At 58.7% G+C, this 866,099-nt stretch carries 785 protein-coding genes, 4 tRNA genes and 22 pseudogenes (2 of these 811 only partly in view); 470 read left to right on the plus strand and 341 right to left on the minus strand.

Annotated features, from left to right (window positions below; all coding sequences use genetic code 11):
• The 5 genes from tgt to AABM55_RS05355 form a co-directional block, all read left to right on the plus strand.
• Window positions 1-458, plus strand: partial view of a tRNA guanosine(34) transglycosylase Tgt gene (tgt, locus tag AABM55_RS05335; protein ID WP_162130405.1) — the end only. The gene continues 658 nt to the left of window position 1, outside the view; 458 of the gene's 1,116 nt are visible here — the last part of the coding sequence; its start codon lies off the left edge, out of view; the stop codon is at window positions 456-458.
• A 43-nt stretch (window positions 459-501) separates the two neighbouring features.
• Window positions 502-837, plus strand: a complete 336-nt coding sequence (gene yajC / locus AABM55_RS05340) for a preprotein translocase subunit YajC (RefSeq protein ID WP_019693477.1) — start codon at window positions 502-504, stop codon at window positions 835-837.
• A gap of 63 nt (window positions 838-900) precedes the next feature.
• Window positions 901-2,769: a protein translocase subunit SecD gene (gene secD, locus AABM55_RS05345; RefSeq protein ID WP_145015122.1), complete on the plus strand. Its 1,869-nt coding sequence runs from the start codon at window positions 901-903 to the stop codon at window positions 2,767-2,769.
• Window positions 2,770-2,778: 9 nt separating this feature from the next.
• Entirely contained in the window at window positions 2,779-3,693 is a 915-nt protein-coding gene (secF, locus tag AABM55_RS05350) for a protein translocase subunit SecF (protein ID WP_347929009.1), read from the plus strand.
• A 118-nt stretch (window positions 3,694-3,811) separates the two neighbouring features.
• Window positions 3,812-4,366, plus strand: a complete 555-nt coding sequence (locus AABM55_RS05355; protein WP_103318070.1) for a glycine zipper 2TM domain-containing protein — start codon at window positions 3,812-3,814, stop codon at window positions 4,364-4,366.
• 167 nt (window positions 4,367-4,533) lie between these two features.
• On the opposite strand, the gene suhB is transcribed toward AABM55_RS05355, so the two are convergent.
• The gene (gene suhB, locus AABM55_RS05360) at window positions 4,534-5,352 is read right to left on the minus strand and encodes an inositol-phosphate phosphatase (protein ID WP_054595794.1); all 819 of its coding nucleotides are present in this window, start codon (window positions 5,350-5,352) and stop codon (window positions 4,534-4,536) included.
• 146 nt (window positions 5,353-5,498) lie between these two features.
• Between suhB and trmJ the strand changes: the two genes are divergently transcribed.
• The 19 genes from trmJ to der all read left to right on the plus strand — a co-directional run bounded on the left by trmJ (window position 5,499) and on the right by der (window position 22,206).
• Window positions 5,499-6,269, plus strand: a complete 771-nt coding sequence (trmJ, locus tag AABM55_RS05365) for a tRNA (cytosine(32)/uridine(32)-2'-O)-methyltransferase TrmJ (RefSeq protein WP_347929010.1) — start codon at window positions 5,499-5,501, stop codon at window positions 6,267-6,269.
• A gap of 2 nt (window positions 6,270-6,271) precedes the next feature.
• Window positions 6,272-7,048 (plus strand): serine O-acetyltransferase, encoded by a 777-nt coding sequence (cysE, locus tag AABM55_RS05370; protein WP_347929011.1) that lies wholly within the window; start codon window positions 6,272-6,274, stop codon window positions 7,046-7,048.
• A 205-nt stretch (window positions 7,049-7,253) separates the two neighbouring features.
• Complete coding sequence (gene iscR, locus AABM55_RS05375; RefSeq protein ID WP_054595797.1) at window positions 7,254-7,745, plus strand: Fe-S cluster assembly transcriptional regulator IscR; 492 nt, start codon at window positions 7,254-7,256, stop codon at window positions 7,743-7,745.
• A 50-nt stretch (window positions 7,746-7,795) separates the two neighbouring features.
• Window positions 7,796-9,010, plus strand: coding sequence for an IscS subfamily cysteine desulfurase (locus AABM55_RS05380; protein WP_103319241.1), 1,215 nt, complete (start codon window positions 7,796-7,798; stop codon window positions 9,008-9,010).
• A gap of 94 nt (window positions 9,011-9,104) precedes the next feature.
• Complete coding sequence (gene iscU / locus AABM55_RS05385; protein ID WP_003443374.1) at window positions 9,105-9,491, plus strand: Fe-S cluster assembly scaffold IscU; 387 nt, start codon at window positions 9,105-9,107, stop codon at window positions 9,489-9,491.
• Window positions 9,492-9,525: 34 nt separating this feature from the next.
• Window positions 9,526-9,849 carry an iron-sulfur cluster assembly protein IscA gene (gene iscA, locus AABM55_RS05390; RefSeq protein WP_347929012.1) on the plus strand — a complete coding sequence of 108 codons (324 nt, stop codon included), beginning with the start codon at window positions 9,526-9,528 and terminating at the stop codon, window positions 9,847-9,849.
• An 8-nt stretch (window positions 9,850-9,857) separates the two neighbouring features.
• The gene (gene hscB, locus AABM55_RS05395; protein WP_054595799.1) at window positions 9,858-10,379 is read left to right on the plus strand and encodes a co-chaperone HscB; all 522 of its coding nucleotides are present in this window, start codon (window positions 9,858-9,860) and stop codon (window positions 10,377-10,379) included.
• Window positions 10,380-10,430: 51 nt separating this feature from the next.
• A complete protein-coding gene (hscA, locus tag AABM55_RS05400) occupies window positions 10,431-12,293 on the plus strand; it encodes a Fe-S protein assembly chaperone HscA (protein WP_103319242.1) in 1,863 nt (620 codons plus the stop codon).
• Window positions 12,294-12,296: 3 nt separating this feature from the next.
• Window positions 12,297-12,638 (plus strand): ISC system 2Fe-2S type ferredoxin, encoded by a 342-nt coding sequence (gene fdx / locus AABM55_RS05405; RefSeq protein WP_103319244.1) that lies wholly within the window; start codon window positions 12,297-12,299, stop codon window positions 12,636-12,638.
• Window positions 12,639-12,652: 14 nt separating this feature from the next.
• Window positions 12,653-12,853, plus strand: coding sequence for a Fe-S cluster assembly protein IscX (gene iscX, locus AABM55_RS05410; RefSeq protein ID WP_054595802.1), 201 nt, complete (start codon window positions 12,653-12,655; stop codon window positions 12,851-12,853).
• 90 nt (window positions 12,854-12,943) lie between these two features.
• Window positions 12,944-13,369 (plus strand): nucleoside-diphosphate kinase, encoded by a 426-nt coding sequence (gene ndk / locus AABM55_RS05415; RefSeq protein WP_054595803.1) that lies wholly within the window; start codon window positions 12,944-12,946, stop codon window positions 13,367-13,369.
• 28 nt (window positions 13,370-13,397) lie between these two features.
• A complete protein-coding gene (rlmN, locus tag AABM55_RS05420; protein WP_019693463.1) occupies window positions 13,398-14,546 on the plus strand; it encodes a 23S rRNA (adenine(2503)-C(2))-methyltransferase RlmN in 1,149 nt (382 codons plus the stop codon).
• 12 nt (window positions 14,547-14,558) lie between these two features.
• Complete coding sequence (pilW, locus tag AABM55_RS05425; RefSeq protein WP_054595804.1) at window positions 14,559-15,317, plus strand: type IV pilus biogenesis/stability protein PilW; 759 nt, start codon at window positions 14,559-14,561, stop codon at window positions 15,315-15,317.
• A complete protein-coding gene (locus AABM55_RS05430; protein ID WP_347929013.1) occupies window positions 15,317-16,345 on the plus strand; it encodes a RodZ family helix-turn-helix domain-containing protein in 1,029 nt (342 codons plus the stop codon). The genes pilW and AABM55_RS05430 overlap by 1 nt, the downstream gene beginning before the upstream one ends.
• A 3-nt stretch (window positions 16,346-16,348) precedes the next feature.
• Entirely contained in the window at window positions 16,349-17,458 is a 1,110-nt protein-coding gene (gene ispG / locus AABM55_RS05435) for a flavodoxin-dependent (E)-4-hydroxy-3-methylbut-2-enyl-diphosphate synthase (protein WP_054595806.1), read from the plus strand.
• A 23-nt stretch (window positions 17,459-17,481) separates the two neighbouring features.
• On the plus strand, window positions 17,482-18,771 hold the full coding sequence (gene hisS / locus AABM55_RS05440) for a histidine--tRNA ligase (RefSeq protein WP_054595807.1): 1,290 nt from the start codon (window positions 17,482-17,484) through the stop codon (window positions 18,769-18,771).
• Window positions 18,772-18,811: 40 nt separating this feature from the next.
• Window positions 18,812-19,453 (plus strand): tetratricopeptide repeat protein, encoded by a 642-nt coding sequence (locus AABM55_RS05445; RefSeq protein WP_103319250.1) that lies wholly within the window; start codon window positions 18,812-18,814, stop codon window positions 19,451-19,453.
• Window positions 19,446-20,597 (plus strand): outer membrane protein assembly factor BamB, encoded by a 1,152-nt coding sequence (bamB, locus tag AABM55_RS05450; RefSeq protein ID WP_347929014.1) that lies wholly within the window; start codon window positions 19,446-19,448, stop codon window positions 20,595-20,597. The genes AABM55_RS05445 and bamB overlap by 8 nt, the downstream gene beginning before the upstream one ends.
• A gap of 139 nt (window positions 20,598-20,736) precedes the next feature.
• Window positions 20,737-22,206, plus strand: a complete 1,470-nt coding sequence (gene der / locus AABM55_RS05455) for a ribosome biogenesis GTPase Der (protein WP_054595810.1) — start codon at window positions 20,737-20,739, stop codon at window positions 22,204-22,206.
• A 2,149-nt stretch (window positions 22,207-24,355) separates the two neighbouring features.
• Here the strand turns inward: der and AABM55_RS05460 are convergent.
• From AABM55_RS05460 to AABM55_RS05470, 3 genes and pseudogenes are all read right to left on the minus strand, one after another.
• Window positions 24,356-25,228: pseudogene (locus AABM55_RS05460) on the minus strand (IS3 family transposase); the annotation flags it as partial.
• Window positions 25,229-25,234: 6 nt separating this feature from the next.
• The gene (locus AABM55_RS05465) at window positions 25,235-26,395 is read right to left on the minus strand and encodes an IS30 family transposase (protein ID WP_347927255.1); all 1,161 of its coding nucleotides are present in this window, start codon (window positions 26,393-26,395) and stop codon (window positions 25,235-25,237) included.
• Between the two features lie 64 nt (window positions 26,396-26,459).
• Window positions 26,460-26,726 (minus strand): annotated as a pseudogene (locus AABM55_RS05470) (transposase); the annotation flags it as partial.
• Between the two features lie 499 nt (window positions 26,727-27,225).
• Between AABM55_RS05470 and AABM55_RS05475 the strand changes: the two are divergent.
• Together AABM55_RS05475 and AABM55_RS05480 are read left to right on the plus strand one after the other, a co-directional pair.
• Window positions 27,226-28,374: a pyridoxal phosphate-dependent aminotransferase gene (locus tag AABM55_RS05475; RefSeq protein ID WP_347929015.1), complete on the plus strand. Its 1,149-nt coding sequence runs from the start codon at window positions 27,226-27,228 to the stop codon at window positions 28,372-28,374.
• The gene (locus AABM55_RS05480) at window positions 28,362-29,153 is read left to right on the plus strand and encodes an amidohydrolase (protein WP_347929016.1); all 792 of its coding nucleotides are present in this window, start codon (window positions 28,362-28,364) and stop codon (window positions 29,151-29,153) included. Before AABM55_RS05475 ends, AABM55_RS05480 begins: the two co-directional genes overlap by 13 nt.
• A 91-nt stretch (window positions 29,154-29,244) precedes the next feature.
• On the opposite strand, the gene leuA is transcribed toward AABM55_RS05480, so the two are convergent.
• From leuA to xseA, 3 genes are all read right to left on the minus strand, one after another.
• Entirely contained in the window at window positions 29,245-30,924 is a 1,680-nt protein-coding gene (gene leuA / locus AABM55_RS05485) for a 2-isopropylmalate synthase (protein WP_123582290.1), read from the minus strand.
• Window positions 30,925-31,347: 423 nt separating this feature from the next.
• Window positions 31,348-32,169, minus strand: coding sequence for a peptidoglycan DD-metalloendopeptidase family protein (locus tag AABM55_RS05490; RefSeq protein WP_347929017.1), 822 nt, complete (start codon window positions 32,167-32,169; stop codon window positions 31,348-31,350).
• Between the two features lie 3 nt (window positions 32,170-32,172).
• The gene (gene xseA, locus AABM55_RS05495; protein ID WP_054595815.1) at window positions 32,173-33,552 is read right to left on the minus strand and encodes an exodeoxyribonuclease VII large subunit; all 1,380 of its coding nucleotides are present in this window, start codon (window positions 33,550-33,552) and stop codon (window positions 32,173-32,175) included.
• 190 nt (window positions 33,553-33,742) lie between these two features.
• Here xseA and AABM55_RS05500 point away from each other — a divergent pair, with 190 nt between their 5' ends.
• The 4 genes from AABM55_RS05500 to guaA all read left to right on the plus strand — a co-directional run bounded on the left by AABM55_RS05500 (window position 33,743) and on the right by guaA (window position 38,509).
• On the plus strand, window positions 33,743-34,468 hold the full coding sequence (locus AABM55_RS05500) for a sulfite exporter TauE/SafE family protein (protein WP_347929994.1): 726 nt from the start codon (window positions 33,743-33,745) through the stop codon (window positions 34,466-34,468).
• Window positions 34,469-34,653: 185 nt separating this feature from the next.
• Window positions 34,654-35,202: a hypothetical protein gene (locus AABM55_RS05505; RefSeq protein ID WP_019693449.1), complete on the plus strand. Its 549-nt coding sequence runs from the start codon at window positions 34,654-34,656 to the stop codon at window positions 35,200-35,202.
• Window positions 35,203-35,362: 160 nt separating this feature from the next.
• The gene (gene guaB, locus AABM55_RS05510) at window positions 35,363-36,832 is read left to right on the plus strand and encodes an IMP dehydrogenase (protein WP_054595816.1); all 1,470 of its coding nucleotides are present in this window, start codon (window positions 35,363-35,365) and stop codon (window positions 36,830-36,832) included.
• A 99-nt stretch (window positions 36,833-36,931) separates the two neighbouring features.
• The gene (gene guaA, locus AABM55_RS05515; RefSeq protein WP_054595817.1) at window positions 36,932-38,509 is read left to right on the plus strand and encodes a glutamine-hydrolyzing GMP synthase; all 1,578 of its coding nucleotides are present in this window, start codon (window positions 36,932-36,934) and stop codon (window positions 38,507-38,509) included.
• 174 nt (window positions 38,510-38,683) lie between these two features.
• Here the strand turns inward: guaA and AABM55_RS05520 are convergent, their stop codons facing one another.
• From AABM55_RS05520 to treR, 3 genes are all read right to left on the minus strand, one after another.
• The gene (locus AABM55_RS05520; protein WP_347929018.1) at window positions 38,684-40,756 is read right to left on the minus strand and encodes a TerD family protein; all 2,073 of its coding nucleotides are present in this window, start codon (window positions 40,754-40,756) and stop codon (window positions 38,684-38,686) included.
• Between the two features lie 315 nt (window positions 40,757-41,071).
• Entirely contained in the window at window positions 41,072-44,050 is a 2,979-nt protein-coding gene (locus tag AABM55_RS05525; protein WP_347929019.1) for a membrane-targeted effector domain-containing toxin, read from the minus strand.
• 151 nt (window positions 44,051-44,201) lie between these two features.
• Window positions 44,202-44,906, minus strand: a complete 705-nt coding sequence (gene treR, locus AABM55_RS05530; protein ID WP_019693438.1) for a trehalose operon repressor — start codon at window positions 44,904-44,906, stop codon at window positions 44,202-44,204.
• Between the two features lie 222 nt (window positions 44,907-45,128).
• Between treR and treP the strand changes: the two genes are divergently transcribed.
• The 7 genes from treP to tadA all read left to right on the plus strand — a co-directional run bounded on the left by treP (window position 45,129) and on the right by tadA (window position 54,744).
• Entirely contained in the window at window positions 45,129-46,571 is a 1,443-nt protein-coding gene (gene treP / locus AABM55_RS05535; RefSeq protein WP_347929020.1) for a PTS system trehalose-specific EIIBC component, read from the plus strand.
• 192 nt (window positions 46,572-46,763) lie between these two features.
• Window positions 46,764-48,413, plus strand: coding sequence for an alpha,alpha-phosphotrehalase (gene treC / locus AABM55_RS05540; protein WP_347929021.1), 1,650 nt, complete (start codon window positions 46,764-46,766; stop codon window positions 48,411-48,413).
• Between the two features lie 96 nt (window positions 48,414-48,509).
• Window positions 48,510-49,733, plus strand: a complete 1,224-nt coding sequence (locus tag AABM55_RS05545) for a carbohydrate porin (RefSeq protein WP_054595824.1) — start codon at window positions 48,510-48,512, stop codon at window positions 49,731-49,733.
• Between the two features lie 61 nt (window positions 49,734-49,794).
• Window positions 49,795-52,329: a phosphoenolpyruvate--protein phosphotransferase gene (gene ptsP / locus AABM55_RS05550; protein ID WP_347929022.1), complete on the plus strand. Its 2,535-nt coding sequence runs from the start codon at window positions 49,795-49,797 to the stop codon at window positions 52,327-52,329.
• A gap of 2 nt (window positions 52,330-52,331) precedes the next feature.
• Window positions 52,332-52,622, plus strand: a complete 291-nt coding sequence (locus AABM55_RS05555; RefSeq protein WP_347929023.1) for a PTS transporter subunit EIIB — start codon at window positions 52,332-52,334, stop codon at window positions 52,620-52,622.
• A gap of 248 nt (window positions 52,623-52,870) precedes the next feature.
• Window positions 52,871-54,247 (plus strand): multicopper oxidase family protein, encoded by a 1,377-nt coding sequence (locus AABM55_RS05560; protein ID WP_347929024.1) that lies wholly within the window; start codon window positions 52,871-52,873, stop codon window positions 54,245-54,247.
• Window positions 54,247-54,744, plus strand: a complete 498-nt coding sequence (gene tadA, locus AABM55_RS05565; protein WP_347929025.1) for a tRNA adenosine(34) deaminase TadA — start codon at window positions 54,247-54,249, stop codon at window positions 54,742-54,744. Before AABM55_RS05560 ends, tadA begins: the two co-directional genes overlap by 1 nt.
• A gap of 195 nt (window positions 54,745-54,939) precedes the next feature.
• On the opposite strand, the gene cmoB is transcribed toward tadA, so the two are convergent.
• The 9 genes from cmoB to AABM55_RS05610 all read right to left on the minus strand — a co-directional run bounded on the left by cmoB (window position 54,940) and on the right by AABM55_RS05610 (window position 66,614).
• Entirely contained in the window at window positions 54,940-55,896 is a 957-nt protein-coding gene (cmoB, locus tag AABM55_RS05570; RefSeq protein ID WP_347929026.1) for a tRNA 5-methoxyuridine(34)/uridine 5-oxyacetic acid(34) synthase CmoB, read from the minus strand.
• Window positions 55,893-56,672, minus strand: coding sequence for a carboxy-S-adenosyl-L-methionine synthase CmoA (gene cmoA, locus AABM55_RS05575; protein ID WP_347929027.1), 780 nt, complete (start codon window positions 56,670-56,672; stop codon window positions 55,893-55,895). The genes cmoB and cmoA overlap by 4 nt, the downstream gene beginning before the upstream one ends.
• Window positions 56,673-56,880: 208 nt before the next feature.
• Window positions 56,881-57,516 (minus strand): lysoplasmalogenase, encoded by a 636-nt coding sequence (locus AABM55_RS05580; protein ID WP_347929028.1) that lies wholly within the window; start codon window positions 57,514-57,516, stop codon window positions 56,881-56,883.
• A gap of 2 nt (window positions 57,517-57,518) precedes the next feature.
• Window positions 57,519-57,911: a protease inhibitor I42 family protein gene (locus tag AABM55_RS05585; RefSeq protein WP_054595832.1), complete on the minus strand. Its 393-nt coding sequence runs from the start codon at window positions 57,909-57,911 to the stop codon at window positions 57,519-57,521.
• A gap of 264 nt (window positions 57,912-58,175) precedes the next feature.
• Window positions 58,176-58,778, minus strand: coding sequence for a hypothetical protein (locus AABM55_RS05590; RefSeq protein WP_347929029.1), 603 nt, complete (start codon window positions 58,776-58,778; stop codon window positions 58,176-58,178).
• A 116-nt stretch (window positions 58,779-58,894) separates the two neighbouring features.
• Window positions 58,895-61,315: an endopeptidase La gene (gene lon / locus AABM55_RS05595; protein WP_347929030.1), complete on the minus strand. Its 2,421-nt coding sequence runs from the start codon at window positions 61,313-61,315 to the stop codon at window positions 58,895-58,897.
• Window positions 61,316-61,984: 669 nt separating this feature from the next.
• The gene (locus AABM55_RS05600; RefSeq protein ID WP_347929031.1) at window positions 61,985-62,356 is read right to left on the minus strand and encodes a DUF6124 family protein; all 372 of its coding nucleotides are present in this window, start codon (window positions 62,354-62,356) and stop codon (window positions 61,985-61,987) included.
• A 378-nt stretch (window positions 62,357-62,734) separates the two neighbouring features.
• Window positions 62,735-65,146 (minus strand): glucose/quinate/shikimate family membrane-bound PQQ-dependent dehydrogenase, encoded by a 2,412-nt coding sequence (locus AABM55_RS05605; RefSeq protein WP_347929032.1) that lies wholly within the window; start codon window positions 65,144-65,146, stop codon window positions 62,735-62,737.
• 85 nt (window positions 65,147-65,231) lie between these two features.
• Window positions 65,232-66,614: a carbohydrate porin gene (locus tag AABM55_RS05610; protein WP_347929033.1), complete on the minus strand. Its 1,383-nt coding sequence runs from the start codon at window positions 66,612-66,614 to the stop codon at window positions 65,232-65,234.
• A 344-nt stretch (window positions 66,615-66,958) separates the two neighbouring features.
• On the opposite strand from AABM55_RS05610, the gene AABM55_RS05615 reads away from it, so the two are divergent.
• On the plus strand, window positions 66,959-67,189 hold the full coding sequence (locus AABM55_RS05615; RefSeq protein WP_019693422.1) for a VF530 family DNA-binding protein: 231 nt from the start codon (window positions 66,959-66,961) through the stop codon (window positions 67,187-67,189).
• 9 nt (window positions 67,190-67,198) lie between these two features.
• Window positions 67,199-67,879, plus strand: a complete 681-nt coding sequence (locus AABM55_RS05620; RefSeq protein WP_347929034.1) for a Pr6Pr family membrane protein — start codon at window positions 67,199-67,201, stop codon at window positions 67,877-67,879.
• Window positions 67,880-68,031: 152 nt separating this feature from the next.
• On the opposite strand, the pseudogene AABM55_RS05625 reads toward AABM55_RS05620, so the two are convergent.
• The 6 genes and pseudogenes from AABM55_RS05625 to AABM55_RS05650 all read right to left on the minus strand — a co-directional run.
• Window positions 68,032-68,193 (minus strand): annotated as a pseudogene (locus tag AABM55_RS05625) (SIP domain-containing protein); the annotation flags it as partial.
• Window positions 68,194-68,425: 232 nt separating this feature from the next.
• Window positions 68,426-68,587: pseudogene (locus tag AABM55_RS05630) on the minus strand (SIP domain-containing protein); the annotation flags it as partial.
• A gap of 232 nt (window positions 68,588-68,819) precedes the next feature.
• Window positions 68,820-68,981 (minus strand): annotated as a pseudogene (locus AABM55_RS05635) (SIP domain-containing protein); the annotation flags it as partial.
• 232 nt (window positions 68,982-69,213) lie between these two features.
• Window positions 69,214-69,375, minus strand: a pseudogene (locus AABM55_RS05640) (SIP domain-containing protein); the annotation flags it as partial.
• A 232-nt stretch (window positions 69,376-69,607) separates the two neighbouring features.
• Window positions 69,608-70,393, minus strand: coding sequence for a siderophore-interacting protein (locus AABM55_RS05645; protein WP_347929035.1), 786 nt, complete (start codon window positions 70,391-70,393; stop codon window positions 69,608-69,610).
• Entirely contained in the window at window positions 70,390-70,968 is a 579-nt protein-coding gene (locus AABM55_RS05650; RefSeq protein ID WP_347929036.1) for a PadR family transcriptional regulator, read from the minus strand. The genes AABM55_RS05645 and AABM55_RS05650 overlap by 4 nt, the downstream gene beginning before the upstream one ends.
• A 511-nt stretch (window positions 70,969-71,479) precedes the next feature.
• Between AABM55_RS05650 and AABM55_RS05655 the strand changes: the two genes are divergently transcribed.
• The 6 genes from AABM55_RS05655 (at window position 71,480) to AABM55_RS05680 (ending at window position 78,547) form a co-directional block, all read left to right on the plus strand.
• A complete protein-coding gene (locus AABM55_RS05655) occupies window positions 71,480-71,965 on the plus strand; it encodes a CS1 type fimbrial major subunit (RefSeq protein ID WP_347929037.1) in 486 nt (161 codons plus the stop codon).
• Window positions 71,966-72,074: 109 nt separating this feature from the next.
• Window positions 72,075-74,597 carry a CS1-pili formation C-terminal domain-containing protein gene (locus AABM55_RS05660; RefSeq protein ID WP_347929038.1) on the plus strand — a complete coding sequence of 841 codons (2,523 nt, stop codon included), beginning with the start codon at window positions 72,075-72,077 and terminating at the stop codon, window positions 74,595-74,597.
• A gap of 34 nt (window positions 74,598-74,631) precedes the next feature.
• Window positions 74,632-75,897: a hypothetical protein gene (locus AABM55_RS05665; RefSeq protein WP_347929039.1), complete on the plus strand. Its 1,266-nt coding sequence runs from the start codon at window positions 74,632-74,634 to the stop codon at window positions 75,895-75,897.
• A 43-nt stretch (window positions 75,898-75,940) separates the two neighbouring features.
• Window positions 75,941-76,681, plus strand: a complete 741-nt coding sequence (locus AABM55_RS05670; RefSeq protein WP_347929040.1) for a molecular chaperone — start codon at window positions 75,941-75,943, stop codon at window positions 76,679-76,681.
• Between the two features lie 4 nt (window positions 76,682-76,685).
• Window positions 76,686-77,186 (plus strand): CS1 type fimbrial major subunit, encoded by a 501-nt coding sequence (locus AABM55_RS05675; protein WP_347929041.1) that lies wholly within the window; start codon window positions 76,686-76,688, stop codon window positions 77,184-77,186.
• Window positions 77,187-77,317: 131 nt separating this feature from the next.
• A complete protein-coding gene (locus AABM55_RS05680) occupies window positions 77,318-78,547 on the plus strand; it encodes a hypothetical protein (RefSeq protein WP_347929042.1) in 1,230 nt (409 codons plus the stop codon).
• A gap of 71 nt (window positions 78,548-78,618) precedes the next feature.
• Here the strand turns inward: AABM55_RS05680 and AABM55_RS05685 are convergent, their stop codons facing one another.
• The 3 genes from AABM55_RS05685 to AABM55_RS05695 form a co-directional block, all read right to left on the minus strand.
• Window positions 78,619-83,691: an NEL-type E3 ubiquitin ligase domain-containing protein gene (locus AABM55_RS05685; RefSeq protein WP_347929043.1), complete on the minus strand. Its 5,073-nt coding sequence runs from the start codon at window positions 83,689-83,691 to the stop codon at window positions 78,619-78,621.
• A 166-nt stretch (window positions 83,692-83,857) separates the two neighbouring features.
• Entirely contained in the window at window positions 83,858-87,004 is a 3,147-nt protein-coding gene (locus AABM55_RS05690) for a transglycosylase domain-containing protein (RefSeq protein WP_347929044.1), read from the minus strand.
• Between the two features lie 301 nt (window positions 87,005-87,305).
• On the minus strand, window positions 87,306-87,764 hold the full coding sequence (locus AABM55_RS05695) for a transposase (protein WP_347929045.1): 459 nt from the start codon (window positions 87,762-87,764) through the stop codon (window positions 87,306-87,308).
• A gap of 612 nt (window positions 87,765-88,376) precedes the next feature.
• Between AABM55_RS05695 and AABM55_RS05700 the strand changes: the two genes are divergently transcribed.
• On the plus strand, window positions 88,377-89,795 hold the full coding sequence (locus AABM55_RS05700) for an amino acid permease (RefSeq protein ID WP_054595847.1): 1,419 nt from the start codon (window positions 88,377-88,379) through the stop codon (window positions 89,793-89,795).
• 222 nt (window positions 89,796-90,017) lie between these two features.
• Here AABM55_RS05700 and AABM55_RS05705 read toward each other — a convergent pair whose 3' ends face one another.
• Window positions 90,018-91,142 carry an OpgC domain-containing protein gene (locus AABM55_RS05705; protein WP_347929046.1) on the minus strand — a complete coding sequence of 375 codons (1,125 nt, stop codon included), beginning with the start codon at window positions 91,140-91,142 and terminating at the stop codon, window positions 90,018-90,020.
• Between the two features lie 168 nt (window positions 91,143-91,310).
• Here AABM55_RS05705 and AABM55_RS05710 point away from each other — a divergent pair, with 168 nt between their 5' ends.
• The 5 genes from AABM55_RS05710 (at window position 91,311) to AABM55_RS05730 (ending at window position 97,646) form a co-directional block, all read left to right on the plus strand.
• Complete coding sequence (locus AABM55_RS05710) at window positions 91,311-91,817, plus strand: GtrA family protein (RefSeq protein WP_347929047.1); 507 nt, start codon at window positions 91,311-91,313, stop codon at window positions 91,815-91,817.
• On the plus strand, window positions 91,814-92,752 hold the full coding sequence (locus tag AABM55_RS05715) for a glycosyltransferase family 2 protein (protein WP_054595849.1): 939 nt from the start codon (window positions 91,814-91,816) through the stop codon (window positions 92,750-92,752). Before AABM55_RS05710 ends, AABM55_RS05715 begins: the two co-directional genes overlap by 4 nt.
• The gene (locus AABM55_RS05720) at window positions 92,749-94,254 is read left to right on the plus strand and encodes a glucosyltransferase domain-containing protein (RefSeq protein WP_347929048.1); all 1,506 of its coding nucleotides are present in this window, start codon (window positions 92,749-92,751) and stop codon (window positions 94,252-94,254) included. Before AABM55_RS05715 ends, AABM55_RS05720 begins: the two co-directional genes overlap by 4 nt.
• Window positions 94,248-95,771: a glycosyltransferase family 39 protein gene (locus AABM55_RS05725; RefSeq protein ID WP_347929049.1), complete on the plus strand. Its 1,524-nt coding sequence runs from the start codon at window positions 94,248-94,250 to the stop codon at window positions 95,769-95,771. The genes AABM55_RS05720 and AABM55_RS05725 overlap by 7 nt, the downstream gene beginning before the upstream one ends.
• A 174-nt stretch (window positions 95,772-95,945) precedes the next feature.
• The gene (locus AABM55_RS05730; protein WP_347929050.1) at window positions 95,946-97,646 is read left to right on the plus strand and encodes a glycosyltransferase family 39 protein; all 1,701 of its coding nucleotides are present in this window, start codon (window positions 95,946-95,948) and stop codon (window positions 97,644-97,646) included.
• A gap of 36 nt (window positions 97,647-97,682) precedes the next feature.
• On the opposite strand, the gene AABM55_RS05735 is transcribed toward AABM55_RS05730, so the two are convergent.
• From AABM55_RS05735 to AABM55_RS05770, 8 genes and pseudogenes are all read right to left on the minus strand, one after another.
• Window positions 97,683-97,967 carry a putative quinol monooxygenase gene (locus tag AABM55_RS05735; RefSeq protein ID WP_347929051.1) on the minus strand — a complete coding sequence of 95 codons (285 nt, stop codon included), beginning with the start codon at window positions 97,965-97,967 and terminating at the stop codon, window positions 97,683-97,685.
• A 57-nt stretch (window positions 97,968-98,024) separates the two neighbouring features.
• Window positions 98,025-99,641 carry an FMN-binding glutamate synthase family protein gene (locus tag AABM55_RS05740; protein ID WP_054595854.1) on the minus strand — a complete coding sequence of 539 codons (1,617 nt, stop codon included), beginning with the start codon at window positions 99,639-99,641 and terminating at the stop codon, window positions 98,025-98,027.
• Window positions 99,642-99,842: 201 nt separating this feature from the next.
• Window positions 99,843-99,995, minus strand: a pseudogene (locus tag AABM55_RS05745) (response regulator transcription factor); the annotation flags it as partial.
• Between the two features lie 44 nt (window positions 99,996-100,039).
• On the minus strand, window positions 100,040-101,446 hold the full coding sequence (locus AABM55_RS05750) for an ATP-binding protein (protein ID WP_347929052.1): 1,407 nt from the start codon (window positions 101,444-101,446) through the stop codon (window positions 100,040-100,042).
• Window positions 101,443-103,254 (minus strand): DAHL domain-containing protein, encoded by a 1,812-nt coding sequence (locus AABM55_RS05755; protein WP_347929053.1) that lies wholly within the window; start codon window positions 103,252-103,254, stop codon window positions 101,443-101,445. Before AABM55_RS05755 ends, AABM55_RS05750 begins: the two co-directional genes overlap by 4 nt.
• Window positions 103,251-104,210: a cytochrome c peroxidase gene (locus tag AABM55_RS05760; RefSeq protein ID WP_347929054.1), complete on the minus strand. Its 960-nt coding sequence runs from the start codon at window positions 104,208-104,210 to the stop codon at window positions 103,251-103,253. The genes AABM55_RS05755 and AABM55_RS05760 overlap by 4 nt, the downstream gene beginning before the upstream one ends.
• A gap of 43 nt (window positions 104,211-104,253) precedes the next feature.
• Window positions 104,254-106,125, minus strand: coding sequence for a bifunctional diguanylate cyclase/phosphodiesterase (locus tag AABM55_RS05765; RefSeq protein WP_054595858.1), 1,872 nt, complete (start codon window positions 106,123-106,125; stop codon window positions 104,254-104,256).
• A complete protein-coding gene (locus AABM55_RS05770; protein WP_347929995.1) occupies window positions 106,122-108,434 on the minus strand; it encodes an EAL domain-containing protein in 2,313 nt (770 codons plus the stop codon). The genes AABM55_RS05765 and AABM55_RS05770 overlap by 4 nt, the downstream gene beginning before the upstream one ends.
• A gap of 256 nt (window positions 108,435-108,690) precedes the next feature.
• On the opposite strand from AABM55_RS05770, the gene AABM55_RS05775 reads away from it, so the two are divergent.
• From AABM55_RS05775 to AABM55_RS05790, 4 genes are all read left to right on the plus strand, one after another.
• Entirely contained in the window at window positions 108,691-110,025 is a 1,335-nt protein-coding gene (locus tag AABM55_RS05775) for an HD domain-containing phosphohydrolase (protein WP_103320041.1), read from the plus strand.
• Window positions 110,026-110,198: 173 nt separating this feature from the next.
• Complete coding sequence (locus tag AABM55_RS05780) at window positions 110,199-110,633, plus strand: NUDIX domain-containing protein (RefSeq protein WP_347929055.1); 435 nt, start codon at window positions 110,199-110,201, stop codon at window positions 110,631-110,633.
• Window positions 110,634-110,662: 29 nt separating this feature from the next.
• Window positions 110,663-111,301, plus strand: coding sequence for a LysE family translocator (locus AABM55_RS05785; protein WP_145015184.1), 639 nt, complete (start codon window positions 110,663-110,665; stop codon window positions 111,299-111,301).
• A gap of 5 nt (window positions 111,302-111,306) precedes the next feature.
• The gene (locus AABM55_RS05790) at window positions 111,307-111,810 is read left to right on the plus strand and encodes a GNAT family N-acetyltransferase (RefSeq protein WP_347929056.1); all 504 of its coding nucleotides are present in this window, start codon (window positions 111,307-111,309) and stop codon (window positions 111,808-111,810) included.
• A gap of 169 nt (window positions 111,811-111,979) precedes the next feature.
• Here the strand turns inward: AABM55_RS05790 and metR are convergent, their stop codons facing one another.
• Window positions 111,980-112,897: a transcriptional regulator MetR gene (gene metR / locus AABM55_RS05795; protein WP_054595864.1), complete on the minus strand. Its 918-nt coding sequence runs from the start codon at window positions 112,895-112,897 to the stop codon at window positions 111,980-111,982.
• Window positions 112,898-113,005: 108 nt separating this feature from the next.
• Between metR and metE the strand changes: the two genes are divergently transcribed.
• Together metE and AABM55_RS05805 are read left to right on the plus strand one after the other, a co-directional pair.
• Window positions 113,006-115,318 (plus strand): 5-methyltetrahydropteroyltriglutamate--homocysteine S-methyltransferase, encoded by a 2,313-nt coding sequence (gene metE, locus AABM55_RS05800; RefSeq protein WP_347929057.1) that lies wholly within the window; start codon window positions 113,006-113,008, stop codon window positions 115,316-115,318.
• A 222-nt stretch (window positions 115,319-115,540) separates the two neighbouring features.
• Window positions 115,541-116,575 (plus strand): alpha/beta hydrolase, encoded by a 1,035-nt coding sequence (locus AABM55_RS05805; RefSeq protein WP_347929058.1) that lies wholly within the window; start codon window positions 115,541-115,543, stop codon window positions 116,573-116,575.
• Between the two features lie 181 nt (window positions 116,576-116,756).
• Here the strand turns inward: AABM55_RS05805 and AABM55_RS05810 are convergent, their stop codons facing one another.
• From AABM55_RS05810 to AABM55_RS05835, 6 genes are read right to left on the minus strand one after another with little or no spacing between them, the layout of a single operon-like run.
• Window positions 116,757-118,154 carry a sigma-54 dependent transcriptional regulator gene (locus AABM55_RS05810; protein WP_347929059.1) on the minus strand — a complete coding sequence of 466 codons (1,398 nt, stop codon included), beginning with the start codon at window positions 118,152-118,154 and terminating at the stop codon, window positions 116,757-116,759.
• Entirely contained in the window at window positions 118,144-119,922 is a 1,779-nt protein-coding gene (locus AABM55_RS05815) for an ATP-binding protein (protein ID WP_347929060.1), read from the minus strand. The genes AABM55_RS05810 and AABM55_RS05815 overlap by 11 nt, the downstream gene beginning before the upstream one ends.
• Entirely contained in the window at window positions 119,922-121,046 is a 1,125-nt protein-coding gene (locus AABM55_RS05820) for a GNAT family N-acetyltransferase (protein WP_347929061.1), read from the minus strand. The genes AABM55_RS05815 and AABM55_RS05820 overlap by 1 nt, the downstream gene beginning before the upstream one ends.
• A gap of 14 nt (window positions 121,047-121,060) precedes the next feature.
• Window positions 121,061-121,924: a carboxylesterase gene (locus AABM55_RS05825; RefSeq protein ID WP_054595870.1), complete on the minus strand. Its 864-nt coding sequence runs from the start codon at window positions 121,922-121,924 to the stop codon at window positions 121,061-121,063.
• A complete protein-coding gene (locus AABM55_RS05830) occupies window positions 121,921-123,315 on the minus strand; it encodes an aspartate aminotransferase family protein (protein WP_054595871.1) in 1,395 nt (464 codons plus the stop codon). Before AABM55_RS05830 ends, AABM55_RS05825 begins: the two co-directional genes overlap by 4 nt.
• Complete coding sequence (locus tag AABM55_RS05835) at window positions 123,308-124,030, minus strand: MtnX-like HAD-IB family phosphatase (protein ID WP_054595872.1); 723 nt, start codon at window positions 124,028-124,030, stop codon at window positions 123,308-123,310. Before AABM55_RS05835 ends, AABM55_RS05830 begins: the two co-directional genes overlap by 8 nt.
• Window positions 124,031-124,258: 228 nt before the next feature.
• On the opposite strand from AABM55_RS05835, the gene AABM55_RS05840 reads away from it, so the two are divergent.
• Window positions 124,259-125,029, plus strand: coding sequence for a MipA/OmpV family protein (locus AABM55_RS05840; RefSeq protein WP_347929062.1), 771 nt, complete (start codon window positions 124,259-124,261; stop codon window positions 125,027-125,029).
• 179 nt (window positions 125,030-125,208) lie between these two features.
• Here AABM55_RS05840 and AABM55_RS05845 read toward each other — a convergent pair whose 3' ends face one another.
• From AABM55_RS05845 to AABM55_RS05875, 7 genes are all read right to left on the minus strand, one after another.
• Window positions 125,209-125,538, minus strand: a complete 330-nt coding sequence (locus tag AABM55_RS05845; protein ID WP_173859969.1) for a GlpM family protein — start codon at window positions 125,536-125,538, stop codon at window positions 125,209-125,211.
• A 27-nt stretch (window positions 125,539-125,565) separates the two neighbouring features.
• Window positions 125,566-126,846, minus strand: a complete 1,281-nt coding sequence (locus tag AABM55_RS05850) for a sigma-54 dependent transcriptional regulator (protein ID WP_347929996.1) — start codon at window positions 126,844-126,846, stop codon at window positions 125,566-125,568.
• 44 nt (window positions 126,847-126,890) lie between these two features.
• The gene (locus AABM55_RS05855) at window positions 126,891-128,792 is read right to left on the minus strand and encodes a sensor histidine kinase (protein ID WP_347929063.1); all 1,902 of its coding nucleotides are present in this window, start codon (window positions 128,790-128,792) and stop codon (window positions 126,891-126,893) included.
• Between the two features lie 246 nt (window positions 128,793-129,038).
• On the minus strand, window positions 129,039-129,773 hold the full coding sequence (locus tag AABM55_RS05860; protein WP_054595876.1) for an amino acid ABC transporter ATP-binding protein: 735 nt from the start codon (window positions 129,771-129,773) through the stop codon (window positions 129,039-129,041).
• Entirely contained in the window at window positions 129,770-130,441 is a 672-nt protein-coding gene (locus AABM55_RS05865) for an amino acid ABC transporter permease (RefSeq protein WP_054595877.1), read from the minus strand. The genes AABM55_RS05860 and AABM55_RS05865 overlap by 4 nt, the downstream gene beginning before the upstream one ends.
• Window positions 130,441-131,187 carry an amino acid ABC transporter permease gene (locus AABM55_RS05870; RefSeq protein ID WP_054595878.1) on the minus strand — a complete coding sequence of 249 codons (747 nt, stop codon included), beginning with the start codon at window positions 131,185-131,187 and terminating at the stop codon, window positions 130,441-130,443. Before AABM55_RS05870 ends, AABM55_RS05865 begins: the two co-directional genes overlap by 1 nt.
• A 191-nt stretch (window positions 131,188-131,378) precedes the next feature.
• Window positions 131,379-132,293, minus strand: a complete 915-nt coding sequence (locus AABM55_RS05875) for a glutamate/aspartate ABC transporter substrate-binding protein (protein WP_347929064.1) — start codon at window positions 132,291-132,293, stop codon at window positions 131,379-131,381.
• Window positions 132,294-132,673: 380 nt separating this feature from the next.
• Here AABM55_RS05875 and AABM55_RS05880 point away from each other — a divergent pair, with 380 nt between their 5' ends.
• On the plus strand, window positions 132,674-133,588 hold the full coding sequence (locus AABM55_RS05880) for an alpha/beta hydrolase (protein ID WP_347929997.1): 915 nt from the start codon (window positions 132,674-132,676) through the stop codon (window positions 133,586-133,588).
• A complete protein-coding gene (locus AABM55_RS05885; RefSeq protein WP_347929065.1) occupies window positions 133,585-133,911 on the plus strand; it encodes a hypothetical protein in 327 nt (108 codons plus the stop codon). Before AABM55_RS05880 ends, AABM55_RS05885 begins: the two co-directional genes overlap by 4 nt.
• 18 nt (window positions 133,912-133,929) lie before the next feature.
• Here AABM55_RS05885 and AABM55_RS05890 read toward each other — a convergent pair.
• The 3 genes and pseudogenes from AABM55_RS05890 to AABM55_RS05900 all read right to left on the minus strand — a co-directional run bounded on the left by AABM55_RS05890 (window position 133,930) and on the right by AABM55_RS05900 (window position 137,264).
• Window positions 133,930-135,183: pseudogene (locus AABM55_RS05890) on the minus strand (IS3 family transposase).
• A 101-nt stretch (window positions 135,184-135,284) separates the two neighbouring features.
• Window positions 135,285-136,751 (minus strand): hypothetical protein, encoded by a 1,467-nt coding sequence (locus tag AABM55_RS05895; protein ID WP_347929066.1) that lies wholly within the window; start codon window positions 136,749-136,751, stop codon window positions 135,285-135,287.
• A 168-nt stretch (window positions 136,752-136,919) separates the two neighbouring features.
• Complete coding sequence (locus tag AABM55_RS05900; protein ID WP_054595881.1) at window positions 136,920-137,264, minus strand: hypothetical protein; 345 nt, start codon at window positions 137,262-137,264, stop codon at window positions 136,920-136,922.
• Between the two features lie 194 nt (window positions 137,265-137,458).
• Here AABM55_RS05900 and ppc point away from each other — a divergent pair, with 194 nt between their 5' ends.
• The 7 genes from ppc to AABM55_RS05935 all read left to right on the plus strand — a co-directional run bounded on the left by ppc (window position 137,459) and on the right by AABM55_RS05935 (window position 144,814).
• Window positions 137,459-140,089: a phosphoenolpyruvate carboxylase gene (gene ppc / locus AABM55_RS05905; RefSeq protein WP_347929067.1), complete on the plus strand. Its 2,631-nt coding sequence runs from the start codon at window positions 137,459-137,461 to the stop codon at window positions 140,087-140,089.
• A gap of 290 nt (window positions 140,090-140,379) precedes the next feature.
• Window positions 140,380-141,027: an adenylate kinase gene (gene adk, locus AABM55_RS05910; RefSeq protein ID WP_054595883.1), complete on the plus strand. Its 648-nt coding sequence runs from the start codon at window positions 140,380-140,382 to the stop codon at window positions 141,025-141,027.
• Between the two features lie 93 nt (window positions 141,028-141,120).
• The gene (gene tsaB, locus AABM55_RS05915; RefSeq protein WP_054595884.1) at window positions 141,121-141,795 is read left to right on the plus strand and encodes a tRNA (adenosine(37)-N6)-threonylcarbamoyltransferase complex dimerization subunit type 1 TsaB; all 675 of its coding nucleotides are present in this window, start codon (window positions 141,121-141,123) and stop codon (window positions 141,793-141,795) included.
• A 281-nt stretch (window positions 141,796-142,076) separates the two neighbouring features.
• Window positions 142,077-142,385, plus strand: a complete 309-nt coding sequence (locus AABM55_RS05920) for a hypothetical protein (protein WP_103315536.1) — start codon at window positions 142,077-142,079, stop codon at window positions 142,383-142,385.
• The gene (locus AABM55_RS05925; RefSeq protein WP_103315535.1) at window positions 142,385-143,245 is read left to right on the plus strand and encodes a DUF72 domain-containing protein; all 861 of its coding nucleotides are present in this window, start codon (window positions 142,385-142,387) and stop codon (window positions 143,243-143,245) included. The genes AABM55_RS05920 and AABM55_RS05925 overlap by 1 nt, the downstream gene beginning before the upstream one ends.
• A 32-nt stretch (window positions 143,246-143,277) precedes the next feature.
• Window positions 143,278-144,099, plus strand: a complete 822-nt coding sequence (locus tag AABM55_RS05930) for an isocitrate lyase/phosphoenolpyruvate mutase family protein (protein WP_347929068.1) — start codon at window positions 143,278-143,280, stop codon at window positions 144,097-144,099.
• A 16-nt stretch (window positions 144,100-144,115) separates the two neighbouring features.
• Window positions 144,116-144,814 carry an extensin family protein gene (locus AABM55_RS05935; protein ID WP_347929069.1) on the plus strand — a complete coding sequence of 233 codons (699 nt, stop codon included), beginning with the start codon at window positions 144,116-144,118 and terminating at the stop codon, window positions 144,812-144,814.
• Window positions 144,815-144,829: 15 nt separating this feature from the next.
• Here AABM55_RS05935 and AABM55_RS05940 read toward each other — a convergent pair whose 3' ends face one another.
• Window positions 144,830-145,450: an energy transducer TonB gene (locus AABM55_RS05940; protein ID WP_347929070.1), complete on the minus strand. Its 621-nt coding sequence runs from the start codon at window positions 145,448-145,450 to the stop codon at window positions 144,830-144,832.
• A gap of 93 nt (window positions 145,451-145,543) precedes the next feature.
• Between AABM55_RS05940 and AABM55_RS05945 the strand changes: the two genes are divergently transcribed.
• Window positions 145,544-146,326 carry a class I SAM-dependent methyltransferase gene (locus AABM55_RS05945; protein ID WP_347929071.1) on the plus strand — a complete coding sequence of 261 codons (783 nt, stop codon included), beginning with the start codon at window positions 145,544-145,546 and terminating at the stop codon, window positions 146,324-146,326.
• Between the two features lie 105 nt (window positions 146,327-146,431).
• Here AABM55_RS05945 and AABM55_RS05950 read toward each other — a convergent pair whose 3' ends face one another.
• Window positions 146,432-147,076: a TetR/AcrR family transcriptional regulator gene (locus AABM55_RS05950; RefSeq protein ID WP_103315530.1), complete on the minus strand. Its 645-nt coding sequence runs from the start codon at window positions 147,074-147,076 to the stop codon at window positions 146,432-146,434.
• 93 nt (window positions 147,077-147,169) lie between these two features.
• Here AABM55_RS05950 and AABM55_RS05955 point away from each other — a divergent pair, with 93 nt between their 5' ends.
• The 3 genes from AABM55_RS05955 to AABM55_RS05965 all read left to right on the plus strand — a co-directional run bounded on the left by AABM55_RS05955 (window position 147,170) and on the right by AABM55_RS05965 (window position 152,867).
• Complete coding sequence (locus AABM55_RS05955) at window positions 147,170-148,258, plus strand: efflux RND transporter periplasmic adaptor subunit (protein WP_054595892.1); 1,089 nt, start codon at window positions 147,170-147,172, stop codon at window positions 148,256-148,258.
• Window positions 148,259-148,264: 6 nt separating this feature from the next.
• The gene (locus AABM55_RS05960; RefSeq protein WP_347929072.1) at window positions 148,265-151,330 is read left to right on the plus strand and encodes an efflux RND transporter permease subunit; all 3,066 of its coding nucleotides are present in this window, start codon (window positions 148,265-148,267) and stop codon (window positions 151,328-151,330) included.
• Window positions 151,331-151,511: 181 nt separating this feature from the next.
• Complete coding sequence (locus tag AABM55_RS05965; protein WP_347929073.1) at window positions 151,512-152,867, plus strand: Fic family protein; 1,356 nt, start codon at window positions 151,512-151,514, stop codon at window positions 152,865-152,867.
• 58 nt (window positions 152,868-152,925) lie between these two features.
• Here AABM55_RS05965 and AABM55_RS05970 read toward each other — a convergent pair whose 3' ends face one another.
• The 3 genes from AABM55_RS05970 to plsB form a co-directional block, all read right to left on the minus strand.
• Window positions 152,926-153,300, minus strand: a complete 375-nt coding sequence (locus AABM55_RS05970) for a DUF6124 family protein (RefSeq protein ID WP_103315527.1) — start codon at window positions 153,298-153,300, stop codon at window positions 152,926-152,928.
• A 652-nt stretch (window positions 153,301-153,952) separates the two neighbouring features.
• A complete protein-coding gene (locus AABM55_RS05975; protein ID WP_347929074.1) occupies window positions 153,953-154,642 on the minus strand; it encodes a DUF4197 domain-containing protein in 690 nt (229 codons plus the stop codon).
• 56 nt (window positions 154,643-154,698) lie between these two features.
• Window positions 154,699-157,203 (minus strand): glycerol-3-phosphate 1-O-acyltransferase PlsB, encoded by a 2,505-nt coding sequence (plsB, locus tag AABM55_RS05980; RefSeq protein ID WP_347929075.1) that lies wholly within the window; start codon window positions 157,201-157,203, stop codon window positions 154,699-154,701.
• Window positions 157,204-157,448: 245 nt separating this feature from the next.
• Between plsB and AABM55_RS05985 the strand changes: the two genes are divergently transcribed.
• Window positions 157,449-157,658: a cold shock domain-containing protein gene (locus tag AABM55_RS05985; protein WP_054595898.1), complete on the plus strand. Its 210-nt coding sequence runs from the start codon at window positions 157,449-157,451 to the stop codon at window positions 157,656-157,658.
• 179 nt (window positions 157,659-157,837) lie between these two features.
• Here the strand turns inward: AABM55_RS05985 and AABM55_RS05990 are convergent, their stop codons facing one another.
• From AABM55_RS05990 to AABM55_RS06005, 4 genes are all read right to left on the minus strand, one after another.
• On the minus strand, window positions 157,838-158,215 hold the full coding sequence (locus tag AABM55_RS05990) for a hypothetical protein (protein WP_054595899.1): 378 nt from the start codon (window positions 158,213-158,215) through the stop codon (window positions 157,838-157,840).
• A gap of 99 nt (window positions 158,216-158,314) precedes the next feature.
• The gene (locus tag AABM55_RS05995) at window positions 158,315-159,124 is read right to left on the minus strand and encodes a putative RNA methyltransferase (RefSeq protein ID WP_347929076.1); all 810 of its coding nucleotides are present in this window, start codon (window positions 159,122-159,124) and stop codon (window positions 158,315-158,317) included.
• Window positions 159,124-160,275 (minus strand): succinyl-diaminopimelate desuccinylase, encoded by a 1,152-nt coding sequence (dapE, locus tag AABM55_RS06000; protein WP_347929077.1) that lies wholly within the window; start codon window positions 160,273-160,275, stop codon window positions 159,124-159,126. Before dapE ends, AABM55_RS05995 begins: the two co-directional genes overlap by 1 nt.
• A gap of 196 nt (window positions 160,276-160,471) precedes the next feature.
• A complete protein-coding gene (locus tag AABM55_RS06005; protein ID WP_347929078.1) occupies window positions 160,472-163,063 on the minus strand; it encodes a glycosyltransferase in 2,592 nt (863 codons plus the stop codon).
• A 268-nt stretch (window positions 163,064-163,331) separates the two neighbouring features.
• On the opposite strand from AABM55_RS06005, the gene tcdA reads away from it, so the two are divergent.
• Window positions 163,332-164,144: a tRNA cyclic N6-threonylcarbamoyladenosine(37) synthase TcdA gene (tcdA, locus tag AABM55_RS06010; protein ID WP_347929079.1), complete on the plus strand. Its 813-nt coding sequence runs from the start codon at window positions 163,332-163,334 to the stop codon at window positions 164,142-164,144.
• Window positions 164,145-164,301: 157 nt separating this feature from the next.
• Here tcdA and AABM55_RS06015 read toward each other — a convergent pair whose 3' ends face one another.
• From AABM55_RS06015 to map, 7 genes are all read right to left on the minus strand, one after another.
• Window positions 164,302-164,706 carry a SufE family protein gene (locus AABM55_RS06015; protein ID WP_347929080.1) on the minus strand — a complete coding sequence of 135 codons (405 nt, stop codon included), beginning with the start codon at window positions 164,704-164,706 and terminating at the stop codon, window positions 164,302-164,304.
• The gene (locus tag AABM55_RS06020) at window positions 164,703-165,908 is read right to left on the minus strand and encodes a cysteine desulfurase (RefSeq protein ID WP_347929081.1); all 1,206 of its coding nucleotides are present in this window, start codon (window positions 165,906-165,908) and stop codon (window positions 164,703-164,705) included. Before AABM55_RS06020 ends, AABM55_RS06015 begins: the two co-directional genes overlap by 4 nt.
• A gap of 148 nt (window positions 165,909-166,056) precedes the next feature.
• Entirely contained in the window at window positions 166,057-167,091 is a 1,035-nt protein-coding gene (gene dapD, locus AABM55_RS06025; RefSeq protein WP_054595905.1) for a 2,3,4,5-tetrahydropyridine-2,6-dicarboxylate N-succinyltransferase, read from the minus strand.
• Between the two features lie 33 nt (window positions 167,092-167,124).
• Window positions 167,125-167,433 (minus strand): arsenate reductase, encoded by a 309-nt coding sequence (locus AABM55_RS06030; RefSeq protein WP_237142995.1) that lies wholly within the window; start codon window positions 167,431-167,433, stop codon window positions 167,125-167,127.
• Window positions 167,434-167,711: 278 nt separating this feature from the next.
• Complete coding sequence (dapC, locus tag AABM55_RS06035) at window positions 167,712-168,911, minus strand: succinyldiaminopimelate transaminase (RefSeq protein WP_347929082.1); 1,200 nt, start codon at window positions 168,909-168,911, stop codon at window positions 167,712-167,714.
• Between the two features lie 44 nt (window positions 168,912-168,955).
• Window positions 168,956-171,658 (minus strand): [protein-PII] uridylyltransferase, encoded by a 2,703-nt coding sequence (locus AABM55_RS06040; protein WP_054595908.1) that lies wholly within the window; start codon window positions 171,656-171,658, stop codon window positions 168,956-168,958.
• Window positions 171,659-171,701: 43 nt separating this feature from the next.
• A complete protein-coding gene (gene map / locus AABM55_RS06045; protein ID WP_054595909.1) occupies window positions 171,702-172,484 on the minus strand; it encodes a type I methionyl aminopeptidase in 783 nt (260 codons plus the stop codon).
• A gap of 370 nt (window positions 172,485-172,854) precedes the next feature.
• On the opposite strand from map, the gene rpsB reads away from it, so the two are divergent.
• The 23 genes from rpsB to ispD all read left to right on the plus strand — a co-directional run bounded on the left by rpsB (window position 172,855) and on the right by ispD (window position 199,229).
• Window positions 172,855-173,592, plus strand: a complete 738-nt coding sequence (gene rpsB, locus AABM55_RS06050; protein WP_003219330.1) for a 30S ribosomal protein S2 — start codon at window positions 172,855-172,857, stop codon at window positions 173,590-173,592.
• A 204-nt stretch (window positions 173,593-173,796) separates the two neighbouring features.
• Entirely contained in the window at window positions 173,797-174,660 is an 864-nt protein-coding gene (gene tsf / locus AABM55_RS06055) for a translation elongation factor Ts (protein ID WP_054595910.1), read from the plus strand.
• A gap of 210 nt (window positions 174,661-174,870) precedes the next feature.
• Window positions 174,871-175,614: a UMP kinase gene (pyrH, locus tag AABM55_RS06060; RefSeq protein ID WP_011059526.1), complete on the plus strand. Its 744-nt coding sequence runs from the start codon at window positions 174,871-174,873 to the stop codon at window positions 175,612-175,614.
• A complete protein-coding gene (gene frr, locus AABM55_RS06065) occupies window positions 175,611-176,168 on the plus strand; it encodes a ribosome recycling factor (protein ID WP_019692087.1) in 558 nt (185 codons plus the stop codon). The genes pyrH and frr overlap by 4 nt, the downstream gene beginning before the upstream one ends.
• Before the next feature lie 17 nt (window positions 176,169-176,185).
• Window positions 176,186-176,941, plus strand: coding sequence for a polyprenyl diphosphate synthase (gene uppS, locus AABM55_RS06070; protein WP_054595911.1), 756 nt, complete (start codon window positions 176,186-176,188; stop codon window positions 176,939-176,941).
• A complete protein-coding gene (locus AABM55_RS06075; RefSeq protein WP_347929083.1) occupies window positions 176,941-177,747 on the plus strand; it encodes a phosphatidate cytidylyltransferase in 807 nt (268 codons plus the stop codon). The genes uppS and AABM55_RS06075 overlap by 1 nt, the downstream gene beginning before the upstream one ends.
• Entirely contained in the window at window positions 177,744-178,934 is a 1,191-nt protein-coding gene (gene ispC / locus AABM55_RS06080) for a 1-deoxy-D-xylulose-5-phosphate reductoisomerase (protein WP_347929084.1), read from the plus strand. The genes AABM55_RS06075 and ispC overlap by 4 nt, the downstream gene beginning before the upstream one ends.
• 54 nt (window positions 178,935-178,988) lie before the next feature.
• Window positions 178,989-180,341 carry a sigma E protease regulator RseP gene (gene rseP, locus AABM55_RS06085; protein WP_054595914.1) on the plus strand — a complete coding sequence of 451 codons (1,353 nt, stop codon included), beginning with the start codon at window positions 178,989-178,991 and terminating at the stop codon, window positions 180,339-180,341.
• A 74-nt stretch (window positions 180,342-180,415) separates the two neighbouring features.
• Window positions 180,416-182,806: an outer membrane protein assembly factor BamA gene (bamA, locus tag AABM55_RS06090; protein ID WP_347929085.1), complete on the plus strand. Its 2,391-nt coding sequence runs from the start codon at window positions 180,416-180,418 to the stop codon at window positions 182,804-182,806.
• A gap of 45 nt (window positions 182,807-182,851) precedes the next feature.
• Window positions 182,852-183,355: an OmpH family outer membrane protein gene (locus tag AABM55_RS06095; RefSeq protein WP_019692093.1), complete on the plus strand. Its 504-nt coding sequence runs from the start codon at window positions 182,852-182,854 to the stop codon at window positions 183,353-183,355.
• Window positions 183,356-183,358: 3 nt separating this feature from the next.
• Window positions 183,359-184,414 (plus strand): UDP-3-O-(3-hydroxymyristoyl)glucosamine N-acyltransferase, encoded by a 1,056-nt coding sequence (gene lpxD / locus AABM55_RS06100; RefSeq protein WP_054595916.1) that lies wholly within the window; start codon window positions 183,359-183,361, stop codon window positions 184,412-184,414.
• Window positions 184,415-184,522: 108 nt separating this feature from the next.
• Window positions 184,523-184,963, plus strand: coding sequence for a 3-hydroxyacyl-ACP dehydratase FabZ (fabZ, locus tag AABM55_RS06105; protein WP_007978374.1), 441 nt, complete (start codon window positions 184,523-184,525; stop codon window positions 184,961-184,963).
• Window positions 184,960-185,736, plus strand: a complete 777-nt coding sequence (gene lpxA / locus AABM55_RS06110; protein ID WP_103315513.1) for an acyl-ACP--UDP-N-acetylglucosamine O-acyltransferase — start codon at window positions 184,960-184,962, stop codon at window positions 185,734-185,736. Before fabZ ends, lpxA begins: the two co-directional genes overlap by 4 nt.
• The gene (gene lpxB, locus AABM55_RS06115) at window positions 185,736-186,872 is read left to right on the plus strand and encodes a lipid-A-disaccharide synthase (protein WP_347929998.1); all 1,137 of its coding nucleotides are present in this window, start codon (window positions 185,736-185,738) and stop codon (window positions 186,870-186,872) included. Before lpxA ends, lpxB begins: the two co-directional genes overlap by 1 nt.
• 11 nt (window positions 186,873-186,883) lie before the next feature.
• Entirely contained in the window at window positions 186,884-187,510 is a 627-nt protein-coding gene (rnhB, locus tag AABM55_RS06120) for a ribonuclease HII (RefSeq protein ID WP_347929999.1), read from the plus strand.
• A gap of 76 nt (window positions 187,511-187,586) precedes the next feature.
• Window positions 187,587-191,108 (plus strand): DNA polymerase III subunit alpha, encoded by a 3,522-nt coding sequence (gene dnaE, locus AABM55_RS06125; protein WP_347929086.1) that lies wholly within the window; start codon window positions 187,587-187,589, stop codon window positions 191,106-191,108.
• A 153-nt stretch (window positions 191,109-191,261) separates the two neighbouring features.
• Entirely contained in the window at window positions 191,262-192,209 is a 948-nt protein-coding gene (locus AABM55_RS06130; RefSeq protein WP_019692099.1) for an acetyl-CoA carboxylase carboxyltransferase subunit alpha, read from the plus strand.
• A 202-nt stretch (window positions 192,210-192,411) separates the two neighbouring features.
• Window positions 192,412-193,725, plus strand: coding sequence for a tRNA lysidine(34) synthetase TilS (gene tilS, locus AABM55_RS06135; protein WP_347929087.1), 1,314 nt, complete (start codon window positions 192,412-192,414; stop codon window positions 193,723-193,725).
• Between the two features lie 274 nt (window positions 193,726-193,999).
• A complete protein-coding gene (locus tag AABM55_RS06140) occupies window positions 194,000-195,631 on the plus strand; it encodes a CTP synthase (protein WP_054595921.1) in 1,632 nt (543 codons plus the stop codon).
• A 5-nt stretch (window positions 195,632-195,636) separates the two neighbouring features.
• Window positions 195,637-196,482 carry a 3-deoxy-8-phosphooctulonate synthase gene (gene kdsA / locus AABM55_RS06145; RefSeq protein ID WP_054595922.1) on the plus strand — a complete coding sequence of 282 codons (846 nt, stop codon included), beginning with the start codon at window positions 195,637-195,639 and terminating at the stop codon, window positions 196,480-196,482.
• A gap of 163 nt (window positions 196,483-196,645) precedes the next feature.
• Window positions 196,646-197,935, plus strand: coding sequence for a phosphopyruvate hydratase (eno, locus tag AABM55_RS06150; protein ID WP_019692103.1), 1,290 nt, complete (start codon window positions 196,646-196,648; stop codon window positions 197,933-197,935).
• 311 nt (window positions 197,936-198,246) lie between these two features.
• The gene (ftsB, locus tag AABM55_RS06155) at window positions 198,247-198,525 is read left to right on the plus strand and encodes a cell division protein FtsB (RefSeq protein ID WP_019692104.1); all 279 of its coding nucleotides are present in this window, start codon (window positions 198,247-198,249) and stop codon (window positions 198,523-198,525) included.
• On the plus strand, window positions 198,522-199,229 hold the full coding sequence (gene ispD, locus AABM55_RS06160; RefSeq protein WP_347929088.1) for a 2-C-methyl-D-erythritol 4-phosphate cytidylyltransferase: 708 nt from the start codon (window positions 198,522-198,524) through the stop codon (window positions 199,227-199,229). The genes ftsB and ispD overlap by 4 nt, the downstream gene beginning before the upstream one ends.
• A gap of 638 nt (window positions 199,230-199,867) precedes the next feature.
• On the opposite strand, the gene AABM55_RS06165 is transcribed toward ispD, so the two are convergent.
• Window positions 199,868-200,764, minus strand: coding sequence for a LysR substrate-binding domain-containing protein (locus AABM55_RS06165; protein WP_103315508.1), 897 nt, complete (start codon window positions 200,762-200,764; stop codon window positions 199,868-199,870).
• A gap of 106 nt (window positions 200,765-200,870) precedes the next feature.
• Here AABM55_RS06165 and AABM55_RS06170 point away from each other — a divergent pair, with 106 nt between their 5' ends.
• From AABM55_RS06170 to rpoS, 8 genes are all read left to right on the plus strand, one after another.
• Window positions 200,871-201,983 carry an S-(hydroxymethyl)glutathione dehydrogenase/class III alcohol dehydrogenase gene (locus AABM55_RS06170; RefSeq protein WP_054595925.1) on the plus strand — a complete coding sequence of 371 codons (1,113 nt, stop codon included), beginning with the start codon at window positions 200,871-200,873 and terminating at the stop codon, window positions 201,981-201,983.
• A gap of 8 nt (window positions 201,984-201,991) precedes the next feature.
• The gene (gene fghA / locus AABM55_RS06175; RefSeq protein ID WP_019692108.1) at window positions 201,992-202,837 is read left to right on the plus strand and encodes an S-formylglutathione hydrolase; all 846 of its coding nucleotides are present in this window, start codon (window positions 201,992-201,994) and stop codon (window positions 202,835-202,837) included.
• 42 nt (window positions 202,838-202,879) lie between these two features.
• Window positions 202,880-203,353, plus strand: coding sequence for a 2-C-methyl-D-erythritol 2,4-cyclodiphosphate synthase (gene ispF, locus AABM55_RS06180; RefSeq protein WP_054595926.1), 474 nt, complete (start codon window positions 202,880-202,882; stop codon window positions 203,351-203,353).
• A complete protein-coding gene (truD, locus tag AABM55_RS06185; RefSeq protein ID WP_054595927.1) occupies window positions 203,350-204,408 on the plus strand; it encodes a tRNA pseudouridine(13) synthase TruD in 1,059 nt (352 codons plus the stop codon). The genes ispF and truD overlap by 4 nt, the downstream gene beginning before the upstream one ends.
• Entirely contained in the window at window positions 204,396-205,145 is a 750-nt protein-coding gene (gene surE / locus AABM55_RS06190; RefSeq protein ID WP_347929089.1) for a 5'/3'-nucleotidase SurE, read from the plus strand. Before truD ends, surE begins: the two co-directional genes overlap by 13 nt.
• Window positions 205,146-205,186: 41 nt before the next feature.
• Window positions 205,187-205,822, plus strand: coding sequence for a protein-L-isoaspartate(D-aspartate) O-methyltransferase (locus AABM55_RS06195; RefSeq protein ID WP_173859967.1), 636 nt, complete (start codon window positions 205,187-205,189; stop codon window positions 205,820-205,822).
• A 211-nt stretch (window positions 205,823-206,033) separates the two neighbouring features.
• Complete coding sequence (locus AABM55_RS06200) at window positions 206,034-206,891, plus strand: peptidoglycan DD-metalloendopeptidase family protein (protein ID WP_054595930.1); 858 nt, start codon at window positions 206,034-206,036, stop codon at window positions 206,889-206,891.
• A 105-nt stretch (window positions 206,892-206,996) separates the two neighbouring features.
• Window positions 206,997-208,001, plus strand: a complete 1,005-nt coding sequence (gene rpoS / locus AABM55_RS06205) for an RNA polymerase sigma factor RpoS (RefSeq protein WP_054595931.1) — start codon at window positions 206,997-206,999, stop codon at window positions 207,999-208,001.
• Window positions 208,002-208,515: 514 nt separating this feature from the next.
• Here the strand turns inward: rpoS and fdxA are convergent.
• Together fdxA and mutS are read right to left on the minus strand one after the other, a co-directional pair.
• Window positions 208,516-208,839 (minus strand): ferredoxin FdxA, encoded by a 324-nt coding sequence (gene fdxA / locus AABM55_RS06210; RefSeq protein WP_019692115.1) that lies wholly within the window; start codon window positions 208,837-208,839, stop codon window positions 208,516-208,518.
• A gap of 142 nt (window positions 208,840-208,981) precedes the next feature.
• The gene (mutS, locus tag AABM55_RS06215) at window positions 208,982-211,561 is read right to left on the minus strand and encodes a DNA mismatch repair protein MutS (RefSeq protein ID WP_216741024.1); all 2,580 of its coding nucleotides are present in this window, start codon (window positions 211,559-211,561) and stop codon (window positions 208,982-208,984) included.
• A 200-nt stretch (window positions 211,562-211,761) separates the two neighbouring features.
• On the opposite strand from mutS, the gene AABM55_RS06220 reads away from it, so the two are divergent.
• The 42 genes from AABM55_RS06220 (at window position 211,762) to recX (ending at window position 243,371) form a co-directional block, all read left to right on the plus strand.
• Entirely contained in the window at window positions 211,762-212,496 is a 735-nt protein-coding gene (locus AABM55_RS06220; protein ID WP_054598255.1) for an XRE family transcriptional regulator, read from the plus strand.
• Between the two features lie 500 nt (window positions 212,497-212,996).
• Entirely contained in the window at window positions 212,997-213,344 is a 348-nt protein-coding gene (locus AABM55_RS06225) for a phage holin family protein (protein ID WP_054595933.1), read from the plus strand.
• Window positions 213,345-213,502: 158 nt separating this feature from the next.
• The gene (locus AABM55_RS06230) at window positions 213,503-214,027 is read left to right on the plus strand and encodes a hypothetical protein (protein ID WP_347929090.1); all 525 of its coding nucleotides are present in this window, start codon (window positions 213,503-213,505) and stop codon (window positions 214,025-214,027) included.
• Window positions 214,028-214,048: 21 nt separating this feature from the next.
• The gene (locus AABM55_RS06235) at window positions 214,049-214,660 is read left to right on the plus strand and encodes a phage baseplate assembly protein V (RefSeq protein WP_347929091.1); all 612 of its coding nucleotides are present in this window, start codon (window positions 214,049-214,051) and stop codon (window positions 214,658-214,660) included.
• Between the two features lie 10 nt (window positions 214,661-214,670).
• The gene (locus AABM55_RS06240) at window positions 214,671-215,003 is read left to right on the plus strand and encodes a phage baseplate protein (RefSeq protein ID WP_347929092.1); all 333 of its coding nucleotides are present in this window, start codon (window positions 214,671-214,673) and stop codon (window positions 215,001-215,003) included.
• On the plus strand, window positions 215,000-215,995 hold the full coding sequence (locus AABM55_RS06245) for a baseplate J/gp47 family protein (RefSeq protein WP_347929093.1): 996 nt from the start codon (window positions 215,000-215,002) through the stop codon (window positions 215,993-215,995). The genes AABM55_RS06240 and AABM55_RS06245 overlap by 4 nt, the downstream gene beginning before the upstream one ends.
• Complete coding sequence (locus AABM55_RS06250; RefSeq protein WP_347929094.1) at window positions 215,992-216,651, plus strand: phage tail protein I; 660 nt, start codon at window positions 215,992-215,994, stop codon at window positions 216,649-216,651. The genes AABM55_RS06245 and AABM55_RS06250 overlap by 4 nt, the downstream gene beginning before the upstream one ends.
• Window positions 216,652-216,709: 58 nt before the next feature.
• On the plus strand, window positions 216,710-217,240 hold the full coding sequence (locus AABM55_RS06255; protein WP_054595940.1) for a hypothetical protein: 531 nt from the start codon (window positions 216,710-216,712) through the stop codon (window positions 217,238-217,240).
• Window positions 217,241-217,247: 7 nt separating this feature from the next.
• On the plus strand, window positions 217,248-217,418 hold the full coding sequence (locus AABM55_RS06260) for a hypothetical protein (protein ID WP_158246523.1): 171 nt from the start codon (window positions 217,248-217,250) through the stop codon (window positions 217,416-217,418).
• A complete protein-coding gene (locus tag AABM55_RS06265; protein WP_237142898.1) occupies window positions 217,418-218,203 on the plus strand; it encodes a phage tail protein in 786 nt (261 codons plus the stop codon). The genes AABM55_RS06260 and AABM55_RS06265 overlap by 1 nt, the downstream gene beginning before the upstream one ends.
• A gap of 2 nt (window positions 218,204-218,205) precedes the next feature.
• Window positions 218,206-218,508, plus strand: a complete 303-nt coding sequence (locus tag AABM55_RS06270) for a hypothetical protein (protein WP_347929095.1) — start codon at window positions 218,206-218,208, stop codon at window positions 218,506-218,508.
• An 88-nt stretch (window positions 218,509-218,596) separates the two neighbouring features.
• Entirely contained in the window at window positions 218,597-218,803 is a 207-nt protein-coding gene (locus tag AABM55_RS06275) for a hypothetical protein (RefSeq protein ID WP_347929096.1), read from the plus strand.
• A 2-nt stretch (window positions 218,804-218,805) separates the two neighbouring features.
• Window positions 218,806-219,972: a phage tail protein gene (locus tag AABM55_RS06280; protein ID WP_347929097.1), complete on the plus strand. Its 1,167-nt coding sequence runs from the start codon at window positions 218,806-218,808 to the stop codon at window positions 219,970-219,972.
• A complete protein-coding gene (locus tag AABM55_RS06285) occupies window positions 219,972-220,478 on the plus strand; it encodes a phage major tail tube protein (RefSeq protein WP_347929098.1) in 507 nt (168 codons plus the stop codon). The genes AABM55_RS06280 and AABM55_RS06285 overlap by 1 nt, the downstream gene beginning before the upstream one ends.
• Before the next feature lie 91 nt (window positions 220,479-220,569).
• Entirely contained in the window at window positions 220,570-221,148 is a 579-nt protein-coding gene (locus tag AABM55_RS06290; RefSeq protein WP_347929099.1) for a phage tail assembly protein, read from the plus strand.
• Between the two features lie 128 nt (window positions 221,149-221,276).
• Entirely contained in the window at window positions 221,277-223,478 is a 2,202-nt protein-coding gene (locus tag AABM55_RS06295; protein ID WP_347929100.1) for a phage tail tape measure protein, read from the plus strand.
• Complete coding sequence (locus tag AABM55_RS06300) at window positions 223,478-223,861, plus strand: phage tail protein (protein WP_054595947.1); 384 nt, start codon at window positions 223,478-223,480, stop codon at window positions 223,859-223,861. The genes AABM55_RS06295 and AABM55_RS06300 overlap by 1 nt, the downstream gene beginning before the upstream one ends.
• Window positions 223,854-224,066, plus strand: coding sequence for a tail protein X (locus AABM55_RS06305; RefSeq protein WP_054595948.1), 213 nt, complete (start codon window positions 223,854-223,856; stop codon window positions 224,064-224,066). The genes AABM55_RS06300 and AABM55_RS06305 overlap by 8 nt, the downstream gene beginning before the upstream one ends.
• Window positions 224,067-224,075: 9 nt before the next feature.
• Complete coding sequence (locus AABM55_RS06310; RefSeq protein WP_347929101.1) at window positions 224,076-225,104, plus strand: phage late control D family protein; 1,029 nt, start codon at window positions 224,076-224,078, stop codon at window positions 225,102-225,104.
• 124 nt (window positions 225,105-225,228) lie between these two features.
• Complete coding sequence (locus tag AABM55_RS06315) at window positions 225,229-225,813, plus strand: hypothetical protein (RefSeq protein WP_347929102.1); 585 nt, start codon at window positions 225,229-225,231, stop codon at window positions 225,811-225,813.
• Complete coding sequence (locus tag AABM55_RS06320; RefSeq protein WP_054595951.1) at window positions 225,810-225,992, plus strand: DUF2635 domain-containing protein; 183 nt, start codon at window positions 225,810-225,812, stop codon at window positions 225,990-225,992. The genes AABM55_RS06315 and AABM55_RS06320 overlap by 4 nt, the downstream gene beginning before the upstream one ends.
• On the plus strand, window positions 225,992-227,488 hold the full coding sequence (locus AABM55_RS06325; protein ID WP_054595952.1) for a phage tail sheath subtilisin-like domain-containing protein: 1,497 nt from the start codon (window positions 225,992-225,994) through the stop codon (window positions 227,486-227,488). The genes AABM55_RS06320 and AABM55_RS06325 overlap by 1 nt, the downstream gene beginning before the upstream one ends.
• A gap of 66 nt (window positions 227,489-227,554) precedes the next feature.
• On the plus strand, window positions 227,555-227,902 hold the full coding sequence (locus AABM55_RS06330) for a phage tail tube protein (protein WP_054595953.1): 348 nt from the start codon (window positions 227,555-227,557) through the stop codon (window positions 227,900-227,902).
• Window positions 227,899-228,195 (plus strand): phage tail assembly protein, encoded by a 297-nt coding sequence (locus tag AABM55_RS06335; RefSeq protein ID WP_054595954.1) that lies wholly within the window; start codon window positions 227,899-227,901, stop codon window positions 228,193-228,195. Before AABM55_RS06330 ends, AABM55_RS06335 begins: the two co-directional genes overlap by 4 nt.
• A 130-nt stretch (window positions 228,196-228,325) precedes the next feature.
• Complete coding sequence (locus tag AABM55_RS06340) at window positions 228,326-230,212, plus strand: phage tail protein (RefSeq protein WP_347929103.1); 1,887 nt, start codon at window positions 228,326-228,328, stop codon at window positions 230,210-230,212.
• On the plus strand, window positions 230,199-231,437 hold the full coding sequence (locus tag AABM55_RS06345) for a DNA circularization N-terminal domain-containing protein (RefSeq protein WP_347929104.1): 1,239 nt from the start codon (window positions 230,199-230,201) through the stop codon (window positions 231,435-231,437). The genes AABM55_RS06340 and AABM55_RS06345 overlap by 14 nt, the downstream gene beginning before the upstream one ends.
• Window positions 231,438-231,440: 3 nt before the next feature.
• Complete coding sequence (locus AABM55_RS06350; protein ID WP_347929105.1) at window positions 231,441-232,484, plus strand: phage baseplate assembly protein; 1,044 nt, start codon at window positions 231,441-231,443, stop codon at window positions 232,482-232,484.
• 134 nt (window positions 232,485-232,618) lie between these two features.
• Window positions 232,619-233,128 carry a phage baseplate assembly protein V gene (locus AABM55_RS06355; RefSeq protein ID WP_103315485.1) on the plus strand — a complete coding sequence of 170 codons (510 nt, stop codon included), beginning with the start codon at window positions 232,619-232,621 and terminating at the stop codon, window positions 233,126-233,128.
• Complete coding sequence (locus AABM55_RS06360) at window positions 233,128-233,526, plus strand: phage GP46 family protein (protein WP_054595959.1); 399 nt, start codon at window positions 233,128-233,130, stop codon at window positions 233,524-233,526. The genes AABM55_RS06355 and AABM55_RS06360 overlap by 1 nt, the downstream gene beginning before the upstream one ends.
• A complete protein-coding gene (locus AABM55_RS06365) occupies window positions 233,516-234,556 on the plus strand; it encodes a baseplate J/gp47 family protein (protein ID WP_347929106.1) in 1,041 nt (346 codons plus the stop codon). Before AABM55_RS06360 ends, AABM55_RS06365 begins: the two co-directional genes overlap by 11 nt.
• Window positions 234,544-235,143: a putative phage tail protein gene (locus AABM55_RS06370; RefSeq protein WP_347929107.1), complete on the plus strand. Its 600-nt coding sequence runs from the start codon at window positions 234,544-234,546 to the stop codon at window positions 235,141-235,143. The genes AABM55_RS06365 and AABM55_RS06370 overlap by 13 nt, the downstream gene beginning before the upstream one ends.
• 10 nt (window positions 235,144-235,153) lie before the next feature.
• The gene (locus AABM55_RS06375; protein ID WP_347929108.1) at window positions 235,154-236,317 is read left to right on the plus strand and encodes a phage tail protein; all 1,164 of its coding nucleotides are present in this window, start codon (window positions 235,154-235,156) and stop codon (window positions 236,315-236,317) included.
• Complete coding sequence (locus AABM55_RS06380) at window positions 236,314-236,829, plus strand: phage tail protein (protein ID WP_347929109.1); 516 nt, start codon at window positions 236,314-236,316, stop codon at window positions 236,827-236,829. The genes AABM55_RS06375 and AABM55_RS06380 overlap by 4 nt, the downstream gene beginning before the upstream one ends.
• Window positions 236,830-236,960: 131 nt before the next feature.
• Window positions 236,961-237,854, plus strand: a complete 894-nt coding sequence (locus AABM55_RS06385) for a phage tail protein (protein ID WP_347929110.1) — start codon at window positions 236,961-236,963, stop codon at window positions 237,852-237,854.
• Window position 237,855: 1 nt separating this feature from the next.
• Window positions 237,856-238,362 carry a phage tail assembly chaperone gene (locus AABM55_RS06390; RefSeq protein ID WP_347929111.1) on the plus strand — a complete coding sequence of 169 codons (507 nt, stop codon included), beginning with the start codon at window positions 237,856-237,858 and terminating at the stop codon, window positions 238,360-238,362.
• Window positions 238,363-238,383: 21 nt separating this feature from the next.
• Window positions 238,384-239,463 carry a phage tail protein gene (locus tag AABM55_RS06395; RefSeq protein ID WP_347929112.1) on the plus strand — a complete coding sequence of 360 codons (1,080 nt, stop codon included), beginning with the start codon at window positions 238,384-238,386 and terminating at the stop codon, window positions 239,461-239,463.
• Window positions 239,464-239,470: 7 nt separating this feature from the next.
• On the plus strand, window positions 239,471-240,079 hold the full coding sequence (locus tag AABM55_RS06400; RefSeq protein WP_347929113.1) for a tail fiber assembly protein: 609 nt from the start codon (window positions 239,471-239,473) through the stop codon (window positions 240,077-240,079).
• A 15-nt stretch (window positions 240,080-240,094) separates the two neighbouring features.
• A complete protein-coding gene (locus AABM55_RS06405) occupies window positions 240,095-240,658 on the plus strand; it encodes a glycoside hydrolase family 19 protein (protein ID WP_347929114.1) in 564 nt (187 codons plus the stop codon).
• A complete protein-coding gene (locus AABM55_RS06410; RefSeq protein ID WP_347929115.1) occupies window positions 240,640-241,176 on the plus strand; it encodes a lysis system i-spanin subunit Rz in 537 nt (178 codons plus the stop codon). The genes AABM55_RS06405 and AABM55_RS06410 overlap by 19 nt, the downstream gene beginning before the upstream one ends.
• A gap of 82 nt (window positions 241,177-241,258) precedes the next feature.
• A complete protein-coding gene (locus AABM55_RS06415) occupies window positions 241,259-241,759 on the plus strand; it encodes a CinA family protein (protein ID WP_103315479.1) in 501 nt (166 codons plus the stop codon).
• Window positions 241,760-241,842: 83 nt separating this feature from the next.
• Window positions 241,843-242,895, plus strand: a complete 1,053-nt coding sequence (gene recA, locus AABM55_RS06420) for a recombinase RecA (RefSeq protein ID WP_054595966.1) — start codon at window positions 241,843-241,845, stop codon at window positions 242,893-242,895.
• Window positions 242,896-242,903: 8 nt separating this feature from the next.
• On the plus strand, window positions 242,904-243,371 hold the full coding sequence (recX, locus tag AABM55_RS06425; protein WP_054595967.1) for a recombination regulator RecX: 468 nt from the start codon (window positions 242,904-242,906) through the stop codon (window positions 243,369-243,371).
• A 42-nt stretch (window positions 243,372-243,413) separates the two neighbouring features.
• Here recX and AABM55_RS06430 read toward each other — a convergent pair whose 3' ends face one another.
• Window positions 243,414-244,535, minus strand: a complete 1,122-nt coding sequence (locus AABM55_RS06430) for an LOG family protein (protein ID WP_054595968.1) — start codon at window positions 244,533-244,535, stop codon at window positions 243,414-243,416.
• A gap of 504 nt (window positions 244,536-245,039) precedes the next feature.
• Between AABM55_RS06430 and AABM55_RS06435 the strand changes: the two genes are divergently transcribed.
• Entirely contained in the window at window positions 245,040-245,234 is a 195-nt protein-coding gene (locus AABM55_RS06435; protein WP_054595969.1) for a hypothetical protein, read from the plus strand.
• Window positions 245,235-245,243: 9 nt separating this feature from the next.
• Here AABM55_RS06435 and AABM55_RS06440 read toward each other — a convergent pair whose 3' ends face one another.
• The gene (locus AABM55_RS06440) at window positions 245,244-245,669 is read right to left on the minus strand and encodes a PA3611 family quorum-sensing-regulated virulence factor (RefSeq protein ID WP_019692124.1); all 426 of its coding nucleotides are present in this window, start codon (window positions 245,667-245,669) and stop codon (window positions 245,244-245,246) included.
• A 190-nt stretch (window positions 245,670-245,859) separates the two neighbouring features.
• On the opposite strand from AABM55_RS06440, the gene AABM55_RS06445 reads away from it, so the two are divergent.
• The 3 genes from AABM55_RS06445 (at window position 245,860) to AABM55_RS06455 (ending at window position 247,933) form a co-directional block, all read left to right on the plus strand.
• Window positions 245,860-246,618 (plus strand): tRNA-uridine aminocarboxypropyltransferase, encoded by a 759-nt coding sequence (locus tag AABM55_RS06445; protein WP_347929116.1) that lies wholly within the window; start codon window positions 245,860-245,862, stop codon window positions 246,616-246,618.
• Window positions 246,619-246,844: 226 nt separating this feature from the next.
• On the plus strand, window positions 246,845-247,495 hold the full coding sequence (gene erdR, locus AABM55_RS06450; RefSeq protein WP_054595971.1) for a response regulator transcription factor ErdR: 651 nt from the start codon (window positions 246,845-246,847) through the stop codon (window positions 247,493-247,495).
• Between the two features lie 75 nt (window positions 247,496-247,570).
• The gene (locus AABM55_RS06455; RefSeq protein WP_054595972.1) at window positions 247,571-247,933 is read left to right on the plus strand and encodes a diacylglycerol kinase; all 363 of its coding nucleotides are present in this window, start codon (window positions 247,571-247,573) and stop codon (window positions 247,931-247,933) included.
• 124 nt (window positions 247,934-248,057) lie between these two features.
• Here AABM55_RS06455 and AABM55_RS06460 read toward each other — a convergent pair whose 3' ends face one another.
• Complete coding sequence (locus tag AABM55_RS06460) at window positions 248,058-248,984, minus strand: LysR family transcriptional regulator (RefSeq protein ID WP_347929117.1); 927 nt, start codon at window positions 248,982-248,984, stop codon at window positions 248,058-248,060.
• A gap of 136 nt (window positions 248,985-249,120) precedes the next feature.
• Between AABM55_RS06460 and fpr the strand changes: the two genes are divergently transcribed.
• A complete protein-coding gene (gene fpr, locus AABM55_RS06465) occupies window positions 249,121-249,900 on the plus strand; it encodes a ferredoxin-NADP reductase (RefSeq protein WP_003189055.1) in 780 nt (259 codons plus the stop codon).
• 111 nt (window positions 249,901-250,011) lie between these two features.
• Here fpr and tsaA read toward each other — a convergent pair whose 3' ends face one another.
• The 5 genes from tsaA to rimO all read right to left on the minus strand — a co-directional run bounded on the left by tsaA (window position 250,012) and on the right by rimO (window position 254,209).
• Window positions 250,012-250,710 (minus strand): tRNA (N6-threonylcarbamoyladenosine(37)-N6)-methyltransferase TrmO, encoded by a 699-nt coding sequence (tsaA, locus tag AABM55_RS06470; protein ID WP_347929118.1) that lies wholly within the window; start codon window positions 250,708-250,710, stop codon window positions 250,012-250,014.
• Window positions 250,711-250,956: 246 nt separating this feature from the next.
• Complete coding sequence (locus AABM55_RS06475) at window positions 250,957-251,424, minus strand: DUF1456 family protein (RefSeq protein WP_019692130.1); 468 nt, start codon at window positions 251,422-251,424, stop codon at window positions 250,957-250,959.
• A gap of 67 nt (window positions 251,425-251,491) precedes the next feature.
• Complete coding sequence (locus AABM55_RS06480) at window positions 251,492-252,202, minus strand: rRNA pseudouridine synthase (protein ID WP_103315474.1); 711 nt, start codon at window positions 252,200-252,202, stop codon at window positions 251,492-251,494.
• 83 nt (window positions 252,203-252,285) lie between these two features.
• Window positions 252,286-252,759 carry a GNAT family N-acetyltransferase gene (locus AABM55_RS06485; protein ID WP_347929119.1) on the minus strand — a complete coding sequence of 158 codons (474 nt, stop codon included), beginning with the start codon at window positions 252,757-252,759 and terminating at the stop codon, window positions 252,286-252,288.
• Window positions 252,760-252,874: 115 nt separating this feature from the next.
• Complete coding sequence (rimO, locus tag AABM55_RS06490; RefSeq protein WP_054595977.1) at window positions 252,875-254,209, minus strand: 30S ribosomal protein S12 methylthiotransferase RimO; 1,335 nt, start codon at window positions 254,207-254,209, stop codon at window positions 252,875-252,877.
• Window positions 254,210-254,531: 322 nt separating this feature from the next.
• On the opposite strand from rimO, the gene AABM55_RS06495 reads away from it, so the two are divergent.
• Entirely contained in the window at window positions 254,532-256,436 is a 1,905-nt protein-coding gene (locus AABM55_RS06495; protein WP_054595978.1) for a potassium transporter Kup, read from the plus strand.
• 59 nt (window positions 256,437-256,495) lie between these two features.
• On the opposite strand, the gene AABM55_RS06500 is transcribed toward AABM55_RS06495, so the two are convergent.
• The 5 genes from AABM55_RS06500 to AABM55_RS06520 form a co-directional block, all read right to left on the minus strand.
• Complete coding sequence (locus tag AABM55_RS06500) at window positions 256,496-256,822, minus strand: DUF3077 domain-containing protein (RefSeq protein ID WP_103315469.1); 327 nt, start codon at window positions 256,820-256,822, stop codon at window positions 256,496-256,498.
• A gap of 541 nt (window positions 256,823-257,363) precedes the next feature.
• Window positions 257,364-258,659, minus strand: coding sequence for an AcvB/VirJ family lysyl-phosphatidylglycerol hydrolase (locus tag AABM55_RS06505; RefSeq protein ID WP_347929120.1), 1,296 nt, complete (start codon window positions 258,657-258,659; stop codon window positions 257,364-257,366).
• Window positions 258,659-261,301: a bifunctional lysylphosphatidylglycerol flippase/synthetase MprF gene (gene mprF, locus AABM55_RS06510; RefSeq protein ID WP_347929121.1), complete on the minus strand. Its 2,643-nt coding sequence runs from the start codon at window positions 261,299-261,301 to the stop codon at window positions 258,659-258,661. Before mprF ends, AABM55_RS06505 begins: the two co-directional genes overlap by 1 nt.
• A 278-nt stretch (window positions 261,302-261,579) precedes the next feature.
• Window positions 261,580-261,656, minus strand: a tRNA-Met gene (locus AABM55_RS06515).
• Between the two features lie 222 nt (window positions 261,657-261,878).
• Window positions 261,879-261,955 (minus strand) — tRNA-Met (locus tag AABM55_RS06520).
• Between the two features lie 299 nt (window positions 261,956-262,254).
• Between AABM55_RS06520 and dinB the strand changes: the two genes are divergently transcribed.
• Complete coding sequence (dinB, locus tag AABM55_RS06525) at window positions 262,255-263,316, plus strand: DNA polymerase IV (protein ID WP_347929122.1); 1,062 nt, start codon at window positions 262,255-262,257, stop codon at window positions 263,314-263,316.
• Window positions 263,317-263,382: 66 nt separating this feature from the next.
• Here the strand turns inward: dinB and AABM55_RS06530 are convergent, their stop codons facing one another.
• From AABM55_RS06530 to AABM55_RS06550, 5 genes are all read right to left on the minus strand, one after another.
• Window positions 263,383-264,336, minus strand: a complete 954-nt coding sequence (locus AABM55_RS06530) for a hypothetical protein (protein WP_054595983.1) — start codon at window positions 264,334-264,336, stop codon at window positions 263,383-263,385.
• Between the two features lie 17 nt (window positions 264,337-264,353).
• Window positions 264,354-266,069, minus strand: coding sequence for a proline--tRNA ligase (locus AABM55_RS06535; RefSeq protein ID WP_054595984.1), 1,716 nt, complete (start codon window positions 266,067-266,069; stop codon window positions 264,354-264,356).
• A gap of 125 nt (window positions 266,070-266,194) precedes the next feature.
• Complete coding sequence (locus tag AABM55_RS06540) at window positions 266,195-267,757, minus strand: AmpG family muropeptide MFS transporter (protein ID WP_347929123.1); 1,563 nt, start codon at window positions 267,755-267,757, stop codon at window positions 266,195-266,197.
• A gap of 43 nt (window positions 267,758-267,800) precedes the next feature.
• The gene (locus tag AABM55_RS06545; protein WP_219731303.1) at window positions 267,801-268,115 is read right to left on the minus strand and encodes an MGMT family protein; all 315 of its coding nucleotides are present in this window, start codon (window positions 268,113-268,115) and stop codon (window positions 267,801-267,803) included.
• Between the two features lie 195 nt (window positions 268,116-268,310).
• The gene (locus AABM55_RS06550; protein WP_002554837.1) at window positions 268,311-268,520 is read right to left on the minus strand and encodes a cold-shock protein; all 210 of its coding nucleotides are present in this window, start codon (window positions 268,518-268,520) and stop codon (window positions 268,311-268,313) included.
• A gap of 355 nt (window positions 268,521-268,875) precedes the next feature.
• Between AABM55_RS06550 and dcd the strand changes: the two genes are divergently transcribed.
• Window positions 268,876-269,442 (plus strand): dCTP deaminase, encoded by a 567-nt coding sequence (gene dcd, locus AABM55_RS06555; RefSeq protein ID WP_019692149.1) that lies wholly within the window; start codon window positions 268,876-268,878, stop codon window positions 269,440-269,442.
• Between the two features lie 107 nt (window positions 269,443-269,549).
• Window positions 269,550-269,768: a hypothetical protein gene (locus AABM55_RS06560; protein WP_054595987.1), complete on the plus strand. Its 219-nt coding sequence runs from the start codon at window positions 269,550-269,552 to the stop codon at window positions 269,766-269,768.
• A gap of 142 nt (window positions 269,769-269,910) precedes the next feature.
• On the opposite strand, the gene AABM55_RS06565 is transcribed toward AABM55_RS06560, so the two are convergent.
• From AABM55_RS06565 to AABM55_RS06590, 6 genes are all read right to left on the minus strand, one after another.
• On the minus strand, window positions 269,911-270,675 hold the full coding sequence (locus AABM55_RS06565; protein ID WP_054595988.1) for an ABC transporter ATP-binding protein: 765 nt from the start codon (window positions 270,673-270,675) through the stop codon (window positions 269,911-269,913).
• 13 nt (window positions 270,676-270,688) lie between these two features.
• Entirely contained in the window at window positions 270,689-271,807 is a 1,119-nt protein-coding gene (locus AABM55_RS06570; RefSeq protein ID WP_347929124.1) for a succinylglutamate desuccinylase/aspartoacylase family protein, read from the minus strand.
• A 12-nt stretch (window positions 271,808-271,819) separates the two neighbouring features.
• Window positions 271,820-272,530: an ABC transporter permease gene (locus tag AABM55_RS06575; RefSeq protein WP_347929125.1), complete on the minus strand. Its 711-nt coding sequence runs from the start codon at window positions 272,528-272,530 to the stop codon at window positions 271,820-271,822.
• Window positions 272,527-273,255, minus strand: a complete 729-nt coding sequence (locus tag AABM55_RS06580; protein ID WP_054595991.1) for an ABC transporter permease — start codon at window positions 273,253-273,255, stop codon at window positions 272,527-272,529. The genes AABM55_RS06575 and AABM55_RS06580 overlap by 4 nt, the downstream gene beginning before the upstream one ends.
• Window positions 273,256-273,313: 58 nt before the next feature.
• The gene (locus tag AABM55_RS06585) at window positions 273,314-274,093 is read right to left on the minus strand and encodes a transporter substrate-binding domain-containing protein (RefSeq protein WP_054595992.1); all 780 of its coding nucleotides are present in this window, start codon (window positions 274,091-274,093) and stop codon (window positions 273,314-273,316) included.
• 242 nt (window positions 274,094-274,335) lie between these two features.
• Complete coding sequence (locus tag AABM55_RS06590) at window positions 274,336-276,786, minus strand: penicillin acylase family protein (protein ID WP_347929126.1); 2,451 nt, start codon at window positions 276,784-276,786, stop codon at window positions 274,336-274,338.
• Window positions 276,787-277,120: 334 nt separating this feature from the next.
• On the opposite strand from AABM55_RS06590, the gene AABM55_RS06595 reads away from it, so the two are divergent.
• Window positions 277,121-277,678, plus strand: coding sequence for a cysteine hydrolase family protein (locus AABM55_RS06595; RefSeq protein ID WP_347929127.1), 558 nt, complete (start codon window positions 277,121-277,123; stop codon window positions 277,676-277,678).
• Between the two features lie 118 nt (window positions 277,679-277,796).
• Here AABM55_RS06595 and AABM55_RS06600 read toward each other — a convergent pair whose 3' ends face one another.
• From AABM55_RS06600 to AABM55_RS06615, 4 genes are read right to left on the minus strand one after another with little or no spacing between them, the layout of a single operon-like run.
• On the minus strand, window positions 277,797-278,006 hold the full coding sequence (locus AABM55_RS06600; protein WP_007906737.1) for an SEC-C metal-binding domain-containing protein: 210 nt from the start codon (window positions 278,004-278,006) through the stop codon (window positions 277,797-277,799).
• 5 nt (window positions 278,007-278,011) lie between these two features.
• Window positions 278,012-278,497: an LEA type 2 family protein gene (locus AABM55_RS06605; RefSeq protein WP_054595995.1), complete on the minus strand. Its 486-nt coding sequence runs from the start codon at window positions 278,495-278,497 to the stop codon at window positions 278,012-278,014.
• A gap of 45 nt (window positions 278,498-278,542) precedes the next feature.
• Window positions 278,543-279,019 (minus strand): YchJ family protein, encoded by a 477-nt coding sequence (locus AABM55_RS06610; RefSeq protein ID WP_054595996.1) that lies wholly within the window; start codon window positions 279,017-279,019, stop codon window positions 278,543-278,545.
• Window positions 279,020-279,023: 4 nt separating this feature from the next.
• On the minus strand, window positions 279,024-279,521 hold the full coding sequence (locus AABM55_RS06615; RefSeq protein ID WP_054595997.1) for a DUF6231 family protein: 498 nt from the start codon (window positions 279,519-279,521) through the stop codon (window positions 279,024-279,026).
• A 253-nt stretch (window positions 279,522-279,774) separates the two neighbouring features.
• On the opposite strand from AABM55_RS06615, the gene AABM55_RS06620 reads away from it, so the two are divergent.
• Both AABM55_RS06620 and AABM55_RS06625 read left to right on the plus strand, forming a co-directional pair.
• Window positions 279,775-280,053 (plus strand): DUF1145 domain-containing protein, encoded by a 279-nt coding sequence (locus tag AABM55_RS06620; RefSeq protein WP_347929128.1) that lies wholly within the window; start codon window positions 279,775-279,777, stop codon window positions 280,051-280,053.
• The gene (locus AABM55_RS06625; protein WP_103315455.1) at window positions 280,046-280,804 is read left to right on the plus strand and encodes a hypothetical protein; all 759 of its coding nucleotides are present in this window, start codon (window positions 280,046-280,048) and stop codon (window positions 280,802-280,804) included. The genes AABM55_RS06620 and AABM55_RS06625 overlap by 8 nt, the downstream gene beginning before the upstream one ends.
• Before the next feature lie 186 nt (window positions 280,805-280,990).
• Here the strand turns inward: AABM55_RS06625 and AABM55_RS06630 are convergent, their stop codons facing one another.
• A complete protein-coding gene (locus tag AABM55_RS06630) occupies window positions 280,991-281,455 on the minus strand; it encodes a CopD family protein (RefSeq protein WP_054596000.1) in 465 nt (154 codons plus the stop codon).
• A gap of 99 nt (window positions 281,456-281,554) precedes the next feature.
• Between AABM55_RS06630 and dinG the strand changes: the two genes are divergently transcribed.
• From dinG to pdxH, 5 genes are all read left to right on the plus strand, one after another.
• Entirely contained in the window at window positions 281,555-283,699 is a 2,145-nt protein-coding gene (dinG, locus tag AABM55_RS06635) for an ATP-dependent DNA helicase DinG (RefSeq protein WP_019692164.1), read from the plus strand.
• A gap of 95 nt (window positions 283,700-283,794) precedes the next feature.
• Window positions 283,795-286,197, plus strand: a complete 2,403-nt coding sequence (locus AABM55_RS06640) for a beta-galactosidase (RefSeq protein ID WP_347929129.1) — start codon at window positions 283,795-283,797, stop codon at window positions 286,195-286,197.
• Between the two features lie 139 nt (window positions 286,198-286,336).
• A complete protein-coding gene (locus tag AABM55_RS06645) occupies window positions 286,337-287,482 on the plus strand; it encodes a serine hydrolase domain-containing protein (protein ID WP_054598257.1) in 1,146 nt (381 codons plus the stop codon).
• Between the two features lie 143 nt (window positions 287,483-287,625).
• Window positions 287,626-288,651 (plus strand): OmpA family protein, encoded by a 1,026-nt coding sequence (locus AABM55_RS06650; protein ID WP_054596002.1) that lies wholly within the window; start codon window positions 287,626-287,628, stop codon window positions 288,649-288,651.
• Window positions 288,652-288,690: 39 nt separating this feature from the next.
• The gene (pdxH, locus tag AABM55_RS06655) at window positions 288,691-289,338 is read left to right on the plus strand and encodes a pyridoxamine 5'-phosphate oxidase (protein WP_054596003.1); all 648 of its coding nucleotides are present in this window, start codon (window positions 288,691-288,693) and stop codon (window positions 289,336-289,338) included.
• A 5-nt stretch (window positions 289,339-289,343) separates the two neighbouring features.
• Here the strand turns inward: pdxH and AABM55_RS06660 are convergent, their stop codons facing one another.
• On the minus strand, window positions 289,344-289,580 hold the full coding sequence (locus AABM55_RS06660; protein ID WP_054596004.1) for a hypothetical protein: 237 nt from the start codon (window positions 289,578-289,580) through the stop codon (window positions 289,344-289,346).
• 168 nt (window positions 289,581-289,748) lie between these two features.
• Between AABM55_RS06660 and AABM55_RS06665 the strand changes: the two genes are divergently transcribed.
• Entirely contained in the window at window positions 289,749-290,213 is a 465-nt protein-coding gene (locus AABM55_RS06665) for a glycine zipper 2TM domain-containing protein (protein ID WP_054596005.1), read from the plus strand.
• A 126-nt stretch (window positions 290,214-290,339) separates the two neighbouring features.
• On the opposite strand, the gene nhaA is transcribed toward AABM55_RS06665, so the two are convergent.
• Window positions 290,340-291,527 (minus strand): Na+/H+ antiporter NhaA, encoded by a 1,188-nt coding sequence (gene nhaA, locus AABM55_RS06670; protein WP_347929130.1) that lies wholly within the window; start codon window positions 291,525-291,527, stop codon window positions 290,340-290,342.
• Window positions 291,528-291,810: 283 nt separating this feature from the next.
• Between nhaA and AABM55_RS06675 the strand changes: the two genes are divergently transcribed.
• Window positions 291,811-292,905, plus strand: a complete 1,095-nt coding sequence (locus tag AABM55_RS06675; protein ID WP_054596007.1) for a PLP-dependent cysteine synthase family protein — start codon at window positions 291,811-291,813, stop codon at window positions 292,903-292,905.
• 115 nt (window positions 292,906-293,020) lie between these two features.
• Here AABM55_RS06675 and AABM55_RS06680 read toward each other — a convergent pair whose 3' ends face one another.
• The 3 genes from AABM55_RS06680 to AABM55_RS06690 form a co-directional block, all read right to left on the minus strand.
• Complete coding sequence (locus tag AABM55_RS06680; protein WP_103315449.1) at window positions 293,021-294,634, minus strand: NAD(P)/FAD-dependent oxidoreductase; 1,614 nt, start codon at window positions 294,632-294,634, stop codon at window positions 293,021-293,023.
• Window positions 294,635-294,745: 111 nt separating this feature from the next.
• A complete protein-coding gene (locus tag AABM55_RS06685) occupies window positions 294,746-295,420 on the minus strand; it encodes a COG3650 family protein (RefSeq protein ID WP_103315448.1) in 675 nt (224 codons plus the stop codon).
• A gap of 94 nt (window positions 295,421-295,514) precedes the next feature.
• The gene (locus AABM55_RS06690; protein ID WP_054596010.1) at window positions 295,515-296,114 is read right to left on the minus strand and encodes a short chain dehydrogenase; all 600 of its coding nucleotides are present in this window, start codon (window positions 296,112-296,114) and stop codon (window positions 295,515-295,517) included.
• 104 nt (window positions 296,115-296,218) lie between these two features.
• On the opposite strand from AABM55_RS06690, the gene AABM55_RS06695 reads away from it, so the two are divergent.
• The gene (locus AABM55_RS06695) at window positions 296,219-297,127 is read left to right on the plus strand and encodes a LysR family transcriptional regulator (RefSeq protein ID WP_054596011.1); all 909 of its coding nucleotides are present in this window, start codon (window positions 296,219-296,221) and stop codon (window positions 297,125-297,127) included.
• Between the two features lie 16 nt (window positions 297,128-297,143).
• On the opposite strand, the gene AABM55_RS06700 is transcribed toward AABM55_RS06695, so the two are convergent.
• The 9 genes from AABM55_RS06700 to AABM55_RS06740 all read right to left on the minus strand — a co-directional run bounded on the left by AABM55_RS06700 (window position 297,144) and on the right by AABM55_RS06740 (window position 304,884).
• Complete coding sequence (locus tag AABM55_RS06700; RefSeq protein WP_347929131.1) at window positions 297,144-297,656, minus strand: DoxX family protein; 513 nt, start codon at window positions 297,654-297,656, stop codon at window positions 297,144-297,146.
• Complete coding sequence (locus AABM55_RS06705; protein ID WP_347929132.1) at window positions 297,653-298,426, minus strand: DNA-binding domain-containing protein; 774 nt, start codon at window positions 298,424-298,426, stop codon at window positions 297,653-297,655. Before AABM55_RS06705 ends, AABM55_RS06700 begins: the two co-directional genes overlap by 4 nt.
• On the minus strand, window positions 298,423-299,313 hold the full coding sequence (locus AABM55_RS06710; protein ID WP_347930000.1) for a DUF692 domain-containing protein: 891 nt from the start codon (window positions 299,311-299,313) through the stop codon (window positions 298,423-298,425). The genes AABM55_RS06705 and AABM55_RS06710 overlap by 4 nt, the downstream gene beginning before the upstream one ends.
• Before the next feature lie 25 nt (window positions 299,314-299,338).
• On the minus strand, window positions 299,339-299,647 hold the full coding sequence (locus tag AABM55_RS06715) for a DUF2282 domain-containing protein (RefSeq protein WP_054596015.1): 309 nt from the start codon (window positions 299,645-299,647) through the stop codon (window positions 299,339-299,341).
• A 235-nt stretch (window positions 299,648-299,882) separates the two neighbouring features.
• On the minus strand, window positions 299,883-300,584 hold the full coding sequence (locus AABM55_RS06720; RefSeq protein WP_054596016.1) for an ABC transporter ATP-binding protein: 702 nt from the start codon (window positions 300,582-300,584) through the stop codon (window positions 299,883-299,885).
• Window positions 300,585-301,352: a high-affinity branched-chain amino acid ABC transporter ATP-binding protein LivG gene (livG, locus tag AABM55_RS06725; protein WP_054596017.1), complete on the minus strand. Its 768-nt coding sequence runs from the start codon at window positions 301,350-301,352 to the stop codon at window positions 300,585-300,587.
• Window positions 301,349-302,605 (minus strand): high-affinity branched-chain amino acid ABC transporter permease LivM, encoded by a 1,257-nt coding sequence (locus AABM55_RS06730; protein WP_054596018.1) that lies wholly within the window; start codon window positions 302,603-302,605, stop codon window positions 301,349-301,351. Before AABM55_RS06730 ends, livG begins: the two co-directional genes overlap by 4 nt.
• A complete protein-coding gene (livH, locus tag AABM55_RS06735; protein ID WP_019692183.1) occupies window positions 302,602-303,525 on the minus strand; it encodes a high-affinity branched-chain amino acid ABC transporter permease LivH in 924 nt (307 codons plus the stop codon). Before livH ends, AABM55_RS06730 begins: the two co-directional genes overlap by 4 nt.
• A gap of 231 nt (window positions 303,526-303,756) precedes the next feature.
• A complete protein-coding gene (locus AABM55_RS06740; protein WP_054596019.1) occupies window positions 303,757-304,884 on the minus strand; it encodes a branched-chain amino acid ABC transporter substrate-binding protein in 1,128 nt (375 codons plus the stop codon).
• A gap of 347 nt (window positions 304,885-305,231) precedes the next feature.
• On the opposite strand from AABM55_RS06740, the gene AABM55_RS06745 reads away from it, so the two are divergent.
• Window positions 305,232-305,537 carry a DUF2288 domain-containing protein gene (locus AABM55_RS06745; protein ID WP_103315445.1) on the plus strand — a complete coding sequence of 102 codons (306 nt, stop codon included), beginning with the start codon at window positions 305,232-305,234 and terminating at the stop codon, window positions 305,535-305,537.
• A 236-nt stretch (window positions 305,538-305,773) separates the two neighbouring features.
• Here AABM55_RS06745 and AABM55_RS06750 read toward each other — a convergent pair whose 3' ends face one another.
• Window positions 305,774-307,951, minus strand: a complete 2,178-nt coding sequence (locus AABM55_RS06750) for a hypothetical protein (RefSeq protein WP_054596021.1) — start codon at window positions 307,949-307,951, stop codon at window positions 305,774-305,776.
• Window positions 307,952-308,146: 195 nt separating this feature from the next.
• Here AABM55_RS06750 and AABM55_RS06755 point away from each other — a divergent pair, with 195 nt between their 5' ends.
• Window positions 308,147-309,043: an NAD(P)-dependent oxidoreductase gene (locus AABM55_RS06755; protein WP_347929133.1), complete on the plus strand. Its 897-nt coding sequence runs from the start codon at window positions 308,147-308,149 to the stop codon at window positions 309,041-309,043.
• Here the strand turns inward: AABM55_RS06755 and AABM55_RS06760 are convergent.
• Window positions 308,934-311,219 (minus strand): bifunctional diguanylate cyclase/phosphodiesterase, encoded by a 2,286-nt coding sequence (locus AABM55_RS06760; protein ID WP_347929134.1) that lies wholly within the window; start codon window positions 311,217-311,219, stop codon window positions 308,934-308,936. The genes AABM55_RS06755 and AABM55_RS06760 overlap by 110 nt on opposite strands.
• A 295-nt stretch (window positions 311,220-311,514) precedes the next feature.
• Here AABM55_RS06760 and AABM55_RS06765 point away from each other — a divergent pair, with 295 nt between their 5' ends.
• Window positions 311,515-312,864 carry an MFS transporter gene (locus tag AABM55_RS06765; protein WP_347929135.1) on the plus strand — a complete coding sequence of 450 codons (1,350 nt, stop codon included), beginning with the start codon at window positions 311,515-311,517 and terminating at the stop codon, window positions 312,862-312,864.
• Between the two features lie 76 nt (window positions 312,865-312,940).
• On the opposite strand, the gene rapA is transcribed toward AABM55_RS06765, so the two are convergent.
• Entirely contained in the window at window positions 312,941-315,787 is a 2,847-nt protein-coding gene (gene rapA / locus AABM55_RS06770; RefSeq protein ID WP_054596025.1) for an RNA polymerase-associated protein RapA, read from the minus strand.
• A 179-nt stretch (window positions 315,788-315,966) separates the two neighbouring features.
• Between rapA and AABM55_RS06775 the strand changes: the two genes are divergently transcribed.
• The 4 genes and pseudogenes from AABM55_RS06775 to AABM55_RS06790 all read left to right on the plus strand — a co-directional run bounded on the left by AABM55_RS06775 (window position 315,967) and on the right by AABM55_RS06790 (window position 318,788).
• Complete coding sequence (locus AABM55_RS06775) at window positions 315,967-316,308, plus strand: hypothetical protein (protein ID WP_054596026.1); 342 nt, start codon at window positions 315,967-315,969, stop codon at window positions 316,306-316,308.
• A 147-nt stretch (window positions 316,309-316,455) separates the two neighbouring features.
• The gene (locus AABM55_RS06780; protein WP_007906621.1) at window positions 316,456-316,617 is read left to right on the plus strand and encodes a hypothetical protein; all 162 of its coding nucleotides are present in this window, start codon (window positions 316,456-316,458) and stop codon (window positions 316,615-316,617) included.
• Between the two features lie 145 nt (window positions 316,618-316,762).
• Window positions 316,763-316,879, plus strand: coding sequence for a cytochrome c oxidase subunit CcoM (gene ccoM / locus AABM55_RS06785; RefSeq protein ID WP_007926603.1), 117 nt, complete (start codon window positions 316,763-316,765; stop codon window positions 316,877-316,879).
• Window positions 316,880-317,534: 655 nt separating this feature from the next.
• Window positions 317,535-318,788, plus strand: a pseudogene (locus AABM55_RS06790) (IS3 family transposase).
• 11 nt (window positions 318,789-318,799) lie between these two features.
• Here the strand turns inward: AABM55_RS06790 and AABM55_RS06795 are convergent.
• From AABM55_RS06795 to AABM55_RS06805, 3 genes are all read right to left on the minus strand, one after another.
• Entirely contained in the window at window positions 318,800-320,275 is a 1,476-nt protein-coding gene (locus AABM55_RS06795) for an inorganic phosphate transporter (RefSeq protein ID WP_054596027.1), read from the minus strand.
• A gap of 376 nt (window positions 320,276-320,651) precedes the next feature.
• Complete coding sequence (locus tag AABM55_RS06800; protein WP_019692194.1) at window positions 320,652-320,852, minus strand: hypothetical protein; 201 nt, start codon at window positions 320,850-320,852, stop codon at window positions 320,652-320,654.
• A gap of 4 nt (window positions 320,853-320,856) precedes the next feature.
• Complete coding sequence (locus AABM55_RS06805; protein WP_347929136.1) at window positions 320,857-321,162, minus strand: hypothetical protein; 306 nt, start codon at window positions 321,160-321,162, stop codon at window positions 320,857-320,859.
• A gap of 401 nt (window positions 321,163-321,563) precedes the next feature.
• Here AABM55_RS06805 and pcaR point away from each other — a divergent pair, with 401 nt between their 5' ends.
• From pcaR to pcaC, 11 genes are all read left to right on the plus strand, one after another.
• Window positions 321,564-322,406: a pca regulon transcriptional regulator PcaR gene (gene pcaR, locus AABM55_RS06810; RefSeq protein ID WP_054596029.1), complete on the plus strand. Its 843-nt coding sequence runs from the start codon at window positions 321,564-321,566 to the stop codon at window positions 322,404-322,406.
• A 186-nt stretch (window positions 322,407-322,592) separates the two neighbouring features.
• Window positions 322,593-323,939, plus strand: coding sequence for an MFS transporter (locus tag AABM55_RS06815; protein ID WP_103315439.1), 1,347 nt, complete (start codon window positions 322,593-322,595; stop codon window positions 323,937-323,939).
• Window positions 323,940-324,236: 297 nt separating this feature from the next.
• Window positions 324,237-325,094: a CoA transferase subunit A gene (locus AABM55_RS06820; protein WP_054596031.1), complete on the plus strand. Its 858-nt coding sequence runs from the start codon at window positions 324,237-324,239 to the stop codon at window positions 325,092-325,094.
• Complete coding sequence (locus AABM55_RS06825; protein ID WP_187682509.1) at window positions 325,091-325,873, plus strand: CoA-transferase subunit beta; 783 nt, start codon at window positions 325,091-325,093, stop codon at window positions 325,871-325,873. Before AABM55_RS06820 ends, AABM55_RS06825 begins: the two co-directional genes overlap by 4 nt.
• Complete coding sequence (pcaF, locus tag AABM55_RS06830) at window positions 325,870-327,075, plus strand: 3-oxoadipyl-CoA thiolase (protein WP_347929137.1); 1,206 nt, start codon at window positions 325,870-325,872, stop codon at window positions 327,073-327,075. The genes AABM55_RS06825 and pcaF overlap by 4 nt, the downstream gene beginning before the upstream one ends.
• 39 nt (window positions 327,076-327,114) lie before the next feature.
• Window positions 327,115-327,819 (plus strand): protocatechuate 3,4-dioxygenase subunit beta, encoded by a 705-nt coding sequence (gene pcaH / locus AABM55_RS06835; protein ID WP_054596034.1) that lies wholly within the window; start codon window positions 327,115-327,117, stop codon window positions 327,817-327,819.
• A gap of 1 nt (window position 327,820) precedes the next feature.
• Window positions 327,821-328,387, plus strand: a complete 567-nt coding sequence (gene pcaG / locus AABM55_RS06840) for a protocatechuate 3,4-dioxygenase subunit alpha (protein WP_347929138.1) — start codon at window positions 327,821-327,823, stop codon at window positions 328,385-328,387.
• Between the two features lie 254 nt (window positions 328,388-328,641).
• Window positions 328,642-329,937, plus strand: coding sequence for an MFS family transporter (locus tag AABM55_RS06845; RefSeq protein ID WP_347929139.1), 1,296 nt, complete (start codon window positions 328,642-328,644; stop codon window positions 329,935-329,937).
• A 49-nt stretch (window positions 329,938-329,986) separates the two neighbouring features.
• Window positions 329,987-331,348, plus strand: coding sequence for a 3-carboxy-cis,cis-muconate cycloisomerase (locus AABM55_RS06850; RefSeq protein WP_347929140.1), 1,362 nt, complete (start codon window positions 329,987-329,989; stop codon window positions 331,346-331,348).
• Window positions 331,349-331,360: 12 nt separating this feature from the next.
• Window positions 331,361-332,161 (plus strand): 3-oxoadipate enol-lactonase, encoded by an 801-nt coding sequence (gene pcaD, locus AABM55_RS06855; protein WP_347929141.1) that lies wholly within the window; start codon window positions 331,361-331,363, stop codon window positions 332,159-332,161.
• Between the two features lie 10 nt (window positions 332,162-332,171).
• Window positions 332,172-332,564, plus strand: coding sequence for a 4-carboxymuconolactone decarboxylase (gene pcaC, locus AABM55_RS06860; protein ID WP_145020244.1), 393 nt, complete (start codon window positions 332,172-332,174; stop codon window positions 332,562-332,564).
• Window positions 332,565-332,620: 56 nt separating this feature from the next.
• Here the strand turns inward: pcaC and AABM55_RS06865 are convergent, their stop codons facing one another.
• The gene (locus tag AABM55_RS06865) at window positions 332,621-333,520 is read right to left on the minus strand and encodes a polysaccharide deacetylase family protein (RefSeq protein ID WP_347929142.1); all 900 of its coding nucleotides are present in this window, start codon (window positions 333,518-333,520) and stop codon (window positions 332,621-332,623) included.
• Window positions 333,521-333,669: 149 nt separating this feature from the next.
• Window positions 333,670-334,932, minus strand: a complete 1,263-nt coding sequence (locus AABM55_RS06870) for an OprD family porin (protein WP_347929143.1) — start codon at window positions 334,930-334,932, stop codon at window positions 333,670-333,672.
• Between the two features lie 619 nt (window positions 334,933-335,551).
• On the opposite strand from AABM55_RS06870, the gene AABM55_RS06875 reads away from it, so the two are divergent.
• From AABM55_RS06875 to AABM55_RS06895, 5 genes are all read left to right on the plus strand, one after another.
• Window positions 335,552-335,809, plus strand: coding sequence for an Os1348 family RiPP precursor (locus AABM55_RS06875; protein ID WP_347929144.1), 258 nt, complete (start codon window positions 335,552-335,554; stop codon window positions 335,807-335,809).
• A gap of 113 nt (window positions 335,810-335,922) precedes the next feature.
• Entirely contained in the window at window positions 335,923-336,399 is a 477-nt protein-coding gene (locus AABM55_RS06880) for a GNAT family N-acetyltransferase (RefSeq protein WP_054596043.1), read from the plus strand.
• A 14-nt stretch (window positions 336,400-336,413) separates the two neighbouring features.
• The gene (locus AABM55_RS06885; protein WP_347929145.1) at window positions 336,414-337,574 is read left to right on the plus strand and encodes an HEXXH motif-containing putative peptide modification protein; all 1,161 of its coding nucleotides are present in this window, start codon (window positions 336,414-336,416) and stop codon (window positions 337,572-337,574) included.
• Window positions 337,575-337,590: 16 nt separating this feature from the next.
• Window positions 337,591-339,564, plus strand: coding sequence for a DUF692 family multinuclear iron-containing protein (locus AABM55_RS06890; RefSeq protein WP_347929146.1), 1,974 nt, complete (start codon window positions 337,591-337,593; stop codon window positions 339,562-339,564).
• Window positions 339,565-340,136: 572 nt separating this feature from the next.
• A complete protein-coding gene (locus tag AABM55_RS06895) occupies window positions 340,137-340,508 on the plus strand; it encodes a DUF6124 family protein (protein WP_347929147.1) in 372 nt (123 codons plus the stop codon).
• 73 nt (window positions 340,509-340,581) lie between these two features.
• Here AABM55_RS06895 and adeC read toward each other — a convergent pair whose 3' ends face one another.
• Genes adeC through emhA form a run of 3 tightly spaced genes read right to left on the minus strand, consistent with a single transcriptional unit; the run spans window position 340,582 to window position 346,367 of the window.
• Window positions 340,582-342,042: an AdeC/AdeK/OprM family multidrug efflux complex outer membrane factor gene (gene adeC, locus AABM55_RS06900; RefSeq protein ID WP_347929148.1), complete on the minus strand. Its 1,461-nt coding sequence runs from the start codon at window positions 342,040-342,042 to the stop codon at window positions 340,582-340,584.
• Window positions 342,039-345,206: an efflux RND transporter permease subunit EmhB gene (gene emhB, locus AABM55_RS06905; RefSeq protein WP_054596050.1), complete on the minus strand. Its 3,168-nt coding sequence runs from the start codon at window positions 345,204-345,206 to the stop codon at window positions 342,039-342,041. Before emhB ends, adeC begins: the two co-directional genes overlap by 4 nt.
• A 3-nt stretch (window positions 345,207-345,209) precedes the next feature.
• Window positions 345,210-346,367, minus strand: coding sequence for an efflux RND transporter periplasmic adaptor subunit EmhA (gene emhA / locus AABM55_RS06910; RefSeq protein ID WP_054596051.1), 1,158 nt, complete (start codon window positions 346,365-346,367; stop codon window positions 345,210-345,212).
• A 267-nt stretch (window positions 346,368-346,634) separates the two neighbouring features.
• Between emhA and emhR the strand changes: the two genes are divergently transcribed.
• Entirely contained in the window at window positions 346,635-347,267 is a 633-nt protein-coding gene (emhR, locus tag AABM55_RS06915) for an efflux system transcriptional repressor EmhR (RefSeq protein WP_054596052.1), read from the plus strand.
• A gap of 190 nt (window positions 347,268-347,457) precedes the next feature.
• Here emhR and AABM55_RS06920 read toward each other — a convergent pair whose 3' ends face one another.
• The 4 genes from AABM55_RS06920 to AABM55_RS06935 form a co-directional block, all read right to left on the minus strand.
• Entirely contained in the window at window positions 347,458-348,105 is a 648-nt protein-coding gene (locus AABM55_RS06920) for a hypothetical protein (protein ID WP_347929149.1), read from the minus strand.
• 358 nt (window positions 348,106-348,463) lie between these two features.
• The gene (locus tag AABM55_RS06925; protein ID WP_347929150.1) at window positions 348,464-349,513 is read right to left on the minus strand and encodes an alkene reductase; all 1,050 of its coding nucleotides are present in this window, start codon (window positions 349,511-349,513) and stop codon (window positions 348,464-348,466) included.
• Window positions 349,514-349,535: 22 nt separating this feature from the next.
• Window positions 349,536-350,702: an MFS transporter gene (locus AABM55_RS06930; protein ID WP_054596056.1), complete on the minus strand. Its 1,167-nt coding sequence runs from the start codon at window positions 350,700-350,702 to the stop codon at window positions 349,536-349,538.
• Between the two features lie 34 nt (window positions 350,703-350,736).
• Window positions 350,737-351,042: a helix-turn-helix transcriptional regulator gene (locus AABM55_RS06935; RefSeq protein ID WP_054596057.1), complete on the minus strand. Its 306-nt coding sequence runs from the start codon at window positions 351,040-351,042 to the stop codon at window positions 350,737-350,739.
• Between the two features lie 154 nt (window positions 351,043-351,196).
• Between AABM55_RS06935 and AABM55_RS06940 the strand changes: the two genes are divergently transcribed.
• Window positions 351,197-351,790, plus strand: coding sequence for an ACP phosphodiesterase (locus tag AABM55_RS06940; RefSeq protein ID WP_347929151.1), 594 nt, complete (start codon window positions 351,197-351,199; stop codon window positions 351,788-351,790).
• 105 nt (window positions 351,791-351,895) lie between these two features.
• Here AABM55_RS06940 and AABM55_RS06945 read toward each other — a convergent pair whose 3' ends face one another.
• Window positions 351,896-352,690 carry a lysophospholipid acyltransferase family protein gene (locus AABM55_RS06945; protein ID WP_054596059.1) on the minus strand — a complete coding sequence of 265 codons (795 nt, stop codon included), beginning with the start codon at window positions 352,688-352,690 and terminating at the stop codon, window positions 351,896-351,898.
• Complete coding sequence (gene olsB / locus AABM55_RS06950) at window positions 352,690-353,445, minus strand: L-ornithine N(alpha)-acyltransferase (RefSeq protein ID WP_054596060.1); 756 nt, start codon at window positions 353,443-353,445, stop codon at window positions 352,690-352,692. The genes AABM55_RS06945 and olsB overlap by 1 nt, the downstream gene beginning before the upstream one ends.
• A 141-nt stretch (window positions 353,446-353,586) precedes the next feature.
• Here olsB and AABM55_RS06955 point away from each other — a divergent pair, with 141 nt between their 5' ends.
• The 5 genes from AABM55_RS06955 to AABM55_RS06975 all read left to right on the plus strand — a co-directional run bounded on the left by AABM55_RS06955 (window position 353,587) and on the right by AABM55_RS06975 (window position 357,834).
• Window positions 353,587-354,468 carry an acyl-CoA dehydrogenase family protein gene (locus AABM55_RS06955; protein WP_347929152.1) on the plus strand — a complete coding sequence of 294 codons (882 nt, stop codon included), beginning with the start codon at window positions 353,587-353,589 and terminating at the stop codon, window positions 354,466-354,468.
• A gap of 115 nt (window positions 354,469-354,583) precedes the next feature.
• Window positions 354,584-355,678, plus strand: coding sequence for a serine hydrolase (locus tag AABM55_RS06960; protein WP_347929153.1), 1,095 nt, complete (start codon window positions 354,584-354,586; stop codon window positions 355,676-355,678).
• Window positions 355,675-356,001 (plus strand): amidase, encoded by a 327-nt coding sequence (locus AABM55_RS06965; RefSeq protein WP_347929154.1) that lies wholly within the window; start codon window positions 355,675-355,677, stop codon window positions 355,999-356,001. The genes AABM55_RS06960 and AABM55_RS06965 overlap by 4 nt, the downstream gene beginning before the upstream one ends.
• Before the next feature lie 83 nt (window positions 356,002-356,084).
• Complete coding sequence (locus tag AABM55_RS06970) at window positions 356,085-356,675, plus strand: YceI family protein (protein ID WP_347929155.1); 591 nt, start codon at window positions 356,085-356,087, stop codon at window positions 356,673-356,675.
• A 1-nt stretch (window position 356,676) separates the two neighbouring features.
• A complete protein-coding gene (locus AABM55_RS06975; RefSeq protein WP_347929156.1) occupies window positions 356,677-357,834 on the plus strand; it encodes a phosphatidylserine/phosphatidylglycerophosphate/cardiolipin synthase family protein in 1,158 nt (385 codons plus the stop codon).
• A gap of 171 nt (window positions 357,835-358,005) precedes the next feature.
• Here AABM55_RS06975 and bglX read toward each other — a convergent pair whose 3' ends face one another.
• Window positions 358,006-360,297 (minus strand): beta-glucosidase BglX, encoded by a 2,292-nt coding sequence (bglX, locus tag AABM55_RS06980; protein WP_054596066.1) that lies wholly within the window; start codon window positions 360,295-360,297, stop codon window positions 358,006-358,008.
• 240 nt (window positions 360,298-360,537) lie between these two features.
• On the opposite strand from bglX, the gene AABM55_RS06985 reads away from it, so the two are divergent.
• The 4 genes from AABM55_RS06985 to AABM55_RS07000 all read left to right on the plus strand — a co-directional run bounded on the left by AABM55_RS06985 (window position 360,538) and on the right by AABM55_RS07000 (window position 364,107).
• Window positions 360,538-361,146, plus strand: a complete 609-nt coding sequence (locus AABM55_RS06985) for a LemA family protein (RefSeq protein ID WP_054596067.1) — start codon at window positions 360,538-360,540, stop codon at window positions 361,144-361,146.
• 101 nt (window positions 361,147-361,247) lie between these two features.
• Complete coding sequence (locus AABM55_RS06990; protein WP_347929157.1) at window positions 361,248-361,982, plus strand: TPM domain-containing protein; 735 nt, start codon at window positions 361,248-361,250, stop codon at window positions 361,980-361,982.
• Between the two features lie 28 nt (window positions 361,983-362,010).
• Window positions 362,011-362,628 (plus strand): TPM domain-containing protein, encoded by a 618-nt coding sequence (locus AABM55_RS06995; RefSeq protein WP_054596069.1) that lies wholly within the window; start codon window positions 362,011-362,013, stop codon window positions 362,626-362,628.
• A gap of 261 nt (window positions 362,629-362,889) precedes the next feature.
• Entirely contained in the window at window positions 362,890-364,107 is a 1,218-nt protein-coding gene (locus tag AABM55_RS07000; RefSeq protein WP_347929158.1) for an SAM-dependent methyltransferase, read from the plus strand.
• On the opposite strand, the gene AABM55_RS07005 is transcribed toward AABM55_RS07000, so the two are convergent.
• Window positions 364,100-365,020, minus strand: coding sequence for a DMT family transporter (locus AABM55_RS07005; protein WP_347929159.1), 921 nt, complete (start codon window positions 365,018-365,020; stop codon window positions 364,100-364,102). The genes AABM55_RS07000 and AABM55_RS07005 overlap by 8 nt on opposite strands.
• Window positions 365,021-365,408: 388 nt before the next feature.
• Between AABM55_RS07005 and AABM55_RS07010 the strand changes: the two genes are divergently transcribed.
• The 4 genes and pseudogenes from AABM55_RS07010 to AABM55_RS07025 all read left to right on the plus strand — a co-directional run.
• On the plus strand, window positions 365,409-365,990 hold the full coding sequence (locus AABM55_RS07010) for a DJ-1/PfpI family protein (RefSeq protein WP_054596072.1): 582 nt from the start codon (window positions 365,409-365,411) through the stop codon (window positions 365,988-365,990).
• A 14-nt stretch (window positions 365,991-366,004) separates the two neighbouring features.
• On the plus strand, window positions 366,005-366,310 hold the full coding sequence (locus AABM55_RS07015) for a ribbon-helix-helix domain-containing protein (protein ID WP_054596073.1): 306 nt from the start codon (window positions 366,005-366,007) through the stop codon (window positions 366,308-366,310).
• Between the two features lie 182 nt (window positions 366,311-366,492).
• A complete protein-coding gene (locus tag AABM55_RS07020; RefSeq protein ID WP_054596074.1) occupies window positions 366,493-366,837 on the plus strand; it encodes a YegP family protein in 345 nt (114 codons plus the stop codon).
• 55 nt (window positions 366,838-366,892) lie between these two features.
• Window positions 366,893-367,057: pseudogene (locus AABM55_RS07025) on the plus strand (cupin domain-containing protein); the annotation flags it as partial.
• A 173-nt stretch (window positions 367,058-367,230) separates the two neighbouring features.
• Here the strand turns inward: AABM55_RS07025 and AABM55_RS07030 are convergent.
• Entirely contained in the window at window positions 367,231-368,250 is a 1,020-nt protein-coding gene (locus tag AABM55_RS07030) for a DUF4917 family protein (RefSeq protein ID WP_347929160.1), read from the minus strand.
• Window positions 368,251-368,405: 155 nt separating this feature from the next.
• Between AABM55_RS07030 and yiaY the strand changes: the two genes are divergently transcribed.
• From yiaY to AABM55_RS07060, 6 genes and pseudogenes are all read left to right on the plus strand, one after another.
• Complete coding sequence (yiaY, locus tag AABM55_RS07035; RefSeq protein WP_347929161.1) at window positions 368,406-369,554, plus strand: L-threonine dehydrogenase; 1,149 nt, start codon at window positions 368,406-368,408, stop codon at window positions 369,552-369,554.
• Window positions 369,555-369,648: 94 nt separating this feature from the next.
• Window positions 369,649-370,389 (plus strand): hypothetical protein, encoded by a 741-nt coding sequence (locus AABM55_RS07040; protein ID WP_103318806.1) that lies wholly within the window; start codon window positions 369,649-369,651, stop codon window positions 370,387-370,389.
• Between the two features lie 4 nt (window positions 370,390-370,393).
• Entirely contained in the window at window positions 370,394-370,807 is a 414-nt protein-coding gene (gene fos, locus AABM55_RS07045) for a fosfomycin resistance glutathione transferase (protein WP_347929162.1), read from the plus strand.
• A 39-nt stretch (window positions 370,808-370,846) separates the two neighbouring features.
• A pseudogene (locus AABM55_RS07050) lies at window positions 370,847-371,029 on the plus strand (LysE family translocator); the annotation flags it as partial.
• 105 nt (window positions 371,030-371,134) lie between these two features.
• Window positions 371,135-372,478 (plus strand): diguanylate cyclase, encoded by a 1,344-nt coding sequence (locus AABM55_RS07055; protein WP_347929163.1) that lies wholly within the window; start codon window positions 371,135-371,137, stop codon window positions 372,476-372,478.
• Window positions 372,479-372,607: 129 nt separating this feature from the next.
• Window positions 372,608-373,132 carry a DUF4142 domain-containing protein gene (locus tag AABM55_RS07060; RefSeq protein ID WP_347929164.1) on the plus strand — a complete coding sequence of 175 codons (525 nt, stop codon included), beginning with the start codon at window positions 372,608-372,610 and terminating at the stop codon, window positions 373,130-373,132.
• Between the two features lie 210 nt (window positions 373,133-373,342).
• Here the strand turns inward: AABM55_RS07060 and AABM55_RS07065 are convergent, their stop codons facing one another.
• The 4 genes from AABM55_RS07065 to AABM55_RS07080 form a co-directional block, all read right to left on the minus strand.
• Window positions 373,343-373,882, minus strand: a complete 540-nt coding sequence (locus AABM55_RS07065; RefSeq protein ID WP_347929165.1) for an AidA/PixA family protein — start codon at window positions 373,880-373,882, stop codon at window positions 373,343-373,345.
• A 122-nt stretch (window positions 373,883-374,004) separates the two neighbouring features.
• On the minus strand, window positions 374,005-374,508 hold the full coding sequence (locus AABM55_RS07070) for an inclusion body family protein (protein ID WP_054596081.1): 504 nt from the start codon (window positions 374,506-374,508) through the stop codon (window positions 374,005-374,007).
• Window positions 374,509-374,925: 417 nt separating this feature from the next.
• Window positions 374,926-376,122, minus strand: a complete 1,197-nt coding sequence (locus AABM55_RS07075) for a DUF1501 domain-containing protein (protein ID WP_347929166.1) — start codon at window positions 376,120-376,122, stop codon at window positions 374,926-374,928.
• A 21-nt stretch (window positions 376,123-376,143) separates the two neighbouring features.
• Window positions 376,144-377,679, minus strand: coding sequence for a DUF1800 domain-containing protein (locus tag AABM55_RS07080; protein WP_347929167.1), 1,536 nt, complete (start codon window positions 377,677-377,679; stop codon window positions 376,144-376,146).
• Between the two features lie 306 nt (window positions 377,680-377,985).
• Between AABM55_RS07080 and AABM55_RS07085 the strand changes: the two genes are divergently transcribed.
• Window positions 377,986-378,315, plus strand: a complete 330-nt coding sequence (locus tag AABM55_RS07085; protein ID WP_019692252.1) for a YXWGXW repeat-containing protein — start codon at window positions 377,986-377,988, stop codon at window positions 378,313-378,315.
• Window positions 378,316-378,667: 352 nt separating this feature from the next.
• Entirely contained in the window at window positions 378,668-379,438 is a 771-nt protein-coding gene (gene tam / locus AABM55_RS07090) for a trans-aconitate 2-methyltransferase (protein ID WP_347929168.1), read from the plus strand.
• A 35-nt stretch (window positions 379,439-379,473) separates the two neighbouring features.
• Here the strand turns inward: tam and AABM55_RS07095 are convergent, their stop codons facing one another.
• The 3 genes from AABM55_RS07095 to AABM55_RS07105 form a co-directional block, all read right to left on the minus strand.
• Window positions 379,474-379,881, minus strand: a complete 408-nt coding sequence (locus tag AABM55_RS07095) for a type II toxin-antitoxin system HicB family antitoxin (RefSeq protein WP_054596083.1) — start codon at window positions 379,879-379,881, stop codon at window positions 379,474-379,476.
• Window positions 379,882-379,912: 31 nt separating this feature from the next.
• Window positions 379,913-380,095, minus strand: a complete 183-nt coding sequence (locus AABM55_RS07100) for a type II toxin-antitoxin system HicA family toxin (RefSeq protein ID WP_081013750.1) — start codon at window positions 380,093-380,095, stop codon at window positions 379,913-379,915.
• 326 nt (window positions 380,096-380,421) lie between these two features.
• Window positions 380,422-380,760, minus strand: coding sequence for a hypothetical protein (locus tag AABM55_RS07105; protein WP_054596084.1), 339 nt, complete (start codon window positions 380,758-380,760; stop codon window positions 380,422-380,424).
• 448 nt (window positions 380,761-381,208) lie between these two features.
• Here AABM55_RS07105 and AABM55_RS07110 point away from each other — a divergent pair, with 448 nt between their 5' ends.
• Genes AABM55_RS07110 through AABM55_RS07130 form a run of 5 tightly spaced genes read left to right on the plus strand, consistent with a single transcriptional unit; the run spans window position 381,209 to window position 386,250 of the window.
• Window positions 381,209-382,666, plus strand: coding sequence for a cytochrome c oxidase subunit II (locus AABM55_RS07110; RefSeq protein WP_347929169.1), 1,458 nt, complete (start codon window positions 381,209-381,211; stop codon window positions 382,664-382,666).
• A gap of 48 nt (window positions 382,667-382,714) precedes the next feature.
• Window positions 382,715-384,490 (plus strand): cytochrome c oxidase subunit I, encoded by a 1,776-nt coding sequence (gene ctaD, locus AABM55_RS07115; protein ID WP_103318832.1) that lies wholly within the window; start codon window positions 382,715-382,717, stop codon window positions 384,488-384,490.
• Complete coding sequence (locus tag AABM55_RS07120) at window positions 384,487-385,179, plus strand: cytochrome c oxidase subunit 3 (protein ID WP_347929170.1); 693 nt, start codon at window positions 384,487-384,489, stop codon at window positions 385,177-385,179. The genes ctaD and AABM55_RS07120 overlap by 4 nt, the downstream gene beginning before the upstream one ends.
• Before the next feature lie 6 nt (window positions 385,180-385,185).
• Window positions 385,186-385,899: a heme-copper oxidase subunit III family protein gene (locus AABM55_RS07125; RefSeq protein WP_347929171.1), complete on the plus strand. Its 714-nt coding sequence runs from the start codon at window positions 385,186-385,188 to the stop codon at window positions 385,897-385,899.
• 33 nt (window positions 385,900-385,932) lie between these two features.
• Window positions 385,933-386,250: a cytochrome C oxidase subunit IV family protein gene (locus tag AABM55_RS07130; protein ID WP_054598259.1), complete on the plus strand. Its 318-nt coding sequence runs from the start codon at window positions 385,933-385,935 to the stop codon at window positions 386,248-386,250.
• Between the two features lie 44 nt (window positions 386,251-386,294).
• Here the strand turns inward: AABM55_RS07130 and AABM55_RS07135 are convergent, their stop codons facing one another.
• The 3 genes and pseudogenes from AABM55_RS07135 to AABM55_RS07145 form a co-directional block, all read right to left on the minus strand.
• Complete coding sequence (locus tag AABM55_RS07135) at window positions 386,295-386,855, minus strand: magnesium transporter (protein WP_347929172.1); 561 nt, start codon at window positions 386,853-386,855, stop codon at window positions 386,295-386,297.
• Between the two features lie 197 nt (window positions 386,856-387,052).
• Window positions 387,053-387,322 carry a hypothetical protein gene (locus tag AABM55_RS07140; RefSeq protein WP_054596089.1) on the minus strand — a complete coding sequence of 90 codons (270 nt, stop codon included), beginning with the start codon at window positions 387,320-387,322 and terminating at the stop codon, window positions 387,053-387,055.
• A gap of 425 nt (window positions 387,323-387,747) precedes the next feature.
• Window positions 387,748-388,116: pseudogene (locus AABM55_RS07145) on the minus strand (cell filamentation protein Fic); the annotation flags it as partial.
• A gap of 472 nt (window positions 388,117-388,588) precedes the next feature.
• Between AABM55_RS07145 and AABM55_RS07150 the strand changes: the two are divergent.
• Window positions 388,589-388,828: pseudogene (locus tag AABM55_RS07150) on the plus strand (ATP-dependent helicase C-terminal domain-containing protein); the annotation flags it as partial.
• Window positions 388,829-388,964: 136 nt separating this feature from the next.
• Here AABM55_RS07150 and AABM55_RS07155 read toward each other — a convergent pair.
• The 8 genes from AABM55_RS07155 to AABM55_RS07190 form a co-directional block, all read right to left on the minus strand.
• Entirely contained in the window at window positions 388,965-389,894 is a 930-nt protein-coding gene (locus AABM55_RS07155; RefSeq protein ID WP_347929173.1) for an HNH endonuclease, read from the minus strand.
• A gap of 17 nt (window positions 389,895-389,911) precedes the next feature.
• Window positions 389,912-390,601, minus strand: a complete 690-nt coding sequence (locus tag AABM55_RS07160; RefSeq protein ID WP_347929174.1) for a helix-turn-helix transcriptional regulator — start codon at window positions 390,599-390,601, stop codon at window positions 389,912-389,914.
• 240 nt (window positions 390,602-390,841) lie between these two features.
• Entirely contained in the window at window positions 390,842-392,470 is a 1,629-nt protein-coding gene (locus AABM55_RS07165; protein WP_347929175.1) for a DUF2326 domain-containing protein, read from the minus strand.
• Entirely contained in the window at window positions 392,463-392,678 is a 216-nt protein-coding gene (locus tag AABM55_RS07170; RefSeq protein WP_347929176.1) for an ABC-three component system middle component 7, read from the minus strand. Before AABM55_RS07170 ends, AABM55_RS07165 begins: the two co-directional genes overlap by 8 nt.
• A complete protein-coding gene (locus tag AABM55_RS07175) occupies window positions 392,671-393,405 on the minus strand; it encodes an ABC-three component system protein (RefSeq protein WP_347929177.1) in 735 nt (244 codons plus the stop codon). Before AABM55_RS07175 ends, AABM55_RS07170 begins: the two co-directional genes overlap by 8 nt.
• Before the next feature lie 527 nt (window positions 393,406-393,932).
• Entirely contained in the window at window positions 393,933-394,550 is a 618-nt protein-coding gene (locus AABM55_RS07180) for a histidine phosphatase family protein (protein WP_347929178.1), read from the minus strand.
• A 257-nt stretch (window positions 394,551-394,807) separates the two neighbouring features.
• The gene (locus tag AABM55_RS07185; protein WP_347929179.1) at window positions 394,808-396,295 is read right to left on the minus strand and encodes a Shedu immune nuclease family protein; all 1,488 of its coding nucleotides are present in this window, start codon (window positions 396,293-396,295) and stop codon (window positions 394,808-394,810) included.
• Window positions 396,296-396,453: 158 nt separating this feature from the next.
• Window positions 396,454-396,894, minus strand: a complete 441-nt coding sequence (locus tag AABM55_RS07190) for a hypothetical protein (RefSeq protein ID WP_347929180.1) — start codon at window positions 396,892-396,894, stop codon at window positions 396,454-396,456.
• Window positions 396,895-397,363: 469 nt separating this feature from the next.
• Between AABM55_RS07190 and AABM55_RS07195 the strand changes: the two genes are divergently transcribed.
• Together AABM55_RS07195 and AABM55_RS07200 are read left to right on the plus strand one after the other, a co-directional pair.
• Entirely contained in the window at window positions 397,364-397,696 is a 333-nt protein-coding gene (locus AABM55_RS07195) for a hypothetical protein (protein WP_347929181.1), read from the plus strand.
• A gap of 299 nt (window positions 397,697-397,995) precedes the next feature.
• Window positions 397,996-398,853 carry a hypothetical protein gene (locus tag AABM55_RS07200; protein ID WP_347929182.1) on the plus strand — a complete coding sequence of 286 codons (858 nt, stop codon included), beginning with the start codon at window positions 397,996-397,998 and terminating at the stop codon, window positions 398,851-398,853.
• Between the two features lie 288 nt (window positions 398,854-399,141).
• Here the strand turns inward: AABM55_RS07200 and AABM55_RS07205 are convergent, their stop codons facing one another.
• Together AABM55_RS07205 and AABM55_RS07210 are read right to left on the minus strand one after the other, a co-directional pair.
• Window positions 399,142-399,783, minus strand: coding sequence for a hypothetical protein (locus AABM55_RS07205; RefSeq protein ID WP_347929183.1), 642 nt, complete (start codon window positions 399,781-399,783; stop codon window positions 399,142-399,144).
• Between the two features lie 198 nt (window positions 399,784-399,981).
• Complete coding sequence (locus AABM55_RS07210; protein WP_347929184.1) at window positions 399,982-400,446, minus strand: helix-turn-helix domain-containing protein; 465 nt, start codon at window positions 400,444-400,446, stop codon at window positions 399,982-399,984.
• Between the two features lie 242 nt (window positions 400,447-400,688).
• Between AABM55_RS07210 and AABM55_RS07215 the strand changes: the two genes are divergently transcribed.
• The 7 genes from AABM55_RS07215 (at window position 400,689) to AABM55_RS07240 (ending at window position 403,770) form a co-directional block, all read left to right on the plus strand.
• Entirely contained in the window at window positions 400,689-401,069 is a 381-nt protein-coding gene (locus tag AABM55_RS07215; RefSeq protein WP_347929185.1) for a hypothetical protein, read from the plus strand.
• Between the two features lie 22 nt (window positions 401,070-401,091).
• Window positions 401,092-401,496 carry a hypothetical protein gene (locus tag AABM55_RS07220; protein ID WP_347929186.1) on the plus strand — a complete coding sequence of 135 codons (405 nt, stop codon included), beginning with the start codon at window positions 401,092-401,094 and terminating at the stop codon, window positions 401,494-401,496.
• A gap of 80 nt (window positions 401,497-401,576) precedes the next feature.
• Window positions 401,577-402,140, plus strand: a complete 564-nt coding sequence (locus AABM55_RS07225; RefSeq protein ID WP_347929187.1) for a hypothetical protein — start codon at window positions 401,577-401,579, stop codon at window positions 402,138-402,140.
• A 101-nt stretch (window positions 402,141-402,241) separates the two neighbouring features.
• The gene (locus AABM55_RS29830; protein WP_367576149.1) at window positions 402,242-402,391 is read left to right on the plus strand and encodes a hypothetical protein; all 150 of its coding nucleotides are present in this window, start codon (window positions 402,242-402,244) and stop codon (window positions 402,389-402,391) included.
• A gap of 42 nt (window positions 402,392-402,433) precedes the next feature.
• On the plus strand, window positions 402,434-402,967 hold the full coding sequence (locus AABM55_RS07230; protein WP_347929188.1) for an HAD domain-containing protein: 534 nt from the start codon (window positions 402,434-402,436) through the stop codon (window positions 402,965-402,967).
• 172 nt (window positions 402,968-403,139) lie between these two features.
• Window positions 403,140-403,427: a hypothetical protein gene (locus AABM55_RS07235; RefSeq protein ID WP_347929189.1), complete on the plus strand. Its 288-nt coding sequence runs from the start codon at window positions 403,140-403,142 to the stop codon at window positions 403,425-403,427.
• 43 nt (window positions 403,428-403,470) lie between these two features.
• Window positions 403,471-403,770: a hypothetical protein gene (locus tag AABM55_RS07240; RefSeq protein ID WP_347929190.1), complete on the plus strand. Its 300-nt coding sequence runs from the start codon at window positions 403,471-403,473 to the stop codon at window positions 403,768-403,770.
• 430 nt (window positions 403,771-404,200) lie between these two features.
• Here the strand turns inward: AABM55_RS07240 and AABM55_RS07245 are convergent, their stop codons facing one another.
• The gene (locus AABM55_RS07245) at window positions 404,201-405,565 is read right to left on the minus strand and encodes a reverse transcriptase domain-containing protein (protein ID WP_347929191.1); all 1,365 of its coding nucleotides are present in this window, start codon (window positions 405,563-405,565) and stop codon (window positions 404,201-404,203) included.
• Window positions 405,562-406,128, minus strand: a complete 567-nt coding sequence (locus AABM55_RS07250) for an SLATT domain-containing protein (RefSeq protein ID WP_347929192.1) — start codon at window positions 406,126-406,128, stop codon at window positions 405,562-405,564. Before AABM55_RS07250 ends, AABM55_RS07245 begins: the two co-directional genes overlap by 4 nt.
• Before the next feature lie 457 nt (window positions 406,129-406,585).
• Here AABM55_RS07250 and AABM55_RS07255 point away from each other — a divergent pair, with 457 nt between their 5' ends.
• Window positions 406,586-407,416 (plus strand): hypothetical protein, encoded by an 831-nt coding sequence (locus AABM55_RS07255; protein WP_347929193.1) that lies wholly within the window; start codon window positions 406,586-406,588, stop codon window positions 407,414-407,416.
• 52 nt (window positions 407,417-407,468) lie between these two features.
• On the opposite strand, the gene AABM55_RS07260 is transcribed toward AABM55_RS07255, so the two are convergent.
• The 4 genes from AABM55_RS07260 to AABM55_RS07275 all read right to left on the minus strand — a co-directional run bounded on the left by AABM55_RS07260 (window position 407,469) and on the right by AABM55_RS07275 (window position 413,440).
• Window positions 407,469-409,475: a UvrD-helicase domain-containing protein gene (locus AABM55_RS07260; protein ID WP_347929194.1), complete on the minus strand. Its 2,007-nt coding sequence runs from the start codon at window positions 409,473-409,475 to the stop codon at window positions 407,469-407,471.
• A complete protein-coding gene (locus AABM55_RS07265; RefSeq protein ID WP_347929195.1) occupies window positions 409,472-411,643 on the minus strand; it encodes an AAA family ATPase in 2,172 nt (723 codons plus the stop codon). Before AABM55_RS07265 ends, AABM55_RS07260 begins: the two co-directional genes overlap by 4 nt.
• 349 nt (window positions 411,644-411,992) lie before the next feature.
• Window positions 411,993-412,568 (minus strand): hypothetical protein, encoded by a 576-nt coding sequence (locus AABM55_RS07270; RefSeq protein WP_347929196.1) that lies wholly within the window; start codon window positions 412,566-412,568, stop codon window positions 411,993-411,995.
• Window positions 412,569-412,783: 215 nt separating this feature from the next.
• Complete coding sequence (locus AABM55_RS07275; RefSeq protein ID WP_347929197.1) at window positions 412,784-413,440, minus strand: histidine phosphatase family protein; 657 nt, start codon at window positions 413,438-413,440, stop codon at window positions 412,784-412,786.
• Window positions 413,441-414,325: 885 nt separating this feature from the next.
• Here AABM55_RS07275 and AABM55_RS07280 point away from each other — a divergent pair.
• Entirely contained in the window at window positions 414,326-414,508 is a 183-nt protein-coding gene (locus tag AABM55_RS07280) for a hypothetical protein (RefSeq protein ID WP_347929198.1), read from the plus strand.
• A complete protein-coding gene (locus AABM55_RS07285) occupies window positions 414,508-415,350 on the plus strand; it encodes a hypothetical protein (protein WP_347929199.1) in 843 nt (280 codons plus the stop codon). The genes AABM55_RS07280 and AABM55_RS07285 overlap by 1 nt, the downstream gene beginning before the upstream one ends.
• A gap of 692 nt (window positions 415,351-416,042) precedes the next feature.
• On the opposite strand, the gene AABM55_RS07290 is transcribed toward AABM55_RS07285, so the two are convergent.
• From AABM55_RS07290 to AABM55_RS07310, 5 genes are all read right to left on the minus strand, one after another.
• Window positions 416,043-416,837, minus strand: coding sequence for an NYN domain-containing protein (locus tag AABM55_RS07290; RefSeq protein WP_347929200.1), 795 nt, complete (start codon window positions 416,835-416,837; stop codon window positions 416,043-416,045).
• Between the two features lie 118 nt (window positions 416,838-416,955).
• Window positions 416,956-417,180, minus strand: coding sequence for a hypothetical protein (locus AABM55_RS07295; RefSeq protein ID WP_347929201.1), 225 nt, complete (start codon window positions 417,178-417,180; stop codon window positions 416,956-416,958).
• A 229-nt stretch (window positions 417,181-417,409) separates the two neighbouring features.
• Entirely contained in the window at window positions 417,410-417,823 is a 414-nt protein-coding gene (locus tag AABM55_RS07300) for a hypothetical protein (RefSeq protein WP_347929202.1), read from the minus strand.
• 276 nt (window positions 417,824-418,099) lie between these two features.
• Window positions 418,100-419,389 (minus strand): hypothetical protein, encoded by a 1,290-nt coding sequence (locus AABM55_RS07305; protein ID WP_347929203.1) that lies wholly within the window; start codon window positions 419,387-419,389, stop codon window positions 418,100-418,102.
• 372 nt (window positions 419,390-419,761) lie between these two features.
• Window positions 419,762-420,379 (minus strand): 3'-5' exonuclease, encoded by a 618-nt coding sequence (locus AABM55_RS07310; RefSeq protein ID WP_347929204.1) that lies wholly within the window; start codon window positions 420,377-420,379, stop codon window positions 419,762-419,764.
• Between the two features lie 221 nt (window positions 420,380-420,600).
• On the opposite strand from AABM55_RS07310, the gene AABM55_RS07315 reads away from it, so the two are divergent.
• Window positions 420,601-422,445: a DUF4209 domain-containing protein gene (locus tag AABM55_RS07315; RefSeq protein ID WP_347929205.1), complete on the plus strand. Its 1,845-nt coding sequence runs from the start codon at window positions 420,601-420,603 to the stop codon at window positions 422,443-422,445.
• Between the two features lie 113 nt (window positions 422,446-422,558).
• Here AABM55_RS07315 and AABM55_RS07320 read toward each other — a convergent pair whose 3' ends face one another.
• On the minus strand, window positions 422,559-425,534 hold the full coding sequence (locus tag AABM55_RS07320) for a TrlF family AAA-like ATPase (protein ID WP_347929206.1): 2,976 nt from the start codon (window positions 425,532-425,534) through the stop codon (window positions 422,559-422,561).
• Between the two features lie 225 nt (window positions 425,535-425,759).
• On the opposite strand from AABM55_RS07320, the gene AABM55_RS07325 reads away from it, so the two are divergent.
• On the plus strand, window positions 425,760-426,947 hold the full coding sequence (locus AABM55_RS07325) for a restriction endonuclease (RefSeq protein ID WP_347929207.1): 1,188 nt from the start codon (window positions 425,760-425,762) through the stop codon (window positions 426,945-426,947).
• 302 nt (window positions 426,948-427,249) lie between these two features.
• On the opposite strand, the gene AABM55_RS07330 is transcribed toward AABM55_RS07325, so the two are convergent.
• The 4 genes from AABM55_RS07330 to AABM55_RS07345 form a co-directional block, all read right to left on the minus strand.
• Complete coding sequence (locus tag AABM55_RS07330) at window positions 427,250-428,233, minus strand: hypothetical protein (protein WP_347929208.1); 984 nt, start codon at window positions 428,231-428,233, stop codon at window positions 427,250-427,252.
• A gap of 296 nt (window positions 428,234-428,529) precedes the next feature.
• Window positions 428,530-429,825, minus strand: coding sequence for an alpha/beta hydrolase (locus AABM55_RS07335; protein WP_347930001.1), 1,296 nt, complete (start codon window positions 429,823-429,825; stop codon window positions 428,530-428,532).
• 282 nt (window positions 429,826-430,107) lie between these two features.
• A complete protein-coding gene (locus tag AABM55_RS07340) occupies window positions 430,108-430,332 on the minus strand; it encodes a hypothetical protein (RefSeq protein ID WP_347929209.1) in 225 nt (74 codons plus the stop codon).
• Between the two features lie 259 nt (window positions 430,333-430,591).
• Window positions 430,592-431,053 carry a hypothetical protein gene (locus tag AABM55_RS07345; RefSeq protein ID WP_347929210.1) on the minus strand — a complete coding sequence of 154 codons (462 nt, stop codon included), beginning with the start codon at window positions 431,051-431,053 and terminating at the stop codon, window positions 430,592-430,594.
• A gap of 585 nt (window positions 431,054-431,638) precedes the next feature.
• On the opposite strand from AABM55_RS07345, the gene AABM55_RS07350 reads away from it, so the two are divergent.
• From AABM55_RS07350 to AABM55_RS07365, 4 genes are all read left to right on the plus strand, one after another.
• The gene (locus tag AABM55_RS07350) at window positions 431,639-432,199 is read left to right on the plus strand and encodes an SMI1/KNR4 family protein (RefSeq protein ID WP_347929211.1); all 561 of its coding nucleotides are present in this window, start codon (window positions 431,639-431,641) and stop codon (window positions 432,197-432,199) included.
• Window positions 432,200-432,240: 41 nt separating this feature from the next.
• Window positions 432,241-433,794 carry a hypothetical protein gene (locus AABM55_RS07355; protein ID WP_347929212.1) on the plus strand — a complete coding sequence of 518 codons (1,554 nt, stop codon included), beginning with the start codon at window positions 432,241-432,243 and terminating at the stop codon, window positions 433,792-433,794.
• 1 nt (window position 433,795) lies between these two features.
• Window positions 433,796-435,376 (plus strand): hypothetical protein, encoded by a 1,581-nt coding sequence (locus tag AABM55_RS07360; RefSeq protein ID WP_347929213.1) that lies wholly within the window; start codon window positions 433,796-433,798, stop codon window positions 435,374-435,376.
• Window positions 435,377-435,541: 165 nt separating this feature from the next.
• Window positions 435,542-435,772: an AbrB family transcriptional regulator gene (locus tag AABM55_RS07365; protein WP_347930002.1), complete on the plus strand. Its 231-nt coding sequence runs from the start codon at window positions 435,542-435,544 to the stop codon at window positions 435,770-435,772.
• Between the two features lie 46 nt (window positions 435,773-435,818).
• Here the strand turns inward: AABM55_RS07365 and AABM55_RS07370 are convergent, their stop codons facing one another.
• From AABM55_RS07370 to AABM55_RS07410, 9 genes are all read right to left on the minus strand, one after another.
• Window positions 435,819-437,093 (minus strand): hypothetical protein, encoded by a 1,275-nt coding sequence (locus tag AABM55_RS07370; protein WP_347929214.1) that lies wholly within the window; start codon window positions 437,091-437,093, stop codon window positions 435,819-435,821.
• 570 nt (window positions 437,094-437,663) lie between these two features.
• Window positions 437,664-438,068 carry a hypothetical protein gene (locus AABM55_RS07375; RefSeq protein ID WP_347929215.1) on the minus strand — a complete coding sequence of 135 codons (405 nt, stop codon included), beginning with the start codon at window positions 438,066-438,068 and terminating at the stop codon, window positions 437,664-437,666.
• The gene (locus AABM55_RS07380) at window positions 438,046-438,618 is read right to left on the minus strand and encodes a hypothetical protein (protein WP_347929216.1); all 573 of its coding nucleotides are present in this window, start codon (window positions 438,616-438,618) and stop codon (window positions 438,046-438,048) included. Before AABM55_RS07380 ends, AABM55_RS07375 begins: the two co-directional genes overlap by 23 nt.
• The gene (locus AABM55_RS07385; RefSeq protein WP_347929217.1) at window positions 438,618-441,965 is read right to left on the minus strand and encodes a hypothetical protein; all 3,348 of its coding nucleotides are present in this window, start codon (window positions 441,963-441,965) and stop codon (window positions 438,618-438,620) included. Before AABM55_RS07385 ends, AABM55_RS07380 begins: the two co-directional genes overlap by 1 nt.
• The gene (locus AABM55_RS07390; RefSeq protein ID WP_347929218.1) at window positions 441,962-443,344 is read right to left on the minus strand and encodes a site-specific integrase; all 1,383 of its coding nucleotides are present in this window, start codon (window positions 443,342-443,344) and stop codon (window positions 441,962-441,964) included. Before AABM55_RS07390 ends, AABM55_RS07385 begins: the two co-directional genes overlap by 4 nt.
• Window positions 443,345-444,100: 756 nt before the next feature.
• A tRNA-Gly gene (locus AABM55_RS07395) sits at window positions 444,101-444,174 on the minus strand.
• A 344-nt stretch (window positions 444,175-444,518) separates the two neighbouring features.
• The gene (locus tag AABM55_RS07400; RefSeq protein ID WP_054596091.1) at window positions 444,519-445,403 is read right to left on the minus strand and encodes an alpha/beta fold hydrolase; all 885 of its coding nucleotides are present in this window, start codon (window positions 445,401-445,403) and stop codon (window positions 444,519-444,521) included.
• 312 nt (window positions 445,404-445,715) lie between these two features.
• Window positions 445,716-446,408 carry a pseudouridine synthase gene (locus AABM55_RS07405; RefSeq protein ID WP_347929219.1) on the minus strand — a complete coding sequence of 231 codons (693 nt, stop codon included), beginning with the start codon at window positions 446,406-446,408 and terminating at the stop codon, window positions 445,716-445,718.
• A gap of 37 nt (window positions 446,409-446,445) precedes the next feature.
• Window positions 446,446-446,652 (minus strand): cysteine-rich CWC family protein, encoded by a 207-nt coding sequence (locus tag AABM55_RS07410; RefSeq protein WP_054596093.1) that lies wholly within the window; start codon window positions 446,650-446,652, stop codon window positions 446,446-446,448.
• A gap of 239 nt (window positions 446,653-446,891) precedes the next feature.
• Between AABM55_RS07410 and AABM55_RS07415 the strand changes: the two genes are divergently transcribed.
• Window positions 446,892-447,164: a hypothetical protein gene (locus AABM55_RS07415; protein WP_347929220.1), complete on the plus strand. Its 273-nt coding sequence runs from the start codon at window positions 446,892-446,894 to the stop codon at window positions 447,162-447,164.
• A 248-nt stretch (window positions 447,165-447,412) separates the two neighbouring features.
• Complete coding sequence (locus AABM55_RS07420) at window positions 447,413-447,847, plus strand: hypothetical protein (protein WP_347929221.1); 435 nt, start codon at window positions 447,413-447,415, stop codon at window positions 447,845-447,847.
• 53 nt (window positions 447,848-447,900) lie between these two features.
• On the opposite strand, the gene AABM55_RS07425 is transcribed toward AABM55_RS07420, so the two are convergent.
• Window positions 447,901-449,013: an enoyl-CoA hydratase/isomerase family protein gene (locus tag AABM55_RS07425; protein ID WP_347929222.1), complete on the minus strand. Its 1,113-nt coding sequence runs from the start codon at window positions 449,011-449,013 to the stop codon at window positions 447,901-447,903.
• A gap of 131 nt (window positions 449,014-449,144) precedes the next feature.
• Between AABM55_RS07425 and ung the strand changes: the two genes are divergently transcribed.
• Complete coding sequence (gene ung, locus AABM55_RS07430; RefSeq protein WP_054596097.1) at window positions 449,145-449,837, plus strand: uracil-DNA glycosylase; 693 nt, start codon at window positions 449,145-449,147, stop codon at window positions 449,835-449,837.
• A gap of 173 nt (window positions 449,838-450,010) precedes the next feature.
• Here ung and AABM55_RS07435 read toward each other — a convergent pair whose 3' ends face one another.
• The 5 genes from AABM55_RS07435 to AABM55_RS07455 are packed head-to-tail and all read right to left on the minus strand — an operon-like array spanning window position 450,011 to window position 455,410.
• The gene (locus AABM55_RS07435; RefSeq protein WP_347929223.1) at window positions 450,011-451,048 is read right to left on the minus strand and encodes an AbrB family transcriptional regulator; all 1,038 of its coding nucleotides are present in this window, start codon (window positions 451,046-451,048) and stop codon (window positions 450,011-450,013) included.
• Window positions 451,041-452,555 carry a tripartite tricarboxylate transporter permease gene (locus tag AABM55_RS07440; RefSeq protein WP_347929224.1) on the minus strand — a complete coding sequence of 505 codons (1,515 nt, stop codon included), beginning with the start codon at window positions 452,553-452,555 and terminating at the stop codon, window positions 451,041-451,043. The genes AABM55_RS07435 and AABM55_RS07440 overlap by 8 nt, the downstream gene beginning before the upstream one ends.
• Window position 452,556: 1 nt before the next feature.
• Window positions 452,557-453,015, minus strand: a complete 459-nt coding sequence (locus tag AABM55_RS07445) for a tripartite tricarboxylate transporter TctB family protein (protein WP_054596100.1) — start codon at window positions 453,013-453,015, stop codon at window positions 452,557-452,559.
• A 58-nt stretch (window positions 453,016-453,073) separates the two neighbouring features.
• Window positions 453,074-454,063: a tripartite tricarboxylate transporter substrate binding protein gene (locus tag AABM55_RS07450; RefSeq protein WP_054596101.1), complete on the minus strand. Its 990-nt coding sequence runs from the start codon at window positions 454,061-454,063 to the stop codon at window positions 453,074-453,076.
• 54 nt (window positions 454,064-454,117) lie between these two features.
• Window positions 454,118-455,410, minus strand: coding sequence for an OprD family porin (locus tag AABM55_RS07455; protein ID WP_054598260.1), 1,293 nt, complete (start codon window positions 455,408-455,410; stop codon window positions 454,118-454,120).
• Window positions 455,411-455,644: 234 nt separating this feature from the next.
• On the opposite strand from AABM55_RS07455, the gene AABM55_RS07460 reads away from it, so the two are divergent.
• Entirely contained in the window at window positions 455,645-456,316 is a 672-nt protein-coding gene (locus AABM55_RS07460) for a response regulator (protein ID WP_019692544.1), read from the plus strand.
• The gene (locus AABM55_RS07465; protein WP_103319998.1) at window positions 456,309-457,694 is read left to right on the plus strand and encodes a sensor histidine kinase; all 1,386 of its coding nucleotides are present in this window, start codon (window positions 456,309-456,311) and stop codon (window positions 457,692-457,694) included. Before AABM55_RS07460 ends, AABM55_RS07465 begins: the two co-directional genes overlap by 8 nt.
• 196 nt (window positions 457,695-457,890) lie before the next feature.
• On the opposite strand, the gene AABM55_RS07470 is transcribed toward AABM55_RS07465, so the two are convergent.
• Window positions 457,891-458,712, minus strand: a complete 822-nt coding sequence (locus tag AABM55_RS07470) for an HDOD domain-containing protein (RefSeq protein ID WP_054596103.1) — start codon at window positions 458,710-458,712, stop codon at window positions 457,891-457,893.
• 36 nt (window positions 458,713-458,748) lie between these two features.
• Window positions 458,749-459,690 carry a folate-binding protein YgfZ gene (locus tag AABM55_RS07475; protein ID WP_347929225.1) on the minus strand — a complete coding sequence of 314 codons (942 nt, stop codon included), beginning with the start codon at window positions 459,688-459,690 and terminating at the stop codon, window positions 458,749-458,751.
• A gap of 149 nt (window positions 459,691-459,839) precedes the next feature.
• Here AABM55_RS07475 and AABM55_RS07480 point away from each other — a divergent pair, with 149 nt between their 5' ends.
• Together AABM55_RS07480 and AABM55_RS07485 are read left to right on the plus strand one after the other, a co-directional pair.
• Window positions 459,840-460,094 carry a succinate dehydrogenase assembly factor 2 gene (locus AABM55_RS07480; RefSeq protein ID WP_019692540.1) on the plus strand — a complete coding sequence of 85 codons (255 nt, stop codon included), beginning with the start codon at window positions 459,840-459,842 and terminating at the stop codon, window positions 460,092-460,094.
• A 146-nt stretch (window positions 460,095-460,240) separates the two neighbouring features.
• A complete protein-coding gene (locus AABM55_RS07485; protein ID WP_103319993.1) occupies window positions 460,241-460,690 on the plus strand; it encodes a protein YgfX in 450 nt (149 codons plus the stop codon).
• On the opposite strand, the gene nadB is transcribed toward AABM55_RS07485, so the two are convergent.
• Window positions 460,659-462,275 (minus strand): L-aspartate oxidase, encoded by a 1,617-nt coding sequence (gene nadB, locus AABM55_RS07490; RefSeq protein WP_054596106.1) that lies wholly within the window; start codon window positions 462,273-462,275, stop codon window positions 460,659-460,661. The two genes, AABM55_RS07485 and nadB, sit on opposite strands and share 32 nt — an antisense overlap.
• Before the next feature lie 557 nt (window positions 462,276-462,832).
• Here nadB and rpoE point away from each other — a divergent pair.
• From rpoE to AABM55_RS07510, 4 genes are all read left to right on the plus strand, one after another.
• Window positions 462,833-463,414: an RNA polymerase sigma factor RpoE gene (rpoE, locus tag AABM55_RS07495; protein WP_019692537.1), complete on the plus strand. Its 582-nt coding sequence runs from the start codon at window positions 462,833-462,835 to the stop codon at window positions 463,412-463,414.
• 31 nt (window positions 463,415-463,445) lie between these two features.
• Window positions 463,446-464,033, plus strand: a complete 588-nt coding sequence (locus AABM55_RS07500; protein WP_054596107.1) for a sigma-E factor negative regulatory protein — start codon at window positions 463,446-463,448, stop codon at window positions 464,031-464,033.
• 8 nt (window positions 464,034-464,041) lie between these two features.
• On the plus strand, window positions 464,042-465,001 hold the full coding sequence (locus AABM55_RS07505; protein ID WP_054596108.1) for a MucB/RseB C-terminal domain-containing protein: 960 nt from the start codon (window positions 464,042-464,044) through the stop codon (window positions 464,999-465,001).
• Between the two features lie 248 nt (window positions 465,002-465,249).
• Complete coding sequence (locus AABM55_RS07510; protein WP_054596109.1) at window positions 465,250-466,677, plus strand: DegQ family serine endoprotease; 1,428 nt, start codon at window positions 465,250-465,252, stop codon at window positions 466,675-466,677.
• A gap of 64 nt (window positions 466,678-466,741) precedes the next feature.
• Here AABM55_RS07510 and AABM55_RS07515 read toward each other — a convergent pair whose 3' ends face one another.
• Window positions 466,742-468,175 (minus strand): M48 family metalloprotease, encoded by a 1,434-nt coding sequence (locus AABM55_RS07515; protein WP_103319989.1) that lies wholly within the window; start codon window positions 468,173-468,175, stop codon window positions 466,742-466,744.
• Between the two features lie 97 nt (window positions 468,176-468,272).
• On the opposite strand from AABM55_RS07515, the gene AABM55_RS07520 reads away from it, so the two are divergent.
• The gene (locus AABM55_RS07520; RefSeq protein WP_054596111.1) at window positions 468,273-468,512 is read left to right on the plus strand and encodes a sulfurtransferase TusA family protein; all 240 of its coding nucleotides are present in this window, start codon (window positions 468,273-468,275) and stop codon (window positions 468,510-468,512) included.
• Between the two features lie 31 nt (window positions 468,513-468,543).
• The gene (locus AABM55_RS07525; RefSeq protein ID WP_347929226.1) at window positions 468,544-469,614 is read left to right on the plus strand and encodes an AI-2E family transporter; all 1,071 of its coding nucleotides are present in this window, start codon (window positions 468,544-468,546) and stop codon (window positions 469,612-469,614) included.
• A 107-nt stretch (window positions 469,615-469,721) separates the two neighbouring features.
• Here the strand turns inward: AABM55_RS07525 and AABM55_RS07530 are convergent, their stop codons facing one another.
• A complete protein-coding gene (locus AABM55_RS07530; protein WP_347929227.1) occupies window positions 469,722-470,195 on the minus strand; it encodes a peroxiredoxin in 474 nt (157 codons plus the stop codon).
• Between the two features lie 10 nt (window positions 470,196-470,205).
• Complete coding sequence (locus AABM55_RS07535) at window positions 470,206-470,766, minus strand: glycine cleavage system protein R (RefSeq protein WP_019692529.1); 561 nt, start codon at window positions 470,764-470,766, stop codon at window positions 470,206-470,208.
• Between the two features lie 329 nt (window positions 470,767-471,095).
• Between AABM55_RS07535 and dapA the strand changes: the two genes are divergently transcribed.
• From dapA to AABM55_RS07560, 5 genes are all read left to right on the plus strand, one after another.
• A complete protein-coding gene (gene dapA, locus AABM55_RS07540) occupies window positions 471,096-471,974 on the plus strand; it encodes a 4-hydroxy-tetrahydrodipicolinate synthase (RefSeq protein ID WP_054596114.1) in 879 nt (292 codons plus the stop codon).
• A gap of 17 nt (window positions 471,975-471,991) precedes the next feature.
• The gene (gene bamC / locus AABM55_RS07545) at window positions 471,992-473,107 is read left to right on the plus strand and encodes an outer membrane protein assembly factor BamC (protein WP_054596115.1); all 1,116 of its coding nucleotides are present in this window, start codon (window positions 471,992-471,994) and stop codon (window positions 473,105-473,107) included.
• 4 nt (window positions 473,108-473,111) lie between these two features.
• Entirely contained in the window at window positions 473,112-473,870 is a 759-nt protein-coding gene (locus AABM55_RS07550) for an MBL fold metallo-hydrolase (RefSeq protein ID WP_054596116.1), read from the plus strand.
• A gap of 28 nt (window positions 473,871-473,898) precedes the next feature.
• Window positions 473,899-474,609: a phosphoribosylaminoimidazolesuccinocarboxamide synthase gene (purC, locus tag AABM55_RS07555; protein ID WP_019692525.1), complete on the plus strand. Its 711-nt coding sequence runs from the start codon at window positions 473,899-473,901 to the stop codon at window positions 474,607-474,609.
• Between the two features lie 84 nt (window positions 474,610-474,693).
• Window positions 474,694-474,783: transfer RNA gene (locus AABM55_RS07560), tRNA-Ser, on the plus strand.
• Window positions 474,784-474,868: 85 nt separating this feature from the next.
• Here AABM55_RS07560 and AABM55_RS07565 read toward each other — a convergent pair.
• Entirely contained in the window at window positions 474,869-476,086 is a 1,218-nt protein-coding gene (locus AABM55_RS07565; protein WP_347929228.1) for a multidrug effflux MFS transporter, read from the minus strand.
• Between the two features lie 189 nt (window positions 476,087-476,275).
• Between AABM55_RS07565 and AABM55_RS07570 the strand changes: the two genes are divergently transcribed.
• Window positions 476,276-477,829: a PLP-dependent aminotransferase family protein gene (locus tag AABM55_RS07570; RefSeq protein ID WP_347929229.1), complete on the plus strand. Its 1,554-nt coding sequence runs from the start codon at window positions 476,276-476,278 to the stop codon at window positions 477,827-477,829.
• 103 nt (window positions 477,830-477,932) lie between these two features.
• On the opposite strand, the gene AABM55_RS07575 is transcribed toward AABM55_RS07570, so the two are convergent.
• From AABM55_RS07575 to AABM55_RS07600, 6 genes and pseudogenes are all read right to left on the minus strand, one after another.
• Window positions 477,933-478,724 (minus strand): ABC transporter ATP-binding protein, encoded by a 792-nt coding sequence (locus AABM55_RS07575; protein ID WP_054596118.1) that lies wholly within the window; start codon window positions 478,722-478,724, stop codon window positions 477,933-477,935.
• An 18-nt stretch (window positions 478,725-478,742) separates the two neighbouring features.
• Window positions 478,743-479,480, minus strand: coding sequence for an ABC transporter permease (locus tag AABM55_RS07580; RefSeq protein ID WP_054596119.1), 738 nt, complete (start codon window positions 479,478-479,480; stop codon window positions 478,743-478,745).
• 21 nt (window positions 479,481-479,501) lie between these two features.
• Window positions 479,502-480,218 carry an ABC transporter permease gene (locus AABM55_RS07585; RefSeq protein WP_054596120.1) on the minus strand — a complete coding sequence of 239 codons (717 nt, stop codon included), beginning with the start codon at window positions 480,216-480,218 and terminating at the stop codon, window positions 479,502-479,504.
• Window positions 480,219-480,285: 67 nt separating this feature from the next.
• Window positions 480,286-481,143 (minus strand): transporter substrate-binding domain-containing protein, encoded by an 858-nt coding sequence (locus tag AABM55_RS07590; RefSeq protein WP_347929230.1) that lies wholly within the window; start codon window positions 481,141-481,143, stop codon window positions 480,286-480,288.
• Between the two features lie 519 nt (window positions 481,144-481,662).
• Entirely contained in the window at window positions 481,663-483,201 is a 1,539-nt protein-coding gene (gene hutH, locus AABM55_RS07595; RefSeq protein WP_347929231.1) for a histidine ammonia-lyase, read from the minus strand.
• 656 nt (window positions 483,202-483,857) lie between these two features.
• Window positions 483,858-483,935 (minus strand): annotated as a pseudogene (locus tag AABM55_RS07600) (short-chain dehydrogenase); the annotation flags it as partial.
• 252 nt (window positions 483,936-484,187) lie between these two features.
• Between AABM55_RS07600 and AABM55_RS07605 the strand changes: the two are divergent.
• A complete protein-coding gene (locus AABM55_RS07605; RefSeq protein WP_081013753.1) occupies window positions 484,188-484,739 on the plus strand; it encodes a hypothetical protein in 552 nt (183 codons plus the stop codon).
• Window positions 484,740-484,846: 107 nt separating this feature from the next.
• Here AABM55_RS07605 and AABM55_RS07610 read toward each other — a convergent pair whose 3' ends face one another.
• Entirely contained in the window at window positions 484,847-485,089 is a 243-nt protein-coding gene (locus AABM55_RS07610) for a short-chain dehydrogenase (RefSeq protein WP_347930003.1), read from the minus strand.
• Between the two features lie 77 nt (window positions 485,090-485,166).
• On the opposite strand from AABM55_RS07610, the gene AABM55_RS07615 reads away from it, so the two are divergent.
• Window positions 485,167-486,612, plus strand: coding sequence for a hypothetical protein (locus AABM55_RS07615; protein ID WP_347929232.1), 1,446 nt, complete (start codon window positions 485,167-485,169; stop codon window positions 486,610-486,612).
• A gap of 195 nt (window positions 486,613-486,807) precedes the next feature.
• On the opposite strand, the gene AABM55_RS07620 is transcribed toward AABM55_RS07615, so the two are convergent.
• Window positions 486,808-488,226 carry an MFS transporter gene (locus AABM55_RS07620; RefSeq protein ID WP_347929233.1) on the minus strand — a complete coding sequence of 473 codons (1,419 nt, stop codon included), beginning with the start codon at window positions 488,224-488,226 and terminating at the stop codon, window positions 486,808-486,810.
• Window positions 488,227-488,384: 158 nt separating this feature from the next.
• On the opposite strand from AABM55_RS07620, the gene AABM55_RS07625 reads away from it, so the two are divergent.
• Window positions 488,385-488,999 (plus strand): metalloregulator ArsR/SmtB family transcription factor, encoded by a 615-nt coding sequence (locus AABM55_RS07625; protein ID WP_203226127.1) that lies wholly within the window; start codon window positions 488,385-488,387, stop codon window positions 488,997-488,999.
• A gap of 175 nt (window positions 489,000-489,174) precedes the next feature.
• On the opposite strand, the gene AABM55_RS07630 is transcribed toward AABM55_RS07625, so the two are convergent.
• Genes AABM55_RS07630 through AABM55_RS07650 form a run of 5 tightly spaced genes read right to left on the minus strand, consistent with a single transcriptional unit; the run spans window position 489,175 to window position 494,645 of the window.
• Complete coding sequence (locus tag AABM55_RS07630; protein ID WP_347929234.1) at window positions 489,175-490,503, minus strand: aminotransferase class III-fold pyridoxal phosphate-dependent enzyme; 1,329 nt, start codon at window positions 490,501-490,503, stop codon at window positions 489,175-489,177.
• Window positions 490,493-491,617 carry an aminotransferase class III-fold pyridoxal phosphate-dependent enzyme gene (locus tag AABM55_RS07635; protein ID WP_347929235.1) on the minus strand — a complete coding sequence of 375 codons (1,125 nt, stop codon included), beginning with the start codon at window positions 491,615-491,617 and terminating at the stop codon, window positions 490,493-490,495. The genes AABM55_RS07630 and AABM55_RS07635 overlap by 11 nt, the downstream gene beginning before the upstream one ends.
• An 8-nt stretch (window positions 491,618-491,625) precedes the next feature.
• Window positions 491,626-492,495, minus strand: coding sequence for a TauD/TfdA family dioxygenase (locus AABM55_RS07640; RefSeq protein WP_347929236.1), 870 nt, complete (start codon window positions 492,493-492,495; stop codon window positions 491,626-491,628).
• 12 nt (window positions 492,496-492,507) lie between these two features.
• Window positions 492,508-494,040 carry an AMP-binding protein gene (locus AABM55_RS07645; protein ID WP_347929237.1) on the minus strand — a complete coding sequence of 511 codons (1,533 nt, stop codon included), beginning with the start codon at window positions 494,038-494,040 and terminating at the stop codon, window positions 492,508-492,510.
• On the minus strand, window positions 494,037-494,645 hold the full coding sequence (locus AABM55_RS07650; RefSeq protein ID WP_054596131.1) for a thermostable hemolysin: 609 nt from the start codon (window positions 494,643-494,645) through the stop codon (window positions 494,037-494,039). Before AABM55_RS07650 ends, AABM55_RS07645 begins: the two co-directional genes overlap by 4 nt.
• Window positions 494,646-495,146: 501 nt before the next feature.
• Between AABM55_RS07650 and AABM55_RS07655 the strand changes: the two genes are divergently transcribed.
• From AABM55_RS07655 to AABM55_RS07695, 9 genes are all read left to right on the plus strand, one after another.
• Window positions 495,147-496,070 (plus strand): LysR family transcriptional regulator, encoded by a 924-nt coding sequence (locus AABM55_RS07655; protein WP_347929238.1) that lies wholly within the window; start codon window positions 495,147-495,149, stop codon window positions 496,068-496,070.
• 548 nt (window positions 496,071-496,618) lie between these two features.
• The gene (locus AABM55_RS07660) at window positions 496,619-496,810 is read left to right on the plus strand and encodes a DUF1508 domain-containing protein (protein ID WP_054596133.1); all 192 of its coding nucleotides are present in this window, start codon (window positions 496,619-496,621) and stop codon (window positions 496,808-496,810) included.
• 245 nt (window positions 496,811-497,055) lie between these two features.
• Window positions 497,056-498,024, plus strand: coding sequence for a glycosyltransferase family 2 protein (locus AABM55_RS07665; protein WP_054596134.1), 969 nt, complete (start codon window positions 497,056-497,058; stop codon window positions 498,022-498,024).
• Window positions 498,025-498,026: 2 nt separating this feature from the next.
• Entirely contained in the window at window positions 498,027-498,737 is a 711-nt protein-coding gene (locus tag AABM55_RS07670; RefSeq protein WP_347929239.1) for a methyltransferase domain-containing protein, read from the plus strand.
• Window positions 498,734-499,120: a GtrA family protein gene (locus tag AABM55_RS07675; protein WP_103316206.1), complete on the plus strand. Its 387-nt coding sequence runs from the start codon at window positions 498,734-498,736 to the stop codon at window positions 499,118-499,120. Before AABM55_RS07670 ends, AABM55_RS07675 begins: the two co-directional genes overlap by 4 nt.
• On the plus strand, window positions 499,117-501,213 hold the full coding sequence (locus AABM55_RS07680) for a DUF6311 domain-containing protein (protein WP_347929240.1): 2,097 nt from the start codon (window positions 499,117-499,119) through the stop codon (window positions 501,211-501,213). The genes AABM55_RS07675 and AABM55_RS07680 overlap by 4 nt, the downstream gene beginning before the upstream one ends.
• A gap of 100 nt (window positions 501,214-501,313) precedes the next feature.
• On the plus strand, window positions 501,314-502,258 hold the full coding sequence (locus AABM55_RS07685; RefSeq protein WP_054596138.1) for a LysR substrate-binding domain-containing protein: 945 nt from the start codon (window positions 501,314-501,316) through the stop codon (window positions 502,256-502,258).
• 78 nt (window positions 502,259-502,336) lie between these two features.
• Window positions 502,337-503,527, plus strand: coding sequence for a low temperature requirement protein A (locus AABM55_RS07690; RefSeq protein WP_347929241.1), 1,191 nt, complete (start codon window positions 502,337-502,339; stop codon window positions 503,525-503,527).
• Window positions 503,528-503,610: 83 nt separating this feature from the next.
• Window positions 503,611-503,976, plus strand: a complete 366-nt coding sequence (locus tag AABM55_RS07695; RefSeq protein WP_347929242.1) for a 5-carboxymethyl-2-hydroxymuconate Delta-isomerase — start codon at window positions 503,611-503,613, stop codon at window positions 503,974-503,976.
• Between the two features lie 18 nt (window positions 503,977-503,994).
• On the opposite strand, the gene AABM55_RS07700 is transcribed toward AABM55_RS07695, so the two are convergent.
• The 3 genes from AABM55_RS07700 to AABM55_RS07710 all read right to left on the minus strand — a co-directional run bounded on the left by AABM55_RS07700 (window position 503,995) and on the right by AABM55_RS07710 (window position 507,237).
• Window positions 503,995-504,930 carry a LysR family transcriptional regulator gene (locus AABM55_RS07700; protein ID WP_054596141.1) on the minus strand — a complete coding sequence of 312 codons (936 nt, stop codon included), beginning with the start codon at window positions 504,928-504,930 and terminating at the stop codon, window positions 503,995-503,997.
• Between the two features lie 196 nt (window positions 504,931-505,126).
• Window positions 505,127-506,038, minus strand: a complete 912-nt coding sequence (locus tag AABM55_RS07705) for a DMT family transporter (RefSeq protein WP_347929243.1) — start codon at window positions 506,036-506,038, stop codon at window positions 505,127-505,129.
• 14 nt (window positions 506,039-506,052) lie between these two features.
• A complete protein-coding gene (locus AABM55_RS07710) occupies window positions 506,053-507,237 on the minus strand; it encodes a cyanate transporter (RefSeq protein ID WP_347929244.1) in 1,185 nt (394 codons plus the stop codon).
• Window positions 507,238-507,445: 208 nt separating this feature from the next.
• On the opposite strand from AABM55_RS07710, the gene cynR reads away from it, so the two are divergent.
• Window positions 507,446-508,318 (plus strand): transcriptional regulator CynR, encoded by an 873-nt coding sequence (gene cynR, locus AABM55_RS07715; RefSeq protein ID WP_347929245.1) that lies wholly within the window; start codon window positions 507,446-507,448, stop codon window positions 508,316-508,318.
• Here cynR and AABM55_RS07720 read toward each other — a convergent pair.
• Entirely contained in the window at window positions 508,312-509,097 is a 786-nt protein-coding gene (locus tag AABM55_RS07720) for a transporter substrate-binding domain-containing protein (RefSeq protein WP_347929246.1), read from the minus strand. The two genes, cynR and AABM55_RS07720, sit on opposite strands and share 7 nt — an antisense overlap.
• Before the next feature lie 205 nt (window positions 509,098-509,302).
• Here AABM55_RS07720 and AABM55_RS07725 point away from each other — a divergent pair, with 205 nt between their 5' ends.
• The 4 genes from AABM55_RS07725 (at window position 509,303) to AABM55_RS07740 (ending at window position 512,561) form a co-directional block, all read left to right on the plus strand.
• Window positions 509,303-509,965, plus strand: coding sequence for a class I SAM-dependent methyltransferase (locus AABM55_RS07725; RefSeq protein WP_054596146.1), 663 nt, complete (start codon window positions 509,303-509,305; stop codon window positions 509,963-509,965).
• Window positions 509,966-510,077: 112 nt separating this feature from the next.
• Window positions 510,078-511,211: a ribonuclease D gene (gene rnd, locus AABM55_RS07730; protein ID WP_054596147.1), complete on the plus strand. Its 1,134-nt coding sequence runs from the start codon at window positions 510,078-510,080 to the stop codon at window positions 511,209-511,211.
• Window positions 511,208-511,501, plus strand: a complete 294-nt coding sequence (locus AABM55_RS07735) for a YcgL domain-containing protein (RefSeq protein WP_019692499.1) — start codon at window positions 511,208-511,210, stop codon at window positions 511,499-511,501. The genes rnd and AABM55_RS07735 overlap by 4 nt, the downstream gene beginning before the upstream one ends.
• A 127-nt stretch (window positions 511,502-511,628) precedes the next feature.
• The gene (locus AABM55_RS07740; protein WP_103316216.1) at window positions 511,629-512,561 is read left to right on the plus strand and encodes a D-2-hydroxyacid dehydrogenase; all 933 of its coding nucleotides are present in this window, start codon (window positions 511,629-511,631) and stop codon (window positions 512,559-512,561) included.
• A 192-nt stretch (window positions 512,562-512,753) separates the two neighbouring features.
• Here the strand turns inward: AABM55_RS07740 and AABM55_RS07745 are convergent, their stop codons facing one another.
• Entirely contained in the window at window positions 512,754-513,347 is a 594-nt protein-coding gene (locus AABM55_RS07745; protein WP_019692497.1) for a nitroreductase family protein, read from the minus strand.
• Window positions 513,348-513,629: 282 nt separating this feature from the next.
• Here AABM55_RS07745 and AABM55_RS07750 point away from each other — a divergent pair, with 282 nt between their 5' ends.
• Window positions 513,630-514,079: a YcgN family cysteine cluster protein gene (locus AABM55_RS07750; protein ID WP_054596149.1), complete on the plus strand. Its 450-nt coding sequence runs from the start codon at window positions 513,630-513,632 to the stop codon at window positions 514,077-514,079.
• A gap of 39 nt (window positions 514,080-514,118) precedes the next feature.
• A complete protein-coding gene (locus AABM55_RS07755; RefSeq protein ID WP_347929247.1) occupies window positions 514,119-515,348 on the plus strand; it encodes a hypothetical protein in 1,230 nt (409 codons plus the stop codon).
• A 178-nt stretch (window positions 515,349-515,526) separates the two neighbouring features.
• On the opposite strand, the gene AABM55_RS07760 is transcribed toward AABM55_RS07755, so the two are convergent.
• The 5 genes from AABM55_RS07760 to AABM55_RS07780 form a co-directional block, all read right to left on the minus strand.
• Entirely contained in the window at window positions 515,527-515,901 is a 375-nt protein-coding gene (locus AABM55_RS07760) for a DUF2892 domain-containing protein (RefSeq protein WP_347929248.1), read from the minus strand.
• Between the two features lie 77 nt (window positions 515,902-515,978).
• The gene (locus AABM55_RS07765) at window positions 515,979-516,449 is read right to left on the minus strand and encodes an RNA methyltransferase (RefSeq protein WP_019692493.1); all 471 of its coding nucleotides are present in this window, start codon (window positions 516,447-516,449) and stop codon (window positions 515,979-515,981) included.
• A gap of 146 nt (window positions 516,450-516,595) precedes the next feature.
• Window positions 516,596-518,020, minus strand: a complete 1,425-nt coding sequence (locus AABM55_RS07770; RefSeq protein ID WP_347930004.1) for an efflux transporter outer membrane subunit — start codon at window positions 518,018-518,020, stop codon at window positions 516,596-516,598.
• Window positions 518,004-519,170: an efflux RND transporter periplasmic adaptor subunit gene (locus tag AABM55_RS07775; RefSeq protein ID WP_347929249.1), complete on the minus strand. Its 1,167-nt coding sequence runs from the start codon at window positions 519,168-519,170 to the stop codon at window positions 518,004-518,006. Before AABM55_RS07775 ends, AABM55_RS07770 begins: the two co-directional genes overlap by 17 nt.
• Window positions 519,160-522,393, minus strand: a complete 3,234-nt coding sequence (locus AABM55_RS07780; protein WP_347929250.1) for an efflux RND transporter permease subunit — start codon at window positions 522,391-522,393, stop codon at window positions 519,160-519,162. The genes AABM55_RS07775 and AABM55_RS07780 overlap by 11 nt, the downstream gene beginning before the upstream one ends.
• A 225-nt stretch (window positions 522,394-522,618) precedes the next feature.
• On the opposite strand from AABM55_RS07780, the gene AABM55_RS07785 reads away from it, so the two are divergent.
• Window positions 522,619-523,023 carry a hypothetical protein gene (locus AABM55_RS07785; RefSeq protein ID WP_103316221.1) on the plus strand — a complete coding sequence of 135 codons (405 nt, stop codon included), beginning with the start codon at window positions 522,619-522,621 and terminating at the stop codon, window positions 523,021-523,023.
• Window positions 523,024-523,100: 77 nt separating this feature from the next.
• The gene (locus AABM55_RS07790) at window positions 523,101-523,511 is read left to right on the plus strand and encodes a hypothetical protein (RefSeq protein WP_054596156.1); all 411 of its coding nucleotides are present in this window, start codon (window positions 523,101-523,103) and stop codon (window positions 523,509-523,511) included.
• Between the two features lie 73 nt (window positions 523,512-523,584).
• Here AABM55_RS07790 and AABM55_RS07795 read toward each other — a convergent pair whose 3' ends face one another.
• The 4 genes from AABM55_RS07795 to AABM55_RS07810 form a co-directional block, all read right to left on the minus strand.
• Complete coding sequence (locus tag AABM55_RS07795; protein WP_347929251.1) at window positions 523,585-524,964, minus strand: HAMP domain-containing sensor histidine kinase; 1,380 nt, start codon at window positions 524,962-524,964, stop codon at window positions 523,585-523,587.
• A complete protein-coding gene (locus tag AABM55_RS07800) occupies window positions 524,942-525,625 on the minus strand; it encodes a response regulator transcription factor (protein WP_103316223.1) in 684 nt (227 codons plus the stop codon). Before AABM55_RS07800 ends, AABM55_RS07795 begins: the two co-directional genes overlap by 23 nt.
• Before the next feature lie 151 nt (window positions 525,626-525,776).
• On the minus strand, window positions 525,777-526,151 hold the full coding sequence (locus AABM55_RS07805) for a YajD family HNH nuclease (protein ID WP_054596159.1): 375 nt from the start codon (window positions 526,149-526,151) through the stop codon (window positions 525,777-525,779).
• A gap of 49 nt (window positions 526,152-526,200) precedes the next feature.
• Window positions 526,201-526,887: a spermidine synthase gene (locus AABM55_RS07810; RefSeq protein WP_103316224.1), complete on the minus strand. Its 687-nt coding sequence runs from the start codon at window positions 526,885-526,887 to the stop codon at window positions 526,201-526,203.
• Between the two features lie 118 nt (window positions 526,888-527,005).
• Between AABM55_RS07810 and AABM55_RS07815 the strand changes: the two genes are divergently transcribed.
• Entirely contained in the window at window positions 527,006-527,296 is a 291-nt protein-coding gene (locus tag AABM55_RS07815; RefSeq protein WP_054598262.1) for a hypothetical protein, read from the plus strand.
• Here AABM55_RS07815 and AABM55_RS07820 read toward each other — a convergent pair.
• Both AABM55_RS07820 and AABM55_RS07825 read right to left on the minus strand, forming a co-directional pair.
• Window positions 527,293-527,766: a cyclic nucleotide-binding domain-containing protein gene (locus tag AABM55_RS07820; RefSeq protein WP_054598263.1), complete on the minus strand. Its 474-nt coding sequence runs from the start codon at window positions 527,764-527,766 to the stop codon at window positions 527,293-527,295. The two genes, AABM55_RS07815 and AABM55_RS07820, sit on opposite strands and share 4 nt — an antisense overlap.
• 116 nt (window positions 527,767-527,882) lie before the next feature.
• Window positions 527,883-529,937 (minus strand): S9 family peptidase, encoded by a 2,055-nt coding sequence (locus AABM55_RS07825; RefSeq protein WP_347929252.1) that lies wholly within the window; start codon window positions 529,935-529,937, stop codon window positions 527,883-527,885.
• Between the two features lie 100 nt (window positions 529,938-530,037).
• On the opposite strand from AABM55_RS07825, the gene AABM55_RS07830 reads away from it, so the two are divergent.
• From AABM55_RS07830 to AABM55_RS07840, 3 genes are read left to right on the plus strand one after another with little or no spacing between them, the layout of a single operon-like run.
• Window positions 530,038-530,535, plus strand: a complete 498-nt coding sequence (locus AABM55_RS07830) for a hypothetical protein (RefSeq protein WP_054598264.1) — start codon at window positions 530,038-530,040, stop codon at window positions 530,533-530,535.
• Window positions 530,536-530,567: 32 nt separating this feature from the next.
• A complete protein-coding gene (locus AABM55_RS07835) occupies window positions 530,568-531,344 on the plus strand; it encodes a class II glutamine amidotransferase (RefSeq protein WP_103316226.1) in 777 nt (258 codons plus the stop codon).
• A gap of 13 nt (window positions 531,345-531,357) precedes the next feature.
• On the plus strand, window positions 531,358-531,900 hold the full coding sequence (locus AABM55_RS07840; protein WP_054596163.1) for a DUF2937 family protein: 543 nt from the start codon (window positions 531,358-531,360) through the stop codon (window positions 531,898-531,900).
• 142 nt (window positions 531,901-532,042) lie between these two features.
• Here the strand turns inward: AABM55_RS07840 and AABM55_RS07845 are convergent, their stop codons facing one another.
• From AABM55_RS07845 to AABM55_RS07865, 5 genes are all read right to left on the minus strand, one after another.
• Window positions 532,043-534,154: a TonB-dependent receptor gene (locus AABM55_RS07845; protein WP_347929253.1), complete on the minus strand. Its 2,112-nt coding sequence runs from the start codon at window positions 534,152-534,154 to the stop codon at window positions 532,043-532,045.
• Window positions 534,155-534,168: 14 nt separating this feature from the next.
• Window positions 534,169-535,380 carry an MFS transporter gene (locus AABM55_RS07850; protein ID WP_347929254.1) on the minus strand — a complete coding sequence of 404 codons (1,212 nt, stop codon included), beginning with the start codon at window positions 535,378-535,380 and terminating at the stop codon, window positions 534,169-534,171.
• A complete protein-coding gene (locus AABM55_RS07855; protein ID WP_347929255.1) occupies window positions 535,370-537,292 on the minus strand; it encodes an IucA/IucC family protein in 1,923 nt (640 codons plus the stop codon). Before AABM55_RS07855 ends, AABM55_RS07850 begins: the two co-directional genes overlap by 11 nt.
• Before the next feature lie 125 nt (window positions 537,293-537,417).
• A complete protein-coding gene (locus AABM55_RS07860; RefSeq protein ID WP_347929256.1) occupies window positions 537,418-538,335 on the minus strand; it encodes a LysR family transcriptional regulator in 918 nt (305 codons plus the stop codon).
• A complete protein-coding gene (locus AABM55_RS07865; RefSeq protein WP_158246521.1) occupies window positions 538,332-538,478 on the minus strand; it encodes a hypothetical protein in 147 nt (48 codons plus the stop codon). The genes AABM55_RS07860 and AABM55_RS07865 overlap by 4 nt, the downstream gene beginning before the upstream one ends.
• Between AABM55_RS07865 and AABM55_RS07870 the strand changes: the two genes are divergently transcribed.
• The 4 genes from AABM55_RS07870 to AABM55_RS07885 all read left to right on the plus strand — a co-directional run bounded on the left by AABM55_RS07870 (window position 538,477) and on the right by AABM55_RS07885 (window position 542,202).
• Entirely contained in the window at window positions 538,477-539,769 is a 1,293-nt protein-coding gene (locus AABM55_RS07870; RefSeq protein WP_347929257.1) for an MFS transporter, read from the plus strand. The two genes, AABM55_RS07865 and AABM55_RS07870, sit on opposite strands and share 2 nt — an antisense overlap.
• Window positions 539,770-539,834: 65 nt before the next feature.
• Window positions 539,835-540,587 (plus strand): 5-oxoprolinase subunit PxpA, encoded by a 753-nt coding sequence (locus tag AABM55_RS07875; protein ID WP_347929258.1) that lies wholly within the window; start codon window positions 539,835-539,837, stop codon window positions 540,585-540,587.
• Window positions 540,584-541,288 (plus strand): allophanate hydrolase subunit 1, encoded by a 705-nt coding sequence (locus tag AABM55_RS07880; RefSeq protein ID WP_347929259.1) that lies wholly within the window; start codon window positions 540,584-540,586, stop codon window positions 541,286-541,288. Before AABM55_RS07875 ends, AABM55_RS07880 begins: the two co-directional genes overlap by 4 nt.
• Window positions 541,285-542,202, plus strand: coding sequence for a biotin-dependent carboxyltransferase family protein (locus AABM55_RS07885; RefSeq protein WP_347929260.1), 918 nt, complete (start codon window positions 541,285-541,287; stop codon window positions 542,200-542,202). Before AABM55_RS07880 ends, AABM55_RS07885 begins: the two co-directional genes overlap by 4 nt.
• Window positions 542,203-542,373: 171 nt before the next feature.
• Here the strand turns inward: AABM55_RS07885 and AABM55_RS07890 are convergent, their stop codons facing one another.
• The gene (locus AABM55_RS07890; RefSeq protein ID WP_054596171.1) at window positions 542,374-543,552 is read right to left on the minus strand and encodes a VWA domain-containing protein; all 1,179 of its coding nucleotides are present in this window, start codon (window positions 543,550-543,552) and stop codon (window positions 542,374-542,376) included.
• A gap of 31 nt (window positions 543,553-543,583) precedes the next feature.
• Window positions 543,584-544,429, minus strand: coding sequence for a MoxR family ATPase (locus AABM55_RS07895; protein ID WP_024265085.1), 846 nt, complete (start codon window positions 544,427-544,429; stop codon window positions 543,584-543,586).
• 257 nt (window positions 544,430-544,686) lie between these two features.
• Between AABM55_RS07895 and cysK the strand changes: the two genes are divergently transcribed.
• The 4 genes from cysK to AABM55_RS07915 all read left to right on the plus strand — a co-directional run bounded on the left by cysK (window position 544,687) and on the right by AABM55_RS07915 (window position 548,452).
• Window positions 544,687-545,661: a cysteine synthase A gene (cysK, locus tag AABM55_RS07900; RefSeq protein WP_145014962.1), complete on the plus strand. Its 975-nt coding sequence runs from the start codon at window positions 544,687-544,689 to the stop codon at window positions 545,659-545,661.
• Between the two features lie 315 nt (window positions 545,662-545,976).
• A complete protein-coding gene (locus AABM55_RS07905; protein ID WP_054596196.1) occupies window positions 545,977-546,915 on the plus strand; it encodes an aspartyl/asparaginyl beta-hydroxylase domain-containing protein in 939 nt (312 codons plus the stop codon).
• A gap of 412 nt (window positions 546,916-547,327) precedes the next feature.
• Window positions 547,328-547,492, plus strand: coding sequence for a hypothetical protein (locus AABM55_RS07910; protein ID WP_167360482.1), 165 nt, complete (start codon window positions 547,328-547,330; stop codon window positions 547,490-547,492).
• 96 nt (window positions 547,493-547,588) lie between these two features.
• Window positions 547,589-548,452 carry a DMT family transporter gene (locus AABM55_RS07915; protein ID WP_347929261.1) on the plus strand — a complete coding sequence of 288 codons (864 nt, stop codon included), beginning with the start codon at window positions 547,589-547,591 and terminating at the stop codon, window positions 548,450-548,452.
• 39 nt (window positions 548,453-548,491) lie between these two features.
• Here the strand turns inward: AABM55_RS07915 and AABM55_RS07920 are convergent.
• Window positions 548,492-550,681, minus strand: a pseudogene (locus AABM55_RS07920) (fimbria/pilus outer membrane usher protein); the annotation flags it as partial.
• Window positions 550,682-550,863: 182 nt separating this feature from the next.
• On the opposite strand from AABM55_RS07920, the gene AABM55_RS07925 reads away from it, so the two are divergent.
• Entirely contained in the window at window positions 550,864-551,250 is a 387-nt protein-coding gene (locus tag AABM55_RS07925; RefSeq protein WP_054596198.1) for a hypothetical protein, read from the plus strand.
• A 220-nt stretch (window positions 551,251-551,470) separates the two neighbouring features.
• On the opposite strand, the gene AABM55_RS07930 is transcribed toward AABM55_RS07925, so the two are convergent.
• The 4 genes and pseudogenes from AABM55_RS07930 to AABM55_RS07945 all read right to left on the minus strand — a co-directional run bounded on the left by AABM55_RS07930 (window position 551,471) and on the right by AABM55_RS07945 (window position 559,450).
• Window positions 551,471-552,118 carry a response regulator gene (locus AABM55_RS07930; RefSeq protein ID WP_054596199.1) on the minus strand — a complete coding sequence of 216 codons (648 nt, stop codon included), beginning with the start codon at window positions 552,116-552,118 and terminating at the stop codon, window positions 551,471-551,473.
• A gap of 38 nt (window positions 552,119-552,156) precedes the next feature.
• Complete coding sequence (locus AABM55_RS07935) at window positions 552,157-555,375, minus strand: response regulator (RefSeq protein ID WP_347929262.1); 3,219 nt, start codon at window positions 555,373-555,375, stop codon at window positions 552,157-552,159.
• 79 nt (window positions 555,376-555,454) lie between these two features.
• Window positions 555,455-556,641: pseudogene (locus tag AABM55_RS07940) on the minus strand (EAL domain-containing protein).
• Entirely contained in the window at window positions 556,628-559,450 is a 2,823-nt protein-coding gene (locus tag AABM55_RS07945) for an ATP-binding protein (RefSeq protein ID WP_347929263.1), read from the minus strand. The pseudogene AABM55_RS07940 and the gene AABM55_RS07945 overlap by 14 nt, the downstream one beginning before the upstream one ends.
• Window positions 559,451-560,539: 1,089 nt before the next feature.
• On the opposite strand from AABM55_RS07945, the gene AABM55_RS07950 reads away from it, so the two are divergent.
• The gene (locus AABM55_RS07950; protein WP_347929264.1) at window positions 560,540-560,920 is read left to right on the plus strand and encodes a type 1 fimbrial protein; all 381 of its coding nucleotides are present in this window, start codon (window positions 560,540-560,542) and stop codon (window positions 560,918-560,920) included.
• Between the two features lie 59 nt (window positions 560,921-560,979).
• On the opposite strand, the gene AABM55_RS07955 is transcribed toward AABM55_RS07950, so the two are convergent.
• A complete protein-coding gene (locus tag AABM55_RS07955) occupies window positions 560,980-561,888 on the minus strand; it encodes a DMT family transporter (protein WP_347929265.1) in 909 nt (302 codons plus the stop codon).
• Window positions 561,889-562,017: 129 nt separating this feature from the next.
• On the opposite strand from AABM55_RS07955, the gene aceK reads away from it, so the two are divergent.
• The 5 genes from aceK to AABM55_RS07980 all read left to right on the plus strand — a co-directional run bounded on the left by aceK (window position 562,018) and on the right by AABM55_RS07980 (window position 570,109).
• The gene (gene aceK / locus AABM55_RS07960; protein WP_347929266.1) at window positions 562,018-563,739 is read left to right on the plus strand and encodes a bifunctional isocitrate dehydrogenase kinase/phosphatase; all 1,722 of its coding nucleotides are present in this window, start codon (window positions 562,018-562,020) and stop codon (window positions 563,737-563,739) included.
• A gap of 190 nt (window positions 563,740-563,929) precedes the next feature.
• Entirely contained in the window at window positions 563,930-567,841 is a 3,912-nt protein-coding gene (hrpA, locus tag AABM55_RS07965) for an ATP-dependent RNA helicase HrpA (RefSeq protein ID WP_347929267.1), read from the plus strand.
• 253 nt (window positions 567,842-568,094) lie between these two features.
• A complete protein-coding gene (locus tag AABM55_RS07970) occupies window positions 568,095-569,216 on the plus strand; it encodes a beta-ketoacyl-ACP synthase III (RefSeq protein WP_347929268.1) in 1,122 nt (373 codons plus the stop codon).
• Window positions 569,217-569,270: 54 nt separating this feature from the next.
• On the plus strand, window positions 569,271-569,879 hold the full coding sequence (locus AABM55_RS07975; RefSeq protein ID WP_123582236.1) for an RNA polymerase sigma factor: 609 nt from the start codon (window positions 569,271-569,273) through the stop codon (window positions 569,877-569,879).
• The gene (locus tag AABM55_RS07980; RefSeq protein ID WP_347929269.1) at window positions 569,873-570,109 is read left to right on the plus strand and encodes a zf-HC2 domain-containing protein; all 237 of its coding nucleotides are present in this window, start codon (window positions 569,873-569,875) and stop codon (window positions 570,107-570,109) included. Before AABM55_RS07975 ends, AABM55_RS07980 begins: the two co-directional genes overlap by 7 nt.
• Window positions 570,110-570,143: 34 nt before the next feature.
• Here AABM55_RS07980 and AABM55_RS07985 read toward each other — a convergent pair whose 3' ends face one another.
• Window positions 570,144-570,545, minus strand: coding sequence for a DUF4440 domain-containing protein (locus tag AABM55_RS07985; RefSeq protein WP_347929270.1), 402 nt, complete (start codon window positions 570,543-570,545; stop codon window positions 570,144-570,146).
• Window positions 570,526-571,893: an MFS transporter gene (locus AABM55_RS07990; protein ID WP_347929271.1), complete on the minus strand. Its 1,368-nt coding sequence runs from the start codon at window positions 571,891-571,893 to the stop codon at window positions 570,526-570,528. Before AABM55_RS07990 ends, AABM55_RS07985 begins: the two co-directional genes overlap by 20 nt.
• Before the next feature lie 102 nt (window positions 571,894-571,995).
• Between AABM55_RS07990 and AABM55_RS07995 the strand changes: the two genes are divergently transcribed.
• Window positions 571,996-572,883, plus strand: a complete 888-nt coding sequence (locus AABM55_RS07995; RefSeq protein ID WP_347930005.1) for a LysR family transcriptional regulator — start codon at window positions 571,996-571,998, stop codon at window positions 572,881-572,883.
• Between the two features lie 86 nt (window positions 572,884-572,969).
• Entirely contained in the window at window positions 572,970-574,094 is a 1,125-nt protein-coding gene (locus AABM55_RS08000; RefSeq protein ID WP_347929272.1) for a GNAT family N-acetyltransferase, read from the plus strand.
• 211 nt (window positions 574,095-574,305) lie between these two features.
• Here AABM55_RS08000 and AABM55_RS08005 read toward each other — a convergent pair whose 3' ends face one another.
• From AABM55_RS08005 to AABM55_RS08020, 4 genes are all read right to left on the minus strand, one after another.
• On the minus strand, window positions 574,306-576,138 hold the full coding sequence (locus AABM55_RS08005; protein ID WP_347929273.1) for an ABC transporter ATP-binding protein: 1,833 nt from the start codon (window positions 576,136-576,138) through the stop codon (window positions 574,306-574,308).
• Window positions 576,139-576,225: 87 nt separating this feature from the next.
• A complete protein-coding gene (locus tag AABM55_RS08010; RefSeq protein ID WP_347929274.1) occupies window positions 576,226-576,780 on the minus strand; it encodes a peptidylprolyl isomerase in 555 nt (184 codons plus the stop codon).
• A 3-nt stretch (window positions 576,781-576,783) separates the two neighbouring features.
• The gene (locus tag AABM55_RS08015; RefSeq protein WP_347929275.1) at window positions 576,784-577,587 is read right to left on the minus strand and encodes an alpha/beta hydrolase; all 804 of its coding nucleotides are present in this window, start codon (window positions 577,585-577,587) and stop codon (window positions 576,784-576,786) included.
• Between the two features lie 14 nt (window positions 577,588-577,601).
• Window positions 577,602-578,525 (minus strand): LysR family transcriptional regulator, encoded by a 924-nt coding sequence (locus AABM55_RS08020; protein WP_019648027.1) that lies wholly within the window; start codon window positions 578,523-578,525, stop codon window positions 577,602-577,604.
• A 49-nt stretch (window positions 578,526-578,574) separates the two neighbouring features.
• Between AABM55_RS08020 and AABM55_RS08025 the strand changes: the two genes are divergently transcribed.
• The 3 genes from AABM55_RS08025 to AABM55_RS08035 all read left to right on the plus strand — a co-directional run bounded on the left by AABM55_RS08025 (window position 578,575) and on the right by AABM55_RS08035 (window position 580,736).
• On the plus strand, window positions 578,575-578,889 hold the full coding sequence (locus tag AABM55_RS08025) for a hypothetical protein (protein WP_054596216.1): 315 nt from the start codon (window positions 578,575-578,577) through the stop codon (window positions 578,887-578,889).
• A gap of 148 nt (window positions 578,890-579,037) precedes the next feature.
• The gene (locus tag AABM55_RS08030) at window positions 579,038-579,637 is read left to right on the plus strand and encodes an FMN-dependent NADH-azoreductase (RefSeq protein WP_054596217.1); all 600 of its coding nucleotides are present in this window, start codon (window positions 579,038-579,040) and stop codon (window positions 579,635-579,637) included.
• Window positions 579,638-579,866: 229 nt separating this feature from the next.
• The gene (locus AABM55_RS08035; RefSeq protein WP_054596218.1) at window positions 579,867-580,736 is read left to right on the plus strand and encodes a carboxylate/amino acid/amine transporter; all 870 of its coding nucleotides are present in this window, start codon (window positions 579,867-579,869) and stop codon (window positions 580,734-580,736) included.
• A gap of 98 nt (window positions 580,737-580,834) precedes the next feature.
• Here the strand turns inward: AABM55_RS08035 and AABM55_RS08040 are convergent, their stop codons facing one another.
• Window positions 580,835-582,133: a mechanosensitive ion channel family protein gene (locus tag AABM55_RS08040; protein WP_054596219.1), complete on the minus strand. Its 1,299-nt coding sequence runs from the start codon at window positions 582,131-582,133 to the stop codon at window positions 580,835-580,837.
• Window positions 582,134-582,326: 193 nt separating this feature from the next.
• Between AABM55_RS08040 and AABM55_RS08045 the strand changes: the two genes are divergently transcribed.
• The 6 genes and pseudogenes from AABM55_RS08045 to AABM55_RS08070 form a co-directional block, all read left to right on the plus strand.
• Window positions 582,327-583,673 carry a DEAD/DEAH box helicase gene (locus AABM55_RS08045; protein WP_007934066.1) on the plus strand — a complete coding sequence of 449 codons (1,347 nt, stop codon included), beginning with the start codon at window positions 582,327-582,329 and terminating at the stop codon, window positions 583,671-583,673.
• Between the two features lie 210 nt (window positions 583,674-583,883).
• A complete protein-coding gene (locus AABM55_RS08050) occupies window positions 583,884-585,602 on the plus strand; it encodes a ShlB/FhaC/HecB family hemolysin secretion/activation protein (RefSeq protein WP_347929276.1) in 1,719 nt (572 codons plus the stop codon).
• Between the two features lie 25 nt (window positions 585,603-585,627).
• Window positions 585,628-594,116, plus strand: a pseudogene (locus tag AABM55_RS08055) (filamentous hemagglutinin N-terminal domain-containing protein); the annotation flags it as partial.
• 963 nt (window positions 594,117-595,079) lie between these two features.
• Window positions 595,080-595,310 (plus strand): annotated as a pseudogene (locus AABM55_RS08060) (HNH/ENDO VII family nuclease); the annotation flags it as partial.
• 28 nt (window positions 595,311-595,338) lie between these two features.
• Window positions 595,339-595,758, plus strand: coding sequence for an SMI1/KNR4 family protein (locus tag AABM55_RS08065; protein WP_103319803.1), 420 nt, complete (start codon window positions 595,339-595,341; stop codon window positions 595,756-595,758).
• 247 nt (window positions 595,759-596,005) lie between these two features.
• Window positions 596,006-596,263: pseudogene (locus tag AABM55_RS08070) on the plus strand (ATP-dependent helicase); the annotation flags it as partial.
• A gap of 68 nt (window positions 596,264-596,331) precedes the next feature.
• On the opposite strand, the gene AABM55_RS08075 reads toward AABM55_RS08070, so the two are convergent.
• Complete coding sequence (locus AABM55_RS08075) at window positions 596,332-597,771, minus strand: HEAT repeat domain-containing protein (RefSeq protein WP_347929277.1); 1,440 nt, start codon at window positions 597,769-597,771, stop codon at window positions 596,332-596,334.
• Window positions 597,772-597,992: 221 nt separating this feature from the next.
• On the opposite strand from AABM55_RS08075, the gene AABM55_RS08080 reads away from it, so the two are divergent.
• The 7 genes and pseudogenes from AABM55_RS08080 to AABM55_RS08100 all read left to right on the plus strand — a co-directional run.
• Window positions 597,993-598,574 carry a hypothetical protein gene (locus AABM55_RS08080; protein WP_347929278.1) on the plus strand — a complete coding sequence of 194 codons (582 nt, stop codon included), beginning with the start codon at window positions 597,993-597,995 and terminating at the stop codon, window positions 598,572-598,574.
• 140 nt (window positions 598,575-598,714) lie between these two features.
• Window positions 598,715-599,158 (plus strand): RDD family protein, encoded by a 444-nt coding sequence (locus tag AABM55_RS08085; protein ID WP_347929279.1) that lies wholly within the window; start codon window positions 598,715-598,717, stop codon window positions 599,156-599,158.
• Window positions 599,159-599,276: 118 nt separating this feature from the next.
• The gene (locus AABM55_RS29835; RefSeq protein ID WP_367576146.1) at window positions 599,277-599,495 is read left to right on the plus strand and encodes an EndoU domain-containing protein; all 219 of its coding nucleotides are present in this window, start codon (window positions 599,277-599,279) and stop codon (window positions 599,493-599,495) included.
• A 1-nt stretch (window position 599,496) separates the two neighbouring features.
• Window positions 599,497-599,871, plus strand: coding sequence for a hypothetical protein (locus AABM55_RS08090; protein WP_347929280.1), 375 nt, complete (start codon window positions 599,497-599,499; stop codon window positions 599,869-599,871).
• Window positions 599,872-600,023: 152 nt separating this feature from the next.
• Entirely contained in the window at window positions 600,024-601,184 is a 1,161-nt protein-coding gene (locus AABM55_RS08095) for an IS30 family transposase (protein WP_347927255.1), read from the plus strand.
• Window positions 601,181-601,573, plus strand: coding sequence for a hypothetical protein (locus AABM55_RS29840; protein ID WP_367576147.1), 393 nt, complete (start codon window positions 601,181-601,183; stop codon window positions 601,571-601,573). Before AABM55_RS08095 ends, AABM55_RS29840 begins: the two co-directional genes overlap by 4 nt.
• A 485-nt stretch (window positions 601,574-602,058) precedes the next feature.
• Window positions 602,059-602,205: pseudogene (locus AABM55_RS08100) on the plus strand (IS4 family transposase); the annotation flags it as partial.
• A gap of 421 nt (window positions 602,206-602,626) precedes the next feature.
• Here the strand turns inward: AABM55_RS08100 and AABM55_RS08105 are convergent.
• Complete coding sequence (locus AABM55_RS08105; RefSeq protein WP_347929281.1) at window positions 602,627-603,640, minus strand: IS110 family transposase; 1,014 nt, start codon at window positions 603,638-603,640, stop codon at window positions 602,627-602,629.
• A gap of 252 nt (window positions 603,641-603,892) precedes the next feature.
• Here AABM55_RS08105 and AABM55_RS08110 point away from each other — a divergent pair, with 252 nt between their 5' ends.
• Together AABM55_RS08110 and AABM55_RS08115 are read left to right on the plus strand one after the other, a co-directional pair.
• Window positions 603,893-605,071, plus strand: coding sequence for a hypothetical protein (locus tag AABM55_RS08110; protein ID WP_347929282.1), 1,179 nt, complete (start codon window positions 603,893-603,895; stop codon window positions 605,069-605,071).
• A 9-nt stretch (window positions 605,072-605,080) separates the two neighbouring features.
• Window positions 605,081-605,284, plus strand: coding sequence for a hypothetical protein (locus tag AABM55_RS08115; protein WP_347929283.1), 204 nt, complete (start codon window positions 605,081-605,083; stop codon window positions 605,282-605,284).
• A gap of 315 nt (window positions 605,285-605,599) precedes the next feature.
• On the opposite strand, the gene AABM55_RS08120 is transcribed toward AABM55_RS08115, so the two are convergent.
• The 5 genes from AABM55_RS08120 to AABM55_RS08140 all read right to left on the minus strand — a co-directional run bounded on the left by AABM55_RS08120 (window position 605,600) and on the right by AABM55_RS08140 (window position 609,037).
• Complete coding sequence (locus tag AABM55_RS08120; protein ID WP_103316269.1) at window positions 605,600-605,866, minus strand: short-chain dehydrogenase; 267 nt, start codon at window positions 605,864-605,866, stop codon at window positions 605,600-605,602.
• Window positions 605,863-606,147, minus strand: a complete 285-nt coding sequence (locus tag AABM55_RS08125; RefSeq protein ID WP_347929284.1) for a DUF3077 domain-containing protein — start codon at window positions 606,145-606,147, stop codon at window positions 605,863-605,865. The genes AABM55_RS08120 and AABM55_RS08125 overlap by 4 nt, the downstream gene beginning before the upstream one ends.
• 668 nt (window positions 606,148-606,815) lie before the next feature.
• The gene (locus tag AABM55_RS08130) at window positions 606,816-607,424 is read right to left on the minus strand and encodes a hypothetical protein (protein ID WP_054596226.1); all 609 of its coding nucleotides are present in this window, start codon (window positions 607,422-607,424) and stop codon (window positions 606,816-606,818) included.
• An 8-nt stretch (window positions 607,425-607,432) separates the two neighbouring features.
• Complete coding sequence (locus tag AABM55_RS08135) at window positions 607,433-608,032, minus strand: papain-like cysteine protease family protein (protein ID WP_347929285.1); 600 nt, start codon at window positions 608,030-608,032, stop codon at window positions 607,433-607,435.
• 267 nt (window positions 608,033-608,299) lie between these two features.
• The gene (locus AABM55_RS08140; protein WP_347929286.1) at window positions 608,300-609,037 is read right to left on the minus strand and encodes a thioredoxin family protein; all 738 of its coding nucleotides are present in this window, start codon (window positions 609,035-609,037) and stop codon (window positions 608,300-608,302) included.
• A gap of 192 nt (window positions 609,038-609,229) precedes the next feature.
• Here AABM55_RS08140 and AABM55_RS08145 point away from each other — a divergent pair, with 192 nt between their 5' ends.
• Window positions 609,230-609,622: a hypothetical protein gene (locus AABM55_RS08145; protein WP_054596229.1), complete on the plus strand. Its 393-nt coding sequence runs from the start codon at window positions 609,230-609,232 to the stop codon at window positions 609,620-609,622.
• Here AABM55_RS08145 and AABM55_RS08150 read toward each other — a convergent pair.
• Together AABM55_RS08150 and AABM55_RS08155 are read right to left on the minus strand one after the other, a co-directional pair.
• Entirely contained in the window at window positions 609,619-610,488 is an 870-nt protein-coding gene (locus AABM55_RS08150; protein WP_347929287.1) for a DUF6279 family lipoprotein, read from the minus strand. The two genes, AABM55_RS08145 and AABM55_RS08150, sit on opposite strands and share 4 nt — an antisense overlap.
• A 176-nt stretch (window positions 610,489-610,664) precedes the next feature.
• Window positions 610,665-610,853: a hypothetical protein gene (locus tag AABM55_RS08155; RefSeq protein ID WP_017337097.1), complete on the minus strand. Its 189-nt coding sequence runs from the start codon at window positions 610,851-610,853 to the stop codon at window positions 610,665-610,667.
• A 352-nt stretch (window positions 610,854-611,205) separates the two neighbouring features.
• On the opposite strand from AABM55_RS08155, the gene AABM55_RS08160 reads away from it, so the two are divergent.
• Window positions 611,206-612,042, plus strand: a complete 837-nt coding sequence (locus AABM55_RS08160) for a S1 RNA-binding domain-containing protein (protein ID WP_019692453.1) — start codon at window positions 611,206-611,208, stop codon at window positions 612,040-612,042.
• Window positions 612,043-612,144: 102 nt separating this feature from the next.
• Window positions 612,145-613,075 (plus strand): annotated as a pseudogene (locus tag AABM55_RS08165) (DMT family transporter).
• On the opposite strand, the gene AABM55_RS08170 reads toward AABM55_RS08165, so the two are convergent.
• Complete coding sequence (locus AABM55_RS08170) at window positions 613,023-614,201, minus strand: MFS transporter (RefSeq protein ID WP_347929288.1); 1,179 nt, start codon at window positions 614,199-614,201, stop codon at window positions 613,023-613,025. The pseudogene AABM55_RS08165 and the gene AABM55_RS08170 overlap by 53 nt on opposite strands.
• A gap of 103 nt (window positions 614,202-614,304) precedes the next feature.
• Here AABM55_RS08170 and AABM55_RS08175 point away from each other — a divergent pair, with 103 nt between their 5' ends.
• A complete protein-coding gene (locus AABM55_RS08175) occupies window positions 614,305-615,195 on the plus strand; it encodes a LysR substrate-binding domain-containing protein (RefSeq protein WP_347929289.1) in 891 nt (296 codons plus the stop codon).
• 253 nt (window positions 615,196-615,448) lie between these two features.
• On the plus strand, window positions 615,449-615,577 hold the full coding sequence (locus AABM55_RS08180; protein WP_009042667.1) for a PA1414 family protein: 129 nt from the start codon (window positions 615,449-615,451) through the stop codon (window positions 615,575-615,577).
• 73 nt (window positions 615,578-615,650) lie between these two features.
• Here the strand turns inward: AABM55_RS08180 and AABM55_RS08185 are convergent, their stop codons facing one another.
• The 3 genes from AABM55_RS08185 to speB all read right to left on the minus strand — a co-directional run bounded on the left by AABM55_RS08185 (window position 615,651) and on the right by speB (window position 619,178).
• The gene (locus AABM55_RS08185; RefSeq protein ID WP_103315559.1) at window positions 615,651-616,376 is read right to left on the minus strand and encodes an MBL fold metallo-hydrolase; all 726 of its coding nucleotides are present in this window, start codon (window positions 616,374-616,376) and stop codon (window positions 615,651-615,653) included.
• 87 nt (window positions 616,377-616,463) lie between these two features.
• Window positions 616,464-617,843 carry a sodium:solute symporter gene (locus tag AABM55_RS08190; RefSeq protein ID WP_347929290.1) on the minus strand — a complete coding sequence of 460 codons (1,380 nt, stop codon included), beginning with the start codon at window positions 617,841-617,843 and terminating at the stop codon, window positions 616,464-616,466.
• 384 nt (window positions 617,844-618,227) lie between these two features.
• On the minus strand, window positions 618,228-619,178 hold the full coding sequence (speB, locus tag AABM55_RS08195; RefSeq protein WP_054596236.1) for an agmatinase: 951 nt from the start codon (window positions 619,176-619,178) through the stop codon (window positions 618,228-618,230).
• A 197-nt stretch (window positions 619,179-619,375) separates the two neighbouring features.
• Here speB and AABM55_RS08200 point away from each other — a divergent pair, with 197 nt between their 5' ends.
• Both AABM55_RS08200 and AABM55_RS08205 read left to right on the plus strand, forming a co-directional pair.
• The gene (locus AABM55_RS08200) at window positions 619,376-620,269 is read left to right on the plus strand and encodes a LysR family transcriptional regulator (protein ID WP_054596237.1); all 894 of its coding nucleotides are present in this window, start codon (window positions 619,376-619,378) and stop codon (window positions 620,267-620,269) included.
• Window positions 620,270-620,281: 12 nt separating this feature from the next.
• On the plus strand, window positions 620,282-620,884 hold the full coding sequence (locus AABM55_RS08205) for a DTW domain-containing protein (protein WP_347929291.1): 603 nt from the start codon (window positions 620,282-620,284) through the stop codon (window positions 620,882-620,884).
• 83 nt (window positions 620,885-620,967) lie between these two features.
• On the opposite strand, the gene AABM55_RS08210 is transcribed toward AABM55_RS08205, so the two are convergent.
• The 4 genes and pseudogenes from AABM55_RS08210 to AABM55_RS08225 form a co-directional block, all read right to left on the minus strand.
• Complete coding sequence (locus tag AABM55_RS08210) at window positions 620,968-622,323, minus strand: HlyD family type I secretion periplasmic adaptor subunit (protein WP_347929292.1); 1,356 nt, start codon at window positions 622,321-622,323, stop codon at window positions 620,968-620,970.
• Between the two features lie 9 nt (window positions 622,324-622,332).
• Window positions 622,333-624,492, minus strand: coding sequence for a type I secretion system permease/ATPase (locus tag AABM55_RS08215; protein ID WP_347929293.1), 2,160 nt, complete (start codon window positions 624,490-624,492; stop codon window positions 622,333-622,335).
• An 18-nt stretch (window positions 624,493-624,510) separates the two neighbouring features.
• A pseudogene (locus AABM55_RS08220) lies at window positions 624,511-624,771 on the minus strand (channel protein TolC); the annotation flags it as partial.
• 237 nt (window positions 624,772-625,008) lie between these two features.
• Window positions 625,009-625,452, minus strand: coding sequence for a hypothetical protein (locus AABM55_RS08225; protein ID WP_347929294.1), 444 nt, complete (start codon window positions 625,450-625,452; stop codon window positions 625,009-625,011).
• A 626-nt stretch (window positions 625,453-626,078) separates the two neighbouring features.
• Here AABM55_RS08225 and AABM55_RS08230 point away from each other — a divergent pair.
• Window positions 626,079-640,496 (plus strand): Ig-like domain-containing protein, encoded by a 14,418-nt coding sequence (locus AABM55_RS08230; RefSeq protein ID WP_347929295.1) that lies wholly within the window; start codon window positions 626,079-626,081, stop codon window positions 640,494-640,496.
• A 67-nt stretch (window positions 640,497-640,563) separates the two neighbouring features.
• Here the strand turns inward: AABM55_RS08230 and lapD are convergent, their stop codons facing one another.
• From lapD to AABM55_RS08245, 3 genes are all read right to left on the minus strand, one after another.
• Complete coding sequence (gene lapD, locus AABM55_RS08235; protein ID WP_347929296.1) at window positions 640,564-642,504, minus strand: cyclic di-GMP receptor LapD; 1,941 nt, start codon at window positions 642,502-642,504, stop codon at window positions 640,564-640,566.
• 148 nt (window positions 642,505-642,652) lie between these two features.
• On the minus strand, window positions 642,653-643,048 hold the full coding sequence (locus AABM55_RS08240) for a YbaN family protein (RefSeq protein ID WP_347929297.1): 396 nt from the start codon (window positions 643,046-643,048) through the stop codon (window positions 642,653-642,655).
• 10 nt (window positions 643,049-643,058) lie between these two features.
• The gene (locus AABM55_RS08245) at window positions 643,059-643,646 is read right to left on the minus strand and encodes a YecA family protein (RefSeq protein ID WP_019692442.1); all 588 of its coding nucleotides are present in this window, start codon (window positions 643,644-643,646) and stop codon (window positions 643,059-643,061) included.
• 313 nt (window positions 643,647-643,959) lie between these two features.
• Here AABM55_RS08245 and recQ point away from each other — a divergent pair, with 313 nt between their 5' ends.
• From recQ to AABM55_RS08265, 4 genes are all read left to right on the plus strand, one after another.
• A complete protein-coding gene (gene recQ / locus AABM55_RS08250) occupies window positions 643,960-646,089 on the plus strand; it encodes a DNA helicase RecQ (protein WP_054596241.1) in 2,130 nt (709 codons plus the stop codon).
• Between the two features lie 118 nt (window positions 646,090-646,207).
• Window positions 646,208-646,642, plus strand: coding sequence for a MarR family transcriptional regulator (locus AABM55_RS08255; RefSeq protein WP_054596242.1), 435 nt, complete (start codon window positions 646,208-646,210; stop codon window positions 646,640-646,642).
• Between the two features lie 127 nt (window positions 646,643-646,769).
• Window positions 646,770-648,425 (plus strand): FimV/HubP family polar landmark protein, encoded by a 1,656-nt coding sequence (locus AABM55_RS08260; RefSeq protein ID WP_347929298.1) that lies wholly within the window; start codon window positions 646,770-646,772, stop codon window positions 648,423-648,425.
• Between the two features lie 197 nt (window positions 648,426-648,622).
• A complete protein-coding gene (locus AABM55_RS08265) occupies window positions 648,623-648,910 on the plus strand; it encodes a SelT/SelW/SelH family protein (protein WP_054596244.1) in 288 nt (95 codons plus the stop codon).
• On the opposite strand, the gene AABM55_RS08270 is transcribed toward AABM55_RS08265, so the two are convergent.
• Window positions 648,904-649,797, minus strand: coding sequence for a DMT family transporter (locus AABM55_RS08270; protein ID WP_347929299.1), 894 nt, complete (start codon window positions 649,795-649,797; stop codon window positions 648,904-648,906). The genes AABM55_RS08265 and AABM55_RS08270 overlap by 7 nt on opposite strands.
• A 91-nt stretch (window positions 649,798-649,888) precedes the next feature.
• Window positions 649,889-650,647, minus strand: a complete 759-nt coding sequence (locus AABM55_RS08275; protein WP_347929300.1) for an AraC family transcriptional regulator — start codon at window positions 650,645-650,647, stop codon at window positions 649,889-649,891.
• Window positions 650,648-650,781: 134 nt separating this feature from the next.
• On the opposite strand from AABM55_RS08275, the gene AABM55_RS08280 reads away from it, so the two are divergent.
• Window positions 650,782-651,597 carry a UDP-2,3-diacylglucosamine diphosphatase gene (locus tag AABM55_RS08280; protein ID WP_347929301.1) on the plus strand — a complete coding sequence of 272 codons (816 nt, stop codon included), beginning with the start codon at window positions 650,782-650,784 and terminating at the stop codon, window positions 651,595-651,597.
• Window positions 651,598-651,773: 176 nt separating this feature from the next.
• Here AABM55_RS08280 and AABM55_RS08285 read toward each other — a convergent pair whose 3' ends face one another.
• On the minus strand, window positions 651,774-652,364 hold the full coding sequence (locus AABM55_RS08285) for an HD domain-containing protein (protein WP_347929302.1): 591 nt from the start codon (window positions 652,362-652,364) through the stop codon (window positions 651,774-651,776).
• Between the two features lie 99 nt (window positions 652,365-652,463).
• The gene (locus tag AABM55_RS08290; RefSeq protein WP_103315572.1) at window positions 652,464-652,775 is read right to left on the minus strand and encodes a DUF962 domain-containing protein; all 312 of its coding nucleotides are present in this window, start codon (window positions 652,773-652,775) and stop codon (window positions 652,464-652,466) included.
• 160 nt (window positions 652,776-652,935) lie between these two features.
• On the opposite strand from AABM55_RS08290, the gene AABM55_RS08295 reads away from it, so the two are divergent.
• Window positions 652,936-653,997 (plus strand): AraC family transcriptional regulator, encoded by a 1,062-nt coding sequence (locus tag AABM55_RS08295; protein WP_103315573.1) that lies wholly within the window; start codon window positions 652,936-652,938, stop codon window positions 653,995-653,997.
• Here the strand turns inward: AABM55_RS08295 and AABM55_RS08300 are convergent.
• Window positions 653,954-655,408, minus strand: a complete 1,455-nt coding sequence (locus AABM55_RS08300) for a TrkH family potassium uptake protein (RefSeq protein ID WP_054596251.1) — start codon at window positions 655,406-655,408, stop codon at window positions 653,954-653,956. The genes AABM55_RS08295 and AABM55_RS08300 overlap by 44 nt on opposite strands.
• 120 nt (window positions 655,409-655,528) lie before the next feature.
• Between AABM55_RS08300 and AABM55_RS08305 the strand changes: the two genes are divergently transcribed.
• On the plus strand, window positions 655,529-656,095 hold the full coding sequence (locus tag AABM55_RS08305) for an NAD(P)H nitroreductase (protein WP_347929303.1): 567 nt from the start codon (window positions 655,529-655,531) through the stop codon (window positions 656,093-656,095).
• A gap of 37 nt (window positions 656,096-656,132) precedes the next feature.
• On the opposite strand, the gene AABM55_RS08310 is transcribed toward AABM55_RS08305, so the two are convergent.
• The 6 genes from AABM55_RS08310 to AABM55_RS08335 all read right to left on the minus strand — a co-directional run bounded on the left by AABM55_RS08310 (window position 656,133) and on the right by AABM55_RS08335 (window position 660,193).
• Entirely contained in the window at window positions 656,133-657,479 is a 1,347-nt protein-coding gene (locus tag AABM55_RS08310) for a HAMP domain-containing sensor histidine kinase (RefSeq protein ID WP_347929304.1), read from the minus strand.
• Window positions 657,480-657,546: 67 nt separating this feature from the next.
• Entirely contained in the window at window positions 657,547-657,987 is a 441-nt protein-coding gene (locus tag AABM55_RS08315) for a Spy/CpxP family protein refolding chaperone (RefSeq protein WP_347929305.1), read from the minus strand.
• A 104-nt stretch (window positions 657,988-658,091) separates the two neighbouring features.
• Complete coding sequence (locus AABM55_RS08320; protein ID WP_054596255.1) at window positions 658,092-658,769, minus strand: response regulator transcription factor; 678 nt, start codon at window positions 658,767-658,769, stop codon at window positions 658,092-658,094.
• Between the two features lie 7 nt (window positions 658,770-658,776).
• Window positions 658,777-659,187 carry a hypothetical protein gene (locus AABM55_RS08325; RefSeq protein WP_054596256.1) on the minus strand — a complete coding sequence of 137 codons (411 nt, stop codon included), beginning with the start codon at window positions 659,185-659,187 and terminating at the stop codon, window positions 658,777-658,779.
• Between the two features lie 108 nt (window positions 659,188-659,295).
• Window positions 659,296-659,595, minus strand: coding sequence for a YciI family protein (locus AABM55_RS08330; RefSeq protein ID WP_347929306.1), 300 nt, complete (start codon window positions 659,593-659,595; stop codon window positions 659,296-659,298).
• 1 nt (window position 659,596) lies between these two features.
• Window positions 659,597-660,193: a septation protein A gene (locus AABM55_RS08335; RefSeq protein ID WP_347929307.1), complete on the minus strand. Its 597-nt coding sequence runs from the start codon at window positions 660,191-660,193 to the stop codon at window positions 659,597-659,599.
• A gap of 87 nt (window positions 660,194-660,280) precedes the next feature.
• Between AABM55_RS08335 and AABM55_RS08340 the strand changes: the two genes are divergently transcribed.
• From AABM55_RS08340 to rluB, 5 genes are all read left to right on the plus strand, one after another.
• A complete protein-coding gene (locus tag AABM55_RS08340; RefSeq protein ID WP_054596259.1) occupies window positions 660,281-661,144 on the plus strand; it encodes a PHP domain-containing protein in 864 nt (287 codons plus the stop codon).
• Between the two features lie 13 nt (window positions 661,145-661,157).
• Window positions 661,158-661,787, plus strand: a complete 630-nt coding sequence (locus AABM55_RS08345) for an L-threonylcarbamoyladenylate synthase (protein ID WP_103315681.1) — start codon at window positions 661,158-661,160, stop codon at window positions 661,785-661,787.
• Window positions 661,788-661,907: 120 nt separating this feature from the next.
• Window positions 661,908-662,606 carry a ScpA family protein gene (locus AABM55_RS08350; RefSeq protein ID WP_173859978.1) on the plus strand — a complete coding sequence of 233 codons (699 nt, stop codon included), beginning with the start codon at window positions 661,908-661,910 and terminating at the stop codon, window positions 662,604-662,606.
• Window positions 662,607-662,618: 12 nt separating this feature from the next.
• On the plus strand, window positions 662,619-663,611 hold the full coding sequence (scpB, locus tag AABM55_RS08355; protein ID WP_347929308.1) for an SMC-Scp complex subunit ScpB: 993 nt from the start codon (window positions 662,619-662,621) through the stop codon (window positions 663,609-663,611).
• Window positions 663,612-663,809: 198 nt separating this feature from the next.
• Complete coding sequence (rluB, locus tag AABM55_RS08360; protein WP_054596262.1) at window positions 663,810-665,093, plus strand: 23S rRNA pseudouridine(2605) synthase RluB; 1,284 nt, start codon at window positions 663,810-663,812, stop codon at window positions 665,091-665,093.
• Window positions 665,094-665,271: 178 nt separating this feature from the next.
• On the opposite strand, the gene AABM55_RS08365 is transcribed toward rluB, so the two are convergent.
• Both AABM55_RS08365 and AABM55_RS08370 read right to left on the minus strand, forming a co-directional pair.
• Entirely contained in the window at window positions 665,272-666,234 is a 963-nt protein-coding gene (locus AABM55_RS08365) for a leucyl aminopeptidase (RefSeq protein WP_347929309.1), read from the minus strand.
• A 67-nt stretch (window positions 666,235-666,301) separates the two neighbouring features.
• Window positions 666,302-666,439, minus strand: a complete 138-nt coding sequence (locus AABM55_RS08370; RefSeq protein WP_054596264.1) for a hypothetical protein — start codon at window positions 666,437-666,439, stop codon at window positions 666,302-666,304.
• Between the two features lie 949 nt (window positions 666,440-667,388).
• Between AABM55_RS08370 and AABM55_RS08375 the strand changes: the two genes are divergently transcribed.
• Both AABM55_RS08375 and arfB read left to right on the plus strand, forming a co-directional pair.
• The gene (locus tag AABM55_RS08375; RefSeq protein ID WP_347929310.1) at window positions 667,389-668,810 is read left to right on the plus strand and encodes an amino acid permease; all 1,422 of its coding nucleotides are present in this window, start codon (window positions 667,389-667,391) and stop codon (window positions 668,808-668,810) included.
• Window positions 668,811-668,954: 144 nt separating this feature from the next.
• Window positions 668,955-669,368, plus strand: coding sequence for an alternative ribosome rescue aminoacyl-tRNA hydrolase ArfB (gene arfB, locus AABM55_RS08380; RefSeq protein WP_019692415.1), 414 nt, complete (start codon window positions 668,955-668,957; stop codon window positions 669,366-669,368).
• On the opposite strand, the gene AABM55_RS08385 is transcribed toward arfB, so the two are convergent.
• The 3 genes from AABM55_RS08385 to AABM55_RS08395 form a co-directional block, all read right to left on the minus strand.
• Window positions 669,365-670,564 carry an MFS transporter gene (locus AABM55_RS08385; protein WP_054596266.1) on the minus strand — a complete coding sequence of 400 codons (1,200 nt, stop codon included), beginning with the start codon at window positions 670,562-670,564 and terminating at the stop codon, window positions 669,365-669,367. The genes arfB and AABM55_RS08385 overlap by 4 nt on opposite strands.
• Window positions 670,565-670,679: 115 nt before the next feature.
• Complete coding sequence (locus AABM55_RS08390; RefSeq protein ID WP_019692413.1) at window positions 670,680-670,862, minus strand: hypothetical protein; 183 nt, start codon at window positions 670,860-670,862, stop codon at window positions 670,680-670,682.
• A gap of 75 nt (window positions 670,863-670,937) precedes the next feature.
• Window positions 670,938-671,069, minus strand: coding sequence for a hypothetical protein (locus AABM55_RS08395; RefSeq protein WP_256583854.1), 132 nt, complete (start codon window positions 671,067-671,069; stop codon window positions 670,938-670,940).
• 326 nt (window positions 671,070-671,395) lie between these two features.
• On the opposite strand from AABM55_RS08395, the gene AABM55_RS08400 reads away from it, so the two are divergent.
• Complete coding sequence (locus AABM55_RS08400; RefSeq protein ID WP_347927428.1) at window positions 671,396-672,646, plus strand: IS256 family transposase; 1,251 nt, start codon at window positions 671,396-671,398, stop codon at window positions 672,644-672,646.
• Window positions 672,647-672,748: 102 nt separating this feature from the next.
• Here the strand turns inward: AABM55_RS08400 and AABM55_RS08405 are convergent, their stop codons facing one another.
• From AABM55_RS08405 to phhA, 3 genes are all read right to left on the minus strand, one after another.
• On the minus strand, window positions 672,749-673,945 hold the full coding sequence (locus AABM55_RS08405; RefSeq protein WP_347930006.1) for an amino acid aminotransferase: 1,197 nt from the start codon (window positions 673,943-673,945) through the stop codon (window positions 672,749-672,751).
• Entirely contained in the window at window positions 673,942-674,298 is a 357-nt protein-coding gene (locus AABM55_RS08410) for a 4a-hydroxytetrahydrobiopterin dehydratase (RefSeq protein ID WP_019692410.1), read from the minus strand. Before AABM55_RS08410 ends, AABM55_RS08405 begins: the two co-directional genes overlap by 4 nt.
• Window positions 674,299-674,378: 80 nt before the next feature.
• Window positions 674,379-675,170 (minus strand): phenylalanine 4-monooxygenase, encoded by a 792-nt coding sequence (gene phhA / locus AABM55_RS08415; RefSeq protein WP_103315584.1) that lies wholly within the window; start codon window positions 675,168-675,170, stop codon window positions 674,379-674,381.
• Window positions 675,171-675,451: 281 nt separating this feature from the next.
• On the opposite strand from phhA, the gene AABM55_RS08420 reads away from it, so the two are divergent.
• The 52 genes from AABM55_RS08420 to flhB all read left to right on the plus strand — a co-directional run bounded on the left by AABM55_RS08420 (window position 675,452) and on the right by flhB (window position 732,147).
• A complete protein-coding gene (locus AABM55_RS08420) occupies window positions 675,452-677,014 on the plus strand; it encodes a sigma-54-dependent transcriptional regulator (protein WP_103315682.1) in 1,563 nt (520 codons plus the stop codon).
• 368 nt (window positions 677,015-677,382) lie between these two features.
• On the plus strand, window positions 677,383-678,123 hold the full coding sequence (locus tag AABM55_RS08425) for a flagellar basal body rod protein FlgF (RefSeq protein WP_103315585.1): 741 nt from the start codon (window positions 677,383-677,385) through the stop codon (window positions 678,121-678,123).
• 45 nt (window positions 678,124-678,168) lie between these two features.
• Entirely contained in the window at window positions 678,169-678,954 is a 786-nt protein-coding gene (gene flgG, locus AABM55_RS08430) for a flagellar basal-body rod protein FlgG (protein ID WP_054596270.1), read from the plus strand.
• A gap of 51 nt (window positions 678,955-679,005) precedes the next feature.
• Complete coding sequence (gene flgH / locus AABM55_RS08435) at window positions 679,006-679,686, plus strand: flagellar basal body L-ring protein FlgH (protein WP_054596271.1); 681 nt, start codon at window positions 679,006-679,008, stop codon at window positions 679,684-679,686.
• Window positions 679,687-679,701: 15 nt separating this feature from the next.
• Window positions 679,702-680,811 carry a flagellar basal body P-ring protein FlgI gene (locus tag AABM55_RS08440; protein WP_054596272.1) on the plus strand — a complete coding sequence of 370 codons (1,110 nt, stop codon included), beginning with the start codon at window positions 679,702-679,704 and terminating at the stop codon, window positions 680,809-680,811.
• Between the two features lie 10 nt (window positions 680,812-680,821).
• Complete coding sequence (flgJ, locus tag AABM55_RS08445; protein WP_054598270.1) at window positions 680,822-682,117, plus strand: flagellar assembly peptidoglycan hydrolase FlgJ; 1,296 nt, start codon at window positions 680,822-680,824, stop codon at window positions 682,115-682,117.
• 23 nt (window positions 682,118-682,140) lie between these two features.
• The gene (gene flgK, locus AABM55_RS08450; RefSeq protein WP_347929311.1) at window positions 682,141-684,204 is read left to right on the plus strand and encodes a flagellar hook-associated protein FlgK; all 2,064 of its coding nucleotides are present in this window, start codon (window positions 682,141-682,143) and stop codon (window positions 684,202-684,204) included.
• A gap of 13 nt (window positions 684,205-684,217) precedes the next feature.
• A complete protein-coding gene (locus AABM55_RS08455) occupies window positions 684,218-685,786 on the plus strand; it encodes a flagellar hook-associated protein 3 (protein WP_347929312.1) in 1,569 nt (522 codons plus the stop codon).
• A 114-nt stretch (window positions 685,787-685,900) separates the two neighbouring features.
• Window positions 685,901-689,497, plus strand: a complete 3,597-nt coding sequence (locus AABM55_RS08460; RefSeq protein ID WP_347929313.1) for a glycosyltransferase — start codon at window positions 685,901-685,903, stop codon at window positions 689,495-689,497.
• Window positions 689,498-690,193: 696 nt separating this feature from the next.
• On the plus strand, window positions 690,194-690,967 hold the full coding sequence (gene rfbF / locus AABM55_RS08465) for a glucose-1-phosphate cytidylyltransferase (protein WP_103315589.1): 774 nt from the start codon (window positions 690,194-690,196) through the stop codon (window positions 690,965-690,967).
• A complete protein-coding gene (gene rfbG / locus AABM55_RS08470) occupies window positions 690,949-692,031 on the plus strand; it encodes a CDP-glucose 4,6-dehydratase (RefSeq protein WP_347929314.1) in 1,083 nt (360 codons plus the stop codon). The genes rfbF and rfbG overlap by 19 nt, the downstream gene beginning before the upstream one ends.
• Entirely contained in the window at window positions 692,028-692,588 is a 561-nt protein-coding gene (locus tag AABM55_RS08475) for a dTDP-4-dehydrorhamnose 3,5-epimerase (RefSeq protein WP_347929315.1), read from the plus strand. Before rfbG ends, AABM55_RS08475 begins: the two co-directional genes overlap by 4 nt.
• Window positions 692,585-693,811 (plus strand): class I SAM-dependent methyltransferase, encoded by a 1,227-nt coding sequence (locus tag AABM55_RS08480; RefSeq protein WP_347929316.1) that lies wholly within the window; start codon window positions 692,585-692,587, stop codon window positions 693,809-693,811. Before AABM55_RS08475 ends, AABM55_RS08480 begins: the two co-directional genes overlap by 4 nt.
• On the plus strand, window positions 693,808-694,929 hold the full coding sequence (locus tag AABM55_RS08485) for a DegT/DnrJ/EryC1/StrS family aminotransferase (protein WP_347929317.1): 1,122 nt from the start codon (window positions 693,808-693,810) through the stop codon (window positions 694,927-694,929). Before AABM55_RS08480 ends, AABM55_RS08485 begins: the two co-directional genes overlap by 4 nt.
• A complete protein-coding gene (locus tag AABM55_RS08490; RefSeq protein WP_347929318.1) occupies window positions 694,926-695,591 on the plus strand; it encodes an acetyltransferase in 666 nt (221 codons plus the stop codon). Before AABM55_RS08485 ends, AABM55_RS08490 begins: the two co-directional genes overlap by 4 nt.
• Window positions 695,592-695,616: 25 nt before the next feature.
• Window positions 695,617-696,345 (plus strand): cephalosporin hydroxylase family protein, encoded by a 729-nt coding sequence (locus AABM55_RS08495; RefSeq protein WP_347929319.1) that lies wholly within the window; start codon window positions 695,617-695,619, stop codon window positions 696,343-696,345.
• A gap of 55 nt (window positions 696,346-696,400) precedes the next feature.
• Window positions 696,401-699,331, plus strand: coding sequence for a TIGR00180 family glycosyltransferase (locus tag AABM55_RS08500; protein ID WP_347929320.1), 2,931 nt, complete (start codon window positions 696,401-696,403; stop codon window positions 699,329-699,331).
• Window positions 699,332-699,360: 29 nt separating this feature from the next.
• Complete coding sequence (gene pseB, locus AABM55_RS08505) at window positions 699,361-700,362, plus strand: UDP-N-acetylglucosamine 4,6-dehydratase (inverting) (RefSeq protein ID WP_347929321.1); 1,002 nt, start codon at window positions 699,361-699,363, stop codon at window positions 700,360-700,362.
• Window positions 700,359-701,516: a UDP-4-amino-4,6-dideoxy-N-acetyl-beta-L-altrosamine transaminase gene (pseC, locus tag AABM55_RS08510; protein ID WP_347929322.1), complete on the plus strand. Its 1,158-nt coding sequence runs from the start codon at window positions 700,359-700,361 to the stop codon at window positions 701,514-701,516. The genes pseB and pseC overlap by 4 nt, the downstream gene beginning before the upstream one ends.
• Before the next feature lie 31 nt (window positions 701,517-701,547).
• Window positions 701,548-702,168, plus strand: a complete 621-nt coding sequence (locus AABM55_RS08515; protein ID WP_103315598.1) for a pseudaminic acid biosynthesis-associated methylase — start codon at window positions 701,548-701,550, stop codon at window positions 702,166-702,168.
• Entirely contained in the window at window positions 702,165-702,872 is a 708-nt protein-coding gene (pseF, locus tag AABM55_RS08520; protein ID WP_347929323.1) for a pseudaminic acid cytidylyltransferase, read from the plus strand. The genes AABM55_RS08515 and pseF overlap by 4 nt, the downstream gene beginning before the upstream one ends.
• A complete protein-coding gene (pseG, locus tag AABM55_RS08525) occupies window positions 702,869-704,374 on the plus strand; it encodes a UDP-2,4-diacetamido-2,4,6-trideoxy-beta-L-altropyranose hydrolase (RefSeq protein WP_347929324.1) in 1,506 nt (501 codons plus the stop codon). Before pseF ends, pseG begins: the two co-directional genes overlap by 4 nt.
• Window positions 704,367-705,419 (plus strand): pseudaminic acid synthase, encoded by a 1,053-nt coding sequence (gene pseI / locus AABM55_RS08530; protein WP_347929325.1) that lies wholly within the window; start codon window positions 704,367-704,369, stop codon window positions 705,417-705,419. The genes pseG and pseI overlap by 8 nt, the downstream gene beginning before the upstream one ends.
• Window positions 705,420-705,645: 226 nt before the next feature.
• A complete protein-coding gene (locus AABM55_RS08535) occupies window positions 705,646-706,572 on the plus strand; it encodes a ketoacyl-ACP synthase III (protein ID WP_347929326.1) in 927 nt (308 codons plus the stop codon).
• A gap of 81 nt (window positions 706,573-706,653) precedes the next feature.
• Entirely contained in the window at window positions 706,654-707,946 is a 1,293-nt protein-coding gene (locus AABM55_RS08540; protein WP_347929328.1) for a 6-hydroxymethylpterin diphosphokinase MptE-like protein, read from the plus strand.
• Entirely contained in the window at window positions 707,943-708,215 is a 273-nt protein-coding gene (locus AABM55_RS08545; protein ID WP_103315604.1) for a hypothetical protein, read from the plus strand. The genes AABM55_RS08540 and AABM55_RS08545 overlap by 4 nt, the downstream gene beginning before the upstream one ends.
• Before the next feature lie 247 nt (window positions 708,216-708,462).
• A complete protein-coding gene (locus tag AABM55_RS08550; protein ID WP_103315605.1) occupies window positions 708,463-709,314 on the plus strand; it encodes a flagellin domain-containing protein in 852 nt (283 codons plus the stop codon).
• A gap of 73 nt (window positions 709,315-709,387) precedes the next feature.
• Window positions 709,388-709,750, plus strand: a complete 363-nt coding sequence (locus tag AABM55_RS08555; RefSeq protein ID WP_347929329.1) for a flagellar protein FlaG — start codon at window positions 709,388-709,390, stop codon at window positions 709,748-709,750.
• An 83-nt stretch (window positions 709,751-709,833) separates the two neighbouring features.
• Window positions 709,834-711,282, plus strand: coding sequence for a flagellar filament capping protein FliD (gene fliD / locus AABM55_RS08560; RefSeq protein WP_347929330.1), 1,449 nt, complete (start codon window positions 709,834-709,836; stop codon window positions 711,280-711,282).
• A gap of 129 nt (window positions 711,283-711,411) precedes the next feature.
• Window positions 711,412-711,807, plus strand: a complete 396-nt coding sequence (fliS, locus tag AABM55_RS08565; RefSeq protein ID WP_347929331.1) for a flagellar export chaperone FliS — start codon at window positions 711,412-711,414, stop codon at window positions 711,805-711,807.
• A 10-nt stretch (window positions 711,808-711,817) separates the two neighbouring features.
• Window positions 711,818-712,114, plus strand: a complete 297-nt coding sequence (locus AABM55_RS08570; protein WP_103315609.1) for a flagellar protein FliT — start codon at window positions 711,818-711,820, stop codon at window positions 712,112-712,114.
• A 170-nt stretch (window positions 712,115-712,284) separates the two neighbouring features.
• Window positions 712,285-713,760, plus strand: a complete 1,476-nt coding sequence (locus AABM55_RS08575; RefSeq protein WP_103315610.1) for a sigma-54 dependent transcriptional regulator — start codon at window positions 712,285-712,287, stop codon at window positions 713,758-713,760.
• Between the two features lie 128 nt (window positions 713,761-713,888).
• Window positions 713,889-715,088, plus strand: coding sequence for an ATP-binding protein (locus AABM55_RS08580; protein WP_347930007.1), 1,200 nt, complete (start codon window positions 713,889-713,891; stop codon window positions 715,086-715,088).
• Window positions 715,088-716,488 carry a sigma-54-dependent response regulator transcription factor FleR gene (gene fleR, locus AABM55_RS08585; protein WP_347929332.1) on the plus strand — a complete coding sequence of 467 codons (1,401 nt, stop codon included), beginning with the start codon at window positions 715,088-715,090 and terminating at the stop codon, window positions 716,486-716,488. The genes AABM55_RS08580 and fleR overlap by 1 nt, the downstream gene beginning before the upstream one ends.
• Before the next feature lie 306 nt (window positions 716,489-716,794).
• Window positions 716,795-717,124: a flagellar hook-basal body complex protein FliE gene (gene fliE, locus AABM55_RS08590; protein WP_019692392.1), complete on the plus strand. Its 330-nt coding sequence runs from the start codon at window positions 716,795-716,797 to the stop codon at window positions 717,122-717,124.
• Window positions 717,125-717,139: 15 nt separating this feature from the next.
• Window positions 717,140-718,927, plus strand: coding sequence for a flagellar basal-body MS-ring/collar protein FliF (gene fliF / locus AABM55_RS08595; RefSeq protein WP_054596284.1), 1,788 nt, complete (start codon window positions 717,140-717,142; stop codon window positions 718,925-718,927).
• On the plus strand, window positions 718,920-719,939 hold the full coding sequence (fliG, locus tag AABM55_RS08600) for a flagellar motor switch protein FliG (RefSeq protein WP_019692390.1): 1,020 nt from the start codon (window positions 718,920-718,922) through the stop codon (window positions 719,937-719,939). The genes fliF and fliG overlap by 8 nt, the downstream gene beginning before the upstream one ends.
• Window positions 719,940-719,943: 4 nt before the next feature.
• The gene (fliH, locus tag AABM55_RS08605; RefSeq protein ID WP_347929333.1) at window positions 719,944-720,753 is read left to right on the plus strand and encodes a flagellar assembly protein FliH; all 810 of its coding nucleotides are present in this window, start codon (window positions 719,944-719,946) and stop codon (window positions 720,751-720,753) included.
• Entirely contained in the window at window positions 720,743-722,101 is a 1,359-nt protein-coding gene (fliI, locus tag AABM55_RS08610) for a flagellar protein export ATPase FliI (RefSeq protein ID WP_347929334.1), read from the plus strand. Before fliH ends, fliI begins: the two co-directional genes overlap by 11 nt.
• Window positions 722,102-722,107: 6 nt before the next feature.
• Window positions 722,108-722,557, plus strand: a complete 450-nt coding sequence (gene fliJ / locus AABM55_RS08615; protein ID WP_054596287.1) for a flagellar export protein FliJ — start codon at window positions 722,108-722,110, stop codon at window positions 722,555-722,557.
• Between the two features lie 77 nt (window positions 722,558-722,634).
• Window positions 722,635-722,943 carry an STAS domain-containing protein gene (locus AABM55_RS08620; protein ID WP_103315616.1) on the plus strand — a complete coding sequence of 103 codons (309 nt, stop codon included), beginning with the start codon at window positions 722,635-722,637 and terminating at the stop codon, window positions 722,941-722,943.
• Between the two features lie 5 nt (window positions 722,944-722,948).
• Window positions 722,949-724,655 carry a fused response regulator/phosphatase gene (locus AABM55_RS08625; RefSeq protein WP_347929335.1) on the plus strand — a complete coding sequence of 569 codons (1,707 nt, stop codon included), beginning with the start codon at window positions 722,949-722,951 and terminating at the stop codon, window positions 724,653-724,655.
• A 30-nt stretch (window positions 724,656-724,685) separates the two neighbouring features.
• Complete coding sequence (locus AABM55_RS08630) at window positions 724,686-725,030, plus strand: Hpt domain-containing protein (RefSeq protein ID WP_054596289.1); 345 nt, start codon at window positions 724,686-724,688, stop codon at window positions 725,028-725,030.
• Window positions 725,031-725,135: 105 nt separating this feature from the next.
• The gene (locus tag AABM55_RS08635) at window positions 725,136-726,533 is read left to right on the plus strand and encodes a flagellar hook-length control protein FliK (protein WP_347929336.1); all 1,398 of its coding nucleotides are present in this window, start codon (window positions 725,136-725,138) and stop codon (window positions 726,531-726,533) included.
• A 200-nt stretch (window positions 726,534-726,733) separates the two neighbouring features.
• On the plus strand, window positions 726,734-727,234 hold the full coding sequence (gene fliL, locus AABM55_RS08640; protein WP_054596291.1) for a flagellar basal body-associated protein FliL: 501 nt from the start codon (window positions 726,734-726,736) through the stop codon (window positions 727,232-727,234).
• A gap of 9 nt (window positions 727,235-727,243) precedes the next feature.
• Window positions 727,244-728,212, plus strand: coding sequence for a flagellar motor switch protein FliM (gene fliM, locus AABM55_RS08645; RefSeq protein WP_010456950.1), 969 nt, complete (start codon window positions 727,244-727,246; stop codon window positions 728,210-728,212).
• A 69-nt stretch (window positions 728,213-728,281) separates the two neighbouring features.
• A complete protein-coding gene (fliN, locus tag AABM55_RS08650; RefSeq protein WP_054598271.1) occupies window positions 728,282-728,743 on the plus strand; it encodes a flagellar motor switch protein FliN in 462 nt (153 codons plus the stop codon).
• Window positions 728,744-729,175 carry a flagellar biosynthetic protein FliO gene (fliO, locus tag AABM55_RS08655; protein WP_103315621.1) on the plus strand — a complete coding sequence of 144 codons (432 nt, stop codon included), beginning with the start codon at window positions 728,744-728,746 and terminating at the stop codon, window positions 729,173-729,175. It abuts the gene before it with no gap.
• Complete coding sequence (gene fliP, locus AABM55_RS08660) at window positions 729,175-729,924, plus strand: flagellar type III secretion system pore protein FliP (protein WP_347929337.1); 750 nt, start codon at window positions 729,175-729,177, stop codon at window positions 729,922-729,924. Before fliO ends, fliP begins: the two co-directional genes overlap by 1 nt.
• A gap of 24 nt (window positions 729,925-729,948) precedes the next feature.
• Window positions 729,949-730,218, plus strand: a complete 270-nt coding sequence (gene fliQ / locus AABM55_RS08665) for a flagellar biosynthesis protein FliQ (protein ID WP_054596295.1) — start codon at window positions 729,949-729,951, stop codon at window positions 730,216-730,218.
• 3 nt (window positions 730,219-730,221) lie between these two features.
• Window positions 730,222-731,004, plus strand: a complete 783-nt coding sequence (gene fliR / locus AABM55_RS08670) for a flagellar biosynthetic protein FliR (protein WP_054596296.1) — start codon at window positions 730,222-730,224, stop codon at window positions 731,002-731,004.
• A gap of 3 nt (window positions 731,005-731,007) precedes the next feature.
• On the plus strand, window positions 731,008-732,147 hold the full coding sequence (gene flhB / locus AABM55_RS08675) for a flagellar biosynthesis protein FlhB (RefSeq protein WP_347929338.1): 1,140 nt from the start codon (window positions 731,008-731,010) through the stop codon (window positions 732,145-732,147).
• A 610-nt stretch (window positions 732,148-732,757) separates the two neighbouring features.
• Here the strand turns inward: flhB and AABM55_RS08680 are convergent.
• Complete coding sequence (locus AABM55_RS08680; RefSeq protein WP_347929339.1) at window positions 732,758-733,048, minus strand: DUF3077 domain-containing protein; 291 nt, start codon at window positions 733,046-733,048, stop codon at window positions 732,758-732,760.
• Between the two features lie 401 nt (window positions 733,049-733,449).
• Here AABM55_RS08680 and flhA point away from each other — a divergent pair, with 401 nt between their 5' ends.
• The 14 genes from flhA to AABM55_RS08750 all read left to right on the plus strand — a co-directional run bounded on the left by flhA (window position 733,450) and on the right by AABM55_RS08750 (window position 747,785).
• Window positions 733,450-735,579 (plus strand): flagellar biosynthesis protein FlhA, encoded by a 2,130-nt coding sequence (flhA, locus tag AABM55_RS08685; protein WP_054596299.1) that lies wholly within the window; start codon window positions 733,450-733,452, stop codon window positions 735,577-735,579.
• 11 nt (window positions 735,580-735,590) lie between these two features.
• Window positions 735,591-736,922, plus strand: coding sequence for a flagellar biosynthesis protein FlhF (flhF, locus tag AABM55_RS08690; RefSeq protein WP_103315623.1), 1,332 nt, complete (start codon window positions 735,591-735,593; stop codon window positions 736,920-736,922).
• Between the two features lie 114 nt (window positions 736,923-737,036).
• Complete coding sequence (gene fleN, locus AABM55_RS08695; protein ID WP_019692370.1) at window positions 737,037-737,867, plus strand: flagellar synthesis regulator FleN; 831 nt, start codon at window positions 737,037-737,039, stop codon at window positions 737,865-737,867.
• Window positions 737,864-738,604, plus strand: coding sequence for an RNA polymerase sigma factor FliA (gene fliA, locus AABM55_RS08700; protein ID WP_007894214.1), 741 nt, complete (start codon window positions 737,864-737,866; stop codon window positions 738,602-738,604). Before fleN ends, fliA begins: the two co-directional genes overlap by 4 nt.
• 166 nt (window positions 738,605-738,770) lie before the next feature.
• A complete protein-coding gene (locus AABM55_RS08705; protein WP_008006721.1) occupies window positions 738,771-739,142 on the plus strand; it encodes a chemotaxis response regulator CheY in 372 nt (123 codons plus the stop codon).
• A gap of 31 nt (window positions 739,143-739,173) precedes the next feature.
• A complete protein-coding gene (locus tag AABM55_RS08710; RefSeq protein ID WP_347929340.1) occupies window positions 739,174-739,962 on the plus strand; it encodes a protein phosphatase CheZ in 789 nt (262 codons plus the stop codon).
• Between the two features lie 38 nt (window positions 739,963-740,000).
• Window positions 740,001-742,241: a chemotaxis protein CheA gene (locus AABM55_RS08715; RefSeq protein WP_347929341.1), complete on the plus strand. Its 2,241-nt coding sequence runs from the start codon at window positions 740,001-740,003 to the stop codon at window positions 742,239-742,241.
• 49 nt (window positions 742,242-742,290) lie between these two features.
• Window positions 742,291-743,418, plus strand: coding sequence for a chemotaxis response regulator protein-glutamate methylesterase (locus AABM55_RS08720; protein WP_054596303.1), 1,128 nt, complete (start codon window positions 742,291-742,293; stop codon window positions 743,416-743,418).
• Window positions 743,418-744,158: a flagellar motor protein gene (locus AABM55_RS08725; RefSeq protein WP_054596304.1), complete on the plus strand. Its 741-nt coding sequence runs from the start codon at window positions 743,418-743,420 to the stop codon at window positions 744,156-744,158. The genes AABM55_RS08720 and AABM55_RS08725 overlap by 1 nt, the downstream gene beginning before the upstream one ends.
• Before the next feature lie 15 nt (window positions 744,159-744,173).
• Window positions 744,174-745,061 (plus strand): flagellar motor protein MotD, encoded by an 888-nt coding sequence (motD, locus tag AABM55_RS08730; protein ID WP_054596305.1) that lies wholly within the window; start codon window positions 744,174-744,176, stop codon window positions 745,059-745,061.
• Between the two features lie 50 nt (window positions 745,062-745,111).
• Window positions 745,112-745,900 carry a ParA family protein gene (locus AABM55_RS08735; protein ID WP_054596306.1) on the plus strand — a complete coding sequence of 263 codons (789 nt, stop codon included), beginning with the start codon at window positions 745,112-745,114 and terminating at the stop codon, window positions 745,898-745,900.
• 33 nt (window positions 745,901-745,933) lie between these two features.
• On the plus strand, window positions 745,934-746,830 hold the full coding sequence (locus AABM55_RS08740) for a CheW domain-containing protein (protein WP_347929342.1): 897 nt from the start codon (window positions 745,934-745,936) through the stop codon (window positions 746,828-746,830).
• Between the two features lie 76 nt (window positions 746,831-746,906).
• Window positions 746,907-747,392: a chemotaxis protein CheW gene (locus tag AABM55_RS08745; RefSeq protein WP_019692361.1), complete on the plus strand. Its 486-nt coding sequence runs from the start codon at window positions 746,907-746,909 to the stop codon at window positions 747,390-747,392.
• Window positions 747,393-747,785, plus strand: a complete 393-nt coding sequence (locus tag AABM55_RS08750; protein WP_347929343.1) for a DUF2802 domain-containing protein — start codon at window positions 747,393-747,395, stop codon at window positions 747,783-747,785.
• A 202-nt stretch (window positions 747,786-747,987) separates the two neighbouring features.
• Here the strand turns inward: AABM55_RS08750 and AABM55_RS08755 are convergent, their stop codons facing one another.
• Together AABM55_RS08755 and AABM55_RS08760 are read right to left on the minus strand one after the other, a co-directional pair.
• Window positions 747,988-748,317 carry an EscU/YscU/HrcU family type III secretion system export apparatus switch protein gene (locus AABM55_RS08755; protein ID WP_019692359.1) on the minus strand — a complete coding sequence of 110 codons (330 nt, stop codon included), beginning with the start codon at window positions 748,315-748,317 and terminating at the stop codon, window positions 747,988-747,990.
• Entirely contained in the window at window positions 748,314-749,885 is a 1,572-nt protein-coding gene (locus AABM55_RS08760; RefSeq protein WP_347929344.1) for a flagellar hook-length control protein FliK, read from the minus strand. The genes AABM55_RS08755 and AABM55_RS08760 overlap by 4 nt, the downstream gene beginning before the upstream one ends.
• A gap of 249 nt (window positions 749,886-750,134) precedes the next feature.
• Here AABM55_RS08760 and ccmA point away from each other — a divergent pair, with 249 nt between their 5' ends.
• The 12 genes from ccmA to AABM55_RS08820 all read left to right on the plus strand — a co-directional run bounded on the left by ccmA (window position 750,135) and on the right by AABM55_RS08820 (window position 759,096).
• A complete protein-coding gene (gene ccmA, locus AABM55_RS08765) occupies window positions 750,135-750,716 on the plus strand; it encodes a cytochrome c biogenesis heme-transporting ATPase CcmA (RefSeq protein ID WP_256585146.1) in 582 nt (193 codons plus the stop codon).
• Entirely contained in the window at window positions 750,713-751,381 is a 669-nt protein-coding gene (gene ccmB, locus AABM55_RS08770) for a heme exporter protein CcmB (RefSeq protein ID WP_054596311.1), read from the plus strand. Before ccmA ends, ccmB begins: the two co-directional genes overlap by 4 nt.
• 77 nt (window positions 751,382-751,458) lie before the next feature.
• A complete protein-coding gene (locus AABM55_RS08775) occupies window positions 751,459-752,211 on the plus strand; it encodes a heme ABC transporter permease (RefSeq protein ID WP_054596312.1) in 753 nt (250 codons plus the stop codon).
• Window positions 752,211-752,387, plus strand: a complete 177-nt coding sequence (gene ccmD / locus AABM55_RS08780; RefSeq protein WP_019692354.1) for a heme exporter protein CcmD — start codon at window positions 752,211-752,213, stop codon at window positions 752,385-752,387. Before AABM55_RS08775 ends, ccmD begins: the two co-directional genes overlap by 1 nt.
• On the plus strand, window positions 752,384-752,839 hold the full coding sequence (gene ccmE / locus AABM55_RS08785) for a cytochrome c maturation protein CcmE (RefSeq protein ID WP_054596313.1): 456 nt from the start codon (window positions 752,384-752,386) through the stop codon (window positions 752,837-752,839). Before ccmD ends, ccmE begins: the two co-directional genes overlap by 4 nt.
• A 3-nt stretch (window positions 752,840-752,842) precedes the next feature.
• Entirely contained in the window at window positions 752,843-754,831 is a 1,989-nt protein-coding gene (locus tag AABM55_RS08790; RefSeq protein WP_347929345.1) for a heme lyase CcmF/NrfE family subunit, read from the plus strand.
• Window positions 754,828-755,364 carry a DsbE family thiol:disulfide interchange protein gene (locus AABM55_RS08795; RefSeq protein ID WP_054596315.1) on the plus strand — a complete coding sequence of 179 codons (537 nt, stop codon included), beginning with the start codon at window positions 754,828-754,830 and terminating at the stop codon, window positions 755,362-755,364. Before AABM55_RS08790 ends, AABM55_RS08795 begins: the two co-directional genes overlap by 4 nt.
• Window positions 755,361-755,834: a cytochrome c-type biogenesis protein gene (locus AABM55_RS08800; protein ID WP_019692350.1), complete on the plus strand. Its 474-nt coding sequence runs from the start codon at window positions 755,361-755,363 to the stop codon at window positions 755,832-755,834. The genes AABM55_RS08795 and AABM55_RS08800 overlap by 4 nt, the downstream gene beginning before the upstream one ends.
• Window positions 755,827-757,035, plus strand: coding sequence for a c-type cytochrome biogenesis protein CcmI (ccmI, locus tag AABM55_RS08805; protein WP_054596317.1), 1,209 nt, complete (start codon window positions 755,827-755,829; stop codon window positions 757,033-757,035). Before AABM55_RS08800 ends, ccmI begins: the two co-directional genes overlap by 8 nt.
• A gap of 13 nt (window positions 757,036-757,048) precedes the next feature.
• Complete coding sequence (locus tag AABM55_RS08810) at window positions 757,049-757,450, plus strand: hypothetical protein (protein ID WP_054596318.1); 402 nt, start codon at window positions 757,049-757,051, stop codon at window positions 757,448-757,450.
• A 125-nt stretch (window positions 757,451-757,575) separates the two neighbouring features.
• The gene (locus AABM55_RS08815; protein WP_347929346.1) at window positions 757,576-758,229 is read left to right on the plus strand and encodes a GntR family transcriptional regulator; all 654 of its coding nucleotides are present in this window, start codon (window positions 757,576-757,578) and stop codon (window positions 758,227-758,229) included.
• 15 nt (window positions 758,230-758,244) lie between these two features.
• A complete protein-coding gene (locus tag AABM55_RS08820) occupies window positions 758,245-759,096 on the plus strand; it encodes a DUF1989 domain-containing protein (protein ID WP_347929347.1) in 852 nt (283 codons plus the stop codon).
• Window positions 759,097-759,246: 150 nt separating this feature from the next.
• Here the strand turns inward: AABM55_RS08820 and AABM55_RS08825 are convergent, their stop codons facing one another.
• Together AABM55_RS08825 and eat are read right to left on the minus strand one after the other, a co-directional pair.
• On the minus strand, window positions 759,247-759,414 hold the full coding sequence (locus AABM55_RS08825; protein ID WP_007931351.1) for a DUF2897 family protein: 168 nt from the start codon (window positions 759,412-759,414) through the stop codon (window positions 759,247-759,249).
• Between the two features lie 124 nt (window positions 759,415-759,538).
• Window positions 759,539-760,903, minus strand: coding sequence for an ethanolamine permease (gene eat, locus AABM55_RS08830; protein ID WP_347929348.1), 1,365 nt, complete (start codon window positions 760,901-760,903; stop codon window positions 759,539-759,541).
• A gap of 399 nt (window positions 760,904-761,302) precedes the next feature.
• Here eat and kdpF point away from each other — a divergent pair, with 399 nt between their 5' ends.
• The 6 genes from kdpF (at window position 761,303) to AABM55_RS08860 (ending at window position 769,446) form a co-directional block, all read left to right on the plus strand.
• Window positions 761,303-761,392: a K(+)-transporting ATPase subunit F gene (kdpF, locus tag AABM55_RS08835; protein WP_019692955.1), complete on the plus strand. Its 90-nt coding sequence runs from the start codon at window positions 761,303-761,305 to the stop codon at window positions 761,390-761,392.
• Between the two features lie 8 nt (window positions 761,393-761,400).
• Window positions 761,401-763,095 (plus strand): potassium-transporting ATPase subunit KdpA, encoded by a 1,695-nt coding sequence (gene kdpA, locus AABM55_RS08840; RefSeq protein ID WP_103315638.1) that lies wholly within the window; start codon window positions 761,401-761,403, stop codon window positions 763,093-763,095.
• Between the two features lie 11 nt (window positions 763,096-763,106).
• Window positions 763,107-765,185, plus strand: a complete 2,079-nt coding sequence (gene kdpB / locus AABM55_RS08845) for a potassium-transporting ATPase subunit KdpB (protein WP_347929349.1) — start codon at window positions 763,107-763,109, stop codon at window positions 765,183-765,185.
• Window positions 765,186-765,396: 211 nt separating this feature from the next.
• On the plus strand, window positions 765,397-765,942 hold the full coding sequence (gene kdpC / locus AABM55_RS08850; RefSeq protein ID WP_054598272.1) for a potassium-transporting ATPase subunit KdpC: 546 nt from the start codon (window positions 765,397-765,399) through the stop codon (window positions 765,940-765,942).
• 105 nt (window positions 765,943-766,047) lie between these two features.
• Complete coding sequence (locus tag AABM55_RS08855) at window positions 766,048-768,699, plus strand: sensor histidine kinase KdpD (RefSeq protein ID WP_347929350.1); 2,652 nt, start codon at window positions 766,048-766,050, stop codon at window positions 768,697-768,699.
• A gap of 48 nt (window positions 768,700-768,747) precedes the next feature.
• Window positions 768,748-769,446 (plus strand): response regulator, encoded by a 699-nt coding sequence (locus AABM55_RS08860; RefSeq protein ID WP_103315642.1) that lies wholly within the window; start codon window positions 768,748-768,750, stop codon window positions 769,444-769,446.
• 148 nt (window positions 769,447-769,594) lie between these two features.
• On the opposite strand, the gene AABM55_RS08865 is transcribed toward AABM55_RS08860, so the two are convergent.
• Window positions 769,595-770,632, minus strand: a complete 1,038-nt coding sequence (locus tag AABM55_RS08865) for a patatin-like phospholipase family protein (protein ID WP_054596326.1) — start codon at window positions 770,630-770,632, stop codon at window positions 769,595-769,597.
• A 224-nt stretch (window positions 770,633-770,856) separates the two neighbouring features.
• Here AABM55_RS08865 and AABM55_RS08870 point away from each other — a divergent pair, with 224 nt between their 5' ends.
• From AABM55_RS08870 to AABM55_RS08880, 3 genes are all read left to right on the plus strand, one after another.
• Complete coding sequence (locus tag AABM55_RS08870; protein ID WP_054596327.1) at window positions 770,857-771,135, plus strand: hypothetical protein; 279 nt, start codon at window positions 770,857-770,859, stop codon at window positions 771,133-771,135.
• Window positions 771,136-771,232: 97 nt separating this feature from the next.
• Window positions 771,233-772,000, plus strand: coding sequence for a CHAD domain-containing protein (locus tag AABM55_RS08875; RefSeq protein WP_347929351.1), 768 nt, complete (start codon window positions 771,233-771,235; stop codon window positions 771,998-772,000).
• 122 nt (window positions 772,001-772,122) lie between these two features.
• On the plus strand, window positions 772,123-772,920 hold the full coding sequence (locus AABM55_RS08880) for a thioesterase family protein (RefSeq protein ID WP_347929352.1): 798 nt from the start codon (window positions 772,123-772,125) through the stop codon (window positions 772,918-772,920).
• Between the two features lie 5 nt (window positions 772,921-772,925).
• On the opposite strand, the gene AABM55_RS08885 is transcribed toward AABM55_RS08880, so the two are convergent.
• From AABM55_RS08885 to AABM55_RS08895, 3 genes are all read right to left on the minus strand, one after another.
• Complete coding sequence (locus tag AABM55_RS08885; RefSeq protein ID WP_103315646.1) at window positions 772,926-773,288, minus strand: Mpo1-like protein; 363 nt, start codon at window positions 773,286-773,288, stop codon at window positions 772,926-772,928.
• A 227-nt stretch (window positions 773,289-773,515) separates the two neighbouring features.
• Entirely contained in the window at window positions 773,516-774,997 is a 1,482-nt protein-coding gene (locus AABM55_RS08890) for a methyl-accepting chemotaxis protein (protein WP_054596331.1), read from the minus strand.
• A 109-nt stretch (window positions 774,998-775,106) separates the two neighbouring features.
• Complete coding sequence (locus tag AABM55_RS08895) at window positions 775,107-775,913, minus strand: TatD family hydrolase (RefSeq protein WP_347929353.1); 807 nt, start codon at window positions 775,911-775,913, stop codon at window positions 775,107-775,109.
• A gap of 234 nt (window positions 775,914-776,147) precedes the next feature.
• Between AABM55_RS08895 and AABM55_RS08900 the strand changes: the two genes are divergently transcribed.
• The 3 genes from AABM55_RS08900 to AABM55_RS08910 all read left to right on the plus strand — a co-directional run bounded on the left by AABM55_RS08900 (window position 776,148) and on the right by AABM55_RS08910 (window position 778,665).
• Window positions 776,148-777,569, plus strand: coding sequence for a transglycosylase SLT domain-containing protein (locus tag AABM55_RS08900; RefSeq protein WP_103315649.1), 1,422 nt, complete (start codon window positions 776,148-776,150; stop codon window positions 777,567-777,569).
• A 103-nt stretch (window positions 777,570-777,672) separates the two neighbouring features.
• Window positions 777,673-778,107, plus strand: coding sequence for a DoxX family protein (locus tag AABM55_RS08905; protein WP_347929354.1), 435 nt, complete (start codon window positions 777,673-777,675; stop codon window positions 778,105-778,107).
• 249 nt (window positions 778,108-778,356) lie between these two features.
• Window positions 778,357-778,665: a hypothetical protein gene (locus AABM55_RS08910; protein ID WP_054596335.1), complete on the plus strand. Its 309-nt coding sequence runs from the start codon at window positions 778,357-778,359 to the stop codon at window positions 778,663-778,665.
• Between the two features lie 14 nt (window positions 778,666-778,679).
• Here the strand turns inward: AABM55_RS08910 and greB are convergent, their stop codons facing one another.
• From greB to AABM55_RS08925, 3 genes are read right to left on the minus strand one after another with little or no spacing between them, the layout of a single operon-like run.
• Window positions 778,680-779,177: a transcription elongation factor GreB gene (gene greB, locus AABM55_RS08915; RefSeq protein WP_054596336.1), complete on the minus strand. Its 498-nt coding sequence runs from the start codon at window positions 779,175-779,177 to the stop codon at window positions 778,680-778,682.
• A 34-nt stretch (window positions 779,178-779,211) separates the two neighbouring features.
• Window positions 779,212-781,716 (minus strand): ABC transporter permease, encoded by a 2,505-nt coding sequence (locus tag AABM55_RS08920; RefSeq protein WP_347929355.1) that lies wholly within the window; start codon window positions 781,714-781,716, stop codon window positions 779,212-779,214.
• The gene (locus AABM55_RS08925) at window positions 781,716-782,402 is read right to left on the minus strand and encodes an ABC transporter ATP-binding protein (RefSeq protein WP_347929356.1); all 687 of its coding nucleotides are present in this window, start codon (window positions 782,400-782,402) and stop codon (window positions 781,716-781,718) included. The genes AABM55_RS08920 and AABM55_RS08925 overlap by 1 nt, the downstream gene beginning before the upstream one ends.
• Window positions 782,403-782,412: 10 nt before the next feature.
• Between AABM55_RS08925 and AABM55_RS08930 the strand changes: the two genes are divergently transcribed.
• The 3 genes from AABM55_RS08930 to AABM55_RS08940 all read left to right on the plus strand — a co-directional run bounded on the left by AABM55_RS08930 (window position 782,413) and on the right by AABM55_RS08940 (window position 784,442).
• Window positions 782,413-783,018 carry an arylesterase gene (locus AABM55_RS08930; RefSeq protein ID WP_347929357.1) on the plus strand — a complete coding sequence of 202 codons (606 nt, stop codon included), beginning with the start codon at window positions 782,413-782,415 and terminating at the stop codon, window positions 783,016-783,018.
• A gap of 58 nt (window positions 783,019-783,076) precedes the next feature.
• Entirely contained in the window at window positions 783,077-783,370 is a 294-nt protein-coding gene (locus tag AABM55_RS08935; protein WP_019692935.1) for a hypothetical protein, read from the plus strand.
• A gap of 103 nt (window positions 783,371-783,473) precedes the next feature.
• A complete protein-coding gene (locus AABM55_RS08940) occupies window positions 783,474-784,442 on the plus strand; it encodes a L,D-transpeptidase family protein (RefSeq protein ID WP_054596340.1) in 969 nt (322 codons plus the stop codon).
• A 126-nt stretch (window positions 784,443-784,568) separates the two neighbouring features.
• On the opposite strand, the gene oprI is transcribed toward AABM55_RS08940, so the two are convergent.
• Window positions 784,569-784,820: an outer membrane lipoprotei OprI gene (gene oprI / locus AABM55_RS08945; RefSeq protein WP_002553018.1), complete on the minus strand. Its 252-nt coding sequence runs from the start codon at window positions 784,818-784,820 to the stop codon at window positions 784,569-784,571.
• Window positions 784,821-785,455: 635 nt separating this feature from the next.
• Between oprI and AABM55_RS08950 the strand changes: the two genes are divergently transcribed.
• Window positions 785,456-785,737: a GNAT family N-acetyltransferase gene (locus AABM55_RS08950; RefSeq protein WP_019692933.1), complete on the plus strand. Its 282-nt coding sequence runs from the start codon at window positions 785,456-785,458 to the stop codon at window positions 785,735-785,737.
• Window positions 785,738-785,800: 63 nt separating this feature from the next.
• Here the strand turns inward: AABM55_RS08950 and AABM55_RS08955 are convergent, their stop codons facing one another.
• Entirely contained in the window at window positions 785,801-786,877 is a 1,077-nt protein-coding gene (locus AABM55_RS08955; protein WP_054596341.1) for a 3-deoxy-7-phosphoheptulonate synthase, read from the minus strand.
• Between the two features lie 143 nt (window positions 786,878-787,020).
• The gene (locus AABM55_RS08960) at window positions 787,021-787,452 is read right to left on the minus strand and encodes a PilZ domain-containing protein (RefSeq protein WP_103315653.1); all 432 of its coding nucleotides are present in this window, start codon (window positions 787,450-787,452) and stop codon (window positions 787,021-787,023) included.
• Here AABM55_RS08960 and AABM55_RS08965 point away from each other — a divergent pair.
• The 5 genes from AABM55_RS08965 to cysB all read left to right on the plus strand — a co-directional run bounded on the left by AABM55_RS08965 (window position 787,451) and on the right by cysB (window position 791,408).
• Entirely contained in the window at window positions 787,451-787,837 is a 387-nt protein-coding gene (locus tag AABM55_RS08965) for a thioredoxin family protein (RefSeq protein ID WP_347929358.1), read from the plus strand. The genes AABM55_RS08960 and AABM55_RS08965 overlap by 2 nt on opposite strands.
• Window positions 787,834-788,796, plus strand: a complete 963-nt coding sequence (locus AABM55_RS08970) for a putative 2-dehydropantoate 2-reductase (protein WP_347929359.1) — start codon at window positions 787,834-787,836, stop codon at window positions 788,794-788,796. Before AABM55_RS08965 ends, AABM55_RS08970 begins: the two co-directional genes overlap by 4 nt.
• 24 nt (window positions 788,797-788,820) lie before the next feature.
• Entirely contained in the window at window positions 788,821-789,726 is a 906-nt protein-coding gene (locus AABM55_RS08975) for a 5'-nucleotidase (RefSeq protein ID WP_347929360.1), read from the plus strand.
• A 93-nt stretch (window positions 789,727-789,819) separates the two neighbouring features.
• Complete coding sequence (locus AABM55_RS08980) at window positions 789,820-790,320, plus strand: universal stress protein (RefSeq protein WP_054596346.1); 501 nt, start codon at window positions 789,820-789,822, stop codon at window positions 790,318-790,320.
• A 113-nt stretch (window positions 790,321-790,433) separates the two neighbouring features.
• Entirely contained in the window at window positions 790,434-791,408 is a 975-nt protein-coding gene (cysB, locus tag AABM55_RS08985) for an HTH-type transcriptional regulator CysB (RefSeq protein ID WP_007955684.1), read from the plus strand.
• Window positions 791,409-791,413: 5 nt separating this feature from the next.
• Here cysB and AABM55_RS08990 read toward each other — a convergent pair whose 3' ends face one another.
• Together AABM55_RS08990 and AABM55_RS08995 are read right to left on the minus strand one after the other, a co-directional pair.
• Entirely contained in the window at window positions 791,414-791,896 is a 483-nt protein-coding gene (locus AABM55_RS08990) for a GreA/GreB family elongation factor (protein WP_145017013.1), read from the minus strand.
• Window positions 791,897-791,898: 2 nt separating this feature from the next.
• Complete coding sequence (locus AABM55_RS08995; protein ID WP_347929361.1) at window positions 791,899-792,300, minus strand: hypothetical protein; 402 nt, start codon at window positions 792,298-792,300, stop codon at window positions 791,899-791,901.
• 122 nt (window positions 792,301-792,422) lie between these two features.
• Here AABM55_RS08995 and earP point away from each other — a divergent pair, with 122 nt between their 5' ends.
• On the plus strand, window positions 792,423-793,556 hold the full coding sequence (earP, locus tag AABM55_RS09000) for an elongation factor P maturation arginine rhamnosyltransferase EarP (RefSeq protein ID WP_347929362.1): 1,134 nt from the start codon (window positions 792,423-792,425) through the stop codon (window positions 793,554-793,556).
• 48 nt (window positions 793,557-793,604) lie between these two features.
• The gene (locus tag AABM55_RS09005) at window positions 793,605-794,174 is read left to right on the plus strand and encodes an elongation factor P (RefSeq protein WP_007943632.1); all 570 of its coding nucleotides are present in this window, start codon (window positions 793,605-793,607) and stop codon (window positions 794,172-794,174) included.
• Between the two features lie 77 nt (window positions 794,175-794,251).
• Here the strand turns inward: AABM55_RS09005 and AABM55_RS09010 are convergent, their stop codons facing one another.
• Window positions 794,252-794,671: an organic hydroperoxide resistance protein gene (locus tag AABM55_RS09010; RefSeq protein WP_123584054.1), complete on the minus strand. Its 420-nt coding sequence runs from the start codon at window positions 794,669-794,671 to the stop codon at window positions 794,252-794,254.
• Between the two features lie 303 nt (window positions 794,672-794,974).
• The gene (locus AABM55_RS09015) at window positions 794,975-795,436 is read right to left on the minus strand and encodes a MarR family winged helix-turn-helix transcriptional regulator (RefSeq protein ID WP_054596351.1); all 462 of its coding nucleotides are present in this window, start codon (window positions 795,434-795,436) and stop codon (window positions 794,975-794,977) included.
• Window positions 795,437-795,557: 121 nt separating this feature from the next.
• On the opposite strand from AABM55_RS09015, the gene AABM55_RS09020 reads away from it, so the two are divergent.
• Entirely contained in the window at window positions 795,558-796,292 is a 735-nt protein-coding gene (locus AABM55_RS09020) for a sulfite exporter TauE/SafE family protein (RefSeq protein WP_173859977.1), read from the plus strand.
• On the opposite strand, the gene AABM55_RS09025 is transcribed toward AABM55_RS09020, so the two are convergent.
• On the minus strand, window positions 796,282-797,136 hold the full coding sequence (locus tag AABM55_RS09025; protein WP_347930008.1) for a LysR substrate-binding domain-containing protein: 855 nt from the start codon (window positions 797,134-797,136) through the stop codon (window positions 796,282-796,284). The two genes, AABM55_RS09020 and AABM55_RS09025, sit on opposite strands and share 11 nt — an antisense overlap.
• Before the next feature lie 97 nt (window positions 797,137-797,233).
• On the opposite strand from AABM55_RS09025, the gene AABM55_RS09030 reads away from it, so the two are divergent.
• Both AABM55_RS09030 and AABM55_RS09035 read left to right on the plus strand, forming a co-directional pair.
• On the plus strand, window positions 797,234-797,449 hold the full coding sequence (locus AABM55_RS09030; protein ID WP_054598273.1) for a DUF1127 domain-containing protein: 216 nt from the start codon (window positions 797,234-797,236) through the stop codon (window positions 797,447-797,449).
• Window positions 797,450-797,513: 64 nt separating this feature from the next.
• Window positions 797,514-798,743, plus strand: coding sequence for a winged helix-turn-helix domain-containing protein (locus tag AABM55_RS09035; protein WP_054596354.1), 1,230 nt, complete (start codon window positions 797,514-797,516; stop codon window positions 798,741-798,743).
• A gap of 123 nt (window positions 798,744-798,866) precedes the next feature.
• Here AABM55_RS09035 and AABM55_RS09040 read toward each other — a convergent pair whose 3' ends face one another.
• The gene (locus tag AABM55_RS09040) at window positions 798,867-800,213 is read right to left on the minus strand and encodes a class II 3-deoxy-7-phosphoheptulonate synthase (RefSeq protein WP_054596355.1); all 1,347 of its coding nucleotides are present in this window, start codon (window positions 800,211-800,213) and stop codon (window positions 798,867-798,869) included.
• 156 nt (window positions 800,214-800,369) lie between these two features.
• On the opposite strand from AABM55_RS09040, the gene AABM55_RS09045 reads away from it, so the two are divergent.
• The gene (locus AABM55_RS09045; RefSeq protein ID WP_054596356.1) at window positions 800,370-801,125 is read left to right on the plus strand and encodes a spermidine synthase; all 756 of its coding nucleotides are present in this window, start codon (window positions 800,370-800,372) and stop codon (window positions 801,123-801,125) included.
• Window positions 801,126-801,281: 156 nt separating this feature from the next.
• On the opposite strand, the gene AABM55_RS09050 is transcribed toward AABM55_RS09045, so the two are convergent.
• Window positions 801,282-802,073 (minus strand): crotonase/enoyl-CoA hydratase family protein, encoded by a 792-nt coding sequence (locus tag AABM55_RS09050; protein ID WP_103315666.1) that lies wholly within the window; start codon window positions 802,071-802,073, stop codon window positions 801,282-801,284.
• A 423-nt stretch (window positions 802,074-802,496) separates the two neighbouring features.
• Here AABM55_RS09050 and AABM55_RS09055 point away from each other — a divergent pair, with 423 nt between their 5' ends.
• Window positions 802,497-804,170 (plus strand): DEAD/DEAH box helicase, encoded by a 1,674-nt coding sequence (locus tag AABM55_RS09055; protein ID WP_054596358.1) that lies wholly within the window; start codon window positions 802,497-802,499, stop codon window positions 804,168-804,170.
• A gap of 126 nt (window positions 804,171-804,296) precedes the next feature.
• Here the strand turns inward: AABM55_RS09055 and AABM55_RS09060 are convergent, their stop codons facing one another.
• Window positions 804,297-805,064: a class III extradiol ring-cleavage dioxygenase gene (locus AABM55_RS09060; RefSeq protein WP_347929363.1), complete on the minus strand. Its 768-nt coding sequence runs from the start codon at window positions 805,062-805,064 to the stop codon at window positions 804,297-804,299.
• A 103-nt stretch (window positions 805,065-805,167) separates the two neighbouring features.
• Between AABM55_RS09060 and AABM55_RS09065 the strand changes: the two genes are divergently transcribed.
• Entirely contained in the window at window positions 805,168-805,824 is a 657-nt protein-coding gene (locus AABM55_RS09065) for a thiopurine S-methyltransferase (protein ID WP_347929364.1), read from the plus strand.
• 65 nt (window positions 805,825-805,889) lie between these two features.
• On the opposite strand, the gene htpX is transcribed toward AABM55_RS09065, so the two are convergent.
• Window positions 805,890-806,777 carry a protease HtpX gene (gene htpX, locus AABM55_RS09070; RefSeq protein ID WP_054596361.1) on the minus strand — a complete coding sequence of 296 codons (888 nt, stop codon included), beginning with the start codon at window positions 806,775-806,777 and terminating at the stop codon, window positions 805,890-805,892.
• A gap of 313 nt (window positions 806,778-807,090) precedes the next feature.
• Entirely contained in the window at window positions 807,091-808,302 is a 1,212-nt protein-coding gene (locus AABM55_RS09075; RefSeq protein WP_054596362.1) for a pyridoxal phosphate-dependent aminotransferase, read from the minus strand.
• Between the two features lie 224 nt (window positions 808,303-808,526).
• Here AABM55_RS09075 and msrB point away from each other — a divergent pair, with 224 nt between their 5' ends.
• From msrB to AABM55_RS09090, 3 genes are all read left to right on the plus strand, one after another.
• Window positions 808,527-808,922 (plus strand): peptide-methionine (R)-S-oxide reductase MsrB, encoded by a 396-nt coding sequence (gene msrB, locus AABM55_RS09080; RefSeq protein ID WP_054596363.1) that lies wholly within the window; start codon window positions 808,527-808,529, stop codon window positions 808,920-808,922.
• A 116-nt stretch (window positions 808,923-809,038) separates the two neighbouring features.
• Window positions 809,039-809,524 (plus strand): glutathione peroxidase, encoded by a 486-nt coding sequence (locus AABM55_RS09085; RefSeq protein ID WP_054596364.1) that lies wholly within the window; start codon window positions 809,039-809,041, stop codon window positions 809,522-809,524.
• Window positions 809,521-809,982 carry a MarR family transcriptional regulator gene (locus tag AABM55_RS09090; protein WP_347929365.1) on the plus strand — a complete coding sequence of 154 codons (462 nt, stop codon included), beginning with the start codon at window positions 809,521-809,523 and terminating at the stop codon, window positions 809,980-809,982. Before AABM55_RS09085 ends, AABM55_RS09090 begins: the two co-directional genes overlap by 4 nt.
• Here the strand turns inward: AABM55_RS09090 and AABM55_RS09095 are convergent.
• On the minus strand, window positions 809,966-812,293 hold the full coding sequence (locus AABM55_RS09095; RefSeq protein ID WP_347930009.1) for a response regulator: 2,328 nt from the start codon (window positions 812,291-812,293) through the stop codon (window positions 809,966-809,968). The genes AABM55_RS09090 and AABM55_RS09095 overlap by 17 nt on opposite strands.
• A gap of 166 nt (window positions 812,294-812,459) precedes the next feature.
• Here AABM55_RS09095 and AABM55_RS09100 point away from each other — a divergent pair, with 166 nt between their 5' ends.
• Together AABM55_RS09100 and AABM55_RS09105 are read left to right on the plus strand one after the other, a co-directional pair.
• Window positions 812,460-813,350 carry an ATP-binding protein gene (locus AABM55_RS09100; protein WP_054596366.1) on the plus strand — a complete coding sequence of 297 codons (891 nt, stop codon included), beginning with the start codon at window positions 812,460-812,462 and terminating at the stop codon, window positions 813,348-813,350.
• Complete coding sequence (locus tag AABM55_RS09105) at window positions 813,347-813,829, plus strand: GAF domain-containing protein (RefSeq protein ID WP_054596367.1); 483 nt, start codon at window positions 813,347-813,349, stop codon at window positions 813,827-813,829. Before AABM55_RS09100 ends, AABM55_RS09105 begins: the two co-directional genes overlap by 4 nt.
• Window positions 813,830-813,884: 55 nt before the next feature.
• Here AABM55_RS09105 and AABM55_RS09110 read toward each other — a convergent pair whose 3' ends face one another.
• From AABM55_RS09110 to AABM55_RS09140, 7 genes are all read right to left on the minus strand, one after another.
• Complete coding sequence (locus AABM55_RS09110) at window positions 813,885-817,514, minus strand: transporter substrate-binding domain-containing protein (RefSeq protein ID WP_347929366.1); 3,630 nt, start codon at window positions 817,512-817,514, stop codon at window positions 813,885-813,887.
• Between the two features lie 8 nt (window positions 817,515-817,522).
• Window positions 817,523-818,149, minus strand: coding sequence for a response regulator transcription factor (locus AABM55_RS09115; protein WP_019692902.1), 627 nt, complete (start codon window positions 818,147-818,149; stop codon window positions 817,523-817,525).
• Between the two features lie 297 nt (window positions 818,150-818,446).
• A complete protein-coding gene (locus AABM55_RS09120) occupies window positions 818,447-818,845 on the minus strand; it encodes a response regulator (protein ID WP_054596369.1) in 399 nt (132 codons plus the stop codon).
• 268 nt (window positions 818,846-819,113) lie between these two features.
• Complete coding sequence (locus AABM55_RS09125; RefSeq protein WP_054596370.1) at window positions 819,114-820,445, minus strand: deoxyguanosinetriphosphate triphosphohydrolase; 1,332 nt, start codon at window positions 820,443-820,445, stop codon at window positions 819,114-819,116.
• Window positions 820,446-820,485: 40 nt separating this feature from the next.
• Complete coding sequence (locus tag AABM55_RS09130; RefSeq protein ID WP_054596371.1) at window positions 820,486-820,830, minus strand: hypothetical protein; 345 nt, start codon at window positions 820,828-820,830, stop codon at window positions 820,486-820,488.
• Window positions 820,827-821,216, minus strand: coding sequence for a phage holin family protein (locus AABM55_RS09135; RefSeq protein ID WP_054596372.1), 390 nt, complete (start codon window positions 821,214-821,216; stop codon window positions 820,827-820,829). Before AABM55_RS09135 ends, AABM55_RS09130 begins: the two co-directional genes overlap by 4 nt.
• Window position 821,217: 1 nt before the next feature.
• Window positions 821,218-821,532, minus strand: a complete 315-nt coding sequence (locus AABM55_RS09140) for a YqjD family protein (RefSeq protein ID WP_054596373.1) — start codon at window positions 821,530-821,532, stop codon at window positions 821,218-821,220.
• Window positions 821,533-821,855: 323 nt separating this feature from the next.
• Here AABM55_RS09140 and AABM55_RS09145 point away from each other — a divergent pair, with 323 nt between their 5' ends.
• Window positions 821,856-823,064, plus strand: a complete 1,209-nt coding sequence (locus AABM55_RS09145) for an ammonium transporter (protein ID WP_103315678.1) — start codon at window positions 821,856-821,858, stop codon at window positions 823,062-823,064.
• 73 nt (window positions 823,065-823,137) lie between these two features.
• On the opposite strand, the gene AABM55_RS09150 is transcribed toward AABM55_RS09145, so the two are convergent.
• The gene (locus AABM55_RS09150) at window positions 823,138-825,093 is read right to left on the minus strand and encodes a monovalent cation:proton antiporter-2 (CPA2) family protein (protein WP_347929367.1); all 1,956 of its coding nucleotides are present in this window, start codon (window positions 825,091-825,093) and stop codon (window positions 823,138-823,140) included.
• Between the two features lie 204 nt (window positions 825,094-825,297).
• On the opposite strand from AABM55_RS09150, the gene AABM55_RS09155 reads away from it, so the two are divergent.
• The 3 genes from AABM55_RS09155 (at window position 825,298) to AABM55_RS09165 (ending at window position 826,960) form a co-directional block, all read left to right on the plus strand.
• A complete protein-coding gene (locus AABM55_RS09155) occupies window positions 825,298-825,534 on the plus strand; it encodes a glutaredoxin family protein (RefSeq protein ID WP_054596376.1) in 237 nt (78 codons plus the stop codon).
• Window positions 825,535-825,656: 122 nt separating this feature from the next.
• A complete protein-coding gene (locus AABM55_RS09160; RefSeq protein WP_054596377.1) occupies window positions 825,657-825,977 on the plus strand; it encodes a hypothetical protein in 321 nt (106 codons plus the stop codon).
• 92 nt (window positions 825,978-826,069) lie between these two features.
• The gene (locus AABM55_RS09165) at window positions 826,070-826,960 is read left to right on the plus strand and encodes a pseudouridine synthase (protein ID WP_347929368.1); all 891 of its coding nucleotides are present in this window, start codon (window positions 826,070-826,072) and stop codon (window positions 826,958-826,960) included.
• A gap of 327 nt (window positions 826,961-827,287) precedes the next feature.
• Here the strand turns inward: AABM55_RS09165 and AABM55_RS09170 are convergent, their stop codons facing one another.
• Together AABM55_RS09170 and mobA are read right to left on the minus strand one after the other, a co-directional pair.
• Complete coding sequence (locus AABM55_RS09170; protein WP_054596379.1) at window positions 827,288-827,509, minus strand: YgdI/YgdR family lipoprotein; 222 nt, start codon at window positions 827,507-827,509, stop codon at window positions 827,288-827,290.
• A gap of 76 nt (window positions 827,510-827,585) precedes the next feature.
• Window positions 827,586-828,188 carry a molybdenum cofactor guanylyltransferase MobA gene (gene mobA / locus AABM55_RS09175; protein ID WP_103319807.1) on the minus strand — a complete coding sequence of 201 codons (603 nt, stop codon included), beginning with the start codon at window positions 828,186-828,188 and terminating at the stop codon, window positions 827,586-827,588.
• Between the two features lie 81 nt (window positions 828,189-828,269).
• On the opposite strand from mobA, the gene moaB reads away from it, so the two are divergent.
• A complete protein-coding gene (gene moaB / locus AABM55_RS09180; protein ID WP_054596381.1) occupies window positions 828,270-828,809 on the plus strand; it encodes a molybdenum cofactor biosynthesis protein B in 540 nt (179 codons plus the stop codon).
• 22 nt (window positions 828,810-828,831) lie between these two features.
• Window positions 828,832-830,019: a gephyrin-like molybdotransferase Glp gene (glp, locus tag AABM55_RS09185; protein WP_347930010.1), complete on the plus strand. Its 1,188-nt coding sequence runs from the start codon at window positions 828,832-828,834 to the stop codon at window positions 830,017-830,019.
• Between the two features lie 75 nt (window positions 830,020-830,094).
• Here glp and AABM55_RS09190 read toward each other — a convergent pair whose 3' ends face one another.
• The 4 genes from AABM55_RS09190 to AABM55_RS09205 form a co-directional block, all read right to left on the minus strand.
• The gene (locus AABM55_RS09190; RefSeq protein WP_256585323.1) at window positions 830,095-830,403 is read right to left on the minus strand and encodes a hypothetical protein; all 309 of its coding nucleotides are present in this window, start codon (window positions 830,401-830,403) and stop codon (window positions 830,095-830,097) included.
• 214 nt (window positions 830,404-830,617) lie between these two features.
• Entirely contained in the window at window positions 830,618-831,277 is a 660-nt protein-coding gene (locus tag AABM55_RS09195; protein ID WP_054596384.1) for a response regulator transcription factor, read from the minus strand.
• A complete protein-coding gene (locus AABM55_RS09200; RefSeq protein WP_347930011.1) occupies window positions 831,274-832,167 on the minus strand; it encodes a sensor histidine kinase in 894 nt (297 codons plus the stop codon). Before AABM55_RS09200 ends, AABM55_RS09195 begins: the two co-directional genes overlap by 4 nt.
• A 520-nt stretch (window positions 832,168-832,687) precedes the next feature.
• Window positions 832,688-833,158 carry a hypothetical protein gene (locus AABM55_RS09205; RefSeq protein WP_054596386.1) on the minus strand — a complete coding sequence of 157 codons (471 nt, stop codon included), beginning with the start codon at window positions 833,156-833,158 and terminating at the stop codon, window positions 832,688-832,690.
• Between the two features lie 566 nt (window positions 833,159-833,724).
• On the opposite strand from AABM55_RS09205, the gene AABM55_RS09210 reads away from it, so the two are divergent.
• Complete coding sequence (locus AABM55_RS09210; protein WP_347929369.1) at window positions 833,725-834,660, plus strand: chemotaxis protein CheV; 936 nt, start codon at window positions 833,725-833,727, stop codon at window positions 834,658-834,660.
• 101 nt (window positions 834,661-834,761) lie between these two features.
• The gene (locus AABM55_RS09215) at window positions 834,762-835,568 is read left to right on the plus strand and encodes an MOSC domain-containing protein (RefSeq protein WP_103319856.1); all 807 of its coding nucleotides are present in this window, start codon (window positions 834,762-834,764) and stop codon (window positions 835,566-835,568) included.
• 69 nt (window positions 835,569-835,637) lie between these two features.
• On the opposite strand, the gene AABM55_RS09220 is transcribed toward AABM55_RS09215, so the two are convergent.
• From AABM55_RS09220 to AABM55_RS09255, 8 genes are all read right to left on the minus strand, one after another.
• Complete coding sequence (locus AABM55_RS09220) at window positions 835,638-835,922, minus strand: pyrimidine/purine nucleoside phosphorylase (RefSeq protein WP_007940055.1); 285 nt, start codon at window positions 835,920-835,922, stop codon at window positions 835,638-835,640.
• A gap of 80 nt (window positions 835,923-836,002) precedes the next feature.
• Entirely contained in the window at window positions 836,003-836,545 is a 543-nt protein-coding gene (locus AABM55_RS09225) for an exonuclease domain-containing protein (protein WP_103319814.1), read from the minus strand.
• A 70-nt stretch (window positions 836,546-836,615) separates the two neighbouring features.
• Window positions 836,616-838,577, minus strand: a complete 1,962-nt coding sequence (locus AABM55_RS09230; RefSeq protein ID WP_347929370.1) for an acetyl/propionyl/methylcrotonyl-CoA carboxylase subunit alpha — start codon at window positions 838,575-838,577, stop codon at window positions 836,616-836,618.
• A 59-nt stretch (window positions 838,578-838,636) separates the two neighbouring features.
• The gene (locus AABM55_RS09235) at window positions 838,637-839,434 is read right to left on the minus strand and encodes an enoyl-CoA hydratase/isomerase family protein (protein ID WP_103319818.1); all 798 of its coding nucleotides are present in this window, start codon (window positions 839,432-839,434) and stop codon (window positions 838,637-838,639) included.
• Entirely contained in the window at window positions 839,431-840,588 is a 1,158-nt protein-coding gene (gene atuD / locus AABM55_RS09240; protein ID WP_347929371.1) for a citronellyl-CoA dehydrogenase, read from the minus strand. Before atuD ends, AABM55_RS09235 begins: the two co-directional genes overlap by 4 nt.
• Before the next feature lie 38 nt (window positions 840,589-840,626).
• Window positions 840,627-842,243: a geranyl-CoA carboxylase subunit beta gene (atuC, locus tag AABM55_RS09245; protein WP_347929372.1), complete on the minus strand. Its 1,617-nt coding sequence runs from the start codon at window positions 842,241-842,243 to the stop codon at window positions 840,627-840,629.
• A 3-nt stretch (window positions 842,244-842,246) separates the two neighbouring features.
• On the minus strand, window positions 842,247-843,116 hold the full coding sequence (locus AABM55_RS09250; RefSeq protein WP_347929373.1) for an SDR family oxidoreductase: 870 nt from the start codon (window positions 843,114-843,116) through the stop codon (window positions 842,247-842,249).
• Between the two features lie 12 nt (window positions 843,117-843,128).
• Window positions 843,129-844,919, minus strand: coding sequence for an acyclic terpene utilization AtuA family protein (locus AABM55_RS09255; protein ID WP_347929374.1), 1,791 nt, complete (start codon window positions 844,917-844,919; stop codon window positions 843,129-843,131).
• A gap of 180 nt (window positions 844,920-845,099) precedes the next feature.
• On the opposite strand from AABM55_RS09255, the gene AABM55_RS09260 reads away from it, so the two are divergent.
• Entirely contained in the window at window positions 845,100-845,723 is a 624-nt protein-coding gene (locus AABM55_RS09260; protein WP_347929375.1) for a TetR/AcrR family transcriptional regulator, read from the plus strand.
• A gap of 105 nt (window positions 845,724-845,828) precedes the next feature.
• Window positions 845,829-846,623: an ABC transporter substrate-binding protein gene (locus tag AABM55_RS09265; protein WP_173860017.1), complete on the plus strand. Its 795-nt coding sequence runs from the start codon at window positions 845,829-845,831 to the stop codon at window positions 846,621-846,623.
• 109 nt (window positions 846,624-846,732) lie between these two features.
• Here AABM55_RS09265 and AABM55_RS09270 read toward each other — a convergent pair whose 3' ends face one another.
• Window positions 846,733-847,281 (minus strand): RNA polymerase factor sigma-70, encoded by a 549-nt coding sequence (locus AABM55_RS09270; protein WP_054596398.1) that lies wholly within the window; start codon window positions 847,279-847,281, stop codon window positions 846,733-846,735.
• A 287-nt stretch (window positions 847,282-847,568) separates the two neighbouring features.
• On the opposite strand from AABM55_RS09270, the gene AABM55_RS09275 reads away from it, so the two are divergent.
• Entirely contained in the window at window positions 847,569-848,381 is an 813-nt protein-coding gene (locus AABM55_RS09275) for an alpha/beta fold hydrolase (protein WP_347929376.1), read from the plus strand.
• A gap of 75 nt (window positions 848,382-848,456) precedes the next feature.
• On the opposite strand, the gene dsbG is transcribed toward AABM55_RS09275, so the two are convergent.
• The 4 genes from dsbG to AABM55_RS09295 all read right to left on the minus strand — a co-directional run bounded on the left by dsbG (window position 848,457) and on the right by AABM55_RS09295 (window position 852,700).
• Window positions 848,457-849,224, minus strand: a complete 768-nt coding sequence (gene dsbG, locus AABM55_RS09280; protein WP_103319828.1) for a thiol:disulfide interchange protein DsbG — start codon at window positions 849,222-849,224, stop codon at window positions 848,457-848,459.
• Window positions 849,200-850,066, minus strand: coding sequence for a TlpA disulfide reductase family protein (locus AABM55_RS09285; protein WP_054596401.1), 867 nt, complete (start codon window positions 850,064-850,066; stop codon window positions 849,200-849,202). The genes dsbG and AABM55_RS09285 overlap by 25 nt, the downstream gene beginning before the upstream one ends.
• Entirely contained in the window at window positions 850,066-851,802 is a 1,737-nt protein-coding gene (dsbD, locus tag AABM55_RS09290; protein WP_347929377.1) for a protein-disulfide reductase DsbD, read from the minus strand. Before dsbD ends, AABM55_RS09285 begins: the two co-directional genes overlap by 1 nt.
• 217 nt (window positions 851,803-852,019) lie before the next feature.
• Window positions 852,020-852,700: a hypothetical protein gene (locus AABM55_RS09295; protein WP_347929378.1), complete on the minus strand. Its 681-nt coding sequence runs from the start codon at window positions 852,698-852,700 to the stop codon at window positions 852,020-852,022.
• A 305-nt stretch (window positions 852,701-853,005) separates the two neighbouring features.
• On the opposite strand from AABM55_RS09295, the gene AABM55_RS09300 reads away from it, so the two are divergent.
• The 3 genes from AABM55_RS09300 (at window position 853,006) to AABM55_RS09310 (ending at window position 855,696) form a co-directional block, all read left to right on the plus strand.
• Window positions 853,006-853,686 carry a response regulator gene (locus AABM55_RS09300; protein ID WP_054596403.1) on the plus strand — a complete coding sequence of 227 codons (681 nt, stop codon included), beginning with the start codon at window positions 853,006-853,008 and terminating at the stop codon, window positions 853,684-853,686.
• Window positions 853,683-855,005 (plus strand): ATP-binding protein, encoded by a 1,323-nt coding sequence (locus AABM55_RS09305; RefSeq protein ID WP_177474940.1) that lies wholly within the window; start codon window positions 853,683-853,685, stop codon window positions 855,003-855,005. The genes AABM55_RS09300 and AABM55_RS09305 overlap by 4 nt, the downstream gene beginning before the upstream one ends.
• Before the next feature lie 205 nt (window positions 855,006-855,210).
• Window positions 855,211-855,696, plus strand: coding sequence for a GNAT family N-acetyltransferase (locus AABM55_RS09310; RefSeq protein WP_347929379.1), 486 nt, complete (start codon window positions 855,211-855,213; stop codon window positions 855,694-855,696).
• Between the two features lie 96 nt (window positions 855,697-855,792).
• Here the strand turns inward: AABM55_RS09310 and AABM55_RS09315 are convergent, their stop codons facing one another.
• Both AABM55_RS09315 and AABM55_RS09320 read right to left on the minus strand, forming a co-directional pair.
• Window positions 855,793-856,620, minus strand: coding sequence for a class I SAM-dependent methyltransferase (locus AABM55_RS09315; RefSeq protein WP_347929380.1), 828 nt, complete (start codon window positions 856,618-856,620; stop codon window positions 855,793-855,795).
• Between the two features lie 162 nt (window positions 856,621-856,782).
• Entirely contained in the window at window positions 856,783-857,241 is a 459-nt protein-coding gene (locus tag AABM55_RS09320) for a VOC family protein (protein ID WP_054596407.1), read from the minus strand.
• 286 nt (window positions 857,242-857,527) lie between these two features.
• Between AABM55_RS09320 and AABM55_RS09325 the strand changes: the two genes are divergently transcribed.
• The 4 genes from AABM55_RS09325 (at window position 857,528) to AABM55_RS09340 (ending at window position 861,741) form a co-directional block, all read left to right on the plus strand.
• Window positions 857,528-857,797, plus strand: a complete 270-nt coding sequence (locus AABM55_RS09325) for a hypothetical protein (RefSeq protein WP_347929381.1) — start codon at window positions 857,528-857,530, stop codon at window positions 857,795-857,797.
• 97 nt (window positions 857,798-857,894) lie between these two features.
• Complete coding sequence (locus AABM55_RS09330; protein WP_054596409.1) at window positions 857,895-858,509, plus strand: LysE family translocator; 615 nt, start codon at window positions 857,895-857,897, stop codon at window positions 858,507-858,509.
• Window positions 858,510-858,704: 195 nt separating this feature from the next.
• Window positions 858,705-859,874 carry an aminotransferase class V-fold PLP-dependent enzyme gene (locus tag AABM55_RS09335; RefSeq protein ID WP_347929382.1) on the plus strand — a complete coding sequence of 390 codons (1,170 nt, stop codon included), beginning with the start codon at window positions 858,705-858,707 and terminating at the stop codon, window positions 859,872-859,874.
• A 58-nt stretch (window positions 859,875-859,932) separates the two neighbouring features.
• Window positions 859,933-861,741, plus strand: coding sequence for an aminopeptidase P family protein (locus AABM55_RS09340; RefSeq protein WP_347929383.1), 1,809 nt, complete (start codon window positions 859,933-859,935; stop codon window positions 861,739-861,741).
• 15 nt (window positions 861,742-861,756) lie between these two features.
• Here AABM55_RS09340 and AABM55_RS09345 read toward each other — a convergent pair whose 3' ends face one another.
• Complete coding sequence (locus AABM55_RS09345) at window positions 861,757-862,671, minus strand: LysR family transcriptional regulator (RefSeq protein WP_347929384.1); 915 nt, start codon at window positions 862,669-862,671, stop codon at window positions 861,757-861,759.
• 114 nt (window positions 862,672-862,785) lie between these two features.
• On the opposite strand from AABM55_RS09345, the gene AABM55_RS09350 reads away from it, so the two are divergent.
• Complete coding sequence (locus tag AABM55_RS09350) at window positions 862,786-863,784, plus strand: zinc-dependent alcohol dehydrogenase family protein (RefSeq protein WP_347929385.1); 999 nt, start codon at window positions 862,786-862,788, stop codon at window positions 863,782-863,784.
• Here the strand turns inward: AABM55_RS09350 and AABM55_RS09355 are convergent.
• Together AABM55_RS09355 and AABM55_RS09360 are read right to left on the minus strand one after the other, a co-directional pair.
• The gene (locus tag AABM55_RS09355) at window positions 863,781-864,371 is read right to left on the minus strand and encodes a 2-hydroxychromene-2-carboxylate isomerase (protein WP_054596414.1); all 591 of its coding nucleotides are present in this window, start codon (window positions 864,369-864,371) and stop codon (window positions 863,781-863,783) included. The genes AABM55_RS09350 and AABM55_RS09355 overlap by 4 nt on opposite strands.
• A 36-nt stretch (window positions 864,372-864,407) precedes the next feature.
• Window positions 864,408-865,148 (minus strand): SDR family oxidoreductase, encoded by a 741-nt coding sequence (locus AABM55_RS09360; RefSeq protein WP_054596415.1) that lies wholly within the window; start codon window positions 865,146-865,148, stop codon window positions 864,408-864,410.
• 91 nt (window positions 865,149-865,239) lie between these two features.
• Between AABM55_RS09360 and AABM55_RS09365 the strand changes: the two genes are divergently transcribed.
• Window positions 865,240-865,809 carry a TetR/AcrR family transcriptional regulator gene (locus AABM55_RS09365; RefSeq protein WP_347929386.1) on the plus strand — a complete coding sequence of 190 codons (570 nt, stop codon included), beginning with the start codon at window positions 865,240-865,242 and terminating at the stop codon, window positions 865,807-865,809.
• A gap of 12 nt (window positions 865,810-865,821) precedes the next feature.
• Here the strand turns inward: AABM55_RS09365 and AABM55_RS09370 are convergent, their stop codons facing one another.
• Window positions 865,822-866,099 carry the 3' portion of a hypothetical protein gene (locus AABM55_RS09370; protein ID WP_347929387.1) on the minus strand. The gene runs 4 nt beyond the window's last position, so only the last 278 of its 282 coding nucleotides appear in the window; its start codon lies beyond the right edge, outside the window; it ends in the stop codon at window positions 865,822-865,824.

Here is an 866,099-nt window from a genome sequence, read left to right on the forward strand (position 1 = left end):
ACGAGATGATCAAGGTGCTGGATTATCTGCCAGGCCAGATGCCGGCTGACAAACCTCGTTACCTTATGGGCGTTGGCAAACCGGAAGACTTGGTTGAGGGTGTGCGCCGCGGTGTGGACATGTTCGATTGCGTGATGCCAACCCGTAATGCCCGCAATGGGCACTTGTTCATTGATACGGGCGTGCTGAAGATCCGTAACGCGTTTCATCGCCATGATGATTCGCCGCTCGATCCGACCTGCGATTGCTATACCTGCCAGAACTTCTCCCGTGCTTATCTGCACCATCTGGACAAGTGCGGAGAAATGCTGGGTAGCATGTTGAATACCATCCACAATTTGCGCCATTACCAGGTACTTATGGCTGGTTTGCGCGAGGCTATTCAACAGGGTACATTGGCCGCCTTTGTCGATGCCTTCTACGCCAAACGCGGGTTACCCGTACCGCCTTTGGACTGAGTTTTCTGACCCCAAGATTCAACATTTGCAACTGGAGTGCTAAATGAGCTTTTTTATCTCTAATGCCATGGCTGATGCTGGTGCCCCTGCGGCAGGCCCAATGGGCGGCGGCTTTGAGTGGATTTTCCTGGTCGGTTTCCTGGTCATCTTCTACCTGATGATCTGGCGTCCACAGGCCAAGCGCGCCAAAGAGCAGAAGAACCTGCTGAGCAGCCTGCAGAAAGGCGACGAAGTTGTGACCACCGGTGGTATCGCCGGCAAGATCACTAAAGTGGCAGATGATTTCGTTGTTCTGGAAGTTTCCGACACTGTCGAAATGAAATTCCAAAAGGGCGCCATTGCCGCCACGCTGCCAAAAGGCACGCTAAAAGCGATCTAAGTTTCAACTTCTACTCAATCGACGGGGCGCGCAAGGCGCCCCGCGTCATAAGCGGGCGGCGTGATGCTGAACAAATACCCTCTGTGGAAATACATTCTGATCCTGGCGGTGCTGGCGGTCGGTCTGATTTATTCCGCTCCCAATCTTTATCCTGACGATCCGGCCATTCAGGTCAGCGGTGCAAGCACTGCGCTGCAGGTCAATCAGGCTGATCTGGATCGCGTGAGCAAAGCGCTCAACGATGCCGGGATCAACGTCAAGGCGGCCACTCTGTCGGCCAATGGCAAGGGCGGTTTGTTGCGCCTGACCAAGGCGGAAGACCAACTGCCAGCCAAAGACGTCGTGCGCAAGGCGCTGGGTGATGACTACGTCGTCGCACTGAACCTGGCACAAACCACTCCGCAATGGCTGCGCACTGTCGGCGCGCATCCGATGAAGCTGGGTCTGGACTTGTCCGGTGGTGTGCACTTCCTGCTTGAAGTGGACATGGAAAAAGCCCTCGACGCGCGCCTGAAAGTCTACGAAGGCGACGTCAAGAGCCTGCTGCGTAAAGAGAAACTGCGCTATCGCAGCCTGCCGCAGATCAATGGCGCCATTCAGCTGGGTTTCAGTGATGAGGCTTCCCGCGAAGACGCTCGTGCGCTGATCCGCAAGAACTTCAACGATTTCGACATTGTTCCGGCCGACCTCAATGGCCAACCGGTACTGCGTCTGGCGATGACCCCGGCCAAGCTGGCGGAAATCCGCGAATACTCCATCAAGCAGAACTTGACCACGGTGCGTAACCGCGTCAACGAGCTGGGTGTTGCCGAACCGATCGTTCAGCGTCAGGGTGCCAACCGCATCGTGGTTGAGCTGCCAGGCGTGCAAGACACTGCCGAAGCCAAGCGTATCCTCGGCAAGACGGCTAACCTGGAGTTCCGTCTGGCGGCAGAGCCGGGTGCGTCCAAAGCCACTTCCGAGACCTTCGAGTTCCGTGAGGGCAAGCGTCCTCCAGCGCAAATCGAGCGTGGCCTGATCATCACTGGCGACCAGGTAACTGACGCCAAGGCTGGTTTCGGTGAGCACGGTACGCCGGAAGTGAACATTCGTCTGGACGGTCACGGCGGTGAGCTGATGAACCGTGCGACGCGCTCCAACGTCGGTCGCAGCATGGCGGTGATCTTCATCGAGCAACGCCCGGTGACGACTTACGTCAAGCAGATGGTCAACGGCGTCGAGAAAGACGTGCCGGTCCAGAGCTTCAAGGAAGAGAAAAAGATCATCAGCCTGGCGACCATTCAGTCGCCGCTGGGTGCTCAGTTCCGCATCACTGGCCTGAACGGTCAGGGCGAATCCTCGGAGCTGGCCTTGCTGCTGCGCGCCGGTGGTCTTGCGGCGCCGATGTACTTTGCTGAAGAACGCACCATCGGTCCAAGCCTGGGTGCTGACAACATCACCAAGGGTATCGATGCGTCGTTGTGGGGCATGTTGTTCGTTTCGCTGTTCATCATGGCCATCTACCGCTTCTTCGGCCTGATCGCCACGGTTGCACTGGCGGTGAACATGGTACTGCTGCTGGCCTTGATGTCGCTGCTGGGGGCAACGCTGACCCTGCCGGGTATCGCCGGTATCGTCTTGACCATGGGTATGGCGGTCGACGCCAACGTACTGATCTTCTCGCGGATACGTGAAGAGATCGCGGCCGGCATGACCGTGCAGCGGGCAATCAACGAAGGCTTCGGCCGGGCATTCACCGCGATTCTCGACGCCAACCTGACCACCCTGTTGGTCGGCGGCATCCTCTTTGCGATGGGCACCGGCCCGGTCAAAGGTTTCGCAGTGACCATGTCCCTCGGGATCTTTACCTCGATGTTCACGGCCATCATGGTGACCCGCGCGATGGTCAACCTGATCTTCGGCGGTCGTGACTTCAAGAAGTTGTGGATTTAAGGGGCTGCCATGTTACGTACTATCAACTTCATGGGCGTTCGCAACGTTGCGTTCGGCGTCACATTGTTCCTTACCGCTCTGGCGTTGTTCAGCTGCTTCCACAAGGGCATGAACTACGGTCTGGACTTCACCGGCGGTACGCTCATCGAGCTGACCTACGAGCGTCCGGCCGACGTCTTGAAAGTTCGTTCCCAGCTGACTGAGGCGGGTTATCACGAAGCGATCGTTCAGAGCTTCGGCGCGACCACCGATTTGCTGGTGCGTATGCCTGGCGAAGACCCGCAACTGGGTCACCAGGTCGCTGAAGCGCTGCAGAAAGTCGGCGGCGATAACCCGGCTGTGGTCAAGCGCGTCGAGTTCGTCGGTCCGCAGGTCGGTGAAGAGCTGCGCGACCAGGGCGGCCTCGGCATGCTGATGGCGCTGGGCGGTATCCTGATCTACCTGGCATTCCGCTTTCAGTGGAAGTTCGCGGTTGGTGCGATTGTCTCGCTGATTCACGACGTGATCGTGACCATCGGTATCCTGTCGTTCTTCCAGATCACCTTCGACCTGACGGTGCTGGCGGCGGTACTGGCGATCATTGGTTACTCGCTCAACGACACCATCGTGGTATTCGACCGGGTTCGTGAGAACTTCCGTGTACTGCGCAAGGCCAGCCTGATCGAGAACATCAACATCTCGACCACCCAAACCCTGCTGCGGACCATGGCGACGTCGATCTCCACCTTGCTGGCGATTGCAGCGCTGCTGTTCTTCGGTGGCGACAACCTGTTCGGCTTCTCCATTGCGCTGTTTATCGGCGTTCTGGCGGGTACTTACTCGTCGATCTACATCGCTAACGTGGTGCTGATCTGGCTGAACCTGAGCAGCGAGGACCTGATTCCTCCGGCCAATACCGAGAAGGAAGTGGACGACCGTCCTTGAGGCGTTATTTCCTCTCGTTATAACCAGAAGGCGCGAGTATTGAACTCGCGCCTTTTTTTATGCTCCAAGGTTTGGAAAGGCGCGGGCACGTCCCGCATGTGATGGTCAGGAGGTTCATGTGAACAAGTCGTTACTGGTTGGTGCGGTATTGGGTGCTGTCGGTGTGACTGCCGGAGGCGCTGTTGCCACCTACAGCCTGGTAAAAAGCGGCGGACCTGAGTATGCGCAAGTACTGGCAGTCGAGCCGGTCAAAACACAGATCAAGACCCCACGTGAAGTGTGCAGGGATGTACCGGTTACCCGGCAGGCGCCGGTGAAGGATGAGCATCAGATCCTCGGTACGGTGATCGGTGCGGTCGGCGGTGGTTTGTTGGGTAACATGGTCGGTGGTGGTAATGGCAAGAAGCTCGCCACGGTCGCCGGTGCAGTTGGTGGCGGTTACGCGGGTAACAAGGTGCAGGAAGGCATGCAGGAGCGTGATACCTCCACCACGATGCAAAGACGTTGCGAGACGGTCCATGACGTCAGCGACAAGCTCGTAGGCTATGACGTTCGGTATTCGCTGGGCGGCAAGGAAGGCAAAGTGCGGATGGATCGTGATCCGGGCAACCAGATTCCGGTCGACAAGGACGGTCATCTGATCCTCGGCCAGAACCAGCCCGCTCAGAAATAAGCTGATTTGTAGGAGCAAGGCTTGCCCGCGATGGCGTCACGGTGGTCTGACAGATGCATCGCGTTGCCTTCATCGCCAGCAAGCTGTGCTCCTGCGAAGGGCGGCTGGTGGTTTGAATTGCAGGCATAAAAAAAGCACCCCGAAGGGTGCTTTTTTGTGCCTGGCGTTTAGCGTTTCAGCGAGGCTGGCAGGTGCGGCTGGATGGCCGTCAGTACTGCTTTGAAGCATTTGGTGTTGCCGGCAACGATGTGGCCTTTTTCAAGGAAGTCGTGACCGCCGGTGAAGTCGCTCACCAGGCCGCCAGCTTCCTGGATCAGCAGGGCGCCTGCAGCCATGTCCCACTCGGACAGGCCCGATTCCCAGAAGGCGTCGAAACGGCCGGCAGCTACATAAGCCAGGTCCAGGCTCGCTGCGCCAGCGCGGCGGATGCCGGCGGTCTGGCCAACCAGGGCGCGGAACATGCCCAGGTAGTTGTCGAGGTTGTCCATCTGGTCGTCACGGAACGGGAAGCCGGTACCCAGCAGGGCGCCGTCCAGGCTGGTGCGACCGCTGACGCGCAGACGGCGACCGTTCAGTTGAGCGCCGCGACCACGGCTGGCGGTGAATTCTTCCTGGCGAACCGGGTCCAGAACCACTGCGTGTTCCAGGCGACCACGGTATTTGCAGGCGATGCTGACAGCGAAGTGAGGAATGCCGCGCAGGAAGTTGGTGGTGCCGTCCAGTGGATCGATGATCCACAGGTATTCTTCGCCTTCGATCCCGTTGCCTGCGTGCATGCCGGTCTCTTCACCCATGATCGAATGATTCGGGTAAGCCTTGCGCAGTGCGTCGATGATTTTCTGTTCGGCAGCGCGATCCACTTCGGACACGTAGTCCTTGGCGTCTTTTTCGTCGACCTTGATGGTATCCAGGCGCTCGATGGAGCGGAAAATCAATTCACTGGCGCTGCGGGCGGCGCGCAGCGCGATATTCAGCATGGGCTGCATGGATGTGTCACCTAAGGTTGTTAAAGAAAGCCGAGCATTCTATCAGAAAGTTTCTACAGGTGAAGGTCGACGTTCGCTTTCATAGCTTAACGGTAGGATGAACTGTAAGATTTGCTCCCTAATTTCCCTGTCAGAGAGCGCCTCCTTTGCTGCAGAACATTCGTGTCGTCCTGGTCAATACCAGCCATCCGGGGAATATCGGCGGGGCTGCGCGTGCCATGAAGAACATGGGGCTGTCGCGACTGGTGCTGGTCGAGCCGCGCCTGTTCCCGCACCACGAAGCCGATGCGCGAGCTTCCGGTGCCGGTGACATCCTGGAAAGCGCCCAAGTCGTCGCCACGCTGGAAGATGCGCTGGTCGGCTGCAACCTGGTGCTGGGCACCAGCGCGCGTGACCGTCGTATCCCTTGGCCGCTGCTCGATCCCCGTGAATGCGGGACTAAAGTGGTTGAGGAGGCAGCGCAAGGCGCTGAGATTGCTTTGGTCTTTGGCCGTGAAGATTCCGGTCTGACCAATGAAGAGCTGCAGCGATGTCATTATCACGTGCACATCCCATCAGACCCTGAGTTCAGTTCGCTGAACCTTGGGGCGGCGGTGCAGGTGTTGAGCTATGAAGTGCGCATGTCCTGGCTGGCGGCCCAAGGTCAGCCAAGCAAGATCGAGAAGGAAGAAGTGGCGTCGACCAAGAGTGGCGAGCTGGCGACCATGGATGAGCTTGAGCGATTCTATGAGCACCTGGAGCAGACGCTGGTGGCCATCGAATTTCTCGATCCGGAAAAACCGCGGCACTTGATGGCGCGCCTGCGTCGGTTGTACGGACGAAGCTCGGTCAGCCGGGCGGAAATGAATATTTTGCGTGGCATCCTCACGGAAACCCAAAAAGCGGCCCGTGGTGAGCTTCTTAAACGGAAGGATTAATGATGTTCGAGCGTTTGCGTGAAGATATCCAGAGCGTTTTCCACCGTGACCCGGCGGCACGTAATGCGTTTGAGGTGTTGACCTGCTACCCGGGCATGCACGCCATCTGGATTCATCGACTGTCTGCTGCTCTGTGGGGCATGGGCTGGAAATGGCTGGCGCGGTTGGTATCGAACTTCGGCCGCTGGTTGACCGGGATCGAGATTCATCCGGGCGCCAAGGTCGGTCGTCGCTTCTTTATTGACCACGGCATGGGCATTGTCATCGGTGAAACCGCCGAGATCGGCAATGACGTGACGCTGTATCAGGGCGTGACCCTCGGCGGTACCAGCTGGAACAAAGGCAAGCGCCACCCGACGCTGGAAGATGGCGTAGTGGTAGGGGCAGGCGCCAAGGTGTTGGGGCCGTTCACCGTGGGGGCGGGGGCCAAGGTGGGCTCCAATGCGGTGGTGACCAAGGCGGTGCCGGCGGGGGCGACAGTGGTCGGGATTCCGGGGCGGATTATCGTCAAGTCCGATGATGAGCTGGAAGCCAGGCGCAAGGCCATGGCCGAGAAGATTGGTTTTGATGCCTACGGCGTCAGTGAAGACATGCCGGACCCGGTGGCGCGCGCCATCGGTCAGTTGCTGGATCACTTGCAAGCGGTCGATGGTCGACTGGAAGGCATGTGCGGCGCGCTCAAGGACCTGGGCAGCCCTTACTGTGCCAAGGACTTGCCTGAGCTGCGCGAAGAAGACTTCGCCTGCGTCAAAGGCAAGGATGAAAGCCAGGCCAACTGATCGCACGGTTTCTGTAGCAGCTGGCGCAGCCTGCTGCTACGGGTGGGTGTTGTGCGTCGCAGGTGTGCTATTGAGCCGCAGATCCTGCTATAGTGCGCGCGCTCTTTTGCGGGTAAACCTGACTAAAGTACTAGGTCTTATAGTTGACTTGAATACTCGGGAATTGCATACTCGCCCCCATCCCGTAACTCCGTGGTAATTGTCCATGCGACTGACTACAAAAGGCCGATACGCTGTCACCGCCATGCTTGACCTGGCGTTGCACGCGCAACATGGCCCGGTGTCCCTGGCCGATATCTCTGAGCGCCAAGGCATTTCCCTGTCCTACCTCGAACAGCTCTTCGCCAAATTGCGCCGCAGCAATCTGGTTTCCAGTGTCCGTGGACCAGGCGGTGGCTACCAGCTATCGCGTGACATGCAGGGCATCCAGGTCGCTCAGGTGATCGATGCGGTAAACGAATCGGTCGATGCAACCAAATGCCAGGGGCTGGGTGATTGCCATGGCGGCGACACCTGCCTGACCCACCATTTGTGGTGTGATCTGAGCCTGCAAATCCACGAATTTCTGAGCGGTATCAGCTTGGCTGACCTTGTCACTCGCCGTGAAGTGCAAGAAGTAGCCCAGCGTCAGGACCAGCGTCGTTGCAACAGCAAGGCGTCGCGTCTGGACAAGATTGAAGCGTCCGCCGTCGAATGACAGCCAAAGAGCTAGCGGCACGCCAGCCAGCCTGAATTAGGAGAGAGTCCATGAAATTGCCGATTTACCTTGATTACTCTGCGACCACCCCGGTTGATCCGCGTGTCGCGCAAAAGATGAGTGAATGCCTGCTGGTCGACGGAAACTTCGGTAACCCGGCGTCCCGCTCCCACGTGTTCGGCTGGAAAGCCGAAGAATCGGTCGAAAACGCTCGCCGCCAGGTCGCCGACCTGGTCAACGCCGACCCGCGTGAAATCGTCTGGACCTCCGGTGCCACCGAGTCCGACAACCTGGCAATCAAGGGTGTCGCGCATTTCTATGGCACCAAAGGCAAGCACCTGATCACCACCAAGATCGAACACAAGGCGGTCCTCGACACCATGCGCCAACTGGAGCGCGAAGGTTTCGAAGTCACCTACCTCGATCCTCGTGAAGACGGTCTGGTAACGCCTGAGATGATCGAAGCCGCGCTGCGCGATGACACCATCCTGGTGTCGGTCATGCACGTGAACAACGAAATCGGCACCATCAACGACATCGCAGCCATCGGCGAACTGACCCGTTCCAAGGGCATCCTGTTCCACGTCGACGCTGCGCAGTCCACTGGCAAGGTCGAGATCGACCTGCAAAAGCTGAAAGTCGACCTGATGTCCTTCTCGGCTCACAAGACCTACGGCCCTAAAGGCATCGGCGCGCTGTACGTCAGCCGCAAGCCGCGTGTTCGCCTTGAAGCGACCATGCACGGCGGCGGTCACGAGCGCGGCATGCGTTCCGGCACCCTGGCCACTCACCAGATCGTTGGCATGGGCGAAGCCTTCCGTGTAGCCAAGGAAGACATGGCTACCGAAAACGTTCGGATCAAAGCCCTGAGCGACCGTTTCTTCAAGCAGGTCGAAGGCCTCGAAGAGCTGTACGTCAACGGCAGCCTGACCGCCCGTGTTCCGCACAACCTGAACCTGAGCTTCAACTACGTTGAAGGCGAGTCGCTGATCATGGCGCTCAAGGACCTGGCGGTATCGTCCGGTTCGGCCTGCACCTCGGCGTCGCTTGAGCCTTCGTACGTACTGCGCGCCCTGGGCCGCAACGACGAACTGGCACACAGCTCGATTCGCTTCACCTTCGGCCGCTTCACCACCGAAGAAGAAATCGATTATGCCGCGCAGAAAGTCTGCGAGGCCGTCACCAAGCTGCGCGCTCTGTCGCCGCTGTGGGACATGTACAAAGACGGCGTCGACATTTCGAAGATCGAGTGGGCGGCACACTAACGAATTAAGTCGCCGCACAGGGGTTTTGCAAGCCGGTTGAATAGTTGGCTTGCAGAGCCCCAAGAGCGACTCTCTGATGAGTGAGGATTGAATCATGGCTTACAGCGAAAAGGTCATCGACCACTACGAGAACCCGCGTAACGTCGGCAAGATGGACGCGGAAGATCCTGATGTCGGCACCGGCATGGTCGGCGCTCCAGCATGCGGCGACGTTATGCGCCTGCAAATCAAGGTCAACGAGCAAGGCATCATCGAAGACGCCAAGTTCAAGACCTACGGCTGCGGCTCTGCCATTGCCTCCAGCTCCCTCGCTACCGAGTGGATGAAGGGCAAGACTCTGGACGAAGCAGAGACCATCAAGAACACCCAGCTGGCTGAAGAACTGGCCTTGCCGCCAGTGAAAATCCACTGCTCGGTACTCGCTGAAGACGCCATCAAGGCTGCCGTTCGCGATTACAAGCAGAAGAAAGGCTTGATCTGACTTTCAAGTATTGGCGACGAGTAAGGAGTCACCGATGGCTATCAGCATGACAGAAGCGGCTGCTCAACACGTGCGACGCTCCCTCGACGGGCGCGGCAAGGGTGATGGGATTCGTCTGGGTGTTCGCACCACGGGCTGTTCCGGCCTTGCCTACGTGCTGGAGTTTGTCGATGAGGTAGGGGTCGACGATCAGGTCTTCGTCAGTCATGGCGAGAAAGTGATCATCGATCCGAAAAGCCTGGCTTACCTGGACGGCACCGAGCTCGATTTCGTCAAGGAAGGGTTGAACGAAGGCTTCAAGTTCAACAATCCCAACGTACGCGGTGAATGTGGCTGCGGCGAAAGCTTCAACATCTGAGGCTGCTCGTGGGTACTCCTTGTCATTTCGCATTATTTGAGCTGCAACCGAGCTTCAATCTGGACCTCGATCAGCTGGCTACGCGCTACCGTGAGTTGGCGCGCGGCGTTCATCCAGACCGCTTTGCTGACGCTTCCGAGCGTGAGCAACGGCTGGCGCTAGAGCAATCCGCTAGCCTCAACGAGGCCTACCAGACGCTCAAAAGTCCCCCCAAGCGCGCGCGTTACCTGCTCGCCATGGGTGGTCGCGAGCTGCCGCTGGAGGTCACGGTGCATGATCCGGAATTTCTTCTGCAGCAGATGCAATGGCGCGAAGAGCTCGAAGACCTGCAAGACAGTGCCGATCTGGCCGGGATTGTGGTATTCAAGCGCCGCCTGAAGGTCGCTCAGGATGTACTGAACGAAAGCTTCGCAGCTTGCTGGAATGATGCAGTGCAGCGTGAACAGGCCGAACGCCTGATGCGGCGCATGCAGTTCCTCGACAAGCTCACCTACGAAGTGCGCCAGTTAGAAGAGCGCCTCGACGATTAACCCAGTGCCGCCTCGGTCGCACGCCTGATATACAGATAAGTCCTGATAACGATGGCCCTACTGCAGATCGCCGAACCCGGCCAAAGTCCTCAACCGCACCAGCGTCGTCTGGCTGTGGGGATCGACTTGGGCACTACCAATTCGCTGGTCGCTGCGTTGCGCAGTGGTCTTTCCGAGCCACTGGCCGACGCTGACGGGCAGGTCATCCTGCCGTCTGCGGTGCGCTATCACGCTGACCGTGTCGAGGTCGGCGAGTCCGCCAAGCTGGCAGCCGCTACCGATCCGCTGAACACGGTGTTGTCGGTCAAGCGCTTGATGGGTCGTGGTCTGTCCGACGTCAAGCAATTGGGCGAACAGCTGCCGTATCGCTTTGTCGATGGCGAGTCGCACATGCCGTTCATCGACACCGTGCAAGGGCCGAAAAGCCCGGTCGAAGTTTCCGCCGATATCCTCAAGGTGCTGCGTCAGCGCGCCGAGTTGACGCTGGGCGGCGAACTGGTTGGCGCAGTGATCACCGTTCCGGCGTATTTCGATGACGCACAGCGTCAGGCGACCAAGGATGCGGCCAAGCTGGCCGGTCTGAACGTGCTGCGTTTGCTCAACGAGCCGACCGCTGCGGCGGTGGCTTATGGCCTGGATCAGCATGCTGAAGGCCTGGTTGCGATTTACGACCTGGGCGGCGGCACCTTCGATATTTCGATTCTGCGCCTGACCGGCGGTGTGTTTGAAGTACTGGCCACCGGTGGCGACAGCGCCCTGGGTGGCGATGACTTCGATCACGCGATTGCTGGCTGGATCATCGAGAGCGCGGGCCTGTCCGCCGACCTCGATCCAGGTGCGCAACGTCATCTGCTGCAAACCGCCTGCGCGGCCAAAGAGGCCCTGACTAATGCGGCGACGGTTGAAGTCGTTTATGACGGCTGGAAATCCCAGCTGACCCGCGAAGCCTTTGATGCGCTGATCGAGCCGATGGTTGCTCGCAGCCTGAAAGCCTGCCGCCGCGCCGTGCGTGATTCCGGTGTCGAGCTGGAAGACGTGAAAGCAGTGGTGATGGTCGGTGGTTCGACCCGCGTGCCGCGTGTTCGCGATGCTGTGGCTGAAGCCTTCGGTCGTCAGCCGCTGACCGAGATCGATCCGGATCAAGTGGTGGCCATTGGTGCTGCGATCCAGGCCGATACCTTGGCGGGCAACAAGCGCGATGGCGGCGAACTGCTGCTGCTTGACGTGATTCCGTTGTCCCTGGGGCTGGAAACCATGGGCGGTCTGATGGAGAAGGTGATTCCGCGTAACACCACCATCCCGGTCGCCCGCGCTCAGGACTTCACGACCTATAAAGACGGCCAGTCGGCCATGATGATTCATGTGCTGCAGGGTGAGCGCGAGCTGATCAGCGATTGCCGCTCCCTGGCGCGCTTCGAATTGCGCGGCATTCCGGCCATGGTCGCGGGTGCGGCGAAGATTCGCGTGACCTTCCAGGTCGATGCCGATGGCTTGCTCAGCGTGGCTGCCCGCGAATTGGGTTCGGGCGTCGAGGCGAGCATTCAGGTCAAGCCGTCCTACGGCCTGACCGACGGCGAAATCGCCCGCATGCTCAAGGAATCGTTCCAGCACGCCAACGACGACAAGGTCGCCCGCGTACTGCGTGAGCAGCAAGTCGATGCCCAGCGTTTGATTGAAGCGGTGCAAGGCGCCCTCGATGTCGACGGCGAGCGCCTGCTCGACGCCGAAGAACGCATGGTCATCGAATTGCAGATGCAGGAACTGAGCGAATTGATGAAAGGTACCGATGGTTACGCCATCGAGCAGCAGACCAAGCGTCTGTCGCAAGTGACCGATGCCTTTGCTGCCCGCCGCCTGGACTCGACGGTGAAAGCCGCTCTGGCGGGGCGCAACCTGAATGAAATCGAGGAATAACTGATGCCGCAGATCATTTTTCTGCCACACGCCGAGCATTGCCCGGACGGTATGGTCGTAGAGGCTGAGACCGGCAAGTCCATTCTCGAAGTGGCCCATGACAACCATATCGAGATCGAGAGCGCCTGCGGCGGCGTCTGTGCCTGCACCACCTGCCACTGCATCATTCGCGAAGGCTTCGACTCGCTGAATGAGGCCGATGAGCTGGAAGAGGACTATCTTGATCGGGCCTGGGGTCTGGAAGCGCAGTCGCGCCTGACCTGCCAGGCAATCGTCGGGACTGAAGACCTGACCGTTGAAATTCCTAAATACTCGCTCAACCACGCTGCCGAAGCGCCGCACTGATTCAAGGAACTGTCATGAGTCTTAAATGGGTTGATGTGCTGGAAATCGCGATCCAGCTGGCTGACAGCAAGCCGGATGTGGATCCGCGTTACGTGAACTTCGTCGATCTGCACAGCTGGGTCATGGCCCTGCCGGACTTCAGTGATGATCCGACCCGCGGTGGCGAGAAGGTGCTTGAAGCGATTCAAGCGGCCTGGATCGAAGAAGCAGACTGAACGCACTGTACGCCGTTAGGCAATACCCAAGAACCCGCGTATAATTCGCGGGTTTAATTTTTCGCAAATTACCGTTTCTGGAGTTACACCATGGCTGTTCAACGTACTTTCTCCATCATCAAGCCTGATGCAGTTGCAAAAAACGTCATCGGCGAGATCACCACTCGTTTCGAAAAAGCTGGCCTGCGCGTTGTAGCTTCGAAAATGAAGCAACTGTCCAAGGCTGAAGCTGAAGGCTTCTACGCTGAGCACAGCGCTCGTGGTTTCTTCGGCGACCTGGTTGCTTTCATGATCTCCGGTCCGGTTGTCGTTCAGGTTCTGGAAGGCGAAAACGCTATCGCTCTGAACCGTGAGCTGATGGGCGCTACCAACCCTAAAGAAGCTGCTGCCGGCACCATCCGCGCTGACTTCGCTGACTCCATCGACGCCAACGCTGTGCACGGTTCGGACTCCGAAGCCGCTGCTGCTCGCGAAATCTCGTACTTCTTCGCAGCTACTGAAGTAACCACTCGCTAAGCATTGGCTTATGAGTGAAGGTGAATCCATGACTACATCGACTGCAAAAACTAACCTGCTGGGTCTGACTCAGCCGGAAATGGAAAAATTCTTCGACTCAATCGGGGAGAAGCGTTTCCGTGCCAGTCAGGTAATGAAGTGGATTCACCACCTTGGCGTCGATGATTTCGACGCCATGACGAACGTCAGCAAGGCCTTGCGCGACAAGCTCAAGGCTATTGCCGAAGTTCGCGGTCCCGAAGTGGTCAGCGAGGACATCTCCAGCGACGGCACCCGTAAGTGGGTGGTGCGCGTGGCGTCCGGCAGCTGCGTCGAGACTGTCTACATTCCCCAGGGCAAACGCGGCACTCTGTGCGTTTCGTCCCAGGCAGGCTGTGCCCTGGATTGCAGTTTCTGCTCCACCGGCAAGCAAGGTTTCAACAGCAACCTCACGGCCGCCGAAGTCATCGGCCAGGTGTGGATTGCCAATAAATCGTTCGGCAGCATCCCGGCAACCGCCGACCGTGCCATCACCAACGTGGTGATGATGGGCATGGGTGAGCCGCTGCTGAACTTCGACAACGTCGTTGCCGCCATGCACCTGATGATGGACGACCTGGGCTACGGCATTTCCAAGCGTCGTGTGACCCTGTCGACCTCGGGCGTGGTGCCGATGATCGATGAGCTGTCCAAGCACATCGACGTTTCCCTGGCGTTGTCCCTGCACGCACCGAACGATGCGCTGCGTAACCAGTTGGTACCGATCAACAAGAAGTACCCGCTGAAAATGCTCCTCGAGTCCTGCCGCCGCTACATGTCGTCCCTGGGCGAAAAGCGCGTGCTGACCATCGAGTACACCTTGCTCAAGGACATCAATGACAAGGTCGAGCATGCGGTTGAAATGATCGAGTTGCTCAAGGACACACCTTGCAAGATCAACCTGATTCCGTTCAACCCGTTCCCCCATTCCGGTTACGAGCGGCCGAGCAACAACGCCATCCGTCGTTTCCAGGATCAACTTCATCACGCTGGCTTCAATGTCACCGTGCGCACCACCCGTGGCGAAGACATCGACGCTGCGTGTGGCCAATTGGTAGGACAGGTGCTGGATCGCACCCGTCGTAGCGAACGTTATATCGCCGTGCGTGAGTTGAGCGCCGACAACGATATGCCGCAAGACGCTGCGAATCGTACTTAAGAGAGGATCTCTATGTCACTGCGCCTAGCGCTGCTTCTGCTGTTCGCCAGCCTGTCGGCTGGTTGTGTTCTGTCGGGTGATTTCAATCCGATGAAAACCAGCAAGGGGCGCGATGAGGCGCGTGCTGCGTATGTGCAGTTGGGTGTGGGGTATCTGCAGCAGGGCATGACCGAACGGGCGAAAGTCCCGTTGAAGAAGGCCCTCGAACTGGATAGCGCCGACCCGGATGCCAACGCGGCGTTGGGCCTGGTGTTTCAGGCCGAAATGGAACCCGAGCTCGCGGATCAGCATTTTCGCAAGGCATTGTCCGGCCGTCCTGGCGATGCTCGTATCCTGAACAACTACGGCAGCTTTCTCTTTGAAGAGAAACGTTACAAAGAAGCTTACGAGCGCTTTGAACAAGCGGCTGCCGATAGCCTTTATCCTGAGCGTTCACGGGTTTTCGAGAACCTCGGCATGACGGCTTCGATGCTTGGCCAGCGGGATCTGGCCCGTCAGCAACTGGAAAAAGCCCTGCGCCTGAACCGCCAACAGCCACGGGCGTTGCTGGAAATGGCTGAGTTGTCGTACGAAGACAGGCATTATGTGCCCGCGCGTGACTATTACGATCGTTTTAGCCTGCTCGCCGAGCAAAATGCACGTAGTCTATTGCTCGGCGTTCGGCTGGCCAAAGTGTTCGAAGATCGCGACAAGGCCGCCAGTTTTGGCCTGCAATTAAAACGACTCTATCCCGGTACTCCGGAATATCAGCAATACCTGTCGGAGCAATGATGAAAGCGGCGCATCCAGAAGTTGTAGCAGCGACTCGCGTAAACCCCGGAGAGACCCTGCGTCAGGCCCGCGAAGGCAATGGTTGGTCGCTGGCGGAAGTAGCGCTCAAGCTCAATCTCACCGTCAATTCCTTGAAGAATCTGGAAGACGGCGCTTTCGACAAGCTGCCGGGGCATACCTTTGCTCGCGGCTATATCCGTGCTTACGCCAAATTGCTCGGTATGGACCAGGCCGTACTGGTTCAACAGTTCGATCAGCACACCGGCACCGATTCCCAGGGCAGCAACGTGCACAGCCTTGGGCGTATCGAAGAACCATCGCGGGTCTCCCACACCATTTTGCGCATCGTCAGCCTGTTGCTGCTGATGGCCGTGGTGGGGGGCGGTTTTGTCTGGTGGCAGGATCAAACCTCGCTGCGCACCAAGGACCTGATTGGCCTGAGCCCTGAACACGTCGAAGTCGAAGGCGCCGATGGCACCACGCAGATCCATCCGCTCGACGAGCCGGAAGATCAGGCCGTGGTAGAAGGTCAGGTCGAAGCCGGGACGCCTCTGGCATTGCCGGAAGGCCAGGCGACTGCCGAAGCTCAGGCAACGGTCGAAGCACCGACGCCGGCCGCTCCGGTGGTTGCACCGACGGCCCCGGTTGTGGCTCCAGTGCGTACCGCGCCTGCCCCGGTTGTTGCGACGCCAGCGGCCCCGGTTATGGCTGTTGCGCCAACGCCAGTCGTGGCTGCCGTGCCAGCACCTGCCGCTTCGGCTGCTGCGCCGGCCACTCCGGTTGCCGGTGCGGGTAAGGTGCAGATTCAGTTCTCTGCCAACTGCTGGACACAAGTCACCGATGGCAACGGCAAAGTGCTGTTGAGCGCTCTCAAGCATAAGGGCGAAACCGCCGACGTCAGCGGTAAACCACCGTTTACAGTACGCCTGGGCTACGCCCGTGGCGCGCAGGTCAGCTACAACGGGCAAGTGGTCGATGTAGCTCCGTTCACCAGTGGCGAGACTGCTCGCCTGAAGTTGGGTCAATAAGTCATGCACGGCGAATCTCCAATCAAACGTCGCGAATCCCGCAAGATCTGGGTTGGTTCGGTACCGGTGGGCGGTGATGCGCCTATCGCTGTACAGAGCATGACCAACAGCGACACCAATGACGTTGCCGCCACCGTGGCCCAGATCAATCGTCTGGAAGCGGCCGGTGTCGACATCGTGCGGGTTTCCGTTCCGGACATGGACGCGGCCGAAGCCTTCGGTCGCATCAAGCAACTGGTCAAGGTGCCATTGGTTGCCGACATTCACTTCGACTACAAGATCGCTTTGCGCGTAGCCGAACTGGGCGTCGATTGCCTGCGGATCAACCCGGGCAACATCGGTCGTGAGGACCGTGTGCGCGCGGTGGTCGATGCCGCCCGTGACCGGGGGATTCCGATCCGTATCGGCGTCAACGCCGGTTCGCTGGAAAAAGACCTGCAAAAGAAATACGGCGAGCCGACACCGGCCGCGCTGGTCGAGTCGGCCCTGCGCCACGTCGAGCACCTTGAACGCCTGAACTTCCAGGACTTCAAGGTCAGCGTGAAGGCCTCCGACGTGTTCATGGCCGTCGAAGCCTATCGTCTGCTGGCCAAGGAAATCGTCCAGCCACTGCACCTGGGCATCACTGAGGCCGGCGGTTTGCGTTCAGGCACAGTGAAATCCGCCGTGGGCCTCGGTATGCTGCTCGCCGAAGGGATTGGCGATACTATTCGCATCTCGTTGGCGGCTGACCCGGTCGAGGAAGTGAAAGTCGGCTACGACATTCTCAAATCCCTGCATCTGCGTTCCCGTGGCATCAACTTCATCGCCTGCCCGAGCTGCTCGCGGCAGAACTTCGATGTGGTGAAAACCATGAACGAACTGGAAGGGCGCCTCGAAGATCTGCTGGTGCCGCTGGATGTCGCGGTCATCGGTTGCGTGGTCAACGGTCCCGGTGAAGCCAAAGAGGCCCATATCGGTTTGACTGGCGGTACGCCGAACCTGATTTACATCGACGGCAAGCCGTCGCAGAAATTGACGAATGACAATCTGGTGGATGAGCTGGAAAGGCTGATCCGCCAGAAAGCGGCCGAAAAGGTCGAAGCCGACGCAGCAGTAATCGCTCGCGGCTGATCGAACGAATTTAAGGATTTAAAGTGAGCAAGTCTCTGCAAGCCATACGTGGCATGAACGACATCCTGCCCGAACAGACCCCGCTGTGGCGTCATTTCGAGGGCACCGTTTCGCGTCTGCTGGATAACTACGGTTATAAGCAGATTCGTATGCCGATCGTCGAGTTCACCGAGCTGTTCAAACGCTCCATCGGTGAAGTGACCGACATCGTCGAAAAAGAGATGTACACCTTCGAAGACCGTAACGGCGATTCGCTGACCCTGCGCCCTGAAGGCACAGCGGCCTGCGTGCGTGCAGTGCTCGAGCACGGCATCACCGGCGGTGGCCAGGTGCAGAAACTCTGGTACATCGGCCCGATGTTCCGCCACGAGCGTCCGCAAAAAGGCCGTTATCGTCAGTTCCACCAGATCGGTTGCGAGGTTTTCAACCTTGATGGCCCGGACATCGACGCCGAACTGATCGTGCTGACCTGGCGCCTGTGGGGCGAGCTGGGCATCCGTGACGCGGTCAAGCTCGAGCTCAACAGCCTGGGCACCAGCGCATCTCGCGCTCGTTATCGCGATGCACTGGTCGAATACCTGACGGCACGCCTGGACCAACTGGACGAAGACAGCCAGCGCCGCCTGAAAACCAACCCGCTGCGAGTGCTCGATACCAAGAACGCCGATACCCAGGCGGCGCTGGTCGATGCACCGAAGATGGCCGATTACCTCGATGAAGAATCCCGCGTGCACTTCGAGGGCCTCAAGGCTCGTCTGGACGCTGCCGGCATTCCTTACGTGATCAACCCGAAGCTGGTGCGCGGGCTGGATTACTACAGCAAAACCGTATTCGAATGGGTCACCGACAAACTCGGTGCCCAGGGCACTGTCTGCGCAGGTGGCCGTTACGACGGCCTGGTCGAGCAGATGGGCGGCAAGCCGACGCCGGGCGTTGGTTTCGCCATGGGCATCGAGCGCCTGGTGTTGCTGCTCGAAACCCTGGAGCAGATCCCGGAAGAAATCTCCCGGCAGGTTGATGTCTACCTGTGCGCCTTCGGTGAGGCTGCCGAACTGGCCGCTCTGACACTGAGCGAGCGGGTTCGTGATCAGTTGCCAAACCTGCGTCTGCAGATCAATGCCGGTGCAGGCAGCTTCAAAAGTCAGTTCAAGAAGGCCGACAAGAGCGGTGCGCTGTACGCATTGATCCTCGGTGACGACGAAATGGCCCAGCAAGTGGTAGGTTTCAAACCCCTGCGTGGCCAGGGCGAACAACAAAGCATTGCCTGGGATGCGCTTGCCGCTCACCTGGCCACCTGCGTCGTGCAGGGTTGAAGCTGTCAAACAGCCGATTTAGCGATTAAGGAGTATTGGGGTGTCGAGTACCGAAGACGAACATCTGGCGGAATTCAAAGACTGGTGGCAGCGTAACGGCAAACCTCTCGTAACCGGCGGCCTGTTGGCGCTGGTCATCGTGTTCGGCTGGCAGGCGTTCCACAAGTATCAGAGCAATCAGTCGCAAGGCGCCTCGATGCTTTACCAGCAACTGCTGGAAACCACGCTGACCCCGGACGGCAAGCCTGACGCGGCCCGTGTAGCGGACCTCGCCAACAAGCTCAACAGCGAGTTCGGCGGCACGGCTTACGCCCAATACGGCAGCCTGTTCGTGGCGAAAGTCGCGGTCGACAGCGGCAAGCTGGATGACGCTGTAAGCCAGCTCAAGGCTGTGGCTGACAAACCTGCCAACCCGGCGCTGGGCGAAGTGGCGCGTCAGCGTCTGGCTCAGGTTCTGGCCGCACAGAACAAGGCTGACGAAGCACTGAAATTGCTCGAAGGTGATGCCGATCAGGCATTCCTGGCCACTCGCGAAGAACTCAAGGGTGACCTGCTGGTCCAGTTGGGGCGTACCGATGAAGCCCATGCTGCTTACCAAAAAGCCAAGGCTGCGCTGTCGGATGAAGCGGCGGTCGGTGGCTTACAAATCAAGCTGGACGACCTGGCCAAAGGGGATGCGTGACGTGATCCGTTGGAAACATGCAGCATTGCTGGCTCTGGCCATTCTGGCCGCGGGTTGCAGCAGCAACAGCAAAAAAGAATTGCCGCCGGCCGAGCTGGTCAAATTCAAGGAAGAAGTGGTCCTGCAAAAGCAGTGGAGCCGTTCGGTCGGTAACGGCCAGGGCGAGACCTACAACATGCTGGTGCCGGCCATCGATGGCAACACCATCTATGCTGCCGACGTCAAAGGCGTGGTGATGGCGCTGGACCGCATGAGCGGCGACGTCAAATGGAAGAAAGATCTTGAGTTGCCTGTGTCCGGCGCCGTTGGCGTGGGTTACGGTCTGGTCATGATCGGCACGCTCAAGGGCGAAGTGGTTGCCCTGGATGCAAGCTCCGGCGAAGAGAAATGGCGCGCTCGCGTGACCAGTGAAGTGCTCGCGCCGCCTGCCAACAACGGTGACGTGGTGGTGGTGCAAACCCAGGACGATCGTCTGATCGGCCTGGATGCTTCCACCGGTAACCAGCGCTGGTTGTATGACAGCACGCCTGCGGTCCTGACTCTGCGCGGCACCAGTGCGCCGATCGTGACCAACCGCCTGGCGATTGCCGGCCTGTCGACCGGTAAAGTCGTGGCGCTGGATATCTCCAACGGCGTGCCGGTCTGGGAGCAGCGCATTGCGATTCCACAGGGTCGCTCGGAGCTGGAGCGCGTAGTCGATATCGACGGTGGCTTGCTGCTGTCCGGCGACAAGATCTATGTCGCCAGCTATCAGGGGCGCGTAGCGGCCCTGGACCTGCAAAGCGGTCGTCAGCTCTGGCAGCGTGATGCTTCCAGCTATGCCGGTGTCGCCCAAGGTTTCGGCAGCGTCTACATCAGCCTGTCTTCGGGCACTGTTGAAGGCGTCGACGAGCGTTCGACCACCTCTTTGTGGAGCAACGACTCGCTGGTCCGCCGTCAACTGTCGGCACCGGAAGTGTTCTCCAGCTACGTTGCAGTCGGTGACCTGGAAGGTTACCTGCACCTGTTGAGTCAGGTGGACGGTCGTTTCGTCGGCCGTGAACGCATCGACAGCGACGGCCTGCGTGCCCGTCCGCTGGTGGTGGGTGACATGATTTACGTGTATGGCAACAGCGGCAAACTGGAAGCCCTGACCATCAAGTAATGGTTTGACTATGCTTGGGGTTAGTTCCCCAAGCGGCCTTGTTCTGCAAGGCTCGCAGCACATCAAGTGCTGCCCCGAGCACCAGCCGCTGCCTCGCAGCGGCTTTTGTATTTTCTGAAATAACGAAGTGGAGAGCCGCATGGTTCCCGTAATCGCCCTGGTGGGCCGACCGAACGTCGGCAAGTCCACCTTGTTCAACCGCCTGACCAGGACTCGTGACGCCATCGTCGGCGACTTGTCCGGTCTGACCCGTGATCGCCAATACGGTGAGGCCAAGTGGCAAGGGCGTTCCTACATTTTGGTCGACACCGGTGGTATCTCCGGTGACGAACACGGTATGGACGAAAAAATGGCCGAGCAGTCGCTGCTGGCCATTGAAGAAGCGGATGTCGTTCTGTTCCTGGTAGATGCCAAGGCCGGTTTTACCGCGGCCGACCAGATGATCGCCGAGCACCTGCGCAAGCGTAACAAGCGTTCTTACGTGGTTGCCAACAAGGTCGACAACATCGACCCTGAAATGGCCCGCGCCGAGTTCGCCCCGCTGGGCATGGGCCACGCGATCCCGATCGCCGGTGCCCATGGTCGTGGCATCACCCAGATGCTGGAAATCGCCCTGAGCGATTTCCCTAAAGACAGCGAAGAGCCGGAAGACGGCGAAGAAGAGATCGTTGCCGAAGGCGAGGAAGCCAAGCGCATTCCGGGCCCGAGCGAAAAAGACGGTATCAAGATCGCTATCATTGGCCGCCCGAACGTCGGCAAGTCGACCCTGGTCAACCGCATGCTCGGTGAAGACCGGGTGATCGTGTATGACCAGCCAGGCACCACCCGCGACAGCATCTACATCCCGTTCGAGCGTAACGACGAGAAGTACACGCTGATCGACACCGCGGGTGTGCGCAAGCGCGGCAAGATCCACGAAGAAGTCGAAAAATTCTCCGTGGTCAAAACCCTGCAAGCGATCAAAGACGCCAACGTGGTGATCTTCGTGATGGACGCCCGCGAAGGCGTGGTAGACCACGACCTCAACTTGCTGGGCTTTGCCCTGGAAGCGGGTCGTGCGTTGGTGATCGCGATCAACAAGTGGGACGGCATGACGCCGAGCGAGCGCGACTTCGTGAAGGTCGAGCTGCAACGTCGGCTGTTCTTCGTCGACTTCGCCGACATCCACTTCATCTCGGCCCTGCACGGTACTGGCGTGGGCAACCTCTACGCGTCGGTGCAGAACTCGTTCAAGTCCGCGGTTACCCGCTGGCCGACCAACCGCCTGACCCAGATTCTCGAAGATGCGGTTGGTGAGCACGCGCCGCCGATGGTCAACAACCGTCGGATCAAGCTGCGTTATGCCCACTTGGGTGGTGCGAACCCGCCGATCATCGTGATCCACGGTAACCAGGTCGAGAAGGTTCCAAAGTCTTACGTCCGTTACCTGGAAAACACCTACCGTCGTGTCTTGAAGCTGGTCGGTACGCCGATCCGCATCGAGTTCAAAGGTGGCGAGAACCCGTACGAAGGCAACAAGAACACGCTTACAGACCGCCAGGTCAACAAGAAGCGCCGCTTGATGACGCACCACAAGAAAGCCGACAAGAAGCGCCGCGACAAGCGCTGACTCGAAAGCTGGCTCGTCCCGTCGGGATGGGCTTTTGTGGCGAGCGGGCTTGCCCGCGTTGGGTCGCGAAGCGGCCCTGAAATCTACAGCCGAGGTGGTTCAGGTAGAACCCGGCGGCTTATTTTGCGACTGCTTCGCAGCCGAGCGCGGGCAAGCCCGCTCGCCACAGGTGAGCAGTCTTAGTATTAGAAGAAGGGCGCCCATGGCGCCCTTTTTCGTGCCTGGCGTTTGAGCATTCCGCATCGAGTTCAAAGGTGGCGAGAACCCGTACGAAGGCAACAAGAACACGCTTACAGACCGCCAGGTCAACAAGAAGCGCCGCTTGATGACGCACCACAAGAAAGCCGACAAGAAGCGCCGCGACAGCGCTGATTCGAAAGCTGGCTCGTCCCGTCGGGATGGGCTTTTGTGGCGAGGGAGCTTGCTCCCGCTCGACTGCAAAGCAGTCGCAAAATCAGCGGATGCGTTCTATCTGAATACCCTCGGTTCCAGGTTTTGGGGTCGCTTCGCGGCCCAGCGGGAGCAAGCTCCCTCGCCACAGGTTAGATGGCGGCTGTATTAGAAGAAGGGCGCCCATGGCGCCCTTTTTCGTGTCTGGTGTTTGAGCATTCCGCATCGAGTTCAAAGGCGGCGAGAACCCGTACGAAGGCAACAAGAACACGCTTACAGACCGCCAGGTCAACAAGAAGCGCCGCTTGATGACGCACCACAAGAAAGCCGACAAGAAGCGCCGCGACAAGCGCTGATTCGAAAGCTGGCTCGTCCCGTCGGGATGGGCTTTTGTGGCGAGGGAGCTTGCTCCCGCTCGACTGCAAAGCAGTCGCAAAATCAGCGGATGCGTTCTATCTGAATACCCTCGGTTCCAGGTTTTGGGGTCGCTTCGCGGCCCAGCGGGAGCAAGCTCCCTCGCCACAGGTGATGTGGTCGCTGTATTAGAAGAAGGGCGCCCATGGCGCCCTTTTCGTGTCTGGTGTTTGAGCATTCCGCATCGAGTTCAAAGGCGGAGAGAACCCGTACGAAGGCAACAAGAACACGCTTACAGACCGCCAGGTCAACAAGAAGCGCCGCCTGATGACGCACCACAAGAAAGCCGACAAGAAGCGCCGCGACAAGCGCTGATTGGTGCGCCGGCTCGTCCCGTCGGGATGGGCTTTTGTGGCGAGGGAGCTTGCTCCCGCTCGGCTGCAAAACAGTCGCAAAATCAGCGGATGCGTTCTATCTGAATAACCTCGGTTCCAGGTTTTGGGGTCGCTTCGCGGCCCAGCGGGAGCAAGCTCCCTCGCCACAGGTGATGTGGTCGCTGTATTAGAAGAAGGGCGCCCATGGCGCCCTTTTTCGTGTCTGGCGTTTGAGCATTCTGCATCGAGTTCAAAGGTGGCGAGAACCCGTACGAAGGCAACAAGAACACGCTTACAGACCGCCAGGTCAACAAGAAGCGCCGCCTGATGACGCACCACAAGAAAACCGACAAGAAGCGCCGCGACAAGCGCTGATTCGAAAGCTGGCTCGTCCCGTCGGGATGGGCTTTTGTGGCGAGGGAGCTTGCTCCCGCTCGACTGCAAAGCAGTCGCAAAATCAGCGGATGCGTTCTATCTGAATACCCTCGGTTTCAGGTTTTGGGGTCGCTTCGCGGCCCAGCGGGAGCAAGCTCCCTCGCCACAGGTTAGGTGGCGGCTGTATTAGAAGAAGGGCGCCCATGGCGCCCTTTTTCGTGTCTGGTGTTTGAGCATTCCGCATCGAGTTCAAAGGCGGCGAGAACCCGTACGAAGGCAACAAGAACACGCTTACAGACCGCCAGGTCAACAAGAAGCGCCGCTTGATGACGCACCACAAGAAAGCCGACAAGAAGCGCCGCGACAGCGCTGATTCGAAAGCTGGCTCGTCCCGTCGGGATGGGCTTTTGTGGCGAGGGAGCTTGCTCCCGCTCGACTGCAAAGCAGTCGCAAAATCAGCGGATGCGTTCTATCTGAATACCCTCGGTTCCAGGTTTTGGGGTCGCTTCGCGGCCCAGCGGGAGCAAGCTCCCTCGCCACAGGTTAGATGGCGGCTGTATTAGAAGAAGGGCGCCCATGGCGCCCTTTTTCGTGTCTGGTGTTTGAGTGTAGTGGTCAACTAATTCCGGACACCTCGATAGGTGGTTTAGACGCCATTGCCGTTCGTAAACGGTCGGTGGCAGATATCCCAGTTTCGAGTGCAGCCGCTCGTTGTTGTAAAACCCAACGATGTATTCAGTGATGTCACGTATCGCTTCGGCGTGATTGGCGTAATCGCGCCGCCATACCCGCTCCATTTTCAAACTCAGGAAGAAGCGCTCCATCACTGAGTTGTCCCAGCAGTTACCTTTACGGCTCATGCTTTGCTGCATGTTATTTCTTGTCAGCAGCGCCCTGTAGCTCGCGCTGGCGTACTGGCTACCGCGATCCGAATGAGCGATCAGACCAGGTGGCGGTTGACGCTGAGCAACTGCCAGTTGCATTGCACTACACACCAGCTCAGCCGGCATGTTCGGGGCCATGGACCAACCCACGATCTTGCGTGAGAACAAGTCCAGTACCACGGCCAGATACAGCCAGCCGCTACGGGTCCGGATATAGGTAATGTCCGCTACCCAGGCCTTGTTCACCGCTTCGGGTTCGAATTGGCGATTCAACACATTTTCAGCAATCGGCAGATCATGGTTGCTATCGGTCGTGTGCACAAACTTGCGCTTCCAGGCCGAACGCAGACCGTGGGCACGCATCAAACGACGAATTTTATAAACGCCTATTTCCATGCCCTTGGCGCGTAACGCTTTACGCAACGGGCGACTGCCATAACAGCCGCCACTCGCGGCAAACGATGCCTTGAGTTGCAGAGCCATGGGACAAACTGATGCTGGCGCTTCAGCACGCTTGTTGGCTTCGTAGAAGCCGGATCGACTGATACCCAGCAGCCGACAGACATGCGCCACCGAATAAGCCTTCTGTTGCAGCTGCCGAACCAAGCGATACGTTACTTCAGCTCGCGGGCAAAGAAGGCGGTGGTGCGCTCAACCGGTCGGCGCAACAAGACGTTGCAACCTATCAGCCGGTGTTTCGAAATCCAAGGTTTTGCGTGGTCGTTGATTCATCTGTAATGCAACGGCATTGAGATCGGATTGAGAATACCCACTCAAATCGGTGCCGTTGCGAAAGTACTGGCGCAATAAACCGTTGGTGTTTTCATTCGTACCACGCTGCCAAGGACTGCGCGGATCGCAAAAAAACACGTTGATGTTTGTGTCCAGCGTAAATCGTTTGTGCTGGGCAAGCTCTGTGCCTCGATCCCAAGTTAAGGAGCGCCAGAGCTGTTCTGGAAGTTGTTGGACCTCGCGTATCAGGCCATCCACAACACTCTTGGTATCTTTCCCCTCTACCCGGACAAGAACCAAAAATCGAGTGGTGCGCTCTACCAGCGTGGCAATGTGGCTGTTTTTAGAGCCGGTTATCAGGTCTCCTTCCCAGTGCCCTGGTATGGCCCTGTCAGCCACCTCAGCAGGGCGTTCGGATATCGAAACGGCATCAATGATATGACCTCTGGGTTGCCCCTTGCTCGTAGCAGTTTTTGCGCGGCGCATCATGCGTCTGGAGCGAAGTACGGCAACCAATTCCTTCTTCAAGACACCTCGTGCTTGAATAAACAGGCTTCGATAGAGCGTTTCATGGGAAATCTGCATGGCGGGAGCGTCGGGATATTCGCGTTTGAGCCAACCCGAGATCTGCTCGGGTGACCAGTAGAGCTTCAGCTTACTCGATACCACTTCGCACAGTTCAGGGGACTGATTCAATCGATACGGTTTGGGGCGAAGTCCGCGTGTCCAGGCTTGCGCATCTGCGTCCGTTGCGCGGTAAAGACCTCGTCCTTGGTTTCTCGATACTTCACGACTGACCGTTGAGGGCGAGCGGTTTAATTGGGCTGCGATGTGGCGAATGGAATGACCGATCGCCATTCCCCTGGAGATTTCTTCGCGCTCGCCCAGCGTTAAAGCAAGCCGAGAGCGGTGCCTGATTCGCGGGGAAATTCCCCCATTGCGAGCCAGTAATGTATGGACAGTGCCTGCTGGTTTTTGAATGGCCAGCGCTATTTTGCTGAGGGTTTCGCCCCTGCGCCACAACCGCCAAAGCTCTGATTTTTGTTCAGCAGAAAACCCATGTGTACCACTGCGTGCCATTTCTTACCATGCCCCAATCAACGAGCGGAAAGTGTACGTTGCGTTGACCGGTTGAGCGCGCCGTAGCTTTTTTTAATACATCGTTATCCATCTTGAGCTGGCGGTTTTCCTGCTCTAACTGTCGGATACGTTGTTGCTCAGCAGTCAAGGGTTTGCCGATTCCGGTCTCTCCCAACTGTTCAGCCTCGTACTGCTGTACCCAGCGCCGGACGGCAGTCTCACCAATATTCAGGTCGCGGCAGACCTGCGGAACGGCCAGTCCCTGGTCCTTGATCATCTTTACGACTTGCAGCTTGAAGCTGTCGTCGAATGTTCTGCGTTTGCCAGTCATGAAAAACTCCTCGATAGATGCATTCTCCACCTATCGAGGTGTCCGGGGAAATTAGACCACTACAGAGCATTCCGCATCGAGTTCAAAGGTGGCGAGAACCCGTACGAAGGCAACAAGAACACGCTTACAGACCGCCAGGTCAACAAGAAGCGCCGCTTGATGACGCACCACAAGAAAGCCGACAAGAAGCGCCGCGACAAGCGCTGATTGGTGCGCCGGCTCGTCCCGTCGGGATGGGCTTTTGTGGCGAGGGAGCTTGCTCCCGCTCGGCTGCAAAGCAGTCGCAAAATCAGCGGATGCGTTCTATCTGAATACCCTCGGTTCCAGGTTTTGGGGTCGCTTCGCGGCCCAGCGGGAGCAAGCTCCCTCGCCACAGGTTAGGTGGCGGCTGTATTAGAAGAAGGGCGCCCATGGCGCTCTTTTTCGTGTCTGGCGTTTGAGCTATCCTCGGGCTCTCCCGCGCCGCCGTTAGCGTCGGGTGTTCAGTAGGGAATCACCGATGATCACCAGCAAGCTGCCGAATATCGGCATCACTATTTTCACCCAAATGTCTCAGCTCGCGGCACAGACCGGCGCGATCAACCTGTCCCAGGGGTTCCCCGATTTCGATGCTCCGCAAGCCTTGTGCGATGCGGTCGGCCGGCACATCGCCAATGGCCATAACCAGTACTCACCGATGACCGGCCTGCCGGCGCTGCGCCAGCAAGTGGCGGCGAAGATCGCCCGCAGCTATGGCGTGAGCGTCAATGCCGACACCGAGGTGACCATCACCCCCGGCGCGACCCAGGCGATCTTCTGCGCCATTGCGGCGGTTATCCACAGCGGTGACGAAGTGATCGTCTTCGATCCGGCCTACGACAGTTATGAGCCTTCGGTGGCGCTGGCCGGCGGTCGTTGCGTACATGTGCCATTGGCCGGAAAGGACTTCGCCATCGACTTCCAGAAGCTCGGCGAAGCACTGAGCCCGCGCACGCGAATGATCATCCTCAACTCGCCGCATAACCCGAGTGGTGCGCTGATCTCGCGTGCCGAGCTGGATCAGTTGGCGGCCTTGATCCGCGACCGCGATATCTACCTGATCAGCGACGAAGTATATGAACACCTGGTGTTTGACGGTGTAGCGCATGCCAGCGTTTTGGCCCACGAAGAGCTGTACCAGCGCGCCTTCGTGGTCAGTTCTTTTGGCAAGACTTATCACGTCACTGGCTGGAAGACCGGCTACGTGATCGCGCCACCGGCGCTCACGGAAGAACTGCGCAAGGTGCATCAATACGTCAGTTTCTGCGGTGTGACCCCGTTGCAGTACGCGCTGGCCGACTTCATGGCCGAGCACCCGGAGCATGTCGAAGAGTTGCCGGGTTTCTATCAGGCCAAGCGTGATCTGTTCTGTGATTTGCTGGCACCTTCGCGGTTCAGCTTTACCAAGGCCACCGGGACCTATTTCCAGTTGGTCGACTATTCGCAGATCCGCCCGGACCTGAACGATGTCGAGATGGCCAAGTGGATGACGCGCGAGCATGGCGTGGCGGCGATCCCGATTTCGGTGTTCTACCAGAACCCGCTGCCGGAACAGCGTCTGGTGCGCCTGTGTTTTGCCAAGCGTGAGGAGACGCTGCGTCAGGCAGCGGAGAAACTATGCGCGATCTGACCGTCTTGCCCAATCTGAACGTTGCGTTGATCCAGACCACATTGGCCTGGCATGACCGCAAGGCCAACCTCGAGCATTTCGAACAGTTGCTGGAGCAGGCGCGGGGCGCCGATCTGATCGTGCTGCCGGAGATGTTCACCACCGGCTTCTCCATGGAGTCGCCCACCCTCGCTGAAGCGGAAAACGGCCCGACCAGTAAATGGTTGCGAGCGCAGGCCGCCAAACTTGACGCGGTGATTACCGGCAGCGTGATTGTCCAGGCGGCCGATGGCAGCTATCGCAATCGACTGTTGTGGGCGCAGCCGGACGGTGAGGTGTTGCATTACGACAAGCGTCACCTGTTTCGCATGGCCGGCGAGCACAAACATTACACCGCCGGTGAGCATCAGGTGCAGTTCGAGCTCAAGGGTTGGCGGGTGCGTCCGTTGATTTGCTACGACCTGCGTTTCCCGGTGTGGAGCCGCGATGCGCAAGACACTGACCTGCTGCTGTACACCGCGAACTGGCCAGGTGCACGGCGTCAGCACTGGAACCGTTTGCTGCCGGCGCGGGCCATCGAGAACCTCTGCTATGTCGCGGCGGTGAACCGGATTGGCACTGACGGTAAAGGCTTTGCTTATACCGGTGATAGCCAGGTGCTGGACTTCCAGGGCGAGACACTGCTCGCTGCCGGTGAGGCCGACGGGGTATTTCAGGTCGTGCTGAGCGCTGCGGAGTTGGCGGCGTATCGCACACGGTTCCCGGCGAATCTGGATGCCGATACCTTCGAGCTGACCTGAGATCTTCGCTGCCTGACAGGCAACGAAAACCTGAAGATAAAAAAGGCCCCGAGGTTTTCACCTCGGGGCCTTTTGTGTTTCAGCGGACGGGTTACGCTGCTTTCGCTTCCGGCTGGCTCAGGGAGCGGTTCAGCGCGCTGAACAGGGCCTTGAAGCTGGCGGTGGTGATGTTTTCATCGATGCCGACGCCATGCACTGCACGCTCGCCGTTCACGCGCAGTTCAATGTAGGCCGCAGCCTTGGCATTGGTGCCTGCGCCGATCGCGTGTTCGTTGTAGTCCATGATCTCCACCGGGATCGGCAGACCGGCCACCAGTGCTTCCAGGGCGCCGTTGCCCTTGCCGCGCCAGTGCAGGTTGGTTTCGCCCTGGCCTTTGCTGGAGACTTCAACTTCGACGGCGCTATGACCGTTCTCTTCCTGCAGGCGATGGCTGACCAGCGCGTACGGCGTGTTGGCCTGCAAGTACTCGCTGTGCAGCAGCGCGTGGATCTGCTGGGCTGTCATCTCGAGGCCCAGGCGATCGGTCTCGCGTTGTACCACCTGGCTGAACTCGATCTGCATGCGGCGCGGCAAGTTGATGCCGTATTCCTGTTCCAGCAGGTAAGCGATACCGCCCTTGCCGGACTGACTGTTGACGCGAATCACCGCCTCGTAGCTGCGACCGATGTCGGCCGGGTCGATCGGCAAGTACGGCACTTCCCACAGTGCATCCGGTTTCTGCTGGGCGAAGCCCTTGCGGATGGCGTCCTGGTGCGAGCCGGAGAACGCGGTGTGAACCAGGTCGCCGACGTACGGGTGACGCGGGTGCACCGGAATCTGGTTGCACTCTTCAACGACTTTGCGCACGCCGTCGATGTCGGAGAAATCCAGCTCAGGGTCAACGCCCTGGGTGTAGAGGTTCAAGGCCACGGTGACGAGGTCGACGTTACCGGTACGCTCGCCGTTGCCGAACAGGCAGCCTTCGACACGGTCGGCGCCCGCCATCAGGCCCAGCTCGGTGGCCGCAACGCCAGTGCCACGGTCGTTGTGGGTGTGCAGGCTGATGATCACGCTGTCACGACGGTTGATGTGACGGCCGAACCATTCGATCTGGTCAGCGTAGATGTTCGGTGTAGCGCATTCGACGGTGGCCGGCAGGTTGAGGATGACCTTGTGCGCAGGTGTCGGGTTCCAGACCTCGATCACCGCGTCGCAGACTTCCTTGGCGAACTCCAGCTCAGTGGCGCTGAAGGTCTCTGGCGAGTATTCGAAGGTCCACTCGGTGTCCGGCTGCTGGGCGGCATATTTGACGAACAGCTTGGCGGCGTTCACGGCGATGGCCTTGATCCCGTCCTTGTCCTGATTGAAGACAATCCGGCGGAAGGAAGGGCAGGTCGCGTTGTAGAGGTGAACGATGGCTTTTTTCGCGCCACGAAGGGATTCGAAAGTCCGCTCGATCAGGTCTTCACGGCCCTGGGTCAGCACCTGAATGGTGGTGTCGTCCGGGATGTGGCCGCCTTCGATCAGGGTCCGCACGAAGTCGAAGTCGGTTTGCGAAGCGGCCGGGAAGGAGGCTTCGATTTCTTTCACGCCGACGGCGACCAGGGTTTTCCAGAAGCGCAGCTTTTTCACCGCGTCCATTGGCTCGATCAGCGACTGGTTACCATCGCGCAAGTCGGAGCTGCACCAGATCGGCGCGGCAGTGATGGTCTTCGACGGCCAGGTGCGATCCGGAATGTCGATAGTCGGGAAGGCGCGGTATTTCGAAGACGGGTCTTTGAGCATGCTCATCGGAAAATCCTTATTGTGTGGGCCGAAAAAAGGCGGCCTGCCGGTGGATCAAAAAAACGTTGGATAAAACGTGGGACGAGGCACCGCGATTCAGCCCGGCAGTCGTGCGCTGACGAGGCACAGGCTGCGGTGCTGGCGGAGCTGAATGAGGGTGTGAGAAGTTTTCATGTCTTCAACCCTAACCGCGAGGGTGAAAGATGGCAAGCAGTCGAAAAACTTTGAGAGGAATACTCGAAAAATATGTTTTTGCGAGATTTTATTCTGGAAAGAACAATATTGTTTGATAGGTATTGCGCGGACCGTTCGTCGTGCGCAATACCTGTGGGAGCAAGGCTTGCCCGCGATGAACGATAACGCGGTGTATCTGTGACACCGCATCGCGGCATTCGCGGGCAAGCCTTGCTCCTGCGAGATTACGCTGACTTATGGCTGGAATGCGCCGATGAAAATCGCCGGGTCCACGCGGGCATCGTTCAGGCTGACGTTCCAGTGCATGTGCGGTCCGGTCGCACGACCGGTGGAGCCGACTTTGCCGACCACGCCTCCGCGCGCCAGTTGCTGGCCGACTTTCACGTCGATTTTCGACATGTGGCAGAACATGCTGATAAAGCCCTGGCCGTGGTCGACGAATACCGTGTTGCCGTTAAAGAAGTAGTTGCCGATCAGGATCACCTTGCCGGCCGCCGGGGTCTTGATCGGCGTACCCGCCGGCACCGCGAAGTCCAGGCCCGCGTGGGGATTGCGCTCTTCGCCGTTGAAGAACCGGCGCACACCGAACTTGCTCGACAGCGGACCATTGACCGGCTTGTCCAGCAGCAGATTGCTCGGCGTTACCGGGCTGAAACTGCGATAAGCACGAATCTGTTCGTCCAGCTCAAAGTCGATGCGTTTCAGGTCGTCCGGGTTCGGATTGACCTGACGCTGGTTCTTCAACGTGATGTGCTGTTCCGGGTACTTCTTGTTGCCGACCACGAAGTTCAGGTTACGGCCACCACTACTGAGCTGCTGGTTGCCGGGTTTGACGGTCAGCGGCACGCCGACAACCGCCAGCCAGTTGTTCTGTTCCTTGACCACCAGCACCGGTTTGCCTTGATAGCTGGCCTTGGGCGCCTGCGCCGAAGTGCCCAGGTCGACCACCGCCACACCGCCGGGTACCGGTTTGTTCAGCAGGCGCGTGATGTAGCTGTCGGCGTGGGCGTTGAAGGTCAGGCAAAGCAACAACAGCGGTGCAAGAAAACGCGGCATGGATCAATCCAGTAAAGAAAGGGTGACGGGCGTCAGGTGGTTGTCTTCGACCCGGACCTGCAATTGGCCTTCGCCGAGTATGGCTTTCAGGCGTTGGCCGTTTTGGGTCTGCGCGGCGCTGCGGATCGCGTTGCCGCGTTCATCGAGCAAAATGCTGTAACCACGGCCCAGTGTCGCCAGCGGGCTGACCACATGCAGGGTTTGCATTTGGGTTTGCAGTTGCAGGCGACGAGCCTTGAGACCCTCGCGCATCGAGCGCGGCAGGCGCTCGGCGAGGCTGTCGAGGCGCTGGCGCAGCAGCGCCAGTTGGCGTCCCGGATGTTGCCCGGCGAGGCGGGTTTCGAGACGAATCAGTCGCTCGCGACGGGTATTGAGGCTGCGCTCGAAAGCCCGGCGCAGGCGCATGTCCAGGTCGTCCAGGCGTTGCGCTTGCTGACGCAGGCGTTCGCCGGGATGGCGCAAGCGGCGCGAGATGCCTTCCAGGCGCAGGCGATCACGCATCAAGCGGTCGCGGATGCGCATCACCAAACGCCGATGCAGGCTTTCGACCCGGCGCACCAGGTCGCTGGAATCCGGCGCCAGCAGTTCGGCTGCGGCGGAAGGCGTCGGTGCACGAACGTCGGCCACGAAGTCGCTGATCGACACATCGGTTTCATGGCCGACGGCGCTGACAATCGGGGTGACGCAGGCATCTATCGCGCGGGCCACGGCCTCTTCGTTGAAACACCAGAGATCTTCCAGCGAGCCACCGCCACGCGCGAGAATCAGCGCATCGAAACCGCGGGCGTCAGCCAGTTTCAGTGCGCGGACAATCTGCGCGGTGGCTTCGCGGCCTTGCACGGCGGTGGGGATCAGGGTCAGCACCACTTGCGGCGCACGGCGGCGGAATACGCTGATGATGTCGCGAATCACCGCGCCGGTCGGCGAGCTGATGATGCCAATGCGTTGCGGGTGTGCCGGCAGCGGCACTTTGCGTTCGGCACTGAACAGGCCTTCGGCGCTGAGTTTTTCTTTCAGCGCATCGAACGCCAGGCGCAGCGCACCGTCACCGGCAGGCTCCACGGTGTCGAGAATCAGCTGATAGTCGCCACGGCCCTCAAACAGCGAAACCTTGCCCCGGACCTTGACCGCCAGGCCATCCTTCAGCGCCTGGCGAACCCGCGCAGCGTTCTGCCGAAACAGCGCGCAACGCACTTGGGCGCCACTGTCCTTTAGGGTGAAATAGATGTGGCCGGACGCCGGGCGGGCGAGGTTGGAGATTTCGCCTTCGACCCAGATGTTGCTGAACACGTCTTCAAGCAGCACCCGTGCGCGGCCGTTGAGCTGGCTGACCGTCAGGACTTCTCGGTCCAGGCCGAGTCTTGCAAAGGGATCTTTAATCATGGGGCGCAGTTTAAAGGCATTCGACGATCAATCTCCATGGCCGATTACCTTCTGGCTGAAGTGAACGCTGTGCGATCCTTTGTGGCAGCGAGCCTGCTCGCTCCCACCGGGGGGCGCAGGCTAAAACCATCACAGTGATAAAAAGGAAGTTGCGTTGCTGGAATTACTGAATCAATGGGCCTTCGGCGCCATGGACTGGCTGGTGATCGGGCTGGGCATCAGCCTGGCGTACATCGTCTTCGGCGTCGCCGGTTTCGGTACGGCGCTGGTGGCCGGGCCGATCCTGATTCTGTTCATGCCATTGTCGAAGATCGTGCCGCTGCTGGTGCTGCTGGATTTTATCGCGGCATTCGGCAATCTGCTGCCGTCGCGGCGCGATGTCGCCAGGCCCGAGTTGTTGCGCTTGCTGCCGTGCATGGCGGTGGGGTGCACGTTGGGAGTGATCTTCCTGCTGAACCTCAAATCGAACCTGTTGCTGCTATTGATGGGGTTGTTTATCAGCGCGTATGCGATTTACAGCTTGTGGGGGATAGCCCGCCCGACACAATTGGCTGCCGCGTGGGCGATCCCGATGGGCACGGTGGGCGGAATGTTCGGGGCGTTGTTTGGCAGTGGCGGCTTTTTATATGCAATTTATCTGAACAGCCGCCTGCCCAAGGATGAGGCCCGCGCCACGCAAAGTGCGTTGATCAGTTGCAGTACGGTGGTGCGCTTGAGCCTGTTCGCGATCGCCGGGGTCTATGCCGAGCTACCCTTGTTGGTACTGGCGGTATGTTTGTTGCCGGCAATGGCGCTGGGGCTGTGGACCGGTCGACGGTTGACCATGAAGTTGTCCCGCGAGGCCTTTGTGCGGCTGGTGACCTGGCTGGTGCTGGCCAGTGGCATTGCCTTGATCGGTCGCTATATCAGTACTTGACCGGATTTCGTCAGGGATTAAGCTGCCGCGCCTCATATCGCTATCGCGGGCAAGCCTTGCTCCTACAGATTGATGTCAGGCCACAATAATGTGATCGACACATAACCTGTAGGAGCAAGGCTTGCCCGCGATGACGCCAGGCCGGTTACTGCCGATCTCTCATTGAACGCTTCAGGGCTGCACCCATGAACTCGCAAAGCATTATCGTCCCGAAAATCTCCACACTACCGGTGCACGAACCTCGGGCGCGGGCGATTGTGCGGTGGCTGGTGCGCAAGAACATCATTGAAGAACAACTCACTACGTGCGGTCGTACCGGCAATCGCATGGCCCACGCCATCGCACCGGGTGCGCGGGCGGTGGTGTTGCATCCCGAAGCGCTGCCGTTTGGCGAGCCGATCAATGGGCTGGAAATCATCACCAAGCGCTGCATCTATACACCGGCCAAGGGCTTTCTCGAAGAAGCCGGTTGTGCTGAATGCCGCAAGGAGATTGGCGAAGCGCTGTTCGAAAGCCTGGAAGACTGGATGCCGGGGCGCACCGACAACTTCATCTGCCCGGAATGCGGGCATGAAGACGACATCAACGGTTTTCTGTTCCTGCAGGAATGCGGCTTCTCGAATCTGGGTTTTATCTTCAATAACTGGGCCGAGGCCGGATTCAAGCAGAGCTTCATCGACGAGTTCGCCGAATGGCTGGACCTGCCGGTGAGTTGGGTCAAGGTGGAACTGTAAGGCGCCGCCGTCCCTGTAGCAGTCGCCTGCGGCAACTGCTACAGGGACCGCGTCAGGCCAAAATAAGCCCATCCGATAATAGGCTGAGTTTTACATTGAGCCGGCGGGGGTGTCTGAGTATAATGGCGCGCTTCCATTTTCCCGCTCGGGAGCCCCCGCGATGCTGCGTATCAGCCAAGAAGCTCTGACCTTCGACGACATTCTTTTAGTGCCCGGTTATTCCGAGGTGCTTCCTAACGAAGTCAGTCTCAAAACCCGCCTTACCCGTGGCATCGAGCTGAATATTCCACTGGTTTCCGCTGCCATGGACACCGTCACTGAAGCCCGTCTGGCAATTGCCATGGCTCAGGAAGGTGGCATCGGCATCATCCACAAGAACATGACCATCGAGCAGCAAGCTGCCGAAGTGCGCAAGGTCAAGCGGTACGAGGCCGGCGTGGTCAAGGACCCGATCACCATCGAGGCTGACGCCACGGTTCGTGAGCTGTTCGAACTGACCCGCATGCACAACATCTCCGGTGTTCCGGTACTGCACGATGGCGACCTGGTCGGCATCGTCACTTCCCGTGACGTGCGCTTCGAGAACCGTCTGGACGCCACTGTCCGTGAAGTGATGACGCCTAAAGAGCGTCTGGTCACGGTTAAGGAAGGCGCCAACAAGAACGACGTTCGCGAGTTGTTGCACAAACACCGTATCGAGCGCGTGCTGATCGTCGACGATAAATTTGCCCTCAAAGGCATGATGACCGTCAACGACATCGAAAAAGCCAAGGCCTACCCACTGGCCAGCAAGGACGACCAGGGTCGTTTGCGCGTGGGCGCTGCGGTCGGTACCGGTAAAGACACCGGCGATCGCGTCGCGGCACTGGTGTCTGCCGGCGTTGACGTGGTGGTGGTCGACACTGCCCACGGTCACTCCAAAGGCGTGATCGACCGTGTTCGCTGGGTCAAGCAGAATTTCCCTGAAGTCCAGGTGATCGGCGGCAACATCGCCACCGGCGCTGCTGCCAAGGCGCTGGCCGAAGCGGGCGCGGACGCGGTCAAGGTCGGCATCGGCCCTGGCTCGATCTGCACCACCCGTATCGTTGCCGGTGTCGGCGTGCCGCAAATCAGCGCCATCGCCAACGTCGCCGCAGCCCTTGAAGGCACTGGCGTTCCGTTGATCGCCGACGGCGGTATCCGTTTCTCCGGTGACCTGTCCAAGGCCATCGTTGCCGGTGCTTCCTGCGTGATGATGGGCTCGATGTTCGCCGGTACTGAAGAAGCGCCAGGCGAGATCGAACTGTTCCAGGGCCGTTCGTACAAGGCTTACCGTGGCATGGGTTCGCTGGGCGCCATGTCCCAGGCTCAAGGCTCTTCGGATCGTTACTTCCAGGACTCCTCGGCAGGCGCCGAGAAACTGGTTCCGGAAGGCATCGAAGGGCGTGTTCCGTACAAGGGCACCCTGAGCGCCATCATCCATCAACTGATGGGCGGCCTGCGTTCCTCGATGGGTTACACCGGTAGCGCCGACATCGAAGAGATGCGCACCAAGCCAGAGTTCGTGCGGATCACCGGCGCTGGCATGGCCGAGTCGCACGTCCACGACGTACAGATCACCAAAGAAGCGCCAAACTACCGCGTAGGTTGAGCCTTCAAGCAAATCGTTAAGCAACCGGGGCTGTTCTATTCAGCCCCGAGTTGTTTCTGAATCACGACTGTTTTTGAATTACTTAGACGAGACTGAATCATGGCCCTCGACATTCACGCTCACCGCATCCTGATCCTCGACTTCGGTTCCCAGTACACCCAACTGATCGCCCGTCGCGTGCGTGAAATCGGTGTTTACTGCGAACTGCACCCGTTCGACATGGATGAAGACGCGATTCGCGAATTCGCTCCAAAAGGCGTCATTCTCGCCGGCGGCCCCGAGTCCGTGCACGTAGCTGACAGTCCGCGCTGCCCGCAAGCCGTATTTGACCTGGGCGTCCCGGTCTTCGGGATCTGCTACGGCATGCAGACCATGGCTGAACAGTTGGGTGGCAAGGTTGAAGGTTCCGAACTGCGTGAGTTCGGTTACGCCCGTGTCGACGTGGTCGGCAAGAGCCGCCTGCTGGATGGCATCGAAGACCACATCGACGCTGATGGCCTGTTCGGCCTCGACGTATGGATGAGCCACGGTGACAAGGTCACCAAGATGCCGCAGGACTTCCACATCCTGGCCAGTACCCCGAGCTGCCCGATTGCCGGCATGTTCGACGATGCTCGCGGCTACTACGGCGTGCAGTTCCACCCGGAAGTGACCCACACCAAGCAGGGCGGTCGCATCCTCTCGCGCTTCATCCTCGACATCTGCGGCTGCGAAGCCCTGTGGACGCCTTCGAAGATTGCTGAAGACGCCATCGCTCAGGTCCGCGCTCAGGTCGGCACCGACAACGTACTGCTCGGCCTGTCCGGCGGCGTTGACTCCTCGGTAGTTGCCGCGCTGCTGCACAAAGCCATCGGCGACCAACTGACCTGCGTCTTCGTCGACAACGGCCTGCTGCGTCTGCACGAAGGCGAGCAAGTGATGGCCATGTTCGCCGAGAACATGGGCGTCAAGGTGATCCGCGCCAACGCCGAAGACCAGTTCCTGAACAACCTGGCAGGCGAGTCGGACCCAGAGAAGAAACGCAAGATCATCGGCCGTACCTTCATCGACGTGTTCGATGCCCAGTCCAACAAACTGGACAACATCAAGTACCTCGCCCAAGGCACCATCTACCCGGACGTGATCGAGTCGGCTGGCGCGAAAAGCGGCAAGGCGCACGTGATCAAGTCGCACCACAACGTGGGCGGCCTGCCGGAAGAAATGAACCTCAAGCTGGTTGAACCGCTGCGTGAGCTGTTCAAGGACGAAGTCCGTCGTCTGGGCCTGGAGCTGGGCCTGCCGTACGACATGGTCTACCGTCACCCGTTCCCGGGCCCGGGCCTGGGCGTGCGGATCCTCGGTGAAGTGAAGAAGGAATACGCCGACCTGCTGCGTCGCGCCGACCACATCTTCATCGAAGAACTGCGCAAGGCCGACTGGTACCACAAAGTCAGCCAGGCATTCGTGGTATTCCAGCCGGTGAAATCGGTAGGCGTGGTCGGTGATGGCCGTCGTTACGCCTGGGTTGTCGCCCTGCGTGCCGTTGAAACCATCGACTTCATGACCGCACGTTGGGCGCACCTGCCTTACGAGCTGCTGGAAACCGTCAGCGGCCGGATCATCAATGAAATCGAAGGCATCTCCCGCGTCACTTACGACGTGTCGAGCAAGCCGCCAGCGACGATTGAGTGGGAATAATGAGGCGACCCACAAAGCCGGCACCCTCTAGAGTTCGACGTTAGATTCGGAGGGGCGCTGGAGGGTTTTTAGCCAATGCCAGTCAGTTATGCTGACTGGCATTTTTGTTTTTGGGGGGAAAGCTCCGAAGCAAGAGCTGTCGCTTTCAATGAACGGCAAAGGCTGGCGTAGGTATTAGAGAAACTGTGATCGAATCAGATCCGTATCGAACGGCGTTATCCCTTGATCAGGTGCAAACACCGCCTGTGCCTGCTGCGGCGAAGCCACTCGTTCCCCCCGGGCTCGAACATGTAAATCGAACAGAGTCTCCAAATCAGGCCGAGGTGTATGTACCAAAGCCCGCAGCATCAACGATATTCCACTGAGGTTGTTCCTGACATTGTTCCACCGGGGAGATGAAGTCAGCCCCAGATCGGCCCAGATCACTTGTCGCTCCTGCAAGTCCATCACAAATGGCAGACAGATCTGTGTGTCGGATGCGATATCGATACGATCGAACACCGATCGCGGCTCGAACACTTCACCCGACGCCGCGTCGGTGCGGGCCATCCAGCCAGCGAAGCATTCTGGAAGGTCGCAGTACGGCTGCTCGGTGAATGAGTTGATAGACGTGACGACATAGCGGATACCCTTCTCGACGAGGACATCAATGTCGAGGTCGATGAACTCCGAAGCCCCGTCGGGCGCGTCGACGATGTCGCCGCTGTGGTAGCCGCCGAAACCTTTCAGGTTGTAGTACGCGACCGTTTGTGTGAACACGAAGTTGGCGTCGAAAAATGCGGCGGACAAGTCAATGTCAGTGCGTTCACGACCGTTTTTCCACCACAGGAATAGGCGAATAAAACGTGTGTCAGGTATAGGCAACCGACTGCCCCGCACCAGCGTACGTAGCGATTTCGATGAGGAACGCTGCGCCAGCGGAACCCGGTATTCGCGTAATGCTGGATCGATGAAACAGCGGCCTAGCGGTGGCAGTGACGCAAAACGCTTTACGAGGGCGTCTTCACAGATTCGGGCCGCACGAGCCAACACGTCGGGTGTGAGCGGTCCGCGTCGATCCTTGATGCCATAGATTTTGGCGAATGAACCTTTCGGTGTGAAGGCCCGCAGGGGCAGGGGGCGCGGAGCGCGTACTTGGGCCAGCAACTGTAGCAGGACAGGTGACGACACTTGTGTCGCAACAGCCTCGAACGCGTCGAGAACTGACTCTGGTTCCGTCGCGCGCCGCAGGGTCACGTCCAGCCGTCGTGCGAACTCACCAGGACGGTTCTGTAGTATGGGCATAAGCGTTGCGATGTGACGCTGGGCAAGCAATGTTTCGACACGTGATCCAAATGAGGCTGGCGCTTCGTTGCGACGCGCTGCCGTGATGGCGGCTAGCGCTCGTGGGTACTTATCGGCGTAGTCGCCCGGATGCAGTACTTCAGCCAGACGTTTCCAGCGCTCAGCATGGCGCATCACGTCTTCTGCAGCGTTGGGTATGTGATCGAGCAGGCGCAACAGCAGACGGCGCATCGAGCGCTTCATCGCTGTGAAACGTGTTGAAGCTGTCGTCAGTGACACGTCTCCTCCATTCAGTGCGATCGCCAGTCGTAGCACGTCAGTCGCCGTTTCGACGTTTCTCTCCAGGAATGCGTCCACCCGTGCATCGCCAGCTACATGCAGGATCAGTGCGCCGCCAAGCTGCGCACGGATCTCCCGGAACGGGATGGCCTCAGGCAGCAGACGGAACACATCGCTTTTGTACTCTCGGACAAACCAGACGACATCGGCATTTTCTTCTTCGGAGAGCGAGGTGCGCGATGAAACCAGCGGCTCGAGCAGTGACTCGAACTCAGAGACGCTTCCCGGTTCGATAACGCGGGATATGAAGTTGCCTTCAAGCATCGCAGGTCGAGCGTGTTCAGTCGGTGGTAAACGCCAATGCGTGAGGTAGTGCATGACGGCGTTAAGGTACAACTCCGCCTCTGAAGCCGTCAGAACTTGCTCTGGAAAGTCAGGATAAAACGGCTTGTGGTGAACATGAGCGCCGGCCTGCCGTCGAAGCACTCCGACAACGTCGCGCAGCCAGTGCGTGAGTTCTGCCGCCGACAGCATGCCGATTTGCTCAATCAGGGGCTCGGACAGAACGCATCGGAATGCCGCAACTTCCCGGACAGCCGACGCGACCTGAGCGCGCGTGGCACCGCCAGTGCCCATCGGGACGTGAACTTTGGTACGGCGACGCAGGAACAGCTCCTGATTCATCCTTGATTTTCTCCCTTGGCCGCCGTCGTGAACGAGCTGCAGCATCGTGTCTACAACCGATATAAAAACGCCTGCAAGAAGCAGGCGCGGTGTGGAGAGCGGAACCCCTAGGTCATAGGAGGTTTAGAAGGAAGGTGTTCCATAGCCACGAAGGCATTCTACGGGAGGTAATCCCTGCTTGTCAGGTTGCTGCATACCTCAACGGTAACAAGCTACTTCGCCAGAAGGATCGAGTGGGAGTGATCCCGGTTTCAACTGATCGTCCGTAACACCTGAAAGGCCCCGTGAATGCGAGTTCACGGGGCCTTTTGCGTATCAGGTGCCTGCCACCTGGACCTGTTTGAGCCCAATGAGCCTTAATGCCGCCGAGAACTCCGCAATGCTGGGGTAGCGTCGGCCACTGATGGACGGCCATTTGGGTCGCTCAACGTAGAACGAGCCATGGTCGCGCTGTATCGGTGTGCGAACGATAGAGCCGTCGCTGCTGCGATGAATGAGCGTGGCCCGTTTATCGATATTCATCACTGTGTAATCACCTGTATTGCGCAGACCTTTTTCCAGATTTTCGGCCAGCGCAACACTGGGCGGTGTATCCAGTTGCAGGCGCAGATCACCTTTGACGCTGGCCAGCGGCCGGCCGAAGTTATCGGTTGGAATACGCCCCGGGTCCACTTCGATGCCTCTCGCCGTACCGGCATCGGTGCTTTCTATGCGCAAACTGATGCCTCCCTCCAGTTCGCTGACACCCGGCACGCCTTCCCATGTGCTGGCGTGACTGTCTCCCATCAATGCAACCCAGCGATGAGCACCTCGGGCAGCCTGATCGGCGCTGATCACCTCATGGGCAAAAAAATTCATCATCCGCTGGCGAAAGTTACTTTCGACACCGGTCATCCCCGTGCTCCTGTAGCTGGCCATGCAATCGATGGCCTGGATCCGGATATGGCTTTTGCGGGCGGCCTTGACCACTTCCAGAAACGTGAACTGACCACTGGGGTCGGTGCCGTGTCCTCGATCCTGAGCTCTCAAGTAGCTCTCGAGATCTTCGGACAAGGTGCCCGTCCGGTTGAAGATGTCCAGGTCGGCCTGATGGAAGTCGCTCAGCAAATGCTCCATGTAGAGCGTCTTGACCTTTTGCTTGCTCAGCACCTCCATGTTTTCGATCAGGAACTGTTTGCTGGCAACGCTTGAATGGCTCTCACCGACCACCAGCCCCGATATCAGGCGATACAGTTTCTTGATGATTTCCTTGTTGGGCAGGTGGGCTGGCAGGGAAGGAATCTCGGGCCTGGCTGGCAGAGTGTTTGATTCGAAGAAAGCCGTAGCGTCCCGGTACAGGGTTTGCCGCATGGCCTTGAAGTCGGCAACGGGATTACTGCCGTCAGGCTTGGGCAGGCTGGCGGTGTAGTCTTTGAGGTCGTATTTGCTTCCGCCCCCTCGGGCGAGGTCTTTGAGCTGTGCGCGCGAGGCCTGTGGCATATCGTATGCGCTGGGCGGGCTGTCGATGTCCGGCAGCGGCGTGCTATCACGGCCCCACGGCCATAACCCATCGAATTTGCCACCGCCGAACAGGCCCGGACGGTTGATGGGTTGCCATTCTCCAGCCGCATCCAGGCGAACGGGCAGGCTGCGATAAAACGAGTAGGGGTTGGCCGGGTCAATGATGACCCAGGTTTTCAATGCCTCGACGTAGCGTACAAGGTAATAGCTGTCGTTGATCAGCACATAGTTGCCGCCGCTTGGCGGCTGATAGATACCGGCGAACTTGCCTTCCTCGCTGATGGGCGACAAGCCATCCAGCACTTCATTGGTTTCGAAGGATGAGAGCAGCTCCGCGCCTTGCTCCGCGTAGGCCGGGCCGGGGGCGAATCGGGCAATGGGGGGTATGCCTGAAGGGGTGGTTGGTGCTTCATCGACAGGTTCGGTGACGCTTTCCTGTGGACTGAAGGTTTCGCTGGCTTCACCTACTTCGGCAAGCTCCGTTGCGCCACGCAGGAAAGGCAGGTTGAACAGGGTTTCGATACCGCTGGAGATGGCGCCAACGACTCCCGCCTTGCGCTCGGCCTTGGTACTGCCGTTGATCGCCTGATCAATGTTCAACCCCATATCGGCAATGCCGGCGCCAACGGCAGCCAGTGCCACCGGCCAGCCAAGACCGGCCATTGAGCCGAAGAGGTGAACAAACGCGTTCAGATAGCCAATCCACAGCTTTTTTCGCAGTTGTCCGTTGGAATGCAGGGACAAGTCCGCATCGCTGTACATGCGAGCCTTCACCGAGTCTCGCAACCAGCTGAAAACATCGTCGGTGATCGGCTCGGCGTTTTGATTGATCAGGTGATGGTCGTAGGCGCCCCACGTGGTGTAGAGCAGGTCGATCGTGGCGTTCAGACCGATTTTGCCGTTGTCCTGCTGTTGGGCGGACAACGGGAAATGGCTCATGAATCGCGCCCGGTTTTCCGCAAAGTTGTTTTGCAGCAGTAGCCACCAATGGAAATCGAGCAGGGTGGTGAAGATGTGAAATGTTTGGGTTTCACCCGGTGTGTAAAGAATGTTCACGCCGTTGCGGTCGGTGATGCAGAGGATGTCGGTGGCCTGATAACCCCCGATATCCAGGGCACACACGCGTAACCCGTCCACAGGGTGTGCCTGCGTTTGCAGCATGTCGAGGCTGACCGGCCAGGAGACATTGCCGGCCACGGCTTTGATCACGGTCTTGAGGTTTTCGTTGTTCAGCCGAGCCCCATCGTGTTCGTCGAGTGCCTGCACCAGGAAATTGAGTTTGGCCAGGGTACGAAAGTCGTCCGAATGGAGGGGCCAGAAACGCTCCATTTTTTCTCGGTAGGACTGACTGAAGTTGAGGGCCCAGAAGTCCTTCAGGACGTCCCTGGGGTACATCCGCACTTCGTTGGTTTCGTTGAAAATGGAGGCATGCGGACCTTCGTTATAGAAGCCGCCGTCGCCGTCCGGCATGCCAGGGTCTTCCTGATCGCTGAGGCGGAATCGCTGGACGACCAATTGCGGCAAGGTCAACGACTCACTGGGTTTCGGATAACGCTCCCAGCCCAGAAAAGCCTTGGGGCTGCTGACCGATACGTTATCGAAACGGTGCCACCAGACCTTGTCCGGGTCGATGCCTTTGATTCCGTGTTTGGCGAGTATGCCCTTTGCTACTTCGTGGGCCATCGCATGCATGTCGGGGCAGGCCTCGGTAAAAGGTACTACCAGTGCTTTTAGAGATCGTTCGTCGGCTGGGTTCGGGAGGAGGGACGGGGAAATTGATTCAGGCGTGTGCACTTCTCGCTCCTTGAGAAATGGGGGTAAGAGACGAGGAACTATGCCAACCAGACCCGTTTGAATCTGTAGGAGCGGGAGCTATCGGGTTTTGGTCTTGATCGACGAACCCTGTAAGAAAAGAGTGTCTTCGAACTTCGCTGCAGGCGCCGAGTCAGCGCCGCGCCACATCCGAAAAGTAGAACTTGTCCAGGGTATGCCGTGATTCGGTGTATTCGAACTGGCGACCATCCTGCAAAAAGGTCTGGTTGCTGACCACGATCACATGGCTCTGGCCGTCGAGGTCCAGGTGCTGCTGGTCGTCCTTGCTGCGCGGCACCGCTTCGATGGTGCGTTGGGCGTAGGCGATTTGCAGTTGCAGGGTCTGCTCGATGAAGGCGTAGATCGAGTGCTCGGCGATCTCGCGGTTCAGCCCCGGAATGAGCTCGGCGACGAAGTGGTTGATGTCGAGGATGACCCTTTTTCCATCGATTCGCCGTACGCGCTTGATCCGCGTGATCAGGCTGCCTTCTTCGGCTTTCAGGTGTTCGAGCAAGGCGCCTTGCAGGGGAATCTGCTCGAACTCCACGACCTCGGTGCTGACGTCGTTGCCCAGCCTTGGGTAGGTCTCCTGAAAACTGACGATGCCGCCGAGCTGGAATTCGATCGGGTTGGTCGACAGTACGAAGGTGCCTTTACCGTGGATTTTTTGCGCGAAGCCGCGTTCCTGAAGCAGTTCGATAGCCTTGCGCACGGTGCCGCGACTGGCCTGGTAGCTGTCCATCAATTCGGTTTCGGAAGGTAACCGCGCGCCGCGTTCCAGACGTTCGGTGGTGATGCTGGCAAGCAGATCGCTGTAGATCTGGTTGTATTTGCTCATGGTAGTGGCTGCGTTGTGCTCAAGGCAGGAACCTTAAGGGCAGAGGTGGGGTTTGTCCATTTAGCGTTGAAATCCTCACCTGTGGGAAATAGGGCCGCTGGTCGGCTTGTGAGTAAACAAATCGAAACTCGTCTGTACGAGTTATTGCAATAACTCGTACAGACGAGTACTTTTCGCTTCGGCATGCTGCCAACAACAAAAAAACACAGTGGATGAAAAAGCATGAGCCACGATTACCCGACTATCGCCAGCGAGCTGCTTCATAGCCTCGGTGGTGCTGACAACCTCGAACAGGCCGCGCATTGCGTTACGCGTTTGCGCCTGGCCCTCAAAGACCCGCAGCGGGTCGACAGCGCGACGCTGAACCAGATCGACCTGGTCAAAGGTTCGTTTTTCACCGGCGGCCTGTTTCAGGTGGTCATCGGTCCCGGCGAGGTCGAGAAGGTCTACGCCGCGCTGCGCCAACAGACCGGCCTTGCCGCGTCGACCATCGCCGATGTGAAACAAAAGGGCGCCGACAAGACCAATGCCATGCAGCGTCTGGTGCGGGTGTTCTCCGATGTGTTCATGCCGATTCTGCCGGCGCTGATCATTGCCGGCCTGCTGATGGGCGTGAACAACCTGATCGGCGCCAAAGGCATGTTCATTGCCGGCAAGACTCTGCTTGAGGCCTATCCGACACTGGATGGTGTCTGGAGCCTGATCAATCTGATGGCCAACACTTCGTTCGTGTTCCTCCCGGCGCTGGTCGGCTGGTCGGCGGCCAAGCGTTTTGGCGGCAGTGAAATCCTCGGCATCGTGCTCGGCCTGATGCTGGTTCACCCGGACCTGCTGAACGCCTGGAACTACGGCAAGGCGGTGGCCGGGCTGGACGGCCAGAGCCTGCCGTACTTCGATATTTTCGGCTGGTTCAAGATCGAGAAGGTCGGCTATCAGGGCCAGATCCTGCCGATCCTGATGGCCGCCTACGTTATGAGCGTCATCGGAAAATGGTTGCGGGCACGCGTGCCGAACGCCATTCAACTGTTGGTGGTGCCGATTACCACCATCGTCGTGACCGGGGTGTTGGCGCTGGCCGTGATCGGTCCGGTGACCCGGCACCTGGGGATTCTGATTACCGAAGGCGTGGTGACCTTGTTCGACCTGGCGCCGATGGTTGGCGGGGCTATTTTCGGTCTGCTCTATGCACCGTTGGTGATCACCGGCATGCACCACATGTTCCTCGCGGTGGACCTGCAACTGATCTCGACCCAGGGCGGCACGTTCATCTGGCCGATGATCGTCATGTCCAACCTTGCACAAGGCAGCGCGGCACTCGGGGTGTTCTACATGACCCGTAGCGCACGGGACAAAAGCATGGCTTCGACCTCGGCGATTTCCGCCTATTTCGGCATCACTGAACCGGCGATGTTCGGCGTCAACCTGCGCTACAAGTTTCCGTTCTACGCGGCGCTGAGCGGCTCGGCGCTGGGCTGTATGTTCCTGTCGCTGAACAAGGTTCAGGCCTCGGCGATCGGTGTCGGCGGCTTGCCCGGTTTCATCTCGATCATCCCGCAGTTCATTCCGATGTTCATTGTCGGGATGGTCATCGCCATGGTCGTGCCGTTCGTGTTGACCTGTGGCATGAGCATGAAAATCGTTCGAGCGGGATATCGAGTGGCTTAACAGGCTGAGCACACCTGTGGCGAGGGAGCTTGCTCCCGTTCGGCTGCGAAGCAGTCGTAAAACCGGCGGATGCGGTGTGCTTGGCTAAATGCATTTACACGTTTTTGGGGCCGCTTCGCGGCCCAGCGGGAGCAAGCTCCCTCGCCACAAAAGAACAATGCTCAGCGCATAAATTCATTGAAGGAATCCGCCATGCAAGACTGGCAGCGTTCGGTGATCTACCAGATCTACCCGAAGAGTTTTCACAGCCACGCCGGCAACCCCACGGGCGATCTGCTCGGGGTGGTGGCCAAGCTTGATTACCTGCAATGGCTGGGTGTCGACTGCCTGTGGATCACCCCGTTCCTGCGGTCGCCGCAACGCGACAACGGCTACGACATCAGCGACTACTACGCCATCGACCCGAGCTACGGGACCATGGCCGACTGCGAGTTGCTGATTGCCGAGGCGGGCAAGCGCGGGATCAAGCTGATGCTCGATATCGTGGTCAATCACACCTCCATCGAGCACAGCTGGTTTCAGCAAGCGCGCAGCAGCCTCGATAACCCGTACCGTGACTTCTACATCTGGCGCGACCAGCCGAACAACTGGGAGTCCAAGTTCGGCGGCTCGGCCTGGGAATACGAGGCGCAAACCGGGCAGTACTTTTTGCACCTGTTCGATCACACCCAGGCCGACCTCAACTGGGACAACCCGCAGGTTCGTGCTGAAGTCTTCAAGCTGATGCGCTTCTGGCGTGACAAAGGCGTGGGCGGTTTCCGTCTGGACGTGATCAACCTGATCTCCAAACCGGCGGACTTCCCCGAAGACCACACCGACGGCCGACGCTTCTACACCGACGGCCCGAACGTGCACGAGTACTTGCAGGAAATGCACCGCGAAGTCTTCGAAGGCCATGACCTGATCAACGTCGGCGAGATGTCCTCCACCAGCCTTGAGCACTGCATCCGCTATTCGCGGCCGGACTCCAAAGAGCTGTCGATGACCTTCAACTTTCATCACCTGAAAGTCGATTACCCCAATATGCAGAAATGGGTTCGTGCCGATTTCGACTTCCTTGAACTCAAGCGCATCCTTTCCGACTGGCAAACCGGGATGCAGGCCGGCGGCGGCTGGAATGCGCTGTTCTGGTGTAACCACGATCAGCCGCGTGTGGTGTCGCGTTTCGGCGATGACGGCGAACACCGCGTGGTCTCGGCGAAGATGCTTGGCACTGCGCTGCACTTTCTGCAGGGCACGCCGTTCATCTATCAGGGTGAAGAGTTGGGCATGACCAACCCGGGCTTCGAGCGCATCGAGCAGTACCGGGATGTCGAAACCCTGAACATCTATCGCCTCAAGCGCGAGGCGGGCGAGTCCGAGGCCTCGAGCATGGCCGCGATCATGCAGAAGTCCCGCGACAACAGTCGCACTCCCATGCAGTGGAGCGCGTTACCCAATGCCGGTTTCAGCAGCAGCGAGCCGTGGATCGGCGTGCCGGCCAACGCCACGCAGATCAACGTCGAAAACCAGCTCGACGACACGACTTCGGTGCTGCACCACTATCGCCAGCTGATTGCCTTGCGCCGCAGCGAACCGCTGATCCAGGACGGCGTGTATCGCCAGCTCTTGCCCACGCACAAACAGGTATGGGTGTACCTGCGTGAAGGCTGCGGCGAGCGGCTGTTGGTGGTGAATAACTTCTATGGCACGGCGTGTGAAGTCGAGCTGCCGGAACGGGTGATCACCGACTGCATGTTGCAACGCCGGGTGATCAGCAATTACCCGGACTGTGAGGTGCGCAAGCAGCAGCTGTTCCTGCGGCCTTATGAATCGTTCGTTCTGCACCTGACCGACCACTAAACAACAGGCTTTTCAAACAACTCGCAGGGCACTGCGCGGGGGCTTTTTGCGCGCAGGTTTTGCCCGATGAGCACAATAAAAATAAAGGGGTGGCTCTTGAAAACAACAATAAATCGTAGCCTTGCAGCATCGTGCGTGTGCCTGGTATTGCCGTTCTCGGCCCACGCTCTGGAATTCGCCGGCTACCTGCGCAGCGGCGTCGGGAGCACGGTCAATGGCGGCTCGCAATCGTGTTTCAAACTGCCCGGCGCAGAGTCGAAGTACCGTCTGGGTAACGAGTGCGAACAGTATGCGGAGCTGGAATTGCGTCAGAACCTGCTGACCCTCGATGACGGCTCGGTGCTCAGCGTCGACGGCATGGCTTCGCTGTACAACCAGTACGACCGCAACCTGACGTTCCAGGGTGACAACGGCTCGGTGCGGATGCCGCAGATGTATGCGCAATGGTCGAACCTGCCGAGCCTCAATGGCGGTTCGCTGTGGGCCGGTCGGCGCTACTACAAACGAAACGACATCCATATTTCCGACTTCTACTACTGGAACCAGAGCGCCACCGGCGGCGGTATCGAGGACGTGAAGATCGGCGACCTGAAATACAGCTACGCGTTTTCGCGCAAGGACAACCTGTACCAGAAGGACTACGTTACTCGACACGACTTCAACGTCTCAGGCTTTGATACCAACCCCGGCGGCGAGCTGGAGTTTGGCCTGAGCTACATCGACAAACCCGACCGTCGCGACGCGCACGCAGGCTGGGCAATCACCGCTCAACATGTGCAGAAAGACTTTTTCGGCGGCAAGAACAAACTGGCGCTGCAATACGGCGAAGGCCCCGGCACCGGGTTGGGCTACACCGGCGATGTGGGGCTGGATGACCGCAACAAGAGCTACCGCCTGGTGGAGTTCTTCGACTGGCAACTGACGCCGCGTTTTGGTGGTCAGGTCGAAGCGGTCTATCAAAAGGACATTCGCCCGGACGGTAACGGCCAGAACTGGATTTCCCTGGGCGTTCGTCCAGCGTATGCGATCACCGATCAATTCAAACTGGTGACTGAGCTGGGACACGATCAGGTCGAGGCTCCGGGCGGTACGCGCAAGCTGAGCAAGTTCACCTTTGCCCCGACCTGGTCGCCAAAAGGTCCGGGTTTCTGGGAACGTCCCGAGGTGCGTTTGTACTACACCTATGCCAGCTGGAACGAGGCGGCCAAGCGTGCAGCGAATGAACTGGCGCAAGGTTCGGCGTTGTCCGATACCGGCGCGTTCGGCACGGCACTGCATGGTGCGAACGTCGGATTGCAGGTCGAGTACTGGTGGAAATAAGCGATGCTGTCGGGGCTCGCGCTCCATCGGCACTTCAAAGAACAAAACCGCAGGTGAAGTCATGACCCTAACCCAACCCTTGCAATTGCTGGCGCCGCTGTCCGGGGTGCTGATGCCGCTTGATCACGTGCCGGATCCGGTGTTCGCCAGCCGGGTGATCGGCGACGGCCTGTGCATCGATCCGACCTCGCAGGTCCTTTGCGCACCGTTGGCCGGCGTAGTCAGCAATCTTCAACACAGCGGCCATGCGATCAGCATCACCGATGACAGCGGTGTGCAGGTGTTACTGCACATTGGCCTGGACACCGTGAACCTGAAAGGCCAGGGGTTCAGCGCCTTGGTCGAGCAGGGCCAGCGTGTCGAGGCCGGGCAGCCGTTGATCGAGTTCGATGCCGACTATGTCGCCCTGCATGCCCGCAGCCTGTTGACCTTGATGCTGGTGGTCAGCGGCGAGCCCTTCAGTCTGCTGACACCGGACAACGGTCTGGTGGCCTGTGCGCAGCCGGTGTTGCGCCTGAGCCTGGGCGATCCGCGTACCGTTGTTGCGCAGGAGGAGGGCGAAGCGCTGTTCTCCAAACCGGTTCATCTGCCTAACCCCAACGGTTTGCACGCACGGCCGGCGGCGGTCTTTGCGCAGGCGGCGAAAGGCTTTGCGGCGAGCATTTGCCTGCACAAGCAGCAGGACAGCGCCAACGCCAAGTCGCTGGTAGCGATCATGGCGTTGCAGACGGTGCATGGCGATGCGTTGCAGGTCAGTGCGGTGGGCGAAGATGCCGAATTGGCAATCAGCACGCTGGCTCAATTGCTGGCGGATGGTTGCGGTGAGGCTGTGACTCCGGTGGCAGTGGTAGCACCAGTGGTTGAGGCGCAGGAGGTATCGACGAAACTGCTGCGCGGTGTCTGTGCTTCAGCGGGTTCGGCCTTCGGCTACGTGGTGCAAGTCGCTGAACGTACCCTGGAAATGCCTGAGTTTGCCGCGGATCAACAGCTGGAGCGCGAGTCGCTGGAGCGTGCGCTGACACACGCGACGCAGGCGCTGCAACGCTTGCGTGACAACGCAACCGCTGAGGCGCAGTCGGACATTTTCAAGGCGCATCAGGAATTGCTGGAAGACCCGAGCCTGCTGGAGCAAGCCCAGGTCCTGATCGCTGAGGGCAAGAGCGCGGCGTTTGCCTGGAACAGCGCCACCGAAGCCACCGCTACGCTGTTCAAGTCGCTGGGCAGCACGTTGCTCGCTGAGCGCGCGTTGGACCTGATGGACGTCGGTCAGCGTGTGCTCAAGCTGATTCTCGGGGTACCGGACGGTGTCTGGGAGTTGCCGGATCAGGCGATTCTGATTGCCGAACAACTGACGCCGTCGCAGACCGCTGCGCTGGATACCGGCAAAGTGTTGGGTTTCGCCACCGTCGGCGGAGGTGCCACCAGCCATGTGGCGATTCTCGCCCGGGCCCTGGGTTTGCCGGCCGTATGTGGTTTACCGCTGCAAGTGCTGTCGCTGGCCAGTGGCACCCGAGTGCTGCTCGATGCCGACAAGGGCGAATTGCACCTGGACCCGGCAGTGTCGGTGATCGAGCAGTTGCATGCCAAACGCCAGCAGCAACGCCAGCGTCATCAACACGAGCTGGAAAACGCTGCACGGGCCGCCGTCACCCGCGACGGTCATCACTTCGAAGTCACGGCCAATGTGGCTTCGCTGGCCGAAACCGAGCAGGCCATGAGCCTCGGGGCTGAAGGTATCGGCCTGTTGCGTTCGGAGTTTTTGTATCAGCAGCGCAGCGTGGCGCCGAGTCACGATGAACAGGCCGGCACCTACAGCGCCATCGCCCGCGCACTGGGCCCGCAGCGCAATCTGGTGGTGCGCACGCTGGACGTCGGCGGCGACAAACCCTTGGCCTACGTGCCAATGGACAGCGAGGCCAATCCGTTTCTGGGGATGCGCGGGATTCGCTTATGCCTGGAGCGGCCGCAGCTGTTGCGCGAGCAATTCCGGGCGATTCTGAGCAGCGCCGGGCTGGCCCGTCTGCACATCATGTTGCCGATGGTCAGCCAGCTGTCGGAGCTGCGCCTGGCGCGGCTGATGCTTGAAGAAGAGGCGCTGGCGCTGGGGCTCACGGAGCTGCCGAAACTCGGCATCATGATCGAGGTCCCGGCAGCGGCGCTGATGGCGGACCTGTTTGCGCCCGAGGTGGATTTCTTTTCCATCGGCACCAACGACCTGACCCAGTACACCCTGGCCATGGACCGCGATCACCCGCGCCTGGCCAGTCAGGCCGACAGTTTTCACCCATCGGTGCTGCGCTTGATCGCCAGCACCGTGAAGGCCGCCCATGCCCATGGCAAGTGGGTCGGGGTGTGTGGCGCGCTGGCGTCGGAGACCTTGGCGGTGCCGCTATTGCTGGGGTTGGGCGTGGATGAGCTGTCGGTCAGCGTGCCGCTGATTCCGGCGATCAAGGCGGCGATTCGCGAGGCCGAGCTCAGCGAGTGTCAGGCCATCGCACATCAGGTGCTCGGGCTGGAAAGTGCCGAGCAGGTCCGCGAGGCCTTGAGTGTGCAGCAGCAGGCAATGGTCGAAACTTCACAGGTGTTGGAGAGCTGAACATGTTCGAGAAAATGCAACGGGCGTTTTGGAAGGCGTTGACCCCGGACCTGGTGGTGGATGAGCCGAAGGTGGCTGCTCATCCTGTCTCGGGCCTGGCAGCGAATATCGTGGCCGCGCTGGGCGGGGCGAACAACCTCAAGTCGCAACAGCGGGTTGCCCTGACGCGGGTGCGAGTGGAGTTGAAGGATGCCGCGCTGCTGGACGCGACGGCCTTGCGTGCGGCGGGTGTACCGGGGGTGATGACGTTGACGGGTGGGGTGGTGCATCTGATCACAGGACTGGATGCGTAACCGAATCCTGTGGCGAGGGAGCTTGCTCCCGCTGGGGCGCGAAGCGGCCCTAAAACCTGAAATCGCATTCCGCCAGACACCAAGCACAGGATGGTTTTACGACTGCTTCGCACTCGAGCGGGAGCAAGCTCCCTCGCCACAGGTGATGTGCGTCTCTTTGTTGCCCTTACTGTTTCTCATCCGCAGGTGTATCGTATTCGCCTTTTGCGGGCACCGGCCTGCCGCTGATACGTGAGGTTGTTGAGTTCATGTCCTTTACCCGTCGACAAATACTGGGTGGTCTGGCCGGTTTGGCAGTGGTGGGCGTCGGGGCCGGTGGTGCATCGCGTTACTGGCTGGGGAAAATGGCCGACGCCAACGCGGGTCATGACTACGAACTGATCGCCGCGCCGCTGGATATCGAGCTGGTGCCGGGGCACAAAACCGAGGCCTGGGCCTTTGGTCCGTCGGCGCCGGGGACGGAACTGCGGGTGCGCCAGGGCGAATGGCTGCGGGTGCGCTTCATTAACCACCTGCCGGTGCCTACGACCATTCACTGGCACGGCATCCGTTTGCCGCTGGAGATGGACGGCGTGCCGTACGTCTCGCAATTGCCAGTGCTGCCGGGCGAGTATTTCGACTACAAATTCCGCGTACCGGACGCTGGCAGCTACTGGTATCACCCGCACGTCAACAGCAGCGAAGAGCTGGGGCGCGGGCTGGTCGGGCCGCTGATCATCGAAGAACGCGAGCCCACCGGTTTCAAGTACGAGAAGACCCTCAGCCTGAAAAGCTGGCACGTCGATGAAGAGGGCGCTTTTGTGCCGTTCAGCATTCCTCGTGAAGCGGCGCGGGGCGGCACGGCCGGGCGTCTGGCGACCATCAATGGCGTGCCACTGCCGGTGATCGACTTGCCGGCCGGGCAGATCACCCGGGTACGCCTGCTCAATCTCGATAACACCCTGACTTACCGCCTCAACATTCCGGGCGTCGAAGCGCAGATCTACGCGCTCGACGGCAACCCGATCGAGCCGCGTCCGCTGGGTAAGGAATACTGGCTGGGCCCCGGCATGCGGATTTGCCTGGCGATCAAGGCCCCGGCGGCGGGTGAAGAATTGTCGCTGCGTAACGGGCCGGTGCGTATTGGCACCTTGCGTTCGGTGGCCAACAATGACGCGCCAACCCAGTGGCCACCGGCGCTGCCGGCCAACCCGATTTCCGAGCCGGACCTGGCCAATGCCGAGAAGCTCAACTTCAATTTCGAGTGGGTTGGATCGGTCTCGGTGAACGTCGATAATGGCAAGCCGCCGAGCCTCTGGCAGATCAATGGCAAGGCCTGGGACATCACCGATAAAACCTGTGCCGACCGCCCGATTGCTACGCTGAAAAAAGGCAAAAGCTACATTTTCGAATTGAAGAACATGACCCAGTACCAGCACCCGGTTCACTTGCACGGCATGAGCTTCAAGGTCATTGCCTCGAACCGCAAAAAGATCATCCCGTATTTCACCGACACCTACCTGCTGGGCAAGAACGAGCGCGCCCAGGTGGCGCTGGTGGCGGATAACCCCGGGGTATGGATGTTCCACTGCCATGTGATCGATCACATGGAAACCGGCCTGATGGCCGCCATCGAGGTGGCCTGATGCGTCAGATACGCCCGGCGAAGATCATCGACCGTAGCCGCGATCAGGACTTCATGCGTGAGGCCCTGGCGCTGGCCGCGCAAGGTGCCGCCCTCGGTGAAGTGCCGGTGGGTGCGGTGCTGGTGCAGGACGGTGAAATCATCGGCCGTGGCTTCAATTGCCCGATCAGCGGCAGCGACCCCAGCGCCCACGCCGAGATGGTCGCTATCCGCGCTGCGGCGCAGGCCGTGAGCAACTATCGCCTGCCGGGCAGCACGCTGTACGTCACGCTGGAGCCGTGCAGCATGTGCGCCGGTTTGATCGTGCATTCACGGATTGCGCGGGTGGTCTACGGGGCGCTGGAGCCCAAGGCCGGGATCGTGCAAAGCCAGGGGCAGTTCTTCACCCAGGGCTTTCTCAACCACCGGGTGCTGGTCGAAGGCGGGGTCTTGGCCGAAGAGTGCGGCACGGTGCTGAGCGAGTTCTTCAAGGCCCGACGCGCCAAGCCAACAGAATAAACACCCACCCCTTCAAGTCTAAACATACAAGCGGGCTTTTGTGGCGAGGGAGCTTGCTCCCGCTGGGGCGCGAAGCGGCCCCAAAAAACAAACACCGCGATCCATCAGATATAGAGCGGCTACTGGTTTACGACTGCTTCGCCCGAGCGCGGACCGGCCGGCGGGAGCAAGCTCCCTCGCCACAGGTGTGCTGCGTTATTTTTTGGCGACGATCACCGCGCGCATCGGCGCTGGCAGACCTTCAATGGTCTTGCTGTGATCGTCCGGATCGAGGAAGTCGCTCAGCGACTGATACTTCATCCACTCGGTCCCGCGTTGTTCTTCAACCGTAGTCACGCTGACATCCACGCAGCGCACATCGCTGAATCCGGCGCGGCGTAGCCAGAGCATCAGCGCCGGCACCGACGGCAGGAACCAGACGTTGCGCATCTGCGCATAGCGGTCTTCCGGTACCAGCACCTGCTGCTCGTCACCTTCGATCACCAGCGTTTCCAGCACCAGCTCACCGCCCTTGACCAGACAATCCTTCAGCGCCAGCAAATGCTCGATCGGCGAGCGGCGATGGTAGAACACGCCCATGGAAAACACGGTGTCGAAGCCTTCCAGATTCGGTGGCAGGTCTTCAAAAGGAAATGGCAGGTGCCAGGCGTTGGGCTCGGACAGGTAACGCTGCACTGCCTGGAACTGGCAGAAAAACAGCCAGTTCGGATCGACGCCGATCACGCTGTCGGCACCCGCGCCGAGCATGCGCCACATGTAGTAGCCGTTACCGCAGCCGACATCGAGGATGCGTTTACCTTTGAGGTCGAGGTGCGGGGCGACCCGCGACCACTTCCAGTCCGAGCGCCATTCGGTATCGACGTGCACGCCGAACAGATCGAACGGGCCTTTGCGCCAAGGCGACAAGCCCATCAATGCGGTACGCATTTGCGCGCGGGTTTCATCGTCGCAGTCAGTGTCGAGTGTCAGGCCGTTCAGCAGATCGATTTCACTCGGCTGGAGCTTCGGCAAGGCGTCCAGCGCGCTCTGCCAGCGCTCGAGGTCGCCGTGACCTTTTTCCATTTTCACGTCGAGTTGCGCTTGCAGGGTGTTGGCCCAACCGGCCAGTGGCGTACCGGCCAGACGGCGGGCGAGGGGAGACAGATCAATCATGGCAAGGCAATCAACGAGGCAAAGTTAAGACACTGGAACCACGGCACGACTTTCGAGAACCCGGCGGCCAGCAGGCGTTCGCGGTGTTCCTGGAGGCTGTCGGGCTTCATGACGTTTTCGATGGCGCTGCGCTTCTGGGCGATTTCCAGTTCGCTGTAGCCGTTGGCGCGTTTGAAGGCGATGTGCAGGTCGGTGAGCAGCGCGTGTTCTTCGGCGTCTTCGAAACGCAGCTTTTCCGACAGAATCAGTGCACCGCCCGGCAACAGCGACTGACGAATGCGCCCGAGCAGGGCCAGGCGTTGGTCCGGGGCGATGAATTGCAGGGTGAAGTTCAGCGCCACCACCGAGGCCGGTTTGAACTCCAGCGCGAGAATGTCGCCTTCGATCACTTCAACCGGCAGCAGCTCCTGGAACATCGAGTCCTGGCCGTTGAGGTATTCGCGGCAACGCTCGACCATGGCGGCGGAGTTATCCACCGCGATTACCCGGCAACCGTCGGTACGCACATGACGACGCAGGGCCTGGGTCACTGCGCCGAGGGAAGAACCCAGGTCGTAGAGCACGCTACCCGGTTGGGCGAACTGCGCCGCGAGCACGCCGAGGTTTTCGACAATGGTCGGGTAACCCGGCACCGAGCGCTTGATCATGTCCGGGAACACCCGCACCACGTCCTCGTTAAAGGCGAAGTCAGGCACCTGGGCCAAAGGCTGGGCGAAAAGGCGATCGGATTCTTTGCTCACGGCGGTTCCAGCGGCGGATGTGGAAAAGGCCGGCATTTTAGCCAACTTGGCGCGTGGATGCGCGGGTTGTCTGATAAACCGCCTGGTTCACGCAATCTGTGCGGCGAGCGGGCTGTTGTGGCGAGGGGGCTTGCCCCCGTTGGAGTGCGTAGCACTCGCAAAGGGTCTATCCAGCTAAAAACGCATTGACTGTTTTTAGGGCCGCTACGCGCCCCAACGGGGGCAAGCCCCCTCGCCACAGGGTTCAGCGCGGTTTCTGGTGGAACGCCGACGCGGTAATCCCCCATTGCCCCAGCCAGTAGCTGAGGATGATCACGTAGGGCGCAGCCTCGAACGGCACGACAAAACGGCTGATGCCGATCACGCTGTCGGAGAACACAAACGCCAGCGCGCCAGCAGCCGCCAACAGCGCCGAACGCTTGGGCACGTCGCTGCCCAAACGGGCCAGGGCGCGCCAGAGCATGGCGCTGATGGCCACGCCGTAGACGATCACCGGAACCAGCAACGGTCCCAGGCCATGGCTGATCAGGATCCCCAGCTGCACGGCACCGACGCCTAGCGCGAAGATCAGCGGCGCCAGCGCCAGGCGTCGGCAATCACTCAAGTAGGCTTTCAAGTACACCAGGTGCGCCACCAGAAACGCGCCGAGGCCAAACACAAACAAATCCCCCGGCCACGCCAGCAGCACATCGCCGAGCACGGAAAACATCAGGCCAAGGCTGATCCAGCGCCGATAGTCGCTGGGCGGCGCGTCGTGCAGCCAGCCGAGCAGCGCCAACACCGGCAACGGTTTGACCACTAGGCACAGCAACGCGGCGTGCACGCTCACTCCGTAGAGAAACGTTACCGCGCCCATCAGCGCCAGAATCAGCCAGCCCATGATCAGTTAACCGAAATCGCGCAGTCGAAGGTTTGCGCGGGTTCGACTTCCGGTTCCCACGGCTGTTGATAAGTCAGGCGCAAACGCCCGTTGCCTGCGGCGAAGGCTTGAAAGCGCCAGGTCGATTGCCCGCCACTGCCCACCAACCCGGTGTTCTCCGGGTTGCTGTAAACCTCGGGGCTGATCGCCCGCAGCACACCGCCAGCCGAATCCTGGATCGCCCAGCGATAACCGGTGGTCGGGTTGCTTGGCAGGGTCAGGATCAGGTGTTGCCCGTTGTTCAGTTGCACCGGGCATTCGCTTTGTTTTTCCACCGTCACGTTGTGTTTCGGTTGAGTGGCGCAGGCGGCCAGCAGGGCGAGGCTCAGGGGCAGAAGCAGACGGGTAGGGGACATTGGATCGGGAACTCCGGTAATCACGACGAACGGCGAGCATAACCGAAGATGAATCAAAGTGTGACGGTCCCGACCGGGACGGCCGAAGGTTTGGCGTCGTGAGTGCTGACGCCATCGCGGGCAAGCCTTGCTCCTACAGATTGTGCGGACCGTAGGAGCAAGGCTTGCCCACGATGGCGATGGTAATGGCGCTACATCACTGTCAGAACAACACCTTCGCCACATCCGCAAAGTGCATGGCTGTTTTTCAGAGGAGAGTTGGTGTCACTCAACTGTTACGAGCAAGTCGTCACTCCACCGCGAAGTATGCTCTTTAAATATTTGCCTGCATTTGAGTACATAGGGGCCGGGCATCAAAGACCATTTTGGGGTTGCCTCCCACCATCCCGCTCCATCGGTGTTAGTTGTGGTGTGATAAGTGAGGGCAGGAGGGGTAGTTTTTGTCAGTTCAATTTCAATATTGGTGTTTATGTAAAGACCGGTGCCTTTAATCATTTGTTCGTGCTGATGCAGTGAATCTCCAGCGATGGGCTTAGTAATGACCGGCAGCGCGAGCAATTTCGTGAAGAAAACCTTTTCGCTTGGCTCCGACATTTCGGGTGGCCAATATTGTTCCTGCTTGGCACGAAACCAGAGCTCTCTAGGGATCTCGGCGCCCTTATCGATGACAGGGTATTGCCAGTGTCCATCCGACTTCACCTCCGTCTTTTTTATCCATGGACTCTCATGCCCGTCGAGGAAGTTTGATTCCATTAAAATTGCAGCACCTGCTTTGCCCGTCCCCTCCAGTATCAGCGTATCAATCTTGTCTCCTTCTTTTGGGTTCAAGATAACGGGAGGGGTTAATGCAATGATTTTCTCTTCCATGATTGCTCACTCTTGAATGCGGGGGTGAGCAACCGTTTTATCAGCCCAGAAGGTAAGCGCCACCTGTTAGAAATACCAGTTCCGACAGGTGGCGTTAATGAACAGTGCATCAGGTGTCAGAACAACACCTTCGCCACATCCGCAAAGCGCTTGGCGAAGTGCACGGTGATCCCTTCCTTCAGGTAATCCGGGAGTTCCTCAAAACTGCCACGGTTCGGTTCGGGCAAGATCAGTTCGAAGATCTTCTGCCGCCGCGCCGCGATCACCTTCTCGCGGACCCCGCCAATCGGCAGCACGTGCCCGGTCAGCGTCAGTTCACCGGTCATGGCCACGCCTTTTTTCGGCGGCTGGTTGCGCGCCAGTGAGAGCAGGGCGCTGGCCATGGTTACGCCGGCGCTTGGGCCATCTTTCGGTGTTGCACCTTCTGGCACGTGGAGGTGGATGAAGGCTTCGTCGAAGAACTTCGCGTCGCCACCGAATTGCTTGAGGTGCGAGCTGACGTAGCTGTAGGCGATCTCGGCCGATTCCTTCATCACATCGCCCAGTTGCCCGGTGAGCTTGAAGCCGCGGTTGAGGGTGTGAATGCGCGTGGCTTCGATCGGCAAGGTTGCGCCGCCCATGCTGGTCCAGGCCAGGCCGGTGATGACCCCGGTGCCGGACAGCACTTGTTCGTTGCGAAACACCGGCATGCCGAGTGAGGCTTCGAGGTCTTTGGGGCCGATCTTGATCACAGCTTTCGGTTCGTCGATCAGCTTCACCACCGCTTTGCGCACCAGTTTGCCCAGTTGTTTTTCCAACTGGCGTACCCCGGCTTCGCGGGCGTAACCGTCGATCAGGGCTTTCAGCGCGCTGTCGCTGATGGACAGGCTGGTTTTCGACACCCCGGCTTTCTCAAGCTGTTTTGGCCACAGGTGACGCTTGGCAATGGCGACCTTTTCTTCGGTGATGTAACCCGACAGGCGAATCACTTCCATCCGGTCGAGCAACGGACCTGGAATCGAGTCCAGGGTGTTGGCGGTGCAGACGAACAGCACTTTCGACAGGTCCAGACGCAGGTCCAGGTAATGGTCGAGGAATTCGACGTTCTGTTCCGGGTCGAGGGTTTCCAGCAGCGCCGAGGCCGGGTCGCCCTGGAAGCTTTGGCCCATCTTGTCGATTTCGTCGAGCATGATCACCGGGTTCATCACTTCAACGTCTTTCAACGCCTGGACCAGTTTGCCCGGCAGCGCGCCGATGTAGGTGCGGCGGTGGCCCTTGATCTCGGCTTCATCGCGCATACCGCCGACGCTGAAGCGATAGAACGGTCGCCCCAGCGACTCGGCGATGGATTTACCGACGCTGGTCTTGCCCACGCCCGGCGGGCCGACCAGCAACACGATGGAGCCGGCGATCTCACCTTTGTAGGCGCCGACTGCAAGGAATTCGAGGATCCGGTCCTTGATGTCGTCGAGCCCGGCGTGGTGTTGGTCGAGGACTTTGCGCGCGTGTTTGAGGTCGAGTTTGTCCTCGCCATAAACGCCCCACGGCACCGCTGTCGCCCACTCCAGGTAGTTGCGGGTGACGGCGTATTCCGGCGAGCCGGTTTCGAGGATCGACAGCTTGTTCATTTCCTCTTCGATGCGTTTCTGTGCCTGTGGCGGCAGGACCTTGCCCACCAGCCGCTGCTCGAACTGCTCGACGTCGGCGCTGCGGTCGTCCTTGGTCAGCCCCAGTTCCTGCTGGATGACCTTAAGTTGTTCCTTGAGGAAAAACTCGCGCTGGTGCTCGCCGATCTTGCGGTTCACCTCGGCAGAGATTTCTTTCTGCAAGCGCGCGACTTCGACTTCCTTGCGCAGCATCGGCAGGACTTTTTCCATGCGCTTGAGCATTGGCACGCAGTCGAGCACTTCTTGCAGCTCGCTGCCGGTGGCCGAGGTCAGGGCGGCGGCGAAGTCGGTCAGTGGCGACGGATCGTTGGGGCTGAAGCGGTTGAGGTAGTTTTTCAGCTCTTCGCTGTACAGCGGGTTGAGCGGCAGCAGTTCCTTGATCGCGTTGATCAGCGCCATGCCGTAGGCCTTGACCTCATCGGTCGGCTCGCTTGGCTGGTGCGGGTATTCGACTTCCACCAGGTACGGTGGGCGATGGTGCTTGAGCCAGGTCTTGAGGCGTACGCGGGTCAGGCCCTGGGCGACGAATTGCAGTTTGCCGTTTTCGCGGCTGGCGTGATGGATCTTCACCAGGGTGCCGTAAAGCGGCAGGGCGGAGGTGTCGAAGTGCCGTGGGTCTTCCTGCGGGGTGTCCATGAAGAACAGCGCGAGCGAGTGATGTTCGGATTTGGCGACCAGGTCGAGGGTTTCGGCCCAGGGTTCTTCGTTGACGATCACCGGCAGTACTTGCGCGGGGAAGAACGGGCGGTTGTGAATCGGGATGATGTAGACCTTGTCCGGCAGGTTCTGGCCGGGCAGGGCCAGGCCTTTGCCTGTTGAGGTGGGGTGTTCGGCGTTTTCGGGGTCGGCGTAGTCGCTCGGGTTTTCCGGGAATTCTTGCTGGTCGCTCATGGGGCACCTGCGCAATGGGGTATGAGGGATAGATGGGGCAGGTGGTGGGTGGTTTCAATGGGGGGCGGTTGTTAGCGGGTGTTTCATAGAGTGTATTCACCCAACTATTGTAGGAGCCGAGCTTGCTCGCGATGGCGGCCTGATAGCCGGCCAACCTCTTGCAGGTGTACATATCCATTCCTGCGGTAACGGCCACTTGGGGTTTCGCCTGACGGCGACTCACTTTTTTTACAAGCGCCTAAAAAAAGTAAGCAAAAAAACGCTCGCCCCAAGCGTACGGCACCTCGCCTAGGCTCGGCGTTCCCTCACTCCGGTGTCCATCAGGGGGCATCGCCTACGGTCTGCTTCGCGACGACCTCCTCTCGATGTGTCCGGCTGCGCCGTACGGCGCTGCGCGCCAACCCCCTGATGAACACCTGCGCTCGGCCTGCCGAAGGGGCGGGTGGATCAAGATCAACAGCAAAGCACGGCGGCCTGCCGGCCGGCCTGAGTGGTAAGAGCGCGTACGGCTTGGATCTCGTTCTCACGCGTAGCAAAGGAATGCATCCTGTGACGCTCTGCGTCACGATTCGTGAGCTGAGGCAGAGCGTGGGAACGACCGCAATCATTCGCGGATGTACATCAATCAAAACGGTGGGGCGGGCCGGGCGGCCCTCCCACCGTCGGGTGTTACGGCGCTTCTGGCTGATCGAAATTATCCAGTGCCCGATTAACCAATAGTTCCCCCAACGAGATCATCTGCTGAATCGCCAGCGCCACATGTCGGCGCGTGCCTTCCAGCTCGAATGCCAAATCGCTGGCCAGTACATTGACCGAGGCGAAGGTTTCCGAGGCATGCGCCAGCAGGGTTTCGTTATCCAGATCAGGGATGACCGCGAAGATGTTGGAGGGGCGTTTGTCGGGCAGGTTGCCCTTGTCGAACGGTGGTTTGAGGTAGTGATCCAGCGCCCGCTCGGCAGCGTCGTGGAGTTTTTTGGAGTCGGTGGAGGCGTAAGGGGAAGTGCTTGGGGCTTCTGGGAAATCGGGGGTGACTTTGTGCATGGTGACGCTCCTAAGTGCGCCTAGAGTGTGCTCGGACGGTCAAACCCGGTCGCTGAATTGGCAGCGACCACCAAAGACTAGTGATGCGGCTTCCCACCGACAACCTGAAAACCATGTCGGAAGCTTCTCTGAGTCCTACTCATTGGATAAACACACAACCTGTGGCGAGGGGGCTTGCCCCCGCTGGGCTGTGAAGCAGCCCCAAAACCTGCAATCGGGTTTTGTCAGGCACACCCGGTTCGCTGGGTTTGCGAGCGCTTCGCACTCGAGCGGGAGCAAGCTCCCTCGCCACAGTACGGTGTTGTATCAGTGATTTGTGGGCCACAAAAAAGGCGACTACCTCGCGGTAGTCGCCTTCGTTTTAACTGCGGTTAACGCTTATTCCGACAGTTTGTAAGCGATCACATAGTCGCCCATTTTGGTGCCCAGCGAACCATGGCCGCCAACTACCAGCAGCACGTACTGTTTGCCGTCCTTGCCGGTGTAGGTCATCGGTGTGGCCTGGCCGCCGGCCGGCAGGCGCGACTTCCAGAGTTCCTTGCCGTTGTTGACGTCATAGGCGCGCAGATACTGGTCCAGGGTGCCGCTGAGGAAGCCGACGCCGCCGGCGGTGACGATCGAGCCGCCCATGCTTGGCACGCCGATTGGCAGGCCGATAGGCAGTGGCGAGCTGTCGCGGCTGGTGCCGTTCTTGCGTTTCCACACCACGTTGCTGGTGGTCAGGTCGATACCGGCGACGTAGCCCCAGGCCGGAGCCTGGCACGGTACGCCGAATGGCGACATGAACGGGTGCATGGTCACCGCGTATGGCGCGCCGGTGTTGGGTTGGACGCCGGAGGTCTCGCTCTCGCGCTTGCTCCCGGCAGCCACTTCAGCCTGCGGGATCAGTTTGGAGACGAATGCCATGTAGTTCGGGCTGGTGAACAGCATCTGGCGAACCGGGTCGAGCGACACGCTGCCCCAGTTGAACACACCAACGTTACCCGGATAGATCAAGCTGCCCTGCAATGACGGCGGGGTGTACTGGCCTTCGTAGCGCAGTTGCTTGAACTGGATGCGGCAGAGCATCTGGTCGAACGGGCTGGCGCCCCACATGGCCTTCTCGGTCAGATCCGGAGCGAGCAGGTTGAGGTCCGAGCGAGCCTGGGTCGGCGCGGTATGGTCGCCGGTGACTGCGCCTTGCGGCGCCGGCACTTCGCGAATCGGCACGATCGGTGTGCCGTTGCGACGGTCGAGCACATACAGGCTGCCCTGCTTGGTCGGTGCGATCAGCGCCGGCTTGATGCCGTCGGCGGTTTTCATGTCGAGCAGGGTCGGCTGGCTGCCGACGTCCATGTCCCACAGGTCGTGGTGGGTGAACTGGAAGTTCCAGCGCACTTTGCCGGTCGCCAGGTCCAGGGCCACCATGCCGGCGCTGAATTTCTCTGCGCCCGGCGTGCGGTCGGCACCCCACTGGTCAGGCATCTGGTTGCCCAGCGGCAGGTAGACCATGCCGAGTTTCTCGTCGACGCTGGCCAGCGACCACATGTTCGGCGAGTTGCGGGTGTAGGTCTTGCCCGGTGCCAAAGGCTCGGTCGCTTCAGGGTTGCCGCTGTCCCAGTTCCAGACCAGGTGACCGTCGCGGATGTCGAAGGCGCGGATTACGCCCGACGGCTCGTTGGTCGATTCGTTGTCGGTGACGTGGCCGCCCATGATCACCAGATCACGGGTGATCGCTGCCGGCGAGGTCGCGTAGTAGCCACCGGGGGTGAACGGACCGATACCTTGGGTCAGGTCAACCACGCCGTGATCGCCGAAGCCTTCGCAGACTTTGCCGGTGTCGGCGTTCAGGGCGATCAGGCGAGCATCGGCGGTGGGCAGGTAGAGGCGACGCGGACAGGCTTGCGCAACCGCTTTGCCAGCTTCGGAGATGACTGCGGCCGAAGCGTTGTCAGCCTTGGCGTAGGCGTTCTCGTCGTAGTAGGAAACGCCACGGCAGGTCATGTGGGCGAAGCCCTTGAAGCCCACCGGGCTCTTGATCTGCGGGTCGAAGCGCCAGAGTTCCTTGCCGGTGTCCGGGTCCAGCGCCAGCACCTTGCTGTGGGCGGTGCAGGCATAGAGCATGCCGTTGACCTTCAGCGGGGTGTTCTCGTTGGTCAGTTCCACCGGGTCATCGGCGGTCGGCAGGTCGCCGGTGCGGATGCGCCAGGCTTCCTGCAGCTTGCCGACGTTGGCCGGGGTGATCTGTTTCAGCGGCGAGTAGCGGTCGCCGAATTCGGTGCGGCCATAGGCCTGCCACTCGCCTTCGGGCATTGCTGGCGCGGTGCTGGTCATGTCGGCAGTGTCGCGGCCCAACTCGCCCATGATCTCACCCGGGTGGGTGAATTGGCTGGCAACGGCGGTGGCGCCGGCCAGAACCACGGCCACGCTCAGCGCGGCAGTGCCCAGCGGAGCGGCGCCATCACGCAGCAGCGGACGGCGGAACCACGGCAACAGCAGGACTACGCCAAGGGCGAACCACAACGACAGACGTGGCACCAGTTGCCACCAGTCGAGGCCGATTTCCCACAGCGCCCACACCGTACTGGCGAACAGCACCACGGCGTACAGGCCCAATGCTGCACGGCGGGCAGCCAGCAGCAAAATCCCGGTCAGCACCAGGCCGATCCCGGCCAGCAGGTAATACAGCGAGCCGCCGAGCATGCTCAGCTTGATCCCCCCGGCCAGCAAGGCCAGGCCCATTAGCAGAAGCACGATACCGAGCAGGCTCGGTAGCAGGCGGCTTCGACTCAAAGCACCATCAGTGCTCATAGTGTGGTTCTCCGTGACGTTTAAGTAGTCCCGCGCCTGTTCACTGTAGATGACGATCAGGTACGGGCAGGTTTCAGTAAGGGTTTTAGAACGACGATTGCACCTTAATCCCGCCGATCAGCGCGTCATCGACCTCATTCACGCCACCGGGATGGCGGATGTATTGCAGGTTCGGGCGTACGGTCAGCCAGTTGGTTACATGCACGCCGTAATAGAGTTCGGCGCTGTATTCGGTGTCTTGTGGCGGCAGGTAGGACGGGTCGTTGAAGTCGAAGACCGCGTGCGCCTGATTGATTGCCTCGGCGTTTTTGCGGAAGGCCGGGTTGACGTGGACCCGGGCCATGGCGAAGCCGATGTCGTCTTTGCTGCGGGCATCGAACAGGCCTTTGTAGACGACGCCGGCCTGGACATAGTTGTCGACGGCGTTGGTCTTTTTGTCGTGCATCGTGCCGTTGGCAAACACACTCAAGCCTCGCGAGTTATCGCTGGCGCGGCTGGTCAGTTGCTGCTGCACGCCCAGCCAGACGCCGTGCTTGCTCGATGCGCTGCGGTAGGGCTGACCACTCAGGGCGGCGGGTTGGCCGTTGTTGTCCTTGTAGACGTCGGTGGCCTTGGCGCTGCTGTAGTAGTAACCGGCGCGGTATTCGCCCGGCAGGCCATTGAGCTTCGGTGTCCACACCAGCTCCACCGGCAGCACCGTGCCTTGGGTGCCGCTGCCGCTGAGCTTGAAGCCGTTGTCGCGATCCAGGTTCGACGGGTTCTGCTCGTACGCACCGATTTGGGCGTAGAGCTCGGGCGTCAGGTGATATTTGACCCGCAGCGCCCATTGGCTGACTGGCCAGTTGTACCAGATGCCACCGGCCCAGTTACCGACCTGGGAGCCGCAAAACGCCAGGTTCTGGAAGTCGCAGGGGAAGCTGTTGAAGTCTTCGCCTTCGCCAAAACGGCCGGCCTTGATGTCGAGTTTCTGATCGAAGAATTTCTGCTGATACCACATCTGCGTCAGCCGGGTGGTCTGACCACGGCCCCAGACTTCCTGGGCCGAGGTGAAGCCGCCGACACGCGGATCATTGACCCGGTCGTTGCTGATGTTGTTGCCGTTGCGTTCGGTGATGGTCAGCTGAAATTCAGCGTCGTGCCAGCCGAGGATCTTTTGCAGGTCCAGGTGCGTGCCGAGGCCGAACTGGTCGCTGTAGCGCGCGGTGCGATCATGGTCGTAGCCGCCGTGCAGGTTGCTGCCCATCTCGCCGGTGTAGTCGAGCTTGAAGTCGTAGCCTTTTTCCGCGAGTTCGGTGCGTGTGCCGTTCCAGTCGCCGAGCATCCACGGTGAGTCGCTATCGAATGCAGGGGCAGCTTGAGTGCAAGTGGCAAGGCCGAGGGCGCTGAGCCCACCGATCAGGCTTATGGCTTTTCGAGCAGCAATAGTGGGGCGGACAGCGCTGTCTCGCAAAGTCTGAATGTCAGGCATAGAGAAGGAATTCTTGGTCTTTTAGGGGAAGAGAGCTGAACGCTGCGAAGGGAAATCGGGCAGGTGAAGCGATTCAGCTTTTAGGCCTGCAAGGATAATGATCTGTAACAAAGAGAGAAAGGGCTTTTCTTGACATGGATCATTTCGGATTTGGTAACAGTGTGCGGTCATCCTTGAAAAGATCGCAGCCTGTGGCAGCTCCACATCGGAAGGTGAACACCCGCAGGCTGCGAACTTTCAGAGTTCACCTACATTTAACCGATAGCGCACAGAGTCCTTCCACCGCAGGACACCCTCGGCTAAGGTGCGCGGCTTCCTCTACTTTCTTCGTTCAAAGGCCCGGCATGACCGAACAGAACACCAACCCGCTGCACGGCGTGACCCTGGAACAGATCCTTAACACGCTGGTTCAACACTACGAATGGTCGGGGCTGGCCGAGCGCATCGACATTCGCTGCTTCAAGAGCGATCCGAGTATCAAGTCGAGCCTGACCTTCCTGCGCAAAACCCCGTGGGCCCGTGAGAAAGTCGAAAAACTCTACGTGAAGCTGATGCGCACCAAACGTCCGCTCTAAGGAATATAGATGCCCGCCGAGTCGACTCGACTGTCGCCCGTCATGAGCCGTTTTGCCCACTCGGCCGCCGTGCTGGGCTGGCTGGGATTGAGCATTCAGCTGTACCTGGTGTTTTACGGCCGCTGGAGTGTCAGCGCCAGCCAGCTGGGTGGGCTGGTGAGTTACTTCAGTTACTTTACGGTCCTGACCAATACGCTGGTGGCGACGGTGCTGACTTGCGCCGTGACTGCACGTGAGTCGAAGGGCCGTACGTTTTTTTTACAGCCGTGGGTCAGCAGCGGGATTGCCGTGAGCATTACCCTGGTCGGCCTGGCGTACAGCCTGTTGTTGCGGCATTTGTGGCATCCGCAGGGCTGGCAGTTCATTGCCGACGAGTTGTTGCATGACATCATGCCGCTGCTGTTTCTGTTCTATTGGTGGCGGTGCGTACCCAAGGGCACCTTGCGCCTTGGGCACATCGGTTTGTGGGCGATTTACCCGGTGCTGTATTTCGCTTTTACCTTGCTGCGCGGGCACTCGCTGGGGCTTTACCCGTATCCCTTTATTGATGTCGAAAAACTCGGTTATCCCCAGGTGTTCATCAATGCCAGCGGGATATTGCTGGGGTTTGTGCTGATTGCGCTGGTGGTGGTCGGGCTGGATCGCTGGCGCGGGACTGGGGCAGGCCGAGTGGGCATAGATTCAAAGTGAACATCAAATGTGGTGAGGGGGCTTGCCCCCGTTGGGTTGCGCAGCAGCCCTAAACCCATTAAACGCGGTGTGCCAGACAAAGCCCGATTGCAGGTTTTGGGAGTGCTACGCACTCCAACGGGGGCAAGCCCCCTCGCCACAAGTGTTTGTCATTACTCCTCGTCGCTGTCGTCGAGTTTCCAGTAGCCGACGGCTTTCACCTGATCCTGACTCAAACCCTTCTCGTCCAGCAGCACGCGGCGGATCTGTCGTGAGGCTCTGGATTCTGTCGCGATCCACGCATACAACTCGCCACTCGGCATTGGCAGGTGTTTATTGCTGGGCTTTGTGCTGATTGCGCTGGATCGGTGGCGCGGGACGGCGGCAGGCCGAGTGGGCATAGATCCAAAGTGAACATCGATTGTGGCGAGGGAGCTTGCTCCCGCTCGGCGGCGAAGCCGTCGTAAACCGGGTAATGTGGTCTGCCTGATACAACTCGATTGAATGGCTTTGGGGTCGCTTCGCGACCCAGCGGGAGCAAGCTCCCTCGCCACGGGTGTTTGTCGCTTACTCTTCGTCGCTGTCGTCGAGTTTCCAGTAGCCGACGGCTTTCACCTGATCCTGACTCAAGCCCTTCTCGTCCAGCAGCACGCGGCGGATCTGTCGTGAGGCTTTGGACTCTGTCGCGATCCACGCATACAACTCGCCACTCGGCATTGGCAGGTGTTTATTGCTGGGCTTTGTGCTGATTGCGCTGGATCGGTGGCGCGGGACGGCGGCAGGCCGAGTGGGCATAGATCCAAAGTGAACATCGATTGTGGCGAGGGAGCTTGCTCCCGCTCGGCGGCGAAGCCGTCGTAAACCGGGTAATGTGGTCTGCCTGATACAACCCGATTGAATGGCTTTGGGGTCGCTTCGCAACCCAGCGGGAGCAAGCCCCCTCGCCACAAGTGTTTGTCATTTACTCCTCGTCGCTGTCGTCGAGTTTCCAGTAGCCGACGGCTTTCACCTGATCCTGACTCAAGCCCTTCTCGTCCAGCAGCACACGGCGGATCTGTCGTGAGGCTTTGGACTCTGTCGCGATCCACGCATACAACTCGCTACTCGGCATTGGCAGGTGTTTATTGCTGGGGTTTGTGCTGATTGCGCTGGATCGGTGGCGCGGGACGGCGGCAGGCCGAGTGGGCATAGATCCAAAGTGAACATCGATTGTGGCGAGGGAGCTTGCTCCCGCTCGGCGGCGAAGCCGTCGTAAACCGGGTAATGTGGTCTGCCTGATACAACGCGATTGAATGGCTTTGGGGTCGCTTCGCGACCCAGCGGGAGCAAGCTCCCTCGCCACAGGTGTTTGTCGCTTACTCCTCGTCGCTGTCGTCGAGTTTCCAGTAGCCGACGGCTTTCACCTGGTCCTGACTCAAGCCCTTCTCGTCCAGCAGCACGCGGCGGATCTGGCGTGAGGCATTGCACTCTGTCGCGATCCACGCATACAACTCGCCGCTCGGCATTGGCAGGTGTTTATTGCTGGGGTTTGTGCTGATTGCACTGGATCGGTGGCGCGGGACGGCGGCAGGCCGAGTGGGCATAGATCCAAAGTGAACATCGATTGTGGCGAGGGAGCTTGCTCCCGCTCGGCGGCGAAGCCGTCGTAAACCGGGTAATGTGGTCTGCCTGATACAACCCGATTGAATGGCTTTGGGGCTGCTTCGCGACCCAGCGGGAGCAAGCTCCCTCGCCACAGGTGTTTGTCGCTTACTCTTCGTCGCTGTCGTCGAGTTTCCAGTAGCCGACGGCTTTCACCTGATCCTGACTCAAACCCTTCTCGTCCAGCAGCACGCGGCGGATCTGTCGTGAGGCTTTGGATTCTGTGGCGATCCACGCATACAACTCGCCGCTCGGCATTGGCAGTTGTTGCACGGTGCTCAGCAGGTGGTTCTGACCGGCTTCGCGCAAGACCCATATCACCTTGACCTCTGCCTGGCTTTCGAGGACTTGCTGTTCGGCACCGTTCTCGATTTCCACCACCACCAGCGCGCGCCGGTTGGCCGCCAGGCCTTCGAGGCGGCGGGCGATGGCGGGCAGGGCGGTCTCGTCGCCGATCAACAGATAACTGTCGAAGATGTCCGGCACGACCATCGAGCCCCGTGGCCCGCCGATGTGCAGGAACTGGCCGGGTGTGGCCTGTGCTGCCCAGGTCGAGGCGGGGCCATCGCCGTGCAATACGAAGTCGATGTCCAGCTCCAGCGTGTCCAGGTCGTAACGGCGGGGCGTGTAGTCACGCATCGCCGGCAGAGGTCCATTGTCCTTGCCGGCGCCCAGCACCAAAGTTTCCAGAGCGGCGTGTTCCGCAGCGGTTTGCGGGAAAAACAGCTTTACGTGGTCGTCCGTACCGAGGCTGACGAAGCCGGCCAGTTCCGCTCCGCCGAGGGTGATCCGGCGCATGCGCGGGGTCAGGTCGACCACCCGCAGCACTTCCAGGCGACGGCGTTTGAGTTCGTGGCTGACGCGGTGAATGGTTTGCACAATGACTTCAGTCATTCGGCCTTCTCCTGAACAGATTGAACGACAGGGCCATCGACGATGGCTTTGGCGGTGTTGTTGAGCAGGTCACGCACCCGCAGGATTTCCTCCGGGCTCCAGCGGCCGTGATGCATTTGCAAGGCATGCCGCAGGTTGTGCACCGCTTCGTGGATCTCGGCCGGGCGGTCTTGCCCGCGCAACGAACGCTTGCTGACCTCGATGCGCATGCGCACGCCGTCCAGGGCAATGGCCTGCTCGCTTAATGACAGACGTCCGGCGTCGGTGATGCTGTAGCGTTTTTTTCCAGCTTCGGCATCGCCGAGGATCATTTCGCTTTCTTCAAGAAAGGTCAGGGTCGGGTAGATCACGCCGGGGCTGGGGCTGTAGGCGCCATCGAACATGCTTTCGATCTGGCGGATCAGGTCATAACCATGGCACGGCTGCTCGGCGATCAGCGCCAGCAACAGCAGTTTCAGATCGCCGGGGGCGAATACCCGCGGGCCGCGCCCACCGCGTTCGCGGCCGGGGCCAGGGCGTTTTTCGAAGCCGTCACGGCTGTCGCTGTGGTCTCGATGGGAATGATGGTCTCTCATTTTTTCGTCTTCTCTCGTCGTGTTTAGATACAACTTAAGATATATCTTATGGCTTGCGCAAGCGTTCTGGACCAACGGTCGCCATCCTGTCGTCCTTGGGCGGCGCTTAAAGACCACGGGCAATGAATGATGAGTTGATTGCTTTTTTAGAGTAATTGAACTAATTATAAAGTTAATCTGCTGATCATTAACCGAGTGCCGGGAGTTAAGTAGTGCCGGTCTTACAGAAGTTTGGTTAGTTCTTATCTGTGTGCTTTTTTAGTTAGCGCTGTGTGTAGTATTTCTCTGAGGGTAAAGAAGTGCTGTTAGTACTTTTTTGACTTTTCTCCTGCGGCTCGAAAGTCGTTGTTACTACCTGTTCTTAGGAAGTTGCGTACTTACTTTCTCAACGGATTTGACGATCATTCTCCGGCGTCGAAAGTTAAGAGAATTCGCCATCGTTGTATTGAGTGGTATTCGCATTTCAAGACTTTTCTCGGCCCAATCCTTTGAAATAGACAGGTACTTAATAATGTTCAAGAAGTTTGCAGTCGCCGTTCCGATGACCCTCCTGGCCCTGAGCTCTTCAATGGCGTTCGCTGCGGATGAAGCGCGCTCGTCCATCAACATCAGCGCTAATATCCCCACCTGGCAATTCCACGCCCAACCGGTGAATCCTGACTTCGGTAAAGATGAAAAAATGTCCTGGAACGTGGTAACCGAGAGCTTGGCCCCGCTGCGTGCGACTTACGATATTCGCCACTCTCTCGGTTCGGTCAATGCTTATGTGGAAGGTGGTCCGCAACCCCTGCACAACGGCAAAGACTTCCTCGCGCTGACCTACGTCTTCAACGGCGTAACCTTGACCGGTACTTCCAAAGAAGTGGTCGGCGATACCGAATCCAACGCGGGCATGCGGGCTGATCTGGTGATTAGCGCCGCCCTGCCGGGCAGCACTCAGACAGGTGTTTACACGGCCAATCCAGTCGTGGTTTTCGATGCCGTTCCGCGCATCTAAGTCAGCCATGACTTAAGGCTCAGCCTTATTCGTTAGCACTTACCGGTCGATGGGTAGCCACTGCCTGTCGATCGGGTTTCAACGCATTTATCTTCAGAGTATTTCGTTCATGTTCCCGATGACTCCCATCGCGACGGCGCTTGCCCTATGTTTTTGTGCAACCGCCCTGGCCGCGCCAGCGGATAACGGCCACACGCCCCGAAGTTTGCTTGCGCAAGCCAAGGGTTTACCGAGCGAGTTCGAAGAGCACTTCTTTGATGTGCCGCTGGCGGTGCGCGTGGAACTTGATCAACAATTTCTCGGTGAAGCGATGGTCGTGTTGACCCGCGACGATCGAATCACCCTGGTTGACTTCAATGATGTCGGCGACAGCACAATCCAGCCCAGCGAACGCGACATCTGGGCCAACCATCTGAAACAAGGCGTGACGCTGGGCGCCTGCCAGGCCAACTGCCCCGAACAACTGTTGGCCGTGCACTACAGCCTCGAAAACTCGTTGGTGTCGATTCTCACGGAGAACGCCGAACGGGACGATCAAGTGCAGCAGTATTACAACCTGCCCGAAGGCGGCAGCACTGGCTTGATCGTGCGCAACCAGTTGAACCTCAATGGTGGCCAGAACCAGGACCTCGGGGGTCGTTACGGTCTGGAAGCCAGCAGCAGCCTGGGCAACTGGACCCAAGCGGTCAACATGCAGCTGTCGCGCCTGGGCGGTGTCGACAACCAGACCTATCACGCGGTGCATGAGCTTTTCACCCAGCGTGAATTGCAGGGCAACTTTCTGCGCCTGGGCTATTTCACGCCCACCTCCGAAGGCCTGACCCGTCAGCCGCGTACGTTTGGCACGAGCCCCGATACCGCGTTGGGCGTCATGTATGGCAGCTCCGACAGCCTGGCGATCAACAATCCGAAACCGGCGGTTTATCCGATCTATGTCACGGCCAATCGACTGGGCTCTGTGGAAATTTACCGCGACGGATTGCTGATCAACACTCAGGCAGTCCCGGCAGGGTTGCAGACCCTCGATACGCGTCCGCTGCCCGGCGGGATTTATGAAGTGGAAGTGCGCCTGATCGAAGACGGCCAGATCACCTCCAGCACCCTGGAGCTGGTCTACAAGCCGAGCAATTGGCGCAATCATGACGAGCGCTGGCGCTACAACCTGTTCGCCGGTCGCGAATCCAAATTGCTCAGCAACTGGGAACAGCAGGCCGCTGGCGACATGACCGCCGGTGCCGCATTCAACTTCCTGTGGCACCCGCGTGTGATCCTCGGCCTGACAGGGCGGCAGGTCCGCGACTCGCTGCAATACGGCACGTCGGTTGACTGGACGATCGTCAACAACGCCAGCCTTTTCGCCAACGTCTACAGAACCGAAGACTACGGCACCGGCCTCGATGTGCAGGGACTGTATTCCTATGGCAGCGGTAGCCTCGTCGCCAGCCATAACCGCAGCTGGCTCGACACCACTCGGCTGTACGACACCCTGCCGGACGGCACGCGCGTGCGGCAGCGCAACGTCTTTATCGGTCAGACCAGCAACTCTTCCTTATCGTTGAATCATCGACTCACCAGTAAAAGTTCGGTCAATGCCCGGGTGTCCCACAGCGAGGGCAACACCGAAGGCGTCGGCCTGGATCTGGGATGGAACCAACGCACTCAACTGTTCGGCAGCGATGCCAACTGGCGCCTGTCGTTGTTCGACCGTCCGGGTAGTTTCAGTTCGGGCAATGATCGCAATCGCGGCCTCGACCTGAGTGTGAACATCGCGCTGGGCGGCCCGGGAGAGCAGTGGTCCGGCAGCATCGGCACCCGCACCGATCGCGATGGCGGGCGCGATAACAATGCCTCGCTCACCTACCGCAAAGACCTGCAGGATCACCTGCTGCAGAGCGTCTCGGCCACGGCAATCACCGACACCTACGGCATCGGTTTGAACGCGATGGCGTCGATGCAATCGGACCTGGCCAACGGTGACGGGTTTATCCAGCGCTCGTCGTTCAACAACGACCTCACCGGCGGTTTGAACCTGGACAGCACCGTGGCCGTCGGCGGACAAAAAATGGTCATGACCAGCCAATACCACCGCAGTGGTGCGGGCATGATCATCGATGTCGAGTCGGACATCGACGGCATTACCCTGCGCGCCGACGATTTGAGCGGTGGCAGTGCGGTGCTCAAGCCCGGGCGCAATTTTGTGCCGATCACGGCTTACAAAAGCAGCTCGGTCAGTTTCGATTTCGAGGGCACCGATGTCCCCGCCGCGACCATTCAACCGGCCCGTTCCAGCTATCACCTGAACAAGGGCGGGGTGGGCTATCGGCAGATTCGCGTGATGCAAACCCTCACCGTGCTCGGTCGCCTGATCGATCCCCAGGGCAATCCACTCAAGGGCCACCACATCATCAACCACGCCAGTCGCGGGGTCAGCGAAGTGGACGGGTTCTTCTCGATGGAAATGAACGCCGGTTCACCGACCCTCGAAGTGCGTCATGGCAATCAGTTGCTGTGTCAGTTCCGGCTGGACCCAAGCCGTGGGCGTACTGAAAACAATGTGTTGATGATCGGGGATTTGCGCTGCAGCCCAGACACGCTGGCCGATGTTGGCGATGCCGTGCAGAGCGCCGGTTGATGTGTGTTGCGCAATCTCTGGAGTCCATAACTCGATGAATGTTTCGACTGTTTTCCCATGGCGTTCGGTAGTGGCTCTTTTCATAGGGGCCTGCCTGGTTGCGACAAGCCTCCAGGCCGTCGCAGTCGTGCTTCCGATTACAGCCACTTTCAACCCTGAGCCTGGTAACCCACAGAAAAACGAGTTCAAGAACACCACGCGCAATGAAGGATTTTGCTGGGCTTACCCCGCCATCTGCAAAAGTTACGGCATATTCAGTTTGCGTTCTCACGTGAAGGTTGGAGTCCAAGGCGCGATCCAACCCAACCAAGAGGACGTGCGTAAAGGCGCGATGATCAAGACGCCAGCCGCCTGGCGAGCGTTGACGGTGTTGAACCGCGAGACCGGAGAGTCCGCCACGGTCGAGGTGCGCATTGCCGGGATGGGCGGCGTTTACAGGCTCAGCGATTCCGTGATGGAGCTGACAGGGGAAACGGAGTATGTCAGGGCGCATACGGCATTGTGGGGAAGCGACTGGCGAACAGCGCCGGGGCCATGCGTGGCCATCGGCACCACAACCTATTACGGTCACACCGGTTTCCAATTCTTCTGGCTGACGCCTGAAGAAACGGTGTGTGGCAAGCAGGCTAAATTCCTCATTCCCGGGTTTGGTTACGAGTCTCTGGACTTTACTTACGAACTGCGCACGCCAGATCCGCTGAAGATGTCCTCGGGCGTCTACCAGGGCACGCAGGTTTATTCGATCGGCCCTGGCGGCGACTTCGATCTGGGCGATGTCGTCGCGCCCTCGGACAACATTATTCAGCTCGACTTTACCCTGACAGTCGAACACACCCTCAAAGTCGAGATTCCGCCGGGCGGCAACCGGATTGAACTGGTGCCGCAAGGTGGCTGGCAAGCCTGGTTGCAACAGGGCCGTAAACCCACGCGTCTGTTCCGCGACCAGACTTTCAATATCTCGGCCAGTTCGCGCTTCAAGATGAATCTGGAGTGTGAATACACCCAGGACGGCAAGACCTGTTCATTGCGCGAGCCGGTGACCGGTCATGTCGTACCGCTGAACGTCAGCGTCAGTCTTCCCCCTGGCTTGACCGATGCGGGCGGACAGTCTGTCAGTCGTCGGCAGTTACTGCGTGATGGCAGTACTACCAAAATGTTCCAGCCGGGTTTTTATGTCGACCGTAAACCGGGAACCCTGCATTTCGAAATTCCTTCAAGCGACGTGGCAGAGATGATTCGTCCCGGATCACAACGGCAGTACTCGGGAAGCGTGACGGTTATCTGGGATTCAGAGGTTTAGTGCGTCGCGCCATTGCAGCATTCATTCAACGAGGGACAGGACGATGAAACACCTGGTGGCATTATTTGGTTTTTGCTTATTTACCCAAGCGGCTCATGCCGGCCCGAGCATCAATGTCGGGACGGTGTATGACTATCTGGACGGGGACAAAAGTACTTACTTGAAACGCGTGTTCAACGGAGGTGACAGCACCGCGTTCGTCAAGGTCAATATTCTCGAAATTATTTATGAAGCCGATGGCAGCGCACGGGAAGAACCGCTCAAAACCCAGGCCGACGCCACCGCGCGCGATGGTTTGATGGCCAGCCCGGCCCGATTGATCGTGCCGGCCAATGGCATGCAGGGCACACGCCTGTTGTATATGGGCGAGCGTGAGAAAGAGCGGTATTTCCGGGTGCGTTTCGTACCGGTGGTTCCGGAGAAGGAAGACGAGTTCGCCGTCTCCAGCGAAGAACGTGAAGATTACAAGAAAGGCCTGTCCGCCGGGGTCAATGTGCTGGCCGGGTACGGCACGGTATTTTTCGTGCGTCCCAAGGAAACCCGCTTCGACAGCGCGATCGAGAACGACGCGCGCAACTATCGGATTCGCAACAACGGCAACAGCGTGGTGGTGATCGATGAGTTCAAGGACTGCGCGGTGAAAAACGAGCAGGACTGCCAGCCGACGACCAAGCATCACATTCTTGCGGGCCGGACCTTTCAGTTCGAGAAACAGGCCGGTCGCGAATACCACTTCACTCTGGTTGAAGGCGAGAACAGCAAAAAACTCGACGTGAAGGGATAACGCCATGTTCAAGAAACCGTTCCTGGTGTTTTCGTCCGCCGCTTTCGTGCTGGCCAGTGCTTCGGCCTTCGCCGCTCGGGAGGTTCATCAGTTTGATGTGTCGGTCTCTGTTCCTTCCCTGGGGTTTTATGTCATTCCCGCTGATTCAGGCTGGATTCATCAGGAGCAACAACTGCCTTGGAACCTGTCGGCCTCGAAGCTGGGCAGTTTGCGCAAGTATTTCGACGTGAAGAACGAAGCGGGCTCGATCAACGCGCGGCTTGAAGGCCGGCCGTATCTGTCGAACGGCACCGATGCGCATGACATTAATTTACGCGTGTCGTTTAACGGAAAGTTGTTGAGCGAGCAGGGGAGCAGCGAAGTGGTTTCTTTGACTGACGCCGCTCTTGGCAAACGCGTATTGCTCGAAATAGTGCCGATGCCACCCGCCGATGGGGTGTACCAGCCCGGCAAATATTTTGGCAGCGTCAACATGATTTTCAATGCGCTGTTGTCGGGTGCCTGAGGCCGGACGAGATCGCCCATTGCACGAGACGATCCCGCCACACGGCCACAAGCGTTAGAACAAAAAGAAGTGCCGATACTTATGTCTTTGAGTGCAGTCCTTTAACAGTTTTTGCAGGGAGTTTGTGAGCCATGAAGGTAATAAGGGCATTGAAGCCTGCGAAGGCATCGATGGTTGCCGGTGTGTTGTTGGCAGTACTCACTACACCGGTGGTAGCGGTGACCGTGGAAATGAGCGCAATGTTCCGGCCTGATCCGGCAAAGCCGATGCAAAATGCTTTCGAAAACACCACACCACAAGGCGGTTATTGTGGCGATCATCCGTCTTATTGCGACAACGGGGTCTTCAGCATCGCCTTGCCGATTCGTTTCAGGTCAGTCGCGGCCATTCAGCCGTTGCATGACGAACGCCGGGGGCCCATGTTCCGGGTTCCCTCCTCCTGGAAGGAGGTTACGGTCATCAATGACAGTACCGGTGAACCCGAGACAGTTAAAATGCGCATCAACGGGATAGGGGCGGCCTATACGATCAAAGCGCCTCTTACACCCGGTGTCTGGCAAGCCTCTTGGGTATATGCGCCTCCCCCCTGTCAGGCTGGCGGAGTGGGTTATGGTCATGCCTTGTACTACGCTTTTTTTTGGCGAGTGCCGGCTAATGCAGGTGTTTGCTCGAAACAAGCACAGCAGCTGATTCCTGAGTCACTCCAGTTTGCCTATCAGGATGTAAGTTTCTCCTATGAACTTATTACCCCCGATCCGCTAAAGATGTCGGCCGGCACTTACCGGGGGGTATTGAACTATACCGTCGGGCCTCATAAAGACTTCGACATGGGCGACATCTTGTTGCCCGATGATGATTTGATAACCCTTAACTTCACCCTGACGGTCGAACATACGCTCAAGGTCGAGATTCCACCGGGCGGCAATCGCGTTGAGCTGGTGCCACAGGGCGGCTGGCAGGCCTGGCTGACTCAGGGGCGCAAGCCAACGCGGCTGTTTCGTGATCAGACGTTCAATATTTCGACGTCGAGTCGTTTCAAGATGCTCGTGGAATGCCAGATTCCGGGGCTGTTCGATTGCATGATCCGTGACCCGGTTTCACAACGCGCAGCCACGGTGCAGCTCAGTGTCAGCCTGCCCAATGGCTTGACGGACGTCAGCGGGCAACCGGTCAAACGTCGTCCGTTGCACTTGGGGGAGGTGAATGCGCAAGCATTCAAACCTGGGTTTTATGTGGATCGGGCTCCAGGTGTTTTGCACTTCGAAATTGCACGCTCTTACGTGGACTACATGTTGAAACCCGGCGTAGCGGCCAACTATTTTGGGAGTATCACGGTGATCTGGGACTCCGAAGTGGGATAACTGCGAGGCGCGAACCGGTTTGCCTGTAAAGCCCTGAAAGCCGGTCCGCAAGCCTTCAGGGCGGGTTACCTCTATACGGCCTTGCGCAACGCCTCGCGCGTCAACCGCCTGCTCAGCTGCTGCTCCTCGTAGCCGATGTCGTTCAACAATCTGCCATAGGCCTCATCACTCATGTCCTCATCGGTGAGTACAACGCTGTCGTCGACGTTAAATTGCCTGGCGAGGTCCTGGACGCGTTGTTTGAGTGCCCGTCGTTGAGCAATCTGCATGCCTTTGGAACGGGCCCAGGCGTGTTGAGCTTCGCGCAACTGATCCAGCAGGTCGGTCTTGTTTTCGTACAGTCGGGCATTGCGCCTGAATTCGATCGGGTAGGTGTTGCGCAGGTATTTCTCCCAGAACGGCTGTTCGAGCATGTCGTTGATCAAGCCATCGCCGGCTTCCATCGACATCACTGTGTTGAAGGCCGTGTCGAGGGTTTTTGCGCTCACGCCAGCCACTCGTCGATGCAACATGATCTCCGATTGCCACGGCAAATCGAGGCGTTGCGCCAGACCGCTCTCATAGGCGAGGTACACCTCAACCTCATCGGGATTACCCGGTCGGCTGCCGAAATCGGCACGTGCAATGTCATCCACCCGCGCGAGACGAGCGGCGCCTTTGGCCAGGTTGACCAGTCGGCTTTCAAGGAACGCGCCTGACGTCGACAAGGCGTAGGCTTCAGACGCGAGGACCTTGATGCCCATATGGTTGAACACCTGGGCCCCGGCATCAGCGCAGGTGGTAGGCGCTGTCGCCATCTCGAACAGTTCCTTGCGCAACTCGCTGTCCAGGTCGATGGCCTCGACCATTCGCCATACCCGGCTGCTGAGCTGTTTGCGCCATTCACCGTCGGCCCGGTAATCGGCCGAGAGCGTCTGTTTCTGGATCAAGGAGAAAAAATCTGCAGAGCCAGGCTCGGTCATCAAGTCGTGCCAGGCTTCCTGCCGGAAAGTGCCCAGCCCGGAGACCTCGGCACTCCACCATTGAGAGTCGTCGTTCATTGGCCATTGGGCCATCGCATCGGTAGCGGCGTCGGTATAGAGCTGCTTGGAAGAAATGCCGACCGAGCGCCGATAGTCTTTGAAAATGACCAGATTTACCTCTGAAAGATTCCTTTCGTACAAACGGGTTCGCGCCACGATGAATGCATCCTCCGAGCCGGGTACGACGGTCGGAATTCTACTGATCGGGTTCTCCTGCAGATCCAGGAAAAAACCACGCGGTCGACGCTTGCCGACGGGCGCGAAAAGGCCGTCGGGCCAGGTGGTTGCGCCCGTGTTGCTCAAACTCAGGATGCTCAGCTTGGGCATGCGTTCAACGTTCGGTAACCTCGTCAATTGCGGGTTGTCATCGAGCCTGAGCGTTTCCATATGGGTCAGGTTTTTCAGGTGTTCGACAGCCGAGGGTGTCAACGTGATGTCGTTGTTCATCAGCCGCAAAGTACGCAGGTGATGCATCTTGCCAATGCTTGCAGGCAGCTGCGTCAATCCGCAGCTCCTGGCACTCAGTTGCCGAAGATGAGGAAAGTCGTTCAACAGGCCGGAGGCGGTTTCGGAAAAGGTCGTGCGGTCCAGGTTCAAGGTGCCGATTTGATCGAGGTAGTGCTTGATATCCGGCAGCTCTTTCCACCAGCGTTCGAGATCAAGAACATCGAACTCTGTTGACAGATCCAGCGCATAGCCGCCGTCGGCGGTGATACTGCGTTCGCCGAAGACGGTGGGTTTTCTTTTAAAACAATCGACGAGCCGTTCGAAAATGTGTAGCCCGCCGCCTCGCACGAACCCTTGTCGATCCGGCCCCCACGTCTCGGGTTGCCGGTATCGCCAGCGATGGAGCAGCACGCGAAGATCATCCAGTTCGCGGTCCAGTCGTGTCAGTGTCCGATGCCCTTGCTCTTGCGAGCCCAGGGATCGAACAAAGGTATTGACCTCCCTGTCGTTGAAGTGGGGGTAGATGTCCTGCACCCGTTCGTCGAGCGTGGCAGCGGTGGTGGAAAAGCCGGGACCGCGCAACAGCAGCATGTCTTCATGGTCAGCCAACGGCCGGATCGGCGGTGCGGCGAGCGCTGTTCGGCGTTCGGCAGGCGTCTCGGTCTTGACCATCACCCATTGCTTGAAAAATGCACCCTGGCCAGGCCGATAACCCAATTGCGTTTGTTGGTTTTTCGGCAAGGCCTTGAGCACGGCTTCGAAAAAGTCTGCGGCTTCATGCAGTTTGTGGTTTTCAGCGTCCCAGACTTCGAATCGGTTCACGTCATCCTTGACCAGTATCCGGACCGTCGACGCGTCCTGCACACCCACACTGCCACGCAGTGGTCCGGCATCGCTGCCTTCGCGAACCTCGATGCGCAATTGCGCGAACGTGTCGGTATGAATCCTGAGCGCGTTCAGTACCAGACTTTCGGTTTCGGGCACCCACTGCGCGCCATCGTGAAAGCCTTCGTACGCATGGTTGGTCCGTGCTTCGAAGGCCGCTTCACGCGCGCGGATCTTGAGGCGCAACGGTAGGCGTTGCTCCTGAGTCATGCGCACGAGGTCTGCACCCTCGCTACTGTTCAACAGCGTCTGCGCCGCTCGGGACGGCAGCTCTGGAAATGCCTGACGAATGAGACGGACCTGCGGATCGTCGGACGCTTCTGCCCCCTGATACAGCTGATTGACGATATCGGCGTTCAGGCGGTTTGCTTCGTCCGCCAGACGATTTCGCAGCGCTTGCACCTGTTCGTTGTTGGCGATTGGTCGACCGAGCACCGCTTGCAGCTCTTCTTCGCTGAGGAGCTCGACAAGGCTTGGCGCAAACCGCTCGCTCAGGAGGTGGGACAGACTGGTGGAAAGGGTTTGCTCGTCGCTCGCGTCGGCATTGCCGTACTGGCGGAACCGCCCTGACATGTCGGCGTTTTCATAGACCTTCAGGGCTTTATCCGAAGGCCAGCCGTCCAGGTAAGTCGCCAGCGGTTCAAACCAGTAAGACGATGGGTCCAGAGACCGGCCTGCTCGAATTCGCTGAATGGTTTGTCGGGTCTGGCGCTGGATGTTCAAGCGTTTGAGGCTGTCGTCCAGTAACGGTGGCGGGGCCGTGTTGTCGACGTACATCCGACGCAAGGCACCGTCGTCGGTACCACTGGCGATGCGAACTTGCTCCAGCTCTGCGTCGCTGAAACCGTCCACGGAGTGGCCGAGACGACGCATCAGTGTCGGGCTTGCCCACGCGCGTGGATTTTCGCCTTCGTGAGTCCAGGCACCGAGACCGTTGTGTTTCAACTGCGGTGAATAGGTGTTGGAACGGTGTGGATGCTTGACGCGATAGCTACCCGTTTTCGGGTCTTGCTGCACGGCATAATGTTTTTCATCCAGCGGCAGAATGTCCTGGCCTTCGTGGGAGTGAATACCCAACGCGTCGGGCCTGGAGTTGGTCGGTAACGTGTAATCGGGCAGTTCGTAAGATTTGAGATCGGGGTGCCACAGGCGGGGCTGGCCGTTGGGCAGTTCCACTGGTTTCATGCCTTCGATCAACGGCGAGAGCTTCAAGCGAGCGAACTGGCCAATCTGCGCGCCCGCCGCAAAGGCCGCCAGCTGAACGACGTCGGTCACCACACCTACGATATGCTCGGCGGCTTCGATCCACAGGCCTTCTGCCAGGTCGACGATGGATTCGATGACGTCGTTGGCGATCTGATACGCGGTGTAGGCCATCATCAATTCGCCCAGTCCCGGGACGAAGGGGGTGGCGATCATCAGCGCGACGTTGAAGAGGTCCGAGACTATTTTTTTGAAATTGTCCCACCAGGCCCAACGGGCGTTGCGATCGGTATCGGCGGTGGACACGGCAATGTGTCGGGCGTCATTGAGGATCTTGTTCAGTTTTTGCTGGTAAAGGTACTCCCAGAATTCGCCGGTGATCGGTGCGGCGCTGAATTGCAGATTGGGCTTGGTGACCGGGACTTCCTGCCAGCCAGGACTCTGGTCCAGCGGTTCTTTCTGATGCCATTTCACCTCGAACAGGCGTTGTTGCAACCCGCCGAAAAAATGCCCGCGCTGTTGCTGATCGACGAACCGGCTGAAGTACTGCTGGTAAGTCATTCCTGTGGACGATATGACGTCGTTGTCGCGCAGCTGGCGAGTCAGTTCATTCATGAACGCGACGGTTGACGGGTACTCTTTCAGTGGATGCTCAGGGTCCTGTGGGACATAAGCGATCACCGGCGTAACGTCGCGGATTTTTTGTTCCGGGCTCGATGTAATCAACACGACTCCGGTCAGGAGCTTGTCCAGGATGGACAGTTCAGCGAACTGCATCACCCGGCCTTTGCGGGTGAGGTTGCGTTGGCCATCGAGCATCATCAGGATCAGGTCGCGGGCATCGGCGTCGATGTCGCCGGTCATCACCGCCTGTTGCGCAGCCGCTTTAAAGGCGGCTTTCTCGCTCTCGACAATGTTGAGTTTCAAAAAGCCCTGTGCGAGGCCGTCACTGGGCAGCAACTGTTCTTCGAGGTATTGGGTATAGCGCGCGCCAATGTCCAGTTCGCGGCACAGGGCCTGGAACTGGGCGATGGAGATTTTGCGTTTGATCGCCAGGATGTCGAAGTGCCCGCGAGCATCGGGCTGGCTGATGAAGTCGGAGTCTGGCTCACAGGTTTCAGTACGCGCGAAGTTGTGTAAGGCGGCGTCCAGCAGCGAAACGGTTCGGGTGACAACGCCGCCGGACGTGTTGATGACATACCAAGGGCGTTCCTTGGGTAGATAGAGGTGCAAGTAAGTGGTTCTGACATTGGCATTGACGCCGAACTGTTTTATCAGTGCGTGGGTGAGTAGGGGTTCTGCGAACTCATAAACGTCTTGTAACTTATCAATAAACCGGTCCACCTTGTTTTGAGCGGACCAGAGTTTAAGGTTGGCCTCTTGTAACAGCGTGTGATCGAAGTCTGTGGCTGTGGTTATCCATTGCGCAGCCCGTGTTTTTGTGAGGCTAAGCTCCCGAACCCTTTGCAATGAAGTGTTCTTGAAAGCGGGGTGGATCCGGCTCTTGATGAAGTCGTAATGGCGGCCTTTATTATCGCTTGCCTCCAGTGCCTGGCGAGCAGAGATACTTCCTTGTAAATCAGACATGCTTTTAATAAACCTTGAGTCTTTATCGGGAGTATCAGCCTAACGCCCGAGGCTCAAAGTAATAGCCTGAATTTCAACTGTTAAACAGGTGTTCGCGCGGATAAGGCATTGAAATTTACAATGCCGAAAACAACTAATTACTACCTTCCTTTAATGTTCTGCTTCATCAGCGCTGCGCTACGTTGACAGGCAGACACAGCGTGTTGCTCCCCGGTTGCAAATACGGTGTGAGAATCGGTGCCATGCCCTTGAGTACCTGCACCGGCAATGCCGAGGTGAATTTGAAGGCTTCGGCCGAGGCGCCTGGCACGAAGGCGGTGAGGGTGCCGAAGTGATGCTCGCCAATGTAGAACACGAACGTGGCGGTGCGGTTGATCGATTTCGAGCTCAGCACCCGTCCGCCGGAGCCGAAGGCTTCAATGCGGTTGTCACCGGTGCCGGTCTTGCCGCCCATGGCCAGCGGGGTGCCGTTTGGCAGTTTGAACGTACCGGCGACCCGTTTGGCGGTACCGGCGTCGACCACTTGCGACAACGCTTCGCGCATCGCCGTCGCCACTTCGGACGGCATCACGCGTTTGCCTTTGTCCGGGTCATTGATCACCGTTGTTTCATACGGCGTGCCGGCGGCGAAATGCAGGCTGTCGATGCGCAAGGTCGGCATCCGCACGCCATCGTTGAGGATCGTCCCGATCAGCTCTGCCAGAGCCGCTGGCCGATCGCCGGAGCTGCCGATGGCGGTGGCCAGTGACGGCACCAGGTGATCGAACGGGTAGCCGACTTTCTGCCAGCGCTGGTGAATGTCGAGGAAGGCTTCGATCTCCAGCATGGTCCGGATGCGGCTGTCGCGAGCGCTCTTGTGCCGGCTCTTGAACAGCCAGCTGTAGACTTCCTGACGCTCGAATTCACTGGCTTTGACGATCTGGCTGAACTTGGCGTCGGGGTGGTTCAGCAAGTAGCCCATCAGCCACAGATCCAGTGGGTGGACCTTGGCGATGAAGCCTTGATCGGGCAGGTCAAAGGCGCCTGGTCCGTAGGTTTTATAGAGTTTTTCCAGGCGCTCGTCAGTGAGCTTTTCGTTGATCTTGCCGGCGGTTCTGTCGATATTCTTATCGGTATTTTTGGCCGTTTTCAGGTGTGCGCGGACAAAGCTGTTGAAGCTTTCCTGACTGGCTTCGGGCAGCAGGTAACGGTGCACCGCGGCCAGACGAATCGCCGTCGGGTGCATGCTGTCGAGGAAGGTCTCGAGGCGAGCCTGGGTGTCTTTTTTCTGGTACTTCTTCCAGAAGCGCAGTAAAAACGCGGTGCCTTCGTGGTCGGCGAATTGCGCCAGATATTCCTGGCGCCGTGGGTTGTCATCGTCACTGAGCAACTGGCCGCTGCTGTTGGGCCCCGAGTAAGTGCTGTAGCGCACCAGGTCGCGCATCAGGCGAATGAACGGCAGGTTGATCGATTCGCGCAGGGCATCGCGCAGGGTCGGGCTGCGACCGTTGTCTTCCTTGCGGAAGTTGTGAAAGGTGTGCAGGCCGCCACCGGTGAAAAATGATTCGCCGGGGTTGGCCGAGTACGTACGGTTGAGCGCCGCATCGAGCATTTTCGGCAGGCTGCGGTCGGTGTTCTGGATCAGGTAATCGACGGCCCAGCGGCTAATCACGTCCTGCTCGGGGACCGCGGTTTTTTTCAGCTCGGCCGGTGACTGGTCGCCATAACGGTCGTGCAGTTCGGAGATGATTTGCAGGTAGGAGGTCAACACCCGCAGTTTGGCGGTGGAGCCCAGTTCCAGTTTGCTGCCTTCGTTGATGTCGAAGGGCTGATCGGTGCTGTCGGTCTGCACGCGCACCCGCGAGCCATCGGGGGTCCGCTCGAACAGGGTGAAGCTGTAACGCACCTGGGTCGTGCTGGTGGGGGTCAGCAAGTGTTCGCCAAGCAGGCCCAGTTGCGCCGCGTAGGTCGGGTCGGCCAAATGCTTGAGGTACGCGGTGGCCTTGGTTTGCAGGTCGTACTGCAAGGTGCTGGTGGCCGACAGGTCAAGGCGATCGAGGTCATACAAAGGACGATTGAGCAGGGCGGCCAGCCGACTGCGCGCCACACTGATGCCCTTGTTGGATTCGATCGGTTGAATGGTCGGTTGTTGTTGCCAGTCGCGGTAGGTCACCTTGCTGGCCAGTGCGGCAGCGGCCAGCGGGTCGTCGATCACGCCGTTTTGTGCGAGCAGGCGGATGTGGCTGTCGGTGAGTTCTGCCAGTTCGTCACGGCCATTGGCCAAGTAATGTGAAGGCCGACGCTGGGCGATCATCAGTGACAGTACCTGACGCAGGGCCAGACCGCGTTGAGACAGACTCAGCGGGTCACTGGCAACACTCGTCAGGGCTTTATTGACCTGATTGAAATCGGCGCCGTACCACACGCGCAACCCTTCGGCCATGCCATGCACTTCACCATGACCAGGCACGGCTGACAGCGGCACGCTGTTGAGGTAATCGCGCACGATATTTTGACGAGCCGTGAGGGTTTGCGGGCCATCCTGATAAGCGCGCACGCTGGCGGAAATCATCTGGCGGATTTTCTCGCTGCCCGACACCGTGAGGCCATCGGGTGAGTGGCGGTATTTTTCCAGCTGAGTGGCCAGGGTGCTGCCACCGGCAGTCTGACCGGGCAGGTGCAGCAGTTTGGCGATTTGCGACCAGGCCGCCTTGCCAAAACGCGGCCAGTCCACAGCGGGGTTGGCCAGGGGTTGTTTGGGGTCGAGCAGGTCGCGGTTCTCGATGAATAGCAGGCTGTGCACCACCAGCGGCGGGATAGCGGCAAAGCTCGAATACAGCTGCTGCGGATAGTTGTACTGATACAACGGCAAGGCGCGGCAGTCGGTAATGGATAAACCGGCCTGGATTTTTTCCGCGTAGGGCACGAAGAAGCCCTTTTCGCTGTAGTTGAACAGTTTCGGTGAGAAACGGGTTTGCGCAGAGATCATGTAGCCACGCTTGAGCAAGCGCGGCAAAAACTCACCCAGAGAACTGTAGCCCAGGCGTTTGTCGAAAGGCCCGGCACCCGGATAGAAAATCGAATCGCTGGGCCCCGGTTGCATCGAGTAACTCAGCGATGCAGCAAACTGGCTGAATTCGCGCGCCTGCAGTTTCGAGGTACGCATTTCCTTGGAGGCTGCCCAACCGAGCGCGACCAGAGTAATCAATAACAGCAACCAGAACAGCCGCCAGCCATAACGACGACGGCGAGGTTTTTTCGGTGAAGGCGCTTCTTCCACGTTGTCAGTTGGCACAACAGCTTCACTCGAATCGGATTGCCACAAAGCGCCCATAGTCGATTGATCCATTTACGTAGATTGATCGGACTTGTCTGAAGCTTAGTCGCTGGTTGGAACTGGTGAAAAATTTGTGAATGCAAAAAAACACGAACCCATCACTGACCGTGGCGAGGGAGCAGGTACCCCCGAACGTCAATGTGGCGAGGGAGCTTGCTCCCGCTGGAGTGCGAAGCAGTCCCAAACCTGCGAGCGCGGTTTGTCAGGTGAATTGCGTTTATCTGTTCTGCGGCGGCTTCGCCCCCGAGCGGGAGCAAGCTCCCTCGCCACAAAAGCAGGAACCGCTCTAATGATGTGGTCAGAGCCAGCTTGCATCCCAGAGTGGATAGTCTCCGATGTTTTCCACCAACCCGGCCCGCAATGGGTTGGCGACGATGTATCGGGCGAATGGGCGCAGGTCTTCACCGTCGCGTATTGCCCTGTCGTGGTAACCGCTTTGCCAGAAGGCTCCTGAGCCATTGACCGCTCTATTGATAGTGAGTGTGCTACGAGATTTGATTGATTGCATGACCTGAGACAGGGTGCCTTGCTTCAGTTCAAGCAACCAGTGGAAATGATCAGGCATGACGACCCAGGCCAGAGAGTAGATTTGATTTCTTTCATGAGCCCGTTTCATTTCTGTTACCAGCAATCGGCCTATACGCCAGTCGGCGAAGAGCGGGCACCGCTGGTGAACGACGGTCGTGACCATATAGGCCCGTCCGGGTTCAGAGTACCTGCCACGGTGTAGACAATGAGAGTTTGGGCGGGGATGCATTCCATTGCGTCCTTAGGTCTGGGGTATCAATTGACCTTAGCTGCCCAGCCATGGAGTCGAAGCTGCCACTGCTGAGTGAAAAGTCCGAAAACACTGAAGTCCTCAATGTGGCGAGGGAGCTTGCTCCCGCTGGAGTGCGAAGCAGTCCCAAACCTGCGAGCGCGGTTTGTCAGGTGAATTGCGTTTATCTGTTCTGCGGGGGCTTCGCCCCCGAGCGGGAGCAAGCTCCCTCGCCACGGGGGCTGGTGGTTGTCTGAGAGTATTGGGCTAGAGCCATCAAGCCGGTAAATACGGCCTAGGTAGGGGCATGACGCCGCACCATTGCTGTGCAATACTCGGTGCCGCTTCGCTGGCGAGTTCAAGGCTGAATCCCAGGTAATGCCCCTCCGCAAGGACCGCTTTTGCCGAGAGTTCTGGCTGAATCTTGTCGTTTATATAGTGAAAAGCCCTACGTTGAGCTTTTTATACTGCACGCCCCGCTGATCTTGCAGGTTTTGTCCTACAAGACGTATCTACCCATGAAGTGGATCCGGTTTCAGGAGGTTCAGGCTTATGGGTCTGTACCTCGACACTCGGTGGCTATATCCAATAACAAGATGAGGTTTGTACCCTATGACCGTTGGCAATCACCTGCCCCACGGCGAGACCGCTCAGGGCGGCCCGCTCAAACGCGAACTCGGCGAACGGCATATTCGCTTGATGGCGCTCGGCGCCTGTATCGGTGTCGGTCTGTTCCTCGGTTCAGCCAAGGCCATCGAAATGGCCGGCCCGGCAATCATGCTGTCTTACATCATCGGTGGTCTGGCGATCCTGGTGATCATGCGCGCCCTTGGCGAAATGGCGGTGCACAACCCGGTCGCCGGCTCGTTCAGTCGTTACGCACAAGATTATCTCGGCCCGTTGGCGGGTTTCCTCACGGGCTGGAACTACTGGTTCCTGTGGCTGGTGACCTGCGTCGCGGAAATTACCGCGGTGGCGGTGTACATGGGCATCTGGTTCCCCGAGGTGCCGCGCTGGATCTGGGCACTGGCGGCGTTGGTGAGCATGGGCTCGATCAACCTGATCGCGGTCAAGGCCTTCGGTGAGTTCGAGTTCTGGTTCGCCCTGATCAAGATCGTCACCATTATTGCAATGGTGGTCGGCGGTGTCGGTGTGATCGCCTTCGGTTTCGGCAACGATGGTGTTGCGCTGGGGATTTCCAACCTGTGGAGCCATGGCGGCTTCATGCCCAATGGCGTGCAGGGCGTATTGATGTCCCTGCAAATGGTGATGTTCGCCTACCTGGGTGTCGAGATGATCGGCCTCACGGCCGGTGAAGCGAAGAACCCGCAGAAGACTATTCCGAATGCCATCGGCTCGGTGTTCTGGCGCATCCTGCTGTTCTACGTCGGCGCGCTGTTCGTGATTCTGTCGATCTACCCGTGGAACGAAATCGGCACTCAGGGCAGTCCGTTTGTGATGACCTTCGAGCGCCTGGGCATCAAGACTGCTGCCGGCATCATCAACTTCGTGGTGATCACCGCCGCACTGTCGTCCTGCAACGGCGGTATCTTCAGCACCGGGCGCATGCTTTATAGCCTGGCGCAGAACGGCCAGGCTCCGGCCGGTTTCGCCAAAACCTCGAACGGTGTGCCGCGTCGCGCCTTGTTGCTGTCGATCGGCGCGCTGCTGCTGGGCGTGTTGCTCAACTACCTGGTGCCGGAAAAAGTCTTTGTCTGGGTCACCGCCATCGCGACCTTCGGTGCGATCTGGACCTGGGTGATGATCCTGCTGGCGCAGCTCAAGTTCCGCAAAGGTCTGAGCCCGGCTGAACGTGCCGCTCTCAAGTACCGCATGTGGCTGTACCCGGTGAGTTCCTACCTGGCGCTGGCGTTCCTGGTGATGGTGGTTGGTCTGATGGCCTACTTCCCGGACACCCGCGTCGCACTGTACGTGGGACCTGCATTCCTGGTGCTGCTGACGGTGCTGTTTTATGTGTTCAAGCTACAACCGACCGGTGTCCCGCAAGCTGCGGTGCGCACGGCGTCGTAAGCGGCTAGCGCAGTAAAGAAAAAGCCCTGGTCGCAAGATCAGGGCTTTCTCGTTTTGGTTGGGACAACGCGATTTACCTGTGGCGAGCGAGCTTGCTCGCGCTGGGGTGCGTAGCACTCCCAAACCTGCGGTCTGTCAGGTAGATCGTGTTTATCTGTTCTGCGGCGGCTTCGCCCCCGAGCAGGAGCAAGCTCCCTCGCCACAGATGTGCGCTTTGATCATCTAAACCGCGGCCACTTGCGCCGGCCGGTTCAGCCGTTTGTTCCAGTCCAGCCACGCCGCCAGTACCGCCATCAATCCCGCCCCCAACAGGGCGCTGAAAATCTGCATGACCAACGCATCCCCGGCCAGCGAGTTGAGCATGTCCGCCAGCGGTGCCAGCAGCACACCCAGGCAAAACACTTCCAGCGAGTAACGGCCCATGCGGCAGCTTTGCCGCGCCAGCCAGTTTTGCGTCCAGCCGCTGTTGGGCAAGAGCTTGGCGATGACGTATGCCAGCGCCAAAAAGTGCAGCAGCCGCGCCGGTGACAAGTTGGTCTTGCTGATCGGGTACAGCCATTCGCCCAGCATCCGGGGCATGAACGCGTCATGCACCGTTGGCCAATTCCACGACACTGCGATCAGCCCGGTGATCAGCAGATAGGTCGCTGCCGCAACAAACAGTGGCTGCCGGGGCAAGGAGCGGGTGTCCGGTACCGCGGGGCGCTGACCGTGAATCGCCGCTGCGCCACCGAGGATAAACAACAACTGCCAGGCCATCGGATTGAAGAACCACACGCCACCGTCGGTGGCCGCCAGGTTCCATTGAAACCACGGCGCCAGCATGTACAGCACCACCGACAACCCGACCACGTACTCGGCCTTGCGCAGCAACATCGGTAACACCAGCGGCAGCCCGAGCAACAGCAGAATGTACAACGGCAACGGGTCCATCAGGTTGGGCTTGAAGCGCAGCAGCAACTCATCGACCAAGGCCTGTTGCGGGTTACTGAGGAAGTATTGCAGGCCCATTTCCTGCACCAGGTCACGGGTTTCCACGTGGCTGTTGGCGAAGAACACGATACCCATCAGCACCGCCAACAGAAAGATATGCACCACGTACAGCAACCAGGCGCGGCGGAGGATTTTTACCGTGGCCAACAGCAACCCATCGCGTCGGGCAATCTTGCCGTAGGCCAGCACCGCCGCGTAGCCCGCCAGAAACACGAAGATTTCCGCCGCATCGCTGAAACCGAAATTGCGCACCGTGAAATGGGCAAGGGGGTTGTGTGGCACGTGATCCCAGAAAATGAAGATCAGTGCCAGTCCGCGAAAGAAATCGATACGAAGGTCGCGTCCTTGGGTCATGACAACGGGCTCTTGAACAGATGTGAATAAAGGGTGGTCAGCGGGGCAAAAGACTGTGCGCCGCACATCGGCGGCGCGCAGGGTGGCGCGATTTGGCGGCAATTGCAAAGGCCGGATATTACCGGATGTCTCAGCGGCGAACGGTGCGGGTTGGGGGCGTATCTCTGAATGTTGAAGCGCGTCTCTAAAACAGCATTTTTAGCCACTGGTCTATTTGTTGACTGGAAAATAGACAAGCGGACCAAGGGTGCCAAGCTTTCAACTGGGCAGGTGTTCAGACTGGAAACAAACGCAATGGACATGAGAGCCGCATTTCACGGTTTCCCCAGATTCGTGTCGGTTGGCCTGCTTAATACGTTGATTCACTGGTCGACGTTTTTTGTTCTGCACACCGTCATGGGATTTCGTCAGGCACCCAGTAACTTCGTGAGCTTTTGCCTGGCCGTTTCTTTTTCCTTTTATGCCAATGCGCGATACACCTTCAAACAAAGAACCAGTGTTCTACGGTATGTGCTGTTTGTCGGGTTCATGGGCGTATTAAGTTATGGCGTGGGGTATGGGGCGGATCAGTTACTGCTGCCAGGGTTGGTGACGTTGGTGGTTTTCTCGGGTATCAGTCTGGTCTGCGGTTTCTTCTACTCGAAATATTTCATCTTTCGGGGGCGTGAGCAGTGAAGATCTCGCTGATTGTTCCCGTGTTCAATGAAGAGCAGGCGATTAACCTGTTTTATCAGGCGGTTCGTCAGGAACTGTCGATCGCTGATTGTGACGTCGAGATCGTGTTCATCAATGACGGCAGTTCCGACCAGACGGCAGCGCAGGCCAAAGCCATCGCATTGGCTGACGAGCATGTGCTGGTGATCAATTTTTCGCGCAATTTCGGCAAGGAGCCCGCGTTATTTGCCGGGTTGGAGTACGCCACCGGCGATGCGGTGATACCGATGGATGTCGATTTGCAGGACCCGATCAATGTGATCCCCTTGTTGGTCCGGGAGTGGCAGAACGGGGCGGATGTGGTACTTGCCAAGCGCCATGATCGCACCGCCGACAGTTATATGAAGCGGCACAGCGCGGCACTGTTCTATCACCTGTTGAACCGGATCGCTTATACCCGGATAGAAGAGAACGTCGGTGATTTTCGGTTGATGGACCGCAAGGTCGTGAACGTGATTCGCACGCTCCCGGAACACCGGTTATTCATGAAGGGCATTCTCTCGTGGGCGGGGTTCAATACCGCCGTCGTCGAATACGAACGGGCCGAGCGTGTGGCGGGTACCACCAAGTTCAATCTCTGGAAACTCTGGAATCTGGCGCTGGAAGGGATTACGTCTTTTAGTACAGTGCCCTTGCAGTTGTGGACGTATGTCGGTAGCGCGATTTCCCTGTTTGCAATTCTCTACGCCATTTACATGGTGCTGGACAAGATTTTCTTCGGCAATAACGTGCCAGGTTACCCCTCGTTGATGACCGCGATTTTATTCCTGGGGGGTGTGCAACTGATCGGTATTGGCATATTGGGTGAGTATGTGGGTCGGATCTATATTGAATCGAAACACCGACCGAGGTACGTAGTGAAAGATATTGTGGGTGGCAAAGGAGTGCCGAAATGAAGGTGGCGAGTGTATTGAGCAGGGCGTTGCCCGGTCGTGAAGTGTTTGTGTTTTTTTTACTTGCCACTCTTGTTTATGTACTCCCTCTGATACTGGTCGATTATTACTATATAGATGATAACTGGCGGTCCTTGGCGGCCGGTACTGGCTGGGCGGGACAGGGACGGTTACTGGTCGAACTGTTTTACAACACCTTGAGCTTCACCTCGGGCGCGCCCGATCTGTTCCCCTTACCCTTGCTGATCGCCACGCTTGCCATGGTGTTTGCCTTGACGAAACTGACGATGCATTACTACAAAACACCGACTGTTTCATGCTGTCTGGTGTTCCTGCCACTGTGGTACAACCCGTTTTTTCTACAGAATTTATCGTATCAATATGACGGGCCGGCAACGGCGTTGAGCCTGGTGGCGGTGATCTATGCGGTGGCATTTCAACATAAAGCTGGCGTCGTTCAGGTACTGGTGCCTGGCGCATTGATTGCGGTGGGGCTCAGCTTGTATCAACTGAGTATCAATGTGTTTTTGGGGCTGTGCTGCATCGAGTTCGTGAGAGCTCTTGATAATAAGGAGTCCCTTGCCTGTTTATTATCAATCGCAGGAGTGAAAGCGGTGCAGTTGGTTGCAGGCTTGATCATTTATTTTTTGTTGGCCTATCCACTCATGAGCCATGAGCGCCTGGAAATGATTCCGTTCAATACGAGCGGGCTGTTGCTGATCCTGAATAATGTCGGCGTATTAGTTGGAAAAATCGGATTGCTGTTTCAGGGAGGGAATCGTTGGCTGGCGTGGATGGTGGTGGTGTTTGCGGTTGTTGGAGGAGGGCGGGTTGGGCGAAATATTATCCAGGGGAAAGAAACGTCGTTAAATAAGATGCTTTTGTTTTTTTTGTATGTGCTTATGGTTTTATTCCTGGTTTTTCTGGTGTCAGGTTCGGCCCTGTTGTTCCGGTTTTTCAATGAGGGCGCCAGAACACTATTGGGCTTTGGCGTGTTGCTGGTGTTTTTGTTTTACCTGGCTCATCTGTGGTTGGTGACGGTGGATGCCAGGCTCGGTGTTGTATTGATTGTGCCGTTGCTGAGTATGCTGTCGATGTCATATGCGTATGGGCGGGTACTGAATCTGCAGAAGGAGTTTGGGCTGAATGCTGAATTCAATATGGCCTATGATATTGCCTCTCATCCTGGCTTGCGCGAAGCGAAGCGGATATACATGGCAATCAGCTATTCAAACAGTTGGTTGCTAAGCGCCAAGGGAAGTTTTGAGCGCATCCCGGTGCTGAAATACATACTCAATATTGATTTTTACATGCTGTCTGAAAATCTGCTCAGAGAGGGAATTACCAATGTCGTTATCGAAAATGAACGGAAAAATGCGACGCTGGTAGGGTATCAACGGTACACGCCCGTGGTGGACAGCAAATTTTATTCTATGTACGTGATTGGCGATTATGGCTTTATCGTTATGAAGGAAGTGCCCTCTTCTGGAGAGGATAAGTGGTAAGCCAGGTTAACCGTTCGAGTGCCAGCACTCTCCAGAGCACGTGCTGGATACTGCTGATTATTCTCGTGGCGGCAGGGGTGCGTTTTTACGCCTTGAGCAAACCCGCTGTCTGGGCCGATGAAGGGTTTACCTTGCTGTTGAGTTCATATTCACCCTCTCAAATCCTGTTCCATACAGCTCGGGATGTGCACCCGCCGCTGTATTATCTGCTGTTGCATGAATGGATGAATCTGTTCGGACAGGGTGTTTTTGCTGCTCGAAGCCTGAGCGCACTGGCGGACGTCGTCACCGTCGGGCTGGGCATCTGGCTGGTTCGTCTGGTCAGTACGCGACGGGCGGCGATGCTGGCCGGAACCATGTTGGCGTTACTGCCCATAGCGGTACGCTACAGTCAGGAAATTCGCATGTATGCGTTGCTTGCGCTGTTAATGGTTAGCGCAACGATTGCTTTCGTCTACTGGGTAAAAGGCTCAGGCCGTCATTGGCCGCTTGCCATCTATACGTTACTGATGGTTGCAGGACTTTATACTCACTATTTTGCTGCTGTGTGTATGGCGGCACACTGGGCCTGGCTTTTGGTATTGAGGTTTCAACGCGTAGCACAACAAAGACAGTTGCTAGCGCCTGCATGGTGGATGGCCAATGGAACGGTCGTTTTACTGTTCATGCCCTGGGTGCCGAGCCTGATGAACCAGTTAAGGTTTTCCGGCTTTAACTGGATAGCGCCGCTGGATGTTCCTACGGTGGTTTCAGCGTTCTGGCAGTTTGTGAGTTATAGCGATGGGCCAAAAGAATCAATCTGGCTGTTCTACAGTGTGCCGTTATTGATGCTGCTGGTGTCGGCGGTCATTGTCATGCGGGACACGAGTGAGAAAAGATTCAGCACGCTGCTCGTTATCTATACCTGGTTCCCGTTGGTATTGATTGCAGGGGTCTCACTGGTTCGGCCACTGTTTATATATCGTTATTTTGTGTTTGCTGCGCTGGGCTTTCCGATGATCCTGGCGATGGCACTGGATGCACTGTGGGAGCGCGCAAAAACGTTGTTTTTTGTCCTGTTGCTATTGATAGTGTCGATGGAGAGTGTCGGGTTATATAACGTTCATCAACGGGGTCATATTGTGTATGCCGAAGTCAACAAGGTCGATGCGTTGGCAGACTACATTAATGCCTTTGCGCGTCCCGATGACGGTGTCGTTGTAGTCAACAGGTTTCTTTACTATCCCTTTGCGTACTACAACAAGACTGGCGTGACACCGATGCTGTATACGCCCCTTCAACAGGACGGTACTTCCGGACGTCCCGATGGCTATCAAACCTCGACACTGACTCAACAAAACGCAGATAAGGTCTATCTCGATAACCTTGAAACCCTGACACCGGGCTCAGGTCGGGTGTGGGTGCTGGACGGCCGTGGTGACGGGGCGCAGCAGGTCGTCATCCCTGAAAACTGGCGACTGCTCGATACCTTTATCCAAGGGGATGGGGACGTCCGATTATTTTCAGTAAGTCTCTGAATTCCGTGAGGAATCAAAAAAAACCAATCCGGGGCAGCTCCTTTGGCTAGCCTTTACCGATGACTGCAGGCCGTTTTATCGAGAGTGTTTAGCGTAAACACGGATTCACGATGAGGGTAGTCGTCCGTGGACAGGCACCTGTTTCTATCAGGTTTACGTTGTCGGGGAGAAAATATGCGCTTTAAGCGTCGTGACGATACGGGGTTTCTATCCCTGCACTCATCGGTAGAAAACGCTGGGTGGGTGCTGGTCATGATGCTCGCGATCATTGTTCGGTTTTACTGTATCAACCTTCCTTATTTCTGGACCGATGAAGCGTTCTCGGCATTGGTGGGGGTTCAGTCGCCGGGGCGTATCTGGTTTCACCTGGGGCATGACGTTCATCCGCCGCTGTATTTTTTAGTGCTGCATGCCTGGATGGCGATTTTTGGTGAAGGGGTGTTTGCGATTCGGGCCCTGAGTGCGCTGGCGGGGGTTGCGACAGTCGCGTTGGGCATGTGGCTGATGCGATTGATCAGCACGCCGAGGGTGGCCTTGTTGGCCGGGTTGTTTCTGGCCTTGTTACCGATATCCGTTCGCTATAGCCAGGAAGCCCGGATGTATACGCTGGAGGGGGTATGGCTGCTGGGCGCAACCATCGCCTTGGTCTATTGGCTTAAAAGCGCTCGCAACCGATACCTGATGAGCTATCTCGTGCTCATGACGGCCGCGTTATACACCCATTACCTGGCTGTTTTATGTTTGCTGTCTCACTGGCTATACCTCGTTGTCTTGCGTCTTCAGCGAGATAAAACGCTTCATTACCTTTCGCGGCCAACGTGGTGGGGCACGAATGTGGCCATTGTTGTTCTTTATATTCCCTGGTTGATCAGCCTGGGCAATGAGCTGTTTTTAAATACGGAGAAGCTGGAGACCGGAGGGGATATTTTCTGGATTCCTGAATTGACGATCTATACGTTGCCTTCAGCGGTCTGGAAGTTTTTGACGGTGAAGAGTGGACTGGAGTTTGCCAGCCCGATTTATGTACTGCTTCCGGCGCTGGTAATGGCATCGGTGGTATGGGTCGGGTTCAAGGAAAGAAGCCGGTTGAAACTTGAGTTGTTACTGGTTATCTACGTGCTGTTGCCGGTGTTGATTGTTTTTCTGGTGTCATTCGGTTTTCCCATTTTTGTTGAACGGTACATGGCCTTTGCGGCGCTGGGCTTGCCGATGATTGTGGCGTTGGCAATCAGCCGGATAGCACATCGCACGCGTGCCCTGGCGTGGGTGTCGACCTTGTTGATGATCGGCGTTCAACTCATGGGGTTGAATACAATCTATCAACAACAAGATGATCTGGATGATCCACGCAATGCGTCCCAGTATCCGCTTGACGATATTGTGTCGCGTATCAATGAAAACGCGATTGCAGGCGATAACATCATTGTGGATGGCGCGTACTGGTATTACAGCGTTGCTTACTACAATCGCTCCGACATTCAACCAAGGCTGTATCAGGCGCCCTGGGATAGCAGCACGGCTCACCGACCCAACGGTTATGGCGCGTCCACGTTGATTTATCAGGATCGGGATAAGGTCTTTCTCGACAACCTTGTCAGCGTATCGCCCGACATCAAGCGAGTGTGGTGGGTGACATCGACTCGCCTGGCGGATGAAGAAAACCACTTTCCAGGCAATTGGCAGTGTGTGTTCGCGCAAAGCTTGGGAGACATGGAGCTTCGACTCTATGTGACCCGCGCCTGGGCAGAGCAAATCACCACCGCCACCACCACCGGCGGTGGCTGTGCTACCCAGCCACCTGATAATCGCGAGTACGCCTTACACGACATTGGCCTCAAAGCTGTCAGCCCGAGCCATCTGCCACATCCCGAATAGAACACTCGTTCACTTCTTTTGTATCTTGCATGAAGGTCAGAATTCATCCATCAGCACAACAATGCAATCTTTGGCCTGATAGTGGTTGATTTGCGGCACCAGCCGTCTGAAGTGTTCTGACTGGCAATGAGCGTCCAGCGCGGCCTGATTCGGCCATTGCTCAACGAAGATGAAATGCCCCGGGTCTTTCTGATCGACGAACAGGTCGTAGGCAATGCAATCCGGCTCCTGTCGGGTTTTCTCCACCAATTCGGTGTACCACGGGCGGACGGTTTCGATATGTTCGGGTTTGATGAAATCCCGGGCAATTACTTTCAGCACTGTTTCTTCCTTGGAAAGAGCGCCAATCTCGCAACGAGATTGGCGTAAAAACTATCTTCAAGCGGCCACTTCATTCGCCTCAAAACTATCCGCCCGCGCCATCTGCCACATCCGTGAATAGAACTCGCCATTCACTTCCCCGGTCAGCAACTCGCCGGGTTTGAGGAACACGTGCAATTGGGAGAACAGTTTGATCTCGGTCGCTGACATGCGCCGTACCAGGTGTTTGGCCGACAGCTGCGACGGGTGTTCGAGGCCTGCCGCGGCGAGCATTTCGGCCAAGGCCTTGAGGGTGCTGCGATGGAAGTTGAACACGCGCTGGGCCTTGTCCGGTACCACCAATGCGCGTTGGCGCAGGGTGTCCTGAGTGGCGACGCCGGTCGGGCACTTGTTGGTGTGGCAGCTTTGCGACTGGATGCAGCCGATGGCGAACATGAAACCACGGGCCGAGTTGGCCCAGTCGGCGCCAATTGCCAGGACGCTGGCGATGTCGAAGGCGCTGACGATTTTGCCGCTGGCACCGAGTTTGATCTTGTCCCGCAGGTTCAGGCCCACCAGGGTGTTATGTACGAACAGCAGGCCTTCACGCATCGGCACGCCGATGTGGTCGGTGAACTCCACTGGCGCAGCGCCAGTGCCGCCTTCCTTGCCGTCGACCACAATGAAGTCCGGCAGGATGCCGGTTTCCAGCATGGCCTTGGCAATGCCCATGAATTCCCATGGGTGGCCGAGGCAGAACTTGAAGCCCACCGGTTTGCCGCCCGACAGCTCACGCAGTTGCTTGATGAAGTGCATCATTTCGATTGGCGTGGAGAACGCGCTGTGGCGCGATGGCGACACACAGTCCTGGCCCATTGGAACGCCACGCGTGTCGGCAATTTCCTGGGTCACTTTATGCTTGGGCAGAATGCCGCCGTGGCCGGGTTTGGCGCCCTGGCTCATTTTGATTTCGATCATCCGTACCTGCGGGTCCTGAGCCTGGGCGGCAAAGCGTTCCGGGTCGAAGTGTCCGTCGGCGGTGCGGCAGCCAAAGTAGCCGCTGCCCAGTTCCCAGGTCAGGTCGCCACCGTGTTCGCGGTGGTAGGGGCTGATGCTGCCTTCGCCGGTGTCATGCGCGAAGTTGCCGAGTTTGGCGCCCTGGTTGAGGGCGCGGATCGCGTTGGCGCTCAGCGAGCCGAAGCTCATGGCCGAGATGTTGAAGACTGAGGCCGAGTACGGTTTTGTACATTGCGGGCCACCAACGGCCACCCGGAAACTGCTCGGGTCACTCACGGGGGCCGGGCGCATCGAATGGCCGATGAACTCGAAACCCGACTGGTACACGTCGATCAGCGTGCCAAAGGGTTTGTCGGCACTTTCGTTCTTGGCCCGCGAATAGACCAACGAACGCTGGGCCCGGGAGAAGGGCAGGGCGTCGCTGTCGGATTCGAGCAGGTATTGGCGGATTTCCGGGCGAATGCCTTCGACCAGATAACGGATATTGCCCAGGATCGGGTAGTTGCGGCGTACCGCGTGAGGGCTTTGCAGCAGATCGAAAATACCCAGCAGGCTCAGCAGGCCAGTGACGATGGAGATTGGCCAGAGCCAGTCGTATTCAAGAAACGGCAGACTGGCGAGGGTGAAGATCACACAGACGGCAAAGAAGGCGTAGCGGCTCAGGAGTGACAGGCTCATACGGTTTCCTTGGGTTCGGACTTATTGGTTATTCACTGCGTACTTCTGTGTGGCGAGGGAGCTTGCTCCCGCTGGACCGCGAAGCGGTCCCAAAAAAGTGGCACCGCGTTCAGTCAGATAAAACCCGTTAACCGGTTTTGCGACTGCTTCGCCCGAGCGCGGACCGGCCGGCGGGAGCAAGCTCCCTCGCCACAAGGTGGTTCATTCAACGCAGCAGGTTTTACAGGCGTTTTGTGCCCGGAGAAATATCGAAAACAGCTCGGACCGGGATTTGATCCCCAGCTGGCTGTAAATATGTTTCTTATGGACTTTCACGGTTTCGGCAGAGATTCCCAGCTTACGGGCGATTTCCTTGCAGTGCCACCCGGGTGCCGAAGGCTGCGATCTTTTCTGCGGATTCAGGCTGTGGTTTTTGATTGTCGGATCGGTAGCTCGATCCTAAAGGTGCTGCCTACCCCGACTTCGCTGCGCACAGTAATGTCGCCACGATGCTTTTTCACAATGCCATAGGACAATGACAGGCCTAATCCGGTCCCCTGGCCCACCGGTTTGGTGGTGAAGAAGGGATCAAAGATTTTCTGCAGGCATTCGGGCGCGATGCCTGAGCCGGTGTCCGCCACTTCGATCCAGACTTTTTCCCCGGCAACTCCATTACTCAGGGTAATGGTCCCGCGTTCGGGGCCCATGGCCTGGGCGGCGTTGACGATCAGGTTCATGATCACCTGATTGATCTGCGAGGGCAGGCACTCGATCTCGGGAAGCGTCTGGTAGTGCTTGATCACGTCGGCCTTGTACTTGAGTTCGTTGGCGACAATGTTCAGCGTCGAATCAATACCCGTTTGCAGATTGACCGACTGCCACTCCTGGCTGGCGTCTACGCGTGAGAAATCCTTCAGGTCCCTGACGATTTGCCCGACCCGGTTGATGCCGTCCTTGGACTCCTTGATCAGCAGCGGAATATCTTCACGCAGGAAGTCCAGTTCCACGTCTTTACGCAACGTTTGGAGCCGTTCGAGAAGCTCAATGGAGCCAATGGCTTCTTCGGCCCCCTGATAGGCGTCGAGCATGCTCTGCAACTGCTTGAAGTAACCGTCCAGGGCGCCGAGGTTGGAAGAAATAAAACCGATGGGGTTGTTGATTTCATGGGCCACACCCGCCGCCAGTTGCCCCAGGGACGCGAGTTTTTCCGACTGTATCAACTGGCTTTCGAGCTGCTTGCGCTCGTCGATCTCCTGTTGCAGTTCGACGCTCGCTTGCTGGAACTGCCGGGTCCGTCGTTCTACCAGGTGCCCCAACTGATCCAGTTGCACGCTGGCGCGCTCGGTCATGTCCCATTTGCTGGTCAAGGTATTGGCCATTTGCTGGACTTCGATGTTGTCGAAGGGTTTTTTCAGGATCAGCAGCCGGTCGTGGGCCTGCAAGCGATTGAGCAGGTCATCCCAGGAGTAGTCGGAATACGCCGTACAGACCACCACCTGCAAACGCGGATCGGCTTGCCATAAATGCTCGATGGTTTCGGCGCCGTCCCAGCCCTGGGGCATGCGCATGTCGACGAACGCCAGTGCATAGGGGCGATTGTCGTGTTGGGCCTGGACCAGTTTGCTCAAGCCTTCCTGGCCAGCGTAGGCCGAATCCAGTTCGAAGCGGGTGCTCGCCGCTTTGATTTGCGTGCCGAACAGCGCCGACTCCATCTCGTCCAGTTCGCCGTGTTGTGGTAGCTCAGGTGTCAGGATCTTGCGAAAGTCGTCATGGATTGACGGTGTATCGTCGATCAGCAGGATGCGTCGATTCGATGACTGCTTCATGTTTCACCTTCGGCGATTTTCAAGGGGATTTTCAAGGTGAACAGCGCACCTTTTCCCGGACCGTCGCTGTGGGCTGTCAGGTGGCCATTCATCTCGATGGCGGCGAGGGCGCAACTGTGCAGGCCAAAACCGTGACCTTCCTTGCGCGTGGTGAAGCCGTGGGCAAAGATCCGGGTCATGTTTTCGGCCGAGATGCCTTCGCCTTCGTCCTTGACGCTGACCTGCAGCGTGGCGTCGTCGACCACCTTGACCCCCAGGGTCATTTCCCGGGGGCGGTCGCTGAGGTCCGACATGGCGTATTTGGCGTTGCTGATCAGGTTGATCAGAATCAGCAACATCCGGTGTTTATCGCCCATGACCTTGGGCACTTCGGCGTAGTCCTTGACCACGGTGACGTGGTGGCGGGTCAGGGCACCCGAGTTCATGCGCAGGGCATCTTCGAGCAGTTCGCTGACTTGCAGCGGCTCCATCAGGCTGTTGGCCCCGGCGTAGGACTGCTGGGTGGCAACGATGTCCTTGATGTGGTCAACGCTTTTGCTCAATTGCGCCAGTTCGTCGCTAATGCCTTGCTGCTCAAGGGCAATGGCGTCCACCAGTTGATTCAGGTAGCCGGGCAGCAATTTGCCTTTTTCGTCTTCGGTGATGAAGTGCCCGAGATCACCCTGGTGTTCGTTGATCAGCTGCATCGCCTTGCCCAGCCCCAGCGCCTTGCTGGTGCGCAGTTTGCGGGTGACCAGGTCGGCAGAGATATTCACGCTGTTGAGCACATTGCCGACGTTGTGCAGCACGTTGGTGGCGATCTCGGCCATCCCGGCCTGGCGTGCGGTGTCCAGCAGTTCGCTTTGGGTGTCCTTGAGTTCGCGGGTGCGTTCTTCGACTCGCTGTTCCAGGCTTTCATTGGCTGCTTGCAGGTCCTTGTTGACGCGGTTGATTTCCGCAAAGCTGCGCAGCAGACCATTGGCCAGAAACAGTAGCAACAGCACCAGCAGCGCCGAAAAAACCGCCATGTAGAAGTGGTAGCGTTGATCGACTGCATCGACCAGTTGTTGATCGTTGTCCAGCAGGCTGGTGATGTTGTCCAGGCGCTCGGACACGGGGACTGCCTCGATCCGTTCCAGCAGGCTATTGACCAGGGGTTGTTCACGCAGGATCAGCGCGATGTGGTTGCTGAGAATCTCCACCGGTGTGTGGAACTCGGCAGGCAGGCGGTCTTTGTTCACCGCCAGTTTATTCAGGCCGAGCAGGATGTCGGCGGCTTTGTCGTCGGACGTGACCTGGGCGAACTCCAGGCCGCTGAGTAGCAGGTCGTAGGTGTCGGTGGCGGTGTTCTGCATTTGCAGTTTGTTGTCGTCCTCAAGGCGTGCGAACTGGTTCTGAATGTCGTCTTCGGCGGCGGGCAGGAACGCCAGTGAATTGCGCAGCACCGCATTGTGTGACTTGAACTGTTCGACCAGCCGGGTCTTTTCCTTGATCGCGTTCAGGTAAGCGTCATGGCTGGTTTGCCACTGTGTCGAGTCGTTGCGACCGTGTCTGGACTCTATCGAGTCGAACCGTTCCCACAGACGGCTCATTTCGCTCAGCGGCGAAACCAGTGGATCGTAGTTGTGGATGAGGGCGATCCGGGCCTTGAGGATCTCGGTTTCCCATTGCGCGTCCAGTTGTTTTATCTGACGGATCAGATCCCGCGATTCGGTATAGGTCGAGGTTTGATCCGAACTGGACTTCAGATACAGGAACAGCAGGATCGAGGCCAGCAAGACGGTCATGCCGGTAAGCAACAGCAAACTGAGTCGACGGGACACTTTCATAATGGTTTGCCTCCCCACTCGCCGGTCAGGGTTCTGAGGAATTTGATGATCAGGGCCTTGTCCTCATCCGAGGGAACGCGTCCCAACTGGAACTTGAACATCACATCAACGGCTTCTTCGAGGGTTTTTGCCGCGCCGTCATGAAAGTACGGCGCATTCACTGCGACGTTGCGCAGGCTGGGGACCTTGAACACGTTGCGGTCTTCTTCATCCTTGGTCACCAGATAACGCCCAAGGTCCGATTCGGTCGGGTTACCCCGTGCCTGGAAGTAGTCGCCCATGACCCCGAGCTTCTGGTACATGTTGCCGCCGATGTTTACCCCTTGGTGGCAGGCAATGCACCCGTAGTCCTTGAAGCGTTGGTAACCGTACTTTTCATCGAGGCTGAGAATGTCGGTGTTGCCCTTCAGGTACTGGTCGAAACGCGAATTGGTGCTGAGTAATGTGCGCTCGTAGGTGGCCAGGGCGTTTTGCACATTGGCGGCCGTGACCCCATCGGGATAAGCGTTACCGAACGCCGAGTGGTAGGCCGGGTCAGTGGATAGCGTTTGCACCACATGTTCCCAGTTGTTGCCCATTTCAGTGGGGCTTTGCACCACTGCGTGAGCCTGCTCTTCCAGGGTCGCGGCGCGACCGTTCCAGAACTGCCTGAAGTTCAGGCTGGCATTCAGCACGCTGGGGGTGTTGACGACCAGCGGCTTGCCGTCGAAACCGATGGAAAATTGCTTGTTATCGGCACCGCCCTTTTCCAGGTGATGGCAGCTGGCACAGGACAGGCTGTTGTTGACCGACAAGCGCGTTTCGTTGAACAGCTGACGACCCAGCTCGACACGCTGAGGGTCTTGCACAGGCACCGGTGGCAGCGGTTTGAGGGGTTCGTCCAAAGGCTCGGCACTCGCCGTCAGGCAGAGTCCGAGCATCAACGTGGTGAGCAGCGTGAATCCATAGGGCGACATCTGATGATTCCTTTGCCGGGTGCCTGCCTGTCGGGGCGTCAGTCTACGTGCGCGGTGGTGTCTGTTCGCTGTCGGTGAGCAACTGTACGAATTCCTGGGGGAGCACGGCTTTGCTGAAGAAGTAACCCTGGCCTTCCTCACACTGAAGGGCCTTGAGAAAGTCCAGCTGTTCCAGGGTTTCCACGCCTTCGGCGATGATGTTGAGGTTAAGGCTCTTGCCCAGGCTGATGATGGCGCTGACCAGCGCAGCGTCGTTGTTTTCGGTGCTCAGCCCGCGTATGAATGACTGGTCGATTTTCAGTACATCGACCGGGAACCGTTGCAGGTAGCTCAGGCTGGAATAACCGGTGCCGAAATCATCGATTGCCAGGCGCACGCCCAATGCCTTGATGGCGTGCAGGGTCTGCACGGTAGCCTCGACGTTCTGCATCAGCACGCTTTCGGTGATTTCGAGCTCCAGTAGCGTTGGGTCGAGGCCGGTCAGTTCGAGGATCCGCACGATACCGTCGACAAAGTCGTGCTGACGGAAGTCGATGGCGGAAACGTTGACGGACATGCTGATCGCCGGCAATCCGGCCAGTTGCCAGGCGCGGGCCTGTTGGCAGGCCTGGGTCAATACCCACTTGCTCAGGGGAATGATCAGCCCACTGTCTTCGGCCACTCCAATGAAATCCATTGGGTACACCCAACCGTGACCGGGTTTGAGCCAGCGGATCAAGGCTTCCGCACCGACCACTTTACCCGTGCGCAGATCCAGTTTGGGTTGGTAATGCAGGACGAACTCATCGCGCTCCAGCGCCAGGCGCAGGCCGGATTCGATGCTTTGCTGTTCACGGGCGCGCTGATTCATCTCGTCGATGAAAAAGCTGAAGTCGTTAAGGCCTCTCTCCTTGACGTTATGCATCGCGGTTTCGGCTTTCTTGATCAACGGCACGGCATCGAAGCCGTCGTCCGGGTAGATGCTGATGCCCAGGCTGGCGGTCACGCTCAGGTCATGGCCGGCAATGTGCTGCTGGGTGTTGACGGCTTTCAGCAGCTTTTCGGCAATGCCTTGGGTTTGCTGGGGATGGTGGATGTCCGCGAGGATCACCACGAACTCGTCGGAACCGTAGCGAAATACCGAATCGGATTCACGCACCGTGGACGCGAGGCTCCGGCCGACCCGTTTGAGCATTTCGTCGCCCACCGGATGGCCCAGTGCGTTGTTGATGCGCTTGAAGCGGTCGAGCCCCAGAAATATCACCGCCAGTTGTTTGTCGTGTCGCCGTGAAAGGGCCAGGGACTGAGTCAGTCGATCACCGAGCAAAGTGCTGTTGGGCAGGCCGGTCAGTACATCGTATTGCAGCAGATGGGAGACTTTGAGCAGTTCCTGAACGCGGTCTTCGATGGTTCGCTCCAGGCTGAGCATTTTTATCGCGGCGTCCTGGGCCATCTGCCATTTCCAGGTCAGGGCACTGGCCATCTGACGGATTTCCAGGCTGTCGAAAGGCTTTTTCAGCACCAGCAACTGGTCGCCGAACGCCAGGCGTTCGGCCATCGCTTCCCAGGTGTAGTCAGAGAAGGCGGTGCACAAAGCTATTTGCAGGTGCGGGTCGACCTTCCAGAGTCGCTCGATGGTTTCCAGGCCGTCCCAACCCGGTGGCATGCGCATATCGGTAAACGCCAGGGCATAGGGCCTGCCTTCGGCCTGGGCACGTTTTACCAGCTCCAGTGCTTCTTCTCCCTGATAGGCCGAATCGAGGAGAAACGTCGGGCGAACGCGTTGTTCTGTACCGAATAACAGTTCCTCGGTGCCGGCCAGCGACTGCTCGTCCGGCACATCGGGGCTGAGAATCTTGCGAAAGTCCTGATGGATCGAAGGCATGTCATCGATGATCAGGATGCGCCGGTTGGTGGGGGCGAGCGATGGTTTCATCCTCGGTCCTCCGGTGGATAGCACGAGTCTTCGAGCAGCGGGTTTGTTGCGCCGGGGAAGGTCGGCGGCACGATGCTGCCGGCCATCAGCAACGCCGCTGCCTGCTGGCTGCTGACGGCTTTGCTGAAGTAATAGCCCTGAGCGTTCATTGGCGAGCCGGTGGAGATCAGCGAGCTGCGCTGTTCCTGGGTCTCGACACCCTCGGCAATGATGCCGATCCCCACTTCGCGGGCGAAATTGATGATCGCGCGCAAGGTCGTGGCGCTGGCGGGATCACGGGTCGCGGTGTCGATGAAGGCCTGGGCGAGTTTGAGGTGATTGACCCGATAGGTCTTGAGGTAGTCGAACGAGGAGTACTCGGTGCCGAAGTCGTCGATGGCTATTTTCACCCCCAGCTCACGCAAGCGCGGCAGCACATCGTTGTGGGTCCATTTGGTTTGCGCCAGTGTCGCTTCGGTGACGTCGAAGCGCAGGTCCCAGGGGCAGAGGTTCCACAGGGCCGTGGTGCGCAGCACGTCGTAGATCAGGTCCGGACCACTCTTGAGCTGGGCCAGCGAAAGCTTGATTGCAATCACCGGGGGCGCCATGCCTTCGTCGCGCCACTCACGCATTTGCCGACAGGCCCGATCCAGCAACCAGTGCCCGAGCGCGATGATTACACCGGTTTTTTCCGCCGCGGGAAGAAACATATCGGGTTCCAGTATTCCTCGCTCTGGATGACTCCAGCGGACCTGGGCTTCCATGCCGAGGATCTTCCCGGTACTCAGGTCGACTTCGGGCAAGTAATGCAGTTCAAGCTGGTTTTGCTCGATGGCTTGTTTCAAATCGTTGGCAATCGACACCCGGTCGAGTACTTCCTGATTGATCTCCTCGGAGTGGAAGTGGTACTGGTTGCGACCTTTTTCCTTGGAGCGATACAGCGCCATGTCGGCTTGAGCCAACAGGCTTTCGGCACTCAGACTGGTACTGGAGTAAGTGCTGATGCCGATGCTGACCGAAACCCGCACATTGTTGCCATCGAGGGTGTAAGGCATTACCAGTTCATCGCGGACCTTGCCTGCCAGGGCCGCCGACTGTGTCGGGTCGCTGGCGTCGAGCTGCACGATTGCAAACTCGTCACCGCCGAGACGCGCCACAAGGTCGTTTTCGCGGACACAGGCCTTGATGCGTCGGGCGACTTCCTGCAACAGCAAATCCCCGATGGGATGGCCGAGGGTGTCGTTGATGCGTTTGAAATGATCGAGGTCCAGGTAGAACACCGCGAAGGGTGCGCCGCCCCGACGGGCGGCAGCGAATGCCTGGTGCAGGCGTTCGAGGAGCGTTGTTCGATTGGCCAGCCCGGTCAGCCCGTCGGTACGTGCCAGCAGGGCGATCTTCTCTTCGGCCAGCTTGCGTTCAGTGATATCGATGATGATGCCTTCGACTTCCAGCAAGCGTCCGTCCTGGTTACGCACCGGTACGTAGCGGTTTTCGACCCAGCGCCAGTCGCCGGTGCCGGTGCGCAGACGAAACTCGATGGACGCCCCGACAGCGTCCCGGTCGAGTATCCGTGCCATGGCATTGTCGACTTTGCCCTGGTCCTCGGGATGAATCAGCTCCTGAGCCCAGTTTGCCGACGCCACCAATTGCGCGGCCACGTGACCGAACTTGGTAATGTTGTGGGAGATGTACATCAACGGGAACGAGGGTTCGCCGCGCAGCCGGTACAAAATGGTCGGGCTGTTCTGCACGATGATATTGGCGTCGGACAGCTCGCGGGTGCGCTCTTCGACCGCCTGCTCCAGCAGGTTCATCTTCAAGGCGGCTTCTTCGGTCATTTGCCATTTGACGGTCAGGGTGCTGGCCATCTGCCGGATTTCGATGGCATCGAAGGGCTTCTTCAGGATCAGCAAGCGATCGCCGAGCTCCAGCCGTTCTGCGATATCGTCCCAGGAGTAGTCGGAATACGCGGTACACAGCGCGACTTGCAGCTTTGGATCGACCTGCCAGAGCCGTTCGATGGTTTCCAGTCCGTCCCAGCCGGGCGGCATACGCATGTCGATAAAGGCCATCGCATACGGAAGGTCCTTGGCCAGGGCGGCTTCGACCTTGCCCAGGGCTTCCAGGCCCTGAAAGGCGCTGTCGAGCACAAAGCCCAGGTCCGTAGCCACCACTTGCGTGCCGAACAGGGCTTCTTCGGCGCTGCTCAGCGCATCATCGTCGAGCACGTGGGGGCTGAGGATCTTGGCAAAGTCCTGATGGATAGAGGCGGTGTCGTCGACGATCAGGATCCGCCGGTTTTTTCGCGCAAACGGTGTCTTCATTGCAATGCACCGTTGCAAATAAGCCCTCGCAGCGTCGTGTTCATATGGCGTCCCTTCCTGATCGCAGTGTGCTACGGGTGCAGATCTTGGATCCAGGTACCCAGAGCATAGTCTGCGACTCTCAAGTTCGCCGCCTGCCGTGTGGCAAATCTATTGCGAACTGTGCTGAAAAACCGTCTAGCCTGTAGTTCAGGCCCAAGGAGGAGGGGGAGTTCCCTTGGGTGCTCACAAACGACTGGTCTGTTTCAGCTGAGGTAATGCCATGGATGAGCCGCTTAAACCCCGAGTGTTACTGGTTGATGACGAAGAATCGATCCTCAATAGCCTGCGTCGGCTGTTGCGCGGCCAACCCTATGAAGTGCTGCTGGCCACAAGCGGCACCCAGGCGTTGCAGATCATGGAGCAGCAACCGGTCGATCTGGTGATGACCGATGCCCGCATGCCCAACATGGACGGTGCGACCCTGTTGGCGCACATCCACGAACACTATCCCGACACCGTACGCATCCTGCTGACCGGCTATGCCGATCTCTCGATGATCATCAAGGCGATCAACGAGGGGCAGATTCACCGTTACATCAGCAAGCCCTGGAATGACGAGGAAATGCTGCTGACCTTGCGTCAGTCGCTGGCGTATCAGCTCTCCGAGCGCGAGCGGCTGCGTCTGGTGCAGTTGACGTGGGATCAGAACGAGCAGTTGAAGCTGCTCAACGTGTCCCTGGAAAAACGTGTCGCAGCGCGCACCGCGGAGTTGCAGCAAACCGCCGACATGCTCGATCTGGCCTATGAAGAGCTCAAGCACAGCTACGTCACCGGCACCGAAGTGTTTTCGCTGCTGGCCAACTTGCGTCTGCCACCGGCCAAGCAAACCAATCGGCAAATCATCGATCTGGTGCGTATCTACTGCCAGACCCATGGGCTGGATGAGGCCAGCAGCCGAGACCTGACCATGGCTGCGGCGCTTTACAACATCGGCAAGCTGAGCTGGACCGACGGCATGATGACGACGCCTTCGGACCTGCTGCATCACCCCGAACGGGAGCTGTATCGCGGTTATCCGAAACAGAGCGAATCGCTGTTGATGACCCTTGAGCCGATGAAGGATGCCGCACGCCTGATCCTGCACCATCAGGAGCGCTGGGACGGCAGCGGGTTTCCCGATCGCCTCAAGGGGGAGGCAATCCCTTTGGGTTCGCGCCTGCTGAAGCTGGCCGTGGACTTCATCGAATTGCAGTGCGGGCTGATTCTTGAGCGAAACATGAACAGTGATGAAGCGCTGCTGTTCATCCGCAAATACACCGGGCGTTTCTACGACCCGGAGCTGGTGGAAGACTTCGTTCAGGTTTGCGCCACCTACCAGCGTGATATCACCCTCGGCGATCCGACGGTCAAGGTGCTGAGCACCCGCGATCTGGCGGCCGGGATGGTGCTGGCGCGCAACCTCAATGCCGACAACGGCATGCTGCTGCTCAATGCCGGCAAGGTGCTCAATGGCCCGCTGGTGGAAAAACTCATCGCCTTCGAAGCGATGGAAGGCGCCAGGTACAGCGTATTTGTCCACGTGCCCGAGGAGCTGGAAGCGGTGATTTCTGCGTAGATACCGTTGTGAACTTCACCGGGCATCCGTAGGCGCGCGGCTTGCCGGCGATGGCGATTCCACAGACGTCATCACTGGCAAGCCATGCTCCTGCGGGGCGGTGTTTTTCGAGGTGACGCAGCACCTGCACTCATGTGATCCTTGGCTCTTTTGTCCAAGGCCATCGTTGATCCATGACGCTTTCATCCTCTGTTTCACCGCGCATTATCCGCATTGCCGCTGCCCTGCTGATCGGCCCGGACGGTCGAACCCTGCTGGTGCGCAAGCGCGGGACCCAGGCCTTCATGCAACCGGGGGGCAAGATCGAGGCCTCTGAGCAACCGATCGATGCGCTGGCCCGCGAGCTGGAAGAAGAACTGGGTTTGGTCATCGACACCCTTCAAGCGAGTTATCTGGGCAAGTTTTCTGCCCCTGCAGCCAATGAGCCGGGGTTTGTGGTCGAGGCCGAGATTTTTCAGCTGGATATCCAGCAACACGTCACCCCGGCGGCAGAGATCGAAGAAGTGCTGTGGGTTGATCCGCACAATGTCGGTGATTTCATCCTGGCGCCATTGACACAGGACCTGATCCTGCCGTTTTATCGAGCCTCCCTGACGGCTCTGGCCTGACCCCCCCACACAATGACAAGGACTGCGTCATGATTCCAACACATGATCTGTTGATTTTTGCGGCGGCCTCGCTGCTACTGGTGCTGACCCCGGGCCCGAACATGATCTATCTGATCTCCCGTTCGATCTGCCAGGGACGCAAGGCGGGCGTGACCTCGTTGCTTGGGGTTGTTGCAGGTTTTTTCGTGCATCTGTTCGCCGCGGCGGCCGGTTTGACAGCAGTGTTCATGGCGGTGCCGATGGCTTACGAGGCGCTCAAATGGGCCGGCGCCCTGTACCTGCTGTGGATGGCCTGGCAGGCAGTCAAACCGGGTGCGCGCTCGCCCTTTGAGGCGCAGCAACTACCGCCGGATTCTTCTCGAAAACTGATGCTGATGGGCTTTTTCACCAGCGCATTGAACCCGAAAATCGCGGTGTTCTATCTCTCGGTGTTCCCACAGTTCATCAGCCCGGAACACGGTTCGGTGTTTACCCAAAGTATTGCCCTGGGCCTGACCCAGATCAGCGTGAGTTTCACGGTTAACCTGTTTATCGCACTGTTTGCTGCCGGGATTGCCTCGTGGTTCGTCAACAATCCGAGCTGGCTGGCGGTTCAGCGCTATTTCATGGGCTTCGTACTGGCCGGGCTGGCAGTGCGGCTGATGTCTGAACAGCGGCGCATGGCCTGACGCACATGGCAATCCAACGACTCGATGCCAGCCATGCGCTCGCTTACCGGGCGCTGATGCTTGAGGCCTATGACCGTCACCCGCAGGCGTTCACGTCGAGTGTCCGCGAGCGCGCGGTAATGCCGTTGAGCTGGTGGGAGTCACGCTTGACCAGCCCGCTGGACGTGCTGTTCGGCGCATTTGAAGGCGACGAACTGGTGGGCATTGTCGGCCTGGCCTTCGAGGCACGGGAAAAAGCCCGGCACAAGGCAACGCTGTTTGGCATGTATGTGTCAGACGAGGCCAGACAGCGGGGGCTCGGTTATCAGCTGGTTCAGGTGCTTTTCGACGAGGCACGGCGTCGGTCGGGCTTGAAGCTGATTCAACTGACCGTCACCGCTGGCAATGACGCCGCATTGGCGTTGTACCAGCGTTGCGGTTTCGTGCAGTTCGGGCTCGAACCGCTGGCGGTGCGGGTTGGCGAAGAGTACTTCGACAAGATCCATATGTGGCGCGAAGTCCCGGCCTGACGCCGAGTGCTTTTGTGGCGAGGGAGCTTGCTCCCGCTGGGCTGCAAAGCAGTCCCAAGCTCTGCCACCACGCTCTGTCAGGTATACCGCGTTCGCTGACGTTACGACGGCTTCGCCGCCGAGCGCGAGCAAGCTCGCTCGCCACAGGTGTGATACCTGTCAGAGAATGTCAGCGCACCGCGCTAACCCCATCCAGGGTCGAGAACGAGGTGTCCTTGGCCGTCAGCAGGAAGTCGCGCATGTACGGCGCGTCGAGCATGTCGGCGCGGATCCCGGCGTATAGCGTGGCAAACAAACCTTTCTCACCGAGCCGCTTGGCCTTCACATAACCCCGTGAGCTGTATTCATGCAGCGCCCAATGCGGCATGCCGCAGACGCCACGGCCGCTGGCCACCAATTGCATCATCATCACCGTCAGTTCCGAAGTACGGACCTGCGCCGGTTCAATGTCGGCCGGCTCCAGGAAGCGGGTGAAGATGTCCAGCCGATCACGTTCCACCGGGTAGGTGATCAGGGTTTCGCTGAGCAAATCTTCCGGGACGATGTACGGCTTGTTCGCCAACCGATGCTGATTGGCCACCGCGAGCATCGCTTCGTAGGTGAACAACGGCACGTAGGTGATCCCGGCCAGCTCCAGCGGGTCGGACGTTACCACCAGGTCCAGGTCGCCACGGGCCAGGGCCGGCAGCGGGGCGAAGGAGAAACCCGACGCCAGGTCCAGCTCGACTTCCGGCCAGGCGTCACGGAACTGGTCGATGGTCGGCATCAGCCACTGAAAGCAACTGTGGCATTCGATTGCCATGTGCAGCCGTCCGGCAGTGCCTCCGGCCAGGCGCGCAATGTCACGTTCGGCACCGCGCAGCAGCGGCAGGGTGGCATCGGCCAGTTGTAGCAGGCGCAGGCCGGCGCTGGTGAAACGCACCGGTTTGGTTTTGCGCACGAACAGCGGCATGCCCATGCGCTCTTCCAGCTCTTTGAACTGGTGGGACAGGGCGGACTGGGTCAGGTGCAGACGGTCGGCGGCGTCGACCAGACTGTCGGCCTCGCGCAAGGCGTGCAGGGTCTTCAGGTGACGGATTTCGAGCACTGGGGGCTCCATGAGCAAATTTTGTGATCAACACGAAAAGGTTGAGTTTGTCTCATGTTGGGTTGGCTGTCGACAATAGGGCCATCTTTTACTTCGGAGAAACACGCCATGGCCTTGGCCCACACACTCGGTTTTCCACGCATCGGTGCCGACCGCGAGCTGAAAAAAGCCCTCGAATCCTACTGGAAGGGCGACCTCGATCAGGCCGGGTTGCAAAGCGTCGGCCGTGAACTGCGAGCCAGACACTGGCAAGTGCAGAAAGACGCCGGTATCGACCTGCTGCCGGTGGGCGACTTCGCCTGGTACGACCAGGTGCTGACGCACTCGCTGACCTTTGGCGTGATCCCCGAACGCTTCGACAGCGCCAAGGATGCACAGGGCCTGCCGACCCTCGACACCTTGTTCGCAATGGCCCGTGGCGCCAGCGCAAAGTGCTGCGATGGTGAGTCGGCCAAGACGCACCATGCGCAGGAACTGACCAAGTGGTTCGACACCAACTACCACTACCTGGTCCCGGAATTCAGCGCTGACCAGCCGTTCAAATTGAGCTGGGAGCAGCTGTTCGACGAAGTCGACGAAGCCCACGCCCTCGGTCATCGCGTCAAGCCGGTGATCATCGGCCCTTTGACTTACCTCTGGCTGGGTAAAACCAAAGGCAACGACTTCGACAAGCTTGAGCTGCTCGAACGCCTGCTGCCGCTGTACGGCGAAATCCTCAATCGCCTCAAGGCCCAAGGTGTGGAATGGGTGCAGATTGACGAACCGATCCTGACCCTCGACCTGCCGCAAGCCTGGAAAAACGCCTTCGAGCGCGCCTACCACATCCTTCAGTATTCACCGCTGAAGAAACTCGTGGCCACCTACTTCAATGGCCTGGAAGACAATCTCGGGCTGGCGGTGAGCCTGCCGGTGGACGGCCTGCACATCGACGCGGTGCGAGCGCCGGAACAACTGGGTCAGGTACTCGATCGCCTGCCGACTTACAAAGTGCTGTCGGTGGGCCTGGTCAACGGTCGCAATGTCTGGCGTTGCGAGCTGGAACAGGCGCTGGCACAACTGAAACCGGCGCAAGAACGTTACGGCGACAACCTCTGGGTCAGCAGCTCGTGCTCACTGCTGCACAGCCCGGTGGATCTGGACCGTGAAGACACACTCGACGCCGAGCTGAAGAGCTGGCTGGCGTTCGCCGTACAAAAGTGCGCTGAAATCGCCGTGCTGCGGGATGCACTCAACGATCCGCAAGCGCCGAAGGTCCAGGCTGCGCTGGCGCAGAACCGTGCCGTGCAGGCCAGCCGTGCGCAGTCGCCACGCATTCACAAAGCCGAGGTGCAGGCGCGCATCCGGGCCATTCGCGACACCGACAGTCAGCGTCATTCGGTGTTTGCCAAGCGTATCGAGTTGCAACGCGCTCGCCTGAATTTGCCGGCCTTCCCGACCACCACTATCGGCTCGTTCCCGCAGACCGCATCGATCCGTCTGGCGCGTCAGTCGTTCAAACAGGGCAAGCTCTCGGCCAACGATTACACCGACGCGATGCACAGCGAAATCCGCCACGCGGTGCAAATCCAGGAGCGTCTCGGCCTCGACGTGCTGGTGCACGGTGAAGCCGAGCGCAACGACATGGTCGAGTACTTTGCCGAGCAACTCGACGGCTACCTGTTCACCCGTTTCGGCTGGGTTCAGAGCTACGGCTCGCGCTGTGTGAAGCCGGCGATCATCTATGGCGACCTGAGCCGTCCGAAGGCCATGACCGTCGACTGGATCACTTACGCCCAGAGCCTGACCGACAAGGTCATGAAAGGCATGCTGACCGGGCCGGTGACGATGCTGATGTGGTCGTTCCCGCGCGAAGACGTGTCGCGTAAAGTCCAGGCGCAACAGTTGGCGCTGGCCCTGCGCGATGAAGTGGTCGACCTGGAGCAGGCCGGGATCAAAATCGTCCAGATCGACGAAGCGGCGTTCCGCGAGGGCTTGCCGCTGCGCCGGGCGCAGTGGCAGGAATACCTCGACTGGGCGGTGCAAGCGTTCCGCTTGAGCGCGTCCGGCGTGCGCGATGAAACCCAGATCCATACCCACATGTGCTACAGCGAATTCAACGACGTGATCCAGTCCATCGCGGCCATGGACGCTGATGTGATCACCATCGAGACCTCGCGTTCGGACATGGAATTGCTCGAAGCCTTCAAGGCCTTCGACTACCCGAACGACATCGGCCCGGGCGTCTACGACATTCACTCGCCACGGGTGCCGGACACCACCGAGATGGTCAAATTGATGAGTAAGGCGGTGCAACGGATCCCGGCCGAACGGCTGTGGGTCAACCCGGACTGCGGCCTGAAAACCCGCGCCTGGCCCGAAACAGAAGCCGCGTTGGTGAATATGGTCGCCGCGGCGCGCCAACTGCGTAATCAACTGGCCTGACGGAGACCCGTAGGAGCAAAGCTTGCTCGCGATGAACGATGACGCGGTCCTTCAGACAAACCACGTCGCCGGCATCGCGAGCAAGCTTTGCTCCTACAAATAGATTTCGACAACCGACCGTTGAGCACTCTTCATCAAACTGTCACGTAACTGTGGCAGCGCGCTTTAACAAAGTTCATCAGACTCGCTCTCTACTGGGGTTCTGCGTTTCGGTGTTTCTTCATGCGGGTACGATTTTTTTCAACGGCGGTTTTTTTGACCGCTCTGCTGTTCGGCCTACCGTCTTTGGCGGCGTCGCGTTGCGATGTCAATGTTCCGACCGAGCGGGTCGATCTGGCGCAGGTCAGCCTGGCGTACCAGAGCATCGGTCGTGCGTCCGATCCTGCGTTACTGCTGGTGATGGGCTTGGGTGGTCAGTTGATTCACTGGCCGGACGAGGTGGTGGTGGCGCTGTGCGAGCAGGGATTCCGGGTGATTCGCTATGACAACCGTGATGTCGGGCTGTCGACCTGGCGTCAGGCTCCGGCCAACGCCAACCTGACCTTTGAGGTGCTGCGCTACAAGCTCGGATTACCCGTAGCGGCGCCGTACAGCCTGACGGATATGGCGGACGACGCGCTGGGCCTGATGGATGCGCTGCACGTGGAGCAATTCCATGTGCTGGGCGCGAGCATGGGCGGGATGATCGCCCAGCACATGGCGGCCATGGCACCGCAGCGGGTCGAGAGCCTGACGCTGATCATGACCAGTTCCGGCGCAGAAGGGCTGCCGGCGCCGAATGCGGCGCTGGTGCAATTGCTCTCACGGCGCGGTGCGCCGAACCGTGAGGTGGCGCTGGAGCAACAGGCTGATCTGCTGGCCGCGCTGGGCAGTCCGCAAGTGAGCGATGATCGCCAGGCGCTGTTGCATCAGGCCGCGCTGGCGTACGACCGGGCGTTTAATCCTGAAGGCGTGAAACGCCAGATCATGGCGATCCTCGCCGAACCGAGCCGGGTGGCACTGCTCAACCAACTGCGGGTGCCGACGCTGGTGGTGCACGGTACTGCTGATCCGCTGTTGCCGGTGATGCATGGCATTCACCTGGCGGCGCATATCCAGGGCAGTCAGTTGAAGCTGATTCCGGGGCTGGCCCATCGTTTTCAGGAAGCGTTCAAGGCGCCGTTACTGGCGGCAGTGTTGCCGTACCTGAAAACCCATCGTGAGGACACCGCGCATTGGGCACAGATCGATCCGGTGCAGGCACCGAACCTGTTGTAACGCTCAACGCGCCTTTGTGGCGAGGGAGCTTGCTCCTGCCGACCGGTCCGCGTTCGGGCGCAGCAGTCGCAGACTGTTTCTATCTGAACGTACGCGGTGACGGGTTTAGGGCCGCTTCGCCCGAACGCGGACCGGCCCAGCGGGAGCAAGCTCCCTCGCCACAGGGACCGCGCCTAGAGTTTTAGCGGACGATTTTGTCCACATGAATCCCGAGTTTTTTCAGCCGATACCAGAAGCTGCGCTCCGAGATGCCGATCAGTTGCGCAGCGGCCGCTTGCACGCCATTGCTTTGTTGCAGGGCGGCAAGAATGTAGGACTTCTCGACTTCCACCAGCGCGGCGTCGAGGTCCGGCGGCACGCCAGTGCCTACGTTGAGGGGCACGCGGGCACCGTCGACGGTGGGTCTAGAGGCGAACAGGTACGCTGGCAGATCGTCCTCCTCGATCACCGAACCCGAGGCCACGATGGTGGCTCGTTCAACGCAGTTTTGCAGTTCGCGGATATTCCCCGGCCATGAATAATTGGCCATGGCCTGCAAGGCTTCCGGGCTGAAACCGGTGATGCGTTTGCCGGCGGTGGCGCCGAGGGTGTGAGCGAAGTGTCGGGCCAGTGGCGCGATGTCTTCGACCCGTTCACGCAGGGCGGGCAGGGGGATCGGGAACACGTTGAGGCGATAATAAAGGTCTTCGCGAAACTCTTTGTTGGCCACCGCTTCCAGCAGGTTCTTGTTGGTGGCGGCGATCACCCGCACATCGACTTTGCGCTCGCGCGGGTCGCCCACCGGCTCGATCACTCGCTCCTGCAAGGCCCGGAGGATTTTTGCCTGCAAGGCCAGCGGCATGTCGCCGACCTCATCGAGAAACAGCGTGCCCTTGTCGGCCTGCATGAAGCGCCCGACCCGATCCGCTACGGCGCCGGTGAAGGCGCCTTTGCGATGGCCGAACATTTCACTTTCCAGCAACCCTTCGGGGATCGCCGCACAGTTCACGGCGACGAAGGGTTTGTCAGCACGGTTGCCGTGTTTGTGGATGGCCCGGGCGACCATTTCCTTGCCGGTGCCGCTTTCGCCGGTGAGCAGGATGGTCGCGTTGCTTTCGCGTACCGAATCCACTGCTTGCAGCACTCGGCGGAAGGTCGGGCTGTCACCCACCAGGCTGTCGATCTGCTGGTGTTCTTCAAGCTCGGCGCGCATGCGCTGGTTGTCTTTGAGAATGTCGCGAAATTGCAGGGCCTTGTTGACGGTGATGTCCAGCTCATCGATGTCGAACGGTTTGGCAATGTAGTCGAAGGCGCCATTGCGCATCGACTGCACGGCATTTTTAACCGTGCTGTAGGCCGTCATGACGATCACCGGCAGTTGCGGATAGCGCACTTTGATTTCCGCCAGCAACTGCGGCCCGTCCATTCCGGGCATGCGCCAGTCGCTGATCACCAGGTCGATGTCTTCCTGTTCCAGCACCTTGAGCGCGTGCAGGCCATTGCTGGCGGTGAACACCTGGATGTCGTTCTGGCTCAGGGCCGAGGCCAACAAGTCGCAAAGCTTGGGCTCGTCATCGACCACCAGAATGTTATGCGTCATCACTGTCCTCGTCGTCGCTGTCGTCTTCACCATTGGCCGGAATGTACAGGCTGAATGTGGAGCCGGCATCTTTTTCGCTGATGCATTCGACCCGTCCGTCATGGTTTTCCATGATCGAGAAGACTTTTGCCAGCCCCAAGCCTGTACCTGAAGCCTTTGTGGTGACGAACGGTGTAAAAATCCGTTCGAGCATGTCCGGTTCGATGCCCTGGCCGGTGTCGGAAACACTGATGACGGTGTATTCCTTGTCGCTGGTTATGCCCAGGGTCAGGCGACCGCCGTCGGGCATCGCGTCTATGGCATTGATCACCAGGTTCAGGCAGGCCTGTTTGAGCTGTCGTGCGTCGGCATAGATGGTCGCGCCAGGGGCGTTGTCTTCGATTCGGGCGTCGATGTTGTGAGTCGCCAGTTCCGGGGCGCAGAACCCGACCAACTCATCAATCAGCGGTCGCACCGGTTGGGTGGAGCGCATGGGCGCGTTGGGCTTGGCAAAGTCGAGGAACTCGGTGATCAGGTCGTTGATTCGGGTGACCTCGCTGACCACGTATTCCAGATGCCGCTTGTCGGTCTCGGGCAGGTCGGCGCGACGGTGCAGTAATTGGGTCGCGGTCTTGATGATGCCCAGCGGGTTGCGGATTTCATGGGCCAGGCCCATGGCCACTTCACCCAGGGCGTGCAAGCGATCGCGGCGGCGCAGTTGCGACTCCAGGTGCTGCAACTCGCCGAGACGTTCGGTCATGTGGTTGAAGGTGCTGCTCAGTTCGGCCAGTTCGTCGCTGCCATAGACCGGTACTCGCTGACGATAATCGCCGTCGATCACCGCCCGGACGCCTTTGGAGAGAGCGCGCAGGGGCTGGGTCAGGCGTTGTGAGACCAGCCAGCCGACACCCAGCGACAGCGCCGAACTGAGGATGAAAATCAGGATGAACAGGTTGCTCTGGTTCACCAGCCCGACCAGGCTGTTGTGGCGCAGCAGGCCACTGAAGATCACCCCCTGAAGTTCACCGCTGTCATTGAGGATTGGCCGATAGATGCCGCTGTAGTTTTTGGTGAACTGTTCGATCGGTTTTTTCGTGGTGCGCAGGATTTGCTCGATGTCTTCGGGCACCTTCATGGGGTGATCTTCGAAGCGCTGGGTCGCGAAAATTTCCGAGAAGTCATCGGCCTTGGCCAGGTACAACCGCAGGTCAAGGGAATGCACATCGGCGACGCTGGTGAGAAAGCTGCTGTCCAGGTAGTTGGCGAGGACCAACTGATAGTCGACCCCAGCCTGGGTTGTCTGGAAGGTCGAGACCAGGATGCCGGTGGACGCGCCCGTGACCTGAATGGTTTGCAGGACGGCTTTGGGCGCGGTGTTGATTTGCTGGACGATGTCGTCGGCCACGGTACTGAACAGCACTTTGTGATCGCTGGTGCGCACCAGCGCCACGACGTCGATGCCCATGGCTTCGGCAATGTCGGCGCTGAGGCGGTCCTGCCGGGCCGAGAGCTGGTCGTTGATCGGGCGGATGTGGCGCAGCAACAACTGGGCGACCCGCGTGTTTTCGCGGAGGATTTCGCGGACCTCGTCTTCGACGATCTTGGTCGATTCCTGCAACCAGATGCGCACGTTGCTATCGAAGATCTGTGACAGCGTGGTGGCCGCCAGTTCCGCAGCGATCATGGTCGGGATCACGCTGACCAGCCAGAATGCCAATACCAGCTTGCGTTGCAGGCTCCAGCGGGAGATGGCGAAGGGCAGGGCTTTACGGCGTCGGACTTTGGTCATCAGGTTTCGCTTATCGCAGCAGCCATCGCAGGGTCGGATTTATCCGGTCGGATAAACAGTTTCACAAGTTTCAGTAATGTATTGAGCAACCCGCTGCGGTGGTGAAAAAACAGCGTATTGCCTTCAAATTTACAACCGAGCCGCAGCGTACTGGCATAGTCGGGCTGGCCGCACTCATACAGCGGGATTTTATGCTGAATACAATAGTCGACATTGGCCAGCCAGCTTCTGAAGTACAGGTTGTACTCACGGGACTGTTCCAGGTCGTGGGCAAAAAATTTGTCCACCAGTCGATGTTCGTCCAGCAATAGCAGGTTGAACGCCACCAGTTGCTTGTCCACCCAATACAGTACGCACGCGGCACGTTGGTCGAGGTGTTCGAGGATACTGGTGAAATACTCTGCCGACAGTCGTTCGAACGTCAGATCACTGCGCGCCAGAGTGGCTTCATACAAGAGCATCATCTGTGGCAATACATCGTCGACCGAACGTCGCCATTCGATTCGCGGGCCGTGTGCCCGAAGCTTGCGACGCAAGTCCTTGCGGGTGGATTTGCCCAGCGTGCCGAGGTAGGCGTCGAGTGAGCCGAACGCAATCGGCAATACTGCACTGGGTAAAGCGGGCATGGTTTGCAGCCCGGCCTCGCGGCAGACTTCAATCCACTGGTGATCGTGGCTGGGCACATCCTTGACAGCCAGCAGGCCGATCCCGGCCTTGTCGGCATCGTTGCGGGCCAACGCCAGCAACTGACGCAGCAACGCCGGACGCCGGTCGCCAGCGATATGGCTGGCGGTGCCTGCATGGCATTGCTCGGTCACTGGCGATCCGATGGCGTACAAGCGAATTTCCAGCACGCCCGGCAACCATTGGCGCAGGCATTGCGTGATGCGTTTGCCGATGCCCTGCATCGTAGTGTCGAGCGAGCACTGTGTGGTAAATGCCGCGGCTGCGGCTATCAATGTGCTGCCTTCATAGAGTGCAAGGTAGCGCCACTTGAAGTCGGCGACCCCCGCCCGTTCAACCGCCCGGTAATAATCCCAGTCCTCCAGTTCCCCAGGGAAACAGTCATTCCAGGCGCAGCGTTCGATGGCCTCGATGGTTGAAAAGGCTTGGGCGGTAATCACGTCTTGTCCTTAAGCTACGCCAGCTGTCGATACTCTTCACGCTCGCCAGGCTTCATGGAAAGCTGATGGACAAAGTCCGCGCTCAGGTCCACGACGCGGCGGTATTCCAGGTCAACTGTGATCATGTGATAGCAGTTGTCCAGCAGGATCTTGGTGACTGGGCCGCCGAGATGACGTTCGACGTAGTCGGCGTTCCAGCGGCTGGTGATGTCGTCTTCGATGGAGTGCAGCACCAGTGCTGGTGTCTTGATCGACGGCATGCGTTTCTTGACCACGGCATTCATCCGGTGCAATTCGCGCACGGTGACGCCTTCCATGGTCAACAGACCGGCATTGCTGCTTTCGCCGTCCTTCATCTGGCGTTCGACGATCGCCCGCAGGCGCTCGTTCTTGATGCCATAAGGTGGCTTCTCTTCGAAGCTGCAGATGTGCACGCCGAACGGAATCTTCATCAGCAAAGGCGTCAGGAACGCCAGTTTGTGGATGCTCCAGCCGTCGTAGCGCAGGGTGGTCGAATACATCAGCAGGCCGGCGACCTGTCCCGGATGCTCGGACGCGACATACATGGACATGACCGCGCCCATGGACAGACCGCCGACGAACACCTGTTCGTGCTTCTGGCGTATGCCCACGAATGTCTTGCGTACACCTTCGTACCAATCCTGCCAGCCGGTGGCTTGCAGGTCGGCGTTGTCACCGCAGTGCCCGGCCAGGGTTGGCACGTACACCGTGCAACCCGATTTGGCCAAGCCGATGGCAACCCGACGCAACTCCGTCGGGGTGCCGGTGAGGCCGTGGATCAACAACACCGCGACCTCACCACTGCCGAGAACGAAACCGGTGCTACCTTCGCCGAGATCGATCTCTGTTTCGTTCATCGTTTCATGGCCCGGTTCAGCAATTGCTCGAGCAGTTTCAGGCCCAGGTCGATTTCCGCGTAGCTGATTTCCAGCGACGGGGCCAGGGTGATCACGTTCTTGTAGTAGCCGCCCACGTCGAGGATCAGACCCAGTTTCTGACCGTCAACCACCATATCGCCCTTCATGCCTTCCTCGACCATGTAGTCCAGGGTCGCCTTGTCCGGGGTGAAGCCGTCAGTGGTGCAGATTTCGCAGCGCAGGGCCAGGCCCAGGCCGTCGACGTCGCCGATGATCGGGAAGCGTTTCTGCAGCTCTTGCAGGCCTTCGAGGAAGTACTTGCCCTTGGCCATGACCATCGAGCCGTAGTCGACTTCGTGGGTCATCTTGAACATTTCCAGACCGACCGCAGTCCCCAGCGGGTTGGACGCGAAGGTGGAGTGAGTCGAACCTGGCGGGAACACCTTCGGGTTGATCAGCTCTTCGCGAGCCCAGATACCGCCCAGTGGGTTGAGGCCGTTGGTCAGCGCCTTACCGAAGACGATCACGTCCGGTTTGACGTCGAAGTGTTCGATCGACCACAGCTTGCCGGTACGCCAGAAACCCATCTGGATTTCGTCGACGACCATAAGAATGCCGTGCTGATCCAGCACTTGCTTGAGTTCGCTGTAGAAGTTCATCGGCGGGATCACGTAGCCGCCGGTGCCCTGGATCGGCTCGACGTAGAAGGCTGCGTATTCGCTCTGGCCGACTTTAGGGTCCCACACACCGTTGTATTCGGTTTCGAACAGACGGGCGAACTGCTGCACGCAATGGCTGCCGTATTCTTCCTTGGTCATGCCTTTCGGGCCACGGAAGTGGTACGGGAACGGGATGAAGTTGGCACGCTCACCGAAGTGACCGTAGCGGCGACGGTAGCGGTAGCTCGAAGTGATCGACGAGGCGCCGAGGGTACGACCGTGGTAGCCGCCTTCGAAGGCGAACATCAGGCTCTTGCCGTTGGTGGCGTTACGCACGACTTTCAACGAGTCTTCGATGGACTGCGAACCGCCGACGTTGAAGTGCACGCGACCGTCGAGGCCGAACTTGTTCTTGGCGTCGACCGCGATCATTTCCGACAGCTCGATCTTGCCTTTGTGCAGGTACTGGCTGGCGATTTGCGGCAGGGTGTCGATCTGTTGTTTCAGGGCGTTGTTCAGGCGCGGGTTGGCATAGCCGAAGTTGACCGCCGAGTACCACATTTGCAGGTCCAGGTAAGCCTGGTCGCTGGTGTCCCACACGTACGAGCCTTCGCAACGGCTGAAAATACGCGGTGGTTCGATGTAGTGAACGGTGTCGCCGTAGGAGCAGTACTTGGCTTCTTTTTCCAGAAGAATCTGGTCTTCTGCGGTAGCAATTCGGATATCAGACATGGTGGAAGAGTTCCTGATTGTGTAGCGAGAGTTCAGAAGAGGTTTCAAGTGCGAAGTCAGTGGCATTGGCTGCGCTGCCGGCCGGCAGTTTGGCCAGCAAGGCCGGAAGTTCGGCGAAGCTGTCGAAGCGGGCGTAAGCGATGCCATTGCGTTCGCAATGTTCGGCCAGGCGGTCCTTGGCAAATACGAAGTCGGCGGTGGAGGCCACGCACATGTCGGACTGACCGTCACCAATCACCAGCACGCGTTTGCTGCTGGGCGTGGATTTGCATTTGCAGTTGCCGGAAGCCGCGCGGCAGGCCTCGCTCGAATACGGGAAGTCGATGCGCCAGCTGTTGTTGTCGACCTGGCGCAGGCGGTTGGCGAGGATCGGCAGGAGGCTGACGTAGTTGCGCGACAGAATCCGCGCGATACCTTGTTCGATACCGTCACTGACGACTTCGATGGAAGCCCCCAGGCCGACCACATGGTCGACAAAGTCCGGGAAGTCGGCATCGATTTCGACGCTGTCGAAGAACTCGAGCAGTTCATTGGGCGTTGCCTTGACCAGTGAAAGCTGGCGGCTGAGGCATTCACGCGAGCCGATAGCACCGCTCAGCCACTCTTCCTCGATCGCTTCCCAGCTCGGGTCGGCGAAACGTTGGAGAATGCTGTCGATTACGTCGGTCCGGGTGATGGTCCCGTCGAAATCACACACGATATGCCAATCAATCATCTGCATTACCTATTGGGGCAGGGGCGCGCTGATGCGCTTGCAACGGGGTAGAGCAGGGACTGTGCCAAGTTGTTTCAAGCCCAGTGGGCTAGGGCTCTGAGATATGCTGGGCAGGAAATATGTCCGGCTAGCTACAATTTTTGTAGGTTGCTACAAACAACATGAGTGCTTGCGCAGCAAAGTCGACCTGGGAGTTGATGCGCGCCTGTACTGATAAGGAATCGCTTTATGTTCAGGATTACCTCTGCTGTATTCACTGCCTTGCTGGGCCTTGGCGGCTTTTGCGCCACCGCGCAGGCTGCCGGGATAACCGGTGAGGCGGGTCTCGGCATGAGCAATCAGCCCTATGACCCCACGGGTAGCCGTTATGAAACCGTGCCGGTGCCTTACTTCGATCTGGACTGGGGCGATGTCAGCCTCAGCACCGACGACGGTTTGACCTGGAGCGCCTTGAAAGCCAATGGTTTCAGTGCCGGGCCGTTTATCAACTACATTCCGGGTCGTAACTCCAATGGCACGCTGCGAGGCCTGCACAATGTGTCGGCCATGGGCGAGGCCGGCGGCTTCGTTCAGTACAGCCCGGCTGATTTCTGGCGCATTTTTGCTTTCGTCGGCCATACCGTGGGCGCTAATCGCGGCCAGGGTGGTGTGCTCGGTCGGGTGGGCGGGGAAGTGGGTTATCCACTGGGGCTGGGGATCATTGGCAGTAGTGAACTGAGCGCCAATTTTGCCGATCGCCAGCAGACCCAGACATTCTTTGGTGTTTCCGCGAAAGACGCCCGGGATTCGGAGTTCCGTCCGTACAAGGCCAGTGGCGGCTTGCAGAATGTGGCGTTGACCCAGAACTTCGAGTTCCCGCTGGCCGCAAAGTGGTCGCTGGTGACCAGTGCCACCTGGAAGCACCTGACCAATTCGGCGGCGGACAGCACTATCGTCAAACAAGAAGGCCGCGTGAACCAGGGCGAGGTTCAGGCGGCGATCAGCTACAAATTCAATTGACCTGAGCTCAGATCCCCGTAGCAGCCTGCGTTCGGCTCGGTCCGCGCTCGGCTGCGTAGCAGTCGCAATCAAGTAACTCTCGGTATTTCTGGAAGTACCGGATGGCCGGTTTTACGACTGCTGCGTCCGAGCGTGGACCGGCCGGCGGGAGCAAGCTCCCTCGCCACAGGGGGTTGTGGTCAGGCGTGAACGCGGACCCAAACAGAAACCAGCACCGTCGCCGCCATCAGCCACGCAAGCGCAGCCACCGCCAGCGAGGCCTCCAGGCGAAGGCGATCGACCATCACATACAAGGTTGCCAGATAAACGAAGTACGGAATGATCGACCACATGCCAAACACGATGGTGGTCTTCAGATCGTCCAGCGAGCGGCCCTTGCCGACGATGTAATGGGCAATCAGTGCAAAGGTCGGAAACAGCGGCACCAGGCCTGCGATGTAATAGTTTCTGGTTTTGGCGAGGAAGGCGAGGATCACCACCACCGCGGCGCCCAGTGCAGCTTTTAACAGTAGATCCACGAAAACTCTCGCAGTGGGTTAGTGGCTCAAGCCGTATTTTTTAACTTTGTCGAACAGCGTGGTCTTGGCCATTCCCAGTTCCTGGCTGGCCTGGGTCAGGTTGCCGCCGCTGCGCTGCAAGGCATCGTTGAGCAGGTTGCGTTCGAAGGCTTCCACCGCTTCGGAGAACGCCAGGCCTTGGGCGGCGCCACCGCTGCCGGACTTCTTGAAGGCCGGCAAACCCAGGGCAAAACGCTCGGCGACGTTACGCAGCTCGCGCACGTTGCCGGGCCAGTCGTGGCTCATCAGGCTCGACAGGGTCTGGTTGTCCAGTTCAGGCAGCGCACGGTCAAAGCGCAGGGACGATTGCTGCAAGAAGTGTTCGAACAATTGCAGGATGTCTTCGCGACGCTCACGCAGCGGTGGCAGTTCCAGCGTCACAACGTTCAAGCGGTAATACAGGTCGCTGCGAAACTGGCCGGCCTTGCTCAAGTCGTCCAGGTCGGATTTGGTCGCCGCGATCACCCGGCAGTCGACCGCGACACTCTGGTTCGAGCCGAGCCGCTCCAGCGTGCGCTCCTGCAATACCCGCAGCAGTTTGATTTGCAGCGGCAATGGCATGCTTTCTACTTCGTCGAGGAACAACGTGCCGCCGTGGGCATGTTCGATCTTGCCGATCCGGCGTTTTCCGGCACCGGTGAACGCATTCGCTTCATGACCGAAAATCTCACTTTCGAACAGGTTCTCCGGCAGGCCACCGCAGTTCAGCGCGACGAATTGCTGCGACTGACGGCGGCTGAAGTCGTGCAGGCAACGCGCGACCAGCTCTTTGCCGGTGCCGGTCTCGCCTTCGATCAGCACGTTGGCCGACGTATCGGCGACGTTGGCGATCAACTCGCGCAGGTGCTGCATGGCGGGCGAGCGCCCGATGATCCGCCCCTCCAGGGAATCACGCTCGGCCAGTTGCCGGCGCAACGAGGTCACTTCGCGAGCCAGGCTGCGTTGCTCCAGGGCGCGGCGTGCGACGTCGACCAGGCGTTCGGGGGAGAACGGTTTCTCCATGAAGTCGTAGGCGCCTTTTTGCATCGCGCCAACCGCCATCGAGATGTCGCCATGGCCGGTGATCAGCACCACCGGCAGGCTACGGTCACGGGCCTTGAGGCGGTTCAGCAGTTCCAGTCCATCGATGCCCGGCAGGCGAATGTCGCTGATGACGATCCCGGCGAAGTTGTCGCCGACTCGCGCCAGGGCCTCTTCAGCGCTGCCAACGCCTTCGCAGGGGATATCTTCCAGGGCCAGCGCCTGCTGGCAACCGAGCAGGACATGGGGATCGTCTTCGACGATCAGCACACTAAGGTCGTTGTTCATATCGGCTCGGCAGGAACGGGGCTTACCAACGGTAAGCTGAGGACGAAAGCGGTACCACCGCTGGCCGGGTGCTCGACGCCGAGGTGACCGCCGGTGGCGGCCGCCAGGCTCGCCGACAGGGTCAGGCCAAGGCCCAGGCCCTGCTCGCCGGGTTTGGTGGTAAAGAAAGGTTCGAACAAATGCTTGCGGGCTTCGGCGTTGATACCGTGGCCGTTATCGCGGACGCGCAGGCGATATTTGCCGTCGACAATGTCACCTTCCAGCCATAGTTCGGGCAATGGCTGCGCTTGCATGGCGTCCAGGGCGTTGCCGATCAGGTTGACCAGGATCTGTTCCAGGCGGGTCTGGTCGATCTGTACTTGCACGTCGCTGAACTCGCGGTGCAACAGCAAACGAGCGCTTTCAAGGCGTGCGCCGAGCAACTGCAAGGCGGCATCTACCGCTTTACCGAGGCTGGCCTGGCCCTGATCGTCGCCGCGCCGGGCAAAGGAGCGCAGGCTGGCGGTAATCCGGCCCATGCGGTCGATCAGATCGTTGATGGTTTTCAGGTTGGCACTGGCGATGTCCAGCTGACCGCGCTCGAGAAAGCGCACGGTATTGCCGGACAAGGTACGCAACGCGGCCAGCGGCTGGTTCAATTCGTGGGCAATGCTGGTGGACATCTGGCCGATGGCCGCGAGTTTACCGGCCTGTACCAGTTCGTCCTGAGCCCGGCGCAAGGTTTCTTCGGCCTGGCGCCGTTCGCGGATCTGGCTTTTCAGGCGCTCGTTGCTGGCCCGCAGGTCGGTAGTGCGTTCGGTAATCCTGCGTTCGAGCTGATTGTTGGCTTCTTGCAGCGCTTCGCGGGCGGCGAGGCGGGTGGCGATGACTTTGCGCCGTTCGTTCCAGGCAATCAGCAGGAACGCCACCAGCGCGAAGGCCACCGCGACCAGGATGCCCTGGTTGATCGCTTCCCGACGCAAATCCCCGAGCGGTGTGAGCAGGGTGAAATTCCACGGTGTATCGCTCAAGACGCGGGTCTGCGACAGGTAACTGATTTCCTGTTCATCCGAGACCAGCTCGGCGTTGGCCGGGAAGGTGATTTTTTCCACGCCTTCGGACAGCCGTTCGCGGGCCAGCGGTTCCAGTTCGTTGAGCGGGTACCAGTAATATTGCAGGCTGCGGGCCAGGCGTTCCTTGGTGTCGTCGCTGAGCGGGCGAACCGATTTGAGCCGCCGCGCCGGGTCGCTGGACAGAATGATGATGCCATTCTCGTCGCTGACGAAGGCTTCCAGGCGTGCACGCTGCCAGCGTTCTTCCATGGCTTCGAGGCGGACTTTCACCACTGCGACGCCGATGATCTTGCCTTGCTCTTCCAGGCCATGGGCCAGGTAGTAACCGGGCTCGCCGTTGGTGCTGCCAATGCCGTAGAAACGACCGGGCTGACCGCGTACGGCATTCTGGAAATACGCACGGAAGGACAGGTCTTCGCCTAGGTAGCTGTCGACATCGCGCCAGTTACTGGTGGCCAGTACCCGACCGGTGGTATCCATCACGTAGATTGCCCGACTGCGGCTGCGCCGGTTCAGGCCTTCGAGGTAATCGTTGACCGCTTGCCGGTGCTCGGGCGTAGGGTCGCCCAACAGCTCTGAAACACTCGATTCGAGTTCCAGCAGGCTGGGCAGGTAGGTGTATTTGCTGATCTCGCTTTCGACCGCGCGGGCGTGCAGTTCCAGCTGACGTTGACCGTTCTCGCTCAGGCTGCGAATTCCGTAGTGCTCGCTGACCCAGAAGCCGAGGTAACCCAATCCGACCATCAGCAAGATGATCAGCGGTGGCAGGAACAGTTGGCGAATCAGACGAGGTTTCACGGCAAGTGATGGCGGCGCTGCGCGATAGAGAGTGGGGTCGCATTTCATCACAGATGCCTTGGGTCAACCAGTGTGGCGGCGGTCCTGCGCTCGTTTCAGTCGAGCGCAGGACCTGTGGCGAGGGAGCTTGCTCCCGCTGGGTCGCGAAGCGGCCCTAAAACCTGCCAATGCATTTAATCTGACACACCGCACTGACTGGTTTACGACTGCTGTGCCCGAGCGCGGACCGGCCGGCGGGAGCAAGCTCCCTCGCCACAAAGGCAGGCCCGCTCCAACAGGGAGCGGTTGCCGGTTTTAGTGCTGCAGAATCTTGTCGAGGAAGTGCTGCGCGCGGTCCGAGCGGGCGTTGATGTCGCCGAAGAACTCTTCCTTCTTGCAGTCTTCGATGATTTTGCCCTGATCCATGAAGATCACCCGGTCCGCCACTTTACGGGCGAAGCCCATTTCGTGGGTTACGCACATCATGGTCATGCCTTCGTTGGCCAGTTGCACCATCACGTCGAGCACTTCATTGACCATTTCCGGGTCGAGCGCCGAGGTCGGTTCGTCGAACAGCATGACGATCGGGTCCATCGCCAGTGCACGGGCAATCGCCACACGCTGTTGCTGACCACCGGAGAGCTGGCCCGGGTGCTTGTGGGCGTGAGCCGAAAGGCCGACGCGCTCAAGCAGTTGCAGGCCCTTTTTGGTGGCTTCTTCCTTGCTGCGGCCCAACACCTTGATCTGCGCGATGGTCAGGTTTTCGGTGATGGTCAGGTGCGGGAACAGCTCGAAATGCTGGAACACCATGCCAACGCGCGAGCGCAGTTTCGGCAGGTCGGTCTTCGGGTCGGCGATGGAGGTGCCATCGACCACCACGTCGCCTTTCTGGAACGGTTCCAGGGCGTTGACGCATTTGATCAGGGTGGATTTGCCGGAGCCAGACGGTCCGCACACCACAATCACTTCGCCTTTTTTGACCTCGGTGCTGCAATCAGTCAGTACCTGGAAGTCGCCATACCACTTGTTGACATTCTTGATAGAAATCATACGGCAAACCTTTTTTGCAGACGCTTGACCAGCCGTGAGGCGGCAAAGCTGATTGTGAAGTACACGAGACCTGCGATGATCAGGAACTCATTGGCGCGGCCGATGATGTCGCCACTGGCCCGCGTAGCATTGAGGAAGTCCACCAGGCCGACCGTGTAGACCAGCGAGGTATCCTGAAACAGGATGATGCTTTGTTGCAGCAACAGCGGGGTCATCTTGCGAAACGCTTGCGGCAGGATGATCAGGCGCATCATCTGGCCGTAGCCCATGCCCAAGGCCTTGGCTGCGCCCATCTGTCCCTTGGGAATCGACTGCACGCCGGCCCGGACGATTTCGCAGAAATACGCCGCTTCGAACATCATGAAGGCCACGATGCACGAGGTGAATGCACCAATCGGCGTGTCTTCGCCGGTAATCCAGCGCAGCACGAACGGTACCGCCAGGTAGAACCAGGTGATCACCAGCAGCAGCGGGATCGAGCGGAAGTAGTTCACGTAAGCGCCGGCAATGTTCGACAGCAGCTTGCTGTGGGACAGGCGCATCAGCGCCAGGAGAGTGCCGAGGATGATCCCGCCGACGACGCCGAGTACCGTCAGTTGCAGGGTCATGACCATGCCGTTCCACATGCCGGGGACGGCCTGTACGACGCCACTGAAATCGAGATCCATTATTTACCCCCCACGGAAATCAGGCCGGGCACCGCAACTTTCTTCTCGACCATGCGCATCAGCAGCATCAGGCTCATGTTCAGGGTGAAGTAGATCAGGGTCGCCAGGGTGAAGGCTTCGAACAGGTTGGCGGAGAACTCCGCGGTCTGTTTGGTCTGTGCGAGCAGCTCCATCAGGCCGATCAAGGAGGCGACGGAGGAGTTCTTGAAGACGTTGAGAAATTCCGAGGTCAGCGGCGGAATGACGATCCGGTAGGCTTGGGGCAGCAGCACATTCCAGTAGATTTGCGGCAGCTTGAAGCCCATGGCGCGGGCGGCCGATTCCTGGCCACGCGGCAGCGCCTGGATACCCGTGCGCACTTGCTCGCACACTCGGGCGGCGGTGAACAGGCCCAGGCACACGACGACGCTCAGGTAGGCCGAGGTGGTCGGATTCAGGTCCTGCTTGTACCAGTCTTGCAGGTTTTGCGGCAACAGGTCGGGCACCAGGAAGTACCAGATGAACAGCTGAACCAGCAGCGGTACGTTACGAAAGAGTTCCACATAGCAGGTGGCGATGCCCGATACCAGGCGATTCGGCACGGTACGCATGACGCCGAGCACCGAGCCCAGCATCAAGGCGATGATCCAGGCCACGATGGCGATGGCGATGGTCCAGCCCAATCCCGTGATGAACCAGTCGAGATAGGTCTCGCTGCCCACGCCGGTGGACTTGAAGAACACGCCCCAATCCCAGTTGTAATTCATTAGGGTCTCCCCTCAGATCGATCGATGTACAAGTGCCTGCCTGGGGAAACTCCGTTCCCTCTGATCTCGACGATCAGGCACACGCGATCGGCTCGACAACCACCGGTTCGAGTGTTTCCAGAAAGTGCCAGCAGGTAGTGACAGCCTCCTGAAAGGGCGCAGGCCCTGTCAGGAGGTGGGTCAGTCAGAAATCAGGATTTCTTTTCTTCAGCCGCTTTGTCGGTCGGGTTGGCGATCAGGGCCTTGAGCTCGTCGCTCATCGGGAACATCAGGTTCAGGTTTTTTGGCGGGATTGGCTGAGTGAACCACTTTCCGTAGATAGTGTTGATATCGCCGGACTTGTAGGTCGCGACGATGGCGTCGTCTACAGCCTTCTTGAACGGCGCGTCGCCCTTGCGGACCATGCAGCCGTAGATTTCATAGGACTGAGCAGTACCGGTCACGGCCCAGTCATTCGGATTCTTGGCCTTGGCCATTTCACCGGCCAGCAAGGCGTCGTCCATCATGAAGGCGACAGCACGGCCCGATTCCAGCATCTGGAAGGATTCGCCATGGTCTTTGGCGGAGATGACGTTCATGCCCATCTGCTTGTCGGCGTTCATCGACTTCAGAATGCGCTCGGACGTGGTGCCGGCGGTGGTCACGACGTTCTTGCCCTTGAGGTCGGCGAAGTCTTTGTAGGTCGAGTCTTTTTTCGACAGCAGCTTGGTGCCGATTTCGAAGATGCCAACAGAGAAATCAACTTGTTGCTGACGCTCGGTGTTGTTGGTGGTGGAACCGCACTCGACGTCTACAGTGCCGTTTTGAACCAGTGGAATACGGGTTTGCGAGGTGACCAGGTTGTACTTGACCTTCAGGTTTGGCATGTCCAGGTCTTTCTTGATGGCTTCGACGATTTTCAGCTGAATATCGTGGGAGTAGCCGACCGGTACACCGGAAGCATCTGCAATGTAGGAAAACGGAATAGAAGCGTCGCGATGCCCCAGGGTAATGGTGCCGGACTCTTTGATCTTTTTCAGGGTGCCGGTGAGTTCGGCGGCGAAAACTGGCGTGCTGATCAGAGCGGCCGTAATGGCTGCGCCCAGGATATGGGGAACGATGCGCATCAAATTTTCCTCTACATTGTTTTTATATGGAGCCAGTTTGTCGGCTCTTTTGTACTGCTGAATGCCTTGACGGCTCCTGAAGTGTTGGCACATCAGGCATTCGTCCCAAGTTGTAGAGCATGAGTCGTGCCAGTTCAGGATTTATCAATCAACTTATTGATTTTAAAGGATATTAAATTTTTATAGGATTGGATTCAGGACTTGATAGTCCGGTTAACCGAATCGACTGATGGGTCGCGTTCGGAAAACCGAATGCAAAAAATCGCAGCCCGCGGCAGCGCCTACGCTGGAATGCGATCCCCTGTGAGTTGCCGCAGACCGCGATGCCGATGATCTGAATGGCAGCGGAGTTCTTCACCTTCATTGCGGGGTTTCAACGGATGAAAGTCCTCGGCATCCTTTGCCTTCTCCTGACCCTCGGCGGTTGCAGCTCCTTGCTGTTCTACCCCGATCCCGGTCTGCCGTTTACCCCGCAAAGAGCCGGGCTTGAATACCGTGACATCACCTTGACCAGCGCTGACGGCGTGAAACTCAACGGTTGGTGGCTGCCGGCCAAAAAAGGCGTAGCGGTCAAGGGCACGGTGCTGCACTTGCACGGCAATGGCGGAAATCTCGCCGGGCATCTTGGGGCCAGCTGGTGGCTACCGAAGCAGGGTTACCAGGTGCTGCTGGTGGACTATCGCGGCTATGGGCTGTCGCAGGGTAAACCCGGCCTTCCGGCGATCTATCAGGACATCGACGCTGCATTCAAATGGCTGGACCAGGCGCCAGAAGTTCAGGGCAAACCGTTGATCGTCCTGGGTCAGAGCCTTGGCGGTGCGCTGGTCGTGCATTATCTGGCTGAACACCCGGAGCGTCAGCCCCGGCTCAAGGCGCTGGTCCTCGACAGCGTGCCGGCCAGTTACCGGGATGTCGGGCGGTTTGCACTGAGTTCGTCGTGGATGACCTGGCCGTTTCAGGTGCCGTTGTCCTGGCTGGTGCCAGACGCCGACAGCGCGATCTACGCCATGCCGCAGCTCAATCGCGTGCCAAAACTGATCTTCCACAGCATCGACGATCCGCTCGTGCCTCTTTCCAATGGCATCCGACTGTATCAAGCTGCGCCCGCGCCCAAGGTCCTGCAATTGACCCGAGGCGGGCACGTGCAGACCTTCAGCGTCCCGATCTGGCGCACTGTCATGCTGCGTTACCTCGATGACCCGCAGCACTTCAACGGTCTGCGCCGCCTGGGCGAAACGCCCAATTACCCGGCACCCCCGAATTCAAAAGTTGAACCTCCAGAGAGTCCGCAATGAGTGAAGAACGTAACGCCATCCCGCTGATCATCACCGGTATCTGCAGCATCCTCGGCACTGTCGGGACCTTGTGGTTCTACGGTTACCTGCACTTCGCCAAACCGGAAGACGCGCTGCTGCTCAGCGACTTCACCATGCTCAAGACCATACCGGGTGAAGACTACAAAGTCTCCCTGGAGCCGGCCGCGCAAGTCGCCCAGTGCGTCGATGGCGTACTGGTGCTGTTCGACACCGAACAGAAAGGCCTGACGGGTGTGCTGGTCAACAACAAGAAAAAAGCCGTGCGTTGCATGGGGCAAGAGACCCCGCAGCTGGAGCAGTAACGGTTTAGATCGGATTGTCTAGTCCTGAAATAGGTTTACACCTGTTTCACTTCAACGCCCGATGCACCGCATCGGGCGTTTTGTATTTCAAAGACAAGTGCGGTCGCTCGCCGTTATAGATCGATACCGACTCACTCACCATCTTCTTCGCCTGCGTCAAATCCTGCGGTCGCTGGAGCATAAGCTCTGTCTTTAATATCCCGTTGACCCGCTCTGCCAATGCATTTTGGTAGCAGTCATAGCCGTCCGTCATAGAACACCGGATGCCGTGTTTCGCGTGCAGTTCCTGGTACATTCCCGAGCAATACTGGCTGCCTCTATCCGAGTGGTGGACCAGCGACTGCTCCGTTCGACGGCGTTTCACCGCCCGGCGCAGCGCATGCGCTACCGACTCGGCGTGCAGGCTTTCATGGACGTGATAGCCCACGATCTTTCGCGAAAAAGCATCCGTCACAAGGCTTAGATAGGCCACGCCTTCCTGAGTTGGCAAATAGGTGATGTCCGCCACCCAGACTTGTTCCGGGCCGCTTGCAACAACCTGATCAGGACCGGGCTTGAGCAGGTTCGGATGGCGTCGAAAGCGATGATGGCTGTCGGTCGTTTTGTGATAGGCCCGCTTGCGGACCACCAATAAACGCCTTTCGCGCAGAATCGAAAACAGCCGATCTCGACCCACTTGCAGCTCAAGTTGAGGCTGGCAATGCAGCAAGTAATGCAGCTTTCGGGTGCCCAAGCGCGGCTGCCGCTGACGCTTTTGCTGAACGAAGTCGGCAACTTTCTGGTCCAGAACGAGACGAGCAGCATCGGCGCGATTGCGTTTGTAGTAAGCCTGTCGGCTTATCCCCATGAACTGGCAAGCCCTGCTGATACTCAGGTTTTGGACTCGCTTTTGCGCGAGGACTTGCCGGGACGCTTTTTTATGACAGAAAGGCCGTAGTCATTCTTCAAGACATCCACGACAGCTTCGAAAAACTGCGCTTTCTGATTGGACAGAGCTAGCTGCTCTTCAAGCTCTTTGATGCGTTGCTCTGGCGTTAATGGTCGGTTTTTGTCGGGCATAGACCCCATCCTCGGCGAGCCAATGTATGTGCCTGGGCTCCAATCTTGCCGACCGTGCTTGCGTAACCACGTCAGAACGGTCGTTTTGCCTTGAATCCCGTAGCGCTCCTGAGCCTCTTTATAACTCAGCTCGCCTTTTTCGACCTGGTCGACGACCGACAATTTAAAAGTCAGCGTGTAGTCTCGCTGACTACGCCTTTTTGCTGATTCCATTATTCCCTCCTGAAAATAGATCAGAAGGTGTAAACCTTATTCAGGACGGGACAGATAGAAGAAAAAAAGCCCCGCTTCTTTGGCTGGAAGCGGGGCTTTTTCTATTGTTTGGCAACTGATGTGTCGGGTTTTACGGTGACCTTGATCGATGTTCGATCAATGATGCCGCCGTAGTTCTGATTCAAGTTAACTTGGTAGGTTGGACCTGGTTTCATCCCATGATCCCATTCCGATATTCTCCAGTTGCCTGCCCCGTCAACGTTGGGGGGCGCGAGAGTCCAACTGAACAGTGTCGAGAGGTTAATGACCCTTACGCTGAATGACGCGTCGGGTAGTCCGCCCCCGGTGAATTGCACAACTCGGTTGACCACATCTCCATCTTTGGGCGTCGTGAAGGTCGGCTTCTTCAGGGAGGAGCACGCCGGCTGTGTTTCCCCCTTGAGGCCAACAGAAATGGCAGCATTCGACTCCACCAAGGGATCAACTGCGCACACATGTACGGTAATACCTGCTGCTTCATCCTTTAGCGTTCTACCCGCTTTCAAGGTGGCATCTTCTGTTGAGACCGTTTCGGGTGCGCTATCGACTTGTATGTCCTGAACGTATTCAGCCATCTTGGTGTAGCGCACCCCGACACCCTTGGCATAGCCCGTTGGAAACTGACTGTCGAACGGTGGAAAGAGGGTCTGACGAACTTCCAGCGCTATTTGCTTAGGCTGGTTTGGGGCTGTTGTCGGGAGATCAATCAAATAGCTGTTTCCGAGGGCGAGGCGGTAGATGCCCGACGCCTTGATGTGGGTTACCCGGGACTCATCCAACCAGCCCGCATACCAGCGCAAGTGCGTGGGATACAGAACCGACCCGCCGCCTGACACGGGATTACCGTAATCGGGGTAGAAGATGATTTTGCAGTGGTCGGGTGCCGTGATGACATTGCTGCTCAGAGGGCAGCCGGAATAGGTCGGCCCGCTGATAAACCCCAGGTTATTGCCGAACAGGCGAATCCAGAGATGCGAGCTCTCTGGCTGGTTGTAGATCGCCAGCACTCGGCCAGGTGCGTCAGCACTCCCGGTACCAATACCGCAGGAGGCTGCGATGAACAGATAGTCAAAGTCGTCGGGGTTCAGGCCTTGAGCCCTGGCGGCGGCTTCGGCTGGGCCTTTGACTGCGTCGCGAGTGTTACAGATGGCCGGTTTTGGCCCGAGGTCAGCGGTGATCATCGTGCCTTCCAGCGTCAGCTTCCTGCCTGAAACATATGAGATATACCGGCGTAAGGAGCTTTCGCTTTCTGGAGAAAGACTTTGTTTCCAGAGCTCTTCCTTGTCCATCGCAGGCATGCCGGCCCACCGACCGACCACCAGCAACACCTTTTTTGTACCCACGACCGGTCGTTGGTTGACCCCCGGAACGGGCAGGGGCTCACCGGTAAGAATGGCCTCAGGGTCGAGATGGTTGTACCTGGACTCGCCGCTTGTCGACACGCCGACGTTCGAGTCATGGGTGGACTGTGCACACCCTCCCTGGATCAGCGCCGCACACAGCAGCAAAAAAACTGTCAGCAGTCGCATGGTGTTGCTCCTTGATGCCCGTGATCCTGGCCAGGAGCTCACTTTTACTCGCGACGCTGGAGGCTGCCTACTGTCAGAAATAACAGGTGGCGACGAGTGGCAAGAGCGTGCGTATACACAAGAGCCCCGCCTGATCACCTCAGACGGGGTTCTTGCATTGCGGGCACGTCAATGTTTTTGCTTGCCGTTCTGAGCCGATAAATCGTGCAAATGGCGCCGCGACAATTCGAGAAAGCGCGGTGTCGGGCCAACGTCTTCGTAGAGCGGGTCGCCTTCCTCATCGGTTGCGACCACGTGCTGACCCTTGATGTAAGGGAAACTCGCTTCGAGCTCTTCCAGGGCGGCGCCAATCAGTTCGCCCAGCAGTTCTTCGGGGTGGCGTTTGGGGTACATCTCGGTAAGCGCGGCCAACCGCGCCGCGGCTTCGACGTCCAGGTGAATGGTGTAGCCGGTCTTGGTCAAACGGCCTTTGGCGGTTTCTTCCCAATGCTGGGCTAGCTCACGGATTTTCATAATGACCTCAATAGGCACCTGCTGGTGGCAGGGGAGATGAGTGTCCGGCCGTGGCCGGTGGCAAGCCTTTGTACGGCTTATTCTTCAGACTAGCCCCAACCTTCGGGATTTACCGTCGATTTGTCGTCTGACTTGTAAGAACCCGCTGTGGACGGCACTCTTGGAGTCGACCGCCATTCGCTGGAGAACTGCTGATGACTGATATCGATGCACGCTTGCGCGAGGATGTTCACCTGCTGGGTGAGTTGTTGGGCAACACCATTCGCGAGCAGTACGGGGATGGCTTTCTCGACAAGATCGAGCTGATCCGCAAGGGTGCCAAGGCTGACCGTCGTGGCTCGACGGACGCCGAACTGCGCGCCAGCCTCAACCAGTTGACTGAAGATGAACTGCTGCCAGTGGCGCGAGCGTTCAACCAGTTCCTGAACCTTGCGAACATCGCCGAGCAATATCAGTTGATTCACCGCCGCGAAGAGTCCCAACCGGCACCGTTCGAGGCGCGGGTGTTGCCCGAACTGCTCGCCCGCCTGCGGGCTGAAGGGCATGGCAGCGACGCGCTGGCGCGGCAATTGGGACGGTTGGAGATCGAACTGGTGCTGACGGCGCATCCGACTGAAGTCGCCCGCCGGACCTTGATCCAGAAATACGACGCCATCGCCGCGCAACTGGCGGCACAGGATCACCGTGACCTGACCCGCGCCGAGCGCGAGCAGATCAAGTCGACCTTGCAGCGCCTGATCGCCGAAGCCTGGCACACCGAAGAAATTCGCCGCACCCGGCCGACCCCGGTCGATGAAGCCAAGTGGGGCTTTGCGGTGATCGAGCATTCGCTGTGGCAGGCGATTCCCAACTACCTGCGCAAGGCCGACCAGGCGCTGCATGCGGCCACCGGTCTGCGCTTGCCGCTGGAGGCGGCGCCGATTCGCTTCGCCTCGTGGATGGGCGGCGACCGTGATGGCAACCCGAACGTCACGGCGGCGGTGACCCGTGAAGTGCTGCTGTTGGCGCGCTGGATGGCGGCCGACCTTTACCTGCGCGATGTCGATCAACTGGCCGCCGAGTTGTCGATGCAGCAGGCCAGCACCACGTTGCGGGCCAAGGCTGGGGACAGCGCCGAACCTTACCGTGCAGTGCTTAAACAGCTGCGTGAACGCCTGCGTGCGACCCGTAACTGGGCGCAGGCCTCCTTAACCGCGAGCACCCCGGCGCCGGCCGACGTGCTGCAAAACAACCGCGAGCTGCTGGATCCGCTGGAGCTGTGCTATCAGTCGCTGCATGAATGCGGCATGGGCGTAATCGCCGATGGTCCGTTGCTCGATTGCCTGCGTCGGGCGGTGACGTTCGGCCTGTTCCTGGTGCGACTGGACGTGCGCCAGGACTCGTCGAGGCATGCGTCGGCGATGACCGAAATCACCGACTACCTCGGGCTCGGTCGCTATGAAGACTGGGACGAGGACGCGCGCATCAGCTTCCTGATGGGCGAGCTGAACAATCGTCGGCCACTCCTGCCGACCTATTTCAAACCTTCGGCCGACACCGCCGAAGTCCTGGCGACGTGTCGCGAAATCGCCGCGGCGCCGGCGGCGTCGCTCGGCTCGTATGTGATCTCCATGGCGGGTGCTGCTTCGGACGTGCTCGCCGTGCAGCTTCTGCTTAAAGAGTCTGGCGTGCTGCGGCCGATGCGCGTCGTGCCGTTGTTCGAAACCCTCGCCGACCTCGACAACGCTGGCCCGGTGATCGAGAAACTGTTGCTGCTGCCGGGTTACCGCTCGCGGTTGCAGGGCCCACAGGAAGTGATGATCGGTTATTCCGACTCGGCCAAGGACGCCGGCACCACGGCGGCGGCCTGGGCTCAGTACCGGGCGCAGGAACGCTTGGTGGATATCTGCCGCGAGCAACAAGTTGAACTGCTGTTGTTCCATGGTCGCGGCGGCACCGTGGGCCGTGGCGGTGGCCCGGCGCACGCGGCGATTCTGTCGCAGCCGCCGGGGTCGGTGGCCGGGCGTTTCCGTACCACCGAGCAAGGGGAAATGATTCGGTTCAAGTTCGGCTTGCCGGACATCGCCGAGCAAAACCTCAACCTGTATCTGGCGGCGGTGCTCGAAGCAACGCTGTTGCCGCCGCCACCGCCGGAACCCGCATGGCGCGGCCTGATGGACGAATTGGCGGCCGATGGCGTCAGCGCTTATCGCGCCGTGGTGCGGGAGAATCCGCAGTTTGTCGAGTATTTCCGTCAATCCACGCCCGAGCAGGAGCTGGGGCGCCTGCCGCTCGGCAGCCGTCCGGCCAAGCGTCGTGCTGGCGGGATCGAAAGCCTGCGGGCGATCCCGTGGATCTTCGGTTGGACCCAGACCCGCCTGATGCTGCCGGCCTGGCTTGGCTGGGAAGCGGCGTTGAGCAACGCCTTGGCGCGCGGTGAGGGCGAGTTGCTGGCGCAGATGCGTGAGCAGTGGCCGTTCTTCCGCACACGCATCGACATGCTGGAGATGGTGCTGGCCAAGGCTGACGCGGACATTGCCCAGTCCTACGACGAGCGATTGGTTGCGCCGGAATTGTTACCTTTGGGTGTGCATTTACGCGACCTATTGTCGCAGGCATGTGCCGTGGTCCTTGGCCTGACCGGTCAGTCGCAGCTGCTGGCCCATAGCCCTGACACCCTGGAGTTCATCCGTTTGCGCAACACCTACCTCGATCCGCTACATCTATTGCAGGCTGAACTGTTGGCGCGCTCGCGACAGCCGGATGTGGTGCAGGGCAGCCCGGTGGAGCAGGCGTTGCTGGTGTCTGTGGCAGGGATTGCCGCCGGTTTGCGCAATACCGGCTAAGGTCTTTTGCGGGGTGTCGCAGGCAATTTTACTGCGACAAACGACCGGTCCGCGGGGGCCGGTCGCGCTTGTCAGGCGACACTTTGTTATGGGGTTGCGACTTGGATCGCCTCCTCGCCAGGGCATAACAGGCACGGGTTGCTCCGACTTTCGGCGGCTTGTGTGGTCAGGGCCTGCTGTGTATCTTGATCAGCCTTTGGCCGTTTGGGCGGCCCACGACCCTATTTTTGAGATTGGCCCCACGCGGCAAATCCGATCGTTATCTAAATAAGAAATTGAGGAGCACATCGATGCGCGTCATTCTGCTGGGAGCTCCCGGGGCCGGTAAAGGTACTCAGGCTAAGTTCATCACTGAAAAATTCGCTATTCCACAGATCTCCACCGGCGACATGCTGCGTGCTGCCGTCAAGGCCGGCACCGAACTGGGCATTAAAGCCAAGAGCATCATGGACGCAGGCGGCCTGGTCTCCGACGACCTGATCATCGCATTGGTCAAGGATCGTATCGCTCAGCCCGATTGCGCCAATGGCTTCCTGTTCGACGGTTTCCCGCGCACCATTCCTCAGGCTGAAGCCCTGGTCGATGCCGGTGTAGAACTGGATCACGTGGTTGAAATCGCCGTTGATGACGAAGAAATCGTCCAGCGTATCGCCGGTCGTCGTGTACACGAAGCCAGCGGTCGCGTTTACCACACCGTCTACAACCCGCCGAAAGTCGCGGGCCAGGACGACGTCACCGGCGAAGCGCTGGTGCAGCGTAAAGACGACACTGAAGAAACCGTGCGTCATCGTCTGTCGGTCTACCATTCCCAGACCAAACCACTGGTGGATTTCTACCAGCAACTGTCGGCTGCCCAAGGCAAGCCGAAGTACAGCCACATCGCAGGCGTCGGTTCGGTCGAAGCGATCACCGGCAAGGTGCTTGAAGCGCTGAGCTGAGAAAGCTGATTTGCTTTACCTACAACGGCCCGCTTGCGGGCCGTTGTTGTTTATACTGGCGGACTTTTTCCAACTCTCTTTACGGAAACATCGATGAGCACCTTGCTGGCCCTGGACACCGCGACTGAAGCTTGCTCCGTTGCCTTGCTGCATGACGGCAAGGTCACGAGTCATTACGAGGTGATCCCGCGCCTGCATGCGCAGAAGTTGTTGCCGATGATCCAGCAGTTGCTGGCGGATGCGGGCACCACCTTGCAAGCGGTCGATGCGATTGCCTTTGGTCGCGGCCCAGGTGCGTTCACTGGCGTGCGAATCGCCATTGGCGTGGTTCAGGGCCTGGCATTTGCGCTGGATCGTCCAGTGTTGCCGGTGTCCAACCTGGCGGTACTGGCGCAGCGCGCATTGCGCGAGCACGGTGCACATCAGGTTGCGGCGGCCATCGATGCCCGGATGGATGAAGTCTATTGGGGCTGCTACCGCGAAACCGCGGGCGAAATGCGTCTGGTGGGGGCTGAAGCGGTGTTGCCGCCAGAAGTCGCGGCATTGCCGGCAGAGGCCACGGGCGACTGGTTCGGCGCGGGCACCGGCTGGGGCTATGGCGAGCGCATCGCGGTCAACCTGATCGGTCAGGATGCTGGCATGTTGCCTCACGCCGAAGACTTGCTGACCCTGGCCCGTTTCGCCTGGGAACGCGGCGAAGGCATCCCCGCCGACGACGCACAACCGGTTTACCTGCGCGACAAAGTGGCAACCCCCAAAGCCAAGTGAATCCGAGTGCCTTTGTGGCGAGGGAGCTTGCTCCCGCTGGGGTGCGAAGCGCCCCCAAAATCCGCAGCCTCATTTCGTCAGATGTACCGCGTCGGTTAATCTGCGGGCGCTTCGCCCCCGAGCGGGAGCAAGCTCCCTCGCCACAGGGGCGCAGCCAATTGTCAGTTTCTGCCGCGCGCTTTTAAACCTTTTCCGGTTTCTGTGCTCTAGTTATCACTTGGGAGTTTGCGCACACTGGTAAGTGCCGCTAAATTGCCATCATCGATAGCGAGTTTGTACCTATGCGCATAGACGGCTTTGCCTCTCAGTCCTACCCCATCAAGCGCAAGCCACGCAAAGGCAATGTGTCGGTGGACGAGTCCCTCGAGGATATCGATGGCGAGCAGGAGTTTCCTTCTGAGGAGCAACTCGCCGCCCGCGCCGCCAAGGCCTCTGCGCAACGCCTGAGCAATCTTCCCGCTCGTCAGCAGGACATGATCTACCATCGCGCCATGAGCAAAAGCGTGGCGATGGCCCTGGCCAGCTACCTGAGCACCGCGGCTTTCGTCGATTGGGATATGGAAGTGCTGGGTCTCGACCTGCACATCTGATGCGGTTGCCTTATTACCTCGGTTGCCCGTCCTGGAGCGAAAACGCCTGGCGCGAATACCTGTATCCGCAAAACGCCCGCCCCAATGAATTTCTCGACCTGTACTCGCAGGTGTTCAACGCCGTTGAAGGCAACACCACGTTCTACGCACGCCCTGCGCCGGCGACGGTGGAGCGCTGGGCGCAGACGATGCCGGAACATTTTCGCTTCACCGCCAAATTCCCCGGCGACATCAGCCACGGCGGCGACCTGCGCGAGCAACTGAGCGCCGCCGAAACCTTCGTGCAATTGCTCAGCCCGCTCGGTGAGCGGGTTTCACCGCTCTGGCTGCAACTGTCGGCAGCCTTTACCCCGCAACGGCTGGGCGAGCTGGCCGGGTTCATCGATGGGGTGCAGCGGCCGTTGGCCGTTGAAGTGCGGCATCGGGACTTCTTCGCCAAAGGCGATGCCGAGCGCAGGCTCAATCGGCTGTTGCTGGATCGTGGCGTGGAGCGCATTTGCCTCGATCCACGGGCGCTGTTCAGTTGCACGTCGACTGAACCTTCGGTACTTCACGCTCAATCGAAAAAGCCCAAGGTGCCACCGCGCCCGGCGGCTTTTACTCAATTCCCGCAGGTGCGTTTCATCGGCCATCCGCTGCTTGAAGCCAACGATACGTTCCTGACGCCATGGGTCGAGAAAATCGCCCAATGGATCGAAGAGGGCCGCACGCCGTACATCTTCCTGCACACCGCCGACAACCTGCTGGCCGCCGCTTTGGCACAACGCTTTCATACTCGGTTGATGACGCGTTTGCCTGGCTTGCCGGCGCTGCCTGAGCTATATAGAGAACCCGCCGCCGAGCAGCTTGGGTTGCTCTGACGACGGGTTTTCCCTTCTGCAGGAGTGAGCCAATGGATGCGCAAACCCTTAAAGCTCAGGCCTTCAAGGCCTTACACGAAGGTGCCGGAGCTTTTGTGATTCCCAATCCGTGGGACGCCGGTTCGGCAAAAATGCTTGCCGGCCTGGGTTACCAGGCGCTGGCGACGACCAGTGCCGGTTATGCTTTTTCGCTGGGCCGCCCGGATGGCGCGGTCAAACTCGAAGAGACACTGGCCAACGTTCGGGCGATTGTCGGCGCGAGCGATCTGCCAGTGGCGGTGGACCTGGAAAACGGTTTTGCCGACAGCCCGCAGGAATCCGCCGAGAGCTTGCTACGCGCCGCCGCTGCTGGCGCGGTCGGTGGTTCGATCGAAGACGCTACCGGCCGTGAAGACGGCCCGATTTACTGCTTTGAACACGCCGTAGCACGAATCGAAGCGGCGGTCGCGGCCGCTCGCAGTTTGCCATTTCCGTTCACCCTGACCGCGCGCGCCGAGAATTACCTGCACGGGAATCCGGACCTGGCCGACACCATTCGCCGTTTGCAGGCCTTTGCCGAAGCGGGCGCCGATGTGCTGTATGCGCCGGGCCTGCGCAACGCTGAAGAGATACTGGCGGTGGTCCGTGCGGTGGCGCCGAAACCGGTCAATGTGCTGATGTCCGGCGGTCTCAAGTTGAGCGTCGCGCAGCTCAGTGAAATGGGCGTCAAACGGATCAGCGTCGGCTCGGCCATGGCCCGTGCGGCCTACGGTGCGTTCTATCAGGCCGCGCAGGAAATTCAGTCGCACGGCACCTTCGATTTCGCCGACCGCGCGCTGCCGTTTGGGCAGATCAATCAGTTGTTCAAAGGCTGACCTACAGGGAGTTGTCGTGCGGTTTCTGAAAGTGCTGTTGGCGGTGATGCTGGTGATGGGCGGCTTGCTGGTGGGTGTCTGGCGCGGTTGGCTGCCGTTGCCAGCGGCCTGGAACCCTTGGGCGCCGCTGGATGTCCGGGCGACGCCGAACCTGCTGACGCGCTTCAAATTGATCAGGCTGCGCGATAACCCTCAGCTCTGCGATCAGGTGCTCAGCGGTGCCGGGTTGAAGTTCACCCGCCAGGCCGACAGCAACCCGGACGTCGATTGCCCGCTCAACAACACCCTGCGCGTGCAGGGCGGCGAGGTGGCGCTGAGCAGCAGCTTTCTCGCCAGTTGCCCGCTGGCAGTGGCGTTTGTGCTGTTCGAGCGGCATGCCCTGCAACCGGCTGCGCAGGCCACGTATGGGCAGGCGGTGGCGCGGGTCGATCACCTCGGCAGTTTTGCCTGCCGCAATATGTACAACCTCGAAAACGGCTCGCGCAGCCAGCACGCGACGGCCGATGCACTGGATATCGCCGGCTTTCGCCTGGCGGACGGGCGCAGTATCAGCGTGCTGCGCGATTGGCCGAAGGACAATGACGATGCGCGCTTTCTACGCAAGGTTCGCGATGGCGCGTGTGACATGTTCAGCGTGGTATTGAGCCCGGACTACAACGCCGCTCATCGCAACCATTTTCATCTGGATGTCGGGCCGTGGTGGGTGTGTCGCTGAGGCTGAAGTTGAGGCTCAGGCGGCGATGCGCAGGTTTTGCAGGACGATCGGGCGGGCCCAGCCGTTATCGAAGTCGAATTGCTTCTGTTGCTCGACCAGCTCTTCATGCGGATAAGGGGTTGCCGGTTTATCCAGCAGGTCGAGTTCGAACTCGGCAATCGGCAGGTGCAACGGACGCGGTTGCGGTGTCGGACCTGGCGCAGGCAATGGCTGGCCGGCAGCGAGGACGATCGGGCGCACCCAAGCGCTTTCGAAGTCTTGTTGCTTCTGTTGCGCGAGAATTTCTTGCGGCGGGAACGGCGGAAACGGTTTGTCCGCCAGGTCCATTTCGAATTCGGCAATCGGCAGGAACAGCGGCTCAGGCGGGCGGACTTCGGTGTCTTTCACGTCGCAGGTGCGCTGCGTGACGATGTGTTCGAGCAGTTCCGCGCCAACGGTCGGCTCGATCGGGCCGTCGATGGCGACAGGGGTGTAACTGCCAGGAACCGGTGCAGCATCACCCAAATGATCGGACAGCGCCTGGGCAAAAAAATCCTGCCACAGGTGACTGACACCGCTCAGTGCTTGGGAGTTGCGCAGGCCATAATCGCCGTGGGGCGAGATGTAGCCTACTGATGTGCGTTGAATGTCTGACATTTCTCTCGGTCGACGCTCAGCTCTGGCAAAATGCTCGATAGTTTTGTTATCGGCCGTTTTTGCCGATCATTAATTTTTTGAGTGTGTTTTCTGATGAGTGAGCAACCCGCGGCCAGCCGCATCAAAGTCCAGGCCCTGGCCGAAGCGTTTCAGGCACGTGCCGAGCACTGGGCCGAGCGATTGAACTTGCCGTTGTTGCTGGACGATGCCGAGTTTGCGTTGCAAGTGGGTGAGCACGGCTTGCAGTTGCAACAGCTCGGCCCGGATGCGCCGGGACCGGTGCGGGTGGACTTCGTCGAGGGCGGCGCGGCCCATCGCCGGTTGTACGGTGGCGGCAGCGGCCAGATGATCGCCAAGGCTGTCGGCGTCGCTCAAGGCGTGCGGCCGAAGGTGCTGGATGCCACGGCGGGGCTGGGCAAGGATGGTTTTGTGCTGGCAAGCCTGGGCTGCGAAATGAGCCTGATCGAGCGTCAGCCGTTGATTGGCGCGTTGCTGGAAGACGGTTTGGCCCGCGCGGCGGAAGATTTTGAGGTGGCGCCGATTGTCGCGCGGATGACCTTGCTCAAGGGCAACTCGATCGAGTTGATGCGCAATTGGGAGGGTGAGCCGCCGCAGGTGATCTACCTCGACCCGATGTTCCCGCATCGTGAGAAAACCGCGTTGGTGAAGAAGGAAATGCGCCTGTTTCGCCCGTTGGTCGGCGATGACCCGGATGCGCCGGCACTCCTCGCGGCCGCACTTGCACTGGCCAGCCACCGGGTGGTGGTCAAACGCCCGCGCAAGGCGCCCTGCATCGAAGGGCCGAAGCCGAGCCATGCGCTGGACGGCAAGTCCAGCCGCTACGACATCTATCCCAAGAAAGCGCTCAAGTCTTAGGACCGTGTCGCCCCCATCGCGGGCAAGCCTTGCTCCTACAGAATTGTCTGACCTCTAGGAGCAAGGCTTGCCCGCGATAGCGTCCACCCAGACGCTACCTATCTATCAGGCCGAATCCGGCCGATACGCCCGCATAAACAACCCCACCACTTCCTGTATGTGAGCCTCGGCCGCGTCCCCGGTCAGGGGTTCGCCGCAGCCGTAGAGCAAGCGAAAATTTGCTGCGCCTTTGAGCATGCAGAAAAAGTGCTCGGCGGCATTCAGTGGCTTGTCGATGCTCAAGGCGCCGATCTGGTCGATCTTCGTCAGCAAGCGCTCCATGCCCTGCAACATCCGCTGCGGACCTGCCTCGAAGAAGATCAGCGAGAGTTTTGGGTCCTGACTCCCCAGCGTCATGATCAGGCGATTCAGGTTCACCGATTCATCGCTGTTGATCAGCAGATGAAAGCGTCGGGCGATGTTCAACAGCACGTTCTCGATCGGCATGCCGTCGGGCAGTTCGAAGAACAGTATGGGCAATTGCTCTTCGCATTTGGCCATCACGGCAGAGGAGAACAGCGTCTCCTTGTCGTTGAAGTGACTGTAAACGGTCAACTTTGATACTCCGGCCTCAGCCGCCACCGCGTCCATGCTGGTGCTTGCGTAACCATTGCTTAGAAAAAGACGCTTCGCCGCCTCAAGGATCGCCTCGCGCTTGGCGAGATCCTTCGGGCGGCCGGGGCCGTTGGGTGCAGGAAGATTGTTGGACATTTTTCGCTTTAATACTGGACTGGTGAGTTTGCTATTAATAACATACCGGCCAGTATAAATATTCCGAGCTCCATTAGCGAAAGGTCGTTCACCATGTTCCGCTATGCCTTGCCAGTCAGCCTGGCGTTCTTGTTGTCTGCGTGCGGCCACGAAGAGCCGGCGCAAGTCACCGTGCGTCCGGCCATGGTGGTTCAGCCAGAGCCTTCCGCGCAGGCGATGGACAGCTATCCCGGCGAAGTTCGCGCGCGTTACGAGCCAGACCTGGCCTTCCGTATTGGCGGCAAAGTCAGCCGACGACTGGTCGAGGAAGGGGAGAGGGTCAAGGCCAACCAGCCGCTGGCAGAACTCGATCCCCAGGACGTACGCCTGCAACTGGAAGCGACTCGCGCGCAGGTTGCTGCCGCTGAGGCCAACCTGAACCTGGTGCGTGCCGAGCGTGATCGCTACAAGACCCTGATGGACCGTCAGATGGTCAGCCGCTCGCAGTACGACAATTCTGAAAATCTCTACCGCTCCGGCGAAGCGCGACTCAAGCAGATCAAGGCCGAATTCGATGTGGCCAGCAACCAGGCCAGCTACGCCGTGCTGCGTGCGCCACATGACGGTGTCGTGGCCAAGCGCGCCGTGGAAGTCGGGCAAGTGGTGGCCGCCGGGCAAACCGCCTTCACCCTGGCTACCGACGGCGAGCGTGAAGTGCTGATCAGCCTGCCGGAGCAAAACTTCGGCCGTTTCAAGGTTGGCCAGCCGGTCACCGTTGAACTGTGGACCCAGCAAGGCCAGCGGTTCGCCGGGAGCATTCGTGAGCTGTCGCCGGCCGCCGATCCAAAATCGCGGACCTTTGCCGCGCGCATCACCTTTAGTGCTGGCAAGGTGCCGGCCGAGCTCGGCCAAAGCGCCCGGGTATTCATTCAGCTGGCTGACGTGGTGCCGCTGTCGGTGCCGCTCTCGGCGCTCACCGCAGAAAACGGCGCAACGTACGTCTGGGTCGTCGGTGCCAACAACACCCTGAAAAAGGCCCCGGTTCGTGTCGGCGCCTTCGGTGAGAAAAGCGTGCCGGTGCTTGACGGCCTCAACCCCAGCGACTGGGTGGTAGCCGCTGGCGTTCATGTGCTCCACGAGGGCCAGCAAGTGCGGCCGGTGGATCGCTCCAACCGCGTGGTCAATCTGGCGGTCAAGGAGTAATCCCCGATGCGTTTCAACCTTTCCGAATGGGCGCTGCATAACCGCCAGATCGTACTGTTCCTGATGATTTTGCTGGCGGTCGTCGGCGCGTTGTCCTACACCAAGCTGGGCCAGAGCGAAGACCCGCCGTTCACCTTCAAGGCCATGGTGATCAGGACCAGTTGGCCGGGGGCGACGGCCCAGGAAGTCTCGCGGCAAGTCACCGAGCGCATTGAAAAGAAGCTGATGGAAACCGGTGAGTATGAGCGGATTGTCTCGTTCTCTCGCCCCGGTGAATCCCAGGTGACCTTCATGGCCCGGGACTCGATGCATTCGGCGCAGATCCCCGAGCTCTGGTATCAGGTGCGCAAGAAGATCAGCGACATCCGCCAGACCTTGCCGCCGGGGATTCAGGGACCGTTCTTCAACGATGAATTCGGCACTACCTTTGGCAATATCTATGCGCTGACCGGCGAGGGTTTCGATTACGCGGTGCTCAAGGATTACGCCGACCGTATCCAGATCCAGCTGCAACGGGTCAAGGATGTGGGCAAGGTCGACTTGCTCGGGCTGCAGGACGAGAAGATCTGGATCGAACTGTCCAACGTCAAACTCGCCACCCTGGGATTGCCGTTGGCCACGGTGCAGCAAGCGCTGGAAGAACAGAACGCGATGTCCAACGCCGGGTTCTTTGAAACCTCCAGTGAGCGTTTGCAGCTGCGGGTGACGGGCAATTTCCAGACGGTCGAGCAGATCAGGGATTTTCCGATCCGTGTCGGCGACCGGACCTTCCGTATCGGCGATGTGGCTGATGTGCACCGTGGCTTCAACGATCCACCGGCACCGCGCATGCGCTTCATGGGCGAGGACGCAATCGGCCTGGCCGTGGCGATGAAGGATGGCGGCGACATTCTGGTGCTCGGCAAGGCGCTGGAGCTGGAGTTCGAGCGTATCCAGAAAAACCTGCCGGCCGGTATGCAACTGCGCAAGGTCTCCGACCAGCCGGCCGCGGTGAAAAGCAGCGTCGGCGAGTTCGTCCAGGTGCTGGTAGAAGCGTTGGCGATTGTCTTGCTGGTGAGCTTCTTCTCCCTCGGTGTGCGCACTGGCATGGTGGTCGCCCTGGCGATTCCGCTGGTGCTGGCAATGACGTTTGCCTGCATGTATTACCTCGGAATCGGCCTGCACAAAATCTCTCTCGGCGCGTTGGTGCTGGCCTTGGGATTGCTGGTGGACGACGCGATCATCGCCGTGGAAATGATGGCGATCAAAATGGAGCAGGGCTACGACCGGCTCAAGGCTGCCAGCTTTGCCTGGACCAGCACCGCGTTCCCGATGCTTACCGGGACGTTGATTACCGCGGCCGGTTTCCTGCCGATTGCCACCGCGCAATCCGGCACCGGTGAATACACCCGCTCGATCTTCCAGGTGGTGACCATCGCGTTGCTGGCCTCGTGGGTCGCTGCGGTGATGTTTGTGCCTTATCTGGGTGAAAAGCTCCTGCCGGACCTGGCGAAAATTCACGCTGCCAAACACGGTGCCGGTCAGCCGGACCCTTACGGTACACCGTTCTATCAACGCGTTCGGCGTCTGGTGGAGTGGTGCGTGCGCCGCCGCAAAACCGTGATCGCGTTGACCATCCTGCTGTTCGTGGCCTCGGTGCTGTTGTTCCGTTTTGTGCCGCAACAGTTCTTCCCGGCTTCTGGGCGCCTGGAACTGATGGTTGATCTGAAACTGGCCGAAGGCGCCTCGTTGAGCAACACCAACGAGGAGGTCAAGCGCCTGGAAGCGATGCTCAAGGAGCGCGCGGGCATCGACAACTATGTCGCGTATGTCGGCACCGGTTCGCCGCGTTTTTACCTGCCGCTGGACCAGCAATTGCCGGCAGCGAGCTTCGCGCAATTTGTGGTCCTGGCAAAAACCATCGAGGAGCGCGAAAGCCTGCGCACCTGGCTGATCGAAACCCTGAACGAACAATTCCCGGCCTTGCGCTCGCGGGTCACGCGCCTGGAAAACGGTCCGCCAGTGGGGTATCCGGTGCAGTTCCGGGTTACCGGTGAACACATTGAAGAAGTCCGCGCGCTGGCACGTAAAGTCGCGGCCAAGGTGCGTGAGAACCCGCATGTGGTCAACGTGCACCTGGACTGGGAAGAGCCGAGCAAAGTGGTGTACCTGAACGTCGATCAGGACCGCGCGCGAGCCTTGGGCGTGAGCACGGCAAACCTGTCGAGGTTCTTGCAAAGCTCACTGACAGGTTCCAGCGTCAGCCAGTACCGTGAAGACAACGAGTTGATCGAGATCCTCTTGCGCGGCACCTTGCACGAACGCACCGAACTGTCGCGGCTGTCGAGCCTGGCGGTGCCGACCGACAACGGCAAAAGTGTCGCGCTGTCGCAGGTGGCGACCCTGGAATACGGCTTTGAAGAAGGCATTATCTGGCACCGCAACCGCTTGCCAAACGTGACGATTCGCGCCGACATCTATGACAAGGAGCAGCCGGCAACCCTGGTTAAGCAGATCCTTCCGACACTCGAGCCGATTCGCGCCGAATTGCCTGACGGCTATTTGCTGGACGTCGGCGGCACGGTAGAAGACTCGACCCGTGGCCAGGATTCGGTGAATGCCGGTGTGCCGTTGTTCATCGTGGTTGTACTGACCTTGCTGATGCTGCAACTGCGCAGCTTCTCACGCACGGCGATGGTGTTTCTGACAGCGCCGTTGGGATTGATCGGTGTCACCTTGTTCCTGATGGTGTTCCGTCAGCCGTTCGGTTTCGTGGCCATGCTCGGGACCATCGCGCTGTCGGGGATGATCATGCGTAACTCGGTGATCCTGGTCGACCAGATCGAACAGGACATCCTCGCCGGGCTCAAACCCTGGCAAGCGATCATCGAAGCCACGGTGCGGCGCTTCCGGCCTATCGTGCTGACTGCACTGGCCGCCGTGCTGGCGATGATTCCGCTGTCACGCAGCGTGTTCTTCGGCCCGATGGCGGTAGCGATCATGGGTGGCTTGATCGTCGCGACGGCGCTGACCTTGCTGTTCCTGCCGGCGCTGTATGCGGCGTGGTTCAGGGTCAAGAAAGAACCGGTTTGACACAGGAACCGTAGGAGCAAAGCTTGCTCGCGATGGCATCAACGCGGTCATCAGGTCGACCGCGTCGCCTGCATCGCGAGCAAGCATTGCTCCTACAGATATCTCAGTTTTGGCTGATATTGAGACATGGGCGTCGTTATGTTGTACTCATAACTCAGTTTCTCGAGTTTTTGAGACAGCGATGATAAAAAGCCCTCCAGCCATAGACCCGAGTCTTTTCGACGCACTCGGCCAATCGCCTCACAAGGAAAAGCTGGTCGACTATCTGGCACTGCTCAAGCCGCTGGATGATCAGGGGCGTTACTTGCCGTTCGATGATCTGCGTTTTCGCTGGCCGCCCGGTCTTGATCCGACCTTATGCTGGGCCTTGGTGAAAAAGGCCCGCGTGGCGCAATACGTGCGTTTGTTGCCGCTGGGCGAGCCGAGCCAATGGGGCCAGTTCGTCCTGACACCGCTGGCACAGAAAACCCTCTCGACGGTTGATCGTCAGGCCACGACCGCCGCGCTGGAATACATGACTCATCATATCGGTGAGACGGCGCATTTCAGTTACCTGCTCAATGACCTGATCGAAGACGAAGCGATCAGCAGCAGCCAGCTCGAGGGCGCCGCGACCACCGCGCTGGTGGCCAAGGACATGCTCAAGCGCAATCGCCTGCCGCGTACCCCGGACGAGCGAATGGTTATCGGCAACTACAAAATGATGATCTTCGCCTGGGAAAAACGTCACGAGCCATTGAGTGTCGAACTGATCCGGCAACTGCATCGTGTCGGCGTCGAAGGCATTGATGACGCGCTGTATTCGCCGGGACTTTTTCGCAGCAATGATCAAGTGGTGGTGCAGGATGGCGAAGGCAATACCGTTCATACACCGCCGCCATCCACGGGCATCAGCGCTCGGCTCGATGGATTGGCGAGCTGGATCAACCAGCCCCACGACGACCCTCTACGCGTTGATTATGTGCACCCGATGATCAAGGCCATCGCCCTGCATTTTGCCCTGGGCTACGAGCATCCGTTTCGCGATGGCAATGGCCGGGTGGCGCGGGCGTTGTTTTACTGGTTCATGTTCAAGAATGACTTCTCGGCATTTCGCTACATCGCGATCAGCATTCTGCTGCGCAATGCGCCGGTGAAGTACGGTCGGTCTTATGTGCATACCGAGAGCGACGCGCTGGACCTGACGTACTTCATCGATTACCAGTGTTCGGTGATTTTGCGGGCCGTGACCGGGTTCACGGCGGCTTATCAAAAAAGCCTGGTTGATGCCGAAGGTTTTGATCGCTGGCTGGAGGAATCCGGGCTTTTCGAGCAGTTGACCGAGAAGCAGCGCACGCTGTTTCAGATTGCCAAGAGCGGCAGGGCCAAGGAATTCACCGCGGTCAATGTGAAGGACAACCTGAACTGCTCCTACAACACGGCGGCCACGACCTTGAACGGTTTGGTTGAGTTGAAGCTGTTCGAGAAGAAAAAGATGGGCCGTGAGTGGGTGTTCTTTTTGCGCGAGTCATCACACATCAAAACAGACTGGTCGTAGGCTGCGATCCAAACATCAAAAGATCGCAGCCTGCGGCAGCTCCTACGCGGTGGTGCTGTTAAGTCTCTGGCTGATCAATGTTATCCAGCGCGCGGTTTACCGCCAGTTCCGCCAGGGCCACCATCTGCTGAATCGCCAGTGCGCTGTTGCGCTTGGGGCCGTCGAGTTCAAACGCCAGGTCGCTGGCCATGACATTGGCCGAGGCCAGGGTTTCGCAGGCGTGGGCCAGCAGGGTTTCGCTGTCGACCTCTGGGGCGATGACGAAGATGCAGCTGGGGCGGCGGTCGGTCAGCAACTTCTTGGTTTCAGGTAACAGCAGGTAATGATCGAGCGCCCGGTGGGCGGCGGCGTGGAGTTCTTTCGAGTCGAGGGACGCGTAGGGGGAGACGCTTTCGGCGTCGGCTTCGGGGGGATTGGGTGTGGGCTTGAACATGATGAAACTCCTAGTACGTAAGTAAGGAGCCGACACCATCGCTACCAAACGATTAGGGTGGCGGCCATACGCAGGTTGGTAGACCGGTGTACTAGGAACCCGGCGCACCCGAAGGCGCCCTGCGCATGGCCACCATTTAGCAGAGGCCAAAATATGGCTCCGCAGAAGTGACGCTTTGCGCCTAGTACCACCGGGCTACCAAACCCGATCGCTGATTTTCAGCGACCCGGAGACGATAGAGCCCAGTGCCCAAGCGCACAAGCCGGCGGATTCTGGCGTAGGTGTAGGGCGCAACGCAAGACGCTGTGGCTTGTGACGAACGCAGTCGCCATGCAATTAAACACCACCAAACTGATGTGGGGGCGGGCAAGCCCTAATCCCCATAGTCAAGCCGTTACGCGACCCTGTAGCAGCTGGCGAAGCCTGCGTTCGAGTGCGAAGCGCTCGCAAAATGGCAAACTTCGTCCTTTCAGGGACACCGCATATCGCCTATTTGCGACCGCTTCGTCCGGATGCGGCCCAGACCTAACGCAGGCTGCGCCAGCTGCTACAGGGAATGTGCCGAGGCTGACATTCTTTGACTTACAGGCATTAAGGCAAGCCCGCTTGTATTGATCGTTCCCGCGCGTGGGAACGATCAGCGGGGGGAGGGTTACAGCGCGCCGAAGACTTTCTTCGCCAGGCTGGTCGCGGCTTCCGCCGGGTTGGCGCGGATGCCTTCTTCTTTCTGGGCGATCATCTTGAACAGGCCGTCCAGGGCCTTTTCCGTCACGTAGCCTTCAACGTTGGCACTCTTGGCATCGAGCACGCCGAAGGTTGCCGCCTGGCTGGCGAACGAGTTGTACTGCTTGGCCAGGCCCACCTGGTCAGTGGCTTGTTTGACGATCGGCAGGAACTTGGCGCGGATTTGTTCGCGGCTGGTCTTGTCCAGGTATTGGGTGGCCGAATCCTTGCCGCCGGTGAGGATGCCCTTGGCATCGGTCACGGTCATCTTTTTCACCGCATCCACCAGCAGCGCCTGGGCCTGCGGCATGGCCGCTTCCGCCGCCTTGTTCATGCTGGTTTCCAGTTGATCGACCTGGTCCCCCATGCCGAACTGTTTCATCTTGCTGGCGACCTTGCCCAGTTTGCCCGGCAGTTCGATCTTCACTTCAGGGTTGTTGCTGAAACCGCCCGGTTTGCCGAGCGTGGTAACGGCCGCTACGGCCCCTTGGGCCAGGGCGTCCTTGAGACCGCCCGAGGCTTCGCCCTGGGAAAGACTGCCCAGCGACAGGGCCAGCGCGTTGGCGGAGATCAGCAGGCCAGCACAGAGGCTGGCGAAGCGAAAGGTAGAGCGGAGCATGGCAGTTTCCTTATTCGATAAAAGCAATTAACGGACCGCGGACGGCTTTAAATCATTTAGTCGGTTTGCAGCGCAGGTGCGGGTTGATCCGCCGCATCTTCGCTGCGATGCAGCGCCACTTGACGGATCGACAAGCGAATCTCCGCCGGCAACACGCGTTTGGCCGCGCCTTCAGCCAGTTCGCCGAGCAGTTCGTGGTGGCTCAGCTTGCCGGCTTCGTCGCGCTTGAGCACGTCGAGGTTCAGCAGGGTCTGGATGAAGTGGCGGAACAGGCTCTTGTCGAAGAACTCCGGGGCGTTCAGGCCATGCAGGATCGACAGGCGCTGGGCCATGACCGTGCACAGGTCTTCCAGTTCTTCGGCGCTGAGGGTGTTCTGGCCGCTGTTGAGCAGCAGGGAAACGGTCATGTAGAAGCGCTGCAAGGTCTGCGCGATGCTCTTGGACAGCAAGGTCAGCAGCACGAAATGCCGGGAGCTTGGCGCCGGGCGCAAGTACACGTTGTTCTCGAAACGCAGCAGGCCTTGTTCGACAAAGGCTTCGAGCCATTGGTCGATCACCGCATCCAGTTCGTCCAGCGACCAGCGAATGAACAGCTCCGATTGCAGGTACGGATACAGCGCGCGCGCGTAGCGCAGGATTTGTTCGCGGCTCATGCGCGAGGCGCTCTGGAAGAAGCTCGCGAGCAACGCCGGCAGGGCGAAAATGTGCAGCACGTTGTTGCGGTAGTAGGTCATCAGGACGGCGTTTTGCTCGTCCAGGTAAAGAATCTTGCCCAGCGCATCGCTTTGCTCAGAGAGCAGGTCCATGTCCTTGACGTGTTCGATCAACGCCCGGCCGTCACCTTCCGGCAGCGTGGTGTGTGGCGAGTAAGGCACTTTGCGCAGCAAGGCCAGATACAAATCGAGCACTCGCGCCATGGCGCGGTCGTCCAGCGCCAGACGGCTGGTGGAGAGCAGAGCCAGCGCCACCAGGTTCACCGGGTTGATCGCGGCGGCTTCGTTCAAATGCCGCGCCACGCGCTCGCCGAGGCGGTTGGTGGTTGCGTTGAGCCAGGCCGGCTTGAACTGTGGGCCAAGCTCCTGGGTGCGCCAATCCGGTTGCTCGCTGTCGAGGAACTCCGCCAGTTTGATCGGCTCGCCGAAGTTCACCGCCACCTGGCCGAAGCGCTGCTTGAGCGCGCCGATGACTTTGAAAATGTCGAAGATCGACTCTTTCTTCTTGCTTGCGCCACGCAGTTCACCGAGGTAGGTCCGGCCTTCGAGCACTCGCTCGTAACCGATGTACACCGGGATGAAGACGATCGGCATGCGCGACGAGCGCAGGAAGCTGCGCAGGGTGATCGCCAGCATCCCGGTTTTCGGTTGCAGCATGCGCCCGGTGCGCGAACGGCCGCCCTCGACGAAGTACTCCACCGGGAAGCCTTTGGTGAACAGCGTGTGCAGGTATTCGTTGAACACCGAGGTGTAGAGCGGATTGCCCTTGAAGGTGCGGCGCATGAAGAACGCCCCGCCGCGCCGCAGCAGGCTGCCGATCACCGGCATGTTGAGGTTGATCCCGGCGGCGACGTGCGGCGGCGTCAGGCCGTTGCGAAACAGCAGGTAGGAGAGCAGCAGGTAATCGATGTGGCTGCGATGGCACGGCACGTAGATCACTTCGTGACCTTGGGCGACTTTCTGCACGCCTTCGATGTGGTTGACCTTGATCCCGTCGTAGATCTTGTTCCAGAACCAGCTCAGCACCACTTCCAGAAAACGGATCGCGGTGTAGGTGTAGTCCGAGGCAATTTCGTTGCCGTAACGCAGAGCCTGCGCCTTGGCTTTCTCGGGCGAAATGTTTTCGCGCTCGGCTTCGTCGAGGATCGCCTGTTTGACCAATGGCTGATTCAGCAGGCCTTTGACCAGGTTGCGCCGGTGGGAAATGTCTGGGCCGATGACCGCGGCTTTGAGGTTGCGAAAGTGCACCCGCAAAATGCGTTGGGCCATGCGCACGGTGCGTTCATGGCCCTTGTTGTGCTCGATCAACTCGCGCAGGTGGATCGGCGCGGAGAATTGCACGCGGGTCTTGCGCCCCAGGATCATAATGCTCAGCAGTCGGCGCAGACGTCCGGTCACCGCCCAGCTATCAGCGAAGAGCAGTTTCCACGGGCTCGATTCGCTGTCCGGCGACTGGCCCCAGAACACGCTGACCGGGATGATCTGCGCGTCTTCGGCGCCATTCTGGCTCAGGGCGCTGACCAGCCGGGTCAGGGTGGGCGGTGCGCCGCGCTTGTCCTGGCGGCCGAGCCAGTCGGGCTCAGGCGTCAGGTAGAAAAACGCCGCAGGCTCCAGCAGATTGCCCACTGATGTCGGCAGCACCGGACGCGGCAGTCCGGCCTTGCTGCATTCGGTATCGACCACGGCAAGATCAGTCAGCGAAGGATTTTGCAGGACGTAGAACACCGGACGACTGCGGTCGAGGTTGAGGGTGAAGGACGACTGATTGATCGTCTCCGAGCGAACCCAGAGGTACAACAGTCGGCGCAAGGCGCCAAACACCAGACGGCGGAACGGGGAGCGGGTCATACGGCTTCTGCTTTAGTTGAAAAAACCGAGCAAGCGCTCGGGGCCGGTAGTGTGCCGTATTCGTCGAAAGTCGGCAAAAAAGCGCCGAAGTAATCTTGAGTTGAGAGTTTTTACCACTGTCATATACTCGGCCAGTCGTTTGCCACTATCGGCGCTGTTTCTTACAGTCAACCGAGCGCTGGCAAACGTTCACAAGGCGTGTTCATGAGCACGCCGACCAATAATAAAAATAGGGGGATTGATTGATGGCAACGCGCGAGACCGGCAACGTGAAGTGGTTCAACGACGCCAAGGGCTACGGCTTCATTCAGCGTGAGGACGGGGCAGACGTGTTCGTGCATTACCGCGCGATCCGTGGCGAAGGCCACCGCTCGTTGGCCGAAGGCCAGCAGGTTGAATACGCCGTGGTCGATGGGCAGAAAGGTTTGCAGGCTGAGGATGTAGTCGGCCTGTAACCCACGGACTGCGAAATCACCATCATTCCCTGTGGCGAGCGGGCTTGCCCGCGTTGGGTCGCGAAGCGGCCCCAAATTCAGCAAACGCAGTGTTTCAGGAAGTACGCGTTCGCTGGTTTTACGGCTGCTGCGCAGTCGAACGGGGGCAAGCCCCCTCGCCACACGGCTGTCTAGCAGGGTTAAGCGGTTTTCCAGGTGATCTCTTCTTCACCGTCGACGCTGATCCGAATCCAGCGATCCGCCGTCTCTTCACCTTCTTCCTCGACCCAGGTCCCTGGCGCGCAGCGCACTTCGACATTCAGTGCGGCAAAGGCGGCGCGGGCGCAGGCGATGTCGTCGTCCCACGGCGTCTGGTCGCTTTCCAGGTACAGGCTGTTCCACTTGCCCACGGCTTTTGGTAGCCAGGTCACAGGCACGTTGCCGGCCTTGCACTTGTAGGTCTGACCTTTCTGAACCCAGTCGGTGCAAGGGCCCAGCGCCGCGCCGAGCCAGGTGGCGATGGCCTTGTAGTCGACGTCGGCGTCTTTCAGGTAAATCTCGATATCGGGTTGGCGCATGGATGTTCCTCACTGCGGGTTTCGAAAAATCCATTCGCGGATTTAGCCGGTCTCAAGCCACTGCTCAAGACCAAAAGTTTAAGGGGTGCTCTGAAATAATTACTGCAGAACGAAGTAATCGTAGCGCATCGACACACTGACCTCGAACGGCTCGGCCTGTTCGATGACGGCCGCCCGGCGTTCGGCACTGGCGCGCCAGCCGTGAGGCGTCATGGCCAGCAGGTTGGCGCGGTCCTGGCCGCTGACCAGGTTCAGTTTGAATTCGAGGATTTCGCTGTGTTGCAGCGTCATGCCTTCCGGCACCAGGGCCAGGTGCTTGTCATCAGTGTATTCGCGCACTTCGTCATACAGACGCTCACGCAGTTCCATCAGATGGCCGCTGGTCGGTCCGACTTTCATCAAGCCGCCACCCGGGCTGAGCAGGCGTTTGGCTTCCTGCCAGTCGAGCGGGCTGAACACGCTGGCGAGGAACTGGCAGCTGGCATCGGCCAACGGCACCCGGGCCATGCTGGCGATCAACCAGGTCAGCTGCGGGTTACGTTTGCAGGCGCGTTTGACCGCTTCGCGGGAAATATCCAGCGCGTAGCCATCGGCGTTTGGCAGCGCGTCGGCGATTTGCGCGGTGTAGTAACCCTCGCCACAACCGATGTCCAGCCAGCGCTGTGGCGCACGTTCCGCCGCCAGTTCGGCGAGACGCTTGGCCACCGGCGCGTAGTGCCCAGCGTTCAAGAAGTCGCGACGGGCTTCGACCATCGCCTGGTTGTCGCCGGGGTCACGGCTGTTCTTGTGCTGCACCGGCAGCAGGTTCAGGTAACCCTGGCGGGCGCGGTCGAAGCGATGCCCGGCCGGGCACGCGACGCCGTTGTCGACCGCGTTCAGCGGCGCGCTGCAGATAGGACAGGCAAGCATCAGGCGAGCAACTTGATCAGGGTCTGGTAGTAGATTTCGGTCAGCAGATCGAGGTCGCTGGCCAGCACGCGCTCGTTGACCTGGTGAATCGTCGCGTTGACCGGGCCAAGCTCGACCACTTGCGTACCCATGGTGGCGATGAAGCGCCCGTCCGACGTACCACCGCTGGTGGATGCCTTGGTTTCGCGTCCGGTGATGGTCTTGATGCTTGCCGACACCGCATCGAGCAGGGCGCCCGGCTCGGTGAGGAACGGCAAGCCGGACAGCGCCCAGTCGATGTGCCAGTCCAGGCCATGTTTGTCGAGGATGTCGGCTACCCGCTGTTGCAGGCCTTCGACGGTCGATTCGGTGGAAAAACGGAAGTTGAACACCGCCACCAGATCACCGGGGATCACGTTGGTCGCGCCGGTACCAGAGTTGACGTTGGAAATCTGGAAACTGGTCGGCGGGAAGAAATCGTTGCCGTGGTCCCAGTGCTCGGCGGCCAGTTCGGCCAGGGCCGGGGCGGCGAGGTGGATCGGGTTCTTCGCCAGGTGCGGGTAGGCCACGTGACCTTGCACACCGCGCACGGTGAGCTTGGCGCCAAGGGAGCCGCGACGGCCGTTCTTGACCACGTCACCGACCAGGGTGGTGCTCGACGGTTCGCCGACGATGCACCAGTCCAGACGCTCTTTGCGCGCTGCGAGGCGTTCGATCACTGCTTTAGTGCCGTGATGCGCCGGGCCTTCTTCGTCGCTGGTGATCAGGAAGGCGACCTTGCCCTTGTGGTCCGGGTAGTCGGCGACAAAACGTTCGGCCGCCACGGTCATGGAGGCCAGGCTGCCTTTCATGTCTGCCGCGCCACGGCCGCAGAGCATGCCGTGTTCGTCGATCACCGCGTCGAACGGATCGATCTGCCAGGCCTGCACCGGGCCGGTCGGCACCACGTCGGTATGACCGGCGAAGCACAGCACCGGACCGTCGTGTTTGCCGTGGGTGGCCCAGAAGTTATCCACATCCTCGATGCGCATCGGCTCAAGCGCAAAACCGGCATCGCCCAGGCGCTGCATCATCTGCTTCTGGCAATCGGCGTCGACCGGCGTCACGGACGGACGACGGATCAGGTCGATGGCGAGTTGGAGGGTCGGCGAAAGGTCGGCGTGGGCCGTCATGGGAGAACTCCGGAAGCTTATTGTGTAGGAGCAAAGCTTGCTCGCGATGAACGATTATGAGGACTTTCTGTTACACCGAGTCGCGTAATCGCGAGCAAGCTTTGCTCCTACAGGAATTGGGGCTGACCCCACAAAATGGCAGATATCTTAAAGCAAAACGGCGGCCAGAGGCCGCCGTTTAGTGGTTTGCGCAGATTTAAGCGGCAGGTGCCGGCTCGGTTTCTGGCGCAGGTTTTGGCAGCGAAGACAGGAAGGCCATGATCAGCGCGGCCAGATACGGCAGCGACTGCACCAGCAACATGGTCACCCAGAAGCGCATGTCGTTGCTCGGGATGCCCTGCACCAGGTAAATCCCCAGTGCCGCGCCCCACAACAGCAGCATGATGAACAGCTCTTCGCGCGCTTCCGAAATCGCTACCCAGAAGCCGTGGTTATCGGCATTTTTCGGGGTGCGGAAAAACGGAATGCTGCTGGTGAAGAAACCGTACAGCACCGCTTTGGCGATGGTGTGCGACAACGCCAGGCCGGCCAATGCCGCGCAGAATGCATCCTTCAGGTTGACCCCGACCGCACGGCGGTAGAGGAAAATGATCTTGCCGACCTTGAACACAAACAGCGCCAGGGGCGGGATTGCGAAGATCAGCAGCGGTGGATCGACCCGTTGCGGCACGATGATCATCGCCGCCGACCAGAGCAGGGCGCCGACGGTGAAGAAGATGTTCATGCCATCCGCGACCCACGGCAACCAGCCCGCGAGGAAGTGGTAACGCTGGCCACGGGTCAGTTCGGTGTCCTTGCCACGCAACAGGCTGGCGGTGTGCCGCTTGATGATCTGAATCGCTCCGTAGGCCCAGCGGAAACGCTGTTTTTTGAAGTCGATAAAGGTATCGGGCATCAGGCCCTTGCCATAGCTGTCGTGGTAGTACGCCGCCGACAGACCTTTTTCAAACACCCGCAGACCCAACTCGGCGTCTTCGCAGATGCACCAGTCAGCCCAGCCGAGCTCTTCGAGTACAGAACGGCGGGTCATGGTCATGGTGCCGTGCTGAATGATCGCGTCACGGTCGTTACGGGTGACCATACCGATATGGAAGAAGCCTTTGTATTCCGCGTAGCAGAGCTTCTTGAAAGTGCTTTCGTTCTGGTCGCGATAATCCTGTGGCGACTGCACCACGGCGATTTTCGGATCGGCGAAGTGCGGCACCATGTGCTTGAGCCAGTTCGGGTCGACGCAGTAGTCCGAGTCGATCACCGCGATGACTTCGGCATCCTTGGCAGTGTGCGGGATCAGGTAGTTCAGCGCACCGCCCTTGAAACCGGCCAATGGCGAGACGTGGAAGAACTTGAAGCGCGGGCCGAGGGTTTCGCAATAGGCCTGCACCGGTTCCCAGACGGCCGGGTCCTTGGTGTTGTTGTCGATGATCAGGACTTCGAAGTCCGGATAGTCGAGGTTGGCCAGGGCGTTGAGGGTCTGTTTGACCATCTCCGGCGGCTCGTTGTAGCACGGCACATGGATCGAGACTTTCGGACGGTAGTCCGAGTCGCCCACCACCGGCAGGAATTCACGCCGACGTTTGTGGGTCCAGACGGTCTCGGCCAGTTCGTGGGCTTCGGTCAGCAGTACGATAAATACCCCGAGCGCACCGAGGGCGAGCAGAAAGCCCACCGTCAGGCTGAACCAGGTGCTGTATTGCTGGCTGTAGTCGTAACCGATCCACACCAGTGCCGAACCGCCGAGGAACGCGGTGAAGGTCAGGAAGGTCCGACCGCGCTGGCGCAGTGCCGAGCCGTCGATCATCAGCAGGGTCAGGGACAACAACGCCAGGACCACGGAGCCGACCGCCAGTACTCGCCATTGCGGAATCGCTACGACCGGGCCTTCGAAGTTGAATTTCTGCTGACGCGCAGCGTTGAACACGCCCCAATAGGCGCCTACCGAACCTTCGTCGCTGGCTTTCCATGGCTGGTCAAACGCTTCGATCACGAAGTAGTTGAAGCCCTGGCGGTTGAGCTTGTTCACCAGCGTACGCAGGTAAATCGCCTGGTCAGCCGGGGTCGCATCAGCACCACCGCGCATGCGGCCATTGCTCGGCCAGCCCACTTCGGACAGCAGCAGCGGTTTTTTCGGGAAGAGTTTTTTCAGGTCGCGGGCACGGTCCAGAACAAACTGGCCGGCCTGGTCCACCGGAATGAATTCCCAATACGGCAGGATGTGAGCCGCGATCAGGTCGACGTGCTTGGCCAGCATCGGGTTTTCTTCCCAGACGTGCCACTGCTCGGACGTGGTCACCGGGACCTTTACCGCTGCGCGCACGCGATCGAGGATCACGCTCAATTGCTCGGCGGTGATTTCCTTACGGAAGATCGCTTCGTTACCGACCACCACGCGCACGACGCTGCGCGAGCTGTTGGCCAGTTCGATGGCGCGCTGGATCTCGCGCTCGTTACGCTCAAGGTCCGGGCTGATCCAGATCCCGAGCGTTACGCGCAGGCCGAATTCTTCCGCCAGTTTCGGGATGTCCTCCAGCGTACCGTCGACGGAGTAAGTCCGGATGTTGTCGGTCAGCTTGCTCATGATCTCCAGGTCGCGACGCATTTCATCGTCGGACGGGAACTGGTTTTTCTGTGGGAACTGGCCTTGCTGGAACGGCGAGTAAGAAAAACCGGAGATCTGCTCAGGCCAGTTGGGGGTCGTGACGGGGCGGTTGATCAGCGCCCAGAAACCGGTGAACAGCGCGGCAATCGCCAGCACTACCACCAGATTGAGTCCAAATTTACGCGATGACATAGCTATATCGGGTTCCAAAAGGTGTGGAACGAGGGGACGGTTGGCACGCGCCAATCGGCGCGCATCCTACACTGGCGTTCAACTGAGCGTACAGCAGACAGAAAAAAGCCGGACATTGGGCAAGCCATCTTCGCTTAAGTTCTTTTGTGTGACAAAAAATGTACATATGCCGGCACAAATAAAGCACGACCTGCTGCCGTTTATAGCGCAAAGATGTTCTTGGCACGTATCGGCCCTATAATGCGCGCCGGTTTTTAGGGTAGTGGTCATGAGTACAGAAGATCCGCGGTTTGCTGGCATTGCCCGGTTGTATGGCATCGAAGGCCTGGCGCGTTTGCGCGCGGCCCATGTGGCAATTGTTGGCGTCGGTGGCGTCGGTTCCTGGGCGGCGGAAGCCATGGCCCGTTGCGGTGTCGGCGAAATCTCGCTGTTCGACCTCGATGACGTGTGCGTCAGCAACGTCAATCGCCAGTTGCATGCACTGGACAGTACTGTCGGCAAACCCAAGGTCGAGGTGATGGCCGAGCGCCTGCGCGGGATCAACCCGGAGTGCACCGTGCACGCGGTGGCGGATTTCGTCACCCGCGAAACCATGGCCGAGTACATCACGCCAAATATCGACTGCGTGATCGACTGCATCGACAGCGTCAACGCCAAGGCTGCGCTGATCGCCTGGTGCAAACGTCGCAAGATCCAGATCATCACCACGGGCGGTGCGGGCGGGCAGATCGATCCGACGCTGATCCAGGTGTGTGACCTGAACCGTACCTTCAATGACCCGCTGGCCTCGAAAGTGCGCTCCACGTTGCGTCGCGATTATGGTTTCTCGCGCACTGTGACCCGTCACTACAGCGTGCCGTGCGTGTTCTCCACCGAGCAACTGCGCTATCCGAAACCCGATGGCAGCATTTGCTTGCAGAAGAGCTTTGTCGGCGATGGGGTGAAACTCGACTGCGCAGGTGGTTTTGGCGCGGTGATGATGGTGACCGCGACTTTTGGCATGGTCGCCGCGACCAAGGCTGTGGATAAGATTGTGGCGGGTGTGCGGCGCCCGGCAGACAAGATCAAACCGGCGCAATAATCCTGCTGTTGTGGCGAGGGAGCTTGCTCCCGCTGGGTCGCGAAGCGACCCAAAAATCGAGCGCCGCAGGTTGTCAGACACACCGTATTCATCGATTTACGACTGCTGCGCCCGAACGCGGACCGGCCGACGGGAGCAAGCTCCCTCGCCACTGGTGTCAGGCGGCCAACTCATTCATCCGCTGCAACACCGCATTGAGGCCATTGCTGCGCGACGACGACAGTTGTCGCGATAACCCCAGTTGATTGAACCAATCGGGCAAATCCACCTGTTGCAACTCGGCGGCAGTCAAGCCGTTGACCCGCGCCAGCAGCAACGCCACCAACCCGCGAATCAATCGTGCATCGCTGCTGGCAGCAAACTGCCAATGGCCGTCCTGCAACGCGCCCACCAGCCACACCTGACTTTCGCAGCCGTGTACGCGATTGGCCTCGGTCTTGTCTGCATCGCTCAATGCCGGAAGCCGTTCGCCCCATTGCATCAGCAAGCGAGCGCGTTGTTCCCAGCCGGCAGCGGCCTGAAAGGTTTCCAGTGCCGTAATGGCATCCGCCGGCAGGCTCATCGCAACAACTCCAGCGCTTGATCAAGGGCTTCGAAAAAGTGCTCAAGGTCTTCCGAGTCGTTGTACAGCGCCAACGAAACCCGAATCGCTCCCGCCAGTTCAAAGCTTTTCAGCAACGGCATCGCGCAGTGGTGTCCGGCGCGTACGGCGATGCCCTGTTCGGTGAGCAGATGCGCCAAATCGGCGTTGTGCACGCCTTCGACGACAAAACTGGCCAGCGCCAGTTGTGGTTTGCCCAACAGGCGAATGCCATTGCGCGCCTGCAAGCCCTTCAACAGGTAATCATGCAGCGCGGCTTCGTGGGCGCACACGGCGTCCTGGTCGAGACCGGCGAGATAGTCGAGGGTCGCGCCCAGGCCAATCACGCTGGCAATCGGCGGTGTGCCGGCTTCAAAGCCCAGCGGGGCTGGGCGGAAGCGTGCGTCGTGGTAGTTGGCGTCCAGCACCATCTCGCCGCCGAACTGCCATGGGCGCAACTGCTGCAAGGCTTCGTTGCGGCCATACAGCACGCCGAGACCGTCCGGGCCATAGAGTTTGTGGCTGGAAAAAACGTAAAAGTCGCAACCCAGTGCCTGCACGTCATGGCGGCCATGGACCACGCCTTGGGCGCCATCGACCACGGTCAAGGCGTTCTGCGCCTTGGCCAGCGCCAGTAACGGCGCTAACGGCTGCCATGCGCCGAGCACGTTGGACAACTGGCTGACCGCCAGCAATCGCGTGCGCGGGCCGATCAACCGGGTGGCGGCGTCGAGATCGATCAGGCCGTCCGCGTCCAGTGGCAACACCACCAATTTCAGCTCGCGACGGTGCGCCAATTGCTGCCATGGCAACAGGTTGGCGTGGTGTTCCAGGGCGCTGATGACAACCTCATCGCCCGGATTGAACAGGTGTTCCAGGCCGTAGGCCAGGAGGTTCAGCGCAGAGGTTGCGCCGTGGGTAAAGATGATTTGCCCGCTGTTGCCGGCATTGAGCCAATGCGCGACTTTGCTGCGGCTGCCTTCGAACGCCTGCGTGGCATGGGCGCCGGGCAGGTGTTGCGCACGATGAACGTTGGCCGCGCCGTTGGCGTAGTAGTGCGCCAGCGCATCGAGCAGGGCTTGGGGTTTCTGGGTGGTGGCGGCGTTGTCCAGATAGGTCTGGTCTTGCCGTTGCAGAGCGGCGATGGCCGGAAAATCGGCGCGCCAGGGAGAAGGAATCATCATGCCATCGGGCCCTGATAAACATGGGCGGGTGTACGCCTGGCCCTGTAGGAGCAGAACTTGCTCGCGATGCTTTTGGCGGCCTCAAGGGCCCCATCGCGAGCAAGAGCTAGGCGCCCCCTGCTCCTACAGAGATCGTTTGGTGCACTGCTTAGTTGTGAGCGTGCAGCGCTTCGTTCAGTTCGATGGCCGATTTGTGGGTTTTGCATTCCACGGCACCGGTCTCCGAATTGCGGCGGAACAACAGGTCAGGCTGGCCGGCCAGTTCGCGGGCCTTGAGTACTTTGACCAGTTTGTTGTTCTCGTCCAGCAGTGCCACTTTGGTGCCAGCGGTCACGTACAGGCCCGACTCAACAGTGTTGCGGTCGCCCAATGGAATGCCGATACCGGCGTTGGCGCCGATCAGGCAGCCTTCGCCGACCTTGATCACGATGTTGCCGCCGCCCGACAGGGTGCCCATGGTCGAGCAACCGCCGCCCAGGTCCGAACCCTTGCCGACGAACACGCCCGCAGAGACGCGGCCTTCGATCATGCCAGGGCCTTCGGTGCCGGCGTTGAAGTTGACGAAACCTTCGTGCATCACAGTGGTGCCTTCGCCCACGTAGGCACCCAGACGAATACGTGCCGCGTCAGCGATACGCACGCCAGCCGGTACGACGTAATCGGTCATTTTCGGGAACTTGTCGACCGAGAACACTTCCAGCAGCTCGCCACGCAGACGGGCTTCCAGTTGATGTTCGGCCAGCTCGTTCAGGTCGATTGCGCCCTGGCTGGTCCAGGCCACGTTCGGCAGCAACGGGAAGATCCCGGCCAGGTTCAGGCCGTGTGGCTTGACCAGGCGATGGGACAGCAGGTGCAGCTTGAGGTAGGCCTCAGGGGTGGAGCTCAGTTGTGCGTCTTCGGCCAGCAGGGTGGCGACCAGCGGCTTGTGGCTTTCGGCCAGGCGGGTCAGCAACGCCGCTTGAGCAGCGTCGGCACCTTTCAGGGCTTCAGCCAGTTGCGCGGCCTGGGCGGTAGTGAAAGCGATAGCCTGATTGCCTTCGGTGTAGCCCAGAATCGGCGCGATAGCGGCGACCAGCTCAGCCGATGGCTTGAGTACCGGAGCTGCGTAAAACACTTCCAGCCATGCACCTTGACGGTTTTGAGTGCCGACACCAAAGGCCAGGCTGAACAGGGTAGTGGACATGTTTATACCTCTAACAAAATTGAACGGGCTGGCTTACTTGAGCGCTGCCGCGTAAATGTCTGGCTTGAAGCCAATCAGGGTTCGGTCACCGAGATCGAGCACCGGGCGCTTGATCATCGAAGGTTGTGCGAGCATCAATTCGATAGCTTTCGCCTGGTCGAGATCGGCTTTACGTTCGTCGTCGAGTTTGCGAAAGGTCGTGCCTGCACGGTTGAGCACCACTTGCCAGCCGTGCTCGTTGCACCACTGGGTCAGGTGTTCACGGTCGATTCCGGCCGTTTTGTAATCATGAAAGTCAAAATGCACAGCGTTTTCATCGAGCCAGGTGCGCGCCTTTTTCATGGTGTCGCAGGCTTTGATGCCGAAAAGGTGCAACGTTTTGCTTGAAGCGGTCAAGGAATTGCCCCCCTTTGGAGGTGCTGGAAATAAAAGATCAAGGATTATGCCATGAGCGAGCGGGTTCGGCGTCGGCCATGACCGGGCTTTGTCGCATTGCCGATGGCAGCTGTCAGCGGGCAGCTTAAGCGACCAATATGGCACTTCAACGGCGATTGATCGGGAACTCTGGTCGGATTTCATGCAGGAGCTGCCTGCGGCAACTCCTGCGGGCGATGTAACAGTTATCGACGGCGCAGAATGAAGTCGCGAATCCGTTCTGCCGCTTCAACGCATTCCGCCAAAGGCGCGACCAATGCCAGGCGCACTCGGCCAGCCCCCGGATTGAAACCGTCAACCTCGCGGGACAGGTATGAGCCTGGCACCACCGTCACGTGTTCTTCGACAAACAGATCACGGCAGAAGGCGGCATCATCGCCTTCGACGTTCGGCCACAGGTAGAAACCGCCGTCCGGGCGCTGTACGTCCATCACCGGGCTGAGGATTTCCAGTACCGCATCGTACTTCTCGCGGTACAGCGCACGGTTGGCCCGCACATGCACTTCGTCATTCCACGCGGCAACGCTGGCGAGTTGGGTCTGAACCGGCATGGCGCAGCCATGGTAGGTGCGATACAGCAGGAAGCCCTTGAGAATCTCGGCATCGCCGGCGACGAAACCCGAGCGCAGGCCCGGCAGGTTGGAACGCTTGGACAGGCTGTGGAACACCACGCAGCGTTTGAAATCCTTGCGACCCAGTTCCACGCAGGCGCTGAGCAGGCCTGGCGGTGGGGTCTGTTCGTTGAAGTAGAGCTCGCTGTAGCACTCGTCGGCAGCGATCACGAAGTCGTGTTCATCGGCCAGGGCGATCAGTTTCTTCAGGGTTTCGACCGGGATCAGCGCCCCCGTCGGGTTGCCCGGCGAGCACAGGAAGAGGATCTGGCAGCGCTTCCAGATATCGTCCGATACGGCGTCGAAGTCCGGGTTGAAGCCGTTTTCATCCAGGCACGGCAGGTAATGCGGCTTGGCGCCTGCGAGGAACGCTGCGCCTTCATAGATCTGGTAGAACGGGTTCGGGCTGACGATCAGTGCATCGTCGCCGCGATTGACCACGGTCTGGGTGAAGGCGAACAGCGCTTCGCGAGTGCCGTTGACCGGCAGCACGTTGCGCGCCGGATCGATCCAGCCACTCGGCACGCCAAAGCGCCGCTCGCACCAGCCGGCAATGGCTTCCCGCAGGGCCGGGATGCCAAGCGTGGTCGGGTACACCGCCATCTGATCCAGATTGCTCGCCAGCGCTTCAGCGACAAAGCTTGGCGAACGGTGCTTCGGTTCGCCGATGGACAACGCAATCGGGCGCTTGTCCGGGTTTGGCGTCACCGCACCGAGCAGGGCGCGCAGTTTCTCGAACGGGTAAGGCTGGAGCTGGTTCAGAGCGTTGTTCATCGGTGCGGGGTCTCACTCAAAAGCAGTTAAATCATGGCGCGCATTCAGATGCTGATGCGCGACAGTTCGATAGAGGGTTCGGGGCTGACGCTCAGTTGTTCGACGATCGCATCCTGCAAGCGACTGCACAGTTGCGGGTCGGACAACGGGTGATTGCTCGCGTCGGTGATGAAGAACACGTCTTCGACCCGCTCGCCGAGGGTGGCAATCTTGGCATTCTGCAGCGACAGGTCGAATTCGAGAAAGATTGTTCCGATCCGTGCCAACAGACCCGGACGGTCGGGGGCGCTGAGTTCCAGCACCGTCACCTGACGCTGGGCGTCGTTGTGGATCGTCACTTGCGGTGCGAACGCAAAGTGCTTGAGCTGACGCGGCACCCGACGCTGGATGATGGTCGGGTAGTTGTCCGGGTTGCGCAGGGCCTCGGTCAGGCCGTCGCGGATCTGTTTGACCCGCGCCGGGTTGTCGCCAATCGAGTCGCCGTCGGTGTCGAGCACGATATAGGTGTCGAGGGTGAACTGGCTGGTCGAGGTGATCACCCGGGCGTCGTGAATGTTCAGGTTGAGCTGGTCCATCGCCGCCACGGTCACGGCGAAGAAGTCGTGCTGGTCCGGCGCATAGATGAAGATCTGCGTGCCGCCCTCGAACTCGCGCTGGGTGGTTTCCTTGATCAGTACCAGTGGCCCGCCGTCGGCTGGCTGCTGGAGGATCGCCTCAGTGTGCCAGGCCACGTCGCCAGCGGTGTGACGCAGGAAATAGTCGTCGCCCAGTTGCGACCAGAGCTGTTCGACATCATCCGGGTCAGTGCCGCCGCGTACCAGAATATCCAGGGCGGCGCGTTGGGTCTGGCGGATCTGTTCTTCACGATCGACCGGGTTTTCCAGGCCACGGCGCAAGGCGCGCTTGGTTTCGGTGTAGAGCTGGCGCAACAGACTGGCGCGCCAGGAGTTCCACAGCGTCGGGTTGGTAGCGTTGATGTCCGAAACGGTCAGCACGTACAGGTAGTCGAGGCGGGTTTCGTCGCCGACGATCTGCGCGAAGTCGTGGATCACTTGCGGGTCGGACAGGTCTTTGCGCTGGGCGGTGGTCGACATCACCAGGTGGTTTTGCACCAGCCAGACAATCAGTCGGCTGTCCCACAGAGGCAGTTGATGGCGTTGGCAAAACGCTTCGGCGTCGACCGCCCCGATATCCGAGTGATCGCCATGCCGGCCCTTGCCAATGTCGTGGTACAGCCCGGCAAGGTAGATCAGCTCCGGCTTGGGCAGTTTGCCCATGAGCTTGCTGGCCAGCGGGAATTTCTCGGACACCTGGGTGTACTGCAGCTTACGCAGGTGTTTGATCAGGTTCAGGGTGTGGGCGTCGACCGTATAAATATGGAACAGGTCGTGCTGCATCTGCCCGACGATAAAACCGAACTCTGGCAGGTAGCGCCCGAGAATGCCGTAACGGTTCATCCGTCGCAGGTTGCGGTGGATGCCGATCTTGCATTTGAACAGTTCGATGAACAGGCTGGTATTGCGAATGTCGTTGCGGAAGTCGTCATCGATCAGGTGCCGGTGTTCGCGCAGCAGGCGAATGGTGTCAGCCCGCACGCCCTTGATTTCCGGCTGTTGGGCCATCAGCACGAAAATTTCCAGCATGGCAAACGGTGTGCGTCTGAACACGTTGGTGTTGATCGCCTCGATGTAGCCGTCATGCAACTGGAAGCGCGAGTTGATCGGTTGCGGCGGCGCTTCATCTTCCGGCGCGAGGATGACTTCCTCGAAATGCTGGATGATCAGGTCGCTGAGCTGGGCAATGCTCATCACCACCCGGTAGTACTGCTGCATGAAGTTTTCGATGGCGTGCTTGGCGTCATCGCCTTCAAAGCCCAGCAGCCCGGCGATCGAGCGTTGGTGATCGAACAGCAAGCGGTCTTCGGCGCGGCCAGCAAGCATGTGCAGGGCGTAACGAACCTTCCACAAAAACTCCTGGGACGAGGCGAGAAGGGCGTTTTCGCTTTCGACCAGGAAGCCTTCGCCCGCCAGTGCGCGCAGGTTCAGCGTGCCGTATTGGCGGCGTGCCACCCACAGAATCGTCTGAATATCCCGTAGGCCGCCAGGCGAGCCTTTGACGTTGGGTTCCAGGTTGTATTCGGTGTCGTTGTATTTGTGGTGACGTGCCTTCTGTTCAGCACGTTTGGCCAGGAAAAAATCCTTGGCCGGCCACATGTGCTCAGTGCTGGTGACATCGAGCATGCGCTGGCGCAAGTGCTCGGGGCCGGCAATGGTGCGGCTCTCCATCAGGTTGGTGATGATGGTCAGGTCGGCGCGGGCTTGTTCGGCGCATTCGTCCACCGAGCGTACGCTTTGGCCAACTTCCAGGCCGATGTCCCATAGCAGCGTCAGAAAACGCTCGATGGAGTCGCGGAAAACTTCGTGATCGGCGTTATCCAGCAGAATCAGCAAATCGATGTCGGAGTAGGGGTGCAGTTCGCCGCGACCGTAGCCGCCGACCGCGACCAGCGCGATGTCGGCGTCTTCACTCCAATTGAACTGCTCCCAGGCCTGTTGCAGGATGTTGTCGACGAACCAGGCGCGATCTTCTATCAGCCGGCGAATATCCCGTCCGCTGCGAAATCGCGCGTCGAGCACCTCTTGTGCCTGGCGGATGGCCTTCTTGAAGGCCGCGATCGGGCTTGCCTTCAGGGCCAGTTCTGCCTGGAACTGGCCGCGGTCGAAGAGTTCGGGATCCACCTGCGGCATCGATTGGCTTTCCTTCTATAGGCTGGGTGCAGAACTTGTCGGATCAGGCCGAAACGCGAGGGATGGTGTCATCGCTGCGCAGGGTGAAGATCTCGTAGCCGGTTTCGGTCACCAGCAGGGTATGTTCCCACTGGGCCGACAGCTTGCGATCCTTGGTGATCGCGGTCCAGCCATCGCCGAGGACCTTGGTGTCGGCACGGCCCTGATTGATCATCGGCTCGATGGTGAAGGTCATGCCGGCTTTCAGTTCCATGCCGGTACCGGCGCGGCCGTAATGCAGGATTTGCGGTTCTTCGTGGAACACCTTGCCGATGCCATGGCCGCAGAACTCGCGAACCACCGAGAAGCCGTTCTTTTCAGCGTGCTTCTGGATGACTTCGCCGATATCGCCGAGGCGGCAGCCGGGCTTGACCAGTTCGATGGCCTTGTACATGCATTCCTGGGTGACCTGCGACAGGCGCTCGGCCCAGACCGGCACGGTGCCGACGTGGAACATGCGGCTGGTGTCGCCGTGATAGCCATCCTTGATCACGGTGACGTCGATGTTCAGCGTGTCGCCGTCTTTCAGTGGCTTCTCGTTCGGGATGCCGTGGCAGACCACGTGGTTGATCGAGGTGCAGATCGACTTCGGAAAGCCTTTGTAGTTGAGCGGGGCAGGGATGGCTTTCTGCTCGTTGACGATGTAGTCGTGGCAGATGCGGTCCAGCTCTTCGGTCGTGACGCCCGGCTTGACGTATTCGGCAATCATTTCCAGCACGTCGGCGGCAAGCTTGCCGGCGATCCGCATTTTTGCGATGTCCTCTGGGGTTTTGAGGGTGACGGTCATACAGGTTCTCTCTACGCTCAGTGGCGCTTTCTATACGGAATGGGCCTGCGTGATGCTGCTCGCAGCCCTGAAAAACACGATTCTAACAGACGATCACGGCGAATCCGCGCCTCTGTGCATCGCTTCTCTCTATAGAATGGCGCATTCTGGGGGGATTCCAAGGGCCGGAACCAAAGCACTGATCAGGTTTTAAGAATCCGGGTTTCGTTTTCGCCCTCCTTGTGATATAAAATGCGCCGCTTTCCGGGTATACCCCGAAAAGCTTAAATCCACACACGTGTCGACACGATGACCTGGGTGCCTTCAGCTGATGCTGCTGGTTGGTCATTGGGATACGTGGAGGCCAAACCCGACTTATTAAGGAACTATCATGTCCCAAGTCAACATGCGCGATATGCTGAAGGCCGGTGTGCACTTCGGTCACCAGACCCGTTACTGGAACCCGAAAATGGGTAAGTACATTTTCGGCGCGCGTAACAAGATCCACATCATCAACCTTGAAAAAACCCTGCCAATGTTCAACGAAGCTCTGACTTTCGTAGAGCGTCTGGCCCAGGGCAAAAACAAGATTCTGTTCGTCGGCACCAAGCGTTCCGCTGGCAAGATCGTTGCTGAAGAAGCAGCACGTTGCGGTTCGCCGTACGTCGATCACCGCTGGTTGGGCGGCATGCTGACCAACTTCAAAACCATCCGTGCTTCCATCAAGCGTCTGCGTGACCTTGAAGTGCAAGCCGAAGACGGTACTTTCGCCAAGCTGACCAAGAAAGAGGCGCTGATGCGCACTCGCGACCTGGAAAAGCTCGATCGTTCCCTGGGTGGTATCAAGGACATGGGCGGTCTGCCTGACGCACTGTTCGTTATCGACGTTGATCACGAGCGCATCGCGATCACCGAAGCCAACAAACTGGGCATCCCGGTTATCGGCGTAGTCGATACCAACAGCAGCCCGGAAGGCGTTGACTACATCATCCCAGGCAACGATGACGCAATCCGCGCTATCCAGCTGTACATGGGTTCGATGGCTGACGCTGTAATCCGCGGTCGCAACCACGTTGCTGGCGGCACCGAGCAGTTCGTTGAAGAAGCTCCGGTAGCAGCAGCTGAGTAATTGACGCCTTGGCGTTGACTCAGTAAGCAAAAAGGGGGCTTGGCCCCCTTTTTGCCACCTCGAAAACCATTTGTTGGCGCCTGTTTTCAGGATGCCGCTACTGCATCTGTAATGTGCAGCAGCTAACAAGGGTGGTTCGGGAAGAATTGAACGCCCGTTCGATCGGGTGGAATGGTTGATAACCTATCCAAGAGGAATTTTGAAATGGCAGAGATTACTGCAGCGTTGGTCAAAGAACTGCGCGAGCGTACTGGCGAAGGCATGATGGACTGCAAGAAAGCCTTGACCAAGGCTGGCGGCGACATCGAGAAAGCCATTGATGACATGCGTGCTTCGGGCGCCATCAAGGCCGCCAAAAAAGCAGGCAACGTTGCTGCTGAAGGCGCGATCGCTCTGAAAGAAGACGGTAAATCCGCAGTCCTGCTGGAAGTGAACTCGCAGACTGACTTCCTGGCTCTGCAGGACGACTTCAAGGTATTTGTTGCTGCTAGCGTTGAAAAAGCGTTCGCCGACAAGATGACTACCGTTGAGCCTCTGATCGAAGCTCAAGAAGCTGCTCGCCTGGTATTGGTCGGCAAGGTTGGCGAAAACGTCAACATCCGTCGCCTGACTCGCGTTGAAGGTGATGTTGTTGGTGGTTACCTGCACGGCAACAAGATCGGTGTAGCTGTTGTTCTGAAGGGCGGCGACGTTGAGCTGGCCAAAGACATCGCTATGCACGTAGCGGCTACCAACCCTGAATTCCTGCTGCCGTCGGAAGTTTCCGCTGAAGCGATCGAGCGCGAGAAAGGCGTGTTCCTGACCCTCAACGCTGACAAAATCGCCGGCAAGCCAGAAAACATCGTTGAAAACATGGTCAAAGGCCGTATCAGCAAGTTCCTGGCTGAAGCGAGCCTGGTTGAGCAGGCGTTCGTCAAGAACCCTGAAATCAAGGTTGGCGAACTGGCCAAGAAAGCCGGTGCTGAAATCGTTTCTTTCACTTACTTCAAAGTAGGCGAAGGCATCGAGAAGCCAGTCGACAACTTCGCTGAAGAAGTTGCTGCTCAACTGGCTGCTGCCAAGCAGTAAGACGGTTTTTTAACTGTCGCCCTGAAGAGGCTGCCCGCTTACGCGCGCAGCCTCTTTTCAGATGGGGAAGCCAATTTATTTGGTTTTCCGTCGGAACTGGCTTACAAAGCCGTGTTCCGATGGCGCTGTGACAGCGTCACGTTAGAGTAAACGCAGGCTGCAAACAGCCCGCAAAGAATTTTTTAAAATACGCCGCAGGAGAGATTCGCAATGGCTCAGCAGGGCAGTGGTTATCAGGCTCGCTATAAACGCATTCTACTCAAGCTTAGCGGCGAGGCCTTGATGGGCTCCGAAGAGTTCGGGATCGACCCCAAGGTTCTGGATCGCATGGCACTGGAAGTCGGCCAACTGGTCGGTATCGGTGTTCAGGTCGGTCTGGTGATTGGTGGTGGTAATCTGTTCCGCGGCGCGGCACTGAGTGCGGCCGGCATGGATCGGGTGACTGGCGACCACATGGGCATGCTTGCCACTGTGATGAACGCCCTGGCCATGCGTGATGCGCTGGAACGTGCGAATATCTCGGCCATCGTGATGTCGGCTATTTCGATGGTGGGCGTGACCGATCACTACGATCGCCGCAAAGCCATGCGTCACCTGAACTCCAAGGAAGTGGTCATTTTCGCTGCCGGTACCGGCAACCCGTTCTTCACCACCGACTCGGCAGCCTGCTTGCGTGCGATCGAGATCGATGCTGACGTTGTGTTGAAGGCGACCAAGGTTGATGGTGTTTACACCGCTGACCCATTCAAAGACCCGCATGCCGAGAAGTTCGATCATCTGACCTACGATGAAGTACTGGATCGCAAGCTGGGTGTGATGGATCTGACGGCTATTTGCCTGTGCCGCGACCACAAGATGCCGCTGCGCGTATTTAATATGAACAAGCCCGGCGCCCTGCTGAACATCGTACATGGCGGCGCTGAAGGAACCCTGATCGAGGAAGGCGAGCAATGATCAACGAAATCAAGAAAGACGCTCAAGAGCGCATGACCAAATCCCTGGAGTCCCTGGCCCACGCTTTTGGTCAGATTCGTACAGGCAAGGCGCACCCAAGCATCCTGGGCAGCGTGATGGTGCCTTACTACGGTTCGGATACTCCTTTGAGCAGTGTGGCCAACGTCACCGTGAAGGACTCCCGGACCCTGCAAGTCGTGGCTTTCGAGCGCAACATGCTCGCCGCGGTCGACAAGGCGATCCAGAGTGCTGGCCTGAACCTCAACCCGACGAACCTGGGTGAGTTGCTGCTGATCTCCATGCCGGCCTTGACCGAGGAGACCCGCAAGGGCTTCACCAAGCAAGCGCGCAGCGCAGCCGAAGATGCTCGTGTCGCGGTGCGTAATATTCGCCGTGATGCACTGGGCGACCTGAAGAAGCTGGTCAAGGATAAGGAAATCAGCGAAGACGAAGAGCGTCGCGCGAGTGCCGATATCGACAAGTTGATCAAAGACTTCGAGGCTCAGATCAACAAGCTCACTGAAGACAAAGAAAAGGACCTGATGGCCGTATAAGGGGTCAGGACGCCTTCATGGAAAAGACCAAGCAGCCAGTGCTGTCCTCGGTGCCGCGCCACGTCGCGATCATCATGGACGGTAATAATCGCTGGGCTAAAAAACGTTTCTTGCCCGGTGTTGCCGGGCACAAGGCTGGCGTCGATGCTGTGCGCGCGGTTATTGAGGTGTGCGCTGAGGCCGGGGTTGAAGTACTGACCCTGTTCGCCTTCTCCAGTGAAAACTGGCAGCGTCCGGCCGATGAAGTCAGCGCCTTGATGGATTTGTTTTTCAAGGCGTTGCGTCGCGAGGCCAAGCGCCTCAACGACAACAACATCACGTTGCGTATTATCGGCGATCGTTCGCGCTTTCATCCCGAGCTTCAGGCCGCCATGCGTGAGGCGGAGGCAATGACCGTCGGCGCCAATCGTTTTGTCCTGCAGATCGCGGCCAACTACGGCGGCCAATGGGATATCGCCCAGGCAGCCCAACGTCTGGCGCGAGAGGTTCAGGCCGGGCATTTACGTCCGGACGACATTACTCCGCAATTGCTGCAGACCTGTCTGGCTACCGGTGATCTGCCGTTGCCGGATTTGTGCATTCGTACCGGTGGCGAGCATCGCATCAGCAACTTCCTGCTGTGGCAATTGGCGTACTCCGAGCTGTATTTCTCCGACCTGTTCTGGCCGGACTTCAAACACGAAGCCATGCGTAACGCATTGGCCGATTTCGCTTCTCGCCAGCGTCGCTTCGGTAAAACGAGTGAGCAGGTCGAGGCTGGAGCCCGGGTTTAATGCTTAAACAACGAATCATCACTGCGCTGATCCTGCTGCCGATCGCCCTGTGCGGATTTTTTCTGCTCGAGGGCTCCGGTTTTGCGCTGTTTATCGGCCTGGTCGTGACTCTTGGTGCCTGGGAATGGGCGCGTCTGGCAGGTTTCACTGCTCAACCAATGCGTGTCGCTTATGCCGCGTTGGTCGCGGCGATGCTGTTTGTCATGCATGTGCTGCCGGGGCTTTCGCCCTGGGTGCTGGGTGCTGCCGTGCTCTGGTGGGCGGTGGCAACCTACCTGGTGCTGACCTACCCCAAGACCAGTGAGCATTGGGCCAGTGCGGCCTGCAAGCTGGTTATCGGCCTGCTGATCCTGTTGCCGGCCTGGCAAGGTTTGATCCTGATCAAGCAAGAGCCGCTGGGTAACTGGTTGATCATGGCGGTGATGGTATTGGTCTGGGGTGCAGATATTGGCGCTTACTTTTCCGGTCGGGCATTCGGCAAGCGCAAGCTTGCTCCGCAGGTCAGTCCTGGCAAGAGCTGGGAAGGCGTGTACGGCGGCTTGCTGCTGAGCCTGGTGATCACCGCCATCGTTGGTCTGGTGCGTGACTGGACGGTCGGCGAGATGCTGAAAGGGTTGATCGGCGCGGCGATTATCGTGTTTATCTCGGTGGTCGGCGATTTGACCGAAAGTATGTTCAAGCGCCAGTCGGGTATCAAGGACAGCAGTAATCTGCTGCCGGGTCATGGCGGCATTCTGGATCGTATCGACAGTCTCACTGCGGCGATTCCGGTGTTTGCGGTATTGCTGTGGATGGCAGCATCGTGAGCCGCCCACAACAGATCACTGTCCTGGGGGCGACCGGTTCTATTGGCCTGAGCACCCTTGATGTCATCGCGCGTCATCCTGAGCGCTACCAAGTCTTTGCCTTGAGCGGCTTCTCTCGCCTGAGTGAGCTGTTGGCCTTGTGCGTCCGCCATGTGCCGCGCTTTGCTGTTGTGCCGGAGCTCGTGGCTGCCCGGCGTCTGCAAGACGATTTGCGGGCTGCGGGCCTTTCTACGCGCGTGCTGGTGGGGGAGGAGGGTCTGTGTCAGGTCGCTTCCGACGCTGAAGTCGATGCGGTGATGGCGGCGATTGTCGGTGCGGCGGGGTTGCGTCCGACGCTGGCGGCGGTGGAGGCGGGCAAGAAGATTCTGCTGGCCAACAAGGAGGCGCTGGTGATGTCCGGCGCCCTGTTCATGCAGGCCGTGCACAAGAGCGGGTCGGTGCTGCTGCCGATCGACAGCGAGCACAATGCGATCTTTCAGTGCATGCCCGCAGATTTTTCTCGTGGACTCGGCGCTGTAGGCGTTCGACGGATTTTGCTGACAGCGTCTGGCGGTCCGTTCCGGCAGACATCCATGGCTGAGTTGGCGCATGTTACGCCAGAGCAGGCATGTGCCCATCCCAATTGGTCGATGGGGCGCAAGATTTCGGTCGATTCGGCCAGCATGATGAACAAAGGCCTGGAGCTGATCGAGGCCTGTTGGCTGTTTGATGCCAAGCCGTCACAGGTTGAGGTGGTGATTCATCCGCAAAGCGTGATTCATTCGCTGGTCGACTATGTTGATGGTTCGGTATTGGCGCAGTTGGGCAATCCGGATATGCGGACGCCGATCGCTAATGCACTGGCATGGCCTGAGCGCATCGATTCCGGGGTTGCGCCGCTGGACCTGTTTGCAATCGCGCGTCTGGACTTCCAGGCGCCTGACGAAGAACGTTTCCCGTGCTTGCGTCTGGCGCGCCAGGCGGCAGAGGCCGGGAACAGTGTTCCGGCCATGCTGAACGCCGCGAATGAGGTGGCTGTTGCGGCCTTTCTCGATGGACGTGTCCGTTACCTGGAAATCGCGAGTATCATCGAAGAGGTGTTAAACCTCGAACCTGTGGTTTCGGTCGATGATCTCGATGCGGTTTTCACTGCGGACGCGAAAGCGCGTGTCCTGGCCGAGCGTTGGTTGAGTCGTCACGGGCGATAGGTGTTGCGGCGGGTTTGCCCACAGCAGCACTGAATAGGATTGCGGAGAAAGTAGATGAGCGCGCTCTATATGATTGTCGGCACCCTGGTGGCTTTGGGCGTGCTGGTCACCTTCCATGAATTTGGCCATTTCTGGGTCGCGCGTCGCTGTGGCGTCAAGGTTCTGCGTTTCTCCGTGGGCTTCGGCCTGCCATTGCTGCGCTGGCATGACCGGCGTGGCACCGAGTTCGTGATCGCTGCCATCCCTTTGGGTGGTTACGTGAAGATGCTTGATGAGCGTGAAGGCGAAGTTCCGGCTGAGCAGCTTGATCAGGCCTTCAATCGCAAATCCGTTCGTCAGCGCATCGCCATCGTAGCTGCCGGGCCTATCGCCAACTTTTTGTTGGCACTGGCGTTTTTCTGGGTGCTGGCGATGCTTGGCACCGAGCAGGTGCGTCCTGTCATCGGCGCCGTTGAAGTCGGCAGCATGGCCGCCAAGGCCGGTTTGAGTCCGGGGCAGGAAATCGTCGCCATCGATGGTGAGCCGACTTCGGGTTGGGCAGCGGTGAATCTGCAGCTGGTCCGGCGTCTTGGTGAAAGTGGTTCGTTGCAATTGCTGGTGCGCGAACAGGGCTCTACCGCCGATTCGCCGCGCGAGCTGGTCCTGGATCACTGGCTCAAGGGGGCTGATGAGCCGGACCCGATTCGTTCGTTGGGTATCCGTCCTTGGCGTCCGGCATTGCCGCCTGTGTTGGCAGAGTTGGACCCTAAGGGCCCGGCGCAGGCAGCAGGCCTGAAGACCGGTGACCGTCTGCTGGCGCTCGATGGCCAGGCGCTGACCGATTGGCAGCAAGTGGTCGATTGGGTGCGTGTGCGTCCTGATACCAAAATTGTGCTGCATATCGAGCGTGACGGTGCTCAAATCGACGTCCCGGTTACCTTGGCAACTCGCGACAAGGCGAAAGTAGCCAGTGGTTATCTGGGTGCCGGGGTGAAGGCCATCGATTGGCCACCAGAGATGATTCGCGAGGTCAGCTACGGTCCCGTGGCCGCGATTGGCGAAGGTGCTCGACGCACCTGGACCATGAGTGTGCTGACCCTTGATTCACTAAAGAAAATGTTGTTCGGCGAGCTCTCGGTAAAAAACTTGAGTGGACCGATAACCATTGCTAAAGTGGCGGGCGCTTCTGCCCAGTCGGGTGTCGCTGATTTCCTGAATTTCCTGGCTTATCTGAGTATTAGCTTGGGTGTTCTGAATTTGCTGCCCATTCCTGTACTGGATGGGGGGCATCTGTTGTTTTATCTGATCGAGTGGGCGCGTGGTCGTCCCTTGTCGGATCGGGTGCAGAGTTGGGGGATACAGATCGGTATCAGTTTGGTGATCGGGGTGATGTTGCTTGCTCTGGTCAACGATCTGGGTCGACTGTAACGCTTCGCTGAATTGCGAATCTGCCGCATTTTGCGGCAGTTTGTTTATTGCCAGTTGGAATAAGAAAGGACTTCATGAAACGTCTGCTGCTAACTGCGGTTCTCACCGTATTGATGATCGCCGAAGTTCACGCCGAGTCCTTCACTATCTCCGATATTCGTATCAATGGCCTCCAGCGGGTATCCGCGGGTAGCGTCTTTGGTGCCTTGCCGTTGAACGTCGGTGAACAGGCGGATGATCGTCGCCTGGTGGAATCCACTCGTGCGCTGTTCAAAACCGGTTTCTTTCAAGATATCCAGCTGGGCCGCGATGGCAATGTCCTGGTCATTACTGTAGTCGAGCGCCCGTCGGTCGCCAGTATCGAGATCGAAGGCAACAAGGCGATCTCCACTGAAGACCTGATGAAAGGCCTTAAACAATCCGGTCTGGCCGAAGGCGAGATCTTCCAGCGTGCGACGCTTGAAGGCGTGCGTAACGAGCTGCAGCGCCAGTACGTCGCTCAAGGTCGCTACTCGGCCACCGTTGACACTGAAGTTGTTCCTCAGCCGCGCAACCGCGTTGGCTTGAAGGTCAATATCAACGAAGGCACTGTCGCGGCTATCCAGCACATCAACGTGGTGGGTAACACGGTTTTTCCTGACGAAGACCTGATCGACCTGTTCGAACTCAAGACCAGCAACTGGTTGTCGTTCTTCAAGAACGATGACAAGTATGCTCGTGAAAAACTTTCCGGTGACCTGGAACGTCTGCGTTCCTACTACCTGGACCGTGGCTATATCAACATGGATATCGCTTCGACCCAGGTGTCGATCACTCCGGACAAAAAGCACGTCTATATCACCGTCAACATCAACGAAGGTCAGAAGTACAACGTTCGTGACGTGAAGCTCAGCGGAGACCTGAAGGTCCCTGAAGACCAGGTCAAGGCGCTGCTGCTGGTGCAAAAAGGTCAGGTGTTCTCGCGCAAGCTGATGACCACGACTTCCGAGTTGATCACCCGTCGCCTGGGTAACGAGGGCTACACCTTCGCCAACGTCAACGGCGTACCGACTCCGCATGACGACGATCACACCGTTGATATCACCTTTGTGGTCGATCCGGGCAAGCGTGCCTACGTAAACCGTATCAACTTCCGCGGCAACACCAAGTCGGAAGACGAAGTGCTCCGTCGTGAAATGCGCCAGATGGAAGGTGGCTGGGCTTCGACCTACCTGATCGACCAGTCCAAGACCCGTCTGGAACGTCTGGGCTTCTTCAAGGAGGTCAACGTCGAGACTCCGGCTGTACCGGGTGTCGATGACCAGGTTGACGTGAACTACGCCGTTGAAGAGCAACCTTCCGGTTCGATTACTGCCAGCGTTGGTTTTGCTCAGAGCGCCGGTTTGATCCTGGGTGGTTCGATTACCCAGAACAACTTCCTGGGTACCGGTAACAAGGTCAGCATCGGCTTGACCCGTAGCCAATACCAGAGCCGTTATAACTTCGGTTATGTCGACCCGTACTGGACAGCCGATGGCGTGAGCCTGGGTTACAACGCTTTCTATCGCACCACTGACTACAAAAACCTCGACGTCAACGTATCGAGCTATGCGGTAGACAGCTTGGGCGCAGGTGTCAACGTCGGTTATCCGATCAGCGAGACTTCGCGTCTGACCTTTGGTCTGACGGCGCAGCAAGACAAGATCAAGACCGGTCAGTACACCGTTGACGAGATTTTCAACTTTGTTAACACGCAAGGCGACCAGTACCTGAACTTCAAGGCTTCGGCCGGTTGGTCTGAATCGACCCTGAACAAAGGCGTGCTGGCGACCCGTGGTCACTCGCAAAACCTGACACTGGAAGCCACTACCCCGGGCAGCGATCTGTCCTTCTTCAAGCTCGACTACCGTGGTCAGTTGTTCCAGCCATTGTCTGAGAACTACACCATGCGCCTGCACACCGAACTGGGTTACGGTGATGGTTATGGTTCTACGAACGGGCTGCCGTTCTACGAGAACTATTATGCTGGTGGTTTCAACTCGGTACGCGGTTTCAAGGACAGTACATTGGGGCCTCGTAGTACGCCGAGTCGGGGTGCTGGGACAACCGGGAATCAGGGCACACTCGCCGACCCGGACCAGGATCCGCTGCCATTTGGTGGTAACGTCCTGATTCAAGGTGGTGTAGAAGTTCTCTTCCCATTGCCTTTCGTCAAGGACCAGCGATCCCTGCGTACCTCTGTGTTCTGGGACGTCGGTAACGTGTTCGACTCCAAGTGCGACCAGGTCAAGAATACCAATGGCACTCCTTCCAATACGCAGTGCAACGACATCAGCCTGAGCAATATGGCCAGTTCGGTGGGTGTAGGTGTGACATGGGTTACCGCCCTTGGTCCGTTGAGCTTTGCCTTGGCAATGCCGGTCAAGAAACCGGACAGCAATGCGGAGACTCAGGTGTTCCAATTCTCCCTCGGTCAGACTTTCTAATAGCCTGATCCAAGATAACGACAATGGATTTTGTAGGAGTGCATCGTGCGTAAGTTGACTCAATTGGTTCTCCTGGCAACTGTCCTGGTAGCAACCCCGGCATTTGCCGAAATGAAAATCGCGGTACTGAACTATCAAATGGCTCTGCTGGAATCTGACGCGGCGAAGAAGTACGCCGTGGATGCCGAGAAGAAGTTCGGGCCACAGCTGACCAAGCTGAAAACCCTGGAAAGCAGTGCCAAAGGCATTCAGGATCGTCTGGTAAGCGGTGGCGACAAGATGGCCCAGGGCGAGCGTGAGCGTCTTGAGCTTGAATTCAAGCAAAAGGCCCGTGACTTCCAGTTCCAGTCCAAAGAACTGAACGAAGCCAAAGCCGTTGCTGACCGTGAAATGCTGAAGCAGCTCAAGCCGAAACTGGACAGCGCTGTGGAAGAAGTCATCAAGAAAGGTGCTTTTGACCTGGTCTTCGAGCGTGGCGCAGTGATTGATGTCAAGCCTCAGTACGACATCACTCGCCAGGTTATCGAGCGCATGAATCAGCTGAAGTAATCCATGACAGCGACTATAAAGCTCGGTCAATTGGCCGAGTTCCTCGGGGCCACTCTCCGTGGCTCCGCGGAGAAAGAAATCACTGGGCTAGCCACCTTGCAGGAGGCTGGCCCAGCTCAGTTGAGCTTTCTGGCAAACCCCCAATACCGTAAATATCTGGCTGACAGCCAGGCCGCAGCCGTGTTGCTGAAGGCCGCTGACGCAGAAGGTTTTGCCGGTGATGCGCTGGTTGTGCCTGATCCGTATGCGGCGTACGCCCGGGTTTCCCATCTGTTCGACCCCAAGCCCAAGGCTGCTGCCGGTATCCATCCGACAGCGGTGGTGGCAGCGGACGCAGTGGTTGATCCGGCTGCGAGCATTGGCGCGTTTGCCGTGATCGAAAGTGCTGCGCGAATTGCCGCCGGCGTGACGGTCGGTGCCCACTGCTTCATCGGTGCGCGCAGCGAGATCGGTGAGGGCGGCTGGTTGGCCCCGCGTGTGACGCTGTACCACGACGTACGCATCGGCAAGCGCGTGGTGATTCAGTCCGGTGCCGTGCTCGGTGGTGAAGGCTTTGGTTTTGCCAACGAAAAAGGCATCTGGCAGAAGATCGCCCAGGTGGGTGGGGTATTGATCGGTGACGATGTGGAGATTGGCGTGAATACCGCCATCGACCGCGGTGCGTTGGCTGACACCATCATCGGCAATGGCGTGAAGCTCGATAACCAGATTCAGATCGCCCACAACGTGCAAGTCGGTGATCACACCGCCATGGCGGCGTGCGTGGGGATTTCCGGCAGCACCAAAATCGGCAAGCACTGCATGCTGGCAGGTGGTGTGGGGCTGGTCGGACACATTGATATTTGCGACAACGTATTCCTGACCGGGATGACCATGGTGACTCACTCGATTACCGAGCCGGGTTCCTATTCCTCCGGGACAGCTATGCAACCGGCTGCCGAGTGGCGCAAAAGCGCCGCACGTATCCGTCAACTCGATGATATCGCGCGACGTCTGCGACAGCTGGAAAAGCGTGTTGGGGACGTGACCCCTGACGGCAATGCTTCATCAGATGGCTGATACCATTTCCATATCAAGTGTGCACAGCCGTTAGACTGCCTCCTTGATTTGCTAGAGGAGTGTGCGTCAGTCGCGCGCTCCCAATCTTTACATAGGCTTCCCCCCGAAATGATGGACATCAACGAGATTCGCGAATACCTGCCTCACCGTTACCCGTTCCTGTTGGTGGACCGGGTAGTGGAGCTGGATGTTGAGGGCAAGCGCATTCGCGCCTACAAGAATGTCAGCATCAACGAGCCGTTCTTCAATGGTCACTTCCCGGCGCATCCAATCATGCCAGGCGTATTGATCATTGAAGCGATGGCTCAGGCTGCCGGGATCCTTGGTTTCAAAATGCTCGACGTCAAGCCGGCCGATGGCACGCTTTACTACTTCGTCGGCTCCGACAAGCTGCGTTTCCGCCAGCCGGTTCTGCCGGGCGATCAGTTGATTCTTGAAGCCAAGTTCATCAGTTGCAAGCGTCAGATCTGGAAGTTCGAATGCCAGGCTTCGGTCGATGGCAAGCCAGTCTGCTCTGCTGAAATCATCTGTGCGGAACGCAAGCTATGAGTTTGATTGACCCTCGCGCAATCATCGATCCGACGGCCATTCTGGCCGACGACGTCGAGGTCGGCCCATGGTCGATCGTCGGCGCTGGTGTGGAAATCGGCGAGGGAACAGTGATTGGCCCGCACGTGATTCTCAAAGGGCCGACGCGTATTGGTAAGCACAACCGCATTTACCAGTTTTCCTCGGTAGGTGAGGACACGCCCGATTTGAAGTACAAGGGTGAAGAAACCCGTCTGGTGATCGGTGACCACAATGTGATCCGTGAAGGCGTGACGATTCACCGTGGCACCGTTCAGGATCGTTCCGAAACGACCCTGGGCGACCACAACCTGATCATGGCCTATGCCCACATTGGTCATGACAGCGTTATCGGCAATAACTGCATCCTGGTCAACAACACCGCGTTGGCTGGTCATGTGCATGTCGATGACTGGGCGATCCTGTCAGGCTTTACCCTGGTTCATCAGTATTGCCATATTGGCGCCCACAGCTTTTCCGGTATGGGCACAGCCATTGGCAAGGATGTTCCAGCCTATGTCACGGTGTTCGGCAACCCTGCCGAAGCCCGCAGCATGAACTTCGAAGGCATGCGTCGCCGTGGTTTCAGCGAAGAGGCGATCCACGCATTACGCCGTGCCTACAAAGTGGTTTATCGCCAGGGTTTGACAGTCGAACAAGCGCTTGCCGAGTTGGCCGAGCCGTCGGAAGAGTTTCCGGAAGTCGCGATATTCCGTGACTCCATTCAGTCTTCGACTCGCGGCATCACCCGTTAATCATGGCCAGTCTGCGTGTTGCACTGGTGGCGGGCGAAGCCTCCGGCGATATTCTGGGCGCAGGTCTGATGCGGGCGCTCAAGGCACAGCATCCTGCGGTTGAGTTTATCGGTGTCGGCGGTCCGCTGATGCAGGCTGAAGGTCTGACGTCTTACTTCCCGATGGAGCGTCTGGCGGTCATGGGCCTGGTCGAGGTGCTCGGCCGCTTGCGTGAGCTGTTGGCTCGTCGCAAAAAACTGATCGCGACCCTCATCGCCGAAAAGCCAGATGTTTTCATCGGCATCGACGCTCCGGATTTCACCCTTAACATCGAACTCAAACTGCGTCAGGCCGGGATCAAGACCGTGCATTACGTCAGCCCATCGGTTTGGGCATGGCGTCAAAAGCGCGTGCTGAAGATTCGCGAAGGCTGCGATCTGATGCTCACGCTGTTCCCGTTTGAAGCCAAATTCTATGAAGAGAAAGGCGTGCCGGTGCGGTTTGTCGGTCACTCCCTGGCCGATGCGATTCCTCTTGAGGCTGACCGCTCGGCTGCGCGCGCCGAACTGGGATTGCCAGAAGACGCCCCGTTGGTTGCGCTGATGCCAGGCAGTCGGGGTGGGGAGGTTGGGCGCCTGGGGGCCTTGTTCCTCGACACCGCCGAGCGTTTGCGGGCCATGCGGCCGGGTGTGCGGTTCGTCATGCCGTGCGCCAGCCCCGAGCGCCGTGTGCAGCTCGAAGAACTGTTGGCGGGCCGCGATTTGCCGGTGACCTTGCTCGATGGCCGTTCCCATCAGGCGCTGGCCGCTTGCGACGCGGTGCTGATTGCTTCGGGAACCGCCACGCTGGAAGCGCTGTTGTACAAGCGGCCGATGGTCGTGGCGTACCGCTTGGCGCCGCTGACGTTCTGGATTCTCAAGCGCATGGTGAAAAGCCCTTACATCTCCTTGCCGAATTTGCTGGCCCAGCGTCTGCTGGTGCCCGAATTGCTGCAAGACGATGCGACCCCCGAGGCATTGGCGCTGACGCTGTCGCCATTGATCGATGGTGGTGAAGAGCAAACCACCGGTTTTGACCAGATTCACCGGACCTTGCGTCGCGACGCCTCGAACCAGGCCGCAGATGCCGTCCTCAATCTGATCGGCAAATCTCAGTGAGTAACGTAAAGATGCAAATGGGTCTGGATTTTACCCTCGTCGCAGACGTCGAAGATCTGGTCGCCGGTGTCGATGAGGTGGGTCGTGGCCCGCTTTGCGGCGCTGTGGTGACGGCGGCGGTGATCCTCGATCCGAACCGGCCGATTCTCGGGCTCAATGACTCGAAAAAACTCACCGAAGCACGCCGTGAAAAGCTCTACGACGAAATCTGCGAGAAAGCCCTGAGCTGGTGCATCGCACGTGCCGAAGTCGAAGAAATCGATGAGCTGAATATTCTGCACGCCACCATGCTGGCCATGCAGCGTGCCGTCGAAGGTCTGCACATCACGCCGAAGCTGGCGATGATCGACGGCAACCGCTGCCCGAAGCTGGCCATGCCGGCTGAAGCGGTGGTCAAAGGCGATAGCAAGGTTCCGGCCATCGCAGCGGCATCGATTCTGGCGAAAGTCAGCCGTGATCGCGAAATGGCGGCATTCGAATTGGTTTACCCGGGTTATGGTATCGGCGGCCACAAAGGCTACCCGACGCCCGTTCATCTGGAAGCCTTGGCCCGACTGGGGCCGACACCAATTCACCGGCGTTCGTTCGCGCCGGTGCGCCTTGCTTATGAGGCCCGCGAGGGTTTGATCGAGAGCTAGTCACAAGGCTGATGTTTTTGCCAAGGCCCGGTACAATCCGGGCCTTGTTGTCTTCACGTTTTCAGACAGGATCACTATGCCGGCTTCATTCGTTCACCTACGCCTGCACACTGAATACTCCCTGGTCGACGGTCTGGTGCGGATCAAACCGCTGGTCAAGACCCTGGTCGGCATGAACATGCCTGCCGTGGCGGTCACCGACCAGAACAACATGTGTTCCCTGGTCAAGTTCTACAAAAACGCCATGGGCGCCGGGATCAAGCCGATCTGTGGCGCTGACCTGTGGCTGTCGAACAAGGATCCTGACAATCCGCTGAGCCGGATCAGCTTCCTGGCGATGAACGCCGTTGGCTACCGCAACCTCACCGAGTTGATTTCGCGTGGCTTTATCGATGGCCAGCGCAATGGCCAGGTCATCATCGAGCGCGAGTGGGTGGCCGAGGCCAACGAAGGCTTGATCATGTTGTCGGCGGCCAAGGAGGGCGAGATTGGTATCGCCTTGCTCGGTGGCAATCCTGATGAGGCCGAGACTCTGGCCCGGGAGTGGATGGCCGTATTCCCGGATCGCTTCTATCTGGAAATCCAGCGCACCAATCGCCCCAACGACGAAGAACAGTTGCACGCCGCCGTGGCCCTGGCTGACAAGATCGGCGCACCGCTGGTGGCCACCAACGACGTGCGCTTCATCAAGCAGGAAGACTTCGCCGCTCACGAAACCCGCGTATGCATCGGTGAAGGGCGGGCGCTCGACGATCCGCGCCGCTCGAAGAACTACAGTGACCAGCAATACCTCAAAAGCGCCGAGGAAATGGCCGAGTTGTTCAGCGACTTGCCCGAAGCGCTGGAAAACACCGTCGAGATTGCCAAGCGCTGCAATATCGATGTGAAGCTCGGCAAGCACTTCCTGCCCAACTTCCCGATTCCCGATGGCATGACCATCGACGAGTATTTCCGCAAAGTCTCCTTTGACGGCCTGGAAGAGCGCTTGAGCGTTCTGCTGCCCAAGGACACCACCGAAGATTACGAGGCCAAGCGTCAGGTCTATGTCGACCGGTTGAATTTCGAGCTGGATATCATCATCCAGATGGGCTTCCCCGGTTACTTCCTGATCGTTATGGACTTTATCCAGTGGGCCAAGAACAACGGCGTACCGGTAGGTCCTGGCCGTGGGTCGGGTGCCGGGTCGCTGGTGGCCTATGTGCAGAAGATCACCGACCTCGACCCGCTGGAATATGACCTGCTGTTCGAACGTTTCCTGAACCCGGAACGGGTATCCATGCCCGACTTCGACGTCGACTTCTGCATGGACGGTCGTGACCGGGTGATCGACTACGTGGCCGAGAAATACGGCCGCAACGCGGTAAGCCAGATCATCACCTTCGGTTCCATGGCAGCCAAGGCTGTGGTCCGTGACGTGGCGCGGGTGCAGGGCAAGTCCTACGGTTTGGCGGATCGTCTGTCGAAGATGATCCCCTTCGAAGTCGGCATGACCCTGGAAAAAGCCTACGAGCAGGAAGAAATCCTCCGCGACTTCATCAAGGTCGATGAAGAGGCCGCGGAAATCTGGGAGATGGCGCGCAAGCTTGAAGGCGTTGTGCGTAACGTCGGCAAGCACGCCGGTGGTGTGGTGATCGCACCGACCAAGCTGACCGACTTCTCGCCGATCTATTGCGACGAAGAAGGTGGTGGCCTGGTAACCCAGTTCGACAAGGATGACGTCGAGGCGGCCGGTCTGGTGAAGTTCGACTTCCTGGGGCTGCGAACCCTGACCATCATCGATTGGGCGCTGAAAACCATCAACCGCGACCGCGCCAAGGTCAATGAGCCGCCGCTGGATATTGCGTTTATCCCGCTGGACGACAAGCCGACCTATACGCTGCTGCAAAAAGCTGAAACCACCGCGGTATTCCAGCTCGAGTCGCGCGGCATGAAAGAGCTGATCAAAAAGCTCAAGCCCGACTGCCTGGAAGACTTGATCGCACTCGTGGCGTTGTTCCGTCCAGGCCCGTTGCAATCGGGCATGGTGGATGACTTCATCAACCGTAAGCACGGTCGCGCCGAGCTGGCGTACCCGCACTCGGATTACCAGTACGAAGGCCTCAAGCCAGTATTGGCGCCGACCTACGGCATCATCCTGTATCAGGAACAGGTGATGCAGATCGCTCAGGTCATGGCCGGTTACACCCTCGGTGGTGCGGACATGCTGCGTCGGGCCATGGGTAAGAAAAAGCCCGAAGAAATGGCCAAGCAGCGGGGCGGCTTCATTGAAGGTTGCGCGACCAATAATATCGATGCTGACCTTGCCGGTAACATTTTCGACCTGGTGGAGAAATTCGCCGGTTACGGCTTCAACAAATCCCACTCTGCCGCCTACGGCCTGGTGTCGTACCAGACTGCCTGGCTGAAAGCCCACTACCCGGCGCCGTTCATGGCGGCGGTACTCTCGGCGGATATGCACAACACCGACAAGGTCGTGACCTTGATCGAAGAAGTGCGGACCATGAAGCTGCGCCTCGACGCGCCGGACGTGAACACCTCGGAGTTCAAGTTCACGGTGAACGACGAAGGCCGGATCATTTACGGTCTGGGGGCGATCAAGGGGGTCGGTGAGGGGCCGGTTGAAGCGATTACCGAAGCGCGTCAGGAAGGGCCGTTCAAGGATCTGTTCGATTTCTGCGCTCGTGTCGACCTCAAGCGCATTAACAAGCGGACCCTCGACGGGTTGATCCGCAGTGGTGCGCTGGACCGGCTCGGCCCGTACTTCCACGACGAACCGAAAGCCTATCAGGCCAACATCGACCGCAATCGCGCAGTCTTGCTGACGGCCATGGAAGAAGCGATCAAGGCGGCCGAGCAGACCGCACGGACCCACGACAGTGGCCACGCCGACCTGTTTGGCGGTCTGTTTGTCGAGGAAGACGCCGACGTCTACGCCAATCACCGCAAGGCCAAGGAACTGACGCTCAAGGAGCGCCTGAAGGGGGAGAAAGATACCCTGGGGCTGTACCTGACCGGTCACCCGATTGACGAATACGAAGGTGAAATCCGCCGCTTTGCCCGTCAACGCATCATCGATTTGAAACCGGCGCGTGATACACAGACGGTCGCGGGCATGATCATCGCCTTGCGGGTAATGAAGAACAAGAAGGGCGACAAGATGGGGTTCATCACCCTCGACGACCGCTCGGGGCGGATCGAAGCGTCGCTGTTTGCCGAGGCGTTCCATTCCGCGCAGTCGCTGTTGCAGACTGACGCGATGGTGGTGGTCGAAGGCGAAGTCAGCAATGACGACTTCTCCGGTGGCCTGCGCTTGCGGGTCAAGCGGGTGATGAGCATGGAGGACGCACGCACCAACCTGGCCGAAAGCCTGCGCTTGAAGGTCCAGACCCAAGACCTCAAAGGCGATCAGCTACGCTGGCTGGGTGAGTTGTTCAAGCGTCATCGTGGTGCGTGTCCGATTACCATGGAGTACACCAGTCCTGACGCCAAGGCCTTGTTGCAGTTCAGCGAGACCTGGCGAATCGATCCGGCGGATGCCTTGATTCAAGCCCTGCGTGACCAGTTCGGGCGAGACAACGTCTTCCTCCAATACCGTTGACGGTCAGGTGCCATTCTTTACCTTTGAAAGCTTGGCCTTGACCTTGACCCAATTTTTAATCTCGACCTGAACGCGCCTGTCCCTTAAGGTAAGGCGCGAATAGACAACCGGCCGGCCCAAGCTCTCTTGGACGTCGACCCAAGACGGACGCCTATGAACCCGAATTTTCTTGATTTCGAACAGCCGATCGCCGACCTGCAAGCCAAGATCGAAGAGTTGCGCTTGGTCGGTAATGACAATTCGCTGAATATCGGCGATGAAATCTCCCGCTTGCAGGACAAGAGCAGCACGCTCACCGAAGACATCTTCGGCAAGTTGACCAGCTGGCAGATCGCGCGTCTGGCGCGTCACCCACGTCGCCCGTACACCCTGGACTACATTGAACACATTTTCACCGAGTTCGATGAATTGCACGGTGACCGTCACTTCTCCGACGACGCTGCGATTGTCGGCGGTGTTGCCCGTCTGGACGACCAGCCGGTGATGATCATCGGCCACCAGAAAGGCCGCGAAGTGCGCGAGAAGGTTCGCCGCAACTTCGGCATGCCGCGCCCTGAGGGCTACCGCAAGGCCTGCCGTCTGATGGAAATGGCCGAGCGTTTCAAAATGCCGATCCTGACGTTCATCGACACCCCGGGTGCATACCCTGGTATCGACGCTGAAGAGCGTAACCAGAGCGAAGCGATTGCCTGGAACCTGCGTGTCATGGCCCGCCTGAAAACCCCAATCATCGCCACCGTGATCGGTGAGGGTGGTTCCGGCGGTGCGCTGGCGATCGGCGTTTGCGACCAGCTGAACATGCTGCAGTACTCGACCTACGCGGTGATCTCGCCGGAAGGTTGCGCCTCGATCCTGTGGAAAACCGCCGAGAAAGCCCCGGATGCCGCTGAAGCCATGGGCATCACCGCCGAGCGCCTGAAAGGCCTGGGTATCGTTGATAAAGTGATCAGCGAGCCGCTGGGTGGCGCGCACCGTGATCCGGCCGCTGCTGCTGCCTCGATCCGTGCGGAACTGAGCTCGCAACTGGCGATGCTGAAGAAGTTCGACAACGACGCGCTGCTGGCCCGCCGTTATGAGCGCCTGATGAGCTACGGTCTCTGATCGAGCACAGCTCTCTGTAGGAGCGAGTCTTGTTGTGGTGAGGGGGCTTGCCCCCGTTGGACTACGAAGTAGTCCCAAATACAGTCGATGCGATCGAACGAATCGACCTTTTTGCGACGGCTACGCCGCCGAACGGGGGGCAAGCCTCCTCACCACAAGTTCATCGCGTGCAAGCTTTGCTCCTGCAGGTTTGGGGATGTTCATGAGCCTTTCAGCTGCACTTCTCAAACGCCTGGCTCCCTGGCACACCGCGCCGACCTGGCGTGTCGCTTTCTCCGGTGGTCTCGACTCCACCGTTCTGCTGCACCTTCTTGCGCAACTCGCAAAAAAACACTCCCTGCCTGAACTCAAAGCCATTCACATCCATCACGGTCTCCAGGCTGCGGCTGATGCGTGGCCGGGGCATTGTCAGACGGTGTGTGACGCCCTGGGGGTGCCATTGGAGGTTATTCACGTTCAGGTTCAGCCTGGGGCGAGCCTGGAGCGCGCGGCGCGCGAGGCGCGGTATGGCGCCTTTGTCGAGGCGACTCAAGCCAATGAGCTGCTACTCACGGCGCAACACCAGAACGATCAGGCGGAAACCCTCTTGTTCCGCCTGTTGCGCGGGGCAGGGGTGAGAGGTTTGTCGGCGATCCCGTCACAGCGTCCTTTGGGCCGTGGTTTTTTGCTGCGACCGTTGCTTGAGGTGTCGCGGGCTGAACTCGAAGCCTATGCCGTCGAGCATCAGTTGAGCTGGATCGAGGATCCGTCGAACGCCGATCAACAGTTTTCTCGTAATTACCTTCGCCAGCAGATTTTTCCAGCGCTCACTCAGCGTTGGCCACAGGCCGTGGCCACCATCGCCCGCAGCGCCGCGCATTTGAGTGAAGCGCAGGGTTTGCTCGATGATTTGGCCGAGATGGATCTGGCGCCCGCCGCAACGGTCAGCGAATTCGATTGGCTGGGCGTGCCGTCGTTGGAAATGGCTGCGCTTGAAACGCTTTCCGCCGCCCGCCAGCGCAATGCTCTCAGCCACTGGCTGGCGCCGTTGACGCGGATGCCGGACAGCGACCATTGGTCGGGTTGGGAAAATTTGCGCGATGCAGCGACGGATGCTCGGCCGATCTGGCGCCTGGCGGACGGTGAGTTGCATCGTGCGAACGGGCGAATCTGGTGGTTGTCCGGCCATTGGCTGAACCGCCCCGAGCCGGCTCCGCTTTGGCCTGATCCGTCGCTGGCACTGCTGCTGCCGAACAACGGCCGGTTGACCTTCTGCGGGACCATCCCTGCCGGCGTATTAAGCGTGCGCTACCGGCAGGGCGGTGAAATCATGCATTTGCCGGGGCGCGGGCATCGCGACCTCAAGCGTTTGCTCAATGAAAGCGGCCTGCCGCTGTTTGCCCGTGGCAGATTGCCGCTGCTCTTCTGCAATGAACAATTGCTCGCGGTGGCAAACCTGCGTGGGCTCGACGGTAGTGCGGGGGGAAACGGTCTTTTGCGGTGGCAGCCAGCGATCAACGATCAAGGTTTGAGCTGAAAGGGGCTTTCCGGTAGACTACGCTCCCTTCTTGATACAACTTCTGTGGATTCAGCTGAATTGCAGGAGTTGCCGATTACCAAGCAGTCTTTGCTGGGCGATTCCAAAAAATGTGTAGCGAGCAACGTACCGGTGATTCTTCTTCCGGTCTGTCCCAACGCGGCGGTTTTTTTGAAAGATGCACTGTAATTAATGCAGGTGATCGGGGGCTTCGGCCTTCCTTCGCTTTCCCCGGCGGCTCGGACCGCTTTAACGCAGACTTCTAGGGTTTTTCATGACGCGCTACATATTCGTCACGGGCGGTGTTGTTTCTTCATTGGGGAAAGGCATTGCATCGGCTTCATTGGCGGCCATCCTGGAGGCGCGGGGACTTAAGGTCACCATGCTCAAGCTGGACCCGTACATCAACGTTGACCCGGGCACCATGAGCCCGTTCCAGCACGGTGAAGTGTTCGTCACTCACGACGGCGCCGAGACCGACCTGGACCTGGGCCACTACGAGCGGTTCATCCGCACGACCATGACCCAGAACAACAACTTCACCACCGGCCGTGTCTACGAGCACGTCCTGCGCAAAGAGCGCCGTGGTGATTACCTGGGCGCAACCATCCAGGTGATTCCGCACATCACCGACGAAATCAAGCGCCGCATCATCAAGGGTGCAGGCGATGCCGACGTGGCGATGGTCGAGATCGGTGGCACCGTGGGTGACATCGAATCCCAGCCGTTCCTCGAAGCCATCCGTCAATTGCGTTTCGAAGTCGGCGCCAAGCGCGCGATGCTGATGCACCTGACACTGGTGCCGTACATCGCCACTGCCGGCGAAACCAAAACCAAGCCAACTCAGCACTCGGTCAAGGAACTGCGTTCCATCGGCCTGCAGCCAGACGTGCTGGTGTGCCGTTCCGACCACCCGATCGATATCTCTTCGCGTCGCAAGATCGCGCAGTTCACCAACGTTGAAGAACGTGCGGTCATCGCGCTGGAAGACGCCGACACCATCTACAAGATCCCGGGCATCCTGCATTCCCAGGGCCTGGATGATTTCGTCGTCGAGCGTTTCGGCCTGCAATGTGGCGGCGCCGATCTGTCCGAGTGGGAAGCCGTGGTCGATGCCAAGCTCAACCCTGAGCACGAAGTCACCATCGCCATGGTCGGCAAGTACATGGAACTGCTGGACGCCTACAAGTCGCTGATCGAAGCGATGAGTCATGCCGGCATCAGCAACCGTACCAAGGTCAACCTGCGTTACATCGACTCCGAAGACATCGAGAACCAGGGCACCGCGCTGCTGGAAGGCGCTGATGCGATTCTGGTGCCAGGCGGCTTCGGTTTGCGTGGCGTGGAAGGCAAGATCACCGCCGTTCAATACGCTCGCGAAAACAAGGTTCCATATCTGGGTATCTGCCTGGGCATGCAAGTCGCCGTGATCGAGTTCGCCCGTAACGTGCTGGGCTGGAAAGACGCCAACTCCACCGAATTCGATCGCACCAGCGGTCACCCGGTCGTGGGTCTGATCACCGAGTGGGAAGATGCCACCGGTGCCGTTGAAACCCGTTCCGAATCGTCCGATCTGGGCGGCACCATGCGTCTGGGTGCTCAGGAATGCCTGCTGGAAGCCGGCTCCCTGGTTCACGATTGCTACGCCAAGGACGTGATCGTCGAGCGTCATCGTCATCGCTATGAAGTGAACAACAAGCTGCTGCCGCAACTGATCGAAGCCGGTCTGAAAATCTCCGGTCGTTCCGGTGACGGTGCGCTGGTTGAAGTGGTTGAAGCGCCGAACCACCCATGGTTCGTTGCTTGCCAGTTCCACCCGGAGTTCACCTCGACTCCGCGCGACGGCCACCCGTTGTTCAGCGGTTTCGTCAAAGCAGCTTTGGCTCAACACCAGAAGAAGGCTTGAACCTGATGGCTCAGAAGATCATCCGCGTAGGCAACATCGAAATCGCCAACGACAAACCGATGGTGCTGTTCGGTGGCATGAACGTGCTGGAAAGCCGTGACATGGCGATGCAGGTCTGTGAAGAGTACGTAAAGGTCACCGAGAAACTCGGTATCCCTTACGTGTTCAAGGCCAGCTTCGACAAGGCCAATCGTTCGTCGGTAACCTCCTATCGGGGCCCCGGCCTCGAGGAAGGCATGCGGATTTTCCAGGACATCAAGCAAGCCTTTGGCGTGCCGATCATCACCGATGTCCATGAGCCTGAGCAGGCTGCAGTTGTCGCTGAAGTCTGCGAGATCATCCAGTTGCCGGCCTTCCTGTCGCGCCAGACCGATCTGGTCGTCGCGATGGCCAAGACCGGCGCTGTGATCAACATCAAGAAAGCCCAGTTCCTCGCCCCTCAGGAAATGAAACACATCCTGAGCAAATGCGAAGAGGCCGGTAACGATCAGTTGATCCTCTGCGAGCGTGGTTCGAGCTTCGGCTATAACAACCTGGTCGTGGACATGCTCGGCTTCGGCATCATGAAACAGTTCGAATACCCGGTGTTCTTCGACGTGACCCACGCGCTGCAAATGCCGGGTGGTCGCTCGGATTCTGCCGGCGGACGCCGTGCGCAGGTCACCGACCTGGCCAAGGCGGGCATGAGCCAGTCGCTGGCCGGCCTGTTCCTGGAAGCGCATCCGGATCCGGACAACGCCAAATGTGACGGCCCTTGCGCCTTGCGTCTGGACAAACTGGAGCCATTCCTGGCTCAGCTCAAGGCTCTGGACGAGTTGGTGAAGAGTTTTCCGACGGTAGAAACCGCGTAATCCTCAATTCTCCGGTAAAGTACCGCTCGATTTATCGCTCTGGCCCGCTGGCCGCACTGCTCTTGTAGGAGCAGGGCTTGCCAGCGATGGCGTCCTTGAGGGCCCCATCGCCGGCAAGCCGTGCTCCTACAGCGTTTTCGTCAACTTTGGAGTGTTTACAACAATGGCAAAAATCGTCGACATCAAAGGTCGTGAAGTTCTCGACTCCCGTGGCAATCCCACCGTCGAAGCGGACGTGCTTCTCGATAACGGCATCATCGGCAGCGCTTGCGCGCCGTCCGGTGCTTCCACCGGTTCGCGCGAAGCGCTCGAGCTGCGTGATGGCGACAAGAGCCGTTACCTGGGCAAGGGTGTACTGAAAGCTGTAGCCAACATCAATGGCCCGATTCGCACCGCGCTGCTGGGTAAAGACCCGGTTGACCAGAAAGCCCTCGACCGCATCATGATCGAGCTGGACGGTACCGAGAACAAGGGCAGCCTGGGCGCCAACGCAATCCTCGCCGTGTCGCTGGCTGCTGCCAAGGCTGCTGCCCACGACCAGGACCTGCCGCTGTACGCACACATCGCCAACCTGAACGGTACTCCGGGTGTTTACTCGATGCCGGTTCCGATGATGAACATCATCAACGGTGGCGAGCACGCCGATAACAACGTCGACATCCAGGAGTTCATGGTTCAGCCAGTGGGCGCCAAGACTTTCTCGGAAGGTCTGCGCATGGGCACCGAGATTTTCCATCACCTCAAAGCTGTACTGAAGGCTCGTGGCCTGAGCACTGCGGTGGGCGACGAAGGTGGTTTCGCACCGAACCTGGCGTCCAACGAAGATGCACTGAAAGTAATCTCCGAAGCCGTGGCCAACGCTGGCTACAAACTGGGCACCGACGTGACCCTGGCTCTGGACTGCGCGGCCAGCGAATTCTACGAAGACGGCAAGTACAACCTGTCCGGTGAAGGCCAGGTGTTCACCGCCGAAGGTTTTGCCGACTACCTCAAAGGCCTGACCGAACGTTACCCGATCATCTCCATTGAAGATGGCCTGGACGAGTCCGACTGGGCTGGCTGGAAAATCCTCACCGACAAAATCGGCGAAAAAACCCAGCTGGTGGGCGACGACCTGTTCGTGACCAACACCAAGATCCTGAAAGAAGGCATCGACAAGAAGATCGCCAACTCGATCCTGATCAAGTTCAACCAGATCGGCACCCTGACCGAAACCCTGGAAGCGATCCAGATGGCCAAGGCCGCTGGTTACACTGCCGTGATCTCGCACCGTTCCGGTGAAACCGAAGATTCGACCATTGCCGACCTGGCTGTGGGCACTTCGGCTGGCCAGATCAAAACCGGTTCGCTGTGCCGTTCCGACCGCGTTTCCAAGTACAACCAACTGCTGCGCATCGAAGAGCAATTGGGCGGCAAAGCCAAGTACAACGGTCGTGGCGAATTCCGCGGCTAAGCTTGGGTAGTTAAAAAGACACCGGATTGTGTCGAAAAAATCGCAGCATCAGTCCCTGTAAAAACGTAGCGAGCGCAGAAAAGACAAGGCAAAAACAGGCGAGGACGCGGAGTTTACGTGTTGTAAATGAACAGTCCGAGCCTGTTTTTAACGCAGTATTTTCAAACGCAGTAGTTTTTACAGTGACTGATCGGGATTTTTGCCACTAATCTGATGCCTTATAAGTACGAGCCTGGTTCTTCCAGGCTTCGTGCTATCAGAAGCTTTAAAGTTGGCATGGCTGTCTTTTTTCACTGGATACCTGATATTCGATGCGCAGTCCTTACTGGTTGTTTCTTGTCTTGCTCTTGCTGCTGGCTGGTTTGCAATACCGCCTGTGGGTGGGTAATGGCAGTCTGGCGCAAGTGGCCGAGTTGACTCAGCAAATTGCTGATCAGCATGCTGAGAACGAGTCGTTGCTGGAGCGCAATCGGGTCATGGACGCCGAGGTCAGTGAGTTGAAAAAAGGCATGGAGACCGTTGAAGAACGGGCTCGCCATGAGTTGGGCATGGTCAAGGATGGTGAAACCCTTTACCAGTTGGCCCAATGATGAATACGTTACCGGCCTTCTGGGCCGTGATTCCTGCCGCGGGCGTCGGTGCCCGTATGGCCGCGGACCGTCCCAAGCAATATCTGCAACTGGGCGGACGCACTATTCTCGAACACAGCCTTGGCTGTTTCCTCGATCATCCAGCCTTGAAAGGCCTGGTGGTCAGTCTTGCCGTTGATGATCCTTATTGGCCAACCCTGGCGTGTGCCACCGACCCGCGTATCCAGCGGGTGGACGGTGGTGAAGAGCGCTCGGGTTCGGTGCTGAACGCGTTGCTGCATTTGCACGCGCAAGGCGCTGCCGATGAAGACTGGGTGTTGGTCCACGACGCTGCGCGACCGAACCTGGCTCGCGACGATCTCGACAAGTTGTTGTCGGAATTGGCTGACGATCCTGTCGGCGGGTTACTGGCTGTGCCTGCGCGTGACACGCTCAAGCGTGTGGACAAGCATGGTCGGGTCCTTGAAACGGTTGATCGCAGTTTGATCTGGCAGGCGTATACGCCGCAGATGTTTCGTTTGGGGGCTTTGCATCGGGCGTTGGCGGACAGTCTGGTGGCTGATGTGACCATTACTGATGAGGCGTCTGCGATGGAGTGGTCGGGTCAGGCGCCACGCTTGATCGAGGGGCGGGCGGATAATCTCAAGGTTACTCGGCCTGAAGACCTTGAATGGCTGCGGCTGCGTTGGGCTAATCGCCGCTGATTCCTCTGTCGCTCCGCTCAACTGATGTGGGGGGGCCGGGCTTGCCCGCGATGGCGGCCGGACAGCCGACCAATCTCCCGCAGATGTACATAGATCTCCTGTGGGAGCCGAGCTTGCTCGCGATGGCGGCCTGACAGCCGACCAATCTCCCGCAGATGTACATAGATCTACTGTGGGAGCTGAGCTTGCTCGCGATGACGGCCTGACAGCCGACCTATCTCTAAGCAGGTGTACATATCCATTTCTGCGGTAACGGCCGCTTGGGGTTTCGCCCTTACGGCGAGTCCCTTTTTCAAACGCCAAAAAGGAACCAAAAGGCTTCGCCCCAAGCGTACGGCACCTCGCCTAGGCTCGGCGTTCCCTCACTCCGGTATTCATCAGGGGGCATCGCCTACGGTCTGCTTCGCGACGACCTCCTCTCGATGTGTCCGGCTGCGCCGTACGGCGCTGCGCGCCCACCCCCTGATGAACACCTGCGCTCGGCCTTCCGATAGGGGCGGGTGGATCAAGATCAGCAGCGGCAGGCGAGCTAACGCTCGGCCTGTTGAGTGGTGGGGGGCGTGTCATTGGTTATCTTTGGAGCTGCGGTAGGCTGCGATTCTTTGATTCTTTGATCCTTTGATCCTTTGATCCTTTGATCAAAGTTGGTATTCCGGCCTTTTTGCCAACCCTTCTTTCAGATAGTCCACGAGTTTGCGCACTTTCGGCGATAGATGCCGTTGCTGCGGATACAGTGCCCAGACGGCGGTGTTCGGTGGTTGATGGGCATCCAGCAACGACACCAGTGCGCCATTGTTCAGGTGCTCCAGCACGTAATAGTCCGGCAGCTGACACAACCCGACACCTTGTAGTGCTGCGTCCAGCACCGCTTGCCCGCTGTTACAGCGCCAATTGCCTTGTACTCGCTGGGAAAATTCTCTGCCGTCCTGTTCCAGTTGCCAGATATCCGAGCTGCCGATCAGGCAGTTGTGTCGACTCAGCTCGGACAAACTATGCGGTCGGCCATACCGTTCCAGATAGGACGGTGATGCGCACAAGTACATACGTCGTGGCGCCAGGCGCGTGGCCACTAGCCGTGAGTCTTGCAGGCGGCCGAGCCGGATTGCCAGGTCCAGGCCCTCGTGCACCAGGTCGAGCGGGCGGTTGCTCAGCTCGATATCGACCCGCAATTGTGGGTAAAGCCCCATGAAGCTGGTCACCAGCGGAACGATGAAACGTTCGCCGTACGCCACTGCACAGGTCATGCGCAGCATGCCTTTGGGTTCGCTGGTCAGGTCGCCGACGGCGCGCAAGGCTTCTTCGCGTCCGTCTTGCAAGCGTTGGCAGTGTTGCAGGAAAGTCTGCCCGGCTTCGGTCAGCGTCACCCGACGGGTACTGCGGTAAAGCAGGCGGGTTTGCAGGCGCTCTTCAAGGCGTACGATTTGTCGACTGATGTGCGAGGACGAAACCCCGAGGCGTTCGGCGGCAGCCGTGAACTGGTTGCATTCGGCGACGGCGACGAATTCATCGATGCCTTCCCAGCGGTTCTCGGACATGAGGATTATCCCTGTGCAGCAATAATGTTTTGCTTTCGGCTGGATTATTAATCGTCTGGTGGTGTTTTACACTCGTTGTCTCGTTTTTATTCGCTGGAGAGACAGGATGATCAAGTCGCGCGCTGCCGTTGCCTTCGAGGCCAAGAAACCCCTTGAGATCGTTGAAGTCGATGTCGCCATGCCCAAGGCGGGTGAAGTCCTGTTGCGTGTGGTCGCCTCCGGTGTTTGCCATACCGACGCCTACACCCTGTCGGGCGCTGACCCGGAAGGTATCTTCCCGTCGATCCTCGGCCACGAAGGTGGCGCGATTGTCGAAGCTATCGGGGAAGGCGTGACTTCGGTCGCGGTCGGCGATCACGTGATTCCGCTGTACACCCCGGAATGCGGCCAGTGCAAATTCTGCAAGTCGGGCAAGACCAACCTCTGCCAGGCTATTCGTGCGACCCAGGGCAAAGGCCTGATGCCGGACGGAACTACGCGTTTCTCCTACAAAGGTCAGCCGATTTTCCACTACATGGGTACTTCGACCTTTTCCGAATACACCGTGTTGCCGGAAATCTCCGTCGCGAAGATTCCTAAAGAAGCGCCGCTGGAAAAAGTCTGCCTGCTGGGTTGCGGCGTCACCACCGGCATCGGCGCGGTCATCAACACTGCCAAGGTCAAGCCGGGCGACACCGTGGCCATCTTCGGCCTGGGCGGTATTGGCCTGTCTGCGGTCATCGGCGCGGTCAAGGCCAAGGCTGGGCGAATCATTGCCATCGACATCAACCCGGCCAAGTTCGAAATCGCCAAGCAGTTGGGCGCTACCGATTGTGTAAACCCGAAAGATTTCGACCGTCCGATTCAGGACGTGATCGTCGACATGACTGACGGCGGCGTCGACTTCTCCTTCGAGTGCATCGGCAATGTACAACTGATGCGTGCGGCACTGGAGTGCTGCCATAAAGGTTGGGGTGAGTCGGTGATCATCGGCGTTGCCGGTGCTGGCCAGGAGATCTCCACTCGTCCGTTCCAACTGGTGACCGGTCGCGTCTGGCGCGGTTCGGCATTTGGCGGCGTGCGCGGTCGCACCGAGTTGCCAAGCTACGTGGAAATGGCCCAGAGCGGCGAAATCCCATTGGACACGTTCATCACCCACACCATGGGCCTGGAAGACATCAACAAGGCATTCGACTTGATGCATGAAGGCAAAAGCATCCGCTCTGTCATCCATTTCTGAGGTCGGTCATGAGTCTGGAAAATCTCTCATGCCAGAAGAGTTTCGGTGGCTGGCATAAACGCTACAAGCATCATTCCGAAGTGCTGGGCTGCGACATGGTGTTTGCCGTGTACTTGCCGCCGCAAGCGGAGCAGGGCGGTAAGCTGCCGGTGTTGTACTGGTTGTCGGGATTGACCTGCACCGACGAAAACTTCATGCACAAGGCCGGCGCGATGCGCATGGCGGCCGAGCTGGGGTTGATCATCGTCGCGCCGGACACTAGTCCGCGAGGTGCCGATGTTCCGGGCGACCCGGATGGCGCATGGGATTTCGGCCTCGGTGCCGGGTTCTATCTGAACGCCACGCAGGAACCCTGGGCCAAGCACTATCGGATGCACGACTATGTGGTGCAGGAATTGCCTGCGTTGGTCGAAGCGCATTTTCCGGCCTCGGACAAACGTGGCGTCAGCGGCCACTCCATGGGCGGGCACGGCGCACTGGTCTGTGCCTTGCGCAACCCTGGGCGGTATCAGTCGGTGTCGGCCTTCGCGCCTATCAACAATCCAATGGATTGCCCTTGGGGTCAGAAGGCGTTTTCGCGCTACTTGGGCGAAGAGCGTTCGAAGTGGCGCGAATGGGATGCCTGCGTGCTGATCAGCGAGGCCAGCGAAAAACTCCCGCTGCTGGTGGATCAGGGTGATCGGGATGACTTCCTCGCCACTCAGCTCAAACCCGAAGCACTGCAGCAGGCGGCGAAACTGGCCGGCCATCCGCTGACCTTGCGTCTGCAACCGGGCTACGACCACAGCTATTTCTTTATCGCCAGCTTTATTGATGAACACTTGCGACATCACGCACACGCTCTAGGCGCCTAAAGCAGGTAGAATCACGCCCTGACTAAATCGGGGCGTTTTTTTATGCGTATTGGCCACGGCTATGATGTGCACCGTTTCGCTGAAGGCGATTTCATCACTCTGGGCGGCGTGCGAATTGCACACGGTTTCGGGCTGCTTGCCCATTCCGACGGCGACGTCTTGCTGCATTCATTGAGCGATGCCTTGCTCGGCGCAGCGGCGCTGGGCGATATCGGTAAACACTTTCCAGACACCGACCCGCAATTCAAAGGTGCTGACAGCCGCGTACTGTTGCGTCACGTTGTCGCGCTGATCCACGCCAAGGGCTGGAAGGTCGGTAATGTCGATAACACCATCGTTGCCCAGGCGCCGAAAATGGCCCCGCATATCGAATCGATGCGTGCGCTGATCGCCGCGGATCTTCAAGTTGAGTTGGATCAAGTGAACGTGAAAGCTACCACCACCGAAAAGCTCGGCTTTGTCGGTCGCGAAGAAGGCATCGCCGTGCACTCCGTTGCCTTGTTGCTGCGCGCATGAATGAACTGCAATTGCTCGGCCCGCGCGCTTACGGTGAAGCCCTCGGCACTGCCGTATTGAAAGCCATCGCGGAAGATTTTCAGGTCGATGAAGTCCTCGATATCCCGCTGACCGGCGAAGGCGAACACCTGTGGATCTGGGTGGAAAAACGCGGCTTGAACACTGAAGAGGCGGCCCGGCGGATTGCCAAGGCTGCCGGCGTGCCATTGCGCACCGTCAGTTATGCCGGCTTGAAAGATCGCCAGGCACTGACCCGCCAGTGGTTCAGCGTGCAATTGCCGGGCAAGGCCGATCCTGACTTGTCCGCGGCAGAAAACGACACACTGAAAATCCTCAAGACCGCACGCCATAAACGCAAGCTGCAGCGCGGTGCGCATTCGGCCAATGGCTTTACCTTGCGCTTGACCCAGTTTGCTGGCGACAAGGACGCGATTGACGCGCGTCTGCAATTGATCGCCAAACAAGGCATTCCCAACTACTTCGGCGCGCAGCGTTTCGGCCACAATGGCGGCAACGTGGTGGATGCCCGTGACTGGGCGGCACGTAAAGCCTTGCCGGAGCAGCGCAACGTGCGTTCACGCCTGCTCTCTACCGCGCGCAGCTTTCTGTTCAATCAGGTGTTGGCGGCGCGAGTTGCCGATGGCAGCTGGCAGCGCGCCCAGGTCGGTGACCTGCTGGCTTTCACCGACAGCCGCAGCTTCTTCCCGGCAGGTGAGGCCGAATGCAGCGATCCGCGCCTGGCAATCCTCGACCTGCACCCGACCGGGCCGCTGTGGGGCGAGGGCGAGTCCCCCGCGACCGGTGCGACTCATGAACTGGAGCAGCGGGTCGCGGCAGGCGAAGCGGATCTGCGCGATTGGTTGATAAACGCTGGAATGAGCCATGAACGTCGCATCCTGCGGCTGCCCATTGGCGGGTTGACGTGGCATTATCCCTCGCTGGACATTCTGCAACTGGAATTCGTCCTTCCGGCCGGATGCTTCGCCACCGTATTGGTGCGTGAACTCGTCGATCTGGTGCCGGTGGGGCAGACGGACAGCTCATGCGTATTCTGATTTCTAACGACGATGGGGTAACAGCGCCCGGTCTTGCCGCGCTTCATGCTGCGCTGGCGGATTACACCGAGTGCGTGGTTATTGCCCCTGACCAGGACAAAAGCGGCGCCAGCAGTTCGCTGACGCTTGACCGTCCGTTGCACCCGCAAACCCTGGCCAATGGCTTTATCAGCCTAAATGGCACGCCGACCGATTGCGTGCACCTGGGCCTCAACGGTTTGCTGGAGCGCGAGCCGGATATGGTGGTTTCCGGGATCAACATGGGAGCCAACCTGGGCGACGATGTGTTGTATTCCGGCACGGTTGCGGCAGCGCTCGAAGGGCGTTTCCTCACGCTGCCGTCGTTTGCCTTCTCGCTGGTATCGCGGCAAGTGGAAAACCTGCCGACGGCGGCCTACTTTGCGCGCAAGCTGGTGGAGGCTTATGCCGACCTTGATTTGCCACCGCGCACGGTGCTGAACGTGAACATTCCGAATCTGCCTCTGGAACATATTCGAGGTATCCAGCTGACTCGCCTGGGTCACCGTGCCCGCGCTGCCGCGCCGATTCAAGTGGTCGATCCGCGTGGCAAATCCGGCTATTGGATTGCCGCGGCCGGCGATGTGGAAGATGGCGGGCCTGGTACGGATTTCCATGCGGTAATGCAGGGTTATGTCTCGGTCACCCCACTGCAACTCGATCGTACCTTCAATGATGCCTTCAAAAGTCTTGATGGCTGGCTGGAGGGGCTGCGCTGATGGCTCGTGAACAAGACGATATCCTGCGTCGTGGTATCGGGATGACCTCCCAGCGCACGCGCGAACGGCTGATCCAGCGCTTATATGAGGAAGGCCTGTCCAACGCCCAGGTGTTGGAGGTCATTCGGCGGACACCGCGTCATCTGTTTGTCGATGAAGCCCTGGCGCACCGTGCCTACGAAGATACGGCATTGCCGATTGGCCATAACCAGACCATTTCTCAGCCTTATATGGTGGCTCGCATGAGCGAACTGCTGCTGGAGGCCGGTCCTCTGGATAAAGTGCTGGAGATCGGCACCGGGTCCGGTTACCAGACAGCGGTGTTGTCGCAATTGGTCGAGCGGGTGTTTTCCGTCGAGCGCATCAAGGTCCTGCAGGATCGTGCCAAGGAGCGCCTGGTCGAGTTGAACACGCGCAACGTGGTATTTCGGTGGGGCGACGGTTGGGAAGGCTGGCCAGCGCTGGCACCGTACAACGGCATTATCGTCACTGCGGTGGCGACCGATGTACCGCAGGCGTTGCTCGATCAATTAGCGCCGGGTGGGCGGCTGGTGATTCCGGTTGGTTCAGGGGAGGTTCAGCAATTGATGTTGATCATCCGTGAAGAACAAGGCTTTTCCAGGCGTGTTTTGGGGGGGGTGCGCTTTGTACCGTTGCTCCATGGGCCACTGGCTTAAGCATTTATTTAACGACGCTGAATTCTATTTGATTACCTTGGTCTTACAGCGGCATTGATCGGTTAAACGCGATTGAACAGCGATAAGCAAACGTGCGCGCGTGTCGATTTTGTTTTGCCGACGGTAAAGCCCGGACGGCCAGTTATACTTGCGACATTTCATGCCTGAATACGGCGATTTTTATTTTCAACCACCACAAAGGGAGCGGCGGGTGAGTCTCACAGTCATTGCGCAGCGTATCGGTACAACAAGCTTTCAGCGCCTGGTGACTGGCCTTGTCTTGAGTTCCTTGTTGGTCGGTTGCTCCAGCACGCGTTCGGGCGATGTGCGAGTGGTCGATCGTAATAATGCGGCGGCCCAACGCCCCGCAGTAACCACCGGCCAATACGTGGTCCGTCGCGGCGATACCCTGTTCTCGATCGCGTTTCGCTACGGCTGGGACTACAAGGCCCTGGCGGCACGCAACAACATTCCTACGCCTTACACAATCCATCCAGGTCAGACGATTCGCTTCGACGGACGTTCCGGTTCAACGCCGACAGAGGTGGTGACCCCGTCCGGAACAACCGCTTCTCCTTCGAGCAAATTTACCGTAACCCGGGGTCCAGCCTCGGGTGCGACCACCGCGAAACAGACGGCTGCGCCGTCCGTCGCAAACAAGCCGACACCTGCGCCATTGCCTCCTGCAGGGCCCGCGCCGACAGGCTGGGGATGGCCATCCAACGGCATTTTGATTGGAAAATTCTCTTCAAACGGTAGTTTGAATAAAGGAATTGATATCGCCGGGGATTTGGGACAGCCTGTTTTAGCTGCGTCTGATGGGACCGTGGTTTATGCCGGGAGTGGCTTGCGGGGCTACGGCGAATTGGTCATCATCAAACACAGCGATACCTACGTCAGTGCCTACGGTCACAACCGCAGGCTGTTGGTTCGGGAGGGGCAGCAGGTCAAAGTCGGACAGACAATTGCCGAAATGGGGTCCACGGGTACAGACCGGGTGAAACTGCATTTTGAGATTCGCCGACAAGGTAAACCTGTAGATCCGCTGCAATTCCTGCCACGTCGTTGATTTGTTACCAGCCTGTTCCGTCACGTAGAGGGAACAGGCTCCAGCGTTGCCAAGGATAAAGGCGTCGCTTGAGCTTGAGGTCGAACTCACCAAAGGACTATAACAATGGCTCTCAGTAAAGAAGTGCCGGAGTTTGACATCGACGATGAGGTTCTCCTGATGGAGACCGACGTCGCATCGGATGAGATGTCGAATGAAGGATCAGCTACGCCTTCAGTTCGCTCCAAATCCAGGCACTCCGCAACACTCAAGCAGCATAAGTACATCGACTACACCCGAGCGCTCGATGCTACCCAGTTGTACCTCAACGAAATCGGCTTTTCCCCCTTGTTGTCACCGGAAGAAGAAGTTCATTTTGCGCGACTGTCGCAAAGTGGCGATCCGGCTGGGCGCAAGCGCATGATTGAAAGCAACCTGCGACTGGTGGTGAAAATCGCCCGACGCTATGTCAATCGTGGACTGTCGCTGCTCGACCTGATCGAGGAGGGCAACCTCGGCCTGATCCGGGCAGTGGAAAAGTTCGACCCAGAGCGCGGCTTCCGTTTTTCGACCTACGCGACCTGGTGGATACGCCAGACCATCGAGCGTGCAATCATGAATCAGACCCGGACCATCCGGCTGCCGATTCATGTGGTGAAAGAGCTCAACGTCTACCTTCGTGCGGCACGGGAGCTGACGCAAAAGCTCGATCATGAACCCTCACCCGAAGAAATCGCCAACCTGCTGGAAAAACCGGTAGGAGAGGTCAAGCGCATGCTGGGCCTGAACGAGCGGGTTTCTTCGGTCGACGTCTCGCTGGGTCCGGATTCGGATAAAACCCTGCTGGACACCCTTACGGATGACCGCCCTACCGATCCTTGTGAGCTGCTTCAGGATGATGACCTGTCGCAGAGCATCGATCAGTGGCTCTCGGAGCTGACGGACAAACAGCGCGAAGTGGTGATCCGCCGCTTCGGCCTGCGCGGCCACGAGAGCAGTACGCTGGAAGACGTAGGCCTGGAGATTGGCCTGACCCGTGAGCGGGTCAGACAGATTCAGGTTGAAGGTCTGAAACGTCTGCGTGAAATCCTTGAGAAGAATGGCCTGTCGAGTGAGTCGCTGTTCCAGTAGCAGGAGCGCGTTCACCTGATAACAATAAGCCCCGTCTGTTTCGGGGCTTTTTGTTATTCGCCGATTGGTAGGCTGTTTAAGCTTCGTAAGAGCTATTCGGACGCTTTCGCAGGTTAACGTAAGCCATGGCTTACTCTTTCGTAAGTGTTCGGTTTTTCTACCGGGTAGTGGTCGTCTATCTTTGTCGGCTTAATTATGTAAATTATTGATTTATAACAATATTTTTCATAGATAAACATGTCGTTTCATTCGGGCTTACCCGTGGCAGGTGATTGCTCTTACCGGGGAACTCTTTAATATCAGCCCTGTGTCGACGGATAGACACAGCCATCAAGGATGATGGTCAAGGAACATCGCAAGGACGTGATTCATCAGGACGATGAAAAGGAACACAAGGAATAGGGAAAAAATGTGGGCGGGTCATACCGCCCCTTTTTTTGCCCGCAGAAAAGGATCGCAACCCCCTGAAACGCAAAAAGGCCCGCAAGGGGCCTTTTCAAGAGCGCGACAATGATCAGCGAGCGAGGTCTTTGATCTTGCCTTTAACGCCATCAAACTCTGCCGCGTCTGGCAGCGGATCTTTCTTCTCAGTGATGTTGGGCCAGATCTCGGCCAGTTCAACGTTCAGCTGAATGAATTCTTGCATCTCACTCGGGACTTCGTCTTCAGAGAAGATGGCCACAGCAGGGCATTCCGGCTCGCACAGGGCGCAGTCGATGCACTCATCCGGGTGAATCACCAGGAAGTTCGGGCCTTCGTAAAAGCAGTCCACCGGACACACTTCTACGCAGTCGGTGTACTTGCACTTGATGCAGTTGTCGGTGACGACGAAGGTCATTCTAATTCTCTCCTCAGGCGGCGGCGTGCTGCGCCCCTTCACGGTGGGGTCGCCAGGTTTGGGAGCGATAGTCTGCAGACCAGGCTATTTGCCTGCAGCATCCCAAACCGCGCGAGATTCTAACAGCTTGCAGGCCAGTGCGTTAGATCCGTGTCTTTAATGTATAGAGCATTTCGAGCGCCCTACGGGGGGTCATGTCATCCAGATTAAGCTTGGCAAGTTCATCGAGCACTGGATGCGGCAGGCTGGCGAACATATCGCTCTGCTGCGGTGCGGCCGGTTTGCCTTTGCTTGGCTGCGCCGTTTCGTGAGGCAGTGCCGTGGCTTCCAGTCGCCCCAGATGCTCGCGAGCCCGCACAATCACCTCGGTGGGAACGCCGGCCAGCTGTGCAACCGCCAATCCGTAGCTCTGGCTGGCAGGGCCAGGCAGTACGTGATGGAGGAATACGATGCGCTCGTTGTGCTCGGTGGCATTGAGGTGGACGTTGGCCACCAGCGGCTGGCTTTCCGGCAGTACCGTCAGCTCGAAGTAATGGGTGGCGAACAGCGTATAAGCGCGCAGCTGAGCCAGACGCTCGGCCGCAGCCCAAGCCAGCGACAGACCGTCGAAGGTGCTGGTGCCGCGACCGACTTCGTCCATCAGCACCAGGCTGCGTTCGGTAGCGTTGTGCAGGATGTTCGCGGTTTCGCTCATCTCGACCATGAAGGTCGAACGGCCACCGGCCAGGTCATCACTGGAGCCGATCCGGGTGAAAATCCGGTCCACCAGCGACAATTCGCAGCTGGCGGCAGGCACGAAGCTACCGATATGCGCCAGCAGCACGATCAGCGCGGTTTGCCGCATGTAAGTGGATTTACCGCCCATGTTCGGGCCGGTAATCACCAGCATCCGCGTGCTGTCGTCCAGGCTCAGGTCGTTGGCCACGAACGGCGTGGTCAATACTTGTTCAACCACCGGGTGACGGCCCTGGCTGATGCGCATGCACGGCTCGCTGACGAACCGTGGGCAGTTCAGGTCAAGGTTCAGCGCACGCTCGGCCAGGTTGCTCAAGACATCCAGCTCGGCCAGTGCCGCGGCAGTGTCCTGCAGCGGTGGCAGTTGGCTGATCAGGTCTTCGAGCAGGGCTTCGTAAAGCATCTTCTCGCGGGCCAGCGCGCGGCTCTTGGCTGACAGGGCCTTGTCTTCGAAGGCTTTGAGTTCTGGCGTGATGAAACGCTCGGCACCCTTGAGGGTCTGGCGGCGGATGTAATCGGCCGGTGCCTGCTCGGCTTGCTTGCTTGGCAGCTCGATGAAGTAACCGTGAATCCGGTTGTAGCCGACTTTCAGGTTGGCCAGGCCGGTGCGAGCCTTCTCGCGGGCTTCGAGGTCGATCAGGAATTGTCCGGCGTTTTCGCTCAGCGATTGCAGCTCGTCGAGTTCGGCGTCGTAACCGGTTTTCAACACGCCGCCGTCGCGGATCACCGCCGGCGGGTTGTCGATGATGGCTTTTTCCAGCAGGGCGGCCAGCTCGGGATAGGTGCTGGTAGTCACCGCCAGTTGGTGAAGGTGTGGCGCCTCAAGCTCGGTCATCGCCACTTGCAGTTCTGGCAGGGCACCGAGAGCGTCGCGCAGGCGAGCCAGGTCACGCGGGCGAGCGTTACGCAGGCCGATACGCGCCAGGATCCGCTCGATGTCACCGATCTCTTTCAACTGCGGTTGGAGTTTCTCGAAGCGGTAACCGTCGAGCAGGCAGGTGATCGAGGTCTGGCGTGCCAGCAGCACGCTCAAGTCGCGCAGTGGGCGATTCAGCCAACGGGTCAGCAAGCGGCTGCCCATGGCGGTCTGGCAACGGTCGACGACCGATTGCAGGGTGTTCTCGCGGCCACCCGCCAGGTTGGTGTCCAGCTCCAGGTTGCGACGGCTCGCACCGTCCAGCACCACGGTATCGTCCAGACGCTCATGACGCAGGCTGCGCAAATGCGGCAGGGCGGTGCGTTGGGTTTCCTTGGCGTAGCTCAACAGGCAGCCGGCGGCACCGATCGCCAGGGTCAGGTTCTCGCAGCCGAAACCTTTGAGGTCCTGGGTGGAAAATTGCTGGCAAAGACTTTTCAGCGCCGAATCACGCTCGAAATCCCACGGTGCACGACGACGAACGCCACGGCGCTTCTCCGCCGGCAAGTCTTTTGGCCAATCGTCCGGAATCATCAGCTCGACCGGATTGACCCGCTCCAGCTCCGCCAGCAGGTTTTCCCAGCCTTTGATCTCCAGCACGCTGAAGTTGCCGCTGGTGATGTCCAGCACGGCCAGGCCGAACAGGCGCTCGTCACCCAGTACGGCGGCGATCAGGTTGTCGCGGCGCTCATCCAGCAGCGCTTCATCGCTGACGGTGCCGGGGGTGATGATTCGTACAACTTGACGGTCTACCGGACCTTTGCTGGTCGCCGGGTCGCCGACCTGTTCACAGATCACCACCGACTCACCGAGCTTGACCAGTTTCGCCAGGTAACCTTCCGCAGCATGGTAAGGAATCCCACACATAGGAATCGCCTGCCCGGCCGACTGCCCACGGGCGGTCAGGGTGATGTCCAGCAATTTGGCGGCCTTCTTCGCGTCTTCATAGAAGATCTCGTAGAAGTCGCCCATGCGGTAGAACATCAACTGGTCAGGATGCTGGTTCTTCAGACGCCAGTACTGCTGCATCATCGGGGTGTGGGAAGACAGATCGGAGAGTGCTTTATTCATCAGGTAATCAGGCGAATTCGTTGAAAGGGGTGGGGCAAAAGAGGGACATCAGCCCGGCTTTTCCGCGATGGGCGCAAGGTTACCATGGGCAGTCCGACCTACGCAGGGATGAAAGGCCCGATGCACAACTCTGCGTTTTATGCACTGGTTATGCAAAACAGCATTTGTCATCTTCGATAAGAACAAGCACTATGCGTGTTATGCAAAAACGCAATGTTTCTACCGTCTTAAGAGCACTGCTCGATCAGCACGGGATCTCCCCCACGGAGCTTCACCGTCGCACCGGCGTGCCTCAATCTACCCTCTCGCGGATTCTCAGCGGGAAGATCGTCGATCCTTCGGATAAACACATCTCGAAGATCGCCGAGTACTTCCGTGTGAGCACTGACCAGTTGCGTGGCCGCGCCGATGTTGCGTCGGCCAATGCGCCTGCACGCGAAGAGTCGCATTCGGAACTCAAGGACATAAGTCTGTGGGATGACGATACCCCCGTCGATGACGACGAGGTCTCGGTCCCCTTTCTTCGCGAGGTTGAATTGGCTGCTGGATCAGGAAGATTCGTCATCGAAGAGAGCGAGCGCTCAAGCTTGCGCTTCGGCAAGCGCAGCTTGCGGCATAACGGTGTGCAGTTCGACCAGGCCAAATGCGTGACCGTGCGCGGCAACAGCATGTTGCCGGTGCTGCGCGACGGCGCCACGGTTGGGGTCAATGCCGGCAAGTCCGGGATTGGCGATATCGTTGATGGTGATTTGTATGCCATCAACCATAACGGCCAGCTGCGGGTGAAGCAGCTCTATCGTCTGCCAACCGGTATTCGTCTGCGCAGCTTCAATCGCGATGAACACCCGGATGAGGACTACACCTTCCAGGAAATCCAGGAAGAGCAAATCGTCATCCTCGGCCATGTCTTCTGGTGGGGCATGTACGCCCGCTAACGCTTAGCTGTCAGACAAAACCCGCTATCAAGCGGGTTTTTTTTCGCCCGACGAAAACCATCCCACCCTTTGTTTACGGGGCTTTCATGCGTCCGTGCATTTCTTATGCATAAATAAATGCATTTATGCATTGACTGTATATGCATCCATGCATATTCTTTGTCTCAAGCCGCTCAACAACGGCTCGCAACGAAGCTCTTTAGTTCCACAGCAAAGGCAGCGATGAACCGGCCTCAACGGTTCAGAGGGTTGGCAACTGACCCGGGTGTGCAGCGTAAAGCACCGTAAGCAGTTATCCGGCGGACAGGGTCGCGGTCGGAGGAACAATTTGAATGGATCCGTACCGCGCCAGTAGCGCCGAAAGATCGGAAGGACCGTATTACTGAAAAGCCCGGGCGACCGGGCTTTTTGGAATGCCTACCTACCGTCAGGCACATCAAGAGACAGCGTTTGAACAACACACAAACCCATCACCTATTTATCAACGCAGGAGGCGTGACATGACAAACGAGCAGCAAGCGTTGGCGGACATGCCTATCTGGCTGGTCATCGCTCTGGCGGTGGTCGGCGGGGTGTCCGGCGAAATGTGGCGCGCCGACAAGGAGGGCGCTCGCGGCTGGCCACTGTTGCGGCGTCTGGTGCTGCGCTCCGGGGCCTGCATGGTCTGCGGGGTCTCGACCATCATGCTGCTGTATGCCGCTGGCGTGTCGATCTGGACCGCCGGCGCTTTCGGTTGCCTCACCGCGATGGCCGGTGCCGATGTCGCCATTGGCTTGTATGAGCGCTGGGCGGCGAAGCGGATTGGCGTCGATGAAATGGCGCCGCGTGACTCCAGCCAGGACCGCTAATGGTACTGGCAGCAAAGAGGTCACCGCTGAACAAGTCCAATGGACTGGCTGACGGGGGGCGTAGACAACGACCCCGACCTGCAAGGATGCAGGTCATCGGCGGTAATTTCCCTTAACTCAACAACTGACACTGTGACACTTGAACAGGAAACCGCTTTATGTCTCCAAGCGTTATCAATAAACCCTCGGAGCTGATTCTCGCTATCGGTGAGGCACTTCGGCCGATTTATCCAGGCCTGAAGGTTGGGGGATATCAGGATTTCGATGGGGTTGTCGATGATGCCTGGGTCCTGATCGCGATTCAGCGCGATGCCGCGGGCACCCGCGCCAACGATGGGCGTATCGCTCATGTCCTGACGATCTCGCTGCAAGGCGTGGTCGCCGGGAAGAGCGGGCATTCAGGGCTTGAGGCCTGCAATCTCGCCAGCGCACTGAAGGATATCGTCACGGATAACCGTTGGGGCGTATCGGGAGGGCAATGCGACCTGCCGATGAGCATCGAGGCAGTGCCGTCGACGTTCACCAGCGGTGAGCAGGTGTACGACGCATGGACGGTTTCATTTTCCCAGACGCTGTACTTCGGCTCGCCGTTGCTCGATGAGCCAACGGGGACGCCAAAGTTCGCGTTCACCTCGCAAGTCTCGAACATCGACGATCCGGATCAATACACAGCGCTTGTTTAACAAGCACTCAAGGAGTGGCCCATGTTTGACGCTCTTCTACGTATGCAACTCGGTCCGATCATTGAGCGTTTGGCTGAGATGGAGACCGAGTTCGAAGACCTGCACCGGCGTGCCGACAGCTTCTGTCGCATCGGCGTGTGTGTAGAGGTCGATGCCGCCAGCAACACCTGCAAGGTCAGCCATGGGGATCTGCTGACGCCGGCGATCAGGTTCTTCAACCCGAGTGCTGGCGAACAGAGTGAATCGCGCATTCCTTCCGAGGGTGAGCAGTGCTTGCTGCTGAACTATGGCGGCGGCGATAGCGCCGGGCAATCGGTCGCCTTGTTCGGCCTCAACAGCAACCGGTTCCCGCCGGTTTCGACCGTGGCCACGCTGACACGTCGTCGACACAAGGACGGCACCGAAAGCAGCTACGACGATGCAAGCCATGTCCTGAGCTGGACCAATGGACAGACGACATTCAAGGGCTCGCGTGAGTCGGTCGAGTTGACCGTCGGCCCGGCCCGGCTGGCGCTGACCCCTGAGGCCATCGAGCTGAAGCTGGGCGCAGTCGGCGTGCTGCTCGACGCCTCTGGCGTTCACTTCCTCGGCCCTTTGGTGGATCACCAGGGACGAGTCATCAGTACGGCATAAGGGACTTCCCATGATTGGAGTCGATAGAAACACCGGGGCAGCGGTCGACGACTGGCTGCAGTTTGTGCAGCGCGCAACCCGCGCACTGACCACCCCGCTGGGCACTCGTCAAAAGCGTCCGCTGTATGGATCGCTGGTCCCTGATTTGCTGGGGCAGAACGTTGGCGACGACGTGTTGATCCTGGCGCAGAGCCACGCAGCACAGGCGTTTTACAACAAGGCAAACGGTATCGATGATTTTCAGCCTGAGGTCATTGTCGCCAGTCGTCTAGGAGCGGGTCTGTTGTTGCGCTTCGCCGGCACCTGGAAAAACCGCAAACAGACATTCGAGGTCGTGACATGAGCATGCTGATACCCGGTCAAAACCAGTTGGCTGAGCCGGCGATTGTCACGGTCGAGGCGTTCGAGGCGCTGCTCGCAGAGTTCAAGGCGTTTGTCGTCGACTACGTGGCCGCCCGTTCACCGGAAACAGCCGCCAAACTGCAAGTCAGCCTCGACAACGAAAGCGAGCTGCTGACCCTGGCCCTTGAGGCCTTTTGTGTGCGGCTGCAAACCCACGAACGCAAATACAACGCCCGCATCAAGCAGATGCTCGCGTGGTGGGCGACCGGCAGCAACCTCGACGCCCGCCTCGCGGACATGGGTCTTGAGCGTCAGGTACTGGACCCGGGAAATCCGGCGGCATTCCCGCCGATCCCACCCACTTATGAAAGCGACGACAATGCCCGGCTGCGTTACTACCTGGCGCCGCATGCACCGGCAGCGGGTTCGCGGATGCAGTATCGTCGCGAGGTGTTCACCCTCGGCGAACGGCCCGCAGTGAAGGTCGAAACCATGGCTCCGGGCGTGGTGACGGTGACCTACAGCTTTGATCCGGATGGCTACGCGGCGCAGGTCAAGGATGGCAACGGGCGCCGAACAGCGCCTGGCGAGGTGAGGGTCACCGTGCTGTCGCGAGAGGCTGACGGTACGCCGTCTGCGGACCTGCTGGACGGGGTTCGCCGGCACTTTGCCCGCCCTGACGTCAGGCCCGAAACGGATCTCGTCACGGTGCAGGCCGCCGAAATCAAACGCTACAAGATCCGGGTAGTCGCGAAGATCAACGCCGGACCGGATTCGGGTTTGACCAAGGTGGCCGCTGAGCAGCAGTTGCAGGCGTATGCCGATGCGTGCCATCGGCTGGAAGGGCGGGTCGATCCGAGCTGGATCGATTACACGATACATACCGCCGGCGCGGTACAGCTGGAGATCCTCGAGCCAGTGGAGCCCATCGTGACCACAGCCTTCCAGGCTCCGTACTGCACGGGTGTCGAGGTTGAGGTGCTGACGCTATGAGTGATCAAGCTTCTCGTCCGAGCCTGTTGCCGGCGAACAGTTCGCCGCTGGAAAAAGCGCTCGATCTCGGTTTTGGTCAATTGCTCGATCGCATTGCTCTGCCGTTCCCTGAATTGATGAATCCAGCGAAGACACCGTCGGCGTTCTTGCCGTATCTCGCCGCGGATCGTGGTGTCAGCGAATGGGACGCGGGCGCCAGCGAGTCAGAAAAGCGTTTGACCGTCTCACTGTCCTGGCAGATCCAGCGGCAGGCCGGAACCAATAAAGCGTTGAGTCATGCCGTCGAATCGCTGGGTTTCACACCGAATATCTCTGCCTGGTACGAGCAGCGACCTCTCGGTAACCCCTACACCTTCGACGTGCAGGCGATCATCGGTCGAAGCTGGTCGAGTGGCGATCACAATCGCTTGATACGCCGCGTCAATGCGGCGAAGAGCGAGCGAGACGATGCAACCATCACCGTCGTTCACGAAACGAGCGGCGACCTGCGTGTTGCTGCGGGTGCTGATCCTGGGCTGAGTATCAGCGACGACAGTCAACCGGGCGCATTGCCTGAAGTGAAGCTGCACGCTTGGCTTGCAATGCACAGCGCCGTACACACGCCGCTTTCCGATGGCGAACTATTCCTTTTTGGGGCGCTGCCTGAATACGACTGACAGGCGCTGGGGTGTCTCAGCGCTACACCATTAACGATTACGACCTCAGGGCGCAGCTATGACAGAAGACATTACGCGCTTGGTTCGCTTCACTTCCGCCGGTCTGGATGAAGTGTTGCAGGCAAAAAACCAAGGCTTGAAAGGTGAGATTACTCACATCGGTGTGGGCACCGCTCGCTATGACCCGAACGGCTCGGAAACAGCCCTTCGCGATGAGCGGCAACGGGTGGCGATTGTTGACTACGAGGACCTGGGTTCCCGGCAGCTACGGATGGCCGCGCTGTTCAGCGGTCCGGATGAATACGAGATTGGCGAGTTTGGCTTCTATCTCGCCAGCGGCACGTTGCTGGCGGTTTACTCGGTCGCTGGAAAGCTGCTGACGTATAAGGCCAGCGCCGCTCGTGTATTGCAAAAATTCACCCTCGATATTTCGCCATTGCCGGCGGACAGCGTGACCATTGTTGTCGGTAGTGAAAACCTCAATGTGTTGTTGGCTGAGGAGATCTCGATCATGGCTGCGGCCTCGATCGGCAATATGTCCCGCCATGTTGATCTGATGTTGCGGGTTATGGATCTTGAAGCGAAATAGGGGGGGCATGAGTGTTCCGCATTTGACGAACTTCGACGGTGCTGTTTTGGGCTTTGAAGTGGTGTGCGCATCCGCTGATCGCGCTTCAACGCTGGACGCGAATATGAACTATGGCTTTCATAAACTTGTAGCGGCGTTTAACGCTGGTGCTGAAAAGATAAACTTTACCAGGGGTTGATGATGGGAATTGAAACAACTATCACAAAGGTTGTAGATGCATGTGAAAAACTTACCCAGACGGTGACTGATCAGATCGGCAAGATCGATGCTCGCATGGACGCGGCATTAGGTCAGTTCACTGCATGGCGCGGCGCCGTACAGGCAAAGGATATTAACGGGCGGGCCTCTTACTCACAGATTATTGATTTGACCGGGTTGTCTACTAATATTTTTTATCCGGTTTGGTGGCGAATGCCTGGCAACGAGCAGGGAATCTCCGAGATTCTGATATCCAGGAACTACAGTCTCGACAGTGAAAAAAATCCGTTCAACAACAATTTTGAAGTCCACGTGGCTGGCTTGAATTTGCAGATGGAGGGGTGTGGGATTCCTTGGAATGGTGATGCAAACTTCCTGGCAGTAAAACGGGTTTCTCAAACGTATCGGGAAACCGTTCGGCGCGTTGAGTTTGGGATGCTTTCGTACGTCCGTCCGGTAACAGGTGTCAAGCCGATTTATCTTAATCAGGTTTCCGGTGCGTTGGTGAACTCTCCGCAGGAGTCGGGATGCTATTTGCGTGGCGGACTGTCCTATATCATTACAAAAAGTTTTGAAGCGCCGGTGAAGTACAGTCGTTCTGATGCTGAGGTTGAACTGAGTCAAGCTGTAACTTCTGAATATGAGATTTCGTGGAAGGTAAAACCTTTTGCAGTTACCGCGCCTGAGTTGGGCACAACGTATCCCGAAAACAGAATGGCTTATACGTTTGACAACGATAAACGCTATGCAGCAAAAGGGGTTTAAAGATGACCGGTTTTATCAAAGAGCTATTGCTTGACTCGGGTGAGACGCTGATCAATGTGCCAACTGATCGCCCCACATTGGTAGCGCTTGGATTCAGTGAGGCTCGAGCCGATGAGCTCTGCCTTGACGCTGAGCGCGTAGCGAAGTCGGTGGCAGTCGGGGCAGCGCGTCGTGCCCTGTACGTAGCTGAGGCTGATCCGTTGTTTCTCGAGTGGCAATACGACGAAACACCTGAAAAGGAAAAAGCGTGGCGCGATAAGGTGGCCGAAATCAAGGCGCTCTATCCGTTACCTGATCGCACCTGAATCCCCAACCGCGTAAGCGGTTTTTTTTCGCCCGCACAAAGCCTCTGCAATGGGGCTTTTGTGTTGTTGAGTCTGGAGAAATTCGTAAATGTCCAATCGTCAGAAATACACCGTCCTCATCCCATTCCCCACCGGTGGTGGCCATTGGTCGAGTGTCGGCCAACAGCTCGAACTGCTCGACGTTGAGGCCAACGCGTTGCGCAGCGCTGGCCGTCTGGAGCTGACCAGCGTCCTCGAGGCCGAGGCCTCCCCAACCACCCCGGCCAAAAAGGCCACCATCAAGAAGGCTGAATAACCATGGCTGAGGTTTTGAACTTCGAGCACAACGGCATCACCGTCAATGCCACCGAATCCCCCGAGGCCATGGGTGGCCTGGGTGACAACGTCATCGGTCTGGTCGGCACGGCGCCGAATGCCAACCCGCTGATCCCGAAAAATACCCCGTTCCGCATCAACAGCTTCACCACCCACGCGCAGCTCGATCCGACCGGCGCCGAGGCAGGCACGCTGTATCAGGCGGTTTACCAGATCCTGAAAGTGGTCAAGGTGCCGGTGTATGTGGTCATCGTCGAAGAGGGCGCGACCCCGGCCGACACCCTGAACAACGTCATCGGCGGCAACGAAGCGCTGACCGGTCGCAAGTTGGGCCTGGCCGCGTTGAGCGGCGTGCCTGAAGACCTGACCATCATCGGTGCTCCGGGCTTTACCGGCACCAAAGCGGTGGCCAGTGAGTTCGCCTCGTTCGGCAAGCGCATCAAGGCCCGTGTGGTACTCGATGGCAAGGACACTTCGGTCGCCGATCAGGTGACCTACAGCAAGGAACTGGGCGGTGCGGATCTGGGTTTCGACCGCTGCCTCGTCGTACACAACATGCCTGCGGTGTACTCCAAGGCGGCGAAGAAAAACGTGTTCCTGGCGCCGTCGAGCCTGGCTATCGCGGCACTCGCCAAGGTCAAGCAATGGGAAAGCCCGGGCAACCAGGTGACCTACGCCGAAGACGTTTCGCGGACCGTGGAATACAACATCCTCGACACCTCGACCGAGGGCGATCTGCTCAACCGCTACGGCATCAGCTACTACGCCCGTACCGTCCTTGGCGGCTTTTCGCTGCTGGGTAACCGCTCGATCACCGGCAAGTTCATCAGCTATGTCGGCCTGGAAGATGCGATCAGCCGCAAGCTGGTCAAGGCCGGCCAAAAAGCCATGGCCAAGAACCTGACCAAGTCGTTCATGGATCAGGAGGTCAAGCGCATCAACGACTGGCTGCAAACCCTGGTCGCCGACGAAACCATCCCTGGCGGCAGCGTGTACCTGCACCCGGAATTGAACAGCGTCGAGAAGTACAAAAACGGCACTTGGTTCATCGTCATCGACTACGGCCGCTACGCGCCGAACGAACACATGGTTTACCAACTCAACGCCCGCGATGAAATCATCGAGCAGTTCCTGGAGGATGTTCTCTAATGTTTACCAACCGCGTAAGACAGGCCATCGCGGCCACCCTGCAAGGCCTGCCGTTGTCGGCGACCGTGGAAGAATTTACCCCGCCGAAGATCGAATTCGAGATGGAAAACATGGTCGGCGGCCGCTTTATCGGCGAGGAAATGGCCAAGAGCGGGAAAGCGCTGACCTCCAAGCTGATTCTGCAAGGCGCCGGCCCGGAAATCATGCTTGCTTTGGGCGTGAAGCTGGGCGACGACATTCTGCTGAACGTGCGTGAAGCCGGCCAGGATCAGGATGGCAACACCTGGTTCACCTACCACACCGTCGGCGGTAAGTTGAAATCTCTTGAGGAAGCCGTTCTCAAAATGAACGAGAAGCCCAAGACGACCCTTGAGCTGTCCTGCCGCACCTACAACCGTCTGGAAAACGGCATCCCGGTGATCGACATCGACGTGCGCACCCAGAAGTTCGTGCTCAACGGCGTCGACATTCTCGGCGACGCACGCCGCGCCGTGCTGTTGCCTTAAGCGACCGCAACACCGTCCTGTATCGCCGTCTTCACCTGCTGGTTTCCGGCTTGCTGCGGACGGCTTTTTTGTATGAGCAAGGAATCATTTCATGTCCTGGATGCCGCCTAAACATGTCCTGTTGTCGCCGATTACCGGTGACGATGAGTTGCAGATCGAGCAGATCCAACTCAAGCCGCTGCACTACGCCGCGCAGAAAGAGGCGCTGGCCCGCGCCGGCGAGGATGAGGACGATCAGTTCTTCGAACTGGCCAAATTGGCCACCGGCCTGTCGGTCAAGGAACTTGATCAGCTCAAACGCCCGGACTACGTAAGCATTGCGCAGTACGTGCACGAAATGTCGACCCGCCCGGCGTCGTACTTTCTACAGCAGGCTGACGAAGTTTCGGACGACGATCCCGATCAGGTGCAACTGCTGCAACCGCTCAATGTGGCAGGCCGTAGCATGACTTCGCTGACTCTGGAAATGCCGGTGCTGCGCGCCACCAAGGCGATGAAAAAACTGAAGACGGCCAAGGAACGCGCCGAGTTCATTACCGCTCACTGTACCGGCCTGATGCTTCCCGACCTGGCCTCGCTGACCGTGCCCGACTGGACCCAGTTGCAGGTGCGCATCGACGATTTTTTAAACAAACCGGCGGACTTCTTTCGGAACGCGACATCGAAGTAATCCTCGATGTGGTGCCGCTCATTTACTCGGTAAGTGAGGCGGAAATTCTGGAGTGGGACGCTGGCAAGGCATTGCGCCGCTACGACATCGCGATCACTCGCCTTGGCGTGAAACAGGAGTAGAGCGGGATGGCGGACGATAGATATTCGCTCAAATACGCGGCCCTCAACGACAGCGGGTTGGCGTTCGGTAATACCAGCCTGACTACGGCAGCCACGAGTGTTGCGTCAGCACAAGGTACGGGCACGTCCGCCAGGGATCAGATGTCTGGCCTCGGTCTGGCGCTGGAAAACGTCGGGCTCAAGCTCGGTCTGCTGACGACGGCTATCGAGTCGTTGACCTTGAAACTTTCGTCGCAGCGATTGTTGTCCCAGGCGATGGGCGCCGGTGCCAAGAGTGAGCCGGCCAGCGAGCAAAAGAGTGCGGGCAAGCCGGGTAGCGGTATCGAACCGCCGGACCTGCTCAAACCCGCGATAGCGATGGATTCGGCCATGGCCGATCTGAAGCAGGCAGCCCAATTTACCCCGCGCCAGAGCGAAGAGATGGTGCAGTCAACCCAGCACATCGCCAGCGCTCCGCTGGTGGCGGCCGGGGGGACCAAGGCAGTTGATTTGGTGAAGATTGAAAGTCTGGCGGCCAGGGCAGGAATCGTTAGCGATCTGCCCAATGCATCCGACCGACAGTTAGAGTTGCAGCGCTTCGCCAGCGACGCCGGCGTCGCCGCGTCGGCGTTCAAAATGCCGGCCATGGATGTCGCCGAGATGATGGTCGGCTGGCGCACCTCCATGAAGCTCAACGGTGCTGAAACCTTTGACTTGGCGGATGCAACCAACCATCTGGGCAAGATACCCAATGGTGCAAAAGCGGCCGATATCGGTGCCGTCTTGCAGCGTGACGGCGCTGCGGCTACGGCGGCAGGCCTGTCTCCTGCGCTAGCCGCAGCGTTGACGGCGGCATTGCTCAATACCGGTACGCAAAAGGCTGATGCCGGCGTAGCGCTAAAAAGCATCACCACGGTCATGGGCAAGGGTGATCAGGCCTCGGCAACCGAGCAAGCGGCCTGGAAGCAGCTGGGGCTGGAGCCGAAAGCGGTGGCGAGCGGCCTGCGTGACAAGGACGCCGCGCCTGGCACGGTGATGTCGGTGCTTGCGGCCTTGAACGCGCAACCTGCCGAGAATCGCGCGAAGCTTGCCTCCACGCTATTTGGCGATGGTGATAAGCCCGCGCTGAACATGGCGCAAAACCTTACCGATGTGAATGGCGCCTTCTGGCAGGTAAAAGACAAAGCCCAGTACGCCACGTCGGAGCTGGGTGACAAGGGCTCGGTAAGGCAAGACGCACTCGCACTGTCGAAAACCCGGCAAGGCCAATGGAACGTCTTGAGTGCAAGCAATGATCGTCTGTCGGTGGCTACGGGTAATGCTCTGGCGCCTGTGACGGATAGTTCGCTCCACTCGCTTGGTTCGCTGGTGGACGGCTTGAGTGAATTGGCTGAAGCCTCCCCGAAAACCACCGCTGCCATTGTGCTGGTTGCAGCGGCGATCAAACCGCTGGTGGGGGCGCTGTTCAAAGCCATGACGGATGAGCTGACCAATCGGATGGCCAAGCGAGTCTTGGGTGGGGTGGCCGCACGGCTCCCTGATCGATTGGGTGAGGCGATTTCCGACGATTTCAGAAACAAAGGCCGGACGGACAAACCGAATGCCAGCGAGACAAACAGGAGTCCAGAACCCAGAAATGGTCCGTCTGTGCGTGTGAGTCCGCGAGGCTCGCGTGCGAGCACTCCTCGCTGGGGCGGGTTGACTGCCTCAATGCGTTCGATACCCCGCAAGCTTCCCGGTCCATTGAAAGGAGTCAGCGCCGTCGCTGATGTGACCGAGGGTCTGCTTGTCGGCAACACCCGGATGGTGGGAGCAGGCCTTGGGGCTGCAGGCGGTGGCTGGGCGGGGGCTTCGGCCGGTGCGGCCGCGGGTGCCGCCTTGGGCAGTGTCGTTCCGCTGTTGGGTACTGCCATCGGTGGAGTTCTTGGCGGGCTGGTAGGCGGCTGGATGGGCAGTGAGTCAGGTGCCTGGCTGGGTGAAAAGCTCGCAGCGCCTGCCGACAAACTCGCCGCTCCGGACCAGGTCAGTAAAGACCTGACCAACACCCAGGCCACCAGTCAGCAAAATGCACTGACCGCGAACATTTATATCAATGGTCAGGATCAAGCCAGCGCCGCTCAACTGGCAAACCTGGTGGTGCAGCATATTTCCGGGCAATTCGGACTGATGACAACGACTAATCAACTCGCCGTGCGACGTGACACGGCCCTGACTGACGGGGTGGCTTGATGAGGCAGCAAATGGCACTCGGAAGCTTCATTTTCGGCTTGTCACGCAACTTCGCCTACAGCGGTCTGGTGCGCAAGTCGGACGGCGGCTGGGTGAAGGTGGATATCCTGACCAGCAAGCCCAAGTCCAGCCAGACCGGTCAAGGCCTGCAAAGCCTGACGATAACCGGCAAGGCGATGTACGCGGTGGCCATGGACCGGCTCGATGAATTGCGCGCCTTGCAAGCAATGAGAGTACCGCTGCCGTTGGTCGATGGCATTGGCCGCAACTGGGGTTTATGGCGGATCAATGATGTGACGGAAACCCAAAGCGATGTGATTGATGACGGCACGGCGATGTTGATCAATTGGTCGATTACGTTGGAGGAATTCGTCAATGCGTAAGGTACGAACGGTGGCCGGTGACTCGGTGAATCTGTTGCTCTACCGCGAGCTTGAACGTTGTGATGATTTGGCTGAAGAGGCGCTGTGGCGCCTCAACCCGACGCTGGCCGAGCAAGCTCCGGTACTGCCAGCAGGCATCTGGGTGGTGCTGCCGGAACTTGAATCCAGACCCGTAGCGACCACACCGGTAACCGCGTGGGATTAAGGAGGTTACATGGCATTGGGGTTCACGCCAGCGGTAGAAATTTACGGGGCCAACGCGGCCCTGATCAATCAGCGCCTGATCAGTTGGGAGCACATCGATGCCGCCGGTATCGAGTCCGATCAACTGACTCTGGTGCTCGATCTGGAAGGCCTTGAAGGGCTGCCGAGCCTGGGCGGGAAAGTCGGCTTGCTCGTGGGTTATCTGGAATCCGGGCTGGTGGATAAAGGCCAGTTTCTGGTAACCCGACGCACGCCGACGCTGTTCCCGTTTCGCGTGTCTTTGGTGGCTACCGCCGCGCCGTTCAGTGCGGCAGACGAGAGCGGATTTCAGCAGCGCCGCTCGGCCAGCCATGGCCCGACTACCCTCGGCGCATTGTTTCGCGAGCTGACAGCCAGGCACGGCTTTTCGCCGAGGGTGGACCCGGCATTGGCGCTGAAAAAGGTCGAGCACATCGACCAGTCGAATGAAACCGACATGGGTTTCATCACGCGCTTGGCGAGCAAGTACGGCGCCGTCGCCAAACCGGTCAATGAGCTGTATGTGCTGGCTCGGCCAGGCCAGGTCAAGTCGTTGTCGGGCAAAGTATTGCCGGACGTGAAATTGTCGGTCACTCACAACAATCGCCCCGGCGATCATGCGTTTATCACCGCCACCCTCGATGACTCCGCCCGGGGCAAAAGCCAGGGCTGCAAGATCAGTTGGTGGGACGCCGCAGCCGGTTTGCTGCGGGTGGTTGAAACCGGGCTCGCGCCGTTCAAGACCGTGCGCCAGCGCTGCCAAAGTGCGGAAGAAGCGCAGGCGGTCGGCGAAGCCGAAGTGCGCAAAATGGGCCGTGAAAAGCTCAAGGTAAAAATCAGCTGTCCGGGTAATCCTGACTTTTCGGCTGAAGGGCTGGTAGTGCTGGACGACACGTGGCCGGGCTTTATGCGTGGGCGCTGGTCGATCGATAAAGTCACCGCCAGCGGCGATCGCACCAATAGCTATCGCTGCATGATCGAGGCGACTTGCCTTGACCCGAATGCTGACGCCATCGCCTGATCCAGGTTCCGGTCAGATCGCCTGCGGCAGCACATTCAACATCACCGCGACTGACGCACCGCCATCGCGAGCAAGCTCTGCTCCTACAAGAGCGGTGCCTTTCATAAAACGCTGGAGCGCCCTCATGAAGATCACGCCGATCCTCACGCAGTTGCGTGAGCAATGCCCAACCCTGGCCAATCGCGTGGCCGCAGGCTTAGACCTCGCCACGCTGCAAACCAACACACCGCTGCAAACCCCATGTGCCTACGTCGTGCCGCTCGCCGATCTGGCGAGCAAAAGCGTGGCGCAAAACCTGATGTTGCAACCGATCCGCGACCGTTTCGAAGTGACCCTGGTGCTCGACACCACGGACGCTACAAAAGCGCTGGATCTGTTGCACGACCTGCGCGCCGAACTCTGGCGCGCACTGGTGGGTTTCAAGCCCGGTAGCGGTTACGACGCCATCGTCTACGACGGCGGCGAACTGGTTTCCATCAACAGCAGTCGTGCGCTGTATCGCCTGCGCTTTTTTACCGAGTTTCAGCTCGGCCGCAATCTGCCAGGTCAGCCGGCAGAGAGCTGGCACGAGCGTGAACTGGACGGCTTGTCGTCCTTTGCCGGGGTGACCGTGCGGGTCGATGCGATCGATCCGGCGGACCCCAACCTGAAACGTCCGGGGCCTGACGGGCGCCTGGAACTGACTTTTTCTGGAGACGTAAAGCAATGAGCAAACGCATCACTGTGCTGCCGGCCGAAGGCCGTGCCGTGCCCGACCCGGAAGCGGGCGATCTGTTGCCTCTCGAAGGCCGTGAAGTGCCGGACAACGCCTGGTGGCGTCGACGTCTGGCCGATGGCGATATCACTACCAAAGCCGTGGAAGCGGCAACACCACAGGGAGCCAAATAATGGCGATCGGATTCAGCAACATTCCTGCGGACATTCGTGTTCCGCTGTTCTACGCCGAGATGGACAATTCGGCAGCCAATAGCGCGTCGTCGGCCATGCGCCGGTTGATCGTCGCTCAGGTCAACGACAACGTTGCCAGCGCCGAAGTCGGCAAACTGGTGCTGGTGTCCAGCGTGGCGCTGGCCAAAAGCATCGGCGGCCAAGGCTCGATGCTGGCCTCGATGTACGAGACCTGGCGCAAGACCGATCCGGTCGGCGAAATCTGGTGCCTGCCGGTGCACAACACCGTGGGCAGCATTGCCAAAGGTGTGCTGACCCTGACTGGCACCGCAACGGAAAGCGGTGTGCTCAACCTGTACGTTGGTGGCGTGCGTGTTCAAGCGGCCGTGGTCAATGCTGCAACCGCGGCTCAGGCAGCGACTGCACTGGCTCTGAAAATCAACGCCAGCGCCGATCTGCCGGTTACCGCCGCTGCGGTCGAAGGCGTGATTACCCTGGCCGCCAAATGGACCGGTGACAGCGCCAACGACATCAGCCTGCAGTTCAATCGCCTGGGCAAGAGCAATGGCGAAGACACACCGGCTGGCCTGACCACCGCCATCACCCCAATGGCCGGTGGTGCTGGCGTGCCGGATCAAGTAGCGGCAGTCGCAGCGCTGGGTGATGAGCCGTTCGAATTCATCTGCATGCCGTGGACTGACACTGCAACCCTCAATACCTGGCAAGCCGTCATGGATGACAGCGTCGGTCGTTGGTCGTGGGCCAAGCAATTGTTCGGTCACGTCTACACCGCCAAACGCGGCACCGTTGGCACTCTGGTCGCCGCCGGTCAAACCCGTAACGACCAGCACATGACCATTCAGGCGCTGGAGCTGGGTGTCCCTCAACCGTTCTGGGTTCAGGCGGCCGCACTGGCTGCGCGCACCTCGGTGTTCATCTCTGCCGACGCCAGCCGTCCGACCCAAAGCGGCAGCCTGCCGGGCGTTGAACCGGCTCCGGCCAGTGAGCGCTTCACCCTGACCGAGCGCCAGTCGTTGCTCAACTACGGCATCGCTACCGCGTACTACGAAGGCGGCTACGTGCGCATTCAGCGTGCGATCACTACCTATCAGAAGAACGCTTACGGTCAGGCAGACAACTCCTACCTGGACAGCGAAACCATGCACCAGTCGGCGTTCATCGTGCGTCGTCTGCAAAGCGTGATCACCAGCAAGTACGGCCGTCACAAACTGGCCGCCGACGGCACCCGTTTCGGTGCCGGCCAGCCGATCGTGACCCCGAGCACCATTCGCGGTGAGCTGATCGCCCAGTACGCCAAGCTCGAACTGGAAGGCCACGTCGAGAACGCCGAGCTGTTCGCCGAACACCTGATCGTCGAGCGCGACAGCCAGGACCCGAGCCGCGTCAACGTGCTGTTCCCGCCGGATTACATCAACGGCCTGCGTGTGTTCGCGCTGCTCAACCAATTCCGTTTGCAGTACGACAACGCGGCCTGAGTGCCGCGTTTCACTGTGTGATTTGTGCCCACCTCGCGTGGGCTTTTTATTGAAGGGAGAAACACCATGGGTCAACTGATTGCGGGCACCTGCTACGTCAAAGTGGACGGCGCTCAACTGACCATCAACGGTGGCTGCGAAGCGCCGCTGATGTCCACCAAACGCGAAACACTGGTGCCGGGTTTCTACAAGGAAACCGACATCACCCCATCGTTCAAGGTGACGGCACTGCACACCCCGGACTTCCCGCTCAAGCAGCTGATCGCCGGTACCGACATGACCGTCACCTGCGAATTCAGCAACGGCAAAGTCTTCGTGCTGGCCGGTGCCTACCTGGTCGATGCGCCGATTTCCAAGGGCGATGACGCGTCTATCGCGTTGGTCTTCGAAGGTGTGAAGGGGACCTGGCAATGACTCAAGCCGTGAAGCTGCAAGTGGCCATCGAGGCCCACGGCGAGCCGCTGACCGAACTGACCCTGCGCCGTCCGACGGTGCAGGAAGTGCGGGCGATCAAAGCGTTGCCGTACAAGATCGACAAGAGCGAAGAAGTCAGCCTGGACATGGATGTCGCGGCCAAATACATCGCAGTCTGCGCCGGCATCCCGCCGTCGTCGGTCAACCAGTTGGACCTGGCTGACCTCAACGCGTTGAGCTGGGCCGTCGCGAGTTTTTTCATGAGTGCGGCATCGGCGCCATCTCCGACCTGATCGCTGTCGCCTATGACCTGGCCTGGTTCTGGAAGGTTGACCCCGAACAGATGATGGCCCGGCCACTGGACGTGCTCCGCGAATCACTGGAGCACGCGCAACGGATCAATGCGATGCAGCAGGTGCAGTGATGGCAGAGACAGAAAAGATTGAGAAAAAAGCGGTCTTGCTGACAGGCATCGATGAACTGTCACCCAAGCTCGCGGCCCTTCGGGCGAAAGTCGATGGCTTCAAAAACAACCTTGAGCAGGCCGGCCTGGGCAAGCTGGATATCAGCGGGTTGTTCAAGGGCGGTAGCGTGGTCACGCCCTTCGTCGAAGGTATCAAGTCGGCGGCAGCGTTCCAGGGCAAATTGGCTGAGGTCGGTGAGACGGCAAAAAACGTCGATGTACCGAGCGTGCCCAAAAGCGCTGCGCAAAACCTGAACGTTTTCAGCGCTTCGATGGACAAGGTCTCGGTCGCGGTTGACGCCGCATTGCTGCCGGCAGTCAGCGCGGTGGTGGTCGGTCTCGAGCCGTTGCTCAATGGCGTCGGAACGTTGCTCAACGAAAACCCGGAACTGGTCCAGGGCATTGCCGCGGGCGCTATCGCGTTCTCGGCCATTCAATCGGCGGTTACGGGTGCTTCACAAGCGCTTGATCTGATGAGCACGGTGCTCAAGACCAGTCCGCTGATGCTGATAGCCATGGGCATTGCGTTGGTGGCTGGGGTAATCGTTGCAAACTGGAAGCCGATCTCGGCGTTTTTCGCCGGGCTCTGGCAAGAGATTGCACCGGTTGTCATGCCGATGGTCGAGTTCTTCAAGACGATGTTCGCCTTCACGCCGCTGGGGCTGATCATCAATAACTGGGGGCCGATCAGTCAGGTGTTCGCCGCGCTCTGGGACGTTATCAAAGCGGCGGCTTCGCTGCTGTTCGACGCGTTCAAGGTGATCTTCAGCTGGACACCATTAGGGATGATCATCGCCAACTGGCGTCCGGTCAGCAGCTTCTTCAGTTCGCTTTGGCAAGGGATCAAAGCCGTTGCTGTGCCGGTCATCGACTTCTTCAAGACACTGTTTTCCTGGACTCCGTTGGGGATGATCGTTAGCAACTGGCAACCGCTGGTTGGATTGTTTTCAGCGATCTGGGATTTGCTTCGGGCTTTGGCTGTGCCAGTGATGAGCTTTTTCAAGAAGCTCTTCGACTGGTCGCCGCTGGGCATGGTGCTCAACAACTGGAAGCCACTGGTTGGTTTTTTCTCGGCGACCTGGGATGTGTTGCGTGCACTGGCGGCGCCAGTAGTCGACTTCTTCAAAGGTCTGTTCGACTGGTCGCCGATGGCGCTGGTCAGCGCAGCCTGGGACCCGCTGAGCAACTACTTCTCGGGGTTGTGGCAAACCCTGGAGGTGATGGCTCAACCGGTGGTGGACTTCTTCAAAGGTCTGTTCGACTGGTCGCCGATGGTGCAGGTCAGTGCGGCGTGGGAGCCACTGAGTGAATTCTTCTCGGGCTTGTGGGACTCGCTGAGCAGTGTCACGGCCCCGGTCGGGGAACTGTTCAAAACGCTGTTCGACTGGTCACCGATGCAGATGATTACCGAACACTGGACGCCGATCATCGCGTGGTTCAGTGGGCTGTGGGAAAAGCTCAAGGCGATTATCGAGCCGATCAAGGACCTGTTCGGCGGCAGTGTCAGTGGCTTCATCGCGAAGATCACCGGCAAGGTCGAAGGCTTGACCGAGGCGCAACAGAAAACCAACGCCGAAGGCAAAGGTGAACTGGCGCCAGCGTTTTTCGGTGCCAGTAACGATCAAGCGTCGCTGTCGAGTGATTTGCCGAAAGGCTCCAACGCCCTGGTGCAACAAAGCGCCGCCAACAACCGTGCGCAACTGGAAGGCGGCCTGACGGTGCGCTTTGAAAATGCACCGGCCGGCATGCGTACCGATCAACCACAGACCAACCAGCCTGGCCTGGCCGTGACGTCGCAGATTGGCTATCGCTCACTGTCTCTAGGAGGTTCCAATGAGTTGGCGTGATCGTTTGTTGCCGGCGTCGTTTCGCGGCGTCGGATTCTGGGTCGATCAGGCGAAAACCCCGGTCGGCCAGAAAGGTCAGTTGCATGAGTATCCCCAGCGTGACCAGCCGTTCTTCGAGGGCCTTGGCCAACAGGCGAAGATCCACGACCTGACGGCGTTTATCGTTGGGCCCGATTGCCTGGAGCAGCGTGACAAACTGCTCAAGGCGCTGGAGGAGGGCGCGGGTGAGTTGGTTCATCCGTGGCTGGGGCGGATGCAGGTCAAGGTCGGCGAATGCGAAATGACCCAGACCCGTCAGGACGGCGGGCTGGTGACGTTCGCCCTGAAGTTCTACCCCGACCAGCCGCTGCAGTTCCCCACCGCCCAGGTCAACACTCGCGAGCAATTGCTGGTGTCGGCCGACAGCTTGTTGGGGTCGATGGTAGGTCGCTTCGAAGATGCCATGAGCCTCATCAAGGCGGCACGGATCGGCATCAAGGAACTGCGCGACAGCCTCAAAGACGTCTACGAGGTCATCGAGCATGAGTTCAAGGAGGTTATCGAGACCTACAAGGAACTCAGTTTGCTGGTCAAGGCGATCAAGGAACTGCCCCGTGAAGTGAGCGCGGAGTTCAAGGGTTTGCTGGGTGACATCAAGGAACTCGGGGACTTCGCTCGTGAGGGTTACCGTGGCGTGCTCGCCAGCGCTTCGCAGCAGGTTGAAGCGGTGAAAAAGATCGACGCTCCCAAGCTCACCACTGGCAAGGACACGGTGGCGGCGGCTCAGGCCATGGCCAATCTGGTGCAGGACGCGTTGTTGGTGAAGCTCGGCTATCAGGTGGCGCGGATGCCGGTGGCGACTCCGGTGGTCAAATTGAACTCCACGCCGTCCCTCGCGCAGCAAGCCGTGCAACCGGTGCTGCGGGTGGACGTGCCGGTGGCCGACGATGTGCTGACCTTGCGCGATGCGCTCAATGAAGCGATCTGGCAAGCCGCGCTCAAGGCGGACGCTGTGCATTATCAAGCGCTCAACGCCATGCGCCAGCAACTGTTCGGGCATCTGACGGCGGTGGCATCTTCCGGTGTGCGGCTGATCACGTTGTCTCCCAATCAGAGCATGCCGGCACTGGTGCTCACCTACAAATACCTGGGGGATGCCACTCGGGTGAGTGAAGTGACGCAACGCAACGGGGTGATCCACTTTGGATTCCTGCCCCCGGGCGGCCTGCAAATCGCCCGGGAGTAGACCATGACCGACCTTGCAAACGCCGTCAGCCTGACCGTTAACGGTCTGGATTATGGCGGCTGGAAAAGTGTGGAAATCAGTGCGGACCTGGAGCGTCAGTTCCGCACCTTCACACTCAACATCACCTGGCAATGGCCGGGGCAAACCCTGGCGGTGCCGATCAAACCCGGCTCACGTTGCCAAGTGCGGATCGGTTGCGACCTGGTGCTCACGGGACACGTCTACAAGGCACCGGTCAGTTACGACGGCAAGCAGATCAGTCTGAGTATCGAGGGCAGTTCGCTGACCCGGGACCTGGTGGATTGCGCGGCGATCAACCGTCCGAGCCAATGGCAGGAACAAAGCGTGCTGAGCATCGTCCAGGCTCTGGCATCGCCTTATGGCGTGAGCGTGGTCAGCGAGATCGCACAAACCGCCAAGTTGAATAAACACAGCATCGTCCCGGGAGAAACGGTGTTTCAGTCCATCGACCGCTTGCTGACCCTGTACCGGGTGTTCTCCACCGACGATGCCGAAGGCCGCGTGCTGTTGGCGAAACCCGGCAGCGGCGGGCGGGCCAGTGATGTGCTGGAACTGGGCAAGAACATTCTCTCGGCCAACGCGCCGATGGATTTCAGCCAGGTCTTCTCTGAATACCGGGTCATTGGCCAGCACAAGGGCAGCGACAGCAAAAGCGGCAGTGCGGTGAGCGAGGTGTCGGGTGTGGCGACCGATGCTACGGCCCAACGCAAACGGGTCACGGTGATCAGCGAAAGTGCGCAACTGACGCCAGAACTGGCGCAACAACGTGCCGACTGGGAAAGCGCCACCCGCACTGGCAAGGCCCTGACGACGACCTATCGCGTGCAAGGCTGGCGGCAATCCAACGGCGATTTGTGGCGGCACAACACGCAGGTCAGGGTGATCGACAAGGTGCTGGGTTTTGATCAGGACATGCTGATCTCGAAGGTCACTTACTCGCTCTCTGAGCAGGGCTCCATCACCACCCTGCAAGTGGCGCCGCCGCATACCTTCGACGCCAACCCGGTGCCCCCCAAGAAGTCTTGATGCTGAACCTGTGGGAGCGGGCCGGGCGGCGTTCCGATGCTCGCGAAAGCGTCTTGTCTGACACACCGCGTCGTCCCATTCGCAGGCAAGCCAGCTCCCACAAAAAAGCGCGCTCGCCATTCAAGGAAAACCCAATGAGCCTACTGACACGCCTCTTGGCGCGCGGCACCGTCGTACTCGCCAATTCGGCGACCAAGCTGCAATCGCTGCAAATGCGCCTGACTGCCGGCGAAGTGAACGACGACATGGAGCACTTCGAACCCTACGGTTTCACCAGCAACCCGCTGGCCGGTGCCGAAGGTATCGCGACCTTTCTCGGCGGCGATCGCTCCCACGCCGTGGTACTGGTGGTCGCCGATCGCCGCTATCGCCTCAAGGCGCTGGCGCCCGGTGAAGTGGCGATCTACACCGACGAAGGGGACAAGGTCCACTTCAAGCGCGGCCGGATCATCGACATCGAAACCAGCACGCTGAACATCCGCGCCAGCAGCGCTGTGAACATCGATACGCCGACCCTGACCCAGACCGGCAAGATCGTCTCCCAGGGTGACCAGGTCGCTGGCGGTATCAGCCAGATCAAACACGTGCATCCGGGCGTCCAGCCGGGCAACGGCCAGACCGCTGCCCCCGCAGGAGGTCAGTGATGTTTATCAGTCATGACCTCAAGACCGCATTGACCCGTTCGGTGCTGATCAGCCTCTTCACCTGGCGCCGCGCCGCCGACGATGACTTCCTCGATGACGACGAACGCTTCGGCTGGTGGGGCGACAGTTTTCCCACGGTGGCCGATGACCGAATCGGCTCGCGCCTGTGGTTGTTGCGCCGGGTCAAGCTGACCCGGCAGACCCAGCTCGACGCCGAATTTTATGCCCGCGAAGCCCTGCAATGGCTGATCGACGACGGCCATTGCAGCGCCATCGAGATCCTCAGCGAACGCCTCGACGACCAGCGCTTGAACCTGCGCACGGTCCTGACCCTGGCCGACGGTGAGCGTCTGGACATCAACCCTGAACACAGTTGGCAGGTGACCTATGCCGTTTGAAACGCCTTCGCTGCCGGTGCTGATCAAGCGCACCCAAAGCGACCTGGCCAGCGATTCGCTGCGCCAGTCCGATGCGCAAGTTCTGGCCCGAACCCTCGGCGGTGCAGCCTTTGGCCTGTATGGCTATCTGGACTGGATCGCCGAGCAGATTCTGCCGGACAAGGCCGATGAACCGACCCTGGAACGCATCGCCGCGCTACGCCTCAACCAGCCGCGTAAAGCGGCGCAATCCGCCCGCGGCAGCGTCAGCTTCAGCGCCACGGCGGGCGCGGTGCTGGACGTCGACACCCTGCTGCAATCGAGCGACGGTCGCACCTACAAAGTGACCGCCGCGCTCACCACCAGCAATGGCCTCAACAGCACCACCATCGCCGCGCTGGACGCCGGATCGCTCGGCAATGCGGATGCAGGCATGACGCTGATCCCGGTGCAACCGATCCAGGGCATCGGCGGAGTCTTCACCGTGCTGGCGCCGGGCCTGACTGGCGGCATTGCCCGCGAAAGCCTCGAATCGCTGCGCTCGCGGGTGATTCGCTCGTACCGCATCATTCCTCACGGCGGCTCGGCGCAAGACTATGAAACCTGGGCGCTGGAGTGCCCCGGAATCACCCGCGCCTGGTGTCGTGGCAGCTATCTGGGGCCAGGCACTGTCGGTTTGTTCGTCATGCGTGACGATGACCCGCAGCCGGTTCCGGACGCGACGCAACTGGCGTTGGTTCAGGCGCACATCGAGCCTTTGCGCCCGGTCACCGCCGAGTTGCATGTGCTGGCGCCGGTGCAGATGCCGGTGACCTACCGTCTGCGCCTGACCCCTGACACCAGCGCTGTACGCGCTGCCGTCGAAGCGCAGTTGCGCGACTTGCACAACCGCGAGGCCGGTCTCGGGGAAACCTTGCTGTTGACTCACATTGCCGAAGCCATCAGCAGCGCCACCGGCGAGAGCGATCACAAACTGGTCGCGCCAGCCGCCGACGTTACGGCCGCGAGCAATCAGCTGCTGACGTTCGGAGGTTGCGTATGGCTGCAATAAGAACCGCCGAACAATACCAGGCCCAATTGCGCAGCCTGCTGCCCAGCGGCCCGGCCTGGGATCCGGAGCGAGTGCCGGAACTGGAGCAAGTCCTGGAAGGCGTCTCCCAGGAACTGGCACGTCTCGACGCCCGCGCCGCCGACCTGCTCAACGAAATGGACCCGGCCGGCGTCAGCGAACTGGTGCCGGACTGGGAACGGGTGATGAACCTGCCCGACCCATGCCTGGGCCTGACCCCGCTGTTCGACGACCGCCGCCTCGCGGTACGCCGGCGGCTGCTCGCGGTCGGCAGCCAGGCAATCAGCTACTTCGTCGAAATCGCCCGCACCCAGGGCTACCCGAACGCCACCATCACCGAACTCGAAGCCCCGCGCATGGGCCGCTCGCGTTTCGGTGCGGCGCACTTCGGTACCTGGCAGGCGCAGTTCATGTGGACACTGAATACCGGTGGACGATTGTTGCTGGGCCGGCGTTTTGGGGCGAGTTATTGGGGCGAGCGCTTTGGCATGAACCCGGGCTCGGCGCTGGAGTGTTTGATCCACCGCAGTGCGCCGGCTCATACATTGGTGCACATCAATTATGACTAGGGGATAGGAAATGGATTATCCGAAGAGTGTGCCCAGCGCCGGGTTGATCAGCGGCAAGTTTGTCGATGAAAACCCGCTGACCGGAACGCCGGGGTCACTGATTCCGGCGGCGTGGGGTAATGGAGTCACCCAGGAGATTGTGAACGTCATCAAGGCGGGCGAGTTGACCCCGGATGAGACGAAAAACGATCAGTTGTTGCAAGCGATTCAGAGCGTTACGGCCAAGGGCTGGAATCAGGATCTGGCATTGCCCATTGCGGCGTTACCTTTGCCGACGGTGGCGACAGCTGATGCGCGTCTGCCGGTGACACCGACAGCTATTTCGACCAGTGGCGGGAAGGTGTCGATTCCGGCGGGTGTGTACATCAGCATTGGTCAGGAGGTGCTGGCTGGGCAACTCGGCCGGTCTCGAACCTTCATGACAACGGCATGGAGCAGTGCGGACTTGCTGCCGAACTCGGGGTACTTCCTCAGGGCTCAGGTGGTGGGTGGTGCGCTGACTTTTTACATGCAGCGTGGAACCCTTTTTGACGTTGCGCCGGATTCTCAGAAAGGGACGATCAACGGCGCTGCCGGGGGTGGTTTTGCCTCAACCACATTGGATATATGCCTTGCCTGGGTGGTGACTGCCGCACCTGGCACCGTACCAGTCGTGCGCCAGATCTATAACCGTGCCCGACTTTCCTGGACTCAGACGGTGAATGGTACGGGAGTGATTTACCTGCCGCTTGACCCGCATGCTCGTGCGGCGCGTCTTGTCGCCGGTAATCCTACGCCTTCTGCTACTGCGGTGACCTCACTGGCCTTTGCGACAGCCGGGTGGTTGGGAGGCAATTATTGCTTCTTGTCCCCGGTACTGACGACGAGTTCAAACTTTTCTACAGGGTGGGCCAACCCGGCCAACCCGGTACCTTGCATGCTGTTTACCAATAACGTTTTGAGCGACGTAACGGTATCGACGCTGACGGCCAGTTTTGATCACTCTCAACTGCGCTCGCTCTGGCAGGTTTACCAGGCAGAGCACACGTACGGCTCTGCCAGTGCCGACAGTGATGAATTGCTGTTGAGCATGGGCATGAAGAGTCACCAGGCCTTGGCTGACTACAGCTCTGGTATCGCTGTCAATTTCGCTGACGCTGTAAATGTCCATCTTTCCTGGGAGTTGATCCGATGAAAATCATTCAGGAACTTCATGATCATGACGGTGAACTTCGTCCTGCTCAGCCTTCACCAGCCCATGACTGGGATGGCGCCGAATGGGTGCTGAATCCCGCCAAAGTGGCAGAGGTAGAGCGTGACCATGCAGAGCGTCTTTGCTCCCAAGTGGACGCGGCGGCCGACAGCGCCCGCAAGGCTCTGACCGGGGATCCGCTGCGCGCGATGGAATATGCGAGCGCTGCCGCCGATGCACGGGCCTTCAAGGACGCGGGTTACCCCAAAAAAGCCGTCCCACTGTCCGTGAGCGCATGGGCCGTCAAAGGTCGAACAGCCCAAGAGGCTGCTGACGACATTCTTGGCAAATCGGCCGAATTCAATAACAGCTTGTTGACCCTGCGCACCCTGCGCTTGAAAGCCAAGGAGCAGATCAGGGCTCAAGTCGCCAAGGGCAAGACTGAACGGGCGAAAGAAGTGTGCGATGCAGCCATTCTGGCCCTGCATAACGTCGTGAGCGAACTGTCGCAGTAGAGCGCAGCGGGTTAGCCCCGGCCACGATGAGTATGAGTCTCTTGAGAGACATGTCTGACGCCCACTAACCCAGCGGGCGTTTTTGTTTTCGTTCAAATATTCCGGTCAAACACGGCTGGAGGACAAACATTATGGATTATCCAAAAAATACACCCGGCGTAGGGCTGGTGAATGGCAGGTTTGTCGATGAAAACCCGGTCACCGGGACACCTGGATCGTTGATTCCGGCGAGTTGGGGAAATAGCGTCACTCAGGAAATTCTGAGTGTTGTACAGGCCGCCGGTTTGACACCGGATGAAGCGTCGAACAATCAGTTGCTGGGAGCCTTGCGCAGTTCCAATCTGTTTGTTACGCCACCACAGTTTGACGCAGGAAAGTCGGTGGCGACCTCTGAATTTGTGCAGCGTGCACTCGGGAACTATGCAGGTTCACGCGGGATATCGGCATCAGAGCAACTTACCGTCGCGGACGTTGGTCGTTCGATAGGCCTTGGCGGAATGACAAGTTATACGGTGACGTTGCCGGATGTTAATGCGGTCCCTGCTGGCGCGGTGATAAGCCTGCATTGTCGTGCCAGTTCGGTTGTTACTGTTGCCAGTAATTCAGGGGCTCAAATCACTCCGCAAGGCGCCATGCTCAATAGCATGACTATGACCGCAGGCGAGAATGCGACCTTTGTCAAAGAGTCCGGGGTCTGGACGGTTTACGGTACTGCCAGTCTGAAGTACGCCACCCTGTTCGCGGGTGTCACCGGGGCTTCTGGGTATCAGAAGTATCCGAGTGGCAACATGGATCAGTGGGGTTATGGTATGACTGATGCGAATGGAGAAATGTATGTGACTTTTCCAGTCTCTTTTCCCAATGCCTGTGTTTCGGTTGTCGCCAATCATGTCGGTGGTGACATCGCAATGGTCATTCTTATTGGCGGTACCAATACAAAACAAGGTTGCCGACTTAGAGTTCGAAGCTATACGGGGCAGATGGCGGCTGGCTGGGCTGTTAATTACATTGCGAAGGGGTATTGAATTGAACGGTACAATATTATTTAGCGCGCGAACACGGGGTGCTTATATTGTTGGGTTAAATGGGGCGGATATTCCTGATGATGTAATCGAAATACCCCGGGCATATTGGCTCTCGTTGCTTGAGGCGTTGGCTAGATCGCCGAAGATTATTTCTGTGCGTCCTGAAGATGGTTACCCGATTCTTGTGGATCCTCCGTCTGTGTCAACTGAAGTGTCTGCGTCAAACGAACGTGCCTGGCGCGACTCCGAACTGTTTCAAACCGATGGTTTGGTTGCAAGGCATCGTGACGAGCTGGAGACAGGAGGGGCAACCACGTTGTCAGCGGCGGAGTACGAAGCCTTGCAAACTTACCGTCGAAACTTGCGCAATTGGCCGGTTACCGAGAAGTTCCCTGCACTGACAGAGCGACCGGTACTGATTGCCCCCGTCAGCATTATGGCTGCTCCTGTTAGAAAAACACGGGTCAGAAAATCGGTGAAACCGGTAGAGCCCACCATCGCTCAATAGACATTTATAAGGAGTGGAACATTGGATTATCCAAAAAGTGTCCCCGGTGTAGGGTTGGTGAATGGCAGGTTCGTTGATGAAAACATGGTTTCCGGAACACCGGGATCGTTGATTCCCGCGACGTGGGGTAACAGTGTTACCCAGGAAATGCTGGCGGTTATTACGAGTGCCGGACTGGCTCCGTCTGAGGCAGATAACGGTCAGTTGTTGAAAGCGTTGCAAGTAATCATGACGAAGGCTAGTCCGATGCTTTCGTTGGTGAAAACCGTGGCCGTCTCTCAAATATTGGCTCCCGATGATCTGGGGCTTGTGTTGGCCAATGGCGGAGCGAATGCGGTCACTCTCACACTGCCTGCTGCTAATTCAGCCCTAGGTGTTCGTGATGTGATCGTGCGCCGAGTGGATAACAGCGGTAACCGGTTGGTTGTTCAATGTTCGGGCACAGACTCTCTCAAATTTCACACGCATCTTCGTACTAACGGTTATCCGTTTCTGGTGTTGATGGGCGCGGGAGACTGGTGGCATTTGCGTAGCGATGGCGCTGGTAGCTGGTGGCCCGTAGGGCGGTTTGATGGAACCCCGCTTGGGCGGCCTGTCTTTGAAACGACCGTGGCATTGATGCCGGGCGGATACGGTGCCCTGAACGGATCAATCCTTAATCGCGCTGAGTGGCCTTGGCTGTGGGATCACGCGCAGCAGTCGGGAATGTTGCGCCCAGAAACCGATCGTGGAGGTGCATGGACGCCGGGGGATGGTTCCACGACTTTTCGCGCTCCCGAAGCGCGTGGTGAGTTTCTTCGGATATGGGCTGAGGATTATTCCGTCGATACCGGACGTGTACCGGGTACGTGGCAAAAGGGGTCATTGGTGCACGGCGACAATGGTATTGGAGATAACATTATTTTTGCCACAGATATTATCGGCCAAAGAAAGTTGTTGGGTTTTGATGCGGGTTCTTTGGGGGACTATGTGGGGTCGGTTGTTAAGTACATCACACCCAATACTACAGTTACGCAGCTCCCTGACTTTGAATTGATGAATCACAGTGGTGTGGCTCGTCCGCGAAACATTGCTTACCCTGGCCGTATCAAACTCATTTGAGGTTTAAATGCCAAATTATTTAATCAATGACGTTCGCCAATTGGTTGGTCCAATTACATTCCCTGTCGTCCCGGGGCTTGGTGTTCAATTACCGAGTAATGCCGTCGAGTTCCCTCACGCGCTTGCCGAACCCGAAAACGGTTTTGTATGGGCCTGGGTTAACGGAGCTCCGCAGGCATTGCGTGACCGCCGCGGCACAGTATTTCAAATGCAAACAGGCGCATCGACCACCTGGGAACAATTGGGTGAGTTACCTGATGGCCTCACCGATAAACCTTGGCCCGGTCAATATTACGTTTGGCTCGATGGCGACTGGCAACTTGATCAATCGGCGAAAGAAACAGCCGAATTGGCAAGTGTTCTGAAAGAGCGAGACAGCCGCTTGCGCGACGCCGCCATGCGCATCGCCCCTCTTCAATACGCCGTCGATCTGGGCGATGCCACACAACAGGAGCAATCCGCGCTGCTGGACTGGAAACGCTACTGCGTTGCCTTGAACCGCATCGAACAGCAAGCAAGCTACCCACTTGAAGTCGAGTGGCCGATTCTGACGTTTTCTGAACCCAAGGAATCGACAAATTCACTGCGTTCGCTCTTCGGTCTTAAACAAAAGTAAATCAAGGACATCCTCATGCCTGTAACAGAAGGGCAACTGCTCAAGATCATGCCCAACGCCCGCCTCCAAGCGGGCGTTTTCGTTTCTGCCCTCAACACCGCCATGACCCGCCACAACATCAACACCCCCAAGCGCATCGCCGCGTTCCTTGCACAAATCGGCCATGAGTCGGGGCAGTTGCGGTATGTGCGTGAGTTGGGCAGCGACCAGTACCTCAGCAAATACGATACCGGCACGCTGGCCGTCCGCTTGGGCAATACGCCTGAAGCTGACGGTGATGGTCAGCGCTATCGGGGGCGTGGGCTGATTCAGATCACCGGGCGCGATAACTATCGTCGATGCAGCCTTGGACTGTTCGGTGATGAGCGTTTGCTGACCCTGCCAGAGTTGCTCGAGCAGCCGCAATGGGCGGCCGAATCGGCGGCCTGGTTCTGGGAGCTGAACGGTTTGAATGAACTGGCCGATCGTGAGCAGTTCAACAGCATCACCCGCAGGATCAACGGCGGGTTGAATGGGCTGGAAGAACGTTTGCAGCTCTGGACACGGGCGAGGGCGGTGTTATGCCAGCCTTCGGTCTGATGCCACTTTCGTACCGGGTGATCGGCGTCGCTGTGCTGCTGGCCATTGTGGCTGGCAGTGCTGCGGCAGTGTCCTGGCACCTTCAGGATTGGCGCTACGGTCGGCAACTGGCGGAACAAGCCAGGTTGCACGGCGAGGCGCTGAACCAACTGACCCTGGCGGCGGCGAATCAACAGCGCACCGAACAGGACAAGCGCCTGGCCCTGGAGCAGCGTCTTCAGGCCAGCGATCAAACCTATTCAAAGGCCTTGAGCGATGCACAACGTGATCAAGGTCGCCTGCGCGACCGTCTTGCCACTGCTGATTTGCGCCTGTCAGTCCTTGTCGACCCCCGTGAAGCCGACACCGGTTGTGGTGTGTCAGCCGCCTCCGGCACCGGCGGCGTGGTTCATGGAACCCTACGAGCCCGACTTGAGCCGGCGCATGCTCAACGAATTATCGGCATCACCGACACAGGCGACCGCGGACTGATTGCCTTGCAGGCCTGTCAGGCGTATGTCAGAGCCCTGGCTCATTAACATTTTGATCTAGCCCGCGTCTTGCAAGCGTGATTCGCTCGTGTACGGTAGTGCGCATGCCCGCCTGATCAAGGAGAGAGTCGTGAACGAAATCACCCAGCTTGCCGCGCAACTAGGCCGGCGTTTGCAGGTGCTCAATGCGCATGTCAGCACGGCGGAGTCCTGCACCGGTGGCGGGATCGCCGAAGCGATCACCCGAATCGCCGGCAGCTCGGCGTGGTTCGAGGCGGGTTACGTCACCTATTCCAATCGGCAGAAGACCCAGCAACTGAATGTGCCCGCCGAGTTGTTCACCGAGGTCGGGGCGGTCAGTCGTGAAGTGGTCGAAGCCATGGTACGTGGCGCCCAGCACAAGAGTCGCGCGCGTTTTGCCGTGGCGGTCAGCGGTATTGCAGGACCGGACGGCGGTACGTCGAACAAGCCGGTGGGCACCGTGTGGTTGGCCTGGGGGATCGGAGATGCCGTGTATTCGGAGTGCCGACACTTCCCCGGTAACCGCGGTGAGGTCCGCCGACAAACGGTGAAGGCCGCGCTAGAGGGGTTGCTGCAGTATACCGCCGGAGAAATCTCAAATGAGGGGTAGGCGATCCCGAAACGCTGTGGAATAATACTGGCTACTTATACAGGTGTTGGCCGTCAGGCCTTATTGATTACGTGAGGACTTTAATGGACGACAACAAGAAGAAAGCCTTGGCTGCGGCCCTGGGTCAGATCGAACGTCAATTCGGCAAAGGTGCCGTGATGCGTATGGGCGATCAAGACCGTCAGGCGATCCCGGCTATTTCCACTGGCTCTCTGGGTCTGGATATCGCACTCGGCATTGGCGGTCTGCCAAAAGGCCGTATCGTTGAAATCTACGGTCCTGAATCCTCCGGTAAAACCACGCTGACACTGTCCGTGATCGCCCAGGCTCAAAAAGCCGGCGCGACCTGCGCATTCGTCGACGCCGAGCACGCCCTGGACCCGGAGTACGCCGGCAAACTGGGCGTCAATGTCGACGACCTGCTGGTTTCCCAGCCGGATACCGGCGAGCAAGCCCTGGAAATCACCGACATGCTGGTGCGCTCCAACGCGGTTGACGTGATCATCGTCGACTCCGTGGCGGCCCTGGTTCCGAAGGCTGAAATCGAAGGCGAAATGGGTGACATGCACGTGGGCCTGCAAGCCCGTCTGATGTCCCAGGCGCTGCGTAAAATCACCGGTAACATCAAGAACGCCAACTGCCTGGTGATCTTCATCAACCAGATCCGGATGAAAATCGGCGTGATGTTCGGCAGCCCGGAAACCACCACCGGTGGTAACGCGCTGAAGTTCTACGCTTCGGTTCGTCTGGACATCCGCCGCACCGGCGCGGTGAAAGAAGGCGACGAAGTGGTCGGCAGCGAAACCCGTGTCAAAGTCGTCAAGAACAAGGTGGCTTCGCCGTTCCGTCAGGCCGAGTTCCAGATTCTTTACGGCAAGGGCATCTACCTCAACGGTGAGATGATCGACCTTGGCGTGCTGCACGGCTTCGTTGAGAAATCCGGTGCCTGGTATGCCTACAACGGCAGCAAGATCGGCCAGGGCAAAGCCAACTCGGCCAAGTTCCTGCAGGATAACCCGGACATCGCAGCCACTCTTGAGAAGCAGATTCGCGACAAGCTGCTGACGCCGACTCCAGACGTCAAGGCTTCGCCGGTCAAAGAGACTGCCGATGATCTGGCTGACGCTGATATCTGATTGATCCGATGACCGCCGTACTCGATACCCTCGTCGCGGTGCGGCGAACCGCAATGGACCTGCTCGCACGACGCGAGCACGGTCGAGTCGAGCTGACGCGTAAACTGCGTCAGCGCGGCGCTTCTGATGAAATGATCGATACAGCACTCGACCGTCTGACGGAAGAGGGGCTGCTGTCCGAATCCCGATACCTCGAAAGCTTCGTTTCCTACCGTGCCCGTTCCGGCTACGGCCCTTTGCGCATTCGCGAAGAGTTGAGCCAGCGTGGTTTGCAACGTGCCGATATCGAACTTGCCCTGCGTGAAAGCGGAATCAGTTGGCAGGAGAACCTGGAGGAGACCTGGCGACGCAAGTTTGCCGGGCATTTACCGATAGACGCCCGCGAGCGCGCCAAGCAAGGGCGCTTCCTCGCCTATCGGGGATACTCCATGGAAATGATTGGCCGCTTGTTCAGCGGCCGAGGAATGGATGACTGACTGAAAGGGCCCGACTATTGAAATAGTCGGGCCTTTTTTTGCTCAAGTAACCTTGATCTGTTCCCGTTTGCGCTGTGGCGTCTGGGGCGGTTGAGCCGTGGCCCAGTTTTCCGGCTGGTTGATGTAGTCGACCAGTTCACGCAGGCGTCCGTGATCACGGGCGTTGAACGTGAAGGACAGCCGCACCAGATGACTGAACTGAGCCTCGTCGTGCTCCTCGCCAGCGTAAGTATGTTGATGAAAGTGATCGCTCAGGCACAGGTCGGCAAAGGCCTCCTGTATATGCTCGAGCGCCTGGTCGCTGAGTTTGTGATTCATGCGGATCACGAACTGATGTTTCAGCCAGCGGCTGGAGTGGAAGTTGCTGTAGAACTGATTGATTTCCGCCACAGCGTCATCGACGGTGTACACCAGACGAATCAGCTTCAGATCGTTCGACAGGATGTAATGGTTGGCCTCCAATTGATTGCGGATGAAGTTCAGCGCACTTTCCCAGAACGTGCCGCCAGGAGCATCCAGCAACACCACGGGAACCAGCGGGCTTTTGCCGGTCTGGATCAGGGTCAGTACTTCCAGGGCTTCGTCCAGCGTGCCGAAGCCGCCAGGGCAGAGCACCAGTGCGTCGGCCTCTTTGACGAAAAACAGTTTGCGGGTAAAGAAAAAGTGAAACGGTAGCAGGTTGGCAGTGCCGCCTACGGTCGGATTCGCATGCTGCTCGAAGGGTAGGGTGATATTGAATCCAAGGCTGTTATCCCGACCTGCACCTTCATGGGCGGCGGCCATGATGCCGCCGCCGGCACCGGTGATGACCATCAGGTTCGATTGGGCGAGTTTTGCGCCCAGTTCCCGGGCCAGGGCGTACAGCGGATGTTCAACCGGCGTACGTGCCGAGCCGAAAACGGTCACTTTGCGCCGCCCCTTGAACTGCTCCAGCACACGGAAGGCATGCTCGAGTTCGCGCAGGGTTTGCTGGGTAATCTTGGCGTTCCAGCGATTGTGGTCTTCTTGCGCCATGCGCAAGACCGTCAACATCATGTCGCGATAAATCGGAATATTCGGGCTATTGGGTGAAACCAGGTTGAGTTGCTCTTCGATCTTGCTGGTGAGATCGACGCCGATGCTCTGAAAATGACGCACCAGAAGCTCATTCGGTTGGTAAGGCATTCAACTTCTCCTTCTACACAGAACCTTCGGCTCGAACGAGAAATTCGCCTGAGCCGCGACACAGCTTGTGTCGCTCTCAGCCCGCAAGAGGGCTGGGCACTACACCCGACCCGACCTGACCATGAAGCGTTGAAGTGGCGGTCGAGTCATCCAGACGGGTTCTGCTTATCCCTTGGATGAAAGAAACGTTCGCACGACAGGACTCTGAATGGGCAGCCCCTTTTCTGCCCCGGACATTAAACACCAATACATTGAATCTAGACGCTCGTGGTGAGTTGCGCTGACTTGATCATGGTCCTCGAAAGTCTTCGCTGGCAATCACTTATTGCGAGTTCACAACCGACTGTCACCGCTCGTCAGAACCTGTGTCGGACGGCCAAGGCTCTGATTTACTCAGTTACAGACACAACACGACAGCATTGCGTCCAGGGCAAGGCGCAAGGCTTCAGGAGCGGTAGGGGATCATCGCGCAATGATTGGCGATCAAGTGCAAGGAGGCAGGCTATGAGCCTGGTGATTCTGGAGGTCGATGCGCAACTGTATCGATTGCTGCAGTCGGCGGCCGCGCGCAATCACGTGAGCCTTGAAGAGGAATGTCGTCGGCGCCTGGAAGGCCAAGAGTGGCGCTCGCCTTATTTGCAGGCGCTGGTGGCAGAGCTGCGCGCCGATGACGAGCAACGACGCGCAGGTTCTCACTGATTCAAGTGATTACTTTTTCTTTTGTGCCGTTTGCGCAGGGCAATCCGATTCCTGGTAGCTGGCCGAGCCTACAGGGCGATTGGTTTTGTTTTCCGAAAAGTCGTAACGCATGATCGCGCCCTTGGCCATCAGCTTGCGGTAGTTCACGTTGCGGCAAACGCTGGCGCCCAGTTGCAGATAAACCACTTTTGGATTGGCGCGCATTTCGTCGGCATAAGCCGATTGCACGCTGATGTGGTCGATCAGCTGTTTGCCATCGACCGTATAACCTTGGTCGAGAAGGTTCTCATTGATTTCCCGAGGCAGACCGACGTTACTTTCCGCAGCAACCTTTTCCAGCATCTTGCCCAGATTCAAGTCATTCAGGGAGGCTGCTTGAGCGCTGAAGGGCAGGGCCAGCAGAAGGGCAGCGGTGGGGACGATAAGGCGCAGCATGAAACTCTCCTGGTTCAGTGACTGGTGCTTCGACCAGCCACATGGCGGTGCGTTCAGTGGCGGCGGATTATAGGCGAGCGGGGGGTAGGCGGTACAGGTTTGGGCGAGCTGCTCTGGTAAACTGCCGCGACTTTCTGCCTTGCCGAGTGTTTTTTGTGTCGATATCCCTTCCCAGCCGGTGCTGCCTGCGATGAGCGATGCAGCCCAACGTTTTGCCACGAACGCCGTAGCCCGTCTGCGCGATGAGCGAGAAGAGGAGAGCACCAAGCCTTTTCTGGCCCGCGGTTCACGGGCGCCCCGTTGCCATACGTGCCGGGTGATCGAAAGCCACTGCCTATGTAACTGGCGTCCCCAGGTCGAATCACGGGCCGGTGTTTGCCTGATCATGACCAGGAAGGAAGTGTTCAAACCGAGCAACACCGGCTGGCTGATCGCAGACGTGGTCAGGGATAACTTTGCCTTTATCTGGTCGCGTACCGAGATCGACCCGCAATTGATCAAGCTTTTGTCCGACCCGCAATGGCAGCCTTATCTGGTCTTTCCCGGCGAATACGTTGCTCCCGAACGCGTGACTCATACCGTCGAGGCGACCAGCGAGAAGCGCCCGCTGTTCATCCTGCTGGATGCAACCTGGACCGAGGCGAGGAAGATTTTTCGGAAAAGCCCTTATTTCGACGGGTTTCCGATTCTGAGCCTGCTCCCCGAAAAACTCTCGCGGTACCGCCTGCGAAGGTCTACCCGCAGCGAACACCTGTGCACCGCGGAAGTGGCTGCGTTGTGCCTGGATCTGGCAGGGGATGTAGACGCTGCATCGGCACTGGGTGCCTATTTCGATGTGTTCAGCCAGCATTACCTCGATGCGAAACATCAACTGGAAATGAATGTCTCGACCCCGGCCCATACAGAATTGCTGCCTTTCGTTGAACACACCGCGCCGGTCATGTCCTGAGAGTCGCCCATACTGACAGGTAACCGCAGGTTTGCGGCTTGACCACCCAGGCTTCGCTGGGCATCCTTGGCGCCGATTGGGGTGCGGCCGAAGATTGAAACGCCGGTTTTATGGGCTCTTGGCGTTGAACGTGCCCTGTTGGTGCCGCTATCTGGCGGTACCTCGAGTTGCCTTGGCGATACCTGAATGCATCGGGTCTGCCATAAAAAACAGGATCATTTGAAAAATGGCCACATACGAAATCCTGATTGCCGATGACCACCCTCTCTTTCGCAGCGCGCTGCGCCAGGCCGTGACCCTGGGCCTTGGTCCCGAGGTTCGTCTGGTGGAAGTGGCGAGCATTGCCGAGCTGGAAGCCCGTCTGACCGAAAAGGCTGACTGGGATCTGGTGCTGCTGGACCTGAACATGCCGGGCGCGTACGGGTTTTCAGGGCTGGTGCTGTTGCGCGGTCAATACCCGCAGATTCCGGTGGTGATGGTTTCGGCTCAGGAAGAAGCCTCGATCATGGTGCGCTCCCGTGAATTCGGGGCCAGCGGTTTCATTCCCAAATCCAGTTCACTGGAAGTGATTCAGCAAGCGGTGCGTTCTGTGCTGGATGGCGATGTCTTCTGGCCGCCGCAGGCATTTGAAGCGGTCAGCGTTTCGGACGAGGCCAAGGCTGCCAGCGAAGGCTTGGCCAGTCTGACGCCACAGCAGTTCCGTGTATTGACCATGGTCTGCGAAGGTCTGCTGAACAAGCAGATTGCCTACGAGTTGAGTGTGTCGGAGGCGACGATCAAGGCGCATGTGACGGCGATCTTCCGCAAGTTGGGGGTGCGTACCCGGACTCAGGCGGCGTTGTTGTTGCAACAACTTGAGTCAATTTCGAGCCACTAACGGCGCTTTCATTCACGCTTTTTTAACTTCTGTTGATCTAGCTTTTCTACTTCTTCTGGTTCAGTTGCCTACTCTATGTCGCCTTTCAAAGGTCAAACCGGTCTCAAGCGCATTCTCAATGCAGGTGGTTATTCTCTCGACGGCCTGCGTGCAGCCTTCACCGGCGAAGCTGCTTTCCGTCAACTGGTGCTGCTCAATGTCATCCTGATTCCGCTGGCGTTTGTGCTGAACGTCAGCCACGTCGAGCGTGCCTTGCTGATTGCCGTCTGCATGCTGGCGCTGATCGTCGAGTTGCTCAATTCGGCCGTGGAAGCGGCCATTGACCGGATTTCCCTCGATCGGCACCCGTTGTCGAAAAATGCCAAGGACATGGGCAGCGCTGCTCAGTTAATGGCCCTGAGCATGATCGTGATGGTGTGGGCGGTGATTCTGCTCTGACAAAACTGCCTGCGCGTCGACCAGACTGCGTTAAAAACAGGCTCGGAATGCTCATTTAGGTGCCTAAACTCCGCTTCCTCGCCTGTTTTTGCCTTGCCTGATCGCCGCTCGGCGAGTTTTCACCCTAGGCAATCGTCGGCAGAACGATCTCGTCGCTGCGCTGAACCCCGGCGGTGAAAGCGCGGCACAGTTCAAGAAACTCGCGCATGGCCGACGTCTGATATTTCTGTTTATGCCAGATGAAATAAAACTGCCGCGCCAGATCCAGGTCTGGTGTTTCAACCGCCACCAGGCTGCCGCGGCGGAATGCATCGCGTAGCGCCAACCGCGATATACAGCCAATCCCCAAGCCAGATTCCACCGCGCGCTTGATCGCTTCGGTGTGTTCCAGCTCAAGCCGAATATTCAAGGCGCTTCGGTGGTGACGCATGGCCTGGTCAAAGGTCAGGCGCGTGCCGGAGCCTTGTTCGCGAAGGATCCACGCCTCGTGTGTCAGCTCCTCCATGCTGGCCTGGCCACGGGTGGCCAGCGGATGTTGCGGGGCGCAAAACACCACCAATTCATCCTCGACCCAGCTTTGTACCTCGATGTCCGGGTGGCTGCAGTCGCCTTCGATTAGACCCAGATCAATTTCATAGTGGGCGACTTGTTGCACGATGTTGGCAGTGTTCTGCACGTGCAGCTTCACCTGGCTTTCCGGATGACGCTGCATGAAGCTGCCAATCAGCAACGTCGCCAGGTAGTTGCCGATGGTGAGCGTGGCGCCGACCGCCAGCGAACCGAAACCGGACTTGCCGTTGAGCAGGTCTTCGATTTCCTTGGCCTGGTCGAGCAAGGCCACCGCCTGCGGCAGCAGTTGTTTGCCCATGGCGTTGAGGCTCAGCCGCTTGCCGGCGCGGTCGAACAGTTGGCAGCTGGATTGACGCTCGAGTTCGGTGATCGAGGTGCTGGCCGCTGACTGTGAAAGGTTGAGCAGGCCCGCAGCACGAGACACACTCTCTTGCTGAGCGACGGCGACGAAGACTTGAAGTTGACGGAGAGTAAATCGCATATCTATATAACCGATAACCCTTATCTTAATAATCCAGTTAACAGATATTGTCGCTGCCATTAGAATGCGATGCAATTGCGCACTGCTCTCTTGGCGCAGAGCATGCGCAGACAAAATCTCCAGGAGTCCCCCGTACATGAGCAACATGAACCACGAGCGTGTCCTCAGTGTTCACCACTGGAATGACACTCTGTTCAGCTTCAAGTGCACCCGCGATCCGGGCCTGCGCTTCGAGAACGGCCAGTTCGTGATGATCGGCCTGCAACAGCCCAACGGCCGCCCGCTTATGCGCGCTTACTCGATTGCCAGCCCGAACTGGGAAGAGCATCTCGAGTTCTTCAGCATCAAGGTTCCCGATGGTCCGCTGACTTCCCAGTTGCAACATCTGAAGGAAGGCGACGAGATCATCATCAGCAAAAAACCGACCGGCACCCTGGTGCTGGACGATTTGAAGCCTGGCAAGCATCTGTACCTGCTCAGCACCGGCACCGGTCTGGCGCCGTTCATGAGCGTCATCCAGGATCCGGAAACCTACGAGCGTTTCGAAAAAGTGATCCTGTGCCACGGCGTACGTTACGTCAACGAAGTCGCTTACCGCGAGTTCATCACCGAGCACCTGCCGCAGAACGAGTTCTTCGGCGAGGCCCTGCGTGACAAGTTGATCTACTACCCGACCGTGACCCGCGAGCCGTTTGAAAACGAAGGTCGTCTGACCGACCTGATGCGCAGCGGCAAGCTGTTCAGCGATATCGGCCTGCCGCCGATCAATCCTGAAGACGACCGCGCCATGCTCTGCGGCAGCCCGAGCATGCTCGACGAAACCAGCGAAGTATTGAACAGCTTCGGCCTGAAAGTTTCGCCGCGTATGCGTGAGCCCGGTGACTACCTGATCGAGCGTGCGTTCGTCGAGAAGTAAGCTGTTGTTCCGGTGACGCAGAGCGTCACAGGATGCATTCTCACGCAGAGCGTGGGAACGATCAGCCCGCGTTGCCTGAGAAGGCAGCGCGGGCTTTTGCGTTTCTGGGGTTCAGGCTTTCGCGGGGATGACTTCGAGGACGCGGATCAGCCCGGCTTGCGGGTAATGCCAGCGTACGTCCAGGTCCCAGAACTGTGCGCCGTATTCACGTTCGGGGGCAGGCGTCTGGTAGGCCGGGCGTGGGTCTTGCGCCAGGCATTGCTCGATCAGCTCGACCAGGGGCTCTTCAAGGCGCTGAGCGTGCGTATGCGCCTGTTGCAAGGCTGAATCCGCCCACTGCACGGGAATCAGTTGCGGCGCGGCGCTGGCGATCTCGTTGGATGCGCCCGGGATGATATCGGCGTAGGGCACGTAGGGTTTGATGTCGAGAATCGGCGTACCGTCCAGCAGGTCAATGCCGGAGATCCACAGGCGATTGGCTTCAACCTTGTCCAGCTTGACCACCGATTGGCCAATGCCATTGGGCCGATGGGTCGCGCGCGTGGCAAACACGCCCATGGACTTGTTACCGCCCAGGCGCGGTGGGCGGACTTTGAGTCGCGGCTTGTCTTCCAGTGCCTGATGGAACAGGAACAGCAGCCAGACATGGCTGACCTGCTCCAGGCCTTGCACCGCATCACCCTGATCGAACGGTGCCACCAATTCCAGAATGCCGCGAGCGGCCGGTGCCAGTTGCGGCTGACGCGGAATGGCGAACTTCTCCTTGAAGCAGGAGCGCACGAAGCCGATCGGGGAAACGCTGTAGGTCATGGTGTGGGGTCGAGGCGAGAAAGAGGTGGGCATGATAACCCACGCGGCCTCTGTGGCGAGGGAGCTTGCTCCCGCTGGGGTGCGAAGCGCCCCAAAACCTGTGACCGAGTCCTTCCCGATCAATTAAGGTGCCAATTTTACGGCTGCTGCGCAGCCGAACGGGAGCAAGCTCCCTCGCCACAAGAGCGTCAGAGGCTGAACCCGCCATCCAGTGGAATGATGTTCCCGGTCACCGCAGGTCTGGGATCAGCCGCGAACGCGCAGGGTCAGGCCCTTGAGGAAATTGCGCAGCAACTGGTCGCCGCAAGGGCGGTAGTTGGTGTGGCCGAACTTGCGGAACAGTGCGCTCAGCTCAGGCTTGGAGACCGGGAATTCGGCGGCCTTGAGGATGGCGTGCATGTCGTCTTCTTTCAGTTCGAAGGCCACGCGCAGTTTCTTCAGGATGATGTTGTTGGTGACTGGCAGCTCGATCGGCTGCGGTGGACGGCTTTCGTCCTTGCCGCGCTTGAAGAACACCAGGCCATCGAGGAAGTGCGCCATGACCTCGTCCGGGCAGCGTACGAAGCCTTCTTCGTCTTCTTCTTTCTTGTCGAGGTACGTCACCAGGTCGGGCAGGGTGACATCCATGCCGCCGAGCTTGATGATCTCGATGACTTTTTTGTCACTGATGTCGAGCATGTAGCGCACGCTGCGCAGTACGTCGTTATGAATCATGTGTGCAGTCCTGATCATTCAGCTGTGGGCGTTGCCGTTAACAGCAACGCCGAAATGTGTGGCGGCCTTAGAATTTCTCTTTGGCAGACAGATAGCGCCATTGGCCCACCGGCACTTTGCCGATGGAAACACCGCCGATACGGATGCGGCGGATGGCGACGACCTTGAGGCCGACAGCCTGGCAGAGCAGGGCGATGATCCCCGGTTGCGGGTTTTTCATCGCAAAGCGCAGGCGATTTTCATTCTGCCAGCTGGCTTTGACCGCCGGCAGTTCCTTGCCTTTGTACGACAGGCCGTGGGTCAGGCGGTTGAGCCCGTGAGCGACCATGTCGCCTTCGACCTCGACCACATACTCTTGCTCGATCTTGCTGGCATCGGCAGTGAGTTTGCGCAGGATCTTCCAGTCCTGGGTGAACACCAACAGCCCGCTGGCGTTGGCCTGCAGGTCGGCGCTGGCGGTCAGGCGCAGGAAGTGGCCCTTGAGCGGACGTTTGCTGAAGCGGTGTTCTTCGCTCAGGGTCTCGGGGCCGATCAGTTGCAGGGCGGTCTCGGCGTCCATGCCCGCTGGCGCGTGCAGCAGGATGGTCACGGGTTCCGGTGCGGTAGCCTTGGCTTCGGGGTCGAGTTCGACTTTCTGGGTGTCGACCTTGAACTGCGGCTCATCGATGACTTCGCCGTCCACGGTGACCCAGCCGCCCTCAATGAACAGCTCAGCCTCCCGACGGGAGCAGCCGACGAGCTCGATGAGGCGTTTGGAGAGACGAATCGGGTCAGTCATGACAGGGAGCCGTTACAAAAGGGGGGAGGCATTGTACCTGCCTCGCGCCGGTTAATCGCGGGTCCATTTGCCTCGTGTGGCTTTTAGCCGCGCCGCGCCTGTTGATTGGCCTGCTTCAAACGCATGTGCAGCAGCGGATAAGGCTGGCCCATGCCATCGACCTCCGAGCGTCCGATGACTTCGAAACCCTGTTTGAAATAAAACCCCAAGGCTTGCGGGTTTTGTTCGTTGACGTCCAGTTGATCGGCGTTGAGGTGTTCCATGGCGTAGTTCAGCAGTTGTTTGCCCAGGCCCTCGCCACGGTGTTCGGGGGCGATAAAGAGCATTTCGATCTTGCCTGCCGCAACGCCGGCGAACCCGGTGATGTGCTGGTGTCGGTCGCGGGTGCAGATCAGCATGACGGCATCCAGATAGCGGGTAAGCACCAGGTTTTTCAGCAGCTCGATGTAACTGTCCGGTAAAAAGTCATGCGTGGCGCGGACCGACGCCTCCCAGACCCGGGTCAGTTCTTCATAGTCGCTGTGTTTTGGTGTGTGGATGACCGAATGATGGCGCATGCCCGCCTGCCCCTTGTGCCGTGAGTGAGGTTGAATCCTCTTGCTGAACAATACGATAGACGTTAAAAAGCCCCGCATCTCGTGAAGAGAGCGGGGCTTTTCATATTTTTTGCGTTTAGATCTGTTCAGCCCACAGGTCGTATTCGTCGGCGTCGGTCACTTTGCACCAGACCTTGTCGCCCGGCTTGAGGTTGCTGCCGTTGTCGATGAATACGTTGCCGTCGATTTCCGGGGCGTCGAAGAAGCAACGGCCGACCGCGCCTTGCTCGTCGACTTCATCGACCAGCACTTCGATTTCACGGCCGATGCGCATTTGCAGGCGCGCCGAGCTGATGGCCTGCTGGTGCGCCATGAAGCGATCCCAGCGGTCTTGCTTGACCTCGTCCGGAACGATCTCCAGATCCAGATCGTTGGCCGGTGCGCCTTCAACCGGCGAGTACTGGAAGCAGCCGACGCGGTCGAGCTGGGCTTCGGTCAGCCAGTTCAGCAGGTACTGGAAGTCTTCTTCGGTTTCGCCGGGGAAGCCGACGATGAAGGTCGAACGGATGATCAGGTCCGGACAGATCTCGCGCCAGTTCTTGATGCGCGCCAGGGTCTTGTCTTCAAACGCTGGACGTTTCATCGCCTTGAGCACTTTCGGGCTGGCGTGCTGGAACGGGATGTCCAGGTACGGCAGGATTTTCCCGGCGGCCATCAGCGGGATCAGCTCATCGACGTGTGGGTACGGGTAAACATAGTGCAGGCGAACCCAGACGCCGAGGGTGCTGAGCGCTTCGCAGAGTTCGGTCATGCGGGTTTTCACCGGCGCGCCATTCCAGAAACCGGTGCGGTACTTGACGTCAACGCCGTAGGCGCTGGTGTCCTGGGAAATCACCAGCAGCTCTTTAACGCCGGATTTGACCAGGCGCTGGGCTTCGTCGAGCACATCGCCCACTGGACGGCTGACCAGTTTGCCGCGCATCGACGGGATGATGCAGAAGCTGCAGCTGTGGTTGCAGCCTTCGGAAATCTTCAGGTAGGCGTAGTGACGCGGCGTCAGCTTGATGCCTTGCGGCGGCACCAGGTCGATCAGCGGGTTGTGGTCCTTGCGCGGTGGCACGACGTCGTGCACGGCGTTGACCACTTGCTCGTACTGCTGCGGACCGGTGACGGCCAGCACGCTCGGGTGTACGTTGCGGATGTTGCCTTCTTCGACGCCCATGCAGCCGGTGACGATGACCTTGCCGTTTTCCTTGATGGCTTCGCCGATCACTTCAAGGGATTCGGCCTTGGCCGAGTCGATGAAGCCGCAGGTGTTGACCACCACGACATCGGCGTCCTGATAGGTCGACACGACGTCATAGCCTTCCATGCGCAGTTGGGTAAGGATGCGCTCGGAGTCGACCAGTGCTTTCGGGCAACCCAGGGATACGAAACCAACTTTAGGGTTGGCCGGCGTTGTGGTGGACATGTCTAACCTCGGTGTTTTGTGACGCCTCCAGCCGACAACGGCAAGGCGACAGACGGGCGCTTGACGCGCCTCTGATCAAAAAGTGCGCAATTCTAGCGGTGGTCAGCGCAGTTGACCAGCTTTATGGAGGGAAATACGACGAGTGCTGCGCTATGCTTCGCGCCGTTACACCCAGGCGTATTTTTTAAGTCAATAAATCGCCTGTATCAATAAGTAAAACAGCGCATGCTGCACGGCAGTCTGCGCAGATTGGCAAAGCTCAGGCGCTTGTTCGTGTCGTGCTTTTTACATGAAGCCCCGGTCTTGGTGGCAGGAGTGGTTGATGGGTCAGGCAAGTAGTCAGGCAGTAGGCTCAGCGCATTCCGGGGCAGCAAAGCCCTTGGGAATGTTGGTGGCGGCGGTCGGGGTGGTTTATGGCGATATCGGTACCAGCCCGCTCTATACCCTCAAAGAGGTGTTTACCGGCGGCTATGGGGTGCAAGCCAACCATGACGGAGTATTCGGGATTCTGGCGCTGATTTTCTGGTCGCTGATCTGGGTCGTCTCGATCAAGTACGTGTTGTTCATTCTGCGTGCCGACAACCAGGGCGAAGGCGGGATCATGGCCCTGACCGCGTTGGCGCGGCGAGCCTCGGCATCGTATCCGCGGCTGCAATCGGTGCTGGTGATCCTCGGTCTGATCGGCGCTGCGTTGTTCTACGGCGACAGCATGATCACCCCGGCGATTTCCGTATTGTCGGCGGTGGAAGGTCTGGAGCTGGCATTCGAGGGCCTCGAACGCTGGGTCGTGCCGTTGTCGCTGATCGTGCTGGTGGGGTTGTTCCTGATCCAGAAACACGGCACTGACCGCATCGGCAAGTTGTTCGGTCCGGTGATGGTGTCGTGGTTCCTGGTGCTGGGTGTACTGGGGGTACTGGGTATCTCCCGGCATCCGGAAGTGCTGCAAGCGCTGAACCCGATCTGGGGCGTACGCTTCTTCGAGGTTCACCCTGGCATAGGCATCGCGATTCTTGGCGCGGTGGTGTTGTCGTTGACCGGCGCTGAAGCGTTGTATGCGGACATGGGCCACTTTGGTCGCAAGCCGATTGCCCGTGCCTGGTTCGCATTGGTGCTGCCGGCGCTGGTGCTCAACTACTTTGGTCAGGGCGCGTTGCTGCTGGAGAACCCGGACGCCGCGCGTAACCCGTTCTATCTGCTGGCACCGGGCTGGGCATTGATTCCATTGGTGGTGCTGTCGACACTGGCCACGGTGATCGCTTCCCAGGCGGTGATTTCCGGTGCGTTCTCCCTGACCCGTCAGGCGATTCAGCTCGGCTACATCCCGCGCATGTACATTCAGCACACCTCGAGTGCCGAGCAAGGCCAGATCTACATCGGCGCGGTGAACTGGACGCTGATGGTCGGCGTTATTTTGCTGGTGCTGGGTTTCGGGTCGTCCAACGCCCTGGCCTCGGCTTACGGTGTGGCGGTCACCGGGACCATGTTGATCACCAGTATTCTGGTGGCGGCGGTCATGCTGTTGCTGTGGAAGTGGTCGCCTATCCTGACGGTGCCGATCCTGGTCGGCTTCCTGCTGGTGGACGGGCTGTACTTCGCCGCCAACGTACCTAAAATCGTGCAGGGCGGTGCCTTCCCGGTATTGGCGGGGATTGTGCTGTTTATCCTCATGACCACCTGGAAACGCGGTAAAGAGCTGCTGGTGGATCGACTGGATGAGGGCGGTCTGCCGTTGCCGATTTTCATCAGCAGTATTCGCGTGCAGCCACCTCACCGGGTCCAGGGCACGGCGGTGTTCCTGACGGCGCGGCCGGATGCGGTGCCCCATGCGTTGTTGCACAACTTGCTGCACAACCAGGTGCTGCATGAGCAGGTGGTGTTGCTGACGGTGGTTTACGAGGATATTCCGCGGGTGCCGACACAGCGACGGTTTGAGGTCGACTCGTACGGTGAGGGCTTCTACCGGGTGATCCTGCACTTCGGTTTTACGGACGAACCGGATGTGCCGCAAGCGCTGAAGTTGTGCCATCTCGATGAACTGGACTTCAGCCCGATGCGCACGACTTACTTCCTCAGCCGGGAAACGGTCATCACCTCCAAGCTCGTCGGCATGGCTCGCTGGCGCGAGGCGTTGTTCGCCTTCATGCTGAAAAACGCCAACGGCAACTTGCGGTTCTTCAAGTTGCCGGTGAACCGGGTGATTGAGCTGGGTACACAGGTAGAAATGTAAGCCTCACAAAAAGCCCCCGTTGCCAGTTTGGTAACGGGGGCTTTTTCGTCTCTGTGCCTTTAGTTGCTTTCAGGCCGCGGGTCTTCGGATTTGGTCTTTGTCCGGGCCGGTCGCGGGGTCAGGACCTTTACCACGTCATCAATCACTGCCTTGCTCATTGCCGTCAGATAATGCGCGGCCCAGGCGTGGCGGTCGGTGCCTTTTGCGAAGGCGGCATCCTGAGCAAATGATCGGGCGAGGAACAGCAGATCAGAGGCCTGTGACAATGCATCAACGATGGGAACACCGGCGCGGACGTTGAATAAGGCCTGGTCCGAGCAGTAGATGAGAGGGGTCAAACCGATGGTTTTCAGTTCTGAAGTCGCGGAAGAATCTGTTTTGGTCATGGTGTTACTCCTGGGTTCAAGGAGCCGCCACATTCGTTTCCAAGCGAATGGGTGACGGCTGTACGCAGGTTGGAAAACCGGGAACCTAGGAACCGGCACGCCCGAAGGCGTCCCACGCACAGCCGCCATAACACAGGATTGCAGTCGTAAAAAACTCTGCAGTCATGATGGGGTGCTGTTGCGCTACGGTTCGACGGGTTTCCAAGCCCGATCGCTGAATGGTCAGCGACGTCCGGAGAGTATCCCGTCGAAGAAAAGCGCAACAAGGCATCAAAGTGCCCATATACGAGATTCGGAGTTTGCCTACAAGGTCTGCGAGCGTCATCCGATATTTCGGCACCTTGAGTAAACGAAAGTAAACGCGGCGAGCGATTTACGAGTCGCTGGGGGCTTGTGGAGTTGTTATTCCAGCGACAGTGCGTTGACTGTTCTTTTGGCCTGGGTTAGCGACTGTCCTTTGTCCTGGGACTGAGGACAGTGCTCACAAAAAAGCCCCCGTTACCTTGCGGTAACGGGGGCTTTTTGTTGAACCCGGATCAGGTCACTGTTCTGCGACCTTGTCCTTGTTCTGACGCTTCTCGATCGCATTGACCAGGCGTTTGGCCAGGGCCGGGTAGTTCTCGTCGAAGTGGTGGCCGCCCGGCAGCTTCAAGGCTTCACCCACAGCGGTCTTGTCGGTGCAGCCACTCTCGGCGATTTCTTCTGCGCCGTAGATGCACAGCACCTTGTCGGCGGGCAGCTTGGCCATTTCCGGGCCGGTGTCGGCCTCTTTGCCGGCGTTGCCGAGCCAGCCTTCGACCTGGATTTCGAAGCTGCCAGTACGGGCGAAGGCCAGCAGGATGATTGCATCGACCCGTTGCTGTTCGCTTTCCGGCATACGGTTGTAGATCGCCGGCAAGACGTCGGCACCGAACGAGTAGCCCGTCAGGATGAAGCGTTTGGTGCCCCACTTCTGACGGTAGTGCTGCATCAGTTCGGTAAGGTCAATGGCGCTTTGCTCAGGGCTCTTGTGCTGCCAGTAGTAGCGCAGGGTGTCGATGCCGACCACCGGGTAACCGATCTTAGCCATTTCACCGGCTACGTCACGGTCCAGGTCACGCCAGCCGCCGTCACCGGAAAGGAACAGGGTGACGGTGTCCTTGGCCTGGCCGGCAGGCACTTCGACCACCGGAATGTTCAGGCCGCCATTGCCCTTGTCAGCGCCGACGAGGAGCTTGCGCAGTTCGTTGTTGAGGACTTGCGGCAGGTTGATGTCGTAGTCGCTGATGCTGGTTTCGGCATTGGGTTGATCGCGCACGAAGCCGGCGCTGGTGTCGTCCGGGTTATCGTTCCATGCAACCAGCCAGTGACCGTGAGCTGCGCTTTTTGGCAGCGAGTGGGTGCAGCCGGGTTTTTCCAGCGCCAGGTCTACTGAAACGGCCTGGGACTTGTCATCTTTCTGCTCGGCCAGCCAGCGCCAGGCCAGGATGGCGCCAGGGCCGATACCGCTGACCAGGGTCGCTGGGCCCTTGAGCTGCTGGAAGGCCGCCTGCAGGGCATTACCTTGTTGGGTGCAGTCCGTGGGCAGGACCACCTGAACGATTTGCGCGGCACCGCCACGGCTCAGGGTCATCAGTTGCTTGTCGCTGAGCTTCTGATCTTCGTTCACCGCGACGACCACCCGGGCACGCGGCGTGGTGCCAGGAATGACCCGGGTCATTGCCGGGCCATCAACAGGCGTCAGCAGTTCGAGGGTGGGCTCGGGGGCCGGGCGGCTCCAGTACCAGTAACCGCCACCGAGGATCACAGCCAGTACCACCAGAGTGGCTAATACATACCGCCAGGAGCGTTGAATCATCAGCGTTTCACCAATCCAGTCAAGCCGCCCGCAATCAGGGCGGCGGTATCGGCCAGTGCCACCAGCGGATCGAGTCCGGCGGGCACGGCCATGTAACGAGGTTCCCAGTCAGGCTGGAATTTGTCCTTGAAGCGGCGCAGCCCCTGGAAGTTATAGAGCTGCTCGCCACGGCGAAACACCATCGAGCCGAGGCGTTGGGTCAGTGGCGCGCCACGACGGGGTTGCAGACCCGACAGCGGCACCATGCCCAGACTGAAACGTGCATATCCGTGATTTTTATAATGTTGAATCAGGCCGACCATCATGAACTCCATGGTCAGCTTGGGCGCGTCCGGGTGGGCACGCATCAGGTCGAGACTGGCCAGGTCGTGGCTATACGTCTCGAGCAGGTTGGCGAATGCCACCGGGCGACCTTCAAAGTGAATGATCGCGATACGGAAGTGCTTGAGGTAATCGTCGCTGAAACGGCCGAGGGAGAAGCCTTTTTCGCGAACGTTCTTGCCGGTCAGCCAGGCATCGGAAATGACCTTCAGCTCCTCCATGGGGGCTTGACCCGGTTCGTAGATTTCCAGCGACAGGCCATCGCGGGTGCCACGGTTCCAGGTATAACGCAGGTCTTTCATCTCTTTGCCCTTGGCCTCGAGATCAAAGCGATGCAGGTCAACTCGCGCTTCTTCGCCCAGTTTGATCGCGGTCAGGCCGATGTCCATGTAGTACGGCAGGTTTTCGGCGCGTACCTGATAGAACACCGGACGGGCGTGATGAAGGTCGCAGAGGTCACGGAACTGCCAGATCATTTCCGCGCGTTGCTGGGTCGGGCCGATCGGGTCGTACAGGGCCACCAGACTGCGGCCACGACGCGCATACATCAAGAACGCTTCGTCGTTAGGGTGAAACAGTAGCGCCTTGTCACCGGTCAGTGCGAGGCCGCCGTCCGGTTGCGATGAGGCCATCAGGATCTTCAGCGCCTTATCCAGTTCTGCGGCGTCGGGTTGATGAATCACCGGGCGCGCGGTGCGCAGCAGCCAGGTCAGAGACACCACCACCAGCAGAACGGCCGCGCCGAGCAGCGAGCGCAGGCCGCGCGGGGCATCGGAATCCAGGGTGAACTGCCACCACAGTTGATGGCTGTACGGCACATCCTGATAGGCGAACAGCAGGAGCCAGATCGAGGCACCCAATACGCACAGGCTGGCCACCAGGTACAGCGGCGAGAACGGCACTTCGGTCAAGCGGCTTGGGCGGTAGAAAGAGCGACGGAAGATCGCCAGCAGACTGGCGGTCAGGATCATCAGGCAGGCTTCTTCCCAGTCGAACCCTTTGAGCAGCGAGAGCACGGCACCGATCATCAGCAAGATGGTGGTCAGCATCCAGGCGGCCGAGAGGCGACGGCGCAGGCCTTGAGCCAGCAGCAGGCAGAGCACGCCGATCAGGCTGGCACCGAAGTGCGAGGCGTCGACCAGGCGATGGGGGATCAGGAACCCGATGTGTTCCAGACGGGTGTCGATTTCCGGTGTCGCACCGGAGAACAGCAATACCACACCAGACAGGAACACCAGGATCGCCAGTACCGGCGCGGCCATGCCCGAGGCGGCGCGCAGCGATTGACGGGTGTTGAACAGGCGCTGTGCTTCATTGATCAGCAGCAGGACGCAAGCCGCCAATAGCGGCAGAACCACATAGATCAGGCGATACAGCAGCAGGGCGGCGGCCAGTGGCGCAGCGCCGAGCTTGTCGGCGAAGGCCGCCAGCAGAATCGCTTCGAATACCCCGACGCCGCCCGGTACGTGGCTGAGCACGCCAGCGGCCAGGGCCAGCAGATAGACCAACAGGAAGGCGCCGAACGGTGGCGCTTCCGGCAGCAGCAGATACAGCACGGTCGCGGCGGCTGCCACGTCCAGTGCGGTAATCACCAATTGCAGGAAGGTCAGGCGACGACCCGGCAAGCGTAGCGTGCGTCGTCCGATGCGAACCAGCAGATTGTCCGTATACGGTTGTTCTGGCAGGCGGCGGCGGTAGAGGCCAATGGCCAATACCGAGCACAGCAGCAACACGGCAATCGCAATGGCGCCCAGCAACGGCTGCGACACATGCAGCGCGATGGAGGCAGCAGGCAGGTTGCTGAGTGTCGCCAGGGCCGCGAGCGGCGGCAGGGCGCAGCCCAATGACAGGCTGGCAAACAGCGTCATGTGGGCGACTTCCGACGCCCCGAGCCCGTGACGTGCGTACAGGCGGTAACGCACCGAACCGCCGGACAGCAGCGAAAGGCCAATGGCGTTACCGATGGCGAATGCGGTGAAGCCACCCAGAATCATGGTGCGCGGCGGCAAGCTCACGCCAGCATAGCGCGTGGCCGACCATTCATAGCCGAGCAAGATGATGAAGCCGGTAATGGTTGCAGCCAATGCACCGAGCAGGGCCGGCTTCGGCACTTCCAGAATCGAGTCGTGCAGGGCGTAGAGATCGAGTTCGCTTAATAGATGGCGACAGGCAATCAGCGCGATAGCGAACAATAGCAGCGTGACCGCCAGGCCAATGGGCTGACGGTACTTGCTGACCAGATCCAGCCAGTGCAAACGGGTGGCCGTGATCGGTTGTGTCGCTGTGACGGTGTCTTGTAAATCAGACGAGTTGGCGCGCATCAATCACCTCTTGGATTGTGCGCGACAGGATGGGGGTATCCAGCCAAGTTACCAATCCCTGTAGAAAAAAATAATCACAAATATTAACGCGTATCACCGAGCATTGGGGATTACGCACATTCAATCGTAGAGAGGCTTGCCTGCGACTCAGCATAGCCTGATCTGGTGGACCCTGAAGGGTGCCAAAGGTTCGTAGAACATTGCCAGATCATTGTTGCGAAAGGACTTTTCTACAGATACAAAAAAGGCCGCTCTTTCGAGCAGCCTTTTTTGATGTTTGGTTGCGGGAGCCGGATTTGAACCGACGACCTTCGGGTTATGAGCCCGACGAGCTACCAGACTGCTCCATCCCGCGTCTGTGTGGCGGCATTCTACAGGCGATCGCCTGAGTGTCAACCGTTAATAGCCTGCTTGGTCAAATTAACGTTAATTAGCGTCGGACGGTTGCTGCGCTCAGGTTAAGTATAAGAAGCGCAAAGGGTTTTTTCCTGGCTCTGGCGACAAGAGGGAAGGAGGGGTGACGAAAAACACACGCGCACAAAAAAGGCCACTCTTTCGAGTAGCCTTTTTTGATGTTTGGTTGCGGGAGCCGGATTTGAACCGACGACCTTCGGGTTATGAGCCCGACGAGCTACCAGACTGCTCCATCCCGCGTCTGTGTGTCGGCATTCTACAGAGGATCGCCGGGCTGTCAATTGCTAATTGAGAAAAATCTGTTCCTGTTCAATCGCTTAGCGTATCAAACAGGAGGTCTGACAGGGCTTGAGGGCTTGTGGCATAAGGCTTTCAGCTCTATTGACGGGTTAATTTCGATTGAGAAAATAAATCCAGTGTAGGCATTTTCCTCTGCTAAGGGATAAGAAACCAGGCACTGGTGCTATATACAGTTGCCAGTGAGATACTGGCGATCCGGTTCGCCGTAATCCTTTTTCCTTCATTGAACACTGCCTTATATGACGCAGCGCAAAATCATCCACGTCGATTGTGACTGCTTTTATGCCGCCATCGAGATGCGTGACGACCCGACTCTGGCGAGCAAGCCGCTGGCGGTGGGTGGCTCGGCGGATCATCGCGGAGTTATCGCGACGTGCAACTATGAGGCGCGGGCTTACGGGGTGCGCTCGGCCATGTCCTCACGGCATGCCTTGAAGCTGTGCCCGGACCTGGTCATCGTCAAGCCGCGCATGGATGTCTATAGAGAAGCGTCGAAAGAGATCCAGGCGATTTTTCGCGATTACACCGACCTGATCGAGCCACTGTCGCTGGATGAGGCGTACCTCGACGTGTCGGAAAGCACGCATTTCGCTGGCAGTGCCACGCGAATTGCCCAGGATATTCGGCGCCGCGTCTCCAATCAGCTGCATATCACCGTCTCGGCGGGTGTAGCGCCGAACAAGTTTCTCGCGAAGATCGCCAGTGACTGGAAAAAGCCCAACGGATTGTTTGTGATCACGCCGGATCAGGTCGAGGACTTCGTCTCGCAGTTGCCGGTGAGCAAACTGCATGGTGTCGGCAAAGTCACTGCCGACAAGCTGGCAAAGCTCGGTATTGCCGATTGCCTGCAGTTGCGTGAGTGGAACAAGCTGGCGCTGGTGCGCGAATTTGGCAGTTTTGGCGAGCGTCTGTGGAGTCTGGCGCGTGGGATCGATGATCGGCAGGTGCAGAACGACAGTCGCCGGCAGTCGGTGAGTGTCGAAAATACCTACGATGTGGATCTGCCGGATCTGCTTAGTTGCCTGGATAAACTACCGGACCTGCTGGAAACCCTTAACGGGCGTATGGCGCGGATCGATAGCAGCTACCGGCCGGGCAAGCCGTTCGTCAAAGTGAAGTTCCATGATTTTACCCAGACGACACTGGAGCAGGCCGGGGCGGGGCGTGATCTTGGTAGCTATCAGTTGTTGCTGACTCAGGCGTTCAATCGGGGTGGCAAACCCGTGCGTTTGCTGGGGATTGGCGTGCGCTTGCAGGATCTGCGTGGCGGGTTCGAGCAGTTGGATCTGTTTGAGCGGTAGGGCCCGATCGGGGGCAAGCGCGTTTGACTCTGTAGGAGCAAGGCTTGCCCGCGATGCTTTTCGGCTTTAGTTCGGCCCTGGATCCGCCACCAAACGCCCGGCATCCTTGGTCAGCGACTTGAGAAACTCGCTTTGCAACTCGGGATCGTTGCGGGTCAGTTCGATCAGGCTTTGTTCCAGCTCGCTGGCTTCTTCTTCCAGGCCCAGCTCCGACAGGCGTTTGACCCGGTGTACCCACTGGCTCACTTCGTCGTCTTCGAGGTCGTCGTAAATCAGCGTATGAGCTTCCAGCAGCTTGCTGCGCAAGGTGCTGCTGATCGTCAGGGACGAGTCGGTGTGCACATCGTCCTGAGCATCTTCAACAGTAATCTGCAGCTTGCCGATACGGTTCAGGTCCTGTTCCGCGAACGGGCTGTCCAGCAGGTTCAAGCGCAACACGCCGTTGCGGTCGGTGGTGAGCTCGAAGGTCTGCGTGCCGGCCTTGACCTCTACCGGGCGCTCGCTCCATGGCAGGCTCGAATATTCCATACGCTTATCACGCTGGACTTCATCGATACCGGCCAGGTTCTGTTGTGCGCGACCATGGGACTGTATGTTCATGAACGGGTTGAGCCCGGCAATGCCATTGCTGATCCAGTCCTTGGTCATGCTGTCTGGCAGGTTGCCGAGGGCGAACACGTTGGCGATGTTCGCGCCGACGCCGCCCACCAAAGTCACCGCGCCCAATGGAATCTCGTAGACCTTGCGCCAGGGTTGGTAAGGCGTGTAGCGATCGTAGCGCCGGGTGACATCGTACTCGGTGACTTCGAAGGTCTTCTGCTCGTGAATCCGAACCCGACGTTGCGGCAGCTCAAGCACCTTAGGCTCACCGACATCGATCTGCAGGCTGTGATCGAGCAGTTTGCGCTCGATGCGTTCCTCGTGCTCGCTGCGTTGTGACATCTGATTGGCGCAGCCGCTGAGCAACAGGGTGCCGCACAGGGCGGCACCACCGAGGTTTAAGGTGTTTCGCTTGAACATGACTTCTCTATCTGGTGTCAGCGGCGGATACGAGCCTGAAGGAACGACAGCACGTCAGCGACCGGCAGCGCTTGCGGCTCGGCCTCGGTACGGCTCTTGTATTCCAGGTTACCTTCGGCAAGGCCGCGGTCACTGACCACGATCCGGTGAGGAATGCCGATCAGCTCCATGTCCGCGAACTTGATGCCCGGGCTGGTTTTCTTGTCGCGATCGTCCAGCAGCACTTCGAAGCCGGCAGCGGTCAGTTCCGCGTACAGCTTGTCGGTCGCTTCGCGAACCTGCTCGGTTTCGTAGCGCAGAGGCACCAGGGCGATCTGGAAGGGCGCGAGGGCGTCGCTCCAGATGATGCCTTTCTCGTCATTGTTCTGCTCGATGGCCGCAGCCACTACGCGGGACACGCCGATGCCATAGCAACCCATTTCCAGGGTGACCGGCTTGCCGTTCTCGCCGAGTACTTCGCACTTCATCGCTTTGCTGTACTTGTTGCCCAGCTGGAAGATGTGCCCGACTTCGATGCCGCGCTTGATTTCCAGGGTGCCTTTGCCGTCAGGGCTAGGGTCGCCGGACACGACGTTACGCAGGTCGGCAACGGTCGGTACTGGCAGATCGCGCTCCCAGTTCACGCCGAAGTAGTGTTTGTCGTCGATGTTGGCACCGATGCCGAAGTCGCTCATCAGTTCGACGGAACGGTCGATGATGATTGGCAGCGGCAGGTTCAGCGGGCCAAGGGAGCCGGCGCCGGCGCCAATGGCGTCACGCAGTTCGGCTTCAGAGGCCATGACCAGCGGGCTGGCGACGCCAGGCTGGTTGGCGGCCTTGATTTCGTTCAGTTCGTGGTCGCCACGGATGATCAGGGCAATCAGCTTGCCTTTCTCTTCAGCGTGAACCACCAGGGTCTTGATGGTTTTTTCGATTGGCAGGTTGAAGCCTTCGACCAGTTGCGCAATGGTCTTGGCGTTCGGGGTGTCGACCAGGCGCAACTCTTCAGACGGTGCGGCGCGCGAGGTCTCCCGTGGCACGGCTTCGGCTTTCTCGATGTTCGCTGCGTAGTCGGAACCGTTGCTGAAGACAATGTCGTCTTCACCGGATTCGGCCAGTACGTGGAACTCGTGGGAGCCGGCGCCGCCGATGGAGCCGTTGTCGGCTTCTACAGGGCGGAACTTCAGGCCGAGGCGGGTGAACACGTTGCAGTACGCCTGGTGCATGCGGTCGTAAGTGATCTGCAGCGATGCCTGGTCGGCGTGGAAGGAGTAGGCGTCCTTCATGATGAATTCGCGACCGCGCATCAAGCCAAAGCGTGGGCGGATTTCGTCACGGAATTTGGTCTGGATCTGGTACAGGTTGATCGGCAACTGCTTGTAGCTGCTCAACTCGTTGCGCATCAGGTCGGTGATCACTTCTTCGTGAGTCGGACCGGCGCAGAAGTCGCGACCGTGACGATCCTTGAAGCGCAGCAGTTCAGGGCCGTACTCTTCCCAGCGACCGGATTCCTGCCACAGCTCAGCCGGTTGAGTGCTCGGCATCAACACTTCGAGAGAACCGGCGGCGTTCATTTCTTCACGAACGACGGCTTCGACCTTGCGCATCACTCGCAAGCCCATCGGCAGCCAGGTGTACAGGCCGGAGGCGAGTTTGCGGATCATGCCGGCGCGCAGCATCAGCTGATGGCTGACGACGACCGCATCGGAAGGCGTTTCTTTCTGTGTGGCGAGCAAATATTGACTGGTGCGCATGGTAGGCCGTTGTCGGTTGCTGAAGACTAGAAGTGACGAAGCATTGTACGGGCGAGATTTGCTGGCGTACAGGATTGCGGCCGGCGGTGTGGCTTGAGTGCGGAGAAAGCCCCGCACTCAAGGGGCTATGATTCTTCGACGGCGGTAGCGGTCTGGGCAGGCTCGGGCGTTGGAGTCGGGCCTTCGCGGCGGTTTTCCTGGAACCAGTGCAGGGCGATCAACAGCAGGGTCGGCACGCCAAGCAGCGCTGTGATGATGAAGAAGTTGTGATAGCCGTATTTCTCCACCATGACTCCCGAGTAGCCGCCGATCAGGCGTGGCAGCAGGAGCATGATCGAGCTGAGCAGGGCGTACTGGGTCGCGGAAAACTTCAGGTTGGTCAGGCTCGACAGGTAGGCGACGAAGGCCGAGGTCGCCATGCCCGAGCTGAAGTTGTCGAGGGAGATGGTGACGATCAGCATCTCCAGGTTGGCGCCCATGTCGGCGAGCATCACAAACAGCAGGTTGGTAGCAGCTGATGCGAACCCGCCGATGAACAGAATCGGCAGGATGCCGAAACGCACGATCAGCAGGCCACCCATGCCGGCGCCTATCAGGGTCATGATCAGGCCGAAGATCTTGCTGACGCCGGCGATCTGATCCTTGGTGAAGCCCAGGTCGATGTAAAACACGTTGGCCATTACGCCCATCACGGTGTCGGACATTCGGTAGGTGGCGATCAGGCCCAGCAGTAGAAAGGCCTGCCAGCGGTAGCGGACAACGAAGTCGTTGACGGGCGTCAGCACCGGGGCCAAGCCGCGGCGGCCCATGGTGGAGAGGCACAGGCTGGTCAGGATGATGTAGAGCAGCGCTCGTAGAAATGCCCGATCTTCCAGCAGCAGATCCAGTGGGCTCATGGCGCCGGTGATGACGCTGGCGAAATCAGTGTTGTAGAGCTGGGTAAACATCGCGGGTACGGATACCAGCAAAACGATGAGTACGAATACCGAGGCGAGTTGGTGCACAAAGCTGTAGCGCCCGGCGGACAGCTGGGTACGCAGCGGCACGGGAGGTTCGCGCATCAGCAGGGTGGTCACCAACGCCGGGATCATCAGCAGGCCGAACAGCGCGTAGGTGCCGGTCCAGGCCGAGTGTTTGTAGTTGAACCCGGTGGAGCCGAAACCTTCGGCAATGAACAGTGCACCGGCTGTCGCCAGGAGCGCCGCGACCCGATAGCCGGACATATAACTGGCGGCCAATGCAGCTTGGCGCGTGTCGTCGACAATTTCCAGGCGATAGGCGTCGACGGCAATATCCTGGGTGGCAGAGGCGAACGCGACCAGAACGGCAATCGCAATCAGCCAGGACAGGTGCTTTTGCGGGTCGCAGAAACCCATGCCGATCAGGCCGAGGACCAGCAGTATTTGCGCCAGGACCAGCCACGAGCGTCGTCGGCCGAGTTTGCCGAGTAATGGCAGGCGCCACTGGTCGAGAAGTGGCGACCACACCCATTTAAACGCATAGGCCAGCCCGATCAGGCTGGCATAACCAATCGTTTCACGGGCTACGCCGGCCTCACGCAGCCAGACGGATAGCGTTGAGAACACCAGCATGTAGGGTAGGCCAGCGGCGAAACCCAGTAGCAATAGTACGAGTGTCGAGGGGCTGGCATAAGCAGCGAGCGCGGCGCGCCAGGTTTTACGGGGCATGGGCTGGAGTCTGCCTCAAAATTGCGAAAACAAAGCGCGCACTCTAACCGCTGTGCTCTACCGGGCGCCAGCCATGACGCTGAATATCAACACGATTGTTCAGGACACTGACACCTTCCATGCGCAAGCGTGCCCGCTGTTCATCGCCGGAGGGGCTTCCCGCTGGTAGGCTGAGGCGACCGCCGGCAGCCAATACGCGATGCCAGGGCAGCTTGGTGTCGCCGGGCAACTGACTCAATGTGCGCCCCACCCAGCGGGCGGCCCGCCCCAGGCCTGCCAGTTCGGCGAGTTGACCGTAACTCACCACTTTGCCTTCCGGAACCTGGGCCAGGGTCAGGTAGAGCGTGGTTCGGCGCATCTGTGCCGGGGTCTCGGTTTCATGGTTGGCGTCAGTCACGTTGCCGCTTCCTGATGAGGGTGTTGAGGCTGCTTCCAGAGTAAGTCTTCCGTGAGCGAATGAAAATCTCGCCAAATCGGGTGTGGCCGGTAAAAACAGACAGGCACAAAAAAGCCCCGCTTTTGAGGGCGGGGCCTTTTACTAAATCAGGACAAGTTAGATAACTTGAACTTCTTCAGCTTGCATGCCTTTCTGACCGCGGGTAGCGATGAAAGAAACCTGTTGGCCTTCTTTCAGGCTTTTGAAGCCGTCGGATTGGATAGCTTTGAAGTGAACGAACAGGTCGTCACCGGATTGTGGAGTGATGAAGCCGAAGCCTTTTTCATCGTTGAACCACTTAACGGTACCGGTTTGGCGATTAGACATGGTGTAACTCCTTGAACAAAGATAACTGCGACTCAGGAAGAACCCTGGCCGAGACTGAGTGCAAAGAGCAGGAAAAATTCTTGTAGATGGTTGGATCGAAATTCAACATATCGTGTAGAGATTCTCAGTGACACAAGCAGCACAGTGGCGCCACCTTAACCCTTTTTCCTGAACGTGCCAATGGTCTTTGCGAAGGTTTCTCTGTTTTCATGACTGACGGTGTGCCGTATTGCCGCGAAGGCCCGGAAATCGTGGGGGATCGGCGAGAATTGTGCCCCGGACTTTGAACCGGCGGCGTGCCCCGGTAAGATGCCGGACAGAATTTTTCCACCTCGCTATTCAGGACACCCCCGCCATGAGCATCAAATCGGACAAGTGGATTCGCCGCATGGCGCAAGAGCACGGCATGATCGAGCCCTTCGTAGAGCGCCAGATGCGTGGCGAAGGCGCCGATCGGCTGATTTCCTTCGGCGTATCGAGCTACGGCTATGACGTGCGTTGCGCCGATGAATTCAAGGTGTTCACCAACATCAATTCGGCGACTGTCGATCCGAAAAACTTCGATGAGAAGAGCTTCGTCGACGTCAAAAGCGATGTCTGCATCATTCCGCCGAACTCTTTCGCGCTGGCGCGTACCGTCGAGTTCTTCCGTATTCCGCGCAATGTACTGACGATCTGCCTGGGCAAGAGCACCTACGCTCGTTGCGGCATCATCGTCAACGTCACGCCGCTGGAACCGGAGTGGGAAGGTCACGTGACTTTGGAGTTTTCGAACACCACCACGTTGCCGGCGAAGATCTACGCCAACGAAGGCGTGGCGCAAATGCTGTTTTTCGAGTCCGACGAAGAGTGTGAAGTGTCTTATAAGGACCGTGGCGGCAAGTATCAGGGCCAGCGTGGCGTGACCCTGCCGCGTACCTGAGTCAGCCGTCTGACAAACCGTTGGAATTCCTGAGCGGGCGTACACTCTATGGGGTGTACTGCTCCGATGCGCGCAAGGCGCATCGGGCCATCGCTCAGGAGTGCTTCATGAAGATCGATCCGCGAGTAAGTGCCGAACTGGCAAGGCTTGAGCCCAATCAAGTGGGCCTGCTGGCCTGGTCATTGCTGGCTCATCCGCCTGTCACGCAGGCCGGCGGAATCCCTGGTCAGCCCGACCCCGATACCCCGAACGAACAACCGACGGAACCCGGCGAGCCTGGCGAACCTACCTTGCCGGATAAGCCGCCTCCGGCGCCGGTTGCCTGATTTTCCGCATCGAAATTCAATGGCCCGAGGTTGGATTGATCCCTGTGGGAGCGTGGCTTGCCCGCGATGAACGATAACGCGGGTTATCAGATAAATCGCGTTGCCCCATCGCGGGCAAGCCACGCTCCTACGGAATCTGGGGTTACTTGAGGTTGCCGCTGAGGAATTGCTTGAGGCGTTCGCTCTTCGGATTGCCGAGCACGTCTTCAGGCGCGCCTTCTTCCTCTACCAGCCCCTGATGCAGGAACAGCACCTGATTCGAGACTTTGCGGGCGAAGCTCATTTCGTGGGTCACCATGATCATGGTCCGGCCTTCTTCGGCCAGTCCCTGGATCACCTTGAGCACTTCACCCACCAGCTCCGGGTCCAGCGCCGAGGTCGGTTCGTCGAACAGCATGACTTCCGGCTCCATCGCCAGTGCGCGGGCAATGGCAACACGTTGTTGCTGACCGCCCGACAGGAACGCCGGGTATTGATCCGCTACGCGCGCCGCGAGGCCAACCTTGTCCAGATAGCGCCGGGCGCGATCTTCGGCGTCCTTCTTGCTGACCCCCAGCACCCGGCGCGGGGCCATGGTGATGTTTTCCAGCACCGTCATGTGGCTCCACAGGTTGAAGTGCTGGAACACCATTGCCAGTCGGGTACGGATTCGTTGCAGTTCGGCTTCATCGGCCACCCGCATGCCATGGGAGTCTTTGATCATGCGGATCGCTTGACCGTCCAGGCTCATGGCGCCGTCGTTGGGTTGCTCGAGAAAGTTGATGCAGCGCAAAAAGGTACTTTTGCCCGAGCCGCTGGCGCCGATCAGGCTGATCACGTCACCGGTCTTGGCCTTGAGCGAAACGCCTTTGAGCACTTCATGAGTGCCGTAGCATTTATGCAGGCCTTCGATGGTCAGTTTGTACATGGGGCATGCATCCTCAAGGCGAAAGTAGGTAGCCGGTGCGATAGGCTTCGAGGCCTGCAACATGGGCGATCACCATGCCTGCGGTGGCCATCCGGCGAGTCGAACGGGCGTAGAGCAGGCCGGCGTTGGCGCAATGAACCGGGGTCACGCGGTCGCCGATCGGGTCGATGATTTCGGCGATCAGTTGTCCCGCCTCCAGGTACTCGCCCGGCAGCACGTGGTACACCAGCAAGCCGCCGACCGGGGTTGCAACCGGTTCTACTGCGGCCAGTGGCGTGGCGGGGTAGGGCAGTTCGGGCAAGGGCGTTGCTTCACCTTCGATTGCGCCGAAATGAACCAGATAGTCGATCAGCGCCTGGCAGTCGAGGCTGGCCAGCGGATGATTGACGTCGCCTTGACCGCGCAATTCGACGGTCACCGAGAAGCTGCCCAGCGGAATGTCGAAGTGCTCACCGAAGCGCTCCTGCATTTGCCACCAGACCAGGGTGAAACACTCATCGAACGAATGACCGCCGGAGTCGGTGGCCAGCAGGCTGGCTTCGGCGCCGATGTAGCGCGCCAGTGGCTCGACTTGCGGCCAGGCCTCGGGCGTGGTGTACAGGTGCGCGACGGCTTCGAAATCACAATGCAGGTCTAGCACCATGTCCGCGTCGCAGGCCAGTGTTTGCAGGGTCAGGCGCTGGGATTGCAGTTGGGTGCGGGCGGTTTGCCGAGCCAGCGCATTGCGCAGGCTGCTGCGGATCAACTCAAGGTTGTGTTGTGGATCGTTGTTGAGTTGCCCTTCGATCTCGTTGCCGACTTCTTCACCGAGGTCAACGAACCAGCGGTTGAAGTTCTGTCCGCTTTCCAGTTCGTAGCGGCCCAGTGGCACGTCCATCAGCACTTGTTCGAGGCCAATCGGGTTGGCCACGGGCACCAGCACGATCTCGCTGCGCAGACGGCCGGCGGCTTCGAACTCGGCCAGGCGCAGCTTGAGGTGCCAAGCCACCAGCATGCCGGGCATTTCGTCGGCGTGCAGCGAGGACTGGATGTAGATTTTGCCTTTGGCCTGGGTCGGGCCGAAGTGGAAGCTGTGGATCTGTCGTGCAGTGCCCGGCAGTGGGGCAAGCAGGTCATGGATCTGGTGGCGCATTTGCAAAAAATCCTAGTGAGTCGGCCCGAGGAACGCCAGCCATCGGCGTTCGGCCAGTCGGAACAGGCCGACCAGCGCAAAGGTGACGGTCAGGTAAATCAGCGCGGCAATGCCGAACGACTGAAAGGTCAGGAAGGTCGCCGAGTTGGCGTCACGAGCGACTTTCAGAATGTCCGGGACGGTGGCAGTGAAGGCCACGGTGGTCGAGTGCAGCATCAGGATCACTTCGTTGCTGTAGTACGGCAACGAACGACGCAGGGCCGACGGCATGATCACGTAGGCATATAGCTTCCAACCCGTCAGACCGTAGGCCTTGGCGGCTTCGACTTCACCGTGGTTCATACTGCGAATCGCCCCGGCGAAAATCTCCGTGGTGTAGGCGCAGGTGTTCAGGGCAAAGGCTAAGATGGTGCAGTTCATCGCATCGCGAAAGAACGCGTCGAGTACTGGCTGCGCACGGACCGCGGCCAGGCTGTAGATCCCGGTGTAGCAAATCAGCAGCTGGATATACAGCGGCGTACCGCGAAACAGGTAAGTGTAGAACTGCACCGGCCAGCGCACATAGAGCTTGCTGGAAACCCGGGCAATCGACAGCGGAATCGACACCAGGAAACCGATGAAGATCGAGGCGCTGAGCAGCCACATGGTCATGGCCAGGCCGGTGATGTGGTAACCGTCGGTATAAAGGAACGGTTTCCAGTAGTCCTGTAGAAGTTCGATCATCGTACGGCCTCCCGGGCACCGGCGGCATAACGGCGTTCAAGCCTGCGCAGGACAAAGTTCGAAGCGCTGGTGATCAGCAGGTAAATCAAGGCGGCCAGCACCAGGAAGTAAAACAGTTGATAGGAGCTTTTACCGGCGTCCTGTGCCGCTTTGACCAGGTCCGCCAAGCCGATGATCGACACCAGCGCGGTGGCCTTGAGCATCACCATCCAGTTATTGCCGATGCCGGGCAGGGCAAAGCGCATCATCTGCGGGAACACCACGAAGCGAAACCGCTGGCCGCGCTTGAGGCCATAAGCCGTGGCGGCTTCGACCTGACCCCGTGGGACGGCGAGGATTGCGCCGCGAAAGGTTTCGGTGAAATACGCGCCATAGATGAAGCCCAGGGTGATGACCCCGGCGCTGAACGGGTTGATTTCGATGTACTCCCATTCCATCAGGTCGGTCAGGGAGGTCAGCCAGGTTTGCAGGCTGTAGAAAATCAGCAGCATCAGCACCAGGTCCGGCACGCCGCGAATCAGGGTGGTGTAGATCTGGGCGGGAACTCGTAGCAGTTTGACGCTGGAGAGTTTGGCAGTGGCGCCGAGCAGGCCGAGCAACACGGCCACCAGCAGCGACAACACCGATAATTTGATGGTCATCCAGGTGCCTTGCATCAGCAGCGGGCCAAAGCCCTTCAAGCTGAAGGCAGAAAGCCCGAGGTTTTGTAACAGTTGTTCGAACATAAAATCTGCAACCTGATAGCGTGAAAAAAGCGCCCATCACGAGGATGGGCGCCGGGCATTATTTGCCGCTGTACAGATTCAGATCACCGAAGTGTTTCTTTTGAATGGTCGCGTAGGTGCCATCATCGTGTAACGCTTTGATACCTTTATCGAGAAGGGCTTTGAGCTCTTTGTTACCTTTCGAGATACCGACAGCTGTTTTGGCTGGCAGCAAAGGATCGTTGACCGGCTTGCTGACTTCATAAGCAGCGCCTTGTGGCGACTTCAAGAAGCCCAGTTCGGCTTGCAGCATGTCCTGGATCGAGGCGTCCAGACGACCGGAAGTCAGGTCGGCGTAGACCTGATCCTGGTTGGCGTAGGCCTGAGTGGTCACGCCAGCCTTGTCCAGCACGGCCTTGGCGTAGGCTTCCTGAATGGTGCCTTGCTCGTAGCCGACCTTTTTACCCTTGAGCGAAGCTACATCAGAAATGCCGGAGCCTTTCTTGTAGACCAGTGCGGTAGGGCCGGAGAACAGTTCGCTGGAGAAGTCGATGACTTTTTCGCGGGCTTCGGTGACGGTCATCGAAGAGATCACACCGTCGAATTTATTGGCCTTGAGGCCTGGAATCATGCCGTCGAAATCGCTTTCGACCCATTTGCACTTGACCTTCAGCTCGGCGCAGATCGCGTTGCCCAGATCGATGTCGAAGCCCACCAGGCTGCCGTCGGCCGCTTTGGACTCGAACGGAGCGTAGGAAGGGTCAACGCCAAAACGCAGTTCTTTATATTCCTTGGCCAGTGCGGAACCAGCGGCCATGCACAACGCCAGTGCAGAAAGGGTCAGCAATGCTTTTTTCATTATTAAATCCCTAAGAACCAATTTGAGCGCTTGTGGCGCGAAATTATTGTTACTGGAAAGCGTAAGACCTTATGAAAGTAGCAATTTCCGAACCAGAGTCCCGAACAAGCGTTTTAAAAGATGATTCAAGACACGTCTGGAGAGGAATCGTGCCCAAAAACGGGCGTGAACAAATTGCCGCACCAAAGTAGAGCGATCGGTGGCGAGGAAGCAAGCTCCCTCGTCACTGATCGCTCTACGTGTTACTTGCCTGGCACCAGGGTCAGCCGCGTTTTGCCATATATCTTGTCGAAGTTCTGCGGTTGCATCGGCAAGCTCATGTATTGGCCTTTGAGCCACGGGTCGATGCTGTCGATATAGTTCGGGCTGGCCGGGTTACCGGATTGGCCGGTGCCGCTCTGACCCATCAGCGGTTCGGCCTGGCCGAAGTCGACAATGAAACGCATGGCCGGCACCCGCGTCACGTTGAAGTCCTGCCCCCACGTGTACGCGGCAGCATTCAATGTGGTGTGGTCACCTCCGGCTGACATGGCGCCACGCACGGTCTGGCCTCGGCTGTTTTTCCATTCGTAGTGGTGCAGTTTGCCCCACTGCCAGGCTTTGTGGTCGGCACCCATCTGGCTCTCGCCGGCGGTAATGGCCGCGGCCAGGCTACGGGCGAGAATGGTCGGTTTGTCTTCTTTTTGCTGCGTGCGCAGGTCATCCCAGAACGGGCTGTCTTCGCGACCCAGCAAATGGTCGGCCTGGGCCGAGTAGGACAATTTGCCGTTGGCGACGAAGGCTTTCCACGTCGGGCTGGACTCTGGGCCGAGCTCGTCGAGGAAGATCTGCTTCATGCTTTCTTGCAGGAACAGTTCATAGATCGCTGCGTCGGCCGAAGTCGGGCTGAGCTTGCCGTCGAACGCCATCAAGCGGTTGTAAGCTTCACGCGCTTTGCCGGCTTCGGCAGCAGGCAGTGCGTCGATCGCCTGTTTCAGCGGCTGGGACATGCCCGGGGCTTCAAACATCTTTTTCAGTTTGGCGGCGAACAGCGTGGTCTGGTCGTACTGCATCGCGATCATGCTGCGGCTGTCGTGCTTGCCGGCAGCCGCCAGCTCGGCGATGCGCTCGCCACGCTCGGGCGCGGCCCAGGAGTTGGACAGCTGCATGCCGTAACCATGAGGGATGACCCGCTGGTTGGCGGTGCCGACCCAGCCTTGGGCCGGGTCCTGGTCATAAGGGTGGAGCATCGGGTCGGCGTAACCGTCCCAGTCGTAACGACCTTCCCAGCCCGGCGATGGCAACAGGCCTTCACCTTCGCGACGGTTCGGGAAGCGCCCGGTGACTTGCCAGCCGATGTGGCTGGCGTCGGCGAATACCATGTTCAGCGCGATAGCGCGGATTTCACGGCTGGCGTCCGAGGCTTTCTCTGCGCTCTGTGCACGGGACAAGTCGAAGAAGGCATCGAGGCTCTTGTCGTCGGTAAAGTTCGGCATCTGCAATGCCAGACCGAAACCATTGCCCAGTGCAGTGCCTTGAGCGCTATTGAGCAGCGGGCCGTGACGGGTTTCGTACACGGCTTCGCGAATCGGCCGCTGGCCTTTGACGAAGTAGGTTTCGTTGCGAACCGTCACCGGTTGCCATTTGCCTGAGACTTCGTAGCTCAGGCCATTGCCTTGACGCTTGAGCTTTTCAAGGAACAGGTCCTGGTTATCGCCCATGACCGCGGTCATGCTCCACGCCACTTTACCGTTGAAACCGGCGAGGACCATCGGCAGGCCGGCAACGGAAACCCCGGCCGCCTGGTACTTCGGCGAACGGATCTGTACGTAGTTCCACAGCGACGGCACGCCAATCGGGAATTGGCTGTCGCTGGCCAGCAGGCTCTTGCCGCTGCGACTGCGCTGCGGGGCAATTGCCCAGTTGCTCGACGCCGTGGCGCCGAGCAAATTCAATGCAGACAACTGGTCGCCGGCTTTACTGAGTTCGCTCAGGCCCGGGATCGTGCCGTTGAGCTTCACGCCTTTAAGCTTTTCAGCTTCGGCGAGTGGCAGCTTTTCGTCCGGATACGACGGCAACAGCCACGGGAGTTTGTCTGTCGTGACGGTTTGCGCCATCACCAGCGAAGCGATTTCTTGCGGCAGGTTGGCTGACTGGCTGAAGTTCAGCAGGCAAAAAATCAGCGCCGAATCTTCCGGCTTCCAGTATTCAGGTTTGTAGCCAGTGGCGGCCAGGTCCGACGGCAGCTTGTCGCGATAGCGGAACAGGTAGGCGTTGACCCCGCGTGCATAGACTTCAAAGAAGCGTTGCAGGCGCGGAGAGGAGGCCTTGTAGAGCTCGTCGGCACTTTTCTTCAGATTGACTGCGCGCATGTAGCGGTCAGCGTCGAGCATCTCTGCGCCGGACATCTCCGACAGGCGACCCTGGGCCAGCAGGCGCATGGTGACCATCTGGGTGATGCGATCACTGGCGTGTACGTAGCCGAGGGTGAACAGTGCGTCGTGGAAGGTGTTGCTTTCGATCAGCGGCACGCCCATGGCATTGCGCCGCACTGAAACGTTCTGCGCCAACCCTTTGAGCGGCTGCACGCCTGCGGTGGGTGGCAGGCTGTCCTGGGCATTCCAGGTCTGGCAACCGGTGAGGCTGAGCACACTGGCCACTGCTGCGGCAACGCCGAACCGGGGAAGAAAAGATGTAAAGGCTGGCGAGGCCATGGCAAAGCTCCTGCGGGGGTAGTACAGATTAATGGCGCTACGTTAGTGAGCAGTAGAGGGCCGCGCAAGCGGGGGCAGATCTTATTTCAAGGTTTGTCCGATAAATCAAAGAATTTGACGCTGGACGCTGTATCTGTGGTGGGGGAGCTTGCTCCCGCTGGACTGCGTAGCAGTCCCATTTTCAGGGCCGCTTCGCGCCCCAGCGGGAGCAAGCTCCCTCGCCACAGGGGACTGCGCTGTTTTCAGGGGATTGGCGTTCACGATGACTTGCCTGGAGGAGGGTGTGATGCTCAAGTGTGGAAAATTCAATGACCCGTGCAAGAGATAACTCGCCATGGAACTTCAGGCAAACGCAGTGCTTATTCTGATCGATCAGCAAAAAGGCATTCATCACCCCAGGCTTGGACCACGCAATAACCCCCACGCCGAGGAGCGGATGGCCGAGTTGTTGAGGGAATGGCGGCGCATGGCGCGGCCGGTGATTCATGTGCAGCATTTGTCCCGCTCGCCGGAATCGGTGTTCTGGCCACAGCAGTCGGGTGTCGAGTTTCAGGAACGGTTCGAGCCGCAATCGGGCGAGTGTGTGATCCAGAAACAGGTCCCCGATGCGTTCAGCGGGACGACGCTTGCAGCGGGTTTGCGTGAGGCGGGGATCGAGCAACTGATCATTGTCGGCGTGGCGACCCATAACTCGGTCGAGTCCACGGCGCGTACGGCGGGCAATCTGGGGTTTGAAACCTGGGTCGTGGAAGACGCCTGCTACACCTTCGACAAGCTCGACTTCTTCGGCAACAAGCATTCGGCGCAGGAGGTGCACGCCATGTCGCTGGGCAATCTGCACGGGGAGTATGCGACGGTGGTTCGCACCACAGATATTTTAATGACTGATTAAAACCTGTAGGAGCAAGGCTTGCCCGCGATGAACGATGACGCGTAATACCTCAGATACCGAGGCGATCCTATCGCGGGCAAGCCTTGCTCCTACAGGGGGGATGCGTTGTGTTAACGCATCAAGCGCCGTGGCACTTCTTGAACTTCTTGCCGTTGCCGCATGGGCAAGGGTCGTTGCGGCCAACGTCTTTCAACGCGTTGCGCACCGGCTCCTGGTGAGCGTGGCCGCAGTTCGGGCCATGAACATGGCCATGGTCGTGATCATGGTGGTCGTGATGGTCATGATCGTGGTTGCAGTCAGGGCCATGGACATGGGGTTGCTGGGTCATCGAGGTTACTCCGGAATAAAATCGCCGGGAATTATCTCGCCATTATTGGCCAGGTGCACGTCATTGCCGATGAATAATCCGGTTTGAAGCGTTCCTTCCAGGCGATAGGGGATCGGCTGGTCGGGTTTCTTCAGCAATTTCACCACGTCGCGCAGGTGTTGCCAGAGGTTGGTGCGGATCGGCACCTGGAAATAGCTGCTGCTTTTCGGGTCGACGGTGAACCATTCGCTGGCCTCGCCTTCGGCCAGCAGGAAATCGCTTAAATGAATCCGGTACACCAGGCCGCGAACTCTAAGGTCGGAGTCGTTGGGGTTGTCGACGCGAAAGTAGAGCATGAATTTCTGCTCAAGGAGTTTGGCGCGCACCACTTCGACTTTGAGCAGATGGACTTGTGGGTCGAGGCTGTCATCAGCGAACCAGGACGCGCAGCCACCGAGGCTCAGGAACATGAACAGGGTGACAATTCGTAAGGCGCGCTGCTGATGGGTCATAGTGGTATTTCTCCTTGACCCCCAGTCTAGCCCCAAAAGATCGCCTCAAACGGTGAAATAACTCGCACAACACTTCTTGAATTTCTGCCCGCTGGCGCAGGGGCATGCATCATTGCGCCCGGCCTTGAGCTGCACGGTCGGGTCAATGAAGTACCAGCGCCCGGCGTTTTGCACAAAGGATGAGCGTTCGCGGTGGCTGTGCTCGCCGGTGCTGTCGTGCCAGCGTGCGGTGAAGGTGACGAATGCATGTTCGGGCTGGCCGCCGAAGACCTCGGAGCTTTCCACCTCAAGGCCAAGCCAGGTGCTTTGCGCGCTCCATTCGCTGATCGACTGACGATCCAGGCCTGCCTGCTGGGCGGGCAGGGTGGTGGCCACCAGATAGTCGATCAGCCCCAGCACATAGGCGCTGTAGCGTGAACGCATCAAGGCTTCGGCGCATGGCGCGGGGTGGCCGGCGTGGTAATGGCCGCAGCAGGCATCCAGCAGGGTGCCACTGCCGCACGGGCAAATGGACGTACTCATCGTGTTACCACCAGTATTTTCCGAAGTTTTCCGGATTGGCCCAGAAGCGTGAATTGAGCCAGTCAGGCACTTGTTTGTAGTCAAGCAGATCGTAGGTAAACAGTGTCAGGACCTGTTCGTCACGCTGGAAGCGTTCACTGGCCTGCAGTGCCAGGGAAAAGAAGTCGGTTTCTTGCCAGCCGCAGGCTTTCAGGTCCGCCAGCACCGCGATGCGGCTGGCGTTGAGATTGCGAATCCCGCCGAGCAGGTTCAGGCCATCGCGTTTGGGCAGATGCTCAAGGCAGTCGAGTGCCAGCGCCAGGTCGAAGCGTTGTGCGGCAAGCTCAGGTGGCAGAGGGCCGGGCGCGACTTGCGCGACGCAGGCATCCGGGTGCGCGAGCTTGAAAGCTTCGAGCGCCGGGAAGCCGCTGGCGCCGATCAGCAACAGACGTTGTGGCGCATAACGGTCGAGCAAGGCGGCGAGTGCTTGCTGGGGCGTGCGCGAAGAAATACCTGTGGTCATCGAAGATCCTCAATCAGATGTGCGAAGACTAGCCTGCCCGAACGTGCGGGCCTAGAGGTGGTTTGCAGGCAATGGTGAGGCCCGCCGTAAATACGCGGCGAAAAGCCGTGGAGTCGAACGGGTGATGGACCGCTGATCGACAGATGCGACGCTCTAAACCGCCCGTTCAGAAGAATTTTCGTTGGCCTCTGGCTTATCCGTTGCGGAAGTCGGTACTGTGCGTGCAAAGAATAATGATCTGCGGGGAGCGTACATGAAGGTGCTTTGGGGCTTGGGGAAGGGGTTGACCCTGTTGTTCTGGCTGGTGGTGCTGGTCAATCTGATCAGCCCGTTGATCGGTCCGTTTCATTTGATGATCAATCTGATCGGCTGTCTGTTGCTGATGACCCATGTTGTGGAGTTGGTGCTCTTTAACCGCAACCTTAAAGAGCGGGCTCATCCGTGGCGTGATCGCTGGCAGATCCTCATTGTCGGTATTTTCCATGTGCAAACCCTTGCAACCCCTGCCGCCGGGGAGGTTCGCCATGCGTAAGCTCTGCCTGCTCGCCGCCTTGATCAGCCCGATGGCGATGGCTCAAGTGGTCACGGTCGAGACCAACTCGCTGCTGCGTTTGCCCAATACCGCCAGCACCTTGCAGTTGGAGCGCCTGGAAGTCGCCGATAATGGCACGCTGCTGATCCCCTCGAACGTGACCGAATTGAGCGTTGGCGAGTTGCGTCTGGGCCGCGAGGCACGGATCGCCATTGTCCCCAGCGAACAGGCTCTGCAACTGAATATCAGCCGTGCGCAGCTTGCCAGTGGCAGCCAGATCACCTCGCGAGGCGCACCCGGCACTTACCTCAAGGCCGCCCGCGCCGGGCGCAACCTGAATCTGCGGATTGCCTCGCTGAATGCTCCCGAGTTGTCGGTGGATGCCCGTGGCGGCGCCGGTGCGCCAGGTTACGTGGGGCTCGATGGCGGCAACGGCCAGGAGCCGGGTTGCACATGGGGCCAGGCCGGGCATGGGGCGGATGGTGATAATGGTGGCGATGGTCATGCCGGGGCGCCGGGTGCGCAGGTCCGGGTGGAATTACCGCGTGATTACCCGGCCCAGCAGATCAAGGTGCTGGTCGACGGTGGCGCCGGCGGCGTAGCGGGTGCCGGTGGCAAGCCCGGCGCAGGCGGAAAGGCCAAGGGGTGTTTCGTCTACCGTGCCGACGGCGGTAAAAGCGGTCGTGCAGGTGCGCAAGGTCAGCCAGGTCCTGCCGGGGCGGCAGGTGCCGTGACGGTACAGCGGTTGTAACAATTGGCGAGTCCCCCTGTGGCGAGGGGGCTTGCCCCCGCCGGGTCGCAAAGCGGCCCCAGAACCAGCGCTCCCGTTCCTTCAGAATGCATGCGGTGACTGGTTTACGACTGCTTCGCCCGAGCGCGGACCGGCCGACGGGGGCAAGCCCCCTCGCCACAAAAGCCCTGCTGGGCTGCGTTATCCCTAGAACATCGGCCGAGCCGAGGCCACCGCCACCAGCAGCAACCCCAGCAATAGATTGATCCCCACCAAGCGCCGAATCTTGCCCAGCATCGCCGCACCCGTCGGCCAATCCTCGGCCAGCACCGCTTTACGCAATTCCGGCAGATTCAGCGCCTGAATGCGGATAAACAGCGCGGTCATCACCAGATACAACCCCATCATGATCTGCACGTAACGCGGCGCGGTTTCAAAACCGCTGAAGCGCAGATGAATCAGCCCGACGCCACTGATCGGCAAGATCACCACCGCGACCCAGACCCAGACAAAAAAACCTTGAAACACTTCTACCCACAGTTTTAGTCGCGCAGGCCCTTCCAGTGCCTTCATGGCGGCGGGGCGCAGGACCATCCAGGCGAAAAACATGCCGCCGACCCAGATCAGGGCCGCCAGTACATGCAGGGTATAAATGAGGGCGAAAGGTGTCATTGGGGTACTCCGTTCTGCGCGGGATTAATTAGCGGGGTATGATAGCCGCCGATCCGAACCACTGAAAATTTATCCAGCGTTTTTTGCGCCCGACAATCCATGATCAGCACAGAACTCAAAACCACGATCCAGGGCGCCTACTCGCGTTTTCTCGAAGCCAAGAGCCTCAAGCCGCGTTACGGCCAGCGCCTGATGATCGCCGAAATTGCCAAGGTCCTCGGTGACATCGACACCGACGACGAAGGCCGGCGCAGTGGCGACCCCGCGATTGTCGCGGTGGAAGCCGGCACCGGTACCGGGAAAACCGTGGCCTACAGCCTGGCGGCGATTCCGACTGCCAAGGCTGCCGGTAAACGCCTGGTGATCGCTACCGCGACCGTCGCCCTGCAGGAACAGATCGTCTACAAGGACCTGCCGGACCTGATGCGTAACAGCGGGCTGAACTTCAGCTTTGCGCTGGCCAAGGGCCGTGGCCGCTACATGTGCCTGTCCAAGCTCGACATGTTGTTGCAGGAAGGTCACGCGCAAACCGCTACCGCGCAGCTGTTCGAAGAAGAAGGCTTCAAGATCGAGGTCGATGAAGCCAGTCAGAAGCTGTTTACCAGCATGATCGAAAAGCTTGCCGGCAATAAATGGGACGGTGACCGCGACAGTTGGTCCACCGCCCTTGAAGATGCGGACTGGGCGCGCCTGACCACCGATCACAGTCAGTGCACCAACCGTCATTGCCCCAACTTTGGTCAGTGCGCCTTCTACAAGGCCCGCGAAGGCATGGGCAAGGTTGACGTGATTGTCACCAACCACGACATGGTCCTCGCTGACCTGGCGTTGGGCGGTGGTGCCGTGTTGCCCGACCCGCGCGACACCATCTACGTGTTCGACGAAGGCCATCACCTGCCGGACAAGGCGATCGGCCACTTCGCCCATTACACGCGTTTGCGTTCCACCGCCGACTGGCTGGAAACGACCGCCAAGAACCTCACCAAATTGCTGGCCCAGCACCCGTTGCCGGGCGATCTGGGCAAGCTGATCGAACAAGTGCCGGAGCTGGCCCGAGAGATCAAGACCCAGCAGCAGTTCATGTTTACTGCCTGCGAACAGGTTGCCGAATTCAAGCCCGGCGAAGACGTCGAGGGCCGTGAACGGCCACGTCATCGTTTCGTCGGCGGGGTGATTCCCGAGCATATGCGCGAGATGGGCGTCGAGCTGAAGAAAGGCTTCGCACGCCTGACCGATGTCTTTACCCGGCTCACCGAGCTGCTCAAGGAAGGCATGGATGGCGAGGTCAATATCGGCATCGCCAGCAATCAGGCCGAAGAATGGTATCCGCTGTTTGGTAGCCTGCTGTCCCGTTCCCAGGGCAACTGGGAGCTGTGGACCGCATTCACCGCCGAAGACCCGGAAGACAACCCGCCGATGGCGCGCTGGCTGACCCTGGCCGAAAGCGGTTCGCTGTTCGATATCGAGGTCAACGCCAGCCCGATCCTGGCGGCGGAAATGCTCCGACGCAACCTGTGGAATGTGGCTTACGGTGCGCTGGTGACCTCGGCCACCTTGACCGCACTGGGCACCTTCGACCGTTTCCGCATGCGCGCCGGTCTGCCGAAAAAGGCCGTGACGGCGGTGGTGCCGAGCCCGTTCCATCACGCTGACGCAGGCGTGCTGCGGGTGCCGGATCTGCGCGCCGACCCACGGGACGCGGCCGCGCACACCGCGGCGATCATTCGTGACCTGCCGGAACTGGTCGAAGGCTCGCGCGGCACGCTGGTGCTGTTCTCTTCGCGCAAACAGATGCAGGACGTGTTCGACGGCCTGGACCGCGACTGGCGCAAGCAAGTGTTCATTCAAGGCAACCTGTCGAAGCAGGAAACCCTGAACAAGCACAAGGCGCGGGTCGATGGCGGTGACTCCAGCGTGCTGTTCGGCCTGGCGAGTTTCGCCGAGGGTGTCGACTTGCCGGGTGCTTACTGCGAGCACGTGGTGATCGCCAAAATCCCGTTCTCGGTCCCGGACGATCCGGTCGAAGCCGCGCTGGCCGAATGGATTGAAGCCCGAGGTGGTAATCCGTTCATGGAAATCTCGGTGCCCGACGCCTCGCTCAAGCTGGTTCAGGCTTGCGGGCGCCTGCTGCGCACCGAAGAAGACCGCGGCACCATCACTTTGCTTGACCGGCGTCTGGTCACGCAACGCTACGGCAAAGCTATCCTCAACGCGCTGCCGCCGTTTCGCCGCGAAATATCTTGAGACACGGTGGGCGAAATCGCCCACTTCGTTGTCTATCCCCCCACTACCGATTCCACACAGGCCGTTCACTGGTCGTTAGGGAGAACCTGGTTCATATGATTCGCCGTTCGTTACCCGCTGTTTTTGCCCTGATGTTCGCTGCGCCACTGCTGGCGGCTCCGGCCGGACAACAGACGCTGTTCAACTTTGTCCGGCCCGCCGATGTGGTCCAGGTGGCGACCCAGGACGCCAGCCTGCCGCAGTCCAACGCAGAGCAAACGGCCGAAGGTGAAGTGCTGCGCCGGGTGACCTTCAACCCGGCGGCTCAACCGAACCTGCGTCTGACTCCGCAAAGCGGCGCCTGGGACTGGTCGCAGTCTGGTGTCATGAGCTTGCGTATCCAGAGTGCAATGAACTGGCCTGTAACGCTCTACGTGAAAATCCAGAGTAACGACGGCAAGACCTTGGTCAGCCGCATCGATTTGCCGGCCGGGCCTGCGCAAACCTTGCTGGTTCCGCTGACACCGAGTTCGCCACTGAGCCAGGGCCTGAAAGCCGGGCCGCCGATGCCGATCACTGTCGAAGGCCAGCGCGTATTGCTGACCAGCAGCACGGGTGAACTGGATCGCAGCCAGGTGGTGTCGGTGACGCTGTCGATGGATCAGCCAAAAGTCGCCCAGAGCATCATGCTTGAGCGCTTTGGCGTGCAGGACGGCGAGTCGGTGGTCAAGGCCGCCTACGGTTCGTTAGTGGACGCTTATGGTCAGTCCACGCGAGCGAAATGGCCGGAAAAAGTCACCAGCGACGAGCAACTCAAAGCGGCGGCAAACAAAGAACAACAGCAACTGAAAACCTGGCTGGCCGAGCGTAAACGCTCGTCCCTGGACACGTTCGGTGGCTGGAGCAAAGGCCCGGCGTTCAAGGCCAGTGGCTTCTTCCGCACTGAAAAGCGTGACGGTCGCTGGTATCTGGTGACCCCGGAAGGTCACCCGTTCTATTCCCTGGGAGTCAATACAGTCACCGCCGATACCAGCCAGACCTACGTCGCCGGGCGCGAAGCCATGTTCGAGTCGTTGCCCGCTAACGACGAGCCATTGGCCAGCCATTACGGTGAAGGCGACAACCGCAATGGCAATGGTGCCGATCAGGGACGTGGGTTCAATGCCGGTCGCTGGTATGACTTCTACGGTGCCAACCTGCAGCGCACTTATGGCCAACCGTGTGCGGTGACGAGTGAAACCAAGGCTGATGAAGCCAAAGCCGAAGAAGCCAAGGCCGACACCGCCACAACCCCGTGCACCTCCCACACGTTCGACGAAAAACGCTGGACCGGCCATACACTCGACCGTCTGCAAGCCTGGGGTTTCAACACCATCGGCGACTGGAGCGCCCCGGCGCTGGGCTTGAATGACCGTGTGCCGTACACCTTGCCGCTGTCCATCGTTGGCGATTACGCCAGCATCAGCACCGGCACCGACTGGTGGGGCGGCATGCCCGACCCGTTCGACCCGCGTTTCGCCATGGCCACCGAGCGTGCCGTGGCCATTGCTGCACGCGATCACCGTGACGACCCATGGCTTATCGGTTACTTCGCCGATAACGAACTGGCCTGGGCCGGTCCCGGCGATGACCCGAAGGCCCGTTATGCCTTGGCGTACGGTACTTTGAAAATGACCACCGACGTGCCGGCCAAACGGGCGTTCCTCAAGCAACTGCGGGACAAATACCGTAACCAGGCGGGCTTGTCGAAAGCCTGGGGCATTGATTTGCCGGCCTGGGAATTGATGGAAGACCCGGGGTTCGTGCCGCCGCTGCCAAGTGCGGAACACCCGGAAATCGAAGCCGACTTCAAATATTTCCAGAAAGTTTTCGCCGACACCTATTTCAAGACCATCGCCGATTCGCTGAAATGGCACGCACCCAACCACCTGCTGCTTGGTGGTCGGTTTGCCACCAGCACACCTGAGGCTGTCGAGTCTTGCGCGCAGTACTGCGACGTCCTGAGCTTCAACATGTACACGCTCAAACCTCAGGACGGTTATGACTTCGCCAAACTACAGGCGTTGGACAAACCGGTGCTGATCACCGAGTTCAACTTCGGTTCGCGTGATCGCGGTCCGTTCTGGGGCGGAGTAACGGAGCTGGCGAAGGAAGAAGACCGTGGGCCGGCCTACGCCAATTTCGTCAAGCAAGCGGTGAGTGAACCGTCGATTGTCGGCGTGCATTGGTTCCAGTACCTCGATCAACCGGTGAGCGGTCGCCTGCTGGACGGTGAAAACGGCCATTTCGGTCTGGTCGGGATCACCGATCTGCCGTTCCAGGGCTTTGTCGAAAGTGTGCGCAAGGCCAACTTGCAGGCCGTCGATCAGCTCGGCAAAGAAGCCGAGAAGGCCAAGGCTGCGGCCGATAAAGCCGACAGGGCCGGTCATGAAGACACAGTTGGGAAGAAAGGCCGCGCCAGCAAGGGTGCAGGGCAGGGCGCTGGCCATGCAGGTGGGCATTCCGCCAATGGTCATTAAAGCCTGCGATCTTTTGATCTTTTGATCGCTGACCTATTAACGATTACGGCAACCGCCGAGCCCGCCCCTGTTCCCAAATCGCTCAAGGGCTGGAACAATGCAGGTCATTGTGTCGAAACGTTTTTTCGGAGAGTTACGGGTGCTGATTCAGGGTCATTACGAGCTTAAATTTGAAGCGGTGCGTGAAGCTTTCGCGGCACTCTTCGACGATCCCCAGGAACGCGGCGCGGCACTGTGCATACAAATTGGCGGTGAAACCGTCGTCGACCTTTGGGCCGGTACTGCCGACAAGGATGGTCACGAGGCTTGGCACAGCGACACCATTGCCAACCTGTTCTCCTGCACCAAGACCTTTGCTGCAGTGACTGCCCTGCAACTGGTCGCCGAAGGCAAGTTGCAGCTCGATATTCCGGTCGCCAGGTATTGGCCGGAATTCGCCGCTGCCGGCAAGGAGGCGATCACCTTGCGTCAGTTGCTCTGCCATCAGGCCGGTCTGCCGGCCTTGCGCGAGTTGCTACCCCCTGAAGCACTCTATAACTGGCAAACCATGGTCGACGCGCTGGCCGCCGAAGCCCCTTGGTGGACGCCCGGTGAAGGCCATGGTTATGCGGCGATCACTTATGGCTGGCTGGTCGGGGAACTGCTGCGACGCGCCGATGGCCGTGGTCCGGGCGAGTCGATCGTGGCACGTGTTGCGCGACCGCTGGGGCTGGATTTTCATGTCGGCCTGGCGGATGAAGAGTTTCATCGCGTGGCGCACATCGCGCGTGGCAAGGGCAATGTCGGCGATGCGGCGGCGCAGCGTTTGCTGCAAGTGACGATGCGTGAGCCGAAGGCCATGACCACTCTGGCGTTTACCAACCCGCCATCGATCATGACCAGTACCAACAAGCCGGAGTGGCGTCGTATGCAACAACCGGCAGCGAATGGCCACGGCAATGCCCGCAGCCTGGCCGGATTCTATAGCGGTCTGCTCGATGGCAGCCTGCTGGAAAGCGAGATGCTCCAGGAACTGACTCGCGAGCACAGCCTGGGCGAAGACAAGACTTTACTGACCCGGACCCGTTTTGGTCTGGGTTGTATGCTCGATCAACCGGACGTACCCAACGCGACCTTTGGCCTCGGCCCTCGAGCGTTTGGTCATCCGGGTGCTGGTGGCTCCATCGGTTTCGCTGACCCGGAACATGATGTGGCCTTCGGTTTTGTGACCAATACCCTTGGGCCATATGTGTTGATGGACCCTCGTGCGCAGAAGCTTGTGCGGGTTTTAGCCGCCTGTCTGTAAAGGGTAGCTTCAAGGCATTTTTTTGAAAAAAACTTGCCCAATGGTCGCAGGACGGAACCCTGTGGCTTCTATAGTTTCAAAGCGTCTGTTTTATACGGGTCGTAGCGGCCCACAGCTTCTTATCTCATTTTGTGGATATCCCCATGTCACTGAACAAATCTCTAGCCTTGGCACTGTGTCTCAGCATTACCGGTTGCGCGCAAACCCCACAAAATGATGCAGACGGGGCCCACTGGTGGTCATTCGGTTCCGGTTCGGACAAAGCCGCTGCCAAACCGGACGCGAAGGCCGCTGAAGACGCTGCAGCCGCGAAGGCCAAATCGACTGCAAGTGCTGCCGCGCCAACCACCCCGGCTGCAGTTCCAGGTTCTTCAGCTGCCGCAGCAGCCAAGGCCGATAGCGAAAGCAAATGGTGGTGGCCGTTCGGCGACCAGCCAAAAGCCATCACCAAGGCCGACATCAAAGATGTGCCGATGCCTGATCCGAAAATCACCCAGGCCTGGCTGGACAGCTACGAGCCACGCTTGCGGTCTGCGGTCCAGGACGGCCATATGCAGGTTGAACGTCGTGAGAATGTGCTGGTGGTCGTAGTGCCAGTGGATGACTCTTTCAACCCGAAACGTCCAGCCATGCTGCTGCCGTCGTCCCTGGGGCAGTTCACCAAGATCGCCAAGCTGGTTGAGCCCGATACCCAGGCTGCCGTCCTGGTACTTGGCCACGGCGACGCTGTGGGCACAACTTCCGACGCTCAACAACTGAGCAAGGACCGTGCGACTTCCGTTGCGTCGATCTTCAGCCTCAGTGGCTTGAAGCGTGATCGTCTGATGTTGCGTGGCATGGGCAGCTTGATGCCGCGCGCCGCCAATGACAGCGCCCAGGGCCGTGCCTTGAACCGTCGCGTGGAAATCATGCTGACCCAGCGCACCACCATGCTGGCATTGCTGAACAAATACAGCCAGCCGACCCCACCACCGGTGGAAATGGTTGCAGCGCAGCCCGTCAAGCCCGCAGCACCAGCCGTGGCCACGAAAAAAGCAACGTCGAAGAAGAAAGGCGCTGTCTCGAAAAAGGCTCCGGCGAAGAAAGCTCCGGCCAAAAAACAGCCGGCCAAGAAGCCAGCAGCTGCAGCCAAAGCGGATACAGCGGCAAAAAGCACCAGCGGCCAGTAATCGGCCAGCAACTGACTGATCAAGCACAAGGAAAACGCTATGCCCCGGACTTTGGCTGATATGCGTCGTGACTACACTCGCGATGGTTTGACCGAGGCTCAGGCCCCGGCCGAGCCATTCGCGCTGTTTCATCAGTGGTTTGCCGAGGCGGTAAATACCGAGCAACCTCCGGTCGAGGCGAATGCCATGACCCTGGCCACGGTTGATCAGGACGGTCGCCCGCATTGCCGAATCCTGTTGCTCAAGGGGCTTGATGATCAGGGGTTTACCTTCTTCACCAACTACGACAGTGCCAAGGGGCAGCAGCTGGCGGGCAATCCGTTTGCTGCCATGACCTTCTTCTGGCCGACCCTGGAGCGCCAGGTGCGTATCGAGGGTCGAGTGGTGAAGGTCACGCCGCAGGAGTCCGATGCCTATTTCCAGGTACGGCCGCTGGGCAGTCGCCTGGGGGCCTGGGCGTCTCCGCAGAGTCAGGTGATTGCCGATCGTGCCGAGCTGGAAGGGCTGCTCAAAGTCACTGAACAGCGCTTCAGCGATAGCCAGCCGCATTGCCCGGAACATTGGGGCGGCTATCGTTTGTTGCCAGAACGCATCGAGTTCTGGCAGGGTCGGGCGAGTCGTTTGCATGACCGTCTGAACTATCGTCTGCAAGGCGCGGACTGGAGTCGCGAGCGCCTGGCACCGTAAACCGGCTACACAGTGGGGTAGGTGGCAGCCGCCGCCTCCAGCCACTGTGGCAGGTCCCGACGTTTGATATTCTGCTGCCGGGCAATAGCCAATTGTTGCAGCATGAACGCCTTTTTCCGCTCGTCATTGCCGGCAAGTGCCAGCGCCAGATCACGGTCCATCCAGCGTTTGATCCGCACGTACAGCCACCAATGGAAGTACAGTCCGGCAACGGTGGTGGCGACAATGATGAAGTAATCCATGGAAATCCTTGGTGCAATGGCGCAGATTCTGGAATTTGGCGCTACTGTGTGATGAGTTCTCAAGTGCGACTGTACTGCACCTGAATGAAACCAATTTTATCCGGGCAGTGCCGTGACAGGCGTCAAGCTGCGGAGTTTAATGAATACCTGTCCTTTGGAGTTGATGCTATGCGTAAGTCTGTTTTGCTGGTTGCTTCTTTTTCTACGATGGCGATGCTGCTCACCGGTTGCCAATCGAGCCTGACCGGTGACTCCTACTCCCGTGACGAAGCACGTCGGGTGCAGACGATCCGTATGGGTACTATCGAGTCCCTGCGTCCGGTGAAAATCGAAGGCACCAAAACCCCGATCGGCAGCGTAGCCGGTGCGGCCGTTGGCGGCGTTGCCGGCAGCTCCGTGGGTGGTGGCAAAGGCAGCATCGTCGCTGCGGTGATCGGCGCTGTGGCTGGCGGTCTGGCGGGTTCTGCCATCGAAGAAGGCGCGACCCGTACCCAAGGCGTGGAAATCACCGTTCGCGAAGACGACGGCAGCATGCGCGCCTACGTTCAGGAAGTTCAGCCAAACGAAGTATTCCGCGTTGGTGAACGCGTGCGTATCTCCACCGTCGGTGGCACCAGCCGCGTTTCGCACTAAGTTTTACGCGGTTAAAACAAAACCCCGATCAGGTAACTGGTCGGGGTTTTGTGTTTTTGGCTGATTGTTTTGTTAGACCACTACAGCACACCTCGGCTGTGTGAACTCAGTAATAAATCCGGCTATTCAGGGCGCTCTATTGATGCTCTTGCGACTGGCTGCTGCGGTCACCGCATAACCGATCAATGCGGCGAGGATCGACCCAGTGAGAATGCCCATGCGGTCCATGCCGGCGTATTCGCTGCTGCCCGGCACAAAGGCCAGGGAACCGACAAACAGACTCATGGTGAAACCGATACCGCAGAGGATTGCCACGCCGAGTACCTGGCCCCAATTGGCGCCAGCGGGGAGGGCTGCGATGCCTATCTTCACGGCGAGCCAGGTCAGGCCGAAGACGCCAACGGTCTTGCCCAGCAGCAAACCGGCAGCAATGCCCATCGGTACGTGGTGGGTGAAGCTCTCAAGGTTAACGCCAGCCAGTGAAACACCGGCATTGGCGAAAGCGAACAACGGCAGGATACCGAAGGCCACCCAAGGGTGCAGCGCGTGCTCCAGGCTCAGCAACGGTGACGGTTCAGCGTTTTTGGTGCGTAGCGGAATGCAGAACGCCAGGGTCACACCGGCCAGCGTGGCGTGGACACCGCTCTTGAGTACACACACCCATAGAATCAGGCCAATGATCATGTAGGGGCCGAGCTTGACCACGCCTAGCCGATTCATCGCCACCAGCGCCACCAGACAGGCTGCGGCCAGCATCAACGACAGCGTCGACAATGCGCCGGAGTAGAAGATCGCGATGACGATGATTGCACCCAGGTCATCAATGATCGCCAGGGTCATCAAAAACAGTTTCAGCGAGACCGGCACACGCTTGCCCAGCAAGGCGAGCACGCCGAGGGCGAAGGCGATATCAGTGGCCATCGGGATCGCCCAACCACCCAGGGCTGGCGGGTTGTCTTTGTTGAGGAACCAGTAGATCAGCGCCGGCACGACCATGCCGCCGATGGCCGCTGCGCCCGGCAGGACGATCTGCGACGGTTTGGACAGATGGCCTTCAAGGATTTCGCGTTTGACCTCAAGGCCGATCAACAGGAAGAACATCGCCATCAGGCCGTCGTTGATCCATAACAACAGTGGCTTGGCGATTTTCAGGGCGCCGATCTGGGCGACCACGGGAGTGTCCAGCAGGCCGTTGTAGAGCCAGGACAGCGGTGAGTTGTTGATGATCAGGGCAAGAGCTGCAGCGGCAATCAATAACAGACCGCTGGCAGCTTCCAACTGAAAGAAACGCGTGAAAGTGCTACGCAGAGGCAAGGTCGCTCTCCATCTATCGATTCAAAAGGTGGACCACCCTAACCCGTACGGTTAGTTGTTAAAACAAAAGTTATATTCTTTTTTGTTATATGCCGTTACAACGATGTCTCCCGGGCCCGGCCTGAGCCTAGCAGTTGGTTGGCGTATTGGGCCTCAGCTGTACCTGTGCGTTATGCGGGTTTTTTCCTAAGCTTGTTGATTGAGCCTTTCGACAAGGTCAATCCATTGCCTGTTGTCACCGCCAGGTTTTCCTACGCCTATTCGATTCAATGAGAAAAAGACCATGAGCGACAACCGTCAGTGGGCTCGCGAAGCCATCCGGATCATCGAAGCCGACTTCCAGCGCAGCGCCGATACGCACCTGATCCCTTTGCCACTGCCGGGATTGCCGGGCATCGAGTTGTATTTCAAGGATGAGTCCAGTCATCCCACCGGTAGCCTCAAGCATCGGTTGGCGCGCTCACTGTTCCTTTATGCGCTGTGTAACGGCTGGCTCAAGCCGGGAGCACCGGTGATCGAGGCGTCCAGCGGTTCGACGGCGATCTCCGAGGCGTATTTCGCGCGCTTGCTCGGTTTGCCGTTCATTGCAGTGATGCCGGCCACGACCTCCCGGGAAAAAATTGCGCAAATCGAGTTCTACGGTGGCAAAAGCCATCTGGTGCAGGATCCGACACAGATCTACGCCGAGTCCGAGCGCTTGGCCCGGGAACACGACGGCCATTTCATCGACCAGTTCACCTATGCCGAGCGTGCCACTGACTGGCGAGCCAACAACAACATTGCCGAGTCGATCTTTCAGCAGATGCGTTTCGAACGTCATCCTGAACCGAGCTGGCTGATTTCCAGCCCTGGCACCGGCGGTACGACGGCCACTCTGGGGCGCTACGTGCGTTATCGCCAGCATTGCACCCGCGTGTTGTGTGCCGATGCCGAGCGTTCGGTGTTCTTCGAGTACTACCAGACCGGCGACGCGAGCTTGCGTCTGGATTGCGGTTCGCGGATCGAAGGCATTGGCCGGCCGCGGGTCGAGGCGTCGTTCTTGCCTAAGGTCATCGATGCGATGGTCAAGGTGCCGGATGCGTTGTCGCTGGCGGCCATGCATTATTTGGCGCAGCGTCTGGGCCGGCATGTGGGAGGCTCGAGCGGGACCAACCTGATCGGCGCCTTGATGGCGGGGCAGCAGATGGTGGCAGCGGGGGAGAGTGGCTCGATCGTGGCGATTCTGTGTGATGGCGGCGAACGTTACGCGACCACCTATTACGATCAGGACTGGCTGAAGGCTCAGGGGTATGAGCTGAGTGGACTGATCGCGGCCGTTGTGGGCAGTGCCGAGCGCGGTGAGCCGCTGCCGACCAGCGTGTTGCGCGCCGGTATCTAAAACCAGGCACTGTCCCCGTAGGAGCAAGGCTTGCCTGCGATGAACGATAATGCGGTCTTACGGGAAGACCGCGTCAACTTCATCGCGGGCAAGCCTTGCTCCTACAGGGTTTCGGTCAGGCCTCGATGCCGAGAATATCCCGCGCCACCGCTTCGGCAATGCGAATACCATCGACACCCGCCGACAGGATCCCACCGGCATAACCGGCGCCTTCACCGGCCGGGAACAGGCCTTTGACGTTCAGGCTCTGCATCGACTCGTTACGGGTGATCCGCAGCGGCGAAGAGGTGCGGGTTTCAATCCCGGTCAGCACCGCGTCGTGCAGCGAGTAGCCGCGAATCTGCTTCTCGAAGGCCGGCAAGGCTTCACGAATGGCGTCGATGGCAAACGCCGGCAACGCCAGCGCCAGATCGCCCAGTGCAACCCCGGGTTTGTAGGAGGGTTCGACGCTGCCCAGCGCCGTCGACGGCTTGCCTGCGATGAAATCGCCGACCAGTTGCGCCGGTGCTTCGTAGTTGCTGCCACCCAGCACAAAGGCGTGGGACTCCAGACGCTCCTGCAACTCGATCCCGGCCAATGGGCCGCCCGGATAGTCGACTTCCGGGGTGATGCCCACAACAATCCCGGAGTTCGCGTTACGTTCGTTACGCGAATACTGGCTCATGCCGTTGGTCACCACGCGATTCGGCTCGGAAGTCGCCGCCACCACGGTGCCGCCCGGGCACATGCAGAAGCTGTAGACCGAACGACCGTTCTTGGCGTGGTGCACCAGTTTGTAGTCGGCGGCACCGAGTTTCGGGTGACCGGCGTATTTGCCCAGGCGCGCGCTGTCGATCAGCGATTGCGGGTGTTCGATACGGAAACCTACCGAAAACGGCTTGGCTTCCATGAACACGCCACGACCGTGGAGCATGCGGAAGGTGTCACGGGCGCTGTGGCCGAGGGCAAGAATCACGTGTTTCGAGTGGATCTGTTCACCGCTGGCGAGCTCGATACCGGTCAACTGGCCGTCTTCGATCAGCACGTCAGTGACTTTTTGCTGGAAGCGTACTTCACCGCCCAGCGCGCGAATCTGCTCACGCATGTTTTCGACGACGCCCGTCAGACGGAACGTACCGATGTGCGGTTTGCTGACGTAGAGGATCTCTTCCGGTGCGCCGGCCTTGACGAATTCGTGCAGGACTTTGCGGCCATGGTGCTTGGGATCCTTGATCTGGCTGTACAGCTTGCCGTCAGAGAATGTCCCCGCGCCGCCTTCACCGAATTGCACGTTGGACTCGGGATTCAGCACGCTTTTGCGCCACAGACCCCAGGTGTCCTTGGTGCGCTGACGCACTTCTGTGCCGCGCTCAAGAATGATCGGCTTGAAGCCCATCTGCGCCAGCAGCAGCCCGGCGAAAATCCCGCACGGGCCGAAACCGACCACGATCGGCCGTTGGCTCAGATCCTGCGGAGCCTGGCCAACGACCTTGTAGCTGACATCCGGCGCCGCATTGACGTTACGGTCATCGGCGAATTTGTGCAGCAATTTCGCCTCATCGCGCACGCTAAGGTCGATGGTGTAGATGAAGCACAGTTCGGAAGATTTTTTGCGCGCGTCGTAGCTGCGCTTGAACAAGGTGAAATCGAGCAGGTCATCACTGGCGATGCCCAGGCGCTGCACGATGGCTGGCCGCAGGTCTTCTTCGGGATGGTCGATCGGCAACTTGAGTTCGGTGATTCGTAACATGACGGGGTCCGGTTCGCGGGGGCGCACAACTGCGCCAAAGGCGTTTCACAAACCGGCGATTATAAGCCTCAACGGCCCGTTCCGGTGAGGCTAAAACAGCATCCTGTCGAATCAGTCGTTACGCGAGCCGCCGAAATACGCGCAGCCACGTTGTACCTGGCCGTTGACCCGCAACTCGGCGCTCATGAATTGAACGCTGCCACGGGTGCTGTCGACGCAGCGTTGTGGTGCGATCCAGAGTTCAACGTGCTGGTCATTGGCTTCGCTACTGAGGCTGAAACGCCCGTCACCGAGTTGTTCTTCCAGAAACGGCAAGGCCAACGCTGGCTGGCCGGCGCGCTCGATCACCATGCCCTTGGTGTTGACCTTGACGTTCCAGTCGGGCGTAGTGCCGCTGGCACGCAGGATCAGCCGCTGGAAGTTGGGGTCTTCACAGGCCGCGCTCGAGCGTTCGACGCGGTATAGCTGCTGCACGTCGAACTGGGCACCTGCATCAGCTGATTTGCCAGTGGCAACCCGGCCGCGCACGTCAGCGAAAATCTTGTGCTGCGCGCCCGCCAGCGTTGCAGCTTCCTGCAGGATGCTGGTGCTGCCGGTGTCATTGACGACATATAGCTTGTTTTCCTGGCACGGCTGAAACATCAGCTTGCCGTTGGCCATGCTGAGTTCGCCCTGCATGCGGGACAGGCCCGCCATGGACGGTTTCTCAGGCTGGCTCTGCAGCAACTGGCAACCGGCGAATACAGGAAGCAGGGCGACAAACATCAGGGAACGGGCAGCACGCATCGTTGGGTCTCCAGACAAGTGCCGCCACGTTACTCAGGCTGACCGCTCATCACAACCCTGCAGTGCACCTGCCCTCCTGTAAAACGCCTTGCTCTCAGCCGACGTTGTAGATCTGGCCAGTCTGCAGGCCTTCCACACTTTTCGCGTAGGCCAGCGCCACATCGGCGGCTGGGACCGGTTTGAATCCGCGGAAGTACGGTGCGTAGCTGCCCATGGCTTCAACCAGTACGTTAGGGCTGACCGAGTTGATCCGCAGACCGCGTGGCAACTCTATCGCTGCCGCACGGACGAAACTGTCCAGGGCACCGTTGACCATCGACGCCGAGCTGCCGGTACGAATCGGATCGTGGCTGAGAATGCCGGTGGTGAAGGTGAATGACGCACCGTCGTTGGCGAAATCCCGGCCGATCAACAGCAGATTGACCTGGCCCATCAGCTTGTCTCGCAAGCCCAGTTCGAAGTCTTTTTCAGTCATGTTCGCCAGCGGTACGAAGTTGACGCTGCCGGCGGCGCAGATCAGTGCATCGAATTTGCCGGTCTGTTCGAACAGCTTGTGGATCGAGGCGCTGTCACTGATATCGACCTGGAAGTCACCACTCTTGCGACCGATACGAATGATTTTGTGGCGCTGGGACAGTTCCCGGTCAATGGCCGAGCCGACAGTGCCGGAGGCTCCAATCAAAAGAATTTTCATCGTGCGAATCCTCAAGTGGGTGAATGTGGTTTCAGTTTAGTGTGGTTTTTTTTATTGATAAGCGTGCTAATGGGCAACCTTTGGTTTTCAAATGGAAACAATCCATGAGCGAAATGGATGATCTGGCGGCGTTTGCAGTGTTGATCGAGGCCGGCAGTTTCACGCTGGCAGCGCAGCAACTGGGGTGTAGCAAGGGGCAGTTGTCCAAGCGCATCAGTCAGCTGGAAACACGTTTCAGCGTAGTGCTGTTGCAGCGAACCACACGGCGTTTGAGCCTGACGGCGGCCGGTGCGGCGTTGTTGCCGCAAGCGCAGGCGCTGGTGATTCAGGTAGAGCGGGCGCGACAAGCCCTGGCACGCTTGAAGGACGATATGGCAGGGCCGATTCGGATGACGGTCCCGGTGTCGCTGGGGGAGACTTTTTTCGATGGGTTGCTGCTGGAGTTTTCCCGAGAGTACCCCGACGTGCAGATCGAACTTGAGCTGAACAACAGTTACCGCGACTTGTCACGGGATGGCTTCGATCTGGCGATTCGTTCAGAGGTGGCCAACGACGAGCGAATGGTCGCCAAACCACTGTTGGCCTGGCACGAGATGACCTGCGCCAGCCCGGCTTATCTTGAGCAGTTTGGTGAGCCGCAGACGCCAGCGGACCTGGCCGATCATCGTTGCCTGCTCAACAGCCATTACAGCGGCCGGGAAGAGTGGTTGTATCACCAGCAACATGAACTGTTGCGGGTGCGGGTCTCGGGGCCGTTCGCCAGCAACCACTACAACCTGCTGAAGAAGGCTGCGCTCGCTCATGCGGGGATCGCGCGCCTGCCTTCTTACTTGCTCCAGGCTGAATTGGCCGATGGCCGTTTGCGCTGGCTGCTGCGCGACTATCAGACCCGCAGCATGCCGATGTATCTGGTGCATCCGTATCAGGGCGGCTTGCCCAAGCGCACGCAAGTATTGGCCGACTACCTGATGAGGTGGTTCAAGCGCAGCGGCGAAGCGCTGGATCGGTTGTAACCGCTGCTACAAGGGCTTAGCGTTTGGCGGCGTAACGTTTGGCGATCAGGTGATCGATCGATAGCATGCCCGGACCTCTGGCCATCAGGTACAGCAAAACGGCCGCCCAGGTGCCGTGAGTCGGGTAGGCGTCCGGGTAGACAAAGGTCTGAATGGTCAGCGTCATCCCCAGTAGCGCCAGGGCCGAAAAACGTGTAGCGAAGCCGACGAGGATCAGCATCGGGAAGAAATGCTCGGCGAAGGCCGCCATGTGCGCCGCCAGTTCCGGGGACAGCAGCGGCACATGGTATTCGCTTTGGAACAACGGAATGGTCGAGTCCGCGAGGCGCGGAATACCGAGCTGGAAGGTGCCGTCGAGCAGGTCGATGGCCAGGCCCTCGACCTTGGTTTGCCCGGACTTCCAGAACACCGCGGCAATGGAGAAACGTGCAACGAAGGCGATCAGGCTGTGGGGGATTTTCTCGAACAGTTCGATGATCCGTTCGATCAAGTGGGTGATTGCGTTCGGGTGTTCGGTGCGGGTGTTCATGGCGATACCTTGTCGTGTTGCAAGTGGATGATGGCGTTGTGGCCGATCAGCAGCGCCAGGCACTGACTCGGGTCGAACGCCGGTGCGGCGTTCAGGGCATCGGCGACCGCTTGCCCCAGAGGGTGGTTGTTTTGCAGGCTGTGGATGAAGGTCGCAGTGCCGACATCGATCGCAAAGACCTCGACCTCCAGGCCATTGCGCAGCACCAGTGCGTTTTGCGGGTGATACGGCTCAAGGTTCCGGGGCGGTATGTCAGTCTGGTGGGCAGCCCATAGCGCAACGGTGGCGTACGGCGAACTCAGCGTGAACGTTGAGGGATGCAGATGAATATGTAGCTGTGCGAGCGCTTCGGGAGCAGCCAGCGCAGCAGCAATCCGTGCAGGCTCGACGGCATTGGCATCCGCTGCGTGATAGGCCATTACCCGCAAGCGTTCCAGGCGCGCAACATCTGCGAGGTACGGCACTGAAGCGGCCGGCGCAAAGTGCTCGATGAAACTGGCGAAGTCACTGCCGTAGTCGTTGATCAGCGCACTGGTCGGTGGGAAGTCCCGCACATAAAATCGGGCCATGGCCCGGAAGAACTCATCACCGACCAACTGTGAAACCACCGGATAGCTGTCGGTCAAGGCGTTGATCAACGAGCTCTGCACGTTGTTGCGGTACACCGCGAAGCGGCTCTCCGGGTCTGCGCCGTTGGCGCTGAACAAACCGTCAGGGCAGGGCCGTCGAGGATCAAGCAGGGCAGCGGCGAAATCGGCTTGAGTGCTCATCGGCGAATCCCGGTGCAACCCAGCAATTCATCGGCTTGACGGGCCTCGGCGAGCAGCACGGAAAATGCCGGCACCTGATTGTCGCGCTCAATCAGCGTGGCCACCGGCCCGACGCGCTCAAGAACTTGCGTATACAGCGTCCACACAGCGTTATCGATGGGGGCACCGTGATCGTCGATCAGCAGGCGATCGCCGAGGCTGTCAGTGTCTTCGGCAAATCCGGCCAGATGGATCTCGCCCACGGCATGCAACGGCAGTGCGTCGATGTAGGCCAAGGGATCGCGCTGATGATTGATGCAAGAGACGTAGACGTTGTTCACATCCAGCAGCAAGCCGCAGCCGGTGCGGCGAATGACTTCAGAGATGAAGCTGGTTTCTTCCATGCTGGAGCGCTGGAACTGCAAGTAAGTCGCCGGGTTTTCCAGCAGCATGGGGCGTTTCAGATGCTGCTGGACCTGGTCGATATGCTCGCAGACACGCTGCAGTGTCGACTCGTTATAGGCCAATGGAAGCAGGTCATTGAGAAACACCGGGCCGTGGCTCGACCAGGCCAGGTGTTCGGAAAAGGATTGGGGTTGATAGCGTTCGATCAGTTTGGCGAGCCGGGCAAGGTGCTCGGAGTTCAGCGGGCCTTCGCCGCCGATCGATAGACCGACGCCATGCAGCGACAGCGGATACTGCTCGCGGATCAAACCCAGGTAATGATGAAACGGGCCGCCGGCCACCATATAGTTTTCGGCGTGGACTTCGAAGAAACCGATGTCCGGGCGAGTATCGAGTACTGCGCCAAAGTGCTCGGTCTTGAGCCCCAGCCCCGCGCGGGGCGGGAGCTCGGACGCCAATGCCTGAGTGTGAGGATGTACGTTGTGCAGCGCTGAAGTGGTCATCATCAACACTCAGGCAGAGGAGGGATTACGACTTGGCTTTGTAGGCGGCCATTTGACCGAAGCCGGTCGGTGAGGTCGGGCTGGCGGTCTTCTCGCAAGTGCCTTTTGGCACCAGTTTGAAGTGGTTGCTCTCGAAGTCGATTTTCGAGGTGCCCGCGCAGGTAGTGCCTGCACCTGCGGCGCAATCGTTCTTGCCTTTCATAGCGACGCCAAAGCATTTTTCCATGTCAGTGGCTGCGGCGTGGGCAGTGGTCGGCAGAGCCGCGATGCTCAGGGCGGAACCCAAGGCCAGGGCGAGGGCGGCGGCGGACAGGGTGCGAGTGGTAGCAGTCATGGTGTTTCTCCAAACGAGGGGTGGGTTCAAGTAAGCGTTGGTGCTTGCTTACCCCTCTAGAGAAAGGTCATTCGAGTTCGTTACAGCGCGTGTGAAAAAACTTTTGTACACGACACAATCCTGTAGGAGCACGGCTTGCCGGCGATGGTGCCCGGGAGAACGCCATCGCCGGTAAGCCGTGCTCCTACAAGGCAAAAAAAAACGGCCCGCAGGCCGTTTTTTTTTGCAGCAGTGCTTAGCCGCCCAGGTAGGCGTCGCGCACTTTAGGGTCGCTCAGCAGGGCTGCACCGGTGCCTTGCATCACTACCCGGCCGTTTTCCAGCACATAGGCACGGTCGGCAACCTTCAACGCCTGGTTAGCATTCTGTTCAACCAGGAACACCGTCACACCATCCTTGCGCAGCTGTTCGATGATGTCGAAGATCTGCTGGATGATGATCGGCGCCAATCCCAGCGACGGCTCGTCGAGCAGCAGCAGCTTGGGTTTGCTCATCAGCGCCCGACCGATGGCAAGCATCTGCTGCTCACCACCCGACATGGTGCCGCCGCGCTGGTTGAAGCGTTCCTTGAGTCGCGGGAACAACCCCAGGACCTTGTCCATTTGCTCCTGGTAATCGCCTTTCTCGGTGAAGAAACCGCCCATGGCGAGGTTTTCTTCCACGGTCAGACGGGCAAACACCCGACGACCTTCCGGGACCACGGCGATGCTTTTACGCATGATTCGCGCGGAGTCCTGGCCGACCAGTTCTTCGCCCATGTAGCGAATGCTGCCGCTATGGGCTTGCGGCGAACCGCACAGGGTCATCAGCAGGGTGGATTTGCCGGCGCCGTTGGCCCCGATCAGCGTGACGATCTCGCCCTGACGGACTTCGACGTTGACGCCGTGCAGGGCCTGGATCTTGCCGTAGAAGGTGGAAACGTTTTCGAACTGCAGCATTTACGCTTCCCCCAGGTAGGCTTTGATCACTTCAGGATTGTCGCGGATCTGTTCCGGCGTGCCGTTGGCCAGAGGCGTGCCCTGGTTGATCACGAAAATGTGGTCGGAGATGCTCATGACCAGTTTCATGTCGTGTTCGATCAATAGCACGGTGACGTTATGCTCTTCACGCAGGGTGCCGATCAGCGCCTTGAGGTCGTCGGTTTCCCGCGGGTTGAGGCCGGCGGCCGGTTCGTCGAGCATCAGGATGCTTGGACGGGTCATCATGCAACGGGCGATTTCCAGGCGGCGCTGCTGACCGTAGGCCAGGGTACCGGCCGGACGGTTGGCAAACTCCTTGAGGTTGACCTTGTCGAGCCAGAACTCGGCGTATTCCATGGCCTCGCGTTCGCTGCGGCGAAACGCCGGGGTCTTGAACAGACCGGCCAGGAAGTTGGTGTTCAGGTGCCGGTGCTGAGCGATCAGCAGGTTTTCCACGGCGGTCATTTCCTTGAACAACCGCACGTTCTGGAACGTCCGCACCACGCCTTTACCGGCGATCTTGTGGCCGGGCAGGCCTTCGATCGCTTCACCGTTGAGCTGGATAGTGCCAGCAGTGGGCTTGTAGAAACCGGTCAGGCAGTTGAACACGGTGGTCTTGCCGGCGCCGTTAGGGCCGATCATCGATACCACCTGTTTCTCTTTCACGCTCAGGGCAACGCTATTGACCGCCAGCAAGCCGCCAAAGCGCATGCTCAGGCCTTCTACTTTCAGGATCTCTCTGCTCATTTACGCAGCTCCATGTGAGGACGTTGCATGGGCAGCAGACCTTGAGGACGCCAGATCATCATCAGCACCATCAAGGCGCCGAACATCAACATGCGGTATTCGCTGAAGTCACGCATCAGCTCGGGCAACAGGATCATCACGACGGCCGCGAGGACCACGCCCAGTTGCGAGCCCATGCCGCCCAGCACCACGATGGCGAGGATGGTGGCCGACTCGATGAAGGTGAACGACTCCGGAGTTACCAGTCCTTGACGTGCGGCGAAGAAGCTACCGGCAAAACCGGCGAAGCAGGCACCCAGGGTGAAGGCCGACAGCTTGATCACGGTCGGGTTCAGGCCCAGGGCCCGGCAGGCGATTTCGTCTTCACGCAACGCTTCCCAGGCACGGCCGATCGGCATGCGCAGCAGACGGTTGATCACGAATAGCGCGAACAGCGCCAGCAGCAGCGCGACCAGGTAGAGGAAAACCACCTTGCTGACCGGGTTGTACGTCAGGCCGAAGAACTCGTGGAAGGTCTGCATGCCTTCGGCGGCCGTTCTCTCGAAGCTCAGGCCGAACAGCGACGGTTTGGGAATGTTGCTGATGCCGTTCGGTCCGCCCGTGAGGCCCGTCAGGTTACGCAGGAACAGACGGATGATCTCACCGAAGCCCAGGGTCACGATCGCCAGATAGTCACCGCGCAAACGCAGCACCGGGAAGCCCAGCAAGAAGCCGAAGGTTGCCGCCATCAAGCCGGCGATGGGCAGGCAGATCCAGAAGCTCAGGCCGTAGTAGTGCGACAGCAGCGCATAGCTGTAGGCGCCCACGGCGTAGAAACCGACGTAGCCCAGGTCGAGCAGACCTGCCAGACCGACCACGATGTTCAGGCCCAGACCGAGCAGCACATAGATCAGAATCAGTGTGGCGATATCCACCGCACCGCGCGAGCCGAAGAACGGCCAGACCAGAGCGATGACGATCAACCCCATGATGACCCAGCGCTGGGTGCTGGGCAGGGTCAGGAAATTGCTCGCACTGGCCGGGATCAATTTACCTTTGGGCACGGAGCGCATGGCCGCCGTGTATTCGCGGTCGAACAGCACGCGCAGGAACATCAACACCGAGCAGGCGGCGATGATCAGCAGCGTGGAGGTCGTGGCACCCTGTACTTCGAGGTTGATGCCGGCGATGGACAGTTTCAGGCCGAGTACCGGGTACGCCACAGCCCAAACCAATAGCGCGCTGAAAAGCGCCTGTCTAAGATTCCTGATCATACTTTCTCAACCTCCGGACGGCCCAACAGGCCGGTTGGCCGGAATAACAACACCAGAACCAGAAGGCCGAAAGCCACCACGTCCTTGTACTGGTCACCGAATATATCGGCGCCGAATGCTTCGGCCACCCCCAGCACCAGACCACCGAGCATGGCGCCCGGAATGCTCCCGATGCCGCCCAGAACCGCCGCGGTAAAGGCCTTGAGGCCCACCAGGAATCCGGCGTTCGGGTTGATCACGCCGTACTGCATGCTCAGCAGTACAGCCGCCACGGCCGCCAGGGCAGCACCGATGACGAAGGTCAGGGCGATGATGTTGTTGGTGTTGATGCCCAGCAGGTTGGCCATCCTGATGTCTTCGGCACAGGCCCGGCAGGCACGTCCCAGACGTGAACGCGAAATGAACGTGGTCAGGCAGAGCATCACCACCAGGGTCACTACGAATACCAGGATCTGCATGTAGGAGATCAGTACTTCCTGTGCCCCGCCTGGACCAAAGCTGAAGCTGCCCGGAATCAGGTTGGGGATCGATTTGTCCTTGGAGTCCTGCGAGAGCAGTACGGTGTTTTGCAGGAAGATCGACATGCCGATGGCCGAGATCAGCGGGATCAGGCGGTTACTGCCCCGCAGAGGGCGGTAGGCGATCCGTTCGATACTGTAGCCGTAGGCACTGGTGACAACGATGGTCGCCAGGAATGCGGCGGTCATCAACAACGGTAGAGAATGGATACCCAGCATGGCCAGTCCGGCAAGGACGATGAAGGCCACGTAGGAACCGATCATGTAGACCTCGCCGTGGGCGAAGTTGATCATTCCAATGATGCCGTAAACCATCGTATAGCCGATGGCGATCAGGGCATACGTGCTGCCAATGGTCAGACCATTAACCAGCTGTTGGAAAAAGTGATAGATCTCAGGCATTACTGCGCTCCTAAAAACCTGATACGCATTTCACTGGTGGAGTCATTTTCCCGCTCAGGCCCCGTGGATCTGCATCCACTTCGAACATGAGGTTTGCCAGCGAACCGCTGATGACGGTTTTGAGATTTTCAGGTGGGGAGGCTTCCGGATCACGGAGGCACGGCCCATTACCTCGTAAAACAAAGCCCACGGCACGCCGTGGGCTTTATTGGCAGTCAGTCAGGCAACGCCTTACTGAGGCGAAACTTCGGTTTTAGGTTTGCCAAAGTGCCACTGGTAAACCACGAACTTGAAGTTCTTCAGGTCGCCCTTGGCGTCGTAGCTCAGGTCGCCAGTCGGAGTCTTGAAGGTGCCAGCGTGAATGGCTGCGGCCACTTTGGCGGTGTCTTCGCTCTTCGCTGCCTTGATGCCTTCAGCGATGACTTCGACTGCCGAGTAGGCCGGGAACACGAACGGGCCGGTCGGGTCCTGTTTCTTGGCGGCGAATGCGTCAACCAGTGCCTTGTTGGCCGGATCCTGGTCGAAAGACTTCGGCAGGGTCACCAGCAGGCCTTCGGAAGCGTCCTGGGCGATCTGCGAGATGGATTCGTTGCCGACGCCTTCTGGCCCCATGAACTTGGCGTTCAGGCCTTTTTCCTTGGCTTGACGCAGGATCAGGCCCAGTTCCGGGTGGTAGCCGCCGTAGTAGACGAAGTCGACGTTGGCTTGCTTGAGTTTCTGGATGATCGAGGAGAAGTCCTTGTCGCCGGCGTTCAGGCCTTCGAACACGGCAACCTTGACGCCTTTGCCTTCGAGGGTTTTCTTCACGGCGGTGGCGATGCCTTCACCGTATTGCTGTTTGTCGTGCAGAACGGCAACGATTTTCGGCTTTACGTGATCGGCGATGTAGTTACCGGCGGCAGGGCCTTGGGCGCTGTCGAGGCCGATGGTGCGGAACACCATTTTGTAGCCACGGTTAGTGATGTCCGGGCTGGTGGCGGCCGGGGTGATCATGATCACGCCTTCGTCTTCGTAGATGTCCGAAGCCGGTTGAGTGGAGCTGGAGCAGAGGTGGCCGACCACGAACTTGACGCCGTCGTTGACCACTTTGTTGGCAACGGCAACGGCCTGTTTAGGGTCGCAGGCGTCATCGTATTCCTTGGCTTCGAGCATCTTGCCGTCAACACCGCCTTTGGCGTTGATCTGCTCGATGGCCATTTTAGCGCCGATGAACTGCATGTCACCGTACTGGGTCACTGGACCGGTTTTAGGGCCGGCGATGCCGATCTTGATGGTGTCAGCTGCGAACGAATGGCTGGCAACCCCGGCCAGAACCATAGCGGCAAACAGTTTGGAAATCTGCTTAGTAGCCTTATTCATAGTGCTCCACTCTTACTGTTGTAGTTTTTATAGTCCTGGCAGCCTGAGCCACAGAACCGGATCGATATCTTGGATATCCCCCGGAAATGCCCCCGGCAACTGTACCGGTACAGTGTAGAGCGCCGGTTGTTCGCTTGGAAAGCTGGCGCTCAGGGGCAAAACCTGAGGGTGTCGCATTTTTGAACGAAAAAGACAGAATTGCGGCGGGATTTTGGCTGCGTAGCGACCTGATTCAGCGGCTATCCTTGCTTTCCTGCAGTTCTCGATCAATGACTCTATTGCATCCGGGTTTTTCTGCCAGAGCGCCGACGTTATGATTGCGCCGATTTCAATTCCGGACAGGGCCCATGACTCAAGAACCTAGCACCCTCTATGCCAAGCTGCTTGGTGAAACCGCATCTATTACCTGGAAGGAACTCGAACCGTTCTTCGCCAAGGGTGCCCTATTGTGGGTCGATCCCGACCTGGATTTGATCGCTGCCGCCGAGGCAGTTGCCCAGGACGAAGGCGAGAAAGTGGCTGCCTGGCTGGCCGCCGACAAACTCGCCAAGCTCTCTGAAACGCGGGCGCTGGATCTTTTCGAGCGTGATCCGGAGTTGTGGGCAGTGGTCGTTTCGCCGTGGATTCTGATCCAGGAAAGGGCGCAGGCCTGAAGTGGTGCACCGATTTGGTGCTGATGACGCTCGGGTAAAAGTGTGTAGCCGAGTAGCGTGATGGCAGGTTGCCGTAGAGAAATGCCACAGGCAGGCGGGGGGAAGGTTACGTAAACGTAACGGGAACAGTTTAATAAGCAGCCGAATGGCTGCTTAATTGTTTCTGATTGTTTGAAAAAAAGGATCGCAGCCTGCAGCAGCTCCTACGGGCTGCGATCTTTTAGGGGGCTACGCCATTACGCCGTCTTGCCCGTATGGTTATTCAGCGAAATGACCTTGGTCTTGCCAATGCGGTGGCGGTAGATCTCGCGCAGGTACTTGATGGCCTTTTTCACGCAATCGCGCGACAGGCGGATGTCGTTGATCGAGACGAATTTGTCTTTGTCGTTGATCAGCTCGCGGTACTTCTTCTCGTACATCGGCTTGATCGCGTACCAGTTGGTGTCGAGGATCTTCGCCGGGTTTTCGAACTCGTTGAGCAGCTCGTCGATTTTCGCCTCGTCGAAGTCTTCATGAATGATGAAGTCGAGGATCGAATTGTCCAGCGTTTCGTCGAAACGGTACGGGTTGCGGGCGAAGCAGCGCTTGATGAACGCCACGATCAAGGTCAGGAAATCGTCTGACAGGCACGGGCTCTTGGCGATCAGGGTGGTCAGCGAAAGGTTGGCCGAGGCGCCGATCACCAGCGCATAACGCTTGAGCGTGGTGTTGGGGAACAGGCTGTTGAGGTGGGTCTTCAACCGGTTCAGGTCCATGTAGGACAGTTTGTAATCCTTGGGCAGCGATACGATCGACACCACCGACGAGCAATTCTTGAAGAAGTGCAGGTCATGCAGCGCGGCAGCGTCGTAACCCGAGTTCTTGTATTGCTCCAGCGATGCGCGATAACGCTTGGACTCGATCGGCAACAGGCTGATGCCTTCGATGGCCTGGGTCACTTTGTTGAAGTGCGGCAGGTCGATGGAGCGGAAGAACAGGTCGTCGATGTTCAGGCGCTGCGGCTCTTTGTCGAACACCTTGAACTTGTCGCTGCTCGGTGCCGGTTGCTCTGGCACCACCGACTCGGCGTAGGCAATCGCCACCGGCCCGGCCAGACTCATGAACAGGTCATTGGCGTCCAGGCGAATGGTTTCGCCGATATCGATGCCGGCCCGGCGGAAATAGTTCTGATCGTAGTCGGTGGTGACCGCCTGGGCTGTCAGAATGTTGAAGATTTGCTGCGAGATGTACTGGTTGGCGTGCTTTTCCATGGCATTGACATCAATGTTCTGGATATTGCCGTCATCGTTCTCTTCGGCGTAACGCATGATGTCGTTGGAGATCAGCATCATCGCGTTCCATGGGCGGATGCGGCCCATGACGCTGGCTTCGCTGCTGTCTTCGTTGGCGAAGTTGTACGAGAAATCCCATTCTTCCGACAGGTACTTGCACAACAGGCGGCCGGCGTTGATGTGCAGCGCTTCAGACATTTCGCTGCGGTGATCGGAAATGTTCGGCAGTACGCAAATGCCGCTGGTGAAGATCGGCTCGAAAACGAAGGAGTGGCCGCTCTTGCTGTCGTGTTCGTCCACCGGTTTGGTGTCGAACGTCTTGTTCATGTACGAGTGTTGCTGGGCCAGCCCGAACTCCGAGGCCATGCCCGAACCGGTACCGCCGCCGGCGCTGAAGATCGAGAAGTACAGGCGCGACTGGTTGGCCTTGATGCCGCAGCTGTCGATCAGGTACGAGTGGATCATCTTCCAGTCGGGGCTGGAGAAACGCTGGGTGTCCTTGTTCAGGATGATCTTCGCCAGGTACTGGCCGAGGATCGGCGCGTTACCGGCGCCACCGGCGTGGACTTCCGAGAGGTCCATGATCTTCATTTTGCTGTAGTCGCGCAGGAAGCCGCTTTTTTCGCCCTTGCGCGAGAAACGGATACGTCCGGCGATGTCTTTGTCGAGGTCGCCGAGCATCACCAGTGGTTCGACCAGGAACACCGGTTTGGTGGCCTTGCCGACACCCAGTTTGAGGTTGTTACGAATCCATTGCGCAGGGCTGTAGCCCTTTTCAGCATAGGGCTTGTCTTCGTTGTTGAACTCGTTGAGGTAGAACTTGCGGGCGTTGTACACCAGCTCCGCAACGTCCAGCGCAATGTTCGATCCGCAGCGACCCAGACCGATCAGGCACACCGAAGGGAATTCCTGCTGATGCAGTTCGTGGGCGTCTTCCAGGTGCGGCGGCTTGGGGAACACCAGATCGCGCAGGCCATCGAGGTTGTCGAGGATGCGATCGGTGTTGGTCTCGGTAAAGTACAGGTACTGCTGGGTCGCAAGCGGGCGCGAGCTGGTCAATGGCTTCGGGACTGAGGGTTTATCCGTGGCGGCGGTGAGCGTCAGTTCGGATACCGCTGGGGCAGGATTATTTTTAGAAGTCATTGTGCGCCATGTGCCTGGACTGGTTGGTTCGGTGGCGAGATGTCATCAAGCCATCACGAATAAAGAACTCGCGACTTTACAGCGCGATATTGTCCCCAGCGATAGGGCTTTACCTGAGCGTCGCTAGGGGGAATCCTTTCCTGAGTCATGATGAATCGGCCAAAATTTGGCGATCTTTAATCGAACGGAGGCAATTTGATGGCAGCGTTACCTTCTTTGGCGTTTGCCGGTATTGGCTTGATGGGTTTACCAATGTGTCGGCGTTTGTTGGCAGCGGGATATCCACTGACCGTCTGGAACCGCAACCCCGACAAGTGCGCGCCCTTGGTCGAGGCCGGAGCGCGACAAGTGGCCACACCTGCCGAGCTGTGTCAGCACGCCGATCTGGTGATGTTGTGCCTGGCCAATACCGAGGTGGTACGCGAGGTCGTGTTCGGTGCTGCGGGCGTGGCATCCGGTGCGAAAACCGGTCAGTTGCTGGTGGATTTTTCCAGCCTGGAGCCCACCGCGACGCGGGAAATGGCTGCCGAACTGGTCAGTCGTACGGGCATGGGCTGGGTGGATGCGCCGGTGTCTGGTGGTGTGGCGGGGGCCGAGGCCGCAAGCCTGGCGATCATGGTGGGTGGTGAGTCAGCCGATGTCGAACGCGTACGCCCGGTGTTGTCGAGTCTTGGCCAATGGGTCACGCACATGGGCGCGGTCGGCGCAGGGCAGGTGACCAAGGCCTGCAATCAGATGATCGTTGCCTGCAATGCGTTGGTGATCGCTGAAGTGGTGGCGTTGGCTGAACGTTCAGGCGTGGATGCGAGCCTGTTGGCCGAAGCATTGAGCGGCGGGTTTGCCGACTCTAAACCCTTGCAGATACTTGCCCCGCAAATGGCCGAGAGCCGTTTCGAACCCATAAAGTGGCATGTTCGAACGCTGCTCAAGGACCTGGATGGCGCCGTGAAGTTTTCCCGCGAGCAAGGCTCCGCGATGCCGATCAGTGGACTGGCCGCGCAGTTGATGCGTCTGCATGCAGGTCAGGGCTTTCTGGAAAAAGATCCCGCGACACTAATCCATCTATACCGCGAGCCAGACTCAAAGGATTGATGGCGAGTGCGTGTTTGCGCTGGTTGATCTCGTTCAGTACCGGACGTAATTCAGCCAGCGGCACCGGGCGGCTCAACAAGTAACCCTGAACAAAGTCGCAACCGAAACGTTCGAGAAACTGGTACTGCTCCAGGGTTTCGACCCCTTCGGTGACCACTTGCAAATGCAGGGTGTGGGCCATGACGATAATGGCCTGGACGATCTCCATGTCCTGAGTGGCCTTGGGGATGTCCTGGATAAACGAACGGTCGATTTTCAGGGTGTTCAGCGGCAGGCGCTTGAGGTAGGCCAGCGACGAATAACCGGTGCCGAAGTCGTCGATCGACAACGAAACACCGAGCGCCCGAATCTTGCGCAGTAGCACCAGCGTATTGGCAATATTGCCCATCAGTGCGTTTTCCGTGACCTCCAGCTCCAGCCTCTGCGGTGAGACGCCGGCTGCTCGCAGCGCACTTTCGACTTCTTCGGCGAGCTCTTCGCGAGCGAGATTGAGAGGTGAGCAGTTCACGGAGATTTTCAACGACTCGCAGCCGTGCCTGGACAGCTCGCTCAGGTCTGCGCAGGCTTTGCGCAGCACCCAGTTGTCGAGTTCGGCGATCAAGCCATTGGCTTCGGCAATCGCGATGAAACGATCAGGGGCGAGCAAGCCGTGTATCGGGTGCTGCCAGCGAATCAGCGCTTCCAGTTTGGTGACCTGGCCGCTTTTGAGGTCATAGATCGGCTGGTAATAAAGCATCAATCCGTCTTCGTCGCGTAAGGCATTGCGCAGTTCTTCTTCGAGCTGCAGCGCCATCGTCGCCTTGGTTTTCAGGTTGGAGCTGAAGAAGTGCAGGCCGTTTCGGCCGTTGCCCTTGGATTGGTACAGCGCCAGGTCGGCGTGTTTCAGCAGTTCCTCGCAGGTTTTGCCGTCGTCAGGGAACACGCTGATACCGATGCTGGTGGTCATGACCATGCGCCTGCCGGCCAACTCGATCGGCTCCTTCATCTTTTGCATGATGCGCTGGGCCATGTGCCGTGCTTCGTCGCGCTCACGCAGGTTGATCAGAATGCAGAACTCATCGCCGCCAAACCGCGCGACCACATCATCGTGGCTGCGGGTCGAGCTTTTGATGTGGCTGGCGAGCACTTTCAACAGTTCGTCACCGGCGTCATGACCGAGGCTGTCGTTGATCCGCTTGAAGTGATCGATGTCCAGAAACATCACCGCCAGCATGCCGCCATGGGTGCTTTTCTCGATGAGCTTTTCGGCGAAGATCTGATTGAAGCCGCGGCGGTTGATCAGGTTGGTCAGGGGGTCGTAGTGCGCCACTTGTTGCAGCGACATGCGCGCCTGATCCAGTTGACTGAGCAGCGCGTTGACCCGGCGCAGGTCATGGTCCTTGTGCTGCAGTTTTTTGTCGGCGAGGGCGGCGCTGATGCTGCTGCCGATGACCACCAGCGCGATCAGCGCAATTGTCAGTGCCAGTTGCAGGTGGTCGTTGTCGACCGACAGTTGCATGGGGACTCCGGTCGGCAACACCAGGCTCATGGACTGCATGCCGGTGAAGTGCATGCTCACGATGCCGGCGCCGAGTACCAGGCTGGCGGTGTATTTGAGTACTTGATGAGCGATGCCGCCGCCGTTGCGCAGACCATGCGACAGCAGCAAGGCAATGGCGCTGGCACCGATGGCAATCAGGACCGACAGGCCGAACACGATTGGCTGGTAGTGGGCCACGGCGTTCGAGCGCATTGCCGTCATTCCCACGTAATGCATGGTGGCGATGCCCAGTCCGATGCAAATCGAGGTTTGCACGTATTGCCGCACGTTAAGTTGAGCATTGCTCAGGGTGTTCATCGCTACAAAGGCTGCAATAAAGGCGATCAACAGGGAAAGCAGGGTGGCCGGCAAGTCGTAATGGATGTCGATGGGGGCCTGGAACGCCAGCATGCTGATGAAGTGCATGGCCCAGATACCGCCCGACAGGCAGCAGGCACCGACCCAGCGCCAGAGCCGTTGAGAGGCAGGATTTTCGGCATTACCGACGCGTTCGGCCATGTCCAGCGTGGCGAAGCTGGCTGCACAGGCAACCAGATAGGCCAGTAGCACCAGAAAGGGGTTATGAGTGCAATTGAGGACGACTTGCCCGCTGCTCTCTGGCAGCTCGGTAATGAAATGCAAACCAGGCCACTCCATAGCATGCCCCGCCTTTGAGTCATTCTCTGCCGGCGCCATGAACGCTGGCGAATGTCTGGAGTATAGAGGCCGTGCACAGAGCACAAGAAATAGTGGCACATTGGCACTAATGATTTTGCAATAAGCCGGGGAGCGCTTAGACATAAATTGTCACGCGCGCGGCTTTGGCTGTCATGAGCGGGTATCAGCCTGACGAATAATGACAGACAGCAAACATGGCGCTGACTAGATTGCGGGTACCGGGCTGGAGTGTTGTCGGCAGTGAAGCCCTCATAACAATAAAAGAGACGGACCCATGCAGAACTCGACCCAAGCGGCGAATGCCTGGCGCATTCTGTTCCTGCTGTTTCTGGCCAATCTGTTCAACTTCTTCGATCGTACGATCCCGGCGATCATCATCGAGCCAATCCGCATGGAATGGCACCTCAGCGACTTTCAACTGGGGATCATCGGTACTGCATTCACGATCATTTATGCCATTGCCGGTCTGCCGTTAGGGCGACTGGCGGACACCGGTTCGCGCAGCAAACTGATGGGCTGGGGCTTGGCGGTCTGGAGCGGGTTGACCGCAGTCAACGGCCTGGTGGGGAGTTTCTGGAGTTTCCTAATCGTGCGCATGGGGGTCGGCATCGGTGAAGCCAGCTATGCGCCGGCCGCCAATTCGCTGATCGGTGATTTGTTCCCGGCACACCGTCGGGCGCGGGCCATGGGGATCTTCATGCTCGGTTTGCCGCTGGGCCTGTTGCTGGCGTTCTTCACCATCGGCGCGATGGTCAAGGCGTTCGACAGCTGGCGTGCACCATTCTTTATCGCGGCGATCCCGGGTTTGATCCTGGCGATCTTCATGTTCTTCATCAAGGAACCCCAGCGCGGCGCGGCGGAAACCGTGCGCGTGTCCCAGGAGCGGGTGGATCGGCCGATTCGCCGGGTGCTGGCGATTCCAACGTTCCTCTGGCTGGTGATGGCGGGGCTGTGTTTCAACTTCGCCACCTATGCCTGTAACTCGTTTCTGGTGCCGATGTTGCAGCGCTACTTTCAGATGCCATTGCAGCAAGCGGCGGTGGCGACCGGGGTGATCGTCGGTGTGACCGGCTTGTTCGGCCTGACGCTGGGCGGCTGGGTGGCTGACAAGATTCACCAGCGGGTGGCCAACGGTCGGCTGCTGTTTGCTGCGTTCAGCCTGATCATCTCGACCCTATGCACGGCCTGGGCACTGCATGCAGGACGGATTGAAATCGGTGTGTTCGTCGCCGTGTTCAGCGTCGGCTGGTTGTTTGCCTACAACTTCTATACCTGCGTTTACACGGCTATTCAGGATGTGGTCGAACCGCGTTTGCGCGCCACGGCGATGGCGTTGTTTTTTGCCGGACTCTACCTGTTGGGCGGTGGCTTGGGGCCGGTGGTGGTCGGCGCTTTGTCCGATCACTTTGCCCATAGCGCAATGCTGGCGGCCGGCGCCGAGCAAATGAACGAGGCCTTCAAGGCGGCAGGGCTGCATGACGCGATGTACCTGATTCCGGTGGCGTTGTTTTCGACCATGGTGTTTCTGTTCCTGGCTTCGCGGTGTTTTGTGCGGGATGCCAAGCGGATGAAGGAAGGGTTGATGGCGGTGGTTGAGCCGGGGATTGCGGTGGCAACAGCTTAAGATCTTGCAGGTCTTCAGAAAACAAAAAGGCCCGCATCGCTGCGGGCCTTTTGTTTTTACCGGGGGAGAGGAGGGATTACCCCGCCACCAGCACCCGGATCGCTTCCAGTCGCAGTGCCGCTTTGTCGAGCATGGCCAGGCCTTGCTCGCGCTGCTGGCGCAGGGCAACCAGTTCGCTGTCGCGCACGGTCGGGTTGACCGCTTGCAGGGCGGTCAGGCGCGCCAGCTCTTCTTCGGTGTCGGCGGCCAGGCGGCGTTGCGCTTCGGCTACACGTTCGGCGTGGCGCGGAGTGATCTTCTCTTCACCGGCATTGATGCGCGGTGTCAGTTGATCACGCTGGGCCTGGACGAACTTGTTGGCGCTGGCGCGAGGCACGCTTTCGAGCTGGTCGTTGAGGGTTTCGAACGAGACGCGGCCCGACAGGTCGTTGCCGTTGGCATCGAGCAGGCAGCGCAACGCCGCCGGCGGCAGGTAACGGCCCAGTTGCAGCGAGCGCGGGGCAACCACTTCGCTGACATAGAGCAGTTCCAGCAACACGGTGCCAGGCTTGAGCGCCTTGTTCTTGATCAGCGCCACGGCGGTGTTGCCCATCGAACCGGACAGCACCAGGTCCATGCCGCCCTGAACCATCGGGTGCTCCCAGGTGATGAATTGCATGTCTTCGCGAGACAGCGCCTGGTTGCGGTCGTAGGTGATGGTCACGCCTTCGTCGTCACCCAGCGGGAAGCTGGCGTCGAGCATTTTTTCGCTCGGCTTGAGGATCAGCGCGTTTTCCGAATGGTCTTCGCTGTCGATGCCGAATGCGTCGAACAGGGTTTCCATGTAGATCGGCAGGGCGAACTGATCGTCTTGCTCAAGAATCGCCTCAACCAGCGCGTCACCTTCGCCAGCGCCACCGGAGTTGAGTTCCAGCAGGCGGTCACGGCCGCTGTGCAACTCGGCTTCGAGGTTTTCACGGGTGGTGCGGGCTTCGTCGATCAGCGCTTGCCACTCGCCGTCATCGGCATTTTCCAGCAGCGGCAGCAGGCGCGGGCCGAACTGATGCTGCAAGGCGTTGCCGGTCGGGCAGGTGTTGAGGAACGCATTCAGCGCTTCGTGATACCACTGGAACAGGCGCTCTTGCGGGCTGGTTTCCAGGTACGGCACGTGCAGTTCGATGACGTGCTTCTGACCGATCCGGTCGAGACGCCCGATCCGCTGTTCCAGCAGGTCCGGGTGCGATGGCAGGTCGAACAGCACCAGGTGGTGGGAGAACTGGAAGTTGCGACCTTCACTGCCGATTTCCGAACAGATCAGTACCTGGGCACCGAATTCTTCGTCAGCGAAGTAAGCCGCCGCGCGGTCACGTTCGAGGATGTTCATGCCTTCGTGGAACACCGTGGCCGGAATGCCGGAACGTACGCGCAGGGCGTCTTCCAGGTCCATCGCGGTTTCGGCGTGGGCACAGATCACCAGCACTTTGGTGCGCTTGAGCATTTTCAGCTGGTCGATCAGCCATTCGACCCGTGGGTCGAAGCGCCACCAGCGTTGTTCTTCATCTATATCCGGCTGAGCCTGGAAGCTGACTTCCGGATACAGCTCGGCGTGTTCGCCCAGCGGCAGTTCGAGGTATTCGTCCGGGCACGGCAGCGGGTACGGGTGCAGTTTGCGTTCCGGGAAGCCTTGTACCGCGGCGCGGGTGTTGCGGAACAGCACGCGGCCAGTGCCGTGGCGGTCCAGCAATTCGCGGACCAGACGGGCGCTGGCCTCGGCGTCGCCAGCGTTGACGGCAGTCAGTAGCGCTTCGCCTTCGTCACCGAGGAAACCCTGGATGGTTTTGTGTGCGGCCGGGGACAAGCGCCCCTGGTCCATCAGCTCCTGAACGGCTTCGGCCACCGGGCGATAGTTTTCGCTCTCGGCGCGGAAGGCTTTCAGGTCATGGAAACGGTTTGGATCGAGCAGGCGCAGGCGCGCGAAGTGGCTGTCCTGACCCAATTGCTCCGGGGTCGCGGTCAGCAGCAGCACACCGGGGATGGTTTCCGCGAGTTGCTCGACCAGCGAATACTCAGGGCTGACCTGATCTTCGTGCCACACCAGGTGGTGCGCTTCGTCGACCACCAGCAGGTCCCAGCCGGCAGCGAACAACGCGTCCTGGGCCTTTTCGTCGTCCACCAGCCATTCCAGAGCGACCAGTGCGAGCTGGGTGTCTTCAAACGGGTTGCCGGCATCGCTTTCGATGAAGCGTTCTTCGTCGAACAGCGCGACTTGCAGGTTGAAACGACGGCGCATCTCCACCAGCCATTGGTGCTGGAGGTTTTCCGGTACCAGGATCAGCACGCGGTTGGCGCGGCCCGAGAGCAGTTGGCGATGGATCACCAGACCGGCTTCGATGGTTTTACCCAGACCTACTTCGTCCGCCAACAAAACCCGCGGCGCAATACGGTCAGCAACTTCACGGGCGATGTGCAATTGGTGAGCGATCGGCTGCGCACGCACGCCACCCAGGCCCCAGAGCGAGGATTGCAACTGGCGGCTGGTATGTTCCAGGGTGTGGTAACGCAGAGAGAACCAGGCCAGTGGGTCGATCTGCCCGGCGAACAAACGGTCGCTGGCCAGACGGAACTGGATGAAGTTCGATAGTTGGGTCTCAGGCAGCGTCACCACTTCGTTCTGCGCGTTGAGCCCGTGATAGACCAGCAGGCCGTCGACGTCGTCGACTTCGCGCACGGTCATTTTCCAGCCTTCGAAGTGAGTGATCATGTCACCCGGCGAAAACCTCACGCGAGTGAGGGGCGCATTCCGTAGCGCGTACTGGCGAGTGTCGCCAGTGGCCGGATAGAGCACGGTCAGCAAGCGACCGTCCTGTGCCAGAACGGTGCCTAGACCTAGCTCGGCTTCGCTGTCACTAATCCAGCGTTGCCCCGGTTGATACTGCTGCGCCATGCTGCCTGACTCCCGCCTTGAAAAAGCCGACTATATTAACGGATGCGGGTCCCGAGGCCAAAGGGTTACTCGCGTAGGAGCGGCCGAAGGTTCGGGCCGCGTTGGCTCGCAAGTTTGCGACCGTTGGCTCAAGTCGCCGACTCAGCAGCCGACAGCCTGCTGTCAGGAGACTAATAACCATGCTGCCACCGATGCTCCCCTTGAGTGCCGTGCCGATTACTTCCCAGCAGGATCCGATTCGCCAGCGGCCGGATATTCCGCCGGTGGTGCCGGTGGAGGCGAGCTCCAGCGAAAGTACGATCGACCTGCACAAGCGCCATGCCGAAGAGTCGGCGCAGTTGTTGCGCGAAGAGCAGCGGCGTCAGCAAGCGCGCGACAAGCGTCGCCGCGAAGCCGAAGAGGACCCTGAAGAGCACTTGGCTGTGCCGGGTGACGAGTTGAACGCCGACAATACGGTGCCCGTTGTCCCGCTGATAGACGATCAGCCGCGCCAGGGATTGTGGGTCGATGTCGAGGTCTGACGCTTACTCACTTTTTGTTGCGCTGTGATGTTGCTGGCGACTGGTCAGCGCCGGCTATTGGCCGCATTATTGGCAAACCCTGAGCGGGCAGGGTGACAGTAGTCACTTTGCTACGCCTGTATTGACCTTGAAGATGTAAGCCACGCCATGAGCCAAGATGACAAGCTGATTGACCTCAACACCGAGCGTGCCAAGCGCGTGCATGACCTTAATGAAAAGCGCCTGAACGAAGTGCGCCAGGCTTTCGAGCAGGCCATGCCTTTGGGTAAAGCGAAGAAAAAGCCGAAAAACAAACCGAAAAAGCGTTGATCCTCCCTGTTTCCATTGATGCAGGTCAGTTATTTCCCTTCCTTTTACGCCCGGTCTTGGGCGGCATTGATCCCGGTCAATTTTCTTCTGCGCCCGATTGGGTAACTTAGCCCCATCGCAACAGGGCAAGTGCAGGAGGCCAGTCATGTTTTTCGATAATGTGGTGATTGCCGGAGTGCTGACAGTTGGCCTCATGGTTCTGTTTTTTGCCGGGTTTGGATTTTTTATCTGGAAAGACGCACATAAGCGTAAAAAGCCTTAGGTCTTTCTGGAAGCACGAGCACGCAAGGCATTTTGGGCGACTTCGGTCGCCCTTTTTTTTTGCCTGCGGTTTTTTGTGGAGTCAGCGCTTGCAGGTGTACATATCCGTTGCTGCGGTAACGGCCGCTTAGGGTTTCGCCCTTACGGCGCCTCACTTTTCCAAACGCCGGGGTGCCGGCCCAGCGAAAAGTAAGCAAAAGTCTTCGCCCCAAGCGTACGGCACCTCGCCTAGGCTCGGCGTCCCCTTGCTCCGGTGTCCATCAGGGGGCATCGCCTACGGTCTGCTTCGCGACGACCTCCTCTCGATGTGTCCGGCTACGCCGTACGGCGCTACGCGCCCACCCCCTGATGAACACCTCCACTCGGCCTTCCGAAGGGGCGGGTGGATCAAGATCAACAGCCACAGCACGGCGGCCTGACAGCCGGCCTGAGTGGTTGGGGTGTGTGGGGTTTGAGATCGTTCCCCACGCTCTGCGTGGGAATGTCGCCCGGGACGCTCCGCGTCCCTTCACGGACATGGAAACGATCATCAAATTCTTGCAAATCCTGCAGGCACAAAAAAAGCGCGACCTCCAGGAGGGCGCGCCTTTTTTGTACGGCGTGTGTCCCGTCCTGAATAAGGTTTACACCTTCTGATCTATTTTCAGGAGGGAATAATGGAATCAGCAAAAAGGCGTAGTCAGCGAGACTACACGCTGACTTTTAAATTGTCGGTCGTCGACCAGGTCGAAAAAGGCGAGCTGAGTTATAAAGAGGCTCAGGAGCGCTACGGGATTCAAGGCAAAACGACCGTTCTGACGTGGTTACGCAAGCACGGTCGGCAAGATTGGAGCCCAGGCACATACATTGGCTCGCCGAGGATGGGGTCTATGCCCGACAAAAACCGACCATTAACGCCAGAGCAACGCATCAAAGAGCTTGAAGAGCAGCTAGCTCTGTCCAATCAGAAAGCGCAGTTTTTCGAAGCTGTCGTGGATGTCTTGAAGAATGACTACGGCCTTTCTGTCATAAAAAAGCGTCCCGGCAAGTCCTCGCGCAAAAGCGAGTCCAAAACCTGAGTATCAGCAGGGCTTGCCAGTTCATGGGGATAAGCCGACAGGCTTACTACAAACGCAATCGCGCCGATGCTGCTCGTCTCGTTCTGGACCAGAAAGTTGCCGACTTCGTTCAGCAAAAGCGTCAGCGGCAGCCGCGCTTGGGCACCCGAAAGCTGCATTACTTGCTGCATTGCCAGCCTCAACTTGAGCTGCAAGTGGGTCGAGATCGGCTGTTTTCGATTCTGCGCGAAAGGCGTTTATTGGTGGTCCGCAAGCGGGCCTATCACAAAACGACCGACAGCCATCATCGCTTTCGACGCCATCCGAACCTGCTCAAGCCCGGTCCTGATCAGGTTGTTGCAAGCGGCCCGGAACAAGTCTGGGTGGCGGACATCACCTATTTGCCAACTCAGGAAGGCGTGGCCTATCTAAGCCTTGTGACGGATGCTTTTTCGCGAAAGATCGTGGGCTATCACGTCCATGAAAGCCTGCACGCCGAGTCGGTAGCGCATGCGCTGCGCCGGGCGGTGAAACGCCGTCGAACGGAGCAGTCGCTGGTCCACCACTCGGATAGAGGCAGCCAGTATTGCTCGGGAATGTACCAGGAACTGCACGCGAAACACGGCATCCGGTGTTCTATGACGGACGGCTATGACTGCTACCAAAATGCATTGGCAGAGCGGGTCAACGGGATATTAAAGACAGAGCTTATGCTCCAGCGACCGCAGGATTTGACGCAGGCGAAGAAGATGGTGAGTGAGTCGGTATCGATCTATAACGGCGAGCGACCGCACTTGTCTTTGAAATACAAAACGCCCGATGCGGTGCATCGGGCGTTGAAGTGAAACAGGTGTAAACCTATTTCAGGACTAGACAGCGGTAGATCAGCTGCCGAGTGCCTTCGATGCCAGCCAGAACAGGCCGGCCGACAGGGCCACCGTTGCTGGCAGGGTCAGGACCCAGGCCAGCAGGATGGTTTTCACGGTGCCGCCTTGCAGGCCGCTTTTGTTGGCGATCATGGTCCCGGCCACACCCGAAGACAGCACGTGGGTGGTCGATACCGGCAGGCTGAAGATGTTCGCCAGGCCGATCATGCCCGCCGTGGTGATTTGTGCCGACATGCCTTGAGCGTAAGTCATGCCTTGCTTGCCGATTTTCTCGCCGATGGTCAGTACCACGCGTTTCCAGCCAACCATCGTACCCAGGCCGAGTGCCAGGGCGACCGCCAGAATCACCCAGAACGGGGCATATTCGGTGGTGGTGGTCAGGTCTTTGCGCAGTTTGTCCAGGTCAGCCTTTTCGCGGGCATCGAGGCCAGGCAACTTGCCGACCTTTTTCGCCGTATCGTCCAGGCAGAGCAGGTAGCGACGCACTTCAATGCGGCTTTCTTGCGACAGCGAGTGGTAGTCCGCTACACCCTTGAGCGTGCCGAGCAGGGCGGTGATGGTCGGTTCGGTCTGTTGCGGGTTGCAGCGGAATTTCTCCGGCAAATCGCCATCCAGGCTTTTGCCCAAGGCCAGGAACTCGCCCAGGGTATCGGCATTACGCTTATAGAACTGGCTCAGGTGCAGGGTCGCATCGCGAGTCCGCTCGATCTGGTAGGTGGTGCTGCTCAGGTCGAGTACGAACTGGGCCGGCACGATACCGATCAATACCAGCATGATCAGGCCGATGCCTTTCTGGCCATCGTTGGAGCCGTGAACAAAGCTGACAGCCATTGCCGAGATCACCAGAACCAGGCGGTTCCAGAACGGCGGGTGTTTCTTGTCGTCAAGTTTGCGGCGTTGGTCCGGTGTCTTGTGCATCTTGGACAGGGGACGCCACCATTTCAGGCCAACCAGCACCAGCGCGGCTACCAGGAAACCGGCTAATGGCGAGAACACCAGCGAGGCGCCGATATCGATCGCTTTCTGCCAGTTGACACCGTCAGCCAATGGAATGTCGTTGATCAGGGCGTTCGCCAGACCCACACCGAGGATCGAACCGATCAAGGTATGGGAGCTTGAGGCCGGGATACCGAAGTACCAGGTCCCCAGGTTCCAGGTGATGGCCGCAGCGAGCAACGAGAACACCATCGCCAACCCGTGGCCGGTATTCACATTGATCAGCAGTTCCACCGGCAACAGGTGGACGATGGCATACGCCACGCCAACGCCGCCCAGCAATACGCCGAGGAAATTGAACACACCGGAAAAGAACACTGCCAGATGAGGCGGCATGGCTTTGGTGTAGATAACAGTGGCAACCGCGTTAGCGGTGTCATGAAAGCCGTTGATGAACTCGAAGGCGAGGACAAAGGCCAGGGCGAGCAAGAGGCTCACAAGCACCCAAGCATCCAGTCCGCTGAATAAATCGATCATGAAGGTTTTCTGACCCGGTCATAAGGGGGCGCGATTATGCCAGAAAACCCTGCTAATCAATGCACTTGCTGCTCATCGGTTACATTCTTCAACGAATTAGTGTGTAACAAGGCCCTAAGTCCCAGCGTTGCCGTAGGTTTTTCAAGCCTTTGATTTCATTGGGTGTTGTGGCGCACGCCAGCATTTCAGCGACTTCGATGGGAGGCCGAACGGGGTGTGTGAAATATCTGTAAGGAGGGCCAGCCAAGCGCCAATAACCTCATCCGGTAGGAGTGAGGTGGCAATCGCCGGCTTTTAGCAGGCGCGATATGGGACGCCATTTCATTCAGCGTGTAGCTGAAGGTGACGCAGGCCCTGAAAACTCAAACCTTCGCGATTATGGCTCTTCGGCTTTGAGTTCCTTTTCCATCTTCTGCAGTTCCTGGGTAAAGGCCTGATCGAGGATGCTGGCGCGTTTACGCCAAGGTTTGCGTTCCGGGTCGGGCTGAGCGGCGTAGGTGGTGACTTCCCCGCCGTAAACTTCCTTGTAACGTTGTTCCTGGCGCTCAAGTTCCGCGCGCAGTTCTTCTTTCGTCACAGTGTTACCTAATTGAGTTGAGATAAATTCTGGTGATACGCACTGCATTCGTTGTGTCGGTCACACGCCTCTCAAGCAGAGTGTCCGGGAAGACACCCATTGCGAAAGCGTTGTGCTTGACAGCTTCCTTCGTGCAGGCGGCCACGGCACCAGAGTAGAACCACTGACGTAGCATCAGTTTCTTTGTTTTTTGCAAACGCATGGGTCGGGCATTCGAAATGAGCGTCAGGCGTTTGCCAGCAGGAAGCAGGGTTGAAACCTCGCGCTGCCTGAGTGATTGGATCCCGTAGTTGCCAACAAGCACGGTCATCACTGAGTTGCATTATAGCGACCGATTGGCAGAACACTATCTCGAATAACTTAAAAGTGCTTCGTTCTGTGAATTTGTGTTGTTACCCGCAAGTCGTGTGTGCAGTGCACTTTGGGGCAACGTCTTTAACAAGCCCATTTCCTGGCGCCATTAAGTCGTACAAGTTGAGTGGATTAGAACGTGGTTGTTATTCAGTGTCAGCTAAAGTGTCAAAATCTGTAATGAACGGTTCCCGGTCTTATCGGAAAATGTACCGCAGGCCTTATGCCATTGGGTCGTGCGTCGGTTGATTGCGATTATCGATTAATGGTTCGATAATCGCCCAACCTTGGCTGCCGATGCTTGTACACAAGCTCCGGAGCAGCTTGTAATAGCTATCGAACTCTGGGGAATGACCTGAAATGAACGATCAATTGCGCAATTCCTTTGCTTCAGTGGCGCCGCCGATCGTTGCTTCGCCGGCCAAGCGGATTCAGGCATTCACTGGCGATCCGGACTTCATGACTTCCCTGGCCCGCGGCCTGGCGGTGGTGCAAGCCTTCCAGGAGCGCAAGCGGCATCTGACCATCGCGCAAATCAGCCACCGTACGGAAATACCCCGCGCTGCCGTACGCCGTTGCCTGCATACGCTGATCAAGCTCGGCTACGCAACCACCGATGGCCGAACCTATTCGCTGCTGCCCAAAGTCCTGACCCTTGGCCATGCCTATCTGTCCTCGACGCCGCTGGCGGTATCGGCCCAGCCTTATCTGGACCGCATGAGCGAACAACTGCACGAGGCGTGCAACATGGCCACGCTGGAGGGGGATGACATCTTGTATATCGCCCGTTCGGCCACGACCCAGCGTTTGATCTCGGTCGATCTGTCGGTGGGCGGGCGTTTGCCGGCTTACTGCACCTCCATGGGGCGGATTCTTCTGGCCGCGCTGGACGATGCATCGCTGCACGATTACCTCGAACATGCCGAATTGCAGGCCAAGACCAGCCGCACCCTGCATACGCGCGAGTCATTGCTTGAATGTCTTCAGGAAGTTCGGCAGCAAGGCTGGTGCATTGTCGATCAGGAACTCGAGCAAGGCCTGCGCTCGATTGCCGTTCCGGTGTACGACGCTTCCGGTCAGGTGCTGGCTGCGCTGAATGTCAGTACACACGCTGGACGGGTCAGTCGCAATGAACTGGAGCAGCGCTTTTTGCCCGGGTTGTTGAGTGCCAGCCGTGAGTTGAGTGCCCAGCTGTTTGCGTAAGCTGTTCGGTAAACGCACAGAGTCGCGTTTGGCGAATTGACGCTGTTTCCCTTGCCTCATTAATGTCGCGGCAGCGTCATCCGCTGCTGTTGGCCACTGCTCCTGGCACCGGAAGACGACCGAATAATAATGAAGAGGCGATTGCCTGCGCGTATTCGCCTGCGCTTCTTGCCTGGGATAAAAATAATGAACCAGCCTCAATCCGCTGTCGGGAACTGCCTCGATGTGCAGTCCTTTATCAATGCCCAACCGCTGTCGCGCTATCAATGGCGGGTGGTGATCCTGTGTTTCCTGATTGTGTTTCTAGATGGCCTGGACACCGCGGCCATGGGTTTTATCGCACCGGCGCTGTCCCAGGATTGGGGGATCGACCGCGCCAGCCTCGGCCCGGTGATGAGTGCCGCGCTGATCGGCATGGTCTTCGGCGCGCTGGGCTCAGGACCGCTGGCTGACCGTTTTGGACGAAAAATCGTACTGGTCGGCGCGGTACTGTTATTCGGCGCCTTCAGTCTGGCCTCGGCCTACAGCACGAATGTCGAGCAACTGCTGGTGCTGCGTTTCCTGACCGGGCTTGGCCTGGGCGCCGGCATGCCGAACGCCACCACGCTGCTGTCGGAGTACACCCCGGAGCGCAAAAAATCCCTGCTGGTAACCAGCATGTTCTGCGGCTTCAACCTGGGCATGGCCGGTGGCGGTTTCATCTCGGCCAAGCTGATCCCGGCGTTTGGCTGGCACAGCCTGTTGCTGATTGGCGGGGTTCTGCCGCTGATTCTCGGCGTGGTGCTGTTGCTGTGGCTGCCGGAGTCAGCGCGTTACCTGGTAGTGCGCAATCGCGGCACCGACAAAGTGCGCAAGGCGCTGGCGCCGATTGATCCGGCGACTATCGCCCAGGCGTCGAGTTTCAGCGTACCCGAACAAAAAACCGTGAAGGCCCGCAATGTGTTCGCGGTGATTTTCTCCGGCACTTACAGCACCGGCACGTTATTGCTGTGGCTGACCTATTTCATGGGGCTGGTCATCGTCTACCTGTTGACCAGTTGGCTGCCGACCCTGATGCGTGACAGCGGCGCGAGCATGGAGCAGGCGGCCTTCATTGGTGCGCTGTTCCAGTTTGGCGGCGTGCTGAGTGCAGTGGCGGTGGGCTGGGCGATGGACCGGTTCAATCCGCACAAGGTGATCGGTACTTTCTACTTGTTGGCCGGGGTGTTTGCCTACGCGGTAGGGCAAAGCCTGGGCAACATCACACTGCTGGCAACGTTAGTGCTGGTCGCCGGGATGTGCGTCAACGGCGCGCAATCGGCGATGCCGTCGCTGGCGGCGCGCTTCTATCCAACTCAAGGTCGGGCCACGGGCGTGTCGTGGATGCTCGGGATTGGCCGTTTCGGTGCGATTCTCGGCGCCTGGATGGGGGCGACGTTGTTGGGCCTGGGCTGGAATTTCGAACAGGTGCTGACGGCATTGGTGATTCCGGCGGCGTTGGCCACCACGGCGGTGGTGATCAAAGGCATGGTCAGCCATGCGGATGCGACTTGAGCAGAGTTTTTTGTTGAAGGTGCCGGCCTCTTCGCGGGCAAGCCGTGCTCCTACAGGATTTCAGTCGTTTACAAATGGCGTGATCAACGTCCCGTCGTAGGAGCAAGGCTTGCCCGCGATGCTTTTCGGTAGCGCAATGGGAACGATAGGGAGGCAACAATCTGTTCGATAAGCGAACACTTAGTCGATTATCGGATTGTTTGGGGTTTTTCGGCGGCTTAATCTTCAGTCATTCCGGCGCTGCTCATCGCGCTTTGTCCTCCACATCGGTTTACTGATAATCGGGAGTCCAACCCCATGGCTGAAATCCTTTCGCTGCACGACGCGGTGAAGCAATTCGTCAACGACGGCGATACCGTCGCACTTGAAGGCTTCACGCACTTGATTCCGACCGCAGCGGGTCATGAAATCATTCGTCAGGGCAAGAAAGATCTGACGCTGGTGCGCATGACTCCTGATCTGGTCTACGACCAATTGATCGGTGCCGGTTGCGCTCGCAAGCTGATTTTCTCCTGGGGCGGTAACCCGGGTGTAGGCTCCCTGCACCGTCTGCGTGATGCCGTCGAGAAACAGTGGCCGCACGCGCTGGAAATCGAAGAGCACAGCCACGCCGACCTGGCCAATGCCTACGTTGCGGGCGCTTCCGGCCTGCCGTTCGCAGTGCTGCGGGCCTACGCCGGTTCCGACTTGCCGAAGGTCAACCCGTTGATCAAAAGCGTGACCTGCCCGTTCACCGGTGAAGTGCTGGCGGCGGTGCCGTCGGTGCGCCCGGACGTCACGGTAATCCACGCGCAAAAGGCCGATCGCAAGGGCAACGTCTTGCTCTGGGGCATTCTTGGCGTGCAGAAGGAAGCCGCATTGGCCGCCAAGCGCTGCATTGTCACCGTTGAAGAAATTGTCGACGACCTGAAGGCGCCGATGAACGCCTGCGTCTTGCCGACCTGGGCCTTGAGCGCGGTTTGCCATGTGCCCGGCGGCGCGCATCCGTCCTACGCCCATGGTTACACCGAACGCGACAACCGCTTCTATCAGGCCTGGGACCCGATTGCCCGCGACCGTGAAACCTTCACCGCGTGGATCAACGAATACATCCACGGCAGTGCTGACTTCAGTGAATTCCAGGCCAAGCTGGCTAAAGCGTCGGAGGCTCAATAATGGCTTACTCCACCAACGAAATGATGACTGTCGCCGCCGCTCGCCGCCTGAAGAATGGCTCAGTGTGCTTCGTCGGCATCGGCCTGCCGTCGAAAGCGGCCAACCTGGCGCGTCTGACTTCCTCTCCAGATGTAGTCCTGATCTATGAATCGGGTCCGATCGGTGCCAAGCCGACGGTATTGCCGCTGTCGATCGGTGACGGCGAGCTGGCGGAAACTGCCGACACCGTTGTTCCGACCGGTGAGATTTTTCGCTACTGGTTGCAAGGCGGGCGCATTGACGTCGGTTTTCTCGGTGCTGCTCAGGTCGACCGTTTTGGCAACATCAACACCACCGTGGTTGGCGATTACCATCAGCCGAAAGTCCGCTTGCCGGGTGCTGGCGGTGCGCCGGAGATTGCCGGCTCGGCGAAAAGCGTGTTGATCATCCTTAAACAGTCGGCTCGTTCGTTTGTCGACAAACTCGACTTTATTACCTCCGTCGGCCATGGCGAAGGCGGTGACTCGCGCAAGCGTCTCGGCCTGCCGGGCGCCGGTCCCGTGGGGATCATTACTGACCTGTGCATCATGGAACCGGAAGCCGGTAGCAATGAATTCGTGGTCACCGCGCTGCACCCGGGCGTGACCCGCGAGCAAGTGATCGCCGCCACTGGTTGGGCTGTCCGCTTTGCCGATCAGGTGGAGCACACCGCCGAACCGACCGACATCGAATTGGCTGCGCTGCGTGATCTTGAAGCGCGTACTGCTGCCGCCCACGGCCAAGCACCGGGAGAAGCGTGATGCGCGAGGTTTATATCTGCGATGCGATTCGCACACCGATCGGCCGTTTTGGCGGTGGTTTGTCGACGGTTCGCGCTGACGATCTGGCTGCCGTGCCGATCAAGGCACTGATGGAGCGCAACCCGAGTGTCGATTGGAGCGCCGTGGACGAAGTGTTCCTCGGTTGCGCCAACCAGGCCGGCGAAGACAACCGCAACGTGGCGCGCATGGCATTGCTGCTGGCCGGGTTGCCGGACAGCATTCCCGGCGTGACCCTCAATCGTTTGTGTGCCTCGGGCATGGACGCCATCGGCACGGCGTTCCGGGCAATTGCCAGCGGTGAGATGGAGCTGGCGATTGCCGGCGGTGTCGAGTCGATGTCCCGCGCACCGTTCGTGATGGGCAAGGCCGATGCGGCGTTCTCGCGCAACATGAAACTGGAAGACACCACCATCGGCTGGCGCTTCATCAACCCGTTGATGAAGGCTCAATACGGCGTCGACGCGATGCCGCAGACGGCCGATAACGTGGCCGACGATTACGCGGTTTCCCGCGCCGATCAGGACGCTTTCGCACTGCGCAGTCAGCAACGTACAGCGGCCGCGCAAGCTGCCGGCTATTTCGCCGAAGAAATCGTCCCGGTGCGCATTGCCCACAAGAAGGGCGAAAGCGTGGTCGAGCAGGACGAACATCCGCGCGCTGACACCACTCTGGAAACCCTGAGCAAACTCAAACCGGTCAACGGCCCGGACAAAACCGTCACCGCTGGCAACGCCTCAGGCGTGAACGACGGTGCCGCGGCGCTGATTCTCGCGTCTGCCGAAGCGGTGAAAAAACACGGTCTGACCGCCCGCGCTCGGGTATTGGGCATGGCCAGCGCTGGTGTTGCGCCGCGAGTGATGGGCATCGGCCCGGTGCCGGCGGTGCGCAAGTTGACCGAACGGCTGGGCGTGGCGGTCAGCGATTTCGATGTGATCGAACTCAATGAAGCCTTTGCCAGCCAGGGCCTGGCGGTGTTGCGTGAACTCGGTCTGGCCGACGACGCAGCGCAGGTCAACCCGAACGGTGGCGCCATTGCGTTGGGTCATCCGTTGGGCATGAGTGGTGCGCGGCTGGTACTGACGGCGCTGCATCAGTTGGAAAAAACTGGCGGCAAGAAAGCGCTGGCGACCATGTGCGTTGGTGTTGGCCAAGGCCTGGCACTGGCCATCGAACGGGTCTGATGCGCCGCTGCGCTATCGAACAAGAAAAGAGGAGGTTTCATGACTGACAAGCCTGGTTACCGTCGCCCGCAAGCGGGCACCCAGCCGGAATATTTGCATCCGGCCTATCAATCGACCAATCGCCGTTCGCCGTCCAAGCCGTTGGTGTTTTTGCCTCACTCATTGTCGGAAATTACCGGCCCGACCATTGGCGCCGAGTCGCTGCAAGAGCGGGACAATGACCTGACCGCCCAGCATCAGGGCGCGCCATTGGGGGAGCGGATCATCATTCACGGCCGTGTGCTGGATGAGAACGGCCTGCCGGTGCCGGGGATTTTAGTGGAGATCTGGCAGGCCAACGCCGCTGGCCGCTACAACCATGACCGCGACCTGCATGACGCGCCGCTGGACCCGAACTTCACCGGCACCGGCCGCACCGTGACCGACGCCGATGGCTGGTATCAGTTCCAGACCATCAAGCCTGGCGCTTACCCGTGGGGCAACCACCACAACGCCTGGCGCCCGGCGCATATCCATTTCTCGCTGTTCGGGCCGAGCATTCTGACGCGCCTGGTGACGCAGATGTATTTCCCCGGTGATCCGTTGCTGGCCTACGACCCGATTTACAACTGCGTACCCGATACCAGCGCCAAAGAGCGCTTGATCGCCAGTTTCGACCTGGAAAAAACCATCCCGTCCTACGCCCTCGGTTATCGCTGGGATATCGTTTTGCGCGGCCGCGATGCCACGCCGATGGAGAAATAAGATGACGCTGAACGCGACGACGTCCCACACGGTCGGGCCGTATTACCACATCGGTCTGACCTGGTTGAACCGTGAAAACCTGACCGTTGAACAAACTCTCGGCGAGCGTGTGACGATCACCGGGCAAGTGGTCGATGGCAACGGCGATTTCGTCAACGACGCGATGCTGGAAGTCTGGCAGGCCAATGCCGCCGGCAAGTATGACCATCCAGAAGACGAGCAAGACAAACCGCTGGACCCGAACTTCGAAGGGTTTGGCCGAGTGCCGGTGGACGCAGAAGGGCGATTCCGTTTCACCACCATCAAACCGGGGACAGTGCCGGGGCTCAAGGGCAGCACCCAGGCGCCGCACCTGGTGGTGCTGGTGTTTGCCCGAGGCCTGGTCAAGCACTTGCTGACGCGAATCTATTTTGACGGCGAACTGGCCAACACCAGCGACCCGCTGCTGGCCTGCGTGCCTGAAGAGCGCCGCACGACCTTGATGGCGAAAGCCAATGGGACGGGCGCGTTGCAGTGGAACGTGATCCTGCAGGGCACCGATGCCGAGACGGTGTTTTTCGATTATTGAGTTCACCGCACTTTTGTGGCGAGGGCGCTTGCTGTGGCGAGGGGGCTTGCCCCCGTTCGGCTGCGAAGCAGTCGTAAAACCTGCGAACGCGTTCTATCCGACAGATCTCGTTCGCAGGATTTGGGCTCGCTTCGCAAGCCAGCGGGAGCAAGCTCCCTCGCCACAGGTTTATCGCAGTGTTCGGGTTTGTTCTGTGGAGCGGGGCTGTTGCAAAGTATGTCTAGACTCTCTCTGTCCCCATCGAGTGAAAAACCATGACAACAATAACCAGTCTCTACACCGCTGAAGAGCGTGGCAAAAGGATCTTTGCAATTGTCGGGGCGTCTTCCGGCAACCTGGTCGAGTGGTTCGACTTCTATGTTTACGCCTTCTGCGCAATCTATTTTGCCCCGGCGTTTTTCCCCTCCGACAACCCCACGGTGCAACTGGTGAACACCGCCGGAGTGTTCGCCGCAGGGTTTTTGATGCGTCCCATCGGCGGCTGGCTGTTTGGCCGGGTGGCCGACAAACACGGGCGCAAGAATTCCATGATGATTTCGGTGCTGATGATGTGCGCCGGCTCATTGCTGATCGCCTGTCTGCCGACCTACAAGGACATCGGCGTCTGGGCTCCGCTCCTGCTGCTGGTGGCTCGCCTGATCCAGGGCGTGTCGGTGGGCGGTGAATATGGCACCACCGCGACCTACATGAGTGAAGTCGCGCTCAAGGGCCAGCGCGGTTTCTTCGCCTCGTTCCAGTACGTGACCTTGATCGGCGGCCAACTGTTGGCAGTGTCCTTGGTGGTGATCCTGCAACAGTTCCTGACTGAGGACGACCTGCGTGCCTGGGGCTGGCGGATTCCGTTCGTGGTCGGTGCTGCTGCTGCATTGATTTCGCTGTTCCTGCGTCGTTCGCTGAAAGAAACCACCAGCAAGGAAATGCGCGAAAACAAGGATGCCGGCAGCATGGCCGCGTTGTTCAGGAACAACACCGCCGCCTTTATTACGGTGCTCGGCTTCACCGCTGGTGGTTCGCTGATTTTCTACACCTTCACCACCTATATGCAAAAGTACCTGGTGAACACCGCCGGGATGCCCGCCAAGACCGCCAGTTACATCATGACCGGCGCACTGTTCCTTTATATGTGCATGCAGCCGTTGTTCGGCACGCTCGCCGACAAGATCGGCCGGCGCAACTCGATGCTTTGGTTCGGTGCGCTGGGGACTTTGTTCACCGTGCCTATCCTGCTGACCTTGAAGTCGGTGACCAACCCGTACCTGGCGTTTGGGCTGATCACCGTGGCATTGGCCATCGTCAGTTTCTACACCTCGATCAGCGGTCTGGTGAAAGCCGAAATGTTCCCGCCGCAAGTCCGTGCGCTGGGGGTGGGCCTAGCCTACGCGGTGGCCAATGCGATCTTCGGCGGTTCGGCCGAGTACGTGGCCTTGAGCCTGAAATCGGTGGGTATCGAAAACTCCTTCTACTGGTACGTGACGGCGATGATGGCAATCGCCTTCCTGTTCAGCCTGCGTTTGCCGAGGCAGGCAGCGTACCTGGAAAACGAACTTTGACTTGTCGGCGCGCGCCTGAAGCGGGCGCGCGCCGCGTAAGGAATCCCCTATGCAACGACCGGGCAATCAATTGTTCGATGCCTATTTCACGGCTCGAAATATGCGTGAAGTGTTCAGCGATCAGGGCCGGGTTCAGGCCATGCTCGATTTTGAAGCCGCATTGGCTCGGGCCGAGGCGCGGGTCGGGCTGATTCCGGCATCTGCCATTGCCCCGATCGAGGCGGCTTGCCGGGCCGAGCACTACGACTTTGCGGCCCTTGGCGAGGCGATTGCGATTGCCGGTAACTCGGCGATTCCGTTGGTCAAGGCGTTGGGCAAGCAAATCGCTGCGCATGATCAGGACGCCGAACGTTACGTGCATCTGGGCGCAACCAGTCAGGATGTGATGGACACCGGGCTGGTGCTGCAAGTGCGCCAGGCACTGCACTTGATCGACAGCGATCTGGCGCGACTCGGCGAAGCGTTGGCGATCCAGGCCCGGCACCATGTGCTCACGCCACTGGCCGGACGTACCTGGCTGCAACATGCGACGCCGGTCACGCTGGGGATGAAAGTCGCCGGTTGGCTGGGGGCGGTGACGCGCAGTCGGCAACGTCTGCACGCACTCAAGCCGCGCCTGCTGGTGCTGCAATTTGGTGGTGCCAGCGGAACCCTCGCAGCCCTCGGCGAGCAGGCCATGCCGATTGCCGAAGCGCTGGCGCAGGAGCTGCAACTCACATTGCCGGAACAACCCTGGCACACCCAGCGCGACCGGCTGGTGGAGTTTGGCGCAGCGCTGGGCCTGATCGCCGGCAGCCTCGGCAAACTCGGCCGTGACATCAGCCTGCTGATGCAGACCGAGGCGGCGGAAGTCTTCGAACCTTCGGCACCGGGCAAGGGCGGCTCCTCGACCATGCCGCACAAACGCAACCCGGTGGGCGCGGCGGTACTGATCGGTGCTGCGACGCGTGTTCCCGGATTGCTGTCGACATTGTTCAGCGCCATGCCGCAAGAGCACGAACGCAGCCTCGGGTTGTGGCATGCCGAGTGGGAAACCCTGCCGGAAATCTGCTGCCTGGTGTCCGGTGCCTTGCAGCAAGCGCTGTTAATTACAGAAGGGCTGGAGGTCGACGCCGAGCGCATGGCGCAGAACCTCGACTTGACCCAGGGTCTGGTGCTGGCCGAAGCCGTGAGCATCGTCCTCGCCCAACGGATCGGTCGCGATAAAGCCCACCATCTGCTGGAACTGTGCTGCAAACGCGCGGTGGCCGAGCAGCGACATTTACGTGCGGTGCTCGGTGATGAGCCACAGGTGACTGCCGAGCTCTCGAGCGCTGAACTCGATCAATTGATGAACCCTGCGCACTACCTTGGTCAGGCTCAAACCTGGGTTGAGCGTGCGCTGGCCGAACATGTTGCCCTGACTGCCTGAAGGAGAATTTCTGTGGGATTCGTACAACTCGCCGACGGCGAACTGAACTACCAACTCGACGGTCCGGAACACGCCCCGGTGCTGGTGCTGTCCAACTCGCTGGGTACCGACCTGCACATGTGGGACGCGCAGATTCCGGCGTTCACCCAACACTTTCGGGTGCTGCGTTTCGACACTCGCGGTCATGGTCGTTCGCTGGTGACGCCGGGGCCTTACAGCATCGAGCAGTTGGGCCGTGACGTGCTGGCGTTGCTGGATGCCCTGAACATCGAGCGCGCCCATTTTTGCGGTCTGTCCATGGGCGGGTTGATCGGTCAGTGGCTGGGGATCAATGCCGGCGAGCGTCTGAACAAACTGGTGGTGTGCAATACCGCGGCAAAGATCGGTGATCCTTCTGTGTGGAACCCGCGGATCGAAACCGTGCTGCGCGACGGTCCGGCAGCGATGGTCGCACTGCGCGATGCATCGATTGCCCGTTGGTTTACCCCGGACTTTGCCCAAGCCAATCCGGCGGTGGCGAAGCGGATCACCGACATGCTCGCCGCCACTTCACCGCAAGGTTATGCCGCCAATTGCGCGGCGGTACGCGATGCCGATTTCCGCGAGCAACTGGCATCGATCACGGTACCGACCCTGGTCATCGCTGGCACCGAAGACGCGGTCACGCCACCTTCCGGCGGGCACTTTATTCAAGAGCGGGTGAGAGGCGCCGAGTACGCCGAGTTCTACGCCGCCCATTTGTCCAACGTTCAGGCCGGCAGCGCGTTCAGTGACCGGGTGCTGAGTTTTTTGTTGGCTGAAAAGTCTATCTGAGGAGTGATTTGTGGACGAGAAACAACGTTACGCCGACGGCATGCAAGTGCGTCGCGCGGTGCTCGGCGATGCTCATGTCGATCGCAGCCTGGCGACCCTGACCGAGTTCAATTCGGAGTTTCAGGACATGATCACCCGCCACGCCTGGGGTGACATCTGGACCCGCCCTGGCTTGCCACGCCACACCCGCAGCCTGATCACCATCGCCATGCTGATCGGCATGAACCGCAACGAAGAGCTGAAACTGCACCTGCGTTGCGCGGCGAACAATGGCGTCACCCGCGCCGAGATCAAGGAAGTGCTGATGCAGAGCGCGATCTACTGTGGCATCCCGGCGGCCAATGCAACCTTCCACCTGGCCGAGTCGGTGTGGGATGAGTTGGGTGTCGAATCGCGCGAGTAATTACCTTAGGCCCTGACGCGATTGTCAGGGCCGCAACGCTTCAGCGACGGCGTACCTCAATGAGAGTTGCTGTCCCAGAACCAGCTCCACACGCCAGGCAAATGCACCGGTTGGTTGGCATCGCGCACGGTACGGGCCATGGCGGCGCGTTGCACGGCAGCCTGGTCGTCGTAAAACGGTTTGGCGGCGGTTGTCACACCGGTCTCGCGGGCGCAGTCGAGCAGAATCTGTAGATACTCCCCCATGTGCCAGGACGTGTAGCGATTGAGGTCGTGAAACGTCACCACCACTGGAATAACACCGTCGACTGTCGGCAGTTCACCAGCCGCAATCCGTTCGCGCACCTCGGACATTTGCCTGAGCATGTTGGAACGTCGGCGCGGGCTGCCATTGAAGCCCCATATCTTGCCGTCATTGGCGCTCAGGTCGGTCAGCAGTACATGCAAACCATGTTGTTGATAGGCGGCGAAGGTGCGTTTGTCGTAATTCCAGAACGGCGGCCGCAACAGCACCGGCGTGCTGCCGGTGATCGCCGCAATGTCCGCAGAGCCTTGGGTGAGCGACTGTTCGAGTTCTTCCGGGGAGAGCGAGCGGTGATTGGTATGCCACTGCGTGGCGGTGTGGAAGCCCAGGGTCTGGCCCTCGGCATGTTCACGCTGCATGATTTTTTTGCCCAGTTCGCTGCCACCGGCCCGGGGGGCTTGTGTCTGCACGAAGAACACCGCCTTGATACCCGGCTCAATCGGGTTGTTGGCAAGCACGTCGAGAACGGCACTGGTCGGATTGAAAAAACTGGACGCGCTTGGACCATCGTCGAAGGTCAGCAAAAAGCGGATCGGCGGGGTCGAGCGCAGAATCTGCTCGGTCTTCGGGGTCAGTTCGATCGGCGGGCCGATACAGCCGCTGAGGCCGACCGTTACGGCAAGGACGGATAAGACAGCAGCGATCAGTTTCATGTGTTTGCTTTGGCCTACGACAGATCAGGACGAATGCAGACTGTCGGTGCGCGGTTATTCACCACGCCGCCAACCGTCGCTCCCATGGAAGTCTCCATAGGAGCATAACGGTGCTGAACGGTTCATGTCCTCGCGGTATTTTTATCGCTTTAGAGCAGGCTGATCGGATAGCTGACGATCAGGCGGTTTTCGTCGAACTCGTTGTTGCTGTAGTCCCGACGCATGGTCGAGTTGCGCCACCTGACGTTGAGGTTTTTCAGGCTGCCACTTTGCACGGTGTAGCCGATTTCGCTCTCGCGGCCCCATTCCTTGCCGTCGGTGACGGTCCCGGTGTGCACATTAGAACCGCTGATGTAGCGGTTCATCAGGGTCAGACCGGGAATGCCGAGGGCAGCGAAGTTGTAGTCGTGGCGCAGTTGCCAGGATTTCTCCCGGGCGTTGTCGTAGCTCGAGTTGTAACTGTCGTTGGCCAGCGTCCCGCCGCTGGTGCCATTGACCCGCATCCAGGCATTGTCGCCGGTGAGTTTCTGCAAGCCGACATAGAAGGTGTTGCCGCCATATTTGGCCGAGAACAGCCCGGACCAGGTTTTGTTATCGAGGTCGCCGGCCCGTGCGCTGCCATCTTCCTTGCCATAGAAGAAGCCAAGGTTGGCGCCCAGCGTCCAGTCGCCCAGTGGCTGGGTGTGGACCAGGTTGATAAATTGCTGGCTGTAGATGTCCTTGAGCTGGGCATTCCACACCCCGATTTGCGTGCGCTTGTCGTTGAAGCTGTATTCGGCGCCTTCAAAGTTGAAACGGTCGGAGGTGAAGGCGGGTTTGCCGGTCATCGACATGTCACTCATGCTGCTGTCGTCACGCGGGCTGTTAGCGCGCATCTGACCGCCGTAGAGCGTCAGGCCGTCGATTTCCTTCGAGGTGATCTGGCCACCGCGAAACGTTTGCGGCAACGAACGCCCATCGTCCGAACGCAGGATCGGCAACACCGGCATCCACTCACCGACTTTCAACTCGGTCTTGGAAAGCTTCGCCTTGAACGCCACACCCAGACGTCCGAAGTTATCGGCGGGGCGACCATCGTGGTCCAGCGGCAGCAGCTGCGTCCCGCCGGTGCCGCGTCCGCCATCGAGCTTCACCGAGTACAGGCCCAATACGTCCATGCCGAAACCGACGGTGCCCTGGGTGAACCCGGATTTGGCATCGAGGATGAAGCTTTGCGTCCATTCTGCCGCTGTTCCTTGCGCCTTGGTCGGGTTGGTGAAATTGCGGTTGAAGTAGAAGTTGCGCAGGTTGAGGTTGGCCTGGGCGCCGTCTAGAAAGCCTGACTCTTCGGCTAGCGCCGGGAGGGCTGCGCTGACCAGTGCGGTGGTCAATAGAGTCGGCAAAAGCTGTTTTGCACAGGTGGAAGGCTTCATGAAGTCGGGTCTCTCTAATTGTTAGGGATGAAGCAGGACGCAGCCGCAACCAAGGGGTTGCAGACAAAAATTCGAATTCGGGTCAACGAACGGGAGAGATCAGCCGGAGCGGGTAGGGTGTGCAGTCATGGTGCCGGACCTGTTGTTATTGGTTCTTGTAGGTGGGGGAATGGTGCGGGGGATCAAGGGCGGGATTCAATCGGGCGTACCGGGTTTTGGGCGATAATCGAACACAAATCGACGCCTGTCGGATCACCAGCGGTATGAAGCATTGTTAATTAAATCCCATAGTTATTCGGGGCAATAATGGGTGTCTGCCTGTGTGTTCTATTAATGACGCATTGCTGTCCAGTGGCTATTAAATAGAAGGGCCTATTACTTTGGTTGTAAGCGCTTTCTTACAGTTCTTGTTGTCATTAAACGACTATCGATAATCGCCAGTTAACCTTAAGAAACGGTGTTATCGATTATCGTGAAACGGTTTAAAGGGAGCCGTGGGGATGGCTGGAAAAGAGCAGTGGTCTTGCTATATTCAAAGTCCCCAGGACGGGCGAGGGAAAGTTACATGCTTCGTCAGGGGTGCATTTTTCGTCGTGCCGAAATAACAAGGAGAAGTACCATGAGCAATAAAGTCAATCAGCAAACCTTGGCCACGGTTGTTGGACGTGCGGTGCTGGATCCGGGGTTTGCCGATGCACTTCACAATGATCCTGCCTCGGCAGCTAAAAATATTGGTGTGCATCTAAGTGCTGATGAAATTGCGGCGGTTAAAGGCATTGATGCTGCAAAACTGTCGGCTGCCTCTGCCGGTATTCGAAATAATCTGGGGACGCGTGCCATATTTGATACCCAGCAACAGCAAGCGCGCATGGATTAACGGCCGGTGATGCCATTTGGCGTACCCCGAAAGGTGGGTCTTTCACGCAGGTACGCCGAATGGCTTTATGAAGTGTCATGAGGCACAGCGGTCGAGCGCGGAGTGAATGACTCATGCCTGTCACCTTGGCTCCAATGGATAACGCGGACTTTGCAACGTTCGCCGAAAGAGCCGTTGCTGAATATGGTGACGGTATGGTCGTCTCGGGTGAGTGGGCCCATGAGGAGGCCTCGCAAAGGGCACGCAGTGTCTTCGAGCAGTTGTTGCCGCAAGGGCGACTGACTGAAAAAAACCAACTCTGGGTGATCAAGGATCAGGAGCGTCGTATTGGCGAGTTGTGGGTCGCCGAGCGACACACCGGTGCCGGCAAGAGTGCCTTCATCCTGGATATCTACATTGACCCTGGAGAGCGCCGCCAGGGTTATGCGAAACAATCACTGTTGGCCCTCGAGTCATGGGCACGCCAGGCGGGATGCGAAGAAGTGCGACTGCACGTCTTTGGTCGCAACGATGCGGCGCGTCGTCTTTATGAACAATCAGGGTATGGCATCGCCAGTCTGACGATGGCGAAGCCGTTGCCGCCTACCTAAGGGAAGGTTGAAAAATGGAAATCGGGAACAGTGGTCTGCGTGAGCTATCCGATGACGAGTTGTTTCAGGGCACGACATTCCTGCCGGACACGGATCCTTCACGATTTGACGTATTGCTGGAACGTGTCAGTCGAAATCGCTACACAAGTTTTGTTGCGCTGTACACCGAACTTTTTCAACTGTTTCCCAATGCTCCGCAGTTGGCGGAGTTTTTCGAGCAGGCATTCAATCTTATTGTGCCGCCGACCCGCGAGCAGCGCGTGATTATTAATGATCCGGTGTTTCAAGTGTGGAGTGTATTGACGGCTCATTATGCCAACCTGGTTATCACGAAAAAGGCGGCGAATACCGATGAGTTAGAGCGCATGTTGATCGAGTTCCCACTGATGCTGGCGCGGGTGAAAAAGAACGACAGTGTTCACATGAATGATTATTGCCCGCCGGTGTATCGTTTTAATGTTGATCCGTTGGTGATGAGAGTGGCACCGCCCAGTTATGAGTTTCCGGAAGATGAAGCAACCCGTAAACAATTGGAACGTCATGGTCATTCCGTGAGTTTCTTTTGCGATGTGGTGAATATCGCGCTGTTGCGGATAGAACACTCGTGGCCCGCCTGTCGCGAGCAGTTTAGAAAACTGGTCAAGTCCATATGTTATTTGCCCGATGGTTCATTTCGAAGCTGCTCGGCTTCGCGCTTCACCGGGATCATCCTCATCTCGAACCGGGATGATTCGATTCTCGACCTGGAAGAGTCGCTGGTGCATGAGGCCACTCATCAGTTGCTCTACAACATTGTCGAAGTGTGCCCGGTCGTCAGGGATGAGACCTCGCGGGAGGCATTGTTCACCTTGCCGTGGTCGGGGCAGAAGCGTGACCTCTATGGTTATTTTCATGCGTTTTTCGTGTACGTCGCGTTGGTCAAATACCTGGAGCGGGTTCGTTCGCGCTCGTCCCATGAACTGCAGCGGGCACAAAAACGCCTGGTGTTCATCCTGCAAGGCTTGATCAAGGCGTTACCGGATTTCGAAGCGTGCGCGGATTTCACCCCTCAGGGCCGCCAACTGCTGGAAAACCTGATCAAAGAAGTCAGGGCGCTGGAAACTCAACACGCCGCGTTGTTGGCGATATCGGGCGCTGCGGCGGGGGCTAAACGCATGCTGGGCCTGACCGGTTGACGCCAGGGAGGCGGACATGGCGATGTTTGATGCTTCGCAATTTCCGGAGGCCGGCGTCGGGCTGGAATACCATTTGCCACGGCACACGCCTCAGGATGAGTTATCGGAGGAGGGGCTCGACCCGACCGTCGAACGGATTCTCGCCGAGGGCTTGCCACATTTTGATTACGTCGAGTTTCAGCCGACGCACTGCATTCTGGAACCGCGTCTGCTTGAGCTCGGTGCGCAAGTACCGAGCTTGCTGCATTCTTCCAGTTTGTCCTTGGGCAGTGTGGGCATCGCGATGGACCGCGAGTTTCTGAAAATGACTCGGCGGCTGTGCGAGAAGACCCGCTCGCCCTGGCTGGCCGAGCATATTTCCTGGTCGCGGTTTCACGGAGGCGACACTCAGCATTTCATTCTGCCGACCCTGGCCCAAGAGGTGGCTGACACGGTGGTGGCCAACGCCATTGAATTGCGTGACCTCACGGCAACGCTGCTGGTACTGGAAAACGCGCCGCGGTTGTTTTCGTTGCAGGATACACAAGAACAATCTGAAAGCGCGTTCATCTCTCGGGTGGTGGAACGCAGTGGCTCGGGATTTCTGCTGGACCTCGACAGCGCAATCGCGACCGCCAGAACCCTGGGTTACGACCTGAACACCTACTTGCGTTCGTTGCCGCTGGACCGGCTGATTGAAATTCATACCGGCCATCCGCAGCGGGATTGGGACATCTTGCGTCATTTGTTTGATTCATCGCCGGTGAAAGCGATCACCCTTGAGTGGGATATTTCCCGCAAAACCGATGATGCAGAATTGTTGACGTTGATCACGGCCATCAAGTCCCTTCAGCCCAAAGCCCTGTTCTGGCAGGGTTTTGCCCGGCCAGATCCGCAAACGCAACTCGAGCAGGGGGCGCAAACCCTGTTGAAACTCAGGGAAAGCACCTGGCTCAGCGTCGGCTCGGCATCGTTTTTTATCCGCGATCGGCAGTGCGACCTGAGTCTGGAATTCGGTGTGATGTTTCTGCCGTTGCTGCGCCACTTCCTGACGCCCCAGACATTGGGCAGTGCCTTGTTGCTGCCGGGTGTTTTGCAGAGTCCCGAGCAGGACGACAACCTGGCGTTTCTGCGGCAGCTGATCAGCCAGGGTGTCCTGCAACCGGTCGAGACGCCATCTGACACTGGTGCTTGCGTTGAGCGTAGCCATCCGGCCAGCCTTTGGGCCCATTGGGACGCGGCGCTGGAGTTTTACCTGAGCACTCGGACTGGGTCGCACACGCCCTACATCAGCGTCAGCGATCTGGAAGCGCAGCTTGAGCAAAAGGCCTTGGCGCGACGTCAGCCGTCGGCGTTCAAGGATTATTTCTCCCATCCTTTCGTTGCCCTGGAAAACCCGCTGCTGGCGCCTTCCAGCGTGATCGCTCAATCGACATTGCTCGACTCACTGTGCGAGCGCCGCACGTCGCGAACCTTCAGCGACCAGCCGCTGAGCGCGCTGCAATTGTCTTTGTTGCTCTACTACACGTGGGGCGCGACGGTCATGGAACAGAACCGCATGGGGGATTATTTCCTGAAGAAAACCTCACCGGCCGGTGGTTCGCTGCAGGGCACCGAGGTGTATGCGGTGCTGATGAATGTGCAAGGCTTCGAACGCGGTCTTTACCACTATTCGGTTCGCCGTCACGGGCTCGAGCTGCTGTCACGGGAAGACCCGCGAGTCTGGATCAGCGACGCCTGTGGCGAGCAGCCGTGGATCAAGGACGCAGCGGCAGTATTTGTATCCACGGCGCGGGTCGAGCGAATGGCCTGGAAGTACGAGTTCAGCCGGGCACTGCGGGTGGCGCTGATGGATGCCGGGCATCTGAGTCAGACCTTTTCACTGGTGGCCACGGCCCTTGGGCTGGGCTGTTTCACCACGGCGGCATTACGCGATGAAGTGTTCGAAAACCGGCTGGGGCTCCACTATCTGGAAGAACCGGTGTTTCTGGTCAATGGCGTTGGAGGTTGAGGTGTTCTGTCATTTCTAAAACCGGTGATCAAGGCTAATGCCGCTCAATTAAGCCGTAACGCGATTCGTAGCAGCTGCCGAGCCCGCGAGGCTGCGTTCGGCCGCAGAGCGGTCGTAAAATCAGGCAACACGTTCTGTCAGGTAAACCGCGTACGCAGGATTTGCGAGGACTGTGTCCGAACGCGGCCCGCCTCTAACGCAGCCTCGCGGGCTCGGCAGCTGCTACGACGGGTGTTTAAGCTTGCCCACGCTGTGCCCATCAGAGGCTACAGCGCCTTGCGTCACGGCCTACACCTGCGCCAGAATCCGCCGGCTTGTGCGCCTTGGTCCACGCCTCTATCGTTTCCGTGTCGCTGATTATCAGCGATCGGGTTTGGTAGCCCGGACACATGGCGCACAGCGTCACCTTATGCAGGTGCTTTTTGTCGGCATTCGCTTTTATGGTGGCCATGCGCAGGGCGCCCTCGGGCGCGCCGGTTTCCAAGTGTCCGGTCTACCAACCCGCGTACGGCCACCACCCTTCGTTTGGTAGCGAGGGTGATGGCTCCTCTACTTACATTTGGAGTTTCATCATGTTCAAAGCCACACCGAATCCCCCCGAAACCGATCCGGTTTCCCCCTACGCCTCCCTCGACTCAAAAGAACTCCACGCCGCCGCACACCGCGCGCTCGACCATTACCTGGTGCTGCCCGAAACCAAGCAGTTGTTAGCCGACCGACGCCCCGGCTGCATTTTCGTCATCGCCCCCGACGTCGACTCTGAAACCCTATTGGCCCACGCCTGCGAAACCCTCGCCTCGGTCAATGTCATGGCCAGCGATCTGGCGTTCGACCTCGAAGGCCCCAAACGCAATACCGCACTGGCGATCCAGCAGATGATCTCGCTGGCCGAGTTGGCGGTGAATCGGGCGCTGGATTACCTTGATCCACCTGAACCGACATAGGCGCAGGCTCCTACGCGGGACACAGCCCACAAAAAAGCCCACCAAATGGTGGGCTTCGTTTTTACGAGTGTTATCAGAACATCTTCAGCTTCGGTGCTTCTTCTTTCACCGGCTCGTTCTTCGCGGTTTGTGCGTTCCAGCCACCACCGAGAGCCTTGTACAGATTCACTTCGCTGATCAGTTGCGACAGACGGTCGGTGATCAACGATTGCTGCGCAGTGAACAACTGACGCTGGGCGTCTAGGAAGGTCAGGTTGCTGTCGACACCGATGCGGTAGCGACGCTCGGCCAGGCGGTAGTAGTTCTGGTTGGCGGCCACCAGATCACGCTGGGCCTGCAACTGTTCGTTGAAGGTCAGGCGTGCGGCGAGGCCGTCGGAGACTTCCTGGAAGGCGGTCTGGATCGACTTTTCGTACTGCGCGATCGTGATGTCTTTCTGGATTTTCGAGTAATCCAGGCTGGCGCTCAGGCTACCGGCATTGAAGATCGGCAGGTTGATTTGTGGCTGGAACAGCCAGGTCCCCGAACCACCCTTGAACAGACCGGACAGATCCGGGCTCAGGGTGCCGGCATTGGCGGTCAGGCTGATGCTCGGGAAGAACGCTGCGCGCGCCGCGCCGATGTTGGCGTTGGCAGCCTTGAGCTTGTGTTCGGCTTCAAGGATGTCCGGGCGACGTTGCAGCAGGTCGGACGGCAGACCGGCCGGTACTTCGCTGAGCAGGTCATCGGACAGCGGCTGGCCCGCGGCCAGATTGGCCGGTACACCGGTGCCCAACAGCAGCGCCAGGCTGTTTTCGTCCTGGGCGACCAGGCGAGTGAATTTCGCCTGCTGGACCCGGGCGGTCTCCACGGCCGTACGCGACTGGCTCAGGTCCAGCGCCGACGCCACGCCGACTTCGTTGCTGCGGGCGGTGAGCCGGTAGCTTTCTTCGAAGGTGGCGAGGGTGTCCTGGGACAATTTCAGCTGTTCCTTGTCGGCCTGCCAGGTCAGGTAAGCGTTGGCCACGCTGGCCACCAGGCTGATCTGGGTGCTGCGGCGTGCCTCTTCAGTGGCGAAGTAGTTTTGCAGCGCTTGTTCGTTCAGGCTGCGAACCCGACCGAACAGGTCGAGCTCATAGGCGCTGACGCCCAAGGTGGCCGAGTAGCTGGCACTGATGCCCTCTTTACCAGTCTGCGAGGCACGCGCCGGAATCCGCTGACGGCTGCCGGTGCCGGTCGCCGAGACGGCCGGGAACAGGTCGGCCCGCGAGATGCGGTATTGGGCCGCAAAGGCGTCGATGTTCAACGCCGCGACACGCAGGTCGCGGTTGTTTTCCAGAGCGGTCTGGATCAGCTGTTGCAGCGCCGTGTCACGGAAAAACTGCTTCCAGCCTTGTTCGGCGGCCGCCTGGTTCGCGGCCTGGGCCGGCGAGTACGCCGGACCTTGTGGGTATTGCGATGCAATCGGTGCGGCAGGCTGCTGATAATCCGGTATCAGCGAGCAGCCACCGAGCACGAACGCGGCGATGGCTAGGGAGAGTAGCGACTTGCTCATTGGCCAGCCTCTTTAGAAGTTTCTATAGCGACGTCATCCTGATCCGCAGTTTTGCGTTGACCCATCGACGACACAGTGACAAAGAACAGTGGGACCCAGAAGATCGCCAGTACGGTGGCCGTCAGCATGCCGCCGATAACCCCGGTACCGATCGCATGCTGGCTACCCGAGCCTGCGCCGGTGGAAATGGCCAGCGGTACCACACCGAGGACGAACGCCAGCGAGGTCATGATGATCGGTCGCAAACGCATCCGGCACGCTTCGATGGCTGCGTCACTCAGGCTGCGCCCTTGTTCATGCAGTTCCTTGGCAAATTCGACAATCAGAATGGCGTTTTTCGCCGCCAGACCGATGGTTGTCAACAGGCCCACCTGGAAATACACGTCGTTGGACAGACCGCGCAGGCTGGTGGCGAGCAGGGCACCGATGATCCCCAGCGGTACAACCAGCATTACCGCAATCGGAATCGACCAGCTTTCGTACAGCGCCGCCAGACAGAGGAAGACCATCAGCAACGACAAGGCGTACAGCGCCGGAGCTTGCGAGCCGGACAGACGTTCCTCATACGACAGACCGGTCCAGGAAATACCCACGCCTGCCGGCAGTTTCTGGGCCAGGGCTTCGACTTCGGCCATGGCTTCACCGGTGCTGTAGCCAGGTGCCGGGGAACCGAGGATTTCCACCGCTTCTACGCCGTTGTAACGCGCCAGCTTCGGCGAGCCGTAGATCCACTCGCCCTTGGCGAACGCGGAGAACGGAACCATGGCGCCCTGGCTGTTGCGTACATACCATTTCTTCAGGTCTTCAGGGCTCATGCGAGCACCCGGCTGGCCTTGTACGTAAACCTTTTTCACTCGACCACGGTCGATGAAGTCGTTGACGTAGCTACTGCCCAGCGCGATCGACAGCGTGTTGTTGATGTCGGTCATCGTGATGCCCAAGGCACTGGCCTTTTCATCGTCGATTTCCAGCTGGTATTGCGGTTCGTCGTTCAGACCGTTCGGACGGACCTGCGACAGCACCTTGCTCTGCGCCGCCATACCGAGGAACTGGTTACGGGCAGCCATCAACTTGTCGTGACCGATGCCGGCGCGATCCTGCAGGAACACGTCGAAACCGGTGGCGTTACCCAACTCCAGTACCGCCGGTGGCGCGAAGGCGAACACCATGGCGTCGCGGAAGGTGAAGAAGTGCTGTTGGGCACGGGCCGCAACCTTGAACACGCTGTTGTCGGCGTTCCGCTCGGCCCATGGCCTGAGCATGATGAACGCCATGCCCGAACTTTGGCCACGGCCGGCGAAGTTGAAGCCGGTCACGGTAAACACCGAGTTCACCGCATCGCCTTCACCACCGTCCTTGCCTGGACGCAGCAGGAATTCACGCATCTCGTCCACGACCACTTGGGTGCGCTGGGAGGTAGAGCCGGCCGGGGTCTGGACCTGGGCAAAGAGTACACCCTGGTCTTCTTCCGGCAGGAACGCCGTTGGAATGCGGGTGAACAGCCAGATCATGCCGACCACGATGATGATGTAGGCCAGCAAGTACGGCGCTTTGTGCTTGAGCATGTTGCCGACACCGCGCTCGTAGCTTCTTACGCTACGGTCGAAGTTGCGGTTGAACCAGCCGAAGAAGCCGCGTTTCGGAGTGCCGTGCTCGCCTTTCGGAATCGCCTTGAGCATGGTGGCGCAGAGCGCCGGGGTGAAGATCAGGGCAACCAATACCGAAAGGGCCATGGCCGAAACGATGGTGATCGAGAACTGCTTGTAGATCACCCCGGTCGAACCGCTGAAGAACGCCATCGGCAGCAGTACTGCTGACAGAACCAGTGCGATACCGACCAGCGCGCCCTGGATCTGGCCCATGGATTTCTTGGTGGCTTCCTTGGGTGAGAGTCCTTCTTCGCTCATCACCCGTTCGACGTTTTCCACCACGACGATGGCATCGTCCACCAGCAAGCCGATGGCGAGCACCATACCGAACATGGTCAGGGTGTTGATGCTGAAGCCGAACGCCGCGAGGATCCCGAAGGTACCCAGCAGCACCACCGGTACGGTCATGGTGGTGATGACCGTGGCGCGGAAGTTTTGCAGGAACAGGAACATCACCAGGAACACCAGCACGATCGCTTCGACCAGGGTTTCAACCACACCCTTGATCGACTCGGTCACCACCGGAGTGGTGTCGTATGGGAACACCACTTCCATCCCTTCCGGGAAGAATGGCTTGAGGTTGTCGATGGTCTTGCGCAGGGCCTTGGCGGTGTCGAGGGCGTTGGCGCCGTTGGCCAGCTTCACTGCCAGACCGGAAGCCGGGCTGCCGTTGAACTGGGCGCTGATGCTGTAGTTTTCGCCACCGAGGCCGACATCGGCAACGTCAGACAGGCGAACCTGCGAGCCGTCCTTGTTGACCCGCAGCAGGATTTCCTTGAACTGCTCGGCCGTCTGCAAGCGGGTCTTGCCGATGATCGTGGCGTTCAGTTGCTGGCCAGGCAGGGCGGGCAAGCCACCGAGTTGACCGGAGGAAACCTGGACGTTCTGCGCGGCGATGGCGGTTTTGACATCGACCGGGGTCAGGTTGAAGTTGTTCAACTTGGCCGGGTCGAGCCAGATACGCATGGCGTACTGGGCACCAAACACCTGGAAGTCACCGACACCGGCTGTCCGCGAGATCGGGTCCTGCATGTTGGAAACGATGTAGTTGGACAGGTCGTCCTTGGTCATGCTGCCGTCGCGCGAGACCACGCCGATGACCATCAGGAAGTTTTTCACTGCCTTGGTCACGCGGATACCCTGTTGCTGCACTTCTTGTGGCAGCAGCGGGGTGGCCAGGTTCAGTTTGTTCTGGACCTGGACCTGCGCGGTATCGGAGTTGGTGCCCTGCTCGAAGGTCGCGGTAATGGTCATGCTGCCGTCGGAGTTACTTTCCGAGGACACATAACGCAGGTTATCGATACCGTTGAGCTGCTGCTCGATCACCTGCACCACGGTGTCCTGCACGGTTTGTGCAGAAGCACCTGGGTAGGTGACGGAAATGGCGATCGCCGGCGGGGCGATGCTCGGGTATTGGTTGATCGGCAACTTGAGGATCGATAGAGCCCCGACCAACATGATCACCAGGGCAATTACCCAGGCGAAAATCGGACGGTCGATAAAAAATTTCGACATGGTTTACTCCCCTTTACCGCCAGTGGCAGTGTTAGCTGCCTGTGCGGGGGCTGGGTTCTTTGCGCCAACGTTAGTCGCTTCAGTGGGCTTGACTACGACGCCAGGTTTGACGAATTGCAGTCCTTCAGTGATCAGGCGGTCGCCGGCCTTGAGGCCATCTTCAATCAGCCATTGGCTGCCGACCGTACGGCTGGCCTTGAGCTGACGCAGCTCGACCTTGTTGTCCGGACCGACCACCAGAGCAGTTGGCGTTCCCTTGAGGTCACGGGTCACGCCCTGTTGCGGTGCGAGAATCGCGGCAGCGTTCACCCCGGCTTGCAGCTGGGCGTGAACGAACATGCCAGGCAACAAGGTGTGATCAGGGTTCGGGAACACTGCGCGCAAGGTCACGGAACCGGTGGTCTGGTCAACCGACACTTCGGAGAACTCGAGCTTGCCCTGTTGCTTGTACTGGCTGCCGTCTTCGAGGGTCAGCTTGACCATGGCGGCATTCTCGCCGGCCTTTTGCAGACGACCGCTTTCCAGTTCGCGGCGCAGCTCCAGCAGTTCGACCGAAGACTGGGTAACGTCGACGTAGATCGGGTCCAGTTGCTGGATCACGGCCATGGCGTCGGCCTGGCCATTGTTGACCAGTGCGCCTTCGGTGACCGAAGAGCGGCCGATGCGACCGGAAATCGGTGCGTAAACCTTGGTGTAGCGCACATTGATCTCTGCGCTTTTCAGGGCGGCTTCCGATTGCAGGCGGTTGGCCACGGCAGTGTCGTATTCCTGACGGCTTACGGCTTGCTCGTTGACCAGTTGCTTGTAGCGATCGGAAATCGACTTGGTCGATTGCAGGTTGGCTTGTGCGCTGTTCAGGGTGGCCTGATAGACCGAAGGATCGATCTGGTAAAGCTGCTGGCCTTCCTTCACGTCACCACCTTCCTTGAACAGGCGCTTGAGAATGATGCCATTGACCTGTGGGCGAACTTCCGCGATGCGGTAGGCCGTTGTGCGGCCCGGCAGTTCGGATGTCAGAGTAAAGGCTTGAGGTTGAAGGGTTACGACGCCGACCTGAGGGGTTGGAGGGGCTGGGGGCGCCTCTTCCTTTTTACATCCGCTGAGCAGCGATGCCAGGGCGACGGCAGTAACCAGAGCGGTAACAGCTGGCTTGAATTGCATGAAGATCCTCGGGTCAGGCGCGCAACATGCGCACAAGAAAAGTGTAAAGGTAAAAAAACTGTGCTGGGTGGATAAGTAGCTTGCTAAGGAATATACTTACGTTCATGGTTGTTTGTAAATAGCCTGGCTCAGTACCCATCCGGTTACAAAAGTCGATGCAAGGTGAAAATTGTAGGCTGGGGATGAGATCTCAGAGAGCTCGCACCCACATTTATTCAGACGGTGTACAGACATCGCTGAAGCATTCCTGATTGAGGTTTTACTGCCATGGTCCGTCGCACCAAAGAGGAAGCTCAAGAAACTCGCAGCCAGATACTCGAAGCGGCAGAAAAAGCCTTTTACGAAAGGGGCGTGGCGCGCACGACACTGGCGGACATTGCGACCCTGGCCGGTGTTACGCGTGGGGCCATCTACTGGCATTTCAGCAACAAGGCTGATCTGGTTCAGGCGATGCTCGACAGCTTGCATGAACCGCTGGATGAAATGGCCAGGGCGAGCGAAAGCGCAGAGGAAGAGGATCCGCTGGGATGCATGCGCAAACTGCTGATTCATTTGTTTCATCAAGTTGCCCTGGACCCGAAGACCCGACGCATCAATGAGATTCTGTTCCACAAGTGCGAATTCACTGATGAAATGTGTGATCTGCGCCAGCAGCGTCGCACCGTCAGTCTGGAGTGCAATGTGCGTATCGAACTGGCATTGCGTAATGCGGTGAAACGAGGCCAGTTGCCGGAGAATCTCGACACGGCCCGCGCAGCGATCAGCATTCATGCCTATGTTGACGGCATCCTGTATGGGTGGCTGCTCGCTCCCGACAGCTTTCAGCTGCACGCTGAAGCCGCGCGCTGGGTCGACGCGGGTCTGGACATGCTGCGCTTGAGCCCCAGCCTGCGCAAATGAAACAAGATGCGTAATTGGATCCGATTCTGTCAATAGACGCGGGCGAAGATCAACTCTTCGCCCGCGTTGTCGTAATGGGTGCTTTTATATACGGACGCGCTTCGGGATGACAGGTAGCAAGCTACGTATTTTGTAGGAGTTTTGTGTCGTAGATGTGAAAAGGTGAGAACAATCCGGAAGGGGCGTTGCTTCAGCCCAGCCTGATTTCCACCTCGAAATTGAAAGGCTCACTCTCTCCCATGCTCGTGATTTGGGTTGAGCAATTGATTTTGGATGAGCCAATGGAGGTGACGGTGTTTTTTACCCTTGCCCTGTGTGTGGGCGACAGAACGCCGAAGGACGTATTCATTATCATGCCGAGATCAAAACGAACCCCGACGTTCTGATCGATAAAATCCACGAACTGATTGAACATGATTTTGTTTTTTTGCCAAGGATAGGCGTAGGTATAGGCGAAATCGGATTTGAATGCTGTATTGCCGTACGCGGGGAGCAGGAATGACTCACGCTCTGATGTGTGCAGTGGCAAGCTGGTCTGTGCAATTTTAAACGTGTGAGGGGAGTTATTGATGAGTTTGACTATCACGCGAGTGATGTTCGAGCGCTTGTTTTCATTTCGCCACTGTTCGATTTGTTTGTTCTGGGCGTGCTCCGAATTAATTTGATCTAACAGGCTGATCAATTCAACCTTGGCGACCCCAATCAACTCATCCAGTGCTTGCTGGTTTTCCTCGCTGAATAGAAGCGGCGTCAGGTTGTAAAGCATTCCAATGGAGGTGTAGTTGAAAAACGAGAGCAGCTCTTCGTAGTTGTTGCTGGTGTCTTTGATGTCGTTCATGTCGATTCCTTTCGATTAAGTAAGTGGTTTCAGGGGCTTTGCGGGCCACGGCTCAGCCCTCCAGGACGATCAGCTGTGTGTTAAGTGGCATGACGTTGGAAGGGAAGGCTGACGGGGTGTCATCCAGCATGACGTCGTTGCGTCAGACTATCGAGTCAGTGAGGTTGCTGAGTGTCAGTGTGATAATAAGTTTGTGTGCGGGGGCGTCCATGTTAGATAACGTGTTAGTCGTGTTGGTGGTTGAAGTTAACCCCGCTGTCAGTGTCGGTGCAATGTTGATGTTGTTTCATTAGTTGAGCGTTTTCCAATAAAGAAGCCCCGGGTATTTCTACCCGGGGCTTCTTTATTTAAACGGAGTTTACAGCGTCGGATAGTCGATGTAGCCGACCGGACCCTTGCCGTAGAACAGTTCTGGGCGCGGCTCGTTCAATGGCGCATCGGCTTTCAGGCGTGCCGGCAGGTCCGGGTTGGCGATGAACGGTACGCCGAAGGCGACCGCATCGGCCTTGCCGCTGGAGAGCCAGGCATTGGCGCTGTCCTTGGTGAAACGTTCATTGGCAATGTATGCGCCGCCGAAGGCTTCTTTCAGTTGTGGGCCGAGGCTGTCGCCAGCTTCTTTCTCGCGGGAGCAAATGAACGCGATGCCGCGTTTACCCAGTTCGCGAGCGACGTAGGTGAAGGTTTCGGACAGGTTGTCGTCGCCCATGTCGTGGGAGTCGGCGCGGGGTGCCAGGTGCACACCGACGCGACCTGCGCCCCAGACCTCGATGGCAGCGTCGGTCACTTCCAGCAACAGGCGAGCACGGTTTTCCAGGGAGCCACCGTAATTGTCGGTGCGCTGGTTGGTGCTGCTTTGCAGGAATTGGTCGAGCAGGTAACCGTTGGCGCCGTGGATTTCCACGCCGTCAAAACCGGCAGCCTTGGCGTTTTCCGCACCGACGCGGTAAGCGTCGACGATGTCGGCGATTTCAGCGGTTTCCAGTGCGCGTGGCGTTGGGTAGTCGGCCAGTGGGCGAACCAGGCTGACATGACCTTTTGGCTGGATGGCGCTCGGTGCAACCGGAGCTTCGCCGTTCAGGTAGGACGGGTGGGAAACCCGGCCCACATGCCACAGTTGCAGGAAGATCTTGCCGCCGGCGCCGTGTACCGCTTTGGTCACGTTGCTCCAGCCGCGCACCTGGTCGTTGGACCAGATGCCCGGGGTGTCCGGGTAGCCGACGCCCATCGGCGTGACCGAGGTGGCCTCGCTGAGGATCAGGCCGGCGGACGCGCGCTGCACATAGTATTCAGCCATCAGTGCGTTCGGCACGCGGCCTTCGTCGGCGCGGCAGCGAGTCAGTGGCGCCATGATGATGCGGTTTGCCAGTTGCAGGTCGCCAAGCTTGATCGGATCGAAAATAGTCGTCATTTAATACAACCCTCGTGAGGTATCAGTTGGTAGCAGGAGCCAGTTCGGGATTACCGCTCTGACGGAAAGTAATCAGGGTCACCAGCAGCGCCAGGATCGCCAGCGCAGCGGCCGCGAGGGGCACGCTGGTCAGGCCGAAACCATGGGCGATGACGCTGCCGCCAACCCAGGCTCCGAGTGCGTTGCCGACATTGAAAGCGCCGATGTTCAGGGTCGACACCAGGTTCGGTGCCGCCTTGCCAAAGGTCACTACGTTCACTTGCAGGGCGGGGACGGCGGCAAAGCACGCGGTAGCCCAGAGGAACAGGGTGATTTCGGTCGGGATCACTGCAACGCTGGTCCAGGTCAGCACGGTGGAGACCACCGCCATGCTGATGAACACGCCAATCAGTGTCGCCGCCATGCCTTTGTCAGCCAGTTTGCCGCCGATGATGTTGCCGACTGTCAGGCCCAGGCCGATGAGCATCAGGGTCCAGGTCACGCCGCGTGGCGAGACACCGGTGACTTCGCCCAACAGTGGTGCGACATAGGTAAACAAGGTGAAGACCGATGCGGCGAACAGTGCGGTCATGCTCAACGACAGCCAGATACCGGCCCCTTTGAGGGCGCTCAGTTCGGCGCGCATGTCGAGTTTTTCTTCGTCACGTTTGGCCGGCAGGAAGCGGATCAGGCCGATCAGCGCAATCACGCCGATCACGGTCACTGCCCAGAAGGTCGAGCGCCAGCCCGCTTCCTGACCCAGCGCAGTGCCCAGCGGTACGCCCAACACGTTGGCCAGGGTCAGGCCGGTGAACATCAATGCAACGGCCGACGCACGCTTGTTGGCAGGCACCAGACCTGCCGCCACCACCGAGCCGATACCGAAGAACGCGCCATGGCACAGGGCGGTGACGACACGGGCGAACATCAGCACCTGATAATCACTGGCGAGGGCGCAGAGCAGGTTGCCGACAATGAAAATGCCCATCAACGCGACCAGCGCAGCCTTGCGTGGCAGTCTGGCGGTGGCCAGTGCCATGAACGGCGCACCGATGGCCACGCCCAGGGCGTAGCCGGTCACCAGCCACCCGGCGCCAGGGATCGACACACCAAGGTCGGCCGCCACATCGGGCAGCAAGCCCATGATGACGAACTCGGTGGTGCCGATGGCAAAGGCGCTGAGGGCCAGAATGAGGAGCGAGAGGGGCATTGTTGATTCCTTATCGGCGTACTGACGTAAAGGGTCAGAGCTCTTTGCTGAAGGTGCGGAGGAATTCCTGAATGGTTTCCTCGTTGCGTTTGAAAAAATGCCACTGGCCGACTTTACGGCTGCTGATCAGGCCGGCGCGTTGCAGGGTCGCCAGATGGGCGGAAACGGTGGACTGCGATAAACCGCAACGTTGATCGATCTGCCCAGCGCAGACGCCGTGCTCGTTGCTGTGGGATTGGTCGGGGAATTCGACGGTCGGGTCTTTGAGCCAGTGCAGGATTTCTCGCCGTACCGGGTGCGCCAGGGCTTTTATTATTTCGTCGAGGTCAATGGTGGACATGGCAGTGCTCGGGTTGGGTAAAACGTTATATCGCGATGAGGCGAACTTTAAATCGGTATTTCGCGATATACCAATATGATTTTGATCTGATGACAGCCTAAATCGGTATATCGGGTTATAACGATATTGAGGGCGCAGTGCTAAGCTACGCGGCATGAACTATCTCGCACATCTTCATCTCGGTGGCCAGCGCCCCGGTCAAATGCTCGGCAGTTTGTATGGCGATTTCGTCAAGGGTCGGCTGCAAGGGCAGTTCAATCCGGAGATCGAAGCGGCCATTCAGCTGCATCGCAGCATCGACGTGTTTACCGACCGCCATCCGTTGGTCGACCTGGCGTTGTCGCGCTTTACGCTGACGCGACGGCGTTATGCCGGGATCGTGCTCGATGTGTTTTTCGACCATTGCCTGGCGCGGGACTGGAGGCTTTACGCGGACCAGCCGCTGGAGCAGTTCACTTCGGATGTGTACCGGGTGCTGGCTGCCGAACCGCAGTTGCCAGGGCGACTCGCGCAGATTGCCCCGCACATGGAGGCGAATGACTGGCTTGGCTCTTATCGGGAGTTTGCGGTGCTGGACCAGGTGCTGCGGGGGATTTCACGGCGCCTGTCACGGCCTGAAGAACTGGCTGCAGCGATGGAGGAATTGCGGCGGCTGTATGAGCCGTTGAGCGAGGACTTTCGGTTGTTCTATCCGCAGCTTCAGTTTTTTGCACAAGACCATCTGGAGCGCCTGAGTCCGTATCCGTAGGAGCAAAGCTTGCTCGCGATCGATGCGCCGCGGTTTTTCTGAACCACCGCGTCATCGTTCATCGCGAGCAAGCTTTGCTCCTACGGGATTGGGTCGGGATCGGGATCATGCGGCAATCAGTTCGCCAGCGCGTCGTGGTTCCGCAGGTTTTGCCACGTCGCCAAACAACGCCTTCTGCACCGCTTGTTGCGCCGCAAACGCCAGCGCCGCGCGTTCCTGACCGTGGCAGGCAATCGGTTTGAGCAGATGGATCTCGACGTCGCCCTGATCGTTGGCGAACAAGCGCATCAAGTGCGAGAGCAAGTCGTCATCACCAATGAACGGGGCGAGCGGGTCGATCTGGCCGTCGCGCAGATAACGAACGGCCACCGGTTGCAGCGCCACGTCCGCGTCGATGGCAGCCGACAGCAAGCGACCATGAAAGGTGCGCAACGAACGGCCATCGGTGGTGGTGCCTTCCGGGAACATCAGCAACGGATGGGCTTGCTCCAGGTGGCGGCTCATCTGCTTGCGGATCAGTTGGCTGTCACCCGAACCTCGACGAATGAATAGGCTGCCAGCCTTGGCCGCGAGCCAGCCGGCGACCGGCCAGGTACGCACTTCGGCCTTGGACAGGAAGGACAAGGGCGTGAGCATGCCCAGTAGCGGAATGTCGGTCCAGGACACATGGTTACTGACCCAGAGCATCGGCTTTTGCGGCAGTTCACCGTGAACCGTCACGCGAAAGGGCAGGGCGTTACTCAGACGGGTCATGAAAAAACGCGACCAGCGTTGGCGCCGCACCATCGAGTTGGCCACCCCCATGCGTTCGAACAGCCCGAACACGCTGGCCATGCTCAAGCCCAGCGCGACCACCAGCAGCACTCGCGCGATCCGCGCGTACACCCGCAGCCGGCTCATCAGACTGCCGCCTTGAAGTGTTTGGCGTAACGCGGGCACAGTTCGTCACGCTTGAGCAGGATGAACACGTCGGCGACCTGGAAGTCTTCGTCCCAGCACGGCTCACCGCAGATCTTCGCGCCCAGGCGCATGTAGGCCTTGAGCAGTGGCGGCATTTCGGCGATCACGTTGGACGGGATGTCGAGGGCCGGCAACGGTTTCTTCGGTTCGGCGCGCAGGTGCTCGGTGCACAGATAGCGTTCACGCAAGCGTTGCATGATCGCCTGGGCCTGAATGCCGCCGTCTTGCATCGGGATGCTCGCGCAGCCCATCAGGTAGCTGTAGCCGCCCTGATTCAGCACTTCGGCCAACTCGCCCCAGAGCACGGCGATGGTGCCGCCGTTGCGGTAGGCCGGGTCGACGCAGGTGCGACCGATCTCCAGGATCGGCCCTTGCAGATGGACCAGGCCGTGCAGGCTGAATTCTTCTTCGCTGTAAAAACGCCCCAGGCTGCTGGCGGCCTGATGGTCGAGCAAACGCGTGGTTGCTACCAGGCGTCCGCTATTCAAATCACGCACGCCAATGTGGGCGCAGTGAACATCATAGTCATCCATGTCCAGACCCAACTCTGCGCCTTTGAGCTTGGCGTTGAACTCGCCACTGAAAACGTTGAAGCGCAGGGCCTGGGCTTCCTGCAACGCCTCGGCGCCGATCAGGCGTTCGGCTTGCAGGCGGCGTTCATTGCCGGTGTCGCTGATGCGGGCGATCTGAGTCATTGCGAATCTCCGTACGGGCTGCTCACCCGTCTTGGGTTGCAGTCGATCGACTTTGTTGTGCAAAGTCAGGCTATGTAGCCCCGGTGTCATCGCCATGAAGCTTTGGTGATGCTTGTGTGACAGCCCCCAGAGGATCCGTTTATGCCTTGGCAAGCCTTGTTGAACTGTAACCAGCGCCAGCCCGAAAACCCCGACCTTGCGGAGGGGTATGCGACGTTGCTGCAGGTATTGGGTGCGGTGACACCGTTCGAATTGGCGGTGCACGGCGGGCGGATGATGGCAACGCCGGGGTTGGCTTTTCTGGTGGGATACCAGGCGGCGTTGCGTATGTTGTGGCCCAGCGCACCGCCGAGCCTGGGGGCATTGTGTGCGACTGAGCAGCGCAGCCTGCGCCCGGCAGACCTGCAAACCCGGCTCAAGGATTTGCGTTTGAGCGGGCGCAAGGATTTCGTGACCGCCGGTGATGCGGCGGACTGGCTGTTGATCGCCGCACGCAGCGAAGAGCAGGGCGAGTCAGCGCGTTTGAGTCTGGCGGTGGTGTATCCCGGCGAACCCGGCGTACGGGTTGAAAAGCTGCCGGCCATTGCCTTGATGCCGGACATCAGTCACGGCCGGCTGTTTCTCGACAACGCGCTGTGTGAGCTGCTCGCTGGAGATGGCTGGGACGCGTACGTCAAACCGTTCCGCACCCTGGAAGACATCTATGTACTCAGCGCAATGAGTGCCTGGCTGTACGGTGTCGGTCAGGACAGCGCCTGGCCGCAAGACCTTCAATTGAAGTTGCTGGCACTGTTGGCCGGGTGTGCGGAAGTCAGCCGCCAACCGCCGAACAGTAGCGCCGGGCATGTGTTGCTGGGCGGGTTGTTTGCGCAGTTCGATGGGCTCAAGCCAGTGCTCAATGAAGCCTTTGCCGCCGGACCGCCACACTGGGCGGCGTTGTGGACGCGCGATCAGGCGGTGCTCGATCTGGCGGCGGGGGCGCGGGCCAAGCGGTTGGCCAAGGCGTTGGCGGGATCTGACTAGCGCCCCAGCGTGCGTGCTTTTGTAGCAGCTGAGTAGTTGCTGGTTGGGTACTTACATTCGAAACCGTCATCTGCCTCGACTACGCTCAGAGGGTTAATCCCTCTGAGTGCCTACCGTGTTCAAACGCCTGACTCTGCTGTTCATGTTGCTGGCCAGCCTTCCGGTTCTGGCGGAAAACTGGCCTGCCGAGCAATGGTCACCCGGCCCGAAAATCAGTGGTCCGGCGCTTCAGGCCCTGGAAGATTACGCCTTTGCACCGCGCGACGACGGCAGCCGCACAGGCGTTCGTACCGATGCCTTGTTGGTGATTCGTGACGGGCAATTGATCTACGAACGCTACGCCGGCCCAACCACAGCCGAGACACCGCACCTGACCTGGTCCGTCAGTAAAAGCCTGATGGCCACGGTGTTGGGCGTGGCCTATGGCGAAGGTTTGTTCAAATTGCAGGACCCGGCCGTGAAGTTTTATCCACCCTTGCAGGGCCATCCGAATGTATCCATCGCGGATCTGCTGCATTGGGCCTCAGGGCTGGACTGGCAGGAAACCTATGAATATGCACCGCTGAATTCTTCGATAGTGGCGATGCTCTACACCCATGGACGCCAGGACATCGCCGCGTTTGCTGCCGGCCATGATGAGTTCGGCCCGCCGGGGCAGGCGTTTCGTTATTCCAGCGGTGACAGCAATCTATTGTCCGCAACGCTGAAGACCATGGTCGGTGCGCAGCGCTATGCCGACTATCCATGGACTGCGTTGTTTGGCCCCCTGGGGATTCGCAGTGCGGTTTGGGAGACCGATGCCACGGGGACGTTTGTTGCCTCGTCCTATGCCTATATGACTGCGCGCGATCTGGCGCGGATCGGCCTGTTGATGCAGCGCGACGGTCGCTGGGGTAACCGGCAGTTGCTGCCAAAGGACTGGGTCGAGTTCAACCGCCAACCGTTCATGCGCTTCAAGGCCAATCAGGATGAAGCCGTTCCCGGCGGGCATTGGTGGCTCAATCGGGCGGTCGGCGGCGCCGAAAGACCCTGGGAAGACGCACCCGATGACACCTTTGCCGCACTCGGCCATTGGGGGCAGGCGCTGTACGTGGTGCCCAGCGAGAACCTGGTGATCGTGCGCTATGGCGATGATCGCGACGGCAGTTACCGGCACAACGAATTGCTCAGGCTGGCACTGGCGGCATTTGCGCAGAAGGTGCAGCCATGAATCCTGGAATTATTCTTCGTCGACCACGGCTCAGCATGCTGCTGTTGTTGAGTGTCGTGCTGCTCGGCTGGATTTGGCAGGAACGGGTCGCTTTGTGGGCATTTCCCGACATCATCAGCGCCTACACCGCCAAGGAATATTGCTCGTGCCGGTATGTCGAGAACAACCCGGCGGATTATTGCCAGGGCTATGTGACGCAGTACGTGCCCGTCAGCAGTTTTCTCGATGACGCTCCCAACAAACGCGTGACGGTCAGCGGCATGGGACGCAGTCATATCGCCGCGTGGCTCGGGGCTCGTCAGGGGTGTCGGTTGAACCCATAGAGGCGGTCTTTTGCCTTGCGCGGTTTGCAAGCGCGTTCACTCAGGCTAAGGTTCGGCTCAGGTTTACTTGCCCATGAGTGTTTATGTTCAAGCGGTTTTGCTGCACAGCCCTGGCCTTGCTGCCGTTGGCTTTCGTTACCTCGCCAGCCCACGCCGACTGGTATCTGGACGGTGAGTCTTCACGTCTGTCGTTTATCTCCACCAAGAACGCCAACCTCTCCGAAGTTCAGCGCTTTCTGGTGCTGCATGGCAAGGTCGATGCCAACGGCCAGGCGCAAGTGCAGGTCGAACTGGAGTCGATCAACAGCGGCATTCCGCTGCGCGATGAGCGCATGCGCAAAGAGCTGTTCGAGATCAAGACGTTCCCTGAAGCGCTGATCAGCACGCAGATCGATCTGCGGCCGATCAAGGATCTGGCCCCCGGTGCGCAACTCGAATTGCGTTTGCCACTGACGGTCAGCCTTCACGGCAAAGAGCACGCGTACAACGCCGAGTTGCTGGCGACACGCCTCGATGATCGGCGCTTTCAAGTGGTGACCCTGGAACCGCTGGTCATTAAAGCGGAGGATTTCGATTTGCTGCCAGGGCTGGAAACCCTGCGCACAGTCGCCGGCCTGTCGGCCATCAGTTCGTCGGTGCCGGTGGGTGCGGTGCTGATTTTCACGGCGCGCTGACATGAGCGGTGCAGTGTTTCCCTGGCGCGACGGCAATCGCTATGAGCTGTTGATCGACGGGCCGCAGTTTTTTCCACGGATGCTGGCGGCGATTGCCGCTGCGCAGGAACAGGTCGAACTGGAGCTGTACCTGGTGGAAGCGGGCGCCTGTGCCGAGGCGATGGTGCAGGCGCTGGTGCGAGCTGCCGAGCGCGGCGTGCGCGTGCGTTGCCTGTTCGATGACTATGGCAGCCTGGCATTCACCCTGAGTCTGCGGCGACGCCTGATCGAGGCCGGCGTGGAGCTGCGTTTCTACAATCGCCTGAGCTGGCGGCGCTGGGTGCGCAACCTTTACCGTGACCACCGCAAGTTGCTGTTGGTCGATCAGTCGCTGGCGGTGGTCGGCGGCACGGGCGTCACCGACGAGTTCTGGACCCCAGGTTGCGAAACCAGCGAGTGGCATGAAGTGATGGTGGAAATCGGCGGCCCGCTGGTGCTCGACTGGCAGTTGCTGTTCGACCGCCAATGGATCGCCAACCGCCACCGCCGCGCCTGGAAACCTGCCTCCCATTTCGGTTTGCCGCGTCTGCCACGGGTGCCGCCGATGGGTGAAGGCATGGGGCGGGTAGCGTATGCCGACGCCCGGCAACATCGGGACATCCTGCAATCGCTGTTTCGTGCACTGAACAGCGGTCAGCAGCGAATCTGGCTGGCCACGCCTTACTTCCTGCCGACCTGGAAAGTCCGCCGCTCGCTGCGCAAGGCTGCTGCACGGGGCATCGATGTGCGCCTGCTGCTGACCGGGCCGCGCACCGATCATCCGTCGGTGCGCTACGCCGGGCATCGTTATTACCCGCGCTTGCTCAAGTCCGGGGTGAAGATCTTCGAGTACCAGCCGTGTTTCCTGCACCTGAAAATGGTCCTGATCGATGACTGGGTGAGCATTGGCTCATGCAATTTCGATCACTGGAATCTGCGCTTCAACCTGGAGGCCAACCTCGAAGCCCTCGATCCGACGTTGAGCCTGGCAGTGGCGGCGAGTTTCGAGAGGGACTTTGCCCTGAGTCATAGGGTCAGTCTTGAGGAATGGCAACGCCGACCGTTGTGGCGACGGATCAAGCAGCGGGTGTGGGGATGGGTGGATCGGATGGTGGTGAATCTGCTGGATCGGCGGGGATAGCCGGTTACGTGGAACTGTGGCGAGGGGGCTTGCCCCCGTTTGGCTGCGTAGCAGCCATAAAACCTGCAAACTCATTCTCAGGACAGAACGAGTTTGCAGGTCTTAGGACCGCTTCGCGGTCCAACGGGGGCAAGCCCCCTCGCCACAGGAGCTCGCCAGATTTCAGGGGGGTTAAAGCAACTCAAAGCTCTGCTGCGTCACGTCCTCGGAATCGAGGCCGATCTGCACGTTGAACTTGCCAGGTTCTGCTGCATATTTGAGCTGGGCGTTGTAGAACTTCAGGTCGTCCTCGTCGATGGTGAAGTGGATGACTTTCTGTTCGCCGGCCTTGAGCATCACTTTCTGGAAGTTTTTCAGTTCCTTGAGCGGGCGAATCATCGAACCGACCACGTCCTGAATATACAGCTGCACCACGGTTTCGCCGTCGCGCTTGCCGGTGTTTTTAACGGTCACGCTGGCGTCGATCTTGCCGGACTTGTTCAGCGTGGTCGACGACAGGGCCATGTCCGACAGGCTGAAGCTGGTGTAGCTCAGACCGTAGCCGAATGGAAACAGAGGACCGGTGGTGTCATCGAAATACTGCGAGGTGTAGTTGCCCGGTTTGCCAGGGGTGAATGGGCGACCGATGCTCAGGTGGTTGTAGTAGGTCGGAATCTGCCCCACCGAACGCGGGATGCTGATCGGCAGCTTGCCGGACGGGTTGTAGTCGCCGAACAGCACGTCGGCAATGGCGTTGCCGCCTTCGGTACCGGTGAACCAGGTTTCGAGAATCGCGTCAGCCTGGTCCTTCTCGTCGAGAATGGTCAGCGGACGGCCGTTCATCAGCACCAGCACCAACGGTTTGCCGGTGGCTTTCAGGGCCTTGATCAGGTCGCGCTGGTTGGCCGGGATGTTCAGATCGGTACGGCTCGACGATTCGTGGGACATGCCACGGGATTCTCCGACTGCCGCCACCACCACATCAGCCTGCTGCGCGGCTTTCACCGCTTCGTCAATCATGACCTGCGCCGAACGCGGGTCATTCACCACTTCCGGGGCATCGAAGTTGAGGAAGTTCAGGTAATCGAGGACTTTCTTGTCCTCAGTGATGTTGGCGCCACGGACGTAAGTCAGCTTGGTCTGATCACCCAGGGCACGGGTCATGCCGTCGAGCAACGTTACCGACTGTTCCGGTTTACCGGCGGCAGCCCAGCTGCCCATCATGTCGATCGGTGCCTTGGCCAGCGGGCCGACCAGAACGATTTTCGCAGTCTTCTTCAGCGGCAGGGTTTCGTTCTGGTTCTTCAGCAACACCATGCTGCGACGTGCAACGTCACGGGCCTCGGCGCGGTGCAGACGGTTTTCGGCGTAGGTGTCGGCCGGATCATCCTCGGCCTTGCCGATACGCAGGTACGGGTCCTTGAACAGGCCCATGTCGTACTTGGCACCCAGCACTTCACGCACGGCGTTGTCGATGTCGCTTTGCTGGATCTCGCCGGACTTCAGCAGCCCTGGCAATTCCTTGCCATACAGGGTGTCGTTCATGCTCATGTCGATGCCGGCCTTGATCGCCAGCTTCGCCGCTTCACGCCCGTCGCGGGCCACGCCGTGCTTGATCAGCTCGAAGATCGCCCCGTGGTCGCTGACCGCCAGGCCCTTGAAGCCCCACTCCTTGCGCAGCAGGTCCTGCATCAGCCACATGTTCGCGGTGGCCGGAATGCCGTTGATCGAGTTCAGCGCAACCATCACCCCACCGGCGCCGGCATCAATCGCGGCGCGGTACGGTGGCAGGTAGTCCTGGTACATCTTCACCGGGCTCATGTCGACGGTGTTGTAGTCGCGACCGCCTTCGACCGCGCCGTACAGGGCGAAGTGCTTGACGCTGGCCATGATGCTGTCGGCCGCGCTCGGGGTCTCGCCCTGATAGGCCTTGACCATCACTTTGGCGATGCGCGAGACCAGATAAGTGTCTTCGCCGAAACCTTCGGAGGTGCGGCCCCAACGCGGGTCGCGGGAGATGTCGACCATCGGCGCGAAGGTGATGTCGAGGCTGTCGGCCGCGGCTTCCTTGGCGGCAATGCGCCCGCTACGGCCAATTGCGTCCATGTCCCAGCTCGAGGCCAGGGCCAGGGGGATAGGGAAAATGGTCCGGTGGCCGTGGATCACGTCATAGGCGAAGAACATCGGGATCTTCAACCGGCTGTGCATGGCCGCGTCCTGCATCGGACGGTTTTCCGGGCGCGTGATCGAGTTGAAGGTACCGCCGATGTTGCCGGCGGCGATTTCCTTGCGGATCAGCTCGCGGGGCATTTCCGGGCCGATGCTGATCAGGCGCAATTGGCCGATCTTTTCTTCCAGGGTCATCTGCTTCATCAGGTTGCTGATGAAAGCGTCCTTGTTTTCAATCGGTGCAGGCGTTGTGTCGGCCCATACCGAGTGACTGGCCAGGCCGATGGCAAGGCCCAGCAAACACAGCTTCTTCATGAATAGTGATCTCAAAAGCCTAAACGGACGCAGTGGTTACGCGCCGGTCAGCCAAAAATTAGGGGGCGTCTGTTGTTGTTCGACTAAATGCCGCAAACTTCTAAACTCTTTCAGCGCTGGGCATCTTTTAGCCGATTGGCCCGATGCAATCCAGTGGCGGCGGCAGATTATGCCCCAAGAGTTCGAGTTGAAGGCGCGCAGGAATATTTCCAGGGTAATGGGCAAGGGAGCATCACTCGCATGAATGTACAACAGCGCTATCGTTCGGGCTGGCAAATAGCAGTATTGATGGTGCTCAGCACGGTTCTGGCCGGCTGTGGCATCAACACCATACCGACCCTCGACGAGCAGGCCAAGGCGGCCTGGTCGCAAGTGCAGAACCAGTACCAGCGTCGCGCCGACCTGATCCCCAATCTGGTGGAAACGGTCAGGGGTTACGCCAAACATGAAGAGGAGACCCTGACGGCGGTGGTCGAAGCGCGGGCCAAGGCGACCTCGATTCAGGTCGATGCCAGCACCCTCGACAACCCGGAAAAACTCAAACAGTTCCAGCAGGCCCAGGATCAGCTCAGTGGCGCCCTCAGCCGTTTGATGGTGGTGTCCGAGCGTTATCCGGACCTGAAGGCCAACCAGAACTTCCTGGCGCTGCAATCGCAACTTGAAGGCACCGAAAACCGCATCGCCGTGGCGCGCCGGGATTTCATCCTGGCGGTGCAGAACTACAACACCGAACTGCGGACGTTCCCTGGCCGTTTGTGGCACAGCGTGCTGTACAGCGACCTGCCGTTGCGCGACACCTTCGAGGCCACCAGCCCGGGTGCCGACAAGGCGCCGCAAGTGAAGTTCTGATCAGCGCAGGTTCCCGGCGGGTTTTCAATTCTGTCGGGATACCACCCCATGAATCATGAGGAAAGAGCCATGAGGCATGAGCCATTAGGGATGAGGTGCCAATGCGCGTTTTGAAAATCAGCCTGGTGGTGATGCTTTGGATCTTTGCCATCACCACTCAGGCCGAGCTGAAGTTTCCGGCGCTGACCGGTCGGGTGGTGGATAACGCCCAGATGATCGAGCCTGCGGTGCGCGAGCAACTGACTCAGCAGCTCCTGGCCCACGAACAAGCCACCGGCGAGCAGTTGGTGGTGGTGACGCTGCCGGACCTGCAAGGCACCAGCATCGATGACTATGGTTATCAGCTGGGGCGTTACTGGGGCATCGGTCAGAAGGGCAAGAACAACGGCGCCTTGCTGATCGTCGCTCGCGCCGAGCGCAAGCTGCGGATCGAAGTCGGGTATGGCCTGGAGGATCGGCTGACCGATGCGCAAAGTTCGGTGATCATCAATCAGGTGATCACTCCGGCGTTCAAGTCCGGCAATTTCAGCAAAGGCATCAGTGACGGCGTTGCCGCGATGCTGGTGGTACTGGGCGGCAGCCCACTGGATGAACCGTCGACGATATATGATTCGGGCGGAGATCAGGGCAGCGACTTTATCGGGCGTCATCCGACAGTATTCGTGTTATTGGCGGTGCTGTTTATCCTGACGATTTCTATCATGCAGATGCTCGGTATCCTGCCCCGTGGCGGCGGTCGCGGAGGTTCCGGCGGGTTTGGCGGCGGAGGCTTTGGCGGCGGTTTGGGAGGGGGCGGCGGCAGTTTCGGGGGCGGCGGTTCGTCGGGCGGCTGGTGATAACAATAATGAGCGAGCATTCAAAACCATGGCATTACTGACGGAACACGAACAGCGCAAAGTCGCCGAGGCCATCGCGCGTGTCGAGCGCGACACCGACGCTGAACTGGTCACCGTGCTCGCGGCCCGGGCCGACGACTACGCGTACATCCCGCTGCTCTGGGCCAGCCTGCTGGCGTTGATCGTGCCGGGCATCGTGCACTACGTTACCGGCTGGCTGAACATGCACAGCTTGCTGCTGGTGCAGTGGGTGAGTTTTATCGTGCTGTGCCTGGTGTTCCGGATTCCGTCGATCACCACCCACCTGATCCCGCGGTCGGTGCGCCACTGGCGCGCCTCGAACCTGGCGCGTCGGCAGTTTCTGGAGCAAAACCTGCACCACACCGTCGGCGGCACCGGCGTGCTGATTTTCGTCTGTGAAGCCGAGCGCTATGTGGAGATTCTGGTGGACGAAGGGATTTCCAGGCGGCTGCCTGCCAAAAGCTGGGATCCGATCGTCGCAGCCTTCACCCGGCAGGTGAAACAGGGCCAGACGTTGCAGGGCTTTGTCACCTGCATCGAGGCCTGTGGCGAGTTGCTCAAGGTGCATGTGCCGGTGACGCAGGCGCGCAATGAGTTGCCGAACCGGTTGGTGGTGTTGGGCTGAAGCTGGTTCTGGGATTTAGAACCGGGAACTATGTGGCGAGGGAGCTTGCTCCCGCTGGGGCGCGAAGCGGCCCTAAAACCAGCAAACAGGGGCCATCAGGTAATCGCGGTTGCCTGTCTTGCGGCTGCTTCGCAACCGAGCGGGAGCAAGCTCCCTCGCCACAGGATGTGCACCGTTCGTAAATAACTGCGTGTCCCGACGCGCCATCCCCCCTAAAATACCGGTCATTCCCCGATCCGCACCGCCCGAGGCGCTTTTTACATGTCTGTTACCGCAACTCCCGCCAGCCTCACGCCGGATCATCACGCGCAATTTATCGACCTGCTGAGCACCAGCCTGGCGCAGAACGCCTTCATCAAACTGGTGCTGGCCAAGTACGTCGGCGCTGAAGTCGACTTGCAGCGAATCATCATCAAGCAACTGACGGTCAAGGATCAGCCGTGCCTGTCCTTCGTCTATCGCTACAAGACGCGTGACATCACCAAGAATTTTTCGATCGAAGAGGGCATCGCGACGATTGCTGCGCTGTTGCCGCAGGACTTCAAGAACGCTCACCTGCTGGCGCTGACCGATGAAGCCCAGCTCGAATACAGCAAGAAGGGCAAGAGCTCGCTGTTCAAGAGCAAACCCCAGCAACTGCGCGAAGTGCCGTCCGCCGAGCACAACCGTGAGAAGAACCGCTTCCTCGACCTGACCCGACCGTTTCTCGCGGATCTCGGTGTAACGAACAGCAAGCACGAGCTGATTCCGGCGATGTCGCGCAAGTGGAAGCAGATCAACAAGTTCATCGAAGTCTTCAGCCATGCGCTGACATCTTCACCGCTGGCGCTGGATAAACCGGTACGGGTGGCGGACTTCGGTTCAGGCAAGGGTTACCTGACCTTCGCCATTCACGATTACCTGCGCAACACCTTGCACGCCGAAGGCGTGGTCACCGGTGTCGAGTTGCGCGAAGACATGGTCAATCTGTGCAACACCGCTGCGGCGCGCCTTGAACATCCGGGGCTGGTGTTCAAATGTGGTGATGTGCGTAGCGTGGCACCGAGCGAGCTGGACGTGATGATCGCCCTGCATGCCTGTGACATTGCCACCGACTATGCGATCCACACCGGCATCCGCTCCGGTGCGGCAATCATCATGTGCTCGCCGTGCTGCCATAAGCAGATCCGCCTGCAAATCCAGAGCCCGGCGCTGCTCAAGCCGATGCTGCAATACGGTTTGCACCTCGGTCAGCAGGCGGAAATGGTCACCGACAGCCTGCGGGCGTTGTTCCTCGAGGCCTGCGGGTATGAAACCAAGGTCTTCGAGTTCATCTCCCTGGACCACACCAACAAGAACAAGATGATCCTGGCAGTCAAACGTGCGGAGCCGGTGGACCCGGCCCAGCTGTTGGTGAAAATCCAGGAGCTCAAGGCGTTCTACCACATCAGCGAGCATTGTCTGGAAACGCTGCTGCGAGCCGATGGGCTGCTTATTTGAACGGCTTGATCTGAATACCCGCCGGTAACGTACCCGGTTGCGCCGGGCGCACTGCCGTCTTGCGCCCGAGCATCACGGTGACAATCACCCCGACCGCAAACAGCCAGGTAATCGGTTCGATGTGTTCGCCAAAGAACAGCGCCGAGAAGGCGATGGTGAAGAAGATCTGCAGCAACTGGATCTGACTGACCCGGGCGATGCCACCCATCGCCAGCCCGGCGTACCAGGCGAAGAAGCCGATGAACTGCGAGAACAGCGACACGTAACCGAAGGCCCACCAGGTTTTCGCCGAAATCTCGCCTTGGTGTTGCAGCGCCAGATACGTCACCGGGCCGATCAACAGCGGTGTCGACAGCACCAGCGCCCAGCAGATCACCTGCCAGCCGCCCATCTCCTTGGCCAACCGGCCACCTTCGGCATAACCCAGACCACCGATGGCAATCGCCCCGAGCATCAACAGATCACCGGCCTGGATGCTGCCGGCACCGCTGATCAAGGCGTAACCCAGAACCAACGCGCTGCCCAATGCGGCACAGGCCCAGAAGGCTTTCGACGGTCGCTCATGGGACAACCACGCTGCATACAGCGCTACGCACAAGGGCTGCAAACCGTTGACCAGTGCGCCATGAGACGCCGGCAGTGTTTGCATCGCCCAGGCCGAGAGTACCGGGAAACCTAGAATTACTCCGGCAATCACCAGCGTCAGGCCTTTGATCTGTTTCCAGGTCGGCCATTTCTCCCGCCGCCAGAGCAGCAACAACGCCGCCGGAATCGCCGCGAACAACGCTCGGCCCAGGCCATTGAGCAGCGGATGGACTTCTTGCACCACGATCCGGGTGAAGGGCAGGGTCAGGCTGAAGATGACGACGCCGAGCAGGCCCAGCGCCATGCCGGTGTTTTCGCGGGAGGACATAACGGTAACCAGAATTCGAAAGTGGCGGGAGAGCGTTCATCTAGCCATAAACCTGGAGCGCAGCGCTGCTACAGCTAGGCACAGAGTGACACGTACAGTTTTGAAGCAACCGCAAATCCTGTGGCGAGGGGGCTTGCCCCCGTCGGCCGGTCCGCGTTCGGGTGAAGCAGCCGTAAACAGATTGACGCGGTTTGTCTGAAAGAAAACGGTGTAGGGGTTGAGGGCGCGCTGCGCGCCCCAACGGGGGCAAGCCCCCTCGCCACAAAGGCATCTGCGTGCTACAGGGAGTGCGCTGCTTTACGTAGTAGTTGGTTATTACCCGCCTCGCTGGATTCGGACTACCTTGAATACTCCTTCCTGCCCAATTTTTACCAGAGGAGTCATCCCCATGGCCGCGAAAAAAATTCTGATGCTGGTCGGCGATTATGTCGAAGACTACGAAGTGATGGTGCCGTTTCAGGCACTGCTGATGGTCGGTCACACAGTGCACGCGGTCTGCCCGGACAAAACCGCCGGGCAGACCGTGCGCACCGCGATCCATGACTTCGAAGGCGATCAGACCTACAGTGAGAAACCCGGTCACCTGTTCGCGCTGAACTTCGACTTCGCCAAGGTCGATGCGGCGGACTACGACGCGTTGCTGGTGCCGGGTGGGCGGGCGCCGGAATACCTGCGCCTGAACGAAAAAGTCCTGCAACTGGTGCAAGCTTTCGACAAGGCCGGCAAACCGATTGCGGCGGTCTGCCATGGTGCGCAATTGTTGGCGGCGGCGGGGATTCTTGAAGGTCGCGAATGCAGCGCTTATCCGGCCTGTGCGCCAGAAGTGCGTTTGGCCGGTGGCACGTTCATCGATATCCCGGTGACGCAAGGCCACGTTCAGGGCAATCTGGCGACGGCTCCAGCCTGGCCGGCACACCCGAGCTGGCTGGCCGGTTTCCTTGGTCTGCTGGGCACCAAAATCACTTTGTAAGCGGAGGCCTGCGCATGTGCGAGCTGTACGTCAAAGCCGACCCGATCCTCTACGAGTCACGCTCGCGCTCGCTGCGCATCTGCGGGGTGGTGACCACGCTGCGGCTGGAGAACCAGTTCTGGGACATCCTCAGCGAGATCGCCGAAGTCGATGGCATGACCACCAACCAGTTGATCGCCAAGCTCTACGAAGAGGTGATGGACTACCGGGGCGAAGTGGTGAACTTCGCCTCGTTTCTGCGGGTCAGTTGCACGCGTTACCTGAGCCAGCGCCGGGTGACGACGCCGGAGTTGTCGGTGGTGCGCGCGGTGGTGAAGTAAGTGGGTTTGTATTGATCTTGAGGGCCCCATCGCGGGCAAGCCTTGCTCCTGCGCGGTGCGCACAAACGCTATTGAACCGTAGGAGCAAGGCTTGCCCGCGATGAGGCCGGTACAGGCGACAGAAACCCCGACCTGGTCTTTACTCTGAAGCGCGAACCTCTCAATCGCCAAGGAGAACGAGCATGTCCGGATGGTACGAGTTGAGCAAAAGCATCACTGGCCAGTTTCGCTTTGTGCTGAAGGCGGCCAACGCCGAGACCATTCTCACCAGCGAGCTGTACACCACACGCAGCGCCGCCGATGACGGCATCGCCTCGGTTCAGGCCAATAGCCCACTGGATGAACGCTACGAGAAAAAAACCACCAAGGATGGCCATCCTTACTTCAATCTCACGGCTGCCAATCATCAGATCATCGGCAGCAGTGAAGCCTACTCTTCAGACACCGCACTGGAAAAAGGCATCGCCAGCGTCAAGGCCAACGGGCCGACCAAGGTGATCAAGGACAAGACGCTGCCGGTGTTTTAAAGGCTGCTGATGATCGTTCCCATGCTCTGCGTGGGAATGCAGCCCGTGACGCTCGTTTCTGTTTGTCCATGAAGGCCAGGTCGAAGTCGACTTCATGAGCGAACGGGTGATTTTGAACCGTGGCGATGCGCTGCACTTCAACGCGCAAAAACCACATCGCCTGCGCTCGGTGGGCGAGGTGCAGGCGCAGCTGCTGGTGCTGCATAGCGGCGAGGAGTGAGCTGGAGCTGCAAGTTCTGACTTGAGAGCACAGCTTTTGTGGCGAGGGAGCTTGCTCCCGCTGGGGTGCGAAGCAGCCCCGAAATCAGCAACACGATTGCGTCAGACACACCGCGCATTCTGGTTTGCGGCCGCTGCGCGACCGAGCGGGAGCAAGCTCCCTCGCCACAGGTGTCAGCGTTCGACCGGCACACTCAGTGTTGGGCTACCCAACGCATGGCTCTTCGAATCAAAAAACCTCAGCGCCACACCGGTCCCTTCAAACACCTTCGCGTAATGCCGCTTCTGGCTCTGGATGAACGCCGCGCTGCGCGGGTAAATCGAGATCGCCACGGTTTTCGGTTGTGCCTGGCGCAGCGCATGCACGATGTGAGCGTCCTGCTTGCCCAGGCTGTGGCCGAAGATGCACAGCGCGTCGCTTTGCTTGAGTAACTGGTCGTAGCAGAACGACAGGTAATCCGAACTGCGGATGGTCTTGAGCTTGTCTTCAGAGCTGCCTTCGCTGACGAACAGCGGCACGTCGTCCAGCGTCTTGATCGTGTTGTTGATCGCAAAACTGCCCAGCAGCGTGCCTTCGGTCGAGGTCAGTTTGCGCGCGGTGCCGTCCTGGTTGCGCACCAGGTGCAGGCCGCCGTGCAAGTAGAGCAGGCGGGTTTTATCCGCGGTGCTGGCACTCAGGTCGAAGCTCGGCTCGGTACCGTGAAACAGGTCGCTGATGGTATTGGGTTGGTGCTGGATCGCCCAGTAATTGAGCAAGTCGTAGTTGGTGGTGAACACCGTTGGATAGGTGCTCAATTCCTGATTGATTGCCGCCAGGCTTGACGGCTGTACCAGACGCCACGGGATGTGCACCGCGTGCACGGTGTTGATCAGCGCTTCCTTGATCGCGTAGTAGCGATTGCGCGGCGCGGCGGAGCTCACGGCCAGGGCCTTGTTGACCCGGCTGGTGGTTTTCAGTGCACCCAGCACTTGCTCGAAACTGCGGGTTTGCATTGCGTCGAACACGCTCAGTTCGGACTGGCTCAACGGCTTTTCTTCGACCGTGCGGGCGTTCTCGAACAGCGAGTCGTAACCAAAGTCATCCCACACCGCACGGCTGGCGCCGTTGCCCACCAGCAGGCCGCTGAACGGGGTGGTTGCGCGCAACGCATTCCAGTCTTCTAGTCGGGCATCAAATTCCTGGAAATCGGTCATCGCGTCGGTCATCTCAAGCGGGGGGAGTGCAGGGCGCAGACTTTATCACGACCGGGTGTTGAGCCAGATCAAGATGCGCGGTAACGGATGGGTCGATCCTTTGGGCCTCCGCTGAATCGGGGTTGCCGGTTCGGCCCTATCGAAGAGGATTGGTGATGACCAGCACGTTTTTCATTCCTGCCGTGAACATCATGGGCACCGGTTGCCTCGACGAAGCCATGAATGCCATTCGCAACTATGGATTTCGCAAGGCCTTGATCGTGACGGACGCAGGATTGGCCAAGGCTGGCGTGGCAGGGTTGATCGCTGAAAAACTGGCGATGCAGGACATCGACTCGGTGATTTTCGACGGTGCCAAACCGAACCCGAGCATCGCCAACGTCGAGAGCGGCCTGGAACTGCTGCAGCGCAGCCAGTGCGATTGCGTGATTTCCCTGGGCGGCGGCTCGCCCCACGATTGCGCCAAAGGCATTGCGTTGTGCGCCACCAACGGCGGCAAGATCGCCGATTACGAAGGCGTCGACCGATCAGCCAAGCCGCAATTGCCGCTGATTGCGATCAACACCACCGCCGGCACTGCCAGCGAGATGACCCGTTTCTGCATCATCACCGACGAATCGCGCCACGTGAAAATGGCCATCGTCGACCGCAACGTCACGCCGCTGCTGTCGGTCAACGACCCGGCGCTGATGGCGGCGATGCCCAAGGGCCTGACCGCCGCAACCGGCATGGACGCCTTGACCCACGCCATCGAAGCCTACGTTTCCACGGCCGCCAACCCGATCACCGACGCCTGCGCACTGAAAGCCATCGAGCTGATCAGCCGCAACCTGCGCCTGGCCGTGCACGACGGCAGCGACATGATCGCCCGGGAAAACATGGCGTATGCGCAGTTCCTCGCCGGTATGGCATTCAACAATGCTTCGTTGGGGTTTGTGCACGCGATGGCGCACCAGTTGGGCGGCTTTTATGATTTGCCCCACGGCGTGTGCAACGCGGTACTGCTGCCGCACGTACAAAGCTTCAACGCCGCAGTCTGCGCCGAACGCCTTGCGGTAGTGGCGCAGGCTCTGGGTGCCGACACCCTCGGTGTCAGTCCGGAAGAGGGCGCCCAAGCGGCCATCGTGGCGATCCGCGCGTTGGCCAGGGATGTCGAGATTCCCGGCGGTTTGCGCGACCTCGGCGCCAAGCTGCAAGACATTCCGATCCTTGCCGCCAACGCCTTGAAAGATGCCTGTGGCCTGACCAATCCACGGGCGGCAGATCAGCGGCAGATCGAGGAGATCTTTCGCAGCGCGTTTTGAACTGCTGTATCGAACGGGTTGAATCGGCAGACCGGGCGGGCGATAGTGCAGGGCTGATCTTTTATCGATTGATGACATTCGCAAGGAACAGGGAATGACCTTGAAATACAGCTGGTTGGGATGTGTGGCAATGAGTGGTGCGCTGGGTGCGACCCAGGCATATGCCGAGTGTGTAACACCGCCATTGCCCGAGGGTGTACCGGGTTATTCGGTGTGCAAGGATTGGCCGGCCTACAGCGGCCAGACCATCACTGCACTGTCGCAGATTGAACCGGACTCGACTCATAGCGATGAGCCTGACGGCATGGGTATGTACGACTTGAAGCTGGCGGTGGTGTCCAACGTTGATGGCAAGCCGCTGGCCCACTATTCCAAAGCCTCGGTGTTCAGCTCCGATGCCATCCGGTTCGATGGGCTGAGCATCGATACCGCGCGCTACAAACTCACCTCCGATCTGCGAGCGTTCGGCGTGCGGGCAGGTTTCACTGGCTCGTCGCGGGCCAATCCTTTCGGCGAGTCCCAACTGTCGCTGTATGTTCGCGAAGGCAACACGCTGCGCCCGGTACTGGAGCAACTGGTGATCGAATCCGCTAGCGGTGAGTGGGATACCAACTGTGCGGGCGAGTTCTCGAACATCAAACGCACTCTGGATATAGCCAAAACCAGCAGCCACGGCTTTGCCGACCTGATCGTTAAATCGGTGACCACCGGCTCGCAAGACTCGGTGAAAAATGGCGAATGCGAATCCAAAGATACAGTGGGGAAAACGGTACTGACGACGCTGCGGTATGACGGTCAGCGGTATGTTGTTCCGAAAGAGTTAAAAGGGCTCTGAACCGATGCTATCCGGTTTCAACCACCTAACCCTGGCGGTTACTGATCTGGACCGCAGCGTGGCGTTCTATCATGGCCTGTTGCAACTGCGCCTCGACGCCACTTGGGACGGCGGCGCCTATCTGTCGTTGCCGGGGTTGTGGCTGTGCCTGTCTCTCGATCCGCTACGCGAGCCTGAGACGGCGGTCGATTACACCCATTACGCATTCAGCGTAGGCGCCAGCGACTTCCCGGTATTGGTTGAACGACTGCGAGCTGTGGGTGTTTTAGAGTGGCGGGACAATCGCAGCGAAGGCGCGTCGTTTTATTTCCTGGATCCGGATGGGCACAAGCTTGAACTCCATGTCGGGGATCTGGTGTCGCGCCTTGAGGCGTGCCGCCAGAGACCTTATGCCGGGATGAAGTTTTTCACTCCGTGACCGGGCGCACTCCCGTCATGTCCATAGCTGATCTTTCCGAGTTTCGTTGGCGGTATCGCCGCATACGCTATTCTGATCGGCATTGTGGGCACTCGTCGGGTGCGCATGTTGTATCAGCGTCATGAGCTGGCAATTACCCGGATTTGCGGGGTAATGTTCACCGGTTTCGCCATCAATGCCTTGCTGCACGCGGTGCCAGGGTTGCTGACGAACAAGGTTTGAGGCTGCGCGCAGGGCTGCGACAGCTGCATCAGGACATCCGTTTCAGCGATGCCGGGTCCAGGGATTGATACTCACGGCTGCACTTTTGGACAGTATCCATCCACGATGACCACCAGTAATTCCGCGCCGCTGGCGAGTTACATCGATCTTTTGCTCGACGTCGTGTGTGCGGTCGATAGCCAGGGGCGCTTCGTCTTTGTCAGTGCCGCCAGCGAGCGAGTGTTCGGCTACACCCCGGACGAGCTGATCGGCCAGTCGATGATCGAGATGGTCCACCCGGCCGATCGCCAACGGACCCTGGACGCCGCCCGGGAAATCATGCGCGGCCAGCCCAACCCGAACTTCGAAAACCGCTACCTGCGCAAGGATGGTCAGGTGGTGCATATTCTCTGGTCGGCGCGTTGGTCTGAAGTCGATCAACTGCGCATCGCCGTGGCCCGTGACATCACCGAGCGCAAACAGGCAGAGTCCCGGCAGGCCGCACTGTACGCGATCTCCGAAGCCGCCCATGCCGCTGAGGATTTGCTGGCGCTGTTCAAGCTCGTCCATCAATTGATTGGCGAATGGCTGCCGGCGCTGAACTTCTCGGTGGCGCTCTATGACGAGCACTGCGAGCAATTGAGTTTCCCGTACCACGTCGACGAACACGAGAGCGATCCGCTGTGCAGCGTTACCGGCCGGCTTTGCACCGAGGTGATCCAAACGGGGCAGCCGGTGCTGGTGACGCCTGACCAACCTTTCTCGATGCCCGGACTGTTCGAGGTTGGCAATGGCCAGGACTCACCCTGCTGGCTGGGTGTGCCGCTGAACTCACAGAAAGGCACCATCGGTGCGCTGATCGTCAAAAGCGTACCCGGTGGTGAACGCTATACCGAGCGCGACAAGGAGCTGCTGCAATACGTTTGTGCCCAGCTCGCGGCAGCCATTGAGCGCAAGCAATTGCACTGCCGGTTGCAATTCATGGCGCAGCACGACCAGTTGACCCGCTTGCCTAACCGCGAACTGTTGCGTGAACGCCTGACTGCTGCCCTCGGTAAAGCCAGAAGAAACTCTGGACGCATGGCGCTGCTGTACGTCGACCTGGACCACTTCAAACAGGTCAACGACACCTATGGCCATGGCGTCGGCGACATGCTGCTGCAAGCGGTGGCCAATAGACTACAAGGTTGCGTGCGTGAGTCCGACACGGTGGCGCGCATTGGCGGTGATGAGTTTGTGGTCTTGCTCGACAGCATTCAGGCCGCCGAAGATGCAGCCCGTGTGGCGATCAAAATCCGTCAGGTGCTTGGCCAGCCGATGCGCCTGGAGAGCCATACCCTGAACATCCTGCCGAGTATCGGCATCGCGCTCTACCCCGAGCATGGCAGCGAAGAAAAGCAATTGTTCAAGCATGCGGATGAGGCCATGTACGCGGTCAAACGCCTGAGTGGACGGCTGGACCGCGTCTGATTCGGCTTCCATTCGGGCGCCGTTCGTCGCGGCCGGTGCAATTTTTCTAAACCTTTGCGGTGTTTTAACTTCAGACGTCAGGCGGGGAAACCCGTTGCACTCATTTGCCTGTTCAAGGAGGGCGTGACCATGAGCCGTATGGCCAGCCGATTATCGACCATCAGTTTTGTCGTGTTGCTAGGCCTGGGCGCCAGCAACGCTTTTGCCCAGTCGCCAACCGACTTCATCAATGACACTTCGGTCAAAGGTATGGCAGACATCGAAGCCAGCCGCCTGGCTCACCAGAAAACCGAATCCAAAGAGGTCAAGGATTACACGATTGTGGTGATCAACGACCGCACCACGGCTAACCAGCATCTGGCGAAAATCGCCAAGAAACTCGATCTGCCCGTCGCCCCCAGAGACGAGGTGGCCAGCAAGGCCAAGGCGCTGATTCCTGAGGTCAAGGACGGCGACTCCTTCGACACGGCCTTTGCCGCCAGCCAGGTGAAAACCACCCAGGAAGCCATCGAACAGTTGAAGCAGGAAGCACAAACCACCGACGTGCCGGAACTCAAGGCCTTCGTTGCAGAAACCCTGCCCAAGCTCGAAAACCATTTGCATATGGCAAGGGCCCTTCAGGCCAACAGCCAATCGGGTCGGGTGGATGGTTGAGTCATGCATGCTCACTCGATCCGTAGCAGCTGGCGAAGCCTGCGTTCGAGGGTGAAACCCTCGCAAAACCGTGTTCTCTGTACCTCAGAAATGATGCGGTGCCAGATTTACGGCCGCTACGCGGGCCGAACGCAGCCTTCGGCAGCTGCTACGAAGTAGGTGGCGAGCCGGTACCGCTTCGAGCCTCGCCACAAAAACAGTCCGGGTACTTTAGCTCGACAGCTTCACCCCAACCGTCCAACTGAAATACCCCAGCACTTCACAGCCGCTGTTCACCAGCATAAAGCTCAGCTCGCACTGCTCGACTCCGGTGCTCAGCTGCTGGCAATGCCAATAGTGATCATCGGCTTTTACCGCGAGTGGTTCGGTGGGGGATTCGGGATTGGGGGCGGGCAAGGTCTGGCCGTTATGCACCACCAGATGCGGTTTTGAGAACACACCGGCGTCGCCCACAGTCAGGTTGTAAAACACCACGCTGTGTTCGGCGTGCAGACCGACGGTTCGGCCACGGATGTGGAAGGTTTTGGTTGAACTTGCCGGTAGTTCAAGACAAGGGCTCTTGGACGTTGGCATTGTCCCCAGGGACGCGCCAAAGGTGAAAATGAAGCCGTCCTCGATCACGGTCGGTTGCTGCGGGTCGAGGCTCGGTTCCGGGTAGCGGGTGAGCAGGGTTTCGGCGTCGATAATCAGCAACACATTGGTTGCCTGCTCAGTGGTGGATGACGGGTTTGCGCTGGTATCTGTAGACATCACGGCTTCCTTTCATGATGTGGGTCGATCGCGGCCACCGCTGCGGCTTACGCAAGACATCCAGTTCCAGTCGGGGCGCGAGGCAGAGGGGAAAGCCCCTTGTCGCCAAGGGGCCGTCCAGATCAGTTACGGATGGTGATGAACGGATCCCACGAGCAGCAACCTACAATCTGGCAGTCCCGGTTCACGATCAGGAAGTTGAAGTGATAGGTCACGCTGCCGGTGGCCAGGGTTTCCGAAGACCAGTAATGGTTATCGACTTTCTGGCAGCTAGGCACTGACGGGTTGCTGGTGTTTGGCACGGCAACACATGCGGTGGCCTTGCGTGGCGTCGGTGTCGAGATCAGCTCATTACCCGCGTTGCCGATGAACTTGTAGAAAATTACCGCTGTTTCGAAGCTCTGCGACAGGCTGGTTTCGCGCCAGCGAATCAGGTCACCGACGGAGGCTTTCAGATTCAGTTCGCCACCGGCCTGGCCATTGATCACGTTGTCCCGGTTGGTGACCATGTACACATGACTGACATCGATAAGCGTTGGCGCGTTGGGATTTTTGCTGATGTTCGGGTAGTTTTTCAGAATGGATTCGGTGTCGATCGAAACAAGCACATCCGTGACTCGAGACATAGTAAAGCTCCTTGTTCATAGTGAGGGCCTGGCGTCTACCAGGCACAACAACGCTTGATTGCCATACGGCTGCTGTAAGCGCGCTACTATGGGGAACCTACCGATCACAAGGTACGAGCTGGCCTGGCTCCTTGCCTATAAAAGTGACCGGCCCGGGTTCCTTCCAACAGGCCGCGTCTGGAATATAGATGTCCGTCTTAAGCTGTCAAAACAGACGGGGCTTCGTTCGACGAACGGTCGTTTTGCTTCTAATTTCCGATGTTTTGGCGATAAGAAAATGGCGATCCAGAACGTTTCCCAAGCGTTGATTTCCCTCTGAATTGTGTGCCATTGAGCAACGATTACCGACCTCGGCAGCTTCACTTCCAGGGTGTCGGAGAATTGACCGTCGATGGCTTTGAGCAAGCCTTGCGCCGATCAGAGCAACTGCAATGCGTCCGGACGCGCACCGGGAAATACGTTCTGCAACTGCGAAGCAGATAAGCCCCAGGTCCTGCCAAGTAAACCTCCGAGCAGGTTCCGATAATTGTTGAGCACCGGGTAATCGCGGTTTTGCAGCAGGCTTTGTGGGTTGACTGCCACCTGTTCACCCACGATGCGTCCACCGCGAACGTTGCCGCCGAGTACCCAGTACACCGTGCCATGCCCGTGGTCGGTGCCTCTGGCGCCGTTTTCACGAAAGGTGCGACCGAACTCCGAGACCACCACTACGGTGGTGTTGTGCCATTCATCCCCCAGCGCCTGGGCATAGGCGATCAGGCCTTCACCGAGGTTCGCCAGGTTGTTGGCCAGTTGGCCGCTGGTGCTGCCCTGATTGACGTGGGTATCCCAGCCGCCGACATCGACGAAACCCAGTCGGTACTGGTCGCGCATCAGTGTCGCCATGCGCCGGGTCTGGGCCGCAAAGTTCTGCGCATTCGGCGCGCCACGATTGGCCTTGACCATCTCTTCTTGCAGATCCCTTGACACCTGCTGGCGCAGTTCAAGGCCACCGGCTGCGGAGGCGGCATAAGGTGTGTTTTGGTACATCGACGAAAGAATCGCCGATTGTCGAGCATCGAAGGCCGGTTTCGAGGTACCGCGCAACGAGATGTTTGGGATGGCGTTGCCGCCCTGAAAACTCAGGGGCAAGGCATCGGTGAAGGCAATGGGCGCACTGTTCGGCACCTGACGCGACAAGCGTGCGAGAAAGCCCGAGTCGTAACGGTTGCGCTGTTGGGTCGGTTCGCCAGACTCGATATTGTCCTGGGTTTCGAAGTGGCTGCGGGACACGTCATCGGTCCCGGCGAACGGTACGAAGGCGATCTGCTTGCGTTGCCACAACGGATAGATCGAGTCACGTAAAACCGGGTTCAGGCCCCAATGGCTGTCCAGTGCAATGGCGCTGTTGGGGTTATGCGAGTCTGGACGGGCAATGGCGAGAGTCGGACGCGAGTCGTAGTAAAAATCGCTGGAGTAGGGCACCAGCAGGTTGTTGCAGTCGTAGCCGCCGCGCAGAAAAACGATCAGAAAGCGCGGTGCCGAAACAGGGGCGGCGAACAGCTTTGCACTAAACGACAAGGACGGCAGCGACGCGGCTGCGACAGCGGCAATCAGCAGTTCTCGACGATTCATGGCGACACCCCATTACGCAGCTTAACGGTTATTGAAGTCAGGTGAGGCGAGCAAAAAGGTGTTCCATTCCTGAGGCGACACGGCCTTGTTCAGCGCGCCAAGGGTCGCTGCTGAAAGGTGTGGAGAGATGGCTTCGTAGAACAACGGTGTGGTGATCATCGGAAACCCTGGACCGGGCAGGTTGCTACCTTGTGGAGTAAACAATCGGTTATCCCCACGCCCGATTGCCCGGGCGATTTCGAAGCGTTTGGACATCTGCCCCGAGCTCGACCAACCGCTGGATTCCAGAGGCCAGCCGTCCGGTGTCACGCGACCGAATACTGGCTGCCCCAACTGATTGAGCCAATTGATCATCGGCCTGGCGTTGGCCAGCGGCTTACCGTCATAGGCCAGCCGCACCGCCGACACCACAAACTGCATCGGGTCCTTGAATTTGGTACCAGTGCTTTGCAGCAACTCCTTTGACTCGAACAACGTACGCATCACTTGGGCGATATCGCCGTCGCTGTCCTGGAAGGTCTTGGCCATCCGTTCCACCAGCGCGGGTGGCGGCTGATCGGCAACGAAGTATTTGGCCAGCTGTTGCGAGACAAAATGCGCACAGGCTTTCTGCCGGGTAATCAGCTCCACGGCCTGACGGATCTCGTCAAAGCCGCTGCCCTTGATCGGATGGCCGAGCAGTACCTTGTCGCTAAAGTCGTGACGACGAGGATTGAATTCGAACAGCCCTTCGCGCACCACCAAGGCCTGTAACCGAGGAGCAAACTTCTGCGTGCGACCATCGAGCGGCATCAGCCCGGCGCCGGTCAGAATCAACGCCAGTTGCTGCACGTCTTGCTGGGTATAGCCGGAGCCGACGCCCAGGGTGTGTAGCTCCATCAATTCGCGGGCGTAGTTCTCGTTGACCTTGCCCTTGGCATTTTGCGCGTTGTCCAGGTACTCAAGCATCGCCGGACTCTTGAGGGTGGCCATCACCAGATCCTTGAACTTACCCAGCGCGTGTGGGCGGATTGCGTGTTCTGCGTAGTCCGCCGTCAGCATCCGTATGCGAGCTTTGCCCTGAAACACGCTGAAGTGGTTGAGCCAGAAACCCACCAACTGCTCCTTGAGCTGATTGGGCCCATACACCGCACGCAACAGCACGGCTTCACGCGCTTGTTCTGCGAGTTCGTTGGCTTGTTGTTGCGCATCTTTTTTCGCGGCGTTTTTGGCGTCGCCTTCGGGCATGGCCTTGAGCTGTTCCTGCTGGCTCTTGAATGCCAGCAACAAGGACTCGGGCGGCGCGCTTAATACCGGATAGCTGTGCAACAGCGCGTTGATTGCCGGTGGCAGCGGGTCATTGATGCGATCGGCCAATTGGGCTTGAAGCAGACCCTCGCGGCCCATGCTGCGCAAGCGCGCCAGGTTGGCGGCATCCAGATCGAAGCCATCGCGGCGCAGCCAGGCAATGTCGCTCGGGTTGAGCGTTGCGGGGGGGCCGGCCAAGGCGAGTGAGGGAAACAACAGCAAACAGGTCGACAGACACAACAGGCGCAAAACGGCATGTGGCATGTGCATGTAGGAGGTTCCCGAGTATCAAGAGAGACGTCGACTGCAGCCAGTGTAGTTTCCACCCGTGAAGCTGACGCTATGCTGAATAACCTGTATCTAGAACAGCTCAACAACGAAGGTGTTGCACTTTTTCTCGCAGGTTCTGCGAGCTGTGGAAGGTCAACTTTTCTTTACACAGTTCCTTTAGGTGGGTTCAGGTATTAGACAGATATCTGCTGGTACAAATATTCATACGCCAAGCAGGAGCGCGGCGGTAAAGGGGGCATGGTTGTACAGGGTTACTCTATTGGCCGATGAGCCTCAGGAGGCAGCATGTTGTTACGTTACGCGGCATTGGTAGCAGTGGTCATCGCGGCCTCCGGTTGCGTACAGGAGCGTGTGGTTCACGATCGGCGTCCACCACCACGCGAGTACGTCGAAGTCATCGCGCCACAGCCACCACCGGTCCAGGTGATCGAAGTGGAACCCGCGGGCCGGCCAGGTTATGTCTGGTCGCGCGGTTACTGGCGTTGGGAAGGCGGGCGTTATGTCGCCGTTCGCGGGCACTGGGAACCGGAACGCCGGGGTTATCGTTATGTGCACCCGCATTGGGAACAGCGCAACGATGGCTGGCATTGGCAAGGCGGGGGCTGGGCCCACTAGATCCAGCGTTTCGCCGAATCAAAAAAGAGCGACCTTCGGGTCGCTTTTTTGTGCTGTCCGGACGCTGTCACGATCTCGAATTCATGACAATACGTAGCAGCTGCCGAAGGCTGCGTTCGAGTGCGAAGCGCTCGTAAAATCAGGCAACGCGTTCTTTCAGGTTAACCGTGGATTCAGGGTTTACGACTGCTGCGCAGCCGAACGCAGCCTCCGGCAGCTGCTACGAATCGCGTTCCCTCTCATCCAGCCGAGTCTTGACGAACTTGGTTGGGCCGTCGCTTACTGGCGCCCCACGAGCGAAACGCAGAGTCTAGCGCGTCGCTCATGTCCTGATCCGTTACAGGAGTACGCGATGAGCTGGTCTGCCAAACAGTATGTGGCTTTCGAAGATGAGCGCACGCGCCCGGCGCGCGATTTGCTGGCGGCTATCCCGAACACCGATGCGCGTTCGGTGATCGACATCGGCTGCGGCCCCGGCAACTCTACCGAATTGCTCGTGCAGCGCTTTGCCAACGCCAAGGTGCGTGGCCTGGACAGCTCGGCCGACATGATCGACGCCGCCCGCAAACGCTTGCCGGACGTACGTTTCGACATTGCCGATATCGCCGCCTGGAGCGAGCCCGGCCCGTTCGATGTGATCTTCGCCAACGCGGTGTTCCAGTGGTTACCCGACCACGCCACGCTGTTGCCGTCGCTGGTGGCCAAGCTCGCACCGGGTGGCAGCCTGGCGATTCAAATGCCCGACAACCTCGATCAACCGTCGCATCGAATGATGCGTGAAGTCGCCAATAACGGGCCTTGGGCCCGCAAGCTTGCGGATATCGCCGGGCAACGGACGACCCTCGACGATGCCAATACCTACTACCAGATGCTGTGTTCGTGCGCCTCGCGGGTCGATGTGTGGCGCACCACTTACCATCACCCGCTGGCGGGCGGTCCTGCGGCCGTGGTCGAGTGGTTCAAGGGCAGCGGTTTGCGGCCGTTTCTTGAACCGCTCGACGAGGCGGAAAAAGCTCAATACCTCGAGCACTATCTGGCTGCGTTAGAGCCATTCTTCCCGGTGCAGGCCGATGGTTCGGTGTTGCTGCCGTTCCCGCGTTTATTCATTGTGGCGACTCGCTAAAGGTCGTTGTTGCGTCAGGCCTGAGGCTGTTGCCCTCAGCCCTGTTGCAACACTTTCAACGCCGCCGAGGCGAGGAAGCCGGAACGGCTTTTTTCTTCCGGGTGATGCAGCACGTATTCGTCGATACGGGTCAGCAGATAGCCGGGCAGGGTGATGTTGAGTTTCTGCGCCTTGCCCAGGTACTTGGTGACATCGATGTCCACCAATGCCCAGGTAGCGCCGGCGTACTGCGGATTGGCTGCATGCACGGTGACCTTGTTGGCGGGTGGAATCGCCGAGCCGTCTTCAGCGAGTATCTCGAAGTGGCCTTCGATGGCTTCGCGCGCCATGGCGATCGCATCGTCCAGGTCATCACCGGCCGAGAAACAGCCCGGAATATCCGGCACTTCCACGCCCCAGGCGTGTTCGTTATCGCCCATTGAAATCGCAATTGGGTAAAGCATGTTCGTTGTCCTCTGGGTGCTGTTCGCCGGTTCAATACAGCAGGGCCTGTTGCAGGATGCTGACGGCCGTTTTGGTCAGTAAATCCTTTTTCGGGTGTGGGACGGTGACCAGACCGGGCTTCACAGGATGCTTGAAGTGGTGATGGCTGCCCCTGACCCGTACCAGATACCAGCCGTCTGCGACGATTTGGGTTATCAAATATCGGCTATTCACATCACTTCCCTGTGCTGTGTAGGTGGTTACTATACCTACTGAAAATAAGTTATCAACACTATAACCACCGCTGGTGGCGACAGAATGGATGAGTGGTAGGGAACAGTGTAGGAACCACCGCAAGACACGGTGTCCAGGAGCAGCGCTGGAGTGTTTCTGATTCCTTCAATGCCAGTTCAACGCGTGTTATTGCTGAATGGCGGGCATGAAAAACCGGTCACTGAGGACCGGTTTTTTCTTGTCTCTGCATCTTCTGTTTGAAAGGTGAGTTTTTGACACCACGCTCCCCCCGCAGAGAAAACCCGATGCCGAGAATCACGTAGTCGCTACTCAAGCAGCTGATCAATCAATACCGCATTGGTATAGATCAAGCTTCCATCGCTTGCTCGATGTCCGACCAGATGGAACTGACCGCGTTCGTGTTGCAAATAGACGCGCATTTGGCAGTCGGACAAGGGGCCGTATCCCTCGGGCAGGATCAAATCCATTGAACTCATGTCGACATCGACCATGGCTTCACGCTCATGGGTCTTCTGCAGGCGTTCTTCAGCTTCCTCCAGGCGCAGGTGGAGGGGGGCATCGACGTCAAAATGGATCTCTCCCACCGGGGTGGATTTTTGGGCGCCGCTGATTTTGCACCAGCCTTCGATCGTCAAGGCACTCATGACGGAACCTCCGTTGTGGACTGCTGGACTCTGTAGCTCGGGCCACTTCTGGTCGATCTCTACCGTCCGTAATCAGAAATTAAGTATAGCTGGCAACCGGGCGTCGCTTGGGGGCGTGGGGCTCGATCCTGATTATTTTGACTGATCGGAAACAAGTCGCTATGCCCAATTGAGTACCGGGAGGCGTGATGCTGAATATCTTTAGCTATAGGTGGCGAATGGATTTAACTAATTAACTTGTTGTTGGAGTTGGAATGCTCGTGCGTCACGGTACTTCAGGAAAAGCGCTTGCTCCGTTCCTGCACTATACTTCTTGCTGACTTTACCGTCAGGAGCAGTGGTGCTTGTCTGCTCTGCTGGGACGTCAGATTAATATTAATTTGACGATGCTGTTAAGTGGCGATGCTTTTGCATAATCCACGCGTGACAGGAATAGGATGAAGAGAAAATGGCAATAGCAATTATCTTGATTCTAATCGTTGTTGCATCAGTGTTGTTCAACATCCTGGCGCCTTGGCATGCGACACCGGCCGCTTCCAACTGGGGGTCGATAGACACCACCCAGTTCATCACCCTGATCATCAGCGGAATATTTTTCATCGCCATCACGGTATTTATGGCGGTCGCCGTGATGCGTTATCGTCACAAGGACGGTGCCAAGGCGGCCTACCAGCCAGGCAATAAGAAATTGGAGTTATGGTTAATTATCGTTACGTCGGTCGGTATTGCCGCGATGTTGGCGCCAGGCCTGGTTGTTTATAGTGATTTCGTCCGGGTGCCGAAAAAAGCTTATGAACTTGAAGTGGTTGCCCAACAGTGGCAGTGGGCTTTTCGTTTTCCCGGTCGGGACGGGAAGTTGGGAAAGTCGGATATCAAGTTTGCTGATTCCATCAACACTTTCGGTCTTGATCTCAAGGATCCTGCAGGGCAGGACGATATATTGATACTCAACAATGAAGTTCACCTCCCGCTCGATAAGCCGGTAAAAGTTTTACTGCGTTCTAAAGATGTACTGCACGATTTCGATGTACCGCAAATGCGCGGCAAGATGGACATGGTGCCGGGGATGGTGTCGTACTTTTGGTTTACGCCAACTAAAACCGGGCAATATGAAATTATGTGCGCTGAATATTGTGGCGTAGGGCATTACAACATGCGCGGCCATATGATCGTGGACGAACAGGGCGCCTTCGATCAATGGTTGAGCAGCCAACCGACTTTTGCGCAGACATTAGCGGCAGCTGCCAAACCCAGTCGCGACAGCGTGCTGGAAAAAGGCCGGCTGTTGGTCGAGAAGTACGGTTGCAACGCCTGCCATAGCCAGGATGGCAGTGCCAGTCTCGGCCCTGGATGGAAAGGGCTGTACGGCCGCACCGAACAGCTTGCCGATGGCACCAGTGTGCAGGTCGATGAGGCCTACCTTAAATCGGCGATTCTCGATCCAAAGGCCAGGCGGGTGCAGGGCTACCCGCCGGTCATGGTGGCCTATACTCTCAATGATGATGAACTGGGTGCTCTCGTCACCCTGATCAAATCACTGGGTACCGCGCGCCAAGGCGATGAGCTTTCTGCCCCAGGTGAAGACTTGGCGGCGCAGGGACAGCAACTGGCCAAGTCGTTCGGCTGTCTGGCCTGCCACAGTGTCGATGGCAGCAAGGGCGTTGGTCCCAGCTGGCAGGGCCTGTATGGCAAGACAGAAACCCTTGAGGACGGTACGAGGATAAAGGTCGATGAGGACTATATAAAAGAATCGGTTCTCAAGCCTAACGCCAAAATCGTCAAGGGTTACGCACCCATCATGCCGACCTTTACGCCGAGTGATAAGGAGTTGAGCGCACTGATCGCTTTTATCAAGTCCAAAGCGAATGCCGACGCTGACGCGAGCAAGGCGGAGCCAGGAAAGTAGCCGTAAGCAGCCAGCAATACACCGAAACTTCAGTTGGAGGATGACGTGATGGCCTATGCGGAGCAAGCCGAAACAGAAGCACTGCACGAGCCCAAGAGTTTCCTGACCAAATATATCTGGAGTCAGGACCACAAGGTCATCGCCATTCAGTATTCCTTGACGGCTATATTCGTGGGCATCATCGCCGTGGTGTTGTCCGATTTGATGCGCTTGCAGATAGGCTTCCCCGGTAGTTTGGGGTTCATGGACGCCAGTACTTACTATCAAGCGATGACCATGCACGGCATGATCATGGTCATTTATTTGCTGACGGCCTTGTTTCTCGGCGGCTTCGGCAACTATCTGATCCCGCTGATGGTGGGGGCCCGTGACATGGTCTTCCCCTACGTCAACATGCTGAGTTACTGGACCTACCTGCTCGCTGTACTGGTGTTGCTCGCCAGTTTCTTTGTTTCTGGCGGCCCGACCGGTGCGGGCTGGACGCTCTATCCGCCACAGTCCATTACCAAGGGGACACCGGGGACCGAGTGGGGCATCGTACTGATGCTCGTCTCACTGGCGATTTTTATCGTCGCAACCACCATGGGCGGGTTGAACTACGTCACCACGGTGTTGCAGGCGCGCACGCACGGCATGACATTGTTTCGCATGCCGCTCTCCGTATGGGGAATCTTCATGGCCTCGATTATGGCCTTGCTGGCTTTCCCGGCGTTGTTTGTCAGCGCGATCATGACGCTGTTCGACAAGCTGTTGGGCACCAGCTTCTTTATGCCGGCAATCATCTCGCTGGGGCAGCAGCTCGATCACCAAGGTGGCAGCCCGATATTATTCCAGCACCTGTTCTGGTTTTTCGGCCACCCGGAAGTCTATATCGTTGCTCTCCCGGCGTTTGGTCTGGTCTCCGACTTGATCAGCACGCATGCGCGTAAAGGTATCTTCGGCTACCGAATGATGGTGTGGGCCATTATTGCGATTGGCGTACTCAGTTTTGTGGTCTGGGCACACCATATGTATGTCAGCGGAATGAACCCCTACTTTGGCTTTTTCTTCGCCACCACCACCTTGATCATCGCGGTGCCGACCGCACTGAAAGTCTACAACTGGATTCTGACCCTGTGGCGGGGCGACATTCACTTGACCGTACCGATGCTGTTTGCCCTGGCTTTTATCGTCACCTTTCTGGTCGGCGGTCTGACCGGGTTGTTTCTCGGTAATGTGATCGTGGACATTCCGCTCTCGGACACCTATTTCGTCGTAGCCCATTTCCATATGGTCATGGGTGTCGCACCGGTACTGGTGGTGTTCGGCGGCATTTATCATTGGTTCCCGAAAGTCACCGGGCGCATGACGAACGACACCCTCGGCAAGCTGCATTTCTGGATTACCTTTCTCGGCACCTACGCGATCTTCTTTCCCATGCACTACCTGGGTTTCCAGGGTATGCCACGCCGCTACTACGCCTATGACAACTACGCGTTCATTCCGCAGTCGGCGCAAGAACTGAATTCTTTCATTACGGTGGTCGCATTGATCGTCGGCGTTTCCCAACTGCTGTTTCTGTTCAACCTGGCCTGGAGCACTTTCAAAGGCAAGCCCGCAGGCAGTAACCCCTGGGGCGCGGCCAGTCTGGAATGGCAAACGCCAGACACCCCGCCGGTACACGGTAACTGGGGCGCGAAGCTGCCGGTCGTGTATCGCTGGGCCTACGACTACAGCATGCCGGGAATAGACCAGGATTTCGTTCCGCAAACGGTCTCCGACGAGGAGCTGGAGCAGATGCGGCAACTCAGTGCCGGAGCCAGGATTGCGGACGTTAAGACATGAACAGGCTGCTATTGAGAAACGTCGACGGTGCTGACCCCGGCGGTAGTTGGAGTGGTGGTCCTGGGGATATTCAGGCCGCCGAGGCTGCCAATAGAATCCAAAACGCAAGAGTCGGCCTGCGCTTGTTTCTGGCCGTGGTGAGCTCGTTATTCTTTCTCTTTCTGGTCGCCTTTATCGAGCGCTCGCAAATGGCCGATTGGCAACCTCTGACGGAGCCCTTGGCGCCCTTGGCCAACCTTTGGCAGCTATGGCTGAATACGGCTTTTCTGGTATTCAGCTGCATCGCCCTGCAGTGGTCGCGTATGGCCGCCCGACAGGGGCGACTGGACGCAACGGTCATTGGTTTTGCAGTGGGGGGCGTATTTGCAGTTGCCTTTCTGACGGGGCAACTCTGGGTCTGGCAGCAGTTTGTCGCCTGGGGCTATTTTGTCGCCAGTAATCCGGCCAACAGTTTCTTCTACCTGTTGACCGGTCTGCACGGGTTCCACCTGCTGGGCGGGCTGATCGCCTGGAGCAGAACCGTCGCTAAATACCTGCATCACGTGCCGTTGCCGCAACTCAGCGCCAGCGTAGAGCTCTGTGCCATCTATTGGCATTACTTACTGGGTCTTTGGTTCGTGCTATTCGCGCTGCTGACCAGTACGCCGGCAACCTATGAAGCCATTGCCAGATTCTGCGGCCTGAGGTGAAAAGCCATGGCATCGCACCCGCTAGCCCCAGTCGAATCCAGTTCATCCAATCCACCCAGCTCGCCGCCTGCAACGGGATGGCAGGGCATCGCCAACGACTGGGCCTCGGACAGAGAGGCTTTCAGGCAGGTGCCTTGGGGCAAGGCGATGATGTGGATATTCCTGCTCAGCGATACGTTTGTATTTACCTGCTTTTTAACCGGCTACATGTCGGTACGCATGACGATCACCAATGCCTGGCCGAACCCCAGTGAAGTGTTTGCATTGACGATTGGCGGTAGAGAAATCCCGCTTATTCTGATCGCCATCATGACCTTTGTGCTGATCAGTAGCAGCGGCACCATGGCCATGGCGGTCAATTTCGCCTATCGCCGTGATCGCGCGAAAACCGCTGCCCTGATGCTGGCGACCGCAGCCTTCGGGGTGACCTTCGTCAGCATGCAGGCATTTGAATGGAGCAAGCTCATCGCAGAAGGAGTGCGTCCCTGGGGGAACCCCATGGGGGCGGCGCAATTTGGTGCCAGCTTTTTCATGATTACCGGTTTCCACGGGCTGCATGTGTCAGTCGGCGTCATCTACCTCAGCATTGTGGCGATGAAAGTATTGCGCGGAGATTATGAGCGCTCCGGAAACTATCAGATCGTCGAGATAGCCGGGCTTTACTGGCACTTCGTGGACTTGGTGTGGGTGTTTATTTTTGCTTTCTTCTATTTATGGTAGGTCGTGAACAGGTTCTGAAGAGGAGCACTGATGATGGCGCATACCCAGGGTCAGCAACATCCAATCAGCTTGTACCTTAAAATCTGGGGGCTGTTATTCGTCCTCAGCACGTTGTCGTATCTCGTCGACTATTTTCACTTCCAGGGCTACCTCCGGTGGTTCCTGATCATCACGCTCATGTTGTTGAAGGCAGGTCTGATTGTCTCCGTCTTCATGCACATGGCCTGGGAACGGTTGGCCATGGTCTACGCCATATTGGTGCCACCGTTGTGTTTACTGGTACTCGTCGGACTGATGGCCACCGAGGCTGATTATGTGTTCCTCAGCCGGGTGATTTTCTTCGGCCAATAAGCGACGTCCGGATGGCACTTCCGGACGCCCTCAAGCCTGCGGGGCTAACCCGATATCACTCGTTTGAACTGATGCCATTTGTGCTGCCAGGCGACTGTCCAGTGGGGGGCAGCTGTTCCTGTGCCGGCGATCTTCAGCCTTGGATGATGTTCGATTACCCGGTCCAGTACCGATTCCTGATCCGGCTCAACATCCACGAAGAAGATATGTTTGCCCTCGTCTACCACCTGTTTAAAACTGCGGAAGTGAGTGTTTGGCACCTGGATACCAAAAAAGCCACCTTCCCAGATGCTGAAGCCCAATATAACAATGGCAAGGAAGATAAAAGGCATCCAGCCTGCAGCGGATTCGGTCCAGCCCAGCCAATAGGCGCCACCCAGGACCAGCGCCGCGAGTGGTATGCCGACCACCGCACCAATCTCGCCAGAGTGAACAGTATCTTGCTTCATCAGCGAGTTAACTTCGTGGAGGTGATGTTCTTCAACATCAGCCACTTCTTCACTGAGCACATGAATTTGTTCGGTATTGATGCCGTTGGCTTCCAGTTCATTTTCAACGGTTTCAAGATCGTCGAGATTGTCACTGATGTAATAGTGCCGATTCATACCACACCTCCCATCTCGTGCTTGCTGTCGACCTCCTCTGTCCTGCAGCCGTTAACTGAGATTTGCAGTCGGTATCTGTGCCCGTGGGGGACGTTGCAGACTTCATGCAATTTGAAAGAAGTATAGCATTCGCTAGCATGCGTGATTTTCGGTGTCAAGACCTGGAGGGGGCGCCGAAACAGCGCCCCCTTGTGACGTCAGGACGGTTCTGCATCCATGCGTCGCGCAATCACATCCAGCACATCGCAACCGTCGCGCAAAGGTATGCAGCAGAGCAATGCGAAGTCGCTGAGAATGACCGAGTCAGTGGTGATGTCACCCCGCATCGCGAGGTTTTCAAGAATCTGCGTCACGGCTCGGATTCTGTAACTGGCCGTGCTGAGCAGTGAATGCAGCGGTTGAGTGGTGTTGACGAACAGGGAGGGTAGGTCGTCGGCGTTGCTGGTTAAAGCCATATATTCATTCATGAGTGATCACCATGTAGTTGGAGGACCCCACCACTCAATTGTCGCCAAACAAATGGGTGGCAGCTGTACGCGGGTTGGCGAACCGGACATGGCATAACCGGCAGATCCTAGGATCTCCCACGCACAGCTACCAAAAAACAGGCAGCTAAGTGCGTTCAAAAGCGCTCCGAACCTACTCGAAAGCTTCTGTACCATGTCGCCGAGTCGCCAAACCCGACACGCCATTTGGGCGTCGGCCGACTATAAGCCTCGTGACAAAAGCACAGCAATGCGCAAGTGTACGGACAATTCCCAGTGTCGTGTGGGACATTGCCTTTTCGGAAATTGGCTTCTTTGTGCCACCAGTAAATGGGTGGTCGATACTGAATTTGGCTGGCGTTAATCCGCAACAGTGTAGAACGGCAATTCCCCCGAATTCACCGGCACTACTCTTCACCGCCCCCCATCTCACGATCCTCAAACGCAGAACGCACAGCCTCCACAACGCGCTCTGCCATGCGCTCATCTTCAAGCTGCGGGTACCCTTTCTTTAGCTTGCCGGACACCACCCAGCCGTTCTCCTTGATGGAGCGGATGATGCGGTTCGCATCCTGGTCCGGCATTTCCAGTACTTCTTTCAGCCGGTCCTGAGCTTGCTGAAAGATCACCAGTACTCTGGCTTCATCCGCCATTTCCTTTCGAATCGTGTGCTCGACGACTCGTGCGGTGTACAGGACGTGTTCGGTCAGATCGGGATAGCGCCAGGCAAAGCACGCGTCCTTGTATTCGTCGAAGATGAAGTTGCTGCGAGTCCCGTGCGAAAACGCTAATTTTTCGTAGGCGTGAAAATGCTAACGCTTGATGAAATTTGATAATAAATCCGTGTTTTTAGAAAAAAACGCTAACAGACTTCAGGGTAGTCGCTAACGCCCCGAGAGCACTTACTCATCGATCAGCGGACAACGGACGAAAGTGGGAGATGCCTCAGAGCCCGATTCCACCAAACCCCAGACATAAAAAAACCGGCCATCAAGGCCGGTTTTTTCTTTACCTGCATCCCCCGTCAAAAAACGACGTGAGACTGAAATCTGATTGGAGCGGGTGAAGGGAATCGAACTCTTAATGGACACGGAGGTACGAATGTTGTGTAGGTGTGTAGGTGCGCGAGCGGCGTTCGCCCCTGGAATCGTTGGCTATAAAGTTGTGATTCCTCCACTCGGTCTTTGACTCACAATGTGACTCTTGAAGAGGAAACCTGCCATCGCCCCTCCTGATCCTCTAAGCCTGATACAGGAGCTTTTTGGCTCGGAAGAAACCTCTCACATTGCCCACTACAACCAGACGCCGATGCTGAATCTCCTGTCACCGGCCCGCAGCTCCGTCACCCAGGATCTAGCTAGTTTCTGATGTAGTACCTGTGTAGAAGTGAAGAAGGATCTCAAGGGTGGATATCCGAAGCTTTTTTGGCCTGAAGACTCTTTGGTGGCGGAGGCGGCTGCAAGAGCGAAGGAGCGAACAGCTTTTTGAGCGTGCCCTACCGGTCGGCTGTCGTGAACCAGGCCGCCCGAGGCGACTTGGCCCTTCGGGCTTCTATCCTCACGCCTTTGGCCCTTCGGGCCAGCGCGCTTCGCTTGCTCTTCAGCATGGTTCTTAGACTAGGCAGCTAGCCATGACGAACTAGCTGCTCACGTAGCTCCATGACCGGGATAGGCGGGTCGGCACGATGCACCATGGCATGACAATTTGGACAAAGCGGCTTCATGTCGTTGACCGGGTCAACATTCTGGGGGGCGTCCAATGTATGCAAAGGGACTTCATGATGTACATGGATAAAGTCAGTACCGAGCTCACCGTATACATCCCCAAAGCTCATTCCGCAGGCTTGGCATGATGGGCCGTAATGATCGAGGCAGGCCTTTCGGTTTGAGCGGCTTCTTTCATACTGGGTGACGATCACCTGTTGCCATTCGCCTTCTTCTTCCCCGCGTGAGGCCGGGGACGACGATGTATCATCGACGAGTTCTGTTGCTTCAGTCGTCTCAGGATGGTTTGTATCACTGACAGCTTGGCCTCGATAAACCTTGTCGACCCATGCCAGAAACTGTTCAGCAAGTAGCCCGACTGTCTCTTCCAGCTGTGACTCGACGGTAAGCTGGTCAGCAAAGGCCGGAATCGTGGAGAGGATCGGGTGCTTGGCGTCATACTGGACTCCGTTGACCACCGTATTTGATTCTTGAAGCTGTCTTTTCCAGGAGCGACCTGGCGGCACGTCTACCCAACGAATCGATTGGTTGTCGAGCAGGGTAGGCGCTTTACTTTGGGAAAACTTTGCCCACAAATCATCCTGCCCTTCATAAATCCACACCCTGCATTCCACGCGATGAGGGGTAACCGTAGGATCGAGTTCGAACGCTATGAGACGGATACCCTCATACGGTTCGTGATACTCAGCCCACAGGCTTTTCCGATGTTGTCGAGAGCATTTGAGAAACTTACAAACGAAGAGATCATCACATGGCGTTGGCGCATTCCTAAAACCCTGAGTCCAGCAATTTTTCGCTGAGTTCGACTTCCACCAATCTTCGAGCTCCATCAGGCAAAACTCCTTCACTAAATACCCATTTTCCGGGGTAGTGCCAATTCTTCTGGGGCTTCACCTTCTTTGAAGCCAACCAGATAAAGCACGTCTCCAACTGGCAGTGCTCCCTCCTGCGAATTTGAAGTCGTATTCTGGATCACTGGGCAGGTTGCATAGCGCAGAGTAACGCCCTGTTCATTCAGGCGTTCGATCATGGCCTGGAGCTCTTCAAACACCTCCAAACGCGCTGTGCTTGAATAAAGCTCGGCGCAGTCGCGATAGTCCCGTAGGTAATCAGTTAGCTCCGCGAATGCCAGCGCCTGGTCTTTGGAAGGCTCGAAGGCGGGCTCGATGTAATCGCCGATGCTTTCAGCTGCAAGCTTGGCCAAGCCCCTGCCTGATTCGGGCTTCAATGCCTTCGTCATGACATATTTCTGATCGAACTGCTCACGAGCAGCGCGCAGTTGCTCCTCGGTGGGAATCACCATGGGTTTCGTGAATGCATCGATGTCCTGGAACTCAAAGGCAGAGGCGAGAGAGCGAAGCGTGTTGAGGCTGGCCCCGGCCCCTGCTTCAACCCGCTGGATGGTTCTGGGTGTCGTCTTGGCGAGCTCTGCCAGAGTCTCCTGAGACCACTGGCGGAGTTCGCGCAGATACCTGATTACGTGGCCCAGTTCACCTTTGCTCAGTACGCGGGTTTCAACGCTCTCGAAGCTGCTCATCTCGTGTCCCCTGTTTCAGTGGCTGTTCAGATGGTTCGAGTATGAGTCGGAGGAAAGCCGGGCGACACGACACGAACCTGACAGTTTTGAACCTAGGCTCATCCTGCCTTCGGCTGCCACAGATCACCCTCCAGTAGAGACAGGTTAAGCAAGCCGGCAAGACTGGCGCACAGAGCCGCTTCAACAACCGTGAGGTATGTATGAGCATCCCCGTGCTCATGCCTCGCCGTCTAGGCCCCGCTACGTTCTCTTCTCTTTCGCCCTCCAATCCTTGCTATAAAGCAGTTTGTCGCGGTGCAGTTGTAATACCGTATTGGTTTGCAGGATTTTCTGAGTTGCGCTGCTGAACTTCTTTGCCTCATCAAAAGCTAGGAAAATCTGCTTTTGTTTGAAGGAGGCCAGGATCTTAATGATATGTTCAGTGGCGGCAATTTCGATATTTTTGTATATCATCGAATCATGGATGACGAATGGCAGGCGCGTGAGCGACAACATTGATAGGTCAAACCCGACCAACCCCGCATACGATTTGCCTGTTCCAGTATCCAGTGGAGAGGTGAAGCTGTAAGAGTTAGCACTCTTAATGCGAAGCTGGGACGGGTTACGCTCAGGCCCGTAAACAAGATTGTTGAATTTCTCAAGTTTATGATTTATAGCGCCTTCAATTTCAAGGAAGATTTTGTCGTAGATAGCGTCTAGGCGAGTTTTGGAAGCTGTCTCGCTATCATCAATGGAAACTTTCTGCTCGAAGAATTTATTTTCTTCCCTAGCCTTGTCGGTAACCTCTTTGAGTTCAAACACCTTCGCGAAAAGGTCTGTTGGAGTGCCTTTAGCTTTAAGAGTGTATTTTATTTGCTCATCCAGGTCGGTGATGAGGCCGGTAATCTCAGACTCATTTGCGACCAAAAGCTCAAGTTCACTTTTAAGTTCTTTGCTTACTAGCTTGCCAATTTTCGCGTGGAACTGCTCTACCTGCTCGAGACGTTCAAGGTTGGCCTCTGGGAAGAACTCAGCAACGAGGGCTATGTTTGCAGCCAGGCGAGGGGATACGCCAGAGAGATCTCTCTGAAGTTTTTCTCTTCTAGCCGAAATCAGATTTCTCTTATTGATCATCTCATTTTTGGTTTGTTGTATGGCCCTTAGTTTTTCATCGAACAGGGCTTCGTATGCGGTGATGGCACCAGCGAAGTTATCCTTAATGTCACTGATGGCTTGCGCATTGGTTTTAATGAGCTGACTGTTAGATTTATATTTGGTCATCGTGATCCGAGGGATAATTTCCGCAGTCATCGACTTCCTCATCAAATCTTTTTTATCTTTCAAGATCTGAAGTACAGCCCGCTCCACGGAAACATCACCCGTACGCTCAAAGAGATCGAGCAACCTGGCCACGCCCGCGCTGAGTCTTTCTTTTGAAGCTCCCGCTAATGGATGATCTGGATCAGCTTCTCCCTTGTTCCATATCCGAGCAAATGGGCCAACGATGGATCGGAAGGAGCTCTCTAGCTCAGACAGATCATATAGGCTTTTGAGCTTCTCTCTATACGCTTCAAGTGATATTTCGTCTTCTTTGACATGGTTTGAGTTACAGATTTCAACAACGTCTGGCTGCTCAGTAGATCTGGTGACGAATAGGGGGGCACCACCGAAATCAAATGTGATTTCGTATGAATGGCTCCCAAGTACCTTAATCACTCCTGCGTCGTCTACCAATAGGCTACTACCGCCCATTGCGAAGTCGATCACCAAGAGGGCTGATGATTTGCCAATGGAGTTCTTGGCTTCATCATCACCAAGGACAATGTTTAGCCCAGCATGGAATTCAATAGGGCTTTGATTGAATAGGTTGCATTTTATCTGTTTAAGCATATTCAATCACTCCAGTTTCATCCTGAACATCTAGATAACCTAAGAAAAATAAAACATCCATCGCAGCAAGAAATTCAGATGCGTCTAAGAATTGATCGCGAGTCTTGGCGAGGGCTTGGGCTACAGTTTCACCAGGCTCCTTCCCTGCTAGAATGGCGTGCATCTTGAAAATGGTGGATTCTTCAAGCTTTGTAAACTTACTAGGCACTAGCATCGAAAACCTCGCAGTTTTGAACAAAGAATGAAGTGATGATTTTCGAAACGTCTAGCGACTTACCGCTCCTGGCGCTGATCCATTGAGCGATATAATTGAAAACGACATCTTTGTTGTCGGGGTGTTCTCTATGCATCGCCCAAAAATAAGTGTTGACCTGGTTGAGCAGCATTTTTACGGCTGCTTGATCCCGTTGCTCAAGCAGCCGCAGTTCGTCCCGGATTGTCACGAAATAGCCAACCACATCATGTCGTATGTTGCGCTTCAAGACGTTGCTGGCACCTTTCTTTAGTTTCTCTTTCAAGGTGAAAGCATTTAGTTCTAAGTCAAAGGCGACAAGGCTTTCGTCGTCCAGATCAGCGAAGGACTCAATCAGCTCCCTTATCTCAATCCTGAGGCCGTGCTCAGAAATCGACTTTCTGGCATCCGTATCTCGGATGAAACCGTCCTTGATTTCACGCAACCGATCATATTCTTCAATCTTAAAGTCCTTGTCGTACTTCCGGTGACAAGAAGGGCACAAGCAGATCACGTTGTCGAGCCCATTGATGTCGATAGGTATCGTGTGATTTACCAATGCCAAAGTTTGAGCGGCAGTCGGGTTCAGAGGATAGATGTGAGCGACTTCATAAAACTTTCTAGGGTTTTTTGAACCTGGCTTCTTATCTATGATTACAAGAGCGCAAAGCGGACAGATACCACCTGTCTCCGCATAAAGCATGCTGTGCTCTTCAGGATGGTATGGTGTCCTTACATTCGCCATATAAAACCTAAATTGTCTGCACGCCACTCAGGGCTGAGCAGTGCCCCGGCTGGCTGATAGAAGAGTTATGACTGGGCGCAGGTATAGGCACCATACGGCAAGATGGGATCGCCTGACCTACGGATGGTTGGGAGAGTAGTAAAACGCTGTAAGCTGACGTGGCGGCTGCGCTTGTTGATATAGACACGCTGCTTTCGCAGGCTGCCTGTTCAAGATTCCACATTCCCTGTGCCTGATTTCCACTTGTCTTGCGCAACATACCATTTTGCCATCATCGCCGGTATCGCCAATCCAATCTTTTGAGCGCGGGACAGCCGATGGCAGTGTGAGCATCATAGAAGCTGTGAGGTATGATCGTCAGAGCTTGCCTCCCTCAAATCAGGCTAGGAATGATGCTGAAGGTTTTGAAACGCGTCTTTAACGTCCTCTATCCCGACCGCCGTCCCGATTGGGAGCAGAGGCGTGAGCGCGAGTTAGAGGTGGCATCAACGACCGAGAACCCAATCTTTTCCGTCCGCATGCCTGCTGAGCGAGAACCCCTGACAATTCGGGACATGGTTCGCTATCTCGTACTGACGCCAATCCAGCATTGCATGACCGTCCACCTCGAGGGGCCAATTCTCGAGGAGCCAGCGCACGGTGTTCATGAATTGCCCATGCGAAAACACAACGATGTCATTGGCCGGTTGCTCCGCTAGTCGCTCAAGAAATGCCAACGCCCTGGCCACAAGGTCGAAGAAAGACTCAGCTCCTTCACCGTCTGAAAAGGCTGGATCTGATCTCTGCCAGTAAGCATCGACCCATCCGCGCCGCTGTGCGAGCGTCGTGTCTACGCAACGTGCAGGCGCCAAGTATGTGAACTCGTGAATCGGCCAAGTCTCGAAGACGGCTGTGGGATAGAGGGCCGTTGTGGCCAGCGCCGTGGCTTGGGCGCGCAGAAACGGTGAGGTAACGACTAGGCCACGAGCAATCGTGAGCGACCGAGCGACCAGGTGGGCTTGTTCCAAGCCTTTTGCCGTCAAAGGGATGCTTGCGTGATCCCTGGTGCGCTCGCCAGCGTTGGCGGCGCTCTCGCCGTGACGTATCAGCCTAACTTTCTTCATCGACTATTCTTCCCTGGCTCTCATGGCCTGATTTGCACAATGCTGGCATGGCAGCGTGTGGGATAGCCATCGGAGAGACCGTGAAGAAAGATCTGAGCAAGGTGCTGATGCCCGACCGAGGCACTGGAAGCGCTGAAGGTCTTCCATCAGGCCGATCCCCAAGATGCAAGGTGCAGAATTTTCACTTTGCTCGCGGCTCACTGGCCTTTCTCCGATCAGCGACTTAAGGCGCCTGCACAGCCTCAGTGACGGCCATTTCAGAAAGGTAGGTCTTCATCACCAAGGGGTAGGTGTGCTGCCGGCGGCTTCGGCGATAGGGCTTGGTGAATGCCCTCAAGCCGTCCCAGCATTTCGTCGAAAGTAATCACGAGCACATCCTTCAAGCTGTTCCGATACTGTTCGAAAGCACGCTGCTCACTGACCTTTGATGGGGTTCGACCAATGATGACAATGGCCGCCACGGCATGTGCGTAGACACGTTCATCGTGGTCATCGGCATCGGTCAGGTTGGAAATGCTCTTCTGTAGAACGCTTCTCTGACTGATGACTTGGGCCACGGATCCACTGAGCTCGTAGGAGGGCACGTAGGTCTTGCGGTAGGCTTTGCCGAGTAAATCTTGCCCAGGGTGCTTGATCTCGATCAGAGCGAGGTTTCCAGTGGCCTTCGCCGCCATGAGAAAATCCGAATACTGACCTCCTTGACCTCTGAGGTTCTTACCACCGACATAGGGTTGTTCTGAAATCACCTTCACTGGATAGCCGAATGCCATGTCGAGCACAAAAGGATGTTCACCCAGGAAGCTCTGCCACTTGCTCTCAGAGGCGTTGCTCTCCAGCATCCTTCGGTAGACCTCAATGAGTTCTCCGAGCGTTATGAACTCGATCTCAGACTTCAGCTGATACAGGGTTTTCGGTGCAGATTTCGCCAGCGCGGGGACGCTTTGCTGCGCAAGCATGACGGCCTGCTTTTGATCTTTGGGTGATAGACGGGGTGCCACTGACCCCAGCGATACCAGATTTGCAAGCAGATCTGGCGGGAGCTTGCGTTCACGGGGAGGAAAAAGCTCAGGGGCCGCTTTGTGCAGGAGCCCCGTGTAGCAAACAAGTTTTTTGTCGGCAGCGGTTTCTCGCTGATGCCGCTGAGTTAGCCGATCAAGGCTTCGCTCCATTTTCTCAAGCTGAGCAACGCCTAAACAGAATTGATTGCCTTCGATTTTCGCATCAAAGTTCCCTGGCCCACCATGCAGAAACAGTGTGTCGATTCCCTCCAAATCATTTAAAGCCTGGATGATGTATCGGTACTCGTAGTGGAAGCCGAGACCGTAGCGCCAGTCTTTGGTGAGCCCTACAGGGAGAAGTCCTAGTAAATCCTCAAGCTCATCCTGATTATTAGGATGTGGATATTCTTGGAAGACAGGGCGAGTGACCACTATCGACTGGATGGTGTCGTACTTGGGCTTACCGTACTCAGAGTGTTCCGAGCGGGCGTTGATAGGATAAATGGTCAAATACTCGGAGGTGACCATCAATAGGAGATGCCAGCCTGACCTATTGTCCGGCAGAGGTACATCGCTGTAGAAAACGAGTGTGGGGCCGTAGAAGTCATTTTCGTCGTATTCGCCCGACTCTAGTGCTTCGAGTTCTCCCTGGCTCAACCCTCTCGCTTCGCCATTGTCGAAACGAAGGAATGGGCCGCCATCTGCGCGCTGTTGCATGGCGTACTGTGAGGGGCGCATAGATGGCATGAGCTTTCGTCCTTGATCAAATGTGGATTCTACTTGCCCACACACTGGCGGAGCCAAAGCGAGTCTAGCGAGCCGCTAGTGTCCCGGAAAAGTGATTGATGGGAGGGTTGGCTGGAGAGATCGGTATATCACTGCGAAGGTTCTAAGTCGTCCATGCTTTAACTGAACATGCCAGCGATAATCCTGGCGTCTAGCAAAGCGTGGTGCGGTAACTTTTCTCCGGCAGTGGTAGGGGATAGCGTCGTCGCATCGGTGGGAAAATTTCGCACGTTTCTTGGCCAGCGTCCCTCTGCATAGGTCAGCTCGCAAAAGAGCTCCCAATCAAATTGCGGGGCGTCCGTAACGATCTCGATCTCACTATCGAAAGACGCTAGGAACTCTAAAAGTGACATCCTGGCATCGATGATGGGCAACATGTAGCTTCCGCCCCATAGCTTTGGAAGCACGATCTCCTTTACGAAGTCACTGCAATCCTCGGCTCCCCACGTATCCCGCAATTCAACGTAGAATTCGCGCCCATTCTCGGCTACCAGTGCCAGGGATATCAGCTTCGCTGCTACTGATAGCTGGGTAAACTCGCAATCAAGAAAGAGCCTCATGCTACCAAACCTCCGTGATGACTAGGGCCCGCCTAAATATGGCGCAGGAGGGACTGCTGTGGGATATGGCCCTCCAGCATCTTGGCCATGATGAGCTACTTGAGCTGGTTGTGGAGCTTTGGCGAGGCGCTTCGTCTCCACCCACACGATTAGTCGAGCATCTGAGCACCGGCCACGTGAGCCAACAAGTCCTGAATATACTGAAAATTGCCCAGGAGCGTTTGGGGGCCTTCGTACCGGGTCGAATGCCAGTTGCGGGTAAGGTAACGTTGTACGCTCGCCACGCGAGCGATCTAGCAGACGGGCTCATTACTCGACTCCCGAAGGACAAGCTATCTCGAGCCTGGAGGGGGGGCTTGCCTCGAAATCGACTTGGGCATCTGACGTCCAGCTGTACTTTAAAAGGATGCCTAGAACAGCCATCCTATTTGAATCTTTCGAGCTTACTACTGCACTTTTGAGATGCTCCATGAACTCTGATCTAGAACAAGAAATGCGTCGTGCTTTGTTTGGTACGACCCAGCCGGAAGTACCTTTGAATGTCCCTCCCGTGCACGAACCCGTGCCAGAGGTCGTATTCACCAAGCCTGTAGCAGCGCCCATTGCCAAGAAGAAAAAGGCGAAAGCCTTTACGCCTAGGCTAAAGGTTACTCTTCGGGTGGGGAACGAATTCGAGGGGAAGATGCACGAGCTGATTCACGAAGCTGACACGTTGAGCTCGTTGCTTGCTGAGCAAGACGCTGTGAAGTCTGCCAGGAAAAGGTACAAGTACGTGGAGGTAGTCTCGGTCAAATCGATGTAAATGATTGGGTGCCACCTTTCTAGCTCAGGCGTGTACGCGATGTACGGCTTGGCTGAGCTGGCAGAAGACTATGATGGCGACGAGGGAATTCTCCTCTCACAGAAGGATCTGCGGAACGCGGGTTCGCACCGATTCGTAGTGCTTCATGACTTTGGAGATCCCTCGCGAGCGAGGCAAGCTCCTGAAGTCGAGCATCTCAACCACTCAGACTTTGTCGAAGAAGCTCTGGGTACTCTACGGGTCGCAAGATCACTTTAAGCAAGCGGCTCAATAAATGGATTTTCCTCGGGGGAGAGGATATGGGTAAAACTGCTATGTATCAGAAGCGGCTGACTCTGTTTATTGACTTTCTGGGTTTCAAGGATATCGTTGAAGAAACAGCAGCAGATAATGAAGCGCTGAACAAGATTGTCGGTGCACTAGAAGATGCAGCAAGCACAGCGAAAATAGGAAATAAGTCTGACTTCCACGTTTCCCAGTTCTCTGACTGTCTTGTGATTTCTTATAAGGTTAAGAGTGCGGATGCTCTATTCGAGATCGTGAATAAGCTCAGCCTCATTGTGGTTAGAATAATTGGTCGGGGCTACCTACTACGTGGAGGGCTTACCTATGGGGAGCTGCACCACTCTGACACAGCTGTCCTCGGCCCGGCCATGAATCGTGCGTATTACCTTGAGTCAGAGGTGGCCAAATACCCACGAGTGATCCTCGACCCGGAAGTTTTCAACGAGCTCTTGGAGGACTCATCTGCAGAGGTGGTGGAGACGATAAAGCAGGTTCTCGTGAAAGACGAGAACGATGGGATATGGTATTTCGATTATTTTTCCTCCGAGTCAGTAGCGGAAAAGGTTGCGGGGGAATTCGACTTTTATCCCGAGTACCTTGCTACAATCTCTGGCCTAATTAAGCGTGGCTTGAAACATCAAAGTGTCGGCGTATTGTCCAAATATATTTGGATGCATGAGCACTACCAGTCTGCCCGTGAAACCTTCCTCGGGGCGCCTAGTGATCATCCCGCCAGGACTAAATTTCCAGGCTTTTTGGAGTCGATTGAAGCACTCCCAAGCTTAAGCAGGGCTGTAACAAAAGCAAGGGACATTGTTGCCAAAGCTGCTCAGGGAAAAGAGCCGCCAAAAAGAAAGAAGGAAAAGGTCTAGCTGTAGGCGGGGGTATTAGCTATCCGAAACATCTGGCAGAGGTGGCACTAGTTTGCAGGTAGTTCTACCGATCTTGGTAATCATGAACGAATACCATAGCGCACCTTACCCCCGCGTGCAGCGCATCATCGATAGTCATGGCGGCTCCAAGGGCGCATACAGATTCTTTCACTGTCTCCGTATCGATCCGTCAGTGTCTCCCCTGAGTCTCGACACGCAAGCCACTGGCCATATCCCAACGACACCACGGGCGTTTCTGCAGGTTGTCAATAAGCTAGTTTGGAGGGGTTAAAATTGTTGGATGGAGATGTATGTGTCGTCGCCAGTGGAATATTCCGAGTAAGCCGGTGTGCCGACCTTTTGCTTGTATTCTTTCAGGTAAGGGCTATCCATATTTGCCAAAAATCTGATCAAGTACGTTCCGGGGGCACTCAGCTGAAAAATGTAACTGATGTCATAGGTTTCACCCGCGCCGATATCAATAAAGTCGCCAACCTGACGGAAGTTGCCTTTGAAACGAGTGCTTCCAACGGGTACCTCTGTGAGATAGAGAGGAATACCTTCTTTGAACGCTATTCCCGTCACCGAAAGTGCAAAATTATCCAAGATAACTCGGGATGCGGCCGTACCTTGATTAGAAAGCTCTACGCGCACCTGAACGGTGGAGGGGGCATCGGATTTTGGTGAGACTGTTGCTGTGACCTTTGACCGTACGTGAGGAGCCAGCGAGGTCTTTTGCTTCAATTCTCGCAAGGTATAGCTTGCGATTTCCTGTTCCTGCTTAACATAGATAACGTTGAAGGCAATCCAAATCCCGCCGATCACTATCCCCAGTACAGTCACATAATTGAGGATGGTTTGGCTAAGTAGATTGTGCTTTGTTTCAGAGGAAATTGTCGCAGCAGCAATATCTGCTTTTGTTTTTCGCATTCCTAATGTCTCACATTTCCAAAAAGTCAGCCTGCATCCCCGAAGCAATCGTGCGTGGACTGTTGTGCTTAGATGAGGGTGATGAAACTCAAAACCCACCTATCACTAGGTTCGCTGACGCGCTCCATCCCGTATTGAAACGTTGATGGATAAGGCGATGATGAGGCGCGTCGTGGTGGAGATTCTGCCTTCAAAGGCTTACTCCTTTTGCCAGTACCGTTGAACAGTCGATGTGGGCAAACCCAGCTCGCGCGCAGCTTCGGCTTGTGTCAGGCCCTGCTTTTTCAGTTCAACAACGGCACTGACCCTCTGAGCATCCGCTCGAGTTCCTCGAGATCGTTTTTTCAATGCTCCGTCCTGAATCTGATCCTCCATGATTTTAAGGCCGCCCGACTCGATGAAGCTTTGAAGCTCTCTTTGCGCATTTTTTATCAAATGTTCAGGAGCCTCTTTGTCACGGATCGCCAAGCACAACGCCAATAGAGTCAGAAGGTTGATATCGAGCGTTTCGGCGATCTTGACGAGGGTCGGTAGCGTCGCCTGGATTTTCCCTTGTTCGAGCAAGCTGAGGTTACTCTGGCTGATGGTTCCTGCCAGGGCCTCATAACCCAATCCTTTCATTTGCCGGATGGCACGCAGCGTGACGGCTAGCTCTTCCTTCACGTTCAATTTCTCAAAATGAAGGATAGAGCCATACTCGCATCGGCCCGCCAAATATCTCCAATTGTTAATAGTGGGATATTTGCTTATGATGGCCATTCAATAGGATGCATAGCGCCAAGGAATCGCGTGCCTTTCGGCAGCATCCCTATCCGGTTGCCAGAAGCATGAGCAGGGTCAATCGAAGGCTGCCTACGCTGAGCTTATTCAGAGCTTGGCAGGGTTTGAAATAGGGTTTATCCGCAGTGTTTGTAACCAATAGCAGCAATTTGCAGGGGCAATTTAGAACTCCGGACAGCATTCGAATGCTCTGGAAATCGGTCGATATCAGTCGGTGCGAGTACTCGTTTCTGATTGAGGGTATGGGATTAGAGGATGGTGGCTTTAGTCCGGTTGCTCACCTAGTTACGGATGTGGAAACCGTTCAGATGATGCGTGCAGCGGAGCAGGGCGAATTCCTGATCGTGACGAACATCCATCTCATACTTCCACCCACAAAGTGCGAGCAGGGGTCATACGCAATGGAGCTTCTCTCTGAAATTCGCATCCAGCCTGGCACCGAGGAAAACCCCGTCTACGAGTTCATCACCGGAACGGGCCATATCTACACCAGTGCACGCACATGATGGTTCAAACACTGGAGGCGCCATGTCAGTAACTCTTGATGAGATTGCTCAGTTTTTTTACGGAAATGGGGAAGTCGTTCTTGGTTGGCATGGCGCGCAAGAAGAAATAATAGGGCTGGCTGAAAAGACTTTTCCGGGGAAGCCTTTCTGCCTAGTGAAGCAATGGATCATTGCTGATCTCCAGCTCACTCAGGCGGAGCAGGATCGACTCGCATCAATGGGGTTGCTACCAAATGCTGTCTACTCCCATGAGGTCGTCATAGACAGCCGCCGACGTTTTTCTCCAGGCCACTGGGTGCGCACCAATTTCGGAATTTCGCATGACCACCCGTGCTTGTTTGAAACCAAAAGCACGGTCTACCTGTTGCTTGGTGATGGGGTAAGGAAGCCAGCAGCACTGAGTACCGTTTTTTCGTTTCGAGCGTAACTGACTCAACACTTTCACCCACGCTGCTGCCATTCAGGCAGTGCGATTGACTACGCCTTTAAAAATTGCAGGAGCACGTTTTGATTCGATTTGATTGCCGGCAGGTCACTGGAGTGATCGAGAAGCCACGAGTGATTGCTACTGAGCAGGGGACTGTGACCGCGCGCATCGTTATCGATGGGCAGGTGTTGCCGAATGTTTTGCTGCCAGGAAAGATTTTTGAAGAGATTGAGGCGGGGGAGCGAGTGACCCTGTACGGCATCTTCACGAAGAAAAAGGACAAGACTGAGAACAAAGCCATCATCTACGCAGTAAAGGGTTCGAGCGGCAAGCTTGTCGCGGCTAAGCAGTACCAGATCAAAGTACCGGTTCTAATGCTAGTTGCAGCGGTACCCTTGATGATTGCGGTGGCCGTTGCTGGTTGCTTCATTTCGCCTTATCCGATCCACCTCGTAACGGGTAGTGTCAACCCTAGTTACCTCGTTCCGGCGACGTTCAAGGCTGCGGCTTGGGAAGGAGTCGCTGCTGGCGTGTTCATGGTTGGATGTGCGATCAACTTTATTCGAAAAAGTAGCCAACCGGAAAGCTGGGCGGTGATCGATGCTGCGACGCTTTCTCAGCGCTTCAGTAAGGCCTTTAAGTAAGTACTTCATACCATTCCTCCCCTTTGGCGGAGGCTTACTAAGTGAAGGAGAGGTGGCACGTGCAGAGCGATGATATCGACCGCGAACGACGTCGCAAAGCAGTGGCTGAGGTTCTTGCTTGTCAGGCACTCGAAGGTGTGAGGCCTTCCTCTACGCACCTTGCTGAGATGCAGCGATATGCGGATGGCCTAGTCAGTCTCGACGAGCTACTGACGGAGTTGGTTGAGTGCATACGGCAGAGCTCTCGGTAAGCAGTTAACTTCCAGGAAGGCGGGCTTTGAGATTTCTTTACCATGCTTGATTCGAACTGCCCGACAAGCAGCCGGCTGACGCCGAATGATCGAGTTCTATTTCTCGATTTTGATGGGGTGCTGCACCCAGACGATGTTTACCGTACCCGGAGTGGTTTGGAATTGCGTGCACCCGGGCAACTCATGATGCATGCCGGAATCCTTGTCGAGATCCTGAAGGAGTTTCCTCAAGTCAAAATCAGCTTATCGACAAGCTGGGTGCGCATCCTGGGCTACCGACGTGCACGCGCAGCCTTACCGCCAGAGTTGCAGTCTCTTACGGTGAGTAGTACATGGCACTCGAGGATGCCCAAAGCGCCCCTTGAGGGCTATGACATGTTCAGCCGCTATCAGCAGATTCGTGCTGCAGTAACCAGGGCAGGCCTGACGAATTGGATTGCCTTGGATGATGACCCTTTTGAAAGCTGGCCAGATGATGATCGACGGCTGATACGCACTGATCCTGACTTGGGCCTTAGTTCACTGCCGACCCAACTGGAGCTGCAGCTCAAGCTTAAAGCCTTGATGGAGAGGTAAGAACATTCCCACGACGCTTTGGAATTGCCGCTAAGACTTAGGTTTATTGGCTTCAGTAACCGTATTCGGTGAGCAATTTGCGCAGGAATTCACGCCGTCTTTGAGCGATGCACAGAATTAGGTAATCGCGCTCGTAGTCCTTGGTCGTGAGGTGCCCGGCATCCACAAGTCCATGGATGTAGCCTTCCGCTTTGCCTCTCGCTTCGAGCAGTGCCTCCATGGTGGTGCTTTGGTAAATGTCTTCAGCCAGCAGTCGCCACCGTTTCTTTTGGTGCTGCCCGACTGGGTCGTCCGAAAATTTGGTGCGTTGATCAGGGTGTTGAAATTGGCACTTGCGTCAGGTGTGTTCAAAGCGGATTCTCAGAACAGTGATGTCTGTGCCGAGGTTATCTGCGCACACTTAATGGGCTGCTGTTGGCTGGCTTTTGTAGGCGCTGGCGCGAAGGAACGATTCCAATGATGGTGCTCGCTTTCGCTGTCATCTTTAAAGCCTGGAGCTCGATATGGGACACCTCAGCCTAGAGGACATCTACCTCGATGACGTAGAAAAATATGGCCATCTGCGGGTGGGAATGACCGACCTCTATGTAAAAGACAATCACGCCATTTATGGCGTGGTTACGCGAGGTGAATACCGCGAGCTGACCAGCAGGTTACTGCGTGACGAAGCGGTGCAGATGATCATTAGCGCTAAGCTCGCCGCGTTGCCCGAGGACTACGATCCGTGGATTAGGAGGATCGAACGCAATCGCGCCTTATACGCTAGGTATGGGGACAAATTCGATCCCTGGGGAGACGACTGACAGCTCCTACGTCCAGTCAAGTTGCGGCTTCTCATCCTACTCCACCGACCTGGTGATTACGCTTGTCGAAGAACCATCGATTGTTGATGCCGATACGATTTTGACCCCGGCGGCTGATTTTGAATGACCCGTCTGCAGTCTCTGCAATATCGAGCAAGGTCATCGCTTCCAGTGCATTAGGGTGGGTCAATCGACTCCAGCAATTTGGGTCAAAATTTCATCAGCGCCAACAGGGCGTCGTTCCTTCGGGCCTTGCGCCCGCTTACAGACGCCATGATGAATAAATTCAAAGCCTCGAAGGTTCGCGTTTTCGGGGCTTCTATTTTCGCCTCCATCCCTTAATGATTGGCGAACGTGGCGGCGAGAATATCAGGGTTGAATCGGTTGTAGCCGACATACGAAAATACAGAGAAGCGCAGCGGCTGAACGGTCAGGAGGTATGAGCGATATCCTCTTCTAGCTCCCGCACAGCCTTGCTGGCTTTGATTTCAAATCGACGCTCCACCTCTGCTTCACTCAGCTTCAGGGCGTCATCGCCAAGCCACATGGCAAGTTTCTCGCGCTTCTGGCTGATCGTGAGAGCATCGAGGTTCGGTATGTATCCGTTATTGGCTTTCATGCCCCGCTGCAGCTCGTAGAAGGTCTTGATCAGAGACTTCGGATGGATCTCACCGCTTGGGCAAAAGCGGTCTGTGAGCTTCCTGATCGTGTGATTGATGGCACGCAGCTGGGAAGTCGTGGTGATCTGGCAGAAGTAGGCAGCCCAGCCGAGGCGCTTGCCTTTGAATATGCAGCCAGTAATCCTCAAGTTTAGCTTCCACTGGCAGTAGGCCAGGGCGCGCTCCTTATCAGCAGGACGTCGGGCTGTCGCCAGTTTGTGCCGGTATGCCGTGAAGATTTTGGCGATCGATGACTCGAACCTGAGAATGCTTTCGTGGCGAATGAGCACTTGGCCGCTCTCGATCTGGTACCCCAGAAAACTGAAGGGGTCGGTTAAACTCTCCACTTTGGACTTCGATCCCGTTTCGAAGTCATGCGGGTTGAGTTTCAAGGCCTTCAATTCCGCGATGAGCTCATTAGCCGTAGAGTGCGCCACTCCCGCCGGCCCCAAGATCAGAATGTCGTCAACGTAACGCTTGTACCAAATCCCCGTCCGAGATTCGAAAAGGGAATCAATCCCTTGTAGAGCAATCTCCGCGAGCACATTAGAAATTGCGAGGCCTTGCGGAACGCCGACTGTAGGACGATCGGCTCCTTTACTTCCCCTAGATTCAGGCACCGTGGGCGTTGTGAGCGCGTCGGTAATTAGCTGTCTGAACTCGGGTTTCTGAATTTTTTTTCGCGTTGCGGCGGCGACCAATTCGTGAGGAATTGATGGGTAGAAGCTTTTAAGATCAATTTTGGCGTATTCGGCATACACGCCGGAATTGAGCGCAGTTTTCAGGGAATCGATGACTGTCTGGGGGAGGGTGAGTTTCGCCATGGGGAAAACGTCAGATAGGCAATTGCACAACGCACGTAGGACGATTCTGTCTCTGGCGGTTGGAATGGATATCTGCCGAGGCGGCGACGAGGCCCCCTTGAGAATCAGTTTTTCCTTGTAGGCAGTGAAGCGATATTCACCCTTGTGAACCTTCTCAATTATGTGATCAAGCTCCGCGCTTAACTGTTTGTCGAGGTTAGCCGGACGCATGCGGTCGAGGCCTATGGCCCCGGAGCTTTTGATTTTATCGGTGTAGATTTCCTGGAGACGCTTTCGGGTAAATACCTTTTTAAAGCTTTTCGCCGCGCTCATGGTTTGTTCCAGAAAGAGTAGAGGCCTACCAGTACCGGGAGTGCATAGAGCGACGCTGTAATCAGTAATCGCATCGTCAGCCAAAATACGGCTGAAAAGTATTCAAAGCCTGTGGGCATTCGAGTGGTGAGACCGCTGGCAAAAACGCGTGCGATCCGATCATCGATTTCCCGATGATTTTCTGATTCAGCCAACAGTTCGTCATATCTGGTGACCTGTGCCGGTGTTGGCGCAGAGGATGTGGTGGTTGGTGAGCCATCAGGCAATCCCCGATGAAGCTTCTGCAGCTCCAGATAGTTGGTGCGCATTAGCATTGCTCGGCCACGAAAGTCGCGGTTCGCAACCGCAAGCGAAATGCCGAGCAGAGCGACCGAAAGGATCGTCGCCATGACATCTGTGTCTGGGCCAAGGATCGTGCTGTGTCTGATTGTCAGCACACCCAGCGCTGTGCTGAGGATCGCGTACCATACCAGCAAGAGTTGCGAGTGAAAGTCCAGCCACTCCAGACGCTTATGAGCCTGAATGCGTGCCTTGTAAGTGAACCAGACGCTGTCCTTATTCACGCACATCTCTCCATAGAAAAGGGTGAAGGGGTGGGGGGATTTGAGTACCGTTGAACATCCCGTAGGGATCAGTGGGCCGAAACCCAACAGCCGAAGCTGTTAATTATCAGAACCGCCCTCGTTCGCACGAGAGGAGAAACCCACCCCTTCACGACTGATTCTACAGTGCCATTATGAAGCGTGGAAGCCACCCAGCCACTTGACCGTTCTCTTCCCTTGGCCTCCGATAATTGACGTCGCCCCCCCTCTCGCGGAGGCTTTGCCGCATCCCGTCCTTTGTTCACTGGCGCATTGTTCGTGTGAGGGCGGCTGAGCCCGCAAAAATCTCGCTGATTGTATTTCTCTCGTCGGCCCCCATAACCTCTTCAATGCTGCATGTGGATAGCGCGTCGTTCCAGAACGTTAAAAAATGGGAATGCGGCAACTGCTGTGAAACGTTCAATCAAAGGAAAAGTGAATGACCCTTTCAGTCCCTTGGGGAATCGTAGGTTTTGTGGCTGGCTGGTGTTGGAGAAAGGTCGAAAAGGCCTTGTTCTATAAAACTTACCTCCATTCTCATCGTCGCTGGACGAGCAAGCATGGGTTAGGTTCATTTTGGGAGCGGCTTGGTGAGCATTTGGAGTACAGCGTTTATCTTGCAGAATCCACTGACGCGCAGCCCCAAGAATCCAAAATCGCTTTGAGAGCAAAGCAAGGCACCGTCAACCGCTTCGAATGTGTGTTCGAAGGTCGGGGTATGGGGGTGAAATACCAAGACAGGATCATTGCAGTCGACGTGGACAAGACACCGGCCATTTTCAAATTGAATAACCAGCCGGTGTGTGAGCTTATCGACGTGGCGAATGACAGGGTACGGTTCTCTTTAGATACCTACCGCCTTCGCCACTGCAGTGTCGAACTGAGTGATGGCCGCAACATCCTTATACCAGATGGTCTGACCCAAACCTTGACCCAAACGTCGACATGGAACTCCCAGTGGTCTCAGCGCTGGGACATGGATTGGAATTTGGATGCGGTGAAATTTGCCAAGCAGGAGCTCGAAATTTATTGGCGATGGTTTGGCACCTACTCCTACTCGGGCACGTGTGTTTCCATTGCTAATGGTGGGCCAAAATACGCTGCCCCATGGGTGCGCATAGGTGCTAAGGCTATCGGATGGGTCATGAGCAGACGATGGCTGGTGACGGCTCAGTTCTGGCTGGCGATCTGGTCGGGCTTATGGGTGCTAGATCAGGATGACCGTTTGAGATGGCGTTGGAAGAAGCCAGTAAGCGATTCAGGCGTTTGAGACGGTCTGGTCATTTCTGTCATGAAACGGGTAGGGGGTGGCATTCAGACGGCTACAAAGGCTGGATGTCCCAACCCTGCTCGCGAAGCTGCACGCAGTTGGCGTCGAATGCTTCTCCCTCGCCGAGCGCTCGTCTGCTGATTGCCAGGCAGAGCAGGTGAGTCGGGCGCGTCATCGCTACATACATGGCAAGTAGGCGCTGAGTAGTTCTCTTTCCAGGTCGAGCCCCGCCGTGGCTGTTTTGCCCGGCAGCCCATGGCAACAAACTAGCGATGAAGTGCTCGTAGTTGAACGTTTCAAGCACAAGCGTCGCAGTGTGGGTCTGCCCCTTGCTCGAATGAATAGAGCCGAGTTTGATGTCCACCACACTATTTTCATGAGTGCTTCGGAAGGTATTCACTGCATTATGTGCAGCCCCTGTCTGCGCAACCTCTAAGCTTTCCGGTACCCAAGCAAGGTACTCCTGTGCTGTCTCGGATTGCTCATGCGCGCCACCAAGCACTGATGCCAAATCGGAGAAGCGGCGTGCGTAGGATGACCAGCTGCCGGTGCTGATGATGTTGGATGTGAACAGCAGCTCAACCACCAGTTGTTGGTAGCTGGCCAAGTCTTCTGGGTTGGTTAAAAGTTGCTGAACCTGGACATGCTGCCGGGCCCCTATCTTGATTTTGGTAGTGAGGTTGGTGAGGTTCACCAGGTGGAGAAGCCCCTTGGCGACTTCCTCAACGCTATGGTGTGCGGTATCGCCTTTAACGAGGTTCCGCTTCGCTTGACGAATGCGCTCAATCAACGTCGGAGGGCGGTATGCCGCCGCCCCTGCGTTACGGTCATAGCCGTCCCAGTAATGCCCGACCGTCTTTGGATAATGTAGCGGGTCGGCATCGACAGGATTGAAGTCTCTATGGGTATAGCCGATCGCCGAGACTATGGCTTTTCCATGCAAGGCAACGGGGAGCTCTTGGAGAACCAGGCGTCCATAAGCATTCAGTACACCGCTACAGTCACCATCAGGGAAAATAAAAATGGTGTGGCGAAGTGGCCTTTCCGCATCCGCGTTGCGCCGCCCGGAAAGCCCGTCTACAACGGTACGGAAAGCAAAGGGATTTGCCAACAACGCGATCGACTCATCGAAGCGAAAGCTGCTGGAGATGTCGACTGTTCTGCTTCGATCCGGAAAGTCACTGCCATTGGTGTGGACGTCCGATTCGAAAATCGCCTGATTGGGATCGCCAACTCGCGTTACGCATATCCCTGGATTGTCACGGGGGAAAATCGCGCTCAGGTAGTCGTTCTGCATCGCTGAGGTGTCTTGCATCTCGTCGATGAAGACGCAGGGAAAACGGTGCCTCAATCCCTTCGTGACGCTAGGTCGCTCACTAAGCTGGGCGGTGCCCAGTACGAAAATTTCGTCGTAGCAGAAGTACCCTTGCCGGGCTGCCTTTCCTACCGCTCGCGCCATTATTTGATAGCTTTGAGCATCTGGGCCACACGGAAGGGTGCCCCGAGCGACCCCAAGGCGAGGATTGGAAAAGTCTGTACTGGCTAACCGGAGCAATTTGGTATCGAAGGTTCTATGTCCTAGGAAACCGCGCAGAATCCTCCTGTCCTCTCGTTCCTCCCACATGTACTTTGAGCGTACTCGGTGAGTCAGCTCATCATCGATCGCAGTGAAACGATTTTGAGTACACAGTAGCCAGGGCGTGGCAAGAAAGCGTCTGACGAAGCCATGAATCGTGTCGATGTAGTGAGGGTAACTCAGCAGTCGCCGGCCAACCTCAGTGTTCCCTAGGCGCTGCTCGATTTCATGGCGAGCAACGTTGGTGTGAGATAACACGCAAATCCCGCGAGTGCGGCTCTTCCAGTAGCGGGCAAGGATGGCGAGTTTGGCGACAAGCAATGTGGTTTTACCGCTTCCCGGGCACGCCGATACGTCGAGTGTTTCTCGTGATCGAAGAAACGCCATGCGCTGCTCATCCAGACCCTCAAGCTTCATAAGTCCTGAGATCCAGTCAATGTCCTCGTCGGTTATTTCGGGCACTAGGTCACGGAATGTGATCATGGCGTCTGCCGCTCAGGTTGCTGCGATGGTTGGTGCTGCTCGTGGGCTAACTGCAAGTGAGAGGTCGCATAGGTGATCGCCTCAACGAGGTAATCGGGGAATATCTCTTCCGAACCCTCGCGCCGTACCACAACCTCTGGATAGCGTTGTTCCAAAATATCGACGAGGTACTGAGCCGTGATTGCTTTTGAGGCTACCTTGCGGTGGAACAGGGCATAGACAGTAGAACTTACTTGCTCTGGCGAGAGGTTTGAACTGTGATAGCCGTCATATTCAGCAATGGCCTGCTCGATGATCTGATCATGCGTTTCCCTACCGGTATGAAGTGCATCATCCTTCGCAGCTAGGCGTGCGGCGATCAACACCTCGCGCGCCATACCGCTGAAGGCCAAGTCGTATTCCAATGTCCAATGCCCCGCCACGAACGTTTTTACATTCTGCTCGTCGTTCGCTTTACGTAGGCGACGTCGCTCCTCCAAACCGAAAAGTCGGCTTTCATCATCGACACCAAAATCGCGCGTTGCGCGCCACTTTCTCTGTGCAGTATTTTCCCATTTCGGATCGTCCGCACCTTCCACTAAGCCTAAGATTTCTGGAGCGCAATCCGGCATGACATCCATGTCCGAGACACAGGCTACAGGGATGTTTAGAACACCAGACCCGGGGCTCGCACGTTGGAGGATGCGGGCATAGCGACCGAGACCAATGCCCCCGACATTTACGACCGACACCCCATGGCGGGTTAAGTCCTTTCCGAGCAGCTTCGCCAGCGCCGGCAACAGGATGGCCTCAGCATCGCCCTCGACGATGAGCACTCCACGTGCAAAGAACAAATTCGCCTTGGTTACGTCCAGGAAACGGGCGAGGAAGCGATAGTCCCCTTCATCCAGCTTTGTGTGCTGCTTCCCAAGCGAATAAGCTTTGCGGCCGTGCATGAGCACTAGATTGTCTAGGGCGATCCTGGAGCTGAGGTTGGGACTATGGGTGGTGAGGATGACTTGTACCGGGCGTGTTTCGCTTTCCTGGCTGGCCTCATCCGCAGTTGTTTCGCGATGGTCAGTGGACTCAGATGAAGGGGTTCCGGAGCCTTCGTTCCACGGAAATGAGTCTTCAACACGCTCATCGTTTACCGTTTCTTGTATGACAGCGGGGGAGGCGGCTCTGGGGTTTGCTGCTTCGCTCAAAAATTCCATCAGGCGCAGTTGCCGCTGGGGATGGAGGTGGGCCTCGGGCTCCTCAATGAGTAACAGCGGCAGCCCATCAGGCTCCTTGCCCAGCAACAGCAACTCACAGGCCATGAACATCAGGTTATTGGAGCCCAGTCCATACTCGCCCCGTGCCTCTTGTGATCCTTGGTCAAGCAGGCTCAGTTCCATGCGTTCCAGTATCTGCCTGAGACGGGCGGATTCGGAACTGCCGTCGACGAAGTTGATGCGCCCTTGTAGCTCATCCCCCTCAAGCGAAAGATGCGAAAGGTAGTTGTCGTTGATTGAGCCTTGTGCAGCAGCCACGCCTGGGTGCAGATTCACTAAATGCCGTAAGTAACCTGCTAACCCAGTGAGGCTCAACGATGCGGGGTTTTCCAAGGGCCGATCGGTATCGAATCCAGTACCGTCCTTGATGTTGGGGAAGTTTTTGAGCACCTGCGACAGTCGTGATCCACGTCCTGGAGACATTTCCCGTGTGGCATCACGAAGAGGGCGCAGGTATGCAGCAGCCAGAAGCTGCCGGACGTTGGTGTCGAGGCTTGGGCCGCCGCCGCTGTGACCACTGCGCACCACAATATCCACCCAGCGACGTGCTAGTACGTCGTCCGAGAGCCTTCGTGCTGTCCAGTGGATGTAAACGACCGCAGCGCTACCATTGAACGTGACGTACTCAGATAACGCCCCCTGATCCGCGACGGATAGGTCTGCAAATTTTGCAACGATCGTGATCTGGGTCGCCTGCGGCCCTTCGGCAGGAATATGGAAGTCTTCGGGCTGCAGGCGTACGTATTCTCCGTCACGCGTTTGAAGGACGAACCGCAGGGCATCGATTACCGATGATTTACCCGCGTCGTTCTCCCCCACTAATGCGGTGACGCCTTTGTTGAACTCAATGAAAAGATGGTTCGGCTCTGCGCCAAACTGACGGAAATTCTGAACCTTGAGTGCTGACAAATACATCCATGTGTTCCTCTCAAAGAGGGGGGCGGCGTATTGGGCGGATCAGCCAATAGTACTCGAAACCGTCCAAGATTCTTGCTCGCTGGCGAGATTCAGGTGGACTTGTCGGCGCTGATGCGATTTTCACCCAGTCTGCTGCTTTTGACTGACCCACATGCTGCCTCCGAAATTATTCGCAAGGTCATCATTTTTTTGAGTACTCGGGTGGATCAACGAATTCCAGCAGCCTGGTTCAAAATCGCATCAGCGCCAACACCCCTGTCTGGCTCATGTCTCAGCGTAGAGTACCCTTCATGTACCGTGAACCATAAGATTAAGTGCTCGAAAGAGAATTTTTTTGGTTATTCGGTCACCGCCAAAGCGTAGCTAGAAAACCTAACGCTAGTCCGGTAGCGGCACTTGCTGCAATCCACCAGCTACTGATCAAGCCTGAATGCCAAACTTTAATTGCCAGCATGCCGAAACTGGCTATTCCCGTGACCCATTTAAAACGTGTGGCGACTTCAGAGGCACGACCGATAGCCATGAAAGTAGCGATGAGGCTCGCCTGTAAGGCGTAAGGTAGCTTCCGAAATATTCTTCCGGGTTTTGTTACTTCGTAGCGGCTGAAGTAAGTATTGTCACCATAAAGATTTACCGGATATATGACGGATTTTAGCAATTTTAGCTTGAAGGCAAGTTCAATTGACTTCTCAAGGCGAAATCTCCAGTTCCTTGCGATGTCTTGTTCGTAGTGCGAGGCTTTTGCTCCCATTGGTGAATCACAGTCGAACAAAACCTCGCAGCCCATTATGCGATTTGCTTCGCTGTTGAGTCGCGAGTGATGATGTTTCGTTAACCCGACTCCGCGCTCTATCAGATCAATGCTGCAAGCTATCAAGTGTCGCTTCATCCAGATTTTAAAATTACGGTTAACTCTTGGCATTGGTATGAGGTTACTTTGCTAGGATGTTAATGTCGTTATGTGAAGAAATGAAGATGTTTGCTGGCTTGATGCATTTATTATGTTTTCGTTTCTTCGAAATAAATTTAGAGCTTTGGCTTCTATCTTTCTCTGCACCGTAGACCAATCCCGTTATCGCTGTCCAGTGGGGCTATGCCCCCACTCGGTCATCCGCTCAATCCAGTTGTGAGTTGAGTTCAGTTTGTGTTGGGATTAATCGCACCATCTATGTCGATTGAATCACTCAGTGACCACGACGAGTCGCCCAGAGCACGGGTCACGACATAGCCACAACCATTAGGGACGTGATTATCGATCTCGTAACTGCGCCACTCGATCATCGCTCGGGCATCAACCTGGAGTAGCTTGCGCTCGATGAGCCAAGCTGCCACATTGAGAAATTGTCCGTGCGAAAAGACTAGGATTTCTTGCGCCGGGTGTGTGGCGACGCGATCTAGGAACGATCGTGCGCGGCCAATAAACTCCAGAAACGACTCAGCACCCTCTCCATCAATGTAGGACGGATCTGCGTTCGCCCAATACTGGTCGACCCATGCCTTCCGTTGCCCGACGGTGGTGTTCACACATCTGGTCGGATCTAGGTAGGTGAACTCCTCGATGGGCCATGTCTCAAATGGAGCGTCAGGGAATACGGAGATGGTCGCATCTGCGGTCGCTCGAGCCCGAGAGAAAGGGGAGGCAATGATTAACTCAGGTGCACGGCCGACGGATTGCGCCACTCGTTTAGCTTGTTCGATTCCCTTTTCGGTGAGCGGGATATTTGCATGATCGAGGGTGGCTGCCCCGGCATTGGCCGCGCTTTCTCCATGACGCACTAGCCTGACATTCTTCATTGACTTACCTGTCGTTTCGCCGACTTACGACACCAGTAGCGTTGCTAGGGGCATGACTGGAATCAGGGTAGAGGTGGATGGGGTGGCATATCGACTTCTGAAAGCTCGATCCAGTGAACCTCATTATCGCCCGCATCCAGAGCGAGCTGTTAATAAACAGGGAGGGGAGCTTGTCGGCGTACGGCATCGTGGCTTCTTCCGTGGAAGAGAGACGCGTCGTAATCTCTAGGGGCGTCGTCCCTTCGGGCCTTGTGCCCACCTATGACTGGTGACCCCAATGGCCTGCTGGGCTCTGGCTCAAATACGTGCAAAATTATTGAGAATTATGGCAAAGCGATAATTATGGCCAGCCAATAATTTTAAATAAATCACAGTTGTTTTCTCAGCGTGACTCACCTCGCGCCACTAGCTGAGGGACTGCGTGCCTAGCCAGGCGCTTACCTTTTCCTGCTTGTTCAGGATCCTTTGCTTCAGCATTCCAGCATTGAAGAGAGCGAGCAGTCGTTGTCTGTTCGTCCCACCAGGAAACGATTCGGCGATCTCGACGTTACAGTGGTTGGACTCACTCAAAGCTCACCTTATGATCATGTCCGCAGCGGCCCTGGAATGATCGGCCTTGGTTGACCACTACAGATGACCTCTTTACTAAGTCTTTGGTTTTCTTAAGCAGACTCATTACTGAAAAGGCGAGGCGGGGCGGGGCGAGTCCTGGGGAGGCGGTGGGACTCGCGGGCATAAACTGGGTCACCGTAAGCTCATCCGCTTGGACGCGACCTAAGCACACGCTGTAAAAAACTCATGTCACGCTGTGCTATAGTACCGATAAGTGATAGCTAGGCTAGCACGCACACCTCCCTTCACGGGCGGAGAACTTGAGGAATGAAAATGCTTGGACTTCTGATTAAACCGAGTAAGGAGGAGAAGGAGCTTCTGGAGGCGTTGCGCGATCTCCAAACTCTACGTGTAAGCTCCCGTGGAGGGATGTCCATTGATTCGCAAGAAATTCTAAACAACAAGAATTTTATCGCTGCGAGCGAGAAAGCAAAAAAAATTGTGGCTAGTGAATAATGGGGCTTTTGTTAATTTTGCCCATTTTGGTCAGTGGCTACATCTTTTGTCACGGCAGTATTTATCGTCAGGCAACCATCAGTCGTTACGATGGCCAACTGCTGTACATGCTGATTGCGAAAACCGGAATCTTTCTTTTTGCTATCGCTTCAGTAGCAAGTTTTGCTCTGATGTATGTTAGCAAACACTTATATTTTTCTTTTTTCATTGCAGACTATGCCGATTACGTGAAGTACCTGAAAGCGTTTCTGGTACGCAACGTGATGATTGAGGAAAAGGGGGCGCCGCTCTGGGTTTTTTTTGGGCAGGCCACAATCCTCTCATTTTTTTTGGCTTGGCTTTGCCCAAGAATCTTACCTTTTTTGATCATGGTTCGTTTCCAGATAGGCCCCTCAAAGGTTAGGGCGCTGATTCTGAATTCGCAGGTACCCCTTCCTCCGCTGACCAAGCATTTGCTCAGCTCGATAAGCGACGAGAACAGCCAATACATGTTTTCGATGGATGATCGGAAGGTCTATGTCGGTCGAGTATCCTCAGTAGGTGATCTACATGAGACGGGCCTAATGGACGAGGATTTCGAAATCGTTCCAACAATGAGCGGGTACCGTGATAAGGATACTCTTAAGGTTACCTACACCACCGATTACTCCGCTGTAGTTGAGGATATGCAGCGAAGAGGTAGGAAGATTGGTTTCACGATAATCCTTTCACAGAAAAACATTGTCTCGATCAGCCGATTCGAGTCTGAGGTTTGGGAGCGATTCAAAGCCCAGCAATCTCAGACTGAAAAATCAAAAGAGGGACTTCTAGAACGCTTGGGGAGCTTTATTGAAAAGCTCTGACTGAAAAGTTCTACCACGTTGTACTTCACAAATCGCTATAGAGCGAATAATGCAACGTCAGCCTTAACACTCTCAATAGGTGTGCACCAATATGCGGTGGGCCTTTTCGGGATGGAGTAAGGCGTTGGCTTTTGTATACATAATATTAAATGGTGGGCGGATTGGTACTAGGCCTGCTGATTGATTTCTTGACCAACCTGGCTTTAATAGCTTAGGTTTCCCCAAGTTAAGTATCGCAAGCAATCGCTGCCTTTCGCCAATGGATGGAAACCATTCCGCCAACTCGACATTGCGGTGTCTAGACTTGCTGAGTAGCCATTTGACGATCATGCTCGCAGCTGCCCTATAGTGATGCCATGCACAGCTTCCGTTCTTCACCAGTCCAGTTGCGGTCAGCTAACTGTCAACGATGCCAAGGTCGCCAAAGTAGGCGGCGGTGTCAGGATAATGAATGCCTGCCAATGACTCCTTGAGCACCCCGGAATCCCAATAAAAATAGGTTAGAAAATGCCATCCGCCCGTGGTGCAGGCAGCGGTCGGAAAGTTGAGTGCGGCTTTCCTGGTGATGTAGTGCTCACAAGAAACATGCTTAAGGTGAAGGCGAATAAGGGAGGGGCATGAGATTCAACTCAGCATGCGGGCCAGAATGACAATAATAGAGTTTGTAGGGCGTCCACTAGGAGGGCTGTCTCTCATTTGCTTGGCTGCTTGTGACGAGCATACATTACTGCCGTGCCACCTGAAGTACCTCTGGCCTGTAGTTCAAAGGCGTGCGGATAGCCTTTGATTAGGTCACTCAGTTTTTTGTAGCCATGAGTGCGCGGATCAAACTCCGGACGTAGTTTCGTAATGTTCGCGCCTAGCGCGCCTAAGTGTGCCCATCCATCCTCGTCAGCAATGTCGTCCAAGATTTTGGCGATGAAGCCCACCGGTGCCTTAGGCTTTTTGGATGGCTCAGTAACTACTGGCTTGGCCACATCAAGGGGCGCAACAGAAGCCATACTAGGCTCACCATTGATAGGTGCGATGACATCCTCGCGGAGTAACTCGATGTAGATGAATTTGTCGCATGCGGCCACGAAAGGCTTGGGTGTTTTCTCTTCGCCGAACCCGTAAACGGTCAAGCCCTCTTCGCGTAATCGAGAAGCCAATCGCGTGAAATCGCTGTCGCTCGATACTAAGCAAAACCCGTCGAAGCGGCGAGTGTATAGCAAGTCCATGGCATCGATGATGAGCGAACTGTCAGTGGCATTTTTGCCTTTGGTGTAGGCGAATTGCTGGATGGGTTGAATTGAGTGATCAAGCAGGACTTTCTTCCAGCCGCCGAGATGAGGGCCAGTCCAGTCGCCGTAGATGCGCTTCACGCTTGCGACGCCGTACTTAGCAATTTCTTCAAACAGGCCTTCGACGATTGCCGCAGGGGCATTGTCAGCGTCGATCAACACTGCGAGTCGCTTTTGAGCATTACTGGCGGTATGCGTGGTCATGGTTCATCCTTGATTGAGCGCGTCACCATATCTATAAACGAGGATTCGTTCGCTCGTATTCATACCCGTTGAGGGGCACTTTATTTGAAGGCGACGATGCCTGCTTAAGGCGTGAGCATCAAAAAATCGACGTCCCAGGATCTCCTCCCAATCTAGCAATTCCTTGCTTGATATGCCCCGCATTCTCTCCAATCGTTTCCAGCGCAACACGTGCATTGTCGCAAGCCTCAGATGACCCGCGCTGCTCCTCCAGCAGGACGAGCTCCATCAATGCCGCTTCGATTGCCAATTGGTTTTCGTAAATTCTTGCCAGTACGTCGGGAAGGGAATATTGCTCGGCCATGACTCGACTCCGTTCGGGTGAAGAGCAAAGCGTAGCAGGGGTTTGATGATGACCTGGAGGGGACTGTTCGCTCCTTCGAGCCAATAGCCCCGGCTCACCTAATCAGCCGAGCATCTCCTTAATAATGGACGCCACATTCCTGGCACCTTCGATCCCACGGTGATAGGTACCCAGCCAAAACAGGCCCAACGACTCAACTAAACGCCTCGTAATATTACGACGATGAAGATTAGTGAGCAGCTTTAACGATGTCAAATATTGTAGCTATTAAAAGAAATATAAATCCTACAATCCATAGCCATAAATGAGTCCAAGGAGCCTCGTCCGATCTCGTAAGAAGTGGGGCCTTCTTCTGGGTTTCTCGTAGGTTATTAATTTCTTCTTCTAGAGGTGCTCCAATTTTTTGCATTGTTCCATACGCAAGTCCCAGCCATGCCAGAAGTTTCGATGTGATAATTGTTGCGTTAAGAAGTACATTGTGGGCACCGGCAAATGATAGGTACGTCGCAGTTAATATAAAGCATGCTAATCCTGTAGCTCCATAAACTAGGAAGACTCCTAGTGTTGTGTCAGTGAAATATATCTTGGAGGCTATGCGTACAGTAGCTCTCTCGAATCCATTTAATCGTTTTTTTTCGCTCATTCCATTATCCCCTTTTGCTCCATATTGATAGAAGTCCGAAAATTCGGGTGTTACACGTGCGATGGATCTTCCTAACAAGGCGCTAGCGAGCCCTAAGCGAAAGATTTAACCATTAATCTCTAGCGTTATGCACGACAGGATCCGACGCAAGCCTCGACTGGAGTCGCGGTATTCGGGGGGGATTTGCCGGACTCCGTAATGGTGAGGATGGGCTCCGAGGGGCTTTAGTGCGTCCGTAGGCATTGGCCTGCCGACAGAGCCAAGCCAAGATAACCTTCATTGAGCCTTATCAAGGTCTGTGACTGGCCGTTTATTTCGTTCGCGTAGTGCTGGTGATGGAGTCAGTGCGAGCTCGAACATCACAGACAGTGTGCCGTCCTGATTTTCGTAGTAGGAATGGCGCCGATACTCCGCCTGCCCTAGGTGATACATCCCTCCACCGGGGCGTAGTGAAACGAACATCTGCACCTCTCTGCCATCAACTACGTGATTGTATAAGGCAAGATTGGCTCGTACTAGGATGGGCTCTATTGATGTTCCAGAACCCCGGTACTGAACGATTAGCTCTTCGGCACCATTTGGCCCTAGCGTTTTAACCATCGCGGGCTCATCGGAATTGAACAGAAATATGGCTTTCGCTTCCGAGGCGACGGAAATGCCCGTCATTCTCGACCCTCCGAGTGCTTCGTGCAGGTCGCGCCGAAACTGGAATGTCGCCATCAATTCCTGAGCGGACTGGCGAATCGATTCCGTATCTTTTATAGATAATCTCTTCCGATGCTGACTTAGCAACGTGGTGAACTCCACCGCTGTCACACGGAGCTTATCGATTTCCCAGTCAAAGACTGGGCGATGATGCATCACCCGGTTTCGTAAGCCGATAACTTCTTTTTTCCACCGAGATTTCCAACTTTGCCAGCTCGGGAGATCGTCGAAGAAGGGCGAGAAAACTACGTCCCAGAAGCTGCGCTTCTTCATCCGTTGGGCTAGGGTCGCCCGAATATCCTTCAGATCGGTTCCAACCTCCAGCAAGCTCAACAAGTCATCAGCTGTGATTGATCGTTGCTCCGCCCAGGCGGCGAGATCCAACGTCACTATTTCAAGGAGATGATCGAGCTCCGTGAATTCCACAGGATGCTGATAAATCGCACTCTGACCCTTTTGACGGGTAGCCAAAACGCGTGAAGAAATTCGTGCGTCGTCTACCATGGTCAACCAATCGATGCCCAGCCCGGCTGCGATCATGGCCTCGTTGATGAACGCACGGAGCTCCTGCTCGAGCCGCCCAAGTAGTGGATAGGCCTCGTTGCGCAGCGCATCACCTAGCTCATCTAGCACTCTTACAAACGGATGGTGGACAGCGAAGTCCTGAGACAGAAGCATGTGCGCAGAATCCAAATGCTTACGCTCTCCTTTGACCTCAATCTCCAAACCTCCCTTCGAGACCTGGTGGATTTCCACTCTCAATGGTTCGCACTTTTTACCTAGCGCCTCAACCACGGTCGCCCGCATTTGAGTAGGGTTGTACGTGGAGGTAGTAATGAGTCTAAGCGTGTAAATTGTCATTGCTGATTGTCCGTAATCTCACTGCATATGCTGCTCGAGGTGAAAAGGTTCCGCCTCCAGTGATTGGGATGGCGTCCGTAAGACTGCTGGATGAAAAGGGTAAGCGTATGACCGGCCCGAAGACTTTTGTTTTATTGAGGTCGTGTCTTTTGAAGGGTGGAACAGTCATTTGTTCGTTTTGCACAGCCCCCAGGTGCCTACCGCAGGCATTCTGCCATGCGTAAGCCGAGACCATCCTTTAGTTTCTGGCTCCAGTCGCTCACCTGGGTTTCTATGAGCAACAAGAGAAAACCTGCCATTTGCCGCAAGCGAGTCACTCTGGCATTTAATGTCGCTATTGCTCTTTCGAGCCCCTAGGCCCGGCTCACTTAATCAGCCGAGCATTTCCTTAATAATGGAAGCTACGTTCCTAGCATCGTCTATCCCCCGGTGATAGATACCATGCCAAACCAAGCCCAACGACTCTACCGTTTGCTTAAGTGATTTAGGTCGATCGTCGTATAAGCCGGCATGCCATTTCCTGGCATTGAAATGTGGTACGCCTTCGAGCAGGGAAGGGCAGGCAGCAAAGCCAGCATTGCGCTCAAGCTGTCGTGCGTCATAGTCTCCCCACGATGCCCAAGCTGCATCCGGATAACTCGCAGCAAATGTTCGCAGCTCGTCGCCAACCTCTTGATAGGTTAGAGCACCGTCCACGTCAGATTGCTGAATGGATGTGAGCTGCTTGCAGAAATCAGTAAGGGTAGGGTTTATCTGCGGCCGTACGAAACGCTGGAACTCATCGACGATTTCAAGCGTTTCAAGGTCGATCACCACCAGGCCAATCTCAATCGTTTCCATCTGATCAGGGACGACCACAAGCGACCTTAGAGATTCGTGCACTCCAACCTCGTCACAAGTTGCCTCAAGGTCTACGCAATAGAGGTAGCGGTATGGCGCGAGGAGGTTTTGGATTGCTTGGAGGTGAAGGAGCTTTGCTTCAATGCTCATGACGGGGAAAACTTACTTGGAGTCTGTTCAGGTTACACCGAGCCGTCCACCCGATGCAGCATTGAGGGCTGGGGAAAAACTGTAGAGCAGTAAGCAAGGCAAAACCCGTTGAGGCTTCAAAGGCATTGTGTAGGTTTGCGGCAGACATCGTCTCTACAGCCTTTGCTTTTAGTGATGGGTGGTCGTACAAATGAGCTTCCTTTTATACAGGTGAATACGTCGTGTCAGAGCATTTTCCTCGCTATCCTGCAGCCACCCCTTTGCGTGTCGATGCGTTCCGCCAAGCTGAGTTAGAACGCGCTCTATACGAGATCGAGCCGACTTATTCAGCTCTATCTGAAGCGCTGACCAGTCTGGCGAGAACTGCGTCTGAGACGGAAGCATTTGAAGAGGCGAGGATATGGTCGCTCATGGCGGATCTCTGCTCGATGATGTTGGACAACGCCAACAGAAACGAGCCATTCAGACCTTACTTGATCATGGGTGACCGGCATTCGATGGTGCCGGCGAGCATGTTGGACGAAGAACTTGAATTTTTTCGTGACGTGGTTGATCTTCTCCCCGAGGGGCTCTTAAAGGCTAGAGTTTCAGACCTACTATGGATTACGCCTGGTCTCAGGCATATTCGGCACGCCCGAGCTGCCATCGACGGTTACACGACGACGCCTCTGAACGATGATTACTGGTACCAGGAAGGTAGGGAATGTCTTCACCGAGCGCTCACTCTCGCTAGGCAGATAGGGGCCGGGGGAGGGGATCGCCTCACGTCACTGACTGAGACGGTCATGGACGCCATCAAGCTAGCTGTTGAACAGCAGCTTATGTTCTCCGTCGGCCTCGCTGAGACGGTCATGGACTTCAGGCTCGACCATCCCGACACTTCTGCGATTCCCGAAATGCTGGCTGGGCTCGGGCGCTCCTTTGACGAGAGGAAGGACATATTCAGAGCTCGTACATGCTATGAGGCCGCGTCTAGGGGGTTCGCCTTGTCTGATCGAGCTCTTATGGAGGCGAAAATGACAGTAGCTGTCGCAGAGACGTGGGTATCAGAGGCTGAGCTGAGAGGTGAGCAGACGAATCCGATTGTCGCGCAGAACGCCTTGGAAAATGCTCTTCAGATTTACCGCTCTCTTCCGGGGGCGCTTCGCGCTGAGTTAGATGTTGAGAAGGTATTACCCGCCCTCCGCCAAAGAATTGCCGAAGCCGGCGCTCGGGCTGTCGAGCAAATGGCTACTGTCGTTACCCGTACTGACATAACTGACTTGGTCGCACATACCAGAGCTCTTGTCCAAGGCAAGTCTTTAGGCGATGCGGTCTACAACCTAACTATGTTGTACCCATTTTGTTCGCCGAACGACGCGCGAGTTGCCGCTCTCAAGTCATTGCGGACAGGGATAGCCAGCGCATTGACAGGCGCAGTTTTTTTTGACGAGACCGGGAGGGTCATCGCAAGGCGTCCTCCACTATCCTTCGGTGCAGAGTTGTCCGAAGCCGATGAGCACACCATCCAAGCCAAGATGGTCAGCGAGCATCAGCACACTATAAAGCTAACAGTACAGGGCGGCATTGTCCCGGCGCTCGCTATCATCTCCCAGGAACATTGCGTCAAGGAGATCGATATGGTCGAAATGGCCAAGGCGTCGTCTCTTGTTCCTCCGAATCGAACTCAAATGATCGGCAAAGGGCTGTATTGGGGGTTTGCAGGTGACTTCGGCATGGCTGCCCATTTTCTTATTCCGCAGCTTGAGGCGATTATTCGCTACCGCATGAAGGAAGCCGGCCTCAACACATCAACATCCAATGCTGATGGCATCGTCACCGAAAACGGGCTGAGCACGTTGATGGATGTCGAGGGTGTTACTGAGTTGCTAGGGGAGAACGTAGCCTTTGAGATCAAAGCAGTCTTCTGCAGCCCATATGGGCCAAACCTCAGAAATACCTTCGCGCATGGATTGATGCATGACGGCCAGTTCTACTCAGAATCCATAGTCTATGCGTGGTGGTTCATGCTCAAGTACATCTCGGGGCCGTTCTGGGCGGCAATGGGTACGCCTGCGGGCGGTTAAGGCACCCGCTTCTGCAAGAGGCACTAGGAAAAGTGTCCTGTGTTGCTAGTGCCGCAACTCGATCTCGCAGGTACTCATTTCGCCATGAAACGTTACGGCGGTCTGAGAGCGGCTTACCTTTCGAGGCGTACTCGAAGCCGGCGCGCCCGCTCCCGAAATGCCTCATCACCGCCTTCAAGAATGTCGCAAACCGCCTTTCTTATCGCAGCGTTTTCTAGCCCTCCAGATTGGTAACTGATAGGTGGAAGCCCGCCAGGCTGATGCGGGCCTACCGTTGCAATGATGATTTGATCTGCGTCGGTGTTGATCACAAGGTTGGCGTTATGCGTGACCATGATCACTTGACGCTTTGACTTGGCGGCAATGAAAAGCGAGACCAGTTCATCAAAGACGGATTTTGGATCGAGGTTTTCCTCGGGTTGATCAATGATCAGTGGACGGTCATCCGAATCATCCAGCGCGAGATAAAGCAAAAGCAGAACGATCCCTCGTGTACCAGGCGATAGCTTCTGGATGTCTACGCCGTCATACAAAATTTCATAGCGAACAGTGAGGTGATCAGTGCTGAAAAGCCATTGAGCCATCTGCTTTGACCAGGCTCGGTACTCAGTCTGCTGACTCGCTGCATAAGGAGCGTGCGCCAGTAGATCTTGTTGATACTGGCTCAAAAATCCTGACATTGCTGTTTGGACACCTGCTGCAGTGCCAACCTCCCAGGCAGACTTCAATGACTTCGCTGCCGCGTCTGTCAGAGCTCCACGCCCATAGAAAGGGCCGGACTTTCGGCGATCCAGTAGACCCTCTTCAGCGATCGCTCCCCAAGCGTCGACGTCCGCGATCCTCCTGACTGAGAAGCTAAGTTTTTTGAGCGTGCCAGAAGATGCGCCGAGCCGAGCCATCAGGGGAGTGTACAAATTTGCTAGGGCTAGTTGCTCGTGGATGATCGCCTCGAAGACTCTACGATAAGTATCTTCACGCTCCGTCTGAAGATCCTTGCGTCTTACTGACGCCCCCTGCGCATCGGTTAATTTAGTCTCCAGGGTCTGAAGGGCAGCGGTCTCTTGGGAAATGCGTCTAGTCAATGCGGAGTACTGGTCGCGGATCAATTTGTCCGCGCTGAAGAGCGCTTCCAGACGATCCATTTCAGCCGTGATCAGCCCCAGTGGAAGTGTGTCGAGTGGAACATCTTGCTTTATCAGCTCAACGTTGGGATCCCCTGGCGTGATGGGGGGGCCGGTCAGCTTCAAAATCTCTTGGTCTGCCCATTTCAGATACCCCACCAGGCTGTTATCAACATTGCCATTGTAAACGAGAAGAAAGTCCGCCCATTGTTGAGTACCCAGTCCGCTGTTGGAGTGGCGCGCCTGGGATTGGCGTAGCATCTCTGGAGCCTGGGTGGCTCTCATGCTCTGCACTTCATCTTGAAGGGAAACGAACGTGCGACGTTGGGCACTGAACGATTGAATCTTACTCCTCAGACTCTGAGCGGCCTGGCTAAGCTGGGTATGTCTCGTAACCTGAGCCTCGGTTCCCTTGACCACCAGCTTGGCAAGATCTGCGTTGTAGCCTCCTATGAGTTTTTTCTTCTGTTCGACTTGGTTCGTAAGTGTATTTACGAGCTGTTCTTTCTCGAACTCTGTGGCAATTCGCTCGGAGATATCAGAAATCGCTGAAGCCTCTCGGGCACGGGCCTGCTGGAATCTAGCGGTTTGTTGTTCCCGGAATTCAGGAAAATCGACAGCTCCATCTTGATCATCCTGCGAGTGAGCTTCAAATATCACGCGCTCTATCTCATCGATCAACCCGTCGGAAACGCCATGGGCAGAACAGAGTTCCTCAACGAACTGTTGGGATAAATACCGGGCGCGAGGGAAGGAGAGGTGCCCATTGGCATCGCGCCCATCCAGGTGCCGTGTAACAGACGTGCCACCGCCCCAGGTTAAGGTTGCGGTGGCGTCTTCAAGTAAGCCGCTAGCGCGAGCAAGAAACGATGGGCTTATTGTTCCGCCCGTACCCGAACCGAAGTAGGAGACCGCATCACAGCCTGCTGAAATGATGTCTGCGAGCGCGGTTTTGCCCGAACCTCGGGCACCAATGATGGCAACTAATCCCGGGTTGAGCGGGATGGAGGGGGTTGCCGCCCAGCTGGCATTTCCGATGCTTAGGTGAGATATCACCTGTGAGGGCATCGCCGAATTAGGTGGCTTATCACCAACGTAAGCTCGTCCGTCAGGGTCGATACATGCCTGGCGTAGTGCATCGAATTCAAGGCCACCCTTGATCCAGGAATATCGTCTGTCGACAGGTTGACCGACCGACTCTTGGGAGTGCGAGTCGCTGCCGTGAAGGCAAGGTTTGCAGCCGTCAAAGCGCGCGCGAAGATCTTCGGGAGTTACTGCGCGTAAGCCTAGCCAGAACTCGCGCTGCGCTGGATTGCTGGAGAAAATTATGTGCGCGAACTTTTCAATCTCTTGCCTCACGGTTGTGTCTGCCGCGAGTCGTACACCGGACGTACCATCACCAGCGCCGCCGGCCACTGCAATTAGAATGTTTTTCCTTGCCCATTCGCTTTCCTGGATGACCTGGCGCAACTGGGTGAAGCTCACCTTAAATTGTGTTGCTCCCATCCGTAGCGCTGCACCGTCATCGGTGATCTTCGCATCCGTATTTTTGCCCAGCCTGATGAGCTCCTCTCGGGTGCAGTCATATCGATCGTTGTGGGCGGCGAACTGTAGTCTTTTCAGAATTCGCTTGATCTCGACGAGATGATTTTCGTCCTCATTGCTGACTAGGAGGTGGATATTCACAAATCCGGATTTTGCGGCGACATCAAGTCGCAATTCGATATTGGGAAAGAGCAGCTGAACGTTGCTAAGCCTACCTTCAGCCTTATGTTCCAGAAGCTTTTCATAGGCGTCAGTGACGTAGTAGTCAGTGACGGCAATAACTTCGATTGTTGGGGTCAAACTTTCAAGCGTAGTGAGGTATGCCTCCCATGGATCCTCCGATCCAAATTGGTTGTTTAGCACGGTGCCAGGTGCATGGATGTGCGGCTCCCAACGGTGCCATTCCGACCCACGACTAATCATCAAGCATCCTCATCCGGTTACGCTTCCCTGCCAAATGAAGCTAAGCAGCCGCGAGCGATTATTTAGGCATCATTGATCTTAGCCAACGCGGTGGGCTTTTCCAGGCTCTCGAGGTAGATTCTTGGGGATGCCGACTTGAAGCGGACTGCTCAATCACCCTGTATGCTCAGTAATCATTTTTAGGCCATGCGAGGGAGCGTTTAATCTGGCCAAGAGGGAGATCAATTGAGCGCATATACGGATAGAGACCTGGAGCGGAAAATTGTAGCTGCCCAGAAGGACTTGCAAGTCTGGGCTGTAAGCAACGACCTTTGGGGCGATAGCGGTTTCACGTCCTATGCGAAGCGCGTACAAGGGGAGCCTGGCGAAGAGGCGGTGACTTTCATCCTCTACAGCAGCGGGGAGCTTGCCCGCCTGCTTGATGAAGATCTAGATCCAAAGCTTCGGGCGGAGTTTGATGCAATCGCTGACTCGCATGGCTTCTGGTATGACAACTATGACGGCTGCTCCTACTACTTTTACGCTACTACCGAAGAATTGCAGAAAGCCTACGACCAATTCTTTCATTGGAAGTGGGTCTGCAGCCTGATCATCGAAGATTTCGGCGACGTATACGCTGAACTCTATCAGTATTTTCAGGCGCGTCCGGAACGGCTATACAGCCTACATCATCGCGAATTTGAAATACTGCTCTACCGCATTTTCCAGAGCTTGGGCTATGAATCAGAGCTGGGGCCAGGAGTAGGAGATGGTGGGGTTGATGTCAAACTACTTCAGCGGAGTCCGTTAGGAGATACCTTGGCCTATGTCCAAGCCAAGCGATATGCGCCGAATCGCCCCATAGGTCTAGAGGCCGTGCAAGCTTTGCGAGGGGCCGTGGCAAACGACGGCGCCGACCGGGGCATATTTGTGACCACCTCGCGTTATCTACCGGGTGCGGAGAACTTCGCACATCGATCGTCTGGAGTATTGGAGCTGAAGACCTCTGCAGACGTCGCTCAGTGGTGTCAGCAAGCGCAGGCGGGTATTGTTCAAGACAAGTCCGTATTAGTGTCGGATGCGCATCTACTATCGGTTCTGCATCGTATTGAAGGTGGCAGTCACGCGCTAGTCGTTCACGCTCACACTGGCTATCGCACCATCGGCAACAGCTTTGCGCTCGTCCTCAAAGAAACCAAGCACGCAGCTCTGCTCATGAGTCTACCAAGGCGTATTATCAATCAGGATTCGCATGGGCTCGAAGGGCATGAAGTCCCTATGCTGGATAACCAGATCTTGACTGTCAAAAATGCCGATACGGTCTTTCGGGCAAAACGGTCAGTGGATGATCAGGGTAGGGTGAGCTACTGGGATGGGCGAGATCTTTACTCGATCTGGAGTCGGCAACCAAGTCGCTTCAGCCACTTAGACTAATCCATCCTTCTGAGTAGCCAGCCATTGTGTTGATCGGCGATGGTAGGAATTAGCTCGGCGTCTGTTTTGGTGATCCTTACCTTAGTGCATGTAGCGAGCGGGTTTGATGCCGAGTCACGTGGTTTACAAACTCACCATGTGGGTTCCTACGCTCATCCCACCGCCTTTGTGCGCACTTGGGATGGGGTCGGTGCTCACAAGTGGTCAACACCAGTCGCTGTTTTGCCCTCGAAACTCCCACGAAAAATACGCAGCGCTCCTCGGCAAGCTTGCCCCAGAAGGTCTGCGTTTTGTAGTCTCGATTAGGCCTCGGCTTCAAAAACTGCAGCGATTTCTTTATCAATTTCTTCTACACTCGGAAAATCTATCATTAAGCCTTGGCAGTCAAGCGTTCGGAGGCGATTCAGTAAGCCTAGAGTTTTTAGATTTACCGCCCCAACGACTTTTTCCTCGCTCCCAGCAAGCAAGTAGAAAAGTATTACCACTTCGTAGCGCGTAAGTTGCGATTGAGCATATCGCGCATACTGAAGCGAATTTTTACTCGTCGCGCATATGTCGGCGATATACAGGATGGTGCTTAAATAGCCATCCAGAAATTCACCTTGTTCGGCTAGGATTCTCTGGAGCGCGGCTGCGTAGTGTTGTTGGCGAGATTTGAATGGAATCTTGTAGAAGTTAACGCTGCCTGTCGCTCGCAGTGCCTCCCTTATTGATTGTGACTCTTCGTCACGAGATCCTATATAATTTTTCAATTGCTCCCAGCGCTCATTAAAGTGCCCTTGTGATGTCATGTCAGCAATAAAGGCAGCGCGATCTTCTTCGAATGTCTCGATCCAGGTAGGCCCATTGATTGCCGCGAATAATTTCGTATAGTGAACATTCGCTACTTTTTCTGGCTCCGTGCAAAAAAGCATACGGCCAATTTCGACAGCCTCGCCGGAAAGTTCCCTATAAAATCTATCTACAATATACTTAAGGCTTTTATGGGCTGAGAATTCTTTACCTTCTATGGAGATTGAGCTGTTTTGGATTCTATACTGCAGAGAATCAAATAATTTGTAGAAGATGCTATCTTCATTCTGGCGCCTGAATTGAGCTTGAGTGAGGTGCGTTGTGTATGCCAGGACAAGGAGGGCAAGGCTTCCATATATGCCGCTAAAATACGAACCAACCTCTCCCCAGCGCCCATGCTGATCTGTTAGGCCACCGTGGAATTTCGAAAGGTAAAGGATTGCCGGAGCTAGGACAATTATAGCTAGAGCAAATGCACTTAGTCTATTTTTCAATTTTATTGATTCACTATTGATGGCGATTTAAAACGCAAAAATTAAGCTAAGCATTGGGGGTTATTACCCTCTTGAGCTTCAAGCTCGCGCAGCTATGTTTGCAACAGGCATGATCGTACGCTTATGGAGTCTTGCTGGATCCTCCGCAGGATTAAAGTGCCAGTAGATGCTATGTCAAAGATCAAGGCACGGGACAGATGCTGGGCCATGACCGTCTGCTTGCGACCCCCGACGCCTATGTCAGTGCCCAGTCAGTCATTCAGTCCTAATGCTACTCATCGGCCCCGGCGCTCGGGCTATGTGAGCTCCCAGTAACCTTCGTCTCGCTTAGTGATGCCCGCCCGCTGGTAAGGTTTGTGCCGGTGCCTAACGACGTAGAACAAGTCCCTGAACACCTTTGACACATTGGCGATGTAGCCATGGCCTAAGCCGAACATGTCCTTGCCCGCAGCAGTTACGTCTACGGTAGCCAAGGAGCTCATAACCAGTGGGGGATTGGCATCCCCTGCCCGGGGATAGCTGTGAACGAATCTAGATGCTGCAATCGCTCTATCATTCCGGGAAGCGTAGAGAGTTACTTGCTCAAAGGTATCGAAGACCTGCCCGAATTGTCTGAACCGGCTGGTGTCAACATCTGGCGCCGCAAGAATGATTTGGTGGATAGGTGTAGTGCCAGGCTTGTGCTTCCAGTTTTCTAGAACCGCCAGGAGCGCTCTGTTACCCATGCTATGTGCGACGATGTGTAAGGCTGACAATCCAAGCTGCTCTGTTACATCCCTCAAATACTGTCCGAGATTGCTTGCTGACCACTCTACCGTTGCTTCATCAGCGGGATAGCCACCGGGCGTACCAAGTGACGCCCACGAGAAGCACAGCATCAGGCCCGGGAATCTCAAGTCGTGACAGAGCTGGGCTGCACGCCACAGCGCGGCATCGAAGCCAACGTTATAACCATGGATGAATAGGAGGCCTTCTTTCTGAGAGGGATCTCGGCCTATGCCTTGGTTGCCCAGATACTCCTTGGCGCTTGTGAACCATGCATCCAAAGCCATGAGCTCATTGCTGTGGACAACAATGTGTTTGTTGGGGCTGCCCTTTGTCCGGGTAGGCCACAACCACGGTCGTTCAAGCTTGCCCTCACGATGGATATGAGGGATAGAAACCTCAGCAACGCCGTATGCGATCGAGTCTTCGCTTCGGAACCCGCCAAATCTCACAGCGCGGCCAGGCTCCCGCATACGATCCGTCCCGTAAAATATTGGATAGGTCGTGTAAATCTGTTGGACAGGTGCCCGGTTGTAGGAAGTTTCGTGGGTGTAGTCAAACGAATCGCCGTTAGGTGAAGCCCTGCAGCGCATCGCGTATTCCATGGGCGGGTGAAGCTCCTCAGGGATATCGACGGCATCCTGCAGAGCTTTCCTGTATTCAGTATTCCTGATGGCCGACGAACTATTAGCTCCGCTGGGCATGCGGGCGCTCAGAAAAGCCTCTACATCAGTCGCGCCACGTCGGAGGCCGATGTCTTCTACCCTTTTTATAATCTCTTCAAAGGTATCCTGCGCGTATCGTCCTGTGATACGGGCCCGGAGCACTTCAATCAAGGTGTCAGGAGGACTCTTTCTCCAACAAAAAAATAGCGCACTCGAACTGATTACCCGATGACGTGAAGACCCAGCTATCGAGTTCATTCGAAGGATGGCGAGTGCAATCTTAAGCTCGTGTAAAGTCCGTTTTGGCTGATCCATAATCCAAGCCTTAGTGGGCGAAACGAACACTCTAGAGTGTAATTCTCACCGGTGGCAACCAAGCTGCAAAGCTGTCAGCTAAGGGACACTTTATTTTGGAGGCGACGATGCCTGCTTAAGGCGTGAGGATTAAAAAATGGACGTCCCAGGATCTCTTCCCAATCTAGCAATTCCTTGCTTGATATGCCCCGCATTCTCGCCAATCGTTTCCAGTGCAACACGCGCATTGTCGCAAGCTTTAGATGACCCGCGCTGCTCCTCCAGCAGGACAAGCTCCATCAATGCCGCTTCGATTGCCAATTGGTTTTCGTACATTCTTGCCAGGACGTCAGGAAGGGAATATTGCTCGGCCATGATTCGACTCCGTTCGGTTGAAAAGCAAAGCGTAGCAGGGGGGGGATGACGACCTGGAAGGGGCACTCCTTCGGGCCAATGGCTCGGCTCACTTGTTAGCCGAGCATTTTCCTAGCATTGAAATGTGGCAAGTCTTCGAATTAAAGAAGGGCAGGTATCAGTTACGTGCAAGTCTCCATACATGGCGCGGCTCAAAATCGAATCTTGTGTCAAGGCAGCGCGCGCCAGTGTTTCGAAGGCGCTGCTGCGGCCGGTATGGTCATCCTTTGAATTTGATCTCAGGGAATTTGTATTCCTGGCCCCGCTTTCGAGCTACGTGGTATCGCTGCACGTGGGCTGCGATCGCACACAGCTGAGCGGAGGTAAAGCCTGCGAGCTTGTTAGCCAATAGAACGCTCGAGATTTCGTTATCCGGCCCAACCATGTCTTCAACACCGACAACCAGGTGAGACTTCATCTCAGGGAAGGAGGTCGGGAGGCGGTATTTTCCATGAATCTCACGTTGAGCTTCAGCAATCAACTGCCATTCGGCTGGATACAGATCTGGGGTGTGTTCGTCCAAAAGAGACGCAAACAGTGAAAAGACAGCCGAAATGCTGTGCATGAACGTGTCATCGTTACCAGTAGCCAGGTCGTTAGGGTCTTTGCGATCGACCAAGGAGAAAAGTAAATTTTTGGTAGGTTCGTCAAAGTAGATGTCGACGGGATCTGGACGCTTCATGGGTCTTCCTTAGTATATGCATTGCCCCGGCCAGGGGCGTATCACTGGTCAGATTGAGATAAGGTAAAAGGGTGTCTGAGGTCGTATCAGGAGGGTTATCTCGAAGGTCATACCTGAGTTAATTCGACTGCTAGCCCCCACGTCAGATATCAAATGGCCTTTCGGCACAGCCATGTATGGCGTAGTCGAGGGTCACAATGATGACCGCTTCTGAAGCCACCTTATGGAAGGTATTATCCTTAGTTATGTCGCCGCAATATCTTAATCTGCGGATTACCAATACGGGCATGTTTTGCTTTTTGCATGCATCGAACGCGCCGCAGGCCTCCATCTCTGCTACGCACACTTTGTCATGAAGGCCCTTAAAGCTTTTGAAGAGCTTGGAGGGGCTCGAATGAGCAGTTCACCGAAGACAATGGTCGCAGGCGATAACTTCCCCTCAGCTTGGTAGCAAACTGGGTGTCCGGTTTCATTAGATCACTACACGGGTGGGAATGCTCAAGTAGGCTAATCTGGACACTGTACAGCGCTAGAGCATCAGAGGGGGGCTACCTTCATTCAAGATTGCACAGGTTCAGCCGATGTATGCTGCAAATTAAAGCGCTACAGCTATCGCTGCTCTGGATATTTCTGCCACTTTGGGAGTTCTTGATGACCTACACATGGCAGCTGCTTGAGGCGTCGTTGCAAGCGCATAAACCGACACTTCTGGCCGACCTGAACCCACCTGCGACGAGCAAAACTCTTCAGCGATTGCAAAGTGAACTGGGCGTCAGCTTGCCTGAAGATTTCGTCGATGCCTTGCGGGGGCACGATGGACAGAAGGGCATCAGCGAGCCGTTGCTAGGCGCTTATCAATGGCTCTCCAGTGCGCGGATTCTAGATGCCTGGGCGTTCTGGAAAAAACAGTCTGAAAGTGCAGGGTTCGATAACAGCGGGGCTGAACCAGACCCGGGTGTGCGGGACGATTGGTGGAATATCGGATGGATTCCATTTGCTTCCAATGGGAGTGGCGATTACCTATGCCTAGATCTTGTGCCTGCTGCTGGTGGCAGATCTGGGCAGGTGATTTCGGTATGGCACGACGACGGCGCGCGCTGTGTAGTCAGTGAGAGTTTCTCGACCTGGTTTGCTCGGTTTTTCTGAAAGCCCCTCTGGTCACCCACTATTTTATCCAAGGAAAAGGTATGGAACTGACCCTTACCGAGTTGAAGGAACAGCGGCTGCAGAAGTTGTTCAGCGATTGCCAGCAACAGGTCATTGCCCAGATCATTGGGCCATTCGGCCTGTCTAGTGCCATGTTCGAGGATCGCAATGGCGGCAATGTCACTACTGTGCATAACTTCGAAAACGCCAGTGCCGATTATGTGGCGGAGAAAGATCAGAAGACCTATACCGCTTCCCGCGAGCGTTACGACCGCAGCGAGCTAAAGGACATCAAGCAGAGCGTCAAAGACAAGCTGAAGGCACCAGGCGTAGACGGTTATACCGGTAAGCAGGTCGACCCTGCGCACCTAGAGGCCGATCATGTGACGGCCTTGAAGAAAATCTATGGCGATCGCAAGAACCATCTGGCCTACAACACAGGTGAGGGCCTGGATCGTCTTAGCGATGTGGCGAACAACACCGAAAACCTGGTCGCCACGCATCGGGATGTGAACAATCCCAAGCGAGCTAAAGACATCCTTGAGTTTGCTGATGAGGTGATCGATGGCAAGACCCAGGCCGAACGTCTGGAGCTTGACTCGGAGCTGATGAGGTCGGCAAAGGAACGTTCTGAAGACTTCCTTGAGCGCACCGCGAAACGAGCTATCAGAGTCAAGCAAACCAGTGAACTCCTCAAGACAGGCGCAAACCAGGCAGCTCAGATGGGGCTGCGTCAAGCCTTGGGTGTGCTGCTCAATGAATTGGTCAATGGGTTGTTCAATGAGATCAAAACTCTGATCAAGCACGGGGTAGAGCAAGGAAAAACCTTGTTCGAAGAAATTCGTCAGCGTTTGGCTGGCGTGGCAGAGCGCGTGCTTAAGAAACTTCCCGATGCAGTCTCCCAGATGTTCCAGGGAGGCATCAGCGGCTTTATGAGCAATTTGCTGACCTTTGTGCTCAACGAGTTTTTGTCCACCGCCAAGCGCTTTGTCACCGTCATTCGCGAGGGGCTGGTTGGGTTATTCAAAGCCTTCAAGATGATCCTCTTTCCGCCCGCGAATTTGACGCCCGATCAAGCGTTGCAGGAAGGCTTGAAGCTGCTGAGCGCGGTGGTTGTGTCCTCGGTGGGCCTCCTGCTACAGGAGACCGTAAAAACGTTCATCTCCAGCTTGGCGTTTCTGTTACCTGTAGCCGATATCTTGTCCTCGGCTTTGATAGGTACCTTGAGCGGTTTGTTGTCGGCATTTCTTGCCTATCAGATCGACTGCATGTTCGATCGCTATCGTCACGGTTACGACGAGCAATTCATGGATGAATTGATCGCTGACTCTCGGCGCCGGGAGGAGTTCGCCCAAGGTCTGGTTGAGCTGTCAGAGAGCTCACTGCGCAATGTGAGCGCTTACAACCAATCGATCATCCTCTACCAGGGTATCGGACAGACGTTAGCGGCTTCGGGTCGAATGGCGGATGCGACCTTGGCGAGCCTCGAGCACACCGTATCCCAGACCCGAGAGCAGGTTGCTAAAAGCGTGGCGATGATTGAGTACATTGAATCGAGCCAGCGTGACATAGAAGATTTTCTGGAAACGCTTTGACATGGAAATGAACAACCGTACTGCGACGCGGCAAGACCTCCAGATCGTCGAAGCGTTTTCTTCGGTCAGTGTGCCGGAACAGATCATCCGCCAGAGCAACATCAGGGAGCTGGTGCAGGGAATGACCGATGCCCAGGCGTCGGTTCAATCAACCACCAGTAAGTTGGAGCGCGCGCGTCGTGAGCAAAAGGAAGGTAATTTTCTCGGTAACTGGTGGAATGATAGGGGCGATGCGGTTCAGGATGCACAGCTGGACTTGAACAAATCGATTGGTAGCCTGACGCAGAAGTCCTCACAGCTTTTAATTGTTAACACAGCGATCTCCAAGATCCTGCATGATCAGCAAGGTGTTCTGTTGCAGCAGCAGAATATCTTGAAAGGTCAGACCGATACGCTGCAGACGCAAAACAGCAAGATTCTCAGCCAACAAAGGCTTCTAGAGCAGCAGCAACGAGAAATTAACGCTGCCAACGAAGGACTGATGCAAGCCAAAGGGATCACCCAGGAGCAGGCAAAAAAGCTGGTGGGATGTGTGGTGCGGGTGAGTGATGCCGAGAAGGCCATTCACCAAGCGAACCAAGACTTGAGTCAAAGTGTTGATCTTCGGTTGAGAGAGTCTGCTCAGGATTATCTATTGTGTTTGCGTCAAGGGTTAGAGGAGCGGGATGAGCGTTGGTCGACTGCAGAGCGGCAGGTGCACCAGGCGCTCAATGCACAGAACAGACAGATGCTGCATGACCAAGCTGCGTTGCATGAGCAGATCGCGGCTCTTGAAGAAAGCTTGGAGCTGAAGCTGCAAGCCAACGAGCAAGCGTTCAAATCGAGCGCGGCCGCGCAGCAGCAGAGCATTCAGCAAATCGAGGAGTCCTTCACGCTAGAGGTTGATAGCGTCCAGCGAGCTGTCGTGGAGTCTGCCCAGCAAACCAAGTTGGCTCTCGAAAAGGCGCATGAGGCTTTCGAGTCGCAGAATGCCCAGCAGCAGCATCAGCATACTGCCATACGGGAACAGCTCGGTGCCCTTGAAGGAAATCTTGAGCAGCAAATGCACGCCGGCGTGCAGGCGCGTGAAGTATTCGAAGCGCAGAATGAGCAACTGCGGAACCAACAAACTGCTTTGCGTGAGCAGCTTGATGTTCTTGAAATAAGTCTGGAGCAAAAGCTGCAAGCCAGTATGCAAATGTTGGAGTCAAGCATGACTGCGCAGCAGGAGTCTATTCACCTAATAGAGGAGCGCTTCTCGCTGCAGATTGAAAGCATTAAGCGAGCTGTCGTGGCATCTGCCAAGCAAAGCACGTTGGCGATCCTGAACACTCGCAAGATGATGACAGGTGCATTCGAAGCGACCCGTCAGGCGGGCAAGCAAGCACAGCAAGCGCAAGAGAAAGTATTCAAGTTATCACTCGAACACGTGGTGACAGATCTCGAGGCGGCCCGGCAAGAGTTGGTGACTCAGCAATCGGAGCTGACTGACCTTCAGCGGGCACTCAAGCAGAGCCAAAAAAGACAGATGATCGGTCTGATTTCTGTCGGATTATTGGCTATCGGTGCACTGGCTTGGCAAGCCATCTTGAATTGGGCGTAAACCCGGCAGCGAGAGCCGCGAATTAAAGTGAGATGAGTGCTGTATCGCCAGAGAGTAGTCGAACAGTGCAGTGAGTGGCTACTGAGCTCGCAGTCCACCGGCTTTGCAATCAAGAACAACTGGCGGAGAGCCATGAATGTCCGAGACATGCCAGCCTATCCCCCCATGGCTACTGCCACTGTGAACACTAAAGGCCAAATCACCATCCCTGTCCAGGTACGGGCTACTCTTGGCCTACGACCAAGGGATGAAATCGAATTTGTCGACCTCGAGAATGGTCAGTTCACCATCGTGGCTGTGAGTTACTCCGTTAAGCGGCTGAAGGGCATGATTCCCAAGCCGAAGGCCGTCGTGAGCATCGATGACATGAACGCAGTTTTTGCACTGAATGAGTAAATGCTCGTCGATTGGGTTTGGGGATATGCCTCGGACGTGCGCATTACTATTCAACAGATGGTGTAATCCGCTGCAGTGAGACGCCTGCCAGTGGGATGTTGGCTTTTGCCATGTCGCATGTAAACGCTCCTATCAAATCTATGCCGTATTCTCTGACTACCTCAGCGAGTCCCGACTTTTTAGCCAAGTCGGTAACTACGAGAGCGCGGCGTACACCAGCGTGTAGTGCATCCCCGATCGTTATAGCTGCACCAAGTGAGCAAACAGACTCCCTGACCGTCTCCGTGTCTATCCGCCGGTGTTTTCCCTGGGTTTCTAAGACCAGGCCACGGTCATCAGTCGTGACTAGGCGGGCATATGTGACCGTTTTTGGGGATGCCTGTTTGAGGAGCAGACGATCACCTTTAGAGTACGTGTCCCACTGCGTTTCTAAAGCCGTTGGCTGACCACGCTTGCGCACCAAGTCATTGATCAACTCACAAAGTCGATAGCTGTCGCATATGGCGACAAGGTTCGGATCAGCCTGTAGCTCTGCGATAGCCGTCTCTAGAGACGAGTGGATTGAGGGTGAGCTGGGGCTGGCGTGACGAGGCGTCTCAATGGAGTGAGAGGGGAAATAGTTCTGGAGTTGACTGACAATGTGGCCATTCAAGCTACCGTTAATTGCAGTTGCCTGGTTACAGAGAATGACGACGCGGTCGCGAGGGGTGAAATGAGCCAGTAGAAGAGAAATTTCAACGGTGCTGTACCATTGAAAATCCCATACGACGAAGGTTCGATACTCGCCATGTGCGTCCGGGATAGATTCCCAATGAATCAATTTCGCTTCGCTGCCATATCGGCCAGCTAGACCCTGATGAACCACCCTCGGCTCGGAACCTCCTAGGATCTGCAGAATTGAAGAGAACAAGTCACAGAAGTCCGCACCTGAGTCGTTACTGGAATGAGTAAAGATCGATAACCTTGAGTTAATCGCGTCACTCACTTGGTGGTAATAGTCAGAGTCATTGAAGGCCCCAAATAGGCTGGAGTAACGGACGTAGGCATATTCGATCTCGCGGTCGGAGTAAGTCGGAAAAAATTTTTGATTCAGCGTTTGGAGATGTGAGCGTATTGAGCTTTGGATCAAATGATGGCCCATGAGTTGATAGTGCTCGTCCTTGGCAACAAGGAGGCGACTGTCTAAGCAGTAAGGAAGTGCTGGCCTGAGATCCGAAGGGACGTCTGAGGCAAGCAAGAGGGTTGCGCCCTGCGTGGCCTGGGTGAGCATCCAAGCGATCAGCCGATAAGCAGGTGAGTTAGCCAGTTTGCCAGCACTCAAGTCACCTCGTTGCCCGTGCCTAGCGCCTAGGAATGGAAACGCCTTAGCGGGTGTGTCGAGTAGTGTACGAGCTTCCTCTGGGCAATGAGTGAGGCATATATTCATAGCCTCGTGGTAAGAAAACCCTCCATCAATCAGTGAAGAAATCGCTTCCAATAGGCAGGTTTGGCGGAAAAAGTAAAAAGATAGTGTGCTTGCATAAGGTTCAGAAAGATATGCTGACAGGGCCTCATGGTCTTGTTGCTCTAAAGCTAATAGGGCGCTGGAGATGCCGTGGTTAGTCAATGTCAAAAGTCTATTTTGCTCGCGCCGTGATATTTGTACTTCAGGTATGTAGAAGCTGTGCTTTACTAGAAGGCTCCAGTGTGCAGGCGATGTAGGGTGGAGAGTAAAGGAAATCTGCCCATGTGCTCGTCGTACACTATATGTTCTTCCTGGTAAGACGGCAGTACACCGCTGATCTTTTACGCGAAATATTACGCGCCGCTGATTAGAAGTGGATACTGCGTTGATGACCACGATCTCATCAAGGCGATGTATTACTTTGACGATTAGGTATATAGCCATTGGTCAGTCCACTATCAAACGCTGATTATAGAGATCGTTCCAGCGTTTCTGGGTTTTAAGAAGCTCCATTTTAAGTCTCTCATTCTCTGATAGGGCCTTCCGAAGGGAGATATTAAGTTTGCCTTGTTTCGGGTTGACGGAGAGCCAGGGAGAATTTGCTAATGCTGAGATATGTGTATTGAGAATGCCGACAATAACCCGCATTTCATCATGCCCGCGTCCGGGGTAAAAACACTGGCGAGTAACTCCCATGCGCTCGGCTAGCCATGTAAGATTCACCTCGCCGCTATGTAGCTTTAAGCCCTGGCCACTCTGCAGTATTTCAGCTACCAGCTTTTGGAGTTGTACGGCGTTTGGATTTTTAACCGGCATGCTTAGTATGATATTAATTAACGAGTCTGCGTCCATCTTTCCAGTCCAAATAGGTTTTGCAGTTCTTCACGATAGAAACGAGTTCTTCTTCCTCTGAGAAGGTTTCGTAGTTGTAAAGTGCGCCATCTTTGAATCGCAAGTTGTGTTGGCATTTTAATATGTCGTCAACAAGCATGCAGAGGCTGTCGAGGTCAAAAGTATTTGAATTCCCTTGCTTAGGAGTGATCGGCAGTAGTGCTAATTTATTGCTGGGCTGTTTAAGTTCCTTCTCCAGGATTGCCACTTTTCTCGAAAGTTCCTCGTTTCGGATGGTCAAGGCGTCAATTGAGTTTTCGCTGATTTCCGTTTTCTTGCTGTTGGAGACTAAGTCCTTAAGATATTTGTCTAAAAGTTTGCGGTGCTTGCCCGTAAGTTTCCGGAATATCGATGGGTCGAGATCCACATGTCTGCCAACTTCGATTGTGAGCTGGTTAATGGAGGGGAACGGCTCACCCCTTTTTAGCATGATTAAGCAACTCTCGACGTTTTTAAGCGTATTAGTGAGCTTGTTTGCTTGGTAGGCAGCGCAGTTAGGTATTCGCTTCATTAGAGCTTGTCGCTAAGTGCCAGAGTATTAGAATCAATGCGCTCAGCAATGTCGGCCAAAGACAAGCTCATCGTTTTCATGATTGAGAGTATCTGCCCAACATACCGATCTCGGTCGGAACCTTTAGAGAGTGCAAGTTTTAGCAGTTCAGGATTCTTAGCAATTTTTTCAATCATAAATGGATAGTTTGGTGACGTGAATTGAGGGTGGTCTTTGCTATCTAGCAGTTGAGCAATCACGCGTTGTGCAGGATTGTTCATATCGATTTCATGTGATTGATAGTTTTTCAAGTCGCGCATTCTAGTGATCAGAGTTGGATCTGACTTGTCCTGTTCGATGCGATTTTTCAGTGCTAGGCTAATGAGGTGATAACTACCTAGCTCGAGCTTCGTCACAGTAAGATCATGGTGTACGACTTCAACTTCATGCCTGTTTGCCTTGCTCGCTTTGAGGTCTTTAAGTTTGATCACTAATCCTTCGGATGCCCCAGCTAGTTTGCGGATTAAGCAGTTAATGGCAGGCAAATGGTCGATTCCAAAGACGGCAATAGGACAGAGTCCACACACCCTTGTTCTACCAGTGAAAGCTGTTAGTTTTTTTGGACAGTTGCCATTTTTAAGGCAGATGCAATTTGAATAAAAACCGACATCCGGATCTTTATCCGAGGCGATGATTTGCATGCCTGTCTTTTCATGTTCAACCATCGCAGAGGTAACGCTGATGAAGTTCTGGTCATGAGCCAGTTTTTTACGGTCTACGCTCCACCCGGAGGTGATTGCATTAGAATTCTCGTAGATGCTGGTTGCTGCAGGAGCCATTTGCGCCCAAGCACTACGCATCACAAGGTTATTGGATTCTGAGATCGCTTTGATGGATTCAGTAATATCAGGGATGGTGTAATAGTCCGTGGTGTATGGGTTTTTATGAGCAACTTGTTGTTGAGCCACTCGGACGTCAAGATGTCCGTAGATTCGGAAGTGGGTGAGCCATGTAGCCCTCAGGGAATGCGGCGTATGTATAGATTTCATTTGTCCATGTTTGTTATACGTGACAAACATGTGTTGGCGTTCCATAGGCACAAGACCGTTGTATGTATCCTGAATACCATAAAGCAGGAGTGTCCATTTTTCGGAGTAATTTGAGTCGGAAAAAGGCAGTCCGCTTCCATTCCAAGGGCTGCGGAAAAGCGTGTAAATTTCTCCATATTTCTTGGGGTCTTTTGGGTCATTTTCATAATAGGTGGGGAGCAGTGGATTCTTAAAGACCTCACGTTGAAAATGCCGCTCAGCAACCAGAGACTCCATGACTTCATCAGGAATCACAACCGGGCGATCTTGTCCGTCCTTGTCAGTATTTACATAGAGGATGCAAGAGTTAAATACTCTGTTTTCAGGTTTGCTAAGAAACTTGTCAAAAGTGTTGATGTCCAGCCACTGGCAGTTCTGAAGGCGCAAGCCGCCATGCAAGGCGATAGACAGCATTCTGACTACGCTGATCCAAGGCATGTAAACTTCTGTAGTGGCTGCCCCGTATAGGCTGGAATGCCAAGAATAAACATTGATTATACGATTTAATGAAATGGTGATTGCATCATCTTGGTCGTCCGGGTTTTTAATTTGGATAGTTTGGTTCAAGCCAAGCTCAGAGAGATTTATCCATTCTGCCTGCCTGACTTGATCAAGCCTTTCGCGGTTGAGTTGTCCTGTGAGTATTTGCTGTTGAAGTGTAATGCCAACTTCTTCCACAGCCTGTAGGTATGCTTTAGCTATTACTGTTGAGTCAATTGGAAGAGGTACTTTGTCGGTGCTTCCACGTGCGCCGCTACCAGAGCGATCAAGCAATAGACTGACTGGATTTTCGAAGCCTTTGTCGATCACCCATTCGTCGTCGGATTTTATTAACGCTTTGTTGGTGATAATTACCTCAAAAAATTCATGAATATTAGCCACGAAAGCTGCTTTGGTCTTGGCAGTATAGGTCATATCGTAGTGCTGAATAAGCGTGCCGGGGAGTTTTATCCCACTAAGCGAGTATTCCAAGCCAAATATGTTGTCATCTAAATCAGCTTGAGAGAGGGTGTTGTTCCAAAAAAGAACGCGCTCAAAATCGGATGGGCGCTCGGGGAAGCGTACAACTGTGTGTGGGTTTGCTTCGAACCACATCGGGAGATAGCAGAAAAGGTAGTCTAAAAGAAATGCAATGGCCCGCACTTTAGCTGCTCGCCATTTGGTTGAATGGCTCTGATTCTCCAAGTATGATAGATAATAATTTGCTGCGGCTAACCAATGTCTAGATTGTTTGTCAATGTCAACGTGGTGGCGGCCAGTATAATAATTGTTCTTCAGCCACTCAAAATTATTGGAGCTACGCTCTGGCCTTGGTATAAGCATAGAGTGTTGTTCAATGCTCAGTTCCTCTTTTGCTACCTGTTCCGCAATTGCTTTATCCTTGGCCTGCTGTCTAATCGCCTTTTTTTCTTGCGACCAGTTTGATTTGTAGGAACGCCTCGCACGCTCCCGCTGTTTTGGAGTCATCGCTACTGCGTCCTCAGGAGGGACTGCGAAATAATCCTTGAACTCGTCAACGCTCATTTTTGAGTCGTGAGCGGAAATTGATGCTGTTGATTTGGCTTGCAGGTACTGATGGTACTTTTCTAGATAATAGGCATCCCTTGGCGCTAATATTTTCGGGTGTTTGGCGGAAAAATTTTTGATCCAGGGAAGGTAACGAAAGTATTTCGGATCAGACAGACGGTTATCGCAGACGTCGGGTGCAGCGTCCCATAGCTCGCTAAAATTGACGTCCTCAGGACTGATCCAGTTAGTCCGGTACTGAAAAACTCTCGACACCCTGACTGTTTCTGGAAAGCCTTGCGAGTATTCGTAAACAAATCCCTTGCTAATTGGTTCTAGCGTAGGGAACTTTGCCCAAACCCCGCCAAGCTCAAATGTATAAGGAAGTGTTACTAACCCTTTTGACCAGAGAATCACAAACATGGTACGGATTGAGACTCTTAACCCTATTGCATCTTCAATAAAAGCGGGTTGGGTTCCAGTAAGCTTTTCGTAGATAGAGCGCGCACAAATATCATCATTCATATCGGTCACTGATAGCTCATACATCAAGTCTAGATCATTTTTCTTGATTTTTTTAAAGCTTTTCAGGTTTTTTAAAATAAAAAGAGAGAACCTGGCGCGGCCTTGCCGGTCGGTACTATTCACTGCTTGCTCTATTTTATTTCCATACTCGTTGCGCATTAATTTACATAGTGTGTCAAGGGCGTTGCAGACGTCATTTTGTATGTTAATACCTGGCGCTAAAATTATTTTTTCGGATGTATTAATCATGCAGCCATTCGCTCAGAAAGGTCATAGGCGAGCTCAGCGTAAACGGCTGACCTGATTTGGTCGATGTTAGGACTTTTACCCCATAAGGCTTTCATCCGCTCTGCAGCTTCGATTTCAGCGATTGCATTCTCTTCGCTGAGTCGAGCGTATTTTTCGGTAGACCTAATGTCTTTATGTCCCATTAAAAGTTTTATCTCTGGTAACGTAAGCCCTATCACGCGACGACCAGGTAGATACACAAAGTTTCTAGCCCAAACTCCGTAGAAGTGCCTCAAGCTGTGGGAGGTGTAGGGCGCATTAGACGCGGGAGAAATAGTTTCAAGATCGAGCTGAGCCTTTCTTAAGGCTCTGTTCAACTGTTTGTTTAACGAGTTCATATCTTTTGAAAGCAGAAGCGGTTCGCCATAAGTCTGTTTGCCGTCTGAGACGAACAGGTAGTCACTGTCGGTAGTGGGGCGTACATCAAAATAGTCGGCAAGGGATTCAAAAAAGATAGTCTTGAAAGGCTCGAACATTACTATGGTCGCAAGTGTTCTGCCTTTATAAGGGAGCTTTTTCGCTGCTTTTTCAGCGGCCGGGTTGCGATGGAAATTAGGGTCTTCGATCCGAACTGTTCGAGTATAAATATCTATATCTGATTTCCGAATTCCCCAAGCTTCGGAATGGCGCACTCCGCCAGCGGCAATCATGGCTGCAATGCATCGGTGCATTGGAGCTTCAATGTTATTCAGGAGATCGAGTACTTTTTCAGTGGGGAAATTGCGACTAGCCTGGGATCCCTTAACCTTTCCGCCGGGTATGCCGCCTAGGGCATAGGCATGAACGTCCTTGGGAGTATTGCCAAATGCGAGGGTGTGGCTGTGAATTTTGTCTATTTCCGACTTGGTGCGACGCCTGTTATCGGTTTGGGGCAGGGACACGACGTTAGCGAGCGCGTCGCTCTTGGTAAGGATCCGAACCAGTGAAGCCATGTCCTTGAGTTTCATTTGGCTGGTGCGAAGGAAATCGTTGACCCCTGCCAGATATGTCCGTGCACTTTTAGGCTTCACTGGTGTCTTTCCCAGCGCTTTAGCAGCCCGGCGAACTACGAAGTCGGTGCTGTTAACACCCTTTGTAAGAAAATCCCAGTAGAGGTTGATGGTTGTCTGAGCAGCTTCTGTTGGCATGGGTGGGCCACCCATTACGCCAGTTTCATAGCAGTAATCAAAAAAGCCAGCCGTTGCATGACAGTATTGGGGAGGCAATGATTCGGCGAACGCATGACCCACCTCCTTGGTTTTGTACGTCGCGTACCGGTTGAAGGCATCAATCGGACGACCTGTGGCTAATTCGTACAGACGCGGTGTGTTGTCCACCTGGATCAAGTAGACGTGCTTCACTGTGGCTTCCCCTTGGCTTTTTCACGGTGTGCGGGGGGGTGGATGATTGATTTAGGGGGCGGCACGATCGGATGACTTTTGGAAAAAACATTTTGCATATATTGACACGCTATTTTTTAAGTGATATAAATTCGTGCCGGATTTTACATGTGGTAGATTCTTTGTGGCTAATTCCTTTTTGGAATTGATGCGCTAGCGTACCTTGCGTTTATGTTCTATGCAGGTTTTCGACATTCGCTGCCCTTGGGATAGCGCTTCATGCACATGCGAGTCAGCAATCGTTTTTTGTCCTGCGCGTCCCTAATCAAATATACCTTGGGGTCGATAACTCCCCTCGTGCGTGCGTGCGTGCGTGCGTGCTAGCGAGCGGGCTCAGCGACTACGGGTAGTTTTTTGATTAGGGGGAGCAGCGAAGGCTTTCTGCGGGGCTGTGCAACCAGTCCACCCCAACGCTAAGTGCACAGTTGAACCAATTCTGCTCTCAGTCCCTACTTACAGGTGCCTACTCATCTGACCTGACCTGACCTGACCTGGCGTGCAGGTTTGGTGAGTAATGTCTGGGGTGCGCAGTACTAGCTCGTTTTGCTCCCTCAGTAGAGGCTTCCTTTATTCACAACGCAATGTGATCTGTGATGATCACTCAATGGTGGGTCAGTGGTGTTTAGGAAGTGGGCGAGCAGAGCAGGGGGGGGCAGAAGAATGGACTGACAGGAGAGGCCAAGAGGCCTTATTTACGGGGGGGAGGGAGGGGGAAGGTGGAGCGGGTAGAGGGAATCGAACCCTCAACTAAAGCTTGGGAAGCTTTCGTTTTGCCACTAAACTATACCCGCTTTACGCGTGTTTCTTTGCTCACAAAACGGGTTGTCCAATAAGAACCCTCGTTATCAGCTTGGGAAGCTGGAGTAATGCCATTATACGACACCCGCTCAGAGCGGCTGACTTTGTACCAGATGTGGCCGGGGATTTGAAGTTTTTCTTTAGCGGATCTGTGTTTACGTGGTTTTTTGCAGATTCGGGCGGGTAGGCGCATGCCTCGTCGGCAGCTGGGCTCAGCGCTAGCGATGGCGGTGGTACGCAGGGTTTGAAAGCGTGTTGCGGTCTGTCGCGGGCAAGCCTCGTTCCTACAGGTAATGCGTGTAGTCAGGAAGACGAGGTTGCTCGCGAGGACGCTGTTTCAAATGGCCAATGCATGGTGGTCCTGGGTGAAGTGGGAACGCGTTCGGCCTTCATGATGAGCCGGTTTCAGGAACCCCAGCAATGCGTGGCGGCTGTCTCGGCAGGCGGCTTTGTGCTCCATGTCGAGAAAGTGCCCGGTGGCCCGGATGGTGCTGAACGTGCTGTGTTGCACATGGCTGGCGAACAGGTGGGCATCGCTGGCGGCGGTGTACTCGTCCCATTCACCGTTCATGAACAGCACCGGCACGTCGATGTGCTTGGCCGCCTTGAGGTAGCACATACGATCGCTGTTGAGTACCTGGCTGATGTGGAAGTGCATTTGCCCGTATTCGTGTTCGGCCAAGGTGCTGACGTGACGATAGTTGAAGCGTTTGAACAGCGATGGCAGGTGCTTGCCGATGGTGTTGTTGACCAGGTGGCCGACACGGTCACGGTCGAGCTTGCCGAGGTAGTCGACACCGCGCTCCAGGTAATCGCGCATGTGCTCGTTGACCACTGGCGAGAACGAGCTGATCACGGCCTTTTCGATCCGGCGCGGGCGCTGCGCCAGAGCGATCATGGTGGCTGCGCCACCCCACGAGAATGACATCACGTGTTCCGCGGCAAAATGATCGATCAGCTCAAGGAGGATCTGTCCTTCGACTTCCTTGGTGAGCATTTTCTCGTGCCGATTGTGGGCTTTGGACTTGCCCGCGTAGGGCTGGTCGTACAGCACCACGTTGAATTGCGGGTGCAGGTTTTTCACGGTTTGTGCAAACGATGCAGTGGTGGCCATCGAGCCGTTGACCAGAATAATGGTCTTCTCTGCGGCGTCTGCGCGATAGAACTCCGTGTAAACCCGGTACTGACCTTGTATATCCAGCACAGCGATTTCTGGCCTCATGTCGTAAGACTCCTGGCAAGCGGGTATGCGCGCAATGAGATTGCACGAGCTTTGTGACAGGTAGGCATACGCCTGGAATTTTTGAGCCCATGTCGATCCGGTGGAGGCTGGTCGACGGGTATTGTTATTGGCGGGCAGTCTGTCGGGAGAGGTGGAATCTGCGAGGCGCTCTGCCGACAAAAAGTTTCTTAGAAGTATGTTATGACTTGCCGGTCACATTTCGGCCGACGTCCTGATTCAAGCAGGGGAGTGGTCATCGCGCAAGTGCAGTTTGTAAATTGTTCGACAACTTCTGCTCAGCGGTCGCTTGCTTCAGATCAGCTGGGTCTCTGTGGCGCTCAGCGGACGGTACTCACCCGGCCTCAATGTGTCATCGAGTACCAGCGGCCCCATGCGTTCGCGGTGCAGGCGCAAGACCTTGTTATCGAAGTGGCCAAACATCCGCTTCACCTGGTGATAACGGCCTTCGACGATACTCAATCGCGCAGATTTTTCGCCCAGCACTACCAGGTCCGCAGGCTGGGTGGTGAGGTCTTCAAAGGCGAAGTACAGGCCCTGGGCGAAGGTCTGTGCGTACTCTGGCGTTATCGGCTGTTCGGTTTCGACGTAGTAGACCTTCGGCAGTTTGGTCTGCGGTTGGGTCAGGCGCCGCGACCAGGAACCGTCGTTGGTGATCAGCATCAGCCCGGTGGTGTTGAAGTCCAGACGCCCGGCGATGTGCAGGTCATCCTTGTCAGGTTCAAGAATCAGGTCGAGGACAGTCGGGTGTTGCGGGTCGCGAGTGGCGCTGACACAACCTGGCGGTTTGTGCAGCATGAAGTAGCGCGGTGGTTTGCCGGCTTGCAGCACTTCGTCGTCGCACTCGACACGGCTGAACTCGCGGACTTCCCAATGTGGATCGCTGACGATCTGCCCGTCGACCCTGATCCGCTGTTCGACCAACAGCAAGCGCACCTGTTTGCGGTTGAAGCGGGGCAGGTTGCTGAGGAAGCGGTCAACGCGCATGACGGTCGGCAGATCGGAAAAGGGCGCGCATCTTACCCTATAGGGCTGCTCGCAGCTGCGACTCGACTTGAGCGCAGCTCGGGCACAGGCATGACTGGTCGCGCAGTTCGGCGGGCAACGCCAGCAGCACTGCCGGGTCGATAGCCACGGTGTAGCACCAGCAAGCCTGGTCGGCGGTTCGCGGATCGGCCAGGCTGCAATCGTTGCTGGCGCCGCAGGCCGGGCAGAGGTCTGGTTTATTCATCACTGGAGTGGGGCACTTCTGCGCAGGTTCGGTCAGGGTCGATAGGCTTGGCACGGTACATCGCCTGATCGTTGCGTGACAACAGGCTGTGCAAGTTGGGCGGGCCGCTGATCTGAAGTTCTGTGAAAGGAGGCACTTGGCGGTTGTGACAGAGTCTTAATCAATGTCAGCCGTTCAGTGTTCCGACTGGCAGCAATCCGCGTTTTCGGAATGTGCTGCCTGCGGTCCAGGAGGCCGCCATGTACCGTCGAATCTTGCTCAGTGGGTTGTTTGGCTTGAGTCTTTCCGCCTGTTTTTACTACGCAGAACCCGGCTATTACGGTCCAGAGGTGTACACCGCGCCGGCACCTTATTACTACGGCGGTTATTACTACGGCGGTTATTACTACAGGCCCTATTACTATGGTGGTTACTACTATGGCCCTCGCTATTACGGCGGTTATCGCCATTATTACCATGGTGACCATGACCATGACCGCGGGCGCGGGAGGGATCGCCACGAGCACGATTGACGCCAGGTAAGGCGAGCGGGCTCAATTGTTTTTCAATCCTTTCATTTCACGGCGCTTTGCGGGTAAAGGAAGCGCCGTTTTTCATGCCGGCTTCCAGCGGTCGAGAAGCGTTATTGGCTACGTGTTTAAATTTGTTTCTAAATCGCACCAGATTCCGATTTTGCTGTCAGATATTTCGTCAGTCAGATGAATTGGCTGCCGCTGACCAGCGTCGCTGGTATGGCTCATTCGCGGTCCAGGAGGCCGCCATGTATCGTCGACTTCTTCTCATTGCTTCATTGGGTTTGACGCTTTCTGCTTGTGTTCCCTATTACGACGAAGGTCCCGGTAATTACGGCCCTCAGGTCTATACCTCGCCGGCGCCGACCTATTACTACGGAGGTGGATCCTATTACTCCGCACCGCCTGCGCGTTACTACGAGCCAGCTCCGCGTTACTACTCGCCGCCGCGCTACTACCAGCCAGCGCCGCGTTATTACCAGGCAGCACCGCGAGTCGAGTACCGCGTTTACCAGAACCGTGGCTGGGATGACCGCGACCGCCATGGCTGGGGTCATCGCGAAGAGGGTGGCCATGGTCGCCGGGAATGGGATGATCGGGGGCATCGTGACGGGCGTGATCACGACAGACAGGGTGACCGTGATGGTCGCGATGGCCGCCGCAATTGGGACGGCCACCGTTAAGCCTTGCAACGATCAAGCGGCGCATTCAGCGCCGCTTTTTTTATGCCCGGATTTCAATAACCCGACAAATCTGCCAGCGGATGCCGACCTTCCCAGACCTTATGGAAATGCGCCTGGACTACCGCTTCAGGTATCGCGTTGATGTCCGGCCAATGCCAGTGCGGCTTCTGGTCCTTGTCGATCAAGCGCGCACGAACACCTTCGCTGAATTCCGGGTGCCGGCAGCAGTTCAGGCTCATGGTGTATTCCATCTGGAATACCTCGGCCAATGACAGGTGCCGAGCACGCTGGATTTGCTCCCAGACCAGATGAGCCGTCAGTGGGCAGCCCTCGTGCAGGTTTTTTGCCGCGCGGGCCAGCAGCAAGTCGCGGTGATCACGCAACAGACTGATGGCGCGCCAGGCACAGCGTACATCGCTGACATCCAGCAACTCATCAATCTGCTGGCGTCGTGGCAACCATTGCGCCTCGGGCATTTGTCCGACGGCTTCCTGTTGCAAGGCCTTGAGCAGGCTGTTGAGCTGCATTGGCGTTTGTTCCTGCCAATTCAATTGCAGCAGACCTTCGATAAGCTCCTCCTGCTGTTCATCCCGCAAGAAGCGGTCAGCCAGGTCCAGGTCAATGGCGTCGCGTGCGTTCATCTGCGCGCCGGTCAAACCAAGAAACAGGCCGAGCTTGCCGGGTAATCGTGACAAAAACCAACTGGCGCCAACATCCGGGTACAGGCCGATACTGATTTCGGGCATGGCCAGGCGGCTGCTCGGGGTGACGATGCGAATGCTCGCGCCTTGCAGCAACCCCAGGCCGCCACCGAGAACGTAACCATGGCCCCAGCAGATCAGCGGTTTAGGGTAGGTGTGCAAGCGAAAATCAAGGCGATATTCCGCCGAGAAAAATTGTGCGGCCAAGGGCGGAACCTCACCGGGATGGGCTCTACAGGCCTCTACCAGGTTGCGCACTTCACCGCCGGCGCAAAACGCCTTGGCGCCGTTACCGCGTAACAGCACGCAGACAATCTGCGGCTCTTTGGCCCAGGCCTCCAGTTGATCGTTCAAGGCTCTGATCATCGGCAGCGAGAGGGCGTTCAGGGATTTTTCGGCATCCAGGCTGGCGATGCCGATGCGTGCGCCGTCCGTGCCGGTGAGTTCTTCGAAGTGCAGATTCATTTTGACCTCGATGACTGAATTGAACGTTCAGTATGATCGCTGTACGAGAAAGTGCTGGATCTGCGTCAGATCAATTGACAAGCGCGGTGGGCTTTCCTAGGGTTCGCCCCATTGAATTCTCGGGTGTAACCATGACTGTTGAAGACCGTATCAAACTCGAACCGAGCTGGAAGGAAGCACTGCGTGCCGAATTCGACCAGCCTTACATGGCTGAGTTGCGCGAGTTTCTGCGGCAGGAAAACGCCGCAGGCAAGGAAATCTATCCGCCGGGACCGATGATCTTCAACGCCCTCAATTCGACGCCGCTGGACAAGGTCAAAGTGGTGATTCTCGGCCAGGACCCATACCACGGCCCGGGTCAGGCCCATGGCTTGTGCTTCTCGGTGCAACCGGGTGTACCGGCGCCACCGTCGCTGGTGAACATCTATAAAGAGTTGAAGCGCGACCTGAACATCGACATCCCGAACCACGGTTACCTGCAAAGCTGGGCCGACCAGGGCGTGCTGATGCTCAACACCACCATGACCGTGGAGCGGGCCAATGCCAACGCCCATGCGGGCAAGGGCTGGCAGCACTTTACCGATCGGATTATCGAGGTGGTCAGCGAACATCAGCCCCATCTGGTGTTTTTGCTGTGGGGTGCTCATGCACAGAGCAAACAGAAACTGATCGATGCGACCAAACATCTGGTGCTGACGTCGGTGCACCCGTCGCCGCTGTCCGCTTACCGTGGATTCCTCGGTTGCGGGCATTTCAGCCGTGCCAACAAGTATCTTGAACAGAATGGCGAGACACCGATCGACTGGCGGTTGCCACCGGTCTGAAACGACGCGAAAGTGAAGGGGAGCGGCTTTTGTGGTGAGGGGGCTTGCCCCCGTTGGGTCGCGAAGCGGCCCCAAAACCAGCCACTGCATTTTGTCAGACACACCACAGACATATGGTTTACGACTGCTACGCAGCCGAACGGGGGCAAGCCCCCTCGCCACAGGTGATCAACTCAGGTGTCATCCGGCAACCGGTCCCAATACCTGAACAACGGCTCCGCCAGAAACAGCACGAACAACAACCGCATCACTTGCATCGCTGTGACCAACGGCACTGACAGTTGCAAGGTTTCAGCGGTCAGGCTCATTTCTGCAATGCCGCCAGGCATCATGCCCAGAGTCAGTGAGCGCAGGTCCAGTTGGGTCAGGGCACTCAGTCCCAGCGCCGCCAGTGTGGCGATCAGCATGGTCAGCGCCGTACCGATCAGGGTCCGGCCCATGAACGATGGTGCGCGACGGAAGAACTGCCGATTGAAGTGACAGCCCAGGCCACTGCCGATCAGCCATTGGCCGATCTGACTGCCGCCGTGGGGCAGCCCGATGTGTAAATCCCAGCCGATGCTCACCGCCGCACTCACCAGCAACGGGCCAAACAGCCAGGGGTTGGGCTGGCGCAACCGTTGCCAGATCCAGGCGAGCAGGGCACCGGCCGGAAACAACACCGCCAGCCAGCGCCAATCGACGCTGGCCGGATGCAGTTGTGGGGCGCCGTCGCCAAGCAAGTATTTGAAGGCTGCCGGTACACAGAGCACCACCACCAGCACCCGAAGACTTTGCCCTGCCGCCACCCGGCTGAGCACGGCGCCATTGCGTGCGCCAAGGTTGACCATTTCACCGGAGCCGCCCGGCATGCTGGAGAAAAATGCAGTGGCGCGATCCTCGCCGGTGCGCCGCAGCAACCAGACCCCGACCACTGCCGACAGGCTGGTGACCAGCGCCCCGAAGAAGATCAGGCCAAAGTGGCGCATGACCTGCTCGATCACCAGCGGGGTGAAGTGCAGGCCAATGCCGATGCCGACAATCCACTGGCCGCATTTACGCCCGCCAGGAATTTCCGCCAATTGCCAGGGTGTCAGGCAGCGCACCAGGATGATCGCCAGCAACGAGCCGACCATCCATGGCAGCGGCCAGCCGATCTGGCTGGCGAGGTACCCGCCCAGCAGACCGACCAGCGGTGTTCCCCACCAGCTTTTGAAAGGCCGATCAGACATCGGCGATTGCACGCCGCGCCACGGAACGTTTGCGCCAGATGCGCAGGATAGGCATCAGCAGCATGATCGCCGTCAGCACCCAGACACCGAACGTAATCGGGCTTGACCAGAGGATTTCCAGCGCACCGTTGGAAATCGACAGCGCACGGCGCAGGTTCTGTTCCATCAAGCCGCCGAGAATGAACCCCAGTAGAACTGGCGACAACGGGAAATCCAGCTTGCGCAGGATGTAGCCGAAGATGCCGATGCCGATCATCAGGAACAGGTCGAAGGTCGTCGCGTGCACGGCGTAGACGCCGATCCCGGTAATGATCGCGATCACCGGCACCAGTGCCCAGTTCGGCACGGCAAGGATGCGGGTGAAGATGCGGATCATCGGGATATTGAGGATCACCAGCATGACGTTGGCGACGAACAACGAGGCGATCAGGCCCCAGACGATGTCCGGTTGCTGTTGGAACAACAGCGGCCCCGGGGTGATGTTGTACAGCGACAGGGCGCCGATCATCACCGCCGTGGTGCCCGAACCCGGTACGCCGAGGGTCAGCATCGGCACCAACGCGCCGCAGGCAGCACCGCCGATGGCGGTTTCCGGCGCCGCGAGGCCACGTTTGTCGCCTTGGCCGAAGGTGCCGCTGGCGCCGGCGATGCGTTTCTCGGTCATGTAGGCAACGGCACTGGCCAGCGTCGCACCGGCACCCGGCAACACGCCCATGATGAACCCCAGAACGCCGCAACGGATGTTCACCACGAACACCGAGGCGGCTTCCTTGAAGTTGAACATCATCCGCCCGGTGGCTTTCACGGCTTCCTGGCCGTGATGGGTTTTTTCCAGCAGCAAGAGGATTTCGCTGATGGAGAACAGACCCAGCACCAACACCACGAATTGAATACCGTCGGTGAGGTGGATGTTGTCTCCAGTGAAACGGTACACGCCGCTGTTGGCGTCGATCCCGACGCACGACAGAAACAACCCGATCAGCGCGGCAATAAAGGTTTTCAGCGGTCGATCACCGGCCATGCCACCGAGGCAGACAATGGCGAAGACCATCAGCACGAAGTATTCCGCAGGGCCGAAAGCGATGGCCCATTTCGCCAGCAGCGGGGCGAACAGCACCATGCCGCAGGTGGCGATGAATGCGCCGATGAACGAGCTCCAGGCCGACAACGACAGTGCCACCCCGGCCATGCCCTGGCGAGCCATCGGGTAGCCGTCGAGAGTGGTCATGACCGTCGACGCTTCGCCCGGAATGTTCAGCAGAATCGAGCTGATCCGTCCGCCGTATTCGCAGCCCAGGTAGACGGCAGCCAAGAGGATCAGCGCGGACTCCGGTGGCAGGCCGAGGGCGAACGCAATCGGTATCAACAACGCCACGCCGTTGATCGGCCCAAGACCCGGCAACAAGCCGACCACGGTGCCGATCAGGGTGCCGCACAACGCGGTGACCAGGTTGTAAGGAGTCAGTGCGACGCCAAAACCCTGGCCGAGGTAGTTAAGGGTATCCATATCAGTTCTCCAGAACGTCGAGCAGGCCCAACGGCAGTGGCACGTCCATCAACCGGTCGAACAGCATGTACAGACCGACGCTCATCAAGCTGATGATCACCACGCTCGGCAACCAGCGGCCACCGTACAAACGGGCCATCGGTACGCCGATGAGGATGCTCGAAACAATGAACCCGAGCGGTTCGAAGGTTCCGGCGAACACCAGCAGTAGAACGACACAGATACCGATCTTGGTCAGGGTTTCGCGGTCCAGTGGCGGCTCGTCTTCACTGTGTTTGATCGGCGCAGGGCGAAACACCATGTACAGCAGTGCCACGCCCATCAAGCCGAGCATCAACAACGGAAAGGCTCTGGGGCCGACGGGTTCATAGGAAAATGCCGCTTGATACGGCCAGGCCATCAGTGCCAGGCCAAGACAGGCCAGTAACAGCACCGAGGCAAAAATGCGTTGTAAGAGCATGACAAACTCCTGGGCCAGCCCCTTGATGCGCAAGGGGCTGGCCGCGTAACAGAGGCGATTACTGAATCAGGCCGAACTCTTTGGCCAGCAGTTTGTAGTCCGCTACCTGCTTCTTCACGTAGGTGTCCAGCTCTGGCCCGGTCATGGCGAACGGGAACAGTTCACGCTGATCGCGCAGTTTGGCGAAGTCTTCAGAGGCCAGCAGTTTGTCGAAGGCGTTTTTCCACCAGGCATATTCCGCATCGCTGACTTTTGGCCCGAGGTAGAAACCCCGAACCACTGGCCAGACGATGTCGTAGCCTTGCTCTTTGGCGGTCGGAATATCCTTCATTTCCGGCTCGTCCAGACGCTCGTTGGCGAACACGGCCAGCAGGCGCATGTCACCGCTCTGGATGTGCGGCATGGAGTCGGAGATGTCGGTGCTGCCGACCTGGATGTGACCACCGAGCAGCGCCGTAGCAATTTCACCGCCGCCTTCGAGGGCGACGTAGCGCAGGTCACGCGGGTTGATCCCGGCGGCCTTGGCAATCAGCGCGGTTTGCATCCAGTCCTGACTGCCCACCGTGCCGCCGGAACCGATCACTACTTTGCTCGGGTCTTTCTTCAACGCCTGAACAAGGTCGTCAAGGTTCTTGTAGGGCGAGTCGCTTTTCACCGCGATGGCACCGTAGCTGGTGCCCACCGCTGCCAGCCAGCGCACGGCGTTTTCGTCGAAGCGACCGAACTTGCCTTGGGCCAGGTTCAGCAGCGAGCCGCTGGACCAGGCCACCAGCGTGCCGGCATCGGCTGGGCGCTGGGCGACGACGGCGTTGTAAGCCACCGCGCCGACACCGCCGGGCATGTAGGTCACGCGCATCGGTTTGGTCAGGATTTTTTCGTTCACCAGCGCGCTTTGCGCCAGTTTGCAGGTCAGGTCGAAGCCTCCGCCGGGGGATGCCGGGGCAATGCATTCCGGGCGCTTGGGCTCGCCGGCCACATCGGCCAGCAGTGGGCCGGCGAACAGCAGGCAGCTGGCGGCTAATGCAACTTTACGCAGTGATAAGTCCATTTTTCGTCTCCACAGGAGTTGTTGTTGTGTAGGAGCTGTCGTTTGTTGAATCAATTACCAAAGGGCAACGCTGTAGCTCACCAGCAAACGCACTTCATCAGCGTCACGGGCAGAGTAGTTGGAGCGGTAGGTGGCATTGCGCAGACGCACGGCGACGTCCTTGAGGGCACCACTTTGCACCACGTATTTGATCTCGGTATTGCGTTCCCACTCTTCGCCGGTGGCGCCGTTTTTCAGCTTGATGTTGTCACCGCTGATGTAACGGGTCATGAAGCTCAGGCCCGGAACCCCGAGCTTGGCGAAGTCGTAGTCGTAACGCGCCTGCCAGGAGTGTTCTTCGGCGCCTGCAAAGTCGTTGATCTGCACGAAGTTGACCAGATACGGGTCGGCACCATCGACATACGGGAAGGCGCTGTCGCCGGACATGTGCTGATAACCGGCGGTGAGTTTATGCCCGCTCAAGGCATAACTCACCAGGCCGTTGAGGGATTTGTTGTCGATCTTGCCGCCACGGGCCTGGCCCTGGTCATTGCTGATGGCCAGCCGCAGGTCGGTGGCAAAAGTGCCCGGACCGAACGGTTGCGAGGCGACCAGGCCAAGGAAATGCTGGTTGTACACCTCGCCCAGTTGAGCGAAGTGGTAACTGCCGGTGATCTTGTCGGTGAACTTGTAGTCGACACCGCCGAAATCGAAATGCGTGCCGGGCACGGTGCCGGCGAAACGGCTGTTCTTGTTGTTGAGGGCGATGTCCTCGAAATCGGTGCTGTCGCGGTCCTTGGCTTTATCGAGGCGCCCGCCGGTGAAGGTCAGGTTCTTGATTTCCTTTGAAGTCACCAGGCCGCCTTCAAAGGTCTGCGGCAGAATTCGCCCATCGTTGGGCTTGAGGGTCGGCAATTCAGGTATCAGGCTACCGACTTTGAGCTCGGTAGCAGAGATCTTCATTTTGCCGGTCAGGCCAAGTTTGGAGTACTCATTGGCGGCACGCCCGTCATCGTGGGTTGGCAGCAAGCCGGTGCCGGTGCGGTCGGGGCTGGAATCGAGCTTGACCCCGAGCATGCCCAGCGCGTCGACACCAAAACCCACGGTGCCGTCGGTGTAGCCTGACTGCACGTTGAGCATGAAGCCCTGGGCCCATTCGTCACGCTTGGACTGTTGAGCACTGGTGCCACTGCGAAAGTCGCGGTTGAAGTACATGTTACGGGTTTCGAGGGTCGCGCTACTGTCTTCGAAGAAGGCAGCCTGGCTGACAGGCGAAAAGCCGGCGAGGGCGGCGGCACTGGCGAGAGCGGTGGAGGCGAGGCGGGAAAAACGCGCAGGCGGGCAAGCCTGAGGCTGTGTGGACAGCATGCTGAAATACTCCATTTATTGTTCTTATTTGACGAAAACGCTTCGAGGCGTTTTTCGGTTGCAGCGCTTCATGGTCACGGCAGTCGAAACTGTCCGTGGCTGGACTCTAACGGGCTAACCTTTCTCCAACCTTTCAGCAGACTTTCATTGTTTTCGGTCTTCACAGAGGCGGATGCGGCTGTAAACTCCGCGCCAAAGAATGGCGTCGACCATCCCCGAACGAGGTAAAAAACCATGCGTGTTCTTCTCGTCGAAGACCATCTGCAGTTGGCCGAAAGTGTCGCCCAAGCGCTCAAGAGCACCGGTTTGACCGTCGATGTGCTGCACGATGGGGTAGCTGCCGACCTGGCCTTGAACAGCGAGGAGTACGCGGTGGCGATCCTTGATGTCGGCCTGCCGCGCATGGATGGTTTCGAGGTGCTGGCGCGTTTGCGCAGCCGTGGTAAGAACTTGCCAGTGCTGATGCTGACGGCCCGCAGCGACGTCAAGGACCGGGTTCACGGGCTCAACCTTGGCGCCGATGACTACCTGGCCAAACCCTTTGAACTGACCGAGCTGGAAGCGCGGGTCAAGGCGCTGTTGCGGCGCAGCGTACTCGGCGGCGAGCGTCAGCAACGTTGTGGTGTGTTGGTGTATGACCTGGACACTCGGCGCTTCACCCTCGGCGATGAGCTGCTGACCCTGACTTCCCGTGAGCAAGCGGTGCTCGAGGCGTTGATCGCGCGCCCTGGGCGGGTGATGAGCAAGGAGCAGTTGGCCTCCCAGGTGTTTGGTCTGGACGAAGAGGCCAGCCCTGACGCCATCGAAATCTACGTCCACCGTTTGCGCAAGAAACTCGACGGCCATGCAGTCGCAATTGTGACCTTCAGGGGGCTCGGTTACCTGCTGGAAGCCCGCGATGCATAAGCCTGGCAGTCTGCGCTGGCGGCTACTGTGGAACCTCGCACTGCTGCTGGTGGTGCTGATGATCGCCAGCGGTTTGAGTGCCTACTGGAATGGTCGCGAAGCGGCCGACACGGCGTATGACCGGACCTTGCTGGCCTCGGCGCGAACCATCGCCGCCGGGCTTTCCCAGCGCGATGGCAGCCTCAGCGCCGATGTGCCTTACGTGGCGCTGGATACATTCGCCTACGACAGCGCCGGACGCATTTACTACCAGGTCAACGACATCCATCAGCAGCTGATTTCCGGTTACGAAAACCTGCCCGGACCACCGCCAGGCACGCCGCGAACCGACGATTATCCAGCGCTGGCGCGGTTTTATGACGCCATTTACCAAGGGCAGAACGTGAGGGTAGTGAGCCTGCTCAAGCCGGTGACCGAACCGAACATGAATGGCATGGCGGAAATCCGCGTAGCGGAAACCGACGAGGCCCGCGTCCGCATGGCTCGCAGCCTGATGACCGATACCTTGCTGCGTCTGGGCCTGCTGGCAGTGGGGGCGTTGCTGTTGGTGTGGTTTGCGGTGAGCGCAGCACTGCGCCCAATCGAGCGTTTGCGCACGGTGGTGGAGGAGCGGCAATCGGATGACCTTCGGCCTTTGCCACTGGTAGAAGTGCAGCGTGAATTGTGGCCGCTGGTACGCGCGCTTAACCACTTTACCGAGCGCTTGCGCGGGCAGTTCGAGCGTCAGGCGCAGTTCATCGCCGATGCCGCCCATGAGTTGCGAACGCCGTTGGCGGCTCTTAAAGCAAGGCTCGAATTAGGACTGCGGGCGGGCGAGCCGCAAATCTGGCGAAATACGTTGGAGAGCGCCGCTCAGGGCACCGATCGGCTGACTCATCTGGCGAATCAATTGCTCTCGCTTGCACGCGTCGAGAACGGTGCGCGGGCGATTGCCGAGGGTGGGGCGCAGTTGCTCGATTTGAGTCAGCTGGCTCGTGAACTGGGCATGGCCATGGCGCCGTTGGCCCACGCGCGGGGCGTCGCGTTGGCGTTGGAGGCTGAGGAACCGGTGTGGCTGCGCGGCGAACCAACGCTGTTGAATGAACTGCTGAGCAATCTGGTGGATAACGCCTTGGCTCACACGCCCCCCGGCGGCAACGTGATCTTGCGCGTCAGTGCGCCCGCGGTGCTGGAGGTCGAGGATGATGGGCCGGGGATTCCGCTTGAGGAGCGCGACCGGGTGTTTGAACGCTTCTACCGGCGTAATCAGCAGGTGGCGGGTTCAGGCCTGGGCCTGGCGATTGTCGGTGAAATCTGCCGCGCCCATCTGGCCCAGATCAGCCTGCACGATGGCGCGCAACGTGGGTTGAAGGTTCGGGTCAGTTTTATCGCCGGGTAGGGCTGATTACCTGCGAGCGAAACACAACACCTGTGGCGAGGGGGCTTGTCGGAACGCCGCACCGCCCCGTTCGGCTGCGAAGCAGTCGTAAAATCGGCTGAGTCGTTGATTCAGATAAAACGCGGTGACCATCTTGGGACCGCTTCGCGCTCCAGCGGGGGCAAGCCCCCTCGCCACAGACGCCCCTCTGCAGTGATCAATAAAACATCGATCGTGACTCATCCAGATCGCTGCACATTGCCGTGTTCTCCGGATCAATCCCCAGTTTCTTGAACGCCGGCACGTTGAGCACGTCAATTCTGGACAACGGATGATCGGTGTCCTTGTGGCAATACAGGCTGGCGATCTGCACCAGATCGACATAATCGACCTGCTCGGACTGACGCTTGAAGTCCAGATACAGCCCCGGCAGTTTCACCAGCATTTCCGGAAACTCCCAGACCTGCAGCAGCTTGTCACCGAGCAGCGGATGAATGTGTTCGATCACATGGTTGAGGCTGACCGGATCTGACAGCAGCTCGTAGTGGTCTTCGGCATAGGTCAGAATTGGCAGCACGCCGATCTGATGCACCAGCCCGCCAAGGGCCGCCTGATCCGGTTTCAATTGGGTATGAGTGCGGCACAGTGCATAGCTGACACCGGCGATTTCCAGGCTCTTGCGCCAGACTTCGCGCATCTTCTGTTCCACCACCTCGGAGCGGGCGTGGAAAATCTGTTCCATGACCAGACCGATAGCCAGGTTGCTGCTGTAATTGATGCCCAGTCGGGTGATTGCCGTGTGCAGGTCTGTCACTTCCTGAGCCGCACGCAGCAACGGACTGTTGACCACTTTGATCAGCCGCGCGGACAACGCGGTGTCGCGGCCGATGACTTTGCTCAGGTCGGCGACGCTGATTTCCGGGTCTTCGGCGGCCTTGCGAATCTGCAGGGCCACTTCCGGTAACGTTGGCAGAACCAGGTCATCGTTATCGATGGCCTCAACCAAATCCTGTTGGACCTTTTCCGCCAGCTCGCTCATTTAGTTTCTCTAGGGTATTGCAAAAAAATGCTGCAATTAACGCTGGATCTCGAGGTCACGATCCAGTTGGTAAGGCAGGTCGAGCAGGTGCAGGGCCGGGCCCTCCAGGGCGCCAAGATGCACGTCGCCACTGTCCGCGGCTTCGGCTTGCAGCACCGCCAACAGCTCGATGTTCTGTTCGGCATGAGCGGCAATCACCACTTCACCGATGGAGCTGCCGTGGGTTGGGGAAAACAGTGCGGTGCCTGGCTCGGGCAGCTCGGTGGCGTCGAGTTGCAGGCGATACAGCCGACGCTTGAGCTTGCCCAGGTACTGCATGCGCGCGACGATTTCCTGGCCGGTGTAGCAACCTTTCTTGAAGCTCACGCCGCCTACCGCTTGCAGGTTGAGCATTTGCGGAATGAACAGCTCGCGGGTTTGCGGCATGACCTGGCCGATGCCGGCGCGGATCTGCCCGAGCAGCCACTGGTTCAGGTCGCCTTCAGGCAGCAATGCGGCCAGCGAGTTGCGCAAGGTGCCGGCCTGACTGGCCGCCGCCCAGAGTTCGACGCGATCGGATGACACTCGAATGGCAATCAGACCGCCTGCGCGGGCAACTGCGCCGTCTTCCCGGGGAAGCGCCAGGCCCAGGCCGGACAGGACGGCTTCCGAGTGCTGCAGGCCAAAGCGAACCCAGTCAGCGCTTTCGTCGGTCAGCTTGGATTTGGAGAACACCGCGTACTTTTTCAGGTCCGCCAACTGTGGCTCCAGCAACTCGCTGGCCATCGCCAACAGGACCCCATCACCTTCCAGCAGGATGCGAAAACTCGACTGCATGCGGCCTTTTTGGGTGCAGCGTGCACCGAGGCTGGCGTGGGTGTCGCTCAGGTAATTGAGGTTGCAGGTCAATTGTCCCTGAAGGAACTTGCTGGCGTCGGAGCCGCGAACGGCGAGTACGCCTTCATGGGACAAGGTGCAGAAAAAAGCAGAATCAGCCATGGGTCATCGCAGGGTAAAGAGTCTGGAGCACATCATAAGGGGGCGCCCTTGAAATGGGTAGTTCACAAAGGTTCGAACGTGCCCGACCAAAGCCGACTGTTCGACGGGGATTGGGGCTGTATACTTGCGCTCTATTTGAGGAGCGCTCCATGGTCGAAGATGTTGAACTGAATCGCCTCTACTGGCACAGCCGCCGCGGCATGCTCGAGCTTGACGTGTTGCTCGTGCCGTTTGTCAAAGAGGTTTATCCGCACCTCAACGATGTCGATCGCGAGTGCTACCGCAAACTGCTCGAATGCGAAGATCAGGACATGTTCGGCTGGTTCATGGAACGCGCCGAGTCGGAAGACCCTGAGCTGCAGCGCATGGTTCGCATGATTCTGGACCGTGTCCAACCCAAGTGAGAGTGTCCTGTCTCACAGTGACTGTTTCTTTTTGACGGCGTCTGTTGTCGCCATGCCGCGTTGCCGCTCCTCGCCATAGCGGGCTATGACTCGTCGCGGCGCCTTGCCTGGCAACAATAGCCACTCGCCAAAAGAGAAACGTAACTGTGAGAAAGGACACCCAGTTTGAGTGCCGCTGGCATGCCTCGCGGCAATTGCTGGCGGCTTATCTTCTCGCCCAGCTGTTCGCGCTGGGTTCGCTGTTGCTGCTCTCTATGCCGCTATGGGCCAGCTTGCTCGGCATTGCGCTGTGCGCGGTTCACGGTTTTTGGGTGTTGCCGCGACAGATTCTGCTGACGCACCCGCAGGCATTTCGCGGCTTGCGCCGGGACGCCGATGGTTGGCAATTGTGGAATCAGGCGTCGGGTTGGCAAGCTGTGCAATTACGTCCAGACAGCCTGGCGCTACCGTTGGTCGTCGTGTTGCGTTTTCGTCTGCGCGGCGAGCGGCGGGTCCGGGCGATCTGTGTGCCGCGTGATGCGCAGGCGGCGGATGTTCACCGACGCCTGCGGGTCCGGCTCAAGTTCAGTCGGCGTAGGTGGGCGGCACCAGAATAGTGTCCAGTGCTTCTGGCAGCATGTTCGGGTAATCGAGGGTGTAATGCAGGCCGCGACTTTCCTTGCGCTCCATGGCTGAGCGAATCATCAGTTCTGCCACCTGGGCCAGATTACGCAGTTCGATCAAATCCCGGCTGACCTTGTAGTTGCTATAGAACTCGTCGATCTCGTCCAGCAGCAGGCGCACGCGATGCTGGGCGCGTTGCAGGCGTTTGTTGGTGCGCACGATGCCCACGTAGTCCCACATGAACCGCCGAAGCTCATCCCAGTTGTGCGCAATGATCACGTCTTCGTCAGAGTCGGTGACCTGGCTGGCGTCCCAGGCGGGCAGGGTGCTCGGAATCTCGACTTGAGGCAGTTGTTCAAGAATGTCTGCTGCCGCCGAACGGGCATAGACGAAACACTCCAGCAGCGAGTTGCTGGCCATGCGGTTGGCGCCGTGCAGGCCGGTGAAGCTGGTTTCGCCAATCGCATACAGGCCTGGCACGTCGGTACGACCGTGTTGGTCGACCATGACACCACCGCAGGTATAGTGCGCAGCCGGAACCACCGGGATCGGCTGCTTGGTGATGTCGATGGAGAATTCCAGGCAGCGTTCGTACACCGTCGGGAAGTGCGACTTGATGAAAGATGCAGGTTTGTGGCTGATGTCCAGATAGACGCAGTCGATACCCAGGCGCTTCATTTCATGGTCGATTGCCCGGGCAACGATGTCCCGTGGCGCCAGCTCGGCACGCGGGTCAAAACGCGGCATGAAGCGTTCGCCGTTCGGCAGTTTCAAATGTGCGCCTTCACCGCGCAGGGCTTCGGTAATCAGGAAGCTTTTGGCTTGTGGGTGGTAGAGGCAGGTGGGGTGGAACTGGTTGAACTCCAGATTCGCCACCCGGCAGCCCGAACGCCAGGCCATGGCAATGCCGTCGCCGCAGGCGCCATCCGGGTTGCTGGTATAGAGGTAGACTTTCGCGGCTCCGCCGGAGGCGAGGATCACGAACCGCGCGCCATAGGTATCGACTTCGCCAGTGCCGCGATTGAGCACATAGGCGCCAAGGCAGCGATCACCTTCCAGGCCCAGGCGTTTTTCGGTGATCAGATCAACGGCGACCCGTTGCTCCAGCAACTCGATGTTCGGCCGTTGCCGTGCTTGATCAAGCAACGTATTGAAAATCGCGGCGCCTGTGGCGTCGGCGGCATGAATAATGCGCCGATGGCTGTGACCGCCTTCGCGGGTCAGGTGAAACTCGAAACCGCCGTCTTCAGTGCCGGACTGTTCATCGCGGGTGAATGGTACGCCCTGATCGATCAACCATTGAATGGCTTCGCGGCTATGCTCGACGGTAAAACGCACGGCGTCTTCGTGGCACAGGCCCCCGCCAGCGTTGAGCGTGTCATCGACGTGGGATTCAACGGTATCGGTGTCATCCAGCACGGCAGCGACACCACCCTGGGCCCAGTACGTCGAACCGTTGGCGAGGTTGCCTTTGCTCAGTACGGCAATGCGCAAATGATCGGGCAAGGTCAATGCCAGACTCAAACCGGCAGCGCCGCTGCCAATCACCAGAACATCGTGTTGAAACTGTTGGCTCATTTCAGGATTCCGCTCAAAGCGACCCGGGTCGGGGTTGGCGCAAGACACCTGAATCGGCGAGTCGAGACAGCCACACAGCGCACTAGTATATAGAGGGGTGGATCGGCACAATAGTCGGGCCTACGTGGCAATGTGAAACTACTGTGACGGAAAAGGTAGAGGGCCGTGTAGGGCAATTTACACGCGGGATCGACGATAAGACAGCCTGATCGCCGATGAAGCGCTGTTTTTCGCCGCGTGGTCATACATTATTCGTCTCGCGCGACTATAAAGCTTGGGAACTTTGCAAGGCGTCCAAGCTCAATAGAAGGTTGCCTGAAACAAGGAACAGCGTCGGCTTCACGCAGGATTTGTGTTTTGGTCATTGCGGGTGGATTCGACGAAAAGATTATTCGCGCAGCCGGCCCAGCCCGTGCTGCGTCTTTCGTGTGTGCCAAATCAGAGCGCGCAGGAAACTTGCTTGGAGGGGGAGAACTTTTGCGAAAAGCCCGAGTCTATGTTTGCAAGCCTGATCGATTAGTTATGCAAGCCTCCTCCGAGCTTATCGAGGAGTGTTCATGCTAACCCAGGAAGAGGATCAGCAGCTGGTCGAGCGCGTACAACGCGGCGATAAGCGCGCTTTCGATCTGCTAGTGCTGAAATACCAGCACAAAATTCTCGGGTTGATCGTGCGTTTCGTGCACGACACCCATGAAGCCCAGGATGTCGCACAAGAAGCCTTTATCAAGGCCTACCGTGCACTTGGAAATTTTCGCGGCGACAGCGCGTTTTATACGTGGCTTTACCGCATCGCCATCAACACGGCGAAAAACTATCTGGTTTCACGCGGCCGTCGGCCGCCGGATAGCGATGTCAGTTCAGAGGATGCAGAGTTCTACGATGGCGATCATGGCCTCAAGGATCTCGAGTCGCCGGAACGTGCATTGCTGCGTGATGAGATCGAAGGCACCGTCCATCGAACCATCCAGCAACTGCCAGAAGATTTACGTACGGCGTTAACTTTACGTGAATTCGATGGTCTGAGTTACGAGGACATTGCGAGCGTCATGCAGTGTCCGGTGGGTACCGTGCGCTCCCGGATTTTCCGCGCTCGGGAAGCCATCGATAAAGCCCTGCAGCCGTTGTTGCAGGAAAGCTGAGACAGCGGCGACAGCCAAGAGAGGAACCGCCATGAGTCGTGAAGCCCTGCAGGAATCGCTGTCCGCAGTGATGGATAACGAAGCGGACGAACTGGAATTGCGTCGGGTACTAAATGCCTTTGACGATGTTGAAACCCGCGAGACCTGGGCCCGTTACCAAGTCGCTCGGGCAGTCATGCACAAGGACCTGCTGATCCCTCGTCTGGATCTTGCTTCGGCCGTTTCTGCTGCCCTGGCTGACGAAGCCGTACCGGTTAAGACCACTCGTGGTCCATGGCGTACCGTGGGCCGTCTGGCAGTGGCCGCATCGGTGACCCTTGCTGTTCTGGCTGGCGTGCGTCTGTACAACCAGGATGAGATCGCCGGTGTCGAATTGGCCCAGCACTCCACTCAACCGGGTCTGGCCGTTCCTCAAGTAAAAGGCCCAGCCGTTTTGGCAGGCTACAATGAGAGTTCGGAAGCCACTGGTCCTATGGCCAACGGCGTATTGCAAGGTCAGCCGGGCTGGCATGATCAGCGTCTGCCAGGCTACTTGCGCCAACATGCTCAACAAGCTGCACTGAAAGGCACTGAAAGTGCTTTGCCTTACGCTCGTGCGGCAAGCCTGGAAAACCGTTAAGGAGGATCATGCGCGCCATCCCTCTACTTACGCTGCTGGTGACTGGCTGGTTTGTTGTTCCAGCCTATGCCGATGAGGCTCAGGACTGGTTGACCCGCCTGAGCCAAGCCGAACAACAGCAAAGTTTCCAAGGCACTTTCGTCTACGAGCGTAACGGTAGTTTTTCTACCCACAACATCTGGCATCGTGTCCAGGATGGCAAAGTCCGCGAGCGTTTACTTCAGCTTGACGGTTCTGCTCAGGAAGTCGTACGCATTGATGGGCATACTCAATGCGTCAGCGGCAGCCTGGTGGCGGGGCTGGGGGATACTCCCGACTCTTCTGCTCGTGCGCTCGATCCTCAAAAGCTCAAGAATTGGTACGATCTTGCCGTCATCGGCAAGTCGCGCGTGGCTGGGCGCCCGGCGGTCATCGTTTCATTGACGCCGCGTGATCAGCATCGTTATGGCTTTGAATTGCACCTGGACCGCGAAACCGGCTTGCCGTTGAAGTCATTGCTGTTGAATGACAAGGGGCAGTTGCTGGAGCGTTTCCAGTTTACTCGACTGGATACGGCTGACATGCCGACTGAGCGTGACCTGCAAGCCACTTCCGAGTGCAAGGCTGTGACGCTCGACAGCGACAAGGCATTAGCGGTGAAAACCGCTCAGGTATGGCATTCCGACTGGTTGCCACCTGGCTTCGAGCTCAGTAGCAGTAGTGCACGCCAGGATCCGCAGACCAAGGTCCAGATCAGCAGCTTGATGTATGACGATGGCCTGGCGCGTTTTTCGGTGTTCCTCGAGCCACTGAATGGCGCGGTGGTTACCGATACACGTACTCAGTTAGGCCCGACCGTTGCGGTTTCGCGACGTCTGACCACGCCTGAAGGCGAGATGATGGTCACTGTAGTCGGCGAAATTCCGATCGGCACCGCTGAGCGCATTGCACTCTCCATGCGTGCCAATACCACTGCGGCCAAGCAGTGAGCTGATCCGATGATGCTCATCGGACAGTCGGATGGTTGTGAAAGAGGTCAGCAATTGTCCATTGCACAATTGAGATGTTGAAATGTTTGGTGAGCATTTCTATTTGCAAAATCCCCAAAAATTTTCTATAGGTCAGAGCCCCACGGCTCTGGCCTTGTTTGTTGTTCCCGGAACAAAAGTACCGGTGTATGTTTCCCGGTATTCCTTGCTCCATATCGCTTAACCATGCTCGTCGTAACGGGAGCCGTATGTCGATACCACGTTTGAAATCCTACCTCTCCATTTTTGCCGCTGTATTGGTACTCGGTCAGGCCGTCAGTGCCCAGGCGGCCGAGCTGCCTGACTTCACGCAGCTGGTCGAGCAAGCCTCGCCTGCGGTGGTGAACATCAGTACCACGCAGAAATTGCCGGACCGTAAGGTCTCCAATCAGGATCTTCCGGATCTGGAAGGCCTGCCGCCGGCGCTGCGCGAGTTTCTTGAGCGTGGCATGCCGCCACAGCAGCGTGCGCCTCGTGGTCGCCAGCGTGAAGCGCAATCCCTGGGTTCGGGGTTCATCATCTCGCCTGATGGCTACATTCTGACCAACAACCATGTGATCGCCGATGCTGATGAAATCATCGTGCGTCTTGCCGATCGCAGTGAACTGAAAGCCAAGTTGATCGGCACTGACCCACGTTCCGATGTGGCGTTGCTGAAGGTCGAGGGCAAAGGTCTGCCGGTGCTCAAATTGGGTAAATCCCAGGATCTGAAAGCCGGGCAGTGGGTTGTTGCCATCGGTTCGCCGTTTGGCTTTGACCACACGGTGACCCAAGGCATCGTCAGTGCCATTGGCCGCAGCCTGCCGAACGAAAACTATGTGCCGTTCATCCAGACGGACGTGCCGATCAACCCGGGTAACTCGGGTGGTCCGTTGTTCAACCTCGCGGGCGAAGTGGTAGGGATCAACTCGCAGATCTACACCCGTTCCGGTGGTTTCATGGGTGTGTCGTTTGCGATCCCGATCGATGTCGCCATGGATGTTTCCAATCAGCTGAAAAGCGGTGGCAAAGTCAGCCGAGGCTGGTTGGGTGTGGTCATTCAGGAAGTGAGCAAGGATCTCGCCGAGTCCTTTGGTCTGGAGAAACCGGCCGGTGCGCTGGTGGCGCAGATCCAGGAGGGTGGTCCGGCTGCCAAGGGTGGTTTGCAGGTCGGTGACGTGATCTTGAGCATGAACGGTCAGCCGATCATCATGTCAGCGGATCTGCCGCATCTGGTAGGTGCGCTCAAGGCGGGCGAGAAAGCCAAGCTTGAAGTGATTCGTGACGGCAAGCGTAAAAATGTCGATCTGACGGTTGGTGCGATTCCAGAGGAAGGCAAAGAGCTCGATGCCCTTGCCAAGCCTGGTGTCGAGCGCAGCAGCAATCGACTGGGTGTATCTGTGGCCGATTTGAGCGATGAGCAGAAGAAAGCCTTCGATCTCAAAGGCGGCGTGGTGATCAAGGATGTTCAGGAAGGTCCTGCCGCCCTGATCGGCCTGCAGCCGGGCGACGTGATTACTCATTTGAACAATCAGGCGATTGGTTCTGCCAAGGAGTTCACGGAAATCGCCCAAGCGCTGCCAAAGAACCGCTCTGTATCGATGCGGGTCTTGCGTCAGGGGCGTGCCAGCTTCATTACCTTCAAACTGGTCGAGTAAGCCGGTTAGTCACTGAATAAAAAAACGCCTCGAAAGAGGCGTTTTTTTATGGGGCAAAGAAACCTCAGCCCATCATGTCCTTGACCAGGCGCTCTTGCTCCATCAGCTCCCGTTGACGCGCATCGATGCGTGACGACAGTGGGAAGTTGGTGCCCGCGCGACGTTTGGCGAAGTCCAGTTGCTGGATCGCCTGGCGGTAGTCGCCGATCAGTGCGAAGTACTCGGCGCGGGCTTGATGCAGGCCAATGATGTTGCCGGACTGGCCACGAGTCTCGGCCACCATGTACCAGACGTCCGGATCGTTCGGGCGGTTCTTGAGCAAGGCTTCAAGGGCTTTCTCGGCGTCAGCCGGGCGGTTCTGCTTGAGCAGCAAGTCGACCCGCACCTGATTCAGCGGATAGTTGCGCGGGTACTGCACGAGCATCCGGTCGACCCGCGTCTGTGCATCCGGCAGGCGACTGTTGGCGATGTCCAGATCGACTTGCGCCAGGTTGTAGATGATTTCGTCAGGCGACTTGGCCAGCAACTGCTTGAGGTTCTCACGGGCGTCGTTGAACAGGCTGCCCTTGATCTGGGCGATGGCCAGGCCATAACGTGCTACGTCGCTTTTCGGGTTTTCATCGAGTTGGGCGCGAAAGCGTTTAGCGGCAAGACCCGGACTGTCTTCGTAGAATAACTGGACGCGCGCGCGAATCAGTTGATACGTCAGGCTGTCTTCCTTGCCGCCCGGTTTGAACTGCTCGGCGCGGTTGCGGGTGTCGGCGATCCGCGATTCGGTGACCGGGTGAGTCAGCAGGAATTCGGGCGGTTTGGCATTGAAACGGTACTGGCGCATCAGACGTTCGAACATGGTCGGCATCGAGCGCGGGTCGTAACCGGCTTTCTCGAGGTTGAGCATGCCGATACGGTCGGCTTCCTGCTCCTTCTCCCGGGAGAAGCGCAGTTGCTCCTGAATGGCCGCTGCCTGGGTGCTGGCGATGGCAGCGATACCGGCGTCGCCGGCGCCAGCCGCGGCCACGATGATCCCGCCGAGTAGGGCCGCCATCATCGGGATTTGCATACGTTGCGAAGCTTCGACGCCGCGCGCAAAGTGGCGTTGCGACACGTGTGCCAATTCATGGGCGAGTACCGAAGCGTATTCGCTTTCGGTCTGGGCATTCAGAAACAGGCCGCCGTTGACTCCGACAATCCCGCCGGGTGCGGCGAAGGCGTTGAGTTGCGGGCTGTTGATCAGAATGAACTCCAGGCGCCGGTCATTCACCTGGCTGGTTTCCACCAGTTTATAGACACTGGTTTCGACGTAATCCTTGAGCAGTGGGTCGTTGAGTTGTGACACCTGGCTGCGCAGCATCGCCAGCCATGCGCGGCCCAACTGGTATTCCTGCTGTGGCGATACGATGGCAGAACTGGCATCGCCAAGTGACGGCAGGTCGTCGGCAAAGCCCGGTGAGGCTAGCAGGCAAGCGAGCGTCAGCAGGGTGGGGCGCAGAAAAGTCATGCATGAAGCCTTAGTCGACAAAGACCTTACTGTAGCCGGACACATGCGTTGCGACCAGATATTCTAGATCACTCAATCACCTATCCGGAGTGAAGCAATGACCGACGCTGTAGAGCATGACGCCGAACTGGACGCCAGCGGGTTGAACTGTCCATTGCCGTTGCTCAAGGCCAAGCTGGAGCTCAATCGCCTGCCCAGCGGCGCGGTACTCAAGGTCATCGCTACCGATGCCGGCTCGCAACGCGACTTTCGCACCTTTGCCCGTTTGGCCGGTCATACGCTGCTTCATGAAGAAGACGAAGCTGGCGTTTATCGCTACTGGCTGAAAAAAGCCTGAATTTTGCGGCGTTCGTTGTTAAGGAATATCGATGTTCAAAGTGTTACGCGACTGGATTCAGCGCTACTTCTCCGATGAGGAGGCCGTGGTCCTGGCCGTACTGCTCTTTCTAGCCTTCACCGCGGTCCTGACTCTGGGTGGAATGCTCGCGCCAGTATTGGCAGGGATGGTGCTGGCGTATCTGATGCAAGGTCTGGTCAGCACCCTTGAACGCCTGCATTTGCCAGGTGCTGCCGCGGTGGGGCTGGTGTTCGCGTTGTTCATGGGCATGTTGCTGCTATTTCTGGTCGTGGTGCTGCCGTTGCTTTGGCATCAACTGATTGCCTTGTTCAACGAACTGCCGGGCATGCTCGCCAAATGGCAGTCGTTGCTGCTGTTGCTGCCCAAGCGCTATCCGCATCTGGTGTCCGATCAACAGGTGCTGCAGGCCATCGAGGTGGCGCGTGGCGAGATTGGCAAGTTCGGTCAGTGGGCGTTGACGTTCTCGCTGTCCAGCTTGCCACTGCTGGTGAACATCATGATCTATCTGGTGCTGGTGCCGATCCTGGTGTTTTTCTTCCTCAAGGACCGGGTGATGATCGGCCAGTGGGTCCGCGGGTATTTGCCGCGTGAGCGTGCACTGATCACCCGCGTTGCCGAAGAAATGAACCGGCAGATCGCCAATTACATTCGCGGCAAGGTCATGGAAATGGTCATTTGCGGCGGGGTGACCTACATCGGCTTCGTTACCCTGGGGCTCAACTACGCCGCGCTGCTGGCGCTGTTGGTCGGTGTTTCAGTGGTGGTGCCGTATGTCGGGGCTGTGGTGGTGACCGTGCCGGTGCTGCTGATTGCATTGTTCCAGTGGGGCTGGAGCGATCAGTTCATCTACTTGATGGCGGTCTACGGGATCATTCAGGTGCTGGACGGCAATGTGCTGGTGCCGCTGCTGTTTTCGGGGGCGGTCAATCTGCACCCGGTGGCGATCATTTGCGCAGTGCTGCTGTTCGGCGGGCTGTGGGGGTTCTGGGGCGTGTTTTTCGCGATTCCGCTGGCTACCCTGTTCAAGGCAGTGCTGGATGCCTGGCCGCGCAAGGAGCCGATAGTCGCGCCGTTGTTGTAATTACCGCTGACCTGCAGGAGCAAGGCTTGCCCGCGATGACGGTGTACCTGACACACCGCGTTATCGTTCATCGCTAGCAAGCTCTGCTCCTGCAGAACGTAAATAACTCAGGCTTTGTTCAAGGCTTGGGCCGCAGCCAATACCGCATCAACATGCCCTGGCACTTTCACAGCACGCCATTCCTGACGCAGCACGCCATTCTTGTCGATCAGGAAAGTGCTGCGATCAACCCCCATGTATTCCTTGCCATAGAGCTTTTTCAGCTTGATCACGTCGAACAGCTGACAGATGGTTTCGTCCTTGTCGCTGATCAGCTCGAACGGGAACTCCTGTTTGCACTTGAAGTTCTCGTGGGATTTCAGGCTGTCACGCGATACGCCGAACACTTCGGTGTTGGCCGCGGTGAACTGCGCATACTGGTCGCGAAAGCCCTGACCTTCGGTGGTGCAACCCGGCGTGCTGTCCTTGGGATAGAAGTAGATCACCACTTGCTTGCCCTTGAGGGCCGCGAGGCTGACGGTCTGCCCGCTGGTGGCAGGCGCTTCGAAATCGGCGACAGGTTGGTCGATAGCAACGGCCATGGGAGCTTCCTTACATTGGGTTCTGTGGGCGCCACGGTTCGATCAGCGCGTCCAGGTTCAGCGCGTCGGCAAAATCCAGGAACTGATCGCGCAGCCAGCTGATCTGCACGCCCGCCGGTAGCGTCACGGTAAATGTGGCGTTGAGCATGGTGCCGCCGGTTTGCGGTGCCTGATACGTGTCGCAGGTCAGGTTTTCCAGCTCGACGTTGTGGTCCATGAAGAACTGGCACAGCTCGTTGATGATGTCCGAGCGGTAAGCCGAACTGACATAGGCGACATACGGCAGGGCCTGTGGACGGTTTTCCAGCGCCGCGCTGCGCACCACGTTGACCGTGAAGGCGTGCTTTTTGGCGAGGCTCGACAGGCTGCCTTCAAGGCGCGCCAGCGCGTCCCAGCTACCGGAAATCTCGAGGACCAACGCACTGCACTCGCCATGACGGGTCAGGCGAGAGGTGACCACGGCACAGCGGTTTTCATGGCTGGCGCGGCACAGGACGTTAGTCAGCTCCATGGGGTTGGCGCCAAGGGCACTGATGACAAGGAATTGTTCGCGAACTGTGGGGGTGGACATGCAGCATTCCTAAAGCGATGAGCGGTCGGTACTTATCAAGGGCCGATTCGTCGGGGTGGGCGTCCGGATGCGAAATCAAAAAGCCCGAGCCAGATGGTTGCGACGAGCTCCAGTGAGGCGAGATCGGGTAGGCGGCAACGCAGGATCGGGGCTTGTGAGGCCGAAAGTGGAGGCTGGAACCCGGCGTACGAGCCTGTCGGTACTGATCAAAGTCTGAAGGGTAGCGAAAACCGGCGCTTAGGGGAATGGCGCGAGCGCAGTACTTCGCTTGTACAAGCATCTTGGCGCCAGTACCATTACCGTTCTCTTTTTCCGGCAGGAGCGGTTGCATGATTGCGGGCAGTATGGTGGCACTGGTCACACCCATGGATGCACAGGGTCGTCTTGACTGGGACAGCCTGAGCAAACTGGTGGACTTTCACCTGCAAAACGGCACCCACGCCATTGTGGCGGTCGGCACCACAGGTGAGTCTGCGACCCTTGACGTGAACGAACACATCGAAGTGATTCGTCGCGTGGTCAAGCAGGTCAACGGTCGTATTCCGGTAATCGCCGGTACAGGCGCCAATTCGACGCGCGAAGCGATCGAACTGACCACCAATGCGAAGACCGCCGGCGCCGATGCGTGCCTGCTGGTAACGCCGTACTACAACAAGCCGACGCAAGAAGGCCTGTACCTGCACTTCAAGACCATCGCCGAAGCTGTCGACATCCCGCAGATCCTCTACAACGTGCCGGGTCGTACCGCGTGCGACATGCAGGCCGAGACGGTCATCCGCCTGTCGACCGTGAAGAACATCATCGGCATCAAGGAAGCCACGGGCGATCTTTCGCGCGCCAAGGCCATCCTCGACGGTGTCAGCAAGGACTTCCTGGTGATTTCCGGTGACGACGCCACCGCAGTCGAGCTGATCCTGCTGGGCGGCAAAGGCAATATCTCGGTGACCGCCAACGTTGCGCCGCGTGACATGAGCGATCTGTGCATCGCCGCCTTGAACGGTGATGCCGTGAAAGCCCGCGCGATCCACGAAAAGCTGATGCCGCTCAATAAAACCCTGTTTATCGAATCCAACCCTATCCCCGTGAAATGGGCGCTGCATGAAATGGGCTTGATGCCGGACGGTATCCGTCTGCCGCTCACCTGGCTCAGCGAAGCCTGTCACGAACCGCTGCGACAGGCCATGCGCCAGTCCGGCGTATTGGTTTAATTGAGGAAGTACAACGCATGAAGCGAATGGCCGGACTTTCCGCACTTGCCTTGATTATCTCCAGCACCAGTGGCTGTGGATGGATCTGGGGCCCGGAAGGTTACTTCCGTGACCGTGGTAGCGATTACCTGGAAGCGCAACAGACTGCACCGATGCAACTGCCGCCGGATGTCCATACCTCCAAGCGCCTGGACCCGTTGCTGCCGATTCCGCGCAACGTCGCCGATGACACGTTCAAGGGCGAATACGTCGTTCCTCGTCCGCAGCCGTTGTCGGCGATTGCCGATGCCAGCGATTACAGCCTGCAAAAAAGCGGCGATACGCGTTGGGTCATGGCCCAGCATCCACCGGCTGAAGTCTGGCCAGTGGCTGTGCAGTTCTTCCAGGACAACGGCTTCCGTCTGGATCAGCAGCGCCCGCAAACCGGCGAGTTCACCACGGCCTGGCAGCGTCCTGACGAGCTTTCCGCGACGATGGCCAAGCGCCTGAGCAGTACCGGCGTTGGTTCTGACAGCCAGACTCGCGTGCGGGTGCGCATCGAGCCAGGCGTGCAGCGCAACACCAGTGAAGTCTATGTGGTCAGCGCCGAGCGTCCTGCCGGTAGCACCGCCGATGTCGCGTTCACCAACCGTTCGGTCAACACTGGCCTGGACGCTGCGCTGATCGACGACATGCTCGCCAGCATGAGCCGCACGTCGGAGAAGGGCGGTTCGGTCTCGATGCTCGCTTCGCGTGATTTCGATACGCCAAACCGTGTCAGCCTGACTGAAGACGGCAGCGGTAACCCGGTGCTCAACGTCGGTACCGACCTTGACCGCGCCTGGTCGAGCGTAGGTCGCGCGCTGGAGAAGGGTGAATGGCGCGTTGAAGACATCAACCGCAGCCTGGGCCTGTACTACATCAACCTTTCCGAAAAAGCCGAGAAGAAAGACCAGAAGCCAGGTTTCTTCAGCAACCTGTTCGGCAGTGCGCCGAGCAAGGAAGAAGTTGAAGCCCGCGCCGAGCGTTATCAGGTTCGCCTGAGCAAGGTTGGCGAGAACGTACAAGTGACCGTCGAGAAGAACATCAACACCGTTGCGCCGGCTGAAGTGGCGCGCAAAGTGTTGGGCGTGATTCAGGACAACCTGGGCTGATCAGATGCGTTTCGCCGTTCTCGGCAGTGGTAGCCAAGGGAATGGCACGCTGATAGCCAGTGATGACACGTACGTCCTGGTCGATTGTGGTTTCTCCTTGCGTGAAACCGAAAAACGCCTGCTGCGCCTGGGTGTAAGCCCGACGCAGTTGAGCGCGATACTGGTGACCCACGAACATGCCGACCACGTGCATGGCGTGGGTTTGCTGTCTCGGCGCTACAATCTTCCTGTCTACCTGAGTCGTGGCACCCTGCGCGGGATGCGCAAACCGGTTGAACCGGCAGGCTTTATCGCCGGTGGTGAGCAGTTGCAGATCGGCGGGCTGAGTATCGGCGTCATTGCCGTGGCCCACGATGCGCAGGAACCGACGCAGTACGTCTTCAGTGACGGTTCGCGGCGTTTCGGCCTGCTGACCGACCTCGGTTCGTATTGCGCCACGGTGCTGGACGGTTATCGGGATCTCGATGCATTGATGATCGAATCCAATCACTGCCGCGACCTGCTGGCCCGCGGTCACTACCCGTACTTTCTCAAGCAGCGGGTAGGCGGTGAACTGGGACATTTGAACAACCATCAGGCCGCAAGCCTGGTGGCCGAGTTGGGCTGGCAGGACCTGCAACACCTGGTACTGGCCCATCTGAGCAGCAAGAACAACCTGCCGCAGCTGGCCCGGCAATGTTTTGTCGACACCCTTGGGTGCGACCCGGACTGGCTGCAATTGGCCGATCAAGATTCAGGGCTCGACTGGCGACATATCGCCTAGCCCATCTACTTAGCAAGCGGAGCCCATCATGGAAAAACGTGAAGAACTCTACCGCGGCAAAGCCAAATCGGTTTACAAGACCGATGACGCTGACCGCTTGATCCTGCTGTTTCGCAACGACACCTCGGCGTTCGACGGCAAGCGCATCGAGCAGCTCGACCGCAAAGGCATGGTGAACAACAAGTTCAACGCCTTCATCATGCAGAAACTCGAAGAAGCCGGCGTGCCGACCCAATTCGACAAACTGCTGGGCGACAACGAGTGCCTGGTGAAGAAGCTCGACATGATCCCGGTCGAGTGCGTCGTGCGTAACTACGCCGCCGGCAGCCTGGTCAAGCGTCTGGGTGTCGAAGAGGGCATGAAGCTCAACCCTTACACCTTCGAACTGTTCCTGAAGGACGACGCCAAGGGCGACCCGTTCATCAACGAATCCCACGTCGTGGCATTCGGTTGGGGCAAGGCCGAGCAACTGGTTCGCATGAAAGAACTGTCGCTCAAGGTCAACGAAGTCCTGAGCAAACTGTTCGACGATGCTGGCCTGCTGCTGGTCGACTTCAAGCTTGAATTCGGCGTGTTCCACGGTGAAATCGTCCTCGGCGACGAGTTCAGCCCGGACGGCTGCCGCCTGTGGGACAAGGCCACCGGCAAGAAAATGGACAAGGACCGCTTCCGTCAGGGCCTCGGTGACGTCATCGAAGCCTACGAAGAAGTCGCCAAGCGCCTCGGCGTACCGCTGTAATCGACGCAAGCATCTGATAGCACGGAAAAAATTTCACTCAGGGGGTTCGCTTCCGCTGAATGTGCTGTTATGATGCGCGCCGTTGGAGAGATGCCAGAGTGGCCGAATGGGACGGATTCGAAATCCGTTGTACCTTCACCGGTACCTAGGGTTCGAATCCCTATCTCTCCGCCATTACATAGAAAAAGCCCCCGTAGCTGAAAAGTTACGGGGGCTTTTTCGTTTCTGGCGTTTTGTTTGCCACATGTCCAGCGCCGCTTCAGCGTTCGCCCAGCGCCTCTTCCTGCGGGGCAGTCTCTGTTTTGAACAGCAGCCAGACCAGGCAGAAGCTGATGCTGTAGATCGAGGTCATGATCATCATCGGGTAGACGCTGCCATCCGAGAGTTTGCCGATGACGAAGCCGCACACCGCGGTCATGGCCATCTGGATAAAGAAAAACAGCCCTGAAGCGGTGCCGGCTATGGCCGAGAAGGGTTGCAGTACCGCCAGTTGGCAGGCGGGGATGGCGATACCCACCGAGAGCATGATCAGCAGCATCGGGCAGACGATCGACAGCAGCGCCTCGGGCCAGAGCCGGGTGGCCATGGTCAGTAGCAACGAGCCCACCAGATTCAGGGCGATGGCGTAGCTGATCAGAGTATCGGCATCGTGTCTGACGGACAGGCGGCGGAACAGATTGGAGCCCAGCACATAACCGGCCACGGTGACGGCGAACACTTGGGCATATTCCATTGAGGACAGGCGCAGGGTGCGTTGCAGCAGGGTCGAGGACTCGGCGATAAACGGAAAATAGGTGCAGTACACGCAACCTATGGCCAGGGAGTAGCGCAGGAAATAGCGATCGCGCAGCAGCCGCGCGTAAATTCGCAGGGTGCTTTGCTGGCGCGTATCGGGCTGGGCGGACGGACGGGTTTCCGGCAGCAGCAGGCTGATCAGGGTCAGCGTTAGCGCAGCAATCACGCTCAGGATGGCAAACACTCCACGCCAGCCGAAGGCGGTTTCGATAAGGCTGCCGATCATCGGGGCCACCATCGGCGAAATGGCCATGCCCATGGAGATCCGGCTGAGCAGGCGGGTCTGTTCATGGCGGTCGAAACGGTCGCGGACCATGACCCTGCCGATCACCGTGCCGCAGCAGCCACCGAGGGCCTGGAGCATCCGGGCGACGATCAGCACCTCGACATCGCGGGCGAGCGCGCACATCAGGGTTGCCATCAGGTACAGCGCCGTGCCGCCGATCAGCACTGGCCGCCGACCAAAATGATCGCAGAGCGGGCCGCCAATCAACATCGAAAAGGCGTACCCGACCATGTACAGGGTGAGGGTCAGTTGCAGTTGGGCATCGCTGGCACGCAGGGCATCGGCCATCGCCGGCAATGAGGGCAGGTAGATGTCGATGGTGACGCGTGGCAGGCAGACGACCACCAGCAACAACGCCGACCAGATCCAGGGCGCCAGGTTAGATTTTACAGGCATGGGTTATTCCGTAGGGGCGAGCATGACATCCAGTGGCAAGTCAGGCTCGGGCCGCCAATGGTTGCGAGGGTGAATTCGGGGAGGGTGTAGAAGCCATTGCGTTCTTGGGTATCCGTTACAGGACCGTGACGTTAAGCGCTTTGTGGTTTAATTCCGAGAGCCATTAATTAGTATTTCGACTGGACCACTATGAGCCGAGGAAAGGTTTCCGTTCCCCTGGATCTGCCCCAGCCCGGTAGCCTGAGCGATGGCAGCCGGGTGTTGACCAAACAGGAAAGCGCCTATGAGGCATTGCGCGGCGCGATCCTGGAAAAACTCCTGCCCGCCGGTAGCCAGTTGCCTTCTACGCGAACCCTGGCGCAGCGCTGGTCGCTGTCCCGGGGGACCGTGGAAATGGTCTTCGACCGCTTGCGCAGCGAAGGTTATGTGACCCGGGTGTCGGGCTCGGGGACTCGGGTCAGTGCGGTGGTGCCCGATCTCTTTATTCGCGCGCCGCAGGCCCGGGCGGCTCTCCAGGCACGGGAGCAGCAGACGCCAGCAGCACCGCCGCCGGCGCTGGAGATCGCGGTCAGGGTAGGGCAGCCTTTCGTGGCGCGCCTGGCGGACCCGGCGCTGTTCCCCATTCGCGTGTGGTCGCGGGCGGTTGCCAAGGCCATGGCCGAGGCCTCGGCGCAGTTGCTCTGTTCGCCAGACCCCGGCGGCATGCTGGCCCTGCGCGAACAGATTGCCGATTACCTGGCCAAGTACCGTGGCATCCGCTGCAAGCCTGATGACCTGATCGTGACCACGGGCATTCGCCACTCCCTGGACCTGGTGGCCCGCAGCGTGGTGACGCAGGGTGACAAGGTGTGTGTCGAAGATCCGGGTTACCTGTCGGCGAAAAGGATCTTTTCCATGGCTGGAGCGCGGCTGGTGTATATCCCGGTCCTCGAAGATGGTATCGACGATGGGGCACTGCGCGAGCACGGCGATGCCCGGTTGGTTTATGTCACGCCCGCGCACCAGTCGCCGCTCGGGGTGACCCTCTCGGTGTCGCGGCGCCTGGCCCTGCTGGACTGGGCCAGCCGGACCGATGCCTGGGTGGTGGAGGACGACTACGACAGCGAATTCAACTACAACAGCGCGCCACTGGCAGCCCTCAAGTCCCTGGACCGCGATGACCGGGTGATCTACTGCGGCAGCTTCAACAAGACCTTGTTCGCCGGGCTGCGCGTCGGTTTCATGCTGGTTCCCGGGGCGTTGCGCAATCGCCTGCTGGCGACCCTGCAGACCACCGGCCGCTCCGTTGGGGTCACCGAGCAGGCGGCGCTGGCGGAATACATGAGGAGCGGGGCGTTCGTGCGCTACCTGCGTTCGGCGCGCCAGGCCTATCAGGAACGCCGTGACGCGCTGCTGGCCTGTCTGGCGGAACAGGCGTCGGGAGGTTATTCGGTTTCCGGGCAACATGCCGGTCTGCACTTCGTCCTGGAATTGCTGGCGGGCAGCGACGAATCCGACTTCTGTCGCCGTGCCAGCGCCATCGGACTGGCCTTGCAACCAGTCAGCGAATTCTGTCAGGAGGTGCGACGGCCGGCGGCGGTGATGATCGGGTTCACGGCCCTGAGCCTGTCGCAGATCCGCTTTAGTGGCCGCAAGCTCGGACAGTTGCTGGCCGGGCAGGCGGTTCTTCTCGCATCAGGCTCAGGCGTCGTCGATTCTGGCTGCCGGCGCGCTACTGAAGACTTCCAGCGCTTCGGCGTATGACATATCAGGCTGTACGCAATACATGAAAGCCCCGTAGCTGAACACGCTACGGGGCTTTTTCGTTTTTGGGTTTATGGCTTGGCGCGCGCTCCGCGGGCCGTGCTTATTCGGCGCTTCTCTCATGATGGCTGGAGACGAATTGCCGAAAGCGTTCGGTGGGCAAGCCTTCGAATAGTTCCGTCGGTGTACCCTGCACATCGATGAGGCCGCCATGCATGAACACCACCCGATTTGACACGTGTCGGGCAAAGCCCATTTCGTGCGTGACCACCAGCATGGTGCGGCCTTCTTCAGCCAGAGAGCGCATTACGCGCAACACCTCTCCAACCAGTTCAGGGTCAAGTGCCGAGGTTGGTTCGTCGAACAACATGACCTGTGGATTCATTGCCAGTGCGCGGGCTATCGCTACGCGTTGCTGCTGGCCACCGGACAGGTGCGCCGGGTAATAGTCGCGGCGATCGTACAGGCCGACCTTGTGCAGCAGGGCTTCTGCTTCCTCAACGCATTCGGCACGGGAACGTTTGAGAACCCGCATCGGGCCTTCGATGACGTTTTGCAGCACCGTCATGTGCGACCAGAGGTTGAAGCTCTGGAACACCATACCCAGGCAGCTGCGCATGCGCTCGACCTGGCGGCTGTTGCTCGGTGTCTGGCGGCCGTCGGCATGCTGCTTCATTTCGATCACTTCACCATTGACGCTGATGATGCCTTGATCGGGTGTTTCCAGGAGGTTGATGCAACGCAGGAAGGTACTTTTACCTGATCCACTTGCACCGAGGATCGAGATCACGTCGCCCTTGTGGGCTTCCAGGGAAATGCCTTTGAGGACATGTGCGCTGCCGAAGGACTTCTGAATGTTAGTTACCGACAAGGCTGAAGCGGGCTGAGTGCTCATGGCATGCTCCGTATCAAATCAGGAATGGGAAGGCAGCGAGGGGCTGGCTTTTTTGATGGCGTCAACTGGCCGCTCACGCAAGTGCGGCGAGAGGCGATACTCGAGCCAGGCGACAGCGCGGACGACCAGGAAATTCAGCACCAGATAGATCAGGGCTGCGCAAATGAACACTTCCATCGTGCGATAGGTACGCTGGATGATCTGCTGCGCGACGCCAGTGACGTCCCACACAGTCACCAGGCTAGCCAGAGCCGTGGACTTGACCAGCAAAATGGCTTCCGTGGAGTAGGCCGGCAGGGCCTGGCGCAGGGTGACCGGAGCAATGATCCGGAGTAGCAGTTCCCAAGGCGACATGCCCACGGCCTTGCCCGCCTCGATTTGCCCTTGTGGCACGCTAAGCAGCCCACCGCGAATAATTTCGGCGGTGTAACCGGCGGTACACAAGGCCAGTGAAAGCACCGCGCAGCCATAGGGCGATTTGAGCAGTACCCAGGCGAAGCTATCGCGAATGGCCGGGAACTGGCCCAGCCCGTAGTAAATCAGGAACATTTGAATCAGCAGCGGCGTACCGCGAAACAACATGATGTAGAACCGCGCCGGATAGCTGAAAAACCACCAGCGGCTGACCCGCAGGCTGACAATGCCGACAGACAGGGTAAGGCCGATCACCAATGAGCTGAAAAACAGCGTCAGCGTTGTGGGCAGCGCTGCCAAAAGCTTGAGCATGGTGTCAGCGAGGAACGGAAAATCGATCATACGTAGCGCTCCCGACTCGAACTAGACTGGACTGCGCTGCCGCGTGCGACGCACACGAGCCTCAGCCATATTGAAAAGCCGACCGGACAAGCCGGTTAGAATGAGGTACACGGCGCCCCCGATGATGTAGAACGTGAAATATTGACGAGTGGAACCGGCCGCAACCTGGCTGGCACGCATCAATTCCACCAGGCCGATGACCGAAATCAGCGCCGAGTCTTTCAGGCTCATTTGCCAGACATTTCCCAGGCCGGGCAGCGCAAATCGCAGCACCTGGGGGACCAGAATCCGTTTGAAGCGCATCGCGCGGGACATGCCTATGGCCAGGCCGGCTTCCAGTTCGCCTCGCGATACCGCGAGAAAAGCGCCACGGTAGACTTCAGCCTGATAGGAGCCGGAAATCAGCCCGACTGCCAACGCGCCGACCAGAAAAGGTGGCACGTCGATGTAGCCTTCACCCCCGAACCAGTGGCCAACCGCCGTCACCACACTGGCTCCGCCAAAGTAGAACAGGTAGATCACCAGCAACTCGGGGATCCCCCTGAACAGTATCGAATACAGATCCCCCAGCCAGCGCAAACTGCGTCGACGGGATAGCTTGGCAGCCGCGACCAGGCTGCCAAATACCGCACCCACCAGCAGCGCTGCCAGGGTCAATATCACGGTCATGCCCGCTGCCTTGAGCAGCGCCATTCCCCAGCCTGAGTCACCAAAACTGAGTAGCTGCAAGAGGTTCATAGAGGCTCCCATTCTTGAGAAGGTTTAAGCAGCCCGGCAGCCTTAACGGTGCCGGGCAATTCAGGGGTCAAGACTTAGGTGTGAGGTCTACTTTGAACCACTTCTCGCTAAGTGTCTTGATCGTGCCGTCAGCCATGGCTTCCTTGAGAGCTGCGTCGAACTTGGCTTTGAGCTCAGGGTCTGTCTGGCGGAAGCCTAGAGCTTCCCCTTCACCCCAGATCGAGCCTTTGATGACCGGGCCGGTAAAGGCCAGCGGTTTGTTCTCCGGCTTGTCCATCACCGAATTGAAAAAGGTCACGTCATCGAATGCGACGTCAATGCGGCCGGCCAGCAGGTCGAGAATGGCTTCGGCCGAGCTGCCGTATTCACGAATGGTCGCCACATCCTTGAAGTTCTGATCAATGAATGACGTGTAAATGGTGCCGGAGGCGATACCAATGGTCTTGCCCTTGAGTGCCTTGCGCAGCTCTTCAACGCCGGCGCGTACTTCCTTGGCGTCGGTACCCAGTGTGATGGCGGCTTCGGCACCGGTTTTGCCCGGCAACAGATCGGCTTTCAGCGCAACGAAACTGGCAGGTGTCTGGGCGTAGGGAATCGAAAAGGCCATTACCTTTTGGCGCTCTTCGTTGATGACAATGGCGTCCATCAGCATGTCGAATTTACCGGCATTGAGGCTGGCGATCATCCCGTCCCAGTTCTGTACGACAATGTTGCACTTGAGCTTCATGCGCGGACAGATGATATCCATCAGCTCCGGTTCGAAGCCGCCAATTTTTCCGCCTGGCAGAGTCACGTTCCAGGGCTCATAGGCGCCCTCTGTTGCAATATTCACCGAAGTCCATTCTTTGGCCTGCAGTGCCGGAGCACAGGCGAGAACCATTGCACTGAGCGCTACAGAACCCAACCAGCTTGATTTCTTCGACATCTTGATAATTCCTGCCTAATCAATGGAGTGTTGCGATCTGATCCGGCTCAGGCCGAATCTCCTGTGCGGGTATGCACAACTATTTTTGTGCATACCATACAAAGCAGTAAAAACCAGCCAGGCAGCGGGCGAGCAAGCCTGTGCACGGCATTGCGCTACAAGTGAAATAGTGGAGAGGCAAAGAGGTTCTCGTGACTCTTACGCACACATACTTACTTGTACATACAAGGCTATGCAATCAAGCGGCCAACTTATTGGATCGCTTTTCTATAAAGCTCAGGTTTGGTGGGAATGGCTTTGGGACAAGGGTTTGGCGGGAGGCAATTTTTTTTGAGAGACTTTGCGAAGGTGTGACGGTCGTTACTTGAGTGTGGAATTGCGCTATGCCGGGGCGCTCGGTAACAAATTGAGAGATGTTGGTGCGCGATGGGGAACGATTGGGTGAGTGCTTTGGTGGCGATTATCCGCCGCAGCCACTTATGAATGGCTGCGGCTTGGCACGCTGCTTGGGAATCGATTTTAGTGCAGGCTCGGTAACGCGGTTTGCAGCAATTGCGGATCTTTCAACACGCTTGCTGCACTGGCGATATCTGGCGCCAGCCAGCGGTCCTGGTCGTAGGCCGGAACGCGCTCGCGCAGCAGTCGCCAAGCGACCTCCGTGCCTGCACCGAAGCATGGCCCCTTGAGAAAGTCGGCCTTGAGAAATTCGAAGGCCTGGGCCGCCAGCAGATACTCGATAGCGAGGATCTGCGTGCAGTTTTCCAGCGCCCGATGCAGCTTCAGTGCAGCGTTGGTGCCCATGCTCAGGTGGTCTTCCTGCAGACCCGATGTGACGTAATTGTCGAGCACCGCCGGTTGCGCCAGCTGACGATTTTCCGCACACAAGGAAGCGGCAACGTACTGGACGATCATCATTCCAGAGTTAACCCCAGGGTTGCTCACCAGAAATGCCGGCAAGCCACTGACGTGCGGGTTGATCAAACGGTCCAGGCGACGCTCGGCGATCGAGCCGATCTCCGCCATGGCGATCGCCAGCAAGTCGGCAGCCAAGGCCACCGACTGGCCGTGCGGGTTGGCCTGAGACATCACCCGGTAGTTATCCGGTGTACCCAGAAGCAGGGGGTTGTCGGTGGCGGAGTTGAGTTCGGTTTCGATCTGCCGGGTCGCGTGGTCAAGTTGATCACGGGCCGCACCATGTACTTGCGGGATCGAACGGATGCTCAGTGCATCTTGAGTACGAATGCCCTTGCTGCTGGCAATTACTTCACTGCCATCGAGCAGGCCGCGCAAGTTGATGCCGACTTGCTGCATGCCCGGATGTGGCTTGAGGGCGATGATTTCAGCGTCGAATGCGTCGATCTGACCGCGCAGGGCTTCGAAGCTCATGGCACCGATCACGTCTGCCCACTGGATCAAGCGGGTTGCATCGGCGAGGGCGAGGCAGCTCAGGCCGGTCATGCACGGCGTACCGTTGACCAGGCACAGCCCGTCTTTTGCGCCCAACTGCACCGGCTTCAAGCCTTCTTCAGCCAAAGCTTGCTGCGCAGGGACGATCTGCCCGCGATAACTGACCTGGCCGACCCCCAGCAGACTGATGCCGATATGCGCCATGTGAGTCAGGTAGCCGACCGAACCCTGGGACGGTACTTGTGGGGTAATCCCGCGATTGAGCAAGGCCAATAGCGCTTCGACCACTTGCCGATGCAGACCGGATTTGCCGTGGCTGTAATTTATGATCGCCGCGCACATGATCGACCGCGTCTGCTCATCGGTCAGTGATGCACCGACGCCACACGCGTGGCTAAGCAATGTATTGCGCGACAGTTGGCTCAGTTGTTCGCCTTGCAGCGAGACATTGCAGAGCGCGCCCAAACCGGTATTGACGCCATACGCGCGCTCGCCGCTGACGACGATGTGCTGGACGATGGCCTGGGCATTGTCGATCCGTGCCCAGGTTTGAGCCGACAATTCAAGCACAGCACCGTGCCGGGCAACTGCGACCACATCCTGCCAACGCAACGGCGCATCGGCGATAACAATTTTTTTAGCCTGTGACATGTGAAGCCTCACGCAAGGGTTGTTGTCGAGTTACACCTGTGGCCAGAGGATTCGGCCCCTGGCCACATTGGATACACGTCGTCCGGAAAAGCTCATTTCAAGCAGGTGCGGCAGGACGCTGAACGAAGCGATCAACCTATTCGTCAGCAGACGAGTCAAGGATCCCTTTCGGCGCACCAATCTGAATCAACCGGCCGTCCTTGAGAATCACGACGCGGTTGCCGATGCACACGTCTTTGTTGTGCGCGGCCTTGCTCTACAAGCAAGGCGGTGGAGGTGAAGAGGTTCCCCCGACTCTTGTGCACACACGTTTACTTGTACATACAAGAATATGCAATCAGGCGGCCAACTTGTTGGATCGCTGTTCAATAAAGCACAGGGTTTAACTGGAACGCTTTTGGGGCAAGGGTTTGGCCGGAGGCGATTTTTTCGGAAGGTTTTGCGAAGGCGTGCCGGCTGTTACTTGAGCGTGGAGTTACGTCGCGCCGGGACGTTCGGTAACAATTGGGTGTGCTTAGGAAACGGCTGCAAACCAGAGCTGAAATTTGATTCACCCCCCCTCTTTGGGACTGAATGGTTTGAGCTGGAAGGTGTCCCCGTCGAGCAATCACATCGAGTCAATCGCAGCCGTTGCGCAGAGGAATGCAGCACCGCTACGCGAAGTCGCTGAGGATCACCGAGTCGATGGTGATGTCGCCACGCATCGCGAGGTTTTCCAGAATCTGCGTAAAGGCCCGGGTTCAAGCTCTTGGAAAAAGTATCGAGTATTTTGGCGTTGGATAAGCGAGCGCTGAAAATATCCCCCCTTTCATTGACCGCTTCCCTTCCAAGGCGCATTTCTTGTGATGATATCATTGAGCCATTAACTCAACTCTATTATCCTCCTCGCGTTTTCAGGGACAGTCGCCGACACTCCGGCCTTCATTCGCAGACCCTGATACGACGTTTACCGTTACTCGCCCCTTTTTGGACATCAAGGATCGACCATGCTCCGTTTGCTTTCTATCTCCCTGTTTGCCCTTGTTCTCACTGGCTGTGCTTCATCAGCCAAGGTCGAGAATATGCAGGTCAATCCCGCGCAAGCACAAACCTATGACGTTGCGCTTCGCGACAACATGAAAGTCGACAGTGTCGGCGGCGGCAGCACGACCAACCCGCTGTGGACTTCGCAGATCGAAAGCGCGGACTTCCGTTCGGCGCTCGAGCAATCGTTGAGCAACGCTGGCCTGCTGGGTAAGAACAGCAAGGCAAACTACGCCCTGCGCGCCAATCTGGTAAGCCTCGACCAGCCGCTGATCGGCCTGAACTTCACCGTCACTTCGATGGTTGAATACAGCCTGGTAGAGAATGCCACGGGCCGGGTGATCTGGACCGACAAGGTCAAGGCTCCCTTCACCGCCGGCGTCGGCGACTCGTTCTTCGGTGTGAAACGCCTGCGACTGGCGAACGAAGGCTCGGCACGGGAGAACATCAATGAACTGCTCAAGCGCCTGGCCGGGTTGAAGCTCGGCGCTGGTCAGGTGTCGCTGGCCCAGTAAGAAAGCATTTGTCCCCGTTATTTTGGGGGCGAATCCCTATCTCTGCGCCATACCTATAAAAAGCCCCCGTAGCTGAAAAGTTAGGGGGGGCTTTTTCTTTTTTGAGGTTATTGCTTGGCGCGTTCGCTTGCGGGCGACGGCTGCGCATCCAGACGTCGTGCAATCACATCGAGCAAGTCGCAGCCATCGCGTAGAGGAATGCAGCAGAGCTGCGCGAAGTCGCTGAGGATCACTGAGTCGGTGGTGATGCCGCCGCGCATCGCGAGATTTTCCAGAATCTGCGTAACGGCCCGGATTCGATAACCGGCCGTGTCGAGCAGTACGTGCAATTTCAGATACCCATCGGTGATGGGCGAAAAAAATGTGCCGAACTATCAACAAGATTTTTATCTTTCACCCGCCCCTAATTTTCAAGGACCGTATCCGCATGGACGCCAGCTCTACCTTTTTCCGCCACCCGGTTGTGTTGGGCTTCTCGCTGCTGGCCCTGAGTCTGACCGGTTGCAGCTCCAGGCCGATCCCGCAGGAACCCAAGGTGCACCCGGGCCTGGCCGTCTTCAATGAGGCCCTCACGTTGCCCGTCCTGGAGCACTCCATTGTGCGCGAAGGCGACAAGGTGACCTACTTGGTCACGCGAGTGGGCAACACTGCGATCTATGCCAGGTTCAATGCGTCCTGCAAGCAGGGTCCGAACAGCATGTTCTATCCCACCCGTAACGGTTTGAGCGCGTTTACCGACCAGCCAATGACCAGCACTGCTTTGCCGGCGGAGCAAAGTCAGCAGTTGCAGCACAGTGCGCAGTTGCAACAGGTATGCACACAACGTCCCACGCCCGATTGGCGGATGCTGGAATTAGCCGAGGATCAGGATTGGCTGATGCTTGACCGCAATAGCCTGCAACAGGAAGGCGGACTACTGTATGTCTGGGCCGGCCGCGATTATCGGCACTACCTTATTGCCAGCGACGGAGCCGCGCTGATAGCTCAGAGCCAGGAGCGACTGGCCTTGGACTGCAAGCAGCAAACGGTCACTGCACTAAGCCAGTTCATGATCGATGGCTCGCACGAAGTCTCCAGCGGCAAAGTCGAAAGGCAGGCTGTGCCGCAACCGCTGATGCAGGCTTCGGCCGACCGGCAACGCGTGTTCAAGACCGCTTGCCTGCCGCAAGCGGAGCTGGCCAGGTTGCCTGTCTTCAACGCACGCCAAACCTTGCCGCCGGTCATCAGCACGCCGACGGTTGCACCGTCAGTCGTAGCGGCCATCCAGGCCTTGGACCTGCCCACGCCGGCCAGGCCCCTGCGCCACCTGGGATATCGCTATGACATGGTGATGTTTAACGGGGCTAAACTTGGCGACTTCTCCAAGGAGGTCTTCATCAGCACCGACAGCGCCTCGGGGCAAACTCTGGTGCAGCCAGTGGACTTTGTGCTCCCGCCTGCGATCAACCTGACCTTCCGTGGCTTGTTCGATCTGGCCAGCCACAACATCGACAAAGAAACCGGCAAGGAAGTGGCGGATTCGCGGCCCCTGGTCGACCTGAGCTTTCAGGGTGACTGGCGCAACTTGCCGCTCAAGACCCAGGTCAGCTATATCGAAACCCGGGCAGAGCCTGCCAACGCTGACGGCAGCCCTTCGCACAAGACCAGTGAACCCAGGACTGTGACCTGCCAGATCGTCCGCGAACAACCTGCCAGCGCCTTGCATCCGACTCTGCTGGGCTCGGCCAAGCTCCTCAATTGCACCAAGATGAAAGCCCGCGGGCTGGATTGGACCGATCTGTCCTGGTACCTCGCCGACTATGGACAGTTCGTTCATGTTCTCGAGAACAGTCCGGTAGGTCTGTGGAAGTGGCGCATCGAGTCGGTGCGCTGATAAGCCCGGAAGCATGACGCCATGACATCCAGTGTTGGTGATGGCGAATGATGAAAACGCCGCTTGTCTCGACATGAGAAAGCGGCGTTTTACTTGGTTTTCACCGTAGAGTTTGAAATAAAAAAGCTCTGGTCTCCGGCTTAAGTGAACAGAATGGCGGGTAATGCCGGGTTTTTTATTGAAGCGCGACCCGATTCAAACCGCTGCAAGCCCCGGCCGAATCCGCGCCGACCGCACCGCAGTCACCAGCGCCAGAATCGGTGCAATGGTAAACAGCGCAAACAGCCAGCGTGCGGCGTTGGCAGTGCCTTGCATGTTGCTCGGGTCGTTGAGTCCGGCCATGTTGGCGATCATCCCGGCCAGTGCCGCGCCGAGTGCGGTGGCGAACAGTTGTACGGTGGTGATGGATGAAGCCGCCGAGTCCTGGTCTTCGGCCGAGGCCACTTGCAGGACTCGGGTCAGCAGGTGTGGCCAGCCGATACCGATGCCGAATCCCACCAGGGTCAAGGCAATGCAGATCGGGGTGAGCAGCGCCCAGTCTCCACCACTGTCGAACGGTATGGCGACGGCCAGGATGATCAGTCCGACCAGTACGAACACCGGGCCACTGATGATTGCGCGGCGCACGCCACGCTCGCGCCAGCCGGAGCTCATCACTTCGGACAGCGTCCAGCCAGCCGCCATGAGGGCCGCCAGGTAGCCGGAAATCAGCGGCGTCTGCCCGTGCAGGGTTTGCAGGAAGTACGGCACGAAGATTTCGCTGGTCATGCCAACCACCAACAACCCCATGGTCGCGTACAGCGCACAGAGTGGGGTGTTGAGCCGCAAGGCATCCTTGGGCAGCAGGCGTGTCAGGGTGCTGGATTCATGACGAACCAGGAAGAACACCAGCAGCAGGCAGAGGCCTATGCCCAGCAGGTTCCAGGTCGGAAGCGACGAAGCGCTGCCGATGCATACCGAGAGCACCGCCGCAGCCAGCAGGAACAGTTGCAGCAAGGGCAAGCGGCCCACGGGCGGTTGATTCATGTCACGTTTGGGCAATACGCTGCTGGTCAGCAGGATGTACGCCAGCGTCACCGGCACCAGCGTGCCAAAGGCTAAACGCCAGGCATCCATTTCCGCAAAGATGCCGCCGATGGCCGGGCCGATCAGCGTGGCGATCCCCCACATGCCCGAGACCAGGGCCATGGCCCGGGGCCAGAGGCGCTCTTCGAACACCAGCTGAATCATCGAGTAGCACAGGGCGAACATCAAGCCGCCGCCCAGGCCTTGCACCGCGCGACCGACCAACATCACTGGCATGCTCGGTGCCAGGGCACAAATGAGGCTGCCAGCGAGGAAAAATAACGAGGCTATCGCATAGGAAACGCGTGGCCCTGTGCGTTGCAGGATTTTGGCCGTGAGCGCGGAGCCGAGGATGGATGCGACGACGAACAGTGTGGTGTTCCAGGCGTACAGGTCGAGCCCGCCGATTTCCTTGACCACGGAGGGCAGGATAGTCGTAGCGATGTAGATATTGATCGCGTGCAGCGTAACGCCTCCTGACAGTGCGATGGATCGCGCGGCGTTTTTTCCGGAGAGTAAATCGCTCCAGCTGCTTCCTTGTGTAGACATACAACCTCCTGCTGTGACTCGCGACCCGGCGGATTGCGAGAGTCAATTGCCTGCTTTCAAGGCTTGGGTTAGATTTACCAAGTTAATTCTTTAAATATTGAAGCTGCGAGGGCTGTTGTTTGTCAAGTAAACACTTGGAAAACCAGGATGACGTGTCGATGTCGGCTGCCGACCGACTGCTTCACATGCTCAAGACCCGCGGCCCGCAACTGGCGGCCGATGCCGGACGCGCGATGGGCACCACGGGGGAAGCGGCGCGCCAGCAGTTCGTCAAACTGGCCGCCAGTGGCCTGGTGGAGGCTCAGTCCGAGGCCCGAGGCGTCGGGCGCCCGTCGCAGGTCTGGCGTCTGACGGCGGCCGGCCATGCGCGGTTTCCCGATACCCATTCGGAGCTGACCGTGCAGCTCTTGCAGACCGTGCGCGAGACCTTCGGGCCCGAGGCCATCGATCGTCTGATCGACGTTCGCGAGCAGCAGAGTCGCACCTTGTACCTGCAAGAGCTGGCCAGTGCCGAGACCCTTCAGGAACGGGTCAAGCGCCTCGCGGCCCTGCGGGCCCGCGAGGGCTACATGGCCGAGTGGAGTGAGCAACCGGATGGGGCCTTTGTGCTGATCGAAAACCATTGTCCGATCTGCGCGGCGGCGACCGCGTGTCAGGGTTTCTGCCGTGCCGAACTGGATGTGTTCGAGCAGGTTCTGCAAGCCAGGGTTGAGCGTGTGGAGCACATTCTGATGAATGCCCGCCGTTGTGCTTACCGCATTACTCCGGTCTGAAGTGCCCTCGAGATACTCATTTGCGGCACACCAGGGCCAACTGATCGTGCTGCCGGGGATGACCCCGGCAACGATGTCAGTGGGGGAGGGTTACTGAGCGGGATCACCGCCTGCCATTTTGGCAAGGCGGCCTCCAGGCGCTTGCCGAACTACCGGGAAAGATCGTCCTCGCGAATCATCGGTCTGCGCTCCGTGGGGTCATGGCGTAGGGGATGCGGTAGAGATTGCGGATGATCGGCGTCATCAGTTTGAGCAGCCAGCGCGGCTTGCTGGCGACGGCCTCGAGGGATTCTTCCAGGGCCTTGAGGACCTGGCTCACTTGCGCGGTGCTGATGGTCAGCGGTGGATAGAAACGCAACACCGGCGCCGAGGCTTTTTCGTTCAACGAGTGCCCTGAGTGAACCCCGCGTTTGCTCAGTTCCATGCTGATCAGGTTTTCCCACACCGCGCCCTTGAGGCGTAAACCGGTCATCAGGCCAATCGCTGGCGCGTCGCTGATGATCTGCGGGTAGGCTTCGGCCAGTAGCTGCAATCCCTGACACAACTGTGTGCTGGCAGCCTGGGATTTTTCGATCAGTTGGCCTTCTTCAATCGCATGAATTGCGGCCAGGGCCGTTTCGCAGGCATAGGGCAAACCGCCCTGGCCGCAGACCTGATCTTCAAGAGGGTCGAGTGGCTGCCGGTCGATCAAGGCGCGGCTGTACATCACCGCCGCGATGGCTGCGTAGCCGCCAGTCAAGCCCTTGGACAGCACCATGATGTCAGGCACCACGTTGTCGTAATCGACGCCGAACCATTTGCCGCAGCGACCGAACGCCGTCTGGATTTCATCGGCGATCATCAGGCAGCCGTGGGCGCTGCACAACTCGCGGATCCGCGTGTTGTAGCCGGCTTCGGGCAACGTCAGGTGGGCACCGCCGAGGATCGGCTCGATGTAGACCGCCGCCACCTGGTCGGTGATGGCGTGTTCCAGGGCGGCGAAGTCGCCGTAGGGAATGAAGTCAACCATCACGCGGTTCAGGCCATGCTGGTTGCTTTGGTACTGCTGGCCGAGGATCGCCATAGTGGTCAGGGTTTTGCCATGGTAGGCATTGCGCATGACCACGATCCGTTTGCGCGGCAACTGCCGTTTGAGCGCATAGCGTAAGGTTTGCTCGATGGCTTCGGCACCGGTCATGGTGTAGCGCACATCGCCCCACTCGCCGGGAGCCAGACGCTTGAGGGTCTCGCTCAGTTGGTGCTGCGAATTGTGGGTCAGCCCCTCGGGCTGCCAGGCCATCCGGTTCAGCTGACGCTGGCTGGCGTACTTGACCTGAGGGTTCTGGTGACCGACCAGGAATATTCCATAGCTGCACGCACAATCGATGAAGTGCTTGCCGCGATGGTCGGTAACGATCGCCCCTTCGGCGGAGCGTTCGATGCCGGTATTGGCAATGCGATAAAGCTTGGCCGCCGAGGGCGTCCAGTGTTTGTAGCAGTCATCCACCAGGCGGTTAAGCAGCATATTGCAAAGTCCTTTTTATCAGGTGTGCGGCGTCGACCACGCGCTCCGTGCGCGCGACCAATGGGCAACGCAAGAGCAGTTCGCGCCCGCTTGGCCGGCGAATATGCACACCGGCGGCGTACAGCGCCCGTTGCGCCTCGAGGGCTTGCTCGGTGCTGGCCAGCGGAACTTTGACGATGCCACCGATGGCCCTTGCATTGAGGTCGGCCAGTTCGCTGGCCAGCGCCTTGCCGTTGTCGAGACTGCGCTGGTCCAGCCGCTGTTCCTGCGCGTAGCGCAGGGCAGTCTGTGCCGCGATGCACGATGGCGGGTTACCCGCCGTGGTGCTCCCGTGTTTGGCCGGTGTGGCTTTGCCGTAGGCCTTGTAGGCCAGCGCATGACTGCAGGTGTAGGTGCCGATGGGGATGCAGCCGCCGCCCAGGCTTTTGCCCAGGACGACGATGTCCGGGCGCGCACCGGACAGGTTCTGCGACAGCAGATGCCCGACGCTGCCCAGGCAGGTGTCGACGTCATTGAACAGGGTCACAATTCGCTGGCTGTTGGCGATCCGTTCCAGACTGGCGATCAGCATCGGATCGACCGCTTCCAGCAGCCCGTTGGCGGCCGTGCGCAACGGGCCGTAGCACAGGGCAAAACAGTCCTGCCAGATCGCCATGTCCGGCAGGTCGTGCACCGAGTCGACGTGCACCACCTTGATCCCCAGAAACTCCCCGGACTCCGGATAAAGCCCAGGGGCGCTCAGGTAGCGCCCGTAAGACAATGAACCGTACGCCACGCCCCCCACGGCGATCACTGTGCGCCGATGGGGGTTGAGCGAACGCGCGAGTTTCAGCGCACCTTCAAACGCCTCGTCGCCAGAGTTGCAGACGTACGAGTTCTCCAGCCCTTCGGGCATGAACTCGCTGAGTTGCTTGCACAACTCGATCAACGGCGCGGACAGCAGGACACGGTTGGACAGGCCGATTTTATCGACCTGCCGACTCACGGCCTGCACCACTTCGGGCACTTGCAGGCCGAACCCGCCACTGAGGTCAATCAGTTGATGGCCGCGGTTGTCGATGAAGCTTTCGTACTGGCCTTCGACGGCCCAGGTTTGCTCTGGATGATTCGTCATGGCGGCCATTACCGATAGCTCAGCGCATTGAAAATGCGACGCTGGTCATCGATGATCGCTTGCCGGCCGTGCATCACCCGACGGTTGTCGATCATCACCAGGTCCAGGTCCTGCCAGCCCACGGTATGCGTATTGCGTTCGGTGACCGCGATGATTTCCGCCAGCAGGTCGGCGGGAATCTCTTCGCCGTTCTCGAAGTCGATCACCGGTTTTTCGTAGTTGAAGGACGGCCCGAGAATGCTGTTGGCGAAGGCTGGGTGCTCACAGAAACTGGAGGTCTGGCACGCCGGGACACTGTAGGCGTAGGCCACGCAATCGGTGCTTGGGTTGTACTCCATCCGGGTGTTGGGGTCCTGGCCGATGATCTCGCTCAGGTGCTCGAAGCTGGCGTCTTCCAGCTGCTGGATTTCCGGTTTGTAGTAGCTGACGATCTTGCGCCACTTTTCGCCCGTCACCGTGCGGCGGTAGCGGATGCGGCTGCTCTCGAAGCGCTGACGGGCCTCTTCGCTGAGTTCCTGGTAGACCTTCACCCCATCGCACAAGGTGGTTTGCGAACCTTTGGTGGGGGCGATCTCGCAGAAGAACCAGGTCAGGTCAGGCCAGATCGGCGCGTTGCCGTTTTCGCAGTGCAGGCCTACAGCATCGGTGCCGGCGTCGACCAGTTGTGCGACGCCTTTGGCGATCACGCGACCCGGGTCCAGGCTCAGGCGCGAACTGTGTTTTTTCACGAAGGCACCGAACTCGTCCAGCGACTGGATGCAGTTGCGGAAGATAATCACGCCGGCGTTCGAAAGCTCTTCGAAAACCGCCGCAGTGTCGGCGCTCAAGGCATACGCGCGATCGGTGATGACACTCGCCTGATAAGTAGATTGAGTCATGTCGCTAGTCCTTTAGTGAGTACATGTCTGACGATGCAGGTCGGAGGCGTGCGCTCTACGGGCCGGGCCATTGAGGGCATAGAGGCTTTGCAACTGCGGGGCGTCCGGCGCCAGTGGCCAGATGGCCTGCGGCAGTTCGACTTCCGAGAAGCGCTGTTGCGCCCAGTCCCGGGTGTGCTGGTGATCGAATAGCGGTCCGATGCTGAGTACGATCGCCAGTTGCCCGTCCGTGGTCATGAACATCAGTGCATCGTTCACGCCGGTTTGCTCTTTGAACTCCAGCTCGATTTGTTCCGGAGAAACATTGCGGCCATTGGGCAGGCAGATGATATTTTTCTCGCGTCCGGTGATGAACAGGAAACCCTGGTCATCGAACTCGCCGATATCACCGGTGCGCAGCCAGCCATCCTCGGTGAAGGAGCAGGCGCTCGGATCGACCCACGAGTAGCCCTGGAACATCGAGCTGCTTTTGATTTCTACCCGTTGCTGATCCGTCACCCGGACCTGGACGTGCGGCAGGGGTTTGCCAACGCTGCCCAGCTTGCTGTTGGCCGGGGTGTTGACGCTCACCACCGAACCGTTCTCGCTCAATCCGTAACCTTGATGAACCTGAATACCCTGCGCGCTCAGGCGCTGCAGTTTTTCGCTGCTGATCGGAGCGCCACCGGCGGTGATGTACAACTCGTTGCGCAGCAACGACAGCAGCTCCGTGTCGGTGTTTTGCTCGGCCACTTCAAGGAGCACGTCGAGCATGATCGGCGGTACGGTCACCGCGCTTGCCCGGGTTTTGAGCAGTTGCGCCAGAATCGCCGAGGTGTCGAAGCCCGCTTCGCCGATCAACGGCGTGTGCTCGTCGAGGAAGTACACCGTGCCGCCGGACAGCAGCGGCAGGTAGACCGCCGTGACCTGTTCGATCAACAGGCTCAGCGGCACCACCGACAGGTAGCGCTCTTGATAGCTGGCCGGGACCACGCCGAGTAGCGATTGCAGCACGGCGCTCAGGCCGCCCAGGCTTTGCTTCACGCCTTTGGGCTTGCTGGTGGTGCCGGAGGTGTGGATGACTTTGCAGGTCCATTCGGCATCGGCGCTGTCGATGAAGCTCGGGCCCGTCGGCACCGGAGCCGGGGTCTCGAGTGCGCTGGGCACATGGATCAGGCGGCTGGCGTTCAGGTCGATTTCCCAGCGCTTTTCCAACGTCTCCCGGCCTTTGTCATCGACCAGGAAGCCCGAGCATTCGAAGGCCAGGTGTTCGGCCTGGTACTTGCTGAAGCCCAACGGCAGCGGCAAGGAGGTGAAGCCGAAGAGCAGGCAGGCGAAGTCGGCGATGACCCAGTCGCTGCTGTTGCGCATGACGATGCCGATGGTGCGCTTTTCGTCGGTGAACTGACGGTTCATGTGTTGCCCCAGCTGCCGGGCATGCTCCAGCACCTGGGTGTAGGTCAGGCGCCGCCCACCCGTGCCGTCTGCCGCAGGAATATCGACGACGCACACGGCATCCGGTGTGCGTTGGGCCTGGGCCAGCAAGTCTTCGACGAAATGCGTCATGCTGCTTGCTCGCTCTGCACGTCGAGTCGGAAAACGGTCTTGAGGACGGTCTCGTGATAGTGACGCTTCATATCGCCCAGCTTGATGTAGCCGGTGATGGGCGTCTGCTCGTAGTAGGAGCCCCATTCGACTTCCGCTTGTGGGGTCATGCGTTGCGGGTCGGCATCGCAGATCTTGTTGACCTTGACGTTGCAGTAGCCCATCGATTTGATCAATTGCGGTGTGCAGGTGCACAGCACGTAGCGTGCGCCCATGCACCAGGTCACCATTGAGAGCATGTTGAACAGGGTCTGGCCGGCAGCCGAATTGATCGATGCGGTATTGCCGATTTCGACGATGCTGTCGCGTTCAATCCGGGTGTTGGTGATGCGCGACAGCGTCTCCTCGGACGGTGAGTCCAGATAACACTCGGACAATAGAGGGCCTGACTTGGCGAAACTGAAACCGGCACACGACTGAATGGAGTCATTGTTATCGAATACGATTAAAAAGTACTCGGGAGATGGCTCGATGATGGCGTTAAAGGCTTTCATATACCGACGTTTAACAAAGTCAACGGCGGACTTCCAGAGTAGGGTGTTGCGTTTGGCTACTTGAGTACGCATGCAAGTTTTCCTTTCTTTTCTGCGTGGATCGATAGACGGGTTGTTTTGGTACAACAGTGCTAAAACCTCCTGTTGTTACGGCAACAGGCGGCTTATCCATGCCCTATGTAATAGCGTGGTTTAATCAAGTTATTGGATTGATTTTTATAGTGTTTTTATTCAGTTGTGACGAATTTTCAGGCTGCCACACGCCTCCGCAGAAAAGGCCACAAGGGGATGTGCGGTTTTTTCTGAACGGAAGATAGGGGCGTGGTTTGACGTGTCAGCGAGTAGCGAATCCTTCCGATGGATTAATGAGATAGCGTCCTGCTTGGCGTGGCGTTTTATCATGAGCGGCTTGATTGTTTTAAATGAATTAATTAGTCGCTATTCATTCAGAATCTTCATGTGAGGCATGAGGGCAATCGCGGTATCGATGGTGTAGGGCGAGAGGTTTTTTTGTGGTAAAACGCCGAGCCGCAGTAGCGGTGGTTTTTACCCGATACGGACATGGAGGTTCGAATGTTTTCCAGGATCAGTCTCGACCAGTGGCAGGCTTTTGTTTCTACAGTCGAGTGTGGAGGTTTCCAGCAGGCCGGCGAGTATATGTTCAAGTCACAGTCGGCCGTCAGCCATTCGGTCAACCGCATGGAAACCCTGCTGGGTCAGGAACTGTTCCTGATCGAGGGGCGCAAGGCCGTATTGACACCTCTGGGCCAGGCCCTGTTGCCTCAGGCCAAGCATCTGCTGGGCTCGGCGAAAAAGCTTGAGCGACTGGCCATTCAGTACCAGCCGGGGTTGTGTATCGAACACTCGCTGGCGGTCGACATGCTGTTTCCCGCCAACGTGCTGGAGCAAGCGCTGTCACGCTTTTCTTCGGTTTTGCAGGGGTACCATGTCCGGCTTCACGAAACGGCCGTGTCCGGCGCATACGAATTGCTGGAAAACGGCAAGGTCGAGTTGGGCATCGCCAGTAGTCTGCCGGAGGGCTATATCCAGGAGTTCCTGCTCAACGTTTCACTGCTGTGTGTCGTGGCGTCTGATCACTCTCTGGCCCATTTCAATGGCGAGCTGAGCCTGGCTGACATGAAAGACTACCGGCAAATCGTGGTTAGCGATTCGGCTATCCGCAACTCCCAGAACAGCAGTTGGTCCGGCGCGTCCCAGTGCTGGACCGTAAGCAACCTGAGCACCGCGCTGACGTTTGTCGAACGCGGTCTGGGTTTTGCCTGGTTGCCTGAACACATGGTCAGCGACAAGCTGGCGAGCGGTCAGTTGCGCCTGGTACCACTGTGTCATCAACGCGAATGCAACGTGCCGATGTATATGGGATTCCTGGAAGAGTACAGGTTCAACCCGGAAGTCCGGCTGATGACCGACATCATTCGCGAGCAGTGCCGGAACATTAATAGCGCCAAGGCCGATACTCTGGCCCTGGCGCTCTGATGTGGTCGACCGAGACGGGTGGGCTGGTCAATTATCCTCGGCGCTCGGCAGGCTCTTGAGGAGTTGATTGATGCGTTTGACCTCTTCGGCTTTGGCGCACTGTTCCCCGTGCTTATAGAGACGGCATGGGGTATTTCCTGAAATCGATGAGATGACAGGACTATCCCTTGGCGGGTGATGAACAAAAAAGCGACTTTTTTGAGGTATATCCACCCAGGGTGCTCATCATCGGGCGTATAGCGGTCGCAGCAAACAGGTATGGGGGTGGTGCAAAGACGGAACGATCCTGTTTGTTCCGTGCTTTTTTCCAGCAGGTCGGGATGAATGCGGCCTAGGCTCTGTATGAAAAATAAGTACGATTTCCTGAAAAATGACACTGTTCAGTCAGCCTTTTAACTGGCCTCAGTGTCTGTTGGCTTTCGTTGGGGTGGAGGGTATTTTGGGTAATGTCTGCTTACTTTTGATCGCCGTTAAATCTTGAATCACTCGTCTACTCTGCCTGCACAGACCAGGAGTCTGTCGTTATCAGCAGTCGCAAGGAGCGAACCATGTACTTTGAGATCTACAGGCAGTCACGAGGCACCCCGCTTACCGGGAAGGGCCAATGGCGCTGGCGTTTAAGGGCGGCCAATCATGAGACGGTTGCCAGCGGCGAGTCGTACGTCAACAAGGCGGATTGCCTGCACGTGATCGGGTTGATCAAAAGCGTCCACAACGAAACGTCGGTGAAGGAAATCTAGGCTGTACCTGTTGGTGTGTGGAAACGAAGCTGCTCAGGCACATCGAGCAGCTTCGCAGCTTTGGCGTCTGCTGAATCAGGTCATCCGCCAGGTGGCGAAAGGGGGGGTAAATGAATGGCCAAAATCGCCGCAGTTTCGCCCTTGCATCACCTCCCACGCTCCTGCTTAATGTCACGCAGCTCATGGCGCTGGAGATTAGCCGGCGACCTCGGATAGCAGAAAAATCACTATAAAAAGAGCAATCAGTGACTCATCAGCATGGAACGCATTGGGGCGAGCATGTGGCGCTATCGCTCGTCATTCCGGTCTTTAATGAAGCTGCCACCATCGATTTGTTCATGGCGCGGATCACTGACGTCTTCAAGGATGAGGCGCTGGTCGGTCTGGAGATGGTGTTCGTCAATGACGGCAGTACCGACACCACGCTGGAGCTGCTTCTGGAGCGCCAGAAGACTGACCCCCGCGTGCGAATCGTCGATCTGAGTCGCAATTTCGGCAAGGAAGCGGCGTTGACCGCGGGCTTGCAGACTGCCACTGGCCAGGTGGTAGTGCCCATCGATGTCGATCTCCAGGACCCTCCCGAAGTTGTCCTCCAGATGATCGCCCGCTGGCGTGAAGGCTATGAAGTGGTGCTGGGCCATCGCGTGAGTCGTCACAACGACTCTTGGGCCAAGCAAACCTCCGCCAACTGGTTTTATCACCTGCACAACAAAATCTCTGATCAGCCGCTGCCGAAAAATGTCGGTGATTTTCGGCTCATGGACCGCTGCGTGATCGATGCCTTGCAGACCTTGCCGGAGTCACGGCGTTTCATGAAGGGCTTGTTCGCCTGGGTCGGGTTTCGGACGACCCATGTCGATTACGAGCGTCCGGAGCGGGTGGCGGGGGAAAGCAAATTCAATGGCTGGCGCTTGTGGAATTTCGCGCTGGAAGGCATCACCAGTTTCAGCACCGACCCGCTCAAGGTCTGGACGTATCTGGGGCTGTTGGTGTCGGTGGTTTCTTTTTCATTTGCCACTTTCATTGTGCTGCGGACGTTGTTGACCGGGATCGATGTCCCGGGCTACGCCTCGCTGATGGTTGCCGTCACCTTTCTGGGGGGGCTGCAATTGATCGGTATCGGGGTGCTGGGTGAGTACCTGGGCAGAACCTACATCGAATCAAAACGCCGCCCGGTTTTTCTGGTGCGTCGCGTCCATAACGCCAAGGACTGACCATGGATCTCAAGGAAACCGACATCCTCGGTTCAAGCATCGAGCAGCATTGGTATTACCGCTCGAAAGCGGCGGCGACGACTCGTTTGCTGGGCAATGCGCGGGTCGACAGGATTCTTGACGTAGGTGCGGGTTCGGGGTTCTTTTCCCATCATCTGCTGACCCATACGGCAGCCACCGAGGCCTGGTGCGTGGACATCAGCTACGAAGCGGATTCGGATGCCACGACCGCCGGGAAACCGGTGCACTATCGCCGTTCGATCGACTCGGTTGATGCCGATCTGGTGCTGCTGATGGATGTGCTGGAACATGTCGATGACGATGTCGGGTTACTCAAGGCGTACGTCGATAAAGTCCCGTCCGGGAGTCGTTTCCTGATAACCGTGCCGGCGTTCCAGTTTCTCTGGAGTGGGCACGATGACTTTCTTGAACACAAACGGCGCTATACCTTGGCGCAAATGGAAGCAGTGGCCAGGGACTCCGGTTTGATAGTGAAGAAGGGGGCTTATTATTTCGGCGCGGTGTTCCCGATTGCAGCGACCCTGCGGTTGCTGTCCCAAGGCGCACAGCCTTCGCCGCCACGCTCGCAACTCAAGCAGCACCATCCATTGGTCAATACGCTGCTCAAGACCTTGTGCAGTATCGAACGTCCGTTCATGGGCGCGAACCGCCTGGCGGGTCTGACGGTGTTCGTGCTGGCGCAGAAACCGTGACCTCAGCCGAAAAATCAGCCCTGATCAAGCGTGGCCTGCGTTTTGCCGTGACCGGGTTATTCGTAACGGCCCTGCATGCGGTGGTGGCCGTGTTGCTCATCAACTACGTGCTGGCGCTGCCACCCGTGGCCAACGGTGTAGCGTTTTCTGTGGCGACCCTGGTTTCTTATGTGATCAACACGAGCTGGAGTTTTTCCAGCCGATTGCATGGCCGGACGCTGGCGCGCTTCATGATGGTTTCCGGGGCCGGTTTACTACTGGCGATGCTGGTGGCCTGGGCCGCACAAATGGCCGGGCTTCATTACTTGCTGGGGATAGGGGCGGTGGCGCTGACCATTCCGGCCTTTACGTTTGTATTGCATAACTTCTGGACGTATCGATGAAGGTTTCGGGCAAGCATTGGGCGATCGGGTTATTGCCCCTGTTAATGGGCGTGGTGGCATTTTTCATGGTGATCGGGCCACGGGCCCTGGACCCGCAAAACATTGCCTGGCTGGAAAGCGGCGATCCGGCGACCCATTACTTGGGCTGGACGTTCTTTCGACATTCTCCCTGGACTTTTCCGCTCGGACTTAACCCGTCCTATGGGTTGGAACTGGGCAGTGCGATCATTTTTTCCGATTCCAATCCGCTGTTGGCGCTGCTGTTCAAACCCTTCAACTCAATCCTTCCCGAGACGTTCCAGTATTTCGGTATTTGGCTGCTGGCATGTTTTGTTCTGCAAGCCTGGTTTGCCTGGAAGTTGCTGGGGCTGGTTACGCCCAGTGTTGCGCTCAGGGTGCTGGGGTCAGGCCTGTTTCTGTTTTCGCCGCCGATGTTCTTGCGCATGGGGGGGCATTTGTCCCTGGCCGGGCATTTTCTGATTCTGGCCGCGCTCTATCTGGCCCTGCACCCGGGCGTGCAGAAGCGCCGGGTGGCCTGGGGAGCGCTGTTGGCGGCGACGGCGATGATCCACGCTTATCTGCTGGCCATGGTGGCTTTGATCTGGGTAGCCGATGTTGCCGGCCGAACCCTCAAAGGCCAGTTGACTCGATGCACTGCATTCATCGAGGTGGTCTTGCTGTTTTTGCTGGTGAGTCTGTGCTGCTGGCAGGCGGGCTATTTCAGTATCGCGGATGGTATGGCTTCCGGTGGTTTTGGCTTGTACCGCATGAATCTGCTGGCACCGATCGACTCCAGCGGCTGGTCGTTGATCTTGCCGGACTTGCCCGAGGCCAGCGGCGACTACGAGGGTTTCAACTACCTCGGGTTGGGGACGCTGGTGCTGGCGATCTGCGCCTGCGTCGTACTGCTGCGACGTACAACTGACTTTGGCAGTGCGGTGCGCCGTTTGCCGGTTCTGCTGTTGGCGTTGATTGGGCTGACGCTGTTTGCGCTCTCGAACGAGATCGGTGTCGGCCTGCTCAGTGTTCATTACCCATTGCCGGAAAAAATCATCAAGCTGGCGAATATCTTTCGGGCGTCGGGGCGGATGTTCTGGCCGGTGTTCTATGCCATCGTGTTTGCCGTCATTTTCCTGGTGGTGCGTGGTAACCGGCCGCGCACCGCGCTGTGTTTGCTGGCATTGGCACTGGTTGTTCAGGTCGTTGATACCCGCAACGGATGGGTGGGTTTACGGTACGCGAGGATGATGACGCCTACCTCCGAATGGTCAACAGCATTGCATGACCCGTTCTGGTCCAGCGCCGCCGCCCACTACGCGAATATTCGTTCTTTACCGCCGCAGAACCAGTCGCAGACCTGGCTCCCGTTAGCCACCTACGCGGCTACTCATGGTCTGAAAACCGATACGGCTTATCTGGGGCGTATGAGTTCTACGGCGCTTGAGCACGCTCAGCAAAAAGCCGGACAAATGCTCAAGACTGGGCAGTTCGACCGTGATTCGCTGTATATCCTCGACGAAAGTGCCATGCTTGACGCAGTGAAAAGCGTCAACAGCGATACCGATCTGCTGGCCCGCATTGACGGCTTGGTGGTGCTTGCGCCGGGCTGGAAGCAATGTGCTGAATGCCTTCCGGTCGTGGACGAAGGGCGTTCGATGCAGTCAGTGCCGTTGATCAAACTCGGGCAGCAACAACGGTTCAACTACAAGACCCCTCATCTGGCCCATGGCTGGTCTACCCCGGAAACCTGGGGCACATGGTCCGAGGGAGAGGAGGCTGAGATCGTGCTTCGGGTTCAACCTCAGGCTCAATCCATCGTGATCGAGGCGCTGGCCTTTGTGCTACCGATGCATCTTGGTCAGGACGTGGTTTTTACCATCAACGGCGTACAAGCCGTTTCGACACACCTGACCCAGCTTCAGGACAATCGCATCGAAATCCCCCTGACTGCGGCCATCCACGAAGCCATCGCCAGGGACACGCTGATGCGGATTCATGTGCAGTTACCCGACGCGATCAGCCCGAAACAGCTGGGACTTGGGGAAGATCAGCGCGTGATGGGCCTGGGGGTGAAGTCGTTGACCGTACAGTAAGTCGCCGCAGCCTCTGGTTCACATGCAGCGCTCATACCGATAGACGCCGTCCCCCCGGCCTTTCTAAACTGGCCTAAGTATTGAGAGCCGGGAGCAGCTGATGAACCGCAATGAACTGCGTAAGGCCGACATCAATTTGATGGTGGTATTCGAGACGCTGATGCTCGAACGCAACGTGACGCGAGTGGCGGAGAAGCTGTTTCTCGGGCAACCGACCATCAGCTCGGCACTCAACCGTTTGCGGGCGATGTTCAACGATCCGCTGTTTATCCGGGTCGGCCACCGCATGGAGCCAACGGCGCGGGCCGAGGAACTGATTCAACACCTCTCGCCGGCGCTGGATGCGTTGTCCTCGGCGTTGAGCCTGACCCACCACTTCGAACCTGCCAGCAGCACCATGACCTTTCGCATCGGTTTGTCCGATGACGTCGAATTCGGCCTGCTGCCACCGCTGTTGCGCGCATTGCGCCAGGAAGCGCCGCAAGTGGTGTTCGTGGTTCAGCATGTCGATTACTGGCGGATCCCGGACTTGCTCGCGTCCGGTGACATCACGGTCGGCATCAGCCAGACCCGCGGCCTGCCGGCCAATGCCAAGCGCAAACTGTTGCGGCACATTCAGCCCTGCATACTGCGCGCCGATGCCTGCGATACGCCGCTGACCCTCGATGAGTACTGTGCACGGCCGCATGTGCTGGTTTCGCACACGGCCAATGTCAGCGGTTATGCCGACGAGTGGCTGGCCGAGATCGGTCGCAAGCGCCAGGTGGTGCTCTCGGTGCCGCAATACAGTGCCTTGCCGGCCCTGCTCGCGGGGACCGACCTGATTGCCAGCCTGCCAGACTACGCGGCAGCGGCGATGGCCGCCTCGGGTCAGTTGTTCATGGAACCGTTCCCGTTCAAGACGCCGACCCTGGACCTGTCCATGGTCTGGTTGAGCCACGTCGATAGCGACCCCGCCGAACGTTGGCTGCGTGCACGGCTCGAAGCCTTCATGAGCGAGCGCGGTGTGTCCGGGATACAGAGCGACAAATTGCTCGGACGGTAACCGGCGGCGGCTTGCTTGCCCGACATAGTGTTGTTTTGCTGCCAGTGTTTTCCCGATGACTGACCGGAGATCCATCCCATGAGCAGTTCCCGTTCTCTGTTGCGTGGGCGCGGCAGTCAAGACAGTGGCAAGGTTGGCATGATCGAGCTGTTTTTCGATCTGGTGTTCGTGTTCGCCGTCACCCAGCTTTCTCACACCTTGCTCGCGCACCTGACGCTAGGTGGCGCGGTGCAGGTCGCCTTGATGATGGTGGCGGTGTGGTGGGTGTGGATCTTCACCTCTTGGGTGACCAACTGGCTGGACCCCGAAAAGTTGCCGATCCGCCTCGGCCTGTTCGGTTTGATGGTCGCCGGCCTGTTGCTGTCGTCGTCGATTCCCAAGGCTTTTACCGAGCATGGAGTGATGTTCGCCGCAGCCTTTGTCTTCATGCAGGTCGGCCGCACGCTGTTCGCGATCTGGGCGGTGCGTGGCGAGCCGTTGAATATGACCCGTAACTTCCAGCGAATCCTGGCGTGGATGGTGCTGTCCGGGGTGTTCTGGATCAGCGGCGCGCTGCTTGAAGGCGATCAGCGCCTGGCCTGTTGGGCGCTGGCATTACTGATCGAACTGATCTCGCCGTCGTTGTACTTCTGGGTGCCGGGGCTCGGCCGTTCAACGCTGGCCGACTGGAACGTCGAGGGCAATCACATGGCCGAGCGCTGTGGTCTGTTCGTGATCATTGCCCTGGGCGAGTCGTTGCTGGTGACTGGCGCAACGTTCGCCGATCTGGTGCTGAACTGGCAGGCGCTGGCGGGTTTTTTGATTGCCGTGCTGGGTAGCGTGGCCATGTGGTGGGTGTATTTCGACAGCGGCGCCGAGCGCGCTCACCACCGGATCGCCCATTCCAGCGACCCTGGGCGGCAGGCGCGGATTGCCTACACCTATCTGCATGTGTTGATCGTTGCCGGAATCATCGTCAGCGCGGTGGCCGATGAGCTGGTGCTGGTGCATCCGGAACAGGCGAGCGATGCCGGGATCCTCGTGATTGTCGCCGGGCCCTGGCTGTTCTTGCTGGGGTGTGCGTTGTTCAAGTGGGTCATGGCCGATCGGATTTTGCCGCCGCTGTCTCATCTGGCGGGCCTGGCGCTGCTGCTCGCGCTTTTGCCTGCGGCGCTGAATCAGCTGTTTTCAGTGTTGGTACTGGGAGGGCTGACCACCACGGTGATGATTCTGGTAGCCGCGTGGGAAACGCGGGTACTGCGTGAATCGCTACCGGCGCAGGAGCATTGACGCGCAGGTGTTTTCGCGGGGAAGGGCTGGGGCGCTCTATGGTATATCTACGGCCCTTCGTTCAATCCTCAAGGAGCATCGCAATGCCTCACCTGCACATGGAGTACACCGCCAACCTGCCGAACCTCAATGCCGATGTGGCGTTGTTGCGCTTGAACAACGCATTAGTGGCGTCCGGGCAGTTTTCCGCAGAGTACGATATCAAGAGCCGTGCGGTGCAGGTCGACGCATTCCGGGTCGGCACCGGGTTGGGCGAGCGTGGTTTTGTGCATGTGAAGCTGGCATTGCTGAGCGGGCGCTCGCCCGCGATCAAGAAGCAATTGTCCGAGAGCCTGTTGGCGGTGGTGCAGGATCTCTGCGAATGGCCTGCCAGTGTTGATGTGCAGCTATGCGTCGAGATTCTGGATATCGATCGCGATTCCTACGCCAAGACTGCCATCAGTCACTGATACCCTGCGCGCCGATCCTCAGATAAAACCCTGTTCTGTGCAGGCCTTGACCACTTGCTCGCGAAGCCAGGTGTTGGCGCTGTCCAGCTCGTGGGTTTGACTCCACTGCATCTCAAGGGTGAACCCTGGTACGCCGTTCGGCGCCTCGCAATGGCTGAAGACCGAGTCTTTGGCCAGCAGGTGCTGGATGCGCCGGGGCATGGTCAGAATGAAGTCGGTCCCGGTGATCAGCTTCAGTGCAGCGCTGTAGCTGTTGGCGCGTGCAACGATCTGGCGTTTGTGCGCCTGTTGGGCGAGCCAGCCGTCGACCATGTTGGTGGTGGACGTCCACGGCGTGGGGAACACGTGTCGGCGCTCGACGTAGGCTTTGAGGCTGATGCGAGGCTCCAGCGGCGTCGCCCGTTTATCGAAAACGCACACCAGATCGTCCTCAAGCAACACCTGGGATCTGAAATCAGTGTGGCTGCGATGAAAGTTCGGGCCGAAGCCGATCACCAGGTCGAGGCTGCCATCGCGCAGCTCTTCGGCGGGTATGTCGGTTTCGAGTTTGTGCACATTGACGATCACCGGCAGGTCGGCGAAATCGAAGTTTTTCAATAGCCGCGGCAGGATCAGTTGCTCGAAGTATTCCGGCGCACAGATATTGAAGGTCACGGCTTGCTGCGTCGGGTCGAACGCCTGAACCCCGGCATGGCACAGGTTGATGCTTTCGAGAATCTTCTGCACGTGTGTGTACATGGTGCCGGCCTTGTAGGTCGGACGCATACCGGTGCGGGTATTGATGAACAACTCGTCCTCGAAACTGGTGCGCAGTTTCTTCAGGCAGTAACTCACCGTGGACTGGCTGACAAACAGCGCTTCAGACACACCGGTGACGCTGCTTTGCTCATACACGGCGATGAACACCATGAGGTCCTGCATGTCGAGCTTTCTAAGCAAGTTACTGTTCAGCATCCGTACTATCTCACTCCGCTCGTTGCGCAAGTTGTGCGCAAACGTGTGCGAGTGATGCTAGCGGAACGATCGTCCTAGGAGAATGGTTCGTAGGATTATTCACGGACAAGTGTGGGACAGAAGTTGTAGCAAATGCGACGTCTGTCGCAATCCGGGCCGAAGGCGGGTGAGCACCTTCAGCCTTCAGCCGCTGTGTTTACGCAGTTACCGTAAGTGCGCGACGACTGGACATCACCAGCGCGAGCATCCCGATGGCCACCAGCAAGGCACCCACGACTTCCAGCATCAGCGGTTGCTGCGCCAGCCAGAACCAATGGAACAAGGTGATGAACAACGTGCTGAGGTAGACGTAGGAAATGACCGTGGACGGTGCAATCACCCCGATCGCCCGGTGCAGCAACCAGAAGGTTGCCAGGGTCGCGAACAGCGCCAGGTAGACCAGCCAGAACAGGTCGTGGGCGGACAACAGGGCGCCGGATCGCCAGCCGCCATTGGCCAGGCTGAACGCGAACAGGAACAGCGAGCCGAAGAGCATGTTCCAGAACGTCATCACCACGGGCCCACGACCCTTGAGACTGTGGGCCTTGAAGCGCTGACTCAACGGTGAATAGAGGGCCATCGCCAGGCAGCCAATCCCGAACACCGACACCGCGTAGAGCGAAGGGACTTCGCCGGGGCCTGTGCCCTTGAGGATCAGCAGCAGCGCACCGGCCGCCGCAATCAGCATCGGCAGCAGACGGCTTTTCGACCGGTTGCCAGGTATCAGGAAGGCCTCGAAGCACAGCGTCATCAACGGCACCAGGGTAAACAGGGTTCCGGTGTTGACCGCCGAGGTGTAGCGCAGCGCTTCAAATAACGAGCCGAAATACACGGCCAGCAACAGCCCGAGCCAGGCATGACTGACAAGGCCTTTGGCGGTGATCGCGGTGCCGCCGTTGAGCAGCAGCATCGGCAGAAATGCCAAAGCCGAAAACAGCAGCCGCAGGCCGGTCAGCAGGATCGGGTCGATGGATTGGCTGACCTCGGCAGCGGCGAAAAACGAGGCGGCAACCAACGCAGCCCAAAGCAACATGCCCGCGTTGGCGGAGGCGAAACTGATCTGTTTCATTGGTGTGCCCCTGATCAATCAATGTGTTTGGCGTAATGCCGTGGGTCAAAGCGCAACACCATCAGAACCATCAACAGCATCACTGCCGTCAGTGACCACCAGGCCCATTCGAAACTGCCCAGTTGATCGCGAATCATCCCGGCGATCAGTGGCGACAAGCCGGCGATCAAATAGCCGATTCCTTGCACGAATGCCGTGAGCCCACCGGCGCGCTGCGGATTGTCCAGGTGATCCAGCGAGACAATCAGGCTCATGGGAAACAAGCCGCCAATACCCAGGCCCAGCAAACACGGCCAGAGCAGGCTCAGGTGTTGCGGGCTGAGGATCAGCCCGCAGAAGCCGGCCATGATCAATCCCAGCAACACCATCAGAACCAGTCGTTTATCGCGGCTACGGTTGGCGATAGCCGGCGTCAGCAAGCCAGAGATCACCTCCATGGCCGTCAAAAAGCCTAGCAGCAGGCCGGCGTTCTGCTCGCTCCAGCCTTTCTCGACGTAGTACGGGGCCAGCCAGGCCAGCACGCAGGTGTAGGCCGCGGTGCCCAAGCCGAAGAAAATCGCCAGCAGCCAGGCGCGCGAATTGCTGAAAAACGCTTCTTTGCGTTGCACGGCGGCAGGCGTCGCCGGGACGGCGTGACGTTGGCCATACCAGAGCAGCAAGGCGAGCAGTGCCAACAGCGCCCAGATCGCCAAGCCCACACGCCAGCTGCCGGTACGCGTCATCACCAAGGGCGCGAACGATGCCGCGATGGCCGCGCCGCCCATGATCGAGGTGACGTAAAGCCCCATGAACAACGAGACGTTGTCGCTGAAGCGGGATTTGATCAGCGCCGGCATCAAGGCCTGGATCAGCGCAATGCCGATGCCGGCGAGGACTGCGCTGAGGATCAGTTCGGCGGCCGAATCGAGGAACAGTCGGGAGACAGTGGCCAAGCCAATGATCAGCAGCGACAGCACCACTGTTCGATGTTCTCCCAGGCGCCGGCTGACGCTCATGCCGAAGAACATCGCCAAGCCCATGGCCATCACCGGCAACATGGTCAGCAGCGACGCCAGGCTGAAACTCAACGCAATATCGCCGCGAATGGCCGACAACAGCGGACCGACGGCGGCCATCGACGGACGCAGGTTCAGGGCGACGAGGATCACGGCGATCATCAGCCAGACAGCGGGGCGGGAGGTGGCGCGAACGTTTTCCATAACCATACCTTGAAGGACAAGGTATGGATTAGGCGGTGCGCGGCGGGCGTCGGCAAATCAGAAAGTCATGTGCAGTATTTAAAAATTAAATACTGCTCGGCTTACCGGAAAAAGTCGCAAGGGAAGGCGCACGGATACTGTTTCCAGCCATAGCGTCGCGGACCAGCTTATGATGCCATCCATAATCCATGTCTATAGTTGAGCCGGCATGCTGTTACGCCATATCCGTTACTTGCTCGCCGTCGCCGAGCATCGCAACTTCACTCGGGCGGCCGAGGCATTGCATGTCTCGCAGCCAACGCTGTCGCAGCAGATCAAGCAACTCGAGGATGTCCTCGGTGCGCCATTGTTCGATCGTTCCGGGCGCACGGTGCGTTTGACCGATGCCGGCGAGGCGTATGTGCGTTATGCGCGGTTGGCCTTGCAAGACCTGGAGGCGGCCAAACGGGCGATGCACGACGTGCAGGACCTGACACGCGGCTCGTTGCGGCTGGCCATGACGCCGACTTTCACCGCCTACCTGATCGGCCCGTTGCTGGCGCGTTTCAACAGCCTGTACCCGGGCCTCACCCTGAGCGTCGAGGAGATGACCCAGGACCAGATCGAGGCCGCGCTGGCCGAAGACCGACTGGACCTCGGCATCGCATTCACCGGCAGTCACCTGGCGGACATCGACAGCCAGACGCTGTTTGCCGAAACCTTGAGCCTGGTCGTCAGTGAGGCGCATCCGGGGTTTGTCCGGCAACAAGCACTCGACGCGCAGACGCTGGGCCAGCAGTCGCTGGTGTTGCTCAGCGGCGACTTTGCAACCCGTCAGCACATTGACCTGTATTGCCGACAGCAAGGCATCGCGCCACGCATCGTCATCGAAGCCAACTCCATCAGCGCGATTGTCGAGATTGTTCGTCGCGGGCACCTAGCGACCATTCTCCCCGAAGCCATTACCCATGCGTTGCCGGGGTTGCGCCCGCTGGCGCTGCAACCAGCGTTGCCACAACGCACGGTGGCCTTGCTCAGTCGCAAGGGCGCTTATCGCAGCGCGGCGAGTGAGGCATTCCGGGTGCTGGTCAGTGTTCAGTGACTGGGGGCGGTCGCCAACCACTGGGCGAGCACCGCATCATAGGCGCCCGTGGCTTTGCTCAGGTGTAGCCACTGATCCACATAGGCTTTCCAGGCCACGTCATCGCGAGGCAGCAAGTAGGCTTTCTCGCTGTACTGCAAGTACTGCTCGGGGTTGACCGCGCACAAACCGGGTTTGAGCTTCTGCTGGTAGCGTGCTTCGGAAGCGTCGGTGATCATCACGTCGGCCTTGTTTTCCAGCAATTGCTCGAAAATCGTCACGTTGTCCGGGAACAGGGTCAGCGTGGCGTTGGGCAGGTGAGTGCGGGCAAACACTTCGTTGGTACCGCCTGCCGGCTCGATCAGCCGCACGGACGACTGGTTGAGCTGTTCGACGGTTTGATAGCGTTGTTTATCTTCGCAACGCACCAGCGGGATTTTTCCGTCGACGCCCAGCGTGTCGCTGAAAGCCGCCTTTTTCTGCCGCTCCAGTGAAACCGAAATGCCGCCCATACCGATATCGCAACGGTCAGCCAGAAAGTCCGTCATCAGGTTCTTCCAGGTGGTGGGGACCCATTGCACATCAACGTTCAGACTTTTCGCCAGGGATTGGGCCATGGCGATATCGATCCCTTCGTATCCGCCCTCTGCGCGCAGGTAGGTGTAAGGCTTGTAATCGCCGGTGGTACAGACCTTCAGATGACCTCGTTCAATCACCTGGTCCAGGTGCGAAGGTGCATTCTGGGCAATTGCCTGGACGCTGAACGTGAGCAAGGAGCAGAGCAGTAAACGAGCTTTCATCGGGTCGTCCTTGAGTGTTGCCAGAGGAGGAGGGGAGGTCGACGTCAGTATTTGTTGGCCGGGTGCGCTGGTGCAAGGGTGAAACCAGCGTGCGGCGCAGCAAAAGCTGCAGGCTAGCCCCGGCATCGTCATTAAACCTTTTTTTCACGCGCAACTTGATAACCTGTCGCCAGTAAGTCGTTTCCTTTATCAAGAGTCGCCAGTTATGTCTGCGCAACCCCCTTCCTCAGTCGAGCACGAATGTGCTCGACGCTACGATCAGGAGCACGCTCGAGTCTGCCTCCAGCGGCATCCCCGTGGGCTGGTGCAGCGGTTTTTGCAGTGGCGTGGCAAGCGACTGGTGCGGCGCGCACTCAAGGTGGCCGGCGAACCGGGGCTGATTCTCGATGTGGCCTGCGGGGCAGGGGGCAACTGGCCGGTGCTGGCCGAGCATACCAACCGGGTGATTCTCGCCACCGACCCGTCCCAGGAAATGCTCGACCATGCCCAGACTCATCATCCGGCCGAGCTGCTCAAACGGGTCAAAACCTTTCAGAGCTCGGCATTCACCATCGGTTTGCCGGAAAATTCCGTGGATTGCATTTTTTGCATGCCGTTGTTTCAGCACATCGAAAACAGTGAAGATCGCCTGGCGATGCTGCGTGAGTTTCACCGGGTCAGTCGCGACGCGCTGATCGTGTCGGTACAGCGAGACGGGTATTTCAAGCTGCGTGCGCGGTTCGGCGAGGATGCACAAGCGCACCAACTGGCGACCAAGGCCGAACTTGAGGCAGAGTTTCGGCAAGCGGGCTTCAAGACGCTCAAGTACCTGGACACCCTGCCTGGCAGCGACCTGCCGCGAGTCTACGTGCTGCATAAAGCCGACTAGTTGTCCTATTCTTCTCGAGCCGCGGGAGTTTCGCTCAAGCGCTTGCTCAGTCAGTGCGCGGAAATCGCCGGGGCCGATATATACTGCGCGCCATTCTTCAAGGGAGAGCCGTGTGGCCATCGATATTCACTGGATTCGCGACAACGATAGCCTCGGTCAGTTTTGCGCCCAATGGCAGCAGTTGCCGTTCGTCGCCCTCGACACCGAATTCATGCGGGTCGACACCTTTTATCCGATCGCCGGCCTGTTGCAGATTGGCGATGGCGAGCGGGCTTTCCTGATTGATCCGTTGACGATCGACAACTGGCAACCGCTGGCCCAATTGCTGGAAAACCCGGCAGTGGTCAAAGTGCTGCACGCCTGCAGCGAAGACCTCGAAGTCCTGTTGCGCTTGACCGGCAGCCTGCCGGCGCCATTGTTCGACACGCAACTGGCGGCTGCCTACCTGAATCTGGGTTTCTCCATGGGCTACTCGCGTCTGGTGTCGGAGGTGCTCGGCATCGACCTGCCCAAAGGTGAGACCCGTTCTGACTGGCTGCAACGTCCGCTCTCGGAAACCCAGATCAGCTACGCCGCCGAAGATGCCGTGCATCTGGCGGAGGTTTTCGTGCATCTGCGGCCGAAGCTGTCGGACGAAAAGTACGCCTGGGTCCTGGAAGATGGCGCCGAACTGGTGGCCAACCTGCGCCGCGAAGTCGACCCTTACGAGGTGTATCGCGAAGCCAAGCTGGCCTGGAAACTTTCCCGCGCGCAACTCGCCGTGCTGCGTGAACTCTGCGCCTGGCGCGAGCACGAGGCCCGTGCCCGCGATCTGCCGCGCAACCGCATCGTGCGCGAGCATTCGTTGTGGCCGCTGGCACGCACCCAGCCGGACAATCTCGGGGCATTGGCGAAAATCGAAGACATGCACCCGCGCACCGTGCGTCAGGACGGTGAGTTCCTGCTGGGCTTGATCAAGCAGGCCGGCAGTGTCCCGCCGGACCAGTGGCCGCCAGCGGTGCCGGAGCCCTTGCCGGTGGAAGCCGCGGCACTGGTCAAGCGGCTGCGGGCGCTCGGTCAGGCCGAAGCTGAACGCTTGAACATTGCCCCGGAACTGATGCTGCGCAAGAAAACCCTCGAAGCCTTGCTCAAGAGCGGCTTCCCCGAGGGCCCTTACCAATTGCCTGATTCGCTGCGTGGCTGGCGCCGCGAATTGATGGGCCAGGCCCTGCTCGACTGCCTGGCCACCGCCGGAGAACAGCCTTGAAACGTATTTGCTCGATCTACCGAAGCCTGAAAAAAAACGAGATGTACCTCTATGTGCTCAAAAGCGATGCACTGGAGCGCGTCCCGGAAAACCTGCTGCTGGCGTTCGGTAAACCGCATCACGCCTTCGACCTGGTGTTGACCCCCGAGCGCAAGCTCTCGCGCGAAGACATCACGGTGGTCCTGGAAAACCTCGACAAGCAGGGCTATCACCTGCAAATGCCGCCGGCTGAAGACGAGTACATCGAACACTTGCCGGAAGAGCTGCTACGACGTAATGATCCGGTTTGACGGATATCTGTAGAGGCTCTGTCCAGAGCCTCTGGAAACAATGGAATTGATAATTTTGGCTAGGGCCGCGAGCGAGGGAGAAACACTCCTTCGGCGGCCTTGTGCACTGTTTTTGAAGGTTTGAACCATGCGCGTTCTGATTGCCGAACACGACCACGCTGTATATGCCCAACTGTTGCGTCAGGCCGCGCCTGAACTGCAGGTACTGACCAGCGGCGACTCCGCTGAACTGGCCAGCATGGCCGCCGACTGCCCGGTATGGCTCGGCCAGCCGGACCTGTTGGCGACGCTGTTGCGTCAAGGTCATGAGCCTCAGTGGCTGCAATCGACCTGGGCCGGTATTACACCGTTGCTCGCCGACGGCTTGCCACGCCACTATCGGCTGACCCGTGCGGTCGGGATTTTCGGTCAGATGATGGCTGAATATGTGCTGACCTACATGCTTGGCCATGAGCGCGAAGTGCTGGCGCGACTGGTCAGCCAGGTCGAGCGCAAGTGGGACAACCGTCTGGGCCAGAGCCTGGCGGGGCGCAAGGTGCTGATCGTCGGTACCGGCGATATCGGTCAGAGCGTGGCGCAGTTCTTGGTGCCTTTTGGCGTCAAGCTGTACGGGATCGCCAGTTCGCCGCGCGAGCAGGCGCCGTTCATTGAGGTCGCGGGGCTGGAGGATCTGGGGCGCCTGGTCGGTGAAGTCGATTACGTGGTCAACCTGCTGCCGAATACGCCGAACACTCACGATCTGTACAACGCCGCGTTGTTCAAGCAGTTCAAGTCGACCGGTTTGTTCATCAACGTCGGGCGTGGCGTGGCGGTGGTCGATGCGGACCTGGTAGAGGCCTTGAAGGAAGGGCATCTGGCAGGGGCGGTGATCGACGTCTGCCGTCAGGAACCGTTGCCGCAGCGCCATCCATTCTGGACCGCCTGGGGCTTGCTGCTGACCGGCCACAGCTCGGCACCTACCTCACCGCCAATGATGGTGCAGTTGTTTGTCGAGAATCTGCGGGCGTTTCAGGCGGGCGAAGCGTTGCGCGGCGAAGTGGATTTCACACGGGGCTACTGATCAACTCCGAACAACTGTGGGAGTGAGCTTGTTGTGGCGAGGGAGCTTGCTCCCGCTCGGCCGCGTAGCGGTCGTAAACCAGCGGATGCGTTCTATCAGATAAAGCGCGGTTGCCAGTCTTGGGGTTGCTTCGCCCGAGCGCGGACCGACCCGCGGGAGCAAGCTCCCTCGCCACAGGTTTTTCAGTGTGGCTTACAGGGTGAAGTCGCCTTCAGCCGCCAGCTCGCTCAGCGGGCGACGCGGGCTTGGGACTTCCCGGGCCTGCAGGTAATCGGCGAGCGTCGCCTTGTCACCCAGCTTGCCAATCGCGACTGCCGCGTGCAGCGCGTAGCCTTCAGGAATATTCAGCTCCTTGCGGGTCAGCTCCTGATCGAAACCGGCCATGCCGTGGGTGTGCCAGCCGCTGATAGAGGCTTGCAGGGCCAAATGGCCCCAGGCGGAGCCGGTGTCGAAGGTGTGCCACAGGGCGGCGGTTTCTTCGGTGGCGCCTGGCGCGGTGAAGGTGGTTTTCGAGATCACGATCACCAGGGCCGAGGCGTGTTGCGCCCAGCTGCGGTTGAACTCGTTCAGCAGACCCAGGTAACGCTCCCAGTTCGGCGTATCGCGGCGCGCGTAGAGAAAACGCCATGGCTGCGAGTTGTAGGCCGACGGTGCCCAGCGAGCCGCTTCGAAAAAGCTCAGCAGGGTCTCTTCAGGGATACTTTCACCGGTGAAGGCGCGCGGCGACCAGCGATCAGTGAACTGTGGGTGAATGGCATATTCGGCAACGCGGGGATTAGCGCTCATGGACGAGTTTCCTGACTACATTTATGAAGGAAAAGTTGAGTAAAAACCGACGCGCGCAGTGGAGCTGGGCAGTGAGGTTTTTCAGACCCGGGGCAATTGCCCTGAATGCAACGCGGTAGAGCGTTTATGGCACCTTGGCATGGGTCGTTGCGACTGGCAAAGCTACTTCGTGGCGGCATAACTGACAAGTTCTGTTCTACCGGCAGTCGCCAGCACTTGGCCCGCAGGGGCGGGGGCACTAGACTGGCGGCCTTTTCACCACCTGATGTTGATGCTTGAGCCATGGCCGCCAAAGTCGAACCTTTCTGGATACGCAAAACCCTCGAACAACTCGATCAAGAGGAGTGGGAGTCGTTGTGCGACGGGTGTGGCCTGTGCTGCCTGCAAAAGCTTGAGGACGAAGAAGACAACAGCGTCTACTACACGCGCATCGCCTGCAAACTGCTGGACCTGAAAACCTGCCAGTGCACCGACTACGCGAACCGTCGCGACTCGGTACCGGACTGTATCCAGCTCACGCCGGGCAAGGCCGATCAGTTCAAGTGGCTGCCGCCGACCTGCGGTTACCGTTTGGTCAGCGAGGGCAAGGACTTGCCGCTTTGGCATCACCTGGTTTGCGGCGATCGGGATGCCGTGCACCACGAGCGCATTTCCCAGTCCGGGCGTATGCTCGCCGAAGGCAGCGTGGCTGAGGATGATTGGGAAGATCATCTGATTTTTCGGGCGGGTTAAGCACCTGTCGTAGTACGAGCAAGTCACGAAGGAGTGTGTATGGCTGTTGGGTTGAAGCTGCCGATGGTTTTGTCGTTGCTGGTGCTGAGTTCACCGGTATGGGCGGCAAAAAAAGTCGATCTCGATTACCACGTACGATTATTGCCGCAAAGCGATCAGGCTGAAGTGCGCTTGACCCTGGCACGTGGCTCGGTGGTGCACAGCCTGGATTTTGATCTGGGCGATGGCAGCCAGTACAGCGACTTCAAGGCCGATGGTCAGTGGCAACTCATGCCGGGCAACGCAGCGCGTGGCGTCTGGCATCCGGGCGCTGACAAGGCCAGCCTGACCTACCGGGTACGCATCAGTCACACCTTCAAGAATTCCAGTTTCGATACCCGTATGACGCCGAATTGGGCGTTGATGCGTGGCGACGACCTGGTTCCGGCGGCGCGCCTGGATCAGCAGGACGGTGTCGAGCTGGTATCGCGTCTCGAGTTCGAATTGCCGGAAGGCTGGAAAAGCGTCGAGACTTCCTGGCCGCGGGTCGGCAAGAACCGCTTTCGCATCGACAACGTTGCTCGACGGCTCGACCGGCCTACGGGCTGGATACTCGCCGGCAACCTGGGCAGTCGTCGCACACGCCTGGGCGAAACCGAAGTCACGGTTGCCTCGCCGCAAGGGCAGGGCATGCACCGGATGGACGTGTTGACGCTGCTGACCTTCGTCTGGCCGCAAGTGCAGGCGCTGTATCCGCGTCATCCCGGCAAGCTGCTGATTGTGGGGGCCGCGGACCCGATGTGGCGCGGCAGCCTGGCCGGGCACGAATCGATTTATCTGCACAGTCATTTGCCGTTGGTCAGCGAAAGCGGCAGCAGCCCGTTGCTCCGTGAGTTGGCCCAGGTATTGGGGCGAATCAAGGACAGTGATCGCAGTGACTGGATCAATGAAGGCTTTGCCGAGTACTACGCGATTGAACTGCTGCGCCGTGCCGGCGGCATGAGCGATGATCGTTATCAGGTGCTGGAAGATAAAATGACTAAGGCCAGCCATCATGTCAGCACCCTGCGCGGCGATCAGCTCAGCACGGCACAGCTCGCCAAAGCGGTGTTGCTGTTGCAGGAACTGGACCGCGAAATTCGCCTGAAAACCCGTAACAAGCGTTCGTTGGACGACATGTTGCGCGGCGCCATGGACCTCGGGCGGGTGAGTACCAAAGAGTTTGTGGTGTTGGCCGAGAGCATTATCGGTGAGCCGTCGAAAGTGCTGGACACCGAGTTGCTCAGATAACTTGAGTCAAGCGCAATTGTGGCGAGGGAGCTTGCTCCCGCTGGAGCGCGAAGCGGTCCTGAATGCGGTAAACGCGGTTTACAGATAAACCGTGTAAGTCGAATTTACGACTGCTATGCCCGAGCGCGGACCGGCCGGCGGGAGCAAGCTCCCTCGCCACAGGGTTTTGCAGTGTTTCTCAAACCCCGGCCTTGGGCGATTTCAGCGAATCATTACCCGTCACCGTCGCGGTACGGGTTGCCGCATCGGCATCGGCATCGGCTTTACGGGTTTTGAGCTCTGCGCCGGCCCGTTCGATTTTCGAACGGGCGTTGTTCAGGTCCTGACGACTTTTTTCGAAGAAACTTTTTGCCGAACTGTGACCGGTGATACCGCGGGCCAGGGCTACACCGCCGAGCGCCACCTCGATCAACCCGAACACGCCACCACGGCGCAGGCCTTTGCCGACCATCACTACACCGCCGGCCGTGCTCACGATGCGTTCCCAGCCCTGGACGTTTTGCGTTGGCTGCGTCTGGAACGGCGTGGGTTCTACGCGTTTGATGTCGCTCATGATCTGTCTCCTCAGGGGCAATGGCTATACAGCTGACTGTGCAGTCGGCCGCCTTGCTCCATGCCGCGCTCAGCGTATCAGCGAAATTTTGGACCGGAACGGGTGTTATTGCCCTTGGCCATACGGTCGTAAAGCACCACGTTGACGGTGGCGGCCAGGTTCATGCAGCCGGTGGTCGGGATGTAGACCACGTCTTCGCACCACTCGCGAATCTCTTTATCGAGTGAACCGTCTTCCGGCCCGAAGATGTACAGCGCACGGTCCGGGTGGGTGTACTCGGGCAACGAACGGGCGCCATCGACCAGCTCGACCGCCACCGGGACGCAGCCCAGCGGGAGGATTTTCTTCAGGTCGTCGATGCCGATCAGCGGAATGTCGTGGTGGATTTTCTTGGTGTCGGTGACAAAGTCACGGGCGCGTTCATAACGCTTGCCGGTGTAGAACACCGACGCCACGCCGTAACAGCCGGCGGCGCGCATCACCGAACCGACGTTCTCCGGTGATTTGGGGTTATACAAACCGATGCAGCTGTACCGTTTGTTTGCCACGAGCGGGGTGCCCTTCGAGAAAAACCGCGATTATACGGGGATTGGGTGGGAACGGTCAGTTTCGAGATTGGCGGTGCGTGGGCAATGGCTCTCGCGAGTTTGCTCGCGATAGGGCCGGTGCATACAGCGTCAATCTCGACTGTCGGTCAGCTGCCGTTGCTCCAACCGCCACCCAACGCCACGACCAATCCAACGCTCGCCTGCAACTGCCGGGTCTGCAGATCCTGCAAACGTCGTTGTGCCTGCAGGGCAGAGGTTTGTGCGGTCACTACGTCCAGATAGTTCACGGCTCCGGCTTCATAGCTGTTCATGGCCAACGTCTGAGTCGTTTGCGCGGCATGTACGGCTGCCTGCTCATCCTCCGCCTCACGCTGCAGGTCACGCATTTGCGCGAGGTTGTCTTCGACTTCGCGTACCGCTCGCAACACCTGACTGCGGTAATGGGCGGCCGCTTCTTCAAATTCGGCCTTGGCCTGACGCTCGTTGGCATCCAGGCGACCGCCGTCGAAAATCGGCAGATTGACCAACGGCCCAAGCGCCCAATAGCGGTTGCTGGCAGCCAGCAGATTGCCGCTGCCGGCGGTTTGCCCTCCGAGCAGCCCCGTCAGGCTGAAGTCCGGGTACCAGGCCGCTCGGGCGACACCAATGCTGGCGTTGGCGGCAAAGACTCTTCGCTCGGCTGCTGCGACATCCGGGCGCCGTTGCAACAAGGTGCTCGGAAGCGCGCCGGGTATCGATGGCAGATTCAAGGCCTGGCTGTTTGCGTCCAGATGGAAATCACTGGCCGGTTGGCCAACCAGCTCACCGATCGCATGTTCGGTCAGATTGCGTTGCGCGCGGACATCGTCCAGCTGCGCCTTGGCCTCGGCCAGTTGGCTCTGGGCTCGGGTCAGATCGAGTTCCGAGGCGATTTCTCCCTGATAGCGGTCACGGGTCAGTTGCAATGCCTGGCCGTAATCGTCGAGAGAACTGGCGAGGATCTTGTTCTGGGCATCGAGGCCATTGAGCTGGACATACAGCGTTGCCAGTTGACGTTGCAGGCTCAAACGAGCGGCGGCGAGGTCGTCGGCAGAGGCTTGGGCCTGGGCATCGCCTGCGGCCACCTGGTTGCGAATCCGCCCCCACAGGTCGAGATCGAAGCTCAGTGCAAAGCCTGCGGTATCGCTGTTGTACACCGACGGTTGGCTGGCCCCGCGTAATGGTCGGTTGTCCGACTGGCGCTGGCGCAGCGGCTGCGCGCTGGCGGTGACCTGTGGGAACAGCCCGGCATGCAGTTGGCCGGCATAAGCCTGCGCCGCATCAAAGTGCGCGAGGGCTGCCGCCAGGTCCGGGTTGGCCTTGAGCAGCTGCTGTTGCAGGTTGTCCAGACGCGGGTCCTGGTACAACTGCCACCATTGCGAAGACAGCTGTTCGGCGGGTTTGGCCATGTGCCAGGGACCGTCGCTGGTCTGTTCGCGGTATTGCGCGGGCAAGTCGATCGGCGGCGCCTTATAGGTCGGCGCCAGTGAACAGCCCTGCAGGGCCAGCGCCATGGCCAGCACTGCGGCGAGAGGCTTAAGCCTTGGGCGCATGAGAACCCCCAGCGTCGGCCAGTTGTACGGAATCGCCTTCACGCAACGCATCCGGCGGGTTGTCGACGACGCGGTCGGCAGGCTTCAAGCCCTGGTCGATGACCAGGCGCTCGCCCAGGTCCAGGCCGATATGAATCTCGCGCAGGTGCACATGGTTGTCCGGGTCGAGCACTGCCACTTGAGTGCCTTGGGCGCGGAAGATCAGCGAGCTGGCGGGAATGCTCACGCCATGGGTGTCGGCCGGAATCTGCAGAGTGGCTTCGGCATAATCGCCGGGCAGCAACGCCCCGTCCGGATTGTCGGCGACAAACTGTGCAAGCAAGGTCCCGGAGCGGCGGTCGACGGCGGTGGAGTCACCGATCAGCCTGGCGCTGAAGTGCTGGCCGGGGTGTTCCGGCACAATCAATTCGGCTTGCATGCCGGGACGGATCACGCTGGCGTAGTTCTGCGGCACCGGCACATACAGGCGCAGTTGATGAGTGTCAGCGATGTCGAACAGCTCCGGATCGCTGTCGCTGTCAGCCTTGATCAACTGGCCGATGTCGGTGTTGCGGGCGGTGATGGTCCCGGCGAACGGAGCGCGAATGGTTTTGTAGTCTTCCAGCGCCGAGAGCCGGGCGTAATCGGCGGCGGCTGCCTGGGCGTTGGCCTTGGCCGCTGCGGCGTTGGAGCGTTTTTCGTCGGCTTCCTGACGCGACACCGAATGCGTCGCCAGCAGGTTTTGCCAGCGGGTCGCGGTGGTTTCGGCGAGGCGTGCGTTGGCCTGCTCCTGGATCAGCCGCGCGTGGGTCTGCGCGACCTGCTGATCGAGGTCCGGGCTGTCGATCTCTCCGAGGATCTGCCCGGCTTTGACCGGAGTGCCAATGTCGGTTTTCCAGTCCTTGAGGTAGCCGCTGACCCGGGCATGAATCGGTGCCTTGCTCCAGGCTTCCAGATGCGCCGGCAGACGCAGGCTGTCGCCATGCACGTTCTGTTGCGGCTGGAACACGCTGACCAAGGGTATGGCCGCAGTTTCGGTCCAGGCGGCAACGGCTTTTTCATGGCGGGTGCGGGCAGCCAGGCCGTTGGCGACCAGCAGCGCGGCCAGAGTCAGGCCTCCGATACCCGCCAGCATCAGGCGTTTGCGCGAAGGTTTTTGATCAGGCGACATGAGAGCTTTCTCCAGCAAAGTTTTCTTCAGCAATAGCGCGAGATTGACGTCCGTGGACCAGGCTGAACACCACCGGAACGAACAGTAGAGTGGCAGTGGTCGCGAGGATCAGGCCGCCGATGACGGCGCGGCCCAGTGGCGCGTTCTGTTCTTCGGACAGGGCCAGCGGCAGCATGCCGATGATCATCGCCAGGGCCGTCATGCACACCGGGCGAAAGCGCGTGTAGCCGCCTTCCAGCGCCGCCTTGAGGGCATCGCCGTGTTCCGCCAGGCGTTCGCGACAGAAGCTGACGACCAGAATCGAGTTAGCGGTAGCCACCCCCATGCAAAGGATTGCCCCGGTCAGTGCCGGCACCGATAACGAGGTGCCACTGAGAAAGAGCATCCAGACAATCCCGGCGAGCGCCGCGGGCAGGGCGGTGATGATCACGAACGGATCGACCCAGGACTGAAAGTTGACCACGATCAGCAGATAAATCAGCACCACCGCACCCAGCAAGCCGAAGCTCAGCCCACTGAAGGCTTCATGCAGCGCGTCGATCTGCCCGTGCAGGCTGATCACCGAACCCTTGGGTCGCAAGGAGGCGGTGTCATCCAAAACTTTCTGGATGTCCTTGGCCACACCACCGAGGTCACGGCCCTGCACGTTGGCGTACAGATCCAGGGTCGGCATGACGTTGTAGTGGCTGACGACCGCCTCGCTCTGCACCCGGGAAATGCTCGCCAGGCCGCCGAGGATCTGCGAGCGACCGTCACTGCCGGTGACCGGCAAGGCTTCCAGCGATGGCAGGCTGTCCAGGCGATATTGCGGGGTGGCCGCGACCACTCCATACGACACGCCGTTGGCCGGGTTTAGCCAGAAGGTCGGCGCAACCTGGGAGCTGCCGGCCAGCGAGGCGACCATGCTGTTGGTCACGTCACGTTCGGTGATGCCCAGGCCATTGGCCCGCAGTCGGTCGACCTTGACTTGCAGTGACGGATAACCGGTGGACTGCTGGATTCGCAGGTCGGCAATACCGGCCACATGTTGCAGGCGTCGCTCCAGTTCCACCGCATAGGCCCGGTTGGCATCGCTATTGGGGCCGGAGATTTTCACGTCCAGCGGCGCCGGTGCGCCGAAGTTGAGGATCTGGCTGCTGATGTCCGCCGGCAGAAAAGCGAAATGGCTGCCGGGGAAGCTTTCGGGCAAGGCCTCGCGCAGCCGCTTCACGTAGTCGGCGGTGGGGCTGTGTTCCGTTTTGAGGGTCACTTGAATGTCACCGTCCTGGGGACCGATGGTGCCGCTGTTGCTGTAGGCCATGTCGATGCCGCTCAGCGGGATACCGATATTGTCGACGATCGTGTCCAGTTGCTCGGCCGGAATGATCTCGCGAATGCGTGCTTCGATCCGGTCGAAGGCCGCAGCGCTTTCCTCGATCCGCGTGCCCAGCGGCAAGCGCACATGCAAGGACAGCGCACCGGCGTCGGTGGCCGGGAAAAAGTCCTGGCCCAGGCTCGGTAGCAGCGCAAAGGAAGCCAGGACACAGGCCAGAAACCCCAGCAGGAATCGCTTGCGGTATTCCAGAGCCAGTTCCAGCAGTCCGTAGTAGGTGTCCCGCAGGTTGGAAAATCGCTGTTCGAACCCCTGCTGGAAATTCAGCAGCGCTTGCAGCAACGGATGCCGAGGCGTGTGGTGATGTTCGCCCTCATGATGATTGATGAATTCATCTTCCGGGTGATGCCCCGGACCTTGCTCGGGCACGTGGGGTTTGAGCAGGAACATCGCCAGGGTCGGCACCAGCGTCCGCGAGAGGATGAACGAACTGGCCATGGCGAAGATCACCGCCAGGGCCATCGGCCGGAACAGGTATCCGGCGATGCCCTGCAACAGGAACATCGGCACGAACACGATGCAGATACACAGCAGCGACACGAAGGCCGGACCGACAATCTGTTTCGCACCGTCGAGGATCGCGGTCTTCACCGCCTTGCCTTGTTCCAGATGCCAGTTGATGTTCTCGATGGTCACCGTGGCATCGTCCACCAGAATCCCCACCGCCAACGCCAGCCCTCCAAGGGTCATGACGTTCAGGGTCTGGCCACTGGCGGCCAGCAGGGCGATGGCCGACAGTACCGCCAGCGGAATCGAGGCAGCGATGATCAGGGTCGAACGCCAACTGCCGAGAAACAGCAGAATCATCGCGCTGGTCAGCAAGGCGGCGATGATGCCTTCCCGGGCTACGCTGCCCACCGACTGTTTGACGAACACCGAAGCGTCGCCCAGCAACGAGGTCTTGAGCGATGGCGGCAGGGTTTCATTGATGCGCGGCAGCATCTGGCGAATGCCGTCGATGATCGACAGGGTGGAGATGTTGCCGTTCTTCAAGGCTGGCATCAGCACGGCGCGTCGGCCGTCGACTCGCACGATATTGGTCTGTGGCGGTGAGCCGTCACGCACGTGGGCCACCTGGCCGATGGTGATCAGCGCGCCGTCGACCGTCTTGATCGGCAGGTCGTTGAGTTCGTCGATGGCTTGCGGGCTGTTGTTCAGCAGCACTGTGTATTCGTTGGGGCCGAGCTTGGCGGTGCCCACCGGGATGATCTGGTTTTGAGCCGCCAACGCGTTACCCACGTCCTGGGCCGAGAGCCCCTTGGCGGCCAACGCCTGAGGGTCGAGGTCGAGGGTGATCTGGCGCTGTTTGCCGCCCATCGGGGTGGGGATCGCCAAGCCCGGGACCGAAGTCAGTGGCAGGCGGATACTGTTCTGCACCAGGTCACGAATTTTCGCTTCCGACAGGGTCGGACTGGAGAACGCCATCTGCAGGATTGGCACCGTGGAGGCGCTGTAGTTCAGGACCAGCGGCGGGGTAATCCCCGGGGGCATCTGTTTCAGGACTGTCTGTGACACCGCCGTAACCTGGGCATTGGCGGTACGAATATCGACGCCTGGCTGGAAGAAAATCTTGACGATGCCCATGCCCGGCAGCGATTGCGACTCGATATGTTCGATGTCGTTGACCGTGGTGCTCAGGGAGCGCTCATAGGTATAGATCACCCGTCCGGCCATATCCTGCGGGGCCAGTCCGTTGTATTGCCAGACCACTGCAATCACCGGAATGCCGATGTCAGGGAAGACATCGGTCGGTGTGCGCAGCGCCGCCATGGGCCCGATGATGCAGATGAAAATTGCCAGCACGATAAACGTGTAGGGCTTTAGCAGTGCAGTCTTTACCAGCCCGAGCATGCCGTAAACCTCCGAGGAGTTGAGTTGCAATCCTCGGCAGTCTTGCGGTTGCAAACTAACAATTTGCCTTCATCGGGATGAAGAAATTTTTACCGATTTCCTGAAAATCCTTTCACCTGGATTCATTTGTCTGCACCTGCCTGTCTCGTCACTCTGATGCTCAAGCCGATGGGCTGCTTTCAACCCTGACGACGACATCGGCTGTCATTTGCGAGGTTTTTTTCAATGACATTCAAACCCCTGTTACTGATTCCAGGTCTTGGCCTGGCCTGCCTGTTGTCTGCCTGTGCGGGGCCGGTCCCCAAGTCCGATCCGAGCGATGCCTGGATTGCTCTGCAACAACCCTCGAGCAGCAGTTTGCTGGCGGATCGGGTTGATGGCCGGCGAGTCGACGATGGTCGCTATTTCGAGGTCAAGCCTGGCGCTCATCGTCTGCAGATGACGCTGCTGACCGGGGCAGATGGCAACTCGGTTGAGCCCACTTGCATGGGGCATCTTCAATACAGCGGCTTTCAGGCAGGTGAGCATTACCAGATAAATACGTCGAGCGAGGGGCAGTCCGCCAGCGCCCGCCTGGTCGATTCCCACGGCAAGCAAGTCGCGCAAAGCGACCGCTTCAAGTGTTTGTAGGCCGGCTTTTCAACGATTGCTGATTGACCTTCAGGCATGCCGGGGTCTGTGTTTTTTACATGAGAGAGAGTCATTCGATGACACTTAAACAACTGCTGCTGATTCCTGGCCTGAGCGTGGCCTGTCTGTTGTCCGCCTGTGCCGGTCCGATGCCAAAACCTGATCCGGGCATGGCCTGGATCGGGCTTCGGGATGAGGCGCCCAATGACATGCTGGCAGAACGGGTGGATGGCAAACGTATCGATGACGGACGCTTTTTCGAAGTGACCCCCGGTGCTCATGATCTGGCCGTGACGCTGTTCGAGATCCCGAGTGGTGACTCGAACCAGCAGGACTGCCAAGGCGAGGTCCGTTACAACCAATTCAAGGCGGGCGAACACTACACACTGGTGGAGTCGAGCCTGGGGCAGGAAGTCAGTGCACGTCTGGAGGACTCCCACGGTCAGCAAGTCGCGCAGACTGGCGACTTTAGATGCATGCCGGGGTAAACCCTTCCAGGGGGCCGTCGTGCGCTACTGAAACTGGACAGGTCGGCACACTAAGGCTTTGCCCGAACCGGATCTAACCGGAATGACAATCCAGAATCAGCCGCGCGCCTCCATGCTCACGGGTTCCGACCTCCAGTCTGAACCCGTGCAGATCGATGATCGCTGCAACAATCGATAGCCCCAGTCCGAAGCCGTTCTGCTGGTGAGTGCTGTCGCAGCGATAGAACCGCTGAAATACCGCTTCTCGTTCAGCGGGAGGAATTCCCGGGCCGGAGTCCAACACTTCGATCCGTGTGCTGCCGTCATGACTGACGGCCTTGAGGATGACCTCACCGCCGTGCGGTGTGAACTTGATCGCATTGCTCAGCAGGTTGGCCAGCGCTTCGAACAGCAATGCCCGGTCGCCGTCCAGGGATGGCAGCGATTGCGGTAGCTGCAACAGCAGGGTGAGTTGGCGCTCCTCGGCAAGCGGCGAATAGAAGTCATGAACCTCCTTCAACAACGTCATTGGATCGAACTGGATGAACGCGGAGCGACGCTGATGATCTTCCAGTTCAGAGATGCGCAGCAGGCCGCGAAAGCGCGCCATCAACGTATCGGCTTCGGCAATGACCTTGTTCATTTGCAAGGCCTGCGGCGAACCCTCACTGGCCTGTTGTTGAATACGGTAGAGCTGTGTCCGTATATGGGTGAGGGGGGTGCGCAAGTCATGCGCAATGTTGTCGCAAGTACCTTTGACTTCATTCAGCAACCGCTCGATGCGTTCCAGCATGGCATTGGCGATAGCCGCGAGCATATCCAGTTCGTCGCGTCGATCCGACAGCGGCAGGCGCTGGGTCAGTTTGCCGGCGACAATGGATTGCGCACTGGCCTGAATCGCTCGAATCCGCTGCAGTGGGCGGCGGCGCAACAGTTGCCAGGCAGCGATGCCGGGAATGATGGTCAGGGAAATACCCCAGAGCAGCGCATGCCAAATGATCAGGGTGACTGCGAGCAATGAACCGTTATCCCGAACCAGAACCAGCCAGCGGTCATTCTGGATGTGGGTTGCGATGGCATAACAACTGGACTGCGGCAGCGCCGGATCGTCGGAATCTACGCAACTGTTCAATTCGTGAATATGACCGTCCAGCGGCAGTTGTGCAGGGATTTTCCGGATCGCTCCGTTCAGCGGTTTTTTTTGCCTGTCGAATACCCCAAAGGCATCCACGTTCGGCATATCGAACTGCATGCTGGTGGTCAGCGCTTCGATCAGTTGATCGCCTTGAAAACGCGAGAGCAGGTGTTGGCGCTGCATCAACGAGTGTTTGGCCAGACGGTTCATGTAGCCGGAAACTTCGTAATAGAGTCCGCCCATCAGGACACCGCTCCAGATCACGAACAACGTACTGTAGAGCGCCAGCAAGCGACTGGTCGAAGAGCTCCAGCCTTTAGAGGGGGTCAGCAATGACATAGCCCGAGCCTCGCATCGTCCGGATCAAGGGCGTCAGGCCGGGAGGATCGATCTTCTTGCGCAGGCGCCCGATATGCACGTCGATCAGGTTGGTTCCCGGGTCGAAGTGATAACCCCATACTTCTTCGAAAATCATCATCCGCGAGAGAACTTGTCCCGGGTTGCGCATCATGAATTCGAGCAGTTTGTACTCGGTAGGCAACAGACTCAGCGGCTGACCGGCACGATTGGCTTCGTGGCTGATCAGATTGAGTTCCAGGTCGGCGACTTTGAGGGTGGTTTCGAACTTTCCGACCGGGCTTTTACGCCGTAGCAGCACTTCGACACGCGCTGCCATCTCATCGGTGGCGAACGGCTTGGACAGGTAATCGTCGCCACCTGCGCGCAAGCCGCGTACGCGTTCGTCAATATCGGAGAGGGCACTGATCATCAGAATCGGCGTCACCACGCCGATGGCACGCAGCGTGGTGACAATGGCCAGGCCATCAAGCTCGGGGAGCATGCGGTCGAGCGTGATCAGGTCGTAATTGCCACTGACGGCACTCACCAGGCCTTCACGGCCATTGTCCACCCAATCCACTTCAAATCCGTGGCTTTGCAACTCGGTTGCAATTTCCCTGGCCGTCACGGCATCGTCTTCTATCGTCAAAATACGGGACATTTCGGTTACCTAATGAAAAGATCATTACCGGGTGTCCAATTTTGCCAATAAAAGTTGCCAGACTTTCTGATGAAAGTTTCATGTTGAATACAAGCAGCTTGCGGTAGGTACCGAATTTGAAAAATTCCGATGACGTTCGGGACTTTGCACGTCAGTCGTCTTTTTTCATCAACCCGGCCAATGCGGCGAACGGGTTATGCGTTGCCTTGGCGATTTTCGGCGTGCTCAGCGAGCCGTCGCCGAAGTACTGCTGGTCGGTGTAGCGCGAGTGTTCGTTGTCGTGGCAGTACAGGCACAGCAGCTCCCAGTTGGAGCCGTCCTGCGGGTTATTGTCGTGGTTGTGGTCGCGGTGGTGCACGGTCAGCTCGCTCAGGCGCTTGCCGGAGAACTCGCGGGCACAGCGTCCGCAGACGTGCGGGTACATCTTCAGGGCCTTGTCGCGGTAGCCCATTTCACGGTCGCGCTGGGCGTCGGCGAGGATGCGGTCCAGTTTGGCCGTGTTGGAGGGGGGCGTTGACGAACTCATGGGTTCACCTTTGTAAAAAAGACTAATGAGGTTATGAGGCAAGTTTAGCTCAGCCCTTGAGCTTCTCGGCAATCCAGATCGTGTGTCGGGTGCCTTTGTTGCCGTGGGCGAAGACTTGCACTTCTTCGGACTTGAAGCCGGCTTTTTTCAATTTGTCGGAAAATTGCCGGTCAGCGCTGGCCGACCACACCGCGAGCACGCCTTTGGGGCGCAGGGCCTTGGCGCAGGCGCTCAGGCCGCCGGCCGAGTACAGCCAGCTGTTGGCTTTCTGGGTCAGGCCTTCGGGGCCGTTATCGACGTCGAGCATGATCGCGTCGAAACCTTGCGGCTCGGCCTGCAGGACCTTGGCCACGTCATCCATGCGGATCACCGTGCGCGGGTCGAGCAGCGGTCGCCCGGACTTTTCGCCCAGCGGCCCGTGGTTCCACTCGACCACCCCTGGTACCAGTTCGGCGACCACCACTTCAGCGGTCTTGCCCAGGTGCTTGAGCGCCGAAGCGAGGGTGAACCCCATGCCGAGGCCACCAATCAGCACCCGTGAATTCGGCCGGCCGGCGACCTTGCGGCAAGGAATCTCGGCCAAGGCGTCTTCGGAACCGTGCATGCGGGTGTTCATCAATTGTCCGCCGTCACCGCCCTGGATCTTGATGACGAAATCTTCGCCATACTCGAACAGGCACAGGGCACCGCCGTTTTCGGGGATCGGGGTGGTGTCGAGCAGAACGAAACGTTTCATGGGGCTCTCTTTAAAGGAGGGAAACTGGCATCAAGGAGGAGAAACCGGCATTGAGAAGGGCAATCTTGCGCGGTTGGGAGTAGCCTTAAGGTCACAAGCAAGGGCAACGGAGCCATTGATGAAGTGCACCATTCTAACGGTCATTGTGTTGGCCGCGCTCTCGATAAGTGCAGCGCAGGCGCAAGAGTTGCAAACGGTCCCTGTTGCACCGTCAGCGGCCCCCGGTTCACCCGGCACCGCAACCCCTACGCCATACCCGCAGATTACCCCGACCACTGTACCCAAGGTCGGCAGCAGTAGCGGCGGTGAACCGTTGTTGCCACCGATCGAAATGCCCAACCCGCCCAAGGACCAGACCTTGCCGGGGCTTGAGCAGATTCAGCAAAAAAACAAATCTCCCGGCGGTTAAATCTGTTGCGAGAGCAATTGGCCGTCGGCCATGCGCAGGCGTTTGGACAGCGACACGGCAATGGCACGGATGATCTTCGCGGCGATTTTCGGTGCGTCGTTGAGCATCTTTTCCAGCGAGTCCTTGCCCAGGTTGAGCAGTTGGCAATTGCTCGCCGCCACGCAACTGGCCGAGCGCCGTTCGCCATCGAGGACGGCCATTTCGCCGAATGCCCGGCCGCTGCGCAGCGTTGCGATCGTCACCGGCTTGCCGTCGCTATTGGTTTTCTGCACCGCCACCTGACCCGAGTGAATGATGCACATGAAGCTGCCGGCATCACCTTCGTGGAAGATCTCCTGGCCCTCGGCGATGGTGCTGATGCTGAAGTAGCCGGCAGCCGCCGTGAAATCGGCCAGTTGCAGTTGATCGAACAGGCCGCAGTCCATCAGCCAGTCGCGAATTTCTTTGTTCAACAGGGTCGGTTCTGACATGTCATCACGGTCTTTTTGTGTGTCTGTTGCCGGTTCGGGCTTTTTGGGTAATTGCCAATCCCTTGTGGGAGCGAGCCTGCTCCCACATTTAAGACTCATACGCCTTGCAGAGTTCCTCAGGCGATTCCCAATACCTTGAAAACAAATGCGTATTCGAGGGCTACGTCACGTAATCCCTGATAACGCCCGCTCATCCCGCCATGACCGGCACCCAGTTCGGTCTTGAGCAGCAACAGATTATTGTCGGATTTGGTCGCTCGCAACTTGGCCACCCACTTGGCCGCTTCCCAATACTGCACGCGGCTGTCGTTGTAGCCGGCGATCACCAGGGTTGCCGGATAGGCATGAGCACCGACGTTTTCGTACGGCGCGTATGCCTTGATCCGATCATAAACTGCCAGCTCTTCAGGATTGCCCCATTCGTCGTATTCGGTGACGGTCAGCGGCAAGTCCGGATCGAGCATGGTGTTGAGCACGTCGACGAACGGCACCTCGGCAATCGCCGCCGCAAACAGTTCCGGGCGCTGGTTGAGCACCGCGCCGATCAGCAATCCGCCGGCACTGCCGCCGCTGATGGCCAGTTGTTTTGAGGTAGTGAAGCCGTTGGCGATCAGGTGTTCGGCGCAGGCGATGAAGTCGTTGAAGGTGTTCTGCTTGTGTTCCTGCTTGCCAGCGCGATACCAGGCTTCGCCCAGCTCACCGCCGCCGCGCACATGGGCGATGGCGAAGGCCATGCCGCGATCGAGCAGGCTCAGGCGCGCGTGGGAGAACCACGGGTCGAGGCTTTCGCCGTAGGCGCCGTAGCCGTAAAGGTAAAGCGGCGTCGGCTTGCCGAGCATTTCACGTTTGACCACCAGGCTGATCGGCACCTGTGTGCCATCGGGCGCGGTCGCCCACAGGCGCTGACTGACGTAGGCATCGGCGTCGAAAGGGCCGAGCACCTGGGTTTCCTTGAGGACTTTCTGTTCGCCGCTGGCGAGGGTGAGCTGGCGAATCTGCGCCGGGCGATTCAATGCCTCATAACGCAGACGGATCTTGTCGCTGGCAAACTCCAGGCTGTTTTGCACATGCAGGCTGTAGGCCGCGTCTGGCAGTTGCACGCGGTAAGCAGGCAGGCCTTGTGGGTGAACTTCGATGATCGGCAAGCCGCCTTCACGCAGGCTCAGGGTCATGGCCGAGGCATTCAGGCTCATGCCGTCAAGCATCACCGTGTCGCTGTGAGGGATCAGGTTTTGCCAGTCGCTTTCGGTTGGCGCAACCCCGGTGTCGGCAGCCTGATACAGCGCAAAGTTGATGCCGTCGCGGTTGCTGCGAATCAGCCAGGTCCATTGATCGTCGAGCTTGCCGTGGTCGACGTCGTACTCGTGATCTTCAACCCGTGGTGCCAGGCAGGTGAAGGCCTGCTGTGGCTGCGACGCATCGAGCACCCAGACTTCGCTGGTGGTTTTGCTGCCCAGCGACAGCAGCAACTGGCGTTCGGAGCTTGAACGGTAGCAGTGCAGGAAAAACCGTCCGTCCGCTTCATGGAATACTTCTTCAGCGGCGGTACCGTCGAGACGATAGCGAAACAGCTTGTGTGGGCGATGGGTGTCATCCAGTTCGCCGAAAAACAGCGTCAGGCTGTCGTTGGCCCAAGTCATGCTGCCGTCGCAATTGTCGAATGCCAGTTCGCTGACCTTGCCGTTGGACAGCTCCTTGACGAACAGCGTGTAAATCTCTTCACCGCTGGTATCGAGGCTGTAGGCCAGGCGCTGGTGGTCCGGGCTGATGCTGAAGGCGCCCAGCGAGAAAAAACCGCCATTGGCCAGCACATTGGGGTCGAGCAGTAGCTGTTCCTGACTTTCGTCGACCAGCAGGCTGTCGTCAGCCGGGCGCGGGCAGCGGTAATGCCGGGCATATTCGTCACCGGCGACGGTGCGGGTGTAATACAGGTAAGGCCCCCACGGGGACGGCAGCGACAGGTCGGTTTCGAGAATCCGGCTTTTTATTTCGTTGAACAGGGTTTCTCGCAGCTCGGCCTGGTCGGCCAGTTGTGCTTCCTGATAGCTGTTTTCAGCCTTGAGGTAGTCGAGCACCTGTGCGCTGTCGCGCTCCTGCAGCCAGGCGTATGGGTCATCGCCGTCGGCCTTGTGGGCAATCGGGGCGCTGCAAACGTGGGCGGATAGGGGCATGAAGGACTCTCGGGCGTAATGTAAAAATGGCTTCACAGACAGCGGGGCAGCCTGATCGGTGAAAAGCCGTTATCATAAGCGCCTCTTTGCCTGCCTTGCCATGGACACCATGACCGAGAACGACTATCTGATCGCTTGGGGCCTTTACGCCTTTGCCGCTTTAGGCTGCCTGTTGGTGTGGATGCGGCTGACCCGCTGGATGTGGCGCTGGTTGCGCGAGCCACTGCGTCTGCTCATGGTCGTGCTGTTGTTCAGCCCGACCATTATCGACCCGGTGAAGGAAAAATTCGCCCCGGCCATCGCCATTACTGCCCTGGACCTGCTGTTCAAGGTCGGTAACAACATCTGGCGCGCGATCTCCGACCTGGTCATGTACAGCATGATCGCTTTCGGCATTTACCTGATCTTCGCGTTGATCCGCTTTCCCATCGAGCGCGCCGCCAATGCTCGCAAGGAGCGGGAGGCCGCCGCGAAAGCCGCTGCCAAGGCTGCCGATCCGGATGATGACCAGCCCTTTGGCGGTGCTGGTGACGATCGTTATGGTCGTCCGCCGGTTCCGAGCAACCCCCAGCGTTCGCGAGTTGAACCCCGTCTTTGACGTTGCCCCGGCATTGAAGCGAGAGTCCAGGCATGTGTGAATTATTGGGCATGAGCGCCAATGTACCGACCGATATCGTGTTCAGCTTCACCGGGCTGATGCAGCGAGGCGGTCGAACTGGCCCGCACCGGGACGGTTGGGGTATCGGGTTCTATGAGGGCCGTGGCCTGCGCTTGTTTCAGGACCCGGCGGCGAGTTGTGAGTCCGAAGTCGCGCAGTTGGTACAGCGCTATCCGATCAAAAGCGAAGTGGTGATCGGGCATATCCGCCAGGCCAACGTCGGCAAGGTCTGCCTGTCCAACACTCACCCGTTCGTGCGTGAGTTGTGGGGCCGCAACTGGTGCTTCGCGCATAACGGCCAACTCGCCGACTTTCAGCCAACCACCAGTTTTTACCGGCCAATCGGCGACACCGACAGTGAAGCGGCGTTCTGCGATGTACTCAACCGAGTGCGTGAAGCCTTCCCGGAGCCGGTTGAAGTCGAGCAGTTGCTACCGAGCCTGGTGGCGGCGTGCGCCGAATACCGCAGCAAAGGTGTGTTCAATTGCCTGTTGAGCGACGGCGACTGGCTGTTCTGTTATTGCTCAAGCAAATTGGCGCACATCACCCGACGCGCGCCGTTTGGTCCGGCACGCTTGAAGGATGCGGACGTCATCGTCGACTTCCAGGCCGAAACCACGCCCAACGATGTGGTGACGGTCATTGCCACCGAACCCCTGACCGAAAACGAAACCTGGACCCGTTACGAACCGGGCCAATGGAGCCTGTGGCGACGCGGTGAATGCGTCAGCCAGGGCAAGACCGAATAAGGAACACCTTTCTATGTTGCTCAGTTATTTGCGGCTGGTGTTGTTTGCGATCGGCCTGTTGGTGGGTGTGCAGGTGCCGGGTTTCATCAACGACTACGCCAAGCGGGTCGAGGCGCACCTGATCGAAGCGCAGACCGGCTTGCGGGGTTTTCAAGGCACCGCCGAGCAGTTCTTCAAGGGCGATCTGCAAGCATTGGTTGCTCATTACCGTGCCAGTGACGACCCGGTGTTTCGCAGCGATGCCGACAGCCTGAGCACCTTGCTCACTCGCCAATTGGCGCTGGACAAGCAATTCCAGGCCATGCAAGGCCCGTGGTACATCCGCTTCTTGCAGGTGGTGTTGGCGGCTGACCCGGATATACGCAAGGAAACCTGGAATGGCTACAGCTACCAGCTGTTGCTGACACCTGAAGCCATGGGCTGGGGGCTGAGCGGGGCGATGTTGCTGTCGTTCGGTCTGGAATGCCTGTTCCGCCTGATCGACTGGGTGGTGTTGGGCGGCAAGCGCCTGCGCCAGAGTCGGCCGATTGAGGAGCGCGATTTGCGCGGTTTGTAACACCCTTCGTAGGAGCACGGCTTGCCGGCGATGGCGTCCGTGAGATCGCCATCGCCGGCAAGCCGTGCTCCTACAGCATCTGCGCAAGCCCTCGATCTCGATCCCCCGAAACCGGAACCGACTCCTACGGCGATTGGGTTATTTACCAATCGATCGAGTAGCTCATGCTCAACGTACGGCCTTCGGCGTTGGCGAACGGTGCTTTGGCGTTGGCCTGGGCGAACAGGTTGACGTACGTACGGTCGGTCAGGTTGTACACCCCGCCTTCGAGACGCCCGACCGGCAATCGCACCGATCCCAGCAAGTCCACCAGCGTATAGCCCTTGATGTCGCGCCCGTTGTTGTCCTTGGCGGCGGCGTCGTAACTGGCCAGGCGCATGCCTTGCAAACGCAGGGTGTAGTCATCTTCGGTGTAGCCGACAAACAGCGTGGTCTTGGCCGGTGAGATGCGTGTCGCCGGCAGGTCGATCCATTTGCCGTTCTGCTCGGTCTCGCCTTTGGCCCACGCATAAGTGCCCCCCACCGACCAGTGATCGGTCGCGCGGTAGGTCAGGCTGTTTTCGATGCCGCGTACCCGTTCCTTCTGGTTGATCAGGCGCAGGACGCGATCATTGGCATCGTAGAACTGGGTCACGTCCGAGGTGTTTTCATACACGGTGACGTCGGCCTGCCACTGGTCCCAGTTACCGCGCCAGCCCAGCTCGTAGCTGTCGACCTTGATGGCCTGGGCGTTGAGGCTCTGGATGTCGAAAGTGCTGTTGACGTCACGCAAGAAGCGCTGGATATCCGGCAGCGAAAAACCCTGGCTGTAATTGGCGAAGAGGTCCTGGTTCTCGCTCAGGTGATAGACCGCGCCCAGGTTATAGAGCGTGGCGTCATATTTGAGGGTGTCGCCGGGCAGGGTGGCGCGGACGCCGGTCTGGACGATCTGACCGTAGGCGATGCTGTCGGCGACCTCACTTTCGATCCACTCGCGGCGCACACCGCCACGCAAGGTCCAGTCGCCAACGTCCCAGGACATTTGCCCGAACAGCGCCTTGGTGGTGGTTTCGAGATCCGGGCCCATCTCGTAGGTGGTGCCGGTCTTGCTGTAAGTCAGCCCTTTGAGGGTGTACTGGTCGCCACGCTGGCGCGAGCGCTCGTGATCGTAGTCGGCGCCCCAGACCAGATTGCCCGTAGCGCTGCCGATGGCCGGCAACGGCGTGTCGATGGCCGCGCGCAAGCCGTAGACATCCTGCACGCTGTTGTTGTCGGCGATCCCGGCCTTGCCCCGCGACAGGTCCGGGAAGAACAGCGCGTCGGCCCGACGCCAGTAGCTTTCCAGCTGCAGGCCCTGACCGTAGAAGTCCTTGTCGGTGTAGTTGAGGTTGACCGCCTGGTTATGGGTGTAGGGCTGGTCGTCGAGTTTCAGCCCTTTGACCGCTACGGCTTGCTGCAGGTTTTTCGGGTCTTTGGTGAAGTCCGTGTCCTGCTGGTCTTTGTAGTCCTGCAGCGACAGGCTGAGTTTTTTGTCGGCATCCAGTTCGTAACCGAAACGACCTTGCAGGTCATAGGTTTCGGTGTCCATGTTGCTGCCCTGAGAGGTGTCCTGAGGGATGCGCTTGCCGTTGCCATCGAACTGATCGTTGCGCTGGGTCAGGTCGGCGGACACGTACCAGTCCAGCGCATCCTTGCGCCCGGTCGCACTCTGGAAAGCTTCGTAGGCGAAGCCTTTGCTGTTGAGGTTGTTTCCGCTGGTCAGGCCCAGTTTGCTGCTGTAGGCAATGTCCTGGCCCTGATTGCGCTTGGTGATGATGTTGATGATGCCGCCTGAAGCGCCGGCACCGTAGATGCTGCTGGCGCCGGAAATCACTTCGATGCGCTCGATGCTGGCCGGCGCGATGCTGTTGAGCTGGCGGAAGTTGTCGCGCGTAGCGTTCTGCGATACGCCGTCGATCAACACCAGCATGTTGCGCCCACGCAGGGTCTGGCCGAAGTTGCTCATCCCGCCGCTGGACGGCGCAAGGCCAGGCACTAATTGTCCAAGAATGTCGGAGACTCGGCGACCCGCGCCGCTCTGCTCGCGGACCTGCTGTTCGTCGATAACCTGCACCGAGCCCGGAATCGAGGCAATGCTCGCTTCGCTGCGAGTCGCCGAGACGACGGTGGCTTGCATGTTCAGGGTGCCGGGTTGCTGCTCGGCCTCCTCGGCCCAGGTTTGGGCGCTGAAGGAGCCAAGCAGCGGAATCAACAGAGAAAGTTTGGTTCGGGTCATGACGTGGTCTTTTTTTAGTTTTGATAAGTGTGGGTGGATAAGGGTGTTGGGCCGGGTGTGGAGGTGAAGGACCGCACCCAGCGAATTCCGATGGCGGCCAGCGCATAAGTCAGCGCCACCAGCCAGAAACTGTCCGCCAGCCCGACCAGCCCCATGCCGATCCCGCCGAGGACGGCACCGAGCAAGGCGCCAGCCTTGGCCGCGCTGTTGCCGAGGCCGAGGGCAAAACCCTGTTGGCTTGAAGCAACGGTGTTGGCGATCAGTGCATAGGCGACCGGCAGCAGGGCGCCTTGCCAGACACCCCAGACCAGCCGGCTGACGAGGAACCCCAGCCATTCGTTGGCCAGTGCCGTGGCCGCCAGTGTCAGGGCGCACAGCCAGGCGACGCCCTCGATGACGCGCAAGGTGTAGGCCGGTTGCCAGCGGTCGAACAGGCGTCCCCACAGCGGGGCGGAAATGGCCAGTGTCGCGGCGCTCGCCGCATAAGTGGCGCCGATCAGCCAGCTCGGTGCGTGCAGAATCTCGGCGACGTACAGCGCATAGAACGGCTGCGGCATCATCTTCGCGGCCTGAATCAACACGATCACCAGCAAAATTCCACCGAGCCAGCCTTTGGGCAGGGCCACTGGCGCGACTGGTTTTTTCGTCGAGGCCCGGGCCTTGTCGGCCGGCAGGAAAAAACTCCCCAGTGCGCACAGCAGGCAAATCGCCGTCGCGCCATAACAGAGCAGGGCGAATCCCGAGATATCCATCAACCAGCCGCCCAGCACCGGGCCGATCAGCGAGCCGACGGCGGTCGCCGATTGCAGGCGGGCCAGGGTGTGGCCGCGCCGGGAACTGTCGCAGCAGGCCAGGGCATAGGCTTGCGCGGCGGCGAGAAACCCGGCCAATGCGCCTTGCATCACGCGAATGCCCACCAGCAGCCACGGGTCGACGGTGATGGCCGCCAACCCTTGGCACAACGCCAATGCCAGCAACGCCCGAACGATCATCGGCTTGTGCCCGGTGCGATCACCCAACTGGCCCCACACGGGAGTCAGGAGCATGGCGGCGAGCATCGGGCCGGCATAGACCAGCGCCGATAACAGCGCGGTGTAGCCGGCGCCCTCTGGCCCGAGCAGATGGCGGATCTGCAAGGGCCAGAACGGGCCGCTCATTTCCATGGCACCCATGGAGACCAACTGGATGACGATCAGCAGTCGCAACGCGCGACTGTCAGCGAGCATGGGCGCTGGATCGCAGTGGGTTGCTCAAGCGTCCGACGATGTCGGCGTGGCTGTCGTGCAAGCGCATGCGCATGAACGATTTGGCCGGCCAGTCCTGTTCCAGCAAGGCCGCGCGCTCGCTGTCCCAGCGTGCCGGTTCGACGTGTTCGCGCAAGGCGTCGAAGCACTCTGCAACGTGCGCTGCCAATCGCTCCCACAGGAGGTTTTCCGATACGTTCCAGTGACGGGCGCAGAGCAACGTCAGCTCGCCGAGGTGGCACATGAACGTGGTGTGCAGGAGTTTGTCGCGGACAAAACCGGACTCGTCGTACAGGGTCATTTTCGGATCGTGCAGCTGGATATCCAGACCCTTGGCATGCAGGGTCTTGCGATCGATGCGGATGTCGCCGAAGTCACGCAGTAACAGCCGATTCAACTGCCCGTCAGCGCCCATCACCATGAAGCTGTTTTGCTGGTGCGCTTCGAACGCCACGCCATACATCAGGTAAATGCCCAACAGGCTCGGTACGGCAATCGACAGGTAGTCATCGAAGAACGCCAGCATGGCCTCGCTGTCGTCACGGCCCTGAGCCAGGCGTACCCAATCGCGCAGCAACGGTTGTTCGAATTCGTTGACGGCGAACAGGCTGCCGACCGGTATCGCCAACTCGCCTGCTTGCAGCAGGGTCAGCGGGTTGTCGCGGTACAGCACGGCGGCATGCCGGGACAGTTCGTCATTGGCCGGTTGTGGCGCGTAATGCACGCCGATGCGCTCCGGCACGATGTTCAGCAGACGCTGAATCTGCGGCTCCTGATCGAGAATATCCAGCAACAGCTGACTGATGCGCGGCCCCATCCGGGCCGAGCGCGGCGACACGGTGCGCTGCACGCTGGTCAGGCGCAAGGCCACCGGCAACTTGACCATCGGCGCAACGCGACTGGCCTCCGGTACGACCGTGCGGAACGACATGCTCGGATGGCCAGTGAAGGCCACGATGTCGGTGACGATCAGCAGGTTGTCGGCGATTTCGTTGGCGAACGATTTTGGCAGCTCTTCTTCGGCTTGCCAGGGGTGCGACGGGAGCGGGAGGTAGTCCGTAACGTCCAGGCCCAGTTGCTGCAAATGGCGCTGCAATTGTTCGGCGGCCTGCGGGAAGTGACCTTGCCACCACTCCCAGTAATCGGCGCTGCCGGCCAGCGTTTCGACGTGGGCGTATTGGCGGTGCAGGGCGCACAGCACAACAGGGAAGCTCGCTTCGAACTCCGGCGAGAAAGCGATGACCTGAGTGGCGCTCAAGCCCAGTTTGGTCTTGTAGTTGGGGTGCCACGGATGGCCGAGCGTGCCCCACTGTTCGAGCAGTGATGTCGGGTTCTGGCGAGCGGGGCTGGCTTTGAGCCAGGCGAGCAGGTTGTCGTCGTGTTCGGTGCCGATCTGCTCCCTCAGACGTTCGGTCCACCCATGGTGGAACGCCAGGCACAGGGTGTCGTTGCTGTAGCTGTCATCCAGCTCGCGGGCCAGACGTTCCAGTACTTGCGGGGAGGCGGGCGGGTTCAGCTGGGTGGCGAGATGGGCGAGCAGTTCGCTGGGCAACTGGATCTTGTGCGGCAGTGCATCGGGGGTGTGCAGGACGATGCTGCCGCGCACATCCCAACTGTTCATCCTGCCGCCGGACAGATGATCGAAGCACAGGTGTGCGCCGTTGCCCAGCGGCAACCAGCAGCGGCGGTTGTCATCGTATTCGCAGGTGTCGGGGTTGATCAGGTCTTCACGAAACAGCGCCTGGATCAGGCGTTGAAAACAGCGCTGGGCGGCGGGTTCCAGCGCATTGCTCAAATGATCGAGGGTGATGCGGTGGGACTGGAAAGCCTGGGTGCCAAGGGCTTCGCTCCAGTGTGCGAGCAGTTGCTGCTGTTGTTGCGTGTAGGCGCGCATCAGGTCCGACTCCTTCTGGACAGTTGTTTAGCTGAATGCGCGCTGAGAATACCGTCTAAAAATAATAATGCAAATGATAGTAATTCCTACTTGTGGTGTGGGAAAGCTCCTATTCAGAGGTTGGTTTAGTCTTTGCTCAAGACGATGTAGTGCTCACCGACCTTCTGCGCATAGCCCTCCACCACGTGCTGACACAACGCCACGATCTCCTCGACCCATTCCGCGCCGACCCGCCATGACACCACCACTTGCAGGTTGGGCGGGCGTTGGTCGATGGCCAGCAAGGTCAATTCGCCCCGGGCCAGTTCTTCACTGACCAGCACCGGCGGCAAGGCTCCAATGCCGAAACCGTCACGCAGCAATCGGGTAATCGCCGACACCGAGTTCACGCAATTGAGCTTTGGCGCGAGTACGCCATTGGCCTGCATCAGGCTGAGTACGTCCTGATGCGGGTGGGAGTTTTTCGAGTAGGTGATGATCCGTTCACGGGCCAGTTCGGCGACGCTCGCATAGTTGCGGTTGTAGATCGAATTGCTGGCGACGATCCAGCCCATCGGGTGGCTGGCCAGTTCCAGGCTGCGCACGCTTTCCTGGCGCAGCAGGTCAGTTTGCAGAATCAGGTCGAGAAAACCTTTTTGCAGCTGATCGCAGAGATTCAGCGAGGTATCGGCGACCAATTCGATTTCTACCAGCGGATAGTGATCGGTCATCTGCGCCACCAGCGGGCTGAGCCAGGTGTGAATGACCGTGTCCATCACGCCGATGCGAACCCGTCCGACCTTGCTTGAGCGGGTTTCCAGCGACTGCTTGAGCGCTTGCATGGTGTCGATCATTTGCTCGGCGTAATCGAGCACCTTCACGCCTTCGGGCGTCAGCTTCACGCCGCGTGAATCGCGCAGGAACAGCTTCACCCCAAGCTCGCTTTCAAGCACCGCGATGCGGCTGGAAATCGAGGCCTGGGTGGTAAAGAGCTTGTCGGCGGTCAGGCGAAAGCTTTTCAGCCGGGCGACCCAAACGAAGGTTTCGAGAAATTTGAGGTTCATGCGATCAACTTTTTCTTATGCCTTGGCAGGGTTTTTATTAGTTGGACGAGCAGGGCGCCGTCGTCGAAAAATGCGCCGAACCCACGATAGGCGTCGTCGGTGTTCAGAACAATACCAATAAAATTCAGCTGGAGATTTGCCATGAGTGCGCCCGACACGCTCGATGTCGCCAAACCCAAGATCGAGAGCCGCCCCGGCCCGTTCGACTGGTATCGCAACATCAATCAGCAGGAACGCCGAACCTTCTGGAGCTGCAAGGTCGGCTATGGCCTGGACGGCATGGACACCCAAATGCTGAGCTTTGTGGTGCCGACACTGATCGCCATGTGGGGCATCACCACTGGCCAAGCGGGGCTGATCCACACCAGCACGCTGATCGCTTCGGCGATTGGCGGTTGGGTCGCCGGGATTCTCTCTGACCGCATCGGTCGCGTGCGCACCTTGCAACTGACGGTGCTGTGGTTTGCCTTCTTCACCTTCCTCTGCGGGTTCGCGCAAAACTACGAACAACTGTTGATTGCCCGAACCTTGATGGGCTTCGGTTTCGGTGGCGAATGGACCGCCGGCGCGGTACTGATGGGCGAGGTGATCCGCGCCAAGGATCGCGGCAAGGCGGTGGGCATGGTGCAATCCGGCTGGGCCCTGGGTTGGGGCCTGACGGCGATTCTCTATGCGCTGCTGTTCTCGGTCCTGCCGCCGGAGGATGCCTGGCGTGCGCTGTTCATCCTCGGCATTGTGCCGGCAATTTTCGTGATCTTCGTCCGCCGGTTGGTCAAGGACCCGGAAATCTACCGCCAGGCCAAGGCCCGGCAGGAACCGAGCAACCCGTCGAGGTTCTACGAGATCTTCGCCCCCGGCATGCTCAGCACCACGTTTCGCGCATCCTTGCTGACCACTGGCGCCCTGGGCGGTTACTACGCGATCACTTCCTGGCTGCCGACCTTCCTGAAAAACGAGCGCGGACTGAGCGTACTCGGCACCGGCGGTTATCTGGCGATGGTGATTCTCGGGTCTTACGCTGGCTATGTGATCAGCGCCTACCTGACCGACATTCTGGGTCGCAAGAAGAACTTCATTCTGTTCGCGGTCGGCTCGTTCACCATTGTGCTGCTCTACACCCAACTGCCGGTCAGCAACGGCGTGATGCTCTGGCTGGGTTTTCCGCTGGGGTTCTTCGCCTCGGGGATTTTCAGTGGCATGGGCGCGTTTCTCACCGAGCTGTTTCCAACGCGGATTCGCGGTTCGGGCCAGGGCTTTTGCTACAACGTTGGTCGCGCGCTGGCGGCGCTGTTTCCGCTGCTGATCGGTTTGCTCAGCCAGAAAGTACCGCTGAGCGTCGGGATCGGCGCGTTTGCGGCGGTGTCTTACGGTGTAGTGATCCTGGCGGCGTTGAGCCTGCCGGAAACCCGTGGCAAGCAACTCGATGCGCAGTAACTGATAATCTGGAGACCGCTCGAACGTCCCCGGTTAAAACGATAAAACCCTCAGGAGTACTCACCGTGAGCCGCCTGCTATTGAACTGCGATATCGGCGAAAGCTTTGGTCACTGGACCATGGGGCTGGATGCCGAAGTGATGCCGTACATCGATTGCGCCAACATTGCCTGCGGGTTCCATGCCGGCGACCCGAGCATCATGCGCAAGACCGTCAGCCTGGCGCTGAGCCAGGGCGTGCAGATCGGCGCGCATCCGGCCTATCAGGATCTGCTGGGGTTTGGCCGCCGTTCCATGGCCTACTCCGCGCAGGAACTTCAGGATCTGCTGCACTACCAGATCGGCGCGCTGGACGGTATTTGCCGGGCGCAGGGAACTCGCGTGAGTTACGTTAAACCCCACGGTGCGATGTACAACGACATGATGGCCAACCCGGCGCAACTGCGGGCGGTGATTCAGGCCGTCGCGGCATATGACCCCCAATTGCCGTTGATGCTGATGGCCACCCGTGACAACCACGCGGCTCAACTGATGGGCGACGAGTACGGGGTGACGCTGTGGTTCGAAGCGTTCGCCGACCGTGCCTATGACAGCGCCGGGCATCTGGTTTCACGGCAGTTGCCGGGGTCGGTGCATCACGATCCTGAGACAATCATTCAACAGGCACTGACCATCGCTCGTGGTGACAACCTTGTCGCCAGCGACGGCAGCGCCTTGCATTTGCAGGCCAATACTCTCTGCGTACACGGCGACAACGCCAGTTCGGTTGCAGCTGTGCAGCGGATCCGTGAAGCGTTGAATCAGCAGAGCGCGCCATGAAGCCACGGGTTGAAGTGGTGGCCATCGATTGCCTGATGGTGCGGCTGTTCGATGAAATCGCCGAAGCCAACATGCCGTGGATGCTCGCTGCCAGCGAGCGACTGCGTGCAGGATTCGCCGGGCATTTGATCGATCTGGTGCCGTCTTATACAACCCTGATGGTGCATTACGACCTGCTCGCCTTGAGTCCGGCTCAGGCGCGGGAGCTGATCGCCGAAGCCTTGACCGATCTGAGCCCCAACGCCCGGGCCAGTGGTCAATGCCATGTGTTGCCGGTCTGGTATGACCTCAGTGTCGGACCTGAGCTGAGCCTGCTTTCGCAGCGCAGCGGGCTGGCTGTGGAGGAGGTGATTCGTCGCCACAGCGAGCGTGAGTATCAAGTGTTCGCGCTGGGTTTTGCCCCGGGGTTTGCCTTTATGGGACTGGTTGAGGAAGTGCTGGCCGCGCCCCGTTTGAATACCCCGCGCAAGCGCGTGGCGGCCGGCAGCGTGGGGATTGCCGAGCGGCAGACCGCGGCTTATCCGGTGGTGTCGCCGGGTGGCTGGAACCTGATCGGTCGCACCCCGGCCAAATTGTTTGACCGCGAACGTGAGGGCTACAGCCTGATGCAACCGGGCGATACGGTGCGTTTTGCCGCGGTCAGTCATGCCGAGTTCGTCAATCTGGGCGGCGACGATACGCCGCTGGAGGTGCTGGCATGAGCCGTTTGACGATCGAAGCCAGCACGCCGTTGTGCTTGCTGCAGGATGCCGGCCGGTTTGGTGTGCGGCATCTGGGCGTGACCCAGGGTGGTGCGGCGGATTGGCTGTCGATGTCCTGGGCCAACTGGCTGCTGGGTAACTCGCTGGAGGCCGCGGTGATTGAAGTTACCCTCGGCGGTTTTACCCTGGAGGCGCAAGACGATTGTTGTCTGGCGCTGGCGGGGGCGGACCTCGGTGCGCTACTCGACGGCCAGCCGCTGGCGCCGTGGCGCAGTTTTCAGCTGAAGAAAGGCCAGCGTTTGCAATTTACCCAACCGGTGCTCGGTGCCCGCGCCTATCTGGCAGCGCCTGGCGGTTTCAACGCGCCCAAGGTGTTGGGCAGTTGTGCGACGGTGGTGCGTGAGGAACTCGGTGGTCTCGACGGTTTTGGCCGCCCCCTGGCACGCGCTGCCGAATTGGGTTATTCGGGGCCGGCGCAGGCTCTGCGGGAGGTACCGCGCGCGCAGCGACCGGACTTCACGCTGAATCAGCCGCTGGATCTGGTGCTCGGTGCGCAACATGGCGAGTTCAGCGGGCAAAGCCTGTTTGACGCCTTCAACCGTGTCTGGACCCTCGACAGTCGTGCCGACCGCATGGGCATCCGTTTGCTGGGGACGGCGTTGCAGTATCAAGGCAAGCCGATGATCTCCGAAGGCATCCCGCTGGGCGCGGTTCAAGTGCCACCGGACGGGCAGCCGATCGTGCTGCTCAATGATCGGCAGACCATTGGCGGTTATCCACGGTTAGGCGCGTTGACGCCATTGGCGTTGGCCCGCCTGGCGCAATGTTTGCCAGGGCAGCAGATCCGGTTGGCGCCGGTGGTGCAGGAAACGGCGCATCGGCAGCAGGTCGAGTATTTGCGCAGGTTCTTTTAAGCACAGCCGAGCATTGTGGCGAGGGGGCTTGCCCCCGTTGGGTCGCAAAGCGACCCTAAAACCTGTGGCGTGGTTCTATCGGGTAAACGCATGCAGCCGATTTGCGACTGCTGCGCAGCCGAACGGGGCGCTGCGGCGTTCCGACAAGCCCCCTCGCCACAGAGAACGCAGTTATTTGGAGAGAAACCGCATCCCTTCTTCCAGCCCGCGCAAGGTCAGCGGGAACATCTGGTCTTCGATCAGATCGCGCACGATCTTGGTCGAGGAGGTGTAGCCCCAGGTGTCTTTCGGGTACGGATTGATCCAGATGAGTTTCTTGTACTTCTCCATGAAGCGCTGCATCCACACGTAACCGGCTTCTTCGTTCCAGTGCTCGACGCTGCCGCCGGCCTGGGTGATTTCGTAAGGCGCCATGGCGGCATCGCCGACGAAGATCACTTTGTAGTCGGCGCCGTACTTATGCAGCAGGTCCATGGTGGCCGTGCGTTCCGAGCCACGGCGCATGTTGTTCTTCCACACCGATTCATAAATGAAGTTGTGGAAGTAGAAGTACTCCAGGTGCTTGAACTCGGTCTTGCAGGCCGAGAACAGCTCCTCGCAGATCTTCACATGGGCGTCCATCGAGCCGCCGATGTCGAACAGTAGCAACAACTTGATGTTGTTACGGCGTTCCGGGCGCATCTGAATATTCAGCAGCCCTGCGTCGCGAGCGGTGTGATCGATGGTGCCGTCGATGTCCAGCTCATCCGCCGCACCCTGGCGGGCGAATTTGCGTAGCCTGCGCAGCGCCACCTTGATGTTGCGCGTGCCCAACTCGACCTGATCGTCGAGGTTCTTGTACTCGCGCTGGTCCCAGACCTTGACCGCTTTGCCTTGGCGTTTTCCGGCATCGCCGACCCGGATGCCTTCCGGGTTGAAACCGCCGGAGCCGAACGGGCTGGTGCCACCGGTGCCAATCCACTTGTTGCCGCCGGCATGGCGTTCTTTCTGTTCTTCGAGACGCTTCTTGAACTCTTCGATCAGCTTGTCGAGGCCACCGAGGGACTGGATCTGCGCGCGTTCTTCATCGGTCAGCGAACGTTCGAATTCCTTGCGCAACCAGTCTTCGGGAATTAGCGCCTGAAGGTGATCGTCGAGTTTTTCCAGGCCATTGAAGTAGGCACTGAACGCCCGGTCGAACTTGTCGAAATGCCGTTCGTCCTTCACCAGAATCGCCCGCGACAAGTAATAAAACTCGTCCATGTCGGCGAAGGTCACGCGCTGTTTCAGCGCGTTGATCAGGTCCAGCAGCTCACGCACCGAGACCGGCACCTTGGCTGCACGCATTTCATTGAACAGGTTGAGCAGCATGGCTTTCGCCCTTGATCTTGTAAGAAGAGTATCAGCGGGTGCCGCGACGGCTCATAAATGCCAGACGCTCAAGCAACTGCACGTCCTGTTCGTTCTTCACCAGGGCGCCGGCCAGTGGCGGAATGGCCTTGGTCGGATCGCGTTCACGCAGTACCGCTTCGCCGATGTTGTCGGCCATCAGCAATTTCAGCCAGTCGACCAGTTCGGACGTCGATGGCTTCTTCTTCAAACCCGGGACCTTGCGCACATCGAAGAACACGTCCAGCGCTTCGCTGACCAGGTCTTTCTTGATGTCCGGGTAGTGCACGTCGACGATTTTTTGCAGGGTGACGCGATCCGGGAAGGCGATGTAGTGGAAGAAGCAACGGCGCAGGAAGGCGTCCGGCAGCTCTTTCTCGTTGTTGGAGGTAATGATGATGATCGGACGCTGCTTGGCCTTGATGGTCTCGTCGATCTCGTAAACGTAGAACTCCATCTTGTCGAGTTCTTGCAGCAGGTCGTTCGGGAACTCGATGTCGGCCTTGTCGATTTCGTCGATCAGCAGAATCACCCGCTCTTCGGACTCGAAGGCCTCCCACAGCTTGCCCTTTTTCAGGTAGTTGCGGATGTCATGGACCTTGTCCACACCCAGTTGCGAGTCCCGCAGGCGGCTGACCGCGTCGTACTCGTACAGGCCCTGGTGAGCCTTGGTGGTGGACTTGATGTGCCAGGTGATCAGCTTGGCACCGAAGGACTCGGCCAGTTGCTCGGCGAGCATGGTCTTGCCGGTGCCAGGTTCGCCCTTGACCAGCAAAGGCCGCTCCAGGGTGATGGCGGCGTTGACCGCCAGCTTCAGGTCATCGGTGGCGACATATGCGCGGGTGCCTTCGAACTTCATCGGTAATTCCTCGAACGGTAACGCCGATCTGCGCCAGGCAGGGCGGGCGAAATAAAAGTATGCCCGACTATAACGCGGCGCCCGGTCGACTGTGAACGCAGACGGCTTATTCAGTCTCTGAATGGAGCGTCACAAGGTGACCCGGTCAGTTCCACGATTGCTTGCATGTGCAGGCCACTCACGCGTCGCGACTGGACGCACGAGGGGTGTGAGGCATACCCTTGGAGGCTTCTCCAACGCTGCATAAGGACCCAGCCATGAGCCGCATTTTTGCTGATAACGCGCATTCCATCGGCAATACGCCATTGGTTCAGATCAACCGTATTGCGCCTCGCGGCGTGACCATTCTGGCGAAGATTGAAGGGCGCAATCCGGGCTATTCAGTCAAATGCCGGATCGGCGCGAACATGATCTGGGATGCCGAAAGCAGCGGCAAACTCAAGCCAGGCATGACCATTATCGAACCGACCTCGGGCAACACCGGCATCGGCCTGGCGTTCGTCGCGGCGGCTCGCGGCTACAAACTGGTGCTGACCATGCCGGCGTCGATGAGCATCGAACGGCGCAAGGTGCTCAAGGCCCTGGGCGCCGAACTGGTACTGACCGAGCCGGCCAAAGGTATGAACGGTGCCATTGCAAAGGCTACCGAGATTCTGGCCAGTGATCCGGCCCGCTACTACATGCCGCAGCAGTTCGAGAACCCGGCCAACCCGGCGATCCACGAAAAAACCACCGGTCCGGAAATCTGGAACGACACCGACGGCGCCATTGATGTGCTGGTTGCAGGTGTCGGCACCGGCGGGACCATCACCGGTGTTTCGCGCTATATCAAGAACACCCAGGGCAAGCCGATTCTCTCGGTGGCGGTGGAACCGCTGGTCTCGCCGGTGATTACCCAGGCCATGGCCGGTGAGGAAATCAAGCCAAGCCCGCACAAAATCCAGGGCATAGGCGCGGGTTTTGTACCGAAAAACCTCGATCTGTCGATAGTTGACCGGGTCGAGCTGGTCAGCGATGAAGAATCCAAGGCCATGGCCCTGCGCCTGATGCAGGAGGAGGGGATTCTCTCCGGGATTTCCTGCGGTGCGGCCATGGCAGTTGCCGTGCGTCTGGCCGAAACCCCGGAAATGCAGGGCAAGACCATCGTGGTGATCCTGCCGGACTCCGGTGAGCGTTATCTGTCGAGCATGCTGTTCAGCGATTTGTTTACCGAACAGGAGTTGCAGCAGTAACGTCTGTGTTGACGTTGTGGCGAGGGAGCTTGCTCGCGCTGGAGTGCGAAGCACTCCTTAACCCTGCGGGGGTGTTTCGTCAGACTGATCGCGTCAGCTGACGGGAGCAAGCGCCCTCGCCACAGGGGACTTGTGTTGACTCAAATCAGTCAAGGTTCAGGTGCCTTATGTTAATAAGTGCTTTATTGCGCAACCTTTAACACTGATTGTTCAGTTATGTGGGTTTTTCCCAAGGCCGGTAGTGTTTATCATGGCCGGCTGCCATGTCGGGTAAATGACGATGCGCAGAGAGACCTTTTTCCAAGGAGTTGCCCCATGACCTTTTCCTTTGCCGCAAAGGCGTCGCTGTTGCTGCTGTTCATCGGCAGCACGCTCTACGTGCATTTGCGCGGCAAGGCGCGTTTGCCGGTCTTGCGTCAGTTCGTCAACCACTCGGCGCTGTTCGCTCCTTATAACGCCTTGATGTACCTGTTCTCGGGAGTGCCGTCCAAACCATACCTGGACCGTAGCAAGTTCCCGGAACTGGATGTGCTCAAGGAAAACTGGGAAGTCATTCGTGACGAGGCCATGCACCTGTTCGACGAAGGCTACATTCGCGCCGCCGAGAAGAATAACGACGCCGGTTTCGGTTCGTTCTTCAAGAAGGGCTGGAAGCGTTTCTACCTCAAGTGGTATGACAAACCGCTGCCATCGGCCGAATTGCTCTGCCCGAAAACCGTCGAGCTGGTCAGCCGCATCCCCAACGTGAAAGGCGCGATGTTTGCCCTGTTGCCGGGCGGTAGCCACCTCAACCCGCACCGCGACCCGTTCGCCGGTTCCCTGCGTTATCACTTGGGCTTGTCGACACCGAACTCCGACGACTGCCGCATTTTTGTCGACGGTCAGGTCTACGCCTGGCGCGATGGCGAAGACGTGATGTTCGATGAAACCTACGTGCACTGGGTCAAGAACGAAACCGAAACGACCCGGGTGATTCTGTTCTGTGACATCGAACGACCGCTGAGCAACCGCTTGATGACGCGTATCAACCGTTGCGTCAGTGGCCTGCTGGGCCGTGCCACGGCGCCGCAAAACCTCGATGACGAGCGCGTCGGCGGGATCAACAAGGTCTACGCCTGGAGCAAGACCTCCAGCGACAAATTCAGCGGCGTGGTCAAAAAGTGGAAGCGCCGTAATCCGAAGCTATACCGCATCCTGCGGCCAGTATTGGCGGTTGTGGTGCTGACGGCGCTGGGCTACTGGTTGTTTGGCTGATACCAATCGCCAAAAAAGATAAACCGCTCATCGATGAGCGGTTTTTTTTGGCTAGAGAAAATCAAGGACGGCCTGCGAGGAGGCTTGGCTCTTCATTTTCGGTTCCGATCAGGGCCGCTTTGAACAATCGAAGTGGATTGGCGGATAGCCCCGTATTCATCTGCTTTTTATGCATCCTCCATAATTTGTCCTTCGCGCAAGGCTTCTTAACTCGTGCTCGCATATGGCCTCTTGTATTTTTAGTGGTGCCGCTGCTATGGGGAGTGGTGCGTTCTGAAGGCTATTCGCAGGCACATCAGCTGTCGTTACTGGCCTTTTGACCAAGTCATTGCAATCTGTGTCGAGCGCTGGTTATAGTCAGCGCTCGCTGCGTTTGCAACCCAGCGATTTCTCCCTCGAAAAAGATCAGCCCATGCCTGCATCCCTCATCAACGCGGTAGTCGATTCAGCGGTCAACGCTGGCGTCGTGCCGTGCGGGAATGTGCAGCCTGCGCAGATCAGTCACTATCCCCCTCCTGTCAGTCGCACGCCGGTGTGCGCGGTGGTTTCACCGCCAGGTGTTGGCTTCTCGGGCTGATCAGCGGCTTCTGCTGTTCCCTGCGCCCGCCTGAACACAACGACTGAATTTCAGCTTCGGCTGAGTTGGCTTCTTGCCTGATGACAGGTGGTTTTCATGTTGCTCATTTCAAAAAAGACCGCGCTCGCGGCGGCGTCCACGAGTCTGTTCGTTCTGCTCTGGAGTAGCGGGGCGATTTTCTCCAAATGGGGGCTGGCTCACGCCTCACCCTTTGCCTTTCTGTTGATCCGCTTTGCGATTGCCCTCTGTGGGCTGGTGCTGTTGATCCCGTTGCTCAAGCTCAAACTGCCCCGGCGCGGCAAGCCGATGCTGTATGCCGCGGCCACCGGCCTGGTATTGCTGGGCGCCTATCAGATTTTCTATCTGCTGGCGCTGGACCTGAAGGTTACGCCCGGGGTCATGGCCACGATCATGGGGGTTCAACCGATCCTCACCGTGGTGCTGATTGAGCGCCAACGCTCCAGGAGCCGGATGTTCGGCCTGATGCTCGGGCTGGCGGGGTTGATCATGGTGGTCTATCAGGGCATCGGCCTGGCCGGCATGTCGCTGGCCGGAATGCTCTTTGGTTTGCTGGCGCTGGTCAGCATGACCGCAGGCTCGATCATGCAGAAGCGCATCACCGAAAATCCCCTCGGCACACTGCCGGTGCAATACCTGGCCGGGCTGTTGCTGTGCGGGTTTTTCGTACCGTTCCAGCCATTCCACTTCGAGCACAGCACGGGGTTCATCGTGCCCGTGTTGTGGATGGGCCTGGTGGTATCGCTGCTGGCGACCTTGCTGCTGTATCGCCTGATCGCCCGAGGCAATCTGGTGAATGTCACCAGTTTGTTCTACTTGGTGCCGGCAGTGACGGCGGTGATGGACTACCTGATTTTCGGCAACCGACTGGCGATGTTGAGCATGCTCGGCATGCTGTTGATCATCGTCGGCCTGGTGTTTGTGTTCCGTAAAAGCCGCTGATGCTGATGCGGCCTTCGTGATTGGCGAAGGCCGCGTTTTTCATGGCTGGCATTGCAGACGCACGCGCTCATAGTTCAGGGCTTTGTTGCGCTCGGGCAATGCGTAGGGCGCCAGGCAGTGTTTGCCATCCCATTTGATGGTGAGGGTGGCTGAATCCTCTTCCACCAGCGCCAGGGCTTTACCGCTCGGGTCGGAAATGGCCAGTTGTTTGCCGGCGGCGTCTTCCAGCGCGGCGCCAAATGGAATGGCCTTGTTCTGCGCATCAAACAGCTCGAACTGCACCCGCCGGCCGGTCTTGCCGATATATCGAGCCAACACCACGGCGCCGCGCCTTGGTACGACTTGCTGGGTGGCATTATCGATCTCGATGTCCGCACCCAGATCCCGGGTATCCAGGCTGATCCAGTTCACCCGATAAGGCTGAGTGTTGGGGACCACGGCAAAGCCGTTGGCGCCGGTTTCAGCGCCGCTGTAGCTGCCGATTTTGGCCCCGGAGACACCCGGCACTTCGGCCAGGGCAAAGGTTTCGCCCACGGTCTGTCCCAGATTGATTCCTCCCGCGTGGGCGACCACGGAACCGGCCAGGTTAAGGTTTTGCGAGGCGTAGCCGCGTCCCTGACTGTAGCCGGCGCTGACATCCGCCATCGAGGTGCGGGTGCTGATGTTGGCCGAGGCCGAGCTGCCACCGGTGCTGCTGTTACCGCCTTGCAGTGAGTAATAGGTGTCGCTGGTTTCCGACAGGTAGCCGTTGATACCGACTTGAGTACTGTCGCTGTTCTTCTGCGTGTTGGCCGAAACAAAGGCCCGTGGCGCTCGGGGTTTGGAACCCAGGGGGAACGACAGGGACAGGTTGATCAACGTGTCATTGTTTGACGATCCGAAATCTCCGACATCCTTGGTATAGGTCGCGCCGAGGTTGTAGCTGACCTCGCCCCAGTAGTTGCTGTAGCCGGTAGACAGACTCTGGGAACCGCCGCGTCCCCAATAGCGCTGGTCGCTGGCGTTCAGGTAAACGCTGCCGTATTGCTGGTTGCGGCCCAGGCTCTGGTTGATGGTCAGGTCGGTACGGGTTTTCGAGTTGCCGGTGGGTTTCCGGCCATCGGCGTTGAGTTCCTCGACGTGGTTGGTCAGGGTCCGGTAGCCCTCGGTCGAATAGCGATAGGCCGCCAGGGTGAAGTTGGTATCGGTGCCGGTGAACGTCTTGGCATACAGCGCCCGCAGGCTATTACCCTGGACGGTCTGGCCCGAAGTAGCGCTGGAGGAATGAGTCAGGTCAACAGAGACGGCGCCGATCGGGGTGTTGCGACCCGCACCGACTGACAGCGCCTTGAAGTTCTCCGAGGCCTGGACACCGACGATCCCGGTGAGGTTGCTGTTGATGCCGTAGGCCAGGGTGCTGCTGACAAACTGCGGTGACGCCAGGCCATCGCTGTTGCTGTTGTACTTGCCCGCCGAGACGCTGTACTTCACCTGGCCTTCGCGGACCATGATCGGCAAGCTGGAAAATGCCTGCATCGATACCCGTCGACGGCCATCGGCTTCGATGATGGTCACTTGCAGGTCGCCGTTCGAGCCGCTGGGATAGATATCGCTGATCTCAAACGGGCCCGGTGGCACGTTGGCGGTGTAGAGGATGTAATTGTTCTGACGGATCTCCACCGTGGCGCTGGTTTCCGCCACGCCGCGAATGATCGGCGCATAGCCGCGCTCGCTGTCGGCGCGCATGCCTTCGTCGGAGGCCAGTTTCAGGCCGCGATAACGCACGCTGTCGAACAGGTCGGTGTCGGAGAATATATCGCCGGCACTGAACTGGCCCTTCAACGCGGTCACGTCATGTTGCAAGTAGCTGCGGTTGCTCTTGAACGTGTTGGGCTGACCGGTGCTGCTACTGAAGTTCGACTCATTACGCAGGCGCCAGGCGCCCAGATTGAGGCCGTTACGCAGACCCAGGTTGTTGGAGAACGTGGTGGCGTAGTCCGTGCTGTTACGGTTGCTGCTCAACTGGTAGTTGATAAAGGCCGCCGAGACGCCGCTATCCCATAAGGCCGGGTCGACATAACCACGCATGCCCCGCTGCATGGCGATTTGCGGCACGCTGGCCAACAGCCGCAGACGGCTGACGTCATAGCGCAAAGTGGCCTTGTCGATCAGCGACGGCAAGTCATAGCAGGCGTGCGGCTCATGTGGGGTGAGTGTGCCGGCCGCTTCCAGCTTGTTCATGTCTCAGCCACTATAGCGAGGCGGCCCCTCTGGGTAGTGGCATCGAAAAGATGCCATCCAATTTAGCCACGGATAGACGGTGCAGCGTGTCGCTCGGGGGAGAACTCATCGACTACGGTACTCAAACTCGGTGGCAATTACAGAATGCACCTGCCGTAAGTAATAGCTCCACCTTTGGCAAACGTACGGTAATGCTCAGCGTGATTTGCCCCTATACACAGGCCATGCGTCTAACCCTGCGTGGTCAGACAAACGCCAGCGGCAATGTGGTTTACGGGGAGCGCGGCAGCTTGGTTATCCGCTTATCCAATGCGCAAGTGGATGGCAAAAGCGTACAGATAGCCGGCAGTACTGCTGACGGAATTATCAATGATGCCGCTTCGGACTCGCGATTGCTTCAACCCGGCCGGACCTTTGCTCCGGTCGTTAGCGGCGAGCTTACGAGAGGAAAAACTCTTACCGCCCAACTGGAAATCGAACCCGTGATACCGACAGCAGATGCGCGGGTATCCAGGCGCCAGATCAGTGAAGCCAGATTGACGATGGAACTGATGCCTGGCGGTCCAGCGAGACACTAAGGAATTAGTCAGAGGAGGCTAAATACCAGATGCTCGAGCGCGAGCAAACCTACGAACGGGCGCAACGGCGTGACGTCGTCTTGCTCGGTGGCGAGAGCGCTACGAAGAACGCGACTGTTTGAGGGGGGGGGGGATTACGAGCTGAGAGTTCGATGCTGGCGTTCACGCTGATCCAGGTGAGCGCCTTTTTTACTGATTGAATTCGGCTGAAGGATCAGCCTCAGTTGAAAACGTTATTTTCTAGGCAATACGTCAGCAAATCCTGGTCGCTGGAAACATCCAGCTTGCGCATGGCCGCATTCTTTTGCGTACTGACGGTTTTTAAGCTGCGGGAAAGGTTGCGGGCAATCGTGGTTACGCTCTGTCCGGCGACGAACATTCGCAAGATTTCGAACTCCTTGGGTGAAAGCCGGGACAGCCTCTCATCCAGCGCGACGTTCGGCTCCCTCACGCACGTCGGTGCCGGCTTGGCGCTGTTAAACGGGCGACCTTGCGCCACAGCCATCAGCGCCAATTGGATCTCGCCATGTAGCTGGCTTTTCTGGATGACCCCGACGACGCCCAATTCATGCAGGCGGGTGAGGATCAGCGAACTGGAAATCATGGTCAATACCAGAACTTTCACATCGGCAAAGTGCCGGCGCAGGTATTCCACCAGTTTCAGGCCATCGCCGTAAGGCGAATCGGCGGGCATCTTGAAGTCGGTGATCACCAGATCGACCGATTGATGTTTGAGCAGCTCGATCAGCTCGTTCGAGCCCGCCGCTTCACCCACGACGCGAAAGCGCTCATCGCGCTCTATCAGCTCACGTACACCCAGTAATACGATGGGGTGATCATCGGCGATCACGACGTTGAGTTTTGCCATGTTCGGCGCTCCTTGATTTGTTGTTGAATGCATACGGATTACGCCAGCGCGTCGAGCATTGCTGCCAGTCGTTCCAGCAAAGCGCTGACCTCGGTAGCCAAGGCCGGAGTGAGAGGGTGACCCTCCAGGCGGCTCTCAAGGCTGATGCATGCGTCTGCCAGACTGCCGGCCTGCACGGCGCCCAAAGCTCCGGCCATGCTGTGCAGATGACGGCCAAGCGCAGCCGCATCGCTGTCCCGAAGTGAGGCCGTGACCTTGTCGATGTCCTGCTGCATGGTGCTGAAAAACAAGGTCCGCATTTTTGGCGACAACTGCGGCTGATCGGGGATTTGCGCGATATGCGCGGGCTGGTCCGGCTCAACCAGGGGCAACGGGTTGGCTGCTTTGCAGTGCTTGAGCAATTGCGTACGCAGCGTGTGCAGGTTCAATGGCTTGACCAGCCAGGCGTTCATGCCGACCGCCGCACAGCGTTCGCCTTCATCGCGCAGAGCATTGGCGGTGACGCCGATGATCGGCAGATCCGCATCGTTTCTGCGCAGTGCTTTGGTCAGTTCATAGCCATTCATCACGGGCATGTTGACGTCGGTCAACACCATGTCGAACAAGCCAGGCAGCCATTGGTGCAGGGCTTGTTCGCCATCGGCGGTGGCGACCACCGTGCAACCGAGCGCCTCAAGCTGCTCTTTGATGATCGCCCGATTGATCGGGTTGTCTTCGGCAATCAGAATGTTCAGATCCAGCCGTCGGGCCTGCTCGGTAAGCGCAGTGTGGTTACGCTGTCCCACGCCTTGTTGCGCGAAGCTGACCGCCCAGGCCATCGCCCGGATGTCATGCGCATCCACCGACCAGCCTTCGGCGGTGTATTCCGCCGGGTTGGCCCCAGCGGTCGTGGCGATGACACGCGGGCCGCCCCAAGCGGTTTGCGAGGACGGCAGCACATCCAGCAGCAGCGCTGAAGAGCCAGGCAGGTTTTTCGCGTCCGGGCCGAGGATGCGGGTTTCCTGACCCAGTCGGTTGAACCAGTTGCACACATGCTGCGCCAGTTCCGGTGCCGGTGCCTGTACGTAAATCGGCGGCGCGTCAGGCGCGAATTCGGGGCAATCGCTCAACTGACCGACTGCGCAAGCGAGGTGCAATTGCAGTGAGAAGCTGCTGCCCAGTCCGGGTTCACTGACCACTTTCAACTGCCCGGCCATCAGCTCGCACAACCACCAGCAAATCGCCAGACCGAGGCCCGCCCCGGCTTCGCTGGAGGCATCGCGCACCTGATAGAACGGGTCGAACAATTGGCTTTGCTGGGCCTGGGAAATACCGATTCCGGAGTCGCTGACCTGCCATTGCAGATTGGCACCGCCGGCGTTGAGATCCAGCAGCCGCAGTCGCAATACCACGCGGCCATTGTCGGTGAACTTGATCGCGTTGCTCAGCAGATTATTGAGAATCTGCCGGATGCGCAGCGGATCGCCTTGCACCCGGTCAGGGATCGCCGAATCAATGCAGGCATAAAGCTGCAAACCTTTGGCCTCGGCGAACGCACTGTAGGCGCGCAAAGTGTCTTCGGTCAGTTCCAGCGGGCAGAAGTCCTGAGCTTCAATGGTCATCTGCCCGGATTCGATTTTCGACACGTCGAGCACGTCGCTGATCAGCTGAAACAGGGTCGCCGAAGAGCGCTGAATGGTGCGCAAGTATTCCTGTTGACGCGGCCCGAGATCGGTCAGCCCCAACAGTTCGAGCGTGCCCAAAACGCCGTACAACGGCGTTCGGATTTCATGACTCATGGTCGCCAGAAAGCGCGTTTTCGCCTCGTTGGCCGAATCGGCCGCACGCAATGCCTGCTCCAATGCCGCGGCATCATCGATATGCCGGGTCACGTCGTGGAATGCGCAGATCCACACATCCTCGCCATGATAACGGGCGCCAACCACCCCTACGTGCAGATGATGACCCTCGATTTCGAGGTCGGTCTGGCCGGGGCTGGTCAGTGGGTATTTCTGGTCGAGGGCGGCGATCAACCGGTCGCTTTGCTGCCACTCCTGAATACGCTGGTTTTCCAGTAATACCTGATGGTCACTGCGCCGTACCACACACAGCCCGGTGGGCGCAGCATCGATGACCGCGCGGCTGAATGCCTCGCTTTCGGAGATGCTCTGATGCGCTTGATGGGCGGGCAGTACCACGCGGGTTTTGTACCAGCGGCTGAAGGCCCAGCCGCCACCGATGCTGGCAATTATTAATGTCAAGACGCCGAGCAACGGCCACCACGCGTAATCGATAAAGCTCTTGAAACCGACCACGTAAACCGCCGTCCACGGGTGCGGCCCCTCGCTGGAAATCTTGAACACCAGACCGTCGAGGCGCACGTTCAGCCCTTCGCTCAGCGCCGGGTCGGGCGGCTCGGTCCCGACCAACAGGCTGCCGTTGGGCGCGGTGAGACCGAAGCGGTCGTAGATCGACCATTCCATGATGCGCTCGATATCGTTGATCTGGCTCAGATTCAACAGCGATGCCACGACCACCCACGGGCTGGCGCCTTCAATATCCAATTGGCTCGCCGGCAGGTCGACGTTGATGTAGGCCAGCACTGTCGGAGCAACGCCTTTATCCGCTTGCGCACCATAACGAACCCAGTGAACCTGACTGTCCAACGGCTGTGGATTTTTCTTCTGCAGGCACTGCAACACCTGGGTTAGTACCTGCTGAAAGGTACCCCCCTGAATCTGCCCGGCGCCGCGCAGTTCCCCGGCGGCGGGCACCGCGATGTCAAAGTTGTCCGGGACGTTGAATAGAAATACCTGGGGCGACTGGTAGTGCGAGGCCGACCAGAATGCGCTGTAGTAACTGGCCAGATGCGCGCCCAGCGCGAATACCTTGGGGCGCTCACTCGGTTCAATCGATGTCGGGTTGATCTTGACGCTAAAGGGCAGGGAAAAAGACAGTTCTTTAGCCCGGTAAATCCCGCTGTCTTGCTCCGGCATCGGCTCCTGCACAGACATGTGCATCCGCTGGGTATTCAGCGTGAGTCCCTTGGCGCTTTGTTGGGCGATAGCGCTGAGGAAAAGATCTTGTTCGCCCATGTTCTCCATCAGCCGGGCGAAGTGATAACGCACCGCATCGCGTTGTTCGGCGACCATGCGATTCAGGCCCCAGACGCTGAGACCGACCAACATCGATGCCAGACCGCAGAGCACCACGACACCTTTATTCATGCGCAGTGAGCTACTGGTCAGTTTGTGCAGACGCGCATTGGGATGAGTCATTGGGCCAGCCTGTTGGAGATGCTTGGATAAGCCTTGGACACCGCTACCTCGGATGCAAACAGAGTCTGTGCGTCAGGGATCAATCCACGACAGCCGGGCCGTCCTGGGTTAGCAGTTGTTGAAATTCGGATGACGACACCGCATGTGAAATGAGAAACCCCTGAACCTGAGTGCAGTTGATTCTACGCAGTAGAGCCAATTCCTGTGCTGTTTCCACGCCTTCGGCCACCACCGTGAGGCCCAATTGGCGGCCAAGCGCGACGATGCTGGTCAGGGCCTGGGCCAACTCTTCGTTTTCACTGCAACCGTGCACCAGCGCCCGGTCAATCTTCAACTCGGTGAACGGCGTCGACACCAGATTCATGTACGAACTGTAACCCTGACCGAAGTCATCCTGCGACAGCCGAACCCCTTCATGCGCAACCGGCACGCACCGGCGTAGAAGTTGCTGATGTCCTCGGGCATCGAACACTCCATCAACTCAAAACAGATCATCGCCGGGGCGCCATGGTGCTTAAGGACAAACTGCAGAATCCGGTCGGCCAGATCGGGACTGTTAAGCAAGTGGGTGGGCAGGTTGATCGACACCGGGATGGCGTAGTCTTGAGCGCCCCACAATTTCTGCGCCTTCATCGCTTGTTCGAGAATATGCCACAGCAGGCTTTCCTCCAGGGCAAACGCCTTGAACGCCGGCAGAAACATACCCGGCAACAGCACGCCATGCTCGGGATGAATCCAGCGCACCAGCGCCTCTGCGGCGACGATACGGCCGTTGGCCAGCGATTTTTTCGGCTGGAACCAGGCTTGCAGTTCACCGTTGTCCAGCGCTGCGAGTATCGCCAAGTGATCAATCTGCGGGCCGGGCAGGGGCAGGATGGCTTGACGCCGACTGCCCAACTGATCAGTCAGATTGCGCAAAGCGCTGCTCTTGACCGGTTTGGAAATCAGACCGATGACGCTGACGCCGAGATTGCGCGCGGCGAGGCTGGCGCTGGTCAGCATGCGTCGGGAGGCGACGCTCATGATCGCCAGCGCGGGTCGCGAACCGGACGCCGCCAGCCCCTGAATGAACTGGACGCCGTCCATTCCCGGCATCAGCAAATCAGTCAGCACCAGATCGAAGTCGCGCCTTTTCAGGTAGTCCAGCGCTGCGCTGCCTTCTTGAGCGAACTCCAGCTCAAAGTCTCCGAGCTCGCTGAACAGATTCTGCAGATACAGTTGCTGGAACGGATGGTCTTCAACGATCAGGATACTAAGTGGTTTCATGAGGTGTTCTTTCGTAAGGCGCCAGTTGGTTGTGCAAGGCCTGCAGCGTGAAAGGTTTGACCAGGCAATGGTTCATGCCAGCAGCCAGGCACAGGGCTTCTTCGCTGCGCATGGCGTTGGCGGTTGCGCCGATGATTGGCACCTTGCACCCCAGACGGCGCAGCTCTCGCGCCAGTTCATAGCCATTTTTGCGCGGCATGTTGACGTCGCTCAGAATCACGTCGAAACGGCCTCTGCGCCACATCGCCAGTGCCTCCTCGCCATTGCTCGCCAGTTCGGCCGTACACCCCAGTTCCTGCAATTGGTCATGCAGGATCAACTGGTTGATGACGTTGTCTTCAGCCACGAGGATGTGTAGATGCAACTTTTTCAGTTGCCGTTGCGGGTTGTCATTTTCCGGTTTGATCACGGAAAGCCCTTGGGCCCGGCTGACGGCCTGATGAATGGCCTCCAGGTAGTTGATGTTGACCACCCAGCCTCCGGAACCTGCCTGGGGTTCGTTGTAGCCGTCGCCGGTGGCCATCACCAACGGCCCGGTCCATTGCGGATCGAGGCGTTCTTCGAAGCAACCGGGATGCAACTCAAGCAGCACGCTGTCTGGCGTGGCGGCACAGCGTGAAGCGCGATCAAGCTGCGGGCGGGCGCCCCACCGGCGCAACCAGCCGCTCATGGCTTCCGTCAGTTCGCGAATCGGTGAAACCACAAACACCACTTTTGGTAGCAACGGCGTGAAACTGCTGGGTAGTGCGGGGGTTGAAGGCTGTTCCAGAGACAGATTCAGCGAGAAACTGCTGCCCAGGCCGGGTTCGCTGACCACGCGAATACTGCCGTTCATCAAGTGTGTCAGGCGTTGGCAGATGGGCAGGCCGAGGCCGGTGCCGGCGATCACATTAGTGTGGCCGCGAGTCTGGTAGAAGGGTTCGAAAATACGCGCCTGGTCTTCCTGAGTGATGCCCTTACCGGTGTCCGAGACTTGCCAGAACAGGTTGGCGCGCTCGCCGTCGCGGCCAATCAGACTCACGCGCAGGACGATGCGCCCGGCGTCGGTGAATTTGACGGCGTTGCTCAGCAGGTTGTAGAGAATCTGGCGGATACGCGACACGTCGCCGATGACCCGCTCCGGCAACTTCGGATCGATCACTGCGTACAGGTCGAGGCCCTTGCCATGAGCGGCGGCGGCGTAGCCCTGAAGCACCTCGTGAACCAGCTCAAACACACTGAACTCCGTAAGCTCGAGCGCCAGTTGCCCGGCCTCGATCTTCGACACATCGAGCACATCACAGATCAATTGCAATAACGTCGCGGACGACCCTTCGATGGTGCGCAAGTAGTCGGTTTGTTGCGCGTCCAGTTCGGTCCGCGCCAGCAACTCCAGAGTGCCCAGCACGCCATACAAAGGTGTGCGGATTTCATGGCTCATGGTCGCCAGAAACAGGGTTTTCGCGTCGTTCGCGGCATCGGCCAGTTGCCGCGCCTGATCCAGCGCATCCTCAATCTGGGTGCGCGTGCTGATGTCGCTGAAGGCGCACAGCAAGACGTCTTCGCCCTTGTAACGGGTGGGCGCGCAACTCAGGTACAGGTGACGGCCGTCGGCAGCTTCGAAATAGTCGGTGACTTGCGGGTTCATCTCGTCGAACGCCTGGTAGATCCAACGCGGACTGAGGCGCTCACGCTCACCGCTCTGGCCCAGCCATTGCTGCGCCAAGGTGTTTTCCAACACCACCTGGCCGTTGGCGCGACGCAGAACACACAGCGCAACCGGTGCGGTCTGGATCACATCGCTGCTGAACAGCTCGCTTTCGACCAGCGCCTGGATACGACTGATGGTCGGCGTGATAAAGCGGTATTCGAGGCGGCGAATCACAATCCATACCAGACTGATACTGAACAGGCAGAACAGCAGGGCGCCGCCAAGTCGTGGCCAGAGTGTGATGAGCACCTTGCGCAGATCGATGGAGTAGACCAACTGCCAGTCGGATGACTTCAGTTGTTTGCGCATCACCAGATTATCGGGCAGCCAGTTTTTGCCGACAAAACCAAAAAAATTCTGCATCTGCATTTGCATCAGATTTTTGCAGATCTGGGCAGGTTGGCTGTTGCTGAACACCAGCATGCCGTCGGGATTGAACATCGTGAATTGCCCGGCGCTTTGATCATCCAGCGCGTTGGACACCTCGCGACCGTCCATCTCAAGCCCCAGCCAGCCGGAATCGAGATCCCGCGCATCCAGCCGAATGAAAATGTAGAGCTGCGAATGGCCGGACGATTGATTGGTCAGCCACAACTGGTCCATCGCGTTGGTATTGTCACTTTTCAACGCCTGCAAGCGATTGAGCATCGCCTGGGGGAAATCTCCAACCACCGGTGTGGCGGTATAAAGCCTTTTCACTTGAAGGTCGTTTCCACTGCTGACGTACAGCAAGTTGACCTGCTTGCTGGTCAGGTACTGCCGGATCCGCTCGGTCAGCCAGATGCTCCATTGCTTGCCGCGTGTGGTACCCAGCAGCAAATGGATTTCTTCTGGCGAGACTTGCGGTTTTACCCCGTCGGGCTTGCGAATCGCCGACAGGCTTAGACTTTCGAGCAGCGCTTCGCGGGTGGTGAAAAACGTGTGGGCTTCAGCAATCGCACTGCTCATGTGGCTGCGTCTGCGCGACACTTCGGCGTTGAACGTCAGCAGCAGGAAACTGTAGACGCCACTGAGTATGCCAACGAGCAAAACTACGCCAAAAATACGCAACAGACGTCGTGCGGCGTTCGGTGTGGAGAGGAGGGGATTGATCTGGTGAAGGTAGTTCTTCAGTTTCATCTGGCTACCCTAGCGAGGGTGGGCCTGCGTGCGAATCAGACGATTCTTAAAGTGGCGATCGAGTGTTATACATGCCTCAATAGCTAAGTTGATACTGGGATTGGCTGTTCCAAATTCGATCTCAAGTTCTTTTCAATAGAGCCGAGAATCTGCTTTTTACCGAGGAGACCTGTCTGTGATTCGAGAAGCTACTCGTATTACATCAAGCGCCGACTTTAAGCTGTTGCCGCAATACTCAGTTTGGTTCCTGAGATGTTCTGGCACATTTCGGCCAAGCAACAGATGGACGCGCTGATGCGTCTACCCGATCGTTGCCTTGCTTTCGTCCACATCCCTAAAAGCTCTGTGTTTGCCAGATTTAATCGCCTTAATCATCTCAACGAGACCTGCGCCTGTTGGAAGGTGGTGCTTAGCTGGATAATTGACCGTTACAGGTGAAGGGGGGGGGCGTCTTTTCCGGGACATTCGGATTAGGTGCTTTTATACGGAATGACCGCCCGGTTTTGCCCAGGGGGTCAGTATTGCCGGAAGGTACGCCGAGCGCAGGCGTCATGACCATTCCGTAGTGAAACGACGCTGTGCAGGTAAAGAAAAGTTCTTCATGTTGAAGGCTCTCCTCGTAAATGACTGTGTTTATGGGGCATCTTGGGGGGATTGCCAAGCTGTCAGCGGTCAAACTGGTCCCGCAATTCAGGGGAGTAGAAGTATTATTAGAACCGCTGGTATTGAGGAACTTGCAATTGGCAGCCATTGCACCGGGGCCGTAGGCAAACGCCATTACGCAAGCGATGTTCAGAACAGTGCGCAATCGATTCTGTTTGTTTGAAATATCCATGTTGCTAGCAATGCGTAGTGATAAAGAAACTAACACCTTAGCGTCCGTGAAAGTCTGTGAACATCAGGCGTTTCTTAGTTTGTCAGCGGCAGCCTGCTGGCGGATGCGCCGGTCAGTACCGCATGCATTGGCAATCGATGCGCCCTGAGACGCCGTTGGCAGCTTCAAGAAATAAACATCAGACATTTCCTAAAAACCTCAAGAACCCAGCCAGACTTGTCGATGCAGTCCTTACAACCCTAAGGAGCATCAACATGAACGGTAAGCGTTTGTCGGTCGGTATCAGCCTGTTCTTCGCGCTGAGCGGTGCATGCCTGGCGGCCACCCCGGTGGCTCAGGGTGTCATCCAGTTCCACGGCAGTATTGTCGAGTCAGGTTGTAGCTCCCACATGGGGGCGAGTTCGACGTTTGAGTTCAACGGTTGTCCGACCAGGGTGGATGGCAGCTCGGTCAGTGTGCGCAGCGTCGAGCCGGTTCGCTCGGTCAGTGCGCTCGATCATTCCCGCGTGGGCGTGAAGCTGGTCACAGAGGGGAGCAAGGATGGCCGTTACTACGATCAGCAATACGCCTTGGTCGACGCGGCCGGTAAACCGGTGAACTCGGGCGCTTATCTGATTACGCTGACGTCGCCTTGAGGTGAAGTGCAAGCAATCCCAAGCGGCGCATAGTGTGTCGATGCGCCGCTCCCGATGGGTTATTGCTCTACCAGTTCAGGTACCTTCACCGCCGCAGGTTTCAACACCAGCCACAACGCCCCTGCAATCAACAGCCCGCCATACAGATGCGCCATCGACAGCGGTTCATCGAGAAACAATGCGCCCCACAACACGCCGAACGGCGGGATCATGAAGGTCACGGTCATTGATTTGACCGGGCCGATGGAACTGAGCAGGCGGAAATACAGGATGTAGGCAAATGCCGTGCAGCCCAGGCCCAAGCCCAGCAGCGACAACCAGACGTTCCAGCCACCCCAGCTAACGGGCGGCTGAGTGATGACGCTGTAGCCGAACAACGGCAGCACGAACAGCGTTGCCCCGAGCATGCTGCCCAATGCCGCGAGACGGCTGTCGAGGCCGCCTTGATGATCGAGCCAGCGTCGTGCCAGGAACCCGGCGAAACCGTAGCAGGTGGTTGCCAGCAGGCAGGCGAGGGCGCCCATCAGCAATTGCATGTCGAAGGCCACGGGACCTGCGCGGGTCAGGATGGCGACGCCAAACAAGCCGAGGGCCACCCCGGCAATCTTCGAGAGGGTGAGTCTTTCGCTGAAGAACAGGCCACCGATCAGCACGCCCATCAGCGGGGTGGTGGCGTTGAAAATTGCCGAGTAGCCGGCCGGCAGCACTTGAGCGGCCACCGAGTACAGGGTCGCTGGAAGACCGGAGTTGATCATCCCGAGCAGCAGCACGGTTTTGAACTTGCCACGGAAATCCCAGCTGATCCGCATCAGCGCCAGAATCACCAGCAACCCGGTGGCGGCGATCGATACGCGGAAAAAAGCAGTGGGGATTGTGCCAATCACTGGGGCGATGATGCGCATGAACAGAAAGCTCGCCCCCCAAATCGCAGCAAGTGACAACATACGCAGAATATCGACGGGGTTCACAGCTCGTTCCTTCCTTTATCAGGGCGCAAGTGTCGCTGCCTCAGGGTGCCAAGGCAATGGTTGCGTTGCGTAACAATTGACCTCTAAGCTCAGCCCCAACGACAAGAACCATCCCGCAGAGGTCTTCACATGCCGCAGCCATGGCCCGCCGCCGATATCGCCCAGATGATCCTCGACGGCTTCGACGATTACCGCGAGCATTTCCGCCAGATCACTGACGGTGCCCGGGCGCGCTTCGAACAGGCGCAGTGGCAGGAAACGCAGATCGCGTCAGCGGCGCGGATCAACCTCTACGAAGCCAAGGTCAGCGAAGTGGTGGGGCGCCTGCATGCCGCCTTCGAGGCGGAGGTGCTAATGGATGTCGGCTGCTGGCCGCTGGTTAAAAGCGCCTACATCAACCTGATTGACCTGCGTTTCGACGATGAATTGTCCGAGACCTGGTACAACTCGATTTTCTGCGGGCTGTTCAGTCATGACCTGATCAGCGATGGCTGCATGTTCATCCACACCACCCGGCCCAGCTTGCACCGGGCCCGGGCCGCGCAGACCCGGATCTATAAACCGCATGGGCAGTTGTCCGGCATGCTCGCGAGTATTTTTGCCGATTACCGCTTCAGCGAAGACTACGCTGACCTCGACCGCGACCTGCGCCGACTCGAAGCGCAACTGCGCGAGAATCTGCCGGATTGGGTCTGCAAGGACCCGGATCTGAGCGTCGAGCTGTTTTCCTCGGTGCTCTACCGCAACAAGGGCGCCTACCTGGTAGGGCGCATCTATACCGCGGACGAGCAATGGCCACTGGTGATTCCGTTTCTGCACCGCGAAGGCCGGGGGATTCAGATCGACGCGTTGATCACCGATGAAGCCGAAGTGTCGATCATCTTTTCGTTCACCCGCTCGTACTTCATGGTCGATGTGCCGGTGCCGGCGGAGTTCATCGGTTTTCTCAAACGCATCCTGCCGGGCAAGCACATCGCCGAGCTGTACACCTCGATCGGTTTCTACAAACACGGCAAGTCGGAGTTCTACCGGGCGTTGATCAACCACCTGGCCAACACCGACGACCAGTTCATCATGGCCCCGGGCGTGCGCGGCATGGTCATGAGCGTGTTTACCCTGCCGGGGTTCAACACGGTGTTCAAAATCATCAAGGACCGTTTCTCGCCGTCGAAAAACGTCGACCGCGCGACGGTGATCGAGAAGTATCGTCTGGTGAAAAGCGTCGACCGGGTCGGGCGCATGGCCGATACCCAGGAGTTTGCCGACTTCCGTTTTCCGTTGAGCAAGTTTGACCCGGCGTGCCTGGCCGAGCTGCTGGAAGTCGCCGCGTCGACAGTCCAGGTGGAAGGCGACACGGTGTTGATCCGCCATTGCTGGACCGAGCGGCGCATGACCCCGTTGAACCTCTACCTGGAAAACGCCAACGACGCGCAGGTGCGCGAAGCGCTGGAAGACTACGGCCTGGCGATCAAGCAACTGGCGGCGGCGAACATTTTTCCCGGCGACATGCTACTGAAAAACTTTGGCGTCACCCGACACGGGCGCGTGGTGTTTTATGACTACGACGAGATCTGCTTTCTCACCGAAGCCAACTTCCGCCATATCCCGCAACCGCGCACACCGGAAGACGAAATGGCCTCCGAGCCGTGGTATTCGATCGGGCCGCTGGACGTGTTCCCCGAAGAATTCCCACCGTTCCTGTTCGCCGACTCTGCGCAGCGCCGGTTGTTCGATCAACTGCATGGCGAGTTGTACAACGCCGATTACTGGAAAGGCCTGCAAGCAGCGATTCGCGCTGGCAAGGTGATCGATGTGTTCCCGTATCGGCGCAAAGGCCTCGATAACGAGTAGCCCTCCCGAGTGAACACCTTGTGGCGAGGGAGCTTGCTCCCGCTGGACTGCGCAGCAGTCCCTTTTGGGGCCGCTTCGCAACCCAGCGGGAGCAAGCTCCCTCGCCACAAAAGCAGGTTGGATTCGTCGCTATGGACTCAAATCTGCGACAATCGCCCCCCTGCGCCACTAGACGACTTTTGCGTACCTGATGACTGACGAATCGCCTTCAATCGACAAACTGCTGAAAAACCTCGACCACGCCATGCTTGCCGACCGCCACCGGCTGCGGCGGCAGTTGCTCGAGCTGCGCAAGAAACCCGACGAGGCCAAGCTGGCCCTGTGGGTGACGCGCATGCAAGCGTCCTGCGACCAGGTGCTGGCGCGACGTGCCAGCCTGCCGCTGATTCGTTACGACGACAGCCTGCCGATCGCCGCCAAGCGCGACGAAATCAAGGAAGCGCTGCTCAAGCATCAGGTGCTGATCATCGCCGGCGAAACCGGCTCGGGTAAAACCACCCAGTTGCCGAAGATCTGCCTGGAAATCGGTCGCGGCCAGCACGGTCTGATCGGCCACACCCAGCCGCGTCGAATTGCTGCGCGCAGCGTCGCGAGCCGGGTGGCCGAAGAGCTGGCAACACCGCTCGGTGCCTTGGTCGGCTATCAGGTGCGGTTCGAGGATCAGAGCGATGCCAACACCCTGATCAAACTGATGACCGACGGCATCCTGCTGGCGGAAACCCAGAACGACCGCTACCTCGAACGCTACGACACGATCATCGTCGACGAAGCCCACGAACGCAGCCTGAACATCGACTTCCTGCTCGGTTACCTGAAAACCCTGCTGCCGCGCCGCCCGGACCTGAAAGTCATCATCACCTCGGCGACCATCGATCTCGAGCGCTTCTCCAAGCACTTCGACGATGCGCCGATTGTCGAAGTCTCGGGCCGCACCTTCCCGGTGGACACCTGGTATCGGCCGTTGACGCTGGAGCAGGACGAAGAGGGCAACCGGGTCGAAGACGACCTGACCGTGGATCAGGCGATCCTCGCCACCCTCGATGAAATTGCCGCATACGAACGCAGCGAGCGCCGCAGTCCCGGTGACGTGCTGGTGTTCCTGCCCGGCGAGCGCGAGATTCGTGACGCCGCGGACATGCTGCGCAAGGCCCAGCTCAAGCACACCGAAATTCTGCCGTTGTACGCACGGCTGTCGCCGGCCGAGCAGCAGCGGATTTTCCAGTCCCATCCGGGCCGTCGCGTGGTGCTGGCGACCAACGTCGCGGAAACCTCGCTGACCGTGCCGGGCATTCGTTACGTGATCGACAGCGGTACCGCGCGCATCAGCCGCTACAGCTACCGGGCCAAGGTCCAGCGCTTGCCGATCGAGGCGATTTCCCAGGCCAGCGCCAACCAGCGTAAAGGCCGTTGCGGACGGGTCGAGCCGGGCATTTGCATCCGTCTGTACAGCGAAGAAGATTTCATCGGGCGGCCGGAATTTACCGATCCTGAGATTCTTCGCACCAACCTGGCGGCGGTGATTTTGCAGATGCTCCATCTGCGCCTCGGTGAAATCACCGATTTCCCGTTTATCGAGCCGCCGGATGGCAAGGCCATCAGCGACGGTTTCAACCTGCTGCAAGAACTCTCGGCAGTCGACCGCAACAGCCAACTGACGCCGCTCGGCCGGCAACTGGCGCGGTTGCCGGTGGACCCGCGCATGGGCCGGATGTTGCTCGAAGCGGCAAAACTCGGCAGCTTGCAGGAAGTGCTGATCGTTGCCAGTGCGATGTCGATCCAGGACCCGCGCGAGCGTCCGCCGGAGCGTCAGCAAGCCGCCGATCAGGCCCACGCACAATGGAAAGACGTGGACTCGGATTTCGCCGGGCTGGTCAATCTGTGGCGTGGCTTTGAAGAGCAACGCCAGGCCCTGACCGCCAGCCCGCTGCGCAATTGGTGCCGCAAGAATTTCCTGAACTACCTGCGCCTGCGCGAGTGGCGCGACTCCCATCGTCAGTTGAGCCTGATCTGCCGCGACATGCAGTTGAGCCTGAACAAAGAGCCAGCGGACTACCCGAAACTGCACAAAGCGGTGTTGTCTGGTTTGCTCAGCCAGATCGGCCAGAAAACCGAAGACGGCGATTACCTCGGTGCACGTCAGCGGCGCTTCTGGATTCACCCGTCGTCGGGGCTGGGCAAGAAACGTCCGCAATGGCTGATGACTGCCGAACTGGTGGAAACCACCAAGCTTTATGCGCGCATGGTGGCGAAGATCGAGCCGGACTGGATCGAGCCGCTGGCCGGGCACCTGATCAAGAAGAACCACTTCGAACCGCATTGGGAGAAGAAGCGCGGACAGGTCGTGGCCTACGAGCAAATCACCCTGTTCGGGTTGATCGTGGTCGGTCGCCGGCCCGTGCATTACGGGCCGATCGATCCTGTCACCTCGCGTGAACTGTTTATCCGCGAAGCGCTGGTGCGGGGCGAGATTCAGTCGAAAGCCAAGTGTCTGTCTGCCAATGAGCAATTGTTGGAACAGCTCGACGAACTGGAGGCCAAGGCCCGTCGTCGCGACATTCTGGCAGACGAGGAAACCCTGTTTGCCTTCTACGACGCGCGCTTGCCGGCAGAGATCCATCAGACCGCGACCTTCGACAGCTGGTATCGGATCAACAGCCAGAAAGACCCGCAATTGCTGATCATGCGCGAAGAAGACGTGCTGGCTCGCGAAGCCAGCGAAGTCACCGCCGCGCATTACCCGGACACCCTGCGCCTGGGTGATCTGACGTTGCCGTTGAGTTACCACTTCGAGCCTAACCATCCCCGCGACGGTGTGACCTTGCGCGTACCGGCACCACTGTTGCCGGCATTGCCGCCGGAACGCCTGGAATGGCTGGTGCCGGGGGTGATCGAAGCCAAGTGCATCGCCCTGGTGCGTAACTTGCCCAAGGCCCTGCGCAAGAACTTTGTGCCGGTGCCGGACTTTGTCAAAGCGGCGTTGCAGCGAGTCACTTTCGCCGAGGGCTCGTTGCCGCATGCGCTGGGTCGTGAACTGTTGCGCATGACCGGTGCACGGGTCAGTGATGAGGCCTGGACGGAAGCGGCGCAGCAGGTTGAAAGTCATCTGCGGATGAACCTGGAAATCGTCGATGGCCAGGGCAAGTTCCTCGGCGAAGGCCGTGATCTGGCCGAGCTGACCGCACGTTTCGCCGAGGCCAGCCAGGCGGCTTTGGCGGTACCGCAGACGGCGAAAAGCCAACAGCCGGTGGAGGCCAAGGTCTTCGCCGCGGTGGCCGAGAAAACCCAGCAGAAGATCGCCGGGCTGTCGATGACGGTCTACCCGGCGCTGGTGGAAGAGGCGGGCAGCGTTAAGGAAGGGCGTTTTTCGACCCCGGCCGAGGCCGAGTACCAGCATCGTCGGGCATTGCAGCGGTTGCTCATGCAGCAACTGGCCGAGCCGGCGAAGTTCTTGCGCGGCAAGCTGCCGGGACTCACCGAGCTGGGCCTGATGTACCGCGAACTGGGGCGTATCGACAGTCTGGTGGAAGACATCCTGCTGGCGAGCCTCGACAGCTGCATTCTCGACGGCGAAGCAAGCTTGCCGCGTGACGGCGCTGGTCTGGCCTCGCTGGCCGAGCGCAAGCGCGGTGCGTGGACCGAGCATGCCGAGCGTCTGGCGAAACTGACGCTGGAAACGCTCAAGCTCTGGCACGCTTTGCAGAAACGCTTCAAAGGCAAGATCGACCTGGCGCAAGCGGTGGCCCTGAACGACATCAAGCAGCAGCTCAGTCATCTGGTGTATCCGGGCTTTGTCCGTGAAACCCCGATGCAGTGGCTCAAGGAATTGCCGCGTTACTTGAAAGCCATCGAGCAGCGCTTCGAGAAACTTGGGGCTCAGGTGCAAAAGGATCGGGTCTGGAGCGGCGAGTTGTCCGGCCTCTGGACCCAATACCAGACCCGCGCCAACAAGCACGCGCAGGAAGGCAAGCGCGATCCGCAGCTTGAACTCTATCGCTGGTGGCTGGAGGAATACCGGGTTTCGCTGTTCGCCCAGCAATTGGGGACCAAGGTGCCGATCTCCGACAAGCGTTTGAGCAAACAATGGACTCAAGTCGAACCGTAAACCCTGTGTACAAGCTTCAACAGGTATGCCTGCCGTTAGGTATGCCTGCCGTTGCTCTCGCAAAAGGGGCCAAACGCCAATGTTTATGGCAAACTTCGCCGTTATAAACACCGCCCGCGCCTATTTGAGCCTCGCAACCCGGGCGGATCGGAATCAAGAGATGCCAGGTTGATGCCCTTCGACGGGATAAACCCTTTATGTGTTGGTACGTCGGTGCCAATACTTTCTGCCTGAACAGATTAGAGAAACGACCATGCATAATGTCGTCATCAGCGGCACCGGCCTGTACACACCGGCCAACAGCATCTCCAACGAAGAGCTGGTGCAGTCTTTCAATACTTACGTCGCTCAGTTCAATGCTGACAATGCTGACGCCATCGAACGTGGCGAAGTGCAGGCACTGACCGAATCCAGCGTCGCGTTTATCGAAAAAGCCTCGGGGATCAAAAGCCGCTTTGTCATGGACAAGGAAGGTATTCTTGATCCAAAGCGCATGGCACCTCGTTTGCCCGAGCGTTCCAATGACGAATGGTCGGTGCTTTGCCAGATGGCCATTGGCGCTGCCGAGCAGGCCCTGCAACGCGCCGGCAAGACGGCGGCGGACATCGACGGGGTGATCGTTGCCTGCTCCAACCTGCAACGCGCCTATCCGGCCATTGCCATCGAAGTCCAGGAAGCGCTGGGTATCGAAGGTTTCGGTTTTGACATGAACGTGGCCTGTTCCTCGGCAACGTTCGGCATTCAGGCTGCCGCCAACAGCGTACAGCTGGGCCAGGCCCGGGCGATCCTGATGGTCAACCCGGAAGTCTGCACCGGTCACCTGAACTTCCGCGACCGCGACAGCCACTTCATCTTCGGCGATGCGGCCACTGCGGTAATCATCGAACGTGCCGACCTGGCCACGTCCAAGTATCAGTTCGACATCGTCAGCACCAAACTGCTGACCAAGTTCTCCAACAACATTCGCAACAACTTCGGCTTCCTCAACCGCGCGGCGGAAGAGGGCATCGGTGCCCGTGACAAACTGTTCGTCCAGGAAGGTCGCAAGGTGTTCCGCGATGTCTGCCCGATGGTCGCGGAGCTGATCGCCTCCCACCTGGACGAGAACAAGCTGAACATCAGCGACGTGAAACGCTTCTGGCTGCACCAGGCCAACCTCAGCATGAACCACCTGATCGTCAAGAAGCTGCTCGGCCGCGAAGCCACCGAAGAAGAAGCCCCGGTGATTCTCGACACGTATGCCAACACCAGCTCTGCAGGTTCAGTGATTGCCTTTCACAAGAACCAGGACGATTTGCCAGCCGGTTCGCTGGCGGTACTCAGCTCGTTTGGTGCCGGTTATTCGATTGGCAGCGTGATTCTGCGCAAGCGCTGAGTTGTGAAGGGTAGTGACAAGCTTGAGTCATGCACCCACAGGGAATCAGCACTGATGACTGACGACACGCAACTGCTCGAACGTCTGTTGGCGGGCGAGCAGCAGGCTTTCAAGGAGTTGGTCAGCACCTACCAGAGCGCCATGCGGGCGGTGGCTTATGCCATCGTCGGTAACCGGCATGCCGACGAAGTGGTGCAAGATGCCTGGCTGTCGGTGGTGCGCAACCTGAACCGGTTCGAGGGGCGTTCCAGCCTCAAGACCTGGCTGTTGACCATCACCGCCAACGCGGCAAAAGGCCGATACAAACAAAACCGCCGGGAAGTCTTGCTCGATGACCTGCCGTCACCCCACGGCACCATCGATGATGATCGGTTCTCCGCCGCTGATGGCCACTGGCTGGTGGCGCCGTTCAGCTGGCATCAGGACACCCCAGAAGCGCTGCTCACCGAAAACGAACTGCGAGAATGCCTGGAACATACCTTGCTCAGCCTGTCGGAACTGCAAAGCAGCGTGCTGCTGTTGCGTGAGCGCCAGGGCCTGGAGCTGGAGGAGATTTGTAATCTTCTGGAGATCTCGCTCTCCAATGTTCGTGTGCTGCTGCACCGCGCACGGTTGAAGGTGTTTGCAACTGTGGAGCATTTTGAGGAGACCGGCGAATGTTGACCTGTAAGGAACAAGTAGCGCGGTCCAGCGATTATCTCGATGGCCAGTTGAGCTTTCGTGAGCGGCTGATGGTGCGCCATCATTTGATGTTTTGCCCCAATTGCCGACGGTTCATCCGACAGATGCGCCTGATGCAGGCGACCTTGCGCGCCATGCCCGAAAAACCGCTTCCCGGTGTCGACGAACTCGCCGCGCGGTTGGCCGCCGAACGGCAAAAGGGTAGCCAGTAGTTTTAGGCCACACTTCCTCATATGTCGCTCGCTTTTAGCTTAACGGTGTTTCGTGCAGGTAAAGCCACTGGGCCGAGTGCTCGTCGATGCGAATCACCACCACCGAGAGACGCGATGTTTCCTGCTGGTTCAACCGGTGAGTTTCCTTGTAGCGGATAGCCACGCTTTGGCCTTCCTGCCAGACGGTCAACATGTCGCTGATAGCGATCTCCAGGCCTGAGCGCGCGCCGACGGCGCCACGGAACATCTGCTCGACCTGAGCGCGATTGACGATGGTGCCCGAGGTGGTGACCATGCTGAAGTTATCGTCGAAGGCGGGCATCAGCTCGTCGATCCTCGCGGCACCGTCACCCTGGTGATTGGTAAAAATGGCGTGGATCAGGTCGTGGATCGCGTGGATGCTGTGCTGTGCCTGTTCAACTATTTTGTTGTGCATGACGTTCCTTTCGAGTGTTGAGGTTGCTCATCTGCAACAGGGGAAACAATCCGATCAAGGCGGCAATGGCGAAGGTCAGATGGTAGGCCTGGGTCGACTCAAGGTGCTTGAGTAGCAGGTTGTAGATCATCAGAAACAACGCGGCACCGATGCTGAAAGACATCTGCCGGTTGATATTCCAGATCACGCTGCCCTTGTGGGTAGCGTCGCCTTCGAAGTCCATGAGCGAGGTGGTCTGCGCAGTGTTTGCGCCAATGCCGCCGCCGATGCCCATCAGGCAGTAAGCGATGATGATGACCGGAAGGTCCGACGGGCTGTTCACCAGATACAGCGTGGCGATGCCGGCGCTGTGCAGCAACATGCCCAGGGTGAACAGATACCTTGCGCCCAGCCGGTTGTAGACCCGGCCACAGATCAGCATGGCGATGAAGGCGCCGATGGCGTAGAGAATCATGAACATGCCTGTCAGCTGTGCGCTGAACTCCAGGCTGTTTTGCAGGTAGAAAATGTTGAGCAGGTTGACCCCGGTGAATACCCCGGGAATGGCGTAATAAATGAAAATCGAGGTGCTGAGCTTTTTGCTCTTGAGCAGACTCAGTTCAACGATAGCGTTCTTGCAACGGCGATAATGCAGCAGGTACAGCAGGATAAAGGTCACGCCTGCCGCGAGACAGATCAGCGCCGCCATGGCCGGGTAATCGCCGCCGTACAGTGACATACCCATCAATACACAGCCCAGTGCCGCGCTCACCAGCAACAGCCCCTTGATGTCGGGCCTCGCGAGGTCGGCCGGGCGCTCTTCCCTGATCCACAGCCAGGACAAGCCGGCGGCGATCAACGAGAACGGGATGTTGCAATAGAACACCCAGCGCCAGGAACTGGTGTCGACGATGACACCGCCGATGGTCGGGGAAATGGCCGGTGCGATCAGGGCGACAGCCATCACCAGCGTGGAGATTTTCGCCCGCTGGTCTCCCTTGAACAGGTTGAAGGTCAAGGCCTGGCCCACGGGAATCAGCAAGCCGCCTCCGATGCCCTGGACGAAACGCCAACCGACCAGTTCGTGAAAGCTGCCTGCCATGCCGCACAACCCGGCGGCGACACTGAATACGAGCATTGAGGCGGTGAGAATTTCCCGGCTGCCAAATCGTCCCGCCAGCCAGGTGCTGATCGGAATGATCAACGTCAGACCGAGAATATAGGCATTGGCCACCCAGGCCACGGAGGACGTCGAGACATGCATGTCATCAGCAATACTCGGCAATGCCACTGCCGACATGAATATATTGACGCAGTCGATAAAGAAGCCGATGAGGAATATAAGAGCCACTGTGTAGCGATAAGTCATATGATCTCCCTTTTGCCAGGGATCATAGGAGCGATAGACCGAAAGTGTCGATGCGCCTATACTTGAAACATTGTTTGATGGAATTTAACAATGGGTTATAACATGCACACCCATCTTAACCGCGTCCAGACATTCCTCGCGGTTGTCGACTTCGGCTCCTACACCAAGGCTGCCAACTACCTGTGCATCAGCAAAGCCATGGCCAGCCTTCATGTCAAGGCACTGGAGGAAGTTCTTTCAGTAAGCCTGCTGATCCGTAATACTCGAAATATTGCCCTGACAGAAGTAGGGCAGAACTTTTATGATGAGTTCAAGGGTATTGTCGCTACTATCGATAACGCCTTTGAGAATGTGTTGCAGGGGCATAATCGTATTTCCGGTAAGTTGCGCTTCAGCTCAACGAGTGAGTACGGTGAAAAGTACATTCTTCCGATCCTCTCCAGGTTTACCGAGTGCTATCCGGAACTACGCTTGAGTTACAGTTTTAACGCTTCGCTCAATGATCTTGTTGCCGAAAAACTTGATCTGGTTATTCGTCTGGGCAATCTGGCGGACTCAGCGTTCAAGAGCCGCAAGCTGGCGGACTATGAAATCGTGCTGGTGGCGACCGAGACGTTTCTCAAGCGTTGGCCGGTGCTCAACCCCCAGGACCTGAATACAGTACCCTGGATCGCCAACAGCAATTTGCAAGGTCCGACCCACTGGATTTTGCGTCATCGGTTCCAGGGTGAGGTTGAGGTCACGGGGCCGAATCACTTCGAGTCCAACTCATCCACCGCCATTCGTGCCATGACCTTGTCGTCCCTTGGCGTTTCGGTGCTTCCCGTTTGGATGGTGGACGACGATATTGCCAACGGCAGTCTGGTCCATCTGCTGCCCGAATACACCCTGCCGTCGCAGTCGGTCAATGTGGTATTCCCCAATAGCCCACACCTGCCGCACAAGTCGCGGGCGTTCATCGATTTTCTGCTATTGCACCTGGGGCAGTGATCGCAACGTGCGGCAGGGCTATTCCGGCTCGTCGAGGGATGGGGGATACTCGGCGGGTCTGTAGGCAATAACCGCTGGGGAACAGGATGCCGTTACATGTTTTGGACAGTCTGTCCGCCATCGCGCCTCAAGAGTGGGACGCGCTGGTGCCCGAGACTCAGCCGTTTCTGCGGCACGCTTTTCTCGGGGCGCTGGAAGACAGTGGCAGCCTGGGGCCGCAGTCCGGCTGGCAGCCGGAGCATCTGCTGCACATCGAAGACGGTCGGCTGCTCGCGGCAATGCCGAGTTACCGCAAATGGCATTCCTACGGCGAATACGTGTTCGACCATGCCTGGGCCGATGCCTGCGAGCGCGCCGGGATCGATTACTACCCCAAACTGTTGACGGCTGTGCCGTTCAGCCCGGTCAGCGGGCCACGGTTGTTGGCGGCGAATGTGCAGGATGGTTTCGAACTGCTCAACAGCGTGCCGGGTTATCTGGAAATTGAAGGGCTCTCCAGCGCCCATATCAACTTTACCGACGCCTTTACCGATGCGGCATTGGCCGAGCAACCGGGCTGGTTGCAACGCATCGGTTGCCAGTACCACTGGCAGAATCGCGGTTATCGGGATTTTCAGGACTTCCTTGATGCGCTGAGCTCGCGCAAGCGCAAACAGATGCGCAAGGAACGTGAACAAGTGGCGGGGCAGGGCATCGAGTTTGAATGGCTTGAGGGGCATCAACTTGATCAGGCACAGTGGGATTTCGTCTATGCCTGCTACGCCAACACCTATGCAGTGCGTCGGCAGTCGCCGTACCTGACGCGGGAGTTTTTCAGCCTGTTGGCCGAACGCATGCCCGAAGCCATCCGGGTGGTGCTGGCCAAACAAGGATCACGGCCGGTGGCCATGGCCTTCAGTCTGGTCGGTGGCGATAGCTTTTATGGACGTTATTGGGGCTGCCTGGCGGAGTTCGATCGCCTGCACTTCGAGACCTGTTTCTATCAAGGCATGGACTACGCCATCGCCAACGGTTTTCAGCGTTTCGATGCCGGTGCACAAGGCGAGCACAAATTGATTCGTGGTTTTGAACCGGTGATCACCCATTCCTGGCACTACTTGCGTCACCCGGGATTGAAGTCGGCGGTGAAGGATTTTCTTGAGCGCGAACGTTTGGGTGTCATGGGCTATGCAGAAGAAGCGAAGAGCGCGTTGCCCTACCGACAGGGCTGATGTCAGAGCGCTGTGGCGGATTTTTTGAGCTGACGGAGACACTTTTTTTTTGAACTGACGGAGGCACTTGTGGCGAGGGAGCTTGCTTCCGCTGGACAGCGAAGCTGTCCCAATGCACGAGACGGCGTTGTGCCAGGTAAACCCGACAACCTGAATCTGCGGCCGCTTCGCGCCCGAGCGGGAGCAAGCTCCCTCGCCACAGACGCAATCCTCAATCGATGCCGACAAACCCACCGGTCTGGTGCTGCCACAGCCGCGCATACAACCCGCCATGGGCCAACAGTTCGGCATGGCTGCCGGTTTCGGCGATGTGGCCTTTTTCCAGCACCACCAGGCGATCCATCCGCGCGATGGTCGAGAGTCGGTGAGCGATGGCAATCACGGTCTTGCCCTGCATCAGGGTTTCCAGGCTTTCCTGAATCGCCGCTTCGACTTCCGAGTCCAGCGCCGAGGTCGCTTCGTCCATGATCAGGATCGGCGCGTCCTTGAGCAGCACTCGGGCGATAGCGATCCGTTGGCGTTGGCCGCCAGAGAGTTTCACCCCACGTTCACCGACATGAGCATCGAAACCGGTGCGGCCTTCGGCATCCGATAGCAACGGGATGAACTCGTCGGCGCGGGCCTTGCGGACTGCTTCCCAGAGTTCTTCGTCGGTGGCGTCGGGTTTGCCGTAAAGCAAATTGTCACGGATCGAACGGTGCAGCAGCGAGGTGTCCTGAGTGATCATGCCGATCCGCTCGCGCAGGCTTTCCTGGGCCACGCTGGCGATGTTCTGCCCATCGACCAGGATCTGCCCGCTCTGCAGGTCGTAGAGGCGCAGCAGGAGATTGACCAGGGTCGATTTGCCAGCACCTGAAGGGCCGATCAAACCGATTTTTTCACCGGGTTTGATGATCAGGTTGAGGTCGTCGATGATTCCGCTTTTTTTGCCATAGTGAAACGTCACGTGTTCGAAACGCACTTCGCCACGGGCCACTTCCAGGCGCGGTGCCGGTACGCGGTCGGTGACGCTGATCGGTTGGGCGATGGTTTGCAGGCCGTCCTGGACCATCCCGATGTTTTCGAAGATGCCGTTGACCACCCACATGATCCAGCCCGACATGTTGACGATGCGGATCACCAGGCCGGTGGCCAGGGCAATGGCACCCACCGAAATCAGCGACTGGGTCCACAGCCACAGCGCAAGGCTTGTGGTGCCGACGATCAGCAGGCCGTTCATGCTGGTGATGACCACGTCCATGCTGGTGACGACGCGGCCGGCCAGTTGGGATTTTTCAGTTTGTTCTGCGATGGCTTCGCGGGCGTATTGCTGTTCGAAGTTGGTGTGGGCGAAGAGCTTCAGCGTGGTGATGTTGGTGTAGCCGTCGACGATCCGGCCCATGAGTTTGGAGCGCGCATCGGAGGACACCACCGAACGTTCCTTGACCCGTGGCACGAAGTAGCACAGTGCGCCGATGTAGCAGGCGATCCAGGTCAGCAGCGGGATCATCAGGCGCCAGTCGGCTTCGGCGAACAGCACCAGCGAGCTGATCGCGTAGATCAGCACATGCCATAACGCGTCGACGGCTTGCACCGCCGAGTCGCGCAGGGAGTTGCCGGTCTGCATGATCCGTTGAGCGATGCGTCCGGCGAAATCGTTCTGGAAAAAATTTAGGCTCTGTTTGAGCACGTAACTGTGGTTTTGCCAGCGAATCATGCTGGTCATGCCGGGGCTCAGGGTTTGATGCACCAGCAGGTCATGCAAGCCGACGAATATCGGCCGCAGAAAAAGTGCGACCACCGCCATCCAGGCCAGCTCGACGCCGTGGATTTTGAAGAAGTCTACGTTTGGCGTGCCTTGGGCCAAATCGATGATTCGACTCAGGTAACTGAACAGCGCCACTTCGATCAGCGCGCCGATCAAACCGACGACCAACAGCGCGGCAAAACTCGGCCAGACCTGACGCAAATAATAGGTATAGAAGGGGAGAACCCGGCTCGGCGGAGCCGCCGTCGGGGCGTCACGGAAAATATCGATCAGTTTTTCGAAACGACGATAGAGCATCAGATAAACGCCCGCGTACGGGCTCTCCTTTTTTCGATGCGAGCGGCGCGGTGATACACCGCTGCCGCTCAGGACGCCTTATGCAGTTTAGTCGATGCGCTTGGCCGACTTGATCAGCACCGGGTCGATGGGCACATTCTGCATGCCTTGTTTGGTGGTGGTTGGCGAGTTGACGATGATGTCGACGACGTCCATGCCTTTCACGACTTTGGCGAACACTGCGTAACCAGCATCGCGGCCCGGGTCGAGGAAGTCGTTGTCCTTGACGTTGATGAAGAACTGGCTGGTGGCCGAATCCGGATCGGAAGTGCGCGCCATCGACAGGGTGCCACGCACGTTATGCAGGCCGTTGCTGGCTTCGTTCTTGATCGGTGCATCGGTAGGCTTCTGTTGCATCGACGTCGTGAAGCCGCCGCCCTGAGCCATGAAACCCGGAATCACGCGGTGGAAAATGGTGTTGTTGTAGAAACCCTTGTCGACGTAAGCGAGAAAGTTTTTGCTACTGATCGGCGCCTTGACCGGGTCCAGTTCGATTTCAATCTGGCCGTTGGTCGTTTCCAGCAGCACGTGCGGTGCCGGGGCGGCCATCAGGTTGGCGGCGAACAATACTACGCCTGTGGCTAGGGCGATTTTTTTCAGCATGGGTCAGTGATCCTGAGTAGTGGTGTCGACTGCGGTTAGAAATTCAAGCAGGGTTTGGTTGAAACGGTGTGGCTGGTCCAATGGCGTTGCGTGGCGTGAATCTTCGATCACCACCAACTGCGCATCGGGCAGCAGTTTTACATAGGCTTCTTTCAGTGCCACCGGCGTGTAGTCGCGGTCGGCGCTGACGATCAGGGTTGGACAGGTGACTTTCGCCAGTCGTTCCTGAACTCCCCAACCAACAATGGCATTGAAGCTGGCGAGATAAGCACGTTTGTCGTTTTTTGCCCAGCGCTCGGCCATTTTATGCCGCAGCTCGGCCTGTTCGGGTTTGGGAAACAGCTTGCCGCCCAGAGCCGTGCCGATGGTGCGCATACTGAGGAGGTGCATCAGGCTCCAGCGCTTGAACCACTGCCAGTAATCATTCGTCGTGCGGACTTTGACCTCGGGGGCGCTGTTGACGATGCACAGGCTTTTAAGCAGCGAGGGTTGGTCCACCGCCAGCTGAAAGCCGATCATCCCGCCCATGGACAACCCGACCAGATGCGCCGGGCCGAGCTTCAGGTGTTCGATCAACGCGACCAGGTCGGCGCTGAAACCGGCAATGCTGTAGCGCTCGTGGGGTTTGTCGGAGCGACCGTGGCCGCGTACATCCGTGACGATCACCCGGTAACGGGTCGAGAGTTCCGGGATCTGTTTTTCCCAGTCCAGCGTGCTCGAGCCCAGCCCGTGAACCAGCAGCAGCGGCGTGCCGTGGCCATATTCCTCGTAGTGCAAGGTGCAACCTTCATGTTCGAAATAGGCCATCGCGCAACTCCTTGTCAGGCTTGTTCCGGGGCCGCGAACGGCGCATCCAGCGGTGCGGTGTCGAAGGTGCGCAGCAACTCGATGAGAATCTGCGTCGCCGGGCCCAAGGGTTTGTCCTTGTTCGAATACAGATAGAAGCTCGGGTTTCGACTGCCGCCCTGATCCAACGGTAGCAGTTTGAGCGTACCTTCCTTCAGTTCCCGCTCAATCATGTGCCGGGGCAACCAGGCGAAGCCCAGGCCGCTGCTGACAAAGGTTGCGGCGGTGGCGAGGCTGCCGACGGTCCAGCGCTGTTCAGCGCCGAGCCAGCCGACATCGCGCGGTTGCTGCCGACCGGAGTCGCGGATCACCACTTGCATCTGGGTTTCCAGATCCTGGAAATTCAGTTCGCGGTTCAGACGATGCAGCGGGTGTTCGGGGTGGGCCACGGCCACAAACTCTACGTCGCTCAATTCCGCGCCCAGGTAACCGGGAATGCTGAGACCGGTGATGGCCAGGTCGGCTACGCCTTCGAGCAAGACTTCCTCGACTCCGGACAATACTTCTTCACGCAGACGCACCCGGCAGCCGCGGCTTTGCGGCATGAACGCGGTCAAGGCGCGGACGAGGCGGGCGCTCGGGTAAGCGGCGTCGACCACCAGCCGCACTTCCGCCTCCCAGCCTTGCTCCATATGGTGCGCCAGATCTTCTAGCTGACTGGCCTGTTTGACCAGTTGTCGCGAGCGGCGCAGCAGCACGCCGCCGGCTTCGGTCAGCACTGCCTTACGGCCGTCGATGCGCAACAGCGGCACACCGAGCTGGTCCTGCATGCGTGCGACGGTATAGCTGACGGAGGACTGCGAACGGTGCAGCACTTCGGCGGCCTGGGCGAAACCACCGTGGTCGACCACGGCCTGTAGTGTTCGCCATTGATCAAGGGTCACGCGGGGCGCTTTCATGATGAGCTCCTCTTGTCCTAAGCTGGCAGCTTCCATTGGAGGCTGCCGAATGAAAAAAATCTGTTGTGTGGTGCTGGCGATGTTGCCGCTGACCGCGTTTGCCTACCCCATTGATGTACAAAAACAACTCAACGGCCTGAAAATCGACTACACCACCCATGACACCGCTCGCGACATGGGCGCCATTACGCTGAACAACTCCAGCGGTAAAGCCGTCGAATGCACGGTGGCATTTCGCAATGGCCCGGAATTACCGCGTACTCGCCGCGTGAGCCTGGAGGCAGGCAAAAGCGCCGACCTCTCGGCCAGGTTCAACCGTGAAATCATCAAGCTGTACATCACCCTGACCTGCAAACCCAAATAGGGTCGTTGCACCAGCGGGGCAGATACGCTCCGCTTATAAACGAATTTATTGATGGTTTATAGCAGTTATTTGTGCTTTTTCATCGATACAACACTGTTTAATCTCCACTCCATCGACTTACAGCATTCACCGATGGAGGCTACATCCCATGTCCCGCGTTCTGATCATCGAAAGCAGTGCCCGCCAGCAAGACTCGGTATCGCGTCAGCTGACCCAAACCTTCATCAGTCAATGGAAAGCCGCACACCCGGCCGACCAGATCACCGTTCGTGACCTGGCGACCCATCCGGTTCCACACCTGGATGCCAACCTGCTGGGCGGCTGGATGAAACCTGCCGAGCAACGCAACGAAACCGAACAGTCGTCGCTGGAGCGCTCCAACCAGTTGACCGACGAATTGCTGGCTGCCGACGTCTTGGTCATGGCCGCACCGATGTACAACTTCGCAATCCCCAGCACCCTCAAAGCCTGGCTCGACCACGTGCTGCGTGCCGGTGTGACCTTCAAGTACACCGAAACCGGCCCGCAAGGTCTGCTCAGCGGCAAGCGTGCTTATGTGTTGACCGCTCGCGGTGGCATCTACGCCGGTAGCACCTCCGATCACCAGGAACCGTACCTGCGTCAGGTCATGGCGTTCATCGGCATCCACGACGTCACCTTTATTCACGCCGAAGGCATGAACCTGGGCGGTGACTTCCACGAAAAAGGTCTGAACCAGGCCAACGCCAAGCTTGCCCAGGTCGCCTGAGCCGTTAATCGCCAGATAATCACCTGATGGTTAAGTAGCTCCCGCACCTCCTTCAAGCCGGTTCGCGCATCGAACCTCCCTTTGCACTTGTTGCTCATGAGTGCTCTAGCCCGATTGAACGCTTTAGCGAGATCGGGCTTTTTTTTGCCTGCGATTTTGTGTAGTGGCTGACTGTTCGCGATAACCGGCAAAACCCGCTATCGTCGCCGCCATTCGAAACGAGGCGAGCATGGGCTATCTACTTTTTGTCACGCTGATCCAGGCGTTTTCCTTCAGTTTGATCGGTGAATACCTGGCCGGTCATGTCGACAGCTATTTCGCGGTGCTGGTGCGGGTGTTGCTGGCCGGGCTGGTGTTCATCCCGCTGACCCGCTGGCGCTCGGTGGAACCGGCGTTCATGCGCGGCATGCTGTTGATCGGCGCGCTGCAGTTCGGCGTGACCTACGTCTGTCTGTACCTGAGCTTCCGCGTACTGACCGTGCCGGAAGTCCTGCTGTTCACCATTCTCACGCCATTGCATGTGACGCTGATTGAAGACGCGCTGAACCGACGCTTCAACCCGTGGGCGCTGATTGCCGCACTGGTGGCGGTCGCAGGCGCGGCGGTGATTCGCTACGACCGGATCAACCCGGACTTCTTCATGGGGTTCCTGCTGCTGCAACTGGCCAACTTCACCTACGCCGCAGGCCAGGTGCTGTACAAACATCTGGTGGCGCGCCATCCGAGCGACCTGCCGCATTATCGGCGCTTCGGTTACTTTTACCTCGGCGCGCTGGCCGTGGCCCTGCCGGCGTTTCTGCTGTTCGGCAAACAGAACTTCCTGCCGGAAGCACCCTTGCAGTGGGGCGTGCTGGTGTTCCTCGGACTGGTGTCCACCGCGTTGGGCCTGTACTGGTGGAACAAAGGGGCGTGTCTGGTCAATGGCGGGACACTGGCAGTGATGAACAACCTGCACGTGCCGGTGGGGCTGCTGATCAACTTGCTGATCTGGAATCAGCATGAAGCGCTGGGGCGGTTGTTCCTGGGCGGCTCGGTGATACTGGCGGCGGTGTGGATTAGTCGGTTGGGTATAAGATCCATTGAGGTCCGCTCTTCGTAGGCGCAAGGCTTGCCCGCGATGCAGGCACCGCGGTCTGTCAAATACACCGCGTTATCGTTCATCGCGAGCAAGCTTTGCTCCTACAACGGCATAGGCAATTACATCGAGCGTTTTTCTGGCTCGGGGATGTGGCTGGCGCCGAGTACTGCCGGGAGTAATCCGGCCCTGAGATCCCCGCCGCTCGGTTGCTGATACAGGCTCAAGCCAAACTCCGGCAGCACCGCCAGCAGATAATCGAAGATATCGCCCTGGATCCGCTCGTAGTCGGCCCACGCCGTGGTGCGGGTGAAGCAATAGATTTCCAGTGGCACGCCCTGAGCAGTGGTTTGCATCTGGCGGACCATGCAGGTCATGTTCGGTTGAATTTCCGGATGGCTCTTCAAATACGCCAACGCATAAGCGCGAAAGGTTCCAATGTTGGTCATCCGTCGACGGTTGGCCGACATCGCCGCGACGTTGCCTTGGGCCTCGTTCCAGCTCTTGAGCTCGGCCTGCTTGCGGCTGATGTAATCGGTGAGCAAGCGCACCTGGGTCAACTTCTGTTCTTCATCGTCATGGATGAAGCGCACGCCACTGGCGTCGATGAACAGGCTGCGCTTGATCCGTCGGCCGCCTGACTGCTGCATGCCGCGCCAGTTCTTGAACGACTCGGACATCAAGCGCCAGGTCGGGATCGAGACGATGGTCTTGTCGAAATTCTGTACTTTGACCGTGTGCAGGGTGATATCCACCACGTCACCGTCGGCGCCCACTTGTGGCATTTCGATCCAGTCGCCAACCCGTAGCATGTCATTGCTGGTCAGCTGCACGCTGGCGACGAACGACAGCAGGGTGTCCTTGTAGACCAACAGAATCACCGCCGACATGGCGCCCAGACCCGACAGCAGCAACAGCGGCGAACGGTCGATCAGGGTCGCGACGATGATGATCGCGCCAAACACGAACAGCACCATTTTCGCCAACTGCACGTAGCCTTTGATCGAGCGCGTGCGGGCATGTTCGGTGCGTGCGTAGATGTCCAGCATGGCGTTGAGCAGGGCGCTCAGGGCCAGCACCAAGAACAGAATGGTGAAGGACAGGGCAACGTTGCCGAGGAAGTTTTGAATGGTTTTGCTCAGTTCCGGCACCAGGTTCAAACCGAACTGGATCACCAGCGACGGGGTCATTTGCGCCAGGCGATGGAACACCTTGTTCTGGAACAAATCGTTGAACCACTGCATCGCCGGTTGCCGGCCAAGCAATTTGACGGCGTGCAGCACCACATAACGCGCCACTCGTCCGAGCAGCAAGGCGATCACCAACAACACCATCAGCGCCAGGCTGGAATGCAGAAGCGGGTGCTGGTCGAGAGCGCCCCAAAGGTCTTGGGTATTGAGCCAGAGCTGTTTGAGATCCATGGGTTAAAACGATTCTTCTGTGGGACGAGAGGGGGTGATTAGAGCATTTAAGACGCATCGAGTTACGTTCAGGGACAAATCCGCTAACAAAATCGCCATTGTTTGCGTCCGATTGCATAAAGAAACTCGGCCTTCGCGCTCGAAACCGTTACCCTATGCAGCTGATTTTTTGTATTTCTTCGAGGTAGCACCCGTGTTTTCCCAATTCGCCCTGCACGAACGCCTGCTCAAAGCCGTGGCCGAGCTTAAATTTGTCGAGCCAACGCCAGTGCAAGCAGCGGCTATCCCGCTCGCGCTCCAAGGGCGTGACCTGCGGGTGACTGCGCAAACCGGTAGCGGCAAAACCGCTGCATTCGTATTGCCGATCCTCAACCGTTTGATCGGCCCGGCCAAAGTCCGCGTCAGCATCAAAACCCTGATCCTGCTGCCGACCCGCGAGCTGGCCCAGCAGACCATCAAGGAAGTTGAGCGCTTCGCACAGTTCACGTTCATCAAGTCCGGCCTGATCACCGGCGGTGAAGACTTCAAGGTCCAGGCCGCCATGTTGCGCAAGGTGCCGGACATCCTGATCGGTACTCCGGGCCGGATGATCGAGCAACTGAACGCCGGCAACCTCGACTTGAAAGAAGTTGAAGTGCTGGTGCTCGACGAAGCCGACCGCATGCTCGACATGGGTTTTGCCGAAGACGTACAGCGTCTGGTCGACGAGTGCACCAACCGTCAGCAGACCATGCTGTTCTCCGCCACCACCGGCGGTTCGGGCCTGCGCGAGATGATCGCCAAGGTCCTGAACAACCCTGAGCACTTGCAGCTCAATGCCGTCAGCCAGTTGAACGACACCACCCGTCAGCAAATCATCACCGCTGACCACAACCAGCACAAAGAACAGATTGTTAACTGGTTGCTGGCCAACGAGACCTACCAGAAGGCCATCGTCTTCACCAACACCCGAGCCATGGCCGACCGTATCTACGGCCGTCTGGTGGCGCAGGAGTACAAGGCGTTCGTCTTGCACGGTGAGAAAGACCAGAAGGATCGCAAACTGGCGATCGACCGTCTGAAGCAGGGCGGGGTCAAGATCCTCGTCGCCACCGACGTTGCCGCTCGCGGCCTCGACGTGGAAGGCCTGGACCTGGTGATCAACTTCGACATGCCGCGCAGCGGCGACGAATACGTTCACCGTATCGGTCGTACCGGGCGTGCCGGCAACGATGGCCTGGCCATCTCGCTGATCTGCCATGGCGACTGGAACCTGATGTCGAGCATCGAGCGCTACCTCAAGCAGAGCTTCGAGCGCCGCACCATCAAGGAAGTCAAAGGCACCTACGGCGGACCGAAAAAGGTCAAGGCCTCGGGCAAAGCCGTTGGCGTGAAGAAGAAAAAGGTCGACGCCAAAGGCGACAAGAAAAAGACCGGCGCCAAGGCCCCGACGAAACGCAAGATCGCCAACCGCCCGAAGACCGACGCCCTGTCGCTGGTCAGCAAGGACGGCATGGCGCCGCTCAAGCGCCGCAAGCCAGAAGCGCCAGCCGCTGAATAACGCGCCTTGGCGATCCCACAAAAAACCCGGACAGTGTCCGGGTTTTTTCATTTTTGGCCTATAGCGATCTTGAGGTCGAACCTGAGTCAGCGCCATCAGGAGTCATGTATGAGCCAGTCAAGCACATACTGTGCTTGTTGACGTCAAGAGGATGCCAACTTAACATCGCGCCGCCATATGGATATCACTTGTCGTTTCGAGGGATCGAACATGTACCTGCACACCCTCGGAAAGAGGTCGTGTGCGGCTTTGCCGTGTCTATTGCTGTGTTTCACCAGCGTAAACCTTGCCCATGCCGCACCCACCCCCGGTGATCAAGATCTGATCCGCGATCGCCAGGATCGCCTGCTCGAAGAGCAGCGCCAACGTCTCGAAGAACTTAAGGAACTGCCCGGCAAAGCGGCCAAGCCGACGGCCCCGACAGCGCCTGCCGATACCCGCTGTTTCCCGATCAAAGACATCGAACTCAAAGGTGCTGACAGCCTTTCGGCCCGTGAGCGCGAGCGTTTGCTCAAGCCTTACATCGACCAGTGCCTGGGCGTCACTCAGCTCAACGAGTTGCTGAAAGTCATCACCGATGACTACCTCGAGAAAGGTCTGGTCACCAGTCGCGCTTACTTGCCGCAGCAGGACTTGTCTGCCGGTCATTTGAAGGTGCTGGTGGTCGAGGGCAAGCTCGAAGGCTTGAAGGGCGCAGATGGCAGCAAGCTGTCAGACCGTGAGTTGGCCATGGCTTTTCCTGGCAAGACCGGTGACCTGGTCAACCTGCGCGAGATTGAGCAACTAGTCGATCAGTTGAACCGTTTGCCCTCCAATCAGGCTCAGATGGAATTGGCACCGGGCAAGGAGGTGGGCGGCAGCGAAGTGCTGGTCAAGAACACCCCGCAAAAGCCCTGGCGCGCCGGCTTGTCGCGCACTAACGAAGGCCAGCGCAGCACTGGCGAACAGCGGTGGGGCACGACCTTTGACTGGGACAGCCCGCTAGGGCTGGCGGACCAGCTGATGTTGCGCGGTGGTCATGATGCGGTGAGCGATCATAACCACACATCGAGCAGCGCCATGCTCGATTACAACCTGCCGTGGGGCTGGTGGAGCTTCAACTACAGCTACAGCCAGAGCGATTACCGCTCGCAGATTGCCGCCAATGGCTACAACTTCAAACAGACTGGCGACAGCAAGACTCACCAGTTCAAGGCCGAGCGAGTGATCTATCGCGATGCCGTCAGCAAGACGTCCTTGAGTGCCGGCGTGTCTCACTCGCGTAACAACAACTTCATCGAAGACAGCAAGCTGGCCCAGAGCAGCAACCATCTGAGCGAAGCACAGTTCGGGATCAACCACGGACGGCGTGTCGGCTCGGCCTTCGTCAACCTCGACCTTGGCATGCAGAAAGGTATCGGCGCCTTCGATGCCCAGAGCAACGGTCATCCGGGCCCGGGCGAGCCGGATGCGCGGTACCGCAAATACACAGGCACCCTGAGCTACTTGCAGCCGTTCAAACTCTGGGGCGAGTCATTGAGCTTCAGCAGCCTGATGACTGGCCAGCGTAGCGAGGACGTGCTGTTCAGCCCGCAACGCACCAGCCTGGGCGGGTTGTCGTCGATCCGTGGTTACAAGGACCAGTCGTTGTCCGGTGACAGTGGTGGCTACTGGCGCAACGACCTGCGTTGGAGTCGTCCGGTGAATTGGGCGTGGCTGCGCCCGGTGTTCGCCGAGTATGGCACTAGCCTGGGTTACGACCAGGGCGTGATCAGTCATGACCGCTACAACGGCGAGCAACATGGGCGGATGTCCAGCAACTCGATCGAGCTGTTTGCCAAAGGGCAGCATGTGTCTGCCAGCGTGACCTTCGCCCATTCTCTGGAACGCCCGGATGCGTTGACCGAGCGCGAAGCCCCGATCTATTTCCGCGTGGATTTCTTCCTCTAACTTTCCGCTTTGTCGAGACCTGAATATGGACGTTCGCCAACTGGCCTTTCTGGCCGGCCAGCCTTCTGCTGCCGTGATTCCCCGTGAACGTTTCATGGGCATGCCTAAGCGCGGCCTGGCGTTCCTGCTGGCCAACGTCATGTTCTGGCAACCGATGTGGGCGCAGGCGGACGGCATAGTGGTCAGCGCGCCGGGTACGACGCTGGACCGTGCGGGTAATGGCGTGCCGATCGTCAACATCGCCGCGCCCAACGGCAGCGGTCTGTCGCACAACCAGTTCCGCGACTACAACGTCGATACCAACGGGGTCATTCTCAACAACGCCACGGCCCGAACGCAGGCCACGCAACTGGGGGGATTATCCTAGGCAACCCGAATCTACAGGGCGTTTCCGCACAAACCATCCTCAACGAAGTCAACGGCGGCAGCCCCAGCCGGTTGAGCGGTTACACCGAAGTGGCGGGGCAGTCGGCGCGGGTGATCGTCGCCAACCCCTATGGCATCAGCTGCAATGGCTGCGGGTTTATCAACACCCCACGGGTGACCTTGACCACCGGTAAGCCGGTGCTCGACAACGGTCGACTGGACCGCTTTCAGGTCGATCAGGGCAGCGTCTCCATCGACGGCACCGGGATCAACGCCACCAACGTCGACCGTTTCGAAATCATCACCCGCAGCGCGAAGATCAATGCGCAGATCCAGGCGAATAACCTGACCATCGTTGCCGGTCGCAACGACGTCAACGCCGACACTCTCAATGCCACGGCGCGGGCCAACGACGGCAGCTCGCAACCGGCACTGGCTATCGACTCTTCGGCGCTCGGCGGCATGTACGCCGGGGCTATCAAACTGGTCGGCACCGAAGCCGGTGTCGGGGTCAAACTCGACGGCAAACTGATCGCCAGCGGTGGCGACATCCAGCTCGATGCCAACGGCCACCTGAGCCTGGCCGACACCTCGGCGGCCAATGGCGCGGTGAACATCAAAGCCAGCAGCCTCGACGCCCGTGCTCCGGTCTACGCCGGCACCGCCCTCAACGTGCAAACCCAGGGTGATCTGAGCAACCAGCAATCCCTCGCCGCCCGCGACCGCATCAATTTGAGTGCTGGCGGCCAACTGACCAACAACGGCGTTATCGAAGCCGGGGTCAACGCCGACAGCAGCCGCAACGCCAGCGGTGATGTCAGCCTTGGCGCACAGAACCTCGCCAACAGCGGCCACAGCGTGGTCGCCAGTCGCAACCTGACGGTCAACGCCGCGCAAACCCTGAACAATCAGGGCGGTACCTTGAGTGGGCAGCAAAACACCACGGTCAGTGCCGCGACGCTGGACAACCAGAACAAGGGCCGGGTGCTCAGCGCTGATCGTCTGAACCTGGCCGCCTCTCTAGCTCTCAATGGTCAGGGCGGTTTGATCAACAGCAGCGGTGCCCTCACGGCCAAGGTCGGCCATCTGGTCAACCATGAAGGCCTGCTCAGTGCCAACGGTACGCTCAACCTGACGGCGGACATCGCAGACAACGACGCCGGAACCCTCTCCAGCAAAGGCGACCTCACCGCCGACATCCACACCCTGAACCAGCAAGGTGGAGTGCTGGTCAGCCAAGGCAACCTGAGCCTGACCGGCCACAGCTTCGACAACCGCAACGCCGGTCTGGTCGGTGGGGTAAAGGGTACGACCCTCACGTTCGACAGCATCGATAACCGCGGTGGCGAACTTTCTAGCACCCAGGGCGTGACGCTCACCAGTCAGCATCTGAACAACAGTGACAGCGGCAAAGTCCTGGCCGGTACCGACCTGAAACTGACGGTGGCTGATCTGCTTAACCAGACCGGCGGCCAACTGGTCGGCAAGGTCGGCACCACTACCATCAGCGGCACCCGCCTGGACAACAGCGGCGGCATTCTGAGGGCTCAGTCTGCCTTGGTCATCACCCTCGACAACGCCCTGACCAACCAGCTCAAGGGCCTGATCAGCAGCGAAGGGACTCTGAGCGTTCACGCCGGTAGTCTGGATAACTCGGGTGGCAGCCTGTCGAGCGCCGGCCAACTGAGTCTCACCAGCAGCGGTGCGCTCATCAACCAGGGGGGGCGCCTGGTCACCGACAGTGGCCTCGACCTGCGCAGCGCCAGCCTCGATAACCGCCAAAAGGGCACGATCAGTGGCCAGTCGGCGGTGCTGATCAACACCGGTCATTTCGACAACAGCCACGGCGGGTTCCTGAGCAGCGGCGATAGCCTGAACCTGACCACCGCGCAACTGACCAACCAGGATGGCGGCCGCATTGGCGCGGCCAAGGCCCTGACCGCCAGCGTTACCGGCCTGGATCAGCAGGGCGGCGAACTGAAAGGCGAAACCGCGCTGACCCTGGACCTCAATCACGGCCAACTGAACAACCAGGGCGGCATGATCAACGCCCCGATTCTGGTGCTGAGCAACCTCAAGGGTGTGAACAACCAGGGCGGCGAAATCTCCAGCGCCCAGGCCCTGACCATCGCCGCCGAAAGCCTGGATAACGGCAACGGCAAATTGCTGAGCAACCAGGCCCTGACCCTGCGCATCGAGCAGGCCTTGAGCAGCATCAAAGGGATGATCGCCGCGGCCGCGGTCGACGTTCATACCGGTAGCCTGGATAACTCGGGCGGCACCCTGACCAGCCGTGCCAAATTGGGCCTGACCATCGACGGCCAGCTCACCAATCAGAACCAGGGGCTGATCAACGCCACCACCGCGTTGACCATCAACAGCGCCGGGCTGAACAACCAGAGCGGCAGTCTGCAGGGCAGTGCGATTGCCATCGACTTCGGCAGTGCGACCGGTGACCTGAACAACGCTGCCGGCCATATCGTCACCGCCGGCAACCTGAGCATCGATCACCTGCGCGACCTGAATAACCAGGGCGGCGAACTCAGCAGCGTCCAGAGCATCAACCTGACGGCTCGCACCCTGGACAACAGCAATGCCGGCAAGCTGATCAGCAACACTCTGCTGAACCTGACCGCCGGCAGCCTGATCAACCAGAACGGCGGCCTGTTCTCCGGCTGGCAGGGGCTGAGCCTCAATGGCAGCAGCCTCGACAACCGCAACAACGGCACCGTTTCCAGCCGTAGCGGCAACGTCGATGTGACCATCGGCGGTGCACTGCTCAATAGCGGCGCCGGTGCGCTGGTCAGCCAGAATGTCCTGACCGTCAACGCGGGGAGCCTCGACAACAGCAACCAAGGCGCCCTCTCCAGCGTGGGTGGGCAATCCATTACCGTCAGCGGTCTGCTGAACAACGCTCAGGGGGGGGTGATCGGCAGTGGCGCGGCCCTGACCTTGAACGCCATGACCCTCGGCAACACCGGCGGCACCGTCAACGCTCAACAAACGTTGAGTTTTACCGGCAGCCAGATCAACAACCAGGGCGGCGAACTGTCCAGCCAGGGCCAGATGATCCTGCTCACCGGCGGCCTGGATAACAGCAACCACGGCACCGTCGGGGCCACCGACAGCCTTAAGCTCACGGCGACGGGGGCGGTACAAAACACGGCCGGCGGCCTGATCGCCAGCCGAAATGCGGATCTGCAACTCACCGCGGCCAGCCTCGGTAACGCCAGGGGCTCGCTGCAAGGCAAGGGTGCGGTCAACCTCGACGTCGCCGGCGATATCGACAACCAGAGCGGCAAGATCATCGCCCAGGACGGCGACCTGACCCTCAAGGCGGCCAACACCGACAGCCGTGGCGGCGTGCTATCCAGCGTCAAGGGCGCCCTTGAGGCGCGGGTCGGTATCCTGAAAAACGGCTACGACCTGACCAACAACCGTCAGGGCGGCACACTTCAGGCCCAGCGCCTCAACCTGCAAGCCTGGGGCGGGATCGACAACTATGGTGGTCGCATTGCGGCGCAAAACGGCGACGCCGTCATCGCTACGGGCGCGGGCAACTTTGACAACCGCAATGGCGGCCTCTATGCCAAAGGCCAGGTCAATGTCACCGGCAACAACTTCGACAACAGCGGCGACAACGACGGCCAGATCGCCGGCAACCAGATCACCCTGAACCTCAATGGCGCACTGAACAATCGCCTGGGCATCATCGAGAGCGACAGCACCCTGGCGATCAAAGCCGCCAGCCTCGACAACCAGACCGGCCAGCTGCGTGCCCTGGGCACCAGCGGCAAAACCAACTTCCAGATCGGTGGCCTGTTCGACAACCGCAACGGTACTCTGGAAAGCGCCAACACCGACCTGACCCTCGGCGCCGGTAGCTTTCTCAATACCGGCGGCAGCCTGCTGCACGTCGGCACCGGCACCTTCGACATCTCCACCGCGAACGTCATGGGGGCCGGTGGCACCCTGGTCACCCGAGGTGGCCTGACCCTCAATGCCGACACCTGGACCAACAGCAGCGTCATCCAGGCCGGGCGCCTGAACGTCAACGTCAACAGCCTCACCCAAACCGCCAGCGGCCAACTGTTGGCCACCGACAGTTTCATCGGTAGCGGTGTCAACTGGTTCAACGAAGGGTTGATTGCCAGTGACGGCAGCCTGAACTTGGGCCTGGGCGGTGCTTACTGGGGCGCTGGTCGTCTCAGCAGCCAAGGGGCCCTTGGCCTGAGCGCCGCGCAAGTGAACCTCAATAGCGTGACTTCCAGCATCGCTGGCGGTAGCGACACCAGGCTCAATGTCAGCGGCCAACTGGATAATGCCGGTCGGCTGACTTCCGGCGCCGGGATGACGGTCATGGCGGGTGGGGTGAGGAACTTCGGGACATTGGGAACCGGAGGGGACCTGACGCTCACGACCGGCGCATTGTCCAACAACGGCGGTTTGATTTTCAGCGGCGGCAATATGTCGTTGCGCGTTGCGGACCTCAACAACACCAATGCCAACGTCTACAGCCTGGGCAACCTGAGCATCGACCGTGATGGGCAGGGAGGCCTGGCCAACAGCATCGTCAACAGCTCCGCCACGCTCCAGAGCGATGGCAGCATGAGCCTGGCGGCGAGCACGATTCAGAATGTTCGGACTGTGTTGAATGTTGACAATAAGGGCATCTACACCGCCTCCATTACTAACACCGACTGCACGATCATGCCCAAAGCCGACTGCGACGGGGGCAAGGAGCACTACGCCTGGAAAATCCTCCAGCGGGAAAAGCTCGAGGCCAGCGGCAGCAGCGCATCCAGCATTGCAGCCGGCAACAACTTATCCATCAGTGGCGGGCAATTGCTCAACCAGAGCAGTAGTATCTCCTCTGGCGGTAATTTGAGCGCCACGCTGAGCAGTCTGACCAACAGCGGACTTGAGACGGGAGAGACCGAAACTTCTCGGATTTACCGCTCCGAGCGCACCAGAGATCCGGACGGTTGGTTCAATGCTGCCAGGGCTTTTACCAACCAGTATTGGTATCAAAGCAGCGGTTACACGGGCGACATCAGCGGTCTGAATGCTGCGATGGCTAGTTTCATTGGCAGTACCGAAACCGAGTTGCCTGCACTGCGTCAAGTCACCAAGCTGGCTTCCGGTGATCAAAGTTTCGCGGCGATTATCCAGGCCGCCGGCGCCATCAACATCAATGCGCAAAACACAATAGACAACAGCGTCATACGGCCAGGCTATACCTATATTGGCAGCGGTGCTCGAACCGACACCGGCGCTGCCGCCAGCCCGTACTCGACCCGTATCACCCTGAACCAACAGCTGCCACCGAACCTCGCTCAGCAACAGGTCAACCCCTTGGCGCTCCCGGGCTTTAGCCTGCCGAGTGGCCAGAACGGTCTATTCCGTCTGAGCAGCCAAGGCAGCAGCACCGTGGCCAACACCGCGCCGCAGAGCTGGACCATGGGCGGCGCGAACCTGGGCACCGCCCAGCGCCAGCTGGCGCCGGGAGACCTTTCGCCGAGCAGCCTCACCGTGGCAGCGGCGGACCGTTCCCTGGTCACCCAGCCTATCAGCGTCGCGCGGGTGCAGGGCCTGCCCGACACCTCGGGCAAATCCAACCCAAACAAATACCTGATCGAAACCAACCCGGTGCTCACCGACCTCAAGCAATTCATGAGCTCGGATTACCTGTTGGCGAACCTCGGTTTCGACCCGGACAAAAGCGCCAAGCGTCTGGGCGATGGCCTCTACGAGCAAAAGCTGATTCAACAAGCCGTAGTCGCCCGTACCGGCCAGCGCTTCATTGACGGCCAGACCTCGGACGCAGCACTGTTCAAGTACCTGATGAACAACGCCGTCACCAGCAAGCAGCAACTCAACCTGTCACTGGGCGTGAGCCTGACCTCCGAGCAGGTCGCGGCCCTGACCCACGACATCGTCTGGATGGAAAATGCCACGGTCAATGGCGAGCAAGTGTTGGTGCCGGTGCTGTACCTGGCCAACGCCAACAACCGGTTGGCCGCCAACGGCGCGCTGATCCAGGGCAGCGACGTGACGCTGATCGCCGGCAAGGACCTGAACAACGCCGGCACCCTGCGCGCCAGCAGCAACCTCTCGGCTGCCGCCGGCAACGACCTGGTCAACAGCGGCCTGGTGGAAGCCGGTAATCGTCTGGACCTGTTGGCGGGCAACAACCTCGTCAACAAGGCCGGCGGCATCATCGCCGGGCGTGACGTCAGCCTGACCGCAATCAAGGGCGATGTGATCAACGAACGCACGGTCACCACCCATGAAAGCGCCAGCGACTCCCGCAGCGAGCAACGGAGTTTCGTCGACAGCGCGGCCCGCATCGAAGCGGCCAACAACCTGACCATCAACGCCGGGCGCGATTTCAACAACACCGGCGGCGTACTGAAAAGCGGCGCCGACACCACGATCAGCGCCGGTCGCGATGTCAACATCGCCTCCGCCGAGCAGATCGACAGCAACGAGGCCGGCCCCAACCACCGCAATCAAACCATCACCCAGTACGGCTCCAGCGTTGACGTTGGCCGTGATCTGAAAGTCGACGCCGGGCGTGACCTCACGGCTATCGCCAGCCAGATCGACGCCAAGCGCGACATCGCCATGGCTGCCACCGAAAACCTGACCCTGGCCTCGGCCGCGAACGAGCAGCACTCGTACAGCAAAACCAAGGAAGTGAAGAGCCAGGAAGACCATGTTCACCAGGTGTCCACCAGCCTCACCGCCGGCGGCAATGTTGCGCTGAACGCGGGCAAGGACATGACGCTGATTTCCAGCCGCATCAGCGCTGGCGACGAAGCGTACCTGGTGGCGGGCGACAAGCTTGAACTGCTGGCCGCACAAGACAGCGACTACTCGCTGTACGACATGAAGAAAAAAGGCAGTTGGGGCAGCAAGGAAACCCAGCGCGATGAAGTGACCAAGGTCACTAATGTGGGCAGTGAAATCAAGACCGGCGGGGACCTGACACTGGCCAGCGGTGGGGATCAAAAGTATCAGGTGGCCAAGCTTGAAAGCGGTAAGGACATCACGCTGCAAAGCGGTGGGGCCATCACCTTTGAAGGGGTGAAGGATCTGCATGATGAAAGCCATACCAAGAGCGATAACAATGCTTTCTGGACCTCATCGAAAGGCAAGGGCAATACAGACGAAACGTTGCGTCAGAGCAGCCTGATTGCCGCTGGCAATCTCACGATCAAAGCTGTTGATGGTCTGAAGATCGACATCAAACACATCGACCAGAAGAGCGTCAGCCAGACCATCGATGCGATGGTCCAGGCGGACCCTCAGCTTGCATGGTTGAAGCAAGCTGAAGCGCGTGGTGATGTGGACTGGAGGCAGGTCAAGGAGATTCATGAGTCGTTCAAGTACAGCAACTCAGGATTGGGGCCCGCTTCGCAGTTGATCATTGCGATTGCATTGGCGGCAGTCATGGGGCCGATGATGGCCGGCATGAATTCAATGTTGCAGGCTGCGTCTCTCAGTGTCGCAACCAAGGCAACTGTCAGCACTATTAACAACCGAGGTAATCTTGGGAAGGTCGTCAAAGACGTTACTTCTAAAGACAGTATCAAAGGCTATGTCGTAAGCGCCGCAACGGCGGGTGTCGCTAAGGGGCTCAATTACAGTCCGGGCAGTGTTGGTTTTGATGTCAAGAGCCTGCAAACCGTTGCAATGAAAGTAGCGGCTGATGCGGTGATCAAAACGGCAGTTTATGGCGGCAGCTTCAAGGACAATCTTGCCAGCTCGGCTGCTGGTACGGCTGCAAGTATCGGTGGTGCTGTGGGAGCCGGGAAAATTGGAGACCTGGGCCTGGCAGAGGGGGACTTAACGAAAATTGCCTTGCATGCCGGTCTCGGTGGTTTGCTAGCTGAAGCGATGGGTGGTGATTTCCGTACCGGAGCAATCGCTGGTGGCGCCAACGAAGTGTTGGTCGGATTGCTGGGGGACAAACTCTTACCCTCAAATCTTGTTCCGGGCTCCCCGGAGTACAACCGGGCTCAAGCCAACCTAATGGCTCTCTCGCAAGTAGTGGGTGTGCTTGGAGCGGCGGCTTCGGGTGGGGATAGTGACATCGCTGCTGCAGTGGCGGCGAATGCAACCCAGTACAACTTCTTGGGCTATCACTCCCAAGCAGAGCGAGACAGAGCCCTCAAGGAGTATGAGGAAACCAAGAGCTTGGACGCCGCGAAAAAGATGATGGTGCTCCAAGGCGCGGACCAACGTAGTGATGGGCTGTTGGAGCGTTTTCATGCCGATCCTGCGTCCCTATCTTCCTCAGAAAAAACCGAGTTGGCCGCCTACCTTCAGGTGTATGGCTATGAGCAAAGCCTCAAGTACGGGGAAGAGGCTGCTCGGACCAGCATCGACAACTTGCTTAAGAACGGGCCCGTTCCTTATCGGGATTACCCGTTTGCGGGCGGTACTACGCAGGAGCGAATTGCTTACGCCGATGGCTTGAGAGCTCAGGATGGTGTGTCGGTTGCCAATATCTTTTGGTCCAGAGACCAGAGCGCTAGCGAAATGTTATATCGCGATGCCCAAGGTTACCTGCGCATCAATCGCGAAATGCAGGCGATGAGTGACGTGGGGTCACCAGCTCTCTATTTTCTGACCGGTAACCTCGGCACTACGATTCGGGTCGCCGCTGCGGCGAATGGTGGGCTTCAGGCTGGCCACGGTGCGGGCCAAGTCTATGACGGTGATACATGGAATGGCATCGGCAATCTTGTGATAGGACTCATGAATGTTGCGAGCCTTGGGATTCCAAAGATCGGCTCCTTGGGAAGGGGCAGTGCTAGCATCGGTGCAAAAGAAGTAAGTGTTGCAAAAGGACCTGCGACCGATTTACTGTCTGGTGAAACAAAAGTAGTAGGTGATGGGGCACCAGCGGCTAATGATGCGAGCTTTACAGGTGCAAAAGCAACAGGAGCGGCGTTAGAGAGCGAGGCGACGGGCTTCTTTGGTCAGCAAAGAAAGTATTGGTCTCAAGAGCCAATACAATTTAATGGTAATAAAGTTTATCAGAGGAATGACTTGGTTGATCCGAGTAGGGTGGATAGCCAAACTGGTCTGACAAATTTGGATCTCATGAAAAATGGATTGGCTCCATATGGGCCTGATGGCAAGAAGGTCAATCTGCATCATATGTTGCAAACCCAGGACGGTCCAATTGCTGAGGTTACGCAAAGCTTTCACCAACAAAATAGTGGTGCTATTCATATAAATTCGGGTTCTGATATTCCTTCTGGAATCAACAGATCACAGTTTGAAAAGTGGAAAAAAGACTATTGGAGAAGCCGAGCAAATAATTTTTGAATTATGAATTTTAGTATTGGAGGTTATTATGGATATTGACATAAGAGATGTTGTCGCAGAGCTGAAAAGCGTTCGTATGTCTCTTCCAAATGCACAGCGACTTCCTGATGATGCCTTAATTATTGCTTATGAGCGTGAACTCGGTATCTCATTTTCGGATGAGTATAAGTTTTTTGCCAAGGAGGCAAGTGATAGTATTTTTAATGGTAAGGATGCGCTTCGATTAACCGTGGACAGAAATAGCCCGAGAGAGCTTCTGAACGTTGTTGCGGAGGCTCGAGAGCAAGGTGTTCCAACGTCGTGGCTCCCCATTTGCGAGGATAATGGGAACTACTATTGTCTTCTTGAGGATGGCTCTGTCAGTTACTGGGCGCATGATGGGCGCTCCAATGAAACTTGGCCCAGTCTCGCTAGTTGGATAAAACACGCATGGATAGATGGTGAGTAGCCTTTATAGGAACATTACTAACACCGGCCTTGCGCCGGTGTTTTTTGCACCCTATCTGCACCCTTTTTGCCGCCTTCCTGCACCCATCCTGTAGCCTTCTTGTACTCAAGCTGTATCCTTTTTGCAGTTCTTTTGTCTCCTTTTTGTCTACCAACCTGACGACCTACGGTCTACCTGCTCAATACGCCCTTTTTCAGCATGCGAAAAGGGGATAAACCGAAAAGGGGACAGATTTATTTATTGATAGCAGAGCTTCGAGTGCCACACCATCAAGGAAGTCAAAGGCACCTACGGCGGACCGAAAAAGGTCAAGGCCTCGGGCAAAGCCGTTGGCGTGAAGAAGAAAAAAGTCGACGCCAAAGGCGACAAGAAAAAGACCGGCGCCAAGGCCCCGACCAAACGCAAGATCGCCAACCGCCCGAAGACCGACGCCCTGTCGCTGGTCAGCAAGGACGGCATGGCGCCGCTCAAGCGCCGCAAGCCGCAAGCACCGGCCGCTGAATAACGCGCCTTGGCGATCCCATAAAAAACCCGGACAGTGTCCGGGTTTTTTATGTTCGATGTACGCCGGGTTCAACGCAAACTGGCGACGGTTCCACCTGCTACTTTGCCCTGACTCTCGAGTTCACCCAGTGCGTGCAGCAATTGCAGGCGCAGGGCTTTGGGTGTCGTGTAGTCGGACGTCTTGTGGCGTGTCTCACACCATCGATTGATTTCAGCCAACCAGTCGCCGTTATCGGTGTCGGCCTGACTCAAACCGCGCATCCAGTAATTGAGTTGTTCCCAGCTTGCCTTGATGCTGACCAGTGCTCGGCGATGCTCATGACTGAGCGTTCGTGAGCCGGACTCGAGCAGATCCGAGACCGGACCATCAACCGCGGTACTGGATTGTTTTCTCAACAGGTCAACTGCAACACGGAACACACGAGGCGAGGGGTCGCCCAGTGCGCGGATCAGTGCAGGCAACGAAGCTTCGCCACACACTTGTTCGAATGTCTCCAAAGCCTGCGCACGAACTCGTGGTGCGGAATATTCGACGGCTGACTCGAGCATCTCTCTGGCCTGCGGTTCGTTCAGCTCCCGAACCAACCCGATCAGGCCAATCCATTCACGTTGGGTAGTCGGTAACGGCGCTTGCAGGTGTTGCAGCAGCACCTCTCGACTGTCGAGTTGCCACTTCGACGACGCCCAACGTGCAAGGGAACGCACCGAGGTCGAAGTGTCGAACAATGCTCTTTTCAAAACGCAGTGAATCTGGTCCGGGGTGTTCGCCAGATTCAGCCAAGCGCGCAGCGCATTCACCCGAAGGTTTGCGGCGTGACTGCTCAATGCTCCGAGCAATAGAGCCTGTACCTGTGCGTCGGGCAACTGCAGGCTTGCCTGTAATGCCAGGCGTTGGACCGATGGGTCCTGATGGTTCAGGGCTATTTCCAGCATGTGGGCGAGGTCATGCGCAAACGCCTTTTCTAATACCTCCAGCAGTAGGCGTGCTGGTTTACCATGCGTTGCCTTAAACGCTTCAAGGGTGGTATCTCGCACCGAAGGCGTCGCCAAAATACGAATGACGTTTGTCAGCGTTGATTGGTGATCGATACGGTTTTTCTGGGCCAGGGAGATGAATGAGTCCAGTACCTGAATCAGCATTACTGCATGTTGTGGATCGAGAAAGCGCTGCACATGATCGCTGGCCAGTGTACGAATCTGCGGCACGTAGTCATTCAAGCTGTCGATCAACGCTGCCAGTGCATAGCGGCCCTCAATCTGCATGAGCCGGCGCACGGCCGCCTCGCGGACGAATCCATTACGATGACGACTCAGAGCGCACCAATCGCCAGTGCTCCGAGCCGTGCTGAGCACAGCCATCGCTTGGTCACGGCGAATCTCTTCGTCTGTGCGCAGGTCCTCATTGCGCACCTCTCTTGGAAGCGGAGTCTCGTCGCGTAGCGCAATGGTGGAAGTAGTATGAGCGGCGCGATTAAAAATGCGTTTGAGCCATCCCTGGAAGGCGTTCATGGTTTGTCCTTGTGGCCGGAGGCTGTCGGACAGGACTCGCAGCGTGTATGTATTGGGTGAGGCAAGGATATCGTTACGAGGGGATGATGGCTATATGGTATCATCAATTGGGTCGCGCAAAGACCGATCAGGGCGTTTGTCGCCGTAAACAAATCAGTCCCTTCTGTGTTTGTAAAATCTCGCTCTTAAACTAACGTGAAACTCCTCAAGGACGAATCGACATGCGTGTGTTGGCTTTACTGTTGGCGATCTTATTTTTGTCGGGCTGCGCCTCGAAACCTGCTTACTACATCTCCCCCACGCCAGTTCAGATCCCGGCGACCGCTACCTACTGGATCGACAACTTCGACCTTGAACTGGTCGGCAAGAATGAGCGGTTTATGCCGCAAGACGCGTTGCGCGAGCAGCTCAGCGTTGAGCTGATCAATCAATTGTCGAGCGCTAATCGCTATGCGACGAGCAAGGAAAGTGCCGATTACCTGTTGGATGTGAACACCGTCTACAAGCGTCGGATCGGTAACTCCAATGGTGGATTGGTGTCGGTCATCGTCGACGACAATACGATCCTCGCCAGTGTTGATTTCAGTTATCAGGTCAAGGTCAAAAAGGCCGGTACCGAAGTGTTGCATTTCTCCCAAACTCGCGAGGGGCTGCAGCCTGCCGGTGCATTTGGTCAGCTTCGCAATATGAAGACGATGGTGGCGGCGCTGACTCACAAAGATAATGCTGATGTGGAGCCTTTCTATATTCGTACCTTGCCGACATTTATCGTGTCCGACATCAGGGATATTCCTTCGCGCTAGTTGCTGAGCGAGAAAAGAGCGTTATTTATCGAAAAAGGGGGGCAGGTTTATTTAATGACAAACAATTTTGGTCGTTGAGATTAAAACTGTCTCCTTTTGGTCAGGTTTTTTTGTGTTTTTTTCAGATGGTGGAGAGTTTGATGCGTAATACTGAATCCGAAGCATTGAAGTCGTTATACGATTTGGCCAGTCCGGGCAAACGCTTGGCTGGATATTTTATTGATCTGTCTATTGTGTTTGTTCTGATATTTTTGAAAGGATTGATTGGTTATATGCTCATGGCGAGTAGCTCCTACGGCGTCGCGCTTTTTTACAGCGTGATAAGTAATATTCTGCTGGTGTTTGCGATCAGCTATTTTCTATTTTGTGATGCTCTACCGAACGGTCAGAGTGTGGGTAAACGGTTGTTGAAGATGTCCGTAGTAGGGTTTCCTGTGAATAAGAAGTGCACGATTTTTCAGTCGCTTTTACGAAATGTTCCGAAAGCGATGTTTAGTATTTTAGACGCAGTCTTTGTGTTTTTCGGGTTTAGGCGACGTCTTGGCGATATGCTTGCCATGACCATGGTGGTCAATGTCAAATAAATTGATTTATGTATGGCTGTTATGAGAGAAGGTCCGGATTTGTTTATGGATAGCCGATTTTTGTTGTCGTCAATGAATCTGTCCCCTTTCTGTTTTTTCTAAGATTAAAACGAGCACCTTGTTCCCAGAGGGGTGGAGTGATTCTCAGGCAATTAGCGCAATTAGATCAGCGGGGGGTACTAAGCCAATCGCAACCCGAGTGTCAGATGGTGCATCGCTTTATCAGTCAACAGTGAATGGCATCAAGGTTGAGGTGGTTAAAGTTGGCGATGTAGTGACCGCCGGGTATCCATGTGGCAAGGGTTGCTTAACAGTGCAGCAATTTCTGGGGCAGTAAAATGTATAACGAATTTGATAAATGTATAAGTTTGTTTTCAGTTGAAATGGAAGCGCCTGACTATTGGCATGACGTTGGAGTCATTCATGCTTCATCTTTACTTGAAGAGTTTACTGGTGACGACTGGTCAAAGATATTGGGTGCTGTAGTTGACAAAAGTGATGCCTGGCTTGTACGCCTTTGCGAGGCTATAGGTGGATTTCCTAGTGATGATGCTTTGTTGGTACTTTTGAAAGTGATTGGCAGTAACAATAGAGAAGTGTTTTTTGCTGCTTTAGAGTCAATTAGATCAATGGTTTTCGTAGGTACAGATGTCTCAAAGTACCTCCGGGAAATTGAGTTGGCTGTTGTGAGTGGTAAGGAGATCGCTGATTAAGAGCGAAAAGGGGACAGATTTATTTATGGACCGAAAAGGGGACAGATTTATTTATGGATGATCGGGTTTTGTCGTTGTAAATAAATCTGTGGCGCGCTCAACCGGTCAACGCAACGTACACTTTCCGCTCGTTGATTGGGGCATGGTAAGAAATGGCACGCAGTGGTACACATGGGTTTTCTGCTGAACAAAAATCAGAGCTTTGGCGGTTGTGGCGCAGGGGCGAAACCCTCAGCAAAATAGCGCTGGCCATTCAAAAACCAGCAGGCACTGTCCATACATTACTGGCTCGCAATGGGGGAATTTCCCCGCGAATCAGGCACCGCTCTCGGCTTGCTTTAACGCTGGGCGAGCGCGAAGAAATCTCCAGGGGAATGGCGATCGGTCATTCCATTCGCCACATCGCAGCCCAATTAAACCGCTCGCCCTCAACGGTCAGTCGTGAAGTATCGAGAAACCAAGGACGAGGTCTTTACCGCGCAACGGACGCAGATGCGCAAGCCTGGACACGCGGACTTCGCCCCAAACCGTATCGATTGAATCAGTCCCCTGAACTGTGCGAAGTGGTATCGAGTAAGCTGAAGCTCTACTGGTCACCCGAGCAGATCTCGGGTTGGCTCAAACGCGAATATCCCGACGCTCCCGCCATGCAGATTTCCCATGAAACGCTCTATCGAAGCCTGTTTATTCAAGCACGAGGTGTCTTGAAGAAGGAATTGGTTGCCGTACTTCGCTCCAGACGCATGATGCGCCGCGCAAAAACTGCTACGAGCAAGGGGCAACCCAGAGGTCATATCATTGATGCCGTTTCGATATCCGAACGCCCTGCTGAGGTGGCTGACAGGGCCATACCAGGGCACTGGGAAGGAGACCTGATAACCGGCTCTAAAAACAGCCACATTGCCACGCTGGTAGAGCGCACCACTCGATTTTTGGTTCTTGTCCGGGTAGAGGGGAAAGATACCAAGAGTGTTGTGGATGGCCTGATACGCGAGGTCCAACAACTTCCAGAACAGCTCTGGCGCTCCTTAACTTGGGATCGAGGCACAGAGCTTGCCCAGCACAAACGATTTACGCTGGACACAAACATCAACGTGTTTTTTTGCGATCCGCGCAGTCCTTGGCAGCGTGGTACGAATGAAAACACCAACGGTTTATTGCGCCAGTACTTTCGCAACGGCACCGATTTGAGTGGGTATTCTCAATCCGATCTCAATGCCGTTGCATTACAGATGAATCAACGACCACGCAAAACCTTGGATTTCGAAACACCGGCTGATAGGTTGCAACGTCTTGTTGCGCCGACCGGTTGAGCGCACCGTCCCCTTTTTTTCTTGATGCAAACGAAGTCCGCGCAGGACAAGGGCTATCTGGTCTTGGCTACGATGTTACGCACCAGACCACCGCATCAGCTAAGGGTATTCAAGGGCAACGTACTGCGGATTTACATCTTGATGGAATTGGATCTGTCGATGTGTATACGCCGCAGAACCCAGCTCCCAGCAACATAGTTAGGGCGATAGAGAAGAAAGCGAATCAAGCTGGAGGAGTTCTAGTGCAGGCGGACTTGCCTAGCGCCGATATGTCTTCCATCGCTGCTCGTATGTGGGGAAAAACTAACGCACAGAATATAAAGACTATATTCTTCCAAGGTTCTGATGGGGCAGTTTTCCGATTTGATCGGCCTTCTGGAGGGGGCTAACAGTGCCAAAGTATTCTTGTGTATGCGGTTACGTTATGAACCTTTCCCAAGGGTGGTCAGACTATGAGCTGACTCTAATTCCTGAGTCGGCGATAGAGAGGTTGGGGGAAAAATTGGATAATGGAGATGAGCTTTCTTCTGATCAGCTATATGAGGCTCTTGATGAAAGAGCTATCACGGTATATCGATGCCCAAATTGTAGAAGATTGCACTTAGAAGAGGAGCAAAATAAATTCACTACGTATGTAGTTGAGTAAGTGCTCTCTAAAAATCCCCGGCATCTGCCGGGGATTTTCATTTCACTATCTGACTGCCCCCATCCTCTGCTTATGATCGGCCTGATACCTAACGGCCTGTAGTGAAAAGGGGACAGATTCTGAGAAATCCCCGCTTTTTCTTACGACAAATCAAGAACCTAGGAATTGAAGAGACCTGCACGGGGCGGCAGCTTGTATTGCACCACACAAAAACAAGATCCCGATCCCATGCAGGCCATCCGATTTTTACACAGCGCGCTCGCTCAAGCACTTCCCACTGTCCATTCTCGCCGTCTGAAAACGTTGATGTGTTGTGTCAGCGCATTGCTCCGAGGTCGTCGGCTCACTCTGACAGGACTTGGGCGTTTCATGCCGGGCCGTGAAAAGGGGTCACCCATTAGCCGGTCTCGAGTCAAGGCTAAAAGCCAACTTGCCCTGCAGCTCTTGCTGCGGGGTTTCTCCTATCACTAAACCTGACTGGTTGAACCCGTCGTATCCGTTTCCTCATCGCTGGCTACGACCGAGTCGTGCCTGACACCCATGTGGATCAAGCGGTAGCGATACACCCAGCACCGCCCTGGCAGTCAACTGCCCCAGAGAAACGTTGGTGCCGCCAAATGTCCAAAAACGTGTCACAGATCTGTGGCTCGTGCAAAAGCACGTCCAGTCTCAACGGGCTCATTTGGCAGACGACCCGGTTACAACACACTCAGGCGGTGACAGCCGGCCGCCACTCAGATTTTATGGCTTACGCCAGTCCCTTTTTGGTTGATCGGCCATCACCTTAACTCGCCCTTCAGGCGAAACAGCGCTTGGCATCAAAAGGCTGTTTCTCCTTCAAAATGTGGTAACTCGCCCGCGCCAGTTTGTGCGCCAGTGCTTTGGTAGCGACCACGGCGTTGGTCTTGGCTTTCTTTTTCTCGAAAAAGCGTTTGGCGTCCGCACTGAAGCGTCGCGCAAAATTGGCCGCTTCGATAAAGGCCCAGATCAAGTAAGCATTGCCGTTCTTGGTGTTTCCTTCGCCCTTTTTCTTGCCGTTGGAGTAATGCGCACTCTTTACGCAGCGGGCATAAGAGGCGAAGTTGCCGACATCGGCAAAGCGCTCGATATCACCGGTCTCCAACATGATGACCGTGGCCAGGACTTCGCCAACTCCAGGCATCGTTTTTAGTAAACAGAACTCGGGGCGCAGGCTGACTTCATGCAGCAATCGGTCCTCGAGAACTTCAATTTGAGTCTGTAATGCCTGGACAATGGCGACATTGGCTTTCATCGCCAGAGCCACCTCCGTAGACAGGCACAGCCTGTCCACGGAGGTGGCTGACAGGCTTTTGACTTCATTACAGGTCAGTCGGTGGCCAGACTGGCGCGCCATGATGTTTTCAGCGGCCAGAATATGCTGTGTCCTGCTGCGTACCAATTGAATCCTTTTACGTGCCAGATCGCGCAGCGCCCGCTCTTGCGGTGGATGGATATAGCCAGTCGGCAATATTCCCAGCCGCAGCAAATGCGCTAGGAACGCCGCATCATCCTTATCATCGGAATGCTTTAAACCGTTGTAGCGTTGCATCGCCACCGGGTTGGCCAGTTTTACCTCGAATCCCGCCGCCTTCAAGCCGTCGACCAGCCAATACCAGTTGTACGTAGACTCGACCACGACACCGAGCAATTCTCCACGATGTGGTTCGAGTAGCGGGAGGATTTGCGCCAGCTCATTGGGGCACCGCCGGCTGACTAAAACTCGGTCCGTTTCGTCGGTAACCACTACAACGCTGTTGTTCGAATGCAGGTCTATGCCACAGAATTTCATCACGGCCTCCTCACAGCAAAAGTCTAAGTTCGCACCTTGAATTTTGCGCCACCTCCGTGAGGTGGGGAGGCCGGCCAGATGATTCTCAGATTTATTTATTGATAAACGATTTTAGTCGTCGTCCTATCCTGTATAAGGTTTACACCTGTTTCAGGAGTAGACATTGCCGGGTTTTGTTGTCGTAAATAAATCTGTCCCCTTTTTGCTGCTGCCGGTGCCTTGGGTGGCTCGGCCAGCAGGGTACTGGCCGGTTTGTTCAACGAGACCAGTCCAAACGAAACCAGCGAAGAGCGCGAGGCCAAACGCAACATCATCACCAGTCTGGTGACCGGTATTGCGGCCATGAGCAATCCGAACGGTGCCGCGACGGCGAACAACGCGGCGACGGCGAACGTTGATAACAACTGGTTGGCGACGCAGCAAATAGTTCAAGCAACAAAAGAGCTGAAGGCTGCTAAAAACCCTGCGGAAGAATTACTGATTGCTGTGAAATGGGCGGGGATCTCCGGGCGTCAGGATTTGTTGACCGGGTCGGGTATTCTCAAAGGGTTTACTGACGGGATGGCCGGGGCAGGGCTTGGCTCGCTTGATAGTGCTGCCCAGTTGATGGCTCATCCGATTGAAAGTGTGGCTGCCATGAAAGAGTTTGCAGCCACCGCCGATGGGAAAAAGCTGCTCGGTGCCGCCTCTGAAGCGTTTGACTCTCAGTTGACTCAGATTTCTGATGCGCTTGAGCACGGAGGCGATGCCAACGCGGAGAACCTAGGCAATCAAATGGGTCAAGCCGTGGCCTTGGTTGTCAGCCTTGTGGCTGGCGGTGGGACCGACGCTGCCAAGGGCGCATTGGCGCTCTCCAAAATGGGGGTTGATGTTACAAGCAGCGCGTTTCAAAGGGCTGCGGCAATCGCCAAGGCGGGAGGGCTTGAAGGAAAACTGGCCAAGCTCGAGAGGATTGGTCCTGATCTGGATGTGCCGGTTATTGAGCCGAAGCCGGTTGAAATTTCGGTGAAAACGGCTGATGGTGCAAAACCTACTACGACACCGCGCATTCCGCTGGCTGGTCCAACTGAGAATTGGAAAATCTTTGTTAATGCTGAGAATCAGATCCAGCTAGACGCAGGCGCTATCCAACGCGTAGATCAAGTTATCAATGAAACGCTATCTGGTAAGAAAAACTTCACGAGCTCTATGACGCTAACAACCGATGAGGCACTATCAGCAGGGCAAAAATATCTCGGTTCTCAGTACAGAGAGATAGGTAAGCCTGGCTCTGGTGTGTTCCATAGCGCGGATGGCACCAAGGAGTTTCGCATCGACTCCGGATCTTTATCGGGAGCTCATGCTCCTGGAATTCCGCATGTGCACTTTGGAGTGAAAGACCCTATGACGGGAAGTTATATATCTAACAATCATGTCCCCTATGCGGACTAGGATGTCGTTATGTCTATAATTCGAGAGGGTATAGTCGTTGAAGGCGAGTATTTTGGATGGAGAGTGCTTATTGATGATGATCGTGACGGAGACACCGGTGGGTATTATCTATACCTAAAAAAAAGTGATGGTCAAGGATTTGACTATTGGTTCGAACATGAAGCAGGCCTTCAAATCCAATTGGCCGATTTTAATGTTGACTGGATAGATTAGTCTATGTGGGGTAGTAAGGAAGGTCTGAAGTACCCACCGATTTTTCACGAAAAGGGGACACACATTAGCCTTAGAACGAAAAGGGGACAGATTTGAATGACACTTACTTAACCTTCTTCGGGTGCCCATTCCTCCGTACCTCAGCCCTTGCCGATCGACGTGTTTGCATCAACAAATAAATCGCACCCCGCGATGAGATACATAGTTATCGCGGGGTACGGCGTTGAACATCATCGCTTTGCAAGATATTGCGCGCACGACCTGAGGCTCATCAGCTCCTCCCCCGCAACGTGCGGGAACAGCCTATGCGTTACCTCAGTGCTGCGCCCGAATCTGGCGCCCCAACACATCCATCACATCACAACCGTCCCGCAGCAACATCGCCGCTGCGTGGGCGATTTGCTGCACGTCTGCGCCTTTGGCGTGGGCAATGTCGAGGCTGGCCAGGCTTTCCATCATTTGCGTGACCGCCAGAAACCGTGCAGCGGCGTTGCTGTGCAGTACATCCAGCGGTGCTTGGGTGGCGACCAGCAGCACCGGGATATCGCAATCGTTGTTGGTCATCGGCATGTGCGGGTTCATGCGTCATCCTCCGGTTGGGCGGCGTGCAGTCCGTCGATCGACGCCTGGAGCAATGATCGGGCGGTGCCGAGCATCTGCTGGCTGGCCCAGCGTAACGAGACGATGTGTTCCGGGGTGGTGGCGGTGGGGGCTTGATGGGCGAGGGCTTCGGCGCAGCTCAGGTAGACCGAGGCGTGTTCGAGGGCGTCGAGTAACGGGATGTCGGGTTGGACGGCGAACAGGTAATGGTCGACGTGGTCGCAGCGGGCGAAGGGGGTGGATTTTGTGGTTGGATCGGTCATGGGGGAAGCTCCTTAGTGATCAAGAGCTGCCACGTGGTCGCCGTCAAACGATAGGGTGGCAACTGTGCGCAGGTTGACGGACCGGTCTAAGGCACCCGGCGCACTCGAAAGTGCCCCGCGCACAGTCACCATTAAGTTTTGCGTCGAGCACAGAAGTGCACGAGCAAAGTTGAAGGACAGTGCGCGCCTTAAAACTACCGAGCCGTCAAACCCGATCACGAGTGAGTCGTGACAAGCGCGAGGATAGGGAGTGAGGCTGTGGCAGTCAATCGGCCTAAGGTCTGACGCAGGCGGTTTGTTTGTAGGTTTGTTCCGGAACTGACAGTTGCCGTGTGCGCGGATACCGATGCGGAAAAGGGACACCCATTAGCCGGTCCCGTCCTGAACAAGGTTCACAGCAGTTTCAGGAGCAGACACTCACCAAAAAGCCCGGACACGTGTCCGCAATGCTGTTCACTTACGCCGATGTTTCAGGCATATCCGCAGTTGTGGCGAGGGAGCTTGCTCCCGCTGGGGCGCGAAGCGGCCCTGAATTGGGCCTGCTACGCAGTCCAGCGGGAGCAAGCTCCCTCGCCACAGATACTTCTCAGGCCTCCAGACTTCCTTAAGTGAACAGCATTGGGAGCACTGTCCGGGCTTTTTTACATTTCAGCTCACCAACAGCTGATTCAACTCCCCAACAATCCCGTAGTGTCCGCATCAAACAGTTTTTTGGTCTGGTTGGCGGCCGGCGTCAGCAGGGCAAGTAGTTTGGCCTCGTTATACAACTGCGTACTGGCCAGGCTCTTGGGTGTCGGCTCAATCGGGATAATGATGTCCTCATTACCCGCGTCGTTTGCATGCAGCCAGATCGCCACAAAGTGCAGTGCCGAGACAAACAACACTCTGAGCTCATAGGATTTCCCCTGCAAACTCGCCGAGTTTTCTGCCAGGTTCAGCGCGCTGACGGTGGCGGGGGCCATAGCACCATGGTTCAGCGATGAGAACTCGACATTGCCGTGTACTTCGGCCAGTTCGGCATCGGCAATGGTTGTTCCATCGGAAAACACCAGGTAGTGCCAGTTACCTTGGGTGGCCGCTTTCAAGCCTTTACCCTGGGTCAGGTCTTCCAGGCTCAGTGAATAACCGCGGTAAGGCTCGGAGAGGCTGATTTTGCTCGGGACGGCATTTGCAAACTGGCGGTTGATGCCAAAGCCTTGTGTCTGCAAGGCTGCTTGAAGAGCAGGGCGCAGTGTTTGTACGCCGTTGGAAGGCGCCATTGGGTAAGAAAGTTTCATGCTGCCTCCTAATTTTTCCGGGTGAAGTAAGTGTTGGTCCAGTTGCCGCCGCCGTTGTATGAGCCGGGGAACGTATTTAATGCGCGCGTGGAATAGCCATAGATGGAATCTGCAACCAATACATAGTTGCCGTTGGTCCCATAAAACGTCAGGAAGTGAGCGCCACCGCCATACCAGGCAACGCGTATGCCGATGGGTCTTCCCATGTTGATCTGGTTTTCGATGGCGCTCATTTGAATCGAGCCCTGGCTCATGCCGGCAAAGCTTCTTGTGGTCTTGAGAGCCGAATCCAGATAGCCATAAACGTTGCAGGGGCCTGGTTGGTTACAGCAGGAGTTCCTGTCGAGTTCATAGTTGGCGACGACGCATTGGGACCAGGACCCGGTGCCGTAATAGTTGCCAACAGACGCCGAAACCGCTGCCCAGCACCAGTTGGTTTGGGTTTGCCGCTGCATGCTGAAGCTGAGACTGGCAGCGGCCAACGCTGCTGGCTCTGCCGATGTTTCACTATCGGTCAGTTCAGGGTTGATAAGGTGTTGGGACAGGCATTTGGGAAGTGCTTCTCCGGTGGCCGAACTTTTAAACTGTGTTTCTTCAGTCAGTAACATGATTCATCCTCCATGAATGAACGTAAGCGTCCAGCTTGGGTATATGTACCTAATTGAAATAAAACTGCTTTTTAGCGGGTGAGGTATCGGCTTGCGCGATTTGCCATTTTCGATGGCCTGCTCCGATCGGGTCTCGCTGTAACCTTAGGATGCAATATGCGTTAGCGCAAATTTATAATGCGTTAATGCATTTTTTGTGGCGGACGTCTTCGAGTGGAGAGGGCGCTTGCACTCCCTCGCCCCAACCGGGGCGAGGGGCCGGCAGCATTACTCGCAGCCACAGTCTTTGGCGCTTGGCGCGGTCTCGTAACGATCGTGATGGCGCACCCATTCCATGCCGTGCTCTTCGTTGCGGCCCTTGGGCGTCAGGTCGAGGAAGTTATAGGCACCGACCAGCAAGTCCAGGCCGCGCGCGTAGGTGGAATAGGTGTGGAAGATTTCCCCGGCGTCATTGCGATAAAACACACTCAGCCCCGGCAGTTCGCCTTCAGTGCTGGTGCTTTTTTCGTAGTTATAGGTCGCGGTGCCGTCCGCGAGTTCCTGATCGCTGATGGTCACCTTGTAGTCGGCGTTGAAGTCGCTGCCGGCCGATGAGACCCATTTGAACTTCCAGCCCATGCGTTTGCGGAACGCCTGGAATTCTGCCAATGGCGCGTGGGAAACCACTACCAGTGAAACGTCGTGGTGGGACAGGTGCAGGTTGGCGCCGTCGAAGTGGTCGGACAGAAACGAGCAGCCATGACAGCCTTCTTTCCAGCCCTTGGCAAACATGAAGTGATAGATGATCAACTGGCTGTTGCCACCGAAAAGGTCGGCGAGGTTTTGCCGCCCATCGGGGCCTTCGAACACATAGTTCTTGTCGACTTTTACCCAGGGCAGTGCGCGACGTTCGGCGCTGAGTTTGTCGCGTTCCCGGGTAAAGGCTTTTTCGTGAATCAGATGTTGTTTACGGGCCGCGAGCCATTCTTCTCGGGACACGACCTTGTGCTGTTGCACGCTGTTCATGACTTTCCCTCCTGCGAGGTTGGCGTGTTGTGGCTTACACAGCCTAGTCGTTTGGCCGACGCTGTAATCGACAAGCCGCTGATCGGCTGTCGCCGTCATCTGCCCGCATGACAACCTGGCTGAACGGCTGCCGATGGCGCCGGTCACAACCTATGAGAGGCCTCTCACTGTTTGGCTGGAGGTTGATATCGGATGACGGCTTATAACTGGGATTTGCTTGAACGAATGCTGCACGAAGTGCAGAACAGCGCCGACCACAGCTTTGCTCCGCGCGTCTATGCCGAGCAGCATGCGGCAGAGAAGGCGGCAGAGGGTGAGCCCATCGGCAATCTGGATGAGCTGAAAGTGACCGCCACCGAATATGAAAAGCTCCTGCTGGACCGTGGCTATATCGAGTCCCGCCCCGAGGACGAAGGTGGTAACGGCGAGAACTTCATCCTGACACCGCGCGGTTCGAGCCTGCTGTACATGATCGACAGCAGCAGTGCGGGCAATGATCATTCACGGCAGGTGCTCGACGAGCAGGTGGATGCATTGGACCCGGCGACCTTTGATGAGGTGGCGTCTAAAGCGCAGATCGCTTAAGAGGCTCCTGCGACCTTCAAGCACTTCAATGCGCTGAAATCGTTGCGCATCTTGTCGATTTTTTTCAGTAAGTGCTGGCGTTGATCAACGGTACTGTCGGCCATCAGGTCGACAATCAGGCTGCGTGCCTGGGCTTCGGTGTTGCTGTAAGCCTGGCGATAGGCCGGGGTCCATAAGGTCTCGCGATCGACCAGCAGGGTTTCGATGCGTTGCGCAAAGTCGCTGCTGTGGCGTTGTTCCACTGCTGCGCTGAACAGTGCCTGCCAATGAGCGCGATTGGCGATCCATTGCTGATTTTGCTCGCCCAGCGCGTTGGCCCAGGCAACAACGCGCTGCGCTTGAATAGTGTTGAGCGGGCCAAGCCAGTCGCCCAGGCGTTTATCCATCCGCTCGATGCGATGTTTGATCTGTTGTGCCAGCGGCGCTTTGAGGTATTTCTCCTGATGCACGCGCTGGTCTTTGGCGAAGGCCTGTTTCATCTCGTTGACCTGCTGGTCATTCAAGCCTTGCAACAACTCGACCGCCGACGGGGTGATTTCCCGGGCGGTCTGGGCAATGGCTTGCTTGGCTTCGAGGATGCGGGTTTGCAGCGCGGCGTCCGTGACTTGATTGGTTTCGACCATCTGCTGCAAACGGTCGAGCCAGTCGACGTAGCCGGGTATTTGTGTGGAGCAATGCCAACTGAGGTGTTCCTTGAGACGTTCGCTGAGCCAGCCTTTCTGCTCGCTGTTCATGTCCAGGTAGTCGTTGAGCGTCCAGGGAATGATGATGTCGAGATTGCGATAGGCCAGGCTCACTCGGTTGCAGGCCGGTAGCGAGAGGCACAGGGTCAGGAACAGGGCCAGGTGTTTCAACCAGCGCGACATGAGCCAATCCTTGCAAGGGCGTAGTTCTGGTATCTGAATGCAGGATGGACCCGGCTGTTCAGCTGATCAAATCGAACGCACGTTTGGTCTTGAAGGGTGTAGCAGGGGAGGAGGGTTCCAGTCCTAGCGCTTCGAAGCTCAAAGCGCTTAGGGACCAGGGTGACGCGAGGGGGGTATTACTTTTTGCCCAGGGTGATCTGTTTGGACGGGCCGAATGTCTGGCCGCTGACGCCTTTGGCAATTTGCTGGATCTCGCCGCCGGACTTGAGGAAAGCAGCAATCTGGTTGTTGATCGATTCGCTGGTTTCAACGGCTGGAGCTGGCTTTGCTTTGCTGTTGGATGCTTTTACACGCATGGCGGCCATTAACCTGTAGAAAATTAACTTGGCCAGGCATCGTACAGGAAATACTTGACAATTGCTTGGTAAATATCTGCCTGAAATAACCGGGGGCAGGTGTCGATTATTCATAAGTTACTGTTCGCAATAATCACCTAAGCTGCTGTTTTGAATAAGAACGCAGGCCTGAAAAGTACCGTGTATGGCTTACCGATTTCAGCAGAAAGCCGTCCGGACGGCCTGACGAGCGGGCTCTGCTCTGGTGCAAAACCCAGGAAAAATGAGCCTTGCAGCGGATTTTTCTTCGCAAGCCTGCCAGTCACCTAACAGCACCGGCAAAACCGGGTAGAATGGCGCCCAAGCAATGAGGGTATTGGAAATGGCTTTAGTCGGGCGCTACAACAGCTTGCAAGTGGTTAAACACACTAACTTTGGTTTATATCTGGACGGTGGCGCGGATGGCGAAATCCTTCTGCCGAATCGTTATATCCCCAAAGATATTCCCAGCGAAGATGAAGACTGGCTGAACGTTTTTGTTTATCTGGACAGCGATGACAAACTCATCGCAACTACCGAAAAACCGAAAGTTCAGGTCGGTGATTTCGCCAGTCTTAAAGTCGTTGAAGTCAACAGCATCGGTGTGTTTCTCGACTGGGGTCTGCCCAAGGACCTGCTGCTGCCGTATTCCGAAGAAAAGCGTCAGATGACCGCGGGCGAATACTGCGTGGTGCATGTCTACCTCGACAAGCACACCCGCCGTATTACCGCGACCGCGCGTCTGGATCGCTACCTGGACAAAACCCCGGCCAACTACAAGCCTGGCCAGGAAGTTGACCTGTTGGTAGCCGAAGCGACCGACATGGGTTTCAAGGCGATCATCAACAACAAGCATTGGGGTTTGATCCACAAGAACGAAATCTTCAAGTTCATGCGTGCCGGCAAGGAAGAGAAGGGGTTCATCAAGGAAATCCGCGCTGACGGCAAGATCAGCCTGAGCCTGCAGCCCGTGGGCGAAGAAGCCGCCACCAGCCTGAACTCGAAGATTCTCGCCAAGCTGCGCGACAACAACGGCACCTTGCCGGTCAGCGACAAGAGCGACCCGGCGCTGATCAGCAGCCTGTTCGGCGTCAGCAAAGGCAACTTCAAGAAGGCCATCGGCGCGCTCTACAAGAACGGCCAGATCGTCATTCATGCGGATCGCATTGAACTCAGCTGAGCCGAGCTGACTTGACCTGACCTGACTGCCCCGGCCAAGTACCGGGGCATTTTGTTTTTAATGAGTAACTGCCATGTCGTTAACCGTTCGCGAGGTTTCGCGGTGATTGCCACTCGGCGCAGCGCCGATGGTTTTGCCCTGCAAGTGATGCTCGGGTTGTGTCTGATCTGGGGTATCCAGCAGGTCATGATCAAATGGGCGGCGGCGGACATCGCACCCGTGATGCAGGCCGCCGCACGTTCCGGAATTTCCGCATTGCTGGTGGGTTTGCTGATCTGCTGGAAGGGCGGCTGGAATCAGGTTGGCAGCACCTGGCGCGGCGGTTTGCTGGCGGGCGGTCTGTTTGCCACCGAGTTTCTGTTCATCGCCGAAGGCCTGAAACTGACCACGGCGGCGCACATGTCGGTGTTCCTCTATACCGCGCCGATTTTCACCGCATTGGGCGTGCACTGGCTGCTGCCGAGCGAGCGTTTGCGACGGTTGCAATGGCTGGGGATTTTGCTGGCGTTTATCGGTATTGCCGTGGCTTTTGCCGGGGGCGTGTCCTGGGACAATCTGGACCGGCGGATGCTGCTCGGCGATGCGTTCGGCGTTCTGGCGGGGGCCGCCTGGGGCGCGACGACTGTGGTGGTGCGCGCCTCACGGTTGTCGGAAGCGCCGGCGACCTTGACCCTGTTTTATCAACTGATCGTCGGCTTTCTCGGTCTGCTGCTGATTGCCGCGCTAAGCGGGCAGATCACCCACGTCCACCTGACTAACGTGGCGGTGGCCAGCGTGCTGTTCCAGGGGCTGGTGGTGTCGTTTTTCAGCTACCTGACGTGGTTCTGGCTGCTGCGCCGTTACCTGGCGTCGAACCTCGCGGTGTTCTCTTTCATGACGCCGCTGTTCGGTGTCACCTTCGGGGGTGTTGCTGCTCGGTGAACCGTTGAGTGTCAATTTCGTCGTTGGTGCCGTGCTGGTGTTGCTCGGCATCACCTTTGTCAGCGCAGAACAGTGGGTGCGCCGTCGTTTGCGCACAATGCTGGAGCGTTGAGTGGACGCAGCAGCAAACCACCGGCTACCAGCAGGCCGCTGCCCGCCACCATCAACGCCGGTTGCAAGCCACCACTGAAGTGGCTGCTCAGCGCTGCCAGCAATGGCCCGCTGAGCTGACCCACGGCAAAACACGCGGTCAGCAGGCCGGCATTGCGCTGGGTGGCCTGCGGCGCCAGTTCTCGCGAGCGCTGCATCACCAATTGCATGCAGGCCAGAAACGGCGTGCCACACAGAATCACCCCCAGCGCCAGACCGAGCCCGCTGCCCAGCAGGCAAGCGAAGACCCCAGCCGCTTGCAGCCACAACGTCGCGATCAGCCAGTGACGCGTGGCGTTGGGGTTATGCCGGCGCAAACTCACCAGCAGCACACCGATGGCGGACGCCAGACCAAAACACGGCCAGAACAGATCGGCCTGCCATTGACCGTGAAAACGGGCGCTGGCCATCTGCGACAGGAAGGTCGCCGGAATGATGTAGCCCAGGCCGTACAGCGCGTAGATCAAACCCAGTCGCGGGATGCCGGCACTCTTTGGAGCGCCGTCCGTGGCTGTGGCTGCCACGCTCGCAGTCGGTTGCGGCAGGATCGGCAGAATCACCAACAGCATTGCCAGGCCCACGCCGGCATACACCAGCCACAGGGTCGCAGAGCTTTGTCCCAACAGGTTCGAGCCAAGTGCGAGCAAACCTGTCAGAAAAATCCCCAGGCCCGGTCCGGCGAATACCAGTGCACCAAGCCGTGGACGTCCGGCGGCCATCGCTAATGGCTGACTCAACGCGGTGATCATCACCAGCACCCAGGCGCTGGCTACACCAGTACCGAAGCGCAAAACCAGATGCGGCCAGAAGCCCTTGGCCCAGAACGAGGCGAGGGTCAGTAGCACGCACAGCCACAAACCGCCGAGCAAGCGTCGACGGACTTGCTCGGGGCGATGGGCGAACATCGCGTCCACTGCACCGATGAAGTAGCCCAGGTAATTGGCTGCCGCAATCAGACCCGCGGCTGTCAGGTCGATCTGACCTTCGCTGAGCAAGTGCGGCAGCTGCGGAGTGAGCGCAAAGCGCCCAATGCCCATGGCCATCATCAAGGCAATGAAGCTGGCGAGTAAGCGTATAAGCGGCGACATGGTCAGGATTCCTGCAACGGAGCAATGACCGTCAGGCTAGGACTGATTGACTTTCTTTAAAAATGAATAATAGTGAGTAACTTGTTCTTATTTGGAGAAAGGTGTGGAATTCAGCCAATTGCGCATCTTCCAGGCGGTGGCCGAGGAAGGTTCCATCACTCGCGCCGCGGAACGCTTGCATCGGGTGCCGTCCAATTTGTCGACCCGGCTCAAGCAGCTTGAAGATCAGTTGGGCGTAGAACTGTTCTTGCGTGAGCGTCAGCGTTTGCAGTTGTCGCCCGCAGGCAAAGTACTGTTGGACTACACCGCCAAGCTGTTTGCCCTGCATGACGAAGCCCACGCAGCCGTGCAGGGCGGGCAACCGGCCGGCGATTTCGTGCTGGGCACCATGTACAGCACCGCGGCGATTCATCTGCCGGGTTTGCTGGCGCGCTATCACCGCACTTATCCGGCGGTGAACCTGCAAGTGCAGTCGGCGCCCAGCGGTGAATTGCTCGAAGGCCTGCTCACCGGGCGTCTTGACGCCGCGCTGGTCGATGGCCCGCTGCAACTGGCCGGGCTCGACGGTGTGCCGCTGTGTGACGAAAAACTGGTGCTGATCAGCGAAGCCGATCACCCGCCGGTGCGCAGCGCGCTGGATGTGCAGGGGCGTTCGGTGTTCACCTTTCGCCAGGGCTGTTCCTACCGGATGCGCCTGGAGGCCTGGTTCGCCCATGATCATGCGGCGATGGGCCGGGCGATGGAAATCGAGTCCTATCAGGGGATGCTGGCGTGTGTGATTGCCGGTTCCGGCGTGGCGCTGATGTCCGAGTCGATGCTGGCCAGTCTGCCGGGACGCGAGAGTGTGGCCGTGCATCCATTGGCCGAGCCTTTCGCCAGTGCCACCACCTGGCTGATGTGGCGAAAGGGTATGCTCGGCGCCAATCTCAATGCCTGGATCGAGGTGCAACAAGCGGTGTATGGGGTCTCATCTTCGGCGAATGATTGTGGCTAGGGAGCTTGCTCCCGCTCGGCTGCGCAGCAGTCGTAAGGCGTTTGGCGGGTTCAGCCCTAAGGGGGTTTTAGGGCCGCTTCGCCCGAGCGCGGACCGACCCGCGGGAGCAAGCTCCCTCGCCACAGTGATTTTGATGAATTCGGTAACAGATCTTTGCCTTTTGAGGCGAGCATTGCGTAAGACTTCGGACTACTATCTGTATGAAGCGTCTATAGAACCCGGTCGCTCAGCACTACCCTGAAGGGGGGGCACCATGAAAGAGAAACTGCAAAACTGGCTCCATGACCTCGGTGTCGCGCTTGGTTTGATCGAACCACCTCTGCAACCCGTGCCAATCCGCACCGACGATGAGCAACGCCGCCGTCAGCAACGCCGCCGGTAAACGAGGTAAGGCGTGAAAGGATCGCAGCCTTCGACCACCGCGTCGGAGGCGCGGCTGCGCTAGCTCACTTGCCTCAAGCGTGCTGTTGCAGCCACTGGTCAATCATCGTGTGCAACTTCTCCCCGGAAAAACTCCCGAAATGTCCGCCATGCACAGTGCGAATCGGCAACGAGCGCAAGCGTTGCAGGCTGCGGGCGTAATCCTCAAGGTTGGAATGATAGGCGTCTTCGACCAACGGTCCGTCGTAGATGATGTCGCCGCTGAACAGGGTACCGGTGGCAACTTCAAAAAGGCTGATACCACCCGGTGAATGGCCGGGAGTGTGCAGCACCTGCAAGGTTCGATTACCCAGGTCCAGCACGTCACCTTCTTCGATCAGTCCGGTGGCGGGTGCGGCTTTGACCCGGTATTCGGCGTAGCACAGTGGGCAATCGGGGTGGGCTTCGAACATCTCGTCGCCGACAAACGCCCTGGAAAGGGTGTTGTCGCCGTCGGGTTCGGCGAGGATCTGCGCTTCGGCCGGATGCACCAGCCGCTCGGGGAATTCGTGATGACCGGCGATATGGTCGAAATGGCAATGACTGGCCACGGCCACCAGCGGCCGGTCGGTCAGCCAGGGCAGTTGCTCGCGCAGGCTGACCAGGCCCGAGCCGCTATCGAGCAGCAGGTCTTTGTCGCGGCCCTGAATATGCCACAGGTTGCAGCGGTAGAACGGTCGAATATAGGGCTCGTGAATCAGCCGAATGCCGTCGCTCAGGTGTTTGACTTCGAACCATTGGTCGCGACTGACGATTTTCATCGTGCTTTCCTCCAGGCGAAAAAAACGGGTGCAGCAACCGACGCTGCACCCGCCGAAGAAAAGGTTCAAGCCATTATTGGTTTCAGCTTATATCGCGTTCGCTACGGCAACCGGGCGAGGGGACAGCAGGCTGACCACGACGAAACTCACCAGGCCGACCGCCAGGCTGTAGTAGATCGGGGTGTTGGCATCCAGGCCATCCTTGAACATGAACACCAGGGCAGTCACAAAGCCCAGGCCCATGCTGGCGATAGCGCCGGAGGTGGTTGCACGTTTCCAGAAAATGGCCCCGATCAGCGGAACCAGCATGCCGCCCACCAACAGGTTGTAGGCCAGGGTCAGGGCACTGATCACGTCACTCACCACCAACGCGATACCCAGCACGACAATACCGGTCAGCAGGGTGAACAGCCGGTTGATGCTCAGGCTCGACTGTTTGCCACCGCGCAGTTTTGGCAGCAGGTCTTCGGTCAGGGTGGTTGATGCGGCGAGCAGGCCGGCGCTGGCGGTGGACATCATGGCGGCCAGGGCTGCAGCGATCACCAGACCACGGATACCGTCAGGCAAGGACAGTTTGACGATTGCGGCGAAGGCGTTGTTGACGTTGTCCAGGTCCGGGATCAGCACGTGTGCAGCCATACCGATCAGCGCACAGGCCAGACCGTAGAGGATGCAATAGAAGCCGGAGATAGTGCCTGCGTACTGAGCGACTTTTTCGTTCTTGGCGGTGAACACCCGTTGCCAGATGTCCTGGCCGATCAGGATGCCGAAGAAGTAGATCATGAAGTAGGTGATGATGGTGTCCCAGCCGATGGTGGTGAAGCTGAAGCTGGACGCCGGCAGTTTCAACACCAGCTCATCCCAGCCGCCCACACGGTACAGGCAGATCGGCAACAGGATGAACATCAGGCCAACGGTCTTGATCACGAACTGAACGATGTCGGTCAGGGTCAGCGACCACATGCCGCCGATGGTCGAATACACCACCACCACGCCACCGCCGAGTACCACTGAAATCCAGAAGGGCAGGCCGAACAGCACTTGCAGCACGGTGCCGATCGCCAGGATCGAGGTCACGCCGATCATCAGCGCGTAGGCCAGCATGATCACCGCACTGGCCTGGCGGGCCATTGGGTTGTAACGCTTTTCGAGGATCTGGGTAACGGTGAAGATCTTCAGTTTGAGCAGCGGCTTGGCCAGGAACAGGTTCAGCGCAATGATCCCGCAACCCAGCGCGGCGCAGAGCCAGAAGCCGGAAATACCGTGGACGTAGCCCAGGCGAACGGTGCCGACGGTCGATGCACCGCCCAATACAGTAGCGGCCATGGTGCCCATGTACAGGGTTGGGCCGAGGTTACGACCGGCCACGAGGTAGTCTTCGTGGGTCTTGGCCTTGCGCATGCCGTAATAGCCCAGCACGAGCATGCCGGCGGCATAGATGAGTACAACGAATAAATCCAAAGCCATGAAGCGTGTCTCCGATTGTCTTTCTTATAAGAGTCTCGTAGGAGCAAGGCTTGCTGTGGCGAGGGAGCTTGCTCCCGCTCGACTGTGCGGCAGTCGCATTTTTGGGGCCGCTACGCAGCCCAGCGGGAGCAAGCTCCCTCGCCACAAACGTCCTGTCCCTACGAGTAATGCTTGAATCTGGCGGTTTGCACATGACCGCTTTAGCGAGCGAATCCGTGCCCGTACTGCCCGTGCTGCCCGAACACCGCCACTGGTGCTGGGAACAGGCTCGACAACGTCGGCAGTCGCACAACGCCTGATTGGCATTGCGCGATAGCTGCGGTTGTCCGAGGGTGCAGAAAGTGAAACCGTTAGCGGTGCTGAAGCAGGCTGGGGATCGCTGCCTCAGCGGTGCGCCACGCCCGGCAATACGCAGAGCATTTCGTACAGCAGGTTGGCGCCCAGCAACGAGGTGTTGCCGGTGGTGTCGTACGGCGGCGAGACTTCTACCAGGTCGCAGCCAACCAGGTCGAGGCCTTGGCAGCCACGAACGATTTCAATCGCCTGAATGGTCGTCAGACCGCCGATTTCCGGGGTCCCGGTGCCGGGTGCCCAGGCCGGGTCGATGCCATCGATGTCGAAGCTCAGGTACACCGGGCCACCGCCGACTTTTTCACGGACTTCAGCCATCAGCGGTTCCAGCGACTTGTGCCAGCACTCCTCGGCCTGAACCACGCGGAAGCCCTGTTTGCGGCTCCAGTTGAAGTCTTCGGCGGTGTAGCCCTGCGCGCGCAGACCAATTTGCACGACGCGGTCGCAATCCAGAAGGCCTTCTTCGACGGCGCGACGGAAGGTGGTGCCGTGGGCGATCTTCTCGCCGAACATGTGATCGTTCACATCGGCATGGGCATCGATGTGCACCAGGCCGACCTTGCCGTGCTTTTTGTGGATGGCACGCAGGATCGGCAGGGTGATGGTGTGGTCGCCACCGAGGGTCAGCGGGATCACGTCGTGTTCGAGGATCTCGTTGTAGGACTCTTCGATGATCCGCACGGCGTCCAGCAGGTTGAAGGTGTTGATTGCCACGTCACCGATGTCGGCAACCGACAGCGAGTCAAACGGTGCAGCGCCGGTGGCCATGTTGTACGGGCGGATCATTACCGATTCAGCACGGATCTCGCGCGGTCCGAAGCGAGTGCCGGCGCGCAGCGAAGTACCGATGTCCAGCGGGATGCCGATGAAGGCAGCGTCCAGGCCGGCCGCGGTTTGCAAGTGCGGGAGTCGCATCATGGTGGCGATGCCGCCGAAGCGCGGCATTTCATTGCCGCCCAGTGGTTGGTGAAGAATCTTGTCCACGGGTATGGCCTCATCATCATTGTTTTATTTATGGGGTTGCACCGCGCAAAGGGATCGCACGGGCACCTGTTGGACGGATTCTGCGAAATACGCTGCGGGAGAAGAATCGCTACCGGCAAATACTTAGTTCAGGTTTTTCTAAACTAATGGCCCCGGCAGCGATAGACTTCACACTGATCGTGTTTGGAGATCCCCCCATGGCCAACGCTTTACCCGACCTGAAACTGTTGCGCATCTTCGTCAGCGTGGTGCGTCATCAGGGGTTTGCCAACGCGCAGCAAGAGCTCAACCTCTCGACATCGGCCATCAGCACCTACATGAGCCAGCTCGAAGCGGCGTTGGGTTTGGTGCTCTGTCATCGTGGGCGTGGCGGTTTCAGCCTGACCAGCAAGGGCGAGCTGTTCCATCAGGAAACCTTGCGCCTGTTCGGTGAGCTGGAAGGTTTCGAGCAATACGCCGCGGCGCTCAAGGGCGAGTTGCGCGGCACGCTCAACCTCGGGGTGATCGACTCGACCGTCAGCGACAAGGCCTTGCCGTTCGCCGAAGCCATTGGTGCCTACAGCCAGGAGCACCCGGCGGTGCATTTGCACCTGTCGGTGATGAGCCCTTACGAACTGCAACTCGGCGTGCAGGACAACCGACTCGATCTGGCCATCGGTGCGTTCTCCACGCGCATGAGCGGGCTGGTCTACATGCCGCTGTACCGTGAACAACATTGGCTGTATTGCAGCAATCGTCATCCCTTGTTCAACGAGCGGCGCATTCCCGAACAAGTCATCACCCAGCAGCGCATGGTCGGTCGCGGTTACTGGAGCCAGGCCGAATTGGCCCGCCACGGCTTCAAGCACAGCGCGGCGACTGTGGAGAGTATGGAAGCACAGCTGATTCTGGTGTTGTCCGGCGCCTACATCGGCTACCTGCCGGAGCACTACGCTCAAGCCTGGGCCGACAAGGGCGATTTGCGCGTGCTGCTGCCGGCCACTTTCGGCTACCAGGCCCCGTTTTCGATGATCGTGCGTCGTGGGCGCAGTCGCGAGCCATTGATCCAGACCTTCCGCGACTTGCTCAAAGCGCAGCTCAATCAGGTCTGATGGGGAAATCGTATGTCCAGAATCCAATGCGCCCGTTGCCTGCGCCCGCAAACTCACTGCCTGTGCCCGTTGATTCCGAGCCTCGACAGCCGCACCCGGGTGCTGCTGTTGCAGCATCCAAGCGAGGTGAACCATGCGCTGAACACCGCGCGGCTGGCGGCGTTGGGGCTGAACAATGCCGAGCTGATCGTCGGCGAAGTGTTCGAGGATTTACCGCGTCTGCTGAATCAACCGGGTTACCGGGCCCGCTTGTTGTTCCCGGCTGACGATGCGCAACCGTTGCAGGCCTATACGCCTGATGATCAACCGTTGCTGCTGGTGGTGCCGGACGGCACCTGGCGCAAAGCGCGCAAGATGCTGCACCTCAATCCATTGCTGGCAGCGTTGCCCCGAGTGACGCTGGCCGAAGGCGCGGTCTCGCGCTATCGCTTGCGCAAGGCTCCGGGGCCGGGAGCGTTGTCGACGGTGGAGGCGATCGTGCAGGCGTTGCAGGTGCTTGAGGCACCGACGACCTTCGAGCCGCTATTGCGACCGTTTGAAGCGCTGATCGAAGGGCAGATTGCGGCGATGGGGGAGGAGACGTACCAGAAAAATCATGGTGGGGCTGATTCATAATCAGCAGGTCTACCAAGTCGCCCCCATCGCGAGCTTGCTCGCGATGGCAATGGACCAATCAAAGCCGATCCCGGTAAAAAAACCTACCTCTCGCGCATCGCTTCGGTGCGGGCCTTGAGCACCGGTTTGAGCAAGTAATCCAGCACGCTTTTCTCGCCGGTGATGAGGTCCACCGTAGCGACCATCCCCGGGATGATCAGCAGCGGCTTAACGTCGCCGCCCAAGTGGTTTTTGTCGGTGCGTACCTGAATCAGGTAGAAGCTGTTGCCCTTGTCGTCGGTGATGGTGTCGGCCCCGAGCAGTTCGAGTTTGGCGCTCAGGCCGCCATAGATCGTGTAGTCGTAGGCGCTGAACTTGACCATGGCTTTCTGGCCAGGATGCAGGAACGCCACGTCTTGCGGGCGGACCTTGGCCTCGATCAGCAGGTTGTCTTCCAGCGGCACGATTTCCACTATGTCGCTGCCCGGCTGAACCACGCCACCGATGGTGTTGACCTTCAGTTGCTTGATCACCCCGTGCACCGGCGACACCACCGTGGTGCGGGTGACCTGGTCATCGATGGCAATGCTCGACGCGGTGATTTTCGACAGGTCGGTGCGTTTCTCGTTGAGCTCCTTGGCGGCGTCCGAGCGAAAGCCTTGCACTGATTCATCGATCTTGCTTTTGATCTCGTTGATCGCCGATTCGGCCCGGGGAATCGCCAGGGTGGTGGCGTCCAGCGAACCACGGATTTCCACAGCGCTGCGTTTGAGACGAAGCATTTCCACTGGTGACACCGCGCCGGTTCCCACCAGCGGTGCCGACATGTTCATTTCCTGTTGCAGCAAACCCAGACTGGAACTGAACTGGCCCTGCTTGGAACGAAACTCTGCCAATTCCTGGGTTTTTTGTCGAAGTTGCTCCGTCAGTGTGCGTTGCTCGCTGGCCAGGCGACGTTGCCGTTGTTCAAACAGCGCGCGCTCGTCTTCAGCCACTTGCGGGGCGTTTGCGATGACCTCGTCAGAAAGCTTGAAAGGCCGACCCTCGGCTTCGGCAGACAGCCGCTCGACCTTTGCGATCAAAGCAAGGCGATCCGCCTCACTCTCGCCCTTGTTAGACAGAAACCGTGTGTCATCAAGGCGCAGCAGGGTATCGCCCTTGTTCACGATTTGCCCTTCCCGCACGAATATCTCGGTGACGATACCGCCCTCCAGGTTCTGGATCACCTGAACCTTGCTGGACGGTATGGCCTTGCCCTCACCCATGGTGACTTCTTGCAGCACGGCGAATTTGGCCCAGACCAGAGCAGTGATGATCAGCGCCGCGGCGATCCATACGGTCATCCGTGACCAGCGCGGCGAATCCTGCAGCGATGCTGCGTAGATGTCGGGCATGAATTCGCTTTCTGCGCTTTTGCTGAAGCTATTGAAATAGCCGCGTGAACCTTGTGACGCAGACATAGGCGACTCCTAGACAGCCACAGAGCCGACACGGCCCTTGCGCAGTGCATCGATGACCGCTTCTTTCGGACCGTCGGCGACGATCCGGCCGTTGTCCAGCACTACCAGACGGTCCACCAGGCTGAGCATCGAGGTACGGTGGGTGACCAGCAGCAAGGTTTTACCCTGAACCCACTTATGCAGGCGTTGGCGCAGAACTTCTTCGCTGCTGTTGTCCATGGCGCTGGTGGGTTCGTCGAGCAACATGATCGGCGGGTCGAGCAATAATGCTCGGGCCAGCAGCACCGCCTGACGCTGGCCGCCGGACAGCAACTGGCCGCGCTCACCAACAGGCCGATCAAAGCCTTGCGGGTGCTGGCGGGCGAGGTCGGTGACACCGGTCAGTTCGGCCACTTCGAGCATCCGCGAGTCGCTGATATAGCGGGCGCCGAGGGTCAGGTTGTCCCGCAGGCTCCCGGCCAGTAGCGGAAGGTCGTGGGCGACATAACCGATTTGCTGGCGCAGGTCGGCGACGTCCAGTTGCCTCAGGTCCAGACCATCGAGCAGCAGTTGGCCTTCTTCCGGTGCATAGAAACCCATCACCAACCGCGTCAGGGTGCTTTTTCCCGAGCCGCTGCGGCCGATGACACCGATCCGTTCGCCGGGTTTTACACTGAAGCTGACGTTGGAAAGCGCCGGGGAGTTTTGCCCGTTGTAGTGGAAGGTTACGCCGCTGACGTCCAGTGCACCCAGCAGCTGCGTGCGCTCAAGTGGCCGCTGTTTGGCATCGCGTTCTTGTGGCAGGGACATCAGCGTATCGGTGCTGCGCATGGTCAGTTGGGCTTGTTGGTAGCGGGTGATCAGCCCGGCGATTTGCCCCAACGGTGCGAGGACGCGGCTGCCGAGCATGTAGGTCGCCACCAGGGCGCCGACGCTGAGGTTACTGGCGATGATGCTGTAGACGCCGGCGACGATGGTCGCCATGCCGGAGAACTGCTGGATGAACTGTGTGCCGTTGGTGACCAGCGCCGACAGGTGGCGGGCATGGCTGTCGAGGCGGGTGAGGGCGCCGTGGGTGCTTTCCCATTTGTGCTGGCGTTCGCTTTCGGCACTACAGGCCTTGAGGGTTTCCAGGCTGCCGAGGGTTTCGATCAGCAGTGCCTGGCGTTCGGCGCCAAGCGCCAGACTCTTGCGGACCGTGTCGCGCAGGCGGATCTGGACCATCATCGCGAAGAGGATAGTGATCGGGAACGCCAGCAATGGGATGACCACCAGCCAGCCACCGAGCAGGCCGATCACCACCAGCATCAGCACCGTAAACGGCAGGTCGATCAGGCTGGTCAGGGTCACGGCGGTGAGAAACTCGCGCAGCCCCTGGAAGTCGTGGATGCTTTGGGCAAAACCGCCAATGGTTGCCGGTCGCGCTTTCATCGACATGCCGGTGATACGTTCGAACAAAGTCGCGGAAAGGATCACGTCGGTTGTTTTCCCGGCGGTGTCCAGCAAATGCGCGCGTACGATCCGCAGCACCAGTTCAAAACCGGTACCGATCAACAGCCCAATAGCCAGCACCCACAAGGTCGAGGTGGCCTGGTTCGGCACCACCCGGTCGTAGGTCTGCATTACAAACAGCGGAACCATCAGCCCCAGCAGGTTAATCAGGAGACTCGCCAGAATTGCATCGCTGTAGAGCCAGCGCGACAGCTTCAAGGTGTCGCGAAACCAGGCCTCGACGCGCGGCACCAGCGGTGAGCGCAAGTCTTCGAGCTCATGCCGTGGCCGGGCGAATAACGCCTGGCCACTGTATTCCTCGGCCAGTTCTTCACGGCTGACCCATTGTTCACCGCCCTCGGCCTCGCTAGGCAGAATCAGCGCCTTGCCATCGTCGCCCCAGCGCCGCAAGACCGCGCAGCGGCCATTCTTGAGGATCAGCATCACCGGCAGGTTGAGCGTTGATATCGACGCCAGTTCACGCCGCAGCAATCGCGCCTGCAAACTGGCCCGCGCCGCTGCACGGGGCAGCAGCTCCAGGCTCATGCGTTGCCTGGCCAGTGGCAGCCCGGCACTGAGGCTGGCCCGGCTGACGGTGCAGTCGTGCAGCTTGCAGAGGATCAACAAACCATCCAACAGCGGATCATCAAAGCTCAGACGTGGATCAGCGCCATTGTTGCCGGGTTCCATGCTGGTCAAATCGATCTCTCCAGTGAGCTATCTCATTTCAGGCAAACGGGCTTCGCTCTTCACTTCGGTCTGGGCGATCGCTTCCGCCGGCACCACGACTTTTTCCCTGGTCAATAATTCACCCATGTTCGCCAACACTCGGTACATGGAGAACTCCTTGCTGTAACGCACTTCGGTGTAGCGGCGATTGGCGTTGTACAGCTCGTTTTCACTGTCCAGCAGGTCGAGCAGGGTCCGTTGGCCAAGGCCGAACGGGTCCTGGTAGGCCGTACGTACCCGGGTGGTTGTCCAGTGTGCTTTGAATCGCTTCGCTCAGTGGCATGGCCTGGGTCTGATGTGAACAAGCCGTGGCCAATAAAATCGCGCAGCAGAGGGGTTCGAAACGGCCATAGTCCCTGATCCTGATGGTGCTTATCAGTCGCCAAATAATTGGCGAGATTTATAGGTCAAGCTGTTTCAGGCTTGTAACAGAGAGCTAAGAACATCTTGGAGAGAAACCAAGAGGAATTTCTCATAAGGCCTATGTCAAAAAAAGCTAATGCGCTCTGCTAAATCCAGTACATCGTTCAAACCGAAGACCCTTGGTTTATAAGCTTTAGAGAACTTTGGCGGTCTGAAGGAGCGCTCAATCACTTTTTCAACATAGGGCGGGGAAGTGGTGGAGGGGATGGAACGGCGCGTTTTCTTGAATGGCATTTTTTTTGACACTCTTCTCGAGAAATCTTGACGCTGCTTACGCAGGAGGGGGTGTCCTGACGAGAAGTTGATTTCATTCCGTTTTACCCCGGCAGAAACAACCAGCCTGCGAGGGCCATGTGGGGCGAGAAGATGGCAACGGAGCGCAGTTTGCGCTGAGCCAGGTAACTGCAGTGCGAACAGGCAGAAGAACCTGCGTCGATACAGACTCAGCCAGCCCACACCCCATTTGGGTTTCAGCTCATTTGAGCCGCGCCAGTGTTGAGTGACCATGGCCCTCTCGGCCCTTTTTTTGCCAAAAATAGACCGCCAAAATATCGACACTTAAGTGTCCGCTTGTCGGAATATTGGCGCTTTTCACCTTTCCCTTCGGGTAGCGCCTTTACAAGGTCTGACCCGACAGCTAGACAAATATCAACCTGATATCAGGAAAGACCGTCTCCTTGACGCAGTGATATCCCAAGGCACGGCCCCCCACCCAGCCATTATTTCAGGAGTCCCTTCCACATGGGTGCTCTCGGTTTATTGCGTGCCATGCGCAGCGCAGTCCCAGGCTTGGTCCCACGTTCGCCCAACCTGTCTTGCGCGTTCCTCAAGCGCGGCGAGCTTCTCCACCTTCGCGATACCGGCGCCCCTCTGCCGGCAGCGCCCATCCAGTCAGGCCCGGCAGTCGGCTGCCCAGCTGGCCGACGATGTCTGGCGACCGTCTCGTACCGCTCCCGAACAACCTGAGCGGTACAAAAACGGGACTTCGTCCCCATCGCCTCACAGACATCGGATGACGACATCGTGAATGGACAGAACACTGCGCCGGTTTGCTCCAGCAAAGAAGAGTCCGTTTTGTGGCTGTTAGCAGTCCGTAGCGATTTTTAAAGAACTGGCATTCTCGGGAGTAAGACATGGCTACCACCACTACCAGCGGCGGAACCGTTACTTCGTTTTCCAACACCCCGCAGGCGACGGATGACATCTTCACTACTGGTGTTATTGGCACGGGCAGCGCGACCATCACTGAAGATCTGCAGGGGGTCGTGTATCTGGACGTCATGTCCAATGATCTGGGCGGCAACGCGAAAACGCTCTGGTCGCTTGATGACGCGCTCAGCGCTTCCACTGCGACCAAGATCTATGCCCCCGCCGACCTCCTGACCCAAGACACGAGCAGAATTGAGGCGCTTGATCCGCTCAGTGGTGACCACAGTCGCCAGGGTGCCAAGATCTGGATCACCCAGGATGGCAGGGTCGGCTACGATGCCGCTACTTTGTCGGATGCTTTCAAGGTACAACTCCAGGCGCTTGCTGTCGGCGAGTCCCTGACGGACAGCTTTACCTATGCGATTCGTCTCGGCAACGGCACGCTCAGTTGGGCCACTGCGACCGTGCAGTTTGCGGGGCGCAATGACGCTCCGGTGGTGACTGGCACAGTAACCGGTAATGCCGATGAGGACGGGCATGCTGTCACGTTGAACGCGCTAGCACACACCTCAGACGTCGATCATGGCACTACACTTTCTGTCGTTAACCTCCCGGCTTCCCTACCAGCCGGCGTGAGCTATGACGCGATAACGCATTCTTTCACGCTTGACCCGACGAACGCGGCCTACCAACACCTCGCAGCAGGCGAGCCGATGACGGTGACGGTGAGCTTTGGCGTTACCGACGGCATCGCCACGACTCCCGGGTCGATGTCATGGTTGATCACCGGCACCAACGACGGTCCGGTAGCGGTGGCCGATGTCGCCGCCGGCATGGAAAGCCAGACCCTGAGCATCAACGTGCTGACCAACGATACCGATGTCGACGACGGTCACCTGTTCACGCTGAACTCGGCCAGCGCGCCGGCAAACAAGGGCACGGCCAGCGTGGTCGGCAACCAGCTCGTATTCAATCCGGGAGCCGACTTTGATCATCTGGCGCAGGGCGTGGTCGAGCACGTGACGCTCACTTACCAGATGCAGGACGAACACGGCGCGCTCTCGAGTTCCACGGTGGACGTGACCATCACCGGCACCAACGACGCGCCGGTGGCGGTGGCCGATGTCGCCGCTGGTACGGAAAACCAGACCCTGAGCATCAACGTGCTGACCAACGACACCGATGTTGACGACGGCCACCTGTTCACGTTGAACTCGGCCAGCGCGCCGGCAAACAAAGGCAGTGCCAGCGTGGTCGGCAACCAGCTGGTGTTCACCCCCGGAACTGACTTCGATCATCTGGCGCAAGGCGTGGTCGAGCACGTGACGCTCACTTACCAGATGCAGGATGAACACGGGGCGCTCTCGAGCTCCACAGTGGACGTGACGATCACCGGCACCAACGACGCGCCGGTAGCGGTGGCCGATACGGCCGCCGGTACGGAAAACCAGACCCTGAGCATCAACGTGCTGGCCAACGACACCGATGTTGACGACGGCCACCTGTTCACGTTGAACTCGGCCAGCGCGCCGGCAAACAAAGGCAGTGCCAGCGTGGTCGGCAACCAGCTGGTGTTCAACCCGGGGGCTGATTTCGACCACCTGGCGCAGGGTGTGGTCGAACACGTGACGCTCAGTTACCAGATGCAGGACCAGTACGGGGCACTCTCGAGTTCCACGGTGGACGTGACCATCACCGGCACCAACGACGCACCGGTGGCGGTGGCCGATACGGCCGCCGGCACGGAGAACCAGACCCTGACCATCAACGTGCTGGCCAACGACACCGACGCTGACGACGGCCACCTGTTCACGCTGAACTCGGCCAGCGCGCCGGCAAACAAGGGCACGGCCAGCGTGGTCGGCAACCAGTTGCAGTTCAACCCGGGGGCTGATTTCGACCACCTGGCGCAGGGTGTGGTCGAACACGTGACGCTCACTTACCAGATGCAGGACCAGTACGGGGCGCTCTCGAGTTCCACGGTGGACGTGACCATCACCGGCACCAACGACGCACCGGTGGCGGTGGCCGATACGTTCGCCGGCACGGAGAACCAGACCCTGACCATCAACGTGCTGGCCAACGACACCGACGCTGACGACGGCCACCTGTTCACGCTGAACTCGGCCAGCGCGCCGGCAAACAAGGGCACGGCCAGCGTGGTCGGCAACCAGTTGTTGTTCACCCCGGGGGCTGATTTCGACCACCTGGCGCAGGGTGTGGTCGAACACGTGACGCTCAGTTACCAGATGCAGGACCAGTACGGGGCACTCTCGAGTTCCACGGTGGACGTGACCATCACCGGCACCAACGACGCACCGGTGGCGGTGGCCGATACGGCCGCCGGCACGGAGAACCAGACCCTGAGCATCGACGTGCTGGGCAATGACACCGACGTCGACGATGGTCATGCATTCACCTTGGTCAGCGCCAGCGCGCCAATCGGCCAAGGCAGTGCCAGCGTGGTCGGCAACCAGTTGTTGTTCACCCCCGGAAGCGATTTTGATCATCTGGCGCAAGGCGCCACGGCCAGTGTCACACTCAGCTACACCATGACCGACGAGCATGGCGCGATCTCGACCAGCAGCGTAGATGTAACCATCACCGGCACCAACGACGCGCCGGTGGCAGTGGCCGATACGGCCGCCGGTACGGAAAACCAGACCCTGACCATCGATGTGCTGGGCAACGACACCGATGTCGACGACGGCCACCTGTTCACGCTGAACTCGGCCAGCGCGCCGGCAAACAAGGGTACAGCCAGCGTGGTCGACAACCAGCTGGTGTTCACCCCGGGAAGTGATTTCGACCATCTGGCGCAGGGCGTGGTCGAGCACGTGACGCTCACTTACCAGATGCAGGACCAGTACGGAGCGCTCTCAAGCTCCACGGTGGACGTGACGATCACCGGCACCAACGACGCGCCGGTAGCGGTGGCCGATACGGCCGCCGGTACGGAAAACCAGACCCTGAGCATCGACGTGCTGGCCAACGACACCGACGTCGACGACGGCCACCTGTTCACGCTGAACTCGGCCAGCGCGCCGGCAAACAAGGGTACAGCCAGCGTGGTCGACAACCAGCTGGTGTTCACCCCGGGAAGTGATTTCGACCATCTGGCGCAGGGCGTGGTCGAGCACGTGACGCTCACTTACCAGATGCAGGACCAGTACGGAGCGCTCTCAAGCTCCACGGTGGACGTGACGATCACCGGCACCAACGACGCGCCGGTAGCGGTGGCCGATACGGCCGCCGGTACGGAAAACCAGACCCTGAGCATCAACGTGCTGGCCAACGACACCGACGTCGACGACGGCCATGCATTCACCTTGGTCAGCGCCAGTGCGCCAATTGGTCAAGGCAGTGCCAGCGTCACGGGCAACCAGTTGCAGTTCAATCCGGGAAGTGATTTTGATCACCTGGCACAAGGGGTGGTCGAGCACGTGACGCTCACTTACCAGATGCTGGATCAGTACGGGGCGCTCTCGAGTTCTACGGTGGACGTGACCATCACCGGCACCAACGACGGTCCGGTAGCAGTGGCCGATGTCGCTGCCGGTACGGAAAACCAGACCCTGACCATCAACGTGCTGGCCAACGACACCGATGTCGACGACGGCCACCTGTTCACACTGAACTCGGCCAGCGCGCCGGCAAACAAGGGCACGGCCAGCGTGGTCGGCAACCAGCTGCTGTTCAACCCCGGAACTGACTTCGACCACCTGGCGCAAGGGGTGGTCGAACACGTGACGCTCACTTACCAGATGCAGGACCAGTACGGGGCGCTCTCGAGTTCCACGGTGGATGTGACGATCACCGGTACCAACGACGCGCCGGTAGCGGTGGCCGATGTCGCCGCCGGTACGGAAAACCAGACCCTGAGCATCGACGTGTTGGCCAACGACACCGACGTCGACGACGGCCATGCATTCACCTTGGTCAGCGCCAGTGCGCCAATTGGTCAAGGCAGTGCCAGCGTCACGGGCAACCAGTTGCAGTTCAATCCGGGAAGTGATTTTGATCACCTGGCACAAGGGGTGGTCGAGCACGTGACGCTCACTTACCAGATGCAGGACCAGTACGGAGCGCTCTCAAGCTCCACGGTGGACGTGACGATCACCGGCACCAACGACGCACCGGTGGCGGTGGCCGATACGGCCGCCGGTACGGAAAACCAGACCCTGAGCATCAACGTGCTGGGCAACGATACCGATGTCGACGACGGTCACCTGTTCACGCTGAACTCGGCCAGCGCGCCGGCAAACAAAGGCACGGCCAGCGTGGTCGGCAACCAGCTGCTGTTCACCCCAGGAACTGACTTCGACCACCTGGCGCAAGGGGTGGTCGAGCACGTGACGCTCAATTACCAGATGCAGGATGAACACGGCGCGCTCTCGAGTTCCACGGTGGACGTGACCATCACCGGCACCAATGACGCGCCGGTAGCGGTGGCCGATGTCGCCGCCGGTACGGAAAACCAGACCCTGAGCATCGACGTGCTGGCCAACGACACCGATGTCGATGACGGCCACCTGTTCACGCTGAACTCGGCCAGTGCGCCGGCAAGCAAGGGCACGGCCAGCGTGGTCGGCAACCAGCTGGTGTTCAATCCGGGGAGCGACTTCGATCATCTGGCGCAAGGGGTGGTCGAGCATGTGACGCTCAGTTACCAGATGCAGGATGAACACGGCGCGCTCTCGAGTTCCACGGTGGACGTGACGATCACCGGCACCAACGACGCGCCGGTGGCGGTGGCCGATACGGCCGCCGGTACGGAAAACCAGACCCTGAGCATCAACGTGCTGGCCAACGACACCGATGTCGACGACGGTCACGCGTTCACGCTGAACTCGGCCAGCGCGCCGGCAAACAAGGGCACGGCCAGCGTGGTCGGCAACCAGTTGCAGTTCAACCCGGGGGCTGATTTCGACCACCTGGCGCAGGGTGTGGTCGAACACGTGACACTCAGTTACCAGATGCAGGACCAGTACGGGGCACTCTCGAGTTCCACGGTGGACGTGACGATCACCGGCACCAATGACGCGCCGGTGGCGGTGGCCGATACGGCCGCCGGTACGGAAAACCAGACCCTGAGCATCGACGTGCTGGCCAATGACACCGATGTCGACGACGGTCACGCGTTCACCTTGGTCAGCGCCAGTGCGCCAATCGGCCAAGGCAGTGCCAGCGTGGTCGGCAACCAGTTGCAGTTCAATCCGGGAAGCGATTTTGATCATTTGGCGCAGGGCGCCACGGCCAGCGTCACGCTCAGCTACACCATGACCGACGAGCACGGTGCAATCTCGACCAGCAGCGTAGACGTGACCATCACCGGTACCAACGACGCGCCGGTAGCGGTGGCCGATGTCGCCGCCGGTACGGAAAACCAGACCCTGAGCATCGACGTGTTGGCCAACGACACCGACGTCGACGACGGCCATGCATTCACCTTGGTCAGCGCCAGTGCGCCAATTGGTCAAGGCAGTGCCAGCGTCACGGGCAACCAGTTGCAGTTCAATCCGGGAAGTGATTTTGATCACCTGGCACAAGGGGTGGTCGAGCACGTGACGCTCACTTACCAGATGCAGGACCAGTACGGAGCGCTCTCAAGCTCCACGGTGGACGTGACGATCACCGGCACCAACGACGCACCGGTGGCGGTGGCCGATACGGCCGCCGGTACGGAAAACCAGACCCTGACCATTGACGTGCTGGCCAACGACACCGACGTCGACGACGGACATGCATTCACCTTGGTCAGCGCCAGTGCACCGGCAAACCAGGGCAGTGCCAGCGTCGCGGGCAACCAGTTGCAGTTCAATCCGGGGACTGACTTCGATCATCTGGCGCAAGGCGCCACGGCCAGTGTCACACTCAGCTACACCATGACCGACGAGCATGGCGCGATCTCGACCAGCAGCGTAGATGTGACCATCACCGGCACCAACGACGCGCCGGTGGCAGTGGCCGATACGGCCGCCGGTACGGAAAACCAGACCCTGAGCATCGACGTGCTGGCCAACGACACCGACGTCGACGACGGTCACGCGTTCACGCTGAACTCGGCCAGTGCGCCAGCAAGCAAGGGCACGGCCAGCGTGGTCGGCAACCAGCTGGTGTTCAATCCGGGGAGCGACTTCGATCATCTGGCACAGGGCGTGGTCGAGCACGTGACGCTCAGTTATCAGATGCAGGACGAACACGGTGCGCTCTCGAGTTCCACGGTGGATGTGACCATCACCGGCACCAACGACGCACCGGTGGCGGTGGCCGATACGGCTGCCGGCACGGAAAACCAGACACTGAGCATCGACGTGCTGGCCAATGACACCGATGTCGACGACGGTCACGCGTTCACGCTGAACTCGGCCAGCGCGCCGGCAAACAAGGGCAGTGCCAGCGTGGTCGACAACCAGCTGCTGTTCACCCCGGGAAGCGATTTTGATCACCTGGCACAAGGGGTGGTCGAGCACGTGACGTTCAGTTATCAGATGCAGGACGAATACGGCGCGCTCTCGAGCTCCACGGTGGACGTGACGATCACCGGCACCAACGACGCGCCGGTGGCAGTGGCCGATACGGCCGCTGGCACGGAAAACCAGACGCTGACCATCAACGTGCTGGCCAACGACACCGATGTCGACGACGGCCACGCATTCACCTTGGTCAGCGCCAGTGCGCCGATCGGCCAAGGCAGTGCCAGCGTCACGGGCAACCAGTTGCAGTTCAATCCGGGAAGTGATTTTGATCACCTGGCGCAGGGCGTGGTCGAGCACGTGACGCTCACTTACCAGATGCAGGACGAATACGGCGCGCTCTCGAGCTCCACGGTGGACGTGACGATCACCGGCACCAACGACGCGCCGGTGGCAGTGGCCGATACGGCCGCTGGCACGGAAAACCAGACCCTGACCATCAACGTGCTGGCCAACGACACCGATGTCGACGACGGCCACCTGTTCACGCTGAACTCGGCCAGTGCGCCGGCAAACAAGGGTACGGCCAGCGTGGTCGGCAACCAGCTGCTGTTCAACCCGGGAAGTGATTTCGACCATCTGGCGCAGGGCGTGGTCGAGCACGTGACGCTCACTTACCAGATGCAGGATGAACACGGCGCGCTCTCGAGCTCCACGGTGGACGTGACCATCACCGGCACCAACGACGCGCCGGTAGCGGTGGCCGATGTCGCCGCCGGTACGGAAAACCAGACCCTGACCATTGACGTGCTGGCCAATGACACCGACGTCGACGACGGTCATGCATTCACCTTGGTCAGCGCCAGTGCGCCAATCGGCCAAGGCAGTGCCAGCGTCGCGGGCAACCAGTTGCAGTTCAATCCGGGAAGTGATTTTGATCACCTGGCGCAGGGCGTGGTCGAGCACGTGATGCTCACTTACCAGATGCAGGATGAACACGGGGCACTCTCGAGTTCCACGGTGGACGTGACCATCACCGGCACCAACGACGCGCCGGTGGCGGTGGCCGATACGGCCGCCGGTACGGAAAACCAACCCCTGACGGTCGACGTGCTGGCCAATGACACCGACGTCGACGACGGCCATGCATTCACCTTGGTCAGCGCCAGCGCGCCAATCGGCCAAGGCAGTGCCAGCGTGGTCGGCAACCAGTTGTTGTTCACCCCCGGAAGCGATTTTGATCATCTGGCGCAAGGCGCCACGGCCAGTGTCACGCTCAGCTACACCATGACCGACGAGCATGGCGCGATCTCGACCAGCAGCGTAGATGTGACCATCACCGGCACCAACGACGCGCCGGTGGCGGTGGCCGATACGGCCGCCGGCACGGAAAACCAGACCCTGAGCATTGACGTGCTGGGCAACGACACCGATGTCGACGACGGCCATGCATTCACCTTGGTCAGCGCCAGTGCGCCAATCGGCCAAGGCAGTGCCAGCGTCACGGGCAACCAGTTGCAGTTCAATCCGGGGTCTGACTTCGACCACCTGGCGCAAGGGGTGGTCGAGCACGTGACGCTCACTTACCAGATGCAGGACCAGTACGGAGCGCTCTCAAGCTCCACGGTGGACGTGACGATCACCGGCACCAACGACGCACCGGTGGCGGTGGCCGATACGGCCGCCGGTACGGAAAACCAGACCCTGACCATTGACGTGCTGGCCAACGACACCGATGTCGACGACGGTCACGCATTCACCTTGGTCAGCGCCAGTGCACCGGCAAACCAGGGCAGTGCCAGCGTCGCGGGCAACCAGTTGCAGTTCAATCCGGGGACTGACTTCGATCATCTGGCGCAAGGCGCCACGGCCAGTGTCACACTCAGCTACACCATGACCGACGAGCATGGCGCGATCTCGACCAGCAGCGTAGATGTGACCATCACCGGCACCAACGACGCGCCGGTGGCAGTGGCCGATACGGCCGCCGGTACGGAAAACCAGACCCTGAGCATCAACGTGCTGGCCAACGACACCGATGTCGACGACGGTCACGCGTTCACGCTGAACTCGGCCAGCGCGCCGGCAAACAAAGGCTCGGCCAGCGTGGTCGGCAACCAGCTGCTGTTCAACCCGGGGGCTGATTTCGACCACCTGGCGCAGGGTGCGGTCGAGCACGTGACGCTCACTTACCAGATGCAGGACCAGTACGGAGCGCTCTCAAGCTCCACGGTGGACGTGACCATCACCGGCACCAACGACGCACCGGTGGCGGTGGCCGATACGGCCGCCGGCACGGAAAACCAGACCCTGACCATCAACGTGCTGGCCAACGACACCGATGTCGATGACGGCCACGCGTTCACGCTGAACTCGGCCAGCGCGCCGGCAAACAAAGGCACGGCCAGCGTGGTCGACAACCAGCTGGTGTTCACCCCGGGAAGTGATTTCGACCATCTGGCGCAGGGTGCGGTCGAGCACGTGACGCTCACTTACCAGATGCAGGATGAACACGGCGCGCTCTCGAGCTCCACGGTGGACGTGACCATCACCGGCACCAACGACGGTCCGGTAGCAGTGGCCGATGTCGCTGCCGGTACGGAAAACCAGACCCTGACCATCGACGTGCTGGCCAACGACACCGATGTCGACGACGGCCACGCATTCACCTTGGTCAGCGCCAGTGCGCCAATCGGCCAAGGCAGTGCCAGCGTGGTTGGCAACCAGTTGCAGTTCAATCCGGGAAGCGATTTTGATCATTTGGCGCAGGGCGCCACGGCCAGCGTCACGCTCAGCTACACCATGACCGACGAGCACGGTGCAATCTCGACCAGCAGCGTAGACGTGACCATCACCGGCACCAACGACGCGCCGGTAGCGGTGGCCGATGTCGCCGCCGGTACGGAAAACCAGACCCTGAGCATCGACGTGTTGGCCAACGACACCGATGTCGACGACGGTCACGCGTTCACCTTGGTCAGCGCCAGTGCGCCAATCGGCCAGGGCAGTGCCAGCGTGGTCGGCAACCAGTTGCAGTTCAATCCGGGAAGCGACTTCGACCACCTGGCGCAAGGGGTGGTCGAGCACGTGACGCTCAGTTACCAGATGCAGGACGAACACGGCGCGCTCTCGAGCTCCACGGTAGACGTGACCATCACCGGCACCAACGACGCACCGGTGGCGGTGGCCGATACGGCCGCCGGTACGGAAAACCAGACCCTGAGCATCGACGTGCTGGCCAACGACACCGACGTCGACGACGGTCACGCGTTCACGCTGAACTCGGCCAGTGCGCCGGCAAGCAAGGGCACGGCCAGCGTGGTCGGCAACCAGCTGGTGTTCAATCCGGGGAGCGACTTCGATCATCTGGCACAGGGCGTGGTCGAGCACGTGACGCTCACTTACCAGATGCAGGATGAACACGGCGCGCTCTCGAGTTCCACGGTGGACGTCACGATCACCGGCACCAACGACGCGCCGGTGGCGGTGGCCGATACGGCCGCCGGCACGGAAAACCAGACCCTGACCATCAACGTGCTGGCCAACGACACCGACGCTGACGACGGCCACCTGTTCACGCTGAACTCGGCCAGCGCGCCGGCAAACAAAGGCAGTGCCAGCGTGGTCGGCAACCAGCTGGTGTTCAATCCGGGGAGCGACTTCGATCATCTGGCGCAAGGGGTGGTCGAGCACGTGACGCTCACTTACCAGATGCAGGATCAGTACGGGGCGCTCTCGAGTTCCACGGTGGACGTGACCATCACCGGCACCAACGACGCGCCGGTAGCAGTGGCCGATACGGCCGCCGGTACGGAAAACCAGACCCTGAGCATCAACGTGCTGGCCAACGACACCGATGTCGATGACGGCCACCTGTTCACGCTGAACTCGGCCAGCGCGCCGGCAAACAAAGGCACGGCCAGCGTGGTCGGCAACCAGCTGCTGTTCACCCCCGGAACTGACTTCGACCACCTGGCGCAAGGCGTGGTCGAACACGTGACACTCAGTTACCAGATGCAGGACCAGTACGGGGCGCTCTCGAGCTCCACGGTGGACGTGACCATCACCGGCACCAACGACGCGCCGGTGGCGGTGGCCGATACGGCCGCCGGCACGGAAAACCAGACCCTGAGCATCAACGTGCTGGCCAACGACACCGATGTCGATGACGGCCACCTGTTCACGCTGAACTCGGCCAGCGCGCCGGCAAACAAGGGTACAGCCAGCGTGGTCGACAACCAGCTGGTGTTCACCCCGGGAAGTGATTTCGACCATCTGGCGCAGGGTGCGGTCGAGCACGTGACGCTCAATTACCAGATGCAGGATGAACACGGCGCGCTCTCGAGTTCCACGGTGGACGTGACCATCACCGGCACCAACGACGCGCCGGTGGCAGTGGCCGATACGGCCGCCGGTACGGAAAACCAGACCCTGAGCATCAACGTGCTGGCCAACGACACCGATGTCGACGACGGTCACGCGTTCACGCTGAACTCGGCCAGCGCGCCGGCAAACAAAGGCTCGGCCAGCGTGGTCGGCAACCAGCTGCTGTTCAACCCGGGGGCTGATTTCGACCACCTGGCGCAGGGTGCGGTCGAGCACGTGACGCTCACTTACCAGATGCAGGACCAGTACGGAGCGCTCTCAAGCTCCACGGTGGACGTGACCATCACCGGCACCAACGACGCACCGGTGGCGGTGGCCGATACGGCCGCCGGCACGGAAAACCAGACCCTGACCATCAACGTGCTGGCCAACGACACCGATGTCGATGACGGCCACGCGTTCACGCTGAACTCGGCCAGCGCGCCGGCAAACAAAGGCACGGCCAGCGTGGTCGACAACCAGCTGGTGTTCACCCCGGGAAGTGATTTCGACCATCTGGCGCAGGGTGCGGTCGAGCACGTGACGCTCACTTACCAGATGCAGGATGAACACGGCGCGCTCTCGAGCTCCACGGTGGACGTGACCATCACCGGCACCAACGACGGTCCGGTAGCAGTGGCCGATGTCGCTGCCGGTACGGAAAACCAGACCCTGACCATCAACGTGCTGGCCAACGACACCGATGTCGATGACGGCCACCTGTTCACGCTGAACTCGGCCAGTGCGCCGGCAAACAAGGGTACGGCCAGCGTGGTCGGCAACCAGCTGCTGTTCAACCCCGGAACTGACTTCGACCACCTGGCGCAAGGGGTGGTCGAACACGTGACACTCAGTTACCAGATGCAGGACCAGTACGGGGCACTCTCGAGTTCCACGGTGGACGTGACCATCACCGGTACCAACGATGCTCCGGTAATGACGGCAGGTGGTTCTCTGTCGTACACAGAGAACCAGGCAGCGACGGCGATCAACTCGGTGCTGACGGTCACCGATGTCGACAGTAGCAACCTAACGGGCGCTACGGTATCGATCACCAGCAACTTTGCCTCGGGTCAGGACGTACTCGGGTTCACCAACCAGAACGGCATCAGCGGCAGCTACAACGCAAGCACTGGCGTGCTGACACTAAGCGGGACGTCGTCGGTGGCGAACTATCAAGCCGCGCTACGTTCGGTGACCTACTCCGACACCAGCGACAACCCGTCGACGGCACCGCGCACGATTAGCTTCCAAGTGGATGACGGCTCTGCTGCTAACCACGCGAGCAACGTCGCAACGACGACCGTCACTGTGGCGGCAACCAATGACGCGCCGATAGTGGACTTGAATGGTGGCAGCGCGGGCAATGACGCAACGGCGAACTATCCAACAGGCACCTCGCAGTTATTGATTGCGCCGTTGGCGACGGTCACCGACGTCGACTCGCCGAACCTGTCGTCAATGACTGTCACGTTGACGAACGCTATGGACAGCAACAATTCGAACGTCAGGGAAATGCTCTCTCTGAACGCGTCAGCATCGACCGCCGCTACGGGGTTGACGGTGACCGGTGTTGCCAGTGGCGCAAACAATGGGATCTATACACTGACGATCACTGGCTCGGCTAGCCAGGCCACCTACCAGACTATCCTCAAAGGCGTTCAGTACACCGACACCAAGACCGGAAGCCACAACGTTACCGACCGAATCGTGAACGTGGTGACCAACGATGGAGCTGCAAATAGTCTCTTGCACACAGTCACAATCCATGTGGCAGCTCCGGCTGGCGTAGCCGGCGAGGCTATCAACCTGGCACTGACCGATCCCACGCCCGACACCTCTGAGGTCATTACCTACAAGGTGAGCGGGGTTCCGATAAATTGGGTACTGAGTGCCGGAACCAGAAACGGTGACGGTAGTTGGACGATACAGACCAGCGACCCCTCCGCACTGACGGTCATGACGCCATCCACCTATGCCGGTGCGATGGAACTCACAGTAACTTACGGATGGACCAATGCGGACGGCAGTACAAGCACTCATATCGTTTCCGACAACGTCGAAGCCTACGCCCCCGGCTCGCCGATCTTCGCCTTGTCAGCGGACGACAACCTCACTGCCTCCAGCGGTGCTGACCTGTTCGTGTTCGCTCAGCCGGTTGGCAACAACGTCATCCACAGCTTCGATACGGCAGCGGACAAAATCGACTTGATCGGCTTCACGGGCGTTACCGGCTTTGCTGACTTGAGCATCGCTCATGACGCAAACGGCAATGCGTTGATCAGCATGGGGTCCGGCCAGACGGTAACCCTGAAAGGTGTCGATGCGGCGGGCTTGAGCGAAGCGAACTTCCAGTTCGATGTGGATCCGCTCACCACCAATACCGGCACCATCAGCATTGCCAACGGGGCGATCATGCCGTTTGGTGGCAGCATCCATAACAGCGGCACCATCGAGCTCGGCTCCACCGGCACTGAAACCGACCTGGAAATCCTCTTCCGTGGCGCGACCTTGACCGGCGGCGGACATGTGCTGCTATCCGACAGCGCGCACAACGTGATTTTCGGTGGCAGCGCCGACACCGTGCTGACCAACGTCGACAACCACATCTCCGGTGCCGGCCAACTCGGCGCAGGGCAAATGGTGCTGGTCAATGAGGGGCTGATCCAGGCCGACGGGCTGAACAGCCTGGTGCTCGACACCGGCTCCCACACCATAGTCAACAGCGGCGTGCTGGAATCCACGGGCACGGGGGGCATGACGGTGACCAGCGCAGTCGATAACTCCGGTCACCTGTGGGCCAATGGCGGCGACCTGCGCCTGCTGGCAGACGTAACCGGCAACGGCAGTGCCACAATCGATGGCGACGCCAGCTTGATCTTCGGCGGCGGCGCCCACGCGTCAGTCGCCTTCCACGGAGAAGGTGCGGGTACGCTGATCGTGGAGCACGCCGCGGATGCCGGCTCGCTGGTCGGCATTCTCGGACTCGAAAGCAATGACTCGCTGATGTTCGGCGATATTGCCTTCGGCGCCAACACCCAGCTCGGCTACAGCGCCAATGCCCTTGGCTCCGGCGGCCTGCTGACGGTGGACGACGGCGTGCATCGGGCCGAAATGAACCTGCTGGGGCACTACTCGGCGGCCGACTTCCATGTCACCGACGGCGGCGCAGCCGGCACCCTGGTCGATTACCACGGCGTATCCAGCGGTACACTGGTGGGCAGCATGCTCGCGGACGTGGTCAGTGGCGGCGACGGCAACGACATTCTCGCGGGACGTGGCGGGGAGGACATACTCAGCGGTGGCGCAGGAGCCGATGTATTCGCCTACCTCAGCCCGAACGACGGCGGCGACACCATCCTCGACTACAACTTCGCGGAAGGTGACACGCTCGACCTCTCCGCGCTGCTCAAGGCCAACTTCGTTAGCGGCAGCAGCCAGGTGTCAGACTTCGTCCAACTGGCGAAGTCCGGCAGCGACATCACCGTGAAGGTGGATACCGATGGTGCAGCCAATGGTGCGCATTTCACTGATGTGGCGGTCCTTGCCAACGCTGGCACGGCCGGCACCGATCTTGTGCGTGCCTGGTTCGGGGATGCTGACCATACGCTGAAGACCTGACAGACTGGAGCTACCCGGGGGGGCAAACATTTGCCTCCCGGGCTGCCAGGCAAAGCCAAAGCATCGCCTACATCGGCGCTGGCGGTCCGATCAGCCGGCCCATGACGCCGAACAGTCCCAGCGACCTGATTGCCTCCAGTTCCCCCTGCGTTTCTATCTGCTCGGCAATCAGCGGCAAATCGATGCTGTTGGTCGCGCGGAAAATGGCTTCGATGAACAGGCGCTTGTCGCTTTGTTGGTCGATGGCGCGAATGTAGCTGCCGTCGATTTTCAGGTAGGCCAAACCGAGTTGGGTGAGGTTGCCGATCTGGCTGAAGCTGCCACCGAAGTGCTGCAGGCCGATCCCGTAGCCGGTGCCGTGCAGGCTCAGGCACAGTTGACGCAGCTCTTCGGGAAGCGGCAGTTGGCGTTCGTCGAGTTCAAGGGTCAGCAAGGGGCCGAGGCTGGGCAGGCCGTCGAGCATATCGAGGATCAGGCGCCGTTGCGCGGCATCGCGCAGGGTACTGCCGGACAAGCTCAGGGCCAGCGGCCAAGGGTGTTCGGCAAGGTAGTCGAGGGTGTGTTCGAGCATTGCCAGGTCGAATCGCGCCGACCAGCCCAGCCGTTCTATCCAGGGTAGAAAGTGCCCGGCGCAAATGGCTTTGCCCTGCGGATCGAGCAGGCGCGCCAGCACCTTGTGGTGCAGCACCTGGCTGGTGTCGGCGCATTGCACCACGGGTTGGAAGTACAGCTGCATTTTGCCGTGAGTCAGGGCGTCATCGATCCAGCTGCGCCAGTCGTGCTGCGTATGGTTCGGTGGGTTATCGGACTGCTGCAGATGCACCCACGGCCGTTCGGGATGCTGCTGGGCCTGAGTCAGTGCCTGATCGAGGCGCAGCAGAATGTCGGTGGAGGCTTCGCCGGGTGTGTAGGCGACGATTCCCAGATGCGCCACTGGCATGCAGTCGCTGGCGCCGGTCAGACGCAGGTTTTCCAGAGTGGCGCTGATCTCTGCGGCCAGGCGCGCTGCGTCCTTGCTGTCCAGGCCTGGGGTCAGCAGGCTGAACTCACCGCCCCGATTGCGTGCGGCCAGCCAGGTATGGCGATCCGGCTGTTGAGTCAGGCGCTTGAGTAACTGAGCCACGGCGCTGATCAGCGCGTCGGTGCGCTGGCCACCCAGTCGCTGGTTGAGCCCGGTCAGGTCATTGATCCGCAACATCAGCAGGTGTCCGGCGCTGCTCTGCTCGGTCACCAGCAACTGATCGGTGAGTTGTTCGTTGAGCAAACGGCGGTTGGCCAGCCCCGTGAGACTGTCCTGAAACGACTCGGCGCGCAGTTGTTCGCTTCGTGCAGCTTCTTCGGCAAACAGCCCTTTGAGCTTTTCGACCATTTGGTTCATCGCCAGCACCACGCGTTTGAGTTCCGGGGTTCTGGGCACCTTCGGCAGGCTGAGAAACTCGCGTTTGTTGATGGCTTCGGCCTGTTTGACCATGGCGTCGAGCGGGCGCAGTTGCCGACGCAGCAACCAGCCGCCGAACATCGCGCTGAGCAACCCGCACAGCAGTAACCAGATCAGGCTGCCGAGGGTACTGTCCCACAGTTTGCTCAGGACGAACTGTGGGTTGCTCACCACTTCAACGCGCGCGGCTTGCTCCCAACCACGCATCACCAACGCATCCCCGCCTTGCGGATGCAGGTTCACCAGATCGACGAACCAACCCGGTACGCGTTCGGTGGTGGCGACCGCATTGCGCTCGACCAGGACGCGCTCGTCCTCGATATTGATGACCCGGATACTGGAAAAGTAGCCACTGTCGAAGACCGAGCTGACCATCAATTCAATCATCGCCAGGTCGTCGATCTGTGTGGTCAACGACAGCCCCAGTGCGGTGGCAGTGTCCTGGGCATGGGAGCGCAATTGGCTGAGTATCTGCGCACGCGAGCTTTCCAGGCTGACAAAGAAACTGCCGCTGAAGGCGACCAGCAAGAATAGGCAGATGGCCAAAAACAACTGTTTGAGTAGCGACATGAGACGCTCCGGAGCGTTGACCTTCCTGGACGACGGGATATGTCTGGCCGCAGACGTGCAGATGCCTGGAGTTTAGGCGCTGTTTTGCGGGAAGCAGGGCAGATTGTCGGGGGTGGGGGGATCGTTGAGCTTAGGTGGCGAGGCGTATTCAGGGTTTGATCAGGGTTTTCTGCCGCAGGATATACACCGTCACCAGCACTGCGCTGGTCAGCATGAAGCCGCGTGCCCAGGGCAGTGGGACGAGGATGCAGGACAGGCCGATACTCAGCCACATCAGGCCAATGGCGTAGACCTTGCCCTTGAGCGGAATGCCGTTGCCGTCCAGATAGTCGCGAATCCAGGGGCCGAGTCGTGGATGCTCGACCAGCCATTGATAAAAGCGCGGCGAACTGCGGGCGAAACAGGCGGCCGCCAACAGCAGGAAAGGGGTGGTGGGCAGTACAGGCAGGAAGATCCCGATCACCCCCAACGCTACGCTCAGCCAGCCGATGGCCAGCAGCACGTAGCGCAGGATCAGGGGGCGTTTGCCTATGGGGTCAGCCACAGGCAACGACTTAGTGGTGACGAGGCTTGAGGATCGCCGGTTTTTCGTCTGGCGCGTTGCACAGCAGGTACAGCGCGGTCAGGGCTTCCGGGATCTGCACGATCATGTCGTCCATCAGGTTGGCGTCGGCCGCGATGTCGGAGAACTCTGGCTGTTCGTCGAACAGGCCGGAACCGACCATGATCGGCAGCAGCATTTCGCTGACTTCGTCTTCGGCGGTTTCGAACCAGGCTTCTTCACGCAGGAATACGCCTTCCATGAAACCGATGCACCAGCCGCGCAGGTCGGAATCATCCGGCTCTTCGCCCAGGTCCAGGTCGCATGGCAGCTCGAACTCTTCATCGGACGCCAGTTGGCGAGCGATATGAGCCTTGAGGGCCAACAGGGTCGATTCGATTTCCTGACGCTCGGCGTCATCGCGATAATGCGGCTCTTCGGCGAACAGCGCGTCGATCCACTCACGATCAGGCACCGTCTCGGAACAGATCGACAGCGCCGTCAGGTAGCCGTGGGCGGCCACATAGTCCAGCGCCTCGTCATGCAGCTCGTCGGCGTCGAGGAAGGCTTGCAGGCGGGTTAGTTGCTCAGCGAAGGACATTGAAGGACTACCTTGGGAATATACGATGCCCAATTCTAGGCGTTCTTGAGCGGTCCGGCCAGCCGCACGGCAGATTTGCCCGCATTCCAGACCAGTCTAATCCCGATCCGTAGGGAATTGTTGATCTGGGCGGGGAGGCTATTCGTCAGTGACCCCCATTGCCCGGTATCGCTCGGGTATACTCGCGCGTTTTGCAAATCCCTGCAGGTGTCGCGACGATCCCGGACAAATCCGCTTACGGATCTGTCCGTGACAACGTGGTTTTTTGATCCAGCCTGCACACAGGGATATTCAGCACCATTTGGAGTTTTTCATGCTCGAACAGGCTCAGCGCGTCCTCAAGGACATCTTCGGCTACGACAGTTTTCGTGGCCGTCAGGGTGCCATCATTGAGCGCGTGGCCAGCGGCGGTGACGCTCTGGTGCTGATGCCGACCGGCGGCGGCAAATCGCTGTGCTTCCAGGTCCCGGCACTGTTGCGCGATGGCTTGGCGGTGGTGGTTTCACCGCTGATTGCCTTGATGGACGATCAGGTTGCGACCCTCGAAGAACTCGGTGTGGCCGCGGCGGCGCTCAATTCGACCTTGAGCGCCGAGCAACAGCGCGATCTGGCGGCGCGGATCAAGCGCGGCGAAGTGAAGATGCTGTACCTGGCACCTGAGCGCCTGGTCCAGCCACGGATGCTGGCATTCCTGCAAAGTCTTGAAATCGCGCTGTTTGCCATCGACGAAGCTCACTGCGTGTCCCAATGGGGGCACGATTTCCGCCGGGAATACCTGCAACTGGGCCAGTTGGCGGAACTGTTCCCCAACGTCCCGCGCATTGCCCTGACCGCCACGGCCGACAAGCGCACCCGGGAAGAAATCGTCGAGCGCCTGCATCTGCAGAACGCCGAGCGCTTTCTGTCGAGTTTCGATCGGCCGAACATTTTTTACCGCATCGTGCCCAAGGAGCAGCCGCGCAAGCAGTTGCTGGCGTTTTTGGCTGAACGGCGCAGCGATGCCGGCATCGTCTATTGCCTGTCGCGCAAGAAGGTCGACGAAGTAGCGGTGTTCCTCAGCGAGCAAGGTTTCCCGGCACTGCCGTACCATGCCGGCCTGCCCAACGATACGCGGGCTCACCACCAGAAGCGCTTCCTCAACGAGGAAGGCCTGATCATGGTCGCCACCGTGGCATTCGGCATGGGCATCGACAAACCCAACGTGCGCTTTGTCGCGCATCTGGACTTGCCAAAGTCCCTTGAGGCCTATTATCAGGAAACCGGTCGGGGTGGCCGTGACGGTCTGCCGGCAGATGCCTGGATGGCTTACGGCCTGCAAGACGTGGTGATGCTCAAGCAGATGCTGCAGAACTCCGAAGGCGATGAGCGCCACAAGCGTCTGGAGCAGCACAAGCTCGACGCCATGCTCTCGCTGTGTGAAGAAACCCGCTGCCGCCGTCAGACGCTGCTGGCCTATTTCGACGAAGACATGCCGCAGCCCTGCGGGCATTGCGACAACTGTGTCGACGGTGTGCAGACCTGGGACGCCACCGAACCCGCCCGTCAGGCACTGTCGGCGATCTACCGCACCGGCCAGCGTTATGGCGTCGGGCATTTGGTGGACGTGTTGCTGGGCAAGGACAACGAAAAAGTCCGCAGCTTCGGCCATCAGCATCTGTCGGTATTTGGTGTCGGCAAGGCGCGGGCCGAAGGTGAATGGCGTTCCCTTTTCCGGCAGTTGGTGGCGCGCGGTCTGGCGGACATCGATCTGGAAGGCTACGGCGGCCTGCGTTTAAGCGACAGCTGCCGGCCGTTGCTCAAGGGCGAAGTGACCCTGGAGCTGCGCCGCGACCTCAAACCGCAAACCACCGCGAAAAGCAGCAGCACCAGCCAGGCCAGCCAGTTGGTGCGAGGCGAAGAACGCGAGCAGTGGGAAGCTTTGCGCGCCCTGCGCCGCAAGCTCGCCGGAGAGCATGGCGTGCCGCCGTACGTCATCTTCCCCGATTCGACCTTGCTCGAAATGCTTCGCAGCCAGCCAAGCTCGTTGCCGGAGATGGCCAAGGTCAGCGGTGTCGGTGCACGCAAGCTGGAGCGCTATGGCGAGGCCTTCCTCGAAGTGCTGGGCGGCCAGGCCGAGGCGCCGAAAGTGGTTGCCGACCTGCGTCACGAATTGATCACACTGGCGCGCGCCGGCATGACGCCGATGCAGATTGCCGGTCAGTTGCAGTGTTCGGAAAAGAACGTGTACACGATGCTCGCCGAGGCCATCGGCAAGCAGCAACTGTCGCTGGAGCAGGCACTGGACCTTCCGGAAGACCTGATGGGTGAAGTCCAGGACGCCTTCCTGGACGGCGAGGGCGAGTTGCCGCCGGTGTCGGAGATTTCCGCGTTGTTTGCCGGTCGTGTTCCCGAGGGCGTTTTGTACTGTGTGAGAGCGGCATTGCAGTCGGAGTTTGAAATTTAAGTGTCGAAGATCAAGATGTAACGATTCAGTACAGACCGAGCCTTGCCTAGAGTCGAGGGCCATGCTTAGCTGACTAATAATTAGTTTCAGCCTATTTCAGTCTAACCATGAGTTTTTTATGCCGTTAACCGATCAACACCGTTTTGGCATGCAGTTGGCGCAGATGTCTCGCGGCTGGCGCGCCGAACTGGATCGCCGTCTTGCCGGTCTTGGCCTGTCCCAGGCCCGCTGGCTGGTGCTGTTGCACCTGGCGCGTTTCGAAGAAGCCCCCACTCAGCGTGAGTTGGCACAAAGCGTCGGTGTTGAAGGACCGACACTGGCGCGCCTGCTCGATAGCCTGGAAACCCAAGGCCTGGTGCAGCGTCAGGCGGTGGCGGAAGACCGCCGGGCGAAAAAGATCGTGCTGTGTGCGCCCGCCCGTCCCTTGATCGAACAAATTGAAACCATTGCCGCCGAGTTGCGCCATGAGCTGTTCGAGGGTGTCAACGAGGAAGATATGCGGGTGTGTATGCGGGTCCATGGGCACATTTTGGCCAATCTGGAAAAATCTTGAGGCATAACCACACCGCAGACTTTTGAGAACTGGCGCAGAGCAGACTATAAGAACTACCAGGCAATTACGTGTTCACACTGGACGTGCGAATGCGCACAGGTTGATTCTGGTTAGCTAAGGAATGCTCATGCTCGAGAGTTTGCAGTCTGTGTTACGGCGCTCCGTCAGCCTGTTGTCGGTCGCCGGTGCCTTGAGTTACTCCGCATTGGCACCCGCGTTGGGGTTGGGCGACATCACGTTGCACTCAGCCTTGAACCAGCCGTTGAATGCCGAAATCGCCTTGGTCGATCCCGGTGCCCTGAGTGACGGTGAACTCTCGGTCAGCCTGGCGACGGCGGATGAGTTCGCCCGCGCCGGTGTCGAGCGAGTGTTTTTTCTCAACGACCTGCGTTTTACCGTCGTTTTGCGTGGCAATCGCAGCGTGATTCGGGTGGTGTCCAGCAAGCCGGTCAATGAACCGTTCCTGAATTTTCTGGTGCAGGCGAACCAGCCCAATGGGCATCTGCTGCGCGAATACACGCTGCTGATCGATCCACCGGGCTCACCGGGGATCGTACCGGCGAGTGATGTCGAGCCAGCCCCGGCGATCAGCCAGCAACCCACTGCTGCCGCACCCGCCAAAACGCCAGCTGTTGCTCCAGCGAGCACGGCGCCTGCGGCTACCGATCCGACTTCCGAATCGCTGGCAGCCAGCGTCCTGGAAAACCAGCAACTGAAACAAACGATCGATCAGTTGAACACCCGGCTACAAGCCCAGGATGAACAGATCGCCAGCCAGCGCAAGCAAGTCAGCGATCTGCAAACCGAGTTGGCCGAAGCCAAAAAACCTTTACCCGCCCCCGTCATTCCCGTCGTGCCAATTCCGGTGCCCATAGCCGCTGTGGATGAGACGAGCAGTGGTTGGGCGTTGTGGCTGATCGGCGGCCTGTTGGTGCTTGGCGTGCTATTGCTACTGGGCCTGTTTGCGCTCCGTCGGCGGCGGGTACAGCCTGTATCAGCACCCGCGCCGCGACATGAGCCGGTGGTCAGTCGGGGAGCGCCCGATAGTGCACAGAAACCATCGATTGAGCTTTCTGCGACGCAGTCTCCCCCTGCGAACCGCGAAACCGCTCATGGGGCAGAAGTGCTTGAGGGCGTCGGTATCTACCTGACCTATGACCGCTACGCCGAGGCGGCCAGTCTATTGCGCGAAGCCTTGCTCAAAGAGCCGCAGCGCAGCGATTTGAACCTGAAACTGTTGGAGGTGCTGGGACTGCAGGGCGACAGCGCAGCTTATTCGGAGCATGAAAACAGTTTGCATGAAGCGGGTTACAGTGCCGAGGTGCTGGAGCAGATTCGCGCACGTTCGCCGAAACTGGCCAGTGCACAATCGTTGGCGACTCTTGAGTCGACGGCTGAAACGACGGCTGAACCTGCTGCCTCGGTAGAGGATGAGTTCCAGTTGAATCTGGATGACTTGTCGATGGATTCGAGCTGGGATCTGGCCTGTCCGTCCGACACAACAGCGGCAATGGCTGAACCCGTGGATCAGCTGGAACCGTTGGACGATGGCTTTCTCGACGATTTCGCCGATGCATCGCCGCCTCTGGAACTTGAGCCGTTGTCGGGCGGGCTCGCAGTGCCTGAGCACGAAGAGATCCACCCCGGCAAACTGGAAGAGGCGCAGAACTGCATCGACGACGGTGATCTGGACAGCGCCATTGCGCTATTGAACGAGTTACTCAAGGACAGTGACGAATCCTTGAAGCAAACCGCCCGCAGCCTGTTGGCCAGCATACGCTGAGCTCCTGTAGGAGCATGGCTTGCCAGCGATGGCGTCCGTGAGATCGCTATCGCCAGCAAGCTGTGCTCCTACAGGTGTCGCGCAGCCATCAATTTTCGCAATACCTGCGATCAGTACGTCTGCCCAAGGCTCAGGTAGATCGAGCGGCAAAGGCGGCTATCATAGCGGCGCCATCGAGTTCAGGAGTCCAGCACGCCATGACCACGCACAAACCGGAAGTTGTCATCACTTACTGCACGCAATGCCAGTGGCTGTTGCGCGCCGCCTGGCTGGCCCAGGAGCTGCTCAGTACCTTCAGTGATGATCTGGGCAAAGTTTCACTGGTGCCGGGAACTGGCGGGGTGTTTTTCATTACCTGCGACGGGGTGCAGATCTGGGAACGCAAGGCCGATGGCGGCTTCCCGGAAGCCAAGGTGCTCAAGCAGCGGGTCCGGGATCAGATCGATCCCGACCGCGATCTCGGACACAACGATAGAACTCAGTGAGAGGCGGCTTCGGCCGTCACGCTTTTCTTGCTTGAGCTGCCAGACAGACTGCTGGACAGCACAATCGCGATGATGATCAGCGCACCGCCAATCAACATCCGCAGTGTCGGATTCTCACCGAACAGCAGCCATGCGACGGTGATGCCGTAAACCGGCTCCAGGGCAAACACCACCGCGGCGGTGCGAGCCTTGATCACCGCCAGGCTAGCCACGAACAGGCTGTGGGCGACGCCGGTGCAGAACACCCCGAGCAGACCGATCCACAGCCAGTCGATGGCGCGCACCTCACTCAAGCCCGGTGCTGCCACCGGCAACAGGCAGAGGGCGACCACTACGTTCTGACACAGCGCTGCCTGCACGGCGGGTATACGCCCGGAGCTGGCACGGTTGGTCAGCGACAGCAAGGCGAACAGCAGGCCCGAGCCCACCGCCCAGAGCAGACCGCTGGTGGCTTCGCTGGCGAGGTCGAAATCCGGCGTAACCAGCACCAGGCCGACGCTCACCAGCACCACCAGGAGGATTTCATTGGCGCGGATTCGCTCGCGGAAGATCAGGCCTTCAAGGATCACCGTGAACGCCGGAAAACTGGCAAAGCCCAGGGTTGCAATCGCCACGCCGGCAACTTTCACCGCAATGAAAAAACTCACCCAATGCCCGGCCAGCAACAGGCCGCTGAGGAGCAGGCGACGCCAGTCCACGGCTTCGAGTTTCTGCCAGCCAGTGCTGCTGGCGAAACGGGCAAAGAATGCCAGAGCGATCACCGCGAATGCCGCACGGCCAAAGACAATGATGGCAGGGGAGGCCGCGGCGAGTTTGCCGAACACACCCGTCAGGCCAAACATCAATGCGCCGATATGCAGGGCGCCAAGGGCGGTACGCGGAGTCATTTCAATCCTTAATCCATAGAGGCAATGACGACATTGAACCGCGTGACGGCCTGATCTGTCTGTCGTCAAACTCGCGTTTTTTATCGTCAGCCTAGCGCTTGCCCGCCGTACGACGCAGTGCGCCCGGCGAGGCGCCGAACTCGCGCATCACCGCTGCGGCGAAGGCGCTCTGGGAGCCATAACCGACACGGCAGGCGACTTCGCCGATGGGCAGCGCGGATTCACGGAGCAACTTCACCGCGATATGCAGGCGGCGACTGCGGATGTAATCCATCGGCGTCTGTCCGCATTCAGCGACAAAGCGTGCGTGCAGACGTGCGCTGGACAGCCCGGCGATACGCGCCAGATCGGCGACTTGCAGCGGATAGGCGGCGTATTGGTCGATGTGCGCGTTGAGCGCGGCGTAAGGCAAGCGGCGCCCGGCGATGCTGCTTGGCGCGGCGTTGTTGAGGCTGGCGAGCAACAATACGGCGCCTTGCTGGGCGATCAGCGGGTCTGCGACCGGGCTGCTCGCCAGCCAGCTCACCAGCTGGCTTTGCCCGGCATCCAGCGGCAAGCGTCCGGGGTTGTCGAGCAAGCGCCGACTGGCCTCGGCATGCTCGCCCAATGATTGCGAAACCCATTGGTCGCTCGGCACATCGAGCACCAGGCAGCGGCTGCCATTCGGGCTGCCGCAAGCGTGATGAGCACCTGCCGGTACGACCACAAAACTCTGCTGCACCACCTGGCTGCCATGACCGCCGACCTCGAAGTCGAGCGCGCCCGACAGGCCGAACACCAGTTGCGCGTGGTCATGGCTGTGGACGATCAGGTCGTGGGTGTACTGGCGTAGCGTGAGGATCGGTCTCATCGCAGTCTCCTGGGCAGACTCGCAGTCTACACCGGCCGCGCCTGGGTCCGGGTTGTCATCAGACTGCCGTATTTGTGTCATGGGCTATTAATCGCTGCGGTGCAAGCTTGCGAAAAATCTCGCAGAGGTTGCCCATGACCAGCGCCGAACGTGCAAAACCCAGCCGTAAACAACGCGTGCGCACCTTGTGGATCTCCGATGTGCACCTCGGCACCCGGGATTGTCAGGCCGAGCATTTGTCACAGTTTCTCAAGGGCTATCAGGCTGACAAGATCTATCTGGTCGGCGACATCATCGATGGCTGGAAGCTGCGCAGCGGCATGTACTGGCCGCAGGCTCACACCAACGTCATTCGCCGTTTGCTGACCATGAGCAAGCGCGGCACCGAGGTGATTTATATCACCGGCAACCACGACGAGTTTTTGCGGCGTTATTCGAAGCTGATCCTGGGCAATATTCAGTTGGTGGACGAGGCGGTCCACGTCACCGCGGATGGCCGGCACCTGTTGGTGATTCATGGCGATCAGTTCGATGTGATCACGCGTTATCACCGCTGGCTGGCGTTTCTCGGCGACTCGGCCTATGAGCTCACTCTGACCCTCAACCGCTGGCTCAACCACTGGCGTGCACGGTACGGCTACGGTTACTGGTCGTTGTCGGCGTACCTCAAGCACAAAGTCAAAACCGCGGTCAGCTTCATCAGCGATTTCGAAGAGGCCATCGCCCACGAGTGTGTCAAACGCGAGCTGCACGGGGTGGTTTGCGGGCACATCCACCACGCGGAAATCCGCAAGGTCGGTGAGGTGGATTACCTCAATTGCGGAGATTGGGTGGAGTCGTGCACGGCCTTGATCGAGCATTTGGACGGCACGATCGAGTTGTACCGGTTGGCGGATGCGCAGGCGCGCGAGGCACAACTCAAGGCCGTTAAGGTTGCTGAACCGGCTTGATCCGACAGGTTTAGCTTTTGTGGCGAGGGAGCTTGCTCCCGCTCGACCGCGAAGCGGTCGTAATCCGGCAATCGCGATCCATCCGAATACTCGCGGCGGCTGACATCAGGGTCGCTTCGCCCGAGCGCGGACCGACCCGCGGGAGCAAGCTCCCTCGCCACAGGTCCGCGGATATTTCAGACCGGTGCGTATTCTTCCATCGCTGCCATGTAGATCGAGTTTTTCGGCCGGGCAAACAGGCGTTCCATCATCGGTTCGAAGAAACTCAGCGGCAGGGTCTTGTAGTCTGGATCAAAGGCTGCCGCGTCATACCTGGCGCAGAACTCGAGGGTTTGCCGGTACTGCGGGTGTTCGCGAAACTGCTCGCGCAGGTGCCGGTCCATGCCCAGGTGATGGAAAAAATAGTAGCCCTGGAAAATCCCGTGCTTTTCGACCATCCACAGGTTTTCAGGGCTGACGAATGGCTTGAGGATCGCTGCCGCAATGTCCGGGTGGTTGTAGGAGCCAAGGGTATCGCCAATGTCGTGGAGCAGCGCACACACCACGTATTCCTCATCCCGGCCATCGCGCCAGGCGCGGGTGGCGGTTTGCAGTGAGTGGGTCAGCCGATCGACCGGGAAACCGCCAAAATCACCCTCCAGCAGTTTCAGGTGCGCCACAATCCGTGTCGGCAATTGTTTGGCGTAGGCACTGAAGTCCGCGGCGATGATCGCCCAGTCTTCCTGCGTACCCTCCTTCATGTGGGTGAAACGGGCGTGCGCATTCATCAGCTATCCTCTTATTGTTTACGAAGGGACGTCGTGCAGTGTAGAGCTTGGATCCAATGCTGCACTGGCCAAGTGGGACGGCTTGATGGCCCGGCGAGCCTAGAAAGGCACTTTGCCGAGGATCATGTCGCGATACATGATGAAGTCACCGAGCAGGCTGTAAAACGGATGCTGGAATGTCGCTGGCCGGTTTTTTTCAAAGAAAAAGTGTCCGACCCAGGCGAAGCTGTAGCCGGCCAGAGGCAGGGCCAGCAACAACAGCCAGGCACCTTTGCCGATAGCGAAGGCCAGGATGAAAAGCACCAGGCTGGTGCCGACAAAGTGCAGGCGTCGGCAGACACTGTTGCTGTGTTCGCTGAGGTAATACGGGTAAAACTCGGCGAAGCTGCTGAAACGTTTGATGTTTTCCACGACTGCATTCTCTGTGGTTATTGTTCTGCCGAGCGGATGTTCTGCGGGCAGCTTATTTAAGTCTAGAGTCATCAGTGGCAACAGCCAGTGACCTTGGGCGCCACTTTAGTATCCTTCTGAAATTGGCCGTGATGCGCGGCACATCAAGTAAGAAAACGCCATGAGCGAACGAACGACTTCTGCAAGCTGGGCGATGGGGATTGTCAAGGCACTGGAGATGGACGGCCTGGATTGCCGGGTCTTGTTCAAACAGCTGGGGCTCGACTACGCGGCGCTGAATGATCCGGATGCGCGCTTTCCTCAAGATTCGATGACGCGACTCTGGCAGCGTGCGGTAGAGCTGTCCGGCAACCCGGCAATCGGTCTGAACATGGGCAAGTTGGTCCGCCCGGCATCGTTTCATGTGGTCGGTTATGCCTTGATGTCGAGCCAGACCCTGGCGGAAGGTTTTCAGCGCCTGGTGCGTTATCAGCGGATCATCGCCGAAAGCGCCGACCTGAGTTTTCGCCTGTTACCCGAAGGGTATGCACTGATTTTGACGGTGCATGGCGACCACCTGCCGCCCACCCGACAAAGTGCCGAAGCGTCACTCGCCTGTGCGCTGGGCTTGTGTGGCTGGCTGACCGGGCGCACCTTGCAGCCACGCAAAGTGCTGATGCAGGGCGATCAACCCCAAGACCTCGAACCTTACAAATTTGCCTTTCATGCGCCGCTGGAGTTCAGCGCGCCTTATGACGCGCTGATTTTCGAACGGGCAGACATGGAAGCCCCGTTGCCGACTGCCAACGAGGCGATGGCGTTGTTGCACGACCGGTTTGCCGGCGAATACCTGGCGCGGTTTTCTGAAAGCCAGGTTACCCACAAGGCCCGGCAAGTGCTCTGTCGCCTACTGCCGCAAGGCGAGCCCAAGCGCGATACAGTGGCGCAAACCCTGCACTTGTCCCAGCGCACCTTGCAGCGACGCTTGCAGGAAGAGGGCACGAGTTTTCAGACGCTGCTCGACGACACGCGCCGCGAGTTGGCCGAGCAGTACCTGGCGCAACCGAACATGACCCTGCTGGAAACTGCCTATCTGTTGGGGTTCGCCGATCCGAGCAATTTCTTTCGGGCTTTTCGGCGCTGGTTCGATACCACGCCCGGCGAATACCGGACGCGGTTGATGGACGCGCCCAAAGAACTCAGTGACGCCAGAACGCCGGGATACACAGCACAAACACGGTAATGATCTCCAGTCGCCCGAGCAGCATGCCGAGGGACAGAATCCACTTGGCGGCGTCGGGCAGGCTGGCGAAGTTACCGGACGGTCCGATGGTTTCACCCAGTCCCGGACCCACTCCGGAAACCGTACTGGCGGCACCGGTCAAGGCGGTCATCCAGTCCACGCCCAGCAGCGACAGCGCCAGGGCGATGGCGCAAATGGTGATTGCAAAGAAGAACGAAAACGTCAGGATCGAACGCACAATTTCTTCGTCGAGACGATGACCGTTGTACTTCTGCTTGATCACCGCACGGGGGTGGATCAGTTGGTTGAGGTTAGCCTTGAGCAGGATAAAGGCCACCTGGAAACGGAAGATCTTGATCCCGCCAGCGGTCGACCCAGAGCAACCACCGACAAAGCCCAGATAGAAAAACAGCATCAATGAGAAGGTACCCCACAAGCTGTAGTCCCCCAGCGCGAAACCGGTGGTGGTGACCACCGAGGTGACGTTCAGCGCAACGTGGCGCAGTGCGTCCAGCCAATGCAGGTCGGTGGTCCACCAGTACCAGGTGCCGAGTACCAGCCAGGTCACCAGCAGCATGCCGAGTAACCCCTGCACTTGCTGATCCTTGATCAGCGCCCGTCGATTGCCGCGCAAGGTCGCCACGTACAAGGTAAATGGCAGGCTGCCGAGAATCATGATCACCACCGCGACCCAGTGCACAGCCGGTTGCGTCCACTTGGCCAGGGACTGGTCGGAGGTGGAGAAGCCGCCAGTGGATATTGCCGACATCGCATGGTTGACGGCATCGAACGGGCTCATGCCCGCCCACCAGAACGCCAGGCTGCCGAGGATGGTGATGCCGACGTAGGCGGCGACGATCAGCCGGGCCACCATGTGCGAACGCGGCATGACCTTTTCGGAACGGTCCGACGACTCGGTCTGAAACAGCCGCATGCCGCCGATGCGTAGCAGTGGCAGAATCGCGACCGCCATGCCGATAAAGCCGATACCGCCGAGCCAGTGCAGCAACGAACGCCACATCAGGATTCCCGGAGACATGCTGTCCAGGCCGCTGAGCACAGTAGAACCGGTGGCGGTGATGCCTGACATGCTTTCGAAAAACGAGTCGGTGTAGCTGATGTGCTGGGTTAGCAGAAATGGCAAGGCGGCGAATATGCAGACCACCACCCAGCTCGACACCGTGAGCAGGTACATGTCCCGCGGGCGCAGGTGTATATGCTCTGGTCGCCCGGGGATGACCAGCGCCAGGCCGGCGAGAAAGGTAATCATGCTGGCCCAGAGGAACGACGGCAGGTCGCTGGTGCGGTCGTAAATCAGCAGGGTTGCCATCGGCACAACCATGCTGATGGCCAGGGTGATCAGGAAGATGCCGATGATGAAACCAATGATCCGTAAGGTCGGCAACGCCATGAAGTCCGCTCGGGCTGATAGGGAAGGGCGCCATTCTACCTGCGAGGCAGGGCATGTAAACCGGCATCCCGGCGGCAGTTGCCGCTAGAATAGCCAGACATTTTTTTCAGGAGGTGGCCGATGCAGGCTCTCGACGCTTTGCTCAACCGTGTATCCGTTCCGCGTTTGCTCGACCCGGCGCCCACCGCAGCACAACGGGAAGTGTTGTTTTGCGCGGCCATGCGCGCGCCGGATCACGGGCATTTGCAGCCGTGGCGTTTTCTGACGGTCGAAGGCGCGGCGCGCGAGCAATTGGGCGAGATACTGGCTGAGGCTGCACGCCTGCAAGACGCCGATGTGCCTCAGGCCCTGGTGGACAAGGCGCGCAATGGCCCGCTGCGTGCGCCGTTGGTCGTCGTTGTGGTGGCGCACGTTCAAGACCACGTCAAAGTGCCAAAGTCCGAGCAGTTGCTGGCGGCAGGTTGTGCGGCCCACGCTATCTTGCTGGCGGCTTACGCTCAGGGGATCGGCGCGGTGTGGCGTACCGGTGAGCTGGTCTATTCGGCGCATGTGGCCCAGGGGTTGGGCCTGGCCGAAGGTGAAGAAGTGATTGCGTTCCTTTACCTGGGCACACCGCAGAACGAACCGCGGGTGGCCGGGAAAGTCGATCTCGCCGAGTTTGTCAGCGCCTGGCCTGCCAAGCCCTGAACATGATCGTCCCCACGCGGGAGCGTGGGGATGATCGTTACGGTGCGATACCGGGCTCTAATGGCAGCTCCAGGCTGGCAATGAATCCACCTTCCGGGCGATTGGCCAGAATCAGGCTGCCGCCGTGGCGCTCTGCCGCTCGACGGGCGATGGCCAATCCCAGGCCATGTCCGGGGGCGGTCTGGCCGGGTGCCCGAAAAAACGGCTCGCCCAATTGCTTCAAATGCTCGGCTTCTACACCGGGGCCGTGGTCGCGCACGCTGATCACAATCCGATCTCCCTGACGCAATGCCAGCACTTCAATCGGTTGTCCTGCCGGATTGAAGCGCTGGGCGTTGCGCAACAGGTTGTCCAGCGCCCGCTCGATCATGGTCGGCCAGCCCTTGAGGCTTAATTGCCGTTCGGCTTCGATACGGATGCTTTGCTCTGGCGCGCCAAGCTGAGCGTCTTTTTGCACAGTATTGAGTAGCGCGTTGAGGTCGACCGCTTCGGCACTTGCGTTGTCGGCGTCGACCCGTGCCAGCACCAGGATTTCACTGATCAGTGCTTCCAGACGATCACATTCGCGGGTCAATCGTGGCCAGAGTTTTCCGCGTTCTTCGGGACCGGCCCGTTCCGCAAGCGCCAGGGCGATGCGCAACCGGGCCAAGGGTGAGCGCAGTTCGTGAGACACGTCGCGCAGCAGTTGCCGCTGGCTGCCGATCAGGCTTTGCAGGCGTGCGCCCATGCGGTTGAAGTCGTTGGCCAGCACGCCAAACTCGTCACGCCGGTTGGCCAGCCGCGCCAGGCTGTTTTGCTGATAGGTCGTCTGACCGAGATCGTGCACCGCGCCGCGCAAACGGCTCAGCGGGCGGGTGATGGACAGCGTCACCAGCAGGCTGAACAGTGTCAGCACCACCAAGGCAATCGCCAGCGCACTGAAGGGCCAAAGCAGGCTGTTGCGGTGCCAGGCGTTGAGCTCTGGATGCGGAATACGGTAGATCAGCAAGTAGGTTTCGGCGCTTTTCGGGCTGGTGTACTCGACGGTCAGACGCCGCCAGGGCAGGTGACGGCCGCTGTCGTCGGGGTTGTCGTTTTGCCGTGCTTCCAGGGCTGCCGCGCGGCGAGGAAAGGTCCCGCGCACCACCGGGTCACCACCTTCGTTCAGTACCTGAACATCGATGTGGTAACGCCGTTTGCGTTGTTCGAGCAAGGCTTGTGCCGCGTCCTCGCCTTTTTCTTCGTAGAGCTGCGTCCACTCTTGCGCCAGGGTATTGAGGCCCGGGTGGCGACTGAGAATCCAGGCGTCCTGGTTCAACATGTGCCCGAGCAGGATCGACAACCCTGCAACCAGAGCGATGGCCAGCCAGAAACTGGCAAGGATGCGCCAGAACAATGAACGCACGGTAAGTCCTCAAACAAAGAAAGCCCAATGGCGATTGACCATTGGGCTGGGGAGAAACGCTAGAGCATTATTGCGTTTTTTGCGGTTGTTGGGCTTTCCAGGCCTGGAACTGCTCCCATTCGGCTTTGCGTTCGGCCTGCTTCTTTTGGATCGCATCGAACTTCTGCTGTTGGTCCGGCTTGAGAAGGGCACGAATGTCCTTCTCGGTTTTCTGGCTGCCGGCCGCCATTTGGTCTTTCATGGCCTGCTGATCGGCTGGCGAGAGTTTTTGCAGGTACTGCTCGACCAACTCTTTACGTGCATGCATCTGCTCGCCGATCAATTTGCGAATCTGCTCGCGTTGTTCGTGGCTGAGGTTCAACTCTCTGTACATGCCTTTGCCGCCATGCATGTGCTCGCTGTAGCCGTGGCCTTCCATTGGGCCCATCGGGCCTGGGCCTTCTGGTGCAGCCATGGCAATGGTTGGCAGTGCAGCGGCGAACATCAAAGCGATAAGGGTCTTGCGCATGGTGTGTCTCCTTGTCTCGTTCCCGGTGTGTTCCGGATGAGTACAGAATACGGAGATCAAGGTCAGCGGCGGTCAGCAGAGCGTAAAGCTTGGGTAAAGACGGTTCAGAGGCTGTAGTAATAACCACGGCTGCGCAGGGCAACGATGCGCGGGCGACCGTCGGGGTGCGGGCCGATCTTTTTGCGCAGGTTGCTGACGTGCATGTCCAGGCTGCGGTCGTACAGGGTCAGCTTGCGCCCCAGGGCGATCTGCGCCAGCTCCTGCTTGTCCAGCGGTTCGCCGGGTTGCTTGAGCAGGGCTTCGAGCAGGCGACTTTCCGAGACGGTCAGGGTGAATTCCTGGTCGTCGATGCTGACCACGCCGCGGACCGGGCTGAAGCACAGGTCGCCGAGTTCCATCTGGCTGGACACCGCTGCCGGATGGCTGCGTCGCAGCACCGCACGCAGGCGCGCGGTCAGTTCTCGGGGATCACAAGGCTTGGCCAGGTAATCGTCGGCGCCCAGTTCCAGCCCGAGGATCCGGTCCAGCGGCTCGCCACGGGCCGAGAGCATCAGCACCGGCAGGTCCGGGTGGTCGTTGCGCAACTGCTTGAGCAGCTCCAGACCGCTGCCGTCGGGCAGCATCACATCCAGCACCACTGCTGCCGGCGCAGACTCGGCCAAGGCGCGGCGCGCACTCAGACCGTCGTGGCAAGCGTGCACGACAAAACCTTCCTGGCTCAGCCAACTGCTCAGGAGCTCACACAGCTCCTGGTCATCATCAATTAGTAACAGCTCGCTCATGACTCACTCAATTTAGCCATTGCCGACGTGTTCTACGTCCACCACTGGCGAAGATACCGCAGAGCAGGGCCAATAGCGCTACTCCGGCGCCAGTGACGAACCACTGCTGTTGATCGGTCAGCAGGCGCGGCAGCGGGTTTGCCTGGGCTTCCTTGAGTTGCAGCTTGAGGCGCTGATTCTCTTGGCGTAACCGGCCCAGCAAGGCGCTTTCGCGTTCGTTATCGGCGTTTTGCAGTTGTTTGTTCAGCTCTTCTCGTTGCCGCTCGCTCTCTTTCAAGCGCTGCTGCAATTCGGTGATCTGGCTTCCGGCGCTTAACGACAGAGGCGTTGAATAGCCTGAGTCCGAATGCTCTTCGGCATGGGCGAAGGCCCCGATCGATAACGTGACCAACAGCAGACACAGCGGACCTTGGCGCATCGAAACTCCTGATTCCAATCGAGTGTTGGGCAGGTTGTCGGCCGTGGAACGAGAATAATGAGCAATTGAACACGCGATGAACCGAAGGTTCATCGCGCAGAGGCCGGGTTATGGCAGGACTTGCTTGAACGGTTTGACCAGAACATTGGCGTAGACGCCTGCGGCGATATACGGATCGGCGTCGGCCCAGGCCTTGGCGGCTTCCAGGGAGGTGAACTCGGCAACGATCAGGCTGCCGGTGAAACCTGCTGCGCCCGGATCATTGCTGTCGATGGCAGGGTGCGGACCAGCCAGGACCACGCGGCCCTCGGCCTTGAGCTGTTGCAGCCGCTCGATGTGGGCAGGGCGCGCAGCCAGGCGGTTTTCCAGGGAGTTGGCGACGTCTGTAGCAATGATTGCGTAAAGCATGTCAGTCCTCGGTTTTTGGCGTAGAAGTGTCGGCGTCGTGCAGGTGGCGGGACAGGTAAATGCCCTGGCCGACCAGGAACAGCAGGGTCATGCCCAGGCTGCCGAAGACTTTGAAGTCGACCCAATAGTTCTGGAAGGTGAACGCAACGAACAGGTTGGCCGCGCCACAAAACAGGAAAAAGCCGATCCAGGCGATGTTCAAACGGCTCCAGACCAGGTCCGGCAGGGTCAGCGCATGGCCCATGATGCGTTTGATCAGCAACTGCTCGCCGATGAAGTGGCTGCCGATAAAGGCCAGGGCGAACAGCCAGTTGACCACCGGCGCTTTCCATTTAAGGAAGGTTTCGCTGTGGAACGCCAGGGTCAGGCTACCGAAGACCAGGCAGGCGATCAGGGTCAGCCACTGGCTCTTTTCCAGCTTGCGCTGCTTGATGAACAGCGTGCCGTAGACCACCAGGGAGCTGGTGATCAGCATCGCAGTGGCGCTGTAAATGCCGCCTACGGTCAGTGGATAACCGGCGATGTCGACGACCCGTGGATCGATTTTGAAGACGATGAAAAACAGCAGAAGCGGGATGAAGTCGATGAATTGTTTCACAGTGGCAGCCAGAAGCAGGATGTGGCGGCATAATAACAAACATATTGAGTCGCGAAAGCGCCAGCTGATTTGAGGTTACACAGTCCTGTGAATGTTGATTTGCACTGCCATAGCACGGCCTCCGATGGCGCCCTGGCGCCTGCGGTACTGGTTGCGCGTGCGTTCGAGAAAGGCGTGCGAGTCCTGGCCTTGACCGATCACGACACCCTTGAAGGCCTCGACGAGGCCCGCAGCGCTGCGGTTGCGTTGGGGATGCAACTGATCAACGGCGTCGAATTGTCCTGTACCTGGGGGGGCGCGACCATCCATGTGCTCGGTTACGGGTTCGACGTCAATGCCCCGGCGCTGGTCGAGGCGATTGCCAAATTGCGTGACGGGCGCTGGCTGAGGTCCGAAGAAATCAGCCGCAAGCTCGAACTCAAGGGCATGCCGGGCGCGCTGGAAGGCGCGCGGGCTATCCAGCAGGAGCTTGGTGACAGCGGTAATGCGCCGGCCCGACCGCACTTTGCCGACTATTTAGTCCGTGCAGGCTTCGTCAAGGACCGTGCCGAAGCCTTCCGCAAGTGGCTGGGCGCCGGCAAGCTGGGGGACGTCAAGCAGCACTGGCCGACCCTGGAAGAAACCGTCGAAACCCTGCGCGCTGCCGGGGCCTGGGTGAGCCTGGCGCATCCTTGGCACTATGATTTCACCCGCAGCAAACGCCGTCGCCTGATTGCCGACTATATTCAAGCAGGCGGCCACGCAATCGAGGTGGTCAATGGCCATCAGCCGGCCGAGCAGGTCGGCAGCCTGGCTATTCTTGCGCGTGAGTTCGGTCTGCTGGTCAGTGCCGGCAGTGATTTCCATGGACCCGGAGGCTGGTCCGAGATCGGCGAGTACCGCCCACTCCCGGAGGACCTGCCACCACTTTGGTGTCGGTTCAAACATGACCCAGCCGTTATTGCCGTCTGAACAGGTAGACAATGTGAGTCAATTTTTCCAGATTCATCCGGAAAACCCGCAAGCGCGCCTGATCAAACAGGCTGTCGAGATCATCCGCAATGGCGGGGTAGTGATTTATCCTACTGACTCGTCCTACGCCATTGGTTGCCAGATCGGTGACAAGAATGCTGTGGAGCGCGTGCGTCGGCTACGTCAGCTGGATGAAAAGCACAATTTCGCGCTGATTTGCAGCGACCTGTCACAGCTGGGGCTGTTCGCCAAGATCGACACCGGCACCTTCCGCTTGCTCAAGGCCCACTTGCCGGGGCCGTACACGTTTATTCTCAACGCCACTCGCGAAGTGCCGCGTCTGCTGCTGCACCCGAAGAAGCGCACCATCGGACTGCGGGTGCCGAGCCATCCGATTGCCCTGGCGCTGCTCGCAGAGCTGGGTGAGCCGCTGATGAGCGTGACCCTGATCATGCCCGGCGACACCGACCCGTTGAGCGATCCGTATGAAATGCGCCAGTTGCTTGAGCATCAGGTCGACCTGATCATCGACGGCGGTTTTGGCGGTATCAAAGCCTCCACGGTGATCAACCTGGCCGATGGCGAGCCAGAAGTGATTCGCGTCGGTTGCGGTGACCCTGCACCGTTTACGGTTGAGGCCTAGATGTCCGCAGTAGAGCCCGTCGATAGCCAGGCCGGGGCACAGCAAGAGCTGCCGTTCGCCATGGTCTATGGCCAGGCGGTCATGGAAATGCCGCTGGACCTGTACATTCCGCCGGACGCGCTGGAAGTCTTCCTTGAAGCCTTCGAAGGCCCGCTCGACTTGCTGCTGTACCTGATCCGCAAGCAGAACATCAATATCCTCGACATTCCGGTGGCGGAAATTACCCGGCAGTACATGGGCTATGTCGAGTTGATGCAGTCGGTGCGCCTGGAACTGGCTGCCGAGTATCTGGTGATGGCGGCGATGCTCGCCGAGATCAAGTCGCGGATGCTGCTGCCGCGCTCGGCCGAGATCGAAGAGGAAGAAGACGATCCGCGTGCCGAGCTGATCCGGCGCTTGCAGGAGTACGAACGCTTCAAGGCCGCGGCTGAAGGCATCGACGGCCTGAGCCGGGTCGGCCGCGATGTGGTGGTGCCCAAGCTCGATGCCCCGCAGGCGATGGCGCGCAAATTGCTGCCGGACGTGAGTCTGGAAGAGTTGCTGATGTCCATGGCCGAAGTGCTGCGCCGTGGCGATATGTTCGAAAGCCATCAGGTCAGCCGCGAGGCGTTGTCAACGCGCGAGCGCATGAGCGATGTGCTGGAACGGCTCAAGGGCGGCGGTTTTGTGCCTTTTGTCGAGCTGTTCACCGCCGAAGAAGGACGCTTGGGTGTGGTCGTGACCTTTATGGCGATCCTCGAACTGGTCAAGGAATCCTTGGTCGAGCTGGTGCAGAATGAGCCGTTTGCGGCTATCCATGTGCGGGCGCGAGCCGAATAACGAGCAAAATCAATGAATCTGAGTGAACCCCGCGAGCTGGCGCCACTGCTTGAAGCCTTTCTGTTGGCCTCGGGAAAGCCGCAGTCGATGGAGCGTCTGTACGAACTCTTCGAGGAGGGCGAGCGCCCGGAGCCGCCGGTCTTCAAGAAGGCCTTGGCGATTCTCGCGAAATCCTGCGACGGTCGGGCTTTTGAGCTGAAGGAAGTCGCCTCGGGCTACCGTCTGCAAATTCGCGAGAAGTTCGCGCCCTGGGTCGGACGTCTGTGGGAAGAGCGCCCGCAGCGCTATTCCCGGGCGATGCTGGAGACCATGGCGTTGATCGCCTATCGTCAGCCGATCACCCGTGGCGAGATCGAGGATGTGCGCGGCGTGGCGGTCAACAGCCACATCGTCAAGACCCTGCTGGAGCGTGAGTGGATCAGGATCGTCGGTTATCGCGACGTACCGGGCAAGCCGGCGATGTTCGCCACCACCAAGGCGTTCCTCGATCATTTCAACCTGAAGAACCTCGACGACCTGCCACCGCTGGCCGAACTGCGCGAGCTGGAACCCGAGCCGATGCTCGAGTTCGACGACGCACCGGTGCCGCAGGGCCTGCAAGAACTGGCCGATGCCAGCGCCGAGCCGGAAGAACCGAAAGACGAGACCAGTTTCCATACCTTGCTGCTCGAACTGGACTCGATGGAAGAGGGGATCAAGACCGACTTCGACGACTTGCTGCGTGACGGCGCGGTCAGCGACAGCGAGCCGCAATCGCCCGTTGATGCGCCCGTCGAAGTGGCGGTAGAGACCGAGCACCAGGTTGAAGCCGAGGCCGAAACTGAAGAAGTTGAGGAGGAGGCTGAAGACGACATCCTCGGCGTTGCCGAAGCTCGGGAGAAACTGCTCGCCGCCGTCGCCGCGTTGGAGCAGTCCAAACCCGAACCCGAACCCGAGCTGAGCGACGAAGAAGCCGAAGCCCAGGCCCTCGCCGAAGCGATCGAGAACGAACGCCGTCAGTTTTAGGATTGAGGGGCGCCCAAAGATCCTTGCGCACCACCGGTCGGCGGAAAAACAATTAACTGACCGTTTATCCGCTAGTCTCTGATGCGCGAGCGGCGTCATGCGCGTATGATTCGCGACCCTTCGGCGATCCTTTCGCCCAAAGACCAGATTTCAAATCTTCAGGCCATGCCTGAACAGACCACACCGGGAGGTGCCCAGATGAGTATCAACGACCAGAAAGACGACCAGGAAATCGGCCCAGCAGGCGAAAAACTGCAGAAAGTCCTCGCCCGTATCGGTGTCGGCTCGCGCCGCGACGTAGAAGCCTGGATCAGTCATGGCCGGATCAAGGTCAACGGCAAAGATGCCACCCTTGGCCTGCGAGTCGACCTGCACGACGCCATCACCATCGATGGCAAGGTGATCAAGCGTGAAGAAGCGGCCGAATCGGTCCGCCGCGTGATCATGTACAACAAACCCGACGGCGAAATCTGCACCCGTGACGACCCGGAAGGCCGTCCGACCGTGTTCGACAAAATGCCGAAACCCAAAGAAGGCCGCTGGATCAACATCGGTCGTCTGGACATCAACACCACCGGTTTGCTGATGTTCACCACCGACGGTGAACTGGCCAACCGCCTGATGCACCCATCCTACGAAATGGACCGTGAGTACGCGGTACGTGTTCGTGGTGAAGTCGACGACGAAATGATCGAGCGTCTGAAGGCTGGCGTCGTTCTCGAAGACGGCCCGGCGAAGTTCACCGACATCAAGCAGGCTCCAGGTGGCGAAGGTTTCAACCACTGGTACCACTGCGTGGTGATGGAAGGTCGTAACCGTGAAGTTCGACGTCTGTGGGAATCCCAGGGGCTGGTGGTCAGCCGTCTGAAGCGCGTGCGTTTCGGTCCGGTGTTCCTCAACTCTGACCTGCCGATGGGCCGCTGGCGCGAAATGAGCCAGTACGAAGTCGACGTACTGAGTGCTGAAGTCGGTTTGACCCCGGTGGCTATGCCGCAAATGAACGCCAAGAGCAAAGACAAGCTTGAGCGTATGCAGCGCAAGTCGTCGCGCCCGGTCGGCAAGAGCGAGCGCGTGCGGACCCTGCGTCCAGCGACTGGTGCTCCAGCGGCTGCTGGTCCGCGTCCAGCGCGCGAGCCGCAGATTGAAGGCGAGCGTCCGGCTCGCAAGCCGGCACCACGTCAGGACGGCGAGCGCGGTCCACGCACTCCGCGTCCGGCCAACGGTCGCACTGAACGTGGCGAAGGCCGCGGTGCTCCGTCCGGTGGTCGCAGCGATCGCGGTGCGCCGGCAGGTCGTGGTGAGTCGGGTCGCGGTACGCCAGTGGCAGACCGTCCGTCCGACACCAAGCGCCCGGCCAAGCCTGCGCCGAAAAAGCGTCCGGGCATCGTCCTGGTCGACCGTGATGCGCCATCGGGCAAGCGTCGCGGCGCACCGGCCGGTTCCGGTCAGCGTCCTGGCTTTGGTCGTCGCAAGCCGGAATAATCGGTAAGCGCTCCATAAAAAACGCCAACCCTCGGGTTGGCGTTTTTTTTTTGCCTCTTTGGAGCATCGCGGGCAAGCCTTGCTCCTACAGATTTACCTCCATTTTCAAGATCACCGCAAAACCTGTAGGAGCATGGCTTGCCCGCGATGACGTCAGCCGCGTCACCACTGAACTCGCTTAGAACACAAACCGCCCATCAAACACCGGCTTGTCATCCAGCGCCAACACGCCGCTGGCGAAGATCAGGTCCAGGTGATGGCTGCCCTTGGCGCCACCGCCCAACCCCAGGTGGAGGCCGCAATGGCGCTCTTCGAAGCCGGCGTTGCGCGCATACAGGTCCTTGACGCCCTCGTTGGTGCCGATCCCCAACTCCTCGATGCGTCGGTTGGAAGGATTGGCATCCAGGTATTTGTTGAAGTCATGTTCCAGCCCCGGCACTTGCGTGGCGATTCGGCTGATGGTCGAGTTCTCGATCCACAATTCCAGCGGCGATTCGAGCACACCATATTTGCGGGCGAAAGGAATGGTGCCGAGGAAGGTACCGACGAACTTTACCTGGCCATTGATGGCTTCGCTGTGGGTGGCGATCTCGCCGGGCGCCAGATCGAAGTTGCCGACGCCGTTGATATTGGTCCACTTCTTGATGCTGCTCAGCGGTGTTTCAAAGTAAGAGCCATGTCGATCACTGAAGCTCAGGGTGGTGGCCTGGGACATGCGCTGGATCAGATGGCTGTTGAGCCCGGCGATACGTTGCGGCGTGACACTGAAGGTGTCGTAGAAGTAATCGCCGTAATCCTTGAACAGCAGCGACTTCTTCCAGTGGTCGGCCATGACGCTTTGCAGGGCGCGAACAAACTCGGGGCCGTCCGGGCGCGGGTTGGGCAGGGTCGACGAGTCATAGAAGAAAATGTACAGATCGCAGTCGGCAATCGCCTGCGCCAGGGTTTGGGTTGGTTCGAGGTCCAGGCGCATGGCGCTGAAGTGAAATGGCTCGTTGGTCGCTTGCTCGATGATCGCGCCGGTCAACGCCTCGTAAGGTTGCGTATGCCCAAGCAAGACCTTGGCCGGACGTACGCCAACGAGGGCAGGGTGGTGTTCGAGGTAGTAAAGGAAATGCGAAATGGCGCGGAGTCTTTCCATGAATCCTCCCTGACAGTCAGCGAATAGTGGCAGGTACGACCGGCCGGCACGTACCTGCCTGGATATCTTACAAAGGCCACATCGCCGTGCCGAACGGAACGACCGCGTCGGCTTGCATCATTTCAACAGCAGCGTCATGGGTCGGCGCTTCAAACCACTCGTCCAGTTGCAGTTCGGTTTCCAGGTCTTTATTCATTGCTTGCATAGTGAATCTCCCTGATAGCTTTAAGGTTGAATGACGGTGCTGTTTTCAGTGCATGAATAAATCATTGCGACTGAAAAAACTGCCGCTTACTTGCGGGACTTCACGGTCTGGCAAGTGGTTGGAAACCTAGTCCAGTACTTTTTAAAATACAATTTAAAATTTAAATTCAATTGCGGTGAAATTTTTATTCCGTTTTTTGTTGTCTGTTTTTTCAATTAAAAACAAAACGCTAACTCGGTCTCATCGGCAGGAATGGGGCTGCTGTCAATTTGCAGTCGGCCTCCAGAAAGATCTGTTGTGGAAAAAATACGTTACGCCTCGTAAAGGAAGCTTTACGAAAAGCCGCGTTCTGCGCCATGGATTCGGGTTGCAGTGAGGGCTGTAAGGAAAAGCTTCCGGTTGGCGCTCGGTCATACGGTTTGCAGGGCTCTGGTCCGCTTGTTTCAAGACGGTTTCAGCGGTGAGATGCGCCCATGCCTGTCGTGCAGGTGCATAACAAGAAGGAGGCGCAATGAACGCCGTGAGTCATCTCCATCTCTCTTCGAGGGACGATTTTTCCATCGTCCCCGTCAACGACCCGCAAAGGTCTGAGCCTTTTTTTGCAGCCGTCCGGGCTCCCCGAGGCGGACACAGGCAATCCCGGCAAACGACACGCTGATTCAGCGGTGTCTGGCAGCAGGGGGTTACAGGTGTACAATGCGCCGCGTTTTAACTGTGACCTCCCTGCGTAACTGCGCAAACTCAAGGCTATCCGCTTTGTTAACTCCGCCGCGCCACAAGCGTGTCGGGTTCGATTTCGTCACAGATAAAAACAAACAGGTGACGCATGACCGGTAAAAAAACGCTGAACTCCTGGTGCCTGCGCTGGGGTTTGATCCGCGCTGCTTGATCCTGATCCGAGCGGCAACGTCTTAACGAACATTATCAAACCTTGCGTGAGACCCTTTTCATGAGTGGACAAAACTCGCATTCAGGTACGCTTCAACGCGGCCTGAAAAATCGCCATATTCAACTGATCGCCCTCGGTGGCGCGATCGGTACCGGATTGTTCCTGGGCTCTGCCGGTGTGCTGAAATCGGCCGGCCCGTCGATGATTCTCGGTTACGCAATCTGTGGCTTCATCGCTTTCATGATCATGCGCCAACTGGGCGAAATGATCGTTGAAGAGCCGGTGGCCGGCTCGTTCAGCCACTTTGCGCACAAGTACTGGGGCGGTTTCGCCGGCTTCCTGTCGGGCTGGAACTGCTGGATCCTGTACATCCTGGTGGGCATGTCGGAACTGACTGCGGTCGGCAAATACGTGCACTACTGGTGGCCGGATGTCCCGACCTGGGCCTCGGCTGCAGTGTTCTTCGTGATGATCAATGCGATCAACCTGGCTAACGTCAAAGTCTTTGGCGAAGCTGAGTTCTGGTTTGCGATCATCAAGGTCGTGGCGATCGTCGGCATGATTGCCCTGGGCAGCTATCTGCTGGTCAGCGGCCATGGCGGCCCGCAAGCCTCGGTGAGCAACCTGTGGGAACACGGTGGGTTCTTCCCGAATGGCGTCAGTGGTCTGGTGATGGCCATGGCGATCATCATGTTCTCCTTCGGCGGCCTGGAAATGCTCGGTTTCACCGCAGCAGAAGCCGACAAGCCGAAAACCGTGATCCCGAAAGCCATCAATCAGGTGATCTACCGGATCCTGATTTTCTACATCGGCGCCCTGGTGGTTCTGCTGTCGCTGACTCCGTGGGACAGCTTGCTGGTGAGCCTGAATGCGTCCGGCGATGCCTATAGTGGCAGCCCGTTCGTTCAGGTGTTCTCGATGCTGGGCAGCAAGACCGCGGCGCACATCCTTAACTTCGTGGTGCTGACTGCTGCGCTGTCGGTGTACAACAGCGGCACCTACTGCAACAGCCGCATGTTGCTGGGCATGGCTGAACAGGGCGACGCCCCGAAAGGCCTGGCGAAGATCGACAAGCGCGGCGTGCCGGTGCGTTCGATCCTGGCCTCGGCCGCGGTAACGTTCGTTGCGGTGGTGATGAACTACCTGATCCCGCAGCACGCGCTGGAACTGCTGATGTCGCTGGTGGTTGCAACGCTGGTGATCAACTGGGCGATGATCAGTTTCTCGCACTTCAAGTTCCGCCAGCACATGAACCGCACCAAACAAACGCCGTTGTTCAAGGCGCTGTGGTACCCGTACGGCAACTACATCTGCCTGGCGTTCGTGGCCTTTATCCTGTGCATCATGCTGATGATCCCGGGTATCCAGATCTCGGTCTACGCGATTCCGGTGTGGGTCCTGTTCATGTGGGTCTGCTACAACATCAAGAACAAACGCAGCGCTCAGCACGCGTTGAATGCTGCGGCTTCTGCAGTGAAGTAACGCAGAAAGCAGAAACGACAAACCCGGCCATGTGCCGGGTTTGTTGTTTTCAGGGTTCATACAAAACTCTGTGGGGACGAGCCTGTAATCTCCTTCAGGCTATTCGGGTATCCTGATGCACTCCTAACGCGGATACGCTTTTCCATGCTGGTGATTTCCAACAACGTGCATCTGCCGGATGCCGAGATCGAATTGACCGCCATTCGTGCGCAAGGTGCGGGTGGGCAGAACGTCAACAAGGTCTCCAGCGCGGTGCACCTGCGCTTCGATATTCCGGCGTCATCCTTGCCGGAGTTCTACAAGGAGCGCTTGCTGGCGCTGCGTGACAGTCGGATTACCAGCGACGGCGTGATCATCATCAAGGCCCAGCAGTACCGCACGCAGGAGGCCAACCGCGCCGATGCGCTGGCGCGACTGACCGAGTTGATCCTCAGCGCCACCAAGGTTGAAAAGAAGCGTCGTCCGACCAAGCCGACCCTGGGTTCGAAGAAGCGTCGGCTGGAGTCAAAAACCAAGCGCGGCTCGATCAAGGCCGGGCGCGGCAAAGTCGACTTCTAGGGCACTTCGCGCTCTTCACGATACTTTGGTGATTGCCGGTACAGGTAGAAGCTGAGCATCAAACCGCTCAGCGCGGCGAGGGCGGCGAACAGGAAGATCGAGGCAAAGCCGAATCCGGCCGCGATGGCGCCCGCCAACGGCCCGGTGATCCCCAATGACAAGTCGATGAACAGCGAGTAAGCGCCGACTGCCGCGCCACGGCTGGAGGCGGGCACCAGATTCACCGCTTCCACGCCCAGCGCCGGGAACACCAGCGAGAAGCCGAACCCGCTCAACGCCGCGCCTGCCAGTGCCCAGTGTGCGTCCGGGGCCAGCCACAACAGCAACAGGCCAAGGGTTTCGACCGACAGGCAGGCAATGGCCACGCGAAAACCGCCGAGGCGATTGATCAGGTTACCGAACAACAGGCGCGCGCCAATGAAGCAGGCGCCGAACAGGCTCAGGCAGAGCACGGCGTTGTCCCAGTGTCGGGTGGCGTAATACAGGGTGATGAAGGTGGCGATGGTGCCGAAGCCGATCGAGCCCAGCGCCAGTCCACAGCCGTGGGGCAGCACCCGCCCCAGCACATGCATGAACGGCAGGCGTTCGCCGGCAACGATCGGCGCCGCGGTTTTTGGCCAGGCCAGCAGCAGCCCCAACGCTGCCAACAACAGAATGCTCACGCCCATGCTCCACAGCCCCAAGTGATGCACCAGCAGCACGCCGAGCGGTGCGCCGACCGCCAGCGCACCGTAACTGGCGATGCCGTTCCAGGAGATAACCTTGGCGGTATTCGCTGCGCCGACCCGACCGATGCCCCAACCAATCGATCCCGAACCGACCAGGCTTTCGGCACTGCCCAGTACCAGTCGGCCGATCAGCAGGCTGATCAGGCTCAAGGTCGGCAGGTTTTGCGTCCAGGCCGACAGCAGCATAAACACGCCGCTCAAGCCGCAGCCCGCCAGGCCGATCATTACCGCGCGTTTGCTTCCCTGGTTGTCGATGATCCGTCCTGCGTACGGGCGGCTGAGCAGGGTGGCGAGGTATTGCACACTGATCACCAGGCCCGCGATCACCGCGCCAAAGCCCAGGTCGCTGTGCACGTAACCCGGCAACACGGCTAAGGGGATGCCGATATTCAGATAGCCGATGAAGGTAAACAGGACGATGGAAACGACTTGCAGCGTGACCGCCATGGGGCGCTGAGGATCTGGCATGGGAATGGGTCCACGGGACAGCAGGATAGATAGGCTGCTTATGATACCGGTGGTTGGATGCGCAGAGGGGGAGAAATTGGTGCCGGGTGTCGATCGTTGTGTTGCCTGGCCGGAATCAGGATTTGGCAGGTGCGACCAGTTGCGTGGTTACCAGTGCGGCGAGGGCGTTTTCCTGGCTGCCGAAGCGGGTCAGGAGCAGGGCTTGCTTCTCGGGTGTCAGGCGGTTCCAGACATCGATCATCTTTTCGGCAGTGCCGATCAGTACGCTGGCCTGGCTTTCGGTGAAGGTGTCGCTCATGTGCGGGTCCTTGGTTCAGGCTGTGTGGAAAGCGCATGAGTTAGCGCTTTCCACACGGTCTGGGTAGTGCTTTTTTCAGTCTTCGCTGTCGGCCTTGCGGCTGCCAGTGGCTTCTTTCGGCTCGGGCTTATGGGCACCGGCTTGTTGCGGGGTTGTCTGCGCAGTTTCGTGCAGGCTTGGGAAGGGGAGATTAGGAATCTCGTGCATGTTGGTTGCTCCTCGCAAGGTCTGTTTTTAAATCGCTGTGTAGATCCGCGCTTTTAAAAAGCCTGGGCAGGATACAGCAGGGGAGATGACAGAAAGACTTTTATCTCCCTTTGTTGCGACGGATGGCCGCATGCGGTACCCGTGCTTTGAAGCATTTGTGGCGAGGGAGCTTGCTCCCGCTGGGCTGCGGAGCAGCCCCAAAAGTAAGGTAATGAGTTTGTTCAGTTAAAGCTCGAATGCAGGCTTTTCGACCACTGCGTGCTCGAGCGGGAGCGGGGGTGTCAGAAATTTTGTGTTCGGGCATAACATGAGCAAGAGGTGCATGTATGCCAACCAAAAAGAAACCTGCGTTGCGAGAGCTGCCGAAAATCCCGAAAGAGCTGCTCGAGCAATTCACCGATGGACCGATGACCGCTGAAGCCATCGAGGACGCGTCTGCGGCGTTCAAGAAGGCTTTGATCGAGCGAGCCCTGAGTGCTGAGCTCGGGCATCACTTGGGCTATCCGCCGGGCGCGCAGCGTCCAGAGGATGAAACCAATCAGCGCAACGGCAAAAGCGGCAAGACGGTTCTAACCGGCGACGGCCCGCTCCGACTGGATATTCCTCGCGACCGGGACGGCAGTTTTTCCCCTATCCTGATTCCCAAACACGAGCGCCGCTACACCGGGTTCGATGACAAGATCATCGCCATGTATGCCCGTGGAATGACTGTCAGAGAGATCCGTGCGTTTCTTTCAGAGCAGTACGGTACTGACGTTTCTCCCGACTTCATCAGCTCGGTAACCGACGAGGTCATGGCAGAGATCGGTGCATGGCAACAGCGGCCTTTGGAGCCGATGTACCCGGTGATTTTTTTCGATGCTCTACGGGTCAAAATCCGCGAAGAGGGGCTGGTTCGCAACAAGGCGATCTACTTGGCCCTAGGTGTTTTGCCTGACGGAACACGCGATATTCTCGGCATTTGGATAGAAAATACCGAGGGCGCCAAATTCTGGATGAAGGTGTTCAACGACCTCAAGACACGCGGCGTCGAAGACGTGTTGATTGCTGTGACCGATGGCCTTAAAGGCATGCCAGAAGCGCTCAACGCCGTATTTCCAGACACGACACTGCAAACATGCGTTGTCCATCTGATCCGCAACAGTCTTGATTACGCAGCCTGGGATAAACGCCGCGAACTGGCCAAGGCGCTCAAACCGATCTATCAGGCAGTCACCGCCGAAGCGGCTGAGCAGGCGCTGGATGCGTTTGAAAACGGGCCATGGGGCAAGCAGTATCCGACGGTAGTGGCGGCTTGGCGCCGCGCTTGGGATCGTGTGATTCCATTTTTCGTGTTCCCGCCGGCGATCCGAAAAGTGATCTACACGACTAACGCCATTGAGAGCATCAACGCTCAGCTGCGCAAGATCATCAAGACCCGCGGCCACTTCCCGACCGACGATGCGGCAACGAAACTGATCTGGCTTGGGCTACGCAATATCACCGCAAACTGGGGCTCAGCGGCACATGACTGGAAAAGCGCGATGAATCAATTTGCGATTCTGTACGGAGATCGATTTATCAGGCCGACCTGGTAAAAGCACGGCCTGCCTGACGGCAGGCCGTTACCGGCCCGCACACAAAATATCTGACAGTCCCGCGGGAGCAAGCTCCCTCGCCACAAGGAGCCTGCCAGGGATTTACTTGCAGACGTCAGCGAAAGCTTGCGCCAGCAAATCCAGACGTGTCGCATCAATCCCGGCGACGTTGGCACGACCGGAGCTGACCATGTACACGCTGTGATTCTCCCGCAGGTTTTTCACCTGCGCCGGCGTCAAACCGGTGTAGGAAAACATCCCGCGTTGCACGCCGATATGCGCGAAGCGTTCACCCAAACCGTGTGGCTCCAGCGCTTCCACCAGGCCCGAGCGCAACTGCGCGATGCGCAAACGCATGGCTTCCACTTCATCGGCCCACAGCTGTTTCAGCTCCGGGTCGCCGAGGATGGTTGCCACCACGGCGGCGCCGTGATCCGGTGGTGTCGACCACAGGTTGCGGGCGATGTTGGCCAATTGGCTGCGGATATCCACCAGCTTTTCGGCATCCTTCGCGCAGACGATCAGTGCACCGGTGCGGTCGCGGTACAGACCGAAGTTTTTCGAGCAGGAACTGGTGATCAGTAGCTCGGGCAGCTCGGCGGCAAACAACCGCACCGCCCAGGCGTCCTGCTCCAGACCATCGCCAAAACCCTGATAAGCGAAGTCGATCAGTGGCAGCAGTTCGCGGCTGCGAACCACCTCCAGCACTCGGCGCCAGTCATCGTGGGACAGGTCGAAACCGGTCGGGTTGTGGCAGCAGGCGTGCAGCAGCACCACATCGCCCTTGGGAATCAGGTTCAGGGTCGCCAGCATCGCTTCGACATCGAGGCGATTGTCGCTGCCCACGTACGGATAGTGGCTGACCTTGAGGCCGGCAGTGGCGTAGATGGTTTCGTGAATCGGCCAGGTCGGGTTGCTCAGCCAGATGCCACGCCCCGGCAGGCAGTGCGCAATGAAGTCGGCGCTCAGGCGCAAGGCGCCGGTGCCGCCCGGGGTTTGGGTCGCGCCGGCTCGCTGCTCGGCGATCAGCGTGGAATCGGCGCCGAGCACCAGCTCATTGATCACTTTGCCGAAAGCCGGGTCACCGTGACCGCCGATGTAGGTCTTGGTGGTCTGACGATCCACCAGGCGCAGTTCGGCGAGTTTCACCGACTGCGGAATCGGGGTCAGGCCCTGGGCGTCCTTGTAGACGCCCACGCCAAGGTCGAACTTGCACGGATTGCTGTCCTGCGCATAGGCCTCCATCAGGCCGAGAATCGGGTCGCCGGGTACTCGGCCGATGGCGTCGAAATGCATTATTTGCGGCCCTCGGCGTCTTTGGCCACTTCGTCAGTGCGCGCGGCCATGATGAAGTCGTTGCGGTGCAAGCCTTTGATCGAGTGGCTCCACCAGGTCACGGTGACTTTGCCCCACTCGGTGAGCAGGCCTGGGTGGTGGCCTTCGGCCTCGGAGATTTCACCCACGGCGTTGGTAAAGGCCAGGGCGAATTTGAAATTCTTGAACAGGAAGACTTTTTCCAGCTGCATCACGCCATCGCGAACTTCGATGTTCCAGTCAGGGATCTGCTTGATCAGTACCGGCAGTTCTTCGTCACTGACTTGTGGGGCATCGGCACGGCAGGCTTCGCAATGGGCTTGGTTCAGAGCGTTCATGGTTTATTCCTGAATTCGGTTCTTGTTAGACGTTGTTACTTTTTACGGGCATTTGCAAGGTTGCCGCGACTGCGGCGCTCTCAGGCCGCCTTGGGTTTAGGCGGAAACTTGGGTGCGTGCAGACCCAGCTGCATGCCTTGCTGGACCATGCCCATGATGTCCTCGTGGGCCAGATCGAACAGGCGCTTGAGGTTCGGCAGGACAAAGTACAGCGGTTGCAGGATGTCGATGCGATACGGCGTGCGCATCGCTTCCAGCGGATCAAAGGCTTGATGCTCCGGTTCGCCGGACAGGCTGTACACGGTTTCTTTCGGCGAGGAGAGGATGCCGCCGCCGTAGATGCGTTTGCCTTGCGGGGTGTCGACCAGGCCAAACTCGATGGTCATCCAGTACAGGCGCGCCAGATAAACGCGTTCTTCCTTGGAAGCCTGTAGGCCGAGTTTGCCGTAGGTGTGGGTGAATTCGGCGAACCAAGGGTTGGTCAGCAGCGGGCAGTGCCCAAAGATCTCGTGGAAAATGTCCGGCTCTTGCAGGTAATCCAGTTCTTCGCGAGTACGAATAAAGGTCGCGACCGGAAACTGCTTGCTGGCCAGTAATTCAAAGAAGGTCTGGAATGGAATCAGCGCCGGTACCCGGGCAACTTGCCAGCCAGTGGTCTCGCCGAGGACTTTGTTGATTTCGTCGAGTTGCGGAATGCGGTCATGGGGCAGGCCGAGTTTTTCGATGCCGTCCATGTATTCCTGGCACGCACGACCCTCGAGCACTTTCAGCTGGCGAGTGATCAGCGTGTTCCACACTGCATGTTCTTCAGCGGTGTAGTGAATAAAACCTTGCGCATCGGGCTCGCGGGCCACGTATTGCGTCTGCTTCATGCTGCTCTCCTGCAAAGGGATACGTTCTTGTTATGTCTGTTGCCTATGGACCTAGAGATAACCCGAAGTGTGCGACCTTGCAGCAGGTTTGGAGCGTTGCGCGTAGGAGAATTCCCTGATTTTCGTAAAGTATTCGTTACGGATGGGCGGCTGTGGCGTAGGTATTGAGATTTTCTGGTTTTAAAAGGCCCTGGGCTGTCACATAATCTTGACAACAAACTTTGCGCCTCGGCAGAAAAATCCTCGCCATGCGCCTCATTTACCACCGTTCGGGCCTTTATATGCGTATCAAAGTCCACTGCCAGAACCGCATCGGTATCCTGCGCGACATTCTCAACCTGCTGGTGGAGTACGGGATCAACGTCGCCCGGGGTGAGGTCGGCGGCGAGCATGGCAACGCGATCTATCTGCATTGCCCGAACCTGATCAACCTTCAGTTCCAGGCACTGCGTCCGAAGTTCGAGGCCATCACCGGTGTGTTTGGCGTCAAGCGCGTAGGGCTGATGCCCAGCGAGCGTCGGCACATGGAGCTGAACGCCTTGCTCGGCGCGCTGGAGTTTCCGGTGCTGTCGATCGACATGGGCGGCTCGATCGTCGCGGCCAACCGTGCCGCCGCGCAATTGCTCGGGGTGCGGGTGGACGAGGTGCCGGGGATTCCCTTGTCGCGGTATGCCGAGGACTTCGATCTGCCGGAGCTGGTTCGCGCCAATAAATCGCGGATCAATGGCTTGCGGGTCAAGGTCAAAGGCGACGTGTTCCTCGCCGATATCGCGCCGTTGCAATCGGAGCATGACGACAGCGAGGCCATGGCTGGTGCGGTGCTGACGTTGCACCGGGCGGACCGGGTCGGCGAACGCATCTATAACGTGCGCAAGCAGGAGTTGCGCGGTTTCGACAGCATTTTCCAGAGCTCCAAAGTCATGGCCGCGGTGGTGCGTGAAGCGCGGCGCATGGCGCCACTGGATGCGCCACTGCTGATCGAGGGCGAGACTGGCACCGGTAAAGAACTGTTGGCGCGCGCCTGCCATCTGGCCAGCCCGCGTGGACAGTCGCCGTTGATGGCGCTCAACTGTGCCGGGTTACCAGAATCGATGGCCGAGACCGAGCTGTTCGGTTATGGCCCAGGGGCGTTCGAAGGGGCGCGCGCCGAAGGCAAGCTCGGGCTGCTGGAACTGACGGCGGGCGGTACGCTGTTTCTCGATGGTGTCGGGGAAATGAGTCCGCGCTTGCAGGTGAAATTGCTGCGGTTCTTGCAGGACGGTTGCTTCCGCCGGGTCGGCAGCGATGAAGAGGTTTACCTGGATGTGCGGGTGATCTGCGCCACCCAGGTCGATTTGTCTGAACTGTGTGCCAGCGGTGAATTCCGTCAGGATCTTTACCATCGATTGAATGTGCTTTCGCTGCACATCCCGCCGCTGCGTGAATGCCTCGACGGTCTGACGCCGCTGGTCGAGCACTTTCTCGATCAGGCCAGTCGGCAGATTGGTTGTCCACTACCGAAGCTGGCACCGGCGGCGATGGAGCGGCTCAGTCATTACCACTGGCCGGGCAATGTCCGGCAGTTGGAGAACGTGCTGTTTCAGGCGGTTTCGCTGTGTGACGGCGGCACGGTCAAGGCGGAGCATATTCGCCTGCCGGATTACGGCGTGCGCCAGCCTCTGGGGGATTTCTCGCTGGAAGGCGGGCTGGACGAGATTGTCGGGCGTTTCGAAAAGGCGGTGCTGGAGCGGTTGTATTCCGAGTACCCGAGCAGTCGCCTGTTGGGCAAGCGCCTCGGGGTTTCTCATACCACCATCGCCAACAAACTGCGTGAATACGAAGTCGGTAAAGAACCGGGCGCATAGCCTGTGATGGACGAGCTCTTTGTGGCGAGGGAGCTTGCTCCCGCTCGGGCGCGAAGCGGCCGCAACTTCCGTCGGCGGGTAATGCCTGCTGGAACTTCATTGTTGTTTTTGGGGCTGCTTTGCAGCCCAGCGGGAGCAAGCTCCCTCGCCACGGTGAATGTGTCGCGTGTAAAAGGCCGACACTTGCCGTAAGCGGCATAACCGCGCCGGTTTTTCGTCTTTGATGCCATTGCCCATTCTCCTCCAATTCCTCTCAAGTCCTTTGTTTATAGGGCTTCGAACCCCTGCGTGAAAGTTGGTCTGCAAATTGCTTGAGGCTCAACAGTACAGCGGTGGGCGGCAAACGTCCGACATGCAGAGGAAAGACTGTGGACAAGTACCTTTATGTGGCAATGACCGGCGCCAGCCAGAACGCACTGGCGCAAAAGGCTCATGCCAACAACCTGGCGAACATCTCCACCAACGGTTTTCAGAAAGACCTGGAGCAGGCGCGGTCGATGCCGGTGTTTGGCGACAGCTTTCCGGCGCGAGCGTTTGCCCTGTCCGAACGTCCGGCCACCGACTTCTCTCCAGGCGCGATGATTGAAACCGGTCGCGACCTTGATGTAGCGGTTCAGGGCAGCGGCTGGATTGCCGTACAGAATCCGAGCGGTGGTGAAAGCTATGTGCGCACCGGCAGCCTGAATGTCGACGCCTTGGGCGTGTTGCGCGCCGGCAACGGCATGCCGGTCATGGGCAACGGTGGCCCGATTGCCGTGCCGCCCGAGCAGAAAATCGAAGTCGGCCAGGACGGCACCATCAGCATTCGGTCAATGGGTGAAGGTCCGCGCGTCATCGCAGAAATCGACCGCATCAAGCTGGTCAACCCGGACATCAAGAACATGACCAAGGGGCTGGACGGTTCGATCAACACCGCAGACGGCAAGCCGGCACCGGTCGATGCCAATGTGCAACTGGTGTCGGGCTTCCTTGAGTCGAGCAACGTCAATGCCGTTGAAGAGATGACTTCGGTGTTGGCCTTGTCCAAGCAATTCGAGCTGCACATCAAGATGATGAACACCGCCAAAGACGACGACCAGGCCATGGCTCGGGTCTTGCAGATCAGCTAATTATCAGAACGTCGCGCCGTAAAACAGGCGCACGAGGAGAATTGAATGCTTCCGGCTCTATGGGTTGCCAAAACAGGTCTGTCCGCCCAGGACACCAACCTGACGACTATTTCCAACAACCTGGCAAACGTATCGACCACGGGTTTCAAGCGTGACCGTGCCGAGTTCCAGGACTTGTTGTACCAGATCAAGCGTCAGCCAGGCGCCCAGTCGACCCAGGACAGCGCACTGCCGTCGGGTCTGCAATTGGGTACCGGTGTGCGCATTGTCGGCACTCAGAAAAACTTCACCGCCGGTAGCCTGCAAACCACCGACCAACCGCTGGACATGGCGGTCGACGGTCGCGGTTTCTTCCAGATCCTGCAGCCGGATGGCACCACCGCCTACACCCGTGACGGTACGTTCCACCTGGACTCCAATGGCCAGATCGTCAACGCCAGCGGCTTTGCCCTGGAACCGGCCATCGTCATTCCGAACAATGCACAGACCTTCACCGTCGGTCGTGACGGCACCGTGTCGATCACCGTTCCAGGCGCTGCTGCCGCGCAAGTGATCGGCAACCTGCAAACCGCCGACTTCATCAACCCGGCCGGTCTGCAGGCGATGGGCAACAACCTGTTCCAGGAAACCGCCGCCAGTGGCGCGCCGCAAATCGGTACGCCGGGCCTGAACGGTTTTGGTACCACGCTGCAGAACACCCTGGAAACCTCCAACGTCAGCACCGTTGAAGAGATGGTCAACATGATCACCACTCAACGCGCTTACGAGATGAACTCCAAGGTGATTTCTACCGCCGACCAGATGCTCTCGTTCGTAACGCAGAATCTGTAATCAAGTCTATGAGGCGGCATGAAGCCGCCTGCAACACCGTGAGGTAGGGTCATGAATCGCTTTGTATCTGTTCTCGCATTGAGTGGGATCGCCGTGCTCGCGGGCTGCGTCGGTCCGACGCCGAAGCCCAATGACCCGTACTACGCGCCCGTGTTGCCTCGTACACCGCTGCCTGCAGCGGCGAACAACGGCTCGATCTATCAGGCCGGTTTCGAGCAGAACCTGTACAGCGACCGCAAGGCGTTCCGGGTCGGTGACATCATCACCATCACCCTGAACGAGAAGACCCAGGCCAGTAAAAACGCCAACTCCCAGGTGGACAAGACCAGCAAGGCCGGAATCGGTCTGACCTCGTTGTTTGGTGGCACCCCGGCCGCCAACAGTCCGCTGAGTCTGGGTGCCAATTACAACGGTGACCGCGCCACCAAGGGCGACAGCAAGGCAGGGCAGGGCAACAGTCTGGTCGGTTCGATCACCGTCACCGTTGCCGACGTGCTGCCCAACGGCATCATTGCCGTGCGTGGCGAGAAGTGGATGACCCTCAACACCGGTGATGAGCTGGTGCGCATTGCCGGTCTGGTCCGGGCAGACGATATCGCTACCGATAACACGGTGCCGTCGACGCGTATCGCTGATGCACGGATCACCTATTCGGGCACCGGTTCGTTTGCCGACGCGAGTCAGCCAGGCTGGTTCGACCGTTTCTTCCTAAGCCCGCTGTTCCCTTTCTAGGTGATGAAACGACTCATGTTTAATTTCAAGCACCTGATGGCGGCCGTGTTGTTGCTGTCCACCTCCCTCGGCGTTCAGGCCGAGCGGTTGAAGGACATCGCCAGTATTTCGGGCGTGCGTTCCAACCAATTGATCGGCTACGGCCTGGTCGTCGGGCTTAACGGCACGGGTGACCAGACCACGCAAACCCCGTTCACCCTGCAGACCTTCAACAACATGCTCTCGCAGTTCGGCATCAAGGTGCCGGCCGGCTCTGGCAACGTGCAGTTGAAGAACGTCGCGGCAGTGTCGGTCAGTGCCGATTTGCCGGCGTTTGCCAAGCCGGGTCAGCAGGTCGACATCACCGTATCCTCGATCGGCAACTCCAAGAGCCTGCGTGGCGGCACCTTGCTGCTGACGCCGCTCAAGGGTATCGACGGTAACGTCTATGCGATCGCCCAGGGCAACCTGGTGGTCGGTGGTTTTGATGCTGAAGGTCGCGACGGTTCGAAGATTACCGTCAACGTTCCGTCGGCCGGTCGCATCCCGGGTGGTGCTTCGGTCGAGCGTTCGGTGCCGAGCGGTTTCAATCAGGGCAACAGCCTGACCCTGAACCTCAATCGCTCCGACTTCACCACCGCCAAGCGCGTGGTCGACAAGATCAACAACATGCTCGGCCCTGGTGTTGCACAGGCGATTGATGGCGGTTCGATTCGCGTCACCGCGCCGCTCGATCCGAGCCAGCGCGTCGACTACTTGTCGATCCTGGAAAACCTCGAAGTCGATCCGGGTCAGGCGGTGGCCAAGGTCATCATCAACTCGCGGACCGGCACTATCGTGATCGGCCAGAACGTCAAGGTTTCACCCGCCGCCGTGACTCATGGCAGCCTGACCGTAACCATCACCGAAGACCCGATTGTCAGTCAGCCAGGACCTTTGTCCAACGGTCAGACCGCCGTCGTGCCGCGTTCCCGGGTCAATGCTCAACAGGAAGCCAAGCCGATGTTCAAGTTTGGCCCTGGTACCACGCTGGACGAGATTGTCCGTGCGGTGAATCAGGTCGGCGCGGCGCCGGGTGACTTGATGGCGATCCTTGAAGCATTGAAGCAGGCTGGCGCCCTGCAAGCCGACCTGATCGTGATCTGATATGGCGAACATGGATCTTCACAAGAGCGGGTTGGTCAGCAGCGGCGATTCGGGGTCGTACTCGGACCTGAACCGGCTTAACCAGCTCAAGGTCGGTGACAAGAACAGCGATGCGAACATGCGCAAGGTGGCGCAGGAGTTCGAGTCGCTGTTCCTCGGCGAGATGCTCAAGTCCATGCGCTCGGCCACCGAGACCCTGGGCAAGGACAATCCGCTCAACACGCCTGCGGCCAAGCAGTACCAGGAAATGTACGACCAGCAGTTGGCGGTTTCCATGTCTCGTCAGGGTCATGGTATCGGTCTGGCCGACGTGCTGATGCGCCAGATGTCGAAGAACAAACCGCTGGCGCCGGGCGAGGCGGCGGCAATGTCTGCGGCCAAGCAGGAAGCAGCGAAAGCGGCAGTATCAACGCCGGTGGCTGCCGGTACGGTGGGCACCGACGGGCCGTTGTCTCGGCTCAATGGCCAGCGGCCGTTGTGGGCGTCGCGTGCGGTCAATCCGCCGCAGCAATCGCTCGATGGGCACCGCAATGACGTGGCGATGCTCAATCAGCGTCGTCTGGCGCTGCCGCCGAAACTCGCGGATCGCTTGCTCGCCGGCCTGGTGCCGTCGGCATCGACGACCGCTGCGACCAGCGCAACGGCGCTCAACAACATCCAGGCGCCTCAAGGCATGAAGACCGGCTCCGGTCCGCTGTTCAATGGCGATTGGCTGGCCTCGCAAACGGATTCGGGATCGAGCGGGCGGATGCAGATTTATGGTCGTGCCATGGCTCAAATTCCGCTGGCGCCGGCGAAGAAAGCCTTCAGCTCTGCCGACGAATTCGTCAATACGATGATGCCGATGGCCAAGGAAGCCGCCGACCGCATTGGCGTCGATCCGCGTTATCTGGTGGCCCAGGCAGCCCTGGAAACCGGTTGGGGTAAATCGGTCATGCGTGCCCAGGATGGCAGCAGCAGTCATAACCTGTTCGGCATCAAGGCCGGCAGCAGTTGGACGGGCGATTCGGCGCGGGCGATCACCAGCGAATTCAGGAATGGCGAGATGGTCAAGGAGACGGCCGAGTTCCGTTCCTATGCCTCTTACAAGGACAGCTTCCATGACCTTGTGACATTGCTGCAAACCAATAATCGCTATCAAGATGTTGTGAAGTCGGCCGATAACCCAGAACAGTTTGTACGCGAGTTGCAAAAGGCCGGGTATGCAACCGACCCGGGCTACGCCCGCAAGATTTCGCAGATAGCCAAGCAGATGAAGAGTTACCAGAACTACGCTGCGGCGGGCTCTTCCACGACGCCTTTATAGGCATAAGGTATAAGGTCTGAATCATGAGTTTGCTCAATATCGGGATGTCGGGGTTGAATGCGGCCTCATCGTCTTTGGCGGTGACCGGCAACAACATTGCCAACGTTGATACGGCCGGCTATTCGCGTCAGCAAACCGTGCAGAGCAGCAAGGCCTCGATTCAGTACGGCAATAACGTATTCATCGGCACGGGCACGACCCTGGCTGACGTGCGTCGTGTGTATAGCGCCTACCTCGACACCCAGTTGCAGACCAGCACTTCGCTTAACGGCCAGGCATCGTCCTATCTGGGGCAGGTTACGCCGGTCGACACGATGCTGTCCGACAGCAACACCGGCCTCAGTGGCTCACTGCAGAAGTTCTTCACGTCCCTGCAAGCGGTCGCGACCAAGCCTACCGATGATGCGTCCCGCCAATCGGTGATGACCAATGCCAAGGCCCTGAGCGATCGCTTCAACTCGATTTCCAAGCAGTTGACCGACCAGAACACCGGCATCAACTCCAACCTCGCGGACATGGCATCCCAGGTCAATAAACTGGCGACCACGATCGCCCAGTACAACCAGCAGATTTCTCAAACAGCGGGTAGCAACACCAGCAACAGCAGTGGCCCGAGCGACCTGCTCGACAAGCGTAACGAGGCGGTCCGCCAGCTTTCCGACCTGGTCGGTGCCCAGGTTGTCGAGCGCGGCACCAACTACGACGTCTACATCGGCAGCGGTCAGCCGTTGGTGATGGGCGGCACCACTAATACCCTGGAAACCGTACCGGGCAAGACTGATCCGACTCAGTCGACACTCCAGTTGAATCGTGGCTCGAGCGTCATCGATATTACGTCGGTGGTGACGACCGGTCAGGTGGGTGGCTTGCTGAGTTATCGCAGCGAAGTGCTCAACCCGGCAATTAACGAGCTGGGGCGAGTGGCACTGGTTGTCGCCGATCAGATGAACCAGCAGCAGGCTCAGGGCATCGACCAGAACGGCGACTTTGGTTCGGCGATCTTCAACAACATAAACAGTGCCACGCTGATCTCGCAGCGCAGCATTGCCCAGGCGGGTAACAGCGCCGGTTCCGGCAACCTCAATGTCACTATCAACGACACGGGCAAGCTGACCACCAGCGATTATAAGGTGACCTTCACCAGCGCCACGAACTACAGCGTTACGCGCTCCGACGGCACCAACATGGGCGCCTTCAGCACCACCACCACACCGGCTCCGGTGATCGACGGCTTCAGCATGACGCTCAATGGCGGCGGTGCCATGAGCGCCGGCGACACTTTCAAGGTGACGCCGACCCGCAGCGGTGCCAGTGATATCCAGACGGTGATCACCGATCCGAAGAAGCTCGCCGCGGCTGCGCCTCTGAGTGGTGTCGCCAGTGCCAACAACAAAGGCACCTATACCCAGCCGACGTTGACCAGCACCCTGGATATCTACAATCCAGCGGCCAATGCCGACCTGCAAACCGGGCTCAAGTATTCGACGCCGGTCAAAGTGGTGTTCGATCCTGCCGGTGCCGGGACCCAGGGTTACAAGCTTTTCGACGCCAAGGGCGGGCTCATGGGCTCGGGCACCATCGTTCCCGGTCAAAGCAATACCCTGAACCTGCAAGTGAACATGGTCGATAGCACGGGTGCTGCGATCATGGACAACTCGGTCGTGCCGCCAGTGCAGAAGACCTTCTCGGTTCAAACAACGGTCAATGGTTCGCCCGCTGACGGTGAGAGCTTCAGTATTTCGTTGGTCGGTGCCAACTCTTCGGACAACCGCAACGGCACCGCCCTGGTCGGTTTACAGACCAAGCAAACGGTGGATACCGGCTCGGTGAGCAAGGGGCTCAGCCTCTCGGACGCCTACGGCAAACTGGTGTCCAACGTTGGCGCCCAGGCGGCTCAGGCCAAGTCTGACGGCGATGCCGCCACGGTGATTCTGACCGGTGCCAAGAATGCCCGCGATGCCCTGTCGGGTGTCAACCTCGATGAAGAGTCCGGCAACCTGGTGAAATACCAGCAGTACTACACAGCCTCATCGCAGATCATCAAGGCTGCACAGGAAACTTTCAGCACGCTGATCAACAGTATTTAAGGAGTCGTAATTCATGCGCATTTCTACCGCCCAGTATTACGAAACGACCGCTGCCAACTATCAGCGTAATTACAACAATGCAATCAAGACCAGTGCCGAAGCGAGCAGCCTGACCAAGGTCAATACCGCCGCCGATGATCCGATTGGTGCTGCGCGCTTGCTTCAGCTCGGCCAGCAGAGCGCAATGCTCGATCAGTACGCCGGCAACATCAGCAGTCTCAAGGGCGCATACAGTCAGTCCGAAACCGCGTTGAGCGCGATTGGCACCGCCTTGCAGCGGGCCAAGGAACTCGCGCTGGGCGCCAGCAACGGCACGCAGACCGATGCGGACCGTAAGGCTGCGGCCCAGGAGCTGGGGCAGATCCAGAGCCAGGTGTTGGGCCTCATGAACAGTCAGGATGCCAACGGTAACTACCTGTTCGCCGGCTCCAAAACCAGTACGCCTCCGTACACGGCAAACTCCGATGGCACCTACAGCTACAACGGTGACCAGTCCGACGTGAACCTGGCCATCGGCGACTCCATGTCGGTTGCCAGCAACATCACTGGTTGGGATGCCTTCCAGAAGGCGAGCAACACCAGCCGCTCTCTGACCACCATGACCGCACCTGCGGTGGATGACGGTCGGGTGACGCTGTCCAGCGGCCAGATCAGCAACACCGGAACGTTCGATTCCAAGTTCACCGCCGGTCAACCTTACACCGTGAATTTTGTCAGCAGCACCCAGCTGCAGATCACTGATGCGCTGGGTAACGATGTCACTGCCGAGGCCAGCCAGAACGGTGTGATCAGCAATAAGGACGCCTCTAACCAGACGGTCAGCTTCCGCGGTGTGGACCTGACGCTGAACATCAATCTGAAGCCTGGTGATACCGTTCCAGACACAGTGATCGCCGGCCACAGCTTCCAGTTGGCGGTCAAGCCCGACACCATCAGCGCTTCGCGTAGCCCGGGTAACCCGTCCACGGCAGTGATTTCCGGTGCAACCACGAGCAACCCGACTGCCTATAACAGCACCTTCCCGACTGGCGGCGCGATTCTCAAGTTCACCAGTGCCACGGCTTACGATCTTTATGCATCGCCGATCACGGCGACCAGCAAGCCCGTGTCTTCGGGCACCATGGCCGGTTCTACGGCGACAACTGCAGGGGTTACGTTTACGCTCGGCGGTACTCCGGCAGCCGGCGATCAGTTTGTTGTTCAGTCTAACAACCACCAGACCCAGAACGTTCTGGACACTTTGGGGCAGTTGCAGGCTGCGTTGAATACCCCGGCGGATAACAATCCGGTCGCCTTGCAAAAAATGCAGGCGGCCGTCGCGTCGGGCTTGGGCAACCTGGACACCGCTTCGGCGCAGGTGGGCTCGGCAATCACTGCGGTGGGCGTGCGCGGTCAGGCCCTGGATGATCAGACGACAACCAACCAGAGTCTCGTCCTGGCCAACACCACCAGCCAGTCGGCTATCCGCGACTCTGATCCGGCCGAAGTCATGACCCGTCTGACGTTGCAGCAAACCATGTTGCAGGCCGCGCAACTGGCGTTCAGCAAAATCAGTCAGCTGGGTCTGTTCAACAAGATCTAAGGGGGCCTGGCGCGAAAGCGCCCGGTCGTAAACCGCCGAATACCAATCGCCTTTTTTCAGCGGTTTCAGGGGCTCACCCGACCGGGTGAGCGTCCGCCGCTTGAGAGCCCCGCCGTGAATCCAGTCCCGTTAGTCAGCCTCGTCATTCCCGCCTTCAATCCACGCTTCTTTGCTCAGGCTCTGCGCAGTGCCCTGGTCCAGCATTACGCCAACCTCGAAATCATTGTGTGCGACGACAGTCGCGGCGATGAGATCCGGCAGGTTGTCGAGTCGCTGACGGGCGATGCAGCAGAGCGCGTGCGGTATGTGCGAAACCCGCAGACGCTGGGGTTTGTCGGCAATCTGCAGGCGTGCCTGGGCGAGGCAAAGGGCGAGTACATCAAGTTTCTCTGTGATGACGATCAGCTGTCGCCTGCGTGTATCGAGCGCCAGGCGCAGGTCCTGACCGAGCAGGCGGACATCAATCTGGTGCTGGCCCAGCGCGTGTTCTGGGATGCGGATGATCACCCGCTGCCATCACGTCTGGAGAACAGCACACTGTCGCCGGAGTGCGGGATATTCAAGGGCGATGACCTGCTGGCGATTTTCGAGAGCTTCCCGGTCAACTTCCTCGGTGGTTTCAGCAGTGCGCTGTTCCGCCGCAAGGATGTGCAGGAACTGATGCCGGCCTTGACTCAACCTGGCCATTGCTTTGTCGCGTCGCTCGATCTGGCCTTGTACATCTGCCTGATGCGCCGGGGCAACATGGCTCAGCTCAACTACGTGTTGAGCGTCGAGCGCTTGCATCCGGAGCGTTTGATTCGTCAGCAGCCGATGAAAGATGCGGCGGAGCTGGAAAAGCACTGGCTGGTGCAAATGCTCAAGGTTCGTGGTGGCGAGGATGCACCGGCGGGAGGCTGGGTTCGTTTCCTGCCACTGAGTCGTGCCGAAGAGGCGCCGCGAATCTGGGAGGAGTTGCCCCTGAGTCGGACGCTGGGGAATCGCCAGGCCAGCCAGGAATATCGGGTGGGTATCGCCAGCGAGAGTTTTTCCCAGCTGTACACGCAATGGCTGGCGTGTCGCACACTCAGTGAGACTCAGCGACATCTGTTGCCGGAAACCGTCGCCGGTTGGTCGCGGCAACCGAAAATCGTCCCGATCATCATCGATGATCAGTCCAGTCGTGCCAACCTGGATCTCACCCTTAAAAGCCTTGCCGGACAGCTCTATGCGCCAGAGCTGATCCTGGTGTTGTCCAGCGCCTGTACCGAAGCGCAGCTCGAAGAGCGGGTGTTCAACCTGCCGTTGCAGGAGGATTGGTGCGCGCAGCTCAACGCATTGCTGGCGCAGCTCGACGGGGTTGACTGGTTCTATGTGCTGCGTGCCGGCGATCGTCTGGTGGAGCCGGCGCTGTTGCTGCTGGCCGAGCGCGTCAGTGCGTCACCGAGCGCATTGTGTGTGTATGGCGACGAAGGCGGATTGCGCGACGGTGAGTCGGCAGACCCGGTCTTCAAGCCGGATTTCAACCTGGACCTGATGCGCAGTTATCCCTATGTCGGGCGATCCCTGGCGTTCCAGCGTGAGCGATTCCTGGCGCTGGGTGGATTCAATTCAAGCTATGGCGAGCTGGCGCCTCACGATGTGCTGTGGCGCATGGTCGAGGACAGTGGCGTGGAGGTCGTCGAACATATTGCCGAGGTGATGCTGGAGTCGACACTCGGCCTGGCACAGTGGCTGGCGCTGCCCGACGTCATTGAACTCAATCCGCAAGTGTTGGAGGCACATCTTCAGCGATTGAATATTGCCCATGAGATTCGCCAGGGCAGTTTTACCTTGCTCAATCGTGTCGATTACCTGCACGCCGAGCGGCCGCTGGTGTCGATCATCATTGTCTGCAAGGACCAGTTGTCAGTGCTGCAACGGTGTGTCGAAAGCCTGTTGGAGAAAACCGCCTACAGCGAGTACGAGTTGCTGCTGGTCGACAACGGCAGTGAGTCTGCGCAGACGCTTGAGTGGCTGAGTGCCATGGCCCAGTTGGGCAGCGACCGGTTGAGGGTGCTGACGTATCCGCCGCAGGGGAATCTCGCGGCGACGCGCAACTTTGCGGCGCAGCAGGCTCGCGGTGAATACCTGCTGATGCTCGACCCGTATGTGGTGGTCACTCGTGCGGACTGGCTGGGTGAGTTGCTCAATCATGCGCAGCGTCCAGAAGTCGGTGTCGTCGGGGCCAAGCTGTTCAATCCTGACGGTTGCGTGCTGCATGCCGGGCTGATTCTCGGGCTGCAAGGGCCGGCCGCTTCACCGTTTTACGCCGACTCGCTTAACGCGGCGGGCTACATGCACCGCTTGCAGGTGGTTCAGGACCTAAGCGCTGTCGGTGCTGATTGCCTGATGGTGCGCAAGGCAATATTCGAGAGTGTCGGTGGGCTGCAGGCGCAGGATTTTGCCTTGACCCTCAACGAGGTGGACCTGTGTTTGCGGGTCCGTCAGAACGGCTATCTGGTGGTGTGGACGCCGTACGCCCAGTTGGCCCTCGGGACACAGCCTGCTGTCGTCCCGGACAAAGCCGAGTTGGCGCAACGCACGCAAGAGCAGGAAACCTTCTACCGGCGCTGGTTGCCCATTGTTGCTCGCGACCCGGCGTACAACCCGAACCTGATGCTCAATACGCCAGGGGGTTCCAGTTACAGCCTGGAGCCAGGCTTGCGCACCGGCTGGAGCCCGTTTTCCGTTCGCCAGTTACCGAACATCATGGCGCTGCCGGTCAACTCCTCGGCAGTCGGTCACTATCGGGCGATCCAGCCGCTGGTTGAACTGCAGAAGGCGGGTCGGGCGACCGGGCGGATCTACTACGATCTGCCGTCGATCATCGAGATCGAGCGTGAGGCGCCGGACGTCATCATCCTGCAAGGGCGCTACAGTGAAGGGCCGGTCAACGAGATCGCCGCCTTCAAGCCCTACACCAACGCCCGACTGATTTTCGAGCTGGATGACTATGTCATCAAGGCGCCGAAGAAGAACGCACACATTCGCAATATGCCGGACCACGTCGAGATGGAGCGTCTGGTCCGTCGTGGTATCGGCCTGTGCGATCGGGTGGTGGTGTCGACCCAGCCACTGGCCGATGCGTTGTCGTCGATGCATCACGACATTCGGGTTGTGCCGAACATGCTCGCCACTCATCTTTGGGATGGCCTGCGCAGCCAGCGCCGCACCTCGAAAAAGCCACGGGTAGGCTGGGGGGGCGGTACCAGTCACTCGGGCGACCTGGCGATCATCGCTGACGTCGTTCGCGAGCTGGCCAACGAGGTGGATTGGGTGTTCTTCGGCATGTGTCCCGAAGAATTGCTGCCTTACATGCATGAGTTCCATGGCGTGATCGACCTCAGTGTCTACCCGGCGAAACTGGCTAGCCTGAACCTCGACCTGGCGCTGGCGCCGCTGGAGTTTCATATTTTCAACGACTGCAAGAGCAACCTGCGCCTGTTGGAGTACGGTGCTTGCGGCTACCCGGTGGTGTGTACGGATACCGAGGCCTATCGGGGTTATCTGCCGTGCACTCGGGTTGTCAGCAACAGCACCGAGGAATGGTTGCAGGCCATTCGCATGCACCTGGCGGACCCGGATGCCAGCTACCGAATGGGCGATGAACTGCGCGAAGCGGTGCTGCGCGACTACATGCTGCGCGGGGATAACGTGCGGTACTGGGAAAATGGCTGGTTGGCCGACTGATACGCCCTGCCTTCGGAGCTGCCGAAGGCTGCGATCTTTTGACCTTGGCAGCCGACCCATCTCTCGCAGATGTACACAGTCCAGCTGTGGGAGCCGGGCTTGCCCGCGATGGCGGCCTGGCAGCCGACCAATCTCTTGCAGGTGTACATATCCATTCCTGCGGTAACGGCCACTTACGGTTTCGCTCTTACAGCGACTCCCTTTGGCAGACGCCCCAAAGGAAGCAAAGGTCTTCGCCCCAAGCGTACGGCTCCTCGCCTAGGCTCGGCGTCCCCTCACTCCGGTGTCCATCAGGGGGCATCGCCTACGGTCTGCTTCGCGACGACCTCCTCTCGATGTGTTCGACTGCGTCGAACGGCGCTGCGCGCCCACCCCCTGATGAACACCTCCACTCGGCCTCCCGAAGGGGCGGGTGGATCAAGATCAAAAGCTGCAGGCGAGCTAACGCTCGGCCTGTTGAGTGGTGAAGGCGAGCCGCTTCATTGCGGGTGGTTGATATCTGCAGCCTGCGTCAGCTCCAGTTCCTGTGTCAGCGCTAGCTGGCGCGTTTCCTGCAAGTCCCCCTCAAAATCGCCATAAATCGAGCATGTGCGGTGCAGCCAGAGAGTGATGGGTGCAGCCTCATACGATTTATCCAGACGGTCGCAAAGCCTTGCAGGGCTTGGGCTGGCGCTGTGACGAACAAGAGGGGACAAGATGAAGGCAGTTATTCTGGCGGGTGGCCTGGGCACGCGGATCAGCGAAGAGTCGCACCTCAAGCCCAAGCCGATGATCGAGATCGGCGGCAAGCCAATTCTCTGGCACATCATGAAGCAGTATTCCGCACACGGAATTCACGACTTCGTGATTTGCCTGGGCTACAAGGGCTACGCGATCAAGGACTTCTTCGCCAACTACTTCCTGCACACCTCTGACGTCACCTTCGACATGTCGAACAACCGCATGGACGTTCACCAGAACTACAGCGAGCCTTGGCGTGTCACCTTGATCGACACCGGCGAAGAAACCATGACCGGTGGCCGTTTGCGTCGTGCCAGCCGCTATCTGGAAGATCAGGAAGCGTTCTGCTTCACCTATGGCGACGGTGTTTCGGACCTCAATATTGGTGCCCTGGTGGATTTTCACTTGAGCAGCGGCAAGCTGGCGACGGTTACGGCGGTACAGCCACCAGGACGTTACGGCGCGCTGGAGCGCGACGGTGATCTGGTGCGCGGTTTCACCGAGAAGCCTCGCGGTGATGGCGGCTGGATCAACGGTGGCTTCTTTGTCTTGTCGCCCAAAGTGCTGTCGCTGATCAAAGCCGACGAGACGGTCTGGGAATCCGAACCGCTGATGACCTTGGCGGCCGAGGGGCAACTGAACGCTTTCCAGCACGATGGTTTCTGGCACCCGATGGACACCCTGCGTGACAAGAATCATCTGGAGCACCTGTGGCAGAGCGGGGAGGCCCCATGGAAGCAGTGGGACTGAGTTCGCAATTCTGGCGCGGCAAGCGGGTACTGGTCACCGGTCACACCGGTTTCAAAGGCAGTTGGTTGACGCTTTGGCTGCAAAGCCTGGGGGCTGAGGTCACAGGCTTTGCCCTGGACCCGTCCACCGAACCGAGTCTGTTCGAACTGGCGCGCGTTGCTGAAGGCATCAACGATCAGCGCGGTGACTTGCGTGACCTGGCGGCCTTACTGGAACTGATCGCCGAGGCTCAGCCAGAAATCGTCCTGCATCTGGCAGCGCAACCATTGGTGCGCGAAGGCTACCGTGACCCGCTCGGGACTTACTCAAGCAACGTCATGGGAACGCTCAATCTGCTGGAAGCGATTCGTCAGATCGGCGGGGTGCGCGCGTGCGTGCTGGTGACCACAGACAAGGTCTACGCCAATCAGGAATGGCTGTGGCCCTATCGCGAGAACGAAGCCCTTGGCGGCCATGATCCTTACAGCAGCAGCAAGGCCTGTTGCGAGTTGTTGGCGCAGTCTTACGCAGCTTCGTTTTTCCCTGCCGAGCGGCATGCCGAGCACGGTCTGGCACTGGCCACTGCGCGTGCCGGGAATGTGCTCGGTGGCGGCGATTTCGCCCCGGAACGTCTGATCCCCGATGTGCTCAAGGCGTGGTCGGCGAATGAACCGGTGACCCTGCGTTATCCACAGGCCGTTCGCCCTTGGCAGCACGCGCTGGAACCGCTGGCCGGTTACCTGCAACTGGCGGCGGGTCTGTATGAGCAGGGTCCGAAATTCGCCGGTGCGTGGAACTTCGGGCCGAGTGAAAGCGATATGTGCAGCGTCGGTGAGGTGGTCGAACTGCTCTCCAGGCGTTGGCCGCACGCGCGAGGTTTGCGTGTCGAACCGAGCGAGTTGCATGAGGCCGGCCTGTTACGCCTGGACAGCAGTCGCGCCCGTCAGTTGTTGGCATGGCAGCCGCGCTGGTCGCTGCAAGACTGTCTGACGCACACTCTGGATTGGCACCTGGCCTGGGAAAATGGCGATGACATGCGTGCCATCACGCTGCACCAGCTGAACCTGTATCGGGGGCCGCTGTGAGTGAGTTTTGCATCAGTGCGTTACCTCTCCAGGGCTTGTTCAGTGTTCAGCACAAACGTCATGAAGATCAGCGCGGGCACTTCGCCCGGTTGTTCTGCGAGAGCAGCCTGAACGCCTTTGGCGAGTCGTTCCATATTCGTCAGATCAACCAGTCCTGCACCCGTGAGCGCGGCAGCGTGCGCGGTTTGCATTATCAGAATGCCCAGGCCCCGGAAGCCAAGCTGATCACCTGCCTGCGCGGTGAAGTCTGGGATGTTGCGGTCGACCTGCGACCGGACTCGGCGACCTTTTTGCAATGGCACGCCGAGCACCTGCGCGCCGGTGATGGTCGCAGCCTGTTGATTCCAGCAGGTTTCGCCCATGGCTTTCAGACCTTGAGCGACGATGCCGAGCTGCTCTATTTGCACAGCGCCGATTATGCGCCGGATCACGAGGGCGGCCTGTCGGTGCTCGATCCGCGTCTGGCGATTGCCTGGCCCGAGCCTGTCAAAAATCTGTCGACCCGGGATGCCGCCCATCCCTGGCTGGATGACCAATTCCCTGGAGTGCGTCTATGAATTGCCGAGGTTGCGGCACCCCGTTGGCGTTGCCATTGATCGATCTGGGCACCTCGCCGCCGTCCAACGCGTACCTGCGGGCGGAGCAGTTGGAGCAGGCCGAGCAATGGATCCCGTTGAAGGTCGCGGTCTGCCAGGAGTGCTGGCTGGTGCAGACCGAGGACTACACCCGCGCTGACAGTCTGTTCGATGCCGACTATGCGTATTTCAGTTCGTTTTCCAGCACCTGGCTGGCCCATGCCGATCGGTATGTGGCCGAGATGGTCGAGCGTTTCGGGCTGACCGCCGACAGCCGTGTGGTGGAAATTGCCGCCAACGATGGCTACTTGCTGCAGTACGTTGCACAACGCGGTATCCGTTGCCTCGGCGTCGAGCCGACCCGCAGCACAGCACAGGCCGCGCGGGAAAAAGGCCTGGACATACGCGAGCTGTTCTTCGGTCGCGACAGCGCCTCGCAGTTGCTGAGCGAAGGCTGGGGCGCGGACCTGATGGCCGCCAACAATGTGCTGGCGCATGTGCCGGACATCAATGATTTTCTCGGCGGTTTCGCGACGCTGCTCAAGCCCACGGGCGTGGCGACGTTCGAGTTTCCGCAGTTGCTGACGCTGATGGCCGGGCAGCAGTTCGACACCCTTTACCACGAGCACTATTCCTATCTGTCGCTGACCGCCGTGCAACGTTTGTGCGAGCGCAATGGCCTGGAAGTTTTCGATGTCAGTGAGTTGCCGACCCATGGCGGCTCACTGCGGGTGTTCGTGCAGCGTGCCGAGGGTGTGCGCCGTGAAGTAACGCCTGCCGTGCAACAACAGTTGCAGGTCGAGCAGGCGGCCGGAGTCAAAACCGCTGCTTACTACACGACCCTGGCCCCGGCCGCGGAACAGATCAAACACGCACTGCTGCGTTTCCTCTTACAGGCCAAGGCCGAGGGCAAACGCGTAGTCGGTTATGGCGCCGCCGCCAAAGGCAATACCTTGCTCAACTATGCCGGGGTCAAGCCAGACCTGCTGGCCTGGGTCGCGGATGCGAGTCCGCACAAGCAAGGAAAGTTCTTGCCGGGCAGTCGCATTCCGGTGGTGTCTCCCGAGCGGATTGAAATCGAGAAACCGGACTATGTCCTGGTGCTGCCATGGAACCTGCTGGACGAGATCACCCAGCAATACGCAGTTGTCCGCAGTTGGGGCGGGCGTTTTGTCGTTGCCATTCCGGAGTTGAGCTTCAGATGAGCCGAATTCACTACACCAAGCCCAGTGTGGGCGAGCTGGAAGCCAAGTACGTGCTGGATGCTGTGCAGCATGGCTGGGGCGAGCGTTGCTACGAATACATCACACGTTTCGAGAAGTCCTTCGCGCAGCACATGGGCGTGCCCTATGCCATCGCGACCTCCAGCTGTACCGGCGCCTTGCACATGGGCATGGCCGCATTGGGAATCGGTCCGGGCGATGAAGTGATTCTGGCCAACACCAACTGGATCGCCTCGGCGGCCCCTATCGATTACCTGGGCGCGACGCCGGTTTTTGTCGACGTGTTGCCGGACAGCTGGTGCCTGGACCCGGAGCAGGTTCGGCAAGCCATTACGCCACGGACCAAAGCCATCGTGGCGGTGCATTTGTACGGCAACCTGTGCGATCTGGACACGCTGCTTGCGATCGGCCGCGAGAACGGGATTGCGGTCATCGAAGACGCCGCCGAAGCCATCGGCTCGCAATGGCGTGGTAAAGCCGCGGGTTCGTTGGGGGCCTTCGGCGCCTTCTCCTTTCATGGCACCAAGACCATGACCACCGGGGAAGGCGGGATTTTCGTGACCTCGGACAAGGCGCTGTATGACCGAGTGCTGACACTCTCCAACCACGGTCGGGTCAGTGGCAGCACGCGGCAGTTTTGGCCGGATTTCATTGGTTTCAAATACAAGATGAGCAATCTGCAGGCCGCCATCGGTTGTGCCCAGATCGAACGTGTCGATGAGCTGATTGCCCGCAAACGCGCGATCTTCGATCGGTATGCCCAGGGGCTGCTGGATATCCCGTTGCTGTCCATGAACCCGCAACCTGAGCATTCCAGGAACGGTTACTGGATGCCCACCGTGGTGTTCCATGAAAGCACCGGTATTACCCGAGAGTTGTTGATCGAAGCCTTTCAAGCAGCGGATATCGATGCCCGGGTATTTTTCTGGCCATTGTCGGCGCTGCCGATGTTTGCCGATAAGCCGGTGCACACGCCGATGGCTGTCTCGCTGTCGGAACGGGCGATCAATCTGCCGAGCTACCACGACATGACCGACGCTGATCAACAGCGGGTGATCGAGGTGATTCGCACGGTCTGCCAGCAAAGGAATGTGCTGTGAAGGTCTACCTGTTGGGGGCGGCAAACCCTGAAGCCGTGCGGATGATTGGTTCCGTCAAACGAGCCAACCCTGCCATGGAGTTTGCCTTTCTCGACAACGATGCAGTCAAGCACGGCACGCTGTTTCATGGCGTGCCGGTGATCGGTGGGGTAGAGCGTGTGGCCGACTTGAAAGGCCCGGACACGCACTTCGTGAACCTGATCACCCGCGACACCAGAACCCGTTACGAGACGACGCGGCAGATCATCGAGGCCGGCGGAACACTGGGCAACTTCCTGCACCCCGGCATCGATCTGAGCATGACGCGCATGGGCACCGGCAACTATCTCCAGGAAGGCGTGATCATTCAGGCCGAAGTGTCCCTGGGCGATAACAGCAGCATCAGCTACGGCAGCCTGATCGGGCACGAAGGCCGCATCGGGCACAGCGTATTCATGGCGCCCGGAGTAGCCATCGCCGGCTGTGTCGAAGTGGGGGACGGGGCTTTCATCGGCACTAACGCCACCATTCTTCCGCGTTTGCGCATTGGTCGCTGGGCAACGGTCGGCGCCGGCGCCGTGGTCACCCGGAACGTTCCCGACTATGCCGTTGTCGTCGGCAATCCCGCACGAATTATCAAGACTCAGGCCGTCCCTTATCAGGACGGTCGGGTTTTCAACTAACAACACCCCGTATCGGAGCGTTTGCATGAATCCTCATGAGCAGTTTCGCGAAGAAGTAAGCCAGAACATCGAAGGCTTGCAGCAAGACAAAAAACTTCAGTCCGAGTCGCTGGACTGGGTCGGTGTCACGGCCAAGCACAAATACACCTACAACTTCAGCTGGATGGGCCGGCCGATCATTCAGTTTCCCCAGGACATGGTTGCCATGCAGGAAATCATCTGGGACCTGCGCCCGGATGTGATCGTCGAAACGGGCATCGCCCACGGCGGCTCCCTGGTGTTTTACGCCTCGATGCTGGAACTGATCGGCCACGGCGAAGTGCTAGGTGTGGACATCGACATTCGTCAACACAACCGCGATGCCATTGAAGCCCACCCGATGGCGCGCCGGATCAGCATGATCCAGGGTTCGAGCATCGATCCGGCCATCGTTGAAGAAGTGCGTGCACGGGTGGCTGGCAAGAAAGTGCTGGTGGTTCTGGACTCCAACCATACCCACGAACACGTGCTTGAAGAGTTGCGCCTGTACGCACCGTTGGTGTCGGTCGGCAGCTACTGCGTGGTGATGGACACCGTGGTCGAAGACATGCCGGAAGATGCTTTCCCGGATCGTCCGTGGGGCAAGGGTGATAACCCGAAAACTGCGGTCTGGGCCTACCTGGAAGAAAACCGCGATTTTGAAATCGATGCGCGGATTCACAGCAAGCTGCTGATCACCGTGGCGCCGGACGGCTATCTGCGTCGGGTTCGTTAAGCAACGACATCATTGTTGAGTTCATCGGGCGATACGCCGGTTGTGGGGAGAAATTATGCAAGGCAAGTGCGGTTCTGAAAGCGGATTACCATTGAACGAGTTGTTGACGGTGGTACTCATCACCCACAACCGACCGGCCTTTGCGCGCCGGGCGGTGAAGTTCTACAGCACCTTGCCTTGCAGGATTCTGGTGCTGGACTCTTCGAGCCAGGTCACCGATGGCATCGACGGCGTGTACCCCACGGTCGACTATCAGCACCTGCCGCAGTACGGTTACTGGGGCATTCGGGCCAAGCTCGACTACGGCGTGCAGCAAGTCACCACGCCGTACATGGTGTTTGCCGCCGACGATGACTTCATCGTGCATGACGCCCTCGACGCTTCGGTATCGTTCCTGGAAGAAAATCCGGATTACGGCATGTGCCATGGCTATTGCCTGATGTACCTGACCCTGGCCAACAGCGTGAGCTACTACCGCCGGGACAAGAAGGTCTGTGAAGACTACTCGTCCGAACGTGCGCAGGACCGGGTCATCGATTTCATGCACCAGTACATCCCGCCGTTCTATGCGGTTCACCGCACCGAGCTGTTGCGTGACTGGTACGCGCTCATGCCAGAGAACACCATCTTCGAATGGCAGGAAATCGGCCATGCGTACTACATGCTGGCAATGGCCAAGGCGCGAATTCTGCCGATCCCGTATGTGGTGCGAGAGGTCAATTACATTGAGTCGGAGCACAACACCGAGATCTACAGCACCCTGACCCTTGCCGATGCCAAGTCGGTAGCGGACCGTGAAGCGTTCGCCCAATTGCTGGCGACGTTGCCGAGTAGCCGCACCGGTCTTGACGCGGAGCAGGCCAGGCAACTGGCACTGGACAGTTTCGAGGCGCTGGCCGACAGCTTGCGCAACCGTCGGGCGTTGACTGCCGAGCCGATTTTCGAATCGCGCTGGAACAATGTGCAGAAGGGGCCAGATCGCCAATTCGGGCTTTTGCAATATGTCGAAATGCCTTTCTACAATCAAAAGTTCTTCGACCTGTTGAGCCAGTTCGAATTTCTGCTTCACGCCATGCCGGCCGGCCGCGTTCAGCTTCAGGGGCTCGAAGGTATCTGGACGATGCAGGCTGACATGATGCGGCCCCGCAACAACGACACCCCTGAAAGCGTTATCGAGCGACTGGGGCACGCGTACGGCAGCAACCCGTTCAACCGTCAGGTGGTCAAGCGCCTGGCGCAGCAGTTGGAGCTTCTGGGCGAAGCGGACGACGCGCGGGACATGTTTGCCTGGGCCGAGCGCCTGGACGCGGTGACGACCCAGGGCAACGACGAGGTGTTCGGTGCCATGCGCTCCGGTCGCCTGCTCAAGTGGCTGGCGGCGCGCGCCCCGGACGCTGACGAAGTCGCTGCGACGTCACGTTATCTGGCCGCCCACAACGGCGGTCCACAGTTTGGCATTCTGGTGCTGGACCTCGACAACGACGCGGCCAAGCTGCAGATCACCCTCGACAGTTTGCTGGAAGGCCACAACCATGCCTTCAAGATCGTGGTGTTCACCACCGGTGAGCCGCTGGCGGCAACGACGGTGCACAACACGCTGCATTTCGTTCGCGTAACCCCGGCCAACCATGTCGACAAGCTCAATCAGATCGCGCGTCAATCGCCGTGCGACTGGCTGCTGCTGACCGAGGCGGGGGACGAGTTCACTGCTGGTGGTTTGTTGCGCGCAGGTCTGGAACTGCACGCCGCGCCTGACTGTCGAGCAGTGGCGGCGGACGAGATTCAGCGTGACACCAATGGCGCGCTGATCGATGTGTTCCGCCCAGGCTTCAACCTCGATTTGCTGCAAAGCCTGCCAGCGCTGATGGCGCGGCATTGGCTGATCCGCAAGGATGTGTTGTTGGAAGCAGGCGGTTACCAGGCCGACTTCAGCAAGGCACTGGAGTTCGACCTGCTACTGCGCATCATCGAGCAGGGCGGCCTGGCCTGGCTGGCTCATCTGGACGAACCGTTGCTGATCGCCCGGGCGCCGGTGCTGGAAGACAACGCCCACGAGCGCCAGGCGTTGATCCGTCACCTTGCGACCCGTGGCTACAAGGCGCAAATCAGCTCCGCCGAGCCTGGTACTTATCAAATCGATTACCGTCATGCCGAGCGTCCGCTGGTGTCGATCATCGTGGCCAGCCAGGACAACCTGGCGCAGCTGCAACGTTGCCTGACCGGCATTGTGCAACGAACCCGCTACACCCGTTACGAAGTGCTGATCGCCGATAACGCGAGCCAGTCACCGGACATCCTTCGATGGCTGGACGGCCTCGGGCAGCCGGGCGACAAGATTCAAGTCCTGCGGGCGCACGAGCGTCTCAGCCTGTCGGCGTTGTACAACGAGGCCAGTCAGCAGGTCCAGGGTGAATACCTGGTGCTACTGGCGGCGGACAGTGAAGTGGTCAACCCGAACTGGCTCGAATCCCTGCTCAACCAGGCCCAGCGCCCGGAAGTCGGGGTGGTTGGCACCAAGCTGCTGGATCACGACGGCAAGGTGACTCAGGCCGGGCTGATTCTGGGCATGAACGATGGCGTCGGTTCGGCTTTCGTTGGCGAGTCCAAGGATGCCAAAGGCTATATGAACCGTCTGGTGCTGGAGCAGAACTATTCGGCCGTTTCGGCTGTATGCCTGATGATCCGCAAAGCGCTGTTCGACGAGGTTGGCGGGCTGGACGAACAGGCGTTTGCCAATGCCTACGGCGATGTCGACCTGTGCCTCAAGGCAGGTCAGGCCGGCTATCTGGTGGTATGGACACCGCAAGTGCAGGTTATCCATCCTGGCACCTTGCCCGATGCACCGCAGGCGCTTGCGGCCTTGCGTGAAAAATGGGCCGGGCCGTTCCAGCACGATCTGGCGTACAACAAGAACCTCGCCCTGACCGGCAAGGGTTTCACTCTTGGCAATCCGACCAGCGTGGATTGGGCGCGGTTGCTGGTTTAAGTCTGGCGCACAGGTAAAAGGATCGCGGCATGTTCAACGGTAAATCGATTTTCATCTCCGGCGGCACCGGTTCGTTCGGGCGCATGTTCATCCGGCGTTTGCTCGAGCAGTACCAGCCCAAACGGGTGGTGGTGTTCTCGCGCGACGAACTCAAGCAGTACGAGATGCAGCAAACCTTCAATGCACCGTGCATGCGTTACTTTTTGGGCGATGTGCGCGATGCCGAGCGTTTGCGTCAGGCGATGCGCGGGATCGATTACGTGGTGCATGCCGCTGCCCTGAAACAGGTGCCTGCGGCGGAATACAACCCCACTGAATGCATTCGTACCAACGTCAATGGCGCAGAAAATATCATCGCTGCTGCCATCGATAACGGTGTGAAGAAAGTCGTTGCACTGTCCACCGACAAGGCGGCCAGCCCGATCAACCTGTACGGTGCGACCAAGCTGCTCTCGGACAAGTTGTTCGTGGCGGCGAACAACATCGCCGGTGATCAGCAAACCCGGTTTGCGGTGGTGCGCTACGGCAATGTGGCCGGGTCACGCGGCTCGGTGGTGCCGTTCTTCAGCAAACTGATCGCCGAGGACGCGAAAGAACTGCCGATTACCGACGAGCGCATGACCCGCTTCTGGATCACTCTCGATCACGGTGTGCAGTTCGTGCTCGACAGCTTCGCGCGGATGCATGGCGGGGAGGTTTTCGTGCCGAAGATTCCGTCGATCCGCATTGTCGACCTGGCACGCGGCATGGCTGAGCATATGCCGCACAAAGTCGTCGGGATTCGTCCGGGTGAAAAGCTCCATGAATTGATGGTGCCGCTGGATGACGCACGGATGACCCTGGAATTCGAGGACCACTACACCATCGAACCGTCGATTCGTTTTACTCACGTCGACATTGATTTTTCGCTGGACGGCGTGGGTGAGCAGGGACGGCGCGTGAGCGAAGACTTCGAGTACCGCTCCGACACCAACTCGCATTTCCTCTCGGTCGGACAGATCGCCGAGTTACACGCTGGGTTATCGGCATGATTCCTTACGGTCGGCAAAGCCTGGATCAGGCGGACATCGACGCCGTGGTTGCCGTGTTGCAGTCTGACTGGCTGACTCAAGGGCCGACCATCGAGCGTTTCGAACAGGCCATGGCCCAGCGCTGCCAGGCGGATTATGCGGTGGCGGTGTGTAATGCCACAGCGGCCTTGCACATTGCTTGTCTGGCGGCGGGGCTCGGGCCAGGCGATCGCTTGTGGACCACGCCGAATACCTTTTTGGCCTCGGCCAATTGCGGTCGTTATTGCGGCGCCGAGGTGGACTTTGTCGATATTGACCCGCTGACCTGGAACCTCGATGCCTACGCCCTGAAAGCGAAGCTGGAAACGGCAGAGGACAACGGCACGCTGCCTAAAGTGCTGGTAGCGGTGGCGTTCTCCGGGCAGAGCTGCGACCTGCGCATGATCGCCGAACTGGCCGAGCGCTATGGCTTCACAGTGATTGAGGATGCGTCCCACGCGGTGGGTGCGTCTTATGCCGGGCGTCCGGTGGGGTGTGGTGAGTTCGCGGCGATGACGGTGTTCAGCTTCCATCCGGTGAAAATCATTACCAGTGCCGAAGGTGGCATGGTCCTGACCAATCGCCGGGACCTGGCCGAGCGCCTGCAACGCCTGCGCAGCCACGGCATGACTCGCGATCCCGAGCAAATGACCGAAGCCAGTCACGGTCCCTGGTACTACCAGCAGGTGGAACTGGGCTTCAACTACCGCATCACCGACCTGCAAGCGGCCCTCGGGCTGTCGCAGTTGAACAAGCTGGATGACTTCATCGAGCGCCGGCGTGAGTTGGCGGCGCGTTATGACCGTTTGCTGGCGTACCTGCCATTGACCTTGCCCAGCGCTCAGCCCGAGGCCGAGTCGGCATGGCATCTGTATGTGGTGCGTCTGCAACTCGATCGTATCAACCTCAGTCATCGACAGGTGTTTGAAGGCCTGCGAGCGGCCGGGGTAGGGGTGAATCTGCACTATATTCCGGTGCATTTACAGCCGTACTATCGGGACCTGGGTTTCGCCGAAGGTGATTTCCCGCAGGCCGAGCGTTACTACGCGGAGGCCATCAGCCTGCCGCTGTTTCCGTTACTCAGCGACGAACAGCAGGACTACGTGGTCGAGCAATTGCGCCGGCTGACCGAATAATTGCTGCCATGGCGGCGAATGGGAATGTGTGATGCGCGAACTCAGTGAGCAGGAAAAATTCTGGCAAGGCGATTTCGGTAACCAGTACATCGACCGCAACGTCGGCCAGCCGTTGGTGGCGGCCAACCTGGCCTTGTTTGCCAAGGCTCTGACCCGGGCCGGGCGTATCGAAAGCCTGGTGGAGCTTGGCACCAATGCCGGCAATAACCTGCAGGCGCTGCGTCAGTTGTTGCCGCAGAGCGAGCTGTTTGGCGTGGAGATCAATGCCAGCGCGTGCGCCCAGGCGCAGGCGCTGGGGATTGCGCAGATCTGGCACGGTTCGTTGTTCGATTTTCCCCTCGAACGCACCTTCGACCTGACCCTGAGTAAAGGCGTGCTGATTCACCTGGCACCGCAGCTGCTGCCAGCGGCCTATGCGCAGCTGTATGAACTGAGTCGGCGCTACATCCTGATCGCCGAGTACTACAACCCGGCGCCGGTCGAGGTGTCGTATCGCGGTAACAGCGGCAAGCTGTTCAAGCGCGATTTTGCCGGTGAAATGCTTGATCGCTATGATGACTTGCAACTGCTGGATTACGGGTTTGGTTACCACCGCGACCCGCAATTTCCGGTGGATGATGTCACCTGGTTTCTTCTGGAAAAACGCCGTTGAGCAACGTCGCCATCATCCCGGCCCGCGGTGGCAGCAAACGCATACCGCGCAAGAACCTCAAGCCGTTCGACGGCGTGCCGATGATTGTCCGTTCGATCAAAACCGCTCTCGATTCGGGGTTGTTCGCCCAGGTACTGGTCAGCACTGACGATGATGAAATCGCCGACCTGGCCCGCGCCAGTGGTGCGCAGGTACCGTTTATGCGCCCGGCGGCGCTGGCTGATGACTTCACCGGCACCGCGGCGGTGATTGTCCATGCACTGGAAGAACTGCATCGACAGGGCAGTGACTTTGATTACGCCTGTTGCATTTACGCCACCGCGCCTCTGCTGCAAACGCGGTTTCTGCAACAGGGTTTGCAGCGGCTGGAACTGCACCCGGACAAGTCGTTCGCGTTCTCGGTGTGCGACTTCGGTTTTCCGGTGCAGCGTGCCCTGACCCTTGACGATCAGGGCGCCTTGAGCGCGTTGTACCCGGAATTTCGTAATACGCGCTCCCAGGATTTGCCGCCGGCCTATCAGGACGCCGGGCAGTTCTATTGGGGCCGCAGCAGTGCCTGGTTGCGCGGCGATGTGTTGTATTCAACCCGGAGTTTGCCGGTGATCCTGCCGCGCTATCTGGTGCAAGACATCGACACCCTCGAAGACTGGAAGCGCGCCGAGTACCTGTACGCTGCACTGAAGGCTGGCGGTGAATTGCAATGAGAGTGCTGATCCGTGCCGACGCCTCGCCGACCATTGGCAGCGGCCATATCGCCCGCTGCCTGACCCTGGCCAGAGCCTTGCGCCGGATGGGCGCGCACGTGGCGTTCGCCTGTCGACGGTTGCCTGGGCATCGGCTCGACAGTCTCGCCGCTGAAGGCTTTGAAACCTTTGCGCTGCCGGAGCGCTATCCCGACGAAGACCCGCTGCAAGCCATCGAGAGCCTGCTGCCGTGGCAGGCAGACATCGCCGCGCTGGGACAAGTGCTAGAGCAGCAGGCGGCTTTCGACTGGATCATTGCCGACCATTACGGCCTCGATCACCACTGGCAGACCGCCGCCCGCCGTTGGGCGCCACGGATCGGCGCAGTGGATGATCTGGCGACGCGCACCTATAGCGTCGATCTGTTGCTCAACCAGAATCTTTCCGGCACGCCAGAGGCCTATGCTTCGCTGCTTGCCCCCGGATGCCAGACATTGCTTGGCCCGCGCTTCGCCATGTTGCGCGATGAATTCTGCTGTCCGGCGATTGAAATCAAACCTCGGGCCAAACGCGTATTGGTGAACTTCGGGGGCTTCGATGCGGCGAAGCAGACTCACCATGCAATGCTCGCGTTGAGCGATTTCCCTGAGCTGCAAGTCGACTTCGTCGCCGGTGCCGACAACCCGGCGTGGGAGCAGATGCAGGTGCTGGCGGCCAGTCGCCCGAACTGGCGTTTGCAGCGTTTTGTCAGCGATTTTTACCGGCTGATGACCGAAGCCGACCTGTTTGTCGGTGCCGGTGGCGGCACCAGTTGGGAGCGGGCGGCCATGGGGCTGCCGACGATTTGCATTGCGGTGTCGAATAATCAGCAGGCCAATGGCGAGGTCATGGCGACTTCGGGCGCCCATGTGTTCCTGGGCGCGCGGGAGCAGGTCAGCGTCGAGCAACTGCGCCAGGCCATCGGTTTTGTCACAGGTAATCAGGGCCTGCGCCAGAGTCTGGCCGAACGCTCCCGGCAACTGGTCGATGGCCGTGGTGCGCAACGGGTCGCGGCGGCGCTGGTCGGTGCGGTGCTGCCGGTGCGCAAGGCAACGCAGAATGATGCGCGCCTGTTGTTCGATGGCCGTAATGCCGAGGCGGTACGGCGCTGGTCGCAGGACAACTGCAGCATCGACTGGCAAGCACACCAGGCCTGGCTGGCCGCGAGTTTGAGCAATGAGCAGTGCTTGCTGTTGATTGCCGAGGCCGGTGATGGCCCGGTTGGCGTGTTGCGCTACGACCTTGAAGGGGTGAGCGCCGAAGTCTCGATTTATTTGTTCGGAGGTCGTTTCGGCCTGGGCTGGGGCAGGGCGCTGCTGGCCCGTGGCGAAGCCTTCGTGACGGCCCATTGGCCGCAAGTACGCACCATCACCGCGCAGGTGTTGCCTGCCAACCGGTCGTCGCTGAGCCTGTTTCGCGAAGCCGGTTTTACCCAGAGCGCTTGTGTGTTCACGCGCGTATTGAAGGAACACAGACATGACTAACTTCAAGATTGGCGACCGGATGATCGGTGCCGATGCGCCGCCATTCATCATCGCCGAGATGAGCGGCAACCATAATCAGTCGCTGGACGTTGCGTTGCAGATCGTCGAGGCTGCGGCCAGGGCCGGCGCGCATGCCTTGAAATTACAAACCTACACCGCCGAGACCATGACTCTGGACCTGGATCAAGGTGAGTTTTTCATCAAGGACCCCAATAGCCTGTGGGTCGGCACTTCGTTGTATGCGCTGTATGAGAAGGCGCATACGCCGTGGGAATGGCACGCGCCGATCTTTGCCCGAGCCAAAGAGTTGGGCATGCTGGCGTTCTCGACGCCGTTCGATGACACCGCCGTGGATTTTCTCGAAAGTCTCGACGTGCCGGCCTACAAGATCGCCAGTTTCGAGAACACTGACCTGCCGTTGATTCGTCGAGTCGCCGCCACTGGCAAGCCACTGATCATTTCCACCGGCATGGCCAGCATTGCCGAGCTGGATGAAACCGTGCGTGCGGCACGTGCGGCCGGCTGCAAGGACCTGGTGCTGCTCAAATGCACCAGCACCTACCCGGCCACGCCGGCCAACAGCAATGTGCGAACCATCCCGCACCTGCGCGAGCTGTTTGGTTGCGAAGTGGGGCTGTCCGATCATTCGATGGGTGTCGGGGTCTCGGTGGCGGCGGTGGCCCTTGGGGCGACGGTGGTGGAAAAACACTTCACCCTGGACCGGGCTGCCGGAGGCGTCGACGCGAGTTTCTCGCTGGAGCCGGCCGAGCTGGCCAGCCTGGTGGTCGAGACCGAGCGCGCCTGGCAGGCCATGGGCCGGGTGCATTATGGCGTCACCGACGCCGAGCAAAAGTCGCTGGTGTACCGTCGTTCGCTGTACGTTGCCCAGGACATGGCCGCCGGTGAGGTGTTCACGTCACAGAACCTGCGAGCCATTCGCCCGGGGTTGGGACTGGCACCCAAACACGCTGAAAGCATTATCGGACGACGTGCACGCGGGCCTTTAAAGCGCGGCACAGCGCTGGCCTGGTCGCTGATCGAATGAGCGCTTGTGCGGCTGATTGCGCAAAATAGCGTGACCTGTGAGTCATAACGGGCATCTTCACTGTATTGTATTGATCGGAAAGATGGCGCCTGGCCGGTAATCGGCTCAGTGATAGCCCTTTAGGCTTTCCGTGGTTGCCCGTTGCGGGCAACGCAAAATCTATGTGTCGGCGCCCCTCGATTCGTGCGAACGGGGGTATTCAGCTGTTTATTATTGGGAAGCCGTAATGATTGGCATAAAGAGCATTGCGAGCTACGTACCTGTAGCCGGCGTGGACAATTACGCACAAGGTGCAAAATTCGAAAAGGATGAGGAATTCATCCTGGGCAAGATCGGTTCCGCTTTCCTGCCGCGTAAAGACGCCGGGCAGGAAACTTCGGACCTGTGTGTCGAAGCGGTCAACACGTTGTTTGCCAACAACCCGACGCTCAAGCGCGAATCGATTGACGTGCTGATCGTTGTTACCCAGAACGGCGACGAAGAAGGTCTGCCGCACACCGCTGCGATCGTTCAGGACAAACTTGGCCTGCCCACCACCGTTGCCGCTTTCGATATCTCCCTGGGCTGCTCCGGCTACGTGTACGGCATCTACGCGATCAAGGGCTTCATGGAAGCCGCAGGCCTGAAGAACGGCCTGTTGGTGACCGCCGACCCTTACTCGAAAATCGTCGACCCCGAAGACCGCAACACCACCATGCTGTTCGGTGATGCCGCCACCGCGACCTGGATGGGCGAAGATGCTCCGTGGCAGTTGGGCAAGGCCAAGTTCGGCACCGACGGTTCTGGTGCACCGCACCTGAAAGTCACTGACGGAGTGTTCTTCATGAACGGTCGTCAAGTGTTCAACTTTGCATTGCTGAAAGTCCCGGCGCATTTGCACGAGCTGCTCGACGAGTCCGGTCTGCACGCCGACGATATCGATGCATTCTGCATTCACCAAGGCAGTGCGGCGATTGTTGACGCCGTGGCGCGGCGTTTTGAAGGTGATCCGGAGAAATTCATCAAGGACATGGTCGAGACCGGTAATACCGTGTCTTCGAGCATTCCGTTGTTGCTGGAAAAACACGTACTTGACGCCAAATGGAAGCGCGTTGCACTGAGCGGTTTTGGTGTGGGGCTCTCGTGGGGCTCGGCGATTATTTATCGCCCATGAGCTAGATCCTGTGGCAAAAAAATAGCGTTCAAGGTGTAACCTTGAACGCTATTTTTTTGCCTGAATGAATATCGAGGCCGCATGAGCGACAGCGTTGAAGACAATTTCCAGGTGATAGAGCGTCGCTGGCCGGCGCTGCATGTACGGTTGATGACTGAAGACAGTGCGGCGGTTCAGGCTGAGCTGGTGGAAGGTTTGGGGTCGACCCTGAGCATTGCCGGTATCCAGCTCACCAGTCGCCATGACCGTACGCGTGAAGCGCGGTTGCAAGCGGCCAGTCTGCCGCCGGCAAGCGAGGTGGTGCATGTCTACGGTACAGGGCTGGGTGACTTGCAGTCAGTACTGCTTGAAAACGCCGAGCTTCAGCGTTTGTACGTGCATATCCTCAATGGCGCGATTTTCTCGTTGACGTTGCAGTTGCTCGATCAGCGGCAGTGGTTGAGTGATCCTCGGGTCGAGTTGATCTATGCCGGCGACTTGTCGGACATCCACCTGCCGTTTTTTGCATTACCGTCCGAGATGCTGCTGGCAGATGATTTCAATGCCAAGATTCGGGATCGGCTGATCAGCGAAGTGCACCTTACCTTCAATAACCGTGAGTTCGATCCGCAGTCTCCAGCGATCATTGAGCGGCTGGAGGAGAGTCGTGAGCTCGTCGGCAGCGATCGCGATGTGGCCGAGTTGTTCGCGACGTGTACCGGTCGGGAAGTCTATGTGATCGGCACAGGGCCAAGCCTTGAGCAGCATTTCGATCAGCTCCGGGCGATACGCGAGCGTGATCAGCGGCCGTTGTTCATCAGTGTCGATACGGCGTACCGCCCATTGCGCGAGCATGGCATCCGGCCGGATCTGGTGGTCAGTATCGACCGACGCATCAGCTTCAGGCACTTGCCGCCCGAGGACACCGGCAACATCCCTTTGGTGTACCTGCCAATGAGCGACCCGCAGGTATTGAAGGCCTGGCAGGGCACGCGTTATGTCGGGTATTCCGCCAGCCCGGTCTATGCCGCTATTCGCCAACAGATCAGCAAGGCTGAACTGTATGTCGGTGGCAGCGTGATCCATCCGGCAGTGGATCTGGCGGTGAAGATGGGCGCGGACCGGATTACCCTGTTCGGTGCCGATTTTGCGTTCCCGATGAACAAAACCCATGCCGGCTGGAACGATGGTGATCTGGGGCCGGGGGTGAACCAGGCCAAGCACTGGGTGCTTGATGGGCATGGGGTGCGGGTCAGGACGCAGTTGAACTTTCGCAGTTATCTGTGTGAACTGGAGCGCTACATCGCCGGGCATCCGCAGGTGCGCTTTTTTAACAGCAGCCGGGCAGGGGCGATGATCGTGGGAACGACGTTCAATCAGGAGTTCGTGCAATGAGCGAGCTTGCACAATGTGTCATCGATTGTCGGCAGTGTGCCGGGTTGTTTCGTCTCGGGCGCGACGTCGAGGCTGCGCTGACCATGGTCGATGTGTTCGATAAGGTGCAGGACCTGCTTTGTCAGGCCCCTGAAGATATCCAGTTGCAATGGGCGCAATTGCTCATGTCGATGCTGGCCTCCCAGGAAGCGCAGGACTGGCTGGGGTTGGCCGACACCATGGAGTATGAATTGATCGACTTGCTGGACGCGATTCACGCTCACCTCTGAACCGTTTTTGCCGGCCAGGCGATCTCCTCGCTCTTCTGTCGCCGGCATTTCCCTGACGTCATTTTTCTCTCGTGGGTCTCGTGCAGGCCTTTGTTTTCGCGGGGGTGGCAGTGTGATGGCATTTTTTTTCAAAAAAGCCCTCAAGCAACCTGCAATCGCGACGATAACTACTACGAAGGTTCTCTAGGCCACACCCGGCGGTTGCCAGGGCCGGAAGCCGCAGTACCCAACCAACGAGGAACTCACCATGTCTTTAGGCGTAAACACTAACGTCGCTTCTCTGTCTGTTCAGAAGAACCTGAACAATGCCGCTAACGCGCTGCAGACCTCCATGACTCGCCTGTCTTCCGGCCTGAAAATCAACAGCGCCAAAGACGACGCTGCTGGCCTGCAGATCGCTACTCGTATGAGCAGCCAGATCCGCGGTCAGACCGTAGCTATCAAAAACGCCAACGACGGCATCTCGATGGCTCAGACTGCTGAAGGCGCTCTGCAAGAGACCACCAACATTCTGCAACGTATGCGTGAACTGGCTCTCCAGGCACGTAACGGCACCAACGGCACTGCTGACCAGTCCGCGACCAACGCGGAATTCACTCAGATGTCCGACGAGCTGACCCGTATTTCCCAGGCCACCAACCTGAACGGCAAAAACCTGCTGGACGGTTCCGCCGGCAGCATGACCCTGCAAGTGGGCTCCAACACCGGTACTGCCAACCAGATCACTCTGACCCTGAGCACCAAGTTCGACGCCGTCAGCCTGTCGGTAGGTAGCGGTACTACTGTTCTGACCGGTGCTACCAGTGCTACTGCTGCTACCAACATCGACGGTGCAATCACCGCAATCGATGCTGCAATCGCCTCTGTTGGTGCTGTTCGTGCAAACCTGGGTGCTTCGCAAAACCGTCTGACCAGCACCATCTCCAACCTGCAGAACGTCAACGAAAACGCCACCGCTGCACTGGGTCGCGTACAAGACACCGACTTCGCAGCAGAAACTGCTCAGCTGACCAAGCAGCAAACCCTGCAGCAAGCTTCCACCTCGGTTCTGGCTCAAGCCAACCAACTGCCTTCCGCTGTACTGAAGCTGCTTCAGTAATTTCGGAATGAGTTTTGGCGAGGGAGTGTGCTGGTCGCGCTCTCTCGCCTTTTTACGTTAAGAGGTGATGGATATGGACATGAGCGTGAAGCTGAACTTGTCTTACCCGACTGCTCAGCCGGCAAGTACGACGGTCGATAAAACGGCTGCAGCACCTCGTAGCAGCAGTGACAGCGTTCAGGCTGTGGCTGGAAGTAAGGGCGCGGACGCGGACGCGCAGAAGTTGAAACTGGCCGTGCAAGAGATCGAGAAGTTCGTACAGTCGATCAAGCGTAACCTGGAGTTCTCTATCGATGAGGCTTCCGGCAGGGTGGTCGTGAAGGTGATTGCCACCGAATCAGGTGAAGTGGTGCGACAAATCCCTTCCGAAGAAGCGTTGAAGCTGGCGGACAGTTTGAATACGGCGAGCAACGTACTGTTCGACGCAAAAGCCTGACAACTGGCATGAATAGTGGTTGCACGTTCATTTGACGACTTGAGTGGTCAAAAGACTGGCGACAGACAGAAAGGGAGAAGCACATGGCAAGTCCAATTTTACCGGGTACAGGGCTGGGTTCCGGCCTGGATATCGGTTCGATCGTTACAGCTTTGGTCAACAGCGACAAGTCGGCCAAGCAGACCCAGATCACCACTCAAGGCACGCTCAACACCTCGAAAATTTCCGGTGTGGGTTCGCTCAAAAGTGCCTTGGCCGCTTATCAGGCTGCCATGGACAAGCTCAATAGCTCGACAAGTCCTGCGTTTGGCGGGTTTGCGGCTACCTCGTCGACGCCGGCGACCTTGACCGTGACTTCTGATAACACTGCGGTCAACGGTACTTACAGCATTAATGTGAAGAATCTGGCTACCGGTTCCAAAGTTGCCAGTGCTTCATTTGCAGGCGGTGCTAGCAGTGCCATTCCGAGTGGTACTTTGAATATCAGTCAAAATGGCACTGCCTACAACGTCACTATCCCGTCCGGTGCGACGCTGCAGTCCACTCGCGACGCGATCAACACCACGCTGACGGCTAAAGGCATCACGGCCAACATCGTCACCGACAGCAGTGGTTCGCGTCTGGTGCTCGGGTCGACTACTACCGGCAAGGGTTCGGACCTTACTGTCAGTGGTATTGCCGGTCTGGAAATCGACGGCACCAAGATGATGGGGACTATCCCTGATCCTTCGTCGACCACCGGGGGGACGCTGCCTGATCCCGCCAGTGCCGGTACTATCGGCGCGCTGGCCGCTGATGCGAGCCTGACGATTGATGGTCTGGCAGTCACCAGCAAAACCAATACCGTCAATCAGGCGGTGGGTGGCTTGAGCATGACGTTGGTTGCGCCGGGTACTTCGACGGTAACCGTGGCCACCAACACCACCGGTTTGCAGACGGCGGTGCAGTCGTTTGTCGACGCCTATAACACGCTGGTGAAAACGGTTACCTCGCTGACCCAGGCCTCGGCCGATGCCAATGGCAAGCTGACCGTCTCTGCTGCGCTGACCGGTGACTCGGTGCCTCGTTCAATAATTGCCGATATTCGCAATCAGTTGGTGACTCCTGGGCCGGGAGGGCAATTGGCGGTGCTATCGCAATTGGGCATCACGACCGATCAGAAACTCGGCACGCTGAACTTTGACTCCACCAAGTTCACCGCTGCGATGACTACCCAGGGCTTGAGTAGCCAGGTTCAAACACTCTTTACCGGTACCAACAGCACCAATGGCCTGCTGGCCCGGATGGGTGCGGCGATCAAGCCTTACTTGCAGACCAATGGCATTCTTGATCAGCGCACCGCCAGCCTGAACAAGCAGAAAAGCGATCTGGCCAATCAGCAGGTGGCGTTGGACTTGCGCGTTACCACGCTGACCGCGACGTTGACTGCCAAGTACAATGCCATGGACTTGTTGGTCGGGCAGATGAAGGCGACGTCGACCAGTATCACCTCGTTCTTCACCTCCTTGAACGCACAGAAGTCCGGCGGCTAATCTTGAGCCAGCGCCAAAAACCCGGCTGCGTTTTTAACGCGCCGGGTTTTTGCCTTTTGAATTTAAAGTTTTTTGACTCGTAGACGATACATTGGTTATACGAGCCCTTGAGTTGTGATGAGGTAGAGCATGAATCCGATGTTAGCCCTTCGGCAATATCAGAAAATTGGAGCACAGGCCCAAACCTCCGAAGCCAGTCCGCACCGATTGGTGCAGATGTTGATGGAAGGTGGGCTGGATCGTATTGCTCAGGCCAAAGGCGCCATGGAGCGCAAGGATATTCCGGGCAAAGGTGTATTCATCAGCAAGGCCATCGGCATCATCGGCGGCCTGCGTGAAGGTCTGGACCTTGAGAACAAGGCGGATGAAGTAGGCGAGCTGGATAATCTTTACGTCTACATGATGAAGCGTCTGGCGGAGGCTAATATCAACAGCGATCCGAAGATCCTCGACGAAGTCGCCAGTTTGCTGGGGACGATCAAGGAAGGCTGGGACGCCATCGCAGCGCCAGGTCCGCAGTTTTAAGGAGATCACCATGAGTCTTGTACTGCAGCGTATCGAACAAACCCGTGAAGCCCTGGTCGATGCACTGGCCGAGCGTAACTGGGAAGCTATCGGTCAACTTGACCTGGATTGCCGTTCCTGCATGGAAGACGTCTTGAGTGAGGCTTCGCTGGATGAGGTGGCGTTACGCGATAATCTCGAGGAGCTGCTGGGGGTTTATCGGCAGTTGCTGGAGGCTGCGACGGGAGAGCGTCAGGCAATATTCGATGAGATGTCGCAGATCCATCAAGCACAGAGCGCGGCAAAGGTTTACCATCTGTTCGGTTAATCCTCAGTTAATCCGATCGTAGTGCGTCATAAATTTGACTGTGTACGGTTTTTTGACTTAACTAGTGGCTGTTTGAAGATTTCAGGCGTCTATCAGGCTTAACGTGCCTGCAAGCGTCTAGCTTGCCCACTTATTTCGGGCATTGAGTTGACTAGGGAAGTTGCTATTGCATGTGGCGTGAAACCAAAATTCTGCTGATTGATGACGATAGCGTCCGCCGCCGCGACCTGGCGGTGATTTTAAATTTTCTTGGCGAAGAAAATTTACCCTGCGGTAGCCATGATTGGCAGCAGGCTGTCGGCTCTTTGTCATCAAGTCGTGAAGTTATTTGCGTCCTTATCGGGACGGTAAATGCTCCTGGCTCACTTCCGGGCCTGTTAAAGACACTGGCTACCTGGGATGAGTTCCTTCCGGTTTTGTTAATGGGCGATAATTCTTCCATTGACCTGCCGGAAGACCAGCGTCGCCGGGTGCTTTCCACACTGGAAATGCCGCCCAGCTACAGCAAGTTGCTCGACTCCCTGCACCGCGCCCAGGTTTATCGCGAGATGTACGACCAGGCCCGCGAGCGCGGTCGTCACCGTGAGCCCAATCTGTTTCGTAGCCTTGTCGGCACCAGCCGGGCAATTCAGCACGTTCGCCAGATGATGCAGCAAGTGGCCGACACCGATGCCAGCGTGCTGATCCTCGGTGAGTCCGGTACGGGCAAGGAAGTGGTCGCGCGCAACCTGCACTATCACTCCAAGCGACGCGACGCGCCGTTCGTTCCGGTCAACTGCGGTGCGATCCCGGCCGAGCTGCTGGAAAGCGAACTGTTCGGCCATGAGAAGGGCGCCTTTACCGGGGCCATCACCAGCCGTGCCGGGCGTTTTGAGCTGGCCAACGGCGGTACGCTGTTTCTCGACGAGATCGGCGACATGCCATTGCCGATGCAGGTCAAGCTGCTGCGAGTATTGCAGGAGCGCACCTTCGAGCGCGTGGGGAGCAACAAGACCCAGAGCGTCGACGTGCGAATCATTGCCGCGACCCACAAAAATCTCGAAAGCATGATCGAGGTCGGCAGCTTCCGTGAGGATCTGTACTACCGCCTCAATGTTTTCCCGATCGAGATGGCGCCGCTGCGTGAGCGTGTTGAAGATATTCCGTTGCTGATGAACGAGTTGATCTCGCGCATGGAGCACGAGAAGCGCGGTTCCATTCGCTTCAACTCGGCAGCGATCATGTCGCTGTGCCGTCATGGCTGGCCGGGCAACGTCCGTGAGCTGGCCAACCTGGTCGAGCGCATGGCGATCATGCACCCGTACGGCGTGATCGGTGTGGTCGAGTTGCCGAAGAAATTCCGTTATGTCGATGACGAAGACGAGCAACTGGTCGACAGCTTGCGCAGCGATCTTGAAGAGCGGGTAGCCATCAATGGCCATACCCCGGACTTCAGCGCTAACGCCATGCTGCCGCCAGAAGGGCTGGATCTCAAGGACTACCTCGGTGGTCTGGAGCAAGGCCTGATTCAGCAGGCGCTGGATGATGCCAACGGCATCGTGGCGCGTGCTGCCGAACGCCTGCGCATTCGTCGTACCACCCTGGTCGAGAAGATGCGCAAGTACGGCATGAGCCGTCGCGAAGGTGATGAACAGGCGGATGATTGACGCCTGTTTTTCAACTCACTGAATAATGGGCGGTTTTTTTTAGGCACGGGTATTGCTACGTCCCTCGCAACGTTCCGTTTAACTGACGGTCAGCCAAGCGAGAGAGCACGATGCCCCACGCCGCCCAAATGTCCCCTGTCTCCGAAGTCTCGGGGCAATCGTCCTCTGTAGAGCAGGCAAGTCGGCTTGGCCTTGAGCAGGCGTTCGCGCTGTTCAGTCAGATGTCGAGCCAACTGACCGATTCCTACAGCATGCTTGAAGCACGGGTCACCGAGCTCAAGGGCGAACTGGCAGTGGTCAGTGCTCAGCGCATGCAAGAGCTGGCCGAAAAAGAACGCCTGGCCAACCGGCTGCAAAACCTTCTCGACTTGTTGCCGGGTGGCGTCATCGTCATCGATGCCCAGGGGATGGTGCGCGAAGCCAATCCGGCGGCCTGCGAGCTGCTGGGTCTACCGCTTGAAGGAGAGTTGTGGCGTCATGTGATTGCCCGCTGCTTTGCTCCACGCGAAGACGATGGTCATGAAATTTCCCTGAAGGATGGTCGACGCCTGTCGATTTCCACGCGCTCGCTGGATGCCGAACCGGGCCAGTTGGTGCTGCTTAACGACCTGACCGAAACCCGGCACCTGCAGGACCAATTGGCTCGCCATGAGCGCTTGTCGTCCCTCGGCCGGATGGTCGCTTCACTGGCGCATCAGATTCGCACGCCGCTGTCCGCAGCATTGCTGTATGCCAGTCATTTGACTGAGCAAGAGTTGCCGGTCGCTACCCAGCAACGGTTTGCCGGACGTTTGAAAGAGCGCCTGCATGAGCTTGAGCATCAGGTGCGGGACATGCTGGTGTTCGCTCGCGGCGAACTGCCGTTGACTGATCGCCTGACACCCGGGGCGCTCCTGCAATCGCTGCAAGCGGCGGCATTGACGCATGTCCAGGATTATCCGGTGCGTTGGCAGTGCGACAGTCATGCCGGAGAGTTGCTGTGTAATCGCGACACGCTGGTCGGCGCGCTGCTGAACCTGATTGAAAATGCGATTCAGGCCAGTGCTGGCGATGTCCGTCTGAAGGTCCATCTCTACACCCGTGAAAACACCCTTCGGCTGTGCGTCAGCGATAACGGCGGCGGTATCGACCCCACTGTGCTGGCGCGCCTGGGTGAGCCGTTTTTTACGACTAAAACCACCGGTACCGGCCTTGGCCTGACCGTAGTCAAGGCGGTGGCCCGTGCTCATCAGGGAGAATTGCAACTGCGCTCGCGGCCGGGCCGCGGCACGTGTGCGGTGGTGGTCTTGCCGTTGTTCTCCAGCGCTCAAGGAGTGGAAAGAGACTGATGGCAATCAAGGTTTTACTGGTTGAAGATGACCGCTCGCTGCGCGAAGCATTGACGGATACGCTGCTGCTGGCCGGTCACGACTACACCGCAGTGGGCTCGGCCGAAGATGCGCTGCAAGCCGTGGCGAGCGAGTCATTCAATCTGGTGGTCAGTGACGTCAACATGCCGGGCATGGATGGTCATCAGTTGTTGGGGTTGTTGCGAATTCGTCAGCCGCAGTTGCCGGTCTTGCTGATGACCGCTCATGGTGCGGTCGAGCGCGCCGTCGATGCGATGCGTCAGGGGGCGGCGGACTATCTGGTCAAGCCGTTCGAGCCCAAGGCGTTGCTGGATCTGGTGGCGCGCCATGCCCTGGGTTGTCTCGGCGCCTCAGAGGGCGAAGGCCCGGTGGCGTTCGAACCGGCCAGTGCGCAGCTGCTTGAGCTGGCAGCCCGTGTGGCGCGCAGTGATTCGACGGTGTTGATCTCGGGTGAGTCGGGGACCGGCAAAGAAGTGTTGGCGCGATACATCCACCAGCACTCGCGTCGCGCCAATCAGCCGTTCATTGCAATCAATTGCGCGGCGATCCCGGACAACATGCTCGAGGCGACCTTGTTCGGCCATGAAAAAGGTTCGTTCACCGGCGCTATTGCGGCTCAGGCCGGCAAGTTCGAGCAGGCCGATGGCGGGACCATTCTGCTCGATGAAATTTCCGAAATGCCCCTGGGGCTTCAGGCCAAGCTGCTGCGCGTGTTGCAGGAGCGTGAAGTCGAGCGCGTGGGTGCACGCAAGCCGATTGCGCTGGATATCCGGGTGGTCGCAACCACGAACCGCGATCTGGCGGGCGAAGTGGCGGCGGGGCGCTTTCGCGAAGATCTTTACTATCGCCTGTCGGTGTTTCCGCTGGCCTGGCGTCCGTTGCGTGAGCGCACCGCCGATATCTTGCCGCTGGCCGAGCGTCTGCTGGCCAAGCACGTCAATAAAATGAAGCATGCCGCTGCCAGGCTGTCGCCGGAAGCTCAGGCTTGCCTGATCGGTTATCCGTGGCCGGGCAACGTACGTGAGCTGGACAATGCCATTCAGCGGGCGCTGATTTTGCAGCAGGGTGGTTTGATTCAGCCGCAGGACTTTTGCCTTGCGGGGCCGGTCGCTTGCGCGCCACTGCCAGCATTGACACCGGCTCCAATGTCGTCACGCATGCTCGAAGTCGAGGCACCGCAAGGCGATTCAGCGGGCGCGCTGGGCGATGACCTGCGGCGTCGCGAGTTTCAGATGATTATCGATACCTTGCGTTCCGAGCGCGGGCGGCGTAAGGAGGCGGCCGAGCGCTTGGGTATCAGCCCGCGGACCTTGCGCTACAAGCTTGCGCAAATGCGCGATGCGGGAATGGACGTCGAAGGTTATTTGTTTGCGACCTGACCCGTATCTGTAGCAGCTGCCGAGCTTGCGAGGCGGCGTTCGAGGCGGGCCGCGTTCGGACGAAGTCCTCGCAAATCCTGCATACGCGGTTTACCTGGAAGAACGTGCCGCCTGATTTTACGACCGCTCCGTCCGGATGCGGCCCAGACCGAACGCAGCCTCGCGGGCTCGGCAGCTGCTACAGGGGCGGTGATCGGTGTCGGACTTTTATGAAGTGTCGCCATGGAGCTGGCACCCTTGTTGCTAACACCACTCTATCCGCCGAGTGAGTGTCAAAAAATTGCGGGTCGTCAGAGAGAGTAGACCATGAGCCAAGGTATTGAATTTAATCGCTTGATGTTGGACATGCGGTCCATGCAAATGGACGCCATGGCTCAGCCGAAAGCGGCGGTCGCGGTGCCGGAAATGGGCGGTAGCAGCTTTTCCGACATGCTCGGTCAGGCCGTCAACAAGGTCAACGACACCCAACAGGCTTCGAACCAACTGGCCAATGCTTTCGAAATTGGCAAAAGTGGCGTCGACCTGACAGATGTAATGATTTCCTCGCAAAAGGCCAGCGTATCTTTCCAGGCGTTGACCCAAGTGCGTAACAAGCTGGTTCAGGCATACCAAGACATCATGCAGATGCCGGTTTAAGGACGAGATTGAGTCATGGCAGAAGCAGTCGCCGATAACGTTCCGGCCAAGGTCACGCCAGCAGACGGCAAACCGCCGTTGTTTGGTCTGTCCTTCCTGGAAAACCTCTCCGAGATGACCATGCTGCGTCAGGTAGGCCTGTTGGTTGGCCTGGCTGCGAGCGTGGCGATTGGTTTTGCCGTGGTGCTGTGGTCGCAGCAACCCGACTATCGGCCGCTGTACGGCAGCCTTGCCGGTATGGACGCCAAGCAGGTCATGGAAACCCTGGCCGCTGCCGACATTCCCTATACCGTTGAACCCAACTCCGGTGCCTTGCTGGTCAAGGCCGATGATGTGGCGCGCGCGCGACTCAAGCTCGCCGCTGCTGGTGTCACTCCCAGCGACGGCAACATCGGTTTTGAAATCCTCGACAAAGACCAGGGCCTGGGGACCAGTCAGTTCATGGAGGCGACCCGTTATCGTCGCGGCCTTGAGGGTGAACTGGCGCGGACCATTTCCAGCCTGAACAACGTCAAGGGCGCCCGAGTGCACCTGGCGATTCCGAAAAGCTCGGTATTCGTGCGTGATGAACGCAAGCCCAGCGCATCGGTGCTGGTCGAGCTTTACTCAGGCCGTTCGCTGGAACCGGGCCAGGTCATGGCCATCATCAACCTGGTGTCGACCGCCGTTCCTGAGTTGAGCAAGTCGCAGATCACCGTCGTCGACCAGAAGGGCACCTTGCTCTCCGATCAGGCGGAAAACTCCGAACTGACCATGGCCGGCAAGCAATTCGATTACAGCCGCCGCATGGAAAGCATGCTCACACAGCGTGTGCACAATATTCTGCAGCCAGTGCTGGGTAACGATCGCTACAAGGCTGAAGTCTCCGCCGACGTGGATTTCAGTGCAGTCGAGTCGACTTCGGAGCAGTTCAATCCGGATCAGCCGGCCCTGCGCAGCGAGCAATCGACGTCCGAGCAGCGCACCGCCAGCAACGGCCCGCAAGGCGTTCCCGGTGCGCTGAGCAACCAGCCGCCATCGCCGGCTTCAGCACCACAAACCACCGGTGGATCGAGCGCTTCCGCGGGCATGGTGCAGCCAGGTCAGCCGCTGCTGGATGCCAACGGCCAGCAAATCATGGACCCGGCAACCGGTCAGCCGATGCTGGCACCGTACCCGGCGGACAAGCGTCAACAATCCACCAAGAACTTCGAGCTCGACCGTTCCATCAGTCACACCAAGCAACAGCAGGGCCGTTTGAATCGCCTGTCGGTTGCGGTCGTTGTGGATGATCAGGTCAAGGTCAATGCGGCCAACGGTGAAACTACCCGCGCGCCGTGGAGCACCGATGAATTGGCACGCTTCACACGTCTGGTGCAGGACGCCGTCGGTTTTGATGCCAGCCGTGGTGACAGCGTCAGCGTGATCAACGTGCCGTTCTCGGCCGAGCGTGGCGAAGTCATCGCTGACATTCCGTTCTACTCGCAGCCCTGGTTCTGGGATGTGGTGAAACAGGTTCTCGGCGTGTTGTTCATCCTGGTGCTGGTGTTCGGCGTGCTGCGTCCAGTGCTCAACAACATTACCGGCGGCGGTAAAGGCAAGCAATTGGCAGGTCTTGGCAGCGATGTCGAGCTCGGTGGCATGGGCGGCCTGGACGGCGAACTGGCCAACGACCGCGTCAGCCTAGGTGGTCCGCAAAGTATTCTGCTGCCTAGCCCGAGCGAAGGCTATGACGCACAGTTGAACGCAATCAAGAGCCTGGTGGCCGAAGATCCGGGTCGTGTGGCTCAGGTCGTGAAAGAGTGGATTAACGCAGATGAGTGATAACCGAGCCGCTATCGCCAAACTCAGCCGGGTCGACAAAGCCGCGATTCTGCTGCTGTCCCTGGGTTCAACCGATGCTGCGCAAGTGCTGCGCCACATGGGGCCCAAAGAGGTCCAGCGTGTGGGTGTGGCCATGGCGCAAATGGGTAACGTGCACCGCGAGCAGGTCGAGCAGGTGATGAGCGAGTTCGTCGACATCGTCGGCGATCAGACCAGCCTCGGCGTCGGCTCAGATGACTATGTGCGCAAGATGCTCACCCAGGCGCTGGGCGAAGACAAGGCCAACGGCCTTATCGACCGTATCCTGCTGGGTGGCAACACCAGCGGCCTGGACAGCCTGAAGTGGATGGAACCGCGTGCCGTGGCGGACGTGATCCGTTACGAGCACCCGCAGATCCAGGCCATCGTCGTGGCGTATCTCGATCCGGATCAGGCCGGCGAAGTACTCGGTAACTTCGACCATAAAGTACGCCTCGATATTATTTTGCGCGTGTCTTCGCTGAACACCGTACAGCCTGCCGCGCTGAAAGAACTCAACCAGATTCTCGAGAAGCAATTCTCCGGCAACTCCAACGCCGCGCGCACCACCCTGGGTGGTATCAAGCGTGCAGCCGACATCATGAACTTCCTCGACAGCTCGATCGAAGGCCAGCTGATGGACTCGATCCGCGAAGTCGACGAAGACCTGTCCGGTCAGATCGAAGACCTCATGTTCGTGTTCAATAACCTGTCCGACGTCGACGACCGCGGAATTCAGGCGTTGCTGCGCGAAGTCTCCTCGGATGTGCTGGTGCTGGCCCTCAAGGGCTCGGACGAAGGCGTCAAGGAAAAGATCTTCAAGAACATGTCCAAGCGGGCGGCCGAATTGCTCCGCGACGACCTGGAGGCCAAGGGCCCGGTACGCGTCAGCGACGTCGAAACCGCACAGAAAGAAATCCTCACCATTGCCCGCCGTATGGCCGAAGCCGGAGAAATCGTTCTCGGCGGCAAGGGCGGCGAGGAAATGATTTAACGCCATGGCATCCAAGAGTGATGAGTCGCCCACCGACCTGATTCGTGCGCGTGATGTTCGCGGTTTTGATACCTGGTCGTTGCCCAGCTTCGACCCGCACGTCCCGGAGCCTGAACCCGAGCCTGAGCCCGAGCCGCCGGAGATGGAAGAAGTGCCGCTGGAGGAAGTCCAGCCACTGACCCTCGAAGAGCTCGAAAGCATTCGTCAGGAAGCCTACAACGAAGGCTTCGCTACCGGTGAGCGAGAAGGTTTTCACAGCACCACGCTCAAGGTTCGTCAGGAAGCTGACGTGGCCCTGAGCGCAAAGCTCGCCAGCCTTGAATTGCTGATGGGCAATCTGTTCGAACCAATTGCCGAGCAAGATACGCAGATCGAGAAATCTCTGGTCGGGCTGGTCCAGCACGTTGCCAGGCAGGTGATTCAGCGCGAGCTGGCCATCGACTCGACGCAAATCGAACACGTCATGCGCGAAGCCCTGAAATTGCTGCCGCTAGGCGTCGGGAATGTGCGTCTGTACATCAACCCGCAGGACTTCGAGCAGGTCAAGGCATTGCGTGAGCGCCATGAGGAGACCTGGCGCATCGTCGAAGACGAAGCCATGTTGCCGGGCGGATGCCGGGTCGAGACCGAGCACAGCCGTATCGACGCGACCGTAGAAACCCGTATCACGCAGATCATGGCCAAGCTGTTCGATCAATTGCACGATCAGGCGCTGCATCCGGCCGAGGCGGATTTGACGCTGGAGCTACCCGTCAGCGAAAAGCCGTCTGCCGCAGCACTTGAGCCAGAGCCGGAAATCGCTGATGCGCCTTGATCGCACCAGCTTCGGCAAGCGCCTGAGCACTTATGCACAGGCCACCGAGTTGCCCGGCCAACCGATCCTCGAAGGACGCTTGCTGCGCATGGTCGGCCTGACGCTTGAAGCCGAGGGCCTGCGCGCCGCCATGGGCAGCCGTTGCATGGTGATCAACGACGACAGTTATCACCCGGTACAGGTCGAAGCCGAAGTCATGGGTTTCTCTGGCAACAAGGTGTTTCTGATGCCGGTCGGCAGTGTCGCCGGCATCGCCCCGGGCGCCAGGGTGGTGCCCTTGGCCGATGCCGGGCGCTTGCCGATGGGCATGAGCATGCTCGGGCGGGTACTGGATGGCGCCGGCCGTGCGCTGGACGGCAAGGGCGGAATGAAAGCCGAAGACTGGGTGCCGATGGATGGTCCCACCATCAACCCGCTCAAGCGCGACCCCATCAGCCAGCCGCTGGACGTGGGTATTCGCTCCATCAACGGATTATTGACGGTCGGTCGCGGTCAGCGCCTCGGCCTCTTCGCCGGCACCGGCGTCGGCAAGAGTGTGTTGCTGGGCATGATGACCCGCTTCACCGAAGCCGACATCATCGTGGTCGGGCTGATCGGCGAGCGGGGTCGCGAGGTCAAGGAATTCATCGAGCACATCCTCGGTGAGGAGGGGCTCAAGCGTTCCGTGGTGGTGGCGTCGCCTGCGGACGATGCGCCGCTGATGCGTCTGCGCGCCGCGATGTACTGCACGCGAATCGCCGAGTATTTCCGCGACAAGGGCAAGAACGTCCTGTTGCTGATGGATTCGCTGACCCGTTTTGCTCAGGCGCAACGGGAAATCGCCCTGGCCATCGGTGAGCCACCGGCGACCAAGGGTTATCCGCCATCGGTATTCGCCAAACTGCCGAAACTGGTGGAGCGTGCCGGTAATGCCGAGGCGGGCGGCGGTTCGATCACCGCATTTTATACGGTGTTGTCCGAAGGTGACGACCAGCAGGATCCGATCGCCGATGCCGCTCGAGGCGTACTCGACGGGCACATCGTCCTGTCGCGTCGCTTGGCGGAAGAGGGGCATTACCCGGCGATCGACATTGAAGCGTCCATCAGTCGGGTCATGCCATCGGTGGTCAGCCCAGACCACATGACCCGTGCGCAGTACTTCAAGCAGCTCTGGTCGCGTTATCAGCAAAGCCGCGACCTGATCAGCGTCGGCGCCTATGTAGCGGGCGGCGACCGGGAAACCGATCTGGCGATCTCGTTGCAGCCGCAGTTGGCCAAGTACTTGCGTCAGGGCCTGAACGACAGCATCAACCTGGGCGAGAGCGAGGCATACCTTGCCTCGATCTTTGCCCCGGCGGCTGGCGGCTAACACCTCATGGCCCAGAGCCGGTCGGCGCGCCTGGCGCCCGTGGTCGATATGGCTGAAAAGGCTGAAAAGACCGCTGCCCAGCGCCTGGGGCACTTTCAGGGCCAGGTGCGATTGGCCGAAAGCAAGCTCGCCGACCTCGAAAGCTTCCGCCTCGAGTACCAGGAACAATGGATCGTACGCGGCAGCAGTGGCGTCTCGGGGCAATGGTTGCTGGGGTATCAGGGCTTTCTCGCGCAACTCGGCACCGCGATCGATCAGCAGCGCCAAAGCCTGGCCTGGCACCAGAACAACCTGAACAAGGCACGTGACACCTGGCAGCAGGCGTTTGCCCGGGTTGAAGGGCTGCGCAAGCTGGTGCAGCGTTACATTGATGAGGCTCGCCAACTCGAAGACCGGCGTGAGCAGAAACTGCTCGATGAGCTTTCCCAGCGTTTGCCGCGCCACGACCCGTATTGAGCGATCTTTTGACCTTGCTCATGCTCCCGGCAAGTGCTAAACCTTCTACACGTTGCCAATGACAGGGAAGCCGCAGCATGTCAGTCGTTACAGAAGTATCGCCGGATGGGCAAAAACTCACGATTTCGGTCAAGGGGCGGTTCGATTTCGCCAAGCATCAGGAGTTTCGCGAGTCCTACGAGCGCCCCGACGGGCAAATGCCAAACTCGGTGGTGGTCGACTTGAAGGACGCGACCTACCTCGACAGCTCGGCGTTGGGTATGTTGCTGCTGTTGCGTGATCACGCCGGCGGAGATAATTCCGATATTCGCGTGGTCAACAGCAGTTCCGATGTGAAGAAAATCCTCGCCATCTCCAACTTCGACAAGCTGTTCGACATCAGTTGACCGTCATGTCGACGCTGCCCGAGCCGCTGACCGTGCTGATCGCAGAAGACAGCGCGGCCGATCGCTTGTTGCTGTCGAGTATCGTCCGTCGTCAGGGGCATGAGGTGTTGGCTGCGGCCAACGGCGCCGAGGCGGTTGAGCTGTACCAGCAGCAGCGTCCGCAACTGGTGTTGATGGACGCGATGATGCCGGTGATGGACGGTTTCGAAGCGGCGCGACAGATCAAGCTGCTGGCTGGCGAAACGCTGGTGCCGATCATCTTCCTGACCTCGCTGACGGAAAGCGAAGCCTTGGCGCGTTGCCTGGAGGCGGGTGGCGACGACTTTCTGGCAAAACCTTATAACCAGGTGATCCTCAGCGCCAAGATCAAGGCGATGGATCGTTTGCGGCGCCTGCAGGCGACGGTCCTGGAGCAGCGCGATCTGATCGCCAGGCACCATGAGTACCTGCTCAATGAGCAGCGGGTGGCCAAGGCGGTATTCGACAAGGTCGCTCACTCCGGCTGCCTGAGCGCTCCCAATATCCGTTATTCACAATCCCCTTATGCACTATTCAACGGCGATCTGTTGCTGGCGGCATATACGCCTGCCGGTGACATGCATGTGCTGTTGGGGGATTTCACCGGTCATGGCCTGCCGGCAGCAGTCGGCGCCATGCCGCTGGCGGAAGTGTTCTACGGTATGACCGCCAAGGGTTACGGCCTGTCGGAAATGCTGTGCGAGATGAACGCCAAGCTCAAGCGTATCCTGCCGGTGGATATGTTCTGTTGCGCGACCCTGTTGTGCCTGAGTTTTCAGCGTCGTTCGGTGGAGGTCTGGAACGGCGGTATGCCGGATGGTTATCTGCATGATATCGCCAACGACAAGCGCACCGTATTGCCGGCGCGGCATCTGCCGCTGGGCGTGTTGAGTGCGCAAGCCTTTGATGATCACACCGAGGTGTTGCCGATGGCCCTCGGCGACCGGGTATTCCTGTTGTCGGACGGCGTGATCGATACCTGTGATGCCAACGACCAGTTATTTGGTGTCGAGCGGTTGCAGCAGGTGTTTGCCGACAATCGCCAGCCAGACCGATTGTTCGAGGAGATCGAACAGGCGCTGCGGGATTTCCGTGGCGAGGCGCGTGACGATGTCAGCATGCTCGAGGTTCGCCTGCTCGAAGCCTCGCAACTCACGCCGCCGGCCATGGTGTATTCCGACAGCAGTGTGTCTTGCCCGCTGGATTGGTCGGTGAGTTTTGAGTTTCGTGCAGACTCGCTCAGGCGCTTCAATCCGTTGCCTTATATGATGCAATTGTTGCTTGAGGTGCATGGGTTGCGGGCGCAAAGCGGGGCGCTTTACAGTGTGCTGGCCGAGCTCTATTCCAATGCACTGGAGCATGGTGTACTGGGCCTGGATTCGAGTATCAAGCGCGATGCCTCCGGGTTTGCGCGGTATTACGAGCAGCGCAATGCGCGTCTGGAGGCGCTTGAGGATGGCTACCTGCGGGTGCATATGCAGCTGTCGCCGCAAGGTGCGGGAGGCTGTCTGGTGGTGGAAGTCGAAGACAGTGGTGCAGGGTTCGACGTAGAGCGGGTCATGACTCGACCTGTCGACAGCGGCCGCTTGTCGGGTCGCGGTGTGAGTCTGATTCGTCAGTTGAGTCACAGCGCCAGTTGGTCGGACAATGGCCGACGTGCCCGCGTGGAGTTTTCCTGGGAGGCTCAGGCATAATCCGCGCATTCTTGATCAAGGAGCGAACAAGTGACTGACATTCATCTGGATCACGACGTACTGAGTGCGCTGCAAGAAGTCATGGAGGATGAGTACCCGATACTTCTGGATACTTTCCTTCAGGACTCCGAAACACGTTTGACCCAACTTCGCGAAACTCAGGACCCCGACCAGTTGCTCAGTGCCGCCCACAGCTTCAAGGGCAGCAGCAGCAACATGGGGGCTACGCGCCTGGCTGAACTGTGCAATGAGCTGGAGCAGCGAGCGAAACAAAAAAGCCTTGCGGGAATTGAAGAGCTGGTCGGCGAAATCGACGGCGAATTTGCCATCGTCCGACGCTTGTACAGTGAAGAGCGCCAGCGTTTTCATTGTTGAAAGCACCCACGTTGCAGGTTTTTCCAGCACCTGAGCAAACCTGGCTCGACCCTTGCAGCTTTGTTTCTCAACTGTACCTACGATCCCAGTGCAGCGGAGACCGTTATGCCCCTCGCCCCGAATTCGCTTCTTCAGGCCGCCTCGCAGGCCAAGACTCAGTCCGTGTCTGCCAGCGTGCCTGTCAATGCGCCGGCAGCGCCTGCGGAGCCCCGGGATAAGGCCGCCAGCTTTTCTCAGGTCTACGCCAAACAGGCGCAAGCTACCCCGGCGTCCAGTGCTGACGGGGCCGGTAAAAACGTGCGCGACAAAGTGGCGGACAGCACCGGCAAAAAAGTGGCGCCTGACAACAAGTCTGCCGCGCCAGAGGCGAAAGTTGCCGATAGCGGCAAATCCTTGCCCGCCGACAAACCGGCGGATACCAGCGACAAGGCTGCTAGCGACACAAGCGGTGCCAGCGATTCTGCAGTGGCCAAGGATGCTCCGGTGGCTGATAGCGCTCCGCTTGACCCAACTCTCGATCCGGCATTGGCGCAGGCGGTGCAACCGGCTCAAGCGCCAGCGCCGGTACCCGATCCACAAACTCCGCCAGTGGTCGCTCAGGTTCAGACCCAGCCTCAGGTCGATCCGGCTCTTGCGGCGACAGTGACGCCTGCACCGGCCCAGCCTGTGGCTGCGACTGATCCTTCGTTCGATCCTACAGCCGATCCTTTGGACGCGATGCCGGCCGTGCGCCTGGCACTTGAGCAAAGTGGTCACGTGTCGGCCTCCAGCCAGTCCCCGACCAAAGCGACGCCGGATCAGGCCGATAGCGAGCCCACCGCGGCGCAGAACTTTGCCAATGGCATGGCGAGCATGCTTGACGTGCAAGCCAGCAAGGACAGCACCAGCCAGGGGGGCGAAAAGTCCTTCAGCGGTTTGATCGACGACGGGCTCAAGGACCTGAAATCGGCGACCAGTGACACGCGCGTTGACGATTTTGCCAATCGCCTGGCGGCGCTGACCCAGGCCGCCACGCCCAAGACCGCGAATGCGTTGCCGGTGAATCAGCCGATCGCCATGCATCAGAGCGGTTGGACCGAGGAAGTGGTCAATCGGGTCATGTATTTGTCGAGTGCCAACCTCAAGGCGGCTGATATTCAGCTTCAGCCAGCGGAATTGGGTCGCCTGGATATTCGGGTGAACATGGTTCCCGACCAGCAGACTCAAGTGACCTTCATGAGTGCTCACGTTGGGGTGCGTGAGGCGCTGGACAGCCAGATGCATCGTCTGCGCGACATGTTTGCCCAGCAAGGCATGGGGCAAGTCGATGTCAACGTGTCCGACCAGTCCCGCGGCTGGCAAGGGCAAGGGCAGCAGCAGGCCCAGCAAGGCCAGGGCGCAGGCGCGACTGCCAGCGGAGGTCGTCTGGGCTCGGCGGATGAAGAGCTGCCGGCAAGCGTGGCTGAAGCGGCCGCCAGCACGACCAGCGTCATCGGCTCCAGCGCAGTCGATTACTACGCCTGACGAGTTGCAGCAACCCGAACAGATCGCAGCCTTCGGCAGCTCCTACGCCCCGCCTTTGTAGGAGCTGCCGAAGGCTGCGATCTTTTGATATCGGCATTAGCCGACCGCTACACCATTCCCCCTCCTGACACTTCTGGCATAACACTTGCTCTTGCCTTGCCGTGCACCTGTGAAAACTCGAATAGTGACGGATTATTGGCATGGCGAAGAGCGAAGCAGCAGTGAAAGACCCTGCCGGGAAAGGCAAACTCAAGCTTATTCTCGTGATTGTGCTGGCCGTGCTGCTGGCGATCGGTCTGTCCGTGGGGGCGACCTGGTACTTCATGCACAGCGCTCAGAGCAAGCCTGCGCCTGCAGCCGAAACCGCCAGTAATGCCAAGCCTGCGGCGATTTACGAACCCATGGCTCCGGCCTTCGTGGCCAACTACAACCAGAATGGCCGTCAGCGCTACATGCAGGTGAGCATTACCCTGCAGGCGCGTAACCAGGCCGATCTGGATGCGCTGAAAGTGCATATGCCGGTGATTCGCAACAACCTGGTCATGCTGTTTTCCGCGCAGAGTTTCGACACCCTGGCGACTCCGGTCGGTCAGGAAATGCTGCGCCAGAAAGCCACTGCCAGTGTGCAGGAAGTCGCGCAGAAAGAAGTCGGCAAAGTCGTTATCGACCAGTTGCTGTTTACCAATTTCGTACTGCAGTAGGAACACGACATGGCCGTGCAGGACCTGCTGTCCCAGGATGAGATCGATGCGCTGTTGCATGGTGTCGACGATGGTCTGGTACAGACCGACAACGCTGCTGAACCCGGAAGCGTTAAAAGCTATGACCTGACCAGTCAGGATCGCATCGTCCGTGGACGCATGCCGACCCTGGAAATGATCAACGAGCGGTTTGCCCGTTACACGCGCATCAGCATGTTCAACATGCTGCGGCGTTCGGCGGACGTCGCTGTCGGTGGCGTGCAGGTGATGAAGTTCGGCGAATACGTGCACTCGCTGTACGTACCGACCAGCCTCAACCTGGTCAAGATCAAGCCGTTGCGCGGTACCGCGTTGTTCATCCTCGACGCCAAGCTGGTGTTCAAGCTGGTAGACAACTTCTTCGGCGGTGACGGTCGTCACGCCAAGATCGAAGGCCGTGAATTCACCCCAACCGAATTGCGCGTCGTGCGCATGGTGCTGGAGCAGGCCTTCGTTGATTTGAAAGAAGCCTGGCAAGCGATCATGGAAGTCAATTTCGAGTACATCAACTCGGAAGTGAACCCGGCCATGGCCAACATCGTCGGGCCGAGCGAAGCGGTGGTGGTCTCGACCTTCCACATCGAACTCGACGGCGGCGGTGGTGACCTGCACGTGACCATGCCGTACTCGATGATCGAGCCGGTCCGCGAAATGCTCGATGCCGGCTTCCAGTCGGACCTCGACGATCAGGACGAGCGTTGGGTCAACGCCCTGCGTCAGGACGTGCTGGATGTCGACGTGCCGATCGGTGCCACGGTTGCCCGTCGCCAGTTGCGCCTGCGGGACATCCTGCACATGCAGCCTGGGGATGTGATCCCGGTCGAGATGCCGGAAGAGATGATCATGCGCGCCAACGGCGTGCCGGCCTTCAAGGTCAAGATGGGCTCCCACAAGGGCAACCTGGCGTTGCAAGTGATCGAGCCGATCGAGCGACGCTGATCTGCGTTCGCACACATTCGCTTTTAATTGACGGTTTCCAATTGATTGGTTGCCCGCTGAGGACAAATGATGGCTGACGAAATGAATACCCAGGACGACCAGGCGCTGGCCGATGAATGGGCTGCGGCGCTCGAAGAAACGGGTGATGCCGGGCAGGACGATATTGACGCCTTGCTGGCCGCCGATGCGGCGAGTTCCTCGTCCTCCAGTCGTCTGGCAATGGAAGAGTTCGGCAGCGTGCCGAAGAACCACGAGCCAGTGACCCTCGACGGTCCTAACCTGGACGTGATTCTGGACATCCCGGTGTCGATTTCCATGGAAGTCGGCAGCACCGATATCAACATTCGTAACCTGCTGCAGCTCAACCAGGGCTCGGTGATCGAACTTGACCGTCTGGCCGGCGAACCGCTGGACGTGCTGGTCAATGGCACGCTCATCGCTCACGGCGAAGTGGTGGTGGTCAACGAGAAGTTCGGCATCCGCCTGACCGACGTGATCAGCCCAAGCGAACGCATCAAGAAGCTGCGCTGAGTGAAGGCGTTTCTCGGCGTATTGCTGGCCTTGCCGCTCAGTGCGTGGGCGGCGGAACCGGTAGCGGCGGTCGCGACACCTGCGGTCGGCAGCGGCGTGGCCGGGCAGTTGACTCAGCTGGTGCTGGGTTTGCTGCTGGTGCTGGGCCTGATCTTCTTCCTCGCCTGGTTGTTGCGCCGTGTTCAGCAGGCGGGTCCTGCCGGCAAAGGGCAAGTGATTGAGCTGATCGGCTCGCGCGCCCTCGGGCCGCGTGATCGCCTGGTGCTGGTGCAAGTCGGTAACGAGCAGATTCTGCTTGGGCTGACCCCGGGCACCATTACCCCGTTGCATGTGCTCAAGGAACCGGTGCAAGTGCCGAGCACCGAGCAGGCGACCCCCGAGTTTGCCCAGCGCCTGATGGAGTTGCTGGGTAAAGATAAGGATAAGAAGTAATGCCGTTGCGCATCCTGTTGACACTGGTCCTGATGCTGGCCGCGCCGTTGGCGTTCGCCGCCGACCCGTTGTCGATTCCGGCGATCACCCTGGGCACGAACGCCAATGGCGCTCAGGAGTACTCGGTCAGCCTGCAAATCCTGCTGATCATGACCGCGCTGAGCTTCATCCCGGCGTTCGTCATGCTGATGACCAGTTTCACCCGGATCATCATTGTGTTCTCGATCCTGCGTCAGGCCCTGGGCTTGCAGCAGACACCATCGAACCAGATTCTCACCGGCATGGCGCTGTTTCTGACCCTGTTCATCATGGCGCCGGTCTTTGATCGGGTGAATCAGGATGCCTTGCAGCCGTATCTGGCCGAAAAACTTACGGCTCAGGATGCAGTGGTCAAGGCGCAAGTGCCAATCAAGGACTTCATGCTGGCGCAGACCCGTAGCAGCGATCTTGAGTTGTTCATGCGCCTGTCCAAGCGCACCGACATCGCAACGCCGGATCAGGCGCCGCTGACCATTCTGGTGCCGGCCTTCGTGACCTCGGAATTGAAAACCGCATTCCAGATTGGCTTCATGATCTTCATTCCGTTCCTGATCATCGACCTGGTCGTTGCCAGTGTGCTGATGGCCATGGGCATGATGATGCTCTCGCCGCTGATCATTTCGCTGCCGTTCAAGATCATGCTGTTTGTGCTGGTGGATGGCTGGGCGTTGATCATCGGTACGCTGGCGAGCAGTTTCGGCGGTGTTTAGGCATAAGTGGGCGGGTAGGGCGATATGACTCCTGAAGTTGCGGTAGACCTGTTCCGTGAGGCGCTTTGGCTGACCACCATGATGGTCGCCATATTGGTCGTTCCGAGTTTGCTGGTGGGCCTGCTGGTCGCGATGTTTCAGGCGGCCACGCAGATCAACGAACAGACCCTGAGCTTCCTCCCGCGTTTGCTGGTGATGCTGATCACACTGATCGTTGCCGGTCCGTGGCTGATACAAACGTTCATGGAATACATCCTGCGCTTGTACACCAGCATTCCGCAGTTGATCGGCTAAACCATGTCATTGCTGGCGCTGACCGATGCGCAAATCAGTACCTGGGTGGCCAGCTTCATGCTGCCGCTATTTCGGGTTGGCGCGGTGCTGACGACCATGCCGGTCTTCGGCACGACCCTGGTGCCCAAGCGTATTCGGTTGTACTTCGCGCTGGCGATAACGGTGGTTATCACGCCGGGCCTGCCGCCGATGCCGCAGGTCAATCCGCTGGACTTGAGCGGTCTGCTGCTGATTGCCGAACAGATACTGATTGGCGCGCTGCTGGGGTTTTCCTTGCAGTTGTTCTTTCAGGCGTTCGTGGTGGCCGGGCAGATTGTTTCGATCCAGATGGGCATGGGCTTCGCGTCCATGGTCGACCCCACCAACGGCGTGTCGGCGGCCGTCATCGGGCAGTTCTTGACGATGCTGGTGACGTTGCTGTTTCTGGGGATGAATGGCCATCTGGTGGTGTTTGAAGTCCTCACGGAAAGCTTCACGACCCTGCCGGTGGGCAGTGGCATGCTGGTCAATCATTTCTGGGAAATGGCCGGCAAGATGGGCTGGGTGCTGGGGGCGGCGATGCTGCTGGTATTGCCGGCAATCACCGCGCTGCTGGTGGTCAACATTGCCTTCGGGGTCATGACTCGCGCGGCGCCGCAACTGAATATCTTCTCTATCGGTTTTCCGCTGACCCTGGTGCTGGGCCTGGTGATTTTCTGGGTCAGCCTGGGGGACATTCTCAACCAGTATCAACCGCTGGCCACCGAGGCCTTGCAGTTGTTGCGTGATATGGCACAGGCGCGCTGAGTCATGGCTGAAAGCGAGAGCGGTCAGGACAAGACAGAAGACCCCACGGACAAGCGCAAGAAGGACTCCCGTGAAAAGGGCGAGATCGCGCGCTCCAAAGAGCTCAATACTCTGGCGGTGATGCTGGCCGGTGCGGGCGGATTGCTGATCTACGGCGGCGGTCTGGCGCTGGACCTGCTGGAAATCATGCGCCTGAACTTCTCCCTGCCGCGTGAAGTGGTGCTGACTCCGGACGCCATGGGCCTGTATTTGCTGAAGTCGGGCAAGATCGCGATTATCGCGGTGCAACCGGTGCTGCTGACCTTGTTGCTGGCGGCGATCGTCGGCCCGATTTCCCTGGGCGGCTGGCTGTTCGCCGGCAGTAGCCTGGCACCCAAGTTCAGTCGAATGAACCCGGCCAACGGCCTCAAGCGGATGTTTTCGTCCACGGCGCTGATCGAGCTGCTCAAGGCTCTGGCAAAATTCCTGCTGGTGCTGTTCGTCGCGCTGAGCGTGCTGCGCTCGGACATCGACGATTTGTTGCGAATCGCCCATGAGCCGCTGGAGCAGGCGATTATTCACAGTGTGCAGCTGGTGGGCTGGAGCACCTTGTGGATGGCGTGCGGGTTGATTCTGATCGCGGCGGTCGATGTGCCGGTTCAGCTTTACCAGAGTCACAAAAAACTGCTGATGACCAAGCAGGAAGTGCGCGACGAGCACAAGGATCAGGAAGGTCGCCCCGAGGTCAAGCAGCGAATTCGCCAGTTGCAGCGCGAGATGTCCCAGCGGCGGATGATGGCGGCCATTCCTGAGGCCGATGTGGTCATTACCAACCCGACCCACTACGCGGTGGCGCTCAAGTACGATCCGGAGAAGGGTGGGGCGCCGATGCTGGTGGCCAAGGGCAGCGACTTCCTGGCGCTGAAGATCCGCGAGATCGCGGTGGCTAATGAGGTCTTGCTGCTTGAGTCGCCGGCTCTGGCGCGTTCGATTTACTATTCCACCGAGCTTGATCAGGAAATTCCTGGTGGGCTCTATTTGGCGGTTGCTCAGGTGTTGGCTTACGTTTATCAGATCCGTCAGTACCGTGCGGGCAAGGGTAAGCGTCCGGATCCGCTTAAGGATGAATTGCCGATTCCTCCGGATCTGCGGCGGGATTCCTGACCGGCTTACGCTGATCAAAATTGTGCGGGTTGGCTTGCCTGCGATGGCGGCCTGACAGCCGACCCGTCTCTTTCAGATATATCCCCATCCTCTGTAGGAGCTGAGCTTGCTCGCGATGACGGCCTGGCAGCCGACCCGTCTCTTTCAGATATACCCCCATCCCCTGTGGGAGCCGGGCTTGCCCGCGATGGCGGCCTGACAGCCGACCAATCTCTTGCAGGTGTACATATCCATTTCTGCGGTAACGGCCACTTAGGGTTTCGCCCTGACGGCGACTCCCTTTGGCAAACGCCCCAAAGGAAGCAAAGGTCTTCGCCCCAAGCGTACGGCACCTCGCCTAGGCTCGGCGTACCCTTGCTTCGGCATTCATCAGGGGGCATCGCCTACGGTCTGCTTCGCGACGACCTCCTCTCGATGTGTCCGGCTGCGCCGTACGGCGCTGCGCGCCCACCCCCTGATGAACACCTGCGCTCGGCCTCCCGATAGGGGCGGGTGGATCAACAGCAACAGCAACAGCGCCGCGGCCTACCGGCCGGCCTGAGTGGTTGGGGCGTGAACGGCTTTAGATCGTTTCCGCGCAGGAGCGTGGGAGCGATCCGCGGTGGGTGAGTTAATGTTCGGCTTTTTGATGGTTGTTCGATGCGGCTATGACTTTCACCGCGTTATCGATGACGGCTTTGCTCATCTCCTGCAAGTAGTGAGAGGCCCAGGCGTAGCGGTCGGTTTTGCGCTCCATCGCTGCATCTTCGGCCAGCATCTTGGAGAGGTGGAGCAGGTCGGACACGTGGGGCAAGGCTTCGTGGATCGAGACGCCACTGTTGACGCGGAACGAGGCTTGATCGTTGTGGATGGAGAAGGGGGGGGCGGTTTTTAAATCGTGGAGGTGCGAAGATTTGTTCATGGCGAGGTTCTCGTTTACTGGTTAGAGCGGCCTCGTTTACTCAATCGGGTTTCCAGGCCCGGTCGCTGATTTGGCAGTGACCACCGAAGACTAGCGATGCCACTTCCGAGGGGCAACCTCGAAAGCCTGTCGGACAAATCCCGGTGTTTTCCAGATTTGTGGCTGAATTCTTGGGATGGGCGTTGAATATCCGGTCTCTTCGCGGGCAAGTCTTGCTCCTACGGATGTGAGTGATCTGTAGGAGCAAGGCTTGCCCGCGATGGCGTCTGTCCGGTCGCTGAAAAACTCCCGATAAACCCCGCTGTTTCAAGCCCCCTGCAAAAGTTGGAAAGCTTCTTGCAGTACCCGCTCTGCGCCCGCTTCAGGCGTCAAAAGTTTGCTTCAAGGAACGGGGAATACCGGTGGATCGCTCTCAGTTAATCAACAGTGCCCGCAGCAACCTGGCAGACCTCAGTCGAGGCAATCTGGGTGTGCCGCTGTTGCTGTTGGTCATGCTGGCGATGATGATGTTGCCGGTCCCGCCGTTCCTGCTCGACGTGTTCTTCACCTTCAACATTGCGCTGTCGATTGTCGTGCTGCTGGTCTGCGTCTACGCCTTGCGGCCGCTGGATTTCGCGGTGTTTCCGACCATTCTGCTGGTCGCCACGTTGTTGCGACTGGCATTGAACGTGGCCTCGACCCGGGTGGTGATGCTCCACGGTCAGGACGGCCATGCCGCCGCCGGCAAGGTGATTCAGGCCTTCGGCGAGGTGGTGATTGGCGGTAACTACGTGGTCGGTATCGTGGTCTTCGCGATTTTGATGATCATCAACTTCGTCGTGGTGACCAAAGGTGCCGGGCGGATTTCCGAGGTCAGTGCGCGTTTTACCCTGGATGCGATGCCGGGCAAGCAGATGGCCATCGACGCCGACCTGAACGCCGGCCTGATCGACCAGCCCGCAGCCAAACTGCGCCGTATGGAGGTGGCCCAGGAGGCCGAGTTCTACGGTTCGATGGACGGTGCCAGCAAGTTCGTGCGCGGTGACGCCATCGCCGGTCTGCTGATTCTGTTCATCAACCTGATTGGCGGCATGGCGGTCGGGATCTTCCAGCATGGCATGAGCTTCGGCGATGCCGGCAAGGTCTACGCATTGTTGACCATCGGTGACGGTTTGGTGGCGCAATTGCCATCACTGCTGCTGTCCACCGCGGCGGCGATCATGGTGACCCGTGCTTCCGGTTCGGAAGACATGGGCAAGCAGATCAATCGGCAAATGTTCGCGTCGCCCAAGGCGCTGGCGGTAGCTGCCGGTTTGATGGCGGTCATGGGCCTGGTGCCAGGCATGCCGCACTTCTCCTTTCTCAGCATGGCCGCCGTCGCAGCGGGCGGCGCGTATCTGTTCTGGAAAAAACACAACATCGTCAAGGTTCAGGCTCTGGAAGAGGTCAAGCGTCAGCAGGACCTGCTGCCGTCGCCCGCACGGGCCATGGAAACCAAAGAGCTGGGCTGGGATGACGTGACCCCGATCGACATGATTGGTCTGGAAGTCGGCTACCGGCTGATCCCGCTGGTGGATCGCAACCAGGGTGGTCAGTTGCTGGCGCGGATCAAGGGCGTGCGCAAGAAGCTTTCCCAGGATCTGGGCTTCCTGATGCCGACCGTGCACATTCGCGACAACCTCGATCTGGCGCCGAGTGCCTACCGCCTGACCCTGATGGGGGTGATCCTCGCCGAGGCGGAGATTTATCCGGATCGCGAACTGGCGATCAACCCCGGGCAGGTCTACGGCACGCTCAATGGCATCACCGCCAAAGATCCGGCCTTTGGCCTGGAGGCGGTCTGGATCGAAATCAGTCAGCGTCCGCAGGCGCAATCCCTGGGGTACACCGTGGTTGATGCCAGTACGGTGGTGGCGACTCACCTCAACCAGATTTTGTACAAGCATTCCAGCGAGCTGATCGGCCACGAGGAAGTTCAGCAGCTCATGCAATTGCTGGCCAAAAGCTCGCCAAAACTGGCCGAGGAGCTGGTGCCGGGCGTCGTTTCGCTGTCGCAGTTGCTCAAAGTACTGCAGGCCTTGTTGGCCGAACAGGTTCCGGTTCGCGACATTCGCAGCATTGCCGAAGCCATCGCGAACAATGCCGCCAAGAGTCAAGATACTGCCGCTCTGGTGGCGGCCGTTCGCGTCGGCGTATCGCGCGCTATCGTCCAAAGCATTGTAGGCACTGAGTCCGAGCTGCCTGTGATCACCTTGGAACCAAGGTTGGAACAAATATTGCTCAATAGTCTTCAGAAGGCAGGACAAGGCTCGGAAGAGGGCGTTTTGCTGGAGCCAAGCATGGCAGAGAAGCTGCAACGTTCGTTGATCGACGCCGCGCAGCGTCAGGAAATGCAAGGTCAACCGGTGATTCTGCTGGTAGCAGGTCCGGTACGCGCGATGCTCTCGCGGTTCGGACGTTTGGCAGTGCCGGGGTTGCATGTGTTGGCGTATCAGGAAATCCCTGACAACAAGCAAGTGACCATCGTTGCGACAGTAGGGCCCAACGGCTGAGGTAGTGGTTTATGCAAGTTAAGCGTTTTTTCGCCGCCGATATGCGTCAGGCCATGAAGCTGGTTCGCGATGAGCTGGGCGCTGATGCGGCCATTATCGGTAATCGCCGGATCGCCGGTGGTGTCGAGCTGACGGCGGCCCTGGATTACAAGCTGTCGGCGCTGGCCCCGCGTGTACCGAACATTGAACTCGAAGACGAGTTGCGCAAGACCCAGTCGCGGATCGTCACGGCTCAGGCCGAATTGAGCCTGCGTGGCGACGGCGAAGGTGATGCGAGCGCCAGCACCAATCGCCAGTTGTTTGCCGGCCTGCCGCTGACCGCTGCGGAACCGTTGATCGAGCCGACCTTTGCTGAGCGGCCGCGTCCTGCTTCAGCGCCTGTGCATTCTGCCGGGGTCGATCCGCGGGCTTTCGACTCGATGCGTTTCGAACTCAATGGTCTGCGTGAACTGCTCGAAGTACAGTTGGGTTCGCTGGCCTGGAACCAGCTGCAAGGCAGTCGCCCGCAGCAAGCCAACCTGTGGCGTCGCCTGCAACGCATCGGCCTGTCCGGTCCGTTGTCGCGCGATCTGCTGGAACTGATTACTGACATTGAAGAACCCCGCCAGGCCTGGCGCATGCTGTTGGCGCACCTGGCGCGGATGATCGTGACTCCCGAGATCGAACCACTGGAAGAGGGTGGCGTGATCGCCATGGTCGGCCCTGCCGGCATGGGCAAAACCACCACGCTGGCCAAGCTGGCCGCGCGTTACGTGCTCAAGTACGGCGCGCAGAACATCGCGCTGGTGAGCATGGACAGCTTCCGCATTGGGGCTCAGGAACAGCTCAAGACCCTGGGGCGTATCCTCAATGTCTCGGTGACTCACGTCGACCCGGGCCAGTCCCTGGCGCAAGCCCTTGATCCGCTGTTGCGCAAGCGTGTGGTGTTGATCGACACCGCCGGCCTGCAGGCCAGTGATCCGGCGTTGCGCATGCAGCTGGAAAGCCTGGCCGGTCGCGGGATCAAGTCGAAGAATTATCTGGTGCTGGCCACTACCAGCCAAAAGCAGGTGCTGACTGCCGCTTATCACAGTTACAAGCGGTGCGGGCTAGCAGGCTGCATTCTGACTAAACTGGATGAAACAGCGAGCCTGGGCGAGGTGTTGAGCCTGGCAATCAGCCACGAATTACCTGTCGCTTATCTGACCGACGGGCCACGGATCCCGGATGATCTACATTTACCGCGCCGGCATCAGTTGGTCAGTCGCGCCGTTAGCGTGCAGATGCAGGAAGAACCCAGCGAAGAAGCCATGGCTGATATGTTCGCTGACCTCTACCACAGCCCGGCCAAGCGTGTCGGCTGAGGTAATAATGAATAGATTTGTATCTACATCGATGGCCTGCCATGCATTGTTCACAAGTGAGCGCGCAGCCAGTCATGTAGTCCGCGTCTAAGCAAGACAAGGTAAAGAACGAACATGGGCAGCATGCATCCCGTACAGGTGATCGCAGTGACCGGCGGCAAAGGTGGCGTCGGGAAGACTAATGTGTCAGTGAACTTGTCCCTGGCTCTTGCTGAGCTCGGCCGGCGCGTCATGCTGCTGGACGCCGATCTGGGGCTGGCGAACGTTGACGTCCTGCTGGGGCTCACGCCCAAGCGTACGCTGGCCGACGTCATCGAAGGCCGCTGTGAACTGCGCGATGTATTACTTCAGGGGCCGGGCGGAATTCGCATTGTTCCAGCAGCGTCCGGTACCCAGAGCATGGTTCACCTGAGCCCGGCCCAGCATGCTGGCCTGATTCAGGCATTCAGCGACATCGGCGATAACCTCGACGTATTGGTGATCGACACGGCGGCGGGTATTGGTGAGTCGGTCGTCAGTTTTGTTCGCGCAGCCCAGGAAGTATTGCTGGTGGTGTGCGACGAGCCGACGTCGATCACTGACGCCTACGCGCTGATCAAACTGCTCAACCGCGATTACGGCATGAACCGCTTCCGCGTGCTGGCCAACATGGCGCAAAGCCCGCAGGAAGGGCGAAATCTGTTCGCCAAGTTGACCAAGGTCACGGATCGCTTCCTCGACGTCGCCTTACAATACGTCGGTGCGGTGCCTTACGACGAATGCGTGCGTAAGGCGGTGCAGAAGCAGCGCGCCGTGTATGAAGCGTTTCCTCGTTCCAAGTGTGCGCTGGCATTCAAGGCCATCGCGCAGAAAGTCGATACCTGGCCGCTGCCTGCCAACCCGCGTGGGCACCTGGAATTTTTCGTCGAGCGTCTGGTGCAGCAAACTGCGGGTCCGGTTCTATGACAGCCAGCGGTTACAACCTGTACAAGAAGTCGGCGCGTGACGCGCAGTACGAACTGATCGAGCGTTACGCGCCACTGGTAAAACGTATTGCCTATCACCTGTTGGCGCGCTTGCCGGCCAGTGTTCAGGTCGAGGACCTGATCCAGGCAGGCATGATCGGTTTGCTTGAAGTGTCGACCAAATACGACGCGAGCAAAGGTGCGAGTTTCGAGACGTACGCGGGGATCCGTATCCGTGGTGCGATGCTCGATGAAGTCCGCAAGGGTGACTGGGCGCCACGCTCGGTCCACCGCAATACCCGGATGGTGAGTGACGCGATTCGCTCAATTGAAGCTAAAACCGGGCGTGACGCTAAAGATCACGAGGTTGCGGCCGAACTCCAATTGAGTCTCGACGATTATTACGGGATTTTGAATGACACCTTGGGCAGTCGCCTGTTCAGCTTCGACGATCTGTTGCAGGACGGCGAGCATGAAGGGCTGCACGAGGATGGCGCGAGTGCTCATCTCGAACCGTCGCGCGACCTGGAAGATGAACGCTTCCAGGCAGCACTGGCGGATGCGATTGCCAATTTGCCGGAGCGTGAGCGACTGGTGTTGGCGCTGTACTACGACGAAGAGCTGAATCTCAAGGAAATCGGTGAGGTCCTGGGGGTCAGTGAATCGCGGGTCAGCCAGTTACACAGCCAGTGCGCGGCCCGTTTGCGGGGGCGTTTGGGGGAGTGGCGAGCGCGCTGACAGCAGTGTGGGGACACTGCGAACGAAACAGGCAGGGCGTAACGCTGTGCCGGTCTTCATCCGTTGTGCTCCAGACAGTCGTCGAGTGCTCTGCCGAATTGATTGAATGGCGTGTTCAGGTGCTGAACGCGTTTAAGACTGCTTGGAGGTCGAATTGGACAAGAACATGAAAATCCTCATCGTTGATGACTTCTCAACGATGCGGCGGATCATAAAAAACCTGTTGCGTGACCTTGGGTTCACCAACACGGTCGAGGCGGACGACGGTATTACCGCCATTCCCGTCCTCAACAGCGGGAGCATCGACTTTCTGGTAACGGACTGGAACATGCCTGGCATGACCGGTATCGATTTGCTGCGCCACGTGCGCGCCGATGAAAAGCTCAAGCACCTGCCGGTGCTGATGGTCACTGCCGAAGCCAAGCGCGAGCAGATCATCGAAGCCGCTCAAGCCGGTGTAAACGGCTATGTGGTCAAACCCTTCACGGCCCAGGCGTTGAAAGAGAAGATCGAAAAAATATTCGAACGCATCGGTTGATGCGCGGAGCCACTGCGCCACGGGGGGAGCTATGGAGCAAAGAGAATCTTCACAGGGCGATTTCGAATCGACCCTGAAAAAACACGCTCACGAACTGGTCGAAAGCCTTGAAAAGGGCAGGTTCGGTGACGCTGTGCAACTGATCCATGAGCTCAATCAGACCCGTGACCGCGGCCTGTACCAGGAGGTGGGCAAGCTCACTCGCGAGCTGCATAGCGCGATCGTCAATTTTCAGATTGACCCGAACATGCCGCAAGCCGAGGAAGTCTCACAGATCACAGACGCCACCGAGCGCCTGTCCTATGTGGTCAAGCTGACCGAAGCGGCCGCGAACCGGACCATGGATCTGGTCGAGAACAGTACTCCGCTGGTCAATGGCCTGAGCACTGACGCCCAGGCCTTGAGCGCCGACTGGGGGCGTTTCATGCGCCGCGAAGTCGGTGCCGAAGAGTTCCGCGAACTGGCCCGGCGTGTCGACGGTTTCCTGACGCGTAGCGTCGAGGAGAGCCAGGTCGTCTCGGGCAACCTCAACGATATTCTGCTGGCTCAGGATTACCAGGATCTAACCGGTCAGGTGATCAAGCGCGTGATTCAACTGGTCACCGAAGTCGAAAGCAACCTGCTCAAGCTCGTGCTCATGGCCAGTCAGGTAGACCGCTTTGCGGGCATCGAACATGACCATGAAGCGATGCTGGCTGAAAAAGATCCGCAAAAACATCTCTCTCAGGGTGAAGGTCCGCAGATTCATGCCGATAAAAGAGAAGACGTTGTGTCCGGTCAGGACGATGTGGACGATTTGCTATCCAGTCTTGGATTTTAGGTTTTTTAGGTTTTTAGACCTTTAGGAGCACCCCCTTAATGAGCTTCGGCGCCGATGAAGAGATCCTTCAGGATTTCCTGGTTGAGGCCGGCGAGATTCTAGAGCAACTGTCCGAACAGCTGGTCGAGCTGGAAAGCCGACCCGATGATGCGGATTTGCTCAATGCAATTTTTCGCGGTTTTCACACTGTAAAAGGGGGCGCCGGCTTCCTCCAGCTCAATGAGCTGGTGGAGTGCTGTCACATCGCCGAGAACGTGTTCGACATCCTGCGCAAGGGTGAGCGTCGCGTCGACTCGGAACTGATGGACGTGGTTCTCGAAGCGCTGGACGCGGTGAACGGCATGTTCAGCGAAGTCCGCGAGCGTGCACCGATCACTGCGGCTACACCGGAACTGCTGGCGGCTCTGGCCCGCCTGGCCGAGCCTCAAACAGACGATGTGGCGCAACCAGTTGCAGAGGTGGTTGAAGCACCTGCCGCTGAAAGCGAATCGGGCGACGTCACCGACAATGAGTTCGAACTGCTGCTGGACTCGCTGAACGCGGTCAAGGCGCAAGCTGAGTCGGGGGCGCCTGTAGCCCCGGCACCTGAAGCGGCTGCCGGCAGCGATGAAATCACCGATGCCGAGTTCGAGTCGTTGCTCGACCAATTGCACGGCAAAGGCCAGTTCGCCCCTGATGCAGTGGCGGCAGCACCTGCCGCACCGGCTGCCCCGAAAGCGGCAGGCGACAGCTCCGATATTACCGACGACGAATTCGAAGCACTGCTCGATCAGTTGCATGGCAAAGGCAACTTCGCCGTTGATGCCCTGGAGTCGGCAATTGCTGCCGTTCCGGCACCTGCTGCACCTGTGGCTGCGGCCGCTGGCAGCGATCTGATCTCCGATCACGAGTTCGAATCGCTGCTCGACGAATTGCATGGCAAAGGCAAGTTCACGGAGGTCGGCACGGCTGCTGCTTCGGTGGCGGCACCCGTTGCCAAGGCAGCAGCGCCAGCACCTGTGGCTAAAGCGCCCGAGCCAAAAGCTGAAGCGCCTAAACCTGCTGCCGCGGCTGCACCGGCCCCAGCTCGCGCACCGGCCTCACCGCCACCGGAAAAACCGGCCAGTGAAGCCGAGACCACCGTGCGTGTGGATACCGCACGTCTCGACGAAATCATGAACATGGTCGGCGAACTGGTACTGGTGCGTAACCGCTTGGTCCGTCTGGGCCTCAACAGCGGCGACGAAGCCATGTCCAAGGCCGTGTCGAACCTCGACGTGGTCACGGCCGACTTGCAGACCGCTGTCATGAAGACCCGGATGCAGCCGATCAAGAAAGTCTTCGGGCGCTTCCCGCGCCTGGTTCGCGACCTCGCGCGCCAGTTGAAGAAAGAGATCAACCTGGAGCTGGTCGGTGAAGAAACCGACCTCGACAAGAACCTCGTCGAGGCCCTGGCCGACCCGCTGGTCCACTTGGTGCGTAACTCGGTCGACCACGGTATCGAAGAACCGGCTGATCGTGAGGCGATGGGCAAGCCTCGCAGCGGCAAAGTGATTCTGTCCGCAGAGCAGGAAGGCGATCACATCCTGCTGTCCATCTCTGATGATGGCAAGGGCATGGATGCTGATGTCTTGCGCAGTATCGCCGTGAAGAAAGGCTTGATGGACAAGGATGCGGCGGACCGTCTCAGCGAGTCCGACTGCTTCAACCTGATCTTCGCGCCGGGTTTCTCGACCAAAACCGAGATCTCCGACGTGTCCGGTCGTGGCGTGGGCATGGACGTGGTGAAAACCAAGATCGCCCAGCTCAACGGCACCATCAATATCTACTCGACCAAGGGCAAAGGCTCGAAGATCGTCATCAAGGTCCCGTTGACCCTGGCGATCATGCCGACGCTGATGGTCATGCTCGGCAACCAGGCCTTTGCTTTCCCGCTGGTCAACGTCAACGAGATTTTCCATCTCGACCTGTCGCGCACCAACGTGGTCGACGGTCAGGAAGTGGTGATCGTACGGGACAAGGCGCTGCCACTGTTCTACCTCAAACGCTGGCTGGTCAGCTCCGCCGCTCACGAAGAGCAGCGTGAAGGCCATGTGGTGATCCTTTCAGTGGGCACTCAGCGGATCGGCTTCGTCGTCGATCAGCTGGTGGGCCAGGAAGAAGTGGTCATCAAGCCATTGGGCAAAATGCTTCAGGGAACCCCGGGCATGTCCGGCGCCACCATTACCGGTGACGGTCGCATCGCCTTGATTCTCGATGTTCCGAGCATGCTCAAGCGTTACGCCGCACGGCGTATTTGATTCTGGCGGAGCGGGGCGACTGAGCCTCGCTCCGTCTAACGGAGTGTTTATGGCAGTCAAAGTCCTGGTGGTGGATGATTCTGGTTTTTTCCGCCGCCGCGTCTCGGAAATTCTTTCAGCAGATCCGAGTATCCAGGTTGTCGGTACGGCGACCAACGGTAAAGAGGCGATCGATCAGGCCCTGGCCCTCAAGCCAGACGTGATCACCATGGACTACGAGATGCCGATGATGGATGGCATCACGGCGGTGCGGCACATCATGCAGCGCTGTCCTACCCCGGTTTTGATGTTCTCCTCGCTGACGCACGAAGGCGCTCGGGTCACTCTCGATGCACTGGATGCCGGCGCAGTGGACTTCCTGCCGAAGAATTTCGAAGACATCTCGCGCAATCCCGAGAAGGTCAAGCAACTGCTGTGCGAAAAGGTTCACAGCATTTCGCGCAGTAACCGTCGTTTCAGCGCCTACAGCGCTCCGGCTCCAGCCGCCGCGCCAGCCCCGGCCCCGGCACCTTCGAGTTTCGGCAGCAGTGCGCCGGCGCCTGTGCGTCCGGCCCCGACGCCGATTCCTGCGCGTGCGCCGGTTGCCAGCGCATCGTCGCCGGCACCGAAACGCAAAGCCTACAAGCTGGTTGCCATTGGTACCTCAACCGGCGGCCCGGTCGCGTTGCAACGGGTGCTGACACAGCTGCCGGCCAACTTCCCGGCGCCGATCGTGCTGATCCAGCACATGCCGGCGGCCTTCACCAAGGCTTTCGCCGAGCGTTTGGACAAGCTCTGCCGGATCAGCGTCAAGGAAGCCGAGGATGGTGACATCCTGCGTCCGGGCCTGGCGTTGCTGGCACCGGGTGGCAAGCAAATGATGATCGACGGCCGTGGCGCGGTGAAAATCCTTCCGGGCGACGAGCGTCTGAACTACAAGCCGTGCGTGGACATCACCTTCGGTTCGGCGGCCAAGTCCTACGGCGACAAAGTTCTGGCGGTGGTCCTTACCGGCATGGGCGCCGACGGTCGCGAAGGCGCGCGTCTGCTCAAGCAGGGCGGCAGCGCGGTCTGGGCCCAGGATGAAGCCAGTTGCGTGATCTACGGCATGCCGATGGCGATCGTCAAAGCCGATCTGGCTGACGCGATCTACGGCCTCGACGATATCGGCAAGCACCTGGCCGAGGCGTGCATCTGATGGATGTTTTAAGCCTCATCGGGATCATCATGGCGTTCATCGCCATTATTGGTGGCAACTACCTGGAAGGCGGGCATCTCGGTGCCTTGGCCAATGGCCCGGCGGCACTGATCGTGCTCGGCGGGACCATTGGCGCTGCCTTGTTGCAGTCGCCGATGAGTGCCTTCAAGCGCGCGATGCAGATTCTTCGCTGGATCCTCTTTCCGCCTCGCGTCGACCTCGCCGGTGGTATCGACCGTGTGGTCAACTGGAGCCTCACCGCGCGCAAGGAAGGTTTGCTCGGGCTTGAAGGGGTCGCGGACAGCGAACCCGACAGCTACTCGCGCAAAGGCTTGCAATTGCTGGTCGACGGCGCTGAACCCGAGTCGATTCGCAGCATCCTCGAAGTGGATTTCTACACCCAGGAAAGCCGTGACATCGAAGCCGCCAAAGTCTTTGAAAGCATGGGCGGCTATGCGCCGACCATCGGTATCATCGGTGCGGTCATGGGCCTGATTCATGTGATGGGCAACCTGGGTGATCCGTCGCAACTGGGCAGCGGCATTGCCGTGGCCTTCGTCGCGACCATCTACGGCGTGGCCAGCGCCAACCTGGTGTTGTTGCCGATTGCCAGCAAGCTCAAGTCCATCGCGCTGCGACAGTCGCGTTATCGCGAAATGTTGCTGGAAGGCATTCTGTCGATCGCCGAAGGTGAAAACCCACGCTCCATCGAGTTGAAGCTTCAGGGCTTCATGGACTGATGGGGGTAATGGACTATGGCACGCCGCCGTCAGCACGATGAACACGTCAACCACGAGCGCTGGCTGGTGTCCTACGCGGACTTCATCACACTGCTGTTCGCCTTTTTCGTGGTGATGTATTCCATCTCTTCGATCAACGAAGGCAAGTACAAGGAAATTTCCGAAGCGCTGGTCGGGGTCTTTACCAACTCTGACCGAGCCCTCAAGCCGATCCCCATTGGCGAAGAACGTCCGAAGACGGTTACCCCGGCCAAGCCGCTGGTCAAGGACAGCGAGCAGATCGATGCCGGCATCGCCCAGGCCAGCAAGGATCCGCTCAAGAGTATTGCCGATGACATCAGTGCGGCGTTTGGCGATTTGATCAGCTCCAATCAGATGACCGTGCGTGGCAACGAGTTGTGGGTCGAGATCGAACTCAACTCCAGCCTGTTGTTCGGCAGCGGCGATGCGATGCCCAGCGATATCGCGTTCAACATCATCGACAAGGTCGCGGCGATTCTGAAACCGTTCGACAACCCGATTCACGTTGAGGGCTTCACCGACGATCAACCGATCCGCACGGCGCAGTACCCGACCAACTGGGAACTGTCCTCGGCCCGCTCGGCGAGCATCGTGCGCATGCTCGCCATGCAGGGTGTCAACCCTGGGCGTCTGGCCTCGGTGGGTTACGGCGAGTTCCAGCCCGTGGCCAATAACGCGACCGCCGAAGGGCGTGCGCGTAACCGGCGCGTGGTGTTGGTGGTGTCGCGCAATCTCGATGTACGCCGCAGCCTGACCGGTACCGGAACCGCTAATGCAAAACCGGACGCCGCATTGAAGCGTGCTGGCACACAAACTGCACCGACGACCGTCAAGTCGCCGGGACACGAGAGTGCCGTCAATTCTCCGTCACCCGGCTTATAACGTTGAGCTATTTCTCGGTTGTATTGATTCGACCGGGAGGAACAATCTGAATGAGAGTCTGGGCAGTTGCCAATCAAAAGGGTGGTGTCGGTAAAACCACTTCCTCCATCGCTTTAGCCGGTTTGCTGGCAGAGGCGGGCAAGCGCGTGGTTGTGGTCGATCTCGACCCGCACGGCTCCATGACCAGCTACTTCGGTTACGACCCCGACAGCCTGGAACACAGCAGCTACGACCTGTTTCTGCACAAGGGCAGCGTGCCGCAAGGCTTGCCCGGGCAATTGTTGCTGCCGACCAGTGACGAGCGTATTTCCCTGTTGCCGTCGAGCACTGCGCTCGCCACCCTCGAGCGCCAGTCGCCGGGGCAGAGCGGTCTGGGCCTGGTGATCGCCAAGAGCCTGGCGCAATTGTGGCAGGACTTCGATTACGCGTTGATCGACAGCCCACCGTTGCTTGGCGTGCTGATGGTCAATGCCTTGGCGGCCAGCCAGCAGTTGGTGATCCCGGTGCAGACCGAGCACCTTGCAGTGAAAGGTCTGGAGCGCATGGTCAACACCTTGGCGATGATCAACCGTTCGCGTAAACAAGCGCTGCCGTTCAGCATCGTGCCGACCCTGTTCGATCGTCGCACCCAAGCCTCGCTGGGAACCTTGCGGGTGCTGCGCGACATGTACCCGGAAGAAATCTGGCAAGGCTACATCCCGGTCGATACCCGACTGCGTGATGCCAGCCGTGCCGGCCTGACCCCTTCGCAGTTCGATGGCAAGAGCCGTGGAGTGTTGGCGTACCGCGCGCTGCTCAAGCATTTGCTGGCGCAGCAACTTGTTCCGCAGGTGGCTTGAGGTGAATCTTTTCTCTGCCGGGATGGAGTGCCAATGAACCGGCCAGTAAAAATTACCAGCCGACCACAACTGGCGTTGCAGTCCTATCTGGATGCGTTGTTGCAAGACGCGACCGAGGAGTTGCCGTCAGAAGTCGAGGTATTGCCCGAGGTTGTAGAGGTCGTCGAGGTCGTTGAAGCCATTGAGGCGCAAGGCGCACTGGACGAGTTCCAGGCTGCAGTGCTCGAAGAGCAGGCTCGCGATGCACAAAAGCCAGTGGTTGCGCCTCCCGTTGTAGCTCCGGTTGCCGAGGCGCCCGTTGTCGTGCCGGTACTGGAAGCACCTGTACCGATGCTGGCGCCGGTTTCAACGGTCGCCCCCTTGCTCAAAGCGCTGGTCGAGCCGGTGGTTGAAGTCCATCTGCCGCCGAGCAACACGCCACCGCCGGTGGTCGGCGATGACCGGCCAAGCTGGGCTGCCGAACCGTTTGAATGCCTGTTGTTCGACGTCGCCGGTCTGACCCTGGCCGTGCCGCTGGTGTGCCTCGGTTCGATTTACTCGTTGGCCGGTCATGAGCTGACGCCGTTGTTCGGTCAGCCGGAATGGTTCCTCGGGATTCTGCCAAGCCAGGCCGGCAACCTGAAGGTGCTGGATACCGCGCGCTGGGTCATGCCCGATCGTTATCGCGATGACTTCCGCCAGGGCCTGCAATACGTGATCTCGGTTCAGGGGTATGAGTGGGGGCTGGCGGTGCATCAGGTCAGCCGCTCGTTGCGCCTGGACCCGAACGAAATCAAATGGCGCAGCCATCGGGGTCAACGGCCATGGCTGGCCGGGACGGTGATCGAGCACATGTGTGCGTTGCTGGATGTCTCGGAGCTGGCGGAGTTGATCGCCAGCGGTGGTGCCAAGCACATGGGCGGCGGTAAGCCGGCCCACAAACCTACATAACAAGCAGCTGGCCGCATACACAGTGCGGCCGGGCAGAACACACACCGCCACAGGCGGTTTTTCGAGGGGTCAGGGTATGAATGATAAGGCGTCGTCTGCAAAGGGTTCCGAAGATCCGATCCTGCAATGGGTAACCTTCAAGCTGGACAATGAAACCTACGGCATCAACGTGATGCGTGTTCAGGAAGTCCTGCGCTACACCGAAATCGCTCCGGTTCCGGGTGCGCCAAGCTACGTGCTGGGCATCATCAACCTGCGCGGCAATGTGGTGACCGTGATCGACACCCGCCAGCGCTTTGGCCTGGGCACCGTCGAAGTCAGCGACAACACCCGCATCGTGATCATCGAAGCCGACAAGCAAGTGGTCGGGATCATGGTCGACAGCGTGGCCGAAGTGGTTTACCTGCGTCAGTCCGAGATCGAAACCGCGCCTAACGTCGGTAACGAAGAATCCGCCAAGTTCATCCAGGGCGTGTGCAACAAGAACAACGAGTTGCTGATCCTGGTCGAGCTGGACAAAATGATGAGCGAAGAAGAGTGGTCGGAACTGGAGAGTATCTGATTGATTCTCGAGGTTGCTGTCATAGTACTGGGGTTCCTGTGGGTAGGGACCCTGGCGATGTTCCTGGCTTACACGCGCAAACAGCGAGAGCTGGCAGCGCTGCAAGCCCAGGGCGATGCGTTGCGCGATCAACGCATCAAGGACCTGGCCAAGCGTGTCGACGACTACCAGAACGGTAACGTGCGCATGGGTGAAGACCTGCATGAACTGCGTGCGGTGGTCGGCCCCTTGCCGGACAAGCTGGCCCAGCTTGAGCAGCGCGACCCGTCGAGCCTGTCATTCGCCCAGGCAGCCCGCCTGGTGGGGATGGGCGCCAGCGTCGACGAATTGACCCAGTCCTGCGGCCTGACCCAGGCAGAGGCCGAGTTGATGAGCAAGTTGCACAAGAACTGATAGCGACTGCGCGAGTCTGCCGACGGGTGAACAATTGTGGCGAGGGAGCTTGCTCCCGCTGGGCTGCGAAGCAGCCCTGAAACCCACAATTAAATTCTTCCAGATAGATTCCGTCAGCTTTTTTACGACTGCTGCGCCCGAGCGCGAACCGGTCGGCGGGAGCAAGCTCCCTCGCCACAGTGAGCTTGCTACACCTGCTTGATCAGTAATCATCCCCGCGTTCTGTCACATCCCGCTCCACTATCGTCTCCTCAGAACCATGCCCTTGTGGAAACTTGCCCTTGAGTTTCCAGGCAAACGCAATGATCTCGGCAATCGTGCGATAGAGCTCTTCAGGGATGCTTTCACCCAGCTCCATCCTCGCCAGCAGTTTCACCAGTTCGGCGTTCTCATATATCGGCACTTCATAGTCGCGGGCGATCTTCAGAATCGCTTCGGCCAGTTCGTCATCGCCTTTGGCAGTGAGTGTCGGGGCATGGCTGCCGTCGTATTTGAGGGCGATGGCCTGGCGCGGTGGCGTGTGATTGTTCATGCGGTTTCGTCGACCCAGCGTTGTTCGAGACGGGTTTGATTGCCATGGGGCGGTGTGCCGAGGTGGCAATTCAGGTCGCCAACATTCAGGCCTGATGCCAATAGCTGCGCGCGCAAGCCCTCCAGGTTGCTTTCGATCAGGCTGGCGGTATAAGGCCGCTCGGCCCAGAGCTGGCTGGAGAGTTTGCCCTGGGCCAGCTGTGCCTGGATCTGCAACGGCCCGAGCGGTTCCATGTCGAACGCCAGCTCGACTCGCCAAAGCCGTTGTTTCGGCTCGCGCTCGACGGATTTCTCGTGTTGTTCCTTCTCGGGGGTGTCCTCGCGTTGAAACTTGACCTGCAACGGCACGATGTCTTGCAGGTTGCGCATGGGGATTTCCAGCTGCCAGGTGGTTTGCAGCTTGCCATCCTCGGTCATGCCGGTCTGTTCCAGGCTCGACAGTTGATGGCTTTGCAGGCGTGAAACGGCCGCTGCAGCCAGGCGCAGCAAATGCTCCAGATCGCCTTCACCTTCCAGGCTTTGCAGCAACCGCGAGGGCAGGGGGAAGCCGCTCGGCTGCGGTTTGGCGCTGACCTGCCCGAGGGTGCCGAGGGCGCTGCGGACAAAGCTTGGCAGCGCCTGCGCCAGGGTGTTGGCGGCGATGATCGCGTTGAAACTGGTATTGGCCGGCAGGTCGGGGGCCAATTGTGCGATCAATCGCAGCAAATTGCCTTTCATGTCCGGCGTCAGCGCAGGGTTCTGTCCGGTGAGCAGTTTGCTTTCCAGAAACAGCCCGCTGTTGACCAGCGCCTGCGCCAGACCTTTGGGGGTGCTTAGTTGCTGAACGTCTGGCAGGTCGGCAAGCAGTTTGTCGACGGCGGCGCGCAGATCGTCGGAGGTGGTGTCGGAGGCTGGCAGGTTTTGCAGGGCATCGATCAGCCCGCTCAATGAGCCTTGGCGACTTTGCTGGGCCAGCAGTTGTTGACTCACCGCCAGTTGCTCCTGACGACTGGCCAGTGGCACGAAGCTCAGGCTTTGCGCGCCCTGGACCAAGGCACTGAGCAGGCTGCCGATGCGCAACGGCTGCGGGCTGTCGATGCTCAAGGTGCTGCCACTGAGCGCGGTATTGAGCACACTCACCAGCGAGCGATAGACCGCCGCCTGCCCCGGTGTTTGCGGCATCAGCTGGGTGGTCAGGACTTTACCTTGCAGCAAGGTGCCGACCGGCAGTTGTGAGGTGTCGAGACGGGTGAGGGCGGCGATGTTGGAGGCGATGGCCTGTTGCACAGTAATCGCCAGGCTGCCGGCTGAAGGTTGACTGACCGTCAGGTTGGTACCTTGAGGCAGAGGCTGGTTGCTGGTGGCTTGCACAGTGGTCTGACGGCCACTGTCCAGAGTGACCTTGAGCAGCAACTGGAAAGCCTGGTCGTTCTGTTTGAGCGACAGCACTTCAGCGCTGGCGCTTTGGCCTGCGGCGATCAAACCTTCCACCGGGGTCTGCAACTTGAGCAACTCACCACTGACCACCAGCGGGCGCGAGGTGGCCGGCGTCGTAGCGGGCAGTGGAAGGATGTTCATCTCGCCGGTCATCAGGTCACACCCTGTCGAAATTGCCCTCTTTGGAGTAGGACATGACATGTATAATGCCGCCCCGTTGTTGTCGGGGCGCGGAAAACATCGCAAATGTTTGACGCAGCTCTCTAGAACAGGCCGTCAATACATCTATGCTGCATCACTTTAACGGCCGCTCCATTGCCGACTTGAACCGTAAAGGCCCGCGATCTCTTGACCATCCCTCTACTAGAAGCCGTAGCGCTCGCCTGTGAGCGAGACTGGCGGATGCTCTTCGAAAACCTCGAGTTGCGTCTGGGCCGCGGTGACATGTTGCAGATCAGCGGCCCCAACGGCAGCGGAAAGACCAGCCTTTTGCGCCTGCTCGCCGGACTGATGCAGCCGACCAGCGGCCAGGTATTGCTCAACGGCCAGCCCTTGAACACGCAACGCCCGGAACTGGCCCACAACCTGTTGTGGATCGGCCATGCCGCCGGAATCAAGGACCTGCTGACCCCTGAAGAGAACCTCAGCTGGCTGTGCGCGTTGCATCAGCCGGCGACGCATGAGGCGATCTGGCAGGCGCTGGCAGCGGTAGGACTGCGCGGTTTCGAAGATGTTCCTTGTCACACCCTGTCCGCTGGTCAACAACGCCGCGTGGCCCTGGCCCGCTTGTATCTGGACAGCCCGGCGCTATGGATCCTCGACGAACCATTCACCGCGCTGGATAAACAAGGCGTCGCCCAGTTGGAAGAACACCTGGCCGCACACTGCGAGCGAGGCGGCATGGTGATTCTGACCACTCACCACACGTTGGCCCGGATGCCGGCCGGTTACCGCGACATCGATTTGGGGCAGTGGGCCGTATGAGTGTTTTCGCACTGTTGGTCGCCCGTGAGGCGCGTTTGCTGTGTCGGCGTCCTGCCGAGCTTGCCAACCCTCTCGTGTTCTTCGCCATTGTTGTCTCAATGTTTCCATTGGCGGTCGGACCTGAGACACAATTGTTGCAAACCTTGTCACCAGGGCTGGTCTGGGTCGCGGCCCTTTTATCGGTTTTGCTCTCGCTGGACGGGCTTTTCCGCAGTGATTTCGAGGACGGATCCCTTGAACAGTGGGTCCTTTCGTCGCACCCCCTGCCTCTTCTGGTTTTGGCAAAGGTGCTGGCACACTGGGCGTTTTCCGGCTTGGCACTGGTGTTGCTTGCCCCGTTATTGGCGTTGATGCTCGGTTTGCCTGCCGCTTGTCTGCCGGTTTTGCTCTTGTCGCTGTTGCTCGGTACACCGGTATTGAGCTTGCTCGGTGCGGTGGGCGCGGCGCTGACGGTCGGTTTGAAACGCGGTGGCTTGCTGCTGGCGTTGTTGATTCTGCCGCTGTACATCCCGGTGTTGATTCTCGGCAGTGGCGCCTTGCAGGCAGCCTTGCAGGGTATGCCGGCAACCGGTTATTTGCTGTGGCTTGGTAGCCTGACCGCCCTGGCGATAACCCTGACACCCTTTGCAATAGCCGCTGGCCTGAAGATCAGCGTCGGCGAATAATGAGGTCTGGTTAAATTTTAACCAGTAAAGACCCTGGTTCTTCGTGATGGCGAAGAACAACCGTGATGGAAACAGTAATGAACTGGACCTGGTTTCATAAGCTCGGCTCGCCCAAATGGTTTTACGGCATCAGCGGCAAACTGCTGCCCTGGCTGAGTGTCGCGGCGTTGCTGCTGATCGGCGTCGGCGTGGTCTGGGGCCTGGCCTTCGCGCCGCCGGACTACCAGCAAGGCAACAGCTTTCGAATCATCTACATTCATGTGCCGGCCGCCATGCTGGCGCAGTCCTGCTACGTGATGCTGGCGGTCTGCGGCATTGTCGGGCTGGTGTGGAAGATGAAACTGGCGGACGTCGCCCTGCAATGCGCAGCGCCGATCGGTGCCTGGATGACCGCTGTGGCGTTGGTCACCGGGGCGATCTGGGGTAAACCGACCTGGGGCTCGTGGTGGGTCTGGGATGCGCGACTTACGTCCATGCTGATTCTGCTGTTTCTGTACTTCGGTCTCATTGCGCTGGGCAACGCCATCAGCAATCGTGACAGCGCGGCCAAGGCCTGCGCGGTGCTGGCGATTGTCGGCGTGATCAACATCCCGATCATCAAGTACTCGGTGGAGTGGTGGAACACCCTGCACCAGGGCGCAACCTTCAGCCTCACCGAAAAACCGGCAATGCCAGCCGAAATGTGGCTGCCGTTGCTGCTGACGGTGCTGGGTTTCTACTGTTTCTTCGGCGCCGTGCTGTTGCTGCGCATGCGCCTTGAAGTGCTCAAGCGCGAAGCCCGTGCCAGCTGGGTCAAGGCCGAAGTGCAAAACAGCCTGGAGGCCGCGTAATGAGTTTTGCTTCATTCGGCGACTTCCTCGCCATGGGCCATCACGGTCTTTATGTCTGGTCGGCTTATGGCATCTGCCTGGCGGTACTGGCTCTCAACGTGGCTGCGCCGATCCTGGCCCGCAAGCGTTACCTGCAACAAGAGGCGCGCCGTCTGCGCCGGGAGAACAGCAAGTGAATCCGCTGCGTAAAAAGCGTCTTATCATTATTCTCGCGATCCTGGTCGGTGTCGGCGCAGCTGTCGGCCTGGCCCTCAGTGCCCTTCAGCAGAACATCAACCTCTTTTACACACCGACCCAAATCGCCAATGGCGAAGCCCCGCAAGACACGCGCATTCGTGCTGGCGGCATGGTCGAGAAGGGCTCGCTGCAACGCTCCGGCGATTCGCTGGACGTGAAATTCATCGTCACCGACTTCAATAAATCCGTGACCATCACCTACCGCGGCATCCTCCCGGACCTGTTCCGTGAAGGGCAGGGCATCGTTGCGCTGGGCAAACTGAATGCAGACGGCGTGGTGGTGGCTGACGAAGTGCTGGCCAAGCACGACGAGAAATACATGCCGCCAGAAGTGACCAAGGCGCTCAAAGACAGTGGTCAATCCGCTCCAACACCCGCGAAGGAGGGTTGATCCATGACCTCAGGCATCTTCATTCCCGAGTTGGGCCATCTGGCGATGATTCTCGCCCTGTGCTTTGCCATCGTTCAGGCCACCGTGCCGTTGCTCGGTGCCTGGCGCGGTGACCGCATGTGGATGGGCCTGGCCCAGCCAGCGGCCTGGGGCCAGTTCACTTTTCTGCTGTTCGCCTTCGGCTGCCTGACCTACGCCTTCATGACCGATGACTTCTCGGTGGGGTATGTCGCCAACAACTCCAACAGCGCCTTGCCGTGGTACTACAAATTCAGCGCGGTATGGGGCGCCCACGAAGGTTCCTTGCTGCTCTGGGCGTTGATTCTCGGCGGCTGGACCTTCGCCGTGTCGATCTTCTCCCGGCAGTTGCCGCAGGTCATGCTGGCTCGCGTGCTGGCGGTGATGGGCATGATCAGCACCGGGTTCCTGCTGTTTCTGATTCTCACCTCGAACCCGTTCGCACGGGTTCTGCCGCAGATTCCCACTGACGGTCATGACCTCAACCCGTTGCTGCAAGACATTGGCCTGATCGTTCACCCGCCGATGCTCTACATGGGTTATGTCGGTTTCTCGGTGGCCTTCGCCTTCGCGATTGCTGCCTTGCTCGGCGGGCGTCTGGATGCGGCGTGGGCCCGTTGGTCGCGGCCCTGGACCATCGTCGCCTGGGCGTTCCTCGGTATCGGCATCACCCTCGGCTCCTGGTGGGCCTACTACGAACTCGGCTGGGGCGGCTGGTGGTTCTGGGACCCGGTGGAAAACGCCTCGTTCATGCCTTGGCTGGTCGGTACGGCGCTGATTCACTCGTTGGCCGTGACTGAAAAACGCGGCGTGTTCAAAAGCTGGACCGTGTTGCTGGCCATTGCCGCGTTCTCGCTGAGCCTGCTGGGAACCTTCCTGGTGCGTTCCGGTGTACTGACCTCGGTGCACGCGTTTGCCTCGGACCCCGCGCGGGGTGTGTTCATCCTGATCTTCCTGCTGTTTGTGGTCGGCGGTTCGCTGACGCTGTTTGCCCTGCGTGCGCCAGTGGTCAAGAGCCACGTCGGCTTCAACCTGTGGTCGCGTGAAACCCTGCTGCTGGGCAACAACCTGGTGCTGGTGGTCGCGGCTTCGATGATTCTGCTCGGCACCTTGTACCCGCTGGTGCTCGATGCCCTGAGCGGCGCCAAGATGTCGGTCGGCCCGCCGTATTTCAACGCGTTGTTCATTCCGTTGATGGCGTTGCTGATGGTGGTGATGGCCGTCGGTGTGCTGGTGCGCTGGAAAGACACCCCGGTGAAATGGCTGATGAATATGCTGACCCCGGTGTTGCTCGGTAGCGCTGCTTTGGCGGTCGTCGCCGGGATCGCTTATGGCGACTTCAACTGGGCCGTGCTGGCGACCTTCATGCTCGCGGCCTGGGTGTTGCTGGCCGGTGTGCGTGACATTTTCGACAAGACCCGCAACAAAGGCCTGATCAAAGGCCTGTCGAGCCTGACCCGCAGCTATTGGGGCATGCAGGTTGCGCACCTCGGTATCGCCGTGTGCGCCTTGGGCGTGGTGCTTTCAAGCCAGAACAGCGCCGAGCGCGATCTGCGCCTGGCACCGGGCGAGTCGATGGACCTTGCCGGTTATCACTTCATTTTTGAGGGCGCCAAGCACTTCGAAGGACCGAACTTCACCTCCGACAAAGGCACCATTCGGGTGATCCGTTCGGGCAAGGAAGTCGCGGTGCTGCACCCGGAAAAACGTCTGTACACCGTGCAGAACTCAATGATGACCGAAGCCGGCATCGACGCCGGTTTCACCCGCGACCTGTACGTGGCGCTCGGTGAGCCGCTGGAGAATGGCGCCTGGGCCGTGCGCGTGCACGTCAAGCCGTTCGTGCGCTGGATCTGGTTCGGCGGTTTGCTGACAGGTTTCGGTGGGTTGCTGGCGGCGCTGGATCGTCGTTATCGGGTCAAGGTGAAAAGTCGCGTGCGTGAAGCGCTGGGCATGACGGGAGCCACTGCATGAGACGTTGGTTAATGGTGTTGCCACTGGCGCTGTTTCTGCTGGTGGCGGTGTTTCTTTACCGGGGGCTCTACCTGGACCCGGCCGAGCTGCCCTCGGCGATGATTGGCAAGCCGTTCCCCGAGTTTTCCCTGCCGACCGTGCAAGGCGACAAGACCTTGACCCGCGCTGATCTGCTGGGCAAACCGGCCCTGGTCAACGTCTGGGGCACTTGGTGCATTTCCTGCCGGGTCGAGCATCCGGTGCTGAACAAACTGGCCCAGCAGGGTGTGGTGATTTATGGCGTCAACTACAAGGACATCAACACCGATGCCTTGAAGTGGCTGGTCGAGTTCCACAATCCGTACCTGCTGGACATCCGTGACGAGGCGGGCTCCCTGGGCTTGAATCTCGGCGTTTACGGCGCTCCCGAAACCTTCTTCATCGACGCCAAAGGCATCATCCGCGACAAATACGTCGGGGTGATCGACGAAGTGGTCTGGCGCGAAAAACTGGCGGCCAAGTATCAGGCGCTGGTCGATGAGGCCAAACCATGAAGCGCTGGATTGCTGCCGCCGTACTCGGCCTGAGTATCGCCGGAGTCGCTCACGCGGCCATCGACACTTACGTGTTCGCCAATGACGCCGAGCGCGAGCGTTTTCACGAACTGACCAAAGAACTGCGTTGCCCCAAGTGCCAGAATCAGGACATTGCCGATTCCAATGCACCGATCGCCGCTGACCTGCGCAAAGAGATTTTCCGCATGCTCGGCGAGGGCAAGGACAACCAGCAGATCATCGACTTCATGGTCGACCGCTATGGCGACTTCGTGCGCTACAAGCCAGCCCTGAACAGCAAGACCGCGCTGCTGTGGTTTGGCCCGGCCGGGTTGTTGCTCGGTGGCGTGCTGGTGATCGCCGTAATCGTCCGTCGCCGTCGTGCCGAGCGCACGGCAGGTACCGACACGCTTTCTGTTGATGAGCGCAAGCGCCTCGACCAACTGTTGGATAACACCAAGAATGATTGATTTCTGGCTCGCTGCAGGTCTGCTTCTACTGGTTGCCCTGAGTTTTTTGTTGATCCCTGTTCTGCGTGGCCGTCGGGCCCAGCGTGAAGAGGATCGTACCGCGCTGAACGTGGCGCTTTACCAGGAACGCGTGGCTGAGTTGCAGGCTCAACAGGCCGAAGGCGTGCTTGATGCGACGCAAATGAGCGCCGGGCGTGACGAAGCCGCTCGTGAACTGCTGGCGGATACCGAAGGCGTCGACACGGGCCGGGTTTCCCGTCTGGGCAAGCCGTTGCCAGTGCTGGCAGCGATTCTGGTGCCGGTGTTGGGCCTGGGGCTGTACCTGCATTTCGGCGCCAGCGACAAGGTCGAACTGACCCGCGAATTTGCCCAGGCACCGCAATCGATGGAAGAGATGACCCGTCGTCTCGAACGCGCTGTGGCGGCTCAACCGGATTCGGCCGAAGGCCTGTATTTCCTGGGTCGTACCTACATGGCTCAGGACCGTCCTGGCGACGCTGCGAAGATCTTCGAGCGCACCGTGGCATTGGCTGGCCGTCAGCCTGAATTGCTCGGCCAGTGGGCCCAGGCGCAGTACTTTGCCGACAACAAAAAGTGGTCGGAGAAGATCCAGGCGTTGACCGACGAAGCACTCAAGGCCGATCCTAAAGAAGTCACCAGCCTTGGACTGTTGGGCATCGCGGCTTTCGAAGGCGAGCGTTATCAGGAGGCCATCGACTACTGGGGGCGTCTGTTGGCGCAACTGCCACCCGAAGATAACTCGCGCAGCGCGCTGGAAGGTGGCATTGCCCGGGCAACCGAAAAACTGCAAGCGAACGGCGCTACTGTCGCCAAGGCGCCAGTCGTAGCGGCCAAGCCGGCAGCGTTGCTGAAAGTGACGGTTGATCTGGCGGCGAACGTGAAAGCCAAGGTACAGCCAGGTGACAGCGTGTTCATCTTCGCTCGCGCAACCTCGGGGCCTCCGGCACCATTGGCAGCCAAGCGCCTGACCGTTGCCGATCTGCCAGCGACCGTCGAACTGGGCGATGCCGACGCAATGATGCCGCAATTGAAACTGTCGAACTTTCCTGAAGTCCAACTGGTCGCGCGCGTATCCCGTGCCGGCCAGCCGACTGCTGGCGAGTGGGTCGGTCGCAGCGAGCCTTTGGCCAGCAGCACTACCGCGCCGCAACAATTGACCATCGACAGCCCAGACAAATAATCAGGAATCCGCTATGACCGCCATCGCTCGTATCACCCTGCTCAGTCTTGTCTTGGGGTTAAGTGCATGTGCGGTCCAGCCACCGTCACATGAAGAGCGGTTGCCGCCCATTCCGTCATCGTACCCAGGCAGCAAACCGACGACCGCCCCTGGCAAACCGGTGACCCCAAACAAGCCCGGCAAGCCACAGCCGCGCACCTCCGCAAGCTTCGCCCCACCACCGGGCGGCAACAGCCACTGGGATGCGAAACTCGGCGTCTACGTCCTCGACAACCAGACCGACACCTTCTACCGCCAGCGCACCTACTACCACTGGAACAATGGCTGGAGTCGTTCGATCAGCCCGAACGGGCCGTGGGAAGAGATCGATATCCATGGCGTACCGCCAGGATTGGGCAAGCAATACAGTCAGTAACGAAAACGGCGACCCAAGGGTCGCCGTTTTGCATTGTGCGCCAGGCGTGGCGTGAAGGTTGAAACTGGCACGAATAGTGACTACTCATTGACTGACGATTGTTGAACAATCCTGAGGCGATGAGTATGAGTAGCGGACTGTCCCTGGCTGACCACATCACACTGGAGTTGCGCGCCGACATCATTGGCGGTCGCTTGCTGCCGGGGCGGGCGTTGGTGGAAGGCGATCTGGTGATTGCCTATAACGCCTCGCGCAATACCATCCGCGAAGCGCTGCACCGCTTGGGGCAGGAGGGCCTGACCCTTTATGTCCGAAATAAAGGCGTGATGGTTCGCCAGCTCGGCGCCGATCAGCTGCGCGACCTGTTTCAGGTCCGGCGCACGCTGGAGCTACAGGCCATCAGCGCCAGCCGACCGCTGCGCGAATACCAATCCGATCACATGCTCGACGCCATTGAAACCGCGCAGTTGGCCCGCGAGCGTGAAGACTGGCGGGCTGTCGGCACCCACAGCCTGCGTTTTCATCAACATATTGTCGGTTTGTTACGCAGCCCGCTGTTCGATGAATTCTTTACCAATGTCGTTGCGCAACTGCGCCTGGTGTTCAGTGCGGCGCCTGACGAGTCCCGCTTCCAGGCGCCCTGGCTTGAGCGCGACCGGCGCATTCACGACTTGCTGGTCGAAGGTGACAAGCCCGGCGCTTACGACGCCTTGAGCGACTATCTCGACGATTCCGAACAGCAATTGCTTGAGTTGTTCAACCATCCTTCCCGTCATTGATCGAGGACTCATGCCATGTACAAAGACTATCCCGCGGCTTATCAGGTCAGTAAGGGCTCGGCGTTACAGGTCGATAAAGCCTTCTACGAGCGGATCCGCGATACACCGGCCGCGCGCACGCTGATCGAGCAATTCGAAGTGCCGATCCGCACCGGACGCGCCTGGCACGTGCCGGCGGGGCATGTGTTCCGTGTGACCACACCCGTGGGCCCGCAAGTCGGGGACTTCAACGTCTGGAATGCCAACGACCCGCGCGAACGGCTGTGGGCTGCGCGGACCCGGCAATTGCAGGGCGCTCACGTCAGCACCCATGACCGGCTCTGGTCGAACCTGCCCTTTCTGCGGCCGCTGGTGACCATCACTGACGACAGCCTGGCCAACTATGGCATCGACGAACACGGCGGACGTTTGCACGATCTGCTGGGCACGCGCTGCGATCCCTATGTGAACAAAATGCTCACCGGCGAGGATTTCCATCACCACTGCCATTCGAACCTGACCCGCGCCGTGTTACCTCACGGTCTGACCGAGTTCGACGTGCATGACGTGCTGAACATCTTTCAGTGCACGGGGCTCAACCACGACGACATGTACTTCATGAAGGCCTGCCCGGCGCAGAAGGGCGACTACCTGGAGTTCTTCGCCGAGATCGATCTGCTGTGTGCATTGTCGACCTGCCCGGGGGGCGATTTGTCGCTGCCGATGTGGGGGCCGAATGCGCAGGATCCGTTAAGTGTCTGCCGGCCGCTGGGCGTGGAAATCTATCGTTTGGAGGAGACGTTGCTCAAAGGCTGGAGCCAGCCTGAGCGGGCCGCGTACAAGGGGCTGCACGGCTTGCATATTGCCAAAGCCGAGTGGGAGAAATAGAGAAGTTTTTGTGGCGAGGGAGCTTGCTCCCGCTCGACCGCGCAGCGGGCGCCATTCCAGTGTAAGCGCTACATCTTAAGAAAATGTGCGAGGGACTCCTGGGGCCGCTTCGCGGCCCAGCGGGAGCAAGCTCCCTCGCCACCGTTCAGATCAACGATCTTGCGCATCCTTGGCGTCTGCTTCGGCGTTGCGCTCAGCGACGCGTTTACGTTGCTCGTCGGTCAATTCCACTTTATTCGCGGTGTCGCGCAGCATCATCAAGCCACCGACGATCGATCCGATAGCAACCACCAGAATCAACCAGGCATACCAGGGCATAGGTGTTCTCCTTAAGGGCAGGTGTTGGCGCGAATGGTTTCGCGTCAACGCCGTGCCTATCCATTTTGAGTCACGGCGTTTCTCTATGGTTCCATTCTAGGCCTGTTCTGCCTGGGGCACCTCATCAAAGACCGGTCAGCATCGCATCCGCTGGTGCATCGGCACGCAATTGCGCTGTCCGCAGGAAGTAGACAAAACCGACCGCCATGAAGCCGAGGAAGATCGCCCCGATCAGCGCGTTGAACCAGGCCATTGCTACCAGGCAGACCACTGCCAATGCCAGGGCAGTCGCCGGTACCAGTGGGTAGCCGGGCGCACGGAAAGTCCGTTCCAGATTCGGTTCGGTTTTACGCAGTTTGAACAGACTGAGCATGCTCATGATGTACATCACGATAGCGCCGAATACCGCCATGGTGATCATCGCGGCGGTCAGGGTCATGCCGCCGAGGTTGATCAGCCCGTCGCTGTAAATGGCCGCGATGCCGATCAGGCCGCCTGCGATGATTGCCCGGTGCGGCGTCTGGAAGCGTGACAGCTTGGCCAGGTAGGCCGGCAGGTATCCGGCGCGGGCGAGGGCGAAGAACTGTCGCGAATAGCCAAGGATGATCCCGTGGAAGCTCGCCACCAGCCCGAACAGACCAATCCACACCAGCATGTGCAGCCAGCCGGAGCTTTCACCGACCACGGCTTTCATCGCTTGCGGCAACGGGTCGTTGATGTTCGCCAGGGTCCGCCAGTCACCCACGCCGCCAGCAAAGAACATCACGCCCATGGCCAGCAATACCAGGGTCAGAATGCCGCTGATGTAGGCCTTGGGAATCGTCCGTTTCGGGTCCTTGGCTTCTTCGGCGGCCATGGCCGCACCTTCGATGGCGAGGAAGAACCAGATAGCGAAGGGAATTGCCGCGAACATCCCGGCGATGGCCGGTGCGCCGAACGCATCGGCGCCGGCCCAACCATTGAGCGCGAAGTTGCTGAAGCTGAACGCCGGGGCGACCACGCCCATGAAGACCAGCAACTCGATGACTGCCAGCACACACACCACCAGTTCGAAGGTTGCCGCCAGTTTTACGCCGAGGATGTTCAGGCCCATGAATACGATGTAGGCGCCGACCGCTGCATGTTTCGGGTCGAGGGCGGGGAACTGCACGTTGAGATAAGCGCCAATGGCCAGGGCAATGGCCGGAGGTGCGAAGACGAACTCGATCAACGTCGCCAGGCCGGCGATCAGTCCGCCTTTTTCACCAAAGGCGCGGCGACTGTAGGCGAAAGGGCCGCCGGCGTGCGGGATCGCCGTAGTCAGTTCGGTGAAGCTGAAAATGAAGCAGGTGTACATGGTCGCGACCATGAGAGAGGTCACCAGAAAGCCGAGAGTCCCGGCTACGCCCCAGCCGTAACTCCAGCCAAAGTACTCGCCGGAAATCACCAGCCCGACCGCGATCCCCCATAAATGCAGGGTGCCCAACGTCGGTTTGAGTTGTGTGTTCATGCGTTTCTCCCGCTGCGATTTGGAAAAGCCCGTGGAGGGCGTGTGCAGTGGGCGTGCCATGTCGATTTGTTAGGTCGTAAAGCGCAGAAAGCTGTCGTATCGAGGATGTTCGCTGCGGGATGTGCGCTTTTTGTGCGCCAGTTGAGGGCGGTGGTGATTCATATGACGCCATCGCGGGCAAGCCACGCACCCACAAGGATTGTGTGAAACCTGTGGGAGCAAGGCTTGCCCGCGATGGGGCCGTTCCTGACACCACTGAAATCTGGCCTGTAACCCCCACGTAAAGCCACTCTTTACGCTTTCTTTATGCCGCGCCCAACCCCTCGGTCTCGTTCCTTTACAGCCTTCCTGCGGACAATTGCGCCACACGCGGCAGTTGCCGTACGACGGAGAAATTCCATGAGTGTTCTGGACGGGGTGTCCCTGCTGTTGGCGGTGGGACTGTTCATTTATCTACTGGTTGCGCTGTTGCGCGCGGATCAGCACTAGGAGCGGCTATGCACAGTTATGACTATTGGCTGATCCTCGCCTTCTTCGCCGTGGTGCTGATTCCGGCACCGTTCCTGGGAAGGTTCTACTACAAGGTGATGGAAGGCCAGCGCACTTGGCTGACGCCGATCCTCGGGCCCGTGGAGCGCGGCTGTTATCGCGTGGCCGGGGTCGACCCGCAGAGCGAACAGAGTTGGCAGAAATACACCCTGGCGTTGCTCGCGTTCAACCTCGCGGGCTTTTTGCTGTTGTTCACGATCCTGTTGTTTCAGGACTATTTGCCACTCAACCCGCAAAACCTGCCGGGGCAGGAGTGGACACAGGCGTTCAATACCGCCGTCAGCTTCATGACCAACACCAACTGGCAGTCCTACAGCGGTGAGGCGACCCTGAGCTATCTGAGCCAGATGATCGGCCTCACCGTGCAGAACTTCGTCAGCGCCGCCACCGGCCTGGCTGTTCTGGTTGCCTTGTGTCGCGGCATCGGTCGCAAATCGGCGCAAACCCTCGGTAACTTCTGGGTCGACATGACCCGCGCCACCCTCTACGGACTGCTGCCGCTGTGCCTGTTGCTGGCGCTGTTCCTGGTCTGGCAGGGCGTGCCACAAACCTTCGCTCATTATGTGAATGCGCTGACGATGCAGGGCGTGGATCAAGTGATCCCACTGGGCCCTGCCGCCAGCCAGATTGCGATCAAGCAATTGGGCACCAACGGCGGTGGCTTCTTCGGCGTCAACTCGGCGCACCCGTTCGAGAACCCGACGGCCTGGAGCAACCTGTTCGAAGTCACCTCGATCATCCTGATCCCGGTGGCGCTGGTGTTCACCTTCGGCCATTACGTCAAGGACCTGCGTCAGAGCCGGGCGATCATCGCCTGCATGCTGGCGTTGTTCCTGATCGGTGGCGCGGTGTCGCTGTGGGCTGAATACCAGCCGAACCCGACCCTGAACAACGTTGCGGTCGAGCAGACTGCGCCGCTGGAAGGCAAGGAAGCACGCTTCGGTACCACGGCGACCGTACTCTGGTCGGTGACTACCACCGCAGCCTCCAACGGCTCGGTCAACGGTATGCATGACAGCCTCAACCCGCTGAGCGGCATGGTCGCGCTGATCAACATGATGGTCGGCGAAGTGATCTTCGGTGGCGTCGGCGCCGGCCTCTACGGCATGTTGCTCAACGTGCTGATCGCGGTGTTCCTCGCCGGTCTGATGATCGGACGTACACCGGAATACCTCGGCAAGAAACTGCAAGCCAAGGAAGTACAACTGTTGGTTGTCACCTTGCTGGTGATGCCGGTCGGCGTACTGGTGCTGGGTGCCATTGCGGCGAGCCTGCCTGGCCCTGCGGGAACGATCAGCAACCCCGGTCCCCACGGTTTCAGCCAGTTGCTATACGCCTACACCTCCGCCAGCGCCAACAACGGTTCGGCATTCGCCGGCCTGAACGCCAATACGCCATTCCATAACCTGATGCTGGGCTTGGGCATGTTGATCGGGCGTTTCGGCTACATCCTCCCGGTACTGGCCCTGGCCGGCAGCCTGGCGATGAAGAAAACCGCGCCGATTGGCCAGAACAGCTTCCCGACCCATGGCCCGCTGTTCGTGACGTTGCTGACCGTGACCATATTGCTGGTGGGCGGCCTGACGTTCCTGCCGACCCTGGCGCTGGGTCCTATCGCTGAACACCTGAGCTTGGGCTTCTGAGGGATTTGATGATGAATATGCCCGTTCGTGTATCGAAAAAAGCCGCACCACACGTTGTGCCGGCGCAACCTGTCGAACAACCGAAAACCGCGATCTCGGCCCTGTGGCGGCCGGCGCTGGTGCAAGCCTTCGTCAAGCTCGACCCACGGCAGTTGAAGCGCTCGCCGGTGATGCTGGTGGTCGAACTGACCGCGATCCTCACCACCGTGTTGTGTGTGATTCCAGATCCGGCAGTGCCGACGTTTGTCGCGGCACAAATCGCCCTGTGGCTGTGGTTCACCGTGTTGTTCGCGAACTTCGCCGAAGCCTTGGCTGAAGGTCGCGGCAAGGCCCGTGCCGACAGCCTCAAGGCCGGTAGCGAAGGCTTGAGCGCGCGGCGTAAGAAAGCCGATGGCAGCTTTCAGGTAGTGCCAGCGGTCAGCCTGCGCAAAGGCGATGTGGTTCGCGTCGAAGCCGGCGAGATGATTCCCGGTGACGGCGAGGTGATCGAAGGTATTGCCGCGGTCAACGAAGCGGCGATTACCGGTGAATCCGCACCGGTGATTCGTGAGTCCGGTGGTGATCGTTCGGCGGTCACCGGCAACACTCGACTGGTGTCTGACTGGTTGCTGGTGCGCATTACCGCGAACCCCGGTGAATCGACGCTGGACCGTATGATTGCATTGGTTGAAGGTGCCAAACGCCAGAAAACCCCGAACGAAGTGGCGCTGGATATCCTGCTGATCGGCCTGACCATGATCTTCCTGGTGGTGGTCGTAACCTTGCAGCCGTTCGCCCACTTCGCCAACGGCAACCTGCCGCTGGTGTTCCTGGTGGCGCTGCTGGTGACGCTGATCCCAACCACCATTGGCGGTTTGTTGTCGGCCATCGGTATCGCCGGCATGGACCGTCTGGTGCGGCTGAACGTGATCGCCAAATCCGGCCGTGCGGTAGAAGCGGCGGGCGACGTGCATGTGTTGCTGCTGGACAAGACCGGCACCATCACCTTCGGTAACCGTCGCTGCACCGCGATTTATGCCGCCCCGGGTGTCAGTGCCAAGGAACTGGCCGAAGGTGCGCTGTTCGCTTCGCTGGCTGACGACACGGCCGAAGGCAAGTCGATCGTCGAGTACTTGCGTGGACTTCATCCACAGGCTGAACCGTCCGCCGAGGTGCTGACGGTTGTGCCGTTCAGTGCCGAAACCCGCTTGTCCGGCGTTGACTATCAGGGCCGTGTCTACCGCAAGGGTGCGGTGGATTCGGTGCTGGCTTTCATCGGCCTGACGCGTGCCGAGATACTGCCGGCGATGTCCCGGGAAATCGACAAGATTGCCCAAAGCGGTGGTACCCCGCTGCTGGTGTGTGCCGAGGGCAAGTTGCTCGGTGCGATCCACCTCAAGGACGTGGTCAAGCCAGGCATTCGTGAGCGTTTCGCCGAGCTGCGCAAGCTGGGGATTCGCACCGTCATGGTGACTGGCGATAACCCGTTGACCGCGGCGGCGATTGCCGCTGAAGCCGGTGTCGATGACGTGTTGGCCGAAGCGACACCAGAGAAGAAACTCGCCCGGATTCGTCACGAGCAGAACGACGGGCGTCTGGTCGCCATGTGCGGTGATGGTGCCAACGATGCGCCGGCACTGGCTCAGGCTGACGTCGGCATGGCAATGAACGATGGGACGCAGGCAGCGCGCGAAGCGGCGAACATGGTCGACCTCGACAGCGATCCGACCAAGTTGCTGGACGTGGTGCAGATTGGTAAAGAGTTGCTGGTGACGCGCGGCGCGTTGACGACGTTTTCCATCGCCAACGACGTGGCCAAGTACTTCGCCATCCTGCCGGCGCTGTTTGCCTCGATCTACCCGCAACTGGGCGTGCTGAACATCATGCACCTGAGCAGTCCGCAGAGCGCGATTCTCTCGGCCATCGTCTTCAACGCCTTGATCATCGTCGGGCTGATTCCGTTGGCCCTGCGCGGAGTACGCGTCCAGGCCGCGAGCGCTGCACACCTGCTGCGGCGCAACCTGTTGATCTACGGCGTGGGCGGCATCGTGGTGCCGTTCGTGGGCATCAAGCTGATCGACATGCTGCTGACTGCTTTGCATTTGGTTTGACGGTGGGCCTGGAGGCCGGGGCTTTTGTGGCGAGGGAGCTTGCTCCCGCTGGGCTGCGAAGCGGCCCCACCCCGGGCCACCGTGTTTATTCAGGCACACCGCATGTACCGCGTTTACGACTGCTGCGCAGCCGAGCGGGAGCAAGCTCCCTCGCCACAGGCGGTGTGTACCTCCCACGCTGATGAATATTCTCCGATTCGAGGGTTTTGAAATGTCTTCTATGATCCGTCCGGCGTTGAGCCTGCTTGTTTTGATGACCCTGATCACCGGCGTCGCTTATCCACTGGTGGTCACCGGTGTCGCCCAGGTGGCGTTCCCTGATCAGGCCAATGGCAGCCTGGTGCGTGACGCCGATGGCAAGGTGCGCGGCTCGTCCTTGATCGCCCAGGACTTTGCCGGTGATGCGTGGTTCCACCCACGGCCATCGGCGGGCGCATTTGCTACCGTATCGAGCAGTGCGAGCAACCTGGCGCCGAGTAATCCGGCGCTCGCGACCCGGGTGATCGACGATGCCAACAAACTGCTGGTGCCTGGCCAGGGGCCGGTGCCGTTGGCGTTGCTGACCACCTCTGGCAGCGGCCTCGATCCACACTTGCCTCCGGCGGCAATTGCCTATCAACTGTCGCGGGTTGCGGCGGCGCGCAATCTGCCGATATCGACGGTCGAGCAGTTGATGAATGCACACATCGAGCAGCCGCTGGTAGGACCGCCGGTAGTGAATGTGCTGGAACTGAACATCGCGCTGGAAAAGCTGTAGATCAAAAGATCGCAGCCTTCGGCAGCTCCTACGCCTCTGTAGGAGCTGGCGTAGCCTGCGATCTTTTCCGCAACAACGAAACCGAATTTGAAAGGCGAGAAATCAATGAGCGACTCCGGCCGCGCCGACGCACTGTTAGCAGATTTACCCCGCGATGGTCGTGGCCGGCTCAAGGTTTTTCTCGGCGCCGCGCCTGGCGTCGGTAAAACCTACGCCATGTTGCAAGCCGCCCACACCCAGCTACGCCAAGGCGTGAAAGTCATCGCCGGGGTGGTGGAAACTCACGGTCGGGCGGAAACCGAAGCGCTGCTCGGCGGCTTGCCGCAGCAGCCATTGGTGCGCTCGGAATACCGTGGCGTGATGCTTGAGGAAATGGACCTCGATGGCCTGCTCAAGGCCAAGCCAAAACTGGTGCTGGTCGATGAACTGGCCCACAGCAACGCCCCCGGCAGCCGCCACGCCAAGCGCTGGCAGGATATCCAGGAGTTGTTGTCGGCAGGCATCGACGTGTTCACCACGGTCAACGTCCAGCATCTGGAAAGTCTTAACGATCAGGTGCGCGGGATCACCGGCGTACAAGTGCGCGAAACCCTGCCTGACTGGGTGCTGCAAGAAGCCTACGAATTGCTGTTGATCGACTTGCCGCCGCGCGAGCTGCTCGAGCGGCTGCGTGATGGCAAGGTTTATGTGCCGGAGCAAGCGCGAGCGGCAATCGATGCGTTCTTCACCCAAACCAACCTCACGGCACTGCGCGAACTGGCGATGCAAACCGCGGCGGCGCAGGTCGATGATGACCTGAGTCGCGGCTATCGACAGTTGGGTCAGGCCGCGCCGGCCGTGCGCGGTCGCTTGCTGGTGGGCGTTGATGGCGACGCCCAGGCCGAGCGTCTGGTACGGCATGCCAGTCGGGTCGCGCAGCGTCGGCATTTGCCGTGGAGCCTGGTGCATGTGGACAACGGCAGCGTGCGCGACGAGCAATCGCGTTTGCGCCTGCAAAGCGCCCAGCAATTGGCTGAACGGCTGGGCGGCGAAGTGGTGCTGCTGCGCGCTGGCGAAGTAGCGAAAACCCTGATTCAGCACGCCACCGAACGGCGTGCCAGCCTGCTACTGGTCGGTCAGTCGCGTCAGCGTTGGCGTCGTCGACTGTTCGGCGGCGGCTTGGCCTCACGCTTGTTGCGCAATGCCCGAGGCCTGGAAATAAACGTCCTCGACAGCGATGAACAACAGCATCAACCGCGTCAGCGTTCGGTGCATTCGTTGGTCTGGTTCGACTATGCGCTGGCACTGTTGGCGACGGTGCTGGCCAGCGCTTTGGCGTGGGCGGTGTCGAGTATTTTGCCGCTGCCGAATATCTCGCTGGTGTTCCTCGCGGCGGTGTTGCTGGTGGCGGTACGCAGCAGCCTCGGGCCGGCGCTGGCGTGTGCGGCGTTGTCATTTCTGACCTACGATTTCCTGTTCATTCCGCCGACCTTCTCCTTTGCGATTCAGCGTGAGGAGGACGTGTTGACGCTGCTGTTTTTCCTGCTGATGGCGGCGCTCACCGGCAACCTCGCGGCGCGTCAGCGGCGCCAGCTGGAAGCCTTGCGCGACACGCAGCAAGAGACCAGCGAACTGCTCGACCTGTCGCGCAAGCTCACCGCCGCCACCGATCGGCAAGCGGTGATCAGCGCGGCGGCGACGCATCTGGTCGGCTGGAACGATCTGCAATTGTGTCTGGTTAACCGTGACGGGCAGGGCGGCTGGAAGGTCGAAACCGGTGGCCCGCTGCAGTTTTCCGAAGCCGAGCGCGCTGCCGCCGACTGGGCCTGGCAGCACGATCAACCGGCCGGCATGGGCACCGGCACATTGCCGTTCGGTCGCTGGTGGTGGTGGCCGTTGTCAGTCGACGACGGGCCGTTGGGCTTGCTCGGCGTTTGTCCGAAAGAGGGTCAGCAGCTCAGTGGTCAGCGGCGACGCTTGCTGACTGCATTGAGTCAGCCGCTGGCTCAAGCGTTGGCCCGTGCGCAGTTGGCCGACGACCTTGAGGCGGCACGTTTGCACGGTGAAACCGAGCAATTGCGCAGTGCTTTGCTGGCGTCGGTGTCCCATGATTTGCGCACACCGCTGACGTCCATGCGCGGCAGCATCGACAGCTTGCTGGCGCTGGGGGAGGCGATCCCGCTGGAAGATCGCCGTGAGTTGCTGGAAGGCACCCGCGATGAAGCCGAACGGCTCGACCGCTACATTCAGAATTTGCTGGACATGACGCGCCTGGGCCACGGCGCGCTGAAGCTGGCGCGCGATTGGGTGTCGCCGGCGGATATCGTCGGCAGTTCGCTCAACCGTTTGCGCGCAGTGCTGGCGCCGTTGCAGGTGAGCACCGATGTGCCGGGCGCGTTGCCGTTGCTCTATGTGCATGCAGCATTGATCGAGCAGGCACTGGTGAATGTGCTGGAAAACGCCGCACGCTTTTCGCCGGCCCATGGCCGTTTGCAGCTGAGTGCCGGTGCCAGTGACAGCGAGCTGTTTTTTTCCGTGAGTGACGAGGGCCCGGGCATTCCCGAGGAGGAACGCGCGAAGATCTTCGACATGTTCTACACCGCCGCCCGTGGTGATCGGGGCGGGCAGGGCACCGGGCTGGGTCTGGCGATCTGCCAGGGCATGGTCGGCGCCCATGGCGGGCGGATCAGCGTCGCCGATGGTATCGGTGGGCGCGGCACCTGCATCACCATTCATTTGCCATTGCAGGAGCAGCCGGGGTTTGAAAGTGAAGCCTGACGCTGCCTGCGCTACTCTCTCGCCACTTACTTTGCCTGATTTGAAACCATGAGCCAGACCACGACCATTTTGGTCATTGACGATGAACCGCAGATCCGCAAATTCCTGCGCATCAGCCTGGCCTCCCAGGGCTACAAAGTGCTTGAAGCCGGTACCGGCACCGAGGGCCTGGCCCAGGCTGCGCTGAACAAGCCGGATTTGCTGGTGCTCGACCTCGGCCTGCCCGACATGGACGGCCAGCAAGTGCTGCGCGAATTCCGTGAATGGTCGACAGTGCCGGTGCTGGTCCTGTCAGTGCGCGCCAGCGAAGGGCAGAAAGTCGAGGCGCTGGATGGCGGCGCCAACGACTACGTGACCAAGCCGTTTGGCATTCAGGAGTTTCTGGCGCGGATCCGCGCCTTGTTGCGGCAGGCTCCAGCGGGTGAAGCCCAGGAAGCGGCGCTCAAGTTCGGCCCGTTGACGGTCGATCTGGCGTACCGGCGGGTATTGCTGGACGGTGCCGAGGTGGCGCTGACCCGCAAGGAGTACTCGGTGCTGGCGCAACTGGCGCGTCACGCCGGGCGGGTCATCACCCAGCAGCAGTTACTCAAGGACATCTGGGGCCCAACCCATACCGAAGACAGCCATTACTTACGAATTGTGGTCGGGCATCTGCGTCAGAAACTGGCGGATGACCCGACCCGGCCGAGGTTTATCCTGACCGAGGCGGGGGTAGGGTATCGGCTATTGAACGAGGGCAGTCTGTAGTCCTGTATCGTTTGGCCAATCGCTATCGCGGGCAAGCCTTGCTCCTACGGATTTTGAGTCGGCCGCACGATTTGTGGATGGCATCAATACGTAGGAGCAAGGCTTGCCCGCTATGGGGCCGGAACATCCGGCCAGGATTTGGCGGGGGTCAATCGCGCTCATTCTCGTACCGATCCAGGGTATCCCGGGCAATCTCCCGTCCCAGCGCGATCAGCTCCGGCGCCTTGTAGAACTCGAAAAACCGGCAAACCCGCTTTGGCACGTTGATCAGGATGTCCGGTGGATAACCGGCGATCTTGTATTGCGCCAACGACGTTTGCATCACTTCGAAACTTTGGTTGATCAAGTCCAGCAACGAGGCTGGGCCAACGTTGTCGATGATAAATGAGCCCGTGGCCGATCTCGGCGCCCCGTCGCCTTCCGGGGCGGCAGCGGGTTGTTGCGCTTCGGGCTCGGCGGATTCGATCCAGGGGTTGATTTCGGCGGCTTCACTGCGCAGTGCTTCCTGTTCCAGAAGCAGCAATTGTTCGGCCTGTTTGCGGCGGAACGGCAGGCGTGAACCGAGCGAGTTGAGCAGGTTGTCGAAGCGGCTTCTGAACGCGGCAGGGCGCTGGATCACTGGCAACTGATAGTGCCGCTGGTTGGTCGCGTTGAGGTTGACCGCAATGATCAGGTCGCAATGGCTCGAGACCACTGGAACAATCGGCAGAGGATTGAGCAGGCCGCCGTCGACCAGCATGCGATTGCCTTGCATGACCGGTGTGAACAGGCTGGGGATCGCCGCCGAGGCGCGCATAGCCTGGTGCAGGCAGCCTTCCTGGAACCAGATTTCCTGCTGGTTGGTCAGGTCGGTGGCGACGGCCGTGTAGGGGATGCGCAGGTCTTCGATGTTGATCTCGCCGACAATCTTGCGGATCTGCCCGAAGACTTTCTCGCCGCGTATCGCCCCAAGACGAAAGCTCACGTCCACCAGGCGCAGTACATCAAGGTAATCCAGGCTCTCGATCCAGTCGCGGTAATCGTTGAGTTTGCCGGCGGCGTAGATACCGCCGACCACCGCGCCCATGGAGCAACCGGCGATACAGGCGATGTCATAACCGCGTCTTTCGATTTCCTGGATAACTCCGATATGGGCATAGCCTCGGGCGCCACCTGAGCCCAATACCAATGCGACACGCTTTTTCATGACTCGCCCCTTCATCAAACAGGCTTCAACAATGCACCCATTGAGGGGCGTGCTTCAATCATGCTGACTCTGAGTCAGGCCATTAGCGTCGTTTTTTTGATACTCAATAACGGCACATGAGTATTCTCGCGGGCGCTATAGTTTCCATGGGTGGACCAAGGCACTTTTTGCAGCATTGGCCGTCTTACCTGCACGATTGTTTTTTATACCTTGAGGAATCATTGATGAAAGCCTGGATCTGTCTGCCATTGATCGCGTTGGTGCTTGCCGGTTGCGCGGGAAAATCTGCTTACCGCGACAGTTGCGGTAGTCAACTGGATGCCGCCTGGCAGGAGCTGGACATTGCCAAGGCCGAAGGTTTCGCTGGTACCGTGAGTTACTCCAAGGCGCTTTCGCTGCTGACCGGGGCCAAGACCCAGCAGCAGTTCGAGGCCTACGAGGGCTGCACTAAAAAAGCCGAGAAAGCACGCTTCTATATTCGCGAATCCCGCGCAGGGCGTTGAATTCACAATGATCTGACGCAATGTCGGCACCCGGTTTTACCGCCAGCATGAGCGTAAACTTGCGATCTGATGCTGGTTGTCGACTTGGGAGAGAGCGATGTCTGCGTTGGTGAATCGGTTGGTGGCCAAGGTGTTGGGGCTGGAAGTGCGTTTGCTGGCCTGCCAGGCGCGCTTGAGCGCCAGCGCCGACCCTGAAGCGCTGCATGACTTGCGCACGACGGTTCGCCGTTTGCGCAGCTTGTTGCGGCCATTGCGCGGTTTGCCCGGTGTCGAACAACTCGAAGCGGCAGCGGCGGGTGTTGGAAGCCTGACCACGCCGCTGCGCGACCGAGAAGTGCTGGCGGCGTACTTGCTGGCACACGGTCAAGCAGACGCGGCCAAGCGCCGAATGGTGCAAATGGCGCAGGCCTATCCGGCTGTGGCCGACAGCCCGGAATTGGCGCAGCTATTGATGATTCTCGATGCATTTCCACGCTTTTTGCGCGCCTCCCAACGTCAAGGCTTGCTCAAGGGGTTGCGTACGCGCATCGAGAAACGCCTGGCCAAACAATGGAAAGCGCTGGATGTGGCCCTGCACGATCCCGCGCATGACCGCCATCGCCTGCGGCTGTTGATCAAACGTGTGCGCTATGCGATTGAAGCCTACCCGGAACTGGATCGCTTGCCTAAAGCTGCCATGCGACGTCTCAAATCGGCACAGGAAGCGCTCGGCGACTGGCACGATTGCTGGCAATGGTTGGCCCGTGCCGAGCACGAGCCCGACTTGCTGCCTTGTGTGGCCGTCTGGCGAGCAACCATGACCAAGGCTGAAGGTCGCGCCGATCGGGTGCTCGACAAACTCATATCGGCTTGCTTCAAAGCCTGACGCGGATTGCCTTTCGTCGCCGTTGGCGGCCTATCTGTCAGCCTCTTTGGCCGGAATAGGTGCTGTACAGGCGCTGCTGGCTGGTTAAGATCCTTCGATCCTTTCCCAGCCTTGAGGTTTCCATGCGTTTTTCCGATTTGCTCGACGCCGTGCGCAGTTCGCCGCATGAGCTGTCTATTCCGGCGGAATGGGCCCAGGGCCGCGCCAGTTTCGGCGGTCTGGTCGCCGCTTTGCAGTACGAAGCCATGCGCGCGAAAGTCCCGGCGGATCGCCCGGTGCGTTCATTGGCGATCACCTTTGTCGGCCCGGTCGAACCCGGTGTGCCCGTGAGTTTTGAGGTGGACGTGCTGCGCGAAGGCAAAGCGGTCAGCCAGGTGCTGGGGCGAGCCGTGCAGAACGGCCAGGTGGTGACCCTGGTTCAGGGCAGCTTTGGCGCTTCGCGTCCTTCCGAAGTCGAGGTGGTGGCCGCGCCCGCGCCAGAGATGAAACACTGGGACGATTGCCAGGAACTGCCCTACATCAAAGGCGTGACGCCCGAGTTCATGCGCCATCTGGCGATGCGTTGGAGTGTCGGCGGTTTGCCGTTCACCGGTAATAAATCCCGGGAGATGGGCGGCTGGGTTCGCTTGCGTGGCGACGTCAAGGAAGAGCCGGTCACCGAGGCGCACATTCTGGCGCTGGTGGATGCCTGGCCTCCGGCATTGTTGCCACACCTGAAGAAACCGGCGGCGGGCAGCACGCTGACCTGGACCATCGAATTCGTTCAGCCGTTGCTGGCGTTGAGCACGTTGGGCTGGTGCAAATATCTTGTGGAAATCGAACATGCCCGTGACGGATATGGCCACGCCGCCGCAGCGCTGTGGAGCGCTGAAGGGCAATTGATTGCGTTGAGCCGGCAGACGGTGACTATTTTCGCGTAAGACCTTCAGCGGTGATGGCGTTTGCGCCAGGCGCGCCACCAGCCACCGCTGAGGACAAAACGCGGGAACGTCAGGAATTGCTCGACCAGCAAGCGCGACACCGCATCTTTGCGATCACTGAACGGCTCGGAGGCTAGCGCCTCCAGGCTGTGGCCGTGGCGTTGCAAGCCAAGTGCGGCAAGCAGGCCGACGACCCCGATGGCGACGTTCAGAAAACTCAGGCCGAACACCCCGGAAACGATCAGTAGAAACGCCACGATGAACAGCGGCACGGCAATCAGGTGCAACACCAGATTGGTCGGGTGCTGGTGGTTTTGCGGGTATGCACGCCATTGCCAGGCGGGAAGGTTGGGGTGACGTTTGCCCATGTGGGGAATCCTCTATCCGTGTTGAACACATGATTGAAGGATAGGTGGGGCGGCGGTCGTCGGCGAATCAAGGTTGGCTATCGGCGCGATAGGTGTCATGGCCAACATTGATGAGATTTGTCCGGCGCTATCGCGGGCAAGCCTTGCTCCTACGAATTTAGACTCGTCCACGCATCGCGCAGTTGGCCCAAAATCTGTAGGAGCAAGGCTTGCCCGCGATGGGCCCCTCAAAGCTTCAGTTGCCCGATCGCCTTGCTCAACTCACCCGCCAGCGTTGCCAGTTCATTGCTGGTGGTCGCCGAATCCACGGTCTGCTGCACGGTGTTCACGGTGACGTCACGGATGCTCACCACTGCGCGGTTCATCTCTTCTGCCACCTGGCTCTGCTGTTCCGCCGCCACGGCAATCTGGGTGTTGCTTTCGCGCATCTGCGCCACTGCGCCGGTGATCTCTGCCAGTGCGGCGCCAGCTTCTTGAGCCTGCTGCACACAGTCATCGGCCTTGAACGAGCTTTCCTGCATGAAGTCCACCGCATCCCGTGTACCGGCTTGCAGCGCCGAGATCATGCTGGTGATTTCATCAGTAGAGGTCTGCACACGCTTGGCCAGATTGCGCACTTCATCGGCGACCACCGCAAAGCCCCGGCCCATTTCCCCGGCGCGTGCGGCTTCGATGGCGGCGTTCAGGGCCAGCAGGTTGGTTTGCTCGGCGATGCTGTGAATCACACTGACCACGCCGTTGATTTTCTGGCTGTCTTCGGCGAGACGCTGAATCATCTCGGCGGTTTGCTGCACCCCGCTGGAGAGTCCGGCGATGGACTGTTGTACCCGGATGACCACTTCCTGGCCGCTGCCGGCTAGGCTGTCGGCGGTTTGCGAGAGGTCGCGAGTGGCGCCGGCATGTTGGGCGATGTGATAGACCGTGGCCGACATCTCATTGATCGCGGTGGCGGCCTGATCGGTTTCGCTTTGTTGGCCGAGCATGCCGTGGCGTACCTCGTTCATGCTGGCGGCCAGACGCGCCGCGCCGATATCCAGTTGGCGGGCAGTATTGGCCACGGTGTTGACCACGCGTTGGTAGCCGGCCTGCATGGCGTTGAAGGCGCTGGCCATCTGGCCCACCTCGTCGGTGCAAGCCAGCGGTACGCGAGCCGACAGGTCGCCGGTTTTTTCGACGTGCAGCATCACGTCCTTGAGGGTGTTGAGCTGGGCGAGCAGAAAACGGATCAACAATTGCGAGGCGCCGAGCATCGCCAGCATCAGGATGAACACGGCTGCCGCATAGTTGGCGAATCGTTCGCCGAACACCTGACTCAAACTCGGGCCATAGGCCAGAACGGCGATCTGCTCGCCGTTGGCACGCGCTAGCACCTCGGCACCGATCAATGGGTTCTCGCCAAACAGCGGCATGTCATTGATGTCGACCCAGCCGTTGGCGTTGTTCAACTCGGGCAATGGCTGTTGGTTCAGCAGGGGGATCTGGCCTTTGCCGAAGCTCAGGAAATGCTCGGCTTCAGGCAAGGCCTGGCCGACCGGCCAGTTGCTGATCAGTCGCGCTTGAGCAACGGCCGACTGCTGTGAGGCCTGGTTGCGCGCTTGTTGCTCCAGTTGCACGGCATACAGCACTAGCAGCAGGGTGGTGACGAAGGCGACCGCGTTGACCGCCCAGAATTTGTATTTCAGCGAAATGTTGCTAAGCCAGGCACCCATGGAGGTCTTCTCTGATAGCGGAAACAGTATTGGCAAGGTGCCAGCATTGTGCCGCTACTCAGCGAAGGGCTTTTTGATGTGGATCAATGATGATCCTGGTGTAGCGGGTTCAATCAACCGACGGCAACCCGAAAAACGCTCGCGCACACGCGGTGCTGTGAGCCGCTACGTCTTCCAGGCTTTCGCCACGATGCAAGGCCACCTCACGCAGCACTTCGGTCAGATACGCCGGTTCATTGCGCCCGTTCTTGGGTTTGGGGCGCAAGCTGCGGGGCAACAGGTACGGCGCGTCGCTTTCGAGCATCAAGCGCCCGCGCGGGATCTCGCGGACCAGCGGGTGCAAGTGAGTGCCGCGACGTTCATCGCAGATCCAGCCGGTGATGCCGATATGCAGGTCGAGGTCCAGGTAGCTGAACAGCGCCCGCTTCTCGCCGGTAAAGCAATGCACCACGGCGGCCGGTAGTTGGTCGCGGTAGTCGCGCAGGATTTCCAGCAGGCGCTGGCTGGCATCGCGTTCATGGAGGAAGACCGGCAGTTGCAGGTCGACGGCCATTGCCAGGTGCTCTTCGAGCACTTTTTCCTGTTGCGGACGCGGCGAGAAGTCACGATTGAAATCCAGCCCGCATTCGCCGACCGCCCGCACGTTTGGTTCCTTGAGCAAGCTGCGCAAGCGCTGAGCGCTGTCGGCATTCCAGTCACTGGCCGAATGCGGGTGGATACCGGCGGTGGAGAACAACCGTTGGCCGGTTTCGTCCAGTTGCTGGCACAACTCCAGGGCCTGTTCACTGCCTTCGACACTGGTGCCGGTCAGTACCAATTGGCAGACGCCAGCGGCATACGCGCGATCGAGTACCGCCTGGTGTTTGTCGGCAAAACTGGGGTTGGTCAGGTTGACGCCGATATCGATGAGTTGCATGGTGTGACCCTAGGCCTGCGGCCGGAAAGCATACCAGAGCTGTAGATTTATAATAAAAACGAAGAACTACAAAGAGTTAAAGCTGTCTTTTGATGCCGGAAGAGAGCTTCGACGAGCCAGATGGCCGTCGCGGCTGCGCTCTTTCGCACTCTGCCAGCGCTCCAGGCGCTCTGTTTCTGTCGACCCACGGCTCGAAATATCGAGACGTTGGACAGTATTCTTTCCGGAGAACGGATGACACGACTCCAGGTTTTGCTAGTGCTGTGCTTGTCGATGCTGCTGCCGATGCCGGCCGTTGCGCGGTTGGCGGGTCCCTTGGAAGCCGTTCAGTCGGGCAAGGTCCGCGATCTGGCGGAAATCCGCGGCAGCCGCGTATTGCGGGTGCTGGTCAATCAGAGCCGGAACAGTTCCGGCGAGGTCCAGGGCCAGGCCATCGGCGTTGAATACCATCGCCTGCGAGCCTTCGAACAGTACCTCAATGGCCATGCCCGTGACGGCCAGGAAATCTCCCTCAAGATCATCCCCAAAGCCAAGGATCAATTGCTCGGCGCGTTACAGCGCGGCGAGGGTGACCTGGTAGCGCCGGGGGAGTTGCTCGATGCGCAGTCCGCACACGCGGTCAGTACCAGCGAGCCGATAGGTGCAAACGTGCCATTGCTGCTGGTGGGGATCAAGGGCGAGCGCCGCTATACCCGGCTTGAACAACTTTCCGGTAAAACCCTGGCGCTGCCCGCCGGTAGCACGGCCGGTGAGGCAATCAACCAGATCAATCAGAAGCTGGCGCTGCACAAACTGCCACCGGTCAAGGTCGAATGGGTCGACCCGAGCCTGGCGGTCGAAGACGTGCTGGAGATGGTGCAGGGCGGGATTTTCCACCTGACCATCGTCGAGCAACCGATTGCCGAGCGCTGGGGCAAGATCCTGCCCAAGCTGCGTTTCGATCGGCAGGTGGTCATCAGCGAGCCGGGCAAGGAGTACTGGTTCGTCCGTCGTGACGCATCGATGTTGCGAGCGAGCATCGATCGCTTCCTGCAAACCTATAAAACCCCGTCCGATGAGGATGTGGCTTTCCTGCGTATTTACCGACGCCTGTATCAGGTTCACTACCCGCTGGATCGCGCTGACCGTCAACGTCTTGAGAAGCTGCGCCCGGTCTTGCAAAAGCACGCCCGAGAACAGGGTATGGACTGGTTGAACCTGGCGGCGCTGGCGTTCAAGGAATCGGCGCTGGAGCCAAGCGCCCGCAGCGGCAGTGGCCCGACCGGGTTGATGCAAATTACCCCGTCGGCGGCGCAGCGGGTCGGGGTCAATAACATTCAGTCCGTGGACAACAATGTGCAGGCCGGGGCCAAGTACCTGGCGCTGATCCGTCGCAAGTTTTTCGCCAGCCCCAAGCTCAATGAGCGTGAGCGCATGGCTTTCGTTCTGGCGGCCTACAACCTTGGGCCGGAACGTGTTCAAGGGATGCGTGCCGAGGCCCGGCGCCGGGGCTTGAACCCCAATCAGTGGTTTTTCCAGGTCGAGCGCATTGCTATGGAGCAGGTGGGAATGGGTCCTGTCAGCTATGTTAATAGTGTGAATAAATACTTTTTGGCATATGACCGGGAGCGGGAGTCATTGGAGCCTCAAGGTCAGAAAGTTGTCTCACGTAAATGATCGACTAAACTGATTGTTATGGCGGGTTTTTTGCGCTTTTAACATTATGTTTACTGATTAATATAGCGGTCAACCAACACACACTTACACTGGATGACATAGCATGAGCACACTGATCAACAAGGTACTGTCCACCCGCGCTGGCTACGGTCTGACCGTTATGCGGATCTTCGTCGGCCTCATCTTCGCGGCCCACGGCTCACAGAAGCTCTTCGGCATGTTCGGCGGTTATGGCATTGCCGGCACCGCGCAGTACATGGAAAGCATCGGCCTGGCACCGGGTCACCTGATGGCGATCCTGGCGGGTGGTACCGAGTTCTTCGCCGGTCTGGCGCTGGTCATCGGTCTGCTGGCACGCCCGGCAGCGCTAGGGCTGGCCTTCCTCTCACTGGTCGCGATTTTCTCGGTGCACATTCACAATGGTTTGTTCATGGCCAACAACGGCTATGAATATGCCCTGACCTTGCTCGGCGTCAGCATCGCCGTACTGATCGAAGGCGCAGGCAAGTTGTCGGTAGATCGTGCCATCAGCGGCTAACCGCTCTGACTCAACCAAAAGACCCGCATTATGCGGGTCTTTTTTTGTTGCGCGAGATTCTTGACACTGTCCTGTCGGCTTCTCTAGGATGCTTGCCATGCGCCGATTTAAACAGCTACTTGCGGGGCGCCAGGTAACTCATCCAGTTGCCGATAGAAGCTTGAAAGAGGCTTCGAAATACCGCTAAAGCGCTGGTTCGGTGTTGCCTCTCACCTGCCATGCAGACTTTTGAGGCCGAGACACGACACGATGAATGCACTACGCCCCCCAGTACGTCCTGCGCCGATTACGGCACACCCGACCCAGCGCAATCCAAAAATCCTCCTTGGCGGTAATCATCAGCCGACCCTGTTGCGTTATCTCGATGGCTGGCCACGTCGTACCGGCGGCCCTGCAGCGTTCCTGATCCAGTTTGTCGAAGACGGCGAATCGCTGGCGCGCTTTGCCAGCGACAGCTTCGATCTGGCGGTGATCCAGTCGCCCAGCGCCGAAGACGCGCCCGAAGTGATCAGGCAACTGACGCGTGTTGCGCGCCAAGGGTTGATTACCCGTCGCTGAGGTCTTGCCGAGATTCAGGGATAGTCGATTGCGACGATATACACGAACTGCTCGCCAGTAGGCGTCTGAACCTGGACTTCGGCATCCAGCGCTTTGCCGATCAAGGCCCGCGCCAGCGGTGAATCGATGCTGATCAGACCTAGCTTGAGATCAAGTTCATCCGGGCCGACGATGCGATAGCGCGACTCTTTGCCGTGTTCATCTTCGATGGTCACCCAGGCCCCAAAGTAGACCTTGTTCGGGTCACTGGGTTTTTCGCTGACAACCTTGAGCGCTTCCAGCCGCTTGGTGAGAAACCGCACGCGGCTGTCGATCTCGCGCAGCATCTTTTTGCCGTAGGTGTACTCGGCGTTTTCAGAGCGGTCGCCCTGCGCAGCCGCCTCGCTGACCGATTGGGTCACCTGGGGGCGGCGTACATGCCAGAGCTCATGGAACTCGGCACGCATCCGCGCTTCGCCCTCAGGCGTGATGAGGGCGGTGCCGGCGGTGCGAGGAGGGCGATAGCGGCTCATTGCGGTTTCTTTTGGTCAGGAGGCATCAAGTTTATCAACCCTCGCGCAAGACTGTCAGGGGGCTGGCATTCAGCGCCCGACGAGTGCCGAACACGCCCGCACCGCCGATCAGCAATGCCCCAATCACCGGCAACCACAGCAGCCACGGATGCGGATGCCAGGCCAGATCGAACGCATAGCGGTAAAGCACCAGGCTCACCAGTTCCGAGCCCAGCGCCGCGAGCAAACCGCTGACGGCTCCGAGCAAGCCGAACTCGATCCGCCGCGCCTTGACCAGCAACTGCCGTTCGGCGCCCAGCGCACGTAGCAATGCACCTTGGCGAATGCGCTCGTCGAGTGTCGCCTGCAAGCCGGAAAACAGCACTGCCATGCCGGCCGCGAGCACGAACAACAACACGTACTCGACCGCCAGCGTGACTTGCTCAAGGATGCTGCGCAGCTGCGCCAGCAAGGCTTCGACCTGCAGAATGGTCACCGCCGGGAACGCTCGCGCCAGGTCGATGATTTGTTGGTCATGACCTGCCGCCAGGTAAAAACTGGTCAGGTAAGTAGCCGGCAGGTCTTTCAAGGTGCCGGGCTGGAAGATCATGAAGAAGTTCGGCTGGAAGTTGTCCCAGTTGATCTTGCGCAAGCTGGTGACCTGCACCTCGCGGTTGACCCCGCCGATGCTGAAAACCAGATGATCGCCGAGCTTGAGCTTCAGGCTCTCGGCCACTTTGCCTTCCACCGAAACACCGGGTACATCGCCTGACGGCTGCGCAGACCACCAGCTACCAGCCGTGATGCTGTTGCCGGCGGGCAGGTCGGCAGCCCAGGTCAGGCTCAGATCGCGCTGGATGGCCCGATCACCTTCGGTGTCCTTGCTGACGATGCCTTGCACCGGTTCGCCGTTGATGCTGATCAGCCGTCCCGGCACCACCGGGTACAGTGGCGCCGATTGCGCGGAGAGTTCGATCAGCCGATCAGTGAAGGCCTGTTTGTCGGCGGGCAAAATATTCAGTGCGAAGTAGTTGGGGGCGTTTTTTGGCAACTGGTTTTGCCAGGTATCCAGCAATTCACCGCGCAACAGGGCGATCAGCGCCATCGACAATAGAATCAAGCCGAAGGCCAGCGATTGTCCCGCCGCCGCCAATGGGTGACGCAGCAATTGGCCCAGACCCAGCCGCCACGGCAAGGACGCACGGGCCAACAGGCGCCGCAGGCTGTTGAGTACCAGCAGCAACAGGCCGCCGAGGACCAGTGCGGCGATGACACCGCCACCGAGCAGGGCGAAGGTCAGCAGCAGGTCCAGGCTCAAGCGCCACATGATCAGGCCCAAGGCTGCCAGTGCGGTGCCGTAAACCATCCAGGTGCTGGAAGGGATTGGCAGTATGTCGCGGCGCAGTACCCGCAGCGGTGGTACGCGACCCAGTGCCGCCAGTGGCGGCAGGGCGAATCCGGCGAGTGCTACCAGTCCGGTGCCGATCCCGGCGACGGCCGGCAGCAGCCCGCCTGGCGGTACATCGCTGGGCAGCAATTCACCCAGCAAGGCGAACAACCCCAGCTGCGCGAGCCAGCCGAGGAGGGCGCCGCTGAGGCTGGCCAGCAGGCCGAGTACAGTCAGTTGTACGCTGAACAGCAGCAGGGTTTCCCGACGCGATAAACCCAGGCAGCGCAGCAGCGCGCTGGCGTCGAAGCGGCGGGTGGCGAATCGGGTCGCCGAGAGCGCCACGGCAACGCCGGACAACAGCACGGCGACCAGGCTGGCCATGTTCAAGTAACGTTCGGCTTTGCCCAGCGCACCGCCGATTTGCCGGTTGCCATCGCGGGCGTCCTGCAGGCGCTGGTTGGCGGCCAGCCCCGGTTTGATCAGCTCTCGATAGGTTTCCAGGGCCGGTGCCGTGCCGCGCCAGAGTTCGTGGTAACTGACCCGGCTGCCGGGCTGGACCACACCGGTGGCCGCCAGGTCGGCGAGATTGATCATCACTCGGGGCGTGAGGCTGTAGAAATTGCCGGCACGGTCCGGTTCATAGGTCAGCACGCGAGTCAGGTGCAGGGTTTTCATGCCGACGTCGATGGTGTCACCGACCTTCAGATTCAGTGCCGTCAGCAGGCGCGCTTCGGCCCAGGCTTCGCCCGGTTTCGGACTTCCACCGGCCTCTTCGGGAGCGAACGGCGCGGGCGCGCTTTTCAGTTGGCCGCGTAATGGATAGACCCCGTCGACCGCTTTGATGCTCGACAGCTGAATGCCGTTGTCGGTGGCGATGACGCTGGAAAACTCCACCACTTGCGCGTGTTGCAGCCCCAGCTCCTTGCCGGATTGAATTTGTTCCGGGCGCGCGGGCGAGCTGCCTTCCAGCAGCATATCCGCCCCCAGAAACTCGGTGGCGCGCAGCAGCATGGCGCCGTTCAGGCGGGCACCGAAATAGCCGATGGCGGTACTCGCCGCCACGGCGACCAACAGGGCGAAGAACAACACCCGCAGTTCTCCGGCGCGGGCATCGCGCAGCAATTGGCGAATGGCGAGACTGAACAGGCGCAATAGCGGCAAACGTACCATCAAGGCTCCAGAGGGGCGACGACCAACAGGCCGGCTTCAAGGCGGATCAGACGGTGGCAACGGTGTGCCAGGCGTTCGTCGTGGGTCACCAGGACCAGCGTCGTGCCGCTTTCTTTATTGAGTTCAAAGAGCAGGTCGCTGATGTGCTCGCCAGTGTGCGTGTCGAGGTTGCCGGTAGGTTCGTCGGCAAACAGCACGTCGGGTTCGGCGGCAAATGCCCGGGCGATCGCCACGCGCTGTTGTTCGCCACCGGAAAGCTGGCGCGGCGAATGGTTCAGGCGTTGGCCCAGGCCAACGCGGCGCAGCAGTTCGGTGGCGCGTTCGCGGGCGTCTTTGCGGCCGTCCAGCTCGAGTGGCAACATGACGTTTTCCAGGGCGTTGAGGCTGTCGAGCAACTGGAACGACTGGAACACGAAGCCGACGTGCTCGGCGCGTATCCGCGCGCGCTGGTCTTCATCCAGATTGCTCAGGGCTTGCCCGGCAAGGGTGACTTCGCCGCTGCTGGGCAGGTCGAGACCCGCCAGCAAACCCAGCAGGGTAGATTTGCCGGAGCCGGAACTGCCGACGATCGCCAGGCTGTCGCCCTTGTTCAGTTCCAGGTTGAGTTCGTGCAGGATGGTCAGTTCACCTTCCGCGCTGGGAACCACTTTGCTAAGGTTCCGCGCAGTGAGAATGCTTGCGCCCATGGAGAGTCCGATGCGTGTGTGGTTTTTGAGTGCTGGCCTGGCCTTGATGTGCATGGCCCAGAACGCAGCGGCGGGTACAGTCCTGATCGTTGGCGATAGTATCAGCGCAGCTTTCGGCCTGGATACCCGGCAAGGGTGGGTGTCGTTGCTCGAGCAGCGGCTCAAGCACGAAGGTTTCACCGAGACGGTGGTCAATGCGTCCATCAGTGGCGACACCAGTGCCGGTGGCCAGGCACGCCTGCCGGCGTTGCTTGTGGAGCATAAGCCTGAGGTGGTGATTCTCGAGTTGGGGGGCAACGACGGGCTGCGCGGATTGCTGCCAACGCAATTGCAACAAAATCTTGCGTCGATGATCGACAACGCCAGGGCCAGCGGTGCCAGGGTGCTGCTGCTGGGTATGCAATTGCCACCCAATTATGGGGTGCGCTACACCGAGGCGTTCGCGAAGGTCTACAGCGATCTGGCCGAGGAGAAAAAAATCCCGTTGGTGCCGTTTTTCCTGCAGGGAATCGGCGGGAATCCCGAGCTGATGCAGGCCGATGGCATTCATCCGGCGGTCGCGGCACAGGGCAAGTTGCTGGAAAATGTCTGGCCTACGCTAAAACCGCTGTTATGACGCTTTTCTAGCGGCAGTCTTTCGGCTAATGTGGCGCCCCCCTGATTTGGAGCCCCCGATGCCGCGTCCTGCCTGGTCCCTGTTTGCCTACCAACTGATCGAGCCTGACGAACAGCTGGATCTGTTCGCCTGCCAGGAAGTCCGGGTGCATCTGGTGACGCGTCAACTGGAGTTGGGTGGCTCGGCCGACCGTACCCTGTGCGGCACTTTGCTGCCGGCACAACCGCGCTGGTCGAGCGTCGACCGGACGGTGTTTCAGGACCAGCGACTGTGCTCGCTATGCCGGGCGATCCTGGAATCGCAAAAGCGCGGCACATCGCCGATCTGGCCCGAGTTGCGCTTCGAGCTGTAAAGCCCTCAAAGGGTAGTCCATCGACCCGGCTCCCCGAATTCGGGGGCTTCGGTGTACAATCTTGCCCCCATACCCTCTGTTGATCATACGAAGGATGTTCCGGATGCTGCCGCGCTTTCCTGCCGTCACCCGCTACTTGTCTCTTGCCGCCTTGTGTGTAGCGGGTCCCGTTGCAGCATTGGAGCTGCCTTTACCGCCGCCGGGCGAAGATATCGTCGGCCAGGTGCAAACGGTCAAAGCCAAGTACGAAGACACCTTTGCCGATCTGGGCACCACCTACGATCTGGGCTACCTGGAAATGGTCGCCGCCAACCCGGGCGTCGATCCGTGGTTGCCGGGTGCAGGTACCGAAGTCGTACTGCCAACACGCTTCATCCTGCCACCAGGCCCGCGTGAAGGCATCGTGATCAACCTGGCCGAGTATCGCCTCTACTACTACCCCAAAGGCCGGAACGTGGTGTACACCTTCCCGCTGGGTATTGGTCGTGAAGGCTGGGGCTCACCCATCGCCCACACCAGCATCACTGCCAAAACACCGAACCCGACCTGGACCCCTCCAGCCTCGATCAAGGCCGAACACGCCGCCGATGGCGATCCGCTGCCAAACGTCGTGCCGGCCGGCCCGGACAACCCGCTGGGGCCGTTCAAGTTCACGTTGGGCACACCGGGCTACCTGATTCACGGTTCGAACAAGAAGTTCGGTATCGGCATGCGTACCAGCCATGGCTGCTTCCGCATGTTCAACAACAATGTGCTGGAAATGGCCGGCATGGTGCCGGTGGGAACGTCGGTGCGGATCCTCAACGACCCGTACAAGTTCGGCATGAGTGGCGGCAAGGTTTACCTGGAGGCGCATACGCCGCTGGACGACACTGGCAACCCGTCGGTGGTCGACAAGCACACCGCGGTGATCAACGCTTTGCTCAAGCGTGAAGACCTGGCCAAGAACCTGCGCATGAACTGGGATGTGGTGCGCGACGTGGTCGCCGCTGAAGATGGTATGCCGGTGGAAATCGCTGTACCGAATACCTCCGCGCCTGTGGCGTCGGCTGTACCGATCGATCTGCAGTAAGCGCTTCAAACGACCCGCCGGGGCCTCACAGCGTCGGCGGGTTTTTTATTGCCCTCGGCAAAATCGGGGCAATAAAAAAAGCCGACCCAAAAAATGGATCGGCTTGATAACAGTCCCGAGGGACTATTACTTGCGGCTAGCTTTGTCCAGCATGCGCAGAGCACGCTCGTTAGCTTCGTCAGCAGTCTGTTGTGCTTTTTGAGCAGCAGCCAGAGCTTCATCAGCTTTACGGTAGGCTTCGTCTGCACGAGCCTGGGAGCGAGCTGCTGCGTCTTCAGTAGCAGTCAGACGTGCTTCGGTTTCTTTCGATACGCTGCTGCAACCGGTAGCCAGAACTGCGGCCAGAGCCAGAGCAGAGAATTTCAGAACGTTGTTCATCGTGTTCCCCTTCAAGGACTTTCTATTAAGTAGCTGTCTCCTCAGAGTGAGGAAATAGCCGGCATACATACTACCCATTACTTGTAGTAAGTAAACTGACGTAGCGCAAGAAGCAAAAAAAATTGTAGGCGCGGAATCTTTTTCGAGCAACTTTTAATCGTGTTGTATAAAAATTAGTCAGCTGGGAAGCCCGCCCTGAGCGACCTGCTTGTATAGCTGACAGACGAATATGACTGTTTCACGCTCTAGAGCCCAAGTCGCTCTATATCGATTCGTCTACACTTTTGTTCAGAATTTGCGGAGCGGCTCACGCCTCTTTGTGCATCTAGAGGTGACTTTAACAAGGCCGGTTCGTCTTAAGTCTCAACATCCGGCAATGTTCAGGCTATCGACCAGGGGAGATGTTCGGTCGAGCCGCCACTACGTGCCCTGCGCTGGACCGACGCAATCGACATGATGACAAGTGCGCCTTGAGCATTTCAGCCTTTGGTGACTACTATTCGAAATGTGTCCGGTTGCGCGAGATGGCTGCAGTTCCTCTCGGTGTCCAAACAGACACGGGGTGGCGTAGAGGTTCCTTCGCCGGGAAAACATCGGTAAGGTAGGGGTCAGTTCAAGACCCGCGAGGAGTAGTGATGAGCGAGGCGTTGTCCATCCACCATGACCAGGCTGGTCATCAGTTCGAGACCAATGTGGACGGTCATCGTGCCTACCTGACCTATATGGATCTGGGGAAACAGACCTTGGATATCTATCGTACTTTCGTGCCCAACGCGCTGCGTGGTCGCGGTATTGCGGCGGCGTTGACCGAACAGGCGCTGCAGTACGCCGAGGAAATGGGCTACACAGTCATTCCGTCGTGTTCCTACGTGGAGCGCTACATGGAGCGTCACCAGCGGCATGCGGCCAAGCTCTGAGCAGGATCACCGAATAAAAAAACGCCGGGCTAAGCCCGGCGTTTTTGTGTGCGCTGAATGCAGTCAGGTGCGCTGACGTTTCGGCAGCACATCCTTGAGCTTGGCATGCATGCTGCGCAAGGTGTTTTCGGTCGCTGTCCAATCGATGCAGGCGTCGGTGATCGACACGCCGTATTGCAACTCGGCGAGGTCTTTCGGAATCGCCTGGCAACCCCAGTTCAAATGGCTTTCGACCATCAGGCCGATGATCGACTGGTTGCCTTCGAGGATCTGGTTGGCGACGTTCTCCATCACCAGTGGTTGCAGCGCCGGGTCCTTGTTGGAGTTGGCGTGGCTGCAGTCGACCATGATGTTCGGCTTGATCTTCGCCTTGTTCAGCGCTTGCTCGCAGAGTGCGACGCTGACCGAATCGTAGTTCGGCTTGCCGTTGCCGCCGCGCAGTACTACGTGACCGTAGGCATTGCCCTTGGTGGTGACGATCGAGACGCCACCTTCCTGGTTGATCCCCAGGAAGCGGTGCGGGCTGGAAACCGATTGCAGGGCGTTGATGGCAACCGTCAGGCCACCGTCGGTGCCGTTCTTGAAGCCGACTGCCGAGGAAAGGCCCGAAGCCATTTCACGGTGCGTCTGGGATTCGGTGGTGCGTGCGCCAATCGCCGACCAGCTGATCAGGTCCTGCAGGTACTGTGGCGAGATCGGGTCAAGGGCTTCGGTCGCCGTCGGCAGGCCCATTTCGGCCAGGTCCAGCAGCAACTGACGACCAATGTGCAAGCCATCCTGAATCTTGAACGAGTCATCCAGGTACGGGTCGTTGATCAGGCCTTTCCAGCCGACAGTGGTACGAGGCTTCTCGAAATAGACCCGCATGACCAGATACAGGGTATCGGACACTTCAGCGGCGAGTACCTTGAGGCGCTCGGCATATTCGTGTGCAGCCTTGATGTCGTGGATCGAGCAAGGCCCGATGACGACGAACAGGCGGTGGTCGGTGCCATCCAGGATATTGCGAATGACTTCGCGGCCCTTGGTCACGGTGCGCAGGGCAGCATCGCTCAGGGGGATATCACGCTTGAGCTGGTCAGGAGTGATCAGCGTCTCGTTGGAGGCGACGTTTAGGTCATTGATCGGTAAATCAGCCATCGTGTTACTCGTCAGGTCACGGGTGCCGGCCGCCAGCGATCCCCGCGCGGCGGAGCACAGCATGATTTAAGCGCAGCGGGGAGCCGAACCTTAGCGCGTTACGCGGTGGCTCGACAATGGGCAGGCGCGGGTTTATCCAGCGTTTACTGCGCAAAGGCCTGTCGAACGGTCTCGTGAGAGTACTCGGTGGCATGCTGGTCGAGCCATTTTAGGGCCAGCGCATCGACGCCTTGCTGTTCAACCTGGGGCTTTTGCTGACGGCAAAAACGTTCAATCTGGCAGACTTGCTCGCCCATCCGCGCTTTAAACAGGGTCTGTTCATCAATGAATGCGATGCCGACCAGATAACCGTGCTTTCGTCGCAGGCACCAGGCCACGTAGCCCAGATAACAGACATTTTCGCTCAGGGTCGGCATTCGCACTTCCAGTGCCGTTCCTTTGCGCCAGGCGCGGTGGTAATTGCAAGCCACGCCTCCGAGACTGATAGTGTGCAGTTCTTGCCGAGAAATACACTGATGCTTGCGCAACGTTAACTCGACAGGCACATCGTCAGGATGAGGAATAAAGCGCCCCATGAACACAGACTCCAAGTGTCGGTCTTTCGACAGTGCTTCACCCAGTATAGTTGTCGAATGCGAGCTGACTGATTTCGATGCCGACCAGCGGCTGTTGGCGATGAGTGGTGTGTCGCTGGTGATTTTTACCAGCGTCGGCTGTTCCAGTTGCCGTTGGGCGCGCCAGCAGTTGCCGGAACTGGAGCTTGGAGTCGATCAGCTGTGCTGGATCGACGCGGGGAACAACGGTGGTGTGGTGGAGCGTTATCAGGTCTTTCATTTGCCCGCGTTGTTTGTCGTGCGCGATGGCGAGTTTTATGGGGCGTTACAGTCGCGCCTGGCCCGCACCGAACTGAATGCTGCGCTGGGGCAGGCGCTGAGTCGAAATCCAGAGGAGTTGCCATGACGGGCACTGCAGTTGAAAAGCCGAGAATCGGCATTATCGGCACCGGAGCAATCGGTGGCTTTTACGGTGTGATGCTGGCGCGGGCCGGGTTCGATGTGCACTTTCTGTTGCGCAGCGAGTTTTCAGCGGTCGCTGAGTGCGGCCTGCAACTCAACAGCGCGCCCTATGGTGCATTGACCTTGAATCCGGTTCAGGCGTATTCGTCGGCCGACGATATGCCGCTGTGCGACTGGTTGCTGGTCGGCGCGAAAACCACCAGCAACGCCGAGCTTGCACCGGCGATCATCAAGGCCGCGGCGCCGGGGGCGAAGGTCCTGTTGCTGCAAAATGGCCTGGATGTCGAAGACAGCCTGCGCGATCTGTTACCCGACTCACTGCACTTGTTGGGTGGGCTGTGCTTTATCTGCGTGCATCGTTCGGGGCCCGGAGTGATCGAACATCAGGCACTCGGTGCGGTGAACGTGGGTTATCACAGCGGACCGGCGCTTGATGACGAGACGGCGCGTCAGGCGATTGTCGAGCAAGGGGCAGGGTTGTTTCGTACCGCCGGTCTTGAATCGCAGGCGATGAGCAACCTTCAGCAGGCGCGCTGGCAAAAACTGGTCTGGAATGTTCCTTACAACGGTTTATCGGTCTTGCTCGGCGCGAGCACGACACCGCTGATGACTGATGACAGCAGCCGTGAACTGATTCAGGCATTGATGGCCGAAGTGGTGAAGGGCGCACTTGCCTGTGGCCACAGCATGCCGCCGGGGTATGCCGAGCACCTGTTCAAGGTCACCGAAAAAATGCCCGACTACTGGCCGAGCATGTACCACGACTACCAGCATAAACGGCCACTGGAACTGGCTGCGATTTATGCGCGGCCACTGGCAGCCGCCAAGGCCGCCGGTTGCGAGTTGCCGAAAATCGAGGCCTTGTATCAGGCCCTGGATTTTATCGATCGGCATAACGGTTAAGTCGTTTCACCTGGGGGGAGCAGCATGGCAAAAGGGATAGGCGATAAATTGGTGCTGGCGATTTCTTCGCGAGCGCTGTTCGATCTGAGCGAAAGCCACAAGCTCTATCTGGCGAGTGGCGTCGAGGCTTATCGGCAGTATCAGATCGAGCACGAAGACGAAATCCTCGAGCCGGGTGATGCGTTCCCTCTGGTGCAAAAACTGTTGAACCTCAATACCAGCCTCGGTCGGTCGCGGGTCGAGGTGGTGCTGGTGTCACGCAATAGTGCAGACACCGGTTTGCGAGTCTTCAACTCGATTCACCATTACGGGCTGACGATTTCCCGCGCGGCGTTTGTCGGCGGGCGCAGTCCATATCCGTACCTGAAGGCCTTCGGCTGCGATCTGTTTCTCTCCACCCACGCCGATGACGTGCGCAGCGCACTCGATGCCGGCTTCGCCGCGGCGACGATTCTGTCCGGTGGTGCGAGCCGCGCCGCCAGCGAAGAGTTGCGCATCGCCTTCGATGGCGACGCCGTGCTGTTTTCCGATGAGTCGGAGCGGGTTTATCAGTCGGGTGGCCTCGAGGCCTTTCAGGCCAACGAGCGTGAAGCCGCTCGCGAGCCGTTGCGCGGAGGTCCGTTCAAAGGTTTTCTGGCCGCGCTCAATCTGTTGCAGCGCGAGTTTCCTGATGACAGTTGCCCGATCCGCACAGCACTGGTGACCGCGCGTTCGGCACCGGCTCACGAGCGGGTAATCCGTACCTTGCGCGAGTGGGATATTCGACTCGACGAATCGCTGTTTCTCGGCGGGCTGGCGAAATCGGCGTTTCTTGAAGCCTTCGCCGCCGACGTTTTTTTCGACGACCAGGCAGGTCATTGCGAGTTGGCGCGTGAGGTGGTCGCCACCGGCCACGTCCCTCACGGTGTCAGTAATGAACTGAAGATTTAAGCCCAACGTTCAATGCCTTGCGCAGAACGTCGTATCGCTGTGGCGCTGCTAAGCTGAATTAATCGCCGCCATCTTTGCATTCGAGGAGATCAAATGATCCATTCGATGCTGTATGCCACTGACCTCGGCCTGTACGCACCCTTTGTGATGCAGCATGCGTTGGCATTGGCACGAACATTCAAAGCCGATCTGTATGTGGTGCACGCCGTTGAGCCTATGGGGCTTTTTGCCGAATCGGTGTTGCAGAGCTATCTCGATGAGCAAGCCTTGAATGAATTTCACAGCCAGGGTTTGAACACGGTGATGGCCAATATCGAGCAGCGGGTATTCGACAGCTTTCGCGAAGAGTTGGGGGAGGGGCAGCAGGACCTGGAGCTGATTCAATCGGTCAGAGTATTTCAGGGTGACCCGTCGCAGGTCATTCTTGATCAGGCACAGAAACTCTCGGTGGATTTGTTGATCCTAGGAAGTCACAGCCATGGGGCCGGTGGAGAAACACCGTTGGGACGGACTGCTGCGCGTGTGCTGCAGTTGTCGCACGTGCCGGTTTACCTGGTGCCATTGTCGCAGCGTCGGCGTCACGGCGATATTTAAGGCGAGAATGCTGGCCTTTTGATGAAAAAGTTCTAGATTTATTCTTCAAACCATTAATATAGTTATATACCGTCGCTGATGCCCGTGGCGTCTATCTGCTTTGAGGGATTCATATGAAGCTTCAACAATTGCGCTACATCTGGGAAGTGGCGCACCACGACCTCAACGTTTCCGCAACGGCCCAAAGCCTGTACACCTCGCAGCCGGGCATCAGCAAGCAGATCCGTCTGCTGGAAGACGAATTGGGTGTCGAGGTTTTCGCGCGCAGCGGCAAACACCTGACCCGAGTGACCCCGGCCGGTGAGCGAATCATCACCACGGCTGGCGAAATTCTGCGCAAGGTCGAAAGCATCAAGCAGATCGCTCAGGAGTTCTCCAACGAGAAGAAAGGCACCCTGTCGATTGCCACCACCCACACCCAGGCACGTTATGCACTGCCACCGGTGATCAGCAATTTCATCAAGCAATACCCGGACGTTGCCCTGCACATGCACCAGGGTTCGCCGATGCAGATCGCTGAAATGGCCGCTGACGGCACCGTGGATTTTGCCATCGCCACCGAAGCGCTGGAGCTGTTCGGCGATCTGGTGATGATGCCGTGCTACCGCTGGAACCGTTGCGTAGTCGTGCCGCAAGGTCACCCGCTGACCAAGCTGCCGAAGCTGACCCTCGAAGCCCTGGCTGAATACCCGATCGTGACGTACGTGTTCGGTTTCACCGGTCGCTCGAAACTCGACGAAGCCTTCAGCCATCGCGGCCTGACCCCGAAAGTGGTGTTCACCGCCGCCGACGCCGACGTGATCAAGACTTATGTTCGCTTGGGTCTGGGTGTCGGGATCGTGGCGAAAATGGCCGTCGATACCAAACTCGACAACGACCTGGTGGTGCTCGACGCCAGCGAACTGTTCGAATCCAGCGTGACCAAAATCGGTTTCCGTCGCGGGACGTTCCTGCGTGGCTTCATGTGCGACTTCATCGAGAAGTTCGCCCCGCACCTGACTCGCGAAGTCATGGCCAAAGCCATCCAGTGCCACAACAAGCAGGAACTGGAAGAGCTGTTCGAAGGCGTTGAACTACCGGTTCATTGAACTGACTAGACGACCTCGGTGACAGCGAACTGTTGCCGAGTGCCCGCCACCACGATCTCCACCTCATCGCCCTCGAACTTGCCCAGCAAACTTTTGCCCAGCGGTGAGCGCGGGGTGATGACGGTAATCAGTTGCCCCACCAGATCAACCTTCAAGCCGGCCGCATCGGGCGCCAGGAACAGCCACTGTTCGCGCCCCTTTTCGTCTTCCAGGCCCAACAGCGCACCGACTTCAATCCCGCGCTGGTCGTCATAAGCGCGCAATGTCAGGTTCTGGCACAGTGCCAGTGACTGGCGGATTTCCTCCACCCGTTTGGCCTGTCCAGCTGCCAGATAAGACGCTTCCAGTCCCAGGGTGTCGTACTTGTTCTCGGCGATGTTTTCTTCGTGAGTCGCGGTTTCGTATGCGGTTTGCGCTGCGCGCTCGGCGATGTCGAGATCGACCGCAAGCTTTTCCAGAATCAGTTGGTGGACCGTGTGTTTGTTCATGATCAATCGCAGAATTGCTGGACGTTGGCGCGGCTTTTTTCGCTGGGGGCGGTTTGGTCTTGCTGCATCCAGAACTGGCATTTCGGGTTGGACAGGTTACGGGTATTGCTGCGTGCCTGATCGAGCGTTTGCTGTTGCGCCTGTTTGCGCAGGTTTTCCTTGTACTGCTCGAACATCTGATTCTCGGGTGCCGGTTCAACCGCCGCAGGCTTGGGTTGTGCTATTCGATGCGCCGCATCGGCAAGCGGGGCGAGTTGTTCGCTGAACAGCAGTTTCGACGCCAGCCAGCAGGTCAGCGCGATGGCCAAAAAACCCAGCCACAAACCCACGGCGATGCTGGCAATCAGTTGCAATGGGCTGAGTGTGATGGACACCGTGCGGCGAACGTGTGGACGGTAGGGCATGGCTGCTTCCTGGCGAGGGTGGTGGGCTGCGGCGATTGTCGCATGAAGATTAATCGGCGTCGGCTCTTCTGCGCGCAACGATTTATGCGGACAATTAAGTTCTTTGCCCCACGGAGCCTGGAATGAAAGTCGACTGGGATATTTTCTGCACGGTCGTCGACAACTACGGCGACATCGGCGTGACCTGGCGTCTGGCCCGACAATTGGTGGCCGAACATCACTGCGCAGTACGGCTGTGGGTCGATGACCTGCGGGCCTTCGAGCGCTTGTGCCCGGAACTCGACATCAGTGCTGCCCGGCAGTGGCAGCAAGGCGTCGAGGTCTGCCATTGGCCGGCCGACTGGGCGCCGACAGAGGCCGCCGATGTGGTGATCGCTGCATTCGCCTGCCAGTTGCCGCATGCCTATATGGAGGCAATGGCCGCGCGCGAAAAGACTCCGCTGTGGATGAACCTCGATTATTTGAGCGCCGAAGACTGGATCGTCGGCTGTCATGGCTTGCCGTCGGTGAAGTACAAACAGGTGCAGAAGTACTTCTTCTTCCCGGGGTTTCAGGCAGGTACCGGCGGTTTGCTGCGCGAGCGCGGGTTGCTGGAGCGGCGCGAGCAGTTTCAACACAGCACTGAGGCTCAGCGCGAATTCCTGCAAGGGCTGGGCGTCGATCGCGCCGAAGGTACGCGGCTGATTTCGTTATTCGCCTACGAGAATGCCGGATTGGCCGATTGGCTGGACGTCATGGCGAGCGACGTTCATGGCACTCATCTGCTGGTACCCGAGGGCCGGATTCTGGGCGACGTCAAGCGCTGGCTGGGCGTTGAAGGGCTTGGTGTCGGCGCATTACAGGTGCGCGGGGCGTTGACCGTGCAGGTGTTGCCGTTCGTCCGACAGGATCAATATGACCTGCTGCTGTGGTGTTGTGATTTCAATGCGGTGCGTGGAGAGGACTCGTTCGTCCGCGCGCAATGGGCGGCCCGGCCAATGCTGTGGCATATTTATCAACAGGAAGAAGATGTCCACCTGGACAAACTCGAAGCCTTTCTGACGCTGTACACCGCAGGCCTTTCTCCGGCGGCAAAAGCCGCGCTCGTCGGATTATGGCGAGCCTGGAACACGGGCGCTGGAATGGCTCAGGCATGGGTTGCGACACAGGAACACTGGCCAGAACTGCAAAAGCACGCTCAGGCATGGTGTCTGGATCAGGCTTTGCAGGCCGATCTTGCCACGGCGCTGGTACAGTTTTATGTAAATTGGATATGATACGCGGCCTAGATTTTTGTAAATCCCATCCAAATTCGGATATTCGCAATGAAAACTGGTAAAGAACTGAAACCCGGTACGGTGATCCGTCTCGAAAACGACCCTTGGCTGGTTCAGAAAGCTGAATTCACCAAGTCCGGTCGTAACAGCGCGATCATGAAGACCAAGCTGAAAAACCTGCTGACCGGTTACAAGACCGAGATCGTTTACAGCGCTGACGACAAACTGGACGACGTAATCCTCGACCGCAAAGAAGCGACCCTGTCGTTCATCAGCGGCGACACCTACACGTTCATGGACACCACCGACTACACCATGTACGAGCTGAACGCTGAAGACATCGAAGCTGTTCTGCCTTTCGTTGAAGAAGGCATGACCGATGTTTGCGAAGCGATCTTCTTCGAAGAGCGTCTGGTTTCCGTAGAACTGCCGACCACTATCGTGCGTCAGGTTGACTACACCGAAGGTTCCGCTCGCGGCGACACTTCCGGCAAGGTGATGAAGCCTGCCAAACTGAAGAACGGTACCGAACTGTCGGTTGCCGACTTCATCGAAATCGGCGACATGATCGAGATCGATACCCGCGAAGGCGGTTCTTACAAAGGCCGCGCTAAATAAGCGCAGTTTTTTGCAGGAAAGAAAAAGCCCGACCATCGAGTCGGGCTTTTTTGTGCGCGTCTGTTGGGTGCGAACACTCAGACAGTGACGTGCAGGCGAACGTCTACATTGCCGCGCGTGGCGTTGGAGTACGGGCAGACCTGGTGCGCGGCGTCGACCAGCGATTGCGCGTCGGCCTGTTCCAGGCCTGGCAGGCTGACGTGCAGGTCGATGTCGAGACCGAAACCACCTGGAATCTGGCCAATGCCGACGTGAGCGGTGATCGAGGCATCATCAGGGATTTTGCGCTTGGTCTGGCTGGCGACGAATTTCAGTGCGCCAATGAAGCATGCGGAGTAACCGGCCGCGAACAGTTGCTCAGGGTTGGTCGCCGCACCGCCGGCACCGCCGAGTTCTTTTGGCGTGGCGAGCTTGACGTCGAGGATGTTGTCGCTGGAAACGGCGCGACCATCACGGCCACCGGTAGCGGTTGCAACTGCGGTATAGAGAGTTTGCATGGTATGGGCCTCGTTCGAATTTGATTTTGCGCTAAAGGTTTGCGCGCTAAGTAATTGCGAAATAAATGTAGCTCGCGAATGTTTTGCGCGCAAGATAATTTTTAAAAATGTTTGTCGAAGGCAGACTGGCAAGTGGATACATGCGCCTGGAAGTATTGAGCTAGAGGTGCTGGCGGGGGATATGTGAGGAGAGAGATTTTTATCTCAAGGCAGCCGTCTTCGCGGGCAAGCCCTGCTCCTACAAACCTGTAGGAGCAGGGCTTGCCCGCGATGAACGATGACGCGGTAGCTCAGGCAGCCCGCTCAGAGGCTCTCTTGCAGATGACTGCGCAGATTTTGCAGATCGGCCTGCAGTTTGCGCATTTGTTCCAGGGTCTGGCCGCTGGCGCCGAGGATGCACGGCGGAATCTCTCTGGCTTTTTCCCGCAGGGCGCGACCTTGTTCGGTCAGCTCGACAATCACCACGCGTTCATCTTCGCGGCTGCGGGTGCGGCTCAGCAGGCCTTCGGCTTCCAGGCGTTTGAGCAGTGGCGTCAGGGAGCCGGGATCGGTCAGCAGGCGCGTGCTGATTTCGCCGACGGTCAGCCCGTCGCGCTCCCACAGCACCATCATTGCCAGGTATTGCGGATAGGTCAGGCCCAGTGCTTGCAACAAGGGTTTGTAGACCTTGGTCATCAGCAGTGAGGTTGAGTGCAGGGCAAAGCACAGCTGGTTATCCAGCAGCAGGTTGTCGCAGTTGTCCGGGGTGTTGCGTTGGGTGTTCATGTCTAAACCTTGATCATTCATCGTCATGAATTTAGCGGTCGAGTCTTTAATGCGCCAGATAATTTTTGGTTTAGGATGCGAGGCCTGATTTGAGAGGGAGTCGTCAGTGATTGAGTTAGTCATGTATCTGGTGCTCGGCGCTGCGCTGGGCACTGTCGGCGGTGTGTTCGGGATTGGCGGTGGTTTGATCGCGATTCCCGCGTTGGGCGTGTTGTTCGGTCTGGATCAGCAAATTGCCCAGGGCACGGCGCTGGTCATGGTGGTGCCTAACGTGATGCTGGCGCTGTGGCGCTATCATCAGCGCAATCGCATCGAACTGCGCCACGCATTGCCGCTGGCTTCGATGGGCTTCTGCTTTGCCTGGATCGGCTCGATCTGGGCGGTGGGCATTGATGCACAGCTGATGCGCATCGGTTTTGTAGCGTTCCTGATCGCCTTGTCGGCCTACAACTTGTTGCGCATGTTCATGGCCACTGCGCCGGCTGCCTCGCAGATGCGTTACTCGTGGCCTTGGCTGGGTGTGTTGGGCGCAGCTTCGGGGACCATGGGCGGGTTATTCGGCGTGGGCGGCGCGGTGGTGGCGACGCCGGTGCTCACCAGCCTGTTCGGCACCACGCAAGTGGTGGCTCAAGGGTTGTCATTGGCGCTGGCGTTGCCCAGCACCGGCGTCACGCTGGTGACTTACGCGCTCCATCATCAAGTGAACTGGAGCATCGCACTGCCGATGGCCGTCGGCGGTTTGCTCAGCATCAGCTGGGGCGTGAAGATCGCCCACGCCATGCCGGAGCGTTTGCTGCGCGGGTTGTTCTGCGCCTTTCTGGTGCTCTGCGCGGTGATGCTCGCCTTTAAAGTTTGAAGCCTTCGACAATGTGCTCCGCCAGGCATTCGGTGATGGGTGAAGGGTTGTTCAGGTTGCGCACCAGCATGATGCTGGCTTCGGGCAACAAGGGCAGGCCTTCAGCCTCGCCGAGGATGCGCATGTCCTGGGTGATCAGGCTTTCCAGTTGCGCGGTGACCGCCAGCCCGGCGCTGACCACCGCCATGATCGCCGACAGGCTCGAACTGTTGTAGGCGATCCGGTACTCGCGCCCGGAAGCGTCTAGCGCATTGCAGGCCCAAAGCCTGCAAAAACAATCACTGTTGAACATCGCCAGAGGCAGCGGCGTCTGCTCGTTGGGGCTGAAGCACTGCGCCTGCGCCCAGACAAATCGTTCCTTGCGCAGCAGTTGGCCGATCTCGCTGCCGGGTTCACGGGTGACGATCGACAGGTCCAGGTCCTGACGCAGCAGTAACTGCTTGGATGACTCGCAATGGACCTCGATCTGGATCAGCGGATAGGCCTGGGCAAAGCGCGAGAGGATGCCCGGCAAGAAACGCATGACATAGTCATCCGGGGTGCCGATGCGCACCGTGCCGACCATGTGTGGCTCACGCAGGGTGTTGAACACTTCGCTGTGGAGTTTCAGGATCCGCCGGGCATAACCGAGCAACACCTGACCCTCGGCGGTCAGCTTCACCTGACGGCCGTCGCGCTGAAACAACTGGCGTTGCAGCACATCCTCTTCCAGCCGTTTCATCTGCATGCTCACCGCCGATTGCGTGCGATTGACCAGCTCGCCAGCGCGGGTGAAGCCACCCTGGTCGGCAATGGCAACGAAGGTACGCAGGACTTCCGTATCGATACTCAGGTAGAGGCTCAATTCATCAATCTCCGAGATGTATTGCATAAGAAACATTCGTTGGATTGATCTTAGCTCCGGCGCGAGACTTCAGTCATCTACAACGGAGGGCAAGATGATGAAAGGTCAAAAAGGTTATGTGCTGGTTGGAAAGTTTCACGGGTTTTCCCTGGGCCATTGGCTGGAAAAAATCGTCCGCTGGCATGAACTTCATCGTGAGCGCGCTTTGCTGGCGAGCATGAGTGATGAGGCGCTCAAGGATATCGGTATCAGCCGCGCCGATGTCGAGCATGAAGTCGTCCGGCCATTCTGGGATGACCCGATGCACAAATGAGTACCGAACCGCTACACAAGCAGCTTCAGACTGAGGTAGTTTGCGAGCAGACAAGGAGATGCACATGCCCGCAGAACTGTCCTTATCCCTCAAACAGGCTCGGCGTCTGGCACTGGCCGCCCAGGGTTTCACCGGGCGCCAGCCGCCAGCGGCGGTCAAGCCCGCTCAGCTCAACCGCCTGATCGAACGCTTGGGTATTCTGCAAATCGATTCGGTCAACGCACTGGTGCGCTCGCACTATCTTCCGCTGTTCTCGCGTCTTGGCAACTACTCCGCCGACTTGCTCGACCAGGCCGCCTGGAGCCAGGGCCGACGGCGTACGTTGTTCGAGTATTGGGGGCATGAAGCGTCGTTGTTGCCGCTGTCGATGTATCCCTTGATGCGTTGGCGCATGCAGCGCGCGGCGCAAGGCGAGGGGATCTATCAGCAACTGGCGCGATTCGGTCGCGAACAGCAAGAGACCATTCGCCGCGTCCTGGCTTCAGTCCAGGAGCTGGGTGCACTCGGCGCTGGCAGTTTGTCGACGCGCCAGGAGCGGGCCGGTCCGTGGTGGGATTGGAGCGCTGAAAAGCATGCACTGGAATGGTTGTTCGCTGCCGGCGAAGTGACGGTGGCTGGGCGTCGCGGCTTTGAGCGTCTTTACGACTTGCCGGAACGGGTGATTCCCGAATCGATACTCAAGCAACCGCTGCTCGGCGAAACCGAGGCGCAACGCGGATTGCTGTTGCATGCAGCCAATGCGTTGGGTGTCGGCACGGAAAAGGATCTGCGCGACTATTTTCGTTTGGGTCTGACCGAGTGCCGCAACGGCCTGGCCGAGCTGGTTGAAAATGGTGAGTTGCTGGTGTGCGGGGTGCAGGGCTGGAAGCAACCGGCATACTGCCTGCCGGAGCCAAAAGTGCCGCGTAAGGTTGAAGCCAGTGCGTTGCTTTCACCGTTTGATTCGTTGATCTGGGAACGCAGTCGAACCGAGCGGTTGTTCGATTTTCGTTATCGACTGGAAATCTACACGCCACCAGACAAGCGGGTTTACGGCTATTACGTGCTGCCGTTTTTGCACAACGAGCGGATTGCCGCGCGGGTCGATCTTCGAGCGGAACGGGCGTTGGGTCGATTGGCAGTGCATGCGGTGCACGAAGAAGAGCAAGGCCTGGATGAGCAGGGGATGCAGGCGTTGGCGGCGAATCTTCGGCAGATGGCCGATTGGTTGGGGTTGGAGCAGATTCAGCTCAATTGCCCGCGGACCAGTGCGGCGCGGTTGCGGGTGGCGTTGACGCAGATTGGCGGTGCCTGAGCTGACGCCTTCGCGAGCAAGCCTGGCTCCTACGGGTTAGGGTTGTTACGGCCAACCTCATTCTCTGTAGGAGCCAAGCTTGCTCGCGATGGCGGTGTGTCAGGCAACACAAGGCTTACAGATTCAGCGCCGAACCTGCTTCAGGGTCTCGGCAATCAAGAACGCCAGCTCCAGCGACTGATCGGCATTCATCCGCGGGTCGCAATGGGTGTGGTAACGGTCCGACAAACCATCTTCGGTGATCGGCCGTGCACCGCCGATGCATTCGGTGACATTCTGCCCGGTCATCTCGATATGAATGCCGCCGGCATAGGTGCCTTCCGCTTCGTGAACCTGGAAGAACTGCTTCACCTCGCCGAGGATCTGCGCGAAATCCCGGGTCTTGTAGCCGCTGCTGGCCTTGATGGTATTGCCGTGCATCGGGTCGCTGCTCCAGAGCACTTTCTTGCCTTCGCGTTCGACCGCACGAATCAGCTGTGGCAGATGGTCGCCGACCTTGTTTGCGCCCATCCGCGCGATCAGGTTCAGGCGGCCTGGATCGTTGTCGGGGTTGAGCACATCGATCAGGCGAATCAGTTCTTCGGGGTTCATGGACGGGCCGACCTTGACCCCGATCGGGTTGTTCACCCCGCGCAGGAACTCGACATGAGCGCCGTCGAGCTGACGCGTGCGATCGCCGATCCACAGCATGTGCGCCGAGCAATCGTAGTAATCGTTGGTCAGGCTGTCGCGGCGTACGAAGGCTTCTTCGTAGTTCAACAGCAGCGCTTCGTGGGCGGTGAAGAAACTGGTTTCGCGCAATTGCGGCGAGCTGTCCATGCCGCAGGCGCGCATGAACGCCAGGGTTTCATCGATACGGTCGGCCAGGTGGCTGTACTTTTCGGCCAGCGCCGAGTTGGCGATGAAGTCCAGGTTCCATTTATGCACTTGATGCAAGTCGGCAAAACCGCCCTGGGCAAAGGCCCGCAGCAGGTTCAGGGTCGCGGTGGACTGGTGATAGGACTGCAACAGGCGATCCGGGTCGGGGACGCGGCTTTTTTCATCGAAACCGATACCGTTGACGATGTCGCCGCGGTAGGCCGGCAGGGTCACGCCGTTGATGGTTTCGTCATTGGACGAGCGCGGTTTCGCGAACTGCCCGGCCATACGCCCGACTTTTACCACCGGACAACCGGCAGCGAAGGTCATGACGATCGCCATTTGCAGCAGGACTTTGAAGGTGTCACGGATTTTTGCCGCCGAGAATTCGGCGAAGCTTTCCGCGCAATCGCCGCCTTGCAGCAGAAACGCCCGGCCCTGGGTCACCTCGGCAAACTGACGACGCAACTCCCGGGCCTCACCGGCAAACACCAAAGGCGGATAACTGGCCAGGCTTTGCTCGACCTGTTGCAAATGCGCAGCGTCAGGGTAGTGGGGTTGTTGCTGGATCGGCAGGGCGCGCCAGCTGTCAGGACTCCAGGGTTGGCTCATCGTGGACTCTAATGTTTTACGATCGGACGTTTATGTTATCAGCAATTAGTGCGTGACCTGTTCCCGAAGCTTGGCGGACAATCGCGCCTTTGCCGCACCAAGCGGAACGAATGATTGCGTTGCCGGGGATCAACCCGACAACGACCAGGAGACGAAATGACTGAGGAGCGCGTCGAGCATCTGCTCGCCGAGGTGCACGATGAATTCGGCATGATCCGGGTGCTGGAAGTGGCGGATTACCGTTTTCTCGAATTTGGCGATGCCATCGAGCAGAGCTGCGTGTTCACTGCCGATCCGAGTTGGCTCGAGTACGACTACACCCGCGCGATGCTGATTGGTGCGTTGTGCCATGAACAACCGGAGAGCGCGCTGTTTCTCGGCCTGGGGGCGGGCACCCTGACTCAGGCGTGCCTGAAGTTCCTGCCGCTGGAAGACGTCGAAGCGATCGAGTTACGCCCGGACGTACCGCGCCTGGCCATCGAGTATCTGGGGCTGGACGACGATCCCCGTCTGTATATCCGCATCGGCGATGCCCTTGAGTTGCTCGAGACCGCTGAGTCGGCGGATCTGATTTTCGTCGACCTTTATACCGATGTAGGGCCGGGTGTCGGCCATTTGGCTTGGGGCTTTCTGGAAAACTGTCAGAAACGCCTGAACCCGGGCGGCTGGCTGGTGATCAATCAATGGGCGACCGATGACGGCAAGCCACTGGGTGCGGCATTACTGCGTGGGCTCTATCACCGGCATTATTGGGAGCTGCCGGTGAAGGAGGGCAACGTGATCCTGATCGTGCCAGCCGACCTTGACCAGGAACTGGACATGCAAGGATTGACCGCCCGCGCCGAAGCGCTGGCGCCGCGGTTGGGGTATTCGCTGCAATCGCTGATCAAGGCGATTCGCCCGGCGACCTGAATTCTGGCGAGCCACTGTGGCGAGGGAGCTTGCTCCCGTTGGGGCGCGAAGCGACCCCAGAACCGGCAAGCGCCGTCTTTCTGATGCACCGCGATTGCTGCTTCACGACTGCTGCGCAGCCGAACGGGAGCAAGCTCCCTCGCCACAAAGGCAATGTCAGCAGCCTTTGAATACGCCCGGGCGTTTCTCGATCAACGATCGCACGCCTTCCTTGGCGTCTTCACTGTTGAGCAACTTCTTGACCAGCGCTGGCAAAGCCAATGCCGCCGCTGTTTCGCCCTCCAGATGGGCCTGGCGCGCGGACTGCAAGGTCGCCTGAACCCCCAGCGGCGCCTGCCTGGCAATGCGTTCTGCCAGCTCGATCGCACGCGGTAACAGGTCTTCGCTGGCCATCACCTCCTGCACCAGTCCCAGACGCAGCGCTTCGTGGGCATCGAACTCATCGCCGGTCAGCAGCCAGCGCATGGCATTGCCCCAGCCGGCTACCTGATGCAGGCGCAAGGTTGCCCCGCCAAAGGGGAAGATGCCGCGCTGCACTTCCATTTGCGCAAAACGGGTGTTGCTGGCGCAGAGGTTGATATCGGCGGCCAGCATCAGTTCGATGCCAATGGTCAGGCAATAACCCTGGGCCGCAACAATCACCGGTTTGCTGACCCTGGGGCCAACGAACACCCCCCACGGATCGCAACCGCCGGCCGGGACTTGCCAGCCTTCGGCCAGTGCCGCGCTGACACTCGCCAGGTCCAGCCCGGCGGTAAAGTGCTCGCCATGACCGAACACCACCGCAACGCGGGCCTCGCTGTCGGCTTCGAACTCGCCATAGGCCAGGCTCAGTGCGTTGAGCAGATCGAGGTCAAATGCATTGCGCTTGGCCACCCGGTCCAGCCCGATCAACAGGACATGACCGCGTCGTTCACGGCTGACACGACTGCAATCTGCTTGATTCATGGGGTCTATCCTCGGGCGGGGAAGGGGGGGCGCGGACCAAAGGTCATAGCCTGAAAGATGAACCGTTTTAGCGTCATGACCAACAGGGCCGGGCCTTTGAAAAATAGACCGTTGCGCGATTATCCGCAAAGCCTGTGACACAACGGTGTATGCCGGGTTTTTCCGACAAATAAAGCTCCCTTTTTTGGCGAATTCCGGTATAGTGCGCGCCGGTCTTTAGCCAGGCCGCGTTTAGGTAGCGCAATTCCCCGAAGTCAGCTTCGGCTGCACGTCCGCACAGCGGACTCTTCCTTGACGAATCTTTTTCATTCATTCGTTTTCGCAAATCCCCGCCGACAAAGCAGCCAGGGCGACTCTTGAGTCTTACACGGCATGCGCAGCTTTGGAGCATGGGTCTTTGCGGATGCACTTAGAGGCAGACCCATGACCCAGGAAACCGGCGGCTTCGCCGCTTTTAACCTTAATCCGAATATTCTTGCAGCCGTCATCGCGACTGGCTACGAAGAGCCTTCGGCTATTCAGCAGCAATCGATCCCGATCATCATGGCCGGTCACGACATGATTGGTCAGGCGCAAACCGGTACGGGTAAAACCGCTGCGTTCGCCCTGCCGATCCTGCACCGCATCGATCCTGCTAAGCGCGAACCGCAAGCCCTGATCCTGGCGCCAACCCGTGAGTTGGCGCTGCAAGTAGCAACCGCTTTCGAAACCTACGCCAAGCAAATGCCGGGCGTTACCGTTGTGGCCGTTTACGGCGGCGCGCCTATGGGCCCGCAACTGAAAGCAATCCGTAATGGCGCACAGATCGTTGTCGCCACTCCGGGCCGTCTGTGCGACCACCTGCGTCGTGACGAAAAAGTATTGGCGACCGTGAACCACCTGGTTCTCGACGAAGCTGACGAAATGCTCAAGCTGGGCTTCATGGACGACCTGGAAGTTATCTTCAAGGCCTTGCCGGCAACCCGTCAGACCGTATTGTTCTCGGCTACCCTGCCGCAGTCGATCCGTGCCATCGCCGAGCGTCATCTGCGTGATCCGCAGCACGTGAAGATCCAGACCAAGACTCAGACCGTTACCGCGATCGAACAGGCTCACCTGTTGGTTCACGCTGACCAGAAGACCTCGGCTGTATTGAGCCTGCTGGAAGTGGAAGACTTCGACGCGCTGATCATGTTCGTGCGTACCAAGCAAGCGACCCTGGACCTGGCCAGTGCCCTGGAAGCCAAAGGCTACAAAGCCGCTGCGCTGAACGGTGACATTGCTCAGAACCAGCGTGAGCGCGTGATCGAGTCCCTCAAGGATGGCCGTCTGGACATCGTTGTGGCGACCGACGTTGCTGCTCGTGGTCTGGACGTTCCACGTATCACTCACGTTTTCAACGTTGATATGCCGTACGATCCAGAGTCCTACGTTCACCGTATCGGCCGTACTGGCCGTGCCGGTCGCGAAGGTCGTGCATTGCTGCTGGTGACTCCGCGTGAGCGCCGCATGCTGCAAGTGATCGAGCGTGTAACTGGTCAAAAGGTAGCTGAAGTTCGCCTGCCAGACGCTCAAGCCGTTCTCGATGCACGCATCAAGAAACTGACCAACAGCCTGTCGCCGCTGGTGGCCGATGCCGAATCGACTCACGGTGATCTGCTGGATCGCCTGACTGCCGACATCGGTTGCACCCCGCGTGCACTGGCTGCTGCTCTGCTGCGCAAGGCTACCAACGCTCAGGCACTGACCCTGGCTGCCATCGAGAAAGAACGTCCACTGGTGCCGAACAATGCACCGCGTGGCGATCGTCCAGAGCGTACCGGTGATCGTCCGGACCGTGGTGATCGCGAGCGTCGTGCTCCGATCCCATTGGCCGAAGGCCGTGCTCGTTGCCGTACCGCGCTGGGTGCGCGTGATGGTATCGCTGCCAAGAACCTGCTGGGCGCCATCCTCAACGAAGGTGGTCTGGCTCGTGAAGCAATCGGTCGTATCCAGGTGCGTGACAGCTTCAGCCTGGTCGAGTTGCCGGAAGATGGTCTGGAGCGTCTGCTGACCAAACTGAAGGACACTCGCGTTGCCGGTAAGCAGCTGAAACTGCGTCGCTATCGCGAAGATTGATCCGCTTTCGGGCTGATTGATCGCAGATAAAAAATCCCCGACTGGTTCGGGGATTTTTTTTGCCTGCAGTTTTGTGTCTGGCCTTTGTTGATCGTTCCCACGCTGCGCGGGAACGAGCGGCAGGATTCAGCCGAAACGATAGATGTCCATCCCCAGCGCACCCATGGTGAACCCCTGGTGGGCGATGCTGAAATCGCCACCGGCGCCGCGGGCGAAGTACAGCGGCAGCAAGTGTTCGTCGCTGGGATGGCTGCGCACGGCATTCGGGGCTTGCCGACGATAGTCGTGCAGGGCGGCTTCATCGTTTGCGGCGAGCTTTTCAATCATCCAGTCGCGAAAGGCCTTGGCCCAGGGCTCGACGCTTTCCGGGCCGGCATGCCAGTCCAGTTCGCGCAGGTTGTGGGTGATGCTGCCGGAACCAATCAACAGCACGCCTTGCTCGCGCAGACTGGACAATGCGCGACCGACGCGGGTTTGCAGGGCAGGGCCGAGATGGCTTGGCAGTGACACTTGTACCACCGGAATGTCGGCCCGCGGATACATCAGAGACAGTGGCACCCAAACACCATGATCGAACGGACGCTGGTTATCGAGCTGTGCCGGCAAGCCATCAGCCTTGAGTAATTCGGCGACCTGCGCCGCGAGTTCCGGCTGGCCGGGTGCCGGGTATTGCACCGCGAACAGCGCGGCGGGGAATCCGCCGAAGTCGTGCCAGGTTTCCGGTTGCTCAGCGCTGCCGACGCGCAGGTCCTGGCTTTCCCAGTGTGCGGAAACGATCACGATGGCCTTGGGTTTCGGCAGTTCGCTGGCCAGGTGGGCCAGCGCCGGGCCACTGGCGCCGGGCTCCAGTGCAAGCATGGGTGAACCGTGAGAGATAAACAGGCTGGGGAACATGAATAAGGTCCTGAGCGTTAAGATGAGAGCATCTTCAGTCAGATCATTGATCTAAATCTAATATAAGTTTTAGGGCATATAGATCGAAATATCAGGGGGATTTATGCAGCCAGAGTTTTGGCAAAAGCGTTGGGAGCTCAATCAGATCGGTTTCCATCAGTCAGAGGTTAATCCTTATTTGCAGCAATACTGGCCGCAATTGAATCTGGCAAAGGGCTCGCAGGTGTTAGTGCCGCTCTGTGGGAAAAGTCTCGATCTCGTGTGGCTGGCAGGGCAGGGACATCGGGTGCTGGGTGTCGAGTTATCGGAAAAAGCCGTTGAGGAGTTTTTTCGTGAGCAGCAACTGACACCGCAGATCACCGAGCAAGGTGCGTTCAAGGTCTACCAGGCGGGTCCCCTGGCATTGTGGTGCGGGGATTTTTTCGGCCTGACCGCAGACGATGTGGCCGATTGTGCGGCTGTCTATGATCGGGCGGCGCTGATTGCCTTGCCACCGCTCATGCGCGAGCAATACGCCGCGCACCTGAGCCGGATTTTACCGTCAGCTTGTGAAGGCTTGTTGATTACGATGGACTACGATCAGTCGCAGATGGACGGGCCGCCCTTTGCCGTGACGGATGAAAACGCGCAGACATTGCTGGGTGGTCGCTGGCAGCTTGATTTCTGTGAGGTGCGGGACATTCTGGGGGAGAGCTGGAAGTTCCTCCAGGCGGGCGTTACGCGCCTTGAAGAGCGGGTATATAGATTGATGGCTCGCTAAACAGCAAAAGATCGGCATAAAAAAGGGGCGATCAAATCGCCCCTTTCGTATCACCGCAGAACCTCTCAGCCGCGACGACGCAAGGCGTCGATACGCTCTTCCAGTGGCGGGTGGCTCATGAACATGCGAGCGAACCCTTGCTTGATGCCACCGTTGATGCCGAAGGCATTCAAGGTGTCCGGCATGTGCACCGGCAGGCCTTGTTCCGAGCGCAGGCGCTGCAGGGCGCCGATCATGGCGCTGGTGCCGGCCAATTGGGCGCCGGCTGCGTCTGCACGGAATTCGCGTTTGCGCGAGAACCACATGACGATTGCGCTGGCCAGGATACCCAGTACCAGTTCGGCGAAGATGGTCGCGACATAGTAGGCGATGCCTTGGCCTTCTTCGTTTTTGAAGATCACCTTGTCGACGAAATTACCGATGATCCGTGCGAAGAACATCACGAAGGTGTTCACCACGCCCTGAATCAGCGCCAGCGTTACCATGTCGCCATTGGCCACGTGACCAATTTCATGGGCCAGGACGGCTTTCACTTCATCGGGCGAGAAACGCTCGAGCAAGCCCTGGCTGACCGCGACCAGCGCGTCGTTCTTGTTCCAGCCGGTGGCGAAGGCGTTGGCCTCGTAGGCCGGGAAAATCCCGACTTCAGGCATTTTGATTCCGGCTTCACGAGACAGCTGCTCGACGGTTTGCAGCAGCCATTGTTCATGGCGAGTGCGCGGCTGGCTGATGATTTGGGTGCTGGTGCTCATCTTCGCCATCCACTTGGAGATGAACAGCGAGAACAGCGAGCCGGCGAAACCAAAGACCGCACAGAAAATCAGCAGCTGATTGAGGTTGAGATCAACCCCGTTGGCCGCCATGAACCCGTTGAAGCCGAAAAGGCTCAGGGTGATGCTGGCAATCAGCACGACCGCCAGGTTAGTGGCCAAAAACAGCAGGATGCGCATCATGGTTGTAGAAATCTCCTCGTGCTAAATATGTAGCGTACTGCGGGGTATATAAGGTGCCGCACCAGGCTATTCAACCGGGTGACTATTTCAAACTGTGTCCTACAGCTGGATTCTAGATGCTTGCAGGGCATTTCTGACGTCACCTGAATAGGTATTTGGCTGGATTTTGCTTTCACAAGTCCCGCCTCTGCTGGGCGTAACCGGCAGCCGCGTAAATCCGCCTGCACTCAAGGCGCTGTCGCAGTCGAAGAATGGAGATATGTTGCTGAATTAATCGCCGAGGGCCTTTTTGAGGCCCTCGGCGTTATCGCGCTTACTGGCGATAGGACTTGAGGAAGTTGCCGATCCGACCGATAGCCATGTCCAGGTCGTCCACCCGTGGCAGGGTCACGACGCGGAAGTGGTCCGGCCATGGCCAGTTGAAGGCTGTGCCCTGGACCACCAGCAGTTTTTCCGAAAGCAGCAAGTCGAGAACGAATTTTTCATCGTTGTGGATCGGGCAGACTTTTGGGTCGATCCGCGGGAACGCGTAGAGCGCGCCCATCGGTTTGACGCAACTGACGCCCGGGATGTCGTTGAGCAGTTCCCAGGTGCGGTTACGCTGTTCCAGCAGGCGACCTTGCGGCAGCACCAGATCATTGATGCTCTGATAACCACCCAATGCGGTCTGGATTGCATGCTGGCTTGGCACGTTGGCGCACAGGCGCATGTTGGCCAGCATGTCGATGCCTTCGATGTAGCTTTGAGCGTGATGCTTGGGACCGGAAATGGCGATCCAGCCGGAGCGGAAACCGGCAACCCGATAGGACTTGGACAGACCGTTGAAGGTCAGGCACAGCAGGTCCGGCGCCAGGGACGCGGTGCAGATGTGCACGGCATCGTCGTAGAGAATCTTGTCGTAGATCTCGTCGGAGAACACTACCAGGTTGTGCTGGCGAGCCAGTTCCAGCATGCCCAGCAGGACTTCCTTGGAGTACACCGCACCGGTCGGGTTGTTCGGGTTGATGATGACCAACGCCTTGGTGTTCGGGGTGATTTTGGCCTTGATGTCGGCCAGGTCCGGCCACCAGTTGGCTTGCTCGTCACACAGGTAGTGCACCGGATTGCCACCCGCCAGGCTGACGGCCGCGGTCCACAGCGGATAGTCGGGAGCCGGGACCAGTACTTCGTCACCGTTGTTGAGCAGTGCCTGCATCGACATCACGATCAGTTCGGAAACGCCGTTGCCCAGGTAGATATCTTCGATGCCGACACCTTCTACCTGTTTCTGCTGGTAATACTGCATGACGGCCTTGCGCGCGCTGAACAGGCCTTTGGAATCGCTGTAGCCCTGGGCGGTCGGCAGATTACGGATCACGTCCTGGAGGATTTCATCGGGCGCTTCGAAACCAAAAGGCGCCGGGTTGCCAATGTTCAGCTTGAGGATACGATGGCCTTCCTCTTCCAGGCGTTTGGCGTGCTTGAGCACTGGGCCGCGAATGTCGTAGCAGACGTTGGCGAGCTTGTTCGATTTGCTGACCTGCATGGCGATGTGTTCCCGAAAATGAACGATCCAGACGCTGTATGAACTACCGTACTGGGAATCCTGCGTTTTCACACACGCCTGGCGCCTGGGGTCACCGCACCAAAATCCGTTTGAATGCGGGTAACGCGGCTGCCAGACTGGCGATTAACGAGGCGCAATCATACGTGCCGCCTGATCCGTGGAAAAGGTACAGATCAGGCTTTTTCAGATGCAGAGGTATGACAATGGAAAAGTTGGAAAAAACCCTGGAAGAATGGCGCGCGATGCTCGACCCGGAGCAGTACAACGTTTGTCGTCTGAAGGGCACCGAACGGCCGTTCTCGGGCAAGTACAACGGCACCAAGACCGATGGTGTCTATCACTGCATCTGTTGCAACGAACCGCTGTTCGACTCAAAAGCCAAGTTCGATTCAGGCTGTGGCTGGCCGAGCTTCTATGAGCCGATCGGCGAGAGCGCCATGGTCGAGATTCGTGATATCAGCCACGGCATGATTCGTACCGAAGTGGTCTGCGCCAAGTGCGACGCGCACCTGGGGCATGTATTCCCGGATGGCCCGCCACCGACTGGCTTGCGTTATTGCATCAACTCGGTGTGCCTGGACCTGGTGCCGCGCGAATAATGTGAGTCCTGACCTGCGGCAGCTGCTTGTCGGCAGGTTATTGATTTATTAAATTGCACACAATCTAATTGCTCGCTATGTTTAATCCTTCCCCATCTTCCACCGGAGCATGCGCGATGACCGACACTCTGCTGAGTATTCCCTGCACCACCATCAACGGTGAGCAAAAGACCCTGGCCGATTACGCCGGCAAAGCGGTATTGGTGGTCAACACCGCCAGTAAATGCGGCTTTACTCCGCAGTACAAAGGACTGGAAGAACTGTGGCGGACCTACAAGGATCGAGGCCTGGTGGTGCTCGGTTTTCCGTGCAACCAGTTCGGTAAACAGGAACCGGGCAATGAAGGGGAGATTTCCGAGTTCTGCGAATTGAACTTCGGTGTGAGTTTTCCACTGTTCAAGAAAATCGACGTCAATGGTAGCGACGCCCACCCGCTGTTTGTTCAGTTGAAAAAACGTGCGCCGGGTGTACTGGGCTCTCAGGGCATCAAGTGGAATTTCACCAAGTTCCTGATTGGCCAGGATGGCAAGTTGGTCAAGCGTTTTGCACCGGCGACCAAGCCGCAGGACCTGACCCGCGAGATTGAAGCCCTGCTCAAATGAACGATGTGTCAGCCGATTCGCTGCTGCTCGACAGTCAGCTCTGCTTCAAACTGTACGCCGCGTCCCGAGCGGTGATCCGCGGTTATAAGCCGATGCTCGATCAACTGGGCCTGACGTATCCGCAATATCTGGTGATGCTGGTGCTATGGGAGTGGCAGCAGAGTGCACCCGGGCAGCCAACAGTCAAAGCCCTTGGCGAGCGATTGTCGCTGGATTCCGGGACGCTCACGCCGTTGCTCAAGCGTCTTGAGCAGTTACACCTGGTCCAGCGTCAACGCTCGGCGCGCGATGAGCGAGAAGTGCACTTGAGTCTGTCGCCGGCAGGGGTTGCCTTGCGCGAACAGGTCGGGCCGCTCAAGGCACGCCTGTTGTGCGACAGCGGTGTCGACCTTGAGCGCTTGGGCAAATTGCGTGACGGCCTTGATCAACTGCTGGGGCAAATCAGGGCGCTACCGTAGCCGGCACCCACTGCTCAAGCAGGGCGGCCAGTTCCTCGCGACGGAACGGTTTCGCCAGATAATCGCTCATGCCTGCCGCGCGGCAGCGTTCGCGCTCCTCGGGCATGGCGTTGGCGGTCAGGGCAACGATCGGTAGATCCGGCCAGCGCCCACTCTGACGGATCTGCCGGCTGGCCTCGTAGCCGTCCATCACCGGCATGTTGCAGTCCATCAGCACCATATCAAACTGCTTGAGCTCCAGCTGGTCGAGCGCTTCGGCGCCGTGGGAGGCGACAACCACCTTGCAACCCAACTTGCTGAGCATGCCTTTGGCTACGAGCTGATTGACCGGGTTGTCTTCCACCAGCAGGATTCTCGCCCGCCGCTGGGGTATGAGGCTTGGCTCTTGAGTATCGGACACGAGAGCGACTTCGTCGGCCTGCAAAGTGCGTCGTAGTGTCTGGTAGAGTGCGTTGCGGGCCAGTGGGCGGGCTTGTTGTTGCAGAGGGGCGAGGGCAGCCGCTTCTTCGCTGGGCATGAAACTGCCATAGGCGGTCACCAGCAAAATCGGTGCGGTCATGCCCGGACGTAATCCGAACAGACATTCCGGGCAGTCGGTGATCAGCACATCGGGCGATAAGCCGATCATTGAGTCGTCGATGGTGCGCTGCTGGTATTCCAGCCCCCAACCGGGCAACAGATTGCCTAACAGTTCGGCCAGACCGCTGCTGGCGGCGGTGATCGCCAATACCTTGCCTTGCAGGGACGCGGGAACGATTGCCGGCGTGTGGGTGGGCAACGGCAGATCAGCGCAGAACTGGCTGCCGAAACCAGGCTCCGAGCTGATGCCGAGCCGGCCCTGCATGGCTTCGCACAGGTTAAAGGTCAGGGCCAGCCCCAGCCCGGTACCACCGAACTGACGAGAGATGCCGGCACCTGCTTGGGTAAACGGCTGGAAGATTTTGACCTGATCATCCTGCGCGATGCCGATACCGGTGTCGCAGACTTCGATTCTGACACCGTCTTCGTGGGTGCTCAGGCGCACGTCCACCCGTCCAAAACGGGTAAATTTAAGGGCGTTGGAGAGCAGGTTGCTGACAATCTGCCGAACCCGCATCGGGTCGCCGAGTACCAGCGACGGGAACTGCGGTTCAATCAGGCACGTCAGTTCGACGCTGGGCGCGGCGTTCTGCGACAGCAGGTTGGCGGTGTCTTCGATCAGCGAGCCGAGGTCGAACGGAATGCGCTCCAGCTCAAGCTGGCCAGCGTCGAACTTCGACAGGTCGAGAATATCGTTGAGCAGCTCCACCAGTACTTTGCCGGAGTCGTGGGCAATCGACAGTTGCTGGCGTTGTTCGGCATTCAGCGGGCTGTCCAGCGAGAGGGCGATCATCCCCAGCAAACCATTGAGTGGCGTACGGATTTCATGGCTCATGTTGGCCAGAAACACAGAGCGCGCCTGGGCCATGTCCAGGGCGGTCTGGCGCGCGATTTCCAGTTCTTCGTTCGATACCGTCAATCGGCTATTGATCGCTTTCAGTTCACCGGTACGCGCCGAGACAATATTTTCCAGTTGCCCCAGGTAGTCGGTCAGGCGGTTTTCGGCATTGCGGCGTTGCTGGATTTCAGTGGTCATGCTTTCGAATTGCTGGTTGGCCACCGTGACCAGAACGCCGATCTCATCGTTTTCGTGCGCTACCGGGCACTCCAGCGGTGGTTGTTCCGAACTGCTCGGGTCACGTGCACTCAGTTCGCGGATCACCCGCACCAGCGGTTTGGTGAGCATCACGTAGAACAGCGCCAGTAAAATCCCGGTCAGTATCAGGCTGCGGACAAAACCGTTGATCAGAGTGACTTCGGCCCGACGCAGAAAGCGGCTGCCAAACGTGTAGGTGTCAATGTCCAGTTGCAAGGTACCGAGGGACTCGTCGGGCAGATGGTCGAGGAACAGGCGGTCCTTGAACTGTCGATTGGCGCCGAACAGAAAGTCGCTGATCACCCGATAGCCGCCGTTTTGCGGGTCCGGGCGTTTTACGCTGGCGAGGATCGTATTGTTGTTATCGCTCAGTTGCGCACTGATGACCGCAGGCGAGCGCAGCAGGCCGAGGGTCAGTTCCTGGGCCAGTTCGGCATCGATGTTGTAGGCGATCCGCGAAGCCGGGTTATGGCTGATTTCCAGCAGCGAGTGTATTTCCCGGTTGATGGAGGCGTCTTCGCTGGCATAATCGATGCCTATTTGCACCAGACTGAGCAAGGTTCCCAGAATGAAACCGACCAGCACCGTAAGCCTGGCTTGCTTGTAAGACAGGCGGTTGGTGAACTTGATATCCATGGTGTGCTGAACCACTTTCGTTTCCCTTCTGGGCGAAGCATAGCCGATCATCAGTGTATTTCGGCATGACTGGCGGGTAAGCCATTATCGCGATAATCCCGGCATTACGCGCTGCGCTTGGTTTTCTGTCGCCCATCATTACTGTGAACGTGCCTGAGGAGAAGTCGTGGATTCCCGATTGAATGCATTTCTTGAACGCGCCGATGCGGTTCTGGCTCGTATTGAGCCGCTACTGCCCGCGCAACGCACGGCCATCGACTGGACGCAGTGCCTGGCAGCACGCTGGCAGCGCGAGGGTCGCAGCGGATTTCTGCTGCCGCTTGAGGTCAGCCTGGACATGCGTCTGTCCGACCTGATCGGGGTCGACAAGCAGTTGGAACAGTTGGGGCGAAACACCCGGCAGTTTCTCGACGGCATGCCTGCCAACCATGCGCTGCTCTGGGGTTCGCGCGGTACCGGTAAATCGTCGCTGGTGCGGGCCTTGCTGGCCGAGCACGCCAAGGGCGGTTTGCGTCTGATCGAGATCGAGCGCGATCACCTGGCGGACCTGCCACGCGTCGTCGAGCAAATCGCCAAGCTGCCACAGCGCTTTGTGCTGTTTTGCGATGATCTGTCGTTCGAGGCCGGCGAGGGCGATTACCGGGTGCTCAAAAGCGTGCTCGATGGCTCGCTGGAACAGGCACCGGATAACGTACTGCTGTATGCCACCTCCAACCGTCGCCACCTGGTTCCGGAAAAAGAAAGCGATAACGAAAACTGGAAAAGGGTCGACGGCGAGCTTCATCCCAACGAGGCGGTCGAAGACAAGATCGCGCTGTCGGATCGATTTGGCCTGTGGCTGTCGTTTTATCCTTTTACCCAGGAGCACTTCCTCAATGTGGTCGAGCATTGGGTGGGAGCATTGGCGGGCAAGGCCGGCCTTGAGTGGAAGCGTGATGAAGAACTCGAGATTCTTGCGGTTCGCTGGGCTACCGGACGCGGTAATCGCAACGGCCGTTGCGCGTATCAATTTGCCCGGTATTGGGTCGGACTGAAGTTGTTGGAGCACAAGGCATGATCGATTTGCAAAAGAGCGGCGCTGGACTTGAGGGCTACGGCCTGCTCTGCGCGCAGTTGGAGTCGCTGCTGGCGGATGAGCGCGACTTTATCGCCAACGCCGCGCAGTTTTCGGCGTTCTTGTTCAATCAGCTCGATGATCTGAATTGGGCCGGATTTTACCTCAATCGCAACGAGGAACTGGTGCTCGGACCGTTCCAGGGGCAGATCGCCTGTGTGCGCATTCCGTTCGGTCGTGGCGTTTGCGGCGCAGCGGCTGCAACCCTTCGCACTCAACGGGTTGAAGATGTGCATGCGTTCGCCGGGCATATTGCCTGCGACAGTGCCTCGAACAGTGAACTGGTGGTGCCGCTGGTCAAGGACGGTCGGTTGATTGGCGTGCTGGATCTGGACAGTCCTTTGCTGGCGCGTTTCTCCGTTGATGATCAGGCCGGCATTGAGCGGTTGGCGGAGATTTTCCTGCGTTTGACCGAGTGCTGATCAAACCCGCAGCCGCTACCGAAGGCGGCTGCTACGGGGTGCTTCAGGGGCGCTTTTACACGTTGGCGTGATGATGGATCTGTCGTTGTAACGCCTGCTCCAACTCAAGCATGGCGTGCTCTATGCCTTTGCAGCGGGCCTCGAGCAGGTCCAGACAGAAGTTCTCATGACATACGCGCTCAAGCGCTTCGCAACCATCGATAAGCCTTGAGGCCTGAACAATACGGGCCGCACCTTTGATTTTGTGCGCCATATCGATGAAGGCTTGCGGCCCGCTTGCAGGAGGCAGTGCGAGGAGTTCCTGGCGGTCGAGGCGATTGCTGTTGAACAGTTCGGCGAGCAAACGCTGAACCAGTTGTGGATCGCCGCCGGTGAGTAACTGCAAGCCGTCCAGGTGAAAGGCTTGATCTTCAATGATCGGCTTGAGTGCTTCCAGTCGTTGGCCCAGCGTCGTCAGGCTGATGGGTTTGAACAGGCAATCGTTCATGCCAGCCTGTCGGCATCGGTGTTTTTCCTCCGGTTGAGCATTGGCGGTGAAGCCAAGCACCGTGCAGGGCGGGCGCTGCTCATCGTGCTCGGTCTGGCGGATGGCACGGGTGAGTTCGTAGCCATTCATCAGTGGCATATTGCAGTCTGCAATCACTAGGTCGAAATGGCCCTCTTTCCATGCCTGGAAACCTGCCTCACCGTTGTTGGCCGTGACGGACCGATGCCCCAGAAAACCAAGTTGCTGGCACATGAGCAATCGATTCGCGGGGTGGTCGTCGACCACCAGCACGTTCAGGGTGGCCGAGGCGTTCGCGATGACCGGTTGCGGGGTGTCCAGCACCACGGCGTCAGGCAGCGCGGCCATCGGCAATGAAATCCTTACCTGAGTGCCGATCCCGGGCGAACTGGTCAGTTGCACGCAACCTCCCATCATTTCGCACAGGTTGCGACTGATCACCAATCCCAATCCAGCGCCGCTTCTGGCCAAATGCCCGGTGTTATCGGCCTGAGTGAAAGGCTCGAACAAGCGTCGCTGATCGTCCTCGCTGATGCCAATTCCGGTGTCATTGACCCACAACTCCATCTGGAGACGGTCGGACTCCGAGGCTGATTGCAGATTGACCTTGATCCTCACCTGGCCGTGCTCGGTAAACTTGATGGCATTGCTGATCAGGTTCGACAGTATCTGTTTGAAGCGTAGGGGGTCTATCAATACATCGGGCTGTTCAGCGCTGGTGGGGAACTCCAGCACCAGGCAGAGGTTTTTTTGCCGGGCCAATCCATCGAAGACCCGCACGACCGATTCAATCGTCTCGCCAAGGTTCACCCGCTCTGGCGCCAGGCTCAAATGGCCAGACTCGATTCGGGCAATATCGAGTATGTCGCCAATCAACTCCAGCATGTCCTTGGCCGAGCTATAGGCCACTTCGATGGCCGGCCGATCCAGGTGGCTCTGGTCGGTCCGTTTCAATGTCAGTTCGAGCATGCCGATCACCGCATTCATCGGTGTGCGAATTTCATGACTCATGGTGGCCAGGAAGGTGCTCTTGGCACGATTGGCCTTGTCCGCCTGTTCCTTGGCTGACCTGAGCTCATCAAAAAGCTGCCGTCGTTCGCTGATGTCGATCCAGCCTCCGATGATCCCCTGGACCTCACCCGTCGAGTCTCGATAGGGAAGAATCCAGTGATAGATCGTCAGCCTTTTCCGGCCAATGTGCAGGGGGCGGTCGAGAATCAACGGGACACCTTCAGCCACCACTCGCTGGTAGTCAGCCAGGTATTCCCGGGCCTCGAACTCGTTGCTCATGGCACCCTGCATGAGGCTTTTGCCAATCACGTCCTCGCGTTTGGCACAAAAGGCTTCCAGATAGCTGTCGTTACAACTTTGCAGCAGTCCTTCACGGTCCCGTACGTAGATGGGGTGAGGCGTACCATTGACCAGCGTGCGCATGAATTCGAACTGGTCGTTGAGTGCGCGCTCTGCTTTCTGGCGTTGCTTGATCTGCCTGCGCATGTGGGCATTCCAGGCCAGCGAAATCAGCAACAAAAGACCGCTGCCAATGACCAGTTGATAAAACAGGCGATGGTAGTTGCGCCAGGCGCTATTGGCGGTGCCCGTGTAGCCGCGCCAGCGGCTGTTGATTATTCCCAGTTCGTCCGGCGCGATGCTGAGCAGGGCTTTGTCGAGGATTGAGTGCAGTTCCGTAGCATCGCGTGCGGTTGCCAGTGAAAACGCGGCTTGCTGCGTCCCGACAGTCGCGCTGATTTGCAAGGCGTCCTCGAACACTTGCGATGAAATGAAGTAGTTGGCAATCACCAATGAGTTGACTGCGCCCTCGACCTGACCTTTGGCGAGTAACTCCACCGCGCTGAAACTGTCAGGTGTTTCAACCAACTGGATCGCCGGGTAGGCACGGTGCAGATAGTCGAGGAGCGGATTGCCTTGAGTGATGGCAAGGCTCTTTCCATTCAATTGCTCAAGACCGATAGGGCTGGAGGTGCTCTTTCGGGTCAGTAGTACAAATGAATTTTCCAGGTAGGGACGAGTGAAGCTCAATTGCGCCTCGCGTTCGGCGCTGGGAATCATCGCGGCAATCAGGTCGGCCTGGTTCCCTTTGACCTGGCTGATCATCTCGCTGTCACTTTGGCTGCGGTGAATCTCGAAGCGTAAACCGGTTCGAAGCCTGATCAGTTCGAGCAAGTCGGCGGTGATTCCCCGAAAGCTCTCGTCGGCGTCAAAGAATGTCAGCGGGGCGAAGGCATCGTTGACGACTACGCGAACAACGGGGTGCTGCGCAAGCCAGCGTTCCTCGCGGTTGGTCAGTTGCAGTTTGTGGTCGGTCAGAAGGATGTCGCTGCCCGCGCTCCAGCGCTTGGCAATGTTTTCCCGCTCGCTCGCAGGCACTTCCTTGAGTACCGCGTTGATGATTGCCAGCAGGTCTGGATTGTCCTTGTTGACTGCGAAGCTGAAGCCATAGGCCTCATGTTTACCGAAGTTGGCCATCCGTACATTTTTCAGATAGCCCTTGTTGATCATGAAATGGGTGGAAATGGTATCGCCCAGGAATACGTCTGCCTGGTCGAAGGCGACGGCATTGATCGCGTTCTGGTAGGACGGGTAGGAGGTGATGATGGCCTTGGGATATTGCGCCTTTACCTCCTCCAGCGGCAGATAGTGATAGACCATGCTCAATCGCATGTCGGCGAGACCTTCGGTCAATGATCGGTTTTCAGCGTTCCGGGTGACCAGAACCGGTTGATCTATGGCGTAGGGGGCAGACAGTACGATGCTGGAACGTCGTTCTTCAAAGCTATTGGCCGTTCCGAGCAGGTCGACGTCGCCATTTTCGAGTGCTTCGATGGCGGCCTCTCGGGAGAGGTAACGACGGACCTTGATCGGCAAGCCCAGGGATTGTGCAAGAACTCCTGCGTAATCAGCCGTGAAACCCTCATAGTCGTGACCGCTGATCGTTAAATCAAAAGGAGGGTAGTCAGGCGCGGAGGTCCCCAGGATCAGTTCGCGCTTGTTTTGCAGCCACAACCGTTGTGATTTATCCAGTTGGACGTCCATGTAACCTGCCGTTGAGCGGCTGAGCAGCGCGTAATTTCCGACTCCGCTGCCTGCTCCTGACACAGAGGTGCTCAGACATAAACCTGCACTCAAATACAATAAATAGTCCTTTAAACACCTGGGCATCCTGTCTCTCACACTAGCGCGTTACGTTTTGCCATCTCGATAAGTTCTACCAGGGATTTGGCCTTGAGTTTTTGCATGAGTCTTTTTTTGTAGGTGCTGACGGTCTTGTTGCTGAGGAACATGCCCTTGGCGATTTCCTTGTTGGTACGACCCTGGGCGAACAGTTGCAGGACCATCAGTTCGCGATCGTTGACGGACTTGAACAAGTCCAGTTCAGCGCAGAGCGCTTCATCCCCGCGAACCGGGTTCAAGGCCTGGCTGGGGAAGTAGTTGTAACCGGACAGCACGGCTTTGATGGCACTGAGCAGCTCGCTGAGATCTTCCTGCTTGCAGACATAACCGGAGGCCCCGGACTGCATGCAGCGGATGGCGAACAGTGTTGGGCTCTGGGCCGTCAACACCAGTGTTTTCAGCGGGGTGCTCATTGCATTGAAGCGGGAGAGAACTTCCAGTCCGTCGAGTTTGGGAATGCTGATGTCAAGAATGATCAGGTCGGGCATGCATTCGCGAACCATCTGCATCGCATCGACGCCGTTGTCGGCTTCACCGACTACTTTGTAACCTTCATGTTCCAGCAACATACGAACCGCAAGGCGAATGACGGGGTGATCGTCAACAATAAAAACCGAGTTCATAATCATGTCCCATACGTGCGCAAATAAAGCGAGCACCTTAGCTCAGATAAGTGCGTTGACGCATGAACTGACGAGGCTATAGGTGCAATATAGGACATGTCCTACATTAAAAGAGGCAGAGGACTACGAGTGAACTAGGTTTGTGAGGAGGAATAAGTATATTAACCGGGCATGTAGGCGCATTTATTCAGGGCCGATATGTGTTTTTACAATATATGCCGCATCGCTGTTTTCTGATGCGTAATGGCGCTGAGGGTTTTTTATTTGTCGTGAGGTATTCGAGGGGGTTAATTGTGTTTATTTATAAAGGTCCGAAAGGGTCAACAAGTTTATAAATTCAGATTGTTTCAGTGGCTTTGCCAAATAACCAAGTAATGGCAGTCGTTGTTCATGTGCATTTTTTTTCAAGGTGTCCAGTTCGGTTGAGTCAAGGCTGCTCAGGATGATTGCCTGTCGTATCAGGCCCTGGTGGCTGGCAATACCGATCAAGTCGAGGCCGCAGAGGTCTGGCAGGCATTGATCGCACAGCAGTATTTCGAAGGGGGGCTGCACATGTCTCAACGTTTGTAATGCATTTTCGGCATTATCTACGGCGGTGACTTGAGTAAAACCGTAACTTTCAAGCAGGTATTGGGTTGCTTTCAGCTGAAAAGGATGGTCCTCCACCAGCATGATGCGCAGATCGTAGTTGAACATATAGCTTTCCATGTGGAGGGTCGAACTGCGGTGGGTGTCGGAAACAGCGTTGTCGGTTTAATCCGTACTGTCTTGTTTGCCGTTGCTGGAGCTCTATCGGCTGTAAGGCCTCCAATTCTATTGTTCAGGATAGAGTGATTATTTCGTGTGTATACAGAGCAAACGATCAGTTTGCTCTGTATACGATGTAGGGAGATTCTCCCGGTACTACAAAGTGTGGGGAGATCAGCCGTCACGGAATATTTCGGGGCGACCGATCAATGGATTTTTAGTGGTGACTGGAGCGTCCGGTCATTTCCAGTGCCATTTCGCTGGCATAGCTGTCGGTCATGCCGGCGATGAAGTCGATCATGCGTAAAAACGAGTTATGCAAAGGACCGTGCGGGTCGGGTGCATTATTACCCAGCAGATCGAGTATGCGACGATTCTTGAATGAAGCCGTACGACCGCCGTGCTGTTCCAGTGCCGCCCCACAAAAGCCATTCAACAGAATTTCCAGCGTGGTGTAAGCACCGATTTCATGCAGGGTTTTGCGCTTGTCCTGGAAGATTTTTTTACGCGCCATGTCTTTGGCATTCAGTACGCAACGCTTGGCGGGCCCGTGCATGTGTTCCACCAGATCGCCGTGAAGGGTGCCGGCCAATAGCGCGTCCTGTTGCTCGACGAATGCCCGTGCCGCAGCGTTGGTCAGGTGCTCGATGGCTTTACCGCGAAGAATCGCCAGTTTGCGGCGACGCGAGTCATCGGGGCCGAGTAGGCGGTAGGTTTCCGGCAGATCATCACCAACCAGGCCGAGCAACAGGGACTCCACCTCGGCGTACTCCAGAAGCTCCATCTCCAGGCCATCTTCAAGGTCGATCAAGGCGTAGCAGATGTCGTCGGCGGCTTCCATCAGGTAGACCAGAGGATGTCGAGCCCAGCGCTGCTCCTCGAGTTGAGGCAGGCCGAGTTTCTGGGCGATCTGCTCCAGCAGGGGCAGTTCGCTCTGATAGCAACCGAACTTGTGTTTTTTGTAACCCAGCGAATCGGCATGGCGCGCGGTCCACGGGTATTTCAGATAAGTGCCCAGCGTTGCGTAAGTCAGCCGTGTACCGCCGTCAAACTGGTGGTATTCCAGTTGGGTCAGAACGCGAAAGCCTTGGGCATTGCCTTCGAAGTTGAGGAAATCGTTGCGTTCGACTTCGCTCATGGCGTCCAGCCAGCCTTTGCCCGCGGCTTGCTGGAACCAGTAGCGGATGGCGTCTTCACCCGAGTGGCCGAAGGGTGGGTTGCCAATGTCGTGGGCCAGGCACGCTGACTGCACCACCATGCCCAGATCGCTAGGCTCGCACCAGTCGGGCAGGGCGCTGCGGATGGTTTCACCGACGCGCATGCCCAATGAGCGGCCCACACAACTGACTTCCAGTGAGTGGGTCAGGCGCGTGTGGATATGGTCATTGCTGGACACCGGGTGAACCTGGGTCTTGCGCCCAAGACGGCGGAAGGCGCCGGAGAAAATGACCCGGTCGTGGTCTTTATGGAAAGGGCTGCGACCGAGCTCTTCCGGGCTGTGTAGCGGTTTTCCGAGGCGTTCACGATTAAGCAGGGTATGCCAATCCAAGGCAGGTTCTCCGTCAGGTGACTGATTGGGGGCTGTGGGTCTACGGGTCTTTGCGCGAGGAGCCTTGCAGCACCAGCTTGATCAGCGGCAACAGGCTGGTGCCGAGCTGGACTAACCGAGTGACGCTGCTGATGGCACCGCCCTTGGCGCCCTTGGCGGTGAGAAAGCCAAGCAAGGTTACGGCGGCGATGCCCCAGAGTGGCGCGTGCTTGATGCCCAGACCCTCCTGAAAACTGTGCGTCATTCCCCGTACGCGTTGCAAGGGTTCCAGCATCTGCCGGGACTCGTGGCGCATTTCCTGGCGATGCATTTCCATGCGCAAGCGTATCAATGCCTTGCGCATCTCTTGTCGGGAACTGTTTTTGGGGATTTCAGGCAGGTTCATGGCAGCAAGCGCTCCCTGTCGTTCGCCAGCTCTTGAAGGGTGGCATTGAACGGTGATGTTTCATCGAAGATCGCCGCTTTCAAGCGCATGCCACAAAAGAGTGCCGCGAGCGCATAGAAAACGCACAGGCCGATGATCCCTGCCAGGCGATAAGTGTCCCACAGCAGAATCAACACCAGCGCCGAAAGCCCGATCAACAGCAATAAGGCGAAAACCAGTGCCAGCCCTGCGAACAGCAACAGGCTTACGGTGCGGGCTTTTTGCTCCTGCAATTCGATGCCGAACAACTCTACATGGCTGTGCAGCAACCCGAGAAAAGCGGCACCCAAGCGTCGCGATGAAGACCCCGTACCTGTTTCGGACGAGCCGGATTCATCGATAGCCATATCAGCGCCGCGTCGTCAGCAGGCCAATCAAAAAGCCTACGCCGGCCGCGATGCCAACCGCTTGCCAAGGGTTGGCCTGAACATAGTCTTCGGTGGCGGTGACAGCTTCCTGGCCGCGTTGGCGCAAGGAATCTTCGGTCAGTTTCAGGGTTTCGCGAGCCCGCTGCAGGCTTTCGTGAATCTGGCTACGCAACTCATCGGCTTGATCACCGGCCAGTGTCGCAGTGTGTTCCAGCAACCGTTCGGTGTCGCTGACCAATGTTTGAAAATCTTCCCTGAGGATTTCTTGAGCAGTCTTTTCCGTTTTTCTGGCCATGATGATCTCCATTATTGGTGTGTGAAATGTTCGAGTATGAGCCTTGTTCGAAGGTTCAGTGCAAATGCCTGGTACAGCTTTTGCTGTGTCGTGGTGCGTCAAGCAGTGCTGCTGTACTGAAACTGGGCGTGCTTCGCGAAAACCTTAACCTAAATAATAGAAACTCGCGCAAACACCCGAGCAACGATCGACCTCAATGAGTTTTTTGCGCCAAAACGGTTCGCCGGAATAAGGGTGGATGCCAAGCCTGGTGTCAACTTGGTGCGTAAATTGTCTCGGTGAACCGCTTTGGTGCTTTTGCGACTTTAAGGTCTGCCAACTCCATGGAAAATTTGCAAAGTGCTGTGGACAGCCTGGTCCATAGCTCCAATACGCTGTTCATTCTGATCGGCGCTGTCATGGTTCTGGCCATGCACGCCGGTTTTGCTTTTCTGGAAGTCGGCACGGTTCGGCAAAAAAACCAGGTCAACGCGTTATCGAAGATCCTCAGTGACTTTGCCATTTCAACGCTGGCTTACTTCTTTATAGGCTACTGGATTTCCTACGGTGTCACTTTCATGCAACCGGCCGCGGTAATCAGTGCTGATCACGGCTATGGGCTGGTGAAGTTTTTCTTCCTGCTGACCTTTGCTGCGGCCATTCCGGCCATCATTTCCGGGGGGATTGCCGAGCGCGCCCGATTTGTTCCGCAGTTGTGTGCGACGGCGTTGATCGTGGCGTTCATTTATCCGTTTTTTGAAGGTGTGGTCTGGAACGGAAACTTCGGCCTGCAAGCCTGGCTGTTAGCTCGCTTTGGTGCCAGCTTCCATGATTTTGCCGGTTCCGTGGTAGTGCATGCCATGGGGGGGTGGCTGGCGTTGGCGGCGGTATTGCTGCTCGGTCCGCGCAATGGTCGGTATCGCGACGGGCGCCTGGTGGCGTTTGCGCCGTCGAGTATTCCGTTTCTGGCATTGGGTTCGTGGATTCTCATCGTCGGCTGGTTTGGCTTTAACGTGATGAGCGCGCAAACCCTGCAAGGCGTCAGCGGTCTGGTGGCCGTCAACTCGTTGATGGCGATGGTCGGCGGCACGGTAGCCGCGTTGATTGTCGGTCGTAACGATCCAGGGTTCCTGCACAACGGTCCATTGGCCGGGCTGGTGGCAATCTGCGCCGGCTCCGACCTGATGCATCCGGTTGGCGCACTGGTGACCGGAGCCATTGCCGGTGCCTTGTTTGTCTGGTGTTTCATTGCGGCGCAAAGCCAATGGAAGATCGACGATGTGCTCGGCGTTTGGCCGTTGCATGGTCTTTGTGGTGTTTGGGGCGGGATTGCCTGCGGGATTTTTGGTCAGAGTGCCTTGGGCGGGCTCGGTGGCGTCAGCCTGATCAGCCAGTTGATAGGCACTGCACTCGGGGTGACCGTGGCACTGATCGGAGGCTTTGCGGTGTATGGCACGATCAAGCTGTTGCACGGGCTGCGCCTGAGCCAGGAAGAGGAGTATTACGGGGCGGATCTGTCGATCCACAAGATCGGTGCAGTCAGCCAGGATTGATTGTCTTCAGCTAATTGGCCGGGCTCGCGCAGGATATTTTCCGGTTCTGCGCGAGCAACGCGACCACGCTTCATTACCCCGCCAACAGCCGTGCTTCACAGGCCTCGATGGCAGACAAGGTGCCTGACATCAACACCCGATCGCCTGCCAGCAATCGGGTGACGCCCTCAACTGCCAAATCAGCGCCATTGCGCTGAATGGCTTGAACGTCCACCCCCAATGCTTCAAGTGCCAGCTCATTCAAGGGCCGGCCGCATGCATGGGCATCCATTGTCAGGTTGACGGCATACATCAATACTTTCGGCTGCCCACGACTGTCCAACAGGTTGCTTTGCGCTCCGTGATAGAAACCGTGCAGCAGGCGATAGCGCCCATGTCGCACTTCGTCGACGCGCTCCTGGACCTGCGGATGGGGCAAACCCAGCATGAGCAACGCGTGGGAAGCGAGCATCAGACTCGATTCCAGCAGTTCCGGGACAACCTCATTGGCTCCGGCCGCCTTCAGTTCGGCCAACTGACTGTCGTCACGGGTTCGAACCAGTATCGGGACCTGAGCGTTTAGCTGCCGTGCTGCCTTGAGTACGGTCATGGCTATATCGGTTTTGTCCACTGCGATCACCAACAGTCGTGCGCGTTCAAGACCTACGGCACCCAGTAGTTCCACGCGACGGGAATCGCCATAGTGCACGCAGCTTTCACCCGCTGCGGCTTGATGAACGCGAACCGGGTCATCGTCCAGCGCAACGAAAGGCTGACCTTCGCGACGCAGAAAACGCCCTATCGACTGACCCACCCGACCGTAGCCGCAAATCACTACATGCCCGTGCAGCTCGGCGTTCAATGCCGCGACCTGATCGAGTTGCGCTTCCTTATCGGGTTTGCGATGCAAGCGTGCGGCAATGCCCGGTGCTGCGCGCAGCAACAGTGGTGTCAGCAGCATCGAGCAAAACGTCGCGGCCAGTAACAGACCGCTGAGTTCGGCCGGTATCAGTTTGTTCTGTTGCATCTGTGCCATCAGCGCAAAGCAGAATTCACCGCCTTGCGCCAACGCCAGGCCGCTGCGCCAGGCAGTTTCGCCGTTGCTGCCGCGCCATTTGACCAGCGCCGCGACAATGCTGCCCTTGATCAGCAGTAACCCAAATGTCAGGCCGAGAATCAACAGGCCATGGCTGGCGAACAGCTGCAGATCGATCAGCATGCCGATACTGACGAAAAACAACCCGAGCAGAATGTCGCGGAACGGGCGAATATCGGCTTCGATCTGATGCCGGTAATGGCTTTCGCCCAGCAACATGCCGGCAAGGAAGGCACCGAGGGCGGGGGAGAGTCCGAGCAGATGTGTCAGCCAGGCAGTCAGCAAGACGATGACCAGGGCCAGCAGGACGAACAGTTCGGCGGAGCGCGAGGTGGCGACTTCGTGGAACAGTCGCGGCAGTAACCAGCGACTGGTCAGCAACAGGCCGACAAACAACAGCACGGTTTTGCCCAGTGTTATCGGCAGCGCCCAGTACCAGCTTTGATCACTGCTACCGGCGAACACCGGGACCAGCGTCAGTAACAACACCGCAACTACATCCTGAAACAACAGCACGCCTATCGCATTCTGGCCGTGACGACTGAAGATCTCGCCGAGGCTGCTCAGCTCTTTGCTGACAATTGCCGTGGACGAAAGCCCCAGACCGGCGCCAAGCAACATGGCCGGAGGGGCGGGCATGCCGAGTAACATCAGCAAGCCGCCCAGCAGCACCCCCGAGCACAGCACTTGCAGGCTGCCGAGACCAAATACCACGCGCCGCAGCGCAAGCATTTTCGACAGGGAAAACTCCAGTCCCAGGGAGAACAGCAGAAACACCACGCCCAACTCGGCAAGGTCTGGTAGATCCTGGTTGTCATTCACCCAGCCGAATGCGCCGGGCCCAACCAGCAGTCCCACGCACAGGTAGCCCAGCACGGGAGGCAGCTGAAGACGCCGAAACAGCGCAATCACCACCAATGACGAGGCGAGGATGATCAACAAATTGGCAAACACAACACTCTCCGTTTCGGTGCCGGGACGTACCCAGCGTAGAGGCAAAAAAAGCCGCGAGCATTGCGCAGTTGGAGCCGACGTCGAATGATTTGCATCAGGGTTATACCAGATAGCTAAAATTGGCTGTCGTCACGGAGGGCGTTGCTCGACGACTTTTCATCCCGGGCCTAGAATAGTCACCCAATCCTCGTTGGTCTGTTTGTCATGACTCCTGAATGCCAGTTGTTCAGCACCCTTGGTTGCCATCTCTGTGAACTCGCAGAAGCAGAGCTGATGCCGCTGGTCGAGCATGGGCTGCTGGTGGAACTGGTCGACATTGCCGACAGTGAAGCGTTGTTCGAAGCCTACGGTTTACGCATTCCGGTGCTGCGCCGTGTTGATACAGGGGCTGAGCTGGGCTGGCCCTTCGACGCCGAACAGGTCGTGGCATTCCTGCGCTAAACCCCTTCTTGTTTTCAGCGACGGCCGTTCCGCCTGTCGCGCTCCTCAGGTAATGCGTTGGCGTAACCCCGAGTATTCGTTTACTGTATGTGCATACAGTTATTCGCATCAGAGGGAAGTGCATGGTCAATGTCGAACAATTGAAAGCCAGCGTGAATCGCATGTCGGCTGATGTGGTCCAAGAGGCAGTGCTGGAGTTGCGCCTGGATGGCCTGGTTACGGAAGGGAAAACGCCATTCAACAAATTGCACTTCAATACGTGCTTCGCTGAAATCGAAGCCTTGTTTCAGCGTGCGGGTTACCACCGTCAACTGGATGTCGTGGGTTATCAGGGGTTGTTGTATGCGCTTTATGATCCCGGCCGTTGGGAGGCTGTCGATGTATTGCGCTGGCTGAAGGAGTTTACCGAAGCGGCGGCGCAGCGAGTGTCGCTGACCGCGTGATAGTCATGAGGGAGACCCGCACGGAATCTGTCCTAGGATCGCTCGGGTCCTTGTTGGATAATGCCCACCTGCATTAGGGCCAGAGCTTTCGTATGTCCACCTCATCTTTTTCCGCCGCACAGAACCAGGCCAGCACGCTGTACCTGCCGCCTGGCGCCTGGTTGACCGTTCTCGATTGTCTGTGCGAGCACTTCAGCGCCATAGGTCGTGAACAATGGCTGGACAGGATTGCTCGTGGCCGTGTCCTGGATGGCCACGGACATGCGATTGCCGCCGATCTGCCTTACAAGGAAGGGCTGCGGATTCACTATTTTCGGGAAGTCCCCGACGAAAAGACAATCCCGGTGCTCGAGACGATTCTGTATGCCGACGAGCATCTGGTGGTCGCGGACAAACCACACTTTCTGCCGGTTACCCCGGCAGGCGAGTACGTCGAGCAGACGTTGCTGCGGCGTTTGATCCGTCGCCTGGATAACCCGCACCTGGTGCCATTGCACCGCATAGACCGACACACGGCTGGGCTGGTGCTGTTTTCGGCCAACCCCCAGAGTCGCTCGGCTTATCAGTCATTGTTTCCGACTCGACAGATCGAAAAGCGCTACGAGGCAATTGCCCGCGCCTTGCCTGAGTTGTCGTTTCCACGGGTGCACAAAAGCCGTTTGGTTGATGGCGAACCCTTCTTTCGCATGCAAGAAGGTCCGGGGGCGAGCAATACCGAGACAGCGATTGAAGTCGTAGAAAAAAATGCCGATCTCTGGCGTTATGCGTTGTATCCGGTGACTGGCAAAAAGCACCAGTTAAGGGTCCACATGACGGCGTTGGGGGCGAGTATCTGCAATGACCCGTTTTATCCCGACGCATTGAAAGATGTTGAGGATGATTACGCCAATCCGTTGAAGTTGCTGGCCAAAGGGTTGCGCTTTATCGATCCGGTGACCGGGCTGGAGCGAAGTTTTGAAAGCGAGATCACCCTGCAGTGGTGAGTGCCCTGCGGTGGTGATTGCACAGCTCAAACGCGGTGCTCAGTGAGTGACTTGGCCTGTGCAAGGCCTGCTTTTGCCAGAAACGATAAAGCCCGCACACTGGCGCAATGCTGTTCACTTAAGGAAGTCTGGAGGCCTGAGAAGTATCTGTGGCGAGGGAGCTTGCTCCCGCTGGACTGCGTAGCAGGCCCAATTCAGGGCCGCTTCGCGCCCCAGCGGGAGCAAGCTCCCTCGCCACAACTGCGGTTGAGCCTGAAACATCGGCTTAAGTGAGTAGCATTGCGCACACTGGCGGGCTTTATCTGTACCAGGCTGTCGCCGTGAGGCTTACAGGTCTTTAACGGTACGAATCTGATCTTTGTTGATGCGGGTTTGCTTGCCATCTAGTTGCTCGAATTCGTAAAAGCCCGACTTGGAATCGAAGTGGGGGGTGTCGACCGACTGGATCTCGCGACCGTCATTCAAGGTGATCACCGCGGGCGATGAGCAACCGGCGAGGGTAGCGAGGCCCAGTGCGAGCATGAGAGTGGCGAGGGTCCGATGAGTCATGTGATTTCTCCGAATATGAATTCTTTTGAGTACTGGGCTGAGACGTATGCCTGGCGTGCAAGTTCCTTGGTTGGCCTCATTCTGGCACGTTGCTGTGCAGGCTTAACAGTTCAGGTGTATTCAGGTTGGCCAGGCGTCGATCGTTTTCGGGGCATTGCAGTGCGATGGCACCCAGGTTGCGCATGATGCGTCCGGGGCTGCGTTCACCCTCGTTCCAGGCGTTTTCAAACTCGCCTGCCAGCGCTACAGGGATAATGCACAGCAACGGTTCCCAATGCTCGCCCTGGCGTAGCATCAAGGGTTTGTCCGGCTGTTGGCGGGCGGCTTCTCGCATGGCCGTGAGCAGTTGGGCATCAATGCGCGGCACGTCGCAGGGCAGTACCATCAGATGGGGATGTCGCGCGACCGCCAACCCGGCGCGAATGCCAGCCAAGGGGCCCGGGAAGTCGCTATTGTCGTCATGCACCAACTGGTCGGCATAAAGCGCGTATTTTTCCATATTGCGGTTGCAGGAAATGATCAGGTCATCGCTCAAGCCTCGAGTCAGGTGATGCAGATGAGCAATCAGAGGCAGGCCTTGCCACACCAGCAGCCCCTTGTCCTGACCGCCCATGCGCTGACCACGTCCTCCCGCCAGAAGCAGGATGGAGCAGGGCGGCAACTGGAAGTTCGAGGTCATGCTGCATCTCCATCGGTGCGCTGAAAAAATGAGGCGCTGTGATATAACACCGGGCTGTTTCTCCTACAACTGGACGAGCCTATGAAAGCCAAGGCTGATGTACCTTTCGCCCCGCTGAACATTGCGGTGCTGACTGTCAGTGATACCCGCACGCTGGAAACCGATACCTCGGGACAGGTCTTCGTTGACCGCCTCAGTGCTGCCGGGCATAACCTGGCCGCGCGTATTCTGCTTAAAGATGACCTCTACAAAATTCGCGCGCAAGTCGCGACCTGGATCGCTGACGACGTCGTGCAAGTGGTGCTGATTACGGGCGGTACGGGTTTTACCGGTCGTGACAGTACACCGGAAGCTGTCAGTTGCCTGCTGGATAAGCAGGTCGACGGATTTGGCGAGCTGTTTCGGCAGATCTCGGTTGCGGACATCGGCACCTCGACGGTGCAATCGCGTGCATTGGCAGGGTTGGCCAATGGCACGCTGGTCTGCTGTCTGCCGGGTTCTACCAATGCGGTGCGAACTGGTTGGGACGGGATTCTCGCGGAGCAACTGGATTCGCGGCATCGTCCGTGTAACTTCGTCGCTCACTTGAAACAGGCGGCACCCTGTGAATCCCGTGGGTAAGCCGGGCAAGACCGGCAGCTTGATGCCCGTCGAAGTGGCGCTGGCACGCTTGCTGGAAATGGCTGAGGCGTCGCCAATCCTCGAGCGCGAACGATTGCCGTTGGCCGCGATCCAGGGCCGCGTTCTTGCCGAGGACCTGGTATCGACCCTTGATCTGCCGCCATGGCCCAACAGCGCCATGGATGGTTATGCCTTGCGCCTGGCCGATTGGACTGGCGAGCCACTGGTGGTCAGCCAGAAGATTTTTGCCGGGCAAGCCCCGGAGCCATTGGCACCCGGTACATGTGCACGGATATTCACCGGTGCCCCGGTGCCAGCGGGTGCAGACTGCGTAGAAATGCAGGAAAACGCCGAGGTCCAGGCGGACCAACGGGTACGTTTTACCGAGCCGATGCGCGCAGGGCAAAACATTCGCCCACAAGGTCAGGAAACCACGGTGGGTGAACAGGTATTGACCGCCGGTACGCGCCTGGGTCCCATCGAGCAAGGTTTGGCAGCGTCACTGGGGTGTGCAGAACTAGAAGTCGTGCGCAAGGTACGGGTTGCGGTGCTGTCCACCGGAGACGAGTTGGTCGAGCCTGGGCAAGCCCTCGGTCCGGGTCAGATCTATAACAGCAATCGGGTATTGCTGTGCAGTTGGTTGCAGCGTTTAGGCTGCGAAGTGATCGATGCGGGGATTCTGCCGGACGATTTGCAGGCCACTCGCAATCGGCTCGCCGAACTGGGGGATGTCGACCTGATCCTGTCTACGGGCGGTGTATCGGTAGGCGAGGCGGATTTCCTGGGTATTGCGCTGCGCGAAGAGGGCGAACTGGCCTTGTGGAAATTGGCCATCAAGCCGGGGAAACCACTGACGTTCGGGCATTTTCGAGGCGTGCCGGTGATTGGGTTGCCTGGCAATCCTGCGTCGACACTGGTGACCTTCGCCTTGTTGGCACGCCCTTATCTGTTACGCCGCCAAGGCGTGAGAGAGATTCGGCCTTTGCAGTTTCAGGTTCCGGCAGGATTCGTCTGGTCCAAGGCCGGCAATCGCCGTGAATACCTGCGCGGTCGTCTGGAGCATGGGCGGGCAATTATCTACAAGAATCAGAGCTCGGGTGTTTTGCGCAGTGCTGCCTGGGCGGAAGGGCTGGTTGAAGTGCTGGAAGATCGCACGTTGGTCGAGGGTGATTGGGTGAACTTCATCCCCCTGAGTGAAGTGCTGGGCTAGGTCTTTGCGCACTACAGCCTCGCCAGCACCAGGCCCGGTATGGATCACGTCGGGCCTGGTGTTTCGTGGTGCAGGTTATGCGTTAAGTAGCGTCACGAGTTGATCGAAGCGGCTGTTGGCAATCCAGCCGAGCAGGCTGATGATCACCGCCGCAGCGCCTGCCGAGTAGGCAAGCCTGTGCTTGATGGACTTGACGTTGTTTCGGACTTCTTCCATATCTCTGCGGATGTACTTGAGGTGGGTCTCCAGCTCTACAACGCGCGGTTCCATGTCGTTCACTCCAGGTGTGTTGACGGTGCAATTGCATTCAATCGGGTGAGCGGGGTGGCCGGTGTTTGGAGGCGCATCCCGGTTCGCTGGAAATCGTAAGTCATGGCTTTGCATTAAGTGCATGGCTCCCTGCCTGATAGACCCTGGTCATATTGCGTGCACATCCTTGTGGATTTTTTGCTGTTGCCTGATAACTGCAGTCACAAGGTGTACCAATGCCAAATGACCGTCAATTGGGCATATTCATCATGACTTGTAAGAAAAAAGTCGACATGTAGGACGCTTCTGAATGCCTGAGGGATAGGCACTACAGGGCGTTGCATCTGGCCTAATCGTCGAGACTGATGATTTGCTCGCGCACGGCAAACAGTACCAGGCCCGCGACATCGAAGATCTGCAAGCGCTTCATGATCTGAGAGCGATGGGTTTCCACCGTTTTGATGCTCAGGCCCAAACCATTGGCAATCTCGCGAGTGGATTTGCCACGCACGATCAAGCGCAGAATCTCTAGCTGGCGAGCCGTCAGATTATGGGTGTCGACGGGTTCTGGCCGGCTTTTCTGGGCACGCACCAGCGCCTGGTTGATCACGGTGTGAGCGATGGCCGGGCTCAGGTAGCGTTCGTTGTTGCGCAAGGCTTCGAGCGCGTGTTCCAGCTCCGTGGCGGTGGTGTCCTTGAGCAGATAGCCGTGAGCGCCTGACTCCAGGGCTTGCATGATCAGCGTCGGGTCGGTGTGCATCGACAGGATCAGCACTTTGCTTTGTGGGCGTACGGCCTTGAGTCTTTGCAGAGCCTCGAGCCCGCCGGTTTCCTTCATGGATATATCCAGCAGGATGATGTCGGGGCTTAGCTTCTCGACCATTTCGAGCAGTTGCGCACCATCATTGGCTTCACCAATGACGGCGTAACCGGGAATGTCCAGAACCAGCGCACGCACGCCGGCTCTGATCAGCGAGTGGTCATCCACCAGAAGCAAGTTACAAGTCAATGTTGAACCTTTTTCGTACTGGCTCGTTCGAGCGCGCGGGGTGCCCAGGGGAAAAGTGCTTCGATCTGTGTACCCTTGCCGGGCTCGCTGATGACGCTCAAGGTGCCGCCCAGTTGTTCGACCCGCTCCGACATGCCGGCCATTCCGCGTTGCCCTTCACGACCAGGATGGGTGGCTGGAGAAAAGCCCAGTCCGTCATCGCTGATAAACAGCGCCAGTCCTTGGGGCAGACGTTGCAGGCGAATCAGCAGGTTTTTGGCTTGGGCATGACGCAGCATATTGGTGACGGCTTCCTGAGAAATCCGAAACGCCGCCACCGCCATTTCTTCTGGAATACCGGTCAGGCGCTGCTGGCATTCAAGGCTCCAGTTCACGGCAGTATTGGCCAGCATTTTGAGCAGATGTGCACGCAAACTGGCTTCAAGGCCAAGGCTGGTGAGTTGTCTTGGATTGAGAATGGCCGAGACATCACGAACTTTGGTCAGGGTTTCTTCCAGCGTGTCGCAGAGCAGGGTGCAATGGCTTTGCAGTTCTTCGGGCTGACGTCGCTTGAGCCATTCACTTTGCAGCTTTGCCGCCGTCAGCAATTGGCCGATGTCGTCGTGGAGTTCACGGCTGAGCCGATGGCGTTCGTTTTCCTGTACTTCCAGCAAACGATCGGCCAGTTCCTGAGGCTGGAACCTGATCGATTTTCGCGAACTGCAATACTGCACCCAGACGCTGGTGGCTGCCGCGAGATTCAATATCAGCAGTGCGACTGGAAATTGGCTGGACAGGCAGTAAACCAGCAGGCTGCCCACCGCAGAGCACAGGCACAGCAGCAGTGTGAACCGGCGAACGCTTTTTCGGGAGGGTGGCCAAGAGGCGACTGACTTGAGGCTGGCGTACATAGCGGATGGAGCCAATGAATGTTCGCTGCGGGCAGACCGGTCACGATGGCTGACGGGTCTCTGTGTGGAAAATGCTGGTAATTGAATAGTGAGCTTCAAGTTAGCGCAGTCTGATTGTCAAAATCGAGTGTTGCACTGTACAAGGGAATAGGCTCCGCCTGAAGTCAGAGTGCCATAGCGCAGAACCAACTAATTGGGCCGCATAATACCACTTAACATACCGTTGGTCGCGTTCGCTATATATGTCCAAAGGGTCAGGAATTTAGCCGTTGCTGGACATATGCTCCACGTTGGCGGTCATGGGCTGGTGACTGAGCGTCCAGCATGACTCATTACGTCACTAATCAGTTTGCAGCGCTCTGGACGGGTAGCTCAGGAGGTCGGAAGTCGGCAACTAATGCTTGGGTTATTAATTTGATTCTGACGTTAAAAGATATGAAGTATTCAATTGCGACGCGAAAGCGTTGTTGCTGGAAGTGTTAAAAATTATCAAACGATGCCATGCATTATCTGATGCAACTCAGGCATGTCTTGCCGAAAGCGGAACGCATGCGAATGGCTTGGTGGGTAATGCCAGGCGCGTCGGGGCACGGCCAATTTCCATCGCGAAGGCTTCGATCAACGATAGCTGTTCGGCGTCATCGAGGCTGAGTTGGCCGGTAGTCAGGTCGACCAGTTCAAGTTGCCAGGCCATCAATGTGAAGCACTCTTTCAAGGCACACAGTGCCTGGTCGTTCAGGTCGATTTGATTGCGTGCACCGTTGAGCAAGGCGTGAATGCACATCGAGAACTCGGATACCGCCCGCAGTGCCAATGCATCGGCCCGGTTGGCCAGGGTGAACAGTGTGTTCAGCATGCAATCGATGGCGTCCTGATCATTGTTGATCAGTTGCAGGTGGCTCAGGCATTCCTCGGATTTGGCCAGCAGGGTTTCTGCCTCGATCAAGAATTCGGGCAGTCGCTGATTCCGGTTTTTACGATCGTTCAGCATGCTTTTCTCCACGACATCAAGTCAGGTGATGCAATCAGCCGTATGGCGAACGGGCGTAAGGTACTGCCGGACCACGACCGGAATCTGTAGGGCAGTTCTGATTTTTTGCTGTTGACGATGAACGGTCTGTTTGCGTTCGACGCGAATGCCCCGATGGAGCGAGCCTGATTGACAGCGTAACGAGGTGCCGAACCCATTAGCCGTGAGGCATGAGGTGCGTAACCCGGCGGGCTGAAAAAAGAGCTCGGCAACGGTACTTCGATCACAGACAAAAGCCTGACTCCATTCATGCAGTGAGAATGGCGTCACATTAATGGCTATTGGATATCGCGAATATCAGGCTGATCCCGATTGCGGCTAGGGGATTCCCTGATGTCACGGAACTTGACACGCAAAGACGGGTCGCGCGCAGGGTTGTGCAGTGGATGAAATAGCCGCTTCAGTAGAGCATGATGTTAATGTGACATCAATTCCTTTGCGTGGCATTTTGTTTGCGGGTCAAGATTGCGTGAGATCCGCCGATAACTTTCTTTAGTGAATTCATCAGAAAAGCCCAGGAGTCATCAATGGCCGGCATTCTCGACACAGTAGATCAACGCACACAGCTGGTGGGTGAGAATCGCCTGGAAATTCTCATGTTTCGCCTGGCCGGTCGGCAGTTATTTGCAATCAACGTCTTCAAGGTGCAGGAAGTCCTGCAATTGCCAAAGCTGACCTTGATGCCGCAGCGTCACCCGTTTGTCTGTGGTGTGGTCAATCTGCGTGGCCAGACATTGCCGGTGATCGACCTGTCCCAGGCCATCGGCATGCGACCGCTGGTGCCGGGGCCCAACAGCACCATCATCGTGACCGAGTACAACCGCTCGGTGCAGGCCTTCCTGGTCGGTGGCGTCGATCGCATCGTCAACATGAACTGGGAAGCTATTCTGCCGCCGCCAACCAGTGCCGGGCGCCAGCATTACCTGACGGCCATCAGCAAGGTCGATGACCAACTGGTGGAGATCATCGACGTCGAAAAAGTACTCGCCGAGATCGTGCCTTACAACGCCAAGGTTTCGCGTGACAAGCTCGAAGATCCGGTGCTGGAGCGCGCCCGCGGTCGTGAAGTGCTGCTGGTGGACGACTCCAATGTTGCCCTGTCCCAGTTGCGCGATACCCTGGGTCAGCTCGGGGTGAAAATGCACATCGCCAGTGACGGTCTGAAGGCGCTGAACATGCTCAAGACCTGGGCCGATACGGGTGTGGTCATGACCGACAAATTGCTGATGATCTTCACCGACGCGGAGATGCCCGAGATGGACGGTTACCGCCTGACCACCGAGATTCGCAACGATCCACGCTTGCGCGGCCTGTACGTCGTCCTGCATACCTCGCTGTCCGGCAGCTTCAACGACTCGATGGTGAAGAAGGTCGGTTGTGACAACTTCCTCTCGAAATTCCAGCCAGACAAACTGGTCGACGTGGTGCGCCAGCGCCTGATGCTCGACGCAGTCCCGGCCTGACGGAACGTCACGGGCAGGCAGGATGTCTGCCCGTGATGTGTTTCTTTGATTCATCAGCCGGCTCGTATATCGTGGCGCTTTTGCCCACCAGGGAGCTGGCCATGTTGCGTCTGAGCGCGCTTTACCGTTATCCACTCAAGTCCGGCAAGGGCGAAATCCTGCAACAGGCCAGCCTGGACAAACTGGGGCTGGAGGGGGATCGACGCTGGATGCTGGTGGACGAGGCCAGCGGACGTTTCCTGACACAACGTGCGGAATCGGGAATGAGCCAGTTGTCGGCGTTGTGGAATACCTCCGGCGGCCTGACGCTCAGTGCACCCGGTCACTCGTCGATCGATATTGCCTTGCCTGCCAGCGACGCTGAACTGCGTGGGGTGACCATCTGGCGCGATACCTTGCGAGTTCCCGATGCGGGGGAGGCTGCCGGCGCCTGGGTCAGTGAATTCATTGGCAAACCTACCCGATTGGTGCAGGTGCCCGAGGCGCTGGCCCGTACCACTCAGGCCGGCTACGGCAAGGAGGACGATAAAGTCGCCTTTGCCGACGGTTTTCCGCTGTTGTTGATTGGTCAGGCGTCGCTTGAGGACTTGTCGCAACGGGTCGGCCGTCCACTGGAGATGCTGCGTTTTCGACCGAATCTGGTGATCGAGGGCAGCGAGGCATTTGCCGAGGACGGCTGGAAGCGCATTCGCATTGGCGATGTCGAGTTTCGTGTGGTCAAGCCGTGTTCACGCTGCATTCTCACCACCATCGACCCGCAAACCGGTGAGCGCAGTGACGACCGTGAACCCTTGGCGACGCTGCAGAAATACCGTGCGCAAGAGGATGGCGCGATGTTTGGCCAGAACCTGGTCAACGACGGCAATGGCCGGCTCGAAGTCGGCATGCCGGTAGAGATTCTCGAATGAGGCTGTAATGCTGGAATGAAAAATGCCCGTGTCTTTCGACACGGGCATTTTTTTATCGCGGTGAAACGCTTAGCCGCGGTATTCGCACAGGTAAGCGGTGTCGACGGCGACTTTCAGCTGGAACTTGCTGTTGGCCGGTACGTTGAACTGGCTGCCGGCGGCGAAGGTTTCCCAGTCGCTGCTGTCAGGCAGTTTGACGGTCAGGGCCCCGGAAACCACGTGCATGATCTCACGCTGGCTGGTGCCGAATTCGTATTCGCCCGGTGCCATGACGCCAATGGTGGCCGGACCTTCAGCGGTGCCGAAGGCAATCGACTTGACGGTGCCGTCGAAGTACTCGTTGACTTTAAACATGGGCGATTCCTCGAAATGGGCTAAAAAGGCCGGCCAGTATGCACAAGGCCTTTTCGTCCGTCACCTGTTGCCCTCAAGGATCAGGCCGGAAGAATCAGCGGTAACAACCGCGCAGTATTACGTGCATCTTCCAGCGCCCGGTGCTGTTGACCGGTAAATTGCATACCCGCCAATTGCAGAGCGCCATTGAGCCCCAGCGGCCGCTCCAGTCGGCGGGCCTTGGCAAAGCGTTGCTTCAGGTTCATGTGGGGGACTCGGCTGAGGGCACTATCGAGTTGCAGGCGTTGCCATTCCTGAAGCAGTTGTTGTCGGTCGTAATCGCCCCAGCTGGCCCAACCTTCAAGGCGCGTATGATGCTGGCCGAGCCAGCGCTCGAACAGCGGCCAGACCTCGGTCAGTGGCTGGGCAGCGTCGATATTGGCTTGGGTTATGTGGGTCAGTTCACGACAGAAAGGGGTCAGCAGCGGTCGTCGCAGGGGCCGAACGAATCGCTGGAAGTAGTCCAGTTCGCGGCCTGCGCGATTGACCAGGGTGGCGCCGATTTCGATGATTTCCATCTCGGTTACTGGCCAGCCACCGTCATCGGTGGTCGCTTCGAGATCAATTACCAGCCAATGAGGCATCGCAGGTTTCCTGGTGTCCGCGTCCTGATGAGGCTGAGCGTAGCCAAATGCGATGGATCCGCCTAGCGGCTTATTCAACCTCCAACAAAATCTGACGATTTTTTACCTGATCGCCGGGGCTGACCTGCAGCCGTTTGATCACACCGTCGATGCCAGCCTTGAGCGGGTGCTCCATTTTCATTGCCTCCAGCACCAGCAACAGCTGCCCCTTGGTCACCGATGAGCCTTCACTGACCAGTACGTCGACAATCGCACCATCCATCGGGGCTTTCAGCGTGCCGGTGCTGGTGCCGACCTGGCCGCTGACGGGCGCCAATGTCTGGTCTTGCAGCAGCAAGCTGCCGGGGCGAGTGAACAACCACAGTTGTCCGGCGGCCAGTTGATAGGCGTAGCGGCGGCGAATGCCGTTGATTTCCAGGTTGGCCGAGCGGGCGTTGATATCGAGTAGTTTCAGTTGCAGCGTTTCCCCGGCGACTTGAATGCTCAGTTGCCCGTCGGGCAGGGCCGTCACTTCGGTTGACCAACGATCGCCGTTGAGGCCGATCTGTTGCAACAGCGGCGCGTTGGCGTTGTTGCGCCAACCGGCAAGTCCTGGCGGATGAGCGCCAGCGGACTGCTGATAGAACAGCGCCGTGGCGATAGCCAGCTCTTCGGCTGTGGGCGCGTGCGAGTGGAGGCTTGGGTGATCGGCGAAGTGTTGTGCGATGAACCCGGTATTGAAGGTCCCGGTGATGAACTGCGGATGCTCCAGCAAACCGGCGAGCAGACGCTGATTGGTTTGCAAGCCCAGCAAGGCACTGTCCTGGACTGCCCGCAGTAACTTGCGCCGAGCCTCCTCGCGGGTGGCGCCGTAAGCGATGATTTTGCCAAGCAACGGGTCGTAAAACGGGCTGACCTGCTGACCCTCAAGCAAGCCGTGGTCAATGCGCACCCCGTCCGCGAGGGCCGGTTCCCAACGCATAATGCGCCCGGTCTGGGGCAGGAAATCCTGCGCCGGATCTTCGGCGTAAAGACGCACCTCCATCGCGTGGCCCTTGAGTTCGACCTGTTCCTGGCGCAACGGCAGCGGTAACCCAGCGGCGACATCCAGTTGCCAGGCCACCAGGTCCAGGCCGGTAATCATCTCGGTCACCGGGTGCTCGACCTGCAGGCGGGTGTTCATCTCCAGAAAGTAAAACTGCCCCCGCGCATCGAGCAAGAACTCCACGGTGCCGGCGCCGACGTAATTCACCGCGCGTCCGGCCTTCAGCGCAGCCTCGCCCATGGCGTCGCGCAATTCGGCTGTCATCACCGGACACGGCGCTTCTTCGATGACTTTTTGATGGCGACGCTGGATCGAGCAGTCGCGCTCGCCGAGGTAGATCAGGTTGCCATGCTGGTCACCGAACAGTTGAATCTCGACATGGCGCGGTTCGATCAGCGCTTGTTCGAGAATCAACTCGTCGCTGCCAAACGCGTGCAGGGCTTCGGAGCGTGCGGTGCGGATCTGCGCAAGCAATTCATCCGCAGTGTGCACCAGGCGCATGCCGCGCCCACCGCCGCCGGCGCTGGCCTTGATCATCAGCGGATAGCCAATGCGTTCGGCTTCGCGGCTGAGGGTAGCGTCATCCTGCTCCGCTCCTTGGTAACCGCCGATGCACGGCACGCCAGCGGCAAGCATGGCAATTTTCGACAGGCGTTTGCTGCCCATCAGTTCGATGGCCGCAGGATCCGGACCGATAAAGGTGATGCCGGCCTGGGCGCATGCCGTGGCGAATTCAGCGTTTTCCGAGAGGAAGCCGTAGCCGGGATGGATCGCGTCCGCGCCGCTGCGCAATGCAGCGTCGATGATCGCCGCACTGTTCAGGTAGGACTGGGCAACAGCAGCGGGGCCGATGTTGACCGCTTCATCGGCCATGCGCACATGCAGAGCGTCGGCGTCGGCATCGCTGAACACCGCCACCGTGCGATAGCCCAACGCCTGGGCGGTACGCTGGATGCGGCAGGCTATTTCACCGCGGTTGGCGATGAGGATTTTGCGCAGGGTGGGCATTTGTGGGTTCCCTTGGGGTAGGCGGTATGTGAGGGCCTCATCGCGAGCAAGCTTTGCTCCTATGGCGCCCAACCCGGTTTGCGCTTTTGTACGAAGGCCATCGTCCCTTCGACACCTTCCGCCCCGGTCACGGCTTCACTGAACCAATCGGCTGCCTGGTCGAGCAACGGTCCCATGGACTGTTCGGTGCTGGCCAGCAACAAGGCCTTGGTCGCGGCATTGGCGCCAGGCGCGCAGCACAGCACATGCGCGAGCACCGCATCCAGACGTTCGGCCAAGGCTTGGGCATCGTGTTCGACAAAATGCACCAGCCCCAGACGCCGCGCTTCATGCCCGTCAAAACGCGCGGCGGTCAGCGCCAGGCGTCGTGCCTGAGTGAGGCCGATACGCTGGACCACGAACGGTGCGATTTGCGCCGGCAGCAGGCCGAGGCTGGTTTCCGGCAAGCCGAACTGGGCGTTGTGATCGGTCAGTGCAATGTCGCTGACACACACCAGACCGAAGCCGCCGCCGAGCACCGCGCCTTGCAACACCGTGATCAGCACTTGCGGCGCGTGCTGGGCTTCTTCGAGCAGGGCGCCAAACGCGCGGTTCAATTCGCGGTAGGCCTGCTGACCTTGAGCGCGGGCATTGGCCATGTCTTTCAAATCACCGCCGGCAGAAAAATGCCCGCCGGCACCGCCGAGCACTATCGCGCGGATGTCCCGGTCATCGCGCACCGCCGCGAGTACCGCGCGCAATTCGGCGACCATCTGCAAGCTCATGGCGTTGCGGCAGTCTGGCCGGTTCAAGGTGAGGTGCAGAACGCCGTTGTGCAGTTCCAGCAGCAGGGTCTGGCAAACGGGCAAGGTGGTCATTTTTTCTTCCCGGGCAGGATGCCCATCAATTTGCAGATGATCCCCAGCATGATCTCGTCGGCGCCGCCGCCAATCGACACCAGCCGTACATCGCGGTAGGCACGGGCCACCGGGTTGTCCCACATATAGCCCATGCCACCCCAGTATTGCAGGCAACTGTCGCTGACTTCCCGGCCCAGCCGCCCGGCCTTGAGTTTGGCCATGGACGCCAGGCGCGTGACGTCCTGGCCTTTGACGTATTGCTCGGTGGCCTGGTAGACCAGCGCCCGCAGGCATTCGATTTCGGTTGCAAGCTCGGCGAGGCGGAAGTGAATCACCTGGTTGTCGATCAGCGCAGTGCCAAAGGTCTTGCGCTCCTTGCAATACTCGATAGTGCTGTCGATGCAGTATTCCAGGCCCTTGATCATGTTCGCCGCACCGAACAGGCGTTCTTCCTGAAACTGCAGCATTTGCATCATGAAGCCTGCGCCTTCATGGCCGATGCGGTTACGTTGCGGCACGCGCACATTGTCGAAAAATACCTGGGCGGTTTCCGAACTGCGCATGCCGAGTTTGTCCAGAGGCGAACTGAGGCTGATGCCGGGGCTGTTCATCGGCACCATGATCAACGACTTGTTGATGTGCGCCTTGTCGTCCGAGGTGTTGGCCAGCAGGCAGATGAAGTCGGCGCTTGGGGAGTTGGTGATCCACATTTTGCTGCCGTTGATCACGTAGTCGCCGCCGTCCTTGCGCGCGGTGGTTTTCAGCCCGGCGACATCAGAGCCGGCACCGACTTCCGAGACGCCGATGCAGCCGACCTGTTCACCGGTGATCGCCGGGCGGAGGAATTCTTCACGCAGCTCGTCGGAGCCAAAACGGGCGAGGGCCGGGGTGCACATGTCGGTCTGCACGCCAATCGACATCGGAATCCCGCCGCAATGAATGGTCCCGAACTCTTCAGCGGCGACAATCGAATAGCTGTAGTCCAGGCCCATGCCACCGAATTTTTCCGGTTTGGAAATCCCCAACAGACCGAGCGCACCGGCCTTGCGGAAAATCTCGTGGATCGGAAAGCGCCCGGCCTTTTCCCACTCATCGACGTACGGGTTGATTTCACGGTCGACAAAATGACGGACAGTACGGCGCAGTTCTTCGTGTTCCTGGGTGAAGATCATTTTTATTGTTCTCCCTAAATCGGGTGGTGATCAGAGCCTCAAAAACGTGCGATACCGAAACTGTTCGGTTGCAACTGACGAACCTCGGCTTCGTGGCAGATATCCAGCAGATAGCCAAGCAAGGTGCGCGTATCGCGTGGATCAATCAGCCCGTCGTCCCACAGGTTGGCGCTGCCGTAGAGTGCGGTGGACTGGCTGTCGAGTTTTTGCGCGGTGACCTGTTCCAGCGTGTCGAGCATCTTCGGGTCCGGGACCAAACCGTCCTTGGCCTGCCTGGCTTCGCTGACAATGCGCAGCACCTTGCCGGCCTGGGCGCCACCCATCACGGCGGTGCGGCTGTTGGGCCAGGCGAAGATGAAACGCGGGTCGAGCCCGCGGCCGCACATTGCATAATTGCCGGCGCCGTAAGAGCCGCCGACCACCATGGTCAGCTTCGGCACCCGGGCGTTGGCGACAGCCTGAATCATCTTCGCGCCGTGTTTGATCACCCCTTGCTGTTCCGATTCGGTGCCGACCATGAAACCGGTGGTGTTATGGAAAAACAGCAGCGGTGTCTGGCTCTGGTCGCAGAGCTGGATGAACTGCGCGGCCTTGCTGGCACCTTGCGGGGTGATCGGACCGTTGTTGCCGATGAAACCGCAGGGCCGCCCCTGGATCTTCAAATGACCGCACATCGTTTGCTGATCGAACTCGCCCTTGAACTCGAGAAAGCGCGAGCCATCGGCGATGCGCGCAATGATCTCGCGCACGTCGTAGGGCTTTTTCGGATCGTCGGGAATCAGCCCCAGCAGTTCGTCGATGGGGTAGAGCGGTTCGTCCCAGTGTTCGGCGCTGCGTTGTGGTAACTGCGCATTCCACGGCAACAGGCTGACGATTTCGCGTACCAGGCGCACGCCGTCGGTATCGTTTTCGGCCAGGTACTCGGCGGTGCCGGCGATTTGCGCGTGCATCTCGGCGCCGCCGAGTGCTTCATCGGTGGCGACTTCGCCGGTAGCGGCCTTGAGCAGTGGGGGGCCGGCGAGAAACAGCTTGGCCTTGCCGCGCACCACCACCACGTAGTCCGAGAGCCCAGGCTGATAAGCGCCGCCAGCGGTGGCCGAACCGTGCACCACGGTGATTTGCGGCAAACCCATGGCCGACATCCGCGCCTGATTGGCGAAACTGCGCGCACCCTCGACGAAAATCTCCGCGGCGTAATTGAGATTGGCGCCGCCACTCTCGGCGAGGGTGATCACCGGCAGTTTGTTTTCCATGGCGATCTGTTGCAGGCGCAGGGATTTCTTCAGGCCACTGGGAGAAATGGTGCCGCCCTTGATCGCGCTGTTATTGGCGACCACCAGCACCCGCACACCGGACACATAACCAATTCCGGCGATCAACCCGCCACCGGCCTGGCTGCCGTCCTTGTCGTCGTGCAGTTTGTAGCCGGCCAGGCTCGCCAGCTCAAGAAACGGTGCGCCAGGATCGAGCAGCAGGTTCAGCCGTGCGCGAGGCAGGAGTTGCCCGCGTTTGTCGAATTTCGGTTTGGCCTCTGCGGCTTTGGCCAGCAGGTTGCGTTCCAACTGGCGGAACTGTTCGATGTTGCTCAACATCGCCTCGCGGTTCTGCGCAAACTGCCGGCTGTGGATGTCGAGTTGCGATTCAATCTGTGGCATGGATCAGTCCTCGCCCTTGAGCACATCGGGTAAGCCTGCGCGGTGAAAGCCATTGAAGGATTCACTGTGCTGCGCCTTGTGCAGTGGCCAGGCGCGACCGCCGAGGCTCGCCGCACCGTCGATCCGCAGTGTGCTGCCACTGATAAAGGCCGCCGCCGGGCTCAGCAGGAAAACGATCGCCGCGCTGACTTCCGATTCAGTGCCAATCCGCTTGAGCGGCACGTGTTCGCGCAGGGTCGGGATCAGCGCTTTGAACGCACCTTCGTAGGTGTCCATGCCGCTGGAGGCAATCCAGCCAGGCGCCACCGCGTTGACCCGCACACCGGCGTAACCCCACTCGACCGCGGCGGTCTTGGTGAAGTTGTCCATGCCCGAACGCGCCGCGCCCGAATGGCCCATGCCGGGCATGCCACCCCACATGTCGGCAAGCATGTTGACGATGCTGCCACCGTACTTGCTCATCGACTGATTGAACACCTCGCGGGCCATCAGGAACCCGCCCACCAGATTGGTCCGCAGCACGGTTTCGAAACCTTTCTGATTGATCGAGGCCAAGGGCGCCGGGTATTGGCCGCCAGCATTATTGACCAGGCCATGAATCGGCCCGTGGTCCTTGATCAGTTGCCCGACCAATTGCGTGACCGCTTCTTCATCGCGAATGTCGCAGGCCTGCCAATCCGCCTTGCCACCGTCCTCGATGATTTCCGCCGCGACCTTTTGCAGCTTCTCGGGTTTGCGCCCGATCAGCAATACATGGGCGCCGAGGGCTGCCAGCTCATGCGCGGTGCAACGGCCGATGCCACTGCCGCCACCGGTGACAATAATCCTCTGGCCGGAAAACAGCTCGGGTTTGAATATCGAATCAAAGGCCACGGCAACCGTCCTCTACTTGACTTGGTCAGCGATGCCTTGCGGCACCGGGATCTGGATTTCCAATAGCTGCTGGGCGAACGCCTTGCCTTGCGGGTCGATTCGCAGGCTGGCCACGCCACCGCCACCGAGGGCGTTTTCCAGGAGAAAGTTCAGGCTGTGAGTACCGGGTAAATACCAGCGCTCGACACGTCCGTGGATCGGGTCAAGCACGTGACTCATCCAGTCGACGATCACCGCAGGTGTCAGTGCTTCGGCGATCCACGGCAGGTATTCGGGGGCGCGGGCCATGACGCCGATGTTGCTGTGATTGCCCTTGTCGCCGGAGCGCGCCACCGCGAGTTTCACCAGCGCCACACTGGCGTCGGCGCGAGCGTGGGGTTTGGGCGGATCAAAGGGCAGCGGCAGGTCGGCAACGTCGAGGTGATCGAGGGCAGGCAGGGCGCAGGGATAACGTTGGCCTTGCAGGTCGACTTCCAGCATGCAGGTATTTTTGTCGATCAGGAACGAGAACAGACGGATCAATGGGTACACGGTTGGCCGGCCTCCGACGATTCCGGTCAACCCCGGCGCCATACCGGTGGCGGCTTGAGCGATCTCACGGGAAAACAGGATCAGCGCTTGTTTGTCCGGGTGCCGCACCGCCAGTTTGATCACTACTTCGCGGCTGTCCTGGCGTTGGCCATGCGGACCATAAGTCGCTTCGCTGCCGAGTAGCTCAATGTTCACTTCGCTGTAGGGCGCCCAGCCGCGTTGGCTGAACATTTCCGAGGTCTTGGCAATGATCGCCTGGCTCACCCGACGTGCCTTGGCCACCGCGTCGATCCCGGCGATAAGGCAGCTGGCGGTGCAGCGAAAGCCGTCCGGCCAGGTCGCGCAGACCTTGTATTGACGGGGCGGTGGCAAGCCTTTGGCGCCGTGTACATGCACGGCGTTGTTGGCGTGTTGCTGGAGTTTGACCAGGCTGAAATCGCAGACCACATCGGGCAGCAGATAGGCGCGAGGATTGCCGATTTCGTACAGCAGTTGCTCGCCGACGCTCAGCGGTGTGACCAAACCGCCGGTACCTTCGGGTTTACTGACGATGAACTGGCCGTCGGCGCTGACTTCGACGATGGGGAAACCGATGTGTTCGTAGTCGGGCACTTTTTGCCAATCGGTGAAGTTGCCGCCGGTGCACTGTGCACCGCATTCGATGAGGTGCCCGGCCAGCGCGGCTTGGGCCAGTTTGTTGTAGTCCTGCCACGACCAGCTGAACTCATGCACCAATGCCGCGCTGACCACGGCGCTGTCGACCACCCGGCCGGTGATAACGATGTCCGCACCCAGGCGTAGCGCCTCGACGATGCCGGGGGCGCCGAGGTAGGCGTTGGTCGACACGCACATTGGCGGCAGTGGGGCGCCGCTGAACATTTCCTTTACGCCGCTGGTAGCCAATTGCTTGAACTGCGGTTGCAGGTCATCACCGAGCAACACGGCGATCTTCAGTGGCACACCGGCTTTATCGCACGCCGCTTGCAGCGCTGCTGCGCAGGCCAGTGGGTTGACCCCGCCGGCGTTGCTGATCACGCGGATGTTCTGTTCGCAAAGTTGCTTGAGGAGCGGGCTGAGGACTTCGACGAAGTCGGTCGCGTAACCGGCCTGGGGATCTTTCATCCGTGCGCCGGCCAGCAGCGACATAGTGATTTCTGCCAGATAGTCGAACACCAGATAGTCCAGCTGGGCACCGTCAACCAATTGCGCGGCGGCGGTCGAGGTATCGCCCCAGAAGGCACTGGCGCAGCCGATACGAACGGTTTTGTTCATTGCAAGCCTCCGACAGAAGTGGCTCGAGACTACCAAGCAAGCGCTTGGTTTGTAAATGCTGGTTACATCTTCTTCCCAAGCGCTTGCTTGGTCGTCCCGGTCAGCTTAAATTGCCCGCGCAAACCCATTGCATTCGTGGTGTGATCGCACAATTGATTGAGCGACTGTAGGAGAGAACGGGTGGACGAGCAAAAAGCCCTGCTGGTAATGCGCGAGTTGGTCGACAACGGGCAACTGACCGATCCCGACAGCGCTCGCGGCAAACTGCTGCAAATGGCCGCTCACCTGTTTCGCAACAAGGGCTACGAGCGCACTACGGTGCGTGACCTGGCCAGTGCGGTCGGGATTCAGTCGGGAAGCATTTTTCATCACTTCAAAAGCAAGGATGAAATCCTGCGGGCGGTGATGGAAGAAACCATTCGCTACAACACCGCATTGATGCGCGCCTCCCTGGCGCAAGCGACCAATGTGCGCGAGCGGGTGCTGGCACTGATCCGCTGTGAGTTGCAGTCGATCATGGGCGGCAGCGGCGAAGCAATGACGGTGCTGGTCTACGAATGGCGTTCGCTTTCGCAAGAAGGTCAGGCCCAGGTGCTAGCGCTGCGCGATATCTATGAGCAGATCTGGTTGCAGGTACTGGGTGAGGCGAAAGACGCCGGTTTCATTCGCGGCGACGTATTTATTACCCGACGTTTTCTAACCGGCGCGCTGTCCTGGACCACCACCTGGTTTCGGCCGGATGGCAGCATGAGCCTCGATCAATTGGCCGACGAAGCCTTGATTCTGGTGTTGGAAGAAAAGTGACCGTTTCGCAAAAACTTATTAAATAGCCATCACCAAGTTGTCGAAGCGGATAAAACCGCCTAGCTTGGTTGTAGTCGATATATTTTTAGAGGTGGGCTCGTTTTGATGTCTTCGCCAGTTCGGAAGGCTTTACGGATTTCGCTGATGGCGCTGGGTGCGCTATCCGTACTCCCGGTTTCGGCCGCACAAGTAGTGCAGGTGGGCGCTGCGCACTTTCCGCCGTACACCGTTCGACCGGAGAATGGCGACGATACCGGGTTGCTACCGCAGTTGGTCGAGGCGCTGAACCACTCGCAAACCGACTATGAGTTCAAACTCGTGCCGACTTCCTTGCAGCGTCGATTCGGTGATTTCCAGGATGGCCGGACTGACATGGCAATCTTCGAAAATCCGGAGTGGGGTTGGAAGGATATCCCGCACAGCACCGTCGACATGGGGCTGGAAGATGCTGAAATCTTTGTCGCACAGAGCAAGCCGGATCGTCAGCAGGGTTACTTCACCGATTTGAAAGGCAAGCGTCTGGCGCTGTACAGCGGTTATCACTATGAATTTGCCAATTTCAATAACGATCCGCAATTTCTCAAGGACAGTTACAACGCGACGCTCACGACTTCTCACGACAGCAATATTTTAATGGTTCTGCGCAATCGCGCCGACATTGCACTGGTCACACGTTCGTACCTCTACGATTACCTGCTGCGCAATGAAAAGGTCAGGCCGCAGTTGTTGGTATCCCAGCGCATCGATCAGGTTTATCACCATTACGCGTTGTTACGTCCGCAAGCGCCGATCAGCGCGGAAACCTTCGGCAAGTTGCTGCAGGGGTTGCGGGATAACGGGCAGATGCTGAAGATTTTCGATCCGTACAAGATTGCCATCGTGCCGGTGCCTAAAAGCTGAAGTCAGGCCAACCCTTTGACCTGAAACCTGCGCTTGCTCGGTAAGGCTCAAGGCGGTATCTCCAGAACGGTCCAAAAAAACTGAACCACAACACACAGGCTGCGATCTTTTAGCGGCGGGCGAACGTATCGCTGCGCTTGCCCGAAACCTTGCGGCAATGCACCAGGGCATCACGAATCATGAAGTTCACCAGGGTCGGCGACACGCCGAGTTCCTTGGCGATGTCCTTTTGCGGCACGCCGTGCAGGCGATACATCTCGAAGGCGTAGCGGGTGCGACTCGGTAATTGGCCGAGGGCATCGGCAATGTTTTCCAGAATCGAGAAGTTGATGTGCGAGGTTTCTGGCGAGGCATCGTGAATGACCACGTTCAAGCCTTCTTCTTCGGTGCCCGAATACTTTTGTTCCAGCGCCTGTCTGCGGTAGTGGTCAATCGCCAGGTTACGTACGATCTGAAACAGGTAGCTGAGCTGAGCCTTGAACGAGGAGGTGATTTGCGGTGCTGATTGCAGCCTGAAAAACGCATCCTGAACGACATCTTCAGCGCGGGATCGGCAGCCGGTAATGCGGGCTGCGATTTTGACCAGAATCAGTCGATTATTAACGAACGCCTGGAGTAAGGGTGAGTCGCACCTGCTTGTGGTTACTGGTTCCGTCATGGAAATCACCTTGCTGCAAAAAGTAAATAGGACGACCAAGGGGGGCGGAGCCGTCCTACGCATCGAGTGACAAGCTAGTGTTAATGATAATGATTGTCAATTGATAGCGATTGTTATGTTGAGGCCCCTTTGTCCAACACCTCACGCAGACAGTCCTTGAACCACGCTTGCTACTGACCAGCGCAGACGTGTTACGACCTCAATTGAAGTTCGGATTGACTGTCCCCCGTCGCCGGGACAGGCTGCCGGAGTTTTTTGGTTGACCCGATTCAGAAAGGAGACAGTTGATGCCCTTCGCTACGATTGATGGACAATCGCTTCACTACGTCGACCAAGGCACTGGTCCGGTGGTGCTGTTGGCGGGTAGTTACTTGTGGGACCAGACCATGTGGGCGCCGCAGATTGTGGCGTTGTCGCAACACTATCGGGTGATTGCCGTGGACCTGTGGGGGCACGGGGAGTCCGGGCCGTTACCTGAGGGCATGACTTCGCTGGATGATCAGGCGCGGCAGGTACTGGCGTTGCTTGATCATCTGGATATTGACCGCGTCGCCCTGGTCGGGCTTTCGGTCGGCGGCATGTGGGGCGTGCGTCTGGCGCTGTCGGCCCCACAGCGCCTCAACGGCCTGGTGTTGATGGACACCTATGTCGGTGTCGAGCCCGAGCCGACTCGCCAGTACTATTTCTCGCTGTTCAAGCAGATCGAAGACAGCGGTGTTATCTCGCCGCAGTTACTCGATATCGTGGTGCCGATTTTCTTCCGTCCAGGCATCGACCCTCAGTCGGCGCTTTATCAGGATTTCCGCGCCAGGCTGGCCGCGCTGCCGCCTGAGCGTTTGCGTGAAAGCATTGTGCCGATGGGGCGCATTACGTTTGGTCGTGATGATCTGCTGCCGCGTCTGGGCGAGCTGAATCCTGAAACCACGCTGCTGATGTGCGGTGATCAGGACAAACCGCGACCACCGTCGGAAACCAGGGAAATGGCCGAGTTGATCGGTTGCCCGTATCTGTTGGTGCCGGAGGCAGGGCACATTTCGAACCTGGAGAATCCTGAGTTCGTCACCAAGGCGCTGCTGAAGTTTCTGGCGGAGAGAACTTAGTCGATCATTCGGACGCCATCGCGAGCAGGCTCGCGATGACGTCGTTGCATCCAGTAGAAACCTGACGGTAAAAAACTACTTCGGCCCGAGAATCTTCACCAGTTTTTCCGGCGACGGCGCGCCTTGCTGTTGTTGCAACTCACCCTTGTCGTCCATGTAGAAGATGGCCGGAGTGGCGGACAATTCGAGCTCTTCCATCAGCTTCATATTGGCGTCGAGTTTGGCCTGGATCGCGGCGGGAATGCTTGTCAGCGCTTTCAACGAGCTTTGCTTGCCCGCCTTCTCGTGTTCCTCCAGGGCCTTGCCCGGGTCTTTGCTGGCCAACAGGGCGGCGGATTTACCCGGGCTGTCCTCTCGGATGATCCCGACCATGATGTGCCGCAGCTGCACTTTGCCGGCCTTCACCCACGGCCGGGCCTGCTCCCAGAACATATTGCAGTAAGGGCAGTTCGGGTCGCTGAACAGGTAGACGGTGCGCGGTGCATCCTTGCTGCCGTCGGCGATCCAGTTGCTGGCTTCCATCTTCGCCCAGACTTCCTTGGCCATTGGCGCGTAGACCAGTTTTTGCAGCGGCTCGGCACTCAGGTCCTTGCCATCGGCGTCGTACAGGTTGCCGAGCAGCACGTGCTTGCCGTCGGGCGTCAGGTACAAGGCCATGCCGCGGTTCTGGTACTGCGCGGCATAACCACGCAAGCCATCAGGCGCATCGAAACTGCCGATGATTTTCGCACCTTTTTCTTCGATCTTGCGGATCGCCGCAGGCAGCTCTTCGGCCTGCAGCATCGGGATTTGCAGCAGCGCTGCGCCCAGGGACAGCGTCAGCAGGTGGCGGAGGCGGGGCATGGCAGTTTCCTTGAAGGTGTGGCCTGTATGGCAGAAGTTGGGGAGTCGAAGTTTTCCAGGGCACGGGCCAGGCTGGCTTCCGATAATTCACCTAGGTGGCTACCGAGCATTCGGCCTTCGGCGCTGTAGAACAGCGTAGTCGGTAGCGCCATGGAGCCAACGGCCTGACTCAGTCGGCCGCCGCCATCGAACAGCACATTGGAAAGGCTCAGGCCTTGGGTTGCGAGGAAGGTGCTGACGCTTTGCATGCTTTCGGCCTGATTGACGAACAGAAAGGTCAGGTCGGGCCGATGTTGCTGGGCGTTCTCCAGCACCGGCATTTCACGCCGGCAGGGCGGGCACCAGGTGGCCCACAGGTTGATCACCAAGGGGCCGCCCTGATAATCGGCCAGTTGCACGGTTTCGCCGGCGGCGTTGCGCAAGACGATGTCCGGCAGGCGCGTGCCTTGTTCGTAGAGGTTCAGGGACAAACTTGCCAGCAACCAGAACAACAGGCCGCTGCCAACGCCCGCGCCCAACGGTTTGCGCAGCGCCGGTCGGCGCCAGCCCCGCAACAGTGTTGCCAGCAGCAGGGCAATCACCCCGGGCCAGGCGAGGAAACCGCCATCGCGCAGGTCGATGATCTGCCACGGGTCATCACGGTAGTGGGCCCAGTAGGTGAGCACGAATCCCACTCTGGCCGCGAGCAGGCCCAGCAGGAACAGGCTGAACAGCACCGACTCGGGGTTCTCGCCACCGCGCTTGGCCACCCGCCAGCCGACCAGGGTGGCCAGTGCCAGGGCACTGATCAGCAGCAGGTGGTTGAGCGCAATGGCAAAGGTGCCGAGGGTAAAGGTCAGCATTAACGAGCGTCCCGAGTCATGTTCCAGCGTTGGAGGAAACCGGCGGCATCCACCTCTCCGGTGATGCGCTGGCTACGGCGCTCGATGCCGTCGGTGCCGATCCACAACAGGCTTGGCGGCCCCGGCACTTTGTAATGGCCGAGCAGTTCACGGCTGGCAGCATTGTCGGCGGTCACGTCCAGGCGCAGCAAGCGGACATCTTTCAGCGCATCCATTACCTGGGGTTTGCCGAACACCTGTTTCTCCATGATCTTGCACGACACACACCAGTCAGCGTAGTAGTCCAGCAGCACCCACTGGCCCTGGGCGCGGGCAGTGTCGAGTTCGTGTTGCAGCGCAGCGGGATCCTTGACGGTGATGAAGGCGTCGTCAGCCGTGGGGCCGGCGACGCGGGTCGATGCCTGTGCACTGTAAACCTGCAATGGATTGAACAGGTCATCGCTGCCACCCGCAGCACCGATCAACAGCAGGCTGCCCCACAATCCGGAAAGCAGCGCCATGCCACCGAACACATGGGCGGCGCGGCCGAATCCACCGGTCTGGCGCCAGGCGCTGTAGGCGATGATCAACAGCAGCGCACCCCATAGACCAATCCATAGCGACTCATCAAGCACTGGCCGCACCATCACCAGCGCGGTACCGAGGAACAGGAAACCGAAGATGCCTTTGAGCAGGTTCATCCAGGTGCCGGGTTTGGGCAGGAAGCGGTTGCCGACGGTCACCAGCAACAGCAGCGGCAAGCCGATGCCGATGCCCATGGCGAACAGGATCAGCCCTCCGTGCAGCGCGTTACCGCTCTGGGCGATGTACAGCAAGGCTCCAGCCAGCGGCGCGGTCATGCACGGGCCGACCAGCAATCCGGACAAGGCGCCGAGCACCCCGGCACCGATCAGGCTGCCGCCGCCTTGCTTGCGACTGGCGTTTTCCAGACGGTCACGCAGCGCGACTGGCAGTTGCAGTTCGAAGAAGCCGAACATCGGCAACGACAACAACACAAACACCACGGCGAAACTGCCGAGCAACCAGACGTTCTGCAACAAGGCCTGCAAGTTCGCACCGAGCAACGCGGCTACTACGCCCAGCGCCGCGTACACCAGCGCCATGCAGACCACATAACTGCCGGCCAAAGCGAAACCACGCTTGGGGCTGGCGCCGCTGCCGACGATCAAACCGGCGAGAATCGGCAGCATCGGTAACGAGCAAGGCGCGAAAGCCAGCAACAGTCCCAGACCAAAGAACACCAGCAAACTCCAGCCCAGCGCCCGCTGTTGCAGACCGCTGGCCAAGGCTTCATCTGGTGCTTGCGCGGCATTGACCGCCGCCGTGCTACCACCGAGGTCGATCACCTGAGTTTGTGGCGGATAACATAAACCGGCATCGGCACAGCCCTGAAACCCCACTTTGATCTGGCCACTGGCGCCGGCCGGGACTTTCAACTCCAGGCCCTGGCGATACACCTGCTGATCACCAAAAAACTCGTCACTGTGGGCTTCACCCAACGGCAGCGGCGGTTTATCCGCCTCGGGTAAACCGTCGAACTTCATCCGTTGCTGATACAGGTAGTAGCCGTCGGCAATTTGCCAGAAGAGTTGGGTTTCGCCGGATTCAAGGCGTTCGGAGGTAAAAACAAAGGCTTTGCCGACCGGCAGGAAATCAGCTTTGGTGTCGAACGGGTTCGACGCGGCCTGGGCCAGCCCTGCGATGAAAAGAAAAAACAGTAGAAACAGACGACGCATGGGAAAGCCTTATCGCGGTGCAAGTAGGGTGCACGATGATGGGTGGCGATTAACCGATGATTAACCGGTGCGCTGAAGGTGAGAGGGGGTAGGGCGGGACGGCGCCATATTGTTTGTGGATGAGCGTAGGTGAGGGGAAGAAGGCCAGCATTTTATGTGGCTCTATGGTCATTGATGTCAATGCCCGACATGTTTTATATCGGGCATTTTTTGATGCTTAATTTCGCAGAAGTCCCTTCCAGTTGTAATCGTTTATGGCGTTTGGACCATCTATTACTAGGTCGTCTTGCATGTCGTATTTCAGATAGCGATTCTCAGTGAGGAAGATGTAGTAATAGTTGCGGGAAAGATCATTGTCAAACTGTACGGCGGTCACTATTTCATATTTATAAGGGTCCAGTCCTTGCCAGGTATTATTGTTGATGGGGAGCTTTTCTATAGTATGGGTTTGAATGTTTAGTCGAAGGTAGTGTCCATCATTCATGATAAGCAGAATAGTGCTATGGCTCCACCAGGTCGCGGTAATAATGTTTTGGAAGTGAGGTGCTAGTAGCTTCCATCTGTTGTCTGATGAGATCGGCTTGATCGTTTCGACTTTGTCCTTGTCTTGGTTGTAGCTGCATATTGTGGGGATGTTTCCTTCATAATAAAATAAGTATAAACGATCGTCGTCACCAATTACGGCGCCCTCTGTATAGTGGAATCCAAAGCGCAGTTTTGTTGCATGGCTATGGAAACCCTGCCAATTGGCTTCATTGACCTTCGTGGGGTAACCTGCCGGGACTTCATCATCAGCGTTATTAAAGCGTGAGAACGTGTTAGTGTCTTTGAAGAAAAAATAGCAACGGTCTTTTCCTGATCTCCAGTCGACGGCGACGGTGTTTACGATATTAGGCATGATTTGACCCTGTTTGGTTTTGTAAGGTGTTCGACTATATGCCCGAATGGTGGTTTTTAAACCTGTCAGAGTTGACAGTGTTTTTGAAGAAATAAAGATGCTAAATTTTGGGCCGGTAGGGCGATTATTTGTAGCTGGGCAGTGTGTGAACGCGATTGTTCCGATTGCTGAGAAATTACGTCTGATCTCAAGTCGCGAGCATGTAAGAACGCATGCGGCGGCCCCTTCACTTCGACCGTGCGGCTCGACATAATCGCGGCTTAATCCCAAGCTGTTTGACTCATCCCTTTTCCACAGGTCTCACCATGCACGTACTTGTCTGTGAAGACGATGAGCTGATCGCCAGCGGCATCGTTGCCGGCCTCACGGCCCAGGGCCTGACCGTGGAGCATGTCGCCACGGCTTCGGCTGCCCGGGCGATGCTCAAGGTTGCCAAGTTCGACGTGATGGTGCTCGACCTGGGGCTGCCGGACGAAGACGGTCTGAAGCTGCTGCAGCAGTTGCGTCATCACGGCCTGGAGATTCCGGTGCTGATTCTGACCGCGCGCGATTCGGTGACCGACCGCGTCGATGGCCTGCAAGCGGGCGCCGATGACTATCTGCTCAAGCCCTTTGACCTGCGTGAATTGGCTGCGCGTCTGCACACCTTGCTGCGGCGTGTGGCGGGGCGCAGCGTCAATCTGATCGAGCATGGCGCCCTGACTTACGATCCGAGCAGCCGCGAAACGCTGCTGGCCGGTCAACCGGTAGACCTGTCGCGCCGCGAGCAATCGTTGTTGCAAGCCTTGCTGCACAACCGTGGCCGGGTGCTGTCGACCGAGCAACTCAAGGACAGCGTTTACGGGTTCAACGATGAACTGGAAAGCAACGCCCTCAACGTACATATCCATCACCTGCGACGTAAACTCGGCAACGGCATCGTTGAAACCGTGCGCGGGCTGGGTTATCGCCTTGGGCCGGCGGATGGCGGAGAGCAATCGAAGTGATGAGTTTGCGTTTGCGCCTGAGTCTGACCCTCGGCGCGGCCTTCGCGCTGATCTGGGCCCTGGCTGCGGCCTGGATGCTCAGCGACTTGCGCAATCAGATGATGTTTTCCCTCGACCAGCGGCTGGTGGCCTCGGCGCGTATGGTCGCCGGGTTGCTGGAGCAATTGCCGGCGCTGCCGAGCAAGGGCGATGGCACGCATTTCAGTGCTGAGCAGTTGAATATTCCGGGGGGCATGGCCTGTCAGGTCAGCTCCTTGCGCGGCGAGATTCTGGCCCGCAGTCACAGCACTCCCGAACAAACCCTGGAAGCTGAACAGATGGGCTTCCATGACCAGATGATCGACGGTGCGCGCTGGCGCAGTTTCACCTTGGCTCGCGGTGATGTGCGCATCACCACGGCCGACCGGCAAGTCGAGCGCGAGGCACTGAACATGTCGGTACTGCTGGCCGCGTCGGTGCCGGTGGGCGTCGCGTTGCTCGGTTGCCTGTGGCTGCTCTGGCTCGGGATCGGCCAAGGCCTGGCGCCGCTTAATCGCATGCGCGATGCCTTGATGCGCCGCAGCGCCGACTCCCTTGAGCCATTGCAAATCCATCCGCTGCCGAGCGAACTGCAACCGTTGCTGGAAACCCAGAATCAGCTGTTCCAGCGAATCGGCAAGGCCATCGAGCGCGAGCGACGGCTGACTGGCGATGCCGCTCATGAGCTACGCAGCCCGTTGACGGCGATCAAGACGCACCTGCAAGTGGCGCGCATGACCGAAGGCGCCGCCCGCGATCAGTCCCTGGCCCGCGCCGAGGAAGGCGCCGATCGCTTGCACCGCACGCTTGAGCAATTGCTGTTGCTGGCGCGGGTCGAAGGCAGTCTGTCGTTCGACGATGGCGTGCAGTGCAGCGCCGAAGAGGTGGCCCGTCTGGCGATTCAAGACGCGGCTAGCGGTGATCGTCAGCGGATCAAACTGCACTTGCCAGCGAAGTACTCACAGGCACCGGTGCAGATGCCAGCCGTGCTGTCGATTGCCGCCTTGCGCAATCTGTTGGACAACGCCTTACGCCACACCCCGGCGGATGCGGCGGTGGAACTGAGCCTTGAAACCATGGGTAACCGCGTGCGTTTTCAGGTGCGCGACCATGGCCCCGGCATCGCCGCCGATGACCTGCAACACCTGACCCAGCGTTTCTGGCGCAACGGCGCAAGCACCGGCTGTGGGCTTGGGCTGGCGATTGTCCAGGCGATCGTCCAGCGCTGTGGCTGCGTGTTGCATTTCGACAGCCGTGCCGATGGCTTGCGGGTTGATCTGACGATGCCGTTGCAGCCCTGACTCCGCTATCGCGGGCAAGCCTTGCTCCTACAGGTTATAAGCCGGCTGCACGACTTGTGGACTACATCAATCCGTAGGAGCAAGGCTTGCCCGCGATAGCGATTTTCGCTGCACATCAAATGTAACTTCTCTCCGTTAGTCAGCGGACCCTCGCGGCGCTATCGTCCCTCGCAGCTTTGACTCAATGGAATGAGGTGATAGCGCTATGGATGCCCCACTACACATTTGCAAGGCCGGGCCCGCGGATGCGGGGATTATCAGCCGGATCGTCGAGCGCTCGATCAAGGTCGGGTGCGCTGCAGATCACCGCAATGACCCGAAAGTCGTTGCGGCCTGGACCCACAACAAAACCGTTGAACATGTACAGCCCTGGCTGACCGATCCACGTCTGTACCTGAACCTCGCGCTGTTGGACGACAAGCCGATTGGGGTGGCCATGGCTGCTGTCAGCGGCAAGGTCGGGTTTTGTTACGTCCTGCCGGAATGGTTTCGCCGGGGGGCCGGGCAGGCGTTGATCCAGGGTCTCGAAATCTGGTTGATCGAGCATGGTTTCAGTCAGGCGCGACTCAACAGCACCGGCACCAGCGAAGAGTTTTTTCAGCACCTTGGGTACCGACGCTGCGCAGAAACCTTCAGTGTTGCCGGGCTCAGGGCGGTCCCCATGAGCAAGTTGCTGACAGCACTCCCATAGAAAGCCTCCCGAGGCTGTAACTCCTTGGAGCGCTGATGCGTTTCCAGAGCAGGTAAACCAGTACGTACGCGCCCTGGCCGGAATGCGCACCCGTGCTCAGCCCCGGCGTTTCACCGCCTGTAAGGTATAACTCAGCGGCAGGCGCCACGGGGCTTCTTTCAAACGGTATTCGCCGTGGTCATCGCAGACCATCTGACCGGGCAAGGCGTTCCAGGGAATACTTTGATGCTCCACCAGACCGGTGATGTCCAGCCCGTGGGTCAGCAGTGCGGTGATGATTTCTCCCAGGCCGTGGTTCCATGCATGCGTGACGGAGGCCTTGAGCCGCACATCGGTCTCGACATAGGTGCATTCGTCATCCCAGACCAAAGGCTCTTCGCGCTCGAAATACGGGAACTCGACGGACAAGGCGTCTTCGCGGCCTTCGTTGATCGACCACAACATCGGGTGGCCCTCGCGGATGAACAAGCGTCCACCCGGCTTGAGCAGGTCGCTGACCGTGCGCGCCCACGTGTCGATACTCGGCAGCCAGCACAAGGCGCCGATGCCGGTGTACACCAGATCGAACGAGGCGGGTGGCAACACTGAAGTCGCGTGGTAAACCTCGGATTCGACATACTCGATTAGCGCGCCGCTGCGCTCGGCCAACGCGCGTGCCTGGACGATGGCGGCCGGTGAGAAGTCGAGCCCGCTCATTTGCGCCCCGAGGCGGGCCAGCGAGAGCGTGTCGGTGCCGATGTGGCATTGCAGATGCACGCCGCGAAAGCCCGAGATATCCCCCAATAACGGTACGTCGAAGCGCACGACGTCGGAGAGGTGATAGGCGTCGTCGATGAAAGTCTGAGTCCCATATTCGGTTGAGGCGGCATGCAACGGGGCGCGTTCGTCCCAGTTGTCTTTGTTCAGTTTGATGTAGTCACTCATGCTGAAGACCTGTTCCTTGTCTATCCCTAGGGTGCGTTGGGCAGACTAGCACTCGGGTCTTCAGGTTTTCTTGAGGGTTTTTGTAAGCGCGGACGGCATCGCCCGTGGCTTCACAGAGGAAACTTATGGGCGGGCGACGCCGTGTCCTGCGGGGGGAGGGGGTTACTGCTGTTTGAACATCTCCTTCGCCCGCGCTTCGATTTGCGCCTGAGTCAGGTTTTCCTTGCGCGACGACAGGAACCACACATGGCCGAAGGGATCCTTCAAGGTGCCCGAGCGGTCGCCGTAGAATTGATCTTTCACTTCCGAAACCACCGTGCCACCCGCCTTGATTGCCTGGGCGTAGCTTTTGTCCACATCCTCGACATACAGATGCAAACCCACGGACGGTGATTTGTCTGGGTTGCTCAGCGGACCTTGATCGCACGGTGTACCGAGCATGATGGCGCAGTCGCCAATTCGCAGTTCAGCATGGCCGACGCTGCCGTCGGGCATCGCCAGACGCATGACTTCCGTAGCGCCAAAGGCTTTTTTGTAAAAGTCGATCGCCTCGGCGGCTTTCTGGATTCCCAGGTAGGGCGTGACGCTGTGATAACCCTCGGGAATGGGTTTAACGCTCATGACCGTTCTCCATATTCTTGTGGGTGGATGTTGCAAATCCTTCGCCGATTTCCGGTCGATTCACTATAGGTCAGCGCCAATAAGGCGACCGAGTGGCCGACGGGTTGCAGCATCGCTACTGTTGCGCCATCAACGATGAACCGGCAGTTCGTTTCGAAGGCCCATACAAAACGGCAGCAAGTCTCGAAACGGTCGATAGCGACTATCGAGAGCGATGATTTTTGTCGCTCAAGGGGCGGGAGTAGCCTGTGTTCATTGCTCAAGACCGCCCGCAGGAAGCCTCTCCATGAACCATTTGCTCGTTACCTCATTGTTGTTGGTTGCCTCGGTGCTCGCCGGTTGCGCCAGTCATCCTGCTCCCGAATTGCGCCCGTATACCGCCGAAGAAACCCAGGAACTGGCGATGGAAGCCCTGAATCGTCGCGGTTTGTCGTTTGATGAATACCAGGCCAAAAAAGCCGAACTGCTCGGCCAGCCGCAGAAGACGTTCGGTTACGACCAGCATGGCGAGATGAACGCCGAGCGCGCTGTGGCTGTTCACGGTCACGCCAGCTAAGCGACTGTACCGCTCGAAGTTTCACGTAACTGTCCGTGGGTTTCACACGGGGGCTGCGATAGGGTCAACACCTGACTGACCCTGACGGACTCGCCCCATGACACTCTCGCTGGATTTACTGCTGGGTTTTGCCTTGTTCGCCCTGGTGACCTCGATCACCCCCGGCCCCAACAACACAATGTTGCTGGCCTCGGGCGTCAATTTCGGCTTCAACCGCTCTATCCCTCATATGCTCGGCATCAGCTGCGGCTTCTTCGTCCTTGTGCTCGCCGTTGGTTTTGGCCTGGGCGCGGTGTTTCAAACCTATCCTGTGCTGTACAGCGTGCTGCGCTATGTCGGCGCGGCCTATCTGCTGTACCTGGCGTGGAAAATCGCCCATTCGGGTCCTGTCCCCGAAGCCGAACAAGGTCACGCCAAACCCATCAGCTACTGGGGCGCGGCGGCGTTTCAGTGGGTCAACCCCAAGGCCTGGATCATGGCAATTGGTGCAATCAGCACCTATACACCGCTGCAGGGCTATTTCACCAATGTGATCGTCATCGCGGCGGTATTCGCTATCATCAACCTGCCGAGCGTCAGTGTCTGGGCGGCTTGCGGCAGCCTGTTGCGCAATGTCCTGCGTGATCGGCGCTGGTTGCGGGTGTTCAACTGGGGCATGGCCCTGCTGCTGGTCGCTTCGCTGTATCCGATGCTGCACGAGAGCTTTAGCTGACTTGCGCTTCAACCCGGTGTCCGATGCCTGTTAAGCTCGACTTCAGGAGCGTTCCTACGCACTTTGAAATGAAGTCGTACTTCTTTAACGGCATCCGATCAGGTATTGCTGATTTCCCGCAGTTTTCACACCACCTCCAGTGCGGCGCTTTCAGCGAATACACCTGATCCCGGAACAAGCTCTGCGAGTCTTTTTATGAATAAACGTCCTTTGTATTTTGATTACGCCGCCACCACACCAGTGGATGAGCGGGTCATTCAGGTGATGGTCGACTGCCTGGGGTTCAGCGGTAACTTCGGCAACCCGGCTTCCAGTTCCCACGCCTATGGCCAACAGGCCAGGCGTTCGGTCGAGCAGGCACGCCAGCAAGTCGCCGACCTGGTGGGCGCGCAAGCGCCGCAGATCGTCTGGACTTCCGGCGCCACCGAATCCAACAACCTCGCCCTCAAAGGCGTGGCTCAGGCCCGCGGGCAGTCCGGCGGGCACATCATCACCAGCCAGATCGAGCACAAGGCGATCCTCGATACCGCCAGGCAATTGCAGGATGCCGGGGTTGCCGTGACTTATCTGCTGCCAGATGCCGAAGGCCTGATCACTGCGCAAGCGGTCAGCGAGGCACTGCGCGAAGACACTTTTCTGGTGTCGCTGATGCTGGTCAATAACGAACTCGGTACCGTCAACGACATCCCGGCCATCGGTCAGCGGGTGCGTGAGCACGGCGCGTTGTTTCACGTCGACGCTGCACAGGGCGCGGGCAAGATAGCGATTGATCTGGCCCAATGGCCGGTGGACCTGATGTCGTTTTCCGCCCACAAGATCTATGGTCCCAAGGGGATTGGTGCACTCTACGTCGGCCCGCGTGCCCAGCAGCGCTTGCAGGCGCAGATCCATGGCGGTGGACACGAGGGCGGCTTACGCTCCGGGACCCTGGCCACGCACCAGATCGCAGCCATGGGCGCAGCCTTTGCGCTGGCGGCTGAACACTTTGCTGAAGAGGCGGCGACTATCGCCCGTCTGCGCGAGCGCTTGCTTGGGCAGCTCAGCGGTATTGCCGGTCTACGCTTGAACGGCAGCCCGACCCAACGCATTCCCCATACCCTGAGCCTGACCTTCAATGAAGGCGAGTTCAATTCCCAGGCCTTGAGTGCTTCGATCGCCTTTTCGGCGACGTCGGCCTGCAACTCCGCGAGCAATGCGCCGTCCCATGTGCTGCTGGCCCTGGGGCACGACGTGCGGGCAGCGGGTCGGACCATTCGCTTGAGTCTTGGGCGTTTCACCACCGAGCAGGACATCGATCAGGCCGCACAATTGATTAAAGCAGCAACCGCCAGTGCACCGGCGTTCTGGGCTACCGCCCAATCCTGATGCGCAGACCAAAAGTCAGCGCCCTATAACAAAATTAAAGTGGTTAGCAGGAGACATGATGAGTACGCAGCCTTTGACCCATGGAGCGGTTCCCCAGCGCCTGGCGCATACCCGCGAGCTGATGAGCCGGGAGGGCATCCACGCCCTGCTGGTGCCGTCGGCCGACCCGCATTTGTCGGAATACCTGCCGGGTTATTGGCAAGGGCGGCAATGGTTGTCGGGCTTTCATGGCTCGGTCGGCACGTTGATTGTTACCCAGGACTTCGCGGGCGTTTGGGCCGACAGTCGCTACTGGGAACAGGCGACCAAGGAGCTCAAGGGCAGCGGTATCGAGTTGGTAAAACTGCAGCCTGGTCAACCCGGCCCGCTGGACTGGCTGGCCGAACAAACTCCGGAAGGAGGCGTGGTTGCGGTCGATGGCGCGGTGATGGCCGTGGCGTCGGCACGCTCACTGAGCAGCAAGCTTGAGGAGCGTGGCGCACGGCTGCGCACCGATATCGATCTGTTGAACGAGGTCTGGAGCGACCGTCCGAGCCTGCCGAATCAACCGATCTATCAGCACTTGCCGCCGCAGGCCACCGTCAGCCGTGGCGAGAAACTCGCCAAGCTGCGTGAAAGCCTGAAAGCGCGCGGTGCCGATTGGCACTTTATCGCCACCCTCGACGACATCGCCTGGCTGTTCAACCTGCGCGGCGGTGATGTGTCGTTCAACCCGGTATTCGTGTCCTTCGCCCTGATCGGCCAGCAGCAGGCAACCTTGTTTGTCGCGCTGAGCAAGGTCGATGCGCCATTGCGCGCGATCCTCGAACAGGACGGCGTTACCCTGCGCGACTACAGCGAAGTGGCCTCGGCGCTGGCTGCCGTGCCAAATGGTGCAAGCCTGCAAGTCGATCCAGCACGGGTGACTAGCGGTTTGCTGAATAACCTCGGCAGCGGCGTGAAGCTGATTGAAGGTCTGAACCCGACCACCCTCGCCAAGTCGCAGAAAAGTCTCGCCGATGCCGAACACATCCGTCAGGCCATGGAGCAGGACGGCGCGGCGCTCTGCGAGTTTTTCACCTGGCTCGACAGCGCCCTCGGTCGTGAACGCATCACCGAACTGACCATCGACGAACACCTGACCGCCGCCCGTACCCGTCGTCCGGGGTATGTGTCGCTGAGCTTCAACACCATTGCCGCCTTCAACGCCAACGGTGCGATGCCGCACTACCACGCGACCGAAGAAGAGCACGCGGTGATCGAAGGCGACGGCCTGTTGCTGATCGACTCCGGCGGTCAATACCTGGGCGGTACCACCGACATTACGCGGATGGTGCCGGTGGGCACGCCGACCGCCGAGCAGAAACGCGACTGTACACGCGTACTCAAGGGGGTGATTGCCTTGTCCCGTGCACAGTTCCCGCGCGGCATTCTTTCGCCGTTGCTCGACGCCATCGCGCGTGCGCCGATCTGGGCGGAGAGCGTGGATTATGGTCACGGCACCGGGCATGGCGTCGGCTACTTCCTGAACGTTCATGAAGGCCCGCAAGTGATTGCCTACCAAGCCGCACCGGCGCCGCAAACCGCGATGCAGCCGGGGATGATCACCTCGATCGAACCGGGCACTTATCGTCCAGGTCGCTGGGGCGTGCGGATCGAGAACCTGGTGTTGAACCGCGTGGCAGGCAGCAGCGAGTTTGGCGAGTTCCTCAAGTTCGAAACCCTGACCTTGTGCCCGATCGACACCCGTTGTCTGGAGCCTTCGTTGCTGACTCAGGACGAGCGCGAGTGGCTTAACGCTTACCACGCGCAAGTTCGTGAACGTTTGAGCCCTTTGCTTGACGGTGCTGCGCTGGCGTGGCTGAACACCCGAACCGCCGCAATCTGAGTCGGTGGTGCGCCGTCAGTCTTCGGACGGCGGCGCAAGCTCGGGTGCGTGGGCGAATGCTTCGCTCATATAGTCGACGAACGCCTTGACCCTGGCCGATTGGCGACGATTGGCCGGGAACACCGCATGGATCGGCAACGATTGTGCGCGGTAGTCCTGCAGGATCGCGATCACCCGACCAGCCTTCAAATCCTCGCTGAATAACCACACCGGCGACAGCGCAATGCCTAGCCCGCCCAACACCATCTCGCGTATCGCCTCCGAATTGTTGCTCTGGGCGTTGCCTTTGATCCGCACGTTGTAGCGCTGAGCGTTTTTTTCGTAGATCCACTGATTCTGGCTGCTCAGCAGGTTGAACAGCAGGCAGTTATGCTGGTTCAGTTCTTCCGGTGTGTGTGGTTGGCCACGGCGAGCCAGATAGTTGGGACTGGCGACGGTGACTCGATGGGTGGTGCCGATCTGCCGGGCGATCAAACCGCAGTCGCTCAACTCGCCAATGCGTAATGTGACGTCCAGGCCTTCGCTGACCAGGTCCTGATTCTGATCGCTGAGCTGTAAATCGATTTCAACGTGTGGATAGCGCTCAAGGAAATCCGGCAGTCGCGCAGCAATCTGCAATCGCCCGAAACTGACGGAGGAGCCCACTCGCAAAGGTCCGGCGACCGCTTCCCGTCCGGACTGAAAGCTGTGTTCGGCCGAGTCGACCGCCGCAAGAATCTGTCGGCATTCGTTGTAGTAACGCTGGCCTTCGTCGGTCAGCGAAAGCTGGCGAGTACTACGGGCAATCAGCTTGCCTCCAAGCTCTGTTTCCAGAGCCCGGAGGATTTTGCTGATGGTCGGTTGGCTGGTCTGCAGTTCCCGAGCGACAGCAGAGAAACTGCCACGCTCGACTACTCTTACGAAAACCGCCATTGCATTGAGTTTGTCCAAGGGCTTTCTCATTGATTCCAAATAGGCATGGTCACTATAGCTATATAGCGTCTTATCGGCATGAGTGGGCGGGCGGATGATCAACGCAACTCTCCACTGACATGAGATTGCGAAATGACTGACTCACTTGAAATGCTCGCCCTGATCGTCGACTCGGCCAATGCACCGTTTCGTTTGGCCTCCATCCCTAAGCCCGTGCCTGAAGCGGGGCAGGTGTTGGTCAGAATCATCGCCAGTGGGGTGAATCCATTGGATGGGAAAATCCGCGCCGGGGAGGCAGCTCATGCCCGTCAGCCATTGCCGGCGGTGCTGGGTATGGATCTGGCAGGGATTGTCGAAGCGCTCGGTGCCGGGGTCAGCGATTGGCAGGTCGGCGATCAGGTGTATGGCATGGCGACCGGGATTGGCGGTCAGCAAGGCTCACTGGCGCAATTCGCCGCTGTTGATGCGCGGTTGCTGGCGCGCAAACCGAGCAATCTGAGCATGACTGAGGCGGCAGCGCTGCCGCTGGTGTTGATCACCGCGTGGGAAGGCTTGCTGGATCGCGCTCGGGTTCAGACTGATCACAAGGTATTGATTCACGGTGGCGCTGGTGGCGTCGGGCATGTGGCGGTGCAGTTGGCCCGGGCATTCGGTGCCGAGGTATTTGCCACGGGGTCGGCGAGGCAGCAGGCGATTATCGAAAGCCTCGGTGCAACCTTTATCGACTACCGCCAGCAGTCGGTTGAACAGTATGTACAGCAGCATACGGCGGGGGAGGGTTTCGATATCGTTTATGACACAGTCGGAGGCGAGACGCTGGATGCGTCGTTCAAGGCTGTGCGCACTTATCAGGGGCACGTGTTGAGCTGTCTCGGCTGGGGGCAACACAGTCTGGCGCCATTGTCGTTCCGGGCGGCGAGTTACTCGGGAATCTTCACGTTGCTGCCTTTGCTGACCGGCAACGGTCGCGAGCGGCACGGGCAGATACTTGGCGAGGCCGCGAAGTTGATTGAAGCAGGCTTGTTGAAGCCTTTGCTCGATCCCCGGCGGTTCACGCTGCAAACCGCCGAGGCAGCCTATGACCTGCAAGCCTCGGGTGAGGCGCAGGGCCGACTGGTTATCGAGATCTAGCCCAAGGCTTCGCGGACAAAGTCCAGGCGATCCTGACCGAAGAACAATTCGTTGTCGACAAACATGCTCGGCGCACCGAACACGCCGCGCTGGATCGCCTGCTCGGTTTTGTCCTTGAGTGCTGCTTTGACTTCCTCATCGGCGGTCAAGGTCAGCGTTTCATCAGGGTCGAAGCCATGTTCGGTCAACACAGCGGCGACGGTCGCCGGGTCGTTGAGGTTGCGACCATCCACCCAGAACGCACGGAACAGGCAATCGATAAAATCGAGGAAACGTTCGGGGTGTCGTAGCTGGATGCCGGTGACGGCGCGCATCAATAAAAGGGTATTGATGGGAAAGTATGGATTGAGCTGGAATGGCACGTCGTAGCGCTTGGCGTAACGATTCAGGTCCAGGAACATGTAATGCCCCTTGGCCGGAATCGTTGCCGGCGAGGCATTGCCGGTGGCCTTGAATACGCCACCTAGCAGCATCGGTTGATAGATCAGCTGGCTACCGGTTTGCTCACAAATTTTCGGTAGTTGGGTATAGGCCAGGTAAGTGGCAGGGCTGCCGAGGTCGAAGAAGAACTCTACGCGTTTGCTCATGTTCGATGCACTCTGATTGTTATTAGAGAGGATGGCTTACCAGCGTTCGCTCCAGGGCCGCAGATCCAGTTCGAAGGTCCACGCATCGCGAGGCTGGCTGTGCAGGTACCAGTAGTTCTCGGCGATGTGTTCGGGGTTGAGAATCCCGTCCTGATCCTTGAGGGCGTACTTTTCCGGGAAGCTGTCACGAATGAAGTCGGTATCGATCGCGCCATCGACCACGACATGGGCGACATGAATGTTCATCGGGCCCAGTTCCCGCGCCATGCTTTGGGCCAGGGCGCGGATGCCATGCTTGGCGCCGGCGAACGCCGCGAAGCCAGCAGCACCGCGCATGCCGGCGGTGGCCCCGGTGAATAGAATAGTGCCGCGTTGTCGGGTGGCCATACGCTTGGCCACTTCACGGCCGTTCAAGAATCCAGAGAAACAGGCCATTTCCCAGATCTTGAAATACTTGCGGGCGGTTTCTTCAAGAATGCTGCACGGCACATTGGCGCCGATGTTGAAGACGAACGCCTCGATCGGGCCGATCTGGCTTTCGATTTGTTCAACCAGCGCGACGACATCCTCTTCCTTGCGCGCATCACACGCAAAACCGTGGACTTCACCGCCACTGGCCTGAATGGCATCGACCAATGGCTGCAACTTGTCTGCGCTGCGACGAGTGACGCAGGCAACAAACCCTTCCTGTGCGAAACGCTTGGCAATAGCTCCGCCGGTGGCATCGCCAGCACCGACAACCAGTACGACTTTCTTGTTATTGCTAGCTGTGGTCATAGTCATCTCTCTTTGGTAAACGGTCGTTAGCCAAACGAACGTTATGCTACGATCTTGAAGACGTCAAGGCGATGGATTCTCGGGAGAAGCGATGCGTTACTCAGCCAGTCACAAGTTGGAAACCAGGCAGAAGCTGCTTGAAAGCAGCTCGGTGTCAGCCAAGAAAGAAGGTTTTTGCACGGTGGGGGTCGATGGCTTGATGAAGGCCATCGGGCTCAGTGGTGGTGCGTTTTACAGCCACTTTTCCTCGAAAGACGAACTCTTCAGCTCGATCGTCGAGCGTGAGCTGTGTCAGAGTCTTGAGCGATTGAGTGCTAATGGCGAGTTGAGTCGAACCAGGCTGGAGCGCTGTCTCAAGCATTACCTGAGCATGGCGCACGTCGAGCATCCCGAGTCCGGGTGCGCACTGCCGACATTGGGCGCCGAGATCGCTCGCTCGGACATCGCGGTACGCCAGCAAGCCGAGCAGTGGATCTGTCGGCTGCAGGAAAGTTGGGCTCAGATCCTGGAGAGTGACAGCCTGGCCTGGGCTATTCTGTCGCAGTGCGTTGGCGCGCTGGTGGTTGCGCGAATGCTGGTGAATCCGGAGGTCCAGCGCACCGTACTGCATTCCAGCTACGAAGAAATCGGACGCCAGATAGCCGGTCAACGCGCTGAATAGGAGCGCACCTGGTTACTTGCAGATGACGATCATGCTGCGGCTGGTATAGCCGGCAGGGTTGAGTCCAAACGGATAGTCACCCGGGTCTTCCACGGCGTCTCCGGATTTGGCGATCACCTTGTAGCCATTCGGCCCGCATGAGTTGGCCGCACTGGTGTAGCACTTGTCCCAGGAAGAAGAGAGTCCTGAGCAGTTAATGTGCAGGCCTTTTTTTCCGCGTTTGACCTCAGTCCTGGAGGTCGCAGCGCAACCCGTAATGGCCAGTACAACAAGCAATACCAAAAATCGTT

Origin of the sequence: Pseudomonas helvetica, from assembly GCF_039908645.1 — a bacterium.
Classification (GTDB): Bacteria; Pseudomonadota; Gammaproteobacteria; order Pseudomonadales; family Pseudomonadaceae; genus Aquipseudomonas; species Aquipseudomonas helvetica.

What these genes read in the sequence shown, in the direction of transcription:
- yajC (WP_019693477.1), top strand. Translation starts at nt 502, where the DNA reads ATGAGCTTTTTTATCTCTAATGCCATGGCTGATGCTGGTGCCCCTGCG.
- secD (WP_145015122.1), top strand. Translation starts at nt 901, where the DNA reads ATGCTGAACAAATACCCTCTGTGGAAATACATTCTGATCCTGGCGGTG.
- secF (WP_347929009.1), top strand. Translation starts at nt 2,779, where the DNA reads ATGTTACGTACTATCAACTTCATGGGCGTTCGCAACGTTGCGTTCGGC.
- suhB (WP_054595794.1), bottom strand. Translation starts at nt 5,352, where the DNA reads ATGCAGCCCATGCTGAATATCGCGCTGCGCGCCGCCCGCAGCGCCAGT.
- cysE (WP_347929011.1), top strand. Translation starts at nt 6,272, where the DNA reads ATGTTCGAGCGTTTGCGTGAAGATATCCAGAGCGTTTTCCACCGTGAC.
- iscR (WP_054595797.1), top strand. Translation starts at nt 7,254, where the DNA reads ATGCGACTGACTACAAAAGGCCGATACGCTGTCACCGCCATGCTTGAC.
- AABM55_RS05380 (WP_103319241.1), top strand. Translation starts at nt 7,796, where the DNA reads ATGAAATTGCCGATTTACCTTGATTACTCTGCGACCACCCCGGTTGAT.
- iscU (WP_003443374.1), top strand. Translation starts at nt 9,105, where the DNA reads ATGGCTTACAGCGAAAAGGTCATCGACCACTACGAGAACCCGCGTAAC.
- iscA (WP_347929012.1), top strand. Translation starts at nt 9,526, where the DNA reads ATGGCTATCAGCATGACAGAAGCGGCTGCTCAACACGTGCGACGCTCC.
- hscA (WP_103319242.1), top strand. Translation starts at nt 10,431, where the DNA reads ATGGCCCTACTGCAGATCGCCGAACCCGGCCAAAGTCCTCAACCGCAC.
- fdx (WP_103319244.1), top strand. Translation starts at nt 12,297, where the DNA reads ATGCCGCAGATCATTTTTCTGCCACACGCCGAGCATTGCCCGGACGGT.
- iscX (WP_054595802.1), top strand. Translation starts at nt 12,653, where the DNA reads ATGAGTCTTAAATGGGTTGATGTGCTGGAAATCGCGATCCAGCTGGCT.
- ndk (WP_054595803.1), top strand. Translation starts at nt 12,944, where the DNA reads ATGGCTGTTCAACGTACTTTCTCCATCATCAAGCCTGATGCAGTTGCA.
- rlmN (WP_019693463.1), top strand. Translation starts at nt 13,398, where the DNA reads ATGACTACATCGACTGCAAAAACTAACCTGCTGGGTCTGACTCAGCCG.
- pilW (WP_054595804.1), top strand. Translation starts at nt 14,559, where the DNA reads ATGTCACTGCGCCTAGCGCTGCTTCTGCTGTTCGCCAGCCTGTCGGCT.
- AABM55_RS05430 (WP_347929013.1), top strand. Translation starts at nt 15,317, where the DNA reads ATGAAAGCGGCGCATCCAGAAGTTGTAGCAGCGACTCGCGTAAACCCC.
- ispG (WP_054595806.1), top strand. Translation starts at nt 16,349, where the DNA reads ATGCACGGCGAATCTCCAATCAAACGTCGCGAATCCCGCAAGATCTGG.
- bamB (WP_347929014.1), top strand. Translation starts at nt 19,446, where the DNA reads ATGCGTGACGTGATCCGTTGGAAACATGCAGCATTGCTGGCTCTGGCC.
- der (WP_054595810.1), top strand. Translation starts at nt 20,737, where the DNA reads ATGGTTCCCGTAATCGCCCTGGTGGGCCGACCGAACGTCGGCAAGTCC.
- AABM55_RS05465 (WP_347927255.1), bottom strand. Translation starts at nt 26,395, where the DNA reads ATGGCACGCAGTGGTACACATGGGTTTTCTGCTGAACAAAAATCAGAG.
- AABM55_RS05475 (WP_347929015.1), top strand. Translation starts at nt 27,226, where the DNA reads ATGATCACCAGCAAGCTGCCGAATATCGGCATCACTATTTTCACCCAA.
- AABM55_RS05480 (WP_347929016.1), top strand. Translation starts at nt 28,362, where the DNA reads ATGCGCGATCTGACCGTCTTGCCCAATCTGAACGTTGCGTTGATCCAG.
- leuA (WP_123582290.1), bottom strand. Translation starts at nt 30,924, where the DNA reads ATGAGCATGCTCAAAGACCCGTCTTCGAAATACCGCGCCTTCCCGACT.
- AABM55_RS05490 (WP_347929017.1), bottom strand. Translation starts at nt 32,169, where the DNA reads ATGCCGCGTTTTCTTGCACCGCTGTTGTTGCTTTGCCTGACCTTCAAC.
- xseA (WP_054595815.1), bottom strand. Translation starts at nt 33,552, where the DNA reads ATGATTAAAGATCCCTTTGCAAGACTCGGCCTGGACCGAGAAGTCCTG.
- AABM55_RS05500 (WP_347929994.1), top strand. Translation starts at nt 33,743, where the DNA reads ATGGACTGGCTGGTGATCGGGCTGGGCATCAGCCTGGCGTACATCGTC.
- AABM55_RS05505 (WP_019693449.1), top strand. Translation starts at nt 34,654, where the DNA reads ATGAACTCGCAAAGCATTATCGTCCCGAAAATCTCCACACTACCGGTG.
- guaB (WP_054595816.1), top strand. Translation starts at nt 35,363, where the DNA reads ATGCTGCGTATCAGCCAAGAAGCTCTGACCTTCGACGACATTCTTTTA.
- guaA (WP_054595817.1), top strand. Translation starts at nt 36,932, where the DNA reads ATGGCCCTCGACATTCACGCTCACCGCATCCTGATCCTCGACTTCGGT.
- AABM55_RS05520 (WP_347929018.1), bottom strand. Translation starts at nt 40,756, where the DNA reads ATGAATCAGGAGCTGTTCCTGCGTCGCCGTACCAAAGTTCACGTCCCG.
- treR (WP_019693438.1), bottom strand. Translation starts at nt 44,906, where the DNA reads ATGAGCAAATACAACCAGATCTACAGCGATCTGCTTGCCAGCATCACC.
- treP (WP_347929020.1), top strand. Translation starts at nt 45,129, where the DNA reads ATGAGCCACGATTACCCGACTATCGCCAGCGAGCTGCTTCATAGCCTC.
- treC (WP_347929021.1), top strand. Translation starts at nt 46,764, where the DNA reads ATGCAAGACTGGCAGCGTTCGGTGATCTACCAGATCTACCCGAAGAGT.
- ptsP (WP_347929022.1), top strand. Translation starts at nt 49,795, where the DNA reads ATGACCCTAACCCAACCCTTGCAATTGCTGGCGCCGCTGTCCGGGGTG.
- AABM55_RS05555 (WP_347929023.1), top strand. Translation starts at nt 52,332, where the DNA reads ATGTTCGAGAAAATGCAACGGGCGTTTTGGAAGGCGTTGACCCCGGAC.
- AABM55_RS05560 (WP_347929024.1), top strand. Translation starts at nt 52,871, where the DNA reads ATGTCCTTTACCCGTCGACAAATACTGGGTGGTCTGGCCGGTTTGGCA.
- tadA (WP_347929025.1), top strand. Translation starts at nt 54,247, where the DNA reads ATGCGTCAGATACGCCCGGCGAAGATCATCGACCGTAGCCGCGATCAG.
- cmoB (WP_347929026.1), bottom strand. Translation starts at nt 55,896, where the DNA reads ATGATTGATCTGTCTCCCCTCGCCCGCCGTCTGGCCGGTACGCCACTG.
- cmoA (WP_347929027.1), bottom strand. Translation starts at nt 56,672, where the DNA reads ATGCCGGCCTTTTCCACATCCGCCGCTGGAACCGCCGTGAGCAAAGAA.
- AABM55_RS05580 (WP_347929028.1), bottom strand. Translation starts at nt 57,516, where the DNA reads ATGGGCTGGCTGATTCTGGCGCTGATGGGCGCGGTAACGTTTCTCTAC.
- AABM55_RS05585 (WP_054595832.1), bottom strand. Translation starts at nt 57,911, where the DNA reads ATGTCCCCTACCCGTCTGCTTCTGCCCCTGAGCCTCGCCCTGCTGGCC.
- AABM55_RS05590 (WP_347929029.1), bottom strand. Translation starts at nt 58,778, where the DNA reads ATGGAAGAGAAAATCATTGCATTAACCCCTCCCGTTATCTTGAACCCA.
- lon (WP_347929030.1), bottom strand. Translation starts at nt 61,315, where the DNA reads ATGAGCGACCAGCAAGAATTCCCGGAAAACCCGAGCGACTACGCCGAC.
- AABM55_RS05600 (WP_347929031.1), bottom strand. Translation starts at nt 62,356, where the DNA reads ATGCACAAAGTCACCCCCGATTTCCCAGAAGCCCCAAGCACTTCCCCT.
- AABM55_RS05605 (WP_347929032.1), bottom strand. Translation starts at nt 65,146, where the DNA reads ATGAGCACTGATGGTGCTTTGAGTCGAAGCCGCCTGCTACCGAGCCTG.
- AABM55_RS05610 (WP_347929033.1), bottom strand. Translation starts at nt 66,614, where the DNA reads ATGCCTGACATTCAGACTTTGCGAGACAGCGCTGTCCGCCCCACTATT.
- AABM55_RS05615 (WP_019693422.1), top strand. Translation starts at nt 66,959, where the DNA reads ATGACCGAACAGAACACCAACCCGCTGCACGGCGTGACCCTGGAACAG.
- AABM55_RS05620 (WP_347929034.1), top strand. Translation starts at nt 67,199, where the DNA reads ATGCCCGCCGAGTCGACTCGACTGTCGCCCGTCATGAGCCGTTTTGCC.
- AABM55_RS05645 (WP_347929035.1), bottom strand. Translation starts at nt 70,393, where the DNA reads ATGACTGAAGTCATTGTGCAAACCATTCACCGCGTCAGCCACGAACTC.
- AABM55_RS05650 (WP_347929036.1), bottom strand. Translation starts at nt 70,968, where the DNA reads ATGAGAGACCATCATTCCCATCGAGACCACAGCGACAGCCGTGACGGC.
- AABM55_RS05655 (WP_347929037.1), top strand. Translation starts at nt 71,480, where the DNA reads ATGTTCAAGAAGTTTGCAGTCGCCGTTCCGATGACCCTCCTGGCCCTG.
- AABM55_RS05660 (WP_347929038.1), top strand. Translation starts at nt 72,075, where the DNA reads ATGTTCCCGATGACTCCCATCGCGACGGCGCTTGCCCTATGTTTTTGT.
- AABM55_RS05665 (WP_347929039.1), top strand. Translation starts at nt 74,632, where the DNA reads ATGAATGTTTCGACTGTTTTCCCATGGCGTTCGGTAGTGGCTCTTTTC.
- AABM55_RS05670 (WP_347929040.1), top strand. Translation starts at nt 75,941, where the DNA reads ATGAAACACCTGGTGGCATTATTTGGTTTTTGCTTATTTACCCAAGCG.
- AABM55_RS05675 (WP_347929041.1), top strand. Translation starts at nt 76,686, where the DNA reads ATGTTCAAGAAACCGTTCCTGGTGTTTTCGTCCGCCGCTTTCGTGCTG.
- AABM55_RS05680 (WP_347929042.1), top strand. Translation starts at nt 77,318, where the DNA reads ATGAAGGTAATAAGGGCATTGAAGCCTGCGAAGGCATCGATGGTTGCC.
- AABM55_RS05685 (WP_347929043.1), bottom strand. Translation starts at nt 83,691, where the DNA reads ATGTCTGATTTACAAGGAAGTATCTCTGCTCGCCAGGCACTGGAGGCA.
- AABM55_RS05690 (WP_347929044.1), bottom strand. Translation starts at nt 87,004, where the DNA reads ATGGGCGCTTTGTGGCAATCCGATTCGAGTGAAGCTGTTGTGCCAACT.
- AABM55_RS05695 (WP_347929045.1), bottom strand. Translation starts at nt 87,764, where the DNA reads ATGCATCCCCGCCCAAACTCTCATTGTCTACACCGTGGCAGGTACTCT.
- AABM55_RS05700 (WP_054595847.1), top strand. Translation starts at nt 88,377, where the DNA reads ATGACCGTTGGCAATCACCTGCCCCACGGCGAGACCGCTCAGGGCGGC.
- AABM55_RS05705 (WP_347929046.1), bottom strand. Translation starts at nt 91,142, where the DNA reads ATGACCCAAGGACGCGACCTTCGTATCGATTTCTTTCGCGGACTGGCA.
- AABM55_RS05710 (WP_347929047.1), top strand. Translation starts at nt 91,311, where the DNA reads ATGTTGAAGCGCGTCTCTAAAACAGCATTTTTAGCCACTGGTCTATTT.
- AABM55_RS05720 (WP_347929048.1), top strand. Translation starts at nt 92,749, where the DNA reads ATGAAGGTGGCGAGTGTATTGAGCAGGGCGTTGCCCGGTCGTGAAGTG.
- AABM55_RS05730 (WP_347929050.1), top strand. Translation starts at nt 95,946, where the DNA reads ATGCGCTTTAAGCGTCGTGACGATACGGGGTTTCTATCCCTGCACTCA.
- AABM55_RS05740 (WP_054595854.1), bottom strand. Translation starts at nt 99,641, where the DNA reads ATGAGCCTGTCACTCCTGAGCCGCTACGCCTTCTTTGCCGTCTGTGTG.
- AABM55_RS05750 (WP_347929052.1), bottom strand. Translation starts at nt 101,446, where the DNA reads ATGAAGCAGTCATCGAATCGACGCATCCTGCTGATCGACGATACACCG.
- AABM55_RS05755 (WP_347929053.1), bottom strand. Translation starts at nt 103,254, where the DNA reads ATGAAAGTGTCCCGTCGACTCAGTTTGCTGTTGCTTACCGGCATGACC.
- AABM55_RS05760 (WP_347929054.1), bottom strand. Translation starts at nt 104,210, where the DNA reads ATGTCGCCCTATGGATTCACGCTGCTCACCACGTTGATGCTCGGACTC.
- AABM55_RS05765 (WP_054595858.1), bottom strand. Translation starts at nt 106,125, where the DNA reads ATGAAACCATCGCTCGCCCCCACCAACCGGCGCATCCTGATCATCGAT.
- AABM55_RS05775 (WP_103320041.1), top strand. Translation starts at nt 108,691, where the DNA reads ATGGATGAGCCGCTTAAACCCCGAGTGTTACTGGTTGATGACGAAGAA.
- AABM55_RS05780 (WP_347929055.1), top strand. Translation starts at nt 110,199, where the DNA reads ATGACGCTTTCATCCTCTGTTTCACCGCGCATTATCCGCATTGCCGCT.
- AABM55_RS05785 (WP_145015184.1), top strand. Translation starts at nt 110,663, where the DNA reads ATGATTCCAACACATGATCTGTTGATTTTTGCGGCGGCCTCGCTGCTA.
- AABM55_RS05790 (WP_347929056.1), top strand. Translation starts at nt 111,307, where the DNA reads ATGGCAATCCAACGACTCGATGCCAGCCATGCGCTCGCTTACCGGGCG.
- metE (WP_347929057.1), top strand. Translation starts at nt 113,006, where the DNA reads ATGGCCTTGGCCCACACACTCGGTTTTCCACGCATCGGTGCCGACCGC.
- AABM55_RS05805 (WP_347929058.1), top strand. Translation starts at nt 115,541, where the DNA reads ATGCGGGTACGATTTTTTTCAACGGCGGTTTTTTTGACCGCTCTGCTG.
- AABM55_RS05810 (WP_347929059.1), bottom strand. Translation starts at nt 118,154, where the DNA reads ATGACGCATAACATTCTGGTGGTCGATGACGAGCCCAAGCTTTGCGAC.
- AABM55_RS05815 (WP_347929060.1), bottom strand. Translation starts at nt 119,922, where the DNA reads ATGACCAAAGTCCGACGCCGTAAAGCCCTGCCCTTCGCCATCTCCCGC.
- AABM55_RS05825 (WP_054595870.1), bottom strand. Translation starts at nt 121,924, where the DNA reads ATGAACGAAACAGAGATCGATCTCGGCGAAGGTAGCACCGGTTTCGTT.
- AABM55_RS05830 (WP_054595871.1), bottom strand. Translation starts at nt 123,315, where the DNA reads ATGTCTGATATCCGAATTGCTACCGCAGAAGACCAGATTCTTCTGGAA.
- AABM55_RS05835 (WP_054595872.1), bottom strand. Translation starts at nt 124,030, where the DNA reads ATGATTGATTGGCATATCGTGTGTGATTTCGACGGGACCATCACCCGG.
- AABM55_RS05840 (WP_347929062.1), top strand. Translation starts at nt 124,259, where the DNA reads ATGTTCAGGATTACCTCTGCTGTATTCACTGCCTTGCTGGGCCTTGGC.
- AABM55_RS05855 (WP_347929063.1), bottom strand. Translation starts at nt 128,792, where the DNA reads ATGAAATGCGACCCCACTCTCTATCGCGCAGCGCCGCCATCACTTGCC.
- AABM55_RS05860 (WP_054595876.1), bottom strand. Translation starts at nt 129,773, where the DNA reads ATGATTTCTATCAAGAATGTCAACAAGTGGTATGGCGACTTCCAGGTA.
- AABM55_RS05865 (WP_054595877.1), bottom strand. Translation starts at nt 130,441, where the DNA reads ATGGATCTCGATTTCAGTGGCGTCGTACAGGCCGTCCCCGGCATGTGG.
- AABM55_RS05870 (WP_054595878.1), bottom strand. Translation starts at nt 131,187, where the DNA reads ATGAATTACAACTGGGATTGGGGCGTGTTCTTCAAGTCCACCGGCGTG.
- AABM55_RS05875 (WP_347929064.1), bottom strand. Translation starts at nt 132,293, where the DNA reads ATGCGCATCGTTCCCCATATCCTGGGCGCAGCCATTACGGCCGCTCTG.
- AABM55_RS05880 (WP_347929997.1), top strand. Translation starts at nt 132,674, where the DNA reads ATGAAAGTCCTCGGCATCCTTTGCCTTCTCCTGACCCTCGGCGGTTGC.
- AABM55_RS05885 (WP_347929065.1), top strand. Translation starts at nt 133,585, where the DNA reads ATGAGTGAAGAACGTAACGCCATCCCGCTGATCATCACCGGTATCTGC.
- AABM55_RS05895 (WP_347929066.1), bottom strand. Translation starts at nt 136,751, where the DNA reads ATGCGACTGCTGACAGTTTTTTTGCTGCTGTGTGCGGCGCTGATCCAG.
- AABM55_RS05900 (WP_054595881.1), bottom strand. Translation starts at nt 137,264, where the DNA reads ATGAAAATCCGTGAGCTAGCCCAGCATTGGGAAGAAACCGCCAAAGGC.
- ppc (WP_347929067.1), top strand. Translation starts at nt 137,459, where the DNA reads ATGACTGATATCGATGCACGCTTGCGCGAGGATGTTCACCTGCTGGGT.
- adk (WP_054595883.1), top strand. Translation starts at nt 140,380, where the DNA reads ATGCGCGTCATTCTGCTGGGAGCTCCCGGGGCCGGTAAAGGTACTCAG.
- tsaB (WP_054595884.1), top strand. Translation starts at nt 141,121, where the DNA reads ATGAGCACCTTGCTGGCCCTGGACACCGCGACTGAAGCTTGCTCCGTT.
- AABM55_RS05920 (WP_103315536.1), top strand. Translation starts at nt 142,077, where the DNA reads ATGCGCATAGACGGCTTTGCCTCTCAGTCCTACCCCATCAAGCGCAAG.
- AABM55_RS05925 (WP_103315535.1), top strand. Translation starts at nt 142,385, where the DNA reads ATGCGGTTGCCTTATTACCTCGGTTGCCCGTCCTGGAGCGAAAACGCC.
- AABM55_RS05930 (WP_347929068.1), top strand. Translation starts at nt 143,278, where the DNA reads ATGGATGCGCAAACCCTTAAAGCTCAGGCCTTCAAGGCCTTACACGAA.
- AABM55_RS05940 (WP_347929070.1), bottom strand. Translation starts at nt 145,450, where the DNA reads ATGTCAGACATTCAACGCACATCAGTAGGCTACATCTCGCCCCACGGC.
- AABM55_RS05945 (WP_347929071.1), top strand. Translation starts at nt 145,544, where the DNA reads ATGAGTGAGCAACCCGCGGCCAGCCGCATCAAAGTCCAGGCCCTGGCC.
- AABM55_RS05950 (WP_103315530.1), bottom strand. Translation starts at nt 147,076, where the DNA reads ATGTCCAACAATCTTCCTGCACCCAACGGCCCCGGCCGCCCGAAGGAT.
- AABM55_RS05955 (WP_054595892.1), top strand. Translation starts at nt 147,170, where the DNA reads ATGTTCCGCTATGCCTTGCCAGTCAGCCTGGCGTTCTTGTTGTCTGCG.
- AABM55_RS05960 (WP_347929072.1), top strand. Translation starts at nt 148,265, where the DNA reads ATGCGTTTCAACCTTTCCGAATGGGCGCTGCATAACCGCCAGATCGTA.
- AABM55_RS05965 (WP_347929073.1), top strand. Translation starts at nt 151,512, where the DNA reads ATGATAAAAAGCCCTCCAGCCATAGACCCGAGTCTTTTCGACGCACTC.
- AABM55_RS05970 (WP_103315527.1), bottom strand. Translation starts at nt 153,300, where the DNA reads ATGTTCAAGCCCACACCCAATCCCCCCGAAGCCGACGCCGAAAGCGTC.
- AABM55_RS05975 (WP_347929074.1), bottom strand. Translation starts at nt 154,642, where the DNA reads ATGCTCCGCTCTACCTTTCGCTTCGCCAGCCTCTGTGCTGGCCTGCTG.
- plsB (WP_347929075.1), bottom strand. Translation starts at nt 157,203, where the DNA reads ATGACCCGCTCCCCGTTCCGCCGTCTGGTGTTTGGCGCCTTGCGCCGA.
- AABM55_RS05985 (WP_054595898.1), top strand. Translation starts at nt 157,449, where the DNA reads ATGGCAACGCGCGAGACCGGCAACGTGAAGTGGTTCAACGACGCCAAG.
- AABM55_RS05990 (WP_054595899.1), bottom strand. Translation starts at nt 158,215, where the DNA reads ATGCGCCAACCCGATATCGAGATTTACCTGAAAGACGCCGACGTCGAC.
- AABM55_RS05995 (WP_347929076.1), bottom strand. Translation starts at nt 159,124, where the DNA reads ATGCTTGCCTGTCCTATCTGCAGCGCGCCGCTGAACGCGGTCGACAAC.
- dapE (WP_347929077.1), bottom strand. Translation starts at nt 160,275, where the DNA reads ATGACGGCCCACGCCGACCTTTCGCCGACCCTCCAACTCGCCATCGAC.
- AABM55_RS06005 (WP_347929078.1), bottom strand. Translation starts at nt 163,063, where the DNA reads ATGTCATCGCGTAAATTTGGACTCAATCTGGTGGTAGTGCTGGCGATT.
- tcdA (WP_347929079.1), top strand. Translation starts at nt 163,332, where the DNA reads ATGAGTACAGAAGATCCGCGGTTTGCTGGCATTGCCCGGTTGTATGGC.
- AABM55_RS06015 (WP_347929080.1), bottom strand. Translation starts at nt 164,706, where the DNA reads ATGAGCCTGCCGGCGGATGCCATTACGGCACTGGAAACCTTTCAGGCC.
- AABM55_RS06020 (WP_347929081.1), bottom strand. Translation starts at nt 165,908, where the DNA reads ATGATGATTCCTTCTCCCTGGCGCGCCGATTTTCCGGCCATCGCCGCT.
- dapD (WP_054595905.1), bottom strand. Translation starts at nt 167,091, where the DNA reads ATGTCCACTACCCTGTTCAGCCTGGCCTTTGGTGTCGGCACTCAAAAC.
- AABM55_RS06030 (WP_237142995.1), bottom strand. Translation starts at nt 167,433, where the DNA reads ATGAAAAAGGCGCGCACCTGGCTCGATGAAAACGCTGTGCATTTTGAC.
- dapC (WP_347929082.1), bottom strand. Translation starts at nt 168,911, where the DNA reads ATGAACAACGCTCTGAACCAGCTCCAGCCTTACCCGTTCGAGAAACTG.
- AABM55_RS06040 (WP_054595908.1), bottom strand. Translation starts at nt 171,658, where the DNA reads ATGCCGCAGGTGGATCCCGAACTCTTCGACCGCGGCCAGTTCCAGGCA.
- map (WP_054595909.1), bottom strand. Translation starts at nt 172,484, where the DNA reads ATGACCGTCACCCTCAAAACCCCAGAGGACATCGCAAAAATGCGGATC.
- rpsB (WP_003219330.1), top strand. Translation starts at nt 172,855, where the DNA reads ATGTCCCAAGTCAACATGCGCGATATGCTGAAGGCCGGTGTGCACTTC.
- tsf (WP_054595910.1), top strand. Translation starts at nt 173,797, where the DNA reads ATGGCAGAGATTACTGCAGCGTTGGTCAAAGAACTGCGCGAGCGTACT.
- pyrH (WP_011059526.1), top strand. Translation starts at nt 174,871, where the DNA reads ATGGCTCAGCAGGGCAGTGGTTATCAGGCTCGCTATAAACGCATTCTA.
- frr (WP_019692087.1), top strand. Translation starts at nt 175,611, where the DNA reads ATGATCAACGAAATCAAGAAAGACGCTCAAGAGCGCATGACCAAATCC.
- uppS (WP_054595911.1), top strand. Translation starts at nt 176,186, where the DNA reads ATGGAAAAGACCAAGCAGCCAGTGCTGTCCTCGGTGCCGCGCCACGTC.
- AABM55_RS06075 (WP_347929083.1), top strand. Translation starts at nt 176,941, where the DNA reads ATGCTTAAACAACGAATCATCACTGCGCTGATCCTGCTGCCGATCGCC.
- rseP (WP_054595914.1), top strand. Translation starts at nt 178,989, where the DNA reads ATGAGCGCGCTCTATATGATTGTCGGCACCCTGGTGGCTTTGGGCGTG.
- bamA (WP_347929085.1), top strand. Translation starts at nt 180,416, where the DNA reads ATGAAACGTCTGCTGCTAACTGCGGTTCTCACCGTATTGATGATCGCC.
- lpxD (WP_054595916.1), top strand. Translation starts at nt 183,359, where the DNA reads ATGACAGCGACTATAAAGCTCGGTCAATTGGCCGAGTTCCTCGGGGCC.
- fabZ (WP_007978374.1), top strand. Translation starts at nt 184,523, where the DNA reads ATGATGGACATCAACGAGATTCGCGAATACCTGCCTCACCGTTACCCG.
- lpxA (WP_103315513.1), top strand. Translation starts at nt 184,960, where the DNA reads ATGAGTTTGATTGACCCTCGCGCAATCATCGATCCGACGGCCATTCTG.
- rnhB (WP_347929999.1), top strand. Translation starts at nt 186,884, where the DNA reads ATGCAAATGGGTCTGGATTTTACCCTCGTCGCAGACGTCGAAGATCTG.
- dnaE (WP_347929086.1), top strand. Translation starts at nt 187,587, where the DNA reads ATGCCGGCTTCATTCGTTCACCTACGCCTGCACACTGAATACTCCCTG.
- AABM55_RS06130 (WP_019692099.1), top strand. Translation starts at nt 191,262, where the DNA reads ATGAACCCGAATTTTCTTGATTTCGAACAGCCGATCGCCGACCTGCAA.
- tilS (WP_347929087.1), top strand. Translation starts at nt 192,412, where the DNA reads ATGAGCCTTTCAGCTGCACTTCTCAAACGCCTGGCTCCCTGGCACACC.
- AABM55_RS06140 (WP_054595921.1), top strand. Translation starts at nt 194,000, where the DNA reads ATGACGCGCTACATATTCGTCACGGGCGGTGTTGTTTCTTCATTGGGG.
- kdsA (WP_054595922.1), top strand. Translation starts at nt 195,637, where the DNA reads ATGGCTCAGAAGATCATCCGCGTAGGCAACATCGAAATCGCCAACGAC.
- eno (WP_019692103.1), top strand. Translation starts at nt 196,646, where the DNA reads ATGGCAAAAATCGTCGACATCAAAGGTCGTGAAGTTCTCGACTCCCGT.
- ftsB (WP_019692104.1), top strand. Translation starts at nt 198,247, where the DNA reads ATGCGCAGTCCTTACTGGTTGTTTCTTGTCTTGCTCTTGCTGCTGGCT.
- ispD (WP_347929088.1), top strand. Translation starts at nt 198,522, where the DNA reads ATGATGAATACGTTACCGGCCTTCTGGGCCGTGATTCCTGCCGCGGGC.
- AABM55_RS06165 (WP_103315508.1), bottom strand. Translation starts at nt 200,764, where the DNA reads ATGTCCGAGAACCGCTGGGAAGGCATCGATGAATTCGTCGCCGTCGCC.
- AABM55_RS06170 (WP_054595925.1), top strand. Translation starts at nt 200,871, where the DNA reads ATGATCAAGTCGCGCGCTGCCGTTGCCTTCGAGGCCAAGAAACCCCTT.
- fghA (WP_019692108.1), top strand. Translation starts at nt 201,992, where the DNA reads ATGAGTCTGGAAAATCTCTCATGCCAGAAGAGTTTCGGTGGCTGGCAT.
- ispF (WP_054595926.1), top strand. Translation starts at nt 202,880, where the DNA reads ATGCGTATTGGCCACGGCTATGATGTGCACCGTTTCGCTGAAGGCGAT.
- truD (WP_054595927.1), top strand. Translation starts at nt 203,350, where the DNA reads ATGAATGAACTGCAATTGCTCGGCCCGCGCGCTTACGGTGAAGCCCTC.
- surE (WP_347929089.1), top strand. Translation starts at nt 204,396, where the DNA reads ATGCGTATTCTGATTTCTAACGACGATGGGGTAACAGCGCCCGGTCTT.
- AABM55_RS06195 (WP_173859967.1), top strand. Translation starts at nt 205,187, where the DNA reads ATGACCTCCCAGCGCACGCGCGAACGGCTGATCCAGCGCTTATATGAG.
- rpoS (WP_054595931.1), top strand. Translation starts at nt 206,997, where the DNA reads ATGGCTCTCAGTAAAGAAGTGCCGGAGTTTGACATCGACGATGAGGTT.
- fdxA (WP_019692115.1), bottom strand. Translation starts at nt 208,839, where the DNA reads ATGACCTTCGTCGTCACCGACAACTGCATCAAGTGCAAGTACACCGAC.
- mutS (WP_216741024.1), bottom strand. Translation starts at nt 211,561, where the DNA reads ATGAATAAAGCACTCTCCGATCTGTCTTCCCACACCCCGATGATGCAG.
- AABM55_RS06220 (WP_054598255.1), top strand. Translation starts at nt 211,762, where the DNA reads ATGCAAAAACGCAATGTTTCTACCGTCTTAAGAGCACTGCTCGATCAG.
- AABM55_RS06225 (WP_054595933.1), top strand. Translation starts at nt 212,997, where the DNA reads ATGACAAACGAGCAGCAAGCGTTGGCGGACATGCCTATCTGGCTGGTC.
- AABM55_RS06230 (WP_347929090.1), top strand. Translation starts at nt 213,503, where the DNA reads ATGTCTCCAAGCGTTATCAATAAACCCTCGGAGCTGATTCTCGCTATC.
- AABM55_RS06235 (WP_347929091.1), top strand. Translation starts at nt 214,049, where the DNA reads ATGTTTGACGCTCTTCTACGTATGCAACTCGGTCCGATCATTGAGCGT.
- AABM55_RS06240 (WP_347929092.1), top strand. Translation starts at nt 214,671, where the DNA reads ATGATTGGAGTCGATAGAAACACCGGGGCAGCGGTCGACGACTGGCTG.
- AABM55_RS06245 (WP_347929093.1), top strand. Translation starts at nt 215,000, where the DNA reads ATGAGCATGCTGATACCCGGTCAAAACCAGTTGGCTGAGCCGGCGATT.
- AABM55_RS06250 (WP_347929094.1), top strand. Translation starts at nt 215,992, where the DNA reads ATGAGTGATCAAGCTTCTCGTCCGAGCCTGTTGCCGGCGAACAGTTCG.
- AABM55_RS06255 (WP_054595940.1), top strand. Translation starts at nt 216,710, where the DNA reads ATGACAGAAGACATTACGCGCTTGGTTCGCTTCACTTCCGCCGGTCTG.
- AABM55_RS06260 (WP_158246523.1), top strand. Translation starts at nt 217,248, where the DNA reads ATGAGTGTTCCGCATTTGACGAACTTCGACGGTGCTGTTTTGGGCTTT.
- AABM55_RS06265 (WP_237142898.1), top strand. Translation starts at nt 217,418, where the DNA reads ATGATGGGAATTGAAACAACTATCACAAAGGTTGTAGATGCATGTGAA.
- AABM55_RS06270 (WP_347929095.1), top strand. Translation starts at nt 218,206, where the DNA reads ATGACCGGTTTTATCAAAGAGCTATTGCTTGACTCGGGTGAGACGCTG.
- AABM55_RS06275 (WP_347929096.1), top strand. Translation starts at nt 218,597, where the DNA reads ATGTCCAATCGTCAGAAATACACCGTCCTCATCCCATTCCCCACCGGT.
- AABM55_RS06280 (WP_347929097.1), top strand. Translation starts at nt 218,806, where the DNA reads ATGGCTGAGGTTTTGAACTTCGAGCACAACGGCATCACCGTCAATGCC.
- AABM55_RS06285 (WP_347929098.1), top strand. Translation starts at nt 219,972, where the DNA reads ATGTTTACCAACCGCGTAAGACAGGCCATCGCGGCCACCCTGCAAGGC.
- AABM55_RS06290 (WP_347929099.1), top strand. Translation starts at nt 220,570, where the DNA reads ATGTCCTGGATGCCGCCTAAACATGTCCTGTTGTCGCCGATTACCGGT.
- AABM55_RS06295 (WP_347929100.1), top strand. Translation starts at nt 221,277, where the DNA reads ATGGCGGACGATAGATATTCGCTCAAATACGCGGCCCTCAACGACAGC.
- AABM55_RS06300 (WP_054595947.1), top strand. Translation starts at nt 223,478, where the DNA reads ATGAGGCAGCAAATGGCACTCGGAAGCTTCATTTTCGGCTTGTCACGC.
- AABM55_RS06305 (WP_054595948.1), top strand. Translation starts at nt 223,854, where the DNA reads ATGCGTAAGGTACGAACGGTGGCCGGTGACTCGGTGAATCTGTTGCTC.
- AABM55_RS06310 (WP_347929101.1), top strand. Translation starts at nt 224,076, where the DNA reads ATGGCATTGGGGTTCACGCCAGCGGTAGAAATTTACGGGGCCAACGCG.
- AABM55_RS06315 (WP_347929102.1), top strand. Translation starts at nt 225,229, where the DNA reads ATGAAGATCACGCCGATCCTCACGCAGTTGCGTGAGCAATGCCCAACC.
- AABM55_RS06320 (WP_054595951.1), top strand. Translation starts at nt 225,810, where the DNA reads ATGAGCAAACGCATCACTGTGCTGCCGGCCGAAGGCCGTGCCGTGCCC.
- AABM55_RS06325 (WP_054595952.1), top strand. Translation starts at nt 225,992, where the DNA reads ATGGCGATCGGATTCAGCAACATTCCTGCGGACATTCGTGTTCCGCTG.
- AABM55_RS06330 (WP_054595953.1), top strand. Translation starts at nt 227,555, where the DNA reads ATGGGTCAACTGATTGCGGGCACCTGCTACGTCAAAGTGGACGGCGCT.
- AABM55_RS06335 (WP_054595954.1), top strand. Translation starts at nt 227,899, where the DNA reads ATGACTCAAGCCGTGAAGCTGCAAGTGGCCATCGAGGCCCACGGCGAG.
- AABM55_RS06340 (WP_347929103.1), top strand. Translation starts at nt 228,326, where the DNA reads ATGGCAGAGACAGAAAAGATTGAGAAAAAAGCGGTCTTGCTGACAGGC.
- AABM55_RS06345 (WP_347929104.1), top strand. Translation starts at nt 230,199, where the DNA reads ATGAGTTGGCGTGATCGTTTGTTGCCGGCGTCGTTTCGCGGCGTCGGA.
- AABM55_RS06350 (WP_347929105.1), top strand. Translation starts at nt 231,441, where the DNA reads ATGACCGACCTTGCAAACGCCGTCAGCCTGACCGTTAACGGTCTGGAT.
- AABM55_RS06355 (WP_103315485.1), top strand. Translation starts at nt 232,619, where the DNA reads ATGAGCCTACTGACACGCCTCTTGGCGCGCGGCACCGTCGTACTCGCC.
- AABM55_RS06360 (WP_054595959.1), top strand. Translation starts at nt 233,128, where the DNA reads ATGTTTATCAGTCATGACCTCAAGACCGCATTGACCCGTTCGGTGCTG.
- AABM55_RS06365 (WP_347929106.1), top strand. Translation starts at nt 233,516, where the DNA reads ATGCCGTTTGAAACGCCTTCGCTGCCGGTGCTGATCAAGCGCACCCAA.
- AABM55_RS06370 (WP_347929107.1), top strand. Translation starts at nt 234,544, where the DNA reads ATGGCTGCAATAAGAACCGCCGAACAATACCAGGCCCAATTGCGCAGC.
- AABM55_RS06375 (WP_347929108.1), top strand. Translation starts at nt 235,154, where the DNA reads ATGGATTATCCGAAGAGTGTGCCCAGCGCCGGGTTGATCAGCGGCAAG.
- AABM55_RS06380 (WP_347929109.1), top strand. Translation starts at nt 236,314, where the DNA reads ATGAAAATCATTCAGGAACTTCATGATCATGACGGTGAACTTCGTCCT.
- AABM55_RS06385 (WP_347929110.1), top strand. Translation starts at nt 236,961, where the DNA reads ATGGATTATCCAAAAAATACACCCGGCGTAGGGCTGGTGAATGGCAGG.
- AABM55_RS06400 (WP_347929113.1), top strand. Translation starts at nt 239,471, where the DNA reads ATGCCAAATTATTTAATCAATGACGTTCGCCAATTGGTTGGTCCAATT.
- AABM55_RS06405 (WP_347929114.1), top strand. Translation starts at nt 240,095, where the DNA reads ATGCCTGTAACAGAAGGGCAACTGCTCAAGATCATGCCCAACGCCCGC.
- AABM55_RS06410 (WP_347929115.1), top strand. Translation starts at nt 240,640, where the DNA reads ATGCCAGCCTTCGGTCTGATGCCACTTTCGTACCGGGTGATCGGCGTC.
- recA (WP_054595966.1), top strand. Translation starts at nt 241,843, where the DNA reads ATGGACGACAACAAGAAGAAAGCCTTGGCTGCGGCCCTGGGTCAGATC.
- recX (WP_054595967.1), top strand. Translation starts at nt 242,904, where the DNA reads ATGACCGCCGTACTCGATACCCTCGTCGCGGTGCGGCGAACCGCAATG.
- AABM55_RS06430 (WP_054595968.1), bottom strand. Translation starts at nt 244,535, where the DNA reads ATGCCTTACCAACCGAATGAGCTTCTGGTGCGTCATTTTCAGAGCATC.
- AABM55_RS06435 (WP_054595969.1), top strand. Translation starts at nt 245,040, where the DNA reads ATGAGCCTGGTGATTCTGGAGGTCGATGCGCAACTGTATCGATTGCTG.
- AABM55_RS06440 (WP_019692124.1), bottom strand. Translation starts at nt 245,669, where the DNA reads ATGCTGCGCCTTATCGTCCCCACCGCTGCCCTTCTGCTGGCCCTGCCC.
- AABM55_RS06445 (WP_347929116.1), top strand. Translation starts at nt 245,860, where the DNA reads ATGAGCGATGCAGCCCAACGTTTTGCCACGAACGCCGTAGCCCGTCTG.
- erdR (WP_054595971.1), top strand. Translation starts at nt 246,845, where the DNA reads ATGGCCACATACGAAATCCTGATTGCCGATGACCACCCTCTCTTTCGC.
- AABM55_RS06455 (WP_054595972.1), top strand. Translation starts at nt 247,571, where the DNA reads ATGTCGCCTTTCAAAGGTCAAACCGGTCTCAAGCGCATTCTCAATGCA.
- AABM55_RS06460 (WP_347929117.1), bottom strand. Translation starts at nt 248,984, where the DNA reads ATGCGATTTACTCTCCGTCAACTTCAAGTCTTCGTCGCCGTCGCTCAG.
- fpr (WP_003189055.1), top strand. Translation starts at nt 249,121, where the DNA reads ATGAGCAACATGAACCACGAGCGTGTCCTCAGTGTTCACCACTGGAAT.
- tsaA (WP_347929118.1), bottom strand. Translation starts at nt 250,710, where the DNA reads ATGACCTACAGCGTTTCCCCGATCGGCTTCGTGCGCTCCTGCTTCAAG.
- AABM55_RS06475 (WP_019692130.1), bottom strand. Translation starts at nt 251,424, where the DNA reads ATGATTCATAACGACGTACTGCGCAGCGTGCGCTACATGCTCGACATC.
- AABM55_RS06480 (WP_103315474.1), bottom strand. Translation starts at nt 252,202, where the DNA reads ATGACTGACCCGATTCGTCTCTCCAAACGCCTCATCGAGCTCGTCGGC.
- AABM55_RS06485 (WP_347929119.1), bottom strand. Translation starts at nt 252,759, where the DNA reads ATGCGCCATCATTCGGTCATCCACACACCAAAACACAGCGACTATGAA.
- rimO (WP_054595977.1), bottom strand. Translation starts at nt 254,209, where the DNA reads ATGTCCACCACAACGCCGGCCAACCCTAAAGTTGGTTTCGTATCCCTG.
- AABM55_RS06495 (WP_054595978.1), top strand. Translation starts at nt 254,532, where the DNA reads ATGGGTCAGGCAAGTAGTCAGGCAGTAGGCTCAGCGCATTCCGGGGCA.
- AABM55_RS06500 (WP_103315469.1), bottom strand. Translation starts at nt 256,822, where the DNA reads ATGACCAAAACAGATTCTTCCGCGACTTCAGAACTGAAAACCATCGGT.
- AABM55_RS06505 (WP_347929120.1), bottom strand. Translation starts at nt 258,659, where the DNA reads ATGATTCAACGCTCCTGGCGGTATGTATTAGCCACTCTGGTGGTACTG.
- mprF (WP_347929121.1), bottom strand. Translation starts at nt 261,301, where the DNA reads ATGCGCGCCAACTCGTCTGATTTACAAGACACCGTCACAGCGACACAA.
- dinB (WP_347929122.1), top strand. Translation starts at nt 262,255, where the DNA reads ATGACGCAGCGCAAAATCATCCACGTCGATTGTGACTGCTTTTATGCC.
- AABM55_RS06530 (WP_054595983.1), bottom strand. Translation starts at nt 264,336, where the DNA reads ATGTTCAAGCGAAACACCTTAAACCTCGGTGGTGCCGCCCTGTGCGGC.
- AABM55_RS06535 (WP_054595984.1), bottom strand. Translation starts at nt 266,069, where the DNA reads ATGCGCACCAGTCAATATTTGCTCGCCACACAGAAAGAAACGCCTTCC.
- AABM55_RS06540 (WP_347929123.1), bottom strand. Translation starts at nt 267,757, where the DNA reads ATGCCCCGTAAAACCTGGCGCGCCGCGCTCGCTGCTTATGCCAGCCCC.
- AABM55_RS06545 (WP_219731303.1), bottom strand. Translation starts at nt 268,115, where the DNA reads ATGCGCCGAACCACGCTCTACCTGACCCTGGCCCAGGTTCCGGAAGGC.
- AABM55_RS06550 (WP_002554837.1), bottom strand. Translation starts at nt 268,520, where the DNA reads ATGTCTAATCGCCAAACCGGTACCGTTAAGTGGTTCAACGATGAAAAA.
- dcd (WP_019692149.1), top strand. Translation starts at nt 268,876, where the DNA reads ATGAGCATCAAATCGGACAAGTGGATTCGCCGCATGGCGCAAGAGCAC.
- AABM55_RS06560 (WP_054595987.1), top strand. Translation starts at nt 269,550, where the DNA reads ATGAAGATCGATCCGCGAGTAAGTGCCGAACTGGCAAGGCTTGAGCCC.
- AABM55_RS06565 (WP_054595988.1), bottom strand. Translation starts at nt 270,675, where the DNA reads ATGTACAAACTGACCATCGAAGGCCTGCATAAATGCTACGGCACTCAT.
- AABM55_RS06570 (WP_347929124.1), bottom strand. Translation starts at nt 271,807, where the DNA reads ATGCGCCACCAGATCCATGACCTGCTTGCCCCACTGCCGGGCACTGCA.
- AABM55_RS06575 (WP_347929125.1), bottom strand. Translation starts at nt 272,530, where the DNA reads ATGATCGAACTTCTACAGGACTACTGGAAACCGTTCCTTTATACCGAC.
- AABM55_RS06580 (WP_054595991.1), bottom strand. Translation starts at nt 273,255, where the DNA reads ATGTTCGAACAACTGTTACAAAACCTCGGGCTTTCTGCCTTCAGCTTG.
- AABM55_RS06585 (WP_054595992.1), bottom strand. Translation starts at nt 274,093, where the DNA reads ATGAAAAAAGCATTGCTGACCCTTTCTGCACTGGCGTTGTGCATGGCC.
- AABM55_RS06590 (WP_347929126.1), bottom strand. Translation starts at nt 276,786, where the DNA reads ATGGCCTCGCCAGCCTTTACATCTTTTCTTCCCCGGTTCGGCGTTGCC.
- AABM55_RS06595 (WP_347929127.1), top strand. Translation starts at nt 277,121, where the DNA reads ATGGAACTTCAGGCAAACGCAGTGCTTATTCTGATCGATCAGCAAAAA.
- AABM55_RS06600 (WP_007906737.1), bottom strand. Translation starts at nt 278,006, where the DNA reads ATGACCCAGCAACCCCATGTCCATGGCCCTGACTGCAACCACGATCAT.
- AABM55_RS06605 (WP_054595995.1), bottom strand. Translation starts at nt 278,497, where the DNA reads ATGACCCATCAGCAGCGCGCCTTACGAATTGTCACCCTGTTCATGTTC.
- AABM55_RS06610 (WP_054595996.1), bottom strand. Translation starts at nt 279,019, where the DNA reads ATGAGTACGTCCATTTGCCCGTGCGGCAGTGGCACCCTGCTGGATGCC.
- AABM55_RS06615 (WP_054595997.1), bottom strand. Translation starts at nt 279,521, where the DNA reads ATGACCACAGGTATTTCTTCGCGCACGCCCCAGCAAGCACTCGCCGCC.
- AABM55_RS06620 (WP_347929128.1), top strand. Translation starts at nt 279,775, where the DNA reads ATGAAGGTGCTTTGGGGCTTGGGGAAGGGGTTGACCCTGTTGTTCTGG.
- AABM55_RS06625 (WP_103315455.1), top strand. Translation starts at nt 280,046, where the DNA reads ATGCGTAAGCTCTGCCTGCTCGCCGCCTTGATCAGCCCGATGGCGATG.
- AABM55_RS06630 (WP_054596000.1), bottom strand. Translation starts at nt 281,455, where the DNA reads ATGACACCTTTCGCCCTCATTTATACCCTGCATGTACTGGCGGCCCTG.
- dinG (WP_019692164.1), top strand. Translation starts at nt 281,555, where the DNA reads ATGATCAGCACAGAACTCAAAACCACGATCCAGGGCGCCTACTCGCGT.
- AABM55_RS06640 (WP_347929129.1), top strand. Translation starts at nt 283,795, where the DNA reads ATGATTCGCCGTTCGTTACCCGCTGTTTTTGCCCTGATGTTCGCTGCG.
- AABM55_RS06650 (WP_054596002.1), top strand. Translation starts at nt 287,626, where the DNA reads ATGTCACTGAACAAATCTCTAGCCTTGGCACTGTGTCTCAGCATTACC.
- pdxH (WP_054596003.1), top strand. Translation starts at nt 288,691, where the DNA reads ATGCCCCGGACTTTGGCTGATATGCGTCGTGACTACACTCGCGATGGT.
- AABM55_RS06660 (WP_054596004.1), bottom strand. Translation starts at nt 289,580, where the DNA reads ATGGATTACTTCATCATTGTCGCCACCACCGTTGCCGGACTGTACTTC.
- AABM55_RS06665 (WP_054596005.1), top strand. Translation starts at nt 289,749, where the DNA reads ATGCGTAAGTCTGTTTTGCTGGTTGCTTCTTTTTCTACGATGGCGATG.
- AABM55_RS06675 (WP_054596007.1), top strand. Translation starts at nt 291,811, where the DNA reads ATGAGCGACAACCGTCAGTGGGCTCGCGAAGCCATCCGGATCATCGAA.
- AABM55_RS06680 (WP_103315449.1), bottom strand. Translation starts at nt 294,634, where the DNA reads ATGTTACGAATCACCGAACTCAAGTTGCCGATCGACCATCCCGAAGAA.
- AABM55_RS06685 (WP_103315448.1), bottom strand. Translation starts at nt 295,420, where the DNA reads ATGCGTGCTGCCCGTTCCCTGATGTTTGTCGCCCTGCTTCCTGTATTC.
- AABM55_RS06690 (WP_054596010.1), bottom strand. Translation starts at nt 296,114, where the DNA reads ATGAAAATTCTTTTGATTGGAGCCTCCGGCACTGTCGGCTCGGCCATT.
- AABM55_RS06695 (WP_054596011.1), top strand. Translation starts at nt 296,219, where the DNA reads ATGAGCGAAATGGATGATCTGGCGGCGTTTGCAGTGTTGATCGAGGCC.
- AABM55_RS06700 (WP_347929131.1), bottom strand. Translation starts at nt 297,656, where the DNA reads ATGAACACCCGCACCGAACACCCGAACGCAATCACCCACTTGATCGAA.
- AABM55_RS06705 (WP_347929132.1), bottom strand. Translation starts at nt 298,426, where the DNA reads ATGAGCACTCAAGCCGATTTCGCCGCTGCCCTGCTTGATCCTCGACGG.
- AABM55_RS06710 (WP_347930000.1), bottom strand. Translation starts at nt 299,313, where the DNA reads ATGACCACTTCAGCGCTGCACAACGTACATCCTCACACTCAGGCATTG.
- AABM55_RS06715 (WP_054596015.1), bottom strand. Translation starts at nt 299,647, where the DNA reads ATGACTGCTACCACTCGCACCCTGTCCGCCGCCGCCCTCGCCCTGGCC.
- AABM55_RS06720 (WP_054596016.1), bottom strand. Translation starts at nt 300,584, where the DNA reads ATGCTGCAGTTCGAAAACGTTTCCACCTTCTACGGCAAGATCCAGGCC.
- livG (WP_054596017.1), bottom strand. Translation starts at nt 301,352, where the DNA reads ATGAGCAGAGAGATCCTGAAAGTAGAAGGCCTGAGCATGCGCTTTGGC.
- AABM55_RS06730 (WP_054596018.1), bottom strand. Translation starts at nt 302,605, where the DNA reads ATGATCAGGAATCTTAGACAGGCGCTTTTCAGCGCGCTATTGGTTTGG.
- livH (WP_019692183.1), bottom strand. Translation starts at nt 303,525, where the DNA reads ATGCCTGAGATCTATCACTTTTTCCAACAGCTGGTTAATGGTCTGACC.
- AABM55_RS06740 (WP_054596019.1), bottom strand. Translation starts at nt 304,884, where the DNA reads ATGAATAAGGCTACTAAGCAGATTTCCAAACTGTTTGCCGCTATGGTT.
- AABM55_RS06745 (WP_103315445.1), top strand. Translation starts at nt 305,232, where the DNA reads ATGACTCAAGAACCTAGCACCCTCTATGCCAAGCTGCTTGGTGAAACC.
- AABM55_RS06750 (WP_054596021.1), bottom strand. Translation starts at nt 307,951, where the DNA reads ATGACTTCTAAAAATAATCCTGCCCCAGCGGTATCCGAACTGACGCTC.
- AABM55_RS06760 (WP_347929134.1), bottom strand. Translation starts at nt 311,219, where the DNA reads ATGGAGTGGCCTGGTTTGCATTTCATTACCGAGCTGCCAGAGAGCAGC.
- AABM55_RS06765 (WP_347929135.1), top strand. Translation starts at nt 311,515, where the DNA reads ATGCAGAACTCGACCCAAGCGGCGAATGCCTGGCGCATTCTGTTCCTG.
- rapA (WP_054596025.1), bottom strand. Translation starts at nt 315,787, where the DNA reads ATGGCGCAGCAGTATCAACCGGGGCAACGCTGGATTAGTGACAGCGAA.
- AABM55_RS06775 (WP_054596026.1), top strand. Translation starts at nt 315,967, where the DNA reads ATGCTGCCACCGATGCTCCCCTTGAGTGCCGTGCCGATTACTTCCCAG.
- AABM55_RS06780 (WP_007906621.1), top strand. Translation starts at nt 316,456, where the DNA reads ATGAGCCAAGATGACAAGCTGATTGACCTCAACACCGAGCGTGCCAAG.
- ccoM (WP_007926603.1), top strand. Translation starts at nt 316,763, where the DNA reads ATGTTTTTCGATAATGTGGTGATTGCCGGAGTGCTGACAGTTGGCCTC.
- AABM55_RS06795 (WP_054596027.1), bottom strand. Translation starts at nt 320,275, where the DNA reads ATGATCGATTTATTCAGCGGACTGGATGCTTGGGTGCTTGTGAGCCTC.
- AABM55_RS06805 (WP_347929136.1), bottom strand. Translation starts at nt 321,162, where the DNA reads ATGACCGTGCTTGTTGGCAACTACGGGATCCAATCACTCAGGCAGCGC.
- pcaR (WP_054596029.1), top strand. Translation starts at nt 321,564, where the DNA reads ATGAACGATCAATTGCGCAATTCCTTTGCTTCAGTGGCGCCGCCGATC.
- AABM55_RS06815 (WP_103315439.1), top strand. Translation starts at nt 322,593, where the DNA reads ATGAACCAGCCTCAATCCGCTGTCGGGAACTGCCTCGATGTGCAGTCC.
- AABM55_RS06820 (WP_054596031.1), top strand. Translation starts at nt 324,237, where the DNA reads ATGGCTGAAATCCTTTCGCTGCACGACGCGGTGAAGCAATTCGTCAAC.
- pcaH (WP_054596034.1), top strand. Translation starts at nt 327,115, where the DNA reads ATGACTGACAAGCCTGGTTACCGTCGCCCGCAAGCGGGCACCCAGCCG.
- pcaG (WP_347929138.1), top strand. Translation starts at nt 327,821, where the DNA reads ATGACGCTGAACGCGACGACGTCCCACACGGTCGGGCCGTATTACCAC.
- AABM55_RS06845 (WP_347929139.1), top strand. Translation starts at nt 328,642, where the DNA reads ATGACAACAATAACCAGTCTCTACACCGCTGAAGAGCGTGGCAAAAGG.
- AABM55_RS06850 (WP_347929140.1), top strand. Translation starts at nt 329,987, where the DNA reads ATGCAACGACCGGGCAATCAATTGTTCGATGCCTATTTCACGGCTCGA.
- AABM55_RS06865 (WP_347929142.1), bottom strand. Translation starts at nt 333,520, where the DNA reads ATGAAACTGATCGCTGCTGTCTTATCCGTCCTTGCCGTAACGGTCGGC.
- AABM55_RS06870 (WP_347929143.1), bottom strand. Translation starts at nt 334,932, where the DNA reads ATGAAGCCTTCCACCTGTGCAAAACAGCTTTTGCCGACTCTATTGACC.
- AABM55_RS06875 (WP_347929144.1), top strand. Translation starts at nt 335,552, where the DNA reads ATGAGCAATAAAGTCAATCAGCAAACCTTGGCCACGGTTGTTGGACGT.
- AABM55_RS06880 (WP_054596043.1), top strand. Translation starts at nt 335,923, where the DNA reads ATGCCTGTCACCTTGGCTCCAATGGATAACGCGGACTTTGCAACGTTC.
- AABM55_RS06885 (WP_347929145.1), top strand. Translation starts at nt 336,414, where the DNA reads ATGGAAATCGGGAACAGTGGTCTGCGTGAGCTATCCGATGACGAGTTG.
- AABM55_RS06890 (WP_347929146.1), top strand. Translation starts at nt 337,591, where the DNA reads ATGGCGATGTTTGATGCTTCGCAATTTCCGGAGGCCGGCGTCGGGCTG.
- AABM55_RS06895 (WP_347929147.1), top strand. Translation starts at nt 340,137, where the DNA reads ATGTTCAAAGCCACACCGAATCCCCCCGAAACCGATCCGGTTTCCCCC.
- adeC (WP_347929148.1), bottom strand. Translation starts at nt 342,042, where the DNA reads ATGAGCAAGTCGCTACTCTCCCTAGCCATCGCCGCGTTCGTGCTCGGT.
- emhB (WP_054596050.1), bottom strand. Translation starts at nt 345,206, where the DNA reads ATGTCGAAATTTTTTATCGACCGTCCGATTTTCGCCTGGGTAATTGCC.
- emhA (WP_054596051.1), bottom strand. Translation starts at nt 346,367, where the DNA reads ATGCAATTCAAGCCAGCTGTTACCGCTCTGGTTACTGCCGTCGCCCTG.
- emhR (WP_054596052.1), top strand. Translation starts at nt 346,635, where the DNA reads ATGGTCCGTCGCACCAAAGAGGAAGCTCAAGAAACTCGCAGCCAGATA.
- AABM55_RS06920 (WP_347929149.1), bottom strand. Translation starts at nt 348,105, where the DNA reads ATGAACGACATCAAAGACACCAGCAACAACTACGAAGAGCTGCTCTCG.
- AABM55_RS06925 (WP_347929150.1), bottom strand. Translation starts at nt 349,513, where the DNA reads ATGACGACTATTTTCGATCCGATCAAGCTTGGCGACCTGCAACTGGCA.
- AABM55_RS06930 (WP_054596056.1), bottom strand. Translation starts at nt 350,702, where the DNA reads ATGCCCCTCTCGCTCCTCATTCTGGCCCTCAGCGCCTTTGCCATCGGC.
- AABM55_RS06935 (WP_054596057.1), bottom strand. Translation starts at nt 351,042, where the DNA reads ATGTCCACCATTGACCTCGACGAAATAATAAAAGCCCTGGCGCACCCG.
- AABM55_RS06940 (WP_347929151.1), top strand. Translation starts at nt 351,197, where the DNA reads ATGAACTATCTCGCACATCTTCATCTCGGTGGCCAGCGCCCCGGTCAA.
- AABM55_RS06945 (WP_054596059.1), bottom strand. Translation starts at nt 352,690, where the DNA reads ATGAGCCGGCTGCGGGTGTACGCGCGGATCGCGCGAGTGCTGCTGGTG.
- olsB (WP_054596060.1), bottom strand. Translation starts at nt 353,445, where the DNA reads ATGACTCAGATCGCCCGCATCAGCGACACCGGCAATGAACGCCGCCTG.
- AABM55_RS06955 (WP_347929152.1), top strand. Translation starts at nt 353,587, where the DNA reads ATGCCTTGGCAAGCCTTGTTGAACTGTAACCAGCGCCAGCCCGAAAAC.
- AABM55_RS06965 (WP_347929154.1), top strand. Translation starts at nt 355,675, where the DNA reads ATGAATCCTGGAATTATTCTTCGTCGACCACGGCTCAGCATGCTGCTG.
- AABM55_RS06970 (WP_347929155.1), top strand. Translation starts at nt 356,085, where the DNA reads ATGTTCAAGCGGTTTTGCTGCACAGCCCTGGCCTTGCTGCCGTTGGCT.
- AABM55_RS06975 (WP_347929156.1), top strand. Translation starts at nt 356,677, where the DNA reads ATGAGCGGTGCAGTGTTTCCCTGGCGCGACGGCAATCGCTATGAGCTG.
- bglX (WP_054596066.1), bottom strand. Translation starts at nt 360,297, where the DNA reads ATGAAGAAGCTGTGTTTGCTGGGCCTTGCCATCGGCCTGGCCAGTCAC.
- AABM55_RS06985 (WP_054596067.1), top strand. Translation starts at nt 360,538, where the DNA reads ATGAATGTACAACAGCGCTATCGTTCGGGCTGGCAAATAGCAGTATTG.
- AABM55_RS06990 (WP_347929157.1), top strand. Translation starts at nt 361,248, where the DNA reads ATGCGCGTTTTGAAAATCAGCCTGGTGGTGATGCTTTGGATCTTTGCC.
- AABM55_RS06995 (WP_054596069.1), top strand. Translation starts at nt 362,011, where the DNA reads ATGGCATTACTGACGGAACACGAACAGCGCAAAGTCGCCGAGGCCATC.
- AABM55_RS07000 (WP_347929158.1), top strand. Translation starts at nt 362,890, where the DNA reads ATGTCTGTTACCGCAACTCCCGCCAGCCTCACGCCGGATCATCACGCG.
- AABM55_RS07005 (WP_347929159.1), bottom strand. Translation starts at nt 365,020, where the DNA reads ATGTCCTCCCGCGAAAACACCGGCATGGCGCTGGGCCTGCTCGGCGTC.
- AABM55_RS07010 (WP_054596072.1), top strand. Translation starts at nt 365,409, where the DNA reads ATGGCCGCGAAAAAAATTCTGATGCTGGTCGGCGATTATGTCGAAGAC.
- AABM55_RS07015 (WP_054596073.1), top strand. Translation starts at nt 366,005, where the DNA reads ATGTGCGAGCTGTACGTCAAAGCCGACCCGATCCTCTACGAGTCACGC.
- AABM55_RS07020 (WP_054596074.1), top strand. Translation starts at nt 366,493, where the DNA reads ATGTCCGGATGGTACGAGTTGAGCAAAAGCATCACTGGCCAGTTTCGC.
- AABM55_RS07030 (WP_347929160.1), bottom strand. Translation starts at nt 368,250, where the DNA reads ATGACCGATTTCCAGGAATTTGATGCCCGACTAGAAGACTGGAATGCG.
- yiaY (WP_347929161.1), top strand. Translation starts at nt 368,406, where the DNA reads ATGACCAGCACGTTTTTCATTCCTGCCGTGAACATCATGGGCACCGGT.
- AABM55_RS07040 (WP_103318806.1), top strand. Translation starts at nt 369,649, where the DNA reads ATGACCTTGAAATACAGCTGGTTGGGATGTGTGGCAATGAGTGGTGCG.
- fos (WP_347929162.1), top strand. Translation starts at nt 370,394, where the DNA reads ATGCTATCCGGTTTCAACCACCTAACCCTGGCGGTTACTGATCTGGAC.
- AABM55_RS07055 (WP_347929163.1), top strand. Translation starts at nt 371,135, where the DNA reads ATGACCACCAGTAATTCCGCGCCGCTGGCGAGTTACATCGATCTTTTG.
- AABM55_RS07060 (WP_347929164.1), top strand. Translation starts at nt 372,608, where the DNA reads ATGAGCCGTATGGCCAGCCGATTATCGACCATCAGTTTTGTCGTGTTG.
- AABM55_RS07065 (WP_347929165.1), bottom strand. Translation starts at nt 373,882, where the DNA reads ATGTCTACAGATACCAGCGCAAACCCGTCATCCACCACTGAGCAGGCA.
- AABM55_RS07070 (WP_054596081.1), bottom strand. Translation starts at nt 374,508, where the DNA reads ATGTCTCGAGTCACGGATGTGCTTGTTTCGATCGACACCGAATCCATT.
- AABM55_RS07075 (WP_347929166.1), bottom strand. Translation starts at nt 376,122, where the DNA reads ATGAATCGTCGAGAACTGCTGATTGCCGCTGTCGCAGCCGCGTCGCTG.
- AABM55_RS07080 (WP_347929167.1), bottom strand. Translation starts at nt 377,679, where the DNA reads ATGCACATGCCACATGCCGTTTTGCGCCTGTTGTGTCTGTCGACCTGT.
- AABM55_RS07085 (WP_019692252.1), top strand. Translation starts at nt 377,986, where the DNA reads ATGTTGTTACGTTACGCGGCATTGGTAGCAGTGGTCATCGCGGCCTCC.
- tam (WP_347929168.1), top strand. Translation starts at nt 378,668, where the DNA reads ATGAGCTGGTCTGCCAAACAGTATGTGGCTTTCGAAGATGAGCGCACG.
- AABM55_RS07095 (WP_054596083.1), bottom strand. Translation starts at nt 379,881, where the DNA reads ATGCTTTACCCAATTGCGATTTCAATGGGCGATAACGAACACGCCTGG.
- AABM55_RS07105 (WP_054596084.1), bottom strand. Translation starts at nt 380,760, where the DNA reads ATGAGTGCCTTGACGATCGAAGGCTGGTGCAAAATCAGCGGCGCCCAA.
- AABM55_RS07110 (WP_347929169.1), top strand. Translation starts at nt 381,209, where the DNA reads ATGGCAATAGCAATTATCTTGATTCTAATCGTTGTTGCATCAGTGTTG.
- ctaD (WP_103318832.1), top strand. Translation starts at nt 382,715, where the DNA reads ATGGCCTATGCGGAGCAAGCCGAAACAGAAGCACTGCACGAGCCCAAG.
- AABM55_RS07120 (WP_347929170.1), top strand. Translation starts at nt 384,487, where the DNA reads ATGAACAGGCTGCTATTGAGAAACGTCGACGGTGCTGACCCCGGCGGT.
- AABM55_RS07125 (WP_347929171.1), top strand. Translation starts at nt 385,186, where the DNA reads ATGGCATCGCACCCGCTAGCCCCAGTCGAATCCAGTTCATCCAATCCA.
- AABM55_RS07130 (WP_054598259.1), top strand. Translation starts at nt 385,933, where the DNA reads ATGGCGCATACCCAGGGTCAGCAACATCCAATCAGCTTGTACCTTAAA.
- AABM55_RS07135 (WP_347929172.1), bottom strand. Translation starts at nt 386,855, where the DNA reads ATGAATCGGCACTATTACATCAGTGACAATCTCGACGATCTTGAAACC.
- AABM55_RS07140 (WP_054596089.1), bottom strand. Translation starts at nt 387,322, where the DNA reads ATGAATGAATATATGGCTTTAACCAGCAACGCCGACGACCTACCCTCC.
- AABM55_RS07155 (WP_347929173.1), bottom strand. Translation starts at nt 389,894, where the DNA reads ATGGAGCTCGAAGATTGGTGGAAGTCGAACTCAGCGAAAAATTGCTGG.
- AABM55_RS07160 (WP_347929174.1), bottom strand. Translation starts at nt 390,601, where the DNA reads ATGAGCAGCTTCGAGAGCGTTGAAACCCGCGTACTGAGCAAAGGTGAA.
- AABM55_RS07165 (WP_347929175.1), bottom strand. Translation starts at nt 392,470, where the DNA reads ATGCTTAAACAGATAAAATGCAACCTATTCAATCAAAGCCCTATTGAA.
- AABM55_RS07175 (WP_347929177.1), bottom strand. Translation starts at nt 393,405, where the DNA reads ATGCTTTATGCGGAGACAGGTGGTATCTGTCCGCTTTGCGCTCTTGTA.
- AABM55_RS07180 (WP_347929178.1), bottom strand. Translation starts at nt 394,550, where the DNA reads ATGAAGAAAGTTAGGCTGATACGTCACGGCGAGAGCGCCGCCAACGCT.
- AABM55_RS07185 (WP_347929179.1), bottom strand. Translation starts at nt 396,295, where the DNA reads ATGCCATCTATGCGCCCCTCACAGTACGCCATGCAACAGCGCGCAGAT.
- AABM55_RS07190 (WP_347929180.1), bottom strand. Translation starts at nt 396,894, where the DNA reads ATGAGGCTCTTTCTTGATTGCGAGTTTACCCAGCTATCAGTAGCAGCG.
- AABM55_RS07195 (WP_347929181.1), top strand. Translation starts at nt 397,364, where the DNA reads ATGAACTCTGATCTAGAACAAGAAATGCGTCGTGCTTTGTTTGGTACG.
- AABM55_RS07200 (WP_347929182.1), top strand. Translation starts at nt 397,996, where the DNA reads ATGGGTAAAACTGCTATGTATCAGAAGCGGCTGACTCTGTTTATTGAC.
- AABM55_RS07205 (WP_347929183.1), bottom strand. Translation starts at nt 399,783, where the DNA reads ATGCGAAAAACAAAAGCAGATATTGCTGCTGCGACAATTTCCTCTGAA.
- AABM55_RS07220 (WP_347929186.1), top strand. Translation starts at nt 401,092, where the DNA reads ATGTCAGTAACTCTTGATGAGATTGCTCAGTTTTTTTACGGAAATGGG.
- AABM55_RS07230 (WP_347929188.1), top strand. Translation starts at nt 402,434, where the DNA reads ATGCTTGATTCGAACTGCCCGACAAGCAGCCGGCTGACGCCGAATGAT.
- AABM55_RS07235 (WP_347929189.1), top strand. Translation starts at nt 403,140, where the DNA reads ATGGATGTAGCCTTCCGCTTTGCCTCTCGCTTCGAGCAGTGCCTCCAT.
- AABM55_RS07240 (WP_347929190.1), top strand. Translation starts at nt 403,471, where the DNA reads ATGGGACACCTCAGCCTAGAGGACATCTACCTCGATGACGTAGAAAAA.
- AABM55_RS07245 (WP_347929191.1), bottom strand. Translation starts at nt 405,565, where the DNA reads ATGAGCGCGGCGAAAAGCTTTAAAAAGGTATTTACCCGAAAGCGTCTC.
- AABM55_RS07255 (WP_347929193.1), top strand. Translation starts at nt 406,586, where the DNA reads ATGACCCTTTCAGTCCCTTGGGGAATCGTAGGTTTTGTGGCTGGCTGG.
- AABM55_RS07260 (WP_347929194.1), bottom strand. Translation starts at nt 409,475, where the DNA reads ATGATCACATTCCGTGACCTAGTGCCCGAAATAACCGACGAGGACATT.
- AABM55_RS07265 (WP_347929195.1), bottom strand. Translation starts at nt 411,643, where the DNA reads ATGTATTTGTCAGCACTCAAGGTTCAGAATTTCCGTCAGTTTGGCGCA.
- AABM55_RS07270 (WP_347929196.1), bottom strand. Translation starts at nt 412,568, where the DNA reads ATGCCAAGAGTTAACCGTAATTTTAAAATCTGGATGAAGCGACACTTG.
- AABM55_RS07275 (WP_347929197.1), bottom strand. Translation starts at nt 413,440, where the DNA reads ATGAAGAATGTCAGGCTAGTGCGTCATGGAGAAAGCGCGGCCAATGCC.
- AABM55_RS07280 (WP_347929198.1), top strand. Translation starts at nt 414,326, where the DNA reads ATGCTTGGACTTCTGATTAAACCGAGTAAGGAGGAGAAGGAGCTTCTG.
- AABM55_RS07285 (WP_347929199.1), top strand. Translation starts at nt 414,508, where the DNA reads ATGGGGCTTTTGTTAATTTTGCCCATTTTGGTCAGTGGCTACATCTTT.
- AABM55_RS07290 (WP_347929200.1), bottom strand. Translation starts at nt 416,837, where the DNA reads ATGACCACGCATACCGCCAGTAATGCTCAAAAGCGACTCGCAGTGTTG.
- AABM55_RS07295 (WP_347929201.1), bottom strand. Translation starts at nt 417,180, where the DNA reads ATGGCCGAGCAATATTCCCTTCCCGACGTACTGGCAAGAATTTACGAA.
- AABM55_RS07300 (WP_347929202.1), bottom strand. Translation starts at nt 417,823, where the DNA reads ATGAGCGAAAAAAAACGATTAAATGGATTCGAGAGAGCTACTGTACGC.
- AABM55_RS07305 (WP_347929203.1), bottom strand. Translation starts at nt 419,389, where the DNA reads ATGACAATTTACACGCTTAGACTCATTACTACCTCCACGTACAACCCT.
- AABM55_RS07310 (WP_347929204.1), bottom strand. Translation starts at nt 420,379, where the DNA reads ATGAGCATTGAAGCAAAGCTCCTTCACCTCCAAGCAATCCAAAACCTC.
- AABM55_RS07320 (WP_347929206.1), bottom strand. Translation starts at nt 425,534, where the DNA reads ATGATTAGTCGTGGGTCGGAATGGCACCGTTGGGAGCCGCACATCCAT.
- AABM55_RS07340 (WP_347929209.1), bottom strand. Translation starts at nt 430,332, where the DNA reads ATGGCCGAGCAATATTCCCTTCCTGACGTCCTGGCAAGAATGTACGAA.
- AABM55_RS07345 (WP_347929210.1), bottom strand. Translation starts at nt 431,053, where the DNA reads ATGAAGCGTCCAGATCCCGTCGACATCTACTTTGACGAACCTACCAAA.
- AABM55_RS07350 (WP_347929211.1), top strand. Translation starts at nt 431,639, where the DNA reads ATGCTGCAAATTAAAGCGCTACAGCTATCGCTGCTCTGGATATTTCTG.
- AABM55_RS07355 (WP_347929212.1), top strand. Translation starts at nt 432,241, where the DNA reads ATGGAACTGACCCTTACCGAGTTGAAGGAACAGCGGCTGCAGAAGTTG.
- AABM55_RS07360 (WP_347929213.1), top strand. Translation starts at nt 433,796, where the DNA reads ATGGAAATGAACAACCGTACTGCGACGCGGCAAGACCTCCAGATCGTC.
- AABM55_RS07365 (WP_347930002.1), top strand. Translation starts at nt 435,542, where the DNA reads ATGGCTACTGCCACTGTGAACACTAAAGGCCAAATCACCATCCCTGTC.
- AABM55_RS07375 (WP_347929215.1), bottom strand. Translation starts at nt 438,068, where the DNA reads ATGGACGCAGACTCGTTAATTAATATCATACTAAGCATGCCGGTTAAA.
- AABM55_RS07380 (WP_347929216.1), bottom strand. Translation starts at nt 438,618, where the DNA reads ATGAAGCGAATACCTAACTGCGCTGCCTACCAAGCAAACAAGCTCACT.
- AABM55_RS07385 (WP_347929217.1), bottom strand. Translation starts at nt 441,965, where the DNA reads ATGATTAATACATCCGAAAAAATAATTTTAGCGCCAGGTATTAACATA.
- AABM55_RS07400 (WP_054596091.1), bottom strand. Translation starts at nt 445,403, where the DNA reads ATGAGGCCAGAAATCGCTGTGCTGGATATACAAGGTCAGTACCGGGTT.
- AABM55_RS07405 (WP_347929219.1), bottom strand. Translation starts at nt 446,408, where the DNA reads ATGCGCGTTGACCGCTTCCTCAGCAACCTGCCCCGCTTCAACCGCAAA.
- AABM55_RS07410 (WP_054596093.1), bottom strand. Translation starts at nt 446,652, where the DNA reads ATGAATAAACCAGACCTCTGCCCGGCCTGCGGCGCCAGCAACGATTGC.
- AABM55_RS07415 (WP_347929220.1), top strand. Translation starts at nt 446,892, where the DNA reads ATGTACCGTCGAATCTTGCTCAGTGGGTTGTTTGGCTTGAGTCTTTCC.
- AABM55_RS07420 (WP_347929221.1), top strand. Translation starts at nt 447,413, where the DNA reads ATGTATCGTCGACTTCTTCTCATTGCTTCATTGGGTTTGACGCTTTCT.
- AABM55_RS07425 (WP_347929222.1), bottom strand. Translation starts at nt 449,013, where the DNA reads ATGAATCTGCACTTCGAAGAACTCACCGGCACGGACGGCGCACGCATC.
- ung (WP_054596097.1), top strand. Translation starts at nt 449,145, where the DNA reads ATGACTGTTGAAGACCGTATCAAACTCGAACCGAGCTGGAAGGAAGCA.
- AABM55_RS07435 (WP_347929223.1), bottom strand. Translation starts at nt 451,048, where the DNA reads ATGTCTGATCGGCCTTTCAAAAGCTGGTGGGGAACACCGCTGGTCGGT.
- AABM55_RS07440 (WP_347929224.1), bottom strand. Translation starts at nt 452,555, where the DNA reads ATGGATACCCTTAACTACCTCGGCCAGGGTTTTGGCGTCGCACTGACT.
- AABM55_RS07445 (WP_054596100.1), bottom strand. Translation starts at nt 453,015, where the DNA reads ATGCTCTTACAACGCATTTTTGCCTCGGTGCTGTTACTGGCCTGTCTT.
- AABM55_RS07450 (WP_054596101.1), bottom strand. Translation starts at nt 454,063, where the DNA reads ATGGACTTATCACTGCGTAAAGTTGCATTAGCCGCCAGCTGCCTGCTG.
- AABM55_RS07455 (WP_054598260.1), bottom strand. Translation starts at nt 455,410, where the DNA reads ATGCTGTCCACACAGCCTCAGGCTTGCCCGCCTGCGCGTTTTTCCCGC.
- AABM55_RS07460 (WP_019692544.1), top strand. Translation starts at nt 455,645, where the DNA reads ATGCGTGTTCTTCTCGTCGAAGACCATCTGCAGTTGGCCGAAAGTGTC.
- AABM55_RS07465 (WP_103319998.1), top strand. Translation starts at nt 456,309, where the DNA reads ATGCATAAGCCTGGCAGTCTGCGCTGGCGGCTACTGTGGAACCTCGCA.
- AABM55_RS07470 (WP_054596103.1), bottom strand. Translation starts at nt 458,712, where the DNA reads ATGAGCGAGCTGGCGGAAAAGGTCCAACAGGATTTGGTTGAGGCCATC.
- AABM55_RS07475 (WP_347929225.1), bottom strand. Translation starts at nt 459,690, where the DNA reads ATGGCTGATTCTGCTTTTTTCTGCACCTTGTCCCATGAAGGCGTACTC.
- AABM55_RS07480 (WP_019692540.1), top strand. Translation starts at nt 459,840, where the DNA reads ATGGTCGAAGATGTTGAACTGAATCGCCTCTACTGGCACAGCCGCCGC.
- nadB (WP_054596106.1), bottom strand. Translation starts at nt 462,275, where the DNA reads ATGAGCCAACAGTTTCAACACGATGTTCTGGTGATTGGCAGCGGCGCT.
- rpoE (WP_019692537.1), top strand. Translation starts at nt 462,833, where the DNA reads ATGCTAACCCAGGAAGAGGATCAGCAGCTGGTCGAGCGCGTACAACGC.
- AABM55_RS07500 (WP_054596107.1), top strand. Translation starts at nt 463,446, where the DNA reads ATGAGTCGTGAAGCCCTGCAGGAATCGCTGTCCGCAGTGATGGATAAC.
- AABM55_RS07505 (WP_054596108.1), top strand. Translation starts at nt 464,042, where the DNA reads ATGCGCGCCATCCCTCTACTTACGCTGCTGGTGACTGGCTGGTTTGTT.
- AABM55_RS07510 (WP_054596109.1), top strand. Translation starts at nt 465,250, where the DNA reads ATGTCGATACCACGTTTGAAATCCTACCTCTCCATTTTTGCCGCTGTA.
- AABM55_RS07515 (WP_103319989.1), bottom strand. Translation starts at nt 468,175, where the DNA reads ATGACTTTTCTGCGCCCCACCCTGCTGACGCTCGCTTGCCTGCTAGCC.
- AABM55_RS07520 (WP_054596111.1), top strand. Translation starts at nt 468,273, where the DNA reads ATGACCGACGCTGTAGAGCATGACGCCGAACTGGACGCCAGCGGGTTG.
- AABM55_RS07525 (WP_347929226.1), top strand. Translation starts at nt 468,544, where the DNA reads ATGTTCAAAGTGTTACGCGACTGGATTCAGCGCTACTTCTCCGATGAG.
- AABM55_RS07530 (WP_347929227.1), bottom strand. Translation starts at nt 470,195, where the DNA reads ATGGCCGTTGCTATCGACCAACCTGTCGCCGATTTCGAAGCGCCTGCC.
- AABM55_RS07535 (WP_019692529.1), bottom strand. Translation starts at nt 470,766, where the DNA reads ATGTCCACCCCCACAGTTCGCGAACAATTCCTTGTCATCAGTGCCCTT.
- dapA (WP_054596114.1), top strand. Translation starts at nt 471,096, where the DNA reads ATGATTGCGGGCAGTATGGTGGCACTGGTCACACCCATGGATGCACAG.
- bamC (WP_054596115.1), top strand. Translation starts at nt 471,992, where the DNA reads ATGAAGCGAATGGCCGGACTTTCCGCACTTGCCTTGATTATCTCCAGC.
- AABM55_RS07550 (WP_054596116.1), top strand. Translation starts at nt 473,112, where the DNA reads ATGCGTTTCGCCGTTCTCGGCAGTGGTAGCCAAGGGAATGGCACGCTG.
- purC (WP_019692525.1), top strand. Translation starts at nt 473,899, where the DNA reads ATGGAAAAACGTGAAGAACTCTACCGCGGCAAAGCCAAATCGGTTTAC.
- AABM55_RS07565 (WP_347929228.1), bottom strand. Translation starts at nt 476,086, where the DNA reads ATGCCTGTAAAATCTAACCTGGCGCCCTGGATCTGGTCGGCGTTGTTG.
- AABM55_RS07570 (WP_347929229.1), top strand. Translation starts at nt 476,276, where the DNA reads ATGAGCCGAGGAAAGGTTTCCGTTCCCCTGGATCTGCCCCAGCCCGGT.
- AABM55_RS07575 (WP_054596118.1), bottom strand. Translation starts at nt 478,724, where the DNA reads ATGAGCACTCAGCCCGCTTCAGCCTTGTCGGTAACTAACATTCAGAAG.
- AABM55_RS07580 (WP_054596119.1), bottom strand. Translation starts at nt 479,480, where the DNA reads ATGATCGATTTTCCGTTCCTCGCTGACACCATGCTCAAGCTTTTGGCA.
- AABM55_RS07585 (WP_054596120.1), bottom strand. Translation starts at nt 480,218, where the DNA reads ATGAACCTCTTGCAGCTACTCAGTTTTGGTGACTCAGGCTGGGGAATG.
- AABM55_RS07590 (WP_347929230.1), bottom strand. Translation starts at nt 481,143, where the DNA reads ATGTCGAAGAAATCAAGCTGGTTGGGTTCTGTAGCGCTCAGTGCAATG.
- hutH (WP_347929231.1), bottom strand. Translation starts at nt 483,201, where the DNA reads ATGTCACAGGCTAAAAAAATTGTTATCGCCGATGCGCCGTTGCGTTGG.
- AABM55_RS07605 (WP_081013753.1), top strand. Translation starts at nt 484,188, where the DNA reads ATGCTCCGTTTGCTTTCTATCTCCCTGTTTGCCCTTGTTCTCACTGGC.
- AABM55_RS07615 (WP_347929232.1), top strand. Translation starts at nt 485,167, where the DNA reads ATGGACGCCAGCTCTACCTTTTTCCGCCACCCGGTTGTGTTGGGCTTC.
- AABM55_RS07620 (WP_347929233.1), bottom strand. Translation starts at nt 488,226, where the DNA reads ATGTCTACACAAGGAAGCAGCTGGAGCGATTTACTCTCCGGAAAAAAC.
- AABM55_RS07625 (WP_203226127.1), top strand. Translation starts at nt 488,385, where the DNA reads ATGTCGGCTGCCGACCGACTGCTTCACATGCTCAAGACCCGCGGCCCG.
- AABM55_RS07630 (WP_347929234.1), bottom strand. Translation starts at nt 490,503, where the DNA reads ATGCTGCTTAACCGCCTGGTGGATGACTGCTACAAACACTGGACGCCC.
- AABM55_RS07635 (WP_347929235.1), bottom strand. Translation starts at nt 491,617, where the DNA reads ATGACGAATCATCCAGAGCAAACCTGGGCCGTCGAAGGCCAGTACGAA.
- AABM55_RS07640 (WP_347929236.1), bottom strand. Translation starts at nt 492,495, where the DNA reads ATGACTCAATCTACTTATCAGGCGAGTGTCATCACCGATCGCGCGTAT.
- AABM55_RS07645 (WP_347929237.1), bottom strand. Translation starts at nt 494,040, where the DNA reads ATGACGCATTTCGTCGAAGACTTGCTGGCCCAGGCCCAACGCACACCG.
- AABM55_RS07650 (WP_054596131.1), bottom strand. Translation starts at nt 494,645, where the DNA reads ATGCGTACTCAAGTAGCCAAACGCAACACCCTACTCTGGAAGTCCGCC.
- AABM55_RS07655 (WP_347929238.1), top strand. Translation starts at nt 495,147, where the DNA reads ATGTTTTCCAGGATCAGTCTCGACCAGTGGCAGGCTTTTGTTTCTACA.
- AABM55_RS07660 (WP_054596133.1), top strand. Translation starts at nt 496,619, where the DNA reads ATGTACTTTGAGATCTACAGGCAGTCACGAGGCACCCCGCTTACCGGG.
- AABM55_RS07670 (WP_347929239.1), top strand. Translation starts at nt 498,027, where the DNA reads ATGGATCTCAAGGAAACCGACATCCTCGGTTCAAGCATCGAGCAGCAT.
- AABM55_RS07680 (WP_347929240.1), top strand. Translation starts at nt 499,117, where the DNA reads ATGAAGGTTTCGGGCAAGCATTGGGCGATCGGGTTATTGCCCCTGTTA.
- AABM55_RS07685 (WP_054596138.1), top strand. Translation starts at nt 501,314, where the DNA reads ATGAACCGCAATGAACTGCGTAAGGCCGACATCAATTTGATGGTGGTA.
- AABM55_RS07690 (WP_347929241.1), top strand. Translation starts at nt 502,337, where the DNA reads ATGAGCAGTTCCCGTTCTCTGTTGCGTGGGCGCGGCAGTCAAGACAGT.
- AABM55_RS07695 (WP_347929242.1), top strand. Translation starts at nt 503,611, where the DNA reads ATGCCTCACCTGCACATGGAGTACACCGCCAACCTGCCGAACCTCAAT.
- AABM55_RS07700 (WP_054596141.1), bottom strand. Translation starts at nt 504,930, where the DNA reads ATGCTGAACAGTAACTTGCTTAGAAAGCTCGACATGCAGGACCTCATG.
- AABM55_RS07705 (WP_347929243.1), bottom strand. Translation starts at nt 506,038, where the DNA reads ATGAAACAGATCAGTTTCGCCTCCGCCAACGCGGGCATGTTGCTTTGG.
- AABM55_RS07710 (WP_347929244.1), bottom strand. Translation starts at nt 507,237, where the DNA reads ATGGAAAACGTTCGCGCCACCTCCCGCCCCGCTGTCTGGCTGATGATC.
- cynR (WP_347929245.1), top strand. Translation starts at nt 507,446, where the DNA reads ATGCTGTTACGCCATATCCGTTACTTGCTCGCCGTCGCCGAGCATCGC.
- AABM55_RS07720 (WP_347929246.1), bottom strand. Translation starts at nt 509,097, where the DNA reads ATGAAAGCTCGTTTACTGCTCTGCTCCTTGCTCACGTTCAGCGTCCAG.
- AABM55_RS07725 (WP_054596146.1), top strand. Translation starts at nt 509,303, where the DNA reads ATGTCTGCGCAACCCCCTTCCTCAGTCGAGCACGAATGTGCTCGACGC.
- AABM55_RS07740 (WP_103316216.1), top strand. Translation starts at nt 511,629, where the DNA reads ATGCGCGTTCTGATTGCCGAACACGACCACGCTGTATATGCCCAACTG.
- AABM55_RS07745 (WP_019692497.1), bottom strand. Translation starts at nt 513,347, where the DNA reads ATGAGCGCTAATCCCCGCGTTGCCGAATATGCCATTCACCCACAGTTC.
- AABM55_RS07750 (WP_054596149.1), top strand. Translation starts at nt 513,630, where the DNA reads ATGGCCGCCAAAGTCGAACCTTTCTGGATACGCAAAACCCTCGAACAA.
- AABM55_RS07755 (WP_347929247.1), top strand. Translation starts at nt 514,119, where the DNA reads ATGGCTGTTGGGTTGAAGCTGCCGATGGTTTTGTCGTTGCTGGTGCTG.
- AABM55_RS07760 (WP_347929248.1), bottom strand. Translation starts at nt 515,901, where the DNA reads ATGAGCGACATCAAACGCGTAGAACCCACGCCGTTCCAGACGCAGCCA.
- AABM55_RS07770 (WP_347930004.1), bottom strand. Translation starts at nt 518,020, where the DNA reads ATGCGCCCAAGGCTTAAGCCTCTCGCCGCAGTGCTGGCCATGGCGCTG.
- AABM55_RS07775 (WP_347929249.1), bottom strand. Translation starts at nt 519,170, where the DNA reads ATGTCGCCTGATCAAAAACCTTCGCGCAAACGCCTGATGCTGGCGGGT.
- AABM55_RS07780 (WP_347929250.1), bottom strand. Translation starts at nt 522,393, where the DNA reads ATGCTCGGGCTGGTAAAGACTGCACTGCTAAAGCCCTACACGTTTATC.
- AABM55_RS07785 (WP_103316221.1), top strand. Translation starts at nt 522,619, where the DNA reads ATGACATTCAAACCCCTGTTACTGATTCCAGGTCTTGGCCTGGCCTGC.
- AABM55_RS07790 (WP_054596156.1), top strand. Translation starts at nt 523,101, where the DNA reads ATGACACTTAAACAACTGCTGCTGATTCCTGGCCTGAGCGTGGCCTGT.
- AABM55_RS07795 (WP_347929251.1), bottom strand. Translation starts at nt 524,964, where the DNA reads ATGTCATTGCTGACCCCCTCTAAAGGCTGGAGCTCTTCGACCAGTCGC.
- AABM55_RS07800 (WP_103316223.1), bottom strand. Translation starts at nt 525,625, where the DNA reads ATGTCCCGTATTTTGACGATAGAAGACGATGCCGTGACGGCCAGGGAA.
- AABM55_RS07805 (WP_054596159.1), bottom strand. Translation starts at nt 526,151, where the DNA reads ATGAGTTCGTCAACGCCCCCCTCCAACACGGCCAAACTGGACCGCATC.
- AABM55_RS07810 (WP_103316224.1), bottom strand. Translation starts at nt 526,887, where the DNA reads ATGAAACGTTTCGTTCTGCTCGACACCACCCCGATCCCCGAAAACGGC.
- AABM55_RS07815 (WP_054598262.1), top strand. Translation starts at nt 527,006, where the DNA reads ATGAAGTGCACCATTCTAACGGTCATTGTGTTGGCCGCGCTCTCGATA.
- AABM55_RS07820 (WP_054598263.1), bottom strand. Translation starts at nt 527,766, where the DNA reads ATGTCAGAACCGACCCTGTTGAACAAAGAAATTCGCGACTGGCTGATG.
- AABM55_RS07825 (WP_347929252.1), bottom strand. Translation starts at nt 529,937, where the DNA reads ATGCCCCTATCCGCCCACGTTTGCAGCGCCCCGATTGCCCACAAGGCC.
- AABM55_RS07830 (WP_054598264.1), top strand. Translation starts at nt 530,038, where the DNA reads ATGGACACCATGACCGAGAACGACTATCTGATCGCTTGGGGCCTTTAC.
- AABM55_RS07835 (WP_103316226.1), top strand. Translation starts at nt 530,568, where the DNA reads ATGTGTGAATTATTGGGCATGAGCGCCAATGTACCGACCGATATCGTG.
- AABM55_RS07840 (WP_054596163.1), top strand. Translation starts at nt 531,358, where the DNA reads ATGTTGCTCAGTTATTTGCGGCTGGTGTTGTTTGCGATCGGCCTGTTG.
- AABM55_RS07845 (WP_347929253.1), bottom strand. Translation starts at nt 534,154, where the DNA reads ATGACCCGAACCAAACTTTCTCTGTTGATTCCGCTGCTTGGCTCCTTC.
- AABM55_RS07850 (WP_347929254.1), bottom strand. Translation starts at nt 535,380, where the DNA reads ATGCTCGCTGACAGTCGCGCGTTGCGACTGCTGATCGTCATCCAGTTG.
- AABM55_RS07855 (WP_347929255.1), bottom strand. Translation starts at nt 537,292, where the DNA reads ATGCGCGCCTACACGCAACAACAGCAGCAACTGCTCGCACACTGGAGC.
- AABM55_RS07860 (WP_347929256.1), bottom strand. Translation starts at nt 538,335, where the DNA reads ATGAACCTCAAATTTCTCGAAACCTTCGTTTGGGTCGCCCGGCTGAAA.
- AABM55_RS07870 (WP_347929257.1), top strand. Translation starts at nt 538,477, where the DNA reads ATGAGTGCGCCCGACACGCTCGATGTCGCCAAACCCAAGATCGAGAGC.
- AABM55_RS07865 (WP_158246521.1), bottom strand. Translation starts at nt 538,478, where the DNA reads ATGGCAAATCTCCAGCTGAATTTTATTGGTATTGTTCTGAACACCGAC.
- AABM55_RS07880 (WP_347929259.1), top strand. Translation starts at nt 540,584, where the DNA reads ATGAAGCCACGGGTTGAAGTGGTGGCCATCGATTGCCTGATGGTGCGG.
- AABM55_RS07885 (WP_347929260.1), top strand. Translation starts at nt 541,285, where the DNA reads ATGAGCCGTTTGACGATCGAAGCCAGCACGCCGTTGTGCTTGCTGCAG.
- AABM55_RS07890 (WP_054596171.1), bottom strand. Translation starts at nt 543,552, where the DNA reads ATGCTGCTCAACCTGTTCAATGAAATGCGTGCAGCCAAGGTGCCGGTC.
- AABM55_RS07895 (WP_024265085.1), bottom strand. Translation starts at nt 544,429, where the DNA reads ATGAAGTTCGAAGGCACCCGCGCATATGTCGCCACCGATGACCTGAAG.
- cysK (WP_145014962.1), top strand. Translation starts at nt 544,687, where the DNA reads ATGAGCCGCATTTTTGCTGATAACGCGCATTCCATCGGCAATACGCCA.
- AABM55_RS07905 (WP_054596196.1), top strand. Translation starts at nt 545,977, where the DNA reads ATGACCTTTTCCTTTGCCGCAAAGGCGTCGCTGTTGCTGCTGTTCATC.
- AABM55_RS07910 (WP_167360482.1), top strand. Translation starts at nt 547,328, where the DNA reads ATGCCTGCATCCCTCATCAACGCGGTAGTCGATTCAGCGGTCAACGCT.
- AABM55_RS07915 (WP_347929261.1), top strand. Translation starts at nt 547,589, where the DNA reads ATGTTGCTCATTTCAAAAAAGACCGCGCTCGCGGCGGCGTCCACGAGT.
- AABM55_RS07925 (WP_054596198.1), top strand. Translation starts at nt 550,864, where the DNA reads ATGCTCAGCGTGATTTGCCCCTATACACAGGCCATGCGTCTAACCCTG.
- AABM55_RS07930 (WP_054596199.1), bottom strand. Translation starts at nt 552,118, where the DNA reads ATGGCAAAACTCAACGTCGTGATCGCCGATGATCACCCCATCGTATTA.
- AABM55_RS07935 (WP_347929262.1), bottom strand. Translation starts at nt 555,375, where the DNA reads ATGACTCATCCCAATGCGCGTCTGCACAAACTGACCAGTAGCTCACTG.
- AABM55_RS07945 (WP_347929263.1), bottom strand. Translation starts at nt 559,450, where the DNA reads ATGAAACTGAAGAACTACCTTCACCAGATCAATCCCCTCCTCTCCACA.
- AABM55_RS07950 (WP_347929264.1), top strand. Translation starts at nt 560,540, where the DNA reads ATGAACGGTAAGCGTTTGTCGGTCGGTATCAGCCTGTTCTTCGCGCTG.
- aceK (WP_347929266.1), top strand. Translation starts at nt 562,018, where the DNA reads ATGCCGCAGCCATGGCCCGCCGCCGATATCGCCCAGATGATCCTCGAC.
- hrpA (WP_347929267.1), top strand. Translation starts at nt 563,930, where the DNA reads ATGACTGACGAATCGCCTTCAATCGACAAACTGCTGAAAAACCTCGAC.
- AABM55_RS07970 (WP_347929268.1), top strand. Translation starts at nt 568,095, where the DNA reads ATGCATAATGTCGTCATCAGCGGCACCGGCCTGTACACACCGGCCAAC.
- AABM55_RS07975 (WP_123582236.1), top strand. Translation starts at nt 569,271, where the DNA reads ATGACTGACGACACGCAACTGCTCGAACGTCTGTTGGCGGGCGAGCAG.
- AABM55_RS07980 (WP_347929269.1), top strand. Translation starts at nt 569,873, where the DNA reads ATGTTGACCTGTAAGGAACAAGTAGCGCGGTCCAGCGATTATCTCGAT.
- AABM55_RS07985 (WP_347929270.1), bottom strand. Translation starts at nt 570,545, where the DNA reads ATGCACAACAAAATAGTTGAACAGGCACAGCACAGCATCCACGCGATC.
- AABM55_RS07990 (WP_347929271.1), bottom strand. Translation starts at nt 571,893, where the DNA reads ATGACTTATCGCTACACAGTGGCTCTTATATTCCTCATCGGCTTCTTT.
- AABM55_RS07995 (WP_347930005.1), top strand. Translation starts at nt 571,996, where the DNA reads ATGCACACCCATCTTAACCGCGTCCAGACATTCCTCGCGGTTGTCGAC.
- AABM55_RS08000 (WP_347929272.1), top strand. Translation starts at nt 572,970, where the DNA reads ATGCCGTTACATGTTTTGGACAGTCTGTCCGCCATCGCGCCTCAAGAG.
- AABM55_RS08005 (WP_347929273.1), bottom strand. Translation starts at nt 576,138, where the DNA reads ATGCTCTATCGTCGTTTCGAAAAACTGATCGATATTTTCCGTGACGCC.
- AABM55_RS08010 (WP_347929274.1), bottom strand. Translation starts at nt 576,780, where the DNA reads ATGCTGAAAAAAATCGCCCTAGCCACAGGCGTAGTATTGTTCGCCGCC.
- AABM55_RS08015 (WP_347929275.1), bottom strand. Translation starts at nt 577,587, where the DNA reads ATGGCCTATTTCGAACATGAAGGTTGCACCTTGCACTACGAGGAATAT.
- AABM55_RS08020 (WP_019648027.1), bottom strand. Translation starts at nt 578,525, where the DNA reads ATGAAAGCGCCCCGCGTGACCCTTGATCAATGGCGAACACTACAGGCC.
- AABM55_RS08025 (WP_054596216.1), top strand. Translation starts at nt 578,575, where the DNA reads ATGAAAAAAATCTGTTGTGTGGTGCTGGCGATGTTGCCGCTGACCGCG.
- AABM55_RS08030 (WP_054596217.1), top strand. Translation starts at nt 579,038, where the DNA reads ATGTCCCGCGTTCTGATCATCGAAAGCAGTGCCCGCCAGCAAGACTCG.
- AABM55_RS08035 (WP_054596218.1), top strand. Translation starts at nt 579,867, where the DNA reads ATGGGCTATCTACTTTTTGTCACGCTGATCCAGGCGTTTTCCTTCAGT.
- AABM55_RS08040 (WP_054596219.1), bottom strand. Translation starts at nt 582,133, where the DNA reads ATGGATCTCAAACAGCTCTGGCTCAATACCCAAGACCTTTGGGGCGCT.
- AABM55_RS08050 (WP_347929276.1), top strand. Translation starts at nt 583,884, where the DNA reads ATGTACCTGCACACCCTCGGAAAGAGGTCGTGTGCGGCTTTGCCGTGT.
- AABM55_RS08065 (WP_103319803.1), top strand. Translation starts at nt 595,339, where the DNA reads ATGGATATTGACATAAGAGATGTTGTCGCAGAGCTGAAAAGCGTTCGT.
- AABM55_RS08075 (WP_347929277.1), bottom strand. Translation starts at nt 597,771, where the DNA reads ATGAACGCCTTCCAGGGATGGCTCAAACGCATTTTTAATCGCGCCGCT.
- AABM55_RS08080 (WP_347929278.1), top strand. Translation starts at nt 597,993, where the DNA reads ATGCGTGTGTTGGCTTTACTGTTGGCGATCTTATTTTTGTCGGGCTGC.
- AABM55_RS08085 (WP_347929279.1), top strand. Translation starts at nt 598,715, where the DNA reads ATGCGTAATACTGAATCCGAAGCATTGAAGTCGTTATACGATTTGGCC.
- AABM55_RS08090 (WP_347929280.1), top strand. Translation starts at nt 599,497, where the DNA reads ATGTATAACGAATTTGATAAATGTATAAGTTTGTTTTCAGTTGAAATG.
- AABM55_RS08095 (WP_347927255.1), top strand. Translation starts at nt 600,024, where the DNA reads ATGGCACGCAGTGGTACACATGGGTTTTCTGCTGAACAAAAATCAGAG.
- AABM55_RS08105 (WP_347929281.1), bottom strand. Translation starts at nt 603,640, where the DNA reads ATGAAATTCTGTGGCATAGACCTGCATTCGAACAACAGCGTTGTAGTG.
- AABM55_RS08115 (WP_347929283.1), top strand. Translation starts at nt 605,081, where the DNA reads ATGTCTATAATTCGAGAGGGTATAGTCGTTGAAGGCGAGTATTTTGGA.
- AABM55_RS08120 (WP_103316269.1), bottom strand. Translation starts at nt 605,866, where the DNA reads ATGAACCCGCACATGCCGATGACCAACAACGATTGCGATATCCCGGTG.
- AABM55_RS08125 (WP_347929284.1), bottom strand. Translation starts at nt 606,147, where the DNA reads ATGACCGATCCAACCACAAAATCCACCCCCTTCGCCCGCTGCGACCAC.
- AABM55_RS08130 (WP_054596226.1), bottom strand. Translation starts at nt 607,424, where the DNA reads ATGAAACTTTCTTACCCAATGGCGCCTTCCAACGGCGTACAAACACTG.
- AABM55_RS08135 (WP_347929285.1), bottom strand. Translation starts at nt 608,032, where the DNA reads ATGTTACTGACTGAAGAAACACAGTTTAAAAGTTCGGCCACCGGAGAA.
- AABM55_RS08140 (WP_347929286.1), bottom strand. Translation starts at nt 609,037, where the DNA reads ATGAACAGCGTGCAACAGCACAAGGTCGTGTCCCGAGAAGAATGGCTC.
- AABM55_RS08145 (WP_054596229.1), top strand. Translation starts at nt 609,230, where the DNA reads ATGACGGCTTATAACTGGGATTTGCTTGAACGAATGCTGCACGAAGTG.
- AABM55_RS08150 (WP_347929287.1), bottom strand. Translation starts at nt 610,488, where the DNA reads ATGTCGCGCTGGTTGAAACACCTGGCCCTGTTCCTGACCCTGTGCCTC.
- AABM55_RS08155 (WP_017337097.1), bottom strand. Translation starts at nt 610,853, where the DNA reads ATGGCCGCCATGCGTGTAAAAGCATCCAACAGCAAAGCAAAGCCAGCT.
- AABM55_RS08160 (WP_019692453.1), top strand. Translation starts at nt 611,206, where the DNA reads ATGGCTTTAGTCGGGCGCTACAACAGCTTGCAAGTGGTTAAACACACT.
- AABM55_RS08170 (WP_347929288.1), bottom strand. Translation starts at nt 614,201, where the DNA reads ATGTCGCCGCTTATACGCTTACTCGCCAGCTTCATTGCCTTGATGATG.
- AABM55_RS08180 (WP_009042667.1), top strand. Translation starts at nt 615,449, where the DNA reads ATGAAAGAGAAACTGCAAAACTGGCTCCATGACCTCGGTGTCGCGCTT.
- AABM55_RS08185 (WP_103315559.1), bottom strand. Translation starts at nt 616,376, where the DNA reads ATGAAAATCGTCAGTCGCGACCAATGGTTCGAAGTCAAACACCTGAGC.
- AABM55_RS08190 (WP_347929290.1), bottom strand. Translation starts at nt 617,843, where the DNA reads ATGGCTTTGGATTTATTCGTTGTACTCATCTATGCCGCCGGCATGCTC.
- AABM55_RS08200 (WP_054596237.1), top strand. Translation starts at nt 619,376, where the DNA reads ATGGCCAACGCTTTACCCGACCTGAAACTGTTGCGCATCTTCGTCAGC.
- AABM55_RS08205 (WP_347929291.1), top strand. Translation starts at nt 620,282, where the DNA reads ATGTCCAGAATCCAATGCGCCCGTTGCCTGCGCCCGCAAACTCACTGC.
- AABM55_RS08210 (WP_347929292.1), bottom strand. Translation starts at nt 622,323, where the DNA reads ATGTCTGCGTCACAAGGTTCACGCGGCTATTTCAATAGCTTCAGCAAA.
- AABM55_RS08225 (WP_347929294.1), bottom strand. Translation starts at nt 625,452, where the DNA reads ATGGTCACTCAACACTGGCGCGGCTCAAATGAGCTGAAACCCAAATGG.
- AABM55_RS08230 (WP_347929295.1), top strand. Translation starts at nt 626,079, where the DNA reads ATGGCTACCACCACTACCAGCGGCGGAACCGTTACTTCGTTTTCCAAC.
- lapD (WP_347929296.1), bottom strand. Translation starts at nt 642,504, where the DNA reads ATGTCGCTACTCAAACAGTTGTTTTTGGCCATCTGCCTATTCTTGCTG.
- AABM55_RS08245 (WP_019692442.1), bottom strand. Translation starts at nt 643,646, where the DNA reads ATGTCCTTCGCTGAGCAACTAACCCGCCTGCAAGCCTTCCTCGACGCC.
- recQ (WP_054596241.1), top strand. Translation starts at nt 643,960, where the DNA reads ATGCTCGAACAGGCTCAGCGCGTCCTCAAGGACATCTTCGGCTACGAC.
- AABM55_RS08255 (WP_054596242.1), top strand. Translation starts at nt 646,208, where the DNA reads ATGCCGTTAACCGATCAACACCGTTTTGGCATGCAGTTGGCGCAGATG.
- AABM55_RS08260 (WP_347929298.1), top strand. Translation starts at nt 646,770, where the DNA reads ATGCTCGAGAGTTTGCAGTCTGTGTTACGGCGCTCCGTCAGCCTGTTG.
- AABM55_RS08265 (WP_054596244.1), top strand. Translation starts at nt 648,623, where the DNA reads ATGACCACGCACAAACCGGAAGTTGTCATCACTTACTGCACGCAATGC.
- AABM55_RS08270 (WP_347929299.1), bottom strand. Translation starts at nt 649,797, where the DNA reads ATGACTCCGCGTACCGCCCTTGGCGCCCTGCATATCGGCGCATTGATG.
- AABM55_RS08275 (WP_347929300.1), bottom strand. Translation starts at nt 650,647, where the DNA reads ATGAGACCGATCCTCACGCTACGCCAGTACACCCACGACCTGATCGTC.
- AABM55_RS08280 (WP_347929301.1), top strand. Translation starts at nt 650,782, where the DNA reads ATGACCAGCGCCGAACGTGCAAAACCCAGCCGTAAACAACGCGTGCGC.
- AABM55_RS08285 (WP_347929302.1), bottom strand. Translation starts at nt 652,364, where the DNA reads ATGAATGCGCACGCCCGTTTCACCCACATGAAGGAGGGTACGCAGGAA.
- AABM55_RS08295 (WP_103315573.1), top strand. Translation starts at nt 652,936, where the DNA reads ATGAGCGAACGAACGACTTCTGCAAGCTGGGCGATGGGGATTGTCAAG.
- AABM55_RS08300 (WP_054596251.1), bottom strand. Translation starts at nt 655,408, where the DNA reads ATGGCGTTGCCGACCTTACGGATCATTGGTTTCATCATCGGCATCTTC.
- AABM55_RS08305 (WP_347929303.1), top strand. Translation starts at nt 655,529, where the DNA reads ATGCAGGCTCTCGACGCTTTGCTCAACCGTGTATCCGTTCCGCGTTTG.
- AABM55_RS08315 (WP_347929305.1), bottom strand. Translation starts at nt 657,987, where the DNA reads ATGCGCAAGACCCTTATCGCTTTGATGTTCGCCGCTGCACTGCCAACC.
- AABM55_RS08320 (WP_054596255.1), bottom strand. Translation starts at nt 658,769, where the DNA reads ATGAGCGAGCTGTTACTAATTGATGATGACCAGGAGCTGTGTGAGCTC.
- AABM55_RS08325 (WP_054596256.1), bottom strand. Translation starts at nt 659,187, where the DNA reads ATGCGCCAAGGTCCGCTGTGTCTGCTGTTGGTCACGTTATCGATCGGG.
- AABM55_RS08330 (WP_347929306.1), bottom strand. Translation starts at nt 659,595, where the DNA reads ATGCTTTACGCAATCATTGCTACAGACGTCGCCAACTCCCTGGAAAAC.
- scpB (WP_347929308.1), top strand. Translation starts at nt 662,619, where the DNA reads ATGAATCTGAGTGAACCCCGCGAGCTGGCGCCACTGCTTGAAGCCTTT.
- rluB (WP_054596262.1), top strand. Translation starts at nt 663,810, where the DNA reads ATGAGTATCAACGACCAGAAAGACGACCAGGAAATCGGCCCAGCAGGC.
- AABM55_RS08365 (WP_347929309.1), bottom strand. Translation starts at nt 666,234, where the DNA reads ATGGAAAGACTCCGCGCCATTTCGCATTTCCTTTACTACCTCGAACAC.
- AABM55_RS08370 (WP_054596264.1), bottom strand. Translation starts at nt 666,439, where the DNA reads ATGCAAGCAATGAATAAAGACCTGGAAACCGAACTGCAACTGGACGAG.
- AABM55_RS08375 (WP_347929310.1), top strand. Translation starts at nt 667,389, where the DNA reads ATGAGTGGACAAAACTCGCATTCAGGTACGCTTCAACGCGGCCTGAAA.
- arfB (WP_019692415.1), top strand. Translation starts at nt 668,955, where the DNA reads ATGCTGGTGATTTCCAACAACGTGCATCTGCCGGATGCCGAGATCGAA.
- AABM55_RS08385 (WP_054596266.1), bottom strand. Translation starts at nt 670,564, where the DNA reads ATGCCAGATCCTCAGCGCCCCATGGCGGTCACGCTGCAAGTCGTTTCC.
- AABM55_RS08390 (WP_019692413.1), bottom strand. Translation starts at nt 670,862, where the DNA reads ATGAGCGACACCTTCACCGAAAGCCAGGCCAGCGTACTGATCGGCACT.
- AABM55_RS08395 (WP_256583854.1), bottom strand. Translation starts at nt 671,069, where the DNA reads ATGCACGAGATTCCTAATCTCCCCTTCCCAAGCCTGCACGAAACTGCG.
- AABM55_RS08400 (WP_347927428.1), top strand. Translation starts at nt 671,396, where the DNA reads ATGCCAACCAAAAAGAAACCTGCGTTGCGAGAGCTGCCGAAAATCCCG.
- AABM55_RS08410 (WP_019692410.1), bottom strand. Translation starts at nt 674,298, where the DNA reads ATGAACGCTCTGAACCAAGCCCATTGCGAAGCCTGCCGTGCCGATGCC.
- phhA (WP_103315584.1), bottom strand. Translation starts at nt 675,170, where the DNA reads ATGAAGCAGACGCAATACGTGGCCCGCGAGCCCGATGCGCAAGGTTTT.
- AABM55_RS08420 (WP_103315682.1), top strand. Translation starts at nt 675,452, where the DNA reads ATGCGTATCAAAGTCCACTGCCAGAACCGCATCGGTATCCTGCGCGAC.
- flgG (WP_054596270.1), top strand. Translation starts at nt 678,169, where the DNA reads ATGCTTCCGGCTCTATGGGTTGCCAAAACAGGTCTGTCCGCCCAGGAC.
- flgH (WP_054596271.1), top strand. Translation starts at nt 679,006, where the DNA reads ATGAATCGCTTTGTATCTGTTCTCGCATTGAGTGGGATCGCCGTGCTC.
- AABM55_RS08440 (WP_054596272.1), top strand. Translation starts at nt 679,702, where the DNA reads ATGTTTAATTTCAAGCACCTGATGGCGGCCGTGTTGTTGCTGTCCACC.
- flgJ (WP_054598270.1), top strand. Translation starts at nt 680,822, where the DNA reads ATGGATCTTCACAAGAGCGGGTTGGTCAGCAGCGGCGATTCGGGGTCG.
- flgK (WP_347929311.1), top strand. Translation starts at nt 682,141, where the DNA reads ATGAGTTTGCTCAATATCGGGATGTCGGGGTTGAATGCGGCCTCATCG.
- AABM55_RS08455 (WP_347929312.1), top strand. Translation starts at nt 684,218, where the DNA reads ATGCGCATTTCTACCGCCCAGTATTACGAAACGACCGCTGCCAACTAT.
- rfbF (WP_103315589.1), top strand. Translation starts at nt 690,194, where the DNA reads ATGAAGGCAGTTATTCTGGCGGGTGGCCTGGGCACGCGGATCAGCGAA.
- rfbG (WP_347929314.1), top strand. Translation starts at nt 690,949, where the DNA reads ATGGAAGCAGTGGGACTGAGTTCGCAATTCTGGCGCGGCAAGCGGGTA.
- AABM55_RS08480 (WP_347929316.1), top strand. Translation starts at nt 692,585, where the DNA reads ATGAATTGCCGAGGTTGCGGCACCCCGTTGGCGTTGCCATTGATCGAT.
- AABM55_RS08485 (WP_347929317.1), top strand. Translation starts at nt 693,808, where the DNA reads ATGAGCCGAATTCACTACACCAAGCCCAGTGTGGGCGAGCTGGAAGCC.
- AABM55_RS08495 (WP_347929319.1), top strand. Translation starts at nt 695,617, where the DNA reads ATGAATCCTCATGAGCAGTTTCGCGAAGAAGTAAGCCAGAACATCGAA.
- AABM55_RS08500 (WP_347929320.1), top strand. Translation starts at nt 696,401, where the DNA reads ATGCAAGGCAAGTGCGGTTCTGAAAGCGGATTACCATTGAACGAGTTG.
- pseB (WP_347929321.1), top strand. Translation starts at nt 699,361, where the DNA reads ATGTTCAACGGTAAATCGATTTTCATCTCCGGCGGCACCGGTTCGTTC.
- pseC (WP_347929322.1), top strand. Translation starts at nt 700,359, where the DNA reads ATGATTCCTTACGGTCGGCAAAGCCTGGATCAGGCGGACATCGACGCC.
- AABM55_RS08515 (WP_103315598.1), top strand. Translation starts at nt 701,548, where the DNA reads ATGCGCGAACTCAGTGAGCAGGAAAAATTCTGGCAAGGCGATTTCGGT.
- pseG (WP_347929324.1), top strand. Translation starts at nt 702,869, where the DNA reads ATGAGAGTGCTGATCCGTGCCGACGCCTCGCCGACCATTGGCAGCGGC.
- pseI (WP_347929325.1), top strand. Translation starts at nt 704,367, where the DNA reads ATGACTAACTTCAAGATTGGCGACCGGATGATCGGTGCCGATGCGCCG.
- AABM55_RS08535 (WP_347929326.1), top strand. Translation starts at nt 705,646, where the DNA reads ATGATTGGCATAAAGAGCATTGCGAGCTACGTACCTGTAGCCGGCGTG.
- AABM55_RS08540 (WP_347929328.1), top strand. Translation starts at nt 706,654, where the DNA reads ATGAGCGACAGCGTTGAAGACAATTTCCAGGTGATAGAGCGTCGCTGG.
- AABM55_RS08545 (WP_103315604.1), top strand. Translation starts at nt 707,943, where the DNA reads ATGAGCGAGCTTGCACAATGTGTCATCGATTGTCGGCAGTGTGCCGGG.
- AABM55_RS08550 (WP_103315605.1), top strand. Translation starts at nt 708,463, where the DNA reads ATGTCTTTAGGCGTAAACACTAACGTCGCTTCTCTGTCTGTTCAGAAG.
- AABM55_RS08555 (WP_347929329.1), top strand. Translation starts at nt 709,388, where the DNA reads ATGGACATGAGCGTGAAGCTGAACTTGTCTTACCCGACTGCTCAGCCG.
- fliD (WP_347929330.1), top strand. Translation starts at nt 709,834, where the DNA reads ATGGCAAGTCCAATTTTACCGGGTACAGGGCTGGGTTCCGGCCTGGAT.
- fliS (WP_347929331.1), top strand. Translation starts at nt 711,412, where the DNA reads ATGAATCCGATGTTAGCCCTTCGGCAATATCAGAAAATTGGAGCACAG.
- AABM55_RS08570 (WP_103315609.1), top strand. Translation starts at nt 711,818, where the DNA reads ATGAGTCTTGTACTGCAGCGTATCGAACAAACCCGTGAAGCCCTGGTC.
- AABM55_RS08575 (WP_103315610.1), top strand. Translation starts at nt 712,285, where the DNA reads ATGTGGCGTGAAACCAAAATTCTGCTGATTGATGACGATAGCGTCCGC.
- AABM55_RS08580 (WP_347930007.1), top strand. Translation starts at nt 713,889, where the DNA reads ATGTCCCCTGTCTCCGAAGTCTCGGGGCAATCGTCCTCTGTAGAGCAG.
- fleR (WP_347929332.1), top strand. Translation starts at nt 715,088, where the DNA reads ATGGCAATCAAGGTTTTACTGGTTGAAGATGACCGCTCGCTGCGCGAA.
- fliE (WP_019692392.1), top strand. Translation starts at nt 716,795, where the DNA reads ATGAGCCAAGGTATTGAATTTAATCGCTTGATGTTGGACATGCGGTCC.
- fliF (WP_054596284.1), top strand. Translation starts at nt 717,140, where the DNA reads ATGGCAGAAGCAGTCGCCGATAACGTTCCGGCCAAGGTCACGCCAGCA.
- fliG (WP_019692390.1), top strand. Translation starts at nt 718,920, where the DNA reads ATGAGTGATAACCGAGCCGCTATCGCCAAACTCAGCCGGGTCGACAAA.
- fliH (WP_347929333.1), top strand. Translation starts at nt 719,944, where the DNA reads ATGGCATCCAAGAGTGATGAGTCGCCCACCGACCTGATTCGTGCGCGT.
- fliI (WP_347929334.1), top strand. Translation starts at nt 720,743, where the DNA reads ATGCGCCTTGATCGCACCAGCTTCGGCAAGCGCCTGAGCACTTATGCA.
- fliJ (WP_054596287.1), top strand. Translation starts at nt 722,108, where the DNA reads ATGGCCCAGAGCCGGTCGGCGCGCCTGGCGCCCGTGGTCGATATGGCT.
- AABM55_RS08620 (WP_103315616.1), top strand. Translation starts at nt 722,635, where the DNA reads ATGTCAGTCGTTACAGAAGTATCGCCGGATGGGCAAAAACTCACGATT.
- AABM55_RS08625 (WP_347929335.1), top strand. Translation starts at nt 722,949, where the DNA reads ATGTCGACGCTGCCCGAGCCGCTGACCGTGCTGATCGCAGAAGACAGC.
- AABM55_RS08635 (WP_347929336.1), top strand. Translation starts at nt 725,136, where the DNA reads ATGCCCCTCGCCCCGAATTCGCTTCTTCAGGCCGCCTCGCAGGCCAAG.
- fliL (WP_054596291.1), top strand. Translation starts at nt 726,734, where the DNA reads ATGGCGAAGAGCGAAGCAGCAGTGAAAGACCCTGCCGGGAAAGGCAAA.
- fliM (WP_010456950.1), top strand. Translation starts at nt 727,244, where the DNA reads ATGGCCGTGCAGGACCTGCTGTCCCAGGATGAGATCGATGCGCTGTTG.
- fliN (WP_054598271.1), top strand. Translation starts at nt 728,282, where the DNA reads ATGGCTGACGAAATGAATACCCAGGACGACCAGGCGCTGGCCGATGAA.
- fliP (WP_347929337.1), top strand. Translation starts at nt 729,175, where the DNA reads ATGCCGTTGCGCATCCTGTTGACACTGGTCCTGATGCTGGCCGCGCCG.
- fliQ (WP_054596295.1), top strand. Translation starts at nt 729,949, where the DNA reads ATGACTCCTGAAGTTGCGGTAGACCTGTTCCGTGAGGCGCTTTGGCTG.
- fliR (WP_054596296.1), top strand. Translation starts at nt 730,222, where the DNA reads ATGTCATTGCTGGCGCTGACCGATGCGCAAATCAGTACCTGGGTGGCC.
- flhB (WP_347929338.1), top strand. Translation starts at nt 731,008, where the DNA reads ATGGCTGAAAGCGAGAGCGGTCAGGACAAGACAGAAGACCCCACGGAC.
- AABM55_RS08680 (WP_347929339.1), bottom strand. Translation starts at nt 733,048, where the DNA reads ATGAACAAATCTTCGCACCTCCACGATTTAAAAACCGCCCCCCCCTTC.
- flhF (WP_103315623.1), top strand. Translation starts at nt 735,591, where the DNA reads ATGCAAGTTAAGCGTTTTTTCGCCGCCGATATGCGTCAGGCCATGAAG.
- fleN (WP_019692370.1), top strand. Translation starts at nt 737,037, where the DNA reads ATGGGCAGCATGCATCCCGTACAGGTGATCGCAGTGACCGGCGGCAAA.
- fliA (WP_007894214.1), top strand. Translation starts at nt 737,864, where the DNA reads ATGACAGCCAGCGGTTACAACCTGTACAAGAAGTCGGCGCGTGACGCG.
- AABM55_RS08705 (WP_008006721.1), top strand. Translation starts at nt 738,771, where the DNA reads ATGAAAATCCTCATCGTTGATGACTTCTCAACGATGCGGCGGATCATA.
- AABM55_RS08710 (WP_347929340.1), top strand. Translation starts at nt 739,174, where the DNA reads ATGGAGCAAAGAGAATCTTCACAGGGCGATTTCGAATCGACCCTGAAA.
- AABM55_RS08715 (WP_347929341.1), top strand. Translation starts at nt 740,001, where the DNA reads ATGAGCTTCGGCGCCGATGAAGAGATCCTTCAGGATTTCCTGGTTGAG.
- AABM55_RS08720 (WP_054596303.1), top strand. Translation starts at nt 742,291, where the DNA reads ATGGCAGTCAAAGTCCTGGTGGTGGATGATTCTGGTTTTTTCCGCCGC.
- AABM55_RS08725 (WP_054596304.1), top strand. Translation starts at nt 743,418, where the DNA reads ATGGATGTTTTAAGCCTCATCGGGATCATCATGGCGTTCATCGCCATT.
- motD (WP_054596305.1), top strand. Translation starts at nt 744,174, where the DNA reads ATGGCACGCCGCCGTCAGCACGATGAACACGTCAACCACGAGCGCTGG.
- AABM55_RS08735 (WP_054596306.1), top strand. Translation starts at nt 745,112, where the DNA reads ATGAGAGTCTGGGCAGTTGCCAATCAAAAGGGTGGTGTCGGTAAAACC.
- AABM55_RS08740 (WP_347929342.1), top strand. Translation starts at nt 745,934, where the DNA reads ATGAACCGGCCAGTAAAAATTACCAGCCGACCACAACTGGCGTTGCAG.
- AABM55_RS08745 (WP_019692361.1), top strand. Translation starts at nt 746,907, where the DNA reads ATGAATGATAAGGCGTCGTCTGCAAAGGGTTCCGAAGATCCGATCCTG.
- AABM55_RS08755 (WP_019692359.1), bottom strand. Translation starts at nt 748,317, where the DNA reads ATGAACAATCACACGCCACCGCGCCAGGCCATCGCCCTCAAATACGAC.
- AABM55_RS08760 (WP_347929344.1), bottom strand. Translation starts at nt 749,885, where the DNA reads ATGACCGGCGAGATGAACATCCTTCCACTGCCCGCTACGACGCCGGCC.
- ccmA (WP_256585146.1), top strand. Translation starts at nt 750,135, where the DNA reads ATGCTCTTCGAAAACCTCGAGTTGCGTCTGGGCCGCGGTGACATGTTG.
- ccmB (WP_054596311.1), top strand. Translation starts at nt 750,713, where the DNA reads ATGAGTGTTTTCGCACTGTTGGTCGCCCGTGAGGCGCGTTTGCTGTGT.
- AABM55_RS08775 (WP_054596312.1), top strand. Translation starts at nt 751,459, where the DNA reads ATGAACTGGACCTGGTTTCATAAGCTCGGCTCGCCCAAATGGTTTTAC.
- ccmD (WP_019692354.1), top strand. Translation starts at nt 752,211, where the DNA reads ATGAGTTTTGCTTCATTCGGCGACTTCCTCGCCATGGGCCATCACGGT.
- AABM55_RS08790 (WP_347929345.1), top strand. Translation starts at nt 752,843, where the DNA reads ATGACCTCAGGCATCTTCATTCCCGAGTTGGGCCATCTGGCGATGATT.
- AABM55_RS08795 (WP_054596315.1), top strand. Translation starts at nt 754,828, where the DNA reads ATGAGACGTTGGTTAATGGTGTTGCCACTGGCGCTGTTTCTGCTGGTG.
- AABM55_RS08800 (WP_019692350.1), top strand. Translation starts at nt 755,361, where the DNA reads ATGAAGCGCTGGATTGCTGCCGCCGTACTCGGCCTGAGTATCGCCGGA.
- ccmI (WP_054596317.1), top strand. Translation starts at nt 755,827, where the DNA reads ATGATTGATTTCTGGCTCGCTGCAGGTCTGCTTCTACTGGTTGCCCTG.
- AABM55_RS08810 (WP_054596318.1), top strand. Translation starts at nt 757,049, where the DNA reads ATGACCGCCATCGCTCGTATCACCCTGCTCAGTCTTGTCTTGGGGTTA.
- AABM55_RS08815 (WP_347929346.1), top strand. Translation starts at nt 757,576, where the DNA reads ATGAGTAGCGGACTGTCCCTGGCTGACCACATCACACTGGAGTTGCGC.
- AABM55_RS08820 (WP_347929347.1), top strand. Translation starts at nt 758,245, where the DNA reads ATGTACAAAGACTATCCCGCGGCTTATCAGGTCAGTAAGGGCTCGGCG.
- AABM55_RS08825 (WP_007931351.1), bottom strand. Translation starts at nt 759,414, where the DNA reads ATGCCCTGGTATGCCTGGTTGATTCTGGTGGTTGCTATCGGATCGATC.
- eat (WP_347929348.1), bottom strand. Translation starts at nt 760,903, where the DNA reads ATGAACACACAACTCAAACCGACGTTGGGCACCCTGCATTTATGGGGG.
- kdpF (WP_019692955.1), top strand. Translation starts at nt 761,303, where the DNA reads ATGAGTGTTCTGGACGGGGTGTCCCTGCTGTTGGCGGTGGGACTGTTC.
- kdpA (WP_103315638.1), top strand. Translation starts at nt 761,401, where the DNA reads ATGCACAGTTATGACTATTGGCTGATCCTCGCCTTCTTCGCCGTGGTG.
- kdpB (WP_347929349.1), top strand. Translation starts at nt 763,107, where the DNA reads ATGAATATGCCCGTTCGTGTATCGAAAAAAGCCGCACCACACGTTGTG.
- kdpC (WP_054598272.1), top strand. Translation starts at nt 765,397, where the DNA reads ATGTCTTCTATGATCCGTCCGGCGTTGAGCCTGCTTGTTTTGATGACC.
- AABM55_RS08855 (WP_347929350.1), top strand. Translation starts at nt 766,048, where the DNA reads ATGAGCGACTCCGGCCGCGCCGACGCACTGTTAGCAGATTTACCCCGC.
- AABM55_RS08860 (WP_103315642.1), top strand. Translation starts at nt 768,748, where the DNA reads ATGAGCCAGACCACGACCATTTTGGTCATTGACGATGAACCGCAGATC.
- AABM55_RS08865 (WP_054596326.1), bottom strand. Translation starts at nt 770,632, where the DNA reads ATGAAAAAGCGTGTCGCATTGGTATTGGGCTCAGGTGGCGCCCGAGGC.
- AABM55_RS08870 (WP_054596327.1), top strand. Translation starts at nt 770,857, where the DNA reads ATGAAAGCCTGGATCTGTCTGCCATTGATCGCGTTGGTGCTTGCCGGT.
- AABM55_RS08875 (WP_347929351.1), top strand. Translation starts at nt 771,233, where the DNA reads ATGTCTGCGTTGGTGAATCGGTTGGTGGCCAAGGTGTTGGGGCTGGAA.
- AABM55_RS08880 (WP_347929352.1), top strand. Translation starts at nt 772,123, where the DNA reads ATGCGTTTTTCCGATTTGCTCGACGCCGTGCGCAGTTCGCCGCATGAG.
- AABM55_RS08885 (WP_103315646.1), bottom strand. Translation starts at nt 773,288, where the DNA reads ATGGGCAAACGTCACCCCAACCTTCCCGCCTGGCAATGGCGTGCATAC.
- AABM55_RS08890 (WP_054596331.1), bottom strand. Translation starts at nt 774,997, where the DNA reads ATGGGTGCCTGGCTTAGCAACATTTCGCTGAAATACAAATTCTGGGCG.
- AABM55_RS08895 (WP_347929353.1), bottom strand. Translation starts at nt 775,913, where the DNA reads ATGCAACTCATCGATATCGGCGTCAACCTGACCAACCCCAGTTTTGCC.
- AABM55_RS08900 (WP_103315649.1), top strand. Translation starts at nt 776,148, where the DNA reads ATGACACGACTCCAGGTTTTGCTAGTGCTGTGCTTGTCGATGCTGCTG.
- AABM55_RS08905 (WP_347929354.1), top strand. Translation starts at nt 777,673, where the DNA reads ATGAGCACACTGATCAACAAGGTACTGTCCACCCGCGCTGGCTACGGT.
- AABM55_RS08910 (WP_054596335.1), top strand. Translation starts at nt 778,357, where the DNA reads ATGAATGCACTACGCCCCCCAGTACGTCCTGCGCCGATTACGGCACAC.
- greB (WP_054596336.1), bottom strand. Translation starts at nt 779,177, where the DNA reads ATGAGCCGCTATCGCCCTCCTCGCACCGCCGGCACCGCCCTCATCACG.
- AABM55_RS08920 (WP_347929355.1), bottom strand. Translation starts at nt 781,716, where the DNA reads ATGGTACGTTTGCCGCTATTGCGCCTGTTCAGTCTCGCCATTCGCCAA.
- AABM55_RS08925 (WP_347929356.1), bottom strand. Translation starts at nt 782,402, where the DNA reads ATGGGCGCAAGCATTCTCACTGCGCGGAACCTTAGCAAAGTGGTTCCC.
- AABM55_RS08930 (WP_347929357.1), top strand. Translation starts at nt 782,413, where the DNA reads ATGCGTGTGTGGTTTTTGAGTGCTGGCCTGGCCTTGATGTGCATGGCC.
- AABM55_RS08935 (WP_019692935.1), top strand. Translation starts at nt 783,077, where the DNA reads ATGCCGCGTCCTGCCTGGTCCCTGTTTGCCTACCAACTGATCGAGCCT.
- AABM55_RS08940 (WP_054596340.1), top strand. Translation starts at nt 783,474, where the DNA reads ATGCTGCCGCGCTTTCCTGCCGTCACCCGCTACTTGTCTCTTGCCGCC.
- oprI (WP_002553018.1), bottom strand. Translation starts at nt 784,820, where the DNA reads ATGAACAACGTTCTGAAATTCTCTGCTCTGGCTCTGGCCGCAGTTCTG.
- AABM55_RS08950 (WP_019692933.1), top strand. Translation starts at nt 785,456, where the DNA reads ATGAGCGAGGCGTTGTCCATCCACCATGACCAGGCTGGTCATCAGTTC.
- AABM55_RS08955 (WP_054596341.1), bottom strand. Translation starts at nt 786,877, where the DNA reads ATGGCTGATTTACCGATCAATGACCTAAACGTCGCCTCCAACGAGACG.
- AABM55_RS08965 (WP_347929358.1), top strand. Translation starts at nt 787,451, where the DNA reads ATGAACACAGACTCCAAGTGTCGGTCTTTCGACAGTGCTTCACCCAGT.
- AABM55_RS08960 (WP_103315653.1), bottom strand. Translation starts at nt 787,452, where the DNA reads ATGGGGCGCTTTATTCCTCATCCTGACGATGTGCCTGTCGAGTTAACG.
- AABM55_RS08970 (WP_347929359.1), top strand. Translation starts at nt 787,834, where the DNA reads ATGACGGGCACTGCAGTTGAAAAGCCGAGAATCGGCATTATCGGCACC.
- AABM55_RS08975 (WP_347929360.1), top strand. Translation starts at nt 788,821, where the DNA reads ATGGCAAAAGGGATAGGCGATAAATTGGTGCTGGCGATTTCTTCGCGA.
- AABM55_RS08980 (WP_054596346.1), top strand. Translation starts at nt 789,820, where the DNA reads ATGATCCATTCGATGCTGTATGCCACTGACCTCGGCCTGTACGCACCC.
- cysB (WP_007955684.1), top strand. Translation starts at nt 790,434, where the DNA reads ATGAAGCTTCAACAATTGCGCTACATCTGGGAAGTGGCGCACCACGAC.
- AABM55_RS08990 (WP_145017013.1), bottom strand. Translation starts at nt 791,896, where the DNA reads ATGAACAAACACACGGTCCACCAACTGATTCTGGAAAAGCTTGCGGTC.
- AABM55_RS08995 (WP_347929361.1), bottom strand. Translation starts at nt 792,300, where the DNA reads ATGCCCTACCGTCCACACGTTCGCCGCACGGTGTCCATCACACTCAGC.
- earP (WP_347929362.1), top strand. Translation starts at nt 792,423, where the DNA reads ATGAAAGTCGACTGGGATATTTTCTGCACGGTCGTCGACAACTACGGC.
- AABM55_RS09005 (WP_007943632.1), top strand. Translation starts at nt 793,605, where the DNA reads ATGAAAACTGGTAAAGAACTGAAACCCGGTACGGTGATCCGTCTCGAA.
- AABM55_RS09010 (WP_123584054.1), bottom strand. Translation starts at nt 794,671, where the DNA reads ATGCAAACTCTCTATACCGCAGTTGCAACCGCTACCGGTGGCCGTGAT.
- AABM55_RS09015 (WP_054596351.1), bottom strand. Translation starts at nt 795,436, where the DNA reads ATGAACACCCAACGCAACACCCCGGACAACTGCGACAACCTGCTGCTG.
- AABM55_RS09020 (WP_173859977.1), top strand. Translation starts at nt 795,558, where the DNA reads ATGTATCTGGTGCTCGGCGCTGCGCTGGGCACTGTCGGCGGTGTGTTC.
- AABM55_RS09030 (WP_054598273.1), top strand. Translation starts at nt 797,234, where the DNA reads ATGAAAGGTCAAAAAGGTTATGTGCTGGTTGGAAAGTTTCACGGGTTT.
- AABM55_RS09035 (WP_054596354.1), top strand. Translation starts at nt 797,514, where the DNA reads ATGCCCGCAGAACTGTCCTTATCCCTCAAACAGGCTCGGCGTCTGGCA.
- AABM55_RS09040 (WP_054596355.1), bottom strand. Translation starts at nt 800,213, where the DNA reads ATGAGCCAACCCTGGAGTCCTGACAGCTGGCGCGCCCTGCCGATCCAG.
- AABM55_RS09045 (WP_054596356.1), top strand. Translation starts at nt 800,370, where the DNA reads ATGACTGAGGAGCGCGTCGAGCATCTGCTCGCCGAGGTGCACGATGAA.
- AABM55_RS09050 (WP_103315666.1), bottom strand. Translation starts at nt 802,073, where the DNA reads ATGAATCAAGCAGATTGCAGTCGTGTCAGCCGTGAACGACGCGGTCAT.
- AABM55_RS09055 (WP_054596358.1), top strand. Translation starts at nt 802,497, where the DNA reads ATGACCCAGGAAACCGGCGGCTTCGCCGCTTTTAACCTTAATCCGAAT.
- AABM55_RS09060 (WP_347929363.1), bottom strand. Translation starts at nt 805,064, where the DNA reads ATGTTCCCCAGCCTGTTTATCTCTCACGGTTCACCCATGCTTGCACTG.
- AABM55_RS09065 (WP_347929364.1), top strand. Translation starts at nt 805,168, where the DNA reads ATGCAGCCAGAGTTTTGGCAAAAGCGTTGGGAGCTCAATCAGATCGGT.
- htpX (WP_054596361.1), bottom strand. Translation starts at nt 806,777, where the DNA reads ATGATGCGCATCCTGCTGTTTTTGGCCACTAACCTGGCGGTCGTGCTG.
- AABM55_RS09075 (WP_054596362.1), bottom strand. Translation starts at nt 808,302, where the DNA reads ATGCAGGTCAGCAAATCGAACAAGCTCGCCAACGTCTGCTACGACATT.
- msrB (WP_054596363.1), top strand. Translation starts at nt 808,527, where the DNA reads ATGGAAAAGTTGGAAAAAACCCTGGAAGAATGGCGCGCGATGCTCGAC.
- AABM55_RS09085 (WP_054596364.1), top strand. Translation starts at nt 809,039, where the DNA reads ATGACCGACACTCTGCTGAGTATTCCCTGCACCACCATCAACGGTGAG.
- AABM55_RS09090 (WP_347929365.1), top strand. Translation starts at nt 809,521, where the DNA reads ATGAACGATGTGTCAGCCGATTCGCTGCTGCTCGACAGTCAGCTCTGC.
- AABM55_RS09095 (WP_347930009.1), bottom strand. Translation starts at nt 812,293, where the DNA reads ATGGATATCAAGTTCACCAACCGCCTGTCTTACAAGCAAGCCAGGCTT.
- AABM55_RS09105 (WP_054596367.1), top strand. Translation starts at nt 813,347, where the DNA reads ATGATCGATTTGCAAAAGAGCGGCGCTGGACTTGAGGGCTACGGCCTG.
- AABM55_RS09110 (WP_347929366.1), bottom strand. Translation starts at nt 817,514, where the DNA reads ATGCCCAGGTGTTTAAAGGACTATTTATTGTATTTGAGTGCAGGTTTA.
- AABM55_RS09115 (WP_019692902.1), bottom strand. Translation starts at nt 818,149, where the DNA reads ATGAACTCGGTTTTTATTGTTGACGATCACCCCGTCATTCGCCTTGCG.
- AABM55_RS09120 (WP_054596369.1), bottom strand. Translation starts at nt 818,845, where the DNA reads ATGTTCAACTACGATCTGCGCATCATGCTGGTGGAGGACCATCCTTTT.
- AABM55_RS09130 (WP_054596371.1), bottom strand. Translation starts at nt 820,830, where the DNA reads ATGAACCTGCCTGAAATCCCCAAAAACAGTTCCCGACAAGAGATGCGC.
- AABM55_RS09135 (WP_054596372.1), bottom strand. Translation starts at nt 821,216, where the DNA reads ATGGCTATCGATGAATCCGGCTCGTCCGAAACAGGTACGGGGTCTTCA.
- AABM55_RS09140 (WP_054596373.1), bottom strand. Translation starts at nt 821,532, where the DNA reads ATGGCCAGAAAAACGGAAAAGACTGCTCAAGAAATCCTCAGGGAAGAT.
- AABM55_RS09145 (WP_103315678.1), top strand. Translation starts at nt 821,856, where the DNA reads ATGGAAAATTTGCAAAGTGCTGTGGACAGCCTGGTCCATAGCTCCAAT.
- AABM55_RS09155 (WP_054596376.1), top strand. Translation starts at nt 825,298, where the DNA reads ATGACTCCTGAATGCCAGTTGTTCAGCACCCTTGGTTGCCATCTCTGT.
- AABM55_RS09160 (WP_054596377.1), top strand. Translation starts at nt 825,657, where the DNA reads ATGGTCAATGTCGAACAATTGAAAGCCAGCGTGAATCGCATGTCGGCT.
- AABM55_RS09165 (WP_347929368.1), top strand. Translation starts at nt 826,070, where the DNA reads ATGTCCACCTCATCTTTTTCCGCCGCACAGAACCAGGCCAGCACGCTG.
- AABM55_RS09170 (WP_054596379.1), bottom strand. Translation starts at nt 827,509, where the DNA reads ATGACTCATCGGACCCTCGCCACTCTCATGCTCGCACTGGGCCTCGCT.
- mobA (WP_103319807.1), bottom strand. Translation starts at nt 828,188, where the DNA reads ATGACCTCGAACTTCCAGTTGCCGCCCTGCTCCATCCTGCTTCTGGCG.
- moaB (WP_054596381.1), top strand. Translation starts at nt 828,270, where the DNA reads ATGAAAGCCAAGGCTGATGTACCTTTCGCCCCGCTGAACATTGCGGTG.
- glp (WP_347930010.1), top strand. Translation starts at nt 828,832, where the DNA reads ATGCCCGTCGAAGTGGCGCTGGCACGCTTGCTGGAAATGGCTGAGGCG.
- AABM55_RS09190 (WP_256585323.1), bottom strand. Translation starts at nt 830,403, where the DNA reads ATGCAAAGCCATGACTTACGATTTCCAGCGAACCGGGATGCGCCTCCA.
- AABM55_RS09200 (WP_347930011.1), bottom strand. Translation starts at nt 832,167, where the DNA reads ATGTACGCCAGCCTCAAGTCAGTCGCCTCTTGGCCACCCTCCCGAAAA.
- AABM55_RS09205 (WP_054596386.1), bottom strand. Translation starts at nt 833,158, where the DNA reads ATGCTGAACGATCGTAAAAACCGGAATCAGCGACTGCCCGAATTCTTG.
- AABM55_RS09210 (WP_347929369.1), top strand. Translation starts at nt 833,725, where the DNA reads ATGGCCGGCATTCTCGACACAGTAGATCAACGCACACAGCTGGTGGGT.
- AABM55_RS09215 (WP_103319856.1), top strand. Translation starts at nt 834,762, where the DNA reads ATGTTGCGTCTGAGCGCGCTTTACCGTTATCCACTCAAGTCCGGCAAG.
- AABM55_RS09220 (WP_007940055.1), bottom strand. Translation starts at nt 835,922, where the DNA reads ATGTTTAAAGTCAACGAGTACTTCGACGGCACCGTCAAGTCGATTGCC.
- AABM55_RS09225 (WP_103319814.1), bottom strand. Translation starts at nt 836,545, where the DNA reads ATGCCTCATTGGCTGGTAATTGATCTCGAAGCGACCACCGATGACGGT.
- AABM55_RS09230 (WP_347929370.1), bottom strand. Translation starts at nt 838,577, where the DNA reads ATGCCCACCCTGCGCAAAATCCTCATCGCCAACCGCGGTGAAATAGCC.
- AABM55_RS09235 (WP_103319818.1), bottom strand. Translation starts at nt 839,434, where the DNA reads ATGACCACCTTGCCCGTTTGCCAGACCCTGCTGCTGGAACTGCACAAC.
- atuD (WP_347929371.1), bottom strand. Translation starts at nt 840,588, where the DNA reads ATGATCTTCACCCAGGAACACGAAGAACTGCGCCGTACTGTCCGTCAT.
- atuC (WP_347929372.1), bottom strand. Translation starts at nt 842,243, where the DNA reads ATGCCACAGATTGAATCGCAACTCGACATCCACAGCCGGCAGTTTGCG.
- AABM55_RS09255 (WP_347929374.1), bottom strand. Translation starts at nt 844,919, where the DNA reads ATGAACAAAACCGTTCGTATCGGCTGCGCCAGTGCCTTCTGGGGCGAT.
- AABM55_RS09265 (WP_173860017.1), top strand. Translation starts at nt 845,829, where the DNA reads ATGTCTTCGCCAGTTCGGAAGGCTTTACGGATTTCGCTGATGGCGCTG.
- AABM55_RS09270 (WP_054596398.1), bottom strand. Translation starts at nt 847,281, where the DNA reads ATGACGGAACCAGTAACCACAAGCAGGTGCGACTCACCCTTACTCCAG.
- AABM55_RS09275 (WP_347929376.1), top strand. Translation starts at nt 847,569, where the DNA reads ATGCCCTTCGCTACGATTGATGGACAATCGCTTCACTACGTCGACCAA.
- dsbG (WP_103319828.1), bottom strand. Translation starts at nt 849,224, where the DNA reads ATGCCCCGCCTCCGCCACCTGCTGACGCTGTCCCTGGGCGCAGCGCTG.
- AABM55_RS09285 (WP_054596401.1), bottom strand. Translation starts at nt 850,066, where the DNA reads ATGCTGACCTTTACCCTCGGCACCTTTGCCATTGCGCTCAACCACCTG.
- dsbD (WP_347929377.1), bottom strand. Translation starts at nt 851,802, where the DNA reads ATGCGTCGTCTGTTTCTACTGTTTTTTCTTTTCATCGCAGGGCTGGCC.
- AABM55_RS09295 (WP_347929378.1), bottom strand. Translation starts at nt 852,700, where the DNA reads ATGCCTAATATCGTAAACACCGTCGCCGTCGACTGGAGATCAGGAAAA.
- AABM55_RS09300 (WP_054596403.1), top strand. Translation starts at nt 853,006, where the DNA reads ATGCACGTACTTGTCTGTGAAGACGATGAGCTGATCGCCAGCGGCATC.
- AABM55_RS09310 (WP_347929379.1), top strand. Translation starts at nt 855,211, where the DNA reads ATGGATGCCCCACTACACATTTGCAAGGCCGGGCCCGCGGATGCGGGG.
- AABM55_RS09315 (WP_347929380.1), bottom strand. Translation starts at nt 856,620, where the DNA reads ATGAGTGACTACATCAAACTGAACAAAGACAACTGGGACGAACGCGCC.
- AABM55_RS09320 (WP_054596407.1), bottom strand. Translation starts at nt 857,241, where the DNA reads ATGAGCGTTAAACCCATTCCCGAGGGTTATCACAGCGTCACGCCCTAC.
- AABM55_RS09325 (WP_347929381.1), top strand. Translation starts at nt 857,528, where the DNA reads ATGAACCATTTGCTCGTTACCTCATTGTTGTTGGTTGCCTCGGTGCTC.
- AABM55_RS09330 (WP_054596409.1), top strand. Translation starts at nt 857,895, where the DNA reads ATGACACTCTCGCTGGATTTACTGCTGGGTTTTGCCTTGTTCGCCCTG.
- AABM55_RS09335 (WP_347929382.1), top strand. Translation starts at nt 858,705, where the DNA reads ATGAATAAACGTCCTTTGTATTTTGATTACGCCGCCACCACACCAGTG.
- AABM55_RS09340 (WP_347929383.1), top strand. Translation starts at nt 859,933, where the DNA reads ATGAGTACGCAGCCTTTGACCCATGGAGCGGTTCCCCAGCGCCTGGCG.
- AABM55_RS09350 (WP_347929385.1), top strand. Translation starts at nt 862,786, where the DNA reads ATGACTGACTCACTTGAAATGCTCGCCCTGATCGTCGACTCGGCCAAT.
- AABM55_RS09355 (WP_054596414.1), bottom strand. Translation starts at nt 864,371, where the DNA reads ATGAGCAAACGCGTAGAGTTCTTCTTCGACCTCGGCAGCCCTGCCACT.
- AABM55_RS09360 (WP_054596415.1), bottom strand. Translation starts at nt 865,148, where the DNA reads ATGACCACAGCTAGCAATAACAAGAAAGTCGTACTGGTTGTCGGTGCT.
- AABM55_RS09365 (WP_347929386.1), top strand. Translation starts at nt 865,240, where the DNA reads ATGCGTTACTCAGCCAGTCACAAGTTGGAAACCAGGCAGAAGCTGCTT.